The organism is Halomonas sp. MS1, assembly GCF_024182575.1.
In the GTDB taxonomy this organism is placed as follows: Bacteria; Pseudomonadota; Gammaproteobacteria; order Pseudomonadales; family Halomonadaceae; genus Vreelandella.
Genome location: NZ_CP098926.1, coordinates 57,672 through 980,417, shown reverse-complemented (window position 1 = coordinate 980,417; position 922,746 = coordinate 57,672). Strand labels below are relative to the sequence as shown.

Annotated in this window: 829 protein-coding genes, 12 tRNA genes, 3 rRNA genes, 2 pseudogenes and 2 riboswitches (2 of these 848 running past the window's edge); of the genes and pseudogenes, 462 read left to right on the top strand and 384 right to left on the bottom strand. The window is 53.1% G+C overall.

Annotation, left to right across the window (positions count from 1 at the left end; all coding sequences use genetic code 11):
• Positions 1 to 1,114, bottom strand: partial view of an alkene reductase gene (locus tag NF683_RS04485; protein WP_253921373.1) — the 5' portion only. Its footprint begins 5 nt before the window's first position; 1,114 of the gene's 1,119 nt are visible here — the first part of the coding sequence; its start codon is at positions 1,112 to 1,114; its stop codon lies beyond the left edge, outside the window.
• 269 nt (positions 1,115 to 1,383) lie between these two features.
• On the opposite strand from NF683_RS04485, the gene NF683_RS04480 reads away from it, so the two are divergent.
• Together NF683_RS04480 and NF683_RS04475 are read left to right on the top strand one after the other, a co-directional pair.
• Positions 1,384 to 1,590: a hypothetical protein gene (locus NF683_RS04480; protein WP_253921372.1), complete on the top strand. Its 207-nt coding sequence runs from the start codon at positions 1,384 to 1,386 to the stop codon at positions 1,588 to 1,590.
• Positions 1,580 to 3,136, top strand: a complete 1,557-nt coding sequence (locus NF683_RS04475) for a Fic family protein (protein WP_253921371.1) — start codon at positions 1,580 to 1,582, stop codon at positions 3,134 to 3,136. Before NF683_RS04480 ends, NF683_RS04475 begins: the two co-directional genes overlap by 11 nt.
• 90 nt (positions 3,137 to 3,226) lie before the next feature.
• On the opposite strand, the gene NF683_RS04470 is transcribed toward NF683_RS04475, so the two are convergent.
• Together NF683_RS04470 and NF683_RS04465 are read right to left on the bottom strand one after the other, a co-directional pair.
• A complete protein-coding gene (locus NF683_RS04470) occupies positions 3,227 to 3,601 on the bottom strand; it encodes a hypothetical protein (protein WP_253921370.1) in 375 nt (124 codons plus the stop codon).
• Positions 3,602 to 3,819: 218 nt separating this feature from the next.
• Positions 3,820 to 5,010: a M24 family metallopeptidase gene (locus tag NF683_RS04465; RefSeq protein ID WP_253921369.1), complete on the bottom strand. Its 1,191-nt coding sequence runs from the start codon at positions 5,008 to 5,010 to the stop codon at positions 3,820 to 3,822.
• 358 nt (positions 5,011 to 5,368) lie between these two features.
• On the opposite strand from NF683_RS04465, the gene NF683_RS04460 reads away from it, so the two are divergent.
• Positions 5,369 to 6,661: an NAD(P)/FAD-dependent oxidoreductase gene (locus NF683_RS04460; protein ID WP_089040597.1), complete on the top strand. Its 1,293-nt coding sequence runs from the start codon at positions 5,369 to 5,371 to the stop codon at positions 6,659 to 6,661.
• A gap of 212 nt (positions 6,662 to 6,873) precedes the next feature.
• On the opposite strand, the gene NF683_RS04455 is transcribed toward NF683_RS04460, so the two are convergent.
• Positions 6,874 to 8,262: a glutamine synthetase family protein gene (locus NF683_RS04455; RefSeq protein WP_253921368.1), complete on the bottom strand. Its 1,389-nt coding sequence runs from the start codon at positions 8,260 to 8,262 to the stop codon at positions 6,874 to 6,876.
• A gap of 266 nt (positions 8,263 to 8,528) precedes the next feature.
• Between NF683_RS04455 and NF683_RS04450 the strand changes: the two genes are divergently transcribed.
• The 5 genes from NF683_RS04450 (at position 8,529) to NF683_RS04430 (ending at position 14,642) form a co-directional block, all read left to right on the top strand.
• Positions 8,529 to 9,335: a gamma-glutamyl-gamma-aminobutyrate hydrolase family protein gene (locus tag NF683_RS04450; RefSeq protein ID WP_253921367.1), complete on the top strand. Its 807-nt coding sequence runs from the start codon at positions 8,529 to 8,531 to the stop codon at positions 9,333 to 9,335.
• Positions 9,336 to 9,370: 35 nt separating this feature from the next.
• Positions 9,371 to 10,747, top strand: coding sequence for an aspartate aminotransferase family protein (locus NF683_RS04445; protein WP_193059496.1), 1,377 nt, complete (start codon positions 9,371 to 9,373; stop codon positions 10,745 to 10,747).
• Positions 10,747 to 12,246 (top strand): aldehyde dehydrogenase, encoded by a 1,500-nt coding sequence (locus tag NF683_RS04440; protein ID WP_253921366.1) that lies wholly within the window; start codon positions 10,747 to 10,749, stop codon positions 12,244 to 12,246. The genes NF683_RS04445 and NF683_RS04440 overlap by 1 nt, the downstream gene beginning before the upstream one ends.
• A 226-nt stretch (positions 12,247 to 12,472) precedes the next feature.
• Complete coding sequence (nhaC, locus tag NF683_RS04435) at positions 12,473 to 13,927, top strand: Na+/H+ antiporter NhaC (RefSeq protein WP_253921365.1); 1,455 nt, start codon at positions 12,473 to 12,475, stop codon at positions 13,925 to 13,927.
• Between the two features lie 163 nt (positions 13,928 to 14,090).
• Positions 14,091 to 14,642, top strand: a complete 552-nt coding sequence (locus NF683_RS04430) for a cupin domain-containing protein (protein WP_051626371.1) — start codon at positions 14,091 to 14,093, stop codon at positions 14,640 to 14,642.
• 73 nt (positions 14,643 to 14,715) lie between these two features.
• Here NF683_RS04430 and NF683_RS04425 read toward each other — a convergent pair whose 3' ends face one another.
• The 3 genes from NF683_RS04425 to NF683_RS04415 all read right to left on the bottom strand — a co-directional run bounded on the left by NF683_RS04425 (position 14,716) and on the right by NF683_RS04415 (position 17,624).
• Positions 14,716 to 15,456: a sulfite exporter TauE/SafE family protein gene (locus NF683_RS04425; protein WP_253921364.1), complete on the bottom strand. Its 741-nt coding sequence runs from the start codon at positions 15,454 to 15,456 to the stop codon at positions 14,716 to 14,718.
• Positions 15,457 to 15,467: 11 nt separating this feature from the next.
• The gene (locus tag NF683_RS04420; RefSeq protein ID WP_253921363.1) at positions 15,468 to 16,133 is read right to left on the bottom strand and encodes a transglycosylase SLT domain-containing protein; all 666 of its coding nucleotides are present in this window, start codon (positions 16,131 to 16,133) and stop codon (positions 15,468 to 15,470) included.
• A 75-nt stretch (positions 16,134 to 16,208) separates the two neighbouring features.
• The gene (locus NF683_RS04415) at positions 16,209 to 17,624 is read right to left on the bottom strand and encodes an aminotransferase-like domain-containing protein (RefSeq protein ID WP_253921362.1); all 1,416 of its coding nucleotides are present in this window, start codon (positions 17,622 to 17,624) and stop codon (positions 16,209 to 16,211) included.
• 235 nt (positions 17,625 to 17,859) lie between these two features.
• Between NF683_RS04415 and NF683_RS04410 the strand changes: the two genes are divergently transcribed.
• From NF683_RS04410 to gabT, 3 genes are read left to right on the top strand one after another with little or no spacing between them, the layout of a single operon-like run.
• A complete protein-coding gene (locus NF683_RS04410) occupies positions 17,860 to 19,275 on the top strand; it encodes an APC family permease (protein WP_253921361.1) in 1,416 nt (471 codons plus the stop codon).
• A gap of 29 nt (positions 19,276 to 19,304) precedes the next feature.
• On the top strand, positions 19,305 to 20,756 hold the full coding sequence (locus tag NF683_RS04405; RefSeq protein WP_125751952.1) for an NAD-dependent succinate-semialdehyde dehydrogenase: 1,452 nt from the start codon (positions 19,305 to 19,307) through the stop codon (positions 20,754 to 20,756).
• 11 nt (positions 20,757 to 20,767) lie between these two features.
• On the top strand, positions 20,768 to 22,039 hold the full coding sequence (gene gabT / locus NF683_RS04400) for a 4-aminobutyrate--2-oxoglutarate transaminase (protein WP_253921881.1): 1,272 nt from the start codon (positions 20,768 to 20,770) through the stop codon (positions 22,037 to 22,039).
• 9 nt (positions 22,040 to 22,048) lie between these two features.
• Here the strand turns inward: gabT and NF683_RS04395 are convergent, their stop codons facing one another.
• Positions 22,049 to 23,629 (bottom strand): cryptochrome/deoxyribodipyrimidine photo-lyase family protein, encoded by a 1,581-nt coding sequence (locus tag NF683_RS04395; protein WP_253921360.1) that lies wholly within the window; start codon positions 23,627 to 23,629, stop codon positions 22,049 to 22,051.
• A gap of 186 nt (positions 23,630 to 23,815) precedes the next feature.
• Here NF683_RS04395 and NF683_RS04390 point away from each other — a divergent pair, with 186 nt between their 5' ends.
• On the top strand, positions 23,816 to 24,118 hold the full coding sequence (locus NF683_RS04390; RefSeq protein WP_009722905.1) for an antibiotic biosynthesis monooxygenase family protein: 303 nt from the start codon (positions 23,816 to 23,818) through the stop codon (positions 24,116 to 24,118).
• Between the two features lie 95 nt (positions 24,119 to 24,213).
• On the opposite strand, the gene NF683_RS04385 is transcribed toward NF683_RS04390, so the two are convergent.
• The 11 genes from NF683_RS04385 to NF683_RS04335 form a co-directional block, all read right to left on the bottom strand.
• A complete protein-coding gene (locus NF683_RS04385) occupies positions 24,214 to 24,939 on the bottom strand; it encodes a transporter substrate-binding domain-containing protein (protein ID WP_089040609.1) in 726 nt (241 codons plus the stop codon).
• A 105-nt stretch (positions 24,940 to 25,044) separates the two neighbouring features.
• Positions 25,045 to 26,574, bottom strand: a complete 1,530-nt coding sequence (locus NF683_RS04380; RefSeq protein WP_089040610.1) for a tripartite tricarboxylate transporter permease — start codon at positions 26,572 to 26,574, stop codon at positions 25,045 to 25,047.
• Positions 26,574 to 27,026 carry a tripartite tricarboxylate transporter TctB family protein gene (locus NF683_RS04375; protein WP_089040611.1) on the bottom strand — a complete coding sequence of 151 codons (453 nt, stop codon included), beginning with the start codon at positions 27,024 to 27,026 and terminating at the stop codon, positions 26,574 to 26,576. The genes NF683_RS04380 and NF683_RS04375 overlap by 1 nt, the downstream gene beginning before the upstream one ends.
• Positions 27,026 to 28,021 (bottom strand): Bug family tripartite tricarboxylate transporter substrate binding protein, encoded by a 996-nt coding sequence (locus NF683_RS04370; protein ID WP_253921359.1) that lies wholly within the window; start codon positions 28,019 to 28,021, stop codon positions 27,026 to 27,028. Before NF683_RS04370 ends, NF683_RS04375 begins: the two co-directional genes overlap by 1 nt.
• Before the next feature lie 330 nt (positions 28,022 to 28,351).
• Complete coding sequence (locus NF683_RS04365) at positions 28,352 to 29,344, bottom strand: Bug family tripartite tricarboxylate transporter substrate binding protein (protein WP_089040613.1); 993 nt, start codon at positions 29,342 to 29,344, stop codon at positions 28,352 to 28,354.
• 149 nt (positions 29,345 to 29,493) lie between these two features.
• Entirely contained in the window at positions 29,494 to 30,555 is a 1,062-nt protein-coding gene (locus NF683_RS04360; protein ID WP_089040614.1) for a lactonase family protein, read from the bottom strand.
• A gap of 48 nt (positions 30,556 to 30,603) precedes the next feature.
• The gene (gene acnA / locus NF683_RS04355) at positions 30,604 to 33,303 is read right to left on the bottom strand and encodes an aconitate hydratase AcnA (protein WP_198361409.1); all 2,700 of its coding nucleotides are present in this window, start codon (positions 33,301 to 33,303) and stop codon (positions 30,604 to 30,606) included.
• 152 nt (positions 33,304 to 33,455) lie between these two features.
• Complete coding sequence (locus tag NF683_RS04350; protein ID WP_089040615.1) at positions 33,456 to 34,349, bottom strand: LysR substrate-binding domain-containing protein; 894 nt, start codon at positions 34,347 to 34,349, stop codon at positions 33,456 to 33,458.
• Positions 34,350 to 34,700: 351 nt separating this feature from the next.
• Positions 34,701 to 35,597, bottom strand: coding sequence for a LysR substrate-binding domain-containing protein (locus tag NF683_RS04345; protein WP_342760368.1), 897 nt, complete (start codon positions 35,595 to 35,597; stop codon positions 34,701 to 34,703).
• A 172-nt stretch (positions 35,598 to 35,769) separates the two neighbouring features.
• Positions 35,770 to 36,936 carry an iron-containing alcohol dehydrogenase gene (locus tag NF683_RS04340; protein WP_089040616.1) on the bottom strand — a complete coding sequence of 389 codons (1,167 nt, stop codon included), beginning with the start codon at positions 36,934 to 36,936 and terminating at the stop codon, positions 35,770 to 35,772.
• Between the two features lie 65 nt (positions 36,937 to 37,001).
• A complete protein-coding gene (locus tag NF683_RS04335) occupies positions 37,002 to 38,624 on the bottom strand; it encodes a BCCT family transporter (protein ID WP_198361410.1) in 1,623 nt (540 codons plus the stop codon).
• Between the two features lie 567 nt (positions 38,625 to 39,191).
• Between NF683_RS04335 and NF683_RS04330 the strand changes: the two genes are divergently transcribed.
• Positions 39,192 to 41,705, top strand: a complete 2,514-nt coding sequence (locus tag NF683_RS04330; protein ID WP_253921357.1) for a CoA transferase — start codon at positions 39,192 to 39,194, stop codon at positions 41,703 to 41,705.
• Positions 41,706 to 41,750: 45 nt separating this feature from the next.
• On the opposite strand, the gene NF683_RS04325 is transcribed toward NF683_RS04330, so the two are convergent.
• From NF683_RS04325 to NF683_RS04305, 5 genes are read right to left on the bottom strand one after another with little or no spacing between them, the layout of a single operon-like run.
• On the bottom strand, positions 41,751 to 43,145 hold the full coding sequence (locus NF683_RS04325; protein WP_089040618.1) for an amidase: 1,395 nt from the start codon (positions 43,143 to 43,145) through the stop codon (positions 41,751 to 41,753).
• 2 nt (positions 43,146 to 43,147) lie between these two features.
• On the bottom strand, positions 43,148 to 44,437 hold the full coding sequence (locus tag NF683_RS04320; RefSeq protein WP_253921356.1) for a Zn-dependent hydrolase: 1,290 nt from the start codon (positions 44,435 to 44,437) through the stop codon (positions 43,148 to 43,150).
• 49 nt (positions 44,438 to 44,486) lie between these two features.
• Positions 44,487 to 45,317 carry a FadR/GntR family transcriptional regulator gene (locus NF683_RS04315; RefSeq protein ID WP_253921355.1) on the bottom strand — a complete coding sequence of 277 codons (831 nt, stop codon included), beginning with the start codon at positions 45,315 to 45,317 and terminating at the stop codon, positions 44,487 to 44,489.
• Positions 45,318 to 45,339: 22 nt separating this feature from the next.
• On the bottom strand, positions 45,340 to 46,887 hold the full coding sequence (locus tag NF683_RS04310) for a sodium:solute symporter family protein (protein ID WP_253921354.1): 1,548 nt from the start codon (positions 46,885 to 46,887) through the stop codon (positions 45,340 to 45,342).
• 15 nt (positions 46,888 to 46,902) lie between these two features.
• Positions 46,903 to 47,145 (bottom strand): hypothetical protein, encoded by a 243-nt coding sequence (locus NF683_RS04305; RefSeq protein ID WP_089040622.1) that lies wholly within the window; start codon positions 47,143 to 47,145, stop codon positions 46,903 to 46,905.
• 324 nt (positions 47,146 to 47,469) lie between these two features.
• Here NF683_RS04305 and NF683_RS04300 point away from each other — a divergent pair, with 324 nt between their 5' ends.
• The 3 genes from NF683_RS04300 (at position 47,470) to NF683_RS04290 (ending at position 51,126) form a co-directional block, all read left to right on the top strand.
• The gene (locus NF683_RS04300) at positions 47,470 to 48,837 is read left to right on the top strand and encodes an aspartate aminotransferase family protein (RefSeq protein ID WP_275050930.1); all 1,368 of its coding nucleotides are present in this window, start codon (positions 47,470 to 47,472) and stop codon (positions 48,835 to 48,837) included.
• Between the two features lie 76 nt (positions 48,838 to 48,913).
• The gene (locus NF683_RS04295) at positions 48,914 to 50,410 is read left to right on the top strand and encodes a CoA-acylating methylmalonate-semialdehyde dehydrogenase (protein ID WP_089040623.1); all 1,497 of its coding nucleotides are present in this window, start codon (positions 48,914 to 48,916) and stop codon (positions 50,408 to 50,410) included.
• Between the two features lie 95 nt (positions 50,411 to 50,505).
• Positions 50,506 to 51,126 (top strand): TetR/AcrR family transcriptional regulator, encoded by a 621-nt coding sequence (locus NF683_RS04290; protein WP_089040624.1) that lies wholly within the window; start codon positions 50,506 to 50,508, stop codon positions 51,124 to 51,126.
• 8 nt (positions 51,127 to 51,134) lie between these two features.
• On the opposite strand, the gene NF683_RS04285 is transcribed toward NF683_RS04290, so the two are convergent.
• Complete coding sequence (locus NF683_RS04285) at positions 51,135 to 51,593, bottom strand: Lrp/AsnC family transcriptional regulator (protein WP_253921353.1); 459 nt, start codon at positions 51,591 to 51,593, stop codon at positions 51,135 to 51,137.
• Positions 51,594 to 51,719: 126 nt separating this feature from the next.
• Between NF683_RS04285 and NF683_RS04280 the strand changes: the two genes are divergently transcribed.
• Positions 51,720 to 52,667 carry a hypothetical protein gene (locus tag NF683_RS04280; RefSeq protein ID WP_253921352.1) on the top strand — a complete coding sequence of 316 codons (948 nt, stop codon included), beginning with the start codon at positions 51,720 to 51,722 and terminating at the stop codon, positions 52,665 to 52,667.
• A 12-nt stretch (positions 52,668 to 52,679) separates the two neighbouring features.
• Here the strand turns inward: NF683_RS04280 and NF683_RS04275 are convergent, their stop codons facing one another.
• The gene (locus NF683_RS04275; RefSeq protein ID WP_275050936.1) at positions 52,680 to 53,207 is read right to left on the bottom strand and encodes a TetR/AcrR family transcriptional regulator; all 528 of its coding nucleotides are present in this window, start codon (positions 53,205 to 53,207) and stop codon (positions 52,680 to 52,682) included.
• 149 nt (positions 53,208 to 53,356) lie between these two features.
• Here NF683_RS04275 and NF683_RS04270 point away from each other — a divergent pair, with 149 nt between their 5' ends.
• Positions 53,357 to 54,016: a glutathione S-transferase family protein gene (locus NF683_RS04270; protein WP_253921350.1), complete on the top strand. Its 660-nt coding sequence runs from the start codon at positions 53,357 to 53,359 to the stop codon at positions 54,014 to 54,016.
• 94 nt (positions 54,017 to 54,110) lie between these two features.
• Here the strand turns inward: NF683_RS04270 and NF683_RS04265 are convergent, their stop codons facing one another.
• Both NF683_RS04265 and NF683_RS04260 read right to left on the bottom strand, forming a co-directional pair.
• On the bottom strand, positions 54,111 to 54,983 hold the full coding sequence (locus NF683_RS04265) for a PhzF family phenazine biosynthesis protein (protein WP_253921349.1): 873 nt from the start codon (positions 54,981 to 54,983) through the stop codon (positions 54,111 to 54,113).
• On the bottom strand, positions 54,970 to 55,170 hold the full coding sequence (locus NF683_RS04260; protein WP_253921348.1) for a DUF1127 domain-containing protein: 201 nt from the start codon (positions 55,168 to 55,170) through the stop codon (positions 54,970 to 54,972). Before NF683_RS04260 ends, NF683_RS04265 begins: the two co-directional genes overlap by 14 nt.
• A 225-nt stretch (positions 55,171 to 55,395) precedes the next feature.
• Here NF683_RS04260 and NF683_RS04255 point away from each other — a divergent pair, with 225 nt between their 5' ends.
• Positions 55,396 to 56,838 (top strand): aminotransferase-like domain-containing protein, encoded by a 1,443-nt coding sequence (locus tag NF683_RS04255; RefSeq protein ID WP_253921347.1) that lies wholly within the window; start codon positions 55,396 to 55,398, stop codon positions 56,836 to 56,838.
• A gap of 21 nt (positions 56,839 to 56,859) precedes the next feature.
• Here the strand turns inward: NF683_RS04255 and pcsA are convergent, their stop codons facing one another.
• From pcsA to NF683_RS04235, 4 genes are all read right to left on the bottom strand, one after another.
• Positions 56,860 to 57,540: a phosphatidylcholine synthase gene (gene pcsA / locus NF683_RS04250; protein WP_342760375.1), complete on the bottom strand. Its 681-nt coding sequence runs from the start codon at positions 57,538 to 57,540 to the stop codon at positions 56,860 to 56,862.
• Positions 57,541 to 57,742: 202 nt separating this feature from the next.
• Positions 57,743 to 58,348: a DNA-3-methyladenine glycosylase I gene (locus NF683_RS04245; protein WP_253921345.1), complete on the bottom strand. Its 606-nt coding sequence runs from the start codon at positions 58,346 to 58,348 to the stop codon at positions 57,743 to 57,745.
• 28 nt (positions 58,349 to 58,376) lie between these two features.
• Positions 58,377 to 59,087 carry an anti-sigma factor gene (locus tag NF683_RS04240; protein ID WP_253921344.1) on the bottom strand — a complete coding sequence of 237 codons (711 nt, stop codon included), beginning with the start codon at positions 59,085 to 59,087 and terminating at the stop codon, positions 58,377 to 58,379.
• Positions 59,066 to 59,629 carry a sigma-70 family RNA polymerase sigma factor gene (locus tag NF683_RS04235; RefSeq protein WP_038478628.1) on the bottom strand — a complete coding sequence of 188 codons (564 nt, stop codon included), beginning with the start codon at positions 59,627 to 59,629 and terminating at the stop codon, positions 59,066 to 59,068. Before NF683_RS04235 ends, NF683_RS04240 begins: the two co-directional genes overlap by 22 nt.
• Positions 59,630 to 59,814: 185 nt before the next feature.
• Between NF683_RS04235 and NF683_RS04230 the strand changes: the two genes are divergently transcribed.
• Positions 59,815 to 60,366, top strand: a complete 552-nt coding sequence (locus NF683_RS04230) for a fasciclin domain-containing protein (protein WP_089040635.1) — start codon at positions 59,815 to 59,817, stop codon at positions 60,364 to 60,366.
• 161 nt (positions 60,367 to 60,527) lie between these two features.
• Here the strand turns inward: NF683_RS04230 and pdxR are convergent, their stop codons facing one another.
• A complete protein-coding gene (pdxR, locus tag NF683_RS04225) occupies positions 60,528 to 62,006 on the bottom strand; it encodes a MocR-like pyridoxine biosynthesis transcription factor PdxR (protein ID WP_253921343.1) in 1,479 nt (492 codons plus the stop codon).
• Positions 62,007 to 62,098: 92 nt separating this feature from the next.
• On the opposite strand from pdxR, the gene NF683_RS04220 reads away from it, so the two are divergent.
• The gene (locus tag NF683_RS04220) at positions 62,099 to 62,548 is read left to right on the top strand and encodes a GNAT family N-acetyltransferase (protein ID WP_089040637.1); all 450 of its coding nucleotides are present in this window, start codon (positions 62,099 to 62,101) and stop codon (positions 62,546 to 62,548) included.
• 98 nt (positions 62,549 to 62,646) lie between these two features.
• Here the strand turns inward: NF683_RS04220 and NF683_RS04215 are convergent, their stop codons facing one another.
• The 4 genes from NF683_RS04215 to NF683_RS04200 all read right to left on the bottom strand — a co-directional run bounded on the left by NF683_RS04215 (position 62,647) and on the right by NF683_RS04200 (position 66,687).
• The gene (locus tag NF683_RS04215) at positions 62,647 to 63,144 is read right to left on the bottom strand and encodes a 6,7-dimethyl-8-ribityllumazine synthase (RefSeq protein WP_089040638.1); all 498 of its coding nucleotides are present in this window, start codon (positions 63,142 to 63,144) and stop codon (positions 62,647 to 62,649) included.
• 105 nt (positions 63,145 to 63,249) lie between these two features.
• Positions 63,250 to 63,421, bottom strand: a riboswitch (FMN riboswitch).
• A 32-nt stretch (positions 63,422 to 63,453) separates the two neighbouring features.
• Entirely contained in the window at positions 63,454 to 64,710 is a 1,257-nt protein-coding gene (gene codA, locus NF683_RS04210) for a cytosine deaminase (protein WP_253921342.1), read from the bottom strand.
• Between the two features lie 16 nt (positions 64,711 to 64,726).
• On the bottom strand, positions 64,727 to 65,992 hold the full coding sequence (codB, locus tag NF683_RS04205; protein ID WP_231657967.1) for a cytosine permease: 1,266 nt from the start codon (positions 65,990 to 65,992) through the stop codon (positions 64,727 to 64,729).
• Between the two features lie 74 nt (positions 65,993 to 66,066).
• Entirely contained in the window at positions 66,067 to 66,687 is a 621-nt protein-coding gene (locus NF683_RS04200; protein ID WP_253921341.1) for a TetR family transcriptional regulator, read from the bottom strand.
• 149 nt (positions 66,688 to 66,836) lie between these two features.
• Between NF683_RS04200 and NF683_RS04195 the strand changes: the two genes are divergently transcribed.
• Together NF683_RS04195 and NF683_RS04190 are read left to right on the top strand one after the other, a co-directional pair.
• Entirely contained in the window at positions 66,837 to 67,934 is a 1,098-nt protein-coding gene (locus tag NF683_RS04195) for an efflux RND transporter periplasmic adaptor subunit (RefSeq protein ID WP_253921340.1), read from the top strand.
• A 1-nt stretch (position 67,935) separates the two neighbouring features.
• Positions 67,936 to 70,992, top strand: a complete 3,057-nt coding sequence (locus NF683_RS04190; protein ID WP_253921339.1) for an efflux RND transporter permease subunit — start codon at positions 67,936 to 67,938, stop codon at positions 70,990 to 70,992.
• Here the strand turns inward: NF683_RS04190 and NF683_RS04185 are convergent.
• The 5 genes from NF683_RS04185 to NF683_RS04165 form a co-directional block, all read right to left on the bottom strand.
• Positions 70,989 to 71,861, bottom strand: coding sequence for an ABC transporter substrate-binding protein (locus NF683_RS04185; RefSeq protein WP_253921338.1), 873 nt, complete (start codon positions 71,859 to 71,861; stop codon positions 70,989 to 70,991). The two genes, NF683_RS04190 and NF683_RS04185, sit on opposite strands and share 4 nt — an antisense overlap.
• Positions 71,862 to 72,038: 177 nt before the next feature.
• A complete protein-coding gene (gene preA, locus NF683_RS04180) occupies positions 72,039 to 73,373 on the bottom strand; it encodes an NAD-dependent dihydropyrimidine dehydrogenase subunit PreA (RefSeq protein WP_089040645.1) in 1,335 nt (444 codons plus the stop codon).
• Positions 73,370 to 74,755, bottom strand: a complete 1,386-nt coding sequence (locus NF683_RS04175; RefSeq protein ID WP_275050929.1) for an NAD(P)-dependent oxidoreductase — start codon at positions 74,753 to 74,755, stop codon at positions 73,370 to 73,372. Before NF683_RS04175 ends, preA begins: the two co-directional genes overlap by 4 nt.
• Positions 74,756 to 74,792: 37 nt before the next feature.
• The gene (gene hydA / locus NF683_RS04170; RefSeq protein WP_253921879.1) at positions 74,793 to 76,232 is read right to left on the bottom strand and encodes a dihydropyrimidinase; all 1,440 of its coding nucleotides are present in this window, start codon (positions 76,230 to 76,232) and stop codon (positions 74,793 to 74,795) included.
• Positions 76,233 to 76,263: 31 nt separating this feature from the next.
• Complete coding sequence (locus NF683_RS04165) at positions 76,264 to 77,130, bottom strand: nitrilase-related carbon-nitrogen hydrolase (RefSeq protein WP_253921336.1); 867 nt, start codon at positions 77,128 to 77,130, stop codon at positions 76,264 to 76,266.
• 578 nt (positions 77,131 to 77,708) lie between these two features.
• Here NF683_RS04165 and NF683_RS04160 point away from each other — a divergent pair.
• Positions 77,709 to 79,226 (top strand): NCS1 family nucleobase:cation symporter-1, encoded by a 1,518-nt coding sequence (locus NF683_RS04160; RefSeq protein ID WP_089040647.1) that lies wholly within the window; start codon positions 77,709 to 77,711, stop codon positions 79,224 to 79,226.
• A gap of 86 nt (positions 79,227 to 79,312) precedes the next feature.
• Here NF683_RS04160 and NF683_RS04155 read toward each other — a convergent pair whose 3' ends face one another.
• Positions 79,313 to 80,218, bottom strand: a complete 906-nt coding sequence (locus tag NF683_RS04155) for a LysR family transcriptional regulator (protein WP_089040648.1) — start codon at positions 80,216 to 80,218, stop codon at positions 79,313 to 79,315.
• A gap of 185 nt (positions 80,219 to 80,403) precedes the next feature.
• Between NF683_RS04155 and NF683_RS04150 the strand changes: the two genes are divergently transcribed.
• A complete protein-coding gene (locus tag NF683_RS04150) occupies positions 80,404 to 83,517 on the top strand; it encodes a bifunctional diguanylate cyclase/phosphodiesterase (RefSeq protein ID WP_253921335.1) in 3,114 nt (1,037 codons plus the stop codon).
• Here the strand turns inward: NF683_RS04150 and NF683_RS04145 are convergent.
• From NF683_RS04145 to NF683_RS04125, 5 genes are read right to left on the bottom strand one after another with little or no spacing between them, the layout of a single operon-like run.
• On the bottom strand, positions 83,497 to 84,516 hold the full coding sequence (locus NF683_RS04145) for a CobW family GTP-binding protein (protein ID WP_089040650.1): 1,020 nt from the start codon (positions 84,514 to 84,516) through the stop codon (positions 83,497 to 83,499). The two genes, NF683_RS04150 and NF683_RS04145, sit on opposite strands and share 21 nt — an antisense overlap.
• A gap of 3 nt (positions 84,517 to 84,519) precedes the next feature.
• Complete coding sequence (gene moaA, locus NF683_RS04140) at positions 84,520 to 85,527, bottom strand: GTP 3',8-cyclase MoaA (RefSeq protein ID WP_232471424.1); 1,008 nt, start codon at positions 85,525 to 85,527, stop codon at positions 84,520 to 84,522.
• Positions 85,524 to 86,777, bottom strand: a complete 1,254-nt coding sequence (moeA, locus tag NF683_RS04135) for a molybdopterin molybdotransferase MoeA (RefSeq protein ID WP_253921334.1) — start codon at positions 86,775 to 86,777, stop codon at positions 85,524 to 85,526. Before moeA ends, moaA begins: the two co-directional genes overlap by 4 nt.
• Complete coding sequence (gene mobA / locus NF683_RS04130) at positions 86,774 to 87,409, bottom strand: molybdenum cofactor guanylyltransferase MobA (RefSeq protein ID WP_253921333.1); 636 nt, start codon at positions 87,407 to 87,409, stop codon at positions 86,774 to 86,776. Before mobA ends, moeA begins: the two co-directional genes overlap by 4 nt.
• Positions 87,406 to 88,263, bottom strand: coding sequence for a formate dehydrogenase accessory sulfurtransferase FdhD (locus NF683_RS04125; protein WP_089040653.1), 858 nt, complete (start codon positions 88,261 to 88,263; stop codon positions 87,406 to 87,408). The genes mobA and NF683_RS04125 overlap by 4 nt, the downstream gene beginning before the upstream one ends.
• Positions 88,264 to 88,409: 146 nt before the next feature.
• Here NF683_RS04125 and NF683_RS04120 point away from each other — a divergent pair, with 146 nt between their 5' ends.
• The 11 genes from NF683_RS04120 to NF683_RS04070 all read left to right on the top strand — a co-directional run bounded on the left by NF683_RS04120 (position 88,410) and on the right by NF683_RS04070 (position 99,149).
• Positions 88,410 to 88,850 carry a DUF3305 domain-containing protein gene (locus tag NF683_RS04120; RefSeq protein WP_253921332.1) on the top strand — a complete coding sequence of 147 codons (441 nt, stop codon included), beginning with the start codon at positions 88,410 to 88,412 and terminating at the stop codon, positions 88,848 to 88,850.
• Positions 88,847 to 89,470: a DUF3306 domain-containing protein gene (locus NF683_RS04115; RefSeq protein WP_253921331.1), complete on the top strand. Its 624-nt coding sequence runs from the start codon at positions 88,847 to 88,849 to the stop codon at positions 89,468 to 89,470. Before NF683_RS04120 ends, NF683_RS04115 begins: the two co-directional genes overlap by 4 nt.
• Before the next feature lie 186 nt (positions 89,471 to 89,656).
• Positions 89,657 to 91,375, top strand: a complete 1,719-nt coding sequence (locus NF683_RS04110) for a 4Fe-4S binding protein (protein ID WP_253921330.1) — start codon at positions 89,657 to 89,659, stop codon at positions 91,373 to 91,375.
• A gap of 4 nt (positions 91,376 to 91,379) precedes the next feature.
• Positions 91,380 to 92,033, top strand: a complete 654-nt coding sequence (locus tag NF683_RS04105; protein ID WP_198349453.1) for a TorD/DmsD family molecular chaperone — start codon at positions 91,380 to 91,382, stop codon at positions 92,031 to 92,033.
• A 79-nt stretch (positions 92,034 to 92,112) separates the two neighbouring features.
• On the top strand, positions 92,113 to 92,316 hold the full coding sequence (locus tag NF683_RS04100) for a twin-arginine translocation signal domain-containing protein (RefSeq protein ID WP_089040658.1): 204 nt from the start codon (positions 92,113 to 92,115) through the stop codon (positions 92,314 to 92,316).
• Positions 92,317 to 92,340: 24 nt separating this feature from the next.
• A complete protein-coding gene (locus tag NF683_RS04095; protein ID WP_253921329.1) occupies positions 92,341 to 95,193 on the top strand; it encodes a molybdopterin-dependent oxidoreductase in 2,853 nt (950 codons plus the stop codon).
• Positions 95,194 to 95,265: 72 nt separating this feature from the next.
• Positions 95,266 to 95,880, top strand: a complete 615-nt coding sequence (gene fdh3B / locus NF683_RS04090) for a formate dehydrogenase FDH3 subunit beta (RefSeq protein WP_253921328.1) — start codon at positions 95,266 to 95,268, stop codon at positions 95,878 to 95,880.
• Between the two features lie 11 nt (positions 95,881 to 95,891).
• Positions 95,892 to 97,004: a formate dehydrogenase subunit gamma gene (locus NF683_RS04085; protein ID WP_253921327.1), complete on the top strand. Its 1,113-nt coding sequence runs from the start codon at positions 95,892 to 95,894 to the stop codon at positions 97,002 to 97,004.
• Positions 97,005 to 97,091: 87 nt separating this feature from the next.
• Positions 97,092 to 97,418, top strand: coding sequence for a DUF1244 domain-containing protein (locus tag NF683_RS04080; protein WP_193060065.1), 327 nt, complete (start codon positions 97,092 to 97,094; stop codon positions 97,416 to 97,418).
• Positions 97,419 to 97,429: 11 nt separating this feature from the next.
• Positions 97,430 to 97,951: a molybdenum cofactor biosynthesis protein B gene (gene moaB, locus NF683_RS04075; RefSeq protein WP_089040662.1), complete on the top strand. Its 522-nt coding sequence runs from the start codon at positions 97,430 to 97,432 to the stop codon at positions 97,949 to 97,951.
• The gene (locus NF683_RS04070; protein WP_253921326.1) at positions 97,944 to 99,149 is read left to right on the top strand and encodes a molybdopterin molybdotransferase MoeA; all 1,206 of its coding nucleotides are present in this window, start codon (positions 97,944 to 97,946) and stop codon (positions 99,147 to 99,149) included. The genes moaB and NF683_RS04070 overlap by 8 nt, the downstream gene beginning before the upstream one ends.
• Here the strand turns inward: NF683_RS04070 and NF683_RS04065 are convergent.
• From NF683_RS04065 to NF683_RS04030, 8 genes are read right to left on the bottom strand one after another with little or no spacing between them, the layout of a single operon-like run.
• Positions 99,132 to 99,536: a hypothetical protein gene (locus tag NF683_RS04065; RefSeq protein WP_089040664.1), complete on the bottom strand. Its 405-nt coding sequence runs from the start codon at positions 99,534 to 99,536 to the stop codon at positions 99,132 to 99,134. The genes NF683_RS04070 and NF683_RS04065 overlap by 18 nt on opposite strands.
• 4 nt (positions 99,537 to 99,540) lie before the next feature.
• Positions 99,541 to 100,128, bottom strand: a complete 588-nt coding sequence (locus NF683_RS04060; RefSeq protein ID WP_253921325.1) for a chemotaxis protein CheW — start codon at positions 100,126 to 100,128, stop codon at positions 99,541 to 99,543.
• Entirely contained in the window at positions 100,125 to 101,870 is a 1,746-nt protein-coding gene (locus NF683_RS04055) for a diguanylate cyclase (protein ID WP_253921324.1), read from the bottom strand. Before NF683_RS04055 ends, NF683_RS04060 begins: the two co-directional genes overlap by 4 nt.
• A 54-nt stretch (positions 101,871 to 101,924) precedes the next feature.
• Positions 101,925 to 102,281 (bottom strand): response regulator, encoded by a 357-nt coding sequence (locus tag NF683_RS04050; RefSeq protein ID WP_089040667.1) that lies wholly within the window; start codon positions 102,279 to 102,281, stop codon positions 101,925 to 101,927.
• 25 nt (positions 102,282 to 102,306) lie between these two features.
• Positions 102,307 to 104,442, bottom strand: a complete 2,136-nt coding sequence (locus tag NF683_RS04045; RefSeq protein WP_253921323.1) for a hybrid sensor histidine kinase/response regulator — start codon at positions 104,440 to 104,442, stop codon at positions 102,307 to 102,309.
• On the bottom strand, positions 104,442 to 105,821 hold the full coding sequence (locus NF683_RS04040; protein WP_253921322.1) for a CheR family methyltransferase: 1,380 nt from the start codon (positions 105,819 to 105,821) through the stop codon (positions 104,442 to 104,444). Before NF683_RS04040 ends, NF683_RS04045 begins: the two co-directional genes overlap by 1 nt.
• Positions 105,818 to 106,885, bottom strand: a complete 1,068-nt coding sequence (gene cheB / locus NF683_RS04035; protein ID WP_253921321.1) for a chemotaxis-specific protein-glutamate methyltransferase CheB — start codon at positions 106,883 to 106,885, stop codon at positions 105,818 to 105,820. Before cheB ends, NF683_RS04040 begins: the two co-directional genes overlap by 4 nt.
• A gap of 10 nt (positions 106,886 to 106,895) precedes the next feature.
• The gene (locus NF683_RS04030) at positions 106,896 to 108,923 is read right to left on the bottom strand and encodes a methyl-accepting chemotaxis protein (RefSeq protein ID WP_253921320.1); all 2,028 of its coding nucleotides are present in this window, start codon (positions 108,921 to 108,923) and stop codon (positions 106,896 to 106,898) included.
• Between the two features lie 521 nt (positions 108,924 to 109,444).
• Here NF683_RS04030 and NF683_RS04025 point away from each other — a divergent pair.
• Positions 109,445 to 111,040 (top strand): solute:sodium symporter family transporter, encoded by a 1,596-nt coding sequence (locus NF683_RS04025; RefSeq protein ID WP_253921319.1) that lies wholly within the window; start codon positions 109,445 to 109,447, stop codon positions 111,038 to 111,040.
• 79 nt (positions 111,041 to 111,119) lie between these two features.
• Here the strand turns inward: NF683_RS04025 and NF683_RS04020 are convergent, their stop codons facing one another.
• The 5 genes from NF683_RS04020 to dctP (NF683_RS04000) form a co-directional block, all read right to left on the bottom strand.
• Complete coding sequence (locus tag NF683_RS04020) at positions 111,120 to 112,658, bottom strand: malonate--CoA ligase (RefSeq protein WP_253921318.1); 1,539 nt, start codon at positions 112,656 to 112,658, stop codon at positions 111,120 to 111,122.
• The gene (locus tag NF683_RS04015; RefSeq protein WP_253921317.1) at positions 112,655 to 114,022 is read right to left on the bottom strand and encodes a malonyl-CoA decarboxylase; all 1,368 of its coding nucleotides are present in this window, start codon (positions 114,020 to 114,022) and stop codon (positions 112,655 to 112,657) included. The genes NF683_RS04020 and NF683_RS04015 overlap by 4 nt, the downstream gene beginning before the upstream one ends.
• Positions 114,023 to 114,033: 11 nt before the next feature.
• Complete coding sequence (locus NF683_RS04010; RefSeq protein ID WP_253921316.1) at positions 114,034 to 115,380, bottom strand: TRAP transporter large permease; 1,347 nt, start codon at positions 115,378 to 115,380, stop codon at positions 114,034 to 114,036.
• Positions 115,381 to 115,382: 2 nt separating this feature from the next.
• Positions 115,383 to 115,904, bottom strand: a complete 522-nt coding sequence (locus NF683_RS04005; RefSeq protein ID WP_089040675.1) for a TRAP transporter small permease subunit — start codon at positions 115,902 to 115,904, stop codon at positions 115,383 to 115,385.
• A gap of 100 nt (positions 115,905 to 116,004) precedes the next feature.
• A complete protein-coding gene (gene dctP, locus NF683_RS04000; protein ID WP_253921315.1) occupies positions 116,005 to 117,003 on the bottom strand; it encodes a TRAP transporter substrate-binding protein DctP in 999 nt (332 codons plus the stop codon).
• A 156-nt stretch (positions 117,004 to 117,159) separates the two neighbouring features.
• Between dctP (NF683_RS04000) and NF683_RS03995 the strand changes: the two genes are divergently transcribed.
• From NF683_RS03995 to NF683_RS03985, 3 genes are all read left to right on the top strand, one after another.
• Positions 117,160 to 117,849, top strand: a complete 690-nt coding sequence (locus tag NF683_RS03995) for a GntR family transcriptional regulator (protein WP_089040677.1) — start codon at positions 117,160 to 117,162, stop codon at positions 117,847 to 117,849.
• 118 nt (positions 117,850 to 117,967) lie between these two features.
• Positions 117,968 to 118,972 carry a GlxA family transcriptional regulator gene (locus NF683_RS03990; protein ID WP_253921314.1) on the top strand — a complete coding sequence of 335 codons (1,005 nt, stop codon included), beginning with the start codon at positions 117,968 to 117,970 and terminating at the stop codon, positions 118,970 to 118,972.
• Complete coding sequence (locus tag NF683_RS03985; RefSeq protein ID WP_193060079.1) at positions 118,963 to 120,126, top strand: MFS transporter; 1,164 nt, start codon at positions 118,963 to 118,965, stop codon at positions 120,124 to 120,126. Before NF683_RS03990 ends, NF683_RS03985 begins: the two co-directional genes overlap by 10 nt.
• On the opposite strand, the gene NF683_RS03980 is transcribed toward NF683_RS03985, so the two are convergent.
• Genes NF683_RS03980 through NF683_RS03960 form a run of 5 tightly spaced genes read right to left on the bottom strand, consistent with a single transcriptional unit; the run spans position 120,123 to position 125,388 of the window.
• Complete coding sequence (locus tag NF683_RS03980) at positions 120,123 to 120,569, bottom strand: phosphatase domain-containing protein (protein WP_089040680.1); 447 nt, start codon at positions 120,567 to 120,569, stop codon at positions 120,123 to 120,125. The genes NF683_RS03985 and NF683_RS03980 overlap by 4 nt on opposite strands.
• A 10-nt stretch (positions 120,570 to 120,579) precedes the next feature.
• Positions 120,580 to 121,662, bottom strand: a complete 1,083-nt coding sequence (locus tag NF683_RS03975; RefSeq protein ID WP_253921313.1) for an MBL fold metallo-hydrolase — start codon at positions 121,660 to 121,662, stop codon at positions 120,580 to 120,582.
• Entirely contained in the window at positions 121,659 to 122,717 is a 1,059-nt protein-coding gene (locus tag NF683_RS03970) for an ABC transporter ATP-binding protein (protein ID WP_253921312.1), read from the bottom strand. The genes NF683_RS03975 and NF683_RS03970 overlap by 4 nt, the downstream gene beginning before the upstream one ends.
• A complete protein-coding gene (locus NF683_RS03965) occupies positions 122,705 to 124,405 on the bottom strand; it encodes an ABC transporter permease (protein WP_253921311.1) in 1,701 nt (566 codons plus the stop codon). The genes NF683_RS03970 and NF683_RS03965 overlap by 13 nt, the downstream gene beginning before the upstream one ends.
• A 2-nt stretch (positions 124,406 to 124,407) precedes the next feature.
• Positions 124,408 to 125,388: an ABC transporter substrate-binding protein gene (locus NF683_RS03960; protein WP_193060082.1), complete on the bottom strand. Its 981-nt coding sequence runs from the start codon at positions 125,386 to 125,388 to the stop codon at positions 124,408 to 124,410.
• Between the two features lie 148 nt (positions 125,389 to 125,536).
• Between NF683_RS03960 and NF683_RS03955 the strand changes: the two genes are divergently transcribed.
• Complete coding sequence (locus NF683_RS03955; protein ID WP_089040685.1) at positions 125,537 to 126,289, top strand: DeoR/GlpR family DNA-binding transcription regulator; 753 nt, start codon at positions 125,537 to 125,539, stop codon at positions 126,287 to 126,289.
• A 12-nt stretch (positions 126,290 to 126,301) separates the two neighbouring features.
• Here NF683_RS03955 and NF683_RS03950 read toward each other — a convergent pair whose 3' ends face one another.
• The gene (locus NF683_RS03950) at positions 126,302 to 126,586 is read right to left on the bottom strand and encodes a YrhK family protein (RefSeq protein ID WP_089040686.1); all 285 of its coding nucleotides are present in this window, start codon (positions 126,584 to 126,586) and stop codon (positions 126,302 to 126,304) included.
• Between the two features lie 128 nt (positions 126,587 to 126,714).
• On the opposite strand from NF683_RS03950, the gene mtnK reads away from it, so the two are divergent.
• The 8 genes from mtnK to NF683_RS03910 all read left to right on the top strand — a co-directional run bounded on the left by mtnK (position 126,715) and on the right by NF683_RS03910 (position 136,238).
• Positions 126,715 to 127,980: an S-methyl-5-thioribose kinase gene (gene mtnK, locus NF683_RS03945; protein WP_253921310.1), complete on the top strand. Its 1,266-nt coding sequence runs from the start codon at positions 126,715 to 126,717 to the stop codon at positions 127,978 to 127,980.
• Positions 127,981 to 128,569: 589 nt separating this feature from the next.
• On the top strand, positions 128,570 to 129,205 hold the full coding sequence (locus tag NF683_RS03940; protein ID WP_253921309.1) for a flavin-containing monooxygenase: 636 nt from the start codon (positions 128,570 to 128,572) through the stop codon (positions 129,203 to 129,205).
• Positions 129,202 to 130,059, top strand: a complete 858-nt coding sequence (locus NF683_RS03935) for a flavin-containing monooxygenase (RefSeq protein WP_253921308.1) — start codon at positions 129,202 to 129,204, stop codon at positions 130,057 to 130,059. Before NF683_RS03940 ends, NF683_RS03935 begins: the two co-directional genes overlap by 4 nt.
• Complete coding sequence (locus NF683_RS03930) at positions 130,049 to 131,728, top strand: GMC family oxidoreductase (protein ID WP_089040687.1); 1,680 nt, start codon at positions 130,049 to 130,051, stop codon at positions 131,726 to 131,728. The genes NF683_RS03935 and NF683_RS03930 overlap by 11 nt, the downstream gene beginning before the upstream one ends.
• On the top strand, positions 131,725 to 133,281 hold the full coding sequence (locus NF683_RS03925; RefSeq protein ID WP_089040688.1) for a class I adenylate-forming enzyme family protein: 1,557 nt from the start codon (positions 131,725 to 131,727) through the stop codon (positions 133,279 to 133,281). Before NF683_RS03930 ends, NF683_RS03925 begins: the two co-directional genes overlap by 4 nt.
• Before the next feature lie 20 nt (positions 133,282 to 133,301).
• Positions 133,302 to 134,228, top strand: a complete 927-nt coding sequence (locus NF683_RS03920) for an alpha/beta hydrolase (RefSeq protein WP_157698068.1) — start codon at positions 133,302 to 133,304, stop codon at positions 134,226 to 134,228.
• A 15-nt stretch (positions 134,229 to 134,243) separates the two neighbouring features.
• Entirely contained in the window at positions 134,244 to 135,653 is a 1,410-nt protein-coding gene (locus NF683_RS03915; RefSeq protein ID WP_089040690.1) for a coniferyl aldehyde dehydrogenase, read from the top strand.
• A gap of 69 nt (positions 135,654 to 135,722) precedes the next feature.
• Complete coding sequence (locus NF683_RS03910) at positions 135,723 to 136,238, top strand: DUF4334 domain-containing protein (protein ID WP_198361412.1); 516 nt, start codon at positions 135,723 to 135,725, stop codon at positions 136,236 to 136,238.
• Between the two features lie 44 nt (positions 136,239 to 136,282).
• Here the strand turns inward: NF683_RS03910 and NF683_RS03905 are convergent, their stop codons facing one another.
• The 8 genes from NF683_RS03905 to NF683_RS03870 form a co-directional block, all read right to left on the bottom strand.
• The gene (locus NF683_RS03905; RefSeq protein ID WP_089040692.1) at positions 136,283 to 136,882 is read right to left on the bottom strand and encodes a TetR/AcrR family transcriptional regulator; all 600 of its coding nucleotides are present in this window, start codon (positions 136,880 to 136,882) and stop codon (positions 136,283 to 136,285) included.
• 190 nt (positions 136,883 to 137,072) lie between these two features.
• Complete coding sequence (locus NF683_RS03900) at positions 137,073 to 138,137, bottom strand: OmpP1/FadL family transporter (RefSeq protein ID WP_157698069.1); 1,065 nt, start codon at positions 138,135 to 138,137, stop codon at positions 137,073 to 137,075.
• Between the two features lie 29 nt (positions 138,138 to 138,166).
• On the bottom strand, positions 138,167 to 138,934 hold the full coding sequence (locus NF683_RS03895; protein ID WP_089040694.1) for an enoyl-CoA hydratase/isomerase family protein: 768 nt from the start codon (positions 138,932 to 138,934) through the stop codon (positions 138,167 to 138,169).
• Positions 138,935 to 138,945: 11 nt separating this feature from the next.
• Positions 138,946 to 140,064, bottom strand: coding sequence for a CaiB/BaiF CoA transferase family protein (locus NF683_RS03890; RefSeq protein WP_089040695.1), 1,119 nt, complete (start codon positions 140,062 to 140,064; stop codon positions 138,946 to 138,948).
• Positions 140,061 to 140,822, bottom strand: coding sequence for an SDR family oxidoreductase (locus NF683_RS03885; protein WP_089040696.1), 762 nt, complete (start codon positions 140,820 to 140,822; stop codon positions 140,061 to 140,063). The genes NF683_RS03890 and NF683_RS03885 overlap by 4 nt, the downstream gene beginning before the upstream one ends.
• Positions 140,823 to 140,876: 54 nt before the next feature.
• Complete coding sequence (locus NF683_RS03880; RefSeq protein WP_253921307.1) at positions 140,877 to 142,034, bottom strand: acyl-CoA dehydrogenase family protein; 1,158 nt, start codon at positions 142,032 to 142,034, stop codon at positions 140,877 to 140,879.
• Between the two features lies 1 nt (position 142,035).
• Positions 142,036 to 144,186, bottom strand: coding sequence for a 3-hydroxyacyl-CoA dehydrogenase NAD-binding domain-containing protein (locus NF683_RS03875; RefSeq protein ID WP_089040698.1), 2,151 nt, complete (start codon positions 144,184 to 144,186; stop codon positions 142,036 to 142,038).
• Positions 144,187 to 144,197: 11 nt separating this feature from the next.
• Entirely contained in the window at positions 144,198 to 145,406 is a 1,209-nt protein-coding gene (locus NF683_RS03870) for an acetyl-CoA C-acetyltransferase (RefSeq protein WP_089040699.1), read from the bottom strand.
• Between the two features lie 333 nt (positions 145,407 to 145,739).
• Here NF683_RS03870 and NF683_RS03865 point away from each other — a divergent pair, with 333 nt between their 5' ends.
• The 6 genes from NF683_RS03865 to NF683_RS03840 are packed head-to-tail and all read left to right on the top strand — an operon-like array spanning position 145,740 to position 152,079.
• Positions 145,740 to 147,257 (top strand): pyruvate carboxylase subunit B, encoded by a 1,518-nt coding sequence (locus NF683_RS03865; RefSeq protein ID WP_253921306.1) that lies wholly within the window; start codon positions 145,740 to 145,742, stop codon positions 147,255 to 147,257.
• A gap of 25 nt (positions 147,258 to 147,282) precedes the next feature.
• A complete protein-coding gene (gene accB / locus NF683_RS03860) occupies positions 147,283 to 147,810 on the top strand; it encodes an acetyl-CoA carboxylase biotin carboxyl carrier protein (RefSeq protein WP_253921305.1) in 528 nt (175 codons plus the stop codon).
• A gap of 28 nt (positions 147,811 to 147,838) precedes the next feature.
• Positions 147,839 to 149,191, top strand: coding sequence for an acetyl-CoA carboxylase biotin carboxylase subunit (gene accC / locus NF683_RS03855; RefSeq protein WP_253921304.1), 1,353 nt, complete (start codon positions 147,839 to 147,841; stop codon positions 149,189 to 149,191).
• A gap of 22 nt (positions 149,192 to 149,213) precedes the next feature.
• On the top strand, positions 149,214 to 150,218 hold the full coding sequence (gene dctP / locus NF683_RS03850; protein ID WP_253921303.1) for a TRAP transporter substrate-binding protein DctP: 1,005 nt from the start codon (positions 149,214 to 149,216) through the stop codon (positions 150,216 to 150,218).
• A 51-nt stretch (positions 150,219 to 150,269) separates the two neighbouring features.
• Positions 150,270 to 150,767: a TRAP transporter small permease gene (locus NF683_RS03845; RefSeq protein WP_253921302.1), complete on the top strand. Its 498-nt coding sequence runs from the start codon at positions 150,270 to 150,272 to the stop codon at positions 150,765 to 150,767.
• Between the two features lies 1 nt (position 150,768).
• Entirely contained in the window at positions 150,769 to 152,079 is a 1,311-nt protein-coding gene (locus NF683_RS03840; protein WP_253921301.1) for a TRAP transporter large permease, read from the top strand.
• Between the two features lie 260 nt (positions 152,080 to 152,339).
• Here the strand turns inward: NF683_RS03840 and NF683_RS03835 are convergent, their stop codons facing one another.
• The 3 genes from NF683_RS03835 to mtnB are packed head-to-tail and all read right to left on the bottom strand — an operon-like array spanning position 152,340 to position 154,173.
• Positions 152,340 to 152,888 carry a 1,2-dihydroxy-3-keto-5-methylthiopentene dioxygenase gene (locus NF683_RS03835; RefSeq protein WP_125751775.1) on the bottom strand — a complete coding sequence of 183 codons (549 nt, stop codon included), beginning with the start codon at positions 152,886 to 152,888 and terminating at the stop codon, positions 152,340 to 152,342.
• An 11-nt stretch (positions 152,889 to 152,899) separates the two neighbouring features.
• A complete protein-coding gene (mtnC, locus tag NF683_RS03830) occupies positions 152,900 to 153,586 on the bottom strand; it encodes an acireductone synthase (protein WP_253921300.1) in 687 nt (228 codons plus the stop codon).
• The gene (gene mtnB / locus NF683_RS03825; protein WP_253921299.1) at positions 153,583 to 154,173 is read right to left on the bottom strand and encodes a methylthioribulose 1-phosphate dehydratase; all 591 of its coding nucleotides are present in this window, start codon (positions 154,171 to 154,173) and stop codon (positions 153,583 to 153,585) included. Before mtnB ends, mtnC begins: the two co-directional genes overlap by 4 nt.
• 111 nt (positions 154,174 to 154,284) lie before the next feature.
• Here mtnB and mtnA point away from each other — a divergent pair, with 111 nt between their 5' ends.
• Positions 154,285 to 155,295 (top strand): S-methyl-5-thioribose-1-phosphate isomerase, encoded by a 1,011-nt coding sequence (gene mtnA, locus NF683_RS03820; RefSeq protein ID WP_253921298.1) that lies wholly within the window; start codon positions 154,285 to 154,287, stop codon positions 155,293 to 155,295.
• A gap of 10 nt (positions 155,296 to 155,305) precedes the next feature.
• On the opposite strand, the gene recQ is transcribed toward mtnA, so the two are convergent.
• Positions 155,306 to 157,438, bottom strand: coding sequence for a DNA helicase RecQ (gene recQ / locus NF683_RS03815; protein WP_253921297.1), 2,133 nt, complete (start codon positions 157,436 to 157,438; stop codon positions 155,306 to 155,308).
• A gap of 128 nt (positions 157,439 to 157,566) precedes the next feature.
• Positions 157,567 to 158,460 carry a LysR family transcriptional regulator gene (locus NF683_RS03810; protein WP_193060087.1) on the bottom strand — a complete coding sequence of 298 codons (894 nt, stop codon included), beginning with the start codon at positions 158,458 to 158,460 and terminating at the stop codon, positions 157,567 to 157,569.
• A gap of 133 nt (positions 158,461 to 158,593) precedes the next feature.
• Here NF683_RS03810 and NF683_RS03805 point away from each other — a divergent pair, with 133 nt between their 5' ends.
• The 3 genes from NF683_RS03805 (at position 158,594) to NF683_RS03795 (ending at position 161,672) form a co-directional block, all read left to right on the top strand.
• Positions 158,594 to 159,808, top strand: a complete 1,215-nt coding sequence (locus tag NF683_RS03805) for an MFS transporter (protein WP_226912313.1) — start codon at positions 158,594 to 158,596, stop codon at positions 159,806 to 159,808.
• A gap of 35 nt (positions 159,809 to 159,843) precedes the next feature.
• A complete protein-coding gene (locus NF683_RS03800) occupies positions 159,844 to 160,383 on the top strand; it encodes a cyclophilin-like fold protein (protein ID WP_253921296.1) in 540 nt (179 codons plus the stop codon).
• A 188-nt stretch (positions 160,384 to 160,571) separates the two neighbouring features.
• Positions 160,572 to 161,672: an alpha/beta hydrolase gene (locus NF683_RS03795; RefSeq protein WP_253921295.1), complete on the top strand. Its 1,101-nt coding sequence runs from the start codon at positions 160,572 to 160,574 to the stop codon at positions 161,670 to 161,672.
• Between the two features lie 309 nt (positions 161,673 to 161,981).
• On the opposite strand, the gene NF683_RS03790 is transcribed toward NF683_RS03795, so the two are convergent.
• The 5 genes from NF683_RS03790 to NF683_RS03770 form a co-directional block, all read right to left on the bottom strand.
• Positions 161,982 to 162,824: a carbohydrate ABC transporter permease gene (locus NF683_RS03790; protein ID WP_253921294.1), complete on the bottom strand. Its 843-nt coding sequence runs from the start codon at positions 162,822 to 162,824 to the stop codon at positions 161,982 to 161,984.
• Entirely contained in the window at positions 162,821 to 163,705 is an 885-nt protein-coding gene (locus NF683_RS03785; RefSeq protein WP_253921293.1) for a carbohydrate ABC transporter permease, read from the bottom strand. Before NF683_RS03785 ends, NF683_RS03790 begins: the two co-directional genes overlap by 4 nt.
• Before the next feature lie 63 nt (positions 163,706 to 163,768).
• The gene (locus NF683_RS03780; RefSeq protein WP_253921292.1) at positions 163,769 to 165,049 is read right to left on the bottom strand and encodes an ABC transporter substrate-binding protein; all 1,281 of its coding nucleotides are present in this window, start codon (positions 165,047 to 165,049) and stop codon (positions 163,769 to 163,771) included.
• A 29-nt stretch (positions 165,050 to 165,078) separates the two neighbouring features.
• Positions 165,079 to 166,209, bottom strand: a complete 1,131-nt coding sequence (locus NF683_RS03775) for an ABC transporter ATP-binding protein (RefSeq protein WP_253921291.1) — start codon at positions 166,207 to 166,209, stop codon at positions 165,079 to 165,081.
• A gap of 114 nt (positions 166,210 to 166,323) precedes the next feature.
• A complete protein-coding gene (locus NF683_RS03770; RefSeq protein WP_253921290.1) occupies positions 166,324 to 167,736 on the bottom strand; it encodes a sigma-54 interaction domain-containing protein in 1,413 nt (470 codons plus the stop codon).
• Between the two features lie 199 nt (positions 167,737 to 167,935).
• On the opposite strand from NF683_RS03770, the gene speB reads away from it, so the two are divergent.
• From speB to NF683_RS03750, 4 genes are all read left to right on the top strand, one after another.
• On the top strand, positions 167,936 to 168,886 hold the full coding sequence (gene speB / locus NF683_RS03765) for an agmatinase (protein ID WP_089040718.1): 951 nt from the start codon (positions 167,936 to 167,938) through the stop codon (positions 168,884 to 168,886).
• Positions 168,887 to 169,022: 136 nt separating this feature from the next.
• On the top strand, positions 169,023 to 170,405 hold the full coding sequence (locus tag NF683_RS03760) for a YjiH family protein (RefSeq protein WP_089040719.1): 1,383 nt from the start codon (positions 169,023 to 169,025) through the stop codon (positions 170,403 to 170,405).
• 11 nt (positions 170,406 to 170,416) lie between these two features.
• Positions 170,417 to 172,081 carry a 5-guanidino-2-oxopentanoate decarboxylase gene (locus tag NF683_RS03755; RefSeq protein ID WP_253921289.1) on the top strand — a complete coding sequence of 555 codons (1,665 nt, stop codon included), beginning with the start codon at positions 170,417 to 170,419 and terminating at the stop codon, positions 172,079 to 172,081.
• Positions 172,082 to 173,542: an aldehyde dehydrogenase family protein gene (locus tag NF683_RS03750; RefSeq protein WP_253921288.1), complete on the top strand. Its 1,461-nt coding sequence runs from the start codon at positions 172,082 to 172,084 to the stop codon at positions 173,540 to 173,542.
• 2 nt (positions 173,543 to 173,544) lie between these two features.
• Here the strand turns inward: NF683_RS03750 and NF683_RS03745 are convergent, their stop codons facing one another.
• Positions 173,545 to 174,507: a hydroxymethylglutaryl-CoA lyase gene (locus NF683_RS03745; protein WP_253921287.1), complete on the bottom strand. Its 963-nt coding sequence runs from the start codon at positions 174,505 to 174,507 to the stop codon at positions 173,545 to 173,547.
• Between the two features lie 10 nt (positions 174,508 to 174,517).
• Positions 174,518 to 175,723 carry a CaiB/BaiF CoA transferase family protein gene (locus tag NF683_RS03740; RefSeq protein ID WP_253921286.1) on the bottom strand — a complete coding sequence of 402 codons (1,206 nt, stop codon included), beginning with the start codon at positions 175,721 to 175,723 and terminating at the stop codon, positions 174,518 to 174,520.
• Between the two features lie 269 nt (positions 175,724 to 175,992).
• Between NF683_RS03740 and NF683_RS03735 the strand changes: the two genes are divergently transcribed.
• Positions 175,993 to 176,895, top strand: a complete 903-nt coding sequence (locus NF683_RS03735; RefSeq protein ID WP_038478477.1) for a LysR family transcriptional regulator — start codon at positions 175,993 to 175,995, stop codon at positions 176,893 to 176,895.
• 18 nt (positions 176,896 to 176,913) lie between these two features.
• On the opposite strand, the gene NF683_RS03730 is transcribed toward NF683_RS03735, so the two are convergent.
• Entirely contained in the window at positions 176,914 to 177,681 is a 768-nt protein-coding gene (locus tag NF683_RS03730; RefSeq protein ID WP_253921285.1) for an SDR family NAD(P)-dependent oxidoreductase, read from the bottom strand.
• A 308-nt stretch (positions 177,682 to 177,989) separates the two neighbouring features.
• Between NF683_RS03730 and NF683_RS03725 the strand changes: the two genes are divergently transcribed.
• The 13 genes from NF683_RS03725 to NF683_RS03665 all read left to right on the top strand — a co-directional run bounded on the left by NF683_RS03725 (position 177,990) and on the right by NF683_RS03665 (position 188,996).
• Positions 177,990 to 178,970 carry a TRAP transporter substrate-binding protein gene (locus NF683_RS03725; RefSeq protein ID WP_253921284.1) on the top strand — a complete coding sequence of 327 codons (981 nt, stop codon included), beginning with the start codon at positions 177,990 to 177,992 and terminating at the stop codon, positions 178,968 to 178,970.
• A gap of 113 nt (positions 178,971 to 179,083) precedes the next feature.
• Positions 179,084 to 179,614, top strand: coding sequence for a TRAP transporter small permease (locus NF683_RS03720; protein WP_456362360.1), 531 nt, complete (start codon positions 179,084 to 179,086; stop codon positions 179,612 to 179,614).
• Complete coding sequence (locus tag NF683_RS03715) at positions 179,611 to 180,906, top strand: TRAP transporter large permease (RefSeq protein ID WP_089040727.1); 1,296 nt, start codon at positions 179,611 to 179,613, stop codon at positions 180,904 to 180,906. The genes NF683_RS03720 and NF683_RS03715 overlap by 4 nt, the downstream gene beginning before the upstream one ends.
• Positions 180,907 to 181,206: 300 nt before the next feature.
• On the top strand, positions 181,207 to 181,479 hold the full coding sequence (locus NF683_RS03710) for a hypothetical protein (RefSeq protein ID WP_253921282.1): 273 nt from the start codon (positions 181,207 to 181,209) through the stop codon (positions 181,477 to 181,479).
• A 182-nt stretch (positions 181,480 to 181,661) separates the two neighbouring features.
• Positions 181,662 to 182,768, top strand: coding sequence for a heparan-alpha-glucosaminide N-acetyltransferase domain-containing protein (locus NF683_RS03705; protein ID WP_253921281.1), 1,107 nt, complete (start codon positions 181,662 to 181,664; stop codon positions 182,766 to 182,768).
• Between the two features lie 29 nt (positions 182,769 to 182,797).
• Positions 182,798 to 183,889, top strand: coding sequence for a serine hydrolase (locus tag NF683_RS03700; protein ID WP_253921878.1), 1,092 nt, complete (start codon positions 182,798 to 182,800; stop codon positions 183,887 to 183,889).
• A 55-nt stretch (positions 183,890 to 183,944) separates the two neighbouring features.
• Positions 183,945 to 184,250, top strand: a complete 306-nt coding sequence (locus NF683_RS03695) for a peptidylprolyl isomerase (RefSeq protein WP_301396539.1) — start codon at positions 183,945 to 183,947, stop codon at positions 184,248 to 184,250.
• 58 nt (positions 184,251 to 184,308) lie between these two features.
• Positions 184,309 to 185,244, top strand: coding sequence for an ABC transporter ATP-binding protein (locus NF683_RS03690; protein ID WP_253921279.1), 936 nt, complete (start codon positions 184,309 to 184,311; stop codon positions 185,242 to 185,244).
• Positions 185,241 to 186,002 carry an ABC transporter permease gene (locus NF683_RS03685; RefSeq protein WP_089040732.1) on the top strand — a complete coding sequence of 254 codons (762 nt, stop codon included), beginning with the start codon at positions 185,241 to 185,243 and terminating at the stop codon, positions 186,000 to 186,002. The genes NF683_RS03690 and NF683_RS03685 overlap by 4 nt, the downstream gene beginning before the upstream one ends.
• A 53-nt stretch (positions 186,003 to 186,055) precedes the next feature.
• Positions 186,056 to 187,069, top strand: a complete 1,014-nt coding sequence (gene yejK, locus NF683_RS03680; RefSeq protein WP_253921278.1) for a nucleoid-associated protein YejK — start codon at positions 186,056 to 186,058, stop codon at positions 187,067 to 187,069.
• Positions 187,070 to 187,188: 119 nt separating this feature from the next.
• Complete coding sequence (locus tag NF683_RS03675) at positions 187,189 to 187,641, top strand: tellurite resistance TerB family protein (protein ID WP_089040734.1); 453 nt, start codon at positions 187,189 to 187,191, stop codon at positions 187,639 to 187,641.
• A gap of 90 nt (positions 187,642 to 187,731) precedes the next feature.
• Positions 187,732 to 188,325, top strand: coding sequence for an exopolysaccharide biosynthesis protein (locus NF683_RS03670; RefSeq protein WP_253921277.1), 594 nt, complete (start codon positions 187,732 to 187,734; stop codon positions 188,323 to 188,325).
• Between the two features lie 65 nt (positions 188,326 to 188,390).
• Positions 188,391 to 188,996, top strand: a complete 606-nt coding sequence (locus NF683_RS03665; protein ID WP_253921276.1) for a YqhA family protein — start codon at positions 188,391 to 188,393, stop codon at positions 188,994 to 188,996.
• Positions 188,997 to 189,348: 352 nt separating this feature from the next.
• Here NF683_RS03665 and NF683_RS03660 read toward each other — a convergent pair whose 3' ends face one another.
• Positions 189,349 to 189,678: a hypothetical protein gene (locus NF683_RS03660; RefSeq protein ID WP_089040737.1), complete on the bottom strand. Its 330-nt coding sequence runs from the start codon at positions 189,676 to 189,678 to the stop codon at positions 189,349 to 189,351.
• 381 nt (positions 189,679 to 190,059) lie between these two features.
• Between NF683_RS03660 and fliD (NF683_RS03655) the strand changes: the two genes are divergently transcribed.
• The 22 genes from fliD (NF683_RS03655) (at position 190,060) to NF683_RS03545 (ending at position 216,040) form a co-directional block, all read left to right on the top strand.
• Complete coding sequence (gene fliD / locus NF683_RS03655; protein WP_089040738.1) at positions 190,060 to 191,406, top strand: flagellar filament capping protein FliD; 1,347 nt, start codon at positions 190,060 to 190,062, stop codon at positions 191,404 to 191,406.
• 232 nt (positions 191,407 to 191,638) lie between these two features.
• A complete protein-coding gene (gene fliD, locus NF683_RS03650) occupies positions 191,639 to 193,030 on the top strand; it encodes a flagellar filament capping protein FliD (protein ID WP_089040739.1) in 1,392 nt (463 codons plus the stop codon).
• 261 nt (positions 193,031 to 193,291) lie between these two features.
• Entirely contained in the window at positions 193,292 to 194,479 is a 1,188-nt protein-coding gene (locus NF683_RS03645; RefSeq protein ID WP_089040740.1) for a FliC/FljB family flagellin, read from the top strand.
• A 185-nt stretch (positions 194,480 to 194,664) separates the two neighbouring features.
• The gene (locus tag NF683_RS03640) at positions 194,665 to 198,510 is read left to right on the top strand and encodes an FkbM family methyltransferase (protein WP_253921275.1); all 3,846 of its coding nucleotides are present in this window, start codon (positions 194,665 to 194,667) and stop codon (positions 198,508 to 198,510) included.
• Between the two features lie 3 nt (positions 198,511 to 198,513).
• Positions 198,514 to 199,011, top strand: coding sequence for an acyltransferase (locus NF683_RS21335; RefSeq protein ID WP_089040742.1), 498 nt, complete (start codon positions 198,514 to 198,516; stop codon positions 199,009 to 199,011).
• Positions 199,012 to 199,294: 283 nt separating this feature from the next.
• On the top strand, positions 199,295 to 200,065 hold the full coding sequence (locus NF683_RS03625) for an amino acid ABC transporter substrate-binding protein (RefSeq protein ID WP_253921274.1): 771 nt from the start codon (positions 199,295 to 199,297) through the stop codon (positions 200,063 to 200,065).
• A 102-nt stretch (positions 200,066 to 200,167) separates the two neighbouring features.
• Positions 200,168 to 200,836 (top strand): amino acid ABC transporter permease, encoded by a 669-nt coding sequence (locus NF683_RS03620; protein WP_089040744.1) that lies wholly within the window; start codon positions 200,168 to 200,170, stop codon positions 200,834 to 200,836.
• Positions 200,833 to 201,588, top strand: coding sequence for an amino acid ABC transporter ATP-binding protein (locus tag NF683_RS03615; protein WP_253921273.1), 756 nt, complete (start codon positions 200,833 to 200,835; stop codon positions 201,586 to 201,588). Before NF683_RS03620 ends, NF683_RS03615 begins: the two co-directional genes overlap by 4 nt.
• 273 nt (positions 201,589 to 201,861) lie before the next feature.
• Positions 201,862 to 202,128 (top strand): 30S ribosomal protein S20, encoded by a 267-nt coding sequence (rpsT, locus tag NF683_RS03610; RefSeq protein ID WP_009722795.1) that lies wholly within the window; start codon positions 201,862 to 201,864, stop codon positions 202,126 to 202,128.
• A 109-nt stretch (positions 202,129 to 202,237) separates the two neighbouring features.
• Complete coding sequence (gene murJ / locus NF683_RS03605) at positions 202,238 to 203,815, top strand: murein biosynthesis integral membrane protein MurJ (RefSeq protein ID WP_253921272.1); 1,578 nt, start codon at positions 202,238 to 202,240, stop codon at positions 203,813 to 203,815.
• 146 nt (positions 203,816 to 203,961) lie between these two features.
• Positions 203,962 to 204,999: a bifunctional riboflavin kinase/FAD synthetase gene (gene ribF / locus NF683_RS03600; RefSeq protein ID WP_253921271.1), complete on the top strand. Its 1,038-nt coding sequence runs from the start codon at positions 203,962 to 203,964 to the stop codon at positions 204,997 to 204,999.
• Between the two features lie 7 nt (positions 205,000 to 205,006).
• Positions 205,007 to 207,838, top strand: coding sequence for an isoleucine--tRNA ligase (gene ileS, locus NF683_RS03595; RefSeq protein ID WP_198361417.1), 2,832 nt, complete (start codon positions 205,007 to 205,009; stop codon positions 207,836 to 207,838).
• Positions 207,831 to 208,379 carry a signal peptidase II gene (gene lspA, locus NF683_RS03590; RefSeq protein ID WP_089040749.1) on the top strand — a complete coding sequence of 183 codons (549 nt, stop codon included), beginning with the start codon at positions 207,831 to 207,833 and terminating at the stop codon, positions 208,377 to 208,379. The genes ileS and lspA overlap by 8 nt, the downstream gene beginning before the upstream one ends.
• A 27-nt stretch (positions 208,380 to 208,406) precedes the next feature.
• A complete protein-coding gene (gene fkpB / locus NF683_RS03585) occupies positions 208,407 to 208,850 on the top strand; it encodes an FKBP-type peptidyl-prolyl cis-trans isomerase (protein ID WP_038478384.1) in 444 nt (147 codons plus the stop codon).
• Between the two features lie 55 nt (positions 208,851 to 208,905).
• Positions 208,906 to 209,886 carry a 4-hydroxy-3-methylbut-2-enyl diphosphate reductase gene (gene ispH, locus NF683_RS03580; RefSeq protein WP_253921270.1) on the top strand — a complete coding sequence of 327 codons (981 nt, stop codon included), beginning with the start codon at positions 208,906 to 208,908 and terminating at the stop codon, positions 209,884 to 209,886.
• Between the two features lie 63 nt (positions 209,887 to 209,949).
• Entirely contained in the window at positions 209,950 to 210,351 is a 402-nt protein-coding gene (locus NF683_RS03575; RefSeq protein WP_089040750.1) for a type IV pilin protein, read from the top strand.
• Positions 210,352 to 210,756: a type IV pilus modification PilV family protein gene (locus NF683_RS03570; RefSeq protein WP_253921269.1), complete on the top strand. Its 405-nt coding sequence runs from the start codon at positions 210,352 to 210,354 to the stop codon at positions 210,754 to 210,756. It begins immediately after the preceding gene.
• Positions 210,757 to 210,769: 13 nt separating this feature from the next.
• Complete coding sequence (locus NF683_RS03565) at positions 210,770 to 211,243, top strand: PilW family protein (protein WP_253921268.1); 474 nt, start codon at positions 210,770 to 210,772, stop codon at positions 211,241 to 211,243.
• Positions 211,244 to 211,272: 29 nt separating this feature from the next.
• Entirely contained in the window at positions 211,273 to 211,761 is a 489-nt protein-coding gene (locus tag NF683_RS03560; RefSeq protein WP_253921267.1) for a pilus assembly PilX family protein, read from the top strand.
• 49 nt (positions 211,762 to 211,810) lie between these two features.
• Positions 211,811 to 212,833: a tryptophan--tRNA ligase gene (locus NF683_RS03555; protein ID WP_253921266.1), complete on the top strand. Its 1,023-nt coding sequence runs from the start codon at positions 211,811 to 211,813 to the stop codon at positions 212,831 to 212,833.
• A 137-nt stretch (positions 212,834 to 212,970) separates the two neighbouring features.
• Positions 212,971 to 214,182, top strand: a complete 1,212-nt coding sequence (locus NF683_RS03550; protein ID WP_253921265.1) for a YeeE/YedE family protein — start codon at positions 212,971 to 212,973, stop codon at positions 214,180 to 214,182.
• 178 nt (positions 214,183 to 214,360) lie between these two features.
• Positions 214,361 to 216,040 carry an NAD-dependent malic enzyme gene (locus NF683_RS03545; protein ID WP_275050928.1) on the top strand — a complete coding sequence of 560 codons (1,680 nt, stop codon included), beginning with the start codon at positions 214,361 to 214,363 and terminating at the stop codon, positions 216,038 to 216,040.
• Positions 216,041 to 216,132: 92 nt separating this feature from the next.
• Here NF683_RS03545 and acnA (NF683_RS03540) read toward each other — a convergent pair whose 3' ends face one another.
• A complete protein-coding gene (gene acnA, locus NF683_RS03540; RefSeq protein ID WP_253921263.1) occupies positions 216,133 to 218,865 on the bottom strand; it encodes an aconitate hydratase AcnA in 2,733 nt (910 codons plus the stop codon).
• A gap of 272 nt (positions 218,866 to 219,137) precedes the next feature.
• On the opposite strand from acnA (NF683_RS03540), the gene trxB reads away from it, so the two are divergent.
• Entirely contained in the window at positions 219,138 to 220,088 is a 951-nt protein-coding gene (gene trxB, locus NF683_RS03535) for a thioredoxin-disulfide reductase (RefSeq protein ID WP_253921262.1), read from the top strand.
• A 28-nt stretch (positions 220,089 to 220,116) separates the two neighbouring features.
• On the opposite strand, the gene NF683_RS03530 is transcribed toward trxB, so the two are convergent.
• A complete protein-coding gene (locus NF683_RS03530) occupies positions 220,117 to 220,641 on the bottom strand; it encodes a GspH/FimT family protein (protein ID WP_253921261.1) in 525 nt (174 codons plus the stop codon).
• 79 nt (positions 220,642 to 220,720) lie between these two features.
• On the opposite strand from NF683_RS03530, the gene thiO reads away from it, so the two are divergent.
• Positions 220,721 to 221,830: a glycine oxidase ThiO gene (gene thiO / locus NF683_RS03525; protein WP_253921260.1), complete on the top strand. Its 1,110-nt coding sequence runs from the start codon at positions 220,721 to 220,723 to the stop codon at positions 221,828 to 221,830.
• A 32-nt stretch (positions 221,831 to 221,862) separates the two neighbouring features.
• Here the strand turns inward: thiO and NF683_RS03520 are convergent, their stop codons facing one another.
• Positions 221,863 to 222,129 carry a PP0621 family protein gene (locus NF683_RS03520; protein ID WP_038478351.1) on the bottom strand — a complete coding sequence of 89 codons (267 nt, stop codon included), beginning with the start codon at positions 222,127 to 222,129 and terminating at the stop codon, positions 221,863 to 221,865.
• A gap of 145 nt (positions 222,130 to 222,274) precedes the next feature.
• On the opposite strand from NF683_RS03520, the gene NF683_RS03515 reads away from it, so the two are divergent.
• Entirely contained in the window at positions 222,275 to 223,909 is a 1,635-nt protein-coding gene (locus tag NF683_RS03515; RefSeq protein WP_253921259.1) for an NAD+ synthase, read from the top strand.
• A 104-nt stretch (positions 223,910 to 224,013) separates the two neighbouring features.
• Here NF683_RS03515 and NF683_RS03510 read toward each other — a convergent pair whose 3' ends face one another.
• Complete coding sequence (locus tag NF683_RS03510; RefSeq protein WP_089040761.1) at positions 224,014 to 224,817, bottom strand: outer membrane protein assembly factor BamD; 804 nt, start codon at positions 224,815 to 224,817, stop codon at positions 224,014 to 224,016.
• 198 nt (positions 224,818 to 225,015) lie between these two features.
• On the opposite strand from NF683_RS03510, the gene rluD reads away from it, so the two are divergent.
• The 5 genes from rluD to ilvN all read left to right on the top strand — a co-directional run bounded on the left by rluD (position 225,016) and on the right by ilvN (position 232,222).
• On the top strand, positions 225,016 to 225,975 hold the full coding sequence (rluD, locus tag NF683_RS03505; protein ID WP_089040762.1) for a 23S rRNA pseudouridine(1911/1915/1917) synthase RluD: 960 nt from the start codon (positions 225,016 to 225,018) through the stop codon (positions 225,973 to 225,975).
• Complete coding sequence (gene pgeF / locus NF683_RS03500) at positions 225,972 to 226,727, top strand: peptidoglycan editing factor PgeF (protein WP_089040763.1); 756 nt, start codon at positions 225,972 to 225,974, stop codon at positions 226,725 to 226,727. The genes rluD and pgeF overlap by 4 nt, the downstream gene beginning before the upstream one ends.
• Positions 226,728 to 226,881: 154 nt before the next feature.
• Positions 226,882 to 229,461, top strand: a complete 2,580-nt coding sequence (gene clpB, locus NF683_RS03495; RefSeq protein ID WP_253921258.1) for an ATP-dependent chaperone ClpB — start codon at positions 226,882 to 226,884, stop codon at positions 229,459 to 229,461.
• A 545-nt stretch (positions 229,462 to 230,006) separates the two neighbouring features.
• Positions 230,007 to 231,731: an acetolactate synthase 3 large subunit gene (locus NF683_RS03490; protein ID WP_089040765.1), complete on the top strand. Its 1,725-nt coding sequence runs from the start codon at positions 230,007 to 230,009 to the stop codon at positions 231,729 to 231,731.
• The gene (ilvN, locus tag NF683_RS03485; protein WP_027336791.1) at positions 231,731 to 232,222 is read left to right on the top strand and encodes an acetolactate synthase small subunit; all 492 of its coding nucleotides are present in this window, start codon (positions 231,731 to 231,733) and stop codon (positions 232,220 to 232,222) included. The genes NF683_RS03490 and ilvN overlap by 1 nt, the downstream gene beginning before the upstream one ends.
• Positions 232,223 to 232,301: 79 nt before the next feature.
• Here ilvN and ilvY read toward each other — a convergent pair whose 3' ends face one another.
• Positions 232,302 to 233,189: an HTH-type transcriptional activator IlvY gene (gene ilvY, locus NF683_RS03480; protein WP_253921257.1), complete on the bottom strand. Its 888-nt coding sequence runs from the start codon at positions 233,187 to 233,189 to the stop codon at positions 232,302 to 232,304.
• Positions 233,190 to 233,406: 217 nt separating this feature from the next.
• On the opposite strand from ilvY, the gene ilvC reads away from it, so the two are divergent.
• The 5 genes from ilvC (at position 233,407) to rrf (ending at position 241,071) form a co-directional block, all read left to right on the top strand.
• Positions 233,407 to 234,423: a ketol-acid reductoisomerase gene (gene ilvC, locus NF683_RS03475; protein ID WP_016916053.1), complete on the top strand. Its 1,017-nt coding sequence runs from the start codon at positions 233,407 to 233,409 to the stop codon at positions 234,421 to 234,423.
• Between the two features lie 163 nt (positions 234,424 to 234,586).
• Positions 234,587 to 235,519, top strand: a complete 933-nt coding sequence (gene pssA, locus NF683_RS03470; protein WP_253921256.1) for a CDP-diacylglycerol--serine O-phosphatidyltransferase — start codon at positions 234,587 to 234,589, stop codon at positions 235,517 to 235,519.
• Between the two features lie 548 nt (positions 235,520 to 236,067).
• Positions 236,068 to 237,602 (top strand): 16S ribosomal RNA (locus tag NF683_RS03465).
• 331 nt (positions 237,603 to 237,933) lie between these two features.
• Positions 237,934 to 240,827: ribosomal RNA gene (locus NF683_RS03460) — 23S ribosomal RNA — on the top strand.
• 128 nt (positions 240,828 to 240,955) lie between these two features.
• A 5S ribosomal RNA gene (gene rrf / locus NF683_RS03455) occupies positions 240,956 to 241,071 on the top strand.
• Together the 16S, 23S and 5S rRNA genes form the textbook arrangement of a ribosomal RNA operon.
• A gap of 652 nt (positions 241,072 to 241,723) precedes the next feature.
• On the opposite strand, the gene hisC is transcribed toward rrf, so the two are convergent.
• Positions 241,724 to 242,785 carry a histidinol-phosphate transaminase gene (gene hisC / locus NF683_RS03450; RefSeq protein ID WP_253921255.1) on the bottom strand — a complete coding sequence of 354 codons (1,062 nt, stop codon included), beginning with the start codon at positions 242,783 to 242,785 and terminating at the stop codon, positions 241,724 to 241,726.
• A 164-nt stretch (positions 242,786 to 242,949) separates the two neighbouring features.
• Here hisC and NF683_RS03445 point away from each other — a divergent pair, with 164 nt between their 5' ends.
• From NF683_RS03445 to mnmH, 4 genes are all read left to right on the top strand, one after another.
• Positions 242,950 to 243,399, top strand: coding sequence for a copper resistance protein NlpE N-terminal domain-containing protein (locus tag NF683_RS03445; RefSeq protein WP_089039894.1), 450 nt, complete (start codon positions 242,950 to 242,952; stop codon positions 243,397 to 243,399).
• A gap of 109 nt (positions 243,400 to 243,508) precedes the next feature.
• A complete protein-coding gene (radA, locus tag NF683_RS03440; RefSeq protein WP_253921877.1) occupies positions 243,509 to 244,879 on the top strand; it encodes a DNA repair protein RadA in 1,371 nt (456 codons plus the stop codon).
• A gap of 45 nt (positions 244,880 to 244,924) precedes the next feature.
• On the top strand, positions 244,925 to 245,962 hold the full coding sequence (gene selD / locus NF683_RS03435; RefSeq protein ID WP_095604463.1) for a selenide, water dikinase SelD: 1,038 nt from the start codon (positions 244,925 to 244,927) through the stop codon (positions 245,960 to 245,962).
• On the top strand, positions 245,959 to 247,047 hold the full coding sequence (mnmH, locus tag NF683_RS03430) for a tRNA 2-selenouridine(34) synthase MnmH (RefSeq protein ID WP_253921254.1): 1,089 nt from the start codon (positions 245,959 to 245,961) through the stop codon (positions 247,045 to 247,047). The genes selD and mnmH overlap by 4 nt, the downstream gene beginning before the upstream one ends.
• A 22-nt stretch (positions 247,048 to 247,069) precedes the next feature.
• Here mnmH and NF683_RS03425 read toward each other — a convergent pair whose 3' ends face one another.
• Positions 247,070 to 247,762, bottom strand: coding sequence for a type 1 glutamine amidotransferase (locus NF683_RS03425; RefSeq protein WP_253921253.1), 693 nt, complete (start codon positions 247,760 to 247,762; stop codon positions 247,070 to 247,072).
• 112 nt (positions 247,763 to 247,874) lie between these two features.
• On the opposite strand from NF683_RS03425, the gene NF683_RS03420 reads away from it, so the two are divergent.
• Complete coding sequence (locus NF683_RS03420; RefSeq protein ID WP_193060151.1) at positions 247,875 to 248,477, top strand: YjaG family protein; 603 nt, start codon at positions 247,875 to 247,877, stop codon at positions 248,475 to 248,477.
• A gap of 13 nt (positions 248,478 to 248,490) precedes the next feature.
• On the opposite strand, the gene NF683_RS03415 is transcribed toward NF683_RS03420, so the two are convergent.
• Genes NF683_RS03415 through hisB form a run of 5 tightly spaced genes read right to left on the bottom strand, consistent with a single transcriptional unit; the run spans position 248,491 to position 251,871 of the window.
• Complete coding sequence (locus NF683_RS03415; protein ID WP_089039888.1) at positions 248,491 to 248,997, bottom strand: hypothetical protein; 507 nt, start codon at positions 248,995 to 248,997, stop codon at positions 248,491 to 248,493.
• Positions 248,998 to 249,055: 58 nt separating this feature from the next.
• On the bottom strand, positions 249,056 to 249,829 hold the full coding sequence (gene hisF, locus NF683_RS03410) for an imidazole glycerol phosphate synthase subunit HisF (RefSeq protein WP_038478299.1): 774 nt from the start codon (positions 249,827 to 249,829) through the stop codon (positions 249,056 to 249,058).
• Positions 249,826 to 250,572, bottom strand: a complete 747-nt coding sequence (gene hisA, locus NF683_RS03405; protein WP_095604466.1) for a 1-(5-phosphoribosyl)-5-[(5-phosphoribosylamino)methylideneamino]imidazole-4-carboxamide isomerase — start codon at positions 250,570 to 250,572, stop codon at positions 249,826 to 249,828. Before hisA ends, hisF begins: the two co-directional genes overlap by 4 nt.
• Positions 250,573 to 250,583: 11 nt before the next feature.
• Positions 250,584 to 251,225, bottom strand: a complete 642-nt coding sequence (hisH, locus tag NF683_RS03400) for an imidazole glycerol phosphate synthase subunit HisH (protein WP_038478294.1) — start codon at positions 251,223 to 251,225, stop codon at positions 250,584 to 250,586.
• 52 nt (positions 251,226 to 251,277) lie between these two features.
• On the bottom strand, positions 251,278 to 251,871 hold the full coding sequence (gene hisB / locus NF683_RS03395) for an imidazoleglycerol-phosphate dehydratase HisB (protein ID WP_030074661.1): 594 nt from the start codon (positions 251,869 to 251,871) through the stop codon (positions 251,278 to 251,280).
• A 206-nt stretch (positions 251,872 to 252,077) separates the two neighbouring features.
• Between hisB and NF683_RS03390 the strand changes: the two genes are divergently transcribed.
• The 7 genes from NF683_RS03390 (at position 252,078) to NF683_RS03360 (ending at position 256,944) form a co-directional block, all read left to right on the top strand.
• Positions 252,078 to 252,563, top strand: coding sequence for an acetyl-CoA sensor PanZ family protein (locus NF683_RS03390; RefSeq protein ID WP_089039886.1), 486 nt, complete (start codon positions 252,078 to 252,080; stop codon positions 252,561 to 252,563).
• The gene (locus NF683_RS03385) at positions 252,560 to 254,893 is read left to right on the top strand and encodes an AsmA family protein (RefSeq protein ID WP_253921252.1); all 2,334 of its coding nucleotides are present in this window, start codon (positions 252,560 to 252,562) and stop codon (positions 254,891 to 254,893) included. Before NF683_RS03390 ends, NF683_RS03385 begins: the two co-directional genes overlap by 4 nt.
• Before the next feature lie 144 nt (positions 254,894 to 255,037).
• Positions 255,038 to 256,135, top strand: a complete 1,098-nt coding sequence (gene mutY / locus NF683_RS03380) for an A/G-specific adenine glycosylase (RefSeq protein WP_253921251.1) — start codon at positions 255,038 to 255,040, stop codon at positions 256,133 to 256,135.
• Positions 256,136 to 256,190: 55 nt separating this feature from the next.
• Positions 256,191 to 256,466, top strand: coding sequence for an oxidative damage protection protein (locus NF683_RS03375; RefSeq protein ID WP_083007102.1), 276 nt, complete (start codon positions 256,191 to 256,193; stop codon positions 256,464 to 256,466).
• A gap of 174 nt (positions 256,467 to 256,640) precedes the next feature.
• A tRNA-Phe gene (locus NF683_RS03370) sits at positions 256,641 to 256,716 on the top strand.
• Between the two features lie 5 nt (positions 256,717 to 256,721).
• Positions 256,722 to 256,796 (top strand) — tRNA-Gln (locus tag NF683_RS03365).
• A 72-nt stretch (positions 256,797 to 256,868) separates the two neighbouring features.
• Positions 256,869 to 256,944, top strand: a tRNA-Thr gene (locus NF683_RS03360).
• Positions 256,945 to 257,133: 189 nt separating this feature from the next.
• Here NF683_RS03360 and NF683_RS03355 read toward each other — a convergent pair.
• Positions 257,134 to 257,997, bottom strand: a complete 864-nt coding sequence (locus NF683_RS03355; protein ID WP_253921250.1) for an MBL fold metallo-hydrolase — start codon at positions 257,995 to 257,997, stop codon at positions 257,134 to 257,136.
• Between the two features lie 104 nt (positions 257,998 to 258,101).
• On the bottom strand, positions 258,102 to 258,740 hold the full coding sequence (locus NF683_RS03350) for a DsbA family protein (protein ID WP_253921249.1): 639 nt from the start codon (positions 258,738 to 258,740) through the stop codon (positions 258,102 to 258,104).
• Positions 258,741 to 258,823: 83 nt separating this feature from the next.
• Between NF683_RS03350 and NF683_RS03345 the strand changes: the two genes are divergently transcribed.
• On the top strand, positions 258,824 to 259,777 hold the full coding sequence (locus NF683_RS03345; protein WP_253921248.1) for a LysR family transcriptional regulator: 954 nt from the start codon (positions 258,824 to 258,826) through the stop codon (positions 259,775 to 259,777).
• A gap of 20 nt (positions 259,778 to 259,797) precedes the next feature.
• Here NF683_RS03345 and NF683_RS03340 read toward each other — a convergent pair whose 3' ends face one another.
• Positions 259,798 to 260,247, bottom strand: coding sequence for an META domain-containing protein (locus tag NF683_RS03340; protein WP_089039838.1), 450 nt, complete (start codon positions 260,245 to 260,247; stop codon positions 259,798 to 259,800).
• A 708-nt stretch (positions 260,248 to 260,955) separates the two neighbouring features.
• On the opposite strand from NF683_RS03340, the gene thpD reads away from it, so the two are divergent.
• Together thpD and NF683_RS03330 are read left to right on the top strand one after the other, a co-directional pair.
• The gene (thpD, locus tag NF683_RS03335; protein ID WP_089039837.1) at positions 260,956 to 261,939 is read left to right on the top strand and encodes an ectoine hydroxylase; all 984 of its coding nucleotides are present in this window, start codon (positions 260,956 to 260,958) and stop codon (positions 261,937 to 261,939) included.
• Between the two features lie 129 nt (positions 261,940 to 262,068).
• Entirely contained in the window at positions 262,069 to 262,734 is a 666-nt protein-coding gene (locus tag NF683_RS03330) for a fumarylacetoacetate hydrolase family protein (RefSeq protein WP_253921247.1), read from the top strand.
• Positions 262,735 to 262,852: 118 nt separating this feature from the next.
• On the opposite strand, the gene speA is transcribed toward NF683_RS03330, so the two are convergent.
• Both speA and NF683_RS03320 read right to left on the bottom strand, forming a co-directional pair.
• On the bottom strand, positions 262,853 to 264,772 hold the full coding sequence (gene speA, locus NF683_RS03325) for a biosynthetic arginine decarboxylase (protein WP_089039835.1): 1,920 nt from the start codon (positions 264,770 to 264,772) through the stop codon (positions 262,853 to 262,855).
• On the bottom strand, positions 264,772 to 265,728 hold the full coding sequence (locus NF683_RS03320; protein WP_089040948.1) for a homoserine kinase: 957 nt from the start codon (positions 265,726 to 265,728) through the stop codon (positions 264,772 to 264,774). The genes speA and NF683_RS03320 overlap by 1 nt, the downstream gene beginning before the upstream one ends.
• 173 nt (positions 265,729 to 265,901) lie before the next feature.
• Between NF683_RS03320 and polA the strand changes: the two genes are divergently transcribed.
• On the top strand, positions 265,902 to 268,676 hold the full coding sequence (gene polA, locus NF683_RS03315) for a DNA polymerase I (protein WP_253921246.1): 2,775 nt from the start codon (positions 265,902 to 265,904) through the stop codon (positions 268,674 to 268,676).
• Positions 268,677 to 268,840: 164 nt separating this feature from the next.
• Here polA and NF683_RS03310 read toward each other — a convergent pair whose 3' ends face one another.
• The gene (locus NF683_RS03310) at positions 268,841 to 269,866 is read right to left on the bottom strand and encodes a Fe(3+) ABC transporter substrate-binding protein (protein ID WP_253921245.1); all 1,026 of its coding nucleotides are present in this window, start codon (positions 269,864 to 269,866) and stop codon (positions 268,841 to 268,843) included.
• A 224-nt stretch (positions 269,867 to 270,090) separates the two neighbouring features.
• Here NF683_RS03310 and NF683_RS03305 point away from each other — a divergent pair, with 224 nt between their 5' ends.
• Positions 270,091 to 271,188, top strand: a complete 1,098-nt coding sequence (locus NF683_RS03305; RefSeq protein WP_089039832.1) for an ABC transporter ATP-binding protein — start codon at positions 270,091 to 270,093, stop codon at positions 271,186 to 271,188.
• Between the two features lie 31 nt (positions 271,189 to 271,219).
• Here the strand turns inward: NF683_RS03305 and NF683_RS03300 are convergent, their stop codons facing one another.
• The 4 genes from NF683_RS03300 to dctP (NF683_RS03285) form a co-directional block, all read right to left on the bottom strand.
• A complete protein-coding gene (locus NF683_RS03300) occupies positions 271,220 to 272,920 on the bottom strand; it encodes an ABC transporter permease (protein ID WP_089039831.1) in 1,701 nt (566 codons plus the stop codon).
• A gap of 166 nt (positions 272,921 to 273,086) precedes the next feature.
• Positions 273,087 to 274,418, bottom strand: coding sequence for a TRAP transporter large permease (locus NF683_RS03295; protein ID WP_038478243.1), 1,332 nt, complete (start codon positions 274,416 to 274,418; stop codon positions 273,087 to 273,089).
• A complete protein-coding gene (locus NF683_RS03290; RefSeq protein ID WP_038478240.1) occupies positions 274,415 to 274,918 on the bottom strand; it encodes a TRAP transporter small permease subunit in 504 nt (167 codons plus the stop codon). The genes NF683_RS03295 and NF683_RS03290 overlap by 4 nt, the downstream gene beginning before the upstream one ends.
• Positions 274,919 to 274,979: 61 nt before the next feature.
• A complete protein-coding gene (dctP, locus tag NF683_RS03285) occupies positions 274,980 to 276,083 on the bottom strand; it encodes a TRAP transporter substrate-binding protein DctP (protein ID WP_089039830.1) in 1,104 nt (367 codons plus the stop codon).
• Positions 276,084 to 276,415: 332 nt separating this feature from the next.
• Here dctP (NF683_RS03285) and NF683_RS03280 point away from each other — a divergent pair, with 332 nt between their 5' ends.
• Together NF683_RS03280 and NF683_RS03275 are read left to right on the top strand one after the other, a co-directional pair.
• Positions 276,416 to 278,602, top strand: coding sequence for a tRNA(Met) cytidine acetyltransferase TmcA (locus NF683_RS03280; RefSeq protein ID WP_253921244.1), 2,187 nt, complete (start codon positions 276,416 to 276,418; stop codon positions 278,600 to 278,602).
• 32 nt (positions 278,603 to 278,634) lie between these two features.
• Entirely contained in the window at positions 278,635 to 280,098 is a 1,464-nt protein-coding gene (locus tag NF683_RS03275; protein ID WP_253921243.1) for an aminoacyl-histidine dipeptidase, read from the top strand.
• Between the two features lie 96 nt (positions 280,099 to 280,194).
• Here the strand turns inward: NF683_RS03275 and NF683_RS03270 are convergent, their stop codons facing one another.
• Both NF683_RS03270 and NF683_RS03265 read right to left on the bottom strand, forming a co-directional pair.
• On the bottom strand, positions 280,195 to 280,671 hold the full coding sequence (locus NF683_RS03270; RefSeq protein ID WP_009724882.1) for a Dps family protein: 477 nt from the start codon (positions 280,669 to 280,671) through the stop codon (positions 280,195 to 280,197).
• 282 nt (positions 280,672 to 280,953) lie between these two features.
• Positions 280,954 to 282,084, bottom strand: a complete 1,131-nt coding sequence (locus tag NF683_RS03265; RefSeq protein ID WP_253921242.1) for a glycerate kinase — start codon at positions 282,082 to 282,084, stop codon at positions 280,954 to 280,956.
• Between the two features lie 134 nt (positions 282,085 to 282,218).
• On the opposite strand from NF683_RS03265, the gene NF683_RS03260 reads away from it, so the two are divergent.
• Genes NF683_RS03260 through NF683_RS03245 form a run of 4 tightly spaced genes read left to right on the top strand, consistent with a single transcriptional unit; the run spans position 282,219 to position 284,948 of the window.
• Positions 282,219 to 282,797, top strand: coding sequence for a hypothetical protein (locus NF683_RS03260; protein ID WP_089039826.1), 579 nt, complete (start codon positions 282,219 to 282,221; stop codon positions 282,795 to 282,797).
• Positions 282,794 to 283,168 carry a hypothetical protein gene (locus NF683_RS03255; protein ID WP_089039825.1) on the top strand — a complete coding sequence of 125 codons (375 nt, stop codon included), beginning with the start codon at positions 282,794 to 282,796 and terminating at the stop codon, positions 283,166 to 283,168. Before NF683_RS03260 ends, NF683_RS03255 begins: the two co-directional genes overlap by 4 nt.
• Positions 283,165 to 283,860 carry a DUF1007 family protein gene (locus NF683_RS03250; RefSeq protein WP_456362354.1) on the top strand — a complete coding sequence of 232 codons (696 nt, stop codon included), beginning with the start codon at positions 283,165 to 283,167 and terminating at the stop codon, positions 283,858 to 283,860. The genes NF683_RS03255 and NF683_RS03250 overlap by 4 nt, the downstream gene beginning before the upstream one ends.
• Before the next feature lie 59 nt (positions 283,861 to 283,919).
• Positions 283,920 to 284,948, top strand: coding sequence for a nickel/cobalt transporter (locus NF683_RS03245; protein WP_253921241.1), 1,029 nt, complete (start codon positions 283,920 to 283,922; stop codon positions 284,946 to 284,948).
• Between the two features lies 1 nt (position 284,949).
• Here the strand turns inward: NF683_RS03245 and NF683_RS03240 are convergent, their stop codons facing one another.
• Entirely contained in the window at positions 284,950 to 285,369 is a 420-nt protein-coding gene (locus NF683_RS03240) for an HIT domain-containing protein (RefSeq protein ID WP_089039823.1), read from the bottom strand.
• Between the two features lie 279 nt (positions 285,370 to 285,648).
• Here NF683_RS03240 and NF683_RS03235 point away from each other — a divergent pair, with 279 nt between their 5' ends.
• On the top strand, positions 285,649 to 285,780 hold the full coding sequence (locus NF683_RS03235) for an entericidin A/B family lipoprotein (RefSeq protein WP_253921240.1): 132 nt from the start codon (positions 285,649 to 285,651) through the stop codon (positions 285,778 to 285,780).
• Between the two features lie 107 nt (positions 285,781 to 285,887).
• Complete coding sequence (locus NF683_RS03230) at positions 285,888 to 286,256, top strand: I78 family peptidase inhibitor (protein ID WP_253921239.1); 369 nt, start codon at positions 285,888 to 285,890, stop codon at positions 286,254 to 286,256.
• On the opposite strand, the gene NF683_RS03225 is transcribed toward NF683_RS03230, so the two are convergent.
• Complete coding sequence (locus NF683_RS03225) at positions 286,253 to 286,858, bottom strand: LysE family translocator (RefSeq protein WP_146944814.1); 606 nt, start codon at positions 286,856 to 286,858, stop codon at positions 286,253 to 286,255. The two genes, NF683_RS03230 and NF683_RS03225, sit on opposite strands and share 4 nt — an antisense overlap.
• Before the next feature lie 95 nt (positions 286,859 to 286,953).
• Between NF683_RS03225 and NF683_RS03220 the strand changes: the two genes are divergently transcribed.
• Positions 286,954 to 288,348 (top strand): aminotransferase-like domain-containing protein, encoded by a 1,395-nt coding sequence (locus NF683_RS03220; protein WP_253921238.1) that lies wholly within the window; start codon positions 286,954 to 286,956, stop codon positions 288,346 to 288,348.
• A 25-nt stretch (positions 288,349 to 288,373) separates the two neighbouring features.
• Here NF683_RS03220 and NF683_RS03215 read toward each other — a convergent pair whose 3' ends face one another.
• The 7 genes from NF683_RS03215 to NF683_RS03185 all read right to left on the bottom strand — a co-directional run bounded on the left by NF683_RS03215 (position 288,374) and on the right by NF683_RS03185 (position 295,605).
• The gene (locus tag NF683_RS03215) at positions 288,374 to 289,378 is read right to left on the bottom strand and encodes an ion transporter (protein ID WP_253921237.1); all 1,005 of its coding nucleotides are present in this window, start codon (positions 289,376 to 289,378) and stop codon (positions 288,374 to 288,376) included.
• 33 nt (positions 289,379 to 289,411) lie between these two features.
• A complete protein-coding gene (locus NF683_RS03210; protein WP_089039817.1) occupies positions 289,412 to 289,936 on the bottom strand; it encodes an acyl-CoA thioesterase in 525 nt (174 codons plus the stop codon).
• 118 nt (positions 289,937 to 290,054) lie between these two features.
• A complete protein-coding gene (locus NF683_RS03205; protein WP_089039816.1) occupies positions 290,055 to 291,365 on the bottom strand; it encodes a short-chain fatty acid transporter in 1,311 nt (436 codons plus the stop codon).
• Between the two features lie 230 nt (positions 291,366 to 291,595).
• Entirely contained in the window at positions 291,596 to 292,894 is a 1,299-nt protein-coding gene (locus tag NF683_RS03200; RefSeq protein WP_253921236.1) for an MATE family efflux transporter, read from the bottom strand.
• 12 nt (positions 292,895 to 292,906) lie between these two features.
• Positions 292,907 to 293,155 carry a YfhL family 4Fe-4S dicluster ferredoxin gene (locus NF683_RS03195; protein ID WP_038478199.1) on the bottom strand — a complete coding sequence of 83 codons (249 nt, stop codon included), beginning with the start codon at positions 293,153 to 293,155 and terminating at the stop codon, positions 292,907 to 292,909.
• A 72-nt stretch (positions 293,156 to 293,227) separates the two neighbouring features.
• Complete coding sequence (gene coaD, locus NF683_RS03190) at positions 293,228 to 293,722, bottom strand: pantetheine-phosphate adenylyltransferase (protein WP_089039814.1); 495 nt, start codon at positions 293,720 to 293,722, stop codon at positions 293,228 to 293,230.
• Complete coding sequence (locus NF683_RS03185; RefSeq protein ID WP_089040946.1) at positions 293,719 to 295,605, bottom strand: beta-ketoacyl synthase; 1,887 nt, start codon at positions 295,603 to 295,605, stop codon at positions 293,719 to 293,721. The genes coaD and NF683_RS03185 overlap by 4 nt, the downstream gene beginning before the upstream one ends.
• A gap of 210 nt (positions 295,606 to 295,815) precedes the next feature.
• On the opposite strand from NF683_RS03185, the gene NF683_RS03180 reads away from it, so the two are divergent.
• The 6 genes from NF683_RS03180 to NF683_RS03155 all read left to right on the top strand — a co-directional run bounded on the left by NF683_RS03180 (position 295,816) and on the right by NF683_RS03155 (position 302,903).
• Positions 295,816 to 296,481 (top strand): methyltransferase domain-containing protein, encoded by a 666-nt coding sequence (locus NF683_RS03180; RefSeq protein WP_089039813.1) that lies wholly within the window; start codon positions 295,816 to 295,818, stop codon positions 296,479 to 296,481.
• Positions 296,478 to 296,807 (top strand): DMT family transporter, encoded by a 330-nt coding sequence (locus NF683_RS03175; RefSeq protein WP_089039812.1) that lies wholly within the window; start codon positions 296,478 to 296,480, stop codon positions 296,805 to 296,807. Before NF683_RS03180 ends, NF683_RS03175 begins: the two co-directional genes overlap by 4 nt.
• A gap of 188 nt (positions 296,808 to 296,995) precedes the next feature.
• Positions 296,996 to 298,402, top strand: a complete 1,407-nt coding sequence (gene dacB, locus NF683_RS03170) for a D-alanyl-D-alanine carboxypeptidase/D-alanyl-D-alanine endopeptidase (RefSeq protein ID WP_232471393.1) — start codon at positions 296,996 to 296,998, stop codon at positions 298,400 to 298,402.
• 29 nt (positions 298,403 to 298,431) lie between these two features.
• A complete protein-coding gene (locus tag NF683_RS03165) occupies positions 298,432 to 298,803 on the top strand; it encodes a diacylglycerol kinase (protein WP_038478183.1) in 372 nt (123 codons plus the stop codon).
• A gap of 73 nt (positions 298,804 to 298,876) precedes the next feature.
• Complete coding sequence (gene glnE / locus NF683_RS03160) at positions 298,877 to 301,891, top strand: bifunctional [glutamate--ammonia ligase]-adenylyl-L-tyrosine phosphorylase/[glutamate--ammonia-ligase] adenylyltransferase (protein WP_089039811.1); 3,015 nt, start codon at positions 298,877 to 298,879, stop codon at positions 301,889 to 301,891.
• 118 nt (positions 301,892 to 302,009) lie between these two features.
• Positions 302,010 to 302,903, top strand: coding sequence for an AEC family transporter (locus tag NF683_RS03155; RefSeq protein WP_089039810.1), 894 nt, complete (start codon positions 302,010 to 302,012; stop codon positions 302,901 to 302,903).
• Between the two features lie 23 nt (positions 302,904 to 302,926).
• Here NF683_RS03155 and NF683_RS03150 read toward each other — a convergent pair whose 3' ends face one another.
• Complete coding sequence (locus tag NF683_RS03150) at positions 302,927 to 303,283, bottom strand: FxsA family protein (RefSeq protein WP_089039809.1); 357 nt, start codon at positions 303,281 to 303,283, stop codon at positions 302,927 to 302,929.
• A 188-nt stretch (positions 303,284 to 303,471) separates the two neighbouring features.
• Here NF683_RS03150 and NF683_RS03145 point away from each other — a divergent pair.
• From NF683_RS03145 to NF683_RS03125, 5 genes and pseudogenes are all read left to right on the top strand, one after another.
• A pseudogene (locus NF683_RS03145) lies at positions 303,472 to 303,939 on the top strand (BCCT family transporter); the annotation flags it as partial.
• Between the two features lie 47 nt (positions 303,940 to 303,986).
• Positions 303,987 to 304,133, top strand: coding sequence for a hypothetical protein (locus NF683_RS03140; protein WP_198361375.1), 147 nt, complete (start codon positions 303,987 to 303,989; stop codon positions 304,131 to 304,133).
• A 193-nt stretch (positions 304,134 to 304,326) separates the two neighbouring features.
• Entirely contained in the window at positions 304,327 to 305,676 is a 1,350-nt protein-coding gene (locus NF683_RS03135) for an MFS transporter (protein ID WP_089039808.1), read from the top strand.
• Between the two features lie 14 nt (positions 305,677 to 305,690).
• Positions 305,691 to 306,206 (top strand): retropepsin-like aspartic protease family protein, encoded by a 516-nt coding sequence (locus NF683_RS03130; protein ID WP_089039807.1) that lies wholly within the window; start codon positions 305,691 to 305,693, stop codon positions 306,204 to 306,206.
• A gap of 72 nt (positions 306,207 to 306,278) precedes the next feature.
• Positions 306,279 to 306,458, top strand: a complete 180-nt coding sequence (locus NF683_RS03125; RefSeq protein WP_089039806.1) for a PLDc N-terminal domain-containing protein — start codon at positions 306,279 to 306,281, stop codon at positions 306,456 to 306,458.
• 118 nt (positions 306,459 to 306,576) lie between these two features.
• Here the strand turns inward: NF683_RS03125 and NF683_RS21260 are convergent, their stop codons facing one another.
• The gene (locus tag NF683_RS21260; RefSeq protein ID WP_269768679.1) at positions 306,577 to 306,699 is read right to left on the bottom strand and encodes a hypothetical protein; all 123 of its coding nucleotides are present in this window, start codon (positions 306,697 to 306,699) and stop codon (positions 306,577 to 306,579) included.
• Positions 306,700 to 306,927: 228 nt separating this feature from the next.
• On the opposite strand from NF683_RS21260, the gene NF683_RS03120 reads away from it, so the two are divergent.
• Together NF683_RS03120 and NF683_RS03115 are read left to right on the top strand one after the other, a co-directional pair.
• Positions 306,928 to 307,686, top strand: a complete 759-nt coding sequence (locus NF683_RS03120) for a winged helix-turn-helix domain-containing protein (RefSeq protein WP_038478158.1) — start codon at positions 306,928 to 306,930, stop codon at positions 307,684 to 307,686.
• Positions 307,687 to 307,704: 18 nt separating this feature from the next.
• On the top strand, positions 307,705 to 309,300 hold the full coding sequence (locus NF683_RS03115) for an ATP-binding protein (RefSeq protein WP_089039805.1): 1,596 nt from the start codon (positions 307,705 to 307,707) through the stop codon (positions 309,298 to 309,300).
• On the opposite strand, the gene NF683_RS03110 is transcribed toward NF683_RS03115, so the two are convergent.
• Positions 309,263 to 310,201, bottom strand: coding sequence for a LysR family transcriptional regulator (locus NF683_RS03110; RefSeq protein WP_253921235.1), 939 nt, complete (start codon positions 310,199 to 310,201; stop codon positions 309,263 to 309,265). The two genes, NF683_RS03115 and NF683_RS03110, sit on opposite strands and share 38 nt — an antisense overlap.
• Before the next feature lie 99 nt (positions 310,202 to 310,300).
• Between NF683_RS03110 and metE the strand changes: the two genes are divergently transcribed.
• On the top strand, positions 310,301 to 312,598 hold the full coding sequence (gene metE / locus NF683_RS03105) for a 5-methyltetrahydropteroyltriglutamate--homocysteine S-methyltransferase (RefSeq protein ID WP_253921234.1): 2,298 nt from the start codon (positions 310,301 to 310,303) through the stop codon (positions 312,596 to 312,598).
• Positions 312,599 to 312,753: 155 nt separating this feature from the next.
• Here metE and ppk1 read toward each other — a convergent pair whose 3' ends face one another.
• Positions 312,754 to 314,967 (bottom strand): polyphosphate kinase 1, encoded by a 2,214-nt coding sequence (ppk1, locus tag NF683_RS03100; RefSeq protein ID WP_089039802.1) that lies wholly within the window; start codon positions 314,965 to 314,967, stop codon positions 312,754 to 312,756.
• 125 nt (positions 314,968 to 315,092) lie between these two features.
• Entirely contained in the window at positions 315,093 to 316,100 is a 1,008-nt protein-coding gene (gene hemB / locus NF683_RS03095) for a porphobilinogen synthase (protein ID WP_089039801.1), read from the bottom strand.
• A gap of 208 nt (positions 316,101 to 316,308) precedes the next feature.
• Between hemB and elbB the strand changes: the two genes are divergently transcribed.
• Positions 316,309 to 316,968 (top strand): isoprenoid biosynthesis glyoxalase ElbB, encoded by a 660-nt coding sequence (elbB, locus tag NF683_RS03090; RefSeq protein WP_089039800.1) that lies wholly within the window; start codon positions 316,309 to 316,311, stop codon positions 316,966 to 316,968.
• A gap of 149 nt (positions 316,969 to 317,117) precedes the next feature.
• Here elbB and tatC read toward each other — a convergent pair whose 3' ends face one another.
• The 14 genes and pseudogenes from tatC to NF683_RS03025 all read right to left on the bottom strand — a co-directional run bounded on the left by tatC (position 317,118) and on the right by NF683_RS03025 (position 330,190).
• Positions 317,118 to 317,900, bottom strand: a complete 783-nt coding sequence (gene tatC, locus NF683_RS03085) for a twin-arginine translocase subunit TatC (protein WP_089039799.1) — start codon at positions 317,898 to 317,900, stop codon at positions 317,118 to 317,120.
• On the bottom strand, positions 317,897 to 318,034 hold the full coding sequence (locus NF683_RS21405; RefSeq protein ID WP_442311382.1) for a pentapeptide repeat-containing protein: 138 nt from the start codon (positions 318,032 to 318,034) through the stop codon (positions 317,897 to 317,899). Before NF683_RS21405 ends, tatC begins: the two co-directional genes overlap by 4 nt.
• A gap of 36 nt (positions 318,035 to 318,070) precedes the next feature.
• Positions 318,071 to 318,460 (bottom strand): annotated as a pseudogene (tatB, locus tag NF683_RS03080) (Sec-independent protein translocase protein TatB); the annotation flags it as partial.
• 3 nt (positions 318,461 to 318,463) lie between these two features.
• Positions 318,464 to 318,748, bottom strand: coding sequence for a Sec-independent protein translocase subunit TatA (tatA, locus tag NF683_RS03075; protein ID WP_089039797.1), 285 nt, complete (start codon positions 318,746 to 318,748; stop codon positions 318,464 to 318,466).
• Positions 318,749 to 318,771: 23 nt separating this feature from the next.
• Entirely contained in the window at positions 318,772 to 319,128 is a 357-nt protein-coding gene (locus NF683_RS03070) for a phosphoribosyl-ATP diphosphatase (RefSeq protein WP_038486243.1), read from the bottom strand.
• A gap of 96 nt (positions 319,129 to 319,224) precedes the next feature.
• The gene (gene ubiB, locus NF683_RS03065) at positions 319,225 to 320,847 is read right to left on the bottom strand and encodes a ubiquinone biosynthesis regulatory protein kinase UbiB (RefSeq protein WP_253921232.1); all 1,623 of its coding nucleotides are present in this window, start codon (positions 320,845 to 320,847) and stop codon (positions 319,225 to 319,227) included.
• Positions 320,847 to 321,524, bottom strand: coding sequence for a ubiquinone biosynthesis accessory factor UbiJ (locus NF683_RS03060; protein WP_089039795.1), 678 nt, complete (start codon positions 321,522 to 321,524; stop codon positions 320,847 to 320,849). Before NF683_RS03060 ends, ubiB begins: the two co-directional genes overlap by 1 nt.
• A 22-nt stretch (positions 321,525 to 321,546) precedes the next feature.
• Complete coding sequence (gene ubiE / locus NF683_RS03055; RefSeq protein ID WP_089039794.1) at positions 321,547 to 322,302, bottom strand: bifunctional demethylmenaquinone methyltransferase/2-methoxy-6-polyprenyl-1,4-benzoquinol methylase UbiE; 756 nt, start codon at positions 322,300 to 322,302, stop codon at positions 321,547 to 321,549.
• A gap of 121 nt (positions 322,303 to 322,423) precedes the next feature.
• On the bottom strand, positions 322,424 to 322,825 hold the full coding sequence (locus NF683_RS03050; RefSeq protein WP_253921231.1) for a gamma-butyrobetaine hydroxylase-like domain-containing protein: 402 nt from the start codon (positions 322,823 to 322,825) through the stop codon (positions 322,424 to 322,426).
• 237 nt (positions 322,826 to 323,062) lie between these two features.
• Positions 323,063 to 324,385, bottom strand: coding sequence for an ATP-dependent protease ATPase subunit HslU (gene hslU, locus NF683_RS03045; protein WP_172421953.1), 1,323 nt, complete (start codon positions 324,383 to 324,385; stop codon positions 323,063 to 323,065).
• A gap of 10 nt (positions 324,386 to 324,395) precedes the next feature.
• On the bottom strand, positions 324,396 to 324,929 hold the full coding sequence (gene hslV, locus NF683_RS03040; RefSeq protein ID WP_009724832.1) for an ATP-dependent protease subunit HslV: 534 nt from the start codon (positions 324,927 to 324,929) through the stop codon (positions 324,396 to 324,398).
• A 210-nt stretch (positions 324,930 to 325,139) separates the two neighbouring features.
• Positions 325,140 to 325,925: an SPOR domain-containing protein gene (locus tag NF683_RS03035; RefSeq protein WP_253921230.1), complete on the bottom strand. Its 786-nt coding sequence runs from the start codon at positions 325,923 to 325,925 to the stop codon at positions 325,140 to 325,142.
• Positions 325,926 to 325,928: 3 nt separating this feature from the next.
• Positions 325,929 to 327,614: an arginine--tRNA ligase gene (argS, locus tag NF683_RS03030; RefSeq protein WP_253921229.1), complete on the bottom strand. Its 1,686-nt coding sequence runs from the start codon at positions 327,612 to 327,614 to the stop codon at positions 325,929 to 325,931.
• Positions 327,615 to 327,805: 191 nt separating this feature from the next.
• Complete coding sequence (locus NF683_RS03025; RefSeq protein ID WP_253921228.1) at positions 327,806 to 330,190, bottom strand: primosomal protein N'; 2,385 nt, start codon at positions 330,188 to 330,190, stop codon at positions 327,806 to 327,808.
• 19 nt (positions 330,191 to 330,209) lie between these two features.
• On the opposite strand from NF683_RS03025, the gene rpmE reads away from it, so the two are divergent.
• Both rpmE and NF683_RS03015 read left to right on the top strand, forming a co-directional pair.
• Positions 330,210 to 330,425: a 50S ribosomal protein L31 gene (rpmE, locus tag NF683_RS03020; RefSeq protein ID WP_009724828.1), complete on the top strand. Its 216-nt coding sequence runs from the start codon at positions 330,210 to 330,212 to the stop codon at positions 330,423 to 330,425.
• 487 nt (positions 330,426 to 330,912) lie between these two features.
• Positions 330,913 to 332,184, top strand: a complete 1,272-nt coding sequence (locus NF683_RS03015) for a malic enzyme-like NAD(P)-binding protein (protein ID WP_089039788.1) — start codon at positions 330,913 to 330,915, stop codon at positions 332,182 to 332,184.
• 76 nt (positions 332,185 to 332,260) lie between these two features.
• On the opposite strand, the gene NF683_RS03010 is transcribed toward NF683_RS03015, so the two are convergent.
• Positions 332,261 to 333,085: an acyl-CoA thioesterase gene (locus NF683_RS03010; RefSeq protein ID WP_089039787.1), complete on the bottom strand. Its 825-nt coding sequence runs from the start codon at positions 333,083 to 333,085 to the stop codon at positions 332,261 to 332,263.
• A 110-nt stretch (positions 333,086 to 333,195) separates the two neighbouring features.
• Here NF683_RS03010 and tadA point away from each other — a divergent pair, with 110 nt between their 5' ends.
• A complete protein-coding gene (gene tadA / locus NF683_RS03005; RefSeq protein WP_275050935.1) occupies positions 333,196 to 333,648 on the top strand; it encodes a tRNA adenosine(34) deaminase TadA in 453 nt (150 codons plus the stop codon).
• 46 nt (positions 333,649 to 333,694) lie between these two features.
• Here tadA and mltF read toward each other — a convergent pair whose 3' ends face one another.
• Positions 333,695 to 335,164, bottom strand: coding sequence for a membrane-bound lytic murein transglycosylase MltF (gene mltF, locus NF683_RS03000; protein ID WP_253921226.1), 1,470 nt, complete (start codon positions 335,162 to 335,164; stop codon positions 333,695 to 333,697).
• 165 nt (positions 335,165 to 335,329) lie between these two features.
• On the opposite strand from mltF, the gene purL reads away from it, so the two are divergent.
• The 13 genes from purL to NF683_RS02935 all read left to right on the top strand — a co-directional run bounded on the left by purL (position 335,330) and on the right by NF683_RS02935 (position 358,328).
• Positions 335,330 to 339,256 carry a phosphoribosylformylglycinamidine synthase gene (gene purL, locus NF683_RS02995; RefSeq protein WP_253921225.1) on the top strand — a complete coding sequence of 1,309 codons (3,927 nt, stop codon included), beginning with the start codon at positions 335,330 to 335,332 and terminating at the stop codon, positions 339,254 to 339,256.
• Positions 339,257 to 339,483: 227 nt separating this feature from the next.
• Entirely contained in the window at positions 339,484 to 340,275 is a 792-nt protein-coding gene (locus NF683_RS02990) for a crotonase/enoyl-CoA hydratase family protein (protein WP_253921224.1), read from the top strand.
• 1 nt (position 340,276) lies between these two features.
• Positions 340,277 to 342,106: a DEAD/DEAH box helicase gene (locus NF683_RS02985; RefSeq protein WP_253921875.1), complete on the top strand. Its 1,830-nt coding sequence runs from the start codon at positions 340,277 to 340,279 to the stop codon at positions 342,104 to 342,106.
• A 111-nt stretch (positions 342,107 to 342,217) separates the two neighbouring features.
• Positions 342,218 to 343,192, top strand: coding sequence for a segregation and condensation protein A (locus NF683_RS02980; RefSeq protein ID WP_253921223.1), 975 nt, complete (start codon positions 342,218 to 342,220; stop codon positions 343,190 to 343,192).
• Positions 343,189 to 343,989 carry an SMC-Scp complex subunit ScpB gene (scpB, locus tag NF683_RS02975; protein ID WP_253921222.1) on the top strand — a complete coding sequence of 267 codons (801 nt, stop codon included), beginning with the start codon at positions 343,189 to 343,191 and terminating at the stop codon, positions 343,987 to 343,989. The genes NF683_RS02980 and scpB overlap by 4 nt, the downstream gene beginning before the upstream one ends.
• Entirely contained in the window at positions 343,976 to 344,848 is an 873-nt protein-coding gene (gene rluB, locus NF683_RS02970; protein WP_089039779.1) for a 23S rRNA pseudouridine(2605) synthase RluB, read from the top strand. Before scpB ends, rluB begins: the two co-directional genes overlap by 14 nt.
• 827 nt (positions 344,849 to 345,675) lie before the next feature.
• On the top strand, positions 345,676 to 345,822 hold the full coding sequence (locus NF683_RS02965; protein WP_253921221.1) for a hypothetical protein: 147 nt from the start codon (positions 345,676 to 345,678) through the stop codon (positions 345,820 to 345,822).
• A 96-nt stretch (positions 345,823 to 345,918) separates the two neighbouring features.
• Positions 345,919 to 346,095, top strand: coding sequence for a hypothetical protein (locus NF683_RS02960; protein WP_253921220.1), 177 nt, complete (start codon positions 345,919 to 345,921; stop codon positions 346,093 to 346,095).
• 217 nt (positions 346,096 to 346,312) lie between these two features.
• The gene (locus NF683_RS02955; RefSeq protein ID WP_232471392.1) at positions 346,313 to 347,695 is read left to right on the top strand and encodes a TolC family outer membrane protein; all 1,383 of its coding nucleotides are present in this window, start codon (positions 346,313 to 346,315) and stop codon (positions 347,693 to 347,695) included.
• A gap of 130 nt (positions 347,696 to 347,825) precedes the next feature.
• Positions 347,826 to 350,036 carry a type I secretion system permease/ATPase gene (locus tag NF683_RS02950; protein ID WP_253921219.1) on the top strand — a complete coding sequence of 737 codons (2,211 nt, stop codon included), beginning with the start codon at positions 347,826 to 347,828 and terminating at the stop codon, positions 350,034 to 350,036.
• Positions 350,033 to 351,265 carry an HlyD family efflux transporter periplasmic adaptor subunit gene (locus NF683_RS02945; RefSeq protein WP_089039776.1) on the top strand — a complete coding sequence of 411 codons (1,233 nt, stop codon included), beginning with the start codon at positions 350,033 to 350,035 and terminating at the stop codon, positions 351,263 to 351,265. The genes NF683_RS02950 and NF683_RS02945 overlap by 4 nt, the downstream gene beginning before the upstream one ends.
• A 498-nt stretch (positions 351,266 to 351,763) precedes the next feature.
• Positions 351,764 to 352,558 (top strand): OmpA family protein, encoded by a 795-nt coding sequence (locus NF683_RS02940; protein WP_157698046.1) that lies wholly within the window; start codon positions 351,764 to 351,766, stop codon positions 352,556 to 352,558.
• A 205-nt stretch (positions 352,559 to 352,763) separates the two neighbouring features.
• The gene (locus tag NF683_RS02935; RefSeq protein WP_253921218.1) at positions 352,764 to 358,328 is read left to right on the top strand and encodes a BapA/Bap/LapF family large adhesin; all 5,565 of its coding nucleotides are present in this window, start codon (positions 352,764 to 352,766) and stop codon (positions 358,326 to 358,328) included.
• A gap of 153 nt (positions 358,329 to 358,481) precedes the next feature.
• Here the strand turns inward: NF683_RS02935 and NF683_RS02930 are convergent, their stop codons facing one another.
• On the bottom strand, positions 358,482 to 361,670 hold the full coding sequence (locus NF683_RS02930; protein WP_253921217.1) for a UDP-N-acetylmuramoyl-tripeptide--D-alanyl-D-alanine ligase: 3,189 nt from the start codon (positions 361,668 to 361,670) through the stop codon (positions 358,482 to 358,484).
• Positions 361,671 to 361,886: 216 nt separating this feature from the next.
• Here NF683_RS02930 and NF683_RS02925 point away from each other — a divergent pair.
• The 3 genes from NF683_RS02925 (at position 361,887) to nadA (ending at position 363,407) form a co-directional block, all read left to right on the top strand.
• Positions 361,887 to 361,962, top strand: a tRNA-Lys gene (locus NF683_RS02925).
• A 51-nt stretch (positions 361,963 to 362,013) separates the two neighbouring features.
• Positions 362,014 to 362,089 (top strand) — tRNA-Lys (locus tag NF683_RS02920).
• A 289-nt stretch (positions 362,090 to 362,378) separates the two neighbouring features.
• Complete coding sequence (gene nadA / locus NF683_RS02915) at positions 362,379 to 363,407, top strand: quinolinate synthase NadA (RefSeq protein WP_253921216.1); 1,029 nt, start codon at positions 362,379 to 362,381, stop codon at positions 363,405 to 363,407.
• Between the two features lie 71 nt (positions 363,408 to 363,478).
• On the opposite strand, the gene NF683_RS02910 is transcribed toward nadA, so the two are convergent.
• Complete coding sequence (locus NF683_RS02910) at positions 363,479 to 364,939, bottom strand: M48 family metalloprotease (protein WP_253921215.1); 1,461 nt, start codon at positions 364,937 to 364,939, stop codon at positions 363,479 to 363,481.
• Positions 364,940 to 365,122: 183 nt separating this feature from the next.
• On the opposite strand from NF683_RS02910, the gene NF683_RS02905 reads away from it, so the two are divergent.
• Together NF683_RS02905 and NF683_RS02900 are read left to right on the top strand one after the other, a co-directional pair.
• Positions 365,123 to 365,401, top strand: a complete 279-nt coding sequence (locus NF683_RS02905) for a sulfurtransferase TusA family protein (RefSeq protein WP_089039771.1) — start codon at positions 365,123 to 365,125, stop codon at positions 365,399 to 365,401.
• Complete coding sequence (locus NF683_RS02900) at positions 365,398 to 366,495, top strand: AI-2E family transporter (RefSeq protein ID WP_089039770.1); 1,098 nt, start codon at positions 365,398 to 365,400, stop codon at positions 366,493 to 366,495. Before NF683_RS02905 ends, NF683_RS02900 begins: the two co-directional genes overlap by 4 nt.
• Before the next feature lie 111 nt (positions 366,496 to 366,606).
• Here the strand turns inward: NF683_RS02900 and NF683_RS02895 are convergent, their stop codons facing one another.
• Positions 366,607 to 367,080 carry a peroxiredoxin gene (locus NF683_RS02895; protein ID WP_089039769.1) on the bottom strand — a complete coding sequence of 158 codons (474 nt, stop codon included), beginning with the start codon at positions 367,078 to 367,080 and terminating at the stop codon, positions 366,607 to 366,609.
• A gap of 385 nt (positions 367,081 to 367,465) precedes the next feature.
• Between NF683_RS02895 and dapA the strand changes: the two genes are divergently transcribed.
• The 3 genes from dapA (at position 367,466) to purC (ending at position 370,169) form a co-directional block, all read left to right on the top strand.
• Positions 367,466 to 368,350: a 4-hydroxy-tetrahydrodipicolinate synthase gene (dapA, locus tag NF683_RS02890; protein ID WP_089039768.1), complete on the top strand. Its 885-nt coding sequence runs from the start codon at positions 367,466 to 367,468 to the stop codon at positions 368,348 to 368,350.
• 76 nt (positions 368,351 to 368,426) lie between these two features.
• A complete protein-coding gene (bamC, locus tag NF683_RS02885) occupies positions 368,427 to 369,425 on the top strand; it encodes an outer membrane protein assembly factor BamC (protein WP_089039767.1) in 999 nt (332 codons plus the stop codon).
• A gap of 30 nt (positions 369,426 to 369,455) precedes the next feature.
• A complete protein-coding gene (gene purC, locus NF683_RS02880) occupies positions 369,456 to 370,169 on the top strand; it encodes a phosphoribosylaminoimidazolesuccinocarboxamide synthase (RefSeq protein WP_089039766.1) in 714 nt (237 codons plus the stop codon).
• Positions 370,170 to 370,281: 112 nt separating this feature from the next.
• On the opposite strand, the gene NF683_RS02875 is transcribed toward purC, so the two are convergent.
• Positions 370,282 to 371,022, bottom strand: a complete 741-nt coding sequence (locus NF683_RS02875; RefSeq protein WP_089039765.1) for a response regulator transcription factor — start codon at positions 371,020 to 371,022, stop codon at positions 370,282 to 370,284.
• 727 nt (positions 371,023 to 371,749) lie between these two features.
• On the opposite strand from NF683_RS02875, the gene NF683_RS02870 reads away from it, so the two are divergent.
• From NF683_RS02870 to NF683_RS02830, 9 genes are all read left to right on the top strand, one after another.
• Entirely contained in the window at positions 371,750 to 381,646 is a 9,897-nt protein-coding gene (locus NF683_RS02870) for a YadA-like family protein (RefSeq protein WP_253921214.1), read from the top strand.
• 11 nt (positions 381,647 to 381,657) lie between these two features.
• Positions 381,658 to 382,503, top strand: a complete 846-nt coding sequence (locus NF683_RS02865; protein WP_253921213.1) for an OmpA family protein — start codon at positions 381,658 to 381,660, stop codon at positions 382,501 to 382,503.
• Between the two features lie 829 nt (positions 382,504 to 383,332).
• Complete coding sequence (locus NF683_RS02860; RefSeq protein ID WP_253921212.1) at positions 383,333 to 391,759, top strand: YadA-like family protein; 8,427 nt, start codon at positions 383,333 to 383,335, stop codon at positions 391,757 to 391,759.
• Positions 391,760 to 391,770: 11 nt separating this feature from the next.
• Positions 391,771 to 392,604, top strand: a complete 834-nt coding sequence (locus NF683_RS02855; RefSeq protein ID WP_253921211.1) for an OmpA family protein — start codon at positions 391,771 to 391,773, stop codon at positions 392,602 to 392,604.
• A gap of 94 nt (positions 392,605 to 392,698) precedes the next feature.
• Positions 392,699 to 393,124 (top strand): hypothetical protein, encoded by a 426-nt coding sequence (locus NF683_RS02850; RefSeq protein WP_089039761.1) that lies wholly within the window; start codon positions 392,699 to 392,701, stop codon positions 393,122 to 393,124.
• Between the two features lie 68 nt (positions 393,125 to 393,192).
• On the top strand, positions 393,193 to 393,522 hold the full coding sequence (locus NF683_RS02845; protein WP_213017642.1) for a DUF6447 family protein: 330 nt from the start codon (positions 393,193 to 393,195) through the stop codon (positions 393,520 to 393,522).
• Between the two features lie 84 nt (positions 393,523 to 393,606).
• The gene (locus NF683_RS02840) at positions 393,607 to 394,527 is read left to right on the top strand and encodes an SH3 domain-containing protein (RefSeq protein ID WP_253921210.1); all 921 of its coding nucleotides are present in this window, start codon (positions 393,607 to 393,609) and stop codon (positions 394,525 to 394,527) included.
• A gap of 80 nt (positions 394,528 to 394,607) precedes the next feature.
• A complete protein-coding gene (locus tag NF683_RS02835; protein ID WP_186808880.1) occupies positions 394,608 to 395,888 on the top strand; it encodes a FecR domain-containing protein in 1,281 nt (426 codons plus the stop codon).
• Complete coding sequence (locus tag NF683_RS02830) at positions 395,872 to 398,175, top strand: CHASE2 and HATPase_c domain-containing protein (RefSeq protein WP_253921209.1); 2,304 nt, start codon at positions 395,872 to 395,874, stop codon at positions 398,173 to 398,175. The genes NF683_RS02835 and NF683_RS02830 overlap by 17 nt, the downstream gene beginning before the upstream one ends.
• 68 nt (positions 398,176 to 398,243) lie before the next feature.
• Here NF683_RS02830 and tsaA read toward each other — a convergent pair whose 3' ends face one another.
• A complete protein-coding gene (tsaA, locus tag NF683_RS02825) occupies positions 398,244 to 398,972 on the bottom strand; it encodes a tRNA (N6-threonylcarbamoyladenosine(37)-N6)-methyltransferase TrmO (protein WP_253921208.1) in 729 nt (242 codons plus the stop codon).
• A gap of 105 nt (positions 398,973 to 399,077) precedes the next feature.
• Between tsaA and NF683_RS02820 the strand changes: the two genes are divergently transcribed.
• The gene (locus NF683_RS02820; protein ID WP_089039756.1) at positions 399,078 to 399,638 is read left to right on the top strand and encodes a GNAT family N-acetyltransferase; all 561 of its coding nucleotides are present in this window, start codon (positions 399,078 to 399,080) and stop codon (positions 399,636 to 399,638) included.
• 5 nt (positions 399,639 to 399,643) lie between these two features.
• On the opposite strand, the gene nadC is transcribed toward NF683_RS02820, so the two are convergent.
• Positions 399,644 to 400,498, bottom strand: coding sequence for a carboxylating nicotinate-nucleotide diphosphorylase (gene nadC, locus NF683_RS02815; protein ID WP_089039755.1), 855 nt, complete (start codon positions 400,496 to 400,498; stop codon positions 399,644 to 399,646).
• Between the two features lie 83 nt (positions 400,499 to 400,581).
• Between nadC and ampD the strand changes: the two genes are divergently transcribed.
• The 7 genes from ampD (at position 400,582) to NF683_RS02780 (ending at position 409,915) form a co-directional block, all read left to right on the top strand.
• Positions 400,582 to 401,148: a 1,6-anhydro-N-acetylmuramyl-L-alanine amidase AmpD gene (gene ampD, locus NF683_RS02810; protein WP_253921207.1), complete on the top strand. Its 567-nt coding sequence runs from the start codon at positions 400,582 to 400,584 to the stop codon at positions 401,146 to 401,148.
• Positions 401,149 to 401,567: 419 nt separating this feature from the next.
• Positions 401,568 to 404,240, top strand: coding sequence for a pyruvate dehydrogenase (acetyl-transferring), homodimeric type (gene aceE, locus NF683_RS02805; protein ID WP_253921206.1), 2,673 nt, complete (start codon positions 401,568 to 401,570; stop codon positions 404,238 to 404,240).
• Positions 404,241 to 404,298: 58 nt separating this feature from the next.
• Entirely contained in the window at positions 404,299 to 406,335 is a 2,037-nt protein-coding gene (gene aceF, locus NF683_RS02800; RefSeq protein ID WP_253921205.1) for a pyruvate dehydrogenase complex dihydrolipoyllysine-residue acetyltransferase, read from the top strand.
• 250 nt (positions 406,336 to 406,585) lie between these two features.
• On the top strand, positions 406,586 to 407,239 hold the full coding sequence (gene adk / locus NF683_RS02795) for an adenylate kinase (RefSeq protein WP_253921204.1): 654 nt from the start codon (positions 406,586 to 406,588) through the stop codon (positions 407,237 to 407,239).
• Between the two features lie 109 nt (positions 407,240 to 407,348).
• Complete coding sequence (gene tsaB, locus NF683_RS02790) at positions 407,349 to 408,050, top strand: tRNA (adenosine(37)-N6)-threonylcarbamoyltransferase complex dimerization subunit type 1 TsaB (RefSeq protein ID WP_253921203.1); 702 nt, start codon at positions 407,349 to 407,351, stop codon at positions 408,048 to 408,050.
• 5 nt (positions 408,051 to 408,055) lie between these two features.
• A complete protein-coding gene (locus tag NF683_RS02785; protein ID WP_456362359.1) occupies positions 408,056 to 408,766 on the top strand; it encodes a class I SAM-dependent methyltransferase in 711 nt (236 codons plus the stop codon).
• 27 nt (positions 408,767 to 408,793) lie between these two features.
• A complete protein-coding gene (locus NF683_RS02780) occupies positions 408,794 to 409,915 on the top strand; it encodes a phospholipase D-like domain-containing protein (protein WP_253921201.1) in 1,122 nt (373 codons plus the stop codon).
• 18 nt (positions 409,916 to 409,933) lie between these two features.
• Here NF683_RS02780 and NF683_RS02775 read toward each other — a convergent pair whose 3' ends face one another.
• On the bottom strand, positions 409,934 to 410,608 hold the full coding sequence (locus NF683_RS02775; protein WP_089039747.1) for a YecA/YgfB family protein: 675 nt from the start codon (positions 410,606 to 410,608) through the stop codon (positions 409,934 to 409,936).
• Positions 410,609 to 410,698: 90 nt separating this feature from the next.
• Here NF683_RS02775 and NF683_RS02770 point away from each other — a divergent pair, with 90 nt between their 5' ends.
• The 3 genes from NF683_RS02770 to NF683_RS02760 all read left to right on the top strand — a co-directional run bounded on the left by NF683_RS02770 (position 410,699) and on the right by NF683_RS02760 (position 414,302).
• Positions 410,699 to 411,247 carry a SprT family zinc-dependent metalloprotease gene (locus NF683_RS02770; protein ID WP_253921200.1) on the top strand — a complete coding sequence of 183 codons (549 nt, stop codon included), beginning with the start codon at positions 410,699 to 410,701 and terminating at the stop codon, positions 411,245 to 411,247.
• A 169-nt stretch (positions 411,248 to 411,416) separates the two neighbouring features.
• Entirely contained in the window at positions 411,417 to 413,366 is a 1,950-nt protein-coding gene (acs, locus tag NF683_RS02765; RefSeq protein WP_253921199.1) for an acetate--CoA ligase, read from the top strand.
• A gap of 273 nt (positions 413,367 to 413,639) precedes the next feature.
• Positions 413,640 to 414,302, top strand: a complete 663-nt coding sequence (locus NF683_RS02760; protein WP_009721286.1) for a response regulator — start codon at positions 413,640 to 413,642, stop codon at positions 414,300 to 414,302.
• A 223-nt stretch (positions 414,303 to 414,525) separates the two neighbouring features.
• Here NF683_RS02760 and NF683_RS02755 read toward each other — a convergent pair whose 3' ends face one another.
• From NF683_RS02755 to NF683_RS02740, 4 genes are all read right to left on the bottom strand, one after another.
• Positions 414,526 to 418,473, bottom strand: coding sequence for a hybrid sensor histidine kinase/response regulator (locus tag NF683_RS02755; RefSeq protein ID WP_089039744.1), 3,948 nt, complete (start codon positions 418,471 to 418,473; stop codon positions 414,526 to 414,528).
• A 95-nt stretch (positions 418,474 to 418,568) separates the two neighbouring features.
• Entirely contained in the window at positions 418,569 to 419,099 is a 531-nt protein-coding gene (locus NF683_RS02750) for a hypothetical protein (protein ID WP_089039743.1), read from the bottom strand.
• Between the two features lie 106 nt (positions 419,100 to 419,205).
• Positions 419,206 to 420,987: a sodium:solute symporter family protein gene (locus NF683_RS02745; RefSeq protein WP_089039742.1), complete on the bottom strand. Its 1,782-nt coding sequence runs from the start codon at positions 420,985 to 420,987 to the stop codon at positions 419,206 to 419,208.
• A 6-nt stretch (positions 420,988 to 420,993) separates the two neighbouring features.
• Positions 420,994 to 421,254: a DUF4212 domain-containing protein gene (locus NF683_RS02740; RefSeq protein WP_038477966.1), complete on the bottom strand. Its 261-nt coding sequence runs from the start codon at positions 421,252 to 421,254 to the stop codon at positions 420,994 to 420,996.
• A gap of 595 nt (positions 421,255 to 421,849) precedes the next feature.
• On the opposite strand from NF683_RS02740, the gene NF683_RS02735 reads away from it, so the two are divergent.
• From NF683_RS02735 to ttcA, 3 genes are all read left to right on the top strand, one after another.
• Complete coding sequence (locus NF683_RS02735; RefSeq protein WP_253921198.1) at positions 421,850 to 423,667, top strand: putative nucleotidyltransferase substrate binding domain-containing protein; 1,818 nt, start codon at positions 421,850 to 421,852, stop codon at positions 423,665 to 423,667.
• A 5-nt stretch (positions 423,668 to 423,672) separates the two neighbouring features.
• Complete coding sequence (locus NF683_RS02730; protein WP_253921874.1) at positions 423,673 to 424,323, top strand: 3'-5' exonuclease family protein; 651 nt, start codon at positions 423,673 to 423,675, stop codon at positions 424,321 to 424,323.
• Between the two features lie 66 nt (positions 424,324 to 424,389).
• The gene (gene ttcA, locus NF683_RS02725; protein ID WP_253921873.1) at positions 424,390 to 425,355 is read left to right on the top strand and encodes a tRNA 2-thiocytidine(32) synthetase TtcA; all 966 of its coding nucleotides are present in this window, start codon (positions 424,390 to 424,392) and stop codon (positions 425,353 to 425,355) included.
• Here ttcA and fnr read toward each other — a convergent pair.
• The 11 genes from fnr to ccoN all read right to left on the bottom strand — a co-directional run bounded on the left by fnr (position 425,342) and on the right by ccoN (position 436,482).
• Positions 425,342 to 426,094, bottom strand: a complete 753-nt coding sequence (fnr, locus tag NF683_RS02720; RefSeq protein WP_089039739.1) for a fumarate/nitrate reduction transcriptional regulator Fnr — start codon at positions 426,092 to 426,094, stop codon at positions 425,342 to 425,344. The two genes, ttcA and fnr, sit on opposite strands and share 14 nt — an antisense overlap.
• A 58-nt stretch (positions 426,095 to 426,152) precedes the next feature.
• Entirely contained in the window at positions 426,153 to 427,580 is a 1,428-nt protein-coding gene (gene hemN / locus NF683_RS02715; protein WP_253921197.1) for an oxygen-independent coproporphyrinogen III oxidase, read from the bottom strand.
• A gap of 128 nt (positions 427,581 to 427,708) precedes the next feature.
• Positions 427,709 to 428,404 (bottom strand): sulfite exporter TauE/SafE family protein, encoded by a 696-nt coding sequence (locus NF683_RS02710; RefSeq protein ID WP_193061845.1) that lies wholly within the window; start codon positions 428,402 to 428,404, stop codon positions 427,709 to 427,711.
• Complete coding sequence (gene ccoS / locus NF683_RS02705; RefSeq protein WP_095604068.1) at positions 428,401 to 428,622, bottom strand: cbb3-type cytochrome oxidase assembly protein CcoS; 222 nt, start codon at positions 428,620 to 428,622, stop codon at positions 428,401 to 428,403. The genes NF683_RS02710 and ccoS overlap by 4 nt, the downstream gene beginning before the upstream one ends.
• The gene (locus NF683_RS02700) at positions 428,619 to 431,096 is read right to left on the bottom strand and encodes a heavy metal translocating P-type ATPase (RefSeq protein ID WP_253921196.1); all 2,478 of its coding nucleotides are present in this window, start codon (positions 431,094 to 431,096) and stop codon (positions 428,619 to 428,621) included. The genes ccoS and NF683_RS02700 overlap by 4 nt, the downstream gene beginning before the upstream one ends.
• Positions 431,093 to 431,617 (bottom strand): FixH family protein, encoded by a 525-nt coding sequence (locus NF683_RS02695; protein ID WP_089039734.1) that lies wholly within the window; start codon positions 431,615 to 431,617, stop codon positions 431,093 to 431,095. The genes NF683_RS02700 and NF683_RS02695 overlap by 4 nt, the downstream gene beginning before the upstream one ends.
• 7 nt (positions 431,618 to 431,624) lie before the next feature.
• Positions 431,625 to 433,061, bottom strand: coding sequence for a cytochrome c oxidase accessory protein CcoG (ccoG, locus tag NF683_RS02690; RefSeq protein ID WP_089039733.1), 1,437 nt, complete (start codon positions 433,059 to 433,061; stop codon positions 431,625 to 431,627).
• A gap of 217 nt (positions 433,062 to 433,278) precedes the next feature.
• Positions 433,279 to 434,208, bottom strand: coding sequence for a cytochrome-c oxidase, cbb3-type subunit III (gene ccoP, locus NF683_RS02685; protein WP_089039732.1), 930 nt, complete (start codon positions 434,206 to 434,208; stop codon positions 433,279 to 433,281).
• The gene (locus NF683_RS02680; RefSeq protein ID WP_089039731.1) at positions 434,205 to 434,426 is read right to left on the bottom strand and encodes a cbb3-type cytochrome oxidase subunit 3; all 222 of its coding nucleotides are present in this window, start codon (positions 434,424 to 434,426) and stop codon (positions 434,205 to 434,207) included. The genes ccoP and NF683_RS02680 overlap by 4 nt, the downstream gene beginning before the upstream one ends.
• Before the next feature lie 3 nt (positions 434,427 to 434,429).
• Positions 434,430 to 435,038, bottom strand: a complete 609-nt coding sequence (gene ccoO / locus NF683_RS02675; protein WP_038477934.1) for a cytochrome-c oxidase, cbb3-type subunit II — start codon at positions 435,036 to 435,038, stop codon at positions 434,430 to 434,432.
• Positions 435,039 to 435,057: 19 nt separating this feature from the next.
• Positions 435,058 to 436,482: a cytochrome-c oxidase, cbb3-type subunit I gene (ccoN, locus tag NF683_RS02670; RefSeq protein WP_038477931.1), complete on the bottom strand. Its 1,425-nt coding sequence runs from the start codon at positions 436,480 to 436,482 to the stop codon at positions 435,058 to 435,060.
• Positions 436,483 to 436,659: 177 nt separating this feature from the next.
• Here ccoN and NF683_RS02665 point away from each other — a divergent pair, with 177 nt between their 5' ends.
• From NF683_RS02665 to NF683_RS02640, 6 genes are all read left to right on the top strand, one after another.
• On the top strand, positions 436,660 to 437,409 hold the full coding sequence (locus tag NF683_RS02665; protein WP_253921195.1) for an alpha/beta fold hydrolase: 750 nt from the start codon (positions 436,660 to 436,662) through the stop codon (positions 437,407 to 437,409).
• A 93-nt stretch (positions 437,410 to 437,502) separates the two neighbouring features.
• A tRNA-Val gene (locus tag NF683_RS02660) sits at positions 437,503 to 437,578 on the top strand.
• A gap of 50 nt (positions 437,579 to 437,628) precedes the next feature.
• Positions 437,629 to 437,705: transfer RNA gene (locus tag NF683_RS02655), tRNA-Asp, on the top strand.
• Positions 437,706 to 437,741: 36 nt separating this feature from the next.
• Positions 437,742 to 437,818 (top strand) — tRNA-Asp (locus NF683_RS02650).
• Between the two features lie 51 nt (positions 437,819 to 437,869).
• Positions 437,870 to 437,945: transfer RNA gene (locus NF683_RS02645), tRNA-Val, on the top strand.
• Between the two features lie 78 nt (positions 437,946 to 438,023).
• Positions 438,024 to 438,100: transfer RNA gene (locus tag NF683_RS02640), tRNA-Asp, on the top strand.
• 147 nt (positions 438,101 to 438,247) lie between these two features.
• On the opposite strand, the gene NF683_RS02635 is transcribed toward NF683_RS02640, so the two are convergent.
• From NF683_RS02635 to NF683_RS02615, 5 genes are all read right to left on the bottom strand, one after another.
• Entirely contained in the window at positions 438,248 to 438,649 is a 402-nt protein-coding gene (locus tag NF683_RS02635; protein WP_089039729.1) for a GlcG/HbpS family heme-binding protein, read from the bottom strand.
• Between the two features lie 87 nt (positions 438,650 to 438,736).
• The gene (glcF, locus tag NF683_RS02630) at positions 438,737 to 439,969 is read right to left on the bottom strand and encodes a glycolate oxidase subunit GlcF (RefSeq protein WP_253921194.1); all 1,233 of its coding nucleotides are present in this window, start codon (positions 439,967 to 439,969) and stop codon (positions 438,737 to 438,739) included.
• Between the two features lie 14 nt (positions 439,970 to 439,983).
• Complete coding sequence (gene glcE / locus NF683_RS02625) at positions 439,984 to 441,084, bottom strand: glycolate oxidase subunit GlcE (RefSeq protein ID WP_253921193.1); 1,101 nt, start codon at positions 441,082 to 441,084, stop codon at positions 439,984 to 439,986.
• 51 nt (positions 441,085 to 441,135) lie between these two features.
• The gene (gene glcD, locus NF683_RS02620; RefSeq protein ID WP_253921192.1) at positions 441,136 to 442,635 is read right to left on the bottom strand and encodes a glycolate oxidase subunit GlcD; all 1,500 of its coding nucleotides are present in this window, start codon (positions 442,633 to 442,635) and stop codon (positions 441,136 to 441,138) included.
• Between the two features lie 236 nt (positions 442,636 to 442,871).
• Positions 442,872 to 444,563 carry an L-lactate permease gene (locus NF683_RS02615; protein WP_089039725.1) on the bottom strand — a complete coding sequence of 564 codons (1,692 nt, stop codon included), beginning with the start codon at positions 444,561 to 444,563 and terminating at the stop codon, positions 442,872 to 442,874.
• 453 nt (positions 444,564 to 445,016) lie between these two features.
• Between NF683_RS02615 and NF683_RS02610 the strand changes: the two genes are divergently transcribed.
• The 3 genes from NF683_RS02610 to NF683_RS02600 all read left to right on the top strand — a co-directional run bounded on the left by NF683_RS02610 (position 445,017) and on the right by NF683_RS02600 (position 447,030).
• Entirely contained in the window at positions 445,017 to 445,709 is a 693-nt protein-coding gene (locus NF683_RS02610; protein WP_089039724.1) for a glutathione S-transferase family protein, read from the top strand.
• Positions 445,710 to 445,802: 93 nt separating this feature from the next.
• Positions 445,803 to 446,492, top strand: a complete 690-nt coding sequence (locus NF683_RS02605) for a glutathione binding-like protein (RefSeq protein ID WP_253921191.1) — start codon at positions 445,803 to 445,805, stop codon at positions 446,490 to 446,492.
• Positions 446,493 to 446,673: 181 nt separating this feature from the next.
• Positions 446,674 to 447,030 carry a phasin family protein gene (locus NF683_RS02600; protein WP_253921190.1) on the top strand — a complete coding sequence of 119 codons (357 nt, stop codon included), beginning with the start codon at positions 446,674 to 446,676 and terminating at the stop codon, positions 447,028 to 447,030.
• Positions 447,031 to 447,213: 183 nt separating this feature from the next.
• Here the strand turns inward: NF683_RS02600 and uraD are convergent, their stop codons facing one another.
• Positions 447,214 to 447,756 carry a 2-oxo-4-hydroxy-4-carboxy-5-ureidoimidazoline decarboxylase gene (uraD, locus tag NF683_RS02595; protein ID WP_089039722.1) on the bottom strand — a complete coding sequence of 181 codons (543 nt, stop codon included), beginning with the start codon at positions 447,754 to 447,756 and terminating at the stop codon, positions 447,214 to 447,216.
• Positions 447,757 to 447,920: 164 nt separating this feature from the next.
• Between uraD and uraH the strand changes: the two genes are divergently transcribed.
• From uraH to NF683_RS02580, 3 genes are all read left to right on the top strand, one after another.
• Complete coding sequence (gene uraH, locus NF683_RS02590) at positions 447,921 to 448,274, top strand: hydroxyisourate hydrolase (protein ID WP_095604053.1); 354 nt, start codon at positions 447,921 to 447,923, stop codon at positions 448,272 to 448,274.
• A gap of 82 nt (positions 448,275 to 448,356) precedes the next feature.
• Positions 448,357 to 449,556, top strand: a complete 1,200-nt coding sequence (locus NF683_RS02585) for a urate hydroxylase PuuD (protein ID WP_089039720.1) — start codon at positions 448,357 to 448,359, stop codon at positions 449,554 to 449,556.
• Between the two features lie 24 nt (positions 449,557 to 449,580).
• Positions 449,581 to 450,297: a GntR family transcriptional regulator gene (locus NF683_RS02580; protein ID WP_253921189.1), complete on the top strand. Its 717-nt coding sequence runs from the start codon at positions 449,581 to 449,583 to the stop codon at positions 450,295 to 450,297.
• A gap of 95 nt (positions 450,298 to 450,392) precedes the next feature.
• On the opposite strand, the gene NF683_RS02575 is transcribed toward NF683_RS02580, so the two are convergent.
• The 3 genes from NF683_RS02575 to NF683_RS02565 form a co-directional block, all read right to left on the bottom strand.
• Positions 450,393 to 451,859, bottom strand: a complete 1,467-nt coding sequence (locus NF683_RS02575; protein WP_253921188.1) for an NCS1 family nucleobase:cation symporter-1 — start codon at positions 451,857 to 451,859, stop codon at positions 450,393 to 450,395.
• Positions 451,860 to 451,926: 67 nt separating this feature from the next.
• Positions 451,927 to 453,297, bottom strand: coding sequence for an NCS1 family transporter (locus NF683_RS02570; protein ID WP_253921187.1), 1,371 nt, complete (start codon positions 453,295 to 453,297; stop codon positions 451,927 to 451,929).
• Positions 453,298 to 453,503: 206 nt separating this feature from the next.
• Positions 453,504 to 454,259: an aspartate/glutamate racemase family protein gene (locus NF683_RS02565; RefSeq protein ID WP_089039716.1), complete on the bottom strand. Its 756-nt coding sequence runs from the start codon at positions 454,257 to 454,259 to the stop codon at positions 453,504 to 453,506.
• Positions 454,260 to 454,568: 309 nt separating this feature from the next.
• Between NF683_RS02565 and puuE the strand changes: the two genes are divergently transcribed.
• Positions 454,569 to 455,513 carry an allantoinase PuuE gene (gene puuE / locus NF683_RS02560; RefSeq protein ID WP_089039715.1) on the top strand — a complete coding sequence of 315 codons (945 nt, stop codon included), beginning with the start codon at positions 454,569 to 454,571 and terminating at the stop codon, positions 455,511 to 455,513.
• 22 nt (positions 455,514 to 455,535) lie between these two features.
• The gene (locus NF683_RS02555; protein ID WP_089039714.1) at positions 455,536 to 456,411 is read left to right on the top strand and encodes a MurR/RpiR family transcriptional regulator; all 876 of its coding nucleotides are present in this window, start codon (positions 455,536 to 455,538) and stop codon (positions 456,409 to 456,411) included.
• Positions 456,412 to 456,514: 103 nt separating this feature from the next.
• On the opposite strand, the gene NF683_RS02550 is transcribed toward NF683_RS02555, so the two are convergent.
• A complete protein-coding gene (locus tag NF683_RS02550; RefSeq protein ID WP_089039713.1) occupies positions 456,515 to 457,963 on the bottom strand; it encodes a YfcC family protein in 1,449 nt (482 codons plus the stop codon).
• A gap of 281 nt (positions 457,964 to 458,244) precedes the next feature.
• On the opposite strand from NF683_RS02550, the gene NF683_RS02545 reads away from it, so the two are divergent.
• The 8 genes from NF683_RS02545 to NF683_RS02510 all read left to right on the top strand — a co-directional run bounded on the left by NF683_RS02545 (position 458,245) and on the right by NF683_RS02510 (position 465,365).
• Complete coding sequence (locus NF683_RS02545) at positions 458,245 to 459,066, top strand: bifunctional allantoicase/(S)-ureidoglycine aminohydrolase (RefSeq protein ID WP_089039712.1); 822 nt, start codon at positions 458,245 to 458,247, stop codon at positions 459,064 to 459,066.
• 126 nt (positions 459,067 to 459,192) lie between these two features.
• Entirely contained in the window at positions 459,193 to 459,684 is a 492-nt protein-coding gene (locus NF683_RS02540; protein WP_089039711.1) for an ureidoglycolate lyase, read from the top strand.
• A gap of 92 nt (positions 459,685 to 459,776) precedes the next feature.
• Positions 459,777 to 460,625 carry a glutathione S-transferase N-terminal domain-containing protein gene (locus tag NF683_RS02535; protein ID WP_253921186.1) on the top strand — a complete coding sequence of 283 codons (849 nt, stop codon included), beginning with the start codon at positions 459,777 to 459,779 and terminating at the stop codon, positions 460,623 to 460,625.
• Between the two features lie 97 nt (positions 460,626 to 460,722).
• Positions 460,723 to 462,207 (top strand): pyruvate kinase, encoded by a 1,485-nt coding sequence (gene pyk / locus NF683_RS02530; RefSeq protein ID WP_089039709.1) that lies wholly within the window; start codon positions 460,723 to 460,725, stop codon positions 462,205 to 462,207.
• Positions 462,208 to 462,210: 3 nt separating this feature from the next.
• On the top strand, positions 462,211 to 462,978 hold the full coding sequence (modA, locus tag NF683_RS02525; RefSeq protein WP_253921185.1) for a molybdate ABC transporter substrate-binding protein: 768 nt from the start codon (positions 462,211 to 462,213) through the stop codon (positions 462,976 to 462,978).
• On the top strand, positions 462,978 to 463,646 hold the full coding sequence (gene modB / locus NF683_RS02520; RefSeq protein ID WP_038477870.1) for a molybdate ABC transporter permease subunit: 669 nt from the start codon (positions 462,978 to 462,980) through the stop codon (positions 463,644 to 463,646). The genes modA and modB overlap by 1 nt, the downstream gene beginning before the upstream one ends.
• On the top strand, positions 463,639 to 464,844 hold the full coding sequence (locus NF683_RS02515) for an ABC transporter ATP-binding protein (RefSeq protein ID WP_253921184.1): 1,206 nt from the start codon (positions 463,639 to 463,641) through the stop codon (positions 464,842 to 464,844). Before modB ends, NF683_RS02515 begins: the two co-directional genes overlap by 8 nt.
• Complete coding sequence (locus NF683_RS02510; protein ID WP_038477864.1) at positions 464,841 to 465,365, top strand: DUF192 domain-containing protein; 525 nt, start codon at positions 464,841 to 464,843, stop codon at positions 465,363 to 465,365. Before NF683_RS02515 ends, NF683_RS02510 begins: the two co-directional genes overlap by 4 nt.
• An 18-nt stretch (positions 465,366 to 465,383) precedes the next feature.
• On the opposite strand, the gene NF683_RS02505 is transcribed toward NF683_RS02510, so the two are convergent.
• The gene (locus tag NF683_RS02505) at positions 465,384 to 466,250 is read right to left on the bottom strand and encodes a DMT family transporter (protein WP_089039706.1); all 867 of its coding nucleotides are present in this window, start codon (positions 466,248 to 466,250) and stop codon (positions 465,384 to 465,386) included.
• Positions 466,251 to 466,499: 249 nt separating this feature from the next.
• Here NF683_RS02505 and NF683_RS02500 point away from each other — a divergent pair, with 249 nt between their 5' ends.
• The 11 genes from NF683_RS02500 (at position 466,500) to NF683_RS02450 (ending at position 480,575) form a co-directional block, all read left to right on the top strand.
• On the top strand, positions 466,500 to 467,510 hold the full coding sequence (locus NF683_RS02500; protein ID WP_038477858.1) for a DctP family TRAP transporter solute-binding subunit: 1,011 nt from the start codon (positions 466,500 to 466,502) through the stop codon (positions 467,508 to 467,510).
• A 65-nt stretch (positions 467,511 to 467,575) separates the two neighbouring features.
• On the top strand, positions 467,576 to 468,055 hold the full coding sequence (locus NF683_RS02495; protein WP_253921183.1) for a TRAP transporter small permease: 480 nt from the start codon (positions 467,576 to 467,578) through the stop codon (positions 468,053 to 468,055).
• Positions 468,045 to 469,346, top strand: coding sequence for a TRAP transporter large permease (locus tag NF683_RS02490; protein WP_089039704.1), 1,302 nt, complete (start codon positions 468,045 to 468,047; stop codon positions 469,344 to 469,346). The genes NF683_RS02495 and NF683_RS02490 overlap by 11 nt, the downstream gene beginning before the upstream one ends.
• A 427-nt stretch (positions 469,347 to 469,773) precedes the next feature.
• On the top strand, positions 469,774 to 470,748 hold the full coding sequence (locus NF683_RS02485; protein WP_089039703.1) for a TAXI family TRAP transporter solute-binding subunit: 975 nt from the start codon (positions 469,774 to 469,776) through the stop codon (positions 470,746 to 470,748).
• Between the two features lie 137 nt (positions 470,749 to 470,885).
• Positions 470,886 to 473,480, top strand: coding sequence for a TRAP transporter permease (locus NF683_RS02480; protein WP_089039702.1), 2,595 nt, complete (start codon positions 470,886 to 470,888; stop codon positions 473,478 to 473,480).
• Positions 473,481 to 473,491: 11 nt separating this feature from the next.
• Positions 473,492 to 473,920, top strand: a complete 429-nt coding sequence (locus NF683_RS02475) for a universal stress protein (RefSeq protein WP_089039701.1) — start codon at positions 473,492 to 473,494, stop codon at positions 473,918 to 473,920.
• A gap of 318 nt (positions 473,921 to 474,238) precedes the next feature.
• Positions 474,239 to 475,057, top strand: coding sequence for a DUF2189 domain-containing protein (locus NF683_RS02470; RefSeq protein ID WP_089039700.1), 819 nt, complete (start codon positions 474,239 to 474,241; stop codon positions 475,055 to 475,057).
• A gap of 211 nt (positions 475,058 to 475,268) precedes the next feature.
• Complete coding sequence (locus NF683_RS02465) at positions 475,269 to 475,808, top strand: molybdopterin-dependent oxidoreductase (protein ID WP_089039699.1); 540 nt, start codon at positions 475,269 to 475,271, stop codon at positions 475,806 to 475,808.
• On the top strand, positions 475,798 to 478,050 hold the full coding sequence (locus NF683_RS02460; protein WP_253921182.1) for an ATP-binding protein: 2,253 nt from the start codon (positions 475,798 to 475,800) through the stop codon (positions 478,048 to 478,050). The genes NF683_RS02465 and NF683_RS02460 overlap by 11 nt, the downstream gene beginning before the upstream one ends.
• The gene (gene nosP, locus NF683_RS02455) at positions 478,004 to 479,191 is read left to right on the top strand and encodes a nitric oxide-sensing protein NosP (RefSeq protein ID WP_089039697.1); all 1,188 of its coding nucleotides are present in this window, start codon (positions 478,004 to 478,006) and stop codon (positions 479,189 to 479,191) included. Before NF683_RS02460 ends, nosP begins: the two co-directional genes overlap by 47 nt.
• Positions 479,163 to 480,575, top strand: coding sequence for a hybrid sensor histidine kinase/response regulator (locus NF683_RS02450; RefSeq protein ID WP_089039696.1), 1,413 nt, complete (start codon positions 479,163 to 479,165; stop codon positions 480,573 to 480,575). The genes nosP and NF683_RS02450 overlap by 29 nt, the downstream gene beginning before the upstream one ends.
• A gap of 14 nt (positions 480,576 to 480,589) precedes the next feature.
• On the opposite strand, the gene NF683_RS02445 is transcribed toward NF683_RS02450, so the two are convergent.
• Positions 480,590 to 481,273, bottom strand: coding sequence for a LuxR C-terminal-related transcriptional regulator (locus NF683_RS02445; RefSeq protein WP_089039695.1), 684 nt, complete (start codon positions 481,271 to 481,273; stop codon positions 480,590 to 480,592).
• Between the two features lie 119 nt (positions 481,274 to 481,392).
• On the opposite strand from NF683_RS02445, the gene exaC reads away from it, so the two are divergent.
• Both exaC and adhP read left to right on the top strand, forming a co-directional pair.
• Positions 481,393 to 482,913 carry an acetaldehyde dehydrogenase ExaC gene (exaC, locus tag NF683_RS02440; protein WP_009721344.1) on the top strand — a complete coding sequence of 507 codons (1,521 nt, stop codon included), beginning with the start codon at positions 481,393 to 481,395 and terminating at the stop codon, positions 482,911 to 482,913.
• Positions 482,914 to 483,034: 121 nt separating this feature from the next.
• On the top strand, positions 483,035 to 484,063 hold the full coding sequence (gene adhP, locus NF683_RS02435; protein ID WP_253921181.1) for an alcohol dehydrogenase AdhP: 1,029 nt from the start codon (positions 483,035 to 483,037) through the stop codon (positions 484,061 to 484,063).
• A 47-nt stretch (positions 484,064 to 484,110) separates the two neighbouring features.
• Here the strand turns inward: adhP and dauA are convergent, their stop codons facing one another.
• From dauA to NF683_RS02420, 3 genes are all read right to left on the bottom strand, one after another.
• The gene (dauA, locus tag NF683_RS02430) at positions 484,111 to 485,862 is read right to left on the bottom strand and encodes a C4-dicarboxylic acid transporter DauA (RefSeq protein WP_253921180.1); all 1,752 of its coding nucleotides are present in this window, start codon (positions 485,860 to 485,862) and stop codon (positions 484,111 to 484,113) included.
• Between the two features lie 200 nt (positions 485,863 to 486,062).
• Positions 486,063 to 488,111, bottom strand: coding sequence for a choline BCCT transporter BetT (betT, locus tag NF683_RS02425; RefSeq protein ID WP_089039693.1), 2,049 nt, complete (start codon positions 488,109 to 488,111; stop codon positions 486,063 to 486,065).
• Positions 488,112 to 488,315: 204 nt separating this feature from the next.
• A complete protein-coding gene (locus NF683_RS02420) occupies positions 488,316 to 488,732 on the bottom strand; it encodes a hypothetical protein (RefSeq protein ID WP_332459872.1) in 417 nt (138 codons plus the stop codon).
• A gap of 253 nt (positions 488,733 to 488,985) precedes the next feature.
• On the opposite strand from NF683_RS02420, the gene NF683_RS02415 reads away from it, so the two are divergent.
• The 4 genes from NF683_RS02415 to NF683_RS02400 all read left to right on the top strand — a co-directional run bounded on the left by NF683_RS02415 (position 488,986) and on the right by NF683_RS02400 (position 493,090).
• Positions 488,986 to 489,906 carry an alpha/beta hydrolase gene (locus NF683_RS02415; RefSeq protein WP_089039692.1) on the top strand — a complete coding sequence of 307 codons (921 nt, stop codon included), beginning with the start codon at positions 488,986 to 488,988 and terminating at the stop codon, positions 489,904 to 489,906.
• 119 nt (positions 489,907 to 490,025) lie between these two features.
• Complete coding sequence (locus tag NF683_RS02410; RefSeq protein ID WP_089039691.1) at positions 490,026 to 491,039, top strand: Bug family tripartite tricarboxylate transporter substrate binding protein; 1,014 nt, start codon at positions 490,026 to 490,028, stop codon at positions 491,037 to 491,039.
• Between the two features lie 83 nt (positions 491,040 to 491,122).
• On the top strand, positions 491,123 to 491,572 hold the full coding sequence (locus NF683_RS02405; protein WP_022522304.1) for a tripartite tricarboxylate transporter TctB family protein: 450 nt from the start codon (positions 491,123 to 491,125) through the stop codon (positions 491,570 to 491,572).
• A 9-nt stretch (positions 491,573 to 491,581) separates the two neighbouring features.
• A complete protein-coding gene (locus NF683_RS02400; protein ID WP_089039690.1) occupies positions 491,582 to 493,090 on the top strand; it encodes a tripartite tricarboxylate transporter permease in 1,509 nt (502 codons plus the stop codon).
• Between the two features lie 82 nt (positions 493,091 to 493,172).
• Here NF683_RS02400 and NF683_RS02395 read toward each other — a convergent pair whose 3' ends face one another.
• Genes NF683_RS02395 through NF683_RS02380 form a run of 4 tightly spaced genes read right to left on the bottom strand, consistent with a single transcriptional unit; the run spans position 493,173 to position 496,226 of the window.
• Positions 493,173 to 494,549 (bottom strand): sensor histidine kinase N-terminal domain-containing protein, encoded by a 1,377-nt coding sequence (locus tag NF683_RS02395; protein ID WP_089039689.1) that lies wholly within the window; start codon positions 494,547 to 494,549, stop codon positions 493,173 to 493,175.
• A complete protein-coding gene (locus tag NF683_RS02390) occupies positions 494,542 to 495,243 on the bottom strand; it encodes a response regulator transcription factor (RefSeq protein WP_253921179.1) in 702 nt (233 codons plus the stop codon). The genes NF683_RS02395 and NF683_RS02390 overlap by 8 nt, the downstream gene beginning before the upstream one ends.
• Positions 495,212 to 495,859 (bottom strand): hypothetical protein, encoded by a 648-nt coding sequence (locus NF683_RS02385; protein WP_232471390.1) that lies wholly within the window; start codon positions 495,857 to 495,859, stop codon positions 495,212 to 495,214. The genes NF683_RS02390 and NF683_RS02385 overlap by 32 nt, the downstream gene beginning before the upstream one ends.
• A 13-nt stretch (positions 495,860 to 495,872) precedes the next feature.
• Positions 495,873 to 496,226 carry a DUF805 domain-containing protein gene (locus tag NF683_RS02380; protein ID WP_089039687.1) on the bottom strand — a complete coding sequence of 118 codons (354 nt, stop codon included), beginning with the start codon at positions 496,224 to 496,226 and terminating at the stop codon, positions 495,873 to 495,875.
• A gap of 153 nt (positions 496,227 to 496,379) precedes the next feature.
• Here NF683_RS02380 and NF683_RS02375 point away from each other — a divergent pair, with 153 nt between their 5' ends.
• Complete coding sequence (locus NF683_RS02375; RefSeq protein WP_253921178.1) at positions 496,380 to 497,483, top strand: helix-turn-helix domain-containing protein; 1,104 nt, start codon at positions 496,380 to 496,382, stop codon at positions 497,481 to 497,483.
• Here NF683_RS02375 and NF683_RS02370 read toward each other — a convergent pair.
• The 5 genes from NF683_RS02370 to NF683_RS02350 form a co-directional block, all read right to left on the bottom strand.
• Positions 497,480 to 498,499: an alpha/beta hydrolase family protein gene (locus NF683_RS02370; protein ID WP_198361367.1), complete on the bottom strand. Its 1,020-nt coding sequence runs from the start codon at positions 498,497 to 498,499 to the stop codon at positions 497,480 to 497,482. The genes NF683_RS02375 and NF683_RS02370 overlap by 4 nt on opposite strands.
• Positions 498,500 to 498,647: 148 nt before the next feature.
• A complete protein-coding gene (locus NF683_RS02365; protein ID WP_089039685.1) occupies positions 498,648 to 499,367 on the bottom strand; it encodes a response regulator in 720 nt (239 codons plus the stop codon).
• Between the two features lie 16 nt (positions 499,368 to 499,383).
• The gene (locus NF683_RS02360) at positions 499,384 to 500,808 is read right to left on the bottom strand and encodes an ATP-binding protein (protein ID WP_253921177.1); all 1,425 of its coding nucleotides are present in this window, start codon (positions 500,806 to 500,808) and stop codon (positions 499,384 to 499,386) included.
• A complete protein-coding gene (locus NF683_RS02355) occupies positions 500,808 to 503,906 on the bottom strand; it encodes an efflux RND transporter permease subunit (RefSeq protein WP_253921176.1) in 3,099 nt (1,032 codons plus the stop codon). The genes NF683_RS02360 and NF683_RS02355 overlap by 1 nt, the downstream gene beginning before the upstream one ends.
• Positions 503,903 to 505,105: an efflux RND transporter periplasmic adaptor subunit gene (locus NF683_RS02350; protein WP_253921175.1), complete on the bottom strand. Its 1,203-nt coding sequence runs from the start codon at positions 505,103 to 505,105 to the stop codon at positions 503,903 to 503,905. The genes NF683_RS02355 and NF683_RS02350 overlap by 4 nt, the downstream gene beginning before the upstream one ends.
• Positions 505,106 to 505,323: 218 nt before the next feature.
• On the opposite strand from NF683_RS02350, the gene NF683_RS02345 reads away from it, so the two are divergent.
• Positions 505,324 to 505,932 (top strand): TetR/AcrR family transcriptional regulator, encoded by a 609-nt coding sequence (locus NF683_RS02345; RefSeq protein ID WP_253921174.1) that lies wholly within the window; start codon positions 505,324 to 505,326, stop codon positions 505,930 to 505,932.
• On the opposite strand, the gene NF683_RS02340 is transcribed toward NF683_RS02345, so the two are convergent.
• Together NF683_RS02340 and fabF are read right to left on the bottom strand one after the other, a co-directional pair.
• Positions 505,929 to 506,732, bottom strand: a complete 804-nt coding sequence (locus NF683_RS02340) for a helix-turn-helix domain-containing protein (protein ID WP_253921173.1) — start codon at positions 506,730 to 506,732, stop codon at positions 505,929 to 505,931. The two genes, NF683_RS02345 and NF683_RS02340, sit on opposite strands and share 4 nt — an antisense overlap.
• A gap of 212 nt (positions 506,733 to 506,944) precedes the next feature.
• Positions 506,945 to 508,210, bottom strand: a complete 1,266-nt coding sequence (fabF, locus tag NF683_RS02335; protein WP_253921172.1) for a beta-ketoacyl-ACP synthase II — start codon at positions 508,208 to 508,210, stop codon at positions 506,945 to 506,947.
• 81 nt (positions 508,211 to 508,291) lie between these two features.
• Between fabF and NF683_RS02330 the strand changes: the two genes are divergently transcribed.
• Positions 508,292 to 508,933, top strand: coding sequence for a TetR/AcrR family transcriptional regulator (locus NF683_RS02330; RefSeq protein ID WP_089039678.1), 642 nt, complete (start codon positions 508,292 to 508,294; stop codon positions 508,931 to 508,933).
• Between the two features lie 179 nt (positions 508,934 to 509,112).
• Positions 509,113 to 511,296: an OsmC domain/YcaO domain-containing protein gene (locus tag NF683_RS02325; RefSeq protein ID WP_253921171.1), complete on the top strand. Its 2,184-nt coding sequence runs from the start codon at positions 509,113 to 509,115 to the stop codon at positions 511,294 to 511,296.
• An 87-nt stretch (positions 511,297 to 511,383) separates the two neighbouring features.
• On the opposite strand, the gene NF683_RS02320 is transcribed toward NF683_RS02325, so the two are convergent.
• A complete protein-coding gene (locus NF683_RS02320; protein ID WP_253921170.1) occupies positions 511,384 to 512,286 on the bottom strand; it encodes a LysR family transcriptional regulator in 903 nt (300 codons plus the stop codon).
• A 100-nt stretch (positions 512,287 to 512,386) separates the two neighbouring features.
• On the opposite strand from NF683_RS02320, the gene NF683_RS02315 reads away from it, so the two are divergent.
• The 3 genes from NF683_RS02315 to NF683_RS02305 all read left to right on the top strand — a co-directional run bounded on the left by NF683_RS02315 (position 512,387) and on the right by NF683_RS02305 (position 515,298).
• The gene (locus tag NF683_RS02315; protein ID WP_089039675.1) at positions 512,387 to 512,602 is read left to right on the top strand and encodes a DUF2798 domain-containing protein; all 216 of its coding nucleotides are present in this window, start codon (positions 512,387 to 512,389) and stop codon (positions 512,600 to 512,602) included.
• 185 nt (positions 512,603 to 512,787) lie between these two features.
• Positions 512,788 to 514,251, top strand: coding sequence for an alanine/glycine:cation symporter family protein (locus NF683_RS02310; protein WP_089039674.1), 1,464 nt, complete (start codon positions 512,788 to 512,790; stop codon positions 514,249 to 514,251).
• A 39-nt stretch (positions 514,252 to 514,290) separates the two neighbouring features.
• The gene (locus tag NF683_RS02305; RefSeq protein WP_089039673.1) at positions 514,291 to 515,298 is read left to right on the top strand and encodes a type I asparaginase; all 1,008 of its coding nucleotides are present in this window, start codon (positions 514,291 to 514,293) and stop codon (positions 515,296 to 515,298) included.
• 11 nt (positions 515,299 to 515,309) lie between these two features.
• Here NF683_RS02305 and NF683_RS02300 read toward each other — a convergent pair whose 3' ends face one another.
• From NF683_RS02300 to NF683_RS02280, 5 genes are all read right to left on the bottom strand, one after another.
• Positions 515,310 to 516,542 (bottom strand): DUF3422 domain-containing protein, encoded by a 1,233-nt coding sequence (locus NF683_RS02300; protein ID WP_089039672.1) that lies wholly within the window; start codon positions 516,540 to 516,542, stop codon positions 515,310 to 515,312.
• 118 nt (positions 516,543 to 516,660) lie between these two features.
• Complete coding sequence (locus tag NF683_RS02295; protein WP_089039671.1) at positions 516,661 to 517,890, bottom strand: nucleoside recognition domain-containing protein; 1,230 nt, start codon at positions 517,888 to 517,890, stop codon at positions 516,661 to 516,663.
• 79 nt (positions 517,891 to 517,969) lie between these two features.
• Positions 517,970 to 518,902, bottom strand: a complete 933-nt coding sequence (locus NF683_RS02290; RefSeq protein ID WP_089039670.1) for a lysine exporter LysO family protein — start codon at positions 518,900 to 518,902, stop codon at positions 517,970 to 517,972.
• Positions 518,903 to 519,589: a hypothetical protein gene (locus tag NF683_RS02285; RefSeq protein ID WP_253921169.1), complete on the bottom strand. Its 687-nt coding sequence runs from the start codon at positions 519,587 to 519,589 to the stop codon at positions 518,903 to 518,905.
• A 136-nt stretch (positions 519,590 to 519,725) separates the two neighbouring features.
• Positions 519,726 to 520,661, bottom strand: coding sequence for a 2-hydroxyacid dehydrogenase (locus tag NF683_RS02280; protein ID WP_089039668.1), 936 nt, complete (start codon positions 520,659 to 520,661; stop codon positions 519,726 to 519,728).
• 222 nt (positions 520,662 to 520,883) lie between these two features.
• Between NF683_RS02280 and doeA the strand changes: the two genes are divergently transcribed.
• From doeA to NF683_RS02220, 12 genes are all read left to right on the top strand, one after another.
• Positions 520,884 to 522,083 (top strand): ectoine hydrolase DoeA, encoded by a 1,200-nt coding sequence (gene doeA, locus NF683_RS02275; protein WP_089039667.1) that lies wholly within the window; start codon positions 520,884 to 520,886, stop codon positions 522,081 to 522,083.
• A gap of 27 nt (positions 522,084 to 522,110) precedes the next feature.
• The gene (gene doeB / locus NF683_RS02270; RefSeq protein WP_089039666.1) at positions 522,111 to 523,142 is read left to right on the top strand and encodes a N(2)-acetyl-L-2,4-diaminobutanoate deacetylase DoeB; all 1,032 of its coding nucleotides are present in this window, start codon (positions 522,111 to 522,113) and stop codon (positions 523,140 to 523,142) included.
• Between the two features lie 8 nt (positions 523,143 to 523,150).
• Positions 523,151 to 523,627 (top strand): Lrp/AsnC family transcriptional regulator, encoded by a 477-nt coding sequence (locus NF683_RS02265; protein ID WP_089039665.1) that lies wholly within the window; start codon positions 523,151 to 523,153, stop codon positions 523,625 to 523,627.
• A gap of 193 nt (positions 523,628 to 523,820) precedes the next feature.
• Positions 523,821 to 524,690, top strand: a complete 870-nt coding sequence (locus NF683_RS02260; protein WP_038477761.1) for a carbon-nitrogen hydrolase family protein — start codon at positions 523,821 to 523,823, stop codon at positions 524,688 to 524,690.
• Between the two features lie 154 nt (positions 524,691 to 524,844).
• Positions 524,845 to 526,317 carry a biotin carboxylase gene (locus NF683_RS02255; RefSeq protein ID WP_089039663.1) on the top strand — a complete coding sequence of 491 codons (1,473 nt, stop codon included), beginning with the start codon at positions 524,845 to 524,847 and terminating at the stop codon, positions 526,315 to 526,317.
• 56 nt (positions 526,318 to 526,373) lie between these two features.
• Positions 526,374 to 527,357: a C45 family autoproteolytic acyltransferase/hydolase gene (locus NF683_RS02250; protein ID WP_232471389.1), complete on the top strand. Its 984-nt coding sequence runs from the start codon at positions 526,374 to 526,376 to the stop codon at positions 527,355 to 527,357.
• A gap of 64 nt (positions 527,358 to 527,421) precedes the next feature.
• A complete protein-coding gene (locus NF683_RS02245) occupies positions 527,422 to 530,199 on the top strand; it encodes an aminotransferase class I/II-fold pyridoxal phosphate-dependent enzyme (protein ID WP_193061781.1) in 2,778 nt (925 codons plus the stop codon).
• A 247-nt stretch (positions 530,200 to 530,446) separates the two neighbouring features.
• Entirely contained in the window at positions 530,447 to 531,943 is a 1,497-nt protein-coding gene (locus NF683_RS02240) for an NAD-dependent succinate-semialdehyde dehydrogenase (RefSeq protein WP_038477754.1), read from the top strand.
• A gap of 70 nt (positions 531,944 to 532,013) precedes the next feature.
• A complete protein-coding gene (locus tag NF683_RS02235) occupies positions 532,014 to 533,447 on the top strand; it encodes an aspartate aminotransferase family protein (RefSeq protein ID WP_193085667.1) in 1,434 nt (477 codons plus the stop codon).
• 133 nt (positions 533,448 to 533,580) lie between these two features.
• Positions 533,581 to 534,258, top strand: coding sequence for a haloacid dehalogenase type II (locus tag NF683_RS02230; RefSeq protein WP_253921168.1), 678 nt, complete (start codon positions 533,581 to 533,583; stop codon positions 534,256 to 534,258).
• A 61-nt stretch (positions 534,259 to 534,319) separates the two neighbouring features.
• Positions 534,320 to 534,667 carry a putative quinol monooxygenase gene (locus NF683_RS02225; protein WP_009721375.1) on the top strand — a complete coding sequence of 116 codons (348 nt, stop codon included), beginning with the start codon at positions 534,320 to 534,322 and terminating at the stop codon, positions 534,665 to 534,667.
• A 54-nt stretch (positions 534,668 to 534,721) separates the two neighbouring features.
• Complete coding sequence (locus NF683_RS02220; protein ID WP_089039658.1) at positions 534,722 to 535,189, top strand: S-ribosylhomocysteine lyase; 468 nt, start codon at positions 534,722 to 534,724, stop codon at positions 535,187 to 535,189.
• Between the two features lie 186 nt (positions 535,190 to 535,375).
• Here the strand turns inward: NF683_RS02220 and NF683_RS02215 are convergent, their stop codons facing one another.
• The gene (locus NF683_RS02215) at positions 535,376 to 536,083 is read right to left on the bottom strand and encodes an inorganic diphosphatase (RefSeq protein ID WP_253921167.1); all 708 of its coding nucleotides are present in this window, start codon (positions 536,081 to 536,083) and stop codon (positions 535,376 to 535,378) included.
• A gap of 76 nt (positions 536,084 to 536,159) precedes the next feature.
• A complete protein-coding gene (locus tag NF683_RS02210; RefSeq protein WP_253921166.1) occupies positions 536,160 to 536,819 on the bottom strand; it encodes a DUF1826 domain-containing protein in 660 nt (219 codons plus the stop codon).
• Between the two features lie 104 nt (positions 536,820 to 536,923).
• Between NF683_RS02210 and dksA the strand changes: the two genes are divergently transcribed.
• From dksA to NF683_RS02185, 5 genes are all read left to right on the top strand, one after another.
• Positions 536,924 to 537,409, top strand: coding sequence for an RNA polymerase-binding protein DksA (gene dksA / locus NF683_RS02205; RefSeq protein WP_253921165.1), 486 nt, complete (start codon positions 536,924 to 536,926; stop codon positions 537,407 to 537,409).
• Complete coding sequence (locus NF683_RS02200) at positions 537,409 to 538,515, top strand: CobW family GTP-binding protein (RefSeq protein WP_253921164.1); 1,107 nt, start codon at positions 537,409 to 537,411, stop codon at positions 538,513 to 538,515. The genes dksA and NF683_RS02200 overlap by 1 nt, the downstream gene beginning before the upstream one ends.
• Complete coding sequence (gene folE2, locus NF683_RS02195; protein ID WP_089039653.1) at positions 538,515 to 539,399, top strand: GTP cyclohydrolase FolE2; 885 nt, start codon at positions 538,515 to 538,517, stop codon at positions 539,397 to 539,399. Before NF683_RS02200 ends, folE2 begins: the two co-directional genes overlap by 1 nt.
• Positions 539,400 to 539,503: 104 nt before the next feature.
• Positions 539,504 to 540,541 carry a CNNM domain-containing protein gene (locus NF683_RS02190; RefSeq protein ID WP_253921163.1) on the top strand — a complete coding sequence of 346 codons (1,038 nt, stop codon included), beginning with the start codon at positions 539,504 to 539,506 and terminating at the stop codon, positions 540,539 to 540,541.
• A gap of 102 nt (positions 540,542 to 540,643) precedes the next feature.
• On the top strand, positions 540,644 to 541,294 hold the full coding sequence (locus NF683_RS02185) for a peroxiredoxin (RefSeq protein ID WP_095604014.1): 651 nt from the start codon (positions 540,644 to 540,646) through the stop codon (positions 541,292 to 541,294).
• A gap of 74 nt (positions 541,295 to 541,368) precedes the next feature.
• Here NF683_RS02185 and NF683_RS02180 read toward each other — a convergent pair whose 3' ends face one another.
• The 5 genes from NF683_RS02180 to NF683_RS02160 form a co-directional block, all read right to left on the bottom strand.
• Positions 541,369 to 542,628, bottom strand: coding sequence for a methyl-accepting chemotaxis protein (locus NF683_RS02180; RefSeq protein ID WP_253921162.1), 1,260 nt, complete (start codon positions 542,626 to 542,628; stop codon positions 541,369 to 541,371).
• Between the two features lie 123 nt (positions 542,629 to 542,751).
• On the bottom strand, positions 542,752 to 543,435 hold the full coding sequence (locus tag NF683_RS02175; RefSeq protein WP_253921161.1) for a DUF3047 domain-containing protein: 684 nt from the start codon (positions 543,433 to 543,435) through the stop codon (positions 542,752 to 542,754).
• The gene (locus NF683_RS02170; protein ID WP_226912896.1) at positions 543,422 to 543,631 is read right to left on the bottom strand and encodes a zf-HC2 domain-containing protein; all 210 of its coding nucleotides are present in this window, start codon (positions 543,629 to 543,631) and stop codon (positions 543,422 to 543,424) included. Before NF683_RS02170 ends, NF683_RS02175 begins: the two co-directional genes overlap by 14 nt.
• 18 nt (positions 543,632 to 543,649) lie before the next feature.
• On the bottom strand, positions 543,650 to 544,219 hold the full coding sequence (locus NF683_RS02165; RefSeq protein WP_089039648.1) for a sigma-70 family RNA polymerase sigma factor: 570 nt from the start codon (positions 544,217 to 544,219) through the stop codon (positions 543,650 to 543,652).
• A gap of 97 nt (positions 544,220 to 544,316) precedes the next feature.
• Positions 544,317 to 545,330 carry an isocitrate dehydrogenase gene (locus NF683_RS02160; RefSeq protein WP_125750946.1) on the bottom strand — a complete coding sequence of 338 codons (1,014 nt, stop codon included), beginning with the start codon at positions 545,328 to 545,330 and terminating at the stop codon, positions 544,317 to 544,319.
• Between the two features lie 528 nt (positions 545,331 to 545,858).
• On the opposite strand from NF683_RS02160, the gene NF683_RS02155 reads away from it, so the two are divergent.
• Together NF683_RS02155 and NF683_RS02150 are read left to right on the top strand one after the other, a co-directional pair.
• Positions 545,859 to 547,349 (top strand): SulP family inorganic anion transporter, encoded by a 1,491-nt coding sequence (locus NF683_RS02155; RefSeq protein WP_089039647.1) that lies wholly within the window; start codon positions 545,859 to 545,861, stop codon positions 547,347 to 547,349.
• A 19-nt stretch (positions 547,350 to 547,368) separates the two neighbouring features.
• Positions 547,369 to 548,226, top strand: coding sequence for a universal stress protein (locus NF683_RS02150; RefSeq protein ID WP_193061770.1), 858 nt, complete (start codon positions 547,369 to 547,371; stop codon positions 548,224 to 548,226).
• Between the two features lie 50 nt (positions 548,227 to 548,276).
• Here the strand turns inward: NF683_RS02150 and NF683_RS02145 are convergent, their stop codons facing one another.
• From NF683_RS02145 to crcB (NF683_RS02135), 3 genes are read right to left on the bottom strand one after another with little or no spacing between them, the layout of a single operon-like run.
• Positions 548,277 to 549,251, bottom strand: coding sequence for an arsenic resistance protein (locus NF683_RS02145; protein WP_253921160.1), 975 nt, complete (start codon positions 549,249 to 549,251; stop codon positions 548,277 to 548,279).
• Between the two features lie 13 nt (positions 549,252 to 549,264).
• The gene (gene crcB / locus NF683_RS02140; protein WP_089039644.1) at positions 549,265 to 549,651 is read right to left on the bottom strand and encodes a fluoride efflux transporter CrcB; all 387 of its coding nucleotides are present in this window, start codon (positions 549,649 to 549,651) and stop codon (positions 549,265 to 549,267) included.
• The gene (gene crcB / locus NF683_RS02135) at positions 549,648 to 550,034 is read right to left on the bottom strand and encodes a fluoride efflux transporter CrcB (RefSeq protein WP_089039643.1); all 387 of its coding nucleotides are present in this window, start codon (positions 550,032 to 550,034) and stop codon (positions 549,648 to 549,650) included. Before crcB (NF683_RS02135) ends, crcB (NF683_RS02140) begins: the two co-directional genes overlap by 4 nt.
• Positions 550,035 to 550,203: 169 nt before the next feature.
• Here crcB (NF683_RS02135) and NF683_RS02130 point away from each other — a divergent pair, with 169 nt between their 5' ends.
• Positions 550,204 to 551,058: a universal stress protein gene (locus NF683_RS02130; protein ID WP_089039642.1), complete on the top strand. Its 855-nt coding sequence runs from the start codon at positions 550,204 to 550,206 to the stop codon at positions 551,056 to 551,058.
• An 18-nt stretch (positions 551,059 to 551,076) separates the two neighbouring features.
• Positions 551,077 to 551,418, top strand: a complete 342-nt coding sequence (locus NF683_RS02125) for a TraR/DksA family transcriptional regulator (RefSeq protein ID WP_089039641.1) — start codon at positions 551,077 to 551,079, stop codon at positions 551,416 to 551,418.
• A gap of 4 nt (positions 551,419 to 551,422) precedes the next feature.
• Here the strand turns inward: NF683_RS02125 and NF683_RS02120 are convergent, their stop codons facing one another.
• Positions 551,423 to 553,108 carry a 2-isopropylmalate synthase gene (locus NF683_RS02120; RefSeq protein WP_089039640.1) on the bottom strand — a complete coding sequence of 562 codons (1,686 nt, stop codon included), beginning with the start codon at positions 553,106 to 553,108 and terminating at the stop codon, positions 551,423 to 551,425.
• Between the two features lie 218 nt (positions 553,109 to 553,326).
• Between NF683_RS02120 and NF683_RS02115 the strand changes: the two genes are divergently transcribed.
• Together NF683_RS02115 and NF683_RS02110 are read left to right on the top strand one after the other, a co-directional pair.
• Positions 553,327 to 553,812, top strand: coding sequence for an Lrp/AsnC family transcriptional regulator (locus tag NF683_RS02115; protein WP_083006767.1), 486 nt, complete (start codon positions 553,327 to 553,329; stop codon positions 553,810 to 553,812).
• 71 nt (positions 553,813 to 553,883) lie between these two features.
• Positions 553,884 to 554,243, top strand: coding sequence for a RidA family protein (locus NF683_RS02110; RefSeq protein WP_038477690.1), 360 nt, complete (start codon positions 553,884 to 553,886; stop codon positions 554,241 to 554,243).
• 32 nt (positions 554,244 to 554,275) lie between these two features.
• Here the strand turns inward: NF683_RS02110 and NF683_RS02105 are convergent, their stop codons facing one another.
• Together NF683_RS02105 and NF683_RS02100 are read right to left on the bottom strand one after the other, a co-directional pair.
• Positions 554,276 to 555,139, bottom strand: coding sequence for a MurR/RpiR family transcriptional regulator (locus NF683_RS02105; protein WP_038477687.1), 864 nt, complete (start codon positions 555,137 to 555,139; stop codon positions 554,276 to 554,278).
• A gap of 197 nt (positions 555,140 to 555,336) precedes the next feature.
• Positions 555,337 to 556,692: an aldehyde dehydrogenase family protein gene (locus NF683_RS02100; protein ID WP_253921159.1), complete on the bottom strand. Its 1,356-nt coding sequence runs from the start codon at positions 556,690 to 556,692 to the stop codon at positions 555,337 to 555,339.
• Positions 556,693 to 556,852: 160 nt separating this feature from the next.
• Here NF683_RS02100 and NF683_RS02095 point away from each other — a divergent pair, with 160 nt between their 5' ends.
• The 12 genes from NF683_RS02095 to lpxL all read left to right on the top strand — a co-directional run bounded on the left by NF683_RS02095 (position 556,853) and on the right by lpxL (position 567,506).
• Positions 556,853 to 558,001, top strand: coding sequence for a GNAT family N-acetyltransferase (locus tag NF683_RS02095; protein ID WP_253921158.1), 1,149 nt, complete (start codon positions 556,853 to 556,855; stop codon positions 557,999 to 558,001).
• A gap of 100 nt (positions 558,002 to 558,101) precedes the next feature.
• Positions 558,102 to 558,455 carry a cell division protein FtsB gene (gene ftsB / locus NF683_RS02090; RefSeq protein ID WP_193068729.1) on the top strand — a complete coding sequence of 118 codons (354 nt, stop codon included), beginning with the start codon at positions 558,102 to 558,104 and terminating at the stop codon, positions 558,453 to 558,455.
• A complete protein-coding gene (gene ispD, locus NF683_RS02085) occupies positions 558,452 to 559,168 on the top strand; it encodes a 2-C-methyl-D-erythritol 4-phosphate cytidylyltransferase (RefSeq protein ID WP_253921157.1) in 717 nt (238 codons plus the stop codon). The genes ftsB and ispD overlap by 4 nt, the downstream gene beginning before the upstream one ends.
• The gene (ispF, locus tag NF683_RS02080; protein ID WP_089039635.1) at positions 559,168 to 559,656 is read left to right on the top strand and encodes a 2-C-methyl-D-erythritol 2,4-cyclodiphosphate synthase; all 489 of its coding nucleotides are present in this window, start codon (positions 559,168 to 559,170) and stop codon (positions 559,654 to 559,656) included. The genes ispD and ispF overlap by 1 nt, the downstream gene beginning before the upstream one ends.
• A complete protein-coding gene (truD, locus tag NF683_RS02075; protein WP_253921156.1) occupies positions 559,649 to 560,698 on the top strand; it encodes a tRNA pseudouridine(13) synthase TruD in 1,050 nt (349 codons plus the stop codon). The genes ispF and truD overlap by 8 nt, the downstream gene beginning before the upstream one ends.
• 50 nt (positions 560,699 to 560,748) lie before the next feature.
• Positions 560,749 to 561,495, top strand: a complete 747-nt coding sequence (surE, locus tag NF683_RS02070; RefSeq protein WP_089039633.1) for a 5'/3'-nucleotidase SurE — start codon at positions 560,749 to 560,751, stop codon at positions 561,493 to 561,495.
• Positions 561,482 to 562,159, top strand: coding sequence for a protein-L-isoaspartate(D-aspartate) O-methyltransferase (locus tag NF683_RS02065; RefSeq protein ID WP_038477657.1), 678 nt, complete (start codon positions 561,482 to 561,484; stop codon positions 562,157 to 562,159). The genes surE and NF683_RS02065 overlap by 14 nt, the downstream gene beginning before the upstream one ends.
• Positions 562,156 to 563,127, top strand: a complete 972-nt coding sequence (locus tag NF683_RS02060; RefSeq protein ID WP_089039632.1) for a DUF368 domain-containing protein — start codon at positions 562,156 to 562,158, stop codon at positions 563,125 to 563,127. Before NF683_RS02065 ends, NF683_RS02060 begins: the two co-directional genes overlap by 4 nt.
• Positions 563,128 to 563,134: 7 nt before the next feature.
• On the top strand, positions 563,135 to 564,232 hold the full coding sequence (locus tag NF683_RS02055; protein ID WP_253921155.1) for a peptidoglycan DD-metalloendopeptidase family protein: 1,098 nt from the start codon (positions 563,135 to 563,137) through the stop codon (positions 564,230 to 564,232).
• A gap of 154 nt (positions 564,233 to 564,386) precedes the next feature.
• Positions 564,387 to 565,358: an RNA polymerase sigma factor RpoS gene (gene rpoS, locus NF683_RS02050; RefSeq protein WP_038477648.1), complete on the top strand. Its 972-nt coding sequence runs from the start codon at positions 564,387 to 564,389 to the stop codon at positions 565,356 to 565,358.
• A gap of 120 nt (positions 565,359 to 565,478) precedes the next feature.
• A complete protein-coding gene (gene alr / locus NF683_RS02045; protein ID WP_253921154.1) occupies positions 565,479 to 566,579 on the top strand; it encodes an alanine racemase in 1,101 nt (366 codons plus the stop codon).
• Positions 566,580 to 566,591: 12 nt separating this feature from the next.
• Complete coding sequence (lpxL, locus tag NF683_RS02040) at positions 566,592 to 567,506, top strand: LpxL/LpxP family Kdo(2)-lipid IV(A) lauroyl/palmitoleoyl acyltransferase (protein WP_253921153.1); 915 nt, start codon at positions 566,592 to 566,594, stop codon at positions 567,504 to 567,506.
• A 72-nt stretch (positions 567,507 to 567,578) separates the two neighbouring features.
• Here lpxL and speD read toward each other — a convergent pair whose 3' ends face one another.
• From speD to NF683_RS02020, 4 genes are all read right to left on the bottom strand, one after another.
• The gene (speD, locus tag NF683_RS02035; protein ID WP_030073826.1) at positions 567,579 to 568,373 is read right to left on the bottom strand and encodes an adenosylmethionine decarboxylase; all 795 of its coding nucleotides are present in this window, start codon (positions 568,371 to 568,373) and stop codon (positions 567,579 to 567,581) included.
• A gap of 219 nt (positions 568,374 to 568,592) precedes the next feature.
• Positions 568,593 to 569,012 carry an OsmC family protein gene (locus NF683_RS02030; protein WP_038477634.1) on the bottom strand — a complete coding sequence of 140 codons (420 nt, stop codon included), beginning with the start codon at positions 569,010 to 569,012 and terminating at the stop codon, positions 568,593 to 568,595.
• A gap of 70 nt (positions 569,013 to 569,082) precedes the next feature.
• The gene (gene murU, locus NF683_RS02025) at positions 569,083 to 569,760 is read right to left on the bottom strand and encodes an N-acetylmuramate alpha-1-phosphate uridylyltransferase MurU (RefSeq protein ID WP_253921152.1); all 678 of its coding nucleotides are present in this window, start codon (positions 569,758 to 569,760) and stop codon (positions 569,083 to 569,085) included.
• The gene (locus NF683_RS02020; RefSeq protein ID WP_253921151.1) at positions 569,757 to 570,767 is read right to left on the bottom strand and encodes an aminoglycoside phosphotransferase family protein; all 1,011 of its coding nucleotides are present in this window, start codon (positions 570,765 to 570,767) and stop codon (positions 569,757 to 569,759) included. Before NF683_RS02020 ends, murU begins: the two co-directional genes overlap by 4 nt.
• Positions 570,768 to 570,837: 70 nt before the next feature.
• Between NF683_RS02020 and NF683_RS02015 the strand changes: the two genes are divergently transcribed.
• The 7 genes from NF683_RS02015 to NF683_RS01985 are packed head-to-tail and all read left to right on the top strand — an operon-like array spanning position 570,838 to position 578,685.
• Entirely contained in the window at positions 570,838 to 573,285 is a 2,448-nt protein-coding gene (locus NF683_RS02015) for an LPS-assembly protein LptD (RefSeq protein ID WP_089039626.1), read from the top strand.
• Between the two features lie 39 nt (positions 573,286 to 573,324).
• Positions 573,325 to 574,362, top strand: coding sequence for a peptidylprolyl isomerase (locus tag NF683_RS02010; RefSeq protein WP_193068735.1), 1,038 nt, complete (start codon positions 573,325 to 573,327; stop codon positions 574,360 to 574,362).
• A 12-nt stretch (positions 574,363 to 574,374) separates the two neighbouring features.
• Positions 574,375 to 575,424: a 4-hydroxythreonine-4-phosphate dehydrogenase PdxA gene (pdxA, locus tag NF683_RS02005; RefSeq protein WP_253921150.1), complete on the top strand. Its 1,050-nt coding sequence runs from the start codon at positions 574,375 to 574,377 to the stop codon at positions 575,422 to 575,424.
• Between the two features lie 26 nt (positions 575,425 to 575,450).
• Positions 575,451 to 576,281, top strand: a complete 831-nt coding sequence (gene rsmA, locus NF683_RS02000) for a 16S rRNA (adenine(1518)-N(6)/adenine(1519)-N(6))-dimethyltransferase RsmA (protein ID WP_089039623.1) — start codon at positions 575,451 to 575,453, stop codon at positions 576,279 to 576,281.
• Positions 576,278 to 576,655, top strand: coding sequence for a Co2+/Mg2+ efflux protein ApaG (gene apaG, locus NF683_RS01995; protein ID WP_089039622.1), 378 nt, complete (start codon positions 576,278 to 576,280; stop codon positions 576,653 to 576,655). Before rsmA ends, apaG begins: the two co-directional genes overlap by 4 nt.
• A gap of 22 nt (positions 576,656 to 576,677) precedes the next feature.
• Positions 576,678 to 577,493, top strand: coding sequence for a symmetrical bis(5'-nucleosyl)-tetraphosphatase (locus NF683_RS01990; protein WP_253921149.1), 816 nt, complete (start codon positions 576,678 to 576,680; stop codon positions 577,491 to 577,493).
• A 46-nt stretch (positions 577,494 to 577,539) separates the two neighbouring features.
• A complete protein-coding gene (locus NF683_RS01985; RefSeq protein ID WP_253921148.1) occupies positions 577,540 to 578,685 on the top strand; it encodes a polynucleotide adenylyltransferase in 1,146 nt (381 codons plus the stop codon).
• Positions 578,686 to 578,705: 20 nt separating this feature from the next.
• Here NF683_RS01985 and folK read toward each other — a convergent pair whose 3' ends face one another.
• Positions 578,706 to 579,251 (bottom strand): 2-amino-4-hydroxy-6-hydroxymethyldihydropteridine diphosphokinase, encoded by a 546-nt coding sequence (gene folK / locus NF683_RS01980; protein WP_089039619.1) that lies wholly within the window; start codon positions 579,249 to 579,251, stop codon positions 578,706 to 578,708.
• Complete coding sequence (gene folB / locus NF683_RS01975) at positions 579,248 to 579,604, bottom strand: dihydroneopterin aldolase (protein WP_095603986.1); 357 nt, start codon at positions 579,602 to 579,604, stop codon at positions 579,248 to 579,250. The genes folK and folB overlap by 4 nt, the downstream gene beginning before the upstream one ends.
• A 105-nt stretch (positions 579,605 to 579,709) precedes the next feature.
• Between folB and plsY the strand changes: the two genes are divergently transcribed.
• Positions 579,710 to 580,279, top strand: coding sequence for a glycerol-3-phosphate 1-O-acyltransferase PlsY (gene plsY / locus NF683_RS01970; protein ID WP_089040937.1), 570 nt, complete (start codon positions 579,710 to 579,712; stop codon positions 580,277 to 580,279).
• A 31-nt stretch (positions 580,280 to 580,310) separates the two neighbouring features.
• Here the strand turns inward: plsY and tsaD are convergent, their stop codons facing one another.
• Entirely contained in the window at positions 580,311 to 581,351 is a 1,041-nt protein-coding gene (tsaD, locus tag NF683_RS01965) for a tRNA (adenosine(37)-N6)-threonylcarbamoyltransferase complex transferase subunit TsaD (RefSeq protein ID WP_253921147.1), read from the bottom strand.
• 220 nt (positions 581,352 to 581,571) lie between these two features.
• On the opposite strand from tsaD, the gene rpsU reads away from it, so the two are divergent.
• The 3 genes from rpsU (at position 581,572) to rpoD (ending at position 585,981) form a co-directional block, all read left to right on the top strand.
• Positions 581,572 to 581,787, top strand: a complete 216-nt coding sequence (gene rpsU / locus NF683_RS01960; protein WP_007113641.1) for a 30S ribosomal protein S21 — start codon at positions 581,572 to 581,574, stop codon at positions 581,785 to 581,787.
• Positions 581,788 to 581,965: 178 nt separating this feature from the next.
• A complete protein-coding gene (gene dnaG, locus NF683_RS01955) occupies positions 581,966 to 583,870 on the top strand; it encodes a DNA primase (protein ID WP_253921146.1) in 1,905 nt (634 codons plus the stop codon).
• A gap of 254 nt (positions 583,871 to 584,124) precedes the next feature.
• Entirely contained in the window at positions 584,125 to 585,981 is a 1,857-nt protein-coding gene (gene rpoD / locus NF683_RS01950; protein WP_038477590.1) for an RNA polymerase sigma factor RpoD, read from the top strand.
• Positions 585,982 to 586,144: 163 nt separating this feature from the next.
• Here rpoD and NF683_RS01945 read toward each other — a convergent pair whose 3' ends face one another.
• The gene (locus tag NF683_RS01945; RefSeq protein WP_089039615.1) at positions 586,145 to 586,795 is read right to left on the bottom strand and encodes a hypothetical protein; all 651 of its coding nucleotides are present in this window, start codon (positions 586,793 to 586,795) and stop codon (positions 586,145 to 586,147) included.
• A gap of 198 nt (positions 586,796 to 586,993) precedes the next feature.
• Here NF683_RS01945 and NF683_RS01940 point away from each other — a divergent pair, with 198 nt between their 5' ends.
• A complete protein-coding gene (locus NF683_RS01940) occupies positions 586,994 to 588,361 on the top strand; it encodes an L-serine ammonia-lyase (RefSeq protein ID WP_253921145.1) in 1,368 nt (455 codons plus the stop codon).
• Here the strand turns inward: NF683_RS01940 and NF683_RS01935 are convergent.
• The gene (locus NF683_RS01935) at positions 588,358 to 589,251 is read right to left on the bottom strand and encodes a LysR family transcriptional regulator (RefSeq protein WP_253921144.1); all 894 of its coding nucleotides are present in this window, start codon (positions 589,249 to 589,251) and stop codon (positions 588,358 to 588,360) included. The two genes, NF683_RS01940 and NF683_RS01935, sit on opposite strands and share 4 nt — an antisense overlap.
• A 174-nt stretch (positions 589,252 to 589,425) precedes the next feature.
• Between NF683_RS01935 and NF683_RS01930 the strand changes: the two genes are divergently transcribed.
• The 3 genes from NF683_RS01930 to mtgA all read left to right on the top strand — a co-directional run bounded on the left by NF683_RS01930 (position 589,426) and on the right by mtgA (position 592,192).
• Positions 589,426 to 590,535, top strand: a complete 1,110-nt coding sequence (locus tag NF683_RS01930) for an S-(hydroxymethyl)glutathione dehydrogenase/class III alcohol dehydrogenase (RefSeq protein WP_089039612.1) — start codon at positions 589,426 to 589,428, stop codon at positions 590,533 to 590,535.
• A gap of 75 nt (positions 590,536 to 590,610) precedes the next feature.
• Positions 590,611 to 591,465 (top strand): S-formylglutathione hydrolase, encoded by an 855-nt coding sequence (fghA, locus tag NF683_RS01925; protein ID WP_253921143.1) that lies wholly within the window; start codon positions 590,611 to 590,613, stop codon positions 591,463 to 591,465.
• 10 nt (positions 591,466 to 591,475) lie between these two features.
• The gene (gene mtgA, locus NF683_RS01920) at positions 591,476 to 592,192 is read left to right on the top strand and encodes a monofunctional biosynthetic peptidoglycan transglycosylase (RefSeq protein ID WP_193085610.1); all 717 of its coding nucleotides are present in this window, start codon (positions 591,476 to 591,478) and stop codon (positions 592,190 to 592,192) included.
• 4 nt (positions 592,193 to 592,196) lie between these two features.
• On the opposite strand, the gene NF683_RS01915 is transcribed toward mtgA, so the two are convergent.
• Complete coding sequence (locus tag NF683_RS01915; RefSeq protein WP_443588582.1) at positions 592,197 to 593,096, bottom strand: DMT family transporter; 900 nt, start codon at positions 593,094 to 593,096, stop codon at positions 592,197 to 592,199.
• A 182-nt stretch (positions 593,097 to 593,278) separates the two neighbouring features.
• On the opposite strand from NF683_RS01915, the gene NF683_RS01910 reads away from it, so the two are divergent.
• The 3 genes from NF683_RS01910 (at position 593,279) to NF683_RS01900 (ending at position 596,529) form a co-directional block, all read left to right on the top strand.
• Complete coding sequence (locus NF683_RS01910; protein WP_089039608.1) at positions 593,279 to 593,668, top strand: DUF4168 domain-containing protein; 390 nt, start codon at positions 593,279 to 593,281, stop codon at positions 593,666 to 593,668.
• Positions 593,669 to 593,891: 223 nt separating this feature from the next.
• Positions 593,892 to 595,802, top strand: a complete 1,911-nt coding sequence (locus tag NF683_RS01905) for a DUF294 nucleotidyltransferase-like domain-containing protein (RefSeq protein WP_089039607.1) — start codon at positions 593,892 to 593,894, stop codon at positions 595,800 to 595,802.
• Position 595,803: 1 nt separating this feature from the next.
• On the top strand, positions 595,804 to 596,529 hold the full coding sequence (locus NF683_RS01900; RefSeq protein WP_089039606.1) for a 3'-5' exonuclease: 726 nt from the start codon (positions 595,804 to 595,806) through the stop codon (positions 596,527 to 596,529).
• Positions 596,530 to 596,609: 80 nt separating this feature from the next.
• Here the strand turns inward: NF683_RS01900 and NF683_RS01895 are convergent, their stop codons facing one another.
• The 4 genes from NF683_RS01895 to NF683_RS01880 all read right to left on the bottom strand — a co-directional run bounded on the left by NF683_RS01895 (position 596,610) and on the right by NF683_RS01880 (position 601,618).
• Complete coding sequence (locus tag NF683_RS01895) at positions 596,610 to 598,250, bottom strand: BCCT family transporter (RefSeq protein ID WP_089039605.1); 1,641 nt, start codon at positions 598,248 to 598,250, stop codon at positions 596,610 to 596,612.
• 260 nt (positions 598,251 to 598,510) lie between these two features.
• Positions 598,511 to 599,383 carry a glycine betaine ABC transporter substrate-binding protein gene (locus NF683_RS01890; protein ID WP_089039604.1) on the bottom strand — a complete coding sequence of 291 codons (873 nt, stop codon included), beginning with the start codon at positions 599,381 to 599,383 and terminating at the stop codon, positions 598,511 to 598,513.
• Positions 599,384 to 599,579: 196 nt separating this feature from the next.
• On the bottom strand, positions 599,580 to 600,416 hold the full coding sequence (locus NF683_RS01885) for an ABC transporter permease (protein WP_089039603.1): 837 nt from the start codon (positions 600,414 to 600,416) through the stop codon (positions 599,580 to 599,582).
• Complete coding sequence (locus tag NF683_RS01880; protein ID WP_253921142.1) at positions 600,416 to 601,618, bottom strand: quaternary amine ABC transporter ATP-binding protein; 1,203 nt, start codon at positions 601,616 to 601,618, stop codon at positions 600,416 to 600,418. The genes NF683_RS01885 and NF683_RS01880 overlap by 1 nt, the downstream gene beginning before the upstream one ends.
• Before the next feature lie 376 nt (positions 601,619 to 601,994).
• Between NF683_RS01880 and NF683_RS01875 the strand changes: the two genes are divergently transcribed.
• Positions 601,995 to 602,450, top strand: coding sequence for a prolipoprotein diacylglyceryl transferase (locus NF683_RS01875; RefSeq protein WP_253921141.1), 456 nt, complete (start codon positions 601,995 to 601,997; stop codon positions 602,448 to 602,450).
• Positions 602,451 to 603,013: 563 nt separating this feature from the next.
• Here the strand turns inward: NF683_RS01875 and NF683_RS01870 are convergent.
• The 5 genes from NF683_RS01870 to NF683_RS01850 all read right to left on the bottom strand — a co-directional run bounded on the left by NF683_RS01870 (position 603,014) and on the right by NF683_RS01850 (position 609,198).
• Positions 603,014 to 604,414 (bottom strand): sigma-54-dependent transcriptional regulator, encoded by a 1,401-nt coding sequence (locus NF683_RS01870; protein ID WP_089039600.1) that lies wholly within the window; start codon positions 604,412 to 604,414, stop codon positions 603,014 to 603,016.
• Between the two features lie 11 nt (positions 604,415 to 604,425).
• Positions 604,426 to 605,871, bottom strand: a complete 1,446-nt coding sequence (locus NF683_RS01865) for a sensor histidine kinase (protein WP_089039599.1) — start codon at positions 605,869 to 605,871, stop codon at positions 604,426 to 604,428.
• A gap of 133 nt (positions 605,872 to 606,004) precedes the next feature.
• Positions 606,005 to 607,192 carry a PQQ-dependent sugar dehydrogenase gene (locus tag NF683_RS01860; protein WP_456362353.1) on the bottom strand — a complete coding sequence of 396 codons (1,188 nt, stop codon included), beginning with the start codon at positions 607,190 to 607,192 and terminating at the stop codon, positions 606,005 to 606,007.
• A gap of 137 nt (positions 607,193 to 607,329) precedes the next feature.
• Positions 607,330 to 608,205, bottom strand: coding sequence for an AEC family transporter (locus tag NF683_RS01855; protein ID WP_038477532.1), 876 nt, complete (start codon positions 608,203 to 608,205; stop codon positions 607,330 to 607,332).
• Between the two features lie 69 nt (positions 608,206 to 608,274).
• Positions 608,275 to 609,198, bottom strand: a complete 924-nt coding sequence (locus tag NF683_RS01850; protein ID WP_089039598.1) for a LysR family transcriptional regulator — start codon at positions 609,196 to 609,198, stop codon at positions 608,275 to 608,277.
• A gap of 191 nt (positions 609,199 to 609,389) precedes the next feature.
• Between NF683_RS01850 and NF683_RS01845 the strand changes: the two genes are divergently transcribed.
• Positions 609,390 to 611,348, top strand: a complete 1,959-nt coding sequence (locus tag NF683_RS01845; protein WP_253921140.1) for a ligand-gated channel protein — start codon at positions 609,390 to 609,392, stop codon at positions 611,346 to 611,348.
• Between the two features lie 85 nt (positions 611,349 to 611,433).
• On the opposite strand, the gene NF683_RS01840 is transcribed toward NF683_RS01845, so the two are convergent.
• From NF683_RS01840 to NF683_RS01830, 3 genes are all read right to left on the bottom strand, one after another.
• Positions 611,434 to 614,589, bottom strand: a complete 3,156-nt coding sequence (locus NF683_RS01840) for an efflux RND transporter permease subunit (RefSeq protein WP_253921139.1) — start codon at positions 614,587 to 614,589, stop codon at positions 611,434 to 611,436.
• Positions 614,589 to 615,674: an efflux RND transporter periplasmic adaptor subunit gene (locus NF683_RS01835; RefSeq protein ID WP_253921138.1), complete on the bottom strand. Its 1,086-nt coding sequence runs from the start codon at positions 615,672 to 615,674 to the stop codon at positions 614,589 to 614,591. The genes NF683_RS01840 and NF683_RS01835 overlap by 1 nt, the downstream gene beginning before the upstream one ends.
• A 122-nt stretch (positions 615,675 to 615,796) precedes the next feature.
• Positions 615,797 to 617,929, bottom strand: a complete 2,133-nt coding sequence (locus NF683_RS01830) for a TonB-dependent receptor domain-containing protein (RefSeq protein ID WP_089039594.1) — start codon at positions 617,927 to 617,929, stop codon at positions 615,797 to 615,799.
• A gap of 279 nt (positions 617,930 to 618,208) precedes the next feature.
• Between NF683_RS01830 and NF683_RS01825 the strand changes: the two genes are divergently transcribed.
• The 5 genes from NF683_RS01825 (at position 618,209) to NF683_RS01805 (ending at position 624,135) form a co-directional block, all read left to right on the top strand.
• A complete protein-coding gene (locus NF683_RS01825) occupies positions 618,209 to 619,150 on the top strand; it encodes an ABC transporter substrate-binding protein (protein WP_253921137.1) in 942 nt (313 codons plus the stop codon).
• Between the two features lie 68 nt (positions 619,151 to 619,218).
• The gene (locus tag NF683_RS01820; RefSeq protein WP_253921870.1) at positions 619,219 to 620,187 is read left to right on the top strand and encodes a FecCD family ABC transporter permease; all 969 of its coding nucleotides are present in this window, start codon (positions 619,219 to 619,221) and stop codon (positions 620,185 to 620,187) included.
• A gap of 59 nt (positions 620,188 to 620,246) precedes the next feature.
• On the top strand, positions 620,247 to 621,389 hold the full coding sequence (locus NF683_RS01815; protein ID WP_253921136.1) for a FecCD family ABC transporter permease: 1,143 nt from the start codon (positions 620,247 to 620,249) through the stop codon (positions 621,387 to 621,389).
• Positions 621,386 to 622,225 (top strand): ABC transporter ATP-binding protein, encoded by an 840-nt coding sequence (locus NF683_RS01810; RefSeq protein ID WP_253921135.1) that lies wholly within the window; start codon positions 621,386 to 621,388, stop codon positions 622,223 to 622,225. The genes NF683_RS01815 and NF683_RS01810 overlap by 4 nt, the downstream gene beginning before the upstream one ends.
• A 74-nt stretch (positions 622,226 to 622,299) precedes the next feature.
• Complete coding sequence (locus tag NF683_RS01805) at positions 622,300 to 624,135, top strand: ABC transporter ATP-binding protein (RefSeq protein WP_253921134.1); 1,836 nt, start codon at positions 622,300 to 622,302, stop codon at positions 624,133 to 624,135.
• Here the strand turns inward: NF683_RS01805 and NF683_RS01800 are convergent.
• The 7 genes from NF683_RS01800 to NF683_RS01770 form a co-directional block, all read right to left on the bottom strand.
• On the bottom strand, positions 624,132 to 624,710 hold the full coding sequence (locus tag NF683_RS01800; protein WP_253921133.1) for a PadR family transcriptional regulator: 579 nt from the start codon (positions 624,708 to 624,710) through the stop codon (positions 624,132 to 624,134). The genes NF683_RS01805 and NF683_RS01800 overlap by 4 nt on opposite strands.
• Before the next feature lie 76 nt (positions 624,711 to 624,786).
• Complete coding sequence (locus tag NF683_RS01795; protein WP_253921132.1) at positions 624,787 to 626,802, bottom strand: TonB-dependent receptor domain-containing protein; 2,016 nt, start codon at positions 626,800 to 626,802, stop codon at positions 624,787 to 624,789.
• An 86-nt stretch (positions 626,803 to 626,888) separates the two neighbouring features.
• Positions 626,889 to 627,560, bottom strand: coding sequence for an O-methyltransferase (locus tag NF683_RS01790; protein ID WP_089039588.1), 672 nt, complete (start codon positions 627,558 to 627,560; stop codon positions 626,889 to 626,891).
• Between the two features lie 52 nt (positions 627,561 to 627,612).
• Positions 627,613 to 628,377, bottom strand: a complete 765-nt coding sequence (locus NF683_RS01785) for a heme ABC transporter ATP-binding protein (protein ID WP_253921131.1) — start codon at positions 628,375 to 628,377, stop codon at positions 627,613 to 627,615.
• Complete coding sequence (locus NF683_RS01780) at positions 628,377 to 629,417, bottom strand: FecCD family ABC transporter permease (RefSeq protein ID WP_253921130.1); 1,041 nt, start codon at positions 629,415 to 629,417, stop codon at positions 628,377 to 628,379. The genes NF683_RS01785 and NF683_RS01780 overlap by 1 nt, the downstream gene beginning before the upstream one ends.
• The gene (locus NF683_RS01775; RefSeq protein WP_089039586.1) at positions 629,414 to 630,277 is read right to left on the bottom strand and encodes a heme/hemin ABC transporter substrate-binding protein; all 864 of its coding nucleotides are present in this window, start codon (positions 630,275 to 630,277) and stop codon (positions 629,414 to 629,416) included. Before NF683_RS01775 ends, NF683_RS01780 begins: the two co-directional genes overlap by 4 nt.
• Positions 630,278 to 630,440: 163 nt before the next feature.
• Entirely contained in the window at positions 630,441 to 631,016 is a 576-nt protein-coding gene (locus tag NF683_RS01770) for a hypothetical protein (protein WP_232471388.1), read from the bottom strand.
• A 142-nt stretch (positions 631,017 to 631,158) separates the two neighbouring features.
• Here NF683_RS01770 and NF683_RS01765 point away from each other — a divergent pair.
• The 4 genes from NF683_RS01765 to NF683_RS01755 all read left to right on the top strand — a co-directional run bounded on the left by NF683_RS01765 (position 631,159) and on the right by NF683_RS01755 (position 632,601).
• A tRNA-Ile gene (locus tag NF683_RS01765) sits at positions 631,159 to 631,235 on the top strand.
• Between the two features lie 209 nt (positions 631,236 to 631,444).
• The gene (locus NF683_RS21400; RefSeq protein ID WP_456362358.1) at positions 631,445 to 631,936 is read left to right on the top strand and encodes an HNH endonuclease signature motif containing protein; all 492 of its coding nucleotides are present in this window, start codon (positions 631,445 to 631,447) and stop codon (positions 631,934 to 631,936) included.
• A complete protein-coding gene (locus NF683_RS01760; RefSeq protein WP_253921129.1) occupies positions 631,872 to 632,330 on the top strand; it encodes a thermonuclease family protein in 459 nt (152 codons plus the stop codon). The genes NF683_RS21400 and NF683_RS01760 overlap by 65 nt, the downstream gene beginning before the upstream one ends.
• Positions 632,320 to 632,601: a hypothetical protein gene (locus NF683_RS01755; RefSeq protein WP_253921128.1), complete on the top strand. Its 282-nt coding sequence runs from the start codon at positions 632,320 to 632,322 to the stop codon at positions 632,599 to 632,601. Before NF683_RS01760 ends, NF683_RS01755 begins: the two co-directional genes overlap by 11 nt.
• A gap of 64 nt (positions 632,602 to 632,665) precedes the next feature.
• Here NF683_RS01755 and NF683_RS01750 read toward each other — a convergent pair whose 3' ends face one another.
• From NF683_RS01750 to NF683_RS01520, 47 genes are all read right to left on the bottom strand, one after another.
• Positions 632,666 to 634,960, bottom strand: coding sequence for a hypothetical protein (locus NF683_RS01750; RefSeq protein WP_253921127.1), 2,295 nt, complete (start codon positions 634,958 to 634,960; stop codon positions 632,666 to 632,668).
• 2 nt (positions 634,961 to 634,962) lie between these two features.
• Positions 634,963 to 635,790 carry a hypothetical protein gene (locus NF683_RS01745; RefSeq protein ID WP_253921126.1) on the bottom strand — a complete coding sequence of 276 codons (828 nt, stop codon included), beginning with the start codon at positions 635,788 to 635,790 and terminating at the stop codon, positions 634,963 to 634,965.
• Complete coding sequence (locus tag NF683_RS01740; RefSeq protein ID WP_253921125.1) at positions 635,787 to 637,151, bottom strand: hypothetical protein; 1,365 nt, start codon at positions 637,149 to 637,151, stop codon at positions 635,787 to 635,789. The genes NF683_RS01745 and NF683_RS01740 overlap by 4 nt, the downstream gene beginning before the upstream one ends.
• Positions 637,148 to 642,658 carry a phage tail tape measure protein gene (locus NF683_RS01735; RefSeq protein ID WP_253921124.1) on the bottom strand — a complete coding sequence of 1,837 codons (5,511 nt, stop codon included), beginning with the start codon at positions 642,656 to 642,658 and terminating at the stop codon, positions 637,148 to 637,150. Before NF683_RS01735 ends, NF683_RS01740 begins: the two co-directional genes overlap by 4 nt.
• 88 nt (positions 642,659 to 642,746) lie before the next feature.
• Positions 642,747 to 643,376: a DUF2511 domain-containing protein gene (locus tag NF683_RS01730; RefSeq protein ID WP_253921123.1), complete on the bottom strand. Its 630-nt coding sequence runs from the start codon at positions 643,374 to 643,376 to the stop codon at positions 642,747 to 642,749.
• Positions 643,363 to 643,527 (bottom strand): hypothetical protein, encoded by a 165-nt coding sequence (locus tag NF683_RS01725; protein ID WP_253921122.1) that lies wholly within the window; start codon positions 643,525 to 643,527, stop codon positions 643,363 to 643,365. The genes NF683_RS01730 and NF683_RS01725 overlap by 14 nt, the downstream gene beginning before the upstream one ends.
• Positions 643,528 to 643,604: 77 nt before the next feature.
• Positions 643,605 to 644,033, bottom strand: a complete 429-nt coding sequence (locus tag NF683_RS01720; RefSeq protein ID WP_253921121.1) for a type II toxin-antitoxin system YafO family toxin — start codon at positions 644,031 to 644,033, stop codon at positions 643,605 to 643,607.
• Positions 644,034 to 644,042: 9 nt separating this feature from the next.
• Positions 644,043 to 644,597: a hypothetical protein gene (locus tag NF683_RS01715; RefSeq protein WP_253921120.1), complete on the bottom strand. Its 555-nt coding sequence runs from the start codon at positions 644,595 to 644,597 to the stop codon at positions 644,043 to 644,045.
• A gap of 208 nt (positions 644,598 to 644,805) precedes the next feature.
• Positions 644,806 to 645,057 carry a hypothetical protein gene (locus tag NF683_RS01710; protein ID WP_253921119.1) on the bottom strand — a complete coding sequence of 84 codons (252 nt, stop codon included), beginning with the start codon at positions 645,055 to 645,057 and terminating at the stop codon, positions 644,806 to 644,808.
• A 35-nt stretch (positions 645,058 to 645,092) separates the two neighbouring features.
• Positions 645,093 to 645,548 (bottom strand): hypothetical protein, encoded by a 456-nt coding sequence (locus tag NF683_RS01705; RefSeq protein ID WP_253921118.1) that lies wholly within the window; start codon positions 645,546 to 645,548, stop codon positions 645,093 to 645,095.
• Positions 645,549 to 645,634: 86 nt separating this feature from the next.
• Positions 645,635 to 646,534 carry a phage tail tube protein gene (locus tag NF683_RS01700; protein ID WP_253921117.1) on the bottom strand — a complete coding sequence of 300 codons (900 nt, stop codon included), beginning with the start codon at positions 646,532 to 646,534 and terminating at the stop codon, positions 645,635 to 645,637.
• A gap of 67 nt (positions 646,535 to 646,601) precedes the next feature.
• Positions 646,602 to 646,883: a hypothetical protein gene (locus NF683_RS01695; protein ID WP_253921116.1), complete on the bottom strand. Its 282-nt coding sequence runs from the start codon at positions 646,881 to 646,883 to the stop codon at positions 646,602 to 646,604.
• A 2-nt stretch (positions 646,884 to 646,885) separates the two neighbouring features.
• Positions 646,886 to 647,290 (bottom strand): phage tail terminator-like protein, encoded by a 405-nt coding sequence (locus NF683_RS01690; RefSeq protein WP_253921115.1) that lies wholly within the window; start codon positions 647,288 to 647,290, stop codon positions 646,886 to 646,888.
• Positions 647,287 to 647,670 carry a hypothetical protein gene (locus NF683_RS01685; protein WP_253921114.1) on the bottom strand — a complete coding sequence of 128 codons (384 nt, stop codon included), beginning with the start codon at positions 647,668 to 647,670 and terminating at the stop codon, positions 647,287 to 647,289. Before NF683_RS01685 ends, NF683_RS01690 begins: the two co-directional genes overlap by 4 nt.
• A complete protein-coding gene (locus NF683_RS01680) occupies positions 647,670 to 648,065 on the bottom strand; it encodes a hypothetical protein (protein WP_253921113.1) in 396 nt (131 codons plus the stop codon). The genes NF683_RS01685 and NF683_RS01680 overlap by 1 nt, the downstream gene beginning before the upstream one ends.
• Before the next feature lie 285 nt (positions 648,066 to 648,350).
• On the bottom strand, positions 648,351 to 648,722 hold the full coding sequence (locus NF683_RS01675) for a hypothetical protein (protein WP_253921112.1): 372 nt from the start codon (positions 648,720 to 648,722) through the stop codon (positions 648,351 to 648,353).
• A gap of 3 nt (positions 648,723 to 648,725) precedes the next feature.
• Positions 648,726 to 648,977, bottom strand: a complete 252-nt coding sequence (locus NF683_RS01670) for a hypothetical protein (RefSeq protein ID WP_253921111.1) — start codon at positions 648,975 to 648,977, stop codon at positions 648,726 to 648,728.
• 44 nt (positions 648,978 to 649,021) lie between these two features.
• On the bottom strand, positions 649,022 to 649,984 hold the full coding sequence (locus tag NF683_RS01665; protein WP_253921110.1) for a major capsid protein: 963 nt from the start codon (positions 649,982 to 649,984) through the stop codon (positions 649,022 to 649,024).
• Between the two features lie 11 nt (positions 649,985 to 649,995).
• The gene (locus NF683_RS01660; protein WP_253921109.1) at positions 649,996 to 650,718 is read right to left on the bottom strand and encodes a hypothetical protein; all 723 of its coding nucleotides are present in this window, start codon (positions 650,716 to 650,718) and stop codon (positions 649,996 to 649,998) included.
• A gap of 84 nt (positions 650,719 to 650,802) precedes the next feature.
• On the bottom strand, positions 650,803 to 651,051 hold the full coding sequence (locus NF683_RS01655; RefSeq protein WP_253921108.1) for a hypothetical protein: 249 nt from the start codon (positions 651,049 to 651,051) through the stop codon (positions 650,803 to 650,805).
• 83 nt (positions 651,052 to 651,134) lie between these two features.
• Positions 651,135 to 651,317 (bottom strand): hypothetical protein, encoded by a 183-nt coding sequence (locus NF683_RS01650; protein ID WP_253921107.1) that lies wholly within the window; start codon positions 651,315 to 651,317, stop codon positions 651,135 to 651,137.
• Between the two features lie 131 nt (positions 651,318 to 651,448).
• Positions 651,449 to 651,805: a hypothetical protein gene (locus NF683_RS01645; RefSeq protein ID WP_253921106.1), complete on the bottom strand. Its 357-nt coding sequence runs from the start codon at positions 651,803 to 651,805 to the stop codon at positions 651,449 to 651,451.
• A gap of 47 nt (positions 651,806 to 651,852) precedes the next feature.
• Positions 651,853 to 653,007, bottom strand: coding sequence for a minor capsid protein (locus NF683_RS01640; RefSeq protein WP_253921105.1), 1,155 nt, complete (start codon positions 653,005 to 653,007; stop codon positions 651,853 to 651,855).
• Positions 653,007 to 654,416 (bottom strand): DUF4055 domain-containing protein, encoded by a 1,410-nt coding sequence (locus NF683_RS01635; RefSeq protein ID WP_253921104.1) that lies wholly within the window; start codon positions 654,414 to 654,416, stop codon positions 653,007 to 653,009. The genes NF683_RS01640 and NF683_RS01635 overlap by 1 nt, the downstream gene beginning before the upstream one ends.
• Complete coding sequence (locus NF683_RS01630) at positions 654,416 to 655,912, bottom strand: terminase (protein ID WP_253921103.1); 1,497 nt, start codon at positions 655,910 to 655,912, stop codon at positions 654,416 to 654,418. The genes NF683_RS01635 and NF683_RS01630 overlap by 1 nt, the downstream gene beginning before the upstream one ends.
• Positions 655,913 to 655,914: 2 nt before the next feature.
• Positions 655,915 to 656,523 (bottom strand): hypothetical protein, encoded by a 609-nt coding sequence (locus NF683_RS01625; RefSeq protein WP_253921102.1) that lies wholly within the window; start codon positions 656,521 to 656,523, stop codon positions 655,915 to 655,917.
• Between the two features lie 192 nt (positions 656,524 to 656,715).
• Positions 656,716 to 656,943 carry a hypothetical protein gene (locus NF683_RS01620; protein WP_253921101.1) on the bottom strand — a complete coding sequence of 76 codons (228 nt, stop codon included), beginning with the start codon at positions 656,941 to 656,943 and terminating at the stop codon, positions 656,716 to 656,718.
• Entirely contained in the window at positions 656,912 to 657,187 is a 276-nt protein-coding gene (locus NF683_RS01615; protein WP_253921100.1) for a hypothetical protein, read from the bottom strand. The genes NF683_RS01620 and NF683_RS01615 overlap by 32 nt, the downstream gene beginning before the upstream one ends.
• Positions 657,180 to 657,413: a DUF7940 domain-containing protein gene (locus NF683_RS01610; RefSeq protein WP_253921099.1), complete on the bottom strand. Its 234-nt coding sequence runs from the start codon at positions 657,411 to 657,413 to the stop codon at positions 657,180 to 657,182. Before NF683_RS01610 ends, NF683_RS01615 begins: the two co-directional genes overlap by 8 nt.
• On the bottom strand, positions 657,410 to 657,718 hold the full coding sequence (locus tag NF683_RS01605; protein ID WP_253921098.1) for a hypothetical protein: 309 nt from the start codon (positions 657,716 to 657,718) through the stop codon (positions 657,410 to 657,412). Before NF683_RS01605 ends, NF683_RS01610 begins: the two co-directional genes overlap by 4 nt.
• On the bottom strand, positions 657,715 to 658,047 hold the full coding sequence (locus NF683_RS01600) for a phage holin family protein (RefSeq protein ID WP_253921097.1): 333 nt from the start codon (positions 658,045 to 658,047) through the stop codon (positions 657,715 to 657,717). The genes NF683_RS01605 and NF683_RS01600 overlap by 4 nt, the downstream gene beginning before the upstream one ends.
• A gap of 46 nt (positions 658,048 to 658,093) precedes the next feature.
• Positions 658,094 to 658,699: a lysozyme family protein gene (locus tag NF683_RS01595; protein WP_253921096.1), complete on the bottom strand. Its 606-nt coding sequence runs from the start codon at positions 658,697 to 658,699 to the stop codon at positions 658,094 to 658,096.
• A gap of 179 nt (positions 658,700 to 658,878) precedes the next feature.
• Positions 658,879 to 659,598, bottom strand: coding sequence for a hypothetical protein (locus tag NF683_RS01590; protein ID WP_253921095.1), 720 nt, complete (start codon positions 659,596 to 659,598; stop codon positions 658,879 to 658,881).
• Positions 659,595 to 659,858 carry a hypothetical protein gene (locus tag NF683_RS01585; RefSeq protein ID WP_253921094.1) on the bottom strand — a complete coding sequence of 88 codons (264 nt, stop codon included), beginning with the start codon at positions 659,856 to 659,858 and terminating at the stop codon, positions 659,595 to 659,597. The genes NF683_RS01590 and NF683_RS01585 overlap by 4 nt, the downstream gene beginning before the upstream one ends.
• Complete coding sequence (locus tag NF683_RS01580; RefSeq protein ID WP_253921093.1) at positions 659,855 to 660,286, bottom strand: hypothetical protein; 432 nt, start codon at positions 660,284 to 660,286, stop codon at positions 659,855 to 659,857. Before NF683_RS01580 ends, NF683_RS01585 begins: the two co-directional genes overlap by 4 nt.
• A gap of 13 nt (positions 660,287 to 660,299) precedes the next feature.
• The gene (locus NF683_RS01575; protein ID WP_253921092.1) at positions 660,300 to 660,611 is read right to left on the bottom strand and encodes a hypothetical protein; all 312 of its coding nucleotides are present in this window, start codon (positions 660,609 to 660,611) and stop codon (positions 660,300 to 660,302) included.
• Entirely contained in the window at positions 660,608 to 661,042 is a 435-nt protein-coding gene (locus NF683_RS01570; RefSeq protein WP_253921091.1) for a RusA family crossover junction endodeoxyribonuclease, read from the bottom strand. Before NF683_RS01570 ends, NF683_RS01575 begins: the two co-directional genes overlap by 4 nt.
• Positions 661,039 to 661,479 (bottom strand): DUF968 domain-containing protein, encoded by a 441-nt coding sequence (locus NF683_RS01565; RefSeq protein ID WP_253921090.1) that lies wholly within the window; start codon positions 661,477 to 661,479, stop codon positions 661,039 to 661,041. Before NF683_RS01565 ends, NF683_RS01570 begins: the two co-directional genes overlap by 4 nt.
• On the bottom strand, positions 661,479 to 661,634 hold the full coding sequence (locus tag NF683_RS01560; protein ID WP_253921089.1) for a hypothetical protein: 156 nt from the start codon (positions 661,632 to 661,634) through the stop codon (positions 661,479 to 661,481). Before NF683_RS01560 ends, NF683_RS01565 begins: the two co-directional genes overlap by 1 nt.
• A complete protein-coding gene (locus NF683_RS01555; protein ID WP_253921088.1) occupies positions 661,631 to 662,101 on the bottom strand; it encodes a hypothetical protein in 471 nt (156 codons plus the stop codon). The genes NF683_RS01560 and NF683_RS01555 overlap by 4 nt, the downstream gene beginning before the upstream one ends.
• Entirely contained in the window at positions 662,091 to 662,396 is a 306-nt protein-coding gene (locus NF683_RS01550; RefSeq protein WP_253921087.1) for a hypothetical protein, read from the bottom strand. The genes NF683_RS01555 and NF683_RS01550 overlap by 11 nt, the downstream gene beginning before the upstream one ends.
• A gap of 137 nt (positions 662,397 to 662,533) precedes the next feature.
• Positions 662,534 to 662,758 carry a hypothetical protein gene (locus NF683_RS01545; protein ID WP_253921086.1) on the bottom strand — a complete coding sequence of 75 codons (225 nt, stop codon included), beginning with the start codon at positions 662,756 to 662,758 and terminating at the stop codon, positions 662,534 to 662,536.
• A complete protein-coding gene (locus tag NF683_RS01540) occupies positions 662,755 to 662,952 on the bottom strand; it encodes a hypothetical protein (protein ID WP_253921085.1) in 198 nt (65 codons plus the stop codon). Before NF683_RS01540 ends, NF683_RS01545 begins: the two co-directional genes overlap by 4 nt.
• Positions 662,949 to 663,746, bottom strand: coding sequence for an ATP-binding protein (locus NF683_RS01535; RefSeq protein WP_253921084.1), 798 nt, complete (start codon positions 663,744 to 663,746; stop codon positions 662,949 to 662,951). The genes NF683_RS01540 and NF683_RS01535 overlap by 4 nt, the downstream gene beginning before the upstream one ends.
• Positions 663,736 to 664,647, bottom strand: coding sequence for a replication protein (locus tag NF683_RS01530; RefSeq protein WP_253921083.1), 912 nt, complete (start codon positions 664,645 to 664,647; stop codon positions 663,736 to 663,738). Before NF683_RS01530 ends, NF683_RS01535 begins: the two co-directional genes overlap by 11 nt.
• Positions 664,644 to 665,375 (bottom strand): BRO family protein, encoded by a 732-nt coding sequence (locus tag NF683_RS01525; protein ID WP_253921082.1) that lies wholly within the window; start codon positions 665,373 to 665,375, stop codon positions 664,644 to 664,646. The genes NF683_RS01530 and NF683_RS01525 overlap by 4 nt, the downstream gene beginning before the upstream one ends.
• 135 nt (positions 665,376 to 665,510) lie before the next feature.
• Complete coding sequence (locus NF683_RS01520) at positions 665,511 to 665,723, bottom strand: Cro/CI family transcriptional regulator (RefSeq protein WP_253921081.1); 213 nt, start codon at positions 665,721 to 665,723, stop codon at positions 665,511 to 665,513.
• Between the two features lie 118 nt (positions 665,724 to 665,841).
• On the opposite strand from NF683_RS01520, the gene NF683_RS01515 reads away from it, so the two are divergent.
• From NF683_RS01515 to NF683_RS01490, 7 genes are all read left to right on the top strand, one after another.
• Positions 665,842 to 666,585, top strand: a complete 744-nt coding sequence (locus NF683_RS01515) for a LexA family protein (protein WP_253921080.1) — start codon at positions 665,842 to 665,844, stop codon at positions 666,583 to 666,585.
• 288 nt (positions 666,586 to 666,873) lie between these two features.
• Positions 666,874 to 667,065 (top strand): hypothetical protein, encoded by a 192-nt coding sequence (locus NF683_RS01510; protein WP_253921079.1) that lies wholly within the window; start codon positions 666,874 to 666,876, stop codon positions 667,063 to 667,065.
• Positions 667,058 to 667,510 carry a hypothetical protein gene (locus NF683_RS01505; protein ID WP_253921078.1) on the top strand — a complete coding sequence of 151 codons (453 nt, stop codon included), beginning with the start codon at positions 667,058 to 667,060 and terminating at the stop codon, positions 667,508 to 667,510. The genes NF683_RS01510 and NF683_RS01505 overlap by 8 nt, the downstream gene beginning before the upstream one ends.
• A gap of 236 nt (positions 667,511 to 667,746) precedes the next feature.
• A complete protein-coding gene (locus NF683_RS01500) occupies positions 667,747 to 668,118 on the top strand; it encodes a response regulator transcription factor (RefSeq protein ID WP_253921077.1) in 372 nt (123 codons plus the stop codon).
• A 532-nt stretch (positions 668,119 to 668,650) separates the two neighbouring features.
• Positions 668,651 to 668,773, top strand: coding sequence for a hypothetical protein (locus NF683_RS21255; protein WP_275050927.1), 123 nt, complete (start codon positions 668,651 to 668,653; stop codon positions 668,771 to 668,773).
• Between the two features lie 36 nt (positions 668,774 to 668,809).
• Positions 668,810 to 668,933 (top strand) — tRNA-OTHER (locus NF683_RS01495).
• 282 nt (positions 668,934 to 669,215) lie between these two features.
• A complete protein-coding gene (locus NF683_RS01490) occupies positions 669,216 to 669,443 on the top strand; it encodes a hypothetical protein (protein ID WP_253921076.1) in 228 nt (75 codons plus the stop codon).
• A 9-nt stretch (positions 669,444 to 669,452) separates the two neighbouring features.
• Here the strand turns inward: NF683_RS01490 and NF683_RS01485 are convergent, their stop codons facing one another.
• A complete protein-coding gene (locus tag NF683_RS01485) occupies positions 669,453 to 669,653 on the bottom strand; it encodes a hypothetical protein (RefSeq protein WP_253921075.1) in 201 nt (66 codons plus the stop codon).
• A gap of 644 nt (positions 669,654 to 670,297) precedes the next feature.
• On the opposite strand from NF683_RS01485, the gene NF683_RS01480 reads away from it, so the two are divergent.
• The 20 genes from NF683_RS01480 to NF683_RS01385 all read left to right on the top strand — a co-directional run bounded on the left by NF683_RS01480 (position 670,298) and on the right by NF683_RS01385 (position 679,709).
• Positions 670,298 to 670,531, top strand: a complete 234-nt coding sequence (locus NF683_RS01480; RefSeq protein WP_253921074.1) for a hypothetical protein — start codon at positions 670,298 to 670,300, stop codon at positions 670,529 to 670,531.
• A gap of 97 nt (positions 670,532 to 670,628) precedes the next feature.
• Positions 670,629 to 670,883, top strand: coding sequence for a hypothetical protein (locus NF683_RS01475; protein ID WP_253921073.1), 255 nt, complete (start codon positions 670,629 to 670,631; stop codon positions 670,881 to 670,883).
• Positions 670,880 to 671,218: a DUF551 domain-containing protein gene (locus NF683_RS01470; protein WP_253921072.1), complete on the top strand. Its 339-nt coding sequence runs from the start codon at positions 670,880 to 670,882 to the stop codon at positions 671,216 to 671,218. Before NF683_RS01475 ends, NF683_RS01470 begins: the two co-directional genes overlap by 4 nt.
• Positions 671,219 to 671,285: 67 nt before the next feature.
• Positions 671,286 to 672,206, top strand: a complete 921-nt coding sequence (locus tag NF683_RS01465) for a recombinase RecT (protein WP_253921071.1) — start codon at positions 671,286 to 671,288, stop codon at positions 672,204 to 672,206.
• Positions 672,203 to 672,970, top strand: a complete 768-nt coding sequence (locus tag NF683_RS01460; protein WP_253921070.1) for a lambda exonuclease family protein — start codon at positions 672,203 to 672,205, stop codon at positions 672,968 to 672,970. The genes NF683_RS01465 and NF683_RS01460 overlap by 4 nt, the downstream gene beginning before the upstream one ends.
• A gap of 9 nt (positions 672,971 to 672,979) precedes the next feature.
• A complete protein-coding gene (locus NF683_RS01455) occupies positions 672,980 to 674,071 on the top strand; it encodes a coiled-coil domain-containing protein (protein ID WP_253921069.1) in 1,092 nt (363 codons plus the stop codon).
• A gap of 36 nt (positions 674,072 to 674,107) precedes the next feature.
• On the top strand, positions 674,108 to 674,494 hold the full coding sequence (locus tag NF683_RS01450; protein ID WP_253921068.1) for a hypothetical protein: 387 nt from the start codon (positions 674,108 to 674,110) through the stop codon (positions 674,492 to 674,494).
• 38 nt (positions 674,495 to 674,532) lie between these two features.
• Entirely contained in the window at positions 674,533 to 674,889 is a 357-nt protein-coding gene (locus NF683_RS01445; RefSeq protein WP_253921067.1) for a DUF4097 family beta strand repeat-containing protein, read from the top strand.
• A 2-nt stretch (positions 674,890 to 674,891) separates the two neighbouring features.
• Entirely contained in the window at positions 674,892 to 675,098 is a 207-nt protein-coding gene (locus tag NF683_RS01440) for a hypothetical protein (protein ID WP_253921066.1), read from the top strand.
• A complete protein-coding gene (locus NF683_RS01435; RefSeq protein WP_253921065.1) occupies positions 675,095 to 675,292 on the top strand; it encodes a hypothetical protein in 198 nt (65 codons plus the stop codon). Before NF683_RS01440 ends, NF683_RS01435 begins: the two co-directional genes overlap by 4 nt.
• Positions 675,293 to 675,466: 174 nt before the next feature.
• Positions 675,467 to 675,874 carry a hypothetical protein gene (locus NF683_RS01430; RefSeq protein ID WP_253921064.1) on the top strand — a complete coding sequence of 136 codons (408 nt, stop codon included), beginning with the start codon at positions 675,467 to 675,469 and terminating at the stop codon, positions 675,872 to 675,874.
• A complete protein-coding gene (locus tag NF683_RS01425; protein WP_253921063.1) occupies positions 675,874 to 676,644 on the top strand; it encodes a hypothetical protein in 771 nt (256 codons plus the stop codon). The genes NF683_RS01430 and NF683_RS01425 overlap by 1 nt, the downstream gene beginning before the upstream one ends.
• A complete protein-coding gene (locus NF683_RS01420; protein ID WP_253921062.1) occupies positions 676,641 to 677,237 on the top strand; it encodes an HNH endonuclease in 597 nt (198 codons plus the stop codon). Before NF683_RS01425 ends, NF683_RS01420 begins: the two co-directional genes overlap by 4 nt.
• 26 nt (positions 677,238 to 677,263) lie before the next feature.
• On the top strand, positions 677,264 to 677,911 hold the full coding sequence (locus tag NF683_RS01415) for a J domain-containing protein (protein ID WP_253921061.1): 648 nt from the start codon (positions 677,264 to 677,266) through the stop codon (positions 677,909 to 677,911).
• A 138-nt stretch (positions 677,912 to 678,049) separates the two neighbouring features.
• On the top strand, positions 678,050 to 678,352 hold the full coding sequence (locus NF683_RS01410) for a hypothetical protein (RefSeq protein ID WP_253921060.1): 303 nt from the start codon (positions 678,050 to 678,052) through the stop codon (positions 678,350 to 678,352).
• A 3-nt stretch (positions 678,353 to 678,355) separates the two neighbouring features.
• Positions 678,356 to 678,718: a hypothetical protein gene (locus NF683_RS01405; protein WP_253921059.1), complete on the top strand. Its 363-nt coding sequence runs from the start codon at positions 678,356 to 678,358 to the stop codon at positions 678,716 to 678,718.
• The gene (locus tag NF683_RS01400; protein WP_253921058.1) at positions 678,715 to 678,930 is read left to right on the top strand and encodes a hypothetical protein; all 216 of its coding nucleotides are present in this window, start codon (positions 678,715 to 678,717) and stop codon (positions 678,928 to 678,930) included. The genes NF683_RS01405 and NF683_RS01400 overlap by 4 nt, the downstream gene beginning before the upstream one ends.
• Positions 678,923 to 679,255: a hypothetical protein gene (locus NF683_RS01395; protein WP_253921057.1), complete on the top strand. Its 333-nt coding sequence runs from the start codon at positions 678,923 to 678,925 to the stop codon at positions 679,253 to 679,255. The genes NF683_RS01400 and NF683_RS01395 overlap by 8 nt, the downstream gene beginning before the upstream one ends.
• Positions 679,252 to 679,470: a hypothetical protein gene (locus NF683_RS01390; RefSeq protein WP_253921056.1), complete on the top strand. Its 219-nt coding sequence runs from the start codon at positions 679,252 to 679,254 to the stop codon at positions 679,468 to 679,470. The genes NF683_RS01395 and NF683_RS01390 overlap by 4 nt, the downstream gene beginning before the upstream one ends.
• 38 nt (positions 679,471 to 679,508) lie before the next feature.
• Complete coding sequence (locus NF683_RS01385) at positions 679,509 to 679,709, top strand: helix-turn-helix transcriptional regulator (protein ID WP_253921055.1); 201 nt, start codon at positions 679,509 to 679,511, stop codon at positions 679,707 to 679,709.
• On the opposite strand, the gene NF683_RS01380 is transcribed toward NF683_RS01385, so the two are convergent.
• Positions 679,689 to 680,942, bottom strand: coding sequence for a tyrosine-type recombinase/integrase (locus NF683_RS01380; RefSeq protein WP_253921054.1), 1,254 nt, complete (start codon positions 680,940 to 680,942; stop codon positions 679,689 to 679,691). The genes NF683_RS01385 and NF683_RS01380 overlap by 21 nt on opposite strands.
• A gap of 644 nt (positions 680,943 to 681,586) precedes the next feature.
• Positions 681,587 to 681,904, bottom strand: coding sequence for a DMT family transporter (locus NF683_RS01375; RefSeq protein ID WP_253921053.1), 318 nt, complete (start codon positions 681,902 to 681,904; stop codon positions 681,587 to 681,589).
• 235 nt (positions 681,905 to 682,139) lie between these two features.
• Here NF683_RS01375 and NF683_RS01370 point away from each other — a divergent pair, with 235 nt between their 5' ends.
• On the top strand, positions 682,140 to 682,508 hold the full coding sequence (locus NF683_RS01370) for a hypothetical protein (protein WP_253921052.1): 369 nt from the start codon (positions 682,140 to 682,142) through the stop codon (positions 682,506 to 682,508).
• Positions 682,509 to 682,992: 484 nt separating this feature from the next.
• Entirely contained in the window at positions 682,993 to 684,993 is a 2,001-nt protein-coding gene (locus tag NF683_RS01365) for a TonB-dependent siderophore receptor (RefSeq protein ID WP_253921869.1), read from the top strand.
• A 25-nt stretch (positions 684,994 to 685,018) separates the two neighbouring features.
• Here NF683_RS01365 and NF683_RS01360 read toward each other — a convergent pair whose 3' ends face one another.
• Both NF683_RS01360 and NF683_RS01355 read right to left on the bottom strand, forming a co-directional pair.
• Positions 685,019 to 685,735, bottom strand: coding sequence for a Crp/Fnr family transcriptional regulator (locus NF683_RS01360; RefSeq protein WP_253921051.1), 717 nt, complete (start codon positions 685,733 to 685,735; stop codon positions 685,019 to 685,021).
• 198 nt (positions 685,736 to 685,933) lie between these two features.
• Positions 685,934 to 686,653 (bottom strand): Crp/Fnr family transcriptional regulator, encoded by a 720-nt coding sequence (locus NF683_RS01355; protein WP_231657585.1) that lies wholly within the window; start codon positions 686,651 to 686,653, stop codon positions 685,934 to 685,936.
• A 346-nt stretch (positions 686,654 to 686,999) separates the two neighbouring features.
• Between NF683_RS01355 and NF683_RS01350 the strand changes: the two genes are divergently transcribed.
• Together NF683_RS01350 and NF683_RS01345 are read left to right on the top strand one after the other, a co-directional pair.
• Complete coding sequence (locus tag NF683_RS01350) at positions 687,000 to 688,052, top strand: diguanylate cyclase domain-containing protein (RefSeq protein ID WP_198361365.1); 1,053 nt, start codon at positions 687,000 to 687,002, stop codon at positions 688,050 to 688,052.
• Positions 688,053 to 688,140: 88 nt separating this feature from the next.
• Positions 688,141 to 689,496: a serine hydrolase domain-containing protein gene (locus tag NF683_RS01345; protein ID WP_253921050.1), complete on the top strand. Its 1,356-nt coding sequence runs from the start codon at positions 688,141 to 688,143 to the stop codon at positions 689,494 to 689,496.
• A 148-nt stretch (positions 689,497 to 689,644) separates the two neighbouring features.
• Here NF683_RS01345 and nhaC (NF683_RS01340) read toward each other — a convergent pair whose 3' ends face one another.
• The 9 genes from nhaC (NF683_RS01340) to NF683_RS01300 form a co-directional block, all read right to left on the bottom strand.
• Positions 689,645 to 691,087 (bottom strand): Na+/H+ antiporter NhaC, encoded by a 1,443-nt coding sequence (gene nhaC / locus NF683_RS01340; protein WP_253921049.1) that lies wholly within the window; start codon positions 691,085 to 691,087, stop codon positions 689,645 to 689,647.
• A gap of 43 nt (positions 691,088 to 691,130) precedes the next feature.
• Positions 691,131 to 692,426, bottom strand: coding sequence for an NAD(P)/FAD-dependent oxidoreductase (locus NF683_RS01335; protein WP_275050926.1), 1,296 nt, complete (start codon positions 692,424 to 692,426; stop codon positions 691,131 to 691,133).
• 370 nt (positions 692,427 to 692,796) lie between these two features.
• Complete coding sequence (locus NF683_RS01330) at positions 692,797 to 693,468, bottom strand: GntR family transcriptional regulator (RefSeq protein ID WP_089039576.1); 672 nt, start codon at positions 693,466 to 693,468, stop codon at positions 692,797 to 692,799.
• Between the two features lie 165 nt (positions 693,469 to 693,633).
• Positions 693,634 to 695,211, bottom strand: a complete 1,578-nt coding sequence (locus NF683_RS01325) for an aldehyde dehydrogenase (NADP(+)) (RefSeq protein ID WP_193085649.1) — start codon at positions 695,209 to 695,211, stop codon at positions 693,634 to 693,636.
• A gap of 50 nt (positions 695,212 to 695,261) precedes the next feature.
• Positions 695,262 to 696,272, bottom strand: a complete 1,011-nt coding sequence (locus tag NF683_RS01320; RefSeq protein ID WP_253921048.1) for an Ldh family oxidoreductase — start codon at positions 696,270 to 696,272, stop codon at positions 695,262 to 695,264.
• A 93-nt stretch (positions 696,273 to 696,365) separates the two neighbouring features.
• Positions 696,366 to 697,313, bottom strand: coding sequence for a dihydrodipicolinate synthase family protein (locus tag NF683_RS01315; protein ID WP_089039573.1), 948 nt, complete (start codon positions 697,311 to 697,313; stop codon positions 696,366 to 696,368).
• A gap of 109 nt (positions 697,314 to 697,422) precedes the next feature.
• Positions 697,423 to 698,358, bottom strand: coding sequence for a 4-hydroxyproline epimerase (locus NF683_RS01310; RefSeq protein ID WP_253921047.1), 936 nt, complete (start codon positions 698,356 to 698,358; stop codon positions 697,423 to 697,425).
• Positions 698,359 to 698,840: 482 nt separating this feature from the next.
• Positions 698,841 to 699,758, bottom strand: a complete 918-nt coding sequence (locus NF683_RS01305) for a sucrase ferredoxin (RefSeq protein WP_253921046.1) — start codon at positions 699,756 to 699,758, stop codon at positions 698,841 to 698,843.
• Entirely contained in the window at positions 699,755 to 700,606 is an 852-nt protein-coding gene (locus tag NF683_RS01300; RefSeq protein WP_089039570.1) for an ABC transporter ATP-binding protein, read from the bottom strand. Before NF683_RS01300 ends, NF683_RS01305 begins: the two co-directional genes overlap by 4 nt.
• A 213-nt stretch (positions 700,607 to 700,819) precedes the next feature.
• Between NF683_RS01300 and NF683_RS01295 the strand changes: the two genes are divergently transcribed.
• Positions 700,820 to 702,961, top strand: a complete 2,142-nt coding sequence (locus NF683_RS01295; protein WP_089039569.1) for a TonB-dependent receptor — start codon at positions 700,820 to 700,822, stop codon at positions 702,959 to 702,961.
• A 7-nt stretch (positions 702,962 to 702,968) separates the two neighbouring features.
• On the opposite strand, the gene NF683_RS01290 is transcribed toward NF683_RS01295, so the two are convergent.
• Genes NF683_RS01290 through NF683_RS01280 form a run of 3 tightly spaced genes read right to left on the bottom strand, consistent with a single transcriptional unit; the run spans position 702,969 to position 705,957 of the window.
• On the bottom strand, positions 702,969 to 704,009 hold the full coding sequence (locus NF683_RS01290) for a FecCD family ABC transporter permease (protein ID WP_253921045.1): 1,041 nt from the start codon (positions 704,007 to 704,009) through the stop codon (positions 702,969 to 702,971).
• A complete protein-coding gene (locus tag NF683_RS01285) occupies positions 704,006 to 705,010 on the bottom strand; it encodes a FecCD family ABC transporter permease (RefSeq protein WP_253921044.1) in 1,005 nt (334 codons plus the stop codon). Before NF683_RS01285 ends, NF683_RS01290 begins: the two co-directional genes overlap by 4 nt.
• Complete coding sequence (locus NF683_RS01280; RefSeq protein WP_253921043.1) at positions 705,004 to 705,957, bottom strand: ABC transporter substrate-binding protein; 954 nt, start codon at positions 705,955 to 705,957, stop codon at positions 705,004 to 705,006. Before NF683_RS01280 ends, NF683_RS01285 begins: the two co-directional genes overlap by 7 nt.
• A gap of 605 nt (positions 705,958 to 706,562) precedes the next feature.
• On the opposite strand from NF683_RS01280, the gene NF683_RS01275 reads away from it, so the two are divergent.
• The 8 genes from NF683_RS01275 (at position 706,563) to NF683_RS01240 (ending at position 714,248) form a co-directional block, all read left to right on the top strand.
• Positions 706,563 to 707,030 carry an Lrp/AsnC family transcriptional regulator gene (locus tag NF683_RS01275; protein WP_099049290.1) on the top strand — a complete coding sequence of 156 codons (468 nt, stop codon included), beginning with the start codon at positions 706,563 to 706,565 and terminating at the stop codon, positions 707,028 to 707,030.
• Positions 706,960 to 708,684 carry an aminotransferase class V-fold PLP-dependent enzyme gene (locus tag NF683_RS01270; protein WP_253921042.1) on the top strand — a complete coding sequence of 575 codons (1,725 nt, stop codon included), beginning with the start codon at positions 706,960 to 706,962 and terminating at the stop codon, positions 708,682 to 708,684. Before NF683_RS01275 ends, NF683_RS01270 begins: the two co-directional genes overlap by 71 nt.
• On the top strand, positions 708,681 to 710,135 hold the full coding sequence (locus NF683_RS01265) for an NAD(P)-binding domain-containing protein (RefSeq protein ID WP_253921041.1): 1,455 nt from the start codon (positions 708,681 to 708,683) through the stop codon (positions 710,133 to 710,135). The genes NF683_RS01270 and NF683_RS01265 overlap by 4 nt, the downstream gene beginning before the upstream one ends.
• A 48-nt stretch (positions 710,136 to 710,183) precedes the next feature.
• Complete coding sequence (locus NF683_RS01260) at positions 710,184 to 710,678, top strand: CMD domain-containing protein (protein WP_253921040.1); 495 nt, start codon at positions 710,184 to 710,186, stop codon at positions 710,676 to 710,678.
• Complete coding sequence (locus NF683_RS01255) at positions 710,675 to 711,253, top strand: peroxidase-related enzyme (protein WP_038477449.1); 579 nt, start codon at positions 710,675 to 710,677, stop codon at positions 711,251 to 711,253. The genes NF683_RS01260 and NF683_RS01255 overlap by 4 nt, the downstream gene beginning before the upstream one ends.
• Positions 711,254 to 711,392: 139 nt before the next feature.
• The gene (locus NF683_RS01250; RefSeq protein WP_089039560.1) at positions 711,393 to 712,379 is read left to right on the top strand and encodes a TRAP transporter substrate-binding protein; all 987 of its coding nucleotides are present in this window, start codon (positions 711,393 to 711,395) and stop codon (positions 712,377 to 712,379) included.
• A gap of 76 nt (positions 712,380 to 712,455) precedes the next feature.
• Positions 712,456 to 712,962 (top strand): TRAP transporter small permease, encoded by a 507-nt coding sequence (locus tag NF683_RS01245; protein WP_193059423.1) that lies wholly within the window; start codon positions 712,456 to 712,458, stop codon positions 712,960 to 712,962.
• Positions 712,959 to 714,248: a TRAP transporter large permease gene (locus NF683_RS01240; protein ID WP_120386497.1), complete on the top strand. Its 1,290-nt coding sequence runs from the start codon at positions 712,959 to 712,961 to the stop codon at positions 714,246 to 714,248. Before NF683_RS01245 ends, NF683_RS01240 begins: the two co-directional genes overlap by 4 nt.
• Positions 714,249 to 714,263: 15 nt before the next feature.
• On the opposite strand, the gene NF683_RS01235 is transcribed toward NF683_RS01240, so the two are convergent.
• The 4 genes from NF683_RS01235 to sstT form a co-directional block, all read right to left on the bottom strand.
• Positions 714,264 to 714,599 carry an AzlD domain-containing protein gene (locus tag NF683_RS01235; RefSeq protein WP_253921039.1) on the bottom strand — a complete coding sequence of 112 codons (336 nt, stop codon included), beginning with the start codon at positions 714,597 to 714,599 and terminating at the stop codon, positions 714,264 to 714,266.
• Positions 714,592 to 715,317 (bottom strand): AzlC family ABC transporter permease, encoded by a 726-nt coding sequence (locus NF683_RS01230; protein ID WP_193084879.1) that lies wholly within the window; start codon positions 715,315 to 715,317, stop codon positions 714,592 to 714,594. The genes NF683_RS01235 and NF683_RS01230 overlap by 8 nt, the downstream gene beginning before the upstream one ends.
• Entirely contained in the window at positions 715,314 to 715,844 is a 531-nt protein-coding gene (locus tag NF683_RS01225; RefSeq protein WP_253921038.1) for a helix-turn-helix domain-containing protein, read from the bottom strand. The genes NF683_RS01230 and NF683_RS01225 overlap by 4 nt, the downstream gene beginning before the upstream one ends.
• Before the next feature lie 69 nt (positions 715,845 to 715,913).
• Positions 715,914 to 717,149 carry a serine/threonine transporter SstT gene (gene sstT, locus NF683_RS01220; RefSeq protein WP_253921037.1) on the bottom strand — a complete coding sequence of 412 codons (1,236 nt, stop codon included), beginning with the start codon at positions 717,147 to 717,149 and terminating at the stop codon, positions 715,914 to 715,916.
• Between the two features lie 244 nt (positions 717,150 to 717,393).
• On the opposite strand from sstT, the gene NF683_RS01215 reads away from it, so the two are divergent.
• Positions 717,394 to 717,723, top strand: coding sequence for a hypothetical protein (locus NF683_RS01215; RefSeq protein WP_253921036.1), 330 nt, complete (start codon positions 717,394 to 717,396; stop codon positions 717,721 to 717,723).
• A 119-nt stretch (positions 717,724 to 717,842) separates the two neighbouring features.
• On the opposite strand, the gene NF683_RS01210 is transcribed toward NF683_RS01215, so the two are convergent.
• Positions 717,843 to 726,611, bottom strand: a complete 8,769-nt coding sequence (locus NF683_RS01210; protein ID WP_253921035.1) for a GH36-type glycosyl hydrolase domain-containing protein — start codon at positions 726,609 to 726,611, stop codon at positions 717,843 to 717,845.
• A 137-nt stretch (positions 726,612 to 726,748) separates the two neighbouring features.
• Positions 726,749 to 727,357 carry a CDP-alcohol phosphatidyltransferase family protein gene (locus tag NF683_RS01205; RefSeq protein ID WP_253921034.1) on the bottom strand — a complete coding sequence of 203 codons (609 nt, stop codon included), beginning with the start codon at positions 727,355 to 727,357 and terminating at the stop codon, positions 726,749 to 726,751.
• 268 nt (positions 727,358 to 727,625) lie between these two features.
• On the opposite strand from NF683_RS01205, the gene NF683_RS01200 reads away from it, so the two are divergent.
• From NF683_RS01200 to NF683_RS01180, 5 genes are all read left to right on the top strand, one after another.
• Positions 727,626 to 729,266 (top strand): DASS family sodium-coupled anion symporter, encoded by a 1,641-nt coding sequence (locus NF683_RS01200; RefSeq protein WP_342760374.1) that lies wholly within the window; start codon positions 727,626 to 727,628, stop codon positions 729,264 to 729,266.
• A 144-nt stretch (positions 729,267 to 729,410) separates the two neighbouring features.
• On the top strand, positions 729,411 to 730,559 hold the full coding sequence (locus NF683_RS01195; RefSeq protein WP_253921868.1) for an exonuclease SbcCD subunit D: 1,149 nt from the start codon (positions 729,411 to 729,413) through the stop codon (positions 730,557 to 730,559).
• Entirely contained in the window at positions 730,556 to 733,621 is a 3,066-nt protein-coding gene (locus NF683_RS01190; RefSeq protein WP_253921032.1) for an AAA family ATPase, read from the top strand. Before NF683_RS01195 ends, NF683_RS01190 begins: the two co-directional genes overlap by 4 nt.
• A 105-nt stretch (positions 733,622 to 733,726) precedes the next feature.
• Entirely contained in the window at positions 733,727 to 734,500 is a 774-nt protein-coding gene (locus NF683_RS01185; RefSeq protein ID WP_193059415.1) for a tellurite resistance TerB family protein, read from the top strand.
• Entirely contained in the window at positions 734,500 to 734,979 is a 480-nt protein-coding gene (locus NF683_RS01180; RefSeq protein WP_089039548.1) for a phosphatidylglycerophosphatase A family protein, read from the top strand. Before NF683_RS01185 ends, NF683_RS01180 begins: the two co-directional genes overlap by 1 nt.
• Positions 734,980 to 735,077: 98 nt before the next feature.
• Here NF683_RS01180 and NF683_RS01175 read toward each other — a convergent pair whose 3' ends face one another.
• The 3 genes from NF683_RS01175 to NF683_RS01165 form a co-directional block, all read right to left on the bottom strand.
• Entirely contained in the window at positions 735,078 to 736,460 is a 1,383-nt protein-coding gene (locus NF683_RS01175; protein ID WP_253921031.1) for an NAD-dependent succinate-semialdehyde dehydrogenase, read from the bottom strand.
• A gap of 199 nt (positions 736,461 to 736,659) precedes the next feature.
• Complete coding sequence (gene msrA / locus NF683_RS01170; protein WP_253921030.1) at positions 736,660 to 737,295, bottom strand: peptide-methionine (S)-S-oxide reductase MsrA; 636 nt, start codon at positions 737,293 to 737,295, stop codon at positions 736,660 to 736,662.
• A gap of 89 nt (positions 737,296 to 737,384) precedes the next feature.
• A complete protein-coding gene (locus NF683_RS01165; RefSeq protein ID WP_253921029.1) occupies positions 737,385 to 738,287 on the bottom strand; it encodes a LysR family transcriptional regulator in 903 nt (300 codons plus the stop codon).
• Positions 738,288 to 738,424: 137 nt separating this feature from the next.
• On the opposite strand from NF683_RS01165, the gene NF683_RS01160 reads away from it, so the two are divergent.
• The 6 genes from NF683_RS01160 to NF683_RS01135 all read left to right on the top strand — a co-directional run bounded on the left by NF683_RS01160 (position 738,425) and on the right by NF683_RS01135 (position 745,797).
• Positions 738,425 to 739,936, top strand: a complete 1,512-nt coding sequence (locus NF683_RS01160) for a CoA-acylating methylmalonate-semialdehyde dehydrogenase (RefSeq protein ID WP_253921028.1) — start codon at positions 738,425 to 738,427, stop codon at positions 739,934 to 739,936.
• 26 nt (positions 739,937 to 739,962) lie between these two features.
• Entirely contained in the window at positions 739,963 to 741,618 is a 1,656-nt protein-coding gene (locus NF683_RS01155) for a GMC family oxidoreductase (RefSeq protein WP_253921027.1), read from the top strand.
• 202 nt (positions 741,619 to 741,820) lie between these two features.
• Positions 741,821 to 742,024, top strand: a complete 204-nt coding sequence (locus tag NF683_RS01150; RefSeq protein WP_009101184.1) for a cold-shock protein — start codon at positions 741,821 to 741,823, stop codon at positions 742,022 to 742,024.
• Positions 742,025 to 742,292: 268 nt separating this feature from the next.
• The gene (locus NF683_RS01145) at positions 742,293 to 744,062 is read left to right on the top strand and encodes an SLC13 family permease (protein ID WP_193085441.1); all 1,770 of its coding nucleotides are present in this window, start codon (positions 742,293 to 742,295) and stop codon (positions 744,060 to 744,062) included.
• Positions 744,063 to 744,135: 73 nt separating this feature from the next.
• Complete coding sequence (locus NF683_RS01140; protein ID WP_253921026.1) at positions 744,136 to 744,801, top strand: alpha/beta hydrolase; 666 nt, start codon at positions 744,136 to 744,138, stop codon at positions 744,799 to 744,801.
• Entirely contained in the window at positions 744,802 to 745,797 is a 996-nt protein-coding gene (locus NF683_RS01135; RefSeq protein WP_253921025.1) for a YihY/virulence factor BrkB family protein, read from the top strand.
• A 98-nt stretch (positions 745,798 to 745,895) separates the two neighbouring features.
• On the opposite strand, the gene NF683_RS01130 is transcribed toward NF683_RS01135, so the two are convergent.
• Both NF683_RS01130 and NF683_RS01125 read right to left on the bottom strand, forming a co-directional pair.
• The gene (locus NF683_RS01130) at positions 745,896 to 747,305 is read right to left on the bottom strand and encodes a PhoH family protein (RefSeq protein ID WP_193085645.1); all 1,410 of its coding nucleotides are present in this window, start codon (positions 747,303 to 747,305) and stop codon (positions 745,896 to 745,898) included.
• A gap of 196 nt (positions 747,306 to 747,501) precedes the next feature.
• Positions 747,502 to 748,371: a LysR family transcriptional regulator gene (locus tag NF683_RS01125; RefSeq protein WP_038477383.1), complete on the bottom strand. Its 870-nt coding sequence runs from the start codon at positions 748,369 to 748,371 to the stop codon at positions 747,502 to 747,504.
• Positions 748,372 to 748,478: 107 nt separating this feature from the next.
• On the opposite strand from NF683_RS01125, the gene NF683_RS01120 reads away from it, so the two are divergent.
• Positions 748,479 to 749,342, top strand: a complete 864-nt coding sequence (locus NF683_RS01120) for a cation diffusion facilitator family transporter (protein WP_038477380.1) — start codon at positions 748,479 to 748,481, stop codon at positions 749,340 to 749,342.
• Between the two features lie 66 nt (positions 749,343 to 749,408).
• Here the strand turns inward: NF683_RS01120 and NF683_RS01115 are convergent, their stop codons facing one another.
• A complete protein-coding gene (locus NF683_RS01115; protein ID WP_038477378.1) occupies positions 749,409 to 749,597 on the bottom strand; it encodes a DUF3008 family protein in 189 nt (62 codons plus the stop codon).
• 107 nt (positions 749,598 to 749,704) lie between these two features.
• Between NF683_RS01115 and ybaK the strand changes: the two genes are divergently transcribed.
• The 6 genes from ybaK (at position 749,705) to NF683_RS01085 (ending at position 756,878) form a co-directional block, all read left to right on the top strand.
• On the top strand, positions 749,705 to 750,181 hold the full coding sequence (gene ybaK, locus NF683_RS01110) for a Cys-tRNA(Pro) deacylase (protein ID WP_193068509.1): 477 nt from the start codon (positions 749,705 to 749,707) through the stop codon (positions 750,179 to 750,181).
• Between the two features lie 143 nt (positions 750,182 to 750,324).
• On the top strand, positions 750,325 to 751,722 hold the full coding sequence (dbpA, locus tag NF683_RS01105) for an ATP-dependent RNA helicase DbpA (RefSeq protein ID WP_120386514.1): 1,398 nt from the start codon (positions 750,325 to 750,327) through the stop codon (positions 751,720 to 751,722).
• 50 nt (positions 751,723 to 751,772) lie between these two features.
• On the top strand, positions 751,773 to 752,630 hold the full coding sequence (locus NF683_RS01100) for a PA4780 family RIO1-like protein kinase (protein ID WP_095603924.1): 858 nt from the start codon (positions 751,773 to 751,775) through the stop codon (positions 752,628 to 752,630).
• A 185-nt stretch (positions 752,631 to 752,815) separates the two neighbouring features.
• Positions 752,816 to 753,856: an AbrB family transcriptional regulator gene (locus NF683_RS01095; protein WP_089039533.1), complete on the top strand. Its 1,041-nt coding sequence runs from the start codon at positions 752,816 to 752,818 to the stop codon at positions 753,854 to 753,856.
• Positions 753,857 to 753,892: 36 nt separating this feature from the next.
• Complete coding sequence (locus NF683_RS01090; protein ID WP_275050925.1) at positions 753,893 to 755,803, top strand: ABC transporter ATP-binding protein; 1,911 nt, start codon at positions 753,893 to 753,895, stop codon at positions 755,801 to 755,803.
• Positions 755,804 to 755,870: 67 nt separating this feature from the next.
• A complete protein-coding gene (locus NF683_RS01085) occupies positions 755,871 to 756,878 on the top strand; it encodes a zinc-dependent alcohol dehydrogenase family protein (protein ID WP_193068664.1) in 1,008 nt (335 codons plus the stop codon).
• A 91-nt stretch (positions 756,879 to 756,969) separates the two neighbouring features.
• Here the strand turns inward: NF683_RS01085 and NF683_RS01080 are convergent, their stop codons facing one another.
• Positions 756,970 to 757,236 (bottom strand): hypothetical protein, encoded by a 267-nt coding sequence (locus NF683_RS01080; protein WP_038477356.1) that lies wholly within the window; start codon positions 757,234 to 757,236, stop codon positions 756,970 to 756,972.
• Positions 757,237 to 757,375: 139 nt separating this feature from the next.
• Between NF683_RS01080 and NF683_RS01075 the strand changes: the two genes are divergently transcribed.
• Complete coding sequence (locus tag NF683_RS01075; protein ID WP_253921024.1) at positions 757,376 to 758,578, top strand: hypothetical protein; 1,203 nt, start codon at positions 757,376 to 757,378, stop codon at positions 758,576 to 758,578.
• Positions 758,579 to 758,586: 8 nt separating this feature from the next.
• Positions 758,587 to 759,414: a mechanosensitive ion channel family protein gene (locus tag NF683_RS01070; RefSeq protein ID WP_253921023.1), complete on the top strand. Its 828-nt coding sequence runs from the start codon at positions 758,587 to 758,589 to the stop codon at positions 759,412 to 759,414.
• 73 nt (positions 759,415 to 759,487) lie between these two features.
• Here NF683_RS01070 and NF683_RS01065 read toward each other — a convergent pair whose 3' ends face one another.
• Complete coding sequence (locus NF683_RS01065; RefSeq protein ID WP_253921022.1) at positions 759,488 to 760,219, bottom strand: YebC/PmpR family DNA-binding transcriptional regulator; 732 nt, start codon at positions 760,217 to 760,219, stop codon at positions 759,488 to 759,490.
• Positions 760,220 to 760,407: 188 nt separating this feature from the next.
• Between NF683_RS01065 and NF683_RS01060 the strand changes: the two genes are divergently transcribed.
• Positions 760,408 to 761,025: a LysE family translocator gene (locus tag NF683_RS01060; protein ID WP_051626348.1), complete on the top strand. Its 618-nt coding sequence runs from the start codon at positions 760,408 to 760,410 to the stop codon at positions 761,023 to 761,025.
• A gap of 77 nt (positions 761,026 to 761,102) precedes the next feature.
• Positions 761,103 to 761,588 (top strand): glutathione peroxidase, encoded by a 486-nt coding sequence (locus tag NF683_RS01055; protein ID WP_089039528.1) that lies wholly within the window; start codon positions 761,103 to 761,105, stop codon positions 761,586 to 761,588.
• A gap of 16 nt (positions 761,589 to 761,604) precedes the next feature.
• On the opposite strand, the gene NF683_RS01050 is transcribed toward NF683_RS01055, so the two are convergent.
• Positions 761,605 to 761,988, bottom strand: a complete 384-nt coding sequence (locus NF683_RS01050; RefSeq protein WP_089039527.1) for a DUF7079 family protein — start codon at positions 761,986 to 761,988, stop codon at positions 761,605 to 761,607.
• 158 nt (positions 761,989 to 762,146) lie between these two features.
• Here NF683_RS01050 and fabV point away from each other — a divergent pair, with 158 nt between their 5' ends.
• The 9 genes from fabV (at position 762,147) to NF683_RS01005 (ending at position 771,922) form a co-directional block, all read left to right on the top strand.
• On the top strand, positions 762,147 to 763,352 hold the full coding sequence (gene fabV, locus NF683_RS01045; protein WP_253921021.1) for an enoyl-ACP reductase FabV: 1,206 nt from the start codon (positions 762,147 to 762,149) through the stop codon (positions 763,350 to 763,352).
• Positions 763,353 to 763,421: 69 nt separating this feature from the next.
• Positions 763,422 to 763,637: a hypothetical protein gene (locus NF683_RS01040; RefSeq protein WP_089039525.1), complete on the top strand. Its 216-nt coding sequence runs from the start codon at positions 763,422 to 763,424 to the stop codon at positions 763,635 to 763,637.
• A 178-nt stretch (positions 763,638 to 763,815) separates the two neighbouring features.
• A complete protein-coding gene (locus tag NF683_RS01035; RefSeq protein WP_253921020.1) occupies positions 763,816 to 764,790 on the top strand; it encodes a GlxA family transcriptional regulator in 975 nt (324 codons plus the stop codon).
• Between the two features lie 100 nt (positions 764,791 to 764,890).
• The gene (locus NF683_RS01030) at positions 764,891 to 766,105 is read left to right on the top strand and encodes an aspartate aminotransferase family protein (protein WP_089039524.1); all 1,215 of its coding nucleotides are present in this window, start codon (positions 764,891 to 764,893) and stop codon (positions 766,103 to 766,105) included.
• A gap of 35 nt (positions 766,106 to 766,140) precedes the next feature.
• Positions 766,141 to 767,193, top strand: coding sequence for an arginine N-succinyltransferase (locus NF683_RS01025; RefSeq protein ID WP_253921019.1), 1,053 nt, complete (start codon positions 766,141 to 766,143; stop codon positions 767,191 to 767,193).
• Positions 767,193 to 768,224, top strand: a complete 1,032-nt coding sequence (gene astA, locus NF683_RS01020) for an arginine N-succinyltransferase (protein WP_089039522.1) — start codon at positions 767,193 to 767,195, stop codon at positions 768,222 to 768,224. Before NF683_RS01025 ends, astA begins: the two co-directional genes overlap by 1 nt.
• A gap of 144 nt (positions 768,225 to 768,368) precedes the next feature.
• The gene (astD, locus tag NF683_RS01015) at positions 768,369 to 769,844 is read left to right on the top strand and encodes a succinylglutamate-semialdehyde dehydrogenase (protein ID WP_089039521.1); all 1,476 of its coding nucleotides are present in this window, start codon (positions 768,369 to 768,371) and stop codon (positions 769,842 to 769,844) included.
• A complete protein-coding gene (gene astB / locus NF683_RS01010; RefSeq protein WP_089039520.1) occupies positions 769,841 to 771,223 on the top strand; it encodes an N-succinylarginine dihydrolase in 1,383 nt (460 codons plus the stop codon). The genes astD and astB overlap by 4 nt, the downstream gene beginning before the upstream one ends.
• Before the next feature lie 204 nt (positions 771,224 to 771,427).
• Positions 771,428 to 771,922, top strand: a complete 495-nt coding sequence (locus NF683_RS01005) for a DUF523 domain-containing protein (protein ID WP_226912875.1) — start codon at positions 771,428 to 771,430, stop codon at positions 771,920 to 771,922.
• A gap of 56 nt (positions 771,923 to 771,978) precedes the next feature.
• Here NF683_RS01005 and NF683_RS01000 read toward each other — a convergent pair whose 3' ends face one another.
• Positions 771,979 to 772,617, bottom strand: a complete 639-nt coding sequence (locus NF683_RS01000) for an NAD(P)-dependent oxidoreductase (RefSeq protein ID WP_193068669.1) — start codon at positions 772,615 to 772,617, stop codon at positions 771,979 to 771,981.
• A gap of 43 nt (positions 772,618 to 772,660) precedes the next feature.
• Positions 772,661 to 773,596 carry a DMT family transporter gene (locus NF683_RS00995; protein WP_253921018.1) on the bottom strand — a complete coding sequence of 312 codons (936 nt, stop codon included), beginning with the start codon at positions 773,594 to 773,596 and terminating at the stop codon, positions 772,661 to 772,663.
• 100 nt (positions 773,597 to 773,696) lie between these two features.
• Here NF683_RS00995 and NF683_RS00990 point away from each other — a divergent pair, with 100 nt between their 5' ends.
• Positions 773,697 to 774,182, top strand: a complete 486-nt coding sequence (locus NF683_RS00990; RefSeq protein WP_193068671.1) for a MarR family winged helix-turn-helix transcriptional regulator — start codon at positions 773,697 to 773,699, stop codon at positions 774,180 to 774,182.
• A gap of 242 nt (positions 774,183 to 774,424) precedes the next feature.
• Here NF683_RS00990 and NF683_RS00985 read toward each other — a convergent pair whose 3' ends face one another.
• Both NF683_RS00985 and NF683_RS00980 read right to left on the bottom strand, forming a co-directional pair.
• Complete coding sequence (locus tag NF683_RS00985) at positions 774,425 to 775,441, bottom strand: zinc-binding alcohol dehydrogenase family protein (protein ID WP_193068679.1); 1,017 nt, start codon at positions 775,439 to 775,441, stop codon at positions 774,425 to 774,427.
• A gap of 39 nt (positions 775,442 to 775,480) precedes the next feature.
• Entirely contained in the window at positions 775,481 to 776,572 is a 1,092-nt protein-coding gene (locus NF683_RS00980; protein WP_193068672.1) for an alkene reductase, read from the bottom strand.
• A 307-nt stretch (positions 776,573 to 776,879) separates the two neighbouring features.
• On the opposite strand from NF683_RS00980, the gene NF683_RS00975 reads away from it, so the two are divergent.
• The 5 genes from NF683_RS00975 (at position 776,880) to NF683_RS00955 (ending at position 780,105) form a co-directional block, all read left to right on the top strand.
• Entirely contained in the window at positions 776,880 to 777,779 is a 900-nt protein-coding gene (locus tag NF683_RS00975) for a LysR family transcriptional regulator (RefSeq protein ID WP_193068673.1), read from the top strand.
• Positions 777,780 to 777,829: 50 nt separating this feature from the next.
• Positions 777,830 to 778,303, top strand: a complete 474-nt coding sequence (locus NF683_RS00970; RefSeq protein ID WP_193068674.1) for an NUDIX hydrolase — start codon at positions 777,830 to 777,832, stop codon at positions 778,301 to 778,303.
• 87 nt (positions 778,304 to 778,390) lie between these two features.
• On the top strand, positions 778,391 to 779,152 hold the full coding sequence (locus NF683_RS00965; RefSeq protein ID WP_253921017.1) for a class I SAM-dependent methyltransferase: 762 nt from the start codon (positions 778,391 to 778,393) through the stop codon (positions 779,150 to 779,152).
• A gap of 24 nt (positions 779,153 to 779,176) precedes the next feature.
• Positions 779,177 to 779,440, top strand: a complete 264-nt coding sequence (locus tag NF683_RS00960; protein WP_226912876.1) for a MarR family winged helix-turn-helix transcriptional regulator — start codon at positions 779,177 to 779,179, stop codon at positions 779,438 to 779,440.
• Between the two features lie 71 nt (positions 779,441 to 779,511).
• On the top strand, positions 779,512 to 780,105 hold the full coding sequence (locus tag NF683_RS00955) for a class I SAM-dependent methyltransferase (protein ID WP_193068676.1): 594 nt from the start codon (positions 779,512 to 779,514) through the stop codon (positions 780,103 to 780,105).
• A gap of 15 nt (positions 780,106 to 780,120) precedes the next feature.
• Here the strand turns inward: NF683_RS00955 and NF683_RS00950 are convergent, their stop codons facing one another.
• Positions 780,121 to 781,029: a LysR family transcriptional regulator gene (locus NF683_RS00950; RefSeq protein ID WP_193068677.1), complete on the bottom strand. Its 909-nt coding sequence runs from the start codon at positions 781,027 to 781,029 to the stop codon at positions 780,121 to 780,123.
• 88 nt (positions 781,030 to 781,117) lie between these two features.
• Between NF683_RS00950 and NF683_RS00945 the strand changes: the two genes are divergently transcribed.
• A complete protein-coding gene (locus tag NF683_RS00945; protein ID WP_253921016.1) occupies positions 781,118 to 781,873 on the top strand; it encodes an NAD(P)H-dependent oxidoreductase in 756 nt (251 codons plus the stop codon).
• 8 nt (positions 781,874 to 781,881) lie between these two features.
• Here the strand turns inward: NF683_RS00945 and NF683_RS00940 are convergent, their stop codons facing one another.
• Complete coding sequence (locus NF683_RS00940) at positions 781,882 to 782,859, bottom strand: helix-turn-helix transcriptional regulator (RefSeq protein ID WP_193067441.1); 978 nt, start codon at positions 782,857 to 782,859, stop codon at positions 781,882 to 781,884.
• A gap of 188 nt (positions 782,860 to 783,047) precedes the next feature.
• Here NF683_RS00940 and NF683_RS00935 point away from each other — a divergent pair, with 188 nt between their 5' ends.
• From NF683_RS00935 to NF683_RS00920, 4 genes are all read left to right on the top strand, one after another.
• Positions 783,048 to 783,683, top strand: coding sequence for a glutathione S-transferase family protein (locus NF683_RS00935; protein WP_193067440.1), 636 nt, complete (start codon positions 783,048 to 783,050; stop codon positions 783,681 to 783,683).
• A 199-nt stretch (positions 783,684 to 783,882) separates the two neighbouring features.
• On the top strand, positions 783,883 to 784,578 hold the full coding sequence (bluB, locus tag NF683_RS00930; protein WP_146942014.1) for a 5,6-dimethylbenzimidazole synthase: 696 nt from the start codon (positions 783,883 to 783,885) through the stop codon (positions 784,576 to 784,578).
• Between the two features lie 30 nt (positions 784,579 to 784,608).
• Positions 784,609 to 784,989 (top strand): DUF1294 domain-containing protein, encoded by a 381-nt coding sequence (locus tag NF683_RS00925; RefSeq protein WP_193067438.1) that lies wholly within the window; start codon positions 784,609 to 784,611, stop codon positions 784,987 to 784,989.
• Positions 784,990 to 785,070: 81 nt separating this feature from the next.
• Positions 785,071 to 786,423: a DUF2252 domain-containing protein gene (locus tag NF683_RS00920; protein ID WP_193067437.1), complete on the top strand. Its 1,353-nt coding sequence runs from the start codon at positions 785,071 to 785,073 to the stop codon at positions 786,421 to 786,423.
• A gap of 19 nt (positions 786,424 to 786,442) precedes the next feature.
• Here NF683_RS00920 and NF683_RS00915 read toward each other — a convergent pair whose 3' ends face one another.
• The 3 genes from NF683_RS00915 to NF683_RS00905 form a co-directional block, all read right to left on the bottom strand.
• Positions 786,443 to 788,242 (bottom strand): GGDEF domain-containing protein, encoded by a 1,800-nt coding sequence (locus NF683_RS00915; protein WP_193067436.1) that lies wholly within the window; start codon positions 788,240 to 788,242, stop codon positions 786,443 to 786,445.
• Positions 788,243 to 788,538: 296 nt separating this feature from the next.
• Complete coding sequence (locus tag NF683_RS00910) at positions 788,539 to 789,588, bottom strand: SPFH domain-containing protein (protein WP_089040928.1); 1,050 nt, start codon at positions 789,586 to 789,588, stop codon at positions 788,539 to 788,541.
• Between the two features lie 14 nt (positions 789,589 to 789,602).
• A complete protein-coding gene (locus tag NF683_RS00905) occupies positions 789,603 to 790,097 on the bottom strand; it encodes an NfeD family protein (RefSeq protein ID WP_089039500.1) in 495 nt (164 codons plus the stop codon).
• A gap of 179 nt (positions 790,098 to 790,276) precedes the next feature.
• Between NF683_RS00905 and NF683_RS00900 the strand changes: the two genes are divergently transcribed.
• Positions 790,277 to 790,993, top strand: a complete 717-nt coding sequence (locus NF683_RS00900) for a trimeric intracellular cation channel family protein (RefSeq protein ID WP_193067435.1) — start codon at positions 790,277 to 790,279, stop codon at positions 790,991 to 790,993.
• A gap of 87 nt (positions 790,994 to 791,080) precedes the next feature.
• Here the strand turns inward: NF683_RS00900 and NF683_RS00895 are convergent, their stop codons facing one another.
• Positions 791,081 to 794,044: a translocation/assembly module TamB domain-containing protein gene (locus NF683_RS00895; protein WP_193085819.1), complete on the bottom strand. Its 2,964-nt coding sequence runs from the start codon at positions 794,042 to 794,044 to the stop codon at positions 791,081 to 791,083.
• Positions 794,045 to 794,151: 107 nt separating this feature from the next.
• Here NF683_RS00895 and NF683_RS00890 point away from each other — a divergent pair, with 107 nt between their 5' ends.
• The 5 genes from NF683_RS00890 (at position 794,152) to NF683_RS00870 (ending at position 799,549) form a co-directional block, all read left to right on the top strand.
• Entirely contained in the window at positions 794,152 to 794,859 is a 708-nt protein-coding gene (locus tag NF683_RS00890; RefSeq protein ID WP_089039497.1) for a DUF3581 family protein, read from the top strand.
• Positions 794,860 to 794,986: 127 nt separating this feature from the next.
• On the top strand, positions 794,987 to 795,973 hold the full coding sequence (locus tag NF683_RS00885) for a TRAP transporter substrate-binding protein (RefSeq protein ID WP_193067969.1): 987 nt from the start codon (positions 794,987 to 794,989) through the stop codon (positions 795,971 to 795,973).
• A 1-nt stretch (position 795,974) separates the two neighbouring features.
• On the top strand, positions 795,975 to 796,538 hold the full coding sequence (locus NF683_RS00880) for a TRAP transporter small permease (RefSeq protein WP_089039495.1): 564 nt from the start codon (positions 795,975 to 795,977) through the stop codon (positions 796,536 to 796,538).
• Between the two features lie 28 nt (positions 796,539 to 796,566).
• Complete coding sequence (locus tag NF683_RS00875; RefSeq protein WP_089039494.1) at positions 796,567 to 797,832, top strand: TRAP transporter large permease; 1,266 nt, start codon at positions 796,567 to 796,569, stop codon at positions 797,830 to 797,832.
• 217 nt (positions 797,833 to 798,049) lie between these two features.
• Complete coding sequence (locus NF683_RS00870) at positions 798,050 to 799,549, top strand: CoA-acylating methylmalonate-semialdehyde dehydrogenase (RefSeq protein WP_089039493.1); 1,500 nt, start codon at positions 798,050 to 798,052, stop codon at positions 799,547 to 799,549.
• A 49-nt stretch (positions 799,550 to 799,598) separates the two neighbouring features.
• On the opposite strand, the gene NF683_RS00865 is transcribed toward NF683_RS00870, so the two are convergent.
• Positions 799,599 to 800,294: a hypothetical protein gene (locus tag NF683_RS00865; protein WP_089039492.1), complete on the bottom strand. Its 696-nt coding sequence runs from the start codon at positions 800,292 to 800,294 to the stop codon at positions 799,599 to 799,601.
• Positions 800,295 to 800,493: 199 nt separating this feature from the next.
• Between NF683_RS00865 and NF683_RS00860 the strand changes: the two genes are divergently transcribed.
• The 6 genes from NF683_RS00860 (at position 800,494) to NF683_RS00835 (ending at position 806,718) form a co-directional block, all read left to right on the top strand.
• The gene (locus NF683_RS00860; protein ID WP_089039491.1) at positions 800,494 to 801,075 is read left to right on the top strand and encodes a peroxidase-related enzyme; all 582 of its coding nucleotides are present in this window, start codon (positions 800,494 to 800,496) and stop codon (positions 801,073 to 801,075) included.
• A gap of 99 nt (positions 801,076 to 801,174) precedes the next feature.
• Positions 801,175 to 801,282, top strand: a riboswitch (TPP riboswitch).
• The gene (locus NF683_RS00855; protein ID WP_089039490.1) at positions 801,272 to 802,660 is read left to right on the top strand and encodes an SLC5/6 family protein; all 1,389 of its coding nucleotides are present in this window, start codon (positions 801,272 to 801,274) and stop codon (positions 802,658 to 802,660) included. Its footprint overlaps the riboswitch before it by 11 nt.
• 34 nt (positions 802,661 to 802,694) lie before the next feature.
• Positions 802,695 to 803,663, top strand: coding sequence for a magnesium/cobalt transporter CorA (gene corA, locus NF683_RS00850; protein ID WP_193068273.1), 969 nt, complete (start codon positions 802,695 to 802,697; stop codon positions 803,661 to 803,663).
• Positions 803,664 to 803,779: 116 nt separating this feature from the next.
• Positions 803,780 to 804,358, top strand: coding sequence for an NnrU family protein (locus tag NF683_RS00845; RefSeq protein ID WP_089039488.1), 579 nt, complete (start codon positions 803,780 to 803,782; stop codon positions 804,356 to 804,358).
• Between the two features lie 132 nt (positions 804,359 to 804,490).
• Positions 804,491 to 805,657 (top strand): zinc-binding dehydrogenase, encoded by a 1,167-nt coding sequence (locus NF683_RS00840; protein WP_193068274.1) that lies wholly within the window; start codon positions 804,491 to 804,493, stop codon positions 805,655 to 805,657.
• Positions 805,658 to 805,668: 11 nt separating this feature from the next.
• The gene (locus NF683_RS00835; RefSeq protein ID WP_089039486.1) at positions 805,669 to 806,718 is read left to right on the top strand and encodes a proline racemase family protein; all 1,050 of its coding nucleotides are present in this window, start codon (positions 805,669 to 805,671) and stop codon (positions 806,716 to 806,718) included.
• On the opposite strand, the gene NF683_RS00830 is transcribed toward NF683_RS00835, so the two are convergent.
• Both NF683_RS00830 and arfB read right to left on the bottom strand, forming a co-directional pair.
• A complete protein-coding gene (locus tag NF683_RS00830) occupies positions 806,715 to 806,936 on the bottom strand; it encodes a DUF1289 domain-containing protein (RefSeq protein ID WP_089039485.1) in 222 nt (73 codons plus the stop codon). The genes NF683_RS00835 and NF683_RS00830 overlap by 4 nt on opposite strands.
• A 67-nt stretch (positions 806,937 to 807,003) precedes the next feature.
• Positions 807,004 to 807,420 (bottom strand): alternative ribosome rescue aminoacyl-tRNA hydrolase ArfB, encoded by a 417-nt coding sequence (gene arfB, locus NF683_RS00825; protein ID WP_038477244.1) that lies wholly within the window; start codon positions 807,418 to 807,420, stop codon positions 807,004 to 807,006.
• 200 nt (positions 807,421 to 807,620) lie between these two features.
• Here arfB and NF683_RS00820 point away from each other — a divergent pair, with 200 nt between their 5' ends.
• The 3 genes from NF683_RS00820 to NF683_RS00810 all read left to right on the top strand — a co-directional run bounded on the left by NF683_RS00820 (position 807,621) and on the right by NF683_RS00810 (position 809,466).
• On the top strand, positions 807,621 to 808,232 hold the full coding sequence (locus NF683_RS00820) for a flavin reductase family protein (RefSeq protein ID WP_089039484.1): 612 nt from the start codon (positions 807,621 to 807,623) through the stop codon (positions 808,230 to 808,232).
• Between the two features lie 143 nt (positions 808,233 to 808,375).
• Complete coding sequence (locus NF683_RS00815) at positions 808,376 to 808,945, top strand: DJ-1/PfpI family protein (protein WP_095603895.1); 570 nt, start codon at positions 808,376 to 808,378, stop codon at positions 808,943 to 808,945.
• Positions 808,946 to 809,103: 158 nt separating this feature from the next.
• Positions 809,104 to 809,466, top strand: coding sequence for a ribbon-helix-helix domain-containing protein (locus tag NF683_RS00810; RefSeq protein ID WP_038477238.1), 363 nt, complete (start codon positions 809,104 to 809,106; stop codon positions 809,464 to 809,466).
• Positions 809,467 to 809,537: 71 nt separating this feature from the next.
• On the opposite strand, the gene NF683_RS00805 is transcribed toward NF683_RS00810, so the two are convergent.
• The gene (locus tag NF683_RS00805) at positions 809,538 to 810,305 is read right to left on the bottom strand and encodes a DUF1499 domain-containing protein (protein ID WP_193085821.1); all 768 of its coding nucleotides are present in this window, start codon (positions 810,303 to 810,305) and stop codon (positions 809,538 to 809,540) included.
• A gap of 195 nt (positions 810,306 to 810,500) precedes the next feature.
• On the opposite strand from NF683_RS00805, the gene NF683_RS00800 reads away from it, so the two are divergent.
• Positions 810,501 to 810,851, top strand: a complete 351-nt coding sequence (locus tag NF683_RS00800) for a hypothetical protein (protein WP_193068275.1) — start codon at positions 810,501 to 810,503, stop codon at positions 810,849 to 810,851.
• A 46-nt stretch (positions 810,852 to 810,897) separates the two neighbouring features.
• Here the strand turns inward: NF683_RS00800 and NF683_RS00795 are convergent, their stop codons facing one another.
• Together NF683_RS00795 and NF683_RS00790 are read right to left on the bottom strand one after the other, a co-directional pair.
• The gene (locus tag NF683_RS00795) at positions 810,898 to 811,110 is read right to left on the bottom strand and encodes a DUF3820 family protein (RefSeq protein WP_038477229.1); all 213 of its coding nucleotides are present in this window, start codon (positions 811,108 to 811,110) and stop codon (positions 810,898 to 810,900) included.
• A 40-nt stretch (positions 811,111 to 811,150) separates the two neighbouring features.
• Complete coding sequence (locus NF683_RS00790; RefSeq protein ID WP_193068276.1) at positions 811,151 to 812,023, bottom strand: LysR substrate-binding domain-containing protein; 873 nt, start codon at positions 812,021 to 812,023, stop codon at positions 811,151 to 811,153.
• A 182-nt stretch (positions 812,024 to 812,205) separates the two neighbouring features.
• Between NF683_RS00790 and NF683_RS00785 the strand changes: the two genes are divergently transcribed.
• A complete protein-coding gene (locus NF683_RS00785) occupies positions 812,206 to 812,631 on the top strand; it encodes a VOC family protein (RefSeq protein WP_089039479.1) in 426 nt (141 codons plus the stop codon).
• 50 nt (positions 812,632 to 812,681) lie between these two features.
• On the opposite strand, the gene NF683_RS00780 is transcribed toward NF683_RS00785, so the two are convergent.
• Entirely contained in the window at positions 812,682 to 813,578 is an 897-nt protein-coding gene (locus tag NF683_RS00780; RefSeq protein WP_193059831.1) for an AraC family transcriptional regulator, read from the bottom strand.
• A 194-nt stretch (positions 813,579 to 813,772) separates the two neighbouring features.
• On the opposite strand from NF683_RS00780, the gene NF683_RS00775 reads away from it, so the two are divergent.
• On the top strand, positions 813,773 to 814,834 hold the full coding sequence (locus tag NF683_RS00775; RefSeq protein ID WP_193059832.1) for an NAD(P)-dependent alcohol dehydrogenase: 1,062 nt from the start codon (positions 813,773 to 813,775) through the stop codon (positions 814,832 to 814,834).
• A 74-nt stretch (positions 814,835 to 814,908) separates the two neighbouring features.
• On the opposite strand, the gene NF683_RS00770 is transcribed toward NF683_RS00775, so the two are convergent.
• Complete coding sequence (locus NF683_RS00770; protein ID WP_089039478.1) at positions 814,909 to 815,676, bottom strand: class I SAM-dependent methyltransferase; 768 nt, start codon at positions 815,674 to 815,676, stop codon at positions 814,909 to 814,911.
• 167 nt (positions 815,677 to 815,843) lie between these two features.
• On the opposite strand from NF683_RS00770, the gene nfsA reads away from it, so the two are divergent.
• Together nfsA and NF683_RS00760 are read left to right on the top strand one after the other, a co-directional pair.
• Positions 815,844 to 816,575: an oxygen-insensitive NADPH nitroreductase gene (gene nfsA / locus NF683_RS00765; protein WP_193059834.1), complete on the top strand. Its 732-nt coding sequence runs from the start codon at positions 815,844 to 815,846 to the stop codon at positions 816,573 to 816,575.
• 142 nt (positions 816,576 to 816,717) lie between these two features.
• A complete protein-coding gene (locus NF683_RS00760) occupies positions 816,718 to 817,347 on the top strand; it encodes a hypothetical protein (RefSeq protein WP_193068278.1) in 630 nt (209 codons plus the stop codon).
• Positions 817,348 to 817,379: 32 nt separating this feature from the next.
• Here NF683_RS00760 and NF683_RS00755 read toward each other — a convergent pair whose 3' ends face one another.
• From NF683_RS00755 to NF683_RS00730, 6 genes are all read right to left on the bottom strand, one after another.
• Positions 817,380 to 818,183: a PEP-CTERM/exosortase system-associated acyltransferase gene (locus NF683_RS00755; RefSeq protein WP_193068279.1), complete on the bottom strand. Its 804-nt coding sequence runs from the start codon at positions 818,181 to 818,183 to the stop codon at positions 817,380 to 817,382.
• A 26-nt stretch (positions 818,184 to 818,209) separates the two neighbouring features.
• Positions 818,210 to 821,080 carry a bifunctional diguanylate cyclase/phosphodiesterase gene (locus tag NF683_RS00750; protein ID WP_253921015.1) on the bottom strand — a complete coding sequence of 957 codons (2,871 nt, stop codon included), beginning with the start codon at positions 821,078 to 821,080 and terminating at the stop codon, positions 818,210 to 818,212.
• A 15-nt stretch (positions 821,081 to 821,095) separates the two neighbouring features.
• Positions 821,096 to 822,331 carry a hypothetical protein gene (locus NF683_RS00745; RefSeq protein WP_198361364.1) on the bottom strand — a complete coding sequence of 412 codons (1,236 nt, stop codon included), beginning with the start codon at positions 822,329 to 822,331 and terminating at the stop codon, positions 821,096 to 821,098.
• A complete protein-coding gene (locus tag NF683_RS00740) occupies positions 822,300 to 822,824 on the bottom strand; it encodes a hypothetical protein (RefSeq protein ID WP_226912961.1) in 525 nt (174 codons plus the stop codon). The genes NF683_RS00745 and NF683_RS00740 overlap by 32 nt, the downstream gene beginning before the upstream one ends.
• Before the next feature lie 440 nt (positions 822,825 to 823,264).
• Complete coding sequence (locus NF683_RS00735; RefSeq protein ID WP_193068780.1) at positions 823,265 to 824,200, bottom strand: glycerophosphodiester phosphodiesterase family protein; 936 nt, start codon at positions 824,198 to 824,200, stop codon at positions 823,265 to 823,267.
• A gap of 161 nt (positions 824,201 to 824,361) precedes the next feature.
• Positions 824,362 to 824,910 (bottom strand): P-loop NTPase family protein, encoded by a 549-nt coding sequence (locus NF683_RS00730; RefSeq protein WP_253921014.1) that lies wholly within the window; start codon positions 824,908 to 824,910, stop codon positions 824,362 to 824,364.
• A gap of 333 nt (positions 824,911 to 825,243) precedes the next feature.
• On the opposite strand from NF683_RS00730, the gene NF683_RS00725 reads away from it, so the two are divergent.
• Positions 825,244 to 825,633 carry a VOC family protein gene (locus NF683_RS00725; protein ID WP_038477195.1) on the top strand — a complete coding sequence of 130 codons (390 nt, stop codon included), beginning with the start codon at positions 825,244 to 825,246 and terminating at the stop codon, positions 825,631 to 825,633.
• A gap of 219 nt (positions 825,634 to 825,852) precedes the next feature.
• Here NF683_RS00725 and NF683_RS00720 read toward each other — a convergent pair whose 3' ends face one another.
• Entirely contained in the window at positions 825,853 to 827,247 is a 1,395-nt protein-coding gene (locus tag NF683_RS00720) for an SLC13 family permease (RefSeq protein ID WP_089039471.1), read from the bottom strand.
• Between the two features lie 92 nt (positions 827,248 to 827,339).
• Between NF683_RS00720 and NF683_RS00715 the strand changes: the two genes are divergently transcribed.
• Entirely contained in the window at positions 827,340 to 828,143 is an 804-nt protein-coding gene (locus NF683_RS00715; protein ID WP_193068783.1) for an AraC family transcriptional regulator, read from the top strand.
• Between the two features lie 24 nt (positions 828,144 to 828,167).
• Here NF683_RS00715 and NF683_RS00710 read toward each other — a convergent pair whose 3' ends face one another.
• Complete coding sequence (locus NF683_RS00710; protein ID WP_089039469.1) at positions 828,168 to 829,151, bottom strand: aldo/keto reductase; 984 nt, start codon at positions 829,149 to 829,151, stop codon at positions 828,168 to 828,170.
• A gap of 58 nt (positions 829,152 to 829,209) precedes the next feature.
• On the opposite strand from NF683_RS00710, the gene NF683_RS00705 reads away from it, so the two are divergent.
• The gene (locus NF683_RS00705; RefSeq protein ID WP_253921013.1) at positions 829,210 to 830,169 is read left to right on the top strand and encodes a LysR family transcriptional regulator; all 960 of its coding nucleotides are present in this window, start codon (positions 829,210 to 829,212) and stop codon (positions 830,167 to 830,169) included.
• 59 nt (positions 830,170 to 830,228) lie between these two features.
• On the opposite strand, the gene NF683_RS00700 is transcribed toward NF683_RS00705, so the two are convergent.
• Genes NF683_RS00700 through NF683_RS00690 form a run of 3 tightly spaced genes read right to left on the bottom strand, consistent with a single transcriptional unit; the run spans position 830,229 to position 833,163 of the window.
• Positions 830,229 to 831,704, bottom strand: coding sequence for a sodium:solute symporter family protein (locus NF683_RS00700; protein ID WP_253921012.1), 1,476 nt, complete (start codon positions 831,702 to 831,704; stop codon positions 830,229 to 830,231).
• Entirely contained in the window at positions 831,697 to 831,921 is a 225-nt protein-coding gene (locus NF683_RS00695; RefSeq protein ID WP_253921011.1) for a DUF3311 domain-containing protein, read from the bottom strand. The genes NF683_RS00700 and NF683_RS00695 overlap by 8 nt, the downstream gene beginning before the upstream one ends.
• Positions 831,922 to 831,969: 48 nt before the next feature.
• Positions 831,970 to 833,163: a M20 aminoacylase family protein gene (locus tag NF683_RS00690; RefSeq protein WP_253921010.1), complete on the bottom strand. Its 1,194-nt coding sequence runs from the start codon at positions 833,161 to 833,163 to the stop codon at positions 831,970 to 831,972.
• A 115-nt stretch (positions 833,164 to 833,278) separates the two neighbouring features.
• Here NF683_RS00690 and NF683_RS00685 point away from each other — a divergent pair, with 115 nt between their 5' ends.
• The gene (locus NF683_RS00685) at positions 833,279 to 834,226 is read left to right on the top strand and encodes a LysR family transcriptional regulator (protein WP_253921009.1); all 948 of its coding nucleotides are present in this window, start codon (positions 833,279 to 833,281) and stop codon (positions 834,224 to 834,226) included.
• Between the two features lie 5 nt (positions 834,227 to 834,231).
• Here the strand turns inward: NF683_RS00685 and NF683_RS00680 are convergent, their stop codons facing one another.
• The gene (locus NF683_RS00680; protein WP_253921008.1) at positions 834,232 to 835,101 is read right to left on the bottom strand and encodes a LysR family transcriptional regulator; all 870 of its coding nucleotides are present in this window, start codon (positions 835,099 to 835,101) and stop codon (positions 834,232 to 834,234) included.
• Between the two features lie 183 nt (positions 835,102 to 835,284).
• Between NF683_RS00680 and NF683_RS00675 the strand changes: the two genes are divergently transcribed.
• On the top strand, positions 835,285 to 836,502 hold the full coding sequence (locus NF683_RS00675; protein WP_253921007.1) for a YbfB/YjiJ family MFS transporter: 1,218 nt from the start codon (positions 835,285 to 835,287) through the stop codon (positions 836,500 to 836,502).
• Entirely contained in the window at positions 836,502 to 837,104 is a 603-nt protein-coding gene (locus NF683_RS00670; RefSeq protein WP_253921006.1) for a glutathione S-transferase N-terminal domain-containing protein, read from the top strand. Before NF683_RS00675 ends, NF683_RS00670 begins: the two co-directional genes overlap by 1 nt.
• 126 nt (positions 837,105 to 837,230) lie before the next feature.
• On the opposite strand, the gene NF683_RS00665 is transcribed toward NF683_RS00670, so the two are convergent.
• Positions 837,231 to 838,001 carry an NAD(P)H-dependent oxidoreductase gene (locus NF683_RS00665; protein WP_193084707.1) on the bottom strand — a complete coding sequence of 257 codons (771 nt, stop codon included), beginning with the start codon at positions 837,999 to 838,001 and terminating at the stop codon, positions 837,231 to 837,233.
• A 119-nt stretch (positions 838,002 to 838,120) separates the two neighbouring features.
• On the opposite strand from NF683_RS00665, the gene NF683_RS00660 reads away from it, so the two are divergent.
• On the top strand, positions 838,121 to 839,026 hold the full coding sequence (locus tag NF683_RS00660) for a LysR family transcriptional regulator (RefSeq protein ID WP_253921005.1): 906 nt from the start codon (positions 838,121 to 838,123) through the stop codon (positions 839,024 to 839,026).
• 13 nt (positions 839,027 to 839,039) lie between these two features.
• Here the strand turns inward: NF683_RS00660 and NF683_RS00655 are convergent, their stop codons facing one another.
• On the bottom strand, positions 839,040 to 839,942 hold the full coding sequence (locus NF683_RS00655; RefSeq protein WP_253921004.1) for a LysR family transcriptional regulator: 903 nt from the start codon (positions 839,940 to 839,942) through the stop codon (positions 839,040 to 839,042).
• 138 nt (positions 839,943 to 840,080) lie between these two features.
• Between NF683_RS00655 and trpB the strand changes: the two genes are divergently transcribed.
• The 4 genes from trpB to NF683_RS00635 all read left to right on the top strand — a co-directional run bounded on the left by trpB (position 840,081) and on the right by NF683_RS00635 (position 843,737).
• On the top strand, positions 840,081 to 841,286 hold the full coding sequence (trpB, locus tag NF683_RS00650; protein WP_193084709.1) for a tryptophan synthase subunit beta: 1,206 nt from the start codon (positions 840,081 to 840,083) through the stop codon (positions 841,284 to 841,286).
• A 20-nt stretch (positions 841,287 to 841,306) separates the two neighbouring features.
• Positions 841,307 to 842,146: a tryptophan synthase subunit alpha gene (gene trpA, locus NF683_RS00645; protein WP_253921003.1), complete on the top strand. Its 840-nt coding sequence runs from the start codon at positions 841,307 to 841,309 to the stop codon at positions 842,144 to 842,146.
• Positions 842,147 to 842,300: 154 nt separating this feature from the next.
• Complete coding sequence (locus tag NF683_RS00640; RefSeq protein ID WP_089039458.1) at positions 842,301 to 842,921, top strand: LysE family translocator; 621 nt, start codon at positions 842,301 to 842,303, stop codon at positions 842,919 to 842,921.
• Between the two features lie 63 nt (positions 842,922 to 842,984).
• Positions 842,985 to 843,737 carry a carbon-nitrogen hydrolase family protein gene (locus NF683_RS00635; RefSeq protein ID WP_253921002.1) on the top strand — a complete coding sequence of 251 codons (753 nt, stop codon included), beginning with the start codon at positions 842,985 to 842,987 and terminating at the stop codon, positions 843,735 to 843,737.
• A 60-nt stretch (positions 843,738 to 843,797) separates the two neighbouring features.
• Here NF683_RS00635 and NF683_RS00630 read toward each other — a convergent pair whose 3' ends face one another.
• Positions 843,798 to 845,039 (bottom strand): MFS transporter, encoded by a 1,242-nt coding sequence (locus NF683_RS00630; RefSeq protein ID WP_253921001.1) that lies wholly within the window; start codon positions 845,037 to 845,039, stop codon positions 843,798 to 843,800.
• A gap of 112 nt (positions 845,040 to 845,151) precedes the next feature.
• Between NF683_RS00630 and NF683_RS00625 the strand changes: the two genes are divergently transcribed.
• Both NF683_RS00625 and NF683_RS21395 read left to right on the top strand, forming a co-directional pair.
• A complete protein-coding gene (locus NF683_RS00625) occupies positions 845,152 to 845,598 on the top strand; it encodes a winged helix-turn-helix transcriptional regulator (protein WP_193084918.1) in 447 nt (148 codons plus the stop codon).
• A gap of 121 nt (positions 845,599 to 845,719) precedes the next feature.
• Positions 845,720 to 845,875, top strand: coding sequence for a helix-turn-helix domain-containing protein (locus NF683_RS21395; protein ID WP_226930582.1), 156 nt, complete (start codon positions 845,720 to 845,722; stop codon positions 845,873 to 845,875).
• Positions 845,876 to 846,004: 129 nt separating this feature from the next.
• Here the strand turns inward: NF683_RS21395 and NF683_RS00620 are convergent, their stop codons facing one another.
• Both NF683_RS00620 and NF683_RS00615 read right to left on the bottom strand, forming a co-directional pair.
• Entirely contained in the window at positions 846,005 to 846,352 is a 348-nt protein-coding gene (locus NF683_RS00620) for an antibiotic biosynthesis monooxygenase family protein (RefSeq protein ID WP_253921000.1), read from the bottom strand.
• A 60-nt stretch (positions 846,353 to 846,412) separates the two neighbouring features.
• Positions 846,413 to 846,763 (bottom strand): NIPSNAP family protein, encoded by a 351-nt coding sequence (locus NF683_RS00615; protein WP_253920999.1) that lies wholly within the window; start codon positions 846,761 to 846,763, stop codon positions 846,413 to 846,415.
• Between the two features lie 75 nt (positions 846,764 to 846,838).
• On the opposite strand from NF683_RS00615, the gene NF683_RS00610 reads away from it, so the two are divergent.
• From NF683_RS00610 to NF683_RS00590, 5 genes are all read left to right on the top strand, one after another.
• Complete coding sequence (locus tag NF683_RS00610; protein ID WP_253920998.1) at positions 846,839 to 847,579, top strand: ArsR/SmtB family transcription factor; 741 nt, start codon at positions 846,839 to 846,841, stop codon at positions 847,577 to 847,579.
• A gap of 110 nt (positions 847,580 to 847,689) precedes the next feature.
• Complete coding sequence (locus NF683_RS00605) at positions 847,690 to 848,010, top strand: hypothetical protein (protein ID WP_193068795.1); 321 nt, start codon at positions 847,690 to 847,692, stop codon at positions 848,008 to 848,010.
• Between the two features lie 79 nt (positions 848,011 to 848,089).
• Positions 848,090 to 848,554: a YpsA SLOG family protein gene (locus NF683_RS00600; RefSeq protein WP_193068796.1), complete on the top strand. Its 465-nt coding sequence runs from the start codon at positions 848,090 to 848,092 to the stop codon at positions 848,552 to 848,554.
• Between the two features lie 23 nt (positions 848,555 to 848,577).
• Positions 848,578 to 848,937, top strand: a complete 360-nt coding sequence (locus NF683_RS00595) for a VOC family protein (RefSeq protein ID WP_193068797.1) — start codon at positions 848,578 to 848,580, stop codon at positions 848,935 to 848,937.
• A gap of 59 nt (positions 848,938 to 848,996) precedes the next feature.
• Positions 848,997 to 849,233: a helix-hairpin-helix domain-containing protein gene (locus NF683_RS00590; RefSeq protein WP_193068798.1), complete on the top strand. Its 237-nt coding sequence runs from the start codon at positions 848,997 to 848,999 to the stop codon at positions 849,231 to 849,233.
• Between the two features lie 59 nt (positions 849,234 to 849,292).
• Here the strand turns inward: NF683_RS00590 and NF683_RS00585 are convergent, their stop codons facing one another.
• On the bottom strand, positions 849,293 to 849,925 hold the full coding sequence (locus NF683_RS00585; RefSeq protein ID WP_253920997.1) for a LysE family translocator: 633 nt from the start codon (positions 849,923 to 849,925) through the stop codon (positions 849,293 to 849,295).
• A gap of 42 nt (positions 849,926 to 849,967) precedes the next feature.
• Positions 849,968 to 850,798: a helix-turn-helix transcriptional regulator gene (locus tag NF683_RS00580; RefSeq protein WP_253920996.1), complete on the bottom strand. Its 831-nt coding sequence runs from the start codon at positions 850,796 to 850,798 to the stop codon at positions 849,968 to 849,970.
• A gap of 162 nt (positions 850,799 to 850,960) precedes the next feature.
• Here NF683_RS00580 and NF683_RS00575 point away from each other — a divergent pair, with 162 nt between their 5' ends.
• The gene (locus NF683_RS00575) at positions 850,961 to 851,854 is read left to right on the top strand and encodes a dihydrodipicolinate synthase family protein (RefSeq protein WP_253920995.1); all 894 of its coding nucleotides are present in this window, start codon (positions 850,961 to 850,963) and stop codon (positions 851,852 to 851,854) included.
• Positions 851,855 to 851,919: 65 nt separating this feature from the next.
• Here the strand turns inward: NF683_RS00575 and NF683_RS00570 are convergent, their stop codons facing one another.
• Both NF683_RS00570 and NF683_RS00565 read right to left on the bottom strand, forming a co-directional pair.
• Positions 851,920 to 852,888: a zinc-binding metallopeptidase family protein gene (locus tag NF683_RS00570; RefSeq protein WP_253920994.1), complete on the bottom strand. Its 969-nt coding sequence runs from the start codon at positions 852,886 to 852,888 to the stop codon at positions 851,920 to 851,922.
• A gap of 140 nt (positions 852,889 to 853,028) precedes the next feature.
• Positions 853,029 to 853,916 carry a LysR family transcriptional regulator gene (locus NF683_RS00565; protein WP_253920993.1) on the bottom strand — a complete coding sequence of 296 codons (888 nt, stop codon included), beginning with the start codon at positions 853,914 to 853,916 and terminating at the stop codon, positions 853,029 to 853,031.
• Positions 853,917 to 854,060: 144 nt separating this feature from the next.
• On the opposite strand from NF683_RS00565, the gene NF683_RS00560 reads away from it, so the two are divergent.
• Complete coding sequence (locus tag NF683_RS00560) at positions 854,061 to 855,194, top strand: MFS transporter (protein WP_253920992.1); 1,134 nt, start codon at positions 854,061 to 854,063, stop codon at positions 855,192 to 855,194.
• Positions 855,195 to 855,405: 211 nt separating this feature from the next.
• Entirely contained in the window at positions 855,406 to 857,019 is a 1,614-nt protein-coding gene (locus NF683_RS00555) for an ABC-F family ATP-binding cassette domain-containing protein (protein ID WP_253920991.1), read from the top strand.
• Positions 857,020 to 857,086: 67 nt separating this feature from the next.
• Here the strand turns inward: NF683_RS00555 and NF683_RS00550 are convergent, their stop codons facing one another.
• Positions 857,087 to 857,389, bottom strand: a complete 303-nt coding sequence (locus tag NF683_RS00550) for a helix-turn-helix domain-containing protein (protein WP_193067530.1) — start codon at positions 857,387 to 857,389, stop codon at positions 857,087 to 857,089.
• 10 nt (positions 857,390 to 857,399) lie between these two features.
• Entirely contained in the window at positions 857,400 to 857,744 is a 345-nt protein-coding gene (locus NF683_RS00545; protein ID WP_095603866.1) for a type II toxin-antitoxin system RelE/ParE family toxin, read from the bottom strand.
• 296 nt (positions 857,745 to 858,040) lie between these two features.
• Between NF683_RS00545 and NF683_RS00540 the strand changes: the two genes are divergently transcribed.
• The 14 genes from NF683_RS00540 to NF683_RS00475 all read left to right on the top strand — a co-directional run bounded on the left by NF683_RS00540 (position 858,041) and on the right by NF683_RS00475 (position 870,915).
• Positions 858,041 to 858,376, top strand: a complete 336-nt coding sequence (locus NF683_RS00540) for a zinc ribbon domain-containing protein YjdM (protein WP_089039441.1) — start codon at positions 858,041 to 858,043, stop codon at positions 858,374 to 858,376.
• 150 nt (positions 858,377 to 858,526) lie between these two features.
• Positions 858,527 to 858,814, top strand: a complete 288-nt coding sequence (locus NF683_RS00535; RefSeq protein ID WP_089039439.1) for a helix-turn-helix domain-containing protein — start codon at positions 858,527 to 858,529, stop codon at positions 858,812 to 858,814.
• A gap of 433 nt (positions 858,815 to 859,247) precedes the next feature.
• The gene (locus NF683_RS00530) at positions 859,248 to 860,672 is read left to right on the top strand and encodes a bifunctional diguanylate cyclase/phosphodiesterase (protein ID WP_253920990.1); all 1,425 of its coding nucleotides are present in this window, start codon (positions 859,248 to 859,250) and stop codon (positions 860,670 to 860,672) included.
• A 286-nt stretch (positions 860,673 to 860,958) separates the two neighbouring features.
• Complete coding sequence (locus tag NF683_RS00525; protein ID WP_125750324.1) at positions 860,959 to 861,585, top strand: LysE family translocator; 627 nt, start codon at positions 860,959 to 860,961, stop codon at positions 861,583 to 861,585.
• A gap of 62 nt (positions 861,586 to 861,647) precedes the next feature.
• On the top strand, positions 861,648 to 862,049 hold the full coding sequence (locus NF683_RS00520; protein ID WP_253921916.1) for a PaaI family thioesterase: 402 nt from the start codon (positions 861,648 to 861,650) through the stop codon (positions 862,047 to 862,049).
• A gap of 369 nt (positions 862,050 to 862,418) precedes the next feature.
• On the top strand, positions 862,419 to 862,985 hold the full coding sequence (locus NF683_RS00515; RefSeq protein WP_089039436.1) for a DUF6891 domain-containing protein: 567 nt from the start codon (positions 862,419 to 862,421) through the stop codon (positions 862,983 to 862,985).
• A 182-nt stretch (positions 862,986 to 863,167) separates the two neighbouring features.
• Positions 863,168 to 863,782, top strand: coding sequence for a CDP-alcohol phosphatidyltransferase family protein (locus tag NF683_RS00510; RefSeq protein WP_089039435.1), 615 nt, complete (start codon positions 863,168 to 863,170; stop codon positions 863,780 to 863,782).
• Between the two features lie 88 nt (positions 863,783 to 863,870).
• Positions 863,871 to 864,509 carry a lysophospholipid acyltransferase family protein gene (locus NF683_RS00505; protein ID WP_193085301.1) on the top strand — a complete coding sequence of 213 codons (639 nt, stop codon included), beginning with the start codon at positions 863,871 to 863,873 and terminating at the stop codon, positions 864,507 to 864,509.
• Positions 864,506 to 865,429 carry a phosphatidate cytidylyltransferase gene (locus NF683_RS00500; protein ID WP_089039433.1) on the top strand — a complete coding sequence of 308 codons (924 nt, stop codon included), beginning with the start codon at positions 864,506 to 864,508 and terminating at the stop codon, positions 865,427 to 865,429. Before NF683_RS00505 ends, NF683_RS00500 begins: the two co-directional genes overlap by 4 nt.
• Positions 865,430 to 866,242: 813 nt before the next feature.
• Entirely contained in the window at positions 866,243 to 866,584 is a 342-nt protein-coding gene (locus NF683_RS00495; RefSeq protein ID WP_253920989.1) for a hypothetical protein, read from the top strand.
• Positions 866,585 to 866,980: 396 nt separating this feature from the next.
• Positions 866,981 to 868,030 carry a DUF2235 domain-containing protein gene (locus NF683_RS00490; protein WP_253920988.1) on the top strand — a complete coding sequence of 350 codons (1,050 nt, stop codon included), beginning with the start codon at positions 866,981 to 866,983 and terminating at the stop codon, positions 868,028 to 868,030.
• Positions 868,031 to 868,176: 146 nt separating this feature from the next.
• Complete coding sequence (locus tag NF683_RS00485; protein WP_253920987.1) at positions 868,177 to 868,500, top strand: DUF427 domain-containing protein; 324 nt, start codon at positions 868,177 to 868,179, stop codon at positions 868,498 to 868,500.
• 106 nt (positions 868,501 to 868,606) lie between these two features.
• Complete coding sequence (locus NF683_RS00480) at positions 868,607 to 869,137, top strand: hypothetical protein (RefSeq protein ID WP_253920986.1); 531 nt, start codon at positions 868,607 to 868,609, stop codon at positions 869,135 to 869,137.
• A gap of 104 nt (positions 869,138 to 869,241) precedes the next feature.
• Positions 869,242 to 870,915: an AIPR family protein gene (locus NF683_RS00475; RefSeq protein WP_253920985.1), complete on the top strand. Its 1,674-nt coding sequence runs from the start codon at positions 869,242 to 869,244 to the stop codon at positions 870,913 to 870,915.
• A gap of 181 nt (positions 870,916 to 871,096) precedes the next feature.
• On the opposite strand, the gene recD is transcribed toward NF683_RS00475, so the two are convergent.
• A complete protein-coding gene (recD, locus tag NF683_RS00470) occupies positions 871,097 to 873,475 on the bottom strand; it encodes an exodeoxyribonuclease V subunit alpha (RefSeq protein WP_253920984.1) in 2,379 nt (792 codons plus the stop codon).
• Entirely contained in the window at positions 873,472 to 877,185 is a 3,714-nt protein-coding gene (gene recB, locus NF683_RS00465; RefSeq protein ID WP_253920983.1) for an exodeoxyribonuclease V subunit beta, read from the bottom strand. Before recB ends, recD begins: the two co-directional genes overlap by 4 nt.
• Positions 877,186 to 877,330: 145 nt before the next feature.
• Here recB and pncB point away from each other — a divergent pair, with 145 nt between their 5' ends.
• Complete coding sequence (gene pncB / locus NF683_RS00460) at positions 877,331 to 878,512, top strand: nicotinate phosphoribosyltransferase (protein ID WP_253920982.1); 1,182 nt, start codon at positions 877,331 to 877,333, stop codon at positions 878,510 to 878,512.
• 17 nt (positions 878,513 to 878,529) lie between these two features.
• Here the strand turns inward: pncB and NF683_RS00455 are convergent, their stop codons facing one another.
• Positions 878,530 to 879,018: a DUF2938 domain-containing protein gene (locus tag NF683_RS00455; protein WP_253920981.1), complete on the bottom strand. Its 489-nt coding sequence runs from the start codon at positions 879,016 to 879,018 to the stop codon at positions 878,530 to 878,532.
• Positions 879,019 to 879,227: 209 nt separating this feature from the next.
• Here NF683_RS00455 and NF683_RS00450 point away from each other — a divergent pair, with 209 nt between their 5' ends.
• Positions 879,228 to 879,695: a helix-turn-helix domain-containing protein gene (locus NF683_RS00450; RefSeq protein WP_253920980.1), complete on the top strand. Its 468-nt coding sequence runs from the start codon at positions 879,228 to 879,230 to the stop codon at positions 879,693 to 879,695.
• A gap of 55 nt (positions 879,696 to 879,750) precedes the next feature.
• Here NF683_RS00450 and recC read toward each other — a convergent pair whose 3' ends face one another.
• The 6 genes from recC to NF683_RS00420 all read right to left on the bottom strand — a co-directional run bounded on the left by recC (position 879,751) and on the right by NF683_RS00420 (position 888,846).
• Positions 879,751 to 883,377 carry an exodeoxyribonuclease V subunit gamma gene (gene recC, locus NF683_RS00445; RefSeq protein WP_253920979.1) on the bottom strand — a complete coding sequence of 1,209 codons (3,627 nt, stop codon included), beginning with the start codon at positions 883,375 to 883,377 and terminating at the stop codon, positions 879,751 to 879,753.
• Positions 883,378 to 883,539: 162 nt separating this feature from the next.
• Positions 883,540 to 884,427: a carbon-nitrogen hydrolase family protein gene (locus tag NF683_RS00440; RefSeq protein ID WP_089039420.1), complete on the bottom strand. Its 888-nt coding sequence runs from the start codon at positions 884,425 to 884,427 to the stop codon at positions 883,540 to 883,542.
• Positions 884,427 to 885,923, bottom strand: a complete 1,497-nt coding sequence (locus tag NF683_RS00435; RefSeq protein WP_253920978.1) for a M81 family metallopeptidase — start codon at positions 885,921 to 885,923, stop codon at positions 884,427 to 884,429. The genes NF683_RS00440 and NF683_RS00435 overlap by 1 nt, the downstream gene beginning before the upstream one ends.
• Before the next feature lie 40 nt (positions 885,924 to 885,963).
• Positions 885,964 to 887,262, bottom strand: a complete 1,299-nt coding sequence (locus NF683_RS00430; RefSeq protein WP_089039418.1) for a TRAP transporter large permease — start codon at positions 887,260 to 887,262, stop codon at positions 885,964 to 885,966.
• Between the two features lies 1 nt (position 887,263).
• Positions 887,264 to 887,815 (bottom strand): TRAP transporter small permease subunit, encoded by a 552-nt coding sequence (locus tag NF683_RS00425; protein WP_089039417.1) that lies wholly within the window; start codon positions 887,813 to 887,815, stop codon positions 887,264 to 887,266.
• 23 nt (positions 887,816 to 887,838) lie between these two features.
• Positions 887,839 to 888,846 (bottom strand): TRAP transporter substrate-binding protein, encoded by a 1,008-nt coding sequence (locus NF683_RS00420; RefSeq protein WP_253920977.1) that lies wholly within the window; start codon positions 888,844 to 888,846, stop codon positions 887,839 to 887,841.
• 116 nt (positions 888,847 to 888,962) lie between these two features.
• On the opposite strand from NF683_RS00420, the gene NF683_RS00415 reads away from it, so the two are divergent.
• The 3 genes from NF683_RS00415 (at position 888,963) to chrA (ending at position 893,114) form a co-directional block, all read left to right on the top strand.
• On the top strand, positions 888,963 to 889,859 hold the full coding sequence (locus tag NF683_RS00415; protein ID WP_089039415.1) for a LysR family transcriptional regulator: 897 nt from the start codon (positions 888,963 to 888,965) through the stop codon (positions 889,857 to 889,859).
• A 144-nt stretch (positions 889,860 to 890,003) separates the two neighbouring features.
• Complete coding sequence (gene ilvD, locus NF683_RS00410; RefSeq protein ID WP_089039414.1) at positions 890,004 to 891,680, top strand: dihydroxy-acid dehydratase; 1,677 nt, start codon at positions 890,004 to 890,006, stop codon at positions 891,678 to 891,680.
• A 240-nt stretch (positions 891,681 to 891,920) separates the two neighbouring features.
• On the top strand, positions 891,921 to 893,114 hold the full coding sequence (gene chrA, locus NF683_RS00405; RefSeq protein WP_089039413.1) for a chromate efflux transporter: 1,194 nt from the start codon (positions 891,921 to 891,923) through the stop codon (positions 893,112 to 893,114).
• 19 nt (positions 893,115 to 893,133) lie between these two features.
• Here the strand turns inward: chrA and NF683_RS00400 are convergent, their stop codons facing one another.
• From NF683_RS00400 to NF683_RS00385, 4 genes are all read right to left on the bottom strand, one after another.
• Entirely contained in the window at positions 893,134 to 896,229 is a 3,096-nt protein-coding gene (locus NF683_RS00400; RefSeq protein ID WP_089039412.1) for a molybdopterin dinucleotide binding domain-containing protein, read from the bottom strand.
• Positions 896,222 to 897,409 carry an NrfD/PsrC family molybdoenzyme membrane anchor subunit gene (nrfD, locus tag NF683_RS00395; protein WP_089039411.1) on the bottom strand — a complete coding sequence of 396 codons (1,188 nt, stop codon included), beginning with the start codon at positions 897,407 to 897,409 and terminating at the stop codon, positions 896,222 to 896,224. The genes NF683_RS00400 and nrfD overlap by 8 nt, the downstream gene beginning before the upstream one ends.
• Complete coding sequence (dsrO, locus tag NF683_RS00390; protein ID WP_253920976.1) at positions 897,393 to 898,169, bottom strand: sulfate reduction electron transfer complex DsrMKJOP subunit DsrO; 777 nt, start codon at positions 898,167 to 898,169, stop codon at positions 897,393 to 897,395. The genes nrfD and dsrO overlap by 17 nt, the downstream gene beginning before the upstream one ends.
• Before the next feature lie 256 nt (positions 898,170 to 898,425).
• Positions 898,426 to 898,698 carry an XRE family transcriptional regulator gene (locus NF683_RS00385; protein ID WP_089039409.1) on the bottom strand — a complete coding sequence of 91 codons (273 nt, stop codon included), beginning with the start codon at positions 898,696 to 898,698 and terminating at the stop codon, positions 898,426 to 898,428.
• 218 nt (positions 898,699 to 898,916) lie between these two features.
• Here NF683_RS00385 and purE point away from each other — a divergent pair, with 218 nt between their 5' ends.
• Together purE and NF683_RS00375 are read left to right on the top strand one after the other, a co-directional pair.
• Complete coding sequence (purE, locus tag NF683_RS00380; RefSeq protein WP_038477065.1) at positions 898,917 to 899,429, top strand: 5-(carboxyamino)imidazole ribonucleotide mutase; 513 nt, start codon at positions 898,917 to 898,919, stop codon at positions 899,427 to 899,429.
• A gap of 12 nt (positions 899,430 to 899,441) precedes the next feature.
• Positions 899,442 to 900,617: a 5-(carboxyamino)imidazole ribonucleotide synthase gene (locus NF683_RS00375; RefSeq protein ID WP_089039408.1), complete on the top strand. Its 1,176-nt coding sequence runs from the start codon at positions 899,442 to 899,444 to the stop codon at positions 900,615 to 900,617.
• Positions 900,618 to 900,670: 53 nt separating this feature from the next.
• Here NF683_RS00375 and NF683_RS00370 read toward each other — a convergent pair whose 3' ends face one another.
• The 4 genes from NF683_RS00370 to NF683_RS00355 all read right to left on the bottom strand — a co-directional run bounded on the left by NF683_RS00370 (position 900,671) and on the right by NF683_RS00355 (position 906,246).
• Entirely contained in the window at positions 900,671 to 901,489 is an 819-nt protein-coding gene (locus NF683_RS00370) for a TraX family protein (protein ID WP_089039407.1), read from the bottom strand.
• Between the two features lie 105 nt (positions 901,490 to 901,594).
• Entirely contained in the window at positions 901,595 to 903,223 is a 1,629-nt protein-coding gene (locus NF683_RS00365) for a serine hydrolase (protein ID WP_089039406.1), read from the bottom strand.
• Positions 903,224 to 903,280: 57 nt separating this feature from the next.
• Positions 903,281 to 904,957 (bottom strand): ShlB/FhaC/HecB family hemolysin secretion/activation protein, encoded by a 1,677-nt coding sequence (locus NF683_RS00360; protein ID WP_157698038.1) that lies wholly within the window; start codon positions 904,955 to 904,957, stop codon positions 903,281 to 903,283.
• Entirely contained in the window at positions 904,954 to 906,246 is a 1,293-nt protein-coding gene (locus tag NF683_RS00355) for a serine hydrolase domain-containing protein (protein WP_253920975.1), read from the bottom strand. Before NF683_RS00355 ends, NF683_RS00360 begins: the two co-directional genes overlap by 4 nt.
• Before the next feature lie 215 nt (positions 906,247 to 906,461).
• On the opposite strand from NF683_RS00355, the gene NF683_RS00350 reads away from it, so the two are divergent.
• On the top strand, positions 906,462 to 909,191 hold the full coding sequence (locus NF683_RS00350; protein WP_253920974.1) for an AAA family ATPase: 2,730 nt from the start codon (positions 906,462 to 906,464) through the stop codon (positions 909,189 to 909,191).
• Positions 909,192 to 909,521: 330 nt separating this feature from the next.
• On the opposite strand, the gene NF683_RS00345 is transcribed toward NF683_RS00350, so the two are convergent.
• From NF683_RS00345 to NF683_RS00325, 5 genes are all read right to left on the bottom strand, one after another.
• A complete protein-coding gene (locus NF683_RS00345; protein WP_089039402.1) occupies positions 909,522 to 910,292 on the bottom strand; it encodes a transporter substrate-binding domain-containing protein in 771 nt (256 codons plus the stop codon).
• 183 nt (positions 910,293 to 910,475) lie between these two features.
• Positions 910,476 to 911,207 carry an ABC transporter permease gene (locus NF683_RS00340; protein ID WP_089039401.1) on the bottom strand — a complete coding sequence of 244 codons (732 nt, stop codon included), beginning with the start codon at positions 911,205 to 911,207 and terminating at the stop codon, positions 910,476 to 910,478.
• Position 911,208: 1 nt separating this feature from the next.
• On the bottom strand, positions 911,209 to 911,910 hold the full coding sequence (locus NF683_RS00335) for an ABC transporter permease (protein WP_089039400.1): 702 nt from the start codon (positions 911,908 to 911,910) through the stop codon (positions 911,209 to 911,211).
• A gap of 15 nt (positions 911,911 to 911,925) precedes the next feature.
• Positions 911,926 to 912,696 (bottom strand): ABC transporter ATP-binding protein, encoded by a 771-nt coding sequence (locus tag NF683_RS00330; protein WP_089039399.1) that lies wholly within the window; start codon positions 912,694 to 912,696, stop codon positions 911,926 to 911,928.
• 237 nt (positions 912,697 to 912,933) lie between these two features.
• Positions 912,934 to 913,917 carry a succinylglutamate desuccinylase gene (locus NF683_RS00325; RefSeq protein ID WP_253920973.1) on the bottom strand — a complete coding sequence of 328 codons (984 nt, stop codon included), beginning with the start codon at positions 913,915 to 913,917 and terminating at the stop codon, positions 912,934 to 912,936.
• A 328-nt stretch (positions 913,918 to 914,245) separates the two neighbouring features.
• On the opposite strand from NF683_RS00325, the gene wrbA reads away from it, so the two are divergent.
• Entirely contained in the window at positions 914,246 to 914,845 is a 600-nt protein-coding gene (gene wrbA, locus NF683_RS00320) for an NAD(P)H:quinone oxidoreductase (RefSeq protein ID WP_253920972.1), read from the top strand.
• 64 nt (positions 914,846 to 914,909) lie between these two features.
• On the opposite strand, the gene NF683_RS00315 is transcribed toward wrbA, so the two are convergent.
• Both NF683_RS00315 and NF683_RS00310 read right to left on the bottom strand, forming a co-directional pair.
• Positions 914,910 to 915,983: a tartrate dehydrogenase gene (locus NF683_RS00315; protein WP_253920971.1), complete on the bottom strand. Its 1,074-nt coding sequence runs from the start codon at positions 915,981 to 915,983 to the stop codon at positions 914,910 to 914,912.
• Between the two features lie 17 nt (positions 915,984 to 916,000).
• Positions 916,001 to 916,516 (bottom strand): lipocalin family protein, encoded by a 516-nt coding sequence (locus NF683_RS00310; protein WP_253921915.1) that lies wholly within the window; start codon positions 916,514 to 916,516, stop codon positions 916,001 to 916,003.
• A 226-nt stretch (positions 916,517 to 916,742) separates the two neighbouring features.
• Here NF683_RS00310 and NF683_RS00305 point away from each other — a divergent pair, with 226 nt between their 5' ends.
• Together NF683_RS00305 and NF683_RS00300 are read left to right on the top strand one after the other, a co-directional pair.
• The gene (locus tag NF683_RS00305; RefSeq protein WP_253920970.1) at positions 916,743 to 917,171 is read left to right on the top strand and encodes a secondary thiamine-phosphate synthase enzyme YjbQ; all 429 of its coding nucleotides are present in this window, start codon (positions 916,743 to 916,745) and stop codon (positions 917,169 to 917,171) included.
• A gap of 51 nt (positions 917,172 to 917,222) precedes the next feature.
• Entirely contained in the window at positions 917,223 to 919,460 is a 2,238-nt protein-coding gene (locus NF683_RS00300) for a glycosyltransferase (RefSeq protein WP_253920969.1), read from the top strand.
• A 9-nt stretch (positions 919,461 to 919,469) separates the two neighbouring features.
• Here the strand turns inward: NF683_RS00300 and NF683_RS00295 are convergent, their stop codons facing one another.
• Positions 919,470 to 920,165 (bottom strand): TVP38/TMEM64 family protein, encoded by a 696-nt coding sequence (locus tag NF683_RS00295; RefSeq protein ID WP_253920968.1) that lies wholly within the window; start codon positions 920,163 to 920,165, stop codon positions 919,470 to 919,472.
• A 209-nt stretch (positions 920,166 to 920,374) separates the two neighbouring features.
• Between NF683_RS00295 and NF683_RS00290 the strand changes: the two genes are divergently transcribed.
• From NF683_RS00290 to NF683_RS00280, 3 genes are all read left to right on the top strand, one after another.
• Positions 920,375 to 921,826, top strand: a complete 1,452-nt coding sequence (locus tag NF683_RS00290; protein ID WP_253920967.1) for an alanine/glycine:cation symporter family protein — start codon at positions 920,375 to 920,377, stop codon at positions 921,824 to 921,826.
• 181 nt (positions 921,827 to 922,007) lie between these two features.
• Positions 922,008 to 922,613, top strand: coding sequence for an FMN-dependent NADH-azoreductase (locus NF683_RS00285; protein WP_253920966.1), 606 nt, complete (start codon positions 922,008 to 922,010; stop codon positions 922,611 to 922,613).
• Positions 922,614 to 922,640: 27 nt separating this feature from the next.
• Positions 922,641 to 922,746, top strand: partial view of an MGMT family protein gene (locus NF683_RS00280; protein WP_038477012.1) — the 5' end (the start) only. It continues 194 nt past the right edge of the window; only the first 106 of its 300 coding nucleotides appear in the window; it begins with the start codon at positions 922,641 to 922,643; its stop codon lies off the right edge, out of view.

Genomic DNA, 922,746 nt, shown 5'->3' with positions numbered 1-922,746 from the left:
CAATACGATCGTAGCCGTTATCCATAAACGGATAATCGGTGTAGCCCTTTTCATCACCGCCGTAGAACGTTTCATGGTTCGGCTCGGTAAGGGGGGCATTCACTCGGAAGCGTTCCGGCAAGTCGGGGTTAGCGATATAAGGGCGGCCAAAGGCTACAGCATCGGCGGTGTTTTGATTAATGCGTGACTCCGCGCGTTCTGCGTCGTAGTTGCCGCAGTAAATCAGGCTGCCATTAAAACGCTCGCGCATTTGCTCACGAAAGCCATCAGGGAAAGTGATATCGCCACCGATCCAGTTAGGCTCGTTTAAATGCAAATAGGCTAAGCCGCGTTTGGACAGCTGCTCTGCCAGATAGAAGGCCATGGCTTCTGGCTCATCATCAGTCAGGCCGAACAGTTCGATAAAGGGCGTCAAGCGAATGCCCACGCGCTCTGCACCGAACACTTCAACTACCGCATCGACCACCTCTAGCGGGAAGCGGGCGCGGTTTTCCAACGAGCCGCCGTACTGGTCGGTGCGCTGGTTGGTGCCGGTGGCCAGGAACTGGTTAAGCAGGTAAGCGTTAGCCGCGTGGACTTCCACCATGTCGAAGCCTGCGCGTTTGGCACGAACAGCCGCTTGGCGGTAGTCATCAACAATGCCGGGGATCTCATCGGTTTCCAGTGCCCGGGGCGTGCTAGTAGGGTGCTGACCAGCCGTCCCGTCTTCAAATTCAACAAAGCACTGAGCGCCTTCGCCTTTTAGCGCGCTAGGGGCAACAGGCTGTTGTCCATCTGGTTGCACCATTTCATGGGACACACGCCCAACGTGCCACAGCTGCAGCGCGATACGGCCACCTTTGGCATGCACCGCACCCACCACGCCTTTCCAGCCCGCTTCTTGTTCATCCGTCCAGATGCCTGGCGTATACACATAACCCTTGGCTGTGGGGGAGATGTTGGTTGCTTCACTAATAATCAGACCTGCGCCTGCCCGCTGACCGTAATAGGCTTCCTGCAGGGTGCCCGGCACGCTATCTGGAGTGCGCGAGCGTGTCAGCGGCGCCATGATGACTCGGTTTGGAATCGATAAACTACCTAATTGAAGAGGGGTGAAAAGCGCTTCATACGCCATGAACAGACTCCTTTTGGAAGCGGTCAATTAAATCGTGGCGAACAGAATAGACCAGTTTACTAGTAAATGCTAACTCAGTAATTGCCAGCCGCTACGGCGCAGCCATGGGATAAGATTTTTGAAGGCAAAACATAGAGGGCTCCGTAGACCAGTGTGAAAAGGCGACGAACAACCCACGCCATTAAAGAGAAGGTTGCATGCTTGCTAATTGCATTTCCAGGCACCGTTCTACATCATGAGGTTAACTTAAATGTTATAAGGCTTAACACGTGTTATATGACGCCAACCAAACGCCTGAGCAAGCCGCTCGGGACAAGATAGATGGGCGCTTGCGGGCATGTGGTTGGCACGTTCAAGGCAAGGGCTCGCTCGACTTCAATACTGATTTAGGCATCGCCGTACGTGAGTATCAGACACCGATTGGCCCCGCTGACTATGTACCGAAAGTAAAGAAACGGAAGCAGCATGGCGCCTAATAAACTTCCCATCAACATCGATGACTTACTCCACCACCGCACAGTGGAAAGCGAGAGAGTTGAGTATAAGGAAGGCTGGAACCCTGAATCTATCCTGCGTACCTTGTGTGCCTTCGCCAACGACTTTCACAACCTGGGCGGCGGTTATGTGCTGGTCGGGGTTGCGGAAGAGAATGGCCAGCCCCAGTTGCCGCCTGCTGGTCTGTTACCTGAACAAATCGATGCCATCCAAAAAGAGCTGTTAAACCTGGGGCATTCGGCCATTGCGCCGCATTATCATCCGCTAACCGCTACCTATGAGATTCAGGGCAAAACTATTCTGGTCCTGTGGGCCCCAGGTGGGGAATCACGCCCCTATAAAGCCAAAGCCAGCTTGAGTAAGAAGGGTGATTGGGCCTATTACCTGCGTAAACATACCAGCACGGTTAAAGCATCAGGCCAGGATGAGCGCGAGCTGTTAAGCTTGGCGGCAACTGTGCCCTTTGATGATCGCTATCGCCAAAGCGCGGACTTAAGTGATCTTTCGCCCTACTTGATGCGTGATTTTTTGCACGATATTGGCAGTGAGTTATTGGCTGAAGCCCGCGAGCTGGATATTGAAACCCTGGGCCGCCGAATGAACGTGGTGGGTGGGCCAAGCGAAATGGCCTTTCCTAAGAATGTCGGCCTACTGTTTTTTAATGAGCAACCCGAGGAATTTTTTCCAGCCACTCAGATAGACGTGGTGTACTTTCCAGATGGTGCTGGTGGTGACCATTTCGAAGAAAAAATCTTCAAGGGCCCGCTGGGCCGCATCACTCGCGATGCCTTGGACTACATTAATCGCAACTATTTAAAAGAGGGCGTAACCAAACACGCTGATCGACCTCAGGCGGAGCGTTTTTGGAATTTCCCGCTGGCTGCCATTGAAGAGGCGGTGGTGAATGCGGTGTACCATCGTTCCTATGAAATTCGTGAACCCATTGAAATACGCATCGATGGCCAAGAGCTGGTAGTGCTGAGCTTCCCTGGGCCAGACCGTTCTATCCGCTTACAAGACCTGCAGGCAGGCAAAGCAGTCAGCCGCCGTTACCGTAATCGGCGCATTGGCGAGTTTTTAAAAGAGTTGGATTTAACGGAAGGCCGTTCAACGGGCGTGCCAAAGATCCTTCGAGTCATGAAAGCGAACGCTTCTCCAGAGCCGATATTCGAAACCGACGATGATCGCAGTTACTTTGTCATTCGTTTGCCAGTTCACGAAGGATTCCTTGTTGATACAGCGGGAGTAGCCGAAGTCACCCCCGAAGTCACCCCCGAAGTCACCCCCGAAGTCACCCCCGAAATGTTACGCCTGCTGGGGGCGTTGGAGGGTGAGATGGGTAGAGTAGATTTAATGGCGGCCTTGGGGCTGCAAGATGAAAAGCATTTCAGAGAACATTATCAGCAAAACGCCATTCAACAGGGGTTAATCGAGATGACGATCCCTGATAAACCCCGTAGTCGTCTGCAAAAATACCGATTAACCGTTTTAGGTCAGCGAGTGCTGGCCATCAAGGATATGCATTAATGAACACTGCCCCTATTATTTCCAAGGTCTGGAGCTTCGGTACCACGCTACGCGCAGCGGGGCTTGTAGTATTTGTTGTCTAAAGGCCTTTCAACTTCTCTTCATCCAAGGCCAGCGGCGCTTGGCTGGTGTGTTGATTTGTTCAATAGCGTTGGTCAGCGCCAGCATGATGGTGCTTAACTGGCGGTGGCAAACGGCGCTACTCAGCACGCCGGGGCACTGCTTGAGGAGTAAGTCACACTGCTGTGAGGCAATGAATATTTGCTCGGTGACGGGAGGGGCGAAGAGCGGCTTCGCTTGCTGGCTGCAGCGGGTTAGTTCCCGTGACAGTAGGGTGAGCATGCTGGTGTCTAGCCAGCAGGGCAGCGGGTCGTCTAGCCGACCGGCAATCGAGTGTTGCACTGCTTCGAAAGAGGTGCGTAAAAAAATCAACGTTTGGCGAAGCTGACGCTGCTCACTAGTCATGGTGCTTTTCCATAGGACTTTTCCATCGTACTTACTCGCATCACAGTACTTGCTCACATCACACTACTTATCGTTAGCTCAACTGAACGTCACCTAAGAGAGATGATAGACCTAAAATAGAGATCTAAAAGATAGTGTTTCTCATTTGCATATTTGGTGACGATAGCGCTGGTTAATCGTACTGTCAATCTTGGGCTATCAATGCGGTTATCTATTCGCTACTTATCCATTGCCTGATAGAGCTGCCAATCGTTGTTAGTGAGTGGCTCGGCGCCGTGTTGAGTGACCGCCACGGTATCACTGATCCCTACGCCCCACTGACCAGGAACGCGTAGGCAGAGCGGTAAGTGGAAGACCATGTTCTCTTCGAAAGGGCGGTGCAGGCCTTGGGCAATATAGCCGGTGCCTTCAACCCAGCTAGGAGGGAACTGCGCACCCACAGCGTAGCCAAATACCCCCGAGAAGAACAGTTGATCACGGGTAGGTGCCAGCAGGGCATCCGCTGCCTTCGCGGCATCATCAAAGGTGTTGCCTGGTTTCATATGGCTGCACAGGGTCTCGAACAGCGAGCGGCACAAGTCGCGGGTGGCGGTTAATTCAGCGCTAGGTTTTCCAGTCACCGCTGTGCGCATCATCGGCGCGGTATAGCGCTGGTAAGCGGCGCCAAATTCTAAAAATATCGGTTCATTGGGCTGTATGACGCGGCGCTTATGGTTAACGTGAATCACCCCGATGCGGTGCCCGCTGGTCACGATAGGCTGCAAACTCATGAACTCGCTGCCGTTCTCTAGCAGTGCTTTAGCACCGATGGCCGCAATATCGTTATCAGTCATGCCAGGGCGAATAGCGGCCATCGCAGCCTCTAAACCTGCCGCAGTGATTCGTGCACTTTCGCTGAGCATTTTAAGTTCGGCGCTACTTTTAACAATGCGAATCGTATCGAGCAGGTCACCTGCTTCGCAAAAGCGCTCTTTACCCACCGAGCGGGCCAGCGCGTCCATCACGCCCACTCGCAAACCGCTGCTCCAGCCATCAATGCCAATTTGCTTGCAAGCAGTGAGTAAATCCGCGAGCGGCGTGATGATCTCATCCAGATTTTCCCATCGGTAACCAATGATTTCGTCGACACGAGCGGTGACCACTGCTGCCCCTGTTTCAATGGATGCCACTTGCAGTACCAGCTGTGTAGGTGTGCACACTAAGCAGGCGTGTACCGATACCTCGAAGGTGTGATAGCCGGTTAAGTAGTTAATGTCGGCAGGGTCGGTGAGCAGTAATGCATCCAGCCCGCGTTGTGTCATTGCATGGCGCACTTTGTCTAGGCGCGTTTGGTATTCGGCAGGTGCAAAGGGCAACTCACTTTGGGCAAGCGTCTCGGCAAGGGCGGTGCGGTAGTGTTGATAATCCATAGCGGTCTCCGGTGGGGGCTATGGTGAGTATAGGCAGCTGCTCTAGCGTTACACCGCTGTGGTTATCAACGCTAGCAATAGTAGCGAGTTGTGCCTCAATCGTACCCGGTAATAAGACGCGCACAGGAAGCACGTGGCCTCGCCCTCAATGGGAGCGGTGCATAAAAATGTGCGGTGATTATTTTCAGCGTGATGAGCGTGTGTTTTATGTCCGAGTGTTGCTTTTTTAATAACATTTGTCTTGTGGGGAAAGGTGTTATTCGCCTCTATAAGCCCATTTAATGCTGTTGCTTGCGCATTTGTACGTCGGTCTATATGATCAGATTGGTTAAAATAATCAACAAAAGGAAGGTGGCAAATGCAACCTCAAGCGTCTTCTGGTCATGTCGCGTCTTACTACGCGGCATCGTCAAACTCCACATCTCAAAGGCCCATGCTGGAGGGGGATGTTGAATGTGATGTTTGTGTCGTGGGGGCTGGCTTTACAGGCATCTCTGCAGCACTACATTTGGCGGAGCGTGGTCATCGGGTAGTGGTGCTGGAAAGCGTGGCGATTGGCTTTGGGGCGTCCGGGCGCAACGGTGGCCAGATCGTTAATAGCTATAGCCGTGATATGGATGTTATCGAGAAACAAAACGGCGCTGAAACCGCTCGGGCACTGGGTGCGATGGCATTTGAGGGTAACCAGATTATCCGTCAGCGCATTGAAAAGTATCAGATCGACTGCGACCTAAAAGAAGGCAACTTGTTTGCTGCTTGTAACAAGAAACAGTGGCAAGGCTTAAAGGAGCAAAAAGCTTTATGGGAGCGCTACGGCCATCAGAAACTTGAGCTGTTGGAAGGTGAAGAGGTCAGACGAGAAATAGGCAGCGATCGTTATGTGGGTGCGTTGGTGGATCACTCTGGTGGGCATCTTCATCCTCTCAATTTAGTGTTGGGGCAGGCGGCAGCGTTGGAGTCGTTAGGTGGCAAGATTTTTGAGCACTCCCCCGTGACTCGCGTGGAGCACGGTGAACCGGTGACGCTGCATACCCCCAAGGGTCGCGTGACCGCTCAACGGGTCGTTATGGCTGGCAATGCCTATTTGCAAGGGTTGCTACCCAAGCTGGAAAGCAAGGCGATGCCGTGCGGCACCCAGATCATTACCACTGAGCCGTTGTCTGCAGAGTTAGCTGCACGATTACTACCTAACGATAAAGCAGTAGAGGATTGTAATTATCTCTTGGATTACTACCGCCTGACCGCCGATAACCGTTTGCTATATGGCGGTGGAGTGAACTATGGCGGGCAGGAGTCCGCCAGTATTGAGGCAGCTATTCGACCGAAAATGCTGTCTACCTTTCCAGAGCTTGGCGATGTCCGCGTCGATTACGCCTGGAGCGGTAACTTTTTGCTGACACTCAACCGCCTGCCGCAGTTTGGCCGCATTAATAGCAACGTTTACTACGCCCAGGGGTACTCTGGCCACGGGGTAACGTGCTCTCATCTGGCTGGCAAGTTAGTGGCAGAAACGATTAGCGGTGAAGAGACGCGTTTTGAAGCTTTTGCACAGATTTCCCACCTGCCAATGCCTGGCGGACGGTTGTTACGTGTTCCGCTTTCCGCGATGGGAGCGTGGTTCTACGCCATGCGTGACCGGCTGGCTGTTTAGCGCTGATTAGTTTGAGGATTGCTTGGAAGCGGGCTGGCGAATACGTTCGTCAGCCCGTTTTTATTTGCCACGGATGCTCACGGATAACACGGCATAAAAAGCTAATAGAAGAACGGAGATAGCAGCATAAGATAGGCAGAAGCAATAAAAGAGAGACGCCGAGCAGCGCCTCTCTCTATTCTCTTGGTGGGTTCTATTGGTGGTTTATCAGCTTATACGTGGCGCAGGTACCAGTCATACTCCATGGCACTAACTTCGCGCATGGTTTCGGCGCGCTCTGCTTGGCGGTTGGCAATGAACACTTCAATAAAGTCTTCGCCAAGCTGTTCGCCAAGTACACGGTTGTTGCTTAACAGGTGCAGCGCTTGGGTCCAGCTGTTAGTTAGCTGGGGTGCGATTTGGTCATAGGCGTTGCCGATGATTGGCTCCGCAGGTGTAGTCTGCTGAGTTAGGCCATGGTGGATAGAGGCCAGTACGGTGGCCAGTAACAGGTAGGGATTAACATCGGCACCCGCTACGCGGTGTTCTATGCGCCGCGCTTCTTTTGGCCCGGCGGGAACGCGTATGGCCACAGAGCGGTTATCGTATCCCCAGGTAGGTGCCAAGGGCACATAGAGTCCTTCCTGAAAACGGCGGAACGAGTTGAGGTTGGGAGCCAGCAGTGCCATGGAGTCTGGCATCAGCTCCAGCAGTCCTCCTACGGCGTGTTGCAGTGCGGTGCTCTCCAGCGGATCGTCGCCGTTTTCGGCAAAGATATTGTGTCCGTCACTATCTACCAGACTGACGTGAACATGAGTGCCGCTACCCGCTTCTAAGCCGTAAGGCTTGGCCATAAAGGTAGCTTCAAAGCCGTGCTTTAATGCAACGCCCTTGATCAATCGCTTGAGTAGTACCGAGTGGTCGCAGGCGCTTAACGCATCATCTGTGTGAATCAGGTTGGCTTCAAACTGGCCGGGTGCACACTCTTTCAATACCGTATCCAGCGGCAAGCCTTGCGCCTGGGCGGCACTCTGCAAGTCATTGATAAACTCAGCGTACTCGTCTAGCTCAAGCACCGAATACAGCTGACTTTGAGTGGCCCGCTCGCCGCTGCAGGGAGACTGCGGTGGCTGAATCAAGTTTTCTTCGTCGCGTAAACGATCAACCAGATAAAACTCTAACTCAAGGGCGACGACAGGGGTTAAACCACGCTCGGAGAACTGCTCAAGAATGCGCCGCAGAATCTGGCGAGGATCGGCAAAAAATGGCGCGCCGTCCATCTCCTCCATGGTCATCAATAGCTGGCCATACTGGTTGTTATTCATCCAGGTGACCGGATTGAGCGTGCCGGGAATGGCGCGACATACGCGGTCGCCGTCGCCGCTGGAAAGCCCCAGCCCCGTCTCTTCAACGGTGTTGCCATTGATGTCCAACGCAAATACCGAAGCAGGCAAATAGATGCCTTTTTCAAACACTTTGCCAAGGTTATCGCTAGGGATGCGTTTACCACGAATGACACCGTTAAGATCACTGATTAACAGGTCGATGCTGGTGATCTCTGGGTGACTGTCAAGAAAGTCCGAGGCTACGTTTTGAGCGTCTATGTTATTGGCAGAGGACATACGTTGTACCTTATTTTTATGCCGTTTTAGTTGTGTTTCTGCTAACAGTATCCTTGCTTCGGTAGTCGTCTGTGTCAAATATTTAATAACAAAAATAGTGTCATTATTTTTTGTCGGTAACGGATGTGTTTTTTAATTCATTGTTTATCAATGGCTTAATATGTTTTTTCATAAAAATGCTATTTTGCTATTGGAAAATAAAACAAGCCACGCTATGTTGAAGTGACTGTTGAATAAAACATAACAACTGACAAAGTGGTTTGACTATGCAAGCAACGCATTCCCCACGCCCACTGGTGGGTGTTATCGCCTGCTGCCGAGAAGTGGAAGGCCATCCCGCGCAGATAGTGACCGATAAATTCCTGCAGGCGCTTTACCACTACGGCATCACGCCGGTGATTCTTCCTGTGTTAGCCGCCGATACATTGACGCCCGAGCAGCATGCTGAACAGGCCATTGCTCTGTTGGGCAGCCTGGATGGCTTGCTGCTAACTGGCAGTTATACCAACGTCGCTCCTGACCGCTATGGGGCTGAGCGCGCCCCAGAGAATACCCGTGCTGACGCACGGCGCGATGAGGCGGCACTTTGCTGGGTGCACGAGGCGTTACGTCAGGCGTTGCCTCTATTTGGCATTTGTCGCGGCTTTCAGGAAATGAATGTCGCCTTTGGAGGCACCCTTCATCAGGCAGTTCAAACGCTACCAGGCATGCTCGATCATCGTGAGCCGCCCGCTGACGACATGGCGGGCCATTATGCGCCCTCTCATACGGTAAAGATCCGCCCGGATGGCGCCCTGGCGGCGCTCTATAGCAGCGAGCATGCTGAGGTGAATTCACTGCATCAGCAGGGGATTGATCAGCTTGCACCAGGTCTGGAGGCAGAAGCCTGGGCACCTGATGGATTAGTTGAAGCGATTTCGGTGCGCGACGCTGCTGCGTTCGCCCTGGCTGTGCAGTGGCACCCGGAGTGGCGTCCTAAAGAACATCCTTTCTATGACGCACTCTTTCAGGGGTTTGCGGCGGCCTGCCGTCAGCATCGTACCCAACGCGCCACCCAGCCAGTTAATAGCTGAATGCTTGTTGCAACGACTTGAACAGGAGCCGACCTATGCAGACCCAGGACTATCAGGCGTTGGATCGCCAACACCACCTTCATCCATTCACGGACTTTAAATCACTTGGCGAAGAGGGTAGCCGCATCATCACCCACGCCGATGGGGTATACATTTACGACAGCCAGGGCAATCGTATTCTTGATGGTATGGCGGGACTTTGGTGTGTCAATCTCGGTTACGGGCGACAGGAGTTAGTTGATGCCGCCAGCGAGCAGATGCAGCAACTGCCGTATTACAACAACTTCTTTAAAACCACCCACCCTCCGGCAGTAAAGCTGGCCGCTAAACTGAGTGAGCTGGCACCCGAGCATATCAATCATGTGTTCTTCACGGGTTCCGGGTCTGAAGCCAATGATACCGTGCTGCGCATGGTGCGGCGCTATTGGGCGATCAAAGGCAAGCCGGAGAAGCAATGGGTCATCTCGCGTGAAAATGGTTATCACGGCTCTACTGTCGCGGGCATGAGCCTTGGTGGCATGGCGCCGATGCATGATCAAGGTGGCCCGTGTGTGCCGGGGATTAGCCATATTTGCCAGCCTTACTGGTTTGGTGAAGGGCGCGACATGAGTCAGGAAGCCTTTGGCAAGCAGTGTGCCCAAGCGTTAGAAGAGCAAATTCTGGCGTTAGGTGAAGATAAAGTGGCGGCTTTTATTGCTGAGCCGGTGCAGGGCGCAGGTGGTGCGATCATTCCACCAGACAGCTATTGGCCCGCGGTGAAAGAGGTGTTGGCCAAGTACGATATTCTGTTGATTGCCGATGAAGTGATTTGCGGGTTCGGGCGTTTAGGCGAGTGGTTTGGCAGTACTCACTATGGCTTACAACCTGACCTGATGCCGATTGCCAAAGGGTTGTCGTCGGGCTATCTGCCCATTGGCGCGGTGCTGGTGGGAGATCGCGTGGCCGATACGCTGATCGAAGACGGCGGTGAGTTCTTCCACGGTTTTACTTATTCCGGCCACCCTGTGTGTGCAGCGGTTGCGCTTAAAAACCTCGAATTGCTGGAAAGTGAACGGGTAGTCGAGAAAGTCCGCGATGAATTGGGGCCCTATCTGGCTAAGCGTTGGCAGGAACTGGCTGAGCATCCGTTAGTGGGTGAAGCCCGTTCGTTGGGCTTGATTGGGGCACTAGAGCTGGTCGCCGACAAGCGCACCGGTGAACGCTTCGATAAGTCTCTTTCCGCGGGCAACTTGTGTCGTGATTTGTGCTTTGAGCATGGCCTGGTGATGCGCTCAGTGGGCGATACGATGGTGATGTCTCCGCCGCTAATTATCACTCGCGATGAAATCGATGAATTGGTCAGTAAGGCACGTTTGGCGTTGGATAAAACCGCTGAAAAGCTGGCGATAACACACCCTATGGAGAGTGCATAATGGCGGCAGATACACCGAAAACCCTCGCCGACTGGCAATCAAAAGCCGCATCACTGAGCTTTGAAACGCGCGCTTTCATTAATGGTGAGTTTGTCGCTGCCGCTGATGGTAGCACGCTGAGCAGTATCAACCCTGCCACCGGACATGTTCTTGCTGAAGTAGCCAGCTGCGATGCTCAAGATGCTGAGCTTGCAACGCAAGCAGCCCGTGCAACCTTTGAAAGTGGTGTCTGGTCGCGTTGCCACCCGAGTAAGCGTAAGCGGGTGCTACTGCGTCTAGCCGAGCTGGTAGAGACACACCGCGATGAATTGGCGCTGTTAGATACGTTGGACATGGGCAAGCCGATTTCCAGTTCGCTAGGTGACTTGGCAGGCACCGTCGCCTGTTTGCGCTATCAAGCGGAATGTATCGACAAGCTTTACGGTGAAGTGGCTCCTACTGGCGATCGTGCGCTAGGGTTGGTGCTGCGCGAGCCAATGGGCGTTATCGCTGCCATTGTGCCGTGGAATTTCCCACTAATGATGACGTCGTGGAAGATTGCTCCGGCACTGGCGGCGGGCAACAGCGTCATTCTCAAGCCGTCGGAAAAATCACCTTTGTCAGCGCTGCGCTTGGCCCACCTTGCCAAGGAAGCGGGTATTCCCGATGGTGTCTTTCAAGTGCTGCCAGGGTACGGCCATACGGTGGGCAAGGCTCTGGCACTTTCCATGCAGGTTGATGGTCTGGCGTTCACTGGCTCCACTGGCGTGGGTAAACAGCTGATGCAGTACGCCGGACAATCCAACCTGAAACGCGTGTTTCTGGAGTGCGGCGGCAAAAGCCCCAACATCGTTTTCGCCGACTGCCAACACCTTGATGCCGTCGCGCAAAGCGCTGCGGAAGCTATTTTCCACAACCAAGGCGAAGTCTGTATTGCCGGTTCGCGCCTGCTGGTGGAAAACAGCATTCGCAAAGATTTTGTGGCTCGCGTAGTGAAAGCTGCTGAGCACATGCAGCCGGGAGACCCGCTCGATCCGGGTAGCTTCATGGGTGCCATGGTTGATGAAGCGCAGTACCAACGCGTACTGGCGTATATTCGCCAAGGCGAAAGCGAAGGTGCCACCCTGAAGCTGGGCGGCGAACCTAGCGATTCCAATGGGTATTTCCTGCCGCCGACGGTCTTCGATGATGTGACTCCCGACATGTGCATTGGCCGCGAAGAAATATTTGGCCCTGTACTGAGTGTGTTTGGGTTCGACAGCGAAGAGCAAGCCATTGCGCTGGCCAATGACAGCGACTACGGCCTTGCTGCGGGCGTTTGGAGTCAAGATATTGACCGCATCATGCGGGTCTCTCGGCGGCTGCAATCCGGTCAGGTCTATGTGAATAACTGGGCCGGTATCGATCAGACCGTTCCCTTCGGCGGTGTTAAGCAGTCGGGCAATGGACGCGATAAATCGCTTCACGCGCAGGAGAAATACTGTGAAGTGAAGACGGTATGGATGTCGCTTAGCCCTTAAAACATCTTTACCACGTATTGATTTGAGTCATCCACAGCGCCAGACGCCGCCGTATAAGCGGTGGCTCTGGCCATGGCTTCCCTGTGCCTGAGCGCCGTATCAGAAAGGTAATAACAATCTCTGCGATGGTCTCTGCAATGGTCTCAGCGATGACCAGCACAACGGCTTCTAACGCGGTTACATCACTATCAACACCAACAACAAGCAAATGCTGAGTGAGGACATTATGTCGACCGACACCACTGTTAAGGAAGATCAGGAAATACCACGGCCAAGTTTAAAAGCGACCATGATCCCCATTGTGTTTATGGCAGCATCTTTGGGCGTATTTATTGGCTACTTCGAAACGGATCCGCACTTGCCGCTGTTTTTAAGTGCGATTGTGGCAACGGCGGTGGCCCTTGCGACGGGTAGCCGCTGGAAACAGCTTGAAGCGGGCATCATGCGCTCTATTGGCCTGACGACTCAGGCGATTGTCATTCTGATCATTATCGGCACCATTATTGGCTACTGGATTGCCGGTGGGATTGTGCCCACGATGATCTATTACGGCCTGAGCATTCTGGCACCTGATTACTTTTTGGTCGCGGCGTGCTTAATTTGCTGTTTGGTATCGTTGGCTGGTGGTAATGCCTGGACGGCGGCCGGCACCATTGGTATCGCCTTGATGGGCGTCGGTGAAGGGCTAGGCCTTAACCCGGCAATGGTCGCGGGAGCCGTGATCTCCGGCGTGTATTTTGGTGACAAGATTTCTCCGCTTTCCGAAACCACCAATATGGCGCCAGGTGTGGTTGGTGTCGATCTGTTTGAACACATTCGCTATATGCTTTACACCACGGTTCCTGCGTTAGCGGTTGCTCTGGTGCTTTACACCATTATTGGCCTGAACATGACGCCTTCCGGTGATGGCGCGGCACAGGTAAACGAGTTACAGCAGAGCCTCAATGAGCTGTTTATCATTAGCCCCTGGCTGCTACTGGTGCCAGCGGCCGTCATCGTGATGATGATTAAGAAAGTACCTGCCATTCCGGCACTTTCTATCGGTTCGCTGATGGGAATTGTCTGTGCAATTGTGGTTCAGGGCGTCCCGTTAGGCGATAGCTTTACTATTTTTGTGGAAGGCTACGCGGTAGACACTGGAAACGTTACGGTGGACGACCTGCTAACCAACGGCGGCGTTAGCGCCATGATGTGGACGGTTTCGCTGATCATTATCGCGATGAGTTTTGGCGGGATTCTTGAGTCAGCCGGGTTCTTTCGCACCATCGTGGAAAGTCTGCTCAAACTGGCCAAGACTACTGGCAGCCTGATTGCTACCACAGTGGCAACATCAATGGCCGCTAACGTCGTAGGTTGCGATCAGTATCTCAGTATTATTCTGCCTGCCCGTATGTATGCCAGCGAGTACAAGCGTCGCTCGCTCAAACTGAAAAACCTGTCTCGCACAGTGGAGGATGCAGGCACCATGACATCACCACTGGTGCCCTGGAATACCTGCGGTGCCTTTATGTTTGCCACGCTTGGGGTCAGTGCCTTTAGCTACGCGCCCTACGCCTTTCTGGCGCTGCTGAGCCCGATGTTCGCGATTATTTATGGCTTTACCGGCTTCCGTATCGCCTATGAAGATGGGGCGAAAACGGCAAGCGCCGACTCGGAGTTGGCGGGAGTTCGTAGCGCCTGAGTGGAACATAATGACTGACGCTGACTAAAACGATTATTTTTCAAAACGCCACGTTAATTGAGAGTTTGCCCCACAGCCGTGGGGTTTTTTTTGCGCTATTATGTGCCCGTCAATAGACCGTCAACGTAATTTAATTTACTTATTGATAGGGAGTGAAAAAAGCATGTCGGATGACGTGGGTGCGAGCTTGCGCTCCTTGCGCAAGCAGCGAGGGATTTCGCAGCGTGAACTGGCAAAGTTGTGTGGGGTTACCCACTCAAGTCTTTCGCTAATAGAGCAAGGAAAAGTTAGCCCATCAGTCAGTTCCCTGAAGAAAATCCTAAACGCATTCTCTATGAGCGTCGGTGATTTTTTTACGATGGATCTTGATAGTCAGGAGCAGATTTTCTATTCGGCGGATGACTTGGTTGATATCGCATCCGGTGATATTTCCTTCAAACTTGTCGGGGCAAATCGGCCTAATCGTGCGCTGGCGTTTATGGTGGAGCGATATCTGCCGGGGGCTGACACTGGGCAAGCCATGATTACTCACTACGGTGAAGAGGCTGGCTTTGTCGTAGAAGGCGAGATTGAAATCATTGTTGGCAGCACCGCCAGGCGCTTAGGGCCGGGGGAGTCTTATTATTTCAAGACAAGCGTTCCGCATCGTTTCCGAAATATTAGTGATGCCCCCTGCAAGATAATTAGCTGCGCTACGCCCGGTAAGGCGTTCTGATATTACTGGTTTGTATTGTGCGGCAATTGTCGCAGTAATGATGTTGTGCACATAGTTTGGGCACTGCCCAACGTTAGCGGGTGAGTAGAAAGAGTCCTTGCAGGAAATAGAAACCCCCAATACCGGTCACGATCCAGCGCGTCCAGGTGCGGAAGTTTGCATCAGTGAGGCGCTGCAAAATACGGTTGCCGGTGTGGGTGCCAAAAATCGCAAACGGCGCTGCTAGCAGCACAATACCCCATTCGCTGGCGCTAAGCGCCATGGCTGCGCCCAGATAAAAGAGAATCTTGATGCTGTGAGCCACCACCTGAATCATCGCCTTGGTGGCTACCACTTGTCGTCGATCCATTTGGGAGCGCACAAAGAAGATATCAATTAGTGGCCCAGAAACCCCCGCCGCAATGGTAAGGCTCCCAGCGGTAATGCCACAACCTAGCGCGTGGCTGGCGCGATTAGCATCTAAGTGAAACCAACGTTTGGGAATCCATACAAGTATTGGCATTAAGCCAATTAATAGGGAAACCGTCGCGGCATTGGGGCTATAGCTGAACAGCAGCAGCAAAGCTGCGGCGATCAACACGCCCAATGTCATCAGCATAACAATCCGCCAGACAATAAAGCGTCTTGATAACCATGCTCGCGATCCGTTAGACGTGAGCTGAATCACCCCATGTACGGCCATGGCAGTTCCTGCAGGAAACATGATCAGCAGAAACCACAGCAGTACTAAGCCGCCCGCCATGCCAAATACGCCAGACAGCATCGATGTCAAAAACACGACACTAATTAAGACCAAGCCACTCATTAGAGTCATAGAAGAGGCGCTTAACTACGACAGAACGGCCAGACTTGATAAAACTTGCGGCACTGAAACTCTGCTTCGCAAGCGTTGAGCTGTGCTCGGTAACGGTTAGCGCGGGCTGCTACTTGGCTGCCTGCACGCAGCACGTGGGGTTTGCTGCGGTAAGTACCCCGCTGGTAGCCGCCCGCGCCTTCATGGTAAGCGTAGTAAAGGTGTTCAGGGTTACTCAGCGAGATACCTGCCTGCTGCTGTGAGCGGCGGTTATACCAGCCAATGAAATCCGTGGCGTGCTTCATATGGGTTCGGCGGGCAAACAGGCTGCCCGCTTGATCCTCATACTCCTCCCAAACGGGGTCTTGGGCTTGGGCATAGCCTTTGGCGGAGGAGGGGCGTGGGCCGGGAATAAAGCCTAGGTAATACTTGCGGTCCGGGCGCACATGGCTGCGAAATGAAGACTCCTGCTGAATAAATGACATCTGCGTGGCAATCGGTGTACCCCATTTCTCTTCGGATTCCTGGGCATAGTCATACCAGCTTGGCTGCTCACGAAAGATTTCACAGATATTGCTCTGATCTTCCGGCGGGCTGGGAGCAAAAATTGCGCAGCCTGAAACTGCCAGCACGGCGCACAGCACCATCAATAGGCGAAGCGTTGAGAGAAGCACCGAATTATCAACAGGGTGGCGCATGGCAAAATCCTTGTGAATAAGTTTTTTTTACTAGGCATACAGTGTGATGCTCAACACGGTCTAAGCCTACCTCGCCTAGCGAAGTAGTAACTCTAAACAGCGCCGCAGCCGTTGGGCTTCACGCACTAAAGTTTCTCCCGATAGCATGCCCACGCCCATTACCAATCCTGTACGTGAGTCCTTGTCAGCGCACACGGGGCTTAACGGGCGAACAATTAAGTGTTCTTTGAGCAGTGCTTGGGCAAGTGCTACATCATTAACCCCGGGTTCAAACTCAACGCACAAGCTAATCGCGCTAGTCGGGGGGGACACATTGCGTACTTTGGGTAGTGAGCTAAGCTGGTCGTGCAGCACCTGCTGACGGCCTAGATAGTCGCGCTGGATGCGGCGACACCAGACGTCTAAGTCACCATCAAAAATAAACTGCGCCAATACCGCTTGATCAAGCATACGGCCTTCGCGAAACAACTCGCTGCGTAGGCGGTTCATTGGACCTGCCAAATGGCGTGGCACCACCAAATAACCAAGCCGCAGGCCGGGAAACATCATCTTAGAGAATGAGCCTACCAGTAAATGGCGTTCCGAGTTGGGATCAAACAGCAGGTTAGTGTGATCGTCGCGGGTGAATTCGTAGTCATCCTCTACCACATAGGTGGGCGATAAAGCGTCACAGAGCTGCTGCTTATGAGCAGCGCGTGTGGGCACGCTGAGCGGATAGTGATGAGAGCCGGTCAAATACGCGAGCGCAATATTACCGGTCGTCTGCGGTAACTCATGCCCACTATCGGAATACCAAGGCAGCATCTCAATCGAAAGCCCTGTTGCAGTGAATACATTGCGTGCCCCCCAATAACAGGGCGATTCCATCGCCACGGTATCGCCCACATCGGCCAATGCCATGGCGCATAGCTCAATACCGTTATGGGTACCATCGGTGATGATGATCTGCTCAATATCGCAATGAATATTGCGCCAGCGCGCCAGAAACTCACGGATTGCACGCTTAAGCGGCCCATAGCCACCGGTAGAGTAAGAGAGCAGTAAGGCATTTTGCGGCACGGTGACGCTGGCATACAGCTGACGCCACTTGCGCATTGGAAACTGGGCGATATCCGGTATGCCAGGCACAAAAGCGCCGCTTTGCACAGTGCTGGCGCCAGGTCCTTGTAGTACTCGCTGGGCACGCCGAGAGAGCTGAATATCTGTTTTGACAACACTGGGAGCCATCGGCTTCGACGTCCAAGTGCCTTGACCATGGGCCGTTTTCAATAACTGCTCGTCAAGTAACGTAGCTATCGCCAGGGCCAGGGTTTGGCGCGCAACGTTGATCGACTCTGCCAGCGCCCGGTGGGAAGGTAGTCGAAATCCCGTGGGCCACTGGTGGGTGATGGCTTGGCGTAACGCCTGCTCAATTCGCACCTGTTTACTCAGCCGCTCGGGTTGGAGTGCATAAAGTTGTACAAATTGGTGCACGACTTGCTTGCGATCCATGGCGGGCCTCTATCTTTTGCGCTAAGTCCGCAGCTGCGGGGTGTCTGGACGAAAGTAGTATATAAAAATTGCACTTCATTGGTGCGTTTGAAAAGTGGTCTAGTCGAACATAAAGGTGGTGCATTCGTATTCTTAACGTCGCCTGCTAGCGTGTCGCCATTCCGTTAGCCGGGATCAGGATACTGCTCCTAAGAGCGTTAATGACAACATCCAATAACTTGCAGGACTCTGTGCTATGACCACACCCTCTTCCGAACAGGATAAGCTCGTCCGGGTGCTAGCCCGTGGCGACGTACTAGCCCTTGCCTTTGGTGCAATGATTGGTTGGGGCTGGATTGTACTCACCGGTACCGCTATTCAATCGGCTGGCAGTATCGGTGCTATTTTAGCGTTTATCATTGGTGGTTTAGCGATCGTTCTTGTCGGTCTTACCTATGCGGAGCTGGCGTCGGCGATGCCTAAGGTAGGCGGCGAGCATGTCTACAGCTATCGCGCTTTAGGTCATTTGCCCTCATTTCTGTGTACCTGGGCGATTATTTTAGGCTACTTGAGTGTTGTCGCTTTTGAAGCGGTCGCACTGCCCACAGTGATCGAGCACCTAGCACCAAATTATGCGGTAGGCCACTTATGGACCATCGCCGGGTGGGAAGTTAAAGCCACCTGGGTAGCCGTTGGCGTGGGCGGCTCGCTCGCTATGATGATTATCAATTACTTTGGCGTTACCACCGCCGCTTTGCTGCAAAAGGTAGTGACTAGCTTAATTCTACTAGTCGGCGTTCTGTTTATCACCGGCGCGCTGTTTGAAGGTGAAGTCATCAACATGATGCCGCTGTTCACTCAAGCGGACACGGGTGTTGTTGCCGGTATTGTTGCCGTGTTGGTGATGGTGCCGTTCCTATTCGTAGGTTTCGATGTTATTCCCCAGGCTGCCGAAGAGATCAACTTGCCTTACAAGGCTATCGGCAAAGTGCTGATGATGTCCGTCATTCTGGCGGTAGTGTGGTATGCGCTGATTATCCTTGCCACTAGCCTCGCGCTAAACAACACGGAGCTGGCTGCTAGCACTCTCAGTGTGCCTGATGCGATGGGCAGCTTGTTTAATGCGCCGTGGGCCAGCAATTTAATGGTACTGGCCGGTATCGCGGGCATTATTACTAGCTGGAACGCCTTCTACATTGGTGGTTCTCGCGCTATTTATGCCTTGGCTAAAGCGGGCATGTTGCCAGCGCTGTTCGCTAAGCTGCACCCACGCTACAAAACCCCCACTAACGCAATTTTTCTGATGGGTTTCCTGTCGAGTATAGCGCCATTCTTCGGCCGTCCGGCGCTGGTATGGATCGTTAATGCCGGTGGCTTAGGTATCGTGATTGCTTATCTGTTTGTTGCGATTTCCTTTGTGGTGTTGCGCGTTCGTGAGCCGGAGATGCCGCGCCCATTCCGTATTCGTAACGGCAAATTGTGCGGCACGCTGGCGATCATACTTTCGTTTGGGATGGCGTGCCTTTATCTGCCGGGCAGCCCAGCGGCACTGAGTGGTGCTGAGTGGTCAATTTTTGCAGGCTGGTCATTGCTTGGCGTCGCTCTATATATCCATGCGCTGCGCACCTACGGCCGTGCCTACAGCGATCAACACATGATGGCTGATCTGTAAGCCGTTCAAACCGTTTTAAGGAGCACGCGATGAGCTTTATCGAACAGTGGTTACACGATGCAGTACCCACTCTGGTGGGTGGCGAGTGGCGCAAGGGCCAACAGACCTTTGCCGTCGATAACCCCGCAACCGGCGAGACGATTGCCCGGGTTGCCGACTTAGGCGCTGATGACGCCCGCGACGCAGTGGCCGCGGCGTATGCCGCTGGGCCAGCCTGGCGCGCAACGCCAGTGAAACAGCGCTCGGCATTGCTGCGCCGCTGGTTTGAACTGATCAATGAACACGCCGATGACTTAGCTCGCTTGATGACCCTGGAGCAGGGCAAGCCGCTAGCAGAAGCCAAGGGCGAAGTGACTTACGGCGCCTCATTTATTGAGTTTTTCGCTGAAGAAGCCAAGCGTATGGCCGGGGAAACCTTGCCTAGTCACGGCGCAGATAAGCGCCTTATGGTGCTGCGCGAGCCGGTCGGCGTGGTAGCAGCGATTACCCCGTGGAACTTCCCCCTGGCGATGATTACCCGTAAGTGTGCCCCGGCCTTGGCCGCAGGCTGCACCGTGGTGATTAAGCCCGCCGAAGCGACGCCGTTAACCGCGTTGGCAACGGCCTACTTGGCGCTTGAAGCAGGCCTGCCAGCCGGCACTATTAACGTGATTACCGCCTCAAAACCAGCAGCGGTGGGTGAAGTGCTCACCACCGACTCACGGGTGCGTAAAGTCTCGTTTACTGGCTCGACCCCTGTGGGTAAACACCTGCTCGCTCAGTGCGCGAGCACGGTGAAGAAAACCGCTATGGAACTGGGCGGCAACGCGCCGTTTATCGTCTTTGATGACGCTGATGTGGACGCCGCCGTAGAAGGGGCGATTGCCTCAAAATTCCGTAATGCCGGGCAAACTTGCGTGTGTACCAACCGCTTCCTAGTGCAGGACGGGGTTTACGACGCGTTTGTCAGCAAGCTGACCGAGCGTGTTAGCGCGCTGAAGGTCGGCGATGGTTTAACGGAAGGCAGCACTATCGGCCCGCTGATTAACCAAGCGGCGGTAGAAAAAGTGCAGCGTCACGTAGACGACGCGGTAAATCACGGAGCGCGACTGCTCTGCGGTGGCAAGCCCCACGCCGCAGGCGAGCGCTTCTTTACCCCCACGGTGCTTGCTGACGTAACCACCCAGATGGCGGTGGCCGATGAAGAAACCTTCGGGCCCGTCGCGCCAGTGTTTCGTTTCCAGCGTGATGAAGAAGCGATTGCCATGGCCAACGATACCCCGTTTGGCTTGGCGGCCTACTTCTACGCCACGGGCTACCGCCGTATCTGGCACACCATGGAGCAGTTGGAATACGGCATGGTTGGTGTCAATGAAGGGTTGATTTCTACCGAACTAGCGCCGTTTGGCGGCGTGAAAGAGTCCGGATTGGGGCGTGAAGGTTCCCATCACGGGTTGGATGAGTTTACTGAGCTGAAGTACGTCTGCGTTGGCGGTCTATAAGGAAAACGATGATGAATAACCAAGAATTGAACGAACTGAAAAATCGCTATGTGGCCAACGGTGCCGCCACGCCTACCACCCAGTTTGCCGAGCGTGCTGAAAACGCCGAGTTATGGGATGCCGATGGCAACCGTTGGATCGACTTCGCGGGCGGTATTGGCGTGCTGAACCTGGGCCACCGCCACCCGAAAATTGTCGCGGCAGTAGAAGCGCAGCTCAAGAAAGTCATGCACACCAGCGCGGCGGTGATCTCCTACGCCCCTTACGTGCAGCTGTGCCAAAAACTTTGTGAACTGACGCCGGTGCGTGGCCCCGAGCGTAAAGCAATGCTGGTTAATACCGGTGCTGAAGCGCTGGAAAACGCCGTGAAGATCGCCCGCGCGGCGACTGGTCGTACAGGCATTATCACGTTCGACGGTGCTTTCCACGGCCGTACCATGATGACGCTGGCCATGACCGGTAAGGTACTGCCCTATAAGAACGACTTCGGCCCTATGCCGGGTGATGTTTTCCGCGCACCGTTCCCCAACCCGCTGCATGGCATCAGCGAAGAAGCGTCGTTAGACGCCATTCGTACGCTGTTCAAAACCGATATTGCCCCGCATCGCACAGCGGCTATCGTGATTGAGCCGGTACAGGGCGAAGGCGGTTTCTACATCGCCTCACCGGATTACCTGAAAGCGTTACGTGCGCTGTGCGACGAGCACGGTATTCTGCTGATCGCCGATGAAGTTCAGTCCGGCTTTGCCCGTACCGGCAAGCTGTTTGCGCTGGAACATAGCGGCATTGAAGCGGACATCCTCACTACCGCCAAGAGCCTGGCGAACGGCATGCCGCTATCGGCGGTTGTGGGTAGTGCCAAAGTGATGGACGCCTCTGGCCCCAACTCCCTGGGTGGCACCTACAGTGGTAACCCGCTCTCCTGCGCAGCGGCGCTGGCGGTCATCGAGGTAATCGAAGAAGAAGATATCCTGGCGCGCAGCGAACAGATGGGCAAAATGCTGGCCGAGCGTTTTGCAGTGTGGGAAGCGCGTTTCCCTGCCGTTGCCCACGGCCGCCAGCTAGGCGCCATGGCGGCGTTTGAATTGCTCAACAGCGACGGCAAGCCAGATCCGCAAATGACCGGCGCGCTGTGTGCCAAAGCCCGCGAGAAAGGCCTGATCCTGCTTTCCTGTGGTTTCTACGGCAACAGCATCCGCATTCTGGTGCCGTTAACCGTCTCTTCTGCAGTATTGGAAGAGGGCTTGAGCATTATCGAGGAGTCTCTGGAAGCGCTCAGCTAAACCGTCCTTCTAAGCATCATCAAACCCGTCATCGCCAAACAGTGAAAGCTGCTGGCGATTGGCGGGTTTTGTTTTTTTAGCGCGCTGAGTGGGCGGTCGTCGCTGGCTGGCGAGCTTATCCACAATGGCTCGGCTGGATTCCCTGGCCTCTGGCGTGCGACGCAGTTCATAGAGCAGCTTCTTCCAGTGCCGCGCTTCGGCTTCGAAATCGTTGGTGATGGGGTAGTCGGTGCCCGGTTGAAAGCCGAATCGCTGGCGTAGGCTTTCGGGTAGTGCCCAGGGCTTGGCGCGCCATTCCAAGGGCAGGGGCGCTAGTTCTGGCACCCAGCGGGCGACAAACTTGCCTGTGGGGTCGTTATCCTCCGCTTGTTTAATCGGGTTATACACCCGCAGCGTGTTAGTGCCGGTGGCACCTGCTTGCATCTGCACCTGGGGGTAGTGAATGCCCGGTTCGAAGTCGGTAAACAGACGTGCCAAGTGCAGCGCGGGTTTATACCAGTGCAGCCCCAGGCCGAAGGTGGCGTGGGAGATCAGCATGGCGCGCATGCGAAAGTTAAGCCAGCCGGTAGCGATAAGACTGCGCATACAGGCATCGACTAGCGGCACGCCGGTTTGGCCGTTCTTCCAGGCAATGAGGTTGGGGTGGCTGGGATCGCGCTCCCGCAGGCCGCGCAGCGCCGGGTGCAGCGTTTGATGCTCGATGCTTGGCTCACTTTCCAACTTCTGAATAAAGTGGCAGTGCCAGTAAAGTCGCGAGGTGAAGGCGCGTAGTGAGCGGGCCCAGGCGGTATCGTCGGCATGCTTCTGACGCTGACGGCGTAACGACTGGACAACTTCGCGCATGGAAAGCGTGCCCCAGGCCAAATGCGGTGAAAGCCGCGAACCAAACTCCCACGCTAACAGCGGCTTAGACAGCGAGCCGCGATAACGCCGCCCGCGTGCTTGCACAAAACTACGCCACAGTGCGCGGCCTTCGTTGCGCCCGCCCCGCTGGCGTTGGGGGCAAGGTGTGGTATCAAATCCCAGCGTTAAGGTAGGTAGTTGCTGAACTTTAAGGTGGTGAAAGGCTTCCCAGCCTGGGGCTGCTTGGGCGCTTTGCGGCGCGTGGCAGGTCGGGGCAGACATCAGCGTTTCCCAGTGGCTCTCCCAACGGGTTTGGTGCCCAGAGCGGCTGCTAAGTCCTCGTACTACACCGTGCTGGCGGGCTTCCCGCCAAGCTACACCGTTGGTTTGGCACCAAGCATGCACCTGTTTATCCCGCTCAAAGCTCCAGGCGTTGCCCGTTTCCTGATGAGAGTGAATGGCAATGTGGCCGTAGTGAGCTTTTAGGGCGTTCAGCAAATCGACAATATCACCTTGCCAAATACATAGCGGTAGGCCAATGGTCTCCAATGCGTTGGAAAGGTCGATTAGAGCGTCAGCGGCAAACTGCCAGTGGCGCAGGGCGCTATCAGGTGTTTGCCACTGGCCAGGTTCAATCGCAAAAACAGGCAGCACAGGGCCAGCCGCCGATGCACTGGAAAGCGGCGCATGATCATGAATGCGCATATCGCGTTTGAACCAAACGACCTGGATGGGTGCCTTAGCCATGCCGTATCCTGATGGTTGGGGTTTGCTCGGCATAACGCCTATTTTCCATAGAGCTTATTTGCCATAGAACTTATTTTTCATACCGTTTATTCGTCATAAAACCATGACGTTACCATCAAGGGATAGACGTCGTAAGCGGCAGGCCGCTACGCTAGCGTGTTAGACAAACTCAATAGGAGAGAGTGCATGTATATCGCCATGAACCGTTTTCGGATTGCCCCAGGCCGCGAAGAGGATTTTTTAGAGGTGTGGCGCAACCGCGATTCTCATTTGGATGAAGTGCCGGGTTTTAAACAATTCCAAATGCTGCAGGGCGAAAGCCAGGAAGACCACACCGTGTTTATCTCCCACAGTGTGTGGGAATCAGAAGAAGCCTTCCGCGCCTGGACCAAATCAGAAGCGTTCCGCAAGGCTCATGCTAACGCCAAAGCGCCGGAAGGTATCTATCTTGGCCCACCTAAGTTTGAAGGGTATGACGTGGTGCTGTAAGCCAAATCCAATAAGGTTGGCGCTGGAGATCCAGACGTTTGGGGGGAGTGTATCGGTATGGCGTTTTAACCCTCCCCCAGCGAGCCGCTTATCGCTCATGAGGCGACCTTGGCCTCCTCTTGGCCGCTCTGTTTGAGCGCTTCGGCAACGAAGCCATTTGCCTTACGCGCTTGTAGGAAACTCTCTACCCAAGCGATCACGTCCTGACGATCTCGCGGCAACGCCATGGCCTGCTCGATCTGGGTAAAAGCATCCGGCAACACGCGGTATGCTGAGTGCTCTTGAGCAAAACGTTCGAGGGGTTGACGCACTCCGGCGGCGGCTTCCAGGCCTTGATCGACAAACCAGTCAACGGCAGCCGTAGAAGTGGGGGCACGCACCAGCGATGCGCATTGCAAGGTGCGTGTTAGAAAGAGGTCATAGGCAGCCCCCTGCCCAACGGAGATGCGCACTCCCTCCTGGTCTAAATCCGTCACGCGCACGTTAGACGATTCCCTCGGCACTAAATATGTCCCTTCAATGATCACATAGGGGTCGGTAAAGCATATCGTTTCGGCCCTTTTGGGGTCTCGGGCTAGAAAGGCTAGATCCCAAGCATCCTCTCCCAGCGCGGTCACCACCTTACCAGCGGCGTCGAAGGGCACGAGGCGAAGCGGTACGTCGATCCATTCAGCCAATGCCCGAGCCAGGGCGACGGAGACGCCCGTCAGCTCGCCGCTGAAACTTTTTTGTGCCAAGACGGGATTGCCCAGGTTGATGGCAGCTCTCAATTCTCCACCCGGGGCCAGACGTCGTTTCAACTGATCGTTATTTAAAGCCATGACGGGTACCTTTTATGCTTGTAAATGTTGAAAAATGTCCCGGCGTTTACCGGGACGAAAAGAATCAACTCCTCAGGGAATGGGTATGCTGGTGATAAGTGCCCTTCAGTCGCCTTCTGGATTGCCAGTGGTGGGGGGCGATACTCTCATTCGACGACGCAGGATCGGGCCCAGGATATAGGGCAGTACTAATCCCAGTGTCGCAAAAGCCCACAAGCCGATAGCCAGTCCACTGCTCCATAGGATCATCCAGTCCCCATCGGAGATATCCATGGCATGGCGCAGGTTCTTCTCCATCTCGGGCCCCAGCAACAAGCCAAGGATCACCGGCACCAGCGGAATCTCCAGCTTGCGCAGAACGTAGCCGCCCACCCCAAAGGCCACCATGAAGTAGAGGTCAAAGATGGTGTTACTGATCGAGTAGATACCCACGAAAGCGATCATTGTGACGATCGGCAGCAGGTACATCGGTGGTACGGAAAGCAGCTTGACGAAGATGCCTACCAACGGAATATTGAGGATCAGCAGTAAGAAGTTACCAATTAACAGCGCAGCAATAACGCCCCAGACGATGTCGGCATTCTGGGTGAACATCAACGGACCTGGTGTGATATTCAACGAGATCAACAGCGCCAACAGTACCGCTGTGGTGCCGCTCCCCGGCACACCGAGGGTCAACATGGGAACCAAAGCACCGCTGGAAGCGCCATTATTACCCGCTTCAGGCGCTGCGACACCGCGAGGGTCACCCTCTCCGAAGTAGCCTTTCTTACCCAACACACGCTTTTCCAGGGTATAGCTGATGAAGCTACCCAACGAAGCACCGGCACCCGGTAGCACACCGGCAATAAACCCCAATACCCCACCCCGGAAGCTGGTGGGCAGGATATCGCGGATATCCCTCCAAGAGAGCGAAAGCTTGTTGACCTTCATCTTCTCCTTGCCGCCACCGGCTCGCTCTTCAATAAAGAACAGCAGCTCGGAAATAGCGAACAAGCCTACGATAGCGATGATGAAGTCGACGCCTTCGAAGAGTTCGAGCACGCCGAAGGTGTAACGCTGAACGCCAGTATTATCGATACCCACAGTGGCAATCATTAGACCAATACAGGCGGCGACCACCGTTTTGATAGGGTTTTTGCCGGTAATGCCACCCAAAGTAGCGAACGCTAACAAGAAGAGCGCGAAATACTCCGCAGGGCCGAACGTCAGAGCGAAATTAGCCAGCAGCGGCGCCAGCAAGATCAAACCGACGGTGGCCACCAGGCTACCAATGAAGGAGGCCACTGCCGAGATAGCGAGCGCCTCCGACGCCTTGCCTTTTTGGGCCATAGGATAGCCGTCCAGGCAGGTCATCATGGCCGGTTCATCGCCGGGAATATTCAACAGAATCGACGAAATACGCCCACCGTACATGGCCCCGGCATACACTGAAGTCAGCATAATCAGGGCGGTTTCTGGCGCGAGTCCCAAACTGAACGCCAGCGGAATCAGGATAGCCACGCCATTGGCCGGGCCTAACCCCGGTAAGGCGCCGATCAAGGTGCCTAGAAAAGCCCCCAGCAGGGCGAACATCAGGTTATGGGGCTGCAGAGCAACGCCAAAACCATCCATTAGATAACCTAGAGTTTCCATTAGTTTACCTCCAGGAATGACAGCAGACCCAGCGGCAAGGCGAGATCAAGTGCAAAACTAAACAGAAAGTACACCACCACTCCCGATACTGCCCCGGTAATGTAAGCATTGAGCGGGCGAGCCCCCATGCGCCAGCAAAGCGTTCCCACCGCCAGCGTGGTGCTAATGATGAAGCCCAGCGGCTGAAGCAGCATGGCGTAAAAGATCAGCACCACTATGGCGATGATTAGCTCAATACCGGTACGGCTCCACGGCCAGGCGTTGTCGGGATCAGGACGTACAATCAGATATAGGCTGGAAATGGCTAAAACGATGGCAAGCAGCGTTGGGAATGTCTCCGGGCCAACAGCTTCGCCACCACCGAACGGTTCCGGGAACTGAGTGGCGCCCCAGCCGTACGCAGCGGCCAGGACGATCATCAAAACCCCAAAGATGCGGTCATTGAATGTCATTACTGAATCATTCCCAGCTCAATGGATAGTTCGCGGATATCATTGATTTGCTCTTCCATGAACTCCTTGAATGCTTCACCGGTGTAGTGAAAGGGCATGAGGCCGTTGTTTGCCATTACCGTTTTCCACTCATCACTGGCATACAGGGTTTCGATAGCACCAACCCAGTATTCATAGGCATCATCCGAGATGCCTGCTGGCATATAGAAGCCGCGCCAATTCGGCCCGACAGCATCAATACCCTGCTCTTTGGCAGTCGGGATATCTGCAAAATCACCCGGTAACCGTTCAGGCGCCAGAACGGCTAGGATTCTCAGGTCGCCCGATTCCCAGAAGCCACGCGCTTCAGAGATATCGCCAGTAAAAGCATCGAGGTGGCCTCCCACGACCTGAGTCAATGCCTCACCGCCATTGTTGTACGAAAGGTAAGGAACCTCTCTGAGTGTCTCGACCCCTGCCGCTTTAGCGGCGATAAGCGCTTTTAAGTGATCCCAGCCACCCTTGGCACTGGCGCCGGCAAATTTAACGGATCTGATGTCATCTTTGATGGCATCCATGAGCTCATTAAGGTTTTGGTAGGGGGAGTCATCAGGCACCGCGATAACCCCATAATCAGACCCGACAGTACCGATCCAGCGCACCATATCAACGTCCATGCCAGGAAATTGCTCCTGTGCCAGACGCGTCGGCACAGCCGTTGAGGCGGCGATGAGAACGTTCTCCTCACCTTCGCGTTTGCTGACGACGTGAGAGTAAGCTACACCGCCCCCGGCCCCCGCCATATTGATCGTCTGTACGTTACCAGGGACAAGCCCCAGATCGGACAACACCTTACCGCCGGTACGGCATGTGAAGTCCCAGCCGCCACCGGGGTCTGAAGGGGCGATGCACTCTACTCTGCGGGCTGGTTCATATGAAAAAGCAGAAAATGAAGCGGTACTCAGGGCTGCAGAAAGGGCAGTAAGGGCAGTAAGGGCGATAAGGCGCTTGTTCATTAGTAAACTCCGCGGTCGGAAGACTGTTCGTTATTGTTGGCATTCGTATGGTTCACGAGTGATGCTAGGAAACTTGTCTCGACAGGAGAATCTTCGTTTGGGAAACGCCCCTTTTCCATATGGGTTAAGCGACTCAAGTATCTGTTAAATAATGAATTAATCGTTTACTTATTAGAAGGAATTAGACTTATGTCTAGCTCTTGGATATGCCATGCTGATTAAAAAAATGCCCCAGCATTAAATGCTGAGGCATGTTGGCGCGTTTTCCTCAAACTAATAGTCACTAAACAGACACTAATAAGCACCCTGATCAGGCAGCAACACGGCCCCTTATTTGACGATGTCCATCACCTCACGCAATGACGCCACCTGTGCGTGGAAAAAATCTTCGAACTCATCGCCGGTTAAATGGAAAGGCATCAGACCTCGCCGCGCCATGATGTCCTGCCAATACTCGCTTTCATAGACATGCGCTATGGACTGAATCCAGAACGCTTTATCTTCTTCGCTAATACCGGCAGGCGCATAAAAACCGCGCCAATTCGGGGCTACAACATCGACGCCCTGCTCCTTGGCCGTGGGCAAATTATCAAACGGTGCGGGCAGACGCTCCTCCGCCAGAATCGCGAGCACACGCAGACCCCCGCTTTCCAGATAGCCCGTGATGCCGGAAATATCGCCAACGAACACATCCAGATGGCCACCCAATACCGGCGTTAGTGCACTACCGCTATTGTTATAATCAAGGAATGTAACGCCGCTAAGCCCTTCGATGCCCGCCGTATGCAGCACTCTAAGGACATTGATCTGATCCCACCCCAGCACACCACTGCCCGTGGCAAACTTGACCGATTTGATATCGCTCTTGAGTGAGGTAATCACCTCATTAAGATCCTGTATCGGGGACTCTTCTCGCACGGCCAGAATGGCATAGTCCGCACCCAAGGTACCCAGCCAGGTGACATCGTCGGCGCTCATGCCCGGGTAGAGATCCTGGGCAAGCCTTGTCGCATTGGAAGAGGAGGCCGCGACAATCAAGCCGTCGTTCCCCTCCCGTTTGCTGACCACATGGGCAAAGGCCACGCCACCGGCGCCACCCGCCATATTTTTAGTCTGCATGGTTTGGTCAATCAGCTCCGTTTCACGCAAGCCTTGTGCAAATTGGCGACAGGTAAAGTCCCATCCACCACCGGGGTCAGCAGGCGCTAGGCACTCAAGCCGTTCAGCAGGATGCTCAGCGCTGACGGGGTTGCCCAGCGCCATGAAGGGCCAGAATAGGGCAGTGATGGGGACTAGCTTTAAAGCAGTCGATAGCGTTGGCATAAGACACTTCCTATTGTTGTCATAATGTTGTTGTCATCATATTCGGCATCTTTTCATGATGACGGTGTATTGCCACAACGCCACGTCGTGGCGAGTTTCAACTCAGCTCATGGGTATCGCAGGGGCTGGCTAGGCTTGTGGATTTGGTTTTAATCCTCCCGAAAGGTTAGGCAGACGGGGCTCGGCGTCGTCAACTGATGAAGCGGGGCGGGCTGCCGACTCATAAGGGTGGTGATATCGAAGGTGGCGACGGTATCGTCGTCTTCATTGGCGATGTGAAGGTGGCCAGGGCCGCAGTCAAAACCCAGAAAGCGTGGTGTTTTGCCGCCGGAGGGGAAGCTTCTGATGTAAGCCAAATGACCACTTCGCGGATTGACTTCAAATACAGCGACACTGTCCTCTCCACGATTGGAGGTCAGCACATGGCGCCCAGAGGGGTGGACAACAACGCCTGCCGCGCGGTTGTTCCCCGTATAAAAGGGAGAAACACTGGGCAGAATTTGCAGTGGCGTCATCTCGCCACTGGCGTAATCAATTTGATAGGTCGCCACGGTCGAGTCCAGCTCGTTGATGACGTAGGCGATGTTTAGTTCGGTGTGGAAGTCGATATGCCGTGGACCTGCTCCTTCCCGCGTTGGCGTTTTAACCACCTGAGGGGCGTGGAACTTGCCACGATGGCCATCGAACGGGATCGCAAACAGGCAATCAAGCCCCTTGTCGGGCACTAAGACGTGACGCCCATCCGGTGTGAAAGGGTTGGCATGCGGCTTGGGAAAGGGCTGTTCTATACGATGAGGCCCCAATGTACCGCTTAGTTCAATGAAGTCAGTAACCCCAGTAAGGGTGCCATCCGCGGCCAAACCAATCACCGCCAGCGAACTGGAGATATGGTTGGAGACCACGATGAAACGTTCACTGGGGTCGAGCGCCAAGTGCACTGGATTGGCGCCTCCCGTGCTCATCTGGTTAAGCAGCTTTATCTCACCACTCACCGGGTGAATAGCGAAGGCGCTTATTTCACTGCGATCGCCGTGAATGCAGTAGAGTCGATCACCATCACGGTTGAGCGCTAGGTAAGAGGGGTTGGTAAGCCCTTCCAGCAGTTGGATCTGTTCCCATTGCTGCGCTGTATCGTCAACACGATAGACGCTGATGCCTTTGCCGCGGGCCTTGCGCCGCAGCGTGGTACGACAGCCAATGTAAGCCAGCATAAGTTGCTTCCTGTGTCATTTGGAACGGGTCATCAATAGCGGTAGGGCTCAGTGGCTAGACTGGCCTTCCTCCAGTGTCTTACGCACCACAAAGGGCAGAATGCCGCCGTGCATGAGGTAGTACACTTCCTGGGAAGAGTCGATGCGCAGATCCAGCATTAACGTAACGTCCTCTCTTCCAGTACCACTTAGGTGTAGCAGCACCGGGTTTTTACCCACCGCCAAGGGTTCTCTAACGTCGATGGCAACGCTTTCATCACCTGACAACGCCAAGCCATCGGCAGTCACACCAGCGGGGAATTGCAGCGGCAGTACCCCCATACCGATTAAATTGCTGCGATGGATGCGCTCGAAGCTACCGGCGACCACCACCCTTACCCCCATTAGCGCTTGGGCCTTGGCTGCCCAGTCGCGGCTCGACCCCGCACCGTAATTAATGCCCGCGAAAACCACTAAAGGGATATCTTTGTCGAGATAGCCTTGGACAGCCTCGAACAGTGGCTGTGGCTCGCCGCCATCAACGGGGCGCGCCCAGACGCCCTGACCACTTGGCATGCCCGGCAAAAGGTTATCGACCCGCTGATTGGTGAACGCCCCCCTCAGCATCACTTCATGGTTACTGCGCCGAGTCGAATACTGATTGAGGTTGGCGGGGTCCTCACCCATTCTGATTAGATAGCGTCCCGCTTGGCTATCCTCAGGAATGGCCCCTGCAGGCGAAATATGGTCGGTGGTAACGTTGTTACCCAGTTGCATCAGTACCCGCATATCCGTGAGTGACAGAGAGCTGCGTGGCTGGGGTGATACATGCTCCAGGTAACGTGGACGGCGCAGATAGGTCGATTCAGAATGCCAGTTGAAACGTAGGCTGCTCTCAGCATTGAGTTTTTGCCAGTGATGCGTTCCCTCCCAAAGCGTCGCGTTACGAACGGCATGCCCCTCGGGGGTGACAAACGCATTCACTAGCTCGGCAACCTCGTCGTCGCTAGGCATCAGCTCTGACAGGTACACTGGCCGTCCAGAGGCATCTTCGGCGATGGGCTCGCAGGTAATATCCCGAGTCACATCACCCGCAATGGCGTAGGCAACCACAAGCGCAGGCGACATTAGATAGCCAGAGGAAAGACGTGGGTTTACCCGCCCCTGGAAGTTACGGTTGCCAGACAACACGGCGACGCCGTCCAGACCCGTGTCGACGCGCGCCTCCACCGCAGGAATCAAGCTGCCTGAATTGCCAATACAAGTCATGCAACCGATGCCCGTCAGTGAAAACCCGAGTGCATCGAAATCCTGCTGCAGACCTGCACTTTTTAGGTAATCGGCGACGACCCGCGAGCCCGGTGAAAGCGATGTCTTCACCCACGGCTTGCGCGTCAAACCACGCTGGCGTGCACGCCGCGCTAGCAATCCAGCTTGAATCACCTCAGTGGGGTTGGCGGTATTGGTACAGCTTGTGATCGCTGCAATCACTACCGCGCCATGATCGATCGTGCGAGCCCAGCCGCTCAGATCAGCGGCGCTATCATGGCTGGTTGCCAATAGATCAACGGCCTTGTGCGATGGACGACCGAGCCGCTGATACGAGGCTGCCAATTCACTGAGTGCATGCCGCTGATGAGGTTGGTGGGGACCGGCAACACTGGGTTCTATACGGGATAAGTCGATCTCAAGGCAGCGATCAAAACAGGGGGCGGGAGCGTCGCTATGACGCCACAAACCTTGGGTTTCTAAATAAGTCGCTACCCGGGTGCGCAACGCCGCATCGCGTCCACTCAAGGTTAAGTACTCCATGGTGCTATCGTCGAACGGAAAAAACATGACGGTTGCCCCGTACTCTGGCGCCATATTGGCAACGGTGGCCCTTGCCGCTAGATCCAGACCAGCCAGCCCAGGGCCACAGAATTCGACGAATTTGCCTACCACTCCCTCAGCGCGCAGTAACTCAGCAATAGTGAGGGCTAAATCCATGGCAGTGACTGTTGGGCCAAGCTGGCCGGTGAGACGAATCCCGATGACCTCGGGAAGGGTGAGCGTCACGGGCTCCCCCAGCAAGGCTGCCTGCCCCTCAAGCCCACCAACCCCCCAGGCGAGCACGCCCAAAGCGTTAATCATCGGGGTATGGCTGTCTGTCGCCACCATATTGTCGGGATGCAACCAGGATGGGCCACCATTTTCGCTTTCACTCACCCACACCACTTCAGCCAGTGACTCCATATTCACTTGGTGAATGATACCGGTGCCGGGGGGGACCACTTTAAAGTTATCCAGGCTCTGTTCAGCCCACTTCAAGAAGCGGTAACGCTCCTCATTGCGATGAAAATCGATGTCCAGATTGCGTGCAAATGCCTCTGGCTGATCGAAATGCTCAACGATCACCGAATGGTCAATGGCTAATACGGCGGGTATTGCCGGGTTTATTCGGTTAGGATCGCCGCCCATCTCAGCCACCGCATCTCGCATCCCAGCAAAGTCGGCTAACGCAGGCAGGCAGGTGGTATCGTGAAACATCAAGCGATTAGGATAATAATTAACCTCTCCTTCACTCGTCTGACCTGCTAAAAAGCGAAGAAAGCCAGGCACGTCGTTAGGGGAGCGGCGTGCCACGTTCTCTAGCAGAATGCGCAAGGAGTAGGGCATTTGCTTAAGCCGTTGCTTATCGACCAAGTCAGCCAGGGCAATGTAACGGTACTCCTGGCCGTCTACTGTCATCCTGCGCGGCTGGAAGGTAGGGCGCTTATCTTGGGGCATTGGGGGTCTCCTTGGGCACCGAGCTGAGGCGCAATGGAAACCACGTTATAGGAAGATCTTCAAAGGGAAAATTGAAGCTTCGCCAAGCGAGCGTTCGTCAGCGGGTAACAGTCGAACGCGACCTGCTACTCCAGAGGCTCAGATAGGTAACCTTAAGCCGATGAAGAGAGTCGAAGATGCTCGACAAAGGCTTTTACTGTCGGGGGTAGCATACGAATATCCCTAATCCCGATTTGTAGTTGCCGCTCTGCCCAACTTTCGTTAAGCGTAATGCCGACAATAGGGATTGACTGTGCATAGATGTTGATAACATGACGAGGCAAAATCGCGATGCCCAGGCGGGAAGCCACCAACTGGCACATGCAGTCAAAGCTACTGACCCGAATTTTGACCTTGGGCGTAATGTCCAGTTTCTGAGCTTCACGGGTAATTAAAGCGTAGAGAGCACTTTCGCTGTGTGAGGCAATCAGCTCGTGGCGAATAAACTCAGCAAAATGTAGGCTTTCCCGCTCTGCTAGCGAGTGACTCACTGACACCGCGACGGCGAGCTCATCGCTACGGTAGGGAAACGTTTCAAGCTCAGGCGATGCGGTGTGACTGGCAAAAACACCCAGATCCGCATGCCCGTCAACGACCTCGCGCACGATAGCAGCCCCCACGCGTTCCTCGATATCGAGCTTTATGCCCGGGTATTCGGCGGTGAATGATTCAATATCGGCGGGCAGAAACTGTGCCAATGCAGAGGTCGTGGCGTGGAGCTTAATATGTCCCTTGATCCCCCCCGTGTAGTCGTTTAACTCCTCCTCCATCTGGTGCAGGGTCTCGAAAACCTTACGGGTGTAGGAGAGCATGGATTGACCCGCAGGCGTTAGCTCCACCCCCCGTGAAAAGCGTGTGAACAAAGGTGCCCCCACGCGACTCTCAAGTTCAGCAATGCGCTTGCTAATGGCCGACACCGCTAAGTGCGCTCGTTTCGAGGCCCGGGTAAGACTTCGCTCTTCGGCAACGCAAAGAAAGATTTTCAAGGTAGTCAAGTCATAGCGCATTGAGCCGCTCACAAGCTGATAAGAGTGAATGATAGCCGTGGCAAGTTTGGATGGTTTATCTGCACTCAGCCGTATAAGCCCTAACGCTGAAACGGCAGATCAGCCATATTTTCTGGATAGTCTATATGGTAAGCATGATGGCTGTTCAATGGAAACTTCCCTGTAATGGCTCATCTCCTTGCAGCGGGCTCTTCTTGAGTTGGTCGATGAACGTTGACCTCGATCAGTTGATGTCCATTGCGATTGATGAAGTCGCCTATCCCGCGATCAGGGCGCCAATCATTGCTAAGCTCCGCCGGATGCCTGCCTGGATAGCGGATCATCAAGAGGCCAAAAAGTCGCGTAGAGCCTTTATTTCTGTGGTATGCCATCTGAGTAATCATGGCACTGGACTTCGGCCTCTTGTCGTAACCAGGCCCTGAATGCCTCCGCATGAGGGTGAAGATATTGCTGATCAGAATAGGCTAGGTGAAAAGCCTCTGATGTGGCGATACGCTGCTCAAAGGGGGCGATCAGTTTGCCGCTTGCGATCATTCCTTCCACCAATGAGCTACGCCCAAGCGCGAACCCTATTCCTTGGGACGCCACTTCTAGCGCGGCAATCAAGGTATCGAACTGGAGCCCTTGGGAAGTATCGAGATGACTTCCTCCCGTCTTATTCAGCCAGTAGCCCCATCCTTCCTCATAGCCGATCACGTGCAGCAGGGTATGCTCGGCCAGGGCCTCGAGAGAGTCGGTGGGTGATGTTCTTGTGAATAGCGATGGGCTGCATACTGGAAATAACTCATCCCAAGTGAGCCGCTCTGACTTCATCCCCTCCCAACCTCCCTGGCCGTAGCGGATCTCCATGTCGGCCTCCTCCTTCTTATAGCCCTCTCCAGCCCAGATATTGCTCGTGAAACGCAGGCCGATGTTGGGGTACAGAGTCCGGAAGCGAGAGAGGCGTGGGGCGAGCCAGGTGGTGAGGAATACTAAATTGACTCTGACAGTAATCAGCTTGGGACGCCCCTGACCGAAGATCTCATCGGTGGCGACCGCTAGGCGCTCAATGGCCTCGTGGATAGCTGGCAAGTAGGCCAACCCTGCATCGGTCAAAGCAATACCTCGGGGGAGGCGCTTGAACAGTTGGGTGCCAAGCTGTGACTCGAGCGCCTTGATCTGCTGGCTGATAGCCGCTTGGGTGAGATTGAGCTCAACCGCCGCCCGGGTAAAGCTTTGAAGGCGGGCGGACGATTCGAAGGATCGCAACCAATTCAGCGGAGGAAGCCTTTTCTTCATGATTATCTTCATCGCAGTAGGTCACCGAGTTTAGTCGGTCAATTTATCAGATGTGGGCTTGCGTATCAGTCGCTACGAGCTACTCACGAAGGAAAAAATGAGATGTCCTACGAGGGTCATGGATTCTTCCTGTGTTAAAAATTTAGGGGGACGACCAAAGCCGTTGGTAGAGCCCAATGATCTCGTCGGCGTCGGGAACTCGAGGGTTGTTTCCGGGCGAACCGGAGGCCAATGCCTGTTCGGCCATGTTGGTCATCAGCTCAAAGAAGCGCTGACGCTTGATGCCAAACTGCTCAGGAGTGGGAACCTGAAGCTCATCGTTGAGGGCATTGAGTTCATCAAGCAGTTTGTGATTGGCGACGTCGATACTGTCCTGCTCGCTGGCGATGCCAATGGCACGAGCGCAGTCGGCATAGCGCTCCGGGGAGGCCGGTATCGAGAACGCGGTCACGGTGGGCAGCAGCATCGCGTTGGAGAGGCCGTGCGGCACATGAAAATAGGCGCCAATGGGACGGCTCATGCCATGTACTAGTGCCACAGAGGCATTCGAGAAGGCCATGCCCGCAAGGGTCGACCCCAGCATCATCGCCTCACGGGCGCGTTGGTCATCACCGTGGTGATAAACGCGACGGAGATTAGGGCCAATCAGTCTCATCGCTGAGAGAGCTTGGCTGTCGCTGAATGGGTTGGCTTTCTTGCTGATATAGGCTTCGATCGCGTGGGTCAAAGCATCAATTCCGGTATCGGCGGTCGTCCGCTTTGGCAGGCTCAGGGTCAGACGGTAGTCGATTATAGCTGCCACCGGCATGAAGCCAGATCCAACACAAAGCATCTTTTCGTCGCTGTCTTCGTCAGTAATGATGGTGAATCGGGTTACCTCGGAACCGGTACCCGCTGTCGTAGGGACCGCGATGATGGGGAGGCCCACTTCACTCACCTGGCGGGGGAACTTGTAATCTCGCATTTCACCGCCGTGCTTGGCCAGGATGGCAATCGCCTTGGCGCTATCGATGGGACTCCCACCTCCCAGGGCGATGATACTGTCGTAGTGACCTCTACATGTCTTTTCCACGCCGGCTTGTATGGAGCTAATGGTAGGCTCTGGTACGGTATCGTCGAAGACATCTGCAGCAATCATATGGTTAGAGAGCGTTGCTTGAATTTGCCCGACGTAGCCCAGTTGGACCATCATCTTATCGGTGATGATGAGAGGGCGCTGGCAGCCGAGGTTTGCCAGGATATGGGGAATCTCCTGGCTTGCGCCTTCGCCCACCTGCATAAGACGAGGAAAAGAGATCTGAGTGGACATGACGTCTCCTTTGGTAATGGGTCTCAAGGACGGCGGTATAAAGACAACCCCCGTGAAATTTGTGTTTATTTATTAACGAGTTCCGAAAGTTCGGCGGTGGAGCAGGGGGCGAGCGCCTCCAAGGGGGCTTCTCGTTCGGCTTGCCCAGAACGCGGTTCTTCTCTTAGCGACTTGCATAGGCCATAGATGGCCAGCACTACCACGACTGAGCACGGCAGGGCGGAAACGATCGAGGCGGTCTGCAAGGCTTGCAAGCCTCCGGCGAGTAATAGCACTGCGCCCACTGCACCCACCGCGATCCCCCAGAATACCCGCAAGCGTGTCGAGGGGTGTTCATTACCCATGCTGACCAGAGTGCAAATCACCAAGGCTGCGGAGTCTGCGGAGGTGACGAAATAGGTCACCAGCATGACGGTACAGATCGAGGCAAACAGTAGCGTCAGTAACTGCCCCAGCCCCATCAGTTCAATGGTCGTGAACAGTGCTATGGTGACGTCGTCATTAACCGCTGCGGTCACGCCACCGCTTCCGTAGAGCTCTATGAAGAGAGCAGTGTTGCCAAATACGGTGATCCATAGGGCCCCCAGAAGCGTTGGCGCTAACAGTACACCGAGTACGAATTCGCGGATCGTGCGTCCCCGGGAAATGCGCGCGATGAACATGCCAACGAACGGGGCCCAAGCTATCCACCACCCCCAGTAGAAGATGGTCCACGCTCCTTGCCACTGGCTCTCAGGGTCGGGGTCGACCCAAAGTCCTAGCTCCACCGCATGAAAGAGATAGTCTCCTAAGTTGGTAAAGAAGGCTCCTAGCAGGTAAGCAGTCGGACCGAAAATGAGAAACAGCGCCAGAATAATCCCTGTCAGTTGCATGTTCAGCATGCTGAGGAGTCGAATGCCCTTGTTGACACCGGTGACGACCGAGACAGTAGCGATAGTCGAAATTAGGATGATCAGCATCACCTGATGAGAGGTCGATACCTCGAAGCCGAACAGATACTGGAGGCCTGCGTTGATCTGCTGGGCACCCATTCCCAAGGAGGTGGCGATGCCGAACAAGGTTCCGAACACGGCCAACAGATCTACCACATGCCCGATGGGGCCATAGATACGATCACCGAAGATTGGGTACAGGCTGGAACGAATGGAGAGAGGAAGCCCTTTTCGATAGGAAAAATACGCCAGCGCCAAGCCGATCACCGCAAACAGTCCCCAGCCGTGTAGCCCCCAATGGAAGATGGCGATGCGCATCGCCACTTGGGCTGCCTCAACGCTCATCTCTTGGCTTTCGCTGATGAAGGGGTTGCCTTGGAAGTGAAAAATCGGCTCTGCGATACTCCAGAAAAGAATGCCAATGCCGATACCAGCACCAAATAACATCGAGAACCAGGCAAAGTTACTGAACTCCGGTTTTTCCCCTTCGCTCCCTAGACGGATACTTCCGTAGCGGCTAAAGATGAGCCAGATCGAGAAGAATAGGATGAGAGTTATTAAGGCGATGTAATACCAGCCAAAATTTGAGCTAACAAATTTATTGGCGTCACTGTAAATGGCGCCAGCGTACTCTGGATCAATAACGGTAAAGATAATAAAAGCTATCACCAACAGGGCGGATCCGATCGTCATGGTCGGATGACCTCCCCCTAACAGGCCTATCTTTCGCATCGCGTCTTTATTGTGCTTGTACATGATGCATATTCCTCCTTTCTCGCTCTGGTGAGACGAACCTAGAGCACAGGTTGTCTCGTTATCGGCTTGAAGCGACTGACCCACACTTTTATCGCTTCGGCAAAATTTCCACGTTGCGAACAAATGTGGCTTGGGGGTCATTCTTGTGAAGGCCGGGAGGGATAACAAGCAACGAAACATCGCCCTAAGACCTCGTTATTTTTATGGATAAGCCGTTAGGCTGTTTTTTCTTGGCCTGCGTTGAAGCAAGCAGTGCCGTGGTTGAGTTAAAGGATTTCTACCTTTTGAACGCAGTCGGTGTAGCTCGTCATCGCTGCCCTACCGGACGTATTGTTGCCTTGGGGAAGTTTTGCCCTATCAGATCGTCTGCTTTCCCGTTGTTCTCCACGCGCAGCTTCACTTAGGCATCAAAAAACTTATGCCTCAGGGGGATTTTTTATTGCTGGTTAGGCAAGTTGCCACATCCTAGTATCCCGGTTGTCAATCAGGCGAAGGGGCAGTCACTGCGTTCTGTTTTCACTCGCCGGACGTTATCCAGTTCCACTTCATTTCTAGGGAAACACCGCCATGACAACCAACAAATCGCTCCCCTTGTCCGGCGTCCGTGTCGTCGACTTTGGCCAGCAAATCGCCGGTCCCGCTACCGCAATGGTACTCGCTGACCTCGGTGCCACCGTGATACACGTCGATCCTCCGCAGGGGCCTCAGTGGGATCATCCGGCTAATGCGGTCTTGAACAGAAATAAGCGCTGCCTACGCCTTGACATGAAAACGCCCACTGGCCTGGAGCAGGCTTTGGCATTGATCGATACGGCCGACGTCATCATTGAAAGTTTTAGGCCCGGTGTCATGGCGAAACTGGGGGTGGATTTTGCCCGTTTGCAGGCCGAACGTCCGGCGCTGATCACGCTTTCAATGCCAGGCTTTGCCAGTAACGATCAACTACGCAGCGAATGGAAAGCCACTGAGGCCGTTGTCGCTGCCACGTCAGGCGCCTTTACCGATATGGGCTTCAACCGTGTGCTAATGGGGCTCAATCCTAGTTTCTCACCGCTGCCTCTGGGGTCCGCCTACGCGACTACCCTGGCGGCCAGTGCGGTTGTAATGGCACTGTTTGAACGTGAAAAGACGGGGCGCGGTGATGTCATCGAGGTGCCCATTGCGTCGGCGTTGATGGAAGGGTTGTCCTACAACTCCATCGTGATCGACGGCCTGCCTGAACGCTACAAAACCATGCGTGAGAAGGAGATCGAGTATCGCAAGGCCAACGATATCCAGATGGATGTCGCTTATACCGACTTGCAGGAGTACCTTGATCCTTTCTATCGCACCTATGAATGCGCAGACGGACGCATGTTTTACTGTGTATGTCCGTCGCATCGTAACCATGCACGCCGTGCTCTTGAGGCTCTGGGGCTTTACCAGGAACTGGTCGCTGAGGGGCTGCCGGAGGTATCTGATCTGCACTTGCCCGTCAGCGAATGGGAGGGCGAAACGTCCATCGGTGTGTACCCGCTTCCCAAGAAGTGGGCAGATATCATTTCGGCTAAGATGAAAAAAGCCTTTCTCACCAAAACGTCTACTGAATGGGGCATTATTTTCGGTGAAAACGGCATACCAGGTGCTCCTCACCGCACCACACAGGAGTGGGTTAACGACGAGCACACTAACAAGGCTGGCTTAATCGTTGAGGTTGACGACCCCGAATTTGGCCGTATGAAGCAGCCAGGACCGATCGCCTGGCTGGAAGGCTATAGCGAACAAATGTTAGTGCCTCAGCCCAGGAAGCAGGTCGGTTTCGAGGAGGCGCTTGCAGAATTGAAGGCCGTTGCATACCAAGAGACGCTTACCCGTCCGCTGGGTGCGGACATCAAGCCTGCCCAAAAGCAGGGCTGGCTGGAGGGGCTGCGAGTACTGGACTTGACCAATGTTATTGCAGGGCCGCACTCCACCACATTCCTGACTCGTTTCGGTGCGGAAGTGATCAAGCTGGATCCCGTTAAGCCTCTTTATGACCCGCTGATCGGAACGCTTTTCACCTTTCAGACTGGCATGGGCAAGCGCAGTGCACTGGTCGACATCATGACCCCTGAAGGTCGGGAAGTTTTCGAGCAGTTGGTCAAGCGCGTCGACCTAGTGGTTATAAACGCTCCAGAGCGCCAGATAGAGCCACTAGGCTTAGATCATGCCACTCTTCAGTCGGTTAATCCGGGGGTTCTGTTCTGTCGTCTGGATTGTCTCGGCGGCCCGCGCCGTGGGCCGAAGACGAATTACATCGGTTATGACGATATCGTCCAGGCCAATAGCGGCATCATGAGTCGTTTCGGCGGTCCTGACACGCCCGAAGAGCACGCCCACCTTGGCACGCTTGACGTCAATTGTGGATTTGCCGCCGGGCTGGGTATTGCTGTGGCGCTTTATCATAAGCACAAGACGGGTGAGGCAACCCGTGCTAGGACGTCGCTGTCGGCGGTCACAAACCTGGCTCAAGTTCCCTTTGCCTTCGACTACGTGGGGCGCGGGCCCTTCGATGAGCCCTCTGGCCGCGAGGCGCTGGGCTATCATGCCCTCTCGCACTTCTATGCGACCAGCGATGGCTGGATCTATCTGGATTCGAACCAGGCTGAATTGCCTCGGTTGGAATCTGTCGAGGGCCTAGCGGGGATCGAAACGGCCGAGCACAAAGGCGACTTCCTAACCGAGGCCTTTAAACGGGCACCCGCGTCTTACTGGCTGGAAGCCCTACATGCTGCTGACATCGCCGCCGCGCTACCGCTGGGTATCGAGGAGTTGAGGAACAAGTACAGCCGTCGGGCAGATGGTCGAATGGGAATCGACAAGGGCAGCTACGCCTTTTCAGTCTATGCTGATCATCCGAGTGGTCACTGCATTACACAAATCGATCACTATGCTATTCGCCCCACGCAAGCTCAGATCCTCGCACCGATACCAACAGAAAGGTTTGGCGCCTCGACCCGACTTATCCTGGAGGAGCTGGGGTATAGCGCAGATGATATCGACGCGATGATCGCGCGGAAGGTGGCTGGCGTAGGCTGGGGGCGTGAGTTCTTGCCGAGTTAAGCGTGGTGGACTCGCTATCGGAGGGGGATCCCCTCCGATTAACCATTAATTAGGTGGTGTCAGCGGTGGCAAGTAGCGCTCAAGTAACTGGGCGGCATGCAGCACCTTGAGGTCTTGATATTTGCCCGCCACTAAATGAAGGCCTACTGGCAGCCCTTGATTATCCAAACCGCAAGGAAGGGATGCCGCGGGCTGCTGGGTGAGGTTGAAGGGGTAGCTGAACGGCGTCCAGTCCATCCAGTCTCGGTAGGTTCCCCCTGGTGGTACGTTGTGGCTCGCTGCAAAGGGGGCAATGGGCATCGTAGGTGTAACCAGTAAGTCATAGCGTTCATGAAAGGCTGCCATTTGGGCAGTCAATTCACTGCGCTGACGTCGGGCGGCGAGATAGTCGGAAAGCGATACATCCTGCCCGCGTCGGGCAATATCGAGAAACCCAGGGTCGAGTGATGCCTGCTGCTGTTCGTCCAGTTTTTCTAGCGCTTGGGTAGCACCTGCAAACCAGAGGGTGTTAAACGTCTTGATTGGATCGCTAAAGCCAGGATCAACGCGGGTTACTGTGGCGCCCAGCTCTTCGAAATAAGCAATGGCTTGCTCTACCTTTCGAGCAATGTCTGAGGCTACTTCTACGTAGCCAAGATCTGCACTATAGGCGATGCGCCAGCCCTTTAGGTTAGCAGGCGGCGGCGTTAGCCAGTCTGGCCCAAGGGGATTGCCGGAGTAACCATCCCTGGCATCTGGCTGCGCCATCACGCTAAGCATTAGAGCACTGTCGGCCGCTGTGCGGGTCATTGGCCCTAAATGGGAAAGTGTACTCATGGCGCTGGCGGGCCACTGGGGAACCCAGCCAAAGGTTGGCTTTATGCCAAAGGTACCGGTAAAGCTGCATGGGATGCGGATAGAGCCACCCGCGTCACTGCCTTGGTGTAATAGACCTAGATTAAGCGCCGCTGCTGCCCCTGCGCCGCCGGATGATCCCCCTGGCGTCAGTGCGCTATTCCACGGGTTGCGGGTAATGCCGTGCAGGGGGTTATCAGTGACGCCTTTCCAGCCGAACTCGGGCGAAGTCGTTTTGCCAATGACGATGGCTCCAGCATTGCGAAGGTGACGACTGATTGGCGCATCTACCTCCCAAGGGCCGTCTGATGGAGTGGTGGTTGAACCCAGGCGTGTCGGTAGGCCCTTCGTTAAGGTTAAATCTTTAATAGTGACAGGAATGCCATCTAGCGGGCCGCAGGGTTTATCTGCCTGCCAGCGCTGGGCAGACGCTTCTGCCAAGCGCCGAGCCTCTATCTCGTTCACGCAAGTAAACGCATTGACCTTTGGGTTGTCGCGGGCAATCCGCTCCAAGCAGTCGTTTACCAGCGCCTCTGGGGAAAGAGTCCCCTGGCGGAAGCGGTCTAATGCTTCCACAGCCGTGAGTGTCTCAAATGTCTCGGTCATTGTTACTCCCCAGCTATGCTAACGCTGTCTTCAACACCGGCCGCATTCAACATGGCCTGTAGAAGGACGTTACAGCCAGCGTGAACATGCTCTGGGGTAGCGCTTTCAATTTCGTTGTGGCTAATGCCGTCCTTGCAGGGCACAAAGATCATTGCAGCCGGGGCTACACGACCGACGAACATGGCATCGTGACCAGCACCGCTGATGATATCCATGTGCGATAGGTTGAGTTGCTCGGCCCCTTCGCGCACTGTATCAACACAGGCTTTATTGAAGTGCTCAGGGGCAAAATCTGCGGTGGGTGTTAATTCATATTCCAGCCCATGACGTTGGCAAATTTCCTCGACGACCGTCGCTAAGGATTGACTCATTGAGATCAGGGCTTCTGGCTCCCAGTGGCGCATATCCAGGGTCATTTTAACTTGGCCGGGAATAACGTTACGCGAGCCAGGATGTAGTGACATACAACCAACCGTACCGCGCCCGTGGGGCTGATGATCCAAGGCAATTCGGTTAAGTGCTTGGGTGACTTCCGCAGCGCCCATCATGGCGTCGCGGCGCAGATTCATGGGCGTGGGACCCGCGTGGGCTTCAAGCCCGGTTAGGGTTAAATCAAACCACTTTTGACCAAGACCACCGATAACCACGCCGATGGTGGTGTCGGTATCTTCTAAAATCGGCCCCTGTTCGATATGTGGTTCAAAGTAAGCTTTTATCTCACTGGGTGAGACCTCATCGCTACCACGGTAGTGAATGGCATCCAGTGCATCACTTACCGTGACGCCATCGGCGTCAGTGCGTGCCATCATGGCGTCAAATTCAAGCACGCCAGTAAATACTCCAGACCCCATCATGCAGGGTGGGAAGCGACAGCCCTCTTCGTTAGTCCACGCAACGACTTCAATGGGCGATTTTGTGGTGATGTTGTGTTCATTAAGCGTTCGGATTACTTCTAGACCTGAAAGTACCCCAAAACAGCCGTCATACTTCCCACCAGTGGGCTGGCTATCCAAGTGGCTGCCCGCCATGACGGTTTTGGCTGTTGGATCGCTGCCTTCCCGCCGGGCAAAAATATTACCGATATTATCAATGCGGATGGTGCAGCCTTCAGCACGACACCAGTGGATAAATAGGTCGCGTCCCTGGCGATCAAGATCCGTTAGCGCCTGTCGGTTAACGCCGCCCTTAGCCGTCGCGCCCAGCTTCGCCATGTCCATCAGCGATTGCCAAAGCCGATCGCTGTCGGTGCGCAGGTTAGTGATTGCGTTTGTTGGCGTTATGTAGGTAGTCAATTTGCTATCCTCTTAGGATGAAAAGGGTGCTAAAGAACGCATTTTTCATTTATAAATCATATAGTTTTGAACGATTGGCTAGAGTGCCCAGCAGGTCGTTGCTGACTAGCATTTGTGCGGCCATTTCGGCTTCCAGCGCGCTCATGTGGTGCTCTGCATCTAGCATATGCTCGGCCATCACTTGACGGACACGCGAGGTATCTTCGGCTCGGTAGGCATCTAGCAACTGTCGGTGATAGTCCTGGTTAGCGTGATCGAATTGTTTACGCTCAGGCACGTAAGCTTTTTTGATCACGACTAGGTCGCGCAGCATGTCGTTTAAAAACTGGCATATAAATGCCAGCAGTGGGTTCGGGCAGGTGCGCGCCAGCAGTTGATGGAACTCCAGCTCTAAAAAGCGCTGGCGCTTATGGTCTTCCTCGCCGCTACAACAAGTGCAGGATGCTATATTCGCTTCAAGCTGTTGAAAGTCTTCTTCCGTGAGTCGGCCGACGACGGATGCCGCCAGCTCGACCTCTAACAGCTTGCGCAATTGATACACTTGCTTGCCATCTAACTGTTGGAAATGCAGAAAATTACGTAGCATGCGGCTGGCGGGCTCCATGCCCGGCTGATTAATAACGGCTCCTCCTTGAGGCCCGGTTTTTAAAGTGATGAGCCCCTCAACCTCAAGAATCTTAAGCGCTTCGCGTATAGTGGCTTTGGCGCTGCCATAGAGCTCCATCAGAGCTCGCTCATTTGGCAGGCGATCACCTTCACCGAGCCCCTCCGATGCAATCCAGCGTTTGATATCATCACTGATAAGCTCGGCGAGTTTAGGGCGACGCTTAACGGTTGAACTAGTAGTTGAACTAGCAGTTGAAAAAGGGGCTTTGGCCATCAATACACTCCTTTGTTGATTGTTAGCGATCAGCTATAGAGGGTTTAGTTTCTTGTGCATAAGCTGGTTTAGGTTCTTGTACATAGCTAGGTAAACGCTCGGGGTGGTACTCCGCATCATAGTCGTAGCGTGCCTGGGTAAAGCGTTCCACAACCGCTGTGTCGCGGCGATGCAATGCATGGCTTAGGCCAACAAACAGTGCGATGTTGAGCAGTAGCCCCCAAATACCTGCATGGAAGCCAAGAGGGGCACTTAGCGGGCCAAAGGTCATCAGAAGCACGCAGCCAACGCCGGCCCACAAACCTACTAGAGCAGCAGTCGGGTGAGCTTTTTTCCAAGTGATGGCACCGAGTGTAGGAATCACCAATTGTGCAGTGCCTGCCAGAGCAGCAATGCCGATGGTGACCAGAACACCGGGTACGGTAAGCGCCATGATATAAGCCACCAGTGAGAAGCCCACCAGTGATAAGCGACCGATATAAACAATACGGGCTTGGCTTGCGTCACGGTTCACATAGCGTTTGTAAATATCCATTGTCACTACCGTGGATACCGCGTGAATCTGTGAGTTTGCCGTTGACATGGCAGCTGATGCGCCCGCTGCCATAATCAGCGAGGCAAGTAGATATGGCGCATACTCCATGAGCATGATGGGCAGGATTTGGTCGGGATTTTCCACATTCGGCTCAAGCAGTACTCCCGAGTAACCTGATAGAACAGAACCTACATAGGCAAAGGCTGCTAAGCCCAATAAGAAGGGCATTAAGTTAAACAGCTTGCCGTGCTTAACTGAGTACATGCGCAACCAAATTTGTGGGCCCATAAAGGCGCCAATAGCGGTTATCGCAAACAGCGAGAACCACATGGGATAGCCCATCGTGCCGTTCGGCCCTGGCATAGTGAGATGTTCAGGAGAGGTTTTCTGGAGTTGGCTAAACAGAGCGGATGGCCCACCCACTTGGGTGGAAATATAGTAGCCTGCGTACATCATGCCGAAGAACAATAGAGCGCCGTAAATGACGTCGGTCCAGGCGATGGCACGAATACCGCCAATCCATACATAGATAATAATAATGAAGTAAAACAGCAGCGCGGCGAGCCAGAAAGGAATCAAGCCACCAGAGGCAACTTCAATTAAATAGGCACCACCCGTTAATTGGATCTGTAAATAAGGTACGGTAAAAATCAGCGTAATAGCCGCAACGGTAATGCGCAGTGCTTCGCTGTTATAAAAGTCACCAATTAAATCTGATGGCGTTAAATAATTGAATCGTTTTCCTAAAAACCAAACCCGCTTGCCGATCCAGTAATACATAAAACCAAACAGCAAGTTCCAGGCTAGCGCAGTCAGAAAGACTGGACCATTGGTATAGAACGTAGCGTTAGAACCCAAGAAGGCAAATGCACTCCACCACGTGGCCGCTACGGTGAAAAATACCGCTATGCTGCCCATAGCACGGCCTTGAACGAAGAAGTCTTCACTCGTTTCTTGCGATTGACGTGCCGATAAAACCCCTACTAGTAAGGGGATGATCATAAATGCGGCAATAATTAATAAGCTACCGGTCATGCGTTATCCCCCCTTTTATGGCTGCTTAATGGTGTGGTTAGCCGTTGATGATGGGCTGCCCCAGTTTGTCAAATACGCCACTAAAAACAGCGCCGTTAATGCAAACCACCAAAAGAGATTCCAGGCCAATAAAAAGGGGATGCCCATCAACATGGGTTCTATACGATTGGCTAGCATGATGATGGGACTTTCTAGCATGAAGAACCCAAGCAGCATGCCGCTATAAAGCGCTAGTTTAAGAGGAGGTAGATATTTCATAACACGTTTGCCCTTTGTTTATGGTTTGTGTGTGAGCTTGGTTTTCAGCGCAAAGCAATCCAGCAAAAGCTATCCAACAGCAGCGTTATTAAGCGCAGCGCGGTTGCCAAGCGTTAGTGGGGCGTGAACCACTCATTTGTTGTATTTATTCGTATAGATATAACAAATAGGCGTTTTTCAAAATATCGTCAAGCCAGAATGGATAACGAGAGTCTGCTTATTACGTATAAATTTTCTAACGTGAACACAAGAAAAGCGTAATTTTATAAACATGTTCAGTGGCGCATGCTGAGGCTATGTCTCATAGCGATGGAGCTGGACACCATGTTTGACCTACAAAACAACACGACCCCTCAAGCGTTTATTGACGAACAAAACGCTTCTCCCAGAGCGCTTAATCAGCACTATTGGATGCCGTTTAGCGCTAACCGTGATTTCCGCGCCAATCCGCGCATGATTACTGGCGCGGAAGGGCGCTATTACATCGATGACCAGGGCCGTAAGCTGTTTGATTCACTCTCTGGCTTATGGACCTGTGGCGCAGGTCATAACCGTGAAGAGATCCAAAAAGCGGTGGCGGCGCAGCTTGGCTCTCTCGACTTTGCGCCAGGTTTTCAAATTGGCCACCCGCTGGCGTTTAAGCTGGCAGAAAAAGTGGCCAGCCTTACACCTGCTGGGCTGGATCATGTGTTTTTCACTAACTCTGGTTCAGAAGCCGCTGATACCTCTGTCAAAATGGCCAAGGCCTACTGGCGGCTAAAAGGTAAGCCCGAGAAGACGCGCATGATTGGCCGTGCCAAGGGTTATCACGGGGTGAATATTGGTGGCACCAGCCTGGGTGGCATCGGTGGCAATCGTAAGCACTACGGCCAATTGATGGACGTAACGCATCTGCCGCACACGCTGCAGGCAGGTCACGCCTTCACCCGTGGCCAAGCCGAAACCGGCGCTGAGCTTGCTGATGCGCTGCTTGATCAAATCGCCCTGCACGATGCATCCACCATTGCGGCGGTGATCGTTGAGCCGATGTCTGGCTCTGCTGGGGTGATTGTACCGCCTAAAGGCTATCTGGATCGGCTGCGCGAGATCTGTACTGCCCACGACATTCTGCTGATATTCGATGAAGTCATCACTGCTTTTGGTCGCAGTGGCGCAACCACCGGCGCGGAAGCGTTTGGCGTTACGCCGGATATCATGAACGTTGCCAAGCAGATCACTAACGGCGCTATTCCTATGGGTGCGGTGATTGCTTCCAGCGAAATTTTCGACACTTTTATGCACGCTGGCGGTGCCCAACACGCCATTGAGTTTTCCCACGGTTATACCTATAGCGCTCACCCCGTTGCGTGTGCCGCTGGTTTAGCGGCGCTTGACATGATGGAACGTGACAACTTCCCTGCCCAGGTAAGTGCTATCGCGCCCGCTTTTGAACAAAAGCTGCACGCTCTAAAAGGCCGCAATCACATTGTTGATATTCGCAACTATGGCTTAGCGGGCGCACTTCAATTGGCGCCCCGAGATGGCGACCCCACCATTCGCCCTAGGGATGCCCATTTAGCCTTGTGGGAAGCTGGGTTTTACGTGCGCTACGGCGGCGACACACTGCAGTTCGGCCCTCCGTTTGGCTCTACAGAGGCTGAGCTAGAGCGGCTGTTTGATGCCGTTGCCACCACCCTGGATTCGTTAGCATAAGTTTTATCAACATAAGTTTTATGAACATAAGATTCGTCGGCATAACCGACTGACCTAAATTTCAGAGAGTTTAAATATGAGTGTTGTTTCCCATCTGATTAACGGTGAATTAATCGACAGCCAGCGCACGCTGGACGTGACCAACCCTTCAACGGGTCAAGTGATTCGCCAAGTGGCGGACGCCAGCGCCGCCGACGTAGAGCGTGCTATTGCTGCCGCCCAAGCTGCATTTCCTGCTTGGCGAGATACGCCACCTGCTAAGCGCGCCCAGGTGATGTACCGCTTCAAGCAATTGCTAGAGGAGCACGCCGACCGCTTGGTGCAATTGGTCAGTGAAGAGCACGGTAAAACCCCTGAAGATGCGATGGGCGAACTGAAGCGCGGCATCGAAAATGTCGAGTATGCCTGCGGTGTGCCTGAGCTATTAAAAGGCGAGTATTCCCATAACGTTGGGCCGGGCATTGATGCGTGGTCCAATTTCCAGCCATTGGGCGTAGTGGCTGGCATTACTCCGTTTAACTTCCCTGCCATGGTGCCGCTGTGGATGTATCCGATGGCGATTGCTTGCGGCAACACCTTTATTCTCAAGCCTTCGGAAAAAGACCCTTCGGCGGCGATGGCGGTAGCCGAGCTGTTGCAAGAAGCTGGGTTGCCAAAAGGCGTGATGAATGTGGTGCACGGTAGTCGCGAAGCGGTGGAAACGCTGCTAGATGCTAAGGCCGTTAAAGCCATCTCATTTGTTGGCTCAACGCCGGTAGCAGAAGCTATCTATTCCCGTGGCTCGGCCGCAGGCAAACGCGTTCAGGCTCTGGGTGGGGCGAAGAATCATGCCGTGGTGCTTCCCGACGCCGATTTGGAAAACGCTGCCAATACCCTGATGGGGGCGGCTTTTGGAAGTTGCGGCGAACGCTGCATGGCAATCTCGGTGGCGGTATGCGTGGGTGACGAGACGGCAGATCGACTAGTTGAAACGCTGCTGCCTAAAATTGCTGAGCTCAAGGTTGGCCCTGGTACCGATAAAGGCTTGGATATGGGCCCGCTGGTGACGGCAGAGCACCGTGACAAGGTATTGGGCTATATCGAAGACGGCATAAAGGCCGGCGCGTCGCTAGTGGCCGATGGCCGTGAGCTGAAAATTGCGGGTCATGAAGACGGCTATTTCGTTGGTGGTTGCCTGTTCGATAACGTTACTACCGAGATGCGCATTTACCAGGAAGAGATTTTCGGGCCAGTGCTGTGCGTGGTGCGGGTCGGCAGCTTAGATGATGCTATGCAATTGATTAACGACCATGAATACGGCAATGGCACCTGTCTGTTTACTCGCGATGGCGAGGCTGCTCGACGCTTTACCGATGGCATCGAAGTGGGCATGGTGGGTGTTAACGTACCGCTTCCCGTACCGGTGGCCTACCATAGCTTTGGCGGCTGGAAACGCTCGTTGTTTGGCGACCTTCACGCCTACGGCCCCGACTCTGTACGCTTCTATACCCGCCGAAAAGCGGTTTCCCAGCGCTGGCCTTCGGTGAGCGAAGCCACACGTGCCGAGTTTTCGTTTCCCACTAACCAACGTTGACGCCGTAAGCTAACTACGCCATCTTCTCTGCACCACTGCTAAGCGGTGGTGCACTTTTTTGGTGTGCGTATCTTAGTCGTAAAGGGACGAGCAGCGTGGCGAGAACACAGGACGAAATTCGGCAAACCAACGTAAAAAAGATTCTTCAGGCGGCGGAGCAATTGTTTGCTGAAAAAGGCTATGCCGGAGCGTCGATGGGGGAAATTGCCCAGTTGGCCGATCTGCCCAAATCCAACGTGCACTACTATTTTTCCACTAAAAAGGCGCTCTACCAGGAAGTGCTGCTAGCGCTGCTGGAAATCTGGAAACAGGACGCGCTGTGCTTTGAACTCTACGACGACCCACGAGTCGTGCTTTCTAGCTATATTCGCGCCAAAATGAATCATTCTCGCTACCGCGCTCACGGCTCGAAAATATGGGCGGCGGAAGTGATGCAGGGCGCACCCATTCTGAAAGAGCGCCTGCGCGATAACTTATACGAATGGGCCAAGTTGAAAGAGTCGAAAATTCGCGAGTGGGTCGAGTCCGGTCAAATTAACCCCGTTGAACCGTCCTACCTACTTTATATGATTTGGGCATCGACCCAGCACTACGCCGACTTCGACTACCAAATCTACCTGCTTAACGACGATAAACCCTTAGACGACCTGCAGTTTGAAAAAGCCGTGCAGTCGGTGACCTCGGTAATTTTGCGAGGGATTGGGTTGACGGCGTAGAGCAGTGCTCAATGACTGAGTTGCACAGACGTATCAAACTTATGCCGTTTTCGCGATAGTAACGTGCGGAACTTGCGCAGGTTGTCGTGGGCATAGAGCACGCTGTCGCAAAAGCGGTCGTACTCATCTAAGTTAGCGACGGCCACGATCAACACAAAATCACACTCACCCGTTACTTGATAGCACTGCTTCACTTCAGGGGCGTTGACCGCTGATGTTAAGAACTGCTGGTAGAGTAATTTGTTATCTCGCTCCATGGTGACTTCCACCACCATGTGTAGGCGCTGGCCTAGGGCGTCAGGGTTGAGTAGCGCCACTTCACGCTCAATGACTCCCGCATCGCGTAATCGATTAACCCGCTTTAAACAGGCAGAGGGGGAAAGCCCTATTTCATCCGCTAATGCTTGATTGGTCAGGCTGGAATCGCGTTGAAGCTGGTCAAGAATTCTTCGATCAATAGCGTCCATGAAATAAGATTCTCTTTCTATGTTAATAAAGAACGAATAGTGATTGTGGGCACCGTATTGGAAAGAAGATTCTGCGTCATCTCCATTATCATAACGTTTGTTAAAACGATGGCAATGGAGGGCTTGATGCGGATCTCAATTCACTGTTTATTGGCGGTGGTAGGTCGTGTACTGCAAGACGCGCTGCGCGTGTATGTGACATTACTCAAAATCCTGATACCTGCGTTGCTCATCGTCAAAGGGTTAGAACTACTCGGTATGATCGAGTGGCTGGGGACGGTATTAGCTCCTTTAATGAGCACACTCGGTTTGCCCGAACAAATGGGGGTTGTTTGGGCGGCGGCGCTTTTCACCAATTTGTACACCGCCATTGCGGTGTTTTTCCAAGTCGTCGGTGAAACGCCTTTGAGTGTTGAGCAGGTAACGGTACTGGGTGCGTTGATGCTGGTAGGACATTCGCTTCCCGTTGAGGGAGCGGTAGCCAAGCGCGCTGGCGTACCTTGGTGGGGCACGCTGGTTCTGCGTGTGGGTGGGGCTTTACTGCTTGCTTGGCTTTTACACTGCTTCTATTCGTATTTTGGTTTGTTGCAAGCACCCGTTGAATTGGTATGGCAGCCAAGTTTTTCATCAGCACCAACGCTCAGCAGTTGGGCGTTGGCGCAGTTGGAAACGTTAGCGCTTATTTTTGTGATTATTTTAGCGCTGATTGTGCTCTTAAAACTTTTAAAAAGGCTGGGTCTAGAGCGTTGGATTCATCTTGGCTTGCTACCGTTGCTCAAGCTATTAGGCATTGGCCGTTCGGCAGCGAATGTGACGGTCATTGGTTTCACGCTGGGATTAAGCTATGGCGCAGGGCTGCTGATTCGTGACGTGCAAAACGGGGTGCTTAGCAAGCGCGACAGCACGCTAGCGCTGTGTTTTCTCGGCCTCTGCCATAGCGTTATAGAAGATACGCTGCTGATTTTAATGCTTGGAGCCGATATAACGGGCATTTTATGGGCACGGCTGTTGTTTGCCGTTATTGTCACCGCGGTGATTGCCCGTTGGCCCAAAGCTACGGGGAATCAGCAATAGGCCGGTACGCTTTTAGAGATGCTTTGAGCTGGCCAATTCTCGGCAAGCCTCCAATACCTCCTTGGACAGTGACTCATCGTTCAACGTGCGTGCGATAGCAAGCCCCCCCACCATGGTGACCACTTGTTGAATAATTTGGTGTCGAGTTAGTTGGTCTGCTGGCGTCATTTGACTCACCCTGTCCACAAACCCTTTGAAGAGTAAGGTGTAGGTTGACCGAATAGGGAGGTCTTGTTGAGCGACATCGCTAATCAGGCATGCCAATGGACAAGGGACTTGCTGGCCGAAAAGGTGCTCTTCACTTAGATATCGCTCTATGCCTTGTTCAGGTAACTGCTCTAGTGCTAACCGCTGGGCTGCTTGAGTTGCAGCATGTTTGAGCGCCTGAGCGTATAAATCACTTTTTGACTCAAAGTGAGCATAGAACGCGCCACGCGTCATACCTGCTTCTTGCATAACAGTATCTATGCTCACGCCGTTGAATCCATGGTGAGTGAAAAGACGAGCAGCAGCGTGCAATATTTTTTCATGCGAGTGCATTTTGTGCGATTCATCCCACGGCATTATTAACCCTCCCTTGTATTGGCATTGATCAGCTCATTTTTGCTTTATCCAAAATATGTTATTGAACATATTGTGCCTGTCGTTACTCTTCACTACTACCTATATAAAACGAGAGGAGCGTAATAATGAGCACTTTATCGCAAGAGAAAGGTGTACATATTCTGGGGCCACAATTTAGTACCTTTGTGCGAAGTGTGCAGTTGTGCTGCGAAGAGAAATCAATTCCTTATACGCTTGGTATGTCAATAAACGGTAATGCTATCGACTTACACAGCTCAGAGCATTTACGCATAAACCCTTTTGGAAAAGTGCCTATATTACTTCATGGGGAGCATCAGCTTTGTGAAACGGCTAGCATTTGTCGCTATTTAGATGAGGCCTTCGAAGGCGATCAATTGCAGCCTGAAGCAGCTTGGGAGCGAGCCTTAGTGGATCAATTTTCTGCTTGGCTATCAATCTATGTGGATGAAGCAATTGTGCGGAGATATTTGTTAGAGTTCTATTTCCCAAAAGGGGAGAATGGGACAGTACGGAAAGATTATATCCGAGCAGCTGAGCCGGAGGTTGCTCGAATGCTATCACTGTTAGAGCTTCAGCTAACCAAGCAGCCTTATTTAGTGACTGAATCCTTTAGTGTTGCAGATGCATTGGCCGCGCCGATGTTGGATTATTTAAGTAAGTTGCCACCTGCTGCCCCTTTGTTACAAAAAACACCGCATTTATCCGCTTACTTAAAGCGGATTCAGGATCGGCCCAGCGCGCGCAATGTGTTTTTAGCGGCATAAACAAAGACGGGCGAGCCACCATGGCTTGCCCGCACTGATAGCGATTGGCTTGATATGTCGCGAAATCAATACTTTTATTGTTTTGTTAATAGCTTCAATCGTTCAAGTAAAGCTTACCTTCGCCAGCGATGATCGCTTGCCCAGCTACTGTTACAAACCCTTGCTCTATAGTGCCATTGGCGGCGGTGTGGATAACGCTGGGTCGCCCCATTTCAACACCCTGGTGAATCTTGCAGTGCAGGAGATCAGGTTTGAGTGACGCTAAATAGCCGGTTAACGCTGCTGCAGCGCTGCCAGTGGCGGGATCTTCGCAGAGACTGGCGTGCATGCAGAACATACGGCTCCGTACAATCGTCTCTTCGTTATCGTGTTGCTCCATCACATAAAGGTATATCTGCTCAGTGCCGCTGCGCGCAACGGCATCCGCCCATACTGCATCGGCGATTTGAACCTGCTCCAGGGCTGCTAGGTCAGCTAGTTCAATAAGATGAAAGGGCAGCCCGAAAGAAGCAATGATGGGATCGCCAATGACTTGGTGGATGTCTAGCCCCAGTAGCTCAACGGCAGTGAGGCGATCAATCGTGCTGCCCGTGACCATGACGGGCTGGGCGGTTTTGAAGGTTGCTCCCTCTCGTTCATAATTAACCGCTAATGCACCGACAGGTGGCTGTAGCACAATGCCTTGCTCGCGGTTGACGAGGTTTAACTCCGCTAGTAGATGCGCGGTACCAACCGTGGGGTGGCCAGCAAACGGCAGCTCGGCCGTGGGTGTGAATATCCGCATAGGGTAGTGATTAGTCGTCGTCGCCGCGCCTAAAAATACCGTCTCTGCCAAGTTAAGCTCATTGGCAATTGCCTGCATGGTGCTGGTTTCAAGCCCATCGGCATTTAAAAAAACCGCCAACTGATTGCCCGAGAAAGGCTTATCGGTAAACACATCCAACAGGTAATACTCAGCAGTTTTCATAGGGACCTCTTTTGCATGACGAGTGCTTCCAAAACGGTTTACAACCCTCTTTTTTCGCTTGAGTGCGGGTGATGCCGATATCTTTCAGCAATCGGTCATCAAGGGCTAGTAACTGGCGACGGCTACAACGGCGTTGATGATAGTGGCGTAACTGACAGCGAATTTGGGCGAGGCTGAAGCGTAGCATGGCAGTTCTCCTTGATGGCGATATGCTTAACCAGATTACGCAGCCATGCTCAATCAATACAGATATAGGATTTTATATTTTTAAGATACAGATGGTGTATGTTATACCTCTGTATGCTTGCTGGGCAGGGTATCTGTATTGTTTTTAAAAACGTCTTCAAGAACGTCTTCAAGAACGTTTTGAAGAGCGATTTTAAAAGCGTTTCAAAGATAGAGGGCTGGAGTTATGACGCGCTACGAAGAGGTCGCTTGTATTTTGCGGGAGCGAATTGAGCACGGTATTTACCGCGTGGGTGATCGCCTGCCTTCTATTCGAGCGGTATGTCAGGAGCTTGATGTCAGTATCTCGACTGCTCAGGAGGCTTACAGGCAGTTGATGGATGTGTTGCTGATCGAGTCACGACCGAAATCGGGCTACTTTGTACTTCCAAGCAGGGTGCCTACGGTGCTGCCTTCTGTCTCTCGTCCTGCGCAGTGCCCGCTGGATGTCTCCCAATGGGATCAAGTATTAGAGCTGGTCGCTACCGAGCGTGACGATAGTCGGCTGCTGCTTGGGCGCGGTGTGCCGAACCTGGCTTATGAAACGCTTAAGCCGCTGTCGAAAATATTGGCGGGGCTGCACCGTAAGAACGATCTGAATGGCTTTAACTACGACAAACTGAGTGGTAGCCCCGAGCTGCGTCAGCAGGTAGCGCGGCTGGCCATTGCCTCCGGCTGTTTGCTGCATCCGGATGACATCATGATCACCACCGGTTGCCAGGAAGCATTGTCGATAGCGCTGCGCACCCTCACTCAGCCTGGCGACGTGGTGGCCGTGGACTCGCCCAGCTTTTACGGCACCATGCAGATCCTAAAAGCCAATGGTCTGAAAGCGTTGGAGATTCCCACTGATCCGCAAACCGGTATCAGTTTGGAAGCATTGGAGATGGCGTTGGAGCAGTGGCCGATCCGTGCGATCCAGGTCACTCCGACGTATAACAACCCACTGGGTTACACCATGAGTGAGGCGCGCAAACAGGCGCTGTTTCAACTCGCCCAACGCTTCGACGTGGCCATCATTGAAGACGATATCTACGGTGATCTCGCCTATGCCCACCCAAGGCCGTTGACGGTGAAGTCTTTCGATGACGATGGGCGGGTGCTGTTGTGCAGTGGCTTTTCGAAAACGGTTGGGCCAGGGCTACGAGTGGGTTGGCTAGCGCCGGGGTGTTATCGAGATAAGGCGCTGCATATGAAGTATGTCTCTACCGGTGCCTCGGCCACATTGCCGCAGTTGGCGGTGGCGGAGTTTGTCGCCAAAGGCCACTACGAGCGTCACCTTCGCTATGTTACCCGCCAATATCAGCGCCAACGGGACATCATGATCAACTGGGTGCAGCGCTATTTTCCAGAAGGCGCGGGCATCAGCTATCCACAAGGCAGTTTTTTGCTATGGGTGGAGTTACCTGCCGCCGTGGACTGCGTACGTCTTAATGAACGCTTAGCCAAGCGCGCCATCCATGTGGCTCCTGGCTCGCTATTTTCAGCCTCGGGCAAGTTTCGCCAGTGTTTGCGACTTAACTACGCATTTACGCTAACACCGGCCATTGAAGATGCCGTGCGCACCGTGGGAGAACTCGCCAACGAAATGGTGGAGGAGGCACAGCGGTATGAGGTGGCGCTGAAGTAAGCATTGTTTGCTATCGCTAAGTTAAAACGCTTCTTGAGCGGTACGCCATACGCACATACCGATGAAGTAAACGGATGCAATGCCCCATCCCCATAGGGCCCAGGCGGCATGCGCGGGGCTGGAGAGCACCAGTGACGTTGTACAGGCGCACCATAATAGCGTGACGGCGATATTGAGTGGCATGAACTGACGAACACGAAACGGATGCAGGAACTTCATCTTGGTCACGGTAAGAATGGCGAGAAAAACGATAGATGCGAAGGTGATGAAGGGCGGTAAATCGAGAATATAAAAATAGGCCGCAGCAATGTTCCAGGCAGCAGGAAAGCCAACAAAGTAATTATCCTGGCTTTTCATATTGGTGTTGCAGAAACAGAACATCGATGACAGCAGAATGATAAACACTGACAGCAATTCGAAATTGGGCGGTAACTCGATAAAGAAGTAAATAAACAGAGCGGGAATAAATGCCCAGGTTAGGTAATCGATGACCATATCAAGCGTCGAGCCATCGAAGTGGGGCAGGATGGTTTTTACTTCATACTTACGCGCCAGAGTGCCATCGAAACCATCGACCATCATCGCTGCGCCAAGCCATAGTAAGCAGGCGACTGGATTGTTGTCGATCAGCGAGAGTAGCGCCATTGTGCCGAGCAGTACGCCGCTGGCCGTGAATATATGCACGCTCCAAGCTTTCCATATCGAAGCGCGGGATTCTGTGTGCGAAGAGAGCGTTTGGACCACGTTGACCCCATTGGGAACGTGATGTCCCCTTGCTGTTCGGTGTATAGATGAGTGTGTAAAAATCATACCCTACTACAAGACGGCACCCAGCGAATACGTAGGCCAGCCATCTGGGCATGGCACGTTTGTGCAAAAAGTATCGTGTCTTGTGCCTCTGTGGCTATTTTGGTCGTTGAAATTGCTGCCTTGCCTGTTCGACGTGCTCTCGAGTGATGCACGTTGGCGAGTGATCATTGAGTAGCCCCATCGCCTGCATAAACGCAAACGCAGTGGTTGGACCAACAAATTTCCAGCCGCGCTTTTTCAAATCTTTAGCAAGTGCGATGGATTCAGGCGAGGTGGTCTGAGTTTGTGGTGCGGCAAGTGAATCGAGGGTTGGCTCGAAACGCCAGAAATATGTGGCCAGTGAACCTTCCTGCTTGATCATTTCCAGTGCCCGTTGGGCATTATTAATCACCGCCTCGATTTTGCCACGATGGCGAATAATGCCTGCGTCCTGCAGCAAGCGCTGCACATCCTCTTCGCCAAAGCGGGCAACGTGATGGAAGTCAAAGTGATGGAAGGCAGCGCGAAAGTTCTCGCGTTTGTTGAGAATGGTGCGCCAACTTAAGCCCGACTGAAAACTTTCCAGGCAGAGCTTTTCGAATAGCCGCTGGTCGTCAACCACCGGAAACCCCCACTCGTTGTCATGGTAGGGCAGAAATTCGGCGGCACCGCCACACCACTGGCAGCGTGGTAGGTTATCTGGGGCAATAAAGTCAGGCATTGGGCGCTCCTTAGCAATATCCCAAACGTCATAAGTTGAGTGTGTTACCGCGCATAGGTATCAAACGCCCGTGATCGATGATGGGGCCTGTGGGTTGACCGTCAGGTGCACCCCCTTGTGGTTCTATACTGACGGCGAGGTCGGCATTGAATAATTGCGCACGTAGCTCCGCGCTAGGGTGTAGCCGTAGGTTACCTTGCTCAGGTAGTAAACCTAACGAGATTGGGGTGCCTTCGGCGATTAACCACAGTTCCCCAGTCTGATTGCTGCTGACTTGAGTAGGTTGAACGGCTTGCACGATCAGTTCGCCCCCAGTGGTCGCGCTAATGATCCAGCCCGGCGTGCGCGATTCATCCTGAACCACAAAGACCGCCTCGCCCTGAGGCAATGTAGACAGTTCAGCCTGCTGCCAAAGAGTACCAAAAACTATTGCGACTGCCCCAAATCCGGCAGCGATTGTTTGCCATACGCCTAAGCGTTGCCACCAGGAAGGGGGAAATGCCCCGGTTGCTTGGGTAATACGCTGCCAAACTTCTTTGGGAGGTGTTCTAGGATCAAGTTGCTCGTTGAATAACTGCAAGTGCTCTCGCCAGCTATCCACATCATTTTGTAGATCATGGCTGACGGCCAGCAGCGCTTCAAAGTGTGTTTTCTGTTCTTTATCCAATACGCCGAGTACATACTCACCAGCCGCTAGGTGGCGTTCATCGGGGTTGGTTAAATCCCATTGGTTAGACATGTTTTTAACCTCTCAAGCCCACGACGAATCCAGCTTTTAACGCTGCCCAGCGGTTGGGACAAAGAGTGAGCAAGCTCGCTATGCGTTAACCCCTGAAAATAAGCCATCTCCATTAACTGACGCTGATGAAGGCTTAGTGTGTCTAGACAATCATTAAGTCTGTCTTTTTTCTGGCCGCTTATGCTGTCACCTTCAGGGTCTTCGGTACCTAACAGCGTTGCTAATATAGGTTCGTCGGTGGTTGCATCCTGCGGCTTCTGGCGGCGTAGCCAGTCGATGCCAGTATTGCGGGCAAGTGTTGAAAGCCAGGTCATAGGTTTAGCACGAGTGGCATCGTACTGATTGGCAACGCGCCATATGTTGATAAAGACATGCTGCAGGCAATCCTGGGCAGCGCTTTCCTCTCTTACTATACGCAGCAGTTGGGCATATAGATGCGCACTAGTGGCACGATAAAGGCGCGCAAATGCTTGGCGGTCGCCTTGGGCGCAGCCACTGAGCTGATCAATAAGGTACTGTTGGCGTTGCGTGGCATCTTGCATTCAGGCATCTCTGCGCATTAAACCGAACTATCAGTCTTGGGTAGCGTGGCGTTGAAGGCAATAGACTTCATATTAGTGGCCGATAAAAAATTCTAAAAAGTTTGCATCCAGCTGGGCATTAGCCACGTAAGTGTTAATGAGCTTGCATTGTTGAGCCATTTTAATCACAAGTAGGAGATGCCCCAATGAAACTCAAACTTCTTACTGCTAGCCTTTGTGCCGCTGCTCTTTATGCTAGTGCTGCCGTTGCTGATCATGGCCCTACCATGGTGGGCGGAGCCAGCATGCTTCCCGAGCGTAATATTATCGAAAATGCCGTTAACTCAGGTGACCACGAAACGCTGGTGGCTGCAGTGCAGGCAGCTGAGCTAGTGGATGTGTTACAAGGTGATGGCCCTTTTACCGTCTTTGCACCCACGGATGAAGCCTTTGCGGACTTGCCCGACGGCACCGTTGATACGTTGCTACAGCCTGAGAACCTTGAGCAGTTGCAGACCGTTCTGACTTATCACGTGGTGCCAGGCAACCTGACGCGGGACGCGTTGTGGGAAGAGGTTATGGAGAACGACGGCACCGTGGCTTTTAAAACCGTACAAGGCGGGCATCTTTCCGTTATTCGTAACGGTAATAACCTGATGGTGATGGATGCGCAGGGCAATAGTGCCAATATAACGGTGATTGATGTTGCCCAAGCTAACGGCGTTATTCACGTGGTTGATCGTGTATTAATGCCTTAATCGATCGGATGCTGGCGACTAATGAACACTCATTCGCCAAGTGACTGTCCCGCTGCCTTGAGTCTTAAGGCAGCGGTAGTTTTAATGTTTGACGACAGAAAGCTTCCTCTCGCTGTCAACCAACGACAGCGCGGCCGCTGAACGCCCTTAGCGAGTAGATATTAACCCTGGCGTAAGTTTAACCATGCGTTGCTAAGCCAAGCACCTGCGTTGATAAGTTCGCTTTCCGTTGAACCTGCATAGCCGAGCACTAAACCAGGTCGCTTATTCTCACCAAGGTAATAGCGGGAAAGAGGAGAAAGCGTAATACCTGCTTCACTAGCACGCCTTACCAGTATCTCTTCTGTTTCAAAATTATCGAGCTCAGCCAGTAGGTGCATGCCTGCATGGCCGTCAGAAAGCTGAAGCCCTGCGGCCACCGCAGGCGCTAACGCAGTGCGCAGGCAGGCTTGGCGTTGGCAATACGCAGCCCGCATGCGAGCGATGTGGCGAGTAAAGTGGCCGTTGGCAATAAGTTCAGCAAGCGCTGATTGTATGGGGTAGTTACCCTCGCGGTGCAGCCGCGTATGGGCGCGCTTAAAGTCTTCGGCAAGCCTATCAGGCAATACCAAATAGCCTAAACGCAAGCCGGGGTAAAGCACTTTACTGAAGGTGCCCACATAAATCACCGGCGTCTGTTCGGCGAGGCCTTGTAGAGAGGGAGTAGGCGGCGTGTCGTACCGAAATTCACTGTCGTAATCATCTTCGATGATCCAACTGCCAGCATGAGAAGCATACTCTAACAATGCTAGTCGGCGTGGTATCGGCATGGTAACGCCACTGGGGTATTGGTGAGAAGGTGTTACATAGATTAGCCGGGGTGCGGGGGCGCCTGCAGGCGCTAGCGAAGGGTTTAGTCCTTCTTTATCTACGGGTATGAGCGTTGTCGTTAAGCCTGAGGCTAGGAAACATGCTTGCGCTCCGCGGTAACCAGGCTCTTCCATCCAAACCGAATCGCCGTTATCGGTGAGCAGTTGGGTAGTCAGCTCAAATGCCTGCTGAGCTCCTTGGGTAATCACGATCTGCTCTGGTTGACAGCGCACCGCGCGGGAGAGTCGTAGATAGTCACAAAGGGCTGCTTTAAGTTCAGGCAGCCCACCGTTGGTTTGGTAATCCATCCATGACATTTCTGCGTGATAATAGTGACGACGCAAAAGGCGTTGCCATAGCTCGCGGGGAAACAGATCGAGCGCCGGGACACCAGGGGAAAACGCTCGATGGCCGTGGCTTAACGCGCCACTTAGCGTTAGTAGTGTGTTGCCCCGGTTTGAATAGCGAACAGGCACAGGGGAGGGAAGTTCGGTTCTGTTTAATCGTGTGGGTAGTTGTGCCACATAGAGCCCCGCTCCCTGGCGAGCGATCAGCAATCCTTCCGCCAGCAGCCGGTCCATAGCGGCCAGCACCGTATTGCGGCTAATACCTAAAGCGGTGGATAAATAGCGAGAAGAGGGAAGTGCATCGCCTGCCGTCAATTCGCCATGTTGAATCCAATCCTTAAGCGAACGGTAGAGCTGTTGAACCAGCGTGGCTGCTTCATTCGCTGCTAGCCTTATCGCTAGCGCCTCCGTAATCCAATCGCTAGCAGCGTTACGTCGTTTCACTGGTTCCCTCAATTTAGCGATAAGTGGCTCTTTGTTATAGACCACTATAGCGGCAAGCTGAGTTTGTTCACCATCTTAATGGAGTAGTTGCCATGGTTAATATTCGTTCAGCGGTACTGTCTGACTTAGAGGCACTTAGCGGATTACTCGACGGCTATCGGCAGTTCTATAATCAGCCGAGTGATCTCGGTGCGGCGCGGGATTTCTTGCGTCAGCGCTTTGGGCTGGCGGATTCGCGCATTTTAGTGAGTGAAAATAGCGACGCTAACCTCACAGGTTTCGTGCAGCTTTATCCTGGGGTTTCCACGGTGGGCTTGAATGCGCGTTGGACGCTAAATGATCTTTTTGTGTTGCCAGAGTGCCGCGATAAGGGGACGGGAAGGGCGTTGATGGAAGCCGCCACCCAACTGGCTCGCGAGCATGGAGTCGCGCGCTTAATCCTTATGACTCAGGTAGAGAACGAGCGCGCCCAGCACCTTTATGAGTCCTTGGACTGGCAGCGCAACACGGCGTTTTACGGTTATCTGCTGGATATCAAATAACGAAAATGATGGCTAATAAGCAGCCATTTCAAGCCCGGCGTTCAGCCGGGCTCAAACGACAGTGACTTACAACACAGCTTTTTAAGCGCAATACAGGTTTATGCGTTGCTTAGCTTGCGCGCTCGATGCAGGTTTTCCATCGTATTCAGACACGCCTGGGCGGCTTCTTGCCCTTTGGTAACAAAGTGCTGGGTGTAGAAGTCGTGGTGAGTGCTGTGCTCATGGAAGTGGTGTGGTGTTAGGACGACCGAGATAATCGGTACTTGCGTATCTAACTGCACGCGCATTAAGCCATCAATGACCGCATGGGCGACAAAGTCGTGGCGATAAATGCCGCCGTCTACCACAAAGCCTGCCCCGACAATGGCGCCGTAGCGGCCACTTTCGGCGAGTACCTTTGCCTGGAGGGGGATTTCGTAAGCACCTGATACGGTGAAGATGTCCACTTGTTCGGCGTTAAGACCGCAGCGTTCTACTTCAGTGATAAATGCTTCATAGGCCTTCTCGACAATGTCGTGATGCCAGTGGCCTTGAATAAACGCAATGCGCTGGGCCGTGGTGTGTGTTGAAAGCGTTAGCGGAAATGTCTGATTCATGGTCATTCTCTTGGATAAGTTGTACCAGAATCAGGGCACGCGGGACCGGTCGTCAGGCAACCGAAAAAGGTGGCTGAAGCCACTTTTTAAGTTGCGTGTCTAAGGTACCGTTCTCTTTCATCCGGACTATCACCGTCGGCTTCGGCTTCTCACCGAATCTGCTGACCTCAAGAAATAAAAAAACAACAATCTTGAGCGCTCGCGGGCTTAGATGACAAAAATTTATTCAGCCATCATCACCGCCGGTGGGGACTTTCACCCCGCCCTGAGAACTTTGCTGATTATCAGCCCGGCTATATTACGCTTTTTCTAAATACCAAGCCACGGGGGTGTCGTAATCTTTGCGGGGGCGCGCTGCATAATGATCTCACCATGGCGAACGGAAAGTAGCACCTCGCCCTGAGTACGCAGCACGCTGTAATCATCTTCACCCTCCAGCAGGTTGAAGCTGGCGGGTTTGCCGACCTCGATGCCGTAACGCGCTTCAATATTGAGTGTGCGTGCGCTGTTGTCAGTGATAAGCGACAGCGCCTGGCTGAAATCCTGATAGCCCATCATTTGGCAGATATGCAAGCCAAAATCGAGCGTCCGCAACAGCTTACCGTTACCCAGCGAGTACCAGGGGTCGAAGATGGAATCCTCGGCAAAGCAGACATTAATGCCCGCGGCGTTTAGTTCTTTTACGCGGGTAACACCACGACGTTTTGGGTAAGTATCAAAGCGTCCCTGCAGGTGAATGCTTTCGGTGGGGCAGGAGACAAAGTTGATGCCCGAACGCTTGAGCAGCAGAAACAGCTTAGAGCAGTAGGCGTTATCGTAAGAGTGCATCGCCGTCGTGTGGCTAGCGGTCACGCGGCTGCCTAAATCGTTAAACAGCGCTTCGCAGGCCAGCACCTCAAGAAAGCGCGAGTTAGGGTCGTCTATCTCATCGCAGTGCACATCCACCAAGCGGTCATATTTGATCGCTAGCTCTATCACCCGCTTCATGGAAGCGACGCCTAGTTCTCGGGTGTACTCAAAGTGGGGAATGCCGCCGACAACGTCCGCGCCGATCTCCAGCGCCTCTTCCATCAGGCGGTCGCCGCCGGGGTAGGAAAGCAGGCCATCTTGCGGAAAGGCGACCACTTGGATATCAATTTTATCTTTCAATTCATCGCGCAAGGCGCATAGGGTTTTAATGCCGATTAGACTGGGGTCGCTGGTGTCAGCGTGTGTACGCACAAACTGGACGCCGTTGCCTATCAACAGGTTCAGGGTGTTAAGCGCGCGTTCGCGAATATCCGCTTCGGTGAGCATGGGCTTACGTTCACCCCAGCGCTCGATGCCTTCAAACAGCGTGCCGCTTTGATTCCAGCTTGGCTCGCCCGCCGTTAACGCGGCGTCCAAGTGAATATGCGGTTCAATGAACGGCGCGCAAAGCAGCTTGCCGCCCGCATCAATTTGCCCATCCCCCGCCGTTTGTGGCGCGTCTTGAGCGGTAATCGCTGTGAACGTACCGTTCTCAATCTCAAGCCGGTAAAGCTCGGGGCGCTGGCGTAGGCGGGCGTTAATGATCTGCATGCTCATATAGTTAGTGGCTCACTTATTGTTTGGCAGTCGAAGGGGAGGTATCACTTAGCGTAGCGTGATTTAAACGAAGCAGTACAGCGTAGCTAACTGCCGCTACCACGACACCTACCAATGGGGGGAGCAACGGGGAGAGGTAAGCGGCTCCAGCGCCTAATGCATAGGCGGCTAACCCTCGGCGATTAAAATTGGGTAACTGAGTGGATTCCAGAGTAGGGTAGCGGCCTTTATGTTTGAGCCAGAAGTCCGCCATGATCACCCCGCCCATGGGAGGAATAAAGGTGCCTAGCAGTACTAGAAAGGGAATCAGCAGGTTATACATACCGCCTACCGCCAGTACGGTGCCAATCGCTGCGCCACACACCGTGACTAAGCGGCGTTTCTCGGTGCGCAGCAAATTGCAGCCCGCTACGGCAAAGTTGTAGATGGTGTTGTCCTGGGTGGTCCAGATATTTAGAAACAGCATCAGCACCGCGATGGTGACAAAGCCCTGCGCGATCAATACATCGACAATATCCGCCTGCTGGTAAATCATGGTGCCCAATGCGCCGGTCAGCACCATTAAGCCGTTGCCCACAAAAAAAGCCGCCAGAGTCGCGATCACGGCAATTTTTGGCGTCTTGGCGAAGCGGCTCCAGTTAGTCGCTTGGGTGCCTCCGCTAATAAAGGTGCCAATGATGACGGTAATCGCTGCCGCTACGCTCATGCTTTCCGTGGGCGTTTGCTGGCTTAGTCCGGCAAATCCGTGAGCATCCACCAGCCCGGTGAACAGGCTAATCAAGATAAACAGCATCATGGCGGGGACGGCAAAGCGCGAAAGCCAGTCCATCCCTTTATAGCCAATCATGGCCGTCACGCAGAAACCAAACCCAAATAGCACCATTAAGGGGATTTCCAGCCATTCAGGCATCCCTGTGGTGCGTACTAACACTAGGGCAATCGTCGCGGTGCCCCAGGCGTACCAACCAATCTGGGTAAAGCCGAGAATAAAATCGGAAAGTTTGCTGCCTTTTTCACCGAAGCAGAAGCGTCCCATCAGTACGGAGTTAAGGCCGCTTTGACAGGCAATGTAAGCAAGGGCTGCCGCGTATGCGCCCAGCAACAAGTTACCCACCAGTATGATCCAGAGCAGTTGGCCAATCGGGAACGATTGGCCAAGCGAACCACCGGCCCACATGGTGGCAGTGAAAAAGGTAAAGCCGAGCAGTACAACGGAGGTGGAGAGCAAGCCCTTACGGGCGCTAGTGGGGACTTCACTTAGCGGATAGTCAGAGTGGTGCATGGGGGACTCCAGGTGAGTATTATTATCCTAGTTATATAAGCAACCTGCGTGCCAAGCTTAGCTCCCCAAGGCGTTTAAAGCGTCCTCTCCAACAACCCTCGCATTAACGTTTCGATCATACTCTCGTACTCGTCTGCTAATGAGAATTGCTGCGGATCTTGTAGCCAATCAAAGCAAATGCCGATTAAAAAGCTATGGTACTGACGCCGGGCGCTGGCGGGCGTGAGATCAGCGCGCAGATGGCCGGCTTGCCGGGCTTTCTCAAATAGCTGCTCAACCTGCATTTCGGCATGCTCAGAAAGCCGAGTGATCATGCTGATACGTGGATGATCATCTTCCAGCTTTTCGCAGCGATGCAGCACGATGGTGGCGGCGCGCTGTAACGGAAGGTTATGGCAGATAGCGCCAAGCGCACTCAGGGCAATCTCTTGCAGGCATTTGGTGGGGGTGTTGCCCAGTCGCAGCACAGCATCATCGACGATTTCATCGAGCGGCACGCGAACACGCTCTAGCAGGGCATCGAATACCGCCGCTTTATCCTCAAAATGCCAGTAAATCGCGCCTCGGGTAACGCCAGCCGCTGCGGCAATATGGGCCAATGTGGTGCGCGAAACCCCTTGAGCGAGAAACTGAGCTTCTGCAGCATCAAGAATGGTCTCGCGGGTGCGTTCAGCCTCAGCTTTGCGACGTGACATAGCGGCTCCTAACAAAAAAGTGCACTTATATTGGCATTACTGAATGGCAAAGTCGCCAGTAGGCGATTAGTATACACATTCACTGACATTCATGAATGTCAGTGAAGTTTTTATGACTACGTATTGATAACACCACCGAGGAGTCCGCTGTGCGTAACACTGTGATTCGATTGCTTCCAGCGCTGCTGGCCCTGCTGCTGGCAACAGGTGACGCTTATGCCGAGAGCCAGAATGAACCTCCTCCTCGGCCGGTGAAGCTGGTGACATTAGAAGCGTCTGGTGCCGCGCTGCAGCGCCAATTTCCTGCGCGCGTTGAGGCCACTACACGCAGCAATCTATCGTTTCGCATGGCGGGTGAGCTGTTAGAGCTTAACGTGACTCCCGGTCAGCGGGTAACGGAAGGCACCCTCATCGCGCGTATTGATGATCGTAATATGCGCAGTGAATTGGATAGCGCCCGTTCACGGTTAGAGCTAGCGCGGGCCACTCACGAACGCATGCGCTATACCCTAGAACGTGGAGCGATTAGCCAAGCACGGTTTGATGAATCAGAGGCGGAGTTGCGTGCCGCTCGGGCGACCTTTGAACAGGCCGAAGAGCAACTGGAAAATACCCAGCTGCGCGCACCTTACGATGGTGTGATTGCCCAGGTGCCGGTAGATAATCGGCAGATTGTCCAGGTGCAGGAAACCGTGGCGGTGATTCAGCAGCCAGGGCAGCTTGATGTGATCTTTCATTTACCGCAGCAAATCGTTCAGCAGATACCCCACAGTGACGAGGTGACCCCGTTTGAAACGGCGATGGCCTTTGAAGTGCGGTTTGGCAATAGCGAAAAACCTTACCTTGCGCAGTTGGCGTCTTACACCACCCAGGCCAGCGCCCAAAGCTTGGCTTATGAGGTAACGCTTCGGCTACCGCAGCCCGACGATATCACGCTGCTTGATGGCATGAGCGCCACCGTGCGGCTTGATTTAGGCCAACTGTTACCCGCGTCTGAAGGTCTTGTTTGGCATTTGCCGCCTGACGCCATTAGCTATCAAGGTGAGAACTCGGAGCAGGCGGTGGTGTGGCGTTTTCAGGCACCGAACCGTGTAGAGGCGGTGCCGGTCGAGGTGGGGCGTTTAACCTCTAAGGGGTTAGAAGTGAGTGGCGAACTAGCCGCGAATGATCGTGTGGTGGCAGCGGGAGCCCATCGTGTCAGCGCTGATATGCGTGTAACACCGTGGGAAAAGGAACAGGGGCTATAAGATGGTTGATTACTTCTTACGCCACCGGGCCGCTAGTTATTTAATGACCGTGGTGCTGCTCTTCGGCGGGGCGCTTGCTTTCACTGGCATGGGGCAGCTTGAGTTTCCTGAATTTACCATTCGCAATGCGCTAGTCACTACCCAGTATCCTGGTGCTACGCCAGAAGAGGTGGAGCAGGAAGTCACCTCGACACTGGAAGAAGCCATTCAGGAAATGCCTGCGATTAAACGCATCAGCTCGGTGAGTTCAAACGGGTTTTCGCAAATTACCATCGAGCTGCAAAGCACGGTGCAAAACGATGAGCTTCAGCAGCTGTGGGATTCATTACGCCGTAAAGTTGGCGATGCGCAGGCCGCACTGCCGCCAGGCGCCAGCCAGTCACGAGTTAACGACGACTTTGGCGATGTGTTCGGCTTGATGATTAACCTGACCGGTGATGGCTATGCCATGCCCGATTTGAAAAGCCAGGCCGAGTTTCTTAAGCGTGAACTCGCCTTGGTCGACGGCGTTGAAAAGGTGTCGCTGGCGGGGGTGAGAGACGAGCGCATTTTCATTGAAGTCGACCGAGAGCGGCTACGTGCGCTGAACATTCCGCTAAGTTCACTCCAACAATTGCTGAATACGCAAAATGCCGTAGTGGACTCGGGTCACTTGAAGCAGGGGGGGCAGCGTTTCCGAGTAACGCCTTCGGGTAGTTCCGCCGATATTGAGGATTTACGCGCGTTAATCGTTAGTGAAGGTAACGGCGAGCTGGTAAGGCTGAGCGATATCGCAGAGGTTTCCCGTGGCTTGACCGAGCAACCGCAGCAGCTTTATCGCGACATGGGGCGACCGGCTATTTCCCTGGGCATCTCGTTTGAAAGCGGCGTCAACGTGGTCGAAGTAGGTGCCCGACTTGAGCAGCGGCTTGACGAACTGGAAGCACGCACCCCGTTGGGTATGGAGCTCAACGTGGTCTATGACCAGCCGAACGTGGTGGATGAGGCGGTATCCGGTTTCTTAATCAGCCTGATCCAGGCGGTGGCCATCGTCATTGTGGTGCTCATGCTGTTTATGGGCTGGCGCAGCGGCCTACTAATGGGCTTTATTCTGCTGATTACCATTATTGGCACCTTTATGCTGATGCGCATTCACGGTTTGCAATTGGAAAAAATCTCGCTAGGGGCGCTGATTATAGCGCTGGGGATGCTGGTTGATAACGCTATTGTGGTCACTGAAGGCATGCTGGTGGGCCTAAAGCGCGGCCAAAGTATTCGTGAGTCGGCGCATCAGGTGGTTCGACAAAACGCATGGCCTCTGCTGGCAGCTACGCTGATTGCAGTTGCCGCCTTTGCACCGATTGGGTTGTCGCCAGATACCACCGGTGAATTTATCGGCTCGCTGTTCTATGTGTTGCTCTATTCACTGCTGCTAAGTTGGCTGACAGCGCTGACGCTCACGCCGTTCTATTTCAAACTGCTGTTTCGCAATGTGGCGCCTAGCAGCACTGATGAAGATCCTTACAAAGGAGTGGTGTACCGCTTGTTTAGCCGCGTGATTGTGGCAGGTATCCGGCTGCGTTGGCTAACACTTGGTCTGGTGATGGTCATACTGGCAGGCGCGGTTGTCGGTTTTGGTTCCGTCAAAAATGCCTTTTTCCCTGCTTCGAATACGCCCATCTTTTTTGTTGATTACCGCACGCCGGAAGGCACCGATATTCTGGAAACCCAACGGCGGGTGGCAGAGTTGGAGGAGGTGGTTATGGAGATGGAGGGTGTCCGCCATCTCACCACCGTGGTCGGCGGCGGTGCCCAGCGCTTTACCCTGACCTATGCGCCGGAAGACCGCTATGCCAGTTATTCACAGCTAATTGTTGAAACCGATAACAAAGCGATACAGCAAGCGCGCATGGCGGATATCGAAGCGGTACTTGAGCGCGATCACAGCGATATCGACTATAAAATCGCCCCGCTGGAAGTTGGCCCTGCCCCGAAAGCCAAGATCGAAGCCAGGTTTTACGGCAGCGACCCCGCCGTATTACGCCAGCTAGGTGATCAAGTCGCGGCACTGTTTAGTGATACGTCCAATATGGTCAGTGTTCGCACCAACTGGCGTAACCGTGTTCAGGCCGTGGTGCCAATTTTTGCCGAAGACACCGCGCGACGGCTGGGCGTTACGCGCGAGAATCTGGCGGCCACACTGGCGCTGAGTACGAGTGGTAGTCAGGTGGGCATCTACCGTGACGGCAGCGACCTGATTCCGATTGTCGCCAGAGCGATACCCGAGCAGCGCAACGATATCGATAATGTCGGGTCGCTTAACGTATGGAGCGCCGAGCAGGGGCGCTACATCACTGCGGATCAAGTGATGCGCGATGTGACGACCCAGGTAGCAGATCCACTAATCATGCGCCGCGACCGCGAGCGCATGCTGGCGGTATATGGCGAACCCGACCCGCTAAGCGGAGTGACGGCGGCTAGTGTATTGGCTCAAGTTCGACCCCAAGTAGAAGCGCTTGAATTGCCACCCGGTTATCGGCTTGAGTGGGGTGGTGAATTTGAGACCGCCGGTGAAGCCCAGAGCGGCCTATTTGCATCGTTGCCACTTGGGTTGGTGATGATGTTTATTATCACGGTGGTGTTGTTTAACAATTTCCGTCAGCCGCTGGCGATCTGGTTTTTGGTGCCGTTGACCATTGTCGGCGTAGTGGCCGCGTTACTGCTAACCGGGTTGCCTTTCTCGTTTATGGCGCTGCTGGGCACGCTGAGTTTGATCGGGATGGTGATCAAGAATGCCATTGTTCTGGTAGAAGAGATCAATGTGCAACTGCCGTTGCACAAAGATCGCTACCACGCCGTGGTGCGCGCCGCCATTAGCCGCGTGCGCCCCGTTTCAATGGCTGCGCTAACCACCATGCTGGGGCTGATACCGCTGATTAGTGATGCATTCTTCGCCAGCATGGCGGTCGCGCTGATTGGTGGCCTTGGTGTTGCCACGCTGCTTACTCTTATCGTGCTACCGGTGATCTATTGCGTGCTTTACCAGATCAAGATCCATGAGGATTCATCGAGCACTTAATTCAACGCAGCAGCGACCTCTTCAACTTGTAGCGCTAAGCTTTGTAGGCCGCCACCGGAGAGGTACCAAAGTGCCGGGGTTAGCATCACTAGCTGAGGGGTAGTACCTGCCTCGGCTAGTGCTTGGCGCAGTTGGTCGGCATCCGCAGGTTCATTGCCAATGGCGGCGCTGCGATCAATGACCAGCATAACGTCTGGTTTGATGTCGGCAATGGCATCAGCAGAAAGCGGTGTAAAGGTGCGTTCACCACGGGTTTCTGAGGTCACACTCGCCGGCATGCTGAGCGCTTCCACGCCTAGCACATCGTGAACGACGGGATGTTGGTTAAGCATCAGGTTGCCGCCGTTGTGAGTGACGACCAGTGTCCTGGGGGCATTGCTGAGTGCCTCGCGTAGTGCGTCAATCTCTGTGTGGAGCGTTGCAAGTGCCTCATCGGCTTCACTTTCCGCCTCAAATTGGCTGGCGAGCTCACGCACGTTGTCGTCAAACGCTGTGAGGTAGTTATCGCCTTGCAAACTGGTGTTAAGTAGCGGTGCAATATCGCCAAGCTCTTCTTCCCAATCGCCCTGGCGGCCAGTGTAGAGAATCAGGCTAGGTTCGCTAGCGCTGATGGCCTCCATGTCCGGTGAGCGTAGGCCACCAATATCGCTATAACGGTCGCTAGCGTATTGCTCTAGGTAGGTGGGCAGGCTCTGCTTGGGGACGCCAACCACCTGCTCGCTCAAGCCCAGTGCATCTAGCGTATCTAGACTGCCTAAGTCGAAGGTGGCGATGCGCTGTTCGGCATGAGCGTTTACGCTGATGGCTGAAAACAGTACGGCTGTAGCGAATGTAGGGACGAATTTAGTGGCAAAAGAGGTAGGCTTCATCGTAGCTCCTTTTATGAGAAAGTGTTTTATATGCGATGGTTTCTCATATTCTCAAAAGAAGAGGCGCTATGTCGCCTTTTTATAGCGGAACAAGCTGTTGCGCAAAGCGTGACCGCCCTCACAGAAGAGGGCGGTGCTATGAAGACTAGGTTGTGATGAGGCGTTTATAGGACAAGTTTATGAAGCGACACGGAAGGGGTTGCGAGGGTCGTTGTCCCAGGCTAGGAATGGTTTGCCGGTTTCTTGAGGCACCATGGTGATGCAATTCTCCACTGGGCAGGTGATTTGGCATAAGTTGCAGCCAACGCACTCGTCTTCGATTACCTCGTAACGGCGTGCGCCATCTTGCTCGGTAAGCTTGGCAATCGACTGGTGGGAGGTATCCTCGCAAGCGATATAGCAGCGACCGCACTCAATGCACAGGTCCTGATCAATTTTGGCAATGGTTTTAAAGTTGATGTCCAGATGTTTCCAGTCGGTGGTTTGGGGCACGGCTTTGCGCGAGAACGATTCAATAGAGTCGTAGCCTTTTTCTGCCATCCAGCGTGAAAGGCCATCCTTCATCTCTTCTACAATGCGAAAGCCGTTGAGCATTGCAGCGGTACATACCTGTACGCTACCTGCTCCCAGGGCGATAAATTCTGCCGCATCCCGCCAGGTAGAAATACCGCCGATACCGGAAATCGGCAGCGTTGGCGTTGCCGGGTCGCGGGCAATCTCTGCCACCATATTCATCGCGATAGGCTTCACGGCGCTGCCGCAGTAGCCTCCGTGGGTACTCTGATGGCCGACCGTGGGTTTGGCGACCATATTGTCCAGGTCGATACTAGTGATCGAGTTGATGGTGTTGATCAGCGATACCGCATCGGCGCCACCCCGTAGCGCGGCCTGGGCACCCACGCGAATATCGGTAATGTTGGGGGTGAGTTTTACAATCACCGGTTTGGAGTAGTGCTTCTTACACCAGTAGGCAACTTTTTCGATCAGATCGGGATTTTGGCCGACCGCTGCCCCCATGCCGCGTTCCGGCATGCCGTGAGGGCAGCCCAGGTTGAGTTCGATGCCATCTGCGCCCGTTGCTTCCACGAGTGGCAAAATATAGGCCCAGGCTTCTTCATTACAGGGCACCATGATGGAGACAATCAGCGCTCGGTCGGGCCAGTCTTTTTTCACCTGGGTAATTTCTTGAAGATTGATCTCCAACGAGCGATCGGTAATGAGTTCGATATTGTTGAAGCCGATCACCTCGCGGTTTTTGCCATAGTGCGCAGAGTAACGTGAAGAGACATTCACCGCAGGTGGCTCTTCGCCAAGGGTTTTCCAGACGACGCCGCCCCAGCCCGCTTCATAGGCGCGTACTACGTTATAGGCTTTATCCGTGGGTGGGGCAGAGGCTAGCCAGAACGGGTTCGGGGCTTTGATGCCCGCAAAATTCACCGACAGGTCAATGCCGTTCACCACGCTGTCGCCGCTGTTTTTCTTACCCGGTGGAGTGAAAGGAAGTGTGTTCATGCGGCCTCCTGCTTGGCGGCAAGCGCTTGGTGAATGGCATGGGCAGCCAGTTTGCCGTGTTGAACGGCTTGAACGGTGAGATCTTGGCCGGAGTTGACGCAGTCGCCACCCGCGTAAACATTGGGCATTGAGGTGCGGAAGAATGCATCAACTTGGATACGTTCGCCGTCGCGGGCAAGCTCTCTGGCGGCTTCATCCGTCAGGCTAGCGCTATCAAAGCCTTGGCCAATCGCCTTGAAGATGGCATCGGCGGCAAGGTCGAATGTTTCACCAGTGGGTGTTAACTGACCAGCCTGGTCGCGGGTCTTGGCAAAACGCATACCCGCCACGCGCCCTTGATCATCCAATAAAATTTCGTCTGGCTGGGCCCACGTCACCATGCGTACGCCGTTAGCTTTGGCGATTTCTTGCTCATGATCGGTAGCAGACATCGCCTCTGTGCCGCGGCGGTAGACCAGCGTTACCTCTGTCGCACCAAGCCGGGCCATTTGAGTCGCCATATCAATGGCGGTATTGCCTGCGCCGATCACAATGCAGCGCTTGGCGACAGGTAAGCTGCCAAGGTCTTTGGTTTGGCGCAGGGTTTTAATGTAGTCAACTGCTGGCATCAAGCCGGGAGCATCATCTCCAGTGAGCCCTAGGGCACGGCTGGCACCAAGACCTAAACCGAGGAAAACGCTATCAAACTGCTGGTGCAGCGTCGCAAGCGACAAATTATCACCGAGGCGCTGGCCGTACTGAAGCTCAATGCCGCCTATTTCTAGTAGAAACTCCACTTCTTTACGGGCGAAGTCATCGGTCATCTTATAACGGGCGATGCCGTACTCATTCAGTCCGCCTGGTTTTTGTTCGGCCTCAAAAATGGTCACTTGATGGCCTAGCATCGCCAAGCGGTGAGCACAGGAAAGGCCGGCGGGCCCGGCGCCTACCACGGCGATATGGCGGCCGCTGTTGGCCGCCCGCTTGAACGGGTGGCTTTCGAACTGCATGTTGTCAGTGGCGTGGCGTTGCAGCAGGCCAATTAACACTGGCTGGCACTCTGCATCGTGGTTGCGCACACAGCTACGCTCGCAGAGGATTTCAGTGGGGCACACTCGGGCGCAGCTGCCACCTAAAATGTTGGCTTCCAGAATGGTTTCTGCTGCGCCATTAATGTTGTTTTCGCTGATTTGGCGAATAAAGCTGGGGATATCAATATCCGATGGGCACGCCTCAACGCAGGGGGCGTCGAAACAGTACAAGCAGCGCTGGCTTTCGATCATTGCTTGGCGGTGGGTTAACGGCGGATGGAGGTCGCTAAAGTTGCTTGCCAGTGTTGGTGGGTCGTAGGTGCCGACCTCTTGTGCGCTTGGCAGGTGGTCAAGTGAATGGTTCACGGTCATCTCTCCTGTTGGCTTTTTTCTTTTCTTGAGGAGCTGTTCAGCGCGTTACGGCTACCGGCGCATTTAATTCGGCACGTTTAGCCAGTAGCTCAAACACACCTGGGTAGGCGGGGCGTTTTAAGTAGCGCCCAGCACCACGCTCGGCGTGCAGTTCACCGTCTCGCCATACCCATTTCCCTTGGCTAATCGTGTGGCGAGCAATACCGCGCACCGTTTTGCCCTCGAAAATGTTGAAGTCGACATTTTGATGATGGGTTTTGGCGGAGATCGTACGTGTGCCATTGGGATCCCACACCACAATATCGGCATCGGCGCCCACTTGGATGGCACCTTTACGAGGGTACAGGTTGAAAATTTTGGCGGTATTGGTGGAAGTGACTGCGACAAACTCCTGGGGCGAGAGCTTGCCGCTGTTAACGCCTGCGTCCCATATCACTGCAAGGCGATCTTCTACCCCTGCGGTGCCGTTAGGGATCTTAGTGAAATCATCTTTGCCTGCGGCTTTTTGCTCTTCGCAGAAGCAGCAGTGGTCAGTGGCAGTGGTTTGCAAATTGCCAGACTGCAGGCCATGCCAAAGCGCTTCCTGATGCCCTTTGGGGCGGAAGGGCGGGCTCATTACGTGGGCCGCGGCGGTTGCCCAGTCGGAATGCTGGTAAACGCTGTCATCAATGAGTAAGTGTCCTGCCAGGCACTCGCCGAATACTGGATGGCCTTGCTGGCGGGCATAGGCAATTTCATCGACGGCGTCTTTGGTGGATACATGTACCAGATAAACCGGCGCGCCTAGCGTGCTGGCAATTCGAATCGCTCGGCTGGCGGCTTCACCTTCTACTTGTGGTGGGCGCGAAAGTGGGTGAGCTTCCGGCCCGGTAATGCCCTGGGCCAGTAGTTTCTGCTGCATGTGGTAAACCAGTTCGCCGTTTTCGGCGTGTACCGTAGGTACCGCGCCCAATTCCAGGCAGCGTGAAAAGCTTTCCACCAATATGTCATCAGTGGCCATAATCGCGCCCTTGTAGGCCATAAAGTGCTTGAAACTATTCACGCCGTGTTCGCGCACCAGGGTGCCCATTTCCTCTTTGACGCTCTCATCCCACCAGGTGATTGCCACGTGGAAAGCGAAATCGGTAGCCGCTTTTTCCGCCCACCCTTGCCACGTCTCAAAGGCTTCTAAGAGTGATTGGCCTGGGCTTGGAATGACAAAGTCGATAATCGTCGTGGTGCCACCCGCCATCGCGGCGGCGGTGCCGGTGTAAAAATCTTCGCTAGCCACTGCGCCCATAAATGGCATTTGCATATGGGTATGAGGGTCAATGCCACCGGGCATTACCAACTGATTGCTGGCATCAATGATGTCGCAGTTGTCGGGGAGGTCTAAATCGGTGCCGATGGCGTGGATTTTGCCGTCGACGCACAGAACGTCAGCGCGGTAAGTATCGGCATGGGTGACGACGGTGCCGCCTTTGATCAATAAACTCATCATGAAGTCCTCGTATGATTCATCAACAGGGCTACTCACCATCAGTGAGGCGGGTGTAGGCATCGGGGCGACGATCACGGAAGAACTGCCAGTTATTGCGCACCTCGCGCACCATGTCTAAATCAATTTCATGCACCAGCAGCTCGTCTTCCGTTTCGCTGGCCTGGGCTTCGATTTTGCCGCGGGGGTTGACGATGTAGCTGGAGCCGTAGAAGTTGCCAATATTCCAGGGCGCTTCTGTGCCCACGCGGTTGATAGCAGCAATGAAGCAACCGTTAGCCGCGGCGGAAGCAGGCTGCTCAAGCTCCCATAGGTACTGGGAAAGCCCGGCTACGGTAGCGGAGGGGTTGAAGATTACCTCAGCACCGTTAAGCGCCAGTGCACGCCAGCCTTCAGGGAAGTGGCGGTCATAGCAGATATACACACCAATTTTGCCGTAGGCAGTGTCGAAGACGGGCCAGTTTGATTTGCCCGGTTTGAAGAAGAATTTCTCCCAAAAACCGGCCACTTGAGGGATATGAGTTTTATGATATTTGCCGAGGTAGCTACCGTCGGCATCAAACACGGCGGCGGTGTTGTAGTAAACGCCGGTCTCTGTTTCTTCATATACGGGCACGATAATGACCATGCGGTGTTCGGCAGCCAGTTTTTGCATCATCTGACAAGTGGGGCCTTCTGGAACCCGCTCAGCGGCGGCGTACCATTTGCCATCTTGGCTTGGGCAGAAGTACGGCTGGTTAAAGACTTCTTGAAAACACAGTACTTGCACACCCTGTTCGGCGGCCTGCTGAATCATCGGTAGGTGTGCTTCGTTCATCGCATCGCGGATCGCCGCGGTGTCTAAATCGGTGCTGGTTTTGAGCCCCATTTGAATTAAGCCAATTTTCATTTTCTGCATAGAACATGCCCTCTCAAGTCATACGCGCCAACCGCATGCATACGCATGTCGGTAGGTTACTGGTCAAGTAACAAGTGTGTGATTACGTGGCGTGCAGTGGTGTCTTATTGTTGTTCAAAAAGTTGTCTTGATTGACAGCTTTTTGAACATAGTCCTTTGTGAGGTGTTGTTTCAAGTGTTTTTTAATAATTTTTATTTACTGGTTTAACTCTTTGATTTTTTAATGTTTTTATTATTTTTAGTGCTATTTTTGCTAAGTTGGTGAGGTGTCGTTCGATATTGGTGATATTTAATTTTTTGTTTTAAAACATTGCTTTATGTTGTTTTGTTTTTGATTTTGATATTTTTTATGCGTCTTTTTGGTGCGTATTTTGTTTAAATGGCTACGCTTATTAATGGCTTTTAAGATCTGCAAGGCGAATAACAACAATCACGCTAAAAGTATGTGTATGTCTGCCTGTTAAGTCAGCTTTTTGATCAATGGGTTAGTGTTTGTGATTTTGTTTTAGGCACGCTTATTGCTCTTAAAAGACTGACACCGTGAATTTACTGGGCTACAGCACTGCTGAGGAGACTATATGACTGGCTCAACATCCCGAATGGTGGACAGAGAGGGGTTAATTGAACTCGATGTAGGCAAAGACGTAGGTGATAGTCCTCGTTTCAATAAAGATATTGCGCCCACTCAGGCGAGTGAGCGCACTTGGAGTAAATGGAACATTGCGGCACTTTGGGTGGGGATGTCGATTTGTGTGCCGACCTACACATTGGGTGGTGTGTTAACCGCCTACTTTGGCCTGAGTGTGGGCGAAGCGCTTTTTGCCATTTTTCTAGCCAACGTGATTGTCCTGATTCCGCTCACTCTAAATGCCTTTCCTGGCACTAAATTTGGTATTCCATTTCCAATTGTACTGCGATCATCGTTCGGTATTTTAGGTTCTAATGTGCCTTGTTTGGTGCGGGCTCTCGTAGGCTGCGGCTGGTTTGGCATTCAAACGATGTTTGGTGGTTTGGCTATTCATCTTCTGTTATCCGAACTGGTCCCCGCTTGGGCTGCGCTGGGTGGGATAGGTGAAGTGATTGGCTTTTTTGTATTTGGTGCAATGAATCTTCTTGTGGTCATTCGTGGGGCTGAGTCGATCAAGTGGCTGGAAACCCTAGCGGCGCCATTGCTGCTTGCTGTGGGGGTTGGATTAATGATGTGGGCATGGCCGCACATGTCGATGACTGAGTTATTAGCGCAACCGCCTTCGCGCCCAGAAGGAGCGTCGGTATATGGCTACTTCTTTGCAGGGTTAACCGCGATGGTGGGGTTTTGGGCGACGTTGTCGCTGAACATTCCTGATTTCAGCCGGTTTGCCAAAAGCCAAAAAGATCAAATTGTTGGCCAAGTGATTGGGCTACCGCTGACAATGTTCTTCTTTGCAGCGTTGGGCGTTGTATTGACTGCAGCTTCAGAATCGTTGGTGGGACAAACGATCGCTGACCCAGTTAACTTGATAGGGATGATCGATAGTCCTTTTTGGGTCGTGTTAGCGATGGTGTTGATCATTGTTGCAACGCTGTCTACCAATACAGCCGCGAATATTGTCTCGCCAACCAATGACTTTCAAAATATTGCGCCAAAATGGATTAATCAGACGCGTGGCGTTCTGATAACCGGAGCAGTGGGTGTTTTATTGATGGGCTACGATCTTTTGCAGAAAGCGGGGCTCATTGCTCAAGGGGTGTCGCTTGAGCAGATGTATTCAAACTGGCTGCTAGGATACTCCAGCTTGCTTGGCCCCATTGCAGGCATCATGGCAGTGGACTATTTCCTAATTAAAAAGCAGCGCTTAGATGTGCCTAGCTTATATATGGATAACCGTGCTTATCCTGCGTTTAATGTGGCGGGTTTTATCGCGTTCGGCGTGCCGGTGGCACTGACGCTACTAGCACTGTTAACCGGCACCATGAACTGGTTCTATGACTATGGCTGGTTTACCGGTTCTGCGCTTGGCGCGATTGTTTATTACGCCGCAAGCCACGTTTTAACACCGTCTTCTCAGGTAGGACCCGCGCCACACATGGCCAGCGAGACGGCAAAACTGCCATAAACTCGTTATATGTAAACGTCGTTAATAATCAAAGCTCGGCTAAGTGCCGAGCTTTGATTATTTTGTGCTTGGCATAACCAAGTGAGCTATTTTGCGCCTTTTACAAATCCTAAAAATGCATCGACCACCCGGTTGGGTCGGCGATCATGGCGAGTGATTAGCACAAACGGAATCTGATAACGCTGAGTACCCGGCTGAAGGGCGCGCATCTTATTGGCATTAACCCATTGGGCGGCAACATGTTCTGGGAGAAAACCGATAAACCGCCCAGTGAGAATCAAAAACGCAGCGCCCTCCCGATCAGAGGCAGACGCTTGTAAATTTAACGCATCATGTGCTTTACGCGCATCGCTAGGGAGTGGGTAGCGAGGCGTTATCGCTGGATAAGCGGCAATCTGTTCAGCTGTGAATACTTCATCAGTTTCATCAAACAAGGGGTGGTCAGCGGCGCAGTAAAGAAACGAAGGCTCCTCGTACAATAGATACGTTTCTAAGCTGGAGGGTAAGTTAACCGCGGGCACTACGCCGACATGCAAGTGGCCATCCATTACGCTTCGAATAACGGCATCTGAAGGCTCCATGTGAATATTAACCGTGACTTCATGGTTTGGCGCTGTCAGCTCGGCGAGCGCATGGGTAACATGCATGGCAGGCAAGGTGACCAAGTTGTCGGTGATACCGATATTCAGCTCGCCCTTGATGGTATGATGTAATGCGTTTACATCGCTTTTAAAGGCTTCGAGCGCGGTCAGTAGCGTCAAACCTGCTTGGTAAATTTCTTTGCCTTCTTCGGTTAAACTAAAGCCGCCTCGGCCACGCTGGCATAGCGAAAAGCCTAGCCTGCCTTCTAAATCATTCATGTGTTGGCTAATGGCTGAACGGCTGATGCCTAAAGCGGTTTCCGCAGCGGTGAAACCACCGCATTCCACGACCGTTTTAAAAATACGCACCAAGCGTACTTCGTAGTCACTCATTTGGCCTAACGATGCCATGGCAGCCTCTTATTAAGTAAAATAACGACTTTTATGAGCTTTTTTGCTGAAAATAGCTATACATCAAAAACAAGCCGCGCCACTATTTAGAACCGCTTACGAGGAGCCGCTGTGGTCTATCTTTCACCGTTCTTTTTATACTGTATCAGGTGTGCTCTGGGATATTTGAATAAGGCCTACATATAATGCTGCTACTTCGCAGTGATCGGGTAACTAACAAAAGCCAGGCAATGCCTGGCTTTCGGCGCCAAAAGCAGCGCGTTATTACGCTCTATGTTTTGTCGTTATGTATGATGATTGCGCTGTTTGGCTGGTTGCTCAAAGGCCAATATCACCAAGAAGTCAATGCGGCTGAGTCCCGTGTGATTGCCCGTGCGAATGTGGTGTCAGAATGGGTAACAGGAATGTTTGGGCAGAGCAGCCAAGGTTTGTTTAGCCTGGCCGAGTTGCTCAATGTTCACCAAGAAAACTCTTTGGGGTTGGATGGTTTAGAGGCGGAAAGTGCAACTGCCGTCCAGCGAGCGCTCGACAATCTTACCGAGTATGTGTCACTGATCGATAGTGTTAGTGTCTTAGACCCTCAGGGGCGCCTACGTTTAAGCAGTAACGCTAATCGACATGTTGGGGAGGGGATTGGCGACAGCGCCTTTTTCCGCACCTTTCAACAAGGTGGCCAAGACGAAATGATGACGCCGCTTATTTGGTCGACAAGCAAGCAGCGTTTCTTTCTCTATCATGGCAGGCGTCTAGTGAATGACCAGGGCGACTTCGCTGGTGTGATTATGTCTCGTATCATGCCGCATATCCTCAATAGTGCGCTGCAGCAAATGCGACTGTACGACGGTGAGAGTATGGCGCTGATAGATGAGAGTCTAAAAGTGGTTGCTCGGCACCCGGCTCCCCATGAAGGAATGCTCATTGGTAGCCAACTTGATGCACCTGAGACACAGCAGTGGTTAAACAGCGGTAGTGTTACTCGGACATTAGCCGCAATCTCGCCCCTTGACGGAAGTAAACGCTTATTTCACATGCAACGCATTAGTGGCTATCCGGTATTTGTTGCAGTGGGCGTTGACCTTCATACGCTGATGGCAGGATGGCGCCAGCGTTTGCTGGTGTTATTGCTGGTCGTTGGTTTGATTACGCTGTTGGGGGCTTGGGGTGTTCGCCACTACTTAAACCGCCTTGCGTTAGCTTACCAACTACATGAACGAATAAAAGAACGAGAGCTAGCAAGAGCCGAAGCGCAAGCGCGTGGCGCGCGTATGGATGCCTTAGTCCACTCGATTCAGGATTTGATTTTTGTATTTGATGTGGAAGGGCGCTTTAACTATATCCATGCGGCCTCCCCTGAGCAGTTGCTTGTTAAAAGCCAAGATGCGCTGGGAAAACACTTTTCACATGTCTTGCCTGTTCCCTTAGCTCGTGCATTTGCCGCCGTTTTTGAGCGAGTGCAGCAGTTGCATAAAGTAGAAAGGTTTGAATATCCGCTGACCATTGATGCACAGCCACACCATTTTCATGCCACCGTGAGTCCGCTAATCAGTAGTGCTGGACAGTTTGAGGGAGTGTTATCGGTGAACCGTGATATTACCGAAACGAAGCGCGCAGAAGTTGAGCTGCAGATTGCAGCAGCTGCTTTTCAAGCACATCTGGGCATCATAGTAGCGGATGCACGGGGAAATATTTTAAAAGTTAATGAGACGTTTAAGCGTATAACCGGCTATAGCGATGCTGAGGTGATCGGTAAGAACCCGCGTATATTTAGCTCTGGCCACCATAACGCAGCGTTTTATCGTCGTTTGTGGAAGCGGGTGATGACCACAGGAAGTTGGGAGGGAGAAATCTGGAATCAGCGCAAAAATGGTGAGCTATTCCCTGAGTGGCTGACGATCAGTGCTGTTTACGATGCAGACGGTGTACTGACTAACTACGTTGCCACCATGAGTGATATTAGTGAGCGCAAAGCCGCTGAGCAAGAGATCCACCAGCTTGCGTTTTATGATCCATTAACGGGCTTCGCAAATCGACGCTTGTTTATGGACAGAATGGAGACAGCACTTAAAGAGCTAAACCGCCATCAGCGCTGTGGAGCGTTGTTGGTAATCGATATTGACCGTTTCAACCATATTAACGATACCTTGGGGCACCTCGCCGGCGATCAGTTGCTTCAGCGGGTTGCCCAGCGGTTTGGCCAAATGTTGCGCGATACCGATACGTTGGCTCGCCTGGGTAGTGATGAATTTGCGGTGCTTATTGAAGACATCGATGGAAGCCCACGCCAGACACGCCGCTTAGCAGAACATATTGCCCAGAAACTTCTGGTGGCGCTTGATGAGCCGGTTAATTTTTCTGAAGAGCAAGTTATGGTCACCGCATGCGTTGGGATTACGGTTGTGTCCGATAGCCAGCGAAGTGCCGAAGACTACCTTCAGCAGGTCGATATGGCCTTGTTACAGGCGAAAGCGAGTGGGCGTCGTGCCATACGCTTTTTTGATCCTTCGATGCAGGCTACGCTACTGGCGCGGGTTAAGCTTGAAGCCGACTTGCGGCAGGCATTGGAGAGTCACCAATGGCGCCTCTATTACCAGCCTCAGGTTAATCGCTTTGGCCACTGTACGGGAGTTGAGGCACTGCTGCGCTGGCAGCATCCAGAGCGTGGCATGGTGTCACCTGGCGAGTTTATTCCACTCTTAGAGAGTACCGGGCTGATTAATGAGGTTGGTGAGTGGGTCATTGAAGATGCATGCCGTCAGCTAGCTTGCTGGGCAGCAACGCCACACCTGCGTGAACTGACGATTTCGGTGAATATCAGCCCACTGCAGTTTCGCGATAGTGAGTTCTTATCTCGCTTACAGCAGGTTTTTGTGCGTACAAAGGCACCGCTTGAGCGCCTCAAGCTTGAAGTTACCGAGTCGTTGTTTGTGGAAGCGCGCGACGATGCCCGTGACAAAATGCTGAGCCTGAAAGCCCAAGGTGTACGTTTTTCTCTGGATGATTTTGGAACCGGTTATTCATCGCTGGCGTATCTTGCGCAGTTGCCACTTGATCAGCTTAAGATCGATCAGTCGTTTGTCCATCAAGTGTTAGAAAGCAGTGCTAATGCGGCCATTGTGGAGAGTACGATTGCCCTGGCAAAAAGCTTAAATCTTGATGTCATTGCCGAAGGCGTCGAATCAGAGAGCCAGAAAGCGTGGCTGCTGGCTCATGGCTGCCAAGCTTTTCAAGGTTATTTATTTGGACGCCCTATGCAGGTAGACGCTATTGAGAAAACGTTTTTAGCTCAACAGCGCTCCTGATGATTGCAGTTCTGTCAGTAAATTGGTGTGGGTATCAGCGTCATTGTCGGGGGTAATCACCTCAAGCCGCGAATCCTGCCGCCAGGCGCTATTGCCGAGACTAAGTGTTCCATCGGCTCGATTGAGCTGCTTCCAGCCCTGCTCGGTATGAAAGACGCCTTTTACTCGCGCAGATGAGGGAAACTCACCTAAGTGGGCGGCCAAACGATCAAGGTCAAAGCGTTCATTGGGGTGCCAGCGAAGGCCTGTGCTGGTGTATCCAAGGGCGCTAGCCGTCTTATGCTGAGGTTGGCCCTGCGGAGGGGGAGCATCAAAAAAAGCGCCTTCCAGCGTGGGGGTTGTTATCATTTGACGATGCGTATCAGGGACAGCGGTATCTTGTTGGGCACGGGTCTGGGTGCTGTTCAACAGCAGCGATAGCGGCATCGTGCCATGCTCACTGCGATGAACCCATTTGCGTGGTGGCCAGAGTTCCGTCACAAACTGCTGCGCATGGTCGTGTTGTTCGGTACTAGCCTGCTCACCCATCGTAATGGCGATGGCATCGGCCATGGCTAACTGATCTTGAAAGGTCTCGTGTTCACGGACCCGAGATTCATCTAACCGGCGCGGATCTAGGGTAGCAATAATATCGTGAACGGCCACAACGTCTTGAAAGGCTTCGCCGCGCAGCAGATCGAGTAAGCCGGCGGGATGGCCAAGCCCCGAAGGCTCAATTATGACGCGGTCTGGTTTGTTGCGGGCGAGCAAATTGACCAGTGCAGCCTGCAGCACAAAAGCTAATTGGCAACACAGGCAGCCGCCGGGGAGCCCCTTGACGACGACATCGTCACGCTGCTCAAACATCGCTTGATCAATGCCAATCTGGCCAAACTCATTGACTAAAATGGCCCACTTCTCATCCACAGGCTTTTGTTCGATTAGGCTGTGGATAAGCGTGGTTTTGCCGCTGCCGAGAAAGCCTGTAATGATATGCACGGGCACGCGAGTGGCTGACAACGTTTAACCCCCTGTCATATTCATAAAGCGCACCACCTGGACATCGCCATCGGTCGTAAAGTGATGGCGCTCGGGCTTGAGCGGCAAGGCATTAATAATGGCGGTTTTCAACGCCTGCATATTGCCAGGATGTCGGCGCAGTACGGCACGCAAATCGACAGAGTGTTCATTACCGAGGCAGAGCAGTAGACGGCCTTCAACGGTTACCCGCACGCGGTTGCAGCTATCGCAAAAGTTGTGGCTATGGGGCGAAATAAAGCCAACCCGACTGCTGCTATCGGCCATTTTAAAATAGCGCGAAGGCCCAGGTGTGGTTTCCGTTGAAGGCATGAGCGGGTAGCGTGTCTCGATCAGCGCTTGAACGTCGTCACTAGAGTAAAAGGTCTCGGCCCGAGAGTGATCAGACACATCGCCCAGCGGCATCTCTTCGATAAAGCTGATATCCAGCTCTTCTTGGCGAGCGAACGTGACAAGGTCCAGCACTTCATCATCATTGCGCCCCTTGAGAATCACAGCGTTAAGCTTGATGCGTGAAAAGCCAGCTTCTTTAGCGGCGTGAATGCCGTCAATCACTTTCGCTAACTCACCTGTACGGGTTAGCTGTTTGAAGCGCTCAGGGTTAAGAGAGTCGAGGCTGATATTGAGCCTGCGCAGCCCCCCTTGATAGAGCCGTTTGGCGTGTTTGCGCAGACTGGCCCCGTTCGTGGTCATGGTGAAGTCGTTGAGCCCTGGCAGCGCGCCAATGTCGTCCACGAGCTGCTCAATGCCTTTACGCACTAGCGGTTCGCCCCCGGTTAAGCGGATCTTCTCAACGCCTAGCTCGGTAAACGCCTGGGCCACCATGGCAAGTTCTTCCAGCGTAAGCACCTGAGCTCTTGGCAGGAAGGTCATCTCTTCGCTCATGCAGTAAACGCAGCGAAAGTCGCAGCGATCCGTCACGGAAATGCGTACATAACTAACACGGCGGCCGAAATCATCAATGAGTTTTTCGGCAATTGGTTGTTTGGTCATTGCCACCTCGTCAGTGGTTGGATGCAGACTGCGTCGCCTGGCTGGGCGCCTGCTTGATCATCACCCAGTTCAATCAGGCAGTTAGCAGCTACCATCGAGGTTAAAATCCCAGACCCCTGCGCTCCGGTACTACGTACCTGCAGCACACCGTGAGCATCGCTTGAATAAATGCCACGTATAAAATCGGTGCGCTTTAGGCGACTTTTTAGCGGAGTTTGGGTAATGGCTGTTAAACGCCTCGGTGGAACGGGGGGTTGTTTTTGTAAACGTTCCAATAATGGCACTACGAATTGACTAAAGGTTACCATGACCGCAACGGGGTTGCCGGGTAAGCCGACAAATGGTTTGCGCGATTCACCCAGCCAGCCGCAGGCCATGGGGCGTCCGGGGCGCAGCGCCACGCGCCAAAAAGCTAATTGGCCTAATGTTTCCAACGCTTGCCTGGTGTAATCGGCATGGCCGACAGAAACGCCCCCACTGGTAATGACTAAATCACACTGCTTGGCTGCGCTAGCCAGGGCATTTTGAATGGTGGTGGGGTCATCAGGCAAAATGCCTAGATCCATCACTTCAGCACCCTGTTCGTTGAGCAAGCCCATCAATGTAAAACGATTGGTGTCGTAAATGCCTGCGCTGGGCAGCGCTTCGCCAGGGGGAGTGACCTCATTTCCAGTAGAGAAAATCGCCACCTTTGGGCGCCTGAAAATGCAAACCTCACCATAGCCCAGTGAGGCTATTAACCCCAAACAGGCGGCATCTAGCCGTGTGCCAGCTACCAGTGCTACCTCGCCTAGGGCAATATCTTCCCCCGCTTGGCGCACATGCTGACCATGGCTAACCCGGTCGGGGGAATCAATGGTGACACTACCGTCATGCTCACTAAGCTGCTCGCGCATGATAATGGTGTCGGTGCCTGACGGTAAGGGAGCGCCGGTGGTAATGCGTACGCACTGGCCGAGAGGTACGCTGCCTTCAAACGCCTGTCCGGCAAAGGCATCGCCTGCAATCGACCATTGGGTTTGCTGAGGTTGCTCATCTGGCCACGCCAGGGCGATACCATCCATGGCTGCATTGGTATTCTGTGGCACGTTAATTGGCGCGGTGATGTCGGTGGCTAAGCGCCTGCCATAAGCTTGGCTAAGCGCTACCGACTCTACCGCAACGGGCTGTTCAGCCAAGGACAGCAGTGCCTCTCGCGCTGCGTCAACGCTGAGCATTTGCTCACCGAGTTCGAAGCACGACAGGCTCATGGTATTTCCTTCGAGGCCGGATCTTTAAAGACAGTGCTTAGCGTGAGCTCCAGACGAGCTTTTTCTTCTTCAGTATTGAGATTGGCAAACGTTTCCGGGCAATCCGACATATCGACCTTGCACCATGAGTGGCGAGCGTACCAGCGGTCGATTTTACGTTCGCCAGCAGCCAGCGCATTCGCTAGGTCATCGGCAAGCGAGGCGCGCAGCAGCGCGACGACTGGGTGCAGGCGCTCGCCGTCAAACGCAACGGCGATATCGTGTTCACCACTCGCTGAGGTGATGCCCGCCACCATGCGCGCCACTAAGTCATTGGGTAGGGCAGGTGAGTCGCAGGGGGCAACCAGTAGCCAGGGCGTTTTAGCAGCGCGTAGGCCACTATAAATGCCCATCAAGGGGCCTTTAAAGCCGCCTTCCGCGTCCTCAATAACCCGGTTTGCAAACAGTGCATAGGCATCAGTGTTGCGATTGGCGTTGATCAGTAGTTCAGAGACATGGCCATCAAAGCGCTTAGCTACATGGGCCACGAGCGGTAGCCCCGCGAAGGGTTCAAGGCCTTTGTCACGCCCACCCATACGGCGGCCTTCGCCGCCCGCGAGAATCATGCCAGTGAGGGTTTGCGGGGTGATCATATACCGGCCTCCTTAGAGGTGCGCGCGCTGGGTGGTTTGGCTGGAATGGCATCTAACGTTAGGCGGTTAGCGGTATTAATCGCCTGGAAGTTTTTGCCTTTAGCCCGAGCAATCAGCATCACGCCGAAGCGTTCCGCCAGCTCCACACCTTTTTGGGTCACTCCAGAACGTGAAACCAGCACGCTGATCCCCATTTGCGCCACTTTCAACACCATTTCGGAAGTTAGGCGGCCAGTGGTATAGAAAATATCAGCACTACTGCTTTCGGCCTGGTTGAGCCACTGGTGGCCTGCCAGGGTATCCACCGCATTGTGACGTCCGACATCTTCAACAAAGTCGAGCACGCGGCTTTGCTGGCACAGCGCGCAACCGTGTACTGCTCCCGCGCTGCGATAGGTCTCGTTGTAGGTATTCAAATTGGCTAGCAACTGATAAAGCGTTGATTGCGCCAGCGGTGTCTCAGGTAACGCAGAGAGCGATGTTTGTTCCAGTAATTTGCCGAACACGGTCCCCTGACCGCAACCCGTGGTGACGGTACGGGTACTCAGCCGGTTGTCTAGATCATCAGGTAAATAATCGGTGACGACGGCGGCGGATTCCACCTCCCAATCCACCTGTACCGCCGATAAATCTTCCGCGCGGCGCAGTAATCCCTGGTTGCGTAGGTAGCCCACCACCAAGGCTTCTGGGTCATCGCCCAGCGTCATTAGCGTGACAATTTCACGCTTATTGAGATAAACCGTCAGCGCGCGCTCTGCGGCGATGGCTTGTTGGCGGGAGTCGCCGTAAGCATCCAGCACATCGATTGTCGTCGTGGCCGGTAAGCGGGCTCGGCTTAACTGAAGGGCGGGCATCCGCAATCCTCGTTGGAACCTAGTGAAGAATCATGTAACGCATACATGTAAATTATAATAGTTGAGTAAAACACTCTGAGTTGACGATGATGGCGCTCAAAAGGCTTACTTGTCTACCCATTCAAGGTCTAAGGTGGTCTATCCGTATGAGTGATAATCTGCGCTCTTTGAGCATTACCTTGGTGGCAGAGCCCAAGCAGGTGAGGGGCTTTACCTTAACGCAATGGCGTATCGCTGAGCTCACGCCAGGTGAGCAAGGTGACTATGTGCTTCGCCTTCAGCTGTCGATGACCGAGCGTGCGGCCTACCGCTTTAACCTTACGTCAGCAACCCCGCGTCTTTTTGTTCGCGCTGGTTTTACCGGGCAAGCGCCCAAGCCTAATGCTATTACCGCAAGCCAAGATGTCGCGGCGGGCTGGCTTGATGGTGAACAACAGGTACTCGAAGCATCGATGCCGATGGCGATTCAGGTATGGCTGGAAAGCTATTTAGCGCGTCATGGTGAAGCACCACCAGAAAAGCGCAAAAAGAAGCATAAGGGAGCCGGTCGGGCTAAAGAAACCCCGACCAAGGAGCAGCCCCAGTGAGCAGACTTGAACGCTGGTCACGTAAAAAGCGTGGCGTTGAAAGCGACGAAGCAGACGCAGCATTAGACAGCCCTCCCAACGACAGCACAGAGCCGACGTCAGAGCTAGGGCTGGAGGCCGATACGCTAAGTGCTACTTCCAGCGATACTGAATCGTTGGATGCAGAGGCTAGCGTCGATGACGCGCCCCCCCTTCCTGGCAGCTTGGATCACACCTTACCCGACCCTGATCACTTACCGGCAGGCAGTGATTTCAGCGCGTTCATGGTGCCGGGTGTTAGCGCTGCACTGCGCCGCCGTGCCCTAAAAAGGCTATGGGCCACCGGTAACTACAACGTGCGCGATGGTTTGGATGACTACGATGCTGATTATCGTCAGCAGCTTAAGCCTATGGCCACTGAACTGGCAGGCAAGCTTCGCCGCTGGGCAAACAAAGCGGAAGAGGCAGTCGATAGGCCCGCAGAAGCAGACGATGAGAACATCGCGGATGGCAGCATTCCTACCCCACCTGAAGACGTTAATGCCTGTACAAGTGATAGTGGTTTTGTACAAAAACAGCCGCTAGACGACCAGTCTGATTTGTCTGGCGATGAAGTAGACGAATGTATAAATAGGCAGTGATTGTTTTATAAACAATGGGTTGCTGTTGTTATGACGATGAAGCGTTGAGACGCCAATGCGCTTTAAAGTGGCAAAAAACGCCTAGGCACCTACGCTCAAGTTAGAGAAAGCATTAAGATATGCCATTAAAGTAAAAAAACATGACTTTTAATTATAAAAAAAATGACTTTCTGACCGTGAGAATGCATGAACCAACGAATCCAACTGGCATCGGTAGATGACCAGATTAACGTCACCGCCCGCGAAGCGGTACGCCAGCGTATCTCGTGGCCGGTTAACTTAACGCCTGCTAACGTGACTTATCACAGCCGTGGCCATGCGCTGTTGTTGGGTAATTCACACGAGGTTAGCCAAGCTGCCCAAGTGTTACAGGGTCGTGGCTTGGCATCGTTGACGCTGCTAACAACTGATGCTGCCGTTGATTTAGCGGCTGCCAGTGAGCCTCTCACTTGCCAAACGCTAACCGATACTCAGCAATCTCAACTGCGAATCACTGGTTATCTTGGTGCCTTTCGCGTTGAAATAGCGCCCGCGGATAGCGACACGCTCAATTTGGCTCAAGCACTAATTGAGCGCGACGTGTTTGATGTGGTGCTCGACTTAACGGCAGCAGGCATGCCGAACGCTACTCCTTCATGGGAAATCCCACCGCCAGGCTATGTGTGCCTGAATTGGTTAGCCCAAGAAGCTCGGCGTGGTGAGGTTCTGGAAAGCGTTATTGAACTCGTCGGTGAATTCGATAAACCGCGTTATTTCCAGGTTAATAGTGATCTCTGCGCACATTCCGCGAGTGGCAACGTTGGCTGTACTCGCTGTTTGGATGTTTGTCCTGCAGATGCTATTTCCAGCATTCAGGGTCGCATTGAATCGCGTATTGAGATTGACCCGTTCCTGTGCCAAGGGGTGGGCAGTTGTACCAGTGCTTGCCCAACCGGTGCGATTGAATTTCGCCTACCGGAAACCCGTCGTCAGCAAGACACCTTAGCGACTTGGCTGGCCGCCTACCGCGAGGCGGGTGGTCAAGCGCCTGTGATGCGCTTTGTCACCCATGACTTTCTGGATGCTGAACGCCAAGCAGGTGCTGTTACGCCAGGCCATCTGCTTGATGTCCCGCTTGAAGAGCTGGGTGCTGCTGGCCACGATCAGTGGCTTACCGCGCTGGTGAACGGGGCAGCTGAAGTGCGTATTCAGTTGCACGATGAGATGCCGCCTCGTTTAACCACGTTTATCACTCATCAAGTCGCCCAAGCCCACGGCCTGCTAGAAGCGCTGGGGCATGACACTACGCGGATTAAGCTGCTGCAGCCGGAACCGACTGATGAGCGCGATGCACTTCCCACGCTTACGCCCTTAACCGACGCTGCGCTGACCTTTACCGACCCCCATAAGCGCGCCCGCTTTAATCAAGTGCTAGCAACACTGGCGGCACTTGGAGCGCCTAGCAATGACCGGCATAGCATGCCTGAAGGGGCCGCTTATGGTGGCATTCAAGTAGATCGTGAAGCCTGCACGCTTTGTCATGCCTGCGTTAGTAATTGTCCGACGCCTGCATTGAAAGCAGGGGGCGATACACCCGCGCTAAGTTTCTTGGAGTCCGACTGTGTGCAGTGCGGGCTATGTGAACAGGCGTGCCCTGAAAGCGCGATTACGCTGCTTCCTGGTTTTTTGGCTGCACCGGAACGCGACACACGGCAAATTTGCCACGAAGAGGCGGCCTTTGAGTGCATTGGCTGCGGCAAGCCGTTTGCCACTGCCAGTACGATAGCAACGATCAAAGCGAAGCTGGCTAACCACCCCTATTTCGCGGGCGATGCACTAGCGCGGCTAGAAATGTGCGAGGACTGCCGGGTCAAAGATGTGTGGAAAACTATGATCCGTGACCCTGATGCGCAACTAAAGGTGTAAAGCAATGAGTGATGCAATGCCCACACTTAGCGAGACCGACGCACTGCGGGCCGATATTTATCAGCTTTTAGCCAGCCTGCTACGGCAAGCACCTGACAGTGAGTTATTAACGTGGCTAGCCAGCCTAGACATTGAACAAGACGGCAGCCGACTGGCTGAGTGTTGGGCAGCGCTCTCAAGTGCTGCTGGTCAAAGTAGTGTAGATAGCCTTCAGCGTGCCCACTTTCGCCTTCTTGTTGGCGTCATTCAGGGCGAGGTAGTGCCTTACGCGTCTTGGTACCGCAACGGGGAATTAATGGAGGCAGCATTAGTTGCATTACGTCAGGATCTTCGGGCGCTGGGGTTTGAGCGTAGCGAGCATACCCGCGAGCCAGAAGATCATTTGGCTGCTATATGTGAGGTGATGGCGATGCTAATTACGTCCCAAAGCAGCGAGCAGAGCTACTTTTTCCAGCAACACATTGCTCCCTGGTCAACGCACTGCTTTGACGACCTCTCTAAAGTAGACACTGTTTTTTACGCATCGCTTGGCCAGTTAGGCGGCGCGTTCATGGAAAGCGAGCAGGCAACGTTGAGCGAAAGAGCGGCCTATCAAGCGGTGCGGATTGTGGAGCCAACGACAACCGCAACTGACGCGGCGCGCGACGTCACACCGTGAGTGGCAGTGCGCAGCGGTAAGCGAATAATAGGGCCAGCAGGCCATGCAGAAGAATAAGGGCATGATAGAGGAGAAACCCATGCACTCGTCACACAACCCTGAGCGCCGCCGGTTTATGAAAACCGTTGGGCTAGGTACCGCCGCTGCCGGTGCGGCCGCTGCTGTAGGTCACGTCACGCTAGCTCAAGCCGATAGCACCACGTCGATTGAGCCTAAAAAACAAACAACGAACTACCACGAAACTGACCATATTCGCGCGTATTATGCGTCGCTGCGTGATTGACGGCGAAATGCCAGGAGAACTGCCATGCGTCTAACTCGCAAAACTAATACTCCCAACGCTTCAGGGCTTGGAATCTCCCGTCGTCAATTTTTAAAGCGTAGTGGCGTCGCCACCGGTGGCGTCGCAGCTGCGGGTTTTATGGGCGCGCCGATGATGCAGCGCGCCGAGTCGGCGAATAAAACTCCCGTATTAGACTCACCCGTTGAGACCAAGCGCACCATTTGTTCCCACTGTTCGGTGGGCTGTGGTGTCTATGCAGAAGTTCAAGAAGGCATTTGGACAAAACAAGAGCCCGCTTTTGACCACCCGATTAACCGCGGTGCGCATTGTGCCAAAGGGGCTTCGCTACGCCAGCACGGTCACTCCACCCGTCGTCTAAAATACCCCATGAAGCTAGTGGCGGGTGAATGGCAGCGGTTGAGTTGGGACGATGCGGTTAATGAAATTGGCGACAAACTGCTTGAACTGCGTGACGCCTATGGCCCCGACAGTGTTTACTGGCTTGGTTCGGCCAAGTTTAATAACGAGCAGGCGTACTTGATGCGCAAGCTGGCCTCCATGTGGGGCACCAACAACACAGATCACCAAGCACGAATTTGTCACTCCACCACCGTGGCAGGTGTTGCTAACACCTGGGGTTATGGGGCGATGACCAACTCGCTCAATGATATGCAGAACAGCAAGGCGATTCTGTTCATCGGCTCCAACCCGAGTGAAGCTCACCCGGTCGCGATGCAGCATATTCTCATTGCTAAAGAGCGTAATAACTGCGACATCATCGTCGCGGATCCGCGCTTTACGCGTACCGCAGCAAAAGCCAATAAATACGTACGCCTGCGCCCTGGCTCGGACGTTGCTTATATTTGGGGCTTGTTGTGGCACATTTTTGAGAATGGCTGGGAAGACAGCGAATATATCAGCCAGCGTGTTTACGGTATGGATGAGGTGCGCGCAGAGGTGGCTCAGTTCACCCCGAGTGTCGTGGAAGACATTACTGGCGTACCGGAAGCGGATATGTTCGATGTGGCTAAACGGCTTGCTGACAATCGTCCGGGCTGCGTGGTCTGGTGTATGGGCGGTACCCAACACACCACCGGTAACAACAATACTCGCGCGTACTGCATTCTAGAGCTGGCGCTGGGCAATATTGGTAAGTCCGGTGGTGGAGCCAACATTTTGCGGGGCCACGATAACGTACAGGGTGCTACCGACCTCGGCCTTGGCTGTGACTCGCTTCCCGGTTATTACGGGTTATCTGAAGGCGCATGGCAGCACTGGTCCCAGGTGTGGGATGTCGATTATGAGTGGCTAAAAGGCCGCTTTGATGATACCGAATACGCTGATGGAAAGCCGATGTACTCCAGCGGTATTACCGTATCTCGCTGGGTAGATGGTGTGCTGGAAGAGGATGAAAATATCTCCCAGCGCACCGCGCTAAAAGCAATGTTCTACTGGGGGCACGCGGTCAACTCGCAAACCCGCGGCGTGGAAATGCAAAAAGCCATGCAGAAGCTTGAGATGATGGTCATTGTTGACCCTTATCCCACGGTTGCCTCGGTGATGCATGACCGCTCTGATGGTGTTTATCTGCTGCCTGCAGCGACTCAGTTTGAAACTACCGGCAGCGTGACGGCAACCAACCGCTCTATTCAGTGGCGCGACAAAGTCATTGAGCCGCTATTTGAATCAAAGCCTGATCACGAAATTATGTACCTATTTGCCAACAAGCTTGGCTTTGGTAATGAGTTCGTGAAGAACTTTGAGATGAACGGCAACGAGCCGCTGATTGATGACGTGTTGCGTGAAATCAACCGTGGCATGTGGACTGTTGGCTACACCGGCCAAAGCCCCGAGCGCCTCAAAGAGCACCAGAAAAACTGGCATACCTTCAGCTTTCAGAACTTGCGTGCCCAAGGTGGCCCTGCCGACGGTGATTACTACGGGCTGCCGTGGCCGTGCTGGGGCACACCAGAGTTTAATCACCCTGGCTCACCCAACCTCTATGACACCAGCGTGCCGGTAATGGAAGGCGGTATGGGTTTCCGTGCCCGTTTTGGTATTGAGCGCGACGGCGTTAATTTGCTGGCTGAGGGCTCTGCGCCAGTAGGTGGCGAGATTGATGACGGTTACCCCGAGTTTACCGACCAACTGCTTAAAGACCTCGGTTGGTGGGATGACCTGACTGACGTTGAGAAAACGGCCGCGGAAGGTAAAAACTGGAAAACCGACCTCTCAGGCGGTATCCAGCGGGTGGCGATTGGTCGTGGTTGCGCGCCTTATGGCAACGCGAAAGCGCGCGCCGTGGTATGGACCTTCCCAGATGCGGTGCCGAAACACCGCGAGCCGCTATACACCACCCGCCGCGATCTGGTCGAACGCTATCCCACCTGGGACGACTTTGACTCAATTATGCGTCTGCCCACGATGTACAAAACCATCCAGGATCGTGACAACAGCGCTGATTATCCGATTATTCTCACGTCGGGTCGCTTGGTCGAATACGAGGGAGGCGGTGAAGAAACACGTTCTATGTCGTGGCTGGCCGAGCTACAGCAAGAGATGTTTGTCGAGATGAACCCCGCGGATGCTAATGACATTGGCGTACGTGATGGCGACGACGTATGGGTTGAGGGTGCAGAAGGCGGCAGAGTGAAGGTGAAAGCCTTGGTCACGCCTCGGGTTGATCGCAAAGTTGCCTTTATGCCGTTCCACTTTGGCGGCATGTTCCAAGGCGAGAGCTTGCGGGATCGTTATCCGGAAGGGTCTGCCCCGTACGTCATTGGTGAGGCGGCTAACACAGCCACCACCTATGGCTATGACCCGGTGACACTGATGCAGGAAACCAAGTGCACCATCTGCCGAATTGAGCGGGCTTAAGCCAATAACGTCTCGACCGACCTGACAGAGCCCAGCGTGGGTAAATGCCCGCGCTGGTGAGAGGAGAACACCATGGCTCAAATGAAATTTATGTGTGACGCCGAGCGCTGCATCGAGTGCAACGGCTGTGTCACCGCCTGTAAAAATGCCAACGATGTGGAGTGGGGTATCCAGCGTCGCCGGGTGGTCACACTTAACGACGGCGAAGCGGATGAGATGTCGATTTCAGTGGCTTGTATGCACTGTGACGATGCGCCATGCATGGCGGTATGTCCGACTGACTGCTTCTATAAAACTGATGATGGCATTGTGCTGCACGATAAAGACCTGTGCATTGGTTGTGGCTACTGCCTGTATGCGTGCCCCTTTGGCGCACCGCAGTTTCCACAACAAAATGCATTTGGCGAGCGCGGAAAAATGGACAAGTGCACATTCTGTGCAGGCGGCCCCGCCGATAGCAAAGAGGAGGAGTACGAGAAGTACGGCTCCAATCGCATCGCGGAAGGCAAGCTGCCGCTATGTGCGGAAATGTGCTCTACCAAAGCCCTTTTAGCGGGTGATGCGCAAGATGTTGCCGATATTTTCCGTCAGCGTGTCGTCCATCGTGGCCATAAAGATGGTGCTTGGTCGAATAACCCCCAGGCCAGTACTGACAACCTTGCCTACGATGCTGCCCGTAAAGGGTAAGGAGGCGTGTCATGACAACGATGACCACGACCACAATGACACCAGAGGCGCCTGCGCTAGCACTCTGGGTAAGGGCGTTTTTCCAGCGCTGTTGGCGTATCGGCATCCTGTTTCTGCTGCTGGCTGCCAGTCTTGGCATGTCCCAACTAGCGGTTGCCCAGGCTGACACAGACCGCGAGATGGTGACCGCTGCTCCAGGTATCAGTGCAGATCAGTGGCGTCAGGTGCGCAGTGGTGAAACAGGGCCTAACTACCGCGACTCGCGCTTTGACAGTAACTACAGTCTGATCAATTCGAGTGGCGAAACTTGGCGCGAGATCCGTAACCGTTGGGTGTCGCCGTTTGGTTTGATTGCGATTGGCGGGATGATCGTGGTGATTGCGCTGTTTTACTTTATGGTTGGGCGCAAACATCTCGATGAGCCGCGCACAGGGCGTAAGCTTTTGCGCTGGTCGTTGCTAATGCGTTCGCTGCACTGGACTGTTGCCACCCTGTTTATCACCTTGGCATTAACAGGGTTGAACCTGCTGTTTGGTAAGTTTGTGTTCCGCACGCTGTTTGGCGACGCCGTCTGGGCATGGATGATTTCAGCTTCCAAAGTGCTGCATAACTATCTTGGCCCGATATTCGGTGTGCTACTCGTTGTACTGTTAATCAGCTTGCTGAAAGACAATATTCCTAAGAAGCATGACTGGGTATGGTTTAAAAAGGCAGGTGGGTTAACAGGCAAGCATCATCCTGACGCGGGTTTTGCCAACGGTGGCGAAAAAGCGTGGTACTGGCTATTAGCCACTGCTGGCTTGGTGGTGATCGCGAGTGGTTTTGTGCTCGACTTCCCCAACTATGGCCAAGGCCGCGATACCATGCAGTGGGCCAACATTATCCATGCGGTGGGTGCGCTTGGGTTGACGGCTGTCGCGCTAGGCCATATCTATATTGGTACTGTCGGTACGGAAGGCTCACTGGAAGGTATGACCACTGGCTATGTCGATGAAACCTGGGCCAAAGAGCACCACAATTTGTGGTACGAGGAGGTCAAAGATACAGCCATGAGCGAAGAGGAAATCGCGGCACAAAAAACGAGCAGCAGTAGTGGCGATGTTTCCGCTACCAAACCTAGCTAGCCGGTTCGCTTAATTGCCACTCGACACCGCCTTCGGGCGGTGTCTTTTGTTATGCTGCTCTAAAGTTACTTGATAAGAGGATCGCCAATGTCAGCGTTTAATGAATTTGACCAAACGACGCGTACAGAGCTAGAAGCCGCCGCGTTTCGGCGTTTGTTGCAACATTTAGACGACAATAAGGATGTGCAGAACATCGATCTGATGATTCTGGCGGATTTTTGCCGCAACTGTTTATCGAAATGGTTGGTGTCTGCCGCTGAATCGCGCAATGAAACTCTCAGCTACGAAGAAGCCCGAGAGTATGTATATGGCATGCCCTATAGTGAATGGAAGGAGCTCTATCAGCCGCCTGCGACTGCCGAGCAGAAGGCTGCCTGGGAAGCGCACCATGCTAAAAAGAAAGCAGCCAAATAGGGATGACGTTGATGAGTGAGCCAATGGTACCTCTTAAAGTCGCCGTGCTGACGGTTTCTGATACACGCACGGATGAGACTGACCGCTCCGGCCAAGCGCTGGTGCAGCGTTTAACCGAAGCTGGGCACACCCTGGCAGAGAAACGCATCGTGCCGGATGACGTCTACCAAATTCGTGCGGTAGTCGCCCAGTGGATTGCCGACACAAATGTACAGGTGGTGATTACCACGGGCGGTACAGGTTTTACCGGGCGAGACTCGACACCTGAAGCTATTTCGGTGCTGCTGGATAAGCGCATCGAAGGCTTTGGCGAGCGCTTTCGCCAACTAAGCGGCGATGAGATTGGTAGCTCGACCATTCAGAGCCGTTGCCTTGGCGGCTTAGCCAACGCTACGGTTGTCTTCTGCCTGCCGGGTTCAACCGGCGCCTGCCGTACTGGCTGGGACGGCATTTTGGCCGAGCAGTTGGATAGCCGTCATAAGCCTTGTAATTTCGCCAACCTGGTTATCCCAGGCCGGGGGCAGCATGGCTGAGCTACAGCCGATAAGTGCCGCGCTTGAAGCGCTGTTGGCAGATGTCACGCCGCTCGGTGCAGAGTGTATACCGCTTGAGGCCGCTGCTGGGCGCGTGCTGGCCGAAGCCATTACCGCGCAGTTAGACGTACCGCCGTTTGATAATAGCTCAATGGATGGCTATGCCCTGCGTGCCAGTGATGCGGGTAAGTGGTTGCCGATCAGCCAGCGTATTGCGGCAGGCAGCCCGGCAGTGCCGCTGGCGGAAGGCAGTTGCGCACGGATTTTTACCGGCGGTGAAATCCCCCCAGGGGCCGACTGTGTGGTGATGCAGGAGCTAGTGACTCAGGAGGGTGACCAGGCATTGATGCCGGATGCGCTGCCGGTAGGTGATAACGTGCGCCGCCAGGGTCGTGATGTGCGCCGCGGTGAGTTACTGCTGCCCGCTGGTGAATGCTTGGAAGCTGCCGCGCTAGGGCATTTGGCCGGTCAAGGGGTTACCCACGTTAGCGTGCGCTGCCGCCCTCGGATAGCGCTACTGTCGACTGGCGATGAGATCATTGATCCAGGCACGCCGTTAAAACCAGGTCAGCTGTATAACTCCAATCGGCCGATGCTGAAGAGACTGTTAGAGACGTTTGGCGCGGAGGTGGTCCAACTAGTGAGTGTGCCGGACGATTTCGACCAGACTGTTGCGTTGCTCACAAACGCAGCGGCGGACGCCGATGTGGTGGTCAGTACGGGTGGTGTCAGCGTGGGTGAGGAAGACCATGTCAAAGCCGCGCTGGAATCGCTAGGTCACTTGGATATGTGGAAGCTGGCGATTCGCCCAGGAAAGCCGCTGGCGCTGGGCCGTTTGCCACGCCAAGACGGCAGTGAGGCGCGCTTTGTAGGACTGCCGGGTAACCCTGTTTCTGGGTTTGTGGGCGCGTGGTTATTTTTACGACCGTTGATGGGCGCGCTACTGGGGTGTTCGGCGTTGAATGCCTTACCTACGCTGACGGCCTCCGCTAACTTCGCTACTCAGACCGGCCCGCGCCAACACTATATGCGTGTTGCGCTACGTTTTAGCGAAGCGGGCATCATTGCCGATGCGTTTGAAGACCAAAACTCTGGCGTGCTGTCATCCTGTATTAGTGTAGATGCGTTAGCGGTGATTGATCCGCACCAGCAGGTAGAAAAAGGCACGTTGGTTCGCTGTTTATGGTTGCAGCGTTAGCGCTGCGCCATCAAATAACAAACGTACCGTTTGGTTGGCCATCGTTAAGCCTCGTAGGGCGGGGCTAACGTGGCGTGCGGCAATTAAAGAAGGTAATGGAAACAGCTCCGTTATCGGTGTGTGCGCTAAGGCGACGTCGCCAGTAACGCCTAACTGCCAAGCGCCGTTGGTATCCTCAAGGGTCAGCCAGTGGGTGGGGGCTACGCTCATCAATGGCGCGTTAAGCAACAGGCACTCGGCATTCGCGCAACGCGGTAGGTGGGCCGATTTCGCTAACCCCGCGACGTGGCGTGCTTCGATAGCGGCGAGCGTATGGCCAGCACTAAACAGCACTAAAGCAACGTGGGACGCTGCGTCTAAGGAGTGATTCGGCGCGCCAATTGCCATGGGCTTACCCTAGGCCTTGTTGATAGGCGTTGAATAAAGCATCTGGATCCAGCAAAGCAATGGCCGCACTGCCTTCGACAGAATCGCCGTTAGTCTCTTCTTCGCCGCCCTCTGCTGGCGTTACATCAGGTTGCCAGAGGGCACTCACATAAGGCATTAGTTGGCTGGCTAGGGTGTCCGGTGCCGGTTTCAGTGCGCTGATCGGGATGTCGCAAACATCCTCTAAATAATCGATACGAACGGCGCTGCGAATGCCCGCGGCGGTCACGACTAACAGCATGCCCGTTTGTTCTGTCGGGGGGAGACCGAGAAGTGCCTGTAGGGTCACCACCGATTCAATGTTACCGCGCAAGTGAATCACACCTTCCGTAGAAGCAGGCAAGCCAGGCACGAAATAAACCGGTTGATCACCATTCAAAATTTCATTGACCGCACTGCCGGGCAAAGCGAACCGTTGCTCCGCTAGGCGAAATAACACCAGCTGCTGGCAAGGTTCGTCCACGTCAATAATCGTGTCATCGTTACTCTGACGTGCTAGTGCCTCTTCGAGCGAAAGAGACTGGTTGTCATGCTGTTGATGGGTGTTGGTCATTGTTTTTTCACACCGGGTTGCTTCGGTTGCGCTTTTCCTTTTGCGTCGTTCTCGTTATTAATGACTACTTGATTACGCCCCTGCCGTTTCGCTAGGTAAAGTGCTTGGTCCGCGCTTAGGCGTAACGCTTCAGTGGAAGGTTGGCTGGGAAAACTGCTAATGCCTGCACTGAAGGTACAGCGAAAGCGCTCTCCGCCAGCATGAAAATCTACCTGTTCGAAATCGTGGCGCAGTTCGTCAATAAGTTCGGCTGCGCGCTTTGCGGTGACCCCTTTTAGCAATACGACAAACTCTTCACCGCCATAACGCCCGATGATATCGGATATGCGCAAGCGGGTTTTTAGCAGCCTCGCCAGCGTGATAATGACCTGGTCACCCGCTAGGTGGCCGTAGGTATCATTGACTGTTTTAAAATGGTCAATGTCGAGCATGGCCATCGCATGTTGGCTACCTTCACGATATGCCTGAGCAAGTGTTTTACCGATAAGATCCGTCGTGGTGCTGTGGTTATAAAGCCCCGTCATGCTGTCCTGGGTCATCAGCGAGCGCAGTAGATGCAGGCGTTCGGCACGAAGCCGTACCGCAGACACGAGCTCGTCAGGGGTAACCGGCTTGGTAATAAAGGCTTCTACGCCTGCCGTCATGGCCAGTAGCTGCTTTTGGCTGTCTGTTTCGCTAGATAGATAAATAATGGGCAGGCCAATATGCGCGGATTGCTGGCGGATAATCGTCGCTAGCTCTTCACCAGAACATACCGGCATATACATATCAATTAACAGTAAGTCAGGGCTAAAGCGGTCTAAAGCGCTTAGCGCGTCAGCAGGGTGATGCACCTGCTGAACAATCATGCCGGCTTCTTCAAGCATCAATGAGTGGTAGCTGGCAGCGTCGGGTTCATCATCGACGACCAACACGCGCAACGGTTCTTCATCCAAGGGGCTAGTGAGCTCGTCGATAGCTAACATTAAATCCAGTGGCTTAATGGGCTTGGTAAAGTACCCATTACAGCCAGCTCGAACAGCACTCAGTCGTGAATAAAAGTCACCATAGGACGACAGTACGATGGAGGGCAGCCGCTCTCCGATTAATTTATTCAGGCTGGTCAGCGTTTCAGTACCCGCGGTGTTACCTTGCGGAAACTGTACATCCATAATGACCGCGTCGGGGCGGCGGGTAATGACCGCATTAAAAAATGACTCTGTGTCTTCAAAATGGACCACTTCATGCCCAAAACAGCGAAGATGATGTAGCAACTGGTCGACTTGGTCGGGCTCATCGTCACATAGATAAATAAGCCGCTGACGCTTACTGCGTGTCTGTGGCGCTACTGATGAGAATTCGACGCTGTTGAGTGATGCCAGTACGGTTTGCTGGCCATGCAGTGACTGTAAGTACTCAATTTCTTCACTGAGCTGCTGGAAAAGCTCTGAAATCAGGCTGTTTATGTCATTAATAGCCTGGTCATCAAAAGCATGGCTGGCAGAAGCCGGCGTCGCCTTGAGTAGTTCTTCACCTTGATCTGCCAACATGGCAATTCGTTCAAAGCCCAATGAGCGGCCGGTACCTTTTAAGCTATGGAAAAAGCGGTGAAGCTCCGGGGCTAGGCGTGACTCTGCCTCCGTTGAAAGTCGGCTTTGTTGCCACTTTGTTACGGTTTTCTGTAAACGTGCTGGTAGCTGTTCAATAAAGCGTTGGCGCAGCTGGTTCAGCTTTTGTTGCAATGTCGGAGCAGATGGTGACATCAGACTACCTGTTCATGTGGGCGAACGGTGCGCTGTAATGCAAATGGCAAACGTTCAACCGTTGAGCGCTTGAGTCACGGCATTGCCTAACGTGGATTCTAGCTCCGCATCTTTTTGCAGGCAGGCGTTTAAACCAGGCGTCTGCATAAGGGTTGAACTAGGTGAGTCGCCTGTGAGCAAAATAAAAGGCAAGGTAACGTCTTGTTCACGCAGCATTTCCAAGAACTCTATCCCATTGATGAGCGGCATATGCATGTCGCTAACAATAAGCGCGATACTGTCCAAGCTATCCAACAGCTGTGTGGCCTCCATGGCATCATTGGCCATGACCGTTGTATAGCCCTGGAACTCTAGCAGCGTTGCTGTCATTTCACAGGCCAACGGGTCGTCATCTACGATCAATATTTGCATGATTAACCTCCGTCATGGCGTGTGCTTAGCCGAGTAGCGCTTTTAGCGTATCCACCAAATTGTTCTGATCAAAGCTGCCTTTGACAATATACGCGTCGGCGCCTACTTCAATGCCGCGCCGACGGTCTGCTTCTTTTTCTCGTGATGTGATAATGATAATCGGCTTATAACGATAAATCTCATTTTCTCGCAGACTCGCAGTGAGCGCAAAGCCATCCATGACAGGCATTTCAACGTCGGTGAGCACTGCATCAAACGAGTCAGCCAGGGCCTTGTTCAGACCATCACGGCCATTTTCTGCCAGGGTGACCTGATATCCCCAGGCTTCTAAGACATCTTTTTCAATTTCTCGGGTGTTCAGAGAGTCATCGACGACGAGTATACGATGTGTCTGGGGCGGTTGATCCGTTTTAGCTAGCGCTTTCGGGGCATAGCGGCGCGAGTGTTCCAGCAGCGTCGGCACGTGTAATAGGCTAACCAACGTATTGCGCCCTAGCGTGACCATGCCAGAAACCAGTGGTAAATGGCGCAAATGCGTGGGCAACGGCTTAATTACCATATCGCGTTCATCCACCAAGGCATCAATAATTAGCGCCAGTTTTTGATGACGTTGATGTACGACAAGTAACAGTAAGTTGTCAGCATCAGTGGGCGTATAGGGTAGGTCTAATAATTCCGCAAGTGAAACGACCGGCACGAACTCGTTGCGCAGGATCAGTGTTTTTTGCCCGGCAGCATCAATAAAGTCCGTTGATGCATGCTCTACAAGCTCTGACACATAAGGTGCTGTTACACCTAGCGTGACAGCGCCCACGTTGATCAGGAGAACGCGCATCATGGCTAGCGATAAAGGCAGGCGCAGGGTAAAACAGGTGCCTTTGCCTGGATGGCTGGTTAGACGTAAATCACCGTTGAGCTCGTCAATGACCGTTCGCTTGACGACATCCATCCCCACGCCACGACCTGAAAAGTCGGTAATCAGGGGTTTGGTTGAGAAGCCGGGTAAGAAAATAAGCTCTAAGGTTTCCTGCTCGGTTAGGGTAAGCAGCAGCTCTTCACTGAGTAGTTGCTTGGAGAGTGCCTTTTGCCGTACCGCATCTAGGGAAATACCCGCGCCGTCATCACGCATTTCAATCACTACCCAGCTGCCGTCTTGCCAGGCCTCTAGCGATAACTGCCCCCGTGTAGGCTTGCCTGTTGCCTGCCGTTCAGCGGGTGTTTCCAGGCCATGGTCTAACGCATTCCGCAGTAGATGAATTAGTGGGTCCGAGAGGCGATCTATCATCTGCCGGTCCAGCTCAATCTCACTGCCGTGAACACGGCAATTGACTTGTTTGCCTAGCGAATGGGCAAGGTCTCTGGCCATTTGCGATAAGGGGTCAAACACCACGCTCAGCGGTAGCATGCGCATTTGCAGAGCTCGGTCATGGAGATCGCTCATTAGACCGTCGTGGGAAAGCACGCTGTCCTTCAGCTCGCGGCTAAAAGCGTTAAAGGGGGCCTGCTGATCTTTGGGCAACGAGGCGCCAAGGCTGCGTGCCTGCTCTACGAGTGAGTGCAGATGGTGGTGCCCTGATAACACTTCCCCCATCAGGCGAATAACGTCATCTAGGCGGTCAAGACGCACGCGTACCGTGTCTGTTAAGCGTAGCTCTTGAGCCGGAAGAGCAGGGCTTTTCATTGCCGATGGTGCAGTGTTGAGGGCTGCGTTCTCGGCTTTATCGTCCTCGGATACACTTGTTTTAGGGGAGGGAGCAGGGGGCGACTTCCCCGCCGCGGCGTTTTCCAGGGCTTGGCAAAGCTGATTGTCGGCTTCCGCTAGCTCTGCTGGAGAAACACCTTGGGCAAGTTGGCTAACTAGATCAGACAGCGCGTCCGTGGCTTGATTAAGCAGGCACGTGACATCAGGTGAAGCGGTTTGTGTCCCATCGCGTAGTGCGCTTAGCAGCTCCTCTGTACTGTGAGCGATCGCCGTAATGGGCGTCAGCTTCAGCATACGCGAAGAGCCTTTCAGAGTATGGGCCGCACGAAACAGCTCATTGATACGTTCTTGATGGGTATCGCCTTGTTCTAGCGCTTCAATACCCTCCCTTAAACGAGGCAAGTGGTCTGACGCTTCTTCAATAAAGCGCTGAATAAAGCGTTTAATATCCAGTGCCATTAACCCACTCCCTGTGTCGTTGCTTGTGCATCAAGGTAGCGAGTTGCCAAAAAGTAGGCATCCCCCGGAGGAATAGGCGGCGCAATGACGCTCAATCCACCATCCGCCTGTTTTGACGCATCCAGTAGGCGAATAACCGCTGCATAGCCACGCTTTCGTTGTCCGGGAGCATCACTAAGCTCGCCTAGCCGGAAAAGCTCAGCTTGAAAAAAGTGAGCTGGCCAGCACTCAGGAGCAACGTAAATGGCTCGCTTAAAGTAGTCGTAAGCGTCAGCAAAGTTCTGCTGCCAGCGAGCCACTAAACCTGCCAGCAGTAACGCATCGACACTCCAAGGCTGTTGCACGAGAAGGTCAGAAAGTAGCGCGGCTGCTTCTGAAAATGCGTTCTGGTTCAGTAAATGATGAGCTTGCTGCAAAGCCGCGTTAAACGATGCCATCGGCTGCTTGTGCTCAGGTTCTTTCTCGGGTTCTTTCTCAGGTTCTTTCTTAGGTGGTTGAGGAGGCGTCTCTGACAACACCGGTGGGGCTGGCAGCAGATCGTCGCGATAGGGTGGCTCATCATTGGCAGGTAAGGCGTGGGGCAGGGTGCTCTCTTGGAAAAAGAACACTCCTTGAGCCTGATGCAGTTCCAAAATGCCCAGGTCGTTGCCTAATGTTTCCGTGACACCACACATCAAAACGCCATGAGGTTCCAGTAGCTGCTTCAGGTGGCGCTGTATATCGCGCCGGGTCGATTCATCAAAATAGATCGATACGTTGCGAAATAAAATGACGTCGAAGGGGCCAAGCTTGTCAGCGTTTGGCTGCAAGACATTAAATGAACAAAAGGTGACCCAGTGGCGAAGCGCATCATCTATTTTGAAGCGTCGGCCCGCTGGGTGAAAATAGCGATGTTTTAGCGCAGGGTTCAGTGCCCGAAACGACATGCCGCTGTAAATGCCTTTTTGGGCTTTACTAAGAACCTGCTGATCAACGTCTCCCCCTGTAATATGGAAGAGTTGCTTGGCGCGCTCTCCGTAGCGCTCAAATAGCGCAATAGCAACACTGTAAGGCTCTTCACCCGAAGAACATCCGGCGCTGAAAATAGCCAATGGCTTACCTTTTTCAGCCAGCCGCCGCGGGAGGTAGGTGTCGGCTAACCAGTGCAGAGCTTCAGGCTCCCGGTAGAAGTAGGTTTCGTTCACCGTTAATTGACTAACGAAGCGATCAAACATCGCTTCGTTTTGCTCTAGTTGCACAATGAGCATCGAGGTGTCGTTAATGTCGGTGTCTGCCTGAAGTGCCTCCACTGCTTTAACGAGACGAGCTTCAGCGAGGCCCTCTAAGTGCAAACCGCAGCGACGATGCACCAGATCCTTGAATGGCGTCAGCGAACTCATAGCGATTTCGTCCAGGTAGACAACCGTTGCCCACTGGTCTCGCGAATGAGCCTGGCAGGGAGCTCATCAAGGGAAACAACATGCTGGATAACACCGGCACTAACCGCTTCTTGGTTCATGCCATAAATAACCGAGCTGGCTTCGTTTTGGGCAAAGGTACAGCCTCCCGATAAATGAATAGCGCGCATGCCGCTAACGCCATCACGCCCCATGCCCGTTAAAATCACTCCAATAGCCTCTGGGCCATAAACATTAGCGACGCTCGTTAACAGTGCATCGCAACTGGGGTGATAAAGCGAATTATCTGGGCTCTGCTGTAGTTGAAGGCGGTGGGATGGCGTGACACGCAAGTTGCGTTCCGATGGCGATAGATAAATAACGCCTGGCTTTAGCGATTCACCATGCCGAGCAACGCAAACCGGCATTGAACAGAGCGATGTCAGCCAGTGCGCCATGCCTTCAATAAAGCCATGGCTGATATGCTGGGCAATCACCACCGGTGCAGGAAAGTTGGTCGGCAGCTTGCTAAGTAAATGGGCGAGTGCCTGCGGCCCTCCGGTTGAGCAAGCAATGGCGATAATACGCTGGAATGCTTTCGGCCTATTAGGCCGATCAACAGGCGGCGTGTTTACCGGTGCAACGGGCATGGCAGAGGTTGATCGGCGCCGTAGGCGAGTAATAACGGCCACTCCCGAAAGAAGCCGGACACGCGCGAGTAGTCGTTGTGCGTCTTCATCATCAAGAGTCGGCTTCTGCATCACTTCTAGCGCGCCAACATCGAGCGCTCGGTAGGCCGTTTCGGCATCAGAGCGGTCGCTTACCACCAGGATAGGAACCCCTTTGGTATGCATAATTTCTTCAATGGCGCTGAGACCGTCCATGACCGGCATATTCAGATCCATTGTGATCAACTGCGGCGATAAACGGTGGGCAAGTTCCACTGCTTCACGCCCGTTGCTGGCTTCACCAACCACCTCAATGTCGCCATCGCGGGTGAGGATGTCGCGCAGTACGTCACGTGCCAGTTGGCTGTCGTCCGCCATCACTACCCGAATTACACTCATCGCAGCGTCCTCACGAAGGGCGTTGGTGGTTTGCATCCTGTTGAGCCAAGGTAAATTCCTGCACCAGCGCATTTAATTCTGCCGACATGTTGATCATATCTTGGCTGATCTCGGTAATGCTGCGTACTGACTGTGCATTACGTGAGCTGGCTGTATCAATATCGCGCAAAGCAATAACCACCTGATTGCTAGCAGTTTTCTGCTGTTGGGTTGACAGGGATATTTGCTGCGCTGCGCTACTGGTTTGGCTCGCCGCTTTGAGTAGTGCATCCAGGTCTTGAGCGGTATTAATACTGACCTCAACGCCTTTCTCTATTGAAGACGCTCCCTTTTCAGAGGCGACAACTAAACGATTTATGGCATTTTGAATTTCTTCGGTGTGGCCTTCTATCTCTTGGGTTGAGTCAGTAACACTATCTGCCAAGCGACGTATTTCGTTTGCAACAACGGAGAAACGGCGACCTGACTCGCCCGCACTTGATGCCTCTAGGGCGGCATTAAAGGCAATCAGTTTAGTTTGCGCAGCAAGGGTGTTGATCAGCTCCATGACCTTGCTGATTTGTTTAGACTTAGCGCCCAGTGCCATGATTTCTGTCAAGCTCTGTTCGCTGTCGCTGCGAATATCCTGCATTTTTGACTGCAGCAGTTGCATCGCTGTGCTGCCCTTACGGCTGCGTTCAAGCGTTTGATTGGCTACTTCTACCACAGATTGCGAATGATCAGCGATTTGTGTAGATGAGGTTGAAAGCTCCTCCATGGTCGAGGTTATCTCAGCCACTGACGAGGCCATTTCTTCTACAGCGGCGGCCATCGTCTGGTTCGCTTCATGACTAATGTCCCCGCCTTGAATACCCGACAGTCCCGCCGTTTGCGCTAAGCGATCGGCCACTTGAGTGAGTGCCAGTGCGTTGTTGGAAACCGCCATAATGGTTCGAGATAAGCGTGCTAGCAGCTCGTTAGTCTGATTCGCTAAATCGCCAATTTCAGCCTGATCATCGGTGTCTACGCGGCGGGATAAATCGAGGCTGTTGGTAATCTCTTTAAGCTGGCGTTGCAGGCGAGTTAAGGGGCGGATCAAGCTGCCGGTAAGTGGGTATAAAATAACCAACCCACCTAAGAGGATCACAAGCCCGAAGCCCGTCGATGCAAAAAATCGTTCTCTGATGGAGCTTAAATACTCCTCTTTAGAAACTTCAACCATCAAGTAGCGCTGCAGCTCGGGTAACCAGCGGGTGGAGACTAAAAAGGTGTGGTTATCACGTTGGATTTCGTGCACACGAAGTTCTTTTTCATCTTGCAGTAAGCTGGCTGATTCCTGGCTTTGAAGCGCTGCCAGTGACGTCTCGTCACTGCGAATAAGTAACTCACCTTCCGCATTGAGTAACGCGGCGCGGCCGGTTTCGCCAAGTCGAAAGTCTTCAATTAGCTGCGCCAATCGAGAAAGATCCAGCCCCGCACCAGCAACAATAACAGGGCGGCCATTGAGTGCCTGTTCACGACTACGGAAATTTAAAAAGACAAACGCTTCTTCTGGTGAAAAAGTATCACTGTCTAGGTTTAGATTATAAGCAGTATCGCTATCGGTAAACTGATAGTACCAGTCATCATCGCCGCCGGGCGCTTGTAGCTCCCGCTCTAGAAACTCTCCACCGCGGTACTGGAAGTAGTAGCCGCGCCCTTGATATTGAGCCGCGATAAACAACAATTCGGTGTCGAGCTGTTCCATCAAACGTGACAAATAGCGCATGACGTCCGGCTGGTCGGTGTCTGGCATTCCGTTGCGCACCCACTGCTCAATGAAATAGCTGTCAGCGAGGCTTTCTGACAACGCTAGCGCTGGGCTCAACCTAAGCGTTAGCCGGGTGGCAAGGCCCTCTACCTGACTAGGCAGCTCTTCGTTTAGCAAGTTTTCCAAGCGCGCCTGGCTATGTGAACGGGCCTGCAGGTAGAGCGCTAGCAGCATAGCCAGTGCCAATACCGTTCCAAATGAGATAAACAGTCGTAACCGTAATGGCAAGGATTTCCAACGCGCTGTCATTATCGCTTCTGCTCCGAGTTAACTGGTGACGCTAGTAAGTAGGAAGTGCTAACACTGATTGCTTAGCGTTAAATAACGTTACAAGAAGCCTATCATATGACGATTTCAGCGGCTTTTATGAAGGCTGTCCAGTTTTCTCATTAACGCTACGTCACGCGACAGGCAAATACGGTGGCAAAGGTGCTGGACTATGCGATGGAATCAAGCGTGATGAGTGGCCGCTAAAGTAACATCATTGTGACATGGACTGTGCAGCTTGATCCGTGCGACTTAGCACTTGTGACTTAGTACTTGTGGATTAGATCTTGTGACTTAGCCTCTCCTTCCGTAGTGACCAACTACCGTAGCAACTTGTAAAAAGAGCACTTGGGTAGTAAAAAACCGTCTTATTTTCTTTTTATTGCTACTAAAGAATAATAGTTGAATCGTTTCATCTCCTTAGAATGCCCGTTAATATTGGTAATTTTACCTACATTCACTGCGTCGCCTGCCGATAAGCGACTACTCCCAAGGACCTTCCCATGCATGCCCTAACGCTGGCATCGTTTCTCTTTTTTACCGGCCTGGTGGCCTTTGTTACGTGGCGCATTACGCGTAGAGATGATCACCGAAGTACGAGTGGTTATTTCTTAGCCGGAAGGACACTAACCTTTCCACTAATAGCCGCCTCACTGCTGATGACCAATCTCTCAACTGAGCAGATGGTTGGGCTAAACGGTTCCGCGTTTACCGATGGTCTGAGTGTTATGGCCTGGGAAGTGATTGCGGTGATCGCTTTGGTAGCACTGGCGCTGTTTTTCCTACCGCGCTTTCTTAAAAGTGGAATTGCAACGCTCCCCCAGCTGTTAGCAATACGTTTTGATAACGGTACTCAACTGATTGCCAATGTAATTTTCTTGATTGCTTACGCCGTTGTGCTGTTGCCTATCATTCTCTATTCAGGGGCTATTGGTTTACAGGGCATGCTTGATCTTCAAGGGCTTACCGGCATTCAGTCGAGTACGGCGCTGCTGTGGGCCACTGTCTGGACGGTTGGCATCATCGGCGCGGTCTATGCGCTGTTTGGTGGCCTGCGTACGGTGGCGGTCTCAGATACCTTGAATGGCGTCGGTCTATTGATCGGTGGCTTTGTCATCGTTTATTTCGGCCTTCAGGCAGTGAGCAATGGCAGTGGCATCATGGAAGGCTGGAGCATTCTGAAAGAGAGCGATCCGAGTAAATTTAACTCGGTAGGTGGTCCTGACCAACAGGTACCGTTCTCGACTATTTTTACCGGCGTCCTGTTGCTACACCTGTTTTACTGGACGACGAACCAGCAAATTATTCAGCGCACCTTTGCGGCAAAAAACCTCGCAGAAGGCCAAAAAGGCGTGTTGCTGACCGGCTTCTTTAAACTGTTAGGCCCGCTCTATCTGGTGCTGCCGGGGATCATTGCTTACCACCTTTACGCCGACCAAGGCGTTCGCGCGGATGAAGCGTATGGCCACTTGGTGTTTAACGTGTTGCCGCCGTACCTAACAGGTTTCTTTGCTGCGGTAATGGTCGGGGCGATTCTCTCCTCGTTTAACTCGGCGCTAAACAGTACCACCACGATTTTCAGCCTGGGTATCTATAAAGGTGTGCTGAAAAAAGATGCCACTGAAGAAGAGGTCGTGAAATCAGGCAAGGTATTTGGCTGGATTATGGCCGTAACGACCATGATTATTGCGCCGCTGCTGGCAGGCCAGGAAAGTCTATTTGGCTACCTGCAGAAGATGAACGCGATTTACTTTATCCCTATTTTGGCGGTTGTTCTGGTGGGGCTTCTGACCAAACGCGTGCCTCCCATGGCGGCTAAAGTAGCGTTGGTAGGGGGCTGTTTGCTGATCGCAGCAGGCTACTTTGTTCCGCCGTTTAACAAGCTGCCGATGGTGATGCATGAGTTCCACTTTGTCGCCGCTGTGTTCGTGCTGTTGGTTGCCGTGATGCTGATCATTGGTAAGCTGCGTCCCCGCGCTACCGCCTGGGTGCAAGAAGATTCGGGCGATGTCGATCTCACGCCTTGGAAGGGCGCTGTGCCAACCGGCATTGTGCTTGTGGTATTAGTGGTGATTATGTACGCCTCGTTTGCTGGCTGACCACCGCTAACACAACGCAGATATTGTCACTGACGCCCCGCCTATGCGGGGCGTCAGTGTTTGTAAGGCGGTTGTAGAGCTAAGTCGCTCGGTAGGTATCTCCAAAGCGCTTACGCAGCTCGTTTTTTTGTACCTTACCCATCGTATTGCGCGGCAGTTCATCGACAAAGAAGACCCGCTTGGGCTGCTTATACTTAGCGAGCCGTCCATCTAAATGGGTGATTACTTGCTCCTCTTCAAGCTGGTTTTCTCCAAGATCGGCACCTTGCTGGCGAACGACCACTGCGGTAACGCCTTCGCCAAAGTCAGGATGCGGTAGACCGATGACTGCGGATTCTGCGACTTGCTCAAGCTCATCGATCACCTGCTCCACCTCTTTGGGGTAGACGTTGTAGCCGCCGGAAATCACCAGATCCTTGTCACGGCCCACAATATGCACATAGCCCTGCTCGTCGACCATGGCGAGATCGCCGGTAATGAAAAAGCCATCGTCTAATAGCTCTTCACGGGTTTTTTCGGGCATTCGCCAGTAGCCGATAAACACATTCGGGCCGCGAATCTGCAGCATGCCAATCTCGCCCAAAGGCACCTCATCGCCGGTTTCGCGATTGGTAATACGCATCTCCACACCGGGTAGCCGCATGCCCACGGTGCCTGCTCGGCGGGCGCCTTCATAGGGGTTGGAGAGATTCATATTGGTTTCGGTCATGCCGTAGCGTTCAAGAATCGCATGGCCTGTTTTGGCTTCAAATGCCTCGTGGGTCTCGGCGGTGAGTGGCGCAGAGCCGGAAACGAACAGCCGCATATGGGCAGTCGCTTCTGGGGTTAGTCGTTCGTCCTGAACTAGCCGGGTATAGAAGGTGGGAACGCCCATCATCACACTGCCATGGGGCAGCTCATCAAAAATCACATCCGCATCGAACTTGGGCAGGAATAGCATGCTGGCGCCCGCTATCAAGGTGACGTTGCAAGCGACGAATAAGCCGTGGGTGTGGAAGATTGGCAGCGCATGGATCAGCCGATCATCAGCGCTGAAGTGCCATGCTTTGGCCAGGGTCTCGGCGTTAGAGGCGAGATTTTGGTGCGTTAGCATGGCGCCTTTGGAGCGTCCGGTGGTGCCTGACGTGTAGAGAATCGCAGCCAAGTCACGCTGACCAATCGTCACTATGTCTTGCCTTGGCGTTGCCGCTTGGGCGGCTTCCATCAAGCTGCCATCGGCAGCGCTGCCTAGGGTTGCCACCGCAGGGCAGCCGGTTTCATTAGCTAGTGATCGCGCTTGCTCTTCTAGTGTCGGTCGACAAACAAATAGCGCTGGCTCGGCGTCATTTAAAAAGTAGCGAATTTCATCGCCGGTATAGCCCGTATTGAGGGGTAAATAGACGCCGCCGATGCGCAGGCAGGCCAAGTAAAGCAGTATTGCCTCAGGACTTTTATCTACCTGTACCGCGACGCGGTCACCTTGCTTAACGCCTAACTCGGTGAGTGCACCCGCAAGCTGCGCACTGATGGTTAGCGCATCGGCGTAGCGATAGCGGCGGCCGTCGCCGGTGGTAATAAAATCGGCCTCTGCGCGTTCGCGCATTTTGGCAGCAAAGGTTTCAAATAGGTTGTAGCTCATTTGGTGGTCTCTCCCTTGGCCAGCTTGCGGGCGCGTTTGGCGAGATCACGCACCTCATTTGAGCAAGCAACGGTCGCCTTGGCGGTATAGTTTTCGTGATTGCGCTCGATATCGTTCAGCACATACAGATAGTTAACCATCAGTCCTGCGGCTTGTTTAAAGCCCTTCTCGGAGGTATCGCCCAACCAGTTAATGCGGTGCAGTTCGGCGCCATTGCCGAGGTGAAAGCGGGCCACCGGATTGAGTGGCAAGCCGTGGCGGTTTTTCTCTTCGGCCAGATAACGGGCGGCCAGTGGGCGAATCGCGGCTTTCAGCTGCTCTTCAAGCGCTTGGTCCTGATGCCATCCTGGGGTTTCAAGCCCTTTGAGTGATTGACGCAGCGACGAGGGAAGTTGCTCATCGTCCCGCTGCTCCTGAAGCCACTGAGCGAAGCCAGGTACCGGCGAGAGGGTGACGAAGTATTTAAGCTGCGGCAGCTCCTGGGAGAGCTCTTGCACCACCTGTTTGATCAAAAAGTTACCGAAGGAGATCCCGCGCAGCCCGTTCTGACAGTTGCTAATGCCAAAGAACGCCGCCGTGTCAGCATCCTCGGGGTCATCGATACCTTTTTTGCTATAGCTGCTTTCGCCAGAGAGAATGGGCTGAATACGGCTTGGCAGGCCCTTGTGGAGGGCCACTTCTACAAAGATTAGCGGCTCATCGCCAATGGCGGGGTGGAAAAAGGCGAAACAGCGACGGTCACGGGCATCCAGCCGACGGCGCAGGTCGTCCCAATCCTGAATCTCGTGTACCGCTTCGTAGCGGATGATCTTCTCTAGAATCGAGGCGGGGGTGTTCCAGTCAATGCGCTTGAGCATCAAAAAGCCACGGTTAAACCAGGAGCCGAACAGGTGTGCGAAATCGTTGTCGATAGCCGCTAATTCCGGCTGTTCGCGTAGCAACCCCAGCAGGTCTTCACGCATTTTAACCAGCTCATAGGTGCCGTCGCTGGCGAGATTTAGGCGCCGGAAAAGCTCTTGGCGACGGGGCTCACAGGCTTCAAACAAGCGCTGTAGCGATTGATTGTCGCGAGCTGCTTGATACGCCAGATAGGCCGCGTCAATGGGGCCGGGCTCGGCCGCAAAGTCAGTCGTTAGGCGGGCAAAGAAGCTGCTTTTTTCAGCTGCCGAAAGGCGCTGATAAATCGCCAAGGCGCGGCTTGCCAGCGCGATGCTGGAAGCTTCGCCATCGCTTTCCAACAATTTCTGACAGGCATGAATCAACTGCCCATGGTCGGGTGTTAAGGTTTCGGGATGGCGGCGCCGCAACAGCGCATCACGCTGGGTGATGTTGTTGAACAGCTCCTGCAAAAACAGCATGTTCATGGTCGAACTCCTTAACCCATGATCAAGTTAGGTAGCCAAAGCGCGATGCCCGGGAAGAGGCACAGCAGCAAGATACCCAGCACCATACATAGCGCGTAGGGCAAGCTTCCCATCAGAATGTCGCGCAGCGAAATATCCGGCGCGATACCTTTAATAATGAACAGGTTGAGACCCACTGGCGGTGTGATCAGGCCGATCTCCAGGTTGATGGTCAAAATCACCGCAAACCAGTAGGGGTCGAAATTAGCCGCCAGGATGATGGGTAACAGAATCGGCGCGGTCATGACGATCACGGCCACAGGCGGTAGGAAGAAACCGGCCACTAGCAGGAAGAGGTTAATCACCCCCATCAGCGCCCAGCGATTGATCTCCAGGTCAGCAATCGCAGCGGCGACGGTTTGGGTGATAAACATAGAGGAGAGCGCGTAGGCGAACACTTCGGCGGTGGCGATCACCAGCATAATCATCACGCTTTCGCGCAATGAGTCGCGCATAATCAGCTTGATTGGGCCCAGCTGCCACATGCGGTAGATCAGAATAGCCAGCGCCAAACACAGAAATGCACCCACGCCCGCCGCCTCTGAAGGTGTTGCCACACCGCCATACAGGGCAAATAGGATGCCCGCGACCACGCCCAGGAAAGGCAGAACACGCACGAGCGCTTTCAGGTTGCTATCAACATTCTGCTTAACGTTCTGCTTTAGCCGTTCGACGGACTCCGCCATGGGATTGTTCATGGAATTGTTATAGCCACCGGCCAGCTTGCAGGCGATCATCGTCCAGATCATAAACAAGCCCGCGAGCATAAAGCCTGGCACCACCCCGGCAATAAATAGTCGACCAATCGAGGTTTCGGTGGAGATACCGTAGATGATCATGGTGACCGACGGCGGAATCAGGATGCCCAGGGTGCCGCCTGCGGCAATACAGCCCGCCGCGACGCCATCCGGGTAGCCACGCATGCGCATTTCGGGAATACCCATTTTACCAATCGCCGCGCAGGTGGCCGGTGATGATCCCGAGAGCGCAGCAAAGATTGAGCAGGCGCCGATATTGGAAACCGCCAAGCCGCCGGGCAGCTTGCCCATCCATAGATCCAGCGAGCGGTACAGATCGCGCCCGGTGGGGGAGGAGGCTACCGCGGCGCCCATCAGAATAAACATTGGAATGGCGACAAAACCAAACTCGGCGATGCGGTCAAAAAAGGTTTCACCGAAGTAGGTGAGCTCGGCAAGGCCGCGGTCGTAGAGCAGTGCTAGCAGCGATACACCGCCGAGGGCGAAAGCGATAGGGGTGCCAATGGCCATTAGCCCAATCAGTGCGATGGCGACAATAATGCCTAAGGTAATGGGATCCATGCTTAACTCTCCCCACGCAGAATTTCAGCCACATACTGCAACGACAGCAGGGTGGCGCCGATGGCCATGGGCAACAGGGCGGGCCACAGCGGTGGATTCCAGACGGAGCCCGTCGTCCACCCGCCGTGGAGTGCCTCAAAAACATACACCCAGCTGGCATACGCCAGGGCGGCACAGAAACCTAATCCAAACAGGGAAGCGATCAAACGCATGATGGTGCGGGTAATACCGCCCAGCGCATCGGGCACAATCGTGATCGCGACGTGGCCGCCGGTCATCAGTACATAAGGGCTGCCCATCAGCATCGCCGCCGTTACTGAGAAAATGGTGAATTCGGTCTGCCAACTGGTGCTCATTCCGAGTAAGTAGCGAATAAATACCATCTGGCAAATCACTAATACGCCAGCGATAAACATGGCGCAGGCTAAATAGGCGGAAAGCCGCGAGAGCTTATCCATGACGCGAATGTAGCCGCCAATGATGCCCCCGCGAGCAAGGGCATTGTGAGTCGTTGCAGGTGCCATATTTCCCTCGTCAAGCTGGTTATTTCGCCAAGCTAAGCAAGCATCCGTTGAAAACGGCCACCCCGAAGGGCAGCCGAGCCATTAGGCGTTCGTGGGTTGCTTATTCGACGGCCAGCGCTGCATCGATAATGGCTTGGCCATTGGGCACATTGTCGGAAAAGTTCTTGTAGGAGGTTTCCTTGGCGATATTGAGCCAGGCGTTGTAGTCCTCTTCACTCATACTGACCACCTCGACGCCATTCTCCTCGTAAAGGTCGACCATCTCCTGATCAATGGCGGCGGCCTCTTCAGCGAAGAAGGCCTCTGCGGCTTCTCCGGCTTCCATCAGCGCCGCTTGCTGCTCTTCATTAAGCCCTTGCCATACCTGCTCGGAAATAAGAATCGGCTCGTACATGTACCAGAGCGCGAAGTCACCCGGTTCGGTCAAGCATTCAACCTGTTCATAAAGCCGGAAAGAGATAAACGACATCGACGAGGTGTTGGCGGCATCCAACACACCGGTTTGCATGGCGGTATACACCTCAGAAGAGGGCATGGAGGCAATGGAGGCACCAGCGGCCTCTAGCATTTGTTCAAACGCAGGTCCGGCAGCACGGAAATTTTGGCCCTCGACGGTATCCGGGGAGGTAACGCACTGTTCGCTAGAGGCAAAACCGCCCGATAGCCACGCATCCGAGAGTACTCGAGCGCCGCCCTCTAGAATCACCGCTTTGATCATCTCCATATATTCGGAGTCATTCAAACGCTGAGCGTGTGCTTGGTTGCGCACTAAGCCAGGCATCAGCGTGGCAGAGAACTCCGGGTGCCGTCCGCTGGCATAATCCAGCGGCAGCGAGGTGATATCGAGGCGACCACGAGCGATAGCGCCCCACTGTTCACGCGCTTTAAACAGCGATTGACCCGGGTAGACCTCTATCGTCAGGCCAACATCTGCCTCGGCGACATGGCGGGCCATCATTTGCACCATTTCGTCGCGAACATCCCCTTGCCCTCCAGGGAATTGGTGCGACGCGCGTAGCACGGTATCGGCAGAGGCATGGGAAGAAGCCGCAATGGCGAGACCAAGGGCGGCAGCAGTTGAGATCAAATAGCGTTGCATGTGGCGTCTCCAACAGTTGTTGTTGTGTGTTTGGATTGGCTATATATATCTATCAGTTGACCTGATATATATATCAATAGGCGCTACGTATGCTAATGTCAACTATATGACAGCATTAAAATGGCTAACATGAGTCGTGATCCAAGGAGGTGAAACATGACGGGCACTAAGCTTTCTAACGCTCAGCGATTAAGAGATTCTCTTGAAGATGACATCATCAATGGCCGTCGTTTACCGGGAGAGCGCCTGGATCCAGAAGCCTTAGGGCGAGAGTTTCAGGTCTCGCGTACCCCGGTGCGCGAAGCCTTTCAGCAGCTGGTCGCCAGCGGCTTGGTCACCGTTTCGCCGAAGAAGGGCACCTTCGTTGCGAAAGTGGGAATTGATCAACTGATCGAGATGTTCGAGGTGATGGCGGAGTTAGAGGGTATGTGCGGCCGCTTGGCGGCACGGCGGATTACCGAAGCCGAACTGGCCGCGTTACGCGAAGCGCATCAGCGCTGCGAAGCAGCAGCGCTGGCTGGTGACAGCGACGAGTATTACTACGAAAACGAAGGGTTTCATGACTGTATCTACACCGCTAGCCACAACGCCTTTTTGGCCAGCGAAGCGCGTCAATTGAAGCAGCGCTTAAAGCCTTACCGACGGCTACAGCTGCAGGTGCGTCAACGGGTAAATAGCTCTCTCAGCGAGCATCAAGCCATCGTCGAGGCTATTGAGCGGGGCGACTCTGTGGCTGCTCAGCAAGCACTGAGCGACCATGTATTGATTCAGGGCGAGCGCTTTAGCGATTTCGTTTCCAGCGTACGCAGGATGGAGTCGCCATTAGAGATAGAGAGAACGGGCTGAGCCTAATGTATCGTTTTTGATAAAGATGTCCGAATCGGTGGAGTAATGGTCCTTGCCGACATCGGGCGTAGCGCTGACACTCTCTCATGCTTCTATATCCCGTTAGCGGAGAGAGACTGTGACTCGCCATGTTGTCCTATTTGCTTACCCTGACTGCCAACTGTTGGATGTCAGTGGCCCTTGGCAGGTGTTTGCCAGCGCCAATGCGTTAAGCCCTCAACCGCTCTATCAGTTGACGCTGGTCTCCGATGCCGTTGGCCCAGTAGCCACCAACAGCGGCTTAGCCGTGCATGCGACGCACAGCTACCACCAGCTTAAGCATTTACTGCCCCTGGATACGCTGTTGGTGGCGGGCGGCAGTGGCGTGATGCAGCAGCGTGACATAGCCGCTGTGAAACAGGTGCTGTGTGAGGTCGCCCCTGAGGTGAGACGGTTTGGATCTATCTGCTCTGGGGCATTTTTACTAGCCGCTGCAGGGCTGCTGGATGGCTGCCGCGTCACCACCCACTGGCGCCATGCAGTTCAATTGGCCGAAGAGTATCCCGCGCTAAGCGTTGAGCCTGATGCACTGTATATCGAAAGCAACGGCCGCTACACCAGCGCCGGTGTAACGGCAGGAATTGATTTGGCGCTGTCGCTGGTAGAGGCGGACCACGGTGCTGACCTAGCCGGACGAGTGGCGCGCGAGTTAGTGGTGTTTTTGCAGCGCCCAGGCGGGCAGTCACAGTTCAGCGAGATACTGCGCCACCAGCAAGAGGCGGGGCCGCTGCGCCGCCTGCTGGATCAACTCCATGCCGACCCCAGCGTAGATCACGGGCTTGAGAGTATGGCCGACCTAATGGCGGTCTCCCCGCGTCATTTAACCCGGCTGTTCAGGCGTTATCTGAATACTACGCCGGGTACTTACCTGACCCAACTACGCCTTGAACAAGCGCGCCTGGCGCTGCTCAATGAGCGCGAGCAGCTCTCCCTTGAGCGCCTAGCGCAACGCTGGCGGCTGGGCGGCGCAGAGCAGTTGCGCCGCCAGTTTCAGCGCTACTACGGCGTATCGCCCTCGGTCTATCGTCAACGCTTTGCCTCTTCCCATGCTGGCGCCACACAGGAGAACCTCTCATGCCTTTAACCGTCACTCTATTATCGCTCTGTCAGGCGTTGCTGGTTACTGGCAATGTCTTGTTGATCGCCGTGTCACCGCTGATAGGGGCGTCCTTGGCCCCTAGCGCGTCATGGTCGACAGCGCCTGTTGCTACCCAGTGGCTGGGGCTGATGTGCGCGACTATTCCGGCCTCACTAATCATGGCCAGGCTGGGGCGAAAGCGTGGCTTTATTCTGGGCAATATAGTGGGATTCGTAGGCGCACTGGTTGCCGTCCAGGCGCTGATGGGTGAGCACTTTGGACTGTTCTTACTGGCCACCTGGCTGATTGGTATCGGCATTGGCTTTGGTCAACTGTATCGCTTTGCCGCAGTAGAGGCCGCCCCGGCATTGATGCGTGACCGGGCGATTGGTCTGGTGATGGGCGGCGGTGTGCTGGCGGCGTTTGCAGGACCGTGGTTGGCCAGAGTGAGCCGTGAGCTGGGCGAGGTGCCGTTTCTGGGCAGTTTCGTGGGTTTAGCTGTGCTCTATGCGTTGGCATTAGCGGTATTGATGCTGACACGGTTACCGCCCGCTTCTCGCACCCACTGCGAAGGCAGCGCACTGCCGCTAGGGAAGATACTTCGCCAGCCCGGATTTATTGTCGCGGTGAGCGCGGCGATGGTCGGCTACGGTGTGATGAATCTGGCGATGACCGCCACACCGCTCGCCATGGAGGGAGCTGGCCACCACTTTAACCACGTTTCAATGACCATTCAGTGGCACGTGGTAGCGATGTTCTTGCCTTCCTTCTTTACTGGCCATTTGGCCACCCGCTTCGGCGCCAAACAAGTCATTGTGGCAGGTTGCCTGCTGCTGGTAGCCAGTGCTTTGGTTGCTCAGTGGGGAATCGGTTTAGTCGGTTTCAACGTAGCGCTGATTTTGTTGGGCTTGGGCTGGAACTTTACCTTCCTACCCGCCACCGGACTGCTCACTGAGAGCTACCGCCCGGTGGATAAAGCGCGCACCCAGGCCGCCAACGAGTTTCTAGTGTTTGGCACCGCGGCGGTGACCGCCTTGTTCGCTGGGCCTTTGGTTAGCGGCTTGGGCTGGGCGATGCTTAACCTACTATTAATCCCCGTCGCGCTGGTGCCCTTGGTGGTGCTGGTGTGGCAGCACCGAATCCGGCTGGCAAGCGCTTAAAAATCTCCCGGTGCGCACTGCAGGCAAGTAAGTCCGAGTGCGCGCCATTGGGCGACTACCGCGTCACGGTCATCCAGCACCAGCCAAGGCGCAAAGCCGTCGCTACGCATTTGATTGAGTAGCGCGGCTTTCACCTCTTCATCATCTACATGGTCATCGCCTTGCGGGCGCAGGTACATCGCATCAAAGGGAATGGTGTGGCGCTCTAGCCAGCGCTGGGTGTGCTCACGGTGGCTATCCGGACGGCCGCTGCAAATCACGATCTGCTGGCCTTGGGCCTTGAGGATCTTAACCAGTTTGGCCACCGCGTCGATCACCGGCGCTTCAGCCATATGGGCAAAAAAAGGATCCCACTGCTTGGCGGGGCCAAGAACCCACTCGTGTACGTCGGTGGGGTGGAATTCGGCAAGCGTGCCGTCAACATCAACAATCACTGCGGACATTATTAATTTCCTAAACGGTTAAATGGGCGGTAGGGCGCGTGGCCGTATGCGGTTGAAGCTCTAAGGTGTGATGGATGCGTAGCCGCTGTCCCAGACGTTGACGCCATTCGCTTAAACAATTGCCAGTCAGCGGGGTAAATAGCGGCACTACCTGAGCGGCAGCAAGCTGATCGGCAAGCGCTACTAGGTGGGAGGCGCGCAGATGCACATTCCAGCGTTGCCAGCTTATCTCGCCTGCGGCGAGTTGAACTTGGCGTTCAGGTGTTAGGTAACCGGTGTGCAGTAGCTGGTAATTGGGCCATTGGTCGGGCGTATCATTGCGGTCACTAACCAACTGCAGCGCTGGCTGCGAAGCATTCCGCCGTTCTAACAGTGCGCTAATCGCACTGTCGAGACCTGGGCGGCGTAAGTCGCTTGGCAGTGCTAGCAGTGCGGCGAGGTTATCGCGAATAATCGGGTCAATGGCGAAAGGGAACTGACGACGGTCGGCCTCTTCCGACAGCCACAGGGCCATTTCCAGGGCGCGCCCTGTTTCAGGCACCGGTAATACTAACGGCTGGTCAAGCTGCAGACGAATAGCCTGCACGCAGCTTTCCTGGGGTTGGTCATAGTTGCCATAGGAAGCGTCCAGCAGCGCCGTGCGTGCAGGTGGCGGTGTATCGAAAGGAAACAAGCGGGATTCAAAACAGGCATCGCCGCTGTAGAAAATGCCGCCATCCACGTCCAAGTGCAGCCAAACGCCGCCTAGCGAGTGCCCTGCTTGGCCGGTGGTCACCTTGATACCTTCGACCATAAGGCTTCCGCGTGCTGGCAAAGGCTGCCAAGCGCGGTGTTTAGGCAATGTGTTGGCGACTAAGGGCGTGCAGTAGAGCGGGATAGTATCGGGCAGTTCGGCAACGCCACCGATATGGTCAATATGGTCGTGGCTAATCAGAATAGCGTCTACGCCCAAGCCATCTGCCCAGGTGATAGGCTCCCCAGGGTGCAGCGCGCCTCCTGCGTCCAGCAGCAGCCGTTTGCCGTTGGTTTCGACCACGATAGCGGCTGGGCCTTTACCCCCCAGCCCGCTTAATAGATGAATACGAGTGCTCATTGGTCAGGCTCCAGACACCAGCCTTCCAATAGCCGCAGAGCGACTTGTTGGCCCTCTTCAAGCGCGTGGTGATGGTAAGCCAGCAAGGCTTCGCCGCTGGGCAGACGCAGGTGTAACTCGTAGCGTTCACCACGAAATGTTAACCGCTCGACGCGCCCGGTGAGGTCATGTTCATTGGGAGCCTGAGCGTCTACGCGAATATGCTCGGGGCGAACCAGGACGGGTTGACGTGCAGCTTGGGCGCGGGAGTTGTGTGCCGCAGCCAGCCCTTGCATCAGGGCACTTTCCGTTAGCCGCTGCCCTGGCGCGCCGTTGGCAATGGCCAACTGGCTACCTTGACCGATAAAGCTGGCCACCCATTCGCTGCGCGGTTGGCGATAAAGCGTTTCGGGCGTTGCCCACTGTACTAGCTCCCCATCGCGCATTACGGCAATGCGGTCCGCCATCGCCATGGCTTCACTTTGATCGTGAGTGACGTACACCATCGTCGCGCGGGTACGGCGGTGGAAATCCACAAAGCTGTGTTCCATGGAGGCACGCAGATTACGGTCTAGATTGGCCAGCGGCTCATCCAGCAGTACAACCGCAGGGTCGGTCACTAGACAGCGGGCTAGCGCGACCCGTTGGCGCTGACCACCGCTTAGCTCCTGTGGCGAACGCTGTGCATAGGGTTCCAAGGCTACCTGAGCCAGTGCATGAGCAACTCGGCGTTGATATTCACTGCCCTGAATGCGGCGCAGTTTGAGTGGGTAACCGACGTTGTCGGCCACGTTCATATGCGGCCAGAGCGCGTATGACTGAAACACCATCGCCATGTTGCGCTGCTCTGGTGGTACATGGTGATGGCGGCTGGCTAGCAGCGTATCGTTCAGGCGTATTTCGCCGCCAGTGACATTTTCGAACCCCGCCAGCATACGTAGCATGGTGGTTTTACCGCAGCCGCTGGGGCCCAGCAGTGCCACAAATTCCCCTGGTGCAATCTCTAGCGAGAGGTCATTGACCGCGCGATGGTCGCCAAACTGTTTGGTGACCTGTTGAATTGCTAGCCCTGCCATGGCACGACTCCTTTGGGTAAACGAGGGGCGAGCAGGCTGAGCGACAGCATCAGCGTGGCGACCATCAAGACCACCAGTACCGATACCGCCGATGCCAGCACGCTCTCACCGCCCTCATCAAGGTTAAAAATCAATACGCCCAGCGTTTCGTTGCCAGCGCTCCAAAGCAGTGCCGATACCGTCAGCTCGTTCACCGCCAGCAGGAAGACCAACAGCCCCCCGGCAAATAGCGATGGCGCAATCAGCGGCAGTACGATCGTGGTTAGCCGCCGCCACGGGCCTGCCCCTGCCAGTTGTGCGGCTTCTTCCAAGGAGGGATCAAGCTGGGCCAGGCTGGCGCTAACGGGTTTGAGGCATACCACTAAGAAACGCGCCAGATAGGCCACAAAGATCAGCCCGAGCGTGCCGTAGAGCGCAACGTTGATCAGCGGCAGAGGGCGTACGAACAGCAAAATGCAGGCGATCGCCAGCACCACACCAGGTAGTGCGTAGGGCAGTTCAATAGCGCTGAGCGTCAACTGCTGAAGGCGAGGTGGCAGCCGCTGCAGGCGATACGCTAGCGGTAGACTGCACAGCATAAGCACCAGCGCGGCACCGCCTGCTAGCCATAGGCTGTTGCGTACAGCGCGCCAGGTGGCGCCTTGGCGGCCAATCACTTCGTGATAGGCGTTTAACGTCACGCTATCGACGCTAAGGGGAACGCCCATGGCGGGCACCAATGAGCTGACCACCAGCGCTGCGAGTGGTGCGACGAGAATCACCAATAAAACGCCGACGAGTACGGTCGTCACCGCTGGCCGAAAGCGGCCCAGGGTAAAGTCATGAGAGCGACCGCTATGGCCGCCTAAGCCAAAGCGGCTGCGATTCATCCAGTACTGCTGTAAGGCAACGCCTGCCAGTGCCAGCACACCAATCAATAACGATAGCGCTGCCATTTCCGCCAGCACGCCAGTACCAAAGCTAGCCATACGCTGGTAGATCAGCGTCGGCAAAACGTAGTAGCCCGCTGGAATCCCCAGCATGGCAGGAATGCCGAAGTTGCCCAGGCTAGAAATAAACGCCATCGCCGCCCCGGCGATTAAACCGTGCCGAGTGACTGGCAAAATAATCTGCCCCCAGACTTGGGTCTGGCGAGCGCCGCTGATACGGGCCGCTTCGATAAGCTCGCGGGGGAGTGAGATCAGTGAGGTGCGCAGTGCTAAAAAGACCAGTGGTGCGCTTTGAATCCCCAGCAACAGAGCAATGCCTTCCGCTGAGTAGAGCGGCTGAGGGCTGCCCAGTGGCGGTGCCATACCAATGCTTTTCAGCAACGGGCTGGCGGGGCCGAACAGCTGTAGCCAGCTCAGCGCCGTCACTTGGGGAGGAATCATCATCGGCAGCATAAAGCAGAACACAAGCCACGCTTTGCCACGGATGTCGGTCAGCGTAATCACGAAGGCGAATAGGCTACCGAGCACCAGCGCAATCAACATGCCAAGGCCCGAGGTATACACACTGTGCCACAGCGCTCGCCAGGTACTCGCTGCGTTAAGCACCTTCCATAGCGGTGATTCGCTGCCCTGGCCAAGGTCACTAAGTGCCTCAGCCAGTAGCCGCAGGCTAGGCGCTAGGCTTAATAGCACCACCGTGAGTGTGATTAGGCTGAGCAGCCAGCGGTGCTGGCTGCCAACGTTAAGCGACGGTGTCATGGTTAGCCGCCAAACAGGTCGCTAAAGCGCTGCTTCAACGTCTCTTCCTGCTCCAATGCTTGCTCAATATTGATCGGCATTAGCTGGATAGCATCACGAGCGGGAAAGCCTTCAGGCGGTGCAACAGCCGGGTGGGCAGGTAGGTAGCCTTGCTGGCTGACGAGTTCTTGGCCTTGTTGGGAAAGCACGAAATCGACAAATTTCTGCGCGGCGTCCGGGTTGTTGGCACCCTGCATAATTGCGACAGGCTCGGTGACCGCACTAACGCCCTCTGCAGGGAAGACAAACTCAACCGGTGAACCCTTGGCGGCCTCGCGAATCGGCAGGAAATCCACCACGATACCGTAGGGCTTCGTGCCTGAGGCAACGGCATTGAACACGCCGCCATTCCCGCCCTGAGCTTCTGCACGATTAGCTTGCAGCGCCTCGTAGTAGCCCATTCCAAGGTCGGGGTTGTCGCTCAGCGCGGCCATATGAATCAGCGCTGCGCCGGAATAGAGCGGGCTTGGCATTGTTACCAGGCCTTCATAGTCAGGCCCCGTCAGATCTTGCCAACGCTGCGGCTGATGCTCGGCAGCGGTGTTATACACAATCCCTGTGGTGATCAGTTTGGTGCCGTAGAAGTAGCCTTCCGGATCGTATAGCGCCTCATCATAAGCCTCCCGCTCTGGGCTGAGGTAAGCCTGCAAATGGCCCTCTTGCTTGAGTGAGGTCATGGTCATGCTGTCAGCAATTAATAGTACGTCTGGGTTGCTGACACCCGCGGAAAGCTCTGAGCGTAGGCGAGTCATCAGGCGAGTGGTGCCATCGCGTACCCACTCCACCTCAATATCAGGATAGGCGGCCTGAAAGGCATCCACGGTTTGTTGGGCATCGCTATTCGGTTGGCTGGTATAGAGCACCAATTTGTCATCAGCCAGCAGTGACGACGATAGAGCAAAGCTTGCAAGCGTAACGGCAGTGCACAGTGAGCGCTTCAACATCGTAAAACCTCCAGTAGGTGAACACTGATCACACTACTGTCATCGCCTTACAACATCGTGACACTACGCTTTCGTTTGATGGCGGTAGGCTTTCGCCTGTCAAAAAAAGGCTTTCGTTACTAAGGTGGTCGCCAACGTGAAGAAAATAATGGGCTTAAACGAGCGCCGCCGTGCCGTGTTGGCGCAGGTGCGCCAGCAAGGTCGCCAGCCCCTGGAGTCGCTAGCTGGCCAGTTTGATGTGTCGATACAAACACTGCGTGGGGATGTTCGTGTCTTGGCTGAGCAAGGGCTGGTATTGCGTCGCCACGGGGAAGTGTTGCCATTTCCCGATCAGGAGAATATTGGCTACGATCAGCGCCAAATCGTTAATCAAGCGGGTAAGCGTCAGATTGCCCGCCAGGCCGCTTCGCTGGTTCAGCACCACCAATCGCTATTTTTAGGTACCGGAACCACGGTAGAGCAACTGGCTGACGCCTTACGCGATAAGCAAGGTCTGCAGATTATGACCAATAACCTGCACGCACTCATCAAACTGTGCACCATGGAATGCGAGCTGGTGGTAGCGGGTGGGCGGGTACGGCGCCGTGATCAAGATGTGATTGGCGGCGATGCCTGGCGCTTCTTTCAACGCTACCGGGTGGATGTCGGCATTGTCTCAGTGGGCGGCATGGACAGTGATGGCCATTTATATGACTACAATGATGACGAAGTTATGGCCCGCGAAGCGCTGCTATCCCATGCCGCCTATCGCATTCTGGTGCTGGATAAAACCAAATTCGACCTACCGCTGCGCTGTGCCGCTGGCCAGCTTGCTGACTATCATGCGGTGATTACTGATAGCCCGCTACCGGATAGGCTGCGCAGCCCTCTGGCCGCGAGAGGAGTGCGATTTTTAAGCTAACGATGAGACATCTTAAGCATCGTGATCAGTATCGGGTAACTGCTTGAAATAGACGTAGCGGTGTAAACGAATCGCTGGGCGTATCAAGAGCTGTACACTACCAAGCACAAATAGCCATACGCCGACGGTCAGTATCGTGCCGCTGTAAAAAAAGCAGATGCTGCCGATAGTAAACCAAATGCCAATCATGAAGTCGTTCATTATGCTTAGTACTTCATAACGACGGTGAACGATTAGCTCGCGATGACCAATAGTAAATGTCCAATCGTTTGTTGATGGGTCTTGCTGACGTTGCATCGTGCTCTCCTTGTCGTCGGTTGCTGGGCTAATCGTGTTATGACGGTTTCGCTACGCTTGCGTATGAAGGTGTTTGACAACCATTCCCCAGTGTGACAAATAAAAACGCATTTTTCGTGAGGAATAAAATGGTGGCACACGAACAGGCCTATCAAGCGTTAGAGGTAGATACTCTGGCCCAGCGGTTGGGGAGTGTCGAGGCAGTGGCAAGCCGAGTGGGCGCCAACCCTGAGCAGTGGCAGATTCGCGAAGTAGGGGATGGCAATCTCAACTTGGTGTTCATTGTATCGGGGAGTGCGGGAAGCGTGGTGGTAAAACAAGCGCTACCCTATGTGCGTATGGTCGGTGAGAGCTGGCCGCTGCCACTTTATCGCGCCCACTTTGAGTATTACGCCCTGGTACGCCAAGCCCAGCGTGCGCCGGGCATCGCCCCTGAGGTGTTCTATTTCGACAAGCCCCAAGCGCTGATTGTCATGGAGTACCTTTACCCGCACACGATTCTGCGTCGCAAACTGATCAGCGGTGAGCGGGTTGCTCAGCTTGGCGAAACCATCGGTGAATTCTGTGCGCGCATGGCGTTTCGTGGCTCGGAACTCTCCTTAAGCAGCACCGAGAAGAAAGCCGACGTGGGGCTGTTTTCAGGCAACGTGGCGATTCCTGCGATTACCGAATCCCTAGTGTTTACCGACCCCTATTATGGCGCCGAAATGAACCGCCATACGCCAGAGCTTTCGCCGGTAGTGGATGAACTGCGCCGTAATGCGCGCTTAAAAGCTAAAGTGCAGCGGTTGTTGATGAAGTTCACTGCGAACACGGAAACCATGTTGCACGGTGATTTGCACTCTGGGTCAATTATGGCCACCGAGTCGGATGTGCGGGTGATTGATCCCGAGTTTTCCCAGTATGGCCCAATGGCCTTTGACCTAGGCATGGCCGTTGCCAACTTCCTGATGGCCTATTTCAGCCAGCCCGCCCACCGCCAAGCCGATGAGCTTGATGCCTACCAAGCGTGGATTATTGACGTGATTGAAGCGTGCTTTACCCGCTTTGACGCTGAGTTCCGCCACCTGTGGCAAACCGAACGCACCGGCATTCTGTTCCCCAAGGCGCTATTTGAAGCGCAGGGAAACAGTGCCGATGACGCCTGCGATGCGCTGCTTGAAGAGATTCGCCTTGATGCACTGGCTTATTGCGGCATTGAAATGCATCGCCGCGTTTTATCGCTGGCCCATAACGCTGACTTTGAAGAGATCGAAGACACCGCGCTGCGTGCCAAGCTTGAAGCACGCAATGTGCTGATGGGCCAAACGCTGATTATGGAGCCGGAGGCTTACTGTGATTTTGCCGCGCTGGCGGAGCTTGCCAAGACGTATAACCAGCAAGAGGTGTTATAAACGCTTACCCCTCTCGATATAATGGACTTCTAGATAATGGCACTGTGGCTGATCCCGCCTCGGTGCCAACCTCGGCAACGCTGGCGCGTTGCTTCGCGGGTGCGCTGACGCTTACGCCGCGCTACATAATGAGCCCAACTCAACTATTGTTAAGCCCCGTAGCGCGGTGCAACGAATCTCGCGAGGGACGAGCGTATGAGGCACCCGCGGGCGGCGCTATCTCCCACGATTCACTACTTACGATTTACTATTCACTAATCAAAGCTGATCCAGGCGATCAAACTTCCCGGCGATATCGCCCGACGTTTCCCTGCGCTCAAACAGCACACTCACCTTGTTCACCTCAGCAGTAATCTGCTTAACGGCTTTATCTTGAATTTAGACCGCTAAAACCGTTGACGTTCAAAAGGGGACATAATAGTCTGTAGATAGACATATGTGTTCAAAATATGGTTGATCTATCCGACATATTAGGACGGAGATTATCCATGGCCGCATAGGCCCTGTCAGCAGGGTTATTGTCACGGAAAGCTGAGCGTGGAGAGGAGCGCTTATATTAAGAACAAAAAGCGTGGAGAGGAACGCTTATATGAACAATAAAAGAAACCCTTCGGTGCTCATTATTGGGGCAGGAGCAACGGGCATGCTATCGGCAATCCGGCTCCGCGAGTCTGGCATCACCGACATCACCATCATCGAAAAGTCCGACCGCGTCGGCGGTACATGGCGCGACAATACTTATCCTGGTGTCGCCTGCGATATTCCATCACATCATTACTGCTACTCCTTCGAACCCATTCCCTGGAAGCATCAGTGCGCAGTGGGCGAAGAACTGCAGGATTATATGGAGTACGTTGGTTGGAAATACGGGGTGACGGGAGCCGTCCGCTTCAATGAGATCGTGACCTCCTGTGTTTACGATGATCTGGGAAAATGGACCGTCAAAACGGATAAGGGCGCAATATTCGTTGTCGACTTTGTGATAGCGGCTACGGGGCTACTGCATCATCCTAGGTATCCTGAAATCGATGGATTGGAGGATTTTGAAGGCGCCAGCTGGCACACCGCCCGTTGGAATCATGATGTCGATCTGACTGGCAAGCGTATTGGCGTGATCGGAACTGGATCAACGTCGCATCAGGTGGTTCCCGAGCTGGTCAATGCAGGTCCGATGTCAGCGTTTTCCAGCGCACGCCGCAGTGGGTGTTTCCGTTCCCGAACGTGAAGTTCCCGGAGTGGCTGCGCAACCGCTGGCGGAAAAAGCCTGAGCGCATGCGGTTCTGGAAGTGGTGCTACAAAACCTTTATTGAGCAGTTCATTATCAAGGCCACCGTCGGAGCGCCTGTACAAGGTGCGCTAATGAGGGCCCTGGTGAAATCACATCTGCGCTTCGCAGTGCGGAACAAGAGCCTGCGACAGAAGTTGACGCCGGACTACGGTGTTGGATGCAAGCGACTGGTGGTGAATACTACCTTCTATCCCGCGATCCAGAAGCCCAATGCGCATCTGATTACTGACGGCATCACGCGGATCGAACCTAGAGGTGTGCGAACCGAGGATGGAAAGCTCCACGAGTTGGACGTGCTGGTGTTCTCCACCGGGTTTTACAACTTCAACTACATGCGCCCGATGGAAGTTGTCGGACGCGCTGGGCATACCATTGAAGATAGCTGGGGGGCAGGCCGATACCGCACCAGCCGAGCTGTTTTGATGGAGGATTTCCCCAACTATTTCTTGATGCTGGGCCCTGGTTCACCCGTTGGCAATAACTCGGTTATCAGTATCGCCGAGGAGCAAGTCGAATATGTGCTGAAGTTGATTAATCTCTGGCGCGATAAACAAGCGGATGAGATTGAGCCAACGCCTGAAGCAGTGCAGTCATTCACCAATTACATCAAAGATGGTCTCGAAGGCTCTGTCTGGGTGGCTGGTTGCCAGAGCTGGTACCTGGATGCCGACGGCGTTCCCGCCGTGTTTCCCTATCCTTGGGACAATTTCGTCAAATCCATGGCGTCCGTGAACACCGATGAACTAACGATGCGACTGTTCGAGGCATCAGAGGTGGCCCATGCAGTTTGACTATGTGATCGTTGGTGGAGGCTCGGCAGGCGCTGCTTTGGCCGCGCGCCTTTCACATAACCCCAATGTCAGTGTCTGCCTTCTGGAAGCTGGAGGCGATGGTAAGGCCCTTATGGTGAGGTTGCCTACTGGGGTGGTAACGCAGATGGCAAGCATCCCGCTAAGCAAAAATAATCGGATATTCGAAACCATCCCGCAACCTGGATTGAATGGGCGCAGGGGCTATCAGCCGCGTGGCAAAGGGCTAGGGGGGTCGTCAGCGATTAACGCGATGGTCTATACCCGCGGAAACCGTCGCGACTACGATGGCTGGGCGGAAATGGGCTGTAATGGCTGGTCCTATGACGAAGTACTGCCCTATTTCCGACGTTCTGAGAACAATGTACGCGGGGCGGATGCCTACCATGGTGGCGATGGGCCGCTCCATGTCAGCGATCCCGTTTCACCACGCCAAATCACAGAGGAATGGGTCCGTGCCGGAGAGGCCAATAACCTACCTCGGAACGATGACTTCAACGGGGAGCGCCAGAATGGGATCGGCACCTATCAGGTCAACCAATTCCACAATTCCAAGCGCGGCGAGCGCTGCTCAGCCGCGGCCGCCTATCTGCATCCGGTAATGCACCGACCGAACCTGACGGTCATCACAAACGCCTTCACCAAGAAGGTTCTGATAGAGGACAAACGCGCGACAGGCGTGCTTTACCAGCGCGGTAAGACGCAAGAGACGATCTTTGCGCGCAAAGAAGTGATTCTGTCCGCCGGCACTTTCCAGACGCCGCAACTGCTTATGCTCTCCGGGATCGGCCCGTCTGAGGACCTTTCCGAGCACGGGGTCGAGGTTGTCTATCATGCGCCAGAAGTGGGGAAGAACCTGCAGGACCATATCGACATGGTGCTTGCTTACCGGGTCAATACCACCGATGTGTTTGGCGTCGGCATTGCTGGCGGACTGCGACTGATCAAGTCCATATTTCAATGGAAGCGCGACGGACTGGGCATGCTTACCAGTAATTTCGCCGAAGGTGGAGCATTTTTCACTGTCGGCGAGGAGGGTGATGATTGGCCTGATACGCAGTTGCATTTCGCTATCGCTCGCATCGAAGATCATGGACGCCAGATCAGGCCAGGCTATGGTGTTTCCTGCCATGCCTGCATTTTGCGACCCCATAGCCGGGGCTCGGTGCGCCTGGGATCCCCTGATCCAATGGACTCGCCGCTGATCGACCCGCAATTTCTTTCCGATGAACGTGATGCCGCACTGCTGCTGAAAAGCGTGAAAAAGGTGATGGCGATTATGGAGACACCTCCGATTGCCAACAGGATCAGCAAAAACTTCACCACGGGTCACGTTAGAAGCGATGCTGAACTGCTAGATATCATCCACAACAAGGCCGATACGGTGTATCACCCGGTCGGTACCTGCCGGATGGGCAGCGATGTGGGTGCTGTTGTGGATCCCCGTCTCCGTGTGAATGGGGTGCAGGGGCTGCGCGTGGTCGATGCGTCGATCATGCCACGACTGATCAGCGCCAACACCAATGCGGCCACCATCATGATTGCAGAGAAAGCCGCCGATATGATCTTCGAGGATGCGGGGATTTTACCAACGAGCACAGCCAGCGGCCGGGGGAGGGCCGAGGCGTCCAACATGGGGAATACACCATGAAGCCAAGCACGCTTGACCAGCTTTTCGATTTCGCCGAACGCGCCGACTCCGGTCGCCCGGCCTTTCTCGATCTCAGTGGGCGTAGCCTGTCTGGCCCAGAATTCGCCCAGTTGACCCGCAGGACCGCCAATGGCCTGAAGTCGCTAAATGTGCATCAGGGCGCGGGTGTCGCGATATTGGGGCTCAACTCGGTCGAGACCTTTCAGACTCTTTGCGCCAGCGGTTTGGCCGGGTTGGTTGCCGTACCGCTGAACCTGCGCTGGTCACCGGACGAGCTGGTCTACGCGATTGAGGATGCGAACTGCGCAGTGTTGGCAGTCGAAGCGCCGTTCCTGCCATTGGCTGAGGCGATACAAGCCAAGACCGACGTCGTTCAGGAAATCATCCTTATGGGGCCGGGCGAGGAGCCCGAAGGTATCAGGCCGCTGGCCGAGGTCACCGGCGAGCCGGTGGTGCTGGAGCTTGATCGCGATCCGGACAAGGAGGTGCTTATCCTCTATACCGGTGGTACGACCGGCAGGTCCAAAGGTGTGATCCATACCCATAAAACATTGATGGCGGCGGCTGAAATCAGTGTTCAGGCTGATTTCCCTGGTGCTGCGAGAGCCTATCTAAGCGGCTTTCCATTCTTCCATATTGCTGGCGTCGTACCGGCGTTCGCGCGCTTGGCACAGCGGTCGACCAGTTTCCTCGTTCCGAAATTTCAACCCGACCTGATCATTACCGCGGTCAACAACTTCGGCGTTGATGAATTGGGGCTCGCGCCAACGATGATGCAAATGCTGATTTCGGACGAGGCTTTCGACCCAGGGGACTTTTCTGGTGTAAAGCGTATTCTCTATGGTGCCTCACCGATCACTCAGGGGTTAATGGCGCAGCTACTTGCGAATTTTCCCAATGCTGGCTTTACACAGGGCTATGGCATGACGGAGGCGGGAATCTGTGCTTTTCTCGGCACCCAGTTCCACGTCGGCGACCTGGCCAGAATCCACGCCGCAGGCCAACCCGGTTCGCCCGCGGTGCGTATCCAGATCGAAGATGAGTCGGGTTGTGAACTACCTCGGGGCGACGCAGGCGAAATCGTCATCTACAGCCCCGCCATCATGGCGCGCTATCAAAATAATCCGCAAGCCACAGCGCAGGCGATCCGCAATGGTGGGCTGCGAACAGGGGATTTGGGCTATGTGGATGAGATGGGCGTGCTTTACCTGAAAGACCGCATCAAGGACATGATTATCACCGGTGGCGAAAACGTCTACTCCGTCGAAGTGGAAAGCGCATTATCCACCCATCCGGATGTCGCCCAGGTCGCCGTTATCGGCGTGCCGGATGAAAAATGGGGTGAGGCGGTGCACGCCGTTATTGTCCCGGTAGGCGAAAAAGCGCCAGCCTTGGAGCATCTTCAGGCGCACGCGAGGGAGAGAATTGCGGGATACAAATGTCCACGCTCGATCTCTATCGTCGAGGAATTACCGCTGTCGCCAATGAACAAGGTACTCAAGCATGAGCTGCGTGCGCGGCATCTGAAAACGCTCGAAGCTGAATCGAAATGAGCCTGCCGAAAGGAGACAGCATGGTATCCCTTGCCCAGCGTGTGGTGAATTTCCGCGCACGATATCTCGAAAAGCCCTTGGTCGCATGCGTGCGCAGTCAGCCATTGCTCCGCCGAGCGTCAGGCCTCTACGCGCGTTTTGCCTACAAGACCTATTCCGACATGCAGTTTACGCCGACGAACCTTTGGGCTGCCGGTGCTTCGGTTCCAGCCCTGTGGTGCGATCAGGGAACACCGCGGTTCGATGGGGTGATCCTCTATCTGCATGGGGGTGCCTTTACCGTTGGCGGTGCTGCGACCCACAAGCATCTAGCGGCGCGACTAGCGGGTGTCTGCGGCCTGCGCGCAATACTGCCAGAGTATCGCTTGGCGCCCGAGCACCCTTTCCCGGCCGCGCTTGACGATACGTTGACCGCCTATCGTGCCCTATTGGATAGAGGCTATGACGGCGACCAGATCGTGCTGGCCGGGGACAGTGCGGGCGCTGGGTTAGTCTATTCATCGCTTCAGCACATCTTGTCCAAGGGCCTTCCGAGGCCGCGCTGCGTGGTCGCTATCAGTCCCTTCGTGGATATGGAGCTCAGCGGTGAGTCCTTCACCACCAATCGCAAGTCCGAGTTAATGTTGCCGATGTCCTGGATTAAACGCGCCGGAAAGATGTATCTGGCCGGTACCGATCCGGCGGACCCGCGCGTGTCACCGCTGAGGGGGGAATTCGAAGGCGCGCCACCGAGCCTTATCCTGGTAGGGGCTGGGGAAGTGTTGCGTGACGACAGCCACCGCATGGTCGATCGCCTGCGCGAAGCCGGGGCTACTGCGGAGCTGTTCGAACAGCCCGACGTGCCGCATATCTGGCCCACGAATCTGGGTCGTTCGCCCGAGGCAGACGCGGCAATTGATCGTATCGCTGCCTTTGTGAGATTACATTTTAACGCGCCTGATGCGTGAATGGAGGCAACAGCCATGCAAGATACCATCCACTGCATGCAGGAACGGTTTCGCGTAATGCAGCAAGCGCACCTGTCCGAACCGAATCCTGATTATGCGACGCGCAGGGATCGGCTGAAGCGGCTTGAGTTGGCGCTGCATCGTTTCTCCGAACCACTCATGGCTGCAATGAAAGAGGATTTCAGCCACCGCAGCAGCAGTGAAGCAGCCGCGTTCGACGTGACAGTGCCGATTGGCGATGTTCGTATGAATAAGCGCCATCTTCGCCACTGGATGCGCCCACGTCGATACGCCACACCCAAGCATCTGCTGCCGGGGCGAGGGCGTGTGATACCGCAACCCAAAGGCGTGGTGGGCGTTATTTCGCCGTGGAACTTCCCCGTCTATCTGGCGACTGGCCCGATGACTGCGGCGATCGCAGCAGGCAATCGTGTGATGTTGAAGCCTTCTGAACTGACGCCGTGCACCTCCGATGTGCTGAAAGAAATGATCAATGAAGTGTTCGACCCAAGCGAAGTTGAGGTGGTGCTTGGCGGCCCTGACGTGGCGGCGGCTTTCTCTGAACTGCCTTTTGGTCATCTATTGTTCACCGGTTCGACCCAGGTGGGGCGCAAGGTCGCCGAGACGGCGGCGCGCAACCTGACCCCGGTGACACTAGAGCTCGGCGGCAAATCCCCGGCGATTATCGGCCAACACGCTGATCTGGCCTATGCGGCCAAGCGCATCGCCTTCGGCAAGACCGTCAATGCCGGGCAAGTCTGCGTGGCTCCCGATTACGCGCTCGTGCCGCGCGACCTAGTGGATAGCTTTGCCAGCAAGCTCGTTGCGGTGATCAATGAATTCTTCCCGGATGTGGCGCAATCCGATGACTACACCGCGATTATCTCAGCCCGTCACCAGCAACGCCTTCAGGGAATGATCGAGGAAGCCCAGGCACGTGGCGTTAGAGTAATTCGTGTGGGTGATACCCGCCAGACGACAACCCGCAAGGAGGCCCCGGCGCTGTTGATTGACCCGCCGCTGGACATCCGAGCAATGCAGGAGGAGATTTTTGGCCCAGTCCTGCCGATCATTCCCTATGATTCGCAGGACGAGGCCATGCGCTTCGTTGCCGCGCGGCCATCGCCTTTGGCGCTATATATTTTCACCGACAACAAAGCTGAACGCGATGCGTGGGTGACGCGAAGCCTGTCCGGCGGGGCCTGCGTGAACGAGACCATGATGCACGTTGCGGTAGATACCATGCCCTTTGGCGGGGTGGGGGAGTCCGGCATGGGGGCGTATCACGGCAAGACGGGCTTCGACACCTTCAGCCACCTGAAGTCCGTTCTTTACCAACCCAAGCTGAACACCAGCTTTATTTTCAATCCACCGATGCGTCCCTACAAGCAGTTAGCTGGCAAGCTGCTGAGAAAGATTATCTGAGAAGTGTATCGAGCGCGATAGCGCGTCGCGAATCCCTGGCGGCATATGGGCGACACTGAGGAACCGCAAATGCAAACAAATAATGAAAAAATGACAACCGCGCAGGCGATCGAGCTTTTCGACAGCCTGCCACCAGCAAAGGCTGATCAGATGATCGGGCGTTGGCGAGGGGAAGGAATCGACACTGACCATCCCAGAGATGGGCTGCTGGAAGCCTCCTATTGGCATGGGAAAGACTTCCAGAGCAACGAAGCGGTATATCCCCTGATCCACACGCTTCCGGTCTGGGGGCGGGTTGCCGTCAACCCGGCAATGATACCCATGACGCTGGTGGAGGTGCTGCCGCTTCGCGATTGGATTACACCCGTGCTTTTCCCGATTATCTATCCGTTGATGCGGACGTCAAAGCCGAAAGCACGTCTTCGCACGATCGAGTTTCGCGGCCGACCTTATGCGGCGATGCTGTATGATGCGAAACCCATCCACGACATTTTTGCCCAGCTTGATGCCGACACTGTGATGGGCTGGATGGACTTTCGCGGGATGGATCAGCCCTATTTCTTCAAGCTGCACCGCGAGGCCTGAGGTTCTGTAGCTCTGTTTGATCTTGGCGAAGCTGCTCAGGACCTTCACAGGTGGCTGGGCAGTTCCTTTCTCGCGATATTGCGAGCTTCATCGGTTGGCAGCCCCAGAGCACGCAATTGCCAGAAAACCAATTCTTCTCCAGCGTCTCGCCAGGTCTTCTTGCCGTTTAAAACGAGGATCATCAAGGAGAAAGTCGCCCCAGCCGCCTGAGTCAGAAACGCCTCCACCTCGGCGGGCTCCAGTTCGAACCGGCCTTGTTTTATGCCGCGCAGCATCGCCGTCGTGGGAACACCACGCCAGAAGCTGTTTAACTCGGCATTGGAAATAGCGAACTGGACCAGAAAGCGCCCCCACACGGGTTCGTCCATGATGCGTTGTAGAGGGGCACGTAGCGTGATGCTGAACTGCTCGGCCGGATCTTCAATCCCGGTGAGCCGCTTGTGGATCCGCTCATTCATCTCCTCGACCACACGTATAGCAACCTGATCGAACAGGCGCTCGGGGTCGGAAAGGTTATTGTAGACCGTACCGCGAACAACGCCGGCTTCTTTGGCAAGTTCGCTCACATTGAGTTGCTGGCTGCCTGTTTCCGCGAAGAGCTTAAGGGCGGCATTATGAAGTCGCTGCTGAACTCTATTCATCATGCATCATCCATTGACGTTTATCCATTGTTTATCAGATGAGGGTAATTATGAACACTTTATAAAAAATATGGTCATTATCGTCCAAAGTCTAGTGGGTTGTTCAAAAAAATCCAATCTGGCCAGCTTCAGGTTCGGCCAGATTGGACGTGGTAAGGGTCGCGGAGCGTTAATTTACCAACTTACTGCGAGATCAGAAGTGGTAGCCGATCTGCATGCCAACCGCTATGGCGCTGTCGCCGTCAAAGTCTCCGACAGGGCCGGTGGTACCCTTAAGATCGAAGTAGTCTGCCATTGCGGTGATGCGTAGCTTGTCGCGCTGATAACTTGCTCCCAGCCCCACGCCGCGTACGCCATTGTAAGGGCTGAAGATCACCTGCTCATCGTCACTGGCGGCTTCATAAGTGAAGCGCACAAGGCCGCTCCAGGTGTTATTGAACTTCTGCGCCACCCCCAGTCTGTAGGTGGTGGTATCATCTTCAAGGGCCAGAATTGACGATCCATCTGCGGAAAATATCGGAGGGCTGATATCATACCCATCCCATTTGGTATGGCGAATGCTACCGAATAGCAGGGTTGACTGGCTGACTGGTGCCCGGAAATCGAGGGTGTAGGACTCGGGCCACACAATATCGAACGCTCCTGAGTTGATGCCGCTCTCTGTCGCCTCCAGCGAGTGGGTGATGCTGGAGTGATAGGTCAATGCGACTAGCGTGTGATACTCAGGGATCTCGAAGGCAGCGCCCACTACATACCCCAGGTCGGTCTCTGTGCTGGTATCCAGAGAGTAGCCGAAGAGTGGGAAGGACGCATCAGCTTTCATTTGCTGAATCCGCGGCCCAGCATAGACGCTGTAGCGATCATTGAACTTGTAGCGTGCAGCAAAGGTCAGTGCCTGACTGTCTAGATTAGCGTCCAGCCCGCTGAACAGGCCGGCACCGTACTTACTTTGACCATAGAACGGCTGATCCCATAGGACGGCGAGCGACAAGCGTTCTGTCGCATCGGTCTTCAAAGCGCCTTTGTAGGTAAAGAACCTCTCGCTAATCTTGCCGGTAGGCTGGCCAGACACATCGGTCCCGGAGATATCCGTGTTGATACTGGCAACGGAAAGCTCGGCATAGATACCTTGTTCGAACAGGGGCAATATCGGTTGGCCACTTAAATCAAGCCCCCCGGCTGATGCGCTGCTGGCGGTGAGTGCCAAGAAGGCAGCTCCTCCAAGTTTATTCATTTTTGGTTTATTTGTTATTGTCATGTTTCCACCTTCAGTGTTGGTGTGTCTTGCTAGTCCCCTCTGAAATACGGGGTCGTTCTCTTCTGAAATGCGGATACGCCGCGTTTGAAGTCGTTGGATTTAACGAGGGCATTCTGCTCTTCGGCCTCGGCCTTCAAGGTGTCGGTAAGGGGGCGGCCAACCATGCCGCGCAAAAGCTTTTTCGCTGCGGCGTTGGCCAAGGGAGCCGTGCACGCAAGCTGCTCTGCCCAGGCGCGGGTTTCGGATTCCAGTACCCCAGCGCTGAAAACCCGATTGGCGATGCCAGACTCCCTGCATTCGTCGGCGGTGATCCGACGACCTTCAACGATGGCCTCCAGGGCGCGGTGGTACCCCATCGCATTCATCAGTTGAAAGCTGCAGCCACCGTCTGGGACGATGCCAATCGCTGCGAAGGCCAGGTAGAGTGAGCTGTCGTCGGCCATTGTGATGAAATCGCAGTTCATGGCGATTGCCGTGGCGATGCCTGCGCAACTGCCGTGAAGCTGAGCGATAAAAAGCTTCTGGCTGTTTTGAATGGCCTCAATAAGCGGCAGATACTCTCCGACGATCAGGTCGGAGATCGGGTCATAGTCAAAGTCACCCAGGTCATTGCCCGCCGAAAACCCACGCCCAGCCCCTTTGATGATGCAAACCCGCAGAGTGGGGTCCGTCTCGACCGTGGTTAGCGCCTGGAGGAGTTCCGAGCGCATCGTTTTGTCAAAGGCGTTATAGGCCTGCGGGCGATCCAGAGTAATCGTGGCGACGGCTCCAGCCGTCTCTAACAATACTAAGCTCATGGCGGCGTTCCTCAGGTCAGGCAGTCGCTGTTACGCAGAGCTGCAATGTTGTAATCGTTAAAGCCCGCCTCACGCAGGATCGCTTCCGTATCAGCGCCGGGTGCACCAGGGGATCGAAGGGCTTGTGCCTGGGTCCGGCTGAAGCGGGGAGCCGGGGCGGCCTGCAAGACGCCGTCATGGTTGGCGAAGATCCCACGTGCAGTGTTGTGAGGATGGTCAGCGACTTCGGCGAGATTCAACACTGGGGACACACAGGCATCAGTGCCCTCGAAGCGTTTGGTCCATTCAGCTTGTGTGCGCATCTTGAAAATCGCTTCGTAATGCGCGTGCATCTCGGACCATTGCTCAGGATCGGTTTGCTTGGCGCTTTCCATTTTCGGCAAGTCAGCGAGTTCCAAAAACTCGGCAAAAAACTGGGGCTCAATGGGGCCAGCCGCCATATACTTTCCGTCAGCGGTCTCGTAGCAGCGGTAGAAGGGAGCGCTACCGTCAAGAAGGTTACGCCCTCGCGTATCATGCCATTGGCCTCGAGCCGCCATCGTGTGCAGCAACCCCATCATGGCGGGTACGCCGTCAACCATCGCGGCGTCAATCACCTGTCCCAAGCCTGAGGTCTGACGTTCAAAAAGCGCCGCTAAAATGCCAAATACCAGAAACATCGAGCCGCCGCCGAAATCCGCGACCAGATTGAGTGGGGGGAGTGGCGGTCGATCCGGCGCGCCGATCATCTGCAGCGCCCCGGTCAGGCTGAGGTAATTGATGTCGTGGCCCGCGCACTGTGCTAAAGGACCGGTCTGCCCCCAGCCGGTCATCCGCGCATAGATCAACCGGTCGTGCAGATCGTCCGGTCCAAGGCCTAGTTTTTCCATCACACCAGGGCGGAACCCCTCTATCAGAACATCCGCACCATCGATGACCTGGCGGATAGCGGCGCGCCCTTTCGCCGACTTTAGGTCAACGGCGATGGAGCGTTTGCCTCGGCGATTGATGTCGGTCTTGTCAACAGGCCCTGACTTCCGATCAACGGCGATCACGTCCGCCCCGAGGTCCGCGAGCAATTGCCCGGCCAACGGTGCTGGTCCGAGCCCAGTGAACTCGACTACCGTCAAGCCTGTCAGCGGACCACTCATGGCAGACGTACTCCGCCATCCAGACGCACCACCTCACCATTGATATAGGGATTTTCAATTATGAACCGCACGAGGTGGGCAAGTTCGGAAGGTTTGCCCAGGCGTTTGGGCAACAGTGGCTGTTGAGCGAGCGACATCTGCGCCGCCTCGGGCAGCGAGGCCATCATGGGGGTCAAAAAGAGTCCCGGGGCGACCGTATTGACACGTATACCGTAGCTCGACAGATCGCGCGCCATGGGCAAGGTCATCGCCGCGATCCCCCCTTTGGAGGAGGAGTAGGCTGCCTGCCCCTTCTGGCCGTCGTAGGCGGCCACCGAGGCCATGTTGACAATGACACCGGCCTCGCCGTCGTCATTTAGAGTGTTATTTTGCATACGTTGGGCAGCAAGACGAGCAACATTGAAGCTACCGACCAGATTGATGTCGAGTACCTTGCGATAGGCCGACAAGGCGTGCGGCCCATCGCGCCCCAGGGTTTTGACGGCAATCGCGACCCCGGCGCAATTGATGACGGCTGATACCCGACTGAACGCTGCCTCCACCGCATCAAACCCCGCAGCAACACTCTCCTCATTGGTCACATCGACCGCGCAGAAGAGGGCATCTGGCCCCAGCTCTTCGGCCAGTGCCGTGCCCTGTTCAGTATTCAGATCGAAGATTGCGACCTTGCTGCCGTGGGCGACGAGGTCTCTAACGCAGGCTTCTCCTAGCCCCGATGCACCGCCGGTAATGGCTGTCACTGTATGCTTGAGCTGCATGTTACGTACTCCTAATTGACTTGGGTAACGCCTAAAAAAACAGTTAAAGGCACGCTACCTCATGCCACGTTCGTCAAGGCCGAGGCTGCGACCGATGATTTCCTTCATGATTTCCGATGTGCCAGCATAGATCCGGCTGATCCGCGCATCCGCGTAGTGGCGGGATATCTCGTATTCCCGCATGTAGCCGGCACCGCCATGTAGCTGCAGGCATTCGTCCACGACCCGTCCCTCGGTCTCGGAGGTGAGCAGCTTGGCTTGTGCCGCTAGATCTGCGGTTAACTTGCCCTCCAGATGCATCGCCGTGCAGTGATCGACGAAGACTTGAGCGGCATCCAGTTGCGTACGCATTTCGGCCATCTTGAAGCGGCTGTTCTGAAAGCTGCCGATCGGACGTCCAAAGGCATTGCGGTCTTTGATGTACGCAAGCGTCACCTCAAAGGCGCGCTCGGCCCGTGCGACATAAGATGCCGCTCCGGTCAGCCGCTCCTCGGCCAGGCCCACCATCATCGCTTTGAAGCCCTGGGTCGGATCGCCCAGCACGTTCTCTTTCGGGATTTTTACATCATCGAAGAACAGTTCGGCCGTATCCTGCGAGTGCAGGCCAAGCTTTGCGAGTTTGCGTCCGCGCGTGAAACCCGGCATGCCAGCCTCCACCAGGAATAACCCTAGCGACCTCGCGTTTTGGGGGGCCGTACGTGCGGCAACGATTACCGTGTCGGCCAGAATGCCGTTGGATATGAACGTCTTGGCACCGTTCAGCAGCCAGTGATCGCCTTTGTTCTCGGCCCGCGACCGGATGCCCGCGACGTCCGAGCCCGTTCCTGGCTCGCTAATGGCGATGGCAAGTATATTGGTGCCCGCGACGATTCCTGGAAAGAAGCGGGCCTTCTGCTCGGGCGTCGCGAACTTGCGGAAATAGGGACCGACCACTCGGTTATGCAGAGGAATGAAAAGTCCCGCTTCACGCCACGTCAGTTCCTCTATCAGAATCTGATCAAAGCGGAAATCATCCAGACCCAGGCCGCCGTACTCCTCCTCTGCATACATGGCGAGGTAGCCCTGTTTTCCGGCGGACTCCCAGACGTCGCGGCTGACCATGCCGGCCTGTTGCCATGTGTCATGGTGCGGCACAACCTCATCTTCGGCCCACTTCCGGACAGAGTCGCGGAACATATGGTGCTCTTCGTTGAATAGAGGGCGATCAAGCATCTCAAGCCGCCTCTTTCAAAATGCCGCGCAGGCGACCTAGCTGGGCATGTGTCACGCTAAAGCGTTCGCCATACTGGGCGGCTAACTCATCGGCTCGCGCCTTGAATGTGGCAGGGCCGATGCCTTTGATAAATTGCAGCGCGCCGCCAGTATGAGCAGGGAAGCCGATGGCAAATATCGAGCCCACATTGCCTTCCACCTCGGTGTTTAGCACCCCTTCATCGAGGCAGCGTAGGGTTTCGATCGCCTGACGGTACATCAGCCGATCCATCGCATCGCTCAGGGAAACGCCGCGATCCTCAATCATGAACTGATCGAGTCCTTTCCACAGCGATTTGCTGCCATCGGCGTGGTAGTCGTAGAAGCCGGCACCATCCCAGTTACGGCCTCGGCGGCCCATCTCGCACATCATTGTCCCGATGCGTTGGGTTGCCGTGTTGTGTTGGCCGAATGCCGACTCCTCGCCCAGGCGCTGATCAAGTTCCTGGTGGGTGACAAATGCCTTGCGGGTTAGCTCCATTGATACTTCATCATGGACCGCCAGCGGGCCGACTGGCATGCCCACCTTCCAGCCTGCTCGTTCGATCTCAATCGGAGCAACACCGTCCTGGAGTAGTTGTAAACCTTCATCGAGATAAGTCGCGAAGACCCGGCTGGTGAAGAAGCCTCGGGCGTCATTCACCACGATCGGCAGATAGCCGATCTTAGCGACATAGTCATAGGCTTTGCGCAGTGTCTCGGTGCTGGTCTTTGCGCCGCAGATAATCTCGACAATCTTCATCTTGTCGACTGGGCTGAAGAAGTGCAGACCGATGAAGCGGCTTGGATCAGGGCAGAACTCCGCCAGAACTGAGATCGGCAGCGAGGAGGTATTGGAGGCATAGAACCCTGTTGTGGATAATCTGCCAAAGGTAGCGCCGATTACTTGCTCTTTTATATTGATGTCTTCAGAGACCGCTTCGATGATGATCTCAACACCCTCGAGATCGCGGTGATCCTCCGAGGGTTGGATAAGCCCTAGCAGCTTATTCTTTTCAGCTTCTGTTATGCGTTTACGGGCGATCAGTTTGTTGGCCAGTGTCTCTGCATTGGTCTTGCCCTGTTCGGCGTTCTCAATGCGAATATCCGTCAGCACTGTGTGAATGCCCTTAAATGCGTTGATCCAAGCAATCCCAGCACCCATCATGCCGGCCCCCAAAACGGCGGTACTCTCGAAGCGAAACTCTGAGCCTTCCGGACGGATGGCGCCCGATTTCACCGCTTGTATGCCGAAGAAGAAGGTCGAGATCGCTGCCTTACATTCTGGTGTCGGGATCAGAGCGACGATGCCGCGGCTTTCGGCGCGCAAGGCGCTGTCGAAACCCATCCGCATCGAATTGACTGCGATATCCACGATCTTTTCCGGTGCAGGCATTAACCCGCGGGTCTTGTTGAAGAGCATGGTCGGCGCCATCGTTGCTGCCATGCGCACATTGGGGGCATCGGCGCCGCCGCCGGGATAACTGAACCCCTTTTGGTCCCATGGCTGCACATGCGCCTCGGGGTTGGCCTTGACCCATGCTTTGGCGGCTGGGATCAAGGCGTCAAGCGTGTCCACGACCTGCTCAACCAGCCCAAGTTCGAGCGCGGCTGTCGGACGCAACTGCTTGCCTTCAAGGAGCAGCGGAAGGGCTTTTTCCAACCCCAGTTTAGCGGTCAGGCGCACCACACCACCGGCACCGGGCAGCAAGCCCAGTTGAACCTCGGGCAGGCCGACGACGGCCTTGGGATGGTTCACGACGATTCGGTGATTGCAGGCGAGGCACATCTCGTATCCGCCACCGAGAGCCGCTCCGTTGATCGCCGCCACTACGGGCACCGGAAGTTTTTCTAGCAACCGGAAAGGGGCCTTGTTTCGTTCGATGTAGTCCATGAGCTCTTGCGGGCTCATGTCATTGGCGAGGATGTCCTCCAGGTCGCCACCGGCAAAGAAGGTCTTTTTGGCCGAGGTGAGCACGACCCCGGTCAGCCCCTGTTCGGCCTTCAGCCGCTCGATCAACTCGAACATGGCGTCCAGCCAAGCCATGGTCATGGTGTTTGCGGCTTTGTCTGAGGCGTCAAAGGTTGCCGTTACGATACCGTCGGCGTCTTTTTCATAGGTGTATTCGCTCATGCCTCTGCTCCTCAAACGCGCTCGATTATTGAGGCGATGCCCATTCCACCGCCCACACACATGCAGATCAGCGCACGCTTTAGGTGGCGGCGCTCCAGTTCATCAATCATGGTGGAAACCAACACTGATCCAGTCGCCCCTAAGGGATGCCCCATAGCGATCGCGCCGCCGACGACGTTGAGCTTTTCATCGGGCACGTGCAGATCTTTTTGGAGGCGCAGCACCACTGATGCGAAGGCTTCATTGATTTCCACCAGATCGATGTCTTCTGCGGTCAGCCCGGCCTTGGCCAGTGCCTTTTTGGCCGCGGGACCGGGGCCGGTCAGCATGATCGTAGGCTCGCTCGCTGTGACGGCAACCGAGAGCACTCGGGCGCGAGGCGTCAGCCCCAGATCTTTGCCAACCTGTGCGTTGCCGACCATCACCAGCGATGCACCGTCCACGATTCCAGAGCTATTGCCAGGGGTGTGAACGTGGTTGATCCGTTCCACATCGGTGTACTTTGCGAGCGCCACGGCGTCGTATCCGTATCTCCCCATCCCGGCAAAGCTGGGTTTAAGCGCGCCAAGGGTCTGAATGTCGGTGTGCGGTTTGATGAAATCGTCGCGCTCGAGCACGATCAGACCATTCTCGTCGCGCACCGGCACGACGGACTTATCGAAGTAGCCGGCCTGCTGAGCGGCAGCGGCTTTTTTCTGGCTCTTGACCGCCAGCTCATCGACATCCTCGCGACTGTAGCCATCGAGGGTGGCAATCAGGTCAGCGCCGATGCCTTGCGGTACGAAGCCGGTGGCAAGCACCGTTTCCGGATCTTCGGAAAAAGGCCCGCCGTCGCTGCCCATGGGCACACGGCTCATGCTTTCGTAGCCGCCAGCGCAAATTAGGTCTTCCCAGCCAGAAGCGACCCGCGAGGCCGCTGCATTGAACGTGTCCAGACCAGACGCACAGAAGCGGTTGACCTGCGCGCCTGGCACGCTCTCATCCCACCCGGCTTTTTGCAGTGCAATTTTTGGCAGAACGGCTCCCTGTTCCCGTACAGGGCTGACACAGCCCAGTACCACATCGTCGACACGTGACGTGTCCAGGTCGTGACGGTGCTGCATCTCTTTCAGCAATGTCGTGACAAGATTGATGGGCTTAACCTCGTTCAACGCACCGTCCGGTTTTCCCTTTGATCGCGGCGTTCTGATGGCATCGTAAACATATACGGTCTCGGTCATCTTGCTCTCTCTTCGTGCGAGGGGCTTTGGCTGCAGTTGACACTTTATAGCTAAAATAAACATAATATGTCAATTATAAACACATGTGTTTAATTTTGATCCGTCGCTATTACGTCAATAATTCCAGTGGAAGCCCGGATCATGGGGTTCGTAAGGGCGCGATAGTGCGTTGGCGTGGGCTAAGGGATAGCCACGCTTACAGAGCGGGTTGAGGATTAGACTAAAGAACAGTTGTGATCTATTTTGAACATTAGTGTTCATTGTGCGAGTATAAATACACTCGAAGGTGGACTTGAAAGTAAGCAAATAATATTAGATATGGGCGAGAGAATAATGAGCAAAGAACAATACAAAAGTATTGCTACTATTTTTGGGGAGGGGGGGCGCCCCAAAAATAGTCAGCGCGAAATTAAAATTATAGATACAACTTTTCGAGATGCTCACCAAAGCCTTTGGGCAACGCGCATGCGCACTGATCACATGCTGGGTATCGCAGAAACAATGAATAAAATTGGCTTCCACCATATTGATATGATGGCACCTATTCAGTTTGATGTTTCAGTACGTTACTTAAAAGAAGACCCTTGGGAGAGAGTAAGAGAACTACATAAGGCTGCGCCTGAAACAAATTTTCGTGCGCTTATTCGTTCCAAAAATATCGCCTCATTCGACTTCCTTCCTGATGATGTTATTGATGGGTGGGTTGACCAGTTGTTTAACAACGGGTTTAGAGTTATTGGAGCGTTTGACGGATTGAATGACGTTTCTAATATTGCCCGTTGTTTAAAGCGTGCTAAGAAGCTAGGGGCTTATACATTTGGTGCACTTTCTTTTTGCGAAAGCCCAGTACACACAGATGAGCTTTTTGTAAATACTGCTATTGAGTTAATTGAACAAGCAGATGTAGACGCAATCATGCTCAAAGACGCTGGAGGGTTACTTACTCCAGAGCGAATTCGTACTTTAGTACCTGCTGTTAAGAAAGTCATTGGCGATCGCCCACTTGAGCTTCATAGCCACTGTTTAACCTCATTGTGCCCACTCGTATATTTAGAAGCTGTCGAGCTTGGATGTGACCTTCTACACACATCTATTTCTCCGTTGTCAAATGGAGCTGGGCAACCTGCTACTCAGACAATCGTCAAATCATTGCGAGAGCTTGGTTACATAGTCAATGTTGACGATGAAAAAATCGATGAAGTCAGCCGCTACTTTAAACATATTTGTGAAGTCGAAGGAAAGCCAGAAGGTAAGCCTGCAGAATATAACCCCTTACATTACAAACACCAACTGCCAGGAGGGATGTTATCAAACTTTCATGCTCAGCTAGAAACGGCGGGCTTGGGGGAACGGTATGAAGAGTTATTAGAGGAAATTGCTAAAGTAAGAAAAGAATTGGCATGGCCAATTATGATTACTCCCTTTGCCCAGTTTGTGGGAACACAAGCAGTAATGAACGTTATCTCGGGTGAGCGCTATGGCACTGTGCCGAATGAAATTAAAAAGTATGTCCTTGGTTATTATGGGCGCCTGTTAGGGCCAGTTGATCCAGATGTCTACAAAAAGATACTTAAAAATGGATCATCGGAGATCAGTGAGAAACCAACATTACCTAAACCAATGATGGGTGATCTTGCCCAGCAGTATCCAAACGCAACAAAAGATGAACTATTGCTGCGTGCTATGTTCGCGGGTAATCAAGTTGATGCAATGAAAGACGCAATTACCAATGGCGAGTCTGGAGATGTCTATAGTGGTGAACTTATTGCTTTCATCAAAGACCTTGCTGGCGGAGATGAAAAACGAGTCAGTTTGTCCACTGGTAATTTGAAAGTTTCAATTTCACGTTAAAATAATTATAGAAGGAAAAACTGTAATGAAAGACTTAGATATCAGCCTTAATGATTTGAAACAACTAACTAAGTGGGTTAAAGAGAGTGGCGATATCCGTGAGCTATCGCTTTCATGTAATGGGTTAGATTTTTTTATTAGTCGTAATGAAAATACTAACCGCGATGTCACTTCTCAAGCGCCTGTAGCACCAATGCCAGCACCAGTCGCGTCTAGCTCCAGTTCGCAAGAAAAAATTGAGGTTAAAGACTCGGTAAGTGTGCCGATTGAAAGTCCAGCAGCACCGGCAGGTGAAGTGACGGTTGGTGAGAATGAGGTTTTAATCAAAGCGCCCATGGTGGGCACTTTCTATAAATCACCAAAGCCAGGAGCTCCTGCTTTCGTTGAGGTAGGGCAGCAGGTGAGTCCAAAATCAATTGTTTGCATTATCGAAGTAATGAAGTTGATGAATAATTTAGAAGCTAAAGTAGATGGTCGAATAAAAGAAATTTACGTAGAAGATCAGCAGCCGGTTGAATTTGGTCAGCCCATAATGCTTATTGAGAAAGTATGATTCTCTTCTTGGTTAAATGGTGCCGCCCATGTTGAAAAAAATAAAAAGCGTTATGATAGCTAACCGTGGAGAGATAGCGCTCCGGGTAATTCGAGCTTGTAAGGAGCTCGATGTAAAAAGTGTCGCTATTTATTCAGAAGCTGATAAAGACTCGTTGCCTGTGCAGCTCGCTGATGCTGCCGTTTGCATTGGCCCCGCACCGGCTCAATTTAGCTACCAGAACCAAGAAACAATCATTAGCGCAGCGTTAGCATTTGGCGTAGATGCTATTCATCCTGGTTATGGATTTCTTTCAGAAAAAGCAGATTTTGCAAAAAAATGTGAAGAAAATGAAATAGTTTTTATTGGGCCATCTGCTGACATAATTAGCAAAATGGGAGATAAAATAGAGGCTAGAAAAATAGCTGATTCTGCCTCAGTTCCTACAATACCGGGTTCTGATGGAGCTGTGAGAGAGCCTGAAAAAGCGTTGGAAATAGCACAAAAAATCGGTTTTCCACTCCTTATCAAAGCTTCTGCAGGGGGTGGTGGTCGAGGAATGAGAGTTGTCAATTCAAGAGAGACCTTAGAGCAAGATTTGAATGAAATAATGTCTGAGGCTGAAGTTGCTTTTGGTGACTCATCTGTTTATATCGAAAAATATTTAATAGATATCCGTCATATTGAAGTTCAATTACTTTCTGATGGTATTAACTGTATTCATCTTGGCGAGCGTGACTGTACCGCCCAGCGCAGGAACCAGAAGTTAGTCGAAGAGGCTCCATCGCCAGCACTAAGCGCTGATCAGCGTGAAGATCTATGCAAGTCTGCTGTACGCTTGGCTGAAAAAGTTAACTATAAAAGTGCTGGAACAGTAGAGTATGTTTTCGACAATATAGATAAGAAATTTTATTTTATCGAAATGAATACTCGTGTTCAGGTTGAGCACCCTGTGTCTGAAATGATTACGGGAATTGATATTATTAAAGAGCAAATAAAGATCGCAGATGGTCAGCAGTTGAAGTGTAAGCAAAAAGATGTCGTGCTGTATGGCCATTCGATAGAGTGCCGTCTTAATGCTGAAGACCCGCAGAACGGATTTATGCCTTGTCCAGGCACTATTAATTACTATCGACCACCAGGTGGTTTTGGCATCCGCATGGATAGCCACTTAGTAAGTGGCTATAAAATCCCTCCCTATTATGACTCTATGATCGGCAAGTTGATCTGCTGGGGAACTGATCGTAATGAAGCCATTATTAGGATGACGCGAGCCTTATCTGAAATGAAGGTCGAAGGTGTCAAGACAACAGCCAGCTTTCATAGCGAACTAATTAATAGTGAGAGCTTTAAGTCTGGAGATTTCAATACGGCCTTTGTATCAAGTCTACTCGAAAAATAATTTAAAAAATAAGAGATAATGTATGAAAAAGCTAAAAAATAAAATTAAGCACTGCGCAATCTTAATTGCTGTCGCAAGTACTTCAGTTGCTGGATTATCTTCAGAAATTGAAGCTCAGGAGCTTAGTATGCTGGCTGGGTATCCTTCAAACTTTGCTTGGTACAGAGAAATTGGTCCTGCGTTTATTGATAGGGTAGATGAATTATCTAGTGGCAGTGTACGGATTAACGTACATGGGCCTGATGTAGTGCCTGCATTTGAGCAGCTGCAGCCTGTTCAAGCTGGGGCATTCGATTTGCTATTTACACATCCAGCTTATCACTCCGGAACAACCGGGGTAGGCCTTTCTATTGATGCTATCGACGTAAATCCTATTGAACGTCGCGAGGAAGGTATCATTGATTATATTGATGAGCATTATCAAGAGCGTGGGCTAAAGCTTATCTCAGCGCCATCTACTGGTACAAAGGGCTTCCGTTTTTATCTTCGTGATCCTATTACAGGAGAGCCAGGACTGGAAGGGCGCCGTATTCGCGGGACGGTTTCATACCAATCTATTATCGAAGAGCTTGGTGGTGCTCAAGTAAATATGCCCGTGACAGATATTTATACAGCATTGCAACGCGGCGTTATTGATGGTGCCGCCTGGGGGTTGACTGGCGCTAGTGATCTTCAATGGCACGAAATTATTGGCTACATGACGGATCCCGAATTTGGACAAGTCGGCGTAATGATTTTTATGAATCTTGATCGCTGGAACTCATTAGATACCGCTGCTCAAGAAGTGCTTGTCGAAGCTGGTAAGCAAATTGAAGTTGATTCTGTTGCCCATTTTGATGCGTTGCAACAAAAAGAAGCAGATTTTCTTAAGAATAATGGGGTTCAGATTACTTCTTTTAGCCAAGCTGAATCTGACGATCATGAGCGCCTGTGGGCTGAAGGCGTATGGAAAGTAGCTGAAGAGCAAAGTGGTGATGATGCTCGGAAATTACGTGAATTGGCAAAATCAGCTGATATGTCTTACTAATAGCGGCCATCTTATGGCTGGGTTTTTCCCCAGCCATATAAGGTTTTATCTATGTTGACGAAAATAATTAATGTGCTCACCCGAGTTTGTTTTTTTATGGCCTCTTTAGCTTTAGGGCTTATTGTCATTGTTTTTTGTATAGAAATAGTAATGCGTTACTTCTTTGCGGCTCCGACATCATGGGCTACTGATACCGTTACTTTCCTGTTCTGTGCATCATTAATGCTGGCGTTGCCAGAGGTAACTAGAGAAGACGGCCATATTGCGGTATCTATTCTGCTCGATTTTTCCTCAGAAAAAATTTCAAATACAATGAGGCTAATTATTTATGGAATGACTTTTTTGGTTGTTTCTTATGTAACGTACATTTCTGCAATAGAGTTCTTTAGATTGTACCAAACGGGTATTAATACATTAGGTTCATTTCGTATTCCAAAGTGGTGTGTGTTTTTATTTATACCTCTGGGTTTTATCTTGTCTGCTCTGCAAATTGTTATATTGTTAAGGAATCAGTTTTCTAAGGTGTTGTTAACTAGAAGAGGAACTTGAAATGGAATGGTACTGGATGCTTACGATTTCTTTTCTGTTTTTACTTGTGTTAATGGGAGTAGGGCTTCCGGTTTTTGTGGCATTCCTAATTGCTAATATAACAGGTGTTTTGCTAACGCTAGGAGAGAAAGGTTTCGGCATGTTCAGTAATAGCATGTATGAAACATTAACATCAGAAAGTTTTGTTACTATACCGTTATTTGTTTTGATGGGTGAAATATTGTTTAGATCTGGAGCTGTCGATGTTTTGTCCACAGCACTGGATAAGTGGATTGGTAAAGTTAATGGCCGGATGTATTATTTAGTTATTGGGCTGTCGACTTTTTTTGGAGCGCTTTCAGGTGCAGCAGCAGCTGTTGCTGCTATGTTAGGACGTTCTATTTTGCCGAAAATGCAAAAGCTTGGCTATGACACGAATCTAACGAATTTTACAATACTTGGTGGTGCTTCTTTAGCGCCAATCATTCCACCCAGTTTGCTTGTCATTGTGATTGGCTCGTTAGTTCGTGATACCTCTATTGCTGGTCTCCTGGTTGCGGGCATCATTCCAGGGTTTTTAATATCTTTGATTCTCTTTTTATACATATATTTTCGTGTTTCACGAGACCCAAATCTTTCTCCTGATAATAATGCAGGCGTAGAAAATTATTCAACTAAGGAGAAACTGGGTGAAGTGCTTAAAGCATCTCCATTTTTCATCGTTATTTTTTCTGTTATGGGGTTGATTTTGCTAGGTGTTGCTACGCCATCAGAGGCTGCTGCGACTGGTGTGGTGGGAGCTGTTATTACTGCGTCTATATATAAGTCTTTTCATCTCAAAATGTTATGGGAGAGCTTGCAGTCATCTGTGAAAATTAGCCTTATGATCGTGATCATTGTGGCTAGTTCAAAGCTTTTTGGACAGCTCCTTTCCTTTATGGGTGCCACTTCAGGGCTGATTGATTTTGTCAGCACGCTTGAGCTTAGTGATTGGATGATGTTTTTTATATTAATGTTGATTCCTTTTGTGTTGTGTATGTTTATTGATCAGTTTGCGTTTATATTGTTGGCGATCCCCCTTTATGCGCCGATTGTTAGTGCATACAATTTTGAACCTATTTGGTTTTGGACTATTTTCTTAATTAATCTGACAGTGGGTAGCCTGACGCCTCCTTTCGGTTATACGCTTTTTGCTTTAAAAGGCTCTGCTAATAGCGTTTTAATATCTGATATATATAAGAGTGCCTGGCCTGTTGTCGCGTTGTTTCTCGCTTCAATTGTGCTTTTCTACTTTTTTCCGCAAGTTATAACTTACTTGCCAAGTGTGTTATAGGCGGAATCAAGCTTTCAGCACGTCGTTGTAAGCAGTCAGCCAGACCACGTCTTGAGCATTGCCAAGACGTATAACCAGCAGGCGTTTTTATCAGCGCTTGCCCCTAGCGCGGTGTAACGAACTTCGCGACGGCGATGATACCGCCTAGATGATGGCACCGTGACCGATCCAGTCACGGTGCCAACCTCAGAACGCTGGCGGGTTGCTTCGCGGGTGCACGCGCTTACGCAGGGCTACAACTGGCTTCTACGATTCTCAGCTTACAACTGATCCAGGCGATCAAACTTCCCGGCGATATCGCTCTCTGTCCAGTGGGGCACCCAGCCTTCAACGTTATCGAAGAAGCGCAGTGCAGTGAATTCTGGCGCTGGGCCCATATCAAACCAATGGGGCGTGTTAGCAGGTACGCTGATCAGGTCATTGCGAGTACACAGCACCTGATACACCTTATCTTCAATATGCAGGCAGAAAAGCCCCTGGCCTTTAACGAAGAAGCGCACTTCGTCTTCGTGATGGCGGTGTTCGTTTAAGAACTTCTGGCGCATGGCGTCTTTGTCTGGGTGCGTGGGCACCATGTGCAGCACATCGACGGTTTGATAGCCGCCGATGGCCTTTACCCGGTCGATGTCGTCTTGGTAGAGCGCCAAAATGTCTTCCTGGGTGGCATCGTCGGCAATTTCGCCCGGCGTTGCCCAGCGCTCAAACAGCACACCTACCTTGTTCAGCTCAGCAGTTATCTGCTCGCCGTCGGTGATGTCTAGCAGGGCATCGTTAGGGTTCTGATCAGCAAATACTTTCAGTTGCGACATTCTAGGCTCTCCTAAAGCGCAATTTCATCAAAGCGGGTAACGCACGCGTGGGTATTGCCCGCCTGGGTGCCTTCGCGAACTAACTGCAGGGTCTGCATGCCCGCCTGCTTGGCGGCGTCCAGCTCTTCGACCACGTCCGATAAGAACAGCACCGCTTCCGGCGGTAGGTCAAGCTCAGCGATAATTCGCTGATAGGCTGTGGCTTCGCGCTTATGGCCAATATGGGTATCAAAGTAGCCGCTAAACAGGGGGGTTAAGTCGCCTTCATCGCTGTAGCCAAACAGCAGCTTCTGCGCCTGCACGGAACCTGACGAATACACGTACAGCGCTTTGCCTGCCTGCTGCCACTGGCGCAGTGCTGGGGCTACATCGTTATACAAATGGCCTTTAAAATCGCCACGTTGATAGCCATCGGCCCACACCATGCCTTGCAGTGCTTTCAGCGGCGTGACTTTTTGGTCGGTCTCGATCCAGTGCAGTAACTGCGCAATGACGGCATCCAGCGTGGCATCAGGGGCATCCATTTCACTGCGCACGGCGCTAATTTGCTCGGCAACCGCAGGTGTGTCTGCATTCGCGCGTAGAAAGTCGGGCAGTTTGGCCTGGGCGTAGGGAAACAGCACCTTATGCACGAAGTTAATATCCGTGGTGGTGCCTTCGATATCGGTTACAACGGCGCGAACAGCTGGGTTACTCATTTAGACCACCGGCTCTCTTCAAGTACACAGGACAGTAAAAATTCAATGGCTTCCAAGTGCCGACGGCAACTAGCGATGCTATCGCCCACGGCATAAATACCGTGCCCCGCTACCAAAAAGCCCCAGGGCATCGGCCAGCCGAGGCGTACATGCTCCGCTAGCTCGTCCATATCTTGGGAATTTGGTACCACAGGTAAGAGAACCGAGGCATCATGAGTCACGTTGCCCTGCAGAGCTTTTTGCATCTCGAAGCCACTTAGCTCAATGCCGTTTGGAAAGCGCCGTGACAGCACAGTGCTGGCTAGGGTATGGGTATGCAGCACGCAGTTAATGGTCGGGTCTAGCCGATAAAGCGCAGCGTGAAGATCACTTTCCGCGCTAGGTTTCCCATCACCGGATAGCACCTTGCCATCCAGGTTGCAGAGCAAGAGGTCATCGGCCTGAATGCGGGTTTTATCCCGGCCAGAAGCGGTGACAAGATAGCCCGCCTCGGTACGGGCGGAAAAGTTACCGCCAGTGGCGGGTGTCCAGCCTTGCTGCGCCGCCCATGAAATGGCGGCCAGCAGTTCAGTTTGTAGCGTCATCATAGGATCTGCGTCGCCTCATCTAGTAGCAGCCATTCTATATGATAAGCTTCGCGCCTGATAAGCCGCGCCGTTGTTCTGCTAGTCAAGTTCGAGTGCTCAAGGAGTCCAGCAATGCCACACCTACAGTCACGCAGTTTACGGGTCTATGCCGACCACCTTGAGTATTTGGATCAAACCCAACTGCCCCAGGCGGAACAGTGGGTGCGCTGTGACTCGCCAGAAACGTGGCAGGTAGCGGTAAAAAGCTTAGCGATTCGCGGCGCGCCGCTGATTGGTTTGAGCGCTGCTTTCGTGCTGGCTCAATACGCCGCGCGTCATCCGCAAAGTGATTGGCAGTTGGTAAGTGATCGCTTACGCGCCACGCGTCCCACCGCAGTGAACCTGATGTACTGCCTGGATGCCATGGAAGCCTGCTTTGAGCAAGGCGTCGACGCCCTGGCCGAACGTGCCGCTGAACTGTTTGCAGAAGACCGCGAGCTTTGTCAGCGTATGGCCGAGCGGGGGGCTGACCTTTTGCAATCAGGTGATCGCGTCCTGACCCACTGCAATACCGGCGCGCTGGCCACCGCAGGTGTTGGCACCGCTATCGGCGCACTCGCAGTTGCCAAGCAGCGCGGTGTAACGCTGCATGTGTATGTGGATGAAACCCGCCCGCTGCTGCAAGGTGGCCGTTTAACCGCTTGGGAAATGGCCGACTTAGGTATTCCCTATCAATTGATTGCTGACAGCATGGCCGCGAGCTTAATGGCAGCGGGGAAAGTCGATAAAGTCATGGTTGGTGCCGACCGCATTTGCGCCAACGGTGACTTCGCTAACAAAGTGGGTACTTACATGCTCGCCGTTGCCGCCCACTACCACAATGTGCCGTTTTACGTGGTCGCACCCTACACCACGGTAGATCCCGCCTGCGCCACTGGTACCGAGATTCCTATTGAACAGCGTGATGCGTCAGAAATCCGCGGTGTTTCAGGCGCTTTTGGTGATGTTGTCTGGGCTCCCGAGAATGCCCCCGTGTGGAACCCTGCCTTTGATGTGACACCCGCCAAACTGGTCACCGCCTGGATTTTGGATACCGGCGTGTTTGATGCCGCCGCCATTGCCCGGGGCGAGCATTGCCGATAACGCCGCCGCGCTAACGTGGTGCCGCCAGAGACGCCCGTACACAGTGTAGGATGGGATAATCGATACGCCCTTCCAGTGCCTCGAAAACCACTTTCAGCCCTTGGTCTGGATAGTGCGCAAAGGCGGTGCGGATCTGCTCCAGGGTTACGGGATTCAAGTCGACGACTTCTTCCAGCGCCAGCCCGCCGCTTTGAATCACATCACTCAGGTGGCGATAAATGGTGTTGGCGGCCAGGCCGCGTTGCTCGGCGACTTCCTCAGGTGTTAACCCCTTGCGCAGCAAGGCGGCGGATTCCAAGGCACTGCTGCCCACGGACGGGGTGTCTTGATGGATTTCCTGGTGCGCCAGAATAACGGCCAGAAAACCCTCACCGTAATCCGCCAGCTTGCGCGCACCGATACCCGAGATCGCGCCCAGTGCCTCTAGGCTTTGGGGTTTCTGTTCGACCAGTTCGGCCAGAGTGGCATCGTGGAAGATTACATAGGCAGGCACGCCCTGGGCTTCGGCAAGTGCCTTGCGGTGCTGGCGCAGGGCTTCCCACAGCGCGCCGTGGCCTTGCGCTACCGAAGCGCCCTTGCTGCTGCGCCGGGCGGCCTTGGCCTTGCTTGGCTTACGCAGGGTTAGCGACTGTTCGCCACGCAGTACTGGCTTGGCGTTGGCCGTTAAGCGAATCCCGCCGTGACCTTCCATATCCACGCTTAGCAAACCGCTCGCAATCAATTGGCGAAACAGCGCCTTCCATTCGTTGGACGAAAGGTCGCCGCCAATGCCAAAGGTGCTGATCTTGTCGTGGCCAAAGCGGGTGATACGCTCGTTGCTTTTGCCCAACAACACGTCCACGAGATAGGTCACGCCGAAGCGCTGTTCGGTGCGGTAGACACACGACAGCGCTTTTTGTGCCGCCACGGTGGCCTCCCAAGTGTCGGGCGGGGTCAGGCAGTTGTCGCAGTTGCCGCAGGGCGTGTCCAGAGGGTCGCCAAAGTAGTGGAGAAGCGCCTGGCGTCGGCAACTGATGATTTCGCAAAGCCCCAGCATGGCGTCGAGTTTCTGCTGCTCGATGCGCTTTTGCTGGTCGGCGGCGCTGGAGTCCTGCTGCATCTGGCGCAGGGTGATTACATCCTGAAGCCCGTAGGCCATCCAGGCATCGGCGGGCAGGCCGTCGCGCCCGGCACGGCCAGTCTCTTGGTAGTAGGCTTCGATGCTTTTGGGCAGGTTGAGGTGGGCGACAAAGCGCACGTCCGGCTTGTCGATGCCCATGCCGAAGGCGATGGTGGCCACTACCACCACGCCATCGTCACGCAGAAAGCGGGTTTGGTGTTGCTGGCGCTGCTCGGCAGGAAGCCCAGCGTGGTAAGGCAGTGCGGTCAGCCCCTGGCGTTCCAGCCAGGCGGCGGTTTCCTCCACCTTGCGCCGGGAAAGGCAGTACACAATGCCCGCCTCACCATCGTGGTGCTCGCGAATAAAGCGCAGCAGCTGTTCCTTGGCGTTACCCTGATTCTCGGCGATATGGTAGCGAATGTTGGGCCGGTCAAAGCCGCTGTTGTAAAGCGCCGCCTCGTGGAGCTGCAGATGCTCCATGATATCGCCCCTTGTGGGCACATCGGCAGTGGCGGTCAGGGCGATGCGCGGCACCTGGGGAAAACGCTGCTGCAGGTGGGAGAGCTGGCGATATTCGGGGCGAAAGTCGTGACCCCACTGGGAGACGCAGTGGGCTTCATCAATGGCGAACAGCGCGATTCGGGTCTGTTCTAGCAGCATCTGCATACGCGCTGTGGCCAGCCGCTCGGGTGCAACATAGAGCAGATCCAACTCGCCATTTCGCAGTCGGTTCTCCACATCGACCGCCTCGTGATAATCGAGACTGGAATTCAGATAAGCCGCCCTGACCCCGTTCTGCTTAAGCGCGGCCACCTGATCCTGCATTAGCGCGATCAGCGGCGAGACCACAATCGCGGTGCCTTCGCGCAGCAGGGCAGGGATCTGATAGCACAGTGACTTGCCACCGCCGGTGGGCATCAGCACCAGCGCATCGCCCCCAGCAATTACATGCTCAATGATGGCCTGCTGAGGGCCGCGAAAGCTATCGTAGCCAAATACTTCCTGCAGTACCTTGAGGGCTGCTGGATGGGGGGCGCCGTGCATCAATGCTCTCCTTGTCTCGTGCTTGAGGGAGAATTGTCGCACGAAAATTCAAGGGAGTTTGTTTCGCGAATGCCGACGCTGAGAATATGTCCAGCCTCATGGTGACTCAAAGCAATCCAGCGAGGTTGCTACTCTTTATGGCGAAATGTATCGACAAATGCCGAGAAGGCAGGCGAAGACTGTCGACGGTTCGGGTAGTACAGGTGAAAGCCAGAAAAATAGGGCGACCAGTCGGTCAATACCTTTTTGAGCCGACCATTTGCAAGGTAAGGAGCGGCTAAAGCCTCTGGTACGTAAGCTAGACCGATCCCATCCAAAGCCGCATTAAGTACATGAACGATACTGTTGAAGACGAGCTGTCCCTGGCCCTTGACGGTGAACTCCTTACCTTCCTTTTCAAACTCCCAGGCATAGATTGCTCCATCGGGCCTGTGGCGAATATCCACACAGGCGTGCTGGGTCAGCTCATAAGGTGTTTGAGGTTCGGGATGTTGATTAAAATATTCCGTTGAACCCACTACCACCAAGCGCATTTCAGGGCTGAGCGGAATCGCAATCATATCTTGGCTAATCGCTTCGCCAAGGCGTATACCGGCATCAAATCGCTCTGTCACCACGTTGGTAAACCCGTAATCCACATAGAGCTCAATGGTGACGTCAGGATAATTTTCCAGAAACTCGGCCATTTTTGGCCTCAAGCAAAGCGCAATCTGATCATCGGTACACGATATGCGGATGGTTCCTGCTGGTTTGTCACGCAACTCTCCTAACGCCTCTACTTCCATTGCAATCTGATCAAAAAGAGGTGTAAGCGACTGTATCAGCCGCTCACCCGCTTCCGTTGGTGCGACATTTCTTGTAGTGCGGGCCAGTAATCGCAGCCCAAGGCGCTGCTCTAGGGATTTCATACGATGACTTAAGGCTGATGGCGTCACTCCCAGCTTGGCAGCTGCTTTGGTAAAGCTTTGGTCTCGTGCCACGGCGAGAAAAGCCTGTAGGTCATCGATTCTCGAATTTGCCATTGCTGAATTTTACTCACAGGTTCATAAACATTATCCCCACTAATCAAAATGGAAGGCTGATGTCAATATGTGTTCAGTAAAAGAAGGTTATTCGACATTCACCTTAACCATTCACTGCTTGAGGGAAGACGTTTTGAGCACACTAGCTTCTGACACCGCACCTACCAATCGCGTTACTCAGCAGGAAAATAAATCGCAGCCTGCTTATTGGAGCGGTGTTTTTGCGATGACGCTCTGTGTCTTTGCGTTGATCGCCTCGGAATTTATGCCGGTTAGTTTGCTAACTCCCATTGCTAACGACCTACGCGTCACGGAAGGGCTGGCAGGCTACGGCATTGCTATCTCGGGAGCCTTTGCGGTCTTAACCAGCCTATCGATTTCAAAACTCGCAGGCGGAATCGACCGAAAAAACTTGCTGCTTATTTTAACGGCACTGATGAGTGTCTCTGGGCTAATCGTTGGGTTGGCGACTAACTACACGATGTACATGGTGGGGCGGGCACTGATTGGTGTTGTTGTGGGTGGCTTCTGGTCGATGTCTGCGGCAGTCGCCATGCGATTAGTGCCTGCTGATAGTGTTCCCAAAGCATTGGCGATTTTTAACGGGGGCAATGCGCTCGCGGTGGTGGTCGCTGCTCCGTTAGGCAGCTATTTGGGCGGAATGATTGGTTGGCGTGGGACGTTCTTTTTCCTAGTGCCAGTGGCGTTTGTTGCCATGGTTTGGCAATGGATCAGTTTGCCCTCCATGAAAGCGACTCCACAGGCGAACGGTGCTGGCAACGTATTCACGCTGTTGAAGGATCCCCTAGTGTTTTTAGGGATGATGGCGGTGGGCATTTTCTTTATGGGGCAGTTCGCACTGTTCACTTATGTTCGTCCCTTTCTTGAAACCGTCACCGGTGTTGATGTGCCGATGCTTTCGCTGATCCTGTTGGTACTGGGGATTGCCGGGTTGGTCGGTACCATGCTGATCGGTGGATTTATTAAAAAAGGGTTGTACCGGATATTGGTTGTTATTCCGCTGTTAATGGCGGCCACCGCGTTGGCGTTAGTCGCCTTCGGTAGCTCGGTCGCCGTGGCCTTTGTTCTGCTGGGATTCTGGGGATTAGTGTCTACGGCAGCGCCCGTGGGTTGGTGGGCATGGCTCGCTAAATCCGTGCCAGAAAATGCCGAAGTCGGCGGTGGGTTGATGGTAGCGGTAATTCAGTTATCCATCGCGCTGGGATCAACCGTAGGCGGTCTACTGTTCGATTCGGCAGGCTACCGGAGCACCTTTGTGGCAAGTTCTGCCGTGTTGTTGTTCGCGGCTTTCCTCGCCTTTATGACCTCAAGATCGCAAGTCCGGTAAGCGGTATGAGCCGGACGTCACGCCAGGAGAAACCCATGACCACGAGCCTTAGAGCCAATCAAAGCAGTTGCCGTCACCCGGCCATCAAAAATCGCCGAGTGCATGGCCTGCGGACTTATTGGGGACTCGCCCTGTTTGCGTTTGCGCTTGGTGGAGGCAACGCGGCTCATTCCGCGACGTCAGAACCGTCCACTGCCGCCGCAACAGCCACTGTACAACCGGAGGAATCTCGCATGTGGATGACCGTCGGCGAACGCCGTTTCTCCATCACGCTGGACGGCACTGAAGCAGCTCATGCGTTTGCTGCGCTGCTGCCGATCTCGATGGATATGGGCGACCTACATGGCAACGAGAAATACGCAGATCTGCCTCAAGCACTGCCGACGGACGCAAGCCGCCCCGGCACGATCCACAACGGCGATCTCATGTTATATGGAACGAAGACTCTGGTTGTCTTCTATTTGACGTTCGATTCGGCTTACTCCTACACGCATCTTGGTCGCGTAGATGACACTGACGGCCTGATCCAGGCTCTAGGAAGAGATAGTGTGCGAATCGATTTTTCAATGAACTAGATTGCGAATCCATGAAGACCACGATCTTGATTAAGCCTTCCGCTCTAGTGCCTCACTGGCCGATAGGTTCGCACCTCGCACTCACCAGGAACTGAGACACTCGGCCCATAGATGCACCTTGGTGTCCGCAATGATATCCAGGGTGTTGACCTAGCTTCCTCAGCCTCCAACCAGTAATGGAGAAACCCATGAACGAATCTACCCCGAAATCATTAGATAGTAACCAGTTCATTACATCGCGCAGGGGCTTCATAGAAGGATCCTTGCTGGCCGGTACAGCAGTATTTTTTGGCGCACAGTCCGCCTTGGCTGCCACAGGCGAGGCGCCCCTATTGATGACGCAAGAATGGGACAAGACTTTTCCGCAAAGCAATCAGGTTGATCATGAGAAGGTAACGTTCAAGAATCGTTATGGCATTACCCTGGTTGCTGACCTATACCTACCGAAAAGTCGTATTAATGAACAATTGGCGGCTATTGTTATCGGTGGCCCGTTCGGCGCAGTGAAAGAGCAGTCCTCCGGTCTATATGCGCAAACATTGGCTGAGCGCGGTTTCGTTACGCTGGCTTTCGATCCATCTTATACCGGCGAAAGTGGCGGAGAGCCACGCAACATTGCCTCGCCTGACATCAATACTGAAGACTTTAGTGCCGCAGTAGACTTTATTGGTTTGCAGCCCTACGTTGATCAAGAATGTATTGGGGTCATAGGTATTTGCGGTTGGGGGGGTATGGCATTGAATGCTGTCGCTGTGGATAAGCGTGTTAAGGCTGTCGCGGCTAGCACTATGTATGACATGACGCGGGTCATGTCTAGGGGCTACAACGACAGCATGACTTCCGAGGAGCGGGCGCAAACACTGGAGCAGTTGAGTCGGCAGCGTTGGTTAGATGCGGAAAACGGGAGGCCCGCTTATCAACCGCCTTACAATGAATTACAGGGTGGTGAGGCTCAATTTCTTGTCGACTACCATGACTACTACATGACACCGCGTGGGTACCACGAACGTGCAGTTAACTCGGGCAATGCCTGGTCGCAGACCACACCGCTGTCGTTCATGAACATGCCGCTGCTGACCTATATTCATGAAATTTCGCCTCGCCCCCTTCTGTTGATTCATGGCGAAAACGCGCACTCGCGCTACTTCAGTGAAACCGCCTATGCAGCTGCCGCGGCGCCCAAGGAGCTTCTGATCATTGAGGATGCAAGCCATACTGATCTGTATGATCAAATGGATAAGATACCGTTTGATCGGCTGGCAGAGTTTTTTGACGAACATCTGAAGTAAACGCCACGTCGAGGCAGCTTGCGTTCTCATTGAGAATTTTCGTTCCAGTAGTGAGGGGCTGCGCCCGGATGGCGATATTCCTTCGGTGGAGACAGTGGCTATGGTCCTCACTTTGCCGAGACTGGCTAGCGCTTTGATGGGTTTGACTTAGTCGGTCAGTACGACCCACGCTGGGCCTACATCCATTTGACGCCCATAATAGGTGAGCCCATCTTGCTTGATGATAGTGAACAGCGATTTAGCGCGTGGTGGGAGTGAGCTAAAAGCAAAGCGTTGTTAATCATCACTAGAGTGTCATTAGGTCTTCGATTAGCGAATTCCTGCCCGTAAAAACGACTGGACAAACTGACGCTGAAAGAGCAGGAAAGCGACTAGCAGCGGGGCGATGCTTAACAGCGTCGCAGCGCTAACGGTGGCCCAGTTAACGCCGGTTTCGGGCGCGGAAAACACCCCTAATCCTACCGTTAGCGGGCGGCTCTCTACTGAGTTGGTGACCACTAACGGCCAGATAAAGTTGTTCCAGTGGTGGCTAATCGAGACCAGTCCGTAAGCAAGATAGGTAGGCTTGGCTAGCGGTACGTACACCTTCCACAAAATTTCCAGCCAGTTGCAGCCTTCAATGCGGGCGGCGTCTTCCAGCTCCCTTGGAATGGTTTTAAAGGTTTGGCGGAGCAGAAATATACCCAGGGCGCTGGCTACGTAAGGTAAGCCAATTCCAGTGATGGTGTTGATTAGCCCCAGCTCACTGGCAATGCGGTAGTTCTCGACAATCAGCACTTCTGGGAACACAAAGAGCTGAATTAGCACCAGCATAAACAGAACGTTCTTGCCGGGAATCGGAAAGCGCGCAAAGGCAAACGCCGCCAGGGTGCAGACCACAAACTGACCGATGACCACCCCTGTCACCAGCGCAAAGGTATTTAGGTAGTAGCGGGCAAAGGGCGCTTGAGACCAAGCGTTAGCGAAGTTCTCCAACGTCAGCGGAGCGAAGAGCGCAAAGTTGACCATAAACTCGCTGGGGTGGAAAGCGGCCCAAAAGGCGTACAGCAGCGGAAAAATCCAAATAATCGCCAGTAGCCAAGCGGCCACGGTTTCCAGCGCTGGAATTGAGAAAAAGCGGGAGCGGGGCGCATAGGAAGTGGTCGTATTCATTGATAGTGCGTCCTGCGATCTAAAATCGTGAACTTAAGCGTCGCCACTACCGCGAGTACCAGCAGAATAACCACCGTAATGGTGGCGGCCGTGGTGCGGTCAAAGAACGAAAACGCATTCTCGTAGACGTAATAAAGCAGCAGGTTGGTGGCGTTGTTAGGCCCGCCCTTGGTCAAGATAAACAGATGATCCACTACCCGCACTGAGTTAATCAGCGCATTGATGAGCACAAACAGTGTGGTGGGCATGAGTAGCGGAAAGGTGACCCGCCAGAAAAAGCTCCAACGGCTAGTGCCTTCTAAATCAGCCGCCTCTTTTAACTCGGGTGGCATACTCTGTAGCGCCGCCAAGTAGAAGATCATAAAAAAGCCAGCTTCCTTCCACACCGACATCACGATCACCGAACTTAATGCAACGCTTGGATCGCCCAGCCAGTTCACCCCGGAAAAGCCCAGCATGCCGAGCAGTTTATTGAATAGGCCAATCTGCGGCGCGTAGAAAAACATCCAGATATTGGCCGCGGCGATCATGGGTAGAATCGTTGGCGTAAAGTAGGCCATGCGCACAACGCCCCGCCCGCGAAGCTTGCCATTGACGAATAGCGCCATACCCAAGGCCAGCGCGATAGACGTAGGAATCGTACCGACGGCGTAGATTAAGTTGTTACGCGCTACTTTCCAAAACGTCGGGTCATCGAACAACACCTGATAATTTTCAAGGCCGACGAATTCAGTGGGTGCACCGCGAAAGCCGGGTAAAAACAGGCTGTTAATGACCGTTGTTACGGTCGGTAAATAAGCAAACGTCGTTAGCAGTAGCGCAGCTGGCAGTAGCAGAAGCGCGCCGTAGAGCTGCATTTTGCGGTGGTTGGTGAATGACATAGTGACGTACCGCACGTTGAAAAAGCCGGGGCGCGCCCCGGCGAATAGTAAAATGGCTAACGATTAGCGGGCGTAGCGGCGTAACACGCTATCGGCCTCTTGCTGCGCTTGGCTAAGCGCTTCTTGCGGCGTCATTTGACCGGTTAGTGCCGCCTGCACGGCGTTATCCAAGGCGCGGCGAATGCGGCCACCCTGGTAAGTGGAAAGCTCTGCCGTGCCATGCTCAAGCTGGTCGCGGGCAACCGCGGCAGGTGGGAACTCTTCCACATAGCCTTGCAGCGCGTCGGTTTCGTAGGCAGCGGGGCTAACGCCCATATAGCCGGTTTCAATCGACCAGGCGGCAGCCCGCTCCGGGGCAGTCATCCAGCGAATAAAGGTCATCGCTGCGCGCTGCTCTTCTTCTGTCGTATCTTCAAAAATGTAGAAGTTACCACCGCCGGTGGGGCTGCCACGCTGGGTTTTCATCGGCAGCATAGCGACGCCAAAATCAAAATTGGCTTCGCTGCGTACCGCGGTCAGGTTGCCCGTGGTGTGCCACATCATTGCCGTGGACTCTTCAAGGAAGTTCTGGCGCAGGGTGCCCCACTCAATGGTGCCGTCAGGCATGGCATTGTGCTCGGTGGCTAACGATACCCAGTACTCCAGCGCTTCAACCGCTGCGGGGTCGTCGAAGTAGACCTCGGTGCCATCTTCGCTCATTAGCCGGTGGCCGTTCTGAAAAGCAAAGGCCTGGAACATCCAGTAGGGGTAGCCAGTCGATGGCACCATCACGCCCCACTGCTCGCCGTTGGAGGCTTCGCGCACGGTAGCGGCCATCTCGGCCATCTCTTGCCAGTTCTCTGGGGGCGTTTCGGGATCTAGGCCGGCGGCTTCAAAAGCGTCTTTGTTCCAGAACAGTACGATGGTGGAGCGCTGGAAGGGGATGCCGTAGGTTTTGCCATCCAGTTGGCCATTTTCCATCAGCCCTGGGTAGAAGCCATCGAGCCATTCGCGCTCTTCACCGGTTTCGACCAAGTCATCAAAGGCGACGATGGCGTTCTGCTCAATCAGCTCGTAAAGATCGATGGAGAACATGACCGACAGCTGCGGCGTTTCACCCGCTTCCATCGCCGACATGGCGCGCACGCGGGTGTCGTCGTAGTTACCAGCGTAGATCGCTTCCACATTGATATCGGGGTATTCGCTTTCGAACTCTTCCACCAGAGTATCAACGACGTCGGTGAGTGCACCGCCCACTGCGACCGGGTAGTACATGGTCAGATCGACGCTATCCGCGTTTACCTGGGCGGCGCTTAACAAGCCCGCTGCCAGGGCGGTCATTGCAAAAGGGGTACGCAAACGCATAAGAGACTCCGCAAGTGTCAATACTGCTGTCAGTGTTGGAAAGAGCCCACCGCCGGTGGGCGAGGAACGCTTCGATATGAGCTGGGTAAGGGGAGCGGCGTCAGGTCATCCCGCCGCAGACCTTCAGCATCGAAAAGGTGTGTATTCTCTGGCATCCAGTAGAGGCTGCATGGCTGACCTGCCAGCGCCTGCTTGCCGCTAAGCCGCACGCGTAGGGTGTGCGACCCCACTGCCACATAAGCAATGGTATCCGCTCCCAGGTACTCTTCACTTAATACGTTAGCGGGTACGCCGGAACCGGGTGCGATACGCAGTTCGATATCTTCCGGGCGGATGCCCAAATGTCCGCCAGTGGCGTCCAAGGGGGCTACGGGAGTACTTGGTTCGCCTTCGATAACGGCGCCATTTTTACCGGCCACTAGGGGCAGCAGGTTCATGGCGGGGCTGCCAATAAAACTGGCGGCAAAAGCGCTAGCGGGGCGGTTATAAAGCTCGTCGGGGGTGCCGTCCTGGACGATTTTGCCGTGCTGCATCAAAATCACACGATCGCCCATGCTCATTGCTTCCACTTGGTCGTGGGTGACGTAAATCACCGTCATAGTCAGGCGACTTTGTAGTGCTTTGATTTCCCTACGCATGTCGCTGCGCAGCCGAGCGTCCAGATTGGATAGCGGTTCATCCATCAGGCAGATCGGGTGTTCGGAAATAATTGAGCGCGCCAAGGCAACCCGCTGGCGTTGGCCGCCGGAAAGTTGCGCAGGTTTGCGGTCTAGGTAATCGGTTAAATCAACCAGTTCGGCGACCTTAGCCAGTCGCTGGCGCTGCTCATCTTTGGGTACCTTGCGGCTGCGCAGGCCAAAAACGATGTTGTCGGCAACGCTCAAATGCGGAAACAGCGCGTAGGACTGAAACACCATGCTCAGTCCACGGTCGCCGGGCGGCAGGCGGGTAACGTCGCGCTCGCCGATATGAATACGCCCGTCGCTGGCCTCTTCCAGGCCCGCGATCATGCGCAGCGTGGTGGACTTACCACAGCCTGAAGGGCCGAGCAGAATGACAAATTGCCCAGGCGTGACGTCGAAGGAGATGTCATCGACGGCAGTAGTCGCGTCCCAACGTTTAGTGACGCGTTCCAAGCGAATACGCGATTGGTTTGACATAGCACACACATCACCGGCTGTTGGTTGTTATTGGTTCAGCTTGTGTTGAAGGTGTTGCCGTTGTATGACACTTACATGGATGGTTGATGACGGCCGTTGTGTCAAGCGGAAAATTCACTTGGTGACTTTGATGCCATAACGTTGAAGCCTGCGCACCACGCTGGATTGGCTAACCCCCAGTCGTTCAGCAATGGCGTACGTACTGGGAAACGTTTTGCTCAACGTTTCCAAGGTTTCGCGCTCTAGTCTGGCGAGGTACTGCTTTAGGGTTTCTTCGGGGGCTAAGGCGGCTATTGGCGAAGAGATTGACGTTTGCGGCAGATTAGCAGGGGGCTGCTCCGTAGGAAGGCTAGGTGCTTCAATTTGATCCGTCGGGCTGGATAGCCAAGCTCTTTCCAACCAGTTTTCAAGCTCGCGGACGTTACCTGGCCAGTCGCTTCCCATTAACGTTGACCATACTGGGTTGCCCAGGATTTTTTGCCGCCCATAGCGTTGGTTAAGGCGTTTCAAACAGGCTTCCACGAGATCAGGAATATCTTCTCGGCGGTCGCGTAAAGGGGGAAGCGTGACCGGTATAACGTTGAGACGGTAGTAAAGATCCAGGCGAAATAGGCCCGCTTCTACTTGTTTAGCTAAATTCTGATTCGTGGCGACGACTAAGCGAAAGTCCACTTTACGCGGTCGTGTATCGCCTAGCCGGGTGAGGCTTCCGTCCTGGATAACTTTGAGTAGTTTGGTTTGCATTAATAAGGGAAGCTCACCGATTTCATCGAGAAACAGTGTGCCACCTTCCGCTTGCTCTAATAAGCCTGCTTTTCCTTGGCGAGCCGCGCCGCTGAACGCGCCGGGCTGATAGCCAAACATCTCAGACTCAAATAAGTTTTCGGGAATGGCCGCACAGTTAACCTCAATAAAGGGATGGTTATGGCGTTGGCTCCAACGGTGCAACTGTTTGGCAAACGCGGTTTTCCCCACGCCCGACTCTCCCAGCATCAATACATTAGCGTCCGAGGGGGCGACCCGTTTGAGGAGCAAGGCGACTTCACGCATAACGTGGCTTCTCGCCTGCAAGTTATCCAGCGCGTCGTCCAGCGCTTGTTCCTCGGCACCGTGGGCTGCTTGGCTACGTTTTAAGTGCTCACTAAAGCGTTTCTGGAGTAGTGCATATTCGTCTTGTAGGAGCTGTAAGTCGGTTAAGTCTCTGGAGCGGCTGATAACACGCTCTAACTTCCCATTCACAAAGACAGGGTAGGCTTGAGCTATCACACGGCGCCCGGTGCCTGTTACCTGCATAAGTTGGGCCGGCTGGTGGGTGCGCATCACTTCTAAGGTGATGGATGGCTTCAAAATGCCTGCTTGCTGAAGCTGGTAAACGCTACTACCTAGCAATTCTTCCCGGGGCGCGCCATAAACAGCCTCAGCGCCGGGGCTGATATCAAGCACTCGACCCTCTCCGCTGACGATAAAGAAGTGATCGTTGGCGGTTTCTACAATGGTTTTTAGCACGCACTTATCGATTTCACTCACAGCGATTGTCTCTTGAGTAACCTGTAATTCATTTTTGCATCAATGATGCATAGATGACTTAAGTGTACGTGATTTTGATTCATTACTGCATCAATAATGGCTGAAAGCCCTATTATTAGGGCGTTTAGAGACTTGGCATGTTCTGTGCAATGTAGTTGTTATTCCGCGCTACAACATGAACAACGCCAAGGAGATCTGTATGTCTGATTTTAACCAGCCGCTTGGGGGCAATAGTATGCCGCGCTTTGGTGGGCCAGCCACTATGATGCGTTTACCCACTCAGGAAAGTGCTGCTGGCTTAGATGCTGCTTTTATCGGTATTCCAATGGATATTGGTACGTCTAACCGCCCGGGTACGCGTCTTGGCCCACGTCAGATTCGTGATGAATCTCGCATGCTGCGACCCTATAACATGGCGACCCGCGCCGCTCCGTTTGAAAGTTTACAAGTGGCTGATATAGGCGACGTGCCCATCAACACGTTTCACCTGCCCAAAAGCGTCGACATCATCACAGACTTTTATGATGACGTGCTTAAACACAACTGCATTCCGCTAACGTTGGGTGGCGAACACACCCTGACACTGCCCATTTTACGTGCCATTGCCAAAAAGCATGGGCCAGTGGGGCTGATCCATATTGATGCCCATGCCGATGTGAACGAGCACATGTTCGGTGAGCCAATTGCCCATGGCACGCCGTTTCGCCGTGCTCAGGAAGAAGGCCTGTTAGCCCACGGCAAAGTGGTGCAAATTGGCCTTCGTGGTACCGGTTACGCAGCCGAAGATTTTGATTGGTGCCGAAGCCAGGGTTTCCGCGTTGTTCCCGCTGAAGAGTGCTGGCATCGCTCGCTGGCCCCCTTGATGGAAGAAGTGCGCGAGCAGATGGGCGATGTGCCTGTCTATATCAGCTTCGATATCGATGGCCTGGACCCATCCGTTGCACCAGGAACGGGGACGGTAGAGATGGGCGGGCTGACCTCAGCCCAGGGGCTGGAAATTGTCCGCGGTGCGGCAGGCTTGAACATCGTCGGCTGTGATCTAGTGGAAGTGTCGCCTCCTTATGATCCCAGCGGTAATACCGCATTGATGGGCGCCACACTGCTGTACGAAATGCTCTGCGTGCTGCCGGGCGTGAAACACAGTGATTAAGCTGTCCTGAAATAGCTCATAAATAAAAAGCGCTTATCTGACAAAGCGCTAATGGTCAGAGAAATGGCAGGCTACTTATTGCCTGCCAGGACGCCACCAGCCCACCTCCAATAATCACTTCCAATAGGTGAACCGTATGTCTTTCTCTCAAGTAAAATTGGATGACGCCGAGCCGTCGGCTCCAATCCATCGTGCTCATTTGCTGAAGTTTTTGATTCCCTCCTTAATTGGCGTCCTCTTGTTTTTGGTGCCTTTTCAAGTGGGAGGAACGATTAATATTGGCATGGGCCTAATGGCCGATGGGTTGCAGTCGCTGCTTGGCTCTGCACTACCTGCCATTGCCATGCTAGTCCTATGTCTGTCCGTAGTGATAACGCTTTACGTTAAAGTGGCAAAGCCTAACTGGGCGCAACGTGGTCACTTTCAAGAGATGTTTGACGTAGACACTATTTGGGTAGTGATGCGCATCTTAGGTGGCATCTTTGTCGTCATGACCTTTTTTCAAGTCGGCCCAGAATTTGTGACGGCACCGTTTACTGGCGGCGTAATGCTCAATGATTTGGCGCCGGTGCTACTGACGTTCTTCTTCTTTGCGGCGATTCTGCTCCCGTTTTTGGTCGAATTTGGCTTTATGGAATTTATCGGCACCATGGTGCGTAAGCCGTTTCGGGTGATTTTCAATCTTCCTGGACGCAGCGCTATCGATGCAACGGCTTCTTGGATGGGGTCAGGCACCGTGGGTGTATTGATCACCGCCCAACAGTATGAACAGGGTTATTACAATGCTCGCGAGGCATCGGTCATTGCGACTAACTTTTCAGTGGCTTCCATCGCGTTTAGTCTACTGGTTACTAACTTTGTTGATATCAATCATCTCTTCGTACAGTTCTACTTTACGGTAGTCGTGTCAGGGCTGATTGCTGCCATCATCGTGGCGCGGATTCCCCCTCTATCGCTAAAATCTAACGACTACTACGAGCCTGTTGGCTGCCAGTTAAGCGAGAAGCGCACCGAAAATGTAGGGCTGTTTCGTTACAGCTTGCTCCAGGCAACTCGCCGGGCAGCGGATGCGCCAGGGCCAAAAGAGTTGGTGCGTTTAGCTCTACTCAACGTGATTGATATCTTTTTGACACTGCTGCCTTTGGTATTTGCCATCGGCACCGTCGCGCTGATTTTAGCCGAGTTTACGCCGCTGTTTACCTGGCTCTCTTATCCCATGGTGCCGGTGCTTGAGTTGCTGCGTATCCCCGAAGCACAAGCGGCTGCTCCAGCGACGTTGGTCGGGTTTGCCGATATGTTCTTGCCGGCGGTGCTGGCGACGAACATTGAAAGCGAGCTGACTCGTTTTGTGATCGCTTGCTTGTCCATGACACAGCTGGTGTATATGTCGGAAATTGGCGCGCTGCTACTTAAATCAAAAATCCCTATTAAGCTCTGGGAGCTAGCCGCCGTTTTCTTACTTCGCACGGCCATTACGCTGCCCATCATCGCCTTTATGGCCCATACATTTTTCTTCTGAGAGGGCCTGTCATGAACGCTGACGCAATGCGCAATCACTCAACCATGACCTGTGCCGAGCTATTGATCCACCTGCTGCGCGAAACCTATGGCGTTCGAACTCTGTTCGGTATTCCGGGCGTGCATACGGTGGAGCTGTACCGAGGGCTTGAAGGTAGCGATGTGCGCCACGTAACCCCGCGCCATGAGCAGGGCGCAGGGTTTATGGCCGACGGCTATGCCCGCGCCAGCGGTCAGCCTGGGGTATGTCTGATTATCACTGGCCCGGGAATGACCAATATTGCTACTGCGATGGGCCAAGCCTTAGCAGACTCTATCCCCATGCTGGTGATCTCCAGTGTTAACCGCCGGGATACGCTGGGGCTAGGCCAAGGTCGGCTGCACGAGCTGCCCAGCCAGCAGCAGATGATCAGCGGCGTGGCACGCTTTAGCCACACGCTATTGGATGCCAATACGCTACCTGACGTGCTGGCCCGCGCCTTTGCGATCTTCAATGGTGCGCGCCCAGGCCCGGTGCATATTGAAATTCCGATTGATCTGTTCAATGCGCCGGTGAAGGTACCGGACAGTTGGCCAGCGCCAACGCTTTACCGAGCAGCGCCTGACCCAGAAGGGCTTGCCGAAGCTGCCCGTTTGTTAAAGGCCGCGAAGCAACCCTTGGTGCTGTTAGGTGGTGGCTGTGTGGCAGCGCCAGAGGCAGCGCGGGCACTGGTAGAGAGGCTTGATGCCCCGACGGTGACGACTATCAATGCCAAAGGGCTGCTGGGTCGCGACCATCCGCTGGATTTGGGCGCGAATGCCGCGCTGCCTGCGGTGCGCGAACTAGCGGCCAACGCCGATGTGATTTTGGCGGTGGGTACCGAGCTTGGCGAGACCGACTACGATGTCGTGTTTGATGGTGGCTTTCACCTCCATGGAAAACTGATTCGGATAGACCTCGACCCTGAACAACTGGTGCGTAACCAGCATGCAACGCTTGGTTTAGTGGGCGATGCCGGACGTAGCCTAGCGCTTCTACTCACTCATTTTCCCGAACCTTTGCAGCGCCACGGTGTTGAACGCGGTATTGAACGAACAGCCACTACGTTGAGTGCACTTAACCTGGTTAATGATCCGGCTTTTAGCGACTTCGTGCCGCTTTACAAGACCCTGGCTGACCATCTGCCTGAGGCGATTTTGGTGGGTGACTCCACTGCACCGGTGTATGCGGGCAACCACCTAGTCAGCCAGCCAGCGCCAAGGCGTTATTTCAATGCCTCTACCGGCTACGGCACCTTGGGTTATGGGCTGCCAGCAGCATTAGGGGCGCAGTTAGCTCGCGTTGATCTACCCGTGGTGGCGCTTGTCGGTGATGGCGGGGTGATGTTCACCCTTTCTGAGCTTGCTACCGCGGTGGAGGAACGCCTGCCGGTGGTGATTGTGCTGTGGCACAACGCAGGCTACGAAGAAATTCGCCGCTATATGGATGCCAATGGTGTGGCTCGTTTGGGCGTGGATATTCAAGCCCCCAACTTTCTTACTTTGGCCGAAGGGTTTGGTTGCCCAAGCGTGCGGGTAGAAAGCCCTGAGGAGCTTGCAAACTCACTCGCTAAGCGTGTTTCAAGTGGCCCGTTACTCATTGAAATAGACGCGGCTGCTTGGCAGCGTGCGTGCCGAATTTCTGACCAGGATACGTAGATGCCGTTACTCAACCAGCAAGTTATCAATCAGCAGTTCATCAACAACCAATGGGTTGCCTCAGCAGGCACGCGCATGCTCGATGTGATGAACCCTTATCGCGAAGCGCGTATTGCTCAGGTCACGGCGGGGGATGCGGTAGATGTCGACGCTGCCGTTAAAGCCGCTCAGCAAGCACAACCTGCTTGGCAAGCGCTGGGTGGAGCTGCGCGTGCAAAGTACCTAGATAGCTTTGCCGATGCGTTGGAGGCCCGCCGAGAAGCGCTAATCACTCTGTCAGCCACTAATAACGGTAAACCGCTTGCAGAAGCAGGCATTGACCTGGACGACGCGATTGCCTGTTATCGCTACTACGCCAAGCAGGCCAGGGCGTTAGATGCTCGCCAGGGCGAACTGGTCAGTATGGCAATGGAGGGCGTCGAGGCGCGTACGTATCATGACCCTGTGGGCGTCGTGGGGTTGATTGCCCCCTGGAATTTCCCGCTGGTGACAAGCGCCTGGAAGCTGGCGCCCGCGTTGGCGGCAGGCTGTACCGCAGTGCTCAAGCCGTCAGAGGTAACGCCGCTCCCCGAGTTGGCACTGGCGGAAATTGCCCTGGAAATTGGCCTGCCAGCCGGTGTGCTGAACCTGCTTAATGGCGACGGCGAGGGCATTGGCGCACCGCTAACCAATCACCCAGGTGTAGATAAAATTTCCTTTACGGGCAGTAACCGAGTCGGCGAAGCCGTTATGCAAGCTGCTGCCGTTCGCACTGCCAGTGTCTCCCTTGAGCTAGGTGGAAAATCGCCGATTCTGGTAATGGAAGACGCCGACCCCGCCCAAGCCGCCGACTGGGTAATGGCAGGTATCTACTTTAATGCCGGGCAAATCTGTTCAGCGACTTCGCGTTTACTGGTACATGAAAACGTAGCAGAAGCACTCTACACCGCCCTAGCTGAGCGGATGGATGCGCTAACCCTGGGCGACCCACTGGCTGAAGGCACTGACTTAGGGCCGCTGACCAGCGCTAAGCAGCGCGATGCGGTACAACGCTATTTAGACTTAGCAGCGCAAGAAGGCCTAACGGCAGTGCGCGATATTACCCATCGCACGTTACCCACGCAGGGCTACTTTTTAGCGCCGACGCTTTACCGTGATGTGCCGCTGGAAAGCCGCTTGTGGCAAGAGGAGATTTTCGGCCCTGTGCTCTGCGCACGCAGTGTTACCAGCGAAGAGGAGGCGATTAAGCTCGCCAACGATAGCGCTTATGGATTAGCTGCGACGGTGATTAGCGGTGATCCTGAGCGGGCAAAGCGCATTGGTCGCCAGCTAAAAGCCGGTAGCATTTGGTACAACAGCGAGCAGCTGGTGCTGCCTGAAACCGCCTGGGGCGGCTTCAAGCGCAGCGGCATTGGCCGTGAACTCGGCCCCTGGGGGCTAAGTGCCTACCTGGAAGTGAAGCATGTGATTGGGCCAGCGTAAAACTAACGCTCGGGCATAGCATAACGCCGGGATGACTTCCCGGCTTTTACCACTTGCCCGGGCACGTCGTGGCCGATAAGTGTCGGCAGGGTGGCGGCAACGTCAAGTAGCGCATCTAGATCGACGCCCGTATCGACCCCCATCGCTGCAAACATATGCACTAAGTCTTCGGTGCATACATTACCGCTAGCGCCTGGGGCAAAGGGGCAGCCCCCCAGCCCACCTAACGACGCATCAAAGCGATTAATGCCCGCCTGCCACGCCGCCAGCGCGTTGGCTAAACCCATGCCGCGCGTGTTGTGAAAGTGCAGCGTGAACGGCGTTTCCGGCCAGCGCTCAAGCACGGCGTCACACAGGCGCCTTACCTGGGCTGGGTTGGCCATGCCCGTGGTGTCGCATAGCGTGACGCCTTGAATGCCCAGCGCGATCAGTTGTTCCACCAGCGTAAGCACCCGCGTTTCAGGCACCTCGCCTTCAAACGGGCAGCCAAAGGCGGTCGAAAGCGAGGCGTTGATAAATACGCTGCTGCCTTGGCAGGCCTCCACAATCGCGGCAAATTGCTCAAGCGACTGCTCAGGTGTCATGCGCAGGTTTGCTAATCCATGGCTATCGCTTGCCGACATCACCAAATTAATCTCATCCACTTGGCAGGCAAGCGCGCGCTCCATGCCCTTAAGGTTAGGCACTAATACGCTGATATCGACGCCTGCCCGGCGCTGAATACCAGTGACAACCTCAGCGGCATCGCGCAGGTTAGGAATTGCTTTGGGTGACGTAAACGAGGTGGCCTCGATGCGCCGCAGGCCGGTGGTGGAGAGTGCGTCGATCCAGCGGATTTTATCGTCTGTGGGGACAAAGCGCGCTTCAATCTGCAGGCCGTCACGCGGGGCGACTTCATTAATTTCTATTTTTGTAGGACAAGGTGTTGTGGGGCAGAGCATGGGTTGACTCGTGGACTTGTGCATTGCGCTCTCCTTAAATAATGCCCGCTTGACGCAGTTTGGCGCGAGTTTCCTGGTCAATGCCCAGCTCATCCAGCACGTCATCGGTATGCTGGCCAAGCGCCGGGCCGCCATCGCCGAGTCGCCCAGGGGTAGCGCTAAGTTTGGGCAGTACACCGGGTACTTTTAATGGTTTGCCGTTGGGGCGGGTGAAGGTTTGAATCATTTCCCGCGCCAAGTAATGGGGGTCAAAGGCAATATCTTCGGCGGTGTACGGATAGCCTGCTGGCACACGTGCCTCATCCAGCGCTTTAAGAATCGCCTCTCTTGGGCGCTCTTCAGACCACGCTTGGATCGCTGCGTCGATCATTTCAGCCTGCTGGCTGCGGCCATCGTTGTGGGCTAGTGCGGGGTCGTTGGCCAGATCATCACGGCCAATCACGCCCATCAGGCGTTTAAAAATGCTGTCGCCGTTACCGGCAATCAGTACGTAATCGCCGCCCTGGCAGCGGTAAGCGTTAGAAGGCGTAATGCCGGGGAGGGCGCTGCCGCTAGGTTCGCGCACCTGGCCGCTGGCATCGAATTCCGGCAGTAGGCTCTCCATCATGGCAAATACCGACTCATACAGCGCCACGTCGATCTCTTGTCCCAGGCCGCTGCGATTGCGCTCTTGCAGTGCCAGCAAGGTGCCAATGACAGCGTAAAGCGCGGACAGCGAATCACCAATGCTCACCCCTACGCGTACCGAAGGCTCTCCCGGCTGGCCGGTGAGATAACGCAACCCGCCCATGGCTTCTCCCACTACCCCAAAGCCGGGTTTGTCGCGGTAAGGCCCCGTTTGTCCGTAGCCGGAAATATGCACCATGATTAATCGTGGGTTGAGTTTTGAGAGCGCTTGCCAGCCCAGCCCCCAGTTATCTAATGTGCCTGGGCGGAAGTTTTCCACCACCACATCAGCCTCGGTAGCGAGTTCGCGCACCAGCGCTTGACCCTCTTCACTGCGCAAGTCCAGCGCCACCGAGCGTTTGTTACGGCTCTGTACGTGCCACCAAAGAGAGGTGCCTTCCTCAAGCATTCGCCATTTGCGAAGGGGGTCGCCGGTGCCGGGCGGCTCAATTTTAATCACATCGGCACCAAATTCGCCCAACAGCTTGGTCGCAAATGGGCCTGCAATGAGTTGCCCAAGTTCAAGGACTTTCAGGCCTTCTAAGGGAAGCTGGCGAGCTTCGGGAGCGTGCATTAAGGCTCTCCTGGTCGTGTCGTTAATATTGTTGCCTACCAGCATGCGCGAGCCGCTTAGGCGCGACAATTAGGCAATGGGTAACAAAGGTTTCGTGACTGGCGAAGGTATGCGCTAGCATAGTCAGGTTACTTTTCAGGAGTTTGCCGAGTTGCGCCGCTTTGATTTTTTTACGCTCAAGCTGTTTATCTCTGTTGCAGACGAAGGCCGCTTGACCGCGGCTGCCGAACGCGAACAATAGTCAGGTTACTTTTCAGGAGTTTGCCGAGTTGCGCCGCTTTGATTTTTTTACGCTCAAGCTGTTTATCTCTGTTGCAGACGAAGGCCGCTTGACCGCGGCTGCCGAACGCGAACACCTAGCCCTTGCCGCCGTTAGCAAGCGAATGAGCGATCTTGAAAGCTTGGTCGGAGCAACGCTACTTTACCGTAAGCCCCGTGGCGTGGAGCTAACCCCAGCAGGGCATGCGTTTTTACATCATGCGCGGCGCATACTCGACAATGTTGAGCGCTTACAGGCAGAGCTTAGCGAGTATGGTGAAGGCGTGCGTGGGCATGTGCGTATTCATTCCAATACCTCAGCCATTATCGCGTTTCTTCCCCAAGATCTCAGCGCGTTCTCTCGCCACTACCCTGAAATCAAAATCGACCTGCAAGAGCGGGTTAGTAATGAAATTATTGCCGCTGTAAGGGATGGATTAACCGATATCGGCATTTTTGCTGGGCATGTGGCTGCGCCAGACTTACAGATAATTCCGTATCGGCGTGATCGCTTAGTGCTAGTAACGCCTGATAAACACCCGTTAGCGGAGCGAAGCAGTATTGCCTTCAATGAAGCGCTCGCTTTCGACTTTATCGGTTTGCAGCAAGATGCGTCACTGCAAGCGCTATTGCTTGAGCAGGCTAATCTATCGGGAAGAGCGCTGCGAATGCGCATTCAGGTACGTAGTTTTGATGCTATTTGCCGCATGATTCACCATGGCATGGGGGTCGGCGTGCTACCAGAACAAACGATCTACCGCGAGCTAGGTGATCTGCAGCTTAAGAGCATCCCGTTGAGCGACGCCTGGGCCCAACGGGAGCTTGTGATTGGCGTGCGCCGCTACGCGACGCTTCCTGTTACGGCAAGGCACATGGTGGACCTGCTGACCGCAGAAAAGCATTCAGCGTTATAAAGCTCATCAAATCGGCGCTTAATCCCGCAGTATCGAAGGGGCCGACCACTGCTGACAAAGCGGCATCACCTCTAAGCGCGTGATATTGATATGCGGCGGAAGTGAGGCTACATGGAATGCTTGGTCGGCGATATCCTCAGGCTGAAGTGGTTTCGCTCCTGCGTAGTAGCTATCGGCTACCTGGTGGTCACCTTTCATGCGAACCAGCGTAAATTCACTCGCTGTCATCCCCGGGGCGAGGTCGGTCACCCTAACGCCCTGGGGGCCAACGTCGCAGCGCAGGTTATAGCTAAATTGTTCTACAAAGGCTTTGGTGGCGCCATACACATGCCCACCAGGGTAAGGCGTATGAGCGGCGATAGAACCCAGGTTAATTACCGTTGAGCCAGGGCCAGCGGCGATGAGCTTTGGCAATAGGTGGCGCGTGACAGTCACTAACCCTTTTACGTTGGTATCAATCATGCGATGCCAGTCATCCAACTCAGCGTTTTGAGCTGGCCCCTTACCCAGCGCTAGCCCTGCACTATTGATCAGTGTATGCACCTGCTGAAAGCGTTCTGGCAACGCCGCAACCACGTTGGCAGCGTCTTGTGGGTTGCTGACATCCAATTGAGCGATGTGCACAGGTACGCTGTTTTTCAGTGAGTTATAGAGCGCCTCTAAGCGAGTTTGACGCCGTCCTGTTAACACCAGTGACCAGCCCGCTTGGGCAAAACGGTGGGCACAAGCAAGGCCTATTCCAGAAGTGGCGCCGGTAATAAACACGACGGGTGCGACTTCGTGCATGATGAAAGCTCCTGGCGAAAATGGCGGTTGAAGCCGCGGCTAAGAACAGCAGACAAGCGCCATTGAGATAGCCTAAGGGTCCAGTGGGTATTCATCTTTGGTCGTACGCTGATAATAGGGCGCGTAGTTTAGCGCGCTATAGCGGCGTTTCTAGCCATCGTATTTGACGAAGTCAGCCTTCATAAACGTCGATTTGAGCCGCTTGGCTGCTTGTTTCAAGATCAATCAAACAGCAAAAATGCTGTGATAGGTATCACGCTTAATAACCATAACCACATCCAATAACGACAACCGTAGAGAGTCATCCTATGCGGACAACATTGCTTACCACGCTGGCCACCCTGGGTATGCTAACGGCGGCCCCCTTTGCCTTGGCAAACCCGATCGAAATTCAAGTTAACAACACCATGAGCGAAGGCGGCTCCGAAAGCGCAGCAGTCGAGCGCTTTGCCGAGTACCTAGAAGAGCAGGCACCGGGCCGTTTTGAGGTGCGTCCTTTTCTAGCAGGCTCACTCGGTGGTGAAAACGCGGTGCTGGAACTGCTCAATTTAGGTCAAACCCAGATTTCTATCACTGGCGGCAACTGGCGCCAGCAGTATGCGCCAGAGTATGACGCTATTACCGTGCCGTTTGTTTTTTCAACCTGGGACGAAGTCGATGCCTATATGGAAAGCCCTTCTGGCCAGGCATTGATTGATCAGGCTGAGAACCAAGGCGGACTTAAGTATTTTGGTTTGCAGCACCGTGGCCCACGCCATATGACCGCCAACAAGGCAATCAATAGCCCTGAAGACTTAGACGGCTTCCGTTTGCGTCTGCCATCGCTCCCCGTGTGGCTTGAGGTGTGGGAAGAGATCGGCGCTCAGGTAGTGAACGTTCCCGCGCCGGAAATTTACTTGGCCATGCAAACAGGTCAAGTCGATGGCCATGAAAACTCGCTCTCCTCGCCCTATACCCGCCGCCTGTGGGAAGTACAGGATCACATCATTATGACCAGCCACGTGCAGTTTCCGTGGAGCTGGATAGCCAGTTCACGCTGGTGGGATGGCTTAGAAGCCGATGATCAGGCATTGATCGAAGAGGCGATCGACGTAGCTCGTCAATACGGTTCAGAGCAAGAGCGTGAACTTGACGAGTTCTATCTAGAAGCGCTGCAGGATGAAGGGATGACCATCATTGAGCCGGATGTGGCACCTTTCCGCGAAGCAGCGTTGCCTGCGATTGATCGTGTCATGGCCGATATGGCTGATGGTGTGCGTGAAGATGCGTTAGGTAATGAAAGTCAGTAATTGCCTGCGCTAAATGAACAACGGCGGCCTATCGGGCCGTCGTTGTAGTTTTAAAAGATACCTATTTAAGTTAAGCCTTATTAAGCCTCAGGAGCGTTACCGTGGATTCAGCTATGCCGCCCAGAAACGGGCCGGATAGAATCACTTTTTATGTGTTGCGTTACACCACCCGTCTTTGCGATGGGATAGGTGTTGCGTTAATGGCCGCGATATTACTGCTCATTGTGTCTGCAGTGGTGGCCCGGGACCTACTTGGGCTGGGGATGCCCTGGACAGAAGAAGTTGCGTCACTGCTGGCCATTTATGCCATTGGCTTTGGGTCTATCTCTGCGTGGGTACGCAGTGAGCATTTAGTGGTTGACCTGTTCAGCCACAAACTTTCTAGCTTAGGTAAAAATATACAGTATCGCCTTACTTCGCTGATCTCTTGCGGCTTTTTTCTGCTCGCGGCATGGGGCGCGTGGATTATGTCGGATATGAGCGCCAACAATAAAACCGTTTCGTTAAGTATCAGTTTCAGCTACCTCTACTACGGTATCTTCTTTAGCTTCGCAAGCATGGCGGTCATCGCCCTTTGGAAAACGCTGCGCGGCCCGGTTTTCTGGCTTGAAGCACCCCGCGAAGAAGAGGTGACGGCACCATGACTGAATTACTAATTTTCGTTGGCGGCCTGTTGGTGCTAATGGCTATCGGGCTGCCTGTTGTGGTTGCCATCGGTGTTACTTCATTTATTGCTTTGGTATTCACCGGTACCGGAGGGTTGCCCGTTGAGCTACTGCCACTGCGGATGGTGCAAACGCTCAACAACTTTACACTGTTGGCCATTCCGCTGTTTATTCTGGCTGCCAATATTATGAATATTGGCTCAACAACCACGCGTATTTTTGACTTCGCCACGGCATTAGTAGGCTTTACCAAAGGCGGTCTTGGTCACGCTAACGTAGTGGCCAGCTCTATTTTTGCCACTATGTCGGGTACTGCTGTGGCTGACGCGGCGGGTCTTGGCAGCATTGAAATTAAAGCCATGAAAGAGCGTGGCTATGATGTGGGTTACGCCACTGGAATTACCGCCGCCTCTAGCGTGATTGGGCCGATTCTGCCGCCCAGTATTGCGCTGGTAGTGTATGGCTGGTTGGCCAACGTGAGTATCGGCGGGCTGTTTATGGCGGGGCTGCTGCCCGGCATTTTGATGGCATTACTGTTGATGGGAATGACGGTAATGCTCGGGGCAACAGGCAAAGTAGTGATGCCTAAGCCTACGCCGTTTGATGCCTGCGAGGTCGTCCGAACCGGCAAGCGCGCTATTCTGCCCTTGATGATGCCCGCCATTATTGTCGGTGGTATTTGGGGGGGCTTCTTTACGCCAACGGAAGCGGGCGCCATTGCCTCGCTCTATGCGGTTATTTTAGGCGGCTTGATCTACCGTGACTTAAGCCTGCGCGACTTGTTTAATGCTTTCCAACGTACCCTTATGTTCAGCGCCGTGATTCTGCTGATTATTGCGGTATCCAGTTTTTACGGCTGGATTTTGGTGCGTATGGGCATTCCACAAGCGTTGGCGGGACAAGTGGCCAGCATCGATATGCCGACGATTGCGTTGCTGCTCTGCTTTGCGCTGTTTTTCCTGCTTATCGGCTGTTTCATGTCGGTCATCGAGAGCATCCTGATCTTCACTCCCATTGTGGTGCCTGCTGCGCTAAGCGCGGGGTTAGACCCTGTCCATTTCGGCATTGTGATGGTCATTACGCTTTCAGTGGGGGTTATCACACCACCCTTTGGCACGGTGCTGTTTCTAATGGTAGGCATTACGCGGCTACGCTATGGGCAGGTGGTCAAAGCGGTGTTGCCATTCCTATTGCCTATTCTGGCCACCATTTTATTGTTGATCGCGATACCTGGCCTTGCCACGTGGCTGCCTCGGGTGATGGGCTATTAATTGCCTAAAACTCAATTGACATGATGCAGCAGGACCCATGTGCCAGAGGTAAACAATAAATCGCTAATTAAATATCGGTGCGCGATTAGGTGGGCATGCATTGTTTCTATTCAAGATTCTGTATTCAATGTGTTTTTTATTTTATTGGCATGGCTTGGTATGGCGGCTGCAGTGTATTGGGCAAGAACGAAGTGTTAGGAAGACATGACGTTCTTGCCACTAACCAACGTTTTCAAATGATCGAATTTTTTGATTACCGAAAACCAAAGTGAAAGCGAAGCCATACCAGGAGGCATGACTATGAAAAAGGAAGCTCTCAAGAAACTTGGCATTTTAGGCGTATCGTTTGGTTTAATCGCTAGCCCGCTGGCCTTTGCCGGCATGGAAGGCGACGATGATTACGAGCCTGCTCCTCAGGAAGAAACGACCCAGGATGAGCAAGGTGCTTACAACTCCTTCGACTCTGAGCAAGAGCAAGGCGCTACCAATGAAGGCGTAACCACTGAGTACGAAGAGGAAGAAGAGGAGCAAGGCACATGGGAAACTGAAGAGGAAGATGACTCCGGTTGGTAACCCATGACTGCTAAAGGATTAACTTCTATTCCGGTTCACGGATGAACCATGAAATGCCTCGCCAGTTGCGGGGCATTTTTGCGTTAAAAGATGCCACATAGGGCGTGAGGATAGGGCGTAGGGAATGAATAGGCTATGGTTAGAGTTCTATTACTAACATCAGCCACAAGGACGTTGCCGACGTGTTGAACTGGCAGGAGGTTCCACAGCTTCCTAAAGCGCAAGGGCGAATCGAAGCGATTGATCTCGCGCGTGGTATTGCCATTGGGCTGATGATTATCAGTCATGCCGTTAGTGGTTTAGTAGGCATGCGTCATGTGCCCGACTGGGGCATGGTGCCTATCCACTTTTTGACTAAGTTCTCGTCTTCACTATTTATTTTAGTGTTCGGTATCGCGCTGGCGGTGGCCTTCTTATCTCACACGCAAATTGACGATTGGCCCCAGCGGCGGTTAAAGCTATGGGTAAGGGCCATTGAGGTTTGGTTTTGGTATAAAGCGCTGATTATTATCGAAATGCTCCCCTTTAGCTCGCCTAGCGATATTGTTAATACGCTGCTCTACGGGCGGTTTGCTATCTGGGTAGAGATTCTCGGCTTCTATGCCATTGCCTTGCTATGGGTGCCATTAATATTGCCGCTGTGGGCGCGAATGCCACTGTGGGGACGTTTGGCGACCATCGCAGGATTAACGGCGCTTTCAGCATGGCTACAAGGCGTTTCCTTTGGTGGCTATGACCTCTTAAAAGCATTTCTGGTAGACCATGAAGAGCACTATGCTTGGGGGCAGCTTAGTCGCGCCCCACTCATATTGTCTGGCTTATTGATTGGCGAAGCGCTGTTACGCTGCTATTTCGATGCCGCTTTACGCCGCCGTTTAATTCTTTGGCTGGTAGGGGCGGGGGCGCTGATGGTCGCTGCTTTTTATGGCATCGCCATCGCCGGGGGCGATGTTTATGGTGCGATGGTGGCGGTGGCTCGTAATGTGGGAAAACACCCGCCAGGGATAAACTTTACGCTGTTTAGCGTGGGTGGCGCGCTGGTACTGCTCGGGCTTGCCTTAGCGGGTGGAACAGCCGCTGCGAAAGTACTGTTGCCGATCACGCTCGTTGGTAGTGATGCGCTCAAAGCCTTTATCTTCCATATCGTGATGATTTTTCTGGTACTGCGCTTTTTATTGGAAGGCGAGGGGGCCTACAGCTACCCGCAGGCGCTAGGCGTTGGTGGCTTGTTAATACTCGGCGCCGCGCTGTGGATTTGGCTAACCCGCTGGATGGCGGCTCATCGCTAAACGCGAGCAAACTAACGGGAGTTGACGATTTGCGACACTGGATACAGCGTGGGCTGTTGGTAGTCGCGCTGTTAATAGCGCTGCCCGTTTATGCAGACTGGTATTATGCAGTTGATAAACAGAGCCGCTGGCAGGGTGACTTAAACGCCCGCATGGCCACCATCGAAGAGGTATTTGGTGGGCAGCTGGGCGTGTATGTGCAGAATCTAGCCAGTGGCGAAGCCTATGCCTGGAAAGCCGATGAACCATGGTATTTGGCATCGCTGATAAAGGTACCGGTGGCTGCCCAAGTGTTGGCCGAGTATCAAGCTGGCAGGCTAGCTCTTGATGAGCGGGTTACCCTGGCACGCAGCGACTATGTGGACGGCGCAGGCCCGGTTAACTGGCATGACCCAGGTACGCCTATTTCCATCCGTTATTTGTTGGAACAGATGATCACCGTTAGCGATAACACTGCCTCCGATATGCTGATTGATCGTGTAGGGCTTGAGGCAGTAAATACACGGGTAACGTCGATGGTGGCCGCAAGCGGAGGAAAGCCCGATCATATAGGGCCAATTAGCAAGCTCGTTGGCGTACGCCAAGGAGTGTATGGCCAGCTTCATCCAGATGCCCAGGACTTAGGTGGTTTAGATTTTATGGCGCTGCGCAAGCATCCCGTTAGCCAGCGCCCGGTAGCGTTGGCCCGTGCCCTTAGCGTGCGCCAAGATGCCTTTGCGCAACCTGACTATGACAGTGCCTTTGATGCCTATGAAGCCACGGGTGAGAACGTAGGCACGCTGCGCGCTTTCGGAGATGTGCTAGCCTCACTTCACCATGGGGGTATGGCGGATTTGAATAGCGAGCAGCGCCAAACGCTGTTGGCGGTAATGAGCCGTACCTCCTCTGGCGAGCGCCGCTTGAAACAAGGGTTGGGCAGTGACATTCATTTTGCCCATAAGACCGGGACACAGCACCGTCGCAGCTGCGATGCGGGTATTGCCTCGCGCATTTCGTCAGCCCAGGGGCCTTGGGTAATTGTCGCCTGTAGCCGAGGCCCGCTTTCGGTAAGCGCCCATGAGCGCGCCTTGGCAAGTGTTGGTGATGCGCTACGTTTTAGCGGAGCGCTCGCTGGGCCTTAATCAAGCTAACGCTAGCGCCTAACCCTGTAGCAGCATGATAAACTGATACGCCGCTTTGGGGCTTTTTAATAAGGAGTTTGTTATGGCAAGTGCCAGCGCCCGTCATATTTTGGTAAGCAGTGAAGAGCAGTGCAACACACTGAAGCAAGAGATCGAAAATGGTCGTGATTTCGCAGAAGTGGCCAAGCAGCACTCTAGCTGCCCTTCTGGCCGTCAAGGCGGTGACCTGGGTAGCTTTGGCCCCGGCCAAATGGTACCGGAATTCGACAAGGTCGTTTTCAGCGGTGAGCTGAACAAGGTACACGGCCCGGTCAAAACTCAGTTTGGTTACCACCTGTTGGAAATCACTAGCCGCAGTTAATGGCGCCGAACATCCGTCAAGCACCGCGGCAATGCTGTCGCGGTGTGAGGAGCACGCCTTGAACGATCCCATTATTACTATTGAAGGCTTGAACAAAACCTACGAAGGTGGCTTTCAAGCTCTTAGCCGTGTGGATTTAACCATTCAGCGCGGTGAAATTTTTGCCCTGCTTGGCCCCAACGGGGCGGGCAAAACAACGTTAATCAGCGTGGTGTGCGGGCTGGTGAATCCAACCCAAGGCCACGTCGTCGTCGATGGCTATGATAGCGTTAGCCACTATCGTCAGGCCCGCGAACGTATTGGTCTTGTGCCTCAAGAGCTGACCAACGAAGCCTTTGAAACGGTATGGAACACGGTCAGTTTTAGCCGTGGCTTGTTTGGCAAGTCGCCCAATCCAGCGCATATCGAGAAAGTGCTTAAGTCGCTGGCCTTGTGGGACAAACGCAACAACCGTTTGATGACCCTTTCCGGTGGCATGAAGCGCCGTGTATTGATCGCCAAAGCGCTCTCTCATGAACCACGCATTCTATTTCTAGATGAACCCACCGCTGGGGTAGACGTCGAGCTACGCCGTGATATGTGGGAAGTGGTGCGCGGGCTGCGGGATAATGGTGTCACGATCATTCTCACCACCCATTACATTGAAGAAGCCGAAGAAATGGCCGACCGCATTGGTGTCATCAATCGCGGTGAGATTGTCTTGGTGGAGGAGAAAGCAGCGCTGATGAAAAAGCTTGGCAGCAAGCAGCTAACGCTGCAGCTGCACACGCCGCTCTCTGCGTTGCCTGCGTCCCTTGATCAAGACGAGCTGAGTTTGGCAGCCGATGGCTACGAGTTGGTGTACACCTACGATGGCCGTCAGGAAGAGGACGGGCGCGGTATTTCTGCCTTGCTCACTCAGTTGGAAAGAGCGGGCATTGGCTTTAAAGACCTGCACACCCGGCAAAGCTCGTTGGAAGATATTTTCGTCGACTTGGTAAAGGAGCGCCCATGAATCTCTACCCCGTTCGTGCCATTTATATGGCGGAAATGGCGCGTACTCGCCGTACCTTGCTGCAAAGCATTGTGTCGCCAGTGATTTCAACCTCGCTTTACTTTGTGGTGTTTGGCGCGGCGATTGGTTCACGCATCAGCGAAATTAACGGGGTCAGCTACGGGGCCTTTATTGTGCCCGGTCTGATTATGCTGATGCTACTTACTCAGAGTGTCTCTAATGCCTCGTTTGGGATTTTCTTCCCGAAGTTCTCCGGCAGCATTTATGAAATTCTCTCAGCGCCCATCTCTTATTTAGAAGTGGTGGTGGGCTATGTAGGCGCTGCTGCCTCGAAATCGATCATTCTGGGGCTGATTATCCTGGCAACGTCCAGCTTATTTGTGCCGCTGGAAATTGCTCATCCGATTTGGATGCTCACCTTCCTGGTGCTGACCGCCGTCACTTTCAGCCTGCTGGGCTTTATTATCGGTATTTGGGCGGATGGTTTCGACAAGCTGCAGTTGGTGCCTTTGTTGGTGATCACTCCGCTAACGTTTTTGGGGGGCAGCTTCTATTCCATTGATATGCTGCCGCCGTTTTGGCAAACCGTGACGTTAGCCAACCCCGTGGTCTACTTGGTCAGTGGATTCCGTTGGAGCTTCTACGGCATTGGCGATGTTAGCTTAGCGGCTAGCGTGGCAATGATCATGCTCTTCCTGGCGGTCAGCCTTGCCACCATTGCCTGGATTTTTCGCACTGGCTATCGCTTAAAGCCTTGAGTGCGCCAATGTCTTATTTAGCTGTTCTTCTGATAAAAAGGTAACTCCCGCTTATGCCGCTACTGCAAAGTATTGTGCACCGCCTTGATCCATCACTAGATGGTGAACGTTTGACCGTCACGGCGGCACCAGCGTCAACACCCGCGGCCAACGACGACCCTGTGATGGCAAGCTTGGTGAATTCGCTAAATGACACCTACAACACCAAAGCCAAAGGGTGGGGGCGATTTGCTGAGCAGGGCGAGCAGGCTGGTCCGCTGGTAGCTTGGCTACGGGCGTATATGGCAGAAGAGCAAGATTTTACCCAGCTTTCTATTGCGATTGCCGAACGCTTGGCGCAAACACTGCAAGAGCAGCTCTCCGTTAGCGGCTACTTAGTGTTCGCACATCTACGCCAGGGCGATACCGAGACGCTGTTTTTAGGCTTGGTTCATCAGCGGGAAGGTATTGGCATTAACGCAGAGCACCAAGCAGTGCCCGCCGCGCAGCTTAATACCAGCCAGCTCACCTTGGCAGCACGGATAAACCTTACCCAATGGCAGAGCGACTCTGAAAGCACACAGTATGTGTCGTTTTTAAAAGATCGCGGCGGCAAAAAGCTAGCCGATGGCTTGATAGCCCTGTTGGGAATGGAAGAGGGCATTGATGCCCCCGCCGAAACCCGCACGCTGTTGAAAGCCTTCAGTGATTACGTCGAAAAAGAGGACTACGACGACGAAGCCAGCCGAGAAAAAACTGACACCCTGGTTGACTACGCCAACGAGCAGCTGCGCCGTGGCGAGCCAATGACATTAGAAGAACTTTCAGAGCTGGTGGACGAAAAGCAGCCCAAAGCGTTTTACGACCATATCCGGAATGCTGACTACGGCCTTTCTCCAGAAATTCCGCCGGACAAGCGTACTATCAGTCAGTTCCGCCGATTTACCGGGCGCGCTGGGGGCGTATCGATCAGTTTTGACTCCCACCTGCTCGGGTCCAGCATTGAGTACGATGAAAACCAGGATCGCCTGATTATCAAGCAAGTGCCCAAGCAGCTAAAAGAGCAGTTGGCGAAGCGTAAGGAGTGAATCGTGAATCGTGAATAGTGATTGGTGAATAGTGAGGCGAGGGTGGGCGCTTAGGCGTAAAGGGCACTAAGTGCCATATCGCCAGTCGAAGTGGCAGGTTTATTAACAGGAGAGAAACCGTGCTGGATGCCATTAGCAATTTCTTCCAACGCGCGCTGGCAGAACCTGAGCAGCGTGATAATCAAACCCTGACGCTAGAACTCGCAACGGCGGCGCTGCTCTGTGAAGTCATGCGTGCCGATTACGATAAAAGCGATGCTGAACGCGCCGCACTGAAGCAGATGTTAATCAGCCGCTACCACTTAAGTGACAGCGACGTTAACGAGTTAATGACATTGGCGGAAGCAGAAGTGGATGATGCCGTCGATCATTACCAGTTTGTTAGCCTGATAAAAGAGCACTACGGTTATGAGCAGCGCTGCGAGTTGGTAGCGTTAATGTGGCAGCTTGCTTGGGCTGACGGCAGTATCGATCCACTCGAAGAACACCGTATCCGGCGGTTGGCAGATCTTTTACACGTTAGCCATAGCGATTTTATTCGCAGCAAGCTTGCCAGCACGCCCCAGGCCTAGCGGCTCCCTTCCGGCTCAGCAGAAATCCCCAGCCGTCGACATAACCATTAATAGACCCATTGATACAGGGCTCGGAGCGCAGAAACGCCAATGAGTGATATGCAGGATGCATCGAACTTAACCGAACTGCTTAACACCATGGAGCGAATGGAGCGTGAAAAAGCCAAGGTAAGCGTAGACGACGTGGTTCACGCGGTGGGCAGGCGTTCATTTGGGCCACTATTGTTGCTTGCTGGGCTAATCACACTTGTGCCCATTATTGGTGATATTCCCGGTATGCCAACGCTTATGGCGGCGTTGGTGTTGCTCACGTCGGTGCAACTATTACTGGGAAGAGAAACGTTCTGGCTGCCCAAATGGTTATTAACCCGTTCGCTTTCCCGCAACAAATTCGATAAAGCCATTCACTACATGAAGAAGCCCGCTAGATGGGTGGATAGTTTGCTGGGTGTGCGCCTAGCGTGGATGACTGGCTATATCGGGATACGCGTCACCGCCGTGATGTGCTTGCTTATCGCGTTAGCCATGCCGCCGATGGAGTTTATTCCGTTTAGCGCCAACGGCGCGGGTTTGGCGCTTACCTTGTTTGGTTTAGGTTTAGTCGCCAGAGACGGCATTATGCTCTCGCTGGGTTTTCTACTCACTGGAGTTACGTTTACGGTTGTGCTGGTCAACGTGCTATAAGTTCGCGTACGACCATCCTAGCGCCGCCTAAGCTGGCGGTTTTATAAAAGGAGCAAGCACGCACCATGTCTGATCCAGCGCCGTCTGAGTCATCATCACCGAATTCACCATCGCCACATTCAACGCTGCCGCCTGCGCCCAAAACGCCCCGTGAACAATCCCCCTGGGAGCGGCGGATTGAAACAGTGCTTTGGAATTCTCGCTTTCTGGTAATGCTGGCGGTAGTGCCAAGCCTGTTGGGCTCACTGATGCTGTTTATTGTGGGTACGCTGGATATCTTAACCGTGGTGGGTGATGTACTGCGCTACTACCTGGTGGATAGCTCTCAAGATATCCACGACACCCTGGTGCCGGACATCATCATCGCCGTTGATGTTTATTTAATAGCGATTGTGCTGCTGATCTTTGGGCTAGGTATCTATCGGCTGTTTGTTTCCCGGATCGACCAGGCGGAAGTGCGCTATCCCAAGCATCCGTTTAACGTAGGCTCACTGGATCAACTCAAGGACAAAATTGCCCGCGTGGTGATTCTGGCGGTGATTATTGAGTTTTTCCGCGCCGTGGTGGATATCCGTTTCACAACGCCACTGGAAGCCATCTACCTCGCGCTTTCAGTGCTGGCGCTGGCCGCAGCGCTTTATCTGATGAGCCTAGGGCATAAGGGGGAGTGAGACGAATCGTCGTACTTTCTCTTAAGAGAGCGATTCAATGCCCACCAAGGGTAAATTACGCAAACATAACCAATCACTGCTAGGCTAGAGATGTTATTTCAAGGTGTTGCTTTCTTTGAAGCAAGCCTTTAAACGCAAAAGCAAGGAGTGCCGTTATGCGTAACATTATCTATATTATTGGTCTAATCGTTGTTGTGCTGTTTATTCTATCGCTGCTTGGACTGCGCTAAGCACACCGCGCCAATAGAAAAGCGCCCGCAGCCCTTTTTTTCAAGGGCCTGCGGGCGCTTTGTATTTAAAACGCTGTATTTAGAACGTCGTATTTAGAACGTGCAGAGCAAAGCAAACGCGATTACGCGCAGTCGGCAGCTCCCTGGCCAAACATATCAAACATTAGCTCCCGTCCCATAGACGTCAGTACGAAGCGGTCGTAATCATTAAATTCAGCGGCACCGCTCTCTTCAAGCACCCGTTGGCATGTTTTCCAACTAGGGCAATGCCCCTTCAAATGAGCCAACTCGCGTCGGGCAAGGCCACGCTGCGGCAAGGTAATGGTTTCGAGTACATGGCCGTTATCGTAAAGCAGCTCGGCAACGGTAGAAAGGCAGTGGCGTAGGCTGCGCTGCACATGATAAGCGGCAGACGCTACGCTGGATGCGGGTTGTGACACCTCGGAAGGCATAAGTCGTTCTCCTGCAAATAGCCCTAAAATGGGCTTGTTGCAGTGCATTATAAAGCAATGCGGGTATTAGACCAAGGTCTATGATGGATTGATGTCAAAGCAACCGCCGACCTTTTTCTGACATATTTCTGTCATCTAGATAATTCAACATGTGGGCCGCTAGGGGAAAAGCAAAAAGTATTAATTAAAATTGATGGTGTTATGCCTTTTTAGCTTTATGTAAGCGTCATTCTTTACAATTCATTACTTTTTAGTACGTAAAAAAAGCCAAATAGGCTCAAGTCTAAGCTTTAATGGTCGATAGTATTAAATATAAATCACATTCTTACGTATGAGCAGCGCCAGCGTGTTGGGCGTTATTTAAAAAAAGGGCAGTAACTTATGGCTTCCATTTCATCACTCGGTATTGGCTCAGGGCTCGACCTCAACGGCTTGCTGGATCAACTGCAAGATGCTGAGCGAGGGAAACTGAAGCCTATAGAGCGTCAACTGGAAACCCAGCAGACCAAGATTTCTGCTTATGGTCAGCTGCAAAGTGCGCTCTCCAAATTTCAAACTGCCTCCGCTGAGTTAAACGACAGTGCGCTTTACGAAAGCCTTTCCACGAATGTGGGAGGCGATGCCATTACTGCCACGGCAGACGGCGAAGCGCAGCCCGGTAGTTATAACGTCACCGTTGATACACTCGCTACCCGTGGCACGCTGGCCTCTGAAGGAGTTGCCGAACTGGACGCGCCGCTAACGACCACTGAGCAAACGTTAACCTTCACATTCGGTGATGGGGCCAGTAAAGAGGTCACCATCGGTGCGAATAGCAGCCTGGAAGATATTCGCGATGCGATTAACGCTAGTGAGGATTCAGGCGTTAACGCCACCATTGTGAACGACGGCACCAACTACCGGCTGGCGCTTAGTTCCAGTGAAACCGGTGCGGATGCCTCTATTAGCGGCTTTAGCTTTTCAGGCACCGAGCCCTTCGCTGCGGACACCGATAACACCCTTCAAGCAGGCACTAATGCTGCGTTGACGGTGAATGGCATTGCCATTACCAGCCCTACCAATCAGGTGGAAGGGGCGATTCAAGGCGTGACGCTTAATCTTCAAGAAGAGGGCGATAGCACCGTGGCAGTCGAGCAGAATACACGCGCTGTTCGTGAAGCAATTACGGGCTTTGTCGATGCCTATAACGAGCTTAAGGGCACCATCGGCGAGCTGACCAGTTACAATGCGGAAACCGGCGTGGCAGGCGAGCTGAACGGCGATAGTACGGTGCGCACGGTGGAGTCACGCATGCGCAGCATATTAAGTGGCGGTATCGAAGGTGAGTTCTCGATGCTTAGTGATATTGGTATTTCACTACAGCGGGACGGCACGCTTTCTATTGATGAAAGCGAGCTGGATAACGCCATTGTCAATAACCAGAATGCGCTGTCGGTGTTCTTCGCTGGTGACGCCGACGATTCAGGTATGGCAGGCCAGCTAAACCAGGGCCTAGACCAGTTATTAGGTACGAACGGGGCTGTGAAAGGCGCTATTACCGGGGCGGAAAATCGTGTGGAATCCCTTGTAGAGCGCTACACCCGAACAGAACAAACCATTGAGCGGACCATCTCCCGCTACCGTACCCAGTTCGGCCAGTTGGATAGCATGCTTGCCCAGATGGACCAAACCAGCGACTATCTAACCCAGCAGTTTGATGCCCTCGACGCTCAGCTTGGGCGTAAATAGTCGCTAAAGTAATTGGGTGGTTGTTGAACGCCTACGCTAACGCCTGCTTCCTGCAGGCGTTTTCATTAGAAAATTCCCATTTCTAGTAAAAAAGTATGAAAAGCGGCGAAAGCGCGAAAAGGCGCTAAAGTTGTACGCTTTTCTGCCGATAGCAGTGCTGTTAAATAAACGGGCGTGCGCATGCGTGCCTGGGTCTTATGGTTTAGCCTTTTGCACTGAGGAATACCCCCGCATGGCGACGATAACCTCTCTTGGCGTTGGTTCTAACCTTGATCTCAGTGGTTTGCTTGATCAGCTTCAAGCGGCTGAGCGGGGCAAGCTCGCGCCAATTACGCTTCAAAAGAAACAGCAGCAGGCGAAAATTTCTGCTTTCGGTCAACTTCAAACGTCGCTGAACTCGTTTCAAGATGCGGTCGCCAAAATCAACGACCCCAAGCTCTACCAAAGCCTTTCCGCCAATGTGCGTGGCGATGCCATTAAAGCGACTGCCGCCGCAGATGCGCTGCCGGGCAGCTACCGGGTAGAGGTCAGCCAATTGGCCACCTCTGGCACGCTGGCCTCAAACCGCGTGGGAGAGCGGGACGCCGCCCTAGATCTACAAGGGGCGACCGCGCTGCAACTGACCTTTGGCGATGGCGAGAGCGTCGAGATCAACATCGTAGAAGGCAGTAGCCTTGCGGATATTCGTGATGCCATTAACGCTGATAAAGAAGCTGGTGTTAACGCCACGATTATCAACGATGGCACCGGCTATCGGCTGGAACTTAGTTCTAAAACGACCGGTGCAGACGCCTCTATTGAAAACTTTAGTTTTGTTGGTGCCGGTGGCACCGTAGTGCCTGGCCCCTTTGCTGAAGGTGCGGCAACAAAGCGCCCAGGGGAAAATGCTGCGCTTACAGTTAATGGCATTGCGATTAGTAGTGCGGAAAACAGTATTGAAGGCGCGATTCAAGGCGTAACGCTAAATCTTACTGAGCTTGATATCGTGGACGGCGAAACAGCTTCCAGCACCATTAATATTGAGCGCGATACGCTAAAGCAGCGCGAAGCGATTAATGGCTTTGTAAAAGCGTTTAATGACTTAAAAGGCACCATTGGCAAACTCACTCGCTTTACCGGTGATAGCGAAACCGCTGGCGAGCTAGTGGGCGACAACACCGTGCGTACCATCGAATCCCGGCTGCGCAGTGTATTAACCGGCGGGGTAGAAGGCGGTGAGTTGTCGACCCTTAACCAGCTAGGCATCACTCTGCAACGAGATGGCAAGCTCAAGGTCGATGAAGAGACGTTAGATGACTTGGTCGCCAATAACCCCCAGGCCCTCAATGACTTTTTTGCCGGTGAAAACGAGGGCGACGGCATGGCGGGTAGGCTAAACACCACTATCGAACAGATGCTGGGCAATAACGGGGTGGTCAAACTGGCGATTAGTGGCGCGGAAAATCGTGTTAAAAGCTTGGACGACCGTTTCGAGCGTATGGAAAAAACCATTGAAGGCACCATCTCTCGCTACCGCACCCAGTTCGGCCAACTGGATGCGATGATTGCCCAGATGAATAGCATGAGTTCCTACCTCACCCAGCAGTTTGATGCCCTGGATAATCAGTTAGGCCGCAAGAAATAACCTTAACGCTTCGGTTGAGTAGCCACAGATAAGTAGTGCGGTGTAACGAGCGAAGCGAGGCACCCGCAATGGGCGGCGCAAGCCGCCCATTTGTTGCTCTAGTAAAAGTAAGCCTCTCACCCTACAGTTACCAAACATTACATCTTTTTTTACTAATCACCCTAAAGATTCCCCCCGCCGTGCCGTTAATTCTAATAACGGCGCACAAAGTGGCCGAATAGCAGGCCTTCCGGCCAGTGTTCATGCAAGGAGAATCACACCATGTCAGTGATCAATACCAACATTACCTCCATGATTGGCCAGTCCAACCTGTCCAAATCACAAAATGCCCTGACCACGTCTATGGAGCGTCTGAGCTCTGGTCTGCGTATCAACAGCGCTAAAGACGACGCAGCTGGCCAAGCCATCGCCAACCGTATGACCAGTCAGATCACCGGTTTGTCTCAAGCACAGCGTAACGCTAACGATGGTATCTCCGTTGCACAGACTGCTGAAGGCGCCCTGAACCAGGTTAATGATAACTTGCAGCGTGTTCGTGAGTTGACCGTACAGGCACAAAACGGCACCAACAGCCAGGATGATTTGCAATCCATCCAGGACGAAATCAATCAGCGTCTTACCGAGATTGACCGTATTTCAGAACAGACTGACTTTAACGGCGTTAAAGTATTGTCCGAAGATCAGAGCCTGTCTATTCAAGTAGGTGCCAACGACGGTGAGTCTATCGACGTTGTCCTGGAAAAAATCACTTCTGACACACTAAATTTAACCAGCTTCAATGTAAACGGCCCGGGTGAGAATCTTGGCGCAGCTGTCGCTGCAGATTATGAAGCTGCCTACGGTCAGGGTACTGGTGTAACCACCAATACTGTTAACGACTTCTCTGCCGATTTGGCTACAAACTTAGGTGTTAGTGCCGCCGGTGTAGACAGTGCTGCAACTGCTCAAGTTGATGATAATGGTAATTGGTACGTTGACGTTACCATTACTGCTCAAAATAACGCTGAAGCAAAAGCACTTGGTTTACAGGGCATCGAAGCGACTTCCGGCACTGCGGTAACCTTCCAAGTGGCACTTGATCCCTCAGAAGCCGCTGTCGCTACTGGTAATACCACTGCTGCCTATACTGTTACTGGCACAGACTTGGGTGCAAAAGACCTGCTAAGTTCTGCGTCCACTAACCCGATGGAAAAGCTTGATGCGGCTCTTAAACAGGTCGATGAGCTGCGCTCGGGCTTGGGTGCCGTTCAGAACCGCTTTGATTCTGCGATTACCAACTTGCAGACTAACGAAACCAACCTTTCTGCTGCTCGGTCACGTATCGAAGATGCTGACTATGCAACAGAAGTAGCTAACATGACCCGTGCACAGATTCTGCAGCAGGCGGGTACCTCTGTACTAGCACAGGCTAACCAGATTCCGCAGAACGTACTTTCACTGCTGGGCTAAGCCATCGTACTACTTATCCGTACTTGCGGATTACCTACAGGCCTCCTTTATGGAGGCCTGTCTTGTTTTGCGGCTGGAATGAACTCAGTTAACAAGTATATTCAGCGCTTTTCGTACCTTTGGAGGGAAGGGGCATCAGATATGATGTCATGTATAGCTTAACCGCCTTCAGGATGTTCTCTACCATGTCGAATAAAAAGCCCTATCGCTCATCAAATAATGCTCGCCAGCGCACTTTGGATACGAGAGGAACAACGCAAGCATTGAAGAAAGCCAGAGCGCTAACGGAGCGTCAGCCAAAAAATATTTCTGCGTGGAAGCAGCTCAGTGCAGAACTCTCAGAAGCAGGGCATCTACAAGAAGCGCTTGAGGCATTAAATAGCGCAGTTTCTTTACAACCAAATGATGCCGAAGTGCTAGCGCTACAGGGGCGAATGACGCATCAATTGGGCGACCCTGATCGCGGGTTGGCGTATTTACAAGCGGCTATCGAGTTACGCCCTAATTATGCTAAAGCACAACACTATATGGGCTACATCTATTATACCCAGGCACGTTTTGATGAAGCGCTACAGCATGCCGAAATAGCCTGCGAGTTAATGCCCGACGATGTGGATATGCTTAACACATTGGGCAATATTTTGATGCAGAAGTTTGAGTATGGTCGAGCAAGAGATGCGCTTGAAAAAGCTGCAAAATTAGCACCCAATAATTATTTGTCCTGGAATAATCTGGGTAATGTTTATAATGCTATTGGAGATCTTGATAAAGGACTTGAAAGTTACGGTAAAGCGCATCGAGTTAATCCCCATGCGCCGGGCCCTTTTTCCAATATCATTACTACATATCACTACCACCCTGATAAGACAGGTGAGGAGATTACAGCGCTATGTAAGCAGTGGGAAAGTAAATTTTTATCAAGTGTTACCACGCTTTCTTATGCTAGTCACAATAATTCTAAAAAACGCCTTAGAGTTGGATTGATTTCAGATGGTTTTCGTGGGCATCCTGTTGGAAGAATGATTACTTCGGCATTAGAATGTGTTCCAAAAGACCAGATGGAGTTTTATTTTTATAGTACGAACCATGCTTCTGATGGTATTACCGAAAGGCTGAAATCAGTAGCTACACAATGGATGAGCGTGCAGCCCTTAAAGGATCAGCAGGTAGCTGAGCAGATTGTACATGATGGCATTGATATTCTGATTGATTTAGCTGGTCATAATGCAGGTAACAGAATATTGGCAGTAAGTATGCGCCCAGCTCCGATACAGGTAAAGTGGGTGGGCGGGTTGATTAACACTACAGGCTTGTCGGCCATTGATTATTTGATCAGTGATAGTATTGAGACACCTATAAGTGTAGATGAAGCATATGTCGAAAAAATAATACGCTTACCTGATGACTATATTTGCTATGTACCTCCAAATGGATATGAGCCAGATGTGGAGCCATTGCCTGCGTTTAAGAATGGTTTTGTAACATTGGGTTGTTTTAATAATGCTAATAAATTAAATGATGTAGTGTTGGAACAGTGGTCTAGTATAATGAAGGCGCTGCCTGGCTCTAAGCTATTGCTAAAAAGCATGCAGTATAAAAGTGAAGAGCGCTGTCGAAAAGTTAAAGAAACAATGGAAATGTTTGGTATTGAGAGTGATCGATTGCTTATTGAAGGGCCTTCATCGCACGCTGAGCTTTTAAATGCGTATAATAAAGTTGATATTTCCTTAGACCCTTGGCCTTACTCTGGTGGACTGACCACTTGTGAATCATTTCTTATGGGAGTTCCAGTCGTTTCTTTCCCGGGGCCGACCTTTGCAGGACGCCACAGTGCTACCCATTTGATCAATGCGGGTATGCCAGAACTTGTAGTGAACTCTTGGCAAGAGTATCGAGAAAGAGTTTTGGAGCTTGCATCTGACTTAGATAGCCTTGCCACTATCAGGCAGCACCTTCGTCAAGTTTTAATAGAGTCACCCGTATGCAATGCGCCTCGCTTTGCAAAACATTTTACTAATGCAATGCGTGCCATTTGGCAACGCCACTGTGAAGGAAAGCAGCCTGCCGCTTTAACGTTCGATAAAACTGGGCAGGCGCAGTTTGCGGATGAAGAAACACCCGTTGATGTTGTCTATGCAGAAAGCATGGGGTCTGAGGCGGCTGGGTTTAAATGGTCGCTATCTAGCAAGATTATAGCGCTGGATAATGGGGCAAGATTAGTTGTTGAGAAAGGCATTGATACCCTTAGACAACTAAATTCATTTGGCATAGTGACCTTCGATCCAGCAAGCCAAGTAACAAATTCCGAGCGGTTTGAGGGCAGCAATGATGTGCAAGTCTTTACCCATGCTGTTTTAGGCGATGGCTATCAAGCAACGCTTTATTCGTGCTTAGATCCAACAATGAGCAGCACCTTGGAACCGCTGCCCATCGGAGAGCAACACGGGGTTAGCCCATCGGGTACTAATGTGCTTGCCAAGCTGCCGATCAATACTATTGCGTTAGATGCCATCGAAGGGCTTGAAAGCTTGGATTGGTTAATTCTTGATCATCTAAGCGATTCCACGGCAATTCTTGAAAACGGCGAAAAAGCCCTTAAAAATACGCTTCTTATCCAAGTGCGTATTGCCTTTCAGCCGACGCACCAGCGCCAACCTAACCTCGCGGAAGTGCAGCACTGGATGAGCCGCCACGGCTTCCGTTTCTACCGCTTCAACAATGAGCAACACCGCAGCCATCTGCCAGAAAGCGTACCTGACAAGCAGCGCCAGGCGACGGAGTTGCATAGTGCTGATGCTGTATTTTTGCCTAGCCATGAGCGTATGGCCAACTTAAGCAATCACCAGCGCATCAAGCTTGCTTTTCTGTTACATACTATTTATGGCATCCGCGATATGAGTTACGAACTCTTGGTCGGTGTAGATAAAGCAAAGGCAGAAGAATATTTACTTTCAGAAGGGATGGTGAAAGCCCCGGTAAATGAGTTTGATAATGATAACGTGGTAACGCCTAAGCAAACATCTGAGTTGCCCGTAGTTAATCAAGCAGTAGCAGACAATATTTCTCAAGATATTGACGCATTATTAAATCGTTATACTGAATTACAGGACGATAATACTACCCAAGATGTGGCTAGTAGTAATGTTGCATCTCAGTCCTCCGAGTTTGAAAAGCCACGTACAAAGAATAAGCCTATAAGCTTGTGGAAGCTCGATGAGCCAATCAGCGTGGTAGATGTCGGTGCCAATCCTATCGATGGGACGCCTCCTTATGCGGAAATGCTCAAGCAGGGGCTTGTGACGTTGGTTGGTTTCGAGCCACAGAAAGAAGCATTGCAAAAATTGCAAACTATGAAAGGGGATAATGAGACCTATCTGCCACATGCAGTCGGTACTGGAGAGCATGCCAAGCTTTACATCTGTCAAGCCTCGGGTATGACCTCAACGTTAAAGCCGAATAGCCTAGTGCTTAATCACTTTCAAGGATATCCGATCTGGGGAAAGGTGAAGTCGGTCGAGGAAATCGAGACCATACGATTAGATGATATTGACCAAATAGAAAAAATAGACTGGTTGAAAATTGATATCCAAGGCGGTGAGCTTAACGTTTTTAGAAACGGCGAAAAAAAGCTGAAAGATACCTTGGTTATTCAGACAGAGGTTAACTTTATTCAGCTTTATGAAAATCAACCACTCTTTGCTGAGATTGACCAATGGATGAGGGCGCATGGGTTTATGCTGCATACGCTTTTGGAGCAAAGAAAACGAATTTACGCACCGATGAAAATCAATGGCGGGATTCATCAGGGTATAAATCAGCTAACTACTGCTGACGCAGTATATGTCAGAGATATTAATGCTTTGCAGGAGGCTTCTGTAGAGCAGCGTAAAAAATTGGCGATTATTTTGAGCAAAGCATACGGAAGCTTCGATTTAGCTTACCGCTTATTGATGAATGAAGAGGGTTGTAGTGAAAAGAGCTTTTTCAATAAAATTGTCGGAAAAAAAATTAACGCTATTTCAGTGGATTAAAAAATGACACAGGAAACGCAGTTTCTGAGCTTGCTAAGAACCGCAAGTAAAAGTGATTTGCAGATTTTGGCAAAACTTTTAAGCCCATATTTAGCAGAAACAGAGCTTCGCCAGACAAAAGTATGGGGGGATCGTAGCCGTCTGCATCTAGATAATATTACGATCCCTCTGAATGACCTTTTGCTTAATACACGTTCAGGTCATATCACAATCGAAAAGGATTGCTTTTTTGGTCATCGTTGTATGTTGCTGACAGGAACGCATGACTACGAAAAAATCGGCCTAGAAAGATTGACAGCTGTTCCTGATAGTGGCAGAGATATCCACATTAAGCAGGGTGTGTGGCTGGGCTCTGGTGTCACTGTGCTTGGGCCTGCCGTGATAGGGGAGAATGCTGTTGTCGCTGCGGGCAGTTTGGTTGTTGGTGATGTTCCGCCGAACACTATTATGGCAGGTCATCCTGCTAAAATTATTAAAAAAATTGATGGGAGTAATACCTAATGCAAACATGGGTTTCCCCATCGTTTTAAAATTTGAATAGCAGTAGCCGAGCAATGTTTACAGCCAATTTGGATGATTGGAGTCTTTAAACAGCGTCAGCACGCCATCATCACGATAGCACCACCGGTTGCTCCTAAATTCCAAAAAGAACTAAAAAATAGGTTTATTATTTCTTTTTTGCTGGTATCTTGACCTCATTGCACTGGTGATTATTCGACGAACGTCGCAACCAGTGCCCACGTTTAAAGCAGGGTGCTTCGGTGCCCTAGAGGGGAAAATGAATATGGCGAATGTGAGCCGTTGGAAAAAAGCCTTTGCCGTTCTTTCGCTTAGCGTTGTGGGTGGTGTGCTGTCTGCCGCTGCTTACGCGGATACGCTGCGCGTCGGCATGTCTGGGGGATATTTCCCCTTTACATACGTTGAGCGTGATGAGCTTAAAGGCTTTGAAGTGGATGTCATGAGCGCCGTTGGTGATGTGACTGGCGATGAGATTGAATTCGTGACAGCGAGTTTCTCTGGCTTGGCAGGCATGTTGGAGTCTGGGCGCATTGATACCATTGCCAACCAAATTACCATTACCGATGAGCGCAAAGCGAAGTACGCTTTCACCGCGCCGTATGTTTACGATGGCGCTCAGGTCGTTGTGCGGGCAGGTAACGACACTATTCAAGGTGTTGAAGATTTATCCGGCAAAAGCGTTGCGGTGAACCTGGGTTCTAACTACGAGCAGCTGCTGCGTGAACAGCCTAATGCCGATGAGATCGATATCCGTACCTACGAATCCAACGTCGAGCAGGATGTGGCGCTTGGCCGTATCGATGCATTTGTGATGGATCGCGTTAGCGCCAGCCAGGTGATCAGCGAGCGCGGCTTGCCGCTTGCATTGGCCGGCCAGCCGTTCACCATCATAGAAAACGCGCTGCCGTTTCGTGATGATGAAGAGGGCCGTGCTCAGCGTGACCGCGTAGATGACGCCCTGGAAGAATTGCGTGAAAACGGTACATTAGGTGAAATATCGCAAAAATGGTTCGATACTGATATCACCCAGCCATAATCGCGGCGTTTACCTTTAGACGACCAGCAACTGATTGCGGCCGTGGCACTGCCACGGCCGTTTCGCTTATAGCGACGTTGCGAAACTGACCTTGGAATAACCATGCTGAATGTGGAGTATATGTGGGGCCTGTTGCCGGTCCTACTGAGCTATTTACCGTTAACGCTGCAAATGGCGAGCATCGCCATGCTGTTGGCGCTGATCATTGCCTGCCTGTTGGCGGTCATCCGGGTGTCGCGAGTGCCGGTGTTGAACGGCGCGGCAATGCTGTTTATCTCGTTTTTTCGCGGAACGCCGCTGTTAGTGCAGCTGTTTTTGTTCTATTACGGCTTGCCCCAACTGATTAATGCGCTGATTTCCATCAACGGGGTAACCGCAGCGGTTCTGGGCTTAACGCTGCACTTTTCGGCCTACATGGCGGAATCCATTCGAGCGGCAATTGTCGGTATTGACCGCAGCCAGACCGAAGCGGCGCTGTCCATCGGTATGACCCAGTCTCAATTGATGCGGCGGATTATTCTGCCTCAAGCCACCCGTGTGGCAACGCCAACGCTGATGAACTACTTCATCGATATGATTAAAGCGACTTCCCTGGCGTTTACCCTGGGTGTCACCGAAATGATGGGCGCTACCCAAAAAGAAGCCTCGGGCAGCTTTCTCTATCTAGAAGCATTTCTGCTGGTGGCGATTATTTACTGGGTGGTGGTGGAAGCGCTTTCCTGGGGCCAGCGCCGTCTGGAAACGTATCTGAATAAGGCGTACCAGCGATGATCACCCTCGAATCTGTCAGTAAGCGTTTTGGCCAGCAGCCAGTATTTACCGACGTTGATTTGCACCTGGAGCAGGGTGAAATCATCGTCATTATTGGTCCCTCGGGTACCGGTAAATCAACCCTGCTGCGCTGTATTAACTTTCTAGAACGCCCAGAAACGGGACACATCACGGTAGGCGACTTAAGGGTCGATGCCCGGCGTGCTAGTCGTGCCGATATTCTGGCGCTACGCCGACGAACCGCTTTCGTATTTCAGAACTATGGGCTGTTTGCCAACAAAACGGCGTTAGAAAATATCAGCGAAGGCATGATTGTCGTGGATAAGCTGCCTAAGGCTCAGGCGCACGCTCGGGCAAGGGAGATTTTAGAGCGCATTGGCTTGGCCGATAAGGCGGATGCTTACCCAGCATCGCTTTCCGGTGGCCAACAGCAGCGGGTAGGCATTGGGCGTGCGATGGCCGCGAATGCCGATGTGATTCTATTTGACGAGCCAACCTCATCGCTGGACCCGCAATGGGTGGAAGAGGTGCTGAGCTTAATGAAACAGCTCGCCGCCGAGCAGCAAACCATGATTGTGGTCACCCATGAAATGCAGTTCGCCAGAGACGTCGCCGACCGGGTGGTATTTATGGATGAAGGGCAAATTGTCGAGCAAGGGCCGCCCGAAGCGCTGTTCACCAATCCTCAAGATGAGCGGACGCGGCGTTTTCTGCGCAAAATTCTGGCGCCAACGGGGCAGGCATTGCCATAACGGGTGAGTGGCAATCTGTGCGGGAAAAGCATTGACAAGCGCTGGCAAGCCCGCTTAACGCGTGATAGACTATGCCATCCTCTCAGACAAGACCCGTGGACGGGCAGATTTTGAACTGCTCGTTACACCATTTGGCAGTATTTTAATTGCTTCCAAATCAATTGGTTATTGTGGAAAGATTCTGACGGAAATGTCGTGGTGAAAGCCGACCGACAAACACATAGTTAATCCGTTGCCGTTTATTGGCAACCTTTATTCTCCAAGGAGATACCTGTGGCGAACAGCAAGCAAGCACGCAAGCGCGCCCGCCAGGCCGAGACTCGTCGCGTCCTGAAAGCCAGCCAGCGCAGCATGGTCCGCACCTACATCAAGCGTGTGATCAAAGCGATCAGCACCGGCGATCATGGCAAAGCGATGGAAGAGTTCCGGGCAATGCAGCCGGTTGTCGACCGCATCGCTGATAAAGACGTTCTTTCTAAGAAGAAAGCTGCACGTCTGAAAAGCCGCTTGAACAAGCGCATTAAGGCTCTGGCGGCGTAAGCCGGCAGGCGCCATAAAAAAACCGGCTGCGGCCGGTTTTTTTGTGTCTATACGTCGCGTTGCCCGCGGCGACTTTGGGTCTCTTGTTTTAGTCGCTATGGATTGAGTGATGACCGCCAACACACCACCGCAAGCAAATATGTCGCCCCCGCGCCGCGGGTTGATGCGCTCTGGGTTAGTGGTCAGTGCTATGACCATGTTGTCGCGTGTGATGGGGTTGGTGCGCGATGTGGTGGTTGCCACCTTCTTGGGGGCAGGCAACGGCTCGGATGCGTTCTTCGTTGCATTTAAAATTCCTAACTTTCTGCGTCGTTTGTTTGCCGAAGGGGCGTTTAACCAAGCCTTTGTGCCAGTGCTTTCAGAGTACTCAACCCAGCGCAGTAAGCAGGAAATTCGTGAGCTATTGAACGCGGTAGCGGGCAGCCTGACGGCTATTTTGGCGCTAATAACAGCGTTGGCGATGCTGGGCGCCCCGTGGCTGGTGTGGGTATTTGCTCCCGGCTTCGGGCGTGACCCCGAAAAGCTGGCCATGACAGCCGACATGCTGCGCCTGACGTTTCCCTATTTGCTACTGATTTCGTTAACCGCTTTTTCGGGTAGCGTGCTGAATACCTGGAACCGCTTTGCGGTGCCCGCGTTCACCCCCGTGCTGCTGAATATTTCGCTAATTGGCGCGGCGCTGCTGCTAATGCCGTTAATGGAAGAGCCCGCCATGGCGCTGGCCTGGGGGGTGTTGATTGCGGGTGCTGCCCAGTTAGCGTTTCAGGTGCCGTTTTTGCTGCGCCTTGGATTGTTGCCGACCCCGTGGCCAAATTTTGCCCACGAAGGCGTGAAGCGCATCCTGAAACTGATGGCGCCCGCGCTGTTTGGCGTGTCGGTATCGCAAATTAACTTACTGCTGGATACGGTGCTGGCCTCGTTGTTAACGGCGGGCAGCGTGTCTTGGCTGTACTATTCGGATAGGTTGGTCGAACTTCCGCTTGGGGTCTTTGGTGTGGCGATTGGCACGATTATTCTGCCTGCGCTTTCCAAGCGTCATGCGGAGCAGTCCACCGAACACTTTTCTGCAATGCTAGACTGGGCTATTCGCGTCGTGCTGCTATTGGGGGTGCCCGCCGCGCTGGCACTGGCCGTGCTGGCAGAACCGTTTTTGATTACCTTGTTCCACTACGGGGCAATGACCGATACCGATATTCAAATGGCCGCCATGAGCCTACGTGCTTACGCCTTTGGATTGGTGGCGTTTATGCTGATCAAGGTGTTAGCGCCGGGCTTCTTTGCTCGTCAGGATACTAAAACACCGGTCAAAGTGGGCATTATCGCCATGGTGGCTAACATGGTGTTCAACCTGCTGTTAATTTGGCCGCTTGCTCACGCAGGTTTGGCATTGGCGACTGCACTGTCGGCATTTTTAAATGCTGGGCTGCTGGGATATCTGCTCTATCGCCAGAAGGTGTTGATCTTTCAGCCGGGGTGGGGGCGCTACGCAGTACAACTGGTGGGCGGTAGCGCGTTGATGAGTATTGCGCTTTTTCTGGCTGCCCCCGCCTGGCAGGAGTGGCTTGATTTTGAACTGTGGCAGCGCATTCGCTGGGTAGCAGGGTTAGTGGTGCTGGGTGGTGGGCTTTATTTTGCCTGGCTGACCGCGTTTGGCCTGCGGCTGCGTCACTTTAAGATGAATAGCTGATGCGCAAACAGGCAGCGTTAGGGTGATAAATAAGGTGATGGCCGGGCGAACGTAATCTTACCCTGCACCTGATCAGCGCGTTCGTTATAATCAAATGCTTTTAGACGGCAAACGCTTTTAAAAAAGGCTTTTAAAAAAGAGGTGCCATGCACGTCATTCGAGGTCTGCACAATCTGACAGCGGCTCATCGAGGCTGCGTTGCCACCATCGGTAATTTTGATGGTGTGCATCGCGGCCATCAGGCGATCCTGCAGCAGTGCCGTGAGCATGCGGCGCGCTTGAAGGTGCCGTTGACCGTGGTGGTGTTTGAGCCTCAGCCGCGGGAGTTTTTTGCCGGTGATCAAGCACCGCCGCGGCTTACCCGCCTGCGTGAAAAAGTTCGCTTGCTGCGTGATCATGGTGCCGAACAGGTGCTGTGCCTGCCTTTCAACGATGCCTTGCGCAGCCTGACCGGGCGCGAGTTTATCGATCAAGTGCTAATTAAGGGCTTGGGGGTGAAGCATCTGGTGGTGGGTGATGACTTCCGCTTTGGCTGCGACCGCCGTGGTGACTTCGCCTTGCTTAAAACTGTCGGGCAGGTGGAAGGATTTGGTGTCGAACACACGCGCACCTTTAAAGTTGATGACGAGCGGGTATCCAGTTCACGCGTGCGTACCTTACTGGCCAGCGGTAACTTTGACGTGGCTGCACGCCTGCTTGGCAGGTCGTATTCACTGCATGGCCGTGTGGTACGCGACCAGCAGCTAGGGCGTACCATTGGTGTGCCCACTGCTAACCTGCCGCTGTTGCCTCAGCCATTAACGCTGCGCGGCGTGTTTGCTGTGGTGGCCGAGCTGGCTAATGGTCAGCGCTATCCCGCCGTGGCGAATGTTGGTTTTCGGCCAACGGTGGGATCTAAACGCCCCACGCTGGAAGTTCATCTGTTGGATTTTTCAGGCGACCTCTATGGTCAGCGGCTGACGGTTTACCCCTGCGCGCGTTTGCGTGGGGAAGTGAAGTTTGACGACTTTGATGCGCTAAAAACGCAAATTGAACACGATCAAGCCAGAGCGCGCCGCTACTTTGCAGCAGCGGGTGCTGGCTGCATGAATTCTCTTCCGCTGGCCTCGGCCCCGCTTGGGCGTGAGACCGCTTCTTCTGATTTCTCTTCGGCGGATAACGCCGCCGATGCTAACGACGGCTGACCGGACTATGGATTATAAGCACACGCTAAACTTGCCAGAAACCGACTTTCCTATGCGCGGCATGCTGCCGAAGCAGGAGCCAGGGCGCGTTTCTAAATGGCAGGATATGAACCTATACCAGCGCTTGCGCGATGCCCGCGCGGGTGCGCCGCTGTTTGTTCTGCACGATGGCCCTCCCTACGCCAACGGCAGCATCCATATTGGTCACGCTCTCAATAAAATCCTTAAAGACATTATTGTTAAGTCGAAGAATCTGGCGGGTTTTGATGCCCCTTACGTGCCAGGCTGGGATTGCCACGGTCTGCCTATTGAGCACAAGGTAGAAACCACCCACGGCAAACATTTGGCCGCGGATAAAGCCCGCGAGCTGTGCCGTGAATATGCCGGTGCGCAGATTGAAACGCAACTGGCTGACTTTGTTCGCCTGGGCATCATCGGTGACTGGGATCACCCCTACCGCACGATGGATTACGCTAATGAAGCAGGCGAAATCCGTGCCTTGGCGGAAATGGTGGATGCGGGTTACGTGTTCAAAGGCTTAAAGCCGGTTAACTGGTGCTTTGATTGTGGTTCGGCCTTGGCTGAAGCGGAAGTTGAATATGCCGATAAGAAATCCGACGCCATCGACGTCGCTTTCCCGGTAGAAGATGCCGACAAGCTAGCGGCGGCCTTTGGTCTAAGCGAATTGCCCAAACCTGCGGCGGTGGTGATCTGGACCACCACGCCTTGGACAATCCCCGCTAACCAGGCGCTGAACGTTCACCCTGAGTTTACCTATGCGCTCGTGGATACCGGCGATCGCCTGCTACTGCTCGCAGAAGAGCTGGTGGAAAGCTGTTTAGAGCGTTTTGAGCTGACGGGCAGCGTAATCGCTACCGCACAAGGTGCAGCGCTGGATCTGATCAATTTCCGTCATCCGTTCTATGACCGCCTCTCGCCGGTTTACTTAGCGGATTACGTTGAGTCCGAAGTGGGCAGCACGGGCATCGTTCACTCAGCGCCTTCTTACGGTATGGATGACTTTATCACCTGCCGTGAGCATGACATGAGCTTTGACGACATGCTTAACCCGGTGCAGGGGAACGGTGTCTACGCTGATGATCTGCCGTTCTTTGGCGGCCAGATGATCTGGAAGGCCAACCCGCACATCGTTGAGAAGCTGCGCGAGGTTAATGCGCTAATGGCGCACACGCCTATCAAGCACAGCTATATGCACTGCTGGCGCCATAAGTCCCCGGTGATTTATCGTGCCACCGCCCAGTGGTTTGTGGGCATGGATATTCAAGGTAAAGACGGTAAAACCCTGCGTGAGCGGGCGTTGGAAGGCATCGAAGCCACCGAATTTACCCCCGCGTGGGGCAAGGCGCGTCTGCATAGCATGATCGCTAATCGTCCGGACTGGTGTATCTCTCGCCAGCGCAACTGGGGCGTGCCGATTCCGTTCTTCTTGCATAAGCAAACCGGCGAGCTGCACCCCAAGACGGTTGAGTTGATGGGAGAGGCGGCTAAGCGCGTCGAGCAAGAGGGTATTGAAGCGTGGTTTAAACTCGACCCCGCTGAGCTACTCGGTGCCGAAGCTGCTGAGTACGACAAAGTCACCGATACATTAGATGTCTGGTTTGACTCCGGCTCCACGCATCGTCATGTGCTGCGTGGCTCGCATCCTCATGGTCATGAAAGCGGCCCGCGTGCTGATTTGTACCTGGAAGGCTCGGATCAGCACCGTGGCTGGTTCCATTCGTCGCTACTGACCGGTTCGGCGATTGATGGTCATGCGCCATATCGTCAGCTGCTAACCCATGGCTTTACCGTCGATTCACAGGGCCGTAAGCAGTCCAAATCGCTGGGCAATGTGGTCGCGCCGCAAAGTGTGATGGATAAGTTGGGCGCTGATATTTTACGCCTTTGGGTCGCGTCTACCGACTACTCCGGTGAAATGGCGGTGTCCGACGAAATCTTGAAGCGTACCGCCGATGTGTATCGGCGTATCCGCAACACCGCGCGCTTTTTGCTTTCTAACTTGAACGGTTTTGATCCGGCTAACGATCAGGTGGCCTTTGGCGATATGCTGGCACTGGATCAGTGGGTGGTTGACCGTGCGGCACAGCTGCAGGGGCGTATCGAAAAAGCCTATGAAGAGTACCGTTTCCTGGATGTGTATCAGCAGGTACACGGTTTCTGCGCACGGGAATTAGGCGGCTTCTACCTGGACGTCATCAAAGATCGCCAGTACACCACCCAAACGGATTCACTCGCCCGCCGTAGCGCGCAAACCGCGCTTTATCATGTGGTTGAAGCGCTCAGCCGCTGGATTGCACCGATCCTGTCGTTTACCGCTGAGGAGATCTACGAGCATATTCCTGGCAAGCGTGGCGACAGCGTACTGCTGGAAACTTACTACACAGGGCTTGGCACATTAGATGATGGCGCTGAGCTGGGCCGCGCCTTCTGGGATCAAGTGCTGGAAGTGAAGCAGTCGGTGAACAAGTGCTTGGAAGACGCCCGTAATGCCAAAGTCATTAAGGGCAGCTTGGCGGCGGAAGTTACGCTTTATGTGAGCGATGAACTGAACGCTACGCTGTCCAAATTGGGCGACGAGCTGCGCTTCGTGATGCTTACCAGTGAAGTCCATCTAGCACCGCTAGCGGATGCCGCCAACGCAGAAAGCACCGAGCTTGAAGGCTTGAAAGTGGCGGTTAGCGGAAGTGAGCACCAGAAGTGCGAGCGCTGCTGGCACCATCGTGCTGATGTAGGCACCCATGCTGAGCATGCCGACCTGTGTGGTCGCTGTATCAGCAACCTTCCAGAAGGCAGCGGCGAGATTCGTTACTATGCCTAACACTGCGTCAACCACCAATGATCCACACCAGCGGCCGCCGATGCGGCGGCCGCTGCGCTGGCTGTGGCTAGCGGTGGCGATCATCGTGTTAGATTTGCTGACCAAATACACCGCCAGCCATTTGTTGAATTATGCCCAGCCCGTTGAGGTGCTGCCGTTTTTCAACCTAACGCTGTTGCACAATACTGGCGCTGCGTTCAGCTTTTTAGCGGACCACCCCGGCTGGCAGCGCTGGTTTTTTGCGCTGATTGCCATTGGTGCCAGCATTGGCTTAACCGTTTGGCTTTCCCGCGTTAAGGCGGATGAAAAACTGCTGGCCGTGGCGTTGCCGCTGATTATTGGCGGTGCCCTGGGTAATCTGTATGACCGTTTAGTACATGGCTATGTGGTGGACTTTTTATCGTTCCATGCCGCTGGTTGGTACTATCCTGCCTTTAATGTGGCGGATATCGGCATTACGCTGGGGGCGGTGGGGTTAATTTGGGAGTCGATAATGGGTGATCGACGTCGTAAGAAAGCCGCGCTACAGCAGCGTGATTGAAAGCCATAGAGTGACGAGTGAGGAACCATGGACTACCTAATTGATGATGGTATGGAGATTACCCTGCACTTCACGCTGAAGCTGGAAGATGGCACGGTAGTCGATTCCACCAAAGAGAAAGCCCCGGCGACGTTCCAGTATGGCGACGGTAACTTGCCCCCTGGTTTCGAACACCCGATTAAAGGCATGGCCGCAGGCCAGAGCGGGTCGTTTCAAATCACACCTGAGCACTCCTTTGGGCAGCATAACCCGCAAAATATTCAAACGCTGAAGCGCGCCGATTTCGGTGATGAAGCGCCAGAAATCGGTATGGTGATGTCATTTGCCGATAAAGCGGGAACGGAACTGCCTGGCGTGGTCAAAACCATAGACGGCGACCGTGTGGAAGTGGACTTTAACCATCCGCTAGCAGGTCGCACGTTGACGTTTGAAGTCGATGTGCTGAACGTAACGCCCATCACCAAACACTGATTTTAAGCACTCGTTTTCATTTAACCGGCGATGCAAGTTGCATCAAGGCGCTTTTATGCAGTCATCAGAGTCCTCTCAGCCAATACAGATCAAGCTGGCGAACCCGCGCGGTTTTTGTGCTGGCGTGGATCGCGCGATCGACATCGTCAACCGCGCGCTAGATGTCTTCGGCCCGCCCATTTATGTGCGCCACGAGGTGGTACATAACCGCTTTGTGGTTGAAACATTGCGCGAACGTGGCGCGGTGTTCGTTGAAGAGCTGCATGAAGTGCCTGACGATGTGATCGTGATTTTCTCGGCTCACGGTGTCTCCCGTGCCGTGCAGCAAGAAGCTGAGCAGCGTGGTCTCAAAGTCTTCGATGCGACCTGTCCATTGGTTACCAAAGTGCATTTGGAAGTGTTGCGTTATGCTAAGCGCGGCCAAGAGTGCATTTTGATTGGTCACGAAGGCCATCCGGAAGTCGAAGGCACCATGGGGCGTTACGACACTTCCCACGGTGGCCAGATATACCTGGTCGAAGATGAGCAGGATGTGGCGAAGTTGGGCGTCAACGACCCGTCAGCGCTGGCGTTTGTGACTCAAACCACGCTCTCGATGGATGACACCGCTAAGGTAATTGATGCGCTGCGTGAGAAGTTCCCAGAGATTCAGGGGCCACGCAAAGATGATATCTGTTATGCCACTCAAAACCGCCAGGATGCGGTGCGTGAGCTAGCGGCAGATAGCGACTTAGTATTGGTCGTCGGCAGCCTCAATAGCTCCAACTCGAATCGCCTGCGCGAACTTTCCGAGCGGATGGGCACGCCTGCCTATTTAATCGATAATGCCGACCAAATTGCGCCAGCGTGGCTGGAAGGTGTTAGCCGTATTGGTGTCACTGCCGGAGCCAGTGCGCCAGAAGTGCTGGTGAAAGGTGTTATCGACAAGCTGCAAACATTTGGCGCAGAGGTGCCTGTTGAGCTGCAGGGCCGCGAAGAAAATATTACCTTCTCTATGCCGAAAGAGCTGCGTGAGCAGGTGATTGTAAGCGACTGATGCAAAGCATATCGGTTTGCGACATACTCAGGGTATGGGCTAACTGATATAGGAGCGCGTTCAGTGCCTTTGCCTTTTGCTAACCGTGCTGGGCGCCAGGAAGCTCGTCAGCACGGTTTTACGCTCATTGAAATGCTGATTGTCGTCGCTATCATCAGCATAGTGGCGGGCATTGCCTACCCCAGTTACACCCGCTATGTTGAGCGCTCGCTACGCACGGATGCCCATGCTGGTTTGCTGCAGGCCGCCGCCGAGCTTGAGCGCTGTTACTCCCGCCAATACGCTTATGCCGACTGCTCCTTTACTCCCTCTTCTCCCGATGGTAATTACACGATTACAGCCGATGACGGCAGTGAGGACGATGGCGGTTTTTTACTGACGGCGACAACATCACAAACTGACGGTTGTAGCAGCGATATTCAATTTAATGCGCGGGGCGAGCGCCTGCCTGAGGCGTGCTGGTAAATGGTTAGGCAAAGCGGCCTTTCGCTAATCGAGGCGCTTATCGCTCTGGTGATTTTAGCGTTTGGGTTAATAGGCGTTGCCGCGATGCAGGTGACAGCACTGCAAAGCGCTAGTGCAGGCTACACGCAGTCGCTAGCGAACGTCGCGGCGGTAGATGCCCAAGAGCGGATATGGGCAGCGCTTTCCTCATACCAAGACTGTGACACGATACCGTTAGCTACCATTGAGTCCGCATGGCACAGCCATTGGTTTGCAGAACAGGCGGCGCTTGGCTATGCCCAGGGGCAAGAGAGTCGTATCGACCGCCAAGGCTGCCGGTTTGATGTGGTGGTGCGCCTGCGGACTGAGCCTAATGAGTCCGACGATATCTTCAACTACGTGTTCCAACTTCCCAATCAGCCGTAAAGGTGGGCCTGCCATGGATGTGCAGCGCGGTTTTACGTTAACAGAACTACTGGTCGCCATGGCCATTGGTATGGTGGTGATTCTAGGTGCTGGACAGCTTTTCTTAAGCACCTTTCATACGTTTAAGCAGGTGGATCAATTGGGGCGGAATCAGGAAGCGCTTCTTTACGCGGCGACATCGATTACCGACACCCTACGCAGACAAGGCGCTACCGACTCAAACGGAGCGCCTTTTTTTCGCCTGCAGTGCGTGGTGATTGAAGCTGACTGTCGCTGCACGGTTCAGGATATGCAGGAGGCTCAGCCGCTGGTCACCTTTGATTATAACGCTGGCGCTAGCTGTGAGCGGGACGAACCGCTTGGAGCGCCCGCCACCAATGGGGTCAGCGTGGTGTCACTGCCATTAGGTCGGCAAGGGACCAATATCGATTTCCACGTTACCCATCGAGAGGCTGTTCTGCAGCCTACGTTTTCGGCTAGCCCATGAGATGTATGGAGTGTGAGCAGGGAGGCGATATGCAGCTTAGACCGCGAACGCAGGAGCAGGGCGCTGCGCTAGTTGTGGTGATGGCACTGTTAGCTAGCGCGTTGATTATTGGCGTTATCTGCGTTCAATCTGCGTTTGTGGATGAACGCTTAGCGAGTAATTACCGGGCGTCGACGTTAGCGCAAATGCGCGCTGAAATAGCCGCCTCGCAAGCAGTGGCTTCTTTTAGTGAATTGGAGTGGGGAGGCAACGTGCTCACCATCAATAGCGATCAGACTCTCCGCTGGGAAGATGTCGTAGCGCACCCATTAACCACGCTGCTGGGCGATGACTGCGAACACGATAGTTGCTTATTTACGCCCATTGAGCGTGACGGCCAACCTTGGGTAGTGGCGTTAGGTGCGGTTATTAGCGATGCCAATAGTGAAACGTTACTGGCACAGAGCCTACCTGTATTTATCAAAGTAGAGGAGAGTGAGGAAAGCCATCAGACACAGGCGACGGTGGTTTGGCATTAAGTGTACAATGACTTACCTTTTTTGACCTTTATCCAGCTGGATCCACACTATGAGTCAGACAGCCAAAACCCGCGTGCTGACCGGGATTACCACGACCGGAACGCCACATCTTGGTAACTATGTCGGGGCTATTAAGCCTGCCATTGAGGCAAGCCAAGACCCCAATGTACAGTCGTTTTACTTTCTTGCTGACTATCACGCGCTGATCAAATGCCAAGATCCGAAGCGTGTGCAAGAGTCGCGTCTGGAAATTGCCGCCACGTGGCTTGCGCTAGGGTTAGATACCGACAACGCCATTTTTTATCGTCAGTCGGATATCGCTGAAATTCCCGAATTAATGTGGATGCTTTCTTGTGTGTGCGCCAAGGGGCTGATGAACCGCGCCCACGCATACAAAGCAGCGGTCGCTGAAAATGAAGAAGCCGGTGACCAAGACCCCGATAAAGGCGTCACCATGGGCTTGTTCGGTTACCCGGTGTTAATGGCCGCCGACATCTTAATGTTTAATGCCAATAAAGTGCCGGTAGGGCGCGACCAAATTCAGCACATTGAAATGGCGCGTGATATCGCTGGACGTTTCAACCACATGTTTAAAGGCCAGTATTTCACTCAGCCTGAAGCCGTTGTGGATGAAAAAGGCGAAGTGTTGAAGGGCTTGGACGGTCGCAAAATGTCCAAAAGCTATAACAATACGATCCCGCTTTTCTCTAGCGAGAAAAAACTGCAGAAGCTGGTGCGCAAAATCAAAACCAACTCACTGGAACCCGGTGAGCCTAAAGACCCAGACACCTGCACGCTGTTCCAGATATTCTCAGCGTTTGCCAGCAATGAGGAAGCCGCTGCACTCCGCGAGCAGTACGTGGCAGGGATTGGCTGGGGCGACGCTAAGAACCAGGTGTTTGATTACTTGAATGCGCACTTAACCGCACCCCGCGAGCGCTACATCGCGCTCATGGAAGACCCCGCGCATATTGAAGCGGTGCTGCAAAAAGGTGCCGATCGCGCCAGAGAAGAAGCCGCCGTCACCATGGATCGCTTACGTTCCGCGGTAGGTTTAGGGCGCTTTGTTTAATATTCTTTAAAAGCATATGCACTGCTGAATAAAGAATTTCCAGCGTTCTACAGCCAGCGTTAGGCTTCTCATTATTGTCCAACTCAGCCAAGCGCCTGTTTCTAACAGGCGCTTTTGGCGTTGTTAGAAGGTGAGCTATGTCGACGATTTCTGCAGTGGCACCTAGTCAGAACCGGGTGCCATTACTCTCAACAGCAGCCATCGTGCTGGGCGCGGTGCTTATCGGTGTGGTGTTTGGCGCCAATATTGGTCTCTTAATGATTGTTGGCGGCTTGCTTGGGCTGGTGCTGTATCACGCGGCATTTGGCTTTACTGCTGCTTGGCGGGTATTTATCACCGAGCGGCGGGGACGTGGTTTGCGCGCCCAAATGGTGATGTTGGCGATTGCGGTGGTGCTGTTTTTCCCGGCGTTAAGCGCTGGTTCGCTGTTTGGCACTAGCGTGAGTGGTTTTGTTGCGCCGATTGGTATTTCGGTCGTGGTGGGGGCGTTTATCTTTGGTGTGGGCATGCAGTTAGGTGGTGGATGTGCGTCGGGCACGCTGTTTACTGCAGGTGGTGGTAATGCACGAATGTTAATTACGCTGCTGTTCTTTATTGTCGGGTCGGTGATTGGTTCAGCGCATTTTGCGTGGTGGCAGAGCTTGCCAGCGTTTCAGCCTGTGTCGCTGGTGAATGTAGCAGGTGCTGGCGGTGGTATCGCGATTAGTTTGGTGCTGTTTGCGACGATTGCTGCGTTTACTGTGATTATGGAAAGGCGTCGCCATGGCCACTTGGAGCAGGCACCACTGGTCGACAAGCCTGGCAGTCAGCGCTGGTTAACGGGGCCGTGGCCGTTGATTGCTGGCGCAGTGGCGCTAGCGCTACTCAATTTCGCAACATTGGCCCTTGCTGGTCGCCCTTGGGGTATTACCTCTGCGTTCGCGTTGTGGGGTGCGAAAGGGTTTGAACTCGTTGGTGGTGATGTCAGTCAGTGGGGTTATTGGCAAGCGCCGGGTAATGCTGCGGCATTAGAGGCGAGTGTATGGAGTGATATCACGACGGTGATGAACGTTGGCATCATGCTGGGTGCGCTTGCCGCAGCGAGCCTAGCTGGGCGCTTTGCTCCCAACTTCCGTATCCCGTTTAAATCCCTATTAGCGGCTGTTATTGGTGGCATCATGCTGGGGTATGGCGCGCGGCTGGCATTTGGTTGCAATATTGGCGCTTACTTCAGCGGCATTGCCTCTGGCAGCTTGCATGGCTGGCTATGGATGGTTGCGGCGTTCGCCGGCAACATGGTGGGCGTTAAGCTGCGGCCGTTCTTTTTTAACGGTGTTGAAGGCCGCCAACCTGCTGCTAAAAGCTGCTAGTGGTTGATCAGTTTTAATGCTTTTTATGAGCGCCTTGGTAGCTACCAAGGCGTTTTTTTATTGCCATTATTTATGTCCCTCCCACCTTTGTCGTACTAGCATGTTACATTATGCGAAACGCCGCCAACGCCCAGCGTTGCTGCATTGCAATAGCAATCGACATAAAAAGAGAGTGCCTATGTCTACGAAGAGTAAACGCCCCCTGTACATTCCTTACGCCGGTCCTTCTTTGCTTGAAATGCCGCTATTGAACAAAGGCAGCGCGTTTACTCAAGAGGAGCGGCTAGCGTTTAACTTGATTGGTTTGTTGCCGCAAAAAGTGGAGACCATTGATGAGCAGTTGTCGAGGGCTTATCGCCAGTATCAACAGTGTCATAGTGATTTAGAGAAGCATATTCATCTGCGTGCCATCCAAGACGACAATGAAACGCTTTACTTTCGCTTGGTCTCTCAGCATCTGGAAGAGATGCTACCGATTATTTATACCCCTACGGTTGGGCAGGCATGTCAGGAGTTCTCTAATATTTATCGCAATCACCGGGGGCTGTTCATCAGCTATCCGGATCGCGAGCATATGGACGATATCCTGCGCAGTGCCACCAAAGATAATGTGAAGGTGATTGTTGTCACCGATGGCGAGCGGATTTTAGGGCTGGGTGATCAGGGGATTGGTGGGATGGGCATTCCCATCGGTAAACTGGCACTTTATACCGCTTGTGGTGGTATTAGCCCCGCCTATACGTTGCCGATTATGATTGATGTGGGCACTAATAATCAGGCATTGCTGGAAGATCCTATGTACATGGGCTGGCGTCATGAGCGGGTTAGCCAGGAAGAGTACGATGCGTTTATGGGGGAATTTATTGCCGCTGTAAAACGTCGCTGGCCGAACGTTCTGCTGCAGTTCGAAGACTTTGCCCAGGCCAATGCGGTACCGCTTTTAGAGCGCTACCGTGACGATTTGTGCTGCTTTAATGACGATGTGCAAGGTACCGCATCAGTGGTGGTGGGCACCTTAATGGCGGCGTGCCAGGCCCGCGATGAAACGATTGCCCAGCAGCGCGTAGTGTTTGTTGGTGGCGGTTCGGCAGGCTGTGGTATTGCTGAGCAGGTGGTCGTGGCCATGCAGGCAGAGGGTCTGACTGAAAGCGAAGCACGGGCGCGAATATTTATTGTTGATCGAGATGGGTTGATGACCACTGATCAGCCTTGGCAGCGGGATTTCCAGCGCCGTTTGGCCCACGATTCTGAGCTGGTGGCTAACTGGAATGGTCAGGGGCTTGAAGAGACCATTGCCCAAATGAAACCAACGATATTGATTGGTGTGTGCGGCAAGCGCGGTATTTTCACCGAACAAGTGGTGCGCACCATGCACGCGGGCTGCGAGCATCCGGTGATTATGCCGCTGTCGAACCCTACTTCTCAGGCAGAAGCGGTACCCGAAGATGTGATTCGCTGGACCGACGGCCAAGCGCTAGTCGCGACTGGCAGCCCCTTTGCACCGGTGGTGTATAACGGCCGCACTTATCCAATTGCTCAATGTAACAATGCCTATATCTTCCCCGGTATTGGCTTAGGTGTGATTGCCGCGAATGCTAATCGCGTTACAGATGAAATGTTGATGAGCGCCTCTCGGGCGCTGGCGCGCGAAGCGCCGCTGGTTAAGGAGGGCAAGGGCGCACTGCTACCGCCGTTGTCGCGGATTCGTGATATTAGTAAATCGATTGCCTTTGAAGTCGCAGCCCAGGCCCAGCAAAACGGCGTGGCGCTTAAAACAAGCGGCACCGAATTACGTGAGCGTATTGAGAGAGCGTGCTGGTCGCCTGAATATCGTGCTTATCGCCGCAGGGCCTTCTAAGCTTAATAGCGAGAAGCCAAACAGCAAAACCAGGGCGCAAAAAAAAGCCCCCACCATGGTGGGGGCTATGCAAGCATTGGTAGGTTTTGCCTTTAAGCTGCGCCGATCATTTTGCGCAACACGTAGTGAAGGATACCACCGTGGCGGTAGTAAGCCAGCTCATTGACGGTATCAATTCGGCACTTGGCATCAACGGTGCGTTCCCCATCGTCATTTTTGATGACAATTTTCACGCTGCCCCCTGGGCTTAAATCGCTTAAGCCAGCAATTGATATTTCTTCATCACCGGTCAAACCAAGCGTTTCACGGCTTTCACCTTCAGGGAACTGCAGCGGTACCACACCCATGCCAATTAGGTTTGAGCGGTGAATACGTTCATAGGACTCGGCGATAACTGCGCGCACACCCAATAAGCGGGTGCCTTTTGCGGCCCAGTCCCGTGAAGAGCCGGTGCCATACTCTTTACCAGCAATCACCACTAGGGGAGTGCCTTCCTCCTTATATTTCATGGCGGCATCGTAAATCGCCATTTGCTCGCCGCTGGGAACGTGGCGGGTTTCACCACCAACAACCCCGTCCAGCATTTCATTTTTAATGCGCACGTTGGCAAAGGTGCCACGCATCATTACTTGATGGTTACCTCGACGTGAGCCGTAGGAGTTGAAGTCGACGGGCTTAACGCCGTGCTCTTGCAAGTAACGACCCGCAGGGCTGTCGGGCTTGATAGAGCCCGCTGGGGAGATATGGTCGGTCGTCACCGAGTCGCCTAGCAGGGCTAACACTCGGGCGTTTTCAACATCTTCAATGGCGTCCGGCTCACGCTCCATGCCTTCGAAAAACGGCGGGTGCTGAATGTAGGTCGATTCAGGCCACTGGTAAACTTTGCTTTCAGGAACGTTGATCGCTTTCCAGGTATCGTCGCCTTCAAATACCGCACCATACTCTTTGCGGAACATCTCGGTGTTGACCTGTTCAACGGCAGTGGCGATATCTGCTTGAGAAGGCCAGATGTCTTTGAGATAAACCGGGTTGCCGTCATTGTCCTGGCCGAGTGGGTCGGTCGTTAAGTTGCACTGTACGTTACCGGCTAACGCATAGGCGACCACCAAGGGGGGTGAGGCGAGCCAGTTCGTTTTGACTAGCGGGTGCACACGGCCTTCAAAGTTACGGTTGCCTGAAAGCACCGATGCCACGGCAAGGTCGCCGCTGTTGATCGCTTTTTCGATCTCATCGGGCAGCGGACCGGAGTTGCCGATACACGTCGTACAGCCATAACCCACTAAGTTAAAGCCCAGTGCATTCAGGTCATCGCTTAAGTTCGCGGCTGCTAAGTAATCGGTTACCACTTTGGAGCCGGGGGCAAGCGAGGTCTTAACCCAAGGTTTCGTGGTAAGCCCCTTTTGGCGTGCATTACGTGCCAGCAGCCCGGCTGCCATCATGACGCTGGGGTTGGAGGTGTTGGTACATGAGGTGATAGCGGCAATTACCACGGCACCTGGATCGAGGCTGAAATCCTTATCGTTAAGTTGAACGGTTTGGCTGGTGTCATGTTTAAAGCTGCGTTCAACCCCTACCGCAGTTTGACCGCCTTCCGAGGAGAATTCCCCGTTTGCGGTTGTGTCCGCGCTGGCGTCCTCTTGCATGAACTTGTCAAAGGCGGCGGCCATGTCTTTCAGTGCCACACGGTCTTGGGGGCGTTTCGGGCCAGCAAGACTCGCTTCTACTTCATCCATGTTAAGGCTGAGGGAGTCGGTAAAGATCGGCTCATCGCCAGGTTCGCGCCATAAGCCTTGCGCCTTGCTATAGGCCTCTACCAACGCAATCTGGCCATCTTCACGGCCGGTAAGGCGCATGTAGTTGAGCGTTTCGTCGTCGACTGGGAAAAAGCCACAGGTCGCGCCATACTCCGGTGCCATATTGGCAATAGTGGCACGGTCGGCCAACGGCAAATCTTTAAGGCCGTCACCGTAGAATTCAACAAACTTACCTACCACGCCTTTTTTACGCAGCATCTCAGTAACGGTAAGTACCAGATCGGTGGCGGTAATGCCTTCGCGCAGTTTGCCGTTCAGCTTGAAGCCAACGACTTCCGGAATCAGCATCGAGACCGGCTGGCCAAGCATGGCGGCTTCCGCTTCGATACCGCCGACGCCCCAACCTAGTACGCCCAGGCCGTTGATCATAGTGGTGTGGGAGTCGGTGCCGACTAAGGTGTCGGGGTAGGCAAACGTCTGGCCATCCTGCTCTTTTGTCCACACTGCGCGACCCAGGTACTCTAAGTTAACCTGGTGGCAAATGCCGGTGCCGGGGGGGACAACGCTAAAGTTATCGAACGCTTGCTGGCCCCAACGCAGAAACTCGTAGCGCTCACGGTTGCGCTGCATTTCGATATCGACGTTTTCTTGAAACGCGGCGGCATTGCCGAACTTGTCGACCATCACCGAGTGGTCAATAACCAGATCAACAGGAGAAAGCGGGTTAATGCGGGCGGGATCTTCGCCGAGCTTCTCAACGGCAGCGCGCATAGAGGCAAGGTCTACAACCCCGGGTACGCCGGTGAAATCTTGCATGAGGACACGGGCAGGGCGGTAGCCTATTTCACGGCTTGATTTGCCCTCTTTTTGCCAGTCCACTAGCGCCTGAATGTCCTCTTGATCAACACTTTCGTCATCGCCAAAGCGCAGCTGGTTTTCGAGCAGAATTTTGAGCGTTTTGGGTAGCCGGTCAATGTTGCCGAGCGCGTCGGCGGCTTTTGGCAGGCTATAGTAATGATACTGCTGGTTGCCTACTTCTAGCGTGGTGAGCGTATCGGGTATCTTGCCCATTGGTCTCTCCTTTGATTGCTTGGCCTTAAGCGAATTGCTGATCACAATTTGCTGATCGCAATGCTTAGGCGCGACGGTCACTGCTTTGCTTTAATGTGGCTTATCCCCAGTATGGCTTATCTTATTAATAGCACATGGGTGTTTCACCCCCGGCTTTCAAGGCGTCTTCGCCTAATCGCGAAGGCTAACCCTTGTAATTGCTTGTACTTGACGCCATTTCAGGCAGACTCTCTTGCAAACGATATCTGCTCAATTGTGACAAAGGTGGTGTCATGGAAACGCGTCATGAACGTTTAATTATTCTTGGTTCCGGCCCTGCCGGGTATACGGCAGCGGTTTACGCAGCCCGTGCTAACTTAAAACCGCTGCTGATTACCGGCCTGCAGGCAGGTGGCCAATTGACCACCACAACCGATGTCGATAACTGGCCCGGCGACGCACAAGGTGTTCAGGGGCCAGAGTTGATGGAGCGCATGAAACAGCACGCTGAGCGTTTTAATACGGAAGTGTTGTTCGACCATATCAATGAGGTCAGCTTAGGTGAGAAGCCGTATACCTTAAAAGGGGACAGCGGCATTTACACCTGTGATGCGCTGATTATTGCCACTGGTGCTAGCGCACGCTATCTGGGCTTGCCAACCGAGCAGCAATTTATGGGGCAAGGGGTGTCTGCTTGTGCTACCTGCGATGGCTTCTTTTATCGCAATCAAGAAGTGATTGTGGTGGGGGGCGGCAACACCGCTGTTGAGGAAGCGCTGTACCTTTCAAATATCGCCTCTAAGGTTACTTTGGTGCACCGTCGCGACACGCTGCGCGCCGAGAAAATCCTCCAGGACAAGCTATTTGAGAAAGTTGAAGCAGGCAAAATTGCCCTTGAGTGGTTCTACGAAGTGGACGAGGTGTTGGGCGATAACAGCGGTGTGACGGGCGTGCGCGTTAAGTCGACTAAAGATGGGGCTACCAAAGAGATTCACGCGCCCGGCTTGTTCATCGCTATCGGTCATAGCCCTAATACGGGAATTTTTGAGGGCCAGCTGGACATGAATGGCGGCTATATCAAGGTGACATCAGGCCTTGAAGGCAATGCTACCGCTACCAGCGTGCCAGGCGTCTTTGCCTGTGGTGATGTGATGGATCATATTTATCGTCAGGCGATTACCTCTGCAGGCAGTGGTTGCATGGCAGCGCTAGATGCTGAGCGCTATCTGGATGGCATCGCCTGAGTTAGCCGTGGTTAAACGCCTGTCGCGATCAACAATCGGCGGGCGTTTCATCGATGCGCAGGCGCCCCAGTCGGCTGAGCACGAGCACTTTTCCTGGAGCGCTTGCCGCACATATATAAAAACGGCCATTGAAGCCGTTTGCGTGGCCAAGCGTGCTATAGCTCACACGCCGCCTGTTACGATTATAAGTGACGGTAGTTGCCTGCTCTTTAGGAAAGACACGAACGATATCGCTGCTGGTTATTTGATTTATCGCGTCCCCCTTGATGACCAGTAGCGCGTTACTCCAGTCGCTGGTGCAGGTGTTTCTTTGCTGATTGGTTGGGCAAACCGTGGTCGTTTTACGCTGCGTGATGGCTGTGTTGCGAGCCAGCGAAAAGGCAGACTGCAATCTGTTAATATCGGCGGTAACGGCTGTGCTTCGGCCAAGTGCTTGAAAATTTGGCACTCCCCAGGCGGCTAAGGCTGAAATAAGCAGAAGAGCAATAATAAGTTCGATCAGGGTAAAGCCTTGGATACGCGTGTGTGGAACGCCGTTATTGTTAGCTGGCATGATGGCTCCAGGCGTGTGTTTTTTCTACAGCCTACCTCGCGGTGATCGTTTTTTATGTAAGCCAAAGCGGACAAACGTTGTGAGCAATTTCTTAATTATTGGCGGTGGCGTGATCGGTATGATGACGGCACTGCAGCTAGCAGATGCTGGCCAGCAAGTTACTTTAGTGGAGCGCGGCATTTGCGGGCAGGAGTCTTCTTGGGCCGGTGGCGGCATTGTCTCGCCGCTTTACCCATGGCGGTATGCGCCGCCCATCTCGCAACTTTCGCGCTGGTCAGAGGGCGTGTATCCCACGTTGTCGCTGCGCTTGTTGGAAGAAACCGGCATTGATCCTGAATATCGCCAAAAAGGGCTGCTCTATCTCAACGTTGACGATGCGGACACTGCGCTTGGTTGGGCGAGAGGCTTAGCCAAGCCGCTGGAGCGTGTTAGCGCTGAGTTTGTGCGTCAGAAGGAGCCCATGGTGGCAGCAGCGCAGGAGAGTGCGTTGTGGATGCCGACACTTGGCAGTGTACGCAACCCACGCCTTGGGCAGGCGCTGCGCGCTCGGCTGCTGGCAATGCCGAACGTTGTGCTGAATGAAGGCTGTGAGGTAAATAGTTTTATAACGCATGACCAACAGGTGTTGGGCGTTGCGACCGCGCAAGGGGAGCTGCGCGCTGAAAAGGTGGTGGTATGTGGTGGCGCCTGGACAGCCAAGCTGTTAGAAAGCTTAACGATTCGCCTGCCGGTACGCCCCGTAAAAGGCCAAATGATTGCTTATCAAGCGCCGCCAGGATTGGTGCAGCGCGTGGTATTGAAAGATGGTCGCTATATTATCCCGCGCAGTGATGGGTTGCTGTTGGTAGGCTCAACCTTAGAAGAAGCGGGTTTTGATAAAACGACCGATAGTGAAGCACTGGCGTCACTCAAACAGACCGCTGAAAGCATTGTGCCTGCGTTGTCAGATCACCCGGTTGCTTATCATTGGGCAGGGTTGCGCCCTGGCTCCCCGGACGGCATTCCATTTATCGGGGCGCTGCCAGGATGGTCCGGTGTTTATGTCAATGCGGGCCACTACCGCAATGGGTTAGTGCTTGCACCTGCGTCTACCCACGTATTGGTTGATCAGCTATTAGGGCGTGAGCCACTTATCGACCCAGCACCCTTTCAGCCGACGGTAGATCGATTAATCACGGATTTGGCATAGCTGATGACTGACGTTGTCTATCGGTAGCGGTTTTAATCGCGGTTCTGCTTATCTTGTTGCTCTTGCAAAAAACGATCCCGATGAGCGCTTGAGCAAAACCACTGTTCGCTATCGCGTAGGGCTTCCTCTTCCGGGACATGGACATCGCACCAGCGGCAGCGCACCATTTGTCCGCCTTCATGGCGTTCGGGTTCACTCTGTTGGTGGGAAAGTTTGCGCTCTCGGTAGAGACCATAAAGTTTCAGGCCCACATAGAACAGCACGGCAAAAATAATCAGCCGAATGATCAAAAGGTTCATCCTCTATGACTCCCATGGTGGGATGTAATAATAGCTAGAGTAACATGAGCGCCGGCTAACCTTTGCCAGTTGGCAGCCCTTGCGGGACAATGTACGTAGGTGAGCGGCAACGTGTTCTAAAGATTCTCAAGAGATTTTAACGCCCATGCAAGACTTAACGCTGGTAATGGCCCAACTCGACCCTTTAGTGGGAGATATTCCCGGCAATGCTGCACGCGCCATTGAAGCGGTGCGCGAAGCGAGGATCGAGCATGGGGCGGATATTGTTGTCTTCCCAGAGCTTTTTTTGTCCGGTTATCCACCGGAAGATCTGCTACTTCGCCCCTCGATGGAAGCTCGCTTGCGTGAAGCGCGGGCGAAGATGGCAGAAAAAATCGCCCGCGATGTGCTGGTGATTATTGGCTATCCGGGCGTTCGTGAAGGGAAGCGGTATAACCTGGCGGGTGTGCTGTATAACGGCCAATGGGAAGCGGAGTATGCCAAGCAGGCACTGCCGAACTATCAGGTGTTTGATGAGCAGCGCTACTTTACGCCGGGCACCAAACCGCTGGTTTACGAGCACAAAGGCGCCAAGCTAGGGCTGCTGATTTGTGAAGACCTTTGGGAAGGTACGCCTGTTAATGCTGCCCGCGAAGCCGGTGCAGAAGTACTGATCAGCTTAAACGCCTCGCCCTATCATCAGGATAAGCCCAGCGAGCGCTTGCGCCTGTTAGAGCAGCGTGCCCAGGATGTAAACCTCCCAATTGTGTATGTGAACACGATCGGCGGGCAGGATGAGCTGGTTTTTGACGGTGGTTCTAGCTGTGTAGACGCCCAAGGCGAACTTAAAGTGCTGGCGCCTTCTTGGCAAGCAGGCTTAATGCCCGTTCAACTGCTGCAAACGAGCGCTGATACCTGGGAACCCCAAGTAGGTGAAATTGAGCCAGAGGTTGAGCCTGAAGAGAGCCTTTATTGTGCGCTGGTGACAGGGCTGCGCGACTACGTCAACAAAAGTGGTTTTAAAGGCGTTGTTCTGGGGCTTTCCGGTGGTATCGATTCCGCACTTTCCTTAGCGATTGCCGTCGATGCGTTGGGGCCCCAGCGTGTGCAAGCAGTGATGATGCCTTATCACTATACGGCGGATATCTCGAAACAGGACGCTGCTGAGCAGGCTGACATGCTGGGCGTTCATTATGACGTAATGCCTATCGAGCCGATGGTCGACGCGTTTATGGGCACGCTAGCAGAAAGTTTCGCGGGCACCGAGCGGGATACCACTGAAGAGAACCTGCAGTCGCGCTGTCGCGGCGTTCTGCTGATGGCGATCTCCAATAAGAAAGGCCTGATGGTGCTTACGACCGGCAATAAAAGCGAAATGGCCGTGGGTTACGCCACGCTTTATGGCGACATGGTGGGTGGCTATAACGCCATCAAAGACGTCTACAAAACCTGGGTGTATCGTTTGGCCCGCTGGCGTAATACCCAGTCGCCTGCTATTCCAGAGCGAGTGATTGAGCGCCCGCCCAGTGCGGAGCTAGCTCCCGACCAGCAAGATAGCGACTCGTTGCCTGATTACGACGTCCTAGACGCCATTTTGGTGAGCTACATTGAAGGCGATATGAGTGCTGAGGCCATTATCGCCGCTGGGTTTGATGAAGAGGATGTTTATAAAGTAGTGAAGCTTGTTGATCGCTGTGAATATAAACGCCGCCAAGCCCCGGTCGGAGTGCGGGTGACGCCCAGAGGGTTTGGGCGCGACCGGCGCTACCCGATTGTTAATGGCTGGCAGCCTGGCGACTAAGCATCAAAAACGCCCTAAATCGTGCTTCTGCATGATTTAGGGCGGTTGTGACACCTTTCTGATCCTGTGCAGATTGGATCGATCGTTATGTTACAGGCGCTTATTTACAAGTGCTTAGGCTTGAAACGACCATTGCTAAGCTGCTCATGGTTTGGCGCATTTTCGCGCAGCACGGTAAGCACTTCGTTGGCGCGATCGTCCATGCCAAGTCCTTGATAGCCTTCTACCATGGTTGCCAGCGCGTCACGCGTTGCGTTGGACTCCGGGTAGTTTTCAATCACCCAGCGACCTCGTTCAACGGCGGCCAGGAAGGCACCGCGACGCAAGTAGTAATCGGCAACGTGCAGTTCATGGCGTGCCAGCAACTCACGTAGATACACAATGCGTTGCTGGGCATCCGGGGCATATTCGCTTTGGGGAAAGCGCTGAATTAATTCGCGGAAGTCGTTGTAAGCATCCCGTGAAGCACCCAAGTCACGCTTAGAAATATCAATCAGGCGCAAGCGTTCAAGGCTAAATCGCCCTGCCTGCCAAGCGGAAAGGCCGCGCAGGTAGTAGGCGTAATCCACTTGAGGGTGATCTGGGTGCAAGCGAATAAAGCGGCTGGCCGCGGCGCGTGCCTCTTCCCAATTGCTGTTTTCGTAGTAAGCGTAAATTAGCTCAAGCTGAGCTTGTTCGGCATGGGGGCCAAATGGGTAGCGGGTATCAAGCGCTTCCAGTCGCTCAATGGCAATTGGGAAACGGTTGCTATCCAGCGCTGTGCGGGCAAGTTCATAGAGCTCGCGTTCTTGCACACCTGAGAATTCATCCTCTTCTTCAGGTGTGGTGTCGTTACTGGCACAGCCTGCCAAAAGGGCAAGGCTTAAGGCTAGAACGCCAAAGCGGTTGGCAGCGGAAAAAGCGCGCATCATCATCCTCGTTGCAAACAAGCCTCAATCACCGAAAAGCGACGATGGCCATAAGTAGAAATGGTAGAATAGGTCGCAGTTCGCCCACTATAAATCACCTAGACGCAAAACGCAGGCTTAGCGACACTCTAATGCCGTTTGAAGAGTTAAAAAGCATTATAGGGTAGCCGCGGTGTTTGCGTCTTAAAGAGGTTGTTCATGTCTCGTATTGTTGAAGCCACGCAGCGAGTACCCGCGACATTAGCTGGCGCGCGTTTAGACCAAGCCGCCGCTGAGTTGTTCAGCGATTATTCCCGCGAGCGTTTGAAAGCGTGGATCAACGCCGGTGAGCTCACCGTCGACGGCGCTAAAGTAAAACCGAAGGCCAAGCTGCACGGCCACGAAATATTAGCGCTAAAAGCGACTATTGAAGACGATACTCGTTTTGAGCCCCAAGATATTCCGCTTGATATCGTTTATGAAGACGACGCGGTGATAGTCATCAACAAGGCCGCTGGCATGGTGGTTCATCCCGCCGCGGGCAACCCTGATGGCACGTTGTTGAATGCGTTGCTCCATCATCATCCTGCACTGGCAGAAGTGCCCCGGGCGGGAATAGTCCATCGCCTGGATAAAGACACCACTGGTCTAATGATGGTGGCAAAAACATTGCCCGCACAAACGACGCTGGTTGAGCAGCTGCAGGCGCGCAGCGTTTCTCGTCAATATGATGCAGTGGTGATTGGCAAGCCCGTGTCGGGTAGCACCATCGACGCGCCCATTGGTCGGCACCCAAAAGACCGCAAGCGCCAAGCGGTCACGGCTTCTGGGAAACCGGCAGTGACTCACTTTCGGGTGGTTGAGCGTTTCCGCGCGCATACCCATGTGCGTTGCCAGTTGGAAACCGGGCGTACCCATCAAATTCGCGTTCATATGGCTCATGCCCGCTACCCATTGATTGGCGATCCGCTCTATAGTGGTCGTGCTAAGCTGCCGCCGGGTGCTGCTGCGCCGTTAAAAGAGATTTTGCGTGAATTTCCGCGTCAGGCGCTGCATGCTCGGAAGCTCAGTTTTGTGCATCCGGTGAGTGGTGAAACACTTACTTTTCATGCCGACTTGCCCGATGATCTACTGATGTTGTTGGATTACCTGCGTGAAGATAGTGAGACCATGAGATGAGCGACGCGATTGATCTAAAGCCCACGCTACTGTTGCCTGATTGGCCAGCCCCCGCAAATGTGCGGGCGTTTGTGACCACTCGGGAAACAGGGCCGAGCCAGGATGATTTTGCCGCTTTCAATCCAGCGAGCCACGTAGGCGATAATGCTGATCATGTCGCGCTATGTCGGCGTTTGTTGCACAAAGAAATCGGCGATGATCGACCGTTGCTGTGGCTTAACCAAACCCATGGCGCACGCGTTCAGCAGGCGTATCAAGACGATACACCGGAAGCAGACGCCTCGGTTGCCAGCAGCAACGACTATGCCTGTGTGGTGTTAACCGCAGACTGCCTGCCGGTGATGTTCTGCAATCGCCAAGGGACTCAGGTAGCCGTTGCCCATGCGGGCTGGCGCGGGCTGGCGGGTGGCGTGTTGGAAGCGACCGTCGCCGCGATGAACTGCGATTCCGACGACATTTTGGTGTGGTTAGGCCCGGCTATTTCGAATGCCCAGTTTGAGGTAGGACCAGAAGTCTATGGTGCCTTTGTTGCGGTACACCCTGAGACCGCTGAAGCGTTTGACCACAGCCCTTATCGTCTTGGTCACTATATGGCGGATCTTTATCGCTTGGCGCGCTTTCGTTTAGAAGCGCTGGGGATCCATCACATCAGTGGCGGCCACTTCTGCACTGCCTGCGAGTCGCGTTTTTACTCCTACCGCCGAGACAATGGCAACACTGGACGCATGGCAAGTGTGATCTGGATCAATTAAGCAGGCTATTCCTTCGCGCTTGTTATGCACCGCTCTTGAAATGCGTGGAATTGACTCCATTAAACTTGTCAAGCTAAACGTTTTTAGCACATTAAAGACAAGTTATTGGGAAACACCGTGGGTCTAAACGCACGGCACCCCCAGGAGGAACTCCATGCGATTCGATAAATTTACTGCCAAATTACAGGCCGCTATTTCTGAGGCACAATCCCTTGCGGTTGGGCACGGCCATAATCAGCTTGATCCCGCGCACTTATTGCTTGCGTTACTCGATACCAAAGACACTGGCATCAAAGCCCTGGTTGAAAAAGCTGGAGGCAGCAGCTCGCGCCTGCGCGACGGTTTGCAGAAGCAGCTAGATGACTTACCTAAAGTGAGCCAGTTCGACGGTGACGTTCAGCCATCTCGCGACTTCATTAAACTATTCAATTTAACTGACCGGGAAGCGCAGAAACGCGGCGACCAGTTTATTGCCAGTGAATTGGTACTTCTGGCTGCACTGGAAATGAACAGTGCGATTACCAAGCTGATGAAAGAGGCAGGGCTCAACCGGAAAGCCCTGGAAGCCGCAATCAATAGCTTGCGCGGTGGTGCTAAGGTCGACGACCCGAATGCCGAAGACCAGCGCGAAGCGCTTAATAAATACACCATGGATCTAACCCAGCGTGCGTTAGATGGCAAGCTGGATCCGGTGATTGGTCGTGATGATGAAATTCGCCGCACGATTCAGGTACTGCAGCGTCGTACCAAAAATAACCCGGTACTGATCGGTGAGCCAGGGGTGGGTAAAACCGCCATTGTTGAAGGGCTGGCCCAGCGTATTGTGAACGGTGAAGTGCCTGAAGGCTTGAAAGAGAAGCGCGTCCTTTCCTTGGATATGGGCTCACTGCTGGCTGGCGCTAAATTCCGTGGTGAATTTGAAGAGCGTCTGAAAGCGGTGCTCAAAGAACTTTCCCAGGAAGAAGGCCGGGTCATCCTGTTTATTGATGAGCTGCACACCATGGTGGGCGCGGGTAAGGCTGAAGGTGCGATGGATGCAGGCAACATGCTTAAGCCTGCGCTGGCGCGTGGTGAACTGCACTGCGTAGGCGCGACCACCCTGGATGAGTACCGCAAATACATTGAAAAAGACGCCGCGCTGGAACGTCGCTTCCAGAAGGTGTTGGTCGATGAGCCCTCTGAAGAGGACACGGTAGCTATTCTGCGCGGCTTAAAAGAGCGTTACGAAGTCCACCACGGCGTGGATATTACCGATTCAGCGATCATTGCCGCGGCTAAGCTCTCTACCCGCTATATCACTGATCGGCAGTTGCCCGATAAAGCCATTGACCTGATCGACGAGGCAGCGTCACGTATCCGCATGGAGCTGGACTCTAAGCCTGAAGAGATGGATAGGCTGGATCGTCGGCTAATTCAGCTGAAAATGGAGCGCGAAGCGCTTAAGAAAGAGACCGACGAAGCCACTAAGAAACGCCTTGAGGCGCTGAACAACCAGATCCACGAGTTAGAGCGCGAATACGCTGACTTGGATGAAATCTGGAAAGCTGAAAAAGCCAGCATTCAGGGCGCAGCGCAGTTTAAGGCGGAGCTTGAGCAGGCGCGCATTGACCTTGAACAAGCGCGTCGCCAGGGCGACCTAGGTCGTATGTCAGAGATTCAGTACGGCAAAATTCCGGCGCTTGAGAAGAAAATCAGCGAAGCGGGTGAAGGCGAAGCTGATATTGCCAGCCACCAGCTGCTGCGCTCAAACGTTACCGAAGAAGAGATTGCCGAGGTGGTTTCTCGCTGGACGGGCATACCGGTCTCCAAAATGTTGGAAGGCGAGCGAGACAAGCTGCTGCGCATGGAAGAAGCGCTGCATGAGCGAGTGATTGGCCAGCATGAAGCGGTAGAGGCAGTGGCTAACGCCGTGCGCCGCTCGCGGGCAGGGTTGTCTGACCCCAATCGACCCAACGGCTCGTTCCTGTTCCTCGGCCCAACTGGGGTGGGTAAAACAGAGTTATGTAAGTCGCTGGCTAACTTCTTGTTCGATACTGAAGAGGCAATGGTGCGTATCGACATGTCGGAGTTTATGGAGAAGCACTCCGTGGCTCGCTTGATTGGTGCGCCCCCAGGCTATGTAGGTTATGAAGAGGGTGGCTACTTAACTGAGGCGGTGCGTCGTAAGCCCTACTCGGTACTGCTACTGGACGAAGTGGAAAAAGCGCATCCGGATGTGTTCAATATCCTGCTGCAAGTGCTGGAGGATGGCCGCTTAACTGATGGGCAAGGTCGTACAGTCGATTTCCGTAATACGGTGATCGTGATGACCTCTAACATGGGCTCGGACATCATCCAGCGCATGGGGGGAGATGATAGCGACTACGAAGTCATGAAAAATGCAGTGATGGAAGTGGTGGGTAACCATTTCCGCCCTGAATTGATTAACCGCATTGATGAGGTGGTGGTGTTCCACGCCCTTGGCCAAGAGCAAATTCAGGCGATTGCCGGTATTCAGTTAGAGCGTTTGAAAGTTCGCTTAGCTGAGCATGACCTGAGCCTGGAAATTAGCGATGACGCTATGGCCCAGCTGGCGGTGGTCGGTTTCGATCCGGTTTATGGCGCAAGGCCGCTGAAGCGGGCGATCCAAAGCCGCATCGAGAACCCATTGGCTCAAGACCTGCTGGCGGGCAAGTACGCCCCTGGCGACACTATTCATATCAGTGCGAGTGAAGGCAAGCTGGTATTTGAGTAATTTACGCGTGGGCAATTAAAACGCCTACGTTCTCAACGCGTCTGCGCAGTGATCCTCAGCAAGCCTGCGCAGTGAACCCCAGCTAGCCTGCGCAATGAAATAGGGCAAAAGCCTCGTTAGCTCTGCTAGCGGGGCTTTTTTAATGGCTAACTGCGACGTTTGTTGCGTTTGTCCTGATCGGAGGTTGACAGGCTGAGGGCGCTAATGGAATCTTGTGTGTTCCTGATTTGCGGGCGCGGAACCAACGGGCAACCCCTAATCCCCGCGCGAAGGGTAGGCGAAAGCCTTTACCCGCCGAAGGACTTCCGGGCTTGGGCTAACCGCCCGACCTGGCCAACGCCCCGACACGGCAAACCGTCGTGTAAGGTAGCTACTGGCGTATTTGATGATATACCGGTGCTTCCGATGAGAGTGCAGGCCCTAACCGGGCCATATGCCAGGGTTTGGCATCAGGTGCCGGCATGGGCCGGCAGCGGCATACCGCCGCACTCGACACCGCAGGATGTCCTGCGGATCGCACTCGAGACCTCCAGGGGAGAAACACAGTGGAACTGCTTTCCGGCGCAGATATGATCGCCCGCTTCTTGCAGGATGAGGGCGTAGAGTACATTTATGGTTATCCCGGCGGCGCGGCGCTGCACATTTACGATGCGCTGTTCCGCCAGGACAAGGTGAAGCACATTCTCGTGCGTCACGAACAGGCTGCAACTCACGCAGCAGACGGCTATGCCCGTGCGGCGGGTAAGCCAGGCGTGGTGCTTGTCACCTCCGGTCCTGGTGCTACCAATGCGGTTACCGGCATTGCGACTGCCTATATGGATTCGATTCCAATGGTCGTGTTGTGCGGTCAGGTCATGAGCCACCTGATTGGTGACGATGCCTTCCAGGAAACCGATATTGTGGGGGTGACTCGCCCCATCGTGAAGCACAGCTTCTCAATTCGGCATCCGTCTGAGATTCCAGAAGTGCTGAAAAAAGCCTTCTATCTCGCGGCGACTGGTCGCCCGGGTCCGGTCGTGGTCGATATTCCTAAAGATATGACGGCACCGACCGAGCGCTATGAGTACGTCTACCCGAAAAAGGTCAAGATGCGCTCCTATAACCCGGTTACCCGGGGGCATACGGGGCAAATTAAAAAAGCCGTTGAGTTGATGCTGAAAGCCAAACGTCCGGTGTTCTATACCGGCGGTGGCGTGGTAACTGGCAAGGCAAGCGAAGGGTTGACCGATTTGGTCAAACAGCTCGGCTTCCCCATTACCACAACGCTGATGGGCATTGGCGCCTATCCGCAAAGTGATCGGCAGTGCCTGGGCTGGTTAGGGATGCACGGCTCGTATGAGTCCAATATGGCCATGCACCATGCGGATTTGATTATCGCTATTGGCGCGCGTTTTGATGACCGAGTGACCAACAACACGTCGAAGTTCTGCCCCACGGCAAAAATCATTCACGTGGATGTGGACCCAAGTTCGGTATCTAAAACCGTACGCGCAGATGTGCCTATCGTTGGGCCAGCGTCTAGCGTCATTAATGAAATGATCAGCCTGGTTCAGGGGCAGTCAATTTCGCAGCCTGAAGCGCTGACCGAGTGGTGGCAAAAAATTGACGGCTGGCGCGCCGAGCGTGAAGGCAAGCTATATGAGCCTTCTAAGCCAGGCGAAGTGTTGAAGCCACAGGAAGTTATCGAAGCGCTATGCCGTGTTACTCGCGGTGAAGCCTACGTGACGACGGATGTTGGCCAGCACCAGATGTTTGCTGCTCAGTACTACAAGTTTGATAAGCCTAACCGTCTGATCACCTCGGGTGGTTTGGGCACCATGGGCTTTGGCTTCCCGGCTGCCATGGGTATCAAGCAGAACTTCCCTGACGACGACGTCGTGTGTGTAACAGGGGAAGGCAGCTTCCAGATGATGATGCAGGAGCTCTCTACCTGTAAGCAGTACGGCGTGGGCGTCAAAATTGTAAACCTCAACAATGCATCGCTTGGCATGGTGCGGCAGTGGCAGGATTTGAACTACAAGTCCCGTCATGCGCACTCCTATATGGAGTCGCTGCCAGACTTCCACATGCTCATTGAGGCTTACGGATTTACCGCAATCACCGTGAATACCCTTGATGAGTTGGAACCGGCGCTAGAGCGCGCCTTTGCCGACAAGCATGAGCTGGTGTTCCTGGATGTGAAGGTTGATCCCTTTGAGCACGTCTATCCGATGCAGGTGCCGCTAGGTGCCATGCGTGACATGCTGCTGTCTAAAACGGAGCGTACCTGATGCGTCATATCATCTCGATTCTGATGGAAAACGAACCGGGTGCGCTGTCACGTGTGGTCGGGCTGTTCTCCCAGCGTAACTTCAACATTGAAACGCTGAACGTTGCACCGACCGAAGACCCGTCGCTGTCACGCCTGACGGTGACCACCGTGGGTGATGACCGAGTGATTGAGCAAATCACCAAGCATCTTAATAAGCTGATTGATGTGGTGAAGCTGGTCGACCTGACGGAAGGTAACCACATTGAGCGTGAGCTGATGTTGGTGAAAGTAAAAGCGTTAGGCGCTGCCCGCGATGAAGTGAAGCGTACGGTGGATATTTTCCGGGCGCAGATCGTCGACGTAACGCCAAGCCTTTATACCGTTCAGATTACCGGTGACGCCGCTAAGTTGGATGCTTTTCTACAGGCCATGGCGCCGGTAGGCATTCTTGAAGTGGCGCGTACCGGGGTGTCCGGTATCGCTCGCGGCGATAAAGTTCTATCGTTGTAAACGCAACATGCTAGCTGAATCTGTCGTTGGCAAAGCCGTCCTTATCAGGGCGGCTTTTTTTGTATCCTTTAAGCACACGTTAACCTGGTGTCACAGTCGCCCAAAACGCGTCAATCATCGGATTTTTGAGGCGTCGGTTAAGCACGCAAACTCCGACATCGTAGTGGGGGAGCTCGGGTTTTACGCTGAGCACTTGCACACGTTCGGACAGCGGGCTGTTATCTAGCACGATTTTGGGTACCACTCCCACGCCAAATCCCAGCCCCACCATACTTACAATTGCTTCGTGCCCAGCTACTTGAGCATAAATGCGCGGCGTAATGCCCATCGCTTTAAACCACGTGTTGGCGTACTCCCTTGACAGCCCAGCCTCTGAAAGAATCATCGGGACATCACGCCACTGCTCGGCTGTTGAGCTTTCCGGCTGACTGGGCAGCCAGTTGTGGGCTTCTGTAGGTGCAATAAACAGCAGCGGCGAGCGGGTAAGCGATTTAAAGGCCAGAGCGCTGGGTGGAATCCGCGGACGGGGGGTAATGGCCATATCGTCTGCGCCTTCCAGCACCCGCGACATGGCATCGGCGGGGTCACCGGTATGCAGCTTTAATTCGATACCAGGGTGCCGAGTACGCACATCACTCAGTAGTTCGTAGAGAAAGCTGTAGCTCGCGGTTACCGAACAGTAAATGCTTATTTCGCCACTCAGCTGTGCCACCGTGGCGGCCAGTGTTCGCTTCTGCATTTCCCATTGCTCTAAGGTCTCTTTTGCATAGCGCTGAAACGCTAAGCCTTGAGGAGTTAACGTGACATGGCGATTGTCGCGCTCAAATAGTTGCGTGCCTAGCTCGCCTTCAACCTGCTGAATTGAGCGGCTTAAGGTGGATGGGCTGATATGACAAAGCTCGCTGGCGCGGCCAAAGTGCAGCGTCTCGGCCAGCGTTACCACATGCTTTAATAAGCGAAAATCCATAGAAGCCCACTTTTAAGATCGACGTTTCATAATTAGAAATAGTATGTTGCAAATATAGCGTTTTACGCAATGGTGGCGGTGGCGTAGAGTGATCTCAACGCCAAAGCCCAGTGCTGCAAAAGACGGCACGGGTGGCCATCAACGCTGATACGACATATATAAATTATTCCTATATAACGATCATTTTTTGATCAAATTCGATTTTTGGAGTCTCGCTATGCACGTTTATTACGATAAAGATTGTGATCTGTCCCTCATTCAAGCCAAGAAAGTCACTATTGTTGGCTATGGTTCGCAAGGCCATGCCCATGCGAATAACTTGAAAGAGTCTGGCGTCGACGTCACGGTTGCTCTGCGCAAAGGTTCTTCCTCTGCCGCCAAAGCAGAAGCGGCAGGCCTGAAAGTGGCAAGCGTTCCAGAAGCGTGCAAAACCGCAGACGTTGTCATGATTCTGGCGCCGGATGAGAATCAAAAAGCGATCTACGAGCAAGAAGTAGAGCCGAACTTGAAAGAAGGCGCGACCTTGGCCTTCGCTCATGGCTTTAACATCCACTACAACCAAATCGAGCCGCGCAAAGATCTAGATGTCATCATGATCGCGCCGAAAGCGCCAGGTCACACGGTTCGTTCTGAGTTTGTTAAAGGTGGCGGCATTCCTGACTTGATCGCTATCCACCAGGATGCATCTGGTAATGCCAAAGAATTGGCGCTTTCTTACGCGGCAGGCGTCGGTGGCGGCCGTAGCGGTATCATCGAGACTACCTTCAAAGATGAGACCGAAACGGATCTGTTTGGCGAGCAAGCAGTTCTGTGTGGCGGCGCAGTTGAGCTGGTTAAAGCTGGCTTTGAAACGCTGACTGAAGCAGGCTATGCGCCAGAAATGGCTTACTTCGAGTGTCTGCATGAGCTTAAGCTGATTGTTGACCTGATGTACGAAGGCGGCATCGCCAACATGAACTACTCCATCTCCAACAATGCGGAGTACGGTGAGTATGTGACTGGCCCTGAAGTGATTAACGATGAGTCTCGTGCCGCAATGCGCAATGCACTCAAGCGTATCCAAACGGGTGAGTATGCCAAAATGTTCATCCAGGAAGGTAACACCAACTACCCGTCGATGACGGCACGTCGTCGCTTGAATGCTGAACACGAAATTGAGCAAGTAGGTGCTAAGCTACGTGGCATGATGCCGTGGATTGCTGCCAACCAGTTGGTTGATAAATCGAAAAACTAAGCGGTTAGCGTGTTAGTACGCTAGTTAAAGTCTCGGGGCGCACATTGTTGCGCCCCGAGTCGTTTGGCGTCGCATGCTGCAATTGACTGGCTGAGTTAGCGTCACCGTGTAGAATGAAAAGGGATCACTGTTCTTGTGCCTTCACTTCAAACGGATGATATTTATGACCCAGGATGCTCGCGATCAAGAGCGTAAACAGGCCCCGCAGTCAGTGCCTCAAGAAGGCCAGAAAACAGAAGCTAGTGGTACTGGAGAGCAAGAAGACGCTAGTCACGAAAAGGTAAGTAATGGCAGCGTAAGTCATGACAACGTAAGTAATGAAGATCTTGCTAGCGTTTTTTTGCGCGAAACCGAAGTAGTTGAAGAAGCGGTTGAAGACGGTAAGAAAATTCGCCGAAAAGGCATTTACTTATTACCTAACTTGTTTACTACGTCTGCGCTGTTTTCAGGGTTCTTCGCGGTGGTAGCTGGCATTAACGGAGAATTTACTTCGGCAGCAGTGGCAATTTTTATCGCCATGGTGCTTGACGGGCTTGATGGTCGTGTTGCCCGTATGACCAATACCCAAAGCGAGTTTGGCGCCGAGTACGATAGCCTTTCCGACATGATCTCGTTCGGTATGGCGCCTGCATTGGTGGCCTTTACCTGGATTTTGCAAGATATCGGTAAAACTGGCTGGGTGGTGGCATTTCTTTATGTGGCTTGTGCTGCACTGCGCCTGGCGCGCTTTAACGTACAGATTGGCAGTGTTGATAAGAAATGGTTTATCGGCTTGCCAAGCCCATCCGCTGCCGCTTTAGTGGCTGCAAGTGTGTGGACCTTCCATAGTTTTGATGCGGATGCGGTAGGTTTTAAGCTGCTAATGCTGTTTGTTGTAGGGGCTGCGGGTGTGCTCATGGTTAGCAATATTCGTTATTACAGCTTTAAAGACCTCGATTTCAAAAAGCCTGTACCTTTTGTTGTGCTTCTAGCGGTAGTGCTAGGGTTCGTAATGATCTCAGTGGAACCATCTGTAATGCTGCTACTGCTTTTTGGTGCTTATGTGTGCTCAGGCCCGGTATTGGCCGTTATGCGCAAGGCCAAGCCTAAAAGCTAAAGTTTATTCACATTTTCCCAAAAAACCACTTGCCAAGACGGCAGCGAATCCGTAAAGTACGCATCCGCTGCCGGGGACGCACAGCGTTACCAGCGGTGATTGAAGGTGAAAACCTTCGGTTTGTCAGAGAGTTAGAAGAACTCAGCAGCAACATGCTTCGATGTCTTCCAGCGCTTTTTGAAACGAGCCACGCCAGAAAGCAACGTTACCTCGCTTTCTTCGCTCACTCGCTTCACTCACTTAAAACAGTGATTGACAAACACCAGGAAGTGCGTAGAATACGCCTTCCTCGCTGAGGCAAGCCAGTTCATCGGTTAGCCAGTTACTTCTTCGGAAGTTCAGCAGCGAAAACAGCTCTTTAACAATTTGATCAGGTAATTCATGTGGGCGCTTGCCGATGAGGGTGATAAATCACCAAATATCAAGGCAAGCGGTCATGAAAACGAAAGTTTGAATGAATTCGTTTGAACCTTGAGCCAAGTTTGATGCGCTTTTGTTGTTCGTAAACATTACGTTTTCGGGTGACGAGTAAGCATCACAATGATTTTAAACTGAAGAGTTTGATCATGGCTCAGATTGAACGCTGGCGGCAGGCCTAACACATGCAAGTCGAGCGGTAACAGGGGTAGCTTGCTACCCGCTGACGAGCGGCGGACGGGTGAGTAATGCATAGGAATCTGCCCGATAGTGGGGGATAACCTGGGGAAACCCAGGCTAATACCGCATACGTCCTACGGGAGAAAGGGGGCTTCGGCTCTCGCTATTGGATGAGCCTATGTCGGATTAGCTAGTTGGTGAGGTAATGGCTCACCAAGGCAACGATCCGTAGCTGGTCTGAGAGGATGATCAGCCACATCGGGACTGAGACACGGCCCGAACTCCTACGGGAGGCAGCAGTGGGGAATATTGGACAATGGGCGAAAGCCTGATCCAGCCATGCCGCGTGTGTGAAGAAGGCCTTCGGGTTGTAAAGCACTTTCAGCGAGGAAGAACGCCTAGTGGTTAATACCCATTAGGAAAGACATCACTCGCAGAAGAAGCACCGGCTAACTCCGTGCCAGCAGCCGCGGTAATACGGAGGGTGCAAGCGTTAATCGGAATTACTGGGCGTAAAGCGCGCGTAGGTGGCTTGATAAGCCGGTTGTGAAAGCCCCGGGCTCAACCTGGGAACGGCATCCGGAACTGTCAAGCTAGAGTGCAGGAGAGGAAGGTAGAATTCCCGGTGTAGCGGTGAAATGCGTAGAGATCGGGAGGAATACCAGTGGCGAAGGCGGCCTTCTGGACTGACACTGACACTGAGGTGCGAAAGCGTGGATAGCAAACAGGATTAGATACCCTGGTAGTCCACGCCGTAAACGATGTCGACCAGCCGTTGGGTGCCTAGCGCACTTTGTGGCGAAGTTAACGCGATAAGTCGACCGCCTGGGGAGTACGGCCGCAAGGTTAAAACTCAAATGAATTGACGGGGGCCCGCACAAGCGGTGGAGCATGTGGTTTAATTCGATGCAACGCGAAGAACCTTACCTACTCTTGACATCCTGCGAACTTGTGAGAGATCACTTGGTGCCTTCGGGAACGCAGAGACAGGTGCTGCATGGCTGTCGTCAGCTCGTGTTGTGAAATGTTGGGTTAAGTCCCGTAACGAGCGCAACCCTTGTCCTTATTTGCCAGCGGGTAATGCCGGGAACTCTAAGGAGACTGCCGGTGACAAACCGGAGGAAGGTGGGGACGACGTCAAGTCATCATGGCCCTTACGAGTAGGGCTACACACGTGCTACAATGGCCGGTACAAAGGGTTGCGAGCTCGCGAGAGTCAGCTAATCCCGAAAAGCCGGTCTCAGTCCGGATCGGAGTCTGCAACTCGACTCCGTGAAGTCGGAATCGCTAGTAATCGTGAATCAGAATGTCACGGTGAATACGTTCCCGGGCCTTGTACACACCGCCCGTCACACCATGGGAGTGGACTGCACCAGAAGTGGTTAGCTTAACCTTCGGGAAAGCGATCACCACGGTGTGGTTCATGACTGGGGTGAAGTCGTAACAAGGTAGCCGTAGGGGAACCTGCGGCTGGATCACCTCCTTAAACGATGCATCATCCCTCGCGGTAAGCGCTCACAATGAATTACCTGATCAGAATGCTGTTGATACGCAGTGATAAGCGTTTTCTTCATGTTGAAAGAAGAGAAAAGATCTTTTTTTAAGGCCTTCTTTAAAGATCTTCTTTAAAGACCTTTCTTTTTTTTAATGTGAAAAAAGCACTCGCTTATCACTGCGCATAGCAGTCGCTCTTTAACAATGTATATCATGCTGACATAAACGTTTTAAAACGTTTATACGTAATTGTTTTGTGATACGTCTCAAGCGTATCCGGCAATCGTTATCATTGCGAGACACCAGACTCCTTCGGGTTATAGGGTCAAGCAATGAAGCGCACACGGTGGATGCCTAGGCAGCCAGAGGCGATGAAAGACGTGGAAGCCTGCGATAAGGCTCGGCGAGGTGGCAAACAACCTGTGACCCGGGCATTTCTGAATGGGGAAACCCACTCATCATAAGATGAGTATCTTGCGCTGAATATATAGGCGTAAGAGGCGAACCAGGGGAACTGAAACATCTAAGTACCCTGAGGAAAAGAAATCAACCGAGATTCCCCTAGTAGCGGCGAGCGAACGGGGACCAGCCCTTAAGCATGTGACTGATTAGGCGAATGCGCTGGGAAGCGCGGCCATAGTGGGTGATAGCCCCGTAGTCGAAAATCTGATCATGTGAAATCGAGTAGGTCGGGGCACGAGAAACCTTGACTGAAGACGGGGGGACCATCCTCCAAGGCTAAATACTCCTGGCTGACCGATAGTGAACCAGTACCGTGAGGGAAAGGCGAAAAGAACCCCGGAGAGGGGAGTGAAATAGATCCTGAAACCGTGTGCGTACAAGCAGTAGGAGCAGACTTGTTCTGTGACTGCGTACCTTTTGTATAATGGGTCAGCGACTTATATTCAGTGGCGAGGTTAACCGTTTAGGGGAGCCGTAGGGAAACCGAGTCTTAACTGGGCGACACAGTCGCTGGATATAGACCCGAAACCGAGCGATCTATCCATGAGCAGGGTGAAGGTTGAGTAACATCAACTGGAGGCCCGAACCAGGATCTGTTGAAAAAGATTTGGATGACTTGTGGATCGGAGTGAAAGGCTAATCAAGCTCGGAGATAGCTGGTTCTCCTCGAAAGCTATTTAGGTAGCGCCTCACGTATCACCGCCGGGGGTAGAGCACTGTTTCGGCTAGGGGGTCATCCCGACTTACCAACCCGAGGCAAACTCCGAATACCGGTGAGTGCAAGCGTGGGAGACACACGGCGGGTGCTAACGTCCGTCGTGAAAAGGGAAACAACCCAGACCGTCAGCTAAGGTCCCGAAATCCTGGTTAAGTGGGAAACGATGTGGGAAGGCTCAGACAGCTAGGAGGTTGGCTTAGAAGCAGCCATCCTTTAAAGAAAGCGTAATAGCTCACTAGTCGAGTCGGCCTGCGCGGAAGATGTAACGGGGCTAAACCAGGTACCGAAGCTACGGGTTCACACTTAGGTGTGAGCGGTAGAGGAGCGTCGTGTAAGCCAATGAAGGTGGATTGAGAAGTCTGCTGGAGGTATCACGAGTGCGAATGCTGACATGAGTAACGATAAAGGGAGTGAAAAACTCCCTCGCCGGAAGACCAAGGGTTTCTGTTCGACGCTAATCGGAGCAGAGTGAGTCGGCCCCTAAGGCGAGGCCGAAAGGCGTAGTCGATGGGAAACAGGTCAATATTCCTGTACCGGACATGATTGCGATGGGGGGACGGAGAAGGCTAGGTGAGCCAGGCGTTGGTTGTCCTGGTGAAAGTGAGTAGGCTTGGGTCTTAGGTAAATCCGGGACCCTTTAAGGCCGAGACACGAAACGAACTGACTACGGTCAGGAAGTCATTGATGCCACGCTTCCAGGAAAAGCCTCTAAGCTTCAGATCATGTGCGACCGTACCCCAAACCGACACAGGTGGTCAGGGTGAGAATCCCAAGGCGCTTGAGAGAACTCGGGTGAAGGAACTAGGCAAAATGGTGCCGTAACTTCGGGAGAAGGCACGCCGGCGTAGGGTGACGAGACTTGCTCTCTAAGCCCGAACCGGTCGAAGATACCAGGTGGCTGCAACTGTTTAGTAAAAACACAGCACTCTGCTAACGCGCAAGCGGACGTATAGGGTGTGACGCCTGCCCGGTGCCGGAAGGTTAAATGATGGTGTTAGGATTCGTCCGAAGCTCTTGATTGAAGCCCCGGTAAACGGCGGCCGTAACTATAACGGTCCTAAGGTAGCGAAATTCCTTGTCGGGTAAGTTCCGACCTGCACGAATGGCGTAATGATGGCCACGCTGTCTCCACCCGAGACTCAGTGAAATTGAAATCGCCGTGAAGATGCGGTGTACCCGCGGCTAGACGGAAAGACCCCGTGAACCTTTACTATAGCTTCACACTGGACGCTGATGTTGCCTGTGTAGGATAGCTGGGAGGCTTTGAATCTCGGACGCCAGTTCGAGGGGAGCCAACCTTGAAATACCAGCCTGGCATCATTGGCGTTCTCACTCAGGTCCGTTATCCGGATCGAGGACAGTGTGTGGTGGGTAGTTTGACTGGGGCGGTCTCCTCCCAAAGAGTAACGGAGGAGCACGAAGGTACCCTCAGCACGGTCGGACATCGTGCAGTGAGTGCAAGAGCATAAGGGTGCTTGACTGCGAGACAGACACGTCGAGCAGGTGCGAAAGCAGGTTCTAGTGATCCGGTGGTTCTGTATGGAAGGGCCATCGCTCAACGGATAAAAGGTACTCCGGGGATAACAGGCTGATACCGCCCAAGAGTTCACATCGACGGCGGTGTTTGGCACCTCGATGTCGGCTCATCACATCCTGGGGCTGAAGTCGGTCCCAAGGGTATGGCTGTTCGCCATTTAAAGTGGTACGCGAGCTGGGTTTAGAACGTCGTGAGACAGTTCGGTCCCTATCTGCCGTGGGCGTTGGATGTTTGAGAAGGGCTGCTCCTAGTACGAGAGGACCGGAGTGGACGCACCTCTGGTGTTCCGGTTGTCACGCCAGTGGCATTGCCGGGTAGCTATGTGCGGACGGGATAACCGCTGAAAGCATCTAAGCGGGAAGCCCCCTTCAAGATGAGACATCCCTGAGGCCTAGAGCCTCCTGAAGGGCCCAGCGAGACCAGCTGGTTGATAGGCACGGTGTGGAAGCGCTGCAAGGCGTTGAGCTAACGTGTACTAATGGCCCGTGAGGCTTGACCCTATAACACCCAAGGGGTCTGGTCGCAGTGATAATGAAAACCGGATACGCGCTTCCTGTCAGTGACAGGAGACGAGAGACGCCACAAAACATCGATGACACGTTCAGCATGATATACATTACAAGTTACGCCTGACGACCATAGCACGCGTGAACCACCTGATCCCATGCCGAACTCAGAAGTGAAACCGCTTAGCGCCGATGGTAGTGTGGGGTCTCCCCATGCGAGAGTAGGTCATCGTCAGGCACTTATTTAACAAAGAACCCAGCCCATCGGCTGGGTTTTTTGTTTTGCGCGGAAGAAAAAAACACTCCCTAGCCCCTATCACAAAGCGGCTACCTCCCGAAGCATGCACCGCACGTCACACTCGAATCACCGCACCGTCATTCCCGAGCCACTACGCCGTCATTCCCGAGTGGGTTTATCGGGAATCGACCTTGACCTTGGCCTGCAGCAGCCCGAAACCCCAGCCCAACATGGATTCCCGCTAAGGGCCTGCGGGAATGACGAGGGTGGCGCGGAGGTATAAAGCGGCCACCTCCCGAAGCGTGCACCGCACGTCATGCTCAAGTCGCCACACGTCATTCCTGAGCCATTGCACCGTCATTCCCGAGTGGGGTTATCGGGAATCCATCTTGACCTTGGCCTGCAGTAGCCCGAAACCCCAGTTCAACATGGATTCCCGCTAAGGACCTGCGGGAATGACGAGAGCAAGGGCCCGCGGGAATGACGAGGGCGGCGCGGAGGGCTGAGTGGCGTCATCGTCAGGCACCTATCAAGAAAAACCCCAGCTTCAACTGAAGCTGGGGTTTTTTGTTGGTGCTATTGGTTATGGACTGTCTGAAAAATCCCTCAGAGCCTCGTGCACTGGGGATTTTTATGCATGGAACGGTGAAAATTAGCGGCAGATTGCTTCCAGTGCCTCTATTAAACTATCCATTTCATCATCTGTACCGATGGTGATGCGCAAGAAGTTGTTGAGCGCGTCAGTATTAAAGTGACGTACCAAGACTCCTCGCTCGCGGAGGCCTGCAAACAGCTGAGCGCCTTCAAAATCGGGATGCTGGGCAAGCACGAAGTTGGCTTTTGATGGCAGTACTTCAAAGCCTAGCTGCTCAAGACGCTGACGCGTGCGCTCTCGAGTCGTGATCACATTATTTCGGCAGGCGTTAAAATGTTCTTCATCCTTAAGGGCTTCAATGCCGATGAGGCTCGCTAGACTATCGACGGGATAGGAGTTAAACGAGTCTTTGACCCGCTGAAGTCCATCAATCAGCTCTGGGGAGCCGATGGCATAGCCCAAGCGTAACCCAGCCAAGCTACGTGATTTAGAGAACGTTCCAGTGACTAGCAGGTTAGGGTAGCGCTCAACTAAGGCGGCAGCGCTTTCTGCGCCGAAATCAACATAAGCCTCATCAATTAATACAACCCGGTTTGTCACGCGCTTAAGCAGAGCCTCAATGGTTTCGAGGGGGTGCGCGTGTCCAGTCGGCGCGTTTGGGTTGGCAAAAATAACGCCGCTGCGCTCTGATGCACTCGCCAGAGCATCAATATCAACTTCCCACTGGGCATTTAGTGGGTGTTTGCGAAGCGTGACGCCATAAAGATTGGCGTAAACAGGGTAGAAGCTATAGGTGATTGAGGGGACATCCAGCGGTGCGTCGTGGCAGAAGAAGGCCTGAAACGCAAACGCGAGCACTTCATCTGACCCATTGCCGACGAAGGTTTCTGCCACGCTAACCCCATAGCTTTCAGCCAGCGCTGTACGCAATGCATAAGAGGTAGGGTCAGGATACAAGCGCAAATGATCGATGGCATAATTACGCAGCGCCTTGCTCACCCCTGGCGCGGGTGGGTAAGGGTTTTCATTGGTGTTGAGTTTAATAACCTGTTCGCGGGGCTGCTCACCTGGCACATAGGGGGTAAGCTCCCGAACAGCTGGACTCCAGTATTGGCTCATGCGGGTAACCTGATTATCCTAATGTTAATACCCCATGGTCACCCGATGGCTGCCCGAGCGCAAGCATTCAAGTAAGTAAGGGGGTGGGCGTCGCACCTTGTAGCGGTTATGCTGTCATAAGAGCACGAAAGAAATGTATGTCCAACACGATAAGGAGACACTCAATGCAATTTAGGAGTTTGCTAGCCGGCTCGGCTATGTTGGCACTGCTGGCGGGCTGTGCAGCTGGCCCGACGGGCCAGAGTGAAGATGCAGGAATGACTGCTTCTCAAGTCAATTACCAAGGTACGCTGCCTTGCCGCAACTGCGATGGTATCGACTTGGATGTGACGATGATAGGCGAAGAAATGAGTGCTCCTGAAGAGCGGACGTTCACGTTAAACGCCACTTATCGTAATCATCCACAAACACCACCAGACGAAAACTATGCAGGTAACTGGGAAGTGTTGACGGGCACGCCGTCTGATCCGGATGCTACTGTCTATGAATTAACGCCGAATGGCGATGGTCAGATTTACTACTTCCAGCGTATCAGTGAGCGCACGCTGGAGCTGATCGACCCAGAGCGTCGTCGTTTCGAGAATGGCGAAATGCTGCAGTTACAGCGTCAATAAAGTGTGAAGCGACGCTCAAAGGCGGCCATTGGCCGCCTTTTGCATTTCTAGCGATCTGATGCATAAATCTCAGTGGCGACATCAAGATATCAACAGGAGCAACATGGCGGTGGCGAAAGCGAAGAGTGCCTTTGTATGTACCGAGTGCGGTGCAGAGTATCGAAAGTGGCAAGGCCAGTGCTCCAGCTGCCAGGAGTGGAACACGCTAAGTGAGATTCGTTTGGCCAGTGCGCGACCTGGAGGTGGTACTGCGACGGGACGAGCGGGCTATGCTGGAGACCTGTCGCGCGATGTAGTGGATCTTAGCAATGTGGATCTCAGTGAGGTTCCTCGCCTTACCTCGACCTTTGCCGAGTTTGACCGTGTGCTGGGTGGTGGCTTAGTGCCGGGTTCCGCTGTGTTACTGGGGGGGAATCCAGGCGCTGGTAAATCTACACTGCTTCTACAAACTGCCTGCAAGCTCGCTCAGCAGCGGCGTATTCTATATGTCACTGGGGAGGAGTCGCTTTCCCAAGTCGCCATGCGCGCCCACCGCTTACAGCTGCCTACTAATGGCTTGAAAATGTTGGCCGAGACCAGCGTGGAAACCATCTTGGCGGTATCTGAACGGGAGAAGCCAGAGATTCTGGTGATTGACTCCATCCAGACTATGCATCTGGAAGATATCAGCTCTGCGCCGGGAGGCGTTGCCCAGGTACGGGAATCTGCGGCAGCGCTGACACGCTTCGCTAAGCAAACGAACACGGTTCTTTTGCTGGTTGGTCATGTGACCAAAGATGGCACGCTGGCGGGTCCTAAAGTGCTGGAGCACATGATTGATGCTTCGTTGCTATTAGAGGGCGGAGCTGATTCTCGATTTAGAACGCTCCGCGGCCAGAAAAACCGCTTCGGCGCGGTGAATGAGCTGGGTGTGTTTGCAATGCTCGAGCAAGGCTTGAAAGAGGTTAAAAACCCCAGTGCGATTTTCCTCTCACGCCAAGAAGAGCAGGCACCCGGTAGCTTGGTCATGGTGGTGTGGGAAGGCACTCGGCCAATTCTAGTGGAGGTGCAGGCATTGGTGGATGAGTCTGCCCTGGGTAATCCTCGCCGTGTTGCCGTTGGCGTCGATCAAAACCGACTTGCCATGCTGCTAGCCGTATTAAATCGCCACGGTGGTCTGTTTACCGGTGATCAGGATGTCTTCCTTAACGTGGTGGGTGGGGTGAAAGTGCTCGAAACCAGTGCTGACTTAGCGGTGCTGTTAGCCGTGGTGTCCAGTCTGCAAAATCGCGCACTGCCAAAAGAGCTGGTGGTGTTTGGCGAAGTGGGGCTTTCAGGAGAAATTCGACCAGTGCCCAGTGGGCAAGAACGCATTGCTGAAGCGGCTAAGCACGGTTTTCTAAGGGCAATTGTTCCGCGCGGCAACGCACCCAAGCAGGCTCCGAAGGGAATGGAGGTTATCCCTGTCGACAAATTGAGCGATGCCCTGGAAGCGTTGTAGCGTAAGCTATGCTAAGGAAAAGCATTAAGACTAAGGAGAGGCGCCATGAGTGCAATTCGGTTAACCCAATATAGTCACGGAGCGGGTTGCGGCTGCAAAATTGCACCAGATGTACTGGATGGGATTCTTGCTAAAGCTGGGCCTGCCGCAGGCCATAAACGCCTCATTGTCGGTAACAAGGGACGCGAAGACGCAGCGGTGTATGATTTGGGTGATGGCCGCGGCATGATTGCGACCACCGATTTCTTTATGCCGATTGTCGATGACCCCTTTGATTTTGGTCGTATTGCTGCCACTAACGCGATTAGCGATGTGTATGCCATGGGTGGCACGCCGGTCATGGCATTAGGGATTTTAGGTTGGCCGCTGGATAAACTCAGCGCAGAAATCGCGGGAGATGTTGTTGCCGGTGCCCAGGCTGTTTGTCGTGAGCTAGGGGTGGCGTTAGCGGGCGGTCACTCGATCGACGCTCCTGAGCCGATGTTTGGTTTGGCGGTCAATGGGTTAGTCGATTTAGCGCATTTAAAGCTCAACAGCCAAGCAAAGCCTAATGACCTGTTATTCCTAACCAAGCCACTTGGCGTAGGGCTACTAACCACAGCCGAAAAACGGGGTTTGTTAGAGGCTGGCCATCACGGCCTTGCTCGTGAAACGATGCTCAAGCCCAATCATATCGGTGTTGAGTTAGCTAAGGTGAAAGGCGTTAACGCTATGACGGATGTCACCGGGTTTGGCCTTGCTGGACACCTAGCTGAAATGTGCAGCGCAAGCGGTGTGATGGCGCAGATCGATTTTCGCCGCTTACCCCGTTTAGCAGAAGCCGAAGCCTACCGTCGGCAGGGCGCTGTCCCCGGAGGTTCGCTGCGCAATCGTGAAGCCCTTGGTAAAGCGTTGCCTGTGATGGACGATGCTCACTGGCAATGGCTGTGTGATCCTCAGACGTCAGGTGGTTTGCTGATCAGTGTCGACCCTGCTTGGGAAGATGATGTAGAGCGTATTGGTCGTGAGCACAGTCTTACCTTGGTACCGTTTGGTACCATGAAGGCAGCTCAAGGCGACGTTTTGATTGAGGTCATTGGATGACGCTAGCCACTGTTCCGGCATCATTGAACTTAATCGCGCAAACAACACCGCTGATTGATGTGCGCGCCCCGGTTGAATTTGTTCAAGGCAGTTTGCCTGGCGCGGTTAACTTACCGTTAATGGTTGATGATGAGCGCCATCAAGTGGGCATTGCTTATAAACAGCACGGACAGCAGGCAGCAATCGAGTTAGGTGAACGTTTAGTCAGCGATGACACTAAGCGAGCACGCGTTGACGCCTGGCTGGGATACGTAGCGCGTCAACCAGACGCCATTATCTACTGTTTTCGCGGAGGGCTGCGTTCGCAAATTGCACAGCAATGGCTTGCTGATGCAGGCATCAACCGGCCGCGCATTGACGGTGGCTGGAAAGCGATGCGGCAACGGCTATGTCAGCGCATTGATGAGGCTGCCAGCCAGCCGATGCTGGTCGTGGCGGGGCTGACAGGTTGCGCGAAAACGACGCTAATTAATCAATTGAGTAACGGCATTGATTTAGAGGCTTTTGCCAACCATAAAGGATCGGCGTTTGGGAGGCAGCCAGAAGAGCCGACAACACAAATTGATTTTGAGCATGCCTTAGCCAAGCGCTTAATTGGGCTGACGGGAAGCTTAGTGGTAGAAGATGAGTCGCGGCAAATCGGTAATGCCAATATTCCGCTTACCTTTTGGCATGCTCTGCAACGTGCGCCGCGAATACGCATTGAGATGCCCTTGGATTGGCGTTTAGAGCAGTTGCGCCGTGACTATATCGAAGCACTTGAACAGCGCTACACTGCCCGTTACGGCCAGCAAGAGGGCTGGCAACGTATGCGACTCCAATTAGCCAATGCCCTGGAGCGTTTGGCGAAACGCTTAGGCAATGCCCGATTGCAGCGTCTACAGCGATTACAAGGTATGGCTTTTGATGCCCATGCACTAGGGAATATTCAAGCCCACGAAGCATGGCTTGCGCCACTGTTGACCGAATATTACGATCCACTTTATCGCTATCATCTTGAAAAGCAGCGAGATAACCGCCCTGTGGAACTGCATGTTGGCGATTGGGAGAGCTGCTTAGAAGCCGCTAGGCAGTGGAGCGCTTAGCGGCGTTGTATTCATCTATAGCTTATGCCGCTTTCAGCCATTGGGTCATCATGCGGTCTAACAGCGGAGCTAGCTGATGAAAGCGTCCAGCATCTTCTAGGATCTGTTCACTGGTTTGTATAAAGCGTCCTGCTGCGGCAGTTTTGGGCTGTGGCCATTCATCGGCATTGAGCAGTGGTGATACGCTAGAAGCCGTCGCTTCGAAATGACACAGTAAACCGACGACACGCCCGGCGTCCCACGAAAAACCTTGCAGTGGTGCTGCTGCACTGCCGCCTAGCGGTAGTGCGCTTTCCGGTAAGCTGAACACGAGGCGGTGCCTCATAAATGCCTCAAATTGTTCGGGTAGGTCAAAGGTGCTTTCTGGGGCAAGTGTTATTTGGTGCCAGCCAATTTCAGGGTAGGTGCCCGGTGCAATAACGGCATCCAGCGCCTCCGCTATCCATAGTGCGCCCAAGCCAATACCCAATAATGGTTTCTGCCCATCCAGATAGCGGTTAATCAGCTTGCGTTCGGCTTTAAACCAATCGGGTGGATCATTCACTAGACGTTCAGGGCCATCCAGTATAATTAGCGCGTCGCACTCACCTGGTCGTGGGGTTAGCTCGCCCGCATAAAGATGAAAAACGGTGTAACTATGGCCCATACTCTCAAGCCAGTCAGTTAGACGAGCGGGACCATGGTCAGGGCCGTGCTGTAGCAGATGGATATGCATGGTAATCTCCTCGCCGGCCGATGTTAATAACGCGATAGGGATCTCCTACCGCGTTTGTGCGACGATAACGTATCGCGTTCATTTCACCAATATTGTGACCCAGGAAATCAGCATGGTGGCTAAACCCCTAGGATTTTACCAGCGGCTTCAACAGTTGCCGTTGCCCGCTCAGCAAGCGTTTATGGCAGCTCTATGTGAACGTCTGCTACCTAACTACGCGCTTTATCAACAAACCGCGGGGGTAGGTGACGAGCATACACTGCGGACTGTGCTGAGCCTGGTGTGGGAACGTTTGAGCGTTTCGAATGCGAGCATAGACTTTGCTCGGCAAGCGGAAAAACTGGCTGAGTGCGAACCTCCTGAAGATGATGAGAGCTTTGGAGCGCGCCGAGCGTTAGATGCTGTTGTGTCGGTATCCGCGCTGCTGGATACGCTGCTGGGGGAGTCGCCTGAAGCCGTGTTAGATGTCAGCCGCACCTCGCGAGCGGGCGTGCGCGCTTTTATCGAGCTAACGGAAGGTGAAGAAGATGCCCAGGCGCTTGCGCTGATCATTCGCGACCATCCCTTGATGGCCGACGAAAATGATTTCCAGGACGCTGTTTTGGACGCCGTGAGCGAGCCAATTAATAAAACCTCCCTAAAAGAAATTCGTCAGCTAGGGCGTAATAACGGCATTAGTAATCTTGGTTTAACCTTAGACGAAGGCGAGGAGTAACGGTCGAAGCTGGTTAAAACCGCAGGCCCGCCGTCACCATCATGCCGGCGGTGCCGAAGATGATAAGATCTGATTCTACGCGCCCCCATTGCACGCCAATGCTGGGTAGCAGTGCAGGCGCCGTGCCTAAGTGGTTAAAGGGAATCTTGTCGCGATATTCACCTTTATAGCCGTGTAGTAGCCCGCCAGTTAGCTTGGCGCGTACGTTGATCTCTTCGGCAAATTGCCAAAGCGGGAATTCACGCCCAGCATAAAAATACCAGGTTGGTTGATCAAATGAGTTTTTAAACCATGCTGCCCCTGCTAACCAGCGGTCTGGATTATGTAGTTCAATGCTTGCCAGTTTTTGCTGATTGGTATGGTCAGGGTCAGGATCGAAGTGGCGCGTTAGCAAACTGGTTTGCACCAGTGTGTGATCGAGTTCTAAGGAGGGAGGCCAATCTGGCAAAGAAAAGGCTGAGACGGTAGTGCTCAGCCAAATCCCTGCTATCCCTCCTGCCCATTGATAATAACGAGGCATGTCACTGCTCCTGAGAGAAGGGCTTTTTGCTAAGTGGTTTCGCTACTAGGAGGTTTCGTTAAAGGCGCATTTCGATGCCACGTTCCGCCATGTAACGTTTTGCTTCTGGTATCGTATATTCACCAAAGTGGAAGATGCTTGCTGCCAATACCGCATCGGCACCACCTTTGAGTACGCCGTCTACTAAGTGGTCCAAGTTTCCTACACCGCCAGAAGCAATCACCGGCACGCTGACGGCTTCAGAAATAGCATGGGTCACCCCCAGATCAAAACCCACTTTAGTGCCGTCGCGATCCATACTGGTGAGCAATAACTCGCCAGCACCAAACTCTACCATCTTTTTGGCCCACTCGATGGCATCCAGTCCCGTTGGTCGACGCCCACCGTGAGTGAATATTTCCCAGCGAGGAGGCTCGCCTTCTTTAGACACCTTCTTAGCGTCAATCGCCACCACAATACATTGGCTGCCAAAGCGCTCGGCGGCTTCGCGAACAAACTCGGGGTTGGTCACCGCGGCGGTATTGATGGAGACTTTGTCAGCCCCTGCATTCAGCATCGTGCGAATATCATCGCAGCTGCGGATGCCTCCCCCCACGGTGAGGGGAATAAACACTTCACCGGCAATGCGCTCTACCATGTCGACCGTTGTGTCACGGTTTTCATGGCTGGCGGTAATATCGAGAAAGGTGATTTCATCGGCACCCTGCTGGTTATAGCGCTGAGCAATTTCGACCGGGTCGCCTGCATCACGGATGCCAACAAAGTTAACGCCTTTCACCACGCGTCCGGCATCGACATCTAAGCAAGGGATAATACGTTTCGCTAAACTCATTTGTCGCCTCCGCTAAGCTGGTCGCTCAAGCGCTGAGCTTCTGCCACATCGAGGCTGCCTTCATAGATCGCGCGGCCGGTAATCGCGCCTAAAATGCCGCTGTCAGCGACATCACACAGCGCACGAATGTCGTCTAAATTGGTGACGCCACCGGAAGCAATCACCGGTAAGCCACCTTCGCGGGCTAGCGCAGCCGTGGCTTCTACATTGACGCCTTGCATCATGCCATCGCGGGCGATGTCGGTATAGACAATGCTGGAAACGCCGTCATTGGCAAAGCGCTTGGCGAGCTCGGTCGCCTTTAAAGTGGATACTTCCGCCCAGCCATCGGTGGCCACATAGCCATCTTTAGCATCCAGGCCAACAATAATGTGGCCTGGGAACGCACGGCACATTTCGCCCACGAAGTTCGGCTCTTTAACTGCTTTAGTGCCAATAATGACGTAAGAAACCCCGGCATTTAAATAATGCTCAATGGTTTCCGCTGAGCGGATACCGCCGCCAATTTGGATGGGCAGCTTAGGGTAGGCGCGCGCAATTGCGGTGACTGCCTCGCCGTTCATCGGCTTGCCTTCAAAAGCGCCGTTTAGGTCAACCAAGTGCAGGCGGCGAGCACCCGCTTCTACCCAGCGAGCGGCCATGGCAACAGGGTCATCGCCGTAGGACGTTGAATCTTCCATGCGGCCTTGCTTCAAGCGCACACACTGGCCGTCTTTGAGATCAATCGCGGGAATTACCAACATTGTGAAACCTCTCAGGGCGTCCAGGTGACAAAGTTTTCTAGCAGGCGAAGGCCCGCGCGGGAGCTTTTTTCAGGATGGAACTGCACAGCGAAGGTGGCGTCACGGCCAATCGCTACATGGGCGCAAACCTTGCCGTACTGGGTAGTACCAAACACTTGCGCGTCGTCAGTCGCATTAACGTAGTAGCTGTGTACAAAATAGAAGTGTTCGTTATCGTCAATGCCTGACCATAGCGGGTGATCGTGATGCTGCGCTACAAGGTTCCAGCCCATGTGCGGGACTTTTAAGCGCTGTTCGTAATCATCGCGCATATTGGCCGGAAAACGATCAACGCTGCCATGGAAAAAGCCTAGGCAATCTACGCCACCGTTCTCTTCGCTACGTTCCATCAGCATTTGCTGGCCCACGCAAATACCCAATAGTGGTTTCGCTTGACGGGTAAGGATGTCATCGACTAAGCCGCGTAGCTCGGTACGTTCCAGCTCGCCTACACAGTCCCTAATAGCCCCTTGGCCCGGGAGTACTAGGCGCGTTGCACCTAAAATACGTCGCGGGTCGCGAGTAATAATCACATTTTCGTGGGTGACGTGCTCAAGCGCTTTTGCCACAGAGTGCAGGTTGCCCATTCCATAATCGATTACCGCGATGGTCATAAAGCGCTCCTTGTGATCGTTGGCGAGCTACCACTCGCTGCAATACCCGGCATTATAGGCTTCCTTTGGTAGACGGCATTTGTCCCGCCATACGCGGGTCTTCTGCCACCGCCATGCGCAGCGCGCGGCCAAACGCTTTAAATATAGTCTCAGCCTGATGGTGAGCATTAAAGCCTTTTATATTGTCAATATGCAGGGTGACGCGCGCATGGTTGACGAAGCCTTGGAAAAATTCCCAAAACAGCTGGGTATCCATACGGCCAATAGTATCGCGGGTGAAGTCGACATTCATATAGAGACCTGGACGGCCGGAGAAGTCGATAACCACACGGGACAACGCTTCATCAAGAGGAACGTATGCATGCCCGTAGCGATAGATGCCGCGTTTATCGCCGATCGCTTGGTGAAATGCTTGGCCTAGGGTAATGCCTAGATCTTCAACTGTATGGTGATCATCGATGTGCAGATCGCCTTTTGCGTCAATGTCGAGATCCACCATCCCATGACGAGCCACTTGATCAAGCATATGGTCAAGAAACGGAACGCCGGTGTCGCTGCGGAGACGGCCTTCGCCATCAAGGTTGACGCTGACCGTAATCTGCGTTTCGTTGGTGTCACGGCTTACCGTGGCAATACGCGCTGACATGTTGCATCTCCTGCGCTGATGCGCACTCTGAGGGGGTATTGGTGGATCGTCGGGTAATGTTAACACCGCCAGATCAAAGCATAACCTGTGCCAAAAGCGACCATTATAGTGAATCGGCACCCCCATCCGCTACAATGCGCGAAAGGTAGCCGCCTTTGCTGGCGGTAGAATAGCAGCCTTGCTGCTTTGGCAAAGAGGATTTCACCATGCCGGTGACATTGGATTACGTCGACCAGGCCCGTTGGGAAGCAGAGGAGCAGGTGCGTATTGACCTAATACGCATTTATGAAGATGCGCCCCAAGAGCGAATGCCTACACCAACGGTCGCCCCTTTTATTGAACAGCATTTAAAAGGGCAGCACTTTTTTGCCTGCGCACATTTTAATGATCGACTGCTCGGTGCAGTGGCGATAAAAGAGGCAGCTGACCGCGCCTGGTGGCTCTCCGAGCTGTGCGTGCGTAAACCCACCCGACGGCGTGGCGTAGGCACACGACTAATGGCACTGTTAGGTGAGCAGGCAAAACAGGAAGGACGTGTGCTGCGCATCGCAACGTCGTCGCTGCCGTTAGCCGATCGAGTACTGCTCTCAAAGCTTGGTTATCGCCCCGTAGCCCCTGAATCATCCGCGCCGTCGGATGATTCCATCACCAGTGATTTTGTTGAGCTCGACCCACAAGGAAAAGGGCAATGAATCATCTACTACGTATTTTGCTGGCTGCGGTAGGTATTTTAGCGATTGTTGCCGTTGCTGCAGTGGTGTATGTCACCACTTTTCTTGACCCAGAAGATTTCAAGCCTCGGCTAACCGCGGTGGTAGAAGAACAAACTGGCCTGAATCTAGCCTTGGAAGGCCCGATCACATGGTCATTTTATCCGCGTATAGGGGTCAGTGTTGAGCAGGCAAAAGCGTGGCTGCCAGAGCAAGCTCAAAACGAGAGTGCGTTTGCCGCCATTGAGCGAGCTGAAGTTAGCGTCGCCTTTGCTCCTTTATTACGCGGCGAAATCGCGGTTGATGGCTTAACCCTAGATGGCATGCGCTTAAACCTTGAAAAGGATGAGCAGGGCGAAGGTAATTGGCAGCCGTTACTAGAGCGCCTCGCTGAGCAGGGTAACGAAACAGCGGAAACGGTACTGGCGCCTGCAAGCGCTGGCCCCAACGCAGATGCTGGCAGTTTGTCGGTGGTGCTGAATATTGCCAGCGTAGAAGTGAAAAATGCTGATATTCGCTTCCGTGATGAGCAAAGCCAAGCGCTTTGGCGTGTGCAGCCGCTCAATATTTCAGGCGCCAACGTCAATCCGTTACGCTCCTTCCCTTTAAAAACCATGTTTACATTAACTAAGCATAATCGCTTAGATGCAGAGGTGTTGGAGCGTACGCCCGACCTGACCAGCGAAGTGAATCTCGAAACTCGTCTTCGTTTAGGTTTGAAAGATGAGCAGTTGGTTTTTGAAAATATCCAGCTGACGACCCGTACGCGACGCTCTGGAGAAAGTGATCCGCAGCAGCTTAGTTTGAAAGCAGCTGAAATAGTTGCCCGAATGGGTGAGCAGCAACTTACGATTCGCGAGGGTGTCGTTGACGCGGGCTTACGTCATCCAGACAATTGGCAGGGTAGCCTCGCGCTTTCGTTGGCATTTGGTTTGGAAAGTGACTGGGCGGCGCAAACTGCTCAGTTTAAAGATGCTCAGTTAACCGGGCCGGATGGGCTGAGAGTCAGCGGCCATCTCAATGTCGAAAAGCTTTTAGACTCTCCTCAGTACAGCGGCCAACTCACCGCAGCGCCTTTTACATTGCGGCCTTGGCTATCTCGTGCAGGCATTACTCTCAATACGGCCAATGAAAGTGCCCTGAGAGATGTGGCGATGACGAGCCCCATTGAAGGCGATATGACGAGTATTGCACTGCCGCGTCTTTCCTTAGTAGTGGACGACAGTACCTTTACAGGTAACATTTCCGCCGCGCTGGACGGTACTCGGCTCGCCTTTAATCTGGAAGGCGACCAACTGAATATTGATCATTATCTGCCTGGTCCGGAAACCGCTCAACAAGCTAGCCGAGGCATACTGCGCAAAGCCTTCGCCCAAACCGACGGGGCACTATTGCCTCAGAAATGGCTGAGCACGTTATCGCTAGAGGGGGACTTAAGCGTCGACCAGCTTGTGCTGGCTGGATTAACGTTCGATGACACTTCGCTAAGCTTGCGCGGCGAGAATGGAGTGCACCAACTGACAGCCTTTGAGTCGCGTTTTTATGAGGGCGAGCTTAATTCGACTGGCCGTCTAGATGCGACAGCAAACGTGCTGGAATGGCAAATTTCTCCACGTGTCAGTGATGTTCAGGTCGCACCGCTCATTGAAACCTTTAGTGAAGAGGCATCACCGTTACGAGGCCGCTTTAACTTGGAAGGTGCACTGACGACTCAAGGCAATCGCCGTGACGTGCTCACCAATAATCTTAACGGCGAGCTAAGTGCACAACTGAACGACGGCGCTATTCTGCAAACGAATATCTCTCAGCAAATGTGCGAGATAGTGGCGCAGCTAGAGGGCGAAGGCACCCTGCGCGAATGGGAGCCTGATACGCGTTTTGAACGGTTTGATGCGACCTTCCAAGTGCGTAATGGTGTAGTAAATAGCAACGATTTGCTTATCACCCTTCCTGGTATTGATGTACAGGGTGAAGGCGAATTCAGTCTCAATACGCTGAATTTTACGACTGAGGCAAATGCTAGGTTGGTCGACACAGCCGATGCCGCCTGTAACGTGAACCCGCGTTTAGAGCAGTTGCCTCTTCCAGTTCGTTGTGAAGGCCATGTGGGCGACGATAAAGCCCAGTGGTGCCGATTTGATCGTTCGGCTTTCCAAGCAGCGGTGATAGACCTACTACGTAATGAAGCAGGCGGCCGTCTTGAAGAAGCGCTTGAGGAGCGGCTGGGCGATTCGCTTGATCAAATTGACGAACGCCTAGGAGAAGGCGCTGGTCAGGAACTTCGTGAGGGGATTCGTCGTCTATTTAACTGAGCATTCATGCACGTTTTGAAGCGATACAATCAGTGTGCGCCGGCCTTACCGCCGGCGCTTTTTTGCGTGTTAGTTAGCCACATAAATAGCAAGGCCAACTGACGGCTAATTACAGGGTGCCGTTTTACTGTTTAAGGAAATCCTATGGCCGACATGTTTACACCGTGCCTCGCGGCGGAAGAGTTTCAACGCCGCTTACTTACCTGGTTCGATCAGTATGGCCGGCATGACCTGCCTTGGCAGTCGCCCCGAAGTGCCTACCGGGTATGGGTATCTGAAATTATGCTCCAGCAAACCCAAGTCGCGACGGTTATTCCCTACTTCAAACGCTTTATGACGCGCTTTCCCACGTTAGAAGCACTGGCCAACGCACCTCAGGACGACGTGCTGCATCTCTGGACCGGGCTGGGTTACTACGCCCGTGCCCGTAATTTGCATAAAGCGGCCCAAGTGGCGTTAGCGTCCCATGGGGGAGAGCTGCCAACGGACAGTGTCGAAGCGTTAATGGCGCTGCCAGGTATCGGCCGCTCCACTGCTGGCGCGATCATCGCGCAAAGCTCTGGTCAGCAGGCCGCGATTTTAGATGGCAATGTAAAACGATCGCTGACTCGCTTGCATGCCATTACTGGCTGGCCAGGCAAGCCAGCAGTAGAGCGTTCACTATGGACACTGGCTGAATATTTCACGCCCAATACCCGTCTTGCCGATTATACCCAAGCCATCATGGATTTCGGCGCCACACTGTGTAAACGCAGCAAGCCTGATTGCTTGATCTGTCCGTTTAACGACGTATGCCGTGCCTATGCCCAAGGTGAGCCGCAACGCTTTCCCGAATCCAAGCCTAAAAAAGCCTTGCCGACGCGTGAAACCATTATGCTGATGCTACGAGACAGGCAAGGGCGGGTGTGGTTAGAGCAACGGCCACCCAGCGGCCTGTGGGGAGGCCTATGGAGCCTGCCTCAATTTGAGCAACATAGTGAACTGAACGATTGGCTGGCTGATCATGTGACGTCCCCCGAGCGCCATGCGCCACTGCCCAGCTTTACTCATACGTTTAGCCATTTTCGGCTATTGATTACGCCTCAGCCCGTCAGTTGCGATAGGCTGAACGGCGTAAGAGAAGATGGCGTGTGGTATGACGTTGACGCACCGCCCTCGCTTGGCTTGGCTGCGCCGGTTAAATCGCTGCTGAGCCAGCTGGCGCCTTTTTCCCTAGATCCAACGCCGGGGCCGTCGCGCTAACCTCACTCGCGTTATTACTTTTATATTCGCAGCGTTATTCAAAAAGGAGTACACCATGAGCACCACCGTTTTTTGCCGCAAGTACCAACAAGAGCTACCCGCTCTGCCATTTCCACCACTGCCAGGTAAGCAGGGCCAAGAGATTCAAGCCACGGTGTCTAAGCAGGCCTGGGAAGAGTGGCAGTCGTTGCAAACGCGCTTGATTAATGAAAAGCACCTCAACATGTTAGAGCCCGAGGCGCGCGCCTATTTGATGGATCAAATGCAGCGTTTTCTAAATAACGAAGCAACGGATCAAGCGGAAGGTTACGTGCCGCCTACCCAGGCTTAAGCGTTCAGGAAGCAAGGCTGTAAGGAGTGAAACTCGGTGCAGCCCACGGATGGCGCGGCTTTTGCACGTTTTGAGCCCTGCAAAGAAGTGCCCTAAGCACGTGACTAGAAAGAAAGTTTCACGAAAGTGTTGACGAAAAGCTGAGTTTTTAGTTTAATACGCACCGTTGGCAGCGGCCAGATAGCTCAGTTGGTAGAGCAGGGGATTGAAAATCCCCGTGTCGGCGGTTCGATTCCGTCTCTGGCCACCAAACGTTGGGGTATCGCCAAGTGGTAAGGCACCGGTTTTTGGTATCGGCATTCCCAGGTTCGAATCCTGGTACCCCAGCCATTGCCAACAAGATTTCTTGTTGATTGCAAAGCTTAACAGTGAAGCAATCATATTCTCAAGAAAGCGCGAAGAGCCGACATAGCTCAGTTGGTAGAGCAACTGACTTGTAATCAGTAGGTCCCGGGTTCGACTCCTGGTGTCGGCACCACTTAAAAGTGGTTAAAATCAGAGCGTTAGAGAATTAGATTAAGCCGTCCGAAAGGGCGGCTTTTTCGTATGCGTCTATAAAGTGTCTACAGCGTGGGCACCTTCACAACTGAACCTTGCAAGTTGGGTGACCAAGCTGCCATTGCAGAAAGATAGTCATCGTCCACCTCTATACTATAGAGAAAAATGACTATCCCCAGTCCATTTCCCCCATAGCTACTTTAGCGCCAATCTGTAGTGCAACACTTAGCTTTGCATTTGGGTAGCGACGGGTCATTGCTTCAATGAGTTCATCGCTGTTATTCGCTTTGGCGAGCTCTTCTTCAAATGCTAATAGGTAGTCACGTGTATATTGAATCGCGGAAGCATCAATAGCTGCGTCAGGTTGCATGTGACCGGGTATAACGACCCTAGGAGAGCGTGCTGCCATTTCATCAAGCGCTTGTACCCAAGCCGCTCGCTGTTCAGCAGTAGGGGTGTCTGCTGTCCACACGTGTAGGTTTGAGAATACCAGCACACCTCCAAAAACAGCATCCAGGGAGGGAGCCCAGAGGTAGCGACGATTGGGCAGGCCCTCTACATTAACAATCTGAATGTCTTGACCATCGACTTGCAATGCTTGGCCATCAAACGCCTCGGGCATAACGATTTCATCAAGTGATTGTGGTCCGTTTTCTTGGAGCTGGGGTGACCATGTGGAGATTTTTTTCTCTACATTTCCCTTGATAGCATCAATTGTGGCGGGGGCGGCGATAACGCGAGCATCGGGAAATGCTGCTTGTATCGCGCCAAGGCCAAAATAGTAATCAGGATCGCTTTGGCTAATATAGACGGTAGTTAGCTGCTTACCGCTCTGTTGGATTGCCTCGGCAATTGCACGTCCATCAGATAAGGTAAAGCTGCTATCAATTAATACTGCCTCTGTCGCTCCCGTCACCAATACGGGCGCTCGGAAAAAGCCATTTTCTCCCGCAGGAAAATGCTGCCAACTTAATTGATCATCAGACGCGAGGCTCTTTTTTATGCCACTTAGGTTGCCAGTACTTATAGCCATGGATAATCCTAAGGCAGTTAATGACTTTAAAAACATACGCCGAGTAGCCATTTTTTCTTCCTTCTGCAATTTTGTTTAGAGGGTCAATTGATTAAGTTGGCGCGTTATAGCGCGCGCATCTGTTGGGCTAGCGCGCTGGGGTTGGCATACAACTCATTCGTGGAAAGAACCTTTAGGTTTCCACTCGACTGAGCGATGAACGTGGGCACTCCTCGAACGTTAAGCTTCTGCATTAGCGTTTGAGCCTGTGAAATGCGAGAACGATTGGAATGAATAAGTGTTTCACTGGCACCTGTCATTAACTCAGCCGCTTGTGTCAGCTCAAGTCCTTGTAGAATCTCAACCAACGTGACTTGAGATGTCACATCACGACCCTGTACGTAGCGTGCGTATTGGATTGCTTTTAAAGCCTCGAACTCATCGGCGGGTGCGGTAAGCGATACTGCCGTTAGCGCTAGCGTAGCGGCACTACTATCAAACCGCTGTTGATGATCGCTTAACACGTGATCGCGATATAGTTGAGTGAATAGTTGCCCCGTTAGGCGCTCAATCCGCTGATCGTTACTCCAGGCATAGGCCGCGAACTCCTGATCCATTTGCCTTCCGCCACCGCCTGAGAAAAGGCCGCTGGGTAACAGAACCACGTTTATATCGTCTGCCGCGATCACGTCCGAAACAGATGATGTTGCGCCATAGCACCAGCCACACAAAGGGTCGAACAGGTAATACAAAGTGTTATTCATCGCCGAGTCTCTCTATACATGATGGACTCGCATGCTAAAGAGATTGTATTGACGGATAAATACATACGAAGCATATTATGTGTATGGAAAAAGCATACGGTCGAAGTGGAAGTAAGCTAGGCGGATTTAATAACTTGCGGCGCTTAACTTATTTTGCTGCAGTGGTTGAAACGGGGTCTTTTACGGCCGCCGCAGAGCGTCTGGGTATCACCAAGGCGGTGGTTAGCCAGCAGGTGGCACGCCTTGAGCAAGAGTTTAGAACCTCTCTTCTCACGCGTACGACGCGATCGGTACAAGTTACCTCCGCTGGAAAAGTGTTTTACCAACGCTGTGCCTTGATTCTCCGTGAAGCTGAAGATGCTTTTGATGAGTTAGGCGAAATAGCCCAGGAGCCGACAGGTACATTACGATTGACGGCCCCTTTCGATTACGGTGTCACCTTTTTGGTGCCTGCGATTGCTGCATATACCCAGCAATATCCCGATTGCCGGGTCGATGCCACGCTGCGGGATCAAAAAGTCGATCTGATGGCTGAGGATATCGAACTGGCCATCCGTGTTGGTTGGCTAACAGAGGCAAGCGTGCAAGCAAGGAAAATAGGCTCTTTTCGGCAATTGCTCGTTGCATCGCCAAGCCTTGAAAAAGAGGTGGCGCAGCTCTCTCAGCCGGAAGAGTTATTGAAGTTCCCGTTCATTGCTAATAAAGCGCTGCCCCATCCATTGCAGTGGGAGTTTTCACTCAGTAAGGGGGAGCGCAGAACCATCCACGTGCGCGCCTCAATCTTTCTTGATGCGACACTCGCGGTACGTGAAGCGTTGTACGCTGGTGCGGGAATCTCGGTATTGCCGGATTATGTCATTGCAGGCGACATAGCCGCCGGGCGCCTTGTACATATTTTGCCCCAGTGGAGTTTGCCCTCCGGCGGCATACATGTCGTTTTCCCATTAGCACGTTTTCGTCCTGCGAAAGTGCGTGCGTTTGTCGACATACTTGTACGTAGAGAGCAGCAGCGACAAGAGGGCGCTTTCATTAAGTGAGCTTGCCTGCAAACCGATGGCTAATAAAGATGCACGGCCTCAAATACTGCCACTGGTTTGCCATTGGCATTTTTAAGTGACAAGGAACCACCGTCTACTTGCCAAGTGTCTACGTTATTAAGTGTGCTTAACATTGCCTGCTCGTTACGCATTTGCGTGTCGGGGCAGGCCATCATCGTGGTGCCAACTTGTTCAAATGCTATTTGCTTACCATCAACACGGTAACTGCCAATCAAGTTATTGCAGCCAGTTGAGCCAGCTAGCCGTGTATTTTCTTCATGGAGCACAAGATGAGGCTCGCGAAAGTTTTCAGCGGTGATGATGGGTTGCCCTTCAAGCGTGACCAGTTTCCAGTACGTATTGGTTAGCGTTTCGTCAGGCTTGACTGCTTGATGAGGCGCTGAGTGTGATTGGCACCCGCTCGCTAGCAGGATAATAAGAGTAGATGCGATAAGGGGTAATTTTTTCATAAAGCGTTTCTCTAGGTTTGCGTCATAAAATAATAATCGGATTGATAATGTTTTGCTACCTTAGCTTCTGTCCGATACTTTGTTAACAACCTGAGTCTGTTCCTGTTTTAATGCTTTGTATAAATAGTAAACCTTCTTTTTTATTCATCGCTGCTTGATTGTTTTTTTATAACACACCAGTTTGCTGGAGCTGTGAAAGGCTGAATGCGATATGAAGATGATGTGATGACTAAAATGTGATTAATTTTAATGTCATTGTCTCAATTAATATAATAAGAGTGCCCTGATGTAAGAGTGTGAGTTTTTCATGATGTGGTGCCACCTAATGATGTCTTGGTGCATATTGGTACCTCTAATGAGGTGGCCAAATTCACTATGCCACTTACCCTGTGTAAGGGCGCTTGAGCAGAAAAAATATTCGTAAAACTCGAATTGATATCAGGCATTTAAACTTGAAGAAAATGATAAGATGTGTCGGTTTTATAGCGATTGTATTTATGGATATATTTTTCTGTAATGGTTTTTTAAAGTCGTTGCTAGGTCTTGTTTGAGAGTGCTTAAAGAAATTTCATAACACACGTTATAAAATGAAGATGTGGCGGTTGCAAGGGCTAAGTATTTAGCTACCCTATTGGCTGTGTTATGTGAAAGCGGAAGCCGCTACATGTTTTATCGGTCTGAAATTTAATCATACAAGGAGTGGATTAGATGACAGTCAGCAACAATTCTCTCAAAACAATTACTGTCTATAAGCAATATAATGAAATGTTGGATATGCCGTCGGCGCGACGTACAGCGGTGAAAGATGAGTACCCAACGCGCCTAGCAGCAGCTCCAGCTTCGCTAACTCAGCCGCGTCGCGATGCGGTGGTTAAAGGTCGAAATTTATCAGGGCCGCTATCCTCAGAGCAGCTTGATGAGTTTGAACGCAAAGGTTTTTTGTTTATTCCAAACCTCATTTCAGGTGAAGAGCTGGAGGCACTTCGCCATGAAATGACATTATTGATGAGTAATAGTGCTTATCGCGATCAAGAATTCAGCGTTACTGAGCCAGAAAGCCACGATATTCGTTCGTTGTTTGCCGTGCATAGGCTTTCTGAACGATTAGGTGAACTGGCCAGTGACGAACGCTTAGCGGGTGCAGCCCGGCAGATCATTGGCGCTAATCCTTACGTGCATCAGTCACGGATTAACTATAAGCCAGGTTTTGCAGGTAAAGGGTTTAATTGGCACTCTGATTTCGAGACGTGGCACGCGGAAGATGGCATGCCGAATATGCATGCTGTTAGCGCTTCACTGATCTTGACCGACAACCATGAATTTAATGGCCCGCTTATGCTGATTCCAGGCTCCCATTTGGAATTTGTGCCTTGTTTGGGGGAAACACCAGAGGATAACCACAAAAGCTCGCTTAAAGCACAGGAGATTGGCGTGCCCAGCCCAGAAGCGCTGACTCAGTTAGTAGCAAAATATGGTATTGAAGCGCCAAAAGGTAAAGCAGGGGGATTGCTGCTCTTTGATTGCAACACGCTGCATGCGTCTAATGCCAATTTGTCGCCAGACCCCCGCAGCAACGTATTCTTTGTGTTTAACCGTCCGGATAATCGCTGTGTTGCACCGTTTGCTGCTCCCAAGCAGCGTCCTCGCTTTTTGGCGCATGGGCCTGATGATCGCTGGACGCCCGACGCATAATCTAACGTATCACTAGTGATATGTATGAAATGCTGTAGAAGAGGTTGTGGTACATACGCATAGCTGGGGTAGACTGTTGCGCCTGTCGTTGCGAATGCGGCACGCATAATGAGAAGGAGAGGACCCGCCATGCGTTTTGTTCCACAGTTTACCGATGGTCAGGAGTTTCCCCACGCGTTGGGCAAAATCGTCTGCGTTGGCCGCAACTATGCCGACCATGCCAAGGAGCTGGATAATCCGGTTCCTAGTGAGCCTCTGTTATTTATGAAGCCCGCCACCAGTGTGGTGGACTTGACTAAACCCCTTGATCCGCCGTTTTCACGGGGCGATATACATTATGAAGCCGAGCTTGCGCTTTTGGTGGGGGAGACCCTGACCCACGCGACCCAGGATGAAGCTGAGCGTGCCATTGTGGGCATTGGCCTAGCGATGGATTTAACGCTGCGTGATGTGCAAACCAAGCTGAAAGAGAAGGGGCACCCGTGGGAAATAGCAAAAGCATTTGATGGTGCTTGCCCACTATCGCCGTTTTTGCCGCTAAGCCGCGTTCCCAATTGGAATGCGTTGGTGTTCACCCTTGAGATTGATGGTGAAGAGCGTCAACACGGAGAAGGCGCCGATATGATCTTCGCGATCCCGACGTTGGTGGCGGAGATGAGTCGTCACTTCACGCTAGAGCCGGGTGACGTTATTTTGACAGGTACACCTGCCGGCGTCGGCGAATTGCCCCGTGGAGCTTCGCTGCGTTTAACGTTGACCGGTGGACTAGAAATCACCACTAGCGTAGTAGAGTAGTTGGATGGCGATAATGCTAAAACCAACACTAGCTAAGCGTTAGCCGTTATGCGAAAAGCCACTGACATCGTCAGTGGCTTTTTCATTGGCCTATTCTAAAAGCACGATTCTAAAAGCACTATTCTAAATAGGTGTAGCCATCCAGGCCTTCGCTCAGGCTAGCGGCAAACTTTGCCTGCTCTTGGGTCGAAAAGCCGCTAGTGATCAGTTGCTCGGTGAGCTTTTGCTTAAGCACTCGAGCATCAAAATTCACGTAGGCTAAAACATCGGCCACCGTATCGCCTGCCTGTAGGTTAGACAGGACCCACTCGCCATCTTTACCCAGTGCGGCATCGACTGAGTCGGTATCGCCGAATAGGTTGTGCAAGTCGCCAAGAATTTCCTGATAGGCACCTACCAGGAAGAAGCCTAGCCAACGTTCGTCATCGCTTGCCCACTCGGGTAACGGTAGTGTGCTCTCCACGCCTTGGCCATCCACGTAACTATCAATGCGGCCATCTGAATCGCAGGTGATATCTTGAATGACTGCGCGACGAGTGGGGGGCTGGTCTAGCCCGCTCAACGGCAGGACAGGGAATATCTGTTCGATCCCCCAGACGTCAGGCACCGACTGGAATAATGAGAAATTGACGAACAGCTTATCGGCTAGCTTTTCAGCCAGTTCGTCCATAATTTCCCGGTGCGCGCGATTACGGGTATCAAGCTGGCCGCGTAGGCGAGCACAGGCTGCCATATAAAGCCGTTCACCTTCGGCACGGGCATTGATATCACTTAAGCCCATTACGAAACGGTCTTGCAGCTCACTAACCGCTTGCAGAAGGTCATGCCAAGCTTCCACCAAGACACGGGGCTCCTGGCTTTCGGCTAACTGCTCAAAAACCCGCCACAGGGCTTCCACCTGGAGGTCTTCCTGAGAAGAGCGCTCTGGAGGCGAATCATTAACGCGCTCTTCGCCAATCACGTTGGTGATCAACACGGCATGATGAGCCGTTAGCGCACGGCCTGACTCACTGATCAGATGAGGCTGGGGAAGGTCAGCCTCCTGACACAGCTGCGCAAAGGCGCTAACCACGTTACGTGCATACTCCTGCATGGAGTAGTTGGCTGAGCAGTAGCTACGTGAGCGAGTACCTTCGTAGTCGATTCCTAGACCGCCACCCACATCGACGGTATCAATCGGTGCCCCTAGGCTCACCAAGTTTTGGTAAAAACGGGCGCATTCCCGCAGACCGCGCTGAATGTCGCGAATATTGGCAATTTGCGAGCCGAGATGAAAGTGCACTAACTGTAGGCTTTCTAACGCATTTTGAGCGCGTAAGGTCGCGACTACGTCAAGAATTTGGCTGGCAGTCAGACCAAACTTTGACTTCTCGCCGCCGGTGTTTTGCCATTTACCTTTACCCACTGAGGCAAGCCGTGCCCGCAAACCAATACGCGGGGTGACTTCCAACTCACGCGCCTCTTCTAATATAAGTTCCAGCTCAGACAGCTTCTCAACGACCAGGTAAACGCGATGCCCCAGCTTTTCACCCAGCAGCGCTAGGCGAACGTACTCGCGGTCTTTATAACCATTGCAGACGATCAGCGAGGAGCCGCCATCCGACAGCGCCAGCACTGCCAGCAGCTCCGGTTTACTGCCTGCTTCTAAGCCTACGCGACCATTGCCACGCTCGGAGGTGGCGAGGATCTCTTCCACCACGCGGCGCTGCTGATTCACTTTGATCGGATAAACGGCTGTGTAGCCGCCCTGATAGTCGATGTCCTGCATCGCGACATCAAACGCACCGCACAGCTGTTCTACGCGGTCGTGCAGAATGTCGCTAAACCTTACCAGTACCGGCAACCGCAGACCCGCAGTCTGCAACTGACGCACAAGCCCGCTAAGCGGCAATGCTGGGCCTTCTGCGTCGCTACCTAGCGGACGAACCAAGGCTTGCCCGTGGTCGTCCACATCAAAGTAGCCACTGCCCCATTGGTCAATATTCCATGTGCGTCGGGCGCGTAAGGCCTGGGCGCTGGTGGTCACCGATTCGATCATCAAGAAACCTCTGGGAGCGGTAGTGCGCCAAATGCAATGCGCGCTTTTAAAATGGTTCGGAAACGCTCAGGGTCATGAGGCGTTAGGTCATGGGCAGGTGGGTCAACATAGACGACCAGCAGGCGCGATAGCCAATATCGCAACGCTGTCATGCGCAACATGGCTGGCCATAGTTCACGCTCATCAGCGGTGAGAGGGCGACGTGCTTGGTAAGCGCTCAGAATGGCTTCATAACGCTCAGCATTCAGCGAGCCATCCTCATTGGTTGCCCAGTCGTTAATGACGATGGCGAGATCAAATAGCAAATCGCCGGTGCAACCGTTATAAAAATCGATAATACCGCCTAGTTGGTCGCCCTCAAACAGCGTGTTATCACGGAATAAGTCGCCGTGAAGCGCTCCTTGCGGTAGCTCGCCGTGTTGGCTAAAGGCACCTTCGAAGTCATCGACTTCATTTTTCATCAGTGTTTGGTCGTCAGGGCTGATATACGTCAGCACCTTGTGATGCACTGCCCGCAGCCAGTGAAGGTCGCGCGGGTTTGGCCGATGGCCAGGAAAACGCTGGGAGACAACATGCAAGTGCCCCAACGTATTGCCCAGCGCTTGGCATTGGGCAAGGTTGGGGGCGCTAGGATGCTTGCCTGGTAGGCGTGGAAACAGTAAAGCAGGCTTACCTGCCAAACTGTGTAGCGCAATCCCTTCGCGGTCGTGAATAGTACCGGGCACCGGCAAACGGTGCTCATCCAGATAATCCAACAACTCGACAAAAAACGGCAGCTCTTCATGTTCGCCCTGTTCAAACAGGGTTAACACCAGCTCACGACGATCGGTGGTCACAAAAAACGTCGAGTTTTCTGTGCCACCGGCAACGCCTTGTAGCGAAACGAAGCTGCCGACATCAAACTTTTCCAAAAACGCGGCGACCTGAACGTCGCTCAGCGGGGTAAATACAGCCATGAGAATCTCGCCCAGGTTGCTAAGCCCATTATTGTAGCGGCTTGCAGGGTCAGTTGGCAGCGTTGTGTGAGTTTGAAATGCGTTATTCGTAGCGGTTGTTTCTGCAGCCATTGCCGTGAACGCGTATCATAGCTAATAGACTTCTTACTGTGTTGCTAACAATGGAATTGGTTATGGCCCGTGCCCCAATCGTGCTTGTCGATGGCTCATCGTACCTATATCGCGCTTTTCACGCGCTGCCACCGTTAACGACCTCCAACGGCCAGCCTACGGGGGCCGTGAAAGGCGTATTAAATATGCTCAAGCGGTTGATCAAAGACTACCCGGAAAGCCCAATGGCGGTGGTGTTTGATGCACCAGGAAAAACCTTTCGCGATGAGATGTACAGCGACTACAAAGCTCATCGGCCGCCCATGCCGGATGACCTGCGCAGCCAAATTAAGCCGCTGCACGCTTGTGTAAAAGCGCTAGGCTTACCGCTGCTGTGCATTGAAGGTGTCGAAGCCGACGATGTGATTGGTACCCTGGCTCATCATGCCACCCAGGCTGGCCGTGATGCGGTGATCTCGACTGGCGATAAAGATATGGCGCAGTTGGTGAATGACCACATCACATTGGTCAACACCATGAAAGAAGAAACCCTCGATGAAACAGGCGTCAAAGAGAAATTTGGTCTACCGCCCTCGCTGATCATTGATTTTTTGGCATTGATGGGTGACAAGGTTGATAACATTCCCGGCGTGCCGGGGGTGGGCGAAAAGACTGCCATTGGCCTGTTGCAAGGCATGGGAGGTGGCTTAGAGACAATTTATGGCGATCTTGAGCGCGTCAAGACACTCAGCTTCCGTGGTGCGAAAACGTTACCGAAGAAGCTGGAAGAGCACCGTGACCAGGCCTTTCTCTCTTATCAGTTAGCAACCATTAAGACCGACTGCGAACTGCCCGTGGGGCTGGATGACTTGGATATTGCGCATCCCGACCGCGAGGCGCTGGTAGAACTCTATAAAGAAATGGAGTTCAAGCAGTGGTTGGCTGAGCTACTGGCAGGTAGCGACGAGGGCGTCGATGATGTAAATGGGGGCGAGCCTGCGCCTGATAACGCTGCTAGTGACGTGACTGATAGCGCCGTGACTTCCAGCCAGCGACATGACCATGTCATCGTTGAGCAAGCTGAGTTTGATGCGTGGCTAGCGCGACTGAAAAAAGCCGAGCGCTTTTGCTTCGACTTAGAAACGACCAGCCTGAATTATATGGACGCCGATATTGTCGGCGTTGGCCTGGCGCTGGAGGCCGGTGAAGCTGCTTATATTCCACTGGCCCATGACTATCTGGATGCGCCCGCTCAGCTTGATCGTCAACAGGTCCTGCAAGCATTAAAACCGCTGCTGGAAGATCCTGAAAAAACCAAAATTGGTCAGAACCTTAAGTACGATATTTCCGTGCTGGCAAACTATGATATTCGCGTGGTGGGGCCGCTTGCTGACACTATGCTAGCCTCGTACGTGTTGAATTCCACCGCCACGCGTCACGATATGGATTCGCTGGCGCTGAAGTATTTGGGCGAAAAAACCATCTCTTTCGAAGAGATCGCTGGAAAGGGGGCTAAGCAGCTCACCTTTAACCAGATCGCCTTAGAGCAAGCGGTTCCTTATGCCTGTGAAGATGTCGATATCACGCTGCGGCTGCAAGCAATACTGCGCCCTCAGGTGGAACGGGAAGGGCGTTTGGCGGACGTGTTGGATTATCTTGAGCTACCGCTGATTAACGTCTTGTCGCGGATTGAACGCAATGGCGTTGCGCTGGATGCCGAACGTCTACACGAGCAAAGCCAGCAGCTAGAGCGCCGTATTCGTGAGCTTGAAAGCGAAGCCTTCGAGTTAGCAGGTCGTGAATTTAACCTTGGTTCGCCCAAACAGCTGGGACAGATTCTGTTCGAAGAGCAGAAAATTCCGGTGATCAAGAAAACGCCCAAAGGCGCACCCTCGACCGCAGAGGCGGTGCTAGAGGAGTTGGCGCTGGATTACCCCTTGCCCAAGGTGATTATGCAGCACCGGGGGCTGGCAAAACTAAAATCCACCTATACCGATAAGCTACCGCGGCTGCTCAATAAAGCTACTGGGCGGGTGCACACCAGCTATCATCAAGCCGTTACTGCCACTGGGCGGCTGTCGTCGTCGGACCCGAATTTACAGAACATCCCTATTCGTACCGAAGAGGGACGCAAAATTCGTCAGGCATTTATTGCCCGCCCTGGCTATCGCATTGTGGCGGCAGACTACTCGCAAATTGAGCTGCGTATTATGGCGCACCTCTCCGAAGATAAAGGACTTCTGGAAGCGTTTGCGGAAGGGCGCGATATCCATACAGCGACCGCTGCCGAAGTATTTGGTACTGCGCTTGAAAAGGTCTCTGCCGACCAGCGGCGCAGCGCTAAAGCGATCAACTTTGGCCTAATTTACGGCATGAGCGCTTGGGGCCTGTCACGCCAGCTGCATATTGATCGCAATCAGGCGCAAACCTACATCGACCGCTATTTTGACCGTTATCCTGGCGTTGCTCGCTACATGGATCGTATTCGCACCCAGGCCGCAGAAGATGGCTTTGTGGAAACCGTGCTAGGGCGACGGCTGTACCTGCCAGAGATCCACTCGCAAAACCGCAATCGCCGTCAGGGTGCTGAACGCACCGCCATTAATGCGCCTATGCAGGGCACGGCAGCGGATATCATCAAGCAGGCGATGATCGATGTCGATGCTTGGCTTGCTGAAGGCGATTTTGACGCCCTCATGGTTATGCAGGTGCACGATGAGCTAGTGTTTGAGGTGGCCGATAAGCAGGTTGAGGCGTTTATTGAGCAAGTTCAGGCGCGTATGCAAGCCGCTGCCACGCTTAGCGTACCGCTGATTGTTGAAGCCGAAAGCGGCGCCAACTGGGATGAAGCTCACTAGTAACCACTAGCATGAAGCCCGCTAGGCTAAGCCCTCTAGGCTAAGTAAGGCTTAAACGGCGTTACGGGGTCGTTACCGGCACCCCAATAAAAAACACCTGCAGCTGAGCTGCAGGTGTTTTTTTAGTTAGGCTTGCGGCTCCTGAGTCCTAAGAGCCGTAGAGCTTAACGCCAGCTTACGCGATCGAAAATACGAATCGCTTCTGGGTTATTTTCACCCAAGATGCTGATGTTGATATCGTCTTTGGCGAAATCACCCCAAGATTCCAGCACCGGGTTTTTCTTGATGCCTTCCACGACGGGGAACTCGTAGTTACGGTCAGCCAGTACTTCCTGAGCTTCGTCAGAGGCTAAGAACTCCAGGAAACGAATGCCGTTTTCTGGGTTTTGCGCGTTAGCCACTAAGCCAGCGCCGCCAACGTTAATGTGGGTGCCACGATCATCCTGGTTGGGGAAAATCACCCCCACTTTGCGCGCGGCTTCGCGGTCGGCATCTTCATCGGAATGCAGCATGCGAACATAGTAATAGTGGTTTGCAACCGCTAAGTCACACTCACCGCTCGCAACGCCAAGAATCTGATCGGTATCGCCGCCTTCTGGGTCGCGCGCCATATTATTCACAACACCTTGGGCCCACTCTTCCGCACCTTCTTCGCCGTGATGCTCAATCAGTGAGGCGAGTAGCGACTGGTTATAAATGTTGTTGGAAGAGCGAATGCATACTTGGCCTTCAAACTGCGGATCGGCCAAGTCTTCATAGGAAGTGATTTGGCTGGGGTCAAAGTTCTCACGGTTGTAGAAAATAACCCGTGCGCGCTGGCTAAAGCCAAACCACAAACCTTCAGGGTGGCGCATTGATTCTGGCAGGCGCTCGTTAAGCACGTCAGAGTCTACGCTTTGAAAAAGGCCGTCCTGCTCGGCGCGCCATAGGCGGCCTGCGTCAACGGTAAGCATTACGTCAGCAGGGCTAGCAATGCCTTCACGCTGCATGCGCTCCATCAACTGGTCGGAGTCGCCTTCCAGTACATTAACTTCGATGCCGGTCTCTTCAGTGAACGCTTTGTAGAGAATCTCATCAGAGTCGTAATGGCGGGCGGAGTAAATGTTGACCTCGTTAGCGAGCGCGCTACCTGCAAAAGCAGAACCTGCCATGATGGCAGCTACGGTAGCCGTAAGACGTGCTTTTTTCATAACAAATACCCTGAATGTTTATGATAATAAGTTGCATTAGCGACGTGACGTATTGAAACGCTTCTCTTGGTTGGCGTCAAGTTAAATGCTAATGAAACGCATCTGCTGTTTAGCAAGAAACGTGCATCTCTACTCAATAGAAAATAGAATGCAAATAACTTTCAACCGTGTTCGCAGCGGCATGCATTTATCATGTCGCGGGTGGACGAGACAATGGTGAAATAATGACGGCAACAGTGTCACTTTCCGATGTGTCGGCGCCTGCATCAGCACTGTCGCTTCGTGGTATTCAGCACACGTTCGCGGCTAATAAAGTGGTGAAAGGCATTGATCTTGATATCGCTCCAGGCGAGGTTGTGTGTTTACTGGGCCCTTCTGGTTGCGGCAAAACCACACTGCTTCGGATTGCTGCGGGCTTAGAGGTCGTGCAGGAAGGCTCGGTTAGTCTTGATGGTCTATCCATTGCGGCACCCGGTAAGCGTCATGTGCCACCGGAAAAGCGCAATGTTGGTCTCGCTTTCCAAGACTCAGCCTTGTTCCCACACCTTAGCGTGCTGGAAAATGTTACCTTCGGTCTGAAAAATTTGCCCTCTAGCCAGCGCCGGGAGCGTGCGCTGGAACTGTTGGCTCAACTCGGCATGGCCGACTACGCCGAGAGCTATCCGCATATGTTGTCAGGTGGACAGCAGCAGCGCGTTGCACTGGCGCGCGCGTTGGCACCCACGCCTAAATTAATGTTGTTGGATGAACCCTTTTCGAGTCTTGATGCGCGGCTACGTGATCGCATCCGAGACGATACGCTACACGTGTTGAAAAAGCTCGGCTCAGCGACTCTGCTCGTGACCCACGATCCTGAAGAAGCCATGTTTATGGCAGACCGCATCGCACTAATGCGGGATGGCGAAATTGTGCAGACTGGCACTCCCCGTGAGCTTTATTGTGCGCCAGTGGCTCCCTTTGTGGTGACGTTTTTTGGCGAGGTGAATGAGTTAAGCGGTATTGTGAAAGGGGGCTTTGTCGCTACGCCCGTTGGGCCGGTAGATGCCAGCTGGTTGCCAGAAGGCAGTAGCGTTCAGGTGATGATTCGCCCCGAAGCGCTGCGTATCAAAGAGCGTGACTTGCCCGTCGAGTCGCATAGCCACAGCCATGTGGTCATGGCTAAGCTGCTAGGGCGTTCCAGCCTTATTCACTTATGTGCGCATGGAGAAGATGGTCAGGAAGCCCACCTTCACGCCCGTGTGCCAGGCGTGTTTTTACCCCAGGAGGGCCAGCCGATTGATATCGACTTGGACCACTCCCAGGTATTTATCTTTCCGCGTTAAGTTTTCGCTGTTCAGCGCTTGCTTGCCTCCATTACTCAGCCTGGCTACCCGGGCGCGCCCGGCGCATTGCCAAGCTGAGTAAAATCACCGGTAAGATGCCCACTACCACAATGGTCAGAGAGGCGGTTGACGCTTCAGCTAAGCGTTCATCTGAGGCGAGGCTGTGAGCGCGTACTGCCAGCGTGTCAAAGTTGAAGGGGCGCAGGATGATCGTGGCAGGCAATTCTTTCATCACATCGACAAATACCAGAATCCCGGCTGCTAGGAGACTGCTGCGCATCAGCGGCGTATGAATATGGCGCAGTGTACCGCCAGCGGTTTGGCCCAAGGTGCGGGATGCGGCATCCATGCTGGGGGTTACTTTGCCAAGGCTCGCTTCTACCGCGTTAAACGAGACGGCCAAAAAGCGTACGACATAAGCGTAAATCAAAATAAATGCTGAGCCGCTAAACACTAGACCAATGATTTTTCCGTAGTGTTCGTGAAGCCACATGTTTAGCGAGTTATCCAGCCACGCAAACGGAATCAGGATGCCTACGGCAACCACCGAGCCAGGAATGGCATAGCCCATTGCGGCGATGCGGGTGAAAAATCGTGCGCTTGGTGAATTGTTGAGCCTAACCCCGTAGCTCAGAAGTACGGCTAAGCCTACCGCAATCAATGCAGCAACGGTCGCGAGGCTCAGGCTATTCATAGCAAAGCCAATAAATCGTGTGCCGAACAAGCTATCGCCCGTTTTAATGGCCATATTGAGCAAAATGCCGCTGGGCAACAAAAAGCCGATAACAATAGGCAGCAAACACGCCAGGGTAGCCCCCATTGCATGCCAGCCACGCAGCTGATATTCCGGTAGTTGCTGATAGCGGTTAGTGGTATGGAAGTAGCGCCGTTTACCCCGCGAATAGCGCTCTAGAAGAACCAATACAATGACGAAGGTCAGCAAGCAAGCGGCTAGCTGAGCGGCAGCGACGGGTTCACCTAAGCCAAACCATGTGCGATAGATCCCCGTAGTGAAGGTATCTACTCCAAAAAACTGCACCGCGCCAAATTCGTTAAGTGTCTCCATCAATACCAGTGAAACGCCGCCGACTAATGCCGGGCGGGCGAGGGGCAACGCCACGCTGGCAAACAAGCGCCAGGGGCCACGCCCCAGGGTACGGCCTACATCTAATACACATACCGACTGCTCAAGAAAAGAAGCCCTAGCTAACAGATACACATACGGGTAAAGCACAAAGGTAATCAGGATTGCCGCGCCGCCTAGTGAGCGCACATTGGGGAAATAGTAATCGCCCACTCCCCAGTCAAACCATTCACGCAACATGCTTTGTAGCGGTCCTGCTACTTGGAAAAAGTCTGTATAGGCGTAGGCAATGACATACGTTGGTACCGCTAGGGGTAACAGTAGCGCCCATTCAAATATGCGCTTGCCTGGAAAACGGCACATCACCACCAGCCACGCAGTCCCGGCGCCTGTAATAAGAGTGCCAATGCCAACCCATAGCACCAGCCAGAACGTATTAGAGAGGTAGCGTGGTAATACGGTGCTTGCAAGGTGCTGCCAAACGCCCTCTGTCGGCACAAAAATATGGCTTAGAACCACAATAATAGGCAGGGCGACAACAAGGGCGATCAAAAAAAGCGCGATTGACCAAGGGTTGAGCGATAGTGAAATGCGTGACGCAAAACCTGAAAGCAGAGCCGATGGTGAGCGGCGAGCTGGCGTAGACACGTCGTTGTCTCCTTGGATGAGGGGCAGCTTGGCTCGTCAATGCGAAAAAATAACGGCTGCAAATAGTATCACTTGCGTTAGGCGGCTGCAGCCAACATTGTGGCTATCAAAAAAATCCCCCCGCAAGGCGGGGGGACGTTGTGCGTTTTGCATCAGTAGCTTGGTATCACTGGTAGCCCACCAGCACACTAGGTAGTCCCGTAATCAAACTAGGGAAAATAGCCATTAGTATGCAGGCGAAAAGGATGATGGCCACAAATGGCACGACGGCTTTATATAAGTCGACGATTTCGACCCCAGGTGGAGCCACCCCTTTCAAATAGAACAGCGCATAACCAAAGGGCGGCGTTAAGAAGGAGGTTTGTAACACCACCGCCACCATGACGACGAACCACAGTACATCCACGCCCATCTGCGAAATGATTGGCAGCATGATAGGGAAGCTAAGCAACACAATGCCAGTCCAATCAAGGAACATGCCGAGAATGAATACCAGGAACAGCATTAATAGCAGAGCACCAACGGTGCCGCCCGGCATGGCCAGTACAAAGTCACTGATCACGGTCATCCCGCCACCAATCGAGAATACCCCAGTGAATGCCGTGGCCCCGACGAGCACTAACATCACCATCGTCGTGGTTTTGCCAGCTTCAATCAGCGTGTTGTAACAGGTTGATAGCTTGCGGTCGCCGAAAATTAAAAACAGTAGGAAAGCGATAAAAACACCAATGGCGGATGCCTCAGTCGCTGTCGCCACACCGGTAAACAGTGCCCCTAGTACGCCGAGAATTAACGACATTGGTGGGACAACATACTTGCCCAGCATGATCAGTAGCTGTTTTGTGCTGACTTCAGCGCGCTCTTCTGCCGGAACTTTAGGGCCATAGCTAGGTTTGAGCCAGCAGATTACCAGCACGTACAGGGCATACATCACTCCCAGTATCAGGCCGGGTACTAACGCGCCAGCAAAGAGTGCGCCTACGGAGACAGGTGAGTAGCTTGCCATCAAAATCAGCATAATGCTGGGGGGAATCAAAATGCCCAGACAGCCGCTAGCCATGATGACGCCAGCACTCAGCTCTTTGTTATAGCCATACTTGAGCATTGGCACTAAGGCAATCATGCCCATAACGGCAATCGACGCGCCGACAATGCCAGTGGTCGCTGCAAGTAAGACAGAGACAACTACCACGGTAAGCGCTAGTCCACCGCGAAGGTTCGCCAGCAGCAAGCGCATGGCATCAAACATTTTTTCGGTGACGCCTGAGTCATTAAGGAAGCGCGCCATTAGAATAAACAGTGGTATCGCCACGAGTACATAGTTGTCCATGGCGTTGCCATAGACGTTGTTAATGATGATACCCAGGGTATTAATGCCCGGCCCTAAATAAGCACCAATGACCGCCATGCCACCCAATACAAAAGCAAGCGGGTGACCCATAAACAGGCCAACTAAAAGGCCGCCAAACATCACCAGCGTCAGTAGTTCTGCACTCATGCGGACGTCTCCTCACGCAGCTGCATAATGGCGCGCAGAACGATAGCAATCGCCTGCAACAAAATAAGCACAGCAGCGACTACGATAACGCCTTTCACCGGATACACCGGGATTGAGACCATTCCGTAGGTCGTTTCGCCACGACTGAACGAGCGCTCGAAAAAACGCCAACCGTAGGTCAATAACAGCCAGATGAAGGGCACAAAGAATATCAAGTAGCCGAGCAGGTCTAGTACGGCCTGCTTTTTACGTGATAGCAGGCGTTTAATAACGTCGACTTCCACGTGGGCATGGTGGCGCAATCCATAGGCGGCCATCAGCATAAAGTGGGCGCCGAACAGCATTTTGGTGACATCAAACGCCCAGTCGCTAGGGCGGCCAAAGAAGAAGCGCGACACAATGTCGTAAAGCACTATTAGAGTAATGATGGCAATTAACGGTGCAATGATGCGGCCCAGCAGCTCGTTAATTGCATCGATCGCCTTGGCAATCGCGTTCATGGAAGGTCTCCGCAGCTAAGCAATAACCGCCCCAGCAGCGCAGGGGCGGCACTTAAACGTCTTATAGGCAGGCTTCGATCTCTTCCAATGACGGCAGGTTATCCATCGTGCGGCTCATGTTGAATGGTGCAGTAACATCACGCCATGTAGCGTACTCTTGTAGATAGGTAATCATGGAGTGATAGACCTTGGCGTGGTCGGGATTCTCACAAGCGCCACGTACGATGACATCGTTGGTGATTTCCTGGATGCGCGCCAAGTCCTCTTCTGAGAACTGGTTAATGGTGACGCCCGCATCAATAAATTTCTGTGTTGCTTCGGTAGATTCACGCTCCGACCAGGAAAGTGACCAAGCCATGGTGGCTTCAGCCGCTATTTTAAGCTTAGTCTGGGTTTCTTCAGACAGGGCATCCCAAGCGTCTTTGTTAATCATAACGCCGAAAACGCTTGCCGACTGGTGCCAACCAGGTGTCGCCCAGTAGTCAGCAACTTCAGCAAAACCTGCCTTAAAATCAACGCCTGGAGTCGAGAACTCACCGGCATCAATTACGCCGCGTTCAATCGCTTGATACACTTCACCACCGGCCAGAGTGACCTGTGAACCACCTAGCTCTTCGAGTACCCGGCCCTGGTCGCGTCCCGATAGACGCAAACGCTTACCTTCAAGATCTGCGATGCTCTCAATCGGTGTGCGGCCCATGAAACCAGATTCGTTGTTGGTAATGCCGTAGGGCAAATACACCATGTTGTACTGGCCATAGATTTCTTGATAGAGCTCAAAACCGCCCCATTGTTGAATCCAGTTCAAGTAATCCACGCCGTTAAACAGGCTGGTAGTGGTGGCCAGAGGAGAGAACGCTGGGTTTAAGCCTGCCCAGTAGCCTGGCCAATCGCCAGAAGCTTGGATAGCACCGGTTTCGGTAGCGTCAAACACTTCAGTGCCAGGCATTAGCGTGCCGCCTGCACGGAAGTTAATTTGTACTTCGTCACCTGCAAGCTGGTTGACAAGCTCTACCCAGTGCTGATCAACCTTAATCAGGTCAAGGTTTTCGGGCCAGGTAGTGGTCATTGTCCACTGCTCTTGCGCTTGAGCAGTAGAGGTGAGTGCGGCGAAAGCGACACCAGCGGCGAGGCTGGTTAGTGCGAATTTAGTCATCTTTTTCATTGTATGTTTCCTGGTACTTTGGCGGTTGGCGTTATTAGTGTTTATTACCTGAAAGCAGGAAAGTGCAGTGAGTGTGGCTTACGTTTACGTAAGGTAAACGCCGCTAGGCTGCATCGCTAAGCTAGCACACTCCCCCCGCTGCAGCGCAATATCAGTAACTCAAGGAATTTAACGTCGTATAAGATGTTTCTTTGAAAAATTTAGCTCATTAAAAACAATTATTTGTATATTTTTTAGTAACTTTCTTAACCTTAGGGTTAGTTCTAAGAGCGTTGAAAATTACGCTGATCTACAACCAAAGTTGTAAACAAAAGACAATCTCAGGAGTTGCTATGCGAGCAGGCTGCCGCATTGACACACCCAACGCTGTTATTAAGCAGGCATCAGCCTTGGTTCATCATGCCGCCCGCTTGCAGCGCCGTCGTTGGCGGGCACTGGTATGGCTATATGGGGCGCCTGATAAGGCCCGCCAGCAGGCGCAACGGTTGTGGGAAGCGCAAACGTGGCAGGCACCGCTGTGGGTGGGTGCTGAGCACGAGACGCCAGTGGCGCCATGTTTACCAGCCAGTAAAGCTCGCACACGGCTAGGTGCGGAGCATCAGCTAATCGTCCTAGACGCTAGTGGTAGCCAAGGATTAGATCCAGATGCGCTAGGTGCATTAGCGGGTACCGTGAGTGCTGGCGGGTTATTGGTCGTTATCACGCCATACAACTGGGGCGAACAGCCTGATCCTGACTATGCCCGCTTTGCCGATTATCCGTGGCGTTGGGATTCGCTGAGCGCTCATTACCTTAAGCGGTTAGCGTTTCAATTAACGGGTGAGAGCACTATTGTTCGCTGGGAGGTAGACGGTAGCCTCACGCTGCCTGGGCTGTCTATTCGAGACTCGCGTGCGGCTCCGTTTGACGACGCAGACTGTTTGACGGCTGACCAAGCTCGTGCAGTGAATGCGCTAGTAAAACTAAAGCGTCGTCGGCCATTGGTTATTACCGCGGATCGTGGGCGGGGTAAAAGCGCCGCATTGGGCATTGCTTGTGCTCGCCTGCTACAAAAAAGCGTGACGCAACTGGTGGTGACGGCACCTCGACTCAGTTCAGTGGAAAGCTTGTTTGCGCGCGTGGTAGCGCTATGCCCGGAAGGTCAACGCCTCAGCTCAGCGCGGTTTGAACTGCCGAGCGGTAGCTCGCTGTGTTTCCTTGCGCCTGATGCGCTTAACGAACAGGTTGATCAGGCAAGACTCGGCGGTAGCGGCAGCTATTTACTCGTCGACGAGGCAGCGGCCATTCCTGCGGCAATGTTAGCTCACTGGCTTGCTGCCTTTCCACGTATCGCGTTTGCAACTACTGTGCATGGCTATGAAGGCTCTGGGCGCGGTTTTACACTACGCTTTCGCGAGGTGCTCAATCGAACCGCTCCTCAATGGCGAGAGTTACCGTTAGATGCCCCTGTTCGCTGGTCAGTGGGAGATCCTTTAGAAGCGACTATCCAAACGTTGCTACTGCTCAACGCTCCGTTGCCTGAGGCACACGCCAGTACTCATTGCCAGACGGCCTCTATGCTGTTGACTCAGGCGCAGTTAGCCGAGCAGCGTGAGTTGTTAGCGAAGCTGTTTGGCTTGCTGGTGCAGTCCCACTATCGCACCACGCCTAGTGATTTACGCCAACTGTTAGATGGCCCTAGTACCGCCATTCGCACAGTCATCGCAGCACAAGAGCCCCAGGCCGTTTTGGTGACCCGTGAAGAGGGCGGCTTTAATGCCGCACTTGCTGAGCAAGTGGCACGCGGCGAGCGACGCCCTCAAGGCCATCTACTGGCCCAGTCGTTGGCGGCTCACAGTGGCAGCCGTGAGGCGTTAACCTCGCGCTGGCGGCGGGTAGCGCGCATTGCTACTCATCCAGAGCGGCGGCGTGAAGGGTTAGGGCGCAAGTTGTTAGAAGAGGATATAGCTAACGCTAGCCAGCAGGGTATCGCGCTTTACGGGGCTACCTTTGGTGCCGAAGCATCGTTGCTGCGTTTTTGGCTGGCGCTCGGGTTTACGCCTGTTCGTTTAGGCATCACCCGAGAAACGGCTACCGGCGAGTACGCCATTATGGTGGCGCGCGCGCTGACCAGCGAAGGGCAAGCCGTGCTAGCGTCGCTGGGTGATACCTTTGCGGCCTCATTGATAACGCTATTGGCCTTTGAATTAGCGACACTGCCCGCACCGATCGTCGCGTTACTGTTGCCGTCCTTGCCTCGTTTGCCGCTTAGCACCGCTGAGCTTCAGGCGGTGGACGATGTGGCGTATGCGCACCGCGACCCTGCCTTGGCAAGGACGGCGCTTCAGGCGCTGGCCAGAGAGGCTAGCCATTGGTCATTAGAGCAAGAGGCGCGCATCGCCCACCAGCAGTTGATTACCTGGGCCTTCCAAAACCAGCCGTTAGCAAAGGCACACGGTGAGTCAGTGCGGCTGATTCGCCGCGCGACTCAACAAATTATTGAGCAGCGCACGCTTTTCCCCAGTAGCCCGGAGGGGTAAAGTAAACTGGTTATCGATAATGAAGAGTTTCCATGAACGCACATCTAGAAGCCCTCGAGCCACGTTTAGTGTGGCAGCACTTTCGCACACTATGTAATACGCCGCGTCCCTCTGGTCATGAGGCCGCGCTGGTGGCGACGTTGGAGGCCTGGGCCGATTCCCAGGGGCTACCCCACGACCGTGATGAGTTTGGCAACTTGCGCATTTGTAAGCCAGCCACGCCCGGCTGTGAAAGCGCGCCAGGCATCGTGCTGCAGGGCCATCTAGATATGGTGGCGCAAGCTAACGCAGGCCACGACCACGATTTTACCCGCGACCCTATTCAGACGTATGAAAAAGACGGTTGGCTCTTTGCTGATGGCACCACACTAGGTGCTGATAATGGCCTTGGTGTCGCCGCTATTCTGGCCGTATTGGAAGACCCAGAGCTTACACATGGCCCGTTAGAAGCACTGTTTACGCTAGAGGAAGAGACCTCTATGGGGGGCGCGCTCAATCTTGCTGAAAATTGGTTGGAAGGGTCATTGCTGCTCAATTTAGACAGTGAAGATCGCGGCCAAGTTTATATCGGCTGCGCCGGAGGCGCTGATGTCGTAGTGAATGCGCAGCTCCCCAGCACGGCGATGCAAGACCATGAGCAAGTGATTTCGCTGGCGCTGACGGGGCTAAAAGGCGGCCACTCGGGGATGGATATTGATAAACCCCTGGGCAATGCGAACCGTCTGCTAGTCCGCGTACTGTGGGCATTGGAATCCTTTGGTGCGCGACTGGTTAATTACCATGGCGGCACACTGCGTAATGCCATCCCTCGCGAAGCGTTTGCGCAAATTGCCCTGCCTGCGGATGAGCTGGACGCCGCGCTGGCGATGGTGAAAACGCTTGCTGGTACGCTAAAAGCTGAATTGGGCAGTGGCGATAGCAATATGACGCTTACTGCTGAGCGCGTGGAGCTGGCTGACGCTGAACCACTAACGCGGGACGCCAGTGCGATGCTGCTGGCTGCGCTGCATGCGGCCCCCTGTGGGGTCGAACGCATGAGTGCTGATGTACCGGGGGTAGTGGAAACTTCGAACAATTTAGGTGTATTAAGCGTCGAAAACGGACGTTTCCATCTTTGTGCACTGGTGCGTTCACTGCATGACAGTGCCACTGACGCGATGGCGGGACGTTTTCAGGCGCTGTTTGGCCTGATGGGCGCTAGGGTAAAAGTGGAAAATGGCTATCCAGGTTGGGTGCCTAATCCACAAAGCCCCTTGCTGGCTACCTTTAACACTCGGCATGCTGCATTAATGGGCCGTGAACCCGAGGTCAAGGTGATTCATGCAGGCCTTGAATGTGGCATCCTGGGAAGTAAATACCCACAGTTAGACATGATTTCGTTTGGCCCGCTGATTCGTGGAGCGCATTCGCCAGCCGAGCGAGTGGAAATTGCCTCGGTGGCGGAGTTCTGGGAGATGCTACGCGATTTCATTGAAACCTTGGCGAACTCTCGTTAGACAAATCGCCATAAAAAAACGGCACCCGTATAGGGTGCCGTTTTGGTTAGTGCCTACCCACTGTCTACGTTAGCCATCAGCGAGGTAAGCCTCGTATTATTTGCTCAAGTAAGCGTTGAGCATCCATACGGTTTTTTCCTGCTCGCGAATATAGTCGCCGGCTTGTGCTGCGGTGCCTTCATCGTCAGCGTCTGACGCAATTGCCAGCAATTCCCGCTGTAATTCAATCAATGTTTGATAACCGGTGAGTACGCCTTTTACGCAGGTTTGACCATCATGAACATCTTTATCTTCTTCAATACGCGAAATTTTTACATAGTCGCTATACGCATGAATAGGCTTGTGGCCTAACGTCAAAATACGCTCTGCCACTTCATCTACTTTGGTAAGTAAGTCGGTATAAAACTCTTCAAATTTTGCGTGTAGCTCAAAGAAGTCGCTACCTCGAACGTTCCAGTGGTAGCCACGAACGTTCATATAGAAAATCTGATAATTGGCCAGCAGGTGATTAAGTTTCTCGGCGAGTTGGCTTGCGCTGCCTTCGTGTAAGCCAATGCTATTTGTATCACTCATGTAGTGCTCCTCCATGGTTGCAACCGCTCTGAAAACAGTACGGTCATCAAATCGTTCGATTTAGCTTAAGACGCTTAGTGAGCGTTGCAAAACAAGTTTTTTGCATCGCGGCAATAGCGTCATACCATTACCTTGGCGGTGAGCTGGCGACGGCTGACTCATCGCTTACGCAACGTAGTACAGCACTGAGATGCCGTCGAATGTGTGCCTAATAAAAGAGATGTAGGCGCCTAGGGTGTTTTTCAAGGGGCATATTTTTCACGCGTTGGCTGGCTGGTCCGTTTATCGAGCGAGCCAAAGCCTTGCAATGCTCTCACAGCGGTCAGCGAGTAGCTCTGCGGTGCGTGGTAAAGCATCTTCAAGTGTCATCGGGCCGTCGGCAAGGGCAAACGCAGCGGTAACGCCTTCTTCTAGGCAGGCCTGCCACCCTTCACCCAGGCTACCGGCCAGTACGATGACCGGCTTGCCGTGGCGTTTGGCGGTACGGGCAACGCCAATAGGCGTTTTACCCGAAAGGCTTTGGCCATCTAGGCGACCTTCTCCGGTAATCACTACGTCAATATCAGGAAGCAGGCTGGGTAGCTTGGCCTGCTGCATCATTATCTCAATGCCGGGCGTGAGAGTGGCGTTCAGAAAGCTGCGAGCGGCAAATCCCATACCACCCGCAGCCCCCGCGCCGGCTAATTCTTTTTCATCGCGACCCAGTACCTGGGCGCTTAGCTCGGCAAAATGGCCAATAGCGCAATCAAGCGTGGCAATATCGTCAGGTGATGCGCCTTTTTGCGGGCCAAAGACAGCGCTCGCCCCACGTGATCCTAGCAGCGGGTTATCTACATCCACGGCGGCTTCAACTGCTAAGCTGTTTAAACGAGGGTCTAGCGTGGAAAGGTCTAGTGTTGCAAGCTGCTGGAGTGCTGCGCCACCGGGGGGAAGCGAGTTACCGTGCTTATCTAATAACTTGGCTCCCAGTGCTTGGAGCATGCCTGCGCCTGCGTCGTTGGTGGCACTGCCACCTAAAAAGAGCAGCGCCTTCGTGGCACCAGCATCAAGCGCTGCGTGAAATAACTCTCCGACGCCGTAAGTGGTGGTATGCAGGGCATTACGTTGATGAGGGGATAGATGCTGCAGCCCACTGGCTTCTGCTAGTTCGATAAACGCGGTACGCTGCTCGCTAAGCCAGCCCCAGGATGCTTGGCGCGGCCGCCCCAAGGCATCTTGTACCGTCAGTTGACGTCGCTCGGCATGGGTGGCAGCTATAAGCGCATCCAAGCTGCCTTCGCCGCCATCAGCAAGCGGGCAAAGGTGGATCGTGGCGGTTGGCGAAGCCCGTTGAATACCGTCTGCCATGGCGCTTGCTGCTTGTTCAGCGCTAAGCGCATCTTTAAAACTATCGGGGCAAAGCAGAACATTCATCGCACAACCTCCCTAACGTGTTGTCAAAATTGTTTATCGTGGTTTTTTATCATTTATCTTAATGAATGGCTGCTGGCGAGCTTAGCGCGGCGTTCGATGACACACCAGCCGCATCTGAGATGAGAGGATCACTCATGAAGGCAATACTACCGATTAGCATGACGTGCTTGTTGATACTGACAGGCTGCCAAGCAGTGCCAGAGCGTCTTCCTCAAGCGGAGCCAGCGCCTTCTGCAGCCTGCTACTTTCCCTCTGGGCCGTCTGGCCAAACGGCACCGCCATTGGAGGTGGTGACGCAAAGTATTGACGTATTGGAAGCATGGGGGTTTGAGCTTGAAGCGACCGACACCGATTTAGGTTTGGTGACCGCTAGTCGACAGCGAGATTTGATTGGCTACTACGACCCTTATGATAACGACTTTGGGTATGGGCGAAACATGCGGGTATTTGGTGGCTTTGGTTTGGGGCGTGGTGGTTCCAGCATTGGTCTGGGGATTGGTAGTGGATTTGGAGGCGGTTTCCGCCATCAACCTGTTGAAATAGAGCGGGTGTCGCTACTGGCACGCGATGGTCATATTCGGCTTTCCCGAGATATTCGCCGCTTTGACCACTTAGGGGATCTGCGTGAATCTTACAGCGCTAGCAATGATGATTTTTGTCAACGTTTCCAAACTGCGTTTGAGCAAGCGGTAGCTACCCCGAGGGCGTTATGAAACCACTACGTAAGCACTTTTTAACGGCCACCGCAGTTCTCATGATCATTATGCTGGCAGGCTGTGCCTCTACGCAGCCACTAGAGCCGCGAGAACTACGTTACAGTGCTTCCCCAGAGCAAACGTTCCGCGAAGCCATTGAGTTAATGATGGAGCAAGGCTATGTCGTTCGGCACGCTGATTTAGCGCTAGGGCGCGCAGATGCAACGCTAGCCCGCTGGCCGGAGTATCGCTTGCAACTGCAGGTAAGTGAGGTGCCTGGTGGCAGCCGTGTCAGCCTGTCGGCGTTGCGTGGGAATCAGCCGCTGCCACCGTATGTATTAGATCCCTGGCTGGTTGAGCTGCAACATAAATTAGGAGAGTTGCCGTGACAGGCGTATTTCCCCCGCTAGGTAGCTCACTGAATAAACGCCGCAGTTACTGGGTAGTGCTGGCAATAGGCGTTTGTAGCACGCTAAACAGCAGTCTTGTGTTGGCCCATCCCCATGGTTGGATTGATCTCAGCGTGAGGGTGATAACAAACGATGAGGGGGTCGCAACAGGGCTTCATCAAACATGGCGAATGGACCCTTTTTACAGTTTGGTGGTGCTCGAAGAGTTACAGCAGGTTCAAGGCAGCAACCTGCAAGAAGGACTTGACCAGCTAGGCAGCGACATCCGCGATAACCTGTCGCAGCAGCACTACTTTACCGAGGTTCGTGTGAATGGCGAACCGCAAGCGCTGGGTGAGGTATCTGAATACACGGCGTTGGAGCGCAATGGTCGCTTAACCTTTATGTTTATTCTGCCGTTAGCAACGCCTCAGCCATTGGCCGGGCGAATGCTGGAGTATCAGGTCTTTGACCCAACCTACTATATCGAAGTGGTGCACGAAGAAGAGGACGGGGCACCCTCTGAGCAGGCGCTGATTCTCTATGGTGAGCCCGACTGCCGTTTAAGCGTGCTACCTGCTGACCCTGATCCCGAGCTCGTAATGCAAGCCGCGCTGTTAGATGTGGATGAAACGGGAGAGTCAGGATTGGGCCGCCATTTTGCAGAAACGGGGCGGATTGAATGCGACTAGCGGAAAACCTGGAAGGTCGTGTATAAAGTGTTACTTTATAACTTTCCGGTGGAGGAGCAATGCCTTTAACGCGGCAACAACTGTTATGGGGAGCGCTTACCGTGTCGGGGGTGCTGCTGTTGGTCTTCATCGTACAGGCTAATTTGCAGGGGGTAAGTCTTCAATTGCTGGCTTGGCAGCGAGATTTACATCGCACCCTGACGCTTGCTATTACCGAACTCTCTCGTACGCCTTCTAGCAACACTTGGCTAACGCTGCTAGGGGTAAGTTTTGCTTATGGCGTTTTCCATGCTGCGGGGCCTGGACATGGCAAAGCGGTATTGGCGACGTATTTAGCGTCTCACGGCGGTGCTACCCGTCGCGCCTTGGGGCTCTCTTTTGCGGCAGCTCTGCTGCAGGGGGGAACGGCGATTGCTATGGTGGCAGTGCTCGTACATGGGCTAGGCTGGGTGACCCGTCAGGCGATGGGCAGCGTGGTTTGGGTAGAGCAAGCCAGCTTTATATTAGTGGCACTGTTAGGTGGCTGGTTATGCTGGCGGGCGATAAAACAATTGCGTCACGCTTACTCAGTCCACGCTAGTGATGCTGCTGGCCACAGCCACAGCCACAGCCACAGCCACAGCCACAGCCACAGCCACAGCCACAGCCATGATCATTCCCACTGCTGCGGTGGGGCTCATCATATCGAGCCTCAACAAGCGCTCGACTGGCGCACAGCGCTGATGACCGTTGGTGCGATTGGGATGCGTCCGTGCACTGGGGCAGTGCTTATGCTGGGGGCTGCTAGCCTGCTTGGGCAGTTTTACGTCGGTGTCGCTTCGGTGCTTGCCATGTCGCTTGGTACCGGTATTACCGTTTCTGTGCTGGCGCTTGCAAGCATCGTGGCTCGGGGCTGGGCGGCTAAGCGGTTGCAGCAACAGAGCAGCCGACAGGTGGTCGAGAAAGCGGCTGGTTGGGCGGCGCTTGCCGGCGGTGCTCTCATTGTTGCACTAGGCGTATCGCTTTCTATGGCTGGCGCCGCCCAGCCTACCAGTGGCCCATTACTGAGTGAGCCACCATCCAGACAGGGCTCTTTACTGGGGAATTAAGCTAAAGCTTTAATCCTTCAATTTGGGCCAGCAACTGTTCGCGGCGACTGCCCTGAAGGGGTAGCTCATAAGGCTCTGGGCTACCATTTCCCCATACCGGCGCTGGCCAACTGGCATCATCTGTATAGCGCACCACCAAATGAATATGCAGCTGGCTGACCACATTACCTAAGGTGGCAATATTGAGCTTGTCACCGTGAAATATCTCCTTCATCGCCGTTCCTAGCGCTATCGTTTCACGCCACAGCTGGGCTTGCTCATCCAGGCTTAGTTCAAACACTTCGCTGACCGAGCCACGCCTGGGTACCAGAACTACCCAAGGGTAGCGTGCATCGTTCATTAGCAGCGCACGGCACAGAGGAAGGTCGGCGAGTGGTAAGGTATCCGCTTCTAGCCGTGGGTCAAGTTCAAATGTTTTCAAGTAAGTACTCCTTTACATAATGAAAATTATCATAGCAGCTGCGGATACACCTTGCTCCTTATCCAAGGTCTTTCCAAGGTCTTTCCATGGGCTTTCCAAGAGCTTTCCAAGAGCTTTCCAAGAGCTTTCCAAGAGCTTTCCAAGAGCTTTCCAAGGACTTGGGAAGGAGAGGTCAAAACAGGCGAAATTGTTAAAATCTGTTACTCTGAAAGCACTCCCATACGGCAAGGCTGCCGTCGGAGCTTCCCGATGTTGAATGATTTGTTAAGGAGAACACAGATGAAAAAATTATTAAGTATTAGCTTTATTCTGTTGATGACGGCGGGCGCTCTAGCGGGCTGCAATACCATTGCAGGTGCAGGAAAAGACGTTCAAGAGGGTGGCCAGGCGGTTCAGGATGCAGCGAGTTAATACGCTTTATTTCCACTGCTTCTTGGCGTGAATGAGCGGGTTAGGCATAGTTGTCTAGCCCGTTTTGCATTCAGGGTAGTTATTTGCCAACACAAGGAAGCGCCATAATGAATCACCCAACACGCTGTGCGAAGAAAAAATTGGCTAGCCTCTCGGTATTACTCGCGTCGGTATTGCCAGTCTCGGTCTTATTGGCGGCATGTGCTGGCTCACCCGATAATGTCTCTGCTCCAGAGCCTCCTGCTGTTGGTCAGCCTTCTGCCGAGATGAACACCACATGCGATGCTGAAACGGTCCAGTACGCCATTGGCACGTCTTTTGATGAAGTCAATGTACCCGCGCTACAAAGTGAGAGTGGTGCCAAGCAGGTTAGGATACTCAGGCCTAACGGCGCTGCCACCATGGACTACCGAGAAGACCGCTTAAATATTCTTCTTGAAATTAATGACACGATTGAAGCGCTGCGCTGCGGCTAGCGTAAAATCAGTACGACGCAGGCGGCCGTTAATAGTCCCATAGTGATATTAAATGCCCGCCATGCTTGGTCACTTTTGATCCACTGTCCAATCGCGCTGCCAAACGCTGCCCACAGGGCAATGCACGGCAGCGCGACCAACTCCGCAAAGCCTGCTAACACCAGTGCGTTTACCACCGGTTGGCCATTTTCGGGCAGAAACCCAGCCATCAGCGCCAGCCCCATTACCCACGCTTTGGGGTTGGCGAATTGAAACATCGCGGCTTGGAAAAAGGTTAACGGCACTCCGTGTTGAGTTCCGTTGAGATTCGGCGGTGGTGCAGTGGCTATCTTCCAGGCTAAATACAACAAATAGGCACTACCCACCCAGCGGAGTGTCGTTTGCACCATAGGAAAGCGTTCAAACAATACGCCTAGCCCCAGCGCGATACCGGAAAACAGCAGAAAACAGCCGCCTAAAATGCCCCACATATGAGGCATGGTTCTGCGAAAACCAAAATTCGCCCCAGAGGCGGTCAACATAATATTGTTTGGCCCTGGGGTAAGCGTCATCGACATCATATAAAGCGCAGCCGGGCCAAGCAGTAGCCATTCGTTATTCATTTTGTACCCATACAATTTTGTGGTTTAAATTGTTTTTTGATCGCTTTTGTAAGCATAATGGCGGGTAAATCTACGTCAAAGGTTTTATTGTCACCATGACAATTTGGGTGCCTTCACTTGAGTGTTTTTCTGGGCCACGCTATCGCGCGATTGCTCAATCTATTGGCGCAGCCATCTCGGCCGGCGAACTTGCCCCAGGCGAACGTTTACCACCTCAGCGGCGCTTAGCGGATGCGTTGGGGGTAACCGTAGGCACCGTTACTCGGGGGTATGCTGAGGCAGAGCACCATGGCTGGGTAACCGCTCGAGTAGGCAGCGGAACCTTCGTCAAACAAGCTGCACCAAGAACCGTTTTTGATATGGCATGGCATCAGAATGATGACAGCGATGTCATTGATTTAAGCTTAAGTTTGCCGCCGCCTCATCCGCTTCGTTTGCAGGCGTTCAGTGCTGCATTAAAGGCAATGAGTGAATCGCCTTCTGCAGTAACGCGGGGAGTTTCCTATCTTGATGCGCGGGGAGCCGAAGGCCACCGCGAGAGGTTGGCAGGGTGGCTAGCGCAATTAGGTATGTCGCTGGATGCGGACGAGCTACTGGTTACTCAAGGGGGGCAGCATGGCATTAGTCTGGTGCTGAGTACGTTGCTGCGCCCTGGTGAACTGATGGCGACCGATGCCTTGACCTATCCAGGTGCCATTAGCGCTGCCCAGCAAGCACACCTAAAAATGGTTGGCATTGCCTTTGATGAATCGGGGATGTGTATGGAGGCGCTGGAAGCCCAGTGCGCCCGCCAGCCACCCAGGTTAATCTATGTGACACCCGATCAGAATAACCCTACCGGGGCTTGTCTCAGCGAGGCGCGGCGAGAGCAATTGGTGGCACTTGCCAGGCGCTATGACAGTTGGCTACTGGAAGATGGTGTGCAGTATTTGCCTGCTGAGCAGCGTGGCACACCGCTGTATCAGTTAGCACCAGAGCGAACGCTGTTTGTCTTCAGTACCGCAAAGGTATTAGCGGGTGGGCTGCGTATCGGTGTCTTGCGGACGCCTAATAAACTGCTTGAACGCCTAGCCGCTGGGTTAAGAGCGCAGAGCTGGATGGTGCCACCGCTGATGGTTGATATTGCCTGTTATTGGATCGCTCAGCCCGAGGCAGCTTCGCTGCTTGCATGGCAAACCGAGGAGCTGGCCGCGCGACAGCAAATAGTGACAGAGGTGCTTTCCGATTACAGGCTGGGTCGAAGTCACAGCGGCAGCAATGTCTGGCTTACGCTGCCGGAAGGGAGTCGTGCCATCGAACTGTGTGAACGCTTGCAGCTGCAAGGCGTTAAAGTTTCAAATGCGGAGCCCTTTTGTGTGGGAAGTACACCTGCGCCCCAGGCCATTAGGATTTGTATTGGCGCTGCTGCTGACAGGCAGACATTAGCCCAGGCACTGAACGTTATTAAGCAGTGCCTGGCTCAGCCACCGTTGGCGACCGTAACCGTATAGCAGGGCTATTCATAGCCCAACCAAACTACTCATAACGGTCTTTCCATCCTTGATGGCGTATCTGCTCTTTGAGCATTTCGAGAATATCGTAAAGCACTTGTTCGGTGACATGCGCGCTTGTTTCATCCACGGTTAGCCAGCTGTTGAAGCCCGTTTCAGCTGTACGCTCAACCAGTTGGCGAAACTCCGTTGAGTGAATGCCCTGAGCGAGTTCATCCACGAGCCGCTGGGCAACTCCGCTAAGTGACGCCTGCATAGCGTTTGAAGCCGTGTGACCCATGGGAAGGCGGTGTAGTTTTTGAATTTCTGGGCTTTCCCGCAGTGTTCGGTTCACTAAGTCATCAATCGCCGCCATGATAGCGATGCGGTTTTGTTGATAGGCTTGCCCCACCGTTGTTTCTAACCGCTGAGCAATTTCATGAATTAGCTGAGCCTTGCGAGGGAGGATAACGCGATCAATAACCCGCTCTGTAAGTGAATCGCTAGCGACAACTTGCTCTTGCACATTGCCTAGTAAGCGCAGTGCAATGCGGTCGGAAAGCTCTTCTAGCAGGATGTCGTAATACTTGGCAAAAAAGCGGTAGCTGGTCCAGCGGGTTACATCAATCAAGCGCAGCCGGTGCAGTCGGTTTAAGAGAGATACCACGCGTAGTACGCGCAATAAGCGGAACCCGCTAAGGGGGATGCAGCCAAGTACGTCGTACCAGTTAACAAACGGGTAGAAAAACCAGCGGTGATAGCGTCGCTCGGCAATTGCTACCGTCCAGCCCAGCAGTACATCCGCTATAAAAATACCCACGAAAAATAAGTCGATGGTAATAAAACGGCTGTGGATCACTGTGTCGTAAAAATCGTGAAAGCCGGGTGTGAGGCTGGCAATGGTGTCGTTAATCGGCCCAATCAGAAATAACGAGTCAAACAGTAACAGGCTAAGGTTGATGATAACCGCGGCGAGAATAAAAAAATCCCAGCCGATATGCGCATACTCAACGCTTTTAGGTAGGTGTGGGTAGCGCTCCCTAGCGGGCATGAGGGCTCCTTGCTCCGAAGGTGTGGGTTGGCGTTAAGAGTGCTGCTGATGGTGGTTTTTATGAGTTAGCAACTCTTCTTGCTCTGCCTGCTTGCGCAGTTTTTTGCGTAGCGCGGCTTTTTCGAATCTCAACTTCTGTAGCGATGTTTCCAACGCTAGCGGTGGCACTAACGCCGGCTTTCCGTCTGAATCTACTGCCACCATGGTGAGATAACAGCTATTGGTGTGACGAATCAGCTTCTCACGAATATCTTCGGCCACTACCTTAACCCCGATCTCCATAGAAGAGCGCCCCACATGATTGACGCTGGCAAGAAAGGTCACCAGCTCGCCGACGTGAATCGGCTGTTTAAACAACACCTGATCGACGGAAAGCGTGACGACATAGTGGCCCGAATAACGGCTGGCACAAGCGTAGGCCACCTCATCGAGTTTTTTAAGAATAGCACCACCATGTACTTTTCCGCTGAAGTTCGCCATATCGGGTGTCATAAGAACCGTCATAGAGAGTTCATGCTGGCCGGGTAGGGCGCTATGTTCAACCTGGGTGTCAGACATAAATAAAAGCCTTCAGAGATTAAAATGCCCGCCCCAAAGGGCGGGCGCTATGCAGGTCGCAAGTGTGGTAAAGCCAGTGTCCTAAAACTAGTGTTCTAAAACTGTCGCGACATTAGTGCTAGAACCATACTAGGCCAACAGAAATGATAATGCCGGTAATCAATAGCTGAACCAGGCAGAAGCCCATGATGTCCTTGGCCTTCAAACCTGCAATCGCCAGTACCGGTAGAGCCCAGAAAGGTTGCAGCAGGTTGGTCCAGGCATCGCCCCAGGCCACTGCCATGGCAATACGTGGAAGATCAGCACCCAGCGCTTCTGCGGCAGGTAGCATGACCGGGGCTTGAACAGCCCATTGGCCACCGCCGGAAGGCACGAACAGGTTCACGATGCCAGCACTTAGGAAGGACCAGAATGGCAGCGACGTAGCGGTGGCGAAAGAGACTAACCACTCAGACATGCTCTGAGCCAATCCCGACTGCACCATGATGGCCATAATGCCCGCGTAGAAGGGGAACTGAATGACGATGCCAGCGCCGCCTTTTATGGCTTCGTTCAAACTGTTGAGCAGGTTGCGCGGTGTACGATGCAGCACAATAGCTAAGAATAGGAACAGGAAATTGACCACGTTCAGGTTCAAGCCACCGCTACGAAGCAGAAAATGGTCGAGCAGGAACAGCAGCCCCGGAACGCCCACAAGCAGGGCGAGAGGCATACTGTTTTCGAGTTTTTCGGCTGGGCGGGTAATGCGGCCTTGCTGTTCGGGGTCATCGTTTAGCAGCTTGGGATCAACATACACGCTGTCTTTTTCGTCCGGCAGCATGAAGCGGTTAACCAGCGGTACGGCGATAAACAGACAAATAACAATCGCAAGGTTAAAGAAGGCAAAAATGGTTGAGCCGGTACCGATAACGCCGATTTGATCAGCGGAGAAGTGGCCTTCAGTGGCAATGGTCAACGGAATTGAACCCGCAAGACCGCCATGCCATACCACGAAGCCTGAGTAAGCACTGGCAACCAGAAGCCGATAGTCCACTCGTATCAAGCGAGCGAGCTCTTTGGCAAAAAGCGCCCCAACAACTAAGCCAAACCCCCAGTTAATCCAACTAGCCACGAGCGAAACGAGCGTGACTAAAATGATCGCGCCACCAGGGCTTTTCGCAGTGCTAGCGATTTTCTGAAGAATGCGTTTGACCGGTGGTGAGCTTGCCAGCATAAAACCCGTGACGAGTACCAGCAGCATTTGCATTGAGAAGGTGAGGAGTCCCCAAAAACCATCTCCCCACATGCGCAGCACGGCAAGCGGTGTTTGGCGCTCAACGGCGATGGCAGCCACGGAGGCAATTAACGTGAGCAGCAGAACAAAGATATAGGGGTCTGGCAAATAGCGCTCGACCAGCTTAACTGCCGGTTTTGATATGAGTTTTAACATGAGTGCTCTCTTTATTCGTTATTAAGATATGCGTGGCTAATATACGGCGGTACACCGTATTTTTCATCCATTGTTAGGTGCTTTATCAAGTGCTTTATCAAGTGCTTTCTCAAGTACTGGCTCAGATAATCACTATTACGGTAGACCAGTTGGCAACAGCTAAGCGTGGTGGGCTTCAACGGTGGGAGGGCACGATGAGTTTAGCGGTGTGGATTTCGGCACTATGGGCTTTAGCCCTGAGGGCGCCAGTGGCGTTGACGGTAGCGGTAGTAGTAGGCGATCAGTACCGCTGAGCGTGTGAACATAAAGAGCGTAAAGGCTAACCACAGGCCATGGTTACCAAGCCCTTGGGATAGCCACCAAGTTGGTAGGTAAACCGCTAAACCGATAAAAATGCTGTTGCGCATTTCGCGCACAGCGGTGGTGCCGATAAAAACGCCATCTAATAAATAGCTCCATACGGCTATCAATGGCATCACGATCATCCAAGGCAGGTAACTAGCGGCGGTGGCACGCACCTCTGCCAGCCCTGTCAGCATGGCAACTAGATAATTTCCGCCCAATGCGAAGGCAATGGTGGCTACAGCGGCTGTCCAGAACGAGAATTGTGCTGTCGCCCGAACCGTCGCTGCAAATTCCTGCCAGTCACGCCGTCCAAACGCGCGGCCTACCAACGATTCCGCTGCGTGGGCGAAGCCATCAAGTGCGTAGCTAGTGAGCATAATAAATTGCAATAGCACGGCATTGGCGGCTAACACTGTGTCGCCCTGGCGTGCCCCTTGAGCGGTAAAAAAGGCCATTGCAAACAGCAACCCTAAGGTGCGCACAAACAGGTTGGCGTTAACATTAAACAGGGCTGAGTAGGCTGACACTACCAAAAGTCGCTGCCGTTGAAAGCAGCCTTCCAAGTGGCCAAGCTGGCTCAGTACTAAATAGCTGCCAAAGGTTAGCGCACTGTAATCGGCAATCACGCTGGCCAGGGCGACGCCGCCGCTGGTCATTCCTAGCCCTACGACAAACCAAAGATCGAGCACGATATTGACGCTATTGGTCAGCACTAAAATCATCAGCGTAACGCGGGCGTTTTGTTGGCCCAAAAACCAGCCGAGGATGGCGTAGTTCGCCAACACTGCCGGGGCTGACCAGAGGCGTATTTCGGCATACTCGCGTGCCAGTGGTGTCGCCGCTTCACTGCCGTCTAACAGCCATAGGCCGAGCGAAATCAGCGGCGAGCCAAAGATAATCAGTAGCGCGCCGATAACGGCCGCCATAATGAGTGACTGACCCAGCAAATTGCGCACATCGCTATGTGCTTCGCGGCCGATTGCCTGGGCAACCAACCCCGTGGTGCCCATGCGTAGAAAGCCAAATCCCCAATAGAGGAAGCTAAACAGCGTCGCCCCGAGGGTCACCGCTGCCAGATAGCGAGAATCGGGCAGGTGCCCGACCACAGCGGTATCGACCAGCCCTAGTAAGGGAACTGTTATATTCGAAAGAATGATTGGCCAGGCAAGAGTCCAAATACGCACGTTTCAGTGGGCCTAAGCAGCAGTAATGATGCGGTACTTCTCCATGAGTTTCTCGTGGGTTTCGGGACGCTCTGGGTCGAGAGGAATGCAGTCCACTGGACACACTTGCTGGCACTGTGGCTCGTCAAAGTGGCCGACACATTCCGTGCATAAATTGGGGTCAATAACGTAAATCTCTTCACCAGGAGAGATGGCGTCATTGGGGCATTCAGGTTCGCAGACGTCGCAGTTAATGCATTCGTCGGTGATCATCAGGGCCATGGGCGTACCTCACGAATGGCTTTTCGCTCAGGTAGTTATATACCTGAGCGTTTTACTCAACAATATCGATCGCTAGATAGTGTAGTGCTTACGCAGTGCCTCTGCGACCTGCGGGTGAACGAGCGGTGAAATATCGCCGCCCAGCTTGGCGATTTCTCGCACGATGGTCGACGAAATATAGGAGTTTTCCACCGCTGGGGTGAGAAATACGCTCTCAAGCTCAGGGTTTTGCGCCCGATTCATATTGGCCAGCTGTAGCTCGTACTCGAAATCCGAGACAGCCCGCAGGCCACGTAGAATAATGGTGGCCCCCTGTTCACGCATCATAGTGGTCAGAAGTGTTGAAAAGCCGATGACCTCTACGTTCGGTAGTGAAGCACACACCATTTTGGCCAGCGCGATACGGGTGTCTAGCTCAAGACTAGGCTGCTTGCCAGGGCTCGCAGCGACGGCAATGACCACCTTATCGAACATCCGTGCGCCGCGTTCGATAAGATCAAAGTGGCCGTTGGTGATAGGGTCAAAGGTCCCGGGATAGACGGCAACATTCACACGTTGATCGTTCATTCGGGTGCCTCCTGCTCGTCAAGCTGACCAAAAGGATTGTCCGCCGTTAGCGAAACGGCGTGATCATAGCCCGGAATATGAATGCGGTCGGCGTGGATCTCAAGCTCAGGGCCTTCTAGAACGGCTTCACCAAACTGATAACGAGGCGCATAGTGCCCATGATCAGCGTCGGCTAAATAAGCGGCGGCATTCTCGCGCACAGTTTCCCGACGCGTTTTCCAAGCGCTGATGGCAGCGCTGCCGTGGCGTTGAGTGAGCAATCGTTCGGTGACCTGAGGGGAGAGCACGACGCCAGTAGCGTTATTACCACCGAACCCTTTTGCATTAATAAAGGCAGCATCGGCGCTAAACGCCACTGGGGTAGTGGAAAAACGTAGCCGCTTAGCGTACACATCGTCCGCGACCGCGTCTAAAGTGGGAATACCTGGCAGTAATCCATGGGCAAAGCTGCCCAAAGCGCTTACCAACTGATCGCCTGCCGCAGACCCTTGGGAGTGGCCGATAAACGCTTTAATAGCGACCACTGGCCAGTTCTCGATGCCATTTGCACGGGCAATTTCATCAAAAACATGGGATTCAGTCGTGCGATTTTTGGGAGTGCTGGTGCCATGGGCATGCAGGAAAGTGCGCTCTTTTAGCGCTTTCTCACCTAGCATATCTTTTACCAACGAGGCTGCCTTGCCCAGGGTGATGTAGTTGCCAATGCCGGGTGCAGAGATAGAGCGTTTAAAACCATCGGCATTAACGAACACATCGGGCACTGAACCTAGAATATCCGCCCCTAACTCAAGCGCTAACGCATCGTCCATTAACAGTACGAACTGACTTGCTTCCGCCATGGTGAAGCCACAGTTACGTGCAAACGGGCGACAAGCGCGCTGGTAGTCAGCGTCGGTAAGTAGCGCTAAAGAATCCAGTGCTTTCAGGCTGGCGTCATCGGCCAGTGCGCCCATGGCGCGGAAGCCTTCGATGATTTCGGGGGTAATCGGCGCATCTGCGGTGCCTACCATAACGACCCGGCAACGCCCTGTGCGAATATCATCAATACCTAGGCGCAGGTTGTATAAAAAGCTTGCGCAGGCGCCTAAGGCAGCACCCGTACTTCCCACGCTGCCTAATACGTAGGCATTGAGGAAGTCCGCAGGCATTTGCCCGTAACCCAGCGGCATTTGCTTAGAGGTGGCACGTTGGCCACTCACCAAGCTCTTTAGTAGGCCGCCCCAGCCTTGGTCATCTAATTGGCCAATAGAGTTGCCCGCATATACTGCGATATGGTCAGGGTCGAGCCGCTGGCGAATTGTTTCCCAAGCGAGCCCGCTGGCACCTAGGCAGTCACTAGCACTAAAGACTGCCATCGACAGCCCGCGCGGATGATGCACGCTACGGTAAAGGCTAGCGGGGTCGAAGCCACTCGGCAGTTGGGCGGCTGCACGCACCTTAGGCTCTAAGGCGTCAGGCAGCAGAGCACTAAAGTTCCCCGCGGGCACGGTGACGGCGACTACCTTGGCGTCGATGTCCTCCACCTGCCATCCTTCAGGCAGCTGTTCGGGCAACTGACGGCGGCGCAATGTAAACCGCACCGGTTCAGACAGCGTCATTTCTGCCCGTCGGTTGGCTGGCAAGCCCGGGGCGAGAAAGCGTGGATCTTCGTTGCGCCGAATCAATGTGTGGTTAAGCACATGATCGCGCAAGGTTTGAGCAGGGGAGTCAATGGGCTGGCCGGCGCTATCATGCCAGCCGTTAGCGGAATGCTCGGCAAGGCGCATAAGCGCTGCCAAGCCTTCCAGTGTTTGGCGCTGCTGGTCAGCTGGAAGAGCATCAAGCACGGTGCGGCGGAAGGCCTGGTGGCCCGAGGTTCTGCCGGCGGGATTGATGCCGCCCATGCCGACAATCACCGGTAAGTGTGACAAGCCGGGTTCCTCGTGGTGCGGTGGTTTTTAGTAACAGCTATTGTCAGAGGCATAGCAAAAAAGTGCTGCTCATCTGCGCTTAATAATACTCTCGAACGTGATCATAGCACCGGGCGTGCAACGGCGTCATGCCGCGTGCGCGGTAGACTGATAGAATCACGTTTTTTTTAAGCAGGGAATGGCATGCAGCATACTTCACGACCCGTGGTTTCCAATCAGCCTGGCCCGCATCACGATGTAGCGCGCCGGGTAGCACGTGCCTTGGAAAACCCACTGCGAAAGCCAATCGCTGCGCATACGCAACAAGCCTTTGAAGACGCGCATACGTGGCTTCAAAAGCAGCAAGCGCCGTTAATCCTCGATGCTGGCTGCGGTGTAGGGCTTTCGACACGCCGTTTGGCAGAACAGTTTCCAGCGCACGCGGTGATCGGCGTTGATCGAAGCGAAGATCGGTTAAGCCGAGACCATGGTGAATTGCCTGCTAATGCACTGTTGGTACGGGCTGACCTTGTCGATTTCTGGCGACTAGCTGAACAGGCAAAATGGGCACCCGAGCGGCATTTTCTGCTTTACCCCAATCCTTATCCAAAAGCTGCGCATTTAAAAATGCGCTGGCATGGGCATCCTGTTTTCCCCACACTGCTAGCCCTTGGCGGGTATTTAGAAGTGCGCTCCAATTGGCAGTTGTATGTTGAAGAGTTTGCTCTGGCAACCGCCCTAGTAACGGGAAAGCAGGCAACGATTGCCGCGTTGGCTCCCAACGGCAGCTATCTAACGCCATTTGAAGCAAAGTATGATCAAAGCGGCCAAACGCTTTGGCAGTTGAAGATTGAATTGGAGCGGGCATGACGTTTGTATATCTAGTGCTAGCAATTGTTGCCGAGGTTGTCGCCACTAGCGCCCTCAAGTCGTCAATGGGATTCACACGACCGCTTCCAAGCATCATGGTCGTCGTGGGCTACGGTGTGGCATTTTATCTGTTGAGCTTGGTGTTGCGGACATTACCGGTCGGTATTGCTTATGCCATCTGGGCAGGTCTGGGAATCGTGTTGGTCACGCTGGTTGGCATTGTAGTTTTCGGTGAGAAACCTGATTTACCTGCCGTTGTCGGCATTAGTTTGATCGTGGCTGGGGTAGTCATACTTCAAGTCTTTTCAAAAATGAACGTGCATTGAGGAAAGTAAGCGTGACGTGCTCAGATATTAGCTCTTTAAATATTAGGTCTTCAGATATTGGGTCTTCAGATATTAAGTGTTCAGAAGTTAGCTATTCTGCGGTGACATTCTCAGCGTTTAATCATTCGGTTAAATCATCCCTACGCCGCTGGCATCGGGCGTTGGTGACAAGTGTGGTAGGTGCCGCCATGTGCGCAAGCCCCGCACTGTATGCCGATTTCAGTCAGCTTGGTCAGTTAGAAAGCAAAGGCTTCTCAATTAGCGCTGAAGCACGCTTACTGGATGCGGATACTGGCAGTAATGCATTGCTGGGTAGTCTGAATCCTGAGCGTCAGCTGTCGCCAGCGTCTGTCACCAAAGCCTATATGTCTGCTGCGGCACTCAATCGTTTTGGGCCCCAGCATCGCTTTACCAGCCAGCTTGTCAGCACAGGTAGTGTGGAAAATGGTGTATTGCGTGGCGACTTGGTATTTGAAGGTGGGGGCGATCCAGGCCTCACAACTGAAGATCTTTGGCGGTTAGTGCAACGTCTGCAGCTGGCGGGAGTGCGCGAAGTGGATGGCGCGCTGGTGGTCAGTCAGTGGCGTTTTGGCCCTGTTGAGTGTATTACCACAGACCGCTGTAATGCGCGTACCCGAGTCACTAATGCTTACAGTGCGCCGCTCACCTCGGCAGGCGTCAACTTTGGTAGCTGGTGCGCCAATATAGCCCCTGCTGCGGCAGCGGGAGAGCCTGCCCGTGTGGGGTTATGCGATAGCCAGGCGCCGTTAATTGCTATTGATAACCAAGTTGTCACGCGCCCGGCTAATAGTGGCACTGACATCAGCGCAGAGCGGATTACCGATGAGCGCGGTGATGTTCTGCGTCTTACCGGGCAAATTTCAACCAATGCCGCAGCTCGTGATGTTTATCGTGGCGCTGGCGATGCGGCAGAGAAAACGGCGCAAGTATTGTTAAGCATGCTAAATCAGGCAGGTGTCAGTGTGCGTGACCCCTGGCGGGTTAGCTCAACGCGTCCGCCCAGCAGTGCACAGCGTTTGGCAGCCGTTGACAGCAAGCCGCTGCAGGAGCTGCTGCTGCGTACAATGAACTACTCCAATAATTACATGGCTGATGTGCTGGCGCTGAACCTGGTGGAAACACCACAAGCGCAACTGCGCCAAGCGGGGGAGGCGATAGAAGCCTATGTGAACAGCTTGTCGGGCCACGGTCCGTTAACGTTACACAGCGGCAGCGGGCTGACGACTGATAACCGTACCTCCGCTCACGGCGTCAATGTGATGTTGGAGGATATGTTCCGCCAGAGCGCTTTGTTCCCCAGTTTTGTCGCCTCTTTCCAGTCGCCTGCCAATGGGGTCATGCGCTTTATTCGCCGTGGTTCTCCAACGTTTCAAAATAACGTGATGCTGAAAACAGGCACGCTCAATCAGCCGTTTGCTGTTCGCGCCGCGGCGGGCTATTTCCGTACCGCCCAGGGGCGCTGGGGCGTTTTTAGTGTGCTGGTTAACGGCACTGGCAGTACGCCTTATCTTAGCTGGCCCGAGGTGTTAGATCCGCTGTCGCTGGATTTAGATGCGATGATATTGGCTAATTAATCTTAATTTTTACCGCTGAGGCAACAGGCATGAAGCCAGGACATACGGGGTTAACCCATTTAATGCACTCAACGCGCTATTCATGGAAAGGGCTAAAAGCCGCTTTTAGAAATGAAGCTGCGTTTCGCCAAGAAGTGGGTATTACAGCGGTGTTGCTACCGCTGGCTTGGTGGATTGGAGAAGGGCCCATTAGCTGGTTGCTGCTGGTTGGCAGCCTGTGCCTTGTGCTGATTGTGGAACTGCTTAATAGTGCCATAGAGAACGTTGTTGATCGTATTGGCACCGAGCATCACGAGCTTTCAGGGCGTGCTAAAGATATTGGCTCGGCGGCGGTTATGCTGTCATTGATCATGGCAGGCTTAACCTGGGGGCTGTTAGGCTGGCAAAAATTGGTGGGCTAAATTGCTTTTATTCAGCTCATGCAGCGACCCGCTTCATCAACAAACATAATAGACGCTTGGCAGAGAGGTGGTTATGCAGTTAGACGACGCGTTTTTCCCCCAAGTTGGGCTGCCAACAGCGCTTAAGCCCGCTGCACAGCGCGCCTGGCAGCGATTAAGTGAAGCGCTTAGCCAAGCTGATAATATTGCCTCAATGACCCAACAGTCGTTGCCTTCCAGTAGTTGGGAGGCGCTTTCTGATGCGCGTCGAGAAGCGTTAGCCAAGGTCGTAACTGTCTCAAGCTTCGCTCTAGATACCTTGGCACGCTTTCCGCACTGGCTGATTGATTTAGATGTGGCTGGTGAGCTGGATGCGACAGCGAGTAAGGAGTCACAAGCGAGCTGGCTAGCTGATGCGCTAGACAATGCCGATGATGAAGAGGCAATGCATCGCGCTATTCGCCGTTTCCGCCGTGCCCGCATGCTCGGGATTGTGTGGCGCGATCTTAATCGGCCCGATGGCTACACCATGTGGGACACTGCTCAGGCAGTTTCGTGGCTGGCGGAAGTCTGTATTGAAGCCGCGCTCGGCTGGCTTGAACGTTTTTACGCCCCGCGCTGGGGATTACCTGCGGCCCGCAGAGATGGCTCGTCCCAGCGCTTGGTGGTGCTGGGTATGGGGAAGCTCGGCGCGGGTGAGCTGAATCTTTCCTCAGATATTGACCTGATCTTCGCCTTTCCTGAAAAAGGTGAAACCGAAGGCGGGCGTAAACCCCTTGAGCACCAGGAGTACTTCACCAAACTAGGCCAGAAACTGATCGCCGCTTTAGATGCCATGACGGCTGACGGTTTCGTATTTCGTGTTGATATGCGGCTGCGCCCACTGGGTGATGGCGGCCCCCTGGTGGGCAGTTTCTCGATGCTCTCCAGTTACTATCAGGATCAGGGTCGTGAGTGGGAGCGTTATGCCATGCTCAAAGCGCGTCCCGTCGCAGGAGACATAGATGGCGGGCATGAACTGCTCGCAAGTCTCAGGCCGTTTGTTTACCGCCGCTACCTGGATTTTGGTGCGATTGAGTCGCTGCGTGAGCTCAAGGCGATGATCAATCGCGAAGTAAAGCGCAAGGGCATGCAAAGCAATATCAAACTAGGGCCCGGTGGAATCAGGGAGGTTGAGTTCGTTGTCCAGGCATTTCAGCTGATTCGCGGTGGACGTGATACCGAGCTTCAAGTGACCTCACTCAAGACCGCTCTTAATCGACTGCCTGAACTGGGGCTGTTGCCCCAAGCAGTCGTCGATGAGCTGCTACCCGACTATGCGTATCTTCGCGACATGGAACACGCTATTCAGGCGCTAGAAGACCGTCAAACCCAAACGCTACCCGTTGATGATGAAGATCGGGAGCGGATCGCCTTTGCCTTGGGGCATGAAGATTGGCCTGGGCTCATCGCGCGGCTGGAGGAAGTGCGCGAACGCGTTCGTCAGCACTTTGATGCGGTGATCGCCGACCCCGAAGAGGATAGCGATGCAGAGAGTAGCGACGATAACCTTGGCCTGTCTCAGTGGCGGTTACTGTGGCGCGGCGAGCTAGAGCAGGAAGAAGCGGAAGCACTGCTAACTGATGCTGGTTTTATAGAACCAGAGAAAGCACTTAAACGGCTGCAGAGTCTTTACCATTCCCGCCAAGTGCAAAGCATGCAGCGTATCGGCTTTGAACGGCTAGATGCGCTGATGCCGCTACTGCTGGTTGCCGTTGCCGAAAGTGAGTTGCCGGATAACGCGCTTAGTGGTGTCCAGCCGCTGATCGAGTCGGTACTTAGGCGAACCGCTTACCTTGCACTGTTGCGTGAAAACCCTCAGGCGCTTGAGCACCTAATGAAGCTGTGCTCGGCCAGCCACTGGATTGCAGAGCAACTTGCGCGTTACCCGATACTGCTTGATGAGCTACTAACGCCGGATACGCTTTACACTCCCGCTGATAAATCACGACTTGCCGATGAGTTACGCCAGACCTTAAGCCGCTTGCCAGAAGATGATGATGAGGCGCAGTTGGAAGCGCTTCGCGTGTTTAAGCATGCGCAGATGCTTCACGTTGCTGCATCGGATATCGCTGGAACACGCCACTTGATGAAGGTGAGCGACTACTTAACGTATATCGCTGAAGTCATTCTAGATGCCGTGCTAGCGATGGCCTGGAAACATGTCACGCGGAAACATGGTGTGCCAGAAGGCCTTAATGCACGAGAGCCAGCGTTTTTGATTGTGGGATACGGCAAGCTGGGGGGCATCGAACTTGGTTATGGCTCTGATTTGGACTTGGTATTCCTTCATGATAGCGACGGAAAAGGCACTACCGATGGTGCCCGGCCCGTCGATACAGCGGTCTTTTTTACCCGTCTAGGCCAGCGCATTATCCACCTCTTAACCGCAGTAACGCCTGCTGGCAGCCTTTACGAGGTTGATATGCGCCTTCGGCCTTCAGGCAATGCAGGCCTATTGGTGACCTCTTTAGATGCTTTTGCGGATTATCAACGCCAAAACGCCTGGACCTGGGAGCACCAAGCGCTGGTACGCGCGCGCGTTGTCGCCGGCAGTAACGCGCTGGCGGATAAATTTGATGCGATCCGTGGTGAGATGCTGTGTCGCGAGCGTGACCCGCAAGCCTTAAGAGACGACGTTGTCAGCATGCGTCATAAAATGCGTGATCACCTTGGTTCTAAAGGGCAGGGTTCTAAAGGACAGGGTTCAAAAGGGACGGGCTCTAAAGGGCAGCCAGGTAGTGCGGACGGGGAGGTGTTTAGTCTAAAGCACGATGTGGGTGGCATGGTCGATATTGAGTTTCTTTGCCAATACGCGGTGCTATCACTCGCTCATGACACGCCTGCATTAATCACCTATAGCGATAATATCCGCATTTTAGAAACCCTCGCCAAGAGTGGTCATATTACCGAGTCAGAAGCGGAGCAACTGCGGGAAGCGTATCTCGCTTATCGTAGCCGTACCCATCGTGCGGCGTTAACCGGTGAAAAAACTGTCGTTGATGCACAGGCATTCAAAGCCCACCGCGATGTGGTTATTGCACTTTGGCAGCGTTTTCTTGAACCCTGATTGGCGAGGTGAGTGTTTTTAAGTAGCATCGATAGGGAAGATAGCCTGATAACAATAAGGAAAAGCTCCCTATGCATGCAACAGTTTGTCTCTGCGCCCGCCGCTTGGCGGAGGGCGTATGATCGGTCATATTCTCGCAACGCTGTTACCCGTGTTCTTAATTGCTGGCTGTGGTGCGGTTTACGGGCGTTACCGAAACCCTGATATTCGCAGCCTTAACACGCTCAATATGGAGCTATTTGTTCCACTACTGGTATTTGCCGTGTTGGCTGATCGCCAAGCGCCTTTGGCGGACTATGCGTGGCTTGCCACTGCGGCGGTGGCCGTCGTGCTAGGGTCGGGTCTTGTGCTTTGGCCGGTTGCTAAGTGGCTGTCGCTAGACACTAAGGTGTTCTTGCCGCCAATGATGTTCAATAACTCTGGCAATATGGGGGTACCGCTATTGGTGCTCGCCTTTGGACCAGAGGCCCTACCGGCTGCAGTGGTCGTGTTTATTGTTGAAATGTTGCTGCATTTCTCAGTAGGTCTTTATATGTTGGACCCGCGCACGTCACTTTGGCGACTGTTACGAATGCCCATCGTAGCTGCGAGCCTAGCAGGGCTAGTCATCAACGTTGGAAATGTACCGTTGCCGAGCTGGCTGTTAGAAGCAATGCACATGTTAGGGGGAATCTGTATTCCACTGATGCTCTTTGCATTAGGTGTTCGATTGCTGGAAATTGATTTTAATGACTGGCGAACAGGTTTGTTGGGAGCGCTCCTCTGCCCACTTTCTGGCTTAGTGATCGCACTACCGCTCATGTGGTTACTACCATTGAATCCGCTACAGACAGCCGTGCTACTGGTATTTGCAGCACTGCCGCCAGCGGTATTGAACTACTTAGTGGCCGAGCAGTATAAACTGGCACCCCAGAAGGTCGCTTCATTGGTGCTCATCGGCAATTTAGGGAGCTTAATCGTAATGCCGCTGACGTTAGCAGCAGCGTTCGCCTGGATTCAAGCGCCGCTTTAACAGCGGCGTTAGTGGGCGACTGATTAAGACCGGTGGTGGTCGTCTTTAACTTCGTAACTACCTTCTATTGCATCGTGCTGGCTCGTGGAGGTGTCGCTGTAAGCATAACCGCCACCAACGTCTTGAGCGTTGTCAGCGCGCATCTGCTCCATGCGTTTTTTCATTTTATGGCGGACAAAGGGCATCATTGCCCAGCCAATGAGCAGGAAAAAAAGCCCGAGTACGACACCGACGATCATCAGTGCACCAAACGCTAACCACGTCAGTAACAGTTTAATGCTGCCCATTAGGCCGGTTGGCTGGGTCTGGGCTGCCCGAGCACGCCACTGGTTAGCAGCTTGCCACGCGGCATTGCGTTGATCACGATTCATTTGCGGCATGAAAGCCTCCATCGTTCATATGCGTTCCATTGGAACACAGGCTGGGTATCAAGTTCCTGGTCTGGACTAACATTTCTTGATTAACGCCGCGAAGAAATTTTATACGCATATGTTAGTTTAGAGATATGCCGTTTAATGTTTTGGTACAAGGCTGCGGTTTTAAAAAGCCCAGACTTATCGGTACATTTATTACCGTGGCGTTGTTTGAGATGTTCGAGCTAATGCCCTTTACCGGTGCATTATCGGTCGTCGCCATGATGCTTATCTTCATTTTCCTGGTGACGTCGGCAGATTCTGCTTCCTACATTGTGGCGCAAATGACCGACAATGGCTCCATCAATCCGCCACTTTATAAGCGTATTATTTGGGGTGTCTTGATCGCCGCTATTTGTTTAACACTGATTGTGGCGGGTGGACTTTCTGGCCTGCAGTCAGCGGCGGTGCTTTCGGCATTACCGTTTACCTTTATTTTGTATATGATGATTGTAGTGTTGGTTCGTGAGCTGCGTGCTGATCGCAAGGCGATGCTAACGCAGCTATATCGTCGCCACGGGGAAACGCCGGTTGGTGCTGATGCGTTTGAAGCCGAGCAGTTAGGCGAGGAAGAACGCCTACGCCGTGCTCCAAGTGTCGTCAATCGCCGCATTAATAGTTAAATTATTCGCTGATTTATGGGGAATGCACACATGGATAAGGCGTGCTGATGGCCCGGCAAGGACACCACGGTGCCACGCGAAAACAGCCCAAAAGGGAGATTTTTGATCGCTGGCTGGATCGAATCGTCACTGTTGCTGTTATAACAGCGATGGTGGTGGGTATTGCGGCCGTGGTAGCGCACTGGTTGCTATGAACCAGAATGCCAAGGCTGGCAAAAGCAACAATGTTCAGCGTATTACGCTCGGCTATGCCGAGCGTTTGCTTTTTTAAGGCCCCGTCCGCGGTTAAGCCGCTTTACTGAATAATCACCTGCCCTATTATCGCCATGAATTAGCTGTCGTTAATAGGGTAATGACGCTACTACACACTTTTTTGAGAGAGCCTGCATGCTGACTGCTAACCCCGCCAAGGTTGCTCCCACCTACGCATCGCGACGTGAAATATTTGGTTGGGCAATGTTTGACTTTGCCAACCAGGCTTACACCTTGCTCATCATCACGGTCGTGTTTGGAGAACTGTTCACGACGGTAATCGTAGGTGATCGAGGTGATGGCTTTCGCCTAGCGAATTTTTTGTGGAGCCTCGCGCTGGCGTTGAGCTATCTAATGGTCGTATTAACTGCCCCGCTCTGCGGTGCCGTGATGGATTATCGAGCAGAAAAAAAGCGCTTTTTATTAATCAGTTATCTCGCCACTGTGGCGACAACTGCCATGCTTTACTTTGTCGAGCCTGGTTACGTAGTCGTGGGGCTGCTGTTAATTATACTTTCAAACTATGCTTACTCGATGGGCGAGTCGTTTATTGCCGCTTTTCTACCGGAGCTAGGCCCTCCTGATGCGCTGGGTAAAATTTCTGGGTTTGGCTGGGCGCTTGGCTATATTGGTGGCCTTTTTGCCGCTGGTTTTACGCTGATGGTGCTAGGGGAGGCGACCGCCGATAACTTTGAACGCATACGTTGGGTAGGTCCTTTTGCAGCTGGCTTTTTCTTAGTAGCGGCGATTCCCACCTTCCTATGGATGAAAGAGCGAGGTGTGCCTCAACCCCATGCTGTTTCCTATCAACGTATTGCGTTACAGCGTGTTCGCTCAACATTTACTGAGCTGCGCTACTTTAAAGACTTAACTGTCTTTTTGGTGTCGCTGTTATTCTCAATGGCAGGTGTCTACATCATTATTGCGTTTGCTTTTATTTATGGCGCTCAGGTGATTGGCTGGGATGAGGGCGTGCGCAATATTATGTTTATTATTGTTCAAATAACGGCAGCGGCAGGCGCACTGGGATTTGGTTTTTTACAGGATAAATTGGGCGCCAAGCGCACGTATCAAATGACACTAGCGCTGTGGGTCATCGCTATTTTATCGATATGGGCGACGCCAGAGCTGACCGACTGGGTTAACAGCCGTTACGCCGTACAGTGGCAAGCACAGTACGTTTTTCTGGTGGTCGGTTGTCTGGCGGGTCTTAGTCTGGGGTCTAGCCAATCAGCTAGCCGGGCGCTGGTCGGCGTTTTTTCACCACTGGAGAAGTCTGCTGAGTTTTTTGGCTTCTGGGGGCTCGCTAATAAATTGGCCGGCGTGTTCGGGATTGTCATGCTGGGCGTTTTGCAAACGTTAATTGGTTTGCAAGCGTCTATCCTATTATGTGTAGCACTGTTTGTTATCGCGATGTTGATATGCGCTGGCGTGAATGAACAGCGTGGACGTGAGGCTGCACTTGCCTGGAAAAGGAGCGCTTAGTCTGGAGGTGGCGTATGAAAACCCTCGCTATGCAACGAGGTGGTATCGTCACAATGCTACTCTTTTGGGTGCTGCTATTGGCTGCTGGCACATGGCTATTAGATGGTGGTTTCGAGAAAGTAATGACGCCGAATGCCCATGTGATGTACGCCTCCGCCGATGACGGACCTGTCAATTTGACGCGTAATCGTGCTGGCCATTTTGAAGCGCCTGGGAAAATTAACGGGAAGCCGGTGACCTTTCTATTAGATACCGGGGCGACTTATGTTGCAGTGCCGCGCAATTTGGCTAGCGAGTTGGGGCTAAAGCCGGGACGCAGTGCTTGGTTTAATACTGCGAATGGTCGCGCAGAGGGCTCGCTGACACAGCTAGATGAGGTTGTGTTGGGCAACATACGTATGAATGGCGTGCAAGGGTCTATAAGTCCTGGTATGGAAAACGATACCGTACTACTTGGCATGAGTTTTCTTAATTTATTGGTGATTGAAATACGTGGCGGGGAAATGGTGCTAAGCCTGCCTGCGGAGTGAATGTTACTTGTCTGTATCGAAACGGTGTGCTTAGCTAAAAATTGATGGAAGCAAACCTGCTCAGGAGCAGTTATGGGCATTGAAGTAGGTGGGTTACTAGGACTTATCTGGCTCATCATTGTTGTATGGGCCATTGTTAAAGTTGCTAAGAGTGCAGCAGGTGGGCTGGCAAAGCTGCTATGGATCTTGGCGCTATTGTTTTTTCCGTTAGTTGGACTGATCGCGTGGTTTCTATTTGGTCCCAAAGGGTAGCGAGCAACACGCTTTTTCTAAAAAATAAAGAGCGGACCACCTCTGTGGTCTGCCTTTTTAGTAACCTAGCGATCAGGCTACCTGACGGATCGTGAAACGGCTTATCACGCAAGCCGTTTTAGTCACTTGGTGGCGCTTTATAATGCCCCGGAATCGTCAGCTTCTCTCCATTAGGCAAATCGCGCACTTGAGTGGGTACGTAAACGCGCTTGATGACACTTTTTGTTTTGCTGTTTCCCATAATGTCCTCCTTCTGCCAGATTATCGACAGTTAGCAACGCCACATTAGCGTTTGGCGGTGTAAGAATCAAGGTGTCTAGCAGGCGAACCATTACATAGGTTATGGGGAAAGAAGTAAGGGGGCAGGCGTTTGAACGGTTTTGAGGTATCCTGGAAGATATTGCAACCTGCGGTTACATAGGGTGAGCGGGTGATAACACAAACTGCCTAAGCGGAGTGAATATAAAGGATGGTAGACCACTTGGAACAGCAATTTCAGGCGCTTGGGGCTCAAGACGCCGCCACGCTTGGCTATCCCGATCAAGATCACGTGTTGATTATTGAAGATGACCAGCGCTTGGCAGAGCTGACCCGCGAATATCTGGAGGCAAATGGCTTTCAAGTGACGCTAGAGGCGGATGGTGCAAAAGGCGTGGATCGTATTTTAACACTTCAGCCTGACTTGGTAATTTTGGACTTAATGTTACCGGGCGAGGATGGTTTGGCTATCTGCCGTCGTGTTAGGCCCAACTTTGCTGGTCCTATCATGATGTTAACGGCCCGCACGGATGATCTTGACCAGGTGCTGGGTTTGGAAATGGGGGCCGATGACTATGTGCCAAAACCGGTTCAACCCCGTGTACTCCTAGCGCGTATGCGTGCGTTACTGCGTCGTGCCGATGCACCAGCGCCGGGTGGTGAGATGCGCCTGCGCTTTGAAAATCTAGAGATAGATAACGCAACGCGTGAAGCCTGGCTTTCCGGCGAGCGTATTGATCTTACCAGCGCGGAGTTTGATCTGCTGTGGCTGTTGGCAAGCAACGCAGGGCGTGTATTAACCCGAGAAGAAATTTTCAATGAGCTGCGTGGCATTAAATACGATGGGCAGGATCGTTCAATTGACGTGCGGGTTTCACGTATTCGTCCCAAAGTAGGCGACGACCCTAACCAACCGCACCGGATCAAAACAGTGCGGAGCAAAGGCTATCTTTTTGTCAAAGACAGTTAACTAACAGAGGTTAACCGCATGCGGCGAGTGCTGGGCCACGGTTCTTTTTTAAGGTTTTATCTTCTGCTGGGGTTAGCACTATGCGTGGTATTTTTTATTGCATTGGGCGGGCGTTCTTTTATCGAGCAGATTCGTCGAGAAGATTATCGTGAACAGCTCGCCGCATTGCCGATGTCGTTAATGACGCAGCAGTTAGCGTCAAGTCCGGTGGCTGAAAGAGAAACCATGCTTGCCCGCTTTTCGGAACGGCTGGGTATGCAGCTCTCACTTAAGCGTATTGAGAGTGTGGGACTTAACTACTTTGAACAAGCTCGCGTCGAGCGAGGCACGGTATTAGTTGCTGAAGAGCCCTGGCGGTTACGGCAACGTATACCTAACGATGAGTGGATGCTGGAAGCAACGTTTGCCGCCTGGAGCGAGCGCCAGTGGCAGGGCAGCATGATACTGCTCGGAGAGTGGCTTGCTAGCATGCCGCATGAGGCGAGGGCCGACGCCATCGCTTCGCTAGACGCGGGTGGCTGGCCACTTGTCCTGCTTTCAACGCCGCCCTCAGACCTTACTCCAGAACAGCAGTTTCAACTCGCTCAGGGAGGCGTGCTGACGCGGCTGGTGTCGGATAAGCTCTCGCTGATGCTGCTTTACCGGGTGCCTGGTGATAATCAGTGGTTGCAAGCGGGGCCGACCTCTCGTGGTGATACGCTGCCGGTCAATTTGCACTTACCTTTGTTGGTAGGCTTGATGGTGGTGCTTAGCCTGATTATTTACTTAATTATGCGCAGCATTGAATCGCGTATGGCGCGGTTAGAGCTTGCTGCGACTAGAATCGCTAGCGGGCGCTTAGAAACCCGGGTGAAAGTGGAAAGCGGAGACTTTTTAGGCCGCTTGGGCATGGCATTCAATGGGATGGCGAATCAAGTTCAGAGCTTGTTAAGAGGCCAGCAAGAGATGATTCGTGCGGTCTCTCATGAATTACGCACGCCGGTGGCCCGTATACGGTTTGCGGTGCAAATGGTCGAAGATATGACCGACCAACCTGCGATTCGCCGTCAGCTTCAGGGGATTGATGCTGATATTGCCGAACTAGACGAATTGGTAGACGAAATTCTCACCTATGCTCGCCTGGGGGGGGAGTCGAACAATGGCGTTGAATTAGAAATGGCGTTGGTTGAGTGTCGGGCAATGGCTGAGCGAGTCATCGATACGCTGTCACCGTTGCACCAAAGCCTATCGTTAACGCTGGATGGTAGTGCTGAAGTTGAGTTGTACGCCGAACCTCGCTATTTACAACGAGCGTTGCAGAACCTTGTCAGCAATGCCTGTCGCTATGGCAAGTCGCAAGTAGTGATTCGCCTATGGGATGAGCCTCACCTTGTACGTATTGATATTGAGGATGATGGGCCCGGCATACCACCCGAAGCGCGTAGCGATATCTTTAAGCCGTTTGCCAGACTTGACGACAGTCGAGCCCGCAGCTCTGGGGGCTACGGGCTAGGTTTATCCATTGTGCAAAAAATTATCGCAGGCCATGGCGGTAGCGTCACTGTTGATACCAGCCCTACACTGGGCGGCGCGCGCTTTACGCTGCTGATTCCTCGTCGCGAGTTGCCGGTTTAATACCTGACAGCACCGCAAATGACGTCTCTTTAGCGGTGCGCAAAAAATCCTGCATCCAAGGCGCTTCTATATTTTCCTCCCGAATGGCAGCATAAAGTGTGCTCCAAATGCCGTTCTCGCCCAGTTTTACGGCGCTAACGTAATCCCGCTCTAAATACTCGGTGAGCGCCCAGTTGGGTAGCGCGCAGACGCCTCTACCGCTGGCAACAAGCTGCATCATCATGATGGTCAGCTCTGCGGTGCGAATTTCCTGTGGTCGTACATTGGCGGGAGACAAAAACTGGGTAAACACATCTAGCCGGGAGTGTTCGACTGGGTAGGTGATTAGCGTCTCCTCGGCTAACGCTTGTGGTTCGATAAATGGCTGGCCGGCAAAGGCATGCTGTCGAGCAACCGCCAGCAGTCCCTCATAACGAAACAGCGGTACGTAGTGAACCCCTTCCAGTGGCTGAGGGTCAGCGGTAATTACCAAGTCTAACTGCTCTCTAGCAAGGGCAGGGAGTGGGTCGAAGTGGTGACCGCTGGGGATATCGATTTCCACCTCTGGCCAATGGTCGCGAAAATAATCCACCGTTGGCATCAGCCACTGGAAACAGCTGTGGCACTCGATCGCCATGTGTAATCGCCCCTGTTCGGTACCTGCTAAGCGAGCTAAGTCGCGCTCAGCTTTACGCACCTCAGGCAAAATCTCATCCGCCAGGGCCAATAGGCGAAGACCCGCCCGAGTGAATTCTACTGGGCGCGTTTTACGTACAAACAGCGCGCTGTCAACGCGACCTTCCAAGTCTTTTAGCTGATGGGAAAGTGCCGACTGCGTTAGGTGAACCCGCTCAGCAGCCTCCACTAAAGAACCGGTTTCCCGGAGGGCAAGCAGCGTGCGCAGGTGGCGTAATTCAATCATTGTGAGTGTTTTTCATGATTAATATTAAAAACTTTAGTTTGATTCATCTTTGTGGGGTGAGCAGACTGTGCGAAATCATTCACGTTGAAAGGTTTCATCATGACAGTTTCTCATATTCTCGGCTATCCCCGAATTGGCGCTCAGCGCGAACTTAAAAAAGCCACCGAAGCCTATTGGAAAGGAGACATCTCACGGGGAGACCTTGAAGCAACAGGTCAGGCGCTCAGGCTTTCTCATTGGCAGACCCAACAAAACGCGGGCCTCGACTTTATCAGTGTTGGCGATTTTGCATTTTACGACCAGGTACTTAATGTTTCCGTCATGCTGGGAGCGGTGCCCGCGCGTTTTAATGCCCAGCACGAAGTTAGCGCAGGCAACGTTGATTTGGATACCGCGTTTCGCATGGCCCGTGGCCGCGCCCCTAGCGGGACACCCGCAGCTGCTTGCGAAATGACCAAGTACTTTGATACCAACTACCACTACTTAGTACCTGAGCTGCATGAGGGGCAGACGTTTACGCTAGCGTCTGACCGCTTATTTAATGAAGTAGATGAAGCTTTACAGGCGGGCTTTACGCCGAAAGTTACGCTAACCGGCCCGCTTACTTGGCTATGGCTGGGTAAGACTAAAGGTAGTGAGTTTGACCGGCTGAGCCTGTTAGACAGCGTACTGGATGTGTATAGCGAAATTCTGGCACGCTTAGCCACTCAAGGTATTGAGTGGGTGCAGCTTGACGAGCCTGCTCTGGTGCAAGACTTGCCGTTGGCGTGGCAGCAAGCGTATGAGCGCGCCTATCATCGCCTGCAGTCGGCGCCGCTGAAGCTACTCGTTGCCAGTTACTTTGGTGCGCTGGGTGATAACCTTTCGCTAACCACTCGCCTGCCAGTGGCTGGGTTGCATATTGATGCTGTGCGTGCGCCGGGCCAGGTAGAGAGCGTGATTGATCGTTTAAGCCCTCATCAAGTGCTCTCAATTGGCTTAGTCGATGGCCGTAATATCTGGCGTGCTGATTTGGCAGCCCTACGTGAGCGTTTGCTGCCCTTAAAAGTGCGTTTAGGGCAGCGGTTATGGCTGGCGCCCAGCTGCTCGTTGCTGCACGTGCCGGTAGACTTATCCCAAGAAACCGAGCTAGAGAGCGAGCTGGTCGGCTGGTTAGCATTTGCCCGGCAAAAACTGGATGAGGTGGTGACCCTCGCTCGGCTCATTGATAATCGCACAACGCCTGTCGATGAACAGCGGGTGAGCGAAGCAACGTATGCTTTGGATAAGCGTCGTGAATCAACCCGAATTCATCAGCCTGCTGTCAGCTCACGTCTAGCAGCAATAACGGCTCAAGATAGCCAACGCCAATCACCTTACGTTGCCCGAGCAGCAGCGCAGCGCAGAGCGCTTGCGTTACCGCTGTTTCCCACCACCACCATTGGTTCTTTTCCGCAAACAGGTGAGATACGCGCTGCTCGTCGGGCATTTAAAGCCGGTGAACTGAGCCAAACGGATTATGAAGCCCGCATGCGAGAGGAAATTGCCTTCGTCGTAGAGCGCCAGCAAGCACTAGGGCTTGATGTGCCTGTCCATGGTGAGGCTGAACGTAATGACATGGTGGAGTACTTTGGTGAGCAGTTAGAAGGCTTTGCCTTTACGCGCTTTGGCTGGGTACAAAGTTATGGCTCTCGTTGTGTGAAACCACCGATTATTTTTGGTGATGTCACCCGTCCAGTGCCGATGACAGTGAAGTGGAGCGAATATGCCCAATCGCTCACGGATAAGCCCATGAAAGGCATGCTGACAGGGCCTGTGACGATTTTGCAGTGGTCGTTTGTGCGTGATGATCAACCCCGCGCAACCACCTGCCGCCAGATCGCCCTGGCGCTGCGTGACGAAGTATTAGATTTGGAAAAAGCCGGTATTCGGATCATTCAAATTGATGAGCCCGCGCTACGTGAAGGCTTACCGCTGCGCCAGCACGAGTGGCAGTCCTATTTGGATTGGGCGGTAGAAAGCTTCCAGCTAAGCGCTGCTGGCGTTAAGGATAGCACCCAAATTCATACCCACATGTGCTATTCGGAGTTCAACGACATCATTGGTGCCATCGCTGCACTAGACGCGGATGTGATTACTATTGAAACGTCGCGTTCCGATATGGAGTTGCTGGACGCTTTCCAGGATTTTGCATACCCGAACGAAATTGGGCCAGGGGTTTATGATATCCACACGCCTAATATTCCGGATGTTGCGTGGATGGTGGCGCTGATGGAAAAAGCGCTGGAGAAAATCCCTGCCGAGCGGCTGTGGGTGAACCCAGACTGTGGTCTAAAAACCCGTGGTTGGGCAGAAGTAGAGCCTGCATTGGCGAATATGGTGGAAGCGGCCAATCAACTACGTCAGCGTTATGCGTAATTAGCTGATCACCCGCTAGATAAGTAAGTAGGGGTGGTAAAAGTTAATTCTGAACATAGGTAGTTCTAAATATAGGTAGTTCTGAACACATCTACTTATCATTTAAGCCCCGCTGCAACAGGCAGCGGGGCTTACTGTTTCTCTAGCGGTGATAGCTAGCTTTTAGAGGCGTAGGCATAGAGCAGTGTTTCCTGGGCGCTGATCGGGTCGCCATTGCCAGGGCTCTGCAGCTGATAGCTGCCGTCGCTTTGTAGTAGCCAGCTTTGGCAGTTATCGACCAGATAGGTTTCCAAATCTTTACGTACTCGGGTGGCCAGCTTTTTATCCAATAACGGGAAACAGGTTTCTACGCGATGGAACATATTGCGTGACATAAAATCAGCGCTTGAACACCACGTTTCTGGCTTGCCGTCATTGTGGAAGTGGAAAACACGGGTATGTTCTAAAAAGCGCCCAATAATCGACCGCACGCGGATATTCTCTGAAACACCCTCGATACCGGGTTTCAAACAGCACATGCCGCGAATGATTAGGTCGCACTCTACGCCTGCTTGCGAGGCGCGATAAAGCGCTTTGATAAGCTTGGGCTCTGTTAACGAATTGCACTTAATAATGATATGCCCACGCTTACCTTTAAGCGCCACCTGAGCTTCACGGTCAATCATTTCGACTAAGCGCTCGTGAAGCGTAAAGGGGGCGTGGAGCAGGGTATCGATCTTGCGCGCGCGGCCCATGCCAGAAAGCTGCTGGAACACCTTATGCACGTCCGCGCATAGCGCTGTATTGGCAGTCAGCAAGCTGTAATCGGTATATAGTTTGGCGGTTTTAGAGTGGTAGTTGCCGGTACCTAAATGTGCGTAGTGGCGCAGCTCGCCCTTCTCACGTCGCACGATATGCAGCATTTTGGCGTGGGTTTTATAGGCCATGATGCCGTAAATCACGATGGCGCCGGCTTCTTGCAGGCGTGATGCTAACTGAAGATTGTCGGCCTCATCGAAACGCGCCCGCAGCTCGATAACAACGGTAACTTCTTTGCCTTGGCTAGCGGCATCGACCAGAGCACTCACTATCGTTGAGTCTGCGCCTGTACGGTACAGCGTCTGCTTGATTGCCAGTACGTCCGGATCGCGTGCAGCCTCGCGCAGTAAATCTTCGATAGGTGAAAAGGACTGGAACGGGTGGTGAAGCAGAATATCGCTTTTGGCAATAGCGCTAAACAGGCTGCCACCTTTTAATGCTTTTGGCACGCTAGGTGAGTAAGGGCGGTAGAGTAGCTCTGGTCGGTCGACATCGCCGAGAACCGCCATCATGCGGGTCAAATTTACCGGCCCTTGAACACGGTATAAATCGCTGCTTTCTAGCTCAAACTGGCGCAGCAAGAAACTGATCAAGTCATCTGGACAATTATCAGCGACTTCAAGGCGAACACCGCTGCCATAGCGGCGGGCTAATAGCTCGCCACGTAGCGCTGAGGCCAAGTCTGAGACCTCTTCTGGGTCGACGGTCATATCGGCATTGCGGGTCAGCCGGAACTGATAACAACCGCGCACACGCATGCCGGGGAAGAGTTCCTCTGCATGTGCGTGAATCATCGACGATAAGAAAATATACTCGGAGAAGCCTTCTGCACATAGCGCTTTAGGCAGCGCCATCAAACGAGGCAGTGAGCGGGGTGCTGGCAGTATTGCCATACCGCCAGCCCGGCCAAAGGCGTCCTTTCCCTCTAGCTCAACAATGAAGTTGAGGCTTTTATTAACCAAGCGCGGGAACGGGTGGGAAGGATCTAAGCCAATGGGGCTGATGACCGGCATGATCTCGTTATCAAAAAAATCTTTCACCCAGGCTTTTTGCTCGTCGGTCCACTGATCGCGACGACGAAAGCGTAATCCCTGAGCTTCCAGCGCGGGCAGCAGTGTTTCGTTCAATATTTGATATTGGCGGGCAATTTGCTGATGCGCGATATCCGAAATTTCTGCCAACACAGCCTTGGGTAAGCGGCCATCAGCGGCGGTGGTATCGTCGCCTAGTGCCATTTGGTGTTTAAGCCCAGCGACTCTTATCTCAAAAAACTCATCCATGTTGGATGAAAAGATCAGCAGAAACATCAGACGGTTAAGTAGCGGATGCGCATCGTCCAGGGCTTGTTCAAGCACCCGGATATTGAATTGCAGATGAGAAAGCTCGCGATTGAAGTAGAGCTGCGGATCGTCAAGATCCGCCTCCAAATGAGACTCTTTCGCGTGAACTCCGGTGGGGGTACGATTGATGCGCAATGGCAAAGCTTCTCCCTCGCCACTTACTGTCTCGTTTGCAGCGTTCGTTGACTCGCTAGAAAATACTGGCGTGGAATCTGCTGATTGATCGTCCATGGTTGCCCCCCCGGTGGTGGTTCATACTCATCATAGCGTGATAATTGCTGTTGATAGGAGTATGCCGGGAAAAGATGACAAACTAGTGTCACTGGTTTGTCATCTTTACGGACTGATCTACTAAACTAACGCTGCAATAAGCGTGCTGCTTCTAACGCAAAATAGGTTAAAATTCCATCAGCTCCTGCGCGCTTGAAGCACATCAGTGACTCAAGAATCACCGGTTCGGCCTCAAGCCAGCCGTTATCGAAAGCAGCGCGATGCATGGCGTATTCACCGCTGACTTGGTAAGCAAATGTCGGTACTTGGAGTTCGCTTTTTACACGGCGTACGATATCCAAGTAAGGCATACCGGGTTTCACCATCACCATATCGGCGCCTTCGGCGATATCCATAGCCACTTCATGCAGCGCTTCATCGCTATTGGCAGGATCCATCTGATAGGTGCGTTTATCTGCTTTGCCAAGGTTAGTGGCAGACCCGACTGCATCACGGAAGGGGCCGTAATACTTAGAGGCATACTTAGCGCTATACGCCATAATACGCACATTATGCAGGTGTTCTTGCTCTAACACTTGGCGGATGGCGCCGATGCGGCCATCCATCATATCGGAGGGGGCTACGACATCGGCGCCTGCTTCGGCGTGGGAGAGCGCTTGTTTGAGCAGCGTATCCACTGTGCGGTCATTTTGCACATAGCCGTGCTCATCAAGAATGCCGTCCTGTCCGTGGCTAGTATAGGGGTCAAGGGCGACATCGGTAATAATGCCAAGCTCTGGTAGCGCTTCTTTTAGCGCCCGCACACTACGCTGGACAAGACCGTTAGCGTTGTAAGCCTCTTCCGCTAACTCGCTTTTTTGCTCAGTATCGATAACGGGGAAGAGCGCCAGGGCAGGAATACCCAGCGCGTGGGCCTCACGTGCCTGCTCAATCAACAGGTCGATGGAAAGACGCTCAACACCGGGCATTGAGGCAATTGCTTCGCGTTGATTTTCGCCTTCCAGTACAAAAACCGGCAAAATTAAATCGCTGGGTGTTAGCGTCGACTCCTGCATTAAGCGACGGGAGAAATCGTCGCGACGCATACGGCGAAGTCGGGTGGCAGGGAAATGACGGGGAGCAGAGGTGTTCAACGGCTTTCTCCAAACAATCGCATAGTCAATCGAATAGTAGGTGCCTTAAAAGGCCTAACGTGAGTATATCAGTCCTGCACTGCAGCGAAAGCAGGCTTGTGATAGCTGGCTTGTAGTGGCTTTATAGACTGACTAAAGTGAGCCACTCAGCGACGCTAAGTGGCGACGATTTAACAGCGATAATAAGCGCTACGATAAGGAGATAAGCATGACCAAACAGGTAGCAATCGTATTAGCAGGCTGCGGCGTTTTTGATGGTTCTGAAATCTATGAAACAACGCTAACGCTGCTGCGCCTTGATCAGTTAGGGATTGGCTATCGCTGCTTTGCGCCGGATGTCGCTCAGCATCATGTGATTAACCACTTAACCCAAGAGCCTGTTGAGGGTGAGCAGCGCAATGTGTTGCAGGAGTCTGCGCGCCTTGCCCGGGGTGATATTAGCCCGATTACTGAGCTAGATGCTGACGACTTTGATGCGGTCATTGTTCCTGGTGGCTTTGGTGTCGCTAAAAACCTGTCTGATTTTGCCGACAAGGGCGACAGTATGCAGGTACTTGAGAGCGTAAAAGAGGCGCTGGTAGGCTTTAAGGAAGAGGCAAAACCCATTGGCCTGATGTGTATTTCTCCTGTTTTGGTCCCGCGCCTACTTGGCGAAGGGGTGGCCGTGACCATTGGTCATGATCCGAGTGTTTCTGGCGCCATTAGTGCGATGGGTGGCCTGCACCGCAGCTGTGGCGTAGAAGACATTGTGGTGGATCATGAGCACCGGGTGGTAACGACGCCTGCTTATATGCTGGCGACCCGTATCAGTGAGGCCGCAACAGGTATCTTTAAGTTGGTAGACCGCATTGATGAAATGATGGGCTAATATTTTCTAGGTAATTGGCTATTCGTATGAGGGGCAAAAAGCCTCTCGTATGAAGAGCAAAAAGCCTCTCGTATGAAGAGCAAAAAGCCTCTGTCATGTTCCCATGGCAGAGGCTTTTTTTGAGCGGTGTATCGCCTTTAATAGTGCTTTTAGGTCTCTTGTTCGTCAGCGTCATCCGCCTTTGCTTTACGGCGTACCAACCGGCCAAACAGTAGGCCCACCTCATAAAGTAGGTACATCGGTATCGCTAACAGACTTTGAGAAATAATGTCGGGAGGGGTAAGCAGCATGCCCACCACAAAGCAGCCTAAAATAATGTAGGGGCGCTTTTTTGAAAGGCTTTCGACCGTGGTCGCACCAGACAGGATCAACAGAAATGTTGCGATGGGGATTTCAAACGCAACACCAAAGGCGAAAAACAGCTTCAGTACAAAGTTCAGATACTGATTAATATCGGTCATTACCGCCACGTTTTCCGGCCCGGTCTGGGTGAAAAACTCAAAGAGCAGCGGAAAAACCACGTAATAAGCGAAGGCCGCCCCAGCGTAAAATAGCGCTATGCTGGAGACCAGAATGGGTATCGCCAGCGCTTTTTCGTTATCGTAAAGCCCAGGTGCTACAAACGCCCATGCTTGGTGCAGTACGAAGGGGATAGCGATAAAGACGGCGACTACCAGGGTTAGTTTGAAGGGCGCCAAGAAGGGCGAGGCTACCTCTGTGGCGATCATCTGTGAGCCTTCTGGCAACAGTGCCATTAATGGCTCAGCCACAAAGCTGTAGATGTCATTAGCAAAGGCATAAAGGCCAAGAAATACGACTAATACAACCACGACCGCTTTCATAAGCCGCGAGCGTAGTTCAATCAGGTGCTCAATAAGAGGCGCTTGGCCTTGGTCTTTACGTGGCTCCTGGGAATCGCCAGACATGCTCATTGGTGATTACTATCCTTTGTAAGATCTGCCTTTGTAAGATCCGCCTTTGTAAGATCCGCTTTTTTAATATCGGCATTTTCCACATCCGCTTGCTTAGCATTATTGCTAGGCTCACTCTTGCCGCTAGGATTCACCGCGCGCAGTTCATCGGTAGCACGTTGATGAGACGTTGAGGAAGAGGCTGCTGGCGTGTCTTCGCGTACTGTTTGCAGGGCATCATCTAGCCGAGCACTCGCGTTGGCAACCCGCTGCTCGGTCTCGTTTTGGGTCGCTTGTGTCGAAGTGCTGGAAGAAGAGGGGGCGTCGGCAATGCTCTCAACATCCTGCTTGGCTTTTTTGAGACTGTCATCGAGCTTTTTCTGTTGCTCGTTGAGTTTTTGACGCAACTCCTCTGCTTCCAACTGAGCGCTGATTTCGCGCTGCATACCGGATACCGTACGCTTGATTTTGCCAATCCACATGCCTGCTGTGCGAGCCGCTCTAGGCAGGCGCTCTGGGCCAAGCACCAGAAGCCCGACGATACCAATCAGCATCAGTTCAAGAAAGCCGATATCCAGCATGGGTTATTTGCGCTCTTCGTTACGTTCTGTGGGGCGTTCTTCGGCGGCACGCTTCTCTTCTGCTTGAACATCGTAGGTGTTACCAGCCTCTTCGTGGCTTACTTTCGCCTGAGGTTGGTCAGCATCTTTTTTGTCGCCGTCTTTCTCTTCTTCGTTAATGGCCTTCTTAAAGCCTTTGACTGCACCGCCTAAGTCGGTGCCCACATTACGCAGTTTCTTGGTGCCGAAAATTAGGATGATAATGCCCAGAACAATCAGCAACTGCCAAATACTGATACCACCTAACATATGCATTTCCTCATCAGTGCAGGTTAACGTTGTGTGCGGGACGCTTTTTCGTCATGACCAGAAATACCAAACCGCCGTGCTAGCTCATCTAAAACGCGCTGATGGTCCAGTTCAAGGTGCGACAGCATCACCAAACTATGAAACCACAGGTCGGCGGTTTCAGCGATCACAGCTTGATGCGCCTGTTCGCCGCCGTGCTCGGCATCTTTAGCAGCCAAAATTGTTTCGGTCGCCTCTTCGCCGACTTTTTCGAGTATCTTGTTCAAACCCTTATGATGCAAGGAGGCAACATAAGAATCTTCTGCACAAGCATGTCGACGCTGCTTTAAGACCTCCGCGAGTGCATCTAGCACTTGCGTCGTCTGGGTAGAATCAGTCATAGGCATCCTTTTATCAATCATCACAGCGCTTTCGCCAAAGATCAGTGCTTTCGCCAAGGGCGACACTGAGACGCTTTATCTTACTGCCAGAATGTTTCATTGCCATAGCAGCAGCAACAAACCTACTCCCGCAGCGGCTAAGACAGGCCACTCTTGAGCCGATGCCCAACTGCTCAGCGGCTGCCAAGCCAGGGCAATAGCAAGCAAAATAAGGCCGATACGCAGTCGGTAATGACGCTTATGCTGGCGCGTCAGTTGCTGCTGAACGTCACTAATTGAGGTTACTTGCTGATGACGCTGGCGGTGTTCATGCTCCATTCGACTCAGTGCCTGATGCGCTAGCACGGGTAGCTCAGGCAACTGATGAGAAAGCTCCGGCGCTTGGCGTTTGAGCGACTCCCAAAGGCCGCCGATACCCGCGCGCTGTTTCATCCACTTTTCTAGATATGGCTTCGCCGTGCTCCACAGATCCAGGTCAGGATAAAGCTGACGACCCAGCCCTTCGATGTTAAGCAGCGTTTTTTGCAACAATACTAACTGTGGCTGTACTTCCATATTAAAACGTCGTGCTGTTTGAAACAGTCCTAACAGCACCTGCCCAAACGAAATATCTTTTAGCGGCTTTTCAAGAATGGGCTCGCATACGGTACGAATAGCGGCTGCGAACTCGTTAGCGCGGGTGTTTTCGCCCACCCAGCCGGACTCAATATGTAACGCTGCTACTTCGTAATAATCTTGATGGAAAAAGGCTAGTAGATTGCGCGCTAGGTAGTCTTGATCTTCTCGAGTAAGGCTCCCCACGATGCCGCAGTCGATGGCGATATACTGTGGATCTTCAGGATCATCGCAGTTAACAAAGATATTGCCGGGGTGCATATCGGCATGGAAGAAGTTATCGCGGAAGACCTGGGTGAAGAAGATTTCTACGCCGCGTTCAGCCAGCTTCTTAAGGTTAGTTCCACGCGCAATAAGGGTATCTAAATCAGCCACTGGTACGCCGCGAATGCGCTCCTGGACCATGACATGGCGGCGGGTGTATGACCAATAGATTGTCGGTACAAACAGCAGCGGTGAGTCTTTGAAGTTACGCTTAAGTTGCGATGTGTTTGCCGCTTCTTTGTAGAGATCAAGTTCGTCAAATAAGGTGGCTTCGTAATCACGAATCACTTCTACGGGGCGTAAGCGTTTTGCGTCAGGCACTTTACCCAGCAACTTAGCGATTTGATACATCAGCGCCATATCCTGACGCATAATGCGCTCGATGCCGGGGCGAATAATTTTGACGACGACATCTTCGCCGCTATGCAGCGTTGCCGCATGCACCTGGGCAATCGATGCTGACGCCAAAGGCACTCGGTCAAAGGCGGCAAATGCCTCTACAAGCGACATTTCAAGCTCTTTTTCGACCCGTGCAGCGGCTAGTTCGCCGGGGAAGGGCGGCACTTGGTCTTGCAGCCGTTTTAATTCATTGGCGATGTCTTCGGGCAATAGGTCTCGACGGGTCGAGAGCATTTGGCCAAATTTAATAAAAATCGGCCCTAGCGCTTCCAAGGCCAGGCGCAGTCGCTCGCCGCGACTGCGCTGCCCGACAGGAAGCAGTTTTAGAGGCGAAAGCGTCATTAAGGCACGTAGCCAGAACGGCAGCCGCTCAACGGGTATCAACGTATCTAAGCGATGGCGAGCCACTATCCAAGAGATCTTCAATAACCGCAGGCTCATCAGTGCGGCTCCTCGAGGTGTGGCTGCTTGTTTGGCGACTGGCTGGCCGTCAACTGTGTCAAACGCTTATGCAGGCGATTGAGCTTGGCTTCCAGGCGGTCGGTTGCGATCTCTAGCTCGGTCAAATGATCGCGGAGTACATCGCGCTGTTGGCGGCCAGGGAGTATGCGGGCTTCTTCAAATACGTATTCAGAAACGTCTTGCAGCAGCTCATCTTTCGCTCTTAGCCCCCAGCGCGCGGCGCGTCGGATACCTTCGGCCAGTGAATGGGCGGGCATATCCCCCAACCAGCGAGCTAGCTCGCCTTCCCAGTCGATATCCAGATCAAAGAGCAGGTCGCGGGTGGCTTCCAGGAGGTGGATACGGCCACGCACAGAAAGCTTGCCATCAAACATCAACCGCTCAATGGAGGCACCACTTAACCACTCAGAGAGCGTTTCAGGAGTGAGCTCGACGATGGCGTCGACGTCAGTTTCGTCTAGATCATCGCCACGCAGCAGATCAATCCCCGCATGGTGATAGTGCAGCACCAACTGAAGGTGAGGCTTTTCAAGCCTTACCAGTAGTCGACTCCCTGCTAACGCAGACAAGCGCGCAGGCGCAGCCGGATCACGGGCAAGCAAGGCATTCAACGTGCGTTCACATCCGGCCAGCAACAGGGTCGGGGTGACTAGCATGCTGACCTCATTGTCGGTGAGTTCATAATTTAATGCCGCGGTGAAGGGCAACGATGCCGCCAGTCAGGTTGGTATATTCAACCCGATCAAGCCCTGCCGTTTCCATCATGCCTTTCAGGGTTTCCTGGTCGGGATGCATGCGAATAGATTCGGCGAGGTAGCGATAACTCTCACCGTCTCCAGCCACTAGTTCGCCCATTTTAGGCAGCAGGCGGAAGGAGTACTCATCGTAGGCTTTCGACAGCAGCGCGCTATTTGGCTTCGAAAATTCAAGCACTAGCAACCGTCCGCCGGGCTTTAGCACGCGTGTCATAGAGCGCAGCGCAGCGTCTTTGTCGGTGACGTTGCGCAGTCCGAAGGCAATCGTAATGCAGTCAAAACTGTTGTCCGGAAATGGCAGGCACTCGGCGTTGGCTTGTACAAACTCAACGTTGCCTCCGACGCCATTATCCATCAGTTTGTCGCGGCCAACGTTGAGCATGGAGGCGTTAATGTCAGCCAATACCACTTTGCCACGCGGGCCAACCAGACGAGAGAATTTGAGCGTTAAATCGCCAGTGCCGCCAGCAATATCCAGCACGTGGTGCCCAGGACGAACGCCTGCGCGCTCGATAGCAAGGCGTTTCCAGACGCGATGGATGCCCATGGACATCAAGTCATTCATGATGTCATAGCGCGTAGCTACCGAATGAAAGACATCGGCAACACGAGACGCTTTTTCGTCAGCTGCGACTTCCTGATAACCAAAATGGGTGGTGCGTTTTTCAGTGGGGCTCATGGGGCTCTAGCTCCCGAGTTCGAGGCGGTAATAGTCGACCAAAAGGTCGTCGCAATAAATGGTTAGCGACATTGTAGCCTTCTCACCCCCAACTTGTCTGCGCTTCAACTGAGGTGAAGCGTCACAGCTGTTTGAATTGGATGCTGGCTGGTTCGCGGGAGGCGCCGGCCTCTTCGAGGCGTTGTAGGTAGTTTTGCCAATAATCTGTTTGGTGCTGAGCTAAGTCGTAAAGATAGTTCCAGCTGTAAAGGCCGCTGTCGTGGCCGTCGTCAAAATGCAATTTCAGAGCGTAATTGCCGGCTTGGGTAATGTTTTGCAGGCCGACATCTTTTTTACCCACTTGCAGCACGGCAGTATCGCCGCCGTGGCCACGCACTTCGGCTGAAGGTGAGTAGACCCGTAAAAGTTCGACAGGCAGCCGAAAGTTTTCACCCGTGGCGTAGCCAAGTTCTAGCTCGCGAGCCTGCTTATGGTAGTGAACCCGCGTTGGAGTGGGGGCATTAGTAGAAGTAGGGGCATTCATGGATGACGTCACCTTTTACGATATTGAGCTAAAGCGGATTGACCGACTATTTGCGCCTTAGCAAATGCGTGAAGGCAAGCGCCACGGCTAACGTTTGATCGACAGGACGTCGATCAAGCACGAGCAACAGGGATGTTGTTCTCGTGCGTAACGTTAGACGCAGCGCAGCCTGAACAGCAGCATTTGCGTGCGTAAAAAGCGGGCAAGCTGCTGCGTGCTATACCGATATAAGCGCGTTTACAAAATATAGCGCGATAGGTCTTCGTCTACTGCTAGCTCACCCAGTTGGGCATTGACGTAATCGGCATCGATGACCAGCGGGCTATCCATGTCGCCGCCTTTAAATGAGGCTTCTTCGAGCAGCCGTTCCAGCACTGTATGTAGACGGCGAGCGCCAATATTCTCGGTGCCTTCGTTCACCTGCCAGGATATCTCGGCAATACGCTCGATACCGTCTGGAGTGAACTCGATATCCAGCCCTTCGGTAGCCAGCAGTGCTTGATACTGCTTGGTGAGCGAGGCGGAGGGCTCGGTGAGAATCCGCTGGAAATCGCCGGGGGTCAGCGCATCCAGCTCAACACGGATCGGCAAGCGTCCTTGTAGCTCTGGAATAAGGTCCGAGGGACGCGATAGGTGGAAGGCACCCGAGGCAATGAACAGGATATGATCGGTTTTGACCATGCCGTATTTGGTTGAAACGGTAGAGCCTTCGATTAACGGCAGCAGGTCACGCTGAACGCCTTCACGGGATACTTCGCCACCGCTAGACTGGCCGCTACCCTTGGCAACTTTGTCGATCTCATCCAAGAAAACAATCCCATGCTGCTCAACGGCTTCGACAGCGCGAGCTTTGATCTCTTCTTCATTGACCAGCTTGCCCGCTTCTTCATCGCGCAGCAGAACCAGTGCTTCTTTGACAGTTACACGGCGCTGTTCGCGCTTTTGCTGGCCCATGTTGGAGAACAGGCTCTGTAGCTGGTTGGTCATCTCCTCCATGCCTGGCGGCGTCATTATGTCGATGCCTTGCCCGTGGGAGGAAACTTCGATATCGATCTCTTTATCATCCAGTTGGCCTTCCCGAAGCTTTTTGCGGAAGGTTTGACGCGTACCACTATCTTCCCGAGGCTTATCTTCCTGACCGCGGGGTGGTGGTAGCAGTGCATCTAGAACGCGATCTTCAGCGGCATCTTCAGCGCGATGGCCGACTTCTTCCTTCGCGTATTCACGAACCATTTTGATGGCGGCTTCCATCAAGTCGCGAATAATCGACTCGACATCCCGGCCTACATAGCCCACTTCGGTAAATTTAGTCGCCTCGACCTTGATGAAGGGCGCTCTGGCTAGCTTGGCGAGGCGGCGAGCAATTTCAGTTTTACCCACGCCGGTAGGGCCAATCATCAGAATATTTTTTGGAGTCACTTCCGGGCGCAACTCATCGTCTAGTTGCATGCGACGCCAGCGGTTACGCAGGGCAATGGCCACGGCGCGCTTGGCATCTTGTTGACCAATGATGTATTGATCCAGGGCGTGGACGATTTCGCGGGGTGTCATCTGAGTCATAAAAAGGGCCTCAACGGTCGTTGATGTTCAGCTCTTCGAGCGTCACGTGGTGATTGGTAAATACGCAGATGTCGCCGGCGATTTCGAGAGACTTTTCAGTGATTTCACGAGCAGAAAGCTCGGTGTTTTCCAATAGTGCGCGGGCACTTGCCTGGGCAAAGTTGCCGCCAGAGCCAATAGCAATAATGCCGCGTTCAGGCTCAACCACATCACCGTTACCGGTAATAATCAGCGAGGCACTGTGGTCCGCCACGGCCAGTAGCGCTTCCAGGCGGCGCAGCGCTCGATCGGTGCGCCAATCTTTGGCCAACTCAACCGCTGCTTTGGTGAGGTGTCCTTGGTATTTTTCTAACTGCGCTTCAAAACGCTCAAACAGGGTGAAGGCATCGGCGGTGCCGCCAGCAAAACCAGCGAGTACTTTGCCACGATACAGGCGGCGTACTTTACTCGCATTGCCTTTCATTACGGTGTTGCCCAGTGATACTTGGCCGTCGCCTGCAAGGGCAACCTGATTACCGCGGCGTACGGATACAATAGTGGTCATGGAGATAACTCCTTGGGGGAGACACATGCTCCCGATGACTGATCGGCCATTTTAAAAGACCGTATAAAAAGCGATTCACAACAAAATGCGGGCGGCTGATAAAAAATCAACCGCCCGCTAAATAAAGCTGTTAGATAAACTGTTTTTTTAACGGGGCTTATGACGGTGAAAGCCTGCCTAGCCCGTTGGTTAACGTAGTCTGTGGTTAGACTAGTTCTGCAGTTGGATCAGCAGTGGCTCAATGCCTTGTGTGGCCATTAAGTCTTGGGCGCGGTTAAGCTCACGAGTATCTTCGTAAGGGCCTACTTGAACACGGTGCCAAGTATCGCCATTAGCCTTTACTTCGCTAACTTGGGCCAGCAGGCTTAAGTTGCGCAGACGGCCACGCAACTGCTCGGCATCGCTTAGCTCCCGAAACGACGCGGCCTGTAGCATGTAGCGGTTAGGCGTGTTGCTGGCAGGCGCTTGCTGGGCAGCGGCCACTTGCTCTTCAGGGCGCATATTAGCTGCAATAACCTGAGCAATAGGGTCATCGTTCTGACGCGCACTTGCGTTGCTTGTCGTTGTTTCGTTGCTTGTCGTTGTTTGGTTAGTTGTCGCGTTGTTACTTGCCGTCGTTTGTTCCTGCTGTGCTGCTGCTTCAGGGCGGTTCACGGTTGATGGCAGTGACACGCCTGGAGCAATGACTTCTGTGTCTGGCAGCAGCGTGTAGAACTCAAACGTTGGCATTGATGGCTCAGCGACGGTTTCTGTTTGACGCGCAGCGCTGCGCTCATCGCTGTCAGCAGGCTTAGGCAAGACAGTCGCTTGGGGCGTGTCTTCCTGCTCTTGCCAAGGAGCTGTGCCATGTTGATGCTGTGCTAGGAAGAAGCCTGCCGCTAAACCTGCTATCCCCCAAAGCCAGCCAGGAATTTTGAATCCGCCACCTGAGCTTTTGCTGGCTTTGCGCTGAGAGGTTGCGCCTCGGCGGGCGGGCTTCTCTTTTGGGCTGGCCATCGCTTACATCTCCTCTGGGGCGCTAACCCCCATAAGATCAAGGCCGTTGCGAAGCACCTGCTTGGTTGCTAGGCCAAGAGCTAAGCGTGTGTTGCGCAGGGTATCGTCTTCGACCATGACTTTAACGGCGTTGTAGCAGGTGTGGAAATCACCCGAAAGATCCAATAGATACTGAGCAACCTGCTGGGGCTCGCGATTTTTAGCGGCGTTTTCAACCACTTCTGGGTAGCGTGCCAAGCGATTAAGCACGGCCTTTTCCTGGTCGCTATCGAGCAGTGCGAGGTTAGCTAGAGCGACGCTGTGGTTGAATGGCTGGTCTGCATCTTCGGCTTTGCGCAGCATGCTGGATACCCGCGCATGGGCGTATTGAATGTAATACACCGGGTTATCGTTCGACTGCGAGCGCGCCAAGTCGATATCAAAGGTAAGCTGCGAATCCGCCCGGCGTGCGGCCAGGAAGAAGCGGGTAGCATCACGGCCAACTTCATCAATCAGGTCGCGCACGGTGACATAGCTACCAGCACGTTTGGAAAGTTTTACCTCTACACCTGAGCGGGTCACCATCACCATTTGATGCAGAACGTAATCGGGCCAGCCTTTGGGAATGCCGACCTCCAGTGCCTGCAAGCCAGCACGAACACGGGTAACCGTGGAGTGGTGGTCAGCACCTTGCTCATTAATCACGGTTTTAAAGCCGCGTTGCCACTTATTCAGGTGGTAGGCCACATCCGGTAAGAAGTAGGTATAGCCACCTTCCCGTTTGCGCATCACGCGGTCTTTGTCATCGCCAAAGTCAGTGGTGCGCAGCCACATGGCACCGTCTTCTTCGTACGTATGGCCATTCGCAACGAGCTTCTCAACGGTCGCGTCTACTTTGCCGTCTTGATAAAGCGATGACTCAAGGAAGTAGACGTCAAACTCAACGCCAAACGCTTTCAGGTCTAAATCCTGTTCTCGGCGTAGCCAAGCGACAGCGAAGGCCTGAATGGCATCTAGGTCATTAGCATCTGCTTTAGCGGTGACTTCACGGTCATCGGCTGCCACCGTTTTGCCTGCCATGTAGTCATTGGCCGCATCAACGATGTACTCGCCGCGGTAGCCGTCTTCTGGCCAGCTGGGGTCATCTGGCCCAAGGCCCTTGGCGCGAGCTTGAACAGAAAGCGCCAGATTTTTGATCTGAGCGCCGGCATCGTTGTAATAAAATTCGCGCGTCACATCGTAGCCGGTGGCTTCTAACAGGCGGCAAATACAGTCGCCTATTGCTGCGCCACGGCCATGGCCAACATGAAGAGGTCCTGTCGGGTTGGCAGAAACAAACTCCACCTGGACTTTCTCGCCCTTGCCAATCAGGCTGCGGCCAAAGGCATCGCCGCTATCGAGCACCTGAGCAACAATTTGAGCGGCCGCATCTGTGGCAGCAAAAAAATTAATAAAGCCGGGGCCAGCAATCTCGGTTTTTTGGATTGCATCGCTCGCGGGGAGGGCGGCGACCAGTAGGTCGGCTAGCTCGCGCGGCTTCTTTGCTGCGGGCTTCGCCAGCATAAGGGCTAGGTTGGTGGCGTAGTCGCCGTGCGCTTTATCTTTAGTGGGGTCAACTTTAATCGTCGGCTGTAAATCGTCGGGCAGCACGCCTTGGTGCTTAAGCGCGTCAATCGCGCCTTCTAGCAAAGTAACAATTGTGTCTTTCATTTAGCTATCCGGATGTCGTCGGTGTCGGCGTGCGCATGGGCAAATACATATTCATGGTAATGCAGTTATTCATATAAATGTAAATGCAGTAGTAAAGCGGCCATTATCGGCAATTGGCGCGCAGTTTCAAAGCCGTATTACGTTACAGGGCGAGCCAATGGCCCACGATATGTCTATCTCTACGCGAGACTCTACGCGAGAGTTTGCGGGTCAATGTCGATTGACCATCGGACTTTGCGCGCCTCACGATTGGCTTCTAACCACTGTACCAGCCAGTTAGCAGCGGTATGGCGCTGGCTACGTTTGTCTGCTGCCAGCATGATGTGCACATGATAACGGTTTTGGCGGCGCTCCATGGGTGCTGGAACGGGGCCTAGGCAGCGCACCGGTAGTTTTACCATTGTTAACCATTGGTGAAGTGCTTGTGCAGCCTGCTGGCCCAAAGCAGTGGCAGCTTCTTCATGGGGGCTTTCAATGCGTAGCAATGCCATAAAGCAAAAAGGCGGCAGCATAGCGAGGCGGCGCTCTTCCAAAAGGCTGCGGGCGAGTGCGCCATAACCGTGCTCCGCAAGTTGGCCCAAGTGCGGGTCATCTGGGTGCAGCGTTTGTACCAGTACTCGCCCTGGATGAGCGGCACGCCCAGCGCGACCGGCGACCTGCTCCAGCAACTGCGCGCTGTGTTCCAACGCGCGAAAATCAGCAGCGTAAAGTCCACCGTCGGCATTAACGACGACGACCAGCGTGACATGGGGTAGGTGATGGCCTTTCGCCAGCATCTGGGTGCCGACGAGCAAGCATGGCTCGCCTCGCTGGATCTCTTTGAGTATCTGCTCAAAACTCTCTTTTTTACGCGTACTGTCGCGGTCAATACGGTGAACGGTGACGTTTGGGAACAAGCCCTGCAGCGTCTCTTCAGTTCGTTCGGTGCCGCTGCCCAGGGCGCGTAGGTCAGCGCTGCCACACTCGGGGCAAGCGTCTGGTAGCGCGCGCCGACTATCGCAATGGTGGCAGGCCAAAAGGGCAGGCTGGCGGTGCAGCGTCATGCGTGAGTCGCACTGTCCGCACTCAGCGATCCACCCACAGCTATGGCAAGCCAGCGTTGGTGCGAATCCCCGTCGGTTAATAAAAACCAGCGCCTGCTTGCCTGACGCTAAGGTGTTTTTGATAGCGGTGATGGCGCCGGGCAGAAGCCCCCCCTGGCGTCGCTGATGACGTAGGTCAATCAATTCAAGCTTGGCTGGTGGGTGTCGGCTGGGACGTTGGGTGAGGCGCAGATGGCGATAGTGGCCAGAAAGCGCTTGCTGCAAACTCTCAAAAGAAGGCGTGGCGCTGCCTAACAGCAGGGGGATGTTGTGGTAATGAGCCCTGGCAACGGCTAAATCCCGGGCGTGGTAGCGAAGCCCGTCGTGCTGTTTATAGGAGCCATCATGCTCTTCGTCGACGATAATGGCGCCTGGGTTTTTGAGTGGCGTAAAAATAGCCGAACGGGTGCCGATAATGACTAGCGCGCGGCCATTGGCAGCGGCTTCCCATACATCCAGGCGCTCCAGGTCGGTAAGCCCTGAGTGTAGCGCCACTACTGGTACCCTAAAGCGGCTCTTAAAGCGCGCCAGGGTTTGAGGCGTGAGACCTATTTCAGGCACCAGTACCAGAGACTGCTTGCCCTTAGCGGCGAGGGCTTCAATTAGCTGAAGGTAGATTTCGGTTTTACCGCTTCCGGTCACGCCTTCAAGTAAGCAGGGATGGTAGTTTTCGAGCTTTTCATGCAATACGGCAAGTGCCGAGGCCTGCTCTCTGTTCAGCGGCAGTGATGGTGAGGCCAGCAGGTTGCCACCAGTGGACGGTGTTGCGGTTAGCGTGGTTTCCTGGGCACGGGCGAAGCCCTTTTTTTGCAAGGCTAGCAGCTGTTCACGGGTGAAACCATGAGCAGTGATTGCTCGACCAGCCAGTCCATGTGGATGCTGACGCAGCAGGGCATACAGCTCGGCTTGTTTCGGTGCTCGCTGAAGCGGCAGGTCGTCCCCAGGTGATAGCGGCAGCCACAGGGTCTGTGTTCGTCCCCCCATCGGGTGGCCCTGGCGCAGCCGAGCGGGCATGGCCAGCTGCATTGTGTCGCCTAAACTGTGCTGATAATAACGGGCCGCGAAATGGCATAGCCACTGCCAGTCGTTGGGCAGGGGGGCGTCATCGAGCACCTCGCTAATAGCGCGTAGCTTCCCGTGAGGCAGTTCGCTGCCATTGGCAAGTTCTGCCACCACGCCGACCACTTCTCTGCGGCCAAAGGGGACGCGCACTCTAAGGCCTATTTGCCAGCCACAAGCGGGTGGTTGGCGTGTTGGTAAATAGTCAAATAAACGCCGCAGCGGTGATGGTAGAGCGACTTTTAGCACTTGAAAAGGTGCTGTGGACCCGCCTTGAGGGCGTGCCTGGTTAGAAACAGAGTCGGACAATTGGCCTCCGGCGTTTAGTTTGCTAGAATACGCGGCCGCTCTGAATCTATAGGATGGAGCGGTTAACCGGTTAGCAGTTTTTTCAAACCCGTATGCGGTGCTTGGCAACGGATCAGGTGGCGGCATACAGCTCATGAGGCTCAAGATGAAACAAGGTATCCACCCGAATTACAACACGGTCACCGCTAGCTGTTCTTGCGGTGCAAGCTTCCAGGTTGGTTCTACCTCTGGTCAGGACTTCTCTCTGGACGTGTGCTCCAACTGCCACCCGTTCTACACTGGTAAGCAGAAGCAAGCGACCACTGGTGGCCGTGTAGAACGCTTTAACAAGCGTTTCGGCGCTGCCGTTAAGCGCGGCTAATCCTAACGGATTTGCGCTGCTGCAAACACACAATGTGTTTGCAATATAAGCCCACGCTACGGCGTGGGCTTTTTATTCTCAGAGGCACGCTTTTTCCATTTTCCTTTCCCTTCCTTACCTGATAGGCCTTTTGAAGGCTTATTCTACCTAGTAATGATGCATCCATGGATGCTTCTAGCAGATGCTTTAAATAGATACTTTTCCACAACCGCTTCTGCACAGATAGGCCTGTGGAAAAAAAAACTGGTTTTTTATAATTTTTAATGGAATTTATTTTCATAAATGCCGCATTGCATCAATAAGCAAACCTTTATGGCTATCGCGTTCATTTATAAGTTGCAGCAAATAGTGTTGAAAAGTTACGAACATGTTGGAAACAGGGTTGAAACAACTGTTTTTCCGCAAAGTTTACTACGTGCTTGAGGCGCATGGGTTTTTTCTATATTCTGGAGTGACTTTTCTACTTTAGGCTGATTGGACCTTGACCATGATGGATGCAAATAAGCAAGCGGCTTTGGATTATCACGCTAAACCGATTCCCGGTAAGCTGTCTGTGGAGTTAACCAAACCCACAGCTACCGCGCGTGATCTGGCGCTGGCGTATAGCCCTGGCGTTGCTGAGCCGGTTCGCGAAATCGCCCGTGAGGCGGAAAACGCGTATCGCTACACTGGTAAAGGGAATCTGGTCGCTGTCATTTCTGACGGAACTGCCATTCTAGGTCTTGGTAACCTTGGTCCGCTGGCCAGTAAGCCGGTTATGGAAGGTAAGGGCGTACTGTTTAAGTGCTTTGCAGGCATTAACTCAGTCGATATTGAAGTGGATGCTGAAAGCCCTCAGGCGTTTATCGATACGGTGGCGCGCATTGCGGATACCTGGGGTGGTATTAACCTGGAAGATATCAAAGCACCCGAATGCTTTGAAATCGAAAAAGCCTTGATTGATCGCTGCAGTATTCCAGTATTTCACGATGATCAGCATGGTACGGCCATTGTGACCGCTGCCGGTATGCTTAATGCGCTGGATATTGCCAATAAGCGCATTGAAGATGTGAAGATTGTCTGCATGGGCGCGGGGGCAGCAGCGATTGCCTGCATGCGTTTGCTAGTGTCTTGTGGCGCGAGTAAAAAGAATTTGGTGATGCTTGATCGTCGCGGTGTTATTCACGCTGATCGCGATGGCATTAACGAGTATAAAGCTGAATTCGCCCGCCATACCAATATGCGCACGCTAGACGATGCCATCGACGGTGCTGATGTGTTTATTGGTCTTTCAGGCCCAGGGCTGCTTTCTGCCGAGCAAGTGAAAAAAATGGCCGCAGACCCGGTTATTTTCGCCTGTACTAACCCAGATCCGGAAATTCACCCGGCTGTGGCCCGCGAGGCACGTCCTGATGTGATCATGGCCACCGGTCGTTCGGATTTCCCGAATCAGGTAAATAACGTATTGGGTTTCCCGTTTATTTTCCGAGGTGCTTTGGATGTTCGGGCGACACGCATTAATGAAGCCATGAAGCTGGCTGCTGTCCACGCCCTGAAGGATCTAGCTCGAGAGCCGGTACCCCAAGAAGTGTTAGACGCCTACGAGCGCACTGAGATGAGCTTTGGGCGTGAGTACATTATCCCGACGCCGGTCGACATTCGCCTGCTTGAGCGAGTTTCTTCGGCGGTGGCTCAGGCAGCCGTAGACTCAGGTGTGGCGCGTAAGCCTTATCCCGCGCACTATCCGCTCAAAACAATTAATGACGTTTACGGTGCGTAAACTTTATAGCGCACGTTGATGTATCCTCCGACGCCCGCTGATAGCGGGCGTCGGTGTTTTTGCGAACCGGTGCGCTTTAGTGCTGTTGCGGGTAACGCACCAGTCCTTCTTGAGCGGTAGAGGCCACTAAGCGACCATCGCGTCGGTAAATATGACCGCGCGCTAAACCGCGGGCACCGCCAGCCCAGGGAGAGTCAATCACGTAGAGTAACCAGTCATCCAGACGGGGATCTTCGTGTAGCCACAGGGCATGGTCCAGGCTGGCGATGCGCAGTTTGGGATCGGTGAACTTGATACCGTGGGGAACCAGTCCGGTCGTTAGTAGGTTGAAGTCTGATGCGTAGGAAAGCAGGTGGCGATGCAGGGCTGGATCATCGGGCAGCGTTCCGCCCGCTAGGCGAAACCATAGGCACTGACCTGCAGGCGATGCATTGTCTGGATTGCCTTTTAAATGCAAAAACTCGATAGGATGACCTGGGAAGCGCGCATGCTTTACATCTCCACTTTCGATTAACGCTTCTGGCGTAGGCACGTGGGGCATGGTGCGCTGGTGGCTAATGCTCTCTTCGGCGCTTTGAAACGAAGCGCTACAGAAGAAAATCGGGCGCCCTTTTTGAATAGCGGTAACGCGCCGAGTAGTAAAGCTACCACCATCGCGAATGGTGTCTACTTGGTAGACGACGGGGCGGTGAGGGTCGCCGGGACGCAGAAAATAGCCATGCTGTGAGTGTGGGCGGCGATCATCGGGCACGGTGCGGGCCGCCGCTGCTAATGCTTGGCCTAATACCTGGCCGCCGTAGAGCTGTGGGAAGCCGAGGTCTTGGCTTTGGCCACGAAATAGCGTCTCTTCAAGTGTTTCCAGCTCTAGTAAGCTTACCAGTAACTTCAGCGCATCGTTCATTCTCGGTATCCTTAGTGCTGTCCGTTTGGCCGCTAATGTTTGCCAGGGTATCTTTGCGGCTATGGCACAATTAAAACGATCGTTTTGCTACCTTAGCGGAGTTTGTCTTGATACGCAGCGACGAATTTTACATGCACCGAGCGCTTGACCAAGCACACCTTGCCTTTAAAGAGGGTGAGGTGCCGGTGGGGGCCGTAGTGGTGGATGCTTTGGGTACCATTATAGGATCAGGGCGAAACTCACCGGTAGCGAGTTGCGACCCTAGCGGTCACGCGGAAATTGGCGCGCTGAGAGCGGCGGGGCAGCAGGTAGGTAACTACCGCTTAGAGGGCTGCACACTCTTTGTGACGCTTGAGCCATGCATGATGTGTGCGGGTGCCATGGTCCATGCCCGATTAGCACGCTTGGTTTATGGTGCGGCAGAGCCGCGCACGGGGATGGTCGAATCAAAAGCTAACCTGCTTGCTCAGCCGTGGTTCAATCATCAAGTAGCCGTCACTAGTGGCGTGCTGGCAACGCCGGCAAAAAAATTGCTAAAACAGTTTTTTGCTACGAAACGCTAGCCCGCTACTATCGTCAACGAGTGGCGGTATTGTGGGTAGCAGTCAATCATTGCTCCACGGGTGGAATAATATCAAAGAGTAACAGAGGCTCATCGCTAACCAGCGTTTGTCCCAACTGGAAAAACTGCTGGCGACTGCGTTCGACGTACTCAATCATCTCGTAGTAGCGGCGAATGTTGCGTACATAGATCACCGGCTCACCGCCGCGTGCATAGCCATGGCGAGTTTGGCTGTGCCATTCCCGTTGCTGAAGTAAGGGCAGCGCTGCACGGACATCTTGCCAGCTGTCTGGGTTGCCGCCGCGCATTTCGGCGATCTTGCGGGCATCGTATAGGTGTCCAAGTCCCACGTTATAGGCCGCCATCGCCATGTAGAGCCGGTCATTGCCGACAATGCTCTCTGGCAGACGATCTTTAATGCTGCGTAAATAGCGGGCGCCACCATCAATACTCTGGGCAGGATTAGTGCGGTCAGCGACGCCCATCTCGCTGGCGGTTGGGTTGGTGAGCATCATTAGGCCGCGCACCCCGGTGGGAGACACTGCGTTAGGGTCCCAGTGAGATTCCTGATAGCCCACGGCAGCCAGCAGTTTCCAATCAAACCCCGTGTCTCGAGCAGCCTTTTTGAAAAGCTCGCTATAGGTTGGCAGGCGTTCATCAAGGTGGGCTAAAAATGTGCGTGTTCCCACGTACTCCAAATAATCATCATGGCCAAAATAGCGGCTGACGAGCTGCTCCAGCGTGCCATTTTCCTGCAGTTCTTGAAGGAACTGATTGGCAGTTTCCAATAGCCCCAGTCCGCGCCCGCTGGGCACTGCCCAGGCTAATGATAGCGGCTCTCCTAGCAAGAAGCCGCGCTCGACGTTAGGAAAAAAAAGCCGATTGAGACGAAACTGATGATCAAAAATAATCGCGGCATCCAGCGTGCCGTTTTCCACCCGCGCCAGCAGTTCTGCTACTTCAAGCTCGTGAGACTCTTTCCAGCTTAAGCTTGGGTAGTCGCGCTGAAGGGCGAGGAGTGATTGGCTGGTGCCTGCTTCGCTAAGCGTGCCTAATTCCAAACCAACTAAATTTTTTGGCTCGTTTATGCCGTTCAAGCCGCGACGATAAACCACCAGTGGCTGCATCTGGATAATTGAGCGGGTGTAATGAATGCCGGGTGAATCTGGCAGCAAGGGGAGCGCCGCAGCACCTAGGTCTCCTTGTTCTCGTACGGCTGGCAGCACGCTTTCAGGATGGTGGCTTGCATTGAGATTTAAGCTAACCCCCAAATAGTCAGCAAACCGATGCATCAGCTCATATTCAAAGCCAGTGGGGCCTTGGCGGCCTTCATAGTAAGTGGTTGGTGTGTTACGGGTATGAATAGTAATAAATTCTTTCGCGATGATCTGGGCGAGGTGCTCACCTTGCGGTACCGGCGTGGTGGCGCGCGGAATTAACGCTAAGAAAAGCGTAACAATGACTGCAAAATAAGCGCGATAACGCGTTATAAAATGTCGGCAAATCAACGTCAGCATGGCGTCTTGTCGGCATGAAACAAGCTGCCACGATACCCAGCCTGAGAGATGCTGTCACCTTGTTGATTTCGTGTGGCCGCCGCTTTCCAGTATCATAGTGAGATTGCCGCGCTGCGGCCCACTGATTTCCCGCACGAACTCTTCCTGCTTTAGAGGCTCCCAGATATGCTCGAACTGCGAGGCGCACCTGCCCTTTCTGCCTTCCGCCATGAACGGCTGTTAACGGTGTTGCGTGAACGTGTTCCCGAGGTGGAGGCGTTGTCCGCCCATTACGTCCACTTCATAGACCACCGCGAGACACTGGATGATGCTGCCCAGGAGTGTTTGGCCAAGCTGCTTGATTATGGCAGCCACGCGAGCCAAGACATTCCTGAAAACGCCCAGCGCTTCCTGGTTGTGCCGCGTTTAGGCACCCAGTCGCCATGGTCTTCTAAAGCAACTGATATTGCTCATAACTGTGGGCTGCACCAGATTGATCGCATCGAACGTGGTGTCGATTATCGGGTAGCGCTGCGCAGTGAGCCTAGCGCTGAACAGTTAGACGCGATCAGCGCGTTACTGCACGACCGTATGACGGAGAACGTGCTGTCTGACGTTGCTGATGCGGTCAAACTGTTTGCTCATCATACCCCTGCGCCACTGGGCAGTGTCGATATCTTGGAAGGTGGCCACGAAGCGTTGGCGACAGCCAACCGAGAATTAGGGCTGGCGCTTGCCGACGATGAAATCGACTATCTAGTGGCTGCGTTTATTGAGCTTGGTCGCAACCCTAGCGATGTCGAGCTGATGATGTTTGCCCAGGCGAACTCGGAGCACTGCCGCCACAAAATCTTCAACGCGGACTGGGTTATTGATGGTGAAGCCCAGAGCCATTCGCTGTTTAAGATGATTAAGAACACCTTTGCGACCTCGCCGGATAACGTACTCTCGGCTTATAGCGATAACGCGGCGGTGATCAAGGGTAGCCAGGGGGGGCGCTTCTTCCCCACGCCACTGACTGGCGCTGAGGGGGAGCGGGCCAGCTACGACGCCCACCAAGAGCCCATCCACATTCTGATGAAGGTGGAAACCCACAACCACCCTACAGCGATTGCACCATTCCCAGGCGCGGCGACCGGTTCTGGCGGTGAAATTCGTGATGAGGGGGCGACCGGTATCGGCGGCAAGCCAAAGGCCGGCCTGTCGGGCTTTACCGTATCCAACCTGCGTATCCCCGAGTTCGTACAGCCCTGGGAAGCATTTGACTACGGCAAGCCAGAGCGCATGCAGTCAGCGCTGCAAATTATGCTGGATGGCCCCATCGGTGGTGCGGCGTTTAACAATGAATTTGGCCGACCTAATCTGACGGGCTACTTCCGTACCTATGAGCAGGATACGCTGAGCGACGATGGTATCGAGCGTCGCGGCTTCCACAAGCCGATTATGCTGGCCGGTGGTTATGGCAACATTCGTGCTCACCATGTGCAGAAAGGCGAAATTCCCGTTGGTGGCAAGCTCATCGTGATGGGTGGCCCGGCCATGCTGATCGGCCTGGGTGGTGGTGCCGCGTCTAGCATGGCATCAGGCGAGTCCAGCGCGGACTTGGATTTTGCCTCGGTGCAGCGGGAAAACCCGGAAATTGAGCGTCGCGCCCAGGAGGTCATCGACCGCTGTTGGGCGCTGGGCGATAAAAACCCGATTCGCTTTATTCACGATGTAGGTGCAGGCGGGCTTTCCAACGCCTTACCGGAGCTGGTCAAAGACGGTAATCGCGGTGGCCTGTTCAACCTGCGTGCAGTGCCTAATGCTGAACCGGGTATGAGCCCGCTGGAAATTTGGTGTAACGAAGCCCAAGAGCGTTATGTGCTGGCCGTTGCCCCTGATGACTTAGCTACCTTTGACGCACTGTGCAAACGCGAACGCTGCCCCTATGCGGTGGTCGGCGAGGCCATGGAGCATCATCACCTGGAAGTTCGTGACGGCCATTTTGATACCAAGCCGGTCGATCTCCCGATGAGCGTGTTGTTTGGCAAGCCGCCGAAGATGACGCGCTCGTTTGAACGTCAAACCCCTGAGCTATCTGGCGTTATGCTCGACAACCTGGATCTACGCGAAGCGATGGATCGGGTGTTGCGCCTGCCAACCGTGGCATCGAAGAGCTTTTTGATTACCATTGGCGACCGTTCAATTACCGGCCAAGTCGCCCGCGATCAGATGGTTGGCCCTTGGCAGGTACCGGTGGCCGATGTGGCCGTGACCACTGCTAGCTTCGACACCCACGCTGGTGAAGCTATGGCGATGGGCGAGCGTCCGCCAGTGGCACTGATTAATCCTGCTGCTAGTGCTCGCTTAGCGGTTGCCGAAGCGATTACTAACTTAGCCGCGGCGCCCATTGCCAAACTGTCGGATATTAAGCTTTCAGCGAACTGGATGAGCGCTGCCGACCATCCCGGTGAAAACCAGGCGCTCTATGATGCTGTACATGCCGTAGGTATGGAGCTGTGTCCGGCACTCGGAATTGCCATTCCGGTGGGTAAGGATTCCATGTCAATGCGTACCGCTTGGCAGGAAAGCAATGAGGCTGACGAAAAGAGCATCACATCGCCGCTTTCGCTAGTGGTGACGGGGTTCGCGCCGGTGACCGATGCGCTGGCGACGCTGACACCGCAAATCAATCTAGAACAGGACGAATCAGACCTGATTCTGATCGACTTGGGTAATGGCCAAAACCGCTTAGGTGGTTCTGCGTTGGCGCAAGTCTATGGTCAAGTCGGTAATGACTGTCCTGATGTTGATGACCCAGAAGACCTGAAAGCGTTTTTTGAGGTCATTCAGGGGCTCAACCGCGATGGCAAACTGCTGGCCTACCACGACCGCAGTGATGGTGGCCTGCTGGTCACGCTGTTGGAAATGGCCTTTGCTGCCCATGCGGGCCTTGAGATTAAGCTGGACTGGCTGATTGATGAGCCGGTGGAAGCGTTCAATGCGCTGTTCTCTGAAGAGCTGGGTGCGGTGATTCAGGTGAGCCGTGAGCACACTGAAGAAGTGCTCACCCAGTTTGCCGTGGCAGGTATCGAAACATGCGGTGTTATTGCGCGCCCCCGTTATGACGACCAGGTGCGGGTAACGCTGTTTGAAGAGCCGCTGCTGGAAACCACACGCCAACTGACCCAGCGCACCTGGGCTGAAACCAGCTACCGCATGCAGGCACTGCGTGACAACCCCGAATGCGCTAAGAACGAATTCGATAGCTTGCTGGATGTTCGTGATCCTGGCTTAAGTGCCGCGCCTAGCTTTGATATCAACGATGATATCAGCGCGCCGTTTATTAACACGGCCAAGCCCGCTGTTGCTGTACTGCGCGAGCAAGGCGTTAATGGTCAGGTCGAGATGGCCTGGGCGTTCCATAAAGCGGGCTTCGACGCTGTGGATGTACACATGAGTGACATCCTGGAAGGGCGTGTTTCGCTTGATGAGTTCAAAGGCTTAGTCGCCTGCGGTGGTTTCTCTTACGGCGACGTGCTGGGCGCTGGCGGCGGTTGGGCAAAGTCGGTGTTGTTCAATGAGCGTGCCCGTGAGCAGTTTGCCAACTTCTTCACCCGTGATGACAGCTTCTCGCTGGGTGTGTGCAATGGTTGTCAGATGCTCTCGCAGCTAAAGACACTGATTCCGGGGGCTGAAAGCTGGCCTGCGTTTGAGCGTAACGAATCTGAGCAGTTCGAAGCACGTGTAGCGATGGTGCGGGTAGAGAAAAGCCCGTCGATTCTGCTGGCGGGTATGGAAGGCTCTAAGTTACCGATTGCTGTGGCCCACGGCGAAGGACGTGCTGAGTTCCGTGATACCGCGCATCTGCGCAGTATGCAGTCCAGCAGCCAGATAGCGCTGCGTTATATCGACAACTACGGTCAAGTAACAACCCGCTACCCAGCTAATCCTAACGGCTCGCCGTCAGGAATCACCGGCCTAACCACACCGGATGGCCGTGTGACCATTATGATGCCTCACCCAGAGCGGGTGACTCGCGCGGTCACCAACTCCTGGCGTCCGGCCGAATGGACTGAGGATGGCGCTTGGCTGCGTTTATTCCGTAACGCCCGTGTATGGCTGGGCTGATACGCCCTGCCATGCTAAAGAAAAGCGGCCTGCGGGCCGCTTTTTTTCCTGTGGTGGAGAAGTGATCTTGGTGGTAGTTGCGATAGAATGAAACGTTCGTTTGAAAATACTTCGTCTTCGCGCCACACTCAGTTCACAAGCGCGTTTATCACATCATAAGCGCACTACTTCACAAGCTCAGCTATCGCCCATCGATGGCGAGCCAAAGGAATCTTCTGGGAGCCCGAATGCATCAAATCCTCAATGAACGTGTGACTCTGACCTTCGCTGACCACGTGGCTGAGGTCATGTTGTCACGACCTGACCACCACAATGGCCTGGATTGGGCCATGATTGATGGTCTGTTGGCAGCCCAACAGTGCCTGACCCAGCTCGCTGGGCTGCGTGCGGTGGTCTTGAGTGGCGATGGTGACAGCTTTTGCGCGGGGCTCGATATGGCGTCGATCATGAGCGAGGCGGAACGGCTGCCCACCCTGCTGGCGCCCGACGAAGCGGGTATCAATCCGGTTCAGCGCTTGGCTCTAGGCTGGCGCGAGGCGGGCGTTCCCGTGGTAGCTGCTCTGCACGGGCATGTTTACGGCGGCGGCTTGCAGATAGCCTTGGGCGCCGATATTCGTATTCTCCACCCCCGCGCACGTCTGGCGCTGTTGGAGATTGATTGGGGCATCATTCCCGATATGGCCATTAGCGTGACGGGCGTGGGTCTGCGCCAGGATGTACTTCAGGAGCTGGCGATCAGTGGACGCAAGGTGTCAGGGGAGGAGGCCTATCAGTTGGGCTTGGGCAGCCGCCTGAGCGATACGCCCCTGGAAGCCGCCCGGGAAACCGCTGCGCTTATTGCTTCGCGCTCACCTCGTGCCGTCGCTGCGGCTCGTGAGCTGTTTGCACGCAGCCCGGATTTAGCCCCTCGTGATCGACTAGCCCTCGAAGCGCATTTGCAGCAGCAGCTTTTAGCCGGTGCCGAGCAGCGTGAGGCGGTGAGTGCACGAATGGAGCGTCGCGCCCCGCGTTTCGACTGACATGCCTCAATTCAGCCCTTCCAGCGATCCCATTTCTGGCTCACCACCCCGTTTACGCCCCTACCAAACGGAGGCGGTAAAGCGCGTGGTGGGCCACTTCCGTGCCAGCAGCGCGCCTGCAGTAGTGGTATTACCCACTGGAAGCGGTAAGTCGTTGGTGATTGCTGAGCTGGCCAGGCTAGCCCGTGGCCGTGTGCTGGTGCTGGCCCACGTGCGTGAGCTGGTTGAGCAAAATCATGCCAAGTACCAAGCCTACGGGCTTCAGGCAGATATTTTCAGCGCAGGTCTTAAGCGTAAAGAAGCCAGCCGACAAGTGGTATTTGGTTCGGTGCAGTCGGTGGTGCGTAATCTGGAGCGCTTCAGTGACGCCAGTTTTACGTTACTGGTGATTGATGAATGCCACCGAGTATCGCTGGAAAAAGATGCCAGCTATCGTCAAGTGATTGAGCATCTGCAGCGTCAGAACCCACAGCTAAAAATTCTCGGCTTAACCGCCACGCCGTTTCGGTTAGGGCAGGGGTTTATCTACCACCGCCATCACCACGGCATGGTGCGCGGTGATGAAGCGTGTTTCTTTGCCGACTGCGTCTTTGAACAGCCGCTGCGATTGATGGTGAAGCAAGGTTTTTTGGCAGCGCCTAAACGGCTGGATATGGCCATTGAAGGCTACGATTTTTCTGCCTTGGCCCCTGCGCCCAGTGGGTTGTTTCGTGAGGAAGAGCTCAATCGCGTTGTTGCCGGTAGCCGTGCTACGCCAAGGATTATTCAGCAGGTGGTTGAGTACGCTGAAGAACGTCAAGGGGTGATGATTTTTGCCGCAACGGTCGCTCATGCTGAAGAAATTATCAGCTACTTACCTGCGGACCAGGCGGCGTTGATTACCGGCGCGACGGCCTCCCAAGAGCGCGCCTCTCTGATTGAGGCGTTCAAGGCGCGTGAGCTTAAGTTTCTAGTTAATGTGGCCGTGCTAACCACAGGGTTCGATGCGCCCCATGTGGATTTAATCGCTATTCTGCGGCCCACGGAATCGGTGAGCCTTTATCAGCAGATTGTTGGCCGAGGGCTGCGTTTATCACCGGGCAAAACCAACTGCCTAGTGTTGGATTTCGCCGGTAATCCCTGGGACCTTTATGCGCCAGAAGTCGGCGAGCCAAAACCAGACAGCGACAGCGAACCGGTCCAGGTTGAGTGCCCGGCGTGTGGCCATGCCAATCTATTCTGGGGTAAGCGTGATGGAGAACTGGTGATTGAGCATTTTGGCCGCCGCTGCCAGGGTCTGGTAGACAATCCCAATCCGCCCGCTAAGCCGGGCAAGGGCAGGCAGGGCACCGATCAACAACAGTGTGATTTTCGCTTTCGCTTTAAAGTTTGTGAGCAGTGTGGCGCTGAGAATGATATTGCCGCCCGCCGATGTCATGGTTGCGAGCAACTGCTGGTGGATGCCGACGATAAGCTCAAAGACGCACTCAAATTAAAAGATGCCAAAGTGCTGCGAGTCAGCGGTATGCAGTTAGAGGCCACGACCAATGGGCGGGGGCTACCACGCCTAAAAGTGACCTATCACGATGAAGATGGCGCGAGCTTGGCAGAGTGGTTTGCGCTGGAAACGCCTGCTCAGCGGCGGGCATTTTATGCTGTTTTTTTACGTAACCACCTGAGTGCCCCAGGCGCTAAGTGGCAGCCTGCTTCGCCGACCGAGGTGGTCGAAGAGCAGCGCCGCCTGCGCCATCCTGATTTTGTTGTGGGGCGTAAAGTTGGGCGGCACTGGCAGCTTCGCGATAAGCTGTTTGACTACCAAGGGCGTTATCGCAAGGCGGCTGAGGCAGGCTAGCGATAATGCCTCGATAGGTGACACGCTGTTACACTGGCGAGCATAGCCATTTAACTAACCATGGGCGCTCAACTAACCATGGATGTTTAACTAAAAAGGAACACGCCCCGCGTGAGCGAGACGCCAAACGCCCCCGTTGATCACGAACTTATTGAGCCAACTGCCGAACCGGTAGCGGCAGCGCTTGGGCGTCTGTTTGATGAGCCCATCATGCAGTTGCCGGAGGATCTCTATATACCGCCAGAGGCGCTACGCGTGTTTCTAGAGGCCTTCGAAGGGCCGCTTGATCTGCTGCTCTATCTTATTCGCCGTCAGAACCTGGATATTTTGACGATCAATGTGGCAACCATCACTCATCAATACATTGAGTATGTGGAACTGATGAAAGCCATGGAGATTGAGCTAGCCGGAGAGTACTTGTTAATGGCGGCTATGCTGGCGGAAATTAAATCCCGCACACTACTGCCGCGCCCACCGAAGGCAGAAGGCGAAGAGGAAGAAGATCCCAGGGCTGAGCTAATTCGCCGTCTGCAAGAGTATGAGCGCTTAAAGGAAGCCGCCGAAACGTTGGACACGCTGCCTCGGGTAGGGCGTGACTGGTTTAGTGTGCAAGCGGGTCTGCCCCCGTTAGAGGCGCGGGTAATTCATCCCGATGTAGGGTTAGATGAGCTGCTTGGGGCGCTGTCGGATATTCTGAAACGCGCTGAGCTGGCGCAAGCCCACCAAATCAGCCGCGAGGTACTCTCTACCCGCGAACGCATGCTGAAAATTATGGAGCAGTTAAGTCACGACGGGGACCATCAGCGCTATACCCCGTTTGAAGCGTTGTTTACGCTGGAAGAGGGGCGTGCTGGAGTCGTTGTTACGTTTATGGCCATTTTAGAATTAGCCAAAGAAGCCATGATCGAAATTGTTCAGAACGCGCCACTGTCGCCCATTCATGTGCGTGCGCGACGTGCAGCCCTCACGGATGGAGAAGAGAGCGCATTTGAAGAGGCTGACTCAGACGATGACGCCTCAGAGTCTGCGTTTGAAGAGTACGCGTTTGAGGAGTCAGCATTTGAACCTGACGAGGAGTCGCCGTGAGAGACACCACGTTAGACGATATTATTGAAGCGGCATTACTTGCCGCTGGCGAGCCGCTTTCTCTAGAGCGGCTTGAAACGCTGTTTTTAGCAGACGAGTGCCCGTCTAAAAAAGCACTGCGCGATACATTGTCCCGCCTTGTCCTGCGCCATGAAGAAGGAGCGCTGGAGCTAGTAGAGACCGCATCAGGATTTCAGCTGCGTATTCGCCCACGGCTCTCTCATTGGGTGTCGCGCCTATGGGATGAGCGGCCACAGCGATACTCCCGGGCATTGTTGGAAACACTGGCGCTGATTGCTTATCGACAGCCGGTGACGCGGGGTGATATCGAAGACGTGCGCGGTGTAAGTGTTAGCAGCTCTATTATCCGTACGCTAATGGAGCGGGGATGGATTCGCGTGGTAGGCCATCGAGATGTGCCTGGGCGACCAGCCGTTTATGCCACCACCCGCAGCTTTTTAGATGATTTTGGCTTGAAAACCTTGGATGCATTGCCGCCGATGCATGAACTGGTCAATGCCGATGATAGCGATACGGTTATTGAGCAAGATGAAGCACAAACAGCACTGGACGAAACGCCAGAAACCGTGCAGGATGCGCCACCCCAGAGTGAAGAGATAGCTTCAGCTGAGATTGTTGCAGCAGAGATAGCTGATAAACACGCCGAGACGGCGTTAACCCAGCCGCTGAGTTTTGCCGATTTAGAGGCGCGCTTAGCGGCACGTGCGCAGCGTAACGATGATGATGCGCGCACGCAGACTAACGATGTGAGGTCAGACGACCATGAGTCAGAGTAATAACACCACGCCCCCCGCCAGTGAAAAGCTGCAAAAAGTACTGGCCCGGGCAGGGCTAGGGTCACGCCGTGAAATGGAAACTGCCATTTCCGATGGCCGGGTAAAGGTTAATAGCCAGGTAGCCAAATTAGGCGATCGAGTAGAAGCCCGCGATAAGGTCAGTTTTGATGATCGCCCGGTGTCGCTGCGCCCCGAAGAGGAAGTGCCGCGCCGTGTGATTATGTACAACAAGCCGGAAGGAGAGTTGTGCACGCGTAAAGACCCAGAAGGGCGGCGCACGGTGTTTGAACGTCTCCCGCGCCTGAAAGGCGAGCGCTGGGTTGCCATAGGTCGTTTGGATATTAACACTAGTGGCCTGTTGCTATTCACTACAGACGGTGAGCTTGCAAACCGGCTAATGCACCCTTCGACCCAGGTAGAGCGTGAGTACGCGGTTCGAGTGATGGGTGAAGTCAAGCGCGAGCATATTGTCGCCATGGTTGATGGCGTCATGTTAGAAGATGGTCCTGCGCGCTTTACTGACGTACAAGAGTTTGGTGGCGAAGGCATTAATACCTGGTTCCACGTGGTGATTTTAGAAGGTCGTAACCGTGAAGTACGCCGCCTGTGGGAATCTCAGGGGCTAACGGTTAGCCGTCTGAAGCGGGTGCGCTACGGCAACATCTTCCTTGATAAGCGCGCTAAAGCAGGCGAGTGGGTTGAGCTCTCCCAGGATGAGGTCGACGACCTAGCCACATTAGCAAACTTGGAAACTCGCAAGGTGCCAGCACTAACACCCGACGAGAAAAACCGCTGGAGCCGTGATAAGCATAAACGCCGCCCGGTTCAAGCTATGCGTAAGCCTAAGCGTCGCGAATAACGATCATCACTGTCGGCACTATGACGAATAGTGCCTCTCTGGTAATTCGATTAGGGTCTCTTTAGACATCAATATCTTCGAGGCCCTTTTGTGTTTTCAGCAATGCTCTGTGGTGCGGCCCCCCATCCCTGTGCTGATTTTTTGCCATCTACGTTACCGAGTTGGGATTAAGCCCGACCGGCGGGCGTGCATTTCCTCTCTTTGATCAATGTTGATTCTCTAAAACCTTTGAACTTCATCGAATGAGAAAGCTTTTCTGAAGGGGAGATATCTTTCTTACAGGGAATAAACTTTGTAACATTTTGATGCCGAGTTACACAATATCAGTATTTAAGCTAAACACTTAGCCGAACTAACGCTTGGAGGTTCGGATAGTAGTGCAGACTGTTCTGGGTGAATGATCAGGTGTTTTAAGAGCATTAGGTTAGCCTTATATTAGTTGGATTCAGGTTATCTCCATAAACAATTGGTTTTTTTTTATATGCTTTTTTGTGTAGTCATTTTTTGGCTGTGATTCCTTTCGGTGAGCCTGTGGTTGAAGAAATCGTGTGATTGATGGGGTGAAGAGTTAGTAGCTAAGAGCTATTGGATAGCATTCTTTTGTTGCGATTTTTTTTAATTGGTCTAATTTCGATGAGTATGAGGAAGATACTAAATACGCTAAGCCGATAGTTAATTCTTTGCATGCAGGGGGGAGTGGGAAGAGCCTCGCTATAGTTTACAGTACGGCTAATGTAAACATTTTTCGTGCGGGTTATAACTCCGACGACGCGGCGCTTTATTACCGTATCTACGATTAGCAAGGTAATTTCCTAACGGATCAGTAAATGATTGTTATGGGAGGTGATGGAGCCGGACTACCCAATAACAATAATGTCAACTGGGACTCCATCTACGTGGCGCCGACAGGGGGGATGACTTTGTCGTGGGCTGGCTGGGGGCTGATCATGACGGCGATGGCACCTCTGCATTGATCAATCTGATGACTCCGGGGTACGACACTATCGCGGTGGCGCACCGCCCGTCGTGAGTCAGCCGAAGTCAGTTCGATGATGTTTAGACTAAGCGATATGGATGATGGAGCTGGCGATGGAGAGATGGTGTTGCCTGAATTTGACAGCAACTATGTGAAAGAGGAACAAGTGTCAAGTGGCTCTGAAATGACGGAGGAGGTACCGATGGGCGGCTTCTCCGAGCCGCAGAATCCACTTGCCGATGAGCTTGATCAGGACACATATGTGGTTTGATTAAGGCTTTAATGTTGGCATTACTGCCAAAGCACCGGGCCCAAGGGCCCGATGCTTTTTTTGGTTAAGGTAAAGATGACCCAATATTGGCACGCAGTTTTTTGCCATCAATGCAGCAACCCTCAGTGGTATTGATGGCAAAATGCTGGAATAGAAGCTGTAAGGAACGCTGTTATGTCAGCCCAAGTGATCATCGCAAAATGGAGTGAAGCTAACTATGAGTAACCTCAGTGCTGACAAACTAAAAAATAAGACTCCCTACGCAGCATGGGTATTGGCAGTCAGCTTTTTGTCATGGGGCGGGATTAACACGACGTGGGCGCAGATGAGTGCCTCGTCGATATTGGAGGGTGCCACTGATCAGCCAGCGCAAGAGGCTCGACAGCTAACCATGCAAGCGGCGGTTCAACAAGCGGTTAACTGGTACCCTTCTATTGCTGAAACATTGGGGCGCTTATATCAGCAAAATGAGCAGGTGGCGGTGGCGCGTTCAGGGGCGCTACCTCAGGTTAATGCGGGGTTATCATCAGAGTACAGAACATCCAGTAGCCAAACGGAAGAGGCGTTCAATATTACCGCCTCCCAGATGCTCTATGATTTTGGCAAAGTTGAAAATGAGGTAAAAGCAGAATTATTTGGAGTAGAGCGCGATCAGGCAAGAGTTCTGTTGGCAATTGATCAACTAGCGCTCGAGGTCGCTCAAGCAGTAATTGATATTCAGCGCTTTAAAACCTTGTTGGCGATTGCAGATGATCAAATTAACAATGTCACCGATATACAGGTGTTAGCGGAAAGACGCTCAGAGCTTGGCGCCAGCACACGGTCTGATGAGATGCAGGCGCAGTCAAGGGTGGAAGCGGCTAGAGCAACACGTGAGCAGTATCAGTCACGGCTGTCAACCAGTCGTAATAACTTAAGCAGGCTCATTGGGGCGCAAAGGCCGGTTAGCGTTACGGATACTCTTCCCGATGGCTTGTTACAAGTATGTAAGACGGTTTCTGATCAGTTTCATAATGTACCGGAAATTATGGTGGCCGATGCCCAGCGTGAAGAAGCACGCGCACAAATTGCTCGGCGTGAGGCAGATTTTTACCCAACTATCTCGGCAGAGGCAGGCTTTAATCAATTTATTAACCAGGTCGGCAACAATGATGATACCGATGTATCGCTGGGGTTGAATATCTCCAGTAGCCTGTATCAAGGCGGGGCCACCCGTGCTCAACGGCGATCCGCTGATTACGTACTGCAAGCGCTAGAAGCATCAAAAGATAATGTATTAATTGAGTTACAAAGACGCGTGCAAGATGCGCAGGAACAAGCACGTAGTGCGATGAGCCAAATTGATATTCTGAAAAAAAGAATAGAGGGCATGGCAGTCACTCAAGAACTATACCGCCAACAGTATTTATCACTGGGGACGCGTTCATTGCTTGACTTGTTGAATGCAGAAGAAGAGATACAGCAGGCAAGGATTAGTATGGAGAGTGCGCGTTACGATATGTATGCTGTTCAATTTGACTGCCTTTATGCATCTTCAGGGTTTCGTGATATGTTTGAAATAAGTGATGAAACTGTTCAAGGGATAAGCCTTTCGCCATAGTGATTGAATTTTTCTATAGTTTTTTGAGTATCCTCAGTGTGAATTTTGCGCGCTCAAGAGGCGCGCTTATTTGTACTTGTGTGCGTAATTGCTTATTGCGATTTAATTATAAAGTATAAGGTGCATAGATATGTCAGATGAAAGTCGAGGAGAGGCTGATGAGACGCAAAACGTCGACTTCGAACATTGGATAGAAGCGATGGCAATGGTCGCCCGCCACTATCGGTTAGATTACTCTGCTGAAAACGCTAAAATTCGTTCAGCTTGGAGTCATGGGGTGGCACTTTCAGATGCGTTTCGTGGTATTGCTCATCAATTGGGCATGACGTTGACGATTGAGTCTTACAATAAAAAATTAATGACGCCCTGGCGGTTGCCCATTGTTGTGCAGTTTGATAATGGCCAGTTCGCTGTTATTGAAACGATAAGCAGTCAGAAGGAAGTTGGGTTAGTTTACTGTGGTGATGAAGGAGTAAAAAGCAGGCTTGATCTTAGTGTTCTTGAGCAGCACGCTGTGGGGCTTTACATGGCTCGGCCAGTACGTTCGGTGCCTGATTCACGCGTCGATGAATATATAAAGCCTTATGATAAACACTGGTTAAGAAAAATTGTTCTTCGGGATTGGAAACCGTATGGACATATTATGTTGGCCGCTTTGCTTTCTAATATTCTTGCACTCGCTGGAATTGTATTTACGCGGCAAGTTTATGATCGTGTGATACCCGCCGAATCCTACTCAACACTTTATGTGCTATTTAGTGGCGTTGTAGTTGCACTGATCTTTGACTTTATTTTGAGAAGGGTGCGGGTTCGGGTAACAGACTTACTGGGTAAACGTGCTGATTTACGCATGTCTGATAAAGTGTATGGCCATGCGCTAAGAGTTAGAAACTCAGAAAGACCAACGTCAACGGGCACTTTTATATCGCAAATTCGCGAGTTGGAACGCGTTAGAGAGCTAATGACGTCAACGACGGTCACTGCGTTCTCAGATATGCCCTTTTTTATCCTTTTCTGTTTTGTTTTTTGGTATATCGCCGGCTCTTTAGTGTTAGTGCCAGTGGTGGCGGTTATGCTCATGTTGTTGCCCGCTATTTTGATACAGGGGAAGCTAAAGAAATTAGCCACTGAGTCAATGCGAGAGTCGTCGCTGCGTAATGCAATGTTAGTTGAGTCTATACAAGGTATGGATGATATTAAATCGCTGCAGGCTGAACCTAGGTTTCAAGGCCAGTGGAATCATTATACCTCCGAAGTTGCAGACTCAAGTCTTAGGCTAAGATACATTACCAACACATTAAGTGTCTGGAGCCAAACCATTATCACAGGGGTGTTTGCAACGGTTGTCCTGGTCGGGGCTCCAATGGTGATGTCTGGTGACCTAACAAGCGGTACGTTGATAGCGGCTTCTATTCTATCCTCCAGGATGTTGTCGCCAATGACAGGTTTGACGCAAGTGCTTAGCAAATGGCAACAAGCCAAGGTGGCTGCTGAAGGTCTTGATAAATTAATGCAGCGTTCGACGGATTATCCTGAAACAGAAAAAAGTGTTCATCGCCCAGTTATCAACGGTGATTATCTATTTAGTGATACGACGTTTAAATACAGTGCCGCCGCTAAAACGCCATCACTTAAGATTGAGCAGCTACAAATAAAACCGGGTGAGAAAGTGGCTGTTTTAGGACGCAATGGTGCGGGCAAGTCGACGCTGCTCCAGGCGTGTTCGGGTATGTTGGAGTCTTCGGACGGAGAAGTAACGCTGGATGGCATTCGTCTTTCACACATCGACCCTGCTGATGTTCGGCGCGACGTGGCTTTCCTTAGCCAGAACGCAAGGTTATTTCACGGCACCATCCGTGAAAATCTATTGATGGCTAAACCCTTGGCATCCGACCAGGACTTGATCGAGGTCTTGAAAATGTCAGGTGCTCAAGGTTTCATTCGCAAGCTTGCCGATGGGCTCGACCACGTTATTTTAGAAGGTGGCAGTGGCCTTTCCGGCGGGCAGAAACAGGCACTATTGTTAGCACGTTGCTTTCTTCGCCAGCCCACTGTTTTGCTGCTTGATGAGCCTACCGCGTCACTAGATGACAGTTCAGAGAAACATATCATTCAATCACTTGGTACATTCGCGACTAATAAAACGTTAGTGGTCTCCACGCATCGCATGGCGTTATTGAGCTTAGTGGAGCGAATTATCGTGGTTGATAACGGCCGTATTGTGATGGACGGTAAGAAAGCTGACGTACTCGCTAAACTTAAGCGTCAACCAGCGGCTGTTAAACGTGGTGTAAATTCGTCACAAACCCTGCACGGGAAAGGTGAGGAGGGAGCATCATGAGTCAGTCACACAATCGTAAAACAGATTCAAAAAACTTGCTTTTTCTTGATTTTGAACAAGATAAACAGCGCCAAAATCAACATGCCGATGATGCTAAAACGATCCGTTCGGTACGTATTATTTGGTGGATATTGGCTTGCTTCTTGAGCTTTGCTGTCTGGGCCTACTTCGCAGAGCTGGTCGAAGTGTCTTCCGGCGAGGGCAAGGTGATTCCCTCTTCACGCGAACAAATTGTGCAGTCGCTTGAGGGGGGGATAGTGACCCAGCTAAACGTGCGAGAAGGGGATATTGTTGAAGCTGGGCAAGTGCTTGCTCAGTTAGACCCAACCCAGTCTCAATCTAGCGTCGATGAAACAGCGGCCAGATACCGGGCGGCCTTAGCACGGGCAAGCAGACTGGAGGCAGAGGTAAATGAAGAGCCGCTGAGTTTTCCTGACGAACTCGGTGCTTACCCAGCTTTATTAGCCAGTGAACGGTTGTTGTATGCAACCAGAACAAGAGCATTAGAGAGTTCGCTTGCAGGTATTCGAGATACGTTAGCGATAGTGCGTGAGGAGTTAGGGTTAACAAGGTCGCTAGTTCAGGTAGGAGCAGCAAGTAATGTGGAAGTGCTCAGGCTACGTCGCCAGGAATCAGAGCTGGAACTCCAAGCCGCTGATGTCCGGTCAGAGTACTTTGTGTTGGCTAGGGAAGAGCTTGCTGAGGCTCATGCTGACGTTGAAGCTTTTTCTTCTGTGATTATGGGGCGCTCGGATACGCTTTCTCGGCTTACCATGCTTTCTCCAGTAAGGGGGGTGGTAAAAGATGTGGAGGTGACAACCACGGGCGGGGTGATTCCACCCAACGGCCGGTTAATGACCATTGTGCCTTTGGATGATCAGTTGCTGATCGAAGCACGTATCTCGCCACGAGATATCGCGTTTATTCATCCTGGGCAGACGGCTAACATTAAAATAACGGCTTATGACCATAGCACTTATGGTGGCATGGAAGGTGAAGTTGTGACGATTTCACCGGATACGGTACAGGATGAAGCCGACCCGAATATTTTTTACTACCGTGTATTTGTACGTACGGAAAAGGATTCGTTAGAAAATGATATAGGCACGAAGTTTGCCATTGTGCCCGGTATGGTGGCGACGGTGGATATACGCACGGGCAGTAAAACCGTCTTTGATTACTTGGTAAAACCACTGAATCGCGCACAAGATGCAATGCGAGAAAGGTAACGGGTAGTGCGTGTCGCGAGTAGTAAATAACTCAATAAGTGGTGGCAACTTTTGGACGGTTGCCGCCATTTTTTTCAATGTTTCACACATTATCTTTAGTAATAATTCAACGATAAGCTTCTTTGGCTGAGAGTTATTGGTGTCGATCTTCCTCCCTTCCCTCATTAACTGCTTACTTTTCTCCTTGCCTACCGGAACAGATCACTAGGGCTGGCACAGTAGATCGCTCAAGTAGCACTACTACTTCAATACGTCAATTTAGCACTACTCAAAAAGTGTAGGGGCATAAATGGCGCGTATTACTAATGTGATCTAATTTTAATGAGTTTAGTGATGAATGATAACGAAGGTTACATCGCCGGGTTCGAGTTGCTGGGATGCTCGACGCACGTGAGACGCTTCGCAAACAGGCCACTGTTACTGATTAGCACGGTTTGAGCATTGATGGGGTGTGCTCTTCCAATCGTTTCGGTAGCTATGACGTATAAGGGAAAAGCTATGGACAAATACATTAAAAAAAGAGCTGTGCTATCGGTGGTTGGAGTTGTTTTCGCGGCAAGCAGTATCATCTGTTCTGTTCATGCAGAGGGGTTTCCAGATGTTGAAGCATCTCCCGCAGAGTTAGGTAAGTCGTTTCTACGAAACGGTACTTTTATACCTCTCGATAACTTACGGCAAGTAAATGCTGGTGAAGGCAGACTAACCCAGCAAAATGTAACAAGTCTGCTTGGCTCACCTAATGACCCGACAGTCGTTGGCCAGGAAGATAGCTGGGTATACAACGTTAACTTGCCCCTACACGGTGAAAGCTACCTTGTATGCCAATATCGGGTTTCATTTTCTCAGCAAGTACTTGTGTCTTCAGAATGGCGGCGGCCACAGTGTGATCGCTTATTCGCAGAACTTTCAACGCCAGCTCAACCTCAAGAAGTCAGCTTCTCAGCTGATTTTTTATTTGGGTTTGATAGCTATGCCATTTCTCCGCAAGGCCGATCAGAACTTCAGCGAGCCATTCAAAACGCCCAGACGAAGTTTCAAACTCCCACGGTCTTAGTGACTGGCCATACCGACCGAATTGGTTCGGCAGAATACAACTTGCGCCTTTCCGAACAGCGGGCAAAAGCGGTCGCTGATGCTTTAGTGGCAGGAGGAACCAATCCTCAGAATATTCGCTATACAGGCCTAGGGCAGAGTGAGCCTTTGGTGAGCTGTCAAAACATTGCAGGTGCTGCATTAAAAGAGTGCCTGGCGCCTAACCGCCGCGTCGAAATTTTATTACAAGAAAATAGTTGAAACTGAGAGGGGCTTGCTTTCGCAAGTTTGCTAAATGCTTCTAATTAAAGGAGAGCCAAATCCAACAATAATCGGTTTTTGACTTTGATAGTTCTTTTCAGCCTTGGGAATCTTCAGGCCAGGATGCATCGGTGTTCTACAGGATGTTGGGGAAAGCGAATTCGTCAAGGTAACCCTTTGGAAGTGATACGAGAATAGGTGAAGCATGGACAATGCACTCATTGTTGCTACCCCTAAGTCGGGTGGCGATGCGGTTGAAATACCAAGAGGAAGTGTTGTTGATTTGCAGGAACCGAGCGTCGTTACGATTTCTGTAGGACCTGAAGAAACCGCCTCTTTTGATCGGTCGGGAATGGATCTTATTATCACCCTGAAGTCGGGGGAACAGATTGTCATTGCTGGCTTTTTTGATGTCCCGGAGGGGGAGCGGAGTGAGCTGCTTCTCGAAGACGCCGATGAAGTTATCTGGTGGGGGCAGTACGAGATACCTTGGTCTGGGTTTGCGTTCTCTGAAACCCTAGTGGCAGCAGGTGGACTAGCGCAAGATAGTAGCAACCCTTCCTGGGCAGCTGCCTTAGGAATGCTTGGCTTGGTTGGTATTGCTGCGGCTGCTTCCTCTTCGTCTTCTTCAGACAGCGACTCTGACGCTGACAGCGACTCTGATGCTGACGCTGACGCTGATGCTGATGCAGACGCAGACGCAGATGCAGATGCAGATGCAGATGCAGATGCAGATGCAGATGCAGATGCAGATGCAGATGCAGATGCAGACGCAGACGCAGACGCAGACGCAGATGCAGATGCAGATGCAGATGCAGATGCAGATGCAGACGCAGACGCAGACGCAGATGCAGATGCAGATGCTGACGCTGACACCGATGCAGACGCAGATTCAGATACGGACTCTGACTCAGATTCAGATGCGGACTCCGACGCCGATGCACCAGACGCACCGACCGTTGATAGCGTTACCAACACTTTTGATGAGAACGGCGATCCAGACGGCACCACGGTTAGCGGTACGGCAGAGCCAGGCAGTACGGTTGAAATCCGTGATGCCGACGGCAACGTTGTTGGGTCAGGTGAAGCTGGCGAAGACGGCAGCTACGCCATCACCACGGATGAGCCGCTGGCCGATGGTGAAGAGTACGACGTAGTTGCCATTGACGACATGGGTAATGTCTCTGAGCCGGCCATGGTGACGGGGGATACCACGGCACCAGACGCACCGACCATTGATAGCATTGCCAACACTTTTGATGAGAACGGCGAGCCAGACGGCACCATGGTTAGCGGTACGGCAGAGCCAGGCAGTACGGTTGAAATCCGTGATGCCGACGGCAACGTTGTTGGGGCGGGTGAAGCTGGCGAAGACGGTAGCTACGCCATCACCACAGATGAGCCGCTGGCCGACGGTGAAGAGTATGACGTAGTCGCCATTGACGACATGGGTAATGTCTCTGAGCCGGCCATGGTGACGGGGGATACCACGGCACCAGACGCACCGACTGTTGATAGCATTGCCAACACTTTTGATGAGAACGGCGATCCAGACGGCACCACGGTTAGCGGTACGGCAGAGCCAGGCAGTACGGTTGAAATCCGTGATGCCGACGGCAACGTTGTTGGGGCGGGTGAAGCTGGCGAAGACGGTAGCTACGCCATCACCACAGATGAGCCGCTGGCCGACGGTGAAGAGTATGACGTAGTCGCCATTGACGACATGGATAATGTCTCTGAGCCGGCCAAAGTGACGGGGGATACCACGGCACCAGACGCACCGACCGTTGATAGCGTTACCAACACTTTTGATGAGAACGGCGATCCAGATGGCACCACGGTTAGCGGTACGGCAGAGCCAGGCAGTACGGTTGAAATCCGTGATGCCGACGGCAACGTTGTTGGGTCAGGTGAAGCTGGCGAAGACGGTAACTACGCCATCACCACAGATGAGCCACTGGCCGATGGTGAAGAGTACGACGTAGTCGCCATTGACGATATGGGTAATGTCTCTGAGCCGACCACGGTAATCGGTGACTTTGGTGACGATGGTGATGCAGACGCAGATGCTGACACGGATGCCGATGCCGATGCGGACGCTGACGCCGATGCGGATGCGGATGCCGACGCCGATGCCGACGCCGATGCCGATGCCGATGCCGATGCCGATGCTGACACGGATGCCGATGCAGATGCAGACGCCGATGCTGACGCTGACGCGGATGCAGATGCTGACACCGATGCGGACGCTGACGCCGATGCGGATGCCGATGCGGATGCGGATGCGGATGCGGACGCCGATGCAGATGCAGATGCAGATGCAGATGCAGATGCAGATGCGGACACGGACGCTGATGCCGACGCTGACGCTGACGCTGACGCTGACGCTGACGCTGACGCTGACGCTGACGCTGACGCGGATGCAGATGCAGATGCTGACACCGATGCAGATGCTGACGCCGATGCGGATGCGGACGCCGATGCTGACGCGGATGCAGATGCAGATGCAGATGCTGACGCCGATGCTGATGCTGATGCGGACGCAGATGCTGACGCTGACGCCGATGCAGATGCTGACACGGATGCCGATGCAGATGCAGATGCAGATGCTGACGCCGATGCTGATGCTGATGCGGACGCCGATGCCGACGCCGACGCAGACGCAGACGCAGACGCAGACGCAGACGCAGACGCAGACGCTGATGCGGACGCCGATGCTGATGCTGACACGGACGCAGATGCAGACGCAGATGCAGACGCAGATGCAGACGCAGATGCAGACGCAGATGCAGACGCAGATGCCGATGCCGATGCCGATGCCGATGCGGACGCAGATGCTGACACGGATGCCGATGCGGATGCTGACGCCGACGCAGATGCAGATGCAGATGCTGACGCAGATGCTGACGCAGATGCAGATGCAGACGCCGATGCCGATGCCGATGCGGACGCAGATGCTGACACGGATGCCGATGCGGATGCGGATGCTGACGCCGACGCAGATGCAGATGCAGATGCAGATGCTGACGCAGATGCGGACGCCGATGCAGATGCAGATGCAGATGCAGATGCTGACACGGACGCCGATGCAGATGCTGACGCCGACTTCGAACTAGTTAATATCGATGTTGCTGCGAATCTGGAGCGTGAAATCAGCTATGAGCCGGAAGAAACACCGGCTACTGACAGCGATAGCCAGTTCGACTTGCTTGGTATCGGCCTTCTAGGTGGGCTCGCCAGCCTGGATATTGGCTCTGGTGACCATCCGCTGATCGAGTTCGGTCTAGATGAAAATACCAACGAGACCACGTTCAACGTCGATATCTCTGGAGCTCTGGAGATCGGTGTACTGGACGACTATGTTCTGATCGTTGAAAGCTTTGAGAACGGGGAGTGGGGACGTGTCGAGGATGGTGAGAATAATCTCGACGAAGGACTGCTTTCACTGAGTCTGCTTGGCTTGGGTGGTACTTCTGGGCAGGTGACTCTGGAAAATCTGGATGCGGGCGATTATCGCGCCACCCTGGTTCCCGATCCAAGCTTGATCAATGTTGGTGTGGCCATCACTCGTGAGCTTGACGTTACTGCTACCGACTTGCTGGAGGTTGAGGACATCATTGTTGGTGGGGTTGCGGAAGGCAACTTTATTGATGAGGCCGCCAGCGGAGATACCGTCAACCTGGAAGTTCAGTCCATCTCCTTCAATGGTGATGAGTTCACGCCTGTGAGTGGTGAGATAGAAGTCGTTGGTGAATATGGCACTTTGGCCATAAATGCCGATGGTTCTTACACATACACGCCGGATGCAGAGACTGGTAACCAAGGGGTGGACAGCTTCACAGTGAACGTCGTGGATACTGTGACTAACGAAGTGAAGTCCGCGAATATCAACGCTGAAGTGACCATAGTGGATGTGCCAGACGAGGGGGATGCAGATGCAGATGCAGATGCAGATGCCGACGCAGATGCAGATGCCGACGCAGATGCAGATGCCGACGCCGACGTTGTAGCCTTCGATGATTTGGCTGCTGCCGGCGTTGGAATCGTCCCTGTCTCTGCGAGCCGTTCGGATTCTGGTACCGACACCGTGTTGGTGAACATCGGTCAGGTGACAAATACCTACGAGTTCGAAGTCCTTGAAGGATCACTGACCGATGTTAGCTTCACCGCCGATGTGGGCGGGCTGTTGGCAGTGCTGGATAACACCTTCGTTGACCTGGAGGTCTTCGAGGACGGTGATTGGGTATCACTGGAGGATTCGTCCAGCAGCGGCCTGCTTGATCTAGTTGGAATCTTCGGCGAGGACGCACAGGTTGAGGCGTCTGGTCTGGAGGCTGGTGACTATCGGGTGATCTACGGTGGCGGTAGTTTGTTAGGTGTTTCGACCAGTGTGGATTGGTCTGCGGAGTTCACTGACCATAGCCTGACGGACTTCGAAGGCGTTGCTGGTGATCCAATCACTGGTAACGTGATCACTGACCCGAGCTTCGTCGAAGGCGAGCAGGACCAATTGGGTGTCGATGACCTTGCGGCAGTACATATCCAGGTGGGTGGTGCGTTCGTCGAGGCAGGTGCTGGAACGGTGGTCGAAGGTGAGTATGGTACGTTGACCATTGATGCTGATGGCAACTACTCCTACGTACCCAATGTGGCTGTCGAGAGCATTGGCTTGGTTGAAACCTTCGCCTACCAGTTGGTACATCCTGACAGTTCTACCGATACGGCGAATCTGTATATCCGTATCGATAGTGAGGATGCCGACCTGATCTGGGACGATAACAGCCCGTCAGCTCCAGCGACAGTAATGATGGCGAACGACAACATCGATGCAGGGCAGGTCGATGTCGTTAACGTGGTGACTACCACTTCGCAAGAGGAGGCCATCGACTACAGCTGGCTCCTTGGAATCGGCGGTATTGTGCTTGGTCCAACAGAAGGCAGTACGGCGTTCTCGCTAGCTGAGGATACGCTCACCGATCTCACTATCAACATCGATGTAGGTAGCTTGGTGTCCCTGCTCGACTCCGTCGACTTCCAGCTCTACAAGCTGGAGGGGGATGGTAGCGAAACGCTGGTCATGGATATGGATCAAGCGAGCCTGCTCGATCTGATCGGTATTTTCCCAACCAGCCTGGAAATTCCCGTCGAAGGGCTTGATGCCGGCAATTACCGTCTGGATGTCTCCAACGGTAGTGCAGTAAGTCTCCCAGGTGGAGTCACGGTCGACTTGACCTACGAGACAACCGACCTGACTGAGTTCACTGCGGGCGAGGTGTTCGAAACCATTGGCAATGTCATCGTCGATGACAACCTGGGTTCTGAATACACCACGCTGAGCGTGATGAACGAGCTAGGTGAGTTCGTCATGCCGGGGCATGGCGGTATTGTCATTGAGGGTGAGTATGGTGTGTTGAGCATCATGTCCAACGGTGACTATAGCTATATACCGAATGCCGATATGGCGAACATCGGTGAAACGGAGGTCTTCACCTACCAGTTGACCCATCCGAACGGCACGACCGACGAAGCAACCTTGTCGATTGGTGTTGAGCAGTACGAGTCGCCAGAGGCGATGAGTACCTTCAGCCTTAGCGATATGGACTTTGGTGATGACACCGAAGAGCTGGTATTCCCTGAGTCTGAGGACAGCAAAGAAGAGGAGGAGCAAGTGTCGAGTGGTCCTGATGGCGTTGAGGAGGTGCCAATGGGCGACTTCTCCGAGCCGCAGAATCCGCTTGACGACGAGTTTGATCAGACTCTTATGGTCTGATGGGGATTCTAATATTGGTATTACTGCTAAAGCGCCGGGCCTTCGGGCCCGGTGTTGTTTTGAGGTTAAGTGAAATCATCCATGAGACGATAAGCTAATGTTCAACATTAGTTCGTTATGGGCTGAGTCGCTACGCGCTGTATTCGGCCATGATTAGGCAGTCTCGCTTTCCAACCAAGCAACGATTTTATGCATTCCTGTGCTGTTTGAGCCTTTTACGAGCACACCGTCGCCATCGTTGAAGGTATCTGCCAGCACTGTTTTTAACGCATCAATAGACGCCACGTGGGCACCTTGCTGCGTAGCAGGCAAACGCTCCCAGAATGTTCGGTAATGGGGCCCAACGACATACAGTGTGTCGATTTTAGTACGCTCGACAGCCTCTAAAAGTGCCGTGTGGTACTGCTCGGCTGATGGCCCCAAATCTTCCATATGCCCCAGAATGGCAACTCGTTGTCCTTCAACAGCGAGGTGTCCCAGTCGATCCAATGCTGCGGCCATTGAGCCTGGGTTGGCATTGTAGGCATCATTGATTAGTGTGAATTGGCGACCCTTAAAACGAATAAGTTTCTCCTCTCCACGGCCGGGTAATGGGCGGAATGTTTTTAAGCGTTCTAGTATTGATGCTAGCGGATAGTCTAGTGCCGTAATGACGGCTATTACTGCAAGGCTATTCAAGGCCATATGGTGGCCTGCTGCTCCAATTTCCACGCGTTCCTGTGGGCCACCGTAACGTGACAATGTGGCAACCTGCGTTACGTTGTCATAGCTAATCAGTCGTATGTCACTCTGCTCGTGTTCGCCAAACAATATGACGCGTTGCTCGTTCTTAATGGCGGCCGAGTAGACCATTTCAAACTCGAGCATATCTCGGTTGATGACAGCGATCCCACCCGGTGACATACCCTCGAAAATGGCGCTTTTGACGCGAGCAATATCAGCCACTGTGTGTGAGCTACCTATATGCGCCGGATGGACGTTTAGGAAAACAGCAACATGCGGCCGTGCCATTCTGGAACTGGTCGGCATTCTGCCGACTGCCATTTCTAGTACTAGGTGTGGCACATCCCATCCTGCTGAAGATAGGTTCCAGGCAACGCCATGCGGTAAATTTGCATTGTGTGCACTGGCATAAACGTCACCTCGGGTTGCTAGCGCATGTACCAGCATAGCCACGGCCGTCGTTTTACCCGAGCTTCCAGTCACTCCGACAACAACACCGCTCAGCTGATTTCGAGCATAGCGGCCAAGGGCTAAGATTGCCTCCCCGATGTTGTCGACCTCAAGTATTGGGAGTTCGTTGCTTTCTAGCGCCAGAGTGGATGATGAGGATGAGCTCACCATGATACCTGCTGGTGTTGGTAAGGTGCTCACGCGACTTGGCAGAACGCCGACCTTCTCATCCTCGCCTCTCACAACCACGAGGTCGCCACCACAAACGCTCGGAGCGAAATACTTAACTCCCTTTGCGAACCAGTCGTGTGTAGGCCGTCGAAGCCAGCGCCCCCCTGTGGCTGCTTCTATGTGATGGGCATTCCAGGCGCGGTCGTTGACCACGGGGGAGGGGGCACAGGGCGCTTTTAGATAGTGGGTCAAGAACGCAACATACCCCGACAAATAGTGCTCCACATCATCGATGCGTACACGGAAACTGTGGTGGCGAATAAAGAAGCTACCCATGATGCGTTGGGGGTTCTGAAAGTAGATAGCAAATTCCGGCCAGAAAAAACCATTGAGCAGGTAGTGTGCCCGCGTTTCTAAGGCGCGGTAGAACATTTTTAAATCAATCTGTTCCAGCAGGTGTCGATGTTGGTCGCTGGCTTTTAAGCGTGTAATCATTTTGTGGGCTGCCATCATCAACTCAAGCAGCGTTGGGAAGGTAGTGATACGCCCAATGACGAAGCCAAGATACCCAGCAACGTTTTTGATGCCAAATTGGTAGTAACGCTCTTCCGGCCGGTAAAGCGTTAATTCATTGACGCAGTAGCTAAGCCAATGGTCATGGATTTTCCAGTGCTCTTTCTCGATGAAATACTCAAACGCCTTTTCAACCGTGTTCAACCAGCGCTCATCTTTAGTAAGGCCGTATAGGCGCATTAGGCCGAAAGCGGCCTCGCCATCGTAGTATATGATGCGAAACTCTTCTTTTATGCTGAGATCGTCGGCATTTAAAACGTGATTGAACTGGCCAGTGGCCTGGTGCTGCATGTGCTGTATGCCGAGCGCTAGCTGCTCCATAAGCGGCAAGTATTGCTGGTCATTAGTAAGCTCTGTGTACTTAACAAGGGCAAGCAAACACACCGCGTTGCCGCCGAGCTTTATTTCGTTGTTGCTGTCTTGTAAGTAAGCGAGGGTTTCTCCAGAAGGTAAGGTATATTGGCGAATTAATTGGCTCGTTAAGTGCTCCATAGAGCGGTCTATTGCAGACTTTAACTCGCTACTTTGAGTGACTTCCCATGCTTCAAGCATCGAGTACGTGGTACTGGTGTGGCGAAGCGTATTGTAGGCGTTGATTTCTCTGTCGAAGCAGGGGTGAATGCCATAAATAAAGCGGCCTTTTGCATCGACCTGCTCTGCCAGGAATTGGCTGGATTGCTGGATTAATGAGGTAACCTGAGCAGGGTCTAGCTGCTCGATAATTCGCCGCCCGGTATTGCGACCTTCTTGACCGCCGCTATAGCCGTGAAGCAGTTCATGCGGTTTGTCGGGTTGCACTAAAATGGCTTGGGTGGTGAATAGCAGGGCTTGATCTTGGAGGGCTGGTAATGAGAAGTGCTTACCATAGCGTTTCACACCATAGCTGAGAAAATTTTTCTTGTTCAGTGCGGCTTTTGGCTGATTGCCACCCAGGTACAGCATAGCGTTTGCGTTGAGCTCTTGCTCAAGAAAGGCGTAGCGGAAGTTGGTATCTAGAGAGACGCCATAGCGGAAATAGTTGCGCTTTACGCTTTGCATCTCTTTCTGGCAATCAGCCCATGTCATGGCTCGCGTTCCGGTTACCCAGTCAATACGAAGCCAGCGTACCTTAGGCGACTCTTTAAATTTTCGTTGTTGCCAGTCGGCGAGCTTTTTCCACACCTCGGCTAGATGCTTACCTGAAAACTGCACCACGGTTGCTCGTTGCAAGCCATCCGTGAATGATAAAAAGAGGGTAAGTGATTTGTTTACTGATAAATGGGCTTTCGACAGCTCTGCTTCCAGTGGTGCTTTTGCCTGCACAATTAGCGCTGAGAGTTTTTTTGTGGGGTGCTGCTTGATCAGGCTGCGTACCTGAGGCTGTTTGGCCTTTGGTTGGGCACTACGTGCGGCGGTAGGCTTTTTCACTGTTGGTTGCTGGCGCATGCTGTGCTTCTCTTTGTTAACGTCGCGAAAACACATGGGTATGGTGCGTTAACGCTTTATGTTTGGCTTAAATATCACATTTTAATTAGTGCGTGTCATTAGCGCCGGAGAGTAGCAACCCATGCTTTTTCTGGGTTAATTAGAAGTTTTGCTAATCAGCTTTAAAAGAACTTGCCAAGCGTAGGGGTGGTCTGTATTATATGCATCCGTTCGAGGGGGTCGTTAGCTCAGTTGGTAGAGCAGTTGACTTTTAATCAATTGGTCGTAGGTTCGAATCCTACACGACCCACCATTCGAACCAGTTTATAGCGCCAAGTGGTCAACTAGGTGCGTAGCAAAATTTGGGTCGTTAGCTCAGTTGGTAGAGCAGTTGACTTTTAATCAATTGGTCGTAGGTTCGAATCCTACACGACCCACCAAATTTAACGCCCCTGGTAGCTTGCTGCCAGGGGCGTTTTGCTATTCGGTGATGAAGCGTCCTAACGCACACTTTATGCTTGCAGCGGGCAACGATTTAACACCACAATAGTCTTAGTTATAGCTACCAATGATGTCTCGGTAGCGCTGCCCGCACTAATGGCGGGCAGAGCGATGAGTCACCGCGAGAGACGCAGCGACTCGTCGCATCGAGTGCGGCGTTTGCGGAGTGCACGCGCCGTGACCGGTGTTTAACAGGGGGATTCCCTGTTCGTCACAGTGGTAGACACGATGACTATTATGACTACTCAAGCTGAGCTTGACGCTCCGCTCCCCAGCCCGTACTGCCCCACCCGCATTCCTGTGGAAGATGAGGCGCGGGTAGCCGAAATCAAGCAGTTGCTAAAAGCACACAATGCGGTGCTCGTCGCCCATTACTACACCGATGATGCCATTCAACAGCTGGCTGAAGAGACCGGTGGCTGTGTTGCTGACTCCCTTGAAATGGCGCGCTTTGGTTCGCGGCACGATGCAACAACGCTGGTGGTTGCAGGTGTACGCTTCATGGGGGAAACAGCGAAAATTCTATCCCCAGAAAAACGCGTTTTAATGCCCACCCTGGAAGCGACCTGTTCGCTGGATATTGGTTGCCCCGCTGACGAGTTTAGCGCTTTTTGTGATGCGCATCCGGATCGTACCGTTGTGGTATACGCCAATACCTCTGCTGCTGTAAAAGCGCGCGCTGACTGGGTCGTCACCTCTTCGATTGCCGTCGACGTTATTGAGCACCTTCAAGCCAAAGGTGAAAAAATACTGTGGGCGCCGGATAAGCACTTAGGTGGCTATATCCAGAAAAAAACCGGTGCAGATATGCTGATGTGGGACGGTGCCTGTATCGTTCACGAAGAGTTCAAGGCAAAGGGGATTGAAGATCTTAAGCGTCTTTATCCTGAAGCCGCTGTACTGGTGCACCCTGAATCGCCCGATGCCGTGGTCAAATTGGCCGATGTGGCAGGTTCAACCTCTCAGTTGATCAAAGCCGCGCAAACGTTGCCCAATGACAAACTGATCGTTGCTACTGATCGCGGCATTTTCTTTAAAATGCAGCAGGCGGTGCCCGATAAAACACTATTTGAGGCGCCCACTGCAGGTAACGGTGCGACCTGTCGTAGCTGCGCACATTGCCCCTGGATGGCGATGAATGCTCTGGATAACTTGGCTGGTGCGTTGCGTGACGGTAGCGGTGAGATTTTTGTTGATGACACGCTGCGACTGCAGGCGTTAAAACCATTAGAGCGAATGCTGAACTTTAATGCCTAGCGTATAAACTCTCCATAGCAGCAAGGCGACAGCCCGAATGCGATAAGCATTCGGGCTGTTTTTTTGAAACGTCAAAACTTCTCTAGTGCCTCGCGATATTCAATGAACGCTTCCCTACGTTGTTCGATACGCGCCAGTGCCTGTTGATCATTCTCTTGCTGTGCGGCATCTTTGGCGATGCTCAACTGACGAATGCCGCGGTCAATTCTGCCCGTTAGCTGTAAGTGTTCTGCTCGCGCTAAGTGTCCCCAGCCGTCATAACCGCTTCGTCCGGCCGCTTCGGCAAGAAGATTGAACCCCTGAGGGGTTTCGGGGTGTTGAGCAGTAATATCGCGTAATAACTCATAAGCTGCTTGAGGATCGCGCTGGAGCTGGGCTTCGGCTAACACCAATTGAGCAGGTAAGTAGTTGGGCATGATGCGCAGCAGGCGCTGGCTACGCGTAATAGCCTCCTCATAGCGGTGTGCTTCTAGCGCAACGGTGGCGGCAGAAGCAGGTAGCATGCCGTAGTCAGGTAGCTCGCGGGCCAATTGGTCAATGGTTTGCAGTGCGTTGTCTGTTTGGCCATTGCGGGCTGCCATTAGCGCTGATAGGTAGCGTTGCGCTTGTTCTTCGCTATCCTCTTGAGCAAGTCGTGACGCAGCTTGTTGCGGTGTGTTGTGGTAAATGCTCAAAAGTGCGCGGGCGCGCATCATGTCGTATAACGTGTCGCTGGTATAGGCGTCGGCAATATTTAGCTGTGATGCGCGTGCTTGAGCATCACTTAGTCGGCTATCGCTCACCGGGTGGGTAAGTAAGAACTCTGGTGGTGTGCCGCCCTGGAGCCGTGCCATCCGCTGCATGGCACTGAACATACGTACCATCGCATCTGGGTTGTATCCAGCACTTGCCATTGCCTGCAGGCCAACCCGGTCGGCTTCTTGCTCAAAGCGTCGTGAATAGGACAATTGGTCTTGAATGAGCGCCGCTTGGGAACCCATAGCAGCGGCCATGCCCGCATCGCCGCCACCGCTAGCGGCAATGAGCATGCCTGCCAGCATGGCGGCCATTGCAGGCAGCTGTGTTTGCTCCGCACGTGCACTGCCCCTGGCGTAGTGTCGTTGGGATAGGTGGCCCAGCTCGTGGGCGATAACCGACACAAAGGCTCCCTCATCTTCAGCAAAGGCGAATAGCCCTGAATTGATACCTATGACCCCGCCAGGGACTGCGAAAGCATTGAGAGAGCCGTTATCAACCATCACGGTCGTTGTGCGAAGGTTGCCAAGCTGGCTGTGGGGAGCAAGGCGTGCAACTAGACTATCTAGGTAGTCATTTACAATAGGGTCTTGCCACTGTGGTGCTTGGGCACGAAATTGACGAAGCCAAGCGCGCCCCAGGCGATACTCCTCGTTACTGACCGAGGTTGAAGCGCCGCCTAGGCTTGGGAGCTGATAATCATCGAAGCCGAGGCTAGGCGGGCTAACACTGGCGATGCTCAGAATGAACGCTAGCGCGTAGGCTCGGCGAGAAAGTGTGAATCGAAGGTGCAGCATGGCATCCTCATGGTGTTCCTGATATTCAAGTAATATACGCAGCAAACAGCGGTGTGACATTGATTCAGGCAGGTAAGTGCCGTTAAATCAAATTCTCAGCGACCGTTTTAAAGAAATAGTTTATGTAACAATGCCGTATTCAAGTAAGTATTTTGATCAAGTAGGTATTTTGGGGGAGAGGGTATGTCCGAGCACACAGAGTCCAGGTCAAACGCTAGCATTAAGCCCGATACGGTGTTGGATGCTACCGGGTTGCACTGCCCGCTGCCATTATTAAAAGCTAAACAGGCATTGGCAGGGCTGGCCCCTGGTCAATTGCTTGAAGTAAGAGCAACGGATGCTGGTTCGTGGCGTGATATGGCATCTTTCACTGAGCTTAGTGATCATGTGTTAGAAGCACGCGAACAGCATGGCGATATGTACTATTTTTGGATACGTAAAGCAGGGATGTCTCACTCATGACCATGCGCACTATTCTGAAAAGTTGGATTGATCGCTACTTTTCAGACGAAGAGGCGTTAATTCTTCTCTTGGTATTGGTAGCTGGTTTTGCGGCCATTATTTGGTTTGGCAGGATGCTGGCGCCGTTCTTCACCGCGCTGGTGATCGCTTTTTTACTGCAGGGCGTAGTGAGTGCCTTGACGCGGCGCGGTGTACCTCATTTATTAGCGGTCATTGTTGTGTTTGTGGCGTTTGTTAGCGTGTTGCTAACAATGGCCTTTATTTTGATGCCACTGATATGGAACCAGCTTGTCAGCCTAGTTCAGGAAACGCCGCGTATGTTTGCTAGCGGCCAGGGTTGGTTAGATGAACTTCAGGCCCGTTATCCTAATTTAATCACACCCGATCAAATGCAGAGTTGGATAGGCGTTGCCAGCCGGGAAATTAGCCAGCTAGGGCAGCGTGCATTAACACTTTCACTGGCATCGCTCGGCAATATTATGTCGTTGATTATTTACTTAGTGTTAGTGCCGATACTGGTGTTCTTCATGCTGAAGGATCGCCAGTCTTTGGTAGGCTTTACGCTATCGTTGCTACCGCAAAAGCGTACGCTGTTAACGCGTATTTGGCATGAGATGGATCGTCAGATTGCTAATTACATACGCGGCAAATCGATAGAGATTATTATCGTAGGTACAGTCGCTTTTTTTACCTTCGCTTTCTTTGGCTTACCTTACACCGCCTTGTTAGCAGTGCTGGTGGGTTTTTCTGTTCTGGTGCCATACATTGGCGCGGCGGTGGTCACCATTCCAGTGGCAGCCGTTGCCGGGTTTCATTTTGGGATCAGTGAGCAGTTTGCTTATGTGGTTGTCGCTTACGGCGTTATTCAAGCGCTTGATGGGAATGTGCTTGCACCGGTGTTGTTTTCAGAAACGAATAATATTCACCCGGTTTCCATTATTGTCGCGGTGCTGTTTTTTGGTGGTATCTGGGGGTTCTGGGGCGTTTTCTTTGCGATTCCCCTGGCCACCCTGCTAAAAGCACTGGTTTATGCATGGCCAAGAGGAATAGCCGAGAGAGAAGGTGAAAAGCAGCTCCCATTGGCTGAACATTAAAAGGCACCATCTAACCGCAGTACACGAGGCGCGAACGGAAAAATTGCCTGCGAATCAGTCGCGGCACCGCTTCGCGCTGTACCCGCCCAGGATGCGGCGCTCCTGGTTTTGTTAGTTGGCGTGAAGCGCTTCTGCTGCTGTTAGTACGTCATCAACATGCCCTGGTACCTTAACGCCGCGCCACTCTTGAGCAAGCTTACCCTCGCTGTCGATTAGGAAGGTACTGCGCTCAATGCCAAGATGCTCTTTGCCGTACATCTTTTTAAGTTTGATAACGTCAAAAATCTGGCATACGGTTTCGTCCTTATCGGAGATAAGCTCGAAGTTAAAATCTTGCTTGGCTTTGAAGTTCTCTTGAGCACGGATACCATCTCTAGAAACGCCGATAATAACCGTATTGGCAGCATCGAATCGTGGCTTGCGGTCTCTAAAGTCTCCGCCTTCGGTAGTGCACCCTGGGGTGCTGGCCTTTGGATAAAAATAGATAACCACCTGCTTGCCACGCAGCTCAGACAGCGTCACCGTCGTATCACTGGTGGCTGGAGCAGAAAAGTCAGGTACCGGGTGGTTGAGTTTTACAGACATGAATAGCTCCTTTTATGAGAGGGTTTACTTAGTTGATTACACGAAAGTAACGCTATTATGTCAAAGCGAATAAGTGCCCAGTAATGAGCAGGTGAGAAAACTCTCAGCGCTTTGCGCTGTACAGGTTCGAGCCGCCTGAGTACCATTTGCTGTCTGTAGCCCCCCTTGGGACGACAGCAAAGTGTTCAAAGCATAAAATGGCAGTAGGTTAAATCGCCCCGATAGTGCTCGTTCTAGTGGTCAAAGCTCTTGTGGACAGTCTCTTGTGGGCAGTCTCTTGTGGACAGGCTCTTATAAATAGAGCCCTTATGGTCGAAGCTTCTCGATTTTCAATGAACATCGTCAGTAGCTTAATTTTATAATTTGGCAGGTGAGGAAAAAACGGATGATCACAGGCAGCATTGTCGCCCTGGCGACGCCGATGAAAGTCAATGGCGACATCGACTGGGAGGCGCTTCGTCGCCTGGTGAACTTCCACCTCGATAATGGCACTGATGCCATTGTCGCAGCGGGCACCACGGGCGAACCTACCACCATGACATTTGCTGAGCACTTTGATGTGATCCGCAGCGTGGTAGAAGAGGTGAATGGTCGTATTCCGGTGATCGCCGGCACGGGAGCGAACGCCACATCAGAGGCGGTTGAGTTGGCTCGCTACGCTAGCGAAGTTGGCGCAGATTACTGTCTATCGGTTTGCCCCTACTATAACAAACCGACTCAGGAAGGCCTTTACCAACATTTCAAAGCGGTGGCTGAAGGAAGCAAACTGCCGGTAATTCTTTATAACGTTCCCGGCCGTACCTGCTCTGATCTGTATAATGAAACGGTAGTACGCCTAGCCGAGGTGAAGAATATTATCGGTTTGAAAGATGCTACCGGGAACCTTGAGCGCGCAGAGGATCTAATTACCCGCTTGAAGGGCAGCGACTTTATGCTCTACTCCGGCGACGATGCCACCGCCTGTGACTTTATGCTGATGGGTGGCCACGGCGATATCTCGGTGACTGCGAACGTAGCGCCTAAAGCGATGCATGAACTCTGCGCTGCAGCCGTAGCTGGTGATTCGGATAAGGCTCACCAAATTAATACGCGTTTGATGCCGTTACACACCAATTTAGGCATTGAAGCGAATCCGATTCCGGTTAAATGGGCACTGCATCGCATGGGATATATGGACGCAGGGATTCGTTTGCCGTTGACCTGGCTGTCGGAAAAGTACCACGCCACTGTCAGTGAAGCGCTGCAGCTGGCGGGCGTCGTAGAGGAGTAATTCGACGTAACCCCTTTGCTACTCGGCGTACGTTGATGCGCCGAGTACTCGACCTGTTGACTGTAAAGGTGGCTTGATGAGCCCTGTTCTTGAAAAACGTTTGCTTGAAAAACGTGCGCTTAAATGGATACCGCTGGCTCTCGCAACGGCTGTCACGCTTGCTGGATGCGCGCGCGATGACGGTTACTATCACGACCGCAATTTGGATTATACTGAAGCTACCCCAGCGCCCCCCTTAGTACTGCCAGAAACCCGCAATCCTCAGCGTTACCGTGATGCCATGCCGGTGCCCCAGGTAGCGGTGCAGGGTAGTCGTATTGATGAGGCAGCCGAGATTGCCCCCCCCCAGACGTTAACGATTGGTAGCGGTCTAGAACCTGAATTCGTAGAGCGTCGTCAGGTAGGTGATCAGACCTGGTTGGTGGTCGCCGCAGATACGGGAGCCGTTTGGCCTCAGTTAGAAGCATTCGTGAATAGTCGCCAGCTAGGTGTTCAGCAAAGCGATGCGAATCAAGGTGTCATTGTGACCTCTCAAGCCACGTTGAAGCTACAAAGCGCGCTCAGGGCGGGCAGTAGTGAGGTGCGCTGTGAGCAAGCAGGGCAAAGTGTGACTGTGTGTCTTGATGCCCTAGAGCAGTACTTAGGCGCACGCAGTGCCACTGCTAGCGCATCTTCTTGGACTGCACAACGACTCGCACAAGATCAGACGCTGCAAATGCGTCAGCAGGGCGACGCGTGGGAAGTTGTGATCCCTCAATCCATTGATCGTGTTTGGGCAGAGCTGGACCACTATCTTGAGCTCGACTTTAGTGTCGAAGGGCAGCGCGACCTATTAGCCACTTCTGCTGAAAACTATGAATTCCTGGTTGAGTACATGACCGAGACTGAGCGAGGTCGCAACCCGCTACAAATTGTCTTCAGTCCCGATGTGCGTCGTATGTCGCAGCAAATTCGTCTAGCTCTTCAGCCTGATGGTGATAAGACCATTCTGCGTGCGATTAATGCCAGTGAGCGTAGTTTAACTGCTGACGATCAGCGCGAGCTGCTTGAGCGAGTCTCCGGCTACCTACGTTAATTTTTAATTTTGAAACCCTTCGGAGCCCCTATGGAAAAGCGCCAAGAACTCTACGCTGGTAAAGCGAAATCCGTTTATACCACCGACGATCCTGACTTGTTGGTACTGCACTTTCGTGACGATACCAGTGCTTTTGATGGCAAAAAGAAAGAGTCACTGGCCCGCAAAGGCAAAGTGAACAACATCTTCAATGCTTTCATTATGCAGCGCCTGGAAGAGGCGGGGATTCCTACCCATTTTGAGAAGCAGCTTTCTGATACTGAAAGCCTCGTCAAAAAAATGGAGATGATTCCTGTTGAGTGCGTCGTACGCAACATTGCAGCAGGTGGCCTAGTTAAGCGCCTGGGTGTGGAAGAGGGCATCAGTTTGAATCCGCCCACCTTTGAATTGTTCTTAAAGAACGATGAGAAGGGAGACCCCATGATTAACGAGTCGTTAGCAGAAACCTTTGGCTGGGCAACCCCTGAGCAATTGGTGAAAATGAAGTCACTTACTTTTAAAGTGAACCATGTGCTTAAGCAGCTGTTTGCCGAAGGCGACATGTTGCTAGTCGATTACAAACTTGAGTTTGGAGTCTTCAAAGGCGACGTAGTCCTTGGCGATGAGTTCTCCCCGGATGGATGCCGTTTGTGGGATGCCAATACGCGAGAAAAACTCGATAAAGATCGCTTCCGCCAGGGGTTGGGTGGTGTTATTGAAGCGTATGAAGAAGTAGCACGACGGATTGGTATTCATATTGATTAACGCCGTAGCCTATCTATCATAAAACGTTTGCGCTGATACGTTTGCATAGTAAAAACCCGCTTAGGATACTGCTTCCGAAGCGGGTTTTTCTTTTGAACTCTGATTGCGTGCTTTAGTCGTCTGAAGAGTCGGCAGTTAGTTCATCAAGCGCCTGTAACCGATAGCCATAGCCATAAACTGAAACAAGGTTCCAGCCAAATTCCGACGTTAGACTAAGCTTTTTTCGCACCCGGTGAATATGAACGTCTAGCGTACGGGTGCCAGGCGGATCACTTTTTCCCCATACATATTCATATAGGTAGGAGCGTGAAAGCGGACTGCCAAGCTGGTTTAGTAGAAGAAAGGCTAAGCGAAACTCCTGCCTCGTTAACGATACTTCTTCTCCGTCTACGTAGGCTGTTTCACGATTGGTATTGAGCTTAATGCGGCCAAACTCTAATGTTTGCTGTTGAGCAACACTTGGCGTGCGCAACGAGTGGCGACGAGTTGACGCATAGGCTCTTGCGGCCAGTTCGCGTGGCCTAAAAGGCTTACTAATAAAGTCATCGGCTCCTGCGTTCAAGGCCTGAATGATATCGCTTTCTTCCTGTCTCAGGGTCACCATAAGGACAGCAGGAATAATCTGTAGATAGGTTTTCATCCAATTCAGTAGCGCAATACCGGTACCGTCAGGCAAGTGCCAATCAAGTACGACTAGATCGAACGTATTGCGGCTAGCAGTATGAATAAAAGCCTTACTGGTCTCGAATGAGTAGATGTTTGCCTCTATACCTCGCTCGGCGAAGCCATCCATAAGCGCTTTTTCAATGCGCTCTGACACCACCTTCTCATCTTCTACTACTGCAATGCGCATGGGCTATATCCAGGTCAGGTCTCGTCAGTGAAAGTAAGTAGTATGGGTTGAAAATATGTTTCCAGGCCTAAGCATAGTGTCGAAGTGCCATCGTTAGATACTTGCTCTGAACGATGAGCTTTGCAAGCAGAAAAGCTCGTTAAGTGCTTTCCAAGTAGTGCTTAGTACTCCCACTCCTTCTCTACAGATGCAGTCGCAGCGGTTTGATCAGCACTAAGCGTGCTCGAACTACGTTGCAGGCCAGTCGCCTCCCAGAATACGCATGTGCGCTGAAACGTAAATTAATGAGTTAATTTGTAAGATAAATTTTAATTAGTATTGGGTTTTCTATGCTTGATCCATTATCTGTAATTAATTAGTAAGTGCTTACTCTCCTGCTTGGCTAAGGTGTCCAAAGACTCCTAGTGAAAGATGTGTTTTCTCTAACTTAGGGCTCACTAAAAGGGACTTAAAAAGTTCACTAACTAGACTGTTAATATTAATTCATATTGTGGAGGTGGGTGGTTTCCTGTGCTAGCTTGATTATTAAGCAATGTTTCACCCGCAGGTGTAGCTTCATAGCAAGACATATAAAAAATAGTCAAAAAAGTCTTGTGGATATGTGAACTAAGGCACGCTGTAGAAGCCTCGCCGGAAGAGTGAGCCCGCTTATGGGCTCATTGCCTGTGGCCCAAGAAACTATAAAAAATAGTTGCTATAACCCCTGACAACTTGTGGGAGCATGGGAATGAATAACGTATTTCGCTTAGTTTGGAATCGGTCTCTAGGGCGTTTAGTGGTGGCATCGGAAGCAGCTCTTAGTCATCGTAAGGCAGGGGCTGGTCATCAAGTTGGGCAGGTGGCCGAACCCGTAACAATTCAATCACCTATCAAATATTCTCTTCGGCCAGTTACATTAAGCATCGTTTTTGCATTTGCGGCAATGCTTTCTCCATTGGGAAGCCCCGATGCTGAAGCAAGAAAATTTGCTTCAGATGGTGGTAGCTGTACGTCTGGAGCGGCTGGCTCATCTGTTGGCAGGATAGCGACCCCAAATACCAGCGCAGATCCCATAGATGGAAGTGGTACTTACTCGCTTGTTGCTGGTTGCGATGCCAGTGGTAATAACCAGTTGGCAGCTACTGTCTATGGTGCTTTTAGTCAAGTTACAGGAAAAGGTGGGGCCACCCTAGGCTTTAATACGAGTGCCGCGCAATGGGCGACAGCGATCGGGGTAGAAAGCCTTGCAACCGGCAACTCAGCCATTGCGCTGGGGTTTGGTGGTCAAGCCACTCAACTTAACGCTATTGCGATTGGTAGCGCTGGCGGGAACGGCACGACGCCGCTGTCGCTAGCGAACTCCACTACCGCTTCCGGTCAGCACTCTATTGCCATTGGTAGTAATAATGTACGTGGCGCGCAGGCGAGTGCAGTGAACGCGATTGCGATTGGTGGCGAAGCCTCGGCCAATACTGCGTCCAGTGTGGCTATTGGTCAAGGGGCGAATGTTAGTGGTGGAGGAGTCGGGGGGGTGGCTGTGGGCGCCCTGGCTGTGTCGTCAACGTCCACCAGTACTGCATTGGGGGCCGGTGCCCAGGCTCAAGGAGAAAATTCCATCTCGATTGGCGCTAACAGCGGTACTCCGTCAGTGGCTTCCCAAGATGGTGCTCAGGCCATCGGCAATCTGACGAATGCCTCAGGTGTGGCGTCCATGGCCTATGGTCGTGAATCGATCGCCTCGGGCAGTGGCGCAATTGCCATGGGGCAGAGTGCCCAGGCCAATGCCGATGGTGCCGTCGCGATTGGCGGTTCTACAGAAGGTTTCAATGGCACGGGAGCGGCCCAGGCGAACGGCTTGCTATCGGTGGCATTGGGTAATCAAAGCCTAGCGCAGGGAGACAATACACTGGCACTGGGTGTAGCAGCAACGGCTAGTGAAGTCGATGCCATTGCGATGGGGACTGGTGCCGAAGCATCAGCTACTAATGCTATTGCAATTGGTAAAGACAGTACAGCATCGGGCGTCGACACCGGCGCTATCGGCCGTGGCGCGATTGCCACTGGTTCCTGGGCGGTAGGTACAGATGCTAATGCTAGCAATGGTGGTCAAGCTTTTGGTGAGTTCAGTACTGCCAGTGGTAACAATGCATCTGCTTATGGCCAAAGTGCAACAGCCTCAGGTGACAATTCCAGTGCCTTAGGCACCAACGCAAGCGCTCAAGGTAGCAACGCTATTGCGGTGGGGGCTAATGCCCGAGCCAACCCCAATACATCTGATACACATAGTATAGCGATTGGTGACTCCTCAACTGCCTGGGGGCAGGGTGTCGCTTTGGGCGTGCAGGCCACTGTAGATCAGTCGACCAACGACATTGACGGCGCTGGCATAGCGATTGGCGCAAAATCAAATGTTGTTGACGGGTCTTATGCAGGTACAGCGATAGGGGTTCAGGCTGGTGTTACGGGTGGGGTGGATGCCTTGGCGATAGGGTCGCGTGCTAGCGCTTCTGCTAATGAGGTAGTGGCTATCGGGGCTGACTCGAGCGCTACCACGGAGGGCGGTGTTGCGCTAGGTAGCGATTCGGTGGCGAATACCGCCGCAGGCGTAGCGGGTTATATTCCCTTTGGTGCAACGGCAGCAGATGCAGCCAATATCAATGGTACGGTAGCGACTCGTGCGGCAGTTGATATTGGTAGTCGTCAGATTACCAGTGTTGCAGCTGGAACTCAGCTAGATGATGCGGTCAACGTCAGTCAGCTAATTGCTGCTCAGTCAAAAGTCGAGGCAGGCACCAATGTGACGGATGTCGCCGTCACAGAGAATGCCGACGGTGGTACTACCTACACCGTCAATGCTAACGGCGCGAGCGTTAGCGCTGGCTCTGGCTCGGTGGATGTGACTGCCGCTGCCCCTGACGCCAACAACGTCACCGACTACGCGGTGGATCTCAGCCAAGCCAGCAAAGACAGCCTAACGTTGGCTGACTCCGCGTTACAAACCGTGGTCACTCAGATCGACGGCACCGACGTTAAAACCCTCGACCAGAACGATAACGTGGCTAACTTTATCAGCGGCCAAAATATTGAGCTGAGCGACGACAATGGCGCGATTGAAATTGCCACACTGGATAACGTCACCTTCACAGACGTGCAAACCAACACCCTGACGGCAGGTCCGGTCAATATCGATGCCACTGGTATCGATGTTGGCAATACTACCATCAGCAACTTGGCTCCCGGTGTCGCGGGCACCGATGCGGTGAACGTAGACCAGTTGGCCATCTCTGCAGCCGCTAGCCGCACTGAAGTGGTCGCAGGTACCAATGTGGCCAGTGTTGGTCAAGCCACCGGCGCTGATGGCCAAGATATCTACACCGTTAATGCCGACGGCGCATCGGTGAGTGCTGGCTCTGGCGCGGTGGATGTCACTGCCGCTGCCCCCGACGCCAACAACGTCACCGACTACACGGTGGATCTCAGCCAAGCTAGCAAAGACAGTCTGACACTAGCGGATTCTGCGCTACAGACCGTGGTCACCCAGATCGACGGTACCAATGTTAAAACTCTCGACCAGAACGATAACGTCGCCAACTTTATCAGCGGCGATAATATTGAACTGAGCGACGACAATGGTGCGATTGAAATTGCCACTAGCCCTGATCTGACGGCGGATAGCCTGACGATTAACAATGGACCGACTCTCAATGACAACGGCATTGATATGGGCGGTGACACCATCACTAACCTGGGGGACCCGGTAAATGGTGGTGATGCGGTGAATCTCGACTATTTCGATGAAAATCGCACCCACTACTATAGTGTCAACGACGGTGGTGTTCAGCAAGATAACTACAACAACGATGGTGCGACAGGCACACGAGCCCTAGCGGCTGGTGTGGGAGCTTTGGCGCAAGATGATGACAGCGTGGCTATAGGAACTGATGCTCTAGCCGCTGGCGGCAATAGCGATGGTGGTGCTGTTGCTATTGGCCGTATTGCGACAGCCAATGGCGATGGAGCAACTGCGATTGGTTCAGAGACGCTAGCAAATGCCGATGGCGCGACTGCCATTGGCGATGATGCAAATGCATTAGCGAACTTCTCAACAGCCATTGGCGATGGCTCGGAAGTCAGCGCGTTGAGTGTCGGTGGTGTTGCTTTAGGCACAGAGGCCAATGTTTCGGGCTTTCTGGGTGGCGTGGCCGTTGGGCCGCTGGCAACTGTTTCTGGGACGAACGGAGCGGCATTCGGTGCTGGATCTACCGTCACGGTTGCAAATGGAGTGGCTCTGGGCAGCGGCTCGGTCGCCAGTACAGCTGCAGGCGTTGCGGGCTATGACCCAACTACTGACGCGGCCTCCACGGAGACCAACAGCGCCTGGCTTAGCACATCGGGCGCGGTTAGCGTAGGTGGAAATGGTGAAACCCGCCAAATCACCAATATAGCTGCTGGTGCAGAAGATACTGATGCAGTTAACGTCGCACAGCTGAAAGCGGGCCAAACCCACTACTACAGCGTCAACGACGGCGGCACCATCGGTGGCAACTACAACAACGATGGTGCGACTGGCTTAAATGCCATTGCCTCCGGTGTTAATGCCACCGCCAGCGGTGATGGTGCGGTGGCACTGGGCTTTGGCGCGGATGCGCCTATTAGCGACAGCCTCGCGCTGGGCAGTGGTTCGGTGGTTGATCGTGCGCTGGCGCCAGACTCCGGTTTTATCCCCGCAGGGTCAGCAACGATTGAGTTCAATACCACCGATAAAGAACTGCTTGGCGCGGTCTCGGTGGGTGATGATGATTCTTACCGCCAGATCACCAACGTTGCCGACGGCACGCAAGCACAAGACGCGGTGACGGTGCGCCAGTTACAAGGGGCGGTCGGCTCTGTGATTGATAGCGGCACCAAATACTTCCGTGCCAACTCCACTGCGCCTGATTCGCTAGCCGTCGGCACTGACAGCATTGCCGTTGGCCCGACCACCGTGACGAATGGCGATAACGGCATCGGCATGGGTAACGGCGCGATTGTCGGTCAAATGGCTCCGGGAGGCACAGCGATTGGTAACAATGCCGAAGTCATGCTCTCTGATGGCATTGCATTTGGTACCAATGCCCTCTCTGAAGCCCAGCAGGGGATTGCCCTGGGCGCAGGCGCCACGGTGAGCCACGATCAAAGTGTCGCGCTGGGCAGCAACAGCAGCACAGCGGATGCGGTGGGCACCAGCGGCGTTACGATTGCAGGCGATAGCTACACCTTCGCTGGCACCACGCCGGATAGCACGGTCAGCATTGGCAGTGTAGGCAACGAGCGCACGCTGACCAATGTGGCCGCAGGCCGTGTGAGTGAGACTAGTACGGATGCTATCAATGGCAGCCAACTGTTTGCTTCTAACCAAGCGATTGAAGAGGTCAGTGCGATTGCCAATACGGGCTGGAATATCCAGACCAACAATGATGCCGCGACCAACGTAGCCCCTGGCGACACCGTTCAGATGATTGATGGCCAAAACATCGCCATCACCCGCAACGGTGCGGACATTACGGTTGCCACTATCGATTCACCACAGTTCGGCAATGTCACTGTTAATACTGCTGGAGGTGACACTATCAATGGGCTGAGCAACCTCACCTTTGATCCCGATAACTTCACCTCGGGGCAGGCTGCCAGTGAAGATCAATTGAAGCAAGTCAGTGATATCGCCAACACCGGCTGGAACCTCAGTGCCCAAGACGCCGTGGCACAGAACATTGCTCCGAACGATGAAGTTAATCTGCGCAACAGTGACGGCAATCTGGTGATTACCCAGGCCACTAACAATGGCCGCGAAGAAATGACCTTTAACCTCAGCGACGATGTAGTCGTTAATAACAGCGTCAGCGTAGGTAGTGTGGTTACCAACGCCACCACCAACGATATTGTCGGGTTATCCAATATCGACTTGGCCGACCCCAGCTTCGCCACGCTAGGCCGTGCTGCCACCGAAGAGCAGTTGGCCATCTCCGCAGCCGCCAGCCGCACTGAAGTGGCCGCAGGTACCAACGTGGCCAGTGTTGGCCAAACCATCGGCGCTGCCGGCCAAGATATCTACACCGTTAATGCTAATGGTGCATCGGTGAGTGCTGGCTCTGGCGCAGTGGATGTAACTTCCGCTGCCCCTGATGCCAACAATGTCACCGACTACGCGGTGGATCTTAGCCAAGCCAGCAAAGACAGCCTAACGCTGGCTGACTCCGCATTACAAAGTGTCGTCACCCAGATAGATGGCACCAATGTTAAAACCCTCGACCAGAACGATAACGTCGCCAACTTTGTGACGGGTGACAACATCGTGCTAAGTGACGATAACGGAGCGATTGAAATCGCCACTAGCCCCGATCTGACGGCGGATAGCCTGACGATTAACAATGGCCCGACGCTGAATGACAACGGCATTGATATGGGCGGCGATACCATCACCAACCTGGGCGATCCGGTGAACGCTGGCGATGCGGTCAATCTTGATTACTTCGATGCCAACCGCGCTCACTACTACAGCGTCAACGACGGCGGCATCATTGGCGGCAACTACAACAACGATGGCGCGACGGGCTTAAATGCTATTGCCTCTGGCGTTGATGCTTCCGCCAGCGGTGAGGGTGCGGTGGCACTGGGCTTTGGCGCGGATGCACCGATTAGCGACAGCCTCGCGCTGGGCAGTGGTTCGGTGGTTGATCGCGCACTGGCGCCAGATTCCGGTTTTATCCCCGCAGGGTCTGCAACGATTGAGTTCAATACCACCGATAAAGAACTGCTTGGTGCGGTCTCGGTGGGTGATGATGATTCTTACCGCCAAATCACCAACGTTGCCGACGGCACGCAAGCACAAGACGCGGTGACGGTGCGCCAGTTGCAAGGGGCGGTTGGCTCTGTGATTGATAGCGGTACTAAGTATTTCCGCGCCAACTCCACCGAACCTGATTCGTTAGCCGTAGGCACTGACAGCATTGCCGTTGGCCCGACCACCGTGACGAATGGCGATAACGGCATCGGCATGGGTAACGGCGCGATTGTCGGTCAAATGGCTCCGGGAGGCACAGCGATTGGTAACAATGCCGAAGTCATGCTCTCTGATGGCATTGCGTTCGGTACCAATGCCCTCTCTGAAGCCCAGCAGGGGATTGCCCTAGGCGCAGGCGCCACGGTGAGTCACGATCAAAGTGTCGCGCTGGGCAGTAACAGCAGCACAGAGGATGCGGTGGGCACCAGCGGCGTTACGATTGCCGGTGATAGCTACACCTTCGCTGGCACCACACCCGATAGCACGGTGAGCATTGGCAGTGTAGGCAATGAGCGTACGCTGACCAATGTGGCCGCAGGCCGCGTGAGTGAGACCAGTACGGATGCTATCAATGGCAGCCAGCTGTTTGCCTCAAACCAAGCGATTGAAGAGGTCAGTGCGATTGCCAATACGGGCTGGAATATCCAGACCAACAATGATGCCGCGACCAACGTAGCCCCTGGCGACACCGTTCAGATGATTGATGGCCAAAACATCGCCATCACCCGCAACGGTGCGGACATTACGGTTGCCACTATCGATTCACCACAGTTCGGCAATGTCACTGTTAATACTGCTGGAGGTGACACTATCAATGGGCTGAGCAACCTCAACTTTGATCCCGATAACTTCACCTCAGGGCAGGCTGCCAGTGAAGATCAATTGAAGCAAGTCAGTGATATCGCCAACACCGGCTGGAACATTCAGGCCAATGGAGACATAGCGACTAACGTAGCGCCTGATGATACTGTCCAGATGCTCAATGGCAAGAATATCGAGATTACCCGCAATGGCACTGACATTACCGTCGCCACCGCTGACAGTGTGGCCTTTGATGATGTGACCATCACCGGTGGCCCGACGCTAAACGACAATGGCATTGATATGGGCGGCGATACCATCACCAACCTGGGCGATCCGGTGAATGCTGGCGATGCAGTCAATCTTGATTACTTCGATGCCAACCGCGCCCACTACTACAGCGTCAACGACGGCGGCACCATTGGTGGCAACTACAACAACGATGGCGCGACGGGCTTAAATGCTATTGCCTCTGGCGTTGATGCTTCCGCCAGCGGTGAGGATTCGGTAGCACTGGGCTTTGGCGCTAGTGCACCAATTCGCGGTAGCCTCGCTCTGGGCAGTGGCTCGGTAGTGGATCGTGCCTTAGCTCCGGACTCCGGTTTTATCCCCGCAGGGTCAGCAACGATTGAGTTCAATACCACCGATAAAGAACTGCTTGGTGCGATCTCGGTGGGTGATGATGACTCCTACCGCCAGATCACCAACGTTGCCGACGGCACGCAAGCACAAGACGCGGTGACGGTGCGCCAGTTACAAGGAGCGGTTGGCTCTGTGATTGAGAGTGGCACTAAGTATTTCCGTGCCAACTCCACTGCGCCAGATGCGGCTGCGGTAGGTAACGATAGCATTGCCGTTGGCCCGACCACTGTGACGAATGGCGATAACGGCATCGGCATGGGTAACGGCGCGATTGTCGGCCAAATGGCCCCTGGCGGCACTGCGATTGGTAACAATGCCGAAGTCATGCTCTCTGATGGCATAGCGTTCGGCACCAATGCTCTCTCTGAAGCCCAGCAGGGGATTGCCCTGGGCGCAGGCGCCACGGTGAGTCACGATCAAAGTGTCGCGCTGGGCAGTAACAGCAGCACAGAGGATGCGGTGGGCACCAGCGGCGTTACGATTGCGGGTGATAGCTACACCTTCGCTGGCACCACACCCGATAGCACGGTGAGCATTGGCAGTGTAGGCAACGAGCGTACGCTGACCAATGTAGCCGCAGGCCGCGTGAGTGAGACCAGTACGGATGCTATCAATGGCAGCCAACTGTTTGCTTCTAATCAAGCGATTGAAGAGGTGAAAGCTACGGCTAACGCTGGTTGGAACCTAAGCACCGAAAATGGCGCGGCAAGTAATGTGGCACCGAATAGTGAAGTCAATCTGCGTAATACAGATGGCAACATCATAATCAGCCAGACTAGTAATAACGGCCGCGAGGAGGTGACCTTTGATCTGGGTGATGATATGGCGATTGGCAACAGCCTCACCGTTGGTCAAGACGGGCCTGTCATTAGTGACGAAGGCATTACTAACCTGTCCGAAGGCGATATATCAGTAGAGAGCCAAGATGCGATCAACGGATCGCAACTCTATGCGACTAACCAATGGATTGAAGCGCTAGAGAATAGCGTTACGAATGTGGTGGGTGACGGAAGCGATGACTACACCACCAACAACGGTCGTGGTATTCGCTACGTGCGTACCAACGACAGTGGCTTAGCCGTGAGCGATGCCTTTGCCCAAGGAGAAGGTTCCACCGCCGTGGGCTATGAGGCTGTTGCCTCAGCAGATCGCTCACTGGCGATGGGCTACGACGCGATTGCTTCGCACCAAGGTAGCGTAGCGCTAGGGGAAGGTGCTCGTACTGCAGAAGCGGTTGGCACCGCATCGGTTGACATTGCAGGCCAAACGTACCAGTTCGCGGGTGCCTCCCCCGTCGCCACCGTTAGCGTTGGCAGTATGGGCAGCGAGCGTACCATCACCAACGTTGCGGCAGGTCGTATCACCGCCGATAGCACCGATGCCATTAATGGTAGCCAGCTCTATGCCGCGATGGACTTTATGGGCAGCCTGGACGATCGTCTGACGATTGTTGAAGGTGGCACGGGTGGCGGTGGAGCAGACGGCGCTGTCATGTATGACCGCGATGACAACGGTGATATCAACTACGACAGTATTACGCTGGAAGGTGAAGATGGCACCAAGCTGACGAACGTTGCGGATGGCGACATCAGCAACGATAGCTCCGATGCGATTAACGGCAGTCAGTTGCACGATACCAACCAGAATGTGGCTAACAACACCACCAATATTGCTGACAACAGCCAGCGCATTACCAACAACGAAGGGAATATTGCCGACAACAGCCAGCGTATTACCACGAATGAAAACAGCATCACGGATATCAACGAAACGCTGGGGCTAGGGTTGAACTTTGGCGCTGATGAAGGTGATACGGTTAACCGCCAGCTGGGTGATACGGTGGCGATCACTGGTGATGACAATATCACGACCAAGACAACCGATGACGGTGTACAGATAACGATGAACCGTGATTTGGATGTAGATAGTGTCACCACCGGCAACACCACGGTTAATAACGACGGTGTCAGCATTAAAGATGGCCCGAGCATGACGATTAACGGCATTGATGCCGGTGGCACTACCATCACCAACGTCGCACCGGGTGTTAATGAGAGCGATGCGGTCAATGTAGGGCAGATGAACGAGCTTGGCCGCCGCTTCCAGAACGAGATCGTCAACGTGAATGGCCGTATCGACAGCGTCGAACGCAACGCCAATGCGGGCTCTGCCAGTGCGATTGCCGCTTCCACGGTGCCGCAAGCCTGGATGCCCGGTAAGAGCATGATTGGTGTAGGGGCAGGTACTTATGGCGGTGAGTCGGCGGTATCGGTCGGTATCTCGCGCCTTTCTGACAATGGTCGCTGGGTGATTCAAGGCAAGGTGACGGGTGACTCGCAAAGCAACTTCGGCGCAGGTATTGGCGCTGGCTGGCACTGGTAAAGGAGAACGACGTGAATAACTCTAGTAACTCTCTTAGTCACTATTTTAGCGACTATGTGATGAACAAGGCGGCCCTTGGGGCCGCCAGTATCGCCGCCGTTCTCATGTTGGCGGGCTGCGCTAGCTCGCCTAACAACGACAGTGCAGAGCTAGGTGACGCGAATGATGGCTTTCCGGCGCTAGCGGACAACTGGTATGACGGCGGGCAGTTTGTCGATCCGGATAGCGTGCTGCGCATTGCAGAAGGGCAAAACAAAGAGCAAGTACGACAGCTCATTGGTAACCCCCATTACGCAGAAGGGTTCTTTGGCGTTCGAGAGTGGAACTACGTGTTCAACCTGTACACGGGTAACGGCAATGAGTACATCACCTGCCAATACCAAGTGCACTATGGCGATGATATGGCGTTAGAGAGTACGCGTTGGCGAAATGCGCAGTGTCCGGGGTTACTGATGCCCATCGAAGTAGAAGAGATCGCAGCTGAACCGCGCGAAGAGAAATTAACCTTATCAGGCGATGTACTATTTGAGTTTGATAGCGATACGCTAACGTTGGAGGGACAGCGTGCTTTAGAGCGGGTGTCAGAGATGGTGGGCGATGCCTACTCATCACCCAATATACTCGTTGTTGGCTACACGGATCGATTTGGTAAGGAGCAGTATAATCTTAACTTATCTCAGGCACGTGCGGAGGCGGTTGGCAGTTATCTAGTATCGCAAGGAATAGAGAGGCGTAACTTAACACTGCTAGGAAGAGGAGAGGTTGATCCTATCGTTAACTGCCCAGGCCAAGTAGCCACGCCAAGCGTGAAGGCGTGCTTGAAACCTAATCGCAGAGTGGAAATAACGCTTCAATAGGCACGCTAGTCAGTCAATAATAGCTCGCCCCAAAAACCACGATACTCAGGCTTATTAAAGCATGAGCATTGTGGTTTTTTTATTGGAGAAAAGGGAATGTATAAAGTTGCTTCTTAGCGCTATAGGTCTGTGTGCCTCGCCTGAACTCAATTGAATTAAGTGTCTTTCGACAGGAGGGAGTGTGAACAATTGTAAGATTGGCAGTGCTGTCTAGGTAAGATTAGTTAACGATTTATTAATGTTAAACTGATTATAGCTATTTTTCTATCATGATTAATTCGAATGGATTGTTGTTTTTTTTTTTGTGTTTAACAATGTGGATGGTTAAGTGATTGTATGTTTTTTTTATTTTTTTCAATGGCTTGGGAATATTTTTTGGCTGGTGGTGAATGGGGTTGAATAGCGTTGATGAGTGATCTTCATAGTGATGTTAATTGCTAAAAAAAGAAAACTATTAAAATTTGTGAATCAACGCCTCACCTAAACTAATTTATATGTTTTTCTGAGTGTTAACAATATTGAACTTGTATTGAGGTAGTACTTGCCTAAGTAAGAGAATGTATCCACTAAGAAAGTACCTTGAGCAAAATCGCTACCTTCTGCGCTTTAGCGCAGTGGCTGGCGGTTACATGAATTGGTCGTTTGTTTGTAGCTGCGTTGTGAATGTTCCGGTTGTTTAGTGGCATTTAGCGGTTGCTGGGTCGGAAAAGTGTTGCGCTGGGTTAGGAGTTGCTTCTGAGCATCAACATTGAGCCGAAATGACCAAGGCAAAGGGAGCTGAGAGAGGCAGTTACACCTCCTCACCAAATAATTAGTGGAGTTCTAGATAATGAATAACGTGTTTCGACTAATTTGGAACCGGACCCTTGGTCGGTTAGTAGTCGCCTCAGAAGCTTCTCGAGCTAAAAGCAAAGCCGGAAGTTGCCAAGGATTAGTGGCTGGGTTAGTCGTTAGTGGGCTTGTTTCGCTGTCTCCATCCGCATCTGCGGCGGTGGGCATAGCTGGGGGAACTGGGACTGGAACAGCAATATCACAGTGCACTGGTGGCACTCAAGCGAATGCTGGTGACTTTAGCGCTATCGCAATTGGCTGCGAAGCTGTGGCTTCTAGTAGTGGGGACGTTGTTGCTATAGGTACCAAAGCGATCGCTGATGGTGCCAGCTCGATTGCAATAGGTAGAAATGCCCGAACTAACGCAGGGACAGGTGATACACACAGCATAGCGATTGGGGATTCAGCCGAGGCTTGGGGGCAAAGTATTGCTTTGGGGGTGCAGGCCACCGCGGATCAAGGGACCAATAATATTGATCGCTCTAGTATAGCGATTGGCGCAAAATCCCTTGTGGATGATGATAGTGATACGAGTGTAGCAATAGGAGTTCAAGCGAAAGTAATAGGCGGTGAAGAAGCGGTGGCTCTAGGGGCTCGAGCGTTCTCCTCGGCCGACTTGGGGGTGGCTATTGGAACAGATTCGAGTGTGGGAGCGGCAGGTGCTATAGCGCTGGGCTTCGGCGCCACGGCGGGCAACGCTGATAGCGTAGCTCTGGGCAGTAATGCCGTAACTGCAGCGGCGGTGGGTACTGCTAATACCACTATACGTGGTACGACCTACACATTCGCTGGCACCGCACCGACGGGCACGGTGAGCGTAGGCGATGTGAGTAGTGAGCGTACCCTCACCAACTTGGCAGCTGGTCGCATCTCGGCCAATAGCACCGATGCCATCAACGGCAGCCAGCTGTACGCCACTAATCAGGCGATTGAAGATATTTCCGTGACTGCCGGCACTGGTTGGGATCTGACCGCCAATGGTGAAGCCTCGGGTGAGAACATTGCGCCTGGTGAAACCGCCGACTTCAGTGAAGGCAAGAACATCGCGATTACCCGTACAAGTAACAGCATTGAAGTAGCCACGGCAGATGATGTCGACTTCTCGAATATCAATGTCACCAACCAGCTGGATGTCGCGGGTGATACTAATATCGGCGGCAACACGACGATTAACGGCGACACCACAGTGAAGGGCGACACCTATCTGGGTGATAACTTCAAGGTCGTCAATAACGAAGCCTTTTACGACGGCGCGATCACTGAAAACACTCACATCGTTAACAAAGAGTATGTGGACGGTGGCATTGGTGACCTGGCTAACACCCCGATTACTTTCGCTGGTGATACTGGCACAACGGATCGTAAGCTAGGTGACGAACTGAATGTCGTGACCAGCAATGCCAACCTCAGCACCGAAGTGACTGACGACGAGACGCTTGTTATTGCGATGAGCGATGACCTGGAAGTCAACAGCGTCACCACCAACTCACTAGGCGTAACCAACAACGCCACCATCGGCGGCACACTGAACGTGACTGGCCAGACCACCTTGAACGGCGGCCTGGATATGGCGGGCAATAAGATCACCAACGTTGCGCCAGGAACGGATGGCACTGACGCGGTGAATGTTGATCAGCTAACCGACGTTAGTGATGTGGCCAACAAAGGCTGGGATCTGACGGCCAATGGTGAAGCCACTGGCGAAAATATCGCCCCCGGTGAAACCGCTGACTTCACGCAAGGTAAGAACATTGCGATTACTCGAACGGGTAACAGTATTGAAGTGGCTACTGCGGATGATGTCGAGTTCACGAACGTCGAGGTAACTGAGAACCTGAACGTCGCGGGCGATACGAATATCGCAGGTGACACTATCATTGGTGGCAGCACTATCATTAATGAAAACCTGACGGTGGAAGGCACCACCCAACTGGGCGACAACTTCTTCGTTAACAATGAAGGTAATGTCACCTATGACGGTGATATTACAGAAAATAATCACATTACCAACAAGCAGTATGTGGATAACTCAGTGACCGAGCTGGGGGATACGCCGTTGACGTTTGCGGGCGATAGCGGCACACCGTTCGAGCGCAAGCTGGGTGAGCAGACCAACGTTAAAGGTGGCAGCACCGGTACCTTGACTGATGGCAACATTGGCGTAGTGGCCGACGGTACCGATACGCTCCAAGTCAAGCTAGCTGAAAATATTGATCTGGGGACGAACGGCAGTGTTGTGATGGGGGATACCACCGTTAATAACAACGGCCTGACCATCGCGGGTGGTCCCAGCATCACCAATACGGGCATTGATGCGGGCAACACCACCATCACCAATGTTGCGCCAGGTGTTAACGGCACGGATGCGGTGAATGTTGATCAGCTAACCGACGTTAGTGATGTGGCCAACAAAGGCTGGGATCTGACGGCCAATGGTGAAGCCACTGGCGAAAATATCGCCCCCGGTGAAACCGCTGATTTTAGCGAAGGCAAGAACATTGCGATTACCCGTACAAGTAACAGCATTGAAGTTGCAACTGCGGATGATGTCGAGTTCACGAATGTGGAGGTGACTGAGAACCTGAACGTCGCGGGCGATACGAATATCGCAGGTGACACTATCATTGGTGGCAGCACTACCATTAATGAAAACCTGACGGTGGAAGGCACCACCCAACTGGGCGACAACTTCTTCGTTAACAATGAAGGTAATGTCACCTATGAGGGTGACATCACCGAAGGCGACCACATCACCAACAAGACCTATGTCGATGGTTTGGGCGACGACCTCGTTGCCGAAGGCCTCAACTTCGCGGGTAACGACGGTGTTGTGATCCACAAAGACCTGGGTGAGCAGCTCAACATCGTTGGCGGCATGACCGATCTGACGGCAGATGCTGCCTCGGCCGAGAACCTACGTACGGTTCAGAACGCAGAAGGCGATCTTGAAGTCCAGCTGTCGAAAAACCTGACCAACCTGGAAAGCGTCGACTCGACCACGGTCAACGTCACCGAAGAACTGACGGTGGCCAACAACACCACTATCAATGAAGGTGGCATTACCACCAACAACGTCGATATCACCGAAAACCTCACGGTGGCAGGTGAGACCCAACTAGGCGACAACTTCTTCGTAACTAACGAAGGCAATGTCACCTACGATGGCGATATCACCGAAGGCAACCACATCACCAACAAGACCTATGTCGATGGTTTGGGCGACGACCTCGTTGCCGAAGGCCTCAACTTCGCGGGTAACGACGGTGTTGTGATCCACAAAGACCTGGGTGAGCAGCTCAACATCGTTGGCGGCATGACCGATCTGACGGCAGATGCTGCCTCGGCCGAGAACCTACGTACGGTTCAGAACGCAGAAGGCGATCTTGAAGTCCAGCTGTCGAAAAACCTGACCAACCTGGAAAGCGTCGACTCGACCACGGTCAACGTCACCGAAGAACTGACGGTGGCCAACAACACCACTATCAATGAAGGTGGCATTACCACCAACAACGTCGATATCACCGAAAACCTCACGGTGGCAGGTGAGACCCAACTAGGCGACAACTTCTTCGTAACTAACGAAGGCAATGTCACCTACGATGGCGATATCACCGAAGGCAACCACATCACCAACAAGACCTATGTCGATGGTTTGGGCGACGACCTCGTTGCCGAAGGCCTCAACTTCGCGGGTAACGACGGTGTTGTGATCCACAAAGACCTGGGTGAGCAGCTCAACATCGTTGGCGGCATGACCGATCTGACGGCAGATGCTGCCTCGGCCGAGAACCTACGTACGGTTCAGAACGCAGACGGCGATCTTGAAGTCCAGCTGTCGAAAAACCTGACCAACCTGGAAAGCGTCGACTCGACCACGGTCAACGTCACCGAAGAACTGACGGTGGCCAACAACACCACTATCAATGAAGGTGGCATTACCACCAACAACGTCGATATCACCGAAAACCTCACGGTGGCAGGTGAGACCCAACTAGGCGACAACTTCTTCGTAACCAACGAAGGCAATGTCACCTACGATGGCGATATCACCGAAGGCAACCACATCACCAACAAGACCTATGTCGATGGTTTGGGCGACGACCTCGTTGCCGAAGGCCTCAACTTCGCGGGTAACGACGGTGTTGTGATCCACAAAGACCTGGGTGAGCAGCTCAACATCGTTGGCGGCATGACCGATCTGACGGCAGATGCTGCCTCGGCCGAGAACCTACGTACGGTTCAGAACGCAGACGGCGATCTTGAAGTCCAGCTGTCGAAAAACCTGACCAACCTGGAAAGCGTCGACTCGACCACGGTCAACGTCACCGAAGAACTGACGGTGGCCAACAACACCACCATCAATGAAGGTGGCATTACCACCAACAACGTCGATATCACCGAAAACCTCACTGTGGCAGGTGAGACCCAACTAGGCGACAACTTCTTCGTAACCAACGAAGGTGATGTCACCTACACCGGTGACATCACCGAAGGCGAACACATCACCAACAAGACCTACGTCGATGGTTTGGGCGACGACCTCGTTGCCGAAGGCCTCAACTTCGCGGGTAACGACGGTGCTGTGATCCACAAAGACCTGGGTGAGCAGCTCAACATCGTTGGCGGCATGACCGATCTGAAGGCAGATGCTGCCTCGGCCGAGAACCTGCGCACGGTTCAGAACGCCGACGGCGATCTTGAAGTCCAGCTGTCGAAAAACCTGACCAACTTGGAAAGCGTCGACTCGACCACGGTCAACGTCACCGAAGAACTGACGGTGGCCAACAACACCACCATCAATGAAGGTGGCATTACCACCAACAACGTCGATATCACCGAAAACCTCACTGTGGCAGGTGAGACCCAACTAGGCGACAACTTCTTCGTAACCAACGAAGGTGATGTCACCTACACCGGTGACATCACCGAAGGCGAACACATCACCAACAAGACCTACGTCGATGGTTTGGGCGACGACCTCGTTGCCGAAGGCCTCAACTTCGCGGGTAACGACGGTGTTGTGATCCACAAAGACCTGGGTGAGCAGCTCAACATCGTTGGCGGCATGACCGATCTGACGGCAGATGCTGCCTCGGCCGAGAATCTGCGCACGGTTCAGAACGCCGACGGCGATCTTGAAGTCCAGCTGTCGAAAAACCTGACCAACTTGGAAAGCGTCGACTCGACCACGGTGAACGTCACCGAAGAACTGACGGTGGCCAACAACACCATCATCAATGAAGGTGGCATTACCACCAACAACGTCGATATCACCGAAAACCTCACGGTGGCAGGTGAGACCCAACTAGGCGACAACTTCGTCGTCAACAACGACGGTAACGTCACCTACACCGGTGACATCACCGAAGGCGAACACATCACCAACAAGACCTACGTCGATGGTTTGGGCGACGACCTCGTTGCCGAAGGCCTCAACTTCGCGGGTAACGACGGTGTTGTGATCCACAAAGACCTGGGTGAGCAGCTCAACATCGTTGGCGGCATGACCGATCTGAAGGCAGATGCTGCCTCGGCCGAGAACCTGCGCACGGTTCAGAACGCCGACGGCGATCTTGAAGTCCAGCTGTCGAAAAACCTGACCAACCTGGAAAGCGTCGACTCGACCACGGTGAACGTCACCGAAGAACTGACGGTGGCCAACAACACCACTATCAATGAAGGTGGCATTACCACCAACAACGTCGATATCACCGAAAACCTCACGGTGGCAGGTGAGACCCAACTAGGCGACAACTTCGTCGTAACCAACGAAGGCAATGTCACCTACGATGGCGATATCACCGAAGGCAACCACATCACCAACAAGCAGTACGTGGATAACTCAGTGACCGAGTTGGGCGATACGCCACTGACGTTTGGTGCCAACGAAGGTGAAGACACTGAGCGCCGTTTGGGCGATCGTCTCGACATCGTGGGCGAAGCCGATGATGAAGGTCACAGCAACATCATCACCAAGGTGACTAATGAAGAAACACTGGAGTTGGCGCTGAATGCCGACTTGAACGTCGACAACAGCATCACCGTGGGCGAGACTTTTATTGATGGTGACAGCGTTACCACCAATAACATGACGGTGAACGAGAGCCTGACGGTTGAGGGTGACACCTATCTGAACGAGAACCTATACGTCGACGGCAGCACCACTATCAACGAAAACTTGACGGTAGAAGGCACCACCCAACTGGGCGATAACTTCTTCGTTAACAACGAAGGTAACATCACCTACGACGGCGACGTCACCGAGAACAACCACATCACCAACAAGCAGTATGTGGATAACACGGTCAGCGAAGTGGCGGATACACCGTTAACGTTTGGTGCTGATGAAGGTGAAGACACTGAACGCCGCTTGGGCGACCGTATTGATATTGTGGGCGAAGCCGATGATGAAGGTCACAGCAACATCATTACCAAAGTGACTGATGAAGAAACACTGGAATTGGCTCTGAATGCTGACTTGAACGTCGACAACAGCATCACCGTGGGCGAGACCTTTATTGATGGTGACAGTGTTACCACCAATAACATGACGGTGAATGAGAGCCTGACGGTGGAAGGTATCACTCAACTGGGCGATAACTTCTTAGTTAACAACGAGGGTAACGTCACCTACGACGGAGACATCACTGAAAACAACCACATCACCAACAAGAGCTACGTTGATAACAGCGTGACTAAGTTGGGGGATACGCCGCTGACGTTTGGTGCTGATGAAGGTGATGACACTGAACGCCGATTGGGCGACCGTCTCGATATCGTAGGCGAAGCCGGTGACGAGGGGCACAGCAACATCATCACCAAGCTGAGCGATGATGAGACGTTGGAATTGGCGCTAAACGATGATCTGCAAGTAGGTAATAGCATCACCGTCAGTGAAAGTGGTCCTGTCATTAGTGTCGAGGGTATCGATATGAGTGATACTAAGATCACTAACTTGGCAGAAGGCGATGTATCTGCGGATAGTAAAGATGCAGTTAATGGTTCTCAGCTTTATCAGCTAGAAAGCATCGTGACGAACGTGACTGGCGATATTAGTAATGAATATATTACTGAAAATGGCTTAGGTATTCGCTACGTGCGCACCAACGACACTGGACTTGAAGTAAGCGATGCCTTTGCCCAAGGAGAAGGTTCCACCGCCGTGGGCTACGAGGCTGTGGCCTCTGCAGATCGCGCACTGGCGATGGGCTACGACGCTATTGCCTCGCATCAAGGTAGCGTAGCGCTAGGGGAAGGCGCTCGCACTGCAGAAGCGGTTGGTACCGCATCGGTAGACATTGCAGGCCAAACGTACCAGTTTGCAGGTGCTTCTCCCGTCGCCACCGTCAGCGTTGGCAGTGTGGGCAGCGAGCGCACCATCACCAACGTGGCGGCAGGGCGTATCACCGCGGATAGCACCGATGCCATTAATGGTAGCCAGCTCTATGCCGCGATGGACTTTATGGGCAGCCTGGATGATCGTCTGACGATTGTTGAAGGTGACACGGGTGGCGGTGGCGCAGACGGCGCTGTCATGTATGACCGCGATGACAACGGTGATATCAACTACGACAGCGTTACGCTGGCAGGTGAAGATGGCACCAAGCTGACGAACGTTGCGGATGGCGATATCAGCAATGATAGCTCCGATGCGATTAACGGCAGCCAGTTGCACGATACCAACCAGAATGTGGCTAACAATACCACCAATATTGTTGACAACAGCCAGCGTATTACCAACAACGAAGGGAATATCGCCGACAACAGCCAGCGTATTACCACGAATGAAAACAGCATCACGGATATCAACGAAACGCTGGGGCTAGGGTTGAACTTTGGCGCTGATGAAGGTGATACGGTTAACCGCCAGCTGGGTGATACGGTGGCGATCACCGGTGATGACAATATCACGACCAAGACAACCGATGACGGTGTACAGATAACGATGAACCGTGATTTGGATGTAGATAGTGTCACCACCGGCAACACCACGGTTAATAACGACGGTGTGAGCATTAAAGATGGCCCGAGCATGACGGTTAACGGCATTGATGCGGGTGGCACCACTATCACCAACGTCGCACCGGGTGTTAATGAGAGCGATGCGGTCAATGTAGGGCAGATGAACGAGCTTGGCCGTCGCTTCCAGAACGAGATCGTCAACGTGCATGGTCGTATCGACAGCGTCGAACGCAACGCGAATGCGGGCTCTGCCAGTGCGATTGCCGCTTCCACGGTGCCGCAAGCCTGGATGCCCGGTAAGAGCATGATTGGTGTCGGGGCAGGTACTTATGGCGGTGAGTCGGCGGTATCGGTCGGTATCTCGCGCCTTTCTGACAATGGTCGCTGGGTGATTCAAGGCAAGGTGACGGGTGACTCGCAAAGCAACTTCGGCGCAGGTATTGGCGCTGGCTGGCACTGGTAAAGGAGAACGACGTGAACAACCTTCGTAACACAATGATGAACAAGGCGGCCCTTGGGGCCGCCAGTATCGCCGCCGTTCTCGTTTTAGCGGGCTGTGCTAGCTCGCCTAACAGCGACCGTGCAGAGCTAGGTGAAGTGGATGATGGCTTTCCAGCGCTAGCGGACAACTGGTATGACGGGGGCCAGTTTGTCGATCCGGATAGCGTGCTGCGCATTGCAGAAGGGCAAAGCAAAGACCAAGTACGGCAGCTAATCGGCAATCCCCATTACGCTGAAGGGTTCTTTGGCGTTCGAGAGTGGAACTACGTGTTCAACCTGTACACGGGCAATGGCAATGAGTACATCACCTGCCAATACCAAGTGCACTATGGCGATGACATGACATTAGAAAGCACCCGTTGGCGAAATGCCCAGTGTCCGGCGTTACTGATACCCATCGAAGTAGAAGAGATCGCCGCTGAACCGCGCGAAGAGAAATTAACCTTATCAGGTGACGTGTTATTTGATTTTGATAGCGACACGCTAACGTTAGAAGGGCAGCGAACCGTCGATCAGGTAACTCAGGCAATTACAAATGACTTTGTAAATCCGAGTATATCGATTGCGGGTTATACAGACCGCTTTGGTAATGAAGCTTATAACTTAGCATTATCTAACTCTCGTGCTGAGACCGTGGGAGCCCGTATGGCAACCCGAGGTGTGCACCGCTCAAATATTATGACGGCTGGCCATGGTATGGCAGATCCTGTTGTTGAGTGCCCAGGGAGGATTGCAACGCCAAGTGTGACTGAGTGTTTGCGACCGAATAGACGAGTTGAAATCACGGTTACTGAGACGTCTCGTTAGTTGCTAATTTAGTTAATTAGTACTAAAAATTAATTACTAATGGTGGGGGATGTTACCCCCTGCCTTTTAAAAACTAGAAACTAGGAACTTAATAATGAAGTATGTTGGCTATCTCACGACGTTCGTAGCAGCAGTTGTGGCGGCAGTTGGTCTATCTGTATTCAGTATGGGAGTCATGGCGGAGCAGCAAGAGCAACAGCAACCAGCTAAGGAGTCAGTGGATCAAAGCTCGATATGTGTAGCAGTAAGTGACGAACAAGCGCTAGAGTGTCCGGAAGGTGGCCTATTTTTAGCACGTTTGGTCGTTAGTGAAAATGACTTGCAAAACCCACTGTTACTTGAAAACCGTGTGCTTAACACCATGGCTCTTTTCTGTGATACCAACTTTGAAATTCAACATACAAACACGGGTGTACTTTGTGTACTGACCCATGAGCGTGTCGGTATGCCAGCTGAAGATGTTAACGCTATTGAAGCAGTTGAAGAAGAGTCAGTTGCAGAAGAGTCAGTTGAAGACTGATATCTCATCGTAAATTGAAATAATATTATTGCTTTAATCTAATAAATTAATTAAAGAGGTCGTTTTATATGAGCAAACAGCGTGCGACAGGTTCAGCAAAAAGCAGTGCAGTTAGTAAAAGTGAAGCCACTCAAAACGACAAAAACGTAACTGCTAACGAAAGTGAATCTGCGGTTGCCGTCGGTGAGCAAGCAGCACAGCCAACGGTCACGATAGACGGTAAAAAGTACACGCTTGAAAGCCTGGGACAACAGGGGCGCGAACAGCTTCAGAACTTGCGAGTAACTGATCAAGAACTACAGCGTTTACAAGATCAACTGGCTATTACGCAAACGGCTCGTAATACTTATGCCCGTATTTTGGCAGAAGTGACGCAGTCGGTAACGCCAGTGAAGTAATCTTGTAAGCTGTGAGATTGCTCAATTTTGTTGAATGCCCGGTAGGCGAGAGTCTATCGGGCTTTTGTGAAGGAAGGCCTAAGTATGAGGATACTACCCTGGTTGAGCCTTGTTTTTGTCGGGATTAGCACGCTAGCCAGTGCGGATTATGAGGCAGGGCTTAACGAATACCAACGTGGTCATTACGCCTCCGCTATTCATGAGTGGCGTACGGCTGCTGAGCGAGGTGATGGGCAGTCTCAGTTTGCGTTAGGCATGATGTTTGAGCGTGGAGAAGGGATTGGCGAAGATAAGAACGAAGCCTATAAGTGGTATCGTTTAGCAGCAGATAACGGAGAATCTGATGCTCAAATGCGTCTTGCTGAGTTGTTTCTTCGCGAAGAAATTGACGGTAAGGGGCCTGCAGATGCTGTTGAGTGGCTCGAAAAAGCCGCAGAGGCGAGCGATGCCGCAGCGCAATTTCAGCTAGGGCTACTATATCTTGAGGGGGTGGGGGTAGAGGAAGACCCTGCGCTGGCAGCGCGTTGGTTTGAACTTGCAGCCGAACAAGGCCATGTGCCTGCTCAGAATAACCTTGGTAGCCTTTATGAGAATGGGCGCGGTGTAGGGCAAAGCTTTAGCCGAGCATTTGAATGGTACGAACGGGCTGCTAAGCAGAATGATTCCTTTGCCCAGAATAATCTAGGGGCTTTGTATGCCCGAGGCCGTGGTGTCGATCGCAATTATGCGTGGGCGGTGTTCTGGTTTGCGAATGCGGCGCGAGGCGGTAACGAGTTAGCGCTGGGTAATATTAGGGAAAGTCGCGAACACCTTGAGCAAAAAACGGTAGCTGCCAGCCGTATTAATATTCGTGCGGGTAATGGTACAAATCATCAGCGTATTACCCAGTTGGACCAAGGGACTAGCGTCTATGTACTGGGCAGTGTGGATGGCTGGAGCCACATTTATTTTGAGGGCGAGCAGGGGCCAATGCTGGGGTGGGTATCCAATACGCTTATTGAATGATTTTTTTGATATGAACGAGTGTTGTTTGAGCAACGAGTACATTACTGAGCATACCTATGCGCATTGAGGGTGGTGGCGTTATGAATATAAAAAGTAGTGGGAGTCGCCCGAAAACTAAGTCGCTGCTGCGGTATTTTTCAAGTGTTGTGTTCGGGAGTGTTTTTTTACTGACCGGGAGTCTTTCCTACGCATCTGATACTCACCAAGTGATGCCAGGCGATACACTTTGGGACATCTCCGAATATTATTATGGCACGCCTGACGAATGGCCTGCCTTGCAGCAAGTGAATGCGATAACTGACCCCTTCAAGCTTCAGCCCGACACCCTAGTGGAACTCAGTGCTTTCGACCCTTTTCCTTTGTCAGTTCTATACCGTTCGGGTGATGCATGGTTAGTTGAAGAGAACAGTGAAAGCCTTTTGATGAGTGGTGACCTTATTGAGGTTGGCTCTGTTATTCAAACTGGCCCAGGCTCATCCTTGACCGTTCAAATGCGTGACGGCGCTAGAGCGGTGGTACCTTCTAATTCACGCATTGTGTTAAAGCGTGAAGGTGAGAGAGGTATCACGTTTCAATTAGAGCAAGGAGAGGTGGAGTCCTATGTGCCGAAAAATCGCATGCGCAGGCGAGCATACAATATAGAAACCAATGCGGGCGTTCTAGGTGTGCGCGGTACTCACTTTCGGGCAAGCTATGCTGACGAAACACTGCTGACGTCGGTTTATGAAGGGAATGTTGCTGCTCAACACCGGGTGAATACTGCAGAAGCCTCAATAGATCAGGGCGAAGGGGCGCGTGTTGATGGAACAGGTGGTATCCAGGTCGTAGCGCTATTACCGCCACCAGAGAACGTGACTATTAGTTCGCTGCCGAATGAGGCCATACAAGTAGATATTTCGTCACCTATGCAGGGGCAGGCTTTCAGAGCACAGATAGCAAGTGATCCAAACTTTTTAACCATCATGCGTGATCAGCGGTCTCAGAGTAGCCAGATACAGTTCGTCCCGCTTTCGCCTGGGTTCTACCATGTGCGTATAGCCGCTATAGATGAGCTTGGTATTGAAGGTGAGAGCGCCATTTTCGTTATCCATCACCATGGTAATCAAGTATCCGTTAACCAGGAGGAAGACGCGTGGATATTCGAGTGGTTACATAAAGCACAAACAAACTATCGCTTGCAGTTAGCAGCTGATCACCAGTTTACCCAGGTTTTATTAAACTATGAGCCTCAAAATAACGGTCCTTTGAGGATAAGCCGTTTGCCAGGCAACGAGATATTCTGGCGTGTTGTCAGCTTGGATGAACGTACAGGTATGACCGTTGTTCTCGATACTGGAACACTAAATGACTCAGGGAAGTAACCTTTCTAGAGCATTGCATCGGCGGTTTGTGATGACATGGTGTGTGATGGGCAGCTTGTTACTGCCCATTGCTTTTTTTCTTTATAGTTTGTCTCCCTTTTTATCTGATAATTTTTTTTACGATGCCTGGCTTTCCAGGCAATCAGAGCCACCTTCTAACGATATTTTAGTTGTAGCGATTGATGAGCCCAGCCTACAAACATTGGGTCGCTGGCCTTGGCCTAGAGAGATTCACACACAGCTGATTGATCAGTTGAACACTGCGGGTGTGCACTCCATTGTTTTAGACGTCCTGCTAGTTGAGCCAAGCCGATTACCTGAAGAAGATCGGCGGCTTGCTGAAGCGATGCACCGCCATGGCAGAACTTATCTACCTATGGCACTCCTTCCTGAATCGATACTGGAAGGTAGGGCACGAGATGTATTAATCCCTCCCCCTCCATTGTTATCTGCCGCCAAAGGCGTTGGGCATATCAATGTGAAACTTGATACTGATGGAGTGGCTCGTTCAGTGGAGCTGTTGATAGAGCGCCGTGAGGATGTGTGGCCACAGCTCATGACCCTGCTTGTGGATCAAAACAAAAGCGGCGGGGCTGGTACATCAAACTGGTCAACTGAGGCGATAAGAATACCGTTTCGTGGTCCGTCTGGCTCATATCCAACGGTTTCTTACCGCGATGTATTAATGGGGTATGTACCGGCTTCTTTACTCCAAGGCCGTACTGTCTTAGTAGGCATGACTGCTCTTGGCTTGGGCGATCGTTACAATGTGTCGTTATTGTCTTCAGGTTTAATGCCGGGTGTGGAAGTGCATGCTCATTTGCTCGATGCCCTACGAAATGAAACTTATATACGCGAAGTAGATAGCTGGATAGGGGCATTTTTAGCAAGTTTGCCGATTGTGGTCTTAATGCTATTGGCTTGGTGGTTAAGGTTTCGATATTTACCGTTAGTGATGCTATCGCTCGTTGCTGGAGTGTTGTGTGCTTCTCTGATCGCTTTGAACTTTAGATGGTGGTGGCCTCCTTTTGCCAGCTTAATAGCATTGGGTATCGCCATCATTGCCATTGTTTGGCAAAGCCAGGCAGCTTTACTGTCTTGGTTTAAGCGCGAGTTGGAATTGTTATACCAAGAACCATCTATCTTGCCATTTAGGCAACCTGATGACATTCGCGGAGAGGGTGGAAAGCTTTATCAGCAGTCTCAAGCGCTTGAGTTTGCGCTAGGACGAATTGTAGAAGGGCGGCGATTTATATTAGATGCAATGCACTCATTACCGCTCCCTATCTTTATACTAAATAAGAAGGGAGAGGTGCTGCTGGCAAATAAAAAAGCATTGGCGATTTGTTGTAAGGAAGGGAAACATGCCATTGATCATATTGATGCTTTGCCATCCTTTCTAACCTTTGAAGAAGAGCGAGGCTTTTCGACTATATGGCCGCCTCAGCCAACTGGCATGAGTGATGTCAACGGCATTCAAATAGGTGGCTTATGTACTGACAGAGATGAGCATACGTATCGGCTGGAAATGGGGGAGTTATCTACAACGACAAATAGTGCTGCTGGAGGCTGGTTGGTCTGGCTGGTTGACCTGACGAGTGAAGTAGAAGCTGAAGCACAACGATCTAGTATGCTTAGTTTCTTGTCACATGACATGAAAGCTCCTCAGGCAAGAGCGCTAGCATTTCTAGAAGCCCAAAAAGATCCAGCGTCGGCCACGACACAAGCTAATTTCTATAATCATTTGGAACAGTGCCTCACGATGGGGCTTGGGATGATTAATGACTTTATTAACTTAACACGAGTTAAGTCATTTGACTTGAAAAGAGAGTTTGTGCTCTTTGAAGATGTTGTTATGGAGGTGCTCGATCAAGTTTATCCGCTAGCGAAAGTGAAAGATATTAAACTAGTCAGTGAGCTACAAGATGAAGACGGGGCTCCTGTGTTGGGTGATAAAGGCTACCTTGCAAGATCGGTATTTAACTTAATTGAAAATGCTGTTAAGTATACACTGTCTGGTGGCGAGGTTAATGTTCTTGTGTGTCGACAAGGTAAGTGGGTTGTGCTGCAGGTTTCTGATACTGGTGTTGGTATTGAGCCCGAAGAGATTAACAATATTTTTGACGACTTTACGCGCAGCGATAAAGATAGCGTGGCGGAAGGGCATGGCCTCGGACTGGCATTGGTGAAAACGGTAGTCGCTAAGCATGGCGGTGAGATTTACTGTGAAAGTGAATTTGGTAAAGGCAGTCAATTTACCATGAAGCTACCTTCTTGTGAGTTGTGAGTTGTGAGTTGTGAGTTGTGAGTTGTGAGTTGTGAGTTGTGAGTTGTGAGTTGTCGAAGTGCCAATTGTTAGTTGTTTTTTTGAATGTTGATGATATAAACGACGTTGCCTAGCTCAGGCATCTGTTGTACTTGAAAACGAATATTGACATCTCTTAACTGCATGCCATATTCCCGTTCTAGTTGTCCCTGATGGTAGGCGGGTCGTGGGTCTTGGCCTAATACTTGGGTAATGAGCCGCCTTAAGTCACTAGCATCTGCGCGTTGAGCGAGCGCAGTTTCGGCCGCTGAGGAGAATTCTACGGGGTAAAAAGGTGGCGGTGCTGGGGCAAAGCCTGAGCGTGCATTCGGAACGGCTTCAGTCCAAGGCAGGTAAGGTTTGATATCCACTACAGGTGTACCTGTCATTAAATCTGCTCCTTTGAGCAGTAGGCTTACACCATTGTGCGTATCAATACCCACTAGCTCAACAAGTGATAGCCCTAAACGATTAGGCCGATGTGTGCTACGACTCGCGAAGACCCCTATTTTTTTATTGCCACCCAGTCGGGGAGGGCGTACAAGGGGAGCCCACTCTTCGGGGCTGCGGTGAAAAATAAAGCTGATCCATAAGTGGCTAAATGCTTCTAGTCCACGAACGCTTAATGGTGTGTTGAAGGGGGGCGTTAATACCAGTGTCGCTTTCGCTGCCGTCGCTAGTCCTGGTTGGCGAGGAATGCCAAACTTATCAGGGTAGTCGCTTTCAATATAACCTATAGGGTTGATGGCAAATGACTCATTTATGGATATATCGTGCATGACACACCTTACGTGTAGATAAAAACGAAGTATAAAGCAGTCAAGCATCGAGTTGGGATGCAATGACCCGTTAAGGTGCGATAATTAAATAGTGGAGTTGTATATATGCTAAGTACTAATGTGACAAGTACTAACGCGACAAGTACTAACGCGAGCCAAACACCTTCTGCGCCCACTCCACGAATTATCTATCGTGAAGGGTTTGCCCGTGATGCAGCTGACCAAGCAGAGGTGTTTTATCACGCTGTGATGCAGGGCGCCGCTTCCCATTATGGTGTAGACGAACGCCGAGCTTGGGCGAGTGCTCTGCCACGCGAGGCAAGCGCCTGGGCGGCCAGACAAACGCTTTATACTACATTGGTCGCCAGCTGTGATGGGCGATGTGTAGGGTTTTTAGAGCTGGATGTTGCGGCCAAACGTATAGAGACACTTTATGTGTGGCCTTCACTGACTGGACGTGGGATCGGTACCACACTGTTGATACACGCTGAACGTATGTTGCTTGAGCAGGGCGTCTCGAGTGTAGAAATTGAAGCAAGTTTAGTGCTTTATGAACGTTTGATTCGCCGAGGTTTTAGCAACCTCGGCGAGCAGTGGGTAGAGCGCAGTGGCGAACTTTTGAAACGCTATCGCTTAGTCAAAAAGCTCAACGCTGTCGAAACCTGAGCACATCAAACGTCGAAGGTGTGGGTAATACGCATCGATAAATCGATCGATTTTAGGTCTTTGGTAAGTGCGCCGCTGGAAATACAGTCAACACCGGTATCGGCAATTGCCTTTAATGTTGCTGCGCCGACATTGCCAGAGGCCTCAAGTGTTGCTCGCCCACCGTTTATTTCGACGGCTACATGCAAGTCTTCTAAGGCGAAATTATCAAGCATAATAATGTCTGCCTTTGCGGCGAGTGCTTGATCAAGCTCCTCAAACGTTTCCACCTCTACCTCTACTGGCAGGTCACTTGCCAGTTTACGAGCTTGCTCAACGGCTGCCTGAATACCGCCACAAGCAGTAATATGATTCTCTTTAATTAAGAAGGCATCCCACAATCCAATGCGATGATTATGTCCACCGCCACAGGTGACTGCGTACTTTTGGGCTAGGCGCATTCCAGGCAACGTTTTACGCGTATCGAGTAGACGGACATTAGTGCCTTCAATTAAATCAACGTAATGTCGTGTTGAAGTAGCCGTGGCAGACAATGTTTGCAGCATATTTAGCGCCGCTCGCTCACCGGTCAGTAGGCTGCGAGCAGGCCCCTCTAGCTCTAAAAAACACTGATCTGCTTGAAGAGAGTCGCCGTCTGCTGCCTGCCAACGTAGCGTAACGCGGTTATCTAACCGTCGAAAAATCTCGTCTACCCAGGCAACACCACAAAGTACTGCGGGTTCACGCGTAATGATGCTGGCGGTTGCCCATTGGTTCTCAGGGATTAGCTGCGCTGTAATATCGCCAGGGCCAATGTCCTCAGCTAGTAAGCGGGCTGCGCTAGCGCGTATCTCGTCGGCAAGAGCGTTTTCATAATGCATGGCGGTGCGTTCTCTAGGCGTTATTGGGTGTGTTGGGCATTATAGTGAAAGAGAACGCCAACGTAGAGGAGAGTGTATCTGTTATGAAAAGAACAGCCTTTGAGGGGCAGTGGCCAAGCGCTAGACAAGTGGCATCGCCCAACTGCGATCAGCGCCCCAATAGTGAGGTCTCGCTACTGCTTATTCATGCGATTAGTTTGCCGCCCGGCCAGTTTAGTGGTGATGCCATTGAGGCGCTGTTTACTAACCAGCTAAATTCAGCAGAGCACCCCTTTTTTGCTGAGATTGCACATCTTAGGGTATCGGCTCACTTTCTGATTCGCCGCGATGGCGAGTGCTTACAGTTTGTTGATACAGATCATCGCGCTTGGCATGCCGGGCGCTCATTCTGGTTGGATCCGTATCAAAAGGCGTGGCGAACAGCCTTAAATGACTTTTCAGTGGGTATTGAATTGGAAGGTGACGACGTGACCCCCTTTACCAAAGCGCAATATCAAAGGTTAGTAGCGGTAACTCAGTGGCTAATAGCGCGCTACCCACAGCTGGATAAGTCGCGTATTACCGGTCATGCCCACGTGGCTCCACTGCGTAAAACTGATCCAGGACCAGCCTTTGATTGGGCTTATTATTTTCAGCAGTTAGATGCTTAGCGCCGGGCTAATAAATTCGTCAAAGAACGTTGTAAACTTAATTAAGTGCTTCACTCGTAAGTAAATAAAACGGTAGTTTGGCTACATTTTTGAGCGTTTGGTAGATGCATCTAAAGTCTTACTGTTTTTTTATGTTGCGGTGCAATAGTCTGTTTTCGATAGCCTTTTAGGGCTTGCTGGAATTGGCAGAGTGACGACTTTGCGGTATCTTCTCATATACAAAAGGCTAACTTTTACGACAATTGTGTAGCTTTACTACATCGAAAAGTACGTAGCTTGTTGAATGTAGAAAGAAAACATCTACACGGCGCTTAGGCGTCGGCGTTTTATCGGCCTGTGGTGGCTAAACACCGCAGCCGCCCCAGGCCCTAAGGGTTGGCGGGGCTCATTGTCATTTATCGTCATTCGGAGAGACCTCTATGAGTCTGGAGACAAGAGAAGATCTCGATCCGCTCGAAACCACGGAGTGGCTGGAATCCCTGGAATCAGTACTGGATCGTGAGGGCGAAGATCGTGCCCGCTACCTGATGACCCGCTTGGCGGATCGCCTGCGCCGGGACGGGATGAAGGTACCCTTCTCGGTGACAACCCCGCACCGGAATACGATCCCTGTGCATCGCGAAGCACCGATGCCTGGCGATCTGTTTATGGAGCGCCGCATTCGGTCGTTGATTCGTTACAACGCCATTGCCCAGGTCATCCGTAATAACCGCGCCAACCCCGGGCTGGGCGGCCACATTGCCAGCTTTATGTCGTCGGCCACGCTGTACGATGTTGGCTTTAACCACTTCTTCCGCGCCCCCAAAGGCGACTTTGAAGGCGACCTGATTTACATCCAGGGCCACGTTGCCCCGGGTATTTACGCGCGTTCCTACTTGGAAGGCCGTTTATCAGAAGAGCAGATGGATAAATTCCGTCGCGAAGTCGACGGCGATGGCCTGTCTTCCTACCCGCACCCGTGGCTGATGCCGGACTACTGGCAGTTCCCCACGGTGTCCATGGGCCTTGGCCCGATTCAGGCCATCTATCAAGCCCACGTGATGAAGTACCTGCATCACCGTGAGCTGAAAGACATGTACGACCGTAAGATCTGGTGTTTCATGGGCGACGGCGAGTGTGATGAGCCGGAGTCACTGGGCGCGATTTCCCTGGCCGGGCGTGAAAACCTCGATAACCTGATCTTCGTTATCAACTGCAACCTGCAGCGCTTGGACGGTCCAGTGCGTGGTAACTCCCGCGTCATGGATGAGTTCGAAGGCGTGTTCCGTGGTGCCGGCTGGAACGTCATCAAGGTCGTCTGGGGGCGTCACTGGGATCCGCTGTTCGAGAAGGACAAGAAAGGCATCCTGCAAAAACGCATGGATGAAGCGGTCGACGGTGAGTACCAGAACTACAAGGCCAACGGCGGTTCGTACACCCGTGAGCACTTCTTCGGTAAGTACCCCGAAACCGAAGCGATGGTCAACGACCTGTCCGACGAAGACATCTGGAAGCTCAACCGCGGTGGCCACGACCCGTTCAAGGTCTACGCGGCCTACCACGAAGCGGTCAACCAGACCAACGGTAAGCCCACGGTCATTCTGGCGCACACCGTCAAAGGCTACGGCATGGGCAGTGGCGATGGCGAAGCCGCCAACGAGTCTCACCAGGTCAAGAGCATGGAGTACGAGGCGTTGCGTAAATTCCGCGACCGCTTCGGTATTCCGCTCACCGACGAGCAGCTCAAAGATGTGCCTTATTACAAGCCGGAAGAAGACTCCCCCGAGCTGAAATACATGCACCTGCAGCGGGAACGCTTAAACGGCTACCTGCCGAGCCGCCGCAGTGACTTTGAGGCGCTGGAGATCCCCAGCCTGGAAGACAAAACCTTTGCCTCGCAAATGGTCGGTTCCAAAGGGCGCGAAGTCTCGACCACCATGGCGTTCGTGCGCGTGCTGAACGGCCTGGTGAAAGATAAGAAGCTCGGCAAACATGTCGTCCCGATTATTCCTGACGAAGCACGTACCTTCGGCATGGAAGGCATGTTCCGTCAGCTTGGCATCTACACCTCGGAAGGTCAGAAGTATGAGCCGGTCGATAAAGGCCAGATCATGTTCTACCGCGAGGATCAGAAAGGCCAGATTCTCGAAGAAGGGATTAGTGAAGCCGGTGCCATGTCCGCATGGATTGCCGCCGCGACCTCCTACAGCAACAACAACGTCACCCTGCTGCCGTTCTACGTCTACTACTCGATGTTCGGCTTCCAGCGCATTGGTGACTTGGCCTGGGCGGCGGGTGACCTGCAAGCCCGCGGCTTTATGGTCGGCGGCACTGCCGGGCGTACCACGCTCAACGGTGAAGGCCTGCAGCACCAGGATGGCCACAGCTTGATTCAAGCCTCCACCATCCCCAACTGCCGCAGCTACGACCCGACCTATGCCCACGAAGTGGCGGTCATCCTCCAGGATGGTCTGAAGCGCATGTTCTCCGATAAAGAGAACTGCTTCTACTACCTGACGGTGATGAACGAAAACTACGAGCACCCCGCGCTTGAGAGCGTGCCCACCGACGATATCGTCAAAGGCATGTACCTGCTCAACGAAACGCAGGGCGACAAAGGCCGCGTGCAGTTGATGGGCTCCGGCACCATCCTGCGCGAAGTCGAAGCCGCCGCGGAGCTGTTGGCCAACGACTGGGGCATTGGCGCGGATATCTGGAGCGTGACCAGCTTTAACGAGCTGCGCCGCGAAGCGCTGCTGCTGGAGCGTGAAGGCTTCCTGAACCCGGACGCTGAGGCCAACAAGCCCCACGTGACGAAGTGCCTGGAAGGCCGTGACGGCCCGGTGATTGCCTCCACCGACTACATGAAGCTCTACGCCGACCAGGTGCGTGCCTGGGTGCCCAGCGAGTACACCGTGCTGGGCACGGACGGCTTTGGCCGTTCCGACACCCGCGAGAAGCTGCGCTACTTCTTTGAAGTAGACCGCTACTTCGTCACCGTGGCGGCGCTACGCGCGCTGGCAGACCGTGGTGAGCTTGATCGCAAGCACGTCGGCGAGGCGCTGAAGAAGTATGGCATTGACGCCAACAAGCCGAACCCGCTGACCAGCTAAACCGCTGCCCGGCGGGCAAACGCCCGCCGGCTCGATCCGATTTGGAAGGAGCGCGACCTTGAGTAGCGAAATCATCAAAGTTCCCGATATCGGTGGTGACACCGATGTCGAAATCATCGAGATTGCGGTGTCAGAAGGCGACGTCATTGAAGCGGAAGACACCCTAATCACCCTGGAATCCGACAAAGCCAGCATGGACGTCCCGGCCCCGAAAGGCGGCAAGGTGCTCAAAGTGCTGGTCAAAGAAGGCGATAGCGTCTCCGAAGGCGACGACATCGTTGAGCTGGAGGTTGAAGGCGGCACAGACGGTGGCGAAGAGACGTCAGCCCCCGCGTCTGACAGCCAGCCCAACGACGCGCCAGCGAAACAAGACAAACCAACGCAGGAAGACGCCCCCGCACCGGCAGCGAAGAAAGCCAGCGGCGGCAAGCAAACGGTCGATATTAAAGTGCCTGACCTGGGCGGTTCCGACAGCGTTGAGATCATCGAAGTCGCGGTCAGCGCCGGTGATGAGGTCAACGCCGAAGACACCCTGATCACCCTGGAGTCTGACAAAGCCTCCATGGACGTGCCCAGCCCGCACGGCGGTAAGATCGTTGCGCTCACGGTTAAGGAAGGCGATACCGTCTCGGAAGGCGACGTGATCGGCCAGATGGAAATCGCTGGCGACGGCGGTGATACATCGGCTGAAGAAGACGCATCGCAAGCCGCAAGCCAAGCCAGCAGCGAGCCGGAAGCAGCGGCTGCTGAAGAACCGGCCGTTGAAGAAGATAGCGGTAGCGGTGAGCCTGAGCGCAAAGAGATTCGTGTACCTGACTTGTCGGGTTCTTCTGACGTGCCGATTATCGAAATTGGTGTGGCGGCAGGTGATGAGGTCAACGAAGAAGACCCTCTTATCACTCTGGAATCTGATAAAGCGTCGATGGACGTGCCTAGCCCTTACAAAGGCAAGCTCTTAGAGCTTACTGTGAAAGAGGGTGACACCGTCTCTGAAGGCGATGTGATTGGCTATATAGAAGTAGCCGGTGCCAAGAAGGCAGCCCCTAAAAAAGCGGCGCCGGAGAAAGCTCAGTCCTCTAGTGCCAGTCAGTCAAGTGCGAAGCCTGCCGCTTCACCAGAAGGCACGCCTAGCCCTGAAGCGCAGATGGCCTCTCATAAGCCCCGCGATGGGAAACTGGTACACGCAGGCCCCGCAGTACGCATGCTGGCACGTGAGCTCGGCGTAGACCTCGGTCTTGTTAAGCCTAGTGGCCCGAAAGATCGGGTGCTGAAAGAGGATGTGCAGGCCTACGTGAAACAGGCCATTGCCAACCAAGGTAAAGCACAAACAGCGGCTGCCCCTGCGGCGAGTGGTGGTGCGGGTATTCCCGCGATACCGGAAGTTGACTTCAGTCAGTTTGGCGACATAGAAGAGAAGCCGATGGGTCGCCTGCTGAAAATGGGCGCGACCAATCTGCACCGCAGCTGGCTTAACGTGCCTCACGTGACGCAGTTCGATGAGGCCGACATTACCGAGCTTGAAAGCTTCCGTAAGGCCATGAAAGCCGAGGCTGAAGCCCAGGGCGCCAAGCTGACACCGTTGCCGTTTATGGTCAAAGCCTGTGCCTTTGCACTGCGTAAATTCCCGCAGTTCAACGTCAGCCTGAAAGGCGACGGCGAAACGCTGGTATGGAAAAACTACGTGCATATCGGGATTGCCGTGGATACGCCTGATGGCCTGATGGTGCCGGTCGTGCGCAACGCCGATAAGAAATCCTTGATCGAGATTGCCAAGGAGATGGCGGAGCTAGGCAAGAAAGCGCAAACCAAGAAGCTTAAGCGTGATGAGATGACCGGTGGTTGCTTCACTATTTCGAGCCTTGGCTCGATTGGTGGAACCGCGTTCACACCGATCGTTAATGCGCCGGAAGTGGCGATTCTGGGAGTATCGAAAGCGCAGATGAAACCGGTATGGGATGGCAGCGCCTTCCAACCGCGCTTAATGATGCCGCTATCGCTTTCTTACGATCACCGGGCGATTAACGGTGCGGATGCCGCCCGCTTTACGGCCTTCCTGGCCGATGTGCTGACGGATATTCGCCGATTACTGCTGTAATCGTCTCGCAGTAAGCCACAAGCGGCGCCCAATAGGGCGCCGCTTGTGTTTAAAACAGTTCAGTAGGTCTGCAAAGAAGGGGTGACCAAAGTACAAGAAATTGCCACCTGACTGTTTTTGCTTAAGAAAATGTTAAAAAAATGCGTTATCAGGCTTTTGGGGAGTTGTGTCATCCGAACGGCACGGTTATTGTCAGTCCATTATTCAAAAATTATTCATATCTAACGACTAACATTCAAGGAGCAGTGCCATGCGTTTAATCCTGTTGGGTGCCCCCGGCGCGGGGAAGGGGACTCAGGCTCAGTTTATCTGTGAGCAATTTAAGATCCCTCAAATTTCCACCGGGGATATGCTGCGCGCGGCCATCAAGGACGGTACCGAGTTGGGTCTCAAAGTAAAAGAGATTATGAATAGCGGCGGTTTGGTGTCCGACGATGTCATTATCGATCTTGTTAAAGAGCGTATTAGCCAACCCGACTGTGGAAATGGTTTCTTGTTCGATGGTTTTCCGCGCACCATCCCGCAAGCCGATGCGATGAAAGAAGCTGGCGTTAAGCTGGACCACGTGTTGGAAATTGCCGTACCAGACGAAGAAATTGTGAGCCGTCTTGCGGGGCGTCGTGTGCATCCGGCGTCTGGGCGTGTTTACCATGTCGACCATAATCCGCCCAAAGAGTCGGGTAAAGATGATGTGACTGGGGAAGCGCTGATTCAGCGTGAAGATGATCAAGAGTCTACCGTGCGCAACCGTCTGTCGGTTTATCACGACCAAACCGCACCGTTGGTAGATTATTACCAGCAGTGGGCGAAAGAAGACCCTGAGGCCGCGCCGCAGTATCATCGCGTAGAAGGCGTAGGCAGCGTGGCTGACATTACTCGGCAAGTGAAAGAAGCGCTTTGCTAAGTAGCACATGCTAGTGAATGTCACGATGGCCCGCAGGTTACCTGCGGGCCATCGTCGTTGAGGCCGCGTAAAGGTATAATGACGGTCTATTTTATGGAGTGCAGAATCGATGTCATCGTTATACCTTCTCGCACTGGACGCATCTTCTAGTGCCTGCTCTGCGGCTTTATTGCGCCAGCAGGGGAGCCAGCGTGAATGCTTGGCGCGTTTCGAGATGACGCCAAGGGCCCATACCCGGCGCTTAATGCCGATGGTGGATGACATTCTCGCTGAGGCCAATATTTCTACGCAGCAGCTAGATGCGGTTGCGTTTGGGCGTGGCCCTGGTTCATTCACCGGCTTGCGCATCGCTGCCGGTGCAGCGCAAGGCTTGGCGTTTGGGCTGGATCGTCCATTGTTGGGTATTTCCACCTTGGAAGCGCTCGCGCTTCAGGCCCATCGCCGCTACCATTTTCGTCATGTAGTGACCGCGTTAGATGCCCGTATGGGCGAAATCTATGCGGCTACTTGGCACTGTTTAAATGACACGCTTAGCTTGCAAAGTGACGAAGTAGTCGTGGCGCCTGCTAATTTTTGTTTGCCTGCGGAGGAGACCGACTGGGTAGGCGTGGGCTCGGGGTTTACGCTGTGGGATGACTTTGCGTTAAGCCTACAAGCCAACATGTCTCAGCACCTCACTGATCTTGAGCCACGGGCCGAAGAGATGGCATGGCTCGCCGCTCGTGATTTGGAAGCGGGGTTGGGTCAGGCAGCCCATGAAGCACAGCCAGTTTATTTGCGCAACGACGTGGCCTGGAAAAAGCCAGCATGAGCCACATGGCAAGCCCAGAGACGCTTGTGCTGCCTTCGGGGTTAGCACTTAGTTACGTTGATGGCCAATTGGCACTGTCAGGTGATGAGCGCCAATACGGAAAACCGCTTAGCGTGGATTTTGCCGCTGGAAAGGCAGCCCATCGCCGTCAGTTTGGTGGTGGTCGCGGGCAGTTAGTGGCAAAAGCCTGTGGGCTTGCTAAAGGCATCACACCTAACGTCGTGGATGCCACGGCTGGTTTGGGTCGGGATGCATTTGTACTGGCAAGCCTGGGCGCAAATGTCTTATTAATTGAACGTGTCGCGGCGATTGCCGCGCTGCTTCAGGATGGCCTCGCGCGTGCCGCAAGAACAGAGTCGACAGCAGAGATTGCCTTGCGTATGACGCTCCGCCATGGTGATGCCGCTGAGCAGTTGGCTGCCCTTGTGGAAAGCGCGGCCTTTGATCCTGAGGTTGTTCATCTTGATCCGATGTTTCCGCACCGTGAAAAGTCGGCGTTGGTCAAAAAAGAGATGCGCTTGTTTCGAGAGCTGGCGGGAGACGATGATGATGCACCGCGCTTATTAGAAGCAGCGCTGGATGTAGCGACGCATCGAGTAGTGGTCAAGCGACCCCGTAAAGCACCCCCTATCGGCGGCCCCGCGCCGCAGCATACGCTGGAAGGTAAAACGAGCCGGTACGATTTGTACGTCCATCGTTCGCTAACTCGTCGCTGAGCCGTTTCATCAAGAGAAGGAGTCTCTATGCAGCACGTGTGGCGTGAAGGCAACCGCACGACTCTGTTGCCGGAAGCAACGCGATTTTTGCCAGCTATGTTTGATGCGGTTAGTCAAGCGGAGTACTACGTGCTGGTGGAGCTCTACTTGATGGAGTCAGGTAAGTTAGCCAGCCAGATGAGTAATGCGTTGATCGACGCTGCTGAACGCGGTGTAAAGGTGTATTTGCTGCTCGATGGTTATGGCTCTATGGGATTGGAGCACCGTGACCGCACACGCCTAGAGCAAGCAGGTGTCGCATTACGGTTCTTTAATCCCATCGGTTTTCACTCGCTGGCTCGCAACTTAAGCCGTGACCATCGCAAAATTGTTGTCGTGGATGGAGAGATTGCGTTTACCGGCGGATTTGGCGCGGTGGATGAGTTTCTGGAAGCATGGTACGAAATTGCGGTGCGCATCGAAGGCCCGGTGGTTGCTGATTGGGAAGGGCTTTTTCGCCGCTTATGGCGCTCCCGGTTAACACGGCAAGCAGGTGGTGGGCGGGCTAGCGCGGCGTTGCCGCCACAGCGGACAGCCGTACATTATGCTGATGGCATACGCGGCCGAGTGATGTCAGCGAGGGGGTATCGCTACCAAGCTATTCGCCACTCGCTCCATGCGCGGGTAAATCAGGCAAACAAGCGGCTTTGGCTATGTACACCTTATTTTGTGCCGACCTTCACGCTGCGCCGACGCCTGATTCGGGCAGCACGACGTGGCGTGGATGTTTGTTTACTATTACCGGGCAGTAAACATGACCACCCAGGCGTGCGCTATGCAGGACAACGGTTTTACCAAGCGTTGTTAAAAGCCGGCGTGCGGATTTTTGAGTTCCAGCCCACGTTTATTCATGCCAAGTTTGTGTTAGCCGATGACTGGGTCAGTCTTGGCTCATGTAACTTCGACCATTGGAATCTGCACTGGAACCTTGAAGCTAATCAAGAAGTAGAAAACCAAGCCTTCGCCAAACAAGTTCAATCGCTGTTTGAGCGTAACTTTACCGCCAGTCAAGAAGTCGATGCTGCCGCCTGGGCCGCACGGTCCTGGCGGCAGCGAGCCCGAGAGTGGGTCTATGGCGTAGTGGATGGTATTGTCACCCGCCTTAAATAATGCGCGGTTAGCAATCGGCTATCGACGCTTTTTACCTTTGGCCGGGGTTTTCTTGCGTGGCTTAGGTTTCGGCGTTTCGGGGGGCACGCGGTAATGAAGATAAAGATCCAGGACTAATTCTGGCAATTGAGCAACAAAGGTTTCCTGACTGGCCTGATCTTGGGCCATCTCAGCCATTTCTGGCTCATCATCGAATAAACCTGAGAGCGACATAAAGGGCAGCAGTAGCGTGGCGGCAGCCTCTTCGTCATCTTGGAACCACGCGCTTTCGTCGCTAAAGACACCTTCCATAAACCCCGCGCACCAGTCGCCGATGGGCGTTTCCTCCGCGGGGATACCATCGAGCGTTAGCTCGAAGGGTAGCTCTGGTAAACCACCTTGTTCAAGCACTGCGACGGCGTTGTCACGTAGCAGTGTTAACAGTTGGATAATCTCGTCTCGTTCGGCATCATCCCGATAACTTGGCTCTCCCTGAAACAGCTCAGCTAGCCATTGACTGGTGGGTAATTCGCTAGGGGCAACCGCCAGCGCCACTAAAAAGCCATGGGCAGAGATAAGATCCAGCGCATCTTCGCCGACCTGCTCTGAGTCGAGAAAGTCATCCAATCGATCAAGTTGCTCGTCATCAAGTAGCGGCTGAGGTGGGGTGGTATTGGGCGACGTTGCTGCGGGAACGTTATTGCGCTCTGCCATAAGGGGCCTCATCATAAAAATCGTCTTTGAGAAAAAGATGTTGATCGGCAACACTCGTTGGCAACATCGTTACTGGTTAGTTTATCACTAATGAAGACTTTACCACTGCCCCCATGGCCTGCTGAAAAACTTGCAACACTCTCTTCAGAGGCGCTCATGCACGCCGTGCGAGACAGAACTGATGAAGCGTTAAGACGCTGCCAAGAAGTCTATCCTGCGCTGCCAGCGCCAAAGGTGTGGTTCGACCTAAAAGGTGCCTCAGCAGGGCAGGCGCATCTAGGGCGTGGCGGGCTGCGTTTTAATCCTGTTTTACTGAGCAATAATCGGCAGGCGTTTTTTGACGAGGTGATTCCCCATGAAATGGCGCATTGGTTAGTCTTTCATTTAGCCAATGGCACGCGGCTCAAACCGCATGGTCGAGAATGGCAAGCCGTCATGCAAGACCTGTTTGGCCTTGAGCCTAAGGTGACTCATCGCTTTGATGTTCAGGATGCCCAGTCTCGGCCATATTATTATCAATGTGGCTGTCAAACGCATTGTTTCACAGCCAGGCGTCATTCTTTAGTGGTAAAGGGGCGTCGCTATCGCTGCCGCCATTGTGATCAGACCTTGGTCTACAGTGCTTTTAGAAAACCTTGAAAGTGTTTTAACTTATTGTTTTTAATATTGAAAATGTTAATACCAATGTCTAAAGGGAAGCCGGCGTTGGGAGGTTTATGCTAGGTAAATATTAAGCGCGTCGGTGCGACTAATAATAATACCGACACCATTTTCTAGAGAGTGCAATTTCACGGACAGAGGCAACTTCATGAGCGAGCATAAAAACGTCTATCCAGTGCGCGATAGTATCGCTGCCAGTGCATGGGCTGATAAAGATAAATATGCGGCAATGTATCAGCAGTCCATGGACGACCCGGAGCGTTTCTGGGCTGAGCAAGCAAAGCGTCTTGATTGGATCAAGACGCCAACCAAGATTAAAAACACCTCCTTTGCACGCGATAATGTTGATATTCGCTGGTTTGAAGATGGTGAGCTAAACGTTAGCGCCAACTGTCTAGATCGCCATTTGGAGAAGCGTGGCGACCAAACGGCGATTATTTGGGAAGGGGATAACCCTAACGATTCAAAACATATTACTTACCGCGAGCTTTATGAGCGCACTAACCAGCTGGCCAACGGCCTGAAGTCGCTGGGAGTAAAGAAAGGCGATACAGTGACGCTGTATATGCCGATGATTCCCGAGGCGGCCATGGCCATGTTGGCATGTGCCCGTATTGGTGCTGTGCACTCTGTTGTGTTTGGCGGCTTTTCGCCGGATGCCGTCGCTCAGCGGGTAATTGGTGCTGATTCTAAACTGGTGATCACAGCTGATGAGTCGGTGCGTGGTGGTAAACACGTCCCCCTTAAGGAGAACGTCGATTCGGCGCTGACGCGCGATGGCACCGATGTATGTAAAAACGTATTGGTGGTGAAGCGTACAGGCGGTGATATTGATTGGCAGGAAGGTCGTGACATTTGGTTTGACGAGCTGGTGGATAAGCAGTCTACCGAATGCCCAGTTGAGGCCATGAATGCCGAAGATCCACTGTTTATTCTCTATACCTCGGGGTCAACTGGTGCGCCTAAGGGCTTAAAGCATACCACTGGCGGCTACCTGACCTACGCCGCGATGACCCATCAGTATGTTTTCGACTATCAAGAAGGTGAAATTTACTGGTGTACAGCGGACGTAGGCTGGGTGACGGGCCACAGCTATATCGTGTACGGACCGCTTGCCAATGGTGCAACCACGCTAATGTTTGAAGGCGTACCGAGCTACCCAAGCCATGGCCGCATGGGCGAAATTGTCGATAAGCATCAGGTCAATATCCTCTATACCGCGCCTACCGCTGTCCGTGCCTTAATGGCGCATGGTGATAACGTGATGGACTCTAGCAAACGTGATTCATTGCGCTTGCTGGGTTCTGTGGGCGAACCTATCAACCCAGAAGCCTGGGAGTGGTTCTATCGCGTTATTGGCAATGAGCAGTGTCCTATTGTGGACACCTGGTGGCAAACCGAAACGGGCGGCATTATGATCGCGCCACTTCCCGGTGCTACAGATCTAAAGCCTGGTTCTGCGACAACGCCCTTCTTTGGTGTGAACCCCGCGCTGGTGGATAATGAAGGCCATAAATTAGAAGGCGAGACGGAAGGCAATCTAGTCATTCTCGACTCCTGGCCGGGCCAAGCGCGCTCCATTTGGGGCGACCACGAACGCTTTGTACAAACCTACTTCTCTACTTACGACGGCATGTATTTTACTGGGGATGGCTGTCGTCGGGATGAGGATGGCTATTACTGGATTACAGGGCGGGTTGACGACGTGCTTAACGTCTCAGGCCACCGTATGGGCACTGCTGAAATAGAGTCGTCTCTGGTTGCTCACTCGGCAGTGGCAGAAGCCGCCGTCGTTGGCTTCCCGCACGATATTAAGGGCCAGGGCATCTATATCTATGTAACGCTCAATGATGATGTTGATCCCACGGATGAACTCAAGAAAGAGCTGACTCAATGGGTACGTAAAGATATTGGCCCGATTGCATCGCCAGATGTAATTCAGTGGGCGCCAGGGCTGCCAAAAACACGTTCTGGTAAAATTATGCGGCGCATTTTACGTAAAATTGCAGCTAATGAGTGTGACGGCCTGGGCGATACCAGCACGCTGGCTGATCCGTCGGTGGTGGACGAACTCATCGAGCATCGTGCCAACCAGTAATGCTCTTTGCCCCCAGTTATCTTTCTAATGGGGGCACTTTTAAATGACGGATGTCATTCATTTGCTATGTTAAATAAGGCAAACTGGACAGATCCGTTGCAGTGCCGGCCATGGAGCCGGCACTGTTATTTCTGTTTGGATGACGTATCTATGACAAATAGTGCATGTGATGCTTGGGAATGACGAAGCCCATGGGGTACCATGCTTCAACCGTATGAGCCTAGCGTCGCGGCGGTAGCCAACCCCGCTGCTCGAGGAACCGGAGGAATATCCATGGCAGTAGCCCATAAGTTTATCGTCGCAGACGACCATCCGCTGTTTCGTGCAGCGCTCACTCAGGCGTTGCGCCAGTTAGCCCCCCAGGCTGAGATTGTCGAAGCCGACACCATGGAAGCCACCACTGAGGTCGTTAATCGACATCCTGATGCTGATTTGATTTTGCTAGACCTCCATATGCCAGGAGCGCATGGCTTCTCAGGTTTGATTCAATTGCGTGGCCAGATGCCCGATATTCCGGTGGCGGTTGTTTCAGGCAGTGACGAGCCCTATGTAGTACGTCGTGCAATCGATTATGGCGCGTCAGGCTTTATTCCTAAATCTTCCTCGCTACAGTTGATTGCTGAAGCGGTGGGGGAAATTCTGCAAGGGGAAGTTTGGCTGCCAGAAGCGTTGGCGAACGTCTTAGATGAAACCAGCGAAGAAGAGTCGCGTTTTGCGGAGGCAATTGCCTCGCTGACGCCGCAGCAGTTTCGTGTGCTCAATATGCTGACGGAAGGCTTGCTAAATAAACAGATCGCCTATGAGCTTAGCGTCTCAGAAGCCACTATTAAGGCCCACGTGACGGCTATTCTGCGCAAGCTGGGAGTGCACTCGCGCACCCAGGCTGTTATTGCTGCTCAGAAACTTGAAGTGGAACCGCCGAAAGTTTCTTCTTGAAGGGTAAGTTGGATTCCCGATAACCCCCTTCGGGAATGACGGTGTGGTGCGTCTATCTCGCGGCTCCGTCATTCCCGCGTTCCTCACCACTGTGTCATTCCCGCGTGCTTTTGGCGGGAATCCATTTTTAAGCAGGCTCCTAGGCATCAGCGAGAAAGGTCAAAGTGGATTCCCGATAACCCCCTTCGGGAATGACAATGTGATGCACCAATCCGCCGTATCATTACGTTTTCCCTCCTGCTCGGCTAGCCTGAAGAGTGCGAGTTAAAAGCGCGCGTAGCGCGGCGGGTTTGACCGGCTTAAGCAGCAGTTGATAACCCGCACGCTTGATCTCCTCGGCCACCGCTTCCGTGCGGTCGGCGGTAATCACAATGCCCGGTACGGCTCCCTCAAAGCGCTCGCTGAGTGCTTCGAGTGCCATCAAGCCCGTGACTTCGTTGTCCAGGTGATAGTCGGCCAAAATAGCGTCGGGGTCGCCGTCCATGTTGCGCAGAATCGATTTTGCACCGCCAATGCTGGTCGCCGTGAATACTTCACACCCCCAGCCGCTCAGCATGGCCGTCATGCCCTCTAAAATGAGCGTTTCGTTATCGATACACACAATGCGGGTACCCGCTAACTTATTACCGCTACGGCGGTTTTGAGGTTCTTGGTCCGCTAAGGTTACTTCACGGGCGGCAACAATAGGTACGCTGACGCAAAATGCAGTTCCCACACCTACCCAGGATCGAACCTTAATTGGGTGGTCAAGTACACGGCTCATACGATCGGCGATTGAGAGGCCTAAGCCGAGCCCTTTCTCACTCTCTTTATGGCGCGAAACTTGATCCAACCGACGGAACTCTTGAAAAATTTCCGTTAGCTTCGATTCAGGAATACCAGGCCCGCTATCCCATACTTCTATGGAAAGCCGTCCCGCTTGGCGGCGGCAGCCTAGTAGCACACGACCTTCTTGGGTATAGCGGATCGCGTTGGATAAAAAGTTTTGTACAATCCGGCGAAGCATCTGCGGATCGGAATCTACCCATTGTTGCGTCGGTACGACGACAAGATCCAGCCCACGGTCATCGGCCATCACTTCAAATTCGGCACGCAATGGGCGAATAATATCTGCGAGTGCAAAATGGCTGCGTCGCGGTGTAAGCGCACCCGCATCAAGCTTTGAAATATCTAGCAGAGTGCCAAGCAGCTCTTCAGCGGCTTGAAGTGAGTTATCAATATGGCTGATGGTGCGCTGGGTGTCGCTAGCGGTGACGTTTTGCATTAATGCAGAGGTAAACAGCCGGGCTGCGTTCAGCGGCTGGAGCAAGTCATGACTAGCGGCAGCCAAAAAGCGCGTTTTGGAGGCGTTAGCATCTTCAGCTAACTGTTTCGCTTGGCGCAGCGCTTGCTCTGCTTCAGCGCGCACACGGTTTTCTTGGCGCAGCGCCGCGTTGGCCTCGGAAAGTGCTTGCGTGCGCTCGCGAACGCGCTCTTCCAGGGTTTCGTTGGTCACTTTTAAGGCGATTTCGGCTTGGCGGCGCTCGGTAATGTCTTGATAAAGCGCGAAGAAGCCTAAAATCGATTGGCTATCACCAAAGTGGGGCGTATAGGTGACCAGCATATAGCGCATGGCATCATTAACGCGCATTGAGACTTCAAAACTGACGCGTTCGCCTGCCAGTGTTCGCTGAACCCACGGCATGCGCTCTTCGGCTTTTTTAACCGGTAATACGTCTTCGTAGCGGCGCCCAATCACGGCATTACGATCTATGTCGAAAGCTTGTTCGTAGGCGCGGTTGGTAAATAGATAACGGCACTCTTTATCAAAGTAGGCAATCAGCGCTGGCACATTATCGGTGTAGATACGGATGTTGTTTTCAGAGCGGATCAGCGCCTCTTCGATGCGCTTCTGCTGAGTAATATCTTGATAGGTATAGACAAAACCACCACCAGGCATCGGGTTGCCTTGGACTTCCAATACGCTGCCATCTTGGCGATAGCGCACATAGCGGTGAGGCTGGCCGTCGCGAATGTTGTCGAGCAGCAGTTGGACGTGCTCTTCCGGATCTCCTGGGCCATATTCGCCGCTGTGCGCGTTGTAGCGAAAAATACGATCTATGGGGGCGCCGACCCGTATCAAGTGATCAGGGAAGCGGAACAGCTCTAAATAGCGCTGGTTCCACACCACCAAGCGCAAATTCTGGTCAACCACGCTAATACCCTGGTTGATGTTTTCAATGGTGGCTTGCAGTAGTGCGCGGTTGAACTCTAAGACTTGAGAGGCTTCATCAACGATTGAAATGACATCTGAAATGCCGATGCCGCGTCCCTGAAGCGCCGAGTTAACGACTATGCGTGCTGACGATGCGCCTAACACTGACGCAAGAAAGCGCTCAGTAAATTGGATGACGTCGATAGACGCCCGTGAACTATCTTCCATGGGTTTGCCCGCGCGGCGTGCGTAATCCTCAAATGCACGATCCACTTGGTCTGCCCCAAGAAAACGCTCACACAGCACTTTAAGGTCACCGACAGTGGTGGCACCTGTCCATGGGCGGTTTACGGATGTTTGGCGAGTTTCTACGCTATCGACAAACAGCGATGCCTGAATACGCTCGACGACCCGCTGAGAAGTCACCTGTGACACAAAGATATAGCAGAACAAGTTGATACCCAGCGACAGCATGACCCCGTGGGTAAATGGATCGCTGAGGTTTAAGCCAAAGAGGGTTGTCGGCGATAGCCAATTAAGCCCTAAGGGGCCGCCCGCCAGCCATGCTTGAGGCAGCACTCCGGCATTGATCATAGCCGGCATTAACAAGCTGTATGCCCAAATCGCAAAGCCTGCGTTCATGCCAACAATAACGCCGAGGCGGTTACCGCGCTTCCAATACAGCCCGCCGATGAGTGCGGGGGCAAACTGAGCGGCGGCCGCAAAGGACAGCATGCCAATTGAGGCCAACGAGGTGAATTCGGCAATGAGCTGATAGAAGCCGTAAGCCATTGCCAATACAGCAACAATCGTCAGGCGACGCGCGCGGAGTACTAAGCGGCCATAGTCACGAGCTTTGGTGTCGAACCAACGCAACCTAAATAGTGCTGGGATCACAATTTCATTAGAAATCATGATGGATACTGCCACTGCCGCCACAATAACCATGCCTGTCGCGGCAGAAAATCCGCCAATAAAGGTGAGCAGGGTCAGCCACTGCTGGCCAGACGCCATCGAAAGAGCAAGTACGTAAGTATCAGGCTCAACCCCGCTTTCCGAAAACAGCAGTAGACCGGCTGCCGCCAAAGGCACCACAAAAAAGGCGACTGCGAGTAGGTAAAGAGGAAATAGCCAGCGTGCTTTCGTTGCATCATCTGGGTGGGTGTTTTCCACCACTGCCACATGAAACTGGCGAGGCAGGCAAAGTATGGCGAGCATGGCGAGCAGCGTTTGCGCCCAGAAGCTTTGGCCAAAATCTTGATTGGCTAGTTGGCGCTGCAACTCCAGTTGACTTTCGGCGTGGCCCATCAGTTCGCCTAGGCCATCAAACATGCCCCAGGTAACAAAAGCGCCAAGGACGACAAAAGCCAACAACTTTACCAGCGATTCAAATGCTACCGCATGAATCAGCCCTTCGTGGTGCTCTGTCGCGTCCGTATGGCGAGTGCCAAAAAGGATAGCGAAGATTGCCATGACAATAGCGACATAAAACGCTGTGTCGCCAAACAGCGGCGTATGGGTCATATCCGCTGCGTCGGTAAGAACGCTAAAGGTGGTAGACACCGCTTTTAACTGCAGGGCAATGTAGGGCAGGGTGCCAATGAGGGCGACTAAACTAGCAAACGCTGCAAGGGATTGGGTTTTGCCGTAGCGGGAAGCAATAAAGTCAGCGATTGACGTGACGTTCTGGTGCTTGGCAACACGAATCATTTTTGCCAGAACAGGCCAAAACAGTAAAAACGTTAAGATTGGCCCGACAAAGATACTGGCGAATGACCAGCCAGCCGTGGCTGCTTGCCCCACTGCGCCGTAAAACGTCCACGAGGTGCAGTAAATGGCCAATGCCAAACTGTAGATGATTGGCCGTCGGCGGCTGGCGCCGTGAGTCCGTGCACGGCGATCACCGAACCAGGCAATTCCAAACAGCACCGCAATGTAAAGCAGTGATACCGCGACCAGCAGACCGCCATGAAACATGTCGTCTCCCCACGTTGAAGGCTTCGCCTAGCGACGATCTAATATCAAGTAACGATCATCTAAATAAAGACCCTATTCTAGGCGAAGGAGGGGCATCACGTCTGCTGGTCGGCGGCAAGTTGGCAAACGGTTGTTAACAAAGGCGCGGTTTCCCTCAGTGTGCGGCGCTCGTTTAATTCAGCGTCGCCCGTCTCTGGATTCAGGGGGACTATCTCGCGGTGAGCGCAGTTCAAGACATAAGGCTGAGTGGTCAGTATATCGGTATGGCGGCGTTCGAATTGATAGAGAATAAATTCGGCAATTAACTCATCGTCAATGTGACGAGCGCGCACATTGTCGCTATCAACGATGCTGAATTTAGTCGTCATCGGAAACACAAAGGTCCATGGTCGCCATACGGCGCTAGACGTATCGCTGGAAATGACGATGGCAGTTTCAGGTAGTTGAGAGCGCTTGTGTTCAAACCAGCTGTATTCGGTTGAGACCTGATACCCCAGCATACCCAGGCCACCAAAAACGGGCACAATCCATTTAGGCAGCCGTTTACGGCTAAGCGTCCTAAGTAATAGGCCTATCCCTGCGGCGGCAAGCCCTGCAAATACAGCGGCAACAAGATGCCAGATCATAAAATATCCTTTCTAAATGACATCGGGCTCCCCTAAGGAAGCCCGATGAGAAGTATCGATTCCGAATCTAATGGCAGTGTGCCAAAGAGGAGGATTCGATTATGACTTAGTGGTCGACCGCGACACCAGCACCTTTCGGGTAGCGAACGCTTTCTACCAGGTCTTGAATCTCCTGCGGAGGCTCTTCCGTTGCGCTAGAGACAGTAAACGCAACCGCAAAGTTAATCATCGCGCCTATTGCACCGAAGGAGAGTGGTGAAATGCCCAAGATCCAGTTGTCTGGCGTGTTAGCCAGCATGTTGGTGCCGGGAACGAAGAACCAACCGAGATAGGTGAAGATATAGAGCAAGGTGCAGATCAGACCTGCCAGCATGCCGCAAATCGCGCCTTTGCTGTTCATGCGCTTGGAGAAAATGCCCATCATCAGCGCTGGGAACAGTGAGGCACCAGCGATACCAAAGGCAAGTGCAACCGTCTGCGCTGCGAACCCGGGTGGATTAAGCCCAAGGTAGGTAGCCAGAAGAATCGCGCCGCCCATTGAAATACGCGCTGCCAGCATTTCACCCTTCTCAGAGATTTTCGGATTGATCATTGTTTTGATCAAATCGTGACTAATGGCTGACGAGATGGCCAATAGTAGACCTGCCGCTGTTGAGAGGGCCGCAGCAATACCGCCTGCTGCAATCAGACCGATAACCCAACCTGGCAGATTAGCAATTTCTGGGTTTGCTAATACCAGAATGTCATTATTAACGGTTAGCTCGTTACCTTCCCAGCCACGATCAGAATAGTCGGTAGCATCATTGTACATTTGGATGCGGCCGTCACTGTTAAGATCGTTGAAAGTGATAAGCCCGGTTTCTTCCCACGTGCGTACCCACTCAGGACGATCTTCATAGAGAATCGGATTGCGGGCGGCTTCTTCGTAATTCTCTACTTGTCCTGCCATTTCTGGATAGACGGTGGTAGCCAAGTTCAGACGCGCCATGGAACCAACCGCAGGAGCGGTGAGATACAGCAGCGCAATAAACACGAGTGCCCAGCCAGCGGACCAGCGTGCATCAGCAACTTTCGGCACAGTGAAAAAGCGAATGATAACGTGGGGTAAACCAGCAGTACCCACCATTAGCGACAGGGTAAACAGCACCATGTTCAGCTTATTATCGACGTCGGCGGTATAGTCGCGGAAACCAAGTGCATTGACCACTTCGTCCAGCTTGGTCAGTAGCGGAATACCAGACTCCGTATGAGTACTGAACATACCGAACATCGGAATCGGGTTGCCGGTTAATTGCATGGCAATGAACACCGCCGGAATAGTGTAGGCGATGATAAGCACTACGTACTGAGCGACCTGCGTGTAGGTAATGCCTTTCATGCCGCCAAAAACGGCATATAGGAACACAATCAGCGCTGCGATCCAGATACCCCAGGTGTTGCTCACTTCCAAGAAGCGCGAGAAAGCAACGCCAGCACCGGTCATTTGACCGATAACGTAAGTAACAGAGGCAACGATCAAACACACAATCGCGACGAAGCGCGCAGTGTTGCTGTAGAAACGGTCACCAATAAAGTCGGGCACTGTAAACTTGCCAAACTTACGCAGGTAAGGCGCTAGCAGCATTGCCAGGATAACGTAACCACCTGTCCAGCCCATCAAGAAGGTGGAGTTAGCATACCCGCCAGACGCTAGCAGACCGGCCATCGAAATAAACGATGCCGCTGACATCCAGTCAGCGGCAGTCGCCATACCGTTGGTGATAGGGTGAACGCCGCCACCGGCAACGTAGAAGTCTTTAGTCGACCCGGCTCGTGCCCATATCGCAATCCCGATATAGAGCGCAAACGACGCGCCGACAAACAGTAAGTTAATGGCAAACTGGCTCATACTGGCTTACTCCCCAAGGCCGAATTTTGCATCGAGTTTGTTCATTCTCCAGGCATAGAAGAAGATCAGTACGATGAAGGTGAGGATGGAGCCCTGTTGAGCGAACCAAAAGCCCAAGTCAGTCCCACCAACGGGAATGCCCGCTAACAGCGGACGAAAGAGGATGGCACATCCATAAGAAACGAACGCCCAAACGGCCAAGCATCCAAAGATTAATCGGACGTTGGCTTTCCAGTATTCAGCAGCGTTGGATTTGTCATCTGCCATTGTGGTGCTCTCCAGTTGTGATTTTTAGGGTTGGAAAGTTAACTCAGGATAGCGTGTGATCCATTAGGGCAATCCTTCATAGAAAACCGCTCTTTTAGTTGTCTGCGATGATTTAGTGCGATTAGACGCATATCACCTTGTTGGTTAAGTTGCTCTGCTGGTTAATGGTTTGGCAAGGTTTTCTTCAGTGCCTTGATAAGTGTTTAACAAGTGCCACGTGAACATCCTGTATAGCCCGTTGTTAATAGTGGGCAATAATTGCAAAAAATAAATCCCAGACTTTGGTATCAATAAGCTTTCAGTACGTATTTTGATGTTTGTTTTTGAAAATAAATACATGTTTTTAAAGTTTTTTTAGCTTTTCTGTCTGAGTGATAGGACGATGGTCTATGGGTCGCTTAAAAGCAATGTTTGCTACTTTTAATAGGTGGTATATTAAGTGGCCAAGTTTGCTAGTTCGTGTCGCTACTTTGGTCGCTAAACAAACGTCTTTGCGACGTTAGCGGTATAGCAAAAGGTATAATAAAGGCGCTGGTTGAAAAGCAATCAAACCTTAAGCCATTGTGTTCTTCATCGCGATTAACTGGGGTCACTCATGATTGACGTTGATCTTTCCCAATTGCCCTTCACATTAATTGATGATGAAGGGCGTGACCACGTTCGTCGTGGTATGGACATCGCCTATTTTGATCGTGATGAAATTATTATCGAGATGGGGCAAGCGGGTGAATCAGTATTTTTGATTCACAAGGGCGAAGTTGCTGAACTGGACCCTACCCTGCCAGCGTCCAGTGCACGGATTGGGCACTACACGGCTGGTGATCTGTTTGGTGCCATTAGTATTCTGAACGGTAAAAGCCGTTATCGCTTCCAGGCTGAGCAAGAATGCTTGTGCTATGTGATGCCGAAGGCGCTATTTATAAAACTATGCCGTCATCATCCTGACTTCGAAAATTTCTTCAAACAGTCGCTATCTCACAAAGCGCGGTTAATGACTGAAAAGCGTGCCGAAGGCGGCGTGACCATGGCCGGCTTTATGTTGGCTAAAGTCAGCGAATGTATGCGTGAACCTCTTATCATGGATGCATCGACAGATATTGCCAGCGCGGTGCGTCAGCTCAACGATAGTCATGCAGATAGCTTGCTAGTCAAAACCCAGGGCGAGTTTGGCATTGTCACTAAAACCGATTTGCTCAATGGTGTCGTGCTGAATAACTATGAACATACAGCGCCCGTTGAGGATGTGGCCCATTTCTCGTTGGTGACCGTTACCCCCCATCAGTACTTATTTGAAGCGCTCGTGCTGATGACGCGGCATAAAGTAACGCGGGTGGTGGTGATGGAGCAGGGCACCCTGAAAGGGGTGGTAGAACTAACGGATGTCCTTAGCTATTTTTCGAGCCGTAGCTATGTCGTTAGTCTGCAGGTGGAGCAGGCAAATAGCTTAGAAGCATTGGCGGCTGCCAGCCAACGCACGCCAGAATTGGTGAATGCGCTTATGGCGCAAGGGGTCAAACTACGTTTTGCCATGGACCTACTGGCCGCGTTGAATGGCCGAATTATCAATAAAGCGTGGTCATTTGTTATTCCTGAGCAGTATCACTCCCAAAGTTGCCTAATGGTGATGGGTAGCGAAGGGCGCGGCGAACAAATTCTTAAAACAGATCAAGATAATGGTTTGATTTTAGCCGATGACAGCCAATGGCCTTCGCTTGCCGAAGACATGAATGCGCTTACCCAAACGCTGATTCAGCTCGGCTACCCACCCTGCCCAGGTAATATCATGGTGTCTAATCCTGAATGGGTTGGCACTGTGTCGCAATGGAAAAACAACATTGCTAAGTGGGTGAGTGCAAGAGATGGCGATAGCCTAATGAAGCTGGCGATTTTGCTGGATGCCCATGGTGTGGCTGGTAATCCGCAATTGCTAGACAGCGTGCGAGCAGAGCTGTTTGAACGCTGCTCACGGGATGAGCTATTGCTGTCCTACTTTGCTCGCGCTGCACTGCGTTTCTCAACACCGCTAACGCTATTTGGCTCCTTAAAAAAGCCCCAGCATGGGATCGATATTAAAAAAGGCGGTATTTTCCCCATTGTTCATGGGGTGCGCACAATGGCCCTCGAGCGACGCATTAATGCTACTTCCACCTTAGATCGCCTGGACGCTTTAGCAGAAGATGGTCGTCTTGATCGCCGTTTTGCGGATGACCTGGGCGAGGCGCTGGCACTGTTTACCGAACTACGTTTAAAACAGCAGCTACAGACAGCGGAAGCGTCGACTCAGCAGCGTAGCAACCGTGTGGTGGTGCAAGAGCTCTCGTCCCTTGAGCGTGATCTGTTGCGTGAGGCGCTGCATATCGTAAAAGATTTTAAACAGCGGCTCTCCCATCGTTATCATTTGGAGTATTCGTGAGCGGAATGCGCTTGTTAGACCGGCATATGTCACTACTCAGTGGCTCGCTGCGTACATTAATGCAGCGCGAAAGCGACCGCCGACGCTGGGCAGACTCTCCCTACGCATGGCTGTTTCAGCCCTACATGGGGGAAGAAATGGTGGCGCTTGCCTGCCAGGCTAGCCCTGGCCAAGCGCCGGTGGTCAGCGTCGCTGCTGTTGTCTTAAGCCCAGGGAGAGTGCAGACCAGCCGAGCCTGGGTGGCTACCCTGGCAGAAGAGCAGAACAGCAACGCCCCCGCGCTGCGGCGACATCATCAGCTGTATGCGACGGACATGGTGCTGGCGCCTAACGCTGAGCATCTTGGGGCGCTAGCTGAATTCATTGGTAATCGGCCGCTAATTGGTTGGCAGTTAGGGCGCTCGGTGGAACACCTAAATCTTTTGTTTAAAGCCGGGTTGGGATTTGGTTTGCCCAATGCCCAGGTCGACGTTGGAAAGCTACACTATCGTCAGCTGCGTCGCTTACATCCACAGTGTGAGGCGAGTGGCCGCCTAACCGAAGCGCTCGCTCGTTGGCAAATCCCCGCTCTTCAATGGATGGGAGTGCTGGGGGATGCAACCGCAAGCGCGCTTTTATATCTGCGTTTGCAGCGCGAGATTGCCCAGCAGGGGTAGTCGTTACTACCCTCATGGGATGAATCCACGGGTTTATCTTGGGTGGACGTGGTGAGTCTTGTTAGAATGCCCGCTGCTTCTTCTACCATCGGCAGTGCCTACACCATGCTACAACCTGACTATTTTGACCCCGCAGCGCCTGATTCTGTTTCTGTTAACAGCCCTGCTGTTAATAGCGCACAGACACCATCCGAGCATCACGCCGCTAAACAAAAGCGTGAATTTAATAAGCTACAAAAGCGCTTACGGCGAGAGGTTGGCAACGCCATCATTGATTATCAAATGATTGGTGAAGGTGACAAGGTGATGGTGTGCCTGTCTGGCGGCAAAGATAGCTATACGATGCTGGAGATACTGCTTAACCTGCAGCGCAACGCGCCGGTTAACTTCTCTCTGGTCGCCGTCAATATGGATCAAAAACAGCCAGGCTTTCCGGAGCATGTGTTGCCCCAGTACCTAGATAAAGTGGGGGTTGAATACCACATTCTAGAGCGTGACACCTACTCGGTGGTGAAAGAGAAAACCCCAGAAGGAAAAACGACCTGCGCGCTCTGCTCACGACTAAGACGTGGCTCGCTCTATGGGTTTGCCGAGGAAATTGGGGCAACGAAGATTGCCCTAGGGCATCATCGTGAAGATATTTTAGAAACGTTATTTCTTAACATGTTCTTTGGTGGCACTTTGAAAGCAATGCCTCCCAAGCTGTTATCTGACGATGGCAAGAATATTGTCATTCGCCCCCTTGCCTACTGCAAAGAGGCTGATATTGCAGAGTTTTCTCGGCTAATGGAATTCCCTATTATTCCCTGCAACTTATGTGGCTCTCAGCCCAATCTCCAGCGTCAAGTTGTCAAAGATATGTTGGCTGAGTGGGATAAAAAACATCCAGGACGTCTAGAAAGCATGTTTAAAGCGGTGACCAATGTAGCGCCTTCCCAGCTAGCAGACCGCGGTTTATTTGACTTTGCTGGCCTTGAAGCCAAACAAGCGGCGTTGATGGAAGGGCGTATTCAGGCGCTTAGCGTGGACTAGCCGACTGTTCTTCCTCTTCAGCTAGCGTGATGAGGCGCCGCATATCTAAAATATTAACCTCGCGCCCTGAAACAGCCACCACCTCTTGCTGTTGAAAGCGGCTAAGAATACGGCTGACCGTCTCTACCGCCAAGCCTAAGTAATTGCCGATGTCGGCGCGGGACATGGAGAGTCTGAAGCTATAAGGCGAGTATCCACGTCGACGAAAACGGTCTGAAAGGGTGACTAAAAAGCTGGCTAGTCGTTGATCGGCCGTCTTACGCGATAGCAAGCGCATCATGCGCCGGTCATCCCGCAATTCTTTGCTCATGCTCCGATAAAGCTGGCCACGTAGTTCGGGCAGTTCTTCGGAAAGCAGGTCCAAGCGATCAAATGGAATTTCACATACCGTTGTGGTTTCCAGTGCAATGACGCTACCGGGGTAGTGCTCTTCATCAATTCCGTCCAATCCCACTAGTTCGCTGGGAAGGTAGAAATTTGTCAGCTGATCATTGCCGTTCCCTTCGCTGGTCACCTGTTTCAGGCTGCCTGAGCGGACGGCATACACACTGGTGAAGTGATCGCCCTGGCGAAACAGGGGCTCGCCTTTTTTGAGCGGTGCGCGGCGGCGAATGATGGCATCAAACTGGCCCATATCCTCAAGCTCTAAGGCAAGCGGCAGGCACAGCGAGCTTAGGCTACAGGTCTGACAGCGCGCCTCTTGCAGCAGTGAGCGTCGTTGGCTGGCGGGTTGTGGCATATCATTCTCCCTTTCTCGTTAGCCATCATAGGCCCAGAGGCAAGACGTCTCAAGAAGCTTATACAATCTTAGAGTAGCGTTTAGTAGGCTGGTCAGCTAGGCGAGCATCAAAGGCCATTGCCAAATGGCGAATCAGCAGCCGTCCAGTGGGGGTGGCGCTAATAACTTGCTGATGGCGAGTGATTAAGCCGTCTTGCTCAGCTGTCTTCAATTGCTCAATTGCGGTGGAAAAATAATCACTAGCATCGATGTGCCAACGCTTTCCAACTGCCGCTAGATCAATGTGCATGTCGCACATTAGCCGTTCAATCACGTCTCTTCGTATTAGGTCGTCCTTATTTAACCTTAATCCTTTGACGGTTGCCAGCTTACCTTGATCTAAGGCTGCTTCATATTGGCCAAGCTGGGTCGGGTTTTGTGCGTAAACGTCGTCAACCCGTGATATAGCGGATACGCCTAAGCCAACTAAATCGCACTGTGCATGGCTAGAGTAGCCCTGAAAATTGCGTTGTAAGGTACCGTTGCGCTGTGCAATCGCTAGGCTATCGTCAGGTCGTGCAAAGTGATCCATGCCAATATGCACATAGCCTGCGTTAGTCAGCATTTCTATGGTGGTGTGCAAAATAGCCAGCTTTTCATCGGCGCTGGGAAGATCCGTTTCGTTAATGCGTCGCTGTGGCGCAAAGCGGGTGGGCATGTGCGCATAATTAAAGACGGACAGCCGTGCCGGGTTGAGCTCGATGACTTGGCTTAGCGTCTCGGCAAAGCTTTTTTCGGTTTGAAATGGCAGCCCATAAATCAAATCAAGATTGAGTGAGCGAAAACCAAGACGGTGTGCTTCTTCCATCAACGTTTCGGTGAGCACCCGGGGTTGTACGCGGTTGATAGCTTTTTGTACCTGCAGGTTTAAATCCTGTACGCCAAGGCTTAGCCGATTAAAGCCGAGCGACTGTAGATGGCGTAACGTAAATACGTCTGCTTCACGAGGATCTATTTCAATAGCGTAATCGCGATCGGCTGAGCTAGATAAACCAAAACGGGCATCTAGGCGGTCAATCAGGTCCCCCATCTGTGCCAAGGTTAGAAATGTGGGCGTACCACCGCCCCAGTGTAACTGTTGCACCGGGCGTGAAGTGTCTAAATGGCGGGCAGTGAGCACCATTTCCCGATCTAGCCGAGAAAGGTAAGGTTCTGCAAGGGCGGTATTCTTCGTTGCGATTTTATTGCAAGCACAGTAGAAGCAAATTTTTCGACAAAAGGGCACATGCACATACAGTGATAGCGGACGGTGGCTCTCGTTACTGCGCGCTAGCGCCTGAGTAAAGTCATCGGCGCTGAACTGATCATGAAACGCGAGAGCTGTTGGGTAGGATGTGTAACGTGGGCCACTTTTGTCATAGCGACGCAGTAGCGCTTCATCCCAGGCATTAGCCCCAGACATTTCCTTGTTGGTAGGTGAGAAGGCAGCAGTGGCATGAACAGGCATGGCGAGCGCTCCGAAGTGAGAAGTAAACAAAAGGAGTGACTGAGCGCCGTCGCTCAGTGTTCTCTCGGCATGCTACGTCGGTGTCACTTGGAATGCGTTGAGCTATATCAAGCTATCGGAGGGTCTGGCTAATGCGCTGTTAGGGAGATAAGCGTCCATAGTTGCCAAAGGGCGAAACTGATAATCGACAGTGCGGCGACGCTGCGAGTGGCAGGGTGGCGAATTAAATGGCTTAACTGCTGTGCTGCAAGTCCTGTTGCCAGCAGGGCAGGGAGTGTACCCAGGCCAAAAGCACCCATTAGAAGCGCGCCATCGAGTGGGTCTGCAATCGCTAAGCTCCAGGCTAGCATGGAGTAAACCAGACCACAGGGCAGCCAGCCCCACAGTGTCCCTAGGGCGAAGGCTTGAGGAAGATGCACGACAGGCATCAGGCGTCTTCCCACTGGCTCTATATAACGCCAAAGGTGCCTTCCCACCGCTTCTACTTTCAGCAGTCCTTTCCACCAGTTGGCGATATAGAGCGCCATTAAGATGAGCATCAATGCGGCGAAAGCCTGCAGTGCAACACGTGCAGACGGAGAAAGTGAGATAAGTGTGCCAAGTGCAGCAACAATGGCACCCGCCACCATATAGCTGAGAATGCGTCCGGCGTTATAGCTAATCAGCAGCCCACCCATGCGGGCAGGGTGTCGCATGCTAGGCGGTACGGCAAAGGTCAGCGCGCTCATAATGCCGCCACACATGCCGATACAGTGGGCGCCGCCCATTAAGCCAAATACAAACGCGGCTAGCAGGGGTGGTAAATCAAGTCCCGTCGGATTCATGCAGGTGGCTCTTGGTTATCTTGAGAAGAAGAGCCGCTTTTTTTACGCGCTGCACGCTGCTCGGGAGTCAGGTCATTCTCATCATCATCGAATAGAATGCGGTGGGCTGGGCCTTCCAAATCGTCAAACTGGTCGTGTTTCACGGCCCAGAAAAACGCCCACACCGCGAGGCCCAGAAGAGTGAGTGAAAGGGGTATCAGTAAGTATAAAATCGTCATGCCGTCACCGGTGTTGATAGGGCAATCTGAGGGGCGGGCGGGGTACGCCAGCGAGTGAGACGTAGCGCGTTACCTACCACAATCAGGGAGCTTAGCGACATGCCAATCGCAGCGAGCCAGGGGGGAATTAACCCCATTGCTGCTAAAGGCAGTGCTGAAAAATTGTAGCAAACTGACCACATCATATTTTGGCGCATAATGCGGCGTGTGGCGCAGGAAATATCAATCGCCTCAAAAATACGCATTAGGCGTGGACTGAGCAATATCGCGTCGGCGCGGGTACGGGCAAGGTCTGTGGCGCCATTCATAGCAATGGCAACGTCAGCGCCAGCTAATACCGGCACATCATTGATACCATCACCAATCATTACGACACGCTCACCGCTGGCTTGTAACTCACGCAATCGCTCCAGCTTGCCCTCAGGCGATTTGCCAGCGTGCCACGTGGTAATATTGAGCTGTTCTGCCAAGCTTCCTACCGCTTCTTGCGTGTCACCAGAAAGTAGCTCTACATCCAACCCGCGGGCTTGAAGTGCGGCAACGGTTTGGGCCGCATCTTCGCGAATGCCATCGTGCAGCTTGAACCAAGCACGTGGTGCGTTGTTTTCACTGAGTAACAGCCACTGACCGGCGCCTGGCTGGGGCAGTGCGGTTGTCGTCGCAAAAGCGGGTTTACCTAATCGCCATGTTGCGCCGTTCAAAGTGCCTTCCAGCCCGCTTCCGGTCACACTTTTGAGGTTGCATGCCTGCAGAGTGGCATCTCTAAATGGGCGGAAAGCCCTAGCAATGGGGTGTTCAGAGTGTGCTTCTAGCGCCGCTGCGATGGCTTGAGCATGCTCTGCACTAAGTGGCGTATCGCTGTGGGCGGGATGCTGTTGGTCAATAGGATGCGTTTGGGTCAGCTGCATTTCGCCGCGAGTCAGCGTACCGGTCTTATCAAAAATCACCCGAGTGACGTTGGAGAGTGATTCGATCGCGTCAGCACGTGTAATGAGTACGCCTCGCTGGCGCAACTGGCCATGTCCTGCTGTCAGCGCAGTGGGGGTGGCCAGTGCCAGTGCACAAGGGCAAGTGACTACTAATACCGAGAGTAGTACCCATAGCATGCGAGATGGATCAATAAACCACCATGCTACTGTGACACAGGCGGTAACGATCAGCAGCCGTAATACAAACAGGTGCGCCATACGCGCCGCCATCTGGGCAAGTCGTGGGCGACTTGCAAAGGCGCGATCGGTTAAGTCGACAATACCGGCCACTCTGGCGCTATTGCCAGCATGGGTTACCTTTATGGTGAGCGGGTTTTCCATGTTTTGGCTGCCACCCACCACGCTTTCGCCTACCCGTCGAGTCACTGGCAAATACTCACCGGTCAGCATCGACTCATCAAGGCTGGATTCGCCGTCTTCGATAATGCCATCAGCGGGAACGCCATGACCGGGCTTGATGAGCACGCGGTCGCCTTCTTTAAGTTCACTGGCAGGTAGAATGCGTTCACTGCCATCAGCTTCAAGGCGAATAGCGGACACTGGCAAAACGCCGCTCAGCGCATTGCCGCTGTGGCCGCTGCGCCGCCTGGCCCTACCTTCTACATAACGGCCAAATAGCAAGAAAAAGGTAAACATGGCGACCGAGTCGAAATAAACATCGCCAACGTTAAACAGCACTGCATAGCTGCTCGCCAAATAGGCGCCGCCAATGGCTAGCGAGACCGGCACATCCATGCCAAGAACGCCGGTTTTCAGATCACGCAATGCGTTACGGAAAAAAGGTTGCGCTGAGAAAAATACCACGGGCGTGGCTAGGGCAAACGATAGCCAGTGAAACAGAGCATAAAAGTCTTCGCTAAGCTCACCAGGCCCCGATACATAAATGGGAATGGAGAACATCATGACCTGCATCATCCCGACGGCTGCGACAATCAGACGGCGCACATTCATGCGTTCTTCATGTTGCAAGCGTGTTTGGGCTTGGTCAGGTTCATAGGGCTGCGCATCGTAGCCAATGGCCGCTAGTTCAGCGAACAGCTGTGAAAGGTTGATGGCGGTGGGGTCCCAGCTCACCCGTAGGCGATGATGGGTAAGGTTAACCGCGCTAGAAGTAACGCCATCAAGTGCATTCAAACGATGTTCAATGAGCCAGGCGCAGGCTGCACAGGTGATACCGTCTATTGCGAGTGTGGCGCGTACTTGTCCTTCGTCACCCTCTGGGTGAACAAACTGCGCTTGTAGCCCTGGGTCATCAAATACCGACCAGGTTTCTGCTTTGGCAGCTTGGCGCTCGTCAGGGCGCTCTGGCATTTCTGTGCGATAGCGATAATAGCTCTCCAAACCGCCATCAACGATGGCGTGGGCGACGGCTTCGCAACCTGGGCAGCATAGTGGTTTGGATGTGTCGTCAATGCTAATTCGCCACGGTGCCCCTTCGGGCACCGGGTTGCCGCAGTGGTAGCAGCTAAGGGCGGTCGTGGTCATTCGTTCTCCGAGCGCCCGCCAGGTAGTAGTGCAATGGTGTTTTCGTTAGGAAAGCGTGCTTCTCCAATAAGGCGCCATGCTGATTCATCGCCTTGCTCTGGCTGCAGCTGTAGATACCAGCGATAGCGCAGATTGTCAGGTCCTTGAGTGATGTAGCGACCTTCGCGCACATGCTCTAGTACAAACGACTGGTCACGATCGTCTTCGGTGGGAAAAATAAGATCTAGATAGAGCTTGTCTGGGCGAGCATCGCCAGCAAGATCAACAACAATATCGCTGGTCAGCGGATCAATGCGTAACTCGGCACTTAAATTTAAAGTGCGCGCTTGCTCTTGCTTGGCGAATACCATGTTAATGGCTTTGCCGTGCTCGTAGTAATCTTCTTGTACCACCATACCGTCATAGCTTTTGATCGACATAACCGCAAAGGTCGTGCTGACAATAATGGAGGAGAACAGCAAGCCTAACAAAAACCATGGCCAGAACTGTTTGTACCACGGCGTAATCGTAGGGTCTGACATAACGCATTTATCTCCTGGCGTTACCTAAGAAGCGGGCTTCACGCTCCTGACGGATTTGCTCATCTTGTTGTGCTTGCAGCACAAAAGTAATGGGGTGACTGGGCTGGCTTAGGTCTTGAGGGTTCGCCAGTACGGTGATGACCTGAATGCGAGACTCGCCTGCCGGCACGCTAATCGACGCGCTATCTAACGTTAAGCTGGGTAGGCCTAACACACTGATTTGGTAAGTGTGTGGCGCGTTATCAAGGTTGCGTACCGTGAGACTGTAAACATTGCTGATTTGCCCTTCTCGGGTCATTTGATACAGCTGCGTGCGCTCACGCTCGGCGTCGAAACTAAGTGGTATGCGGTCGTTAACCGCCCAGGCAAACGCAACGACCATAATAATCAGCGCGGCAAAGTAGCCCAGCAGTCGAGGCCGTAAGATGTGGCTTTTCTTGCCTTCTAGCGCATTTTCCGTTGTATAGCGAATAAGCCCTTTGGGGTAGCCCATTTTGTCCATGACGCTGTCACAGGCATCAATACAGGCTGCGCAGGTAATGCATTCGTACTGGAGCCCATCACGAATATCAATACCTGTTGGGCAAACCTGAACGCATAGCTCGCAGTCTATACAGTCGCCAAAGCCAGCTTCTCTCGCCTGAGTATGGCTAAGTGACTTCTTCCGCCGACCTCTTGGCTCGCCGCGTGCTTCGTCGTACGACACGATCAGTGTGTCGCGATCAAACATGACTGATTGGAAGCGCGCGTAGGGACACATGTAAATGCACACCTGCTCGCGCAGCCAGCCTGCATTTAAATAGGTAAATACTAAAAAGAAGCCAACCCAAAAATAGGACCAGCCATGGGCTTCTAGCGTAGGCAGTTCCGTCACTAGCGTGCGGATGGGGGTGAAGTAACCCACAAAAGTAATGCCAGTAGCCAAAGAAATCAGTAACCAAGCGGAATGTTTAGCTCCTTTCCGCCATGCTTTGTCAGCATTCATTGGCTGCTTGTCGAGCTTAATACGGTGGTTTCTAGATCCCTCTATGCGGTGCTCAAGCCAAATAAATAAGAATGTCCAGACGCTTTGTGGGCAGGTATAGCCGCACCAAACGCGTCCAGCAAAAACAGTAATAAAAAATAGCCCAAAGGCGCAGATAATAAGCAGCCACGAAAGTAATACGAACTCTTGGGGATAAAATGTGGCAGCAAAAATATGAAACTCTCGGCCTGGAAGGTCAAACCAGATGGCAGGGCGGTCGCCCCAGTTCAGCCATGGAAGCAGGAAGAAGCCGAGCATAAGCGCCCAGTTGGCGCTGCGCCTTACTTTCTGGAAGAGCCCTTTAATTTCGCGCACATAAATATGTCGGCGCTTGGCATACATGCTCTGAGTTGTACTTTCCCCAGGGGTATGGTGCCCAACGGGCGGCGGCGTAATATCTTGGCTAGGTATTTTTTCCATGGCGATGATCGCAGCTCACTAAGGCGGGAATGGGCGGCAGCATGGATATCGTGGCGTTAAACCTGCGACGCTAGATAACACAACTGTATGCCGTGTCGCTAAATAGTAGTGTAACGGATAGCAAGGGTGTCTGGATGGGCGGTGGATGAAGAAAGGGTGCGGTATGAAACCGCACCCTCGTGCTACTACCTACAAGCGGTTGCTACTAACTAAGCGATTAGTCGTTGAAGCGTAGGCTGTAGACATAAGCGGCTACTAGATGAACACGCTCTTCACCAATATAAGCTGCTTGTGCTGGCATGTGGCCGTTACGACCATTGCGCAGTGTTTGGCGGACAGAATCAGCAACGCTTTGTCCCGGTGCCAAATAGAGCCATACATCATCAGTCAGGTTAGGTGCGCCAAGCGCGGTATTTCCCGTTCCACTGGGTGTATGACATGCCGCGCATGCTGCGAGGAAAGTGCTTTCGCCACTGGCTGCACGGTCTGCATCATGCTCTTCGCCAGACATTGAGAGAACGTACTGAGTGAGGTTCTCAATGTTGTTCTCGCCAAGCTGCTGCCAGGCAGGCATTAATCCATTACGGCCATTATTCAGTGTCGTCATGATGTTTTCCGGCTCACCGCCATACAGCCAGTCGTCATCGGTGAGGTTCGGGAAGCCGTAACCACCTTGGGCGTTAGAGCCGTGACATACCGCACAGTTGTTCAGGAAAACACGCTCTGCTACCCGCATTGCTTCAGCGTCTTTTGCCAATTCAGGAATAGGTATTTCCTGATACTGAGCAAAAATCGGTGTGAAGCGCTCTTCGGCATCAGCAACTTCTTCTTCCCACTGGCCTTCTTGGGACCAGCCCAAAATGCCTGCATAGTTACCTAGGCCTGGGTAAAGTACTAAGTAGCCCAGGGCAAAAATAACGGTGAGGATAAACAGCTTGAACCACCACTGGGGTAGTGCGTTGTCGTACTCTTCGATCCCATCAGCCGCGTGGCCAGTGGTTTCGATATTGCCATCAGCATCAGGTGCTTTATCGGTACGGCGGTTGGAAAATAAGATCCAAACGCTCAGAGCGATAGTGCCCAGTGTGACGACAATGATCCAGGCGCTCCAGAAGCTGGATAGGGAGTCACCCCATAAATTATTCATGTATTTTTATCTCCCCTGTCGTGGCGGGAATCCGCTTCGTGCTCAGACGAAGCATGCTTGTCACGGGTTGGTTGCTTATCATCGTCATCGGCGAAAGGCAGGTTAGCTGCTTCGTCGAAGTCTGGCTTGCGTCGCTTGGAATAAGCCCATAAACAGATGCCAATAAAAGCGACAATCAATATCAGCGTGATAAGGCCGCGGAAAGTTCCCGTATCCATAACTTAACGAGTGCCCTCAAGCACGGTGCCTAACTGCTGCAAGTAGGCCACCAGTGCAGTAATTTCCTGGGTGCCGCGAACGTCTTCTGTCGCAGTGGCGATATCTTCATCGGTATATGGCACGCCTAACTGACGCAGCGTGCGCATTTTTGCCGGTGTCGATTCGCCATCCAAGGTGTTTTCAAACAGCCAAGGATATTCAGGCATGACTGACTCGGGTACCACATCTCGTGGGTTATAGAGGTGGGCGCGGTGCCAATCATCACTATAGCGTCCACCTACGCGAGCAAGATCCGGTCCGGTGCGCTTGGAACCCCAAAGGAAGTTGTGTTCGTAAACCTGTTCGCCTGCCACGTTATAGTGGCCATAGCGTTCGGTTTCTGCCCTGAAGGGGCGAACCATCTGGGAGTGGCAGCCTACGCAGCCCTCGCGGCGGTATATGTCGCGTCCTTCCAGCTCCAGTGCGGTGAGCGGCTTAAGGCCCTCAACTGGCTCGGTTGTTTGCTTTTGAAAGAACAGCGGTACGACCTCGGCCAGGCCGCCAAAGCTGATCGCAACCAGGATCAACACGGCGAGCAGGCCAACGTTCTTTTCAACAATCTCGTGTTTCATTGGTCTCAACTTCCCCGTTTTAAGCGGCTTGTGGCGCTGAATGGCTAATCGTTTCGCGACGTTTTACGGTCATGTAAACGTTGAATGCCATAATTAGCATGCCGGTTACCCAGAAGAGGCCGCCAATCATACGCACAAAGTAGCCGGGGCCACTGGCTTCGACAGACTCTACAAAGGTGTACATCAGCGTGCCGTCAGCATTAATCGCGCGCCACATTAGGCCTTGCATGATGCCGTTGACCCACATAGCGGCGATATACAACACAGTACCAATGGTGGCTAACCAGAAATGCACCGCAATCAGATTGACGGAGTACATCTCGGTACGCCCGAAGACCCGCGGGATCAGGTGGTACATAGAGCCAATGGTAATCATCGCTACCCAACCTAGTGCACCAGCATGCACGTGACCAATGGTCCAGTCGGTGTAATGCGACAGCGCGTTGACGGTCTTGATGGCCATCATTGGCCCTTCAAACGTCGACATGCCGTAGAACGACAGCGCCACCACCAGGAAGCGAAGTGTTGGATCGGTGCGCAGTTTATGCCAAGCGCCAGACAGGGTCATCATGCCGTTGATCATACCGCCCCAAGAAGGCGCCAGCAGGATGATAGACATAATCATACCCAGCGACTGTGCCCAGTTAGGCAGCGCTGTGTAGTGCAGGTGGTGAGGGCCTGCCCACATATAAATCATAATCAACGCCCAGAAATGGACGATGGAGAGGCGGTAGGAATAGACCGGGCGTTCGGCTTGCTTTGGCACGAAGTAGTACATCATGCCCAGGAAGCCTGCCGTAAGGAAGAAGCCGACCGCATTGTGGCCATACCACCACTGCACCATCGCATCTACCGCACCCGCATAAATCGAAGTGGAGTACATGGGGGTGACCGGAATGGCCGCATTATTAACGATGTGCAGCACCGCGACGGTCAAAATAAACGCTGCAAAGAACCAGTTCGCCACGTAAATATGGGAAGTGGTGCGCTTTTTAATCGTCATTAAGAAAACGATAGCGTAGCTAATCCAAACGACCGCAATCAAAATATTGATCGGCCATTCGAGCTCTGCATACTCTTTTGTCGTGGTATAGCCTAGCGGCAATGACACGACAGCCGAGAGAATAACCGCTTGCCATCCCCAGAAGGTGAACGCTGCGAGCTTGTCAGAGAACAGGCGAGTCTGACAGGTACGCTGTACGACATAGTAAGACGTCGCAAATAGCGCTGAGCCACCGAAGGCGAAGATAACAGCGTTAGTGTGTAACGGACGAAGGCGCCCGAAGCTTGTCCAAGGTAAGCCAAGGTTCAGTTGCGGCCAAACTAGCTGGGAGGCAAGGATAACGCCAAGCGTCATACCTACAATGCCCCACACAACGGTCATGATCGCGAACTGCCGAACTACCTTGTAGTTGTAGGTCGGGTGTTCCAGTGCTGTGCTCATTTCATGTTCCCATCGAACGCGGTTAGGGGGTAACCCGTAGCATTTTGCATTAGCATTTTGCCCGGGTGCGGCCACCCGCTTGATGATGCAGGTCAAGATCCGATAGAGATTCTATCGCAGCCGCGCCTTAAGCTGAACACGCCAATAGAAGTAACACTGAATTATTAGGAGTTAATCGTGTCTTATTACGCTGGTTCTGGTTTCGTCGATATACACCCAGCCGCTTTAAACGATGCGTTAGCTAATCCCAGCGTACAGCGGTTAATAGTGATTGGGCACGGCCCGCTTTCAGTTTTGGGGTCGCCCAAGGTGGGCCGAATACTACTTGCTCATGGCGCTGGGGCGGGTCATTGCTCTGTGTTTATGCGGCAATTTGCCGCGACGTTAGCAGCGCAAGGCATGCAGGTACTGGCAATTGATTTTCCCTACATGCAGCAGATTAACGAGCAGGGGAAGCGCCGTCCGCCACCCCCCATCAAGCAAACGGTGGCTAGCTTTGCCTCATGGTACGCGCTACTGACGCCTTTGAGCGATCAGCCCTTGTGGGTGGGCGGTAAATCGATGGGTGGGCGTGTTGCCACTTTATTTGCCAGTGAAATGCTCGCCAATGACGTGCATGGCCCTGGCGTTATTGTCGCAGGCTATCCATTTCATCCACCCAGAAAACCAGACAAAACCCGTTTGGAACATTTTCCCGCTATTCGTTGCCCCGTGCAGATTCTCCAGGGGGAACGAGATCCCTTTGGCAATGTAGATGAGGTTTCAGGCTATAACCTGCCTAATAATATTAACGTTGCTTGGCTTGCTGATGGCGATCATGATTTTAAACCTAGACGTGTTTCTGGATTAAATCAGCAAGTTTTGATTGACGAAGCGGCCATACTTGCGGCATCCTTCGTCCGCGCTCACCAAGCACGGTATGTGTGAGGAGTGGCAATACGCTGGTTTGAATCGAAAATTTGAACGCGCCGTGTTGACATCCCACCAAGTTCCTGTAGAATGCAGCGCCACGTGACCAGCGGGTGGTTAGCTCAGTTGGGAGAGCACCAGCCTTACAAGCTGGGGGTCACTGGTTCGAACCCAGTACCACCCACCATTTATTTGGTCGTTTGGAAACGTGAAGCAGTAGCAATTGATGCATTAAGTGGACCGGTAGTTCAGTTGGTTAGAATGCCGGCCTGTCACGCCGGAGGTCGCGAGTTCGAGTCTCGTCCGGTCCGCCATCATCAGTTATTACCGCATAAAAGTTATCGCTATTCGGACCGGTAGTTCAGTTGGTTAGAATGCCGGCCTGTCACGCCGGAGGTCGCGAGTTCGAGTCTCGTCCGGTCCGCCACGATAACTTATCAAGTTGTACCATTTAAAGCATTATTGCTTTAAATGCCCTGGGTGGTTAGCTCAGTTGGGAGAGCACCAGCCTTACAAGCTGGGGGTCACTGGTTCGAACCCAGTACCACCCACCATTTAACTGAATGTTTTTAAGCGCCTCTGAACCGCTTTTAAATAGCTAGTTTTATGGTTAGAAATAAGTGCCTTAAAGTGGACCGGTAGTTCAGTCGGTTAGAATGCCGGCCTGTCACGCCGGAGGTCGCGAGTTCGAGTCTCGTCCGGTCCGCCATTTAAGCACTCATAGACTAAAAGCTTTAGTCGAACGAATTCTAAAAAAGCCCAGATCAATGATCTGGGCTTTTTGTTGCGTATAATTTATCTCTCTAGACTCATTCTCTAGCGCCATAACGTGCAGCCATAAAGCTGCACGATAATATTAGGCGATAGCGCTTACCCCCGCTTTGGCGATCTGTACGTCCTGGTCAGGCTTTACGCCTGAGATGCCGACAGCACCCACGACGTTGCCATCGACGATGATAGGAACGCCACCTGACAGCAGGCCTTGCAGCGGCGCAGAAACAAATGCCGTGCGCCCACCGTTAATCATCTCTTCAAACACTTGGGTCTCTTTACGGCCTAGTGCTGCACTGCGCGCTTTATGTGTTGCCACATCGGCACTGAAGGGCGCAGCACCGTCTAAGCGGCGCAGAGCGAGTAGATGCCCGCCATCATCCGTTACGGCAATGGTGACTGGCCAGCCGTTGTTATCGGCTTCTTTTTGAGCAGCATCTAGTACCTGAATGACATCGGCTTGGTCGAGAACAGCTTTGCTTTGCATCAAACTTTCCTTTTGATCAAGGGGAGTAAAGTGCCGCGCTATTGTTTGCTTGAAAAAGCTTGTTAGCGCGGCAAAGTGAATCAGTGTTTATACCAGGGCAGCATCCACCACTTCCACCCAGTGGCGTACCGGGGTGCGATTGGCACTAGCAAGGTGGGTTTGGCAGCCAATATTGGCAGTGACGATAACCTCTGGGTTGCTAGCTTCCAGCGCATTGAGCTTGTTATCGCGCAGCTGTGTGGCAAGCGCTGGCTGGGTAACCGAGTAGGTGCCAGCTGAGCCACAGCATAGATGCGCATCTTGTACCGGCGTTAGCGAAAACCCCAGCTTGCTGAGCACGCCTTCAACCGCACCATTGAGCTTCTGGGCGTGCTGCAGTGTGCAAGGGCAGTGAAATGCCAGACGTTGGTGTTCTTTAAGCTCGAGTTTCTCTACGGGCTCTTCGCGCAGTATTTCGACAATATCTTTCGCCAGTGCGCTGACTTTTTGCGCTTTCTGGGCATAGGCTGGGTCATCTTTGAGCATGTCGCCATACTCTTTGACAAAAGCGCCGCAGCCGCTGGCCGTTTGAACAATGGCTTCAGCCCCTTGTTCGATCTGTGGCCACCAAGCATCGATATTGGCACGCATACGAGCGCGACCATCGTCCTGGGCATTCAGGTGAAAATCAATGGCCCCACAACAACCTGCTTCGCTGATGGGCGTCACGCTAATCCCAAGCCGGTCGAGCAGTCGAGAAGTCGCTGCATTGGTGTTCGGCGATAGACCTGGTTGAACGCATCCTTCTAATATTAGCACCTTGCGAGAATGACGTTGGCTATCCGGGCGTTGGCCTGCGTCGACTGGTGCCGGTGGCATCTTACTGCGTAGCTTGCCAGGCACCAGGGGTTTGAAGGTTTGCCCTAAGGACAGAAGTGCTTTGAAGCGCTTAGGATCTACCAGCATCTTACGCAGCGCATAGCGTTGGGCGCGTTCGGCCATGGAACGAGGAACCCGGCGGTCAATTTCTGCACGACCGATATCCAAAAGTTTGTGATATTCCACACCTGAAGGGCAGGTGGTCTCACAATTGCGACAGGTCAAGCAGCGGTCTAAATGCAGGCGTGTCTCTTCGGTGACCTGATCATTATCATCGCGGCTTTCCAGCAGCTCTTTCATTAAATAGATGCGCCCGCGTGGTCCGTCCCGTTCGTCGCCTAGCAGTTGATAGGTGGGGCAGGTGGCATTACAAAAGCCGCAGTGTACGCAGGTGCGCAGAATGCGCTCGGCCTCCTGAATATGCGGTTTTTGGCGATCAGCATCGGTAAAGTGCGTCTGCATGTCTACTCTCCTGATTAAAACGCCGCATAAAGACGGCCTGGGTTGAAAATGCCGTAGGCATCCAACTCGGCCTTCAGGTTGCGATGATACTTTTCGACCACGGGGTTGAGCGGAGTGAAGGGTGACTCTGCTCCGCCTTGGACGTAGGGGGTAAAGCAAGTGGCATGACCACCTGCCTGCTGGCAAGCCGTGCGCAACGTATCAGCTGCCGCGCTGGTTTTTATCCACCGCTGGCTGCCACCCCAGTCATAGAAGATATCGCTTTGAGGGATATCCAAGGCTAGCGGCGGCGTATTGGGGGGTAATGATAAGCGCCACAGTGCTTGCCCTTCATTCAGACTGAAAAAAGGATGCTGATGGTCGCGCAGTTGCTGCCAGAAATCGCTGGAAAGTGATTCGCCACCCAGGCGTTCCTTGGTCGCATTAACGGAACTTGCGCCGCCTTCTAAACGAATAAATAGCTCGCCTGCGTGCCATCCGGCTGCGGTAATGGGCAGCGGCTGTCGCCCTAGTTCGGCGAGCTTAGCCAAGGCATCTTCAAGACTCATGCTTAGGCGTAGGCTGTGAGTGGCAGTAGGAATAGGCAGGACTTTAAACGAGATATCAGCCAGTACGCCTAGCGTTCCTTGAGCACCTGCCATTAAGCGTGAGAGGTCGTATCCGGCGACGTTTTTCATGACTTCACCGCCAAAACGCAACAACTTGCCTTCTTGGGTGATCACGCGTGTGCCCAAGACAAAGTCTCTTGCTGCGCCAGCCCATGGGCGGCGTGGGCCGGACATGCCGGTGGCAACAGCACCGCCAATGGTGCTGGCATCGCTGAATGCGGGTGGTTCAAAGGCCAGCATTTGATTTTCTTCGGCTAGAGCTGCGTTGAGTGCGCTTAACCGCGTACCGGCACGAACAGTAATTACAAGCTCTACCGGGTCATAAGAGATAATGCCGCTATGGGGCGACATGTTTAAGGCGTTGCCTTCTACCGCTCGGCCGTAAAAAGCGCGGGTATCGCCACCAACTATGCGCAGTGGCGTGCGGTTGGCATAGGCGCTGCGCACCTGTTCGCACAGGTCGTCAGCGATATCTTGATCGGCAGCATGTATCGCTAGTTCAGTCATGGTGATTCCTAATCATTATGCTTCCTAGTGGTTAGTCGACTAGGAGTCGCATCAGAAGCGTGGTAGTTCCGGATGCGGTAGTTCGTTGTTGTGCACATGCATCGCGCCAAACTCAGCACAGCGCGCCAGGGTAGGAATATTTTTTCCTGGGTTGAGTAAGCGCTGTGGGTCAAAAGCGGCTTTCAAGGCATGGAATACCGTTAGCTCATCGGATTGAAACTGACTGCACATCTGATTAATTTTTTCGCGGCCGACACCATGTTCGCCAGTGATGGAGCCGCCCGCCGCGACGCATAGCTCGAGAATTTTTCCGCCGACGTCCTCTGCAAGAGCCAGCTCTCCCTCTTTATTGGCATCAAATAGAATCAGCGGGTGCATATTGCCGTCACCGGCATGGAAGACGTTGGCAATCGCCAAGCCACTCTCTTCCGACAGGGCGGCAATACCTTTGAGAACGCGAGGGAGTTCGCGGCGAGGGATGGTGCCATCCATGCAGTAGTAGTCAGGCGACATGCGCCCCACCGCGGGGAAAGCATTTTTTCGCCCTGCCCAGAATTTGGCCCGCTCAGCCTCATCGCGAGCCTGTTGAATGTTGGTCGCCCCCGCTTTTTCTAAGACGCGACGAACGGTTTGGCAATCGTCGTCCACATCGGCTTCAACGCCATCTAGCTCACACAGAAGAATGGCTTCTGCTTCAACGGGGTAACCTGCCTTGATGAAATCTTCAGCAGCCTTGATGGCCAGCTTATCCATCATTTCTAACCCGCCAGGAATGATCCCCGCAGCAATAATGTCACCAACAGCACGGCCCGCTTTTTCTACGTCGTCAAAGCTGGCCATGAGTACCTTGGCGGTTTCAGGTTTGGGCAGCAGCTTTACGGTGATTTCAGTGACCACACCCAACATGCCTTCAGAGCCATTCATCAACGCGAGGAGGTCAAAGCCTGGTGCATCCAGCGCTTCGGATCCCAGCGTCATACGCTCGCCTTCAATCGTCATGACATCAACACGCATCACGTTATGAACGGTGAGACCATACTTGAGGCAGTGCACGCCACCCGCATTTTCCGCCACGTTGCCACCAATGGAGCAAGCGATCTGTGACGATGGGTCGGGTGCATAATAAAGCCCGTAAGGAGCAGCAGCTTCAGAAATAGCTAAGTTGCGCACGCCTGGCTGTACACGTGCAATGCGAGCATCCGGGTCAACATTAATAATTGTGTTGAAACGTGACATCACTAGCAGGACGCCTCGTTCAAGCGGTAAAGCACCGCCTGAAAGTCCCGTGCCTGCACCACGAGTAACCACCGGAACACCCAGGGCGTGGCAGCGTTTTAAAAGACCTTCGACTTGTTCCAGCGTCTCGGGTAACGCAACCAGCATCGGCAGGATGCGATAAGCGGCAAGGCCGTCGCACTCAAAGGGATGCAAGTCCTCTTCACGGTGCAGCAGCGTTAAAGACGGCACTGCGTTTTGCAGATCATCTAAAACATCTGCTTTATCGCGGTGAATGAATTCGCCGTCGAGGCGTTCATCGAAAAGAAAGTTCATGTTAGCTCCTGTGGGTGAGGAGAGCAGAAAATTATCTAATCACTTTATGGAAAATCTTTCCATAAATAACTAATTCGGTGCTGGAAAACTTTTGCATACAGTGAAAATGCTAATAACGTGTTAGTGCTTTACCGTTTCTGCTGAGGTTGCCGGGGAGTCACCTCTTGTGAAGAGGCTGCTGGGTTGCCCTTAGGCTACCCAGCAGGGGAGACTCACTCTTGATTAACGTTTTCCCATCACATCAGTGGATCGGTAATGCCAATCACATAAAAAGCAATAAGGGCAATGATCCCAGTAAAGATCAGATAGTAGATCGTGGGAATAATTGTTTTACGAATCGTTGTACCTTCGCGACCCAGTAGGCCAACCGTCGCTGATGCGGCGACAACATTGTGAATCGCAATCATGTTACCCGCTGCGGCACCAACGGCCTGCAGCGCGACCATCATCGCGGTGGACAGCCCAAGTGTTTCGGCAACGCTAAACTGGAATTCCGCTAGCATCAGATTAGAAACGGTATTGGAACCGGCAATAAAGGCACCCATAGCCCCAACCGCAGGTGCAAAGAAGGGATAAATTCCCCCTACGCTGTTAGCTACCGCTTGGGCCATCATGACGGGCATTGACACAAGGTCAGCACCATTCACGCCAGAGTTAATCAGGATGCGCACCATGGGAACGGTGAAGATCAAGACAAAGCCAGCACCGAAGATGGTTTTAGTGGATTCAGACACGGCAGCGCTGATTTTCTGCGGGTTCATGCGGTGCAAGAAGTAGGTGACGATGACCACCGCGATAATAATGCCGCCTGGCAAATAAAGCGGCTGTACACCGCCGCTGACACCGGCTTCGCCTAAAATGTTGCTCCAGCTTAGGTTAACGGAGGTCAGCGCAGCTTTCAGCGGTTCAACGATGCGTGAAGCAACCAAGAATATCGCGAGTAGGACGTAAGGAATCCAGCCCTTGAAGGTCGACATTGGCGCTTTACCAACAACGTCATCCAGTTTGATCTGCAGGTTGCCGATCCATTCGTCTGGCCAAGATGTTGATTCAGGAAAGTCCCAGGTGTCTTTCGGCAGTAAGAAGCCTTTACGAGCAGCGGGCACTACAATCGCTAAGCCCACCATTGCCCCAATCATTGACGGGAATTCTGGACCTAAGAAAACGCCGACCAGCATGTAAGGTACGACGAACGAAATGCCAGTAAAGATCGCAAAGGGCGCAATGGATAGACCTTCTTTCCAGGAGCGATTCGCACCGAAGAAGCGCACCATGATCAAGACCAAAATCAGAGGCATCAATATGCCTACGATGCCGTGAGTAATGGCTACAGAGCTAGTAATTTGCTGGAAAAAAACGTCCCACGTAGAGCCGCTAGCTTCCAACTGGGCAGTGATGCCAGCGCGATCCAGCCCGCTACCGACACCCACTACAACTGGGGTGCCGACGGCGCCAAAAGAGACCGGAGTGGACTGAATCATCATGCCGACAACAACGGCTGCCAGGGCAGGGAAGCCAAGCGCTACCATGAGCGGTGCGGCTACTGCTGCAGGCGTACCAAAGCCAGAAGCCCCTTCAATGAAGCAGCCGAATAACCAAGCAACAATTAGCGCCTGAACGCGACGGTCAGGGCTAATGCCTGAAAAACCGTTACGAATCGCAGTGATGCCGCCAGAATGCTTAAGCGTATTTAGCAGCAAGATGGCGCCAAAAATTATCCATAAAAGGCCTGCTGTTTGAATCAGCCCTTGAATGGTAGACGCGGCAACGCGGCTAAACGACATATCCCAAGCGGTCAGACCAATGACGGCTGCGGTCAGGAAAACAATCGGCATCGCTATTTTTGCGGGTATTTTAAAACCAATGAGCAAAATACCGGCAAGCAGCAGCGGCAGAAATGCCAGAAGTGCAAGTGTAGTTTCATTCATTTTAGGAATGGCCCCTTGTTATTGATTTGGTGTGCTCGGCAGATGCCAGCGATCGTGGCAATGCTGGTTGGATCAGTGCGAAAGATACGGTTAGGTAGAAAAAATGGCTATATTGGATAATTGGTAAGACCAATTAAGAGTGGTTGTATGTATAGGCGTTGAACCACTCTTTTAAATTTAACGAATTGTTTTTATTTGCTTTTAAATTTCCACAATGCAGTAGGGATGCCTGCAACCCATTAGACTAATAGACAGTACAGTTTCCATCTAAAAAGGCAGTACAGGGCAAATGAATGGAGCAAAAGTCGCTCGCTTACTTAGCTGATATGAAGACCTTCGGGGTGGGTTCAGAGCAAGTAAAACCCGTTACTTGCGTCCTTGGTGGCTTAAGCCCATTGTTGTCAGCGTGTGTTTGGTTTTAACCACGTTTCTAATTACAAGGAGGCCGTCACAGTGGCAATAACTCTTTATGACTTATGCGGACGCGATGAGCGCTTACGCTTTTCTCCCTATTGCTGGCGCGTTCGTATGGCACTGGCACACAAAGGGTTGGAATATACGACTGTTCCTTGGCGTTTTCTTGATAAAGAGGCACTTGCCTTTGCCGACTACGACAAAGTGCCGGTGTTAACCGATGGTGACACGGTTGTCACTGATAGCTTCGAGATCATGCGCTACTTAGATAAGGCCTACCCTGCCAATCCAGTATTGGGAGAGGGGGTGAGCTATCAACGAGTCCACTTTTTTAAGCTCTATATTGAGCGTAGCGTGACCCCGGCACTTTTTCGCACGGTCGCGCTGGATTTATTAGCGGCCATACATCCTGACGACCGCGCCTACTTCAGAGAGACCCGCGAAGCCCGTTTTGGTATGCGTTTAGAGGACGTCAATAATCCAGAGCAGGGGCGAGCACAGCTGAAAAAGCTGTTGGCTCCTGTACGTGATCAGCTTCGGAGTAACCCATTTCTAGATGGTGAAGCACCCAGTGGAGCAGATTACCTACTATTTGGCAGCATGATGTGGGCATATACAGTGTCACTTGAGCCATTAGTTGACGCTAATGATCCGGTTGATGAGTGGTTTAAGCGTATGCTGGAGGTGCACGAGGCGGTCGCGGGTAAGGCCATTACTATTCGTGATCTATAATGTGTCAGGCGGCAATAATGCCGCCTGTATCCATCGTATGTACGAGGAAAGCCACACAAACGACTTATGTCGTATGTGTGAGAGGAGATGGCAATGATTGATCTGTATTACTGGACAACTCCCAATGGCCACAAAATCTCCATCATGCTGGAAGAAGCAAAACTTCTTTACCGGGTAAAACCTGTCAACATAGGGCGTGGCGAGCAGTTTGACCCTGAATTCTTAACCATTGCGCCGAATAATCGTATTCCCGCCATTGTGGATCATGCACCTCAAGACGGTGGTCAGCCCCTGGCACTGTTTGAGTCAGGGGCTATTTTGGAATACCTGGCTGATAAGTGCGGACAGTATCTGCCCGCTGAGGGGCGAGAGCGTTATGTCGTGCTGCAATGGCTTCATTGGCAAGTGGGCGGGTTGGGGCCGATGGCGGGTCAAAACCACCATTTTTGCCACTATGCACCGCAGAAAATCGAATATGCTATCGGGCGTTACGTGCGCGAGACGTATCGCTTGTACAGCGTGCTAGATCAACGACTATCTCAGCAGCATTATGTGGGGGGTGATCGTTACTCCATCGCTGATATGGCGATTTATCCATGGATTGTGCCTTGGGAAAAGCAGTGCCAAACGTTAGAGGAGTTTCCTGACCTAGAGCGTTGGTTTGATGAAGTAGCAAAGCGCCCCGCTGTCCGAAAAGCTTATTCTTTGATCGAAGACGTCAATCCACAGGCGGGGGGAGAAATAGATGAGCAGGCACGTAAATACTTGTTTGGCAATCGCTAAGTAGTCACTACTTGGTTGATGAGGTTGCTGCCTTCAGTCGCTAGCAGCAATGTTATTAAAAAAATAATGTTGCGCTGCACAAAAGGCACTGCTAGCTTTGTTGTTAGTAAAGGCAACCGCCTGATCATCGACCGCTTATCGATGCGTGTCGAATCGCTAGCTCACTTAAGGAGATTATGTGATGAACAAGGCCGCAGAGAAATCCACCCAGCAGTTTGAGTCTGTCTTTGTATCGCCAATGCGTTCTTATACCCTGGCAGCGCTTGATTATTATCAGCAAGTTGTCAGCGCGCAAATGGATGCAGCACGTGCATACTCTGACATGACGGTTGCTCAGGTACGCACATGGTTAGACGTTAAAGATGCCGACAGCTTTAAAAAAGCCATGGAAAGCCAGCAAAAAACAGCCTCTGACCTAATGGAGCGTATGAAAGGAGACTCTGAAAAAGTCACCTCCATTAGCCAAAACTTTATGCAAGAGAGCCAGAAAATGGCGGAAGAGACCACTAAGAAAGCAGTGGAAACCGCTAAGCAGTAACCTATTTTGCATGGTATAAGCGACTGGTAATAAACGATCAGACGCGAGTAATTGATCGATGAAATGCCGCACCGTCAGGTGCGGCATTTTTTGTCTATATACATTTTAAAGCGTTGTAAGACGTTATTTCTGCAAGCAAAAAGGAGTGGCTGTAGCGCTGGCGTTTGCGTGGTGATATGCCCGTTACAACGGCTGTTCAGCCCGTACGTTCAGCCTGAAGCGGGCGATACGAATAATCTCCTTAATTGCTGTTTCACGCTCTTCAGCTAAACCATTGTGTAAGCGTGCTTCAAACGCCGCCAAAATGGCGTGGCGATCAAGCCCCTTCACCGCAATGACGAAGGGGAAGCCAAATTTTTCTTTGTAAGCAGCATTGAGTTGTTCGAAGCGGGCAAACTCTTCAGGCGTACATTGATCTAGCCCAGCGCCTGCTTGCTCGCGTGTAGAGTCTTGGGTCAGCTCACCCGACATCGCCGCTTTGCCTGCTAAGTCAGGGTGGGCCTGAATAACCGCAATTTGCTGTTCAGGTGTGGCCCGCTGCAGCATAAGTCCCATCAGGTCAGCTAGCGCATCCGGCGCGTCATGCGCATTACTTAACCCTTCTTTCCAGGCAGCTTCCGCCACCCAGGGAGAGTGCTCATATACATCGCCGTAATGTTGGGTAAAGGTTTCTAAGCTGCATGTGCTAGGAGCGGGCGAAAGGGTAAGTGATGTTGAGGTAGCCACTAAATTTCTCCAGTATGTTTAATCATGGGAATACTGTATACAATAAATGGTATCAACGGTACTCTTTGACCGATAGGTTAAGTCGGTCAACTGCTATCAACAGCAGTTACCAACAACTATTATCAACAACAGTCAACAACAACTGTGATTATTAAGGAGTTGCTATGGGACGGTTAACGACTCACGTACTCGATACCGCTAAAGGACAGCCCGGCCAGGGGATTACCATTGACGTGTTCCGCCTAGCAGGCACCACGCGCGAACACTTGGGCAGTGTGATTACCAACAGCGACGGTCGTTGTGATGCGCCTATCTTAGAGGGTGATGCCCTCACAGTAGGCGAGTACGAGCTGGTTTTCCACGCGGGTGACTACTTGCGCGCCCAAGGCATCGCTTCTCAAGAGCCGCGCTTTTTGGACGTGATTCCTTTACGTTTTGGCGTTGCAGATGCCAGCCAGCACTACCATGTGCCGTTACTGCTATCCCCTTATAGTTACTCTACCTACCGCGGTAGCTAGAGCTTGGCTATCTTTTCGCCGATTTTTGCCTAGCCTGACGTTCGCTCGCTGAGTTACCAGGTAAACCTGCTAGGACTTGTTTATGCAAGCATATATTATTGATTTTGCTAACTTATTGTTACGCTGGCTGCACGTTATAGCAGCCATTGCCTGGATCGGTGAGTCGATCTATTTTGTCATGCTGGATAATGGCTTAAGAACGCCGAAAGCAGCCGAAGATCGTGAAAAAGGCGTATTTGGAGAGATGTGGGCCGTGCATGGCGGTGGTTTCTACCATAATCAAAAGTATGCTACTGCGCCTGCCAAGCTGCCGAATGATCTTCATTGGTCGTTCTGGAAAGCCTATACGACGTGGCTATCGGGTTTTGCCTTGTTCGTTATTCTGTATATGGCAAACCCGGGCTTCTATCTAGTTAACCCCAACAGCAACTGGGCGTGGGCGGCGAGTATGACAGGCTGGCAGGCCAATCTACTGGCGCTGGCCTTCTTGCTCGGCGGTTGGGTGGTTTATAACGAACTCTGTAAACGCATAAGCCCTAACATGGACCGCGACGGTCTTCTCAGCGTTGCCGTTGCGGTGATGATGATAGTGGTCGCCTATTTAAGCACCCAGATGTTCACGGGGCGTGCCGCCTTCCTATTAACCGGGGCTGTGATGGCCACCGCCATGTCAGCTAACGTGTTCTTTTGGATTATTCCCGGCCAGCGCCGCATGGTGAAAGCCATGAAGGCAGGCGAAGCGCCTAATCCTTTGGATGGCAAGCGAGGCAAGCAGCGTTCGGTACATAACACCTACTTTACGTTGCCGGTAGTACTGTTGATGGTGAGTAACCACTACTCTTTCATCTACTCCCATGAGCTTTCCTGGGTGGTCATGGTACTGTTTATTTTTGCCGGTGCCCTTATTAGGCAATTCTTTGTATTAATGCACGCAGGGAAAACACAGCCAGCCTATCCTGCCGTAGGGATAGGGCTTATTCTATTAGCGTTTTGGGTAGCCGCACCAAGCCCTAGTGCTGGTAATGCGAGCGCGTCTGGTGCGCCCAGCCAAGCCCAAATTTCAGGGTTAATTGATCAGCATTGTAGTCAATGCCATGCTCGCAACCCTGAGCATGCCGGTTTTTCAGCACCGCCTGCAGGCTACGCGTTTGATACTTGGGATGAAATCCTGGGACATCAAGCGCAAATTAAGCAAGTTGTCGCGAGTCGATATATGCCACTTGGCAACATCACCAACATGAGTGATGAAGAGCGCGATATTATTGCCGCGTGGGAGGAGTGATTAAAGTCGCAGACAGGAGACCCTATGAGTGATGCGCAGGCGGCGTTAAAGCAAAGACCCGTAGAAAAAGAAGGCGAAGAGCGTCACGAGTCAATCTATCGCGCGGTTAGCGACGCCATTGTAGAGCAGCGGCTAAAACCGGGTGCTCGGCTGCGCGAAGACGCCTTGTCAGACGTCTTTGGTATCAGCCGTACCGGTATTCGTAAAATCTTGCAGCGCTTAGCATTAGAACAGTTGGTAACGCTCACGCCACGGCGGGGAGCCAGCGTAACACGGCCGACTGCCGAAGAGGCCAAGGATGTGTTCGACGCACGCCAGATGATTGAGTGTGGGCTGATGCCTGATGTGGCAAGGCGGATTGGAGAGAAAGAAGCCGCTGAACTACGGGAAATGGCTCGTCAAGAGCGTCAAGCGCTACGCAATGGCCAACAGAGCATCGCTATCCGCCTGTCTGCTGACTTTCACGTGCGCCTTGCCCAGCTCTCGGGTAACGCAACGCTTGCGGAGTTTGTTGAGCGTCTGTGCTCACGCTCGTCGTTGATTCTGGCGGTTTACGGTCATCGTGGCCACTTAGGCTGTGAATCCCACGATCACGATGATTTGATCGGCTATCTGGAAGCGGGCAATGGCGAGCGTGCGAAAGCGTTTATGAGCCGCCATCTCAAAGCGATTGAAGCCTCACTTTCGATGGTTGAAGAAGAAGAGAATGTGCCAGACCTGCAGCAAATTTTTGGTGGTTAAGCAGGTTAAGTAGTGAAATATCAGCAGTGAAAAAGCCCAGGCCTTTAGGCCTGGGCTTTTTTATGGAGCTAGAAAGCTTAATGCTGTGTGAGTGCTTACATCGCAGGTACTGGGACGGCCTTGAACTGGCGCATTAAACCATAATAGAACAGCCCACCTAACCCTGCGCCAATCAGCCAACCATAGCCGCCAAGGCTTTCGAACGCGGGCACGACGACCGTAGATAGCGAGAATAACGCTGCACCGCCGAAAGCAATCAAGGCGCGGCTATTCCAGCCATTAACGTAGTAGTAAGCGCTGCTGGGCGCTGAGGAGAATAGCTCTTGCATATTGAGGTGTTGGCGTTTGATCAGGTAGTAATCCACCACAATGATGCCGTAAAACGGCGCTACTATGGCACCTAGCGCGTTGACGAAGCCGGGTACACCGATTTGGCTAATCACTGAAATCCATAGCGCACCGACAAAGAAGGCAATCACTGCGGTAATCAAGCCCCCCATCTTAAAACTGATTTTGCTGGGAAACAGGTTGGCCAAGTCGTAAGCCGGTGGAATAAAGTTAGCGACCAAATTGATGCCTACGGTGGCCGCGAAGAAAGTGAGGGCAGCCACAATGGTCAATGGTAACGAATCAACACGCTCAACAATGTCGGCGGGATTGGTCAGTGCCTCTCCAAACAGTACCAATGTGCCAGCCGTAATGATTAACGCAATAAACGAGAAAAAGGCGACGTTAAGTGGCAAGCCTAGCAAGTTGCCAAGTTTCATTTGGCGCTCAGTTTTCACAAAACGCGTGAAATCGCCAAAGTTAATCACTACCGCTGCAAAGTAGGCCACCATCGTACCAACAATGGCTAGAAACGCCCCAAGACTACTGCCACTTTGCTCACCGCTACCGCTAAAAATAGTGCTCACTGCGGGCAGCAGTTCACTTCCGGCCTGGAACCATACAACGATCATCAGAACGACCATCACCACATAAACCAGCGGCCCAGCCCAGTTTAGAAAGTGTTTGATACGCTCAATGCCCTGCCAGAAAATGGCGATTTGAAATAACCAGACAATCACGAAAGACAGCCAAGCGACCCCTGAAAGGCCCAGAAAAGTGCTGTCATTGCCGGCCCCAAACAGAGCTGTGATGAGCAGCGCCACAGCCGTTGAGGCAAAGTAAGTCTGTACGCCGTACCAAAAAATACCAACGATTGCGCGTAACAACGCTGGCAGGTTAGCCCCCCGTACTCCCATGCTGGCGCGAACCATAACAGGAAAAGGGATGCCGTATTTGACGCTTGGTTTGCCGGTTAGGTTGACCAGGAACATGACAATGACACCGGCAAGAATGATGGCTGCCATCACTGCCCAGCCATTCAGGCCGTAGGACAGAAACAGCGATGCCGCTAAGGTGTAGCCAAACAGGCTTTGAATATCATTCGACCACACGTTGAAGATTTCAAACGCGCCCCAGTTACGGTCTTGGGGCTTCAAGGGCGCAAGGTCTTCATTGTAAAGAGTGGGATCAATTTGCTTTATATCGAGATCACTATTGGACGGCTGCTTATTCATGGTTAACGCTCTCTTGTCGGAAACGATTGCCTGCCACGCACCGCGAGCAGGCAGACACGCATCATGGTTACTGGGTAAAACGTTGGCAGGCGGGCCAATGCTTCATCAGTAGGTAATAGCTCAACCCGGCAGGAATAAGGCTGGCGTACCATGAGACCGAAGAGAATGTCAGCGCGGCCACAATGCCGACTACCGTAGCAATTAAGGCGGCTTTGTTGACGCCTTGGTAGGGGCCAGAAGGGTCGTATAGTTTACTAATGTCCAGTGTGCGACGGCGGATGATGTAGTAATCGACGACGAGAATGGCAAAGATAGGCCCAAGAAACGCTGAGTACGTTTGTACGAATAGCTGCAGACCAGCCGCCGACTCAGGCTGAACAAGTTTCCATGGAAAAGTGGCAAATGCCAGTAGGCCTACAATAACGGTGGCGACCGGAAACTTAAGTTTGAATACGTCCATTAATACGTAGGTGGGGGGCACCACATTATTCAGCACGTTCGTGGTGACCTGTGCAAAGGCGATGAATAGCAGCGTGGTCATTAGCAGTGGCGTGTTGTCTACAGCGTTAGCAAATACCTGAATGGGGTCTGCTGTGCCTGTCGCCTCTGACACCATGTAGCCAATCAAGCCCATAAACAGCGTGCAGGGCAGAATCGACATGGCATAGATCGTCGTTAATAAGCTCTGGCGGGTGCCTTTCTTGTGCTCTCGTGAATAGTCGCTAACATTCAGCATCATGGTGCTATAGATGCCCAGAAACAGCATGGTAGCGCTCCAGAACGGCAAGCCCCAAGAGCCTTCCATGGTCAAAATGCTGGCCGACAGCTCATCGCCGTAGCGTTGCACCGTGGCGTAGAACATATACATCAGCGAAAGCAAAATAAAGACGCTGCCGATATTCTCAAGCCATTTAATCCCCTGAAAGCCCAGCACTGACAAACCAATCTGCAAAAATTGGAAGGTAATAAAGTAGAAAATCAGGTTATCGAAACCGAACAGTGTGGCAGACACCATATTGAGCGCGCCTGCGCCAATCCAGCTTTGAAAGCCGTACCACACCACCGCTGGCACAGCCCTTACCAAGCCAGGAATGCGGGTGCCACTAAAGCCAAAGGCGCTACGCGCTTGCACCATAAAGGGAATGCCATATTTGTAGCCAGCTGCGCCATTAACTGCCAGCGCAATACCGATTACAAAGCAGCCAATCGCTATCGCGAGTGTTGCCTGTAGAAGGTTTAAGGTGCCCACCACGCTTGAACCCATGGCAAAGGTGCCAATTGAGACGCATCCACCAAACCAGGCTAAAAAGTAGGATGTTCGCCCCATGATTCGCGTGCTTTGCGGTGCTAGGCTTTCTGCGCCGATGGCTTTGTCAGCTATTGCGGTGTTCGCAACGGATGGTTCTTCTGACGTAAGAGCAGGGTTGGAGTTGCTCATGTTTCCGTCCTCGCAAGATTGTCGGTGTTATTGGCAGCTTGAGCGCATTACGCGCCCAAGCGATGCTTGCGGCATGGCGTGCTAACGGGAGTACAGTTATTTTTGAAGTTATTGTTTTTAAGACCTGTTTTTAAGACCTGTTTTTAAGGCCTGTCTTTTAGGGCCAATCTTTTAAGTCATGGCTACTACGTGTTTTTTAGTGATATTTACCTTGGTGAGGGAAGGTGAAGGTCGGAGAGTGCAGAGAATTTGCCGGTAAATGCTTTCGGGCGCGGGTAGTCCAGGTCGCCATGTTTGCTGGTGTAGAGACCTAGGCTAACCAGCGATTCGGCAAGCTTTAATGCGGCGCTAACGCCCTCTATCACCGGTAAGCCAACCTCGCGGGTGATCTCTTCAGTCAGATTCGCCATCCCACCGCACCCTAAAACGATGGCACCAATGCCGTCTTCATCGCGGGCGCGGCAGCACTCTTCGACAATGCGGGTAAAGGCGGCATCAGGGTGATGTTCAAGATCGAGAACCGGAATTTCTGCAGCGCGTATGCGGCGACAGTGATGGCGGAACCCATACTGCTCAAGCAAGTGTTCTGCAATAATGCCGGTACGCCCTAACGTCGTCACAATCGAGAAGCGGGTGCTGACCAGCGTGGCTAAATGAAAGGCGGCTTCCGCAATGCCGATGACGGGTGCGCGGGTTAATTCACGGGCTGCGAGTAAACCAGGATCGCCAAAGCAGGCCACCACGTAAGCATCGATGCCGCCTTCACGTTCTCCTTTAAGAACTTCTTCGGCAACGCCTACCGCGCTAATGGCCTCGTCAAAATGACTCTCGATGGACACCGGTCCCGCATCAGGCTGGGTGGCGCTAACCGTTGTCGATGCCGCTGCCTGCCGCTGGGCGGCTTGATGAATGGCAGCCGTCATTGAGGCTGTTGTGTTTGGATTGATAATGCGTATATGCATGTTGAATCGCTCGCTAGTAGACAAAATTGAGCATCTTGTATACGAAAATAGGGCGGTTTTGCGTGGATCGCAAGCCTTTTTATGCGCTTAAAATATCAGCGTCGATTGACCAAATGTTCAAGTTTCAACAGGTTAGCGACTTGGCTACTATAAAATGCTAACCATCTCAGCTAATTAAGCGGTTGTTGGATTGCGGTTGTTCTATAAAGCCGCTATTTTGTATACAATTATTTTCTGTATTGTAGATCTTTAATTTCAATAAAATGCTCTGCAACCAGCTATCTACAATCGTATAAAAGGAGCCGCTGAATGCCTCATTCATCTAATCGACCATCGAATGCTTACTCTCGCGACCTGGTGGGATATGGTCGCACCCCCCCTCATGCTAATTGGCCAGGCAAGGCGAAAATTGCTGTTCAGTTTGTGCTTAATTATGAAGAGGGCGGGGAGAACTGCGTCCTTCACGGCGACTCAGGCTCCGAACAGTTCCTGTCGGAAATCATCGGCGCACCGGCTTATCCGGATCGCCACTTGAGCATGGAGTCTATCTACGAGTACGGCTCCCGCGCCGGGGTGTGGCGCATTCTGCGTGAATTTGAAAAGCGTGATTTGCCTCTCACGGTGTTTGGCGTTGCCATGGCGCTGGAGCGTAACCCTGATGTCGCTCAGGCATTTAAAGAGTTAGGTCACGAGATTGCCTGTCACGGCTACCGCTGGATTCACTATCAGGAAGTGCCCGAGCACGTTGAGCGAGAGCACTTGCAGAAAGCCATGGAGATTTTCCAGCGTCTTTACGGTGAGAAGCCACAAGGCTGGTACACCGGGCGCGATAGCCCCAACACCCGGCGCTTAGTGCTAGATGAAGGCGGTTTCCTTTATGATAGCGACTACTACGGCGACGACTTACCTTTCTGGACGCAGGTGACCGATAGTCAGGGAAGTGATCACAACCACCTGATTGTGCCCTACACGCTGGACAGCAATGATATGCGCTTTGCCGCGCCGCAAGGTTTCAACACTGCGGATCACTTCTTTACCTACCTGCGCGATGCCTTTGATGTACTTTACGCAGAAGGGGAGGAGGCGCCCAAAATGCTTTCGGTGGGCATGCACTGTCGCTTATTAGGGCGCCCTGGACGTTTCCGCGCCCTACAGCGCTTCTTGGATTACATCGAAAGCCACGACCGTGTTTGGGTGGCTCGGCGGGTTGATATCGCCCGTCACTGGGCGGAACATCACCCTGCAACTCGTTAATTAAGCAGCTTAATAGGATGCTATGACGCCGCATATCGGACAGCGGATTACCGCCCAGTTTGACGCGCTAACTGCCCAGGAGCAGCGGGTGGCGAGCTTTATCCTCGATCACTTTGATGATCTGGCGGTGTATAGCGCCGCTGATTTGGCGCGTTTGACTGGGGTGTCCAAATCGACGGTTAGCCGCCTATTCAAGCGGCTGGGGTTTGAAAGCTACCGCACCGTTAAAGACCACGCCCGCCAGCTACGTAACTTGGGCGTGCCTTTGGTGATCGACCCCAACGCCATGCAGGAAGAGGCCGGGGCACCGTTTCAGCGCCATTTGCAGCGGGAGCAGGATAATCTACAGCGCTGCTTAAACGGCATTTCGGCGGATCAATTTGCGGCACTGGTAGAGCGGTTGGATAGCGCGCGTCATGTGGTCGTGATCGGCTTTCGTAACAGCTACCCGCTAGCGCTGCATTTTCGCCAGCAGTTGATTCAAGCGCGTACCCAGGTGCGGGTGGTTCCTCACCCAAATCAGTCGTTAGCGGAAGAGATTGTCGACCTCACCGAGCAAGACGTGGTGGTGTTGTTTGGTTTTCGCCGCCGCCCAGCGGCATTTGCTTCGCTAATTGATGCACTTGAGCGAACACCTGCCAAGGTGGCCTTACTGGCTGACCCCACCGCGATCAATTTTGCCTCACAGGTAACGTGGTTTTTTGAAGCGCCGCTGGAAAGTCTCTCCGCTTTCGATAGCTACGCCGCCGCCAATAGCCTGATCTGCCTGATCGCCAACGGCGTGTTGCATCGGCGCCTTGCAGAAGGACGAGAGCGCATCAGCGCGATCAGCGATGTTTACGCTGAGCTTAGTGAGTTGGAAGCGCCCTCCATGAGCGTGGATAGGGGCGCCCAGTAGGCTTTGCACGAAAACTGTCTGCGCTCGGCAATATGGCGTTAAAAATAGCCTCGTGCGCGAGCCCGATCAAAATACTCACTTACAAACTCATCTCTGCCGTGCGCTAACCTGTCCACTGCGTTGCCTGAGCGAAAATAAGAAAGCCCAGGGCAATCGCTATCCAGACGCAAAAAAGTGGGAAGAAGAATTTGACCCATTTTTGCCACGGCACACCCGCCAGCGCCAGGGTCGCCATAAAGTAGCCCGAGGTTGGGTAAATGATATTACCGATACCGTCACCCAACTGGAACGCCAGCACCGCCGTTTGGCGGGTCACGCCGATGATGTCGGAGAGCGGTGCCATCAGCGGCATGGTGACCAGCGCTTGACCGCTGCCGGAGGGGACAATGAAATTGAAGCCTAGCTGGGCGAAGAACATGCCAATCGCTGAGAGCAGGGTGGGCAGGCCTCCGACGAGGTTGCCAAGCCCAAACACCAGAGTGTCCATGATTTGGCCATCTTCCAGCATCACCGCAACACCCCGCGCGACGCCGGCGATCATGGCCCCAACTAGTACATCGCGGAAGCCCTGGTTGAAGCCTGCGCATATTTCGTCGGTATCGAGGCCTGCGATTAGGCCCACTACAATCCCCATGATGATAAATAGGCCTGCCATCTCCATCATGAACCAGCCTTGCTGCAGCACGCCATAGACGAGTACCGCGAAGAAGGCGAAGGTGGCAACGGCAGCCAGTTTCTGGCGAGCGGTGGCGATTAAGGCAGGGCTATTGTCAGCATGCTGGTAAAGCGTACGTTTTTCGGATTCGCTAGTGTCACTGCTCAGCAGGCTAAGCGAAGGAGTCTGGTGCACCATACGGGCATAACGCATAACGAAGAAAATGGCCGCGGCTAACATCACCACAAACGCCATGACGCGCAAGCCATAGCCGGAGTAGAGAGGAAGATCTGAGAGTTGCTGCCCGAGGCCAGTATTGATGGGGTTGAGTACCCCTGTCGTGAAACCGACGGTGGTGGCACAAAGTGCTACTGCCGCTGCAGTGACTGAATCGAAACGTAAGGCAATCATTAGCGGCAAGATAACCGGCACATAGACCAGCGCCAACTCCTGGGTACCGATAACCGTCGCGATCAGTGCAAATACCGTCATTAATACGGGGATAGTGAGTAAGCTCTGTCGTGCAAAGCGACGCGTCAGCTTATCAACGCCTATTTCAATAATACCGGTGCGCCTTAGCACCATGAACATACCGCCAATCATGAAGGTGAAAAAGACGACTTCACCGGCACTCATCAAGCCATTCGGGATCGCCAGCATAAAGTCGATGATACCAATCGGAGAGGAGGCGATCTGTTCATAAGAGGTCGGGTCAATAGTGATACGACCATTGGGGCCAGGAACACGCTCGAACTGCCCGGCAGGCACAAAATGCGTCGCTATTGCTGCTAAGCCGATAAAAATGAACAGAACCACGTAAATATCAGGGATCCGACACCAGCTTTTTTTAGCCGCAGGGCTATCAGAGGAAGACGAAGAGGGGGGACGTTGGGACATGTTATGCCTCGCGTTATAAGACCGCCATAGATGACGGCTATTGTTATTAATACTTACCTGGAGCAACGACATGGTCTGTGGAAGCAACGAGCAGGTCGACCAAAGTTGCTGTATATGGGCATATCCGTATAGTTTTAGAGTTATGAAACGAAAGTTGCCAAATAATTTACTCTTGGGAGAATTGTTTCACAAGTATTTCGTTAAATCGCTTTATTGTGGCTCGTTAATCTTGTATACAATATGAGAGTATTGTGTCTTCACTAAGTCATATAGGTTCCAAAATGCCAGCTAACTACTACGCCCCTACGGGGGGACATCCGCCACAAACACAGCTAACTGCTGATCGTGCCGTGTTCACAGAAGCGTATGCGTTGATTCCCAAAGGCGTGATGCGCGATATCGTCACCAGCAACTTGCCTTTCTGGGAAGGCACTCGGTTATGGGTGCTGGCGCGTCCGCTTTCAGGCTTTGCTGAAACGTTCTCGCAATACATTATGGAAGTGCAGCCTGAGGGCGGCAGTGAAAAGCCGGAGCTAGACCCTCAGGCCGAAGGCGTACTGTTCATTGTGGAAGGTGAGTTAACGCTTACTCTGGCGGGGGAACGCCATACCATGCGCCCCGGTGGCTATGCGTTTCTTCCCCCAGGTAGCCACTGGCAAGTGCGCAATGAGTCCTCTGCTCCCGTACGTTTTCATTGGGTGCGTAAAGCGTATCAGTTTGTGGAGGGATTAGACGTACCCCAAGCTTTCGTCACTAATGAGCAAGACATTGCTCCCCTCGAAATGCCGGGAACCGAAGGGCGTTGGGCAACCACGCGCTTTGTCGATCCTGCTGATGTGCGCCACGACATGCACGTCAATATCGTGACTTTTCAGCCAGGTGGCGTGATTCCTTTTGATGAAACTCACGTGATGGAGCATGGGCTTTATGTGTTGGAAGGGAAGGCGGTGTATCACCTTAACCAGCAATGGGTTGAGGTAGAGGCAGGCGACTTTATGTGGCTTCGCGCATTCTGCCCTCAAGCGTGTTACGCCGGAGGCCCGGGGCCATTCCGCTACTTACTGTACAAAGACGTCAACCGCCACGCAGCACTCAAGCTCTAACATTGAAATCAGGCGTTTAAGTTCTGGTATATAAGTTCTGGTATACAAGTTCTGGTATATAAGTTCCGGCGTTGGCTGCTTCGCTGTGTTGTTATTCGGAGAAGCAGCCTATTTTAGGATTTTATAATGATTAAATTGATAGCCGAACCACTAACAGCTGAGGCGTTTGCGCCTTTTGGCGATGTGATAGATGCCCGCACATCAGCGTCGTTTCCCATTAATGCTGGTCGTACCCAGCGCCATCATGATCTGGCGAGCGTTGAGACATTAGGCGACAACGCCCATGCGCTGATTAATATTTTTGTCAGCCAGCCGATTACGCTACCGTTGGAATTAACCTTTTTAGAGCGCCACCCTCAGGGTAGCCAAGCCTTTATGCCGCTGCATCAAGAGCGCTTTATTGTGGTGGTAGCCCCCCCTGGTGACACCATTAACGCTGCAGATGTACGCGCGTTCGTTACTGATGGCCGTCAGGGCGTCAATTATCGGGCAGGCACTTGGCATGCTATTCAGTCGGTGCTTGAGCGTGAGGGCGAGTTTTTAGTGGTAGATAGGGGAGGTGATGGCAATAACTGCGATGAGTATTCGCTTGATATTACCGTTACTCTAGGCGAATAACTTGCGCTAACAGCATACGGTTGTCATCTTGCTCAGGTTAGCTTTTGACTGAACGAGAAAAATAGAGCGCACATTGCGCGTAGGAGACCAGCATGTCACAAGCCCACCGTTTGCCAAAACTACTCAAAATGCTGCGTCACTACGACGATCCAGTCAGCGGTGCGGATCTGGCTGAAGCGCTAGGTATACCGCTGAGTGTTCTCTACAAAGATATTGCTGTGCTTAGAGCCGTTGGGGTCGAGATTGTTAGTGAACCAGGCCAAGGCTATGTTCTCCCGCCTAGCGCTCAATTACCTCCCCCAACGCTCAGTGAGCCAGCCGCCGAACGGTCTGATGAACTGATTTTCTACACGCATCCCCTTTCGCGGGGAGGCATTGTGCACTGGATGCTTGAAGAGCTTGGTGTGCCTTATCGCTTAGTGGTCCTGGAGTATGGGTCCACAATGCATTCGCCAGACTATTTAGCCATCAACCCGATGGGCAAGGTACCAGCTATTCGCCACGGTGAGCGAGTGGTCACGGAGGCTGCCGCTATCTGTGCTTATCTTGCCGATGCTTTCCCCGAGGCTGGTTTGGCACCGCCGCTTTCAGCAAGAGGCGACTATTATCGCTGGTTATTCTTCGCTGCTGGGCCGCTAGAAGCCGCTGCCTCGCTTAATAGCTTGGGCTTCCAACCTGATGCAGAGCAGCGTATGCGGCTAGGTTCTGGCGACTTTGCGACGGTGATTGAGGTTCTGGCTGCGGCCGTTAATGGACGCCGCTACATCGCTGGTGATGCTTTTAGCGCCGCCGATGTTTATGTCGGTTCCCACATTGGATGGGGAATGCAGTTTGGAACTCTTCCACGCCGTCCTGAATTCGAACATTACTGGGCGGGGCTGCAAAACCGTCCTGCACGGCAGCATTGCGAGCTGTTCATCCAGCAGGCGTTGGCACAGTAGTTACCCTGTGAGTGGTGACGCGCCAGAGGTAGTCGTCCCCACGCTGATGAACGCTTATTAAGTTTTTATTCTCATTCTATTAATAATTAGGAAAATTATGAACGCACTGCACTTCTCTTCGATCCGTCGTACTAAAATTGTCGCCACCCTGGGCCCCGCCAGCGACCGGGAAGGTGTCTTAGAAGCCATGTTAGCGGCGGGTGTTGATGTGGTGCGTTTAAATTTCTCGCATGGCACCGCGGATGATCATCGTCGACGCTTAATGCGCGTGCGCGAGATTGCTGCTCAGCTGGGCCGAAGTGTCGCAGCGCTGGGTGACCTTCAAGGCCCTAAAATTCGTATCGCGCGCTTCAAAGAGGGCGCTGTGGTTCTTCAAGAGGGCCAGCCGTTTATTCTCGATATGGCGCTTGATGGTGATGCGGGCGATGTGCACCAAGTGGGCTGCGACTACAAAACCTTGGCGCAAGATGTGACGGCCGGTGACCGCCTACTGCTAGATGATGGTCGTGTGGTACTGGATGTCACACGAGTAGATGGCCAACAGGTACACACCGACGTGGTGGTGGGCGGTAAGCTCTCCAACCATAAGGGTATTAACAAACAGGGCGGTGGGCTTTCTGCTCCCGCGTTGACCGAGAAAGATAAAATTGACCTAAAAACCGCTGTTGAGATTGGTGTCGACTACCTTGCTATCTCATTCCCTCGTCATGCGGAAGATATGTTAGAGGCGCGCCGTTTACTCGGTGAAGCAGGTAAAGATATTGGCTTAGTTGCCAAGGTGGAACGTGCTGAAGCCGTAGCGGATGAGGCAACCCTTGACGGCATTATTGAAGCATCAGAAGCGGTCATGGTGGCGCGTGGTGATTTAGGGGTCGAGATTGGCGATGCCAAGTTGGTCGGCGTGCAGAAGCGCATGATCAAGCGCGCACGTTCGCTTAACCGCGCTGTGATTACCGCCACGCAAATGATGGAAAGCATGATTTCTGCGCCGCTGCCTACCCGCGCAGAGGTATTCGACGTTGCCAACGCGGTGCTGGATGGCAGTGATGCGGTAATGCTTTCCGCCGAAACGGCTGCAGGTGATTACCCACTGGAAACCGTTGAGGCGATGGCACGAGTATGCTTAGGCGCCGAGCGTGAGAAAACTGCCCAAGAGTCAGGACACCGTATTCATGAAGGCTTCTCACGGCCAGACGAAACCATTGCACTTTCGGCAATGTATGCTGCTAACCATATGAAAGGCGTTACAGCGATTGCCTGTATGACCTCCTCGGGTTATACGCCGCTAATTGCCTCGCGTATTCGTTCAGGCTTGCCTATTGTAGGGCTGGCTCACACCCCCATTGCTCAACGCCGTATGGCGCTTTATCGTGGTGTTGTATCACTGCCGTTTGATACCTCAGCAATGAGCGCCACAGAGTTGAATGACGAAGCGCTGACGCTGTTGGTTAAGCAGGGTGTTGTTAAGCTTGGCGATCACGTGATACTGACTCGAGGTGATCATATGAACGCTCACGGCGGCACTAATACCATGAAGATCATGGCAATTACCGAACAGCATATTGAGCAAGCGCAGCGCTGATTGATGCGAATCCTGCTATTAACGTGTTTACTGTTTGTTACTGCGCCTGCGTTTGCAGGCGCACCTATCATTGCGGCTGCTTCTAATCTGCAGTTTGCGTTGGAAGAGGCTGCGGAACGCTTTACTCAGCAAACGGGTCATGCTCTGCGCCTCAATTTTGGTTCCTCCGGAAATTTTCGCCGCCAAATTGCTCAAGGGGCTCCCTTTGAGCTGTTTCTCTCGGCGAACGAAGCCTTTGTACAAGCGCTTTATCAAGAAGGCCACGTCGATAGCGAGGGCGTTATTTATGCCCGTGGTCGGCTGGCGTGGGCGCAGCCTAAAGGAAAGTACCCACCCCCCGATGCACACACGCCGCTTGCTGGTGTTCATGAGGCGATTGCCGCACTTGAGGAGGGGCAGCGTCAGCGTATCGCGATTGCCAGCCCTGAACATGCGCCTTACGGAGTTGCTGCCCAAGAGGTATTGCAACAGGCTGGGCTGTGGGAAACTACCGAGCCATTGCGTATTCAAGGTGAAAATGTATCGCAAACGCTGCAGTTTGCCCTGTCGGATGATGCCCGTGGTGGGTTAGTGGCGTACTCTTTGGTGCTGGCTTCAACACTCAGCGAGCGAAGTGAGTTTGTATTGATTCCCGAAGCGTGGCACACGCCGTTGCGCCAACGTATGGTACTTACACCTCAGGCAGGAGAGGTGGCACAGGCTTTTTATGCATGGCTTCAGCAAGCAGACGCGCAGGCTATTTTCCAACAGTACGGTTTTAATACAGATTGATGGACTGGACAGCGCTCTCGGTATCGCTGCGCTTAGCAGGCTTGACCTGCCTCTTTTTGCTGCCCGTTGGAGTGTGGCTAGGCCGTGCGTTGGCTACCGCACATTTTCGCGGCAAAGGGCTTTGCGAAGCGCTAGTGGCGTTGCCGTTAGTGTTGCCACCCACCGTGCTCGGTTTTTATTTGCTACAGCAATTTGGCCGCGACGCACCTTTGGGTAGCGTTTGGGCCTCGTTCACAGGGGGCGGGCTCAACTTCACTTTTAGCGGTATCTTGCTAGCCTCATTAATCGCTAATTTACCTTTTGCAATTCAGCCTATTCAGCGGGCGTTTGAGAACGTGCCGACTAATCTGCGTGAAGCTGCCTGGTGCAGCGGGCTGAGCCCTTGGCAAACCTTTTTGCGCATTGAACTGCCGCTGGTATGGCCAGGCATTCTTTCCGCTATCGCATTAACATTTGCCCATACGTTGGGAGAGTTTGGGGTGATTTTAATGGTCGGTGGTGCCATTGATGGAGAAACCCGCACGTTAGCGATTGCTATTTATGATCGGGTACAGGCGTTTGATGAACAGGGGGCCGCCCGTATGTCAGCGCTGCTGCTATTGGTGTCGTTAACAACCCTAGGTCTGGTCTACGGGCTTGCAGGCAGGCGCAGGTGGGTGCGTGGCTAAAGTGATCACTGGTAGCGGACTGGAAGTAATGGCCAAGCAGCGTAGTCCGATACCACTGGACGCGGCATTTAGCTGCCCAGCGGGCGAGCTTCTAGCGCTGGTGGGACCGTCCGGTAGTGGCAAAACCACGTTACTGCGTACTATCGCTGGCCTGTATCAACCAGAGCAGGGCCATGTGGCATGTTTGGGCAGCACTTGGTTAGCAACTGAGCGGCGCTACTCGCTTACCCCCCAGCAGCGAAAAATCGGCATAGTGTTTCAAGATTATGCGCTGTTTCCCCATCTTAGTGCGCTAGCGAATGTCCAGCTTGCCCTGGGACACCTTCCCCTCTCTGAACGTCCGCGCCGTGCCAAACAGTGGCTTGCCAATGTACGTTTGGAGGGGCTGGAAAAGCGCTTCCCCAACGAACTTTCTGGCGGCCAGCGCCAACGCGTGGCGCTTGCACGCGCCTTAGCGCGTGAGCCGCAGGTATTGTTGCTAGATGAACCCTTCTCAGCTGTTGATCAGGTGACCCGGCGCCGACTGCAGCGAGAACTGGCGCTGTTGCGTCAGCAAATATCGATTCCCATTATCTTGGTTACCCACGATTTAGAAGAAGCCACTGCGCTAGCAGATCAAATTTGCGTGCTGCATAACGGCGTAAGTCTTCAGCAGGGGAGCCCCGAAGCACTATTTCGGCGGCCTGCTTCGCCGCTGGTGGCAAGGCTTTTAGATCGCCACAATATTTTTGAGGGTGAAGTGACCAGTGTTAATGGCCAGCAACGGCTGCAGTGGGGGGATCGATACTTAGAGGTTGCCGTAGGCCTCTCTGATCTGCCGCAGGGTGAGAGGGTGACGTGGTACTTACCGCCTTCCGATATTGTGCTGCATCGCCGTGGTCGACCTTCACAGGGTGAGCGTGAAAACCCTGTAGCCGCTACTGTGCATGAAATGGTCGTTCTTGGCGGTATCACCTCAATCTCGCTGCGTGTTTTGCATGGCGATATGCTACGTTTCGATATTGCCACCCATGCCGCTAGGCGCAACCAGCTAGCACTGGGGGAGCAGGTATATGTGTCGCTGCTTGCTGAAGGCATTCATATTATGTCAGGAAAGCATGTTGCTATGTCGTCACGCCATATATCCTCAAATAACCTGTCTTCAAATAACCTGTCTTCTACTAATATGCCCTCTCATCATAAAAGGAACTTGTCATGACTGTTACTCGCCGTCAGCTACTGAAGACGTCTTTGGGAGTTTCACTAGCGGCGAGCTTACCGTTGCCGCTGTTGAGCGCCTGGGCTGATGAATCTCGCCAAGCCTCGACATTGCCGCTGGCGATTCACAGCCAGGAAGGCCCGCATCGATTAGACGTTGAAGTGGCCGAGACCGCCGCTCAGCGACAGCGCGGCTTAATGGAGCGCGAGCACCTGCCTGAAGCACGTGGCATGCTATTTCGGTTTGAGAGCGAACAGCCCGCTGGCAACGCCTTTTGGATGTACCGCACGTTAATCCCATTGGATATTGCTTTTATCAACGGTGAAGGGCGCATTGTAGCGATCAACACCATGCAACCCTGTGCGTCTGATACCCCCCGTGAGTGCCCCGCTTACCCAGCCGGTGCGTCTTACCATGCCGCGCTGGAGGTTAACGCAGGCTATTTCGCTGAGCGCGGTATCCAGGTGGGCGACTGCGTATCAGTCCCTGCTTTGGCAGGGTTTTGCCGCCCTGATGCATAGTGTGCCGATACCGGCGTACTACAGTGGCTTTGCTGGGCGACGCTTACCAACGTTGAGCACGATCAGGGCAATACCGGCTACCACAAGCCCCCCGCCTACCAGCTTATGGATACCTAGGCTGTCGCCCATCAACAGCGCGCCCAAGCCAACAGCAAGTACCGGTACCAGCAAGGTCATTGGCACCACGCGATTCACAGGATGGCGGCGTAGTAAGGCATACCAAATGCCGTAAGCAACAATTGATGACATTACCGCGGTGTAAGTCATCGCTCCCCACCCGCGCCAACTCGCTTGCTGAATGGCCTGCCACTGGCCAGTTTCAAATAGCCAAGACCCTAACGCGACCTGAGGAATCGCAAACAGCGCTACCCAACCCGCCAGTGCTAAGGGAGCGATAGGCGGGCCGCGCTTAATCAACAGTTGGGAAACTGCCCAGCCAAAGGCGCTTAACAAAAGAATCGTCAGCGGCAGTGGTGAGGGCAGCGTTGGCCCTCCAGCGAGCACAATAACGCCAGCGAAAGAGAACAGCAGCCCCGCGATGCGCTTTGCCCCCAGTTTTTCTTTAAGAAACACCACCGCCAGTAGCGTGGCAAAAGGCGTGCCCATCTGCACCAGCAGTGCGCCAGTGCCTGCTTCTGCTTGGCCTAAGCCGATAAACAGCAGCGCAAAATGTAGGCTGCCAAATGTGAAGGAAAGCAAGAGTAAAAAAGGCAACTGAGCGCGAGCGACAGGATAGAAAGGCACCAATAGAACAGCGACCAGCACAAAGCGCAGGGTCGTCATTAGTAGTGGCGGTAGCTCCGCTACGCCCACCTTTATAACAATGATATTCAGCGCCCAAATGGCGATGACAAATAGGCCTAACAACAGGTCGCGTAGTGGCACGTTGATATCCGTTGATCACGATTTAACAGTGGCTTTAGCATATCAGTAAGCGCTACTGCAGCGTAATGGCGCGGTGTTCATCTACCCACAGTTAACGGTGAAATGCTAACGACCGACTTCCTTTAAACTCATGAGTGCCTACAATAGAGCGTTGCCTGCTTTAACGCTTATGTTGTAGCCAATAGCGGCGCACTGTGGGTAGATAATAGATATCGCTGGATACCAACTGATAAAAAAGGATCGACAATAATGACGCTGACACGCTCTATGGCTCGTTTAACGGTAGGTTTAGCTGGTGCGGCCTTACTCTCGGCTTCTTTCTCTGCACAAGCACGTGAACTCTCTGTTTCCACTGTTTTATCTGATGCTTTCCCATGGGGGCAAGCGGCGGAAAAGTGGGCGGAGTTGGTGGAAGAGCGCAGTGGTGGAGAACTAACGCTGCGGGTTTACCCGAACTCTCAGTTGGTTTCCGGTGACCAAACTCGTGAGTTTTCGGCCATGCGTTCGGGGCTAATTGATGCTGCGGTAGGCTCGACGATTAACTGGTCGCCTCAGGTTCCTGAACTGAATTTATTCTCTTTACCATTCTTTATTCCCGATGAGGCTGCTGTGGATGCGGTTACTGGCGGCGAAGCCGGTGAGCTGGTCTTTGCAGCGATTGAGTCTCGCGGTGTTATGCCGCTGGCCTGGGGCGAAAATGGCTTCCGCCAAGTGTCAAACTCCCGTGGGCCGATTAGCCAGCCAGAGGATTTGGATGGTCTGAAAATCCGCGTGGTTGGCTCACCGCTGTTCCAGGATACCTTCTCTGCCCTTAACGCAGATCCGACGCAAATGAGTTGGACAGATGCTCAGCCAGCGTTAACCACTGGCGCGGTTGACGGGCAGGAAAATCCGCTTTCAGTATTTGATGTCGCGCGTATTGATCAGGTGGGCCAGGAGCACTTAACGCTCTGGAACTACATGAATGACCCGCTAATTTTTGCGGTTAACCAGCAGGTATGGCAATCGCTTGATGAAGAACAGCAAGTGCTGTTGCGTGAAACTGCCATTGAAGCGGGGGAGTGGGAAATCGCTATGACGCGTGAGGAAGAAAGCGAGCGTCTGGCGGCTATTCAAGAGCGTGGTGTTACGGTTACTGAGTTAACCGATGAACAGTACCAAGCCTTTGTTGAAGCCACGCAGTCCGTTTACGAAAAATGGGCGCCGCGCATTGGTGAAGACGTGGTTAACGCGGCTCGGTCGGCTATCGACGCACGTTAATGACTCCTTTGGTGTTATAACTGCCGGCCTACAGGGCCGGTAGTTTTTTCTGTTATGAGGCTGCCATGAAAGGCTTTCCCGATGCACGCCCTGAACGCTGGTTGGGCGCGCTGTCACTTATTATTATTTCGTTGATTAGTCTGGGAAATGTGGTCACACGTTACCTGACTGGCGGCTCATTCTCGTTTACCGAAGAATTTTCCGTATTTTTACTGGTGGTGCTTACTTTCGCAGGGGCATCGGTGGCGCTTAGGCGAAACCGCCATATTCGTATTGGTTTTTTAGAACGGGCGTTACCAGGGCGCTGGCGCAGCGCCCTTATTCTATTTCAAGCTTTGTGCGGGTTAACCGTTCTGGGCTTGATCACTTGGTATGGTGGAAAGCTAGCCTGGCAAGAGTACCAATGGGAATCGCTATCGCCGGGGTTAGGGCTGCCCCAGTGGTGGTACTTAGTGTGGCTTCCGATATTATCCTTTGCCATGGTATGGCGTCTCGTTCAGCAAACCCGAGATCGATTAAACGGAGGGCTGGATAATGACGCCTGATATTTGGATGATTCTTGCCTTTGCTGGATTTTTGATAGCGGGTGTGCCCGTGGCATTTTCGCTCGCGCTAGCTGGCTCGGTGGGTATTGTGGCTGGGCTTTCGCCAGATATGTTGGCAACGCTGGGTACCAATACCTATAACAGCATTGCCAAGTATCCTTTAATCGCGATACCGCTATTCATACTGACAGGGCTGATTTTTGAGCGCTCTGGTGTGGCGTTACGCTTGGTACGCTTTGCTCAGGCACTTATTGGGCCTCGTCATGGCGGTCTGGCGTTGGTCGCGGTGCTGGTGTGCATGATTATGGGGGGCATGAGTGGCTCGGGCCCGGCGGATGCAGCGGCAGTGGCCATGGTAATGCTGCCAAGCATGACAAAAGCGGGCTATCCAAAGCCATTTTCCGCAACCCTTATTGCAGCATCGGCATCCACCGCTATCTTAATCCCTCCTTCCGTGGCGCTAATTCTTTACTCGATTGTGGTGCCCGGTGTTGATCTGCGCGCGCTATTTGCCGCAGGACTTTTTCCCGGCATTTTGGCAGGGCTAGCGCTGCTGGTGCCTGCGATGATCGTTGCTAAGCGTTACGGCTGGGAAGGAACACCGGCAGCAGGCGCTGAAACCCTGACCGTGCGTACGACGTTTAGGCAGGCGTTGCCTGCTTTATTTGCTCCAGTGCTCATTTTAGGGGGGCTGCGCTCAGGCTTATTTACCCCGACAGAAGCCGCCGTCGTAGCGGTTGCCTATGGCACCATTGTGGGGCTGTTTTTGACGAAAGAGCTTTCGTTACGTGACTTATGGGAATTGCTAGGAGAGGCTGCGATTATTTCTGGAGTGGTGATGTTGATTATCGCTCTAGCGGGTATTTTTGCTTGGGCCGGAACAATGCTGGGGACTTTCCGCCATTTGGCAGAGTGGATTATTGGCTTAACAGACAACGGTATTTTGCTGTTGGTGCTGGTCATGCTAGCGGTATTGGTCGCTGGTATGCTGCTTGACGCTATTTCTATCTATCTCATCATGATGCCGGTGCTGATACCCGTTATGCAGCACTTTGAATGGAACCCCGTTTGGTTCGGCATTCTGCTAGCCATGAACATTGCTATTGGTCAATTTACCCCGCCGGTTGCGGTGAATTTAATGGTAACCACAGAGGTTGCCAAAATCCGTTTGGAAGAGACTTTGGGGTGGGCGTTGCTATTTGTTGTGGCGATGGGATGTGCGCTTGCTCTTGTGGCCATTTTTCCAAGTATTGCGCTGTGGTTGCCATCTGTACTTGGTTATAACGTCTAACACACCTATGCCTGACGTCATTCGTCATAAGATGTTCAATCCGCTATACGCTATGCGAATACGGCATGGCTGTTAACGGTAACTAAACGTAATTCATCGGTAATCTAAGTTTGTTGTCTGAGCTGCTTGTGGTAGGCAATGTCGTCTATAGTCAGTGCATTGCCTCTAAGCATTAAGTTTATCTGTTAAACAGTAGGACTTAATTGCAAGCACTGGGATGTGTATGGGCGTTATATCGGTAATGACTTGCCGTGTATTTCGCCAAGTATGTTTTTTTTCGCTAAAGTAGTAAGGGTCGGCTGTATTAGTCGGCGTTGATAACAGATTGTCTTGAAAACGTTTTGGCAGAAAAACACCTGAGGGAACCGTTCAGCAGGTGGAGTTAAAGCGTATAACGCTCACAACATCAAGATAAAGAGGTGTGTCCATGAAACGCCATGTATTTTCCACTGCCGCCTTCTCTGGCGCGCTGATTGCGGCCGCTACGTTTGCATCACCAGCGGTTGCACAGGAACGCTTCATCACTATCGGTACCGGTGGCCAAACAGGTGTGTACTACGTAGTTGGTCAGTCGATTTGTCGATTGGTGAACCGTTTGGAAGACGCAGATATCAAATGTAATGCACCTTCCACTGGTGGCTCCGTGGCCAACATCAACGGTATCAAGTCCGGCGAATTGGACATGGGTGTCGCTCAGTCGGATGTTCAGTATCAAGCTTACAATGGTACTGGGAATTTTGAAGGTGAGGCCTATGAAGACCTGCGCGCGGTGTTCCGCGTTCACGGTGAGCCGCTGACTATCCTGGCTCGCGCTGATGCTGACATTAATTCCCTTGATGACTTGGAAGGTAAGCGCGTCAATATCGGCAACCCAGGCTCTGGGCAGCGCAACACCATGGAAGTGGTGATGGGCGCCAAAGGCTGGACCGAGGACTCTTTCTCGTTAGCGTCTCAACTCGATGCCGCCGAAATGGCTGCCGCGCTTGCTGACAACAACATCGACGCGATGGCCTATGTCGTGGGTCACCCCAATGGAGCCATCCAGGAAGCGACCACCACCGTTGATTCGCGTCTGGTGCCTCTCAACGATGAGACAGTTCAGGGCATTGTTGACGAGTTCCCGTACTACTCCATGTCGGTCATTCCAGGTGGATTGTACAAAGGTAATGACGAAGACGTCGAAACTTTCGGCGTCGCAGCAACCTTCGTGACCACTGCGGAAACCGACGAAGACATCATCTACCAGACCGTTAAGGCGGTATTCGATAACTTTGATCGCTTTAAGCGCCTGCACCCGGCCTTCGAGAACCTCGACCCCCAAGACATGGTGACCTCTGGTCTATCGGCGCCACTGCATGAAGGTGCCGCTCGTTACTACCGAGAGCAGGGCTGGATCGAGTAAGTTGGCCAAGCTGAGGTGATTTCGCCTCGATGAGGGAATGCGCGGCCACTTAGAGTGGCCGCGCATTCTGTTTGAGATGCTGTATGGCGTAATGCCAATGGGATCTTTCGTCACTACATACCAGGCAGGGTTAGCTTATGACTGAGGACAAGAACAGGAGCGCGGAATCCGCGGTTGACCTCGAGGATATGGTGGCTTCGAGTGATACTGGGGCTCGCAAGCCAGCGGGCACGCCGGGAAAACTATTGGTTAGCATCGCCGCGGCATGGTCGCTGTTCCAATTGTGGGTCGCCTCCCCATTGCCTTTCGTGGTCGGCTTCGGTGTCTTCAATGCCACCGAGGCTCGTTCCATTCACTTGGCATTCGCGCTATTTTTAGCCTATATGGCCTATCCGGCGCTAAAGCGCTCACCGCGCGACCGCATTCCCATTCAGGATTGGGTATTGGCCTCGGCGGCGGCCTTCTGTGGTGCCTATATGTTCATGTTTTATGAACAGTTGTCGCAACGACCGGGGGCACCGATCCTACAGGATGTGATCATTGGGGTGGCGGGGCTCCTGTTGCTGCTTGAGGCAACACGTCGAGCGCTTGGGCCACCGCTGATGATCATTGCCACGATCTTCATTATCTATTCCCTTGCCGGGCCCTACATGCCAGGCATTCTTTCCCACCGGGGTGTAAGTCTCTTCGGTCTGGTCAACCACCAGTGGCTGACCACCCAGGGGGTATTTGGTATCGCCCTTGGGGTATCGACTAGTTTCGTATTCTTGTTCGTGTTGTTCGGAGCCTTACTCGATAAGGCGGGTGCCGGCAACTATTTCATCAAAGTGGCGTTCTCGTTGCTGGGTCACTACAAGGGTGGGCCGGCCAAGGCCGCGGTGGTGGCATCGGGCATGACGGGTCTGATCTCGGGCTCCTCGATCGCCAACGTGGTGACTACCGGTACATTCACCGTACCGATGATGAAACGCGTCGGTTTTTCCGCCGAAAAGGCGGGTGCAGTCGAAGTGGCCTCCTCTGTCAACGGGCAGATCATGCCACCCGTGATGGGGGCTGCCGCCTTCCTGATGGTCGAATATGTCGGCATCTCCTATGTGGAGGTCATCAAGCATGCCTTCCTACCCGCACTGATTTCCTACATCGCCTTGATCTACATCGTCCATCTTGAGGCCATGAAAGCTAATCTGCAGGGCTTGCCAACCAGCAATCCACCCAAGCCGCTGGTGCGCAAGGTGATCGGCTTTTTGGGCGGTTTATTGCTGATGATGGTAACGGCGCTGGTGGTCTATTATGGCTTGGGGTGGTTAAAACCCGTTCTGGGCTCCGCTACGCCTTGGGCGGTGAGTGTGGGCCTGGTGGTGATCTACATCGCACTGCTTAAGGTGGCTGCAGGCTATCCGGAGCTCGAACTCGATGATCCGAATGAGCCGATCTACAAGCTGCCCCAGACTCGGCCGACAGTGATGGTTGGGCTGCAGTTCATTCTGCCAGTGATCGTATTGGTGTGGTGCCTGATGGTGGAGCGCTTGTCACCTGGGCTGTCGGCATTCTGGGCCACGGTGCTCATGGTGTTCATCATTCTGACCCAGCGGCCTATCACGGCAATCTTCCGCGGGCAGAGCGAGATGGCCGAGGATATTCGGGCGGGTGTCCTGGATCTGTGGAGTGGTCTGGTGACTGGTGCCCGCAACATGATCGGCATCGGCATCGCCACCGCGACAGCCGGCATCATCGTTGGCGCGGTTTCCCAGACCGGCGTGGGCTTGGTGCTGGCCGATGTGGTGGAAATCCTCTCTATGGGGAACCTGATGCTGATCCTGATGCTCACCGCGGTGCTCAGTCTGATCCTCGGCATGGGGCTGCCCACCACCGCCAACTACATTGTGGTGTCAGCACTTCTCGCCCCGGTGATCGTGCAGCTCGGTGAGCAGAACGGTTTGCTGGTGCCGTTGATCGCCGTTCACCTGTTCGTGTTCTATTTCGGCATTATGGCCGATGTGACACCCCCGGTGGGGCTCGCCTCCTTCGCGGCAGCGGCGGTCTCAGGGGGAGACCCGATACGGACCGGTTTCCAGGCCTTCTATTACAGCTTGCGGACCGCGGCGTTACCGTTTCTGTTCATCTTCAACACTGACCTGCTGCTGATCGACGTGAGCTTCCTGCAGGGTGTCGTTATCTTCATCATATCGACGATCGCGATGCTGATCTTTGCTGCCGGCTCCCAGGGCTTCATGATCGTGCGTAACCGCTGGTACGAATCGATCCTCATGCTGCTGGTCGCCTTCACGTTGTTCCGCCCGGGGTTCTGGATGGACATGATCCATGACCCCTATGAATCGGTGCCGCCGTCACAATTCGTCCAAACGCTGGGTGATGTCGACGAGGAGAGCACGCTACGGCTGCAGATCCGCGGTGAAGATGACTTTGGTGACCCGCTTACCACCTACATGATCCTGCCCGTACCTGAAGGGCAGACGGGGCAGGAGCGCCTGGAGAACTTGGGGCTTGAGCTACTGATCGAGGATGAGCGGGCCGTGGTCGATATGGTGGCCTTCGGCAGCACCGCGGCCGATCTTGGCCTGGATTTCGACCAGGAAATCATCGAGGTGCTGGCACCTGTGGATCGTTGGATCAAGGAGTTGATGTGGATTCCGGCGTTCCTGGTGTTCGGTTTGATCGTGGTTATGCAGCGTCGTCGTCGTAATAATACGTCAGCCAAGGCTGCTGCATAAAGGAGGATGCCATGTACAGCAAGATCGTATTGCCGGTGGACCTGAACGAGGAAGCCTCTTGGTCAAAGGCGCTGCCTACGGCCATTACTCTGTGTCAAACTTTTGGAGCTTCACTGCATGTGGTAACAGTGCTCCCGGAGTTCACGATGCCCATGGTAGGGGCCTACTTTCCGAAGAACTTTTCTGAAAAAGCACATGCTGCGTTGAAAGAGGCGCAGCATAAGTTTATTCAGGAACATGTGCCTGAGGAGATTAAGACTCAGAGTGTGATTGTCGACGGCTCGCCATGGGAGGCCATCATTCAGGTAAGTAAAAAGCTAGATGCCGACCTGATTGTCATGGCATCTCACACCAAGCGTAAATTTGTAGACTACGTTCTGGGCCCTAATGCGGAACATGTGGTTCATCATGCCAAGATATCAGTGATGATCGTGCGCTGATCTCAGCACTCGTTGATTGTTAAGCGAACTCCAGGCCATTTGGCCTGGAGTTTTTGTTTGTGAGGTTATATTAACGCTGGCTAACGCATCGAATAAATTGGCGTTAATGGCATGAAAGCAGGATTTTTTGTACGCGATGCCGCCAGACAGCCCCACCTTGTCATTGCTCAGCTACATTAAAGATACGTTAAGCCATTAATCCATGGTTAACGAACTCATGCATGTGGCAACTTTTTCAGGGTATTGGCAAGTTCGATCTCAACCTGAATGGGGTTTAAAGGCCACCGCTGCATTGGGGTAAATCTAAGGAGTCATGCTATGAATGCAGCCACAACAAAAACGCACGGCCGAGCAGATATGCCTAATGTAAAAATCACTATTAATAAGGTGGGAATGGATCGGCCGCGTGCATGGCTTGCCGCGGGGTTCGAGGACTTTCGTCGCGCAACTGCTATCAGTTTAACCTACGGTATGTTTTGGGTGGGATTAAGCATAGCCATTACAGCGGGTGCAATAACACTCGGCTATTGGTACTGGTTATTACCTATGATCGCTGGGTTTATGTTTGTTGGGCCACTGGTGGCGGTAGGCTCCTATGGCATTAGTCTTGCCCTTGAGCGGGGAAGGGTTCCTAACCTTGGCGATGCCTTCGGTAGTTGGCGTCCGCACGCAGGCCAGTTGGCGATGATGGGCGTGATGATGATGATTTTCTTCCTCGCCTGGATTCGTCTTGCGACGCTGCTGTTCGCGTTGTTCTTTGGCTTTGAAGTACCTAGTCCAGAAACTCTATACACATCACTCCTAACCACGCCGGAAGGCTTGGGCATGATTGCAGTAGGTTCAGTGGCGGGCGGTATTCTCGCTTTCGGTGCGTTTGCGATTAGTTCAGTGGCTATCCCAACGCTAATGGATCAAGATCTTACTTTTATGGAGGGTATCGAAGCTAGCGTGCGCTGTGTTGCCAAAAACTTCCGTCCGATGCTGTTGTGGGCTGCTATTTTGACAGGCTGCGTTTTGATTGGTGTGCTTACGTTTTACATAGGCTTGGCACTCATTTTACCCGTTTTAGGCCATGCAACATGGCATGCTTATGAAGAGTTGGTGCGCTTTGAACCAGTCGAAAAGCTTGAGACCTAACGGTCAGAGTGCCTTGAAATGCTGAGCCTCATACGCGTTGCTAAGTAAAAACATACTTAACCTGACTATGTGAAAGAGATAGCGTAACCTTTGCGCTATCTCTTTTTTATCCAGAGTCCTGCCTGTCTTGATAGTTGACAGAAACGGTCCTGTTTTCAAGATATTGTGTCGTGAGGTAAGCGTTGTGAAAGCGTTTTTACTGGGAGGGATTATGCTGTTGCTCAGCATTCCCGTGACGGGTCATGTGCGGACAGAGGCCTCCCTCGATATGCCCGAAGGGCCTGTTATTCTCACAGTCAACGGTGATATAACACATTTCAACACAGCCCAGGGCGCACGCTTTGACCGTGATATGTTACAAGCTTTGCCACAGCACTCCTTTGAAACGGGCACGCCGTGGACTGAGGGCAGTAGTACTTATAGCGGACCGCTGATGCGCACATTGTTAGAGCATGTCGGGCTGCCTGGTACTGAGAATAGTCCTGGAAACGGCTCTAGAAACAGTGCTGGAAATAGTGCTGGAAATAGTGTGTATGTCTCCGCTTTAAACGGGTTCGAGGCGGAAATACCGATCAGTGATTTTTATAAGTATGACGTTATCCTAGCATTAGAGCGGGATGGGCAAAGCATTCCCATCCGAGAGTACGGCCCTTTGTGGGTGCTTTATCCTTTCAGCCAAGACGAGGCTCTTTTAAGTGAAAAAATGCGTTTTAGAGCTGTTTGGCAAGTTATGCAGATAAATGTCCGTTAGTCAGTCTATTTCTCGGGCTCCCCGCCTGCTGCGTTATCCGCGTCGCTTTAAAGTGGTTGCTATGATTACCGTCCTGCTGTTCGCGGCAGCTCTGGTAGTGGCAGCCTTAGCGGCTTGGCGTCAGGATAATTTGACACAAAGTTTGAGAGAAGATACGGCTTGGGTAGTTTATAAGCTTGATCGCGATGCGATTCAGCTATTCAACCACTTACTTGCGGCCACCCGTGGCCCGATTTCACCTTCCGATCAGGACGATCTGAACCTGCACTTCGAACTGCTCTATAGTCGAATGACGCTGTTGCAAGAGGGCGAAGTGAGCCTGCTGTTAGACAATATCAGCATAGCAAAAGCATTATTAGTTCAAATTCAGCAGCAGCTAGATACGCTAGATCCCATGTTTGAACCTCATGCATCTTTACCTCAGCTGCCGATTGCTGAGCTAGAGGAAGAGCTGTTGGTGCTAACTCGGCTGACAGAGCGATTTGTTATCGCTATTAATGGTTATCTAGCGGAGTCTGCTACTGAAGAGCGCGTGCTATTAAATATTTTATATAAGCTTTTAATGTCTCTATTAGTGGGAATGAGTTTCGCTGTATTGCTGGTCATTGTGTTTCTGGTGCGTGAAATGCGAGAAAGCGCCGCTGCTCGGCGTGAGCAGGAGCAACTGAGTCGTCAACTTGAAGTCACTGCCACACAGGCGCAAGCTGCAAATCACGCTAAATCTGACTTTTTAGCGATGGTTAGCCATGAGATTCGCACGCCGCTCAACGGCGTTATTGGTATGAGTGAGTTGCTGCGTGAACCATCTAGCCTTGCGCAAGTAGAAGACTATGCTCGTACGATTCATGACAGCGCTAATCAGCTACTAGCGATGATCAATGAAATTCTTGATTTTTCAAAGATTGAAGCGGGGCACCTAACGCTTGAAACTGCGCCCACCGCCCTGAAACCATTAGTCGACAGCGTAATATCGCTTTTTGAGCCTCGTGCTAAGGAAAAAGGCCTGCAGTTAACGTTATATGTTGATCCTTTAGTACCGGCATGGGTAATGATCGATGCCAGCCGATTGCGCCAGATTTTGCTTAACCTCATCACAAACGCTATTAAATTTACTGACCATGGTAAAGTCAATATACGTATTTATTCCACGGTAAAGAGCCTGTTATTTGAAGTTTGTGATACTGGTTGTGGCTTAAATGAGGAGCAACAGGCGTCACTGTTTGAGCCATTTCAACAAGCGGATGAGTCAGTTGCTCGTCGGTTTGGCGGTACTGGGTTAGGTTTGGCGATTTGTAAACGCTTAAGCGAAGCCATGCAAGGACGACTAGGGGTTCGTAGCACTCCTGGGCAGGGCAGCACATTTTGGTGCGAGTTGCCCCTTGTAGAAGCCAGCCCAGTCACCGCTCCATTGCCGCCCGAACCAACGCAGGATTTTACAGGCACATCCTTACTACTTGTGGAAGACAATGCCGTCAATCGTAAAGTTGCCACTGGGCTACTGTCGCGCCTTGGATGTGATGTCGTCTGTGCTGAAAATGGTCAAGATGCTCTGGACATGGTGCAGGCTCAGCAGGTGCACCTTATCTTTATGGATATCCAGCTACCGGATATCGATGGCATAACCGTGACCAAAAGGCTTCGCTCTCAAGGCGGTTGGCTGGCTAACGTGCCGATTGTGGCCATGACGGCTGGCGGCGTGGAAGATGTTCGCCAACGCTGCCTAGCAGCGGGAATGAACGATTACATTACCAAACCGCTATCCTTACTTGCCCTTAGCCATGTGCTGTCACTGCAGCTGTTTACGGCTTCGCGCCCAGATGCCTTATCGGCGTTGCCTTTAGATCAGGAGCAGCAAGAGTTACAGCCACTCCTTAACCGTGCAACACTAGAGTCCCTGGTTATGCCATTGGGAGCTGAAAGTGTCGATCAGATCATCATGCTTTATTACCAGCAAGTGAGTGATTACTCAGCACAGTTGGCTGCTTACCTAAGCAACGCGGAATTGCTGACAACAGAGCAAGCCAAGCAAGTGGCGCGCTTAGCACATCAGCTGCGCGGCGAATCGCTCGGTGTTGGGGCAGAGCGTTTGGCCGCTGAGGCTAAACGGCTCGAAATAATCGCCAGTAACAGTGCGTCTTCACCGCAAGATTTTACTGAAACCATGAACCTGTTGAGGCAAACCGCTTCGCGAACTCATGCAGCGTTGGAGAAATGGCGCCGTGACGATAGCCCCGAAGAATAGCGGTATTCAGATCGCTGCCAGCAACCAGCTAAATCCCTTCCAAGCCGCCGATGAACTGGCTCAGCAGCTAGGCCATGAGCACTTAGGTTTTGTGCTGTTTTTTTGCAGTGCAGAGTATCCGTTAGAGGAACTAGCAACTGCCCTTGGCGGTGCGTTTGATAAGGTGCCGATGAGTGGTTGCACGACGGCGGGCGAGATTACACCGCAAGGCTATGACCGAGGCTCTGTGGTTGCGATAGGTTTTGATAGTCGCGTGTTTGCAATTGAAACCGCACTGGTAGACGACCTTGAACACTTTGACCTTAGCTGCGCACAACCGCTCGTCGATACCTTGTTGGAGCGTTGTCGACAGCAGGCAGTTGCACCGGTGAACGAGCATAGCTTTGCCCTCACGTTGCTAGATGGTTTGTCCAGCCGTGAAGAACAGGTATTAGCAACCCTAGATGCTGCTCTTGGCCGTATTCCCAGCTTTGGCGGCTCGGCCGGTGATGATAATCACCTTACCCATACCCATGTTTATGCGAATGGGCATTTTCATACCCGCGCCGCCGTGGTGGTAATGCTTAACACACGGCTTCCGTTTGAGGTGTTTTCTACCCATCATCTTGAGCCGCTTGCCCATAAGTTAGTGGTAACAGAGGCTGACCGGGAGCAGCGCCGAGTGCTAGAGCTCAACGGGTTACCTGCTGCTGACGTGTATGCAGCGTTAGTCGGCTGTTCTGTTGATGCGCTATCGCCATCCATTTTTGCCCAGCACCCGCTGGCAGTTTATATCGGCGGTCAACACTATATTCGTTCAATACAACGCGTGAATGAGGATGCTAGCCTAACGTTTTACTGTGCGGTAGAAACGGGCATTGTGCTCACCGCGATGCGGCCTGCGCCGTTACTCTTAGATCTAGAGGTGATGCTACAGCGCGTGCAACAACGCCTGGGGGCAACACCTTCGATTATAGGCTGCGATTGTTTCTTAAGGCGTATGGCGCTTGAGTCTTTGCAGCAGTTGGATCAGGCGTCAGCGCTGCTTCGTCAGGCACGAGTGGTGGGGTTTAATACCTACGGCGAACATCATCATGGCATGCACGTAAACCAAACCTTTACGGGGGTGGCTTTTGGCGCTCTTCCAACTAGCGGCGGATAGCGATACTGCGGCGGATAATGCCACGCTGCGCGAGGAAAATCGCCGTTTGCGTAAGGTTTGCCAGGCGCTAATGGAGCGTGTGGAGTCCGGAGCAAGCCCCAACAGCGCTCCTTATGCAGCGTTTGAGCGCTCGGTGCTGCTGGCAGAGCAAGTACGCGAACGCACCGACGCACTTCATCGCACATTAGATGAACTTAGCCAAGTAAATGCACGACTGCTGGCGGCGAATGCCGAAGCAGAGGCGGCCAATCTTTCCAAAACGAAATTTTTAGCGGCGGTCAGTCATGACCTGCTTCAGCCGTTAAACGCCGCACGGTTATTCGCCAGTGCCTTAGAAACGCATGCGCTACCCGAGGCGTCCCAGGCTTTAGTAGGGCACATAGGGCGTTCGTTAAAGGATGTTGAAGGGCTTTTAGGTACATTGGTGGATATTTCCCGCCTGGATGCCGGCGTACTTCACGCGGATAAAGCACCGTTTGCGGTAAGCACACTGCTAGATGCCTTGGCCGAAGAGTATCGGCAAGTGGCCGCTGTACGTGGGCTGACGCTTCACTATGTGCCGTCGAGCGTGGTGGTCGAATCTGATCTAGCGCTACTGGCGCGTGTCGTGCGCAACTTCCTCAGCAATGCCGTGCGCTACACCGAACATGGTCACTTACTGCTTGGCTGTCGACGACGCGCCAACGGTCTTGAAATTATGGTGGGCGATACTGGGCCGGGGATACCAGAGCCACAGCGTAAGGCAATTTTTCTAGAATTTCGCCGCGCCAACCAGTCCCAAAGTGGCCACAGCCGAGGGCTTGGATTGGGACTGGCAATCGTAGATCGTATCAGCACTATGTTAGAGCACCCTGTGTCGCTGACTTCACAGCTTGGGCGTGGCTCGCTTTTTTCTGTGCTGGTCCCTTTCTCTGTGCCAGTACCTAATGCAGCCCCAAGCGCGGGTGCATCGCCCGTTGCGTGTGCGCCAAAAGCGTTGCCTGGATCTGATCGTTGGCAGCACGATCCGCTACAAGGCTGTGTCATTTGGGTGATTGATGATGATCCCGCGATTATAGAAGGAATGCAGGCGTTGCTGGGCAGTTGGGGGTGTCGGGTGAGGGCAGCCGCAACGGTGAGTGCGCTGGAAGCAGCGAGTGACGGTGAGCGCCCGGCTGTGCTGTTGGTGGATTATCACCTGGGGGATCACCGCGAAAATGGGATTGATCTGGCGGCAAGATTGCGTCGACGCTATCCAGGGTTAGCCACTGTGGTCATCACTGCCAACCATGAGGCAGCCTTGAAGCGGGCCACCCGGGAAGCGGGTATGCACTGTTTGTTAAAGCCGCTTAAGCCTCTTCGCTTAAAGATGCTACTGGGAACGCTCTTAGAGAATTCCGCTTAACGGGAAGTCGGCGGCTAGGTGGAAGAGGTTCGTTTGGCAAGATAAGCGCCTAGCTCCTCTTCACCTGCGATGACGATGGCATGCACTCTACTTGTTGCACCTAGCTTGCGTAAAATAGCCGAGACATGCGTTTTAACGGTAGTTTCAGCGATGAACAGTTCTCGTGCGATCTGTTTGTTGGACATCCCCTGAGCCATGCAACCCAATACATCTAACTGCTTGTCGGTTAAGCGTATTAGCCGTTCGCGGGACACCTCCGACGAAGGCGTCAACGCTGATGACTCCATGCGTGGGGGCGGCTGGCGCATAATATCTGCAGGCAGATAAAGTTGCCCCTGAAGAATTTGGTTGAGTGCTGCTAACAGCTGCTCTCGGGGAGTTGATTTCGGAATATAGCCCACGGCACCTTGGGTAATGGCATCTAACACCAACTGGCGCTCCTGATGTGCTGAGACAATGGCGACGGGAAGCCATGGGAATCTTTCTCGAAGTATTGTCAGACCTTCTAGTCCATCGGCATCGGGCAGGCTTAAATCGAGCAACAGCAGATCAAGCTCATCGTGGGTGCCTATCGTGTGAATAGCCGCCGCCAAACTGTCCGACTCCAGCAGTTGAGTATCTGTTAAACCAGCGCTAATCACCGCGTGTAGTGCTTCGCGAAACAGCGGATGGTCATCTGCCACTAGCAACGAGTACATGGCGTCTCCTACCAAGGGATGAGGGTGCGTCCTGCCATCGGGCTATATCGTAAATGGCGTGTGTGGCTAACACTGGGTAGGCACCTTATTTAATAATCATAATACTCAGGAGCTTTACCATGATCTACGCCAACCCGGGTGATGCTGGTTCCGTTGTGTCCTTTGAAAAACGCTTTGGCAACTATATCGGCGGTGAGTTTGTTCCCCCGGTCAACGGCCAGTACTTTGATAATATCAGTCCTGTTAACGGCCAAGTATTCTGCGAAATTCCCCGCTCTAGCGCTGAAGACATTGAGAAAGCGCTAGATGCAGCTCACAAAGCAGCGCCTGCCTGGGGTAAAACCTCCGTTCAAGAGCGCAGTAACATCCTACTTAAGATTGCCGACCGCCTCGAGCAAAACCTTGAGATGTTGGCTGTCGCAGAAACGTGGGATAACGGAAAAGCGGTTCGTGAAACTCTGAATGCGGATATTCCGCTGGCTGTTGACCACTTCCGTTACTTTGCTGGCTGCCTGCGTTCACAAGAAGGTACGGCTGCGGATATCGATGCTAACACTGTTGCCTACCACTTCCATGAGCCGCTGGGCGTTGTTGGTCAAATTATTCCCTGGAACTTCCCGATTCTAATGGCTGCTTGGAAACTTGGCCCTGCCCTTGCCGCGGGTAACTGCGTCATACTGAAGCCAGCTGAGCAAACTCCTGCCTCGATATTGAAAGTTATGGAGGTGATTGGCGACCTGCTGCCCCCCGGCGTGCTAAACGTCGTTAATGGATTTGGCGCAGAAGCAGGCCAAGCACTCGCCACCAGCAAGCGTATTGCCAAAATTGCCTTTACCGGTTCGACGCCGGTTGGCTCGCATATTCTTAAATGTGCCGCAGAAAATATTATCCCCTCGACAGTGGAGCTGGGTGGTAAATCGCCCAATATCTATTTTGCTGACATCATGAACGCCGAGCCGACGTTTATTGATAAAGCCGTCGAAGGCTTAGTGCTGGCATTCTTCAACCAAGGCGAAGTATGTACCTGTCCTTCTCGTGCCTTGATTCAAGAGAGCATGTACGACGAGTTTATGGCCAAGGTGGTTGAGCGGACTAAAACCATCAAGCGCGGTAACCCGCTGGATACCGACGTGCAGGTTGGTGCTCAGGCGTCACAAGAGCAGTTCGATAAAATCATGTCGTACATGGACATCGCGCGCGACGAAGGCGCCGAGTTCCTTGCTGGCGGCGATAAAGAGAGCCTGGATGACAGCATCAATGGCGGCTACTACATCCAGCCGACACTGCTCAAAGGCAACAACAAGATGCGCGTCTTCCAAGAAGAGATTTTTGGACCTGTGGTCGCTGTTACCACCTTCAAAGATGAAGAAGAAGCGCTCGCCATTGCCAACGATACCGAGTTCGGCCTGGGTGCCGGCGTATGGAGCCGTGACATCAACGTCGCCTTCCGTATGGGGCGTGGCATTCAAGCAGGTCGCGTATGGACTAACTGCTATCACCAGTATCCTGCCCATGCTGCGTTTGGCGGTTATAAGAAATCAGGCGTAGGTCGCGAAACCCATAAAGTGGCGCTTGAGCACTATCAGCAAACTAAGAACCTGCTAGTGAGTTACGATATTAACCCGCTAGGTTTCTTCTAATACGCTACTCTGAAGTGATACCGCCCGGCTATTGCCGGGCGTTTTGCTACTCCTCTGACGCTTACTGTAACGATAAGAGCAATCACAAGTTGCCACATCGACAACCATCAGGAGTTGCATCATGGATAACACAATGCGGGCGGCAGTCGTACGCGAGTTCGGCCAGCCACTAGCGATAGAAGAAGTAGACGTGCCTCGTCCCAAGCGGGGAGAGGTGCTGATGAAGGTGGCGGCCTCTGGCGTTTGCCACACCGATTTACATGCAGCACACGGCGATTGGCCGGTAAAACCCTCGCCACCGTTTATTCCAGGGCACGAAGGCGTTGGGCATATCGTGGCGGTGGGTGACGGCGTTACCCATGTCAAAGAGGGCGATCGTATCGGCGTGCCCTGGCTGTACTCAGCCTGTGGTTACTGTGAACACTGTTTAGGCGGCTGGGAAACCCTGTGTGAATCCCAGCAAAATACCGGTTATTCGGTCAACGGCGGGTTTGCCGACTATACCTTGGCGGATGCGGGCTATGTAGGGCGTCTGCCGGACGCCGTTGATTTCATCGAAATAGCTCCGGTTCTGTGTGCAGGAGTAACGGTTTATAAAGGCTTGAAAATGACCGATACCCGCCCTGGGCAGTGGGTGGTTATTTCAGGCGTTGGCGGCTTGGGGCATATGGCAGTGCAGTACGCGAAAGCGATGGGGCTGAACGTCGCGGCTGTTGATATTGACGACGGTAAATTAGCCCTAGCCGAACGGCTAGGTGCCACAGTGACGGTTAACGCGATGAAAACCGACCCGACGGCGTATCTGAAGAAAACCATTGGTGGTGCCCATGGGGCACTGGTCACAGCGGTATCGCCAAAGGCGTTTGATCAAGCGCAAAACATGCTGCGCCGTGGTGGCACTCTGGTGCTCAATGGCTTGCCGCCGGGTGACTTCCCACTGCCGATCTTCAGCACGGTGCTTAACGGTATTACCATTCGTGGCTCTATCGTGGGGACGCGCAGTGACCTTCAAGAAGCGCTGGACTTCGCCGCCGAAGGCAAAGTCAAAGCGACTGTGGCGACTGACACGCTAGACAATATCAACGACGTCTTCCAACGTATGATCGACGGCAAGATAGAAGGCCGTATTGTGCTGGATATGGCGAGCTGAGCGAGCAAGTGGGGGAGAAGATAGCTCCCCCTTTTATTCCCTGCCGTCTATTCAATATCTACTGAATCTTTCTTTTCTAACCAGCGTCGTGCCATACGCTCGGCGTGGGCAAGATTGCTCACGACCGCTAATTTGCCCACTTCACGCTTAATGCCCGCGCGTTTAATTTTGAGTGCCAGGCGCGGCTGCAGCCCAACAAACATCACTCCTACGCCTTGTTCGCTCAGCTCACGACGCAACGTATCTAACGCCACCATGGCCGTGGTATCCAGACTGGGAACTTCGCGCATATCCAGAACGATAATTCGCACGCTGTGATCAATCACTCTTAGCGTGGCAATCGCCTTTTCAGCGGCACCGAAAAATAGTGGACCGTGAATTTTGTAAAGGGCGACTTCCGGCGGGAAGTGCGCGTCTTTATCGGGTGTGTCTAAGCGTTGAGTGTGGGTCAACTGGGCCATGCGGCGAATAAACAACGCGGCGGCCAAGCCAATACCGACAGCCACCGCAATCACCATGTCAAAAAGTACCGTTAGCCCAAAGCAGATCACCAGCACCCACACATCGCTAGCGGGGGCACTTTTCAGTGTATGCACAAAGTGTCGTGCCTCGCTCATATTCCAGGCGATGATAAATAGTAGCGCAGCCAGGGCCGCCATAGGCACATGTCCCAGAACGCCTGCCAGCGCGACTACCGCGAGTAGCACCACCAGCGAATGAACTACTGCGGCGATAGGTGAGAAGGCGCCGCTTTTGATGTTGGTCGCCGTGCGGGCAAGCGCTGCTGTGGCGGTAATGCCGCCAAAGAAGGGCACGATTAAGTTGCCCAGTCCCTGACCAATCAGTTCAGCATTAGGATCATGTCGAGTGCGGGTTAGACCATCTGCCACGACGGCGCAGAGCAGTGATTCAATGGCCGCCAGTAACGCGATGGCTAGCGCTGGGCCAAGCAGCGCTTGAATTAGCGCGAAGTTAATCTCAAGTGGTGTACCGTCAGCGCCAGGAAAGTGCCAGGGTGCCGCAACGCTAGGTGCAAAGGGGGGAATGCCGCTACCGCTTTCACCTTGGAACTCCCAGCTAAACCGTGAGGCGATCGTGTCGACTTCAACGCCACTCATCGTCAATAAAGCGGCGGCCAGAGTGCCCACTGCCAAGCCTATCAGCGGGGCAGGAATGGGCGTATTCAAGCGGGGCCAGATGAGCAGTGCCGCCAAGGTAACAACTCCCACGCTGATTTCTGCGGGAGAAAGGCTGGGTAGCGCTTGACCAGTCAGCACTAGGTTATGCAGGGTGCTATCGCCTAGCTCTACTCCGGCCAAGCCAAGAAAGTCAGGTAGTTGTAGGAGCGCAATGACTACCCCGATGCCCGCCGTAAAGCCGAGGATAACCGGGTAGGGCATGTACTGAATCAGGCTGCCTAACCGAGAAAGCCCCAGTGCGACCAAAATAGCGCCCGCCATCAGTGTGGCGATCAGCAGTCCGCCCAGGCCATGGTTGGCGACAATAGGAAATAGAATTACCACAAAGGCAGCGGTGGGGCCGGAAATGTTAAAACGCGAGCCACCCGTCAAAGCGATCACTGCACCCGCGACAATCGCAGTATAAAGCCCGTGTTGGGGCGGCACGCCAGTGGCAATCGCCAACGCCATAGAAAGTGGGACGGCTACCACGCCAATCGTCAGCCCCGCCATGACATCACGCTTCAATTTGGCAAGCGTGTACCCCTCGCGCCAAGCGCTGAATAGTGCACTGCCCGGCACTGGAAAGGCGTATCCCGAAGGTCGATGAGCGCGGGCCATCAGGCAAGTCTCCTAATAAAGTTGAAAAACAAGCAAGTGGGAAAACAAGCAATTGGAAAAACAAAGTTTTACGTTACGCCTGCTCAGTGATTCTCACAATATGGCGTTAGTTGTGGGGGCGTCATCAGGGCGTTTTTCGGGCATAAAAAAATCCCAGCACGTAGGCTGGGATTTCTCTTTTCACTTAAAGACTTACGCCATTACATCTGGGAGTCTTCGGGCGGCTCGCCGATGGTGCCTGGCATTGCTTGCACATGGCCCATCTGTTGACCTGCCAGAGTAAGGAAGTGTAGATGGCGTTCGTACTCTGCCACGAGATCACCAATCACTTGACCACGGGTATAGCCGTTCAGGTCTTTATCTTGACCGCCTTCAGCTAAGTACACGTCCAAACGGACATAGAAGTCGTCATCCGCAGGTATAAAGCTGGGGGTACGCATACGGTGCGGACATACCTGGTAGACAAAACTAGTGGCATCGCCCAGGTCAACCTGCAACGTCAGATTGGGAAGCGACTCGCCATCAAGATGCTCTTCGGTAACGTTGGCGGTTTGGCCTCGGCTTTCAAGTTCTTGGGCAAATTGCGTCATCGCTGGGCGAATAGAGTGCTGAATGGTTGCTGCGGCACCCGCACGGTTAGAGGTATCCAGCGCACGATCCAAACGCTCGCGCCAGTCGCCGCCGGGTGCGCCACCGGCAATCATACGACGTGCGTCGGCCTTGCTGCCTTCCAGTTTCAGGGCTTTATACATTCCCACCATGACGGCGAAAATCACCAATGAGAAAGGCAGGGCGGTAATCACCACGGCACTTTGCAGAGCGTTTAAGCCGCCAGCCATTAACAGGGCGATGGTGATCAAGCCAATCACTGCCGACCAGAAAATACGCAGACGGATTGGCGCATCATGGTTAACGTCACTCAAAATAGAAGTGAAGTTGGCCAGTACCAGTGCACCGGAATCCGCAGAGGTAATAAAGAACACAATCCCTAGTACCGTTACTACGGCTGCAGTAAGGCCTGCGTAAGGGTAGTACTCAAGCAGTGTATAAAGCGTGGTTTGCGGCGTGTTGAGTGCCTGTTCACCCAGCTCGACCACTCCTTGGTTGGCCACCAGCTCAATGCCGCTGTTACCGAACACCGACATCCATACCATCATAAAGGCCAGCGGAATAAACAACGCTCCAGCGACAAATTCGCGGATGGTACGGCCACGTGAAATACGTGCCAAGAAAAGGCCGACAAACGGTGTCCAGGCAATCCACCAGCCCCAGAAGAAGATCGTCCACCACATTTTCCACTCTTGGGCGCCTTCATCGGCAAACGCGTAGGTGTCAAAGCTGGCACCCACAAACCCAGAAAGGTAGTCACCGGCGTTATTGACCACTTTATCTAGTAGGACCAGGGTATCGCCTGAAAAGAGTACAAATAGCATCAGCGCTAGCGCGAGCAGCATGTTGAACTCAGAAAGACGGCGAATGCCTTTCTCGACGCCAGTCACCACAGAAATGGTTGCCAACACCACGACCAGGACGATCAAAATCACCTGTACGGTGAGGGTTTCAGGCACACCAAACATGTAGGTGAGGCCGTAATTGAGCTGCATCACCCCAATACCCAGGCTAGTGGCGATACCGAATACAGTGGAGACAACAGCGGTAATGTCTACGGCGTTACCAATCGGCCCGTGGATACGCTTGCCTAAAATTGGATAGAGAGCGCTACGGATCGCCAGTGGCAAGCGATGGCGGTAACTAAAGTAGGCCAGCGCCATACCCATCAACACGTACAGCCCCCAGCCGGAAAGCCCCCAGTGCAGATAGGTTTGAACGACGGCCTGACGCATGGCCTCTTGGCTTTCAGGCGCTAGATCAGGGGGTGCCAGATAGTGGGCGACCGGTTCAGCAACGCTGAAAAACAGCAGGTCAATACCGATACCTGCAGCAAACAGCATGGCTGACCACGATAGCAGCGAAAACTCAGGTCGTGAGTGATCTGGGCCAAGGCGAATGCTGCCAAAGCGCGACATGCCAATAATCACCACAAATACCAGATAAGCCACAATCGCCAGCATGTAGTACCAGCCGAATGTTTTACTAACCCAGGCAAGCCCAGCATCGAAGAAAGCGCCAGCCTGTTCGGTAAACAGCATGGTAAGAATCAAGAAAAGCAGAATTCCCGCCACGCTCCCGTGGAAAACCACGGGATTGAGGCGGTCGCGTGAGGGGAGGTTGGGGTTGTCTTTCGCCATGGAGGCGGACTCCTGTTGTTAAGACAAGAATTAAAAACAGCGTTATTTTTGAATGAACGTTCAAATAAAATACGCGGTTTAAGTGCTCACTTCAAGTCACGGGGCAGCGTTCAGACCCGCGGATAAAGCGCTTTTCAGGAGTATAGAAACAAAAATGCCCGGCTAGGCCGGGCGTTAGAGCAGGGTTTGACGTTTAATAAACGCTTACTCTGCCGCACTTTCCTCTGCAGGTTCGCTATGGTGTCCACGACGCTCATGATCGCGCTTGCCATGAGCGCCTTCACCCTGGCGACGCTCGTCATGCATCTCGCGCATGGCATCGCGCAGCGCTTGTTGCTCTTCTTCGGTTAGGATCTCGGCCACCTGGGCCTGGTGCTCTTCGCGCAGCGACAGCATGGCATCTCGGTGTTCAGCGCGTGCTTCGTTTAAGGCAGTTTGCTGCTCTTCGCTTAAACCGGCGCGTTGATAAGCTTCTTGGCGGTACTCTTCCATGCGTTCCTGCATTGCTTCGCGGTCAATACCTGCACTGCTATGGTGGCTGGCATTGGCGCTGAAGGCTAAAGGCATAAGGGCAACGGCAAGTAGTGCAGGAGCAAATAATTGGCGAAGTGACATGTTCATAACAGACCTCGAAACGTTTAAAAAAGTGGCAGTTTATCGATGTCAGTATCTAGGGGCTTGGTGTAAAACGTTTGCACAAAGTGTGCAACAACCGTGACCTTATTTTAGCTTACACGGTCACAATCACTTGGGTTGGGGGCTCACTGGATTTAACAACTGGACTTAAGATCTGGACTTAAGACCTGGACTTAAGACCTGGACTTAAGACCTGTGATTAAAAACTGTATTGAGGGGGCGTATTGAGGAATTTTACATGCTGGATTTACGTATTATGCGTCGATACCTGGGCGTAAGCGCGCTGACTCTCTTGATGAGTGGCTGCGGTGCAACGCATCAAGCCAGCCAGGGCCTACCTGCCATTGAGCAGGGGATGCTGAACACCCCGCAGACCTTTACTCGACTACCCGCCCAACGTTATACACCTGATGATTGGGCGCAAACATTGAGCGCCCAGGTGCTATTGCCGAACGCATCAGACGCAGAGCGTCGACCAGCTGCGCTCATTGTGCATGGCGGTGGCTGGCGCAACCGTGGACCTGACGACATGGAGGCGATTGCTGAGCAGTTAGCAGAGCAGGGATATGTGACAGTGAATATTGAGCACCGCTTTGCTCCCGAGTACCGATTCCCTGAACAGCTACATGATTTGCAACAGGCGATGAGCTGGATTCACAGTAACGCTGAGCGTTGGCAAGTGGACACTGACCGCATCGTGGGCGTTGGCTTTTCTTCTGGCGCACATTTGATAAGCCTGCTTGCCTTGGCTGGCGATGAAGGCCCGCTTGGCGATCCTTATGGTGGCGAGCACACAAAGCTAGCAGCGGTGTTGGTCGGCGGTTTACCCAGTGACCTGCTGAAGTTTGATGACGGCCGCTTGGTGGTCGACTTTATTGGCGGCACCCGCGCCGAAAAACCAGAGGCCTATGCGCTGGCTTCACCTGCGCGGCAAATCACCCCTCAGGCACCACCGTTTTTTCTGTTTCATGGCAGTTGGGATCAGCTAGTGCCCGTTGATCACGCAACTGACTTCTATCAAGCACTCCAGGCCCAGGGCACTGAAAGCGAGCTTTACTTACAGCGTGGCTATGGGCATTTTGCCAGCTTTCTGCTGCGTGGTAGCGCTATTGACGCGGGAATCGCGTTTCTTAATCGGCAGGTAGTCAGTAAGGATTAGACTTTAGTTGCGTTCTGGTTTTATGCAAGGTTGATGACAGTTTCGGGGAGTAGCGTTCTAGGCTCACTGAGAGATATCTGTGCGAAAACCAAACAAACCTATAAAAAGAGAGCCACGCTATGTTTAACACTTCCAGTGCTTCCTTATCGTTCGATATCAAATCGATATTGGTAGGGGCAACGGCCGCCATTGCCTCTCTATCAATGGCGCTTCCTGCTGTAGCTGACGACTTTCCCTCTCGACCGCTCAATATGGTGGTAGGTTTTGGCACCGGCGGAAGCGCGGATCGTATGACCCGCATGATGTCAGGGCCTATTTCCGAAGAGCTAGGTGTACCGGTACAAGTCACTAATCGCCCCGGTGCGGGTACTCAGATTGCTTCTAATTACGTTCTTAACGTGCCTGATGATGGTTATACCGTCTATGCCTCGACGTTTGCTCCGTACTTAACCAACTCGATCCTTACTGGTGATGCAGAGTTTAGTGTCGACGACTTTTCCTATATCAACTTCCAGTGGTTTGATTTGGATCTAATCGCTGCAAATAAAGACAGCGGTTATGAAGACCTGCCAAGCCTGCTTGAAGCGATCCGCGAAGAAGAGGGTCAAGTACGCGGTGCGGTGGTTCAAGGCTCTGCTGGTCACTTAATGGTGCGGTTGCTACTTGATGAAGCAGGTATTCCCCAAGATAACCTCAACTTGGTGACCTATAACAGCGGTGGCGAAGCTCGTTCAGCGGTAGCGGGTGGACAGGTGGATTTCGTCTCTATTAGTGCCCAGGGCAGTGAGGGGATCCGTGAGTTTTTAACCCCATTGGCGATCGTAAGTGATGAACGCATTGAGCAGTGGGATGCACTTCCAATAAATGAAGCGCTGGCGCCGATGAATCTTGAGGTGCCCGTTCTTCAGGGCTCAATGCGCGGCTTTGCAGTGACCAGTGAAATGGAGCGCCAGCATCCTGAGCGTTTTGAGAAGATCTCCTCGGCTATTCAAAGTGCGCTTGCCCGCAAAGATGTTCAAGAGCAGCTTGAGCGCAACGAAATGGGCGGCGTTTGGGTAGGCCCAGAGCGCTCCAACGAGCTGATGCGCGAAAACTATCAGGTGTTTGAAAAGTACGCTCACTTGCTTAACTAGTTTTCACGAACAGCTTTTCCGAGCTAATCCTTCCATGATAGCTGGCCCCTCACATTAATGAGGGGCCAGTATGGGGTTTTACCATGTCTGAATGTAAACGTGACTATGGGGACTTTATCGTTCTCATGGGTCTGGCTGGCTTTACACTATGGTATTTATTAGACGCCATTCGCGTATCCGCCACACCGCAAAACCTGCTGCTTATATTGCCACTTGCCGTTATCGTGTTAGCGATTATTGCACTCGAGTTGATCCTGCGTATTAAACACGGCTCGCTGTTTCGCTCCTCTGAAGAAGAACCGCTGCATAAAACATTACCTGTTGTGGGTCTCTTCGCCGTCTATGTGCTGTCGCTTGAAGCGATAGGCTTTGATATTGCCACCGTAGCGTTTCTGGCGCTTTTCCTGATCCTCAAGGGGGAGCGAAATTGGTTGTTGGTAGGTGGCTATAGTGTCGCTTTTGGGCTGAGTGTCGCGTTCTTTTTCTCGCAGATGCTGCCGTATCCAATGACACTGCTGCTGCTTCCAAGCTGAGGAGATACCATGATTGATTTTGGCGCAGTAGGGCAGAGTTTGGATCTGCTTTTTTCTAATTTTGGCCCTTGGTTGGTAGTAGTACCGGGTATCGTACTGGGGCTTATTTTTGGCGCAACGCCAGGCCTGCAGATATCAATGGCGATGGCTATTTTCCTGCCGATGACCATGTACATGGACTTTATTCAAGCCATGTTGTTTCTTACCGCTATTTTTACTGGCGGCTCATTTGGTGCCGGTATCCCAGCCATTTTGATGAATATTCCGGGCACCTCTTCGGCAATCGCAACCGCGTTTGATGGTTACCCCATGGCGCGGAAGGGGCAGCATAACCAGGCGTTAGGTGTCGCGTTAGCCTCCTCGGTTATTGGTGCGCTGATGGGCTACGTGGTGTTGTTCTTTATGATACAGCCGCTTTCCTACATGGTGCTGAGATTGGGGCCAGCAGAGATGTTTGTAGTGATTCTCTGGGGGATGACGCTGATTGCGAGCTTAAAAGGCGAACAGGTGCTTAAAGGCTTGATTGCAGGATTTGTCGGGCTGTTAGTGGGGACGATTGGGTTTAGCGAAATTGGTTTAGCACGCGGGACGATGGGGCAGACTTACCTGTTGGACGGCATCCCCGTCATTCCTGCCATGATGGGGATGTTTGCCGCCTCAGAGCTATTTAAGCTAGCTAATAAAGGCTTCATCGTTGAATCTGCCGATGCCCGCAAAGTGAAGGTGAGTGAGATCTTCGAAGGTTGCAGAATGGCGATGCGCTACCCCGTTGTGATGATTCGGGGTGGTTTGATCGGGGTGTTGGTAGGAGCGGTACCTGGTGTGGGCTCATCCGTGTCTAACCTGCTCTCTTACATAGAAACTAAGCGCCGTGATCGGGATCCTGATTCATTTGGGAAGGGCAATCCGAAAGGGGTCGTGGCGTCTGAAGCGGCTAACAGCAGCTCCGAAGGGGGCTCGATGGCAACACTGCTGGCACTAGGGATTCCCGGCGGTGGCGCTACAGCGGTAATGTTAGCGGCGTTTGCTATGCATAATATCACTGGCGGCCCGCAGTTTATTCGCCAACAAACCGATGTGGTTTACGCGATCATCTTCGCTAACTTTGCCCAGGTATTTTTATTGGTAATTATTGGCTTACTGTTTATTCCGCTATTGGCCAATATTGTCAAAGTGCCCATGCGCTACTTGATTCCTTCTGTGTTGGTGCTTGCGATAATGGGATCCTTCGGGCTAACCGGCAATATGACTGGGCCCGCTACGGTGCTGGTGTTTGCGGTGATCGGTTGGATATTTCGCCACTATGGCTACTCCGTACCCGCCGCCGTGATCGGCATGTTACTGGGCTCGCTGGCTGAAAAATCGTTACTTCACTCCTATCAAATCAGTGGTGGTGATATTACCTACGTTTTTGAGCGCCCAGTCACGTTAGCAATTTTTGCACTGTTGCTAATCTCGCTGTTCAGCCAGCTGCTCATGAAGCGGCTTAAAGCACGCCAAGCAGCCATTCAACAATGATTTGACATGTTGCAACGAATCGTCTGACGTTGAACCGCTATCTCGCACTCACAATGTAGGGTGCGAGTAGCCAATGCCTCTGTTATGTAGAGAATGTCACAGAGACTTTAAACCCACCCTGTGGTCGGTTGCCCAGAGACAGTTGTGCCGAATGAGTGATCGCAATCTGCTCTACAATGGCCAGCCCCAGCCCGCTACCAGAAGAGTGTTTGTTGTGGCGGAAAAAGCGTTCGGTCAATTTGCAGATTTGTGCTTCATCTACGCCAGTGCCTTCATCGCTCACCGTTAATATTACTTGGCCTGCGTCAGCCGTTAGTGCAACGGTGATGACGCCTTGGTAAACATGCTCTCCACCTGCATGCAAGCTGGCATTCTCAATTAAATTGGTGACTAACCAGCGCAACAAAATAGGGTCGCCAATGACATTCGGTATCGCTTGATGTTTTTCAAATGCGAGCTCTTGGCCTAGCTTATAGATAGTGGGGGCAGTTTGAGCGCAGGCTTCCTGACAAATCGCTACTAAATCGACGTTCTCCAAGTGAGATATATCAACCAACTCGCTGCGCGTTTTGGCATATTTAAGTAGTTGCTTCACGGTGTGGCTGGCATGTTCGGTGATGCGTTGAATCTCTTTTAGATTAGTCTGCGCTGGTGAAGGAAGGGGCGTTTTAAGCGACACCTCGGTTAATGCGCGAATCTCTGAAATGGGCGTTCTAAGCTGATGCGAAACATCGGCATTGAGCTGTTGAGTGCTTTCAATGCTGCGCCGCATACGCTGCATCAAATGGTTAATACTCTGGATGAGCGGCAAAATCTCTTTGGGAGCGGCATCATCCAAGGGGTGCAAGTCATTGGGTGAGCGTTGTCGCAACGCCTGGCTTGCCGTATTGAGAGGTGCCAGACCTAGATGAATGGCTAATAGGGCAATGGAAATTGCCAGTAGGCCTGTTACGGCCATTAACCCTGAAAGCGTTACCATAAAGTCATTAGTGAGCGTGTGGCGCGCTTCTTTTGATTCGGCTACCACTATTTCAATGTCTACCGATTCACCACCTCGGTAAAAGGGCAGTGTAAGCGCCACGGCGCGTAATGCATTACCGGCATAGTCGACGTCATAGAAAATGGGCGCTTGAGACGTTCTGGGAGGATCTGATAAACCGCTAAAGCCTGCGATCATGCCACCTTCAGACTCTTTAATGCGATAGAATATTTTCCCATCGCCTCTGCTGCCAAGTGTACTGATGCTGAAATAGTGCATATTGATGCGCAGCTCACCATCCACCGTGTAAATTCGACGCTCCAGCCGCTGAGCTGCGTTAAGTAGCAGATCATCAAAGGTGGCATTAATTTGCCGAGACAACAGCAGGTGACTAGAGATCAATGCCAAGATCGCGAGGGCGGTGAAAGGCAGTCCAATCCATAAAAGCAGCCGACTGCGGATCGATTGGCGTTTATGCATCGCCAGGGGCTTTCATGTCTTTAGGTTTGCAGTCTTTAGCTTCCAGGTAATAGCCCAGGCCGCGTACCGTTTTTAAGCCGAAATCGTAGCCAATCTTTTTACGAATCCGAGAAATGTACGTTTCTACTGCGGCGTAGCTAACCGACTCATCGGAGGTAGATAATCGGTCGATAATTTGATCCTTATTAACGAGGCGATTTTGGTTTATCAGCAGGTATTCCATAACTTCTAACTCTCGGCGGTGCAATAGCAAAGGTTTTCCATCTAGGCGCAGCTCCATGGCATCGGGGAGAAACTCTAAGCGCCCGCATTGTAGCGTTTCTCCACCAAAGTGTTTGGCACGCCGTACTAATGCCCGCGCCCGCGCTGCGACCTCTTCCAGTGAAAAAGGCTTGCATAAGTAGTCGTCTGCACCTACTTCAAGGCCATGTATGCGCTGATCAAGACTGTCTCTTGCTGAGATGATTAAGACAGGAATCGTATTCTGCTGATGACGTAGCTTGCGCAGTAGGGAGATGCTGTCCAGTTCAGGTAGGCCGAGATCCAACACCAACAGATCGTATCCACCTTGCTCAAGCATATGGAGTGCTTTTCTTCCATTGTCGGCGACATCAATGCTAAAGGCAGCCTCAAGTAGAGTGGCTGCAATAGAGTTAGCTAAATTAATGTTGTCTTCTACTACTAGCACTTTCATAAGCAATCCTGTTGTTACCCAGTGCGGTATCAATGGGGTCTGTACCATTGATATTGAGACGCTCACAGCTCACTTCATTTTGAGCCTGTCCGAACACTGACAGCCAAGACCATTCGCCTGGGTTGAGCACGAAGCCGTAGCTGAGTGTTAAGCCGGATATGATTTTGATATCACCCAACCTGGCTTCATTTTGACCTGTGATGTCGTAGTCTTCACTGACAACTTCGTCTCCTACGGTGAGTTTTTGCATGACTTCGTCGTCATAAATCACTAGCTGAATCGGCTCTGCTGAGCGAATTCCAATGCTAGAACCGCCAAAGTCACCCGCGGCGAAACGCATCGGTACAGATACACAGTGGGCTTCATCTTTCTGTTGGGTAGGCGTTTCTCTGCTAATGAGCATGCCTCTTCCGGCAATACCTCGCAGCTGTAATAAAGCGCCTGTTTTTGGTGATTCAATGATCACCACGCCTTTTATGTCACCTGGCATCACTTGCTCATCATGCTCTGTCGAGCCTGTGTTATTAGTAGCATGGCTGTAAGCTGGCAACGTTAAAAACACTAACAGTGTGCACAAGCGGGTAAATAAATGGTGCAGGTTATTAACACCTTTCATTGTCTTCTCCAACTTAAAGCGTATTACCATGTTGTGGATAGTCCATATCGTTGATAGGTGGCTCGCTCGGTAAGGCTAGTAAGATGAGCAACATCACCATGCCGATGGCGGGAATCAAGACCACTGACAACCACCAAGCAGAACGGTGAGTGTCGTGCAGTCTTCGCACGGTTAAAGACAACAGGGGCAGAAAAATTGCTAGGCTGTAAATCGCTTCTATTTTCCATGTCGGTTGATAGAAGGTTTCCGCTAAAAAAAACGCCACCGATATAAGGATGTTCACTAGGAAGAACATCCAAAAAGCTTCTCGTGATGCCCTTCCTGAAAATTGTGCGTAACGCTGCCAAGCATCAAAATACCAGTGCATGCTTTTCTCCTATCCAGAGGCTGTTGATGCGTAAAAAGTACGTGCTTAGTTAGCGTGTCTGCGTCCTCGATCAGGTTCGAGGACGTCCAGGAAAGGGATGTAGGACAAAATGACGAGCGTTAAGCAAAGATCCATAAACCCAACGGAACGGAAATGATCGCTATTCCATTGCCTTTTGTGGTGGCCCTGCTGTTGTCTATATTGGCGGTGTTATTGTTTATGCGCCGTGAAGAATCCACGCCATCGGCGTTTGTTTTTATCGCCCTATGTGCGTTAACAACGACGGTGGTGGGCCTACGTTGGACATTTGATTGGCCGCTGTTGCGCTTATTCCAGCCTATCTTGGCGTCCTGTATTCCTATTACGGCTTGGTACTGCTTTTCCAGTGCACATCAACGCTATAGGCTGCGAATCTGGCATGTAATACCCCCCGTATTAGTGACCTTAGGCTCCCTGACGTACCCATTCTGGCGTCCGCCTCTAGACCCTATGTTGACGCTTCTTTATGTGGGATACGGTATCGCGTTAATTCATGCTTCGTTTAAAACGTCGCTCCCTCCCGAGCAAGTGCGCTTTTCCGATATCGACAAGGCGTTAAAAGCAGAACGCATGGCGGGCGTGATGCTTTTGATGTCGGCGTGTATTGATGGCGCTCTAGTCGTTGATTTTGAGCTTTTTGCGGGTGCTCATGCACTGACGATTCTCACTATCGGCCATGCGGTATTGCTGCCAATACTCGCCATTGCAGTGGTTATGGTGAGCCTGAGCATCGCACCAAGTGTTAACGAAATATCCTCTCAAGATGACAAAGAAGCGCCCGTAGAAGTACCTAAAGACCAACCTCACAACCAGCTCAATGACGATGGGGGAGAGGGTCAGAATGCAGAAAACCTGAATGTAGAAAACCTGAATGTAGAAAACATAGTTCACAAGATAGACGTGTTGCTCTCTACTCAAGAAGTGTTTCTCGATCCCGATCTGACCTTGGATCGGCTTGCGCGCAAAGTCTGCATCCCGGCGCGGCAGATATCCGCTGCGATTAATCAGGTTTATGGGCGTAATGTCTCCCAAGTGGTTAACGAATACCGCATTGAGCGAGCAAAAATATTATTAACCACCACCGATAGCAGCATCACCCAGATTTACCTAGACTCGGGTTTTCAGACCAAATCTAATTTTAATCGGGAATTTTCCAGAGTCACCGGTCAAACGCCCAGCGCGTTCCGGCGCGCAGCGGCGGGTAAAGATACGGCCTAATGGGCGCCGATGAAGGCTAGAATATCTTGGTAGATGATGTGGTGAAGTTCCTGCCGTGAGTGGCCATCACCGTTTAGGCAGATAATGCCGTCACCCGGTGTTTGCTCTTCGATTAACTCAATCGCCCCCGGTTTGCACCGTTGCATAAAGCTGAAATGGGTCGCATCGGGATAAACAATATACGTTTGCTGACTCGTTGGAATGTACTGCGCCAGAAAGCCAGACTCATCCGCTTGTGGTGTGTCACCTATATCGACGCCTGCAGCCATGATGAGTGTCGGCGTCGTGAGTGATTGCAAACTCTGACGAGAAAAGCTGTGTGCCAACCCCAGGTCTAAAGAGACAACACGCTTGATTCGATCATCTCTCAGGCTGCCCGTGGGTTCGCCTGCTTGGGGTGTGTTTAAACCTAATTCCGACATGAGGCCGCAGACTCGTGGATTCTTTTGGATTGAGCATGCTGCTGTTAATTGGTCACGATCAAACTGCGCGCCTGCTAACAACATCACCGTCCAGCCGCCCAGTGAATGGCCGAGGGCTGAAATGTTATGCGTATCGATATATGGCAGCAGGTAGGACTCTTTTAACAGCCAGTCCAATAAGCGAGACAGGTCGTGAGGTCGTTGCCACCACTGAGCGGCAGCTAGCGGGGAATGATCGAAACTCGTGGTGCCAGGGTGATCAAGCGATGCAACGATAAACCCCTCTTGCGCCAGCATGGTGGCCAACCAGTTTTGATTACGCCAGTTGCCACGATAACCATGTGAGATCACAACCAGCGGAAAGGTACCCGCCAACGGAGTGCCGACCCGTATGACATCCGTACCAAAAAACGCCGGATTGTCAGCCACTCTTTCAGTTGGAGAAGTCGTTTGGGATGGATACCAAACACTGGTTTCCAAAGGGCGATCACTGTCTGCGTATAAGATAGTTTGATCAAAGCCCACCGCCGACTGTGCAGATGCTTGGCCCGTCATACAAAGCATCAATAACATCAAACCCAGCAGTATTTTCATCGCACTGTTCCTCATAGTCATTACCAACGTCATCACTATGGGGAACACCAAGACACGCAACGACCTAAAACAGGATCAAGGACGCATCCGTGGGTCTAAAGCTCGCTAAACGACTTCTGGAATAGCTTCAACTGACTAGCAGCGATGACTACCCCTCTGGCTGATATTTATATCCAACCCCGTAAACGGAGCGAATAATCTCTAGCTCGGGGAGTGCTTCATGGATTTTTTTGCGTAGCTTCTTAATGTGGCTGTCCACGGTACGCTCCGAGACAATGCGGTTATCCCGGTACATGTGATCCATTAGCTGCTCGCGACTGAAGATACGTCCCGGGGACTGCATCATGACACGCAATAGTTGGAACTCGACGGCAGTGAGGCCAAGGTCGTGCCCATTGGCAAGCGCCTGCCAGCCCTCTTCATCGAGTGTCACTGGTGCTTGCGGGGTGGTGTCGGAGGCGTCATCGACTTGCGCTGCGGCTTGGCTGCGGCGTAATACGGCTTTTACGCGGGCAACCACTTCGCGGGGGCTAAAGGGTTTGCAAACATAGTCGTCTGCCCCTAGCTCCAAGCCCAGTAAACGATCAACTTCCTCGACTTTCGCTGTCACCATAATAATGGGTAAATTAGGCCAGTGTTGACGGATTTCTCGACACAGCGTTAGTCCATCTTTACCAGGAAGCATGACATCTAGCAGTACTAATGCAGGAACGTGCTGGGTTAGCCAGGGCATAACGTCGTTGCCGTTAGCAATTATGGTCGGAGCAAAATTATTGTTTTCCAGATAGTCCGCCATTAAGCGGGCAATTTTAGGCTCGTCTTCAACAATGAGCAGTGAGGCGTCTTGGGATGAACTATTCTCAGACATAGTCAGCTCGCTTAGATTAACAGGCAATAAATAGCGGAAAGCGCAGCGTCCATTTCAGGCCGCCTAGCTCAGAAGCACCAGGCGAAAGTGTTCCGCCATGGGCATTGACCAACGCGCTTGCAATAGAGAGCCCCAGCCCGCTGCCGCCACTTGCACGGTTACGTGAGCCTTCCACACGGTATAGGCGTTCAGTTAAGCGTGAAAGCTCGCTTTCAGGTACGCCAGGGGAACTGTCTTCCCAAGTAATCACAGCATGGCTAGCCTCGCAGGTTAATGAAACCCGTAGCTCTCCTGGTGGTTGTGTATAGGCGCAGCTGTTATCCAGCAGGTTATTCCAGAGCTGGCGTAAGCGTTGGGCATCCCCTTGTATCATGATATCGGGGGTAAGCTGGCTTGACAGGGTCAGGCCGCTCTCTTCTAGCCAGCGGTCGGCATCGGATAAACGGCCTTTCAAGCTTTCGCTAAGGTTCATCGGCGCTAGCTGAATATCTAATGCGCCTGCATCACTTTGCGAAAGCAGCCTCAAGTCAGTGACTAACCGTTCCAGTTGAGACACTTCTTGAGCCAGTGAGCTCAGATTTTCCTGGTTTAGCGGACGAATTCCATCCTGCATTGCTTCGATTTCACCACGCAGGACTGCCAACGGGGTACGTAGCTCGTGCGCTGTGTCTGATACCCATCGTGCTCTGGCGTCACGGCTAGCTTCTAGGGTGGCCGCCAATACGTTGAAATCGCGTGCCAAACTGGAAAGTTCATCTCGGCCGCGTTCTGGTAATCGAGTGTGATAATCACCTTCGGTTAAGCGCAGCGTTGCGCCTGCCAAAGCTCGGGTGCGTCGGCCTAACCACCAGGAAAGCCCCCCTGCCAGTAACAGCGATGCTAATCCAAGAGAAATAACAATAAGCCCCAAATTGCGCTGCTGGCGCTCTAGAAAGCGACTTTCCATACGCTCCATCATATCTTGCGGAGGACGAAACCCCAGTTCTCCAATTGCTTCATTGTTTCCGCTTGAGGTCACGTTGCTATACAGGGTGAGCCACCGCCAACCGTTTGAACCGCGTGCGCTCTCGGCAGGCGGGACGACGAAGCGGCCATCGCTATTGCGTAAAGCGAAGTCCTGAGCTTCGCCGAGAGGGGAAGGGCGATCACGGTGTGCCTGGCCAAGCTCAAAACGCACAATATAGGGCCAGCGCTCTGGCGATTGCTCCAACCACTCCCAACTGCCTTGGGTTTCCCAGCGAGTAATTAGCCCATCCGCCAGCAGCGTAGCACGTCGCTCTTGGGCTTGATTGAGATACTCTAAAAAGCCGCGATCAATACTGTAAGTCACTGCTAGAAACACGCTCGCTGCAATGGCTACGTTGACGCTTAAAATAGCCACAAAAAGCTTTAGACCCAGTCGAGGAGGGCGCCACTGGCGTAACGAAGCGAGCGATTTCATTAGCTGGCTCCTTCATGGCTTGGTTGGGGTGGTTTGTTGAGTCGTTCGCGTAGATTTTCTAAACCTAAATACAGGCAGGGCACTACCAGTAACAAGATAACCGTGGCGAATAGCATGCCAAACCCTAGCGAAATGGCCATGGGTATCATAAAGCGCGCTTGGCGAGAGGTTTCTAGAATCATTGGTGCCAAGCCTAAAAACGTGGTGAGTGTGGTCATCATAATTGGCCGTAGGCGGCGAGTCGCCGCGGCGACGATTGCTTCACGGGCATCCATGCCCTCACGACGTTTACGGTTAGCATAATCAATCAGTACCAGAGCATCGTTAATTACCACGCCCGAAAGTGCCAGCATACCAAGTAGGCTGATAATCGATAGTCCGAACCCCATTAGCATATGGCCTGCAACGGCCCCGACAATACCAAACGGAATAGCGGCCAGTACCAGCAGTGGCTGAAAGTAACTACGGAAAGGAATAGCCAACAATGCATATAGCGCGGCCAGCATTAACCACATGGCGTTGCGCAACGTGGCTAAATTGTCGGCGGTATCTTGCTGCCGCCCACCCATGCTCACTTCAAGCCCTGCCCAGGTATTGCTAAGCGTGGGGAAAACATCTTCCTGCAGCGTGGCGAGCACTTGGTTAATTGCTTGGTCGCCTTCCGAGTCGGCGGTCACTGTAATGATTCGCCGACCATCGATACGTTGAAGACTGCTAGAAGCTTGGCTTAACGTAATGTCTGCAACGCGTGACAGCGGAACGCTTAGGCCGTCAGGCGTCTGGATCGGCAGCCGATAAAGCTCATTGAGGCTATCGCGATCTTGTTCCGGCAGGCGTACCTCAACGCTGACTTCTCGGCGGCCAATAAATTGTTCTATGGCTGTAGCACCCTGTAGCGGGCCGCGTAGCGCCTGGGCTAGATCGCTGCCCGTTAGCCCTAACGCGCGCCCTTCAGCAGACAGGCGCATTTCAAGCTGCGGTTTGCCGTCTCCCAGTCCGCTGTCGATATCGGTTAGCCCATATTCGGCCAGTTGTTCAGCCAACTGCGCAGCGGCCGCCTCTAACACTTGGGTGTTTGGGTGGGATAAACGCAGGCTCAGCGCTGCACCACTACCGGGGCCTCCGAAGTCTGACTCAAAGCGCACTGATTGCGCGCCGACTAAGTCGCCTGTTAAGTCGCGCCACTCCTGAGCAATTCGAGATGGAGGCCAGGCATCTAAACTTTCTCTGGCGATATCCAGGCGCACTTGCAGGCTCTCACCATCCAGGCTGCTGCGGGTACTGCTAAAGCTGAGGGCTGCCTCGCGTTCGCTAAGTTGCTCGGCGGCATTGAGCAATTGTTGGCTTAGCTCGCGGCTAACGCTTATGTTGCTGCCAATCGGCAGGGTAACGCTGGCTTGAACTTGGTCCGATTCCACCCTGGGCATAAGTGAAAAGCCAAGCCTACCGCTCATTGCCCAGGCAAGCGTGACACATAGCAAGGCGATGCCTAGGGATACAGTCAGCAGACGTTGAGTAAGCGCGCGCTGTAAAAACGGTTCAAACTGCTGGTAAGTAAAGTGATGCAAGCCCTTTTGCATACGTAGACGAACAGCTTCTATAGGGCGTTGCCATGCGGGCGTTTTGCGGGGTTTGCTGGCGTGGGCGAGGTGGGCGGGCAGTATAAACAGAGCCTCCACCAGAGAAATAATAAAGACCGTGGTAACGACCACTGGCACGGTAGCAAAAATAAGCCCTAAAAAGCCGGGTAAAAACAGGAGTGGCAGGAACGCAACAATATTAGACAGAATCGCAAAGGTAAGCGGTGTGGCGATTTCTTGAGCACCTTTCACCGCGGCATCGCGCAGTGAGTAGCCCTGTTCCCGATAGCTGTAAATATTCTCACCGACCAAAATGGCATCGTCCACGACGATGCCAAGGGCAATAATAAAGGCGAACATCGACATCATATTGAGTGAGACGCCAACCCATGGCAGAAACAGCATCGCACCCAAAAATGCCGTCGGGATGCCTAGCGTTACCCAGAAGGCCAATCGTGCCTCAAGAAACAGTGCCATAAGAATTAGTACCAGTGCCAAGCCCATCCAGGCGTTTTTTAGCAGCAGGTTCAGACGGTCTTCATAGATTTCTGAGCTATCTCTGGAAACATCCAGGCGTATCCCGTTGGGTAGGTTATCGCGCAGCCGCTCCAGCTCACCGTAAACGGCTTGAGAGATACTCGTCGGCGTTTGATCGCCAATCTGATAGATATCCACCGATAAGCCTTGCTCGCCGTTGTAGAACTCCTCGCGATCGGTTGCAGCAAATCCTTCGCTTACCCGAGCAATATCGCCCAGCACAACGGGTGAACCTTGGGCAGTGGTGAGAATGGGGAGTGCGGCAAACTCATCCGCACTGTTGCGGCGTCCCTGGTAGCGAATCAACCACTCGCCTTCGGCGGTAGTGAGCTGGCCACTGGCGAGGTCGAGCGCTTCTTCGGCAATTCGGCTGGCAAGCTGCTGATGGTCTAGCCCAAAGCGCTCAATAGCTTCTTCATCCACAAGCACCTGGATTTCACGTTCCCGATTGCCGGAGAGCTCTGCTCGGGAAATACCGCTAGTGGCCTGTAGTTCTGCGCGTACATCCTCCGCGGCGTCATGGAGTGCAGCTAAGCTAACTGAGCCATACACCTGTAGGCTCACTACGCTGCGAGAGCGGCCAGCTAGGGTAAAGCGAGGTGGATCCGCAGCGTTAGGCAAGGTGGTGATGGCATTCACGGCTTGCTGGATGTCCTGGTAGGCTCGCATCACGTTAACGCCATCGATCAACGTGGCGCTGACCACGCCGCTACCTTCGCCAGCGCTGGCGGTTAATTCATCGATGCCTTCTACGTCGGCAATGGCAGCTTCAACCGGTAGTAACAAACTTTGCTCAACATCTTCCGGTGTGGCACCGGGGTAGCTGATGCTAACTTGGATGATTTCCGTTTCAAATTCCGGGAAAACCTCTTTCTTGATGGCCAAGGATGCCATTAAGCCGCCAACGATAAACAGCACCATCATCAGGTTAGGGGCAACGCCATGGTCGACCATCCAGGCGAGTGGGCCACGGCGAATCATGGGCTTTCCTCATCACTGGCTGGCGTGTCGCCTCGCTGACGAATGCGGACTTGCTGGCCTTCACGAGGTTGAGCCAAGCCAGCAATAACCACGCGTTGTCCGGGGACTAAACCGCTGCGTACCAGCGCCGTTTCCTGCCCGCGGTAGGCCAGGGTGACATGGGTGCTGTGTAGGCGATCTTCATCATCTACCCACCATACCTGCTCGCCGGGACGCAATGCTGCAGAAGGCAGAGCGATGAGCGGCTCCTGGGTTGTGCTATGAAAGGCAACACGCAGCACATCGCCAAGGCGCAGTGCAGGACCATCTTGCTCTAGCGACAGCGGGTCATTCACGGCGATCAAAAGCTGCGCCTGTAAGCCGTTCTCTTCCAGGTTTGGCAGAATAGAAATTAAGTTACCTTCTCTGCTTGCTCCTTCCGGCCAGCCTTGGCTGGTAAGCGTGACGCGGCTGCCCGGCGTTAGCCAACTCAAAATATCCCCCGGCAACGAAGCGCGAACCCAAAACTGCTCAACACCAACCAAACTGAGTACTTCAGTACCCTGGCTTAACAGGGTCCCCGCGCCAACCAAGCGGTCTTGCACCATGGCTCGCCAAGGGGCAGTTAACGTGGCACGCTCAAGATTAAGCGCCGCTTGGTCTCGCACCACGCGTGCTTGCGTTAATTGAGCTTGAGCTTGGCGTAGCTGTGGTTCACGGAGCACCAATGCACGGCGCTCAGCACTGAGTTGGCGGCCAAACGATTCATACTCACTTCGGGCGCGCTGTTGCTCCGCTTGTTCTAGTGCTAACTGCGCCTGCGCGTTGGCCAACTGCGCTTCGGCATCTTCGAGAATCAGACGTAAATCGGCCTGATCGATATAAGCAACCGGCGCTCCTTGTTCGACGACTTGGCCTGGAAGAACGCCTTCGCCAAAGCGTTCTAGCTGACCAGCCACCCGACTGGCTAACATGGTGGATTTCTCTGCTTCTACTCGACCAAAACCGTTAAGCATAGGCGCTTGCAGGCGCTCTTCAGTCGTCATGATATCCACTAAGGGTGGTGCGGCGGGCGGTGGCGGGCGGCGTTCAACGCGAGGCGGCTGGCTGATAATCCACCAAGCCAAGGTTAAGCCGCCAACGAAAACCAGTAGTGCTGCCAAGGCTCCGAAACCGATACGGCCTTGTTGAGAAGGTGCGTGAAAGTGAGAGGAGGTCATTACCGCGCGGCATCCGTTGGCTGAGGGCGAAAATTCCAGAGAAAATGGCGTATCATGCTAGCATCACCGATACGCAAGCAATGATTAGGTAAGCAATGTGCAAATAGCGTGCAACCCATTAAGCATCGCTGCATCGTGCGGTTTAACCGCTGACGGGCCTCACAATACCTGTCATTATTATTTTGCAAAGCACTAAATTCACTGGTTAATGTGACGTCATGAAAAACACCGCCACTCGCGATAAGTTAATTGAAACCGGTGCCGAGCTGATTGCCCAGCAGGGCTACAATGCGACGGGTATTAATGCCGTCTTAAAGACCTGTGGTGTGCCTAAAGGATCGTTTTACCACTACTTTTCCAGCAAAGAAGATTTTGGGTTGGCGGTGATCGAGCGCTTTGCCAGTCAGTATGATGAACGCTTGGCAACACTGTTTGAAGATGTTTCGTTGCCGCCGTTAGAGCGCATACGGCGTTACTTCGCCACAGGGCGTGAGCATATGTTGGACTGCGACCACACCACTGGCTGCTTGATTGGTAACCTGGGGCAGGAGCTTTCGGGCCAGAGTGACACCTTCCGTGATGCACTTAACTTGGTGTTCCAGCGCTGGGAGAAGCGTTTAGCCGTCTGCCTGAAAGAAGCGCAAAATCAGAATGATATCGATAAGGCAATTGTTCCAGAAGCCCTGGCTAGTTTTATATTGTCGGGATGGGAAGGCGCTATATTGCGCGCTAAAACGCTTAAGTCAGTCGCTCCTATGGAGCACTTTGAGTCGATTTTATTTGCCCATGTGCTGGCGCCATCAGCGTCCTGTGAAGCAAGCCGTTAGTGACGTGCGCGAAAATGGTGCTCTCCGCTAGCCACGTCATTGCGCACGGCTGCCAGCAGCGACTCATCTAGCGACGGGTCGTCCAATAACAGCAGACCGCACTGAGCCAACGCAGAGCGCAAACTTATCTGTTCATCTAAGCGCTGATAGACCACTCGCACACAACAGGGCATACGCTCACTGTTATCAGCCACCCCCATTTTTAATCCGGTTAAGCGTGTGACTTGGCTTTGGTAGCTGGGAAACAGAATAGTTTGGGTGATTTCATGGCCATTGAGGGTTTCGTGGTCAACCAAAAATAGCCGGTCTGCAAGTTTAACGGCAGTTCCTACGTACCGGTTATGACAGGGCCGCTTTCCCAGAGCGACTTGCATACGTTCGGTACGCTGGTACACCACACCTCCTTCTCTGGCTTCTAAGCACACCAACGTGCGCATCAAATGCCCAGGGCGCGACATTGAGTGGTAAAGCTCGAAGTAGCGACCTAGATAACGCTCCATACCTTCGCTACCCCGCTGAATCAACGCATTAGGCCAGGGCAGGGTGTTCGGTGAAGTATCCGCATTGAGTTGGCCGGTTTGCACCAGCGCACGGAAGTCGTGGTGAGGCAGCGCAATATCTTCTGGGGTTACCCCAAAAAAGTGGCAAATACGCTGCAGCGCGGCGTGGCTTGGGTAATAGCGACCGCTGAGGTAGCGGTTGAATTGAGCACGGTTAATGGATAAGCGGCGGCAAACGTCCGCAATAGACGGGTAGTAGCTGCATAGCAGGCGTAAATTGGCCACAAAATCATCATGCATGGGAGCGGTTTCAGCGTTCTCAGTCGGCGACGGTGCGGCTAATGTGACGCTTCGCTCTTCATAGTGCAATAGCCACGTAACACGTCAATCAGGCCTGATTTTAATTAGAATCTTGCGAGGCCAGATGATGGACACCCGCAGCGCCGCTCCCACACCGGCGAAAGCTTAAATATGAAGCTTCGCTCGGCCTTAACAATGGCTCTTAAAACCGTCTAGACAGTGCTGATAATCAGCGCTGCATTGACGCCACCGAAACCGAATCCGTTGCACAATACATGCTTAGTAACGTGCTTCTGATGAGTCGCCGTGACGAAGGTTAAATCCTGCATATCATCATCGCAGTGCTCAAGATTGATGGTGGGCGGAAGCTGCTGATTATTGACTGCCAATACAGAAAAAATACTCTCAATGCCCCCTGCTGCGCCTAATAGGTGTCCTGTGGCGGCTTTTGTTGCCGAAATAGGGATGGCCGGCAAACGCTCACCGAATACGTTACGCAATGAGGCAACTTCAGCTCGGTCGCCAACGGGCGTCGAGGTGGCGTGGGCATTGATATGGTCAATGTCATCCGCGGTAAGGTCCGCCATGCCTAGCGCCGCTTGAATCGCAGCTGCTGCGCCGGCCCCATCCTTCGGGCCTGCCGTCAGGTGGTAGGCATCCGCGCTGGTGCCGTAGCCGCTAATGATCGCTAACGGCGTTGCGCCCCGCGCGACCGCATGCTCAAGTGTTTCGATCACCATAACGCCAGCGCCTTCTCCCATCACAAAACCGTTACGGGCTTTATCAAAGGGTCTGGACGCGCGTTCAGGATTGTCTGCTTCTGTGGAAACGGCCTTTAGCGCGTTAAAGCTGGCCAGTGACAGCGGGTCAATACACGCCTCGGCGCCGCCGACGACGGCAACATCAGCTTCTCCGTTGCGTATTATGCGCATACCGTCGCCAATCGCCTGTAGGCCAGCCGCGCAAGCCGTCACCGGGCAACCGAGAGGGCCTTGAAAACCATAACGAATGGACAGGTTGCCAGCAGCCAAATTGGCTAGAAAGGCGGGCACCGTGAAGGGGGAAAGTTTGCGATAGCCGCGCTCAGCAAGGGTTTTTTGAGCTTGTGTAATGGTAGGGAAGCCGCCAATGCCAGAACCAATAATGGTGGCCGTTCTGCGTTTTTGGGCCTGCTCAACGGGGAACCAGTTGGCCTGCGATAGCGCCTCTTTAGCTGCCGCCAATGCGTAGAGGCTGAACAAGTCCATTTTGCGCTGCTCTTTGGGGTCGGCTATCTCATTCAGATTAATACCGCCGGTGGGGTCTCGGTCAATACTCGGCACCACCCCGGCAATTTTGATCGGGATATGACTTGTGTCAAAGCGGTCAATGGTGCTGATGCCAGACTGGCCGTTAATCAGCCGCTGCCAAGTCGTATTGACGCTGTTGCCTAGTGGGCTGACCATACCCATGCCGGTAATCACGATAGGTGAGTGCATAGTGACTCCTGAGTTATTGATAGGGTCACCCTAGCAACGGCCAATATATGATCAAGATAATATTTAGCTGACGAGGTAGCTATGCCTTATCCCAAGAGCCATAAATCGAAAACAAAAGAGCGCATTTTGGCTTCGGCGACGGAGCTATTCAGTCGCTATGGGTTTCAAAAGGTCTCGATTGGCCAGATCATGAAGCTCGCCAAGATGACGCATGGCGCCTTTTATGCCCATTTCGCTTCAAAAGAGGCCCTATACAATGAGTCCGTTCGCCTGACCATTGATAACAGTCGGGCGGCTAGGCTGGTAAAAGGCCCGCTTTCGTTGCAGCACTTAACCGAGTTAGTCGCTAACTACTGCAATCTCCAAGAGCTGGAAGCTAAGCATAGGCCGGGGCCTGAAGCGGTACTGTTCAATGAAATAGGCAGTGAAAAAGCAGAAATTCGCACCCTGTTTGAAGCGTCCTATATGAGTATGAAAAAGATGCTGGAAACGCGCTTGATCGCGCTGAGTAAGCTGAAACAACTTCCCTTTGCCAATGACCGCAAAGCGATTGCTGATAAGTCTCGGGTCATATTGGCCTCTCTGGTAGGGGCCGTTGCGATTGCCAAAAGCTTGCCGGGGGAGGTGGAACGAAAGCAGGTGTTGTTAGCCACACAACGCCAGATTTTACTGATGCTCGGGGTCAGCGAAGCTGAGGCGGAGCGTATGATGCAAGCACAGTAGTTCGGCCATCTACTGAAGAGAGTCTCGATATGTTGTTGAAGCGTTACCGCTCTTACGCGACGTTGAATGAGTGATTCGGCAGACTGCCCAAGACGAAGCGGGTAAAAAACTGGATAATGGCCGCCATCAGCCTATGGCCCCAAGACCTTCAGCACATTTATCTATCCGGATGCCCGCTCATGGAAATCAAAGTTAACTATCTCGACAACCTCCGCTTAGAGGCCAAGTTCGACGATTTTACGGTTATCTCCGACCAGCCGATTCGCTACAAAGGCGACGGCTCGGCACCTGGGCCGTTTGACTACTTTCTAGCGTCGTCTGCCATGTGTGCGGCCTACTTTGTAAAGGTTTACTGCAACGCCCGCGATATTCCTACCGAAAATATTCGCCTGTCACAGAACAACATCGTTGACCCAGAAGACCGCTATAAGCAGATCTTCAAAATCCAGGTCGAGTTGCCGGAAGATATTTCTGAAAAAGATCGCCAGGGTATTCTGCGTTCCATCGATCGCTGCACGGTTAAGAAGGTGGTTCAAACCGGCCCTGATTTCCAGATCGAGACGGTAGAAAACATCGACGAGGACGCCCAGGCGCTGCTGATGGGAGCGCCGGAGGGCAGTGCTACTTATATTCCAGGCAAAGACCTGCCATTAGAACAAACCATCGCCAATATGAGCGCGATGCTGGCTGACCTGGGCATGAAGATAGAGATCGCCTCCTGGCGCAATATCGTGCCCCACGTCTGGTCACTGCATATTCGCGATGCGGCTTCACCGATGTGTTTCACCAATGGCAAAGGGGCTACCAAAGAGAGCGCCCTGTGTTCGGCGCTGGGCGAGTTTATTGAGCGCTTAAGCTGTAACTTCTTCTATAACGATCAGTACTTTGGTGAAGAGATTGCCAACAGTGATTTTGTTCACTACCCCAATGAAAAGTGGTTCAAGCCGGGGCCGAACGATAAACTTCCCGCAGAAATTCTCGACGACCATTGTCGCGATATTTATAACCCTGAAGGCGAGCTGTGTGGCTCACATCTGATCGATACCAACTCTGGCCGTGAAGATAGGGGCATTGTCTCACTGCCGTTTGTGCGCCAGTCCGACGGTGAAACGGTCTACTTCCCCTCCAATCTGATCGAAAACCTGTTCCTCAGTAACGGTATGAGCGCGGGCAATACCCTGGTAGAAGCCCAGGTGCAGTGCCTGTCGGAAATTTTCGAGCGGGCGGTGAAGCGTGAAATCCTCGAGCAGGAGTTAGCTCTGCCGGATGTACCGCAGGACGTGCTAGCCAAGTATCCAAGTATCGTAGAAGGCATTAACGCCCTGGAAGCCCAGGGTTTTCCCGTGTTGGTCAAAGATGCCTCTATGGGCGGGCAGTTCCCGGTGATGTGCGTCACCTTAATGAACCCGCGTACTGGCGGCGTATTTGCTTCGTTTGGCGCGCACCCGAGTTTTGAAGTGGCGCTGGAGCGCAGCCTAACTGAGCTTCTGCAGGGGCGCAGTTTCGAAGGGTTGAACGATCTGCCGCTGCCGACGTTTAACTCGCAAACCGTTTCTGAACCCAACAACTTCGTTGAGCATTTTATCGACTCGGTGGGCGTCGTTTCCTGGCGCTTCTTTAGTGCCAAGCCCGATTTTGAATTCAGCGAATGGGATTTCTCTGGCAGCAATGAGGAAGAGGCCGCGACGCTGTTTGGTATCTTTGAAGAGTTGGGCGCGGAAGTGTATATGGCGGTCCACGAAGACCTGGGCGCACCCGTCTGTCGCATTCTGGTGCCGGGTTACTCAGAGGTGTACCCCATTGAAGATTTAATCTGGGATAACACCAATAAAGCGTTGGACTACCGCAAAGATATTCTCAATTTGCACCGCTTGGATGACGCTCAGCTTACCGATCTGGTTGAGCGGCTAGAAGAGAGCCAGATGGATGACCACGCCGATATCATCACGCTGATCGGTATCGAGTTTGATGAGAACACTGTGTGGGGGCAGCTAACGATTCTAGAGCTCAAGCTGCTGGTTTACCTTGCGCTGCAACGCCATGAAGAGGCGCTGGACTGCGTGCAGATGTTCCTGCAGTACAACGATAATACCGTTGAGCGCGGCCTGTTCTACCAAGCGGTAAACGCGGTGCTGGAAATTGTGCTGGATGGCGAACTGGAGCTTGAAGACTATCTGCATAACTTCCAGCGCATGTTCGGCGAAGCGACCATGGCGGCTGTTGTGGGGTCGGTGAGCGGCGAAGTGCGCTTCCACGGCCTAACGCCGACTAACATGCAGTTAGAAGGCCTGGAGCGCCACCAGCGCTTGATCGAAAGCTATAAGAAGCTTCATGCGGCACGGGCGGCGAAAGCGGGCATTTAAGCATTCCCCAAACGCGCTGCTAGTTAACTGTTTTGCTGGTGTTACGGCGCCAGCAGAGCAGGTCACCATTTTGCCCGAACAGACGGTCTAATCAGCAGAGTGGAACCAAGATTGGCGGCTGAGAAATTCGATTAACTCGCTGCGGAACACCTTTGAACGCGCTGAAAGGCTGCGCCGGTAGGGCCATACCAAGAAGATCTCACGGTGACGTCCCCGCCACTCAGGGAGCACTTGTATTAACTCTCCCGCTTGTAAGCTGTTCGCCACCATACTGGCGGGCATCAACGAGACGCCTGCTCCCGACGTTGTGAGGTTCAGCACAATATTCATATCGTTACTGATATGGAAATGGCTCTTGTGACAAGCGTGCTGACTACCGTCTTGATGGAACAGCAGCCAATCGCTAAACATTTTTGCGGCCACGCTGGGGCATGCTTGTAGCTCTTCTATCGTGCTGGGAATAGGGTGTTTCATCGTCGGTGATGCCACCAAAATCGGTTCTATATAGCCCAGGTGTTTTTGGATCAGCGTCGAATCTTTTTGTGGTCCAGAGCGAAGCGCAATATCCGCTTGGTGGTCGCGAATATCAACCACGTTGTTATCGAGTTCGATCGTCAGCGCAATCTCCGGGTAGCGATCAATAAAGTGACGCCAAAATGCATCCAGTGGCCCGCTGCCCAGGTTGACAGGTGCCATAACCTTCAATGGCCCGCTTAGGCTATACAGTGTTTGATCCAGGTCTGAAATTCGCTGATCCAGTGCGAGCACTAGCTCTTCACACTCGCGGAAGTAGGACTCGCCCTGAGGCGTCAACGTTAACCCCTTGGTTGAGCGATGGAGCAACTCTACGCCTAGTGTGGCTTCCAGTGCGCTTATGCGCCGCGACACGGTGGCAATGGTCATCTTCAACGTTGCCGCCGTAGCCGTGAGGCTGCGTTGGTTGGCGGCCACGATAAAGATATTCAGGTCATCAAGAGAGGGTTTTCGCATTTTGCAATTCTGTAAAATTGATTCTCATATATTGGCATATATTACCGTTATAGGTGTTTGTTAATCTGTCCGCACTCAAACATCACTCTCAGGTACTGCCATGAAACACAGAATTATCTTCGCTATTCTCATGTCGTTTACGCTATCGCTGATTATGTCTGCCTGGGTAACGTACGTGAATATCGGAACTCATGCTGATTTTGTTGGCATCTGGATGCACGCTTGGCTGCTTGCTTGGCCAGCTGCTGGGATCATTGCGTTTATCTGTGGCCCCTTTATGCATAAATTAGCCCACCGCATTGCCGAGAAAGTCTGACGGCTTGCCTGATGCACTCTGGTGCACCCGCTGATGCAGTGAGTGCACACAACTGCATCGCTGCGCCAAATTTAATTCTTCCCCATGCTTGGTAAAACGTTCTCCGCGGCGCGGTTTTAAGAAGCGCGAAATAAAACGACGCGAATTCCAACATAACGCTAATACAAGAACGCGGAGAAAATCACATGCTTGATATGCTCAATGAGCTCCTCTGGGGAAAGGTTCTGCTAGTGCTGCTAGTAGGCGTTGGCATCGGTTTTACCGTTGCTTCCCGCTTTGTGCAGTTTCGTTATTTCGGCCAAATGTTTCGCATCCTGGGGTCGGGGCAGGCCTTTAAGCGCAATAAACACGGCCACTTAAGTTCGTTTCAGGCACTTGTCCTATCAGTGGCAGGGCGCGTAGGTGGCGGTAATATTGCCGGCGTAGCGGTCGCGATTACGCTAGGTGGCCCAGGGGCTATTTTCTGGATGTGGCTGGTGGGCCTGATGGGTATGGCGACTAGCTTTTTAGAATGTACCCTCGCGCAGACCTACAAAGAAGCGGAAGGCGATGGCACTTATCGCGGTGGTCCGGCGTACTACATTGTTAAAGGGTTAGGTAAACAGTGGCGTTGGCTGGCAGCGTTTTACTCGGTGCTATTGCTGTTAACCTTTGGTTTTGCCTTTACCGCACTGCAATCTTATGCGGTAGCGACCTCGTTTGGCGACGCCTTTGGTGTGCCGGTGCTTTACAGTGGCATTGCCCTGGCCATGCTGGTAGGGCTGATTATTTTTGGTGGCATCAAACGTATTGCGCGCATCTCAGAGTTTCTGGTGCCTTTTATGGCGGTCAGCTATATCGCCATTGCGCTGCTGGTCATCGCCATGAACATTGGTGAAATTCCCGGCGTTATCACGCTAATCGTAAAAAGTGCTTTCGGCCTTGAACCGCTGATTGGTGGCGGTATTGGTGCGGCCATTATGATGGGTTTGAAGCGTGGTCTGTTTTCTAACGAAGCGGGTCTGGGCAGTGCGCCTAATGTGGCAGCGGTTGCTTACGTACCGCACCCGGCCAACCAAGGCATTGTGCAGGCGTTTTCGGTGTTTATCGATACCGTGATTATCTGCTCGGCCACGGCGTTTTTGATTCTGCTCAGCGGTGTGTACGACCCGACAGCTGGCGCTGGCGTTGAAGGGATCGCCCTGACCCAGGCGGCGCTAGCCGACCATGTAGGCGAATGGGGTCGCACCTTTGTTAGCCTCGCGCTGCTGCTGTTTGCGTTCAGTACTATTTTGTACAACTACTACCTAGGCGAGAACAGCCTCAACTTCTTTAGCCGCGATAACCAGAATCTGTTTAACGCTTTCCGTGTCGCCATTGTGTTGCTGGTGTGCTGGGGCGCGACCACAGATCTTGGCACTGTGTTCGGCTTTGCCGATGTCACCATGGGGCTATTGGCAGTGGTCAACCTGGTGGCGCTGATTCTGTTGTTCAAGTGCGGCCTACGTATTCTTAACGATTACGATAGCCAGCGCCGCCAGGGCATTAAACAGCCGATCTTCGATGCCAACCAGCACCCGGATCTTGAGCTAGACCCCAAGGCGTGGGAACTGGAGCCTGAAGAGGCCGAAGCGCTAAAACAGCGCCTGGCAAGTGCGCCTGCTAAGTAAGCCCTCACAGGCACTAACGCTATTCGATTAGGAGAGACTATGTCCCGCGTACTCATGCTCTACACCGGCGGTACCATCGGTATGCAACCATCGCCACACGGGTATGTGCCTTGCGCGGGGCTGGCCGATCGTTTAGCCGCACACTTGGCGCTGGCCGCCGACAGGTTGCCGTCGTTTGATGTGCTAGAAATGCAGCCGCTGATTGATAGCGCTGAGCTAATGCCCGACGCCTGGAACCGTTTAGTGGCACAGTTAGAAAGCCACTGGCAAGCATACGATGGGTTTGTGGTGCTACACGGTACCGACACCATGGCGTATAGCGCCGCTGCATTGTCGTTTATGCTCGGCGCGCTCAACAAGCCGGTGATCTTCACCGGCGCTCAAATTCCTTTGGGGGAGCCCCGTAGCGATGCACTGAATAATCTCGTCAGTGCACTGCAACTGGTGGCTCACTCCGCGACACCTTGTGAAGTGAGTCTGGTCTTTCACGATCGACTTCTGCGCGGTAATCGTGCGCGCAAGGTACGCACTCAGGGCTTAGATGCCTTTGACTCTCCCAATTTTCCTTGGCTTGCCGAGCTTGGCATTGCCATATCTTACCCTCAGCCTTCTGCGTTGCTGAGTGGACGGCCTGACTTTGCCCCCATTGAGGTGGATGATGAGGCGGTTGCGATATTGCCACTCTATCCTGGTATGTCGCTGCGCCGCGCCAAGGCGCTGCTGGCCGATGAACGCTTAAAAGGCTTGATTCTGCATAGCTACGGCGTGGGCAACCCGCCTAGTTTTGAAGGCGAGCTGTTAACGGCGTTAACGGCTGCAAATGAACGAGGGGTCGCACTGCTTAACGTGACTCAGTGCGCCCAAGGGGAAGTCGTACAGGGTGCCTACGCCACCGGCGCGGCGCTGAACCAAGCCGGTGTGATTGCGGGAGGCGATATCACCCTAGAAGCCGCCGTTGCAAAGCTCACGGTGCTGCTAGGTCGTGGGATGAGCGGCCCTGCACTGCGCAGGGCACTTAGCGGCTCACTACGAGGCGAGTGCAGCTAACATCTTACCCTCTAGTGCTTTTTAACCTTCCAAATTCGCCACGTTAAGATCGCGATAATAAGCGCACTCAGTGGCGCTATGACGGAAGCGGCAACATTGGGTTCGATATCGACACCTAGCGCTCTTAAGCTTTCCAGCCCCAGTTTCATTAAGCTGAAAATGTAGTAGCTGATGACGATGATCGAGAGACCTTCAACGGCCTTTTGGATTTTTAGCTGGCTGCTCGCGCGGGCATCTAAGCTCTGCAAAATTTTGTAGTTTTGCCTCTCGATTTCGACCTGGGTGCGGGTACGCAACAAGTCGTTTAAGCGTGTGGCGCTGGTGGCCAGCGTTTCTACGCGGCGATTCATGGCGTCGCAGTAGCGCACGGCCGGTTCAAATCGTCGCAAAATAAACATGCCAAGCCGAGGATAATTACCGATACGCTCCTCACGCAGCTCATTGATGCGTGCCAACACGATGCTGGCATAGGCATCGGTCGCGCTAAAGCGTTGGCGTGTTTGTACACCGCAGCGTTCGAGTTTTGCCGAGAGCAGTGTTAAGGCGTTGAGCAACGGTTCGGCAGGCGAGGTGTGCTGTTCGGCGTGTTGATGAGAGAGCGCAGACAGTTCCGTTTCATAGTGTTGTAGCTCACTGCTGAGTGCTTTGGCTTCCGGTAGCGCCAGCATCGCCATTATGCGGTAAGTCTCAATATCAAATAAGCGTCTCGCCATCCTGCCCAGTCGATAGCTATCCAGATTATCGTTAACCATTAGCAATCGGTTTCTTTGCTGATCATCCAGGTTGAAGTCGCTCCAAACCGTGGCATCTCCGCCGCCTACCTTTGAGCCCGCTGGCTGATCTAATCCATAGGCCTCCACGCTACCTGCCCATCGATTGGCCGTTTCCACGCGCAAGACGCTGGCACTGATTATTTTATCGGCAACATCCGCAAGTAAACGGGCTAAAAAAGTAGGTGGTGTTGGCCATATGCGAGGGTTGCTGTTGTTGTCGTGCTTAATGGTCAGCGTAAAAAATTCGGTGTGCCGCTCCCACTTTACTAAGCAACCCTGGCAACTGACTATTTGTTGCACCTGATCGGGTGTGACAGTGACCTCTGTCAGCTCTGCTAGGCGATTAAGCAACCTAGTAACGTCATCGCCTTCAAGCGTAAAAGCGTAGTGATGAAGACAAGCAGGCCCCTCAAAATAGATGGGAGGCCGCGCGTGAAGCTCGTTATGTAATGCCGTGTGTTGAGCATGCATGAAGCAAATTACCTGATCTATTGTTGTTACAAGTGTTGTAAAGAGTGTTGTTAAGAGCGTTGTGGCGAATGTTGTTACGAATAGCCAGCTTGATGGCTAACCTAGTTGCCAAGCGGCGTTAGCCAAAGAACCAGTAGCAGACGGCAATGGCAGTGATGATGCCCGCGGCGTCGGCGATGAGCGCGCAGCCCAGGCCATGGCGAATACGGGTAACGCCGACCGCGCCAAAATAGACCGCTAGCACGTAGAAGGTCGTTTCGGTGCTGCCTTGCAGGGTAGCGGCTAGCAGGCCAGGAAAGCTGTCGACACCGAAGGTGTTCATCGTCTCGATCATCATGGCCCGCGAGCCGCTACCAGAAAGGGGCTTTACAAAGGCGGTAGGCAGCGCATCGACGAAGCGAGTGTCCCAGCCAACCCCTTCCACTAACCAACGGATGCCACTTAGCCCTGCGTCCAGAACGCCGCTGGCACGCAGTACGCCAACCGCCACCAGCATGGCAATAAGATACGGCAGCAGGGTGACGGTAAAGCTGACACCTTCTTTTGCCCCTTCAATAAAGGCGTCATACACCCTGACACCACGCAGTGCGCCAACCACTAAAAACATCATGACAATAGTGAATAACGTTAGGTTACCCACCAGTGTTGAAGCAGCCGCCAATGCTTGGGCCGACATGCCTGCCAGCGTGGTAATTAATAACCCCAGGGCAAGCGCTGCAGCGACCAAATAAGCCAGCACCACGGGTTGCCAAAGTTTTAAGCGCTGTACGAGTGCAACCGCGAGTAGCCCTGCCAGGCTGGAGGCGCTGGTAGCCAGCAGAATCGGCAGAAAGACCAGGGTGGGCTCAGCCGCGCCTTGCTGAGCACGATAAATGAAGATCGTGACAGGTAGCAGCGTCAGTGATGATGTGTTGAGCACTAAAAACAGAATTTGTGCGTTGCTGGCGGTATCGCGGCTCGGGTTGAGACTCTGCAGCGATTGCATGGCTTTAATGCCAATCGGTGTGGCAGCGTTATCTAAGCCTAGAATGTTAGCCGCAAAGTTCATGCTAATTAGCCCCATGGCAGGGTGGCCCTGGGGCACTTCTGGCATTAGGCGGGAAAACAGTGGGTCAAGCACGCGGCCTAGTAAGCGAATCATGCCGGCCTTTTCGGCAATCGAAAGAAAGCCCAGCCAAAGCGTCATCGTGCCTAGTAGCACTAAAATAATATCCACGCTGACGCTTGCCATATCGAACAGCGACTGCACTAAGCGAGCAAAAACCTCGCTATCGCCACCAACTAACCACTGCCACAACGAGGCTGCAAACGCAGCAATGAAAAAGCTTAACCAAATTCCGTTTAGCATGGTGGGCAGGCATCCTGGGCAGTGAGGCAGTTGTATTTTTATAACGCTGCTTATCCTACCCAATGATTACCTGCAATCGCTAACCCGAAAGCGAAAGAAAAAACAGAATCAGTGGTGGAGAGAGTAGTGACAGGATAAATCCGCTGACCACGGCAATAGGGACACAGGCCACGCCGCCGTGCTGCTGGATCACCGGCAGGGTGAAGTCCATAGAGGTAGCGCCGCCATAGCCAATGGCTAGCGCGGCGTGGCGGTGGATAACGAGCGGAATCAGAATAAAGGCCAGCAGTTCGCGCGTAAGGTCGTTGAAAAACGCCACGCCGCCCATTAACGGGCCAAGTTGGTCGCCAATCAAAATAGCCGAAAGCGAATACCAGCCAAAGCCAGATGCCATGGCTAAGCCTTCATTCCAACTAAGCGAGAGAAGCGGGGCGGCTAACAAGCCAGCCAGCAGCGAGCTCAGCGCAAGGGTAACCGCGATGGCAAGCCCCAGGCGATTCAGCAAAATTTGTTTAAGTGGCATGCCGGAATTGCGTAGCTGGCAGCCAATCAGCATCAATAGTGCGTACAGCACCCACTCTGCCAGCCAGTCGGCGGTGGTAAACAGCGTTTCCCCAATCATCGGGCCAATTAGCAAACCAAATGCCACGCCAGCGGCCACCACACCTACCAACATGAGTGAACCCTGCATAGCCGCCAGTTTGCTAGTAGGGGCGTTCTTCACCACTGGTGAATTACCGGCTTTCAACGCCACTTGGCGTGATAGCCACCACAGTGCACCCAAGTTGAGCACGGTAGTAATGCTAAACAGCAGCAGCGCGTTACCGCCTAACCTTGAAAGCTGGCTGCCCAGGTTTTCAAGGCCCGCAAGACTTACCCCCATCAATAATAGAATCAAATAAACCGAGCCATTAACGGCTCGGTTGATGAGGTTCAGCAAGCGGGTAGAGCGAACGCGTACTAAGTAGCCTAACAAGAGAGGCAATAAAACAATCAGTAATCCAGAAAGCATTTAAGGTGCGTTTCCCCCTGCGGGGTTGAATTGAGTCATGGTGAGATACGTCTGACGACGCCCCTCTTTTCGATATTCTGCCGAGAGGATTAGTCCTGGCCAATCTGGGTGGAAGCTAATGTGTAGGTATCGGTCGGGCTTTTCTTTATCAATCAGCGTGACGCGTGTGGCTTCGAACTCACCGGCGGGAACGGTAATGGTGTTGGGCTCGTTGATATTCTGTTGATCGACATAGTACTGGAAGTGTTCGTCACGTCCGCGGTGATCAACAAACTCGATATCACAGGGAGTGCTTACCATGCAGCCTTCATGACCTGCTCGTCGGGAAAGGTCGAATAGAGCGGCCTGACGATCAAGCGAGCTAATATCACTTTCGTTGAGCTGGTAACTGTCGCCGACACCCAGTAGCGAATAACTGCTGTTATAGAGCAAAGAGCGAGTCGAGGTATCGTCTATCGAAAAGCGGCTACGCTCCTCACCTCGGGCAATCGCGACAGCAAAATTCATATTGCTTAGCCAGTGGAGCCCCTCATTGCTGAGCGTATGGGTAATGGTTGCGCCGGGCCAGCCGCGTATTTCTAAACGGTATTGGGCCTGGAAGGGGTGTGGGGCCTGCAGAGTTTGCTCACCTTGTGGAGTATCTGCTGTTGCTAAGCCGCACAGGGAAAACAGGCAAGCGCCCAACATTGCGCTCGCAGACTTAGGGTGTCTGATGCCTCTTGTAACATAACGCAAAGGCCCTTCCTCCTTCTCGAGTGTTTTCCTAAGAGCCTTTAGCTAGCGCTTGGTTCCCCGTGCAGTATAGCGTGCGTATGGCTAAGCGTCAGTAGCCTGCTGCTGGGCTAATCGTTGCTAACGATTCACCCGCTTCAAATGCCTTAATATACGCAATGACTTGATCAATGGCGTCATTAAGTGGTGTAGGCGCTGCCATATGAGGCGTTACTACCACGCTTGGATGCTGCCAAAGGGGGTGGCTGGTTGGAAGAGGCTCTTCACAGAAAACGTCTAGCAGGGCACCACGCAGATGTCCTGGCTTATTCGTTTCACCGAGCGCAGCGAGCAACGCCTGTTCATCGATTAGGCTGCCGCGACCGGGGTTAATAACACTGGCACCTTCGGGTAATTTCGCTAGCCGTTCGGCGTTAAGAATACCTTCCGTAGCCGCGGTATCTGGCAAAATAGTGACTAAGCTCTGCACTTGGCCAAGCAGTTCATCAAGCCCTTCATCGCCATGCAGGCAGCGTACGCCGCTAATCTGTTTAGGTGAACGGCTCCAGCCAAGTACGGGGAACCCTGCTTGCGACAAGTGAGTGGCTACGTAACTGCCGATTGCGCCAAGGCCTAATACGCCAACTGGCCACTGTGTTTTTTCAGGCACGGCTTGGGGCTTCCAAGTAGCGCTCTGCTGCTGAGTGGCGTAGCGATCCATGCTGCGGTAGAAGTGCAGTACGCCATATAGCACGTAATCAGCCATGAGTTCGCCCATGCCAGCATCACGTAATTTCACGATAGGAACATCGCTTGGAAGGCCGGGTGTTTTCAGTAAGTAATCAACACCCGCACCCAGGTTGATAATGCCTTTGAGCTGGTCTTGTTCCTGCAGTAAATGCTCAGGGGCTTTCCAAACGGCAAGGTAGTCGGCGTTTTTGCGTTCATCTTCAGGTGCGTCACTTGTCAATACAGTGGCCTGGGGCAACGCTTTTTCAAGTGCGGCTTGCCATTGGGCTGAATCATCAATATGGATGACTACTTTCATTTTTCCTCCTGACTACATGTTAACTATGGTTACGCTACCACGGCTTACCACAATTTTTGTCATAAAGGCTTTGACCGGCAACCAAGGGTCGGTGCTAGTATCGCCCTAAGACGACATTGGCAGGCCTACTGCGGGGGTGGCCAGGTCGATCCTGTGGCCCAGCGTGCCTAACTTACAATAGATAGCGCTGGTTCTTAGTGATCTTTGATGGCGAGTTGCCCGATGACTGAGGTTTCCCTGCCCTTCACACGTGAAGAGTACGCTAATCGGCTTTGGAAAGTGCGCGCAGAGATGGCGGGCCGTGGTATTGACGTTCTGATCGTCAGTGATCCTTCCAATATGGCGTGGTTGACTGGCTACGACGGCTGGTCATTTTATGTTCATCAATGCGTATTGGTGGGCCTTGAAGGCGAACCTGTATGGTTTGGCCGCCGTATGGATGCCAACGGCGCGCTGCGCACCTGCTGGATAGACCCCGATAATATTACCTACTATCCGGATTACTATGTTCAAAATCCGGATATGCATCCAATGGAGTATCTTGCCCAATCGATCATGCCCGACCGGGGCTGGCATACCGGTGTGGTGGGCATGGAGATGGATAACTACTACTTCTCTGCTAAAGCCTATCAAAGCCTTTTGCGTGAGCTTCCTCATGCGCGCTTTATGGATGCCAACGCACTTGTGAATTGGTGCCGAGCGATTAAGTCGCCGCAAGAAATAGCTTATATGCGTGTGGCGGCAAAAATTGTTGAAGGGATGCACACGCGCATTTTGGAGGTTATTGAGCCCGGGCTGCCCAAAAGTAAGCTGGTGTCGGAAATTTACCGCGTCGGCATCGAAGGATTTATTGACGAGAATGGCAAAGTGTTTGGCGGCGATTACCCCGCCATTGTGCCGATGTTGCCAACCGGTAAAGACGCTGCTGCGCCGCACCTTACTTGGGACGACACGCCATTTCGTAAAGGTGAAGGCACGTTCTTCGAAATTGCTGGTGTCTTCAAGCGCTACCACGCGCCTATGTCGCGCACCGTATTTTTAGGTACGCCGCCAACCGACTTTATTCGTGCTGAATCTGCTTTGTTGGAAGGCATTGAGAGTGGCTTGGCCGTGGCTAAGCCGGGCAATCGTACGGCGGATATTGCCATGGCGCTGGGTGCGGCGATGGATAAATACGGTTTTGACCGTGGCGGCGCGCGCTGTGGTTATCCGATTGGTATCTCGTACCCGCCGGACTGGGGCGAGCGCACGATGAGCTTGCGCCCCTCTGACGAAACTATTCTTCAGCCCGGAATGACATTTCACTTCATGCCTGGCCTCTGGGTAGAAGACTGGGGACTGGAAATTACCGAAAGCATTCTGATTACTGAAAATGGCTGTGAAACCCTGGCCAATTTTCCGCGCCAGCTGTTTGTTAAGTAGCTGTCTATACAATACAAGGGACATACAATGACGCTTCAACCGAACCAACTGCGGCCTAGCCCTATTTCCGCCACCGTTGATTTCGACGCCGATGGCGTACAGCACGGCTTTTTAAAACTGCCGATTTCCACCGATGAGTCTGCCTGGGGCGCGGTAATGATACCTATTACCGTGGTTAAAAATGGCGAAGGCCCCACGGCGTTATTAACGGGTGGGAATCATGGCGATGAATACGAAGGCATAACGTCGTTGTTGAAGCTTTCTTCCACGTTGAAAGCGGAAGAGGTGAGCGGGCGAGTCATTATCGTACCGTGTATGAACACGCCAGCAGTCATGGCTGGAAAGCGCACGTCGCCGATGGATAAAGGCAACTTGAATCGTAGTTTTCCAGGGGACCCAAACGGCACCGTAACGTCGCAAATCGCTGATTATTTTACCCGCGCGCTGGTTCCTATTAGCGATGTAGTGCTCGATTTGCACTCTGGTGGCCGTACGCTGGATATTTTGCCGTTCGGCGCTTCTCACGTTTTAGACGATAAGTCCCAACAGCAGGCGGCGTTGGAAGGCGCTAAAGCGTTCGGCGCTCCCTATGCGATGGTGATGTTTGAGCTAGATGCAGAAAAACTGTTCGATACGGCCTGTGAGCGCCAGGGCAAAGTGTTTGTGGCCACTGAGCTTGGCGGCGGCGGTACGTCCACGCCGCAAAGCATTGCGATTGCTGAGCGCGGTGTGCGCAATTTTTTGATCCATTACGGTTTGGTGCAAGGCACAGTAGAAATGCCCGAGGGTGGGCAAATGTACCTCGATATGCCAGATGCCAGCTGTTACGTGCAAAGCCAGCATTCTGGGGTGTTAGAGCTGCTAGTGGCGTTGGGTGATGAGGTGAAAAAAGGCCAAACCATTGCCTATGTTTACGATATGACCCGCAGCGGTACCGCTCCTGTGGCTTACAAAGCGGAACGTGACGGCATCTTAATGGCTCGCCGTGCGCCATCGTTAATCAATATGGGGGACACCCTGGCGGTGATTGCCGATGTTGTTGAACGCCTGGAGGCGTGACAACCCGCATGATGAAATTGGATCGTTATGATTTAAAAATTCTCGATATTCTCTCTCGGGATGGACGAATCACTAAGTCGAAGCTGGCGGAAGCCATCAACCTCTCGGTGAGTCCCTGCTGGGAGCGAGTTAAACGTCTGGAAAATGCGGGCGTTATCGAAGGATATACTGCGCGCATTAATGCCGATGTATTAGTGCCGCGCAACGCCGTATGGGTGCAGATCGAGCTCAAACAGCACAATGCTGAAAGCTTTTCCCGCTTTGAAGCATTAGTCATGCAAACGCCAGACGCCACAGAGTGCGTGGCGGTAGGTGGCGGTGTGGATTATCTGGTGAAGTTTGAAGTGTTTTCCATCGACAGTTATCAACGCTTGATCGATAGTTGGTTGGTCTCGGACGTGGGAATAGAGCGTTATTTCACCTATATCGTGACCAAATCGGTTAAGCGGACCGAACCAGGTATTGGATCAAACGACTTTTTGTAATGTTGGTCTATGTAAATCGATCTATCTAAATCGAATTTAACAATTTATCCAGGTATTTGATCAACGCTATTTCAGCGTTTCATTGGCTTAACATGAAAATTAATGCCACTCACCACTAGCTTAGTGAAAGACATCCATAGAAGTTAATTTGCTAAGCGGAAACAGTCAGATCGCCTGACGCAGAGAGAAGCTAATGTCATATTTCACCATTGCCGGTGTTCAAATGCATGCCCTGCACCATGGCGACAATACCGAGGCTATGCGCCATCGGATCGATGCGCTAATGAATCGTTTTCCTCAGGTTCAAATGGTGCTGTTCAGCGAATTAATGCCGATGGGAGCTTCACCGCTCCACGCTCAAACGTTGCCCAGCGATACCGAAGCATTTTTTTGCCAATTGGCTGCGCAACACCGCATCTGGTTAATTCCGGGATCAATGTTCGAGCAAGTCGGCGAGCATACTTACAATACCTTGGTAGTGATTAACCCTCTGGGCCAAGTTGTAACGCGTTATCGTAAGATGTTTCCGTTCCGACCTTACGAAGCTGGCGTCGAGGGCGGCAGTGAATTTGTGGTCTTCGATGTGCCAACGATAGGCCGCTTTGGCGTTTCTATTTGTTATGACATGTGGTTTCCCGAAACGACTCGTACCCTGGCTTCAATGGGGGCCGAAGTCATTCTCCACCCCACGATGACGGATACCATTGACCGAGATATTGAGCTGTCAATTGCCCGCACCAATGCGGCGATCAACCAGTGTTACTTCTTCGATATCAATGGCGCTGGCGCGTTGGGGAATGGCCGCTCTATCGTCGTTGGTCCCTCTGGCGACGTGATCCATCAAGCGGGTATTGGTGAAGAAGTCATACCCATCGAAATTGACCTCAACCGCGTCCGCCGCGAGCGCGAAACAGGGTTGCGCGGTTTGGGCCAGCCACTGAAAAGTTTCCGTGACCGTGAAGTCGATTTTTCGCTATACCGTAGCGAAAACGGATCTTCCCCTTTCCTTGACACCTTAGGACCACTTGCTAAACCTGTACGTACCGACCAAGACATTTTTTAGGAGCCTATGTGGCTTGACCCATCATCACAAGAAGAATGGATTTCGCGCCAAGCTGGATGATCAATTTAGGCGAATATCGCGATATTTAGCGAAACTCCTAGGCAGCACTAGTTCAACACGGCCTTCAGTACGTGTCATACAAGGAGCGAAAACAATGAATAAAATAACGTCCATTGCAGATGTCCGTAGATATTTTCTAAACAATAAAGAGCCGGTTTACTTTATTTCTGCGACGAACTTCAATCTTCTGGGTATCGGTGATTGGGTAGGTAGCTTCCGTCACATTAACTATATTGACTGCTTTGAAGGCAAGCAGCGTAATGTCTTCGTGCCTAAACAGAAGTTTCCCCGCGACTTCGAGAGCATTGAAGATATTAATAACTATCTGCTTGAGCACAAAGAAGTCATTGATTTCATTCAATCACGAGCCAATGGCGAAAGCGCTGGGGTGGCAGCGTTTTTAATGTTCGATGAGCACACCGAAGAAATTTGTGAGCAGTTGGGCCTGCGGGTTGCCTTCCCTCCCGCCGAACTGCGCAAGCGGATGGATAATAAAATTGAGACGGTGCGTATCGGCAATAAAGCGGGCGTGCCCAGCGTGCCCAACGTGCTGGCCAGGGTAGGCAGTTATCAGGAGCTTCTAGAGGTCAGCGAGTCGCTCGGTAACGATTTAGTGGTACAGACCGCGTTTGGCGATTCTGGTCATACCACCTTCTTTATTGCCAGTGAAGAAGACTATTACAAGCATGCTGAAGAGATCGAAGCCGAACCCGAGGTCAAGATCATGAAGCGCATCAACTGTCGCGGCTCGGCGATAGAAGCTTGTGCCACGCGTTGCGGTACGGTCGTTGGCCCGTTGATGACAGAGCTTGTAGGCTTCAAGTCCTTGACTCCTTATAAGGGCGGTTGGTGTGGCAACGAAATGTTCGCCGGCGCCTTTAGTCAGGAAGTGCGTGATTTAGCGCGCGAGTACACCTTTAAGTTTGGTGAGGCACTGCGCGAAGAGGGTTATCGAGGCTATTTTGAACTCGATTTCCTGATTGATATGGATACCCATGAAGTGTATCTGGGTGAACTTAACCCCCGTGTGACAGGAGCAAGCTCTCTGACGAATGTGGCGGCTTTTGCTCATTCTGATATTCCACTGTTCCTGTTTCACCTGCTTGAATTTTCGGATGTCGATTTTGACCTGGACATCAATGATATCAATGAGCGTTGGGCGCACCCTGAAAGTGTCGACAGCTGGAGCCAGCTGGTTATCAAGCATACCGATGAAAGCGTTGACCTGTTAACGGAAGCGCCTACTACCGGCGTATGGCGCATGAATGCTCAGGGCGAAATTGCTTATGATCATTATAGCTATCACCCCCACGCGGCAGAGAACGAGCATGAAGCCTTTTTTCTGCGCATTAGTGGCGCAGGAGACTTCCGGTATGAAGGGGCCGACCTGGGTATTTTGATCACCCGGGGGCGGCTAATGGATGATGACTTCCAACTGAATGAGCGTGCCAAGGCTTGGATAGACGGCATCCGTGGTCAGTACACCGGACAGGCGTTGCAAGACCCAGTGGTGGAGGAAGTTGCCGTCAGCCATGCTATCGGCGGTGGCAACTTCAAAATTCTTTAATCATGGACAGCAACTTTGTTGCAGGCCGAGCGCCTGGTGTGGAGCTGGACAAAGCCTTGACGTTTCGCACCGTGCATGAAGAGGTGGCGGGGCCAAAATGGCAGTCGTTGTTCCATTACCACTGGCCTGCCTATGAGCCCTGGTATCTGGCCGAAGGTGAGCGTGAGCGTCCCTCTTATCTGGAGTGTCATAACGCCTTACGCAAGCACATGCCCGAATTGCTGGCGACTTACCGCACGCTGTGTGAAGTAGCCGGTGGAGGGGATCTTTCGTCACGGCTACTGAGTTTGTATCGTCCGCCGCCGTATATTACCGGTTGCTCACAGGCGGTACTAGCAAGGCCGACGTCAACTGTGCTGGCACGCAACTATGATTACCCACCGGAGTTGTGCGAGGGCTCCATTCTCTACACCCGCTGGAATCAACGCCGTGTTATCGCCATGTCTGATTGCCTGTGGGGCGTGCTAGACGGGATGAACGATTCTGGGCTTGCTGTTTCTCTGGCCTTTGGTGGGCGCAAGGTGGTGGGGGATGGCTTTGGTGCGCCGGTTATTCTTCGCTACATTCTCGAATTTTGCGATACCGTGCCCGAAGCTGCTGCGGTACTTGCGAGAGTGCCTACCCATATGGCCTACAACATTACCGTGGCAGATGCTTCAGGGCGTTATGTCACGGCGATGATTGCACCGGATCGCCGCGCCAGCATTCGGCGGGTGGCGGTGGCTACCAATCATCAAAAGAAAATCGAATGGTATGCCCATGCGCTGGCCTCCGAAACCTTGATTCGCGAGCGTCAGCTCTCGATTCTGGTGGACGATGACGCCACCACTGAAGAGCGACTAATTTCGGCTTTTTCCGCTCCCCCTTTGTTTCGCCATGACTATCGGCGTGGCCTGGGCACAGTGTATACCGCGGTATATCGCACCAAGGAAAGGCTTACCCAGTTTCGCTGGCCCGGTAGAGTATTAGATTTGAACTTCGATGTGTTTCCAGAAGAGCAAATTACCGTGCGCTATGGCTCCCGCGGGCTGTCCGGCTGATTTAGTACTGTTGCTGAGGCAAGTGTCTTGTCCAGATAAATACCTAAAAAGGATGGGTGTCGTCATGCAAGAGAATAATCCAACCGAAACTTCCTACACCGCCCTGGGTTTTTATCACAAAATTTCCCAACTTCGTGCTGATACCTGGAATGAGCTTAAACGTGATTTGGGTATTTTGACGCGCCTTAAAGAAGAGGATCGCGCCAAAAACTTGATTAAAGCTATCGACATCAAGTTGACACGCTTAGAGATTATTGAGGACTACCACGCATTTCCATCTAAAGAGGATTTTCGCCACCTTTGGACGCTATTTAATCGCGGTGAATATGCGCTGTTAGATAAAGTCGTTAAGCGTTTGGTAAGGGCGTTGATCAGTGAGTCCTATCGTCGACGGCATGTAGATCTTTCTGAGACGGATGCGGGTGCTGAAGACATGGAGGCTTTGGACGCCCTTAATCAACTTCGCCGCGGACACCCGGCTTCCAATAGCTCGGCGCAACCTTACTTTGAACTGCTGATCGTAGATAATCTTTCTAATCAGGAAGAAGATGTGGTGCGTGAAGCATTTCATAACATGCGCCGACCTGAAGATCGCTTTGTTTACGATGTTGTAACGGTAAAAAGCTTTGAAGATGCGTTGATTGCCATATTGGTGAATCCTAATATACAAGCATGTCTGATTCGCTACGAGTTTCCGTATAAGTCCAAGTATAACCTCAGTGCTTTGCGTAATTATCTGGAAGGTCTCTCAGAAAATGAGTTGGAGCACCATAGCGAAGCTGATCGCAGTATCCTGCTGAGTTCGATGATTCATGAGTTGCGCCCGGAAATTGATCAATTTCTGGTGACGAGCGGTGATGTTGAAGCTACGGCAAGTCGAGATATTAAGCACTTCAACCGTATCTTCTACCGCGAAACGGATTACATCGAGCAGCATCATACGATTTTACGCGCCATTGATAATCGCTATCGCACACCGTTTTTTGATGCTCTGCGTGAATACAGTAGGAAGCCCACAGGGGTGTTTCATGCCATGCCCATTTCCAGGGGTAAGTCGGTGACTCGGTCCCACTGGGCAGGGCACATGATCGACTTCTACGGCATTAATATTTTTCTGGCCGAAACATCCGCAACATCGGGGGGGCTAGACTCGCTGTTACAACCGTTTGGGCCAATCAAAAAGGCACAAGAGTACGCTGCCCGCGCCTTTGGAGCTCGTCGTAGCTTCTTTGTGACTAATGGTACGTCCACTGCCAATAAAATTGTGGTGCAGGCGCTGATTAAGCCGCGAGACATTGTGTTGATCGATCGTGACTGTCACAAGTCGCATCATTACGGCATGGTGCTAGCTGGGGCACATGTCAGTTATTTAGACTCCTATCCGCTTGATGATTATTCCATGTACGGTGCGGTGCCGCTGCATGAAATCAAGAAAACGCTGCTGTCCTACAAGCGTTCCGGACAATTGCACAAAGTTAAGATGTTGTTGCTGACCAACTGCACCTTCGATGGCATCGTCTATAACGTGCGCCGAGTGATGGAAGAGTGCTTAGCGATTAAACCAGATCTGGTTTTTCTTTGGGATGAAGCATGGTTTGCCTTCGCTGGTTTTAACCCGACGTATCGGCCACGTACCGCTATGAACACGGCACGTACGTTGCGGGATCGTTACCGCAGTGAGAGTTATCGGGAAGAGTATGCGGCTTGGAAAGCCGAGTTCGATAAGCTCGATCCAGAAGATGACGCTACATGGCTTGACCAGCGACTGATGCCCGACCCAGACGAGGTGCGCATTCGCACCTATGCAACCCATTCAACCCATAAAACGCTGACCTCGTTACGCCAAGGCTCCATGATTCACGTGTGGGATCAGGATTTTCGCCAGAAAGTGGAGGCTTCTTTCCATGAAGCCTACATGACTCATACCTCCACCTCGCCTAATTATCAGATTGTGGCATCGCTGGATGTGGGAAGAATGCAGGCGGAAATGGAAGGTTTCGAACTGGTACATGCCCAGGTAGAGACAGCGCTTTCGCTTCGCGAACAGCTCTACACCCACCCATTACTGCAGAAATATTTCCGCGTATTAAAAAATAGCGACATGGTGCCTGAAGCCTACCGCGAGTCGGGTGTAGAGTCCTATTACGACCCGGTGACAGGGTGGAATAAGATGGAGGAAGCCTGGGCGCGAGACGAGTTTGTGGTTGACCCTACCCGTGTCACGATTGCCATCGGTAATACGGGCGTTGACGGCGATACCTTTAAGAATGAATACCTGATGAATAAGTACGGGGTTCAGATCAACAAGACATCTCGCAACACCGTACTGTTTATGACCAATATCGGCACGACACGGGGCTCTATTGCCTACTTGTTGGATGTGCTGATCAAGTTGGCGAAAGAGTTCGAATATCGCTTGGAAGACAGTAGCCGCCCTGAGCGCAAAATCATCGAGAATCAGGTGCATTCGCTGAATCATGATTTGCCGCCACTACCTGACTTCAGTCGTTTCCACGACGCCTTCCGGCCGAATCCTGATACGCCCCAGGGTGATATTCGTTGTGCTTACTTTCTGAGTTACGACGAAGAGAATACTGAGTACTTACGCTTCGATAATGGCAAGTTGCAGTCGCAAATGCGTGCTGGACGCGATGTTGTATCGGCAAGTTTTGTCATCCCTTATCCGCCAGGATTTCCGGTATTAGTGCCAGGGCAGGTCATCAGCGAAGAAATTTTAGCCTTTCTGCAGGCGCTGGATGTCACTGAGATCCATGGCTATCGGCCGGAGTTAGGGCTAGTGGTGTTTACTGAGGAGGCTTTGATTAACCCCGCCGCAGGTTAAATGCAGCAGATTAAATAGAGGCGCTGCCAAAAAAAATCACTATAAAGCATGCTTTCACAAAAAAAGCGCCGGAATTATCCGGCGCTTTCAAAAACACTTCGTGCGGTATCTCCCTTACGCTAGACACACTGAAACAGCCCATCGAAACGTTGGGCTGTAGATCGATTTTTTAGCAACATTTTCTGTGCAACGGTTTGTCGCCAGCGATTGGCTTCACCGTCACTGGCTGCAACCTGGGGAGGTGCCCATGACCACACTATCGACCACGCTCACTAAGCGCTTGGAAGATCCGCGTCTGTTCCGTCAGTACGCCTACGTAGACGGTAAATGGACCCATGGTGACGGCGGCCGCGAAGAAGCGGTGTATGACCCGGCGACCAATGAAGCCATTGGCCACATTCCCTTGCTGGAAGCTGAGCAAATTACCGCTGCCGTAGATGCTGCTGAAACTGCCTTTGTACAGTGGCGTGCCCTACGCGCTGACGAGCGCTGCGAGCGCTTGCTGGCTTGGTATGATTTGATTCAAGCCAATCGTGAAGACTTGGCCACCATCATGACGCTGGAGCAGGGCAAGCCGCTGCCGGATGCCCGTGGCGAAGTAGAGTACGGTGCCAGTTTCGTGCGTTGGTTCGCTGAAGAGGGGAAACGCACCTACGGTGAAACCATTCCCAGCCATATTCCCAATGCATCACTGGGCACCATTAAAGAGCCGGTAGGCATTGCGGCGATGATTACGCCGTGGAACTTCCCGCTGGCCATGATTACCCGCAAGGCTGCAGCGGCGTTGGCCGCTGGATGTCCGGTGATCATCAAGCCTGCCAATGAAACGCCGTTCTCGGCGCTGGCGCTGGCGGAGCTTGCCGAGCGGGCAGGTATTCCGGAAGGTATTTTTAACGTCGTGCTGGGCGATCCTGCAGAAGTCTCTAAAATTTTGTGCAGCGAGCCGCGTATCCGAGCGCTCTCTTTCACGGGTTCTACCCGTGTTGGCCGCTTGTTGATTGAACAGAGCGCAAATACGGTTAAACGGCTATCGCTGGAGTTAGGTGGCAACGCGCCGTTTATCGTTGGGCCGGATATGGATCCCAAAGAGGCAGCTTATGCTGCAGTCTCGGCCAAGTTTCAAACGGCCGGGCAAGATTGCCTAGCCGCTAACCGCATTTTGGTTCACGAATCTATCCACGATGAGTTCGTTGAGCAATTTACCGAGCGCATGGCGGCACTTACCGTGGGTAACGGTTTGCATGGAGAGGTTGATTTGGGCCCGCTGATTCATCGCCAGGCCGTCGAAAAAGCAGCATCGATTGTTGATGATGCGATTTCCAAAGGTGCCACGATGATTGCTGGTGACCAGAGCCAAGCACCGGGCGATAACTTCTTTATGCCAGTGCTGTTGACCAACGTAACACCGCAAATGAAAGTCTGGCGTGAAGAGAACTTTGCCCCGGTGGCCGGTATTACCGCTTATAGTACCGATGACGAAGTTATTGAAATGGCCAATGACACCGAATACGGCTTAGCGGCCTATATCTACACCCATGATATTCGCCGCATCTGGAAGCTAATGCGGGCGTTGGAGTACGGCATGGTTAGCGTCAACTCCGTGAAAATGACTGGCCCACCGGTTCCTTTTGGTGGCGTGAAACAGTCCGGCCTTGGCCGTGAAGGCGGCGCTACCGGTATCGATGAGTATTTAGAAACGAAGTACTACTGCCTTGGGGCATTAGGTTCAGTATCGGGAAGTTGATATCCAATCGGTTTTATTAATTTAAGCAACCTCCCCACACGGTGGGGAGGGACTGTATAGAGAGAACGTTATGAGCTTGCATCAGGATCTGATCGAACGCGACCGTAAAGTCACTTTTCACGCCTCTACGCACCTGCGCGACTTCGCCCACGGCGATTTGCCAGGTCGTGTTATCACTGGCGGTAAAGGTATTAATATCGTAGATAAAGATGGCCGTGAGTTTATCGACGGCTTTGCGGGCCTTTACTGCGTCAATATCGGCTATGGCCGCACTGAAGTTGCTGAAGCGATCTATAAGCAAGCGCTAGAGCTTTCTTATTACCACACCTATGTAGGCCACTCGAACGAACCGCAGATTGAACTTTCTGAGCGTATTCTGAAAATCGCTGGCATGAACATGTCCAAGGTGTATTACGGCATGTCAGGCTCTGATGCGAATGAAACACAGCTCAAAATAGTGCGTTACTACAACAACGTGCTGGGGCGCCCGCAGAAGAAAAAAGTGATCTCGCGTATGCGTGGTTACCACGGTTCCGGCATCGCCTCTGGTTCACTAACCGGTCTTAAAGCGTTCCACGACCATTTTGACCTGCCAATCGACACCATTCGCCACACTGAAGCGCCGCACTACTATCTGCGCGCGGCAGAACAGCACGGTATGACAGAACTTGAGTTTTCTGCCTACTGTGCCGAGAAATTAGAGGCAATGATTCTGGAAGAAGGCCCCGACACCGTCGCAGCATTTATCGGTGAGCCGGTGCTGGGTACCGGTGGTATCGTACCGCCGCCAGAAGGCTATTGGGATGCGATTCAAGCAGTGCTGAACAAGTATGACGTGCTATTGATAGCCGACGAAGTCGTGTGTGGCTTTGGCCGTACCGGCTCGGACTTCGGTAGCCACCACTACAACATGAAGCCTGATTTGGTCACCATTGCGAAAGGGCTAACCAGCGCGTACCAGCCGCTTTCTGGCGTGATTGTTGGCGACAAAGTATGGAAAGTGCTTGAGCAGGGTACTGGTGAGTTTGGTCCCATCGGCCATGGCTGGACCTATTCAGGTCACGCACTAGGCTGTGCCGCTGGTCTTGCCAATTTGGATATTATCGAGCGCGAAAACCTAGTGGGTAACTCTGCTGAAACTGGCGGCTACTTCCAGCAGCAGCTCAAGGCCACCTTTGAAGGTCACCCGTTGCTTGGCGACGTACGCGGTGTTGGCCTAATGGCCGCTCTAGAGTTCTCACCAGACGCCAAACAGCGCCTGCATTTCGACCCGGCGTTGAAAGTTGGTCCGCGTGTTGCAGCAGCGGCAATGGAAGAAAACCTGATCGCCCGTGCGATGCCTCAAGGCGATATTCTAGGCTTTGCACCGCCACTGACCATTAACCGTGGTGAAGTTGACGAAATGATTGGTCGCGCCAAGCGTGCCATTGATCGCGTGACGGATGAGCTGGTGCGTTCCGGTGATCTTAAAACCGGTGAGCAAGAAGCCGCCTTTACGATTTAATAGCGCTTAACGCTCCCCAAACGCCGCTGCCTATATCGCAGCGGCGTTTTTGTTTTTGAGGAGGGCAGCTATGCTAAATGCATGAGATCACCTATCTCCCACCATTATCCGACCCATCAGGTTAGGAGTTATCATGCAACCGGTACTTGCTTTTGATGTATACGGCACGCTCATTGATACCCAAGGGGTAACGGTTGAGCTGGAACGCCGCCTAAGTGACGCCGCCAAAGCTGGGGATTTTGCTAAGCGCTGGCGGGAAAAACAGCTGGAATACAGCTTTCGCCATGGTTTGATGGGAGCCTATGTGCCGTTTTCGGAGTGCATCCGGGAGGCATTACTGTTCACTGATCGTGCGATGCAAAGCGGTCTTTCTGATAACGACCATGACCACTTAATGGCGGTTTATGCGGAGTTACCTGCATTCCCAGATGTGCTGCCTGCCCTAGATCAACTACGTGATGCTGGAATTCGCTGCGTGGCGTTTTCTAACGGCACTCAAGAAGCTGTCACTAAGCTACTGGCCCGCGCAGGTGTGGAAAACCACATGGATGCGGTGGTGAGTGTTGATGACGTTAAGCGCTTCAAGCCTGATCCTGCGGTATACGCCTACTTACGCGCACGTTTAGAAGCACGCCCAGAACATACCTGGCTGATTTCTAGCAATCCTTTTGATGTGATTGGAGCAACGCATGCAGGTTTACATAGCGCCTGGGTGCGCCGTCACCCTGATGCGCCGTTCGATCCCTGGGGAGGAGAGCCGGATATGACAGTGCCAGATTTGGAAATGCTGGCTGAACGAATGAGCCGTTAGGTTGTTAACCCACACCGACAAGCCGCATAATGATGCCAACTTAACCGCTTAGGATATGACCATGTCGGAAAAAATTTACTGTATCGCCAGCTTTAAGCCCAAAGCGGGAAAAGAAGAAGCGGTATTTAAAGCGCTGCAGTCTTTAGAGCCAAACACCCATCGCGAAGATGCTTGTATTCACTACACTGTGACTCGGCAAATCGACAACCCGTTTGCCCAGGGCACCAGCTACCCGATCGTGTTTCATGAAATCTGGGCCAGCCGAGAAGAGTTTGAAGCCCACTGTCAGCGCAAAGAGATACAAGATTTTTTCGCTAAGCACGTCGAGTCACCCGACGGCGATATTGAAGATGCCAACGTGTGTGTTTATACCGACGAGCCGTGGAATTTCGACGCTCCCAAGGTGTGAAAAGCGGTAACGGTGTAGAATAAGTAAGCGTTGTACCTAGATGACGGAGCCAACATGACTGAAAAGAAAATGAACGTCGAAAGCTTTAACTTGGATCATACCAAGGTAAAAGCACCTTACGTGCGTTTGGCCGATATTAAAGAAGGCCAAAATGGCGACCGTATCCACAAGTATGATCTGCGTATTTGCCAGCCCAACAAAGAGCACATGGAGATGCCTGCGCTGCACTCCCTGGAGCATCTGATGGCTGAAATGTCGCGTAATCACACCGATAAAGTGGTTGATATCAGCCCGATGGGTTGCCAAACCGGTTTTTATATCGCGATGATTAACCACGACGATTATGACGGCGTGCTAAGCATTATCGAGCAAACGCTCAACGATGTGCTGACTGCCACGGAAGTACCCGCCTGTAATGAGATGCAGTGCGGCTGGGCCGCCAGTCACAGCCTGGAAGGTGCCCAAGCGCTAGCCAAAGGCTTGCTGGCTAAGCGCAGTGAGTGGACTGACGTATTTGCTTAAGCAGTAAATGAAAGCATGCAATATCAGCAATACGCCTCCTTTATGGGGGCGTTTTAGTGTTGGGTCATTAACCATTGGAAAACGCCCAATAACGTTAAGCATGGGGAAAGGTATAAACATCACTGCTCTATCAATCGAGCAGTGATGTTTAAGCGATTTAAAATACGACGGTTTGATTTAATCAGATTATTGCGTGGCTGAAAAATTCTCAGCAGCTGCTGCTAGTACGGCTAACGCTGACTCGGCGTCTTCAAACCCAAGACCTTCCATACCACCGTCAGGGCCTTTGTAATTCGCGAACCAGATATCAACAATCTGGCTAACACCAGGGAACTCACTATCGAGTTGCTGCATGCTTTCAATATGGGCAAACGGTGAATCCTGGGTAAGTACTGCCACCAGTTTGTCGTCTTGCTCGCCGTCGTCTAACATTTTTAAAACGCCAATAACACGTACATCAACGACTTCACCGCGCGGTAACGCTTGGCCTAAGACGATCACATCGAGTGGGTCACCGTCACCGCCTAGTTCTTTGGGCAGGGCAGTACCCGGGATGGCGCCATAATTGCCGGGATAACCCAGGTAATTTACAACGCGCGGCTCGCCGTCTTTATACTCCCAATAAACCGCATTCGGGTCCTCTTTGCTAACTTCCCATTTGGCAGACGTGCCTGTGGGTATTTCGATAATGGCGTTGGCATAACCGTTGCTATTAATGGCATCCATCGCCATTAAATCGTCATCACCGGCAATGGTGAAATCATCTTTTAGGGTCATGTCTGAGGTATAGGGCGTTGTGTCAGAAAAGGCTAGATTGCCTAATGACTCAGCATACGCCGTCGACGTTAACATCGAGATGCTTATTACACCTGCCAGCAGTAGTTTGTTATCCATGACCATTCCCGTAAGCGATTTAATTCGATAAATCCTATCAGGGGGGAGTGACGAATTAGTGACAGGGGTAAGTCGATCAAGCGGGGTCTATCGTTAGCAATAGCCGCTTTTGACCTGTCTCCAAAGAGGGGCTGCGGTGCACTAAGCCATGCTCTTCACAGCCCTCCCAGCCGCTGCCTTTTAGCAACGCGATATCACCGGCATGCAACCGCTGAATAGCGCTTGGGTCGCTGATAATCTCTGGGCGATCAGGCGTTGGGGCACCCAGCCCCGCGCGATTAAGCGCATTTTCAGGTAACCATTCGCTACCCGGGCCGACATAGGTGGTCACTAAACGTACCGGCAAGTTGTCGCAGTGAAAACGTGGGCACATCGCCGCTGTTAATAAGCGTAGACGAATGCCCACGGTATCGGTATCAAACAGGAATGCGATGGCTTCAGCAACGGTTGCGATATCGTCAACCAACGCATCTCCTGCTGAGGGCTCTGGGAGCTTGCGACGCAAGTCATTTTTAAAGTCATCTGTCGGGCTGCCAAGCCATGCGTACTGCCAGTCTCGCGATGTCTGGCTCTGTGCGTTTGCGCTAAGCGCCACATCGGCGGGCAGAGCGCGGTGCAGAATAGCGATGTTAATCTGCTCTTCAAATATACGCGGAAGCACGCTGATGTCGGTATCCAGTGCGGCGTGTTGTGGTAGTCGCCAAGAGACTGCTTGATGAGAGTGTGGGGTTGGCATGTAGGTCTCCTGTTACGTTTAGCAGTGCATTAGGATTGAGAAAGGTTAGGTCGCAGAGCTTTATTTGTTATGTTATAACGTTTTTATCAAAAGGAGTCTAACCATTGCAACCCGATATCACTCAGTCAGTAACTGCCAGAACAGACAGTGGCGCTGAATTCCCAGATGCAAAAAAAACTGAGGAGGCTCTGCTGTTGGCCTCATCAGAGGACGAGTACATGAATGCCGCGCAGCTTGCGTTTTTTCGTCGGCGGCTTTTAAACGAACTTGCGGAGCTTGAAGCGCATTTAAGCGAGGTGAAAACGGCTATCGCCTCTCATGAGAGAGATAGCGACGAGGCTGATCAGGCCTCGTTTGAGGAGGAGCTACGGTTGTCACTTCGCCAAGCAGATCGCGAAAGTCGGTTGATCACTAATATCGATGCAGCCTTACAGCGCATCGAAAATGGCGAATACGGCTTCTGTGAAGAAACTGGCGAGCCAATTGGTCTTCAACGGCTACTTTTTCGTCCCACGGCAAAGCTTTGCATTGAGGCAAAGGAGCGCCAGGAGCGTAAAGAGCACCATTTCCGCAAGGCACGGGGGGAGTGATGCAGTTCTCCACGCTGACACCGGTTAACGTACTGACCGGTTTTTTAGGGAGCGGTAAGACAACGTTACTCAATCGCTGGGTACGCCAAGCGTCAATGCAAAACACGCTGATCGTAATTAATGAGTTTGGTGATATTGGACTAGATCATCAACTGATTACCCAGAGTGATGAGCAAGCGGTGGTGGAGATGAGCAGCGGCTGTTTGTGCTGCACATTGAGGGGAGACTTAAGCCGTACGCTAAAGCAGGCTATTGATTCGCTGTTGGCAGAGGGAAAACCAGCACCTTCCCGTGTTGTGATTGAAACCACAGGACTGGCCGATCCCGCCCCTATTTTACAGCTGTTAATGACCGATCATTGGCTTGCCCACCGTTTCCAGTTGGATAGCGTGGTGTGCTGTGTTGATGCCGCGAACGGTGAGGCAACGCTGCAGGCGCATCGTGAGTCACAGCGCCAGATTGCGATAGCTGACCGATTACTCATCACCAAAACTGACCTGGTCGACGAAGTTCGCCTAACACCACTGGCTAACCAACTGGCGTCCATCAATCCCGCCGCAGAGCAGTGGCAGGTGGTGAACGGTAATCTTTCGCCCGAGTTGTTGGTAGGCGCAGGGCTTTTTCGTCGGGATTCTCAACGATACCAGGTAGAGCAGTGGCTGAAGTCAGCACGTTACAGCGTTATCCATGCTGAAGATGTTAAGCACGAGGAGAAGCAGCAGGGCGACAGTAGCGCTGCTTTTGTGCAGCCCACTAGCCAGCCAACGTTGACTCGCCATGGGGAGAATATCAATGCGTTTTGTTTTTGCGTTGAGGAATTAATTACCCCAGACGCTTTGGAAAACTGGCTGGATCTATTGATGTCGTTGATGGGCGAGAAAATGCTACGCATTAAAGCGATTGTGCACCTTACCGATCGTGATGAACCGCTCGCGCTGCACGGCGTCCAGCACATTTTCCACCCGCCGACGCCTCTGCCGATGCAGTGTGTTAATGACCGCATTTCTCGGTTTGTCTTCATTACTCAAAATGTCGCGCCTGCCACTGTGGCGCAGCTTTATCGTTATTTCACACCCTTTAACTCATCAACGAACGAGGCAATTTAATGACGGCTTTTACTTTACCCGATATTGCCCAACAACCTGCCCGTTTACCGGGCACGCTTTCCTGGGTTGGTATGGAAGGCGTGGCGCTGCCAGTAAGGCTGGCGGGGAGCCAAGTAAACGCTAATGTGTCAGCGGGCGTTAGCCTTGAAGAAGCCGGTGCTCGCGGTATCCACATGTCACGGCTGTATACCGCATTGGATGCATTAGAGCACCAGGCGCTAACGCCCACGTTACTTCATCGTGTTCTTGCGGCTTTTTTGGAGAGTCACCACGCATTATCAGAAAACGCTTACCTAACGTTCAGTGGGGAGGCATTACTTAAACGTGACGCGCTGATCAGCCCTTTGTCAGGTTGGAAAGGCTATCCGTTTACACTGCACAGCCAGCTCACACCGTCAGGTTTCAAGGTGGAGCTAGACGTATCCGTTGGTTACTCCTCAACTTGCCCCTGCTCAGCGGCATTAGCAAGACAGCTAATTCAGCAAGCGTTTGCGGAAGATTTTGAAGAGATTCCCTTAACCAAGCAGGCCGTACTCGCGTGGCTAGGCAGCGAGGAAGGGGTACTCGCCACTCCACATAGTCAGCGCAGTGTTGCCCACTGTTCCATACGGCTGGCAGGAAACGATGACATACCGCTTGCCGACCTTATTGAGCGTATTGAGAACGCCCTGGGGACAGCGTTACAGACAGCTGTTAAACGTATTGATGAGCAGGCATTTGCGCTCGCCAATGGTCAGAATCTGATGTTCTGTGAAGATGCCGCCAAACGTCTGGATGGAGCGCTTAGAAAGATGGCTGATATTTCAGGGTTCCAGCTAAAGGTAGTTCACGCAGAAAGTTTACATGCCCACGATGCAGTGGCGAGAAGTGAGTGGCAGTGGTGATAAATATTGTTTGCTGGCTGTAAGAGAATAAACATGTGTTTATGCATTGACACCAAGCAGTCGTGGCCTTATATACGATGCATCATCCATCACTATGAGCTCCCATGTTCCTTCTTATCACGATTGCTACCCTTTCAATCGCGTTCTCTTTTCTGTGCTCTATTCTTGAAGCAGCATTGCTGTCTATTACGCCGAGCTATATCGCCAAGCAAAAAGAAGATAATCCCAAGCTTCATGTAGCGCTGACGAAGCTAAAAACCAATATTGATCGGCCGTTGGCCGCGATCTTAACGCTTAACACCATTGCGCATACTGTCGGTGCAACGGCAGTGGGGGCGCAGGCCGCGGTCGTGTTTGGCGAAGCCTCTATTGCCATTGTGTCTGCCGTCATGACCATGCTGATTTTAATTCTTTCTGAAATCATTCCCAAAACGATTGGTGCTACCTATTGGCGAGGTCTATCACCGGTGTTGCCACGGTTACTGAACCCAATGATCATTGGGTTGCTGCCGTTTATCTGGATGTCTGAACAGATTACGCGCCGCTTAGGAAAGTCGGAGCATGATGTTGACTTGCGCGATGAAATTAAAGTGTTGGCGCGGGTAGGTTTAGAAGAGCAAGTGTTGGATGCGGATGAGTCACGCACCATTATTAACATGCTGAATTTGCATGAAATTGCGGTCAATAAAGCGATGACGCCCCGTACTGTCTGTGAAACGGTATTGCCTAACATGACGGTCAAGGAGTTTGACGAGCAGTATGGCAAAATGCCATTCACGCGTTTCCCTGTGATGGATAACGGTGAGCAGGCATTTGGTTATGTGCACAAGGCCGATATGTATCACGCCGATGATGCCAAAACCATGCGTGAACTGATGCACCCAATTGGTAGTGTCGAAGTATCGAACAATGTCGAGCAGGTGTTTACATCAATGTTGAAGGATCACCTGCACATGCGGGTGGTTTATGATGAACACGGCACCTTTGTGGGCCTTATCACCCTAGAAGACATCATTGAGACGATATTAGGTCAAGATATTGTCGATGAAACCGACAGTGTGGCGAACTTGCGCCACTATGCAAAACAGCGCTGGGTAAAGCGCATCAAGCGGGAAGAGAAAGACGCCACGTCGCTGGATTGAGCATAGCAAATGTTTCACTGCTATAGCGCGAAACGTTCTATAGTGAAGGCGTTGAAAGTCATATAAGGTATTAAGGTCACTTGACCCTAATGAGGAGGAACGATGTCATTACGTATCAATGCGGTAGTGCCTGATTTCGAAGCAGAAACTAGCCAAGGCCCGATTCATTTTCACGACTGGATCGGCGATAGCTGGGCGATCCTCTTTTCTCACCCTAAAGATTTCACGCCGGTCTGCACCACAGAGTTCGGCGCAGTGGCAACGCTGAGCCCCGAATGGGAAAAGCGCGGCACCAAAGTCATTGGCGTTTCTGTGGATGGCGTTGAAGACCACAAACGCTGGGCAAGCGATATCGAGAAAGTTTGCGGCAATAAGGTTGGCTTCCCCATTATTGCCGATGAAGGCCTAAAGGTTTCCAAACTGTTCGATATGCTGCCAGAAGATGCTTATCTGCCAGATGGCCGCACCCCCGCCGATAGCGCAACGGTACGCTCGGTGTTCATTATCGGGCCGGATAAGCAGTTGAAGCTATCGATGACCTACCCGATGACGGTAGGCCGTAATTTCGCAGAAATTCTGCGTGCGCTGGATGCACTGCAAGCCACGGCAAAACATGGCGTTGCAACGCCTGCTGACTGGACAGTTGGTCAGGACGTTATTATTCCGCCGAGCGTGTCTGATGAAGATGCCAAGCAGAAGTTCGGTGAATTTGACGCTGTTCTGCCGTACCTGCGTAAAACGAAATTGCGCTAAGTAAGTTAACGCTACCTCGTTTTAAGACTAAAAAACTCGCCATAAACATGGCGAGTTTTTTTCTTATCAAGGTGCTAAAGAGAGAGTCGTTCGATAGAGTGAGAAACATTCTGCGCGCCTTGCAAAATTTCGCTCACAATTGACTCTATTTCTTTAACACTCGTTTGACTGCTTTCACCTTGCTTGACCACTTGCTGCATTGCCTGGGTGGTGCGGGCGACAAGTGCATTATTTTCTTTTAGAACTCGAGTGATTTCGCTCACCGCTTCACTTGATCCTTTGGCTAATTGGCGTACCTCATTTGCTACTACAGCAAATCCACGGCCCTGTTCACCTGCTCTTGCTGCTTCTACCGCGGCATTTAATGAAAGCAAGTTTGTTTGGCTGGCAATTTGCGCGATTGATGCAGTAATTTTGTTAATCTGTTCCGCTTGTTGGTTTAGTGCAGTGATTAGTTGCTGTGCTTCGTTGAGCGTATGGGCAGCATGTTGTGAGTCAGAAAGCACCGTTTGCAAGTGGGTTAACCCATTTTGAGCAATTCGCTCGGTTTGGCTAGACGATGCTTGAGCGCTGCTTACTGTGGCTTTAGCCGCTTCAGTTGCCAGCATTGCTTGAGTAATATCGGTAGCAAACTTAACGACCTTTACCACCTTACCCTCGTCATCAAAGATAGGGTTATAAGTAGCTTCCAGCCAAACGGCGCCTCCTTTGGCATTTAGGCGTAAGAACTTACCCTGCTTATACTCCCCTTGGCTTAAGCGTTGCCAGAAATCTGAGTGTTCTCGGTAAAAATCGTTATCGCAGAACAGTCGATGATGTTCGCCACGAAGTTTGTGCAGAGGATAACCCATTACTTGTTCAAAATTAGTATTGGCATCCAGAATAAAGCCGTCAGTTGTGAATTCAATGACTGCCATTGAGCTATTTAGGGCTTGAAGAATGAAACGTTCGCTAGCGGCGTTTTGGTGCTCTTTAGTCACGTCAGTGGCTACTTTTAAAATCTGTACAACGTTGCCACGACGGTTCTTGATCGGTAAATAGGTGGCCTCAAGCCATACCTCTTCGCCAAGTGCATTCATGCGCCGAAAACGCCCCTGCTGGCTTACACCTGCTGCAAGTGATTTCCAAAAATCATCATATTGACGGTTAGACGTTTCTTCAGGAAAACAAAAAATACGGTGATGCTGCCCCTTAATGTCAGCTAATAAGTACCCCATAGAGGCTAAAAACGGCTCACTAGCCTCTTGGATAATGCCTTCCGATGAAAAATAGATACACGCAGTATGTTGGGTTAGGGCGCTACGTAAGGCGTCAGAAGCGAAATATGCGAGCATTGGTAGTCCCTTAAATCTAGTCTGTTGTCACCGAGAATAGGGTGATAGTAGATCAGATCTTAATAAAAGGCACTCTGTTTGTAATGGTTTTGTATAAATAAATGGTATGCTAGCCTTGTTTGACTATTGGGGACATGTAGGGGGAGTGCTAAGGCTAGAAAAGCCTAGTTGGGTAAACCACGCGGTGGCGTTGCCGCCTGTATTATCACCATCACTCATTAAGGCGATACCGTTGACTTGGCTAGGAGCACTGCCAAAAAGAGCTTGGTAGTCAGCACGGACATCGCGTACTTCTGCCACCCATTCCCCAACCGCGCTATTGCCACTTTGCAGTGCCATCAGTTGTGCTCGGTCAGTAAAGGCATTTGGCCACGAGGCACCCTGAGGTCGGGTAGAGGACCAGACATAGTTAACCGATTCGACCTGCCAGGGAAGAATCCCCGTCTTGCGAGCCACGTAAACCCGTGCTGGATAGTCATCGCCCGCTTTCGCTGTCTCATCAACGCCCGGATAGATTGAGTCTACTTGCCAGCACCAGTGAAGATAGGGCGTTTCATTTAAATTAATATCGCGTTCCAGGTAGCGTGCAGAGGCCTGGCCCTGAGCATTGGCTTCAAGCACTCGTTGGCCTGATTTCTCAACAATGGAATAGCGTGTTTCGCCTTCGAAGCTTCGGGTAGGCCAGGTCATGATTTGGTTAGGTGTAAAGCGTATCTCTTGCCCGCTAGCGGTTGTAAATAATAACGGGCTAAAAAATAGGCTAGCTAGTGCTGTTCCTTTGATGGGAAAAGCACTAGCGAGGCTCATAACGACCACCGCTTTCTGTCGATTTTTTTGGTACAGCAGGGTGGTGCTCACCTATTTTGTGAAGCAGGTCAAATTGTCGGCTACAGGCGCGGCAGGCGCTGCACATAGAGAGATGTATGCGTAGTGCAGTACGTTCGCGAAAAGTGAGTGCTCTATCTTGCTTAAGTGACATCAAACGCGTTGCTTCACGGCACATTAGCATCTTTATTGGCTCCTACTGAGTCCAGCCGTTATCCAAGCACGCTCTTAACCTTAACCGTGCTCGGTGTAAGATAACCCAGCAGTTAGTTTCTGTTATGTCGAGTTCCTTACAAATATCCTGTGTCGATAATCCCATCAGCTCTCGTAAGGTAAATACCCGCGCGATACTGTCGGGTAGTGCTATTAAACAGGCATCGAACACTTGCCAGAAGCGCTGGTTCTCTAAAATATGCTCAGGTTCTCCCCAGTCGTGCGGGCGGGCGCTGGCCTGCCAATGCCCATTTGATTTGAATAGCCGGTCTAACGTGTCCTCGTCGATTGAGTCATTTAGCGGCTGCCAGCGCCCCTGTTTTTTCTGCTGGCGCAGATGGTCAAGTATCTTAAATTTCAAGATGCCAAATACCCAGGTTTCAAATTCTGAGCGCCCTTCAAATGAACTGGTTTTTTCAAACGCGGTGAGCAACGTTTCCTGAACGGCATCTTCAGCGGCAGCACTCTCCCTAAGCTGCAAGCGTGCAAATGCAAGCAGACGGGGGCGCATATGACTGAAGTGTTCGGCAGCTTGCTGTGAGGAGATAGGCAATGTGAGCTTCCCTAAGCTAAGAAAAGTCAGGCTTAAAGCTCAAGGATCCCATCACCGCGTAAGATGCGGTGCGGTGACGGGAGAAGCACCTAAACAGTTAAGCGGTTAAGTGCTCTACGAGCGCTTGGGCAAATGTATCGGTTGTGCCGGTGCCGCCCATGTCGGGTGTCACCATATCGCGGCGTGTCTCCAGCACCGCGCGAATTCCGTGACGAATCGCGTCGCCTTTTTCGTTCATGCCTAAGTGATCAAGCATTTGGGCGGCTGCTAACAGCAGGGCGCAAGGGTTGGCGATTTTTTGTCCGGCAATATCCGGTGCAGAACCGTGAACTGCTTCAAAAATAGCAGCCTTTTCGCCGATATTAGCACCGGGCGCCAAGCCTAATCCGCCCACTAGCCCCGCACATAGGTCAGAAAGAATATCGCCAAACAGGTTGGTGGTGACAACGACATCGAACTGGTGCGGATTCATCACTAGCTGCATGCAGGCGTTATCTACAATCATTTCCTGGAATTCGATCTCGGGATACTCTTTGGCGACTTCCCGAGCGACATCCAAAAACAGGCCAGAGCTGGTTTTAATGATGTTAGCTTTATGTACAGCGGTGACTTTTTTACGGCCGTTATTTTTTGCTAGCTCAAACGCATAGCGCACAATGCGTTCGGAACCCTGGCGGGTTACCTTGATGACTGAAATGCCGGTATTGCCATCGTCAATCATCTCTTGGCCATCAGAGAGGTAGGCACCTTCGGTGTTTTCCCGCACGGTAATCATATCGATATCGTTGTAACGCGAACGCGTACCGGGGAAGCTAATCGCCGGGCGCACGTTGGCGTATAAGTCAAAATGACGACGCAGCTGCACGTTGATGGAGGAGAAACCTTTGCCAATAGGGGTGGTCAGCGGGCCTTTCAGAGCAATACCGTACTTCTCGATGGCATCAAGCGATTCTTGAGGAATCAGCGTACCGTGTTTTTCAAGCGCCGCCAGGCCAGCATCGATAAACTCATAATTCAGGCCGCACTCCAGCGCATCAAGTACGCGCAGGGTGGCATCCATAATTTCGGGGCCGATACCGTCGCCTTTAATCACCGCAATTGACTGACTCATCATCTATTTCTCCTCTTTGGCGGGCATATTCGGCACGTGACTATGTGTGCCGCTTCAACATAAAACGTTGGCAATTGTCATCGTTTCTGGTGGCGCAATGGTACGCCACAATCAGTCGCGAGGTCACCCTGCCTAAGTAGAGGTGGGGGCGTATCAGCGCGTATCACAGTGTGGGCTACCAGAGTGGCGTGAGATGCAATGCGGCTGTGATGCTGTTAGAATGCTGCGCTTTGTCGCACCTTGCTTATTGCAACCGTACAGAATATTACTTATGACTGCATTTACTCACATCTTTTCTGGGCTGATGACTCCGCCCTAAGTAATTCCCTCCTTTATATAAGCGCGTGACGCCTATCGCGTTATGTCGGCGCTTGTGCATCCTATGGCCGTTCATTGGCTATTGATGCTGCCCCGTATCTTCGTGATGCAGCACTGTTTTGACAACCTATTCGCTTAATTGCGCGTTCTCGTTTCACCTCGGTGTGGCGGTAGTGCGTAGTGTTTCACCTTCAACTATGGACTCCCTGAATGGCACTTTTCAGTAAGCAAGAGTGGTTCTCTAACATCAAAGGCGACACGCTCTCAGGCATCGTTGTTGCCCTAGCGCTAATTCCTGAAGCGATTGCATTTTCGATTATTGCGGGCGTTGACCCCAAAGTGGGCCTATACGCCTCGTTTTGTATCGCGGTAGTGATCGCCTTTACTGGTGGTCGCCCGGGTATGATTTCAGCAGCTACCGGTGCGATGGCGCTACTGATGGTTACCTTAGTTCGCGAACATGGCCTGGAGTACTTACTAGCGGCCACGCTATTGACTGGGGTATTACAGATTATCGCAGGCTACTTAAAACTTGCAGAGCTGATGCGTTTTGTATCCCGTTCGGTGGTCACCGGGTTCGTGAATGCGCTAGCGATATTAATCTTCATGGCGCAACTGCCCGAGTTAACTAATGTGACGTGGCATGTGTATGCCATGACGCTAGCAGGCTTAGGCATTATCTATCTCTTCCCGTACTTGCCGGCGATTGGAAAGTCGGTTCCTTCTCCTCTGGTATGCATCGTGGTGCTTACCGGGGTGTATATGGTAAGCGGCATGGATATACGCACGGTAGGTGATATGGGCGAACTGCCCGATACACTGCCAATGTTCTTATGGCCTAGCGTGCCGCTTAATTTAGAAACGCTAATGATCATTTTTCCCTACGCCATCATGCTGGCGGTGGTGGGCCTTCTGGAATCTATGATGACAGCCACCATTGTTGATGACTTAACGGATACACCCAGCGATAAAAACCGTGAGTGTAAAGGTCAGGGTATCGCTAATATCGGATCGGGTTTACTGGGCGGTATGGCAGGCTGTGCAATGATTGGTCAGTCAGTCATCAACATAAAATCCGGTGGCCGGACTCGACTCTCAACGCTTATCGCTGGTGTTGTTCTGTTGTTGATGGTGGTCTTTCTCGCTGATTGGGTCTCGCAGATTCCTATGGCAGCGCTGGTAGCGGTGATGATTATGGTATCGATTGGCACCTTTAGCTGGGAGTCGATTCGCGACCTTAAAAAACATCCGGTGAGTACCAATATCGTTATGCTAGCCACAGTAGCGGTGACTGTTGGGACGCACAATTTAGCGATTGGTGTCTTTGTCGGTGTACTGCTGGCGGCGATGTTCTTTGCTAATAAAGTTGGCAACATCCTGTATATCGGCTCGAAAGAAGTAGAGCCCGGTAAAGAGCGTGAATACCAAGTAGTTGGCCAAGTGTTCTTTGCCTCTTCTGAGCGTTTTATTGCGGCCTTCGATCTTAAAGAGAGCATCGATAAGGTCACCATCAACCTTTCCCGTGCCCACTTCTGGGATATTACCGCTGTTCAGGCCCTGGACCGCGTGGTGATTAAGTTCCGTCGTGAAGGTACTGAGGTGGAGCTGGTGGGCTTGAGTGAGGCCAGTGCCACCGTGGTAGATCGTTACGCGGTACACAACGACCCTGAAGCAGTTGAAAAGCTAATGGGCGGCCACTAACCACCGCAAGGAGAGCGATATGACTGAACACGTACTCGCCGCGATTGATGGCTCCCAGTATGCAGAAAGCGTCTGTGACTACGCCGCTTGGGCAAGCTTGGCATTAAATGCGCCGCTTAGCTTTGTGCATGTGGTGGATAATCATTCTGATGTGCCAGCAGAGCAAAATTTGTCGGGTAACCTAAGATTTGGTGCCCGCGAGCGCTTGATGAAAGAGCTTTCTGAGCTTGATGAACAGCGCGCTAAGGTAAACCGTGAACAAGGCAAGCTTATGCTGGAAGCTGCCAAGGCACGGGCAGTAGAAGATGGAGTCGCTGATCCCATTATTCGCCAGCTTAACGGCACGCTGGTCGAAACCTTGGTAGAGCTAGAGAAAGACATACGTTTGTTGGTGGTAGGCAAGCGTGGTGAAACCGCTCACCACGCCAGCGGCCACCTAGGTTCTAACCTTGAGCGTGTGGTGCGTGAAATGCATCGCCCAATGCTCATGGTGCCCAAAGCCTTTAAGCAACCTGAAAAGGTACTGATTGCGTTTGACGGTAGCAAAACTGCCCGTAAAGGGGTGGAAATGCTGGCGCGTTCGCCGTTATTTACCGGTGCCGAATGCCATGTGCTAATTGTGGGTGCTGAAACCGCCGAGCATCGCAGCGAGCTTGATTGGGCGTTGACGACGCTACGCGATGCCGGCCACCAAGCCGAAGGCGCCATCCGTTCCGGTGAGGTAGACGACACCTTGCAAGCGTACGAGCAGGAGCATGCGATCGACCTTCTAGTGATGGGCGCTTATGGCCACTCGCGTATTCGCCACTTGCTGGTCGGCAGTACCACCACAGCGATGTTACGCGGTAGCCGAATTCCGGTACTGATATTGCGTTAATCAATACGTACGCTTTAACGCCGGTCACCACGCTAAGGGGCCGGCGTTTTTTATAGCTGGCTCGGAATTAGCTTGCCGGGCACCCAGCGTATCAACGCTATCATGCCAAATAACTCCACTAGCGATTGAAAAACAATAACGACTACCGCGGCTTGCCAGCCATTGGGCAGGGTAAGCGCAATGGGCAGCATGACAAACGAATTGCGCGTGCCAAAACTAAAGGCAAGTGTTCGGGCGCTGGTAAGCGGTAGTTTGAATAGACTGCCTAACGCTTTACCCAACAACCCAGCGATGACTAAAAAGCCGATAAAGATAAACACAACCTGCCACAGCACATGGCTAAGCCCTAGCACGCTATTCACCTGCGACGCGGCAATGATGAACACCACCAGTGCTAGCAGCGGCACTGGTAAATAAATGAGGCAGCCCACAGAGCGTTTGATAGCTGAAGATCGCTTGGCGGCAAGTTCTGTCAGCCATGCCAAACTCAAGGGCAGCAGGATCAGTCCAGCAAATGCGCTGAGAAGGTTGGTAGAAAAGGTTAACTGAAACCACTCTCCGCCTAAAAATAGCCACAGATAAACGGGCAATGCGGCCATTTGGATGAGCAGCAGCAGTGGCGTTGCCGCAACAGCCCGGGCGGCATCGCCTTTGCCTAAGTGCGTGAAGGTAATAAACCAGTCTGTGCAGGGCATCAGTAGCACTAGCAAAACACCCGCCATTACCGGTGGGGGAAGTGGTAGCCCCATTACTAAAAGACCTAGCACCAACACCCCCAGTAGCGCAGGAATGATAATGAAGTTGCCAATCAGCAGCGCTGCCATAAAGCGTTTATCGGTAACGCTTTGCTTGATATGTAATAGCGGTATTTGGGTAAAAGTGGCGTAGAGCAGTATGCCAAGTAGCGGCCATAACAGCTGTTCAAGTGATGACGCTAGTAAGGGAGCTATCAGACCTAATGTAAGCCCTAAGCAGATAAACCCTAGGTAAAACCAGGACTGCTGTCGCTCTAACTGCTCGCGCATAAAATACCTATGGTTATAGACGAGAAAGCGCTATGCGTTCCCCTAGCCAGGCCGCCAGTAACCAAAGCGGTAGGCTGATAAGTACATAAAGCAGCGCTAGCCCAGAAAGCCCTTGTTGAATAAGGTGCAGTGTTTCCAGGCTAAAGAGTGAAAACGTGGTAAAGCCGCCACAAAAACCGGCCACTAACAGCGGCTGCCAGTGCGCAAGCTTGCCGTTCGGAAAACGTGAGGCGGTAGCGGCAATCCAACCGATGATCCCAGAACCCAGCACGTTAACCAGCAGCGTGCCCCAGGGGAAATAGCCACCAAATGCTGCCAAAGACACGAGAGATACCCCGTAGCGAAGTGCACTGCCAAGCCCGCTACCAATCCCGACGGCTAGGTAAGCTCGCCAGTTCATAGCAACAACCCCTTAGCCAACAGCCAACCGAGCATGGCCATCACCATGCCGAGCACTAGGGTAGCGGCAATATTTAAGGCGGCACGCAGCGCTTGGCCGCTTTGCCATAGCTCAATAGTTTGTAAGCTAAATGAAGAAACGGTGGTGTAGCCACCTAGCAAGCCTGCAACAGTAAATAGCCACAGCGGCTGTGCGCTTGGCACGCCGTAGTAACCAAGAAGCCCGCCCGCTATAAACGCACCGCTGGCATTCACCAGTAAGGTACCCCAAGGGAAGGCTTTGCCCAGCAGGTGGGCCATAAGGTTAGAAACGGCATAGCGACCCATGCCGCCCAATGCGCCGCCAAGTGCTACCAGTAGCATGCTCGCGATACCATGCCCCATCGTAACTCCTTTAACTGGCCGCGTTGATAGGCTGCTAAGTGTACCATCCACCCCATAACGATAGGGATGAATACAAAGAACGCGTTAAGGTGTCGCTGGTCAATAAGTTCGTGTAAAAAAGAGTGAGAATAATAAAAATCTTAACGCACCCGCTCAAGGAGTCGCTTCTATGTCTGATCGCGTGTTCGCCGCTATTGATGGATCTCAATATTCAGAAAGTATCTGTGATTATGCTGTCTGGGCCGCCAAGGCACTTGGTGCGCCATTAAGCTTTATTCATACCCTGGATAACCACTCCCTGGTGGCAGAGCCTGACCTAACCGGTCATTTAGGTTTAGGGACTCGAGAGCATCTGCTTGAAAAGCTTTCTGATATTGAAGAACAGCGCGCGAAAGTTGCCCGTGAGCAGGGGCGCTATATGCTCGATGCGGCAAAAGCACGCGCAATCGAAGCTGGTATTGCTGATCCACTCTGCCTTCAGCGTAACGGTACGTTGGTAGAGACCTTGGTTGAGAACGAAAAGGAGATGCGCTTACTGGTGTTAGGCAAGCGTGGCGAAACTGCGCATCAAGCCAGTGGCCATTTAGGCTCTAACCTTGAACGCGTCGTGCGTGAGATGCATCGTCCGCTATTGATGGTGCCTAAGCAGTTTACGCAGCCGAAAAACGTGATGATGGCGTTTGATGGCAGCAAAACGGCCCGCAAAGGCATTGAGATGCTGGCCAAAAGCCCGCTCTTTGAAGGCGCTGCCTGCCATGTTGTGATCGTGGGCGCTGAGACGGCAGAAAACCGATCACAGCTTGAGTGGGCAATCGATGTCCTTGAGTCTGCTGGACACCACGCTGAAGGCGCAATTCGCGCTGGTGACGTGGAAGAAACCTTGCGCGCTTACAAGCAGGAGCACGGTATTGACCTGTTGGTCATGGGTGCCTATGGCCATTCGCGTATTCGTCACTTGTTAGTGGGTAGTACGACGACCGCCATGCTACGCAATGCCCATTTGCCGGTGCTGATTCTGCGCTGAGGTCACTAGGAGGCGCAGATGAACCACCCTGAGGTAGACATAGCCGCGATACACCAAAAGCTGTTAGCGCTAGAGGTTTCTTTACGAGAGGAGAGCATTGAAAGCGCGTCTTCAAGAGAGACGGTGGTGCTTGATCAAACGTCGGTAGGGCGGCTGTCACGTATGGATGCGCTGCAGGGCCAAGCCATGGCAAAGGCAGAAGAGCAGCGCCGCCAAATGACGCTTAAGCGTATTAGCGGCGCCTTGCAGCGTATTGAGCAAGAGAACTTTGGCGAGTGCATCAAGTGTGGCGAATGGATTGGTGCCAAACGCCTCACCTGGGACCCGTTAGTGCTGACATGTATCGAGTGTGCTGAGTAAGCGCTTAGGCCTCAATAGCAGCGTCTTTCTGCTGATGCTGCTTGGTGGCCTGCGCCATATTAATGCCTGACAGCAGCGCCTTCAGCGATGCGCTAACGGTGTCACTATCTTCGGCCACGGCGCAAAGTCGTTGTCCATCAATATTCAGTTGCACAAAGGCAATCGCATTGGCTTCGCTGTCGCCACCCAAGGAGTGCTCACTGTAGTCAATAATGGCTACATTGCTGCCCGAATGCTTCTTCCAGGCATCAGTGAAGGATGACATGGCGCCGTTGCCGGTACCTGACAAGCGCAGTGTTTCAGCGCCTTGCCAAAGGGTTATTTCTATTCCCTCGTGCTGGCCTTTTGATAGCCGGTAATCGGCCAATGCCAGTGGCGCATCTTGAGTGAAATTATCAAACATCACTTGGCGAATGATTTCACTGGAAAGCTCGCCGTTGCGGCGCTCGCTCTCTTGTTGCACGTAAGGAGCAAGGGCCAGCATCATCCAACGCGGTAAATTAATGCCGTAGTCTCGCTCCAGCAAAAAAGCCATGCCGCCTTTGCCAGACTGGCTATTCACCCGGATAACGGCTTGGTAGTCGCGGCCAATATCATGCGGGTCAATGGGTAGGTAAGCCACTTGCCACGGCTCGTCGGGCTTTTGATGCTTGAGGGATTTACGAATAGCATCCTGGTGGCTGCCAGAAAACGCGGTATATACCATCTCGCCAACCCAGGGGTGGCGCGGATGCATAGTAATACCAGTACACTCATGCACCACCTGAACGATCTCGTCCGGGTTAGAAAGATCCAGCTGCGGGTCGATGCCTTGGCTGTACAGGTTCATCGCCAAGGTAACAATGTCCATATTGCCGGTGCGCTCGCCGTTACCCAGTAGCGTGCCTTCGACGCGGTCAGCTCCCGCCAACAGTGCCAATTCTGCTGAAGCAACTGCACCACCACGGTCGTTGTGGGTATGTACCGAAATAATCACGCTATCGCGACGGCTGATGTGCTGGCAAAAGTATTCAATCTGGTCAGCATGATGATGCGGCCCCGCAACTTCTACTGTGGTGGGCAAGTTGAGGATGCATTTGTTGTCAGGCGTTGGCTGCCAGACATCCATCACCGCTTCGCAGATGGCCAGTGAAAAATCGATTTCAGTGCTAGAGAAGCTTTCCGGCGAATATTGGAAGCGCCAGTCAGCATCTGGGTGTTGGGCAGCATAGGTCTTCACCCAGGTAGCGCCTTGCACGGCAATATCGGTAATGCCAGCTCGATCCATCTCAAACACCCGCTCGCGCTGGATGGTCGAAGTGGAGTTATACAGGTGAATAATGGCGCGCTTGACGCCCGTCAGAGATGCAAAGGTTTTCTCGATTAAGTGTTCACGGCACTGCACGAGTACCGCAATAGTGACATCGTCTGGAATTTGGTCTTCTTCAATTAGCCAGCGGACAAAGTCGTAGTCTGGTTGGCTAGCTGAGGGAAAGCCCACCATCACTTCTTTAATACCTACCTTAATAATCTGCTGCCAAAAGCGTTGCTTTTGCTCAACCGTCATCGGCTCTAGTAGCGCCTGGTTGCCATCGCGTAGGTCTTCACTTAGCCAAATGGGCGCTTGCGTTAGGTCGCGGTCAGGCCATTGGCGGTTGAAGGCGGGAACACGCGGAGCAGGGCGGTATTTGCGATGATCAAAAGCAGACATGGTGAGTTTCCTGAAGGCGGTAAGTTAGTTGGACGGCCGCTTGTGGCGTAAGCCGCGTTAACAGGTGTCTGGGTAAGGCACCGTGTAGGGACTGCTTGTGACAGTCAATACAGTTTACTTGAAGTAAGGCGAAAGGTTATTGCGAAAATATGGTTTTATCGCCAATAATTGGCAATAAATGTCGTATTGTTATTTTTTATTGGTAGGAGCTGCTTGTTATGCCTGTCGTGCCGCTTGAACTTGATCGTTTTGATCGCCACATTCTGAATGTGTTACAGCAGGAAGGGCGGATTAGTAACCAGGAGTTAGCCGAGCGCATTGGGCTTTCCCCTTCACCTTGCTTGCGCCGGGTGCGTGCGCTAGAGGAGCACGGCTTAATTACCCAATATCGGGCCGATGTTGATGCGCGGCAGCTAGGCTATCAACTGATGGTGTTGCTGCACATTTCAATGGATCAACATACTCCCGAACGGTTTGATAACTTCGAACGTCATATTCGTAAAATTCCCAACGTGATTGAGTGTTTGATTATCACCGGCCAAGCGGCAGATTTTCAGCTCAAGATACTGGTTCGTGATATGGACGATTATCAGCACCTTTTACTGCACGTGATCAACCGTATTGAAGGCGTCACCGGAGCTCACACCAGCTTTGTTTTGCGACGAGTCTTCGAGCATCGCCCCGTGCCTACGGAGCGCGCTTGATTAAGAAGGCATAGGCAACGAAGCGGTGGCGGTTTACACTGCTTTTTTTGTCTTACTCAGGAGATTGAACCATGACAATTCAGCGCCATGATACAAAAGCCCGTATGAGCCGTGCCGTTATTCATCAAGGTGTGGCCTATTTGTGTGGTCAGGTAAGCGGTCCTGAAGCGCGCCACGAAGGAATTAAGGAGCAAACCGAGAGTATGCTGGCAAGGGTCGATGCCTTGCTAAAAGAAATTGGCTCCAGCCGCGAGCAGCTACTGAGCGCGACCATCTACCTTAAAGACGGTAATGATTTTGCAGCAATGAACGAGGTGTGGGATGCCTGGGTGCCCGAAGGCTATGCACCGGCACGCACCTGTGTATGCGCGCCGCTGCCTGCTGATGAGTTAAAAGTAGAAATTACCGTTACCACTGCCGTCAGCAGTTAAAGGGCCCGTATCAGCGATAGCTGTCTTACTGATTACTTACCTGCCTTTTCCACAGGAAAGCGGGTATCGCGCAGGCTATCTTTGATTTTCTTCAGGTGCGGTAGGAAGTCTTCGCCGCGCCTGAGTGTAACCCCAGTGGCTAAGGCATCGATCAGCGTTAGTTGAATCATCCGCGAGGTCATGGGCATATAGTGGTCGGTGTCCTCGGGGGTGGCGACTTCGAGAGTCGAGGTACATTCCAAGGAAAGCGGTGAGTTCGGGGCGGTGATCCCCAGCACCACGGCGCCTGCTTCGCGAGCAACGCGTGCGATATCGACCAGTTCTCTGGTGCGGCCTGTGTACGAGATAATCACCACTACGTCACCGGTATGACAGGCGGCAGCCACCATGCGCTGCATCAGCACATCTACATAGGCCATGACGGGCAAGTTAAAGCGGAAGAATTTGTGCTGGGCATCCTGGGCGACGGCACCTGAGGCACCTAAGCCAAAGAAATGGATCTGTTTTGCTTGAGTAAGATAATCAACCATGCGCTCAACAGCGGCCATATCGACCTCGCGCTGGGCTTCGTCCAGGGCGGCAATCGTCGCGCCAAAAATCTTATGGGTATACTGCGTTGCTGTATCGCCAGGCTCGACAGCTCGCGTCACATAGGGCGTTCCGCCTGCGAGGCTTTGGGCAAGTTTGATTTTAAAATCGGGGTAGCCTTTGGCGCCGAAGTTGCGGCAGAACCGATTGACCGTGGGCTCGCTGACGCTGGCCGCTTGGGCAAGGCTTGCAATGCTCAAGCTGGTGGCTACTGCTGGGTCCTCCAGGATGACATTGGCAACTTTGCGTTCTGAGCGGTTTAATTCTTCTAAGCGTTCGCGTAAGCGGTCAAGCAGGTCATGCGCCATCAATAGCCTCCATGGCAATGTTTTTTTGAACGTTGGGTGCCCAATTCGTTGCACCAGGTAAAAAAGCGTTGGCTAAAAGAATATCACCACTCGCTTCGGCTAGGGGAATAAACTCCGTCGCTAAACGATTGCCTAGCCTTGTTTAGCCTCCGGGTAAGGAGGCTTCGAAACCGATGGTAGGCTGTTATTCATCAGCTTTAGCCAATCCTGAGTAATTTTAATAGCCAGCGTTTATAAGGCGGCCTTATCAGTGCGCTAGAGGCCCGTTTTGATTGATAAAAAATACCTCGTAAATGGCTGAATCGTTCAAAACCGTGGCGACCGTGATAAGCCCCCATGCCGCTTTCACCAACGCCACCAAAGGGCAGCGCGGGAACCGCGTGATGAAGCAGCGTTTCGTTAAATACCAGCGCACCAGAGCGAGTGGTGTGACGCAAGGTTGTTTGCAGCAACTTATTGTCGGTGAAGGCATAAAGTGCCAGTGGGTGAGGCCGGGTATTCACAAAGGTGATCGCGTCGTCGATGTTTTTAACGCTGATAAGCGGTAGTGCACGGCCAAAAATTTCCTCTTGCATCAGCTCAAGATTTTGGGTTGGATCAATGACGAGCGCTGGTGCGTGTTGCCCGGTATCGATGATGCGGCAGCCGTGATCTCTCGCTTGTGCTATCAACCGTTCACTGCGCTTCTGATGGTGGGGGCTGACAAAGCCCGTGGCCTCTTTATCGCTGGGGCGCTGCTGTTCGATAGCTCGACTTAGCGCCTGAATAAGTGCTTCCAGGTGGCGGCTTTCTACAAGCACATAATCCGGCGCAATGCAGGTCTGGCCGGCATTCATTCCCTTGCCAAATACAATTGAGGCGGCCGCACGATCCAGATCAGCGTCACTCGCCACGATAGCGGGTGATTTACCACCTAGTTCAAGCGTCACCGGGGTTAACTGCTCGGCGGCGGCAAGTGCAACTTGGCGGCCCACCGCCGTCGAGCCGGTGAACGCCAGATGATCAAAAGGTAGTGCGCTAAACGCTTGTGCTATCTCTGGGCCGCCTTCAACAACGCATACTTCTTCATCGGTAAAGTACTGCGGTACTAGCTTAGCCAGTAGGGCGCTGGTATTGGGAGCGTACTCGCTGGGCTTGATCATGACGCTATTGCCCGCTGCGACAGCATCAATAGCGGGCATCAGTGCTAAGCTCCAGGGGTAGTTCCAGGGCGACATAATACCCACCACGCCAAGTGGCTGAGGAGCGATGCGGGCGCGGGCGGGCCATAAACGCCATGGCATGTTGGCAGCGTATGGGCGCATCCAATGCCAGAGGTGTCGCCGTGTATGACGAATGGCATGCAGCACCGCGTTAATCTCCGCTAAGCGTATTTCTGTCTCACTACGCTTGCCGAAGTCAGTTTGAATGGCCTGTATAATCTCCCGCTGGTGATGCTTAGTCATTCGTGCAAGGCGGGCTAAGCGCTCTCGTCGTAACCTTAATGAGGGAAAGGGCGCTTGGCCAAACGCATGACGCTGAGTGTGCAACAGGCGCATTAAATCGCGTTTCATGGCAGCTCCTTGGGTTAATTCTTAATAACAATAGTCGTTTGTCCTGCTACTTGAATACCTCACACTAAATAGAAATGACAGCATCAACAAAAGCACTGACAGTCTGGTTGGTGGTAAGGTCACACTTTCACCATTTAAACGATATGCCTCGGGAGGCATCATGCTTTCGCGCTCACTGTCATGCATTATGCTACCCGCTATCGACGCTGTGGATGCCGTCCAATGGGACGCACTGGTGAGTAGCGACCAGCCTTTCCTACGACACGCGTTTTTGCATGCATTAGAGAGCAGTGGCTCTGTCTGCGAGGCGACCGGCTGGGAGCCTTGCCATCTCTGCGTATGGCAAGGTAGCCGCTTAGTTGGCGCGTTGCCCATGTATCGCAAGCACCACTCTTACGGTGAGTATGTGTTTGATTGGGGATGGGCCGATGCACTGGAGCGAGCAGGCGGCCATTATTACCCCAAGGCATTAAGTGCCATTCCGTTTACTCCGGTGCCTGGTACGCGTACTTTAATTGCCGATGATGCCAACGCGGAGGATGTTCGCGGGTTATTAGCAGCGACGTGGCAAACGCACTGTGAAGAGCAAGCGTTATCGAGTTGGCACCTCCTGTTTGCACAAGATGACGAAGTGGATGCCTGGCAGCGCCAGTTTCCAGCGTTAATTGCCCGAGAAGGCGTTCAGTTCCAATGGCGAGATCGCACCTTTGGTGATTTTGAAGGCTTTCTGGCGAGCCTTACGTCGAAGCGTCGCAAAATGATTAAACGTGAGCGTCGCTTGGTCGCCGAGCAAGGCTTTACGCTACGCCGTTTAGAGGGCGAGGCAATTACGCAAGAAGCGATGGCGCATTTCTTTCGCTGCTACACGATCACATACCACGAGCGGGGCCGTCCTCCTTACTTAAATGACGTTTTTTTTGAGCGATTACGTCATGCGATGCCTGAGGCGCTTGTATTGGTTCAGGCGCTGCTGGATGGCCAGCCTGTTGCCGCTGCTCTCTATTTTCGTGGCGAGAACACGTTGTACGGCCGCTATTGGGGAAGCGAGGTGGTTGCCGACTGTCTCCATTTCGAAGCCTGCTACTACCAAGGCATTGAATTTTGTCTGGAAAAGGGACTCTCTTTGTTCGACCCCGGTACTCAAGGAGAGCACAAGCTGGTGCGCGGCTTTGCGCCCCAGCGGGTACGCTCGCTGCACTATCTTGTACACCCAGGCCTAGCGGCTGGAGTCGCCCAATTTTGCCAAGAAGAGGGGGCCCATATCAGCGCCTATCGTGAGGCGGCGACCGACGCATTGCCGTTCAAATGAAAATCGCCTTATAAAGCCAGCCATATAAAGCGTGACTCGCTGGAAATAGCCCATGATGGCATAATGCGCCTCGTTCAGGCCTAAACAAAGGGATGCGGTGATGCATAAATGGCTAACGGTTGCGCTGCTTGCTGTATTGGGGCTTCTCCAATACCAGCTTTGGCTAGGTAATGGTGGCTGGGAGGATTTGCAACTGGTAGAGGAGCGCGTTGCCGTTCAAGAGGCTGCCAATGTGCCGATGCGAGAGCGCAATGCTCGGTTAGCGGCTGAAGTTACCGACCTAAAAACCGGCCTGGATGCGATTGAAGAGCGTGCGCGTAGCGACATGGGCATGGTGCGCAGCGATGAGCAGTTCTTTTGGGTGCCGGGTGTTGCCATTGAAGCAGAGCTAGTGGGCATCAATGCGGGGCTAGTGACTCAGCCAAGCTCGCCTAGCGAGGACATAGACGAATGAGTCACACGTTGTGGCTAATCGTGCCCGCCGCTGGGCAAGGCAAGCGAATGGGCGCTGATAAGCCTAAGCAGTACCTGCCACTGGGCGAAAAGCCCATTCTTGCCCATACACTTAGTCGACTACACCGAGCCTTCCCCACTGCGCATCTTGTGTTGTGCCTGGATAGTGATGATCATTGGTTCGAGCCTGAATGGGTGCCATTTCCCCAGTGGCAACGAGTGGCGGGTGGCGCGGAGCGAATGGATAGCGTTTTAAATGCGCTGCACGCTATAAATGCGCAAGCAAACGATATGGTGATGGTGCATGACGTCGCACGCCCCTGCATTACATCATCTGATTTGCTGGCGCTTTATGACGCTGCTCAGCAGTACTCAAGTGGCGCACTCTTGGCGATGCCGGTTGCTGACACCATGAAACGGGCCAATGCCGAACAATTAAGCGCCGCAACAGAGCCTCGGGATCGGCTGTGGCACGCGTTAACACCTCAAGCTTTTCGCTATGCGCTTTTGCGGCGCGCCCTTGAATACGCTGCTGCTAATCACTGTGTGGTCACGGATGAAGCCTCGGCTGTTGAAGCGCTTGGTCAGGCCCCCAAGCTGGTTAGTGGGCGTCGTGATAATCTCAAGATCACCCATCCTGATGACCTTGCCCTTGCTGCCGCTATTATGGCGTCGCAAGTAGCCCAATCCTCTGAATCTGAAAGGAGTTGTTAATGCGAATTGGCCACGGATTTGACGTGCACCGATTTGGCGTTGGCGACCATTTGATGATTGGTGGCGTTAAGCTGCCTTTCGAACATGGTTTTGTTGCCCACTCGGATGGCGATGTGTTGCTGCATGCTATCAGTGACGCACTGCTGGGTGCCTGTGCGCTCGGCGATATCGGGCGGCATTTCCCCGATACTGACCCAGCATGGGCTGGCGCAGATAGTCGCCATTTATTGCGCCACGTGGTTCAACTGGTTCACACAGAGGGCTTCTGTGTGGTTAACCTGGATGCCACGTTAATGGCGCAGGCGCCTAAAATGGCGCCGCATATTGATACGATGCGCGCTGTCATCGCTGAAGATTTAGGTATTAGCCTTGGGCAGGTCAATGTTAAAGCCACGACGACTGAACGGCTTGGGTTTACCGGGCGAGGCGAGGGTATCGCCGCTGAAGCAGTGGTGTTGATTGAACACCAAGAGGCGTTAAATGCTTAATTTACCCGCTTGGCAGCGCTGCTTAGATGCCGAGTTCGGTGCCCCTAGTCCAGGTTGCTATCGCGTTCAGCCAGAAGATTTTGTCGTCGACGAGCAGCTGGACTTTACGCCTGAAAATCATGGTGAGCACCTGTGGTTACGTCTTGAAAAGCGCCATCAAACCACGTTAGATGTGGTAAAAAGCGTCAGCCGCCTTTGTGGTGTCACACTTCGAGATGTGGGCTACTCCGGGATGAAGGATCGTGTCGCAGTGACGCGGCAGTGGTTAAGCGTGCATTTGCCCGGACGCGAGGCGCCAAGTGATTTGAGCGAATCATTAGCGGCAGTGGGTATTACGGTGTTGGCCCAGGCAAGGCATCCCCGAAAACTCAAACGCGGTGTCCATCGCACGAACCATTTTACCTTGCGGCTTAGTGGTGAAGCGGTTCAACGTCCGAATTTTTTTGACCGCTGGGAGGCGCTTTGTCGCCACGGTGTGCCTAACTATTTTGGACCCCAACGTTTTGGTCCTGAAGGGCGGAATTTACAGCGTGCAGAAGCTCTTCTAGCGAAAGGTTGGCGCAAGCGAGATGATCGCCAAGGAATGATGCTTTCCACCGCGCGTAGCTTCTTGTTTAACGAGTTGCTGAGCGAGCGTTTGACGGATGGAACGTGGTGCCAGCCGCTAGCGGGCGATATGCTCATGCTGGATGGCACGCACAGTGTGTTTACCGTTGACGCCGTTGACGCCGTTGACGACGACCTGATCGGTCGTGCCGCTGCGCTTGATATTCATCCAACCGGTGCCCTGTGGGGTGTCGGGGAACTCGCCGAATATCAAGTGGCAGACTACGAAAAACGGTTGCTAGCATGCCATCCAATGCTGTGCGAGGGATTGGTGAGAAGCGCTGTGAAACGCTCCCATCGGGCGCTGCGAGCAAGGTTAATTTCGCCTAGTATCGAGATATTACCTAATGCCGTGGTACTCTCATTTGCCTTACCACGGGGAAGTTTTGCCACGGCGGTGGTGAGTGAGTTAATTGCTCATCCGGATTTTGCTTAATGCGCCTAACCTGCGCTTATCTTTGCTAGGCATCCATAAAGGAGACGTTAATGCGGCGACTGCTGCTTTCCAATGACGATGGCGTCCATGCACCGGGCTTGCGGGCACTTCATGATGCGCTAGTCGCCCATGCGAATTTACGTGTGGTTGCTCCCGATCGAGACCGCAGCGGCGCCAGTAACTCGCTGACGCTTTCTCGTCCGCTCTCTTTAACCGCGTTAGATAATGGCTTTTATAGCGTAGACGGTACGCCTGCCGACTGTGTTTATCTGGGCGTGAACGGCGTTTGGGATGAGCGTCCTGACTTGGTGATTTCGGGGATTAATCACGGCAGCAATCTTGGCGATGACGTACTCTATTCAGGCACTGTGGCGGCTGCCATGGAAGGGCGCAATTTGGGCATGACTGCCATTGCTATGTCGCTGTGTGGTGAGCGCTATTTCGCGACGGCAGCGAAAGTGGCGGCCAGCTTAATCGGTGCTGCCGATCAGCTATCACTGCCACCCCGCACCCTCTTGAATGTCAACGTGCCAGATGTTCCGTGGGAAGAAATTAAAGGCGTCAGAGTGACCCGCTTAGGCTATCGCGGACCAGCAGAGAAACCTGTTCCCGTAAAAGATCCGCGTGGTCGTACGCGCTTCTGGATAGCACCGGTGGCGGCTAACGCTGATGATGGTGAAGATACCGACTTCTCTGCTATCGAAGCGGGTTATGTTTCCATTACGCCACTACAAACTGACTTAACGCGCCATCCCGCGCGCAGCGACGTGCAGGACTGGTTGGATGCTTTTGCCTGAGCTTTCGCCCAACGAGCTGCGCGGACGAGGCATGACCTCTCAGCGGACTCGAGATCGCATGGTAGAGCGGCTTGAGCAGCAGGGTATTCAGGATGCGCGGGTGCTCGATATTATGGCAGTTGAGCCAAGGCACTTGTTCGTTGATGAAGCGCTGGCGCATCGTGCGTATGAAGACACCGCGCTGCCTATTGGTTTTGGTCAGACACTATCGCAACCCTTGACGGTTGCGCGCATGACCGAGCTGGTGCTGCGGGCTAATCCAAAGCGTGTGCTTGAAGTGGGGACCGGTTCGGGGTATCAAACGCTGATACTGTCCCGGCTGGTGCCAATGCTTTACTCGGTCGAACGCATTTATGCATTACATCAACGCGCTGCAGAGCGGCTTTGGCGGCTTGATGCCCCAGCGACGCTGGCAGTGGCGGATGGTGGTGAGGGGTGGCAAGAAGCTGCGCCTTTTGATGTGATTTTGTTAACCGCTTGTGCTCAAACGCTGCCAGAAGCTCTATTGGAGCAGCTTAGCCATGATGGTGTACTCATTGCTCCATTGGAAGAGCCTGACGGTAGCCAATGGCTCACCCAAATAAAACGCATTGGTAGTGCCTTTGAAAAGCGTCGGCTCGAACCCGTACGCTTTGTACCTCTATTGCAAGGAGTGGTGGATTGAAGCGTCGATTTGTAGAGCTGTTTTTAAAAGGCGCAGGGATGGGGGCAGCCGATGCGGTGCCCGGTGTTTCAGGTGGAACGATCGCATTTATTACCGGTATTTATGAGGAACTCATTAATACCATCAAACAGTTTGGTCCCGGCGCCTTCATCGCTTGGCGTCGTGGTGGTTGGCTAGCGCTGGCTCAGCATTTGAATTTGGCCTTTTTAGTGCCGCTGCTACTTGGCGTTGCGGTTAGCCTTTTCAGTGTGGCTCATATAGCGCTTTGGCTAATGGAAGCGCAGCCGCTGCTGATAGAGGGATTTTTCTTCGGCTTGGTGGCCGCGTCGGGGTTTGTTGTCGCCAAGGCGGGAAAAGGCTGGAAATTTTGGTACTTATTGCCGATGGTCGGAGGGCTGCTGTTGGCCAAGTCGCTGCCAGGTATGATGCCGCTGGTGTTACTTATTGGTAATGAAGCTCTGGTAGTCATGGTAGCAGGCTGTATTGCTATTAGCGCCATGCTGTTGCCAGGGGTGTCTGGTAGCTTCTTGCTGCTTACGATGGGACTTTATGGCACCATTTTAGGGGCTATTCGAAGCTTTGATATCGGTATTATCATACTTTTTGGCATGGGATGTGTTGTTGGTTTGGCGTTATTCTCGCGACTACTGTCGTGGCTTCTGCGTCGCCATCATGATTCTACGCTACAGCTTTTGCTCGGGTTTATTGTTGGCTCGTTACCCGTGTTATGGCCGTGGAAAGAGCTGGTACGTTATCAGCTTGGCCCTGATGGGCAAATGATCCCGTTGGCTCATCGTTATCTGTTGCCTAGTGACTATGCGGTATTGTCTGGTGCATCTGCACAAACGGTAGGCGTTGTGGCACTAATGGTGGTTGGCGCACTATTGGTGGTGTTATTAAACCGTCGCGCAGTGCACTATGCCGGGCATAGATCAATAGGAAACGCGCGCGACGTTGAAAAGGAGTAGGGTTTCCATGCGTAAGGTTTTCATAATGTCAGTATTGGCGTTAGCTGTCAGCGGCTGCGCCAATCAGCAGCAAAACACCCCACAAGTGCGTGATTTAAGTGAAGCGCGCCGCGCGGTAGCAGACTCACCTCAATATACTGTTAAAGCAGGCGATACCCTTTATGGCATCGCATGGCAGCACAATCTTGATTATCGTCAGTTGGCGCAAATCAACAATATTGATGCGCCTTATCAAATTTACCCAGGCCAAACCATTGCGTTGCGTGCAGGAGCGGCGGCATCAAGTAACCCGTCAGCAGGCTCCTCTGCCCCAGAGCGCCCTGCGTCGGGCGCTGTTGCAACAGGCCTGAATCCTCAAACGACTTCCGTGGCAAGTAACGATCAGCAGCTAGATTGGTTACTGCCTGATGAGAGTGCGATTGAACGTAATCAGCGTTTAACGGCTGAGCGGGCGGAACGTGCTGAGCAAGCTGCTGAGCAAGCGTCGGTGGCCGCCGCGCAGCAAGTGGCTGATAGCGCAAGTGCCGCTAACACCGAGGCGACGTCTACTGTTGAGGCGTCTCAGCCAGAGCCCGCGAGTGAGCCGGAACCAACGCCTGAGCCTAAGCCAGAGCCCAAACCTGAACCAACCCCAGAACCTGAGCCAGCAGCGACTACGCCGCCTGCTGAGGCTGAGCAGCCGAGCCAAACCGCTCGCGTTGACCGCTCCTCTCGCACCTTTACACCTGTTGATAATGTTAACTGGCAATGGCCAGCAACAGGCCAGGTAACCGGAGAGTTTGGCCAGGGGGGCTCTATCACCGCTGGGATTGATATCGACGGTCAAAAGGGGCAACCTGTCAAGGCGGCAGGCCCTGGTATCGTTGTCTATGCAGGTAGCGGCGTTCGGGGTTACGGTAACTTAATACTACTCAAACACAACGATCAGTATCTGAGTGCTTACGCGCATAATGATAGCTTAAGCGTTAAAGAAAATGATGTCGTTGAAGCGGGAGAAGTGATTGCCACGATGGGGGATAGCGATGCAGATAGTGTCAAACTGCACTTTGAAGTACGCCGTGATGGGCAGCCTCAAAATCCCTTGGACTATCTGCCGTCCCGTTAATCATTGCCAAGCGAACCTTTCAGTTGGTGTGCTTGGGGTACCCGAATAGCTAGAGTTAGGGCGTCATATAACAAAAATGGTGTAAGTGCACAGGGAGTGCGGCCACCTTTACCTTTCTAAATGGCGGTTAGGCGAAATAACGGGGGATACTACCATGAGTATGCTGGAGAAGGATCTACAGGAGGTTGACCTGGACGCTGTTGAAGAGGCGCTGGATAGTGTTGATGATGTCTCCGCGGAGGAAGACGCCTTTGAAAAAGCGTTGAGCCGTGATGAGCGTCAATCGACTCAAAGCTTGGACGCTACACAAATCTATCTCAATGAAATTGGTTTTTCGCCGTTATTAACGCCGGAAGAAGAGGTCTACTACGGCCGTTTAGCGCGTAAAGGTGACCCGCTTGGACGGTCAAGGATGATCGAGTCTAACCTTCGCCTGGTTGTTAAAATCGCCAGGCGCTACCTTAATCGGGGGCTTACGCTGCTTGACTTGATTGAGGAGGGTAACCTTGGGCTAATCCGGGCGGTGGAAAAGTTTGATCCTGAGCGAGGGTTCCGCTTTTCTACCTATGCCACGTGGTGGATTCGACAAACCATTGAGCGTGCGCTAATGAATCAAACGCGCACCATTCGTTTGCCGATCCATGTGGTTAAAGAGCTAAATATTTACCTGCGTGCAGCGCGTGAGCTGACCCAAAAGCTTGATCATGAAGCAACAGCAGAAGAGATCGCCGATCATCTCGACAAGCCAGTAGAAACGGTTAAGAAGATGCTTGGGCTTAATGAGCGCGTCTCCTCGGTAGATTACCCAATGGGTGGCGAAAGCGATAAGCCGTTAATCGACACCTTAACCGACGACGATGTGCTAGGGCCGGAAGCATGCTTAGTGGATGGCGATGTGCGTGAGCACGTAGACCACTGGTTGGATGAGCTAAGTGACAAACAGCGAGAAGTGGTTGTACGCCGCTTTGGTTTGCGAGGTCATGAGTCCGCTACGTTGGAAGAAGTTGGTGCAGAAATTGGCTTAACTCGCGAACGTGTTAGGCAAATTCAAGTAGAAGCACTAAAGAAACTGCGCCGCTCATTGGAAAAACAGGGCCTTTCTCTTAACGCTATTTTCGAGAGCTAATCGCGGTAAGCTATTGTGTCATACCGACCATAACGCACCGAGTTCATCGCTCGGTGCGTTGTTTTTGACGCCCATTGGTTGATCAACCGTTAACTATTGACTGTGTAAGTGAGAAACGTGATGCGCCCCTTGGTGGCCCATATTGATTTAGACGCCCTGCGTCATAACTATCAGCTAGCGTGCCGCTGCGCCCCTCAAAGTCGCTCGGTAGCCGTTATTAAAGCGGATGCGTATGGTCACGGTGCGCTTGAGTGCGCGCGTGCGCTAGAAGCTGAGGTGCCCGCATTTGCTGTCGCTTGCATAGAAGAAGCGATTAGCCTGCGTGAAGGGGGAATTAAAAAACCTATTGTATTGCTGGAAGGTATTTTTACCGCTGACGAGCTGGCGCTCGTTGATCAGCACAATTTTTGGATCAGCGTTCACAGTGAGTGGCAGGTGGCGGCTTTATTGGCTTTTTCACCCCGTCAACCTATTCCGGTATGGATGAAAGTGGATTCCGGTATGCATCGTTTAGGCTTTTCTCTAGACGAGGCACCTGATGTTTGGCAGCGGTTAGCTAGCGCACCACAGGTAACCGCGCTGCATTTGATGAGCCACTTTGCGACAGCAGATGCACGTGAGGGCAGCTACTTTAATCAGCAAATGGCCGCTTTAACGGCATTGGCGGAAGCGCTTGATGCGCCCCTATGCCTAGCAAACTCCCCCGCAACACTGGCATGGCCAATCGCCCATGGCGACTGGAATCGCCCTGGTGTCATGCTGTATGGCAGTGACCCGCTGGAAGAAGCCAACGAGACCACCCGGCAACTGCGCCCGGTGATGAGTTTACGCTCCGAAATTATTGCCCTCCGTGAACTAGAGGAGGGTGAGCCTGTTGGCTATGGTGGCCGTTGGCGCGCATCTCGGCGTTCTAAAATTGCCGTCGTTGCGGCAGGCTATGGCGATGGTTATGATCGCCATGCCATAGACGGCACCCCGGTGTTAGTGAATGGTCAGCGCTGTGCGATTGCCGGCAAGGTCTCCATGGATATGCTAACCGTAGATGTCACCGACGTGCCGGGGGCTGCTATCGGTAGTGAGGTAGTGCTGTGGGGAGCTGCTAGCAACGGTGCTGTGTTGTCAATTGATGAGGTAGCACGCTATTGCGATACCATCAGCTATACCCTGTTAACGGGAGTGCTACCAAGAGCGCCGCGCCGCTACCATGGAGCCTTTGTTTAAACGGTTACCAGTATGTCTAAAAGCTCATATCCGCAGTCGTTTGCACACCCTCGTTATTGGCCAACCTGGCTTGCGATAGGCGCGATGCATCTTGTTGCCTGGTTTCCCTGGCGGCTTAAGTTATGGGTGGGGAAAGTAATTGGTTTGTTAGCATGGCGCTTTATAAAGCGCCGGCGGCATATCACTGAGAAAAATATTGCTCTCTGTTTCCCGGAAAAAAGTGCTGATGAGCAGCGCCGCTTGGTAAAAGAGGTTTTTATCGCCAACGGTATTGGCTTAGTGGAAACAGCCACGGGTTGGTGCCGTGATGCGGAAGGGTTACGGCACCGGGTGGCCTATCATGGCCAAGAGCATCTCGCACGGGCTAAAGCGCAAGGCAAGGGCGTGCTGGTGGTTGGGATTCATTTCTCCACACTGGATTTAGGGGGAGCGCTGCATTCGCTATTTTTACCTGCCGATGTGGTTTATCGACCGCACAACAACCCCTTATTCGAACGCTTTATGACCCGTGCCCGCTCGCGAATTTTTGGTCAGGCGATTGATCGGCATGACTTGCGTGGTGTTGTTCGGCGAATAAAGTCGGGCCATGTGGTGTGGTATTCACCGGACCAAGACTTTGGCCGCGATGTCAGCGTGTTCGCGCCACTGTTCGGCCAGCAAGCCGCTACCATTAGGCTGACCGCAAAAATCGCCAGAATGACGGGGGCGCCGGTGGTGCCGTTGATGTTCCACCGCAATCCTGATAACCAGACATATACCATCAGCTGCCTGCCCGCGCTTGATAACTTCCCAAGCGATGATGAAGTGGCCGACGCTACTCGGGTAAATGAGTTTATCGAACAAGCTATTCGTAAGTACCCTGAGCAGTACTTATGGCTTCATCGGCGCTTTAAAACGCGTCCGGAAGGTGAGCCAAGTGTTTACTAGCGCCATCCGTTAACAAAAAAAGCCGTTCTGCTTGGTAGCAAAACGGCTTTTCGTTAACTTTGAAAGCAGATGTTAGTCCAGATTTCGAGAGTAGAAAATCTCTAACATCTCTTTGCGCAGACGGCTTTCAATGTCCCGTGCTTCTTCGAAGGTAATGTCGCGGCGCGATGTGCCGAACAGATAGTTATCAAGTTCGAAGTCTTTCAGCAGCATTTTGGTGTGGAACATGTTTTCTTGATAAACATTCACATCGATCATTTGATAGGCGTGTTTGGTATCTTCTGCCAAGTAGTCCTGGATCGAGGTAATGTCGTGATCAATAAACAGCTTTTTACCATCGACATCGCGGGTAAAGCCACGAACCCGATAATCCATGGTGACAATGTCAGAGTCGAAGCTGTGAATTAGGTAGTTCAGTGCTTTCAATGGGCTGATGTGGCCACAGGTAGACACATCAATATCCAATCGAAAGGTGCTGATACCGTTGTCAGGATGCGACTCAGGATAGCTGTGTACTGTCACGTGGCTTTTATCAAGATGCGCCACGACTGTTTCAGGTAGCGGTCCAGGACCTGGTTCAGTTTGCTCTGGGTTTGCTTCATCCAGCTCGTGTTCAGCAATCAGAATCGTAACGCTGGCCCCATGGGGCTCATAGTCTTGACGAGCAATATTGAGCACATGAGCGCCAATAATATTGGTGACGTCTTTTAGAATCTGCGTCAAACGTTCGGCGTTGTAAAGCTCATCGATATAATCAATGTAAGCCGCACGCTGCTCTTCGGTTTTGGCGTAACAGATGTCGTAAATGTTAAAGCTCAACGAGCTAGTCAGGTTATTAAACCCGTGGAGTCGGAGATTATCTGACACGTCCGAACCTCCCTATGGCAGATGAAGACACCCCGACGAGCCAGCGCCGGAACCGATAGTAACTTGTCACCGTGATGCTGTAGTCGCTTTCTGCAAAGCGGCTGTTTGCTACGCAGTAGGGGTAAAAACAAGCGAGCGTATTATGCCCGCCAAGCGCATGGTATGCATCCAGCCGCGCTATTTTTTTTAATAAACAGGGAAGATGGCGCTCCGAGTCGTTCAAGCGTCGACAATCTCAAAAGAGTGGGTAATCTCAACGCCGCCTTGTGTCAGCATAATAGATGCGCTGCAGTACTTCTCTGCAGAGAGCTCAACCGCTCGCTGTACCTGCTTCTCTTTTAAGTTGCGGCCAGTCACCACAAAGTGTACGTGGATTTTGGTAAACACGGAGGGCACTTCATCAGCGCGCTCTGCGTCAAGCTCCGCGATGCAGTCGGTGACATCAGCGCGGGCTTTATCCAGAATATTCAAAATGTCAAAGGCGGTGCAGCTACCCATGCCCATCAGCAGCATTTCCATTGGGCGAGGGCCGGTGTTGCGGCCGCCGTGGTCAGGAGGGCCGTCGATAACGACGCTATGCCCACTACCGGACTCTGCTACAAATTGGCGACCATCTGTCCATTTTACCCGTGCTTTCACGTCGCTCTCCTCATCTAGGCACCTATAGGTAGTTGCGAAGCATAACATTTCTAGCGATAGACGCACTTTTTCATCGCTTGCTGATCTGTTGCGCCAACAGGTGGTGTTCAAGAACCTCAAGGCGCTCTGGAGTGCCCACATCGACCCAGTGGCCTGAAAAGTGTTCACCGCTAACGCGCTTGTCTGCCATTGCCTGCTTAAGCAGTGGTGCCAGGGCAAACGCTCCAGGCGCCTGATCGGCAATAAGGTCTGGGTGTAGCAGGCTAATGCCGGCAAAGGTGAGACGCTGATGGCCTTCCACTCCAACGCGCCCGTTGATAAGGGAAAAATCACCGCTAGGGTGGTGGGAAGGGTTATCTACTAGCACAAGATGGGCGACGTCACTTCCCTGTAGCAGTGATTCTGAGGGAATGTAATCGCACCAGACATCCCCATTGACCAGCAGAAACGGGGCATCGCCAAGCAGGGGGAGTGCCTTTTGAATGCCTCCGCCGGTTTCTAAGGGCGTCTCTTCATGGCTCCAAAGAATCCGTAATTGGTAGTCGTTTCCATCGCCAAGCGCTGCCATGATCTGCTCTGCGCGATAGCTCACGTTGATAACCACCTCATCAATGCCTGCACGCTTGAGCCGTTCGAGGTGGTGCACAATAAGTGGCTTATCGCCTACTGGTAACAGTGGTTTTGGGCAGTGGTCGGTAAGCGGCCGCATCCGTTTGCCAAGTCCCGCGGCTAAAATCATCGCTTTCATAACGTGCTTTCCGCTAAACGTAGGGCAATGGCGGGTCGCAGTGTGCCACTTACCCATTCAGCAAACTCGCTGTGCTGGGGCAGCGCGGTTAGGCTATCTTCTAAGTGCGCTAAAAAATGCGGCAGGCGTGATAAATAGCCTTGTTTGGCATCACGAAGCGTTAAGCGGCAAAAAATTCCCAGCACTTTTAGGCAGCGTTGAGCGGCCATGGCTTGGCATTGGATAAGAAATTCATCATTACTGACATGGCGAGAGAGACGCCCATCTTGACGCGCTTGGTGATAGAACGAGTCGACAAACTGCATAAACTGCGCCGGAGAAAAGCGGCAGTAGCGACCGCGCAGTAAGGAAATAACGTCGTAACTGATTGGCCCTGCCACCGCGTCTTGAAAGTCAATCATGTAAAGCTGCTGGTCGTGCACCATGATATTCATCGCATCGTAATCGCGGTGTACGCTGACGACGGGTTGATCGAGGGCTTGCTCAACGAGGTGGCCACGCAGCGCATCCCAACTGGCTGGCGTTGATAACGACAGCCAATTGTTTAAACACCACTCAGGAAAAAGGTCGAGCTCTCGGTTCAGCAACGTCGCATCATAAGGCGGCAGTGCGGCAGGGTTGGCGTGGTTTTGTAACTTGGCCAGTAACGACAGTGCATCCAAATGACTTTGCTGAATGCGCGCGTCATCAGTGAATAGCGCCTGTAATGGGGTATCCCCAAGGTCATCCAGCAACAAAAAGCCCGCGTCGAGATCGGCGGCGTAAATATGCGGAACGGGCAGTTTTGCCGCGTACCAGCGCTTTCCGATAGCGACGAACGGTGTTGAGTCTTCCTGGTCAGGGGGGGCATCCATTACTATGCGAGTACCGCCGCAGGGCAGTGTCAGCCGGAAATATCGCCGGAAACTGGCGTCACCACCCGCTGGAGAGAGGTGGATAGCGGCGCTATTTAGGCCATTTTGGTCAGCCGCCCACTGGGTGAGGGCGTCAATCCTAGAAGAGGACATGCAAGCTCCTTGCTGGTCGGGCATCATGCGGGCTGTATAATACCGATTCTGGATGCCAAGGATAACGAACATGGGCAAGCGAATCTCGCGTACCGTACCGGTTGCGCACACGCTGTTGGGCAGTTTGCTCGCTGGCGCCTCATTTTCAGCGGTGGCACAAGGCCAGACGTTGCCTGCCGAGGCGCTTGATTGGCAGGCCTGGAGCCAAGATGAAGCACCGCATCAGCTGTGTCGAGGGCGATATGTGATGCCTGACTACCGCTTGCCAGCGGTGGATAACCCTGAAATGTTGTCGGTGGAGACTCAGGAAGCCGATTACGCCGCAGATGGTGAAGCGTTGTTGCGCGGTGATGTTGTACTGCGTCGTGGAAACACAGAGTTGCAGGCGGCGCAGATGTATTTACCCGCCGACCGCCAACGCGTAGATGCAGAAGGCAATCTCGCCATACGAAATGGTCAGGCGTTGGTGCGCGGCGAGCAAGCCACGTTAATGCTCAACGATGACCGAGCCTCGTTACGCAACAGCCACTATGTGCTTTACGAACAGCATTTACGCGGTCAGGCCAGTCAATTAGAGCAAACCGGTGAAGAGCAATATCGTCTGCACAATGCTTCATTTACGACGTGTGATCCAGGTGCCAATAGCTGGCAACTCGTTAGTAGCGATATAAAGCTGGATCAAGCAAAAGGGTTTGGTACCGCACGGCACGCACGTTTAGAAGTAAAAGACGTGCCGATTTTTTACTGGCCTTGGCTACGCTTCCCCATTGATGACCGCCGTCATACAGGATTGCTGTCACCTTCTATTAGCTTTTCCAATGAGGGGTTTGACTATGCACAGCCCTTTTACTGGAACATAGCGCCAAATCAAGATGCCACCATTACACCACGCTGGATGTCTGACCGTGGGCTGCTGCTCAATGGTGAGTACCGCTACCTGCTTGAAGAGAGCCGAGGGACGGTAGAAGGCGGATATATCAATAGTGATGACGGCAGCGAAAATGGTGATAACCGCTTCGAAGGCAATGATCGCTGGTATATTGATGCACAGCATGCAGGAACGCTGGCGCCACGCAGTGATTACCAATTGCGCTATGGTGCCGCTAGCGATGGGCGCTATTTCGATGATTTTGGTGGTGAGTTTGGCAATAGTGAGCGCGTTAGTATGGAGCGGCTCGCTCAGGTAGATTACCGCGGTGAGCGTTGGCAGTTAGATGCCCGGGCCCAAGGCTTCCAGCGGTTGGAAGATCCGCTGAGTGATTCCGATAAGCCATTTTATCGTCTGCCAAGTTTGACAGCGAACTCTGACTGGCAGTTAGGTGGCGGTCTCTATACACAATGGCACTCTAACGCGACCTATTTCTGGCGTGATGTAGACGAGCGACAGGTGCCTGAGCGCGAAGCCGCCATCGGCACGCGCCTGCATCTCACCCCGGCTATCGGTTGGCGTTTTGAGCAACCCTGGGGCTATATCGAGCCGCGTACCGAGTTATGGCATACCGCTTATGAGTTGGATTATGGCGATCGCGTCACTGATCGAGGCACGTCTCCCAGCCGTAGTGCGGCGGTCACATCGATAGATAGTGGCCTGGTGTTTGAGCGTGAATTAGAACTGAGCGGACGAGACTATCGCCAAACCCTTGAGCCACGTTTGAACTACGCATATGTTCCACGTACTAATCAAACACAACTGCCTGATTTTGACAGCCGCGAGCGAGCGTTCTCGTGGGATCAGCTATGGTCTCCTCATCGTTTCTCTGGCGCAGATCGTTTAGGTGATCTCAATCGTGTGTCGCTTGGCGTACAATCTCGCTTTATTGAAGACGCCACCGGACGGGATCGATTAACTTTTGGGGTTGGGCAAAGTGTTTATTTATCCGAGCGTCGCATCGATAGTGAGGGCGACCCAGACACATTGCCTGCTCGTCCAGAGGATGATCCCAGTGTGAATCCGCTTAGTCGCTATCAAGCTACTCGCGATCGCTCTCCGCTGGTGACGCGCCTCGATTGGCAGATTAATGATCGGTGGAGTACGGGGTATGAATGGTTATACGACGATCAGCGTGAACAGACCGAACGCTCTAGCGTTGATGCGCGTTATCGCCATCCCGCTGGCCACGTAGTGAACCTTGGTTACCGTTGGGAGATCGAAGGTTTCGATCCAGGCGTCGTACCCGGTGATGACGGATTTAGAGATTACAGCCGGGAAGAGTGGGATCTGTCACTTGCTTGGAAAGCCAGCCCGAGGATTGATTTGATTGGTCGCTATCTGCACGATCAAACCAATGACCGCGCGCTTGAGCGGCTGGCAGGCGTTCAATGGAACGACTGCTGCTACGGCTTACAGCTAGTATGGCGTGAGTGGGTAGACGATAACGACACCGCCCCTGTGGGTGATGACTTTAATGATCGCGGGCTATTTTTACGCTTTGTATTCCGTGGCCTGGGTGGCGTTGGTCAACAGGCTGACGGCTACTTTGAACAGGCCATTCCTGGCTACCGCCCAACGCCGCTGTAACGATTTTGTTAAATGGCGACTGACTGAAAGAGATTCTTTATGACTACCAGAAAGACCCTGCTGACCGATGGCTTGAAAAAGCGGGCAAAACTGCTTTCTGCGGGCGGCATGATGGCGCTCTGCCTTGGAACGAGTGCTGCGCTTGTGCCGCTGTCGGTTTACGCCCAAAATTTCGAATCAACCCAGCGGCAAATGCTGGATAGCGTTGTGGCTGTCGTTAATGACGGCGTCATCATGCGCAGTGAGCTTGATGACCGCATTGCCCAGGTAGAGCAGCAGGCGCAAACCCAGGACGGTAACTTACCGCCCCGTAGCCAACTGGCTCAGCAGGTACTAGAGCGCATGGTGATGGATGAAATCCAGCTGCAAATGGCCCGCCAAGCCAACCTTAGCGTGGATGACACGGAGCTAAATCGTCAGTTGCGTTCCATTGCCGAGTCTAACGGCATGACGCTAGAACAGTTTGCCGATGCCGTGGAGGCGGATGGCATGACCCTGGGTGGCGTACGTGAAGAAATACGCCGCGAAATGCTGATGCGCCAAGTGCAGCAGCGCCAAATTAGTCAACGTGTCACCGTGACTGAGCGTGACGTTGAACGCTTCTTGAGCCAGCAGCCATCTCAGCAGGGGCAAGCGTTCATTGAAGAGATACGTGCCCGTCACGTGTTGGTAGAATTAACGCCAACACGCAATGAAGACCAGGCTCGTGCCCGCGCTGAGCAGGCTCGCCAGCGTTTACAGCAGGGGGCAGACTTTGCGTCCGTCGCTCGTGAGTTTAGCGACGACCGTGGTAGTGCCATGAACGGCGGCGAGCTTGGTTGGGTGCGTCCAGGGCAAACGGTGCCAGCTTTTGAAGAAGCGATGGGGTCGTTAAGTACTAACCAGCTATCTGAGCCAGTGCGCTCCCAGTTTGGCTACCACGTCATTGAAGTGCTAGAGCGTCGCCGTCAGGATGTGACGGATGAGAGTCGCCGTGAGCAGGTTCGTCAGGCCATTTTCCAGCGTCGTGCTAACGAAGAGCTACAGTCGTGGCAGCGTGAAATGCGTGAACAGGCTTTTGTCGATATTCGCCTTTAATGAGCTAATCTAATGAGCAATAGCGCGCCACTGCTGATAACCACCGGAGAGCCCGCGGGCATCGGGCCAGAAATCACACTGATGCTGGCCGCCAATGGCCAATTGAATAACACGGTGGCTATTGGCGATACGCAGTTGCTGAAACAGCGTGCGTCGCTGCTGGGGCTTCCTCTTGATGTGATAGAAGCAGCCCCTGGAAGCAGTGTGACTTCCTCGCCAGGGCGTTTGGTTGTGTGGCCCGCGACCCTTCGCGAATCAGCGCTCCCCGGCGTGCTCAATCCTGCTAATGCAGGCTATGTGCTAGAGACGTTGCAAATCGCTGTCGACGCCTGTCTGCAGGGGCATGCAGCGGCCATGGTCACTGCGCCGCTGCATAAAGGGGTGATTATCGAAGGCGGCTTTGCTAGCTTCACTGGCCACACCGAATGGCTGCGTGATGCCTGTGGGGTTGATGAGGTCGTGATGTTGTTGGCTACTGACCAAGCGCTGCATGCTCAGTCGAGCCGTTGGCAGGGTAGCAGTGACCTACGCGTCGCACTTGTCACCACACACCTACCGCTGCGTGACGTGGCGGATGCGGTTACCTACGACAAAATTACCCGCATTAGCCGTTTGCTTGCGACTGATCTGAAAAACCAGTTTGGGATTGCCGCTCCGCGCATTGCGGTGTGTGGATTAAACCCCCATGCCGGAGAAGATGGCCATTTAGGGCGCGAAGAACTCGATGTTATTATCCCCGCGCTGAAAGCGCTGCGCGCTGAAGGCCTTGATGTTCAAGGCCCGCTGCCAGCTGATACGCTTTTCACGCCGCGCCATTTAGCGGGCGTTGATGCGGTGCTGGCGATGTATCATGACCAGGGGTTGGCAGTGTTAAAATACGCAGGCTTTGGTCAGGCGGCGAATATTACACTTGGCTTGCCGCTGGTGCGTACTTCAGTAGACCACGGTACCGCGCTCAGTTTAGCCGGTCGCGGTACTGCCGACCCCAATAGCTTAGGCGTAGCTCTCGCGCTAGCAAAGCGACTTTCCGCGCAGCGCGCCAATGGCTTAAATGCTTTATGAATCAACCCTCCAAGGAACACTGTTAGATGTCTCAAGTGCCTCAGCAGCACCGCGCTCGTAAACGCTTTGGTCAAAACTTTCTGCGTGACCTCGGCATCATTTCGCGTATTGTCCGTGCCATTGGGCCTCGCGAAAGCGACCGACTCGTCGAAATTGGCCCTGGGCAAGGCGCGCTCACTGCTCCGTTGCTAGAGGCGGCAGGAAAGCTTGAAGTCATTGAATTAGACCGTGACCTGATTCCGGGCTTAAGGGTGCAGTTTTTTAACTACCCTGACTTTGTTATTCATGAGGGTGACGCGCTAAAGTTTGATTTCGCCGCGCTAAAAGGGGATGGCCCTGCGCTGCGAGTGGTCGGTAACCTGCCTTACAACATCTCGACGCCGTTGATAGTGCACCTGTTAACCATGGGCAATGCGATTGCCGATATGCACTTTATGCTGCAAAAAGAGGTCGTTGAGCGTTTGGCCGCTGAGCCAGGTAGCACTGATTGGGGGCGCCTGTCGGTGATGGCGCAATATTACTGCCACGTGGATCAACTGTTTGTCGTACCGCCGGAAGCCTTTGTTCCCAGGCCGAAAGTTGACTCTGCCATTGTTAGGCTAACGCCTCACGAAAGTTTGCCCCAAACAGCAGATGACCCAGCGCTGCTGTTTGAACTGGTCAAGCTAGCGTTTGGTCAGCGACGCAAAACACTGCGCAATAACCTGAAAGGCAGGGTAAGCGCAGAAACATTAGAAGCATTAGGCATTGATCCTGCACGGCGTCCTCAAACCTTGACGGTTGCAGAGTACGTCACTATTGCCAACCAAGTGGCTACTGACGAAGCGCTTGGTGGTAATGGGAGTACCGACGCGTGAGTGCCCTAGCCATTGAGGTTAGCGTCGCGCCTGAGTACCGTGCAGCCGAGTCAGATGACCGTGAGTCGCGCTTCGTGTTTAGTTACACCGTGACGGTGCATAACCAAAGCCCTCATAGCGTGCAGCTCATGGCGCGCTACTGGAAAATTACCCAAGGTAACGGTGATAGCCAAGAGGTGCGTGGCAAAGGGGTGGTGGGCCAGCAGCCATTAATTGGCCCGGGGCAGCGTTTTCGCTACACCAGTCGAGCCATTCTGCAAACGCCGGTAGGCGTTATGGAAGGCGCTTACACGCTGCTTAACACCTACACCCAGCGAGCTTTTGAAGTGCCCATTGCCCCTTTTAGGCTAGCGGTGCCGCGTCAGCTTCACTGACCATTCTCAAAAAGGGGGAGCGATGAGCACCTATGCCATTGGTGATCTGCACGGCTGTCATGCCGAGTTTGTCAGTTTGCTAGAAAAGCTAAGCTTCAATGCAGCAAACGATACACTCTGGCTGGTTGGCGACTTGGTCAATCGTGGCCCTGGCTCGCTGGCTTGCTTGCAGGAAGTGCAGGCGTTAGGTAGCGCCGCTCGATGCGTGCTGGGTAACCACGATTTTCATTTATTGGTGGTGGCTCGTGGCGGGGGCAAACTGAAAAAAAACGATACCCTCAGCGATATTCTTGCGGCCCCACAGCGCGAACAGGTGCTGGATTGGCTGCAAAGCCAGCCATTGGCAGTTTATGAAAACAATACGCTGATGACCCATGCCGGTGTATTACCAGCGTGGTGCGCCGAGCAAGCGGTATCGTTTAGTCAAGAAGTGCAGACGACCTTGCTTAGTGAGCGTTCGGGTGATTTTTTAACGCAGCTATTTGGTAATCAACCTGACCGGTTCCATGAGGATCTAGAAGGGATTGACCGTTTGCGCTGTCTCGTCAATATATTTACCCGCATGCGCTTTATCGACGCTAATGGTCGGCTAGACTTCGCTGCCAAAGAAGGCTTGGAAAGTGCGCCTGACGGATTCGCCCCTTGGTTTCAATACCCAAGAGCAGATGCGCTTCAACTGTTATTCGGGCACTGGGCGGCATTAGAGGGCCAAACCCCGAACGCCAAGATAAAGGTTGAAGCGCTGGATACTGGTTGCGTGTGGGGTGGGTCGTTAACCGCTCTCAATCTTGAATCGGGTGAACGCATCAGCGTACCTAGCCGTCAGCCTAGACATTAAAATACGAGACATTAAAACACCAGACATTGAAAAAAGGGCGATAGCCGTGTTTCAGGTGGATGCGAAAACCAAAGGACTCGATGTTTATCGTGTTGGTGGGGCAGTGCGCGATGCGCTGTTAGGCTGGCCGATAGTGGATAATGATTGGGTCGTCGTCGGTGCCACGCCAGAAGTCATGCAGCAGCGGGGCTTTAAACCAGTGGGGCGCGATTTTCCGGTATTCCTGCATCCTGATACCGCCGAAGAGTATGCGCTAGCACGCACTGAGAGAAAGTCTGGCCACGGTTATGGCGGCTTTGAAGTACATGCAAGCCCTGATGTGACCTTGGAAGAAGATCTTTCAAGACGTGATTTAACCATCAACGCGATTGCGCAGCGCTTTGATGGTGCGTTGACTGACCCCTTTAACGGTCAGCGGGATATTGAACAGCGGCTATTACGCCATGTGTCCCCGGCATTTAGTGAAGATCCCTTACGAGTACTTCGCACGGCACGCTTTCTTGCCCGTTATGCACATTTAGGGTTTGCCATCGCGCCTGAAACCCTCGAACTAATGCGAGATGTAAGTCGCAGTGGTGAGCTTAGCCACCTTGCTGCGGAGCGAGTGTGGGTCGAAACCGAAAAAGCGCTGGGTGAACCAAATCCTGACCGTTACTTCACCGCCTTAAATGATAGCGAAGCGCTGGCTGCTTGGTGGTCTGAGCTAACAGATGACGTTGTGCTGGCAAACGCGCTTGAGGCGATGGCGCTTGAGACGGTTGCACAGCTGGCTATCGACAGTTCACTTCCACTGGCTCACTGGCGCTACGCGTTGCTGGTGTCGGTATTGAATGATGCTCAGCGTGATGCGCTGGCGATAAGATTGCGATTGCCGAATGCGGTGACGCAGCTGGCGCGCCATGTAGCGCTGAGTAGGGACATCTTAGCCGAGCCATTAAGTGACGAACGCGTTCTGCACTGGCTGGAACGTTTGGATGGTTGGCGAAAGCCCGCGCAGGTTAAGGCACAGTTACAACTTATTAAGCGTTTAGCAGAGAATACGCTCGAACCGCTGGATCGGGCGTGGCAGGCTGCACAAAGCGTTGACCCTCAAGCGCTATTGCAAGCGGGTTATCGCGGTGCAGCTTTAGGCAAGGCGCTACGTGAACACCGCCAACAGGCAGTAGCAAGTGCGCTGATGGATACGCACTAAGGGCTGGTTATAGGCTTTGCTCAGCGAGCGGACACCGCCTTTGGCACAGAGTCTGCCTGGGAAACCCAGCGCCCACGCCAATGAAAGTCGATGGCCCATAAGCGTTGACTCCCCAGTTCAAAGCGCTGCCATAGCGCAGCGTAAGACAAGCCATAAATAGGGTGATACTGATCGGGTAGCAGTTCGGCTAGCGGCTGTAGAACGAAGGCATTGTGCGTGATTTCCCCTCGGGGCAGGGCAACGCCGTCAACAGTGCCGCAAATACCGCCTACTGCGAGCAGGTCAATATCCAGTGCTCGAGGACTACACTTAAGCATATCGGGAGTGCGGCCATGGGCAATTTCGAGTTGCTTAGACCACGCCTGAAGCTCGCCCACCGACCAATCGCTATCAAAGGCAACCACAAGGTTGTAAAAGTTGCGATTATCGCTAAATCCTACCGGCTCGCTTTCAAATATGCGCGATATTTGAAGGGGGCCAAACGTGTCTTCGAGCGCATCTAGGCACAGGCGGATATGAGTGTCCGGATCGATATTGCTGCCTAAACTGAGAGTAACCAAGCTCATGGAAGCGTGCCGCGGGTGATTTCAAGACCGACGCTAGCGGCTTGTGGAACGGCCCCCGGTTTGCGTACGGTAAGGCGCAGCCAGATAATGGAAAACTCCTGCTGTAAGCACTCAGCTAGGCGCTCGGCAAATGTCTCGACGAGAGCAAATTGGTGCTCGTCAGCAAAGCGCTGAATTCGCTGGCAAATGGCTGCATAATCAAGCGTCAGGCTCAAATCATCTGCAGCAGCGGCGGGACGAATATCCGTTGCGAGCGATAAGTCCAAGCTCAAAGACTGAACAATAGTGCGCTCCCAGTCGTACACACCGATGACGGTATCTACTGCCAGCGCTTCGATCAAAATGCGATCCACAGCTATTCCTCTAGCGTCAACAAGCGGGGGATTGTACTTGAGGATAGCGCGAAACGACAGCTAGGTACGATCTAACGCTGGGTAGGAGTCAAGATGGTGGGCGGAGTGATATGGATGGTGGTGGGCTACTTAAGCGGAAGCTGGTTAGCGGCGCTGAGCGTATGCCGGCTAGCAGGTGTTCCTGATCCGCGATATCGGGGATCATGTAACCCTGGGTTTTCGAACGTACTGCGCCTGTACGGGCCGCGTTTAGCCGTCGCCACGCTTTTACTCGATGCCTTAAAAGGGGCACCTGCAGTGCTGGCAGCCAAATTGTTAGGGCTGCCTGTTTGGTTGCAAGGGGCGGTTGGATTTGCTGTTCTGCTAGGTCACAGCTATCCACTATGGCATAGGTTTCGCGGTGGTAAATCGGTTGCCAGTGCGTTTGGCGTGCTGCTGATATTGGTACCCAGCGTGGCGCTGCTTAGTGCGGTGTGCTGGATGCTGCTTGCCTGGCGGCTACGCATGGCAGCGGCAGCATCGCTCGTTAGTGCATTCGTCGCGCCACTGGCTTGTGCGTGGCTAGCACCTGACTATGTTGTGGTTGTGAGTGGGTTCAGCCTGCTGGTGCTTGCCCGTCACGGGTTAAATATTCGCCGCCTGCGCCGCGGAGAAGAGCCGCATCTACGCGGCTAGTCAGGGGCTATAGATGTAGGAGCTATAGGTGTTAAGTAGGCGTTAAGGTGTCCAACGGCCAGCGCGGCGTAGCCTTCATAATGCCGTTGTCATCCTGCTCACCCGCCGCCAGTCGTTGGGCGCCGACATAAGCAATCATCGCGCCATTGTCGGTGCAAAAGCGCCCGCGAGGGTAATAAGATCGCGCGTTGCGTTTCTGTGTTTCAATCGCGAGGCGTTCGCGCAGGCGTTGATTAGCGCTAACGCCACCTGCCACCACTAAGCGCTTCAATCCGGTTTGATCCAGTGCCCGGCGACATTTGATAACCAGGGTGTCCACTACGGCTTCTTCAAATGCTCTCGCCACATCAGCCTTGGCCTGGGTGTCTAACTCTCCGGCAGCATCCAATTGGCGAATAGCGGTCAGCGTGTGGGTTTTTAATCCCGAAAAACTGAAGTCTAGACCAGGGCGGTCGGTCATTGGTCGTGGGAAGCGGAAGCGTTTTGGGTTGCCCTGTTCAGCAAGCTTAGCAACGTGAGGGCCGCCGGGGTAGGGTAGTCCGAGCATTTTGGCCGCTTTGTCGAAGGCCTCACCCGCGGCATCATCAACGGATTCCCCGAGTAACTGGTAGTGTCCAAGGGCCTGTACTTCGACAAGTTGAGTGTGTCCGCCAGAGACCAATAAGGCTACGAAAGGGAAGTCAGGGGCGTCATCTTCCAGCATAGGGGCTAACAGGTGGCCTTCCATGTGGTGTACGCCCAGTACGGGGATGTTCAGCGCACGTGCCATACCATGCGCTGTGCTGGCACCCACCATGAGTGCACCGACTAACCCCGGGCCAGCAGTGTAGGCAATGCCGTCTAGGTCGCTACGCGTCAGCTTGGCGTCGTGCAATACTTGCTCGATCAGTGGCAACAGTTTGCGCGTATGGTCGCGAGAAGCGAGTTCAGGCACCACGCCGCCATACTCGGCATGCATGGCAATTTGACTATACAGCGCGTCGGCGAGCAGGCCGCGGCCTCCAGTGTGCGAAGTATCATAAATCGCGACGCCCGTTTCATCGCAAGACGTTTCAATGCCCAGTACGCGCATAGCTGAAGAACTCGTTGTAAGTTAAAAAGTTGCAGGTTAGAAACCAGTGCTGCTAATCAGTCGCCTAGTTTAGCATTCTCATGCTTAAGGCGCGTAAGCATTTGCAAAGATCGCCAACCACGACTAGACTACTGTGCGCTGTAAAACTGGGTCGTACACTGTATTCTAAAAGTGTACGTACTATCCGAACTCAAGACTCCTTAAGGTAGGTGAGTGCTTAATGCCTTCTGTAAAAGTACGTGATAACGAGCCGTTTGACGTCGCCCTGCGTCGCTTCAAGCGTTCTTGCGAAAAAGCCGGTGTTCTTTCTGAAGTACGCCGCCGCGAGCACTATGAGAAGCCGACTGCTGAGCGTAAACGCAAAGCGGCAGCTGCCGTAAAACGCCACGCCAAGAAAATTCAGCGTGAGCAAAAGCGTTTCGAACGGCTCTATTGATCCGTACCCGAGGGGGCCGGAGCAGTTAGCTGGCCATCTCAAGAGGGATGTCAAGCGGCCGCCACTAGGTGGCCGTTTGTTTTTTGTTTTGTTTCATCGCTGTTTATGGTGATCTGGCAATTTGCTTGATGACTCTAGGCAAGCGAACTAGCGCTTTGCGCGAGGATGCCCGCAGTTCATGGCAGGCCAAATTCCACAACGTTTTATCGATGACCTGTTAGGCCGCGTTGATGTGGTCGAGGTGGTTGGTGAGCGTGTGCAGCTTAAAAAGGCCGGGCGTAACTATTCTGGGCTATGTCCTTTCCATCAAGAGAAAACCCCATCGTTTACGGTTAGCGCTGATAAACAGTTTTATCACTGCTTTGGGTGTGGTGCCCACGGTAATGCGCTACGCTTTCTAATGGAATACGACAAACTACCCTTTCCCGATGCGGTTGAGCAGTTGGCTAGTCGTTTAGGGCTGGATGTTCCTCGTGAGGGTGCCGATGATCCGCGCGCCCAGCAACGCGAAAAAAAGCGCAAAGAGGGCGTTAATCTTCTTGAACTTGCTGCCAGTTTTTATCGAGAACGGCTAAAAATGCAGGAAGGGCAGGGAGCACAGCGTTATCTGCAAGGACGCGGGTTATCGCCAGATGTTGTCAGTACTTATGGTATTGGCTATGCGCCTGGTGGGTGGGAAGCCCTGAAACAGCACTTGAGTGCGCGAGGTATTGGTGAGCCTGTACAAGTAGAGTATGGCTTGCTAATTCACCGTGAAGACACGGGGCGGACGTATGACCGCTTTCGCGATCGAGTGATGTTTCCCATTCGGGATTTAAGGGGGCGTACCATCGCGTTTGGCGGTCGGGTAATGGGTGATGAGCAGCCTAAGTATCTGAATTCGCCCGAAACGCCTGTCTTTCACAAAGGACGTGAGCTGTACGGATTGTATGAGGCTCGCCAAGCGTCAAGCAAGCTTGAGCAGCTCGTCATCGTTGAAGGTTACATGGATGTCGTGGCTCTGGCGCAGTACGGTATCAACAACGCTGTCGCAACCTTAGGGACGGCTACAACAGAAGACCACCTAAGCCGACTATTTCGTTTAGTCAGCCGTGTGGTGTTTTGCTTTGATGGTGACCGTGCAGGGCGTCAAGCGGCCAGCCGTGCGTTGGAAACCGCCTTGCCGCAGATGATTGACGGTCGTGAAGCGCGCTTCCTGTTTCTGCCGGAAGGCGATGACCCGGATACGCTAGTGCGCCGTGAAGGTAGCGACGCATTTCAAGATCGCGTTACCTGTGCGATGCCGCTATCTGAGTTTCTTTTTGAGCAGGCAGCGCAGGGGCGTGACTTGAATACCGTGGAAGGGCGAGAGCGGTTTGCAAGTCAGGTGCTTGAGGCATTGAACAAAGTGCCTGAAGGCATGCTCAAATCGTTACTGTTGGAGGCGTTAGCTAAGCGCAGTGGATTGGCGCAATCGCAACTGAAAACGCTACTTGAGAAACGCGCGGCCGCCAGTGCGCAAAAAGAGGCGCAGAAAGCGCCTTCGCAGGAGGCTGTGCACTGGGAGCCGCTTGAGTCGCCCGACATGATGCCGTTTGAGCATCATGAGGAGCAACTGGTCAGCGCAAAGCCTGCTGGTAAAAAGGCACAAAAGGGGCGCGCCCAGTCGTCTCGCCCGCAAGTGCTTTCAACCGTTGCGCGTATTGTGCAGCTACTGTTGCATGAGCCTGGTTTAGTGACGTCGCTGCCGGACTCCCTGGATTGGTTGCCGGAGAGTGAAGAAGCACCGCTATGTCGTGACTTGATTGAGTTGCTGCGTGCCGGGCGTTATCGCAGCCCGCAAGTGGTGTTGGCGCACTTTCAGGGGAGCCATGAAGGTCAGGTCTTGGCTGAGTTGGCGTCACGGGAGTTGCTGATTCCCAAGGGAACCCGGGAGACTGAGCTGACAGGGTTGGTTGAGCATCTAGTAGAGGTTCAGCGCAAGCGATCGCCTCAGGAAGAGTACCAGGCGTTGCTGGATTTAGAGCGTTCTGGGCAAAAGCTAGATAAAGCGCAGCGGCAACGTTTGGCAAGCTTAATGATGGAGCTTGTTCAACGACATTAAGTCGGCTTTGCGGCGTTTGTCTTTGAATGAGTAGAGTTTGAGGCGCTAGGGTTGAATTTTCCTAACGTTGGCACCAAATAAAGGGTCAGTCGCCAGGCGCTGGCCTAACCGAACAACCTAACACACCTGAATGACCGCGCAAATACGTTTCGCTGGAAAAATTCCTGCTATTTACGCTATACTGTTCGGCTTGTTGAGTTTAATCGATTCAGCGCCCCAGGTGTTTCATTCTTCTTCGTCGAGATAGGGTTTCTATGGCTGGAAATGCGCAGCAGCAGTCACGTCTGAAGGAGTTGATCGCGCGCGGCAAGGAACAGGGCTACCTGACCTATGCCGAGGTCAACGACCATCTACCCGAGGATATCGCCGACCCGGATCAAGTGGAAGACATCATTGGCATGATCAACGACATGGGTATTAGTGTCGTTGAAGAAGCGCCAGATGAAGACACTTTGATGATGTCGGATCACTCCACGGACGAGTCCGCTGCGGAAGAGGCCGTCGCGGCACTCGCCGCCGTGGAAAGCGACGTCGGTCGCACTACCGACCCTGTGCGCATGTACATGCGCGAGATGGGGACGGTTGAACTTCTAACCCGCGAAGGTGAGATCGAAATCGCCAAGCGGATAGAAGAGGGCACACGGGAAGTGATGTCAGCGCTGGCGTATTTGCCTGGTGCTGTTGCTTCTATCCTGGATGCTTACGATGCCACGCAGGATGAAGAAGCGCCTGGTCGCTTGTCTGATCTGTTCTCTGGCTTTATCGACCCCGACGAGGGGATTCCAGGCGTTGCAGAAGCCGAAGTGCCCGAGCCTGAGCCGGAAGCCGAGTTGAGCGATGATGATGATCTCGACAGCGACGGTGACGACGAAGACGACGACAGCACGGCCAGCGAAGGAGGCCCTGATCCGGAAGAAGCGAAAGCTCGTTTCGAACAAATCCGTGAACAGAATGCCGCTGTTGAAGCTGCGTTGGCGAAATATGGGCGTGGTAGCGCTGAGCTTAAAAGTGAGCAATCGCGTTTAGCCGAGCTGTTTTCGCCGATTAAGCTGGTGCCGAAGCATTTTGAGCGTTTGGTTGGCCAAGTACGTATTAGCGTTGAGCAGGTGCGTGCCCAAGAAAAAGCGGTTATGCAGCTGTGCGTGAAGAAAGCTAAAGTACCGCGCAAAACCTTCATTAAGTCGTTCCCTGGGTACGAGTCTAATCCAAAATGGTTGGACACCTTCCAGGAAGCGCAGCCCAAGTATGCTGACCGTCTTGAGCCACTGCGCGCCGATATTGCTCGTTCGCAGCGCAAAATTGCCTTTGAAGAAGACATGGTGCAGCTCACCGTGGCCGACCTCAAAGAAGTTAACCGCAAGCTCTCTATCGGCGAGGCGAAAGCACGTCGTGCTAAGAAAGAGATGGTTGAGGCTAACCTGCGTTTGGTAATTTCGATTGCGAAGAAGTACACCAACCGTGGCCTGCAGTTCCTGGATCTAATCCAAGAAGGCAACATTGGTTTGATGAAAGCGGTTGATAAGTTCGAATATCGCCGCGGTTACAAATTCTCGACCTATGCCACATGGTGGATTCGTCAGGCGATTACGCGTTCTATCGCTGATCAGGCACGCACCATCCGTATTCCGGTGCACATGATCGAGACGATCAATAAGCTCAATCGTGTTTCTCGTCAGATGCTGCAGGAAATGGGCCGCGAGCCAACGCCGGAAGAGCTGGGCGAACGTCTGGAAATGCCGGAAGACAAAGTACGCAAGGTGCTAAAAATTGCCAAAGAGCCGATCTCTATGGAGACGCCGATTGGTGATGACGACGATTCGCACTTAGGTGACTTCATCGAAGACGGCACTATGCTGTTGCCGATTGATATGGCCACCGGCGAAGGCTTGATCGAAGCAACGCGTAACGTCCTTGGCGGCTTAACTGCTCGTGAAGCGAAAGTGCTACGCATGCGTTTCGGTATCGATATGAATACCGACCACACGCTAGAAGAAGTGGGTAAGCAGTTTGACGTTACTCGCGAGCGGATTCGTCAGATCGAAGCCAAGGCGCTGCGCAAGCTACGCCACCCCAGCCGCTCTGAGCCGCTGCGCTCGTTCCTTGATGAGTGATTTGTAGGCTGTGGTAAGTGGTATGTAGTAAATAGAAAGTGGTGAACTGATAGTCGTCACCATGAACAAAAAGCCCGCCGTTCTATGAACGGCGGGCTTTTTGATTTTGTCGTTACGGCACTATTCTTTAGGTCAAAGGCTTGCTGGTCTTTAGGCCAAAGGCTTACTGGGAGGCGATTCGCGCTTTGTAAATACGCCGAGCAATCAGCAGAAGCTCAATCATGGCAAATAGAATCAGGCTGTAGCCTAAAAGCTCAATGGCTTCCTCTGCGACGTCTTTGAACTCGCGAATATAAGTGTCTTGCATGACGGCTCGCCAGAAGTCTTGGCGACCATAAAGGCGGGAAAAAATGTAGGTAACGAGAACACCGGCAGTGAACAGCCCAAATGCGAACGTATTGCTATAATGAGAGAATTCCTCAATAAATCGACGTCGCTGCACGACTACCCAGGCAAGGCTAGGGATGACAATGAGCGCTACCAGCACTTTCCAAGTATTTTCTGCAACATAGTAATCAAAAAAGTAATCCTGTTCGCGTACCAGTGATGCAGCCACAAACGCCAGCAATAGTAGCGTAACAGTAGGCCATACCTTGAGTACCTGGCGCACGTAGATGAGTAAGCCACAACAGCTGGCCAGCACCAGGGTTTGAGCGAACTCTGTAAAGCCTAGTTCGGTATAGCGCACATCGGGTAGGTAGAGAGCCTCAAAATATCCACCCTGGGCGATACCAGCGACAAAAAGCATATAAAGCGTTGCGCGCAGAAGCGTATATCCAAAACTGAGTGGCCACTGCGGTGGGGAAGATGGCATACCAACATCCTTATCGGAGAGATGACGTTGTAAGAGAGATGCTTAAAAACATGCATAGAAGAATGTTCATTATATCGCCACACTTCTGTGCTCGCACGTCGAACTTAATGTGAGCTGCTCGACTAATAGTGGATTAAGGCTGCAAAGTAACTAGGTTATTAGGTAATCAACAACTACCGCTGAGGGGCAGGCAACACAATGGCAATAAGCGTTTTTGATCTCTTCAGAATTGGGATTGGCCCATCAAGCTCTCATACGGTTGGGCCGATGCGTGCGGCGCGCGATTTTAGCCAAGCGGTTACCTCACCGTCGCTGACGCGCATTGTGGTTAGGCTTCACGGTTCGCTAGCTTCTACCGGCATCGGGCATGGTACTGATAGTGCGGTCATCATGGGTTTGATGGGTGAAACGCCAGAGTCAATTGACCCTGACACCATGACTGAGCGGCTACGAGCGCTAGATGAAGGCGCTCTGTTAACGCTGCCTAATGGGCAAGCGCTATCGTTTGATCGCAGCCAGGATATTGAGTGGGACGACCACTGCCTGCCATTTCACCCGAACGCTATGGTGTTAACGGCTTATCAGGACGATACGGTTATTGCGGCGAATACTTACTATTCCCTTGGTGGTGGCTTTTATGTTGATCAAGCCTGCGCCGATCAGGGTGGGCTAGACGAAGACAAAACCGCGCTACCTTACCCATTTGAAACGGCTAATGAGTTGTTAGCGCTCTGCCAAACAAATGGTTTGCGTATCAGTGAGCTCATGTTTGAAAACGAAAAAGCATGGCGCAGTGAAGAGGTGATTCGCACAGAACTGCTAACGATTTGGCAAGCCATGCGCACCAGCATTGAAAATGGCTTAAAAGCGACGGGGCACTTGCCCGGTGGATTAAATGTTCGGCGACGTGCCCATGGTTTGCACCAACAGCTGCTTTCACCGCCGCAGAACCAACGCTTAATTGTATCGAGCTTTACTGTGATGGATTGGGTCAATTTGTTTGCGCTGGCGGTGAATGAAGAGAACGCCGCGGGTAAACGGATGGTCACTGCACCGACAAACGGTGCTGCCGGTATTGTGCCTGCTGTGCTGGCGTACTATTTGAAATTTGAGCCAGATGCCTGTGACGACGACATAGTGGCTTTTTTGTTGGCCGCGGGAGCAATGGGCATATTGTGTAAAAAGAACGCGTCTATTTCCGGTGCGGAAGTTGGCTGCCAGGGAGAAGTCGGCTCTGCTTGTGCGATGGCCGCAGCGGGGCTTGCAGAAGTGCTGGGCGGCTCGCCAAAGCAGGTAGAGAACGCTGCTGAGATTGGTCTAGAACATAATCTTGGCCTAACTTGCGACCCTGTGGCGGGGTTGGTACAAGTGCCGTGTATTGAACGAAACGCCATTGCCTCGGTGAAGGCGATCAATGCTGCGCGTATGGCGATGCATGGTGATGGTGATCATTTTGTATCGTTGGATAAAGTGATTCGCACCATGCGTGACACTGGCCGAGATATGCAGGATAAATACAAAGAAACGTCAAAAGGTGGTTTGGCTGTTAACGCCATTGAGTGTTAGTAAGTAGAGGGGGGCAGCGTTGCGTCAATATTGGCCACCAAGTAATCGACGAGCTGACGGATTTTAGGTGATAGGTGGCGGTGTCGAGGGTATACCGCCCATACCGCCGTATCGTTGTGTTGGAAAGGTTCCAAAACGGACACCAGTTCGCCACTGGCAAGATAGGGGGCTACGTAGTAATCCGGCAGTTGAGCAAGCCCCAGTCCTTTAAGTGCGGCGTCAAGCAGCGCGGGGCCGGAATTGCCGCTCCAGCAGCCTTCCACTTTAACTTCGCGGCGCTGACCGTTGACTTCAAACAACCAGTTAGGCCGCGAACCCATCAGGCAACGGTGCTGGCTAAGTTCCGATAACGTATGTGGCCGGGTAGCTTGACGGAAGTAAGCCCGGGATCCCACGACATACTCCTGCCGCTCGCATAGCCGCCGAGCAATCAAGCTAGAGTCTTTGAGTACCCCCATACGAATGGCAATATCGTAGCCCTCTTCAATAATTTCTACGGGGCGGTTAGTGAAGTGCATATGCACTTCAAGCTGCGGGTGCAGGCACTGAAAGTCATTCACCAGTGGCGCGACGTAGCGTTCGCCGAATGTTGTTGCCGAGGTCAGTTTCAGCAGCCCACGTGGATTTGCCTGAAGCTCGCTGATCGCTTGCTCTGCATCGCGCAGGCCATCAAAAAGATGGCGGCAGTGTTCTACGTAGATTGCCCCAGCATCGGTTAAACGAATTTGCCGTGTTGTGCGGTACAAAAGCTGAACACCCAATTGATTTTCCAGCTGGCTCACTAAGCGGCTAATATGCGATGTCGATACCTTTAAATGGCGTGCGGCCGCTGAGAATGTTCCCAGTCTTACCACCTCGACGAATGCCTCAATACGATCCCAGTGTTGCACGAACGATCCTTAATTAATCTCTGATTGTTGCTCAGTAGCAATAATCTTGTGAGTGTATCCCGCTTTATCTCACTCGCCTAGCTGGCCTACACTGCAGTCATTGAATCTGATTCGATTAAAACGAGTCCGATAAAACAGCCTTCAGTTTTATGTGACCGTTAAGGAGATGCATAGATGAAATCACGTGCCGCCGTAGCACTCGAAGCGGGTAAGCCGCTTGAATTAGTTGAGATCGATGTGGAAGGTCCAAAAGCGGGCGAGGTACTGGTGAAGATGGCAGCGACGAGCGTATGCCATACCGATGCTTATACCCTTTCTGGCGCTGACCCCGAAGGTAATTTCCCAGCGGTATTGGGCCACGAAGGTGCTGGTGTGGTGCAAGAAGTTGGCGAGGGTGTGACCAGCGTTAAGCCGGGTGACCATGTTATTCCGCTGTACACCGCCGAGTGCGGCAAATGTAAATTCTGCCTATCCGGTAAAACAAACCTGTGTGGCAGCGTGCGCGCTACTCAAGGTAAAGGTGTGATGCCTGATGGCACCTCGCGCTTTTCACTAGATGGCAAAATGCTGCATCACTACATGGGCACGTCGACTTTCAGTGAGTACACCGTGCTGCCGGAGGTATCGCTTGCGGTGGTCTCTAAAGAAGCGCCGATGGATAAAATCTGCCTATTGGGCTGCGGCGTTACTACCGGTATCGGTGCGGTACTGAATACGGCAAAAGTAGAGCCAGGCTCCACCATCGCCGTTTTTGGTTTGGGCGCGATTGGTTTGGCGGTCATCCAAGGGGGAGTCATGGCAAAAGCCGCGAAGATTATTGCCATCGATGTGAACCCCGATAAATTTGCATTGGCCAAGCAGTTTGGCGCGACTGACTTCGTTAATCCGAAAGACTACAGCGACCCGATTCAGCAGGTAATCGTCGATATGACCGACGGTGGTGTTGATTACTCCTTTGAGTGTATCGGCAATGTTAACGTGATGCGTTCGGCCCTTGAGTGCTGCCATAAAGGCTGGGGAGAGTCGATTGTCATTGGTGTTGCGGGCGCGGGCGAAGAGATCTCCACGCGTCCCTTCCAACTGGTCACCGGGCGGGTTTGGAAAGGCTCTGCGTTTGGTGGTGTTAAAGGACGCAGTGAGTTACCGGGTTACGTCGAGCGCTATATGAATGGTGAGCTGAATATCGACGACTTTATTACCCACGACATGCCGTTTGAGCAAATTAATGAAGCCTTCGAATTGCTCCATGCAGGTAAGAGCATTCGTACCGTGCTGCATTACTGAGTATCATTGGTAATAGGGTAAATGAGCGCGGTAGGGGAAACCCTCCGCGTTTTCATCTTTTTAAGGAGCCGGCCCATGAGCATGAGTGAAACTTTAGAACTAGTGTCTGCCAATCGCAGTTTTGGTGGCTGGCACAAGCGCTACCGCCACTACTCCCGGGCGCTGGATTGCGACATGGTGTTCGCGGTTTACCTGCCTCCTCAAGCAGAGAGCGAGCGCGTACCGCTGCTTTGGTGGCTGTCAGGTCTAACCTGTAACGATGAAAACTTTATGCAGAAAGCGGGCGCGCATCGTATTGCTGCTGAGCTGGGGGTGGCGATTGTTTGCCCCGATACCAGCCCACGCGGCACCGATCTGCCCGGTGAGCATGAAAGTTACGATCTAGGATCGGGTGCGGGTTTTTATGTGAATGCCACCCAAACCCCCTGGAAATCGAATTACCGCATGTATGATTACGTGATTGAAGAGCTGCCTTCGGTCGTGCGTCAGCACTTCCCTGTAAACGGGCGTGAGTCGATCAGTGGTCACTCGATGGGCGGTCACGGCGCGTTAATCCTGGCGTTGCGTCACCCTGGCCGGTTCCGTTCGGTTTCCGCTTTTGCGCCTATTGTTAACCCAATGAACTGTCCTTGGGGGCAAAATGCGTTTACCAGCTATTTAGGCGACGACCAGTCGCGTTGGCGCCAGTACGATGCTTGTGAGCTGGTCGCTAATGGTGCCTCTCGTCAACGGCTATTTATCGATCAAGGTGAGGCCGACCAGTTCCTGGATGAGCAACTGATGCCAGAGCGTTTGGAAGCCGTGTGTGAAGAGCATGATCACCCACTGACGTTGCGCCGCCAGCCAGGTTACGATCATAGCTACTTCTTTATCGCCTCGTTCATTGAGGAGCATATGCGCTATCATGCAGAACACCTCATGAAGCGCTAAGGATATCGAAATGCTCAATCGCGCGTTGCGCCGTTTTCTTGGTTTGATATGGCGTCTTATTTGGCGTGGCGCGCTGGCTTTTATTGTTCTCTCAATTGCGCTGGTTTTACTCTTCCGGTTTGTGCCACCTCCTGGCTCAATGGTGATGGTAGAGCGCAAAATTCAAAGCTGGATAAACAGCGAACCTATCGATATTCAACGCCAATGGAGAAGCTGGGAACATCTATCCAGCAATGCCAAATTGGCGGTGATCGCTGCTGAAGACCAGCGCTTTCCTCAGCATCGTGGTTTTGATTTAGTGGAGTTGAAGCGTGCCCTGAAGGCCAGTCTTGATGGCGAACGGTTGCGGGGTGCCAGCACGCTCAGCCAGCAAACAGCCAAGAATGTTTTTTTATGGAGCGGCCGTAGCTGGGCCCGTAAGGGGCTAGAAGCATGGTTTACATTGCTAATCGAAATGCTGTGGAGCAAGCAACGCATACTGGAAGTGTATTTAAACGTCGCTGAATGGGATACGGGTGTATTTGGACTAGAAGCGGCGGCAGGGCACTATTTTGGTGCTTCTGGCAGTGCATTGACCGAACGGCAAGCAAGCCTGCTAGCGGCTATTCTTCCGAGTCCGCGTACCCGCAGCGCATCACGCCCAGATGCTCAGGTAGAGCGCCGCAGTCAGTGGATTCTTCAGCAAATGCGTAATCTAGGTGGTGTTCGTTACTTGGAGCGCTTGTAGCCCTTTAAGCTTCTCCTTTGCTGCTAGGTTTGCGTACCACCATAACCACCCCAGCAATGGCAATGACCATACCTGCCAGTCCCAGCAGGGGGAGGCGTTCGTCGAACAGCCACCATGCTTGTAGCGCAGTCACGGGTGGCACCAGATAAAACAGGCTGGCAACGCGGGATGCTTCGCCCTTTTTAATCAACACCATTAATAGCAGGATGGCGGCGATAGACAGAATAAGTACTAGCCAGCCAAGAGTGAGCACAAACGTTATACTCCATTCGACCTGGCGGGTTTCAAACAGCAGTGCTCCAATGCCCAGCAGCATGCCTGCCGCTATGTATTGAATAACCGCCCCGGAAAGCAGTGGCATGCTGGTGCAGTAGCGTTTCTGATAAAGCGTCCCCAATGAAATTCCCACTAAGGCAGCCATTACGCTAACTAAGGCACCAAGGCCAAAGCCAGCAAAAAGTGAGGTGCCGAACTCTAGCTTGCTGCCCAACACCAGACAGATGCCCACAAGGCCGAGCAGTAGCCCCAGCCACTGGCGGGTGGTTAAGCGTTCCCCCAGCAGCGGGCCAGCACAGGCTGCGGTTAGCAGCGGCTGTAGGCCAACCAATAGCGCTGCCAGCCCAGCAGGCATACCCAAGTAGATACCGTAAAAAACCCCACCTAAATACGTGCCGTGTACCAAAAGTCCTGAAACGCCTATATGCAGCCAAAGCGCTGGCGATGAAGGCCATGCTATGCGCATTAGCCACGTCAGCGGAGCAAGCAACATGAGGGTGAGCATGAAACGAATAAACAAAAAGGTAAAAGGTTCTGCGTAGGGCAGACCAAATTTTGCGCCAATGAACCCCGTGCTCCAGAGCAAAACAAATAATCCAGGCATGGCGGCAAGGCCCAAAGAAGCCATGTTTACATTTTTTAAACTATTGATAGTGTTGGACATAGTTCCTCGGCGTAGACCCTTTTTGATTAGTTCTGTGTTACTTAAATGTTTTTTCTGTTACTAACTTTTACATAAAAAGTTGAACCTGTGCCTGAACAACGCGTCACACGGTGCACATTCATAACGCATCAATGAGGTTTCTTACTATGCAACGTATGACTGCTCTGTTCTCTGCTGCTCTTCTCGCTACTGGTCTGCTGGCTGGCACCGCTCATGCACAGGAAGCCCAAGACCCCGCTCAGGATCCGATGGCGGCCCAACAAGCGCCCGCTCAGGATTTCTCTGATGAGCAGCTACAGCAGTTTGCCGATGCTTCTCAAGAAATCGCCGTGATCTCACAAGAGTACACACAGCGTCTGCAGGAAGCAGAAGATGAAAACGCCCAACAGGAAGTTCGCGCTGAAGCCAACGACCGCATGATCGAAGTCGTTGAAGATAGCGGTCTAGATGTTGATACCTTTAACGCCATTGGTCAGTCAATCCAGCAAGATCCTGAAATGATGCAGCGTGTTCAGGAAATGGCTAACCAGTCATAATTAGTCCCCGTCAGATAGCGTTGTGGATAGTGACAGATTTTCCTTAACCTGCGAAGTATTCTGTCCTGCTGCTACCAGTCTGTTACTGCACAAAGCCCAGCGTTTTTCGCTGGGTTTTTTGCTTTTGTTCACTCTCATTTGTGATTGAAGGGTTTACGGTACACGCTATCCAAGACAAACTTCATCTATTGATGATGCTGCCGCGCCAAGTGCAGGAGATCGCATGGATGTTGAACTGTTAGAAATACGTCAGCATATGGGGCAGTTTCCCCCGTTCGATGGTTTATCGGATGCATTGCTAGACGCCATAGCTGAGCAAGTAGAAGTGCGCTATTTCAAAACCGGTAGCGACATTTTAGAGCTCAACGATATGCTTGATGAGTTGTGTTTTATCCGTAGCGGTGCCGTTGAGGTTTATCGTCGTCAGGGCGAGCTATATAACCGCTTGGGTGAAGGGGATATCTTTGGCCACTTTAGTCTGCTTCGAAACCATAAAGTGCGCTTTCCAGCCAAAGCGATCGAAGACACGCTGATCTACTTTATTCCCAACGCCGTCTTTCAGCGGTTATGTGAAGAAGATGACGATTTTGCTGACTTTGTTGAGCTCGAACGTCCCCGTTTAGAAACCGCTGCAGAGCAGCAGAAAAAATCTAACGACATGATGGTCACGCGAATACGCAAATTGGTGACGCGTTATCCCGTCATGGTTGAATCCACCACTACCGTCCAGCAAGCCGCTAAGCAAGTGAACGAGGCTCAAGCGTCGGCGGTGCTAGTAATTAATGAAGGCAGCGATAATCCGCGTTATAGCTTTCAGGACAGCGAAGGCAAAACCTGGCAAATGTGCGGTATTCTGACGGATAGTGACTTCCGTACCCGCATTGTAGCTGAAGGGCTGTCAGCGCAAACGGCCATTGGCGAGGTTGTTTCCGAACGGTTAATTACCATTCAGTCGGATGCGTCGGTTTACGAAGCCATGCTGACGATGCTGCGTAACAATGTTCACCACTTACCGGTGCTTTACCGCCAGCGTCCGGTTGGGGTTGTTCACCTCTCCGATATTATTCGTTACGAGACGCAAAGTGGGCTGTACCTAGTAAGCAATATTTTCAACCAGTCCAGCGCCCAGGGGTTAGCCAAACTTGCGCCCGATGTGCGCGCAGCTTTTGTAAGAATGGTGCAAGAAGGTGCTAATTCGCAGATGGTGGGGAGTGCCCTGTCGACCATTGGGCGTAGTTTTACGCGGCGACTGCTAGAGCTTGCCGAAGAAGCGCTGGGGCCACCGCCGGTACCTTACTGCTTTATGGTTAACGGCTCCATGGCTCGAAATGAGCAAAGTATCGTCACTGACCAGGATAATGCACTGGTCTTGTCAGACGACTTCAATCCCGACGAGCATGACGACTACTTCCACGCGTTAGCTGCCTTTGTTAGCGATGGCTTAGATGCCTGCGGTTATACCTACTGTAAAGGCGATGTGATGGCGACTAACCGCCAGTGGCGTCAGCCGTTGCATGTTTGGAAGCGCTATTTCCAAGATTGGATGGCGAACCCAACCCCTGAACGACTACTCCATAGTTCGATTTTCTTCGATTTAGACAGCATTTACGGCGAAGACCATTTTGTTGAAGCACTCCAGGATTTGATTGCCCAAACGGCGCCCCAGTCGCCACTGTTTTTGGCGGCCATGGCCCGTAATGCGCTGAATCGAACACCGCCGCTTGGGTTCTTCCGCACGTTTGTGATGGAAAAAGATGGCAAACATAACAACTCAATCAACCTAAAGCGGCGTGGTACTGCTCCGATGGTTGATCTTATTCGGGTACATGCGCTGGCCTGTGGGTCTAAAGCGCAAAACTCGTTCCAGCGCTTAAACGATATTAGCAATACTCAGCTACTGGCGACGGGCGTTAGCGACAAACTGAGCTATGCACTGGAGTTTTTATGCATGTCGCGGATTCGTCATCAAGTGATTGACCTACAGGAAGACCGTTTCCCCGATAACAATATCGAACCGGAGAATGTTGAGGATAGCGAGCGCCACACGCTTAAAGATGCTTTCCAAGTACTCAACAACGCGCAAAAATTCTTAAAGTTCCGCTACCCAATACCCACTCAGCGGCAGGGGCGATAATATGCGTGGAATTCGGCCCCGCCAAAAAGTAGTTCAAGCTAACTGGATAGGCTATATGGCTGAGCGTGCCGAAAAGACCCATGATGGTGCGCTTAGGGAATTTTTCGCAACACCGCTACCTAGTCCGGATACGCCTATCGCGCAAGTGCCGATGGTTGCGTTAGATATGGAAACAACCGGTTTGGACGAGCGGCGTCATGCGATTGTCAGCATTGGGGTGGTGCCTTTCACACTGGATCGCATTCCGCTTGCTCAGCGTCGCTACTGGGTAGTGAAACCCTCGCGACCCTTAGATGAGGCGTCCATTGCTTACCATCACATCACTCATTCTGAAATCGCCACTGCCCCGGACTTTGATGCCGTGCTGGATGAGCTCCTAGCGGTGCTGGCAGGGCGACTTGTGGTGGTACATTTTCGCAACATCGAACGCCCGTTTCTTGATGCTGCCGTAAAGGCACGACGGGGAGACGGGGTGATGTTCCCGATGATCGATACGATGTCGCTTGAAGCGCGCATGCATCGACAAACGTTATGGGCACGGTTTCGCCGTTGGTTAGGGCGTCCGCCTGTTTCGATTCGTTTAAATGCCAGTCGAGAACGCTATGGCCTGCCTGTCTATCAAGGACATCACGCGCTGGTTGATGCATTGGCGACAGCCGAACTGTTACAAGCGCAGATCAGTCATCACTACACGCCTGAAACGCAGTTGAAAGATATTTGGGTTTGAGCAGTGCAGCGTTATTTAACGCAAACGGGCAGCCATTTGGCTGCCCGTTTGCGATTCGGTGCAATGGTTAGCGATTCACATCATACCGCTTTAGGCTCGCTCATCAGCCCTTTGATAATGGCATAACATGCCACCAGCAAGATGATGGTGAACGGGAAACCGGTAGAAACCGCCATAGTTTGCAGTGCGGTCAGACCACCGCCAAGCAGCAACGCAATTGCGATAGCCCCTTCGATAATCGCCCAGAACACGCGCTGAGGCTTCGGTGCATCCACCTTGCCGCCTGCAGTAATGGAGTCGATAACCAGTGAGCCTGAGTCAGAAGAGGTCACAAAGAAAATAATGACCAGTAGAATCGCAACAAACGAGGTGATTTGTGACAGCGGTAGTTGTTCAAGCATGATGAACAGCTGCAGATCCACACCGGCGTCGCGCACGGCTTCAATACCTTCGCTAACGTACTGATCAATGGCGGTGCCGCCAAAGGTGGTCATCCACAGTACCGATACCACGGAGGGTACAATCAGTACCGAGACTAAGAATTCACGAACGGTGCGGCCACGAGAAACCCGTGCGATAAACATACCTACGTACGGGGACCAGGAGATCCACCAAGCCCAGTAGAAGGCCGTCCAGCCTTGGCTAAAGTTCGCATCTTCACGGCCGAACGGATTCGATAGAGCCGGCAGGTTAACGGCGTAGCTAATTAGGTTTTCAAAGAAGCCTGTCGCAATAAGCAGTGTTGGACCCACGGCAATAACGAAGAACAGCAGCAAAGCCGCCATGGCGATGTTGATTTTTGAAAGCAACTGAACGCCTTTGTCGACACCGGCCATAACCGACCCGATAGCAATAATCGTGATGCCGATGATGAGCAGAATCATCGTGATATCGCTTTCTGGTGCGCCAAACAAGTAGGTTAACCCTGCCGCTGCTTGAGTCGCCCCCAAACCAAGCGATGTCGCTAGGCCAAACAGCGTGGCAAAGACCGCCAGAATGTCGATTAAATGCCCCGGCCAACCCCAGACGCGCTCACCCAGAATTGGGTAAAATACCGAGCGCATAGACAGCGGTAGCCCTTTGTTGAACGAAAATAAGGCAAGTGACAGCGCTACTACTGCGTAAATCGCCCAGGGGTGAAGGCCCCAATGAAAGATAGTCGCTGCCATACCCAGCGCAGCTGCGCCTGCAGCATCGCCCTCCGCACCCGCTAATGGTGCCCAGCTACCTCCATCAAAAGAGGTACCAAAGTGGGTCAATGGCTCGTTAACGCCAAAGAACATCAGGCCGATGCCCATGCCCGCAGCAAATAGCATTGAAAACCAGCCCACATAGGTAAAATCGGGCTTTGCATCAGCGCCGCCGATGCGAATTTTACCGAGTGGCGAAACAATTAACCCAAGACACAGGATAACGAAAACATTGGCGGCAAGTATAAAGAACCACGCTAAATTACCGGTCAAGAAACTAAAAATGGCGTCATACACCGGTGCGATAGTGTCTTGTAGCGCGAGGGTTAATACGACAAACAGAAGCACCACAATCGACGAAATGGTGAATACCTTGCCATGTAAATCAAGGCTCACCCCCATCGTGGTGGTAGTGATGTTGTCTTGACCGATAACGTAATCGGTATCTATTAGATTCGCTGGGCCGTCAGGGGCGGGTATGCCCTCTGATACTGGCTCGTTTTGGGAGCGTTTTGGGTCAGGATTATCCACTTTAGCCTCTCCATGTTAAACAAAAACGGCTATGCATTCGAGGAGTACTATGTTTTGACATCAACATCGTTTTGACATCAACATCTCACTCCTAGCAAGCATTAGCTGGCGGGCGTACCATCCGTACAATAGCAAATATTGCTTAAGCTTTATTCAACGGGCTGCACACAGTCTTGATAATTAGCTTTTGCTAAAACGATATTTAGGCTGACAACAGAGAGCCGCAGCCCTCCGTTGTCCCTATCGCCAGACTGACGACATTAACTATTCAGCCACTGCTCGACGACATCTTGATTATCTTCAACCCACTGCTTAGCATTTTCGTAGGGGTCGCTGTCATCTTCCTGGTTCATCAGCATGACCTCACCCATCTGCTCGGGTGTCCACTCGAAGGCGTCAAGGATGGCGTAGGCTTCTGGCATGTCATCTTTTAGGCCTTGGCGCACCACCGTGTGAATCTGCTCAGCACCGCCATAGACATTTTCCGGGTCTTCGAGGTATTTCAGGTCGAAGCGGGCAAACATCCAGTGTGGTGTCCAGCCAGTTACGACGACATCCTCTTCATTGTTAATCGCGCTTGAAAGTGCTGCGGTCATGGTGGCACCGCTACCGCTACGCAGGCGCAGCCCGAGGTCATAGGTATCCACGACCTCTTCGGACAGCGCCATTAGGCCTGCACCGGGGTCAATACCGATGATCTCGCCGTTAAAGCTGTCGGCGTTGTCGTTTAGGTCAGCAATAGAATCGACATCTGTATAAGCCGGTACTACCAATCCCAGCTTGGTGCCATCCAAGTTCATGCCGAGATCTTCAATATTGTCACCTACACGCTCCATGTAGTCAGCGTGAGTCGTGGGTAGCCAAGCGGCGACGATGGCATCGGCGTCGCCAGTGGAAAGTGCTTGGAACATAGCGGCGGCAGAAAGCGACGTCAGCTCAACATCGAAACCAGCTTGCTCTAATACAGCAGCGACGACGTTGGTAGAGGCTACTTCAGACGACCACTCAACATAGGCAAGGTTGACGGTGCCCTGATCTTGGGCATGGGCCAGACTGCCAGCGGCAATGCCAGTGCCTGCAATGAGGGCTAATGAGGCGAGGCGGATGCGGTGATTCAACGTACGAGTTTTCATTCACTTGCTCCTTGGGGAAATAGTCGCGGCCTTAATCAATCGTGCGAGAAAGCGCCACAACCGTAGTAAACAGGTTCTCAAATGCACTTTATATAAGGATTTGAATGCACGACCAGCATGCGTATGCAAAAAGAGTGAATCAAGATGGCCTATAAACACAACGCGACTGTCGCTGCGTGACCTTTCATAGCTTGGTTCACTGTGAGCGGCGCGTTTTCCGTAGTGACTGAGTTAAACGGTCAAGTAGCATGGCCAGAATGACCACGGCAATACCCGCTTCAAAGCCATCACCGGGGCGTAGTCGCTGAATAGCGCGCCACACTTCGCTACCCAGGCCATCTGCACCAATCATGGCGGCGATAACCACCATCGAAAGTGCCAGCATAATGGTCTGGTTAATACCCGCCATCACCGTAGGTAGCGAGAGCGGAAGCTGAACCTTGAAAAGTTTTTGGCTGCGCGTTGCGCCATAGGCATCGGCGGCTTCAATAAGCTCAACCGGCACCTGGCGAATACCTAACGTTGTGAAGCGAATCGCAGGCGGCATCGAGAAAATTACCGTTGCAAAAATGGCGGATACAGAACCAATGCCGAAAAACGGAATGGCTGGTATCAGGTAAACAAAGGCAGGCATGGTCTGCATAAAGTCCAATATCGGCATGATCAATCGGTACAGCCGATTAGACAATGCCGCAGCAATGCCGACAGGCAATGCGATAACCACGGCAACCAGGGTTGCGAAAACCACCAGCGTGAGCGTCTCAATCATCGGGTTCCAGAGACCCAGATTCCAAATCAAGGCTAGCCCGGCGACTGAACCAATCGCTAAGCGAGCACCCGCTAGCTTCCAGCAGAGTAGGGCGATTAACCCAAGTAGCGCCCACTCAGGTAGCCACATCAAGCTATCGTTCAAAACATCAATGCCGGTTTGAGTAAAGCGGGAAATTGCCCGGGTGACGGCTGAATATTCGCTGGTCAACCAGGTCAGGCCACTTTCGATCCAATCGCCAAGGGGGATGCTTGGAATATCCATTACTGTTCTCCTGCCCGTGCTAATTCATCCAGTACTGCGCCCTTCACAACGACACCTAGCAACCGCCGCTGCTCGTCAATGACGGCGATGGGAAAGCTTTTATCGCTAAACATAGCGAACAGGTTTTGCAGGGGTTCCTCAGGGGGGACTTTGCGGAAGTCTTGAGTCAGGTGATCAATAATAGTATCTGACTTGGCATCAATCGCCTTGCTCGCCTCATCGGCCTCTAACAGGCCGATGAGGCGGCGGTCACGATCAGTGACATAAATTGAATCAATACTGTGGTCACGCATACGATGTAGTGCAGTGCGCGGGCCGTCGCTTTCGCGGGCGGTAGAGCGCACGGGGCGCATGGCGCTCTCGGCGGTTAATACACGCGAACGATCGACACCTTCGATAAAGCGGCGCACATAGTCATCAGCAGGTTGGGTTAATATTTCTTCAGGTGTACCAATCTGAACGACTTCGCCATCTTTAAGCAGCACGATGCGATCACCAATATTGAGCGCTTCATCTAAATCATGGGTAATGAAGACGGTTGTTTTCTGCATTTTAGATTGCAGTTGCAACAGCTCTTGCTGCATATCCTTGCGGATTAAAGGGTCCAGCGCTGAAAAGGCTTCATCCATTAATAGCACGGTGGAGTCATTCGCCAGGGCGCGGGCTAGGCCGACACGCTGTTGCATACCGCCGGAAAGTTGATTCGGATAAGCCTCTTCCCAGCCATCTAGCCCCACTTGGGTTAGCGCGTTTTGGGCAATTTGCTTACGCTCAGCTTTATCGACACCGCGGATTTCAAGCCCGAACTCGGCGTTTTGGCGTACAGTACGGTGTGGGAACAGTGCAAAGTTTTGAAAAACCATAGAAAAGTGGCGGCGGCGACACTCTAACAGCGCCTTTTCGCTTAACGTGGGAATATTCTCGCCATCAATGATTATTTCGCCTTCGGTGGTATCAATCAGGCGGTTCAAACACCGAATTAACGTTGACTTGCCAGAACCAGAAAGCCCCATAATGACGAGCAGTTCGCCTTCATAGACATCGAATGAGATGTTTGAAAGGCCTAACGTTTGACCAGTTTTCTCAAGAATTTCAGGGCGTTTTAAACCTTGGTCACGAAGTTCAAGGGCTTTTTTCGGCTGCTTGCCAAATACCTTGCTTAAGCCGCGAACCTGAATTTTGACAGGGCGTATCTCGTCCATCAGCGATGCCTTTTGCGTGAATGAGCAGCCTTGTGTCGTTGCTCAGCTCGCTTTCTGGTACCAGATGGCTTTCCCTGCAAACAGCGACACAAAACGGTTCATAATTAGAATTTAAGTTTTGGTTTGGTTATTTATTAATATTTATTATACATAAGTGGGCAGGGTGTGTCACAACGCCTCCTCCGCTAAACGTCAAAAGGTGTCACATGTGTCAGTTTTAACCCTTAGCAACAATTTTCTGGACATAGAATTAATCTGGTGTTTTTTATAAGATTTTGATTTTTATAAAAAAATTATATTTTTTGGTTTTTTGGTATGAGCTATGCAGTAGATTAAGCAGTTAATCGATATTTTGGCTAGAAGGAAGGTAAGACTAATGGATAATCAAGTTACCAAACGCCCCCGTGTTCTTACATTGTGCATGTTAGCAGCTACCGTTAGCACATTAGCCCTTGCTGGTTGTGGTAGCGATGAAGAACCCTTGCCGCCTGCCGAACAGCCAGAAACGATGGAACAAGATGCGACTTCCTCTACTGAACAGGCAACTACTGCAAGTGATGTTACCGCATCGGATACTACTTCTGACCCCATGATGAACGATGAGCCTGCAGCGTCAGATGACTCCGCCATGGGCGATCCTGGACTAAGTGATGAAGCAGCGGCATCACAAGAACCTATGCCCGGTGAAGAGTCTATGACCGGCGAAGGATCTATGCCCAATGAAGAGGCTAGCAATCCAGAAGATCCTGAAGAAACCCCAGGATTTGGTGAAGGTACTGACCCGATGCCAGGTGCTGATGAGAATGACGATGAGATGAATAGCGGCCAGTAATCGTTAACGCTCCCTACGATGATAAGCCGACCCAGCTGTCTGTTCCCTGCGGCTGCTCCACACGGTTTATCATCCTTTTCCCCCGCGCCAGCGGGGTTTTTTTGTGGCAAGGCTGGCTGGCTTTTTTCTTTCTGAACGCAAAAAAACCGCCGATTTGCTTTGTTTGATAAGTGCCTGACGATGACTCGACCCCAGTACTCCGAGCCGCCCTCGTCATTCCAGCATGCCCCGCCACTTCGTCATTCCCGCAGGCCCTTAGCGGGAATCCATGTTGACCTGGGAGGCTGCTGCAGGCCAAGGTCAAGGTGGATTCCCGATAACCCCACTCGGGAATGACGGTGCGGTGACTCGGGAATGACGGTGTGGTGACTCAGGAATGACGCGCGGTGCACGCTTTGGGAGGTGGCCTCTTTGCTATATGGGGCTAGGGGGTAATGCCAGTCAGCCTTAACTGACTGGCATTAATCCAACGTGTGCCCCATTTTTTGCATGTAGTGCATAGCCTGTCGGCATATACACAGATAGCCGGTCTCACTGGTTAGTGGCCGGCTATTTGCGTTAATTTATTCCTCGTTATCTTCCAAACGACGATAAAGCGTTCGTCGAGCAATACCCAGCACTTCAGCCGTACGCCGTTTATTGCCGCCGGTGGCCTCTAACACTTTGCGTATGTAGCGCTTTTCTACTTCTTCGAGGCTGGGCCAGCGGGTAGGTGCAGGTGCTGGCACTTGAGTGCCAGGTAACACTTCACCAGTAAGTGTCGGCGTTATTTCTGAGCCGTTATGTTGGTTAGCCTGTTCGCGTAAACGCTCTGGCAAATCTTGGTGCTGCAATATGCCTTCTTCGCTCAGCGTTACGGCTCGCATAATGGCGTTTTCCAGCTCGCGTACGTTGCCGGGGTAGGTGTAGTTCAACAGGCTATTTAGCGCTTCGGGCTCGATTTGTTCAATCTGCTTACTTTGCGCTTCGGCGTGTTTGTCGATTAATGCAAATACAAGATGCTCTATATCAGTGCCACGCTCACGCAGTGGAGGAATGCGCAGCGAGAACGTCTCAAGGCGATAGAACAAGTCACTGCGAAAGTTCTCTTGTTCGATCTCTTTTTCAAGATTGCGATGGGTCGCGGCAATGATGCGAACATCTACCGGCTCCTCACGCTCGCCGCCAACGGGTCGTACCGTCTTTTCTTGCAGCGCGCGCAGCAGTTTGGCTTGAAGATTAACCGGCATTTCGCCAATCTCATCCAAAAACAGGCTACCGCCTTGAGCGCTATGAAACAGACCCCGGCGCGCTTCGTTAGCCCCGGTGAATGCCCCTTTTACATGACCAAAAAACTCACTTTCCATTAGATCGGCAGGAATGCTGGCACAGTTAACAGGCACAAAGGGTGCTTCGTGGCGTTTGCTTTCTTGATGGATAGCGCGAGCTAATAGCTCTTTACCGGTACCGCTTTCGCCCAGAATCAAAATAGGTGCATCGCTTTTAGCCAGCCGAGATGCATCATGAAACAGAGACTGCATTGCTGAGCTTTTTCCGACAATGCCGTGAAACTGGCTCAACTCAGTATCGTGGGAGAGAGACAAGCGCTGGCGCTCTAAGACGCGGAAGACTGCCTCGCGAATGGCATCTAAATCCAATGGTTTAGTTAGAAAGTCGTCGGCACCCAGCTTTAGCGCCTCGACGGCTTGGTCAATGGTGCCAAAGGCAGTGATGACAATAATGCCCAGCTCGCTGCCGCTTTGACGCAGTTGCTGAAGTAGCTGAATGCCGGTCATTCCTGGAAGACGTACATCCGTAATCATCATCGCCACAGCTGTATGGCTTAGTAGCGCCAAGGCGTCTTCGGCACTGGGAACGCCTAGCGTGTCATAGCCCGCGTCGTTGAGCTCTTCTTCTAATAACTCACGTATAGCGGCGTCATCTTCCACTACCAATAAAGGTAAAAGGTGTTCCTGATGGGTCACAAACGTTTTCCTCAAGCGGATGCGGTTTCACTAAGGGGGAGCGTAATCTCGAATCCAGCGCCGCCAAGGCCGCTATCAAATACGCCAATCGTCCCGCCGTGGTCGTTAATAATGCGATGCACCATGGAGAGCCCTAAGCCACTGCCTTGGCCCACCGGTTTGGTTGTAAAGAAAGGATCAAATACTTGCTGATGATGCGATGCTGGAATGCCCGGCCCGTCATCTTCCACCCAGAGCGTTAACTCTTCACTGTATTGCTTGGCGCTAAGGCGTATACAGCTAACGTCTGGTGCTTGCGCTGCGTTGCGTAATAGATTGGTGAGTACTTGCACAATTTGCTGCCCATTGACCAATAGATGGGGGGTAGGGGAGGGAAGATCAATATCCAAGTGAATATTTCGCGGCTCCAGCTCCTCTTCCACGAGCTCACTGGCACTCAGAATAAGCTGATCCAACGCTTGCGTGTCTTTCTCTACGTTATGTTGTCTGCCTAGCTCCATTAATTGGCGGACAATTTGAACAATTCTTTCGACTTCGCCTCGGATACGGCCTAATCGTGCACGTTCGTCATCGCCAATGGTGTCCCTGCGGGCTAAGCGCTGGGCTTGGCCATTGATGACGGTTAATGGCGCGCCAATTTCATGGGCGACACCGGCCGCCAAAACGCCTAACTCCGCCAGCTTTTTAGATTTGCGCAGGCGCTTTTCTAATTCGATTTCGCGCTGCCGACGGGCATCAATATCGCGATCTTTTTCTGCCATGGCATCTAGCATGCCGTTCAAGCCAGATGCTAAGCGGCGATATTCCGTCGGGCCATCTACCGTAGCCCGTTGGCTGCGGTCGCCATCTTCCACAAGTAACATCACGTGCAAAAGACGGTTGAGCGGTCGTTCTATATAGTGCCTAAAGCCCCACCAAATGCTAAAAACAATACCGGCCGCTCCGATCACGAACACCAGAACTGCCACAATGCTGATAAAACCCGTGTAATTTTCGATGCCGGTGTTAAGTCGGTTTACTTGCAGAACACCTTTCACCATGCCGTTTTGCGCCCGCAGCGGAATCAATGCTGAGTAGTACGTCCAGCCTTCCTGCTGGCGGTAATTGCTGTACAGATCATCTTGTTTGATAACCTGCTGAATTTCATCCGGCGAAAACAGGTCCTTGCCCAGACCAAGGCCATAAACTTCCCGGCCTTGGGTGTCGAACACATAAGCACCATAGATACGATGGAAGGAAAAAGCGGATTGCAACGCTTCTCCTAGTGGGGTGTCGCTATCACGAGTGACGGCGTAACTCAGTGATGTGCCCAGTGCACGGGTGATAATCTCAACTTCGGTTTGCAGCTTGGAGCGCACGTTATCTTCTAGCGACTTGATAGCCACTAGGCTAAAAACCACTAGAATGACAAACAGTGGCACGATGACCGTCAAAATAATTAAATTACGTAGTCGCATCAGGTATCCGTGATGAGTACCGGCTGTTCAGCAGTGAACAGCATTGGCAGCGTGCATAGATAGACAGTATAAATAAATAGACAGCATCAATAGGCAGTATAAAGAGTCGCGGTTCAGATAACGTTAGTGTGGGTTAATTAACCACCTGCAAACGGTAAAGGCTGCCCTGACCACCATCGGTTAGCAAATAAATGGCGTCGTTGGGACCTTGGCGCACATCGCGAATGCGCCCAATGTGGCCGTCAAGAATAACCTCTTCATCCACCACGTTGCCGTTTTCCAACTGCAGACGCAGTAATGTTTCGCTGGCTAAACCGCCAGCTAATAGCTGCCCCTGCCAGTCTCCAAACGCACTGCTGGTGACTTCGGTAAGACCCGAAGGCGCAAAACGGCCTTCAAAGCGGTAAACCGAGTCGACCATGCCGGGCTTCGATTCGACGCCAATCGGCTCATTAGTCCGGTAGTCATTCCCCAGGCTAACCTCTGGCCAGCCATAATTGCTGCCTGCTTTGATGTGATTAAGCTCATCGCCTGTGCGCGGGCCATGTTCGGTCGCCCAGGGTTCTCCATTGCTGCGTACGGTCAATCCTTGAATATTACGATTGCCCGTGGAGTAAATTTCATCCAAGGTGCTATCAGCGCCCACGAAAGGGTTATCGTCAGGAACACTGCCCGTATCCGTTAGGCGCAGCGTCGAGCCTGCATGATCATCGCTTGCCTGGGCACGGGATGGGTTAACGCCGCGGTCACCAATACTCATTAATAGCGTGCCGTCTGTTAGCCAAGCCAAACGCGAGCCGTAATGACGGCCGGGTGACGAGGCGCGATCCTGTTCAAAAAGGTGCTCGATCTCACCGAGGGAATCCCCTTGCCACTTAACCCGTGATAGTGCTGAGCGACTGTTATTGCCGTCTGGTTTGCTCCAGGTGAAATAAATCCAGTCATGTTCACCGTCACCAAAGGAAGGGTGCAAGGTGATATCGAGAAGCCCACCTTGCCCTTGGTGGCTGACCGTGGGCATTCCTTCGAGCGTTTGCTGGTTACCTTCTTGATCTACCAGGGTGAGTTGACCACGGCGTTCGCTGACTAAAAAACGCCCGTCAGGCAAAAAAGCGACTGCCCAAGGGGCGTTCAAGCCACTCGCCACCCGTTCAAGTGACAAGGTCATTTGATCGGTTTCGATCGCATCGTGAACCATTTCTGCTTGAGCATTGCTAACAGTGCCCGCCAACATTAACCCGCCAATAGCTGCCAGAAACCAACGATGAGAAGGCGTCGTTAACACTGCTAGGCGTGCTTGTGATTGAGGTTGACGCATCATGGTCACTCCTGTCGTCGGGGCCTTCGATGATCATGATGATCATGTTCCATGCCTAGCAGTGACTACTTAAAGCGAGCGGGGTTCCCTGTGTTGCTATATATCCGGCGGGCTAAATCAGACGGGCTATATCAAAAACGCTACATCAGAAATGCCAGTAGTATCGGTAAATACACTAGGGCAAGCAGCGTAGAGCAAAAAACGAGGCTGGCGACATAGGCCGGTTCGCGCTGGGCACGCTGGGCGAACAAGTAGTTAAACACTGCCACAGGCATGCACATTTGTAGCACCAGAATGCTTTGTGCCAGTGGGGGCAGGCCAACCCAACCCGCAATTAGCCACGCTGCCCCAGCGGCAAGGGGGATACGTACTAGGCTAAAACCGATGCCGGAACGCAGGCTTTTTACCTGGATGCTGGCTAGGGAAACACCGAGCGTGATCAACATAAGTGGTACGGTGAAACCAGACATTAAGTCGACCGTATTGGCTAACCAAGGGGGCAGTGATGTGTCGGTTAACAGCAGCGCCATTGAGATTAAAATGGCATAGACGGTGGGCGTTTTAAGCAGCGTTTTAGTCGGGCTTCCGTTGCTATTGAGAACAGCCCCTAAGGTGAACTGAAAGAGCGAGACCGTCACCATCACTGTAATACCGTAGGCAAACCCTGCGCTGCCAAAGGCATACAGAACAACGGGTAGTCCCATATTGCCGGTGTTGGGATACATCATCGGGGCAAGTAATACGCGCCAACTGCGGCGCAATAGTTTGGCGACCACAAAGCTCGCCGCGCCCATGGTAAGTATCACAATAGCCGTGGCAAACATCATCTGCCCAAAGCTATTGGCATCAATATTAGCCCCAGAAAGTGAGGCAAGCACCAGCGCGGGTGTGCCGATGTTAAACACCAAACGAGTAATGAAATCGACGGGGTAGGGATGCCCTAAGCGTACCCATAGATATCCCAGCCCAGCACCGGCGAGTACCGGCGCCATCACGGCAAAAAGTTCGGCGAGCATTACCATTCCTTGACGATGATTAGCGGCTCATTGTCGTTAATTAGGCCGCTAACTGGCAAGGCGAATTGGTTATTCAGCGTTAGCGGTGGTGTGGTTGGTTTGCCAAGCAGCCGGAACTTGCTCGCGTAAAAAATCGAGCAGTGCGTTAACTCGGCGCGAATGGTGGCCATAAGCGTACAACATGGTGATTGGCAGTGGGGCAGGTTCCCAGCCAGGCAAGCAGCTGACTAAATCACCGGGATGATGCTTCTCGCGTTTTTCAACCACCCAGTGGGGCAGCAGCCCAATGCCTTGACCATAAGCAATGGCATCAATTTGAAGCACCGTTAGATCGACACGCAGCCGCGAACGGGGCGCATTAAACAGAAAGTCGTCGTGATGAGCATGGTGGAATAGCAGGCCGCTAGAAGCACTATCGAGTAAATCAATCCACGCGTGTGATTCTAGCTCGCTTGGGTGCTGAGGGTAACCAGCGCTGGCAAGATAGCTGGGGTTGGCATAAAGGCCGCGAGTCAAGTGCCCTAAGCGCTCCTGATTGAGACCGCATTCGTGGGTTGCCCCTAGCCAGATGTGCACACTGTTACTGTGCATTTTAGTGGGCGGAGATTCTCGCGTGTGGAGGGTTAATTCCACCTTGGGATAGCGGGTTAAAAATGCATCAACGACGCCTGCCATCCAACCTCGTGCTAATGCCCCGTGAACTTCCAGTGTTACTTTTCCGCTGATTTCCTCACGCAGTTCTGCCAGCGCTTCTTGGCTATGTGCCGCCATCGCTAGCAGTTCTGTGCAGTAGTTATGAAATAGCAGACCTGCTTCCGTAGGAATCAGCCGATTGGCTTGCCGCCTGAGCAGTGGCTGGCCCAATCGTGCTTCTAACTGACTAATACGGCGACTCAGTGTCGATTTAGCAAGTCCTAGCTTTTGTGCGCTGCGCGTTAGACTACCGGTAGTCATCACATCGGCAAAGGCGGCGAGTTCATCAAAATCGTACATGGTCGGGGCCACTGGGCAACAATTGAAACGCTATTGTGCCATTTAATGATGTTAATGAAAATAATTGGCATTTGTGTTCCGGATGGCTGAACGCACTGTGCGACCTCTTTGTGTAAGAATTATGCAAAAATACGAATGTTAATGATTCGTATTTGATTGCAAGTGCTCTTTCACACTAAAGGAACCCTGCTATGTCTTCTCGTTTGCGTCGCACGCTATTGGCCGGTGCTATCTCTTCATTGGCCAGTAGTGCCGTGTTGGCACAAGAAACACCTCGGCTAGATGATGTTGTGGTTACCGCATCGGGGTTTGAACAGCAAATTTCCAGTGCGCCTGCTTCTATTAGCGTTATTTCTCGGGAAGAGCTTGAGCGTGGACACTATCAAAATGTCACCGACGCGCTGCGCGACGTACCGGGTGTGATCGTTACCGGTGGCGGCGCAGGTGACCGTGGCAATGATATTTCAATTCGTGGCATGCCTTCCCAATACACCTTGATTTTGGTAGATGGGCGTCCGCAAAACTCTCGGGAATCACGCCCGAATGGCAGCGCTGGGTTCGAGCAGGACTGGCTCCCCCCACTCCAAGCGATTGAGCGTATTGAAGTAGTGCGTGGGCCAATGTCGACGCTCTACGGCTCAGACGCTATCGGTGGGGTGATCAACGTAATTACTCGCAAGGTGGCCGATGAGTGGCACGGTAATGTGCAGCTCGACACGGTGCTACAAGAAAACAGCAACTCGGGAGACAGCCGCCAAGCGAATTTCTACCTAAGCGGCCCGTTAGTGGGTGACCGGTTAGGCCTGCAACTTTATGGGCGTGCCTCAGAGCGGGATGAAGATGATATTTTGAACGGCTACGAAGAGAAAAGCCTGCAAAGTCTAACCGCACGGCTAAACTTCGCCGCTAACGATAATCACGACTTCACCGCCGAAGCTGGCGTTACCGAACAGGATCGTTACTCGCGGGTAGGGCGGTCTGGTGCTGCTGAAGGGTGTCGAGGTGGTTGCACCGACAGTATCGGCGAATACACCAACACTCACGTTGCGGTTACCCACAGTGGCCGCTTTGACTGGGGTACCAGCGAGACCTTTGTGCAGCGTGAGCGTAGCGACAACAAATCCCGCGATATTGAAATTACCAATACTACCGCTAAAACCAGTGCAGTGATCCCACTAGGCATGCACCTAGTGACTGTTGGCGCGAGCTACGAAGAGGAGTCGCTGAACGATACCACCACCAACCGAATATCTGATCGGACTGAAATCGAAAATAGCCAGCGGGCGCTGTTTGTAGAAGATGAGTGGATGCTGACCGACACCTGGGCGTTGACCGGTGGCTTACGCGTCGATGACGACGATAACTTCGGCAGCCACGTCAGCCCGCGCCTGTACAGCGTTTGGAATGCAACACCGGACTGGACCCTTAAAGGGGGCGTTTCAACCGGTTATCGCTCGCCAAGCCTACGTGAAATCACTCCCGATTGGGGACAGGTCAGCCGTGGTGGCAATATTTACGGTAACCCGGACCTTAAACCTGAAACGTCGCTTAACAAAGAGATTGCACTGCTCTACGCCAATGAGGCAGGTCTAAGCGGCAGTTTGACGCTGTTCCACAACGACTTTGAAGATAAAATTACGCGTATTGCTTGCCCTGTCGATATCTGTACCGATGGCCCTAATGATTTTGGCAGCGACCCTACTTATCGCGTCAACGTGGATGAGGCGATTACGCAAGGGGTAGAAGCCAGCCTAGCAGCGCCGTTGACAGATGCAGTGTCGTTAACGGCTAGCTATACCTTCACTGACTCCGAACAGAAAAGTGGTCAATATGCTGGTGAGCCTTTGACGCAGCTACCACGCCATCAGGTCTCGGCTACACTTGACTGGCAGGTCAACTCGCGACTCAGCCAATGGACAAAAGTGAGCTACCGTGGCGAAGAGAGCCAGCCCACTACCGGCCCATCAAGTAGTTCTGTGGTGGCACCTTCCTACACCTTTGTTGATGCAGGAATAGGCTACAAGCTCAACGATAGCACCACGGTGAACGCGGGTATCTACAACCTATTTGATGAGCGCATTACTTACGAAGAGTACGGCTACGTAGACGATGGACGCCGTGTTTGGTTGGGACTGAATGTCGCGTTCTAGTACCTGTTTGCTATTAAACGTTGCGGCCACCTGATTAGGTGGCCGCTTTTTTGAGTGAACCACGTATTTATTTACGGATATTTATTTACGGATATTGGACTTGGGCAGGCTGCGTATTTCGTTTGCTAAGCTGAAGTACGCTTATCATCAATGCTGGCAGGAACGTCACCGTCACGATGGAGGCTCCCAGCAAGCCAAATAAGACAATCGCCCCGACACCACGGTAAAGTTCGGTGCCTTCACCGGGTAAAAATACCAGCGGCGAAAGCCCGCACAGGGTTGTCAGCGTGGTAATCGCAATTGGGCGCAGGCGGGTTTGTACCGCTTGAGACACGGCTTCCTGAACGGATAGCTGCTTATCGTGTAGTCGCCGCCGAGCCTGGTCGACCACCAGGATGGGGTTATTCACCACGGTTCCCATTAATATCAAAAAGCCCAGCATAGTAATCATATCGAAGGGCTGACTTAGTGGAGCGATGCCAATGAGTGGCAGTAGGCTGCCCACTGCATTCATGGCTGCCAGACCCATAATGCCACCCACCACGCCCAAAGGAATGGAGGTAAGGATCAGCAGCGGGTACCCCCAGTGAGAGAAAATCGCTACCAGTAGCAAATAGACAATCACAATGGCAATCAAGAAGTTGCTCATTAATGCTTCCCGCGTGGCATTTAACTGATCACTCGCTCCCGAAATCGAAATATCCACCGCCGATGGTAGTAGCCCTTCATGGCGAAGTCGCTCCAGCATTCGCTCTGCCTGTTCAACTCCTGCTTCCAGGGCAATGCTGGGTGGTGGGATGACATTCAGAGTCACCGTTCGGCTACTATCGACCCGGCGAATAACGCTGGTGTCCATAGTTTCATCAATGCTGGCGACGGCAGAGAGCGGCAGCGTCGCGCCGCTGGGGGTATGGAGCAGAAGGTTGGGTAATTGGTCCAGAGGTAGCGACCGCTGGGGACCATAAAGATAGATATCGATCTTCTCGTCATCGAGAAAGAAGTCATCCACATAGGCACCTTCGGTGAGTGCGGCGACTGAAAAGCCGACATCTCCTGCCGCTAAGCCAAGCGCTGACGCCTGCGCCCAGTCTGGGCGAATTTGAATCAGCGGCTGATCCAACGACAGCGAAGAGGGCTGGCTCTGAATGCGCGGATTGCCAAACTCATTGCGGGCTTCTCGGTAGAGGTTATTGGCGGCTTCATAAACGGTCGCCAAATCCGGGCCGGCGATATCCAGGTTGATACTCCGCGTGCCGCCATCGTTACTGGAAATGATCGAGCCTTTCGAGGCAAACGCGCGCATTCCTGGAAAGCGCTCGTAGTAGCTGGTAAGTGCGTCCATTAACGCTTCGATATCACCAGGGTCAGCTGCTTCCGCGACGATAAACAGCCGCGTCGGGGCGACTCGCATGTTCATATAGGCCAGCGGTGGCACCTCAGTGTCGCCTGCTAAAAAAGCCGCTGGGTCAGCGCCTACATGAGGTAAAAAGTAATCCTCTACCTGCGCGGCGATTCCCGCCATCTCCTGCAGGCTATAGCCTGGCGGTGGGCTCATCACCGCAAAGGTTTTAGGTTCCTCGCCTTCGGGTAAGTACTCGGCGGGAGGAGTGAGTACCAAGAGAGTCCAGCCGCTGATCACTACCGTGGTTACCAGGATCGCTCCGCGCCGAAAAGGGGTGGCGATCAATCGCTCAAGCCGTTCCCCAGCCCACGAAGGGGGAGAGGCCGCAGGGCTATCCTCATGCTCGTTGCGCATCGAAAAATTAAAGCGTGAACAGAGTGACGGCACCAGGGTAACTGCCACCAGCATTGAGGCAAAAATAGCGGCAGAAACCGCAATGGCCACGTCAGAGTACAGTTGCCCAGCTTCTTCTTCGATAAACAGAATCGGTAAGAACACCAAAATGGTGGTGGCCGTTGATGCCAGCGTCGCGGGCCATACTTCCTGCACGCCGCGTAGCGCCGATTCAATGCGGTCGAGGCCTAAACGGCGGTATCGCTCAATATTTTCCAACACCACAATGCTGTTATCGACGCTCATGCCAATGGCAAAGGCAATGCCTGCCATGGAAATTACGTTAATCGTGCGCCCCGTGAGCATCAGCCCTAAAAAAGCAGCAATGGTGCAGAAGGGGATGCCAATAACGCCAATAAAGGTGGCGCGAGCGGAGCGCAAAAACAGATACATCACCAACGTTGCAAAGGCCGCCCCGAGTAGCAGATTGCTCCATACATTACTGACGGAAGCTTCCACATAGCGCACATCATCGGCAGTCAGCACCATTTCCATACCCGCCGGGCGCAGAATGCTGTCGTTAATAGCTGCCATTTCTTCTTCAATGGCGTATTTGATATCGATGACGTTAGCACCGCTTTCCCGCCGCAGGTCCATACCAATGCCCGGTTGGCCGTTATAAAACGATAGCTGGCTTAAGCGAGACTGCCCCTGGCGGACCTCGGCAACGTCGGCAAGCCGCACGATGCTATCGCCCTGGCGAGCGACAACCAGCTGCGCCAAGGCTTCAGCATCATCAAAGCGGCCCAGCGTGCGTATCAGGTAGCGGCGTTTACCGGCTTCTAATTCACCACCGGAGATATCCCGGTTACGCTGGGTGATGGCGTCGCGTAACTCGGTAAGTGAAACCCCGCGCTGAGCCAGCGCGCCAGGATCGACCAAAATTTGTAGCTGCCGCTGAGCGCCGCCATTGACGCCGACTTCCGAAACGCCTTTAACGCTTTCCATGCGGGGCCGCACACGGTCGTCGATAAAGTCGCTCATCAGTTGGATATCTAACGCCTTAGGGTTGCCGGGCAGCGTACCCACGTGAAAGCGCAAAAACGCGTCTGTCGAAAAGGCGGCAGAAACAATCCGTGGCTGGTCCACATTGGTGGGATATGACGATACTTGGCTGAGCGCGTTATTGACTTGAATTAGCGCAGCCGTCATATCCACGCTAAACGGGAATTCAAGCTCAATTTCAGCGCTGCCGCTTTCGGCCATCGCCGTCATGCGGGTAAGATTTGGCACATTGCGCAGGTACTGCTCCTGCTCAATGAGGATCTCTTTTTCGATATCCTGAGGTGTCGCTCCCGCCCAGCGCGTTTCGACCGTTATTGTGCGGGCTTCAATATCGGGAATCATCTGAACGGGGATGCGCAGCGTGGCGGCAATGCCCAGCAGCAGGAAAATTAGCGCGATAACAGTGACCAGCGTTTGCTGGCGCAGTAGGGCTGCAAACATTACTCGCTCCCCGCTGCGATATCCTCAACACTGACACCTTCGACCAGCGATTCATTACCCCGAATGACCACCTGCTCATCACCGGCGAGACCCTCGATAATTTCCACACGGTCGGCAAAGTTAATACCCAACTGCACGCGTTGCTCAGTAACCTGATAAGTGTTGTTTTCGTTAGGTGTGGCGACCCACACGGTGATTCGCCCGTCTGGGTAGCGGCTTAACGCATCGCGGGGAACCGTCAGCCCATCGCTGCCGGTCGACGCCCGCAGCACGGCATCCACTGCATTACCTGGGTACAGTGAAGCTGCTTCGGGCACATGGGCGCGTAATAGAAATGTGCGGGCGCTGGGGTCACTGATCGGCACTAGGGTGGCGATAGTGGTCTCGTGGGTTTGTTGACCCGCACGTAGAGTGATAAACGCTTCGTCTTGAACGGCGGCATAAAAGGCTTCGGGCACCTGAAAGTCAGCGCGCAGTTCATCAAGGTTAACCAGTCGCGCAACGCTATCTCCAGGCGTGACCCACTCACCGAGATTGACGCTGCGAGCGCTGACGACACCATCAAAAGGGGCGTTAATTGCATGGCGAGCCAGTAAGGCGTTTAAACGTGCTTGCTCCGCCGTTAAACGCGAGCGTGCGGCGCGGGCCACGTTAACGGCACTACGGCGAGCGCTCGCTTCAGTCGCCGCGATGTTACGCCCCACGCCCACCGATTCCGCTTCTCGCAGTAGTCGTTCTGCTTCCGCTAGTGTGGCCTGGGCCTCCTGCTCTGCGGCAGCCGCCGCTGCTACGTCAAAACGAGCCAGATCGTCATCCAGCGCGATTAGCGTGTCTCCCTTGGCGACGTGGTCGCCAGGATTAACCGCTACCTGAATAATAAGCCCTGCTACTGATGCTGAGAGGAGGGCATCTTCCAGGGAGTTTACGGTGCCGACCAAGTTTGTTTCGGTATAAATTGGCTCGCGGTTGACGGGCGCCAGCTCAACCCTGGGGGCTGATTGCGCGAAAGACGCGCTAGAGAGCATTAGGCCGCAGAGCAACAGTAGAACCAAGGCAAGATAGCGGACGAGCGGGTGCGCGGTCATGACAGACAGTTCCCTAATCAACATCGAATTCGCGGTTAAGCGGGCGTAAAAAAGCCCTGGCGCATGGCCAGGGCAGTAAGTCAGCATTGAAACAGTAAATAGAACCTTCTAGCTAGTAGCGTTTAGAACTCGTAGCGTGCAGAGAGCCACAGTCGACGTCCCTCTTCGCTGTTGGCATACACATTGCCAAAGCTAGTGCCGTCACCGTAAGCGCGATAATCGACAAAGTCTTTATCGAACAAGTTGTAGATGGTGGCACTTACGTTAAATTGCTCGGTAAATGCGTAGCTGCCGCCTAAGTGGAACAGTGAATAGGCTTTGAAGTCGCCTAGGTCGTCGAAAGAGGGCGCGCCCCTAACGCTTTCACGGTTACGGTAACGTTCGCTGCGGTACTCGGCGGAAAGCCACGTGTCCAACTGAGGCGTGGCTTGCCAGCGCAGCGTGGCATTGAATGCATGCTCCGGGGTATCGGTCAGCGGTTCGCCCCGATTGTTACCGCTTTTCTGTTCGCTATCGGTGTAAGTGTAGTTGGCCGATAAGCGCCAATCTGGCGTGAACTGATAGCTGGTAGAAAGCTCGACACCCTGGGTAACGGCTTCATCGATATTGACGTCTTGGCTATAGACGCCGTCGGGTACCAGCGGGTTGTTCTCAACAACAATGTCGTTGCCGCTGGCTATTTTGTCATCGAACTCGTTATAGAACAGCGTGGCGCTAGCGGTGAAGCCTGCCAGGCTATCGTAATGTGCGCTAATTTCACTGCTAGTACTGGTTTCCGGTTCAAGGTTCGGGTTGCCGATAGTGAGTATGGTGCCCTGGCCCGTGACGCCATTGATACCCGCATGCAGGTCATTCAGCGAGGGCGTTTTGTAGCCTCGGCTGACGCCGCCTTTCAGTGTCCAGTTTGGCGTCGTGTTCCACACCAAATAGCTACGTGGGCTGAACTGGCTGCCAAAAGCATCATGATGATCGTAGCGGCCGCCAAGTGTTAGCGCCAAATCGTCACGTAGCATCCACTCATCTTCTGCAAAGAGCGACCATGTGGTTTGCTCAAAGGTCTCATTGGCTAACCCATCGTCGAGCTTAGCATCCCACCACTGCAAACCCACCGTGGTCATGTGGTCGCCTAGCGGCATAACATATTTGCTGTCTAACACTGTATTGGTGGTTTCTAGCTCGCGAGGCGCGCCGCCCACGATGCCAGGGAAACCGTCATAGGCAACGCCATTTTCACCAGGAATCGTACGGCCTTTAGTTTCTGTGGTGTTGCGCATCAAACTGGATTCGAGCGTGCCTGATGCAAAGCGTCCAGTGTGACCAATAGCAACCTGCTGACGCTCAAAACGCAATTCGTCGGCGTAGCCATTGGCGGCGCCAGGATCTGGCGCGCAGCTACGGGTGCGGCCATCTAAAGTACCGAGCTGGCATTCGTCATTGTTATAACGCTGTCGATTAACTTCACCATCCAGCCAAAGGTCGTGATCGGCATTGGGTGTCCAGGTTAACTTGCCGCCCAGGTTATAGGTATCGCCTTCAACGGGGCTGGGGCCGCGCTGGCTAACGTCAATGGGGTTGCCGTTGCCGTCAGTGTAAGTAAGCTCTGATGCATCCCGCTCGTATAAGCGACCACGCACCTGAATGCCTAGTGTGTCTTGAATAAGCGGGCCGCTGGTGTACAGGTTGATTTCGCGGCGATCACCGAAATCACGATCTTCATTAAATGTGTTTTCAACGCCTATGGAGCCAACCCACTCACGGTCTACTCGACGAGTGATGATGTTGATTACCCCGCCCATGGCGTCAGAGCCATATAGCGTCGACATTGGGCCACGAATGACTTCGATACGTTCAATACTGGAGACAGGCGGGAAGAAGCTAGTAGACGTTTCGCCAAACCCGTTAGGCGTGACGCTGCCAGCCGCGTTCTGCCGGCGGCCATCAATAAGAATCAATGTATAGTCGCTAGGCATCCCACGAATACTGATATTGCGGCCCCCTGTTTTGCCGACAGACCCACCAACATCAACACCTTCTACATCACGTAACGCATCAGCCACGCTGGTAATGCGCTTGCGCTCCAGTTCTTCACGAGAAACGACGGAAATACTGGCAGGGGCATCCACCAGTGCCTGCTCAAAACCGCTTGCAGATACAACAATATTGTCTAGTTGTTCTGATTCTTGAGCTAAGGCCGCGGTGGCGGTGACGCTAAGAGCGACGGCGCTGGCTAACGCGGTGCGAGTGAAGCGTGGCATGGTGATCCCCTGAGATGAAACTTATTTGCTAATGAAAACTGTTATCAATCAAGGTGGTGATTCTAAGAAGAAAAGTTCCCATATGCGAGTTTGTTTCATCGAACATTGTGTTGCCGAATGTCGAACAATGTTATGAGAAAAATATACCTTTATAAGGTTGCTGGATGGCTAATTGAGCAGGTGTTGCAGTATCTGGAACGTTCGATTCGTTGGAATAATAATGCAAGTGCTTTTGAGAATCGTTATTATCATTACCACAAACTCTCAGGAGCGTTACTTATGGGTTACTCATCGCTGCGCAACGGACTAGTCGGTATTGTGGTAGGCGGGTTATTGGTAGGCGGGTCGTTGGCAAGCGTTGCTCAGGCGCGCACGCTGGATACCGCATACGGAGACGTTGACGTTAGTGATGCGCCAAAGCGTGTTGTCACTCTGTATGAGGGTGCGTTAGATGCTGCTTTGGCTGCTGGCGTGACACCCGTTGGCGCGGTCACTACCCGCGGTGGTGATAATGTTGCTGAGTACGTGGAAGCCCACTTTAATGGCGAGCGCCCTGAGATTGTCGGCGTTACACGTGAAATCAATATTGAAGCGGTTTTGGCCCAGCAGCCCGATTTAATTCTGGCCGCCGCCCAGCTATCGGAAGAGCAGTACCAGTTGCTATCGCGCATTGCGCCCACTGTGGTGCCGCATACTCAACCGTTAGCGTTTGATAATTGGCAAGCGGAAGCGCGGCTTTATGGGCAGGCGCTCAATCGTGAAGCGGAAATTGACGATGCCATTGCAGCCGTCGATCAACGTATTAGCGAATTGGCCGCCGCGATTGATGATGCGAACGCAGGTGGCACTGCTGTGCTGGCTCGCTGGATGCCCAATGGCCCGATGGTGATGTCCAAAGAGCTGATCGCCACTGGCCTATTGGCGCAAGTGGGGTTAGAGGTTCAGGATGCGGGTCTGGTTGCTGAAGGTCACCCCCATAGCGATATACTCAGTCTTGAAAATCTTTCCCAAGTGGATGGCGATTGGCTGTTTCTGGCTACGCTTAACGCCGATGGCCAAGCGGCGTTAGATGCCGCCAAGCAAAGCTCCGCCTTCACACGTTTGGACGTGGTTAAACAAGATCAGGTCGTGCCGGTGAATGGCCAACTGTGGAGCAGTGCCAACGGCCCGCTGGCCGCTCAAGCCATTCTGGACGATATCGAGAACGCATTGTTGCCGTGAAAGATGCCGTGACATCACTATCTAACGCAATGGGCGGCGCCAGTCGGCGCTATGCTCCCCGTACATGGATGCTTATTCTGCTCACCGCCCTTGTGGCGGTGAGCGTCGTTAGTTTACTAATTGGGGCTGGCGAGGTGGGGCCCCGCCGAGTGTTGGGTTTGCTGCACGGCGTAAGCGACAGTGAGGCGCAGTTTATCGTCTGGGAGCTCCGCGCTCCGCGTACCTTAATTGGCATTGTGGTGGGTATTGCGTTGGGCGTTGCCGGGGCGCTGCTACAAGCCATTTCCCGCAACCCGCTCGCCGAGCCGGGTCTGCTGGGGGTAAGCGCAGGGGCGGCCTTTGCGGTAGCACTGGCACTGGTGCTAGGGGCTAGCGCTGCCACGCTACGTATTTCGGTTGCCCAGTTAGGAGCACTGATCGGTTGTGTTTGTGTCCTCAGCGTGGCGCGTTTTCGCGGAGTGGGAAATGACCCCGTGCGTTTAGTGTTGGCGGGGGCGGCATTTTCTGGGTTGTTAGGCTCGCTCACCTCATTAATGCTGCTGTACGACCAGCGCGCTGCAGATGAAATTCGGTTTTGGGTGATAGGCAGCCTAGCGGGAAGACGGCTGGATGATCTTGTGGCGGTGCTGCCGAGCTTACTAGTTGCTGCCATCGCGGTGGTTATCATGGCGCGGCCACTGGCGGCGCTGGCGCTAGGCGAGCGAGCGGCGAGTGGCTTGGGGCATCACCCCACGCTGATCCGCTGGGTAGCCGTAGGTTGTGTGGCACTGCTGGTTGGCGCGGCGACTGCGATTGCCGGGCCGATCGCCTTTGTAGGGCTGGTGGTGCCATTTGTAGCGCGTGCGTTTGCAGGACCCGATATTCGCCGCACGCTGTGGTTTTGCCTGCCGATAGGCCCATTGATTGTGCTCTCGGCGGATATTATCTCGCGTGTTGCCGTCGCACCTTCCGAGCTGCCATTGGGGGTGCTTACCGCGCTATGTGGCGCGCCGGTATTGATTGCCGTGGTGCGTGCTAAACGGTTACCCATGCTGTAACGCTTTTTTTAACACCCTGCCGCCCAGGCGTCTTGGTGTCATCTTGGTGATGTGTTGATATGAAAATAATGGCGAATCATCCGCCTTTAACGGATGTTGTCACTCCCAGCCATGTTTTAAACAATGTTCCAACCCATGCCGCAGAACATGCCTGCAGCGTGACAGCGCCGGAAGGCTACTGGCATATTGCGCTACCCCGTTGGGGCTATAGTTTTCTGCTCGAAAAGCGCGCGCTAGCGGTCAATATTGGTTTGTTGATTGCGTTGCTGGCATCTTGCCTGCTCTATCTAAGCTTAGGTAGCGTACCGCTGGCGCCCAGTGCGGTGATTCCTGCCGTATTAGGTAAGGGCGACATGATGACGGCCTTTATGGTTCAGGAGCTGCGTTTGCCTCGTTTGGCCGCTGCTTGCTTTACCGGAGCGGCGTTCGCACTTTCAGGTATTTTGATGCAAACCCTGGCACGCAATCGCCTAGCCACGCCCGGCATTATCGGTATTGATAATGGCGCAACGGCGTTTGCGGTGGCCTCTATTGTAGGCATGAGCGTGTCTATTGCGCCGCCCGCGATGGCATTGGCTGGGGCAACAACCGCCGCCGTGCTGACCTTTGGCCTCGCGGCAGGCAGTGGCACTCAGGGTTATCGGTTTATTGTCGCGGGCATTGGCGTGGGAGCGGTGTTTGGTGCTGTCACTCAATTAATGCTGGCGCGGGTAGCGATTGACACCGCCAATGCCGCCTACCCATGGACAGTAGGATCACTCAATGCCCGCCCCGGCGGCGCAGTACAACTGTTAGGAATTGGCTTGGCATTGGGGATTATTGCCGCCTTGGCGCTGGCGCGTTCACTGACGCTGCTGCGCTTTAAAGATGCCACCGCCAGCGGTCTCGGACTTCGTGTAAAAGCCCGCAGGCTACAGATCCTGATGCTTTCCGTTGTGCTTACCGCCTTTGCGGTTGCTGTGGCGGGGCCTGTGGGCATGGTTGCGCTGATTGGCCCAGAGATTGCCCGCTCACTCTCCAGCGCTCGACATGTGCCGATTCTAGCCGCCACCTTAGCAGGTGCTCTGGTGATGTTGTTGGCCGACCTCGCCGGGCGCACCCTCTTGGCGCCGATTGAAATTCCTGTTGGCATTGTCACCGCGGTGGTTGGCGGGCCATGGCTGCTTTGGATATTAATGCGCCCACAACGGAGTCGCCCATGAGCAACTCATCTCTTTCACCAGAACTTATTTCACCAGAGCAAGTTTCACCAACGCTTGCCACCGATGCGTTGTGCATGAGCTACGGCCAGCGCCGAGTGATTGAAAATCTGGGCATTAGCCTGCCAAGCGGTCAGGTTACTGCCATTGTTGGTCCTAACGGCTGTGGTAAATCAACGCTACTTTCCGGCCTTGCTCGTTTGCACAAACCAGACAGCGGCGCGGTACTGCTGGATAGCCAGGATATTCAGCGCCTGCCCGCGCGTCAGTTAGCCACTCAGCTAGCGTTGCTGCCCCAAGAAGCGGTGGCTCCAGAAGGCTTAACCGTCACTGAATTGATTCGCTTTGGCCGCCAGCCCCACCAAGGCTGGCTACGCCAATGGTCGGCGGAAGACCAGCGCGTGGTGCAGTACGCGCTCGATGCTGCTGGTTTGGAAGACCTCGCCGACCGGCCGTTAGAAGCGCTTTCCGGCGGCCAACGCCAGCGTGCCTGGATCGCCATGACCATTGCCCAGCAAACGCCGCTTCTGCTTTTAGATGAACCTACCTCTGCGCTAGACTTAGGCCATCAGATTGAAGTGTTTGAGCTAGTGCGCCACTTGGCTTGCCATGGCCGCACGGTGGTGATGGTATTGCATGACCTCGCCAGTGCTTGTCGTTATTCAGACAACCTGATTGCGATGCGCGATGGCCAGATTATTGCTCAGGGAGCGCCCGCTGAGGTGGTCACGCCCGAGTTAGTACGCGAGCTTTACCAGGTAGACTGTACGCTGCTGCTTGATCCGGATACCGGCAGCCCCTTGCTGGCTAACGTGCGCCGCGTGGCTCAGCCGGCATAAGCGCCACTCAGTAACTTCAGCCCATAGTTCTCGTTCTCTCTACATTCTCTCAATAACTTCTAAAAGGAACCGATGTGGCTTCTTCACCACCTCGCGCTCAAGCGACGTCTTCAAACCAAAGCTTTCAAGCGCTCGTGCGACTGCTGCGCTATGCCAAAGGTTATCGGCGGCGGATTGCCGCGGCCACCGCCTGTTCCATTATTAATAAACTATTTGATATCGCTCCGGAAATTCTGATCGGTGTGGCGATTGACGTGGTGGTGAATCAGGAAAACAGCTTTGTCGCGCGGCTGGGTTTTGAAACTCCTCATCAACAAATCACCATTTTGGCGGTGCTGACGTTCTTTATCTGGGCGGGGGAGTCGCTGTTCGAGTACCTGTTCCAAATTCTCTGGCGCAACCTTGCCCAGCGGCTACAGGCGGATATGCGCCAGGACACCTACGAGCACGCCCAGCGCTTGGATATGGCGTTTTTCGAATCTAAAAGCTCCGGCCAGCTCGTCGCCACCATGAACGACGACGTGAACCAGCTGGAGCGCTTCCTGGACGGCGGAGCCAACGCGCTGATTCAAGTTGGTGTGACGGTAATAGCGGTAGGCGCCGTGTTTTTTGTACTGTCACCGCTGATTGCGCTACTGGCGTTCACGCCGATTCCGCTGATTATCTGGGGCGCCTTCTTCTTCCAACGCAAAGCCGGGCCGCTGTATAGCGATGTGCGTGAAAAGGTGGGTGATCTTGCCAGCCGCCTTTCCAACAACCTAAGCGGCATTGCCACCATCAAAAGCTTTACCAGTGAAGCACGGGAAGCCGAGCGCCTCCGTGATGCTAGCGAAGCCTATTTGGAAGCCAACCGCCGGGCGATAAAGGTCAGCTCCGCGTTTATACCCGTGATCCGTATGGCGATTCTGGCGGGCTTTCTCGCCACCTTTACCGTCGGCGGCATGATGGCGCTGAACGGCAGCCTGAATGTAGGTGCTTATGGCGTCCTGGTTTTCCTTACCCAGCGCTTGCTGTGGCCGCTCACCGGTCTTGCCCAAGTGATCGACCTGTTCGAGCGCGCGATGGCCAGCACCAAGCGGATTCTCGACCTGCTGGAAGTGCCGATTACGGTTAAAGATGAAAGTACGACGCCTCTCGCTGCGCCTGTGAAAGGCGAGGTGCGGTTCGAAGCAGTGAGCTTCCACTACGCCGCTAGCCAAGTAGGGGTGAGTGGCGTTGATCTCCACGTGCCTGCAGGCAACACCCTAGCGCTGGTAGGCGCTACCGGTTCCGGTAAATCGACCCTGATCAAATTGCTGCTGCGCTTTTACGACCCAGCCAGCGGCCGCGTACTGGTCGACGGTCAGCCGATCACACAGGTCAGCATGCACTCGCTGCGCCAAGCGATAGGCTTGGTGAGCCAGGATGTGTACCTGTTTGAAGGCAGCATTCGCGACAATATTGCTTACGGCAAACCCGATGCCTCGGAGGCCGCGATTATTGACGCCGCGAAAACCGCCGAAGCCTGGAGTTTTATTGAAACATTGCCCCAAGGATTGGAGACCCCGGTTGGCGAGCGAGGGGTATTGCTCTCTGGCGGCCAACGTCAGCGGCTTTCGCTGGCCAGGGCGCTGCTTAAAGATCCGCCAATTCTGGTGCTGGATGAAGCCACTAGCGCGGTGGACAACGAAACTGAAGCTGCTATTCAGCGTTCACTCAAGCGCATCGCCCATGGCCGCACGGTGATTATGATTGCCCACCGGCTTTCGACCATTGTGCATGCCGATGAAATCGTGGTGATCGAAAAAGGACGCGTTGCTGAACGCGGTAACCACTCAAGCTTGTTGGTGGCTGATGGCCACTATGCTGCCCAGTGGCGAGTACAAACCGGTGCCGCCCAGGCAGGCGATTTAGCCGTGCTCGAACATTAATTAGAATGACGCTGAGTGCAGGCACGAATGCGTTCTGCAGCATCGCGTAAAATGGTTAGCACCTCTTCCTGCGCTTCTAAGGAGAGGTGCTGCGTCTTGTAAAGAGCAGCCTTAAGATCCATCCGGGCTGTCATGAGTTCTTGCGCCATGGGTAGCGCTTGGCTGGGGGATTCAGTCGTTTCGCTGAGTACTTCATGTAGGCGCTGCAATTTCTGGCCTGCGCGCTGCAGTCGCTGATAGATCTGTTCTCCACTATCACGTCGAGTATTCAGGTAGCGCTTCCCTTCATCGGTTAAAGCGTAATATTTACGCCGTCCTCGCCGCTCTTTTACCAAACACCGCTGTTCGGTTAGCTTGGCCAGTACCGGGTAAAGCATGCCAGGGCTAGGCCGATAAAAGCCTTTTGAAAGCGTTTCTATTGCTTGGGCTAAGTCGCTTCCGTAGCGAGGTGTGTCCGTTAACAGGATAAGCACCAGAAGGCCCAGTTCATGATTAGATAGCTTGCGGGTGGCGGGCATTCCAAGTGGCAATGCTGCGTCGGGTTGGGGAGCATCAACGGATGAAGAATCCTGCATAAGCTGATGGTTTCGCTATGTTATTAGTGTGTTGTGCGAGAAGGGCAGCAGGGAGTTGCTGCCCAGCGTATATGTTTTAGAACGTTACGTTAAGACCTGCATTAAAGCGTCGCCCATCCAGTAGCCGTCCATAGTCATCGAAATTGATATCCTTGTCGAGCAGGTTGTAAATCCCGCCATAAATACTCACCGTTTCGCTTAATTGGTGGCGAATACCAACATCTACCAGCGTATAGCTTGGGTAAGCACGGCTTAATCCTCTGCGCCCAGCGATCTGCTCAGCCTCGCCTTTGTAGCGCGCTTGCGACCATAGCTGTGTATCTGCGGTTGCCTCCCAATCGAGTCCCAAGGTGGCGCGGTGCCGCGGCTGGTCGTTTAGCGGCAGGCCACTATTTTCACCGGAGCGCTGTTTGCTGTCGGTGAATGTGTAGCTGGTGCTCAATGAAACATGCTCTCCGATGGGGATATCCAGTGTTAGTTCAGCACCATTGACGGTCGCTTCATCAACATTCATATATTGCGCAATGGCAGTGTATTCCTGTCCTTGATATAGGCAGAGCGCATCGCCTTCGCGAGTATCACAGACGGTAGGCTTTTCGATCTTGTCGCGATAATCTGTATGGAACAACGTCGTGCTTAGCTCCAAGCCTGACTCACTTTGCCAAAGAGCAGATAGCTCATACGTGGTGCTCTTTTCAGCTTCTAGGTTGGTGTTGCCCACATCGCGGCAGTCTGCACAACGCGGGCCACCGCCGCCCTCGATCCAGTTGGAATCCCCCTCTTTAAGATCTGGCGTGCGATAGCCTGCACTAACTCCTCCTTTCAGGGTGAGTTGTGGGGTTGCATTGAAGACACCATAAAGCCGTGGAACAATCTCGGAGCCGTAGTTCTCGTCGTTAACCCAGCGTGCCCCTGTGGTCAGTGAGAACTGATCGGTCAGGAACCATTCGTCTTCAGCAAATAGAGCCATATCCCAGCGTTCTAAGTTAGCTTTTCCAAACCCTCGTCCTGGATTTTCCGTGCGCTGTTCACGCGCTTGAGCACCTAGGGTTAGTAAGTGGTTACTTAGTGGTATAACCGTTGATGTATTGGCGGTCAAACGCTCATAGACCGAACGATAAGACGTGTCATCCTGACGCAATTCGGTGCGTTGTAAATAGCTGCGAGTGGTTAGTCGATCGCCCCACTGCAAAGTATGACGAAGGGATTGTTGCTGACGTCGTGTCTCCAGTTCGTTGGCGTTGCCGGTTTTGTCTGTCGTACCTTCTGTATCCTGCGTACCGTAGCCCGCTTCAAGCTGAAGACGGTTGGCGTCGTTGGGCGTCCAGTCTAACTGTGCAGTTAAATCTCGGCGGTCATAGCCTCTATAGCCGTCTTCAATCGTATCTTCATCCCGGGTAAGCACCGAGCCGGTAATCGTGGCGGCCAGAGTATCCTCGATCAGAGGGCCGCTTAAGCGGAACTGCGATTGGTGGCGGTCGCCGGAGGCTGAATCCTGCTGAACCATCGTATCGACATTGACCGAACCACCCCAGTTCTCACGGGCGCCTTGAGTAATAACATTGATCACTCCACCCAGAGCGTCCGACCCATAAAGCGTGGACATGGGGCCACGAATCACTTCGATGCGCTCAATGGCAGAAATCGGCGGTAGCCAGCCGAACTCAGCGCCACTACCGTAACCGTTGTAGTACGCCTGCTGTGACCCTTGGGGCACACCGTCCACCAGGATTAGCGTATATTTGGTATCCATGCCGCGGATGGAAATCTCGCCTGTGCCCCCTTTGCCAGAAGGCCCGTCATCGAAATACACGCCAGGTACGCTTTCAAGCGCTTCGGTAATATCGCGGAATGAGCGGCCTTCGAGCTCCTCCTTGGTAATGACAGAAATACTGGCAGGCGCATTAGCGGGGTCAACCGCATAGCCAGAGGCCGCCGCTGAGGTCACTGTCAGCGTAGATAGCTCCGTGTTGTTGGTTTGTGCTTGCGCTTGAGAAAGCATCAATCCACCCAGAATCAGGCTACTTAGTGGAATCAACTTTCCAGAAGCCAAAAGCGTTGCACAGGGGCGTTTTATAGGCGTAGTAATCATAGCTAACTCGTAGATTCCTTGAATGAATATGAGTTGCTAGTGACGGTATGCGGTTGAAACCGCTTATGGTTATTGGGTGTTATTGTTTATTCGCCGTGATACTGGGATACGCTGATCTCGCCTTTTTCCAAGGACATGATTCGCGATGTAAACGCCGGATTGCTCAGAAGTGTGTGTCGAAAATCGCCTGGCTCACCTGCAAAGTGGTTCAGGTTATCGGCGACAACAAAAGCGTTAGGTTTCAGCTTTGGTCGAAGCATATCCAGCACCGGCTGGTAAAGGCTCTTGTCTCCATCCAGAAAGACAAAATCGATGGGGGTGGGAAGCTCACTTAACGTCTCCATCGCATCCCCCAAGCGAATCTCAACGCGATGATCCAGACCCGCGTCGTTTAAGTTGGTCAGGGCATGTTCCCGCTTGTTGGCATAGTACTCACTGCCGATGACAGTGCCATCGTTATCTTCCGCAGCCGCCGCCAGGTAGAGGGTAGAAATACCAAAGGAGCTGCCAAACTCAACAATAGTGCGAGCATGGCAGGCCCGGGCTAGCATATAAAGTAGCGCACCTTGGCCTGGGGAAATGGCGAGATAAGCATGCTGAAAATGGTCGGCCTCTTTAAATGAGCGCCAGCCTTTAGGGGCAGCCTGCTGTTCCGATTGCTCGCGGGCGGCTTGGCGTTTCGCCCGCTGCTCTAACGCTGCGGCATGCTCGCGTTGAAGGGTTGCGACAACGTTATCGCGATCAAGGGTAGAGCTCATGGGGCGTCTCCTGTGGCAGTGACTATGGGGCTGATGAGATTGGTCGTGGATATTAGGTGTCCGAAGGGGCAGTCACGACCACCGGGCAGCCACGTTTGGGGTGAGTGAGTACACACACATCCTGCTGATAAATGTTTTCCAGCAACTTCTGATTGAGCACATCCCAGGGCGCCCCTGTTGCTATTAGCTTGCCTGCGTCTAAAAGAGCCAACTGATCAGCATGAGCCGCCGCCAGATTAAGGTCATGCATCACCGCGACCACGCAGTGCCCCCGCGCTGCCCACTGAGCGGCTAGTTGCATTAACCGCTCTTGATGGCGTAGGTCGAGCGCAGCAGTCGGTTCATCCAGCAGTAGGATGGGGGTTTCCTGTACTTGCACACGGGCAAAGGTGATGCGTGCCTGCTCGCCGCCGGAAAGCGTCATGGCGTTGCGTTGGCGCAAAGCCAAAATCTCGACCCGCTGCATGGCGGCCTCAACACGGCTATCGTCCTCTCCGGGTGGCAAATCGCGCATGGCGCGCCCCATACGAACGACATCTTCTACGCAGTAACCAAAGCGCAGAACGCTATCTTGAGGCATCACCGCACGTTCGGCAGCTAAGTCACGAATGCTGTAACTGGTGAGTGGCTGCCCGTTCAGCCATACGTCTCCTTGGGAGGGGAGGTGGTCGCCTGCCATTACGCCTAGCAGCGTTGATTTCCCTGCGCCATTGGGGCCAATTAATGCGGTAACGCTACCTTTTGAGCAGGTCAACGACACATCATCCAGCAGCGTTTTTGAGCCGATGTTAAGCGATACATTGTGTAGTTCGAGCATTAGCGAATGCCCCCCACGCGTTGTCTCGCGACTAGCCATAGGAAGAAAGGGCCACCTAACGTCGCGGTAAGAATGCCAATCGGCATTTCATTGGGAGGGTCAAGGCTGCGCGCACCCAGATCGGCCAGCATCAATAAAAGGCCCCCACCCAAGGCGCTAAAGGGCAGCAGATGCCGGTGGCCTGGGCCAATCAGCGTTCGAACCAAATGCGGAATGACCAGCCCAACAAAACCGATAGTACCGCTAAAGGCGACTGCGGCTGCGGTCAATAGCGCGGTTAAAGCTATCAGCTGTAGACGCAAACGCTTTACATCGACTCCCGCGTGGCGTGCTTGCCTTTCGCCAAGAGCCAGCAAATCCAAAGAGGCCGACTTGCGATGTAACAAAACGCTGCTAATTAACACGAGGGGGGAAATGATCATTACCGGCACCCAGGAGGCGCGGGCCAAAGAACCCATTGACCAAAACATAAGGCTTTCCAACTGCTCCACGCTAGCGAGATAGGTGAGGTAGCCGGTGACCGCGCCGATCACTGCGTTAATCGCAATGCCGATCAGCAGCAAGCGGGCGTTGTCATTGCCTGCTTCTGAAGGTTTTGCCAGCAGATAGATAAGCCATGTGGTAAGAAAGCCGCTGGCAAAAGCGCCCACAGGGAGTGTCCAAGCGCCCAGCGTATTGATGCCGAGCACAATAACGGCGACCGCGCCAAGGGAGGCGCCAGCACTGACACCCACAATACCAGGGGCTGCCAGCGGGTTGCCGAATAAGCCCTGCATGGCTGCCCCTGCACTGGCCAGCGCCGCACCGATAAATAGCGCCATGAGCGCACGGGGCAGGCGCAGCTCCCAAAAAACGGCATGCGCAATTCGGTGCTCTTCCACACTGGCAAAGGGCGATGAGATAACGGCCCATAAGTCGTTGGTGGAGAGGGAAATTACCCCTGTCACTGTGGTCAGCATTAGGCAGAGTAGCGTTAGGCTGGCAAATATCCCGTAGATATGCGAACCGGGTGTAAAACGGAAGGGGCGTTGCATATTCATGGTGTGTGCAGCGCCTCAGCCAGAGCAAGGGTGGCAGCTCCGCTGCTGGCGGCGTCAAATTTAAGCGCGGCATGATCCATTACGATCAGGTGGTTATTCACAGCGGCAGGCGTATGGGCGAGGCCTGGAATATTTTCCCAAATGCCATCAGCGTTACCTAACTGTGCCAATTCAAGGTCTGAAACGACCACCGCGTCGGGTGCCATGGACATCACACCTTCGGCACTCAGCGTTTGGTAGCGCTCCAACCCCGCCTCGGCGCCGACATTAATACCTCCCGCCCGCTCAATCAGTGCATGGGCAGAAGTTTCCGCCCCTGCTCCGGTGACTGCCCCGGAGCTACCTGCACCGCTGCTGGAGATGTGCAGTACACGGGGTGTTTGCGTTTGTGGGATCGTCGCTGCCTGCTGATAAGCCTGTTCAATGTGGGCAATTAGCGCCTCGCCTTGAGCTTGGCGACCAATGAGTTCAGCAATACGCTGGATGCGCTCGGTAGGAGGCAGTGAGCGATCAATCATATGATGTGGAATACCTAAACGTACAACTTGGTCTAACACGGGGAGCGCTCGCCCCGGATTACCAGCCAACACCAACTGTGGGTCGACTTCTAAAATGCTCTCGATAGAAGGTGTCCGGTGGAAGCGTTCTGCCTGAGGGTAATCGCCTTCCATCGAGGGATCTTCGGGCACTAATATAAGCGCATTTCCCATGCCTAACGCGTCGATAATTTCGACGTGCCCTGGGTCCGTCACCACAATGCGCTCGATTGAGGCGTTAGCCAACGCATTTAGAGGCGTGCTGACGAGTAGTGCCATTAGGCTAAAAATGCCTAAACGATAAGAGAAGTTAAGAGGCTGCATGCGGATGTCCCTTTCTATTTATCTTACGATAATTTAAATGATAATCATAATCAATAGTAAAGGCGAATGGGTATGAATATAGTTAAATGTCGGCTGCTGAGGAAGCCGACGATAGAGCCGATATAGGCGATGACTAGTCTTGGGGGGCGGAAGGTAAGTGGCCTTAACGGTTCACCAGCAGGGCATTCAAGGTGACTGGTACATGCTCGTCAATCTCCTGATAGCCCAGCAACGACAGCACGGTTCGCACCGTGCTGTTGGCCATCAGCGCGCGGCCATCCATCGCCATCGGTTCAGCATGGGTAACACGCACCTCGTTCAGCCCTTCGCGGGTAAAGCGCAGCGGCACCGACTCTTCCTGGTTGATCAAATCGGTTTGTACCCGAAAGGTAAGCGTTTCTACCATGGATTCACCAATATCCAAGCCATCTAACCGCTCCGGTGGCATTTGCGCGACCAGTGTGACTAGCGTTGTATTGGCAAGTAAGCCCACCCACGGCGGCAAATCACCAAAGCGAGTCAGCAAATCCGTTTGGCTCAAACGCAACGGCAGGCGCAGGGTGCCATCGGCAGAGATATCACCCTGCAAATTGTTCACCTGATGGTGATGGGTTTGCGGAGCATTGCCATCTAATTGAGTAATAGACGCCTGCACCTGCGACTGACCAGGATCTAGCTGCCAATCCGCATGAACCGGCACCGCCAACAATAGCGGGATAAGAGCAATCAAAGCTTTCACAGCACGTCTCCGCATTAGGAACTCACTACCAGACCCCACGCTTTTCAATAAGTGCCCCTAAAAAATTGCTGCTATCACCACAAGATAGCACCGTAAGGGGTAGCCTCGCCCGAACACATTCGCTATTATATGCACGCTTTACGGGCCTATAGCTCAGTTGGTTAGAGCAGGGGACTCATAATCCCTTGGTCGTAGGTTCAAGTCCTACTGGGCCCACCATTTTTCAATGACTTAGATAGCACCCTATACCCTTCCTCGCTATCTGGTGTCCGTAACGGTGTCCCTTAGATCAAGGTGAACGTCTCCCTTCATTCAAATATGGAGGGTTAAGCGTGCCTAAAATTTCACCTCTCGAACTGCATGACTATTTATATTATTGCCCAGAAACTGGTATTTTTACTTGGAAAAAACGCCCTTTGTACGAAGGTATGTCTATCAGAGTAAGGAAATGTTTAGACAGCCGTTACGCCGGAAAGCGAGCAGGAACTGTAGCCAGCAGACCCCAGTATGATAATTATATCTTTAGACAAATATGCATAAGGGGGATTACGCACAAGGAGCATACTTTAGCATGGGCTATGTTTTATGGATTATGGCCAACTAAAACTATTGATCATATTAACCATAACGCTTTGGACAATAGGGTTGCCAATCTCAGAGAGGTAACCTTGAGCAAAAATAGCAGAAACCGAAGCATGGCTGCGCACAATACATCGGGGGTTACGGGCGTATCCTATGTCAAGCAGAGAGGAAAGTGGAGAGCCACTATTAAAGTTTCTGGCAAGACGCGCATTCTTGCGTATACGGATTGCTTTCAAGAGGCTGTCGCTGCCAGGAAAAAAGCGGAGCGCGAGCTTGGCTATCACCCTAACTTTGGCGTCGGCCTATGCCCCGCTCTCGTTGGGTGCGAATGCGATTAGCGAAGGTTTTGGTAGAGTCAATGTAGACGAAGTAGTGCGAATAGTTGACGGGGACACCTTCGTCGCAAATATCAACGAGTGGCCACCTGTTGTTGGTCACCGTATCCCTGTTCGCATTGCCGATATTAACGCGCCGGAACGCCGTTCCCGCTGCGATACCGAAGCCGACAAAGCCCGAGAGCGACAGCTAGCCGCAGACGCCCGCATCTATCTAGTCGAGCGCCTGCGTGGTGCCGTGACGATAGAGTTACGACGCATAGAGCGCGGCAGCTTTTACCGGATCAATGCCGAGGTGTGGGCAGATGGTGAGAATTTGGGTGCTGAGATGTTAGCAGAAGGGCATGCGCTGCCTTATGTGACTGGTCAGTCAGGGCGGGCATGGTGTGGATTATAAAGCCACTCTTTGGCGTAAAGCGCTCGAGCGCCGAGGCTGGAAGCGCCTGGGTAAATACCGCTTGCCGAATGACTTGATCGATTTCCATATCATCCACAAAGGCAGGCTGTACTCCGGTCGGTGCATCGGCGCGCACCCTATAGGCGACACGACCCAGCCGGGCAGCATCGCCTACGTGATTACGCGCCGAGATTTGATGACCGAAGGCGTCTGGCGTTTATCGAGAGGCGGACAGATCGGAATGAACGTCCGCGATTTGCCGTATAGCTGAGCCAATATTCAGGCACAAAAAAACCGCTCAAGGCGGCAGGCTTTCGCTATATCAGACCAGAGGCTTAAATAGACCACCAGTCCTCATTATCAACTGCATATGCTGCAAATATTTCTCCTCCATTTCTGTAAGTGAACATCGAGTCAATATCAGCCATTGAGCTAGGCATAGACCAGCCGTATCCTCCTCGCCAACTGTACTCATCCCCAGCGCTAAGAGGGGTGTCGTCGAAACCAGCAACGTTGTTGTAGATTTTCCAGTTTGTGCCCGAACCAAACCGTACGTAAGTGCTAGGGTTTAGCGTGCCAGCTCCAGCTCCAAACTCGCGATCCATCCAGACAACAAACTGGCCTGCGCTGGGCTCTAGAAAAACAGTTGCCCATGCATTTGGGTAAGATGAGGCAGTTCCTGCCCCGACCCGATTGGCGTCAAAGTTAGCGCGGCCCTGCTGCCCCCCATATATCATATACGTGCCAACATTTTCATACGCGCTAGTTGTTGCCTGCAGGCCGTTATCGTTACCTAGAATAACGTCCTCGTAAAACTGACGCTTTGCCGTAACACTGACCCCGCCGACGCTGAATACTAATTTGTAAGACTCCCTCATTACATAGCGTTCTGTAGTAATCGTGTTGTACGCCATCACCTCATTTACAACAGTTACAATGATCGCATTAGCATAACCGGAACCATCACTAGTCAGCAGGTAGTTGTCCGGCGAAATTGAATAGTGCACGCTTCGTGCTGTTTGACTTCCGCCTGCGCTGCCTGAGGACCCATGGTTGCCGCCCGTATAGATCTTGCTGCCGCCATCGCCATTATTAACGGCTTGCACCTGTATGGGTGGTAACCAGTCTGTTGATGAGTCAACAAGGTTCAACCAGTTCAAGGCGTCCGGCGAAACATCAACCGTTTTGAAGTTGGGTAGGTCGTTAAACCCATTTGGGCCAAATGTGATCCTGTAGTAATGACCGTTTGAAAAATACGATACAGTTAGATCATCTCCTGCCTTGCTCCATGTCACATTCGAGTTGCTAAGCGTTGGAAAAACAATATCGTTTTTATACGCATAGCGGTTAGGGTCTATCACCCAACTCCAACCATCTCGCGTATCATCGTTTGATGTTATTGAGACGCCATCAGGTGGGAGTTGGTCAGCATCAACCGTGATTTTTATTTCAATGCCAGGGCGTAGTGCAGGAACGATGCTTATCGTTTGTATGCCACCATTTCTATCAATGACCTCATCCGGTTTATCCCGATTTTCGATTCGAATACCATCACCGGTATCGGCATCAAGGTCTGCGGCATCTCGCTCGCGGATCACCCACCCGTAACCTGCAGACCCAATTACAGCGCCGTTCTGGTAATAGCTGATTTGGTATAGCTTCCCACGCTCTGCACCCACAACATAGGCATCAAGGATCAATTTCGACCAATCGCTATTTTCATCTGAAACGACGCCGCCGACATTGCGCTTCGCAAGCGGGTAGGGTTTTCCGCGATTAACTGTGAGCGAGTCATAAGCAACGGCGTCATTAGATACATAGCACGACGTGTCAATAATCCATGAACCTGATGGATTTCCAGGCTCTCTTGAGTCTATAAACTGCCCGGCAGGATAAACTTTATCAGTATCGATAGTTAGATAAATCTCAATAGGCTCTAGCGTTTTATCGGGGCGAATAACAACTGTTTGGACGCCTGACCCCCTGACAAAATCAATAGGGGAGTCAGTGTAGTGGTGTATTATTTCCGGCTCAGAGTTCGTAGAGTAAGTAGCTATTGGCAGCCTTTGAATCATTACGCCTTTATCTTGAGTTCCGCCCGCAGATACATCGTTTTGAAAGTAACCTATTCTAAAATAGTATCCTTCGATACTCTTTGAGGGGCCGTACACTTTTGCATCTATCAGGAACTCATTATAGTTTCTGCTGCCCGCTTCCGATAAAACGCCATCCCTGATAATCGCCTTCAGTGGATAGTTTTTACCGCTGTTAATGCTAATAGCATCATTTAATGCAATTGATTCAACGAATTCTGCACTGGGGTCGTCGGCCACCTTGCGGCTTTCGCTTGCAGAGATTCGCTGATAAAGCGTTTTTGAAATATTGGGGTCTGGATTTTCGGCATAGAAATAACCGCCATCCTCAGCCGCCGCCAACCCTTCGGCAACTGTCGGAAAAATCTTGCCGCCCGCCGTCAGTAATGCCTCGGCGCTTTCCTCAACATAATTGACTAGCTGAGTGCTGAATGTTTGCAAGGCCTCATTTTGAGCATTCTGTTTTTCAATCGCCTCTACGGTGTCACCCTCGGCAAAATTCATTGATTCCCAGTCGGGTATATTTGGTGGCTGCATTGTTACACCTCTATAAAGACGAGTTGGTTTTTCCAGTTATTGAAAAAGTTATGGCGATGGGAATAGTTGTTTTCGCGCCGTGCTAAAAACTCATGCTCAGCTTCATCTATCCCGCCTTTAGCTGGGTAAAGGCTGATAAATACATCTGAGGTTTTTCCGCTTTTTAGCGCTTTTAGCGTTAACTTCGAACGATCAGAAGAGTCCAGGAAGTTCAGATCAATGGTTAGGCGGCGGCTTAAACTTCCCCCTACAGTGTTTAGCGAACCGCCTTCAGTTTTTCGGTGCTCAGATGTGTCCACCCAGTCAAGAACTGGCTCATAAGCAGCGTTAAACTTGGGTGAGAAATAGTCGCCAACCGCAATGCGTTGTACTTGTATAAAGCCATCAGGATTTGCTGGGTCATCAATCGTTATTCGGTAGCTGTCAACAAAAAAGCTTGGCGACCATGCTGAAAGCTGAACATTAGGTAGGCTATTAACCTGACTCCCTCCCCATGGGTCGATTCCCGCCACCCATTCGCCTAGGGGGATTAACTCCGCTGCTATCAGTTCGCCCGAGTTATAAACAACATCGCCGCGCCGCAAATATTCAAACCGCACTTTTGCCAAGTTGGTTAGGTTGTGCTGATAAATAACCGCACCGTTAATTGATAACGGTCCGTCGAGGCTCCCCGTTATTACCTGCTGAGCAGTATCTAGCGAACGCCAGACATAACTACGGCCAGAGCGCTGTGTGTTTTCAATCGGGAGTAGCGGGGAGGCTTCGGATGTTGCGGTGAGGGTTGCGGCGTCATGCACATTGTCAAAAATAATGCGCAGGTTTTCATTCATAGCCAAAGCTCCAGGTTGGTTGTGCCTCGCGTAGGGGATCGGTTGACGTTCGTCACGCGACCGATGCGGCCTGCTAGCCGGGGGTGGTCGACGGCAATGGCCATGCCCGCTTGCACTGGGGGCGTAAATGCTTCAATGCTCCACACGTCACGCCGTACGCCACGTAGCGCTAACAGCCGGTCACGTTCAGTGTTTGCGTCCGCTTCGTTCTGAATCACGCTGTTACGCTCGGCGCGTTCGGCTTGTTCTGCTAGCGGGTAATAACTGACGCTCTGCGATGCGCGGCTTTCCCGCCATTCGTTACGCAGGCGCGCAGCTTCGCTGGGGTTGTTTTGTTCAACATCCCCAGAAACAGTGCTTAGCGTGGAATAGTTGCGGCGGTAACGCAGTGTCAGCGCTCGCCAGGGCGGCTGCGTATCAATCAATCGAATCTTGTCTTCTTCGATCTCATCGACAACCAGCCCCAGGTCGGGAGTGAGCGCCTCTTTGTGCTGCTGAATAACTAGCTCGCCAAGCGCGTTGCGATACCAGTACGCACCCAGCCCCTCGCAAAGCTCATCCAGTATCTGCCTGCCGGTAACGTCACTGTTGTAATACAGCCCGACTGTGTAACTCGGCAGATCCACATCGCCTAGCGGCACGCCGTAGTAGTCTGCGACCCACTGGCACACTGCTAGCGGCGTGTTGTGCTGCTCTTCAATGTCTACTGTTAGCGTTCCGACGAGTGACGCCGACAGCTCAAACGAGCCGTTAGCCAGATCAACGGTGCTTATCACTGTGTCGTCACCGTTATCTTTCGGCGTTAACGCAGTAACAGCCAGGTAAGAGGCTTTAAACGCATAAGGCGCAGTGCTTAGCAGGTACGCGGGGGCGTTGTACACGCTGCCCAATGCCAACGGTACAGGTCCGCTCGCATCGGGCAGCTCGCCCGTATCAATCTGCTGGTCGAAAATGCTGCTCTCGTCCTCCATGTCGAACATGATCACGCCGCGCCGGGACTCCTTAAGCCCGGCGTTTCGACCTCTGGCCAGCACGCGAAAATCGTCAAGCGGCCAATCCGGGGCGCCCAGGCGCAAGATGATTGGATGCCCATGCCAAGCACGGTCTACCCAGTCGGTAATCTCGCCGTTGTCGAACAACTCCAGGCGACCGAAACCCGCCACTCCGTCAATGCGCGTCGATATATCAACCGCTTTGCTGAGTATGTCGATGTAGGGGCGATTAGGGTTTGCATCAGTCGGACGTGAGATAAAGCCGCCGGTGGCCACGTACTCAATGCCTCCGGCGTGGTGCAGCTCTGCAAGCAAAATGCGATTGGCTGACAGGTTTGCCAGCCAGTTTTCATACTGCGCGTCTGTCATGGGTAGCGCCCCTTAACGCGACTGTTGCGCGCTACGTCTCTCAGCTCGTCCGTCTGCTCAGAAAGTTGCCGCTCAGCGCGCACTGCCGCTGTGGCCACCGCATCTGCAGTGTTGGCGGTGTTAGTTTTAACGTCGTTCAATGCTCGGTTAAGTTCTTCACGCAGCTTCTTAACTTCATTAAGTAAGTCGCGATTAATTTGAGCTTGGTCGCTTTGATTAAGCAGCGGGAATGAGGATAGGGCAGGAAGCGGGGCAGAGTAGTCTCTGATGCCGAGGCCATCACTGCCCATGTGCAAAGGCACAATCGCCTCAGGGCCAGCTTCGCCCATCACCCCCATGTCAAACATCGTGGGGCTGCTGACGATGCCGTTTGTGAACACGCCGCCTTTTGCAAAAAACTTCCAGCTTGAGTCGATGTCGCTGAGCCGCACGTCATCACCCGGCATATTCGCGCCCAGCGCTGCCAGCTCAACTAACGATTGGCCGGTTTTTCGAACAGCGCCGTCGTAGCTTTTCCAGTTATCAAGGATGTTTCCAATGCTTAAAAACTGCTGTGCGCTCGGCTCGTTAGCAAAGAACTGATCAATCCATTGCTGAGCCGCCGACGGTGTAGCAGGCCCGCCACCTGATGATGACCCAGACCCGCCGGACGATGAGCCGCTGCCGCCTCCTGATGACGAGCCACTAGTCGACGGCTTGCTGTAGTCAAGCTCTCCACCGCCTGCGCCGCTAAATGCAGATGCGCCCATCTCCGCCCATTTCGTACCCCAGTTGTAGGCCATGTCGATCAAGCCGCTAGGGTTGTGATGCCGACCGATAGAGACTTTCATGCCCTCGGTATTAGGGTCAGCGAGGTCCTTCGTGCTGGCGTTGACGGCCTCTAACTTGCTGATCGTGCCGTCGCCGTTCGCATCAATTGCGTTAAAGATGGTTCTTAGCCCATCTTCAGACGCCAGTCCTTGGAACGCTTTGTAAAACTCTGCCCAGTCGATAAGTCCGCTTGCATCCAGATCGATGCCTGCAAAGCCCGACGCGAGCGATGCCGTGATTGCTCCCGACAGGCCGCCAATGCTGTCAAACTGGGCAGATTCAAGCGTGACAGTCTGGCCGTCGATGATGCCCTTGAACTCCTCGGCAAGGAATTGCTCTGGCGTTAGCTGATCGGGCAGTTTTTCGAGCATTCCCGTCACACGATCAATCGTGCTGACCGTCTGCTCGCCGCTTGCTGACCAGCCCTTTTGGGCTTCGATAAAGCGATCCGCATACTGCGTGATACTGCCCAGCGCTGCTTGATCGCCGCTCAGGGCTTTGGCGTACTGCTCATCGAATGCCGCTGATGCCGCCGCTAGCTGATCGCCTGGGGTGCCAAGGCCTGCATCTGTGCCGCGCAGGTTATCGATCCAGTTGTCGATGCTGACGCCAAGGCTAGCAAGTTGCTGCTGGGCGCGCTGCCATGCGTTGGCTTCCTGCTCGATAGCTCGGATGCGCTCTTGCTGGGCACGCTCTGCCTCCCGTTGAGCCTCCTGCTCATCTTCAAGCGCCCAGATGCGCTGCTGTAGACCTCGGTTGCTTGAGTCGAGCGCATCAAGGTCACGGCGACGTAGCTCAGCGGTATTGCCCTGCAGCGTCAGCAGTTGACGTTCTAGCTGCTCGCGTTCGCGCAATGCGTCGGCTGTGCCACTAGCAGCATCGCCAGCCGCTTCGACAGCGGGCGTTAGCTCCGAGAATGAGGCGGAAAGCTGGAGTAGCTGAGCGTATGCCTGACGCCCTGATTCGGTGCTTAAATCCTGAGCCTCTACAAGCTGACGGAAACCTTCGCGAGTTTCGGGCAGTTGCAGCCCCATACTACCCAGAGCACTCGTTAGATCAGCGGTTAGATGCGCGGCGCGCTCTGCTTCGCTAAAGAAGTTTTGGTAGTACGACTGCTGCAGTGCGCTGAGATTTTCAACGCCGCCAGCCAGCTGAGCAACGTCTTGAGCCGCCTCGTATGCATAGCCGCCCGCGATGTTGAACTGCAGGCCTAGACGCTCCGAAGCGCTGGTGAGAAGGGCATGCGCCTGCTGCGTGGTCTGTGCCTGGGCAATGATCTCTTCGGTGCTGCCGCTCAAGGTGCGAGCGAATGCGCCGAAGTCACCCGACATCGCGCCGAAAGCGGCTTTTGTGCGATTGCCTAGCTGCTCAGTAATGCCCGCAGCATCCGACGATTTGAGCCGCATTTGCTGGATGGCGTACGTCATGTGCTCTACGTCATCGGGCGCTAACGCGGCAAGCATGTCATCAGTGGCGGCGATGGTTTCTAAAAACTGGCGGGCGTTATCGAAGCTGCCGAACGTCTCTTCGAGCCTATTGGTATTGCCGCCATGAAACCCAACGTTGCCAAACGCCCCGGTAGCACTAACACCGTGCTGGACGTCCTCAAAGATGGTGTTGGGATCTTGGTGGGTGGTCATCAAATCAAACGACGGCCCACGCGATTTGCTGCCAAACAAGCCGCCAATGACCTTAGTGATGCCGCCACCTAGCAGTGAGTCGATAGCGAGGCCGCCCGCTATCCACGGCATAGCCGTGCTAATACCGGATGCGATGCTGCTGGCTAGGCCGCCACTAGCCACCGAGCCAACAGTTGCACCCGTTGCAGCGCTACCGTAAAGCGTGCCTGCGCCGTAAGTTGCGGCGCTTCCGTAGAGTCCACCGGTTGCCGCAGCAGATCCACCGAGACCAAGCAGAGACGAACCAGAGCTATACAGGTTCTTTGCTGCACCGATGGTGTTGCTAAAGCCACCGCCCGACTGAGCGCCACCCATTCCCAGCATTCCTTTAAGGTCTGTGGCGAAGGCGACTGTTAGGGGGCGCGTAATCAGTGCGTGGGATATCTCAGCAAGGCTATCTAGGATGGTGTCTTTGACTTGATCCATGCCTGTCTTGGCGCCACTGAATATGCCTCGCCAGAAGTCAACGCCCAGATCATCTGCACGCTCATACATGTTTTCCCAGGCTGCATTAAGAGCTGCAGCAGTTTCGTTGCCTTCAAGAGCCAGCTCGGCCATTTCCTCACGTATGTTGGCAACCATGCGGGCATATTGCGCACCGTTAGCTGGGTCGTTCATCCATGCTTGGTTGATGGCTGCTAGGTCAGTGATTAGCTGCTGGGCTTTTATATGAGCCCGGTCGTAGGTATCGGCGAGCGACTTCATGCGCTTAGCTGCATCGTCGCTGCCTTTAGTGGCCTCGGCGTAACGCTCAGTCAAAAGGCCAACTAAGCGGTTGTACTCGGTCATTCCCTCAATAGTGGTGGTATCAATCGCTTCATTAAGCAGCTCGATACCTTCCCAGAAGTCCATTAGCGAGGAGTAGGAGGGGTCTAGTTGGCGTTTTAGGGACTCGAAGTTGTCGGCTAGGGTCTTGGCGGCTTTGGCGGCTTCTTCGCTGGCAGGGTCTGCTAGCGACTGATTTAGTTGATCTAACTGCTCCTGCAAAAGCTGCGCCTGGGTTTTCCCTTCGCTAAATCCCTCTGCTACTAAACCGAAGCCATTGCGCGACATCCTGGCTACAAACGCAGCGTCAGAGATGCGGTCACCCAGGGCGGTGAAGTCATCAGCTAAGAATTGAGCCTGCCCACTTAGCGAATCGAAAGCCTCGCCCAGGTAATCACGGCCCATGTTTTCGCGGAATGCGACGCCAATTTCATCGGCAGCTCCCGCCATGGTGCTAACAAAGCCGCTTTTCAGATTCTCTACAGCGGAATTAAAAGCACTGAATGTTAGATCACCACTAAAGACAGCCTGAATTGATTCCCAAAATCCGCCAGCTACATCGAGGATGTTATCGAAAGCATCGCTGAACAGCTCCTGCATAGTGCGGGTAACTATGCCAACAACGTCTCCAATGGTGCCGAAGTAGCCGATCATTGAGTTGATGGTGGTTTGTGTAATGGTGCCAATGCTGGTCATTAGCGCCTCGAACGTGACGCTAAACCAATTAACCACCTTGCCGACAGGCTCGGCCATCCATTCAAAGGAAGATACTGCCGAGTCAACGGCTCCGCTCCAGTTTTCAGCAAACACTTCTGCGCTTGCTGACCACGCACCCTGCAGCCAGTCAGATACGCTTGCTGTTGTATCGCCAAACTCGATAGTGCGATTTCTTGCGGTGTAGAGCGCCCCAGATAGCGCGGCGATAGCGCTTGCTGCCAGCACAATAGGGTTCACGCGCATTATGCGCACAAAGGCTGTTTGAGCTGCGTGGGCCGCCCAGGTGGCAGCAGTTAAGCCTACGTAAGCAGAAGTAAGTCCGCCCACTGCGCCTGCGGTCAGCGATATAGCCGTAGCGGTAGTGTTTAGGTTTTTGGCCTGCTCATCAGTCAGGTCATTAGCCTGCTGGAACTGGGGCAACATTCCGTTATAGACGCTGATCACGCCCGTGGCGGTGTTAACGACTTCTTGAAGAGCGGCGCTCATGCCGCTATCACGGCCTAGCTGGAGGGTTGATTCTCCAATAGCGCTATTGAGCGACCGGAAAGAGCCTTCAAGCCCAGAACCAAGGATAAGTGCAGCTCTAGCGGCGGTTCCTTCGGCCAGCTCTAGCTCGCCCGTAAACTCATTAACACGGACTGCGCCGTAAGCCAGTATATTTGCTGCCGCCCCAGCTTCAGACCCAAAGATCTGGAATGACTCAGTTGTACCAATATTGGCCTTTTGAAGCTTATCAAGGACGTCTAGAAGGCCGTTTTGCTCGATATTCACATCGGCAGTAGTAAGGCCATATTGCTGAAGCGCTGCGGCAGCCTGGGGAGTTACGTTTGATAGCTGACGAATAACGCCTACCAGACCTGTGCCAGCCCGAGATGATTGCAAGCCAGCATCAGATAAGACGCCGATTGCTGCCGCCGTTTCCTCGATTGATACGCCTGCGGTTGCAGCAAGAGGGGCAGCGTAAGACAGCGCCTCTCCAAGCTGAATTATGCTTGTATTAGAGCCATTAGCGGTTGCAGCCAAAACGTCATTTACACGGCTTAGTTCGGATACCTCTAATTTCATTGCACCCAATACATTGGATGCGAGATCCGCCGCTCGCGCCAAATCCATGTTTCCAGCTGTAGCTAGCTGGAGGATGCCGGGAGTGGCAGAAAGCACCTGGTTTACATTCATGCCTGCCATAGCGAGAAAGTTTTGAGCATCAGCAGCCTGCTTTGCTGAGAACGCGCTTGTTGCGCCAAGCGAGCGTGCCTGTGCTTCCATTTCAGCAAGCTGAGTAGTGGTGGCGCCGGATACGACTTGAAGCTGCAAAAGACTCTGCTCAAAAGAGGCTGTTTCAGTTATAACTTTGCCAACACTAAAGCCACCTGCAGCTGCAGCGGCAGCGCCTAGTGCAATTTTAAGCACGCCCATACCTTTGGCTAAGCGGTCACCAGAACCCTGGGCGCGATCTAGCTGATCCTCAAATGCCCTTAGTCGTTGCTCGCCAGAGCGACTATCAACGATCAATTCAAGGCGCGACTGAAAGCTCATGGCAAACTCCGGGCACAAAAAAGCCCCGGCGGATGCCAGGGCTTAGGAAGAAGAAAGCCCGCCGAGGCGGGCTGTGGTTATTTGGTGTTCAGTTGCAGAGCTTTAGAGCTCTTTGGATCACTGGGCCAAGGCTTACCTTGGTACCAGGGATTGCGGGATTATCTCGCCAAATAGGATCAATTGGCGCATGCCCCATTGTCTTAGCCACTCCATTTAACTGATAAACCGTTCCTTCAGAAACGAACACTGCAGCAGGGCCACGCCAGCATTCTAGGCGCCCGCTATCCACTGTAAACGGCCATTCTTCGCCGTATTCATCACGAGTAATCTCGCCTGTGTCTTTGCTAACTGATTGGCTTGCCATATCTGTTCCAAGCTCCGAAGCAGTTCCTATAATCCTGATACTTAGATTAGGAGTGTAGTTAGTCGTGGCCCAGTAACCATAATCACTGTCGCCTTCTATGCGATAGCCGATAAGAGTGTTGGTTGCCCCATCTTTCACGAGGTATTCGGCAATATCCTCTAGTTCTGCCTCGCTAACTGGCTGAGCTAGCAACACTTCAACGCGCCGCCGATACTGATCGGAATCGTCCTTAGTGACCGAAAACTCAATATCCGGCCTTGGCTTGACGTCTTCGCTAGAGGTTGTTTCTCCCGTGATATAGAGAAAGGCTAAGGCTAAGGCGGCGATTGCCGCAATGGGTTTAAGTAAGCCCATTGGCAAACTCAGCCGATTGAACTTTCTCCAAGGCCGCTTTAAAAGCAGTAGCTCCAATAGCAGCCTTTTTTTCACTCATTGGCTCAAGCGCTTCTAGCCTTTGCTCGCCGCCTTCACTAGTGATGATCTTTAAACGTGATTGGTAAGCCATGCGGCACCCTCCCTTAGTTTTCCTAATCGTAGCGCGGATTGGGGACAAGGGGTAGGGGAGAAGGATGTGAGCTCGGCTCACCAGTCGTCATGGAATTTATTGGCATTCCTGGCCAAGCGCTTCATAGTGCGCTCGCATCGAGCCTTTTTATGGGCTTCTGGGTGAAAAAAATCCAGAAACAATATTCTTCCAGGAGTGATAGCATGCTCACAGTAGACTAAGCAAGTATCCTTATCTGCAACCCTGGGGTTTGTTCTATCAATCAATGAATTTGATCGAAAGACCCTTGGCGGCAAAGCGATATGCATGTGACTTACTGCTTCTGCCTCCGCTTCTTGAGGCCAGTTGTATATCGAGTCGCGACCAAAGTAGTCAGGATATTCCATTCTGTCAGATTCTATGAAACGGATGAAATCAAGTCTGAGCTGCTTTTCAAATCCTGGGAATGAATCAGCTATGACAACAAAGGCAGTTTCAAAATCTGGATGTATTTCAACAGAAGCCATCAACAGCCCCTAATGAAAGCGTTGCGCTTGCTCGTTACGAGCATCAGCAAGAGCGTAAAAGCCCTGTAGGTCTATATCGCTCTCGAACGACTTGGCGTTGCCGTTCAATCGGCGAAGGTCAGAAATAGCCTTGCCTAGCTTGACGCGAGCAATGCCAAGCAGCTTCCGGGCCTGCCTTGTTTCCGGCAAAAGCTCGGCTCTGAGCATTCTCGCCTTATTGATCTCTGCATCGAACGCTTCTTCTAGCTGATGGATATCATCCAGCTGAGAAGACCAGTTATCAATACCAAAAACTGATGGGGCCTCTTCGGCTTTGCTGAGCTTAACCAATACGCTATCTAGGCAAGATATGTAATTTTTTAAGGCATCCACGCACCTTTCAGACCTAATGCGCTGCTGGGCTTCTGCATAGGAGACTGAAGACGCTCGCTCAATTGCCGTCGTATAAACAGAGGCGGGCACATCTTCTAGCGTAACAACCATGCCGCCCACGGCCATAGTCACAGCCGTACAAAGCCTACTGGCCTGTAAGACGATAGGTTTTTTGGCGAAGGGTGTATTCATGACGGCTACCTACTTAGTTGCTGCGCCCTGAACGAGGGCTGCTCTTGGAATTAAAGAGCGAGAAGCGCGTTGCGCATTTATACGTACCAGAATAGGGTCTGTAAAGCCGCTTTACAACTAATGCTTGTGTGTTTTTGTTAGTCGTTAGGCTTACGAAATCGCGATGCGCTTAGGGTTTCGCGCGAGGTGCATACAAAAAGCCGCCTGATTAGGCGGCTTGGTGTTGCTGGCTCTGCTGGTTTATTTCTCTGAACGTATCATCCATCGCTATTACGACTGATAGCGCTTCTTCTGGATCACACGGCCACTCAAGGCGCTCGGCAAGGTCGAGGACAGTCACCGGATTAATTGGGGTGATGCCGCTCATGCCGGGTTGGCGCGTGCGATGGAGAATTGAGAACGCGCCCATCCAAAAGTTGGTGCGCTCATCAAGCTCAGGGGCGTCATAGTCGACGCCCAAGAATTCACAGTCTGCGCGATACTCCTCCTGAGCCTCTAAGAGGCTTTGGCCTTCGCGGCAGAACTGGCTTTGCCAGCGGAGGAAGCCCGAGGCTTTTTTGCCTGCTCTTCGGCTTCGATGCGATCAAAGCGCTCAAGGTCTACCGCTTTCTGTGCGATGAATGGCACCACGTCAGGGCGGTTCTGCAGCAGATCGGCCACGGCCTCAATTGAGTAGGGCACCTGCACTTCTTCGCCGTCTTCATTCAGCGCTGTCACGTTGCGCCAGTCACGAATCAAGCCTTCTGCGACAAGCTGAGCTTCTTTGCGGTCTTCCTGTTCAGCGGTCAGCTCGTCGCCATGATCTTTGCGATAGCGTTTATCCAGTTTGCGCTTAACGTCGCGGTAAACGCTGTTATGCATGCGGGCAATTTTGAACTCGCCGCCCATGATTTCGCACCATTCGCCGTCGGTGAATTTAGATGCGTCAAATTTATCAATACGAAAGCTCATGATTACTACCTCTATCCGTTATGGGTGATTGTCCGTAATAAAAGAGGCCTCCCAGCCACGGACAAACAGCGGGGAGGCCAAAGCGGTTAAGGGACGGGTACGGTGCGGGTAATGCTCATCATGACGCCGGTCGCGTCGCGCCCTGGAGCAATATCAAGCTGCTGGTCGAGGATGGTATCTAGTGCGCCGTTTGGCAGCTCACCACTCAGGAATACGCGAGGCAGCGCCAGGGCGTAGGAGTAGTCTTCTGCTGACAGCGAAAAGCCAAATGCAATCGGGTCGCTTAGCAAGCCTTTGCGCCACAGTCCCATCGAGGCAGTCGAAAAGCGGAAGTTTATGTTGCCGCTAAAATCGAAGGTGCCCGGCTCGTGGTGCTGGTAAAGATTGCCGCCGCACTGGTCAGACTGGAAGTTGCCGTTGATGGTGATGTCGAAGCCTTTGATACAGATGCCTGTAGGCTCACTGCCGTCGATCAGCACTGTGTGGAAGTTGTTCGACATATCCATGATGATGTTCGCTTCAGGCTCGTCAAACGTATCGCCAGACGGGTCGTATTCATCATCGTGGCCGCGACCCATGACGGTCACTTGCCCAGTCACTTTTTGTCCTGATGTGGCTGATAATTGCAGCTGAGTTTCTGATGCGTCAGAGATCAAGATATGTTCACCCAGATCCATGTAGCTCTTCAGATAGTCCCAGCGGGTTTCCGTGACGCCATTGGTGATTGAGTCAGTTACCCATGCGCTACTCAGCACAGACGACATGATCGAATCAAAATTCACAGCGCTAAATTCAAAGCTAACCGTGCCGTTAGGATTGATCATCGTTGTCTTTTGATCGCCCCGGGTTCGGTCGTCTCTGATCTCTTCCGAGCGAACAGTATCCATAGCGACAGTTAGCGTATCGCCGGTGTTGCGCAGAATCTGCCAATTGTCAGTAGAGCCAGCCGGGCGGCGGGCAATACGGGCGCGAGAGCCACTTGCCATAGTTAATTACCTCGTGGTGGTGATACAAAAAAACCGCCACGAAGGCGGTTGGTTGGTGCGGGGTGGGTTATCGGTTTTTCCAGACATGTATTCGTCGGTAGGCGTCGAGCACTTGGCCGTATCGAGTAAATAAGGCGGCGTTGCTCTGCATTTGCTCGGAGTGCATCTGCTTTTCCTCCTCATGCACTGCCTTCATCTCGTCCAGGATTGAGATTTGCGATTCAAGGAACTCGGCGTTTCGCTTTTGCTGCTCGGCTAGTCGCTTCTGAATCGTGATAAGGATCAAGAAGTTAGCGCCTGCGCTTATAGCCAGCGCCACGGCTGTAAAGACCATTCCGGCAATCTGCATAATCACCCCATTCTGAACGGCGTAGTTGCGTTGTATTGGTACCAATCGTTGCTTTCACCAATGCGCTGAACGCTCATGGCTTGCGTCTCGAAGTGGCCGTCTTGGTAGAACTCAAATAACGGTACCAGTGAGTCAGCGAGCAACGCGGCAGGGCGTGAACCTCGATGCTTTGGCGTGAACACTTGGAACTTAACAAGCCCGGTGCGCCGTACGCACGGCTCCGAGGCGTTGCCCGCAGGAATAGAGGCTCCGTGCTGGATAGTGCAGCGTACCCAGCTCTCTTTGTTCTCAATCGCCGCTCTAACATCGGGTGTCTGCGGTGCGCCGTCGTACTCGACCGGCACGCCATCCCAAGTGGATAGGCGCCGCTCAATGGCTAGGCGGATGGATTCGAAGGTTGGATTCATCGTCCGTAGCGCTCCCGCGTGCTGTTGTAGGCGATAGAGTAAACGCCATACGGCGCTTGGCCAGACCATCCATCCTCGATGCGCTCGCCATAGGGAATGTTCGTCTGAATAGTGACCAGCTTGAACGGTGACGGGCTGTCCGCCAGAATCCGTTCAGCCTCGCGCATTGATTCATCTGGCCCGTAATGAGGTACATTTTCATGGTCGACGTCATCAATCGTTAGAAAATGCGAGCCACGGTAGGCACCTTCATCGACGGGCGAATGAATGATCAGTTGCTGCAGGGCGAACAGCACCATTTCAGCGCCTTGGGCGCTTAGCTGGCCTTCAACCTCCTGGATAAAGCCGCCCAACGGTACGGACCAGCCACCCTTAACCATTACGTTTTCCTCAATTGCAGAGTATGTGTAACATCTGCCGGGTCGCCGCCAATACCGACAACTTTCATTCCGTTAATAACATCATCAATCTTTGGCGTGGCCAGCTCGCCCGTAGGCTCGCCATCAACCACCATGACCGTTTCGATCTTGAGCGCGGCACTCAGCTTGTAGTCAGTCGCAAGGATGTTCTCGCCGTCGATTTCCATCTGGCTGAACGACCCAAAAACGCCGCGCCCTCGGTAACCAGTGGTCACAATAGGCGTCTCGCCAGCCTCCCAATCATACTCACCCGAAGCAGTAGAGCGCACGCACTCAAAGGGCTTGATGGCGTCGCTCAGCTTGCCGTCATACGCTTTTGGGAGCTTGGCGTTTAGCTTGTCTTGGATGTATCCCATCACAGATCCTCAAGGCTGGTAGTGGCCCCGCAGCCTCGGCAGAAAATACCGTCAAGCAACACTAACCAAAGGTCATTGCCGCACGTACTGCATTGGTAGGTTTCCGCATCAGCCGGAAAGAAATTGCCGCTGAACTCGCCTTTGGATAGGCTACATGACGGGCACTCTAGGTTGCCGTGAGTATCGACAGGAGCGACAGCAAACCATTCATGCTGGCATCCTAGACACTTGGCCTGCCCGCTGTTGTGGGGTCTATGGTCATCAAGACTGATTACTTTACCCATGTCATAACCTCGACAGAATGCGGACGCTAGAGCCAAAGGGGTTAAGCCAGGGGCGCAACAAGTCTTTGATGTAGAGCATGTCGCCCAGCATCGCCTTGGCGCCGTCCTGATATTCAGTGCTCACAGACACCGTATCTGCCTTTACCGACTCACTCTTAATCGCTCCTTCGCTATCGGCGTAAAGCGTCCCGCCTGCCGCCATCTTGGCGAGGTAGGCGCCAGCACGAACAATGCGCTCGTCGTCAACGTCGGCTGGGATTCCTTTAGCCGTGAGCCAGTCGCTTGCCATCTGCACGGCTAACGGCTTGGCGGCTTCCTCGGCCCAGTCACTACCGAGCGCTTCATCCACTTGAGTGATAGTGACGTAGGGCATGGGTTATTCCTTGTCGGCTTGATTGTCGGCGGTTGCGGCTGATGGTTTGTCAGTCTTAGCGGTTGCTTTTGGCTTTTTGGGCGCGGCTACCGTCTTGACCGGCACCTTAATGGCTTCGTAAGCCTTCACTACCTCGGGATAGTCACCTTCAACCACTACGCTATCGGCCTTTTCTGGTCGAGCGAAGTGGCGAGGGTTGCGGTAGTTCTTGCCTTGTTCAAAACCGGTCTTGCGGTCTGAGTAAGTCAATTCCATGTCAATCTCCTAAATCGAGGCGACCCGAAGGTCGCCCCTGGTTATCAGAGTGAAGTTACCAGCACGCCTGCGGTTGATTTGTTATCGGTGGCGATCTTAGACCAGTTGCCACCGGTACCGATGGCCGCGTCGGTCGGTGATTTAACTGCTGTATTCCACGCATAGCCCTTGAGGCCAAGATTGAACGTGTACTCAGCCTGGAAGACGCGCTCGATATTCTCGTTGCCGGTCTTTTCTTCGACAGTGGCGTAGTAATCGCCGTTGTCTTCGACCATGGCAGCGCCTTCGGACAGGCCTAGGGTGTGGTAGTGATCCACTCCCGCGCCACCGCCGTCAGCCTCGAACAGAGCCGGGGCATCAGTCATCACGAAACGACGACCGAAGCCATCCTGGGTCACGCGAACGGAACCGAACTCGAACAACTGGTTGGAATTGGTCAGCGCGCCGTCGAACACATCAGTCATGGCCTTGGAGTGAAGTACCCACACCATGATATCCATCATGCGGTCGCCGAACTTGCTAGCCCCTTTGTTTAGGGCGTTAAGCGTCAGGGCGGCGGCAGTGGCGTCGTGAACGATATCAGTGTTGCCTGAAAGAGCGGTTTGCAGGGCAAGAATAGCGGTGTTCACTTCATCGGCGATCACGCCGCGAGCCACTTGCTCACCGATCACGACGCCAGCCTCTTCAGGATTACGCTGAATCCAGGAGAACTGCTGCGGCTCGAACTCAACCGGGGCGGTGCCGCCAGCGATTTTGACCGCGATGTGGGTAAGCTGCTCAAGCTTGGTAGGAGTTACGGTGCCAGAGCCGTAGGCGTTACGACGACGCATCAGGCCGCCAATAGCTTTGTAGCTGGCCTCTTGCGCAAAGTCGCCTACATTGCCTGACTGTGATAGGCGCATAGCGCCATTGGTAGCGGAGTTAAAGAGCTCAATTTGCTGCCGAATCGTTTCGGTAGCGGCTGAGTACATGAAGTCGTTGAAGACTTTCATATCGGCAAGTGCCATAGGGTGTTACCTCATTGCTGTTTACGTTTCAGGATTTCGACTTTTTCAGCCGTGGTTTTTGCGTCCTTCCACGCCCTAGGCGTTGAGGAACTGCCGGTACTGCCGGGGGCTCCGCTCCCCTTGGGAGTCGGGAACCAGTGAGGGGCTTGGTCGCGCATGGACTCAAGCCACGTTTCAGGGGTGAGAGGCTTGCCGGTGCTGTCGTAACCGGCGCTCTCACGAGCTACAACATTGCCTTCGTCATCGACTTCAAACAGGCTTTGCGCACGCAGAAAGGCGTCTTGTGACGCGCTATCAATAAGGCCAAGCTTTGACGCAGCGCCACGGATTTCATCGCTTAGAACGCGGCCACGGAACTTGTCAGCAAACGTCTTGGCTTGCTCGGCGGTCTGTGTGGCTTCGTTCAGCTTGCGGTCATACTCTCTACGCATGCGCTCGGTGCGCTGATTGATGACTTCATCCATCTTGCCATCGGCAATCAGGCGGGCCTCTTCAGACTGTGCGATTTGATCTTCAAGCTTGCGGGCGCGCTCGGGATCAATGCCTTCATACTGCTTGAGACTGTCCTTTAGCTTGCGCTCGTTGGCGAGCAGCTCGTCGCGCTTTGTCTTTAGTCCGCCCACCTCTTTGTCGATAGCCTCTTGATGCTTGGTCGATAGCGCCTCTTTGAGGGCTTTCGCCTTTTCTTCATCCAGCTCAAGGCCAAGTTCAGCGAAGTCGATTTCCAGTGCCATGTTGTGCTCCTAGAGCGTTGCGATACCTACCTAGTAGGCATAAAAAAGGCCGCCCTTAGGCAGCCTATTGATCGAAATTTGGGTTTATACCGTCGCCACGGTCTTGCCGTTGGCGTTCATGATCCAGGCTCGGTCGTCTGCATAAATAAACCGGCGGACGCGCTCACCGTCAGAGCCTTGGTATTGAATAATCACTCTCGGCAGATCCTTTTGATCCAGGCCTTTGGTGATAGTGTGATAATCAGTTTCGCCATGCTGAATAAGCGTTACATCTCTCTGCGCTTCTTCAAGGACAGTATTGTCGTTTGCTGGTGAGTATTTCACTGTGAACATAGTTGCTTCTCCTGCTGCGGCTACGAAAAAGCCCCGGCGGATGCCAGGGCTTAGGTAAGTGGTATTGCTTGGCGATTGGTCGCCTAAGAACCGGTGTCGTCTTCTACCATTGCTGCCAGCTCGCTCCGAAATGCTTCAATATCGGCGCAAAGCTCTTTGTCGGTTAGCTCGCCAAAGTGGCAAGCAGAGGCGGCGCGATCAATTAGCTTGATTGCCTTCATGGCGGCTTTATTACCAACCAAGGCGCTTATCTCAGCTTTGCTCATCGAATGCTCCCAGTTTAATCTGCACAGCCAAACTCAACTCCCAATTCATCCGCATGATGATCAGGTCGTGAAAGGTGGCAATACCGGCCTGCTGTCGCTGCCAGCATTGCCACCATGCCCGAAAATGAGGGTCAGCCATCTTCATCTAGGGTGCTAACTGGAGTATTTTCGCCCAGCAGATCCTTAAAATCGCCGATAGTTACAATGTCATGGCCATCGTGAAGATAACAACCCGTTATATCACCGCCGTCATTACTGATGATGGAGCGGATTTGTTCAACCAGCTCCTGTAGGTTGTCTCTCGCATTGCCGTTACCTGGAGCTGGCAGTCGCATATACATAACTGTTTCGTACGCTGGGGCTCCTTTACTTGTCTTACACAGCAGCGGGGAGAATCCATCAGGGCCGAAGGACTGAATTGCACACTGGTAGTGCATTCCGTTAGATATTTCTAACGTGAATTCTTGGGTTGTAAAACTCGATTGCATAAGGCTCCCATCCATGATGCGACTTTATGATTAGGGTATCACTAAACCTAACCAATACCACTACCAAACACCTCGCGGAAGTCTTTCGCGTGCTGCTGGCGAAGCTCTGCAATCGTGTACCTAGTCCCGTCGGCGCGAATCATCTGCCCGATACTGATCTTACCCTCTTGGAATAGCTTGTAACGGGTGGGGCCAAAGTATTGGCGGGCAAAGGCGGCGTTGTCGGAGCGCTTAAGGAAGTCGGTCATCGACGTTGATGCTCGCACCTGCCCAATCATGCCATCAGGGCGCTTGTCTTTCGGTATACGCTGAATAGGCTGGAAGGCTTTCACATACGGCCTATTGCCAGCGATGCGGCCACCGAAGTAGGGCGCAATGACTGAGCGGCAGCCGTAATGCAGAGGAGGGCGCGGGTAGTTGCTGCCTACGTCGAACACGTCGGAATCCAGATCACTGCAACGCAATGTCGTGCGGCCGTCGATGGTTGCCACGAAAACGACCTGCTCAACACCCAGAGCTAAATAGGTTTCATCGTATGCCATATTCGACAAGTGGGTGCGACCAGTGCGAACAATCGTCTGTAAGTTATTGCGCGTCGTCTTCAGCACACCATCGCTGTAATTCATCGACTTGGTACCGCGCAGGGCGCGCACTATCTGGTCGTTCGTTTCCCCCTGGCTGACGCCTTCACGAATCCGGCTGATCACGCGGGCCTTGGTATCGCTGCCCGCGTCTTTAAGCGCGTCCTCGATGAAGATGCCGAGCGCTGGCGTTTCCATCGCCTGCTTATAGACCGCTGCAGCGCTAATAGCAGCCGTTGGCGCATCAACTAGCGTCTCTTGCATCAGATCAACGATGAAGTCCGATTCCGCTTGCGTGAACTCTATCGCGCCGTCTTGCCACGTCGACATGATCGTGGTGCCGAGCGATGCGGCCCACTCATCAAGGAACTTGACGACGCCTTGCACGCGGGTCGGCAAACGGTCAACGCGCTGGCCTGAGCGATAACGGCTCAGCGTGCGCAGTTCGCCAGGGGTGAGGTTGTCTAATCGCTCTAGCAGCTCCATGCCTAGCGATCTACCTGCATTACCCACCACATCGTTCATCTCAGCCACTAAGCCGCGATTGTTTCGCTCTACAGCCAAGGCATTGCGAAGGACTGCATCAAAGGCTTTCTGCTGTGCGCGCTCGATCTCATCCATCACTCAACCCCTTCGGGCAGCGGCAAACCTCCTGTTGTCATCAGCGAAACCAGCTCATCGTCTGACATGTCAGTAAGTCCAGCTTTGCGCATTGATTCAAACAGCACTTCATTCGGCGCACGATCAGCCATGACGATGTTATAGACGACTTGAAGCATCGCGGCGTCTACTTCTTCTTTGCTGAACTTGGGCTCAACCTTGAAGATGACTTGCTCAGCTACCTCAGACTCTTTCATGCCCTTCCAGTACGCGATATAGCGCAGCATTTGCTCAAGCGCTTCGGCACCGTTCACGCATACGCTGTAAAGCGCGGAGTATTGGTCATTCTGCCTAGCCTTGCGGGCCTCGCCTGACTCCATGCCGCCAATGTCGATAGTCTTGGCGCCTGACTCAGCAGCGGCGTTCTGCTGGTCTTGCATGGCTTGGCGAAGCTTTTCAATGCCCGCGCCTGTAAATTCTAGATAACCGCATTTGCCATTTTCTGGCAGCATCCAGGCAGCCATAGGGCCAGTGACGCGCATATCACCGTCACCGTTCATTGCAATCCACGGCTGGGGGTGGGCGGTGTAATGCATCGCCGTGTAGTAATCAGCGCTAAGCTGGTAATACTTGAGCGCGGCTTTAGCCATTGTCTGCAGCGGGATCTCGTCAACATCCGCGTTGTTGTCAGTACTTCCAGCAAACACGGCTGGAATGAACTTTAGCGGCGTTGACTGGGTGCCGCCAATGAGGCCGGGGTATTCGGTATCTTCTATTTCAACGCCTGCCTCGTTCATGATGCGAACGCGGTAACGCAGACCCTCTTGAAGATCGAGCACCCTATAAACGGTTTCGTATTCAGGCGCGAATTCGTCAGCTCCAGCCTTTAGCTTTTGCTCAGTAAATACCACTAGAGTTAAGTCTTGCCGCCCTCCAGCATCTGAGGTTAGCCAGTTAGGTGCCGTTTCAGCGGTGTAGGTCGCAATGTAAGGCTTTCCGTTATCGTCAAACTCAGCCAGCAAAGGCTTTCGGCCTTTGGTCAGTAGAGCGGCCACAATGCGCAAGTAGAGCTGTTTTAAGCTGAATCCGTCGCTGGTTGCCTCATTAAGCAGGTCTGACATCTGATTCGGTAGCTGAATCTCAGGCTCCTGGCGCGATACTAAGCCAACCATCGTGCGCAGCGAGTCTTTCACCCAAAGAGGATACTCGGCGCGGCGCTTGTACGCATCGTAAAGCTGCTTGGCCTGCGCGGGCGTTAGCGGGCTGTTATCCGTGGCCGCAAGCGACTCGGCCTCGATCATTCCCGAGGTTTTTGACAGATAGATGATGCCGCCAGCGGAAATGGCGCGAGGCCCAACAAGCGCGTCTTCCATCTCCTGCCACTCTTCGAGCATGGCGGTATACTGTTCATTCTGCGATGTGACCGCCATTAGCCGAGGCCTCCGATTCGTTTCATGCCAGCGCGTGGCTTGGGTTTGCGATTATTAGCGACAGCGAAATATCGGAACGCGTCAGAGCCGTGAGACGACCAGTCATGAAGCGGCTTATCTTTCCAGCAGCCGCGCTTGTCATCCCATTCTTTACGGTAGTTTTCCAGGCAGAGAACGCCTTTCTCGGCTTTCGATAGGTCGAATGCACACTTGGGCAGAATCTCCCTAGCTGCTTCGATGCCTTCATCGATGCCCGCCTTTGGCACTACGTTGAACTTGATGCTGTATTTATTACCGTCTATCTCGTAGCCGTCTTTAGCCATATCTCGGCGTGACTTGCCGTCGCCGCCAAACTCGCGGTTATCAATATCGTGAGGCGCCCAATGCTCGTCATACGTGTAGCCTTTGTCTTTCAGCACTTTCATGTAGTGACGTAGGCCTTCGCCGCTGTTTTCGTAGTAGTCGATGACGTGGTATTCAGTACCGACCTTGCGAACAAACCAAATAGCCGTGGAATCGCCCACGCCCAAATCCCAGTAAGTGGATACCGGAAGGTGTGAGTTATTAGGGATCTCGCCAATGCGCTGTTGTGAATAGAGCTTGGCGAACTGCTTGGCGTAGTAAGCGCCCTCGACTGACTGCTGGAACGCTTCGGCGGGTATCGATGGATACTCCCGCTTCATGTCGTCGCCTAACGTGCGCTCTTTGGCGTGATACCACGCCTTCTGTCCAGCGGTTACCTTGATGCCGTGCTTAATCTCAAGCTCGGTGAAATAGTCGACAAGGCGCTGCGGTAGCTTGCGGTCAGTCTCTAATGAGTAGAGTGGGTTCATCCACCAGGAGAAGAAAAAGAACTTCCAGTCCAAAGCGGTCAGTGGCGTTTTCGATAACGCCTGCTTCTCTGCCTGCTGGCTGTACTCAAAGAACGAACCTGCGCGACCCTCTGCCGTCGACTCGATGGTGACAAAGCACTCATCGGATACTGCTTCAAAAGCACCGGTGACTATCTCCCGCGCCTTGTCGGGGAACTTGGCGCATATCTTCCCGAACTCAGAGACGTGCAGGTAACGCAGGGTGCCGCCACGGAACGACGTGCTGATATACAGCGAGCCGCCTTTGGAAAACACCAGCTCGCCAGCGGCGTCGTTGCTTGCCGGGTTGGCCTGGCGTATCTCTAGGGGCAGGTGCTTATAGGCGTACTGGATCTTTTCACGGAACAGGCGCTTGGCGTCGTTCAGCGTGTGAGCGATCAATGCGCACTTAGCCGACTCGAATAACGCTGCATCAAGCTGGATGATGCATTGCTCAGTGGTAAAGCCAAGCTGGCGAGCTTTCAGTATCAGGTTGCGAAAATGCATCTGCTCGAAATAAGACAGCTGCTCCGGCGTCATTCGGAAGCGAACCTTCTTGCCCTGCTTATCCGTGATGAAGTAGAGATTATTCAACCGCCACAGCTTATCCCTGAGCTTTGCCATGTGCTTAGCGCTTAATGCCATGGCTATGCCTCTTGGGAAAGTTCGTCCATTAGCTTGGAAAGCTCGTCTGCGTCACTGCCTCCTAGCTTGCTATCAAGGTCGTAGGCTTGGCGCTCAAGGCTAACTAGCGTTTTCAGCGTCTCGGCCAATTCCTTCATGGTCTTGGTGCGCGTCGGGAGCGATACAACTTTCTGATACAGGTCGTTCAGCTTGTCCATGCCGTTGTCGTCAGGGTCGCGCAGCAGCTCACCCAGCTCTTCGTAAAGCTCGCGGTTATCGGTCAGTGCTTCCAACTCGTCCAACAGCTTGTTGGTCAGGCGCCGTGATCGTGATATGTCGCTGCGGTGAGCCATGCGCACATTGGCAATGGCCTCAGCATTACTAGCGATTATCTCCCGCTCGGTATCCGCCCGTTTCGTGGATACCTCTTTGGATACCTCGCGTTTGGATACCAGCGCGTCAGCCTTGGCTTTGATCTTTGCTTTGAGATCTCTATCCCACTCGTCACGCTTTGCACGCTTATTGATAGCGCCGTGAGTGATGCCGTGCTGTGAGGCTATTTCTCGAATTGATAAGAGGCCAGCCCGGTAGGCCGACTCAATGGCCTCCCAATCGGGCGACTTCTTCGTCATATCATTACCTATGGTCAATACACATTAGAGAGCGCCCAGGGTGGAACGCTCTTTGATGTGCATTTACGCCTCAAAATGTCATTCTGAAGCAGAATGGCGCTTCATGCTCACCGATGGCGTCTGCGATGCCAGTACGCAGATAGCAGAAACACGGCGATGATATAGCGCTGCCTTAGCCATGCCTGCAGGCGTCTACTCGCACAGCGTATCCAGCATCGCGCCTTGCTCATCGGCGTAGCTCCATAGCCCGTTGATATAAGCCTCTAAGCGCCGATACTCGCCATCCCCTAACTTATCCCACAGCTCGCCTTTGCTTAGCTCAGGCAGCACAGGAGAGGGTGGTGGCGTGCATTCAGGCGTGACGTGGATGTATTCGACTGTCGAGCAGCTAGCGACGGAAGTGGCCAGTAGGCCTATCATTAGCAGGGCGTTGATCGGCTTCACGTTGCACCTCATTGGATTTCTCACGCACCTGGGCGCGGGCATCGTCAATAGCGCGCTCAGCCTCAAGCACGGCTGATTTGCTCTTTGCCTCAGCCTTGGCACGGCTAGCAGCTTCCTTCGCTCGATCACGCTGACCGCTGGTGTACAGCAGCGCAGCACCGAGCAAACCAATAACCATTGCCAAAAAGCCGGCGATTTTTGCCCATAGATTGCTAAACATGGGTCTTTCTCCGCTCGCGCTCTGTCGTGATGCGCTGCTGCGGCATTAGGCGTGCCACTACGCCAGCGACCGCCACCGCAGACGCCAGCACGGCATAGGCCCACTCGGGGATGACACCCTCCCAATGCGGCAATACGGGCTGCAGACCGTAGAGTAGGGCAGCGATGACGCTCAGGCGCACTGACCACATTGACGGAGCTTTTCGCCACTCAGGGATAAGATTCATTGATACTTCTCCCAGTTGATGGCTGGCTGGCCGTCAGAGATCAGGCACGAATTGAGCCGCCCCTGCACGCTAAGAGCGTGGTGAAACATTGCCGCGTTCTCATCCTCTAGCTGCGTGAGTCGTTCGGCCTGCTGTTCAATCACAGCCGTTGCCCGAGCGAGCTGCGCCCGAGACTCAACGGTTTGACTGATAACGATGGCCAGCAGGGCGACGGCGACCACAAACGCAACCGTCGATGCCCAGGCCTGTCGCTGGTAATAGCGAACCTTGCGCCGCAGGGCTGTGAACTCTTCCTTGGTTGTCATTTGCCACCTCGGTTATTCAGGACGTGGCGTGCCATGGCCTCGACTGCAGGGCGAAAGAAACGCACCCCCAGGAAGCCGGTCACCACGCCAATGAAAATGGCCCAATCGTCACTCACGCCCATTGATGTCATTACGGGGCGGCAGGCCATCACGAATACGCCGCAAATCAACGCCTCCGCCACATCCTTTCGCGTCAGCTTTACGCGGTCTAAATACGCTCGCAACAGGGCCATGAATATTGCTACTACGCCTGCGATTAACCATGGCGCGTTGGCTTGAATCCATAGCGCCAGTTTCCATGTGTTTTGATCATTGGGATCTGGCGGCATGAATTTGACTCTCTGCATCGGTGGCTCACCTCTGCGAGCGCGGGGGTTACGATTCGGTGTAAAAGACTTCTCGGGCGTTGCCGTTGGCGTAGCCCTCTAAATAAACGGCTCGCACCTTGGCGGCTGCCTCAGCTTTCGTGACGCGGCCATCTTGATCAGCGTCTAGCCCGCGATTTTGCGTATAAGCTCTTGTACCATCGCTGAATAGGACGGTGCCGAGCGAGGAGCTGATGTACTTAGGCATCAATATGGCCATGTACATGTCTTCGAGCTGTTTTACACGCTCATGCCATCGGTACTTGGTGAAGTAGGCGTAAACGTATTCGAGCTGTTCGATTACCGTCATGCTGGCGAGGGCGTCGGTCGTGGTGCCTAGGTCGCGGGCGGTCGCGGGCATAAATTGAATCAAGCCAGTTGCGCCACTGCCCGCCGCATTGCGAACGGATGGTGAGAACGTGCGCCCCGACTCAAACGCCATGCATCCCATTAGCTCGTCGGCTAAATCAGGGCCCCAGCCCATGCGCTCGCAGATTTCGAACAGCTTGTCGATGAACGCATCGTCGACTCTAGCGCCCCATGGCAGCATGAACGGCTGCGGGGTATACGTAGCCGTACCCTCCTGGGGTACTTCTCGCAGGAAGGTGAAAGCCATGAAGCACCTGTAATAAAAAAGCCGCCAAGGGGATGGCGGCAAAGACCGTCGAAACGACCTAGGTAGGGAACGGAAACGAAAAAGCCCCGACCGGTTAGAGTCGAGGCTTTAAGGTATTTGGCGTCGTCTGACTTTTATCGCCAGAATATCAAAAGTGTACATTTGCGAGCATTATTTCGTCAAGCTGCATTTTTTAGAAAGTTGCGAATTTCTCGGTTTGTTTGGGAAACAGCATTGCAAACGGGCTTCATGGCGCAATCTTCGAGGCTGCTAATGATAATTCCCAGCAATTCCCAGACGGCCACCCATCCATCTTGATACCAGTTGTTACGGATGATCTTTACGCCGAGATACTCTGATGCGAACACGCACACCTCTTGAGGCGTCCACCCCTGTCTGCTTCCATCAACATTGAGCCGATCCTGCATCATGCGCGCCTGGATCAACGCCTTCGCGCGCTCTTTGCGCTTATCACGCCAATCATCCCATCCTGGCGTATTCATGATTAGCCGCGTCAGCACGGTGTCGAATACGTCATCGTGGTAGCGGTTGGCCTGCTCAGTGTCATTCAGGCTCAGCCAGTGGCCTACATTTGCGAGCGTCTTGTTATCTCGCTCCAGCTTTATAATTGCAGAGTATACGGCATGGTAGCTGTCGCCAAATGCGGCTCCTGGGCCACCCTTGCGAGAGCGGTCTTGACTCGCGCTAATCTGCTCTCGCGTGTACGTGACTATCTTTCCATCATCATTAAAACCGAGCACGTAGCGCTTACGCTTGCCGCTCTTAACGATGACAGGATCAGTCTGGCTTTCCTCAAGATCAACCATTGCCTGGGTGCGAATGCCGCTTTCAAAAGCCATTGCCCAAGCCTCACGCGGATTGTTGACTAGATATTTCATGCCTTCACCTCGCCGCGCAGCCATTGGAATAGATCAGGACTTGCCGTCAGTACGTGTATAGCGGCGTTTTTCTCGCAGCCAATGTCCACACCAAATATGTCGAAAAGATCCAAGTGCTGCTCAGTGGTAACGATCAGCCTTTGCCCCTTGCGCTCCAGCTCTTTAAGGCCATTCCAGCTCGAGACCTCCCGCCAGCCTTCCTTCATCACGCCGCCGATCTCGATGTCGTAGAAACGCTCTGTTCTGACTGTTGCTTTCATGCCGCCCCCTTGCGCTTTTCGTTGACCACCTCATCCCATACCGCTTTCACTGCGGCTTGCGTTGCGTGCGGGAATTTCTTTGCCCACTGTGCGTGTACGGCTAATCGGTTTCCCTTGGGCGCTGCCAGCATCTGCCGTGCGATGAACTTCACCTCGCATTGCCGCGCCCAGGCGTGCCATTCGGGCGGATAACCGTTCTCGCCACCGAGCGGGCGCCCATCCGGCCATTGCGTAGGGCGCTCGACTTGAGCGTTTAAATGCTCACTATTGGCCGATTTGCTCATTTCTGAGCGGTTTAGTGCCCAATTCATCGCGTCACCAACCTCATGCAGTAAAAAACGCTGCGGCCTGCTTCGCGGCACTCGCCCCAAATTGAGACGCCAGCCCAGATGCCGAGTATCAGAAGCAGTAGGGCAATAACTGCCCATAGAGTTTTTCCCATTACGTCCACTCCGTTAGCGGTCGCTGCTCAAGCGGCACCCAGTCGATACCAGGGCGCAATAGCTGGCCCTGGTAGCTCTCGTAGTAGTGGCTGACGTTGACGGCCATCGGCTGGTCTGGGCATTGGCGGTTGGCGCACCCCAGGCGCGCCATGTAATTGACATGCCCGCAGGTGTGGCACTTGGTGACTACTGACGGCTCCAGCATGAATATCTGGTCGCTTTCGGCTTGCCATGCGGCGCGTTGTTCTTCGCTGACCGGCTCGGCGTCTTTGAACAGCTCTGCGAGATGATTTTTAAGGTTCATGCTCATGCCGCCACCTCGATAACTGGAATGATCTCGACCCACACGCCGGTATCGCCTTTGCGATCAATCAGCGCGGGCGTATTGGTCACATTGCGCACGTACTCGTCAGTGTCGTCGTGCAGCACGCCCGATTTAACTAGCGCATCCTCGACCAGCTTGGCTGTCATGCTGTTATTGCTGGTGTCGCGCTTGCGAACACCTTTCCCGAGCTGTGGTGTGAATACCAGGTCAACACGGGTCGATATCGGTATGTCGATATCGAGCTGACGAACCACGGCCTTGACCGCTTTCAGCGCACCGTCTTTGGCACGCTTGCGTACCGACCAATGCACGCCAGAGTAAATATCGTTGGTGCTTGGGCCGTAGAAGGGGATGAATATGCGTCGCGGCTCAGGCGGTGCCGTTCTGGCTGGCGGCGTATGGTTTTCTCTGTTCATTGCTCTTTTGCCTCCAGAAATGCCAGCGCGTGCGTTAGCTGCTCGGCATCGGCGCCTGTGAAGTGGTTTAAGCCAGCGCGTAGCGTGGTGCGCAGGAATGCGGGCTGCTGGGCGCGCAGTGCCTTGATGCGGTGTATTTGCTGGTGGCAGTCGTTAAAGCTGCCCGCCGCCGGGTCACAGGCTGGCATTGCGTAGCTATCTGGCGCTTTAAGCCCCATGCCGCCCAGGTTGTACATGCCGATCATATGGTGAGCGGCTATGCCGGTAGTGGCACCGCAGACGACGCAGGGTTGGGTGCGCACCCAAGCGAGGTATTGAGGAGAACGCCAGCGGCAATCCCTTGCGCTCTTTTCCGAGTTAATCTTTTTCATTCGTCTTGCGGCTGGGCTGCGAGCGATTGGGTTTTTAGCGCGGAGGGGAGTTTTGCGCTTAAGCATCACCATCCCTCCCGCTCTCGGATGCGCTGCCGAGTCGCTTCATCTTCCTCAGCCCAGCGGTCCATCTCTTTTCGGAACTGCCAGTCGGTCCACATCCAATAAGCAAGGATTGGCGCGAATAGGGCCAGCAGGGCAATATCGGTTATCGTCATCACGCGGCCCTCGCTTCTTTGTACGACTCATAGGCTTTCAGCGCCTTCTCCGACCAGCTCACGCCCAGGTCAACGCCAGTCGCATACAGGAACTCGATAAACTGCGCTGCTTCATATTTGCGGAATTTAGTGGTGGTAGGCCGGACGTATACGGCTTCCTGCGACTTCCAGTCCCACACTTTCTCGCCAGGATGGGCTAGCGGTGTTCCCGCCTCTTCCATCTCCATGGCGAACTGATTAACCAGCACCGCCTTGACACCTTCCGGTGTATTGGCTCTAAAGCACTGGTGGTGAATATCGCCGATCATTGCGTGGTACTTTTCTTCCTGAAGGCGGTTCTTGCTTGGGCGGCGTAGAACGATATCCATCGGGCCACCTTCTAGGCCCTTGCGGGCTCGCTGAGTGATTATGGGCAGTAGGTCGCTTAGCTCTTTGTCGCTTGATGCGCGGTAGAAGACTTCATTTCGCATGACCCACCTCCCGCGCCCGTTCTCTTAAAACGCGCTGTACGCCACCCTTGCTGCAATCCATTACCTGCGCGATGCCCTCAAGCGTCATTCCCTCAGCACGCAGCGCGAAGATTCGAGCGGCATCTAACTTTGTGTGCTCACGCTTCACGCCTAAGCGATGCGCCATGCTGTAAACGTTGCGCGGGTCGCGCTCTAGCTTTTCCGCGATTTGATGGATATCCCAGTCGGGGTCAGGGTAGGTTTCGGCTACAAAATCCATTTCCCACTTTTCCCAAGGGTTGTGTGCTGGGTTCATTTGTCACCATCCCCACTGGTTGCCCAGTAAAACAGCGCTATCAGCGCAGCTAGCGTGATAAAGATACCTAGGCCTATGCCTGCGAGTAGTTGCCAGCTCATGAAGCAGCCCTCCACGCAAAGATGGCGGCCATCCAGCTAATGGCTCTCATACCCCCCCCGAAGCTCATAAGCGCTGATATTCCCAAGCAGGTCACTGCCGGTAGGGCGGAGGCATTCTTTTTGGCATAGCGAGCTAACGGTGCGACTGCCTACCGACGTGCCGTCAGGCAGAAAAAAGCGGCCATCGACAGTGGTTTGGATTTTCTGGCCGGTCGCCTTGATGTGCTTGATTAGCCGCTGCTGGTGTTTTGTGAGCTTCATGCGCTTACTCCCTTGCCAATCCACGCAGTAAACCGATCCATAAACCCAGGCTTCGCTAGCTGCACTAGGTCGCTTGCCGTGTAGTAGCGAACTCCGTCAGGCGTGGAGCACTGGATAGTGCCGTTGTATAGGTCGTGGGCTGGCTTGATGCCGCGCAGGGCCAGTAGGGTCAGTTGGTATGCTGTGAAGTTCATACGACACCTCGGCCTAGTTCACGGCGAGCTGATTCCCAGCTAAAGACCATCAGCTTGCTGCACTCGCGCAGGCGATCGACAACGCGGTCACCTACCCATTGACCCAAGTCTGCGGGCTGCACGTTGGAGACGATGATGGTGGGCAAGCACTGCTCGTAGCGCTCGTTCATGATGTCGAACAGGTAGTTCAGCTCGGAGTCGCTGCCGAAGGAGACGCCTACCTCGTCCAGCACCAGAAGCGCGGGGGATGCAAACGCCTGGATGGCCTGTGACTCTGTTTCGTCCTTCGACGTGTAGGTATCTTTGATGCGGCGGAACATGCGCGCAGCCGTGGTGTACAAGCCCGCTTCGCCATGGTGCTGGATAACGTGATTCAGCGTCGCCACGGCTAAATGCGTCTTGCCGGTGCCAGGGTTACCCAAAAGCATCAAGCCATCGCCAGTTTTCAAGTGCTGCGGGAAGTCGCGGGCGTACTGCTGGCAGTTTTCCAGATACTTTTTCTGCTGATCTGTCTCTGCGCGGTAGCTGTTGAAGTTCTTGTTAGCAAAGCGTGGCGGCATACCTGCGTAGCCAATTCGTTTTTCAAGGCGGTATTGCGCAGCGGCCTTACGGTTCGCTTCTTGCTCTTTGATCTGATCGGCTTGAACCTTTTCATCGCTGCACTGACGGCATCCAGTCCATGTGTCGGTGTTGCCGTACACGATATGCATGGATTCGTATTCGCCGTGCTTTTCGCAAAAAGCTGTAGCTTTTTCAGCGTTATCGATTGCCGAAAGCAAATTGCTAGAATTCATAAGTACCGTCCTCCTGCACAACCAAGCCTTCGGTGCTGGTGTTTTCTAAGCCGGTGTGTCGCCCAGGCGTCAGGCGCGATTTCTTTTGCTCGTGCTGGGTTTTGGCCTGGATCACAAGCTGCTGCCATTTCTCGCGTAGCTTGGCAGGGGATAGGACGTTACGGCGCCAGAAAGTGTCTTTGGCAACCCAGTTGATCAGGTAGGTGATTTGCTCAATCTTGTGGCCATCGCGCTCACGCATCAGGCGGATATCATTTGCCCAGGCTTTGAGGTTGTGTTTCCCAGGTTCGCCAGCAAGAGCGTCGACGTTCAAAGCCATTTGTTCAGCAAGATCCATGTCGGCTTGCTCGAACTTATATTTCGACTTCGGTTTTTTACCGGACGTATCTATAGAACCTTTAGGTTCTATATTTTCTTTCCTTTCTTTAAGTGCATCACCATCTTGGTGAGATTGAGTTTCACCATCTTGGTGAGAGTCACACCACTTTGGATTGTCTTTCCGTTTTGGTGAAACTCGGCTCTTATGAGCTGAAAAATCCCATTCTGAAACTGTCGTATTTATACGTGAAGGAGATCGACTGCCGCCCTCGCGAATCAAAACGCGCTTACGAATTAAGCTGTTTAACGCTTCACTGCATTTTGTTTCAGGCAACCCGCATTCTTTGCTGATAATGCTTGCAGCAAGCCATACAGACGGACGGTGCCAGCCAAGCGTCTCAATCTGAAAGACGGTTAGCACGCGCCACTCACGGCTAGTTAAAGGTGCATTAGCTAACGCCTTCATCAGCTCGCGTGGCACGGCAACAAAGCCATCTTTCAAGCGTGCCTCCTTGGATTTGGAAGCGCCCTCCTGGGGCGACTCCTGCGGTTCGTGGCCGGGTAGGTAAGCTAGATTGCTCATGCGGCCACCTCGCCAATCCAATGGCCGTAGAAATTGGCTAGGTAGCCAATACCGGCAGAAGTGACGCGGGTTTGTGTGTATGCGTGACCGTTACGCTCGCCAGTCTTAACGTCGAAGCGTTCGGCAGCGTGGTGCTTCTGGTGCGGCAAGAGGTTGCCCGACTGGCGATAGAGAATCTTGTCTTCGATCATCGCTTGGATGAACGCCTTCTCGGGTAGCCCAAGGATCTTGGCGGTTTCTCGGATGGTCTTAGTGGTCCCTACATCGACATAGCGCTCTACGAACTCGACAGAAGGACGGGCTTGCTCAATCTGGCGTTGCTGTTCTTCGATCTGCTCGGCTTGATCGGCGGCAAGGCGTAAGGCTTCGGCCATTGACTGCGGTACTTGGAAGGCTGGTTGTGATTGGTAGCCGCCAGTCTTGCGAATAGAGGGCAGCACTTCACCAGCAAGCCATTTTTGAAACGGAAGCGCCTTAGGCTTGTCGCTGCGAGCCGTGAAGAAATACAAGCCTTGCTCGGTCAGGACCGTTAAACGCTGGACGCCAGAAGGGGTATTACTCTGAGTAACCCCCTTCCATTCTTCGGGGACGTGCTTAACAAGAGCCACCTGCCAGTTGTAGCCAAGCGCTTTTGCTACATCCTTCGCAACGAACAGAGGCTTGCCGTTATCATCCTGAATAACGCGAACTTGATTCTTTTCGAAGTTGAACGGCTGAATGTTTTGCATTAGAGTTAACTCCATAGTTAGTGATTTAAAGCCCGGCAAATGCTCCCCAGCAGCGCCGGGCTTTTCCGTTTTGGGCGTTTGCCCACCTACCTGTAAATCCGAACAGGGCGTTCCAGCCCGATTAAAAAATCTCTATCAAGCTGTACACTTGTTCTCATTGACCGAGTTGCGACCAATTGAGCGGGTCTCATATGCGCCTAAAAGAGTTCCTTTCTCATCAAGGCGAACGAATATCTTTCTTGAGCTGCGGAGCATCTGTGATAAACCGCTCTGAGTGACCCCTATTTGCTGGGCCACCACGTCTTGAGTTCGGTCTTTCACGTACTCACGAATAGGGATTTCACGCATGGTAGCTTCCTGTGGCTCTTTCCTTGCTTATGATAGTAGCACTGCTAATTTATATCAGCAACAATCCGCACTTCCTGCTGTTTGCGCTGACATTAGCGATGCTTATAAATTAAGAGGTATGAAAAAACCTGTCAGAACACCTCTTACTCCTGAGCAAGATCAGGAGGCGAAGCGCTTAAAGGCGATTTTTAACGCACGTAAAGATGCGGCGCGTGCCCGTGGCGGAAAGCTAAACCAGGATGACGTTGCAGCCGCTTGTGGGTGGGGCGGCCAGAGCGCTGTGAGCCAGTACATGAACGGGCGTATAGCACTAAACCTGGATGCTTTGTTAAAGCTTTCTAGGGCTTTGGATTTTGATCCAAGCGAAGTCAGCCCGCGCTTAACTGGCGAGAGGATCGTCGGCTCAAATGTAACGCCAATTAAGACAGAATCTAATGTTGCGCCCGCACCAAAAATGGAAGGCTACGTCCCCGTAATCTCTTGGGTGCAGGCCGGAGCATGGACAGAAGTCTGCAATGTCGATTTCTTGAGCGAGGAGGTGGTACCTAGGCCGCCAGCATGCTCAGAATCAACCTTTGCCTTGCGCGTCAAAGGCCAGTCCATGGCTCCAAGGTATGAACCAGGACTAATCATCTACGTCGATCCAGAGGTAGTGCCTTTCGACGGCGATGACGTCGTCGCAATGCTTACTGATGATAATGAGGCGACTTTCAAGCAGTACGTTGAAGAGCCGGGCGGCAAGAAAATGCTCAAGGCTCGCAATCCTGGCTGGCCTGAGCCTTGGGTGCCCATTAATGGAAACTGCCAGATTATTGGCGTGGTTATCGCAACCATGTGGCTGAGGACGCCTAGGGCGGGTTAGAAGGTCTGCCAGACAAGCGTGAAGACTGAGGGGCTCGTGAGGTTTATTATTAAGCTTTCTGGGCATGTACCCCGGCGTACCAGCCAGCAGATGCATTACGCATGGAAGTGCGCTACGATTTCAGCGTGACAAGTGACGTTTTTCAGTGTATTAAACTATGAATAGTTGCTGAATCGCTATGAGCGAAAATTTAACTAATTGACTATAAAATATAATAAAAAGAATGGAACTAGCTTATGGCTTGCTTGCCTAAGCTAGTAGATAACCTTACCAGCAAGGGGAAGGCTAATGATTACCACGGCTACATTTGGTTCTCGCTTGATTACTAAGCGCAAGCTAACTGCTGAAAAGTTAGTCGCTGAGTACCGGTCAGGTAAGAACACTAAGGCTAAGTTTGTACCTCCGAAAATCGGCGCCTCTGATTTCGGCTATTTCGAAGCAAAACTTGAAAAACCGCGTTACGAGGTGATTCTTGACTAACCACCAAGAAGATGGGCCATCTTCTGAGGATGCAAAGCAGCTGGCAGCGGTAGTGCAACAGCTTGTAGAGACAAGAGATTCGGAATTAGAAATAAAACGTGCTGAGATGGAGGTTCAGGGCAAAGAAATAGAGTCCAACGAACGGATAGCCATGGCCTCTATCAAAGCGCAGAGTACATTTCATTCTCAGCGCTTCAATCAGTATAACGCTCATCTAATACATCGCTATATTTTCGTTGGCTTGATGAGCCTAGTGTTCGTCGTGTTTACGCTTGTAGCTATATTTCTTGAGGCGGGAGATTTAGTCCTTGAAATCTTCAAGCTGATGGGGCCTTTGGTCATTGGTATATTTGGCGGTTACCAATGGGGCAACAGGGCTTCGTCGAATAAATCAGGTACCACCCAGCCAGCCGCCTCGCCTTCCTCAGATGATGAAGAATCTTAAATACTCGCCAGTAGAAAAATGAAGATCCCGCCCGCGAGGCGGGTTTTTTTGTGCCTTCAAAACAGATAGCGCCACCTAAAAATACTATTTCCAATATTTTTTAACACCACTGATTATTGTTTTTCAGCCACTTAGCTTATTTTTATAAATTATTAGCAGCACTGCTGTTGCAATTAATAAGAAGCACTGCTAATTTTATTCACATCGAACAACGCAGCAGGCAAGCAGGACTACTCATGGAAATCATGCACAACGGCTGGATAGCAGAGGTAAGCGAGGAGCGGGGCAACGGCCTTACGTCATCCGAAGCGATAAGCCTTCTCCATCTAGCTAGCGGCATGACCCAGAAGGAGATTGCCAAGGCAATCAACCTAAGCCCTCGCACGGTGCGCGGCTCATTAGAGCGAGCCTACCACCGCCTAGGCGTCACCAGAGGCACTGCCGCCGTAGCAAAGGCCCAGGCCAAAGGATGGATTCGATACGCAGGAAAGATCGCCATGTGCGCGCTGCTATCCGTAGCAATGCTCACAGGCACAGACGATGCGATGCGCCGATCAGGCAAGACTCGCGTCGCCAGACGGGCGGATCAGGTTCAGATGATCGCCTAGTAGCAGCACGACCCGCACCACCGGGCAATGTGGACGCTCTTTACACAATCTGCGATCCCCCGGTGCTTGGGCCAATGCATCCGCTCACTAGATGAGTGCTTTCGAGAGACCCAAGTGGGGCGCTAGGCGCATGCCGAGAGGCTAGAACCTAACGCGGTTGGCACCGGCTTTAACGTAGCCGCTCGACTGAAGATCACGCCGGGGTCAGTACCGGCAAAAGCAAGTGAGGCGATGGCTGCCAGTGATCTACGGAGCCTGGGGTAAACCACCATCGCTATCTTCGCCAGTCCCTGCCAAAGCCAAGTAGGGCAACAGCACTGTAGCGCTGGCGTCGTATGAGACCTGTGAAGCGTTATGTATGCGATGACGTAGCGTGGAGGAAGTGCAAGCCCAACCAATGACGAATCTGGATCGGCTGCTATCGCAAGCGGTTGAGAAGGCGCGGGAACTGCGAGAGTGCCATTAGCCCATTCGCAAGAGTGGGCGTTCCTGAGCCGATTCATGGGGAGTCGGCTGAGGTTGGAGAGCAAGCATGTTGGATAGCGCAGATAAAGAATGCATCGATTCATTTCTGGCTGAGCATTGGGCGGCTTTTGAAGCCCACTGTGAAGACAAGGGTATGGATGCTGACGAGATTTCAGAAAAGCTGAATTGATTTGACCAGCCCGTTCACTGAGCGGGCATCGGGATGGGGATTGTAGGCAAATTGGACATGCCGCTTGCCGAGCAAGAGCTGAGCACTACGAAAGGGTCGCGCCCTTAGTATCTCAGACGGTTCTAGAGCCGTATTGCTGGTTCGAATCCAGCCAATCCCCATCCCGATGTTTCACGGATTAACAGGAGAGCGTTATGAGCACTCATGAGCAAATTATCAGAGATCAATCAAGGCAAAAGCTAGCCGAATCATCTAGGCGGTTAAGCTGCGAAGGCCATTCTTCGTTCTTTGGGAAAATAAGTAATTCGCGAAAAAAAACCATCCGCAAGCTAGTCAGCAAAACTGAGGGGAGGTCCAAGCGGGTCAGTCGTCGTTTGAGGCTGCTGGGAGAGAGCGGCTGCCGGTTTGTGAGCATTTAGCGGCTAATCAACAGGAGGTGGGTATGGCATCCAGCCTGGGAGACTTATTAAGAGAGCAGCTTAGCAATGATAAGCAGCGCGCAGGGGCCTTTAACGAGCAACGCCTTGCAATAGCAACAGCAATGGCTCAAGGGATGCTCTCGCACTCCACGCGCTACAAGCCTCGCAACGGTGCTAGTCAAAATTGGCATGAGGCTTTAGCTGATGAGGCTTTTGAGATTGCAGATGCTCTTATAGACAGAGCGACCTAGCAACACGCGCTACCTGCGATAGTGAGGCCTAAAGCCTGCTGGCTCGGCTGAGAATAGAGCCAGCATCCAAATACCTCTTGCCCTGTCGGGACTCAGGGAAGCGCCAAGGGGTATCTGGATGCTAATACCGGCATCGTCCGGCAGCATCACACTGGCATTGCCCGCTTCGGCGGGCTTTTTCACACCGGAATGTTGCCGCATCGGCTGCATTCCCGCGCTGCTTCCCTCATTAACCTGCACTGGCACTGCGACGAGTAACGAGGCAGCGCGCCTAATTAGAGAGGTGAGCCATGCGACACCGCTGGATAGTCCGAGAGCGAAAGGACGATATCACGACGCCCCACATCGAGCTGGGGCTTTTTTCTGCCCGTCGTTTAGCCAGAGTCGAGGCTAAGCGCCTTGGCTACCCGCCCCAGTTAATCAAGAAGGTAACCCGAAATAGTCATGAATCAAGGTGATGTGAGTGACGGTGTGAAAGTCATCATACGGCACGTCGATACGATAACCACGGATGATTTGCAGAAAATTCAGTTGCTAAAAACCGCCGCAGAGCAGCTTCAGCAACAGGTAAACACAAATCACATGCGGCAATACTTATACAACAGCCTGACCAAAAGGTGACGCGATGAGCATACGGGAGAGGGTTATTCACGCAAGAGATCTAGTGGTAGGCGGTCGCTACAAATATCGCTACGAGCGCGGCGGCGTCCACTCTGGCCACTGCATTATTGAGCATGTTCAAAAGCAGCCGTTTTGGAGAAACAAGCCGCTCGCGGTCACTTTCAAACCTGAGTTTGCAAAACGCATAAAGCTACGCGCCGAGCTTGTTGAATTTTCCCCACAGGAGGTGAGGCATGAACGCGAGAACGCTTAGTTTAACCGTCCTAGTGGTCATCATCGGCAGCATGGTGCTAGCCGCCAGTCTGGATGCGGCTGACGAAAAAAGCCTACACCAGGGCTACTGCACGGAGGTAGCTGTTTGGCAGGCCGAGGAGGCGCGCGGCATTGATCCGCTAGATCGCGTCGGCCATCCCGATTATCGCGGCATTGCTGCTGAGGCATGCCCTGGCCTACGTCCTGCACCGTGATGCCGATCTATTTAGCCGCTCTGCTCACCATTACATTCTCGCTAGGTGTTGCGGGCTGCGCTTGGCTAGCAGCCGTTACGGCACCGAAGGAGGTTTTATGAACATGATTTATGCAGTGCCGGATCAGAGCCGCGTTCTGTACCCGCAGTTCTCGCCAGAGGCCGATGTAACGCCAGCCGAGATGTTTGCAGAGGGCGATTACAACATGACGGATTCGCTCATGCGCTGGTGTCGACAAGAGGAAAACGAGCAGTACGTTCTCGACATTTTCTGTCACCGAAACGGCAATGGGTGCCGCGATGAAGCCATTAAGCAGTGGGAAAAGGAATTGTTAGCGGGGGAGTGGGAATGAGCAACTGGAAAATCACAGGCCCGCCGCGCTTTTTTGAGCATGTCGGCATGGTCTATCCGGTCACCAAAGGTGGCAGTCGGTTTAATGCTGCTGAGGAGGATGAGCTAAAGGCGCTGTTGGCTGGGTGGATCAGTGTTCACGAACGGCTTCCTGAATACGGTCAGCCGTGCCTGATAGTCGCTAACGGCGTGGTTCAGCATGTGACGTATATGCGAGATGGCAGCGATGATTCTGCCGACTGGTTTGAGCCATTTCACTACGAAGATAGGGCGGCAGCCTGTTGGGCTAGCGATGTTGCCCACTGGATGCCACTACCAGCACCACCCGCCAACTAAAAAGCCCCTTACGCATGCAGGCGAAAAGGGGCCAGATCAACATCGAGAAGATCGAATAGGAGTTTATATGAGCAATGCCATCGCAACAATAGCGCAGGACATCTACAACCAGCGCGACGCGTTCGCCGCTGTGCTGTGCGAGCCAAGCATCAGCTTTGACCGTGAGGCGGGTTTCGCCATTCAGGCAATGGAGAACAACGACTTTCTGGCAAAGGTTGCGATGGGTAATCGCCAGTCGGTTGTTAATGCGGTCAACAACATCGCATCTATTGGTATAAGCCTGAACCCAGCCAAAAAGCAGGCGTATCTAGTGCCGCGAGACGGCCGTGTTTGCCTCGATATCAGCTACATGGGACTGGTGGATTTAGCCACCAGTACAGGCTCTATCCGTTGGGCGCAGGCCGAGCTAGTGCACGCTAGCGACCATTTTGAGCTAAGCGGCATTGATCGCGCGCCCCTTCATAAATTCAACCCGTTTCACCCTGAGCGCGGCGATATAGTCGGCGCTTATGTGGTCGTCAAGACCGCTGATGGTGACTACCTCACCACGACCATGAGCCGAGCCGATATTGATTCGATAATGCAGCGCTCGCAGTCGTACCGTTCTGGCAAATCATCTCCCTGGAAAACCGACTACGGCGAAATGGCAAAAAAAACGGTCGTTAAGCGCGCCTATAAATATTGGCCGAAAACCGACCGCCTCGATCAGGCTATCCACTATTTGAACACCGATAGTGGCGAAGGGTTGGCGCAAGAACAAAGCCAACAGCAGCCACAAGGCGATCCGGAGCTTATCAAAGAGCTTTTGGCGAGCGTCGAGAATGCCGGTAGCGCAGAGGCGCTTGCTGAAGTCTGGAAAGAGGGCATAAAGCGAATTAACTCAGCTAAAGACAAGGCAGCGCATCCGATCTTTAAAGATGCGGTTCAGGCGCGCGGCGATGCCATCAAATCCAGTCAGGCAAATGTGTACGAAGGGGAAGTGCAGTGAAAATCATTGAGTGCAACCAAGGCAGCGAGGAATGGCACCGCGCCCGCGCAGGCTGCATAACCGCCAGCATGTTTGAGATAGCGCGAAGCCGCACGGGTGGGTTAGACCCTAAACAGCAAGCCTACGTCGATGCTGTGCGTGACGGACACAGCGAAGCAGTGGCTATGCAAAAGGCAGGTTACAAGCAGACACCCAAGGCGGATTCGGTGCGTCGCGCCCTGCTGGGCGAGAAGGTAGGCGACTTTTCAGAAGCTGCACGCAACTACGCTTTTCGCCTAGCTATTGAGCGCATTAGTGGCGAGCCGCTGGATGAAGGCTTTCAAACGTGGCAGATGAAGCGCGGCAACGACCTTGAGCCAGAGGCGCGCATGGAGCATGAAATGCAGTCCGGCTTGTTCGTGCAAAAAGCTGGCTTCGTCACCAGTGACGACGGCTGGTTTGGTGCATCGGCTGACGGTCTTGTCGATCCTGACGGTGGCTGTGAGTACAAGTGCTTCCTAGCACCGGAAAAGCTGCGAGCGTTTCATATCGACGCCGATATCACCAGCGTTATCGACCAAGTGCAGGGCGGCATGTGGATAACAGGCCGCAAGTGGTGGCATATCGGCCTCTACTGCCCAGCCCTTGAGCCAGCGGGTAAGCAGCTATGGTGGCGTCAATTCGAGCGTGACGATGCCTATATCTCAAATCTTAAGGCCGACCTGCTGGAGTTCAAAGCGATGGTCGTCAACTACGAAAACACATTACGCGCCGAAGCCGCATAGGAGAACAGCATGACCGAAGTAGCAGAAAAAGAATCCACTGATCTGATCACGGTGCCGTCCAAAGAGACGGTACTTGACGTTTTTAAGGGTGAAAAAGGACTCGATCCCTACTTGCTAACCATCCGCCGTGAGCTTGACCGCTTCCTGGAAACCCCGCCGTCACTGGACACCAAGAAAGGCCGCGATGCCTACGCATCAATGGCGTTCAAGATAGCCCGAAGCAAAACGACTATCGACAACATCGGCAAGGAATTGGTGGACGACCTCAAGCAGTTGCCCAAGACCATCGATGCAGAGCGCAAGCGCTGGCGTGATCAGTTAGACGAATGGCGCGACGAGGCACGCGGGCCGCTGAATCAGTGGGAGGCTGCCGAGGAGGCGCGTAAGGCAAAGCATCAAGCTGAGATTCATCAGCTCCGCCAGAGCGCCGAACTATTCAATGAGGTAACTAGCCAGGAGATCGATGTTCGGATAAGCCAGCTTGAGGCCGTCGAGATTGGCGAGGCTTTCGAGGAATACGAAGCAGAGGCCCATCGCGTAAAGGCTGCCGGTTTATCCACGCTAAAGACTGCCCTTGATCGACAAAAGAAATACGAAGCCGACCAAGCCGAGCTTGAGCGCATGCGCCAGGAGGCGGCAGAGCGCGAACAGAAAGAACGCGAGGAGCGCATTGCCCGCGAGGCCGAGGAACGCGCACGGCGTGAAGCCGAAGAGAAAGCCCGGGCAGAGCGCGAGGCAGTAGCACGGCGTGAGCAGGAAGCCCGCGACGAAGCTGCACGCAAGGAGCGTGAGTATCAGGAGGGCATCGCCAAGGCTCAGCGTGAAGCCGAGGCTGAAAAGCAGCGGATTGAACACGAGCACCGCCGCATGGAAGAAGAGCGAATCGCCGAACAGAAACGCCAGGAGCAAGCACGGCTAGACGCTGAGCGCCGCGAGCGTGAAGAAGTCGAGCGCCGTCAAGCTGACGTCGAGCATCGCCGCCGAATCAATCAGACGGCCATGCAGGCAATGATCGACGGAGGCATGCCGGAGCAGTGCGCTAAGGATGCGGTGACGCTCATTATCCAGGGCAAAGTGCCTAACATCTCGATCAACTACTAGCCCCTCACGCAGGGGCTTTTTAATGCAGGAGGGTTTATGGCCGGTGGCCGCGAGTGGAAAACAACAGAGGTGGCCGTGCTGCGCTGGGGTTATGCGCGCGGCCTGCCAGCCAGAGCAATTGGCGCATTAATCAATCGATCAGAGAGGGCGGTATTCGTCAAAGCCAGGAAGCTAGGCATTAAGCACAAGCATGGAAGCGTGTCAGAGGCTGTGCGGCTGTTTGAACAAGCGCAAGGCAAGCCGCTTATTGAAGTGGCGAAGATCTACTACGACCGCCGCTTATCACGATCAGAGCTAGCGGCGGATATTGGCATTGCTGATATTAGCCGCGATCTAAAGCGCCTATTGCCGCCCGAGCTATGGCAATCATGGCCGCATTACACCGTAGGCAGACAGATGGCTGTCGAACAGCGCAAAGCCTAACGCCCCGCCAGGGGCTTTTTACTATCTGGGAGGTGGTGATGAACGTATTTCAGTCGAACGGTAAGGGACGCAGCAGGATCACGATAGATGGCCGCGACTTCGTGGGCCGTAACGTAGTCATCAACGGCGATGGCCAAGTGATTGTTGATGGCGTTGTGCAAAGCGGCTCGCTTGTTGGGCCTGTTAGCGTCGAGATACATGGCGATGCCGAGCGAGTCGAGTCATCCGCTGGAACAATCAAGGTGGCTGGCGTATGTGGCAGTGCCAGCACGCAAAGCGGCGATATTGAATGCGGCGACGTAAAAGGCAGCGTTAGCACCATGAGCGGCGATGTGACTTGCAAAAGCATTGCAGGCAGTTGCAAGACGATGTCAGGCGACATCAATAGGGGGTGAGGATGGCTCAGCCAATCGCCCGCGCACCCACCGGCCACCGCGTCGGTGAATGCCATCAAAAGGCCGTGCTATCTGACGCCCAGGTGCGAGCCATGCGCCACGACCGAGAGCGCCACGGCATGAGCTATGCGCGGCTAGGCATGAAATATGGGTGTGGCACATCGACGGCGCGGGATATTTGCACTTACGCGACTAGGTATAGCGCATGACCACCTACGAAGAAATCAGCACAAGTCGAAGCCTTAACCGCGCCTTCTGGAATCAGGATTGCCGCTTTGCCATCGCTCAGATTAGGGAGGCGCGGCGGGTAAGCGATGCAAAGCTGGAAGCCAATCATCGGCGATGCCTGAAAAGCGCCCTAAAGCACCGGGCAGAGCATACCTACCTGAAAGCTGGATTATGAAACCAACCGCCAAGCAATGCCCCAAGTGAGGTTGCGCCCGCCTACGCCTTTTCCGCTCAATCAACAAAAAGCAGTGTGACGAGTGCTGGAACCTTTTCGATTGGCACTTGGAGCCAGGTCAAAAGCCGCTAGTAGGCCCGAGCCGCGACCGCTACATCATTACTGGAGATACCCATGGAACGAACACTAGAAAATCTTGAGGCAATTAACGAGCAGTTGAGCCAACGCTACGAAGAAGTGCAGCAAGAGAAAGAGGCGCTGATTATTGAGAATCATCGGCTATCTAAAGTGCAGGGATACCCGATGCAGCCGGTCTCTATCGACAGTCGCGGCTCTATACGGTTCGAAGAAAACCCAATCATCAGCCATTTGGCTCGCGAGGTTTCGAATTTAAATGACATTGCCATTTGGTGCGCGGTTAACGAAGTGGATGCCAAGTATCAAGAGCAGCTTGCCCAGCTTATTGGCTATAGCGTGAGCGGTTACGGAGAACTGAGCTATGTGTCAGACGAGAGCTTTGAGCGTGCCGCGAGACTGGCAGAAGTGACCAATGCTGACGGCAAGCATAGAGAGGTGGCGTGATGAGCAATCAATGCGCAGAGCGCGACATCATGGCGCTGGATAAGCAGGGCGGGCATTACTGGCGTCATGCAAATGCTATGACTGCCGAGGGCTTGCATAGCAAGAGCGACATTGCAGCCGAGCTGGCTTATCGGGACGCCTGCATTGCTGAGCTAGAAGCCCATGTTGAGCGCTTAGATAACGAGCTGCAGGAAAAGGCGCTTACCGACGACGGTGTGCTGGCTGACGCTTACTGGAATTGCGCAGACAAAATAACCCCATGGCTGGGTGAAAAGACGGGGCCGGATACACTAATCAATAGCGTCGCACAGTCGCTTGAGTTTTTGATTGAGCAGTGGCGAGAGAAGAAAATTATAGAGCAGGAGCGCGACGCCTACCGCACTGCCGAGGAGCACCAGATAGCGCTGCGGCAGAAGCTGGAAGGTGAGCGGGATGCTCTGGCTGCCGATAGAGCTGACCTAATCAAGGAGCTCATCCCACTACAGAACATGACGCATGGATTAGCTCGCTCTGGAGGATGCTCTCCTGATTATCCAAATGACGCAAAGGCAGTTCTTGAGCGGGTAACAGGCGGCCACGCACCTTTCTTTGATGACGGCAGCCCCAGCGCCAAAAGTCTTGAGCGGCGCGACCTGATTCAGCGGGCGCTGGAGATTGAGTCCCTATCGCTAAAAATGAATAAAGATTGGGAAGGCAATGACTGCCTTTGGCCTGAAACGCTAACCGATCGCTATAACGAACTACGCAAACAAGCCGAGGCCCCGCAATGACCTCCAAAGAGACCCCGCAAGCGGAAATCCTTAGACAGCTTTTAGATTATGAGCCTGCAACTGGGTTATTGACCTGGAAGCCAAGAAGCGCCGGATGGTTTGCCAGCAAGTCAGCTGCAAAAAGATGGAACTCGGTGTATAGCGGCAAAAGAGCAGGCACTTTTCAGAAAAGCTATAAAACAGGGTATCGGTGGCGATCAATAACGCTTTTCGATAAACCATATCTTGAGCATCGAATTGTATGGAAATGGATGACAGGCAGCGAGCCGCCGCAGCAAATTGATCATTTAGACCGAGATGCGACAAACAATGCTTGGCTCAATTTAAAAGAATCAAGCCTTTTGAAAAACTCCCATAACCAGTCTATGCCAAAGAGAAATAGCAGTGGTGTAACTGGCGTTACTTGGCACAAACAGCATCAAACATGGATGGCGAGGTGCGGCTTCGAAGGAAAGATGCATCACTTAGGGTACTACGACGATATAGACGACGCGGCTGATGCGGTCTTGATGTTTCGCATAAAGATGGGGTTTAACCCTGAGCACGGTATGGGCATAGCTCCTTACCACAATCGTGCGCTGCACGGAGTTTGAGCATGCTCGGTCAATAGGAGGTCACGATGGACGACATAACAGCGTCACCGCTTAGCTGGCCAGCGGCAAAGCCGCGAACGCCAGCCAATGACCGGAAACAAGGTCGATTCGGCAAGCGCAATAGCAGCGGGCGGGGGCTCAAAGAGCTCACCGTGGCGGAGGCGCGAAGCCGTGTTACAGAAGCGCTTGATAAATTCACGCGAAGCGGCCAAACGTACCGCGTTCCGACTGACTCGATCATCATCAGCACCGACCTTGCATTGCGTAATGACGGACTGCCTCGCAGCGGCCAGCGAGAGCCCAGCGACCCAGGCGTCGCCGTTTATTTTCAGCTCGACGGCCAAGCACAGTGCATACCTTGTGACGTGTACCAGCGCATCGCCGACAATTTGGCCGCCGTGGCCGACTGCATCGAAGCCCTGCGAATACTGGAGCGACACGACGCTTCATTGATGCGTGCAGCGTTTACCGGCTTCGCTCAGCTCGCTTCGCCGGAAGCGATGGGTAGGTCGCACTGGCGAACGGTGCTCAACACCGACAGCAACGATATTGAAGCGGTTCGAAAGGCGTATCGATCGGCAATTCGTGACGCTCACCCCGATAAGGGCGGGAGCAGCGAAGCATTTCACAGGGTGCAAGAGGCATGGAGTCAAGCGCAAGCCGAATTGAGCTGACGATGCTGCCCAACGCCCGCCGCATCGTCGCGATGTCAGTGCGTAGGCGCATAGCCGATACGCCCGCGTGGCGATTATCGACACGTCTTTTCAAAGACTATGGCTGCTGATGCGGCTTTATTTTTGGCTGGAGGTTTTATGAATCGATCTGAACTACTTGAGGAATCGAAAAAGCGCGTCGGCAATATGGAGTTTGGAGATCCGGTTACCAACGTATGCGCTGGTGAAGGAAATCCGGCGCGGCATAGCTACTTCGTTTCGCTTGATGTTAAGAGTCGCAAGAATCGCTTTGGTATAACGCATCGAGACTACTCGGCACGCTGCACTGACAAGAAAGGCAATTTCTGGAACACCGACATAAAGGTGGTATTTCCAGGGCATTTGAGCGCCGAGCGTTGCGCCGAGTTATTCGCGCCAATCCACAAAGCACAGTTTGGGTGATTTATGACTAGCACAGCATATGACGACCAGTTTGCAGTATGCACGCCGGAGGAAGAGGAGGCTTTTAAAGCCATTGAGGCGCGGCAGAAGGAGCGCTCGCCAAGAGGTGAGATATCCGGCCAGCGAGAGCGGTTTGAGGCATCTACGGAAGTAGAGTCAATGGCTCAGGCACTGGAGCACGCTGCTTTTGTATGCGCAAGTTACGCCCACGAGCACGAAAACCCAGAGCGCGCAATGGGCGCAAGAGCGGTTGGTTCTTGCATACTGAGCAAGGCCGATGCGCTTCGCGCTGGTACGCTTACGCCTGCTTTTATCACTGACACTCGCGGCATTCGTTCAGTCGCACCCAAACCGGAGGATGCATGAAAAAGTACAGAATTAGTCCTGATGATATTGCAATGGAAGAGCATGAGGATGGCGATTGGGTGCCCGCCAGTGTTGCGCAGGGGCTTTATGATGCTCTAGTTCAGGCACGCGAAGAGCTTGAGGATTTTGCAGAATCAGAGTACGGCGGTGCTTATATCAACCTGCAGATCGACGCTGCACTGGACGCAGCCGATGGAGATAGCGATGAGTAAGCAGCGAGAGCGGTTTGAAGCGTGGGCAGTTAAACCGCCGCGCGAGTGGTGTGTCGGTAAACAGTCGCACACAAGCGATAACTCATGGCCGGGGCAGTACCGCGACTATCACGTACAGTGCGCATGGGAGTCATGGCAAGCCGCTTGCCCAGAAGGCTGGCAAGCAGTGCCGAAGGAGCCTATAGAGGCTCAGATCGACGCGGGCTGCGAGGCGACTGGCGAATGCGAAAGGCTTGGTGAATGCCATCTTGATTGCGACTGCAGTTCAGCACCAAAGGTATACCGAGCCATGCTATCGGCAGCGCTAAAGCCGGAGGATGTATGACAGAGCGAAAACACCTCGGACAGATGATGCTGGCCAACTGCCCGGTATGCGGCGGAATGGTTGCGTCGGCGTGGATCAATGACGGCGAGACGTTGGACGAGCGCAAGCACATGGTCGGCGACTGGCACTTGCGCGGTTTGTCGATCATCACCGTCGAGCGACACGAAGGCGACCCAATGCCGCCGCTTTGCACTGATAGAGAAGCGCATCGATAACAGCCGCCACCAGGGCGGCTTTTTTAATGGAGAGAAATATGCCAGATAATATTTTGAATGTAGGCGAAGCCGCGAAGATGCTAGGCGTAGACCGTACAACACTTTGGCGCATGCACGCTAAGTACAAGATGATTGCACCGCCCGCACGGTTCAGCATTGGCCGTACAGGTTACCTGCGGTCGTATCTCGAAAACTGGATGCAGGAGCAGATGGATCAGTCAATCCAAAGTCTCGGTTAACCATGCGTCCCAGACAGCCATTCCCGCCTTCTTTTCCCGCAAATATTCGTATCGGTCGTAATTCTTTGACGACACATCGTGCATGGCGTGGCCGTGGATCCTGTCGCGATCTTCTTTGGTCACGCCTAGCTCGCCCATGATCGTCTTGGCCGTTCTGCGAATATCCCTCACCGTCCAATGATTAGCGGACGTCTTTGCTCGGTAGTCGCTTACAAACGACGACACCGAATCCTCTCTTAGTGTTGACTCTTTATCGCGATGGCCAGGGAATAGCTTTTTGAACCCTCTGCTTTCCGATTGCTCAACCAGTAAACTCAAAACCTCTTTAGCATGCGTGCCTATTGGCACAACGTGGGGCGCGCTTGTCTTGGTTATCTCCGGCGGCATATCAATAATGCCGCTCTCAAGATTAACGTTGCTCACCTCAAGGCGAAGTAGGGCGCTTATGCGCTGCCCAGCTGTGGCGATAACCAACCTAACCGCCAGCGCTGCCAGATTAGAGCGAGAGCGCATTTCCATTAATCCATACCACGCATCGCGCACATCTTGCTGCGTCATTACCGTTTGGCCTTGCCTCTCCCAGTCTGCTTGCCTAGGGATGCTGGTCACAGGGTTAGACTCCAGCCCCCACGAGCCCGCTTTAGAGCGTCGCCGAGGATCAAGCTCTGATTCGATGCCGTACTGATAAGCGGCATGTAGATAGGAGCGCACACGGTTAGTCGTGGTCGTGATGCCGCGCGCCATGTGATGCGCCAAAATATCGCTAATGTCGTGAGGTGTTATCTCTGCCGCTGGCGTTTTCCACTTTGTGGCGAAGGGCGTCTTTATGTACCGGTATAGACGCTCCCTTGTTTCCTCTGCGCTGGACTTGCCTCTTACCGCCATATCATCGCAGTAGGCGTCGCAAAGGTTGCCAAGCGTGCCTTTATTCCGACTAAGCGTTTGTTCGGCTCGCTTGTCGCGCAGGTAGTCCGCCGGATCTTTGCCGGACGTAATAACGGTCGCCAGGTCTTGGGCGTCTTCACGCGCACGCGAGAGGGTGATGGAAGGGTAATTGCCCAGAGATAAGCGCCGCTTTCTGCCATCCAGGTGATAGCGGTACATCCACTCTTTAGTCCCGCTAGGACGCACCCGTAGAATCAACCGTCCAGTGCCGCGCTGGCGATTGTCGTCAGAGACGGTGTATTCCTTTTCCTTCGGCTTGAAAGCCTTGATCTGCTTATCGGTCAGCATGGTGTCCGCTACGGTGTCCGTTAGGCCTCAACAGTCCGCATCAAGAACGATGCGCGCTGCAACATCTGGCCTATAAAGTCGCCTAAATTCAGCACCTTTGCAACTGCTTGCAATGCACCTCAACATGGTGCAACATCATATCGGGGAGACTCATAATCCCTTGGTCGTAGGTTCAAGTCCTACTGGGCCCACCATTTTTCAATGACTTATCCTCGCTTTATTTCTTCCTAGCCGTACTTTTTCTTCTAAGTGTCCATAAAGTGTCCACGCATGTTTAAGTGCGCGACGTTTTTGGCATTTTCTTGCGTCGCCATTGTCACTGTTCCTTGAATCGTGAGACGGATTCTTTCGTGCTTGCGACCATTATTATAGGTGCTCCCTTACAGTCGTCGTGGCGGGGCTCCCTCTGGGCTCAATAGGTAGTCTTGCAGGCTAGGCAGGTCTACCGGTAGCGGGCCACCTTGAGGGTGACCCGCTTGCCGGGCCGCACGAACTCAATCTGTACGCCACATTACAATCACGCGATGGGACCGGGCACACTCACCTGGAAGTGCATTCGTCGTCGGTGGATTTGGAGGGCCTTACTTCATAACCCGGTAGGTTAATAATGCCAGCAGCGAGATCCATCGTTAAAAAACTCAGTGTCAGGCGCTTGATAGCTTCATCAACACCAATCCTGAAACAATGAGAATCATAGCAACGATTCTCAATGCACTAACCGGCTCAGCCAAAAAGGCAATTCCAACGAGAAACGCCCCGACAGCCCCTATTCCAGTCCAGATCGTATAGGCCGTTCCGAGCGGAATAGTTCGCATGGCAACAGCTAACAGCCAGAAGCTGGCCACCATCGCTGAGATAGTGATGACTGATGGTATGAGCCGACTGAAGCCATGAGATTGCTTCATTGTGTAAGCCCAAACAACTTCAAGAACACCGGCAACGAGAAGATAGAACCAAGGCATTGACCCCTCCGGAATCTAACGGGGCCAGGTCGTCCTGGTCATTATTGCCCAAGATGGGGGAGGTCGTCCTCCTTTGAAGAGGTCTATATTAGCTCGCGAGAAGCAGTCGATCCACCAGGTTTTTCGTTGAGGAATGTTGTGACAACCATCTGACTGGCATCGCCGGGGGCATTCAGCTTATGTAGAAAGGTGTATCATTAATGTTCGGCAGGCAAACCAATGGTATGAACAATCAATGATCCACACGCTTAGGTTTATCTATCAACTTGTCTCATGGGGTTGCATCGTATTGGCTTGGACTAACGGTGCTATTTTGTTGTGGGATGGTTGTACTAACGAGCAGTCCCGAGTCATCACTTTCGCGGTCGCGCTGCTGTTTGGCGTTATTGGTGGCATCGTTCTTGGCGTGGAAAGAAGTTTGAGTCGAATCTACCAGTGCTCCACTAAGGCTTCCAAAGAGCTTCTGGATTCAGCCTCCGCCAGTTCTTGGACATTACTTTACGTGTGTCTCATTGCAGGAGTATTCCTCCTTGCTCTGGTAATGGGAAGCGGTTTGTTCGCGATCATCGGAAGGCTGCAGCAAGGGTTTCATATCTTCGGATGAGTACTAATGCAGACGTGTTCGATGCTTGAAATTTCCAACAAAGAAAATGCTGAGCAAGGCTCTGCACCGGATGGCAATGCCGCTGTGTTCCATTGCTGGCGGTGAGCTTAAAAGTTGTATTAATGTTGGCTAAAAATACCGTTCCTGACTGAGGCTGTGTAACAGCTTATAAGTCAGCGGCGATGAAAGTGTCCAGTCGCCTTGGCACAACTATCGGCTAACAATCATTTCAGAATGCCTTCATTGATTACTCCCGCATCTCTAGCTGTTTTAGATTGCTACGGAACATTCGCTTAAGAGCGTGATTGGCTTGCGTCGTTGTCGTTATTGTTCATGCAAATAAAAATCCGTATCATTCGTCTTACTATAACGATACTTCTCCTCTTGCCTATGAGACCTTCCTATGCTCCCTACGTCCATGTCGTTTTCTGTCGCGCCGCTGACTGCGGCGGTTCGCCGCTCGTTGGTGGTGTCGCTGGGTGGAATGCTCAGCGTTGCGCCATTGGCGGCGCTTGCTCAAGAGGAGCGAGTTGCTAACGATCCTGTTGTGGTAACCGCCACTGCCTTGAAAGTGGATACGCCGCTGGTGGAAACGCCGCGCCCTGTATCCAGCGTTGATCGTCAGGAGTTGGAAGCCCGCAACGTCCAGCAATTAGATGAAACTTTCCGTTATCGTGCAGGTGTGCTCTCGGGGCATTTCGGCAGTGATAACAACACCGACTGGTTCAAGGTGCGTGGGTTTGATCAGTCCACTTACCAAGATGGCCTGCGGATCTATCGTGAAGGCTTCTACCAATGGCTGCCGGAGCCATTTGGCTTGGAGCGGGTGGATGTCTTCAAAGGTCCATCCTCTATCCTTTACGGCGAAGCGCCTCCTGGAGGCTTGATTAATGCGGTTAGCAAGCGCCCAACAGAAACGCCTCAGGGTGAGGTGAATGTACAGTTTGGCAATCGCGATCATCGCCAAGTGGGCATTGATACCAGTGGCCCGGTAGGCGAGAGTGACAATGTTCGTTACCGTTTGGTCGGCCTTTATAAAGAACGTGACGGTGATCTGAACGCGACTAACAACGAGCGTTACTACTTTGCGCCGAGTTTGGCGGTGGATGTTAGCGACGATACAACGGTTACTTTTTTGGCCAGCGTGCAGAAAGATGACGGTGTTCCAGTCAACTCCTTCAAGCTGCCCTATGGTACGGTGCAAGACACCCCCTTTGGCCGTGTCGACCCCCAAACCAACCTGAGTGAACCGGGTTACGATAAGGATAACCGTACCCAGTGGGCGTTAGGCTATGAACTACGCCATCAGCTTAATGATACGTGGCGCTTCGAGCAGGATTTACGCTACAGCGAGTTGGATTTAGAGCTGCGCAGTACGTACGCCTTCTTTATGGCTGATGAACGTCAAGCGGCACGCGGGCATGTGTATCGCGATGGCACCATTGATAGTTTGACGGTTGATAACCGTATGGTGGGCACTTGGTACACCGATCGTACAGAAAATACCCTGCTGTTGGGGGCGGATTATCAGAACCTTGGGGTGAGTGGCCAAGAAGCTGATCCATTTCCCTTCGGCGATCCTATCGATATCTTCAACCCCACCTACGGTAACTTTACGCCCGTAGGGGCGGATGATTTGTTAACCCGCGAAATTGATAAAGAGCAAACTGGCTTGTACGCCCAAAACCAACTGCGTATTGATGACCGTTGGGTGCTTTTGGGTGGGGTTCGCTATGATCAGGCGGATACCGAAAACAGGAACGTTACCGCGGGAACAACGCAGCGCTCAGACGATGACCAAGTATCCTGGTCCGGTGGTGCGATGTATTTAGGGGAAAACGGTGTTAACCCCTATATCAGTTATACCGAATCTTTTGACCCGTTAGGTCGAGTGGACAGCGATGGTGATCTTTACGAGCCCCGCGAAGGTCGCCAGTGGGAAGCTGGGGTCAAAGTCGCGCCCTTTGGCTGGGACGGCTATGTCACTGCCGCAGTATTTGACCTGCAAGAGAGTAATACGCTGATCAACTCGCCGAGTGGCTTCCAGGTGCAAGAGGGGGAACGAACCTCTCAGGGCTTTGAGTTGGAAGGGGTTGGTTACCTAACGGATGACTTAAAAGTGACGGCGGCTTATACCTATACCGATTCCCGCCTTGAAGATGATCAACGTGCGCCCTTGATCCCGCGTCACCAGGCGTCAACCTGGTTGGACTATGCCTTTACCGGCGGCGCCTTGAAGGGCGTTACCTTAGGAGGTGGTGTGCGTTATGTGGGGAGCACGATAGACACCAGTGTGGCAGATAACACTGCCGTGGGTAGCTACACGCTGGTCGATGCGATGGTGGGCTATGAGTTTGCTGATGGTTGGCAGGCTCAATTAAACGTTAATAACCTCACCGATAAAGAGTACGTAGCGAGCTGTGAATATTGGTGCTACTACGGTGAGTCTCGCAGTGTCATTGGCAGCGTGAGGTATCGTTGGTAACGCTTGGTTTTCCGCCACTGCTCCGTTAGCTGTGTGGTGTCAGCACACGGGCATACAGCGCACAATCTTCGCTATAGCAAGTGCAAGACGCTTCGATCAGGCCGGGGCGATCCAGGATGATGATTTCACCACGGTGGTAACGAATTAGGCCGCGCGTTTGCAGGGCAATTGCCGCCAGCGTAATCCCTGCCCGTCGCACGCCTAGCATCATGGCCAAGAACTCGTGGGTTAGCTGCAATCTATCTGATTTGGCGCGGTCTTGGGTCATTAGCAGCCAGCGGGCAAGGCGTTCCTCAATCCGGTGAAAATGGATGCAGGCCGCTGAGTTCGCTAGCTGATTAATGACGACGTAAAGGTACCGTTTTAGCCGCAAATGCAATACTGGGCACTCTACCAACAGCCGTTGAAAACTAGCAGCGTTGATACGCAGTGCTCCCCCAGCTCCCTGAACAACTGCGAGCAGAGGCGCTTCTTGGATACCGAGCATCAGTGAGAGACCAAGCATGCCTTCACGTCCCGTCATCGCCACTTCAAGGCGGCTATCCCCATGAAGAATAACGATCTGTGAAATGAAACTGGTGATGGGGAAGTAGGCGTGGGTGACTGTATCGGTAGCGCGGTAAAGTTCTTCGCCAAACGTAAGCGACACAGTCTCGCAACTGGCCATCAAAGCGTCTTGCTCAGCAGTGGGTAGGTCAGCAAGAAGTTGATTGGCATCAGCAGCGTGAAAAATAGACGTCATGTGCCTCTCCGGTTGAAAGAACCTGGCAAACGGCACAATGAAAATCGCGATCATTTTGATGTCGGCTGCAGATGTACCATCATCTGTTTTTAATGGTACATACACATACTAACACTGGGGTGAATTAAGTGTCGGCACGCTAGCGTACATAGCGCGTTGGTGCTTTTGGCATTATATTAGCGGCTTCACTTATGTTGCTCACATAACGTCATGGTGCTTGAGCAGCCGATCATACTCGCGTTTGACCACTGAGTAGCACTCGCAGACTCGTGCTTCCAACCCAAGACGGTCGATGACTTTGATATGCCCACGGTAGTATGAGATCAAGCCAGCTTTTTGAAGTTTACCCGCTGACTCGGTGACTCCCTCGCGACGCACGCCTAGCATATTGGCAATTAATTCCTGGGTCATCACCAGTTCATTTCCTGGCAGCCGATCAATGCTGAGCAGCAGCCAGCGGCATAGCTGTTGGTCGACGCTGTGGTGACGGTTGCATACCGCTGTCTGCGCCATCTGGGTCAGTAAGGCCTGGGTATAGCGAAGCAGTAGTCTCTGCATGGCACCGGCGCGGTAGAACTCGTTTTTGAGCAGCTGTCCCTTAAGCCGATAAGCATGTCCTGCGCTCTGCACGATCGCTCGGCTAGGGGTGGTTTCACCTCCCATAAAGAGCGAGACGCCTACAATTCCCTCGTAGCCGACTATAGCGATCTCCGTCGAGGCGCCGTTCTCCATCACGCATAGCAGCGAGACGATGGAATCCAGCGGAAAGTAGACATGACTCATCTGCTGACCAGGTTCACTAAGTGATTGACCCAATGTCAGCGTCACTTTTTCAAGGTGAGGCAGCAGATTCGTGAGATCATTTTGGGGAAGTAAACCAAGCAACGCATTTTGCTTGAAATTATTCGGTTCAAGCATTGAATATCCTCATTATCCTAAGCTTAGATGCAGCTTTTTTTAGCCGCCGCTTCTACAAGGGAGCCCTTGTGGATGTGCGCCCTCCAGCCGATAGACATTCTCCTTTCAAGTATAGAGCGCCTTGAGACAATCTCTGTACGCTATCGCACATAGGACTGATTTGTGGGCATGAGTGTCGCCAATTTTAATTTAAATAACTTGCTGCTTGTGTTCGCTAGCGCACAGTGAATTATTTATCTACCGCCTAATGTCACTATCAGTGTGGCAAGGGATATGCCTGAACAGGATGTTGCACTGTGCGCTGCAAGGAAAGCAGCGCCGACCTTACCCTTGGGCAAGGCTACACATGGATAAAAACGTCATGCTGTACGGTGGTCACCAAAACAATAATGCCCAGACGACAGAAAATGATGCCGAGCAAGGTGCCGACGAGCGGTTGCGAAGTGTCGAGAATGCCCTGCAAGTAGAAAGGGATTGGGCTAAAGCAACACTAAATTCAATCGGTGATGCTGTTTTGACGACCGATTTGAGCGCCAGGATTACCTATCTGAACTGCGTTGCTGAAGTGTTAACCGGTTGGACAAGTTTAGAGGCGCTTGGTAAACCAATTGATCAGGTCTTGAAACTCGTTCATATCCAAACTTACGAGCCCGTGCCTAACCCAGCGCTAAGAGCGATAGAAGAAAATCGCACGGTAGGGTTGGCTCTGGACTGTGTGCTGATTCGCCAGGATGGTAGCCAGCTAGAGATAGAAGATTCGGCGGCTCCTATTCATGATAGCCATGGTGTTACGGTAGGGGCGGTGATTGTATTTCATGATGCCAAGCACTCTTTAACACGCGCAGAGCAACTAGCCTATCAGGCCCACTATGATGCGCTAACCAAGCTGCCTAATCGTTTTCTATTTGCAGAACACTTTGCTCGCGCTATCCGTCTAGCAAAACGGCACGACCATTATTTCGCACTGCTATATTTAGATATCGATAACTTTAAGTTCATCAATGATTCACTTGGCCATACTGTTGGCGACAGTTTGTTGCAGCTCGTCGCTAACTGTCTCAGTGAATGCGTACGTGCTACAGACTCCGTGTCCCGACAGGGTGGGGATGAGTTTATAGTGCTGCTTAGTGAAATTGAAAAACTAAACGATGCTGCCAGAGTGGCAAAAAAAATCCTTCGGGCATTAGCGATACCATGCTGTCTTGGTCACTATAAACTAGGCATTAGTGTCAGTATCGGGATCAGCCTCTATCCTGATCATGGGGCAGATGAACATAGTTTGCTCGAGAATGCCGACACCGCTATGTATCGTGCAAAGAAAAGCGGTCGAAACCAATACCAAGTATTTAGTCACGATATGAGAAACAACAGCGGACAATACAATCATAAAGAACGTTGAACTCGTCTAGCTATCCATTCGATTAGAATTCACTAGACTCAAGCGTTACGCTCACGCTCGTGTGGCGTTGTGTGCCTGGGAGCTGGTTATGACACGATTTTATCGCCGTTTTAGTGTGGTGTTGCCACTTGCGTTGCCCGTTTTGCTACTTAGCTCAATGGTTTATGCGGATACTCCGCAGACGAGTGCTTCGGTATTAAGTGCTGAAGCTTCTGACCCGAACCAGTTAGGCTGGATGCAGGGCTTCCCACCTGCGCCGGAGCAGTTGATTGGCCAGCCAGACTCCAACTACTTTAGTTTCCCCAAAATGCGCTGGACGGTGTGTCACTTTCGCGAGCTATTGCCTACTAAGCAGGTCAGCCGTGGCTTGGGCGCACCTGCTCCTTTGCCCTATGCATTAGATGACGCGATAAACGCTGTCACCTTCACTCCGATTGACGCTAGTGAGCCTATGTCGTGGCAGGCGTCGCTAAATGAAAACTACACCGATGGTCTGCTGATTCTTCACCAAGGCCAGGTGGTGTATGAGACTTACTCAGGCTGTTTGGATGAAACTGGCCAGCACGGCGCTATGTCGGTGACTAAATCCATGACCGGCTTGCTAGGTGAGATTTTGGTGGCAGAAGGAGTGTTGGATGAGCAGGCAATCGTGGGCGCTATACTGCCGGAACTTGCCGACAGTGCTTTTGGTAATGCCACGGTGAAGCAACTGCTTGAAATGACCACAGGCCTTGCTTACAGCGAAGATTACAGTGACCCCAACGCTGAGATCTGGGCCTACAATGCAGCGGCAAGCCCGCTTCCCAAACCAGACGATTACACTGGGCCGCGTACCTATTATGAGTATCTCGCAACGGTGCAACCGGAAGGGGAACATGGGCAAGTCTTTGGCTATAAAACGATTAATACCGATGCACTTGGCTGGGTGATCGCGCGCACGACGGGTGAATCGGTGGCGTCACTGTTGTCATCGCGTCTTTGGCAGCGGTTAGGCATGGAGCAGGATGCTTACTTTACCGTGGACTCTATTGGCACGCCGTTCGCAGGGGGCGGTTTGAGCGCTGGCCTTCGGGATTTGGCCAGAGTCGGCCAGTTGGTGCTTAATGAAGGCGTAATGAATGGTGAGCGGCTATTTCCTGCCGCAGCCGTTGAGCGCATTCGGGAAGGCGGCGACAGGCAAGCGTTTGACGCCGCGGGATACCGTTATTTACCGGGCGGTAGCTACCGCGGCATGTGGTGGTCTCTGCATAACGAGCATGGCGCCTTTGCCGCAAGAGGGGTGCATGGACAAACCATTTATATTGACCCCACCGCTGAGATGGTCATTGTGCGTTTTGCATCGCACCCGGTGGCAGGAAATGCAGCTAATGACCCTACCTCACTCCCCGCCTATCAGGCTGTTGCAGAGTATTTGATGGAAAAAGCGGCTATGACATCTGAGTAGTACGCCAAACGCTGCTGTATATATCTGCATAAGGTTATTTTTTCTTGAGATTAAAACTAAAAACTCCGGTTTGAATTAGTTACAAACCGGAGTTTTTTTACGTGTTTAGCTTATTAGAAAGCTAAAAGCTTGAGGTGATTTTAGGTTATCAAGCTGCGGGTACACTGCGTTGATGAGTGGTTGTTTGTTCGGCGTTATCTGCTGGTGAGGTTCTCCAAATGGCAATATTGGCATAGCCGTAGAAGATAGCGATTACCAGTACAAGCATGTGATACCAAAGGAATGGCAGGTAGCTCAGTGTCGAAACGCCAAGGGTTGCGGCCATAAATACACCGCCGTCTGTCCATGGCACCATAGGGGTTGTAATAGTACCGCCCGCTTCTGCGTTACGAGAGAGAACGCGACGATCGATCCCCTGTTTGTCGTAGTTCTTCTCAGTTATCGTGCTGGCGGTAATGAGAGAGACATAGGCTGCGCCACCAAAGAAGTTACCGAAGAAGCCACCCAACATGGTTGAAAGGGTAAGTCGGCCTGGATTGTTGGCCCAACTGAGAAACCCCTGGCTGATAGCCTGTAGAATGCCGACCCGTTCCATTAAACCGCCTAAACCAAGCGCGAAAAGGATGAGGGCAACGACACCCAACATAGACTCTATTCCGCCACGGTTAAGAAGGGTGTTGAGAAACGCTTCATCAGACTGCATTGCATTGCCGGAATAGGCGGTTTGGATCGCATCAACCGGACTCATGTCCTGCACTAGCCAAGCACAGATGCTGCCGAGGAGCGCACCTAATGTGATGACAGGGATGGCTGGCAAGCGACGAGTCAATAGGATAATAACCACGACCGCTGGAAGCAGCAGCCAAGGCGTTATTGTGAAGTGACTTTCCAGTGCCTGCATAGCCGCTGCTGCTTGAGATGTGTCTGCAGTGTCGCTGATATAGAAAAAACCAACGGTGATGAACAGTATCGACGCGATGATAACCGCAGGCCCGCTAACCCACATCATCGAGCGAATATGGTCTATAAGATTCACCTTACACAGTGACGCAGTCATCACTGTTGTATCGGAAAGCGGCGACATTTTGTCACCTACGTACGCGCCTGATATCACGGCACCAGCAACCAGTGGTAGCGGAATACCAAAGCTGTGGCCGATACCCATCATCGCTACCCCAGCCGTTCCCACCGTACCAAAGGAAGTGCCGGTAGCTAGAGACGTTAAGGAGCAGATAATAAAAGCTGCGAAAAGGAAAATCTGTGGGTTCATCACTGACAGGCCGTAATAAATAATGCTCGGTACGATACCGCCTGCAATCCAAGTGCCAATCAGTGCCCCCACAGTAGTGAGCACCAAAACGGCCTCCATGCCATTATGAATACCTTTAATAAGCCCTTCCTGCATGTTTTCGTAGGAAAGCTTAAGTTTTAAGCCCAGCCCCATAATCAAAAACCAAGAGGCGAACAAGGCAAGTTGTATCGGGAGTTCAAGTAAGCTGATACTGACAAACATGATGGCTATAAAGCCGAACATGATGGCAAAAACCTCTATCATGTTAGGCAGTCTTACGAGACCTTTTGGGGAAGACATAATAGCTCCTATGACGTTGTTCTTAGGGTTGGGGTGTCGCGTGCTAGGAAAATCGGCTTAGCCGATAGGGGGATAAATCAATGGGCAGTTGAGCTTGTTGGTTTTCTTGCTTGGCCAGCTGGCTAATAATCTCGGCGGTAATAGCGGCTTGAGTGAGGCCAAGGTGATGGTGCCCGAAAGCTAGTAGGACTCTGCCACTTTTAACGCTATCGATAATAGGGAGCGAGTCGGGTAGCGAGGGGCGAAAGCCCATCCAGGTTTTAGCTTCGGTAGTATCCAAGTCGTTTTTGAAGAGCCCTTGGCTGAGTTTGTGCAGTTGCCAAGCGCGTTGCATATTGGCTGGTCGATGGAGCCCGGCAAATTCGACGGTACCTGCCAATCGTAATCCCTCATCCATGGGCGTCATGATGAAACGACGCTCCAACGAGGTAACCGCCATAGGCAGCCGATGCCGTTCATGAGGCAGCATCAGGTGATAGCCCCTCTCCGTATCAAGAGGAACTTTAGTACCCGTTAGTGTGGCAGTGAGATGGGCAGAATGAGCTCCACATGAAATAACAACTTTGCCGGCCGTGAAGGAGGACGAACTCGCGGTCTTCAGCATCACACCGTGGCCATGGTCTTGGCCTGATATGACGTTTTCTTGTCTAAACTGCACTCCATTGGCTTTAGCAGCGGATACGAGTGAGTCGACGATCTGTGAGGGATTAATCGTATGTGCGGTGTCAGGGAAGAATAGCCCGCCTTTAATGCTGTCTGACAATTGAGGAGCAATGTCTTTAATTGCACTACCTTGCCAGTATTCCACGGCTACTTGCTGGTCGGTCATCCTTGTGTGAAGTGCTGCTAACTCTTCGGCAGCGCTATCTTTTTCATAAACCAGGAGAGACCCGTCCTCTTTTAGCAGATGCCTGCTATCTATGGTGTCAAGTAGTCGACGCCAGGCATCCAGGCTGTTCTCATTGAGAGCACGGATGCCTGCTACGCTGGCTTGATAAGGAGCCTTGCGTAGATTCCAAAGTAACCGAGTGAACCAGGGTAGGGCCTTGGGAACATAGCGCCAATCCAAGCGTAGCGGCCCCATTGGGTCCAGTAGCATTTTGGGTAATCGCTTCACAATGGCTGCATCGGCAATAGGAAAAACCTGCTCCGTTGCCATATGGCCCGCGTTGCCAAACGAGGCACCCATACCCGGATGCTGGTGGCTGTCCAGCACCAAAACACGCAAGCCTTGTTGGCTCAAGGATAGGGCGCAAGCGCTACCTACCACTCCTGCACCGATAACGATGACATCGGCATCCTCGTTAGAGCCGCTACTCTTCGTGCTTCGTGGATTCATGAAGCTTCCTTAATTCTATTTTTTGTAGATTGTATAAAATATATCTCAGGTATATGAATCGGATCAATACCGTCAACGACAAATATTGATAAGAAATGGCAGGAGAGGAGCGCCTTGCGATGGCGAGGGGGCAAGCAGCGAGCGGTAAAAATGGAACTACCTAGTAGTTCAATGGTGCTTATGGAGTGGAAACGATCGGAACAGGGACTGATCCGCCAAAACTATTCGAATAGCCGGAAGACGCTAGTGTTAGCTAGCCGAAGTATATGAAGAGGGGAAGTGGTGCTAGACGTAGTATTGATAACTTAAGCAGAAGAGAGGGGAGAGGCAACTATGGTTGGAGTCGGGTAGTTAAAGTGGCACTTATGCTTCAAAGTGCCTCTGCTTGGTTGGAACGCTCTCCAAGTACCGCGATAATGCTTCCACAGGCGTCTTCAATGTGGGTTTTAAGCAGCTGGCAGGCATTGTCGGTGTCGCGTTGGCGCGCTAGCTCCAGCAACTCATGGTGTTCCTTTTCAGCTTTTGTGATCTCTTGGGAGTAGACGAGCTGCATGCGGATATAGCGATCTGATTTAGTATTTAACTGATGAATGATAGCGAGCGTTTCTGGAAGCTCGGCTGGCGCATAAAGTGCCAAATGGAAGGCATAGTTGTACTCACTCCAATTGTCGACTTCGCCACCGCGATTTAGAGCGTCGTCATATTTGCGCAGTATATCCTCAGCTTTATCGAGGTCTGCTTCAGTGAGGTTATCAATGGCATGCTTAAGTACATAGGTCTCAAGCAGAATCCGTAGCTCGAAAAGTTCTCGAATTTTGCTAACGGAAAGCTCGGTGGTAAAAGCGCCACGGTGAGCATAAAACTCCACTAGCCCTTCTGATTCGAGGGTTAGCAAGGCCTCCCTGACAGGGATACGGCTGACATCATAGTCGCTGGCTAGGGCGTCCTGACGAAGTTGGGTACCGCCCTTGAACTCACCGCCAAGGATACGTTTGCGTAAGTCGTCGGCGACGAAGTGTGCTCGTGTTTTGAATGTCGCCATGGTTCACGTCCATCCTGAAAGTTAATTTGCACATTTTATACAAACCTATATAGATGTCCATGGCTGGTAGTTGAATGGTTAGTAATTGAACCGTTGATCAGCTCACATGGCTCAATGCATGATGCGCCGCTCTCCCCAGAGGAGAGCGGCTCAAACTCCTATGGATCAGCCTTCACGTTCTCCATTAACCAGGCGCTTAAGTGACAGTGGGTTGCTATGCTGCAATGCCTCTGGCAAAAGTGCATCCGGTAGATCTTGATAACAAATAGGACGTAAAAAGCGAACAATAGCTGCGGTACCGACAGACGTGGTGCGTGAGTCTGATGTTGCTGGGAAAGGGCCACCATGGACCATGGCATCGCAAACTTCGACGCCTGTTGGCCAGCCATTGACGAGTAGCCGACCCGCTTTACGTTCCAAAATTGGCAGCAGGTTGCGAGCAACTTCCTGATCGGCATCCTCCAGTTGAAGAGTGGCGGTCAACTGGCCTTCAAGCGCCTCCGCAACGCGCTGAACCTCGTTCTGGTCTTGGCATTCCACTACCAGCGACAACGCGCCAAAAACTTCTTCCTGCAGTGTTTTCTCAGCTAGAAAATGAGCCGCAGAGGTTACATAAAGAGCCGTTTGGCATTGGTTTGGGCCAGCTCCTTTTTGACCGCAAGCTACTTCGTGAACTTTACCTGTCGAGGTAAGGGCTTGCACACCGTTGGTATAGGCTTGGTGAATGCCGGGCGTAAGCATGGTTTGAGCGCTGCTGCTCTCGACCGCTTGACGTGCCGCTGCAATGAACGCGTCTAGCCCCTTAGACTTTACTGCAATGACTAACCCAGGATTAGTACAAAACTGGCCAGCTCCCATATTCAACGAGCTAATGAATTCTGCCCCCATGCTGGCACCACGTGACTCCAGTGCCGCTGGTAGAGGAAATACTGGATTGATAGAGCTCATTTCAGCATAGAAAGGGATTGGCTCAGGGCGTGATTGCGCCGTTTTCCAAAGTGCCAAGCCGCCGCTGCGGGAGCCAGTAAACCCGGCCGCTTTGATGTAAGGGTGCGCAACCAATGCCTGCCCAACCTCACGGCCAGAGCCGAAAATTAGCGAAAATACGCCTTCGGGAAGATCACACCGCTTGACGGCAGTTTGAATCGCACGTCCTACTAATTCGCTGGTTCCTGGATGTGCGGAGTGGGCCTTGACGACCACGGGACATCCCGCCGCTAACGCTGATGCGGTATCGCCGCCGGCGACGGAGAAAGCCAGTGGGAAATTGCTTGCACCAAAAACAGCGACTGGGCCAAGCGCGATATGGCGTTGACGCAAATCGGCGCGCGGCATGGGCTGACGATTAGGCATGGCCGGGTCAATTCGAACATCTAGCCATTCACCATTGCGTAGGGTTTTTGCAAATAGCCGTAGTTGGTTACAAGTTCGTCCTTGCTCCCCTTGAATCCTGGCTTGAGGAAGGCCAGATTCGGCTACTGCTCGGTTAATCAGTGTTTCTCCAAGCGCTTCTATCTCATCTGCAATGGTTTCGAGAAACTGTGCCCGTGCTTCCAGCTGCGTTTCGCGGTAGCTGTCAAATGAGCGCCAAGCTAACTCACAGGCCCTTTCTACCTCTGCCTGGGAGCCACCTAAATAAGCGGGTTCAAGACGTTCATTATTCGCTGGATTGATGGCGTAAATGGCGTCACGAGAGCCCTGTACTGCTTGTTGGCCAATCAGCATTTTGCCTTGCAATGTCATGCTCGTCTCCGTCGTTAGAATAACGCGAATGGTCGGTAAGAAAAGAGCCGTCATAATCGCGCTAGGCGTGACAACTCCTGATATAGAGATTCTGGAATTGAAATACCTTCTTTTTGAGTGCGTTGCCGTGCCGTATATCGTCGTTGCGAAGGTAAGCGGGCGCCCTGGGCTATGATCGATGAGAACAGATCTTCAGCACGGGCCATATAGTCCTCGAGCGTACTTCCCAGGAAGCGTTCAGGATCCATAGCGAGTATGAGTTCGCCGTGATAGGGGGAAGCTCCGGCTCCATCATCGTATGCCAGCGATTCAGCGCTGGTTAAGTCACCGATGAGTGGGCCAGCAATAAGCTCAATCATGATAGATAAGGCAGAGCCTTTATGGCCGCCAAAGGTAAGGAGTGCGCCGTCTAATACGTCAGCAGGATTTTGGCTATGCTGCCCTAAACGGTCGATACCCCAGCCCTCGGGAATGGGCTTATTTTCACGGTGATGGAGCTCGATATCACCGCGAGCAATGGCACTAGTAGCAAAGTCGAAGATAAATGGTGGCTGACCATTAGGGCGCGGCCAGCCAAAGGCCAACGGGTTTGTTCCCAGTAATGGGCGATTGCCCCCAGCGGGGGCCACCCAGGCATGGCTGGGGTTACAGGCCAGCGCTACCAGCCCCTGGTCTGTGATAGCTTCAATCTCAACCCATAAGGCTGAAAAATGTACGCAGTGATTAATGGCAAGCGCAGCAATGCCTTGCTCACGCGCTTTTGCCGTTAAAATGGGTAAGCCAGCCTCGAAGGCAAGTTGCGAAAAGCCTCCTTTGGCATCAACCCGTACGATGCCTGGGGCGTGGTCGTACACTTCTGGCTGAGCATTGGCGACCACTTTCCCTGCCGCTAGCGTTTTAACGCAGTTGAGTAAACGATACAGGCCATGTGAATGGCACTCGTCGCGTTGCCCCGCTATCACTGCTTGAGATAGGGCGTGTGTCTGCTCTTGATTGAAGCCTTGGGCGTTGAGCACTGCTTTTGCCAGTACCTCGGCTTCCTCCAGACTCATACGATGCATGAGTAACTCCTAGCAAAGAGAGTTCGCTCCAGCACATTAGCTGTGCTGGAGCAGTCGGCTGCTAAGCGGCAAAAAATTGTGTACCACTGAGCCTTAGATGTTTTCTAAGGAAGCAGACCAATTGGCATACCAGGTACGGAACAAGGCGTATTGAGATTCCACATAGTGGCGCTGGGCATCGCTCAGAGTGTCAGTTTCATTGAAGTGGAGGGAGTATTCGGAGTCCCCGTTGAGTACCATTAAGTGTTTGTAATACAGAACTAGGTCGCCGCCCTCATCGAAGGAGGAGAGAACTCCCAGCGCTTCCTCAAGCTCTTTGGCTAAACGGCGTGCTTCGACATTGCCTTGCGCGGCTTTTTTACTAAGAGCGACGAGCTGGAGCACCTCGCGGGGGAGAGCATTGCCAATGCCGGTGATGGCACCGGTGGCGCCACAGTTGACGAAACCATGGTAGACAGTCGTGTCTACACCTACCATCAAGGTGACATCGTCATCCTGGGAGGTAATGTTTTCCGCAGCGTAGCGTAGGTCATCGGCACCGCCAAACTCTTTGAAGCCGATTAGGTTTGGGTAACGATGACGCAGCTCAAAGAAGAGGTCTGCACGCGTCGCGAAGCCGTAGTAGGGGCTGTTATAAATGACGGCGGGCAGCTTAGGCGCTGCTTCTAAAATGGCTGAGAAATGAGCTTTTTGTGCCGCTACTGAGGTGCCCCGTGAGAGCACGCGCGGAATAACCATCAGGCCATGGGCTCCCACTTTAGCAGCGTGAGCGGCATGGGATACGGCCTCTTTGGTATTTACTGCGCCAGTGCCCACGATGGTCGGTATGCCTGCTTGAACTAAACGGGCGACGCCTTCTTGGCGCTGTGCTTCGCTTAACAGTGGCCAATCGCCCATAGAGCCGCAGTACACGACGCCACTCATACCGATATCTATTAACTCACGACCTTTAGCAACCAGAGCATCGAAGTCCGGTTGACGGTCCGCATTACAGGGGGTCATTAACGCAGGAATGCAGCCTGTAAAAATGTTATCGCTCATTGTTTTTCCTTTCGGTTGGTGTTGTCAGTACTCACATCAGCACCGAGTTGATAGTGGAGTAATCGGTGCTGCTTGGTTAATGAAGAATCAGGGCGAGTGAGTCGCGTGCTTACGCGTCAGAAATGCCCCAGGCAAACGGATCCTGTTCATCAATAAGTAAGGTGGCATCTGCACTTAGGTAGGCTCGCCCCTTGATATAGGGACGAATGCAGTTGCCTTCCCATTCATAGTGTCCTTCGAACTGGCTGCCACAAATACTGGCTTGTACCCAGGTCTCTCCTGGCGATAATTTTCCATCTGCCGCTAGGCAAGCCAGTTTGGCACTGGTGCCGGTACCACAAGGGGAGCGGTCATACGCTTTGCCGGGGCAAAGCACAAAGTTACGACTATCGGCTGCCTCGTCCTCTGTGAAGAGCTCAATATGATCGATTAGCCCGCCGTCCTCGCCAGTAATCGAGGCCGCTTCGAGTGCCTGGCGTACGGCCCAGGTGAATTCGGTTAGCTTTTCGGTGTTATCAAGCGTTAGCGATTGGCCATGCTGACTGATAAGGAAGAACCAGTTGCCTCCCCAAGCGATATCCCCATGCAGAAGCCCATAGCCAGGCACTTCAAGAGGGACTTGCTGGCGATAGCGATAAGAAAGGACATTCCGGACAGTAACGGCACCGTCGTTGTGAAGAGTTGCATTAATAGGACCAACGGGAGTGTCTATTTTATGGGCGCCGGGTTCTATAAGACCTTGATAATGCAAGGATGCGACGAGCCCGATAGTGCCGTGACCGCACATACCCAGATACCCCGAGTTGTTGAAGAAGATGACCCCGCAAGTGGCATCTGGTGACTCCGGCGCACAATAAAGCGCTCCCACCAACACATCATGCCCACGTGGCTCCAACATGCAGGAGCGCCGCCATTGATCATGAGAAGTACGCAGAGCTTCACATTTTTCTGCCATGGTTGCGCCAGGCAGAGTTGGGAATCCCTTCATTATCAGCCGTGTGGGTTCACCTGCTGTATGAGAGTCGATGATATGCACTCGTTTCATGGAACACCTGTGATTGTTTTGTCCTGGTGATCAACGCTGGCGCTACAGCGGATGTCAGCATCAATTGGTAGTTTTTATATTTTATACAATCTTTGAGGGCATTTGAAAAGTGTCACGTGAAAAAACGCTATCTTTTAATAAGAGCCAGTAAGGGAAAGGTGGGTAGCGGTGCTTACTTCAGGGCGCCTGATAGAGCTAATCTCTGTGTGTGGGCATGAAGCGATCAATAATAGTGTTCGCTACGTGGATCGTTAGCTGATAGCGCCCATCAAGCGCATAAGCTGGGGAGTGTTAGAGAGCTCGATATTGTCGCTGATAGGAGGCTTAGGCTAGCTGGAAGCCCTTCAGCATGAACGCCTTACAGAGAAGAGCTGGCTTACAGGCAGTGCTGGAAGTTATGACATGAAGTTATGAAATAGTGCTGAGCGCAAGTGAGAGAGTAACTCTTCTACTCAAATGTTTCGTCAAATCTGATTGCTTAATTAGTTACTCGTTCTAGGCGCTATTACCCGCCAAACAGTACTTTCCATGGGCCCTTTCTCAAGGTCGGCGCAGGTGTCAATTCGCATGATGGGGACTGCTTGGCAGCGCACGCTGAGTTGGCCGTTAGCGTTTCCCCGTTGCCACTGCCAGCGTATCAGGCGTTCTTGCTCACTGCCGCTATCGTCCAGCAGCGTTAGCTGAGGTTGGTGTTGATCCGTACTTAGTTGTGTACTTAGGTGAGTCAGGGCGGCTAATTCTGCACACTGTTGGGCGGGGGTGAGTTGTGAGCTGCCCCGGTAGCCAGGCAAGTAGCGTTGGCCGTTCGCTTCTGCTTGCAGGAAGGGCAGTGCTTGCGCCGGGGTAATGCGTCCGTATTTGCGCACCTTGGGCAGCAAAATCAAACTGGCTGCTAGGCGGCAGCCACCCAGATGGCTACTTTCCCAAGCCTCAAACGGTAGCTGGTGGTCAGCAATCGTTTGAGCCAGCGCCTTATAGGTTTGGTAGCCGTACTTGGCGCAGCATTTGTCTTTTGTGCCGTGGGTGCAGCAGAGCAGTAGGTCTTTTTCTAGCGGTGGCTGTTCCCACTCTGCCAGGCTGTTGCCTGTTTGCAGAGCGCTTAAAAAGTCTTCTAAGTGATGGCGGGCAATCAGAAAGCGCCGTCGTTCTGGCATCAGAAATACTTGGTGCTGATGTTTATCCATTCCCGGTTGCTGAATCAGGTTAATACGTAGGCCGCTATCGGCAATGTCATCTAGTGTCTGTTTCAGCGTGTCGTTCATGTCGCTGGCATGGCGCAACTTGCGCAGCCACTTTGCGCGCGGCCAACTGATTAATAGATTGCGTTCGGCATGGGCAGCGCTCCCGGCTAATGGATCATTCTGTTCACGGCTGAGGTCGGCGCAGAAAGTATGCTTCATAGGGCGATATGCTCTTCCGAGTCGGTGTGCTGTTGTTGGGTGTTAGCCGTGAACTTATGGGGAACGCACACTGGGCTGTTGCTTACCGGGTCGTGAAGTACGTGGGCATCCAGATCGAAAACGCGCTTAAGATTGGCGGCGGTAAATATTTCGCTAGGCGTGCCGCTGGTGATGATCTTTCCATCTCGCATCATGATTAACTGGTCAGCGTAGGCGGCGGCTAGATTCAGATCGTGAAGCACTAGTAGTAGTGTGCGGCCATGCTCATGGGCCAAACGTGACAATAGCGCCAGTAAGTCGACCTGCACCTTGAGATCCAGAAAAGTAGTGGGTTCATCCAGCAGGATCAGATCCGTTTGCTGAGCCAGCACCATAGCAATCCAGCAGCGCTGGCGCTGCCCACCGGAAAGGGCGTCAACGTTGCGCTCAGCGAACTCGGTCACGTTGGTGTAGGCCATGGCTTCGCGAATTGCGCGGGCATCCTGTTCGGCATTTTTTTGCCACATTCGCTGATGCGGAAAACGCCCCATTCCGACCAGCTGTTGCACACTCAGCCCCTCAGGGGCGACCGGCCCCTGGGGAAGAATACCAAGTCGTTGAGCGACTTCCCGCGTATTACTACGGTGAATATCTTTGCCATCCAGATAAACGTGCCCAGCGCTTGGCGTGAGTGTACGCGCCAGCGTTTTTAACAGCGTGGATTTGCCACTACCGTTCGGCCCTAAAAGGACCGTTAGCTTGCCTTCCTGTATGCCGATATCGACACCGTCTAGCACGCGCTTGTCTTCATAACCAGCATGAAGGCTTTCACCTCTAAGCCGAGGTGTAAGGCAGGAAGAGAGTGTCATGGGAAGGATCGCCTGCATGATCTAAGCAGCCAGCACCGTAAGACAAAATATTCTCATTTTCAAATCTTTGTCCCAGCTGTGTACATTTCGATAAATCGAACGACGTGTTTCGTTGATGAAGCCATGTTGGTAATATATGCACAAGTTAATCGTTATCATTTAGATGTGCATTGTCTTTTGGGCGACTCACTCACTGCAAGGGAAAATAAGCGGATGTCGATAAAAAAACGCCACGTGTTTTGGCCAACAGTAACGCTTGCTGGGTTGGTAGCGGCTACCCAGGCACATGCTCAGTCGCCAGCAATCGCTGAAGCACAAGGTGAGCGAGGAGACGCGAATCAAACGGTGGTGGTGACGGCTTCCCGCACCAATTCCTCAAAAGAGGATTCTCCTCAAACGGTGCGTGTTATCACCGAGGAGGAGATCAGCCAACAGTTACAGCTAACCAGCGATTCATCGCAGATTTTAAGTAACCTGCTGCCCTCATACTCCCCCAGCCGCCAAAAGATGACTGGTAGCGGTGAAACCCTTCGTGGGCGTAAGCCGTTGATTCTGATTGACGGTATTCCGCAGTCGAATCCTCTGCGCCCAACGGGTCGTGAAGCACACACGATCGACTTTTCCATGGTTGAGCAGATCGAGGTGATTCAAGGGGCTAATGCCACTAATGGTGTGGGAGCGGCAGGCGGCGTGATTAACTTGATCACTAAACGTCCCGAGCCGGGTTCGCTTAATCAGCATGCTGAGGTTCAGATAACGACTCCCACTAGTGAGTTAGATAGCGATACGCTCAGCTATAAAACCAGCTATGGGGTCAGTGGTAATCGCGGTGATGTGGATTATCTGTTTTCGGCCAGCCTAGAAGATCAGGGGCTATTCCTGGATGGAAATAGTGATCCTGTGGGTGTGGACAATACCCAGGGCGACCTGATGGACTCTCGCAGTTTCAATATTTTAGGTAAGCTGGCTTACTGGATTGACGACGATCAACGCCTGCAATTTACCCTCAATCACTACAATATTGAGGGCCACAATAATTATGTGAGCGTAACGGGAGATCGTGCCAATGGTGTGGTAACGACGTCTGAGCGTGGCACTCCCGAGGGAGATGCCCCCTATAACCGAGTTTGGACCACAGGGCTAAGTTACGATCATTATGACTTGGCGGGGATGCGTTTAAGTGCCCAGATGTTCTATCAGGATTATGAAGCGCTGTTTGGAGCAACCAACTCAGCGACTTTCCAGGATCCTGCGATTGCCCCAGTGGGATCTTTTTACGACCAATCCATGGCATCAACGAGCAAGTTTGGTACTAAAGTCTCGCTGACTAAAGATGATCTACTGAACGATCGACTCTCCTTAACGGGCGGTTTTGATACGCTGTTTGATGAAACCGAACAGTACCTATATCAGTCCGACCGTACCTATGTGCCGCCAACAGAGTACACCGATCTTTCGCCTTTCATTCAGGCTGAGTTTAGACCCGTGGATTCACTGCTGCTATCAGCTGGCGCGCGCTATGAGTACGCCAAGCTAAAGATCAATGACTATCAGACGGTGGCGGCTAACAATAGTGTTGATGTTGCCGGTGGTAACCCCAGTTTCAATGAAACGCTCTATAACGTCGGCGCAGTGTGGAAACCTGTGGATCATTGGAGCCTGTTTGCCAATTACTCTGAAGGTTTTTCTATTCCTGATGTAGGTCGAGCATTGAGGGGCATTAGTACCCCTAATCAATCGGTTAATAGCATTGAGAACCTAAGTCCGATCGTTACCGACAATACCGAGACAGGCGTTCGCTTTGAGAATGGCCGCTTAGCCGCTGAGCTTAGTTATTACGAATCCTCCTCCGACTTCGGTAGCCGACTCACGGAAGTCGACGACGTCTTTTATATGCAGCGTCAGGAGACTGAAATTAAGGGCTTTGAGGCCTCGGTAGATTATCAATTTACCGACCAACACACCGGCCGTTTGGCATACTCCCGCATGGAAGGGCGCTACGACAGTAATGACGATGGCAGTTTAGACGCCAAGCTGTCTGGGCTGGATGTCTCGCCAGATCGTCTGACGGCCAGTTGGTCTGCCAATTGGACAGATAACCTTTCCACCTTTGTGCAGGCTAACTACGCCTTCGATAAAACCTTCGACGAAGCCAATCGTGAGTTTGACGGCTATCTGTTGATGGATGCCGCCGTGGGCTACCAACTTCCCGTTGGACAGGTCAACGTCGGCATCGCTAACCTGCTTGATGAGCAGTACGTTAGCTATTACTCACAAAGTGCACTGGTGAACGACGAGCGCTATTTTGCCGGACGCGGTAGAACAGTGACCTTCGGTTATCGCGTCGATTTTTAACCCCAGTTCAGTAAGGACGGTAGCGCGCCCTGTGCAGCAAATACACAAAGAAGGGCGCGCCTATCCCGGCCACGAAAATACCGACGGGTAAGTCTTTGGGTAAAAAGGCTACGCGGCCTAACAAATCAGCGTTTAGAACGATCAAGGCTCCAACTAGCGCTGAGGCGGGCACCAATCGTGCCAGGTTGCGCCCTACTAGCCGAGCCGCTAAGTGGGGCGCAATTAATCCCACGAAGCTTAATCCGCCCGCAAACGCAACGGCGGCACCAGCTAATACCACGCTGCAGGCCAGTAATACTATTCGGCTGCGCAGAATAGGCACGCCAAGCCCTTCGGCCACATGGTCGCCCAGCGCCATGGCATCCGCATGCCGAGCGAAGGCTAGGCTGATAGGCGCTGCGACTAATATCCACGGCAATAGACCCCACACATCTTCCCATTGCGCCGCGTAAAGGCTGCCGGTAAGCCACACATAGGCCGTCATGGCCGCAGTGTCATCGCTAATGACGATTAATAAGGTAGTGCCAGCCCCCATGGCAGCTGCCAAACCAATACCCACCAATACCATACGTGCTGGGCTAATGCCGCTCTTCCACGCCAAACTGACGACCAGTAAAGCGGACACCAGCGCACCGAGCATGGCGGCAACGGGCAGCCAGCGAATGCTGAGGGTCGTGCTGAGCAGGGCTAAAAACAGCACTGCTGCTAGCGCCGCGCCGCTGGTAATGCCGATGACATCTGGCGATGCTAGCGGGTTACGCACAATGCTTTGCAGAATAGCACCTGCCACCGCTAAGGCGGCACCGACCAGTATCGCCAACACGATGCGAGGCAGTCTTAGCTCCCAAATAATAAAAGCGATATCGCTACTTTGAGGGGCAATCAGCGTCTGTAAAACCTGTAGAGGTGGCGTGGGAAAGCTACCCAAGCAGAGGGATACGCCGACGCTGAAGAAAAGCAGACAGCCTAACAGCAGCAGGCTGTTCAAGAGGCGGACGCTTTTGCGTTCTGTCGTGTGATTGAGGGGGAGTGCTGTTGCTTGCGTCATTGGCCTGCCATCTTTTGTCGCGCCAGATAGATAAAGAAGGGCGTGCCAATAAGCGCGGTCATGACGCCGATAGGTACTTGCTGAGGTGGCATTAGAAACCGTGAAGCGACATCGGCCAGCAGTAGTAGGCAAGCGCCCAGTACCGCGCAAGCGGGTAGCAGCCAGCGGTGATCAATGCCAAATAGTCCCCGTGCCATGTGGGGTACAATTAATCCCACAAACCCAATCATGCCTGCCAGCGCCACAGAGCTACCTGCTAGCACAATCACGATCAGCCCTAGCAGCAGTTTGATGGTGGTGGCCTGCATGCCAAGCCCGGTGACCATGTCGTCTCCCAGCAGCAGCGCATTGGCGTGGCGTACAAGTAGCCCACTGAGTAGCAGTGCCCCGCCGAAGAGTGGCAGCAAGGGCATAACCACCGAGAGGTCGCGCCCTGAGACAGAGCCTGCCAGCCAGTAAAGAACGCTCTCAAAACTTTGTTGGTCAATCACCAGCAGTCCCTGGCTAAATGATACAAACATTGCCGTGACCGCCACCCCTGCCAGCACAACGCGCAGTGGTGAAAGCTCGCCGTGGCGGCCCCGGCTAAGCAGCACAACAATGCTTGCGGCGACCAGTGCGCCCAATAGGGCTGCCCATACATAGTGAGCAGGGGTGTGAAGCGGCAGCAGTGAGACTGCGACCACCACAAAAAACATTGCGCCAGCGTTAATCCCCAAAATACCCGGCGATGCCAGTGGGTTGCGCGTCATGGTTTGCATCAGCGCACCTGCAATAGCTAAGCTGGCGCCTACTAGGGCAGCAATCACGGCACGGGGTAAGCGTTCAGCGAATAGAATGATATGAGATACGTTGGCAGGGTCATAGTGGGTGAGTGAGTCGAATAGAGCGGATAGGGCAATCTCCGTCGTGCCTAACATCACGCTAGCGAAAAAAGCACCAAACGTTAGGACTGCCCCGATGACCAAGCCCATGCCTTTTGCAGCGGCGCTGTTTAGCATTGAAAGTGCTCCCCAATGTGATCGATGGTGCAATCCTGATGTTGCTGGGCTTCAGGCTGTGGCAGCTTATAATGGTCATAAAGATCATCCAGCATAGCGTTGGCCGCCAGGATGCCACCGCCCATCATCCAACTGACGGGGTCGACTTCAAATACGCGCCCGTTTTGCACCGCTGAAAGCCGCTGCCATAGTGGATGAGCTGTCCAGCGTTGGTAATTATCCGTAATGGCAGGATCGTCCGGCTCTAGCAGCACAAACATAACATCGGCATTCAGTACAGGAATGTTCTCAGTGCTGGAAAGTTTCATTCCCCAGCCTTGGGTATGCAGCGTATCCGGCTGCTCGAAGCCAAGCTCATCTAAAATAGAGCCAGCAAAGCCGTGAGTATAGATGCGCACGTGGTCACTTTTAAAACGCACCACGGCCACTTTCTGAGGCCATTCACTGCCCAACTCAGCGGCTATCTGCTGGCGGAAATCGCTCACTCGGTCATCCCAGAGCCTAAGTAACTGGCTGGCCTCTGTTTCGCGGCCAGTGGCATTGGCGATCATCGTCAGCGTGGTTTTAAAGCCGAAAACGGTGTTGGTAGATGCCGTGGGTGCAATGGCTGCCAATAGCGGTGCTATTCGCGCATGGCGAAAGTCACTGGCAATGACCAAGTCAGGATCGAGCCAGGCAATTTTTTCCAGGTTGGGCTGTGTTTCCAAACCGACATGCTCGACGCCTTCCAACGGTTCACGCAGGTAACGATACATCGGTTTTTCTAACCAGGAGTCGACGACACCAATCGGCTTAAGGCCCAGGGCGACAGCGCTATCGGTAGCACCTTGATAGAGCGTGACGATGCGTGGCGTCGATAACGGGGCGTGATTATCGTTCTGAGCAGCGCTTTGCAGCGGATTGGTTAGCACGAAAAAGGCTGTCAGCGCCGCGCATGCTAGTAGCAACACACGTCTCCAAGCCTTGCTGCAATGAGAGTGTATTGTTGGCATACGTGTCACAGGTAGCTAGACGTTTGAAAAGCAGAATGATGGCATGTGTCAAAAGCTAATGTAAAGCATTATCAAATATGGATATTCCATCTGCCCAAACATGGTGCGCTCTGCTGGCTGTTGACCAGTTCAACGAACGGATAGTGGCTTTGAAAAAGCAGCGGATTTGGCCTGAATTCATAGAATAAGTGCAGCCACTGGGAGGCTGATATCTCTAGCGATTAAAAAGTAGTTTGCTACGGATATGTTCAAGAGCCTATGCGTTCAAGAGCCTATGTGTTCAAGAAGTGTGTGTTCAAGGGCGTATATATTCATGAACGGTCAAAGAGCTTTAATCAATCGTGCTTTTAATTCCTAGTGGACTCGACTTTAAACTCTTATGTATTGCTCTTTGTGGTGCAGCATATTGTTTGTTGCACCGTTTTGGGATGTCCTTTTAGTCGGAGCAAGCACTTGGTTGATTTTAACTGAATTGCCGATGAAAAATTATTTCTCTTGACCGTATGAAGGAAAGGTTATAAAGAATAAAATTCCTTATAAATGCCTAGAGGGGAAATAAATTGCTTATTGATCGTTTTGATTTGAAAATTCTTGAACAGCTTCAGCGCGATGATAGTCTTTCTATTGCACAGCTTGCAGAAGGGGTTGGTCTCTCTGTTACGCCGTGTTGGCGGCGAATACAAAAGCTGGAAAAAGACGGAATTATAGAAAAAAGAATTGCCGTACTGAACCCTGAGAAATTGAATCTTAGTCTTACTGTGTTTGTGATGGTTAAAACGGATAAACACAACCAAGCTTGGCTTGATACATTTCAGGAGACGGTTAAAAACTTTCCTGAGATCGTAGAAGTTAATCGCCTTGCAGGTGAATACGACTACTTACTCAAGGTCATTACGCGTAATAACCAATCTTATGATGCCTTTTATAAAAGGCTGATTGCGAAAATAGAGCTCAGTAATGTCACATCGTGCTTCTCAATGGAACAAGTCAAGAAAACCACCGAGCTCCCCCTCGGCGATCTCTCGTGAGTGGATAGAGCGCCTACAGAGTGGGGTCATTGGAGAAGGGCGCTTGATCCCCGGCCCATTTGGAGACTGCCCCTTGCTCTATGCCGATTACACGGCATCGGGAAGGGCGTTGGATATCGTCGAGCGGGCAATTCAAGAGGAGGTATTGCCTCTCTATGCCAACACGCATACTGAAACCTCTTACACCGGAAAAATGACCACGCGGCTACGGGAAGCTGCTCGCCAAGCAGTGGCGGAGTCTGTAGGTGCTGATGACGAATATGCGGTCATTTTTGCTGGTGCTGGTGCAACCGCGGCGATAGACCGTTGCTGTCGCATTCTTGAGCTGACCCATGGGCAAGTGGCAGCGAAGGCCGCTAAGCCGGTTGTTTTCGTTGGCCCCTATGAGCATCACTCCAATGATCTGGTATGGCGTGAGTGCGATGTTGATCTGGTACGTACTCCTCTGGATAGCCATGGTCTTATTGATCTGGAGGTGCTTGAGCAGCAATTGCAGGCACATGCCGATCGCGACGTTAAAGTCGTGGCGTTTTCGGCCGCTTCTAATGTCACAGGTATTCTGTCGCCCGTGGCCCAGATAGCCAAGTTAGCGCACCAATATGGTGGCTTGGCTGTGTTCGACTATGCGGCAAGTGGGCCCTATGTAGCGATCAATATGGCAGGCAGCGGCCAAGGCGATCATTTGGATGCCGTCTTCCTTTCCCCTCATAAATTTGTCGGTGGACCTGGAAGTTCCGGCGTGCTGGTGATTCGCAAAGCGGTGTGCCGCAATGCGAAGCCATCTATTTCGGGTGGCGGCACGGTATCCTATGTAACTGCCTCCCATCATCAATATGTTCAGAATGTCGAGCGTCGGGAGGAAGCGGGTACACCTAATATTTTGGGTGACATTCGCGCGGGGTTGGCGTTCCGTATCAAAGCAAAAGTTGGCACTGAGACCATTGAGCTGCGCGAGCAAGAATTGGTGGCCATGGCGGTGGAGCGCTGGCAAAAAATAGCTAACTTAAACCTGCTTGGCTCACTTGATGCGCCCAGGTTGGCCATCTTCTCGTTTAATATCACTGCTGGAGAACGGGCGATACACCATAACCTCGTGGTTGCCATGTTGAATGACCTATTCGGTATCCAGGCTAGAGGTGGCTGTTCCTGCGCGGGCCCTTATGGTCATGAACTGCTTTCCATTGATAGCGATACGGCTGCAGCGCATGAAGCGTTAGTCCAAAAAGGTAGAAGCATATATCGTCCAGGTTGGGTAAGACTCGGATTTAACTTCTTTTTTAGCAATGAGTCGGCTAACTATGTAATATCAGCGGTCGAGTTTATTGCGCGTTATGCCCCAGTATTAATGAAACTTTACTCTGTGGATGAACATAGTGGTGTTTGGGTTGCCCAGCGCCCTGATGCGTCAGCTCAATCCGAAGAGTTAGTAACGCCATGCCTATTGGATACGCTTTTCACTAAGGATACATCTGTTGGAACAGCTGACGAGGCCACAGTACTTGATTGCTTTGCCAGAGCGCTTGAATTGGTTGAACTGGCGAAAGCCCTGCCTTTACCCGCTAATTGTCACGCTGAAGATGTACCCGTTCGTTGGTTCTGGTGGCCCCACGAAGCCGAACAGGCCATGCAGACACAAGCCGAGATGATGCCATGACCCTCACCCCCTCTTTGGCCGGTGCCGGCCTTGAAGCCTTGAATGCACGTGTGAAGCACGACCTCGCCTGTCTGAACCTGCCGCCTGCTAATTGGGTCCCCTCATTAGAGAGAGAGGATGAGCGGCACGTTTACGATGTCGTGATTGTGGGCGGTGGTCAGTGCGGTTTAGTAGCGGCTTTCGCGCTACTGTCGGGAGGTATCTCCAATATCCGTATTTTTGATCGCAACCCGGCGGGTAAAGAAGGGCCTTGGATGAACTATGCCCGTATGGAGACACTGCGTTCGCCGAAAACATTACCAGGGCCCAGCTATGGGTTTGCCTCACTGACCTTTCGGGCTTGGTATGAGGCGCAGTTTGGCACCGAAGCCTGGGAAATTCTTGACAAGATTCCGCGGCCTACTTGGATGGAGTACCTTTGCTGGTACCGTGAAGTTCTCAACCTGCCGGTCGAAAATAGTGTCAAAGTTGAGCATGTTAAGCCCGAGGGAGAGCTACTTAGTCTTGAGCTTTCTGGCCCAGGCGCGACGGCTGAGCGTGTTCTAACACGCAAACTGATTATGGCGACTGGCCGTGAAGGTACCGGTGCCCCCAAGATTCCCGATTTCGTTGCTGGTTTGCCGGCGTCTCGCTGGGCGCACACGGCGGACGATATCGATTTTACTGCCCTTAAAGGGAAGCGTGTGGTCGTGGTGGGGGTAGGCGCCTCGGCGATTGATAATGCTGCTGAGGCGCTGGAGCATGGTGCCAGCGAGGTTCGCTTTCTGATTCGCCGTCAGCAGATGCCGACGATCAACAAAATGATGGGTATTGGCTCCTATGGCTTTACTCATGGCTACGCAACACTGCCGGATGAGTGGCGCTGGCGCATTATGCATTACTCTTTTATCACTCAGACGCCGCCTCCTCGTGGCTCGACGTTGCGCGTCAGCCGCCATGAGAATGCTTATTTTCACTTTGGTTGTGGCATTGAAAATATTCGAGTTGAAGGGTCGGAAGTGGTGATCACGACCCAGCAGGGCAAACAGGTTCGCTGCGACTTTCTGATTTTGGGAACTGGGTTTGAAGTTGACCCACTGGCTCGTACCGAGCTGGCAGGGTATGCCGATCGTATTCTGCTGTGGCGTGATCGATATCAGCCACCCACCGAGCTTCAGCACGAAGAGCTGGGCAATTTTCCTTACGTAGATCGCGACTTTGCCTTCCAGGAGCGAGAGCCAGGAGCGGCCCCCTGGCTGCGTAATATCCACTGTTTTAACTATGGTGCCTCTATTAGCTTAGGCAAAGTCAGCGGTGACATTCCTGGGATCAGCGAAGGAGCCAGCTGGCTGGCAGGCGCAATTGCCGCAGGCTTTTATCGAGAAGACATTGAGTGCCACTGGCAGCTACTCGAACACTACGACTCTCCGGAACTACTGGGGGATGAGTGGGAGCCTTCCCCATTGCCTTGAATGCGTAGCGCTAACATCGTCTTTGTATTGCAATGTTAAGGAACCGAAATGTCACATGTACTTGAAACAGCCGCTGGCGTGCCCAGCAGCGGCCCGCTGGCCGACGCTCTGACCATGCGCGGCAAGTTAATGGAGCTGACACAAGCATCCTATGAAGCAGCGCTGCTGCCCAGTGATGCCGGGAACCTGCCTGCCAGCTTAAGAGCGGCGCTGGCATGCCGTATGGCGAGAATTTGCCAGCAAGCTGGGCTGACACAGCACTATGCTGATTTGCTTGCCGGGTATGGCGATGATGCCGACCCTTACCAACTGGCTCTTCCAGGACAAATGCCCCCGGCGGATAACCAGCGTTTGGTTGCGATGGTGGATTACGTTGACTTAGTCACCGAACGGCCGCGAGATGCTAGCGAAGCAACAATCGGTTCGCTACGTGCCGCAGGCATTGATGAAGCAGATATTGTCCGCTTAGCCGGGCTGGTTGCTTTCGTTAACTACCAGCTGCGCGTTGCTGCTGTGCTGAGTGTGATGGGGAAAAGCCAATGAGTCGTGTTATTCACAAGTTCACCACCCGGGTACCCACGTGGCGTCCCCATATCACCCCGATTGATTTTGATCAGGCGACGCCTGCTCAACGGGAAGCGCTGAAAGAGACGCCTTCCAACACCAAAATTTCCGACTATGTATTGGTGTTGGCGCATGATCCTGAGCCGCTGCGTATCCGCACTTCTCTATTTAACGGCATCATGTATGACAAGGGTGGTTTATCCCGTGAAGAGCGGGAACTGGGAGCGGTGGCGGCATCGGTCGTCAACCGCTGTATCTACTGCGCTGCCGTGCATGCTCAGCGTTATAACAACCTGACGCGTGATGAGCGGGTGATGCAGGAGATCTTCTTCAATGGCGAAAAGGCGGATATCGATGCACGTCAACGTGCCATCCTTAAGTTTGGCATGCGGCTCTCTGAGTGTCCTCCCCAAGTAACCGAAGATGATATTGCCAGCCTACGTGAAGCAGGGCTGGATGATCAGGAAATTTTGGATCTTACCCTCTCAACCACTCTATTTGGCTGGGCAAACCGGCTAATGCACACCCTTGGTGAACCTGTATCGGGAGCATAGCTTAAGCAAGCACCCGCTTTTTAAAACGTTGGCACATCCCTGGCGAGTATCTATCGGCAGCTAGTCGCTATCGGCATTTAGTACCTATAGACAGTTAGCACCCATAGACCGCTAGTAAACATATAAGAGGAACGTCCCCATGACAAAACGTACGTTTTCGCGCTTGGCCCTGGCAGCCGCAACTTCCATGCTTTTTATTTCCCCTGCTATGGCAGAAACCTTACGCCTGGGCACGGTAGTAAGTGCTCCTCACCCATGGATTGATGCTGCTGAAGCGTTTAAAGCCGAAGTAGCAGAAGCGACCGATGGGCGTATCGATGTACAGATTTTCCCAGGTGGCCAATTGGGTAATGACCAGACAATGGTCGATGAGATTCGTATCGGTACCACCGATATGATCATTGGCGGTGTGATGAATATTTCGCCGTATACCCCTGAATTTGAAATTTTCAGTCTTAATTATCTGTTTGAAGATATGGATAAATTTCGGGCTGCCACCTCTCCCGACTCGCCCGTGTTTGACTACTTCGCCAACGCTATGCAGGAGTCAGGGGTAGGCTTGAAGTTGTTGAGCCTGACAGGAGGGGGAACGCGCAATTTAAGTACCAATACCGGACCTGTCACCCAGCCTTCGGATCTGCAAGGTATCAAGATGCGTGTCACAGGCTCGCGCCTGGATGCTGAGATGTGGCAATCAGTCGGCGCGTTGACGACATCGCTACCATGGACAGAAATTTACACTGGCCTGCAAACCGGCGTAGTGGGGGCCTTCGAGAGTACCATCAGTGGCTATTACTCAAGCCGCCTTTATGAAGTAGCTCCCTATCATGCCAAAACCGAACATCAGGTGATGATGAGCCATATTTCCATCAGCGAGAACCGCTTTAATCGATTCTCGGAAGAGGATCAGGCCATCATTCTCAATGCGGCCCAGCATGCGGGTGAGTTCGGCACTGAAAAAGGAGTGGAGTACGATGCGGAGTTTATTCAGGAATTCGAGGATCTGGGGGTAACGGTGACCGAAGTCGACAAGCAGGCCTTCATTGATGCGGTCGTTCCTCTGCATGACGAGTTTGCTGAGGAACGTGGTTTGACTGAGCTGCTTGACACGATTCGCAACCTGTAAACCGCGATCCATCAGCGCTTTGGCGTGCTGCTTTGTGTCTCATCTGCAAGCAGTGCGCCAATGTAAGGGCAGAAAAATGCGGAAAATAAACGATCTGTTGGAGAAACTCCTGACATTTATCGCAGGCTCGCTGTTTGCAGCCTTTATCCTAACGGTGCTCTATCAGGTGGTGGCACGTAACTACCTGAAAATATCAGTATCGTGGACCGATGAAGTCGCTATGGCCTGTTTCATTTGGGCGGTCTTTATTGGCGCGGCCATTGCACTACGTAAGCGTAGGCACTATGTGGTGGACGTTTTTCCTCCAAACTTTGTTATTACTCAGCGGGTATTACGCTTATTCGGTAGCTTAGCCTGTCTGCCCGTGATCTATGTACTGATTGTGCACGGTAATGTACTGGTGGATATGGGCTGGAACCGACGCTCGGTAGCGCTAGGTACGCCCATGGCCTATGTGTTCGCCGCGATTCCCGTAGCAGGTATCTCCATGTTGCTATTTTCTATTGAGACTATTCGCGATGATATCGCCAAGCTGCGTGCTGGTAGAGATGCGGCCAGTAGTGGAGAGGCCCCCGAATCATGAGTCCATTGATTACCTTGATTGGCAGTTTTCTGATTCTTATCGGCCTAAGTGTCCCTATCGCTTTTGCGATTGGTTTGGCTTCCATATTGACGATCATGCAATTGGGGCTGCCCTTAACATCGGTCGTTAATCAGATGTTTGCCAGCATTAACTCATTCCCGTTACTGGCCGTGCCTTTCTTCCTACTGTTAGGGCGGCTGATGAACGACGGGGGAATCACCGACCGTCTGCTGCGCTTTGCGGATAGTACCGTTGGGCATGTTCGTGGCGGCCTGGGCCACATCAATGTCATGGTATCCATGATGTTCGCCAGCCTCTCGGGGTCTGCAGCTGCAGATACTGCCAGCGTGGGGGCGGTACTCATTCCGGCTATGAAGAAGTCGGGCTATCCCGCGCCGTTTGCTGTGGCATTAACGGCCGCATCGTCCGTGCTGGGGGGGATCATTCCGCCCTCGATTCTCATGGTAATTTACGGTGCCTTTGGCAACGTATCCGTGGGTGCTCTGTTTATGGGGGGCATTCTGCCAGGGATACTCGTCGGTTTGATGCAGATGGGCTATGTGTATTACATCGCGAGAAAGCACGATATTAAAGCAACGGGTAAGTTCTCTTTCCGCCAAATGGGGCGCACTGCGATCACCGCTGCTCCACCTATGGTGCTGCCGCTAGTGGTGCTAGGTGGCATAACCCTAGGCGTATTCACTGCCACGGAAGCCGCTTCGGTAGCGGTTCTGGTAGGCGTGTTGTTAGCCTTTGTTTTTTATCGAGCGATACGTTTTAGGCAGCTTCCCGGCATTTTGTCAGACTCGGTTGTGGCCTTTTCGTTACCCATGTTTGCCGTAGCGTCCGCAGGCATTATGGGGTGGCTGATTTCGTACTTGGGGATCGCTCAGGAGGTTGCTAACTTTATCCTCACCGTAACGCAATCGCGGGTGGGCATCATGCTGTTGGTGATGCTGTTCATGTTAGTGATTGGAACCGTCCTCAGCCCGGTGACGGCAGTTATTATTTTCCTCCCCATTATTCAGGGGCTGTGTATCGCAGCTGATATCAACCAGGTCCATATGGCGCTGGTAGTGGTTTTATCGCTCACCTTAGGGTTGATTACGCCTCCGTATGGTATTTGTCTGCTTATCGCAACGCAGATTGGCGAAGTTTCCATGCCGCGTGCTTTTATGGCAGTAATACCGCTAATAGTGCTCATTATGTCGATCATTATCGCCATGATACTACTGCCAAGCGTCTTTCTGTATTTACCGCAATTAGTGTTTCCAAAAGCGTTTTAGCAAGGTGGGGTAGCGTTATATTAGCGCTACCCCCACCTCGACGATGCCAAATACCGCCACCCCAGCTGCGACCGGCCAGCCTAATGAGCGGAGCCGCGACCATACCCACAATGTGACGGAAAGACCGATAGCAGTGGCAATCCATGAAACGGTACTTGGGCTCACTGGCACGATAGAAACACCGAGCACAGCGGCGATCATCAGCGGGCCGAGAATACTCAGCCATTGAGGCATATTGTTAATACCGGTCTCACTGTTTATCCGGCGCTGCATCCATAGAAAAGGCACCACACGCATCAGCAAAGTACCTATCGCAGATATCATCACCGCTAACCACAGCGCGCTACTCATTACTCCCTCTCCTTTTTTCAAACTTCACCAGATAGAAGCACAGCGCGCCACAGGCGGCCGCCAATGGGATGGCCACATTGCCCCATCCAGTCAGCGTTAAACACAGCGCAGCAATGATGGTGAGTCCCATTGCTACTGCCCAGCGTTTATCGGTAAAACGCGGAGCCACCATGGTGAGAAATAGGGCAGGCAGCGCGAAGGGCATAATTTCACCCAACAACGGCCAGCGGGCGGTAAATGCTTCGCCAGCGGTAGCCCCCACGGCAGTGCCCACTGCCCATGCTCCCCACGCCAGTAACGATGCACCTACAAACCAGCTAAAGCGCTTCGCGTCAGGCAACTGAGGAAGCCTGGTTAATGCCAGAGCAAATACCTGGTCGGTTAGGCCGTGCATTAGCCATGGCCAGTGGCGGCTGCGCGGCAGCAGCTCGGCTAGGTTAGGGCCGTACACCACATGGCGCACATTAATCAGTAATGTCATTGCTACCACCAACCACAGCGGAGCGCCGGTGGCGATCATGCCCACAAACAAAAACTGCGAAGCACCCGCGTAAATCAGTGCAGATATAGCTGTGGCTTCCCATGTGCTAAAGCCTGCTTGGCTAGCCACCAAACCAAACGATAGCGCCACCGGTATGTAACCACCCAATAGCGGAATCGCTTCCTGCACGCCTTGCAGCGCGCTACGCCACGGCGAGTGGCTGACAAGTTGGTTCATGGTGCATCCCCCTGTTCGCCGTAAGTAATGGTGAGTAGCATGGTGGCCTCTTGGTCTTGGGTGCGGTAAAAGTGAGGCTCATCAGCGCGAAAGGTGATGCTATCGCCAGGGGTTAGCGCAGTAACCGTCCCTTCTGGGCCGGCTTCGAGCCAGCCGCTGATCAGGGTCAGCGTTTCTTGAGTACCAAGGGTGTGAGCTTCGGCGTGGCGCAGGGTATGGGGAGCGCAGCGCATCCAATAGGCATCTACCTGAGGCGAGCCTTTTCCCTGGTCAATTAACTGAACTTGCACGCCATCTTCACCTAAAGGCACAGAGATAGGCGCGACCAGGGTGCCGAAGGGGACATTAAGCTGCACTGCTAACCGCCAGATGGTATCCAAGGTGGGATTGCCATTACCTTGTTCCAGACGGCACAGATTCGACTTGGCAATGCCAGCGGCATTGGCTAGGTAGGAGAGTGACCAGCCCCGCGCTTGGCGAAGGGATTGCAAATGCTGGCCTAGGGTACTAAGTGAGTGCTCATCCATTCTATTATCTCGCTGTTCCTTTTATAGAACGTTCTATATAAGGAACAGCGAGAAGTCAATCAAATTGTGTTATATCGTGTGGTCAGAGCCGGAAGGTTGACGGGCTCGGCAGGCGGCAGCAGTGAACAGCACATCCGTTGAGGAATTCAGCGCGGTTTCGGTCGCGTCTTGTACCACGCTGATGACAAAGCCAATTGCCACTGCTTGCATGGCGACTTCTGTGGGAATGCCAAATAGGTTGGCAGCCATCGGAATGAGCATCAGCGAACCACCGGCTACGCCTGAAACACCGCAGGCAGCCAGTGCAGACACCACGCACAGTAGTAGGGCAGTGGGGAAGTCAACGGTAATGCCTAGCGTGTGGGTGGTCGCCAAGGTAATCACCGTTATGGTGATAGCTGCACCACACATGTTGATCGTCGCGCCGAGCGGAATAGAAATAGCGTAGGTATCGGCATCCAGCTTTAGACGGCGACACAGCTCTAAATTTACGGGGATATTTGCCGCTGAGCTGCGGGTAAAGAAGGCGGTGATGGCACTGCCGCGCAGGCAGGTAAACACCAGTGGGTAAGGGTTCTGACGGGTAGTCAAGTAAACGAGCAGCGGATTGCTAACCAGAGCAACAAACAGCATGCAGCCTACGATGACACCAAGCAGTTGAGCGTAGTTGAGCAATGCCTCTACCCCTGACTCTGCCAAGGTTCCCGCGACTAAGCCAAAGATGCCAATCGGCGCTAAGCGAATTACCAGCGTGACAATGCGGGTGACTGCAGTGGATAAATCACTTAACGCTTGGCGGGTGGTGTCGCTGGATTGGCGTAGCATTAAACCAAGGCCAATGGCCCATGCCAGAATAGCGATAAAGTTCGCTTCCATTAGCGCACTTATCGGGTTAGCCACCGCATTTAATAACAGATCCCTTAGAACGCTAAAAATATCCCCAGGTGGATTGCCGTCAATTTGCCCCGCATTCAATGCCAGTTCGGTAGGGAATAGAAAGCTTGCCGCCACTGCAATTAGCGCAGCGACTAATGTGCCTACCACATACAGTATGAGCACGGGGCGAATGTGAGTGGGTTGACCTTTCTTGTGTGCAGCGATGGCAGCGGTAACCAGCACAAAGACTAGAATAGGGGCCACTGCTTGCAGCGCGGCAATAAATAGCTGACCAAGCAGTGCCACATTGCCTGCAATGTTCGGTGTGAAAAGGGCGATGAATATCCCGGCAACAATGCCAATTAAAATCTGTGGGATAAGGCCCAGCCGGAAAAGTGGCTGAAACACGGTGTAGATGGTGGCGATCATTGCGCGACTCTCAGGTAGTAGAAGGGGAAACGTTGTGGCGATAGGCCGTGGACGTGCCTGAAAGGGGCAGCATTCTACCAGCTGTGAGTATCTCGCGGGCAGTTGGCTCAAAAACTTGGGGAGGGCGCCCAATTAGATAAGTAACTGACGATATAATGTGCTGATCGCTATGTTTGGCTCTTGGCGATACCCACGTTGCAATCTATCGCTTCTCTTAACAGAGAAAAGAACAGGGAACTTATCAATGCGCATCAAAGTGTTATTCGCTGCACTGCTGATACTGTGTAGCTCTTCGCTTGCAATGGCTACCGACTACCATATCGATATCACTAATCGTACAGGCTATATCTTGTATTACATGTATATAAGCCCAGTCGATTCAAAAAGCTGGGAAGAGGATGTGCTCGGTAATGATGTCCTGATGGATGGTGATACTCAACGGGTGGCGATTACGGGGTATGACAGTCCCTACTTCGATATTCGTTTAGTCGATGAAGACGACGACAGCTACACCTTCTGGAAGGTAGATGTATCGACCCGGGACCTTGTGGTTACGCTAGATGATTTAGACTGATAAAAATTCCCAACGGTTTGCCTCCCCTAACAGCGCCCTTGCTGATGATTCTTCGGGATAGAGGCAAGCCGTTTTGTTGAGCACTCCGTGTTATCAGCGTTTAACGCCACATAACATTGTCATGATGCTGGGGCACATCGCCGGATAACTATCTCTAGTTGATGATGCTGACTATCTAGGGGCACTCGAATGGGCATGCCAACCTCCGTGTCTGCTAAGCAAACGCCATCCAGTGTTGCAGTGAGGGCTTGGCTTAGGAGGGGTTGGCTTAAGAGATTCTGACTTAACGTCGCTGGAGAAGCTTGCGCGTTGATCACCTTGATATGATAGTGCGATTGGGCAAGGGTAATGTCAGCAGTAAAATGCGGCCAGCTCGCTGGCAGACAGGGATAAATTACCAGCCAGCTAGCTTCCCGGCGAATGCCTAAAATACCCTCCATACCGGCTTGATACATCCAACCGGCGGCGCCGGTATACCATGTCCAACCTCCTCGTCCCACATGGGGCGCCACAGAATACACATCAGCAGCGACCACATAAGGCTCAACGCGATAGCGGGTAGCCGCTGCCGTTGTAGTAGCATGGTTGATGGGATTAAGCAGTGTAAACAGCTGATATGCTTTGTCGCCTTCACCCAGCTGGGCAAAGGCCAAAATTGCCCACATTGATGCATGACTATACTGCCCGCCATTTTCGCGCATTCCAGGTGGATAGCCGCTTATATAGCCGGGATCCTGCTTCGGGTGATTAAAGGGAGGCCAAAAGAGCAGCGCTAACTGCTGATCGTACAGAATAAGTTCGCGCTCCAGGGAGTGCATAGCGAGCATCGACCGCTGAGGGTCGCTGGCGCCGGAAAGCACTGCCCATGATTGGGCGATGGAATCAATCTGGCATGCATCACTTTGTTTGCTGCCTAGCCAGCTGCCGTTGTCGTAAGTAGCTCGGCGATACCACTGGCCATCCCAAGCGCTGTTTTCAAGCGCTAGGCGTAGCGCATGGGCATGTTGAGACCAACGAGCGGCGCGTTGAGGATCATCTGAGTGGCAGGCTTGGGCCTCGCGCTGCTCGGCAATTGGCGCAAATTGATGAAGTGTTTTAAGCAGCAACCAGCCTAGCCACACACTCTCTCCCTTGCCCCCAGCACCCACGCGGTTCATGCCGTCATTCCAATCCCCGCCGCCTATCAGCGGCAAGCCATGTTCACCCAGTTGCGAAAGGGTGATATCCAGTCCGCGTGCGCAGTGTTCAAACAGTGGGGCGGTTTCCTGTGAGGTGGTCGGCTGGAAAAAGTGTTCGTGCTGATGCGGCGACAACAGTGCGCCGTCTAGAAAACTCACCGGCTCATCAAGCACCGTTATGTCATGGGTTGTTGCGACATAACGCGCGCAGGCGTAAGCCAACCAAACCCGGTCGTCAGAGATGCGCGTGCGCACTCCTTGTCCGGAATGTGGCAACCACCAGTGCTGTACATCGCCTTCAGGGAATTGGCGTGAAGCCGCTCGCAGTAAATGCTGGCGCGTTGTAGCGGCGTTGCTAAACGTCAATGCCATGCAATCTTGCAACTGGTCGCGAAAGCCATAGGCGCCACTGGCTTGGTAAAACGCTGAGCGAGCCGTTAAGCGGCAGGCGATGGTCTGATACAGCAGCCAGCCGTTTAGCATGATGTCCATCGCCCGATCAGGTGTTTTGACCTGTATGGCATTGAGCTGCGTATTCCAATGGTCATGAATGCTGGTAAGCTCTGCATCAATGTCAGCATCACAAAAACGGGTAATCAGCCTCGCAACGTCGTCATTGGAGCCACCCTGACCAAGCAATACGATAATGTCGACTGTTTCTCCTGGGGCTAGCGTCACGGGACGCTGAAGAGCGGCGCAGGGGTCTAGTCCCGCGCCTAACGTACCGGAAAGTGGCGTTTTACAGCGTAACCCAGCCGGTTCGGCCAGGTTTTTGCTATAACCGATAAACTCGCTGCGATTGCCAGTCCATTGCGTAGGTGGCTCGCCAATATCGAGAAAAGCCACTCGGCCTGGGAAGTCGGCATTCCATGGATTGGTAACTAACAACGCACCGCTTTCTGGTGCTTGCGACGTAATCAGGAAGGGAGCTGATGTGCTGCGCGACGTGCCCAAAACCCACTCTGCATAAGCAGTCACAGAGAGTTTGCGTGTCCGGTTTGAATGATTAGTCAGTCTCAACCGTGAGATGCGCAACGGGGCATCCAGAGGCACAAAGTGCAACAGTTCTAAGCTAAGCTCGTCATTCTGATGTTCAAATTGGCTATAGCCAAAGCCATGACGCGCAACGTAGCGGCCTGAGTCACGTATCGGGCTTGCCGTTGCGGTATAAAGCTCGAACGTCTCTTCATCTCGGACGTAAACAGCATCTCCGCTTGGGTCAATGACGGGGTCATTACTCCAGGGTGTCAGCTGGTTTTCTCGGCTGCTGTCTGCCCATAGATAGCCAGCGCCCTCTGCCGATACTTGAAACCCGAACTGTTGATTGGCAATGACATTAATCCATGGCGCAGGCGTTGAACTGCCCGCTTCTAGGATGGTGACATACTCTCGTCCTTGCTTTGCAAACCCGCCCCAACCATTAAAAAGCTCGAGTGTAGGCCGCTTAAGTTGGCGAGGAGTATGAGCCTTATCTATCAACGGTCTGGGAAGGGCGCGTTTAGTAATGGCAAGCGGAGGCTTGGCGGTGCTCTGACCAGACAACATAACAGACAGCTGATCGGCAATTGATCCTCGGTGCGCTATCAGCACCACGCGAGCAATTGATAGCAGCTGAGAGCGTGACTGGGCGCTTGCTAGGTCGGCGCGCAGGGCATAAACCGTTCCCTGGGCATAGCCATTGTGAAGCCGGGGTCTTGCCTGGCTGCTGAGAATCGTGGCTTCAATGGCTTGCTGTAGATCTTGAATATAAGAGGAGGCACGCTCATTGATGATGACGACATCAACTTCAAGACGTTTCATGCGCCAATACTCATGGGCGCGAAGTAATTGATGCAATTGTGGCAAATCGTCAGTGGATTCAATTCGCAGCAATACAATGGGTAAATCGCCGGAGATCCCGTGTTGCCATAGCAGCGACTGTTGAGCTGCGCCGCTTTGAATCGTTTTCTGGGGGGCTCTAAAGCGTGCGTCGGGATAGAGCAGCGGGGCCGCTAAGCGCTGAAAGTCGGCGGCTTCTTCTGGCTGAGTGCCTAAATGACGTAGCTGCACTTGCGCTTGAGTCCAGGCGAGCATTTTTGCTCGCTCAAAGGCGCTAACATCATGATGTTTATCAATGAGATCCATCAGCGCCTCGCGTGAGCCGGCAACGACCGTCCAGTAAGCGATGCGGGCGGCTTTACCTGGCGCGATCCGCAGGCAGTAGCGCGATGCAAAAATAGGGTCAATAACACTGCCTACCGTGCCTGATAAATGCTGGCCTTCAGAAAGTGCCGTCGCTGTGGAAATACGGTTGCCCCGGCCGATAAATTGCTCGCGGTCGGTCTCATATTGGAAATCTCCTACAGTATCGCCTTCCACTACGGCGAAGTGAGCTGCCCACACATGCGCTTCGCTGGGGTCCCGCCGCCGACGGGTGGCGACTAGCGCATTGAATGCTGGAAGGTATTCAGTAACCACGAACATTTTGGCAAAACTAGGATGGGCGTTGTCGGTACTCGGCGTGGTGAGTACTAATTCTGCATAAGCCGTAACATCAATGTCGCAGGTTTGGCGTCCATTGTTGGTCAGTGTTAGCAAACGTACTTCGCTGTCATCTTCCCCAGACACCAGGATGTCTAAGTGACTAGCAATAGATTCGTGCCGATGGTCATAGCGAGCATAATCTTCAGCAAATAACACGTGATTGTCTTCGTCATTAGCGCCGGTATGTGATTCCAGTGATTGTCCTGTTGCACTCCAAACGCTTGGACGTCGCGTATCGCGGAGAAAAATAACGCTTCCCCAGTGATCGCGTGTGGTATCTGGTTGCCAGCGAGTGATGGCAAGGTTGTGCCATCGGCTGTAGCCGCCACCTGTTGCGGTCAACATGACAGAGTAGTTGCCGTTTGAGAGCAGGTGAGTCACCGGAGGTCCGTTGATGCCGGTTGATAGCCTGCGCACGGTTTGTGCTTCGTTGATGGTTTGGCTAGCGGTTGATTTCACCTCTTCGGCACGGGGATAAGCAATAGCCACATCCCGTGGAATGCGCTCTTGAAGCAATAGCTCGCTCGCCTGAATTATCGGTTCGCGGTGGAAGCGTTGTCGCATCTGCCCACGATGGAGCGTATTAGCGATGGCGACGATGGTCATGCCTTGGTGGTGCGCCATATAGCTGCGCACAATCACCAGCTTGGCGCCTTTGGGGAGCCGTGAGCGGGTCAGGTCTAGCGCTTCGTAGTAGCCATAGCGTCCTAGCGCGCCCATTTCTGCAAGGCGGCGATAATTTTTGAAGGCCCCCTCCGGGTCGATCATTGCCGCCAGCCCCGTTGCGTACGGCGCGACCACTAAATCGGCCGATAGACCACGCTTCAGCCCTAATCCAGGCACCCCAAAATTGGAATATTGATAAGTATGCTCTATGTCCCGTGCGTTATACCCTGACTCAGAAATACCCCAAGGGGCTGAAAACTGGGCGGCGTATGTTTCCTGGCGCTTAACTATCAGACGGTTAGTTTGCTCCAATAGGCTGCCAGCGGGTGCGCGCATTATTAGCGACGGCATCAGGTATTCAAACATGGAGCCTGACCAGGAGATCATTGCCGCGCCCTCTTTTAAGGGGGTGGCAGCGCGCCCAAGTCGGAACCAGTGGCGAGTGGCTACATCGCCTTTGGCAATGGCAAACAGGCTGGCCAGCCGTGCCTCTGAAGCCAGCAGGTCATAACAACTGATGTCCAGACTGGCGTCATCTAGCGAGAAGCCAATCGACAGTAACTGCCGCTCAGGGTTGAGAAGAAACGCAAAATCCATGCTGAGGGCAAGCCGTCGCGCTTTACTGGCCAGTTGCTGGAGCCGCTTTACATGTGTGCCGTTGGCGATTGTGTTGTTTGTGTGGTCACCGCTATGCTGTGCAGCCGTTTTGTGTAGTGCTGCCACCCAAAAAAGCACATCTTTATCATCGTCACTAGCGAGATGCTCATTGAAAAGGTCACCAGCGATACTAAGTGCCTTTTTGGTTTGCTTAGTGAGGGCTTCCAAGTCTAATGGCGACGTTTTATTTGCGCTTACGAGAGTGGCGATTTTCTCAAGCTGTTCAGTGAGCGGTTTGGTGGGCGAAGGTGTTTCTGCTGCTTGGGAGGAGCGCTTAAGCTCTTCACATTTAAGTGCTTCGAACGCCAATGCCAATGTATCGGCTATAGCTTGGCGAGGGTCAGGTGAAAACGTTGTGTCCTGCCAGGTTTCCAAGGCGTTAGCGAGAGTAATGAGGTGACCAGCAAGGTTGCCGCTATCGACAGTAGATACATACCTAGGGTTTAGCGGACGTAGATCATCGATTGCATACCAGTTAAAGAAGTGGCCACGATAGCGGGGCAGGGTATGCATAACGGCAAGTGTTGTTTCTATACGGCTTAGCGCGTTGGGGTTACCGATCCAACCAAAATCACGCGCTGCCAGTATCGACAGCAGGTATAGACCCATATTGGTTGGTGACGTGCGCTGGGCGATAACCGGCCGAGGCTCTTCCTGAAAATTGTCCGGCGGCAGCAAATTGGTCGATGTAGTTACAAAGGTTTCAAAGTAGCGCCAGGTTCTACGCGCAATAAGCCGAAGCTCAAGGGCGATTTCTTCTGCTATGAGAGGTTGGGTCGCAATACTAGCCGTACTACTTAGCCAAGTTGCCAGCGCAGGTGCTGCTACCCAGAGTAGTGCGATCGGCAAGACCACTAGCCAAACACTACTGTTAAACCATAACGCACTGAAGGCAATGGCTACGCCAAGTAACGTACCGGGTGCCATGTGCCGATAAAATCTCCAAACGGTCAGGTGTGGGCATTTCATCGTCTGGGCCGACGATGTCCACTCTAGTAAATGGCGGCGAGTTATAAAAACGCGTATCAGAGTGCTAACAATGGCATCTAGCATCCGCCACGCTTGGTCGGGGAGAAACATCAGTTGCAGCAAAATTTGTTTCAATCCCAGCGTCAGTTCATCCCACCATTGTTGGAAGTGGTAGCGAAGGTTGACGCCTGCGCGCAGCGGAGCTAACGACGTTATTAACGACAGTAAGACCGGTATGCTAAAGGTCATAATGACCATTAAGCTGCTGACAACGGCCATCATGAGAGGCAGTTGCCAGCTCACTGCAAGGCAGGCTAATAGTAACGGGGGGAGCAGCGACCGGCGTAGATTGCCGAGTATTTTCAAGCGCCCTGAAGGCGGTAACGAAGCTGTTAATAGCCAAGGGAGTAACTGCCAATCACCTCGCACCCAGCGATGTTGGCGTTTGGCCACCACATCATAACGGTCTGGAAAGTCTTCTATGACTTCAATATCTGATGCCAGTCCTGCTCGGGCAAAAATGCCCTCAAACATATCGTGGCTTAGCAGGCTGTTTTCAGCGATACGGCCCTCTAACGATGCTTCAAAGGCATCAATATTATAAATACCTTTCCCTGCAAACGAGCCATCACCCACTAGGTCTTGATAAAGATCTGAAATGGCGGCGGCATAAGGGTCAATGCCGCCTGGAGAAGAGCACAGCTGTTGATAAATAGAGCCTCTTTCGCCTGTAGGCATCGATTGAGTGACGCGCGGTTGCAAAATTGCATAGCCTTCGACTACCCGCCGTTGCTGCGGATCAAATCGAGGGTGGTTTAACGGGTGGGCTATTTTGCCAACCAGCTTGCTGGCGGCTCCTCTTGGCAGGCGTGTATCGGCGTCCAGCGTGAGAATATAGTGCACATTTCTTGGTAGGGAAGGTGGGTCCCTGAAGGTCGTATCGGTTGCGCCACGTAACAGTTTATTGAGCTCATGAAGCTTGCCCCGTTTGCGCTCCCATCCCATCCAGCATTGTTCACCTGCATTGTAGACGCGGTTGCGGTGCAGTAAAAAGAAGCGCTTTTCATGGCTAGCAGGACAGTAGCGTTTGTTTAATTCCTCAATGCGTTTTTCACAAATGCTTAACAGTGCCTCATCGGTGGCTAGTTCTGCCTGCTGGGCATCAACACCATCCGTTAACAGTGCATAGCTAATAGCACCGCCATCACTACCCAGGTGGTGCACCTCAAGCCGATCAAGCTGTTCTTTTAAGTCGGCTTCATTGGTCAATAGCGTTGGCATTGCCACCAGAGTACGAAGAGAGGGGGGAATACCTTTGGAGAGGTCTAGGCTAGGCAGTGGCTGAGCGCCGATATTATAAATAACGAAACGATTGACGATAGACGTAGCGATCTCAATCGTGGGTAGTATGCCCAGGGCTGCCAATAACCATAACCACAGTGACGACACCTCGCCTGAATGCGTTGATAACAGCAACCACCCGGCCAATACCATTAAAGCGACTGACGTCGCTGTCAGCATTATGACGTAGCCATTGATGCCATTTTTCAACAGCAGCTGGCGAAATCGCCGTTTCAATGGCGGGCGATAGTTAAGGCGTTCTTCTAACGTATTCCTACCCGCTGCCACTAAAAAATAACCGGGGTCTTCGACTCGTGCTGCCTCATGGACATCATCGGTCAGTGGCAGCGCTTCTCCTGACAGCGTTAGCGTATGATCAACGACTTCCAACTCGCTATAGGCTGAGCCACGGGCGAGCTCTTCCACGGCAATGCGATACTGATTACGTGTTGAAAAATCGTACTGCGCAAAGCGGCTATGTTCGCGTAATTTTACGTCTACCAAGCTGACACTTTCGAACAGCTCAGCCCAATCGGTGCTGGAGATAAAACGCATACTGGTAATGATATTTCGCACAGTAACGTTCGCTGCACCTTGGCGCTGTTGGGTACTTTGCACCACATCATCAATAGATTCGCCCTGGCGATTAAGCTGCTCAAAAAGCCAGCAGGCCAGTGCATTGGTATGGGGGTTAACGCCGCGTAAACGTTTGGCTAATTGAGCTATAAAGGGCGCCGACAGTGGTGTTTTCTGAGACGTAAAAGAAGGGAATTGATGATCAATTGAACCCTCATCCATTGAACAGTTATCTGTCGAGACGCTATTAGCCGATTCGTTGTTTATCGAGTCGTTGTAAGTTGAATAATGGTTGGAGGAGTCGTTTCTCTTTGGCGAGCCATTTTCAGTAGCAATCCATTTAGCCGCAAGTGTATCCGCGGCATCGCGCGCCGTTTGTTCACTAATGATTTGATCGGCAAGTCGACGTAAATTTTCAACTAATACAATGCGAAGCGTTATCGCGACCGCCCATAACTCTCCAATTGTTAGTGGCTGTATGCGTTGATAAGCTTTAATAAATGTACGTAAGTTAGCGAGTTCTATATTGCTATCGGTATGTGCAATAAAAGCCCATGCAATACCAAAGACGCGTGGATAGCCCGCAAAAGGTCCTTCTGCAAGCTTTGGTAACTGTCGGTAATAACCCGGCGGAAGATCGCCGCGTATTTCACGAATTTGTGCTTCGATAAGATGATAATTATCAAGTAACCAAGCGGCAGCGGGAACGACATCTCGACCTTCTGCCAGCGTGACAGCGCAAGCGCGGTAAGCGGCAAGTAATACGCGTGCATTATCGTTTAGGCGGCGCGTTAACGACGCCACTTTAGGTGGGCTTGCAGTCACAACCTGCGCCAGCGCTAAACTACCTGCGTGCTGCTCAAGCCGTTCTGTACTAAACAACTCTTCACGTACTGGCGCGGAAGAACTCCACAATGCCATAGAAGCTTTGTGTTGGCGCACACGACGAAATAAAGGCGTCTGAAAAAAAAGAGTCACGGGTTACATCCTGATGAATGTGTACAGCACAGCTCTTAAAACAATGCTTTTCTATCAGGACGATGTGCTTAACGTTCGCTGCTGTCGGTTCGATAACGCACATTGCGTGCATAACCGTTATAGGGCGATCTTAAATGCTAGCGTAGGGTCCAATAGCCTCCCCATAGCCGCGTGGCAGTCGTGATTAGACAACCGGCTGCAAAGAGACCCGCTAACCATGGAAAATACTGAGGAAACAAGCAGAAGAGTACTAACGCAATAACGGTTTCTGTGCCTTCGGTTAACCCCTCTAAATAGTAAAATGCCTTTTGTGGAAAGTTTGGCCGTTCAACATTGCGTGCTTTCGCCGCAATAGCAAAGGCTAAAAACGATGTCCCTGTGCCGATAAATGCGAATAGCAATACCGCTGCTGCCAGCGCATTTTGCCCAGGGTTAGCCAGCGCGAATCCCAGTACGACCGCGGCATAAAAGACAAAATCCAACCCGATATCAATAAACCCGCCCGCATCGCTTTGCTGGCCGCTTAGCCGGGCAAGCGCGCCATCCAGCCCATCACCGAGGCGGTTCAATAAAATCGCCACCAGTGCCAAAACATAATATTCAAAGGCTAATAGCGGTAGCGCGCTGATACCTACTAAAAAAGCCACTAAGGTAACTTGGTCAGGGGTAATCTGCCGGTGGTTGAGATACCGAGCCATACTGGCAAGTGGTCGATGGGTCAACGGCATAGTAAAACGGTCGAGCACGTGAGTACCTCCTTGGAAAAAGACTCAAACCTAGCGTGATAAAAGTGCAGTGTCACATCATGGTAGGCGCGCTAACAGCTACAACTAAAGTTGTTAGACTTTGGTTGTAGTTTTCGTCAATTCGCTGGACTAATACTTGGCTGCAGTGAATAAAGGGCACCAAAAAGCCAGCTAGGCTGGTTTAAATACGCCATAGGGGGGCTGAGAGAAGCTCCCTTTCGATCACCTGACTGCGAACGGTACTTTGATAATGCGCAGAACTGCCACCATGACACTCTGGGAGTCGCTTTGGCACTCCCATGACCAAGCCAAAAACCTACTTATGTGTGCGTTGCCAGCCGCCGGCGCTGGACGCTCATCCTCTACTACGTCAGGTGAACAACAACATTCGGGTAGCAAACCGCCAAAGCCACCTGCCTATACGACAGCTCAAAAGGTTGGGCTAGTGCTAGGGCCGATGCTGTTTGCCTTCGTGTTGCTGTTTTTTCACCCGGCGGAGCTTAGCTTAGAAGGCCGCATGGTACTTGCTACCACGCTTTGGGTAGCCGTGTGGTGGATTACCGAAGCCATACCTATTCCTGTTACGTCACTTTTGCCCATTGTATTGCTGCCGATCACCGGCGCCCTTGAGAGTAGTGCGGTTACGGCAGCATACGGCAATCCTATTATCTTCCTTTTCCTCGGCGGTTTTATGATTGCCCTGGCGATGGAAAAGTGGGATCTGCATAAGCGTATTGCCCTCACCATTATTTCAGTATTGGGCACCAGCATTAACAGTATTGTGTTCGGCTTTATGGCGGCCACTGGCTTTTTGTCGATGTGGGTATCCAACACGGCGTCGGTCATGATGATGCTGCCTATTGGCACTGCAATTGTGTATCAGGTGACCCAGGAACTGAATAAGAGCGAGGGTGATCATAGCGAAGACATCGATAAATTCAGTAAAGCGCTAATTTTTGGCGTTGGTTACGGCGGCACTATCGGCGGTTTGGGTACTCTGATTGGTACACCTCCCAATATTATTCTGGCAGCGATTGTGAATGAGCTGTTTGGCGTTGAGATTACCTTTGCCAGTTGGATGATGTTTGCTTTCCCGGTCGTTGTGGTGCTGCTGTTTATTGGTTGGCTAATGCTGACACGCTTTATTTACCCGATTAACTTCAGCAACCTTCCGGGTGGCAAAGCGCTCATTGCTAAGGAAAAGGCCGCGCTGGGTAAGATCACCTTTGAAGAGAAAGCCGTGTTGGTTGTTTTCCTGTTAGCGGCATTTTTCTGGATTACCCGTTCTTTTCTGTGGCAAGGCCAAATACTCACTATTCCGGGGATTAACGACACGATGATCGCCATTGTGGCGGCAATTGCGCTGTTTTTAATTCCTTCGCCAAGCAAAGGCGGCTGCCTGCTGGGGTGGGATATTGCCAAAGACGTACCCTGGGGCATTCTGCTGCTATTTGGCGGTGGCTTGGCGATTGCTGCTGGCTTCGGTTCCTCTGGATTAGCCGCCTGGATTGGTGGTCAGATGAGTGTGCTGGAAGGTGTTAACTTCTTGCTGGTGATCTTGCTAGCCGCTGGCATGGTGTTGTTCTTGACCGAGATTACCTCAAATACAGCAACGGCCACGATGATTCTTCCGGTGCTTGCCTCGCTGGCGCTGGCGTTGGATATCCATCCGTTCGTGCTAATGGTACCTGCTGCCATGGCAGCGAATTGCGCCTTTATGCTGCCGGTGGGCACACCCCCCAATGCGATTATTTTTGCGACCGGAAAAATCAAAATTATCGAAATGGTGCGCAATGGGTTCTGGCTAAATATTTTCGCGCTACTGCTAATCGTCGCAGCGGTTTATTTCTTATTGCCCCTCATGTGGGGTATTGACTTAACCAGCTATCCGGACGCGTTCCGCGACTAACCGACAGCCACTACTGTTGCTTCAGCCCCGCCATGTGCGGGGCTTTTTGTTGGGAGCTTTGGTAGCAAGCTTTTTGTGCTGCGTGACGGACAGTTTGGAATGCAGATTGCTATGATGGGGCATATTTTTTGCGTTGAGCCTGCCATGCGACTACTTCATACCGCCGATTGGCACTTAGGGCGGCTGTTTCACAACCTCTCCCTGCTGGAAGACCAGCGCCATGTATTGAACCAGCTACTGGATATTATCGACTGCGATGCGGTGGATGCTGTGCTGGTTGCAGGCGATATCTACGACCGTTCGGTGCCGCCATCCGCTGCCGTCACGCTGTTAGATGAGGTGCTTGGTGAGCTGTGTGAAAAGCGTGGCCTACCGGTGATTATGATTTCCGGCAACCACGACGGCGCTGAGCGACTTGGCTTCGGGGCGCGCCACCTGCGCCAAGCAGGGCTGCATATTCTGTCTGATCTATCTGCCTGCGATCATCCCGTGACACTGTCGATTAATGGGGAAGAAGTGGATGTGTTCGGTATTCCCTACGCTGACCCGGAGTATGTACGCAGCCAGTTTTCGGTGGATGTCCGCGATTTCGACAGCGCCCACCGTTTCTTAGTCGAACGTATCAACACCCAGCGCCGAGCGGGTCGACCTACTGTGCTTATGAGCCACTGCTTTGTGGATGGCGGCAGTGCCAGCGATTCAGAGCGCCCGTTAACCTTGGGGGGCGCGGAAAGTGTTGCTTGGGAGCCGATGCAGTCGTTTGACTATGTCGCCTTAGGCCACCTTCATGGGCCGCAATATCGCGGTGGTGAACATATTCGCTACAGCGGCTCGTTGCTTAAATACAGCTTCTCAGAGGCTAACCAGCGCAAAGGCGTCACGCTGGTGGATATTGGCCCCGAGGGCGTGAGCCAGATCGAGCACCGCCCGCTGACGCCGCGCCGAGAGGTGCGTGTGCTGGAGGGCGAACTGGCCGAGCTGCTAGAACAAGGTAAAACCGATACCCAAGCCGATGACTATTTGTTAGTGCGGATGACCGACCGCCACGCGATTCTTGACCCCATGGGCAAGCTACGCGAGGTCTACCCCAACGTGCTGCATTTAGAAAAGCCCGGCATGTTAGAAGCCCAAGGGCGTCAGCAGTTAGATCGCGAACGGCTGCAGTTCAGCGCGTTGGATATGTTTAGTGATTTCTTTACCCAAACCAGCGGGGGCACCATGAGTGATGAGCAGGCCAGCGCCATGCGCGAACTCATCACCACCCTAAGCCGTGAGCAGGAGGGCCAGTCATGACGCCGTTAACGCTCACTATGCAAGCGTTTGGCCCCTTTGCTGGCAGCGAAACGATCGACTTTACTGCGCTGGGCAAAAGCCCGTTGTTTCTGATTAACGGCCCCACGGGCGCAGGGAAAAGCTCGATATTAGATGCTATCTGTTTTGCGCTTTACGGCCAAACCACCGGTAATGACCGAGATGCCGGCCAAATGCGCTGCGACCAGGCTGCTGCTACCTTGTTGACCGAGGTGAGCTTGGATTTTCGCCTGCGCGATAGTGCTTACCGAGTGCGCCGGGTGCCCCAGCAGGAGCGCCCCAAGGCGACTGGTGAAGGCACAACCACACAAAGTGCTGAAGCCCAGCTGTGGCGGCTGACCCCGGAAGGTGATGAGGATGAATGTTTGGTGGCGCGTAAGATCACTGATGCCAACAGCCAACTGCACGCGTTAATAGGTCTGGATGCTAATCAATTTCGCCAAGTAATGGTGCTGCCCCAGGGGAAGTTTCGTGAACTGCTGTTAGCGGAATCGAAAGACCGCGAGAAGATTTTTTCGCAGCTATTTCAAACCCAGATTTTTCAGCGCATTGAAGAGCGCCTGCGTACCCAGGCGAATCAAATAGAGCGAGCGGTGAATGATCACCGCCAGCATATCAGCGGCATTTTGGCCGGGGGCGAGCTGGAAAGCGAAGCGGCATTGGCGCAAGAAGTAGAGGCGCTAACCCCGCAAGTAGGGCAAGCGCGTCAGCGTTTTGAAACCGCTCAGCAGCAGCGCCGTAGTGCTGAACAGCGACGAGATGAAGCCCAAGCGTTACAGCGCCAATTTGAAGCGCGGGACAGCCTCGCCGCAGAGAAAGCACGCCACCTTGAGCAGCAGGCGCAAATAACGGCCTTTCAGGACCGCTTGACCCAAAGCGACCACGCTCAAGCGCTACGACCTTACAGTGCTGCGTTAGTCCAGGCGCAGCAGGCACTCACTACCGCCCAAGCAGAGCAGCGGCAAGCCGATGCCGCGCTTACGACCCAGCGTACGAATACTGAACAAGCCAAGCGTACCTTTGAAGCGGCACGCCAGCGCCAGACCGAACTACCTGCACTGCGCGAGCGCCATCGTCAGTTGGGCGAGTTTATCCACAAAAGCCAGCAGTTAAGTGAGCTTGAAGCGCGCTGGCAAGCGGCGCAAACCGCTTGGCAGCAAGCCGATGACATACTTAAGCGTGATGAAGCTCAGTTAGACGGTATTCGCCAGCAAGGTGAAGCACTAAGCGTTACTCTTGAGCAGCTGCAAACGGAAAGTCAGCAGTTGGCCAGCGCCCCTGCAGAGCTGAGCCGCCATGAGAGCCTGCTAGCTCAGCGGCAGGAGTTGGAGGCGTTGATGCGGCAGGGGCGTGAACTTGTCGCTCAACAACAGCAGGCAACGGCGGCGCTTAACGGTCGGCGCAGCGAAGCAGAACAGGCTAAGCGCCACACAACTGAGCAAGAGATGCGCTGGCACCAAGGGCAAGCCGCACTGTTAGCGCTCACCCTGGAAGAGGACGCGCCTTGCCCGGTGTGTGGCAGCCTTGAACACCCATCCCCAGCGGTTCAGCATGCTGATCTCGTTACCCAAGCGCAGGTAGAAGAAGCCCGCTCAGTTGAGGAGCAGGCCCGCCACGCCTTCCAAACCGCCGAGCGTCAGGCTCACCAGTTAGCACAGCAGCTTAGCTACAACGCTGAGCAGGCGCAGCGCCTTAGTCACCAGTTAGGCGATTGGGCCAGCCAACCGCCGTTTGAGCTGCAACAGGCCTGCGAACAATTGCGCCGCCAAGTCGCGCGTCGGCAGCATGTCGAGAGTGAGATTAACCGGCAAAGCGCTGCCCGTGACGAGCTACGTAGCGGCTGGGGCACGCTGGACAAACAGCTCAAAGCCCAGCGGCCTGTGGTTGAAAAGGCCAAAGAGGAGGCGTTACGGCTAGAGAGCCAGCGCGATCAATTAAGCCAATCACTGCCAGAAGATGCCCGTAACCCGTTGGCCATGCGTCAAACGCTCACTGAACTTGATAGCCAAATTGCTGAGCTTGAACAGGCCTGGGAGCGAGCACAACAGGTGCTTTCGACGAGCCAGACCCAGCAGGCGCGGGCAGAAGAGCAGCTGCGCAACGCAAACCAGCAGTTGGCGCGTAACCAGCAAGCGCTTGAGCAGGCCCAGGCTGAGTGGCAAACGGCGCTACAAGCTAGTTCATTTGAAAGTGAAGCTGCTTATCAGGCGGCTCAGCTAGAGGATAGCCAACGGCAAGACCTGGCTCGCCACGTAGAGGCGTATCAACGCCGGTTGGCTGAGCTTGACGGCGCGCTACACAATTACCACGCCCAGCTGGCCGAAAAAACGCCGCCAGATCTCGCCGCACTCGCCACACTCACCGAAGCCGCCCAAGCGGAGGAGCACACTCAACTCGATGCGTGGCGGGCGCTAGATGGGCGGTTAACTACGTTGCAGGGAGTTCGCCAGAAACTTACCGCTGCCCGTGCGGCCCAGGCCGAGCTTGAAGCCCAGTATCGGGTGTGGGGGACATTAAGCGAAGTGGCTAATGGGCGCACCGGTAATCGCATTAGCTTGCAGCGGTTTGTGCTAGGAGTGCTGCTGGACGACGTACTGATCCAAGCGTCTGAACGGCTGGTGCGTATGAGTCGCGGGCGCTACCAGTTGGTACGACGCGAAGACCCATCCAAGGGCAACAAAGCCTCGGGATTGGAGTTGGATGTGGCCGATACCTACACCGGCAAGAGCCGTTCGGTAGCGACGCTTTCCGGCGGTGAGTCGTTTATGGCGGCCTTGGCGTTGGCGCTAGGGCTTTCTGACGTGGTGCAGGCCTACGCAGGCGGTATTCAGTTGGATACGCTATTTATTGACGAGGGCTTTGGCAGCCTTGATCAGGATGCATTAGACCAAGCAATTGCTATGCTCAGTGAGTTACAAATGGGCGGGCGAATGATCGGGATTATCTCTCATGTCAGCGAACTCAAAGAGCAAATGCCTGTCCGTGTTGAAGTGCGTGCCAGCCGACTTGGTAGCTCGGTGGAGGTGAAGGGCGCGCTTCTTTAATGCCTGGGGTGGCGTTAATTCATGCTGCGTTCATACAGCATGTTTTATAACGGAAGTGAATCGTCTAGCGAGCCCTAGAGATACTAACCACTTAGGAGTGCAAGGATGAACGCAAGCAAGATTTTACAACAGTTGATGAAGCAGGCCAGCGGTAGTAGAAGTAGTGGAAACAGTGGTGGAAACAGCGGAAGCGGTTTCGATGTTAAAGGCGTTATTGATGGGTTATCGCGCCAGCTAGGCGGTGGTAGCAGTAGCGCAGGCCAGGGCTCGCGGCAAGGGGGCGGCTCTAGCGGTTTTGATATGAAGAGCCTGTTAGGTGGTGGCGCAATGGGCATGCTTATTGGCTCTAAGCGTGGTCGTAGCATGGGCGGTAAAGCGCTCAAGTACGGCGCAATTGCTGGTGTGGGCATGCTGGCCTGGAAAGCATGGCAAAGCTCTCAGGAAGGGAAAAATGCTGCTAACTCGTCCAGTGCTGCTCAAAATGCATCCGAGGGCGAACGGGTAGAAGTGCTTAGCGGTGAGTATCAAGAGCGGCGCAGCCTTGAGCTGTTGCAAGCAATGATTATGGCCGCCAGAGCTGATGGCCACATTGATGAGCAAGAGCAGGCACTCATCACGGAGCAGATCGATGCGCTAGGCGCCGACCAGGAGATGCATCGCTGGGTCGAGCAGCAGCTCAACGCCCCGCTGGATGCTCAGACACTCGCCCGTGAAGCTGACTCCCCCCAGGCTGCCCGCGAGATGTATCTGATCAGCGTCGCTGTCACTGATGATCAAAATCCCATGGAGCGCGCTTGGTTGGATCAATTGGCAAGTGCGCTGAATCTCTCGCCCGACATGGCTGCCGAACTTGAACGCCAGGCGCAGCAGGCCGGTTAATGCTGGATACCATTAATTTTTGGCTAGCCACCGGCTTTGGGCTGGGGCTAGCGCCGGTGGCGCCGGGTACGGTAGGTTCGCTGCTGGGAATTCCATTAGCGTGGTGGTTGTTAAGTAAGCCAACCCGTCAGCAAGCGGCCATAACGGGGCTGTTAGTTGCTGCAGCTGTTCCAGTATGCCATGCAGCTTCGCTGCACTTTGCGGGTGCTGACCATGGCAGCATCGTCGCCGACGAATATGTCGCGTTCCCGCTAGCGGTATTGGGGCTAACAGCCGCCCGAAATCCACTCGTTATGGCCCTGGCGTTTGGAGTTTATCGCTTCTTTGATTCGCTGAAGCCGCCGCCAATTCATTTGGCAGAGTATGTGCAGGGTGGCTTCGGAATTGTGTTAGACGATGTTATTGCGGCGTTAGTGACGTGGGTAGTGATGGCCCTAATAGTGAAGTTTTGGCAGCGCCGAACCGCTGAACAACACTAAAATCCATAACAATACTAGTAACCAAAAAAGCGCCGCTAGCCTGATGAAAGCTAGCGGCGCGCTCTTTTTATGACCTATGACTCTGAGCGTTTACCGCCTCACTCTTTAACAACAATGACCGACTTTGCGTTAACGAACTCAAGCATGCCAAAGCCGCCATGCTCACGTCCATAACCGGAGTCTTTAACGCCGCCAAACGGCATTTCCGGGGTGGCAACGCCAAAGCCATTGATAAACACCATGCCGGTGTCGAAGTACTTGCTGGCAAGCTCAGTAGCACGCTTCACATCTTTAGAGATGATGCCGCCGCCGAGGCCATAACGGCTGTCGTTGGCAATGCGCATGGCGTCTTCGTCATCTTTAGCGCGAATCAGCGCCGCGACGGGTCCGAATAGCTCGTCATCGTAGGCGGGCTGGCCGGGTGTCACGTTATCCAGCACGGTCACTGGGTAAAACGCGCCTTTGCCAGATGGCTTTTCGCCGCCACAGAGGATTTTTGCGCCTTTACGCACACTCTGTTCCACCTGCTCGTGAAGAGCATCGCGTAGGTCAACCCGCGCCATGGGGCCTAGGTCGGTGTCATCTGCCTTGGGGTCGCCTACTTTCAGCGCCTTCATTTTTTCCACAAAACGCGCTTTGAACGCTTCGTAGTTGGCATCGGTCACCACGAAGCGTTTTGCAGCCACGCAGGTCTGTCCAGTATTAAACACTCGGCCAGTGACGCAGGTTTTGACGGCAACATCGAGATCGGCATCATCCAGCACCAAATAGGCATCGTTTGAACCCAATTCCAGTACGGTTTTTTTCAGGTGCTCGGCTGCTTTTGCCGCCACTTTACGTCCTGCACCATCACTACCCGTAAGCGTGACGCCACGAACCGCCTTGTGTGCAATCACCTCATCAGATACGGCGTGCGAGATAATGATCGTGCGGAAAACGTTTTCCGGTAGGCCAGCCTCACGATAAATTTTTTCGAGCAGTAGGCCACTGCCAGTGACATTCTCAGCATGTTTCAGTAGCACGCTATTACCCGCCATAATGTTGGCGATGGAGTAACGCACTACCTGATAAGCAGGGAAGTTCCACGGCTGTATGCCATAGATAACGCCCATGGGAGAGTAAGTAACAATGCCACGCTCGCCGTTGCTAGGGTTGCGCTCTTCGTCAGCTAATGTAGTGGGGCCATGCTTCGCGGTGTAATCGCATATACCTGCGCAAAGCTCGACTTCCTGGCGGGCTTGGTTGGGTAGCTTGCCCATTTCCTTCACCATCAGTTCGGCAAGCTCTTCTTTATTGGCGTTAAGCGCCTCGCCAATGGCTTTCACTACCTTAGCGCGCTGTTCGAGTGGTTTAAGCCGCCAGTCGAGAAACGCTTCATGACTAGCCTCGACAATCTGCTTGGCATGGCTGGCATCCATTAGCGCATAAGTCTCAAGCGTTTCGCCGGTGGTTGGGTTGACGGTGGTGATGCTGTTGCTCATAAGATCTCCTATCTTTTGATCAACGGGGCGTTAAACAATAGACCAGCTAATAGCCGACTGGTCTATTAATGTTGATTCTCCACTCTAGTAGAAAAACGCCGGTTTGCCCAAATTGATTGTTAGCGTCTTAACTACAGCGCTCCCTCTAGGGCAGTCGTCGGTAAAAAATGTTCCGTTAAACTTGCGCGTTAAGGGTAGACTACTCAAATATTGGCCCACCGGCTTCTTCGCCCCATACCTCTTCCAGGCGATTGTCTCGACCACAACTCAAACGATAGAACCGGTAACGTAGCGGATTTTTTTCATAGTAATCCTGGTGGTACTCTTCAGCTTCCCAAAACTCGCTGGCGGGAGTTATCTCAGTTGCTATAGCTTGGTCAAAGCGTGCTTCCATGTCAGCTTTCGACGCTTCTGCTAGCTCTCGTTGTTCATCACTATGGTAAAAAATGGCTGAGCGGTACTGGTCGCCGCTGTCGCAAAACTGGCGGTCTACGGCGAAGGGGTCAATATTGCGCCAGAAAATCTCTAGCAGCTGTTCGTAGCTGATTTGGCTGGCATCGTAGCTGATTTGCACCACTTCGACATGGCCAGTTCCGCCGCGAGAAATTTGCTCGTAGGTAGGGTTTTCAAGCTCGCCGCCCATATAACCAGAGATGGTGGCGCTGACGCCGGGCTGCTTATCGTAGGGCGGTTCCATGCACCAAAAACAGCCGCCAGCAAACGTGGCTTCCGCATTAGACTGGGCATGGAGTGGCGTGCTGGCGAGACCTGCGGCAGCTATAACACACAGCGTTAAGGGCTGAAATAAGGGGCGAAAAAGCTGGAATCGAATCATGGTAAGCACTCCGGTGGACGTGGTGAGTTATCGCTCAATGTAGAGTCGCTTAGTGGCAACGTTGGCTAATACCTTACATAACCTATGTGCTACCCCAGCCGGTAAGGCCATACTGTGTCTAACGTATCCAATGCTGCTCTGATAGTCGGCTCCGCCGCGCGTTCTTTGCGCCATATCATGCTAAGTGCACAGGGCAGGCGAACATTGTCGGCTACAGCCAAACCGCTTTCCTGGCGTTCGGCCATTGCCAGCGCGTCCCTGGCTAAGCTTAGACCCACTCCCGCACGTACTAAATCCAGCATACAAGCTTCTTGGTCTACTTGGGCAACCCTATTAGGCGTGGCGCCGCTTGGGGTTAGAACGCGTTCTAGCAGCCGGTGGTGCGCCGAGACCGAGGGAGTGACTATCCAGGGAAGCTTGGCTAGAGCTTCCCAGCGAGTATCTAACAGTTTGGTTTCCCAGCCTGCTGGGGCAATTACGTGGTAGTGGAAGTGGGTCAGCTCACGCCAAGCAAGGATTTCGCTTCCTGATCCTTCGCCGGGAGGGGCGAGAAAAAAGCCCACATCCAGTTCGCCTTGCTCTACCTTCGTTAATACGTTGCCACTCATCCCGTGATGCAGCTCGGTTTCCAATTGAGGGGCACGAGCCATCAATCGGCTGAGAAATTTACCCAGGCGAATAAATTCCGGGTCAACAATCGTGCCGATTTTTAGTTTTCCTCGCAGGGTACTGTGCAAAGCGCTAGCGCGTTGCTCAAAGGCCAGGGCGCTGGCCAGAGCATTTTCTGCGGCGGGCAATAACGCATAGCCGTCGGCAGTTAGCGTTAATCCCTGAGGGCGACGGGTGAATAGGGTTAACCCTAAGTGCTGCTGAAGTTGCTTCAACTTTAGGCTGACGGCGGGTTGAGTCAGGCATAGCTGGTCAGCTGCCCGTGAAACGCTGCCGGTACGTGCGACGGCTACAAATGCCCGTAGCGCTGAGTTTTCTTGCATAAGCGAGCACCTGTTGTCGTTGTGTTATTTGAAAAGCTTATATCTAGGTTAAAAATTACTCAATTGATTGCCTCACAGAGCTGGTTAATCTGTCAGTACTTAATTCGGTATTTTAATCTGCTTATAAAGGTAGCCAAATGACAACAACCACTATTAATCATTTCATTAACGGGCAGATCAGCCAGGGAAGCTCGGGTCTCTCTCAAAATGTGTTTAATCCTGCGACGGGTAACGTCACCGGAAACGTGGTACTTGCCTCGGCACACGATGTCGATAGTGCTGTGCAAGCCGCTAAAGCGGCATTTCCTACTTGGGCCGACACCCCGCCCATTCGTCGGGCACGGGTTTTGTTCAAGTTTTTGGAGCTGCTCAACACCCATAAAGATGCATTGGCGGAAGCAATTACTAAAGAGCATGGCAAAGTGTTTACTGATGCCCAGGGCGAAGTTGCCCGGGGGATTGATGTCGTTGAATTCGCTTGCGGTATTCCTCAGTTGTTAAAGGGCGACTATACCGAGCAGGTAAGCACCGGTATTGATAACTGGACCATGCGACAGCCATTGGGCGTGGTAGCGGGCATTACGCCGTTCAACTTCCCTGTCATGGTACCGATGTGGATGTTCCCCGTGGCGATTGCTGCAGGTAACACTTTTGTACTTAAGCCTAGTCCGCTTGACCCTAGTGCTTCGCTGATGATCGCCGATCTGCTCAAGCAGGCGGGTTTGCCGGATGGTGTGTTCAACGTGGTTCAGGGCGATAAAGACAGCGTTGAAGCGTTGATCGACCATCCGGATGTTAAAGCGTTATCGTTTGTTGGTTCTACGCCGATTGCTAACCTGATTTACGAGCGCGGCGCTAAGCATGGCAAGCGGGTGCAAGCACTGGGTGGCGCTAAAAACCATATGGTAGTAATGCCGGATGCCAACCTGGATAAAGCCGTGGATGCCTTGATTGGTGCTGCCTACGGCTCGGCGGGCGAACGTTGTATGGCGATCAGCGTGGCGGTGCTGGTGGGCGATGTGGCGGATGGCGTGGTGGCTCAGTTGGCTGAACGTGCCAAGGCGCTGAAAGTTAAAGACGGCATGCAGTTGGATGCGGAAATGGGCCCGATTGTCACCCGCCAGGCCCATGAGCGGATTACTGGTTACATTAATAAAGGTGTAGAAGAAGGCGCACACTTGGTGGTGGATGGCCGAGAATTCGATGCCGCGCAAACCGGCGACGGCTGTGGCGAAGGCTTCTGGATGGGCGGCACTCTGTTTGATCATGTCACTCCCGAGATGACCATTTACAAAGAAGAGATATTCGGCCCAGTGCTGGCCTGTATTCGGGTGCCGGATATTGCCACCGCCATTCAACTGATCAATGATCATGAGTTTGGTAACGGCGTGAGCTGCTTCACTGAGAGTGGTAGCGTTGCGCGGGAATTTGGTCGCCGTATTCAGGTGGGCATGGTCGGCATCAATGTGCCCATTCCGGTACCCATGGCGTGGCACGGTTTCGGCGGTTGGAAGCGTTCGCTGTTTGGCGATACGCATGCTTATGGCGAAGAGGGCGTGCGCTTCTATACCAAACAGAAATCCATTATGCAGCGCTGGTCAGACTCTATTGATTCAGGCGCTGAGTTTGTGATGCCGACGGCGAAGTAACGCCATTACGTTACGGGAGCCCGTACATGTCACATGCTACTAATAATAACTTCGATTATATTGTGATCGGCGCAGGCACCGCAGGGTGCCTGATGGCTAACAGACTCAGTGCTAATCCAAATAATAAGGTGCTGCTAATTGAAGCGGGCGGGCCGGATAACTACCACTGGATTCATATTCCGGTGGGCTATCTTTACTGCATCAACAACCCGCGCACTGACTGGCTGTTTCGTACCGAGCCTGACAAAGGGCTCAATGGCCGCTCACTGATTTACCCCCGGGGTAAAACGCTAGGTGGCTGCTCCAGCATTAACGGCATGCTTTATCTACGTGGTCAGGCACGCGATTACGATCACTGGGCCGAGTTGACCGGCGATGACGCCTGGCGGTGGGAGAACTGCTTGCCAGATTTTATGAAACACGAAGACCATCACCGTTTGGATGAAGGTGGTGAAGGCGATGCCGATCATCGCCGTTATCATGGTCATGGTGGCGAATGGCGGATCGAAAAACAGCGCTTAAGCTGGCAAGTGCTAGATGATTTTGCTGAGGCGGCGGTGCAAGCGGGCATTCCGCGCACTGACGATTTCAATCGTGGTGATAACGAAGGCGTTAACTATTTTGAAGTCAACCAGCGCAATGGCTGGCGCTGGAATACTTCTAAAGCGTTTTTGCGGCCGATCAAGCAGCGCACCAACCTAACGATCTGGCACTCTACCCACGTCAATCGTTTGCTATTTGAACCACAAGGTGGCCAACCACGCTGCACGGGCGCTGAGCTTTTGCGTGAAGGCGCAACGATCAACGTGACAGCCAATAAAGAAGTTGTGCTGAGTGCTGGTGCTATCGGTTCGCCACAGATTCTGCAGCTTTCCGGTATTGGCGCGCCCGAGCTATTACAACAACACGGTATTGATGTGGTGGCAGCGCTACCTGGCGTAGGCGAAAACTTGCAGGACCACTTGCAGATTCGTTCTGTCTATAAGGTGAAAGGGGCAAAAACGCTCAATACCATGGCCAGTACTCTACTGGGTAAAGCCATGATTGGTTTGGAATACGTGCTGAAACGTAGGGGGCCGATGAGTATGGCTCCTTCTCAGTTATGTATCTTTACGCGCAGTTCTGACGAGTATCAGCACGCCAACATCGAGTACCATGTACAGCCATTAAGTCTGGATGCGTTTGGCCAGCCGCTGCATGAGTTTCCTGCGATTACTGCCAGTGTCTGCAACCTTAACCCCACAAGCCGTGGCTCGGTAAGGATCAAAAACCGTGATCCACAGACGGCGCCCGCCATTGAGCCTAACTACCTGAGCACGCAAGAAGACCGCAAGGTGGCGGCAGACTCATTACGGGTTACGCGGCGAATTGCCGAGCAGCAGGCATTCGCTAAGTATCAGCCAGAAGAGTTTAAGCCTGGGGTGCAGTATCAAAGCGACGAAGAGCTGGCCAAATTGGCGGGCGATATCGGTACCACTATCTTTCACCCCGTTGGGACGGCGAAAATGGGCCGCGATGACGATCCGGGGGCCGTGGTGGATTCCAAGCTGCGTGTTAAGGGCGTGAGCGGTCTGCGAGTAGTGGACGCCAGTATTATGCCGACCATTACCAGCGGTAATACCAACTCACCTACCTTAATGATTGCTGAGAAAGCAGCAGGGTGGATGGTGTCCGCGGACTAGTCATCACCCTGACATTTTTTTTAACTATAGTATTGACGTGCGGCTAAGTTAAGCGCATGCTGAATGCAGTTGGTTAGCAAGTCGAACGTTGTCAGCAGTATCGAAACGCCCAAGCGTTTAGTCTGGTGAAAGTTTCTTGTTCTACCCACTGCAACTCGGGTATTACCCGGCTCTACATCAAGCTACATCGAGGATTTCGATCATGGCAACTGGTACCGTTAAGTGGTTTAACGACACTAAAGGCTTCGGCTTCATTTCTCCGGACGACAATGGCGACGACCTGTTCGCGCATTTCTCTGAAATTCAAGCTGACGGCTTCAAAACTCTGCAAGACGGTCAGAAGGTTTCCTTCGACGTTACTCAGGGTAAAAAAGGCCTTCAGGCTTCTAACATCAAAGTTCTTTAATTAGAAACGATGATGTTCGCTGTTAGCGTGTAACGCTAATATGCTAAAAAACCCCGCGAAAGCGGGGTTTTTTCGTTTTTATCTAATCGGTATCCTGTTCACTTCTCACTTCTCACTTCTCACTTCTCACTTCTCACTTCTCACTTCTCACTTCTCACTTCTCACGCCTATATTCTTTTTTGTTCTTACTGTGTTTCTAAAAATAACTTTTTAGAATATCATCGAGGCGGCACAATGCTCCTAATATTTTAGGTTAGGGATGCAGGATATGTCGCTGGATGCTTGGATAGCCGTGGGGGTAGTGCTGACTATCTTCCCGTTAATGACACTGTCTCGATTGGGGCCAGACATTATTCTGCTTGGTGCCGTCGTGGTGTTAATGACCTTGGGGGTCATTGATCCTCAGCAGGCGCTGGGCGGTTTTTCTAACAGTGGCTTGTTTACCGTGGCCTTCATGTATGTGTTGGTTGCCAGTATTCGTGAAACGGGTGGCATTGACCTGATTATTCGCTATGTACTGGGTCGCCCTAACAGTGAGCGGGGGGCGCTTGTTCGGCTGCTGTTACCCGTGGCATCGCTGAGCGGTTTTCTCAATAACACGCCCGTAGTGGCTACCTACATCCCTGCGGTAATGAGTTGGAGTCGGCGATTAAGGCTTTCTCCTCAACGGCTTTTAATGCCGCTCAGCTTTGCTTCCATTCTAGGCGGTACCATTACACTGTTTGGTACCAGTACTAACTTAGTTGTGCATGGTTTGTTAGTAGAGCGCTATCCCGCGCTTGAGATGGGGCTATTTGATTTAGCGTGGGTAGGTGTCCCTGTTGCGCTGGTGGGCCTTGCTTATCTTATCTTCTTAGGGCCACGCTTATTGCCCTCCCGAGAGGGGATGTCAAAAGCGTTTGCTAACCCTCGCGAGTTCACTATCGAAATGGAAGTTGATCCTGCAGGGGTGCTGGTTGATCGTACGGTGGAAGAGGCTGGGTTACGCCACCTTCAAGAACTTTTTCTAGTCGAAATTGAGCGTGCAGGTAATGTGGTGAGTGTGGTGGGGCCAGGCGAGCAGCTAAAGGCAGGCGACCGACTCGTTTTTGTGGGCACCTCGGACGCCGCTGTAGAGCTACAGCAGATTCGTGGACTCATCCCTTCTCGTGACGCCGCGTCGAGTTTGGAAAAAGAGTTTAAAGAGCGTCGCTTGGTTGAAGCGGTGGTATCGAACCAGTGCCAGTTTATTGGGCAGCGGATTCGTGACGGCCGTTTTAGAACGCTGTATGGCGCTGCTGTCCTAGCAATCTGTCGTGGCGGCGAGCGGGTAACCGGCAACTTAGGTCAAGTCCGTTTGCAACCTGCTGATGTACTGCTGTTAGAAGCGCGCCCTCCGTTCATTGAGCGCCATCGCCAATCGAAAGACTTTCTTTTAATTAGCGAGTTGAACGGCTCAGCGCGGCCTGTGCATGAAAAAGCCCCGCTGGCTTGGGCGATTCTGTTGGGGGCGGTGCTGTTGGCGGCATTAGGTGTCTTAAGTATGCTCAATGCTGCTATGTTGGGCGCGGCGCTCGCGCTGTTAACCGGTTGTTGTTCCGTGGGCGCTGCTAAGCGTGGCCTGGATACGCAAGTGTTGCTGACCATTGCAGCATCGTTCGGGGTGGGGGCTGCGCTGCAAACATCCGGCGCGGCGGATTTCCTGGCGGGCAGTGTTCTATCGTTGGTAGCGGGTAACCCATTGTTGCTATTAATTGCTACTTATTGCGTTGTGGCAATGTTAACCGAGTTGGTAACCAATAATGCCGCTGCGGTGATCATTTTTCCGGTGATCATGGCAGCAGCAGAAAGCCTGGGGGTTAACCCGATGCCCTACGTGGTGGCGGTAATGTTTGCTGCCTCGGCGAGTTTTTTAACGCCGATTGGTTATCAAACGAACCTTATGGTGCATGGCCCTGGCGGCTACCGGGTTAGTGATTTCTTACGTGTTGGTGGTGGCTTAAACCTTTTGACGGGAGCCATTGCCTTAACCCTTATTCCACTGGTTTGGCCGCTTTAAGCAGGCAAATGACTCGCCCAACGCGTCACTTTACGCTAGGGTGGCGCTTTTAACGTTAGCAAGGAAAGAGCCCATGACAGCCCCAGGCGAACTGATTATTGAACCGCAAAATGGTCAACCCGCCGATGCGTGCGTGTTTATTATTCACGGGTTGGGTGCCGATGGGCACGATTTCGAGCCGCTAGTGCCAGCTCTGACACTACCGGACTCAGCGCATGTGCGTTTTATTATGCCCCATGCGCCGCGCTTGCCGGTCACTATTAATGGCGGCATGGTGATGCCTGCGTGGTACGACATCCTCGCCATGGACTTAGGGCGTCGGGTAGATGAAGTGCAGCTGAAAACATCTGCTGAACGTATCCAGGCGCTGATTGAAGAACAGATTGATCAAGGGATCGACAGTCGTCGTATTATCGTAGCGGGTTTTTCCCAAGGTGGCGCAGTCGCTTATCAGGCGGCACTCTCGTTCCCTCAGTCTCTTGGCGGACTGTTGGCAATGTCGACCTATTTTGCGACGGCCGATAGCATCGATTTAGCTGACTCCAATCGTGAGATACCCATCGAAGTGCATCATGGGAATTTCGACCCCATCGTTCCTGAGACTCTGGGTCGCAGTGGTGTCGAACGCCTAAAAGAAATGGGCTACACGGTTAATTATCGCCAGTATCCGATGGCGCATGCGCTATGCCCGCAGCAGGTAAATGATATTGGTAAGTGGCTGAGCGAGCGGTTGGGCTAAGTGGGTAAGCAGTACCGAGGTCGTAGAGCTGGCGTACCTGGTGATATCCCTCGTGAGGGGTGGCTCGATATTATTTGGCGTGTAGTGCGTGCTGCACGTCGGGACCGGATTACTATCTTTGCCGCGGGCATCGCTTTTTATGCCCTGCTGGCGCTATTTCCGACCATTGCCGCCGTTATTTCTCTTTGGGGTTTGCTGTTTGATCCTATTGAGGCAGGTCGTCAGCTTTACGAAATTAGCCGCTTTATGCCACCGGATGCGGCAAACTTGATTGATCAGCAGGCTCAAAAGGTGGTCGAGACGACGGAGTCTGGCAATGTGATGACAGCGCTTGCGGGGCTGTTAGTGGCCATGTACATCGCATCGAAAAGTGTTTCCGTGTTAGTGATTGGCTTAAACGTAGTGTATGGCGAACACGAAAAGCGCCCGTTATTGTTGCGTGGTGTCGTGCTGGTATCGTTGACCTTTGGCTTGATCATAATGACGCTAGTGTCACTGGGGTTTATCGCCATTGTGCCGATAGTGGTGGATGCGCTGACGATTGAGCCACCGGTGAATAGTGTTTTGAAATGGCTGCGTTGGCCCGCGCTGTTGTTACTGATGAGCGTGCTTATTGCTTTGCTGTATCGTTACGCGCCTTATCGACGTTCTGCCCAGTGGCGCTGGTTAAGCTATGGCACGCTGTTTGCCACCACTATGTGGTTACTAGGCTCAGGTGGCTTGTCGCTTTACGTACGGTACTTTTCTACCTTTAGTGAGTTGTATGGCTCTCTTGGTGCTGTTGTGGCGCTAATGCTGTGGTTTTGGCTGTCAGCGTTTGTGGTGCTGTTTGGTGCCGAACTCAACTGCGAAATGGAGCGCCAGACCTGCAACGACACAACGGTGGGAGCTGCTCGCTCACTTGGCGAACGTCAGGCATTTGCTGCCGACACGGTGGGTGTTAAAAATCCCTGGAATAGCGAAAATGTTGATGCGCGACACCAACCGCGGGATTAATGAACCTGTAAATAATAGCCACTAAACAACACCGCCCAGCTTTGCTGGGCGGTGTTGTTTAGTGGAAGTGTGAATCGGTAGGGTTTTTGCGGCAAACGTTACAACAGCTCTTCGGCAGCCAGCGCCAAGCGTGAACGTTCAACGCTTTTCAGGGTAATGTGTCCAGCATGGGGCCAATCCCTAAATCGTTCGACAACCGCAGCCATGCCACAGGTGTTGGCGGTGAGGTAGGGCGTGTCGATCTGGCCAACGTTGCCTAAACAGACAATTTTGGTATTTCGACCCGCTCGGGTTACCAGTGACTTCAGTTGTTTGGGGGTGAAGTTTTGCGCCTCGTCAATAATCAAGAACGTATCGTTTAAGGTACGCCCACGCATAAAGCTCGGTGCGCGAATCTGTACCCTAGAGCCAATTAACTGCCGAGTAGCACCATTATCCCAGCTAGATTCCCCTTCTTCATTACGCAACAGGTTGTCCATATTGTCGTGGAAGGCACCCATCCACGGCGACATTTTCTCCTCTTCGGTGCCTGGTAAAAAACCGATATCTTCGCCCATGGGTATTGGCGCACGGGTAAACACAATGCGCTCAAATAGTTTGGCGTCCAGTGTTTGCTGGAACGCTGCAGCGAGTGTCATAAAGGTTTTGCCGGTGCCTGCATTACCAGCAATGGTGACCAGATCAATGTCCGGGTCCATCAGCAAATTGAGGGTGAAGTTTTGGCGACTGTCGTGAGCATGAACGCCCCATACGCCCGCATGGTGACGGTAGTTGGTAAGTAGCTGTAGTCGGGCAGATGACGGTGAAAGCTCACGGACAATGGCTTCAAACTCAGCGCCATTTTCGCTATCGGACACCAGCATGCCGACATGCCAATGGCGAGGCATGTTGCCACTTAGCTGATAAAAGGTGTGGTGGTCGACACGTTCAACGGTGACCTCGACATTGAGCGCTTCCCACAGCGAAGCACCATCCTGTCCGGCAGTGGCGTAAACCTGTGCGCCTTCAATCATGGCATCGCTGTCAGAATAGGCGCGATCATTCAGGTAATCTTCCACTGGCACTTTTAGCGCGGCAGCTTTTACCCTCAGGTTGATGTCTTTAGTGATCAGGATGACGGAAGCATCCGGACGCTCATCGCGCAACCGGCAAGTTTCCGCCAGAATGCGGTTGTCGGGGTTGTCATCAAGGGAGTCGAAGGGTTTAAGGTCGTTGTAGCACAAAAAATGTAGGCGGCCCGATTCACCACTGATGCGGGGAATAGGAATGCCTTTCTGGATTTCGTCGAAGGTGACCTGATTGGTTAAGTCGGAAAGCGTGCGGCTAATTTGCCGCGCTGTGCGGGCAATCTCTCTGATGCCGTTTTTATGCTTATCTAGCTCCTCGAGTACAGTCATGGGGATAACGACGTCGTGCTCATCAAAGTGGTAGAGCGCGGCGGGGTCGTGGATAAGGACATTCGTGTCTAGGACATACAGCCTAGTCGCTTTCTTATCGAGTCGTACCATCGTGGAAACTACTCCTTAGTTGACGGCAACATCGACACTGGCAGATGCACTTTACGCTTAGATGACACTCACCTGTGCCGGTTCTCTAGCGTGTCCTTTTGATCTCCTTATGTAGCACTTTTTTACAAGTTCCTTAATAGAGTGGAAGGCATAAGCAATTTTTTCCAATGCTCTATTTCAACGCTATTACAAAGCATCAACGGGTAGTGCCTAAAAAGCGTGACACCTTCGTTAGCAGCGCGGTGGCGACTACGCCCAGGCTTTCACCCTCTACGTAGCGATAATAGTGGCTGTCCAGGGCGAGATCATGATTTAACGCGCAAAGCTGATGGCTTTCTATGGCTTCTTTCACCAATGGGTAGGGTAGTAGTGCCCAGCCAGTGCCATTGATAGCGGCATCGCGAATGACCTCGAACATGGTCAGCCCGAGGTAATTTGTCGAAAAAAGTGCCTCACTGACTAGCTTATCGCCCTGCTCATAGGTTAAGCACACCTGGGTATATTGGGCGAGATCATCGCGGGTAACGCTGGGCAAGCGGCTTAGCGGGTGCGACGTTGCCGCTACTAGGCACATGCTCACCGGTGCAAGATTACTGGCATTTACGTCGGCACCTTCAGCGGTATACAACCCAAAGGCGATATCAACGGTTTGGCGAAGGACGAACTGTGGGTGCTCTTGAGGAGGCAATAAATATACCGAGATGGCCGTAAGCGGATAGCGCTGCTTTAAATCGTGCATGACTTGTCGCCAAAATGCTTCGGGCAACGCATCATCCCTGGCAATGCACAGCTGGCTTTCTACGCCTTGCAGGTGCTGTTGGCAGTGTTTTTTGATTCGGCTGGCACTTGTCAGCAGTCGGTAGCAGTCTGGCAGCACGCTTTCACCTACCGCAGTGAGCTGTAGGCTATTGCCTGAACGCTCGAACAGCACGACCCCAAGACTATCTTCCAAGGCATTAACTGTGGCGCTTAGCGTGCTGCGTTTTATCCCTGTGTGTCGCGCGGCCGCCGCAAAGGAGCCATGTTCAGTAACGTCAATAAACGCCTGCACTTGTTCTGCGCGCATGGGTTACTCCATTGAGAGCCAAGAAAGTTGGCGCTGAGCGATTGGTGAAACGTTAGTGTACTCACTATGATGCGTTGGGTTTAACACACTTTACTGGAGTATTTCGCGTGACCCCCTTTGTCGCCGAGCGCCGTGCGCTCAGATTTTCTGCTGTCTCTGCCAGCCTGTTTGCCTTTACCGGCCTTGCACTCGGGCTTGCCAGTGGATCAATTACTATTTTATTCGATAGTGGCTATTCGCTATTAAGTTTAGTGCTGGCGTCGCTGTCGTTGTTTGCGTTAAAGCAGGCGCGCAAACCGGCAGATAATCATTACCCCTTTGGGCGGCTGACCGTAGAGCCGTTGGCTGTGCTGCTTAAAGGCGTAGTGATCGCGTTAGTGTGCCTGTTCTCAATGGTGTCTGCTGTGTGGAGTCTTGCGCAAGGCGGGCGGCTGGTAACGTTAGATCTTGCGTTGATGTTTGGCGTGGTGAATGTGGCAGGCTGTTTACTGACTTGGTGGTGGTTGAGCCGTTATGCCCGAATTGCGCGCTCATCACTGCTAGCTGCCGAGCTGCGTCAGTGGCAAATGGACACATGGCTGAGTGCCGCTGTGATGCTGGGCTTTGCGCTCACGTGGGGATTAACGCTGACCCCTTGGGCTCATCTGGCGCGTTTTGCCGATCCTGTGATGGTGCTGATTATCGCCGGATACTTCTTGCCGATGCCTATTCGCATGATGCGTGGCGCGCTGCGCGAATTGATGTTTGGCGAGCCGTTGGGTAGCGTTCGCCAGGACGTAGTACAAGAGGTGGCAGACTTCGATATTGCCAATGACGACGTACGTTTAGCTCAGGTTGGTAGCTTCTTAATGGTTGATATTCAACTGGATATGCAACAAATCAATGATGCGGAGGAGATTGTTGAAAGTGTAGAACAGCACTGCAAACAGCGTAATCTGCGTGCAGTGACCAGCATTACATTGGTAACTTAATTTATTAGCAGCAGAATAGGCAGCAGTGACAGCGCTGCCTCAACCTGAGCCGTTGCCGATAGGCGTTTAGTCGTTTGCTCTCTTTTGAGGCTTACCTTTGCGCTGGGTGCTTGCCATCTCTTCAAGTTCCTCTTCGCTCATTGAGTCATACATGTCTTTAGAGGAATCATAAAGTTCACTAGGCTTTGTTTCACCACGCTTGGCAGAAAGCGCCGCTCCCGCAGCTTTCTGCTGTGCTTTGGAAGTTGCTTTCATAGGTCGACTCCTGTCAGTTGACTTCCTTTAACCAATCACGATATTAAGCTTAGCAGAGAGAAGTGTCCTTTCCAGACGAGCTGACGATGTTAACTTAAGAGAATTCCATGACACCGGCGATTAATAGCGCGAAACACGCGGGAATTGCGTTTCAGATCCATGAGTATCAACACGATGCTGCTGCGCAATCTTACGGGCTGGAGGCAGCTGAAAAACTGGGTGTTGCCGCTCAGCAAGTGTTTAAAACCTTGGTAGTTATCCTGGATGGTAAGCAGTTGGCAGTTGGTATTGTACCGGTCACCAGCCAACTGGGATTAAAGCAAATTGCTAAAGCGGCAGGGGCGAAAAAAGCGTCAATGGCGGCGCCAGGTGACGTGGAACGGACCACGGGGTATGTGCTTGGTGGTGTTAGCCCGCTGGGCCAGAAAAAGCGTCTGCCTACGTTTATCGACGATTCGGCGCAGACATTTTCGACACTGTATGTAAGTGCGGGGCGACGTGGGCTGGAGATTGAGCTTGCTCCGAACGACTTAGCAGCGTTATGCCAGGGGCGTTTTGCAGCGCTAGCAACGACTCTTTCCTAATCTCTGATCTACTATTTATGGGACTAGCAACCACCCATGTTGTACCGTTCGCCTATCCTTGCCAAGGCATAGATTGGCGCTTTCTGGTATGGTGCTTCACATTATAGGTTTGCTGGGCAATATAGCCCCTTCAGGATAATTTTGTGTCTGACACTTCTTTTGCATCGCTGGCGCTCTCTCCTGCGCTTTTAAGCAACTTAGATTCCCTTGGCTATCACGCAATGACGCCTGTGCAGGCGCAAAGCCTGCCACCGATGTTGGCGGGGCGTGATGTGTTGGCTCAGGCCAAAACGGGGTCGGGGAAAACCGCTGCCTTTGGCTTGGCACTGCTGGCTGAGTTACGCGTAGAAGCATTTGCTGTACAGGGCCTTGTGCTGTGCCCCACCCGAGAGCTCGCCGACCAGGTGGCCGAAGAACTACGCCGTTTGGCGCGTGGGTTGCCCAACGTTAAAGTGCTTACCCTATGCGGCGGAGCGCCGTTTGGGCCGCAGTTAGGCTCCTTGGAACATGGTGCGCATATTGTCGTAGGCACGCCGGGACGTATCGACGAGCATTTACGCAAAGGCTCGTTGACACTGGGGTCGCTTACCACCTTGGTACTTGATGAAGCCGATCGTATGCTCGATATGGGCTTTCAAGACACCATTGATGCGATCATTGATGAGACCCCAGCGGATCGCCAAACGCTGCTGTTTAGTGCGACATTCCCAGACGATCAGGCGTCAGGTGGCCTGACTGCTATGACCCGCGGCATTATGCGTGAGCCAGTGATGGTCAAAGTGGCCGAGGTTCATGATGCCACTACTATTGATCAACACTTCTATGACGTTGCCAATGAAGAGGCGCGTTTCGCGGCCCTTCAACAGCTGCTACTGGTTTATCGGCCAGCGACCAGCGTGGTGTTCTGCAACACTAAACGCGAAACTCAGGCGGTGGCTGAGCAACTGGTGGATGCCGGCTTTAGTGCCGTGGCGCTCAACGGTGACTTAGAGCAGAAAGATCGTGATCGTCGCCTAATTCTATTTGCTAACCAAAGTGCGTCTATTCTAGTAGCAACGGATGTTGCTGCGCGCGGTTTAGATATTGCTCAATTAGATGCGGTGTTTAATTATCAGATTGCCCGTGAGCTTGATGTTCACGTGCATCGAGTAGGGCGAACCGGGCGCGCAGGGGCTAGCGGCATTGCCTGTACGCTGGTCACACCTAAGGAGCATTATCGGCTGGAGCGGTTGGAAGGCTTGCTAGAACAACCGATTACCACCGAACCCTTGCCCAAACCCCAGCATTCAGTGCCCTTTGAACCGCCTATGGCAACACTGCAGTTGGCGGGTGGTAAGAAAGACAAACTGCGCCCGGGGGATATCCTAGGGGCGCTAACCAGCGAAGGTGGCCTGCGTGGTGATCAGGTAGGCAAAATTAAAGTGCTGGCCCGCAGTGCCTATGTGGCAGTGGAGCATGGGGCTGTTCAAAAAGCCCAGGCCAAACTTGAACGTGACAAACTTAAAGGGCGCGCTTTCCGCGTCCGCCGTATTCGCTATTGATCGATTAATGATTGTGCACAGATAGTAAAGAGGAGCCGACGCAGCTAACCATGAAAATCCCTAAGCGATTACAGCCCCTGGTCGATGATGGAATGATCGACGAGGTGCTGGTGCAGTTAATGAGCGGTAAAGAGGCGCAGGTGTATGTCGTGCGCTGCGGTGAAGAAGTACGTTGTGCCAAGGTCTTTAAAGAAGCTAAACAGCGTAGCTTTAAACAGGCCGTGCAATACCAAGAAGGGCGCAAGGAGCGCAATAGTCGTCGTTCGCGCGCCATGGCCAAAAAGACTCGCTACGGTCAAAAAGAGCAGGAGCAGGCGTGGCTGAATGCGGAAGTCGATGCGCTATATCGTCTTGCTGCCGCTGATGTACGTGTGCCTGAGCCACATGGTTTTGTTGATGGCGTACTGCTCATGGAAATGATCAGTGATGCCGAGGGAAACGTAGCGCCACGTTTGGACGAAGTGACCCTAACCGAGGAGCAAGCGCTGCGCTATCACGCCAAAGTGATTCAAGACGTAGTGCGAATGCTGTGTGCAGGTTTGATCCATGGCGACTTGTCTGAATTCAACGTGTTGGTTGATGCAGAAGGGCCGGTGATTATCGATTTGCCCCAGGCGGTGGATGCGGCGGGTAACAACAGCGCGGCGGCAATGCTAGAGCGCGATGTTGATAATATGCGTGCCTACTTCGGTCGTTTCGCCCCCGAGCTACTGACTACCCACTACGGTAAAGAAATGTGGGCCTTGTATGAAGCAGGCAAGCTACACCCTGATAGTAAGCTGACTGGCCATTTTGAGCTTGATAGCCACATAGCCAATGTCGATGAGCTATTGGAAGTGATTGATGATGCGATTGAGGAAGAGGCTGATCGTCAGGCGCGCATGCGCGGCGATGATGACGAAGATTAAAAATAGAGGTACTTAGCGCCTAACATCAGGTACCTAAAGCCTAGCGCTTAATAATCGCTACTTAACAAAAGGCACTTTACACCTAGCTCTTAACACCCTAAAGCCCTTAGCAGTGGTAAGCTAACGTTTACGCTTAGCAGGTTAACAATTGCGTTTTAACGTTAAAGGTTAGGGTGGAGAAGAGCGTGAAAGGCATCCGTGTCAGCGCAGAAAGTGCAAAGGGACTTGTAACATCGCTTGCCGTAGGCGCCGTGGGCGGCATCGTTTTTCACCTCGCCGGTTTACCGCTTGCCTGGATGCTAGGCCCACTGATCGCCAACCTGCTGGTATCGGCAAAAGGAATTAACGTTGGCGTACCGGAGCCGCTGCGCAACGTGTTTTTAGCGGTTATGGGATTGGTACTGGGCAGTCAAGTAACCCCTCAACTTGCCCATCGTGTACTGGACTGGCCAATCTCGGCAGCACTCTTGCTGGCAGGTGTTGCGGCATCCACCGCGGTTGCTGCGGCGTGGTATCGTCGCTGTGGCTTCGACCCGGTCAGTGCTTGGTTTGGTGCATCGCCAGGGGCCATGACGGCAATGATCATGCTCGGTGATCAATGTGGCGGTGACCCGCAACGCATCGCCATTGCCCAGTCACTACGGATTATTCTCGTTATCCTGTTTCTGCCTCCCCTGTTTTGGGCATTTGAAGGCGGTGCTGGTGACATTGGGCCAGCCCAGGCTACCCTTGAGCACGGCTGGATGCTGCTCACTATTCCTTTCTTATTACCCGTGGGCCGGTGGCTGCGCATTCCAAGTTCGGCGTTACTTGCGCCGCTTATTATGGCGGCCTTGCTCTCTGGGTTTGGGCTGGCAAGCCTTACGTTACCTGGTTGGGGAATGAACCTTATGTTATGGGTATTGGGCAGCGCGATTGGCTCGCGTTTTCAAGGCATGACACGGCGCCTGCTCGGGCGTTATTTATGGCAGTCTGGGGTGGCGACGCTGCTTGCGCTGGTGGTGTTAGCACTGTTTGCTGAACTGATCCATCAGCTGTTGGGCGTGCGCCGTGACGTAGCCCTATTAGCGCTGGCTCCCGGTGGCATCGGTGAAATGGCTATTCTTGCTGTCGCGCTTAATATCGATCCTGTGTTTGTAGCATTTCACCACTTACTGCGTATGGTCACACTGATGATCGTGGCGCCTTTTTGGGCTCGTTGGCTATTGCGTCGCCAATCTTCTTAACTACATCTGTCTATTAAGGTAACGAAAGGACTTTCCATGTTGTCACGTACGCTAGCGCCGCTGTTCCGTTACTTTGAAACGCGGGTGAACCCCTATCCCGAAGGTGAGGTTGCCACGCCACCGAAAGGACTGCTGCCGTTTATTTGGCATTTTTCGCGCCCTGTATGGCCGTGGCTATTGCTGATGTCGGTCGCGACTGCCTTGGTTTCCGCGGCGGAGGTGGTGTTTTTTAGTTATATGGGCGACTTGGTCGATTGGCTGGGGAACGTAGAACGCGCGAATTTCTGGTCGGATCACGGGCTTTGGCTGGCAGGCGTGGGCGTGTTAGTGATTATCGGCCTGCCGCTACTGGTACTGGCGCAGTCTCTGGTGACCCACCAAAGCATCTTCGGTAACTACCCGATGATCGGCCGCTGGCTTTCTCACCGCCATATGCTTAGCCAAAGCTTGGCCTTTTATCAGGATGAGTTTGCAGGGCGAGTGTCGCAAAAAGTCATGCAAACAGCGTTGGCCATTCGTGAGACGGTCACCAAAGTGATGGATCTACTGGTTTACGCCATTGTGTACTTCACTGGGGCGGCAATTTTATTAGGCCGCGCAGACCCGTGGCTGCTATTGCCGTTAGCAATTTGGTTGGTTGGCTATTTAGGCATTATGCGCTTTTTTGTCCCGCGCCTGCGCGATGTTTCGATGGCTCAGGCCGATGCTCGTGCCCAGATGACGGGGCGCGTGGTTGATAGTTACAGCAATATCCAAACGATTAAGCTGTTCGCTGATACCGAACGTGAACAGAGCTACGCCAAGGATGCGATGCAAGGTTTTATGGCTACCGTGCATCGCCAAATGCGGCTAGTCACCATCATGAGCGTTTGCCTGACGCTGCTCAATACGCTGCTACTAGTGGGAACGGCAGGTATGGCGATCAGCGCTTGGTATTTTGACGCTATTTCCCTGGGCGTGTTAGCGATTGCGATAGCCTTGGTGATGCGTATCCGCTTTATGTCGGATTGGATTTTATGGGAAGTGGCCGGTCTGTTTGAAAATATTGGTACGGTGCAAGATGGTATGAATACCATCGCCCAGGAGCCCACGATCAAAGATAAGCCCAATGCCAAAGCGCTCGCGGTGCCCAATGGCGAAATTGTGTTTGATGCGCTGCGCTTTCAGTACGCCCAGGCTAAGGGTGAAAGTAAAAACGTCTTTGACGGGTTGAGCCTGACGATTAAACCTGGCGAGAAAATTGGCTTGATTGGCCGATCCGGAGCGGGTAAATCCACCCTGGCCAATCTGTTGCTGCGCTTTTATGACCTACAGGGCGGGCGTATCCTGATTGATGGACAGAATATTGCTGATGTTACCCAGACCTCATTACGTCATCAGATTGGCATGGTGACTCAGGATACCTCGCTGCTGCATCGTTCGCTGAGAGACAATATTCGCTACGGTAGCCCTCATGCCAGCGATGATGATGTGTGGCAAGCAGTGTGCCGCGCCCACGCAGATACGTTTATCAACGAGCTGGTCGACCCGAAAGGGCGCCGCGGGCTGGATGCTCATGTGGGCGAGCGCGGTGTAAAGCTTTCCGGTGGACAACGCCAGCGTATTGCCATTGCTCGCGTACTGCTTAAAAACGCTCCGATTCTGGTGTTGGACGAGGCTACCTCAGCGCTGGATTCCGAAGTGGAAGCCGCGATTCAAGAGCAGCTCGATTCGCTGATGGAAGGCAAAACGGTGATTGCCATTGCGCACCGACTTTCGACCATTGCGATGCTTGACCGGTTAATTGTGGTCGATGAAGGTCGTATGGTGGAGAGTGGTACTCACCAAGAATTGCTGGCACAGAACGGTATTTACGCCAGCTTGTGGCAGCGCCAGTCCGGGGGCTTTTTGGGGCACGATCTTGATCTTGGCCTTGATACTGACTCCAGTGCCCTCATTTCATATTAGACCAGTCGTTTACTAGGCTTTTTAATACTAGTCACTGTTGACGACATGTGTTCAATAGGAGGTAGTGATGCAAGCCATTCAGCTTCGAGAGCCCGGCGGTTTAGCTAAACTGGACGTGGTTGAACTAACGGCGCCAAGTGAGCCTGGTCCCGGTGAAATTAAAGTACGTCTGCACGCCAGTTCACTTAACTTTCATGACTATGCCGTGGTGGCGGGGATGATTCCCACCGCAGATGGCCGTATTCCCATGTCGGACGGTGCCGGTGTAGTGGAAGCGGTTGGGGAAGGCGTTAGCGAGTTCGCGGTCGGGGATGCAGTTGTATCGACCTTTTTCCCGGATTGGCTGGAAGGGTCCGCGCGAGTAGGTGACTTTACCACCACGCCAGGGGATGGCACTGATGGCTATGCTCGCGAGCAAGTGGTGGCCGCCGCTACCTCGTTCACCCATCAGCCGCAAGGTTATAGTCATGCGGAGTCTGCGACGCTGACGACCGCAGGCTTGACCGCTTGGCGGGCACTAGTCGTTGATGGTGGGTTAAAAGCGGGGGACACCGTGCTGGTGCTGGGCACCGGGGGTGTTTCCATTTTTGCGCTGCAGTTTGCCAAGATGATGGGCGCGCGGGTAATTGCCACATCGTCTTCTAATGAAAAACTGACCCGCCTGCGCGAGCTGGGCGCTGAACACACCATTAACTATAAAGAAACGCCTGAATGGGGCAAGGCCGTTAAGGCGTTAACGAATGGTGAAGGTGTCGACCATGTTGTTGAAGTAGGCGGCCCTGGTACGCTGCCGCAATCGATTGAGGCGGTGAAAATTGGCGGGCATATCGCGCTGATTGGTGTGCTAACCGGTCGGGAAGGCGAAATACCAACAGCCAAGCTGATGGCTAAGCAAGCTAAGCTGCAAGGTCTTATTGTGGGTAGTCGTCGTCATCAAATCGAGATGATTCGTGCTATCGAAGCGGCTAATGTGAAGCCAATTATTGACCGTGAGTTTGCACTGAGCGACATTGCCGATGCCTTCCGCCACCAGGAATCCGGCAAACACTTCGGCAAGATTTGTCTGACTTTCTAGCTAGGCAGCGCCTATCACTGGATTGAGTTAACTTTTTAGTTTTGGAATGTTGCCATTGCACGCCCACTGAGTAGTGGGTGTGCAAAAAAGGTCACGTTTCCAAGCGGCTATACACGACGCCTTTGACTTCAAGTTCCCAAATATCATCATAAGGAACGGTTACTCCGTCGATATCGCCTGGGTCACCCGTGCTGTTTTTGATCTGCGTTTCAGGAATGACTTTTAACCCCGTGAAGCCTACATGTTGAATACGTGCGCTAAATCGATTTCCCTCGTGGTCGATCAGTACCCGTTCGCCTGCAATGCACTTTGAAAGCTTTTCATGCAGTTCTGCCATAGTGACGTTAACTACGCTCATTGTCGCCTCCTGCGCTTTGCTCTCATATTAGTTAGCTACTGTATAACGACTTTATTTTAGTCGATAAGTTCGGCTAACCCCTCAATGACAATATGAGGCATGCTAACCTTAATCCACTAATTTATGTTCGAGGCGGCATATGACGCAGCGCTCAACGAAGACTGCTTTTTCGCCATGGGAAATGGTGGCACTTGAGTCGTTTCAAACACCAGAACACACCCAAGCCAGCCAGTGGCGGCGTAGTTGGCGAGCAGCGACTACGTGGATAATGGGCAGAGAAGCCTCCGAACACCAAGCAAAAGAAGAGAGTGAGCTGCGTAAGTTATCTGAAGTCGCACTTTCGCACTGGGTGCCTGCTATTGATTGGACACCGGCGGCTCGTGCTCTCAGCCAAGTAACGGAAGGGTATGTTGATGCGCCAGTCGTGTTGTTTATTTCGCCACCTCATGGTGGCCACGCAGCTGTCGTTAGCCATTGGGCGCAGCAGCAGGGCGTCAATTGCATATCTGCACCCACCCTCAACGAGCTCACAGAGGGTTGCCTAGAGTGGGTCGAGCGCTGTGGTTCCCAGCGTCAGTGGGTAATCCCCGCCTTAGAGCGGCATTTTTTACGCCATACCCAAGGACTGCAGGGCGTCCGTGAATTGTTAGAGCGGGCGTTAAGTGGTCGTTTGGGGCAGGGCGTGATTGGTTGTGATAGCTGGACGTATGCTTATTTGCAGCATGCGGTGGGGTTGGAAGGCGTACCCGTGGTTACCCTGCAGGCATTAGAGGGTGAGCAGTTGGCACACTATTTTGCCCAGTTGGCGGGTGATGGTGGCGTCCGCCCGACGGTGTATAGCTCCCGTACGGGGCAGCCGATTCTTGCTGACGTTAGTGAAGATAGCGCTGATGGTGAGCGTTCCTATAAAGAGTTGCAACGTCTAGCAGCCCATTGTCGAGGGCATTTAGGTATTGCTTGGCACTACTGGCGAGAGCGACTGCGCGAACCGGTGGGAAATGACGAAAGTGGCCGTTCACAAGAGCAGTCTGAAGGGCAGCCAAAAGAGTCTTCAAAAGAGCTATGGCTATTGGATGCGTTGGCGGAAGCGGAGTTAGCGTCGGATACGGGGGATGTGGCAACGCTGTTGCTGCATACACTGCTCATTCATGGGGGACTAGAGGATCAAGCGTTAGGGTATGTGCTGCCATTCTCGAGTCATGAAGCGCTAAACGCACGGTTAGCACTTGCTCGCCAGGGAATTCTCCGTTGCCATCAAGGGCGCTGGCAAGTCGCTCCATTAAGCTACGCAAGCGTGCGACAACTGCTGGAATCGCGAAACTATCTAGTTGACCCGCTCTAGGAGCTGATATGGACGATCAAGAGCAGTACGCCAAGCTGTTTAATGATATTGATAGTCAAGCGCTGATTACCTTAGGAGTCATTCTAGCGAGTACGGTGCTATTGATTATTGTCAGCCAGCGAGGGTTGAACTGGTTAGCCAATCGCTTGCATGGCCAAGTGCGGTTTAGAGTATTTGCGCTGGTGCCACTCACCCGGTTATTGATTTTAATTACCGCGCTGGCTGTGGCTGTTCCTATCGTTATTGAGCCTTCATTGCGCAATATGGTGACGCTGCTGGGGGCCATTGGCCTAGCGATTGGCTTTGCCCTAAAAGATTACGTAAGTAGCTTGATTGCCGGGGTAGTATCTGCTGTTGAATTGCCCTATCGGCCAGGGGATTGGGTCAACATTGAAGGGACTTACGGCGAAGTAAAGCACGTTGGCATGCGCACAGTAGAAATAGTAACGCCCGACGATGATTTGGTCGCGGTGCCTCATCTTAAACTTTGGGATTCTGCTATTTATAACGCTAACAATGGCGACGTTAGTCTTCAGTGCGTGGCAAGTTTTTATCTTCACCCGGAGCACGAAGCAGGCTGGGTGCGTAAAGCGTTACGAGACGTTGCGTTAACCAGTGCTTACCTTAAGTTTGATAAGCCGATTATTGTCGTAGCGGAGGAGAAACCTTGGGGCACGCATTACCGTATTCGCGCTTATCCGGTAGATCCTCGGCAGCAGTTTTTGTTTATCACCGATTTGACCGTGCGCGGTAAACAAGTGCTAAGCGCAGCGGGCGTTACGCCGGCATTGTTACCGCCTGATGCAGCCATGGACTCACAGGGTGCCACTAGTTAATGACGGCGACCTGCAGCCGCCAGCGACATAAGTGCTGACGACCACAAGGGGGATGTGTCAACCGAATGACGGTTTAAGCAGTTGCTTCCGGTAGTTCGGCACTGTGGAAAACATTCTGAACATCGTCCAGCTCTTCGAGCATGCCCAGCAGTTTCTCAAACATCACCACGTCATCGCCGTCGATGGGCGTGGGGGTTTGTGGTAAGAATTGGATTTCGTCTACTTCGAAATCAATCTCACCGAAAGTATCCAACAGCGCTTGTTTGGCTTTAGCGTAATCGGTATGCGGCGCAAACACCGTGATACGCTCCTCTTCCTGCTCAATGTCGGTAACGTCGACATCGGCTTCCATGAGTGCTTCAAGCACGGCTTCTTCATCACTGCCTGCAAACGAAAAAATCGCGCAGTGATCAAACATGTGACTAACGCTACCGGGAGTGCCAATTTTGCTTTTCGTTTTGGTAAAGCAGCCGCGCACATCACCAAAGGTGCGGTTGGGGTTGTCGGTCAAACAGTCGACGATCACCATCACGTTACCGGGACCAAAGCCTTCATAGCGCGCTGGTGAAAAGTCTTCGCCGCCTGCGCCGCTCGCTTTATCCAAGGCTTTATCGATAACGTGAGACGGCACCTGATCTTTCTTAGCACGCTCCATTAAACCGCGTAGCGCAAGGTTACCGTTTGGATCTGTGCCGCCTGCTTTAGCGCAGACGTAAATTTCACGTCCATACTTGCTGTAAACCTTGGTTTTCGCAGCGGCCGTTTTGGCCATGGATTCCTTACGGTTTTGAAACGCCCTACCCATATTGAAGTCCTTTATTAGCCATGAACCGCCTGCATAGCAGGCGTCATCGTTTTCAAAAAGGGGAAAATTTTACCCAACAGCGTACCATGCTAACAGCGTTATTTAAGGGGATAGATTTATTCGCTAAACGCTTGTGCGACTGTCGTATACTCAGCCAACCTACATTGTTGTCTTTCAAGGAGAGAAAAATGCCGTTGTCACTCTGGCTATCGCTGGCCGCTATCTGCGCCATGGGGGCGATGTCACCAGGACCTAGTCTGGCACTGGTACTGCGCCATACGCTAGGAGGTGGTCGCTTACCCGGCATGACGGCGGCGATTTTTCATGCGCTGGGCGTCGGGTTTTATGCGTTGCTCACCGTGTGGGGCTTAGGGGCGCTTATTGTGCGCCATCCAGATTTATTTCAACTAGTGACATGGTGTGGGGCGGCCTATTTAGCCTGGCTTGGGATAAAAGCACTACGGGCGGGCAGAGGTGGTGCGCTATCCCCGGATGCCGCAGTGACGACGCCGCGACAAGCTGCCAAGGAAGGGGTGCTGGTGGCGCTGGGTAATCCCAAGTTGATCATTTTCTTTGTGGCGCTATTAAGTCAGTTCGTGACGCCTGAAATGAGTGTCCTTGCCAAGGCAATTATCGTCGCAACTGCGATTATTATTGATGGGGGCTGGTACGTTTTAGTAGCAGTAGGGCTTTCACACTCTCGCGTATTGCCTTGGCTCCAGCGCCATGCCCACTGGATCAATCGAATCACTGGGGTGCTGCTTATTGCACTGGCGCTACGCGTTGTCGCAGGGCCGATTAGTTAATAAGCCGCACTGGTGTAACTGCCAATGCCGTGGCATGGTAAAGCCTATGCTGGTGGAGTCATTTAGGGGGCCTTGCGATGATGATTTATGAGCAGGATTGTTATACCCATCAAGGCAAGCCATTTAACTTGCGGGCGCTGCGCGGGCAGGTGTTGTTGGTCGTTAATGTGGCCAGTAAGTGTGGCTTTACCCCGCAGTTAAAAGAGCTGGAAAGTTTGTACCAGCGCTACCGAGACCGTGGCTTTACGGTGCTTGGCTTCCCCTGTAACCAGTTTGGTAAGCAGTCGCCGGAGAGTGCAGAAGCTTTCTGTATCTTCGGCGAACAGCAGTTTGGCGTCAGCTTTCCACTCATGGAAAAAGTGTCAGTGAATGGCCCAAACGCCCATCCGCTGTTTGTGGTGCTTAAACAGGAAGCACCGGGCGTGTTAGGCACCAAAGTGATCAAGTGGAATTTTACCAAGTTCTTGGTGGGACGTGATGGCAGGGTGATCGCGCGGTTTGCTCCCAACGATCATGGTCTGTCACTGCGGCTTGCGCTGGAAGCCGCCCTTGATAAAGAGTAAAGCGCAAGCTAAACGGTTAGAGTTCGCCACGGGTAACCATTAGTCGCTGCATTAACTCTACCCAGCGATGACGAACCATCATCGTGGTTAATCCAGAAAACAGCGCCCAACTTTTGCGCCGCCAGCCTTTCAGGCGCAGGTTGTGGCTTACCAACTGCTTCATCAGCGTATAGTCATCGAATTTTCGCCATTCACTGGCAATAGACAGCTGGTGCCTCGCCATCACTGGGGCAAGCTCCAAGCGGAACATCCACTCTAGCTCTTTCAGCGACATGTCATGCTGTTCGATCATCTCAATCATATGGGCGTAGTCACGCTCGCTTGGCTCACGGTCCAGCCATAGCGGTGCAAGAGCAAGCCATAGGTCGCCGCGTTCATCGACTAGCTGCTGTGCGTTCATCAGGGTCTCGTCGGCAAGGAGTTGTCTGGTCGCTATCCTGCCGTGAATAGCGAAGAAGCTCAAGAGCGGACAGGGCGCGTCTAGACCGCTAGAATACCCCCACACGGTAATGGCACTGCCATGCTGATAGCGACATCAATCTGATAAAGGGGTCCAATGTGATCATTAAACCAAAAGTGCGTGGCTTTATCTGCACCACCACTCACCCTAAAGGCTGCGAGCAAAACGTTCTGGAACAGATCGAAGCGACCCGTGCGCGTGGTTTAGATAAAAGCCAAGGCCCTAAAAAGGTGCTGGTGATTGGTGCTTCCAGTGGCTACGGCTTGGCAGCGCGTATTACGGCTGCCTTTGGTTATGGCGCTGATACCCTAGGTGTTTTCTTTGAAAAGCCTAGTAGTGAGAAAAAAACCGGCACTGCTGGTTGGTACAACAGTGCCGCATTTGACAAATTTGCCAAGCAAGAAGGCCTGTACAGTAAATCAATCAATGGTGATGCGTTCTCTAACGAAGCGCGTGAAAAAGCCATCGAGTTGATCAAACAGGACATGGGTGAAGTTGACCTGGTGGTGTACTCCCTAGCTTCACCAGTGCGCAAGTTGCCAGATACTGGGGAAGTAAAGCGCTCGAGCCTGAAGCCGATTGGCGAAACGTATCGCGCTACCGCGATTGATACGAATAAAGACGCCATCATCGAGGCAGAAGTCGAACCTGCCACTCAGCAAGAGATCGACGATACCATCACAGTAATGGGCGGTGAGGACTGGGAGCTATGGATGAGCGCCCTGGACGACGCGGGTGTGCTGGCGAAAGGCGCGCGTAGCGTAGCGTTTAGCTATATCGGTACTGAAATTACCTGGCCGATTTACTGGCACGGTGCGTTGGGTAAAGCGAAAGAAGATCTTGATCGCGCCGCGGCTGCGATTGATGCCAAGCTGAAAGAGACAGGTGGTGGTGCCAATGTTGCCGTACTTAAGTCGGTCGTTACCCAGGCGAGTGCCGCGATTCCAGTCATGCCGCTGTATATCGCCATGGTCTACCGCATCATGAAAGAGCAGGGCCTGCATGAAGGCACTATCGATCAATTAAACCGTTTGTTTGGAGAGCGTCTTTATTCTGGCCAGCCTGACGATATGGTCACTGACGACCAAGGCCGCCTACGTCTTGACGACTGGGAGCTGCGTGACGACGTACAACAAGCCTGCCAAGACCTATGGCCGACTGTCACGACAGAGAACCTGTTCGAAATTACCGACTATGCTGGATATAAGCACGAATTTTTGAAGCTGTTTGGCTTCGAGCGTGATGACGTAGATTACGACGCAGATGTGAACCCAGATGTTCACTTTGATGTCGTTACGCTATAGCGCTAAGCGTGACGAGGAGGGTTAATCGCCGCGCTGTTGATCATCTAACCGGAAAGCGAGAGGTGTTGTATGGATACCAAGGAAAGCAAAACCCGGGAAGAAGAGATAGAGCACGTAATGAATGAACGTCTGCCTGAGGACTTTGAAACATCTCAGCCGCAACGGCAGCCAGAAGCGAAAAAGTCCCCTAACGGGCTACATAAGGTGCTTCCTTTAGTCATTATCGTGATGGGCATTATCGTTGCGGGCATTGTCATCCTGGGGCTTGGCAATAGCGGCGGTTAACCAAGACACATACTCCTTCTGTTGCCGGGCCTAGTGCCCGGCAATTTTGTATTTATGCCTCCTATTTTAGTTTTAAGAGCCATAGCGCTGCCTTCACTTGCGCAATTGGGTAAGATGGCTTTTTCTCTAGCTATTTATCTAAGTTGGCGGCGATTTCTATGCAGCAAAGCAACTTGTTATGTCCTCAAGTACGTTGATGTCATCCGCCAGTGAACGTCGGCGGGTGGCCTTTGTGTTGCTGCCTGGTTTTTCGCTGTTGGCCCATGCGAGCGCTATCGAGCCGCTGCAGATGGCCAATCAGCTAAGCGGGCAGATGCTTTACCACACCGTTACGTTAAGCTTAACCGATGAGCCTGTGCGCAGTGGCGCACAACTTTCCTTACTCGCTCAACATGTCTTAGGCGCGCCGCTCGGTCCGCTGGATATGCTGTTGGTATGTGCCCCTACACCACTACCCTATGCACTGCCCGCCAAGCTAAATGAGTGGCTGCGCAGTCATCAGGGCAGAGGTGTGGCTATTGGTGGCCTTGCGGGAGGCACGGAAGTGCTTGCCCGCTGCGGGCTATTAGAAGGCTACCGCGCCACATTGCCCTGGCAGCGCTTTGACGCGTTTGCATCGGCTTATCCTCAGGTCACGCTTTCTCAGCAACTGTTTGAGATTGATCGCGATCGGATAACCTGTGCCGGTGGCACTGCGGCAATGGATATGATGCTAACGCTGATTGGCAAGCATCACGGCCAGCGCCTTGCCGAGCAGGTTTCAGAGCAGTTCGTTTGTGATCGCATTTGCTTAGCCGATGAACGCCAGCATGTACCACTGCGTAATCGCCTTGGCCATGCGCCACAAAGCCTGGTAGATGCCGTCACGTTGATGGAAGCTAATATTGAAGAGCCGCTTTCTACGCTAGAGCTGGCCGAGCATTTGGGTATTTCTCGACGCCAGCTAGAGCGACTGTTCAAAAAGTATCTGCAGGCAGTGCCCAGTCGCTATTACCTGGATTTACGCTTACAAGATGCGCGTAAACAATTAAGAGAGAGCGATCGCCCGGTAGGTGATATCGCGCTGATGACCGGATTCTCTTCTGGTGCGCACTTCTCTACCGCCTATCGTAATCACTTTGGCATTACACCGCGGGAAGAACGGCTTGGATAAGCGCGGCTTTTCATAATTTACCGTCCCAATACTGAAAGCACGGCGTCTATTGCCCCCCGTATACTGAATCTATCCTTTACTCCACCGGAGGTATCGTCCCATGAGCTACACCCCAAGCCGTCAGGATTTCGATAACTACATGGCGCCAAACTACTCGCCACAACAGATTATTCCAGTGCGTGGCGAAGGCAGCCGCTTGTGGGATCAGCAGGGGCGTGAATATATCGACTTTGCTGGTGGTATTGCAGTGAACTCGCTTGGCCACTGTCACCCTGTGCTCGTGAATGCGCTTAAAGAGCAGGGCGAAAAGCTTTGGCACTTGTCTAACGTATTCACCAACGAGCCAGCACTGGCGCTTGCCAAAACACTCACTGAGCGTACTTTTGCCGATAAAGTGTTCTTGTGCTCATCCGGCGGCGAAGCTAACGAAGCTGCGCTGAAGCTAGCCCGCCGTTGGGCGGTAGACCACCATGGCGAGCAGAAAGATAAAATTATCTCGTTTTATCAGTCTTTCCATGGCCGCACTTTCTTCACCGTGAGTGTGGGTGGTCAACCCAAGTATTCGCAAGGCTTTGGCCCGGTGCCAGGTGGCATTCTGCATGCCAACTTCAATGACCTGGAAAGCGTACGCAAGCTAGTGGGCGACGATACCTGTGCCATTATGGTTGAGCCGATGCAGGGCGAAGGCGGCATTGTTCCCGCGACCCAAGAGTTCCTTCAGGGCCTGCGTGATCTGTGTGACGAACACAACGCGCTGCTGATTTTTGACGAAGTACAAACGGGCGTTGGCCGCAGCGGTGAACTTTACGCCTACAAAAACTTCGGTATCACTCCGGATATTCTCACCAGTGCCAAGTCATTGGGCGGCGGCTTCCCGATTGGTGCCACTTTAACCACGGATGCGATTGCGAAGTCTCTGGCGATTGGTACCCATGGTTCTACCTACGGTGGCAATGCGTTGGCATCTGCGGTTGCTCTAGCGGCTGTGGAATTCATTGATACTCCTGAAGTACTTAACGGCGTTAAGCACCGTCACGACCTGTTCCGCGAGCATTTAGAAACCATTAACCGCAAATATGGCGTATTTAAAGAAATTCGCGGCATGGGAATGCTGATGGGCGCACAAATGTCAGATGCCTTTGAAGGCCGCGCTAAAGACATTCTGCCGCTGGCTATCGAAGAGGGTGTGATGGCACTGGTTGCGGGTCCCAACGTGCTACGTATGGCGCCATCTTTAGTCATTCCGGAAGCGGATATTGCTGAGGGTATGGCGCGTTTAGAGCGTGCTATTGAGCGGCTAGTTGCCAGCGCATGAGTAGGCAAGAAGCCACACAAGAGGGGGCGTTAAGGATGCTGGTAATTCGACCGGTAACAATGGCTGATCTTCCAGCCCTGGAGCAGTTGGCAGAGCACGCGGTGCCGCGGCTCACCAATCTGCCCGCCAACCGTGATCGGCTTGAGGAGCGCATTGTGCGCTCCCAGGAAGCCTTTAATAGCGACATAGAGTTCCCTGGTAACGAGCACTACATGTTCGTACTGGCAGATGATGACCGCGAGGAAGTACTCGGCACGGCGACTATTCGCGCCCAGGCAGGCGCAGCTGAAGCCTACTACACCTATCGCCAGGAAACGCTGATTCATGCTTCTCAACAGCTGAATGTGCGCCGGGAAGTGCAAACCTTGGCGCTTTCTCATGAAGCCTCTGATGCCACGCTGCTCTGTGCGCTATCGCTTAACCCACGCTACAAAGGCACCAGTGCAGAAAGTCTGTTACGCCGTGCGCGACTAATGTTCATTGCTCAATACCCCGAGCGTTTTTCACGCATTCTGGCGGTCGCCTTTCCGGGCTATCTGGATGGCAACAACGAATCGCCTTTTTGGGAAAGCGTCGGTCGCCACTTTTTTGCGCGCAGCTTCCAAGAAATGAATCACATTGCTGGCGTTCGCTCGAAAAGCTTTATTGCTGAAGTGATGCCGCAATTTCCGCTTTATCTACCGCTGCTAACGCCTCAGGCACGCGCTGCCATTGGCCGAGAGCATCCTGCCCATGAAGATGCACTAGCAGAAATGCTGGCAGAAGGCTTTGTGCGCTCCCGCCATGTCGATATTTTCGACGCAGGGCCGATTGTAAAAGCCGAGCGTGAGCGATTGGAAACTTTCCGTCGTGCCGCTTGGCATCCTGTCAGGGACGCACTGCCCGATGCAGAGCCTGCGATGATTGCCAATCAAACCTTAGGTGATTTCCGCTGTATTGTAGCGCGTTATGCGCTTTCGCCTACTGGGCAATTAATGCTTTCACCACAGCACGCTAAACAGTTGGGTGTAGAAGAGGGGCGCGCGGTGCTAGCCGCGCCATTAAGCCTGCCAAGCGCGGTAGATGCGCTTGATGAAGGAGAGATGTAATGCGCATTCGACCCATTGCCCGCGACGATTTGGATGGGCTCCAGGCGCTTGCGCAACAGGCAGGCGTTGGCTTTACCTCACTGCCGGATAACCGCGAGTTTTTGGCTGGCAAAATTGAAGCCGCTGCCCGTGCCTTTGAAGAGCGCACGCCAGCCGATGATCGACTCTATTTTTTTGTACTGGAAGATGAGCAAAGTGGAGAGTTGGCCGGTTGCTGCGCTATTGAAGGTCAAGTAGGTCGTGAAGTGCCATTTTACCACTACCGCTTGGGAACACTGGCCCATTCATCGGTACAACTGGACTTGCACCGTACAATCGACACGCTATTTTTAAGTTCCGATCACACTGGCGATGCGGAAGTATGCTCGCTGTTCTTACGCCCTGAATATCGCGGCGAAGCGAATAAACACCTACGTAATGGCGCGCTGCTTTCCAAAGCTCGCTGGCTGTTTATGGCTCAGTTCCGTGACCGTTTTCCGCAAAAAGTGCTGGCGGAAATGCGCGGCGTGTTTGATGAAAATAACACCAGCCCCTTTTGGGAAAGCCTGGGTAAACACTTTTTCCCCATGGACTTTAATGAGGCCGATCGGTTAACCGGGCTAGGCCAAAAAAGCTTTATCGGTGAGCTGATGCCTAAGTTCCCGATCTACACCACCTTTATGTCGGAAGAGGCACTTGCCTGTATTGGCCAAGTGCACCGCCATACTCGACCAGCCCTTGAAATGCTCAAAAAAGAAGGGCTGCGTTGGGAAGGCTATATCGATATTTTCGATGGTGGCCCCACGGTGGAAGCCTATATTGACGACGTGCGAGCGATTCGTAATTCGCAGCTCTGCCAAGTGGAAGTTTCTCAAAATGCTCCCGACGAAAGCGTCAGCCGCTGGCTGGCAGCCTCTACCGAGATGCTTAACTTCACCGCTAGTTGGATAGGCCGCGGACCCAGCGAGGAAAACACCATCGTGCTTAACCCGCAAGAAGCGGATCGCCTGGGCGTGACGACGGGTGACTACCTACGCTTATTGGAAACCTAGTTTTTCAAGAACCGTTTTTCAAAAATAGCCTTTCAAGAACAGCTTCTCGAGAACAGCTTTTCAAGAACGGTTTTAAACAGTCTTTCAGAATAAATATACATAACAAGCTCGCACAACAAGCACGCATACGGGAAGGAGATAAACATGCACGCCCAACAGCAGCAACTGATTAACGGCGCCTGGGTAACGGGCGATGCCGATACCTTCACAAAGCACGATCCGGTTTCAGGAACACTGCTGTGGCAAGGTGCTTCGGCTTCAAGCGCACAGGTTGGCGCCGCTATTGATGCCGCGCGTGTAGCTTTTCCTGAATGGGCGCGCACTACGTTTGCTGAGCGCCAAGCACTTGTTGAGCGTTTTGTTGAGGTACTTACCGCCCGTCGTGAAGAGTTAGCGATAGCGATTGCCTCTGAGACCGGCAAGCCGCTTTGGGAAGCACGCACTGAAGCTGGCGCGATGGTCGGAAAGGTGGCGTTGTCTATCAAGGCTTATCATGAGCGCACTGGTGAGCGGGAAAAAGAAGTGGGTAGTGCGAAAGCCGTACTGCGCCATCGCCCCCACGGTGTCATGGTGGTCTTTGGCCCCTACAACTTCCCCGGTCACCTACCCAATGGCCATATGGTACCCGCGTTGCTCGCCGGTAATACCGTGGTGTTTAAGCCTAGCGACCAAACCCCGTTGACCGCCGATTTAACCCTGCAGTGCTGGGTGGAAGCAGGGCTGCCTGCAGGGGTGATTAACCTAGTGCAAGGTGGTGTCGCTGTAGGCCAAGCCTTGGCAGCGCACCCCGGCATTGACGGCCTGCTGTTTACGGGCAGCGCTAAAGTGGGTGGCATGTTGCAGCAGCAGTTCGCCGGGCAGTTGGATAAAATCCTGGCGCTGGAATTGGGCGGCAACAACCCGCTGGTGGTGAAGGATGTCGACGACGAGCGTGCTGCCGTACTGACTATTCTGCAGTCGGCGTTTTTATCCGGTGGTCAGCGCTGCACCTGCGCCCGCCGCTTGATGGTGCCGCAAGGGGACGTTGGCGATCGCCTGATCGACGCGCTTTCCGACGCTATCGCCAAGCTACACGTGGCAGGGCAATTTGAAGAAGCACCGGCGGCGCCGTTCTATGGCGGCTTGGTCAGCGTGGCAGCTGCCGATGGCTTGCTTAAGGCGCAAGACGAGCTGGAAGCCCTGGGCGGTACGGTGATTAACCGGATGCAGCGCCTTAAAGAGAACACCAGCCTGTTAAGCCCGGCACTGATTGATGTCACAGGGTTGGACGTGCCCGATGAAGAACATTTCGGCCCACTGCTGAAAATCCATCGTTACAGCGATTGGGATGAAGCGTTAGCCCTTGCCAACGATACACGCTACGGCCTGTCTGCAGGACTCATCGGTGGTGATAAAGCCGACTGGGACGACTTCCTGCTGCGCATTCGTGCGGGCATCGTGAACTGGAACCGCCAAACCACAGGGGCTTCTGGCGACGCTCCCTTTGGTGGCGTAGGTGACAGCGGTAACCACCGCCCCAGCGCTTACTATGCGGCGGACTACTGCGCTTACCCAGTGGCGTCGATGGAGGCCGATAGCTTGGAAATGCCGGAAACGCTGCCGCCAGGAGTCAACCTATGAGCGACGTGGTGAATAACAACGTAGTTAATAACAGCGTCAGAGAAGTCAACTTTGACGGCTTGGTTGGGCCCACCCACAACTACTCAGGGCTGGCCCATGGCAACGTGGCGTCGATGAGTCATGGTGGTCTGGTGTCCAACCCTAAAGAGGGCGCACTGCAAGGGCTTCTGAAAATGAAGTCACTGATGGATGCTGGCTACGCTCAGGGCGTATTACCCCCTCAACAGCGCCCTGATGTGGGCGCATTACGGGATTTAGGCTTCAGCGGTAGCAATAGCGATGTGCTGAACCGTGCCGCCAAAGAGGCACCCCAGCTGCTGAGGGCGGTCTGCTCAGCTTCCAGTATGTGGACGGCCAACGCAGGCACCGTTACCCCAAGTGTTGATGCGCCTGACCGCCGAGTGCATTTTACACCGGCGAACCTACAGTCCAGTTTTCATCGCTACCTAGAGCCGCAAACCACCGGCCGGGTGCTACAGGCTATTTTCCATGATGAGCAGCACTTTGCTCATCATCCGGTACTGCCAGCAACGCCTGCTTTTTCTGATGAAGGCGCGGCCAATCACACCCGGCTATGCGGTGAACACGGCGAGCCAGGTGTTCACCTTTTTGTGTATGGTCGTCAAGCATTTGGTGACGTGCGTAGCGGCGAACGTGAGCCAAAACGCTTCCCCGCTCGGCAAACCCTGGAAGCCAGTCAAGCAGTGGCCCGCCAGCACGGGCTAACAGATGCACAAACGGTGTTTGCTCAACAGCATCCGGATGCTATCGATGCGGGTGTTTTCCACAACGATGTCATTGCCGTGGGTAATGGCCCCGTATTGCTCTATCACGAAATGGCCTTTTTGGATGAAGCGCGCACCTTAGATGAGCTGCGTAGCAAAATGTCCACACCACTGATTCCCGTGCGGGTATCGCTAGACGCGGTGAGCATGGAAGATGCGGTAGCATCGTACCTGTTTAACTCCCAGCTCCTTTCCAACCCGGATGGCACCATGACGCTGGTCGTGCCCAGCGAATGCCAAGAGCGTGAAGCGGTTTGGCGTACGATCCAGGACTTTATTCTGGCCGGCAATAATCCGATTAGTGACGTGGTCGTTAAAGACGTTAAACAGAGCATGCGCAACGGCGGTGGCCCCGCCTGTCTGCGCCTGCGGGTTGCCCTATCCGAAGCCGAACGGGCAGCGTTGACCGGCCGCGTATTAATGAATGATGCGCTGTACGATGATCTGACTGCTTGGGTCAATCGCCACTACCGTGATCGCCTTGCGGCAGATGATCTAGCCGATCCTAAGCTCGCCACAGAAGTGCTCACGGCGTTAGATGAGCTGACGCAATTGCTAAAAGTGGGGGCAGTTTACCCATTTCAGTTGGGGTAAGAAGTACACCCAGCAAAACGCCAAGGCACAGCCTTGGCGTTAATCGTATATGACTGCAACGGATTGGCTTCAAATAGTTGGTAGTGCGTGGTAAACCTACAGCGCACCCGCAATGTTCGCGGCTCAGGGGGAGTGGTCAGCAGGGGAGTGGTAGTATTCGCTAAGTGCTCTAACGACTAACCACCAAAACTAGAGATCGGTATTTTGAAAAAAGTATTAATGAGTGCCTGCCTTCTAGGGAAAAAGGTTCGCTATGATGGTCGAGCCCTTCCCGTGGCAGACCAGATTATTGAGCAGTGGCATTCTGAAAGACGAATTGTTTCTGTCTGCCCTGAGGTTGAGGCGGGAATGAGTATTCCCAGGCAGCCTGCAGAGATTTTTGAAGGCAATGGTCAGAGCGTAATAAATGGCGAAGCCGATGTGATTGAAAAAGAGGGAGCCAATGTCACTGCCGAGTTTTTGGCGGGGGCTTCCGTTGCTCTAGATTTATGTCTTAAATTTAATATAAGCGTCGCGGTACTCGCTGAATCTAGCCCATCATGCGGAAGTTCCGCTATCTATGATGGCAGTTTTTCCGGTAAAAAAGTGCCAGGCATGGGAGTAACCGCCGCACTGCTCCGCCAGCATGGTATACGGGTGTTTAATCAGTATGAAATAGCGGAGGCCAATCAAGCGCTTCTCGCTAAACATGATGATTAAAGCGTCGAGAGCTAACCAGAGGCTCCCTAGCACTCGGTGTACCGCGTCTTATCGGCTTAATATCCTACGGTAAATGCCTGTTGAATATGTGTTGGCGTTTCTGCTTCATCCAGCATCGCTACTGCAAAATCCTCCATTGAAATACGCGATTCCCCGTTCTTATCCATGACAAGAGTGTCCGAGCCAAGGCGAAAGCTGCCTGTCCGCTTTCCAGGGACGAGCATGGCGGCAGGAGAGACGTAGGTCCATGCTGTGCGAGTTTCGGCAAGGCACCGTTGGTACTGTGCTTGGCAAGCCTTGGCAATTTCTAGTGCTGTTGCTGGTAGAAAGTCGGGGGCTGTTAACACCGTTTCCCCGTTGCGTCCGGGAATTAGCAATCGAGCGGCGCCGCCCACTAATAGCACACGTTGTTCGGCGAGAGCGCTGTTGAGAATCACATCCGTGAGTGTCACCAGCAGCGCTTCCTGCCCCTCTGGTGGGCGAACAGCGCTGATCAATAAATCCTGGCCTTCGACCGCCTGCGTTAGCTGGTGCGGGTCTGAGATGTCGGCGACACAGTAGCTTGCCTCAGCAGGCAGCTTGTTACGCTGACTTTCAGCTCTTACTACACCTGTGACGTGATGTCCCCGCGCTAACGCCTCACTCATAATGCGTGTTCCGACGTCACCTGCGGCACCCAGTATCGCGACTTTCATGATCGTTATTCCTTGGTTTAGTGGGTCTTGATTGAGTAGATATTCAGTTAGTACGAGAAAGCTGTTTGGCTTTGCCAATATTGAGCAGGGCAATACCTGCGCCAATTAAGACAATGCCTAGGAGTAAGCCCTCAGGGGCGGCTTCTCCCTGGAGGAAGATCGCAACAGGCACCCCCACGACAGCGCCGACGGAACCCAATAAGCTCAGGAATACGGGGCCACCGCTTTTCTGGAGCAGGAACAGTAGAAAGAACTGGCCTGCGAACACTAGCGCTTGGAGTGCAATCAGCATGATGGGCAAGTGGTGTTGAGTTGGAACACGCAACGAAAAGCCTGGTAAGAAGCCTATTCCTAGCAGGATTACAACGGCGGCAATCAGCATGCCGGGGGCCAGAGCACCGCTCGACACACCTGCAGGCCAGCGCAGAGTCCGGTAGATGTTGCCGATGGCTAAGAGCACTGGGCCAGCCAGGGCAATCAGAATCCAGAGGTGATTGGCATCAGGTGACGATAGCTTATTGGCGGCTAAGGTGATGGCACCCAACAGCGCAGACATAACACCAGCCGCTCGCATAAATTGAAATTTTTCTATTTTCAATAACAGCGCACCAATGTAGGTGAGCAGCGGCGGTAGCGTAATGATTAAGGCAACGAACCCAGCACCCACATGTGGGATAGCGGAGAAAAAGATCAAGTTAGAACCAGCCACGCCAAGCAGTGCGGCTACGGAGTAGTACTCAACCGAGCGCAAGCTTATAGGCGGTAAATGGCCACGCAGTGCTGAGACGGCCAACAGAATTAATGCCGCCCCAGTGATTGACCAAAACAGAAATGCGAGTGCAGATAGCTGCATTTCACCAGCAAATTTAGCCAAGTTTGTTGAAAGGCCGAGTAGAGCGCCGCCTGACAGTAGGTAAATCAGTGGTGCAAGCCAGACCCTTTTTGATGAGTGTGTAGCAATTGTGTTTGATAATGCCATTAGATATGCTCTCAATTAATGTCTTGATATCAAGATATATGCAGGTTCTCTTGACGTCAAGATAAATGGGCTAAGCAATAATAAGGAGCGCAGTACTTCTATGGATCATGTGGATAGAATTCTTAATCAGTGGCGACAGGAAAGGCCTGACCTTAATGTTACGCCGATGGCCACCCTTGGGCGGATTAAGCGACTGAGCTACTGCTTAACCCGTGAACTGGAAAAGACCTGGACAAAGTACGGGCTGAACGGTGCAAGTTTTGACGTTTTGGCGACCCTTCGCCGAGAAGGCCCCCCTTTTGCGTTATCGCCAGGGGGGTTAATGGCTTCAACCATGGTGACCTCTGGCACTATGACGCACCGTATCAACCTGTTGGAAAAGGCTGGTTTGATTGAGCGGGTCAAAAACCCAGAGGATGGGCGCGGTTTTCTGATCTCTCTTTCACAGCGTGGGTTTGAATTGATTGATGAAGCGGTTACCGCCCATGTGGAAGCGCAGGCGCAACTGGTGAGTGGCCTCAGTGAAGAGCAGCTGGCGCAATTAGATGCTCTGCTGAAGCAGTTTTTAGCGGGATTGGAGCAGTAGCGGTGTGTGCTATAGCCGCGTACACATCGATATTGTTGAGCATCCTACCTAGGGCAGTACTGCTCAGGCTAAGCGCCCCCATTGAAGCGCTGACATATAAAAGGCGAGCCCAAATCATGTTTTGTGGGCGATTTTTAATGTTAACGGGGTTGAGTGTTTTTCGTGTGCTGAACAAGAGGAAGCCCGCTAAAAACGGGCTTCCTCTCGCATTAGAAGCTAGCGCTCATCTCGGCTAACGCTGTTTATTCGAATCCCTCGAGTACCACTTTTCCAATCATACTCTCGGCCTCCAATTTTTCGTGAGCCCTACGCAGGTTAGTCGCATTGATATTGCCCGCATTGACACCCAACGTACTCTTCAAGATACCCTGATCAACCAGCGCGGCGACTTCATTCAGCAGCTTTTGCTGGGCAACCATGTCTGTGGTCTTATACATGGAACGGGTAAACATGAACTCCCAGTGTAAGGAGAGACTTTTACTCTTTAGTGCACGTACATTCAGTACTTCAGGGTCGTCGATCAAGCCAAACTGACCCTGCGGCTTCAGTGCAGCAATAATCTCGTCAAGATGCTCTTCGGTGTGGTTAAGGCTGACAACATGGTCAACTTCTCCAACCTCTAATTCCTGCAGTTGCTTACTCAGCGATGCTTTATGATTGATAACATGATGCGCACCTAACTGTTCCAACCAGGCCTGACTTTCCCCCCGAGAGGCCGTGGCAATAACGGTCAGACTGGTTAGTTGGCTCGCCAACTGAACCAGAATGGAACCAACACCACCAGCAGCACCGATAACCAGCAGTTTCTCACCTGCGTGCTCCCGACCGGGTTTGATGTTCAGTCGGTCGAATAGCATTTCCCAAGCGGTAATGGCTGTCAGCGGCAACGCAGCGGCACTAGCAAAATCGAGAGAGCTGGGTTTGCGACCGACAATGCGTTCGTCCACCAGCTGGTATTGAGCATTACTGCCCTGGCGGCTGAGATCCCCAGCATACCAAACAGCATCTCCGGGCTTGAAAGCGCTGACCTTCTCTCCCACAGATGTCACAATACCTGCAGCGTCCCAGCCAAGAACCTTCCAGCTACCTTGGTTAGGCTCGACATTGGCGCGAATTTTGGTATCCACCGGGTTGACCGCCACGGCTTTCACTTCAACCAGTACATCGTGCCCACTGGGTTCCGGTATCGGTAGTTCGATATCGCAGAGTGAAGTCTCCTCCTGAATCTGCAGAGCCAGTTGGTAGCCGATTGCTTTCATTGTCTGTGCCATGCTGTACTCCTGTTTTATCTGAAAGTTTTAAGTCGCCGAGTAAGCGGGGTAGGACGTATAGCCCTCGGCATCACCGCCGAAAAGGCTGTCATTCTGAAAACTGGCCAGAGGCAAACAGTGATGCAGGCGCATAGGCAGGTCAGGGTTCGCTATAAACGGGCGGCCAAACGCCACCAGGTCAGACAGCCCAGAATCGATCATTTGACTGGCCCGTTCCTTGTCATAACGTCCAGCCACAATCAGCGTGCCCTGATACACTTGACGTAGCGCCAGGCGGAAATCGCTCGGTATCTCGGGGGCATCATCCCAGTCAGCTTCAGCCAGATGGATGTACCCGATACCCAGTTCCTGTAGCTGAGTTGCCGCATGCAGAATGGTGGGGATGATATCCGGGCAGCTCATGCCACGAGCCGTAATGAACGGAGCCAGACGCACGCCCACTTTTTCAGCTCCCACTTCGCTTGCCACTGCTTCGGCAACCTCAACCAGAAAACGGATTCGATTGTCACGACTGCCACCATAAGCGTCTGAGCGCGTATTCGAGGTGGTGCGTAGAAATTCATCAATCAGGTAGCCATTGGCGGCATGAATCTCAACACCATCAAAACCGGCTTCCATGGCGTTCCGGGCGGCCTGTCGATAGTCTTCTACCACGCCCTGAATCTCTTCGGTTTCCAGTGCGCGTGGCGTTGGGCAGGGCACCATGCCACCCACACCGTTTTCATCGGCTAGCCAGATACTGGCCTCAGGATTGATGGCCGAAGGTGCAACAGGTAAGGCTCCCTGATGAAAATTAGCATGTGACATACGGCCTACATGCCATAGCTGGAGGTATATAACCCCAGCCTCGGCATGGACCGCATCCGTCACTTTGCGCCAGCCGTCCACCTGCTCAGCACTATGGATGCCGGGAGTGAAGCTATACCCCTGTCCTTGCTGAGAAATCTGCGATGCTTCCGTAATGATCAAACCAGCACTGGCGCGTTGCGCGTAATACTGAGCCATAAGTGAATTGGGGATGTTGCCCGGCTGAGTACTGCGGGCACGTGTCATCGGGGCCATGACGACACGGTTGTGCAGAGACTTTCCCGGCAGCGAATATGAGCTGAACAGCTTCATGAGTGACTCCTTTGATTAACTGGGTAGTGTCGATCGCATGCCATTGCCATCCACTAAGCTCACTTATCTACAGATAAGACAGCGGCATACCGGGATGGGAAAACCGTGCGACTCCACTGCTGTGCATCGCCATCAGTCGGGCCTAAAAGTTGGCTAGCGACCGATAATAGAAACGCCATTTCAAGACAGAGAGAGACATGGCGACTTCTGATCTAGCGGAATGCACTAAAAACAGAAGCAGCTTATTTGACCTTATTGGTTTGAAAAACTAGCCTTCAATACAAATACCTTCAAAAAATATTTGAATATGCGCTCTATTCAGGATCTCAAGATTTTTATCGAAACCGCTCGTCAGGGAAGCCTTTCAGCCGCTGCCAGGCAGATGGACCTATCACCCGCGGCCACGAGTGCTGCAGTGAAAAGGCTGGAGGCCGAACTCGGCGTGCCGCTGTTTATCCGCTCAACCCGTCACTTGCGCCTGACTCATCAGGGCGAGACCTTTCTTGGTCACTGTCAGCAGGCACTCCAACTACTGGATGATGGCTGCCAAGCTATACAGAAAGGTCAAACCGTTATTCAGGATGTACTGCAACTATCCATGCCATCCGATATAGGTCGGAATTTGCTACTCGGCTGGCTAGATGAGTTTCTCGACATATATCCGCGTATCGACCTGCGTATTCAATTGTCTGACCGATTGGTTAATATATATCGCCAACCGGTTGATATCGCCTTACGTTACGGTGAATTGCCGGACTCCAACTTGATCGCTGTGCCGCTTGCGCCAGACAACAGACGCGTGCTCTGCGCTTCGCCTGACTATGTCCAACAGTTCGGCACACCTCTTCGTCCTGAGGATTTAACGAAACATAACTGCCTCTGTTTTATGCTCGGTGAAGACGTGCATGGCCGCTGGCGTTTCTGGAAAAATGGCCAAGAAGTGTCAGTGAAAGTGAGGGGCAGCCGTGTAGCCGATGACGGTGAGGCAGTGCGGCGCTGGGCCCTGTCCGGCAAAGGAATCGCTTACAAGGCTCGTCTGGATGTTATTGAGGATTTGAGTAATGGGCGCCTGGTTCCTCTGTGCGAAGACTGGGAGACTGAACGCACGCCGTTCAATCTGATCTGCGCCGACCGTCGCCAGTTTAGTCCAGCGGTTCAGGCGCTGAGACAGTTTCTTTTGTCACGACTCGAGAAGCTTTCAGCCTGATTTCCTTTGTGTAATATGAGTCGTCATTTTTAATCGATACAGAGGGTGTGATGTCTGGTCAGGGTGGCTGTGAGTTTATAGAGACGTCGGAACAACGCCCGGTGGTCGCAACCATCGCCGTTCTATTAAAAGATGATAAAGTACTCTTAGTGCGTCGCTCTAACCCACCTGATGCTGGTCGGTGGGGCTTTCCAGGTGGAAAAATTGAGCGAGGCGAAACCATAGAAGAAGCTGCGCTGAGAGAGCTTTACGAGGAAACAAATGTTATCGCCAACGTGCATAGAGTGTTCAATGCTGTTGACGTATTAGACTTCAATAAACGTAGTGAGCTTGAATATCATTTTGTGCTTATAGCTGTACTCTGTGTATGGGTTTCAGGTGAGCCCTTCGCGGGTGATGATGCACTAGATGCCTGCTTCTTTAATCTGGATGATGTCAACGAAAAAAATCTGGCTCTTAGCTTAGATGTTGAAAAAGTGGCAAGACAAGCTCTGGTTGTATATGAAAATGAGCTAGTTGAGTAAGGTTGGTTTTAACTTCTGAACTCTTCTAAGGAAGATATTTTGGAATCGCCGTTTAGTGTATTGATACCTAAGAAGTAGGGTGGCTTTATGGATAATGAGTATGGATCTCTAGCCTCTTGGGTTTACCATGTGGATAAACCCATTGGCCGAACGTTTGGAGATATTGAGTTTTATTTGTCACGCCTCAAGGACACTAGCGGGCCAATTTTAGAGCCTGCGGTTGGTAATGGGAGGTTTCTTATACCACTGCTTGAGGCCGGTCATGTCGTCCATGGCTTTGATGCCTCTCCTCATATGTTAGAGATCTGCAAGAAGGAGCTTTCTAAAAGGAATTTAACCGATAATGTCAGCAAGCAACATTTTGAAGACTTTGTCTACCAGGAGGCGTTTTCTGCGGTAGTAATGCCTGCAGGGTCTATTCAGTTAATTAAGTCGCCTGTTGCATGCTTAGGCTTTCTTAAGCGCTTAAAAGCTTGCTTATCAGAATCGGGTAAAATTATTGTAGATATAGACTCATTGGCTTTTATGCTTGATTCTGGGCCTGAAGCGCGCATGTGGAATTTAGGCGCGGATATGCTGACCTTAACAGAGTCAAGGGTGAAGACCAGCTATTTACATCAGACCACCGTTTCTCAGTTGAGGTATGAACACTGGCGTTCAGGAAGTTTAGTCTCTTCGGAGTTAGAGATTTTTTCTCTGCGCTTTTGGGGTGTTTCTGAATTTAGAAGCTTGTTGCATGAAGCCGGGTTTAAAGATGTTTCTATTACGTTGGACTATAAGCACCCGTTTTCAATGAGTGATAGCGATGTGGCGTCACCAAACGCAATTATTTTTGAAGCCTCATTGTAAATAGCTAAGTGGGTCAGGAGGTTAATGGCTTCCTCAATGGTGTCTTCTGGCACTATGACCAACCGTATCAATCAGTTGGAAAAGGCGGGGTGGATCGAACGGGTTAAAAGCCCTGAGGACAGGAGAGGCTTTCTGATTTCACTTTCTCAACCAGGGTATGAACTGATTGATGAAGCGGTGACGGCCCATGTAGAAACCCAGGCGCAATTAGTGAGCGGTATGAGCGCTGAGCAGTTGGCGCAGCTAGATGACTTAATGAAGCAGTTTTTGGCGGGATTGGAGCAGTAGTGGTGTGTGCTATAGCCGCGTACACATCGATATTTGCTGCGCCCATGTTGCTAAAGGGTTGAGGTGTTGGAATGAGCGAGCAAAAATATCTCGAAAAGTCACTCAGCGCTGCGGTTTATCCGCCATTAAAGCGGGCGCTTCGTCTTGTGGACACTACCTTGCCTATGGTCGCCGTTGATGCAGGCTGCGGAGCAGGGCGCGATGCACTATTCATGGTAGAACACGGCTATACAGTGCATGCCTATGATAAAAGCGATGAAGCGATAGCGCGTCTGGAGGAGGTTGGAGGGCGTTATATTCATCAAACTCTATTTCCTAAAGTGTCCTGCTTTGAGCAGTTTGTGTATCCAAGAACTGCGCTCATTAATGCATGTTCAAGCCTGTTTTTTTGTGATCCTGGGCTATTCGCCAGCGCGTGGCAAAACCTTACGCGCTCACTATTGAAGGGCGGTGTATTCTGTGGTCATTTCATGGGACCTGATGACAGCTGGGCAAAAATGGGGCGAGGAGATTTATCGATACACTCTTACTCTAACATCCAAGCGCTTTTTAAGGATGCGTTTAGAGTCATCGATATTATCGAGCATAATACGCAGGGTAAGACACTGCTTGGTAAGCCCAAGCAGTGGCATATTTACGCCGTTGTTGCTCAGAAAGTCATTTGACTACTCCTTACAGGGCTAGTGGTTATCTCTCTCTAGGTTGCCACGAATCCCCCCCGCCATTGCTTCCATAAACGTGCGTACTCTGGCTACACGGCGTAAGTCTGGGTGGGTGAGCAGCCATAGTGGAGTGGTCAGTGTTTCTATGGGGGCGCTTAGCCTTAGGAGTGCTTCATCGGCATCACCGAGATAGCAGGGGAGTACTGCAATCCCCGCCCCGTGGCGGACAGCGGATTGCATACCGAGCATGCTGTCTAGCTTGTAGGCGGCGCTTTTATCCATCATCCACTTTTCAAGTGCTGTATCGCCTAGATGAACATCCGGGCCTATCCAAGCTTCTTTTTGTAGTGACACTGGGTCTAGCGGCAGAGGGGTGTTTAGAAGGAGTGGGGCGTTTTGCCAAAGCGCCTTTTGTCCATAAATCGCCAGGTTGATATCGCTTACTCTGCGGCCTACGAGGGTTTCCGGTGGCTTACGGGTAGGGCGAATAGCGATATCGGCCTCACGCCGCGATAAACTTTGAAGCTGGTTGGAGATAACCACTTCCAGCGTGATATCTGGGTAGTGCTGGCGAAAATTTGCCAGTAGCGGTGAGAGTAGCCCTGCGAAAAGTGTGTCAGTGGTGGTAATTCGCAAGCTGCCGGTGAGGGTCAAATCCTGCCCAATAATGCGGCGCTCGGCGCCGTTGACTTCGCTCTGCACGCGTTTGGCTGAAGCGGTCAAATCATCCCCCGCCAAGGTCGGTGTATACCCTGTGCGGCTGCGCTCGAAAAGAGTCACCCCCAGTCGCTGCTCCATATCACTTAAACGCCTAAAGACGGTGGCATGACTGATACGCAGCGCTCGGCTGGCGCCGGATAGCGATCCTGTTTCGGCAATCGCTAGCACAATTTGTAGGTCGTCCCATCTTATTTGCTGTTCATTCATGCAAACCTATCTCTTATTTTTAGCCAATGTTTGATCGTATGTGAACAGGTTAGTCTGTCATCAAACCAATCAACAGGGGAGATGCAGTATGAATGTATTGGTTGTCTTGGCTCATCCTGAACGCCAGTCGTTTAATGGCGGCTTAGTGGATATCGCGGTAAAACAGCTAGTAGATGCTGGGCACTGCGTTGAAGTGGATGACCTCTATGCCGAGCAGTTTGACCCGGTGGAGCGCACTGAGCTCTATCCGTACAAAGCGGTGGATGAGGACTATTTTTACCCTCTTAACGAGCAACGTGCTCACTACGAACAAAATACCTTGGCGCAGGATGTTCAGAGGGAACTGGCACGGCTGGAGTGGGCAGATTTGGTGATCTTCCAATTCCCTTTATGGTGGCACGCCCAGCCCGCCATTCTGAAAGGTTGGTTTGATCGTGTGCTGGTATATGGCGGACGCTATACAAGCCGCATGCGTTACGATCGCGGCTACTATCGTGGCAAGCGAGCAATGCTATCGGTAACCACCGGTTCACCAGAAAAGGCGTTTCAGCCCTTTGGCCGCGCGGGCAATATGGTTCATTGGCTATGGCCTATTCATTCATCGTTGTACTACGTTGGCTTTGAGGTGTTGGCTCCCCAGGTTAGCTATGGCATCCAGGGCGGTGGTATTCGCTATCAAGAGGAGACCGAAATCATTGGCCACTTAGAGGCATGTAAAACGGCTTGGGCTTCCCGGGTTGTAAGTTTGGATGCCGAGTCACCCATTCCCTTTACGGGCTGGAATGACTGGGACGCTGATGGTGTTTTAGACCAAACAGCGCCGCTGCGCTGGCGGCTAAATTGATCTCGCTATTAACTAGCGTCGCTAACGGAGTGTCCACAACTTGCCAGTAAATCATTGGCTCGTTCACGCAAGGCATCCTTCAACGCCGTTGGCTGCAGTATGGTGAACCGAAACGGGAGCTGTGCCAGCCAACTGGCAAGCCATTCGAAGCTGTCGGTTTGAGTATTGATGAGCAGACCGCTTTCCACCTGTTCGAGGTGGCTTGCGCACAGAGCCTGGAAACCGAATACCGCATTAGCCGTGGGGAGGTCGGTGTGGAGTATTAGTGACACCTCATAGGGTTGGCTCCAGGACGACAAGCTGTCACTTAAAAAATCTGCTGCATCGAAATTGGCTGGGCGGATAAAGGTATCGCACTGAAGCTGAACATTGCTGATACGATCCAGACGAAAGGAGCGCATAGCCCCCCGCAGATGGCATAAACCTGCGACATACCAGCGTCCCAGTTGAAAGACCAAGCCGTAGGGGTCAATCCTACGCGCTATTGGTTCCTGCTGTGGAGAGTGGTAGATAAGCCCCACGGTTCGCATGCTTTCTGTGGCTTTGGTCAGCGTTTCAAGGGCTCGGTTATCGAGGCTGGGCGCACCCCGAGGCAGGATTACCCGAGTGGTATCACTGACACCCCGCATGCGGCTCTTAAGGTTGGCGGGCATCACACGCTCAAGTTTCGCCTGAGCACTGGCAATGGCTGGTGCTGCCTCCGTAAGGCCAAGTTGGTGGGCGGCTAGCAACCCCAGGGATATCGCGAGGGTCTCGTCGTCGGTAAACATCATGGGGGGGAGTTTAAACCCAGCCAATAATCGGTAGCCGCCATAACGTCCCTGCTCGGTCATAATCGGCACGCCCATGTCTTCCAGTAGCGTAATGTAACGGCGGATGGTGCGCCGGTCGACGCCGAGGCGTTCCGCTAGTTCGGCACCACCCAGCTGTCCATGAGCCTGCAATAATTCAAGCACAGCAAGCACGCGTGTTGTGGGGTTCGCCATGCGGCCTTCCTCCTGGAACGAGTTTTGAAGCCTGAATTCAAGCATTGCAGACAAATTAAATTATTGCGTTTATATAGGACAAGTTCTCACCTATTTACAAATTAACCTGATCTCGCAGTAGCTCACGTCATCTGAAGCATTGGCGGAAGAAACATTGACTGAAGAAGTGACTGAAAAAGGAGATCAGCATGTCAGAACTAATTTTTTACACTCACCCTATGTCCCGTGGCCGCGTAGTGCGCTGGATGCTAGAAGAGCTGGGTATTTCCTACGTCACAAAGACCATGGAATACGGCACTGAGATGAAGAGCCAGGAATACCTAGCCATTAACCCCATGGGTAAAATACCGGCGATTAGGCATGGCAACATCGTCGTCACCGAGGTGGCGGCCATCGTTGCCTATCTTGCAGATCAGTTTCCAAGTAAAAAACTAGCGCCGCCGCTGGAATCACCTGAGCGCGGTGCTTACTATCGCTGGCTGTTTTTCATGGCCGGTCCCTTTGAAATGGCCACCAGTGCAGTCGCCTATGGGTGGAACATTGATGACAGTAACGCCCAGGCCGTTGGTTGTGGCCATATAGACGACAGTATTAATACCCTGGAAAGGGCGCTGGAAACGTCGCCGTATATCTGTGGCGATCAATTCACTGCAGCGGATATCGTGCTCAGCAGCTATCTCTGGTGGGGGATAATGCAGAAAAATATTCCGCCAAAAGAGGTATTCAAAGAGTACATAGAACGCACGGAAAGCAGGCCTGCCGCTAAACGCGCGAATGCAATAGATGACGAGCTGGCTACGAAAATGGAGCCTGTTTCATTCTAACGATCTGGGTTACTGCCCTGGCCGGTGATGTTGGCGGGCTGGGGCTTTAGCGTATAGGCGACAGTTGATAGCATGTATTCCAGATCATTTGACTCACCGCTGTTTTAGAATCTGACTCTGTTGCTGCTCTATTTATGAACGCAGCGAAGTTCTGGGGTAGGCTGCACCTATATTTGTATTATCAAAGGCCTTACACCCAATGAGTACCCCGAGTCACCACTTTTCAGATGCTGAGAAGCGCGGGCTATACCGCGCTATTTATGAACGGCGTGATGTGCGTTCACAGTTCTTACCCGACCCGATTGCCCCCGAGATTCTGGCCAAGCTTTTAAAGGCAGCCCACCACGCTCCCTCGGTAGGCTTTATGCAGCCCTGGGATTTCATTGTGATCGAAAGCCGTGAGGTGAGGGCGGCGATAGTGGCGATGTTCGAGCGAGAAAACCAAAAAGCCGCTGAGCGGTTTGAGGGAGAACGCAAGGAGCGTTACCAGGGCTTGAAACTACAAGGCATTTTAGAAAGTCCGATTAACCTCTGCATTACTTGTGACCGCAGCCGGGGAGGCCCCCATGTGCTAGGGCGCAATAGCATTGTGGATACCGATCTATTCAGCACGTGTTTAGCCGTGCAAAACCTCTGGCTGGCAGCGCGGGCAGAGGGCATTGGCGTTGGCTGGGTGAGTATTCTCGATCAAGATCAACTGAGTACGGCGTTGAAGTTGCCTGAACATGTTTATCCATTGGCTTATCTTTGCCTTGGCTACGTCAGCGAGTTTTTAGATCAGCCCGAGCTGGAAGCAAAAGGGTGGCGCTCTCGGCTTTCATTAACTGAATTGGTGCACTGTGATGGCTGGGGCGGTTCGTTGACAGAAAGCCCACTTCTAACTGCCTTAGAATAATCGAGGCTCAAGGAAAGGAGCAACACACTCATGTTGAATAGAAAGGCTAGCGCACCTCGGCACGTGAAAGGCACTGTGGGGCGGTCACTGGTCATAACGCTGACATTTTTTGCGCTACTGGCCGTTGCGGTCGTCATCGAAAAGCTACCTATGTGGTTGCTGTTCATCTACCTAGCGGTCAGTGTGGTGACATGTCTTACTTATGCGGTAGATAAATCCGCTGCACAAAAAAACGCGCAGCGGATTTCCGAAAATACCTTGCATGTGTTGTCACTATTGGGCGGCTGGCCTGGGGCAATGGTTGCACAGCAATGGCTTCGCCACAAAACACAAAAGCGCGCTTTCAGGCGGGTATTCTGGATGACGGTGCTGATCAACCTGGCGGCGCTCGTTAGCTGGGCATGGGCATAATTTGTGAATGACTTATTCTGTTAACGTTTATCTCCTACGCTAATAGCAGACTGCTTTTTACGCACCGATAAAGGCAACGCGATGAGCCATGCACTAACCGGGCATAACCGCCCACAACAAGTGATTGAGGCAATTCAGCAGGTGAATGCGCCGCTCAATGCAGCGCACCGCCAAGCAAAGTACGCCAAAATGGCCGTGTCTCCCTACCGATTCTTTCGTGGAACTAATCACTTGTATTGGCAAGACGTTTGGCACGACTGGCGCTTTGCGCTATTCGGTGGATGGCCTACTACCCAAACGTGGCTTCAAGGCGATGCGCACGTTTATAACTTCGGCGCCTATGGTCACCACGATGACCAAGTGCGCTACGGTATGGATGACTTCGATGACGCGTTGATAGGTGACTATCAATACGATGTATGGCGGCTGGCGATCAGCGTGGTACTGGATAGCCGTGAAAACGCCGCGTTAAGTTCTAAAGCGACGGATAAAGCGCTGAAAAAGCTGTTAGAGGGGTACATCCATACGCTAGCTGTTTATAGCCAAGAAACTAATGAAAAAGATACGCTGGCTAAAGAGCAGCCCATTGAGGCGGTGACTCTGGATAGCGCCAAGGGACCACTGAAGGCCTTCATGGGTAACGTCGCTGATAAGCAGAGTCGGGCGCGTATGCTGGAAAAATGGACAACCCTCGATAGTCAGAAAGGGCGCATGTTCGCTGAGCGCTCTGGGAAACTTGCGAACTTACCAGCAGATGTCGCTAGCCAGCTACGCCGTTTGATTGAGCAAGAGTATCAACAGACGTTACAGCACCCGATCAAAGAGAGTGACCCAAAACACTTTCGTGTAAAAGACACCGTTCGCCGACTTGATGCGGGAACGGGGTCGTTAGGTGTAGAGCGTTATTATGTTTTGATTGAGGGTGGCGCGGATCATGAACACGACGACGTTATATTAGATGTTAAAGAACAAGTAACGCCGGAAGCTTATGGCTTGATGAATAAAGCCCAGCAACAGGCATGGCGAAAGCTATTTCCTAATGAAGGCATTCGCCATGCAGCGGCATTTCATGCCATTGCCGAGCACCCCGATGCCTACTTGGGTTGGCTGACCATGAATGGCAAAGTGTTTTCGGTTCGGGAGCGCTCTCCGTTTAAAAAAGATGTGCCTACTCACAAGCTTTCAGGGGGGAAGTCTTACCGGAAATTAGCGCGCCAATGGGGTGAAATTCTCGCACGTGAACATTTGCGCGGTGCTCAGGCGCTTCACCGTGGTCAGTCAGCACCCTTTGCCAACGCGGTATGCCAACGTTTAGAAGGTCGCGAAGCGCAGTTTATTGAGGTAGTGACGACCCTGGCAATTGCCTATGCCGACTGCGTATCCCAGGACTATAAGGTGTTCGTAGAGCACTTTTTGAAGGCAGATTCTGCTTAACAAGCTACGCCATTAACGTTCATAGTGTTTGCCGTTTACCGAATAAAAAGCCTTGATCTTCAAGAGAGTCTTCCCAAACAACACAGCGGTTTCGCCCGCTGTGTTTTGCTTGATAAAGTGCCTCGTCGGCAAGTCGTAGCAATTTCCTGGGGTCTTGGGTGTGATCAGGGTAAGTGGCCACCCCGCAGGAAAGCGTGATTTGCCGGAGCGGTATATCCTGATGAGCAAATGCCGTTTGCGAGATGGATATTAGCAGTGCTTTTGCTCTGGATTCGGCAACAGTTCGCGATGTGGCAGGCAGCAAGGCAACAAACTCCTCCCCACCAAAACGACAGATGACGTCGAGATCGCGTAGATGCTGTCGCAGCAACTGTGCAATTTCCACCAGTACAGTGTCTCCTGCATCATGACCAAAATCGTCGTTGATCTGTTTGAAATAGTCCACATCCAGCATAAGTACAGAGAGTTGGCTGGTAGGCTGCCGTACTCGCTGGCACTGGTGCTCAAATGCTGAGTCGAAGTGACGACGATTATGCAGGCCCGTCAATGGATCTTTGCGGGATAGGCTATCTAACTCCTGAACGAGTCGGTCAAGATCAGCGGTACGGGACGCTACTTGTTGCTCAAGAGTTTCATTGGCAAGGGCAAGTTGTTGTTGAGTATGGCGATAGTGCCACAGAAAAATAGCAGCGTTAGCGACTGCGAAAGCTAATGTGCCATAGCTTAATGGCACGCTGCGCCAGGCTATAAAACCATGGGCAACGGCCATGTCGGCTAACAGCAGTGGGGCGAAAAAAGTAAAGCTCACCACTAGTAGCCGCTGTTCCACATTCAGCCATTGAAAGCGTATGAGTGCTAGCACCAACATGACAGGGAGCGAGATGGCTAGCATGACATCAAAGATGGGGAAAGTAAGCGAAAGGCTGATCACGCCCAACAGAACTAACCCCATGGCGAAAACGAGGTATAGCAGATGGGTAACCCATAGCCGTGTGATCCAGCGTTTGGCCGTGCCTTTCAGCCAGTCGCTGAGCAATAAGCCTAATGCCACTGGCAGTGTATAGTAGCTGCCTGCTCGCAACATGTCCCAGCCCAGAGCGCACTCGGAAATTAGCTGGCGAGCAGGGGTTTCAGCAAGCAACATCAACCCTGACGCATAGGCAAACAGCGCAATGGCACCAAAGCCTTGGCGTTGTGGCCCTATCAACGCGAAAATAGTTGCCAGAATTGCTAGCACTAACACCAGTGCACTCACGCCAAGGTCTTGAGCGGAGTCGTGAATAACCTGATTGAGTACATCACTACGTTCCATCACTTGCACTTGGCCCCATAGACCAATGCTGGTGTAGTCAGAGTAGAAGCGAAAAGTGAGTTGTTGCCCGGCAGCATTATCGGGTAAGTCGATCATATGCCAGGGCCAACCTGCAAAACTCCCCTTACCCTGAGCGTCAAACTCACCGTATTGGTAAATAAGGTTGTCACCTAGATAAACCTGTCCGATAAGATTCATGCTAGTGATAAAGAGAACGGGATCGTTCCAGTCTCCGGCGGGCAGCGTTGTGCGTAACCAGAGATGTTCGCGCCCCTCGCGGCCAGGCGGGTTAAATGGAGAATCAATCGCCTGCCAATCGCTTGGGTTGCTGTGTAGCCATAGAAAGCGGTTATTTGAATCCTGCGGAGAGTCGCCCCAGCGATACTCCCAACTTGGCAGGGGTTGTGGCGGGTAAGCAGCGCAAAGCCCACTTGGAAGCATCACAAGCGTGGTCAGTATTAGGAGCAACTGAGTGTAATGACGTATGGCAAGCCAACGAGGCAGCATGATGAACGTCTAATCTCCTGATTATGATCCTTCTTCTAGTAAGTACTTCAATCAAAGCCTGCGAGTTGATTGAGGCGCACATGAGGCAAGCAGCAAAGATTCTTCCCAGTTTAACTAAAAATATGCCTAAGGCGATGGTAGTTTCGTCAACGTTACTAAATGTTGCTAGAGAGTGACAGAGGGAGCTGGGCCCCTGTTGGCCCAGCCTTGGTAGGTTTTGCGTCGCTGATAGGAATAGCTGATAGACGCAATTGGTAGAAATAGTAACTAGCGTAGTATTATTAAAATCATACTTTTTAAGTGGATGCGGCGCCGCCGACGATGCCGCTGCGCAAACTGCTCTCGCTGCTGTTGCGATTTTTGAGATGGTTGGCGACGGTATCTTCAGGCGATCCTGCCATTTCACGGAACATGCCCATTGACCCCAGTAGAGCAGAGGACTCGTAAGGTACGAATACCCGCTCACCCTCTTTCGCCATGTTGGGCAGCCCTTTGATATAGCTTTGACCAAGTAGGTAACCCACTACGGTACGCTTGTTCTCTTCGCTATCGCCGATGGCACTAAGCACGAGTTTGATGGATTCCTGCTCACCTTGAGCGCGTAAAATCGCCGACTCTTTATCACCCTGGGCGTTAAGAATGGCCGACTCACGCTGGCCTTGAGCCATTGCAATGGCTGCAGACTTTTCACCTTCTGCTTCTGTCACTGTCGCGCGGCGTTTACGTTCAGCAGCCATCTGCAGGCGCATCGCAGACTCTACCTCTTCTGGCATGGCGATATCCTGCACCTCTACCCGGGAGATTTTGACACCCCATTTGGAAGCGGGCTCTTCCATCGCTGCCTGGATTTCATTGTTAACTTCGGCACGAGACTCAAACAGCTTATCTAGTTCCATCTTACCGACCACTGAGCGAAGCGTGGTTTTGGCCAGAACCTCGACTGCTTGGCTCATATTCTCTACTTCATAGACAGCTCGTTTAGGGTCGATAATTTGATAGTAAAGCGCACCATTGATTCTCACGGTGACGTTATCCGTGGTGACGACCGGCTGGCCAGGAAAGTCCATGACCGTTTCACGGCGATCGATGCGTGTTTCATCGCTGGTAATCGCTGTGTAATCTTCGCCCATTTTGCGATAGCGCAGCATTGTGATTGCGCGTGGTTGTTCAATAAACGGAATAATGATGTTGATGCCGCTTTCAAGTACGCGATGAAACGAACCTAGTCGCTCAATCACCATCACTTCTGACTGGCGAACAATGACCAATCCTTTCGAGATGATGAGCACGCCAATAACGACAATAATCAGACTGATGAGCAGGCCTGGGCTAATTGATAAATCCATGAGGTTATTCATGCTTATGGCTCCTTGCGTGGGGAAATTGCATCCTGAGGGCTAGCATTTTCTGGGGGTGTCAGCGTCACTAAGGCCGTGGTACCCTCAAATCGCTTAAAGATGACTCGGGTGCCTGGTGGCAATTCGGTATCACCGCTCTCGATGACACGCAAACGGTAGAAATCACCGTTCACTTTAATGCCGGTGGCGTTGTCAAAGTCGCGAACCAGTGTTTTGTAATGGTTACCTTTTTCAACGCCCGTGCCGGTTGTGCCGTAGGCCACACCTTTGGGCGAAAAGCGCGGACGAATAACCATAATGCCTAAAGGCACTAAGACACCCGCGAAAATTCCCATACTAAGTAACTGCCACGGCAGTGATAATCCCAGTGCTGTGACCGCCGCGGTCAGCGCCGCAGCAACTCCCAGTGCAAGCAGTAACATTGCGCCAGACGTCAATTCTGCGAGACTCAGCAGCAGAGCAATCACCAGCCAAGTATAAGCAGGGTTCCAGTCCATGTGTGCTCCTTGCAGTCTATGGATGAAGCTGTTCACTAGCGTAACCTACTCGGCGTATATTGGCCTGTGTACTGCGTAACAGCCACTGTTTAGTGGCCTCATCCTCTCGTTGATGACCTGAATACGCAGTGGAGTGCTATCCTACTTGCCTTACTGAGCATGTCTCTAAGGAGAGTCGTGTGTCGGGTGTGATTTATTGGTTAGATATGGCGGGTGTCATCGTATTCGCCTTGTCAGGGGTGATTTTAGCCTGTCGTTCGCGAATGGATCCCTTCGGTATGCTGGTGTTGGCGGCGGTGACCGGTATTGGCGGCGGCACACTCAGAGAGCTGGTGTTGGGCGTTCGCCCGGTATTCTGGGTAACTGATCCGACCTATTTGTGGGTGATATTAGCCACAGTCGGCGTGTCTTTGGTGGGGTTTCACTATATTCATCGCCTTTCTCGGGGCTTTTTGCCTGTCGCTGATGCGTTTGGACTGGCGCTATTTACTGTCATTGGCACCCATGAAGCACTGTTGCTGGGCACATCAGGCGTTGTGGCGGTGTTAATGGGCATGATGACCGGCGTGGCGGGGGGCATGATCCGTGATGTGTTAGCCCAGCGGGTGCCCATGGTGCTCCGTGAGGAGATCTACGCCACGGCAGCCTTGGCGGGGGGGATTGTGTATGTGGCGCTCGATGCATTAGAGGCGCCGCTAACCGTTGCGATTGCCGCTGCATTAACGGCGACACTCGGATTGCGCCTAGCGGCGATTCACTGGCGCCTGGCGCTACCGGTATTTGCCTGGGTTACCCTACCACCGAAAACGCAAGATGAGGCTTCGGCACCGCTATCAACCCCTCAGAAAGCTAAAGAGCGGGTACGCATGATCCGGCGAGAGCGTAAAAAACGTTAGCTGGGTGGCCTTCCTTTCGCTATAACGCTAAAGGAAGGCGCGCTTATTCTTTTCTTTTTTCGTCGCTATCTTCTCTTTCGCTCACTTTCAAAACGCATTTGCTTCTCGCCAGCGATCAAACCAGCGTCTTGGTTGCAGTACCTTTAACGAGGGTTCGCTGTCGATCAGCTCTACACCTATCCCTAATGCGCCAAGGTGTGCATAGAGCGCGCCATTGGCGCTTTTTTCAGCCAAGGTGACATCGGAAAGCAGTAAAAGCGGTCCGCCGCTAAGCGTGAGATCATGTAGGCGTATGCGTTCGCCGTTGATCTGCAGCTGCGCGCTACCGTTAATGTCATGCACGTTTAATAACCGTCCCAGCCAATCACTTTGTCTGGCGCGGGCGAGAAAGAGCCGGGCCAATAGCCCAGTGTCGCGCATGCCAAGGCGCAGTTGGCTGGTTAAACGAATAGGATCATCCCACTCAAGTTGTGCTTCTTCCATCGTGAGCTGCACCCACCAGCCAGCATCCTGTGTGCCTTCCGCGCTTTGCCGAAAGACGTTTTCAAGACGTAGAAACGAGTCATTGGCGGTGAAGCGCCGTGTTTCTAAATCACCTTCGGTGAGCTGCAGATGTAATTCAACATCGCCCTTAAGCTGTTGATCAAGTAGCGCTAGTTCGGCACCAAATGCACGTAGTGTCATGTCTCCCTGGGCGGTAAGCCCCTCCAGCAGCCATTCGCTGGTTAGGCTAGCTTGGCCGCCCAATAAGGTAACCCCGGCATTTTCAGGTAGGTAGTGGTTATAGCGGGTGAAGTCGGGCACCTCCGTAATAGGCAGCGCGATGCGGGTAGTGAAGAAATCGGGCTCTGGCGACTCCAGCACGTCACTGAAACGTTCAGTTTCGGTCGTGAGGGCAAAGTGGCGGCCTTCCAAGTGGGGGCGGTCATCGTCCTGGCGCATAAGCGCAAAGTGTGGAATGCCTAGTGAAAGCTGGGCCTGCTCAGACGTGTCGAGCTGGGCAGTCAGTTCGCCGCGCCCAGTAGCGACGTAATCTAAAAATGCCACCTCAAGCTGATTGGCATTCACTCGTAGGCGGGTGGGGGCAAGTAAGCGGTCATTACCAAAAGTCCCTTGAGCGAACAGTTGGCCGTTACCCGCAATTGCCAAGCCATGGGCGTCGGGTAAAAAGGTATTTAAGAACCCCAGTCGCTGAACGCTACCTTCGAGTGAAAACTCGCCACTGAGCGGTTTATCCTCATCACCGTTGCTGTCGCTGCGCTGAAAACGGCCGTCATTGAGCACTAAAATACTCTCTAATCGCTCGTTGGTAGACTGCGTATCCGCCACTTGCCAGCGTAGGCGTGAACCGCTGATATCAAGCCTTGTGCCATCAAGAGCGGCTTGGCGAATGGCTAACCTAAGCTGTGCGTCGCTTTCCAGTACGCCGTTCTGTTCAGTGTGTTGCCAGCGGGTGGCTAGTTGCTCTCCTGTTAAAAAGATCTCACCGCGCATTTGATCGGTGGTGAAGTCGAGCTGCCCACGGCTAGTCGCTTGGCCGCTAAGCAATTGCAATGGGGCAGGGTCGGGCAGGGCGGCTTTAAGATAAGTTTGTAACACGCTAATGTCGGGTAACCGCGCGGACTGCCAGGTTAGGCGGGCAGTGGCGTTTTCTCGCGCTAGCGCTGGGTTCAGTGGGCTAAGCGCATTCAACGTAATGGCCGCGTCCGCCATCAACGTTCGCTGATGGTGGCTAAGGGTGGCGTCAGTGAAGGTGAGTGTCGCGTCTATTGTCTCTTCGTTCGACAGTTGTGCGGCCAACGAGCCGCTTCCTTGAGCCGTGAAATCAACTAAATTAGCCGCAAGTGTTGGTGCTTGAATCGCTAAAAAGGCGTCATAAGGCTTGGCGTCACGAAGCGTCACGCTAGCTTCAATTTGACCGTTACCTTCAAGCCGAACCCCTTGGCCGTCAAAGGTGTGTGCCAGATAGCGATCAAGCATGTCCAGACGAGTGACGTCGCCCTGTAGTTCCAGCGAGGCGCCAGTGGGCAGGTCTAGCTGGTCTAGGCGTTGATTGGGCATGCTGGTCGCTAGGTGAAGTTGCGTATTGGAGGCATAAGGGTGGGTATCCGCCAAGACGACATTGATGAGTTGCGTTGAAAAGTTGAGCTCATTGTCTTCTACCGCCAAACGCACGGCGCCTTCACCAATGGCGGTGTGGAGCGGAGGCGGTGTTTCTGCAACCAACCAACGCAGGTTGTCTGTTTCCCGGGGTTGCAGGCGCTGTTCGTTCACCGCTAAGCGCAATTCGGGGGCATTTAAGGTTAGCTCGCTACCACGCTGTAGCTTGCCATCGCTTAGGTTAAGTTCACCCGTTAAGTTGCCGTGACCATCAAGTGTCAGCCAGGGCAGCGCTTCTAGGTAGGGCATAAATACATCCCAGGCATCTGCCTGCGCCGCGATGGTCAGTTGTGCAGACAGGGCGCTGAGCAGTTCAGCGGTAAGCGCTTCGCGGGGAATTTGCGCGGTAGTAACACTGTTCAGGGAGGCATCTGCGCGTAACTGGATATTTTGTACTAACGAGGCTTGGTCGCTAAGGCGTATTAGGTGACCTTGGCTGATATCCAACGACACACTTGGAACGGCTAATGCAGCGCGACTTAACTGGGTATCCGCCACCTGCAGTTGGCCTTGTGCCTCGAGAGCAATATCGCCTATGGTCAAGCGGCGAAGCCCGTTGGCATCGAGTGCCTGTATGTGCAGCTCGCCGCGCAGAAGTGCTAGTAACGACAGCGAAAGCGTTGCACGTTGGGCTTCAACGGATATCGGTAAGCTGTCGTCCTCCCGTGCCAAGTAAAGGTTCTCTACCTCCCAGCGTCCTGGATGCAGACTGTTTGCATTCGTCCAGCGCACTTCGACCCCCTCAATCTGAGACAGCCGTTTGGGTAGCCATTGACTATTTAGCAGCCAAGTACTGCCAAGTACCCATACTAATGTCGCTACCAAAGCGCTTAACAGCGTGATTATCAGGAGGCGGAGTAGACGTTTTGACCTAGGGCTCTCTTTTGGCATACGGGCTTCCTTGCAGATGACTCCTGTCGGCGCGTGTTTTATGGCATTATGCGCGTCGTGGGGCCGTAATGGGTTTTCGATTTCAACGCTAGGCAGGCAGCAAAGCCATGTTCAAGGATTTTTACGCGCAACGCGGAGAGTATGTTGTGATCTCTGCTGAGCAGGCCAGCCGTTTCGCCAAAGGCGTGGCCGGCGATTACAACCCGATTCACAATCCAGATGCGCGCCGTTTTTGCGTACCTGGAGACCTGCTATTTACACTGGTGCTGGTGAAGTTTGGGTTGTCGCGACAAATGGAATTTCGCTTCACCAATATGGTGGGAGCTGACACTCCTCTCAAGTTTAGTGAAGAAGCGAATGGTGATCTACTTGTCTGTGATGAAGGGGGCAAGTGCTACCTGCAGGTGACGCGTGGCGGAGAGGTAACTCACGATGAAGCGGCTGTTGAAGCGTTTGCCCGCTGCTATGTGGCGTTTTCAGGTAAAAATTTTCCTCACTACTTAAAGCCTTTGATGGAGCAGCATGGGGTAATGTTTAACCCCAAGCGCCCCTTGGTTATTTACGACAGCATGGGGTTTTCCTTAGAGCGTCTAGACGGTTTCTCGCCGAACTTAGCCCTAACAAGCTCCTCGTTAGAGGTTCAAGGTAAGCGTGCCGATGCCTTACTTGAGTTTTCGATTGAGTCTGCTGGAGAAGCGGTTGGGGTGGGCTCGAAGAAACTAGTGGTTAGTGGCTTATGTGAGTACGACGCGACTGAAATGGCAGCGATTGTTGATGAGTTCTACCGCTTAAAGGCGGCTTACGAAGCAGTGTAGGTGGTGTCGTTGCGTTAGCGTAATGGTGGGTGCCATTAACGCTAACGCTAAGGTATTCTCAAAGCCTATCAATTAAAAAAACGCGCGAAGCGCTTTAGGCGCTTCCGCTGGATACAAGAGGCTTTGCATGAACCGTATCAAAACGCTTACGCTTGCCTGCGCAGCAGCTACGCTTGCCGTTTCAGCCATGAGTGCTCAGGCGCGGGATTTTCGTCTCGGTCTTATCACGCCCGCACAGCATCTATGGTCTACCGAGGCAGAAGCCTTTGCCCAAACACTGAACGAGCGCTCTGGTGGTGAGCATAGCGTTAGTGTTTTTCCAGCTCAGCAGCTTGGCAATGAAGCGCAAATGGTTCAGCAACTGCAAACCGGCGCGTTAGATATGGCTTTCTTGACGATTGCCGAAATTTCCAACCGTATTCCAGATTTTGGCGCACTATACGCGCCTTACTTGGTCGATGACGTTAATCACGCGGCACGGCTGTTGCGTTCTGACGCGGCTGGGGAACTACTCGAATTAATGCCACAAGAAGTCGGCTTAATTGGCGTTGGCTACGGCATGGTAGGCATGCGCCAAGTGCTCAGCCGTGACCCTATTGAAAGCGCCGACGATCTGCAGGGGCAGCGCTTACGTATTACCCCTTTCGAGCCCATTCGGGATTTCTATACGGCCACGGGTGCTGCCCCTGCGCCCATGCCGCTATTAGAAGTGTATGACGCGCTGGCTAACGGTCAGGTCGATGCCATTGATATGGATTTCGACTCTATTTTGATTTTGAAATTCTACGAGCAGGCGGAAAACCTGCTGATTTCTAACCATATGATGTTCCCTATGGTGGGCGTCGTGTCTGGGAGAGTATGGCGCGATCTTTCTGAACAAGATCGTGAGCTGATTGATACTGCGATGGCTGAGCATCTAGAGAACGTGCTGGTGGGTTTTGAAGAGAAGGATGCCGCTCAGGAAGAGGAAATTCGCGCCTTGGATATCAACATCGTTGAAGCGGATGCTGAGTTTTTCTCTGACGCCATTGCACAGTGGGAAAACATCTGGGCGCCTAAGGCACCTATGTTAGAAACGTTACGCGCCGAAGCTGACCGGTTACGTGACGAGTAATATGCTGCAACGTTTTTCATCAGGGCTTGCACGCTGTGAAGAGATTGCCGCCGCTGCTTTAGCGGCGGCGGTTACCTGTCTGATTCTCACCAATATTGCGTTTCGCGCGCTAGGTAGCCCGCTTTACTGGATTAGCGAGCTGGCGATTTATGCCATGATTTGGATGACCTTTTTGATAGCCGCCACGGTGTTTAAACGCCGCCAGGGGATAGCGGTCACGTTGCTGAGTGATCTGCTACCGCAAACCGGCCGGAAACTGATAGGTGTCTGGGTAGATGCCATGGTGCTGCTATTTGCCCTGCTGTTAGCGTGGCTTTGTTGGCGTTGGTATCAGCCCCTTGCACTGGTGCAAGCGGGGTTTGATACCCGTGCTTTTCAAGGGCAAACATTCAATTTTATTTACGCTGAAAACACTTCCACGCTTGGCATTAAAAAATTCTGGGCGTGGTTAATTGTGCCGTGGTTTGCATTTTCCCTTAGCCTGCATGGCTGGACGAATCTTATCCAGTCACTCAAACAGTGGCGAACGCCGACCCAAGCACCCACCGCCAAAACGCTACGCTAATCCTGCTTACCCTATTGACGGTACGTTTATGACGATTGCTGTTTTCTTGCTGCTGTTGCTCGGCGCTGTGCCCATTGCGCTAGTGCTGGCATTGACTGCCATGTGGTATATCCAGATGTCAGGCAATACGGTGTTGTTTGATTCGTATCCACAGCAGCTGTTTAGCGCCATTGAAAGCTATGGATTACTGGCGATTCCGTTATTTATGTTGGCGGGCGAATTAATGAATGAAGGCGGTTTAACCCGCCGTTTAATCGCTCTAGCGCGCATTTTAGTAGGAGGATTTCGCGGTGGACTCGCCTATATCAATTTAGTCGCCAACATGATGATGGCGGCGATTATTGGTTCGGCAGCCTCGCAAATTGCCATTATGTCTCGTGCAATGGTGCCAGCAATGGAGCAGGAAGGTTATGACAAATCCTACAGCGCAGCGATTACCGCCGCGGGTGGGCTACTGTCGCCGATTATTCCACCTTCCATGCTGTTTGTGTTGTTTGGCGTCATGGCCCAAGTGCCTATTGCGGAAATGTTTATTGCTGGGTTGTTGCCAGGGCTGCTTTTGGGAACCAGCTTTTTTATCGTGATTGCCTTGGTAGGTTTGGTTCAGCAGTACCCTAAAGGCCAGTGGCCTACTCGCTCTCAGGCGCTTCATGACCTGCTTTGGGGGCTGCCTGCACTGCTCATTCCCGTGATCATTATTGGCGGTATTTTGTGGGGGGTTGCCACGCCAACCGAGTCGGCTGCGCTGGCCTCTCTAGCGGCTTTAATCATGGGCCGCTTTGTCTACGGTGACCTGCGTTTAAGCCAGTTACCCCAGGTGCTAACGCGCACAGCGATTAATGCGGGGTTGGTCATTATGCTGATTGCCGCCGCTGGCGTGTTTGGCTGGGTGGTGATTTATGAGCAGCTTCCGCAAATGGCCGCCGCATGGATTGCCGCGTTGACCAGCGACCCCTTCGTGTTCTTGCTACTGGTGATTGGCGCACTGCTGTTAGTGGGAATGGTGATTGATGGCATTGCGGCGCTAATCTTAGTGGTGCCGATTTTAATGCCCATTGCCCAAAGCCAATTCGCTATTAGCCCCTATCAGTTTGGTGTAGTGGTGTGTTTAACCCTGGTAATGGGGTTGTTAACGCCCCCCGTAGGGGCAGGGCTGTTTATCGCTTCCTCAATGACCGGCGCGTCGCCGCTTAAAATATTTCGCTCGCTGCTGCCGTTTTTGCTAGCAACGTTAGTGACCCTTGTTCTTCTCGCCTGGTTGCCGTGGTTAACCAACGGGCTTATCCAGCGTTAATCGCTATCACACCCATTTCAACCTCTAGCAGAACTGATGTTCTCCACGGCGTTTATGATGCCTTTTAATGGCGGAACATCAGCCCCTGGCTGCTTGCTCAGCGCTGAGCTGGCTAACTCTTTATCAAGTGGCTAATTGACGTTTACGTCAACTTGCTGATATACCCTAGGGTTCATCTTTGCGTCTCATAACAAACACAACGTTGAGGAAGGAAGTCATGTCCGTTCGTGAAATCCCTATGTATATCGATGGCCAGCCAGTCATGTCACAAAGCCAGGATTGGCGTGATGTGGTCAATCCTGCGACTCAGGAAGTGGTTGCCCGTGTACCATTTTGTACCGCCGAAGAGGTGGAACGTGCGATTGCCAGCGCTAAAACAGCTTTTAAAGGGTGGCGTAAAGTGCCGCTTGGCAAGCGCATGCGCATCATGCTGAAACTTCAGGCACTGATACGCGAAAATACCGCTGAATTAGCCGCGCTAATCACCGAAGAGCACGGCAAAACTTTGCCTGACGCTGAAGGTGAAGTAGGGCGCGGTTTAGAGGTCGTGGAACACGCTTGTTCAATTACGTCGCTGCAGTTGGGTGAACTGGCGGAAAACGCCGCGAATGAAGTCGATGTTTACACCATGCACCAGCCGCTGGGCGTTGGCGCGGGCATTACCGCCTTCAACTTCCCGATTATGCTGCCCTGTTTTATGTTCCCGCTTGCCATCGCAACGGGAAATACCTTTGTCCTGAAACCGTCTGAGCAAGACCCTAGTTCCACCATGCGACTGGTTGAACTTGCCCATGAAGCGGGCGTCCCCGCCGGCGTTTTAAACGTGGTTCATGGCGGTCCTGATGTTGCCAACCAAATCGCCGACCATCAGGATATTAAAGCACTTTCGTTTATTGGCTCGACCCATGTGGGCTCCTTGCTTTACAACCGTGCCGCCGCCGCTGGAAAGCGTATGCAGTCGATGATGGGAGCTAAAAACCACTGCGTTGTAATGCCGGACGCCAACCGCAGTCAGGCGATTGATAGCCTACTCGGCTCGGCGTTTGGTGCTGCTGGCCAGCGCTGCATGGCTAACTCGGTTGTCGTGCTAGTCGGTGAAGCGCGAGAGTGGCTGAAAGATATTGAGGAAGGCGCGCGCAGCATGAAAGTCGGTCCTGGCACTCAGCGCGATGCAGACCTAGGGCCGCTTGTCTCACCACAAGCGAAAGAGCGCGTTGAACGCCTGATTTCAGCGGGTGAGAAAGAGGGCGCTAAGCTGCTGGTGGACGGCCGTGGTTGCACGGTAGAGGGCTATCCAAACGGCAACTTTGTTGGCCCAACTCTATTTGCCGATGTGACCGCTGATATGACGGTGTACCGGGAAGAAATTTTTGGCCCAGTGCTATGCGTGGTCAGTGTGGAGACGCTGGATGACGCGATTGCGTTTATCAACGCTAACCCTAACGGCAACGGTACGTCGATCTTTACCAACTCAGGTTGGGTAGCACGGCGCTTTGAAACGGATATCGACGTAGGCCAGATTGGTATCAACGTGCCGATCCCTGTACCCGTCGCTTACTTCAGTTTTACGGGTTCGCGAGCTTCCAAGCTTGGCGACTTGGGGCCGAATGGCAAGCAGGCAATTACCTTCTGGACGCAGACCAAAACGGTCACTGCCCGCTGGTTTGAGCCAGAAAATGTATCTAGCGGTATTAATAGCACTATTTCGTTGAGTTAATTGCACCATGGAGAAGCCCCGCGATAAGCGGGGCTTTTAACGTTTCGGCTTAAGTATTCTGAAATAACGGCAGGCTTCTTTTTAGGAGTTGGCCGATAGGGCCAAGCTGACTGGCGTGCATAACGAGAATGGTGGGGGTGGCCGTTTGCGTTTTTGCGTTGTGAGGAACTAACAGTGCAAATTCGCCTTCTTCAAGATGAAATTCATGCAGCTCACGCAGGCCATCAGGCGTTTCACACTGAGAGCAGCGGTAGTTATCATCTTCGCCATAAACTAAGCGATGATACATTTTGAAGAGCGTATAAATGGCTAAACCGCCTTTCAAAGCAGGCCAGCGGGCAGGTGTGCTGCGCAGCGTGTCAGAAACGATGATGCCATCGGCTTCTGCACTGGCGAATATGCTCGCCAGTGGTGCTGAGAGGAGCGGCGTGCTAGCGCTTAACGACGTCTCGTGTTCTTGAGGGTTCGGGGAGACCTCGTTAACCACTCGGTGGAAATCATCTAAAGAGGCAAGCGGGAAGTCCTTGTGCTTTAGATCACTTGGCTCGAAGCCGCCGTTTTCCCAGCCATGGATAACCCGGAGCGTGGCACGCGCGTGATGCATAGGCAGTGCCAGAAGGGTGTGCAGCATTATCCGGATATGCAGCTGACGCTCATCGGTGTCGTTTTTAAACGCGCAATAAGGGTCGGCAAAAAGAGTATGCAAGCGCCCAGGCGTATGCTCTTTGGCTTCGGAATAATGCATTTTGGTGTCCCTGTTAATTGCCGTTTGCTGCATTTACTGCACGGCTTATAGGTCATTGAATAGTTGAGAGTATGGACAGCGTTAGCCACGATTGAAAGTCACTTTGTTTAGTGTTTTGTTACCGAATCGCGTTATCCAACAGCATGATTGTTTAATCAAAACAAAAATTTAAAGCTTAATCAGCAAATGAGGTGTAACGATGACTAATCGACTTAGCCGTTTCCGTGTACCAGAAACGTTGGATGAACTGCCTGACGATGTTCGCGATGCAATATTAAAAGTGCAAAGCAAGGCGGGATTTGTGCCCAATGTGTTCTTAATGCTGGCGCATCGCCCTGAGGAGTTTCGCGCTTTTTTTGCTTATCACGATGCTTTGATGGAGCGTGAATCCGACACGCTGACTAAAGCTGAAAAAGAGATGATTGTTGTGGCTACCAGTGCTCGCAATCGTTGTCTCTATTGTGTTGTTGCCCATGGCGCGCTATTGAGAATTTATAGTAAAGACCCTTTAGTCGCTGACAATGTCGCTATCAATCATCTAGCGGCAGGGCTAAGCGAACGCCATCGTGTCATGCTGGATTTTGCATTGCACTGCGGGATTGAAGTTGGGGAGTTCTCTGCCACGTGGCAAACAACCTTAGAGAAAGTAGGTTTTACGCTAGAGGACTGTTGGGATATTGGCGCCATTGCTGCTTTTTTCGGCATGTCGAATCGATTAGTTACCATGACGGGTACGCCCCCCAATGAGGAGTTTTATTTGATGGGCCGCCTACCGCGTTAGCAGGATACAGACGCACATCTAGGCGTTACTCACGGATAAATTTTACTAACGCCCAGCCTTTACTAACGAGCCGCTTTCACCGAGGATAGCGTCTCCATTCACTGTCGCCAGGGGAGCCCGCAGCTGTTGGGCTGAGAATGCGCACTGCGCAGACCCTGGAACCTGATCCGGTTCATACCGGCGGAGGAAGTGCGACATGCCTTACCTAACGTCAGCCGTACTTGGTGCGGCGCTATTCTGTTTTGCTTTTCTGGGCCTGCGTGCACGTCATGTGCAGGGATCGCTTGATGACTATGTCACGGCACGAAATTCGCAAACCGCTTCCACACTTGGCTTCTCCTTTTTAGCCTCGGGAATGGGCGCCTGGATTCTGTTTGCGCCGCCTGAAATTGGTGCCTTTGTTGGTCCGTTAGCGTTGGCAGGCTATGCCATTGGCTCTGCGCTGCCGTTTATCGTGTTGGGGTTGTACGGACCAAAAATTCGTCGCGCATTGCCAGAAGGCAGAAGCATTGCCGAATTCGCCCACGCTTGTTACGGCAAGGGGGTGCGTCATTGGGTGCTGCTGGTGTCCGTAGCCTACATGGGCTGTTTTTTAGCAGCGGAACTGACGGCGATAGGTGCTATTACCGCACTGCTTTCCGATGTACCACCTGCACTAGTGATTATTGGCGTTGCGCTCACTACCTTGGTGTATACGGTGATTGGTGGGTTGCGCGCAAGCCTCGCAACGGATCGCTGGCAGGCATGGCTTTTGCTAGCCCTGTTATTGGCTGTGGGTAGCGTTGCGATTTGGCGGCTGCCAGCCATGCCGAATGACGCCGTCATGCCCTCTATTCCTATCGCAAGCGCGCTGAGTGTTGCCCTGACGCTTGTGATTGCGGTGACCGCCGCCAATCTTTTTCACCAAGGCTATTGGCAGCGTGTGTGGGCTGCTCAGGATGACCAGAGCTTAGGTCGAGGCGCTTGGCTAGGCGGCGGGCTGACCGTACTGGTTGTGATGGTGATCGGCGGTATCGGCATCATGGCCGCCATGAGCGGTGTTGCTTTGGGAGAGCCACCTATTCCTTTCTTTGCGCTGTTAACAGATGCGCCTGCCTGGGTGGCGTTACCTGCATTGGTGTTAGCAGTCACGCTAGTGACCTCAAGTGTCGATACGCTGCAAAACGGTATAGCGTCGCTGATAGTCGGGCGTGGCGGTGAACGACATGCAACATCTTTAACGACCGCACGTTGGATAACGGTCGCAATGATGGTGCCGGTGGTATTTATTGCCCTGCAAGGATTGTCAGTTCTACGGCTCTTCTTGATAGCCGACTTACTTTGCGCTGCCATCGTGGTGCCTGTGCTGCTTGGCCTGTGGCAACGTATGACGCCAGTGGCGGCGATTGGTGGCGGCATGGCTGGATTAGCAGGGGCAATACTGCCGGGGTGGCTAAGCCAGGGAAGCGTTACGGCTGGCATTATGGCGGCTACCTTTCCAGGCAGTATCCCAACGTTAGGGCCTTTTCTAGGGGCGTTACTGGCGTCTATTGTCGTCAGCGTTACACTGGCATACCTGCCTAATCGACGAAGCGTTAGGCCGTAACGTTAAGCCGTGAGCCAAATTAACAGGGACGATCATGATTCGCAGCCTACTAACGACATCAGAAGGCGATGTGCGCGAAGGCGATGAACGCCTCATTGATGACTGGCAAACGACGCCCGGTAGCCACCTATGGATAGACATGAAAGGTGAGCCTGAGGAGAGTGAACGCCAGCTATTGGAGCGTTTTGATTGTCATCCAATGGCAATTCAAGATGCCCACAAAGAGCGCCATCCGCCGAAAATTGAAGAGTTTGAGCACCATACCCTGATTATTTACCGAGGTATTTCATCTTTTGATGCTCAGCTAAACTTTGTGCCTCAGCAGGTGTGCCTCTTTATTGGAGAGCGTTTTCTAATCACGCTGCACGCTGGTGAGGCGCTTAGTATTGAACGGCTCTTTAGTGAGCACGGAAAAACACTGCTGGCGCTATCTCCCGAGCGTGTCGCGCTGAAAATTATGTACATCTCAGCAGGCTTCTACATCGATAGCTTACTGGAGTTTGAGAGTGAGCTAAGCGATATAGAAGATGAGCTTTTAGAGGCTGGTAATGATGTGCTGATGCGGAAAATCACCGCCTATCGTTCACGATTGGTAAAGATGCGCCGTATTTTTAGCTACCACAAAGGCATTACCCAAGAGCTTACTGCCTATGACTATGCCCATCTGCCACGCGGAGAAAGTGAAACGCTGCATGCCATCACGGATGTAGAGGAGCGCTTTGAGCGCCTATATACACTGACACAAATGTATTACGACATTTGCGGTGATCTCATTGATGGTTACATTTCGATTTCCTCTCACCAGCTAAATATCACCATGCGCGTATTAACGGTGATTACTGCCATATTTGTGCCACTGACGTTTATTGCCGGTATTTACGGCATGAACTTTGAGTACATGCCAGAGCTGCGCTATCAGTACGGATACTTTTTTGTTTGGGGAGCCATGCTGGGTATCGGAGGTTGTTTAATTTGGTTATTTAAGCGTAAAAACTGGTTTTAAAATGAGCCAGATGATCGCTGGTAGCGAAAAGTTGATAGTTGGTCATGTGGTTGGAGCGCTAGTGTGGCATCCTCGCAGTCGACCAATGACCTGCAAATAACCTGAGAGCTACTTTTATGACCATCATGATTATTGGCCTGCTGATTTTTCTTGGCAGCCATTCTGTGCGTATCTTTGCTGAAGACTGGCGTCAGCGACAGATTGTTAAACGCGGCGAAAACACCTGGAAGATTGCGTACTCCGTAGTGTCGGTGATTGGACTGGCAATTGCTATTTACGGTTTTGGCCAAATGCGCCTAGACCCTATCTACGTCTGGTTTCCCCCCACGGGCTTACGCCATGCGGTAGCACTGCTGATGGTGCCTGCCTTTATTATGCTGGTAGCAGCCTATGTGCCGCGTAATGCTATCAAAGCGAAGCTTGGTCATCCGATGATGTTGGCCGTAAAAATTTGGGCATTTTCACACTTATTGGCTAATGGACGACTGGGCGATATTGTCTTTTTTGCAGCATTTTTGGTGTGGGCTATTCTGGCCTTTAAGGCAGCCAAAAAGCGTGATCGCCTACATCCCGCTAAGCCAGTACCAACCTCGGCTCCCGCGACAATAGCCACCGTCGTGATTGGCTTGATAGCGTATATTTTGTTTGCTCTTTACCTACATGTGTTAGTTATTGGTGTACCTGTTTTTAGCTAGTGATTATTAATAAATATTAACGGCGTCAATGGTTTATATCCGTTGACGCCGTTTTTATTATTACTCTTGAGTGGCGGCGAAAGTTTGCTATTGTCAGCTAGGTTCATCCAACGTTTCACAACGGAGAAATTTATGGCCGAAGCTGTACCTCAAGTACCGAAAACGATGTCTGCCATGTTGTTAACAGGCCATGGTGATATAGATAAATTGCAGTACCGGCAGGATGTTATGACCCCTAAACCAGGGGCGGGGCAAGTGCTGGTTCAGGTAACAGCAACGGCCAAAAATAATACTGACCGGAAAGCGCGTGAAGGGCTTTATCCTACGAAAGGGAAAGAGGAGGTCACATCGTTTGCGATGGGAGGATCGCCCACACTGACATTTCCTCGTATTCAAGGGGCTGATATTGCTGGACGCGTGGCGGCAGTAGGCGAGGGCGTGGATGCTTCACGTATTGGAGAACGAGGCCTGCTCGATTTTAATATTTACGCTGATGAGCGTCGCGATATCAATCTGACGCCAGATTATTATGGCCACGGGGCTGATGGTGGCTATGCTGATTTTGTCGTCGTCCCAGCCGACCAGTTTCATCATGTTCCCAACCCTGAATTGCACGATGCAGAGCTTGCTGCGATGGGGATGTGCTCGTATCAGACGGCTTATCACATGATGACGTCTGCCAACATTGGCGCGGGTGAACGTGTGCTGGTGACAGGCGCCAGTGGCGGTGTCGGAACGGCGTTAATTCAGCTTTGTCGGGTCGTGGGCGCTATTCCTTACGCTGTCAGCCAGCCGGATAAAGCCGATGCGCTGCTGGCGTTGGGTGCAGAAGTCGTCATCGATCGGGGTGATTTATCGACGTTTGTTGAGCGTGTATTGGCGACCACTGATGGTAAGCCGATTGATGCAGTGATGGACTTGGTCGGTGGGCAGATGACCGATCTGTTTATCGATACCATGATTGTTGATATGCAAGGCCGTAGCAGTTATCCGCGGCTTTCCATTGCAGGTGCGAGTGGTGGCAATATCAGCGAGATTATGTGGACTCGCGTCTACTTGTACCAAGTGCAGATTTTTGGTGTTTCCCATGGCACTCGCGAAGAGGCTGAACAACTGATCGAGTGGATTCGCAGTGGGGCGCTAAAACCAGTGCTGCACGCGGCCTTTAAACTATCGGATCTACATAACGCTGAGCGCTACTTTGTAAACCGTGGCAGTAACTACCTGGGAAAAATAGTTATTGTTCCTGATGCGCAGTGGGAAACCCATGGTGCGCCGTTTGCCCTCACCACCGCCTAGGAGCAGTGCTAATGAAAAATCTGCATACGATTCAGCTGATGGATACTCATGCCGGTGGTGATGTTAGCCGTATTGTGACGGGGGGGATCGGTGTGCTTCCTGGTGCCACAGTACGCCAACAAATGGAGTTTCTGCGTGATGATGCCGATGGTTTGCGACGGCTGTTGCTAGAAGAGCCGTATGGTATTCCGGAGATGTCGGTAGATCTGTTGGTGCCTTCCTCGCATCCGGACGCCGTCGCGGGCTATATCATTATGGAGGTCATGGGCTACCCGATTTATTCGGGTTCTAACACGCTGTGTACAGCCACTGCTGTGTTAGAAAGTGGGCTGGTCCCCAAGCAGGAAGGTATTCAACGCTTTAAACTGGAAGCACCCGCAGGCTTGGTGCAAATTGAAGCGAAGGTGAGCAATGGGGTAGTGGAGTCTGTTACCTGTGAAGGCCTGCCAAGCTATATCGACACCTATCGCGATACGATTCAAGTTCCTGAACTTGGAGCAATTACCTACTCAGTCGCTTACAGCGGTGGCTTTTATGCCTTGGTAGATGCCGAAGAGTTAGGCTTCAAGCTAGTACGCAGTGAGGAGCAGGCGCTTGCCGCTTGTGCTTATAAAATTGTTGAGGCGATCCAAGCGCAGCGCGGCTTTTCCCATTACACCCTGGGAGATGTAGGGCCATTGCCGTTTTTACATTTTATGGGGCCGGAAGAAAAAGTAGCTGAAGGCTATATTCGCTCGCGTTCAACAACGTATGTACATCCTGGTGTTATTTGTCGTAGCACCACTGGCACGGGCACCTCAGCGCGGTTGGCGCTGATGAATTATGAAGGTCGGCTGAGAATCGGTGATAAGTTAGAAACCGTATCACTACGTGAAACGGGGTTTATTGGTACCTTCACCGGCACGCATCAAGAAGGCGCTTATCAAGTGGTGGAGAACACCACGACTGGCCGTAGCTATGTGTTGGCAGAATCAAACATCGTGATTAACTGCGACGACCCGATGGTAGCGTGTGGCGAACTGCATCACATTCTGAGTGACCGGCATACAGAAGAGGGCTAGCGCTCTTCTCTGCGTAATGCGTCGACATAGCCTGTTTGCTCAAGTCGCTCCCATACCGGGGTCTTCTCGGCCTCGGTCATACTTCCCCAACAGGCAATTTCATCTAGCGTCCGACCGCAGCCTTGGCACAATGAAGAGGCTGGATCAATGTTGCATACCTGAATGCAGGGCGACAGCGGACGAGCAGCGCAGAGTGTAGTGGATGAGTCGCTGGACATGATGGCTAAGCTCAATGCAGTGGTGAGAAAACGGCGCTAGGCGAGAATTACTTACTCTGTTCACTTCTTATGAGAGTGGCACTTTACCACGCAGTGACTTCGTTTTGCCTTTACGCGTTTTGTGGTCCACACGGCGTCGCTGTGAGCCTTTGGTGGGCTTAGTTGGCCGCCGCGTTTTCTGCTGCTTGCCAGCACTTTGAATCAGTGCTTTTAAGCGTGCAAGAGCGTCCTCTTTGTTCAATTCCAGGGTGCGATAGCTTTGCGCTTTGATAATCACCACGCCCTCTTTACTAATACGCTGATCAGACAGTGCCATTAAACGCTCTTTATAAATCGGCGGTAGTGTAGAGCTTTGAATATCGAAACGTAAATGCACCGCAGAGGCGACTTTATTGACGTTTTGGCCACCCGAGCCTTGCGCTCTGATCTGACTAATATCGATTTCCCAGTCCGCTATCGTCACGTTATTTGAGATAGTGAGCATTCAGTTCCTTTATGTCGCGTGTGGCTCGTAAGGCTAGCATACTTAGCGCCGAGGAGCCGATTTGAGACGGATCAAGGGCATGTCTCATGAATACTATGCTCGGGCGATGGATAGCTTACGGGGCTTGTTGGGTTGCCCGGCTAGGGGCACAACTTTAAAGTAGCTTGCTACTCTTTATAACCACTGCCATAGGAATACCCATGGATTACTTACTCGATGAACAACCTTTGAGTGCTGGTGTTATCTACCGTTTGCTGTCAGGCAGTGTCTGTCCAAGGCCAATTGCATGGGTGTCAACTCAAGATAAGAACGGCAATACAAACCTCGCACCGTTCTCCTTTTTTAACGTAGCCAGCGTTAATCCCCCCATCCTGGCTTTTTCACCGCTGCTCGACGGCAGCGGGCTGCCCAAAGACACGCTGCGCAATTTAACCGAACTAGCCGAATGCGTCGTGCATATAGGCAATGAAACGTTGATAGAAGCGCTCAACACGACCAGCGCCAGTGTTCCTCCCGAGCAAGACGAGTTCTTATTAGCGGGGCTAGAGAAGGCTGAAATGCCGGGAATCAGCGTGCCACGTATTGCAGGTGCCCCGGTCGCCTTTGGTTGCAAGCTGCGCGACTTAATTCGTTTTGGCGATCAGCCATTAGCGGGATCGTTAGTGCTGGCTGAGATTGTCGCTATTCATATTGATGACGCGATATGGGATGGTCGGCATATCAATATGGACGTGCTAAAGCCAGTAGGGCGCTTGGCAGGCAGTGATTATGTACGCATCAGTGACCGGTTTGCTCTTGAGCGGCCTGCATAATCTAGCTAACCGATGTCATAAGCCTTGTCGTGAGTGGATGTAGTAGTGGCTTACTACCCGCTGCGAAGCTGCACTTGCTACTCTCATTTAACACACCCTTCGTGTGCTCTGTGCCTCGACCAATAACGACAAGGAGAAGTGAGATGAGCAACAAACGAATTTTAATGATTACCGGCGATTTCACTGAAGATTATGAAACGATGGTGCCTTTCCAGGCACTGATGGCGGTTGGCCATCAAGTCGACGCGGTATGTCCCGACAAGGTCGCCGGTGATACCGTGGCAACGGCTATTCACGATTTTGAAGGTGACCAAACGTATACTGAAAAGCCCGGCCATCGTTTCGCTCTGAATGCTGATTTTGCCAAAGTTAACCCGGCTGACTACGACGCCTTGGTGGTTCCTGGTGGCCGCGCACCGGAATACTTGCGCTTAAACCAGGAAGTACTGGCGATGGTGAAGCACTTTTTTGACACCCAGAAGCCGGTCGCTGCTATCTGTCATGGCGCCCAGTTGCTGGCCGCTGCTAAGGTGCTTGAAGGTAAGCAGTGTTCCGCTTATCCGGCTTGCCAGCCAGAAGTGGAACTTGCCGGTGGCCACTTCGCAAACTTGGAGGTCACTGATGCAGTGACGGATGGCAACCTGGTCACTGCACCTGCATGGCCCGCTCATCCTGCTTGGCTTGCCCAGTTTATGGCGCTATTGGATAAGTAGCACTGCTGATAGGTACCCCTTTCGTGCCCAGCGGTATCGAACTCAATACGGTTGGGCGCGTTGTCTGTTAGCCGCTATGCTAAAAAGCAGAATTTACTCGATATCAGATCTTGCCTAGTAGCTTAATAGTAGAGTTTGATAGCGGAGAGGGCATAACGATGTGCAAGTTGTTTATTGATGCCGACCCTGAGCTATGGCGTAGTGCCACGCACTCGCTGCGCATTGATGGCATGGTGACCAGCGTTCGCATGGAAAACTACTTCTGGCACCTGCTGGAAGAGATGGCTCAACGGGATGGGATGAACACGGCTCAACTGATTACGCGGCTTTATCATGAGTCGATTGATGCTGGCCACGATCTTGGTAATTTCACCTCATTTTTGCGTGTCTGCGCGCTGCGCTACCAGGCGCTTCAGCTTAGCGGTGATATTCCAAAAAATGTAGAGGTGGCGATTGGCTCGCTAGATGCGCAGCAAATTCTGAGCAGAGAAGCTGCCGCGCGTACTAACCAAATGCACTGAAAGAAGTGCATTGATACTGGCTCTCTACCGTTAAATCGGTCAATAGCTGCAAGCCGCATCAGATAAGGCCGTTATTCTAGCCGCTTAGCCAGATTATCCAGGAAGGTTTCGATACGCAGTGCGTTGGTGCCGACATCGCTGGTTCCCAGCCGGGAGGCTGAGCGCATATCTACCTGCACGCCGTTTTGTTGCTCAGTAAGACGAATGATGACGTCATCTTCAAAGCCAAACCAACGGGTCGTGGCGGTTGCTTCGATAGTACTCTCTGTTATCGCGGCGATCTGCCAGCCGGACGCTTCTACTTCTGCCTGAACTGCCGCAAGAACGGTCGCTTTAGGCGCAGTTACTTGTAAAGGTCGCACATGTGGATAAGCATTTTGTTGCTGACGCGCGGTAGCTTCTCCTGGGTAATCAACGGCATTAGGTGCTGCCTCGCGGGCGTCTCTTAGCGCGACAAAGTCGGGTGGGTTTTGGGTGTCGGTGGTTATGTCATGAATGGCGGGTGCCTGCTGTGCACGCTGCCATTGCTGCCAAGGTATATATAACAAGGCAGCGGTTGCAACAATAACGAAGATAGCCACTACGCCAGCACCCATGCGGCGGGTAAAGGCGCTGATGAGCAACAGCAAGACACTGATAGCCACAGCTGCGGTTGCTGCATAGACACCATTGCGCATCAGGTTGAAAGCGTCGCCCAGGCCAATCAACTCCCAGCGATAGGCTGGCCCTGCACCAGCCATTAACAAGGCTGATGCTATCAGTGCAATGACACTGAGCCAGGCTAGTAGCGTTGGCCAAACTCCTCCTCTACGCGAACGAGCTGAGCGCTCCTTTGCCATAGTTCTTCCCTCATTATGAATACGATGTTGATTTACTTAGCATAGATTGCGCTAGGTCATCTGTCTTCGTTAGACGAGTTGGCTAAGACACCCTACTATGCTGCTGTTAGCAGTAACGCAAGTATTCGCTGTGACGCAAATGGACGTCAGTTTTTACAACTTGAGCTTTTTATAATTTGAGAGATTAAGACAAGCATGACATTAGCGACTGCATTAGCCCCCTCCTTGCGAGAGTTACTGGCGACGACCCCGAGCAGTGCTTTACCGATAACCTATCAGCAAGCGGCGAATGCGCTAGGCCTTTCGCCACCTAAGACTATTCAACGTATCGCGCAGGCACTTGAACAGCTAATGAGAGAAGACGCCGCCGCAGGAAAGCCTTTTATTGCAACGCTTGTGATTAGCCGAAGTGGCAAAGGGCTTCCAGCGGCAGGTTTTTTTGAGCTTGCCGTGGAATTAGGGCGTTTTCCTTCAGCGCCATCCCAGCAAGAAGCGTTTTACTATGCCGAACGTGAGCAAGCCATTAACGAATGGTGTCGTTCTTAGTTTTGAAAAGAAATCAGTTTTGAGGAGAAGACAGTTTTGAGAAAATTCAATTTTTGCGCAGCGGGTTGAGCAAGTCGCTTAAACCATTGTGGTCAATTTCATGCATTAAATGCAGGAGTTGACCAATTTCTCCTTTTGGAAACCCTTCCCGAGCAAACCAGTTCAAATAGGGACCAGGCAAATCGGCAATAAGCCAGCCTTCGTATTTGCCAAAGGGCATGGTACGCGTTACCAGTTTCTCAAGGTCTTCGGGGTTCATGGTCTACATCTCCTTATCAATGGCTGTTGCAGGTGGCAGTTTAGAGCTGCTGTGATGATTCAGCTAGAAGCTGGGTAAAGGCACGGGCAGGTTCGCTTAGGTGGCCAACAGCGCGATGCACTAACCCAATATCTCGATGAAACGTATGCGCTTCTAACGAGATGGCGCGAACTGTTTGGGGCCAGCGTTTTAGCGCTATCGGTTGCGGTACTAAAGCAACGCCCACGGCGTTACCCACCAGCTTCACAATGGCTTCAAGCTCGTCCAGCTCACACAGGTCGCGAACTTGGCAGTGGTTGTCCCTTAAAAAACGGTCTACTTGGCGTCCACCGAAAGAGGCGCGGTCGTAGCGAACAAAAGGGGAGTGGGTTAGCAGCTCCCGCCAGCAATCACCGGGTAGCTCGCGCGGGACAAGCAAGCGAAACGGCTCGTGGGCAAGGGGCGTCCAACGCAGATCGCTATGCAGCGAAAAAGGCGGCCGAATAATAACAGCCATATCCAGCTCGCCCGCATCTACCTGGTTCATTAAGTCCATGGAAAGACCTGGCACGATGCGGGTGCGACACTCGGAAAACTGCCGATGAAAGCGCGCTACAATATCTGGCAACACGGTACGCTGAATAGAGGCAATGGCACCAATAGTGACACGGCTACCAATCCCTTGGCCTGACGGTGAAGCGCCTAGTGTGGCGTATAACCCGAGTAGAGTTTGGGCCTGAAGCAAGGTCTCTTCGCCCCGCTGAGTAAGCACCGCCGTTCGGCCGCTGCGTTCAAATAGCGCAACGCCCAGGGCCTCTTCCAGACGCTTCATTTGAGCACTTACCGCGGCTTGGGTGAGGCCAACCTGGAGGCCTGCCGCCGCAAAAGTACCGTGCTGTGCCACGGCAACTAGCGTTTTAAGTTCTCGTATCATTTGCTGTTTCTGTCATAAGAACTGTCATAAGGACACTCATAAAAAATATTTGTGAATAAGTCAAAAAACAATTGATTTTATTTTTGCATAGCGCGATCTAGGATGGCTACACAGTGGCCGCGTAATACGGCTGACCATTGCAAATAACGCAACGAATAAATGCGCTGCAACAGGAGATAACCATGAGTCTTTCCCCTTTCCATCTCGCCATCCCTGTTTACGATGTCGCCCTAGCCAGGGCATTTTATAACGACGTTTTTGGCCTGGAAGAAGGGCGCTCTAGCGATCACTGGGTCGACTTTAATTTCTTCGGCCATCAATTGGTGATTCACGAACATCCGAAAACACCCGGCCAGCAGAGTGCTCACACTAACCCGGTCGATGGCCATAATGTACCGGTGCCGCACTTTGGCGTGATTCTAGAATGGGATGAGTGGGAAGCCTTAGCCGAGCGCTTAAAAGCGCGCAATACCGATTTCGTGATTGCGCCATACGTTCGCTTTAAAGGCGAAGTAGGGGAGCAAGCCACCATGTTCTTACTCGATCCCTGTGGTAATGCCTTGGAGTTTAAAGCGTTTAAAGATCAGGGACAGATTTTTGCCAAGTAAACCTGTCCTGAAAAATATCCAAGCGAGGTGGGGGGAAGTAGTGGGTATGGTTAAGCACGTAGGGCCTGTTCCTGGCGCCTATGCTGCAGCGGTGATGCGCCAAAGTAGCGCTTATAGTCTCTGCTAAATTGAGGCACGCTGCGATAACCGACCGCTTGTGCCGCTTGGTTCACATTGTGGCTATCTTGCAACAACAGTTGCTGCGCCTTAAGTAGGCGCAGTCTTTTTAAATACTGTGCGGGTGACGAACGTGTAATCTGCTTAAAGTGCTGGTGAAACGTCGATATGCTCATATTGGCCTGCTGGGCTAACTGGTCGACGGTAAAGTCCTCAGCAAAATGGGCATGCAACTGCGATAGTACCTGCACAATACGTGAATAGTGACCGTGGCCTTTAACCAGTGCGCGTAAGGCGCGGCCTTGCTCGCCTTTTAACGCTTCAAACACCACCTCTCGTATCCTAGCTTCGCCCATGGCAATGCACTCGACTTCGTCGTGTAATGCATTTGCCAAGCGCAACACCGCGGCTTGCATGCCGTCATTCATCGCCACTGACGCCATCGGCTTAGGAGCCAGGTGTGAATGGCTCATATCGCCCATAGCGGTGACCATCTCACTCAGTAACGCTGGGTCTAGCTTCACCGATATACCTAGCAAAGGTGCCTCCGGCGAGCCGTGAGTTTCACACTCAAAGGGTAGCGGCAGGGTTTGTACGAGATAGTGGCCAGGATTGTAATGAATCTCACGATCGCCTAAATAGCCTATTTTACGACCTTGGGCGATGATGATAAGACTAGGTTCATACATCAACGGGGTTCGTTCTTGACGCCGCCCAAGGCACAGTAGCCCCACTCTGGGCAACCGAGACACGCTTAGCCCATCCCTCGTTACTAGCGGTGAGATCAAATCAGCGAGTGCGTTGCCGACGAGTTCGGTGTTGGCCACCATAGAAACTCCTAATCTGAGTGCATATTAGAGCTAAACGACAATTATGATGTTTTTTTGAGGTTTTTTGTTATTTTGTTGCGTTCTGATGGAGGAATGAGCAAAAAATACGTAGCTTCGTTCATCGCTATCTGGTGCTTAGCAGCGAATAATGGGAACACTTTCTCGTTTTGCAGAATACTTGTTAAGGAGTTTCCATGAGCCAAGCAAAATCTTATGCTGCCTTTTCTGCTGATAAACCACTCGCGCCATTCACCTTTGATCGACGTGAGCCCCGTCCAGATGATGTTGCCATTGAAATTCTTTACTGTGGTGTTTGTCACAGTGACCTACACTTTGCCCGAGATGACTGGGGCATGAGTCAATACCCTGTGGTACCTGGCCATGAGATTGTCGGCCGTGTAACCGCTGTTGGTGATGAGGTGACACGTTTTAAGGCGGGTGATTTAGTCGGCGTAGGTTGCATGGTCGACTCTTGCCGCACATGTTCTGCTTGTAAAGATGGCGTGGAGCAATACTGCCTGGAAGGGTTTACGATGACCTACGGCAGCCCTGACCGCCAAGACGGCACGCTAACCCAAGGCGGCTATTCAGATGCCATCGTGGTGAGTGAGCATTTTGTGCTGCAAATGCCAGAGGGTATTGATCTAGCCTCCGCGGCACCTATTCTCTGTGCGGGAATTACGACGTATTCACCGCTCAAACATCATGGCGTTGGTAAAGGTCACAAAGTAGGCGTGATAGGCATGGGCGGCCTCGGTCATATGGGCGTGAAATTGGCCAAAGCACTGGGTGCGGAAGTCACCGTCTTTACTCGCTCGGATGCCAAGGTAGCAGAAGCAAAGCGCAATGGTGCGGATCACGTAGTGGTATCCAGTGACCAGGCGCAAATGGAGGCTGTCGCAGAAACGTTCGATTTCATGCTGGATACCGTTCCTGTTCAGCACGACCTAAACCCCTACCTTACTTCTCTGAAATATAACGGCACGCATATTATTGTCGGCCTGTTAGAACCGATTGAGCCTGCTATTGAAGCATTCAATTTGGTGTTTAAGCGTCGCGTGGTAGCTGGTTCGCTGATTGGTGGTATCGCTGAAACGGAAGAGCTGCTCAAGCTTTGTGCAGAGCAGAACATCACTTGCGATATTGAGATGCTGGATATTAACAACATCAATGAGGGCTTTGAGCGTATGGAGAAAGGTGACGTGCGCTATCGCTTTGTGATTGATATGGCAACGCTGAAAGATACTGCTGCGTAGCGAGTTGTCATCAATAACCCCACCGTTGACTAACGGTGGGGTTTTCGCGTGAGAACCTCTGGGCGTCGAGGCTATCACACGTGGGCAGAGACCCGCAGTCTGACGTAGTCGGCGGTCCAGTTGCCTTGCCCATCACTTAGACTGTGAGAGAGCAGGTTAATCGTATTATCAATAATGGCTACCTGCAGGTCCTCATCTAATCCGTGCAAAAACGGGCTTGCAAAGGTTTCGAGCCAGCCAGCAATACCCGTGGGTAGTGGTGTGGGGCGAGGGATTAGCTCGATAGAATCGACATGAAAGCCCGCCGTTTGAAGTAGGTTTGTGTACTCTTCCGGGGTGGGAAAGTACCAAGGATGACGGCCACGTGAGCTAATGCCGCGAAACTGCAGCGAGGCAATAAGCGCCGTACAAATGGCGGCCACGTTGCCATGCCCCCCAAACTCTGCAACAAAACGCCCGCCGGGTTTTAGTGCGCGTTTTACGCCGGCCAATACCGTTTGCGGGTCCAGCATCCAGTGCAACGCTGCGTTGCTGAAGACCGCATCAAATTCTTGGTCAAAGGGTAACTGGTGCCCATCGACAACCCTAGCGGTGACCCCGCGCTGTTGGGCGGCGGCGACCATCTCTGCGGAGGCATCGACACCCAGCACATCGGCACCTAATTGCATAATACGCTCGGTGAGCGCGCCATCACCACAGCCAAGGTCCAGGATGCGCTGTCCAGGCTGTGGCGCTAAAAGTTTCATTACATCGCTTCCCAACGTGGGAACAAAATTGGCGTGTTCCGCGTAGTGGCTGGCGTTCCATTCCTGCCCTTGCGGTGTCAGAGGGGTGTTAGACATTATCGGCTTCCTAGCGGCGTTATTTATCTTAGGGGGACCCAATGGCTTGATTTAGTATAGCTTGCTATCAATAGCATGCGTTAAGCCTGAATTCAGGAGTAAACGCATGGAACCAGGGCACTCTAGTTGTCATATCCGTTATATCAAGTATTAAGAGGCGAGACGAAATGAATGATGTTATCAAACTGCTTCAATCCCACCGCTCTATCCGCAAATTTACCGATCAGAAGATTTCGCGTGGGCTGCTGTTAGAGCTCATCAAAGCGGGCCAGGCCGCAGCGACATCAAGCCATGTGCAGGCCTACACCATTATTAATGTCACCGACTCAGCGAATCGCGAGAAAATCGCGGAATACGCCGGTGGCCAAGGCTATGTCGCCAGTAGCGCGGTTTTTTTAGTATTTTGTGCGGATATGAAGCGCCCGACAGAGGCGTCTGAACGGACAGGTGCCAACGTTGAACGAGGTATGACAGAGCAGCTATTGGTCGCCACCGTTGATACTGCTCTAGTGGCACAAAACGTTGCAGTGGCCGCCGAGTCTGAAGGGCTTGGCATTTGTTATATCGGAGGTATCCGCAATAATCCTCAGGCGATCAGCGAGCTTTTGCACTTGCCTGACCATGTTTATCCGGTGTTTGGTATGTGCCTTGGTTATCCGGCCCATGACCCTGAGGTTAAGCCGCGTCTACCGGTAGAGGCTATTCTCAAGGAAGATACTTACCGTGAAGATACTGAGCAAGTCGAGGCGTTTGACAGCACTATGCAGGCATACTACCAAACACGCAGCACGGGTAACAAAACGACTGACTGGTCGCATAATCTAACGCCGCTCTTCGATTCAAAACTGCGTCCTCACATGCGTGACTTTTTAGCGAAGCGTGGCTTTGAAATGAAGTAACCAACGAGCGGAGCATGAAGCAGCTCATCACCGTGGGGTAAGGCGTTTAAAAGAGCAGGTTTCTTGCGCTGCACGATAATCGCGTTCATCTATACTGGTTGCATGCCAAAAGCAGTGCCGATAACAATAAAAGGAGCTATTGATGAATCTTCAGCGCGCTTATTACCTGCTAGCAGCTTTTTACAGCCTGTTTCCACTTATCGGGCTAATGGCCATTTTCTCAGGCGGGGGAACACCGTTTGCTGTGGCTCACCTCGTGTTGGGAGTGCTCGCCGTGATAGGGCTGTGGGGCTACGTACTCAAACGTGGGTTTATGAATCCCCGTATGTGGCAGCCCTTAGCCATGGTGCTGGCAGTCATGGCAGTAGGTCAGATGCTGGTGATCTTCATCCTTCCCGTTTCCAGCATTGCACTTACCTGGATGCTAACAAGCAGTATCTTCTCCGTAATGCTGGTCATCGTGCTGTTTCACTATGGAAAACGTGATCAGCCACTATGGGCAACGCCTGTAGAGGCAGATGCTGCAAAGCAGCTTGCAAAAATGCTTGATAGCGCTTCGCCTTTATCTGCTGTTCATTACGAAGGTGAACAAGAAAATAGCGTTAACGTTACTAAGGTAGGCAGTCAATATCATGCCAAAGTGACGCGGCGTGGCAAAAACGGGCAAGAGACATTTGAACGCCACTTTCAGTATCCTGAAACACTGGTATTTTTTCTAGAAAAATTCGCCAGCATTTCAGTTCATGATTTTCGGCAAACGGCGCTTTCTTAAATCGTTGAACGAGCCGGGTTTTAAAAAATGCGTTAAGAGATAAATGTGTGAGCGATCTGAGGCTTTAATGTTTTTACGATATATTCGTATAACGGGATCAGACGCTCGCTCATCTCTTGTTTCGCCACATGATAGTCGATGTAGTAAGCATGGCGAGTACCATGATACACAATCGGCTCACTAACTTTGGTGAACTTAAAACCTGATATCGCCAATAAACGGGGAAGGCGAGGTTCCATCATTGCAAAAACATGTCGGCGATTAGTTAAGCCAACGATAGAGTAGGTGCATAAGAAAAGACCCAGGGCGACGAGTGAGAATGTCTTTGCCTCATCTTGTGAAAATAAAACGACTTCATTACCTGCTACTTCTTCTGGGGTGCTAGATTTTCGTGTTCTGAAATTTTTAGAAATGGCTAATCGTGATACTTCACACGTTTCAAGGGGCGGTAGCTTAAACGGCGTTAATGTAGGGTGGTTTAGTAACTGCTCCCCTTGGTTTTGAACAGGTAAATGATCAGGAGGGTTAGTGTTACCGGAAAAGGGCATGACTAATCTTACGCACCCTGCAAGAATGCCACTACGTTTGTGTTCTATCAGGCAATGAACCGAGTAATTATCGTACTCGTCGGACTCGTACAAACGCGCCTCATCCTCATGCATCTCATAGTTGAACTCTTTTAAAAAAACATCATGCCGTAGGCGAAAGGCGCGCCGTTTTTGGTCGTCGGTGTTAGCAATAAAAAAATGATATTCGTCGATAAATTTGTCAATCATCCCCTTATGATTACTTTTATCGTCAAACTCACTCTCTTGGGTGGTTTTCCCTGCTAGCATCTGTTGCTTCCTTCTGAGTGCGGCACTTACCAAAGTCGAATTTTTTCAGGTTTCCCTAGATGATAGCCCTGTCCATACTGAATGCCATACGAAAGAAGAACAGGTATCAGTGCTTCTTGATCTACAAATTCAGCAATAGTCTGTTTACCGAAACCTCTTGCTATATCGGCAATCGCTTTGACAAGCGTGTGGCTATCCGTATCGATAAGTAAGCTGCGAATAAAAGAGCCATCAATTTTAATATAGTCCACCGGGAGCTGACTAAGATAGTGAAAACTGCTAAATCCAATTCCAAAGTCATCGAGTGCTGTTCGGCAGCCTAAATCCCTTAAGGCTTGCAATACGTTGCGCGCTGTTGAGAAATCCGTAATAGCCGCCGTCTCTGTTACTTCTAAAATGAGATGATGGGGGTCAGCACCACTGGTTTTTAATTGATCTGCCAGAAACTGTTTTAAACCTAAATCATGTAAAGACTGGCCGGATAAATTTACAGCCAATGACAAGCCCTCTTTTTGTAGCGTTGCCAGTGCTGCTAGGCTATGGCGCAGCACCCAACGGTCAACTTGAACAATTAAACCGCTTTGTTCAGCAACCGGTATAAATTGTCCCGGAGCGACTAAGCTACCATCGCCATTGCGCATACGTAGCAATACTTCGTAATGCTTAATATCGCGGTCCTTCAGCCGCACAATGGGCTGCGCCCACAGTTCAAATTCGTCGTTTTCTAGTGCCTTGTGCAGTCGCTCTACCCAATAGACGCGTTCTTGAAGCTCATCTTTAGCATTTTCCGCTTGCTTGAGAAGGTACCAATGCTGGTTGCCACTCTCTTTTGCTTTGTACATGGCCATATCGGCGCTAGCTAACAGGTCAGCCGGTGTCTGCCCATTAACAGGGAATAGCGCGATACCGATGCTGGCGGAAACATGATGCTTTCTTTCTGTGGCTGAAAAGCTAAGGCCGTCCAGTAACTGAGCAATATACTCAGCCACGTTAATTGCTTGTTCACTGCTAATATCTTCCAGCAGCAGGGCAAATTCATCACCACCTAGGCGGGCAATAATGCTTCGCTGACTGAGATTTAAAAAAAGCGTATCAGCAACTTCGCGTAAAAGACGGTCGCCTACATGATGGCCACTGAGCTCATTGATCTCTTTAAACTGGTCTAGGTCTAGTAGCAAAACAGCGCCTTTGGCTTGATTAGCGATAGTGCGCTGCAAGGCATCTTGGAAATAGCGACGATTATAGAGTTCCGTTAATGGATCGTGTTCCGCCAGCCACGTTAAACGTGCCTCAGCAGCTTTACGTTCGGTGATGTCTAGCCCAACGGATATCTTAGAGGCGTTGTGATTGTTACTGTTGGCCAAAGAAGCGTGGTACCAAACGACAGTAAAAGAGCGTCTATCCTGAGTTTGAAATGTCTTTTCTTCCTGGCTGGAAACACTGAGGTGAGTCACGGTGCTGCCATTAGCATTACTTTCGCTGTCGGCTTTATCCACATTGTTGCTAGGCAATCCCAAGTGAGCACTTTGATCAAAGATGTCAGAGAAATGGCGCCCAATGATATCGGTGTCTTTTAGCCCTAACCTTTCTAGCGTGTAGCCATTAATCAGTTGGATACGCCCAGTGCTATTTTGAACAACAATAAAGACCTGTGCAGTGTCGAGTAGGCTATTAACAAAATCACGCTCTTTGGCTAGCTCATCGACGCGTTCGGCTAGCTGTCCGCTATGTTCTTGGACACTCTGTTCCAGTGCTTCTAGCTGGTGGGAAAGCTCACGGGTTGAATCTTCCAGCCGATCAATTTCATTAGAAAAATGCCGCCGAGGCAATGGTAGTTTATCTCTTACACGACGAAACTCACCGTTTGCCAGCGCAGGCAATAGGCCCGCGACTCGCCGTAGCCGATCCATTGGACCCAATAGGATAATCAACAGTAATAGCTCGGCAGCTAACCAGCCAACTAAGCCCACCACAAGTAGTGTCTTCGTTGCTGTACGAATAGCGGCGATCTGAGCAGTGATATCTGAAATAAGTAGGAAATACCCAGTGCTGCGCCAGTCGGCGTCTTCCTCCATATATACGGCACTTAATTCAAAATATCGGTTCATGTATTCAAGGCTGAAAGGCATGTGAACCAATTGATTCAGAAAGACGTCTTGAGAGGCGCGTTGAAGTACAGAGAGTGTCTGGTCACGGTTTGTAAGCGCTAGAATATGGCCGTTCCAATCTTCCAGTAGAAGCGCCTCGGCGGGGAGGGAGCCAGTAATGCGCCCTGTCACCATCAGTGCTATTTCGCTATTAGAGACTTCTTTCGCTTGTCGCGTAACATCGGCAAGTGAGCGCGATAATACGACCATGCCGATGCTAGCGCCTTCCATAAGAACAGGAACCGCAGCAAACTGCTGGCATGTTATGGCGCAACGTAGTGTGGTAATGGGTGACTCTGTGGTTAGTACACTACTTATCCAGCCTTGAATGGGCAGATCAATCAGCGGGTCGTTGGCACCTGAGTAACCCACTCTTGCCCCTTGGGTATTAAAAACAAAGATTTCATCAATCCCCGCTTCTAATTGCAGAGAAGGCCACTGTGCTCTGAGCACATCAGCTAGCTCGTCCTGGTTATTCTCTTGTAGCGCGCTTCCAAGTTCCGGCGCCGCAGCGGTTAAGCCCGCCAACTGGCGTAAGTTATCCGATGAGCGTTGCATCGCTAAGCTTATCTCGCGCTGCTGCCGCTCATGGCTTTCCATCCGACTACTTTCTAACTGTTGAGTGAGCTGGTGTTGGCCTAACCATATAAAGAGTGCCACAAGCGCTAGCAGTAATAGGCTGCTCAGCGCGATAACACGCCAAGTCAAACTAAGCCGGTAGCGCGCTTTAGGGGACGAACGTGTGGTCATCTCTGCGTATCCCGATCAAAAGCGCAGTGAAAGCTGGAAGAGCAACATATTCCAATGTCGGCTTGTTTCAGATGCATCCGCGTCTTTATGTAAGGGTAGCCAACCAGTACCGTCCACATGATGATATTCACCTGCCAACATTAGGTTGGGTCTGGGTGTCCACTGAACGCCAAAGGTAATGTCATCTGCAAATTGAGAATGGGCAGGGCCCAAACCACTTTGTGCGTAGCGAGTACCTGAACGGTCATTTCGATCATTTACCAAACGATCAAAGCGAATTAACCACTGCCAATCATGGTCCATACGACGCGTATACTGCACATACCAGCTTTCACCGGTTTTTTTCTGGTCAATGGCAGGATTAAAGCCATCTAGTTCAATTGTTCTCAGCGCATACTCAGAGGTTAAGCTCCACAGCTCGTCATTGTATTGCAATGAAAATACCCAAGGCTGAAACTGGAAGCTGCCATTAGTTAGTGGAGGTTGAGCGTCTTCATAGTCAGCGTTAGCACTAGCGGTGCTAAGTGCCATTAGAAAGTGTCCACCGTTGTCTTCATAGCGAATTTGGCCAATCGCAGAATAGCCCGCGCGTAACGATCCTGGAAAACGCTTCAGCCCAAGCGCTTGATCGACATCGTCCTCTATGCGGGTTTTACCAACGCCTGCTTGAAAGCGAAAAACGCCGGACTGGGTTCGCTCTTCATGATAAATACTGGCGCCATCGCCAGCCATTCCCAACGATCGAGTGCGATCAAAATAGATTGATTGTGGCAATAAGATGCTGGGGCGCGTGAAAGCGACGTCACGCGTTTGGTTATAAATGCCGAAGGGGTTTTTAAATCTACCTACCTGAAGGCCTAGAGTACGCTGCTGGTTGGAGACCATCTGATAATCCACCACGCCATAATCTAGCGTTGGGATGGCATCGCTAGTTTCACCACCGGCGCGACGGCTAAGCACCTGAGCGGCCACCAGCACATTGCGGTGAGGGCGGAGAGAGGCGTTAACACCTATTTCGGTATACTCCAGACTTCCTGCATTCTCACTGCTGCTACCGAAGAAATCATTATCGTCGGTGATGATAAGCGCCTGGCTCAGGAAACCATGTACTTGCAGAGTGTCGAGCACGTTTTCGTTTGCCCAGGCGGACGAGCAAATAGGCAGTGCTAGCAAACTTGTGAGTATGGCTACAGTGGGCCTGCGGATAACGGAAAAATGCTCATTCCATTGAAATAACTTGGACATTTTCATCCAGATACTCCCTTTCAAGATATCCCAGCGCGCCAGGAGTATTTGCAATCTTCTCGCGCATTTCGAGCTGATCAGCAACGCGATTAGGCGCTTGCCCCATGCCAGAAAACACCATGCGATCCCATGCCAGTTGTAGCTGATGTGGATAAACGGCGAGCTGCTCTTTGGTGAAACGCGCATGTACAGGATCTCGGTTTGGCAGCACAAACACCTGTACGGCATCGCCGTCAGGCCATGTACGTTGCCGCATGGCAAATATCGCCCGCGTTGTGTCACGGTTTAGCCATTGCGTGGCTACCGCTGGGTGCGCTACTAGAAGTATGGCTGCGTCTTGATCAACGGATTGTGCATGGGTTTGTCCGGCCAAAAGAAAAGCCAGCACCAACCCAGTAAGGCCCCGTTTGATTTGTTGGCAAGCGATACGTATCAAGTAAAGAGACGGCATAGCGCGAGTCTTTTCCATCGCCTGCTGAACGCCAAGTCCATGCAGCATACCATTCGTACTAGCACGCTATATGTGTGTGAAATGATGACGCTTACTCCTCTTCAGTCTCTAGAGGCAAATTTTTGTTTTATAAATATTTTGTGTGATGACAGATAAACTTTTGAACCTCGGCTCGGCAACGCTAAGTCGAAACGGCACAGTTTTTAAACCCTACATCAATTTTGTTGATCTTACCTACATAACAATCAACGAAATGCTCTGCGACGAAAGTATGTATCGTCTGGAAATGTCGCATCGCATGGTTGATTGACAATGACACACGAGGGCAGTGCTTGAAGCGCTAAATACATGCGTTCAATGAACCTACTTCTCGATAGTTAAGCTGTTGCTAATTGCTATCAGGCTTGAGAGGGGGGAGCTTGGATCCACCTCGATCAACTAAAACGCCCGACCAAAGCCGAGCGTAAAAGCGGCGAGCCAACGCTGGGTTAGTCCGCGAGTTCAAGAAGCCGGTCAGCGTAATCGGTAAATAAACCGTTGACGCCCCAGTCCTGTAAACGCTTCATCTCATCAGTTTCATTGATGGTGTAAACGTGAACGGGAAGGCCGTTCTCTTGAGCTTGGCGAATAAAATCAGCATCAATAACGTCTTCGCCGTTATACGTCACATTCGTGCCGATACCTGCCGCGTACGCTGCGATTGCCTGAAAGTCTTCGTCAGTGATGTCTGCTGGCGCTGGAGTAACACCTGTCCACTCCACTAAACGATCATTATCTTCCTCACTGGGCGAGTACCACACCAACTGGATGAGTGGGATATGTTCATTAAGCTCATGTACTTTGAGTAGGCTACCCTGCTCAAACGATTGCACCAGCACCCGACCATTTTCAATCATTTCGTGTTCTTCAAGTGCCTCAACCAAGGCTTCTTCTAAACCAGGGTTCAACAGAGGGGACTTGGTTTCAATGTAGTAACGAGCATCGTGACCAAAGCGCTCAAATAGCTCTTCCAGTGTGAGTATTTGCGCTCCTTCAAAGGCCGTATCTGCCTTATCGACATTGGCGTCGTTGAACCAGGTACCGGTATCAAGAGCCTTTAGCTCTTCTAGCGTGTAATCATGAATATGGCCTTCGCCGTCACTGGTGCGATCGATGGCATCATCATGGAATACTACTAACTCACCATCGGAGGTGAGCTGAACGTCCAGTTCCAGGTAATCAGCTCCCCACTCGTGGGCCAGTTCATAGGCTGCCATGGTGCTTTCCGGTGCATGTCCGCTGGCACCGCGATGAGCGATTACCTGAAACGACTCCAGATCCTTTAGCTGCTGCTCTAGTGGCGTTGCCTCTGCGAGTGCAGTGGACGTAGCAGCACCAGCAAAAAGACCCAGTGACACGGCAGTAATCAGCGGATGACGTTGCATAGAAATTCCTTAGTTGAACAGTTGTTCAATTATCCTACAGGTCTCCTCACGCAAATGCCAAACGGGGTACATCTTCCAAGGGGGCCTTGGCAGCCGATTAGCGCAGCTATTCGGCTTACCAAAGGAAATACACATGAGGTAAGCATTAAAAGCTACATAGTTTAGACAGAGGCATTATGGTGGAGGTTATCCACTAGCACCTGCGCTTCTCTACGCGAGGTTAAACGCACAAACTGGATATGGGCATAGCGTGGATCAATCATATCGGCGAAGTAACGTTTGCGGTTTTGATGCCATGTTTTAAGCGACCAGAGCAATACTGAATTACGGCTTAAAAATGTTTGGCGAAAGCTTTCGCGGTTTCCTGTACCGGGCCAGATCTCTTCTCTGCTAATAATACGCTTTATGGCTCGTGAGCAGGCTTGGCTGAAGACACGCCAGAAGGGGAAGTCGATCCACACCACCATATCGACATCGCGCCACTTAATTGGCCGCGTGCGATCAAAGTTGCCATCCAATACCCACCCATTGGTGGAGGCCGACAGTGCCTCCTCCAGCTTGCTGAAAAAGACATCGTCGGGCGTGCCCTCCCAGTTAGCGCACCAAAACAGCTGGTCAAGCTGAATGTGAGTGGTGTTCAGCGCTACTGCGAGTTGTTTAGCCAGTGTGCTTTTGCCACAACCACTAGTGCCGACCACATTAATTTTCATGGGGGGATCTCCTGAGCGGCGCAGTAGTTTAAAGAGTGTTCTAAACACGGGCAAGTGAACTTAAGAAAAGAAACTAAAAGGCTCACAGTGAGTTACCAACGCCTAGGAACTGCTAAGCTTCTTTTCAGGATGTCGTTAATGATCAAACAGCCTGAACGAGTAGCCGCCATTAGCGCCAAAGATAAGAAATTTGGTTTGGAGAGCCAGAAGAGTGACTTTGCGATGTGCGAGTAGGGAAAGGGGACTGCTTATCTTCTCACTGATAGCCCAGCGATCGGCGGCTATCTGAACTAAGTAGCTAAACAAGGAGATAGACGATAAGAGGTAGCCACAATGATTGCTTATACAATGGTAGGAACGCATAACCTGGAGCGTGCACTTCGCTTTTATGCGCCGTTGTTTAACAGTATGGGGCTGGATGTGTGCTGGCAAGACGATGCCTGCGTTTCTTTCGGCGACCCAGATGATGTCAATGTGCCAAGGTTCTTTGTTGGTTTTCCCTTTAATGGTTATCCCGCTAGCGTTGGCAACGGCACTATGACCGCGTTTCAATTTGCTGATCCTAAAGAAGTCGATACGCTCTATCAATTAGCGATGCAGAACGGGGGCAGCGATGAAGGTCCGCCAGGTTACCGCCCTCAGTATGGTGAAGGTTTTTTCGCCGCCTACGTACGAGATCCAGACGGCAACAAGTTGGCGTTTGTCGTCTATCCTCATCGATAGATGCTAAGCCAACGCAGAATCAACAAACAGCTCCTCTGTTAAGGTTGAATTGCACAAATCAAGAGGAGCAATAACGACGCCGTTGGCGCAAACTCCTAGTATGACTAACCAGGAGTATCTGCTGCTGGATGGAAGGCGCTCAATTGATGAGATTGTTTGAGGAAATTGTTTGAGGAAATTGCTCCGTCGTTGGGCTAGAGCAATCGTTACTGGGTGTCTCTAACCCACCCAACCCAACAGTCGCCACCAAAGGTAGTCTAATGGCATCAATAGTAAGATCGTTATTAGCGCTAATGGGATGATGATTTTCAACAATTGGCTCAGAGGCTCTTTAGATAGCTGCATGGCCATAATCAAGGGCGCCACCTGATACGGAAAAATGACGGTGGAAAAGCCTACTACCTGAGTCATTAATACCGTGGAAAGTGACAGCTCTGAAGCCGCGGCGAATTCGGTGGCCATGGGAGTTAGTATGGTAGCTACATTGGGTGTGGTGGCGACTACTCCAGTCAAGGTGGCCATCAATGAAAGCGACATAAAGTCCCAGAAGGGGCTACTGTTGCTCGTCTCCAGCAGTTGACTAAACTCTCTTCCCATAACACTGCCAATGCCTGAGACATTTACCAGTGTTCCCACCCCCAATGCTGCGGCCACAAATACTACGGTGCCAAAATCTGTCGCTCCATTGAATGATTTCGGGGCCATGACACCGACCTTTGGCATCATTAGCACTACCGCTGCCATCAGCCCCACCCACGCAGGGTTGATGCCGTGTAGCGTATCGGTAACCCAAAACATCAACGTAATGCCCAGTATGACAGCCACTTTTTTTTGCTGTGTCGCATCGCCGGAAAATTTGGTTTCAGCGACGGCTTGCTTGAACTGTGGGTCAATGCGGGCTGGGAATACCACTATTACCAGCGCCACGATCAATAGTGCTTTTAGCATTCCCAAAATAGGAAAGTGCAGTAGTAGATACTCCGCATAGCCAAAATGAATGCCATATAGACTTTCACTTGCACCTGCCAAAATCATATTAGGGAGGTTGGATGGAAGCACCGCAAAACTTGGCATGTTACAAGCGGCAGCAAGAGCAGTGGCTACGCCCAGTCGGCCAGCGCTGCCCGGCTCAAAGCCCACTCGTTCAGCCAATGCTAAACCAATAGGAATCAATACCACCGCTCGACCCGCTGAAGAGGGCATCACAAAGCCTAGTGCTACGGCGGTTAACACTAATCCCCCAATCAGCCGTGGATAGCTTGCCGTTAGCAGTGGTGCTAATACGGCCGCTAGTTGATCGCCAAGCTTGCTTGATGTAATGGCTGAGCCAATTACAAATCCGGAGATAACCATCCACACGGCTGTCGAGCCAAACCCGGCGAATAGCTGCTCCGGCGCTAGCAGACCCAATATGCTAACCAGCGCAAAGAAGATCAGGCCAGTCAGAAATGGGGGGAGTATCCCGGTACTCCACAGCACCAGCGTGAGCAGTACCATGCCAGCGCTGTAAGAAAATGACGCTGGATTGCCCGCTAAGGGAAAAAATGCCAATAACAAAGCCACCAATAAAGCCGCTGTTGTTATTGCGTGGGAAAAGCGAAGTGAACGAAGCATGAAGGGGGTCCTGGTGGCGATGAACTCAATTGCGCGGTGCGCGCAGCTGGACCTACAATAGCGCCTGCATGCTGACGTGTTGAGGGCAAGATATGACAATAAATAGCGATAAAGCGACAATGTCGCCACCCAGTGATATAGCGTTCGTCCTCGATCCTAGTCGCCCTGTATTGACTCGCGCTCGCAGTATGCAGGCTGAAACTGGGGTATTGCCGCACGCTCACCCTCGCGGGCAATTGCTATGGGCTAAACACGGCGTGCTGCGTGTTACCAGTGAACAAGCGGTGTGGGTTGTACCCTCTACTCACGGCGTGTGGATACCCAGTAACTGTCTCCACCAAGTGAGTTGTGAAACGCTGGTGGAAACCCGCAACCTCTACATTGATCCTACTTGTAGGGCACGTGATCAGGACACCCAGGTGGTGATGGTGGCGATGAGCACGTTGATGCGCGAGATTGTGCTAAGGCTAAACGATTCCCTAAAGTGTCGCGACGACGATGCCAGCACGACGCGCCTAGGCCTAGTCGCGATTGATGAGCTAAATAGTCTACCCGCTGAGAATTTGTCGCTACCTTCTGGGACTGACCCGCGGTTGCGACGTATCATTAGCCACATGGTCAACCACCCGGATAATCGCCACACATTAGCTGAGCTGGCGGGCCTTGCCGGGGCGAGCGTACGAACGCTAGAAAGGCTATTTAAGTCCGACACCGGGCTGACCTTTCGCCAATGGCGTACCCGCTTCAAGTTGATGAACGCGCTTGAAGCCCTGGATAGAGGCGAAAGCTCAACCGCCGTGGCCTATACGGTAGGCTATAAAAGCGTCAGCAGTTTTGTGGCTGCCTTCAAAACGGAGTTTGGCTATACACCTCAAGTCCGCGCCCGCTGCCAATAATGCGGCGATTAGGCGTTAGTTAACTCATGCATTAACCCCTTTCATGCCTTCCGGCGTGTAGCGCTCACCGATCACTGGAATGCGTGCGGTGGCTGCTTCCAACTGACGTTGCTCATCAGCGGTAAGAGTAATCGACGTTGCTGCTGCATTCTCTTCAAGGTAGCGCAGCCGCTTAGTCCCTGGAATTGGCACGATGTTGGGGCCTTTAGACAGTAGCCAGGCGAGCGATAGCTGTGCAGGTGTGCAGCCTTTGTTGGCGGCCACTTCACCAATCACGTCGGCGATTCGGCGGTTGGTGCTCATGGCCTGATCTGAAAAGCGCGGCAAGTTAGGGCGAAAATCGCCTTCCTCGAAATCCGCAGTATCCTGAAATCTACCCGTCAAGAATCCCCGGCCTAGTGGCGAGTAGGGCACAAAGCCGATGCCTAGCTCGTTACAGGTGGGGAGCACCGCCTGCTCTACGTCGCGTGTCCAAAGCGAATACTCGGTTTGGACGGCAGTAATCGGGTGCACTGCATGGGCGCGGCGCAAGGTGTCAGCGCTGACCTCGCACAGGCCGATATGGGCAATTTTTCCCTCTTTGACTAGCTGGGTGAGGCCTTCCATGGTCTCTTCAATAGGCGCATCCGGGGTAACGCGATGGACGTAGTAGAGATCGATTTGCTCGACCCCTAACCGCCGCAGCGATGCCTCGCAGGCCTTGCGCGCATACTCGGCGCTGTTGTCCAGGCGTCGTTGATACTCACCGGGGTTGCGCACAATGCCAAACTTAGTTGCGATACGCACTTGCGGCTTATGCTTAGCGAGGAAGCGGCCAATCAGCTCTTCGTTATGGTGTGGTCCGTACATATCTGCCGTATCAAAAAAATCGATGCCCAGTTCCACTGCCTGCGCCAATACGCGTAGTGATTCACTGTCATCCCGTGGGCCGTAGAATTCACTCATGCCCATGCAGCCCAGGCCAATAGCGGAAATAGAAAGGTCGGTGCCAAGTGTACGTTGTTGCATGCTGTCTCTCCGTAAACCGTTCTTGAGTAGCGGAGTGACAGCGTGGCACTATCCCATAATGAAAAAAATGAACGAGTTCGATAAGCCATTTTCCGGTTTTGAAAAACAGATGCCCCGTGGGTGGGTGTGGGATGACACCCGCGCCTTTTTGGCTGTGGCTCGTCACGGCACCCTGAGTGGTGCCGCAGCGGAACTCCGTTTGGGCATTGCGACGCTCTCTCGACGTATTGAACGGCTGGAAAAAGCGCTGAAACTACCGCTATTTGTGCGCCAACAGTCGGGCTACCAACTGACCGAGGAAGGAGCAGGGCTGGTCGAGAAAGCTGAAGCGCTGGAAGCGGCTGCAGTGGCGTTTACCACCGATGTGTCCCGCCACTCACAGCTGAGTGGTAGAGTGCGTTTGGCTACCGCAGAGAATCTGGCAACGGCATTGATTCTACCTGCGCTTGCGCAATTTCGTCGACAGTATCCTGGCATTACGCTTGAGCTAGTGACGGATATCTCTACTGTCAATTTGCACCGTCGTGATGCCGATCTAGCCCTCAGAATGGTCAAGCCCGAACGCGGTAATGTCACCCTTCGCCGCTTGGGTTCCTTAGGCTATGGGCTTTACGCTAGCTCAGCCTATGCGGCGCAGCGTAAAACGACTCTTGATGCTGGCGACTACGACATGGATGCCTTTATCACCTGGGGGGAGACGCAAGCGCACCTGCCTGCAGCACAGTGGGTCGAGCGCGTTCTACAAGGGCGAGAACCAGCGTTAACCACTACCTCTGTGGCGACCCAAATCGCGGCAGCTAAAGCTGGGCTAGGGATAGCAGTATTACCGCACTTTTTGGCTCAGGAGGCGGGGTTGGTCTGCATTGCTTCTGATATTGGCGTGGACCAGCCTATTTACCTCGTCATCCAAACAGATCTTACACAGTCACGCCGAACCCGTGCCGTGGCGGACTTTCTTATTGAACTGGTCGCCAGTAACCACGCTCGCTTGGCGTGGGCTGAGAAGCGGGGGGTATGACTCTAATTGATGCCATCAACGCCCTCTCCGTAGCCAGGAGAGGGCGTTAAAGCCAAGCGTCAGCCTTTGGAACTGAGAGCCTGGGCCGGTGAGTACGATGATGAACTGTGTGTCACGAGACTCACTCCGATGAACACGACGGTATTGACGACTAGACCACAGAAGCCAGCGTGCCAGCCGAATGGAGTGCTGACTCCAAACTGGAACAATAGGGTTAGGGCCGCGCCTATTGCTAGACCTGCAAAGGCGCCAGTACGTGAGGCTCGCCGCCAAAATAGTGCGCCAAGCAGCATCGGCAACAACTGCACCACGATGCCGTAGGCGCCGAGTAACAGGCCAACCAATGAACCAGGATTGGCTAGGGCTAGCAGGTAGGCCGCTAAGGAGATCACTACCACACCGTAGCGAGTCAGTTTGAGTGCCTTGTCATCAGATATACCACGCAGCACGGGCAGGTGCTGACCCACGTCTCTTACCAGGATAGTGGCGGAGGTATGGGCCAAGTTGGCAGCAGTAGACATTGCAGCGGCCAGCGCGCCGGAGAGTGCTATACCGATCAGCCACGCTGGGAAGTCAGCTAGCTCGACCACTAACGTCAACAGCACGCGATCAGCGGAGTCGAGTGGGCTATCTTCCAGTAGTAAAACTCCAGCGAAGCCGATAATCAGCAATGGCACCAGCAGATAGCTATAAAGTGGGTAGAGCACGAACACCTGTTTGAGGGTTCGCTCACTGCGCGCACTATAAAACTTCATGAAAATGTGCGGCCACATTACGCAACCTAGGGCACTAACCAGGATTGCTGTGGAGAAGGCGCCCCAGCCCATGCCGCCAGCACCGGGCATGGTTAGGTATTCCGGCGCTTCGCGCTGCAGCTCGCGGAACATCTCGCCAACTCCGCCGAAGAACTGGTCGGCCGTTGCTAAGCCTAGGAACCACGCGACGCCCACCATCATCACGCCCTGAAGCAGGTTGGTCCAGCCGATGCCTTGTAAGCCGCTCGCGTAGACATAGGCCGCCACCACGCCACAGGCTAGTAAGCTGCCGAGCCAGAACGGAATGGTGCCTGAGGTTGCCGCCTCGAAGAGCAGCCCTGCACCAGCGATCTGAATGGTTAGGTAGGGGATCATCGCCAGTACGCTGACCACACCGATGAACAACCCCAGCAGATTCCCCCGAGTTGGATAACAGGCGGAGAGGAACTCTGCCTGGGTCAGGAAGCCATGGCGGCGGCCAAGCCGCGAAATATATGGAGCGATTAACCACCATACAATCACAGCGAGCGCTAGGTAGGCGATGATATAGAGTGCCGGTGCCCCCTTGCTGTAGGCCCAGCCAGGGGCTCCAAGAAAGGCGAAAGCAGAGAATATCTCCGCTCCAAGAATGAAAAACAGCACCAGTAGCCCCATGTGGCGCCCACCAGCGACGTAGCCTTCCAGAGAAGAGCTCTGGTTATGTCTTGCTCGCAGGCCTACCGCCAGAACGATCAGTAGATAGGCTAGGGTGATGGTAGTGATCAGCAGTGAATCACTCATCGTTCACCTCCTGCGCGGCATCGTGACGATAGGCAATCACTAGCCCCACAAATAGGGCAAAGACCCAAGCGACGTACCAGAACATGAAGAAGGGCAAGCCAATCACCATCGGTTCGATGCGGTTGGCCACTAATGCGCCAGGCCAGATCATCGCCAGCGCACAGATAGTGAAGTAAATCAGCAATCCCCTAGAGGGAAGCGAGGGCCGGGATTTCATATGCATACCTCGTTATTGTGGTGTTATCGGTAGTAGAACAGGCCTCGTTCAGGCGGCAGCGAGTGCGCCGAGGCCGATTGCCACCAGCAGTTGGCAACCAGTGGGAATAATGTCGTCGTTAAAGTCGTAACGAGCGTTGTGTAATGGTGCGGTGGCTTCATCCTTGGCTGTACCGAGGAAGAAGTAGGCTCCTGGGCAACGCTGCAGCATGAAGGAGAAATCTTCGCCGCCAAGGCTAGGGGCGACGTCACGCACTAGGGCTGCTTCGCCGAGTGTTTGCACAACACAGGATTCCACGTGGCGGGTTTCTGCCTCGCTATTGACCGTCGCTGGGAATATGCGCTGGTAGTCGACCTCAATGTCGCCGCCATGGGCAATGGCCACCCCTTCACAAACACGGCGAACCGCATGCTCAATACGATCCTGAGTGTCGGCATCAAGGCTTCGTGCTGTACCGCTGATGCGTACTTCATCGGGAATAATGGCGAAACCGTCAATATCGCCCCCCTGCAATCCACACAGGCTGAGAGCCGCGGGGGAGAGAGGATTAATATCACGTGCGACCACGGAGTGAAGATTTTGAATCAGGGCACCCGCCATACGCACAGGATCTGTCGATAGGTGTGGGTTGACGCCTCCATGGCCCCCTTTTCCGCGTACACGGATATCGAGCCGATCGGTGGCTGCCATGATGGCACCTGAGCGGACGGCCACTTGGCCAGCAGGCAGAGAAGGCCAGTTGTGCAGGGCGTAGATGGCCTGCATAGGAAAGCGCTCGAACAACCCCTCTTCAACCATTGCCCGGCCACCACCTAAGCCCTCTTCTGCGGGCTGAAAGACTAGGTGAATGGTGCCAGCGAAGTCGCGGTGTTCAGCCAGGTAGCGGGCGACGCCAAGCAGCAGGGTCGTGTGACCATCATGGCCGCAGGCATGCATTCGGCCGGGTACTTCGGATGTGTGGTTGTGCTCGCTAAGCTCTTGGATCGGTAGAGCGTCCATATCGGCGCGTAGACCAATCTGGCGTCCATTGTCGGGCTGATCACCGGTGACAGTCGCAACGATACCGGTTTTGCCGATGCCAGTTTCAAAGGTCAAACCGAGACGTTCTAGTTCTTCAGCGATGCGCTTAGCCGTGGCATGTTCCTGAAACCCTAGCTCTGGGTGACGATGCAGCTCGTGCCGCATTTGGGTCAGCTCGGCGTGGTGACGCTCGAAGAAATTTGCGTTGATGAGTTCTGTCATAGTCGATTCGCATAGTTGTTGGATGGGCCAATTCATCTTGGTTGTTTCGGTGGCATAGAGAAAATAGTTTTTTTATTAGCTTTCCATGCTTATATTGGATGGAAAGAGCCACGGCGTGTCATTCAATGGGAATGAGATGGACTTCAAACGCTTAAAATATTTTCAGACCGTCGTAGAGGAGGGAGCTATCTCCTCAGCAGCACGACGGATACCACTTGCTCAGCCAGCCCTGTCACGTCAATTGCTGCTGCTTGAAGATGAGGTCGGTACAACGTTGCTGACTCGTTCACGGCATGGCGTTCGCCTGACTGCCGCAGGCGAATCGTTCTACCGTGATACTCGGCGTTTACTTGGCGAATTCGAACAGGCCAAGCGTAATGCACGGCGCATCGCCGACGGCCAATTCGGTGAGTTGCGTCTGGGGGTGACGGTGATGCACTTATGGGTGCCGCAGATAATCGGTTTGCTCAACCGTTTCCGCGAGCAATATCCTGAGGTCACGCTGAAGGTGGAGTCGCTGCTTTCGGGGCCTCAGGTCGATGCAATTCGCCGTGGGAGGCTGGATGCTGGCATGTTGTTCTTCCCTCCGGAAGACGATGACAGCCTCTGTAGCCATTGCTTGTATGAAGATCATCTCGTATTGGTTACCAGTGCCACCTCACGCCTAGCGCGACACCCGCCGCGATACCTAGCCGAGCTCAATGACGAGAACTTTATCTGGTTTGATCGTAGCGCCACCCCGGTCTATCACGACAAGCTGATTCACGCCTTTCAGCGAGCGGGGTTCACTCCTCATGTGGTACAGGAGGGAACTGACAACGCTACTATGTTGTGTTTGGTGGCTGCTGGCATGGGCTGCAGTATTTTACCGGCCATGACCATGGCAGGGGCACCAGAAGGGGTGGTAAGCCATCGCTTAAAGGATCTCAAGCTAGCTTTGCCTCTGATGCTGGTGTGGCGCAGGGATTCAGGGGTGTCGGCGGTACGCCGGCTGATCGAAATTGCCGAAACAGAATCTTTGGCGAACGGTGTAGACACGTCCTTAATTGCTCAGAAGGAATGAAGCGTCTATAACCTGGCTTGCTGGTGTAACGTATCGACAAAACGGGCTAATGCGGGCGACCAGGTAGCGGGTTCTGAAGTAACAAAATAGGTATCGATATTGGCAATCGCGGAGGGCAGTTCCAGCGCGTGAATGCCGAAGCGGTGCTGGTGCGCTTCAATGATAATACGTGGCAGCACGGTGTACCCCATCCCGGCTGCTACGCAACCAAGCATGGCGTCTAGCGTGCCAAACTCAAAAACACGCACGGCATTTATTCCCTGAGATGCCAGCAGTAATTCGATACGTTGCCGGTAACTACATCCCTGGCGAAATGCGAGAAACGTTGCTGTCAGTAGTTCTTCAGAGCTGGGTACGCTCGTCATAGGGGCTGAACTTACCAGCACAAGCTGTTCGCTGAAGACTTTGAGCGAATGATAGCGATGATGATCGATAGCGCCGGCCACAAACACGCCATCCGCCTGACCGTCCATGAGCTTCTCAATCAAGCTGGCGGTGGGGCCGGTCGCCAGCGTCATATCAACCTCTGGAAAGTCAGCATGATAGGCCGCTAATATCGGGGGAAGACGTAGCGCCATAGTCGTTTCCATCGATCCCAAGCGCAGCTGGCCTGTTGCGTTCTCTGCGCTTTGAAACAGCATCAATGCTTCGTCATGTACTGCCAGCAACCGTTCTGCATAATCCAGTAACGCTAGCCCCGCAGACGTAAGGCGCACGCCACCCGCGCGATGAACCAGCTGCGCGCCTAATTCCTCCTCAAGTTTTTTGATATGCGTGGTCACGTTAGATTGCACTGTGTGCAGTTGCTTTGCGGCAGCCATAAAGCTGCCGGTTTCTGCCACCGCCATAAACAGCCGCAATGATTTAAACTGCATTCTTATCTCCCTTAAGCGACCACCATCTCAAAAAGCATCTCAATAGCCATCTTAAGAAATATCTCAAAAAAAGATAGAGGCTATCATTATAAATCGTTTCTAAAGAATTGTTGGGGTGGGTAAGCTACAGGTAAATACGCCTGTTGCCAATCTTGCCGCACAGCGATTTAGGAAGGATACGACATGATCAATAGCAAAGACTTGCCTGCTCTGATGACCGGCGTGATGGCCACCTTGGCAGGAATAGGCATTGCCCGTTTTGCCTACACACCGCTATTACCGGCGCTGATTCAAGAAGGGTGGTTCAGTGCCAGCCAAGGAGCTTATCTTGGGGCTGCTAATCTTCTCGGCTACTTTATTGGTGCGTTGTCTGCTCACACACTAAGTGAGCGTTTTTCTGTTCGCGCGGTGATGGGGGCAAGTTTCGTAGCGATCGCACTGAGCTTTTTCCTCTGTGCGGGGGCGGGCAGTTTTAGCTGGTTTTTCTTTTGGCGATTAGTCTCAGGTATTGCTGGCGCCATTCTCATGGTGGTTGGCCCATCGTTGGCTCTGTCGACCACGCCTCCGGAAAGGCGGACGAGTGTCGGTGCCCTGGTATTTACTGGCATTGGCTTCGGTGCACTGCTTTCCGCATCGGTGGTGCCAGTGCTTCTGGAGCTAAGCCTAACGGTTACCTGGGCAACGCTGGGTCTGCTCTGTATTGCTGCTGCTCTGGTATGTGACTGGGGCGTTACTCAGCTGTCCTCACCACCGTTGGCCAGTCAGGAAAAGTCAGCAAGTCAGACCGGGTATGCCGGAATAAATGCCGCTGTGCTACTGGTGATCGGGGCGTATGCCCTGGACGCCGTCGGGTTTGTTCCACATACCGTATTTTGGGTGGATTATCTCGCCAGAGAAAATGCCTTAGGGCATCAAGCGGCTTCTCTACAGTGGGGCATTTTCGGCTTGGGCGCTGTGTGCGGGCCACTGGTAGTAGGAACGTTGGCGCGAAAAGTGGGCTGGCACCATGGTTTAACCCTCGCTTTTTTAGCTAAGGCTGCCGCTGTGTCGCTGCCAGTATTTTCACTCGCATTGCTTAGTCAGTCAGTTTCATCGTTTGTGGTAGGCGCGATGATCCCAGGTATTGTCGCGCTGACGTCTGGACGACTGGCTGAATTGGTCGGCCCCACTGCCCACAAAAAGCTCTGGGGGCAAGCGACTGCTGCTTTCGCTGCGGCTCAAGCGTTTGCTGGCTACGCGATGTCGGCGCTCTATGTAGCCTGGGGCACTTATTCACCGCTATTTGCGATTAGCAGCCTGGTATTGGTAGGCGGCTTTGTACTGGTGCTGCTGAGCCGATGCCAGCAGCGTCACGTTTCCCTCTCTACTGTTCCTCTCTCCAATAAGAACCGGAGGCCATAATGCAGCTTTTTCTTAACGCAACGTCACCCTATGCGCGCCTAGCGCGGATCATCTTACTTGAGAAGGGGCTGGTGGATGACGTTACATTGCGCTGGTGCGACCCTTGGGCAGATGACCAAGCGCTGCTAGAGGTTAATCCCGCCGGGCGAATTCCAGCGCTAGTGACAGACGAAGGAAAGACACTTAGCGAGTCAATGTTGATTGCTGTTTATCTTGATAGCGTCAGTGCTAGCTCGCCCATGATTCCACAAGCTCGATTAGCGAATGTACTGCATCTGGCCGGGCTTGGTCAGAACCTGATGGATGTTGCGTTTACGACCGTTATCGCCAGAAAGCACTATGGCGCTGAGATTGATCACAGTGAGCTTGGGCGAAGGCGCCAGCGAGCCATGCAACGAATAGTGGAGCAACTGGACAGTGAACTCCACGAAAGTCAGCTGGCGCCTTCGATGACTCTTGGTGAAATCGCCTGCGCTGTTGCGCTAGATTACTTGGCCTTCAGGTTGCCAGAAGTGCACTGGAAGGAAGCGTACCCACAGCTCAAAGCATGGCATGCCGCAGTAATTGCCAGGGATAGTTTTCAGCAGACTGCATTTGTGTAGTGAGAGAGTCAGAAGGGGGAGGCCCTGATGTGTTGCGCCTTCCCCCTCGACTCCAAAGTTACATGTGTTAGTAATGCTATATAGTTAAGCGTCCTTGTATTTATGGTCTTGATTTCTACTGCTCGGCTAATTGTCGATGTGAATGGTCAGCCCCTTTTTCCCGGCGGCGATATGATCGGCGAGGATGTTAAATTGATACTCTCCACCATTTTGGCGCCGGAAGGGAATAGGTGATTCATTAAAGAGATGATTGAGGCGAAGGTGCCAAGTGGCTAACTCTTTCTCTACGTTAGCTTTTGAAAGCTTGCCGCTGCCATACACGGCATGGGTGGGCAGTACATCCAAGCCGGGAAAAAAGAGAGCGCCGTGCGTGATGGGAAATAACAACTCCTCCAAGGGGCCATTAATGCCACGGGGCGAATAGTCCTCCTCTGGTCCCCCTACCATTACTGAAAGTAGGGCTCGTTTGCCTTTGAGAATACCGTCCCCATAGCGATACCGGTTGCCTTCGCCTTTGTATCCGTAGGCGAATCCGTAGGCATACACTCGATCTATCCAGCCTTTGAGAATGGCGGGCATACCAAACCACCAAAGAGGGAAATGAAATATGACTGCATCGGCGGCAAGCAGCTTGTCTTGCTCTGCGGCAACATCCAACGTCTGTTGGTGATTGGTATAAGCGTGCTGCGACTCTTGGATAAAATCTAGCCGGTCTTGGTTTATACGGTTGGGGAAATCCTGCTCATCAAAAGTCGCCTTCCAACCCATGCCATATAGGTCTGATTGCAGCACGACATGGCCTTGTTGTTCCAGTATTCGTATCGTTTCGGTAACGAATAGGCGGGTTAGTGATGTGGGTTCGGGGTGGGCATACACCATCAATATGGTCTTGGACACTTTGCTGCTCCTACAGGCGAGTTAGCGAGTGACTATCACTCTAAGTGGATACAGTAGGCAGTGTGCGCAAGATTGAAGTATCAGTGAAATTAATAGTTTTATGACTTACTATCGTAAGCATGGATGCCAAAAGACTTGACCTTAATTTGTTGGTGACATTAGAGGCTTTGCTTGAAGAGCAAAATGTCACCAGAGCGGCCGCGCGGCTGAATCTGAGCCAGCCTGCTGTCAGCGCTCAGTTGAGTCGCCTTAGGGGTATGTTCAATGATCCGCTGCTGATTCCTGCTCATCGTGGAATGATGCCTACCGCCAAAGCGTTGGAGTTACTTTCCCCATTGCGTTTTGCACTAGATCAGGTGCGAGAGACGCTAACAACGCACCAGCACTTTGAGCCTGCCCAAGCAAAGCTGACCATCACGATTGCATGTACCGACTATCTGCAAACGGTTGTTGGTTTGTCGATCATGAACGAGTTAAGGCGAAAAGCACCCGGCGTCAGGATCGCAATACGTAATCTGGAACCACCTCGGTTGGAAGCCCTGATGGCGTGTGGTGAAGTGGACCTTGCACTTATGACGCCAGAAGAAGCACCACAGACTTTACGATCAAAATCCCTGTACGACGAAACCTATGTGTTGGTTGGCTGCGAGAACCACCCGCGACTCAGTGATGAAATGACAATTGAAGATTATGTCCAGCTTGAGCATGTGATTGTGTCGCTCAGTGGAGACAATTTCTTCACCCCAGTGGATCAGGTCTTACATACATTGGGCTATAAGCGCAACGTTGTGCTATCGACCGCTTCATTCCTGTTCATCCCTGAAATTGTTGCTCACTCTCCTCTTGTGGCGCTGGTACCACGGCGTTTAGTCGCCCAACGTTCCGACCTTAAAATTGTTGAATCCCCCATTAAATCACTGGGATTCAAAGTCGGTATGGTGTGGCATGAGCGTAACCATGGTCACAGTGCACATCGTTGGGTGCGTGAACAAATAGCCCACACACTTTGTGCAAACAAGCGCTAAAGGAGTAGCCAGACTAGCAGTGGCCAGCCCCCAATTCCTGCTTAAGCCACTCTGCCAGTGGCTCGCTGCGGCGGCTGTTGGTTTGTTTCGGCAGCCATAGGCAGAGGCGGGCGGGTGTTTCGATACTTCCCCAAGGAGCCACAAGCCGCCCGCTGCGTAAATCGTCTTCCACCAGTAGTTTGGGTGCTATTGCTACGCCTAAGCCTGCCACTGCTGCTTCAATCAGATAATAAAGATGGGCAAACCTTTGGCCCTGTTGAAGGGCATCCTCCAATGCACGTTGCTCCAGCCCTTTGGCACTCGCCCACTGTGGCCACGCCTGGGGACGTGAAGCGGTCACTAACAGCTTGTTGGCAAATAACGATTCTGGCTTGGCTGGGTCGATGTGTGCTGCTAGTAGTGGGCTTGCTACTGGGCAAATCTGCTCGGAAAGTAGCTCGATAACCTTCACATCCGCGGGCCAGGGCGGTTCAATAAACGCCAGGGTGGCGCTGGTATCAACCTGTTGTCCGGGCAGTTCGCTGTCACTTACCACGACTTTTAGCTTCAGTTGCGGCAGCTCTTGGTTCAGGCGATCCAGGCGGGGAATTAGCCAGCGCGCTAGCAGGCTGCCAGGGCAGGCCAGAGTAAAGGGCGCTTCTTCCACATCACGCTTGAGTGCTGCGCAACTATTGCGCAGTTTGCTAAATGCCTCGCCCACGCCGCTTTGCAGTTGCTCACCATGGTGAGTCAGCACCAGCCCACGCCCTGCTTTTGCAAATAGCGCTACACCAAAATGCTCATCCAGGCTTTTAAGTTGGCGGCTAACCGCGCCATGGGTAACGCTTAGCTCATCGGCAGCAGCGGTCACGCTACCCAATCGGGCAGTGGCTTCAAAGGCGCGCAGGGCGCTAAGCGGCGGCATGCTGTTCTGCATTGTTTATCCCATAATGATGTTCTGTTTTAATAGTTGACTAAAACTCACCTATTGGTGACATCTTATCGATTTTTATCCCCGCCTGCCTGCGCTACCTTCAGTCTATTCCCAATTTCCATGTTGTACTCAGAGGTCGTTATGAACCAATTCGTGAACCTGCCCGATACCAACGGACTGTTTGGCAGCTTCGGCGGCCGCTTTGTCGCTGAAACACTCATGCCGCTTATTTTAGAGCTGCAAGATGAATACGCTGCTGCTAAAAATGACCCCGAATTTCAGCGCCAGTTAGCCTATTTTCAGGGGGATTACGTCGGGCGGCCAAGCCCGCTTTATTTCGCTGAAAGACTGACCGAACACTTCGGTGGGGCAAGTATTTATCTCAAGCGCGAAGAGCTAAACCACACCGGCGCGCATAAAATTAACAACTGCATTGGCCAGGTACTGCTAGCCAAGCAGATGGGCAAAAAGCGCATTATTGCTGAAACCGGCGCCGGTATGCACGGCGTGGCCACCGCCACGGTAGCAGCGCGTTTTGGCCTGCCGTGTGTCATCTATATGGGCTCAACCGACATCGAACGCCAGCAGCCTAACGTGTTCCGCATGAAACTACTGGGGGCTGAGGTGATTCCCGTCACCTCCGGCACCGGCACACTCAAAGATGCCATGAACGAAGCGCTGCGCGACTGGGTGACTAACGTAGATGATACCTTCTACATTATTGGAACCGTGGCTGGACCGCACCCGTACCCTGCGATGGTGCGTGACTTCCAAGCAGTGATTGGCCATGAAACCCGCAGCCAAATGCTCGAAAAGCAGGGGCGTTTGCCGGATTCGCTGGTGGCCTGTATTGGTGGCGGATCAAACGCTATGGGGCTGTTCCATCCGTTCTTAAACGACCCAGATGTGCAGATGATTGGCGTAGAGGCGGGCGGCAAAGGCGTTAAAAGCGGCCTGCATGCCGCCAGCTTGAATGGCGGGACGCCTGGCGTACTGCATGGTAACCGCACCTACCTGCTGCAAAACGAAGATGGCCAGATTATTGACGCCCACTCAATATCCGCGGGGCTGGATTACCCCGGTATCGGCCCAGAACACGCATGGCTTCACGAGCAGGGGCGGGTTGAGTACGTTTCCGCCACAGACGATGAAGCACTGGAAGCTTTCCAAATCTGCTGCCGTCAGGAAGGCATTATTCCCGCCCTGGAAACTGCCCACGCCTTAGCGGAAGTGGCTAAGCGTGCGCCCCGGCTTCCCCGTGAGCACTTAATGGTGGTCAACCTTAGCGGTCGTGGCGACAAAGACATGATGAGCGTCGCGCATCATCTAGGTGAGAAATTCCAATGAGTGCGAACCAGGAGACTGTTATGAATACCCCCACTCGTCTTAAAGACTGCTTTGCCGCGCTCAAGCAGCAGAACCGCCCAGCGCTGGTTAGCTACCTCACCGCAGGTGATCCAGACGCGGAGACTTCACGTCGTCTGCTGCATGGGTTGTCGGAAGCAGGGGTGGATATCATCGAACTCGGCATGCCGTTCAGTGACCCTATGGCCGATGGTCCCGCGATTCAAAAAGCCGCGCTGCGTGCACTTGAAGGCGGCCAAACCCAAGTTAAAACGTTGGAAATGGTACGCCGTTTCCGCGAGCAGAATAGCACCACGCCGATCGTACTGATGGGCTACTACAACCCGATTTACTGCTATGGCGTTGAGCGCTTTTTAACGGAGGCCGCCAGCGCTGGAGTCGATGGGCTGATTGTGGTGGATTTACCCCCTGAGCATGATGAAGAACTCTGCCAGCCAGCAGCTCAGCACGGCATTGATTTTATCCGCCTGGCCACTCCGACTACCGATGCTAAACGGTTGCCCAAAGTACTCAGCAACACCTCTGGGTTTATCTACTACGTATCGGTGGCGGGGGTTACTGGCGGTAGTGCGCCAACACCACAACGGTTAGAGGCGTCGGTTGCTCAGCTCCGCGAATATACCGAATTACCCATTGCCGTTGGCTTTGGAATACGCACCGCCGAGCAAGCCGCTACCATTGGACGCTTTAGCGATGCGGTGGTGGTCGGCTCCGCGCTTGTTGACTGCATCGAACATGCCAGCACGCCTGATGAAGCCGTTGAGCGAGTGCATGGCTTAGTCAGTGAGCTGGCAGAAAGCGTCAGGGTGTGCAGGGAGGTGAGTGAGTCACAAGTTTGTTGATACCAGCAGAGTAAAAAACGATACGTTAAGAGAGCAGGCCAGCAGCGCCTGCTTTTTTTAACGTTGAGCAAAATCCTAATTAAAGGTTAATCTAGCTGGATCGATGGTGAAATAATGAGTGGAAGCTCACGCGAGCTACTAGGAACGGGCTTTTATGAACCTGACAACACTGCTGCTTTTTATCCCTGCCTGCTTCGCTCTTAATATGGCGCCTGGCCCTAATAACCTGCTTTCATTAACCAATGCTAAACGCTATGGCGTTCGGGCAGCTTGTTTAGCGGGTATTGGGCGGCTAATAGCATTCGTCGGCATGATTACGCTGGCAGCGACTGGCTTGGCGACGCTGCTTTACACCTCTGAAAAAGTCTTCCTCGTTATTAAGCTGGTTGGTGGCCTCTATTTGTTATGGCTGGCATATCAGCTATGGGGCGCCGACACTACCGCAAGTGATAGCGCTGAAACCCAACGTATGAGCCTATTTGAGCTGGCGCGACAAGAGTTCTTGCTTGCTGCTGGTAACCCCAAAGCCATTCTGATTTTTACCGCTTTCCTACCGCAGTTCGTGGAACCTAGCGGCAATGTAGGTCTGCAGTTTTTGGTGCTAGGTGTGCTGTTTTTACTATTGGAATGGGTAGCGATTGCTGGTTACGCCTATGCAGGTAGCTTTTTGAGCCAGTGGTTTTCTCGACCAGCCATGCGGCGCTTATTTAACCGCGGCTGTGCGGGCCTGTTAGCCAGCGCCGGGGTAGGGCTATTGCTGGCTAAAAAAGGGTGAGTAAGCGTTAAGACTCGCTGTTTAAATACGCTAAATTCCTTTGCTGACTGTGATGAGGCTTGAATGAAAAAGGGCAATACCACCATCGCGTTAGCACAACTCCCGGTAGAAAAAGGCGCAGTGGCCGAGAACCTTGCAACACACCTTACCTACATTCAACACGCCGCTAGGCTTGGGGCTGATGTAGTGGTTTTCCCAGAGCTTTCGCTTACCGGCTACGAGCTTGAGCTACTAGAGCAACTGGCGATGCCCAAAAGTGCAGAGACCTTAAGTACGCTTTCTGCCGCTGCAGTTGCTCATAATATAGTAGTGATAGCAGGTTGCCCGCTGTTGAATGAAAGCAGTAAGCCCCACATAGGCGCTGTTATATGTTTCCCAAGCGGAGCGCGCGATTTCTACGCAAAACAGCACCTGCACGAAGGAGAAGAGGTTTACTGCTCGGCGGGTAATGAAAGCTACCAGTTCACGGTAAATGACACTCGCATAGTCTTGGCGATTTGCGCCGACTTTGCTCACCCCACCCACGCAGAAGTGGCAGCTGCTCAGCAAGCAGATGTGTATATCGCCAGTGCGCTTATATCAGAAGCAGGTTACGAGCCTGATGCACAATTACTCGCCGCTATGGCAAAACGCCATCAGTTCCCAGTACTGCTTGCTAACCACATTTCCAACACAGGGGGCTGGCAAACCTGTGGCAAAAGTGGTGGCTGGAATACAGCGGGTGAGTTAGCGGTTGCTACTAACGGTACCGAACCCAGCTTGGTGTTATGCAATGTTCAGCAAGGCATGCTGAGTGGTGGGGCGGAGGAAGCATGAAAACACGACACCTCAGATGCGCCTGAGCTCAGTCATTCGGGAGATTGAAACACGACGCTCTCAATCTCGTGAAACCTCATCTGGCATATAACGCTGGGTCACGGCCCAGAATACTAGCGCCAATAGGCTTAACATGGCGCCTAAAATACACACTCCTTGCCAACCGAAATGGGCGTAGGTGGTGGTCGTGCTGATGGCTCCTAAGCCGCTACCGATCGAATAGAACAGCATGTACAGGCCTACCAAGCGACTATGCGCCTCAGGTCGGGTATGAAAAATCATGCTCTGGTTAGTGACGTGGAGTGCCTGCCCACCCATATCCAGCAACACGATCCCGATGATCAGCGCCCATAGCGACCATTCCATCAGCGATAGTGGCCACCATGCTAGTAGCAGCAATACCAGAGCAACTGCACTGGTACGCTGGCCGAGTCCTTGATCTGCCCATTTCCCGGCGCGAGCGGCTGCTAGGGCACCTACTACGCCAGCTAAACCAAATGCCCCAATGACCGTATGAGAAAATTCATAGGGCGGTGCGCTAAGTGGCAATACCAGAGCGCTCCAGAAAACGTTGAAGGCAGCGAACATCAGTAGGGCCAGCACACCGCGGATTTGCAGCACCCGTTCTTCCCGCAATAGTTCGAGCATCGAGACAATCAGGTGTGGATAGCTCATGGAACCTGACGCAGCTTCCAACGTTGGTAGTCGACGCCACAGTGGCAGAGCGAGTACCAGCATTATGGCTGCAGAGCACAAGTAGACACCCCGCCAGCCGGCTAGATCGCTTACACCACCAGCGAATATTCGGGCAAGTAGTAAGCCAATAAACACACCGCCTTGCGCTGCGCCGACTACACGTCCCCGTTCATGAGGAGCTGATGCACTAGCTGCATAAGCGATTAACCCTTGTGTCATTGCCGTACCGAGCAGGCCAACACTGAGCATTCCTGCCAGCAGCATAGCGGTGGATTGTGACAGTGCTACAACGATGAGGGCGGCCACCAACGCCAGCAATTGTAACGCCATAAGACGACGGCGGTTAACTCGGTCTCCTAGTGGCACGAGCAGGAGCAAGGCTAAAGCACAGCCGACCTGAGTGGCCGTGACCACACCGCCAACGGCTGCATAACTGATAGCGAAATCTTGGGCTAGAGCATCTAGCAGTGGCTGTGCGTAATAGACGTTCGCGACGCTTAAGCCGCTGGCCGCGGCGAACAGCAACACTAAGCCGCGTGGCATATCTGTTCGGATAGCAGGTGCACTGTCATCACAATGAGATGGCAGTACCGTGGACGCTTTCATAACTACCCTCCAAATAATCTGGTTTCAAAAAAAAACTAGTTGGATGGTAGGTATACTGGTTTTAAAATGCAACTAGATAAAAATTGCCGCAATCGAATGAAAGGCGAATGTCATGTCCCGTCGTAAGTCCATAGATAGTGAAACCTGCCCAGTAGCACGCTCTGTCGATATTGTCGGAGATCGGTGGTCGCTGCTCATCGTACGAGATGCTTTTGACGGCATGAGACGATTTCGTGACTTTCAGCGCAGCCTAGGCATGGCTCGCAACATTCTGGCCGAACGCCTGCATCGATTGGTTGAAGCGGATATCCTGGAAACTCGGCCGGCATCGGATGGCACGGCCTACCAGGAATATGTCTTGACTGCTAAGGGGGAAAGTCTATTTCCTGTGGTGGTTGCTTTACGCCAGTGGGGGGAGCGCTACTTGTTCGCTCGTAGCGAGCAGCACTCCACACTTATCGACAAATCAACGGGGCAGCCTGTGCCCTTAATGGCTCCCCAAGCTGGTGACGGCAATGTGCTGACCCCAGATGCTGCTATGGTTAAAAAGCTGCAGTAATAGCAATCTCGTATTGTGCTGTTTACGACAATTCGTAGCGGTGATCTGCCTGTGGCAGCAGGGGTAGCAAAAAACGAAACGTGCTTTTTCCCCAAGTAGTGATGGTGTCGCTTGTGAGCTTTTGGAGCAAGGTCAAATGAGTCTGGAAAATATCGCGGCTCGGAGTGGCTTCGGTAGTCTTCCTACCATGCGACATCATTTCCGGAAATGCCTAAACACTAGCCCGAGTAGCTACCGTAAAGTGTTTGTCGGGGCTTCTCTCAGCACGGTTGATTGATGCTCGATGTTGGGCGGTATTCATCGCTCCTAACAAGGTCTACACATAAAACGCCCAATACTTGCATTCCACCACACCCGCGCAAAGCTGCGTAGGCGTGGAGAATACAAACGTTGTGGCTACTTCCATTTATGATGAGTGCGCGTGACGCGAATCCTCAGGTGCCTCGAGCCGGTCGTTCATTCCGTAATCTCGGATGATGGAAGCGACACGCAGCCGGTAGTCGGCAAAGATATCTTGTCGACCAGCTTTCTGAGCCGCTCGGTGAGATTCAAGCGAACGCCACTGCTTCACGGCATCTTCATCCCGCCAAAAAGACAGCGACAGCACTTTGCCGGGTTGCGTCAGACTCTCGAAGCGCTCAATCGATAGAAAGCCGTCGATAGCTTCCAAATCTTGGCGTAATGCGCTGGCAGTATCCAAGTAGTCTTGATAACGCTCATTATGTGGAAGCACTTCGAATATCACAGCGATCATGGCAGATTCCTTGTATTCATAAGTTCTTATATTCTCAGATTCTTTATATTCACAGCGTCGTTACGTCGATACGTTCATTACATCGACAGCCTCAATGCCCAAGGTGCCGTCTACCACCTCAACAAAACTGCGCTCCTCTTTGAGGATGAATCGTTGCTCTTGGGCCATTGTGAAGTTCGCGTGTCCTCCTTCATCAGATCTCAGCCGAGCGCGATAGGCCTCATAGGAAGCCAGGCTATCAAAGGCAATGAGGCCCCAGGCAATATTGTTGGTGCCCTCTAAAGGCAGGAAGTAGCCAATAAGATGGCCGCCACACCAGGGGATGATTTTTCCCCAGTTTTCCGCATATTGCTTGAAAGCGTCGCGCTGGAAAGGGTCGATCTCGTAGCGAATGATGCAGGTAACGCTCATCTGATTATCTCCGTTGAAAGGCAACGGAGACGATACCTAATTGCCGCACCCCAATGGTTCGACTAAGATCGAACCATGAATGAAGCCCCTAACATTGTGCGCGTTGCCGCACTGATCGGAGATAACGCTCGGGCGGAAGCGCTCTGTGCCTTAATGTCTGATCGCGCGCTAACGGCGACTGAACTGGCAAATATGGCCGGTGTGACTAAGCAAACCATGAGCTTCCACCTCGGAAAGCTGCGAGAGGAAGGACTGCTCGCGGTCGAAAAGCAGGGGCGCCACCGCTATTTTAGGCTGGCGGGGCCACATGTTGCTGAACTTTTGGAGTCGCTGATGGGCCTCGCTTTCCGAGGCGACGATAAGCATCTGTCCATCGGCCCGCGCGACCCTGCGCTGCGCAAGGCGCGAGTGTGTTACGACCACCTTGCAGGGGAGCTGGGGGTTTTTGTGTACGAGCAGATGCTCGAGACATATATCCTTCAGCAGCTTCCAGGCGGACTACAGCTGACTAAACAGGGGCGGCTGTGGTTCCAGAAACATGGCATCGATGCAGACGCGCTGGCTTCTTCGAAGCGATCATTTTGTCGAGCGTGTTTGGATTGGAGCGAGCGTAGGAATCATCTTGCTGGCGCGCTCGGGGCGGCGCTGCTTGCGCGAATTCAGGCGCTTGGCTGGGCGAAACGGCAGGAAGACTCTCGCGTTATCGTTTTCAGTGCCAAAGGGGAAGCGTCGCTGCGGGCAATGTTCGCAGTGAGCAACATGCCATCCACTCCCGACACCTCACCATTAGAATCCTTCTCGCTTGTTTGTAAATAATGTTCATTTTTCAGTGCTTGTAGCTACTTACTACCGCAGGCATTATCAGCGCTCGTGATTGCTGGCCGAAGGCGGCAACCATAAGGATTTCGTCGCACTGGGGGGAAGTAATGGGGAAGCTCTTTTCACTGATCGTACTACTGGCAATTGGCTACGTGGGCATCTATATCTATTACGGTGTCGCAGTAAAACAAGAAGTGCAGCAGCAATTGGATGATCGCGGTCTGTCTTCGGTGAGTGTTGATAGCGTTGAGTATGGTCTATTCGCGCCGATTAACACCTCTGCAGAACTGACAGTAACCGTTACTTACCGCGGTTCTCAGGCAGCAGTGAACATGGTGGTGCAAGGGCACCCGGTGTTTTCAGACGACGTTAGCGTTGAGTTCGATGGTCTTCAAGCACTGAGCTTGGGGATAGGCTTCGGGCAGTAGGTTTTACAACGTCCGCTTTCACTTACAACACCGCGTGGCAAACGCGTTTGCCGCTCGATCAGAGACACGTGGCTAATTTATGCTTTCCAAAATTATGAGTGGCGGCCAAACGGGCGCTGATAGGGCGGCTCTCGATGCTGCCTTAACATTAGAATTTCCCATTGGTGGAACGTGTCCGGTGGGCAGAATGGCCGAAGATGGGCCAATGAGCAGTATCTATACCCTCGAAGAGGTCAGCGGTGATTACCGTCAGCGCAACCATCAAAATGTACAGAACGCGGATGGCACCGCTATCTTCTATGCGTCTTATCTTCAAGGGGGAACAGAAGCCACTGCACTTTTCTGTATTCAGCAATCAAAACCCTACAAGCTAATTGATATTGAGCTGATAGACCCACTGCACGCGGCGATGTTGCTGGCCGACTTTGTGCATGATCGCAACATTAGCGTCTTAAACGTGGCAGGCCCCAGAGCCAGCACTTGCCCGGTAATGTACGCGTACGTTAAGCAAGCGATTGAACTGGTTATTAAGCAGTCACGCTAGACTAAGTTTAAAGGAACAAACCTATGCATCTGCATGAAAAGCTTAATTACGTCGAGTTTGCAGCGAAAGATTTAGCGGCGACAAAAACGTTTTTCACGGCGGTGTTCGGCTGGGAATTCGTCGATTACGGCCCTGAATACAGCGCGTTTTCCAACCAGGGATTAGATGGCGGCTTTTATCATTCAGATGCCTGCAGTCGAACCGCTAATGGCGGCGCACTGCTGGTTTTCTATAGCGCGGATATTAACGCAACGCTCGAAAAGGTAGAGCAAAGCGGCGGTGACGTCATTCAGCCTATTTTCGAATTCCCAGGCGGCTTTCGCTTTCACTTCCTAGAACCCAGTGGCAATGAGTTTGCGGTTTGGTCAGAGGCGCGCACTTAAAACGCGAACGTCCCAGAGGTCTTTTAAACCCAGAGATCTTGTTAAAGAGGAGTATATGAGTGGCCTTTTCTGATGCAGAAAGAGATGCGCTTTTGAGTGTCAAAGGTGTTGGCCCTACCGTCCTCAAGCGTTTTGAAGAGATTGGTATCGACTCATTTGCTGAGCTGGCCGCCCGCCAAGTTGATGAGATAGCAGAAATGGTGGCCGCCATGCTGCACACCACCTGCTGGAAAAATAGCCCGCAGGCAAAGTCAGCTATTTCTGCCGCTATTGCCAGAGCGCAAGAGGGTGTGTGACACACTGCAAATGTAGCGAGCAATCAATGGTTAGAATGCTCGCTACCTGTGTCATCAGGCTAGCTAGCGTTAAGCGGCAGCCAAACATGCTCATAGCCAATCGATAACGCCACGGCGACCAGCAGCCCCGCCATTACCCAGTTGAAGCCCTGAATGATCCCTGCGCTTTGAATGCGCTGGCCAACCAAACTGCCCATCAAGACATAACTGCCGGGTGCGCCAGCGGCTAATATTGCCAGCCCGAATGCCCAAACCACCAAGCTAATCCCCTCAATACCCGCCGCAGGAAATTGCAGTGTGGCAAGGGGGAGGGTGGCAATAATGGCTTTTGGGTTAAGCAGTTGCATCACCAGCCCATCGCGAAAACGCAGCAGATGTACGGTGTGGTCATGGTTGTTTAACTGGGTGTTTAAGTCGCTACTTAAATCAGCGCTTGAACGGGCAATTTTTATTGCGAGATAAACAATATAGCTACACCCCAACGCACTCACGACGATCAGTGCTTCATCGTCGATCCAAGCGGCACCTGCCCAGCCCAATAGTAATAAGTAAGTAAACATCGCGGTGCCTACTCCCAGACAAAAACCGAGCGACTTTTTGGCTTGGCCATTGATGCCAACGTTTAAGCCCAGCAGATTCACAGGCCCAGGCGTATACATAGCGCCCAGGGCATAGGCGACGATTCCTAGCATGGTAAAGCCTCGTTTGTTTAATGGCGGTTCTAAAACTGGGGATTAACGCGCGATATCGCGTTGGTATTGGTGGGGTGTCATGCCATAAATGCGCTTAAAGCGCCGATTAAAATGGCTAAGGTCGGCAAAGCCAAAGCGTAGCGCCACTTCGTTAAGTGGGGCACCAGCGTCTAGTGCAGTACGCGCCGCATTGATTCGGCAATTAATCACGTACTGATGGGGGGTAATGCCGTAATGCTGGCGAAACAGGCGCAAGAAATGGTACTTGGATAAATGCGCTGCCTGGCAAATATCATCCAGCGAAATATCGCTTTCCAAGTGGGCGTGGATATACTCCTTAGCCAGACCTAGCAGGGCATCAGGTCGACTTGTGATTGGGTTGGGTTGTGAAATGCCGCCGAGTTGAACGGTTCTCTCGATAACCCGATAAAGCGCATTTTCCTGATCAATACAGCTACCTGCTTGGGAGGTGACCAAGCGCGCCAGTTCCAAAATGGCATGGCGCAGTTGCACATCCTGAATCAGCGTTTGGTTGGAACGAAAATCCGTGGCATGTTCGCGCCCAAGCGCATCAGCGAACAGCGGCTTGATCTGTTCTGGATGGGCATAAACCATCAGGTAGTCCAGTGCATGCTCACCGCCTGGTTGGCCATCGTGAACCTCCTCAGGGTTGAACAGAATCACATTGCCCGGCGGGCTTTTGTGGAACTGCCCGCCGCTAAAAAAATCCTGACGCCCGGCCAGCGTTACGCCGAAGGCAAACTCCTCATGGGCATGACGGTCATAGCTGAAATCTTCAATTGCCGCCTGAAGCACCGTCAGTGTTGGCACATGCTGACTTTTGATGAATTGAAACCGGCTTGTATTTGCCATGCCAAACCCTCCTGATAAGTCACACCACCTAGCTTATGCGCTCCTGGATATCAAATGCTTGTACATAATTGCTAACTAACCTTGAGAGACTCGCTAGCCTCATCATGCAGCATCACGTATGTTAATAGTCTCTTAACTGTCATCGTAAAAGGATCATTCACCATGTTCACTGGTTTGAGCGCTTTTCCGCTAACCCCCATGAACGAGCAGGGCATACATGAGCATGAGTTTGCTCGTTTAGTGGAACGCCTGGTGGAAGCGCGGGTGGATTCTATCGGCGTGCTGGGGTCGACGGGCAGCTACGCTTATTTAAGTGGTGAAGAGCGCGCCCGCGTAGCCAAGCTATGCGTTGAGCATGCCGCCAGCGTGCCAGTGGTGGTAGGCATAGGTTCGCTCCGCACCCGTGATGTACTGGCCAATGCAGAAAGCGCCCAGCAAGCAGGCGCTAGTGGCGTGCTGTTGGCGCCAGTTTCCTATCAAAAGCTGACCGAGGATGAGGTATTTGGCCTTTTCGAGATGGTTTGTCGTTCGCTGAGTGTGCCGCTATGTGTCTATGACAACCCAGGCACTACGCACTTTGAATTCAGTGATGAACTGCATGGTCGCATCGCTCAACTGCCCCAGGTTCGCTCGATTAAAATTCCTCCAGTGCAGAATGATATCGCCGCCGCACAGGCGCGCGTAGCACGGCTGCGGGGATTAATTCCCAGCGACGTAACCATCGGCATTAGCGGCGACCCAGCGGCCGCCACGGGCATGCTGGCTGGCTGCGATGCCTGGTACTCGGTGATTGGTGGGCTATACCCTGAAACTGCGCTGGCGCTAACCCGTGCCGCCCAAGCAGGAGACGCAAAAGACGCCAACGCGCTTTCCGCTGCGCTTGAACCGTTATGGGCGCTCTACCGCGACTTCGGCGGCAGCTTGCGGGTAGTTGCTACTATTGCAGAACTTACCGGAACAGTAAGCCAACCCTGTTTGCCCCAGCCGCTACAAACGCTGCAAGGCGATGCGCGGAAAAGGGTGGCGGCGGCGATTGACACTATGCAACTAAGCTAACGCGTTTATCGATGGTAGGCCCTGGCTAAAGCGCTGGCTTCCCCAGGGCCTGTTGCAGATGCGAATTAAAGCCCTTGAGCACCGCGCCGCAGCCAATTATGCACGAAGGCTAGCTTGCGCATCGCTGCGTCGGAAAGCACAAACGGATAAAGATCCGAAAGTCCCATTGAGCGGTTTACATGATTAACCCCGGCGACTAATGATGCCGCGATATGAATCAAGCGCTCAGCGTCCGGTTCGGCGTAAGCATCCCAACCATAGGTGTTGGGCAAGGCTGGAGAGGTCATGCCCGCCGACACAAAACTATCGGTGATATCGGTCAGGTGCAGCAGGTGCGAGGTGGTTTCCGCCCAATCCTCATGAGGGTGGGAGGACGCATAGGTAGACAGAAACCGCTGCCGCCAATCCACGGGTGGGCCATTGTGATAATAGTGCTGCAACGCTGCTGGATAATCCTCGCGCTCATCGCCAAACATCTCACGAAACGCATCAAGAAAGTCATCCCGTAAGCTCAGCCGCCACCACAGCATATGGGCGATTTCATGGCGCATATGGCCAATCATCGTGCGGTAAGGCTCTGCCAATGCCTCTTTGCGAGTTGTGCGTAACACTGCATCAGCTTCTGCGACACTGATGGTAACCACACCGCCCACATGGCCCATGGGCACCGGCGTTCCCCCTTCGGCCAGCATATGAAACACGGGTGGCGCGCCAGGGTCTTCCGGGCGAAACCAGTTCCAACGGCCAAGGTTGTCGATTACCCAGCGTTTAGCTGCCTCCGTTTGCGCCCAATTGGGCATGGCATCTGAAATGGAAGGGGCGGGTGCTAGGGCCGTCATCGCGCAGGCGCGGCAGAATTCACCTTGCTTAGGCGCAATCCAGTTGCAACCAATGACTTCGCGGTTGGCGCAGAAGGGCGGCATCGGCAGAAAGGCACGCGCTTGCGGGTCGTAAGCCACAGGCACACCGTCTGCGGTCACCAAATTATCAAACCAGAGTGAACCGGCACCGACCGGATTAGAAAACACACGCATAGGTCGGGTATCTCAAAAGAAACGAGACTTCAGTCTAGGAGCCAATGCCGCGATAAGCCAAACACATCTACCTTAATTTCTGTGTGGTTGGGCAAAAGCAGCGCAAGTGTTGGGGCTTGCTATCACGCCATTCTCCAAGCTTATGAAGGAGGCGCTTCAACGAGATTCCTAAGCTGCTCACTCAGAGGGTTGTCTTTCTTGTAGGCTAACAGTAGCGGCGGGGAAGAGCCCCCGTCGGCAAGCGGTATGGCTACCAGCCCGTGAGCCATCGACGCGGCGCTGGCGGGCAGGATGGTAATGCCAATACCGGCGCCAACGAAGCACAGCATACTGCCGATATCGGGCACTTCCACAACATGGCTGAGAGAAACCCCTGCTTTATCGGCCAATGTCTCCAGTTGGCGCCTCAGAAATGTTCTTTGCGTAGCGGGTTGTAATAAAAGCCGCTCGCTGGCTATTTCGCTAAAATCGATGGAAGGCTTTGCCTGCAGCCGATGGCCTGGGGGGAGTAACACGAGCAGCGGTTCATCTCCCAGCCTGGAAACCGATAAACCCGCTAGAGCGTTCTCGTCCAGATCGGCTCGTAGTACCGCAGCGTCAAGCTTACCCGCTTTCAGCGATGCGATATGTAAGAGGGCATTCCCTTCGCACAGCTGCAGTTCGATCAGCGGGCGCTCGGTGAGCAGTTTAGCCAGGGCAGAGGTGAGGGGTTTAGAGAAAATCGCGCTGGCCGAATAACCAAGGCGCAGCGTACCGATTTCACCCTGGGCTGCCTGCCTGGCAACGCTGATGCCTCGCTGTGCAGCACTGAGTATCTCCAAGCTTTCACCAAGAAAGACCTCGCCTGCTTTGGTGAGATGCACGCCTCGGGTATTGCGCTCAAACAGCTTCACACCCACGGTTTCTTCTAATGATTTAATGCTCTGGCTCAGCGGTGGCTGGGTAATATGCAATCGCTCAGCAGCGCGCCTGAAGTTAAGCTCCTCAGCAACGGCAACAAAGTGCTTAATCTGTTTCAGTTCGACCATCTCGTCGCTCCTCCGGTGACCACAACATACGCTGATTTCTGATGCTGCACTCTGTCGAAACAGCTATCACTGCGATACCGATTCCGACCTTCATTCGAGCCTTGAGCGTACGTATGGTAATGCCTGTCTAAACAGGAATAAGCCATGCGTACGGCCTTAATAATTGGATCGCTCGGCGCTTTTTTTAATTTGTACCAGCTTCAGGCGCTGTTTCCAGCGTTAGTCGAGCGCTTCGGAACAACGGCCACTGGCGCTGGCTGGTTAACGATGGCCTCGTTGCTAGGAATGATGGTTACCGCGCCACTGACTGGCGCTGCGACAAAACACGCCAACCCTTCGACCTTATTGATAGCTGGCTTTTTCACATTGGCCGCGATTAACGCCTCAATGGCATGTACGACTAGCCAAGACGTGCTTTTTGTACTGCGGCTAGGCCAAGGCATTGTCATTCCCTTTCTATTAACCGCAACGATGAATTTGGTCTCTCAGCGGCCAAGCAGCTTCGTGCCGCTGTACGTGACCGGCACCATAGTTGGCAGCACACTCAGCCGGTTTTACCCTGCTTGGTCGGTTGGTGCCATGGGTTGGGAACTGGGGTTCTTAAGCTCTGCAAGCCTAATGGTGCTGTCTGCGGTGGCGATTTGTCTTCTTCCGAAAACAACTGGCGCTGAACCAATGCAGCGTACTGAACGGCATCAAACGTCGGTGGCATATACAAGGCGCGCGCTTGCTGACAATACGCTGCTCATTGCCTATCTCGCGGGTTTCGCGCTGCTCTTCACGCAAAGCGCGGTGTTTACGGCACTGGGTCTATGGCTTGCCCAAGAACCTTATCATTGGGATTCACAGCAGATCGGCACGATTTATCTGGCGTGTCTGCCGGCACTTGTCTGCGTGCTCACTGCCAGCGTATTGCGGCGCTACCTAAGCGAAGTAGCGATTGCCATAGCACTCATAGCGTTAATCTGGGCATCGCTGTGGCTGATTAGCACAACACGCCTGTCTATCATGCTGAGCGTGGCGCTGTTTGCCATAGGAACTTATCTGTTCCAAACAGTGACGACCCAGTTATTAAGCAGTACGCGCCGCGTACCCGCCGGTGTTGCCGCTGGCATATACCTCTCTTGCTACTATTTAGGCGGCGCAATGGGCGCAAGCCTTGCGGCGTATGCCTTTGCGATATGGGCCTGGAAAGGAGTAATTACCAGTATAGCGATAGCCCAGGCAGTTATCTTTTGCCTAGTCATCGGCACCCGGCATTGCGCTAAAAAGCGCTGAGCGAAAATCTTCCTAACAGCTCATAGCTAGCGAGTGTTATTTGTATTATGGTTTAAATCCTCCCACGTTTAGCAGAGGTATTTGTCCAATGAACCATTGATGCCGCCGTTGCAATAACGGCCAGTCTCCATCCCCCCAGTAGCAAGGATCGTCTTTGAAATGGTTCTTGGGAGGGTTCTAGAGAGAGTTCTTGGCATCGTTGGAATCACACATGACAAATACCTATCTCACCTTAAAAGGTGTTTCCTACGTTCTGTCGGATGGCAGAACGCTTTTCACTGATCTTCACGAGCAGTTCGATAACCGCCCAACCGGGTTGGTGGGGCGTAATGGTGTCGGCAAAACAGTCCTAGCCCAAATCCTCGCGGGCCTAGTGCAGCCAACCACTGGCCATTGTCAGCGCCCCGGCAGCGTCCATTACCTTGCCCAGCAGGTGGCGCAGCCGCAGGGCGCTTGTGTCGCTGATCTTGCCGGTGTTCGAACAACGCTGGATGCGCTGGCACGCATTGAGGCGGGCAGCACAGCGCCGGAGGATTTTGAGACAGTCGAGGATCGTTGGGATATGCCCCAGCGATTCCGCCATGAACTCGAACGCAATGGCCTGGGCTATCTTGAAGCCAGCACACCAGCGAACACACTGAGCGGCGGCGAAGCCATGCGCGTGGCCTTAATGGGTGCAATGCTCTCGAATGCCGATTGCCTGATTCTTGATGAGCCAAGCAACCATCTCGACCGACCCAATCGGCAGGCACTCATCGAACAGCTGCGGCGCTGGCCGCGTGGGCTGATAGTGGTTAGCCATGACCGACAACTGCTGGAAGCCATGGAGCGTATCGTGGAACTGTCGCCCTTAGGGCTGCACAGCTACGGTGGCAACTACACGTTCTATGCTCAAGCCAAAGCGCACGAGCAGCAGGCTGCCCTTGATCAGCTCAGCCAGCGAAAGCTCGAACGCCAACGCGAAGAGCGCGCGATGCGCAAGCAGCGTGAACGTCAGGAGAAACGCCAGGCTCGCGGCAACCGACTGGGCAAGGAGGCCAACCAGGCTAAGATCCTGTTAGATCGCCAGAAAGAGCGCAGCGAAACCTCGGCGGGCGCGCTGCGCCAAAAGCAGGCGGCCAGTCAGGCGCAGCTGAATCAACGTGTGCGTGACGCCGCAAAGCAGGTTGAAAACGAGCGACAAATCAACCTGCATGAAATACCCGTTACCCAAGCCGCCAAGCGCTGTTTGGCGGAGTTAGAAAGGGTTGAGCTACCGTTCGTTATGGGCGCTACTCGGCACATTAATCTAATGCTGAAAGGGCAGCAGCGACTAGGCATCGTCGGCCCGAATGGCTGTGGTAAATCCACGCTGCTCCGCGTGCTGGCGGGCCAGATTGAGCCCTTGTCAGGAGCCTGCAACATAACGCCTGAAAGCGCCTATCTCGACCAGCAACTGGGGAATTTAGACCCAGCAAAGACGTTGCTTGCACAACAGCAGCAAGCCAACCGAACCGCGAGTGAAGGGGGCCTGCGCATGCGGCTTGCCCAGCTAGGTCTGGACGCGCAAAAAATCACCACGCCCAGTGGGCGGCTAAGCGGTGGCGAGCGCCTGAAAGGCGCACTGGCCTGCATCCTCTACGCCGATTGCCCACCGCAACTACTGCTACTGGACGAGCCAAATAACCATCTTGACCTGCCTTCAGCACAAGCACTGGAAACCATGCTGCGCAGTTACCAAGGCGCGTTAGTGGTGGTATCCCACGACGATGCCTTTCTGGAAAACCTAGCGCTAACAGACCGCCTGCTAGCAACCGAGCAAGGCTGGCAATTGGAGCCGGTTTGATCTAAGTATTCGAGGTGTGATGCATTACTAAAAAACGGCGTAAGTCTAAACAGCTTGTTGGGGACAGCTATACAGGGAAGCCATGATGACTTCCATCGGGAAGTTCTATATCGACACGGACTCGGCCGCCTAGCGCTTCGACGTAGCGTTTGAGTGAACTAAGGCGCATATCCTGGCCAACTTTCTCAAGTCCTGCGACGGTGGGTTGTTTTACTCCCATCGCAATAGCTATGTCTGCTTGGGTTTTCTCCGCTAGCTGACGAATTTCGGCAAGCCTGATCTCGAATAACATATCGTTGGCTTTCGCCTCAGCTGCCGCAACGATCTCTGGCTTTTCTTTTGCTAACAAGTCTTCCAGTTTGCGTGCCATGGTTACCACCTCACTTTAGTGTTTCCAGGTGAGCCGTATATTCTTTATCGGCGACTGGAATCATCTCATTATAGAAGCGCTTGTCATTTCCACCTTTATCGCCTGCGCATAGCAAGATGCCTGTGCGACGTGGATCAAACGCAAAAAATACTCTGATAGGACGTCCCTGGCACTGAACACGCAATTCCTTCATGTTGGAATGCTGCGAGCCGTTTACAGTGTCAGCGTGCGGCCTTGAAAGCATCGGGCCTCGTTCACGTAGAAGAAGTACAGAAGCCAGAACGTTCTCACGTTCAATTTCTTCCAATGAGAAGAACCACGCTTCAAATGTGTCTGTTTGCTCGATAGACCACATGGAGACCTCTTTTGTTTATAGGTTTTATCCTATATAGGCTATGCCCTATTATCAAGAGATTTTCTCAAACTAGGAAGAGGGCAAAACAGCTAATCAAATTATGCCTATCTTCAGGTAGCCAACCCATCATCCCCAACTATAAAAACGCCCCGTAGGAGGTGGCTTTAGCCCGCGACGATTCAAACACTGAGCCATCAACAGGCACCGCTTCCCAGTGAACCTGCCTGTGTGCATTCGCCAAGGCTGCAAAGGCTCAGTATCATAAGCAGCCAATCCAACCACAGAAGTTTCCTCCCATGTCATGCCCACCTTGCCCCAATTGCCAATCTGAATTCGTCTACCAGGATCAAAGCCTGTTTATTTGCCCGGAATGCGCCCACGAATGGAACCCTTCCGAGGTTGAAGCGGAAGATACCGTCACGGTGAAAGATGCCAATGGCAGCCTGCTTGCTGAAGGCGACAAGGTAACGCTTATCAAAGACCTCAAGGTCAAAGGCAGCTCAATCGTGCTTAAGATTGGCACCAAGGCGGTCATTAAGCGGCTCAAAGAGGGCAAAGACCACCAGCTCGACTGCAAGGTCGATGGCGCTGGCGACATGATGGTCACCGCCCAGTTTGTCAAAAAAGCCTGAATAGATGGCAATTTGTGTTAGCACAAAGCGTTCTGACCAACTTGATGAAAGCATCCGATCACGAGATATGGATGCTCACGCTGTACAGTAAAACGGAGCGTGCCAGTATTCCTGGGCACATGCTCAAGCAAATAGCGGAGGCAATCAAAAATGGTTGATAGAAACCTTGGGGCAGAGATTCTAGACGGTATCAATGAGATCAAACAGTTCAAGAAAGGCAAAGTAGCTCTGCGAACTCATGAGTTAGCAGAGCCCTCACCCCCTCAAATAATTCGGCATAAACTGAACCTATCGCAATCAGCCTTTGCAGGTCTTCTTGGGGTCAGCATACGTACACTTCAGGACTGGGAACAAGGCCGCAGAGAGCCTCAAGGCCCGGCAGTTGCTCTGTTGCGAATTGCTGAGCAACACCCTGAAGTCTTTGAGCAACTTCACTAAATAAAACAATGTGTTTTGCTAAGGGCGCCCTGATGCTCGCCATCACCAAAGGTTTGAAAGCCGTGAAAGTGGCTACCTGCCATGCCACAGCTTATTAGCATCGATTAGCCTGCTAATGGGAATTGCCGTTTTGAATGCTACCGCTTGTCTGAGTCACCCTCACTCGCCTAGAGAGCTATCATGGAGGTCAGACTCAACATGCAGGAGCAGATCATAAAAGGTACTGTGAGATGGCTATCCATGGGTAGCCATTTAAAATGCGAGGCGATATGAGGTGTCAGGTGTTTGAGTACATCGTGGAGTACAACAAACAACGGCGGCACAGTGCTAACGGGATATGATCAGCCCAGAGACTTTCGAAGCCCGAATGATCGCTTAAATCAGTGTCAACTATTGCTGGATAAAGTCGCATGGTTTCATGAAAGGTGTGTCTATGAAAGACGATAAGCTAGGAGAAACGACTAAAGCTTTAGTTGATGGCGGCGGCGTAAATTCGATTTCACCATCACTCTTCACCGAAGTATTCGACGCTTTTGAAGAAGCCGTTGTCATTACCGACGCAAGTCGTCGTATGGTTTATGTGAATTCTGCGACAGAGCGGCTGTTTGGATACTCAAAGAACGCGCTGTATGGTGAAGAGGCAAAAATACTGTACGCCGATGAAAACGATTTTTTCGAACAAGGTCGGATACGTTTTAATACTTCTAGCAAAATAGCTGCGGAGAACTACAGAGTTGCATATCGGCGCTCGGATGGAGAGCAGTTTTTTGGCCTGACGACGGGGGCAGTTATGCGGGCTAAGGATGGGACAGTAACCGGATTTATTGGTATTGTCCGCCCAGCTCGCTCAACAGATCAATCTTTGGATACCCTACAAAAGATCCAAAACATAACTTCAGATGTCGCGCTGAGCCAGAGTAATAAAATAGAACGATTGCTTCGGGTTGGCCTGGACCATTTTGGTCTCGAAAAAGCGATTGTTTCTCGTATTGTGGGAAGCCAATACACCATCGAATACTGCGTTGATCTCAAAGGAGAGCTGGAACCATTAACAACGTTTGACTTATCGGGAACTTATTGTGTTCACACGTTAAGTGCGGGTAAGTCGGTCGGTTTTCATTTCGTGGCGAAAAGTGAAATTCAAAACCATCCATGCTACGCAAACTTCAAATTGGAGTCGTATATAGGAGCTCCGATATGGTTGTCTGGCCAGCTATATGGAACTATTAATTTTTCTAGCCCTTCTCCGGTTGAGCCATTTTGCAAGGATGATCATATTCTTGTTGCGTTGCTTTCAGATACTGTTAGTTATCTCCTGTATAAGAAGCAGTCTGAGGAGGAAATGAAACGCCTGGCAAGCATTGATGGATTGACTGGTTTGCCAAATCGACGCGCAACAATGGAGCGCCTGAGTGAACTAGTAAACCAAGCATCACGGTTTGGTAATAGTTTCAGTGTTCTTTCGATAGATATTGATTATTTCAAAAAGATTAATGATAAATGGGGGCATGCTGCAGGTGATTTAGCATTGACTGAATTTGCTCGTTTAGCATCGGAGGTAGGGCGCAAAACTGATTTTTGTGGCCGTATAGGAGGGGAAGAATTTGTCTTTTTCCTACCCGGTGCAAACTTGGAAGCCAGCCAGAAATTGGGCAATAATCTGAGAAAGCGTTTAGCGGTTTCGCCGGTCGATTTTGGCAGCGGAGAGTCTACTACGCTAAGCATAAGTGTTGGGGTCGCCATGTTGGAAAATGGAGAGTCTCCCGAAAGCTTATTGGCTCGTGCTGATGAGGCTATGTACAAAGCCAAGCAAGACGGTAGAGATCGTGTGTACCTTGCATCTCATGCAACCCGTTAAGATACTCGTAAGCTTGCGCTACTCCATGCAAAAGCTTGCTTCAAGGCAAAAGTAAAGCTGCCTCACGGCTGACGTTTGTGCGAAACAGCGGCGACAGATGAAGACTTATGGTTTTGTAGCGCGTGGTAAGTCTCCGGCGCACCCGCGAGGAGGGCAGCAGTAGGCTAATAGTTAATAGAGTTCTCTGCTATATAACTCAACGAACCTAACAATAGCGTTGTTAACCACCACCTGAACAGGAAGTCCCGCTGGCGATGACGTTCGGTTACAGGTAGAAGGAGATGACATGTTTCCATTAGAAGTGTTGGCTACATATACACTGGCGTGTCTGCTGTTAGTGATTTCCCCTGGGCCAGATAACATGCTGGCGATAGGACGAGGTTTAAGCCAGGGTAGATTGGCCGCAACCGTTTCTGGCTTGTCGTCTGGAATGGGAATTCTATTTCACGTGCTAGCGGCGACATTTGGGCTGACTCTTTTAATTCAAACGTCCGAGCTGGCGTTCTATGTGGTCAAGATTATTGGTGCGGGCTATCTCATTTGGTTAGGCGTTAAAGTTCTTCGCTCTCGAAATCTATTTTCCTTAGAGCCTGCAAAAAAACAGTCTTTAAAAACGATATTCTCAACGGGCTTCCTTTCAGCGGCACTCAACCCTAAGCCGGGTATGTTTGTGCTCGCGTTTGTCCCTCAGTTTGTAAACCCCAATTTGGGCTCTGTGACCTGGCAAATGATTGGCTATGGAGTTTGGTTTGCGGCTTTAACAGCGCTAGGTTTCAGCCTTATGGGCGTGTTTTCATCTAGGTTATCGGAATGGCTGAGAAGCAAACCCAAATTGGTTTCTGGGTTAAATATTGGAGCAGGCGTTACGTTTGTATCATCGGGTCTGGCTGTGGCGTTCATGAAGCAGAGGTAAAAACGCTGTCTAATAGTTGTTAGATCTCCAGAGTACGGGGAAGGAGCTGAACATTGAGCGATATGTTAGAGAAAGGAAGAGAGATACTGTCACAACAGTCTTTCAGCTTGCTGTTGGGAACAAAGTTGGAAGCTTTTGAGGCCAGAAGTGCTGAGTTGAGCCTTGAGATTAGAGATGATCTCAAGCAAAACAATGGTTTTGCGCATGGTGGTGTCGTTAGCTACTTGGCGGATAATTGTATTACCTTTGCCGGAGCGTCAGTGTTAGGAAGCTGTGTCACGTCAGAGTACAAAGTAAACTATGTGAGACCCGCGATCGGCGATAAATTGATCGCTAGGTCAACGGTCTTATATTCTGGAAAACGGCAAGCGACCTGTGAGTGTAAGGTCTTCGCTCAAGCAGATGGTGAGGAAAAACTGGTAGCCGTTTCTCTTGGCACGATTAGCAGGATTGCTGCATCGTAATCTAACCAAGCGCTGTGGCGGACTGCTGTTACTGGGTGGCCTGTTTTACATCTATGTGAAGTGGCTGCTGACAGCGCTGTCGTCCTACCAGCTTTCCCTGAGAGGTAATCAGCTCATCATGAAGGGCATTTCAGGGCGACGCTCAAAGCAACGCCGCCTCCCGGCTGACGTTTGCGCTAAGTGACGGCGATTATTTCAAACTCGATTTCGCCATGAACGCCTTTGATAACGCCTCTCTGTACGAGTTTCTAGCAGCCATCAAGCGTAAAGGCATTTAGGTCAATATTCAGGATTGAGCCAGCCACATGCCAGTGCGTTTATATGCCGTAATTGTGTAACAGAAATCTTCAGGCAACTAAGGAAAAGAGTATGAATAAAGTGGATCAATATACTTTAGACATTGTTAAGACGCTTGTCTGGGGTGGGTTTCATGCACGAGAAGACATTCAGGAAGAAATTTCTGACCTGCTTGAAGAGGAGGCAGATGAAGATATGTTGCGTGAGTCAGTCAACAGCGAGTTTAAGAAGAAACATGAAGCTGAAAAGACATGGCCCAGAGTGACAGATCTGGATCGACTGGATAGTGCATTTCAATCCCTGCGAGACAGAGGTGTTCTCTGTTTACATTATGCCGGATATACGATGTCTGATGGGCATGCCGATTCAAGCGAAGCCTTGAATGAATACCCGAAAGGTACCTTCTTCGGCTATTGTTTCTATCATGGTCAGGATGTAGAGCGCGCTGTTTCAGGCGCAGGGCTGATGTTGGCTTATGATCACGTTAATGGTGATGTACCGGAAAAAATTAAAGTAGCTCAAACCATACAGCAAGAGCTGGAAAGGGCAGGGTTTAACCTGGACTGGGATGGCACGGCCAATCAAAGAATTAATATCCCTGCGTTTGACTGGAAGCATCGTTCAGGTAGCGGCATATAGTGGTCGTATCTCCCAAGTGGGGCTATCACACGGGCCACGACAGTTAAGAAATTTTATCAAGCAATACCCACGCAGCGCGTAACAGTGCGTGTAGAGGCATCGGACAGGGCTTTTAAGCAATGGCCCGGTATTTCAGGGAATGCGGTGAGAATTATCATTTTTCTAACAGGAGGTTAACGCCAATGAGCCTGTCTGTTTACCAATTGAAATCCCGTTTTCAGAACCTTCTTCGCCCTCTAGTGACTCGTCTATATAACAGTGGCATTACTGCCAATCAGGTCACTGTTATGGCAGCCGTGGGCTCCCTGTTACTCGGAACCCTGTTATTGCTGTTGCCCCACACCTGGCTGTTTGCCTTTATCCCACTTTGGATGCTCATAAGAATGGCGCTCAACGCTATCGACGGCATGTTGGCGCGCGAATTTTCCCAGCAGTCCCGTCTTGGCGCCTATCTTAATGAGCTGGCCGATATCGTTTCTGATGCGATTCTCTATTTGCCTTTCGCCCTGCTGACCGGGGTTGAACCTGCGTTGATCATTGCGCTGACCCTGCTGGCCATTGTCAGTGAGTACGCGGGTGTGCTCGGTGTGATGGTAGGGGCCGAGCGTCGCTATGATGGCCCCATGGGCAAAAGTGACCGCGCCCTAATATTTGGTACGCTGGGGCTGCTCGTCGCGCTGGGCTGGCTACCTGCTTTCTGGCTGAATTTGATCTTTTCTGCGGTCATCCTTTTGCTAGGCGTCACTATTTTCAACCGGGTAACGTCCGGTTTAACGCAGGCGGATGGCAAGCATTAAGGCATCCCTCCAAAACCATCCAAGGGCGATGGCAGCATTCAAGTGTTGCCAGGTTTTCTATCTCCCTGACAGGAGTTGACCGTTACCCATGAATACGTTGATCGGCTGGTTCGCGGGCATAACCGCCTATTGCATTACCTTGGCCGCCAGGCTTATCACAGGTGCTAGAGCACTTTGGCTGGGCTGCAACGCCAGCCATCATCAAAGGCTCTACTTTGCCAATCACAGCAGTCACGGCGACTTTGTGTTGTTGTGGGCCTCACTTCCGGCGTTGCTCAGGAAAAGAACCCGCCCGGTGGCCGGTGCCGAATACTGGGAGGACACAGCACTGAAGCGTTTTATCAGCCAGCGGGTGTTCAATGCTGTACTGGTTCCAAGAGGGAACCAAGGTGAGGGGAACCCTCTGGCACCCGTCCAGCAGGCACTTGCGAATGGCGACTCGCTGATCTTTTTTCCGGAAGGTACGCGTAACCTGAGTGAGGCGCCGCTGCTGCCTTTCAAAAGTGGTATTTATCACCTAGCCCATGCCTTCCCTGACCTGGAACTGATACCGGTCTGGATTACCAACCTGAATCGCGCCATGCCCAAAGGGCGTTATCTTCCCTTACCGCTGCTATGTACCTTGCGTTTCGGTGCACCGATCAAGCTTCAGGGTGAAGAAACTAAGGCGGCCTTTCTTGAGCGGCTGCAACTGGCATTGCTCGACATGTCACAGGAGGACGTATGAACCAGACATTATGGCTGTTTGCTGGTATTGGGCTGCTCTTGTTAGTGGCAACTCTGGCGGGCAGGTTACTGGCCTGGCGCAAGGGCAACAATGCGGTGATTGCTAATCTTAATGCCAGAATCAATGCCTGGTGGGTGATGGTATTCGCCATCGGCATCGCCTTCATGTTTGGCCTGTATGGTGTGATTCTGCTGTTTTTTCTGGTGTCGTTTTACGCCCTGAGGGAGTTTCTGACCCTGACCCCAACGCGGGATAGTGATTACCTGGCGTTGGTGGCGGCTTTCTATTTTGCCTTGCCAGTACAGTATCTGCTGATAGCCACACATTGGTACGGCTTATTCAGTATTTTTATCCCCGTCTATCTGTTTCTTTTAATGCCCATTCTGTCCTCACTCGGCGGCGACACCACCCATTTCCTGGAACGCACCGCCAAAGTGCAATGGGGGCTGATGATCGCGGTTTATTGTGTCTCTGCCGTTCCTGCGTTAATGACGCTGAATATAGCGGGCTATGAAGGGCGCAACTTGATGCTTATCGCCTGGCTGATCCTCGTGGTTCAGCTATCGGATGTGTTGCAGTATTGCTGCGGCAAGCTGTTCGGCAAACATAAGGTGGCCCCCAAACTGTCGCCTTCCAAAACCGTGGAAGGGTTGCTGGGCGGGGTATTTCTGGCGACGATGGTGGGCGCTGGCCTGTACTGGATAACTCCTTTCTCACCCTGGCAGGCGGCACTTATTGCACTACTTGTGAATCTGTTGGGCTTCGCCGGTGGTCTGGTGATGTCGGCGATCAAGCGTGATCGAGGCGTCAAGGACTGGGGGCATATGATAGAAGGGCACGGTGGCATGCTCGACCGTATTGACTCTGTCTGCTTCGCCGCGCCGGTGTTTTTTCATGTGGTGCGCTACTGGTGGGCGTGATCGTCCACCCAAAAGCTGCCAGGCCATACCCGAAGGCGATAGGCTAAAGCATGATCCAAAGATGGGATTCAAATCGCGTAACTGCTCTGGATGTTATTTTTTTATATGGTTCTTATGCATCATAGAAAAGTGCCAAGAGACTTCAAACTAATGGAAGTCTTTAACAAAGTGCAGCAGCTTGCGCCTTTGATGCCGAGCATTCTTACCTTTTGCCGCTGTACAAAGTGTTTGTCACCGAGATAGCCCATGTACATTTCGAACATTCTTTGTGGTCTCTTTATTTGGTACGTGTCTATGATCAACTGGTCAATGTCGAATGGACCAGTATCAGTTCACACGGTCTATAGTTTAATCGTAGTTCTCGCGCTCGTTGCGTGCGCAGGCCTGAGCTTCCTTAGCCGGCGCGCATCAGCAACCGTAAACCTTTTGCTGGTGGGCTTGTTGGTCTTCCTGGCTGTAATGCAGTCACTGCACGTTGGCGGCGGCCTTGGTTTAAGTACTTTCGGCGTTTTCATACCACTGGCCCCCGTTATTGGGTTCTCCGCTTTTAATCTATGGCGCAAACGTTACTCCCAGCGTGGGCTGCCTATCGTGGCCAGAGCACTTCTTGTGATCACTCCTGCGGTAGTGGGTATCTACCTATCCGTTCCGATAATCCGGTATGCGCTTGTCATTGCTTAACACATATTTCCAGCTCGATGTCTCCGCCGTCGGTGGAACCGCGCCGAAGCTTAAGGCGTTGAACTCATGAAGCTAGTGATAATAGCCACAATAGTTATGCTGTGGGGGTGTTCTGAGGCTGGTGATAGGGCAATGAAACTAGACCTTATGCCCATCAACGGTCTGGTTGACCTCCAGAGCGAAGTTAGCGGTAATTGGGAGCGAGTCTGCATATTTGGCCCTTACAGCGGTAACTCTATGGCAGCAGAGGTGCTTGGTTTTGAATATGACCTGGAATCGAAAAGCGCCATCCTCATCAGTGATAGCATTTCGATTCTAGTATTTGCAGAGTTAGATCGAATCGTATCTTTTTACGAAATGCCCAGAAGCTATGCAGATTTTTCAGGGCTGAGCGGGCAGTGTTTTCCACGTTCTGACTCGAAATTTAGAATTTATCCAAGTCAGTCAGGTTGGCCAGAAGTAAAAAAGGTATAACCAGTGCCAGCAAGCAAACGCGTTAGTCTCAATCAGTAGCGTAGGGCGGCCCCCTGCTACGCGACAAAACAGTCGAACGTGTAAGCTTCACCCCACGCTCACCCGCATCACCTCCCTCGTCACCGACTCGTTCAACAGCCCGCGTTTGGTTTCGACCAGCGTGAGCCAATCCCAGGCCTTTGATGCTACGAGCCAACACCTCTTAAGCAGCGCCCGCATCGGGGGCGCTGCTTAGAGTTGGCTATCAACAGGTGACGGGATGAATTGTCGACTAACCTTCATTAAATAATGTGGAGGTCGCAGGTACGCGTTGGCCAAGAGCGCATCGTGCATCGTCTGCCCCTCATTAAGCGATTATGAGCACTGTTCAAAGGCGTGCATCATCATGGGGGCACCATGGCAAAGCAAAAATTGATTCTGCTATTCGATGGCACCTGGAACGACCCTGAAGATCAAACCAATGTGTATCGTATTACCCGGCTGCTCCATGATGACGATGACGGTATCAGGCAGCGGTTCTATTATGATCCCGGCGTAGGGACATCCAAATTTCAGCGCTTTTCCGGCGGAGCCTTCGGTTATGGGCTGAGCAAAAACCTACGGGAAGGCTATGACTGGCTGGCAAGGCGTTACAGTGAAGGCGATGAAATCTGGATATTTGGATTCAGCCGCGGTGCCTACACCGCCAGAAGTCTGGTGGGGATGATTCGTAAATGCGGGCTAGTGCATGTCGTCACGCCAGGGCTGCTCGATAAGGCCGAACGTATTTATCGAAACCGCGATTTGCACCCCGATTCTGAGGTATGCACAGAGTTCAAGGAGCGCTTCAGCCGCCAGCCCAGGATTCATTTCATTGGCGTGTGGGATACCGTTGGCGCACTGGGCGTGCCCGGAACCAACCTGTTCAAAAGAAAATACGATTGGCACGATACCGAGCTTTCCAGCATTGTCGATCATGCCTATCAAGCGGCCGCGCTGGACGAACACAGGTCGGCGTATAACGTATCGCTCTGGACGAGCAAGGATGGCAAGCAGAAAGCGGGCAACCGCAACGTCGAGCAGCGCTGGTTTATCGGTGCCCACGCCAATGTAGGCGGCGGCTATGGCACTGACGACACGCTGGCCGACATACCGTTGAGCTGGATGTTAACCAAAGCGCAGCAGGCAGGCCTAAAAGTGGCACCCTTCGATGTTGCTGAGGATGCCTGGAGAATGGCACCGAAAGATTCGTTTGCTGATTTTCTAAAAGGGCTCTACGCCAAGTATGCACGTCTTAGATACAAGGGCGACGGCCGATTTTACCGGCAGTATGCGCAGGGTATGCAGGGGCTTCCTGCGGTGAATATTTCAGTCGATGAGAGTGTATGGAAGCGCTGGGCCGATACCATGTGTGAGTACCGGCCACGTACCCTGACCGATGCCCACCTTTCCCCACCGGAGGAGTAGGCTGGGCGGCGGCGTGGAAGTGATGAGTGATCTAGGTCATGAAGTGACCAATATCGACTAAAAACTAAGTCTGCAAAGTGGGCTAAATATAATTTAACTGCTAGGATCGAAGCATTAGAGCGAACAACGCCGCAGGGAACAACCTAATGCAAAATGCCCCACGCATTGAGCTTCACCCTATTAGCCAACGCGTGCAGGCGCATGTTGATGGCACGCTAATCGCCGATTCCACCAATACGCTTGAACTCCGCGAACGCGGCTACCCACCACGCCACTACTTCCCTCGTGAAGACGTGCGGATGGATTTACTCACCGTGTCAGAAACCACCACCTATTGCCCATTTAAAGGGCACACAGTGTATTTCTCGCAGGGTGATATTCAGGATATCGCTTGGAGCTACGAGCAGCCGATTGAGGGTATGGAAGCTATTGCGGGTAGGGTGGCGTTTTATAAGGAACTGCGTGAATGAAGCCTTTCGACCAAGCGGACTTCACGACAGAGTCAGTATGCTGGTTCAGTAGTGTTACGCAGCCAGTACGATAATCATTATTATTTTCTAAGTGGAGATTTTATAAGTGTCATGGAATACTTTTCTTGAGGAGATGGATCTCGAAACAGTCCCATTTTCCGATAATACTCTGTCTTATCTAGACAGACGAAGTATTGATGTGGGAGAGCCTCAGGTGGGTAGTGTGGATCTTTCCAAAGTTGTTGGAACAACCCACCCCGATTACTGTGGCAAGACGTGGGGACAGTTGAAACCAATTCCTGGGACTTCTGGGGCTGACTTCATGAACAATAGGGATGTCGCATTTCAGGGACTCAAGAGAGCTTTTGGAAATGTTCAGTCTTTAGAGAGAAATCCTGATTACTATTTCAGTTACGAAGAAAAAGACCATTGGTCTTTCTACCAGATCGGAAGTGAATACTACATTTCGTCTGGAAATAATCGCACAGTGATTGGTCGTCTATTTCTACATCTGAATGGACAAGAGGAGGTTGTTCACGGCGTAAGAGTTACGCCAGCTGAGTTTAAAAAAGAGCCAGAGGTAGAACCAGTACACCTTGGTTTTATTTCTCGGTTAATGGCATGGTTAAGAACATAGCCAAAGTCTGTTATCAGACGCACTTACGCTGCGCTCTGGTAAGCCGAAAAGCCAAGTGTTAGCTCTTTAAGTGCGTATGAAAATAAAATTACTAAGGAATGAAAATGGCTCAAAAAACAAATGATCAGATAATTCTTGAGCAAATTATCAAGGAGCGATGTGCAGAATCTGGTGATGAATTGACAGTGTCAGAGTATTTCGAAATATACTCGGCATCAGAAATACTTAAGAATTATGATCTTACCTACGATGACATTTCATACGGGATAGTAGGTGATGGTGGAGACGGCGGTATAGATTCGATCTACACTTTTATAAATGGTGAGTCGTTAAAAGAAGATACACCTGTAAATACCAGCCAGAAAAAAAATCACATTGAACTGGTTATAATTCAGTCGAAAACTTCTGCTTCTTTTAAAGAAGATGCTGTAATGAAATTCAGGGAGTCAGCTCAGGATTTATTTAACCTCGCGAACAATCCAGACGATTATGCTACGCGCTACAATGTTGATCTTATTGATAAAGTTAAGCTTTTTAGGGATTTGTATGCAAAGTTAGCAAAGACATTTCCAAAAATAGAAATAAGATATTTCTATGCAACTCAAGGCGATGATGTACACCAGAATGTCTCAGGTAAGGTGCCAAAACTACAAGAAGATATCTTCAGAATGTTTAGTGGCGCTGAGTTTTCATTTGAATTCATAGGTGCGACTAAACTACTTGAGATGACGAGGAACGTACCATCTACTTCGAGAGTGCTAGAGGTGGCTGAATCACCAATTGGTACAACCGCTGGCAGTTATCTATGCTTAGTGAGTTTGTCTAAATACTACGAGTTCGTATCCGATTCAGGATCATTAGCAAGAAGTATTTTTGAATCAAATGTTAGAGATTATCAAGGCAGTGTTGTAGTCAATACAGGAATACGAAAAACGCTAGAAAATCAAGAGTCAGAAAACTTTTGGTACCTGAATAATGGTGTGACAATTATAACACCTAAAGCAGTAATGGCGGGAAAGCAACTTACAATTGAAGACCCTCAAATTGTTAATGGGCTTCAGACGTCGCATGAAATATACCAATATTTCTCGCAACTCGAAAGTCATGGAGGTGATGAAAGAGCTGTGCTTGTAAGAGTGATATGCGAAGAAGATGAGGAAGCGAGAGACAGAATTATACGAGCAACAAACAGCCAAACATCCATTCCGCCAGCCTCACTAAGAAGCTCTGATGATATTCATAGAAACATTGAAGATTTTCTTAAGTCAAACGGCTACTACTATGATAGAAAAAAGAATTTTTATAAAAACCAAGGAATGCCAGTCTCTAAGATTATTAGTATTTCTTATATGGCGCAAGCAATGATGGCTATCATGCTGTTGAAGCCTGATAGCGCAAGGGCTCGCCCTTCTACGCTGATAAATTCAGACGTCGAATATAAGAGAATATTTAGCTTAGATAAGCCAATTGATATATACCTTAAAACAATTCAAATAATGAAGGCGGTTGAAGCATATCTCAAGCCGGAAAATTGCGAAATTCAGTTAGAACGAAAAACTATTACTAATATAAAATTTTACGTAGCAATGGTGGCGAGTATTAAAATTGCAGGCTGCTCACAAGGGATAGAGAAAAAGCTATCGGAACTGCCGAACGTAGATGTAACTAACGAAATACTTCGTGATTCACTTCAATCGGTACTTGATGAGTTTAATAAATTAGGTGCGACTGACCAAGTTGCGAAGGGTTCGGTTCTTGTTGCTAACCTCCTGGACTAACACGTTGCTAGACGCGTATACATACTACTACGCTCGTTTTTGTGTAGTCGCTTCTTACACAAAACGCTCTCCGTAGTATGTGTCGGTGAGCAAGGCATTATATCAACACTTCCTCAACATCCGCTTCTGGCCGAAGACCGACACCACCAGCACCGTTAATGTCGGTTTTGATGATAACCTTCTACATCCCACTAACCCTCATCACTTCCCTCACCACAGCCTCATTCAGCACTCCGCGTTTGGCTTCCACTAGCGTGAGCCAGTCGCGGGCGCGAGTGATGCCGGTGTAGACTAGTTCGCGGGTCAGAATCGGGTTGATGGTGGGCGGTAGCAGCAGGGCGGTGTGCAGGAACTCCGAGCCTTGGGATTTGTGTACCGTCATCGCGAATACGGTTTCTACCGCGTGCAGGCGGGAGGGCAGCACCCAGCGGATGGGGTTATCGGCATCACTGGTGGCACTTGATGAAGGAAAGGCAACTCTCAACAGCTTTTGTTGCGGATTGCGGGGATCCGGCACCGCCAGGGTGATGCCGATATCACCGTTCATCAGTTTTAGACCGTAGTCGTTTTGGGTGACCAGTACCGGACGGCCTTCATACCAGCCTTTCTCCAACGTGTAATCACTGCCAAACAGCAGCTTTTCGCTGCGTAGGGTTTTGGCGATATGCAGGTTTAAACCTTCTACCCCCCAGGGGCCTTTGCGCAGCGCGCATAGCAGCTGGAAGTGGCTGTAGGCACTTAACACATCGCTTGCCCAGGCGTTATAGGCCGCTGGGTTGTCCTCAAACGATTCCCCGCGCGGGCGCTGTGCGTTTAGCACCTTTAGGTAGTGGCGATAGCCAGTGGGCGGGGCGATGGGTTCATTTTTGTGGTTAGTGCGGCCTTCACCGCCATTGAGAAACTTATCCGCGCTGCCGTGAATGACCAGCTTATCCAGCGCGGTGTCCTCAGCAAGCGTTAGGTGGTGAAGGTCTGGGTAGCCATGGCGTAGCACGGCGTTAACAGCCTGCTGTTTTTCCCAGTCAGTTTGGGCATGGCTGGGCTGGTTAATCGCCTGGGCTAACTGGCCAATGCCGCTGTGTTCGTTAAAGCGGTGGCTTACCCGCAGCATGGTAATGGCTTGGTCGAGCGGCTGGCCGTCAGCATCCAGGTACTCGGGTGGCAGCGGCTGGCCGGTGGCGCTTTCCAGCCATTGGGCGGTTGCTGGGGTGTAGTGGGCGGCTTCGGCGCGGCGGCATAAATCGCCGAGTACCGAGCCAGCTTCTACCGATGCCAACTGGTCTTTATCCCCCAGCAGCACGCACTGGGCATTGGCGGGCAGAGCGCTTAGCACGGCGGCCATCATTTCGATATCTACCATGGACGCTTCGTCGATCACCAGTACATCCAACGCTAGCGGGTTGGCGACGCTGTGGCGGAAGTGGCGGGTGTCGGGTCTTGCGCCTAATAAGCGGTGAAGTGTGGTGACTTCAGTTGGAATGGCGGCTTTTAGCTGCTCTGGGGCCTCACCCTCGCGAGCTGAAGCTCCCTCCCACAAAGCTCCTTCCAACAAAGCTCCCTCCGACAAAGCTCCTTCCAATAAGGTGGTTAATCCTTTGAAGGGGAGTTGGCTGACTTGCCCGGCGATGGATTCATTCAGGCGGGCGGCGGCTTTGCCGGTGGGGGCGGCTAGGCGAATGCGCAGCGGTTGGCTGGGTGAGTGGGCCAGTTGCAGGGTTTGCAGCAGGGCGAGCAGGCGCACCACGGTGGTGGTTTTGCCGGTGCCGGGGCCGCCGGTAATAATGCCGAAGCGGCTGCGGGCGGCCAGGGCGCAGGCGGTTTTTTGCCAGTCGAGGCCGTCGCTTGGCTTGAACAGAATATGCAGTGCCTGGGGGAGAAGGCCGGGGTGACTATCGTCACCCATCGCCCAATAAATTGGTCTCCTACAACGGTTATCAGTTGCCGTCGTGGCGTTATCATTCACCGCCTGTGTGTGTGTGGTGTTTTCATCTTCTAAGCGGCTGGCGATTTGCTGGTGTAGGGTTTGCTCATACTGCCAGTAGCGGCGTAGGTAGAGCCGCGTGTCTGAACCTGAGTGAGTGGTCACTACCACCAGCGGTGTGTTGCCGGGGCCTTCGCTGGTGAGCAGTGGGTGATGCAGCGCAGCTTGCCATTCGCTTAGCGTGAGCGTTGCCAGCACATCGCTGGGCAGCGGTGGCGGGTCGCTTAAATCATCCCCTTCTGGCGGTAGCGAAAGGGCAAAATCCGGTGCGTTAAGCGTGGCGTTTAAGTCCAAGCACACATGGCCACGGCCTAGCTGGTGGCTGGCCAGGGCGGCGGCTAACAGCAGCAGCGCGGGGGCATCCGCTGCTTCTGCCGCTAAAAAGCGCACCAGGGCGCGGTCTAAATCACGCAGCCAGCCCCTGGCTACCCAGCGCTCGCATAGAGTTAGTAATTCCGTGGTATCGCTTAACGCAGGGTGAGCGCTCACTGGCGTGGAAGCCGTGGAGGGCTGGGCATCCTGTGTTTCAACGGCATCGCCAAACAGGTCGAAGGTGTGGGTGTCTTTGGGCTTACTCATACCGTCGCTTCCTGTGCGGGACTTGAAAACGGTGCGCCTGCAAACAGGCTGTCCAGTGCTTCGATCAGTTCAACCGGGGCGGGCTCGGAAAATACCCCGCGCCCTGGGCTGCGGCTGCCGCGCAGAAATACCGTCATTGAACCGCCCAAGTGCTGGTGCGGGTCGTAGTCGGGCAGGCGCGCTTTTAGCAGCCGATGCATAGCCAGCAGGTAAAGCGCGGCCTGGAGATCATAGCGCTTGGCTAGCAGCGCATGGCGCAAGGCTTCCGGTTCGTAATCGCTGTCATTCGGCCCTAAATAGTTCGATTTCCAGTCCAACACGTAAAAGCGCCCTTGGTGCTCGAAAGCTAAATCGATAAAGCCTTTGAGCATGCCGTTTAGGGTATCGGCATCCAGCGCTGGGCGCTCAACCCCTGGCAGTAAGTGCTTGCTTACCAGCGCATCAATCGCTTGGGTGTTGACCCGTTGGGCGGCCAGCCAGAACTCTAGCTCCACTTGGTAGCTGGTGAGTTCGGTGAGCGCGACGTTTTGCTGGTTTGGCGCGGCCAGCGGTAACGGCGTGGTGAGCAGCGCTGAAAGCCAGCCAGCCAGCGGTTCCTGCCATGTTTGCCAGCCGCGTAGCTGTACGCGCCGCCATAGCATGTCGTTGAGTGAATCTTGATCGTTAGCAGCGGCTGCAAAGCCTTGTCTGCCTGCCCATTCCAACAGCCCGTGCAGGAAAGTGCCCGGCCCTGGCCCCCTGGGAAATTTATGCAGATGAAATGTTTCCTGCTGGGCCAACTGGGATAGTTCCTGCGGCTCATCCAATACTTCAAACGCGGTGGCTTCCTGGGCGGTGGTGGGCTCCAGTGGCGTGGCCGTGGGGGCGCTGAGCGTGCCGGAAAGGCGTAGCGCCGAGTAGCTGGCAATCCACCAGTGTTCCTTGGCCGGGCGCGTGGGCGTGCGGGCATGCCCAAGCGTGGCGCTTTGTTCAGAGAGGGCAAGGCGCTGGGCAGTGGGTGCCGGTGGCTCGTTGACAGCAATCTCGCTGCCTTGAGCCAGCGCTTCCAGCGCGGTGGTTAGCTCTGCCGGTGCAATCATTTTTCCGCCGCTAATCAGGTAGCCGAGGGCGCTATTTTCCAACCCTTGCAGCGAGGCTAGCCCCAGCCAAGTCGCGTGGCGGGCGCGGGTCAGCGCTACGTACAGTTTGCGCAGGTCTTCCCCTAAACGTTCGCGGTCGGCGGTGGCCAGGGTTTCTTCATCCGCGCTTAGGCTGAGCTGAAGGTTGCCGTGGGCGTCGTGCCAGCGCAGCGGTATGTCTTTATCGCTCACCGGGCGGTGGTTGGCGATAAACGGCAGGAATACCAGCGGATACTCAAGCCCTTTGGATTTGTGGATGGTGACCACCTTGACCAAATCCGCGTCGCTTTCCAGGCGCAACTTGTGGCTGTCGCCGTGGCTTTCCGGGTCGGCAATGGCTTCATACAGAAAGCGAATCAGCGCGTGTTCGCCATCCAGTTCAGCGCTGGCTTGCTGCAGCAATTCGCCCAAGTGCAGCAGGTCGGTGAGCAAGCGCTCACCCTCTTCGAATTCCCCCAACAGGCGGGCGGGAATGTCGAAATCCACCATCATACGGCGTACCAGGGGCAGCACACCCTGGCGCTGCCATAGGCGATGATAGTGGCTGAATTGCTCTACCCGCGCTTCCCAGCCCAGTTCGTTTTGTTGCAGGTGATCAAGGTCGGCTAGGCTTAGCCCCAATACTGGCGTGGCCAAAGCGGCGCGCAGATGGGCTTCGGCTTGGCGGGAGCTGGCTAACGGCTCGGCGCAGGCGCGCAGCCAGCGTTCTACCTGCTTCGCCATGGGCGAGCTAAATACCTTGTCGTGGTCGGAAAGGTAAACACTCTTTACTCCACGGCTGGCCAGCGCTAAGCGAATGGCACGGGCTTCCTGCAGGCCGTTGACCAGCACTGCCATATCGGAAGGTTTTAGCGGGCTTAGGCCATCGCCTTTTTGGAAGCCGCTTTGGCCTTGTTTATTGCCACTTTGAGCTGCCGCGAGCAGTTCCACCATATAAGAGGCGCAACGTTCGGCCATCTCGGTTTGGTAGGCGGTTTTGGAAAGTGGTTCTTCGCTTGTTAACGGCCAGAGCGTCATGGCGGGCAGCGGCTGGCCTTGGTGGACCAGCTGTTCGTCGCGGCCTTTGGCATCTACCGATAAGAACGGCAGCGGGTTCTCACCGCCTTCTTCGCGAAATAGGAACGCCCCAGCCGGGTGCTGATCGGCGTAGTGGAAGCAGTGATTGACGGCTTCCACCATGGCGCGGCTGGAACGGAAGTTGGTGCCCAGAGTGACGTGGCGGCCTGCGGTGTCTTGGCGGGCTTGCAGATAGGTGAAAATATCCGCACCGCGAAAGGCGTAGATGGCCTGCTTGGGGTCACCGATCAATAGCATAGCGGCGTCGCGGCGGGGGTTGGCGACGTCATAGACCGCGTTAAAAATGCGGTACTGAATCGGGTCGGTGTCCTGGAACTCGTCAATCAGTGCCACGGGGAACTGGCGCAGAATCTGCGCGGCCAGGGCGTCTTTGTTGGGGCCTTGCAGGGCGCGGTCTAAATGGGTGAGCAGATCGTTGGGGCCCATTTCAGCGCGGCGTTCTTGCTCGCGCTCCATACGTACTTTGCACCACTGCACGGCGTGAATCAGCAGGTCGTTGCGCGGTTCGGGTAAGGCGTTGAGAGCGGCGGGCATGTCCGCCAGCGCTTCCCAGGCGGCTGGGCAGGGTGGCGCGCCGTCTTTCCATATCTCGGCCATGCCGTCTGGGGTCAGGCGTTTCCAGGCGGCGGGGGTAAGCGCGGGGCGCTCAAGGTCGCTTTCGCACCATTCGCGCAGTGTACCTAGCCAGCTGGCGCGGCTTTTGGCGTTGAAGCTTTGGCCTTTGAAGGCTTTACGTTTAGCGGCCTCTTCCAGTGCGGGCACCAGTTCATCTAGCCAAGCGGGCCAGGGGGCTTTTAACGTGCCTAATGTGGCGCTGCGTTCGGCTTCGGCAGCGCTTAATGTGTCGGCTGGCGCGGGGCGCTGGCTGCCCAGTGCGTCGCTTTCGTTGAGCAGCTTGCGTACATCATCGTGGAGTTTATCCGGCGATTTCCAGTAGCGGGTAATGCTGCCCAGGGCGTCGGCATACAGTGGGTAGTAGAAGGTGCGCCAGTAGTCGCGCACCACTTCTTGTTCCAGTTCGCGCTGGTCGTTTTCCAGGTTGAGCGAGAACAGGCTACCGCTATCGAAGGCGTGTTCGCGCAGCATGCGGTAGCACCAGCTGTGGATGGTGGAAACCGCGGCTTCGTCCATCCATTCGGCGGCTAGCTCCAGACGGCGGGCGCAGGCGGGCCAAGTTGCCTCTGCGTATTGCTCGCGGAGTTGGAGGAGCAACGGATCGTCCGAAGGCTCGGAAGTAGGGGCCTTGCGAAAAACGCCAGCGGCTTCTACCAGCCGGTGGCGGATACGTTCGCGCAGTTCCTGGGTGGCAGCATTGGTGAAGGTGACGACCAGGATTTCCGGCGGGGTGAGCGGGCGCACAAAGGCGCTGTGGTCCTCGCTGTGCTGCCCGCCCAGCACCAGGCGCACGTAGAGCAGTGCGATGGTGAAGGTTTTGCCCGTGCCCGCGCTGGCTTCAATCAGGCGGCTGCCGTGAAGCGGTAGCGTAAGTGGGTTAAGCGGGGCGGGCTGACTCATCACGGGTCTCCGAAAGTAAAGCGCCCCAGCGCGGGGCCAAGACTGTATGAGTGCCCCGCCACCTGATAATCTTGTCGCCAAGCCACTCTTAGGACGCTTAGTTTACGCTACCAGCGGCTTCGGTTCACTTACACGTAGGGATCTCATGCTGACCTCGCTTCTGGATAATGACTTCTACAAAATCACGATGCAGAACGCCGTGATCAAACGCTTTCCCTATGCACATGCACGCTACGCATTTATCAATCGTGGCCAGCACGCGTTTCCTGAAGGCTTTGGTACTGCGCTCCGCCACGAGGTCGATAAAATGGCGGCGCTTCGCCTGAGCGATCAGGAAAAACGCTACCTGGAAGTTACTTGCCCTTATCTTGACCCGACCTATCTCGATTTTCTGGCCGGCTTTCGTTACGAACCCTCTGAAGTAATCATTGAGCAGCAGGGCAGTGAGCTGACGGTGGTTATCGAGGGGCCTTGGTACCGCACTATTTTATGGGAAGTGCCGCTGATGGCGTTGATCAGCGAACTTTGGTATCGGCTACGTGGCGTCTCGGTGACCCATGATGACGATGCCCTGATCGAGCAACGCACCCAGGAAAAGATTGAGCTTTACCGCCGCTTAGGGTTGAAGATTGCCGAGTTCGGCACGCGTCGCCGTTTCTCATTTGAGGTTCATGATCGAGTGGTGGAAGCGCTGCGCCACTACGGTGGTGAAGCCTTCAGCGGCACTAGCAATGTACTGCTGGCCATGCGCCACGATGTGAAGCCGATAGGCACCCACGCCCACGAGTGGTTTATGTTCCATGGTGCCCGCTTTGGCTTCAAAATGGCTAACAGTCTTGCCCTTGAACATTGGGTGGATGTGTATCGTGGCGATTTGGGAATTGCCCTAACCGACACCTTCACATCGTCCGCTTTCTTCGACAGCTTCGATAAAAAATTCGCCAAGCTGTTCGACGGCGTACGCCATGATAGCGGTGACCCGATTGAGTTTGCCTCCCAAACCATCGCGCACTATGAACGCTTGGGAATTAATCCGCTGAGCAAAACCATCATTTTTTCGGATGCCTTAACGCCGGAAAAAGTCGAGCGCATTCAAGCGTTTTGTCAGGAACGGATTGGGATGGCGTTTGGCATCGGCACCAACTTCACTAACGATGTCGGCGCTGAGCCGATGAATATGGTGATCAAAATGGTCGAGGCGCGCCCCGAAGGACAGGGCTGGCTGCCGGTGATCAAACTCTCCGATGTGCCGGATAAGCATACCGGCGACCCGGAGATGATTTCGTTAGCAAAACGGATACTCTCGTTAAGCGAGACGAGTATTTAAGCTGGTTTTATGCTGGCCTAAAGAACCCGCATCACTAGGACGCCTGCCACCCATAGGCCAGCGCCAAAACTGGCGTGCGCGAAAAGACTACGCAGCCTGGCGGTGGTTGGCTGCGGCGTCTTGCGAGCGGCAATCCCTGCACCCATACCCGGCTGCAGGATTAGAAACGGCGCAATTACTGTGATCACACCGAAGCCTAACGCAGCTATGAGTGTGGGGCGTGCCAGCCAGTTTGGTCCAACCAGCACTAAGAATATGATCGCGAAAGCGATGCCAATCAGGTAGTGCGCCAGCCACCCTAGCACCATTTCTGCTCGAATCGGGGCGCTTTCACCAATCGGCCGGTGGATGAACCTGCCCTTCGGCAAATGCCCCAGCCAACGCCCGACCATGGCGTAATTCAGCGAGGGAATACCCAGCAGCCGCTTCTGCAGCAGCGCGACTATGTCCATAAAAGCAGTTGCTCCCAGGCCGAGCAGTAGCGCATTGATCATCAGCCCATTCATTGCTGCACTCCTGGCATTTTTGTCCCGGTCGTCGCTGTGCTTGTTATCTTTGCTCTTGTTAACAGTTTAGCAACGGCGTATGGGCGGTTGTGCGTATTGAAAACAGGCATGCTTGTTAGACTCCTGACAGTGTGGATAGAAGTGTGGGTGGATACGTAAGGGAGAAGCGTTGTAGCCTATTACTTCAAGTCAACTTTAAGTCAAGTGCCATGCTCGATATTTCCGAACTGTCTCGAAAAAGCGGTATTCCTGCCTCGAAATTGCGCTATTACGAGGAAGTTGGCCTGATTAGGTCGGTAGGGCGCAATGGTCTGCGGCGGGTTTTTGAGACCAGCGTTTTAACACGCTTGTCGCTGATTGCACTGGGGCAGGTCGCGGGTTTTTCACTGGCCGAGATGCGCGACATGCTTGGCACGCAACGGCAGCCGGAAATCGACCGTGAAGCGGTGAGTGCTAAGGCAGATCTTCTCGACCGCCACATTAACGAACTGACAGCCCTTCGTGACGGTTTACGTCATGTGGCGACCTGCACTGCGCCGAGTCATCTGGAGTGCCAGACGTTTCAGCGTCTAATGCGCATCGCATTGGCTCGCCAGACTGGGCGAAAGCCTGAGCAGCAAAAGCGCCTTACGCAGAAAAACAGCCGTGCCAACAAGCAGAAAGGGAGTAAACCCTGATCACCACATGGACACGGTTGAGCTTGAATAGGGGCTAGACGAGGCGCTTAACGCATTACGATGCCGCTTTCTTCGCGTTATCTTTGTTCCCATTATCTTTCTTCGCATTACCTTTCACGGCGTTGAACAGCGGGGCGTACAGCGCTTCCGTGAGTTCGGCAAAGGTGTGCTCTTCGTTGGCGGTGCGGTCGAAAAACAGCCGCTCGAAGCGGTGCCATTGGTGGCCGAGGTAAGGGCTTTGATCGGCTTCGCCGGTGGTTTTAAATCCGCTCTCATAGACTTTTTCGGCCGCGGCGTAGGCGTCGCTTTCCCTGCCTTTTTCAATCGCAATGTCAGGTGTGCCCAGTTTTGTCAGCCACGCAAAGGCAGCCTGGGGGGCTAGTGGAAGCGGCACTTCCAGACCGTGTTGCCAGGCGCTTAGTTGGGTTTCCAGGTGGGCGCGGGCGGTGTCGGCAGCGATAGGCTCCAGGGTGATATTGCCTGCTTTGGAAAGCAGTTGGGTGGTCATCGGGCCGCTGAGGTTACCCGCTAGGTGGGCAACCCAGTGGCGTAGCAGCAGATGCCACTGGTACTTGCTGTTCTTGACCAGGCTACTGCTGAGTAATAACAGGCGGCAGCGGTTGCCCACATCATCCTGGCGTAGCTCGCCCAGCCAATCTTCCAACGTAATACCGTTACTACCTTCCAGGTGAATGGCTGCTGGGTCACCTAGCGCAATCGGCCAAGCGCCCAGGGCTTCTTCGTAGTCGCTGAACAGAGCTTCCATGGGTTCTGCTAAGGCATTGCGCATGCGCTCGCCAAAGGCACCCATGGCCAATACGCCTTGGCCCTGAAAACGCTCAAGGGCTGTGTGCAGTGCTTCAATGCGTGGCTCGCCGCGATCAATGGCGTGGCGCTGGGCGGCGATCAGTTGGTCTTGCAGCTGCCAGTTTTGCAGGCCATCCAGGGCGAACGGTTCTTCGTCCAGCTCGGCAATCGCTTCCTGCTCGAAATACACCCCCAGCCGGGTATTGAAGAAGGCGCGTATCGGCTCGCGCAGGAATTGACCTAACTGGCCAAGCGTCAGGCTGGTCGGGATGTTTTCCGGTGGGGAAAGTGTCGGTTGGGCAGCTTGAGGTGTGCGCGGTGCGTGCACCTCGCGCCATTCATGTGCATAGGTAAACAGTCGCGAGGCTTGCGGGTTGCTAGCAAAATAAGCGCGGCTAAACGGCTGCAGCGGGTGCTCGGTAGTTAGCGCTTCCAGCAGCGGCGTGCCGTTCTCGATTTGCCAGCCTGCTTCCAGGTGGTCACGCAGTTGGCCGACCAGTACCGAAGGCGGTAGCGGGGTGTTGTCGATTTGGCTTCTGCCTACCCAGCTTATGTAGAGCTGGTCGCGGGCGGAGAGCAGCGCTTCCAAAAACAGGTAGCGGTCATCTTCCCGACGGGAACGGTCACCGGGGCGGTAGTCGCTACCCATCAAATCAAAATCTAGCGGTGGCTGAGAGCGGGGATACTCACCGTCGTTCATGCCCAGCAGGCACACGCGCTTAAACGGAATGGCGCGCATGGGCATTAGCGTGGCGAAGTTGACTGCACCGGCTAGAAAGCGCTGGGAAAGGCTGTGTTCATCAATCTGTGCCAGCCAGTGTTCGCGCACCATGGAGAGCGGCAGCGGTTCGGTTAACTGGGCTTCCTCGCTGCTTTCCAGCATTTGCTGCAAACCGTTTTCCAGCTTGGTGAGCATTACGCTTTCTTGGGCGTCGTCGGTCAGGAAGAAGGTTTCCAGCAGTGTGCGTAGTCGCGCTACCCAGTTGGCCGCATCGGTGGGCTGGCAGAAGGTTTCCCAGGTCTCTTCGAGCTTTTCCAACAAGGTGGCTAACGGCCCGGCAAGGCCCGCTTCCAGCCCGCCGATATCGTCAAACGGCTCGATTCCTTGCCAAGCGTGGCCTTCGCCCACGGTGTAGCCCAGCAGCAAGCGGCGCAGGCCAAACGCCCAGGTGTTTTGGCTTAACCCGCCGGGTAGCTCAAGCGTCTGGCGCTGCTTGGCATTCAGCCCCCAACGAATGCCTGCACCCTCCATCCAGCGCTCGAGTACCGGTAGGTCGCGCTCTTCCAGCCCAAAGCGCTGGCGCAGAGCGGGTACATCGAGCAGATCCAGTAAGTCGCTGACCGAAAGGCGCAGCTCAGGTAGGCGCAGCAGCTTTTCCAGGGCAATCATTAGTGGCAGGCGGTGGCGGCTGGCTTGGTCGGAAAGCGTATAGGGAATATGTCGTGGGTCGTCGTTTGGTAGTTGGCCAAACACTGCGGCGATATGCGGCGCGTAGCGGTCGATATCTGGCACCATGACGATAATATCCCGCGGGCGCAGGTCGGGGTCGGCGCTAAAGGCGGCCAGCAACTGGTCGTGGAGAATCTCAACTTCCCGCTGAGGGCCATGGGCAATATGAAACACCATGGAGTCATCGGCCGAGCTTAGCGCCGGCCAGTGGGTTTGGGTTTCCGCCACGGGGCGCAGCTCGCGAATATCATCTTGCAGTTGGCTGAGCAGGCAGTCGCGATCAACACCGTTAAACGGCTCGAACATATCAATGCGTAGCGCTTGCTGCTCAAACAGGGTTTGGTAGTTGCCCGAATCGTCGTGTTCATCCAGCAGGCGCAGGTAGTCGCGGCCCTGCTTGCCCCAGGCGGCGAGTAGCGGCTGGGCGTGCAGGTGCAGGGCATCGTCGGCGTCGCCAGTGCCCAGTACATCCAACGCTTCGGGCATGCCGGTTTTACGCCGCTGGCGGTAGCGGTTGGCGCGCAGTAAATCTTTGTGCTCGATGATATCTGCCCAGTAGAACTGGCAGGGGTTGTGCACACACAGCACGATTTGGCAGCAGCGAGAGAGCGCCGCCAGGGCTTCCAGGGTTTGTTGGGGCAGCGATGAAATACCAAAAATAATCAGCCGCCGAGGCAAACCGCGTGGGCAGGGCTGGCCTTCCAGCTGTTCAGTCGCTTTCAAAAAGCGCCGATGCACCTGGGCACGGCTACTGTTGATGCCTGCATCACCTTGGGTGGCGGCAACATCTTCGCGCAGAATACGCCATAGCGCGGGCTGCCAGCGCTGGTGCTCTTCCAGCGGGCGGGGCTCGCCCCGAGCGGTAATTAGCACGTCATCACCGTTGGCCCAGGCATCCAGCCAGTCAGCGCGGTAGACCTGATACTGGTCGAACAAATCCGCCAGCCGTTCGGCCAGTTGGTAGTGCTTGCGCTGGTCGCGGTCGACTTCCAAGAACTGCGCCAGCGGCGCGAACACTTCTTGCCCCGCTAGCGTGGGCAGTAGGCGCAGTAGCCGCCATACCAAGCGCGATTTATCAAACGGCGAGGTTTCAGGCACCGCGTCGCCATCTTGATCAACATGGGTGAGCACCGTGCGGTAGGCCTGCCATAGAAACCGCGCAGGCAGCATGACATCCAGCGCGGCGGCGATGCCTGCGCCGCCATTCTCTGGGTCTTCCGCCAACGCTAACTTTAACCACTGCCCAATACCGTTGCTCTGCACCAGAATGGTCTCGTTTTCCAACGGTCCCAACGGGTGCAGGCGCATCCACTGCACCGCCAGCCCGCGCAAGTCTTCCAGGCGGTTAGCGTGCACCACCATAAAGCCAGGGGTAAGCGACGTTGGCGAGAATGGCGTTGGTGAGCAGTGTGAATTGGCAGACATGCGGTGGTGTTCCTTCACGGCATTAGGCATTGGGAATAGCGCGTAGCGCTATGGTGCCATAAGTTAAGTTTTGAAGCTTAACCGCCTCGATGTTTCCTGCCCGAGTCTGAACTGCAGCGTTGACTTTGTTGCTTGGTTGTTTAGTTTTGCTGTGAAGCTAGCCTATTTAGCAACACCGGCTATCGCGCTATAAAGCTCTGGTCGACGATCATTCAGGATGCCGGTGGCCATTCTATATTCAGCGATTTCATCTAACGCCAGACTGGCGCGTAAAATGCCTGTCTGTTCGTGATCCAGGGCAGCGAGGATGCTGCCATCGGGGCGCGCTACTAAGCTGCGCCCCATAAACTGCATCCCTCCGTGCCGTCCAACTCGGTTGCAACTAACAAAGAAGAGCCCGTTCTCTTGCGCTCGGGTGTAGGCACGATGGCGGAAGGTATCAGTGTCTTCAAGGGGCACGTTGGCGTGACGAAATGATGCCCAAATATTCGTTACCACTTCCGCTCCGCCAAGGGCTAGACAACGAGTAACCTCAGGAAAGCGAATGTCATAGCAGACTTGCATGCCGATGCGTGCTGCTGGGATATCGCAGACTGGCATACTGCGGCCTGGTGTGAAGTAGAGCTTTTCGTTATGCCATAGATGGGTCTTGGCGTAACAAGCCTGAATGCCTCCGGGGCCCAGTAGTAAGGAGGCATTATAAAGTTTGCCGGATTGAGTAGCTGAGCGCAGAGCGAGCCCTATCACGATATGACAGTCGTAGTGGGCGCAGACAGCCGATAGCGTCTTGATTAACGCACCATCGTGATTGGCAGCAGCGTTATACAGCTGCTTGGCATACTCAGTATGGGATATGGCGCCTGAAGGGAAACCCTCTCCAGGAGCCAAAGGCTCCACATAACCAGTGTTACACAGCTCTGGAAAGACGATTAGTCCAGCACCATTTTTGGCTTCAGAGGTGGCGGTTTCGATCAACTGCTCGCCATTACCTATCGGTGCCAGAGGGGCGAAGTCCAGTTGTGCAAGGCTGACTTCAAGTTTGCGGCTCATCAGTTCTCCGTCTTGACAGAGATGGTTGGGTGCTCCACGAAAGGATACACGCTTCGAGTGTCCAAACGTTCATAAGGCAGTGTCGTTAGGTCGGCTGGCCCGTAATCTGGCGTGTCCACGATCAGAATCTCTTCTGCTAGATCTTGATAGACCTGGCGAAAGTGGGTCTTTGAGCGCAGCACGATGATGTCGTAGTCCCGCGGATTCTGATCAAAGACAGTGAAAGCATCCTCATCGACGCCGAAGGCTGGACGGCTGATCACACTGACGAGGATACCGCCAATGCGCAGCAGTGCTGATAGCCCAAGGTTGACGTAGCTGCCCTGGAGCATGGCGCCGGAGATATAGTAACTCTTGGGTTCGGCTTGCAGTACCTCGCATTCTACCGTCAGGCGAGGACCTGCCCGACGTGAACTATGTGCTCCTAGGGTCAATGTAGTGGTCGCACCGATACCAGCGGCAGCGGCTATCTCAGCTGCTTGAGGGTCCCATAGGAAAGGTACGGCAGTATGCTGAGCATTACGGCGGATCAAGGCATCGAGCAGGTAGGTAGAGTCGCTCATTCTATCGGCATGTTCCAGCAGCACAATCGGCTTGCTAACCCGGGGGGCTGTTTCCAAGGCATGGTTGACTGCCTCGTCAAGGCTAAAGATATGCTCGGGTCTGTAGAGCTCATGGCGGTCTTGCCAGATACGTTCGCAGAGTGAGGTGGCAATGGTGTTGGCGCGCTCGGCGTTGGCATCGGTGACTGCCATGACCGAGAAGCCAGTATTGGTGGCATCGGCATAGGAGAACCCCGCCATAAGAGAAATGTCGAGATAGCTATCTGACTCATGTTCTAGGCGTCGTGCTTCAGCAAGAATTTTAGCTAGTGGATTTAACTGGGTGGCACTGAAAATACTGGGCGTCAGAACGCCGGGTTTGACCAGACGGCAGGTGGGCGAGAGCTTGCCCTGAAGTGTGAGGGTCATGCAGTTCGCAGTGCGCCGACCGGTATCGCCCATATCGGTATGCGGTGATTTTTGATAGGCGAAAGCAGCATCGCAGGCGCGGATGCTGTCGGCATCTAGATTGCCATGGTAGTCGAAACCCACCATAATTCGCACCCTTTCACCGACAGTACGGCGTACTGACTCGATGATGAAACGCTCTGGGTCTTCGTAACCGGGTGCCCAGGCCGCGCCGTGCAGATGGAGCAGCACGCCGTCTAGATCATCAATGTCGGCTAGTCCCTTGCAGATCTCTGCTGTGTAGCGCTCGATTACATCATTCGAGACTCTTCCCAGCGCCCCCAGGTAGGCGTAAACCAATGGGACTGTTGTTGCGCCGCGTGCCTGACAAATATCAAGGAAACCTCCGATAACCGTGTTGGTATCGGTGAGTCCTGTGACAACCTTTGCTCCACGCAGAACCCCTTCTTCGAAATCGGCATAGTGGACAGTGTTCGGCAGGAAGCTAACCGATTCGATATGAAACCCGGCGATGGCGATCTTCATAAGACAGTTCCTTTCATTGTTTGTGTGGTGATGTGTGGCATCACAGTAGGTTGGGCAGGAAGAGCACGATGCCTGGGAAAGCGATGAGTAAACACATCACCAGTACCATGATGAAGAAGAAGGGAAGAGAGCCTCGGATGGTGCGCGACATGCCTCTCTCGCCAGCGACCTGGTTGATGATGAAAAGGTTGAGGCCTACTGGGGGAGTGATTAGGCTCATTTCGATGAACAGCGCCATCATCACCCCGAACCAGATAGGGTCAAAACCAAGGCTCATCATCAGCGGATAGATGATTGGGAAGGTCAAAAAGAACATGCTTGTGCCTTCTATCAGACAGCCCAATACGATGAATAGCAGGCCGACGATCAAGGCAATGTGCCAAGGCTCCATTTCCAACGCGAGAATCATTTGACTGATCTGTTGAGGCACCATCATGAAGGACAGAGCGGTCGAGATTATATGGGCGCCGATCATCATTAGAGCGATCATGCAGGTGGTGCGAATCGACATCACTGCTGCTTCGTGAATCGTGCTCAGGCTTAGTCGTCGTTCCAGAGCTAGGATCAATAGTGCGCCCATGGATCCGACTGCTGCGGATTCGGTGGGAGTGGCAAAGCCAGTATAGATAGAACCAAGTACTGCCCCGATCAGAGTAAGTGGAGCAATGAGCAATTTCATCGCTGCCAGGGTTTGCCCCCAGGATAGCTTGTCGCGGTCAGTATTCTTCGGTGGGTGGCGTAACGAGAGAAGTGCTACGTAGGCCATAAAGGCGAGCACGAGGATCAAAGCAGGGACCAGACCAGCGATGAAAAGGGTGCTGATGGATTGTCCGGCGAAGCTACCATAAAGGATGAAGAGAATGCTGGGGGGAATCATTGTGGCTAGCGTGCCTCCCGCCGCGAGCGAGCCGTAAATCAGGCTCCGGTCGTACCCCCTGTCTCTTAATTCATTAACGGCCAGAGTTCCCATGGTGGCGGCTCCAGCCAGGCTTGATCCCGAGCAGGCACCAAAAATCGCACAAGATGTGATATTGGTTTGTACCAAACCGCCCGGTAGCCGTGACATCAAAGGGGACAGCCCCTGGTAGATCTTGGTCGCAATATTCCCCTTGAGTAGTAAGCTACCCATGAAGATAAACAAGGGGATCGCCGCTAAAACAAAATCATTGACGACTTCATATTGAATGGTCTCGACAATACGGAAAAGACTGGCGGGAAGAAAGAAGTAGAACAGTGCCAACCCCAGTCCTGCCAAGCCGATAGATATCCAAATGCCGCTGAGCAGCACCAGTGCCAATATTGCCAAGGCAAGGGTTAGGTTGAAGAAGGAGAGTTCCATGCTAGCCTCCCTTGGCAAGCGTGGTGGTGGTGCTGGGCAGCAGCCGCAGGATGCTACGACTGAGATGGGCCATCAGTTCGATTAGCAGTAAGGCATAGCCAGGCACGAGAAATAGGCGTGGAACCCATAGTGGGGTGCGGGTCATTGTTTGAGCACGCTCACCACTGCTTAAGCTCTTGGTGAAGAGTTCCATGGCATGCCAAGCGAGAATAACGATGATGCCAATAGCTACTAGGGTGACTACGAATTCAAGAAGGGCCGCTGCCTGGTTAGGGAGTCGCTGAATCAGCAGCTCGACGCGGATGTGGCCCTTGGTTCGGAAGGTATCGGCTAAGCCCATAAAGGACAGAGCAACGAACAGATAGCCTACGTACTCCTCGACAAAGAAGAGACTGCTGGTAAAGGGGAGTGCTCGGGCCAGTGTATTCACACTGACTAGCAACATCATCATTATGATGGCGATAACGGCTAGCTCACGACCAATGCCTGAGGTCAGGCGAGACACCCTGTCGAGCAGGGTGTCGATCCTCCGTAAGGCGCGGATAAAGTGCATTACTTTAGCCCTCCTGGGGTCGCCTACTGTAGGCCTTGTTCATAGATTGAAAATGCTTGTTGTCCGAGCTCTCCTGTCTCCTCTAGCCACTCATCGCGGATTGGTTGGGTGCGTGTGCGAAATTCTTCCAGCGTATCGGCATCTAGTCCGCTTACGGTGATGCCATACTGTTCGATGGAATCAGTGAGGATGCGCATTGTGCCAATGTCTCGATCGACCTGAATCCGCTCATTGATCAGGTTTGCTTCCTCACGAACGATCTCTTGGAGATCTTCGGGAAGTGCTTCCATGGCGTCTTGGTTCACAAAAGTGAATTCCACCGGATAAGACCAGTTCCACCAAGTGTTGTTATCGACTACTTCATAAACACGAGCAGCACGGGCACCGTCCATGCCGGTTAGAGCACCATCGATGGTACCCCGTTGCAATGACGTGTAGAGCTCGCCGAAGGCCACGGTGCTGGGTTCGCCACCGAGAAGACGGATCATCTCGCCGCTCTCATGACCAAAAACACGGATCTTCTGACCCTGCATTGCTTCAATACTGTTGAGTGGCTGATTGGCATGGATCGCTGAGCCACTGATAACAAAGCCGGTCGTTAGCTCAGCGTTGTACTTGTCGGCGAAGATTTGCCGGTAATAAGGATCCTCTAACTCGGCGTAGGCCGCTTTGGCCTGTTCCAGGTTATCGAACAAAAAGGGCAGCCCGAGGAAGGCAATGGAAGGCTCCATTGAGCTTACATAAACATCGGCAGTGTTGCCCATTTGGACGACACCATCCCGCACAGCTGACAGGATTTCCGCACCACTGAAGGGGTGCTGGCCATAGGAGAGAAAGTTGATTTTCAGGCGGCCGTCGCTACGCTCGCTAATGTTGTTGGCAAGCTCCTGATAAAGCGCCATATAGGAAATTGCTGGAGTTAGCGGCGAGACGAGCGTCCACTCATGGGTTTCCTGAGCCTGAGAGGTGGATGAGGCCCCCGCTAGCATTGCAGAGGTGAGAATGAGCAGGGAGAAACGTTTCGTGTGCATCGCAGATTACCTCGTTGGGTTGTTATTTTTTTAACGGTAGTACTGATAAAGATTGGCACAGCTTTCTTGATATTATAAATTGAATAATATCCATTATTGATAACAAAAAGGCATTAATGCTGCGAATCTCCGATCTTCAGGCTTTTGTTATGGTGGCCGACCTCAGTTCCTTTCATGCGGCGGCTGATCAACTCAATATTACCCAACCGGCCTTGAGTCGACGTATTCACAAGCTGGAGGAGATGATTGGCGTGATGCTGTTCACCCGAACAACACGTCAGGTTCATCTAACTGCGGCAGGGCGCAATTTTCTTGAGCGGGCTCGTAAAATTGTCATCGACACCGAAGAGAGTTTGGCGAGTCTGCGCGGAGCTTCTTCAGACCGACGTGAACTGATACGTATTGGCTGTTTGCCATCGCTGGGTATGAAGCTGATTCCACCGGTTCTGGACGAGTTCCTCAAGCGCTACCCGTTCGTCGCTCTCAGGGTATTGGACATGAATGCTATCGAATTAGTCGAAGAGGTGGCGAGAGGTACGCTAGATCTTGGTATCGGAATGTACACTGCCTCCAATCCCAATGTGCAGTTCAATTCGTTGGCTCGAGAGGCACTAGGAGTTGTCTGTCATCAGAATCATCCAGTAGCTACATGTGATGCGCTGCGTTGGCGGGATTTGCGCGACTATCCAATGGCCTCGAATATCCAGCAGAGTGGCAATTGGCTGAAAATCCAACGCGCCCTTGAAGATGAGGCCATCCAACTTAATTGGTTTCACCAAGTTCGATCGATGCTTGGGGCCGTAATGACGGTGCAGAGTGGTGATGGTTTGGCGGTCGTGCCGCGCTCCGCTGTTGACGTGCTGGGCATTCCTGGCTTGGTGTTTCGAGAGGTTGCCGAACCCACCATTCACCGTGACATTGGTGTGTTGACTCCGAGTACTTCAATGCAGACGATTTATGTACGCGAGTTCGTAGCCAAAATAGAGGAGCACATGAGCTCACTTAATTGGTAGCGAGGCGGGAATTGGTAGAGGGGTGCAAAATTTATTCACGTTGTCCTCTGACGGGTATTTTGCCTTGCACAAGAGACAAGCCGCCGCCAAGCTATGCGAATACCGTGCGTAACGCGATGTGAGTCAAGCAAAGAGGAATTCCCCATGACCGAGCCTACTACGAATACCCGCCGCCATTCAGCCCAGGTGGTGGATGGCCCTGGCAAGGCGGCCAGCCGTGCAATGCTGCGGGCGGTGGGGTTTAACGACGATGACTTTACCAAGCCCCAGGTGGGCGTTGCCTCTACCTGGAGTATGGTGACCCCGTGCAATAGCCACATCGGTGAGCTGGCAGAGTTCGCCCGTGACGGTGCCGACGCGGCGGGTGGTAAAGGAGTGATCTTTAATACCATCACTATTTCCGATGGCATTGCTAACGGCACCGAAGGCATGAAGTACTCGCTGGTTTCCCGCGAGGTGATTGCCGATTCCATTGAAACCGTGGCGGGCTGTGAAGGCTTTGATGGATTAGTGGCCATTGGCGGCTGTGACAAAAATATGCCGGGTTGCGTGATGGGCTTGGCACGGCTGAATCGCCCCAGCGTGTTTGTGTATGGCGGCACCATTATGCCCGGTAAAGGCCATACCGATATCGTGTCGGTATTTGAGGCGATGGGCGCCCACTCCCGTGGTGATATTGATCTGATCGAGCTCAAAAACATCGAAGAAACCGCGATTCCTGGCCCGGGTTCCTGTGGCGGTATGTACACGGCCAATACGATGGCATCTGCCATTGAAGCATTGGGTATGAGCCTGCCGGGTAGCTCGGCGCAGAACGCCATTTCCCAAGATAAGCGCGATGACTGTAAAGCGGCAGGCGAGGCCGTGCTGGCACTGCTGGCCAGTGACATCAAGCCTTCTGACATCATGACCCGCGAAGCGTTTGAGAATGCGATTACCGTGGTGATTGCGCTGGGTGGCTCTACCAATGCGGTACTGCATTTGATTGGCATGGCGCGCACCATTGGCGTGGAACTGACCCTTGCCGACTTCACCGAGATCGGCAAGCGCGTACCGGTGGTCGCTGACCTGCGTCCCAGCGGCCACTATATGATGAGCGAGCTGGTGGCGATTGGCGGCATTCAGCCGTTGATGAAAATTCTGCTGGATGCTGGGCTACTGCACGGCGACTGCTTAACAGTGACCGGTAAAACGCTGGCCGAAAACCTGGAAGATGTTGAGCCTTATCCTATGGATCAACAGATTATTGCGCCGCTGGGTAACCCGCTTAAAGCTGAAAGCCATCTGCGTATTCTGTTTGGCAACCTGGCGCCGGAAGGTGCAGTGGCCAAAATTACTGGTAAAGAAGGGACGCGCTTTAGCGGTTCGGCGCGGGTGTTTGGCTCTGAAGAAGAGGCCCAGGCGCGCATTAACGACGGTACCGTGGTGGCGGGCGATGTCGTAGTGATTCGCTATGAAGGCCCGAAAGGCGGCCCCGGCATGCGCGAAATGCTTACGCCAACGTCTGCGATTATGGGGCGTGGCCTGGGTAATGATGTGGCGTTGATTACCGATGGGCGCTTCTCCGGTGGCAGCCATGGCTTTGTTGTCGGGCACGTATCACCGGAAGCCTTCGATGGCGGCCCGTTGGCGCTGGTACAGGATGGTGATGCCATCACTATTGATGCTGAAGCCGACACCATTGAAGTGGACATCAGCGATGAAGAAATGATGCGCCGCCGCGCCGCCTGGCAGCAGCCAGAACCGCGCTACCGCAAAGGCGTGCTGGCGAAGTATGCCAAGCTGGTCAGCTCTGCCAGTACCGGTGCAGTAACCGACTAACCTGCATATCAATAAGTGAAGGTGCCTGTATCAGCCCGCGGGTGCCTCATTCGCTCGTGCCTCGCGAGATTCGTTACCACGCGCTACTTAAATCATTGAATAGGAAGATTTTGTAGCGCGGTGTAAGCGTCAGCGCACCTGCGTTGATGAAGTCCCTGCGGATGATCGTGCACACTGTCATCACTGTGTCAGCTTTAATCAGTAGATTAGGTCTTTTGTCCACACGGGGAAGCTTACGCTATGGCTGAAAAGCACCATCTGAACGAGCGGGTAAGCGAAGTATTTTGGGCGTTTTTAGCCTTGGGGCTGACCTCGTTTGGCGGGCCGGTGGCGCACCTGGGCTATTTTCGTACGGCCTTTGTGGAGCGCCGCCAGTGGTTAAGCGAAAGCGCCTACGCGGATCTTGTGGCGCTGTGCCAATTTTTGCCGGGGCCAGCCAGTAGCCAAGTGGGCTTTGCTTTGGGATTAATGCGCGCTGGGCCTTGGGGGGCGGCCATGGCGTGGCTAGCATTCACACTGCCTTCCGCCATAGTACTGGTGCTGTTCGCGTTTGGCGCGGCAGTTCTGGATGGCCCGATTGCCAGCGGCATTATTCATGGCTTAAAAGTTGTCGCAGTGGCTATTGTGGCTCACGCGGTGTGGGGCATGGCGCGCAACCTTTGCCCCGATAAAACCCGGGTGGGGATTGCGCTGGCGGCTGTGTTTGTAGTGGTGATGGTCAGCGGGCCGCTGGGGCAGGTCGCTGCGATTGTGCTAGGCGGTATAGCGGGGTTGGCACTGTGCCGTATGGTTGCCGCTGCTACGCCCAGTGAACCACTGCAGTTTCCGGTATCCCGCCGTGCAGGCTCGGTGGCGTTGGGGCTGTTCGCTGCGCTGCTGATGCTACTGCCGCTAATGGCAGGCAGCGCTGGGTGGCTAACGGTGGCAGATGCGTTTTATCGTTCTGGTGCGCTGGTATTTGGCGGTGGGCATGTGGTGCTGCCGCTGCTGGAAGCGGAAGTGGTGCAATCCGGCTGGGTTAGCGCAGATGAGTTTTTGGCAGGCTATGGGGCTGCCCAGGCGGTGCCAGGGCCGTTATTCACCTTTGCTGCCTACTTAGGCGCGCTACTACCCGGTATGAATGGCGTGGTTGGCGCGCTGCTGGCGTTGTTGGCGATCTTTATTCCTGGCTTTTTACTGTTGGTGGGCGTGTTGCCCTTTTGGAATCATTTTCGCCGCTGGCAGAGCGCTCAGGCGTTGATGCGCGGCGCTAACGCGGCAGTGGTGGGTATTTTAGGCGCGGCGCTTTATCAGCCGGTATGGACCAGCGCGATTATCGGGCCTTATGAATTTGTTTTGGCGCTGACGGGCTTTTTACTGCTGACCGTCTGGAAGCTACCGGCGTGGATTGTGGTGATCGTCATCGCCTTGGGTGGGGTAGTGATCACGCTGTAGCATCACTACCCCAGCCGGTTTATACGCGGCTTACTCTCACGGGTAGGCCTTGGCGCACGCTGGCGCCGCTAATCGGTTCAAGCCAGGTGCCGCCTATCTCGCGCGTAGGGTCTTGAAAGCCTAGGTCGTTGATATTGATACCGGCGCGCATCCAGGGCATATCTGGCTGGGATTGACCGTCAATGACGTGTGGCGTGGCACCTAAATCTTTGTGCCCGTAGCCGTGTTCAATACCCAGTGCGCCGGGCACAACGCTTTCGCTCACCAGCGCAAGCCCAACTATGCTGCCTCCTGGGCTTTCAATGCGGATGGTGTCGCCATGCTGGATGCCGAAGCGTTCGGCATCTTGGCGGTGCATTTGCACAGGGTTATACGGCTTGATCATTCTTAGCCGCTCGTTACCAATGGCGTAAGAGTTCATCAGGTTGGACTTGAATGAAAACGCTAGTAGTGGCCACTCCTGCTCTGAAAATACCTCACGCATGGGTTGCTTGTTGGCGAGCTGTGGCAACTTGTGACAGGGCACGCCGCTATTGGGTAACCCGTTAGTGGTATCAATGCTGGTGCCCACTGCTTCGTTGTAAACGCACAGCGTTTTTTTCCACTGATGTTTCAGGTGATCGCCGACAAAGTGTTCGCTTGCCTCTTCGAAACGCCCACCCCGGGCGTAAAGGTAGGCAACGCGGCCGCGTTCGTCGGCTTTCAGTGTACGTTCGAGTTTGGGCAGTAGCGGGGTAATGCCGCCGTGAGTAATGTCCGCAGCGTTCGCTTCTGGCAGCGGTTCATCTTGAAAGGCAATATTGGCGGCCGCCCGTAGGTAATAATCTTCAGCGCGGTTGAGCGGGTGAAGATTGCCGTCGGCATCGGGAATGGCGTTGTCGCCGAAGCCCGGCAGCCCTAGCCGTTTAGCAACGGCGATAAAGAAGCTGTCCATAGAGACAGGCTCACCTTCGGCGGTTTTTTGCTGGCGGGGCTCAATGACTGGCCAGCAAGCGGTGGAGAGTTTACCCAGCGTGCCTTTCCAGGAGCCTGCAAAGCCCCAGACTTCGTACATCACCGAATCAGGCACAATGTAGTCGGCATAGCGATTGGTTTCATTGATAAACCCATCGATGGCCACAAATAGGCCCAACCGTTTGGGGTCTTTCAGCTTATCGACAATTACCCCTTTCAGGCCCGCTTGACCATAAATTGGATTAGCCATACAGCCAATCACCGCTTTGATCGGGTAGGGGTAGCCATCCAATGCGGAAGGTAAGTGCTCGGTGAGCGTTGGCGGTGCCAATGAACGCCAGGGCGCTTTCGCGGGATAGGGGTTTTCGCCTGTCGCGAGCTTGCGCTGGTACTCCGATGATTTCTCATAAGGAAAACGTGAGCGAGAGAGGAATACGCCTTGGGGCCCACGTTTGCCAGGGAAGTTGGCGAGGTCGTAGCGGGGGCCTTCGCCGGTGCCGCTATAAGTTCCACCGCCCACTGCGCTACCGCCTTTCATATTGTAGTTGCCAGCCAGCAGGTTAAGCATTTGCACGCCAAACGCGGCGTAAAAGCCATTGCCTGACATCATGCCGCCGTGGCAGTTAACGGCGGCTTTTCTGCCATGGCTAGCATAACGTTGAGCCAGCTCGATGATTGTTGCTTTGGGAATACCGCAATGTTCAGCGTAGCTGTCCAGGTCGTACTGATTGGCTGATTCACGCAGCAGCGCTAGGCTGGTTTTGACGGTGACGGTGGTGCCGTCGGCAAGCTCCACTGGGCGTTCGGCAAACAGGTCGGCGGTCATTACCTCTTCACTGAGTGCGAGGTCGCCCCCTGACACCACGACGGGTAGGTCGGCATCGCTACCTGGCTCGGCAAAGCCAAGGTCACTGGCGCGCAAAAAGTAGCCTCGGCGCGGGTGCTCGAAGGTATCAATCACTAAATGGGTGGCGTTGGAGTGAGTGGTTTCTCCCGCTGCATCGGCGGCGGCTTGACCGGGTAGTTCAAGAAATTCCTTGGCATAACCGTCGTTATCCAGTAGCCACTGAATAATTGCCATGGCAAAGGCGCTATCGGTGCCAGGACGGATCGGCACCCAGCGGTTGTTGTCCGCGGCATGGGAAGTCGCAGCGTTCAACGCGGGGTCCACTACCACATATTCCAGCGTGCCGGCGGCGCGCGCCTGTGCAAGCAAGCGGCCCTGGCGTTTAAACGGGTTGCCTGCCTGGCTGGGTGCGCAGCCGATATACATGATAAAGCGTGCGTTCTGTATATCTGGCTTTACGTGAGCATTAGTGACGATGTTGTTCATCACTGCTCCAGAGCCCATGCGGAACGCTAGGCCACAGTATGCGCCATGGTGGCCATAGTTGCGGGTCGCGAAAGCGTTCAAGGTGAAGCGTTTAAGCAAATCTGAGCGCCCGTAGTCGGTGGCTTCCATGACCATCAACTGATTAGCTTTGGGGCCGTACTCAGGGTTGTCGGGGTCAATCAGTGTGTCGTGGTCGCGAATGTCGCGTAGGCCGTCTACTTGCCCTTCACCGAACAGGTCGCCCCCTTCGCAAATTTCCTCGATAAGTTGCTCAAACGATATTTTTTGCCACTCGCGACTGCCTCGTTCACCGACCCGTTTAAGGCAGTGATCAATACGGAACGGGTTGGTGATCTGGCTCATCATCGCGTTGCCACGGGCGCACGCGGTGGAGCGGTTAACTTGCCCGTGTTCTTGATAAGCACTCACGCTGCGCAGTGCATCCGCTACCGGTGAGCGCATTGGCAAATGGTCATCGGCAGAAAGTGGATGATAGGGGTTGCCAGCTACTCGCAGCACTTCGCCGCGCGTGTCATCGACTCGCACGCGCACTCCACACTGGGTGGTGCAGCCGTAGCAAATAGTAAAAGCAACCCGTTGATCGGGGGCGAGGGTTAGTTCGCCGGTCGCTAAATCGACACGATATTCAGGCGTTAACGAATTGCCATGAATATTATGCTGCGGTTTTTCACCTGCGCTGCCGGTAACGCCGTTGGCCATTTTGGCCAACGGGTCGGCGTAGCCCACTGCAAAGGTAGCGGCACCACCAGCGGCAGCTGCACCTTTTAGAAAGCGACGGCGTGAGGGATCTTGAGCAGACTTAGCCATGACTAGGCGCTCCTTTGTTAGCAGTGAGTGGGGCGCGAGATGCAGCTTGGTCGTTACCTGGTAGCTGGCTACCTTGTTGGGCCTGTCGCCATGGAATAAATAGCTCGATCAGTAAAATGGCCGCCAGCCACAGCCCGAAAGTGCCGACAATACCTAAGATGCCGGAAGAGCCAGCAGGGATACCGTAGTGATGGAAACCTGCGCTGTTACGAGCCACATGTTGAACATCCATCAGCACTACCCAACGGAACATCCAGCCCATGTGAATAGCCACTAGCCCTAGCAACCATGCCCAGGCAAACAGTGCTAGCTGGCGCTGAGCCGAACGTGTTAACAGAAATACCACGCTGACGAATAGGGCTACGCCGGTAAGGCCACCCCAAAGTGCGGTGTTACGCCAAGAGGGGCTGAAACGGACAGATTCCAGTGCCGCCGCCACTGAGCCAACGTGGGCATTCAAGCCATCTAACAGCCAGCTGAGCGCGATAAGCCCCGCTAGCGCACAGAAGGCTAACAGGACATAAAGCATCTGCCGGGTGGCATCGGGCGCGCAGATTCTGCTCACGCGGTTGAGGACCAGTATTAGCCCAGCGGCGGCAATAAATCCGCTCGCTACCAGCATGGGCGGTAGCCAAATGGTGTTCCATAACGGGCGGGCTTTGACGATAGCTAACTCCGCTCCGGTGTAGAGCATAATGCCGCTTGAGAGTACCAGGGCGGCTAATCCCACCAGAGCCACCAGCGCTTTGGGTGTCACACCACTGCCCATGCTCAGCCACTTGGCGATCAACCCGCTTAGCCCAGTTGCCTGTTGCCGGGCCTGAAGCGCGGGTCGCCAAGCCAGCCAGGCGAAGCCTAAAACGCTGATCAGATACAGCGGCAGTACCACACTGCCAATCGACATCCACGAATGCGTATTGGCGTAAGCGTAGAAATGCCAAAAGCGCAGTGGCTGATGTAGATCTGCCAATAAGGCCACCGGTGCGACTAACGTTGTGCTGACGCAGGCGATCATTGCCAGACGTGCTGTAGGCAACCAGGATTGCTTGCCAAACACCAGTGCGGGTGCCGCCAGCCAAAGGCTGGCGTAGGAGACCGCGATCATAAAAAAGTACTGAACTGCCCAGGGATACCAGGCGATGTCATAGCGTGGGGCGAGTAGTTCAATGGTGGAATTCATAGCCCATCTCCTGGCCGTGGGGGTCAAGCACTTCAAGCGCCACGGGTTCTGCCATGGGGCGTGTAGTGAATCGTTCGTCCATACCTAAATAGAACACTTGGGGAAGGGTGTTTTTTTCTGGCTGAAGCACCATGAGCGCGTCGCGATGCTCGTTGATTAGACGGCTGATTTGGCTGTCTGGGTTGCGCATATCGCCAATAATGCGGGCACCACCCACACAGCTTTCAACGCAGGCAGGCAGTAGCCCTGCTTCTAAACGGTGGGCACAGAAGGTGCATTTGTCGGCAGTTTGAGTGCGCTCGTTAATAAAGCGGGCATCGTAGGGGCAGGCGTTGACGCAGTAAGCACAGCCGACGCAGCGGCCGCTATCTACGACAACGATGCCATCTTGCTGTTGATAGGTCGCCTCAACGGGACAAACCGGCACACAGGGCGGATTTTCGCAATGGTTACATAGCCGCGGCAGCATAAACGTTGCTAGTTCACCACTTTCTTGGTGTTGCACTTCGTACTGAGAGACGGTAGTTCGAAACTGGCCAAGCGGTGCAGCATTCTCGATATGGCACGACACCGTGCAGGCTTGGCAGCCGATGCATTGGCGAAGGTCGATTAGCATACCGTAGCGTTTGCTAGGGTCGCCCTCGCGGCGGGCAGGCTGCTGATTAATGCCAGCTTGAGCAAGACTGGATAGCGGCACTAGCGCAGCGCCCGCGCTTAGTCGGGCCAACTGGCCTAGCAACGACCGACGAACGGCGTCCATAACGCCTCCTTAGCTGATAAAGATGTTGCTGATAGAAACAAGCCGTTGTTTCACAGCGAATGATCTGGATACGCTAAGGTTACGCCTTTGGTATTATAAAAAATTGATACGTGTCAATGGGTTAGCGAGGGTTTCTTAATGCTCCCTTAATCCTGGAGCGCTAATTGGCTGTTTTGAAACAAAAACAGGCCTGCCCAGCGGGCAAGCCTGTTAGCAAACAAAGGGGATGAATGATTACGTTAGGTAGCAACTATTGCTATGGCGTCTCCAGCTCTAACGTGCGACGCAAGACATTGAGTTCATCAATATCTAGGTGCTCTAGCCTTCCGGCGAGCAGGTCGCTGATCTTTTGTACTGGAAGCCCAGCCCGGCGGGCTATTTCGCGGCTTCCCAGATCTGATACGGCGATCAGGCGGGTAATGATACGCATTAGGCGCGTACGTTTTTCTAAATCCCTGACATCGAGGTCAGGGCTGCTTCGCGGAGGATCTAGCGTTTCTGCGTGAGCAGTTGAGTATGCCGTACTCATGGGACTCCATCAGTCTGAAATGACAAACACACAATGCCGCCAAGTCGCGCGCTTTTCAATGCTACTTTGATTAAAATTTCGATCTATTTACAAACGCGCTCTAAGCGACTAGCTCTGGTAGACTATGCGCCTTCTAATTTCCTGGTGAGCCGCTTGCGGCACACGGCACATTAAACGCTTGATTGCTTTAGTAGGCCCTTTGGCCGAGGAGTTTTTGCATGTCGAACAGCGCACCCAAAGTGGGCGTGATCATGGGGTCGAAATCTGATTGGCCCGTCATGGAACACGCGGTGGCGATGTTAGAGCGGCTGGGCGTCCCTTATGAGACCCGCGTCGTCTCCGCTCATCGTACCCCTGACTTGTTGTTTGACTATGCTAAAAGTGCCGCTGAACGTGGCTTGCAAGTAATTGTGGCGGGAGCGGGCGGTGCTGCCCATTTGCCCGGCATGGTGGCTTCCCAAACGGCGTTGCCAGTGCTGGGCGTGCCAGTGGAATCCAAAGCGCTTAAAGGCTTGGATTCATTGCTTTCAATTGCGCAGATGCCCGGTGGCATCGCTGTTGGCACACTGGCGATTGGTAAAGCAGGCGCGACCAATGCAGGCTTGTTGGCAGCACAGATTGTCGGTTTGCAAGACACCAGCGTGCGTGAAGCGGTCGAGGCTTTCCGCGCTGAGCAAACTCAAATGGTGCTGGATAACCCAGACCCTCGCCCCGATGCGGAAGCGAACTAAGGAATCCCGGCCATGAATTCTGGTATCTCGAAAAGTTCTGGTAGCTCGAAAAGCGCTGGCATCGCTAAAAATATTGGTGTGCTCGGTGCAGGCCAGCTTGGTCGTATGCTGGCATTGGCTGGCTACCCGCTAGGTAACCGCTTCACCTTTTTAGACACGACCGGCAACCCGAGTGCGGGCATTGGCGACGTGGTTATCGATCCTAACAACCAGCATTTGGCGGAATTTCTCGATAAGGTCGATGTAGTAACCTACGAGTTTGAGCATCTGCCCGTAGCGCTGGTTGAGCAAATTGAACAGCACAAACCCGTTTACCCAGGAAGCCGGGCGATTGCCGTTTGCCAAAACCGTGTTGAAGAGAAAGCCCTATTTGATCGCTTGGGTATTCCGACACCTGCCTACCGCGTCGTTGAGAGTGCCGAACAGCTTGAAGCGGCAGCCAATGAGCTGGGCTGCCCCGTGGTCGCCAAGTCAGTGACAGAGGGGTATGACGGTAAAGGGCAAGCGGTGCTGAAAGCGCCGGAGCAGGCTGAAGAGGCATGGAAGAGCATTGGTCACCGTCAACTGATCGTTGAAGCGTTTGTTGATTTTGTACGGGAAGTCTCGATGATTGCCGTGCGCGGTCGTGATGGGGATGTGGTGTTTTATCCCATGGCGGAAAATCAACACGTAGATGGCATTTTGCGCTATTCCGTTGCGCCGCTGCCGGATTTAGCTACCAGCGTTCAAGAGACAGCCGACAGCTACATTCGCATGCTGTTGGATGAGTTGGATTATGTGGGCGTGATGGCGCTGGAGCTGTTCCAAACGCGGGATGGCAGCCTACTGGCTAATGAGATGGCTCCACGCGTGCATAATTCTGGCCATTGGACCATGGATGGTGCGGTCACTAGCCAGTTTGAAAACCATCTGCGCGCTGTGCAGGGCCTACCGCTCGGCAGCACCCAGGCTATTGCACCTACTTGCATGGTGAATGTCATTGGCCAGGAAGGTGACAATGCCGCGCTGTTGGCGATAGGCAATACTCATCTGCATCGCTATGACAAGGAAGAGCGGGCAGGGCGCAAGCTGGCACATGTCAATGTCGTCGCTGACACGCATGCCGAACTGCTTGAAAAAGTGCGTGCGTGCCAGGCATTACTACCTGATGCACCGCCGGTGGCGTGGAGTTTCGAACGCTCACTGTAAAGTTGATGGATTATCACTACGAAGCCGCCTGATTAGGGCGGCTTCGTCGTTGATTACCCCGCCAGTTGGCCGCTAAGCAATAGCCACAGCGCAATTAAAGCAAAGTGTCCTGGATACCAAGCAAGCCATAGGCGGCGCGGCATGGCCAGGGCTACGGATGGCACGCGTTGGGCGGCACCTGCTGCCAGCATCAATATCACCACGCAAGTGCCAACGGTAAACGACTTTGCCATGTCTGAAGCGTTCATTTGACCGGCTATCCAAAGCGCGGGAAATGCGGCTAAACCTGCCCACAAGCGCGATTTTAGCGCGTCGCGGGTTTCGTTAAGCGCCTGCATGGCAAACATTAATAGCGGAATCAGTAGCAAACCGTTATGGCCGTACTCCACCCAGAACCCCAGCAAATACCAAACGGTGACGCCTACCGCTGCTCCAAGCATTAGCCAAGCTAATCCTAGCGTCTGCTGTTGATAGTGCTGCCAACCTTGGCGAACCAACGCACCCAACGCTAGGCCACAGGCAAGCGTGAAGCAGACATTAAGAATAAAATCGTCAGACGCGCGTGGCATCAGCATATAAGGCAACTGAGCCACTAAACCAATGACCAGTATGCGGCGTGAGTAGCGTAGTGGGTTACGGGTATTAAACAGCCCGTGCCAGGCAACCATTGCCGCAAACAAGGGGAAGGCGATACGGCCAATGGACGAGCCTGCCCAGCTTAAGTCCCAGTCACCCGGCAACACATAGCGAGTAAGGTGATCTACGGTCATGGTGAATAGCGCCAGCCATTGCCCCCAGGCGGTCCAATGAGACGAGGGGCGCGCATCGTAAGCCGCCTCGGCGGAGACGTTTGCATCGGTTTGTTCAGCCATTAGACTTCCTTGTGAGTTTCCTTACTGGATTACAGACTCGATTTGACTGAGCAAGTTCGGTACAGGTTTAAGTACTAGTTTAAGTGCTAGGGTTGGCAGAGCGTTTCAGCTAAATGGCCGCTGGAATTCTCCAAGGCCCGCCTCGTTAAGATGCTCAACGGTCATCGTTTCTGCTTTTCCATCCGCGCCCATGGTGAATTCGACCTGCGAAACCGAGCCCTCTGGTTGGTTCTCTGTCACCGGGAAGGCGACAAAGCGATCGCCGTCCCAGTGGGTCAACCGCAGGTGCTGTGGCGCGGGGCCAACTTCGAGTACCAAGCCGTCAGCGGTCTCACGCACCTCAGCCGCCCCGAAATAGGCATTGCCATAGTCCCCTGCATAAGCGTCGGCAGATCGGGCCTCGGTGGGCTCAGTCGGAGGTGTCACACCCACCAGATCTCCGGCCGGGGCAGAGAGCGGTGCTATGCGTGGCCCGTAGGCCGCCAGCCAGTCGCGCTGTTCCACACCAAACTCTGCCAGATCAAGAAAGCTGGCCGTCAGCGCCTCGGGGAGGCCCGTGGGGGTGGCATTGGTCAGCACGATGATCCCAAGCCCAAGGTCCGGCAGCATCGAATAGGAGGTCGCCGCACCAAAAGCGAAGGCGCCCGAATGGCTCACCACGACACGCCCAGTGGGGCGCACACCGACGCCAAATCCGTAACCATAGGTACCAGCCCGATCGGCCGCGTCACCGGGGTGGCTGCTGATGGCATGTGGTGAAAGCGCGGGCACGAGCGCTTCGGGCGCAATCAGTTGCTGCTCTGCAAAGCGCCCGTTGGAGAGCACCAGCTTCATCCATTTCGCCATGTCTCGCACGCTGGAGCTTACCCCGCCCGCCGGACTTTGCGCATCGGGCTGGCGCAGGTCTGCCACTCGGAAGCCGTTGGCATCCGGCACATGGCTAGCGGCGCGATTGTCGCGCGCCATGTAATCTGAGTGGCGTGAGCTGGTTGCCTCCATGCCGAGCGGACCATAGAGCGCCTCTTGCGAGAGCGTTGACCAGTCCTTGCCGGTTGCGGTGGCTACCGCCTCTGCGGCAGCCGTAAGGCCGAAATTCGTATAGGCGTAATCGGCTCTGAACTGCCCCATGGGCAGCTGCGCCAGCCGCTCCAGTACAGCGCGACGGTCATAGCCTATATCCTCGAGATCATCACCGGCGTGGTCCGGCAGGCCCGAGCGGTGCGCATAGAGATCCCCGATGGTGACATGATTGCTGACCCAGGGATCGCCCAGGTCGAACCACGGTAAGTGGTTGCGCACCGGATCATCCCAACCGACGGTCCCTTGCGAAACCTGCGCGGCCACCACCGTGGCTCCGACAGATTTGGACAACGAAGCGAGCAGAAAGACTGTATCCGCATCAACCTGTTCCTCCGCGCCCTCCGCCCGCAGCCCCCAGCCGCGCATCAGCAGTGTCTCTTCCCCATGTACCACGGCAACGGCGAGGCCCGGTACCCCGGTTCGCTCCAACATATCCTGTGCCAACTCATCCAGTGAAGCGACCGCCTCATCGATCCGTGCCTGCGGCACTGGCAATAGGTTCACCCGCGCAGGAGAGATCGCCGGGTCCGGCAAGGTGATGGCTGGCAGCGTCTCCGCATGGAGCGGAGCATTGAACGCAAGCAATGCGGCGGCAGCGCTAAGAGCGCTCAAGGCCGAGGTCAGAAGGGGGCGTGCGGCTTTCGATGTGGTCATGTCAGGATCTCCTGTGGGATGGGTGGCGCGACAGGTGAGGCGATACCTCCTAGCGGATCAGAAGGGCATTGCCAGTTGGAAAATTAGTTTGCCCCCCTTGTCGTCCACTATGTCAGAACGGGTCCAAGGAAGCGCACCGATAACCTGGAAATTCAGCCGTTCTTCTAACGTTCCACCAAGGCCCACTCCATAGGAGCCAAGATACATGTGTCCGGTGACGTCGTCGGACCAGGCTGCGCCGTAATCCACGAAGGCCGAGGTTGAAAGCGTGGGCAGGAGTGCCAGCCCGATATCGACCTCGTGGCTTACCCGGGCCGAGGCCGCTGCACCTTTGTCGCCAGAGATGGTACCGCTATCGAAGGCTCTGCCATAAGTCTCGCCTCCAATGCCGAACTGAACAGCCCCCGGCAGGGGCCTGCCAGAGTACTGGCCGCGAGCCAACAATGTCATTGTCGTCGCCTCGCTGAGCGCCTGTGTGTAGTCCAGTTCGGCGGTAACAAAGTGGAAGTCATCTGGCACCGCGCCCAGATCAATATCCGAGTTCGTGCCGAGATTCAACGCTCCTTCGAGGTTGATCTCGGAGGTCTCAAAGCTCTGGCTATATTGCAGTGAGTTCGTCGCCCAGCGGATCCGGCTGCGGGCAGCGGCCGAGCCAAAAACGTCCACGTCATCGTTACGCACCGTCAGCTCAGCCTGCCCCCAGAGCGACCTGTCCAGCGTCCGCAGAAACGGATAGGACATAAACGCCGTGCCTATGGCTGATGTCACATCGATGTCTGGCGCACCAGCTCCTCCGTCGGGGTGTTGGCGCAGATAAACAACGCTATAGCCCGCGCTAAGCCCGTTCGAGCTGATCGGATAGCTTTGCATCATTTGAAGCAGTGTCATCCGGTCAGGGTGTTGCGGTGTGATGACGCCGGTTAGGTTGGTGGTCTCGAACCTGCGCAGGACATCGTTTAGGGTCACCATACTGGCCATTTGTAGTGGGCCAACGGCGTCGGATCCCAGATTATCGAGCCCGATCATTCCTGCGCTGCGATGCTGTGCGACCTCCAGCCGCAGCACTCCGCCGCCCGTCGCGCCTTCGGGGCGCACAAACGTGCCTTCAATCGACAGTCCGGCAAGATCACTCATTAACAATAGTTCGCGCTCGGCCGCCTTTACCCGAATCGGGTGCATGTCGAGAATACGTTGCAGGTAAGGGGACAGTCGGTTCTCGATGCCGGGGATATTGCTGTTGATCTCGATACGGTCGACATAGCCTTCGAATACCTGCAGCTGGATCTGTCCGTCAGAAAAATCCTGCACCGGCACCACTGTCTTGGAAAAATAGCCCGCAGCGAGATAGGCCGCGTCAACAGCATCTGCCATGCGGTAAAGGTCAGCTAGCGTAATTTCGGTGCCGATTTTGCCCAGCCAGATTGGCGTCAACGCCGGCAAGGGTAGAGTCCGCGCGCCATCAATGTGCACCGAGTTCAAGCGAAAACGGATGCTTTTGGCGCGATCTAAGTCGATCTTGTCGCGTTCGTCCTGCACGCCAATGGCGACACTGCCCACCTGTGGCGGCGGTTCATAGCGTTGTAGAATGACAGTTTGCTCGGAGAGGATACGGTCGACGTTCGGCAAGCCCTGTGAAAAGGCCGGGCCCGCGTAACAGGCGCAAAGCAGTGCCAGTGCGCCCAAGCGAAGGGGTGAGGAGCAGCTGGGATGGAGCTGCAATGTTAACGCGCTCACTCTGCCGGAACCGTCGGTGGCATAGAAAACGGATGCCCGAGGGCGACGGATAACGCCTCAAACACGCGGCTAGCGGGCGAGCTGCACGCAAGTTCGTCTGGGTTATTCGGTAGCACGTCCTCATCCCCGCAATCGCCCGAAGGGATGTCGCTGTTAGCCTGGACGACTATCGTCGTGTCTGTCGTCGTGTCGTAAAACACCGTCGTGTTGTAACCCGGCAGTTCGCCCGTGTGGCCGACCCAGCCGTCGACGCACCCCATGGCGATGCCGTAGCCTGCCGGTTCGGGGAAGGACCGCAGGCGCTGGTGCTGTGTCTCGGCGCTTAACAGGCCTTTGCCTGTGCCGAGGGATCGCCCGTAAACCAGCAGGTCGTCGAGAGTTGAGATCATTCCGCCCGCTGTCCATCCCCAAGACGGATTCCAATGCGTCGCGTTCGAAGGCGCTGTCGGCGTGGCAGCATCACCTTGCAGGGTAAATCCCTGCGGATAAGGCGTCGGCATAAGGGTGGCACCGTCAGGACCGATGGTCTCTGTCAGGCCCAGTGGTTCCAGGATCATCGAAGCAAAGACAGTGTCGATATCTTGACCGGTCACCTGCTCAATCACGAGGCCCAGCAGCACGGTATTGGTGTTTGAATAATTGAATTCCTCCCCCGGCGCAAAGATCGGTGAACCGGGGAGGGCAAAATCGAGCAGCTCCTGCGGCGTATAAGGCAAGTTAGGATCTGCGAAGAACTGATCAAGGAAAGGGTCAGCCTGAGTATAGCTCAGCAGGCCGCTGGTCATGCTGGCCAGATGGCGTAGGGTGATGATATCGCCATTGGGAATGCCGGACACATACTGGTCGATCGTATCGTCGAGCGATAGCTTGCCAGCTTCGGCCAGTTGCATCAGGGCGGTACCGGTGAAGGTCTTGGTGATCGATCCGATCCGGGTATGCATGCCGACTTCCATCGCAGCCTCGGTTTCGGGGTCCGCAACGCCCCAAGCACCGCTCCACCTGCCCTCGGGTGTGACAACGCCCGCAATAATCCCCGGCGCAGCGGCCCCGTCCAGCGCCCCAAGCGTGGCCGCATCAAGGGCGTCGGCCAGCGTCTCAGGCAGCGGCGTGTCGGGTAGCGTGATGGCTGCACGAGCCGTTACCGCTGCCGGGTCGGCCACGCAGAACTGCTGCGCCTGATCTTGAGCCTGCGCTGTAACCGGGGCCGCGAGGGCAAAAGCCACAGCACAGACCGAGAGGCTGGGCCGAAACTGGCGGGCCGTTCTGTGATGGAGTCTGATCGCTGTCATGTGCCTGTCCCTTGTTTGTTATGCACTTGCTACTTGGATTGCTTCGAAAGCGAAGATAGCCCATTTATGATTGCAAACAAACAAATGTAAAGTTCAATTAAGGTGCAATGTGGGTATAATTTGCGCTTTACTAATCCGCTTATGCCCTTTACCTAACGGCTGCCGCCATTCGTGCGCTACGGCCTGGGGTAGTCAGTTCCGAGGCCCCCTACGGCATGATTTCGAAAGATATCAAGGTAAACCTAAGCGAAGGCATTTTGCTGTGCGGCGAAGTACAGATGCGCCTGCGTCCCAAGACGCTGTCTGTTTTGGTGGCATTGGTGGAGCAACAAGGCGAAGTGGTCAGCACGGCTGATTTGCGGCGCATGATATGGGGCAATAGCCATGGCAACGAGGCAGGCCCCAAACAGTGCATCCGCGAATTGCGCCGGATGCTGGACGACAGCGCCCAAGACGCCGGGCTGATCGAGACAGTGGGTCGCCGGGGCTACCGGCTGACGCGTCCGATCTCGTTGATCGGCGCTGCGTCTGAGGATCTTATAACGGCATCGACAGTACTCTGCCTCGGGCGGGATAAAGAGCTGGAAGTTCTAAGCGAAAGGGCCGACGCCGCCAAGCGCGGTCGACGGGCGCTGGCTTTTATTTCGGGCGAGGCAGGGGCCGGTAAGACACGCCTTCTGGAAGCATTTGAGGCTGGTTTACCCCAGCGCACACCGCTGTGGGTCGCCTGGGGACAGGCCATTGCGCACCCTGGCGCACGCGAGCCCTACGGGCTGCTGATGGATGTGTTGACGCAACTTATGGCCGGGCCTGAGGGGGGGACGCTGGCGCGACTTCTGCCACTCGTCGCTCCCTCTTGGGTCAAGCAACAACCTGGGCGTCGCTCGAAGGCGGAAGCGTTGGACCGTACTCGCCGCGACTCAATGCTGCGGGAATTCTCCGCGCTGATGGAGCGGCTGACCCGTGGCCGCCCTGGTATTCTCGTGCTTGAGGATCTGCACTGGGCAGACCCCAGTACGCTAGCTTGGCTAGCGGCTTGGGGGCTACAACGCACTCCGGCGCGATTACTGGTGCTGGGTAGCTATCGCGATGATGAACTAGACCGCGCTGGAACGCTTGCGGCAACACTGAGTCAGCTAAGTCGGCAGCCAGACTGCAGGTTGATCACCCTTGGTGGTCTCGATGAGGCGGCAGTGTCTGGATGCCTTGCAGAGCGCTTCCAGGGTAACGCTTTTCCTCCTGATTTGGCTCAGACTCTTGCCCACCGAACCGAGGGTCATGCCATGCTTGTTGATGCGGCGGCAGACTTTTGGCAGGCGCAAGGTCTTGTGCGGCGCGACGAGACTGGCTGGCAGCTTTCCAGCTCTCCTGAAGCGTTGGTCGCAGCCATCGCCCCCAGTGTCCGTACCCTGATCGAGACTGAACGCACTAGCCGCCTGCTGGCTGAGGAGCGCAGCTTGCTTGAAACCGCCAGTGTAGCGGGATCGAACTTTTCCGCGATTGACCTGGCCGACAACCGCGACGGGGTGGAGGCGGCGGAGCGGCAGCTAGAACTCCTCGCCCGAAACCGACGATTCATCACCCGTGCGGGCCTCAGCTATCGACCCGACGGATCGGTGGCCACGCGCTATGCCTTCCGGCACGCGCTACATCACGAAGCGCTCTACGATGGGTTGCCGGCAGCGAACAGGCAAGGCACGCACCGAAGGGTCGGTCTGCGGCTGGAGGCCAGCCACGGTAATGCAGCGGGTGAGATTGCCCCCGTACTGGCCGATCACTTTGAACGCGGCGCCGACTGGCCGCGTGCCGCACGCTATCGTGTGCTGTCGGGGTGGCGTGCGCAGGCGCGTGGTGCCTCCATGGATGCCGCAGAGCAGTTCCGCAGAGCACGGGACCTGCTGACCCGAGGCAGCGGGGCTGGTACGACGAACCCTGAGGCCGACCGCGCGACTGAACTCGATGCCCTGCTTGGGCTTGGCGCGGCGCTCATTGTCTCGGATGGCTTTACTGCGGAAGAGCTTCGGGAGGTTTACCGCCGCGCGGGGCAACTAGCTGCCGAGGTCGGCGATCCCGCTACGACGATCCCGGTTCTCGCAGGGCTTTGGAACGATCACCTGACGCGGGCTGAACTGACCCGCGCCGAAGATCTCGCGCTAGGGCTGCAGGCTCTCGCAGGGCATGCACCGGCCCATATGGCGATGGTAGCCCATAACGCTGTCGGGCAGACTCGGTTTTTCACCGGCGCTTTACCGGCTTGCGCCGCAGAAATCGCCGCCGTGCTGGAAATCGCCCCCCGCCATGCCGAACAGAACGGTAATGTCCTCTTCGGTGAGGACCCAGAGGTTGTATGTCGCCAGTACGCGGCCTGTGTCGCTGAACTGACTGGTGCCTCGGTAGAGGCTGAGCGGCACTTTACCGCTGGCAGTGCGCGCGCCGACCGACTGGGCACCGCCTTTGGGCGCGCCCAGATGCTCTGGTGCGGGGCGGTCTGTGCGCGTCTCCGTAGCGATGTCGGGCTGACCCGCGAGCGGGCTGAAGCGCTTGTTGCCCTGTGCCGGAGTGAGGCGGTGCCCGTTTGGGGCGACGCAGGTGAGATGCTGGCGGGCTGGGCGCAGGCAATGGCCGGCGATACAGTCGGGGCCTCGCGGATTGCAGTGGGGCTCTCGGCTTTCAACTCGATGGGCGTGAGGGTCACGCTACCTTTTGGCCACGGGCTCGCCGCAGAGGTCGCGGGAAATATGGGTGATCCAGTCGCTGGAATGCATGCCTTGCGTCAGGCTTTCGCAATCGTCCGGGCGAGCGGCGAACGCTGGTACTTGGCCGAGCTTCACCGACTGCGTGCGGGACTGGCTCAAAAGGCGGGACGCCCCGATATTGCCAGCCGAGCGCTCGCCCATGCCGAAGCCGTAGCGCGGGCGCAGGGCAGGGTCGAACTGGTCACGTGAGAGCGGGTACAAAAGTTGGCCTCGGCAGTTGCGGAACGAGTCGCTTTGCAGCAATTAAATCTCAGCTTTTGTGTTCAAAATTGTGCATTACACAATCACGCTAGAGGCGTTAGGTGGCACGGGGGCAAAGAGGGGAAGGCTATTCGTCGAACCATTCGTTCAGCTAAAAGCAGGTGATATCGCCGCTAGTACCTGGGAGGGGAAGTGCGCCTAGAGCTGGCAATTGCAACCAGAATGGCGCTGAAAGAAGAAAAGAAGCTAAGTGTGCATGATAGCTTCTCGCGGTATAAGCCTCCCCGAGATGGGGAGGCATACACAGGCTGCTAGCGCTTACTCTTCGCCAAAGTAGCGAGCGAAAATTTCGTCGTAAGTGCCGTTTTCTTTCAATTCAGCAAGGGCTTCGTTGAATTTCTCAGCGAGTGCTTCGTCACGCTGGCGGAAGGCGATACCAAAACCTTCACCGAAAACTTCCTTGGGCTCGGTAACCATCTCGCCGACTACTTTGTAGTCGCTATCTTCGTTTTCAAGCAGGGTAGATTTGCCTACTGAAAACTCCAGGAAGACAGCGTCCAGACGCTCGGCGTCCATATCCAGCACCATATCATCGGCGGTGGAGTAGCGGTTGATAGTCGCGGTGTCGCCGAGGGTATCGGTGGCGAAGTTGTCATAGGTGGTGCCGCGCTGTACGCCAATGGATAAACCCTCAAGGGTTTCCACTGTAGCCTCTTCTAGGTCGCTGTCTGCTGGAGCGAACCAAGCGCCGGGCATGGTGATATAGGGGTCGGAGAAGAGCAGTGTCTGGCGCCGCTCTTCATTGATGGTCATCGACGACATAATGGCATCGTAGTTGCGCGATAGAAGGCCAGGAACAATGCCATCCCACTCTTGCTCGACCCACTCACAGGTCACACCCATCTGATCACATAGGGCGTTGCCAAGGTCGATATCAAAACCAGTCAGTTCACCATCGGCGGTGCGGTATTCCATTGGTTCATAGGGAACGTCGACGCCAATACGTACATGGTCGTAATCCCGCGCCTGGGCAGAAGAGGCCGCGGCAATGGCTAAACCAAGCACAGATACTGTTAGTAATTTCTTCATTCTTATACTCCGTAGAAAGCAGGTTCACTAGAGGTGATCCCCTTTAACGTACCCTAGGTTGGGGCGAACGAAAAGAGGGAGCGTTGCTATGAACCAACGTTTGTTTGACGGTGCAACAAACGGGGCTGTTTTTATCACTCGATGCTTTTGTTGTTAAGTGCTCTTGATACGGTTCTCGTGATGCTAGTTATTTTGCGGCCTTAAGTGGGCCAACAGCTTTTTCTCCAGGAAACGGAAGAAGTACAAAATGGCAAATGTGAGGCAAAGATAGATCACTGCTACAAATAAGAAAGCATCAAACGGTGCGTAGAAGCGGGCATAAACGAAGCGTGCAGCCCCTGTCAGATCCATTAGCGTGACGACGCTGGCAATGGCGCTGGCATGCAGCATAAAGATAACTTCGTTGCCATAGGCGGGCAGGGCACGTCGGAAAGCGCTGGGCAGAATAATACGCCGCATCATCAGGTTTTGTGACATGCCGTAAGCCCTGGCAGCTTCAATTTCCCCTTTGGATGTCGCTTTGATAGCCCCTCGGAAAATCTCAGTCGTATAGGCCGCCGTATTAAGCGTGAAGGCAATCAGCGCGGGGTAGAAAGCTTCCCGAAGGATTGGCCACAAAAATGTTTCTTGGATACCGTCAACAAACACCACGCCATAGTAGATGATATATAGCTGAATCAGCAGTGGCGTGCCACGAAAGACATAGGTGTAAAAATAGATGGGTAAACTAATCCATTTATGCTTTGAGCTGCGCATAACGGCAAGTGGCACTGCCAGTATTAAGCCCGCTACCAAAGAAAGGAATACCAGTTGGGTTGTCGTGACTAGCCCTTCCCAGTAGTAGCCTAACGTATCTGGGGTGAAAATTACGTTGCCAGCTAGCAGGTCGTTGAACCACGCAGAAATATCCAGCATCTCATTGCCCCCCAAAGCCAATGTCGTAACGTTTTTGTAGCCGCACGAAGATCCACTCGGATACGCTAGCAATCAGCAAGTAAGCCGCTGCGACGGGAAGTAAGAAAGTAAAGGGTTCATGGGTGGCTCGGGAAGCCTCCGCAGCGACGCGAACCATATCTGTCAAACCGATCACTGATACCAGTGCCGTTGTTTTAAGCAGCACCATCCAGTTGTTAGATAAGCCAGGGAGTGCGTGGCGCATCATTTGCGGAAAGCGAATACGCCGAAATACCAACGCACTGCTCATACCGTACGCTTTTCCCGCTTCAATCTGGCCGTTATCCACTGCCATGAAAGCGCCGCGGAAGGTTTCACCCATGTAAGCGCCAAAAATGAACCCAATAGTGAGAACACCCGCCGCGAACGCATTGAAATTAATATAGATATCAATGTCATAATGGTCATAAAGCATATCGCTAATGGCGTTAACACCGATCTGACCACCAAAGAACAGCAGCATCATCAGCACCAAGTCTGGTACGCCGCGAATAACGGTGGTGTATACCGTCGCAGTGCGGTGCAGGAGCCAGCTGCGTGACATTTTGGCAGTCGCTGTTAACAAGCCAAGCACAATGGCTAGAATAAGCGATAGAACCGCTAATTGAATGGTAACGCCCGCCCCTTCGATCAGGCGGGGGCCATAACCTTGCAAATCAAGCATGGTGTGCCTCGCTGATCAATATTTGGGGGCCAGAAATTGCTTTAAGCGCGGTGATTGCGGATTGCCCAGTACATCAGCAGGCGCGCCAGCTTCTTCTACCAAGCCTTGGTGCAGGTAAATCACTTTGCTGGATACATCGCGGGCAAAACTCATCTCGTGAGTGACCACCACCATGGTGCGCCCTTCATCGGCTAAGCCGTGCATTACTTTCAAAACGTCGCCGACCAGTTCTGGGTCAAGCGCCGACGTTGGCTCATCGAACAGCATTACTTCGGGATCCATCGCGAGCGCTCGGGCAATTGCGCCGCGCTGCTGCTGTCCACCCGACATTTGCGCTGGGTAGGCATCAGCGCGTGCGCTTAGCCCAACGCGCTCGAGCAGTGCACGTGCGTGTTCGACAGCTTCTTTTTTGGGTTTTCCCAGGACATGAATAGGTGCTTCGATAATGTTCTCAAGCAATGTCATGTGGGCCCATAGGTTGAAGCTCTGGAAAACCATCGACAGCTTGGCACGCATTTGCACGACTTGTTTCCAATCGGCAGGTTCGCGGCCATGTTTGGTCGTTTTAAAGCGAATCTGCTCGCCATGAACGAACAATTCACCCTCGTCAGGTTGTTCCAAGAGGTTCATACAGCGCAAGAAGGTACTTTTGCCAGACCCCGATGCACCTATCAGAGTGATGACATCACCCTTTTGAGCTTCGAGAGAGAGGCCTTTGAGAACTTCTGTATCGCCAAAGCGCTTTTTTATATTGCGCACTTCAAGGGGGGTAGGCGTATCAGCCATAACAGTGGCTCCAGTACAGGGTTGCCGCTACAGCAACAGGTTTAAAACATGTGCTTGATAGGCGGCTAGCGCGAAAAAAGGGGCGATTCTATCAGGCCTTGTGCGTATTGCGTGCTTTCCTTATGCGATTAATAAGAAAAACGTTTGTTTAATACACATTGATAAGCCTTGAAAAGCCTCTACGTTATTGTTGTTAAAGCATTTTTAACAAATTTTATTGATGTGGTGCGTGACTCGTTAGCTGGCGTGAGTGGGGGCGACTAGCAGTGCTGCCCGTGCGCCAATCTCAACCTTTGCGTTGGGAAATACCACATGTAAAGGCGTGTCCCCAACAATAAAATCACCTGCGACGCTATCTTTGGCGAGACAAGTGCCCGGCTCAAAGCGGCTGAAATTGGGGACATCTTCATCGAAACAGAGACAAAAGTTTTCAGCCTGACGCATTAGCTCATGCTGAACTTGGAAAAACCTCATTGTTTCAGCGGGCTTTTTAGGCGGCTGTTCCCCAGCGCTAAGCGCGCTAATAAGCGTTAACATCGGTGCTAATGCCGCCATATCGTTTTCTCCAAAGGGCGCAACGCGGCCTAATTCGAAAGTGAAGGCTTGGGCAGCATGGTAGTGCTTACTATAGTGAGAAAACGTCCAACTGTGCTGGTGTTGGTGTAGCACTGCTTGCATATCCGCCGCTGCGAGCCATTCCCACTGCTCTGGGTGGATCACGGTGTCTGCGAACGGCTCTACAACGAAGCGAGTATAGAGGCTACCGCGAATAGCCGTGTGTAAATCGTAGTGCAGTTTAGGCAGCGCCTGATGACGATTATAAAAACTGTCTACCGCTGACATTAGCTCGCGAGCCCTATCTGGTTCCTCGCCTGTTTCGGCGAGTTCGCGCTGAAATAAGCGGTTGAGGTTCGTCTTAATAAACCTCTGCTGGGCCTTTAAGGCAGGTAGATTACCTAAAATCACTAGCACGGGAGCACCAATGGTGACCGTACCGGCCTCTATCGCAGATAGCCAGTTACCCAACAGTTCCACGGGGGCTGTTTCGTTACCGTGTATCGCAGCAGAAAACACGCAAGCATGAGCCGCTGGATGAACGGTCGCCGGGGTTATCTCTAAAATCCCCGGTGCATGTAATTGGTAGGTGCCGCTGCCAAAGCGGCCTGACCGCGGAGAAGGGTGTTTGTCATCGAGAGTCCAATCAAGCCATTGGCCAAGCATGAAGTGTTCCTTGAGCAGGGAGCGTCAGCTTTTTGTAATGTTGTACCTTTAACACGCTGAAGCTTAACCACAAGGGGGGACGTCGATAGCATGAAAAACGCAGGTGCGAACATGAAAATTAAGCGCAAAAGTATCCATGCTCATTGTTGTATATGAAAGGGTGCTAATCGATAAAATCGAAGGAGAGCATCGAAAACATTCGCTTTTTTCTACGCTAAGCTGAGCTATTTTATTAACAGATTTTCATAAGCCCGTTTCATAAGACCTTTTCATAAGCTCAAGACGGGCAAGACACAGCGCTACCAGCAAACACTACAAGGAGTGGGTAATGGCAAAGGTATTAGTTCTTTATTATTCCATGTATGGGCATATTGATACGCTAGCTGCCGCGGTGGCAGAGGGCGCTGAAAGCGTTGATGGTGTGGAAGTTACCGTTAAACGTGTGCCTGAGACTATGCCAGAAGAAGCCTTCAAGAACGCTGGCGGTAAGCAGGACTTCACGACGCCAGAAGCGACGCCACAGGAGCTTGCTGGTTACGACGCAATCATTTTTGGCACGCCAACGCGGTTCGGCAATATGGCTGGCCAGATGCGTACCTTCTTAGATCAAACCGGTGGGTTGTGGGCCAAGGGCGCGCTGCGCGGCAAGGTGGCGAGTGTGTTTACCTCTACCGGGACTGGCGGCGGTGATGAAATGACCATTACCTCCACTTGGACAACGTTGGCCCATCACGGCATGGTGATTGTGCCGATTGGCTATGGTATTGAAGAGCAGTTTGATATTTCCAAAGTGAGCGGTGGAACACCTTATGGCGCATCCACGCTTGCCGGCGGCGACGGTTCACGTCAGCCGGATGATCGCGAGCTAAAAATTGCCCATTTCCAAGGTAAGCATGTCGCCGAAATTGCTGCGAAGCTGGTGAGCTAACGCCCGTTTGCCAGCACGCTTGAAACGTAATGCCTCACTGCTTCTTACAGTGAGGCATTTTTGGTTAGCCGCTAATACGTTCAGCAATCGCGTGACCTAGACTTAGCGTATTGCCTAGCCCGCCAATATCTCGTGTGAGTACTTGGCTGTTTCCTTCGCTCAACACGTCTTCAATGGCTTCCACCATCGTATCGGCGGCTTCTTGATAGCCCAGATGCTCTAGCATCATGGCGCCGGACCAGATTTGGCCAATAGGGTTAGCAATACCTTTGCCAGCGATGTCTGGTGCGCTGCCGTGAACCGGTTCAAACAGGCTGGGGAACGTGCCTTCCGGGTTGATATTAGCAGAGGGCGCAATGCCGATAGTGCCGGTGCAGGCGGGGCCAAGGTCTGAAAGAATATCGCCAAACAGGTTACTGCCGACCACCACATCAAACCAATCTGGGTGCAGCACAAAATTAGCGGTCAGAATATCGATGTGGAATTTGTCCACCGCAATGTCGGGATACTGTTTGGCCATTTCGGCTACCCGCTCATCCCAGTAGGGCATGGTGATTGAGATGCCGTTGGACTTGGTGGCCGAGGTGAGCTTTTTACGCGGACGGGTTTGGGCAAGATCAAACGCATACTTCAGAACTCGGTCGACGCCGACGCGGCTCATCACCGTCTCTTGAAGAACAATTTCACGCTCGGTGCCTTCGAACATTTTGCCGCCGACACTTGAATACTCGCCTTCGGTGTTTTCGCGCACTACGTAAAAGTCGATATCGCCTGGCTCGCGACCTGCTAATGGACTTTTGATACCCGGCATCAGTTTGCAGGGGCGTAAGTTGATGTACTGGTCAAACTGGCGACGAAACTGTAACAGCGAGCCCCACAGCGAAATATGGTCGGGCACTTTGTCGGGCCAGCCGACAGCACCGTAAAACAGTGCATCAAAATCCTTGAGCTGCTCGAACCAGTCGTCGGGCAGCATTTTGCCGTGCGCTAGATAGTAGTCACAGCTGCCAAATTCAAATGTTGTGAATGCTAGGTCAATGTTGAAACGCTTTGCGGCAGCTTCCAGGGCGCGAATGCCTTCGGGCATGACTTCGGTGCCAATACCGTCACCAGCGATGACTGCAATGCGGTGGGCCATAGTGGCTCCTTCTGTGGTTAGCGTTCGGGACAGGTATGATCTTGTACGACGTCAATCAATTCATTAGTAGGGAAACTAAGCTCGGCGGCGCGCTGGCGCAGTCGCTCTTCCACCGCGCTTTCCATCACTGGCGTACGCGAGAGAATCCATAGGTAATCGCGGTTCGGGCCTGATACCAGCGCCCACTGATAGTCTTCATCCAGTTCTAAAACGTTATAGCCGCCATAAAAAGGGCCAAAAAAGCTGACTTTTAACCGCCCGATGCTTTCTTCGTCTATAAAGTAGGCGCGGCCTTCAGCGTCATTCCACTCTTGCTCTGTGAGATTGTAGCCCCGGTTGATAACGCGCACGCCGCCATCGTCACGTAGGCTGTAGCTGGCCGTTACGCAGTCTAAGTTTCGCTCAAAGGAGTGATCCAGGCGGGCGATTTCATACCACTGACCTAAATAGCGGTTAAGTTCAAAGCCTGTGACAGGCTCAGTGCCGTCAGGAATGCCGGTGCAGCCCGTTAATACAAGGCTGCTGAGGGCCATAAGCCCAATGATTTTCCCCACTTTCTTGCCTGGTGTTCGTGCGGCAGTGAGCATTACACGCTCCTAATGACTGCATGGGATAATAAGTGTTAAATCTATCAGGATGGCTAAATGAGCGCTATGAAGGGTTTCCTGTGGCATCTCTTTAACCGGCAAGAAGCAGAAATAGGTTATGGTATTTCTGTACCGAATAAGCCCTTACAATACCTACAACAAAGGAGTGTTTATGTGGCATCAACAAGAGATTCACTTACCGGTAATGCCCAGGGGCTTTCATCTAATTACGGATGAGATCGCTAGGGCACTGCCGTGCTTGGCCGAGTGCAGTCAAGGGCTGCTGCACCTGCAGTTAATGCATACTTCTGCCTCACTTACATTAAATGAAAACTCTGATCCTGACGTCCGTCACGACCTGGATGCCTTTATTCGCCGCTTAGTACCTGAAGGACTAAGCTATTTTCGCCACACCCTTGAAGGCCCCGACGATATGCCTGCTCATGTCGCCTCAAGCTTGCTGGGCACTCAACTGACGCTAGCCGTACGTGATGGCCGTTTGGCGCTGGGCACCTGGCAAGGAATATGGATGGGAGAACACCGTGAGCAGGGTGGTTCGCGTCGTTTGTTGGCAACGATAAACGGCCGTGAAGCAAATTGAACATCCGATTTTTTTCTTTTCTAACGACTTCTTTTCAATAAGCGCCTCTACATGCTTCGACGCTCTTTTCGCCTGACTCGTCAGCGCTGGCTGAGACTGCTGTTTGTGCTCAACCTCGCGCTAGTGGCGGGCCTGGTTACTCACCAAATATGGCTCTATGTTGCTGAGCCTGAATTTGAGGCATTGCACACTAGAGAAGTGGCGGATATCCGTGAGCAACTCGCTGGACGAAACACCTACCGTTTTGCGGTGGTAGGTAATATCAATAATTCAGTGAATGTGTTTCAGGATGAAATTATTCCCAGGCTGAACCACAGCGATATTGATTTTATGGTGTCAGCGGGGAACGCGGTGAGTGGGGGGCAGCAGGAGAGTTACAAGGCGATTTACCAAAGCCTAGAGCAGTTAAACGTGCCGTATGTGCTGACGTATGGTGCCCATGAAAACAGTGATTTTGGCAGTTATCTTTTCTATGAATACTTTGGCCCGCATTTTTATTCCTTCGTTGCGGGTAACAGCCATTTTATCTTTTTGGATGGCACGGGGAAGTCGTCTCCCTCATGGCAGCTAGATTGGTTAGAGCGCGAGCTGGCTGCCTCGGAAGCGCAGCATCGGTTTTTGTTCATTGGCTTGCCACTGCATAACGTGATTAGCGATGCGCCCTTATTTGAAGCCGATAATTACCTCAATGATCCACGGTTGAGTGAAGGTATTATGCGCCTGTCGGAGCAGTACGCGGTGGACAGCGTGTTTTCGGCAAACCTGTCGCTTTATTCACACCAAACGGTGAACGGAGTGGATTACGTCACCACGGGTGGTGCTGGCGGCATTTTGATGGATGCAAATGACAGGTTTCATCACTATGTGGTGGTCGAGGTAAATGGCGAAAATGTGACAATAACGCCCGTTCGGCTGAATGTGGATAGTCCAGGCTGGTGGCGTATGCTAAGTAGCGTTGCCTCAACGGTTTATGCGTTTTTTTACGTCAGCTACCCTCGCTTCCTGCTCATTGTCGGAGTGTTGTCACTATTGGCGATGCGCTTGTACCGACTGATTTTTGAAGAGCGCCACTATTACCCAGATTTTGATATCGATCCAACACCGTATCTGGAGAAGCCCCTGCGGGTGGCGATGATATCGAATAACTACTTCCCGTTTGTATCCGGTGTGTCGGTTTCCGTGGAGCGACTTCGTCAAGGGCTTAGCGAGTTAAAACATCAGGTGCAGTTGTTGGTGCCCCGTTATCGAGAAGCGTGGCAAGACGATGATACGATCTTACGTGTACCCACTGTGATGGCCTTTGGTGAAAAGCGTGAGTTCCGTTTGACCAATCCGTTTAGTGCACGTTTTCGCCACTGCCTGCAGCGCTTTAAGCCGGATATTATCCATGTCCATCATCCTTTTTGGCTGGGGTCGATGGGGCTATGGATGGGGCGGCGGCTACGTGTGCCGGTTGTCTATACCTATCACACACGGTTAGAGCATTACGCACACTTTGTGCCGCTTCCTGGGGCTCTGTTTCGTAATTTGATTTCCCATGCGTTGATCAAACACTTCTCTAACCGTTGCCAAGGCGTCATCGTGCCCACCTATTCGGCAGAAGAGTATCTGCGCATGATTGGGGTGAAAACACCGACGCTGATACAGCCTACGGGCATTGATGCGGCGCGATTCGCCGACACGGATAGTGATGCGTTGGAAGAGCTACGCCATCAGCTTTCCATCGACCCAGCCGATACGGTGTTGGTGAGTGTCTCGAGAATTAGCCAAGAAAAAAATATTGGTTTTATGCTGGAGGCATTGGCGGAGTTGAAAAGCCAGGGGGCCCAGTCGTTGCGCTTGTTGTTAATTGGTGATGGCCCAGATCGACAAACCATTCAGCAGCATATAGAAGCGTTGGCGTTGCAGGAGCAGGTGACTTTGGTGGGCGCTGTGCCGCCGGAGGATATGGCACGCTATTACCACTTAGGCGACATCTTTGTGTTTGCATCTACTTCTGAAACTCAAGGCATGGTGGTTTTAGAAGCGATGGCCGCTGGCTTGCCAGTCGTTGCGGTACGCTCTAGTGGTATTGATGACGTAGTGCGTGATGGCTTTAATGGCTATAAAACGCCGCAAAATCGGCAAAAGTGGGGGCAGCGGGTGATGGCGTTAGCCGAGGATAATGCGTTGAGGGTTACCCTGGGCAAGCAGGCAAAAATATTTGCTAGCGACTATGATATCGCTAAGTTTGCTGGGGCGGTCGCGCACTTCTATGCCGAGGTACTGGCCAAGTATTACGCGAAATAGCCCCACACTTCAGGTCGTGTCGTTGTTGTTTTTGCTAGACCGAGAGGTTGCTACGCGCTTTAGCAACCACAGCAGTCCCACGCCAGCGCCAAGACCTATTACCGCCCATACTAATTCTTGATGAGACGCCGCGGTGAATAGTGCGCCCAATTGGCTTCCTAGCAGTATTACCGCCGCGAGCCCAGGCACAATTCCTAAGGTCGAACCGATCATGTAGTCGCGAAAATTAACATGAAACGCGCCGGCCAGCATATTGGTGAGCGTGAAAGGGGCTAAGGGCAACAGGTTGATCACCGTCATGGTGCGAATGCCGCGCCTGGATAAATAGCCGGAAAGCCCACGCAAATGGCGTCCGCCATAGCGCATTAGCGCATCGCGCCCCATCCAATGGCCTACCCAGTAAGACGCTACCGAAGAACTAAGCGTACCCAGCGTGGCATAAGCCAGCCCCCAAAGCGGCCCAAACAGTAGGCCGGTCAATACGACTAGCAGGCTTAACGGAAACATGACCAGTAGCGAGCCGGTATAAACGACTATCACGGCGATAAACATCCAGGGAGCTTGCTTCCATTGACTGATGGTGGACGCTAGCTCGATCAGGTGGGTTTCGGTGAGTAAGCCTTGCTGCTGAAGCCAGCGCCACATGATACCCAGCATGACTACTACAACGATTAGCCCAATGCCTTTGAGTAACGTGCGTGACATCTGTTTCCTCGTCGCTGGTACTAAAAAGCGACAGCATACGTTAGAGGCGTAACCGGATGAAATCATATTCGGCGTTTAAGCGCGGCTAATGAGATCAGTTTAGTTAGTAGTAATGGCTGTCTGATAGGAATTTTTCCATTTTTCTTGCCATTTTGGTGCAGCCGTGAAGAATGAGGCGCCTCCACTGTTATACAAAAGGCGCGTTACCTATGGATTTTACTCTTCCTCTTCTGTTGACGGCGATGGTTGATCGCGGCAACGGACTGCTATGGGGCAGTGTGCTGATCTACCTGCTGATCGGTGCTGGCCTCTACTTCACTATCATGACCCGCGGTATCCAAGTACGTTATTTCGGGCACATGTTCAAACTGCTGCGCAGTTCGCGTCAATCTAACGGCGGTATCTCTTCTTTTCAGGCACTTTCCACCAGTCTGGCGGCACGGGTAGGTACCGGTAACCTAGCTGGTGTGGCGGTAGCGATTTATTTTGGTGGTCCCGGCGCGATCTTTTGGATGTGGATGACCGCCATGGTGGGTATGGCGACCAGTTTTGTGGAGTCTACTCTAGCCCAGGCCTATAAAGTTGATCACGGTGATAACACCTTCCGTGGTGGTCCGGCTCGCTATATTGAACGTGGCCTGGGGCTTCGCTGGTTGGCAGTACTGTTTTCAATCTGCTTGATCATCGCGTTCGGGTTGGCGTTTAACAGCGTACAGGCCAACTCCATCGCCCAGGCCATGGAACAGGCATTTGCCATTCCCACCTGGGCCATGGGGTTAGTCTTGGTGGTAGTGGTTGCTCCCATTATATTTGGCGGCCTGAAGTCGATTGCTAAAGTAGCTGAGTTAGTGGTGCCGCTGATGGCACTCCTGTATTTGCTGTTGGCACTTACAGTGGTGGCGCTCAATATCAGCGATTTGCCCGCTGCCTTTATGACCATTATTAAAAGTGCGTTTGGTTTAGAGCAGGCGGCTGGTGGCGCAATGGGGTATGCCATTTCTCAAGCCATTATGAACGGTATTCAGCGTGGTCTGTTTTCTAACGAGGCGGGTATGGGGTCGGCGCCCAATGCTGCCGCGACCGCCAGTACGCGGCCAGACCATCCCGCTGCACAGGGTTTTATTCAAATGCTGGGGGTGTTCTTAGACACCTTGGTCATTTGCACTGCCACTGCGGCCATTATCATTATGGCTGGGCCTGAGCTGCTGGCTGGCGAAGAAAACAACGGTATTCAGCTTACCCAAATAGCGCTCTCAAGCCATGTGGGTGATTGGGGCGGTATGTTTATTGCCGTGGCGATCTTGCTGTTTGCATTCACCTCGGTGATCGCTAACTACTCTTACGGTGAATCTAATATTGAGTACTTGGCAGGCCGTCGTGCGCCTATTGCGGTGCTGATTTATCGCTTGGCGGTACTCGGCATGGTGATGATAGGCTCGGTTGCGAGCTTAGGTGCTATCTGGAATTTTGCCGATCTTTCCATGGGTATGATGGCAGTGATTAACTTAGTGGCTATTTTACTGCTGTCGCCGATTGCCTTCGCACTGTTCCGTGATTACGACGCTCAATTGAAAGCAGGTCAAGAGCCTGTCTTTGATCCCAGTAAATTCCCTAAATTGGTAAATAAAGTAGATCCTAGCGCGTGGCCAAAGCGGAAATAAACGCTATTTTTTGACGCGATAGACGAAAGCCCCGTTACTGCGAGCACAGCAGAGCGGGGCTTTTTGTTGGTTATAAATTCGATTTTTTCGAATGAGATAGGGGAAACGTTGCGCTTTTTTTAATCGAAAAGCGCCGTAAAATAGTTACCAGAGTTCCCACTAATACGTTAGGAAATTATCCATGACCACACGTGCACTGCTTGTAACTTCTTCTATTTTAGGCGAAAACGGCCAGTCCAATGCGTTAGCCAACCATTTTGAAACCAAAGCGGAAGCCCATGATGTAGTAGTTACTCATCGTGATGTAGTGGCTAACGCGTTACCGCACCTTGCGATTGAAGAGCTCGGTGCATGGCAGACGCCAGCAAACGAGCGCAACGCCGATCAGCAGGCATTAGCAGCTCACTCTGACGAATTGTTGGCAGAGCTGCGGGCGAGTGATGTCCTGGTGCTGGCGGTTCCGCTGTATAATTTAGGTATCCCGTCCCAGTTGAAAGCGTGGTTTGACCGCGTGCTGCGCGCTGGTGAAACCTTCCGCTACACTGAAAATGGCCCGCAGGGTTTGCTTGAAGGTAAGCGTGCGATTATTTTAGCTGCTCGCGGTGGCCAGTACGCAGGGACTGAATTAGACAGCCAAACGCCACATCTTAAAGCCATGCTCGGTTTAATGGGCATTAGCGATGTGGATGTTGTCTTTGCAGAAGGCTTGAATATGGGTGACGCTCAGCGTGATGCTGCGCTAAAAGAAGCGTTCCAAGCGATCGATCAATTGGTCGAAAAACTCTAGTAACACGTTGATTTAAAAGAGGTGGTAATGCCGCGCCCTGAACTGCTCGAACAGATTTATACCATTGTTGATCAGATTCCTGCTGGGCGGGTAACCACCTACGGGCGTATCGCGGCGATGACGGAAGGCGCCA

Excerpts from the sequence above, each read along its gene's own strand:
- NF683_RS02410 (WP_089039691.1), top strand. The coding sequence starts at position 490,026 with ATGTTTAACACTTCCAGTGCTTCCTTATCGTTCGATATCAAATCGATA.
- NF683_RS00505 (WP_193085301.1), top strand. The coding sequence starts at position 863,871 with ATGAATACGTTGATCGGCTGGTTCGCGGGCATAACCGCCTATTGCATT.
- NF683_RS02545 (WP_089039712.1), top strand. The coding sequence starts at position 458,245 with ATGCCAGCTAACTACTACGCCCCTACGGGGGGACATCCGCCACAAACA.
- NF683_RS02180 (WP_253921162.1), bottom strand. The coding sequence starts at position 542,628 with ATGCTCGCATATTTCGCTTCTGACGCCTTACGTAGCGCCCTAACCCAA.
- NF683_RS04150 (WP_253921335.1), top strand. The coding sequence starts at position 80,404 with ATGCTGCTACTTCGCAGTGATCGGGTAACTAACAAAAGCCAGGCAATG.
- NF683_RS01525 (WP_253921082.1), bottom strand. The coding sequence starts at position 665,375 with ATGCAAAACATTCAGCCGTTCAACTTCGAAAAGAATCAAGTTCGCGTT.
- NF683_RS04100 (WP_089040658.1), top strand. The coding sequence starts at position 92,113 with ATGCACTCGTCACACAACCCTGAGCGCCGCCGGTTTATGAAAACCGTT.
- NF683_RS01450 (WP_253921068.1), top strand. The coding sequence starts at position 674,108 with ATGGCCGGTGGCCGCGAGTGGAAAACAACAGAGGTGGCCGTGCTGCGC.
- NF683_RS01665 (WP_253921110.1), bottom strand. The coding sequence starts at position 649,984 with ATGGCACTTGCCGATATGAAAGTCTTCAACGACTTCATGTACTCAGCC.
- NF683_RS04390 (WP_009722905.1), top strand. The coding sequence starts at position 23,816 with ATGTATATCGCCATGAACCGTTTTCGGATTGCCCCAGGCCGCGAAGAG.
- NF683_RS00860 (WP_089039491.1), top strand. The coding sequence starts at position 800,494 with ATGACTAATCGACTTAGCCGTTTCCGTGTACCAGAAACGTTGGATGAA.
- NF683_RS01295 (WP_089039569.1), top strand. The coding sequence starts at position 700,820 with ATGTCGATAAAAAAACGCCACGTGTTTTGGCCAACAGTAACGCTTGCT.
- NF683_RS02010 (WP_193068735.1), top strand. The coding sequence starts at position 573,325 with ATGACTACCAGAAAGACCCTGCTGACCGATGGCTTGAAAAAGCGGGCA.
- NF683_RS02100 (WP_253921159.1), bottom strand. The coding sequence starts at position 556,692 with ATGAAACGCGATTTAATGCGCCTGTTGCACACTCAGCGTCATGCGTTT.
- argS (WP_253921229.1), bottom strand. The coding sequence starts at position 327,614 with ATGAAAGACACAATTGTTACTTTGCTAGAAGGCGCGATTGACGCGCTT.
- dapA (WP_089039768.1), top strand. The coding sequence starts at position 367,466 with ATGATCACAGGCAGCATTGTCGCCCTGGCGACGCCGATGAAAGTCAAT.
- NF683_RS01085 (WP_193068664.1), top strand. The coding sequence starts at position 755,871 with ATGCAAGCCATTCAGCTTCGAGAGCCCGGCGGTTTAGCTAAACTGGAC.
- NF683_RS01195 (WP_253921868.1), top strand. The coding sequence starts at position 729,411 with ATGCGACTACTTCATACCGCCGATTGGCACTTAGGGCGGCTGTTTCAC.
- NF683_RS01940 (WP_253921145.1), top strand. The coding sequence starts at position 586,994 with ATGGCAATAAGCGTTTTTGATCTCTTCAGAATTGGGATTGGCCCATCA.
- NF683_RS00580 (WP_253920996.1), bottom strand. The coding sequence starts at position 850,798 with ATGGCAAATACAAGCCGGTTTCAATTCATCAAAAGTCAGCATGTGCCA.
- ilvD (WP_089039414.1), top strand. The coding sequence starts at position 890,004 with ATGACCGAGCCTACTACGAATACCCGCCGCCATTCAGCCCAGGTGGTG.
- NF683_RS01240 (WP_120386497.1), top strand. The coding sequence starts at position 712,959 with ATGAGTCCATTGATTACCTTGATTGGCAGTTTTCTGATTCTTATCGGC.
- NF683_RS04240 (WP_253921344.1), bottom strand. The coding sequence starts at position 59,087 with ATGTCTAACCAATGGGATTTAACCAACCCCGATGAACGCCACCTAGCG.
- NF683_RS03755 (WP_253921289.1), top strand. The coding sequence starts at position 170,417 with ATGAACGCTGACGCAATGCGCAATCACTCAACCATGACCTGTGCCGAG.
- NF683_RS01610 (WP_253921099.1), bottom strand. The coding sequence starts at position 657,413 with ATGAATCTTATCCCTGAGTGGCGAAAAGCTCCGTCAATGTGGTCAGTG.
- NF683_RS04385 (WP_089040609.1), bottom strand. The coding sequence starts at position 24,939 with ATGGCTTTAAATAACGATCAGTTGAAACGACGTCTGGCCCCGGGTGGA.
- NF683_RS03355 (WP_253921250.1), bottom strand. The coding sequence starts at position 257,997 with ATGGCTATAAGTACTGGCAACCTAAGTGGCATAAAAAAGAGCCTCGCG.
- NF683_RS01335 (WP_275050926.1), bottom strand. The coding sequence starts at position 692,426 with ATGAATCCACGAAGCACGAAGAGTAGCGGCTCTAACGAGGATGCCGAT.
- NF683_RS02490 (WP_089039704.1), top strand. The coding sequence starts at position 468,045 with ATGACGCCTGATATTTGGATGATTCTTGCCTTTGCTGGATTTTTGATA.
- NF683_RS01140 (WP_253921026.1), top strand. The coding sequence starts at position 744,136 with ATGACAGCCCCAGGCGAACTGATTATTGAACCGCAAAATGGTCAACCC.
- NF683_RS04310 (WP_253921354.1), bottom strand. The coding sequence starts at position 46,887 with ATGACCGGTAGCTTATTAATTATTGCCGCATTTATGATCATCCCCTTA.
- NF683_RS04060 (WP_253921325.1), bottom strand. The coding sequence starts at position 100,128 with ATGACCAACACCCATCAACAGCATGACAACCAGTCTCTTTCGCTCGAA.
- NF683_RS01050 (WP_089039527.1), bottom strand. The coding sequence starts at position 761,988 with ATGAACGCACAGCAGCTAGTCGATGAACGCGGCGACCTATGGCTTGCT.
- NF683_RS02845 (WP_213017642.1), top strand. The coding sequence starts at position 393,193 with ATGAGCAAACAGCGTGCGACAGGTTCAGCAAAAAGCAGTGCAGTTAGT.
- NF683_RS04360 (WP_089040614.1), bottom strand. The coding sequence starts at position 30,555 with ATGCTGGCTTACATTGGCTGTCGTACCACGCTGCGGCGCAAGGCCCGC.
- NF683_RS02470 (WP_089039700.1), top strand. The coding sequence starts at position 474,239 with ATGAATGCAGCCACAACAAAAACGCACGGCCGAGCAGATATGCCTAAT.
- NF683_RS01090 (WP_275050925.1), top strand. The coding sequence starts at position 753,893 with ATGTTGTCACGTACGCTAGCGCCGCTGTTCCGTTACTTTGAAACGCGG.
- NF683_RS03305 (WP_089039832.1), top strand. The coding sequence starts at position 270,091 with ATGACGGCAACAGTGTCACTTTCCGATGTGTCGGCGCCTGCATCAGCA.
- NF683_RS02380 (WP_089039687.1), bottom strand. The coding sequence starts at position 496,226 with ATGCACTGGTATTTTGATGCTTGGCAGCGTTACGCACAATTTTCAGGA.
- NF683_RS03545 (WP_275050928.1), top strand. The coding sequence starts at position 214,361 with ATGTCTACGAAGAGTAAACGCCCCCTGTACATTCCTTACGCCGGTCCT.
- NF683_RS02350 (WP_253921175.1), bottom strand. The coding sequence starts at position 505,105 with ATGACCTCCTCTCACTTTCACGCACCTTCTCAACAAGGCCGTATCGGT.
- NF683_RS02740 (WP_038477966.1), bottom strand. The coding sequence starts at position 421,254 with ATGGCAGATGACAAATCCAACGCTGCTGAATACTGGAAAGCCAACGTC.
- NF683_RS02730 (WP_253921874.1), top strand. The coding sequence starts at position 423,673 with ATGCGCTTGTTAGACCGGCATATGTCACTACTCAGTGGCTCGCTGCGT.
- wrbA (WP_253920972.1), top strand. The coding sequence starts at position 914,246 with ATGGCAAAGGTATTAGTTCTTTATTATTCCATGTATGGGCATATTGAT.
- NF683_RS01845 (WP_253921140.1), top strand. The coding sequence starts at position 609,390 with ATGTCTTCTCGTTTGCGTCGCACGCTATTGGCCGGTGCTATCTCTTCA.
- NF683_RS01375 (WP_253921053.1), bottom strand. The coding sequence starts at position 681,904 with ATGCCTTGGTTCTATCTTCTCGTTGCCGGTGTTCTTGAAGTTGTTTGG.
- NF683_RS00585 (WP_253920997.1), bottom strand. The coding sequence starts at position 849,925 with ATGCTAGGAATCGTCGCCTATGCCCTGGGCGCTATGTATACGCCTGGG.
- NF683_RS02395 (WP_089039689.1), bottom strand. The coding sequence starts at position 494,549 with ATGCATAAACGCCAATCGATCCGCAGTCGGCTGCTTTTATGGATTGGA.
- NF683_RS00910 (WP_089040928.1), bottom strand. The coding sequence starts at position 789,588 with ATGGATTTATCAATTAGCCCAGGCCTGCTCATCAGTCTGATTATTGTC.
- NF683_RS03810 (WP_193060087.1), bottom strand. The coding sequence starts at position 158,460 with ATGGCAAATTCGAGAATCGATGACCTACAGGCTTTTCTCGCCGTGGCA.
- NF683_RS01185 (WP_193059415.1), top strand. The coding sequence starts at position 733,727 with ATGAACGCAAGCAAGATTTTACAACAGTTGATGAAGCAGGCCAGCGGT.
- NF683_RS01865 (WP_089039599.1), bottom strand. The coding sequence starts at position 605,871 with ATGCGACTACGTAATTTAATTATTTTGACGGTCATCGTGCCACTGTTT.
- NF683_RS03420 (WP_193060151.1), top strand. The coding sequence starts at position 247,875 with ATGGTGGCTAAACCCCTAGGATTTTACCAGCGGCTTCAACAGTTGCCG.
- NF683_RS03060 (WP_089039795.1), bottom strand. The coding sequence starts at position 321,524 with ATGCTAGTCACCCCGACCCTGTTGCTGGCCGGATGTGAACGCACGTTG.
- NF683_RS03845 (WP_253921302.1), top strand. The coding sequence starts at position 150,270 with ATGTTGACGAAAATAATTAATGTGCTCACCCGAGTTTGTTTTTTTATG.
- NF683_RS02615 (WP_089039725.1), bottom strand. The coding sequence starts at position 444,563 with ATGAATGAAACTACACTTGCACTTCTGGCATTTCTGCCGCTGCTGCTT.
- NF683_RS03665 (WP_253921276.1), top strand. The coding sequence starts at position 188,391 with ATGTCTGATCCAGCGCCGTCTGAGTCATCATCACCGAATTCACCATCG.
- NF683_RS04095 (WP_253921329.1), top strand. The coding sequence starts at position 92,341 with ATGCGTCTAACTCGCAAAACTAATACTCCCAACGCTTCAGGGCTTGGA.
- NF683_RS03140 (WP_198361375.1), top strand. The coding sequence starts at position 303,987 with ATGGCCCGGCAAGGACACCACGGTGCCACGCGAAAACAGCCCAAAAGG.
- NF683_RS03790 (WP_253921294.1), bottom strand. The coding sequence starts at position 162,824 with ATGAATACGACCACTTCCTATGCGCCCCGCTCCCGCTTTTTCTCAATT.
- NF683_RS01480 (WP_253921074.1), top strand. The coding sequence starts at position 670,298 with ATGAACGCGAGAACGCTTAGTTTAACCGTCCTAGTGGTCATCATCGGC.
- NF683_RS02055 (WP_253921155.1), top strand. The coding sequence starts at position 563,135 with ATGCGTAAGGTTTTCATAATGTCAGTATTGGCGTTAGCTGTCAGCGGC.
- NF683_RS00785 (WP_089039479.1), top strand. The coding sequence starts at position 812,206 with ATGAGTCTTTCCCCTTTCCATCTCGCCATCCCTGTTTACGATGTCGCC.
- NF683_RS21255 (WP_275050927.1), top strand. The coding sequence starts at position 668,651 with ATGTTGGATAGCGCAGATAAAGAATGCATCGATTCATTTCTGGCTGAG.
- NF683_RS00990 (WP_193068671.1), top strand. The coding sequence starts at position 773,697 with ATGGATCATGTGGATAGAATTCTTAATCAGTGGCGACAGGAAAGGCCT.
- NF683_RS01510 (WP_253921079.1), top strand. The coding sequence starts at position 666,874 with ATGATTACCACGGCTACATTTGGTTCTCGCTTGATTACTAAGCGCAAG.
- hisH (WP_038478294.1), bottom strand. The coding sequence starts at position 251,225 with ATGACCATCGCGGTAATCGATTATGGAATGGGCAACCTGCACTCTGTG.
- NF683_RS01060 (WP_051626348.1), top strand. The coding sequence starts at position 760,408 with ATGCCGTTGTCACTCTGGCTATCGCTGGCCGCTATCTGCGCCATGGGG.
- NF683_RS00545 (WP_095603866.1), bottom strand. The coding sequence starts at position 857,744 with ATGTGGTCTATCGAGCAAACAGACACATTTGAAGCGTGGTTCTTCTCA.
- NF683_RS03950 (WP_089040686.1), bottom strand. The coding sequence starts at position 126,586 with ATGCAACGTCAGCAAGACCCATCAACAAACGATTGGACATTTACTATT.
- NF683_RS00475 (WP_253920985.1), top strand. The coding sequence starts at position 869,242 with ATGGCTCAAAAAACAAATGATCAGATAATTCTTGAGCAAATTATCAAG.
- NF683_RS04065 (WP_089040664.1), bottom strand. The coding sequence starts at position 99,536 with ATGGCAATTGGCGCGCCGAATCACTCCTTAGACGCAGCGTCCCACGTT.
- NF683_RS01630 (WP_253921103.1), bottom strand. The coding sequence starts at position 655,912 with ATGGCATTAAGCGCTAAGCACATGGCAAAGCTCAGGGATAAGCTGTGG.
- NF683_RS00810 (WP_038477238.1), top strand. The coding sequence starts at position 809,104 with ATGTGCAAGTTGTTTATTGATGCCGACCCTGAGCTATGGCGTAGTGCC.
- NF683_RS00400 (WP_089039412.1), bottom strand. The coding sequence starts at position 896,229 with ATGGCTAAGTCTGCTCAAGATCCCTCACGCCGTCGCTTTCTAAAAGGT.
- NF683_RS03320 (WP_089040948.1), bottom strand. The coding sequence starts at position 265,728 with ATGGCTGTATTTACCCCGCTGAGCGACGTTCAGGTCGCCGCGTTTTTG.
- NF683_RS04325 (WP_089040618.1), bottom strand. The coding sequence starts at position 43,145 with ATGACCGAGACATTTGAGACACTCACGGCTGTGGAAGCATTAGACCGC.
- folE2 (WP_089039653.1), top strand. The coding sequence starts at position 538,515 with ATGACGGCTTTTACTTTACCCGATATTGCCCAACAACCTGCCCGTTTA.
- NF683_RS00800 (WP_193068275.1), top strand. The coding sequence starts at position 810,501 with ATGACATTAGCGACTGCATTAGCCCCCTCCTTGCGAGAGTTACTGGCG.
- NF683_RS04275 (WP_275050936.1), bottom strand. The coding sequence starts at position 53,207 with ATGCACTCGCATGAAAAAATATTGCACGCTGCTGCTCGTCTTTTCACT.
- NF683_RS02345 (WP_253921174.1), top strand. The coding sequence starts at position 505,324 with ATGAAAAACACCGCCACTCGCGATAAGTTAATTGAAACCGGTGCCGAG.
- NF683_RS01815 (WP_253921136.1), top strand. The coding sequence starts at position 620,247 with ATGAAAATAATGGCGAATCATCCGCCTTTAACGGATGTTGTCACTCCC.
- NF683_RS03720 (WP_456362360.1), top strand. The coding sequence starts at position 179,084 with ATGCCGCCCAGAAACGGGCCGGATAGAATCACTTTTTATGTGTTGCGT.
- NF683_RS00375 (WP_089039408.1), top strand. The coding sequence starts at position 899,442 with ATGAATTCTGGTATCTCGAAAAGTTCTGGTAGCTCGAAAAGCGCTGGC.
- NF683_RS02095 (WP_253921158.1), top strand. The coding sequence starts at position 556,853 with ATGCTTTCGCGCTCACTGTCATGCATTATGCTACCCGCTATCGACGCT.
- recB (WP_253920983.1), bottom strand. The coding sequence starts at position 877,185 with ATGAGTCAGCCCGCCCCGCTTAACCCACTTACGCTACCGCTTCACGGC.
- NF683_RS01520 (WP_253921081.1), bottom strand. The coding sequence starts at position 665,723 with ATGCGTGAAATCCCTATTCGTGAGTACGTGAAAGACCGAACTCAAGAC.
- NF683_RS02215 (WP_253921167.1), bottom strand. The coding sequence starts at position 536,083 with ATGGATAACAAACTACTGCTGGCAGGTGTAATAAGCATCTCGATGTTA.
- NF683_RS03310 (WP_253921245.1), bottom strand. The coding sequence starts at position 269,866 with ATGAAAAAAGCACGTCTTACGGCTACCGTAGCTGCCATCATGGCAGGT.
- NF683_RS02240 (WP_038477754.1), top strand. The coding sequence starts at position 530,447 with ATGACCACACTATCGACCACGCTCACTAAGCGCTTGGAAGATCCGCGT.
- NF683_RS02360 (WP_253921177.1), bottom strand. The coding sequence starts at position 500,808 with ATGAAATCGCTCGCTTCGTTACGCCAGTGGCGCCCTCCTCGACTGGGT.
- NF683_RS02965 (WP_253921221.1), top strand. The coding sequence starts at position 345,676 with ATGATTGTTATGGGAGGTGATGGAGCCGGACTACCCAATAACAATAAT.
- NF683_RS01150 (WP_009101184.1), top strand. The coding sequence starts at position 741,821 with ATGGCAACTGGTACCGTTAAGTGGTTTAACGACACTAAAGGCTTCGGC.
- NF683_RS03035 (WP_253921230.1), bottom strand. The coding sequence starts at position 325,925 with ATGGCCAGCCCAAAAGAGAAGCCCGCCCGCCGAGGCGCAACCTCTCAG.
- NF683_RS00420 (WP_253920977.1), bottom strand. The coding sequence starts at position 888,846 with ATGCACACGAAACGTTTCTCCCTGCTCATTCTCACCTCTGCAATGCTA.
- NF683_RS03550 (WP_253921265.1), top strand. The coding sequence starts at position 212,971 with ATGTCGACGATTTCTGCAGTGGCACCTAGTCAGAACCGGGTGCCATTA.
- NF683_RS00695 (WP_253921011.1), bottom strand. The coding sequence starts at position 831,921 with ATGAAATCCCGGCCCTCGCTTCCCTCTAGGGGATTGCTGATTTACTTC.
- NF683_RS03245 (WP_253921241.1), top strand. The coding sequence starts at position 283,920 with ATGCCTTTAACGCGGCAACAACTGTTATGGGGAGCGCTTACCGTGTCG.
- NF683_RS03390 (WP_089039886.1), top strand. The coding sequence starts at position 252,078 with ATGCCGGTGACATTGGATTACGTCGACCAGGCCCGTTGGGAAGCAGAG.
- nfsA (WP_193059834.1), top strand. The coding sequence starts at position 815,844 with ATGAATGATGTTATCAAACTGCTTCAATCCCACCGCTCTATCCGCAAA.
- NF683_RS03875 (WP_089040698.1), bottom strand. The coding sequence starts at position 144,186 with ATGAGCGAATACACCTATGAAAAAGACGCCGACGGTATCGTAACGGCA.
- purL (WP_253921225.1), top strand. The coding sequence starts at position 335,330 with ATGCTCGAACTGCGAGGCGCACCTGCCCTTTCTGCCTTCCGCCATGAA.
- NF683_RS01885 (WP_089039603.1), bottom strand. The coding sequence starts at position 600,416 with ATGGATATTCCAAGCATCCCCCTTGGCGATTGGATCGAAAGTGGCCTG.
- tatC (WP_089039799.1), bottom strand. The coding sequence starts at position 317,900 with ATGAGCATGTCTGGCGATTCCCAGGAGCCACGTAAAGACCAAGGCCAA.
- NF683_RS04185 (WP_253921338.1), bottom strand. The coding sequence starts at position 71,861 with ATGAAGCCTACCTCTTTTGCCACTAAATTCGTCCCTACATTCGCTACA.
- NF683_RS02500 (WP_038477858.1), top strand. The coding sequence starts at position 466,500 with ATGACGCTGACACGCTCTATGGCTCGTTTAACGGTAGGTTTAGCTGGT.
- NF683_RS04155 (WP_089040648.1), bottom strand. The coding sequence starts at position 80,218 with ATGGCATCGTTAGGCCAAATGAGTGACTACGAAGTACGCTTGGTGCGT.
- NF683_RS04045 (WP_253921323.1), bottom strand. The coding sequence starts at position 104,442 with ATGGCACTGGATATTAAACGCTTTATTCAGCGCTTTATTGAAGAAGCG.
- ispF (WP_089039635.1), top strand. The coding sequence starts at position 559,168 with ATGCGAATTGGCCACGGATTTGACGTGCACCGATTTGGCGTTGGCGAC.
- NF683_RS04245 (WP_253921345.1), bottom strand. The coding sequence starts at position 58,348 with ATGCCTGACTTTATTGCCCCAGATAACCTACCACGCTGCCAGTGGTGT.
- NF683_RS01190 (WP_253921032.1), top strand. The coding sequence starts at position 730,556 with ATGACGCCGTTAACGCTCACTATGCAAGCGTTTGGCCCCTTTGCTGGC.
- ilvC (WP_016916053.1), top strand. The coding sequence starts at position 233,407 with ATGCACGTTTATTACGATAAAGATTGTGATCTGTCCCTCATTCAAGCC.
- ispD (WP_253921157.1), top strand. The coding sequence starts at position 558,452 with ATGAGTCACACGTTGTGGCTAATCGTGCCCGCCGCTGGGCAAGGCAAG.
- NF683_RS02555 (WP_089039714.1), top strand. The coding sequence starts at position 455,536 with ATGACGCCGCATATCGGACAGCGGATTACCGCCCAGTTTGACGCGCTA.
- NF683_RS01880 (WP_253921142.1), bottom strand. The coding sequence starts at position 601,618 with ATGGACGAGATACGCCCTGTCAAAATTCAGGTTCGCGGCTTAAGCAAG.
- NF683_RS04220 (WP_089040637.1), top strand. The coding sequence starts at position 62,099 with ATGGTTAATATTCGTTCAGCGGTACTGTCTGACTTAGAGGCACTTAGC.
- NF683_RS00510 (WP_089039435.1), top strand. The coding sequence starts at position 863,168 with ATGAGCCTGTCTGTTTACCAATTGAAATCCCGTTTTCAGAACCTTCTT.
- NF683_RS04465 (WP_253921369.1), bottom strand. The coding sequence starts at position 5,010 with ATGGATTATCAACACTACCGCACCGCCCTTGCCGAGACGCTTGCCCAA.
- NF683_RS03230 (WP_253921239.1), top strand. The coding sequence starts at position 285,888 with ATGAATCACCCAACACGCTGTGCGAAGAAAAAATTGGCTAGCCTCTCG.
- NF683_RS03260 (WP_089039826.1), top strand. The coding sequence starts at position 282,219 with ATGAAGGCAATACTACCGATTAGCATGACGTGCTTGTTGATACTGACA.
- NF683_RS00745 (WP_198361364.1), bottom strand. The coding sequence starts at position 822,331 with ATGAAAATGTCCAAGTTATTTCAATGGAATGAGCATTTTTCCGTTATC.
- NF683_RS03760 (WP_089040719.1), top strand. The coding sequence starts at position 169,023 with ATGTCTTTCTCTCAAGTAAAATTGGATGACGCCGAGCCGTCGGCTCCA.
- pyk (WP_089039709.1), top strand. The coding sequence starts at position 460,723 with ATGAACGCACTGCACTTCTCTTCGATCCGTCGTACTAAAATTGTCGCC.
- NF683_RS01990 (WP_253921149.1), top strand. The coding sequence starts at position 576,678 with ATGAGCACCTATGCCATTGGTGATCTGCACGGCTGTCATGCCGAGTTT.
- NF683_RS03640 (WP_253921275.1), top strand. The coding sequence starts at position 194,665 with ATGTCGAATAAAAAGCCCTATCGCTCATCAAATAATGCTCGCCAGCGC.
- NF683_RS02485 (WP_089039703.1), top strand. The coding sequence starts at position 469,774 with ATGAAACGCCATGTATTTTCCACTGCCGCCTTCTCTGGCGCGCTGATT.
- NF683_RS00880 (WP_089039495.1), top strand. The coding sequence starts at position 795,975 with ATGCTGCAACGTTTTTCATCAGGGCTTGCACGCTGTGAAGAGATTGCC.
- fabF (WP_253921172.1), bottom strand. The coding sequence starts at position 508,210 with ATGCACTCACCTATCGTGATTACCGGCATGGGTATGGTCAGCCCACTA.
- NF683_RS01395 (WP_253921057.1), top strand. The coding sequence starts at position 678,923 with ATGAGTAAGCAGCGAGAGCGGTTTGAAGCGTGGGCAGTTAAACCGCCG.
- NF683_RS01200 (WP_342760374.1), top strand. The coding sequence starts at position 727,626 with ATGACACTCTGGGAGTCGCTTTGGCACTCCCATGACCAAGCCAAAAAC.
- acs (WP_253921199.1), top strand. The coding sequence starts at position 411,417 with ATGAGCGAGCATAAAAACGTCTATCCAGTGCGCGATAGTATCGCTGCC.
- NF683_RS00830 (WP_089039485.1), bottom strand. The coding sequence starts at position 806,936 with ATGTCCAGCGACTCATCCACTACACTCTGCGCTGCTCGTCCGCTGTCG.
- NF683_RS03900 (WP_157698069.1), bottom strand. The coding sequence starts at position 138,137 with ATGACAATAACAAATAAACCAAAAATGAATAAACTTGGAGGAGCTGCC.
- polA (WP_253921246.1), top strand. The coding sequence starts at position 265,902 with ATGGCCCGTGCCCCAATCGTGCTTGTCGATGGCTCATCGTACCTATAT.
- NF683_RS01905 (WP_089039607.1), top strand. The coding sequence starts at position 593,892 with ATGGATGTTGAACTGTTAGAAATACGTCAGCATATGGGGCAGTTTCCC.
- lpxL (WP_253921153.1), top strand. The coding sequence starts at position 566,592 with ATGTCTAAAAGCTCATATCCGCAGTCGTTTGCACACCCTCGTTATTGG.
- NF683_RS00975 (WP_193068673.1), top strand. The coding sequence starts at position 776,880 with ATGCGCTCTATTCAGGATCTCAAGATTTTTATCGAAACCGCTCGTCAG.
- purE (WP_038477065.1), top strand. The coding sequence starts at position 898,917 with ATGTCGAACAGCGCACCCAAAGTGGGCGTGATCATGGGGTCGAAATCT.
- uraH (WP_095604053.1), top strand. The coding sequence starts at position 447,921 with ATGGGACGGTTAACGACTCACGTACTCGATACCGCTAAAGGACAGCCC.
- preA (WP_089040645.1), bottom strand. The coding sequence starts at position 73,373 with ATGAACACACTTCCTTTCACTCCACCGGGTAAGAAAAACAGCGGCGAC.
- NF683_RS03115 (WP_089039805.1), top strand. The coding sequence starts at position 307,705 with ATGCGGCGAGTGCTGGGCCACGGTTCTTTTTTAAGGTTTTATCTTCTG.
- NF683_RS00495 (WP_253920989.1), top strand. The coding sequence starts at position 866,243 with ATGAAACTAGACCTTATGCCCATCAACGGTCTGGTTGACCTCCAGAGC.
- betT (WP_089039693.1), bottom strand. The coding sequence starts at position 488,111 with ATGGCGAAAGACAACCCCAACCTCCCCTCACGCGACCGCCTCAATCCC.
- NF683_RS01640 (WP_253921105.1), bottom strand. The coding sequence starts at position 653,007 with ATGGATGAGATCGAGCGCGCACAGCAGAAAGCCTTTGATGCAGTCCTT.
- NF683_RS04105 (WP_198349453.1), top strand. The coding sequence starts at position 91,380 with ATGAGTGATGCAATGCCCACACTTAGCGAGACCGACGCACTGCGGGCC.
- NF683_RS03015 (WP_089039788.1), top strand. The coding sequence starts at position 330,913 with ATGATGGATGCAAATAAGCAAGCGGCTTTGGATTATCACGCTAAACCG.
- chrA (WP_089039413.1), top strand. The coding sequence starts at position 891,921 with ATGGCTGAAAAGCACCATCTGAACGAGCGGGTAAGCGAAGTATTTTGG.
- NF683_RS02830 (WP_253921209.1), top strand. The coding sequence starts at position 395,872 with ATGACTCAGGGAAGTAACCTTTCTAGAGCATTGCATCGGCGGTTTGTG.
- dctP (WP_089039830.1), bottom strand. The coding sequence starts at position 276,083 with ATGAAAAAGATGACTAAATTCGCACTAACCAGCCTCGCCGCTGGTGTC.
- NF683_RS01575 (WP_253921092.1), bottom strand. The coding sequence starts at position 660,611 with ATGAGCATGAACCTTAAAAATCATCTCGCAGAGCTGTTCAAAGACGCC.
- NF683_RS04315 (WP_253921355.1), bottom strand. The coding sequence starts at position 45,317 with ATGGCCAAAGCCCCTTTTTCAACTGCTAGTTCAACTACTAGTTCAACC.
- NF683_RS03565 (WP_253921268.1), top strand. The coding sequence starts at position 210,770 with ATGGATGTGCAGCGCGGTTTTACGTTAACAGAACTACTGGTCGCCATG.
- NF683_RS01675 (WP_253921112.1), bottom strand. The coding sequence starts at position 648,722 with ATGCCCTACGTCACTATCACTCAAGTGGATGAAGCGCTCGGTAGTGAC.
- crcB (WP_089039643.1), bottom strand. The coding sequence starts at position 550,034 with ATGGGGCATGGTATCGCGAGCATGCTACTGGTAGCACTTGGCGGCGCA.
- NF683_RS02905 (WP_089039771.1), top strand. The coding sequence starts at position 365,123 with ATGTCCGAGCACACAGAGTCCAGGTCAAACGCTAGCATTAAGCCCGAT.
- NF683_RS03975 (WP_253921313.1), bottom strand. The coding sequence starts at position 121,662 with ATGAGCACTCGTATTCATCTATTAAGCGGGCTGGGGGGTAAAGGCCCA.
- NF683_RS01650 (WP_253921107.1), bottom strand. The coding sequence starts at position 651,317 with ATGAGCAAAGCTGAGATAAGCGCCTTGGTTGGTAATAAAGCCGCCATG.
- NF683_RS00630 (WP_253921001.1), bottom strand. The coding sequence starts at position 845,039 with ATGAAAGCGTCCACGGTACTGCCATCTCATTGTGATGACAGTGCACCT.
- NF683_RS01800 (WP_253921133.1), bottom strand. The coding sequence starts at position 624,710 with ATGCAGGATTCTTCATCCGTTGATGCTCCCCAACCCGACGCAGCATTG.
- NF683_RS00675 (WP_253921007.1), top strand. The coding sequence starts at position 835,285 with ATGATCAATAGCAAAGACTTGCCTGCTCTGATGACCGGCGTGATGGCC.
- NF683_RS01365 (WP_253921869.1), top strand. The coding sequence starts at position 682,993 with ATGCTCAGCGTTGCGCCATTGGCGGCGCTTGCTCAAGAGGAGCGAGTT.
- NF683_RS00440 (WP_089039420.1), bottom strand. The coding sequence starts at position 884,427 with ATGAGCCGCAAACTTGAAGTCAGCCTTGCACAACTGGACTTCGCCCCT.
- hisA (WP_095604466.1), bottom strand. The coding sequence starts at position 250,572 with ATGTTGGTAATTCCCGCGATTGATCTCAAAGACGGCCAGTGTGTGCGC.
- NF683_RS01165 (WP_253921029.1), bottom strand. The coding sequence starts at position 738,287 with ATGCAAGAAAACTCAGCGCTACGGGCATTTGTAGCCGTCGCACGTACC.
- NF683_RS02110 (WP_038477690.1), top strand. The coding sequence starts at position 553,884 with ATGACAATTCAGCGCCATGATACAAAAGCCCGTATGAGCCGTGCCGTT.
- aceE (WP_253921206.1), top strand. The coding sequence starts at position 401,568 with ATGAGTCTGGAGACAAGAGAAGATCTCGATCCGCTCGAAACCACGGAG.
- NF683_RS02895 (WP_089039769.1), bottom strand. The coding sequence starts at position 367,080 with ATGTCTGTAAAACTCAACCACCCGGTACCTGACTTTTCTGCTCCAGCC.
- NF683_RS02635 (WP_089039729.1), bottom strand. The coding sequence starts at position 438,649 with ATGCAAAGCAAAGCTGTTCTCGACCAAGCCGATGTCATTCAGGTACTA.
- NF683_RS04305 (WP_089040622.1), bottom strand. The coding sequence starts at position 47,145 with ATGAAATATCTACCTCCTCTTAAACTAGCGCTTTATAGCGGCATGCTG.
- NF683_RS03670 (WP_253921277.1), top strand. The coding sequence starts at position 187,732 with ATGAGTGATATGCAGGATGCATCGAACTTAACCGAACTGCTTAACACC.
- NF683_RS00370 (WP_089039407.1), bottom strand. The coding sequence starts at position 901,489 with ATGGCTGAACAAACCGATGCAAACGTCTCCGCCGAGGCGGCTTACGAT.
- NF683_RS04280 (WP_253921352.1), top strand. The coding sequence starts at position 51,720 with ATGCGGATCTCAATTCACTGTTTATTGGCGGTGGTAGGTCGTGTACTG.
- NF683_RS00840 (WP_193068274.1), top strand. The coding sequence starts at position 804,491 with ATGGCCGAAGCTGTACCTCAAGTACCGAAAACGATGTCTGCCATGTTG.
- nosP (WP_089039697.1), top strand. The coding sequence starts at position 478,004 with ATGCAGCGTTGGAGAAATGGCGCCGTGACGATAGCCCCGAAGAATAGC.
- NF683_RS02695 (WP_089039734.1), bottom strand. The coding sequence starts at position 431,617 with ATGTCAGACCCTACGATTACGCCGTGGTACAAACAGTTCTGGCCATGG.
- NF683_RS02745 (WP_089039742.1), bottom strand. The coding sequence starts at position 420,987 with ATGAGCCAGTTTGCCATTAACTTACTGTTTGTCGGCGCGTCGTTTGCG.
- NF683_RS02710 (WP_193061845.1), bottom strand. The coding sequence starts at position 428,404 with ATGAATCCGACGGGACTTGATTTACCACCCCTGCTAGCCGCGTTTGTA.
- NF683_RS03150 (WP_089039809.1), bottom strand. The coding sequence starts at position 303,283 with ATGCCGCAAATGAATCGTGATCAACGCAATGCCGCGTGGCAAGCTGCT.
- NF683_RS02870 (WP_253921214.1), top strand. The coding sequence starts at position 371,750 with ATGAATAACGTATTTCGCTTAGTTTGGAATCGGTCTCTAGGGCGTTTA.
- NF683_RS01310 (WP_253921047.1), bottom strand. The coding sequence starts at position 698,358 with ATGAAACGAGTGCATATCATCGACTCTCATACAGCAGGTGAACCCACA.
- NF683_RS01790 (WP_089039588.1), bottom strand. The coding sequence starts at position 627,560 with ATGAGCTCTACCCTTGATCGCGATAACGTTGTCGCAACCCTTCAACGC.
- NF683_RS02145 (WP_253921160.1), bottom strand. The coding sequence starts at position 549,251 with ATGCGCGAGCAGTTAGAGCGACAGCAGTCCTGGTTTTACCTAGGGTTT.
- NF683_RS03120 (WP_038478158.1), top strand. The coding sequence starts at position 306,928 with ATGGTAGACCACTTGGAACAGCAATTTCAGGCGCTTGGGGCTCAAGAC.
- pncB (WP_253920982.1), top strand. The coding sequence starts at position 877,331 with ATGCTGACCTCGCTTCTGGATAATGACTTCTACAAAATCACGATGCAG.
- ccoP (WP_089039732.1), bottom strand. The coding sequence starts at position 434,208 with ATGAATAATTTATGGGGTGACTCCCTATCCAGCTTCTGGAGCGCCTGG.
- rluD (WP_089040762.1), top strand. The coding sequence starts at position 225,016 with ATGTCTCGTATTGTTGAAGCCACGCAGCGAGTACCCGCGACATTAGCT.
- NF683_RS01430 (WP_253921064.1), top strand. The coding sequence starts at position 675,467 with ATGGAACGAACACTAGAAAATCTTGAGGCAATTAACGAGCAGTTGAGC.
- NF683_RS03425 (WP_253921253.1), bottom strand. The coding sequence starts at position 247,762 with ATGCATATCCATCTGCTACAGCACGGCCCTGACCATGGTCCCGCTCGT.
- NF683_RS00295 (WP_253920968.1), bottom strand. The coding sequence starts at position 920,165 with ATGTCACGCACGTTACTCAAAGGCATTGGGCTAATCGTTGTAGTAGTC.
- ampD (WP_253921207.1), top strand. The coding sequence starts at position 400,582 with ATGAAAAGAACAGCCTTTGAGGGGCAGTGGCCAAGCGCTAGACAAGTG.
- mnmH (WP_253921254.1), top strand. The coding sequence starts at position 245,959 with ATGACGCTAGCCACTGTTCCGGCATCATTGAACTTAATCGCGCAAACA.
- NF683_RS00755 (WP_193068279.1), bottom strand. The coding sequence starts at position 818,183 with ATGCTAGCAGGGAAAACCACCCAAGAGAGTGAGTTTGACGATAAAAGT.
- NF683_RS01000 (WP_193068669.1), bottom strand. The coding sequence starts at position 772,617 with ATGAAAGTCGCGATACTGGGTGCCGCAGGTGACGTCGGAACACGCATT.
- tatA (WP_089039797.1), bottom strand. The coding sequence starts at position 318,748 with ATGTTAGGTGGTATCAGTATTTGGCAGTTGCTGATTGTTCTGGGCATT.
- NF683_RS02175 (WP_253921161.1), bottom strand. The coding sequence starts at position 543,435 with ATGAGCCTCGCTAGTGCTTTTCCCATCAAAGGAACAGCACTAGCTAGC.
- NF683_RS00980 (WP_193068672.1), bottom strand. The coding sequence starts at position 776,572 with ATGAAGCTGTTCAGCTCATATTCGCTGCCGGGAAAGTCTCTGCACAAC.
- NF683_RS01285 (WP_253921044.1), bottom strand. The coding sequence starts at position 705,010 with ATGCTAAACAGCGCCGCTGCAAAAGGCATGGGCTTGGTCATCGGGGCA.
- NF683_RS03880 (WP_253921307.1), bottom strand. The coding sequence starts at position 142,034 with ATGCTTGATCGCCCTCTATTCAACGAAGAGCACCATATGTTCCGCGAC.
- NF683_RS02330 (WP_089039678.1), top strand. The coding sequence starts at position 508,292 with ATGCCTTATCCCAAGAGCCATAAATCGAAAACAAAAGAGCGCATTTTG.
- fghA (WP_253921143.1), top strand. The coding sequence starts at position 590,611 with ATGAGCATGAGTGAAACTTTAGAACTAGTGTCTGCCAATCGCAGTTTT.
- NF683_RS00525 (WP_125750324.1), top strand. The coding sequence starts at position 860,959 with ATGTTTCCATTAGAAGTGTTGGCTACATATACACTGGCGTGTCTGCTG.
- NF683_RS02600 (WP_253921190.1), top strand. The coding sequence starts at position 446,674 with ATGAACAAGGCCGCAGAGAAATCCACCCAGCAGTTTGAGTCTGTCTTT.
- NF683_RS03745 (WP_253921287.1), bottom strand. The coding sequence starts at position 174,507 with ATGCACAAGTCCACGAGTCAACCCATGCTCTGCCCCACAACACCTTGT.
- hslU (WP_172421953.1), bottom strand. The coding sequence starts at position 324,385 with ATGACTCAGATGACACCCCGCGAAATCGTCCACGCCCTGGATCAATAC.
- NF683_RS00385 (WP_089039409.1), bottom strand. The coding sequence starts at position 898,698 with ATGAGTACGGCATACTCAACTGCTCACGCAGAAACGCTAGATCCTCCG.
- ccoO (WP_038477934.1), bottom strand. The coding sequence starts at position 435,038 with ATGAAACACGAGATTGTTGAAAAGAACGTTGGCCTGCTCGCCGTGTTG.
- NF683_RS03730 (WP_253921285.1), bottom strand. The coding sequence starts at position 177,681 with ATGCACGAAGTCGCACCCGTCGTGTTTATTACCGGCGCCACTTCTGGA.
- NF683_RS03570 (WP_253921269.1), top strand. The coding sequence starts at position 210,352 with ATGGTTAGGCAAAGCGGCCTTTCGCTAATCGAGGCGCTTATCGCTCTG.
- NF683_RS03925 (WP_089040688.1), top strand. The coding sequence starts at position 131,725 with ATGAAGCCAAGCACGCTTGACCAGCTTTTCGATTTCGCCGAACGCGCC.
- NF683_RS01080 (WP_038477356.1), bottom strand. The coding sequence starts at position 757,236 with ATGAGCGTAGTTAACGTCACTATGGCAGAACTGCATGAAAAGCTTTCA.
- NF683_RS02160 (WP_125750946.1), bottom strand. The coding sequence starts at position 545,330 with ATGAGTCAGTCAATTGCGGTGATTAAAGGCGACGGTATCGGCCCCGAA.
- NF683_RS03180 (WP_089039813.1), top strand. The coding sequence starts at position 295,816 with ATGCAGCATACTTCACGACCCGTGGTTTCCAATCAGCCTGGCCCGCAT.
- NF683_RS03965 (WP_253921311.1), bottom strand. The coding sequence starts at position 124,405 with ATGACACCGTCGCTTAACGTTGGCAGCCAGCACCGCTGGCTGCTCAGC.
- modB (WP_038477870.1), top strand. The coding sequence starts at position 462,978 with ATGGACTGGACAGCGCTCTCGGTATCGCTGCGCTTAGCAGGCTTGACC.
- glcE (WP_253921193.1), bottom strand. The coding sequence starts at position 441,084 with ATGACTGAACTAGCGATACATGCTGCCGATCAAGATATCGCTGACGAC.
- ccoN (WP_038477931.1), bottom strand. The coding sequence starts at position 436,482 with ATGAGCACAGCACTGGAACACCCGACCTACAACTACAAGGTAGTTCGG.
- NF683_RS02280 (WP_089039668.1), bottom strand. The coding sequence starts at position 520,661 with ATGAAAGTAGTCATCCATATTGATGATTCAGCCCAATGGCAAGCCGCA.
- msrA (WP_253921030.1), bottom strand. The coding sequence starts at position 737,295 with ATGATTCGATTCCAGCTTTTTCGCCCCTTATTTCAGCCCTTAACGCTG.
- NF683_RS03345 (WP_253921248.1), top strand. The coding sequence starts at position 258,824 with ATGGAAAAAGCATACGGTCGAAGTGGAAGTAAGCTAGGCGGATTTAAT.
- NF683_RS01810 (WP_253921135.1), top strand. The coding sequence starts at position 621,386 with ATGAGCAACTCATCTCTTTCACCAGAACTTATTTCACCAGAGCAAGTT.
- NF683_RS03165 (WP_038478183.1), top strand. The coding sequence starts at position 298,432 with ATGAAGCCAGGACATACGGGGTTAACCCATTTAATGCACTCAACGCGC.
- NF683_RS01100 (WP_095603924.1), top strand. The coding sequence starts at position 751,773 with ATGAAAATCCCTAAGCGATTACAGCCCCTGGTCGATGATGGAATGATC.
- NF683_RS03205 (WP_089039816.1), bottom strand. The coding sequence starts at position 291,365 with ATGTTAAAACTCATATCAAAACCGGCAGTTAAGCTGGTCGAGCGCTAT.
- NF683_RS00540 (WP_089039441.1), top strand. The coding sequence starts at position 858,041 with ATGTCATGCCCACCTTGCCCCAATTGCCAATCTGAATTCGTCTACCAG.
- NF683_RS01645 (WP_253921106.1), bottom strand. The coding sequence starts at position 651,805 with ATGCAATCGAGTTTTACAACCCAAGAATTCACGTTAGAAATATCTAAC.
- mtnB (WP_253921299.1), bottom strand. The coding sequence starts at position 154,173 with ATGATGACGCTACAAACTGAACTGCTGGCCGCCATTTCATGGGCGGCG.
- NF683_RS03980 (WP_089040680.1), bottom strand. The coding sequence starts at position 120,569 with ATGTCCGCAGTGATTGTTGATGTTGACGGCACGCTTGCCGAATTCCAC.
- NF683_RS03275 (WP_253921243.1), top strand. The coding sequence starts at position 278,635 with ATGAACGCACATCTAGAAGCCCTCGAGCCACGTTTAGTGTGGCAGCAC.
- NF683_RS00965 (WP_253921017.1), top strand. The coding sequence starts at position 778,391 with ATGGATAATGAGTATGGATCTCTAGCCTCTTGGGTTTACCATGTGGAT.
- NF683_RS03520 (WP_038478351.1), bottom strand. The coding sequence starts at position 222,129 with ATGAACCTTTTGATCATTCGGCTGATTATTTTTGCCGTGCTGTTCTAT.
- nadC (WP_089039755.1), bottom strand. The coding sequence starts at position 400,498 with ATGCATTATGAAAACGCTCTTGCCGACGAGATACGCGCTAGCGCAGCC.
- NF683_RS00415 (WP_089039415.1), top strand. The coding sequence starts at position 888,963 with ATGCTGCGAATCTCCGATCTTCAGGCTTTTGTTATGGTGGCCGACCTC.
- NF683_RS01625 (WP_253921102.1), bottom strand. The coding sequence starts at position 656,523 with ATGACGAAGAAGTCGCCCGATTGGGAGGCCATTGAGTCGGCCTACCGG.
- ftsB (WP_193068729.1), top strand. The coding sequence starts at position 558,102 with ATGCATAAATGGCTAACGGTTGCGCTGCTTGCTGTATTGGGGCTTCTC.
- accC (WP_253921304.1), top strand. The coding sequence starts at position 147,839 with ATGTTGAAAAAAATAAAAAGCGTTATGATAGCTAACCGTGGAGAGATA.
- NF683_RS02355 (WP_253921176.1), bottom strand. The coding sequence starts at position 503,906 with ATGATTCGCCGTGGCCCACTCGCCTGGATGGTCGACCATGGCGTTGCC.
- NF683_RS01315 (WP_089039573.1), bottom strand. The coding sequence starts at position 697,313 with ATGAGCGATAACATTTTTACAGGCTGCATTCCTGCGTTAATGACCCCC.
- NF683_RS01155 (WP_253921027.1), top strand. The coding sequence starts at position 739,963 with ATGTCACATGCTACTAATAATAACTTCGATTATATTGTGATCGGCGCA.
- NF683_RS00640 (WP_089039458.1), top strand. The coding sequence starts at position 842,301 with ATGAACCTGACAACACTGCTGCTTTTTATCCCTGCCTGCTTCGCTCTT.
- NF683_RS02170 (WP_226912896.1), bottom strand. The coding sequence starts at position 543,631 with ATGTGCCGTGAAGCAACGCGTTTGATGTCACTTAAGCAAGATAGAGCA.
- NF683_RS02420 (WP_332459872.1), bottom strand. The coding sequence starts at position 488,732 with ATGAACATGTCACTTCGCCAATTATTTGCTCCTGCACTACTTGCCGTT.
- ybaK (WP_193068509.1), top strand. The coding sequence starts at position 749,705 with ATGACACCGGCGATTAATAGCGCGAAACACGCGGGAATTGCGTTTCAG.
- NF683_RS03330 (WP_253921247.1), top strand. The coding sequence starts at position 262,069 with ATGCGTTTTGTTCCACAGTTTACCGATGGTCAGGAGTTTCCCCACGCG.
- pgeF (WP_089040763.1), top strand. The coding sequence starts at position 225,972 with ATGAGCGACGCGATTGATCTAAAGCCCACGCTACTGTTGCCTGATTGG.
- NF683_RS00710 (WP_089039469.1), bottom strand. The coding sequence starts at position 829,151 with ATGCAACAACGTACACTTGGCACCGACCTTTCTATTTCCGCTATTGGC.
- clpB (WP_253921258.1), top strand. The coding sequence starts at position 226,882 with ATGCGATTCGATAAATTTACTGCCAAATTACAGGCCGCTATTTCTGAG.
- hisC (WP_253921255.1), bottom strand. The coding sequence starts at position 242,785 with ATGAGCCAATACTGGAGTCCAGCTGTTCGGGAGCTTACCCCCTATGTG.
- NF683_RS04265 (WP_253921349.1), bottom strand. The coding sequence starts at position 54,983 with ATGAAAACTGCTGAGTATTACCTGTTGGATGTGTTTACCGATAAGCCT.
- NF683_RS03210 (WP_089039817.1), bottom strand. The coding sequence starts at position 289,936 with ATGTCTGACACCCAGGTTGAACATAGCGCCCTACCCGGCCAGCATGAA.
- NF683_RS04080 (WP_193060065.1), top strand. The coding sequence starts at position 97,092 with ATGTCAGCGTTTAATGAATTTGACCAAACGACGCGTACAGAGCTAGAA.
- NF683_RS00845 (WP_089039488.1), top strand. The coding sequence starts at position 803,780 with ATGACCATCATGATTATTGGCCTGCTGATTTTTCTTGGCAGCCATTCT.
- NF683_RS01590 (WP_253921095.1), bottom strand. The coding sequence starts at position 659,598 with ATGAAATATCTAGTCAACAATCCGCGTGAGGCTTGGGCAATGGCTTTT.
- doeA (WP_089039667.1), top strand. The coding sequence starts at position 520,884 with ATGACTGAGGTTTCCCTGCCCTTCACACGTGAAGAGTACGCTAATCGG.
- NF683_RS02480 (WP_089039702.1), top strand. The coding sequence starts at position 470,886 with ATGACTGAGGACAAGAACAGGAGCGCGGAATCCGCGGTTGACCTCGAG.
- NF683_RS01420 (WP_253921062.1), top strand. The coding sequence starts at position 676,641 with ATGACCTCCAAAGAGACCCCGCAAGCGGAAATCCTTAGACAGCTTTTA.
- tsaD (WP_253921147.1), bottom strand. The coding sequence starts at position 581,351 with ATGCGCGTACTGGGCATTGAAACGTCTTGCGATGAAACGGGCGTCGCG.
- NF683_RS01360 (WP_253921051.1), bottom strand. The coding sequence starts at position 685,735 with ATGACGTCTATTTTTCACGCTGCTGATGCCAATCAACTTCTTGCTGAC.
- NF683_RS04365 (WP_089040613.1), bottom strand. The coding sequence starts at position 29,344 with ATGCCAACGCTATCGACTGCTTTAAAGCTAGTCCCCATCACTGCCCTA.
- NF683_RS02930 (WP_253921217.1), bottom strand. The coding sequence starts at position 361,670 with ATGCGCCAGCAACCAACAGTGAAAAAGCCTACCGCCGCACGTAGTGCC.
- NF683_RS03070 (WP_038486243.1), bottom strand. The coding sequence starts at position 319,128 with ATGACTGATTCTACCCAGACGACGCAAGTGCTAGATGCACTCGCGGAG.
- selD (WP_095604463.1), top strand. The coding sequence starts at position 244,925 with ATGAGTGCAATTCGGTTAACCCAATATAGTCACGGAGCGGGTTGCGGC.
- bluB (WP_146942014.1), top strand. The coding sequence starts at position 783,883 with ATGAGTACCCCGAGTCACCACTTTTCAGATGCTGAGAAGCGCGGGCTA.
- murJ (WP_253921272.1), top strand. The coding sequence starts at position 202,238 with ATGACCGCCAACACACCACCGCAAGCAAATATGTCGCCCCCGCGCCGC.
- NF683_RS04030 (WP_253921320.1), bottom strand. The coding sequence starts at position 108,923 with ATGACAGCGCGTTGGAAATCCTTGCCATTACGGTTACGACTGTTTATC.
- NF683_RS01035 (WP_253921020.1), top strand. The coding sequence starts at position 763,816 with ATGTCCTCAAGTACGTTGATGTCATCCGCCAGTGAACGTCGGCGGGTG.
- NF683_RS02680 (WP_089039731.1), bottom strand. The coding sequence starts at position 434,426 with ATGGATACGGGAACTTTCCGCGGCCTTATCACGCTGATATTGATTGTC.
- NF683_RS01600 (WP_253921097.1), bottom strand. The coding sequence starts at position 658,047 with ATGCCGCCAGATCCCAATGATCAAAACACATGGAAACTGGCGCTATGG.
- fkpB (WP_038478384.1), top strand. The coding sequence starts at position 208,407 with ATGGACTACCTAATTGATGATGGTATGGAGATTACCCTGCACTTCACG.
- NF683_RS01330 (WP_089039576.1), bottom strand. The coding sequence starts at position 693,468 with ATGGCGACATTCAAAACACGAGCACACTTCGTCGCCGACGACTTACGC.
- NF683_RS03960 (WP_193060082.1), bottom strand. The coding sequence starts at position 125,388 with ATGTTGAAGCGCTCACTGTGCACTGCCGTTACGCTTGCAAGCTTTGCT.
- NF683_RS00895 (WP_193085819.1), bottom strand. The coding sequence starts at position 794,044 with ATGCCAAAAGAGAGCCCTAGGTCAAAACGTCTACTCCGCCTCCTGATA.
- NF683_RS21260 (WP_269768679.1), bottom strand. The coding sequence starts at position 306,699 with ATGGGAAACAGCAAAACAAAAAGTGTCATCAAGCGCGTTTACGTACCC.
- NF683_RS01835 (WP_253921138.1), bottom strand. The coding sequence starts at position 615,674 with ATGACCGCGCACCCGCTCGTCCGCTATCTTGCCTTGGTTCTACTGTTG.
- NF683_RS04070 (WP_253921326.1), top strand. The coding sequence starts at position 97,944 with ATGGCTGAGCTACAGCCGATAAGTGCCGCGCTTGAAGCGCTGTTGGCA.
- NF683_RS03560 (WP_253921267.1), top strand. The coding sequence starts at position 211,273 with ATGCAGCTTAGACCGCGAACGCAGGAGCAGGGCGCTGCGCTAGTTGTG.
- moaA (WP_232471424.1), bottom strand. The coding sequence starts at position 85,527 with ATGACCAAACAACCAATTGCCGAAAAACTCATTGATGATTTCGGCCGC.
- arfB (WP_038477244.1), bottom strand. The coding sequence starts at position 807,420 with ATGCTCACTATCTCAAATAACGTGACGATAGCGGACTGGGAAATCGAT.
- NF683_RS02310 (WP_089039674.1), top strand. The coding sequence starts at position 512,788 with ATGCTTGATATGCTCAATGAGCTCCTCTGGGGAAAGGTTCTGCTAGTG.
- NF683_RS03615 (WP_253921273.1), top strand. The coding sequence starts at position 200,833 with ATGATCACCCTCGAATCTGTCAGTAAGCGTTTTGGCCAGCAGCCAGTA.
- NF683_RS01370 (WP_253921052.1), top strand. The coding sequence starts at position 682,140 with ATGATCCACACGCTTAGGTTTATCTATCAACTTGTCTCATGGGGTTGC.
- fliD (WP_089040739.1), top strand. The coding sequence starts at position 191,639 with ATGGCGACGATAACCTCTCTTGGCGTTGGTTCTAACCTTGATCTCAGT.
- NF683_RS01915 (WP_443588582.1), bottom strand. The coding sequence starts at position 593,096 with ATGGCTTCTTTGGGCCTTGCCGCCATGCCTGGATTATTTGTTTTGCTC.
- NF683_RS03625 (WP_253921274.1), top strand. The coding sequence starts at position 199,295 with ATGGCGAATGTGAGCCGTTGGAAAAAAGCCTTTGCCGTTCTTTCGCTT.
- NF683_RS03175 (WP_089039812.1), top strand. The coding sequence starts at position 296,478 with ATGACGTTTGTATATCTAGTGCTAGCAATTGTTGCCGAGGTTGTCGCC.
- NF683_RS03265 (WP_253921242.1), bottom strand. The coding sequence starts at position 282,084 with ATGAATGTTCTGCTTTGCCCCGATAGTTTTAAAGATGCGCTTAGCGCT.
- NF683_RS03350 (WP_253921249.1), bottom strand. The coding sequence starts at position 258,740 with ATGAATAACACTTTGTATTACCTGTTCGACCCTTTGTGTGGCTGGTGC.
- NF683_RS03910 (WP_198361412.1), top strand. The coding sequence starts at position 135,723 with ATGCAAACAAATAATGAAAAAATGACAACCGCGCAGGCGATCGAGCTT.
- NF683_RS01945 (WP_089039615.1), bottom strand. The coding sequence starts at position 586,795 with ATGCCATCTTCCCCACCGCAGTGGCCACTCAGTTTTGGATATACGCTT.
- NF683_RS00790 (WP_193068276.1), bottom strand. The coding sequence starts at position 812,023 with ATGATACGAGAACTTAAAACGCTAGTTGCCGTGGCACAGCACGGTACT.
- NF683_RS00970 (WP_193068674.1), top strand. The coding sequence starts at position 777,830 with ATGTCTGGTCAGGGTGGCTGTGAGTTTATAGAGACGTCGGAACAACGC.
- NF683_RS01265 (WP_253921041.1), top strand. The coding sequence starts at position 708,681 with ATGACCCTCACCCCCTCTTTGGCCGGTGCCGGCCTTGAAGCCTTGAAT.
- NF683_RS01475 (WP_253921073.1), top strand. The coding sequence starts at position 670,629 with ATGAACATGATTTATGCAGTGCCGGATCAGAGCCGCGTTCTGTACCCG.
- NF683_RS02400 (WP_089039690.1), top strand. The coding sequence starts at position 491,582 with ATGATTGATTTTGGCGCAGTAGGGCAGAGTTTGGATCTGCTTTTTTCT.
- NF683_RS02385 (WP_232471390.1), bottom strand. The coding sequence starts at position 495,859 with ATGAAAGGTGTTAATAACCTGCACCATTTATTTACCCGCTTGTGCACA.
- NF683_RS03135 (WP_089039808.1), top strand. The coding sequence starts at position 304,327 with ATGCTGACTGCTAACCCCGCCAAGGTTGCTCCCACCTACGCATCGCGA.
- NF683_RS03290 (WP_038478240.1), bottom strand. The coding sequence starts at position 274,918 with ATGAACGCGATTGCCAAGGCGATCGATGCAATTAACGAGCTGCTGGGC.
- trxB (WP_253921262.1), top strand. The coding sequence starts at position 219,138 with ATGGAAACGCGTCATGAACGTTTAATTATTCTTGGTTCCGGCCCTGCC.
- NF683_RS02540 (WP_089039711.1), top strand. The coding sequence starts at position 459,193 with ATGATTAAATTGATAGCCGAACCACTAACAGCTGAGGCGTTTGCGCCT.
- NF683_RS04375 (WP_089040611.1), bottom strand. The coding sequence starts at position 27,026 with ATGACATTCAATGACCGCATCTTTGGGGTTTTGATGATCGTCCTGGCC.
- NF683_RS02605 (WP_253921191.1), top strand. The coding sequence starts at position 445,803 with ATGATTGATCTGTATTACTGGACAACTCCCAATGGCCACAAAATCTCC.
- NF683_RS01235 (WP_253921039.1), bottom strand. The coding sequence starts at position 714,599 with ATGAGTAGCGCGCTGTGGTTAGCGGTGATGATATCTGCGATAGGTACT.
- NF683_RS04440 (WP_253921366.1), top strand. The coding sequence starts at position 10,747 with ATGGCGGCAGATACACCGAAAACCCTCGCCGACTGGCAATCAAAAGCC.
- NF683_RS02340 (WP_253921173.1), bottom strand. The coding sequence starts at position 506,732 with ATGCATGATGATTTTGTGGCCAATTTACGCCTGCTATGCAGCTACTAC.
- NF683_RS00905 (WP_089039500.1), bottom strand. The coding sequence starts at position 790,097 with ATGGACTGGAACCCTGCTTATACTTGGCTGGTGATTGCTCTGCTGCTG.
- NF683_RS01405 (WP_253921059.1), top strand. The coding sequence starts at position 678,356 with ATGACTAGCACAGCATATGACGACCAGTTTGCAGTATGCACGCCGGAG.
- NF683_RS02580 (WP_253921189.1), top strand. The coding sequence starts at position 449,581 with ATGAGTGATGCGCAGGCGGCGTTAAAGCAAAGACCCGTAGAAAAAGAA.
- ubiB (WP_253921232.1), bottom strand. The coding sequence starts at position 320,847 with ATGAGCCTGCGGTTATTGAAGATCTCTTGGATAGTGGCTCGCCATCGC.
- NF683_RS01660 (WP_253921109.1), bottom strand. The coding sequence starts at position 650,718 with ATGGCACTGGAAATCGACTTCGCTGAACTTGGCCTTGAGCTGGATGAA.
- NF683_RS03750 (WP_253921288.1), top strand. The coding sequence starts at position 172,082 with ATGCCGTTACTCAACCAGCAAGTTATCAATCAGCAGTTCATCAACAAC.
- NF683_RS04450 (WP_253921367.1), top strand. The coding sequence starts at position 8,529 with ATGCAAGCAACGCATTCCCCACGCCCACTGGTGGGTGTTATCGCCTGC.
- NF683_RS04295 (WP_089040623.1), top strand. The coding sequence starts at position 48,914 with ATGAGTGTTGTTTCCCATCTGATTAACGGTGAATTAATCGACAGCCAG.
- NF683_RS04215 (WP_089040638.1), bottom strand. The coding sequence starts at position 63,144 with ATGAATCAGACATTTCCGCTAACGCTTTCAACACACACCACGGCCCAG.
- NF683_RS01435 (WP_253921065.1), top strand. The coding sequence starts at position 675,095 with ATGACCACCTACGAAGAAATCAGCACAAGTCGAAGCCTTAACCGCGCC.
- NF683_RS03130 (WP_089039807.1), top strand. The coding sequence starts at position 305,691 with ATGAAAACCCTCGCTATGCAACGAGGTGGTATCGTCACAATGCTACTC.
- NF683_RS02120 (WP_089039640.1), bottom strand. The coding sequence starts at position 553,108 with ATGTCTGCTTTTGATCATCGCAAATACCGCCCTGCTCCGCGTGTTCCC.
- NF683_RS21400 (WP_456362358.1), top strand. The coding sequence starts at position 631,445 with ATGTCTATCAGAGTAAGGAAATGTTTAGACAGCCGTTACGCCGGAAAG.
- cheB (WP_253921321.1), bottom strand. The coding sequence starts at position 106,885 with ATGAGTGTAATTCGGGTAGTGATGGCGGACGACAGCCAACTGGCACGT.
- NF683_RS01695 (WP_253921116.1), bottom strand. The coding sequence starts at position 646,883 with ATGCAGATTGCCGGAATGGTCTTTACAGCCGTGGCGCTGGCTATAAGC.
- NF683_RS04085 (WP_253921327.1), top strand. The coding sequence starts at position 95,892 with ATGACAACGATGACCACGACCACAATGACACCAGAGGCGCCTGCGCTA.
- NF683_RS00595 (WP_193068797.1), top strand. The coding sequence starts at position 848,578 with ATGCATCTGCATGAAAAGCTTAATTACGTCGAGTTTGCAGCGAAAGAT.
- elbB (WP_089039800.1), top strand. The coding sequence starts at position 316,309 with ATGACCAAACAGGTAGCAATCGTATTAGCAGGCTGCGGCGTTTTTGAT.
- NF683_RS00450 (WP_253920980.1), top strand. The coding sequence starts at position 879,228 with ATGCTCGATATTTCCGAACTGTCTCGAAAAAGCGGTATTCCTGCCTCG.
- NF683_RS21335 (WP_089040742.1), top strand. The coding sequence starts at position 198,514 with ATGACACAGGAAACGCAGTTTCTGAGCTTGCTAAGAACCGCAAGTAAA.
- NF683_RS04175 (WP_275050929.1), bottom strand. The coding sequence starts at position 74,755 with ATGACCGTGAACCATTCACTTGACCACCTGCCAAGCGCACAAGAGGTC.
- NF683_RS01930 (WP_089039612.1), top strand. The coding sequence starts at position 589,426 with ATGAAATCACGTGCCGCCGTAGCACTCGAAGCGGGTAAGCCGCTTGAA.
- modA (WP_253921185.1), top strand. The coding sequence starts at position 462,211 with ATGCGAATCCTGCTATTAACGTGTTTACTGTTTGTTACTGCGCCTGCG.
- NF683_RS03905 (WP_089040692.1), bottom strand. The coding sequence starts at position 136,882 with ATGATGAATAGAGTTCAGCAGCGACTTCATAATGCCGCCCTTAAGCTC.
- NF683_RS00820 (WP_089039484.1), top strand. The coding sequence starts at position 807,621 with ATGGATTACTTACTCGATGAACAACCTTTGAGTGCTGGTGTTATCTAC.
- astD (WP_089039521.1), top strand. The coding sequence starts at position 768,369 with ATGCACGCCCAACAGCAGCAACTGATTAACGGCGCCTGGGTAACGGGC.
- NF683_RS03840 (WP_253921301.1), top strand. The coding sequence starts at position 150,769 with ATGGAATGGTACTGGATGCTTACGATTTCTTTTCTGTTTTTACTTGTG.
- NF683_RS00430 (WP_089039418.1), bottom strand. The coding sequence starts at position 887,262 with ATGGAACTCTCCTTCTTCAACCTAACCCTTGCCTTGGCAATATTGGCA.
- NF683_RS03270 (WP_009724882.1), bottom strand. The coding sequence starts at position 280,671 with ATGAGTGATACAAATAGCATTGGCTTACACGAAGGCAGCGCAAGCCAA.
- metE (WP_253921234.1), top strand. The coding sequence starts at position 310,301 with ATGACAGTTTCTCATATTCTCGGCTATCCCCGAATTGGCGCTCAGCGC.
- NF683_RS02955 (WP_232471392.1), top strand. The coding sequence starts at position 346,313 with ATGAGTAACCTCAGTGCTGACAAACTAAAAAATAAGACTCCCTACGCA.
- NF683_RS03195 (WP_038478199.1), bottom strand. The coding sequence starts at position 293,155 with ATGGCCCTGATGATCACCGACGAATGCATTAACTGCGACGTCTGCGAA.
- NF683_RS01355 (WP_231657585.1), bottom strand. The coding sequence starts at position 686,653 with ATGCTTGAACCGAATAATTTCAAGCAAAATGCGTTGCTTGGTTTACTT.
- NF683_RS04300 (WP_275050930.1), top strand. The coding sequence starts at position 47,470 with ATGTTTGACCTACAAAACAACACGACCCCTCAAGCGTTTATTGACGAA.
- NF683_RS01325 (WP_193085649.1), bottom strand. The coding sequence starts at position 695,211 with ATGACATTGCAAGGCAAAATGCTGATTGGCCAACAAGCAGTACAGGGC.
- adk (WP_253921204.1), top strand. The coding sequence starts at position 406,586 with ATGCGTTTAATCCTGTTGGGTGCCCCCGGCGCGGGGAAGGGGACTCAG.
- NF683_RS00605 (WP_193068795.1), top strand. The coding sequence starts at position 847,690 with ATGGGGAAGCTCTTTTCACTGATCGTACTACTGGCAATTGGCTACGTG.
- NF683_RS00555 (WP_253920991.1), top strand. The coding sequence starts at position 855,406 with ATGACAAATACCTATCTCACCTTAAAAGGTGTTTCCTACGTTCTGTCG.
- NF683_RS01250 (WP_089039560.1), top strand. The coding sequence starts at position 711,393 with ATGACAAAACGTACGTTTTCGCGCTTGGCCCTGGCAGCCGCAACTTCC.
- NF683_RS03930 (WP_089040687.1), top strand. The coding sequence starts at position 130,049 with ATGCAGTTTGACTATGTGATCGTTGGTGGAGGCTCGGCAGGCGCTGCT.
- NF683_RS00715 (WP_193068783.1), top strand. The coding sequence starts at position 827,340 with ATGACAATAAATAGCGATAAAGCGACAATGTCGCCACCCAGTGATATA.
- NF683_RS02875 (WP_089039765.1), bottom strand. The coding sequence starts at position 371,022 with ATGCGCATTGCAGTAGTAGAAGATGAGAAGGTGGTGTCAGAGCGCATT.
- NF683_RS03955 (WP_089040685.1), top strand. The coding sequence starts at position 125,537 with ATGGGCTTAAACGAGCGCCGCCGTGCCGTGTTGGCGCAGGTGCGCCAG.
- NF683_RS01750 (WP_253921127.1), bottom strand. The coding sequence starts at position 634,960 with ATGCAGCCACCAAATATACCCGACTGGGAATCAATGAATTTTGCCGAG.
- NF683_RS00815 (WP_095603895.1), top strand. The coding sequence starts at position 808,376 with ATGAGCAACAAACGAATTTTAATGATTACCGGCGATTTCACTGAAGAT.
- NF683_RS02460 (WP_253921182.1), top strand. The coding sequence starts at position 475,798 with ATGTCCGTTAGTCAGTCTATTTCTCGGGCTCCCCGCCTGCTGCGTTAT.
- NF683_RS03645 (WP_089040740.1), top strand. The coding sequence starts at position 193,292 with ATGTCAGTGATCAATACCAACATTACCTCCATGATTGGCCAGTCCAAC.
- rsmA (WP_089039623.1), top strand. The coding sequence starts at position 575,451 with ATGTCTCAAGTGCCTCAGCAGCACCGCGCTCGTAAACGCTTTGGTCAA.
- folK (WP_089039619.1), bottom strand. The coding sequence starts at position 579,251 with ATGAGCTTGGTTACTCTCAGTTTAGGCAGCAATATCGATCCGGACACT.
- NF683_RS04055 (WP_253921324.1), bottom strand. The coding sequence starts at position 101,870 with ATGTCACCATCTGCTCCGACATTGCAACAAAAGCTGAACCAGCTGCGC.
- NF683_RS02130 (WP_089039642.1), top strand. The coding sequence starts at position 550,204 with ATGTCTGATCGCGTGTTCGCCGCTATTGATGGATCTCAATATTCAGAA.
- NF683_RS03215 (WP_253921237.1), bottom strand. The coding sequence starts at position 289,378 with ATGCCCGCTAGGGAGCGCTACCCACACCTACCTAAAAGCGTTGAGTAT.
- NF683_RS02910 (WP_253921215.1), bottom strand. The coding sequence starts at position 364,939 with ATGCTGCACCTTCGATTCACACTTTCTCGCCGAGCCTACGCGCTAGCG.
- hydA (WP_253921879.1), bottom strand. The coding sequence starts at position 76,232 with ATGAGTTTATTGATCAAAGGCGGCACCGTCGTCACCCATGCCGATACT.
- NF683_RS04475 (WP_253921371.1), top strand. The coding sequence starts at position 1,580 with ATGGCGCCTAATAAACTTCCCATCAACATCGATGACTTACTCCACCAC.
- trpA (WP_253921003.1), top strand. The coding sequence starts at position 841,307 with ATGAATACCCCCACTCGTCTTAAAGACTGCTTTGCCGCGCTCAAGCAG.
- mutY (WP_253921251.1), top strand. The coding sequence starts at position 255,038 with ATGGCCGACATGTTTACACCGTGCCTCGCGGCGGAAGAGTTTCAACGC.
- NF683_RS02315 (WP_089039675.1), top strand. The coding sequence starts at position 512,387 with ATGAAACACAGAATTATCTTCGCTATTCTCATGTCGTTTACGCTATCG.
- NF683_RS02365 (WP_089039685.1), bottom strand. The coding sequence starts at position 499,367 with ATGTCTGAGAATAGTTCATCCCAAGACGCCTCACTGCTCATTGTTGAA.
- NF683_RS00660 (WP_253921005.1), top strand. The coding sequence starts at position 838,121 with ATGGATGCCAAAAGACTTGACCTTAATTTGTTGGTGACATTAGAGGCT.
- NF683_RS00705 (WP_253921013.1), top strand. The coding sequence starts at position 829,210 with ATGAAAAAAATGAACGAGTTCGATAAGCCATTTTCCGGTTTTGAAAAA.
- glcD (WP_253921192.1), bottom strand. The coding sequence starts at position 442,635 with ATGAACTTTCTTTTCGATGAACGCCTCGACGGCGAATTCATTCACCGC.
- speB (WP_089040718.1), top strand. The coding sequence starts at position 167,936 with ATGTCTGATTTTAACCAGCCGCTTGGGGGCAATAGTATGCCGCGCTTT.
- NF683_RS01445 (WP_253921067.1), top strand. The coding sequence starts at position 674,533 with ATGAACGTATTTCAGTCGAACGGTAAGGGACGCAGCAGGATCACGATA.
- NF683_RS00690 (WP_253921010.1), bottom strand. The coding sequence starts at position 833,163 with ATGACAGAACTCATCAACGCAAATTTCTTCGAGCGTCACCACGCCGAG.
- NF683_RS02220 (WP_089039658.1), top strand. The coding sequence starts at position 534,722 with ATGACTGAAAAGAAAATGAACGTCGAAAGCTTTAACTTGGATCATACC.
- lspA (WP_089040749.1), top strand. The coding sequence starts at position 207,831 with ATGCCTAACACTGCGTCAACCACCAATGATCCACACCAGCGGCCGCCG.
- NF683_RS00720 (WP_089039471.1), bottom strand. The coding sequence starts at position 827,247 with ATGCTTCGTTCACTTCGCTTTTCCCACGCAATAACAACAGCGGCTTTA.
- NF683_RS04050 (WP_089040667.1), bottom strand. The coding sequence starts at position 102,281 with ATGCAAATATTGATCGTAGATGACGACCCGTTGGCCTGTGAAATGACA.
- NF683_RS03740 (WP_253921286.1), bottom strand. The coding sequence starts at position 175,723 with ATGCACGCTCCCGAAGCTCGCCAGCTTCCCTTAGAAGGCCTGAAAGTC.
- NF683_RS01535 (WP_253921084.1), bottom strand. The coding sequence starts at position 663,746 with ATGAATTCTAGCAATTTGCTTTCGGCAATCGATAACGCTGAAAAAGCT.
- NF683_RS00935 (WP_193067440.1), top strand. The coding sequence starts at position 783,048 with ATGTCAGAACTAATTTTTTACACTCACCCTATGTCCCGTGGCCGCGTA.
- NF683_RS00610 (WP_253920998.1), top strand. The coding sequence starts at position 846,839 with ATGAATGAAGCCCCTAACATTGTGCGCGTTGCCGCACTGATCGGAGAT.
- NF683_RS02550 (WP_089039713.1), bottom strand. The coding sequence starts at position 457,963 with ATGTCCCAACGTCCCCCCTCTTCGTCTTCCTCTGATAGCCCTGCGGCT.
- NF683_RS04110 (WP_253921330.1), top strand. The coding sequence starts at position 89,657 with ATGAACCAACGAATCCAACTGGCATCGGTAGATGACCAGATTAACGTC.
- NF683_RS00330 (WP_089039399.1), bottom strand. The coding sequence starts at position 912,696 with ATGGCTGATACGCCTACCCCCCTTGAAGTGCGCAATATAAAAAAGCGC.
- NF683_RS00940 (WP_193067441.1), bottom strand. The coding sequence starts at position 782,859 with ATGGCGAACCCCACAACACGCGTGCTTGCTGTGCTTGAATTATTGCAG.
- NF683_RS02850 (WP_089039761.1), top strand. The coding sequence starts at position 392,699 with ATGAAGTATGTTGGCTATCTCACGACGTTCGTAGCAGCAGTTGTGGCG.
- NF683_RS01270 (WP_253921042.1), top strand. The coding sequence starts at position 706,960 with ATGTCACATCGTGCTTCTCAATGGAACAAGTCAAGAAAACCACCGAGC.
- NF683_RS01785 (WP_253921131.1), bottom strand. The coding sequence starts at position 628,377 with ATGCTCGAACTACACAATGTATCGCTTAACATCGGCTCAAAAACGCTG.
- NF683_RS02760 (WP_009721286.1), top strand. The coding sequence starts at position 413,640 with ATGGCAGTAGCCCATAAGTTTATCGTCGCAGACGACCATCCGCTGTTT.
- NF683_RS02840 (WP_253921210.1), top strand. The coding sequence starts at position 393,607 with ATGAGGATACTACCCTGGTTGAGCCTTGTTTTTGTCGGGATTAGCACG.
- NF683_RS01715 (WP_253921120.1), bottom strand. The coding sequence starts at position 644,597 with ATGAATACACCCTTCGCCAAAAAACCTATCGTCTTACAGGCCAGTAGG.
- NF683_RS01400 (WP_253921058.1), top strand. The coding sequence starts at position 678,715 with ATGAAAAAGTACAGAATTAGTCCTGATGATATTGCAATGGAAGAGCAT.
- puuE (WP_089039715.1), top strand. The coding sequence starts at position 454,569 with ATGCCTCATTCATCTAATCGACCATCGAATGCTTACTCTCGCGACCTG.
- tsaA (WP_253921208.1), bottom strand. The coding sequence starts at position 398,972 with ATGCACGATATATCCATAAATGAGTCATTTGCCATCAACCCTATAGGT.
- NF683_RS00890 (WP_089039497.1), top strand. The coding sequence starts at position 794,152 with ATGTTCAAGGATTTTTACGCGCAACGCGGAGAGTATGTTGTGATCTCT.
- ttcA (WP_253921873.1), top strand. The coding sequence starts at position 424,390 with ATGCCCGCTGCTTCTTCTACCATCGGCAGTGCCTACACCATGCTACAA.
- NF683_RS04430 (WP_051626371.1), top strand. The coding sequence starts at position 14,091 with ATGTCGGATGACGTGGGTGCGAGCTTGCGCTCCTTGCGCAAGCAGCGA.
- NF683_RS04230 (WP_089040635.1), top strand. The coding sequence starts at position 59,815 with ATGAAACTCAAACTTCTTACTGCTAGCCTTTGTGCCGCTGCTCTTTAT.
- NF683_RS00355 (WP_253920975.1), bottom strand. The coding sequence starts at position 906,246 with ATGACAGCGATCAGACTCCATCACAGAACGGCCCGCCAGTTTCGGCCC.
- ppk1 (WP_089039802.1), bottom strand. The coding sequence starts at position 314,967 with ATGGACGATCAATCAGCAGATTCCACGCCAGTATTTTCTAGCGAGTCA.
- NF683_RS03660 (WP_089040737.1), bottom strand. The coding sequence starts at position 189,678 with ATGCCTTCCGAGGTGTCACAACCCGCATCCAGCGTAGCGTCTGCCGCT.
- NF683_RS02835 (WP_186808880.1), top strand. The coding sequence starts at position 394,608 with ATGAATATAAAAAGTAGTGGGAGTCGCCCGAAAACTAAGTCGCTGCTG.
- NF683_RS03555 (WP_253921266.1), top strand. The coding sequence starts at position 211,811 with ATGAGTCAGACAGCCAAAACCCGCGTGCTGACCGGGATTACCACGACC.
- ilvY (WP_253921257.1), bottom strand. The coding sequence starts at position 233,189 with ATGGATTTTCGCTTATTAAAGCATGTGGTAACGCTGGCCGAGACGCTG.
- NF683_RS04120 (WP_253921332.1), top strand. The coding sequence starts at position 88,410 with ATGAGTGATAATCTGCGCTCTTTGAGCATTACCTTGGTGGCAGAGCCC.
- NF683_RS02245 (WP_193061781.1), top strand. The coding sequence starts at position 527,422 with ATGCAAGAGAATAATCCAACCGAAACTTCCTACACCGCCCTGGGTTTT.
- NF683_RS03235 (WP_253921240.1), top strand. The coding sequence starts at position 285,649 with ATGAAAAAATTATTAAGTATTAGCTTTATTCTGTTGATGACGGCGGGC.
- ispH (WP_253921270.1), top strand. The coding sequence starts at position 208,906 with ATGCAGTCATCAGAGTCCTCTCAGCCAATACAGATCAAGCTGGCGAAC.
- NF683_RS01860 (WP_456362353.1), bottom strand. The coding sequence starts at position 607,192 with ATGATGCGTCAACCTCAATCACAAGCACGCCTAGCAGTGTTAACGACG.
- NF683_RS03050 (WP_253921231.1), bottom strand. The coding sequence starts at position 322,825 with ATGAATGCCCCTACTTCTACTAATGCCCCCACTCCAACGCGGGTTCAC.
- NF683_RS01690 (WP_253921115.1), bottom strand. The coding sequence starts at position 647,290 with ATGAATCCAACCTTCGAATCCATCCGCCTAGCCATTGAGCGGCGCCTA.
- NF683_RS01830 (WP_089039594.1), bottom strand. The coding sequence starts at position 617,929 with ATGCCACGCTTCACTCGCACCGCGTTAGCCAGCGCCGTCGCTCTTAGC.
- NF683_RS02185 (WP_095604014.1), top strand. The coding sequence starts at position 540,644 with ATGTCATTACGTATCAATGCGGTAGTGCCTGATTTCGAAGCAGAAACT.
- NF683_RS01390 (WP_253921056.1), top strand. The coding sequence starts at position 679,252 with ATGACAGAGCGAAAACACCTCGGACAGATGATGCTGGCCAACTGCCCG.
- NF683_RS02755 (WP_089039744.1), bottom strand. The coding sequence starts at position 418,473 with ATGTTTCATGGCGGTCTGCTGGTCGCGGTATCACTGCTTTACATTGCG.
- NF683_RS02820 (WP_089039756.1), top strand. The coding sequence starts at position 399,078 with ATGCTAAGTACTAATGTGACAAGTACTAACGCGACAAGTACTAACGCG.
- NF683_RS03870 (WP_089040699.1), bottom strand. The coding sequence starts at position 145,406 with ATGACCGAGACCGTATATGTTTACGATGCCATCAGAACGCCGCGATCA.
- NF683_RS00680 (WP_253921008.1), bottom strand. The coding sequence starts at position 835,101 with ATGCAGTTTAAATCATTGCGGCTGTTTATGGCGGTGGCAGAAACCGGC.
- coaD (WP_089039814.1), bottom strand. The coding sequence starts at position 293,722 with ATGAACGATCAACGTGTGAATGTTGCCGTCTATCCCGGGACCTTTGAC.
- NF683_RS03620 (WP_089040744.1), top strand. The coding sequence starts at position 200,168 with ATGCTGAATGTGGAGTATATGTGGGGCCTGTTGCCGGTCCTACTGAGC.
- NF683_RS01775 (WP_089039586.1), bottom strand. The coding sequence starts at position 630,277 with ATGCAGCCTCTTAACTTCTCTTATCGTTTAGGCATTTTTAGCCTAATG.
- NF683_RS00620 (WP_253921000.1), bottom strand. The coding sequence starts at position 846,352 with ATGATCGCTGTGATATTCGAAGTGCTTCCACATAATGAGCGTTATCAA.
- NF683_RS04125 (WP_089040653.1), bottom strand. The coding sequence starts at position 88,263 with ATGCCCGCCCTTCAGTTAAGCCGAGCCCGCTTACCGGCCACGACGACA.
- NF683_RS01840 (WP_253921139.1), bottom strand. The coding sequence starts at position 614,589 with ATGTTTGCAGCCCTACTGCGCCAGCAAACGCTGGTCACTGTTATCGCG.
- NF683_RS00345 (WP_089039402.1), bottom strand. The coding sequence starts at position 910,292 with ATGAAGAAATTACTAACAGTATCTGTGCTTGGTTTAGCCATTGCCGCG.
- NF683_RS04420 (WP_253921363.1), bottom strand. The coding sequence starts at position 16,133 with ATGCGCCACCCTGTTGATAATTCGGTGCTTCTCTCAACGCTTCGCCTA.
- NF683_RS04040 (WP_253921322.1), bottom strand. The coding sequence starts at position 105,821 with ATGAGTTCGCTGACGCCATTCAAGGATCTGGTGCATCGTCGCTGCGGT.
- adhP (WP_253921181.1), top strand. The coding sequence starts at position 483,035 with ATGGATAACACAATGCGGGCGGCAGTCGTACGCGAGTTCGGCCAGCCA.
- NF683_RS01700 (WP_253921117.1), bottom strand. The coding sequence starts at position 646,534 with ATGGCAAGTGGCTCTCGCGCCCGTATTGCCCGCCGCCCGGCTGGCTCT.
- NF683_RS04460 (WP_089040597.1), top strand. The coding sequence starts at position 5,369 with ATGCAACCTCAAGCGTCTTCTGGTCATGTCGCGTCTTACTACGCGGCA.
- NF683_RS03710 (WP_253921282.1), top strand. The coding sequence starts at position 181,207 with ATGAAAAAGGAAGCTCTCAAGAAACTTGGCATTTTAGGCGTATCGTTT.
- NF683_RS02260 (WP_038477761.1), top strand. The coding sequence starts at position 523,821 with ATGTCATATTTCACCATTGCCGGTGTTCAAATGCATGCCCTGCACCAT.
- NF683_RS00570 (WP_253920994.1), bottom strand. The coding sequence starts at position 852,888 with ATGCGTGTGTTTTCTAATCCGGTCGGTGCCGGTTCACTCTGGTTTGAT.
- NF683_RS00530 (WP_253920990.1), top strand. The coding sequence starts at position 859,248 with ATGAAAGACGATAAGCTAGGAGAAACGACTAAAGCTTTAGTTGATGGC.
- NF683_RS00305 (WP_253920970.1), top strand. The coding sequence starts at position 916,743 with ATGTGGCATCAACAAGAGATTCACTTACCGGTAATGCCCAGGGGCTTT.
- NF683_RS01385 (WP_253921055.1), top strand. The coding sequence starts at position 679,509 with ATGCCAGATAATATTTTGAATGTAGGCGAAGCCGCGAAGATGCTAGGC.
- NF683_RS00550 (WP_193067530.1), bottom strand. The coding sequence starts at position 857,389 with ATGGCACGCAAACTGGAAGACTTGTTAGCAAAAGAAAAGCCAGAGATC.
- fliD (WP_089040738.1), top strand. The coding sequence starts at position 190,060 with ATGGCTTCCATTTCATCACTCGGTATTGGCTCAGGGCTCGACCTCAAC.
- accB (WP_253921305.1), top strand. The coding sequence starts at position 147,283 with ATGAAAGACTTAGATATCAGCCTTAATGATTTGAAACAACTAACTAAG.
- NF683_RS01320 (WP_253921048.1), bottom strand. The coding sequence starts at position 696,272 with ATGCATCGTATGAGTCTGGAGGAAGCCGAGGTACTGGCAAAAGCAGTG.
- acnA (WP_198361409.1), bottom strand. The coding sequence starts at position 33,303 with ATGCCCCAAGATAAGCGCCCTACCTTCCAGCCGCGCAGGATGACAGTA.
- NF683_RS03155 (WP_089039810.1), top strand. The coding sequence starts at position 302,010 with ATGATCGGTCATATTCTCGCAACGCTGTTACCCGTGTTCTTAATTGCT.
- NF683_RS00950 (WP_193068677.1), bottom strand. The coding sequence starts at position 781,029 with ATGAATGAACAGCAAATAAGATGGGACGACCTACAAATTGTGCTAGCG.
- NF683_RS00725 (WP_038477195.1), top strand. The coding sequence starts at position 825,244 with ATGATTGCTTATACAATGGTAGGAACGCATAACCTGGAGCGTGCACTT.
- NF683_RS01780 (WP_253921130.1), bottom strand. The coding sequence starts at position 629,417 with ATGAATATGCAACGCCCCTTCCGTTTTACACCCGGTTCGCATATCTAC.
- NF683_RS02900 (WP_089039770.1), top strand. The coding sequence starts at position 365,398 with ATGACCATGCGCACTATTCTGAAAAGTTGGATTGATCGCTACTTTTCA.
- NF683_RS01500 (WP_253921077.1), top strand. The coding sequence starts at position 667,747 with ATGGAAATCATGCACAACGGCTGGATAGCAGAGGTAAGCGAGGAGCGG.
- NF683_RS01260 (WP_253921040.1), top strand. The coding sequence starts at position 710,184 with ATGTCACATGTACTTGAAACAGCCGCTGGCGTGCCCAGCAGCGGCCCG.
- NF683_RS02190 (WP_253921163.1), top strand. The coding sequence starts at position 539,504 with ATGTTCCTTCTTATCACGATTGCTACCCTTTCAATCGCGTTCTCTTTT.
- NF683_RS02255 (WP_089039663.1), top strand. The coding sequence starts at position 524,845 with ATGAATAAAATAACGTCCATTGCAGATGTCCGTAGATATTTTCTAAAC.
- NF683_RS03025 (WP_253921228.1), bottom strand. The coding sequence starts at position 330,190 with ATGCCGCCACCTGATCCGTTGCCAAGCACCGCATACGGGTTTGAAAAA.
- NF683_RS02990 (WP_253921224.1), top strand. The coding sequence starts at position 339,484 with ATGCATCAAATCCTCAATGAACGTGTGACTCTGACCTTCGCTGACCAC.
- NF683_RS02565 (WP_089039716.1), bottom strand. The coding sequence starts at position 454,259 with ATGCATATACGCATTATCAATCCAAACACAACAGCCTCAATGACGGCT.
- NF683_RS00985 (WP_193068679.1), bottom strand. The coding sequence starts at position 775,441 with ATGAAAGCAATCGGCTACCAACTGGCTCTGCAGATTCAGGAGGAGACT.
- NF683_RS00520 (WP_253921916.1), top strand. The coding sequence starts at position 861,648 with ATGTTAGAGAAAGGAAGAGAGATACTGTCACAACAGTCTTTCAGCTTG.
- NF683_RS03255 (WP_089039825.1), top strand. The coding sequence starts at position 282,794 with ATGAAACCACTACGTAAGCACTTTTTAACGGCCACCGCAGTTCTCATG.
- NF683_RS02935 (WP_253921218.1), top strand. The coding sequence starts at position 352,764 with ATGGACAATGCACTCATTGTTGCTACCCCTAAGTCGGGTGGCGATGCG.
- NF683_RS01685 (WP_253921114.1), bottom strand. The coding sequence starts at position 647,670 with ATGGTTAAGGGTGGCTGGTCCGTACCGTTGGGCGGCTTTATCCAGGAG.
- NF683_RS02265 (WP_089039665.1), top strand. The coding sequence starts at position 523,151 with ATGATGAAATTGGATCGTTATGATTTAAAAATTCTCGATATTCTCTCT.
- NF683_RS00300 (WP_253920969.1), top strand. The coding sequence starts at position 917,223 with ATGCTTCGACGCTCTTTTCGCCTGACTCGTCAGCGCTGGCTGAGACTG.
- NF683_RS01545 (WP_253921086.1), bottom strand. The coding sequence starts at position 662,758 with ATGAAGCTCACAAAACACCAGCAGCGGCTAATCAAGCACATCAAGGCG.
- NF683_RS01115 (WP_038477378.1), bottom strand. The coding sequence starts at position 749,597 with ATGAAAGCAACTTCCAAAGCACAGCAGAAAGCTGCGGGAGCGGCGCTT.
- NF683_RS03795 (WP_253921295.1), top strand. The coding sequence starts at position 160,572 with ATGAACGAATCTACCCCGAAATCATTAGATAGTAACCAGTTCATTACA.
- glcF (WP_253921194.1), bottom strand. The coding sequence starts at position 439,969 with ATGCAGACGCACTTTACCGATGCTGATCGCCAAAAACCGCATATTCAG.
- NF683_RS03995 (WP_089040677.1), top strand. The coding sequence starts at position 117,160 with ATGACGGGCACTAAGCTTTCTAACGCTCAGCGATTAAGAGATTCTCTT.
- NF683_RS01245 (WP_193059423.1), top strand. The coding sequence starts at position 712,456 with ATGCGGAAAATAAACGATCTGTTGGAGAAACTCCTGACATTTATCGCA.
- dauA (WP_253921180.1), bottom strand. The coding sequence starts at position 485,862 with ATGGCCCGCGCTCATCGACCTTCGGGATACGCCTTTCCAGTGCCGGGC.
- NF683_RS03890 (WP_089040695.1), bottom strand. The coding sequence starts at position 140,064 with ATGAGTGGTCCGCTGACAGGCTTGACGGTAGTCGAGTTCACTGGGCTC.
- NF683_RS02285 (WP_253921169.1), bottom strand. The coding sequence starts at position 519,589 with ATGTTGGGCGCTTGCCTGTTTTCCCTGTGCGGCTTAGCAACAGCAGAT.
- NF683_RS02780 (WP_253921201.1), top strand. The coding sequence starts at position 408,794 with ATGCAGCACGTGTGGCGTGAAGGCAACCGCACGACTCTGTTGCCGGAA.
- NF683_RS04335 (WP_198361410.1), bottom strand. The coding sequence starts at position 38,624 with ATGTACAAGCACAATAAAGACGCGATGCGAAAGATAGGCCTGTTAGGG.
- NF683_RS00365 (WP_089039406.1), bottom strand. The coding sequence starts at position 903,223 with ATGACCACATCGAAAGCCGCACGCCCCCTTCTGACCTCGGCCTTGAGC.
- NF683_RS00835 (WP_089039486.1), top strand. The coding sequence starts at position 805,669 with ATGAAAAATCTGCATACGATTCAGCTGATGGATACTCATGCCGGTGGT.
- NF683_RS02775 (WP_089039747.1), bottom strand. The coding sequence starts at position 410,608 with ATGGCAGAGCGCAATAACGTTCCCGCAGCAACGTCGCCCAATACCACC.
- NF683_RS01670 (WP_253921111.1), bottom strand. The coding sequence starts at position 648,977 with ATGGAATTGACTTACTCAGACCGCAAGACCGGTTTTGAACAAGGCAAG.
- NF683_RS04190 (WP_253921339.1), top strand. The coding sequence starts at position 67,936 with ATGGTTGATTACTTCTTACGCCACCGGGCCGCTAGTTATTTAATGACC.
- NF683_RS01655 (WP_253921108.1), bottom strand. The coding sequence starts at position 651,051 with ATGTTCACAGTGAAATACTCACCAGCAAACGACAATACTGTCCTTGAA.
- crcB (WP_089039644.1), bottom strand. The coding sequence starts at position 549,651 with ATGAACTGGCGAGCTTACCTAGCCGTCGGGATTGGTAGCGGGCTTGGC.
- NF683_RS01565 (WP_253921090.1), bottom strand. The coding sequence starts at position 661,479 with ATGCTTAAGCGCAAAACTCCCCTCCGCGCTAAAAACCCAATCGCTCGC.
- NF683_RS01070 (WP_253921023.1), top strand. The coding sequence starts at position 758,587 with ATGGACGATCAAGAGCAGTACGCCAAGCTGTTTAATGATATTGATAGT.
- NF683_RS01550 (WP_253921087.1), bottom strand. The coding sequence starts at position 662,396 with ATGAACCCAGCACACAACCCTTGGGAAAAGTGGGAAATGGATTTTGTA.
- NF683_RS00775 (WP_193059832.1), top strand. The coding sequence starts at position 813,773 with ATGAGCCAAGCAAAATCTTATGCTGCCTTTTCTGCTGATAAACCACTC.
- ccoG (WP_089039733.1), bottom strand. The coding sequence starts at position 433,061 with ATGGAAAAAATACCTAGCCAAGATATTACGCCGCCGCCCGTTGGGCAC.
- NF683_RS01585 (WP_253921094.1), bottom strand. The coding sequence starts at position 659,858 with ATGAAAGCAACAGTCAGAACAGAGCGTTTCTACGACATCGAGATCGGC.
- NF683_RS04025 (WP_253921319.1), top strand. The coding sequence starts at position 109,445 with ATGCATGCCCTAACGCTGGCATCGTTTCTCTTTTTTACCGGCCTGGTG.
- NF683_RS02465 (WP_089039699.1), top strand. The coding sequence starts at position 475,269 with ATGCTGTTGCTCAGCATTCCCGTGACGGGTCATGTGCGGACAGAGGCC.
- NF683_RS01305 (WP_253921046.1), bottom strand. The coding sequence starts at position 699,758 with ATGAAGCATACTTTCTGCGCCGACCTCAGCCGTGAACAGAATGATCCA.
- rluB (WP_089039779.1), top strand. The coding sequence starts at position 343,976 with ATGAGTCAGAGTAATAACACCACGCCCCCCGCCAGTGAAAAGCTGCAA.
- NF683_RS00565 (WP_253920993.1), bottom strand. The coding sequence starts at position 853,916 with ATGGTCGAACTGAAACAGATTAAGCACTTTGTTGCCGTTGCTGAGGAG.
- NF683_RS04270 (WP_253921350.1), top strand. The coding sequence starts at position 53,357 with ATGAGCACTTTATCGCAAGAGAAAGGTGTACATATTCTGGGGCCACAA.
- astB (WP_089039520.1), top strand. The coding sequence starts at position 769,841 with ATGAGCGACGTGGTGAATAACAACGTAGTTAATAACAGCGTCAGAGAA.
- glnE (WP_089039811.1), top strand. The coding sequence starts at position 298,877 with ATGCAGTTAGACGACGCGTTTTTCCCCCAAGTTGGGCTGCCAACAGCG.
- NF683_RS02585 (WP_089039720.1), top strand. The coding sequence starts at position 448,357 with ATGCAAGCATATATTATTGATTTTGCTAACTTATTGTTACGCTGGCTG.
- NF683_RS04380 (WP_089040610.1), bottom strand. The coding sequence starts at position 26,574 with ATGGAAACTCTAGGTTATCTAATGGATGGTTTTGGCGTTGCTCTGCAG.
- NF683_RS04160 (WP_089040647.1), top strand. The coding sequence starts at position 77,709 with ATGACTGGCTCAACATCCCGAATGGTGGACAGAGAGGGGTTAATTGAA.
- recC (WP_253920979.1), bottom strand. The coding sequence starts at position 883,377 with ATGTCTGCCAATTCACACTGCTCACCAACGCCATTCTCGCCAACGTCG.
- nhaC (WP_253921049.1), bottom strand. The coding sequence starts at position 691,087 with ATGTCTTCCCCAAAAGGTCTCGTAAGACTGCCTAACATGATAGAGGTT.
- ccoS (WP_095604068.1), bottom strand. The coding sequence starts at position 428,622 with ATGACGATTTTATACTTACTGATACCCCTTTCACTCACTCTTCTGGGC.
- NF683_RS00655 (WP_253921004.1), bottom strand. The coding sequence starts at position 839,942 with ATGCAGAACAGCATGCCGCCGCTTAGCGCCCTGCGCGCCTTTGAAGCC.
- NF683_RS02305 (WP_089039673.1), top strand. The coding sequence starts at position 514,291 with ATGTCCCGCGTACTCATGCTCTACACCGGCGGTACCATCGGTATGCAA.
- NF683_RS03295 (WP_038478243.1), bottom strand. The coding sequence starts at position 274,418 with ATGAGTGCAGAACTACTGACGCTGGTGATGTTTGGCGGCCTTTTAGTT.
- nhaC (WP_253921365.1), top strand. The coding sequence starts at position 12,473 with ATGTCGACCGACACCACTGTTAAGGAAGATCAGGAAATACCACGGCCA.
- NF683_RS01720 (WP_253921121.1), bottom strand. The coding sequence starts at position 644,033 with ATGGCTTCTGTTGAAATACATCCAGATTTTGAAACTGCCTTTGTTGTC.
- NF683_RS02510 (WP_038477864.1), top strand. The coding sequence starts at position 464,841 with ATGACTGTTACTCGCCGTCAGCTACTGAAGACGTCTTTGGGAGTTTCA.
- NF683_RS03225 (WP_146944814.1), bottom strand. The coding sequence starts at position 286,858 with ATGAATAACGAATGGCTACTGCTTGGCCCGGCTGCGCTTTATATGATG.
- NF683_RS00340 (WP_089039401.1), bottom strand. The coding sequence starts at position 911,207 with ATGCTGGATATTTCTGCGTGGTTCAACGACCTGCTAGCTGGCAACGTA.
- NF683_RS02535 (WP_253921186.1), top strand. The coding sequence starts at position 459,777 with ATGTCACAAGCCCACCGTTTGCCAAAACTACTCAAAATGCTGCGTCAC.
- NF683_RS01415 (WP_253921061.1), top strand. The coding sequence starts at position 677,264 with ATGGACGACATAACAGCGTCACCGCTTAGCTGGCCAGCGGCAAAGCCG.
- NF683_RS01620 (WP_253921101.1), bottom strand. The coding sequence starts at position 656,943 with ATGATAGGCCTACTGGCCACTTCCGTCGCTAGCTGCTCGACAGTCGAA.
- NF683_RS02295 (WP_089039671.1), bottom strand. The coding sequence starts at position 517,890 with ATGCTAAACGGAATTTGGTTAAGCTTTTTCATTGCTGCGTTTGCAGCC.
- surE (WP_089039633.1), top strand. The coding sequence starts at position 560,749 with ATGCGGCGACTGCTGCTTTCCAATGACGATGGCGTCCATGCACCGGGC.
- NF683_RS02475 (WP_089039701.1), top strand. The coding sequence starts at position 473,492 with ATGTACAGCAAGATCGTATTGCCGGTGGACCTGAACGAGGAAGCCTCT.
- sstT (WP_253921037.1), bottom strand. The coding sequence starts at position 717,149 with ATGATCGCCACCATCTACACCGTGTTTCAGCCACTTTTCCGGCTGGGC.
- NF683_RS01580 (WP_253921093.1), bottom strand. The coding sequence starts at position 660,286 with ATGGGCAGTTATTGCCCTACTGCTTCTGATACTCGGCATCTGGGCTGG.
- NF683_RS00625 (WP_193084918.1), top strand. The coding sequence starts at position 845,152 with ATGTCCCGTCGTAAGTCCATAGATAGTGAAACCTGCCCAGTAGCACGC.
- NF683_RS01470 (WP_253921072.1), top strand. The coding sequence starts at position 670,880 with ATGAGCAACTGGAAAATCACAGGCCCGCCGCGCTTTTTTGAGCATGTC.
- NF683_RS03340 (WP_089039838.1), bottom strand. The coding sequence starts at position 260,247 with ATGAAAAAATTACCCCTTATCGCATCTACTCTTATTATCCTGCTAGCG.
- NF683_RS02495 (WP_253921183.1), top strand. The coding sequence starts at position 467,576 with ATGAAAGGCTTTCCCGATGCACGCCCTGAACGCTGGTTGGGCGCGCTG.
- NF683_RS01410 (WP_253921060.1), top strand. The coding sequence starts at position 678,050 with ATGAATCGATCTGAACTACTTGAGGAATCGAAAAAGCGCGTCGGCAAT.
- NF683_RS03530 (WP_253921261.1), bottom strand. The coding sequence starts at position 220,641 with ATGCCAGCTAACAATAACGGCGTTCCACACACGCGTATCCAAGGCTTT.
- NF683_RS03970 (WP_253921312.1), bottom strand. The coding sequence starts at position 122,717 with ATGGCAGGGCTAGCAATTCAACAGGTCACCAAACAGTTTGGCGACCAT.
- NF683_RS00315 (WP_253920971.1), bottom strand. The coding sequence starts at position 915,983 with ATGGCCCACCGCATTGCAGTCATCGCTGGTGACGGTATTGGCACCGAA.
- NF683_RS03010 (WP_089039787.1), bottom strand. The coding sequence starts at position 333,085 with ATGAACGATGCGCTGAAGTTACTGGTAAGCTTACTAGAGCTGGAAACA.
- NF683_RS00515 (WP_089039436.1), top strand. The coding sequence starts at position 862,419 with ATGAATAAAGTGGATCAATATACTTTAGACATTGTTAAGACGCTTGTC.
- NF683_RS02325 (WP_253921171.1), top strand. The coding sequence starts at position 509,113 with ATGGAAATCAAAGTTAACTATCTCGACAACCTCCGCTTAGAGGCCAAG.
- NF683_RS04470 (WP_253921370.1), bottom strand. The coding sequence starts at position 3,601 with ATGACTAGTGAGCAGCGTCAGCTTCGCCAAACGTTGATTTTTTTACGC.
- NF683_RS02700 (WP_253921196.1), bottom strand. The coding sequence starts at position 431,096 with ATGACCACGACCGCCCTTAGCTGCTACCACTGCGGCAACCCGGTGCCC.
- NF683_RS03835 (WP_125751775.1), bottom strand. The coding sequence starts at position 152,888 with ATGTCGCAACTGAAAGTATTTGCTGATCAGAACCCTAACGATGCCCTG.
- NF683_RS03985 (WP_193060079.1), top strand. The coding sequence starts at position 118,963 with ATGCCTTTAACCGTCACTCTATTATCGCTCTGTCAGGCGTTGCTGGTT.
- ilvN (WP_027336791.1), top strand. The coding sequence starts at position 231,731 with ATGCGTCATATCATCTCGATTCTGATGGAAAACGAACCGGGTGCGCTG.
- NF683_RS00490 (WP_253920988.1), top strand. The coding sequence starts at position 866,981 with ATGGCAAAGCAAAAATTGATTCTGCTATTCGATGGCACCTGGAACGAC.
- mtnK (WP_253921310.1), top strand. The coding sequence starts at position 126,715 with ATGGTGGCACACGAACAGGCCTATCAAGCGTTAGAGGTAGATACTCTG.
- NF683_RS02320 (WP_253921170.1), bottom strand. The coding sequence starts at position 512,286 with ATGCGAAAACCCTCTCTTGATGACCTGAATATCTTTATCGTGGCCGCC.
- NF683_RS00535 (WP_089039439.1), top strand. The coding sequence starts at position 858,527 with ATGGTTGATAGAAACCTTGGGGCAGAGATTCTAGACGGTATCAATGAG.
- NF683_RS01875 (WP_253921141.1), top strand. The coding sequence starts at position 601,995 with ATGGATAATCAAGTTACCAAACGCCCCCGTGTTCTTACATTGTGCATG.
- purC (WP_089039766.1), top strand. The coding sequence starts at position 369,456 with ATGGAAAAGCGCCAAGAACTCTACGCTGGTAAAGCGAAATCCGTTTAT.
- recD (WP_253920984.1), bottom strand. The coding sequence starts at position 873,475 with ATGAGTAAGCCCAAAGACACCCACACCTTCGACCTGTTTGGCGATGCC.
- NF683_RS01485 (WP_253921075.1), bottom strand. The coding sequence starts at position 669,653 with ATGCAGCCGATGCGGCAACATTCCGGTGTGAAAAAGCCCGCCGAAGCG.
- moeA (WP_253921334.1), bottom strand. The coding sequence starts at position 86,777 with ATGAGCCTGTCGTGCTTCGAACTCGGTGAGCAAATGCTCAGCGTTGAC.
- recQ (WP_253921297.1), bottom strand. The coding sequence starts at position 157,438 with ATGCACGGCGCCCCCCATCCAGCAGCCCTCAAGGTACTGCAGGAAGTA.
- NF683_RS02375 (WP_253921178.1), top strand. The coding sequence starts at position 496,380 with ATGATCGCTATTCCATTGCCTTTTGTGGTGGCCCTGCTGTTGTCTATA.
- trpB (WP_193084709.1), top strand. The coding sequence starts at position 840,081 with ATGAACCAATTCGTGAACCTGCCCGATACCAACGGACTGTTTGGCAGC.
- NF683_RS01380 (WP_253921054.1), bottom strand. The coding sequence starts at position 680,942 with ATGCTGACCGATAAGCAGATCAAGGCTTTCAAGCCGAAGGAAAAGGAA.
- gabT (WP_253921881.1), top strand. The coding sequence starts at position 20,768 with ATGAATAACCAAGAATTGAACGAACTGAAAAATCGCTATGTGGCCAAC.
- NF683_RS04350 (WP_089040615.1), bottom strand. The coding sequence starts at position 34,349 with ATGCGCTATGACTTGACTACCTTGAAAATCTTTCTTTGCGTTGCCGAA.
- codA (WP_253921342.1), bottom strand. The coding sequence starts at position 64,710 with ATGAGCATGCAGATCATTAACGCCCGCCTACGCCAGCGCCCCGAGCTT.
- NF683_RS02945 (WP_089039776.1), top strand. The coding sequence starts at position 350,033 with ATGAGTCAGTCACACAATCGTAAAACAGATTCAAAAAACTTGCTTTTT.
- NF683_RS01225 (WP_253921038.1), bottom strand. The coding sequence starts at position 715,844 with ATGGATGAGCACTCACTTAGTACCCTAGGCCAGCATTTGCAATCCCTT.
- NF683_RS01730 (WP_253921123.1), bottom strand. The coding sequence starts at position 643,376 with ATGGGCTTACTTAAACCCATTGCGGCAATCGCCGCCTTAGCCTTAGCC.
- NF683_RS02370 (WP_198361367.1), bottom strand. The coding sequence starts at position 498,499 with ATGAAAATACTGCTGGGTTTGATGTTATTGATGCTTTGTATGACGGGC.
- NF683_RS00615 (WP_253920999.1), bottom strand. The coding sequence starts at position 846,763 with ATGAGCGTTACCTGCATCATTCGCTACGAGATCGACCCTTTCCAGCGC.
- hslV (WP_009724832.1), bottom strand. The coding sequence starts at position 324,929 with ATGACCACTATTGTATCCGTACGCCGCGGTAATCAGGTTGCCCTTGCA.
- NF683_RS02985 (WP_253921875.1), top strand. The coding sequence starts at position 340,277 with ATGCCTCAATTCAGCCCTTCCAGCGATCCCATTTCTGGCTCACCACCC.
- nrfD (WP_089039411.1), bottom strand. The coding sequence starts at position 897,409 with ATGAATTCCACCATTGAACTACTCGCCCCACGCTATGACATCGCCTGG.
- NF683_RS04005 (WP_089040675.1), bottom strand. The coding sequence starts at position 115,904 with ATGGCACCTGCAACGACTCACAATGCCCTTGCTCGCGGGGGCATCATT.
- NF683_RS01740 (WP_253921125.1), bottom strand. The coding sequence starts at position 637,151 with ATGACAGACGCGCAGTATGAAAACTGGCTGGCAAACCTGTCAGCCAAT.
- NF683_RS04455 (WP_253921368.1), bottom strand. The coding sequence starts at position 8,262 with ATGTCCTCTGCCAATAACATAGACGCTCAAAACGTAGCCTCGGACTTT.
- truD (WP_253921156.1), top strand. The coding sequence starts at position 559,649 with ATGCTTAATTTACCCGCTTGGCAGCGCTGCTTAGATGCCGAGTTCGGT.
- NF683_RS04415 (WP_253921362.1), bottom strand. The coding sequence starts at position 17,624 with ATGGATCGCAAGCAAGTCGTGCACCAATTTGTACAACTTTATGCACTC.
- fnr (WP_089039739.1), bottom strand. The coding sequence starts at position 426,094 with ATGCCACAACCCGCCAGCCAACGACGCTCACTGCTGCAAGAGGCGCGC.
- NF683_RS03415 (WP_089039888.1), bottom strand. The coding sequence starts at position 248,997 with ATGCCTCGTTATTATCAATGGGCAGGAGGGATAGCAGGGATTTGGCTG.
- NF683_RS04425 (WP_253921364.1), bottom strand. The coding sequence starts at position 15,456 with ATGACTCTAATGAGTGGCTTGGTCTTAATTAGTGTCGTGTTTTTGACA.
- NF683_RS00730 (WP_253921014.1), bottom strand. The coding sequence starts at position 824,910 with ATGAAAATTAATGTGGTCGGCACTAGTGGTTGTGGCAAAAGCACACTG.
- NF683_RS03940 (WP_253921309.1), top strand. The coding sequence starts at position 128,570 with ATGAACAATAAAAGAAACCCTTCGGTGCTCATTATTGGGGCAGGAGCA.
- NF683_RS00920 (WP_193067437.1), top strand. The coding sequence starts at position 785,071 with ATGAGCCATGCACTAACCGGGCATAACCGCCCACAACAAGTGATTGAG.
- NF683_RS00500 (WP_089039433.1), top strand. The coding sequence starts at position 864,506 with ATGAACCAGACATTATGGCTGTTTGCTGGTATTGGGCTGCTCTTGTTA.
- NF683_RS00770 (WP_089039478.1), bottom strand. The coding sequence starts at position 815,676 with ATGTCTAACACCCCTCTGACACCGCAAGGGCAGGAATGGAACGCCAGC.
- murU (WP_253921152.1), bottom strand. The coding sequence starts at position 569,760 with ATGAAAGCGATGATTTTAGCCGCGGGACTTGGCAAACGGATGCGGCCG.
- NF683_RS00945 (WP_253921016.1), top strand. The coding sequence starts at position 781,118 with ATGAATGTATTGGTTGTCTTGGCTCATCCTGAACGCCAGTCGTTTAAT.
- NF683_RS00795 (WP_038477229.1), bottom strand. The coding sequence starts at position 811,110 with ATGAACCCCGAAGACCTTGAGAAACTGGTAACGCGTACCATGCCCTTT.
- NF683_RS03775 (WP_253921291.1), bottom strand. The coding sequence starts at position 166,209 with ATGTCAAACCAATCGCGTATTCGCTTGGAACGCGTCACTAAACGTTGG.
- NF683_RS01300 (WP_089039570.1), bottom strand. The coding sequence starts at position 700,606 with ATGACACTCTCTTCCTGCCTTACACCTCGGCTTAGAGGTGAAAGCCTT.
- NF683_RS01605 (WP_253921098.1), bottom strand. The coding sequence starts at position 657,718 with ATGACAACCAAGGAAGAGTTCACAGCCCTGCGGCGCAAGGTTCGCTAT.
- NF683_RS02155 (WP_089039647.1), top strand. The coding sequence starts at position 545,859 with ATGGCACTTTTCAGTAAGCAAGAGTGGTTCTCTAACATCAAAGGCGAC.
- NF683_RS01425 (WP_253921063.1), top strand. The coding sequence starts at position 675,874 with ATGAGCAATCAATGCGCAGAGCGCGACATCATGGCGCTGGATAAGCAG.
- NF683_RS00960 (WP_226912876.1), top strand. The coding sequence starts at position 779,177 with ATGGCTTCCTCAATGGTGTCTTCTGGCACTATGACCAACCGTATCAAT.
- NF683_RS01530 (WP_253921083.1), bottom strand. The coding sequence starts at position 664,647 with ATGAGCAATCTAGCTTACCTACCCGGCCACGAACCGCAGGAGTCGCCC.
- NF683_RS00995 (WP_253921018.1), bottom strand. The coding sequence starts at position 773,596 with ATGGCATTATCAAACACAATTGCTACACACTCATCAAAAAGGGTCTGG.
- NF683_RS03125 (WP_089039806.1), top strand. The coding sequence starts at position 306,279 with ATGGGCATTGAAGTAGGTGGGTTACTAGGACTTATCTGGCTCATCATT.
- NF683_RS02225 (WP_009721375.1), top strand. The coding sequence starts at position 534,320 with ATGTCGGAAAAAATTTACTGTATCGCCAGCTTTAAGCCCAAAGCGGGA.
- NF683_RS02235 (WP_193085667.1), top strand. The coding sequence starts at position 532,014 with ATGAGCTTGCATCAGGATCTGATCGAACGCGACCGTAAAGTCACTTTT.
- NF683_RS01215 (WP_253921036.1), top strand. The coding sequence starts at position 717,394 with ATGCGCATCAAAGTGTTATTCGCTGCACTGCTGATACTGTGTAGCTCT.
- NF683_RS03375 (WP_083007102.1), top strand. The coding sequence starts at position 256,191 with ATGAGCACCACCGTTTTTTGCCGCAAGTACCAACAAGAGCTACCCGCT.
- NF683_RS02150 (WP_193061770.1), top strand. The coding sequence starts at position 547,369 with ATGACTGAACACGTACTCGCCGCGATTGATGGCTCCCAGTATGCAGAA.
- NF683_RS01680 (WP_253921113.1), bottom strand. The coding sequence starts at position 648,065 with ATGGGATACATCCAAGACAAGCTAAACGCCAAGCTCCCAAAAGCGTAT.
- NF683_RS03685 (WP_089040732.1), top strand. The coding sequence starts at position 185,241 with ATGAATCTCTACCCCGTTCGTGCCATTTATATGGCGGAAATGGCGCGT.
- NF683_RS02570 (WP_253921187.1), bottom strand. The coding sequence starts at position 453,297 with ATGAGCAACTCCAACCCTGCTCTTACGTCAGAAGAACCATCCGTTGCG.
- NF683_RS01345 (WP_253921050.1), top strand. The coding sequence starts at position 688,141 with ATGACACGATTTTATCGCCGTTTTAGTGTGGTGTTGCCACTTGCGTTG.
- NF683_RS00805 (WP_193085821.1), bottom strand. The coding sequence starts at position 810,305 with ATGGCAAAGGAGCGCTCAGCTCGTTCGCGTAGAGGAGGAGTTTGGCCA.
- NF683_RS01255 (WP_038477449.1), top strand. The coding sequence starts at position 710,675 with ATGAGTCGTGTTATTCACAAGTTCACCACCCGGGTACCCACGTGGCGT.
- dacB (WP_232471393.1), top strand. The coding sequence starts at position 296,996 with ATGTGCGCAAGCCCCGCACTGTATGCCGATTTCAGTCAGCTTGGTCAG.
- NF683_RS00310 (WP_253921915.1), bottom strand. The coding sequence starts at position 916,516 with ATGGCCCTCAGCAGCCTTGTATTAACGGGCTGCACCGGCATTCCTGAC.
- mtgA (WP_193085610.1), top strand. The coding sequence starts at position 591,476 with ATGCTCAATCGCGCGTTGCGCCGTTTTCTTGGTTTGATATGGCGTCTT.
- NF683_RS01850 (WP_089039598.1), bottom strand. The coding sequence starts at position 609,198 with ATGTACGATTTTGATGAACTCGCCGCCTTTGCCGATGTGATGACTACC.
- NF683_RS01795 (WP_253921132.1), bottom strand. The coding sequence starts at position 626,802 with ATGATTACTACGCCTATAAAACGCCCCTGTGCAACGCTTTTGGCTTCT.
- rpmE (WP_009724828.1), top strand. The coding sequence starts at position 330,210 with ATGAAACAAGGTATCCACCCGAATTACAACACGGTCACCGCTAGCTGT.
- codB (WP_231657967.1), bottom strand. The coding sequence starts at position 65,992 with ATGCACCACTCTGACTATCCGCTAAGTGAAGTCCCCACTAGCGCCCGT.
- NF683_RS03885 (WP_089040696.1), bottom strand. The coding sequence starts at position 140,822 with ATGCAGCTCAAGCATACAGTGACAGCCATTACCGGCGGTGCATCGGGG.
- NF683_RS03185 (WP_089040946.1), bottom strand. The coding sequence starts at position 295,605 with ATGGGCGGCATCAATCCCGCCGGCAGAACCTCGGGCCACCAGGCCTTC.
- NF683_RS04255 (WP_253921347.1), top strand. The coding sequence starts at position 55,396 with ATGACGCGCTACGAAGAGGTCGCTTGTATTTTGCGGGAGCGAATTGAG.
- NF683_RS00700 (WP_253921012.1), bottom strand. The coding sequence starts at position 831,704 with ATGAGTGATTCACTGCTGATCACTACCATCACCCTAGCCTATCTACTG.
- NF683_RS00925 (WP_193067438.1), top strand. The coding sequence starts at position 784,609 with ATGTTGAATAGAAAGGCTAGCGCACCTCGGCACGTGAAAGGCACTGTG.
- NF683_RS01160 (WP_253921028.1), top strand. The coding sequence starts at position 738,425 with ATGACAACAACCACTATTAATCATTTCATTAACGGGCAGATCAGCCAG.
- NF683_RS01350 (WP_198361365.1), top strand. The coding sequence starts at position 687,000 with ATGGATAAAAACGTCATGCTGTACGGTGGTCACCAAAACAATAATGCC.
- nadA (WP_253921216.1), top strand. The coding sequence starts at position 362,379 with ATGACTATTATGACTACTCAAGCTGAGCTTGACGCTCCGCTCCCCAGC.
- fdh3B (WP_253921328.1), top strand. The coding sequence starts at position 95,266 with ATGGCTCAAATGAAATTTATGTGTGACGCCGAGCGCTGCATCGAGTGC.
- NF683_RS00870 (WP_089039493.1), top strand. The coding sequence starts at position 798,050 with ATGTCCGTTCGTGAAATCCCTATGTATATCGATGGCCAGCCAGTCATG.
- rpoD (WP_038477590.1), top strand. The coding sequence starts at position 584,125 with ATGGCTGGAAATGCGCAGCAGCAGTCACGTCTGAAGGAGTTGATCGCG.
- NF683_RS04330 (WP_253921357.1), top strand. The coding sequence starts at position 39,192 with ATGACAACCAACAAATCGCTCCCCTTGTCCGGCGTCCGTGTCGTCGAC.
- NF683_RS02960 (WP_253921220.1), top strand. The coding sequence starts at position 345,919 with ATGGATGATGGAGCTGGCGATGGAGAGATGGTGTTGCCTGAATTTGAC.
- dctP (WP_253921315.1), bottom strand. The coding sequence starts at position 117,003 with ATGCAACGCTATTTGATCTCAACTGCTGCCGCCCTTGGTCTCGCCATT.
- rpoS (WP_038477648.1), top strand. The coding sequence starts at position 564,387 with ATGAGTATGCTGGAGAAGGATCTACAGGAGGTTGACCTGGACGCTGTT.
- NF683_RS03895 (WP_089040694.1), bottom strand. The coding sequence starts at position 138,934 with ATGAGCTTAGTATTGTTAGAGACGGCTGGAGCCGTCGCCACGATTACT.
- astA (WP_089039522.1), top strand. The coding sequence starts at position 767,193 with ATGCGCATTCGACCCATTGCCCGCGACGATTTGGATGGGCTCCAGGCG.
- NF683_RS04200 (WP_253921341.1), bottom strand. The coding sequence starts at position 66,687 with ATGTCACGTCGCAAAGCTGAGGCTGAACGCACCCGCGAGACCATTCTT.
- NF683_RS01130 (WP_193085645.1), bottom strand. The coding sequence starts at position 747,305 with ATGGTACGACTCGATAAGAAAGCGACTAGGCTGTATGTCCTAGACACG.
- NF683_RS04285 (WP_253921353.1), bottom strand. The coding sequence starts at position 51,593 with ATGGACGCTATTGATCGAAGAATTCTTGACCAGCTTCAACGCGATTCC.
- NF683_RS02415 (WP_089039692.1), top strand. The coding sequence starts at position 488,986 with ATGCTGGATTTACGTATTATGCGTCGATACCTGGGCGTAAGCGCGCTG.
- NF683_RS02940 (WP_157698046.1), top strand. The coding sequence starts at position 351,764 with ATGGACAAATACATTAAAAAAAGAGCTGTGCTATCGGTGGTTGGAGTT.
- NF683_RS02290 (WP_089039670.1), bottom strand. The coding sequence starts at position 518,902 with ATGCTTTCTGGATTACTGATTGTTTTATTGCCTCTCTTGTTAGGCTAC.
- NF683_RS04410 (WP_253921361.1), top strand. The coding sequence starts at position 17,860 with ATGACCACACCCTCTTCCGAACAGGATAAGCTCGTCCGGGTGCTAGCC.
- NF683_RS01540 (WP_253921085.1), bottom strand. The coding sequence starts at position 662,952 with ATGAACTTCACAGCATACCAACTGACCCTACTGGCCCTGCGCGGCATC.
- NF683_RS02065 (WP_038477657.1), top strand. The coding sequence starts at position 561,482 with ATGCTTTTGCCTGAGCTTTCGCCCAACGAGCTGCGCGGACGAGGCATG.
- NF683_RS01725 (WP_253921122.1), bottom strand. The coding sequence starts at position 643,527 with ATGGCTTACCAATCACGTTTAAAGATCATCACTAGTGAAGGCGGCGAG.
- NF683_RS00600 (WP_193068796.1), top strand. The coding sequence starts at position 848,090 with ATGCTTTCCAAAATTATGAGTGGCGGCCAAACGGGCGCTGATAGGGCG.
- NF683_RS04340 (WP_089040616.1), bottom strand. The coding sequence starts at position 36,936 with ATGTCCACTCAGATCTCTTTTCCTCGTCTTATGCAGGTGGGCGAAGGC.
- NF683_RS04260 (WP_253921348.1), bottom strand. The coding sequence starts at position 55,170 with ATGCTACGCTTCAGCCTCGCCCAAATTCGCTGTCAGTTACGCCACTAT.
- acnA (WP_253921263.1), bottom strand. The coding sequence starts at position 218,865 with ATGGGCAAGATACCCGATACGCTCACCACGCTAGAAGTAGGCAACCAG.
- NF683_RS00425 (WP_089039417.1), bottom strand. The coding sequence starts at position 887,815 with ATGCACTTTATCCGCGCCTTACGGAGGATCGACACCCTGCTCGACAGG.
- NF683_RS02785 (WP_456362359.1), top strand. The coding sequence starts at position 408,056 with ATGGCAAGCCCAGAGACGCTTGTGCTGCCTTCGGGGTTAGCACTTAGT.
- NF683_RS00350 (WP_253920974.1), top strand. The coding sequence starts at position 906,462 with ATGATTTCGAAAGATATCAAGGTAAACCTAAGCGAAGGCATTTTGCTG.
- NF683_RS02575 (WP_253921188.1), bottom strand. The coding sequence starts at position 451,859 with ATGAATAAGCAGCCGTCCAATAGTGATCTCGATATAAAGCAAATTGAT.
- NF683_RS02125 (WP_089039641.1), top strand. The coding sequence starts at position 551,077 with ATGAACCACCCTGAGGTAGACATAGCCGCGATACACCAAAAGCTGTTA.
- NF683_RS04395 (WP_253921360.1), bottom strand. The coding sequence starts at position 23,629 with ATGGCTAAGGCACCCATCCAGGTCGTTTGGTTCAAACGCGATATGCGC.
- NF683_RS00575 (WP_253920995.1), top strand. The coding sequence starts at position 850,961 with ATGTTCACTGGTTTGAGCGCTTTTCCGCTAACCCCCATGAACGAGCAG.
- rpsU (WP_007113641.1), top strand. The coding sequence starts at position 581,572 with ATGCCTTCTGTAAAAGTACGTGATAACGAGCCGTTTGACGTCGCCCTG.
- NF683_RS00435 (WP_253920978.1), bottom strand. The coding sequence starts at position 885,923 with ATGAAGATCGCCATCGCCGGGTTTCATATCGAATCGGTTAGCTTCCTG.
- yejK (WP_253921278.1), top strand. The coding sequence starts at position 186,056 with ATGCCGCTACTGCAAAGTATTGTGCACCGCCTTGATCCATCACTAGAT.
- NF683_RS00955 (WP_193068676.1), top strand. The coding sequence starts at position 779,512 with ATGAGCGAGCAAAAATATCTCGAAAAGTCACTCAGCGCTGCGGTTTAT.
- NF683_RS01705 (WP_253921118.1), bottom strand. The coding sequence starts at position 645,548 with ATGAGCTTTCGTATTGATAAATTTGACGCATCTAAATTCACCGACGGC.
- NF683_RS00485 (WP_253920987.1), top strand. The coding sequence starts at position 868,177 with ATGCAAAATGCCCCACGCATTGAGCTTCACCCTATTAGCCAACGCGTG.
- NF683_RS01825 (WP_253921137.1), top strand. The coding sequence starts at position 618,209 with ATGGGTTACTCATCGCTGCGCAACGGACTAGTCGGTATTGTGGTAGGC.
- NF683_RS01515 (WP_253921080.1), top strand. The coding sequence starts at position 665,842 with ATGAAAAAACCTGTCAGAACACCTCTTACTCCTGAGCAAGATCAGGAG.
- hisF (WP_038478299.1), bottom strand. The coding sequence starts at position 249,829 with ATGAGTTTAGCGAAACGTATTATCCCTTGCTTAGATGTCGATGCCGGA.
- NF683_RS00875 (WP_089039494.1), top strand. The coding sequence starts at position 796,567 with ATGACGATTGCTGTTTTCTTGCTGCTGTTGCTCGGCGCTGTGCCCATT.
- NF683_RS04015 (WP_253921317.1), bottom strand. The coding sequence starts at position 114,022 with ATGAACATGCTGTTTTTGCAGGAGCTGTTCAACAACATCACCCAGCGT.
- NF683_RS01595 (WP_253921096.1), bottom strand. The coding sequence starts at position 658,699 with ATGGCTTTCACCTTCCTGCGAGAAGTACCCCAGGAGGGTACGGCTACG.
- NF683_RS03800 (WP_253921296.1), top strand. The coding sequence starts at position 159,844 with ATGACCACGAGCCTTAGAGCCAATCAAAGCAGTTGCCGTCACCCGGCC.
- tsaB (WP_253921203.1), top strand. The coding sequence starts at position 407,349 with ATGTCATCGTTATACCTTCTCGCACTGGACGCATCTTCTAGTGCCTGC.
- NF683_RS03715 (WP_089040727.1), top strand. The coding sequence starts at position 179,611 with ATGACTGAATTACTAATTTTCGTTGGCGGCCTGTTGGTGCTAATGGCT.
- NF683_RS02230 (WP_253921168.1), top strand. The coding sequence starts at position 533,581 with ATGCAACCGGTACTTGCTTTTGATGTATACGGCACGCTCATTGATACC.
- NF683_RS03515 (WP_253921259.1), top strand. The coding sequence starts at position 222,275 with ATGCAAGACTTAACGCTGGTAATGGCCCAACTCGACCCTTTAGTGGGA.
- NF683_RS04235 (WP_038478628.1), bottom strand. The coding sequence starts at position 59,629 with ATGCAAGATGCCACGCAACGCCAACAGTACCTTATTGATCAGCTCAGT.
- NF683_RS04445 (WP_193059496.1), top strand. The coding sequence starts at position 9,371 with ATGCAGACCCAGGACTATCAGGCGTTGGATCGCCAACACCACCTTCAT.
- NF683_RS01615 (WP_253921100.1), bottom strand. The coding sequence starts at position 657,187 with ATGTTTAGCAATCTATGGGCAAAAATCGCCGGCTTTTTGGCAATGGTT.
- hemN (WP_253921197.1), bottom strand. The coding sequence starts at position 427,580 with ATGCCTGTTCATGCCACTGCTGCCTTCTCACCTACCAACAAGGAAATG.
- exaC (WP_009721344.1), top strand. The coding sequence starts at position 481,393 with ATGATCTACGCCAACCCGGGTGATGCTGGTTCCGTTGTGTCCTTTGAA.
- NF683_RS00915 (WP_193067436.1), bottom strand. The coding sequence starts at position 788,242 with ATGCTGCCTCGTTGGCTTGCCATACGTCATTACACTCAGTTGCTCCTA.
- NF683_RS03280 (WP_253921244.1), top strand. The coding sequence starts at position 276,416 with ATGCGAGCAGGCTGCCGCATTGACACACCCAACGCTGTTATTAAGCAG.
- NF683_RS01125 (WP_038477383.1), bottom strand. The coding sequence starts at position 748,371 with ATGCGCGCAGAACAAGTGCAGGCGTTTATTGACGTTACTGAACATGGC.
- NF683_RS04370 (WP_253921359.1), bottom strand. The coding sequence starts at position 28,021 with ATGAACAAGCGCCTTATCGCCCTTACTGCCCTTACTGCCCTTTCTGCA.
- NF683_RS01290 (WP_253921045.1), bottom strand. The coding sequence starts at position 704,009 with ATGACGCAAGCAACAGCACTCCCCCTCAATCACACGACAGAACGCAAA.
- NF683_RS02200 (WP_253921164.1), top strand. The coding sequence starts at position 537,409 with ATGCAGTTCTCCACGCTGACACCGGTTAACGTACTGACCGGTTTTTTA.
- NF683_RS00885 (WP_193067969.1), top strand. The coding sequence starts at position 794,987 with ATGAACCGTATCAAAACGCTTACGCTTGCCTGCGCAGCAGCTACGCTT.
- NF683_RS01055 (WP_089039528.1), top strand. The coding sequence starts at position 761,103 with ATGATGATTTATGAGCAGGATTGTTATACCCATCAAGGCAAGCCATTT.
- NF683_RS02300 (WP_089039672.1), bottom strand. The coding sequence starts at position 516,542 with ATGCATGCTCAACACACGGCATTACATAACGAGCTTCACGCGCGGCCT.
- NF683_RS01900 (WP_089039606.1), top strand. The coding sequence starts at position 595,804 with ATGCGTGGAATTCGGCCCCGCCAAAAAGTAGTTCAAGCTAACTGGATA.
- NF683_RS02750 (WP_089039743.1), bottom strand. The coding sequence starts at position 419,099 with ATGATCTGGCATCTTGTTGCCGCTGTATTTGCAGGGCTTGCCGCCGCA.
- NF683_RS02735 (WP_253921198.1), top strand. The coding sequence starts at position 421,850 with ATGATTGACGTTGATCTTTCCCAATTGCCCTTCACATTAATTGATGAT.
- NF683_RS01820 (WP_253921870.1), top strand. The coding sequence starts at position 619,219 with ATGCTTATTCTGCTCACCGCCCTTGTGGCGGTGAGCGTCGTTAGTTTA.
- NF683_RS03920 (WP_157698068.1), top strand. The coding sequence starts at position 133,302 with ATGGTATCCCTTGCCCAGCGTGTGGTGAATTTCCGCGCACGATATCTC.
- NF683_RS04165 (WP_253921336.1), bottom strand. The coding sequence starts at position 77,130 with ATGCAGAAAATGAAAATTGGCTTAATTCAAATGGGGCTCAAAACCAGC.
- NF683_RS00635 (WP_253921002.1), top strand. The coding sequence starts at position 842,985 with ATGAAAAAGGGCAATACCACCATCGCGTTAGCACAACTCCCGGTAGAA.
- NF683_RS03110 (WP_253921235.1), bottom strand. The coding sequence starts at position 310,201 with ATGATTGAATTACGCCACCTGCGCACGCTGCTTGCCCTCCGGGAAACC.
- NF683_RS00855 (WP_089039490.1), top strand. The coding sequence starts at position 801,272 with ATGCCTTACCTAACGTCAGCCGTACTTGGTGCGGCGCTATTCTGTTTT.
- dsrO (WP_253920976.1), bottom strand. The coding sequence starts at position 898,169 with ATGGACGCCGTTCGTCGGTCGTTGCTAGGCCAGTTGGCCCGACTAAGC.
- NF683_RS02210 (WP_253921166.1), bottom strand. The coding sequence starts at position 536,819 with ATGCCAACCCCACACTCTCATCAAGCAGTCTCTTGGCGACTACCACAA.
- NF683_RS04405 (WP_125751952.1), top strand. The coding sequence starts at position 19,305 with ATGAGCTTTATCGAACAGTGGTTACACGATGCAGTACCCACTCTGGTG.
- mtnA (WP_253921298.1), top strand. The coding sequence starts at position 154,285 with ATGCCACACCTACAGTCACGCAGTTTACGGGTCTATGCCGACCACCTT.
- NF683_RS03785 (WP_253921293.1), bottom strand. The coding sequence starts at position 163,705 with ATGTCATTCACCAACCACCGCAAAATGCAGCTCTACGGCGCGCTTCTG.
- NF683_RS01075 (WP_253921024.1), top strand. The coding sequence starts at position 757,376 with ATGACGCAGCGCTCAACGAAGACTGCTTTTTCGCCATGGGAAATGGTG.
- NF683_RS03385 (WP_253921252.1), top strand. The coding sequence starts at position 252,560 with ATGAATCATCTACTACGTATTTTGCTGGCTGCGGTAGGTATTTTAGCG.
- ubiE (WP_089039794.1), bottom strand. The coding sequence starts at position 322,302 with ATGAGCCCCACTGAAAAACGCACCACCCATTTTGGTTATCAGGAAGTC.
- NF683_RS00325 (WP_253920973.1), bottom strand. The coding sequence starts at position 913,917 with ATGCTTGGCCAATGGCTTGATTGGACTCTCGATGACAAACACCCTTCT.
- NF683_RS00740 (WP_226912961.1), bottom strand. The coding sequence starts at position 822,824 with ATGCTGCATGGACTTGGCGTTCAGCAGGCGATGGAAAAGACTCGCGCT.
- NF683_RS01455 (WP_253921069.1), top strand. The coding sequence starts at position 672,980 with ATGACCGAAGTAGCAGAAAAAGAATCCACTGATCTGATCACGGTGCCG.
- dnaG (WP_253921146.1), top strand. The coding sequence starts at position 581,966 with ATGGCAGGCCAAATTCCACAACGTTTTATCGATGACCTGTTAGGCCGC.
- NF683_RS02115 (WP_083006767.1), top strand. The coding sequence starts at position 553,327 with ATGCCTGTCGTGCCGCTTGAACTTGATCGTTTTGATCGCCACATTCTG.
- thpD (WP_089039837.1), top strand. The coding sequence starts at position 260,956 with ATGACAGTCAGCAACAATTCTCTCAAAACAATTACTGTCTATAAGCAA.
- NF683_RS03865 (WP_253921306.1), top strand. The coding sequence starts at position 145,740 with ATGAGCAAAGAACAATACAAAAGTATTGCTACTATTTTTGGGGAGGGG.
- NF683_RS03780 (WP_253921292.1), bottom strand. The coding sequence starts at position 165,049 with ATGCGTTTGCGTACCCCTTTTGCAATGACCGCCCTGGCAGCGGGCTTG.
- NF683_RS01040 (WP_089039525.1), top strand. The coding sequence starts at position 763,422 with ATGGATACCAAGGAAAGCAAAACCCGGGAAGAAGAGATAGAGCACGTA.
- NF683_RS03510 (WP_089040761.1), bottom strand. The coding sequence starts at position 224,817 with ATGCGCGCTTTTTCCGCTGCCAACCGCTTTGGCGTTCTAGCCTTAAGC.
- moaB (WP_089040662.1), top strand. The coding sequence starts at position 97,430 with ATGAGTGAGCCAATGGTACCTCTTAAAGTCGCCGTGCTGACGGTTTCT.
- NF683_RS01465 (WP_253921071.1), top strand. The coding sequence starts at position 671,286 with ATGAGCAATGCCATCGCAACAATAGCGCAGGACATCTACAACCAGCGC.
- NF683_RS00735 (WP_193068780.1), bottom strand. The coding sequence starts at position 824,200 with ATGCAACGTCATCCGCTGATTACTGCCGTGTCACTGGGTCTTTTTGCT.
- NF683_RS00780 (WP_193059831.1), bottom strand. The coding sequence starts at position 813,578 with ATGGTGGCCAACACCGAACTCGTCGGCAACGCACTCGCTGATTTGATC.
- NF683_RS02950 (WP_253921219.1), top strand. The coding sequence starts at position 347,826 with ATGTCAGATGAAAGTCGAGGAGAGGCTGATGAGACGCAAAACGTCGAC.
- NF683_RS01635 (WP_253921104.1), bottom strand. The coding sequence starts at position 654,416 with ATGGCGGTCACATCGCAGAATGAACAGTATACCGCCATGCTCGAAGAG.
- NF683_RS01230 (WP_193084879.1), bottom strand. The coding sequence starts at position 715,317 with ATGAACCAACTTGTCAGCCACTCGCCGTGGCGTAGCGCGCTGCAAGGC.
- pssA (WP_253921256.1), top strand. The coding sequence starts at position 234,587 with ATGACCCAGGATGCTCGCGATCAAGAGCGTAAACAGGCCCCGCAGTCA.
- NF683_RS00670 (WP_253921006.1), top strand. The coding sequence starts at position 836,502 with ATGCAGCTTTTTCTTAACGCAACGTCACCCTATGCGCGCCTAGCGCGG.
- NF683_RS02860 (WP_253921212.1), top strand. The coding sequence starts at position 383,333 with ATGAATAACGTGTTTCGACTAATTTGGAACCGGACCCTTGGTCGGTTA.
- NF683_RS01030 (WP_089039524.1), top strand. The coding sequence starts at position 764,891 with ATGAGCTACACCCCAAGCCGTCAGGATTTCGATAACTACATGGCGCCA.
- NF683_RS02445 (WP_089039695.1), bottom strand. The coding sequence starts at position 481,273 with ATGTACTCGTTGCTAGTGGCAGATGACCATCCGCTGTTTCGCGAAGCA.
- doeB (WP_089039666.1), top strand. The coding sequence starts at position 522,111 with ATGACGCTTCAACCGAACCAACTGCGGCCTAGCCCTATTTCCGCCACC.
- NF683_RS01065 (WP_253921022.1), bottom strand. The coding sequence starts at position 760,219 with ATGGGTAGGGCGTTTCAAAACCGTAAGGAATCCATGGCCAAAACGGCC.
- NF683_RS00335 (WP_089039400.1), bottom strand. The coding sequence starts at position 911,910 with ATGCTTGATTTGCAAGGTTATGGCCCCCGCCTGATCGAAGGGGCGGGC.
- NF683_RS01180 (WP_089039548.1), top strand. The coding sequence starts at position 734,500 with ATGCTGGATACCATTAATTTTTGGCTAGCCACCGGCTTTGGGCTGGGG.
- bamC (WP_089039767.1), top strand. The coding sequence starts at position 368,427 with ATGAGCCCTGTTCTTGAAAAACGTTTGCTTGAAAAACGTGCGCTTAAA.
- alr (WP_253921154.1), top strand. The coding sequence starts at position 565,479 with ATGCGCCCCTTGGTGGCCCATATTGATTTAGACGCCCTGCGTCATAAC.
- mltF (WP_253921226.1), bottom strand. The coding sequence starts at position 335,164 with ATGCTGACGTTGATTTGCCGACATTTTATAACGCGTTATCGCGCTTAT.
- NF683_RS01855 (WP_038477532.1), bottom strand. The coding sequence starts at position 608,205 with ATGCTCGCCGAACTTTTTGCCGTGATGGCGCCGGTACTCGCCGGTGCT.
- dctP (WP_253921303.1), top strand. The coding sequence starts at position 149,214 with ATGAAAAAGCTAAAAAATAAAATTAAGCACTGCGCAATCTTAATTGCT.
- NF683_RS02020 (WP_253921151.1), bottom strand. The coding sequence starts at position 570,767 with ATGTCCTCTTCTAGGATTGACGCCCTCACCCAGTGGGCGGCTGACCAA.
- NF683_RS01175 (WP_253921031.1), bottom strand. The coding sequence starts at position 736,460 with ATGAGCAACAGCATCACCACCGTCAACCCAACCACCGGCGAAACGCTT.
- NF683_RS02015 (WP_089039626.1), top strand. The coding sequence starts at position 570,838 with ATGGGCAAGCGAATCTCGCGTACCGTACCGGTTGCGCACACGCTGTTG.
- ribF (WP_253921271.1), top strand. The coding sequence starts at position 203,962 with ATGCACGTCATTCGAGGTCTGCACAATCTGACAGCGGCTCATCGAGGC.
- NF683_RS03220 (WP_253921238.1), top strand. The coding sequence starts at position 286,954 with ATGACAATTTGGGTGCCTTCACTTGAGTGTTTTTCTGGGCCACGCTAT.
- speA (WP_089039835.1), bottom strand. The coding sequence starts at position 264,772 with ATGATCGAATCGGTGACCACCAGCGCCCAGGCCTTACGCGCCCGACGC.
- NF683_RS00750 (WP_253921015.1), bottom strand. The coding sequence starts at position 821,080 with ATGACCACACGTTCGTCCCCTAAAGCGCGCTACCGGCTTAGTTTGACT.
- NF683_RS00290 (WP_253920967.1), top strand. The coding sequence starts at position 920,375 with ATGGATTTTACTCTTCCTCTTCTGTTGACGGCGATGGTTGATCGCGGC.
- NF683_RS03915 (WP_089040690.1), top strand. The coding sequence starts at position 134,244 with ATGCAAGATACCATCCACTGCATGCAGGAACGGTTTCGCGTAATGCAG.
- NF683_RS00560 (WP_253920992.1), top strand. The coding sequence starts at position 854,061 with ATGCGTACGGCCTTAATAATTGGATCGCTCGGCGCTTTTTTTAATTTG.
- NF683_RS01555 (WP_253921088.1), bottom strand. The coding sequence starts at position 662,101 with ATGCGAAATGAAGTCTTCTACCGCGCATCAAGCGACAAAGAGCTAAGC.
- NF683_RS01890 (WP_089039604.1), bottom strand. The coding sequence starts at position 599,383 with ATGAAAACTCGTACGTTGAATCACCGCATCCGCCTCGCCTCATTAGCC.
- NF683_RS02405 (WP_022522304.1), top strand. The coding sequence starts at position 491,123 with ATGTCTGAATGTAAACGTGACTATGGGGACTTTATCGTTCTCATGGGT.
- NF683_RS01490 (WP_253921076.1), top strand. The coding sequence starts at position 669,216 with ATGGCATCCAGCCTGGGAGACTTATTAAGAGAGCAGCTTAGCAATGAT.
- NF683_RS03445 (WP_089039894.1), top strand. The coding sequence starts at position 242,950 with ATGCAATTTAGGAGTTTGCTAGCCGGCTCGGCTATGTTGGCACTGCTG.
- hisB (WP_030074661.1), bottom strand. The coding sequence starts at position 251,871 with ATGTCAGCGCGTATTGCCACGGTAAGCCGTGACACCAACGAAACGCAG.
- NF683_RS02770 (WP_253921200.1), top strand. The coding sequence starts at position 410,699 with ATGAAGACTTTACCACTGCCCCCATGGCCTGCTGAAAAACTTGCAACA.
- NF683_RS04010 (WP_253921316.1), bottom strand. The coding sequence starts at position 115,380 with ATGGATCCCATTACCTTAGGCATTATTGTCGCCATCGCACTGATTGGG.
- NF683_RS00760 (WP_193068278.1), top strand. The coding sequence starts at position 816,718 with ATGAATCTTCAGCGCGCTTATTACCTGCTAGCAGCTTTTTACAGCCTG.
- NF683_RS01145 (WP_193085441.1), top strand. The coding sequence starts at position 742,293 with ATGTCGCTGGATGCTTGGATAGCCGTGGGGGTAGTGCTGACTATCTTC.
- NF683_RS01910 (WP_089039608.1), top strand. The coding sequence starts at position 593,279 with ATGCAACGTATGACTGCTCTGTTCTCTGCTGCTCTTCTCGCTACTGGT.
- pdxA (WP_253921150.1), top strand. The coding sequence starts at position 574,375 with ATGAGCAATAGCGCGCCACTGCTGATAACCACCGGAGAGCCCGCGGGC.
- NF683_RS00285 (WP_253920966.1), top strand. The coding sequence starts at position 922,008 with ATGACCACACGTGCACTGCTTGTAACTTCTTCTATTTTAGGCGAAAAC.
- NF683_RS03725 (WP_253921284.1), top strand. The coding sequence starts at position 177,990 with ATGCGGACAACATTGCTTACCACGCTGGCCACCCTGGGTATGCTAACG.
- NF683_RS00865 (WP_089039492.1), bottom strand. The coding sequence starts at position 800,294 with ATGCATTATTCCGAAGCCAAAGAGCATACGCCTGGGCGCTTGCATACT.
- NF683_RS01745 (WP_253921126.1), bottom strand. The coding sequence starts at position 635,790 with ATGAATGAAAACCTGCGCATTATTTTTGACAATGTGCATGACGCCGCA.
- corA (WP_193068273.1), top strand. The coding sequence starts at position 802,695 with ATGATTCGCAGCCTACTAACGACATCAGAAGGCGATGTGCGCGAAGGC.
- NF683_RS01025 (WP_253921019.1), top strand. The coding sequence starts at position 766,141 with ATGCTGGTAATTCGACCGGTAACAATGGCTGATCTTCCAGCCCTGGAG.
- mtnC (WP_253921300.1), bottom strand. The coding sequence starts at position 153,586 with ATGAGTAACCCAGCTGTTCGCGCCGTTGTAACCGATATCGAAGGCACC.
- NF683_RS02105 (WP_038477687.1), bottom strand. The coding sequence starts at position 555,139 with ATGGCGCATGACCTGCTTGACCGCTTACGCGAACGCTTAGAAGAATTA.
- NF683_RS01735 (WP_253921124.1), bottom strand. The coding sequence starts at position 642,658 with ATGAGCTTTCAGTCGCGCCTTGAATTGATCGTTGATAGTCGCTCTGGC.
- NF683_RS02390 (WP_253921179.1), bottom strand. The coding sequence starts at position 495,243 with ATGAAAGTGCTAGTAGTAGAAGACAACATTAATTTAGCTAACTCTATT.
- ileS (WP_198361417.1), top strand. The coding sequence starts at position 205,007 with ATGGATTATAAGCACACGCTAAACTTGCCAGAAACCGACTTTCCTATG.
- NF683_RS00455 (WP_253920981.1), bottom strand. The coding sequence starts at position 879,018 with ATGAATGGGCTGATGATCAATGCGCTACTGCTCGGCCTGGGAGCAACT.
- NF683_RS01570 (WP_253921091.1), bottom strand. The coding sequence starts at position 661,042 with ATGAACAGAGAAAACCATACGCCGCCAGCCAGAACGGCACCGCCTGAG.
- NF683_RS04020 (WP_253921318.1), bottom strand. The coding sequence starts at position 112,658 with ATGAGCTACAACCTATTTGAAACCTTTGCTGCCAAAATGCGCGAACGC.
- NF683_RS01440 (WP_253921066.1), top strand. The coding sequence starts at position 674,892 with ATGGCTCAGCCAATCGCCCGCGCACCCACCGGCCACCGCGTCGGTGAA.
- mobA (WP_253921333.1), bottom strand. The coding sequence starts at position 87,409 with ATGATCACCCCGCAAACCCTCACTGGCATGATTCTCGCGGGCGGCGAA.